Genomic DNA, 922,746 nt, shown 5'->3' with positions numbered 1-922,746 from the left:
GTATTGTAGATATTATTCAGCAAGAATCGTCCATAGAATCCATATTCAAAAAAGGAAAAGTAAAAGCTGTAGTTCAATTTGAAAATAACTTTGGGAATAATCTCATTAAAGAAAAACAGGCCAATGTACAGGTACTTACCGATGCTACCGACCCTAATATGGCAAGCACCATCAGTAATTATATTTCGTCAATACTTAAAAAATATCAGCAGGAATTAAACAAAAATAGCACCATAGATTACCAAATTGTTCCGCAAAGCAGGATGGTATATAACGCCGAATTGAAGAGCGTTTATATGTTTGTTCCAGGCGTGATGACGGTTATCTTGATGTTGGTATCCGCGATGATGACGTCCATTTCCATCACCCGGGAAAAAGAACAGGGCACTATGGAAATTTTATTGGTGTCCCCATTAAAACCGTTTCAGGTAATTATTGGCAAAGTGTTTCCGTACATTTTCCTATCCATTATCAATGCGCTAGTTATTGTGTTGTTGAGCATTTTCGTCTTTAATGTGCCTGTTAATGGTAGCCTGTTCTTACTAGGTATTGAAAGCGTGCTGTTTATCATCACCTCATTGGCATTGGGTATTTTAATTTCAACCATATCGGCAACACAGCAAGCGGCCATGATGATTTCCCTAATGGGTTTAATGCTGCCCACCATATTACTTTCCGGGTTCATTTTTCCCATCAGCAGCATGCCCTTACCGCTTCAAGTTATCAGCAATATCATACCCGCAAAATGGTTTATCATTATCGTAAAAGGCATCATGCTAAAGGGTGTTAGCATTGGCTATATTTTTAAAGAAACCGCAATCCTTGTTCTAATGACCTTGCTATTCATAGGCATAAGTGTAAAAAAATATAAAATCAGGTTGGAGTAAGATGAACATTATACTGTATATCATTCGAAAGGAGTTTAAGCAAATCTTTAGAAACAAAGGCATGCTGCCCATTATATTTATTTTACCAGTACTGCAATTGGTCATTTTATCCAATGCGGCAACCTACGAAATAAAAAACATTCAATTTGGATATGTTGATGCCGATAATAGCAGCACCTCAAGAGGATTGATAACGCAATTTGAAGCTTCATCGTATTTCAATGTTTCAGAAAGATTTTCTTCTGAAAAAGAAGCTTCGCAAGCTATGCAAGAAGGTAAAATAGACGCCTACTTAAACATACCTGTGCACTTTGAAGGGGATTTACAAAAAGACAAAACAAATGCCATAGGCGTGTTTATCGATGCCATTGATGGTGCGGCAGCAGGCGTTATTAATGTCTACATAACACAAATCATTCAGAATTACAACAAGTACATTGCAACAGAATTAATACAGATTTCAGATACGGTACAAAAACCGAACAGTATTGACAGCATTCCTCTATTTTGGTACAACCAAACCTTGAACTACAAAACATTCATGGTACCCGGGATTTTGGTTTTGCTTGTTACCATGATTACGCTGTTTCTTTCGGGAATGAACATTGTGAGAGAAAAAGAAATAGGTACCTTGGAACAAATCAATGTAACGCCCATAAAAAAGCATCATTTTATAATTGGAAAACTATTCCCTTTTTGGGTTTTGGGAATGGGACTGTTAACCATAGGCTTACTACTCGCCAAAGTTATTTTTAATACACCCATGCTAGGAAATTTGGGACTGCTTTATGCCTATACTTCAGTTTATATATTAGTGATTTTGGGAATGGGATTGTTCATCTCAAACTTCACGGACACACAACAGCAGGCTATGTTTATTGCTTGGTTTTTTATGGTCATATTTATATTGATGAGTGGTTTATTCACCCCCATTGAAAGTATGCCAAAATGGGCGCAACTACTTACGGAATTTAATCCTATCAAATACTTTGTGGAAATCATACGAATGGTCATGCTTAAAGGTTCTGGGTTTACCAATATTTTTCCATTGGCCATAAAAACACTGGTCTATGCCATAATAATGAACGGTTTGGCGGTTTGGAGTTATAAAAAAACAAGTTAAAACTTAATTAGAATAAAAAATATATCAACAACAAGTTTTTTAAGAAACAAGATTTTAACAGACATGTAAGAAATGTAAAAAATAAAGGCTATCATTTGACAGCCTCTTAAAGCACTATTTCCCTAACATCAATAGTTCATTACAAACTACTTCAGTTACATAACGCTTATTCCCATCTTTGTCTTCAAAAGAACGAGAGGTTAATTTACCTTCAATCATTACTTCTTTTCCTTTTTCTAAGTACTTCTCAATAATTTCAGCTGTTTTGTTCCAAGCAACCACGTTATGCCATTGCGTATCAGTAATCTTTTCACCACGTGCGTTTTTATACGTTTCATTAGTTGCAATAGCAAATTTTGCTAGCTTTTTACCACTTTCTAATGTGATAATTTCTGGTGTAGTTCCTAAGTTTCCAATTAACTGTACTCTGTTTTTTAGTGCGTTCATAATATTTGTTTTTAATGTTAAACAGTTAAGACTCTGTCATTCAAACGAATTGACACTGCAAAGATGAAACATCGTACAAATTAAAAACGGTTAGTAATCATTTGTTTTCGTTTGTAATTGAATGTAATCGTTTAAATATTTTTAATATATTTGAAATCAAACAGTTAGAAGATGAAATTTTATTTAGAAACCGAGCGCTTAATTTTAAGAGAATTTAGAGAAAGTGAAACAGAAGGAATTTTTGAGTTAGACTCAAACGCTGAAGTGCATAAATATTTAGGAAACAATCCAATCACAACCTACAAACAAGCAGAAGATATTATCACATTTTTTGAAGAGCAATACAAAGAAAGAGATATTGGCAGGTTTGCTGCTTTTGAAAAAGAATCAGGAGAATTCATTGGATGGTCAGGATTGAAACTCAATACAGGAGAAAAAGAAGAATTAAACGGATTTACTGATTTTATTGATATCGGTTATCGTTTCATTCCTCGTTTTTGGGGTAAAGGGTATGCTTCTGAATCTGCTTTTGCTTGTTTAGACTTCGGTTTTAAAGAAATGAATTATGATATTATTTACGGTGCTGCCGATGTAGAAAATATTGGTTCTAACAAAATTCTACAAAAAATAGGTTTACAATTTGTAAATAAATTTGATTATAAAGGTGTAGATGTTAACTGGTATGAATTAAAAAAATCAGATTATGGAAAATAAAAAGTGTTTAGAGTGTGGTGAAAAGGTAATCGGACGAATTGATAAAAAATTCTGTTCCGATTACTGTAGAAATGCCTACAATAACAAGGTAAACAAGGATAGTAAAAACCTTATCAGAAATACCAACAACCGCTTACGAAAAAACTATAAAATTCTTTCCGAACTAAATGTTTCTGGCAAAACAAAAGTAACACGTCGTAAACTATTTGATAGGGGTTTCGACTTTAAATTTATCACATCTTTATACACCACAAAAACAGGAAACACCTATTATTATGTGTACGACCAAGGATATTTAGAACTGGAAAATGAATTCTATTTATTAGTTAGACAAGAGTAACTACTTCCAAGTATTTCCTTTAAGTTTCATGGCAGCTATTAACACATCTTTTTGACTGATTTGCCCAACTAGCTTACCGTTTTGAACGATAGGAAAACGTCTTCTACGAGATTGTAAAAATTTATTGGCTGCATCTAATATGTTCGTAGTACCATCTATCGTTTCAACCTCTTTCACCATCGCTCTTCCAACAGTACTATTCTCTATCGGTAAATTATAATATCTGCTATCTGAAATTTGCTTTATACAATCACCTTCTGAAATAATACCTACCAACTCATTATTATCATTTACAACTGGGCCTCCAGATATTTTATTATTAATTAAAATATTAATAGCCTCTTCAATAGTTTGATCTTCCTTAAACGTAATAAGCTTTTTTGTCATATAATCTGACACTAAAATTGGCTCCTTCTCTTTTTCTGGCGGATTATTTCGTTTACCTTGAAAATTGATAATTCCCATAATAATTAGTTTTAGAATAGACTTAAATATACTGATTTTTAACCATTTAAAATTACGTGTGTTAAAAAATAAATTCCCTATTTTTATAAGGGATAAAATTAAACTATGAAAACATCAAGAAATTACCTAGCTGTAATCATTATTATTTTAACAGTTTATTGGAGCTTTAGTGATATGATACCTAGTGTATCATCTAGTAAAAAAGAAATAAAAACCGCTGATTTTTCTGTAGACAACGCGTTATATCATCTAAAAAACATTTCTCAAAAACCACATCATACCGGTACAGAGGAACATAAAATTGTACAAGAATATCTTGTACAAGAATTAAAAAAAATAGGATTAACACCCGAAGTTCAATATCAAACAGCGATTAATAAAAAATGGAGAGCTGCTACAACTGCAGAAAATATTCTTGCTAGAATTAAGGGAAGTGACAGTAACAAAGCTTTGCTACTATTATCACATTACGATTCCAATCCACATTCTTCACTTGGAGCTAGTGACGCGGGTTCTGGTGTGGTAACTATTTTAGAAGGTGTTAGAGCTTACTTAGCAGCAAATAAAACGCCCAAAAACGATATTATCATACTTTTTTCGGATGCAGAAGAAGTAGGGTTACTAGGAGCGCAAGCCTTTGTTGAAAACCACCCTTGGGCAAAAGATGTTGGTTTGGTTTTAAATTTTGAAGCACGTGGTAGTGGTGGATCTAGTTATATGCTGATGGAAACTAACGGAAAAAATAAAATATTACTTACTGAATTTCTGAAAGCGAATCCAAACTATCCTGCCGCCAATTCTTTGATGTATGGAGTATACAAAAAACTACCTAACGATACCGATTTAACGGTTTTTAGAGAAAAAGGGAATGTCAACGGATTTAATTTTGCTTTTATTGATGATCATTTTGATTATCATACCGAACAAGACTCTTACGAACGATTAAACAGAGAAACCTTATTGCATCAAGCAGATTACTTAACTAGTACATTAAACTATTTTGCAGATGCTGACTTAACTAATTTAAACAGTGACACCGACTATATTTATGTCAACTTTCCTTTTACAAAACTTTTAACCTATCCTTTTTCTTGGGTTTTACCTATGTTAATTATTGCCCTAGTTATTTTTATTGCGTTGGTTTTTGTAGGAATTTCAAGAAAAAAAATCACTACTGTTGGAATGTTAAAAGGATTTATCCCATATATCATTTCATTAATAATGTGTATAGGAATATCGTATGGTTTATGGCAATTGCTATTAATTATTCATCCGCAGTATACCGATATATTACACGGATTTACTTATAACGGACATCAATACATCATCGCTTTTGTATTCTTAAACCTTTGGATAATTTTTAAAACTTATTCGTTCTTTAAAGAACACAAAACAACAGATTTATTGGTTGCTCCTATTACCTTTGGATTGGTTGTAAATTACCTTATATACACAAACCTTCCTGGTGCTGGTTTTTTAATTATTCCTGTATATGCTTCATTATTTATTTTAGCAGTTCTACTTTTTATGAATATTAAAAGGGAGTCTAGAGGTACTTTGTTTGCTATTCTATCAATTCCAACTATTTATATGGTTGCCCCAATGGTTCTACTATTTCCTGTTGCTTTAGGTTTAAAAATGCTATTAATTTCTGCTGTACTTTTAGTGCTTCTTTTCGGATTTATGCTTCCTATTTTTCAGCAAGAAAAACTAAAAAATGGGTGGCAAGCTCTTACAGGTTTTATAACCTTATTATTTTTTGTTTTAGCTACTTTTAATAGTGGATTTTCAATAGAAAAGAAAAAACCTAACAGCTTAGTATTCATCCAGAATTCTGATACTAATACTTCGTATTGGGCTAGTCATAATAAAACCCTAGACGGATATACTAAACAGTTTTTTGATGAAGATTCCCCTCAAGGAGGAAAAGATTTGCTTGCTGGAAATAGCAAGTACAATACTTCTTTTAATTATTATAAAAAAACAGAGAATAAAGACATTGCTATTTCTAACATCAATATCAATAAAGACACTATTTATAATGGGAAGAGAAACATCTCTCTTACTATTACACCTACTAGAACTATCGCTAAATATGAATTGTTTACAGCTTCTAAAATTACCTTAACTGACCTAACTATTAACGGTACTTTATACGACTCTGGAAAAGCTTTTACTACTGATAAAGGAACGTTACTTATTTACCAAATGGCAAATACTGATAGCAATTTAACTATTTCTTTTTCTATTGATAAAAATGTAGAACCAGATATTACATTACACGAAATATCTAATGATTTACTATCACATCCTAAGTTTACAATTAAACCAAGAAGTGAAGTAATGATGCCCATGCCTTTTGTGATAAACGATGCTATTATTTGTACTCGAAAGCTTAAACTATAAAACAAAAAAGCTCAACTTTTAAAGTTGAGCTTTTCTATATTTTATTGTCTTTATTTAGTCAATATGTGAAACACGTAAGGTATTTACCATTCCTTTGGCTTCAACAGGCATTGATGATAGATTTATTATAAAATCTCCTGATTTTACAAAACCTTTCTCCTTTGCAATTTCATTAATATCTTCAATTGTGTCATCAGTACTTAACTCTCTATCATAAAAATAAGCTCTAACTCCCCACAACAAATTCAATTTCCCTAAAATTCTCTTTTCAGAAGAAAATGCCAATACGTGTGATTTAGGTCTCCAAGCTGAAATTTGAAAAGCGGTATATCCACTATTCGTTAAAGTAGAGATTGCAGCTGCATTAATATCATCTGCCATTAGTGCTGCATGATGACAAACCGATTTTGTAATGAATCGTTTTGTGCGAATATGTGGCGGTTCTTGCGGAACTTCAATCAAATCTGAAAACTCTACACTACCAATAATTTCAGTCATTTTTTGAATAACTCTTACTGGATGTTTACCAACCGATGTTTCACCTGATAGCATAACTGCGTCAGCCCCATCCATAATAGAATTGGCCACATCATTTACTTCTGCTCTAGTTGGTACCGAATTTTCAATCATGGTCTCCATCATTTGCGTTGCAATAATTACAGGAATTCTCGCTTGTTTAGCTCTACGAACCAACATTTTTTGTATTAAAGGTACATCTTGCATTGGCACTTCAACCCCTAAATCACCACGAGCTACCATTAATCCGTCACAATAAGGGATTAAAGCATCAATATTTTCAACCGCTTCTGGTTTTTCAATCTTAGCAATTACAGGAACTCTATAACGTGATTTCTGCTTAATTAAATCGCGAAGAATACGTAAATCTTCTGGTGTTCTCACAAAAGAAAGTGCAATCCAATCTACCTCTTGTTCTAATGCAAAAACAACATCTTTTTTATCTTTTTCAGTTAAAGCAGGTAATGATATTTTAGTATTAGGTAAGTTTACACCTTTTTTTGATTTTAAAGGACCTCCTACTATAACTTTAGTTACAACTTCTTTCTCTTTGTCTGTTGCAACTACTTCAAATAACAGCTTCCCATCATCAACTAAGATCTTTTCTCCGACTTTTACATCTTTAGGAAAATGTTGATAGGTCATGAAAGCCTTTTCTTGAGTTCCTTCACATTTCTCTGTAGTAAAAATAAAGGTGTCTCCAGCCTTTAACTCTACTCCTTCCTCCATTACCCCTACTCTTAGCTTAGGACCCTGCAAATCGGCTAAAATTGCTACATTATACCCTCTTTCTTCATTAATTTCACGTATTTGACGAATACGCTCTTTTACTACATCATAATCAGCGTGTGAAAAATTAATTCTAAAAACATTAACACCTGCAGCAGCCATATCTGCTAAAACTTCTTTAGTACTGGTTGCTGGACCTAATGTTGCTACAATTTTTGTTTTCTTGTTATGTGGCATATTATTAAAAAATTAAAAAGTCTTTCGACTTTAATGAGTTTACCTCTATTTCATAAGAGGTTATTATTTGTGGAATTTGATTAATATTTACTATTAGTTTTACTATAAAATCGTAATCAAATTCTCCTTCTATCTTTAAAAAAAAATCAACTTTTTTCTTTTCTGGAATCAAATAGCTAGTTGAATCACTTTGACCAAAAAGACTTATTGATTCTGCTTTAAGAGTGTATTTAAATACGTTGGCTATTAAAAACCAATCTTGATCTAATTTTGTGTTTGTATACTCGTATACAACATATGAAGATTCTATATTCTTTTGAAAAAAATCTAAATCGTAATTTGCTCTACGAAGGCTAACTTGTAAATGTTTATTTAACAAATACGCTAACCTATAGTCATTCAAAGTAGTATGGACGCCTATTAACGTGTAATCGTCGTTAGAAAAATCATTAATATTTACCTCATAAATTGGCATAAAAACAACTATTTGCTTTTTGCTAAATTAATGAATGTATCTAAAACAGTGTGTAAATTTTTCGAAAACGTTTTTAAGTAAGTGTTAAGTATTTAACATTTGGCTTTGCATAGCGTAGTACACTCTTTTAGCAGCTATTTCTTCTGCTTTTTTCTTAGAGGTCGCCCTACCTTTTGCTATAATATTACCATCTATACTTACACGTACGCTAAAATGCTTCTTATTCTGATTACCAGAATCTTCATAAGACTCAAACTTGTATTTTTTCTTCTGCTTTTGACACCATTCGATAACAAAACCTTTGTAGCTTGATATTTTACCTTCAAGTCTTTCAATATCTACATAAGGCATTATAACTTGTTCGTAAATAAACTGATGACAATAATTGAACCCTCTATCTAAATAAATAGCTCCGATGAGGGCTTCAAAAATATTTCCATGAATATTGTTACTAACATGTTCTTTGGAAATATTACTTTTTACAAATTTAATTAAGTCCAAATCTTTACCTAAATCATTCAAGTGCTCTCTACTAACAATTTTAGAGCGCATTTGTGTTAAGTACCCTTCGTCTCCATCGGGCACTTTTTTAAATAGGTAAGAAGCGATTACCGTTCCTAAAATAGCATCTCCCAAAAACTCTAAACGTTCATAATTAACTGGATTTCCTTTACTGTCAACTAACTTTAGAGATCTGTGCGTAAACGCTTTTTTATAAAGCGATAACTTAATTGGTTTAAAATTAAGTAACTCTTTTAATTCGTAGTAGAAGTTTTCGTCCTCCTTATTTTGGGGTTTGACAATTCTACGAAGAAAATTCATAAAAGATTAATCTAGTTTTCTAAAGGCTATACAGGCATTATGACCACCAAAACCAAATGTATTGCTCATTGCAACTTTAATCTCTCTTTTTTGAGCTTTGTTTAACGTTAAATTTAACTCTGGGTTGATGTTTTCATCAACGTTAGTGTGATTAATTGTTGGGGGAACAACACCGTGCTCCATGGCTAATAATGAAGCAATAGCTTCAACTGCACCAGCAGCACCTAACAAATGTCCTGTCATAGACTTTGTTGAGTTGATATTAATGTTTTTAGCATGATCTCCAAAAACTTCAGAGATTGCTTTTAACTCTGCAACATCTCCTAAAGGGGTAGAAGTACCGTGAGTGTTGATATGATCTACGTCTTCTGGTTTTATTCCAGCATTTTCAAGACAGTTCTTCATTACAGCAATAACACCTATTCCATCAGGATGTGGTGCCGTCATGTGGTAAGCATCCGAAGATAACCCTCCACCTATAACTTCAGCATAAATTTTAGCTCCACGAGCTTTGGCATGTTCGTATTCTTCTAAGATAATAGCTCCCGCTCCTTCACCTAATACAAACCCGTCACGCTCAGCATCAAATGGTCTTGAAGCTGTTTCTGGACTCTCATTTCTAGTAGATAAAGCGTGCATAGCATTAAAACCTCCCATACCAGCAATTGTAACTGCAGCTTCACTACCACCTGTTACAACTACATCACAATGACCAAGTCTAATGTAATTTAATGCATCAATCATTGCATTTGCAGATGATGCACAAGCAGATACCGTAGTATAGTTAGGCCCCATAAATCCATTTTTAATAGAAATATTTCCTGGAGCAATATCTGCAATCATCTTTGGAATAAAGAATGGGTTAAATCGAGGTGAGCCGTCACCTTCAGCATAGCTTAACACTTCGTTTTGAAATGTTTCTAAACCTCCGATACCAGCGCCCCAAATAACACCAACTCTTAATTTGTTTACTTCGTCTAAGTTTAACTTCGCATCAGCAATTGCTTCATCAGAGGCAACCATTGCATATTGAGTAAACCTATCCATTTTACGCGCTTCTTTTCTGTTAATGAATTCAGTCGCGTCGAAGTTTTTAAGTTCACATGCGAAACGAGTTTTGAACTTGGCAGCATCAAAATACGTTATAGGTGCTGCTCCGCTAACTCCGTTAACTAAGCTATTCCAATACTCTTCTTTATTGTTTCCTATTGGCGTTAATGCGCCAAGTCCAGTTACTACAACTCGTTTTAATTGCATATAATCTTATTTTTTTGCGTCTTCAATATAGCTAATCGCTTGACCTACAGTACCAATGTTTTCTGCTTGATCATCTGGAATTTGGATATCAAATTCTTTTTCGAATTCCATGATTAACTCAACTGTATCTAAAGAATCTGCTCCTAAATCGTTTGTGAAGCTTGCTTCGTTAGTTACTTCGTTATCGTCTACTCCTAATTTGTCTACGATAATTGCTTTTACTCTTGATGCAATGTCTGACATAATTTGTTTGTTTTAAAATTTAAAATCGTGGCAAAAATACAAATCTTAGTTATTAATTCTAACTTTTGCACAAAAATGTGATGTCTAAATTAAAAAAAATACCTGAATATTTTGCTACAAATACCACCATTGTTAATAATTATTCTTTTTTTTGTAGTAACAAAACAACTGATTTTTAACATGAAACGCATCGTAATTTTTGCTTCAGGATCGGGTTCTAACGCCGAAAACATCATAAAACACTTCAATTCAACTCAAACTGCAATTGTTACTCACGTGCTCTCTAACAATGAACATGCCAAAGTTTTTGACCGTTGCGAAAGACTAGGAATAGACGCATCGCTCTTTGATAGAGAAAGTTTTACAAAAGATGACACTGTTTTGAATTTCTTGCATGTAGAAGCCGATTTTATCGTGTTAGCAGGCTTTTTATGGCGTATTCCTGCTAAAATTGTTGAAGCTTTCCCTAATAAAATCATCAATATTCATCCTGCATTATTACCAAAGTATGGTGGGAAAGGCATGTATGGAATGCATGTTCATAAGGCTGTAAAAGAAAATAATGAACCTGAAACAGGTATTACCATCCATTATGTGAATGAAAATTATGATGAAGGTGCTATTATTTTCCAAGCTAAAACGGCTGTTTCTTCTGAAGATACCCCAGAAACGATTGCTCAAAAAGTTCACGAGTTAGAATATGAGCATTTTCCGAAGGTGATTGAAGAGGTAATTTTACAAAATGAGTAAAAAGAAAAAATACTACGTTGTTTGGAAAGGGAAAAAAACGGGTGTTTTTTCATCTTGGGATGCTTGTAAAAAACAAATTGATGGTTTCACAGGAGCTCAATACAAGGCTTTTGCCGATAAAAAAGAGGCAGAACTTGCGTTGAGTAAAAGCTATAACGAGTACAAAGGGAAAGACACAAAAAAACCTACTTTATCTGCTACAGAAAAAGCTAAATATGGAACTCCTATTCTAGAAAGCATCTCGGTTGATGCTGCTTGTGCTGGTAATCCTGGAATAATGGAATACCGAGGTGTACTTACCCACAGTAAAAAAGAAATTTTTAGAATGGGGCCTTTTAAGAATGGAACCAACAATATTGGTGAGTTTTTGGCTTTGGTTCACGGAATTGCTTTACTAAAAAGTAAAAAAATGGATACTTATCCTATTTATTCCGATTCAAAAATTGCCATGAGTTGGGTTAAAAAGAAACAATGCAGAACAAATATTGTTTTTGACAGCTCTAACAAAGAGATATTAGATTTAATAAAACGTGCCGAAAAATGGCTACAAGAAAATTCTTATAAAAATCCATTGTTAAAATGGGAAACCAAGGCATGGGGCGAAATTCCTGCCGATTTTGGAAGAAAATAAAAAACCGAGCAAATTGCTCGGTTTTTTATTTTTTATTCAAGTAACAACCTTACTTAACTGCCATTTTGGTTTCTTCTTTCCAAGTTTGAACACTAGCAATAGTATTGTCTTTAAAGTCGATTTCTTTTAAACCGTCTTCTTTCCACATAAACCATTTTCCTACTTTTTTACCAGCTTCATAATGACCAATAGCCACTTTGTTACCTTTTGTATCAAAAGACGTCCAAGTACCTTCTAACTTTTTATCTTTGAAAAAACCTTGTTCTTTAATAGCACCATTTTCGTAATAATACGTGACTTTCACTAACTCTCCTGTTACTTCATATTTTGGCTCTACTTCTTGAGCTTGTAACAATCCTACCGACAACATGCATACTGCTAATACTAATTTTTTCATAATCTAAATCTTTTAAAGTTAATACCTGATAACACAAATATACAAAAATTTTACATATTTGAAACATTTACGTAACATTAACTTAACATTAAAAATATAATTGATTGATTTTAAGGAAAATAAAAGATCAAAACCCTTATATTTACATAACAATTATAAAAAAACGAGAAATTATGGCTGTAATGAAAGTTATTGAAATCTTAGCAAACTCTGAAAAGAGTTGGGAAGATGCTACAAAAAAAGCGATTAAACAAGCTTCAAAATCGGTAAAAGGGATTAAGTCTGCCTTTGTGCAATCACAAAGTGTGGTTGTAAATAATGATGAAGTCACAGAGTTTAGAGTAAATCTTAAGGTTACTTTTGAAGTAAAATAACCGAAAACATGTACTAACTATCATTTGCGGTTTTGATTAATTATTTTCGAAACCGCAAATTTAATTTTATAACATTATGAATGGTATACAATACACTTTAATAGTTTTTGTTTCATTGATTCATATTTACATCGTAATACTTGAAATGTTTTTATGGACGCATCCTAAAGGCATAAAAACCTTCGGACTAAAATCTAAACAATTTGCCGAAGAAACTAAAGTATTAGCCGCCAATCAAGGATTGTATAATGGCTTTTTAGCAGCTGGTTTAATCTGGTCTATGATTTCACAAAAAAACGATGTTGCTATATTTTTTCTAATCTGTGTATTTATTGCAGGTCTTTATGGTTCTTTTTTTACAAAAAAACCTCGTATTTTTGCCATTCAGTCTATCCCAGCTTTATTAGCGTTAGCTAGTTTAATTCTATAGATAAAAACCAACCACTACTAATAAAATCAATTATTAATCACTAAAATTTACCATAACTAATGGAAAAGTATTTAGAAAAATTTCAAGAGTTAATAGTCACCTATGCCCCAAAAGCGATTATGGCTATTATTATTTACATTGTCGGTTCTTATATTATTAGCCTACTACTTAGAACCACCAAAAAAGTAATGATTAAAAGAGAAGTTGACATCACACTTCAAAAATTCTTAATCAACTTATTAAACTGGACATTAAAAATCCTTTTAATAATTACTGTGATTGCAAAACTTGGGGTAGAAACGACTTCATTTGCAGCAATATTAGCTTCTGCTGGTTTAGCTGTTGGTTTAGCGCTACAAGGTTCTTTAGGTAATTTTGCTGGTGGGGTTTTAATTATGCTTTTTAAACCATTTAAGGTTGGCGACTTAATACAAGCTCAAGGTGAAACTGGTGTTGTAAAAGAAATAGAAATTTTTACTACTAAACTTACTGGTTTATCAAACAGAGAAATAATTATTCCTAACGGTTCTTTATCAAACGGAAATATTATTAATTTTTCTTCGGAAGGAACTCGTAGAGTTGATTTAGTTTTTGGAGTTTCTTATGACGCAGATATTAAACAAACCAAAGAAGTGTTGATGAATGTTCTTACTTCACACCCAAAAATATTAAAAGACCCAGCTCCTACTGTTAATGTATTAGAGTTAGCAGATAGCTCAGTAAATTTTGCTGTAAGACCTTGGTGTAAAACAGAAGATTACTGGGGTGTTTACTTTGATGTAACCGAAAATACTAAAATAGCCTTAGACAAAGCTGGAATCGAAATTCCATATCCACACTCTGTGGAAATTCACAAAGAGAATTAACGCTTTTTTTCGGGCGTTACCACAAAATCTTTCAAATAAAAAGGTTCAAAATAAGCGACATCTTCGATGTCGTTTTTTTTGTACTTATCGTAACTTAATTGTGCCATTTCTTTTGCTGAAGGATGTTTACTGTCAATAAAAACAGCATTTTCATGTGTTATAACTTCTTTACACTTCTCTGCCCCATCTCCTAAAAAATATACTTTTCCTTCTGGCAAATATTCTTGAAAAGAGTTTTCATCAATAACTTCAGCTTTAATTTCTCTTAACTGATTATAATTACTATCGTAAACAGCCGCATAAACTTCCATACGACGTGCATCTAACATTGGTACAATTACCCCATTATCTACAGTAGCTTTGTGAGCTAAAGAGTGCAATGTTTCTATAGAAATTAAAGGTTTATCAAAGGCAAAACATAATCCTTTAGCAGCAGAAACTCCGATACGCAAACCTGTATAAGAACCTGGTCCTTTACTTACAGCTACAGCATCAATATCATTGAAAGATATTTTAGCTTCCTCTACCACTTGTTGAATAAATGGATGTAGTTTTTCAGCATGAGAATAATTACCATCATTCAACTCTTGTAAAACAAGGGTTACTCCATCTTTTGCTATACTAACCGAGCAATTTTTAGTTGCTGTTTCTATGTTTAAGATTGTTGCCAAACTGAAATTATTTTTGGCAAAGATACATTTTTATAAAGTCGAGTAAAAAATCATTACATGTCTTATAAAGAAAAACCCCGTTAGCATAAATCTAACGAGGTTCTTCCAACAATAAATATCTTTTTCTTATTAATCTACGATTGATTCACCATAGTAGAATTTTAATACTTTCGTTTTAAATACATAATCGTATTTTGCTCTAATCATTGCTCCTTCAGCATTTACTAAACGATTACGAACTTGATCAAAATCAAATTGAGTCATTGATCCGTAATCATAACTTACTTGTGCGTTTTTAAACGCTTCTTTTTGAGCTTCTAAAGATATTTCCGCCGCTTCAAAAGTTTTTGCTGCTGCTTTAGCATCTAAAAAAGCACTTTCAATTTCTTGTTGCAACTGCAATTTTTGATTTTCAAGAGCTAACTCTGAAACCTCTTTATCAATAGTAGATTTAGCTACTCTGTTTTTTGTTTGAAAACGATTAAATATTGGAACATTTAACGAAACCCCTACTCCGTAACTTAAATTATTATCTAATTGCTTAAAAAAACCATAAGACTCATATATAGGTAATTGTGTCACTGGATCAACTCCAATAACTCTTCTATCAGGCTCTCCAAATACTGTAAAATAAGAAGTACCTGCATTTGCTGAATAGGTTAAGGTTGGTAAATAAGCCCCTTTAGCTAATTCTATTCCTAAATCTGCGTTTTCAAGGTTTAATTCTGCCCTTTCTATATCTGGCCATTGTGTTAATGCTTTTTCGTATACGACACTAGAATTGTCATACAATAAAGCTGCTGATGGTGACCCTACTTCAATATCTGCAATAGCAAAATCTTCTGAAGAAACCTGTAACAACTGACTTAATCTAAGTAAGGCAATACTTAATGTGTTTTCTTGTATCACTACATTTTGGACATCATTAGCTGCCGTAGACTCTACATTTAATAAATCTCCTTTAGGTATTGCTCCTCCTTCATATTGAGCTTTTGCTCTTTCAATTTGTTTTTTACTTATTTCGGCTTGAACTTTTGCCACGGCAAGGTTTTCTTTTGCAAACAGTACATTTAAGTATTCATTTACTACGTTTAAAGAAATGTCATTTTCTATTTTCGCTAAGTCTAACTCACTCCCTTTAACATTAAGTAAAGCTTGTTTTTTAGAGTTTAAGTTTCTAAAACCATTGAAAATAGTTCCTTGAGTTCCTAAAGTGAAATTTGTTGAATACCTATCTTGACTGGTATTAACTCCGCTAACACCTGAAGACAATCCAAAAGATCCTCTATGAGAATTACTAAATCCTAAATCAGGCAAAAAATTTCCTTTAGCGATCTCAACATCCTTTTCTGCTAAATTTACATTTAACCGATTTTGTTTAATCGTTATGTTGTTTTTAAGAGCGTAATCTACACACTCTTTTAAGGTCCATTGTTTTTGAGAAAAAACAGCTAATGAGGTAAATATAGCTGTGAATAGTGCAATTTTAGTTTTCAAAAGACAAATATTTTTTGTTTAAATTATTAGCTAGTTGATATTTCAAAAACAGAAATATATCATTTTATTATTAAAAAGTAAACCTTTAAACAGTTTAAAATCAACAATAAAAAACAGTTAACTATTTTTAACTGCCTCTATATGACGATTAAAAATATAATTTGTTACAAAAAACTTTGCTAAATTAAATTACTCTTCACCTTTCTTTTTATGACGGTAAATAAAATAAAAAAGTGTTCCCACTAAGATATATGGAAAAACCATTAAGTAAGTAATTCCGTTATTCACTCCTTCGGCAACAGAAGGATTATCTCCTTCAATAACAGCTTTGCACATGGCACACTGTGCAGATGTGTTTAATGTGAAGAACAATAATAATGCTAATACTACAAGTTTTTTATACATAATAAGGTGATATCATTAAATACACTACAACTCCTGTTACCGCCACATACAACCACAATGGAAATGTAATTTTTGCTATTTTTTTATGCTGAGGAAAATTACCTAATCGCGCTCTCATGAAAGTGATTAATACTAACGGAATAATTATAATAGATAATAAAATATGTGTTATTAAAATAAAGAAATACACATATCTTATTGTTCCTTCTCCTCCAAATGGTGTTGAATTAGAGGTCATGTGGTAAGCCACATACATTACTAAAAATAACGCAGAACAAATTATTGCTGTTGTATTTAACTGCTCGTGTAATTTTCTTTTACCGTTTTTAATAGCCACAACAGAAGCAACTAATAATACAGCTGTAAATCCGTTAATACTGGCATAAATAGGGGGTAAAAACGACAACGGTTCTACATTCGGTATTTTAATACCAAACAACGCTGCTACTGCAATAGGAACCACAATAGAAACTATTGTAATAAACCTCTTATATTTTTTTTCTTCTGTAGTACTCATGTTATTCTTTTAATAATAACTTAATATCTTCTTTCAACTCTGTTATTTGATCACCAAAACCATGCTCGTCTAATGCTCTGTAATACATTATCGGATTTCCGTTTTCATCGTATCGTGATCTTATATATCCATCTTTATCTACTAAAGCAAATAATCCTGAATGTTCGAATCCGCCATGACTAACTTCTCCTTTACCAGCGTATAACTTAAATCCTTCGTTAGACAACTCATATACTACATCATCTCCTTTTCCGGTTAACATATGCCAGTTTTTATGGTTTATACCATTGTTCTTAGCATATTCTTTTAATTGATGTGGAGTATCTATATCTGGAGTAATTGAAAACGAAGCGATTCCGAAATTAGGATTCCCCATAAATTCGTTTTGAATTTCTACCATTTTTTGATTCATCAATGGACATATTGTTGGACATGTAGCAAAGAAAAATTCAACTACATATACCTTTCCTTCATAATCTTTATTGGTAATTACTTTCTCATCTTGATTGATAAACTCAAAATCTGGCACCTTGTTAAACTTGTGCAAGTTCGCTGTTTGAAAGTGTGCTATAATTTTAGGAATAGCATAAATTCCGAAAAGTAAAACGATTAATGAAATACCTACGTAAGAATAATTCTGTTTTTTCATGACTCAAGTCTAATTAAATCTGTCTGTCTGCGTTGTTCTTTTTTAATGCTAAACGATATTCTGCCAATACAACCTTAACATCGTCTTTCATTTTATTATTCAACTCTGCTACCGAAGTCATATTGTACCCAAACAACTTTCCATCAGCGCTATCTTCATCATCATCTCTTCCTCTTAAATTTCCTTCCTTATCAATAATAAAAGCTTTAGATGAGTGCAGTTTATTATCTAATGATTGGTTTGTTTTAAAGCTATCATACAATACTTCAATTTCGGTATCAGACGCATAAACAAACTTCCAGCTAATCATATTGGTATAAGCGCCAATTTCTTTTTCAAGTTTTTCAACATCGTCTTTAACTTCAGGAGAAGCTATTACAATTAGTTGAAAGTCTTTAAATCCGTAAAATGGTTTGTATATTTTTTCGTTAAGATTGAATAATTCCCCTTTTACTTCCTCTACATTCTTTCCTAAAAAAGTAACAATTGATATTTTTTTATCAAATTGATGTTGTTTACTTACTGATGATATATCAATTACATTTTCTGTAAGCACCGGTAATTTTGCGAAATTATTGATTCCTAGTGACAAAAAAATATAAAACAATAGCGGCACTATAAAAAGCGCTAACAGTACAATGTATTTTCTTGTTTTATCCATTTTACTAAATCTTATATACAAAAAGAGGCGGTTAACACCACCTCTTTTCTCATTTTATTTTGATTACCACTTTACTAATGGTGCTAATGTATCGTATAAGTAATCACCTTCTATTAACACTAGTGTTACTAAATAACATATTAAGAAAACACCTGTCCAAACAATGGCTCTTCTTAACCATGGTTTTTCTCCTTCTAAGTGCATAAATGCCCAAGCAATATAATATGCTTTTACTATTGTTAAGATGATAAATATCCAGTTTAACCAACTAGTACCCCAACCGTGTAAGTGTAAAGCAGCAGGTTTAATAATACCTAAAACTACTTCTACTGTTGTTACTATGGTTAAGATTGCTAAAACAATCCAAATTCTTTTTGTATTTGATTCGTGTGCGTGACCCATTTTTACTATTGTTTTTTGATTATACTAAGTAGAAGAAGGTAAATACGAATACCCAAACTAAATCTACAAAGTGCCAATATAAACCTACTTTTTCAACCATTTCGTAACTTCTTCTACGCTCGTACGTACCTAATACAACGTTAAAGAAGATAATGATATTTAAGATAATTCCTGAAAATACGTGGAATCCGTGGAAACCAGTAATAAAGAAGAAGAAATCAGCAAAAATAGGGTTACCGTATTCGTTCTCTATTAAGTTTGCTCCTTCAACAACTTTTGTTGCTGTAGCTAACTTAGCGATACTTTCTTCTCTTGATAAAACAATTTTTTGTTTCGTTTCAGGATTAATTCTTTCGATTCTAATTAATAAAGAAGGATCTGCTTTAAAAGCTTCTTGAACTTGAGCTACTGAATATTGAGAAATTGTTGCTTCGTCTACAAACCACAATCCATTTTCTCTTTGGTGTTGAACTCTTCCGTCTTTTCTATCATTATGAACAAAATCAGCCAATGCTATTTGATGTCCGTCTTTTACAAATTGTAAAATATGGTTATCGGCAGTTTTAACAGCTCCGTAAGAACCGTTAATGAAGTTTTTCCATTCCCAAGCCTGAGAACCTACGAAAATAATACCAAAAACGATGGTAGCAAACATGTACCAAGCTACTTTTTTCTTTTGCATTTTATGACCTGCATCTACCGCTAACACCATTGTTACCGATGATACAATTAAAATAAATGTCATTAATGCTACGTAATACATTGGCGCATGAACACCGTGTAAACCAGGAAAGTGTGTAAATACCTCATCAGCAATAGGCCAAGAGTCAATAAACTTAAAACGTGTTAAACCATACGCTGCTAAAAAGCCCGAAAAAGTTAATGCATCAGATACGATGAAAAACCACATCATCATTTTCCCATAACTAGCGCCAAATGGTTTTACACCACCTCCGCCCCAGGTCTCTTTGTTGTCAGAATTTACAGCAATATTTGCTCCCATAAATCTCTTTTTGTTAATTTTTGTTTAATCAGTGCGCCAAAATTACGCATTTTTCATCATCTAATAAAATAGAAAAAGAAAAATAGGTAAATCCACAATACATCTACAAAATGCCAAAAGATTGCACCTAGTTCAAATCCAAGCATATTGCTTGATGTATACTTCTTTTTAAAATGATTATAAATAACAACTAATAACACGATTACCCCTGCTAGTAAGTGTAAAACGTGCATAAATGTTATTCCTATTATAAACGATGTTGATACTGTACTTTCAGGTCCAGTAAAATATAATCCTGTATTTTTTAATTCATTAAATCCTACCCATTGATACCATACAAAGCCTAAACCTAACACCAATGTAACTAATAATAAAATGAAAGAACCTTTAATATTGTCTTTTTTCAATAAGTTTTGAGAGAAAAACAACGTAATACTACTTAGTACAATTAACACGGTACTAATGTAAAATGCCTGAGGTAAATCGAAGGTAACCCAATCTTCACGATTCATACTTACTACATAAGCACTGGTTAACCCTGCAAAAAACATAACCATACTTACCATGGAAATCCATAGCATTGGTTTAGCCGATTTACGTTTAGCTACTTTTAATTCTTCTTGTAACGATTGTTCACTCATTAGTGTAAAAATTTATCTACCACATATATAATGGGTACTATTGTAATATAAAAAACACTTGCCAACATCAATTTACGTGCATCTGTGTTTTTTTCTGTTTTATATAATTGTATTGCGTAATACAACATTAACAATCCTAATAATAGAATAATTACTGCTGTTAACGGATATATATATAAATCTCCTGTTACTTTTAACACAGGTGCAATTGACATTAAAATCATTATGCAGGTATAAAAAATAATTTGCACCACAGCGCCTTTGTCTTTTTTATCCATTGGCAACATGTGCAAGCCTGCCTTGTTATATTCTTCAAACTGTAACCAACCAATAGCCCAAAAATGAGGAAACTGCCAAAAAAACTGAATCATAAATAAGAACCCAGCTTCAATACCAAATTTACCTGTTGCTGCTACCCATCCTAACATAAAAGGAATCGCTCCAGGAATTGCCCCTACAAATACTGCTAAAGGTGTTACTGCTTTTAATGGTGTGTAAGCACTTGTATATAAAAAGATAGAAATCGCCCCAAATAAAGCACATTTCGGATCTATAATATATAAAATTGCAATACCCGCTATCGTAAAAAGAGTTGCTATAGTTAATGCTACGATCGTAGACATTCTTCCAGAAGGTAACGGACGATTTTTTGTGCGTTGCATTACCGCATCAATATCCTTTTCTATTACCTGATTAAAAGCATTAGATGCACCTACCATTAAATAGCCTCCTAAAGCTAATAATATTATAGTAGTATAATCAATTGTTTCTGCTCCTAATAAATATCCTGTAACAGATGTAAAAACTACACTTATAGATAATCCAACTTTAGTTAATTGCTTAAAATCTTTAACTATTGATTTTACAGAGGGTTTAGTATGTACAGATGAAACAGAATTCACTTCTAATTTTAAAAATTTTTGCAAAGATATTCCATTCTTATTGAACCACCATAAATTTTTATTGGAATTAAAATTGAAAAAAATTAAAAAGCGCTTTGTAATTAAAAAAAAAGTTTTATATTTGCACCCGCATTCAAAGCAATGCACGTTCATTAAAATAATAAATGACTACGCGAAAGTAGCTCAGGGGTAGAGCATCACCTTGCCAAGGTGAGGGTCGCGGGTTCAAATCCCGTCTTTCGCTCAAGCCTTTTTTAAAAGAGTATGCTGAAGTGGTGGAATTGGTAGACACGTTGGACTTAAAATCCAATGAGCCGTAATGCTCGTGCGGGTTCAAGTCCCGCCTTCAGTACCAAGAAACCTCACTTGTATGAGTGAGGTTTCATTTTAAAAGTAGTCATTAACAAAGCATACGCTGAAGTGGTGGAATTGGTAGACACGTTGGACTTAAAATCCAATGGGCCGTAATGCCCGTGCGGGTTCAAGTCCCGCCTTCAGTACAAAAGCCTTAACAAATTTGTTAAGGCTTTTTTTGTATCTATACTTTTCATAATATTGCTTGTAAAGTATCAATAAACGTCTCGTCTAACCCCCAAAATAAAATACATGTCAAAAACATATTACGATCCTGCCGACTTACGAAAGTTTGGTAAAATTACTGAGTGGAGTGAAGAATTAGGAAACAAGTTTTTCGAATACTACGGAAAAGTCTTTGAAGAAGGCGCCTTAACGGCACGCGAAAAAAGCTTAATAGCTTTAGCTGTTGCGCATACTGAGCAATGCCCTTATTGTATTGATGCTTATACTAAAGACGGATTGCAACGCGGAATCACTAAAGAAGAAATGATGGAAGCCATTCATGTAGGAGCTGCCATTAAAAGTGGTGCTACTTTAGTACACGGAGTTCAAATGATGAACAAAGTGAACAAACTAGAAATGTAAGTATGAAGAAATCACTTTTAGCAAGAAATAATGACTTAGCAAACACGCAACACCAACTTAAAATCTTATCAAACGGGGTTTTTGCTGATGGCGAATTACCTACGTTTGCAAAAAAACTCAAAGAAACCAATCAGTTTCCTTTACGTCCTAAAAAATTAGAAATTCTTCAAATTAATTTAGGATACATGTGTAATCAAGTTTGTGCACATTGTCATGTAGATGCAGGTCCTGATCGAAAAGAAATTATGACCATAGAAACTATGGAACAATGCTTAGAAGTGATTCGAAAAACGGAAGCACACACCTTAGACTTAACAGGAGGTGCTCCTGAAATGAATCCAAGTTTTCGTTGGTTTGTCAAAGAAGCTTCCAAAGCAGGAATTAAAGATTTTATTGTTCGTTCTAACTTAACAATCATCAGAGCTAATAAAAAATATCACGACTTACCTGAGTTCTTCAAGAAACATAATATACATGTGGTCTCTTCTATGCCACATTGGACACGTGGAAAAACCGACAAACAACGTGGTGACGGTGTTTTCGACAAATCTATTGAAGCTTTAAAAATGTTAAACAACGTTGGTTACGGAATTGAAGGAACTGGTTTACAATTAGACTTGGTATACAATCCGTCAGGTGCCTTCTTACCAGGAGATCAAGCGGCATTAGAAAACGATTTTAAAAAAGCTTTAAAAGAAGATTTTGATATTGTTTTCAATTCACTTTTTGCCATTACCAATTTACCTATCAGTCGATTTTTAGATTACTTAATTGCTTCTGAAAATTATGAAGATTATATGTATTCCTTAGTAGAAGCCTACAATCCTATGGCAGTAGAAAACGTAATGTGTACCAATACCTTATCTGTAAGTTGGGACGGATATTTATACGATTGTGATTTCAACCAGATGCTAAACCTAAAAGTAGCCAGTAAATCCCAACATATTTCTGAATACAACGAAACATTGTTACAAAATAGAGATATCATTATCAACCAACATTGTTACGGATGTACCGCAGGGGCTGGAAGTAGCTGCCAAGGAACTGTAGCATAATGCATTAATTTCGAAACACCTTTACAAACAATATGTCTTTACTGCCAAAGTCAAAAAATCTTCTTTTAATTTTCACCAGAAACCCTGATTTAGGCAAAGTAAAAACGCGTTTAGCTAAAACCATCGGAGATCAAGCTGCGTTAGATATTTATAAATTCTTATTAGAACACACAAAACAAGTCACTCAAAATTTATCTTGTGACAAAGCCGTTTATTATTCCGTAAAAGTTCGTGAAAATGATATTTGGGATGCTTCAGTATATCAAAAGCACCTGCAAGATGGAAACGACTTAGGTATACGAATGCACAATGCTTTTCAACAAGCTTTTTCTACTGGATATGAAAAAGTTGTAATTATTGGTAGCGATTTACCTGATTTAACTTCTGAACATATCAATGTAGCTTTTGAAAAATTGAATTCTAATGATGTTGTTATGGGCCCTGCGGAAGATGGAGGTTATTACTTAATGGGCATGAAAAAACTTCATGCAAACATTTTTCAACATAAAGACTGGGGAACCTCAACTGTTAGAAAAGATACCTTAAACGATTTACAAAACGAATCAGTATTTTTGCTAGAAACCTTAAACGATGTAGATGTTTTTGACGATATCAAAAACAACCCAATATTCAATCAATTTTTAAACTAACCATCACTCTCCATAATAACAAACACGATATAAAATGCTAAAAAAACAACAACTACAAGAAACACAAGAGTTTCTTCAACATAAAGGAATTACCAACCCAGAAATAGGAATTGTTTTAGGAACAGGGTTAGGAAAATTAATCAATGAAATAACTATTGAGCAAGAAGTTTCCTATGCAGACATTCCCCACTTTCCACAAGCAACGGTAGAATTTCACTCCGGAAAGTTAATTTACGGAACTTTATCAGGTAAAAAAGTAGTTGTTATGTCTGGGCGTTTTCATATGTATGAAGGATATAATTTATGGGAAGTTACCTATGGTATCAGAACCATGCATGCGTTAGGTATTCAAACGTTGTTAGTTTCTAATGCTGCAGGAGCCATCAACCTTTCTTACAAAAAAGGTGATTTGATGTTACTAGAAGACCACTTGAATTTACAAGGAGGTTCTCCCCTAGCCTTTAAAGGAGCTAATGCCTTCGGAAATATTTTTGCCGATATGCTAGAACCGTATTCAAAAAAAATGAATACAAAAATGAAAGCAATCGCTAAAGCTAACGACATAGACCTGAAAGAAGGTGTATACGCTAGTGTTGTAGGTCCACAATTGGAAACCAGAGCTGAATACAGAATGTTACAAATTTTAGAAGTAGACGCGGTTGGAATGAGTACTGTTCCTGAAGTTATCGTAGCAAAACAACTCAACATTCCGTGTGCAGCCGTTTCGGTATTAACCGATGAGTGCGATCCTAAAAATTTACAACCTGTAGATATTACCGAAATCATTGAAGTTGCAGGAAAAGCTGAACCTAAAATGATTACACTTTTTAAAGAATTAATTACTAATTTATAGAAGCAAGACTATTAGACTCAAGAATCAAGACAAACAATACAAGTCTTTATTCTTTTATCTAACAGCGAAGCGGTCTTTAATCTTAAAAAGATGAGTTACTTAGAAACCACCAAAAATGTATATAAAGAAGCAGCCTTAACCCCTGATGTTGGTTTGTGCTGTACAACAAACCCTATTTGGGAGTTGCCAGGATTAAAAATTCCGAAAATTATGCAAGAAATGAACTACGGATGTGGTTCTACCGTGCATGCACGCGATTTAACCAACAACCCTAAAATATTATATGTAGGTGTTGGTGGCGGTATGGAATTGTTGCAGTTTGCGTATTTCTCACGTCAGAAAAACGGCGTGATCGGAATTGATGTAGTAGATGAAATGTTAGAAGCTTCTCAAAAGAATTTTATGGAAGCCGAAGCGCAAAACGATTGGTTTAAAAGTGAGTTTGTAGATTTACGCAAAGGTGATGCTTTACACTTACCTGTAGAGGATAATTCTATTGATGTAGCTGCTCAAAACTGTTTATTCAACATTTTTAAAGCTGAAGAACTGAAAAAAGCCATTGCTGAAATGTACCGTGTATTAAAACCTCACGGACGTTTGGTAATGAGCGATCCAACCTGTGAGCAACCTATGAACGAAACCTTACGTAATGACGAACGTTTACGTGCCTTATGTTTAAGCGGAAGTTTACCGATTGCGGAATATGTAAAGATGTTAACCGACGCTGGTTTTGGAACCATTGAAATCAGAGCGCGTAAACCATACAGAATTTTAGATCCTAAGAATTATCCTACCGATGAATTGATTTATATCGAATCGATTGAAGTAGCAGCGATTAAAGATCCGATGCCTGCTGATGGTCCATGTGTATTTACAGGTAAAGCTGCCATTTACTTTGGTGATGAAGATTATTTTGATGACGGAGCAGGACACACCTTATTAAAAAACCAACCGTTAGCAATTTGTGATAAAACAGCCGCGGATTTAAAAGCTTTAGGAAGAAACGATATCTTTTTCTCAGAATCTACCTATCATTACGATGGTGGTGGATGTTGTTAGAAACAAGCAAAAAACTAGTAAAAGCAATCTCACAAATGAGGTTGCTTTTTTATTTGATTCTGATTTTCTTTTTGATAGATTAGCTCAATTAAGCTAGATACTATTTTTAAATAGAAAAAAATGAAAAATTGGATTATTAACGAAAAAGAAACAACTAATCAATACCTAATAGCCACTCAAAAATCTATTTGGATTTCTGAACAATTAAAAGAATTAGACATAAATAAATTAATACATGATAAAAACTTAGGAAAAGTTAAAAGTCTGAGATATGAAGAAATTAAAGAGATTATTTTTATTGACACTGACTTCTCTATTGAATTTGTATTTAAAGATAGTGAAGTAGAAAAAATAACATACTCAATTAACAAAAGTGTTTTTAGACAAATTAAAACTTATTTTAAAAAACATCTTAGTGGAATCAAAATTAAAGACTACTCCCTTTTAAAACAAGTTTTACCTCAATTAACAACATTGACTTTAGGGTTAGTTTTTCTTTCTTTAACATACTCTACTGCTTTAGATTTAGAAAATGGACTTGAAATACCTGAAAGTAGCAAAAGCTCTATTATCAAGAAAACAATTCTTGTTTTAGCTGAATTAGTAGGTGCTTCTGGTTCAATTATTTTGGGTGTCATTTTTTCATTAATCTTTATTTTTTTAATAACTAAAAAATTACAGAACCCTAAAAAAGGTGAGGTTTTAAAACTAGATAAAACCTCAAAGTTAAAAACAGCATAAACATCAATGAGATCTCTACAATTTTAATAACTAGCATTCGTTTTTAGTATGATGAAAACACTAAAAAAAATACAACGCAAACTTAAAGAGAAAAAGAATTTACGCCTTTTATTGAAATCCATAACAGGACTCATCCTTTTTGGTATTCTTTCTGTTGTGGTATTATTCTCGTTAGTGTATTTTGAAGTATTTGGTAAACTCCCTAACAAAGAAGAGTTGACATCTATCATCAATGAAGAAGCTTCTTTAGTTTATTCGTCAGACGAAGTAATTATAGGTAAAGTATTTGCTGAGAATAGAACCAATGTTCAACTAGAACAAATTCCAAATCATTTAAAAGAAGCTTTAATAGCCACAGAAGATAAGCGATTTTACTCACATAATGGCTACGACGGTCAAAGCTATGCTCGTGTTTTCTTTAGAAGTATTTTACTACAAGACGCCTCAGGTGGTGGTGGAAGTACCATTACGCAACAGTTAATTAAAAACCTCTACGGAAGGCAGTATCATGGTTTTTTGAGCATGCCTATCAATAAAATTAAAGAACTCATCATTGCGAGTCGTATGGAGAAACTATACAGCAAAGATGAAATCTTGTTATTGTATTTAAACTCGGTTCCGTTTGGAGAAAATAACTTCGGAGTAGAATCGGCTGCTAATCGATTTTTTAATAAATCAGTCAACAAATTAAACATCGAAGAATCAGCCGTACTTGTAGGGATGCTAAAGGCTAACACCTATTACAATCCAAGATTGAATCCAGAAAATGCTAGGAAGCGTCGCAATACAGTTCTTCAGTTAATGAATAGCGAAGCCTATTTAAACAATAAAGTTACCGACAGTTTACAAAAACTACCTATTACACTTAACTATCATAATCTCGACATAAACACAACAGCTGGTTATTTTACCTATCAAGTAAAGAAAAAAGCTTCTGAGCTTATAAAAACCATTAATGAGACTTCTGACAGCGACTATGATTTAGAAACAGACGGATTAAAAATTCATACAACGCTGAATTATGAGATTCAAAAAATTGCTGAGAAATCTGCGAAGGAACAACTCATTATTAAGCAACAACAGTTAGACAAAGAATTAGCTTCAAACAGGCTAAAAAGTAGATGGCTAAAGAAGCAACAATTCACAGAAAACGATAAACAAAAGAGAACTATTCAACTCTTTGATTGGGATAGCACAAAAACCATTACTGGTAATAAAATTGATAGTCTTTGGTATTATGATAAAATGCTGAATGCATCTGTTTTGGTTACGAATCCGAAAAACGGAGCAGTAATTAGTTGGGTAGGCGGAAATAATTTTAATACGCTTCCTTTTGATATGGTGTTATCTCACCGTCAAATAGCCTCAGCCTTTAAACCATTTTTGTATGCTACAGCGTTGGAAAATGGAATTTCTCCGTGTGATTACTTTGAAAACGAAGAAAAAACCTATCCTGAATACGATAATTGGGAACCGAAAAATGCCGACCATAGCTCAACTCCCGACAAAAAAGTTGCCATGTGGTATGCGTTGATAAAATCTATGAATATTCCTAGTGTAAATCTATATTTTAAACTAGAAAAAGAATGGCTAATCGACACTTGTGAAAAGTTACTATTCCCAAAAATTACTAACGACGCTCCTTCTATTGCTTTAGGAACGTTAGATTTATCACTTTTTGAAACCACAAGAGCTTACGGTGCTTTTGCCAATAATGGAGAAATGAATGATTTGTACATGATTCATAAAATTACCGATAAGGAAGGAAATATCATTTATGAAAGCGAAGTGCAAAAACCCGAAAGAGTATTTACAGAAGAAAGCACACAAACCCTAACCACCATTTTACAGCAAGCAGTAGAACAAGGAACAGGAGCTAGCATAAGAAATAGGTATAAAATTAAAAGTCCGTTAGCCAGCAAAACAGGTACCGCTCAAAACTATACCAACGCTTGGTTTATGGCGTATACACCGAATATTGTTCTCGGAACTTGGGTCGGAACTTCTAAAAACGACATACACTTTAATAGCGGAAATGGTTCGGGGTCTTCTTTAGCCCTACCAATTGTTGCTAACATTCTAAAAGAAATAGAAAACAATCCTGAGTTAAGAAATAAATATTTAACTCCTTTTGATATTCCTAATGAAATTTCTTTGTCAATAAACTGTCCTCCTTACAGAGAAAAAGGAATTAAAGGGTTTTTCAACAGACTTTTTGGAAAGAAAAAGGAAGAAAATTAACCTAGGCAAACAACGTAGCAAAAGCCTCTTCAATCTTACTAACTAAGATTAGTTTTATCGAATGATTTTTGCTCGTAATCTTATTGTATTTTGAGGTTACAAAGGTTTTATAGCCTAATTTTTCAGCTTCGGTAATGCGCTGATCTATTTTAGAAACAGGACGAATCTCACCTGCTAAACCAACCTCAGCAGCAAAACACACATCAGGATTGATGGCTAAATCTTGATTTGACGATAAAATTGCTGCTACCACTGCTAAATCTATCGCAGGATCGTCTACATGAATTCCTCCCGTAACATTTAAAAACACATCTTTCGCTCCTAATTTGAATCCCGCACGTTTTTCTAACACTGCCAAAATCATGTGTAAACGTTTTAAGTTGTAACCTGTGGTAGTTCTTTGTGGTGTTCCGTAAACCGCTGTTGAAACTAAGGCTTGAATTTCTATCATTAACGGACGAATACCTTCTAACGTGGATGCAATCGCAGTTCCACTTAAATCCGCATCTTTTTTAGATATTAAGATTTCTGAAGGGTTCGATACTTCTCGTAATCCGTCTGATAACATTTCGTAGATTCCTAACTCAGCCGTAGAACCAAAACGGTTTTTTTGTGAGCGTAAAATTCGGTAGGTGTGATTTCGATCTCCTTCAAATTGCAACACTACATCTACCATGTGTTCTAAAATTTTAGGTCCTGCAATATGTCCTTCTTTATTGATATGTCCGATTAACAATACTGGAGTTGCTGTTTCTTTTGCAAACTTGATGAGTTCTGCGGAAGTTTCTCGTATTTGTGAAATACTTCCTGGTGAAGCTTCAATCGTATCCGTATGTAAAGTTTGAATAGAATCAATCACCAGTACATCAGGCTGAACTTCTTCTATGTTTTTAAAAATCTGTTGGGTGTTGGTTTCTGTAAGAATTAAACAATTAGGATTTTTCCCTTCGATACGCTCAGCTCTCATTTTAATCTGCGACTGGCTTTCTTCCCCAGAAACATACAACACTTTTTGTGGAATTTGTAAAGCAATCTGTAACAACAAGGTAGATTTACCAATCCCTGGTTCTCCTCCTAATAACACTACTGCTCCTTTTACCAATCCGCCACCTAAAACCGTATCTAATTCTTGGTTTTTAGTTCCAAAACGTTCTTCTGGATTCAGTTGAATATCTTCAACACGTAAAGGTTTTGCAACTCTTTTTTGTGAGTTTGATGGCGATTTCCAACTTCTTTTTTCTTCTTTTTGAATTACTTCTTCAACAATAGTATTCCATTCTTTACATGAGCCACATTGCCCTACCCATTGCGCATGTTGCGCTCCACAGTTTTGACAGAAAAAAGTTGTTTTGGTTTTTGCCATTGGTTTAGTTTAACACATTTTAAATATTGAAAAATGCTAAAGTTACAAGTTTCAAATATAAAATACTTTGCTTTTTTATTGAACAAATGTTTGCGTTAGCGATTGCAGCAATTGTTTGAGCTCTTTTTTGTTCTTAAAAACAAAAAAAGCGAGTGCGGAAAGCGCGACCTGAAAGGGAACGCCCTATATTTTTTTATTTCTATTATAAATAGGCAAGAACAAAAATGCTAATCCGCCAAAAATGATAATCATAGCGGTTTGGGCAGTCCACATAATCCAACCAAAAGCGGTTGCAGGCTCTTCTGCAATTCCGAATAACGCTAAGGCTCCAGCTACAGCAACAGGATACAAACCGATACCTCCGTTAGTAGCTGCAATTGCAAATCCACCAGCGATAAAACCGATTAAAACACCTCCTAATGGAACTTGTAACCCTTCAATTGCGGGAATGGTTGCCCAAAACATTAGCACATACATCACCCAAATGAATACCGTATGGAATATAAACGCCCATTTGTGTTTCATTTTGAAGATACTCATTAGCCCTTCAACCAAACCGACTACAAAGTTTTTAATTTTTAATCCGATACCTGATTGTGCTTTTTTTACAAAACGTGTAAAAACTACAAAAAGCAACACTAAACCTGCTAAAAGTATACTGATTTTAATAGGATTGAAGTTTTTGGTAAGCAGTTGATAAATAAAATCGAATTGTACAAAAAGAGTAATAGCAACGATACTTAGCATCATTAACAAATCTGCCATTCGTTCGGCAACGATGGTTCCGAAGCCTTTTTCGAACGGAATGTTTTCGTAATTTGTCATCACCGCTGCACGCGACACTTCTCCGGCTCTTGGTACTGCATAATTTACCAAGTAGGCCACTAAAACCGCCATGGTACTATTACCAAAGTTTGGTTTATATCCCATTGGCTCTAATAAAAACTTCCAACGATAAGCACGAGATAAGTGACTTAATATTCCGAAGAAAAGCCCTAAAGCTATCCACGAATATTTAGCATTTTTAAAATATTGAACTAAGGTTTCTATTGAAATTTTTGACAATGAATACCAAACTAAAAAACCTCCCAAAATGAGAGGTAATAGTATTTTTGTAATTTTTTTGACTGATAAACTCAAACTATTCTAGCAAGTTATTTTCTTCGTTAGGAAATACCAATTGTGGTTTAAATTTCTTCGCTTCTTCTAGTTCCATAAAGGCATACACAATTAAAATAAGTATGTCTCCTTTTTGAACTCTACGAGCAGCGGCACCATTCAATGTAATTTCACCACTTCTTCTTGGTCCAGGAATCGCATAAGTTTCTAAACGCTCACCATTATTGTTGTTTACAATTTGAACGCGTTCACCTTCAATAATACCTGCTGCATCCATTAAATCTTCATCAATGGTAATGCTTCCTATATAGTTTAAATCCGCGTTAGTTACTTTAACACGGTGGATTTTAGATTTTACTACTTGTACTAACATGCTGCAAAAATAGTTGTTTTTTAATGAATACTAAGTTGTTTTTTAATGATTTTAACATTATTATAAAACCTGATTTCTTACCTAGTCTTCAACCGTTTAATCCTTTAAACGAATATTATCAATCAAACGAATATCTCCTGCAAAAACAGCTATAAAAGCGCGGTATTTTGTGTTTGCTTCCTTTTTTGTTGCTGTTTGCAAGGTTTTTTCATCTGCAATAGTAAAATACTCCAGCTCTAGCAACGGATGTTTTTTGAACTGTTTTTCTACCCATTTGGTTAACTCTTCTGGACTTTTGGAACCAAATTTCATTTTTGCCTTTTTTAAGGTTTTATAAATAAAAGGTGCAGCTTCTCTATACTCTTTAGTCAATCGTGTATTTCGAGAGCTCATAGCCAACCCATCTTCTTCTCTAAAAATTGGTCTTCCTTTTACTATTACTGGTAGCTCATATTTTTCAACTAATTTTTTGATGATTTGTAATTGTTGAAAGTCTTTCTTCCCAAAATAAGCTGTATTTGGCTCAACGATTTCAAACAAGGTTTTTACAATTGTACCTACTCCATCAAAATGACCATCCCTAAACTTTCCTTCCATTTGATGTTCTAAACCATCAAAATCAAATTTTTCTGAAACTACATTTTCAGCATAAATTTCCTCTACCGAAGGGAAAAATAACACATCACAATTAACCGACTCTAGTAAAGCTATATCGTTATCGTATGTTTTAGGATATTTGGCTAAATCCTCCTTATTATCAAACTGAGTTGGGTTTACAAAAACGCTAACAACAGCAAGGTCGTGCTTCTTTTTTGCTCTTTTTATAAGTGACAAATGCCCTTGGTGAAGAGCTCCCATCGTTGGGACAAATCCGATAGACTTTTCATCTTTTTTTTGAGTTGATAAAAACTCTTTTAATTCGGATTTTCTTGTGAAAATTTTCATTGTTATTTTATTGAAATGCATGCAAAATTAGCAATTTAACACGATTTTTGCATTAATTTTCGTATTTTTGCACCTTCAATAAAAGAGACCGATTTAATGAAGGATAAGAGAATTTTATATGTTTCGTCTGAGGTTACCCCTTATTTACCAGAAACAGAATTATCGTCTACCGCATTTAACGTTGCTAAAAATGCACATTCTAAAGGAATTCAAACCCGTATTTTCATGCCTCGCTTTGGGGTAATTAACGAGCGCAGGCATCAATTGCACGAAGTTATTCGTCTTTCGGGTATGAACCTGATTATTAACGACATGGACATGCCTTTGATAATTAAAGTTGCCTCTATTCCTAAAGAAAGAATGCAAGTATACTTTATTGACAATGATGAATACTTTAAACGTAAAGCAGTTTATTCTGACGAAGATGATAAGCTTTTTGAGGATAACGATGAACGTATGATCTTCTTCGCTAAAGGTGTTGTTGAAACCGTTAAAAAACTAAACTGGGCTCCAGATATTATTCATGTTCACGGATGGATGGCCTCTTTATTACCTCTATATTTAAGAGAATATTATAAAGAAGAACCTTTGTTTGCAGAAAGTAAGATTGTAACTTCGCTGTATAATAGTGACATTGAAGATTTAAATAAAGAAATGGCTAACAAGGTTCGTTTTGACAAGATTGAGGAATCTAAAGTAGTAACCATCGAAACACCAAGTCATTTAAATATTTTAAAAAGCGCTATTGAAAACTCAGATGCTGTCATAAAAGGTAGTGAAGTTTTACCAGACGAAATTGAAGCTTTTATTGAAGAAGCAAATGCAAAAGTGTTAGATTTCCAGTCTGAAGAGACTTTAACCGAAGCATATTTAGAATTTTACAAAGAAAACGTTTTAGAATTAAGCGAATAATGATTAGAAAAATTGGTGCATTAGGTATTAGCCTGTTATGTTTAGCAGCTTTTACATCTTGTGAAAAAGACTTTAGTGATGTAGGAACAAATGTTGTTACAAACGATAAATTTGAAACAGGAGAAATTTTATTAGATGTTGAAATCACTCCTATAGATATTCAAAAAGTTCAAGCAGACAATATCAATGCTAGTATTAGTGAGTATTGGTTGGGTGTGTACAACAACCCTAACGGAAAAAAGATTGAAGCCTCTATCGTTTCTCAACTAGGTTTTATTGAAAGCCCAAACAATAAGAATACAGACACAACTGTTTTTAACCTTGAGAAGGTTATCTTAAAAATTCCTTATCAAGCAACTTCTACAGGTACTACTGATAATGTAACAACTTTTAGGCTAGACTCTATTTTAGGAGATCCTAACGTAGCTACTTCTATTCAAGTATTACAAAACGAAACATACCTAAACACGTTAAACCCTAACGATCCGTCTAAAAAGAATACATTCTTTTCTGATGATGAATACGCAGGAAACGTAGTGTTAAACGAAGATGGTGGCATATATGAGTTAAAGCCTAAAGCCACAGATACGGTATTTATTTTTGATAGAATTGACAGATCTATCTCGTTAACAAATACAACAACATATAAAGATACTATCAGAGCTACAAACTCACAAGATTTGAATGTTCCGTTTTTGGCAATTCCTTTAGATCTAACTACAATGAAAACCTTATTTTGGGATGAATTTCAAAGTGGAAAATTCGCTTCTAAAGAGGCTTTTGATAATTACTTTAGAGGGATTAAAATAATTGCTACAGGAAATGACGGATCTATAGTTCCGCTTAATTTGACCTCTGCAAATCCAGCACCATCTATAGATTTCTTATACACTAGGTCTGACGTTGATGGCACAACAATAAAGAATACTGCTAAAGAAGTGTTTAGTTTCCCTCTTTCTGGAGTAAGAAACAGTGTTTATAAAATGACGGACGCTACTTCAGCTGCTCCTGCAAACAATTTTGTAATTCAAGGAACTGCAGGTAGTATGGCAGAAGTTAAAATTTTAGATGACACCATACTTCAAGAATTAAAAAGTCAAAATCTTTTAATTAATGATGCCTCACTAACATTTTATGTTAACCAAAGCATTAACAGCGACAAAAGCACCACACCTCAGCAATTATTCTTGTATCAGAATAAAGACAACGGTGCAGGAGAAATTTCTCCTACCCATATTTCAGATGTTTATACTGAAACAGGTACTTTTGGAGGAAGTCTTAGTTTAGCAGAGGATAACAAAACTCCTGAAAAATATACTTTTAGAATCACTAACTATATTACTAATTTATTAGCTGGTGAAGATAATTTTACAGCCGAACCATTAGTATTGAAAGTGTACAATGCTACAGATTTCCCTACTACAAGTAGTACTGGAGGAGTTAACACAAACGTAAAAACATACAATTGGAATCCTAGAGCAGTAACTTTATTAAATGGAAATGAAACTGCTAATGGAACAAAAAAAGCTGTTTTTAAAATATCATATTCAAAAGAAAAATAAGAAATTGTTATGTGTGGAATCACAGGTTATATAGGACATAGAGATGCTTACCCTATTGTAATTAACGGGTTAAAGCGTTTAGAGTATAGAGGTTACGATAGTGCGGGCATCATGATGTACGATGGTGAAGCAATGCATTTATCTAAAACCAAAGGAAAAGTTTCTGATTTAGAAGTAATTACCAACAAAGAAGAAGAACGAAAAGTTGGAAAAATAGGAATAGGACACACGCGTTGGGCAACTCATGGTGTACCTAATGACGTAAATTCACATCCACATTTTTCTCAATCTGGAGATTTAGTGATTGTACATAACGGTATTATTGAGAATTACGATACTATTAAAAAAGAGTTAATCTCTAGAGGTTACGAATTTAAAAGTGATACTGATACTGAAGTTTTAGTAAACCTTATTGAAGAAGTTAAGAAAAGCGAAGGTTGCAAACTAGGTAAAGCTGTTCAAATAGCCCTGACGAATGTTATTGGAGCTTATGCTATTGCTGTTTTTGACAAAACTAAACCGAACGAGTTAGTCGTAGCCCGTTTGGGCAGCCCTATTGCTATAGGTGTTGGAAAAAACAACGAAGAGTTTTTTGTTGCTTCTGATGCTTCTCCTTTTATTGAATACACTAAAGATGCTATTTACCTTGAAGATGGTGAGTTAGCAATTATAAAGAAGAACAAGGGTATCAAAGTTCGTAAAATTGATAACGACAAAGAGATTGATGTTAATATTCAAGAGCTTCAATTAAGTTTAGAGCAAATAGAAAAAGGTGGTTACGACCACTTTATGTTGAAAGAAATTTACGAGCAACCTAAAGCGATTATCGATACGTATAGAGGTAGAATGCTAGCCAATGAGGGAATTATCCGAATGGCTGGTGTTGATGATAATATGTCTAAATTTTTAAATGCAGACAGAATTATTATTGTTGCTTGTGGTACTTCTTGGCACGCAGGATTGGTCGGCGAATATCTTTTTGAAGATATGGCTCGTATTCCTGTTGAAGTAGAATATGCTTCTGAATTTAGATATCGTAACCCAATAATAACTCCAAATGATGTGGTAATTGCTATTTCGCAATCAGGAGAAACTGCTGATACTTTAGCTGCTATTAAATTAGCAAAATCTAAAGGAGCTTTTGTATTTGGAGTATGTAACGTAGTAGGTTCGTCTATTGCCAGAGAAACGCATGCTGGGGCTTATACGCATGCTGGACCAGAAATTGGAGTAGCTTCTACAAAAGCATTTACAACACAAATAACAGTGCTTTCTTTGATAGCTTTAAAGTTAGCGCAAGCAAAAGGAACCTTATCTACATCAGCTGTAAACAACTACTTGCAAACGATGCAGCAAATTCCTACGCAAGTAGAGAACTTATTAAAGATTGATGCTCAAGTTAAAGAAATAGCAGATGTTTATAAAGACGCAAAAAACTGCTTATATTTAGGTAGAGGTTTTAACTTCCCTGTTGCTTTAGAAGGAGCTTTAAAACTAAAAGAGATTTCTTATATCCATGCTGAAGGATATCCTGCTGCAGAAATGAAACATGGACCTATCGCTTTAATTGATGAAAACATGCCTGTTTTTGTAATCGCTACTAGTAGAGGTCATTATGAAAAGGTAGTAAGTAACATTCAAGAAATTAAATCGAGAAGCGGTAAAATTGTGGCAATCGTTACCGAAGGTGATGAAACAGTTAAAGAAATTGCCGATCACGTAATCGAGATTCCTGATACTGAAGAAGCATTTACCCCTTTACTAACTACAATCCCATTACAGTTACTATCATACCATATAGCTGTAATGTTAGGTAAAAATGTAGATCAACCAAGAAACTTAGCAAAATCGGTTACTGTAGAATAATGAATCGATTTTTCTTTAAAATATAAATCCTGAGAGTTTTCTCAGGATTTTTTTATGTCTTTTCGCAAAGAATTATCATAAAAAACAGCGTGTAAAAGGAATCTTTAAGATAGTTATAACCTAAAACTAACCCTTAGAAATATTAATTTTTCTTAAATTCTCTAAATAAAATCAGCATCTTAAATGGAAAACAAATTATTTATTGAAAAACAAGAAATGAAATCAACAAAAAAGATAAATATTATCAATATTAACCCTATGTTAACTAACCAATCGTTACTCATTCTTTTACCTTAAAACAATCTTTTATTAACCAACAAAAAAATACTCAAACAACTCATTAACAGTACTTTTACAGCAACAAATTTTAACAAACTCTAAATCTCTAAAAAATGAAAAAGTTATTTGTATTAGTATTCGTAAGCTTAATGAGCACTTCGGCATTTTCTGCAAACGAAAATCCTGCTAAGGAACAAATTAGAACAAGAATCGTTGAACTATTGGGCAATCCCAATTTTGTTCTCGAAAAAGAAGTAAAGACTACCGTTGAGTTTTTAATAAACAAAAACGGAGAAATAGTTATTTTGAATGTTAATTGTGATACTGAACAAGTTTGTCACTATGTAAAAAGCAGATTAAATTACAAACTAATAAATAAAGAATTAACAGTTAAGAACCATATTTATAAAATGCCTTTAACTATTAATAATAGTAAATAACACCTTATATAATTATTTTATTCTCCTAATAAAAAACAAAACCTCATAGATGTCTATGAGGTTTTTACTTTTTATATGCGGTATTTATTACACAGCTCCTTGATCTAACATTGCATCAGCAACTTTAACGAAACCTGCAACATTTGCTCCCTTAACATAATCAACATACCCACCTTCTTGTGTACCATACTTTACACAAGCTTCGTGAATATTGTTCATAATTGAATGTAATTTAGCATCGACTTCTTCACGAGTCCAAGACAAACGTAAAGAGTTTTGAGACATTTCTAATCCAGATGTAGCTACGCCTCCTGCATTAGATGCTTTTCCTGGTGCAAATAATATTTTTGCTTTTTGAAACACCTCAATAGCTTCTGGAGTAGAAGGCATGTTTGCTCCTTCAGCCACACAAATACATCCGTTAGCAACTAAAGTTGTAGCCTCTTCACCGTTTAACTCATTTTGAGTTGCACATGGTAAGGCCACATCACACTTAGTTCCCCAAGGTCTTTCTCCTTTAAAGAATTTTGCTGATGGATATTGATCTACATATTCACTAATACGTCCACGCTTTACATTCTTTAACTCTTGTACAAAAGCTAATTTTTCAGCATCAATACCATTTTCATCATAGATATAACCCGATGAATCAGATAAAGTAACAACTTTAGCTCCTAATTGAGTTGCTTTTTCAGTGGCATATTGTGCTACGTTACCAGAACCAGAAACAACTACAGTTTTACCTTCAAAAGAATCTCCTTTTGTTTTTAACATGTTTTCTGCAAAGTAAACATCACCATAACCTGTAGCTTCAGGACGGATTAATGAACCTCCCCAAGAAGCTCCTTTACCAGTTAACACTCCAGTAAATTCGTTACGTAAACGTTTGTACTGACCAAACATGTATCCGATTTCACGACCACCAACACCAATATCTCCAGCAGGAACATCAGTATCAGGACCAATATGACGCGCTAATTCTGTCATAAAAGATTGACAAAAAGCCATAACTTCACGATCAGATTTTCCTTTAGGGTTAAAGTCAGATCCTCCTTTGCCTCCACCCATTGGTAAGGTAGTTAATGAGTTTTTGAATACTTGTTCAAATCCTAAGAACTTTAAAATTGATAAGTTTACTGATGGATGAAAACGTAAACCTCCTTTGTAAGGACCAATAGCTGAGTTAAACTCAACTCTATACCCTCTGTTTACTTGAGTTTCTCCGTTATCATCAACCCAAGGTACTCTAAACATAATCGTACGCTCAGGCTCTACCATGCGTTCTAGTAACTTTTTACCTTGATACTTTGGATTGTTTTCTATAAACGGAATTACAGTTTCTGCTACTTCATGTACAGCTTGCAGAAACTCTGGTTCGTATGCATTACGTTCTTTAACGTAATCCATAAATGCATTTATTTTAGATTCCATAAATTTAGTTGTTCTGTATTTTTACTATACAAATATACTTAATTTCCAATTTTTTAATTTCCATTTTACTGGTTAATTTCCTTGTTTCGCTAGTATTATAAGCAAAGACTCTTAAAACCCCTTTTTTTTTCACAAAAAAACGTAAATTTGCCACTTAACTTTTGGACAGATATATGTTAGACAAGGTAAAAGAATTGATTGGAGAGGTAAATGCTTTTAATACAACTTCAAAAGAAGAAATTGAAGCGTTTAGAATTAAGTATTTAGGAAGTAAAGGGATTTTAAAAGATTTATTTGCTGAATTTAAGAATGTACCTAACGACCAAAAGAAAGAATTTGGTCAAACCATCAATTTACTTAAAACTTCTGCTGAAGATAAGGTAAACGCATTAAAAGAAGCTATTGAAAATGCTGTTGAAGATAATGGTGTTTATGGCGATTTAACGCGTCCGTCTGAGCCTATCAATTTAGGTTCTCGCCACCCTATTTCTTTAGTAAAAAATCAAATCATTGAAGTGTTCAACCGAATTGGCTTTACCGTTTCTGAAGGTCCAGAAATTGAAGATGATTGGCATAACTTTACTGCGTTAAACTTACCAGAATATCACCCAGCACGTGATATGCAGGATACTTTCTTTATTGAAAAATCCCGAAACGTCGGGACTGATACGTTGCTAAGAACACACACCTCATCGGTGCAAGTACGTTATATGGAAAACAACGAACCTCCAATTCGTACAATTTCTCCAGGTCGTGTATTTAGAAATGAGGACATTTCTGCACGTGCACACTGTATTTTCCACCAAGTAGAAGGTTTATACATTGATACTGATGTTTCTTTTGCTGATTTAAAACAAACCTTATTATACTTTACCAAAGAAATGTTTGGTAAATCTAAAATACGTTTACGTCCGTCATATTTCCCGTTTACTGAGCCAAGTGCTGAAGTAGATATTTACTGGGGACTAGAGACTGAAACCGACTATAGAATTACCAAAGGTACTGGTTGGTTAGAAATTATGGGATGCGGTATGGTAGATCCTAATGTATTAAAGAACTGTAATATCGACCCTACAAAATATAGCGGTTACGCTTTCGGAATGGGTATTGAGCGTATTGCAATGTTGTTATACCAAATTCCAGATATCCGTATGTTCTACGAAAATGACAAACGTTTCTTAGAACAATTTAAATCGGTAATTTAATTTTTTTAATTTGATAAAGAATACTCCTATTTTACTTGTCTCAAGTATCGGATTAATTGTTTTTGGACTTAATGCTTTCTTTGAATTTATTCCTTTTGAAAATCAAAGAGTTAATCATTTTACTATACTAATATTCTCAATAATTAATTTTATTTTTTTAATTAAAAAAACTAACAACGATTTAAAACAATAGTTTCAAAATGAAAAAAGATATTGAAATTCCAAAGGTTACTGGCGTTGAAATCGCAGTAGTTTTAGAAACTAATGAAGTTGACGGTAAAGAGGATTGGAATGTATACATTCTAAACAAAAAAGATGTTGACCTAGAAATGGTAGTCATTGTTTCTCAAGGATTCTCAGATACTAAAACCACTTCTGTTTTCCGTAGAAAAATAGACAAACTTCCTGCAAATAGTTACCAAAAGTTTGAACTAATGCAACCTGAATTATTCGATTTAGACAACCGTTTTCAGGTAACGTTTTTTGAAAATAATAGGCTCCATGATAAAACCTTTATTTTTCAAGCAGAAACTATTCAAGAAGGCTTTTTAAGAGATATTGAGTTCTTAGGAAAAAGAGGAATTGTTTGTAAATAAAAACTCACAAAAGAACGATAGTTGTTAATTCACAGCTATCGTTCTTTTTTTACTATCACTTTTTAGTACTTTCGTAAAAATCCTATTTCATGTTTTTAAACATTCAAGACTTAGTTGCACAATTTTCTTCTTGGGTATGGGGAATTCCCTTATTAATTTTATTAATTGGTGGTGGTTTATACCTATTTATTTATTCAGGGTTGGTTCCTTTTAGATATATGGGACATGCCATTGCTATTTTAAGAGGAAAGTACGACAAAGCTGATTCTCCTGGTGATTTATCGCACTACGAAGCTTTATCTTCTGCTATTGCTGCTACCGTTGGAATGGGGAATATTAGTGGTGTTGCCATTGCTATTGCAACTGGTGGTCCTGGTGCTATTTTTTGGATGTGGGTAAGTGCTTTTGTAGGTATGGCAACCAAGTTTTTTACTTGTAGTTTATCAGTAATGTATCGAGGAAAAGATGAAAACGGAAATGTAAAAGGCGGTCCGATGTATGTTATTACAGAGGGATTAGGAAAAAAATGGAAGCCTTTAGCTGTGTTTTTTGCTTCTGCTGGATTGATAGGAACGCTACCTGCTTTTCAAGCAAACCAGTTAACACAAACATTGATTGATGTTTTTCAAGTACATGAAACCAATCATTTTACCGCTAAATTATTATTAGGTATTTCTATTGCCATTATTGTTGCCATGGTAATTTTTGGGGGAATTAAACGAATTGGTAGTGTCGCAGGAAAATTAGTCCCTATAATGGTTGTCGTATATCTTGTTACAGTATTAACAATCCTATTTTTAAGAATGGAACAAGTTCCTGCTATTTTTTCTTTAATTTTTGAAGATGCTTTTTCAGGAAAATCTGTTCTTGGTGGTGCTTTAGGAGTTTTAATAATTACGGGAGTAAAACGTGCTGCTTTTTCTAACGAAGCTGGTTTAGGAACTGCACCTATGATGCACGGAACAGCAAAAACCAAAGAACCTATTCGTGAAGGATTAGTTGCTATGCTAGGGCCAGCTATTGACACCTTGTTAGTTTGTTCTTTAACTGCCTTGGCTATTTTAGCTTCGGGTGTTTGGAAAGATTTTGATGGTAACGGAATTTCGATGACCTTAGCTGCATTCGATGCGGTACTTCCTCACAACATAGGTAGTGTAATTTTAACCATTTGTGTATTGATTTTTGCTTTTTCAACACTCTTCACCTACTCTTTTTACGGATTTAGTTGTTTAAGCTTTTTAACCAATACCAAGGTTGGAAAATCATACAATTACATTTACATCATCACTATTGTAATTGCTTCTATCATAAAATTAGACTTTGTAATCAATCTAATTGACAGTGCCTATGCCTTAATGGCAATTCCTACTGTGCTCTCAACACTAATTCTAGCGCCAAAAGTAAAAAGAGAAGCTGCAAAATATTTTCAGAAATTAAAAACAAATTCTTTTTAGTGTCATTTCTGTAAAACAAAAATGATTTGTAGTTATATATTAACCTGTGGCGTTAGTTTTACTCTCTGCCTATAGGAAAATCTTCATAAAAATCTTCAAAAGTTTTGTTGGTCGTATAATGGTCTCGTAATACTTTGTAAACCATTAATACTACCAGTAACTGACCGATAACCGTAAGTACAAACATCCAACTAAAACCTATTTTAGCAAAAATCAAACCTGTTAGTACAAATAAGAAAGCAGTGGTAAACAACACCAAAAACATAGCTGAATTCTTCATAATCATCAAATTACCCCATAATTTACGAAAAAATCAATAAATAATAAAGCCCTAGTTACTTTATTAAAGAGCAACCTTAGATGTTTAATGTTTTTTTGGAGTACTTATTTTGAAATAGAAGAAACAGACTAACTCTCTAACAATACTTAACGTTTTGTTAGCGCTTCTCCATCAAAAAACAATCCTTCAAAACCAGTTTTTATAAAATTTCTAATGTTTTGATGGTCTGTTCCTTCAGGATTTTTTAAAACATCTTCAAAATAATACTGTCCAAAACAAGCCAAGGTTTCTTCTTTACTGAACCCCTGTTGTATCGCAAACGAAAACACTTTACATGAACCTTGATTTTTTTCAGCTTCATTGTATAAATCGCCATTTTTAAAAGCAGTTGGCGTAAAATTGTATACGTTTTCAATCACTGAAATAGTATCAGAAAACTCAACTTTTTTCGGTGTTTTTTGTATCGTTTGTTTAAATGTATCTAGTGTCATTTTAAAAAGGTTTTACACTACAAAACAAAAGATTTAAACTCATAAAAACTAACTCGTAGTAATTTTTTACAAACTAACATTTATAGTTAAATTTGCACAGCTAAAATTTCTAGTTTCCGAAACAAGTTCGGAATGACAATTTGTAGGAAATCTCGCTATGCGAGAATAAAATTTTTAAAAATGTACAGAACGCATACTTGTGGTGAGTTAAGAGCATCGCACATCAATACTGAAGTTACCCTTTCTGGATGGGTACAAAAATCACGTGATAAAGGTTTTATGATTTGGGTAGATTTACGTGATCGTTACGGAATTACACAGTTAATTTTCGACGAAGAACGTACTTCTAAAGATTTAATGGAGAAGGCTAAAACTTTAGGGCGTGAGTTTGTTGTGCAAGTAACTGGTACCGTAATTGAGCGTCAATCTAAAAATGCTAATATCCCAACAGGTGATGTAGAAGTTTTAGTATCGAACTTAGAAATTTTAAACGAAGCTAAATTGCCACCTTTTACTATTGAAGATGAAACGGATGGTGGTGAAGATATTCGTATGAAATATCGTTATTTAGACATCCGTCGTAACCCAGTTAAAAACAGCTTAATTTTCCGTCATAAAGTATCGATGGAAGTTCGAAAATATTTATCTGACAAAGGATTTATTGATGTTGAAACTCCATATTTAATCAAATCTACTCCAGAAGGAGCGCGTGATTTCTTAGTGCCTTCACGTATGAATGTTGGTCAGTTTTACGCGCTACCTCAATCACCACAAACCTTTAAACAGTTATTAATGGTAGGTGGTATGGATAAATACTTCCAGATTGTTAAGTGTTTTAGAGATGAAGATTTACGTGCCGACCGTCAACCAGAATTTACACAGATAGACTGTGAAATGGCGTTTGTTGAGCAAGAAGATATTTTAGAGATTTTTGAAGGAATGACACGTCATTTATTGAAAGAAATCAACGGAGTTGAAGTAGACAAATTCCCAAGAATTACTTTTGATGAAGCAATGCGTAAGTACGGAAATGATAAACCAGATATTCGCTTCGGAATGGAATTTGGCGAGTTAAACGAAGTAGCACAACACAAAGACTTCAAAGTTTTTAACGATGCTGAGTTAGTAGTAGGAATTGCTGTGCCAGGAGGAAACGCATACACTCGTAAAGAAATTGATAAATTAATCGATTGGGTTAAGCGTCCGCAAGTAGGAGCTTTAGGAATGGTATATGTAAAATGTAACGAAGATGGAAGCTTTAAATCATCGGTAGATAAATTCTACGACCAAGAAGATTTAGCAAAATGGGCTGAAGCTACTGGAGCTAAAGCAGGAGATTTAATTTGTGTTCTTTCAGGAAATACTAACAAAGTTCGTGCACAATTAAGTGCTTTACGTATGGAAATGGCAGAACGTTTAGGTTTACGTAAACCTGATGAATTTGCTCCGTTATGGGTAATCGACTTCCCATTATTAGAGTTAGATGAAGAAACAGGGCACTACCACGCAATGCACCACCCATTTACCTCTCCTAAACCAGGTCAGTTAGCATTATTAGACACTGACCCAGGAGCAGTAAAAGCAAATGCTTATGATTTAGTGTTAAACGGAAATGAAATTGGTGGTGGTTCAATCAGAATTCACGATAAAGAAACTCAGGCAATCATGTTTAAACACTTAGGATTTACTGAAGAAGAAGCAAAAGCACAGTTCGGATTCTTAATGGATGCTTTCGAATACGGAGCACCACCTCACGGAGGGTTAGCTTTCGGATTAGATCGTTTGGTAGCTATTTTAGGAGGACAAGAAACTATTCGTGATTTTATTGCCTTCCCTAAAAACAATTCAGGTCGTGATGTAATGATCGATGCACCTGCAACTATAGACGATGAACAATTACAAGAACTAAGCATCAAACTAGATGTAAAAGCTTAAAAATAAGAACCCTGCAAATTATGCAGGGTTTTTTATTACCTTTAATGTACAAATCGTTACACTTCTTGAAAAAGACTAAATCTCAAAAAAACTAATCAATAATATTATGAAACACAACGTTTCTAAAAAGCTAAATGAATTAGAATCAACTGCCATTTGTGGTAATGACATCAGCTCTTCTGTTTTATATGTTTCTGCCTTAGCAATAGCCTTTGCCGGTCAATATGCATGGATAACACTTTTAATCGTATCGGTTGTACTATTCTTATTTCGGAAAATTTATGGTGAAGTTGTTGGTGCAATGCCACTAAATGGAGGTGCTTACAATGCTTTATTGAATACAACAAGTAAAATGATGGCTTCTTTTGCTGCAACCTTAACCATACTTTCTTATATGGCTACTGCTGTAATTTCTGCCAATGAAGCTATTCATTACTTACATCACCTAATTCCTTCTATGCCAATTATTATAGCAACTGTTGGGCTTTTATTATTTTTCGCACTATTAACCATTGGTGGTATTACTGAATCGGCTAAAGTAGCGGTTGGTATTTTTTTGTTTCATTTAGTATCGTTAGTTGTACTAACCTTTTTTATCATCTTTTATTTATCTCAAAACGGTATCGATATTCTTTTTAAAAACTGGGGATATCAATCGGAAAATAGTATTTGGTATGCTATCTTTTTTGGTTTTGCAGCTTCAATGTTAGGGGTTTCTGGTTTTGAAAGTTCTGCAAATTTTGTTGAAGAACAGCAAAAAGGTGTCTTTCCAAAAACATTAAAAAATATGTGGATAATCGTGAGTATTATCAACCCTTTAATGGCCGTTTTTGCTTTATCATTATTTGCTATTCCCGTATTACAAAGTGCAGATTACCAAAACACTTTATTAGTTCAAATGGGCGATTTTGTTGGAGGAGAATGGGTAGCTGCTATTATTGCTGTTGATGCTTTCTTGGTGTTGAGTGGTGCTGTTTTAACTAGTTTTGTCGGGGTAACAGGGCTCTTAGAGCGTATGACCTTAGATCGCATTATGCCTCAATTCTTTTTAAAGAAAAATAAAAGAGGAAGCTCATACCGAATCATTATTTTATTCTTTATTCTGGCAGTTTCTGTATTGCTCATAACCAATGGAAATGTAGGTTTACTTGCTGGTGTATACACCATTTCTTTTTTATCGGTAATGGCTTTATTTGCCATAGGAAACATTCTTTTAAAAATAAGAAGGAATCAATTACCTAGACCAGAAAAAGCTACCTGGGCATCCGTTATATTAGCAATTATAGCCGTGTCTTCTGCTCTAGCTGGTAATATTTTAATGGATCCTAAAGACGATTTACCTAGTAACACTATAGTCTTCTTAGATTATTTTGTTCCTACAATTATTTTTGTCATCATCATGTTAAACCGTACGGTTTTGTTAAAGCTAGTACTACGAATAATCTATGCTATCTTTAATCCGCTAAGAAGGTTAGTTTTTAACGTAGATAAAAAAATTACCCAAACCGTAGACAAAATAAACTCTCAAGAATTTGTCTTTTTTACCAAGGGAGACAACATTGCTACTCTTAACAAGGTTATGTTATACATAATTAGAAACGAACATACTAAAAAAATAAAAATTGTATTAGCATTGGAAAAAGGGCAAACTATTCCTGAAAATCTACCAAGTGAAATTACATTTTTAGACAAAGAATACCCAGAAATTAAAGTCGATTTTCAAGTAGTTGAAGGAAAATTCACTCCAGAATTAATCAAAGAATTATCTGAAAAATGGAACATTCCAATTAATTTTATGTTTATAGGAGCTCCTAGTGAAAAGTTTCCTTATAAAGTAGAAGAGCTAGGTGGTGTTCGCTTAATTGTGTAATAAAATTATTCCTAAATTAAAAAGATGGTAGTATCTTTAATTATTCATAACTAAATTTTCATATATCAACTAAGGCTCTAAAGCACAATGCTATCATCAAAAGAAATTTACAAGAAAATACTTGTTTGGAGGTATAAACATATTTCTGAACGTCAATTTATCTATATATTGAGTGTTTTAGTAGGTTTTTTAGCGGGTTTAGGTACGCTAACCTTAAAGAACCTCACTTTCTTTTTCCATAATATTTTAGAAGATGGTCTTATTGAAGAATACCATCATTCACTATACTTTATCTTTCCTATCATCGGATTATTTTTAGTGTATTACATTAAAAAATATCTAATCAAAAAAGACATTGGTCATGGTATTTCTACCACGTTACAATCAATTTCCAAGAAAAACGGAATTATAGAGCGTTACAAAATGTATGCGTCACTTATTACTGCACCAATCACAGTTGGTTTTGGAGGGTCTGCAGGATTACAAGGACCTGCTGTAAGTACTGGAGCAGCGTTGGGTTCTGGAGTAGCACAGCTATTTCATATGAATATGAGAACCCGAATGTTATTAATTGGTTGTGCGACTGCTGGGGCTATGTCATCTATGTTTAAAGCTCCTATTGCAGCCATTATTTTTGCCGTAGAAATTTTTAGTTTAGATATTGCTTTTGCATCTTTAGTTCCGTTGTTACTAGCGTCCGTTTCGGCTGTGATAACTTCTTATTTCTTTTTAGGAAAAGACGTATTGTTTAGCGTAAAACTTCAGCAAGCTTTTGAAATTAACGACCTGATGTTTTACTTAGTTCTAGCTATTTTCACAGGATTTTCATCAGTCTATTTTTCAAAAATATATTTCAGAATAACGAATTTTTTCAAACAGTACACACCTTTTAAACGGTTGGTTTTTGGTGGAATTGCTATCGGGTTGATGCTTTTTTTAATCCCTCCACTATATGGTGAAGGATACGGAATTATCAACAACTTACTCTCTGAAAATGCACCAGAAGCATTAAAAAGTATTCATTACAATATCGATTTTGAAAATGTATGGATGGTCATTGTTTTTTTGTTACTTATCGGAATATTTAAAGCAATTGCTATGACCACCACCTTTGCTGCTGGTGGAGTTGGAGGAATCTTCATCCCTACATTGGTAATGGGAAGTACTTTAGGAAATGCTGTTGCAAAAGTCATCAATCAATTTGGGTTTAATGTTTCTGAAACCAATTTTACCTTAATTGGTATGACAGGTTTAATGGCAGGTGTGTTACATGCACCCTTAACTGCAATTTTCTTAATTGCTGAAATTACAGGAGGTTATGATTTATTTGTTCCGCTAATGTTGGTTGCAGCCGTTTCGTTTGCTATTACTAAATATTTTGTATCAAACTCTATTTATACAATTGAATTAGCAGAACGCGGAGAGTTATTTACGCATAACAAAGACAAAAATGTGATGATGATGATGAGAATGAGTCAAGTTATTGAAAAAAACTTTGTAAAAATTCATCCTGAAATGAGTCTTGGTGATATGCTAAAACAAGCTGTAGCAAAATCGAAACGAAATATTTTCCCGGTAATTGATGATAATGAAAAGTTTATAGGAATTGTTTTGTTAGATGATATTCGTCCTATGATGTTTAATCAAGAATTATACGAAGCCACCAAAGTGAGAGATATTATGAAAATTGCCCCAGCTATAATTTTCTACACCGATACTACCGAAAAAGTAATGGAGAAATTTAAAGAAAGTGGCGCGTGGAATTTGCCTGTGGTAAAAGACGGGGTCTATGTTGGTTTTATTTCTAAATCAAAACTACTTTCGGTGTACCGTAAAAAATTATTAGAAGTTACTGTTTAGCTAAATACTGAACCATTTTATCAGGAAAATCGGTAAAAGCACCATCAATATTTGCTTCAAAAAAGAGCACTTGCATCATTTCTTCAAAAGAAGAAAACTCTTCTAATTGATCAGCTCTAAACGTATACGGATGTACTTGTAATCCGAGTTTGTGAGCGTCTTCAACTAGCGTTGTAAACTGCCACTTCTCTCCTACTTTTTTATCTAAAATTTGCTTGTACCAAGGCCCTAATCCGTCTGCATAAGTTGTGAAATATTGAAGTTGTTTGGTTTCTTCAGGAAACTCAATTAATTGCACTAAAAATAAATCTGATTGTAATTCTTTTCGAACACGTTCTAGCTCCTTAGCATCAAAACACTGAAACATACACTTATCTTCCTTGGTTTTGTAACCGTACTCAGAAAGGATATCCAAGGTAATTTTAGCAATATCTTTTCCGTTTTGATGATGAAATGCTGGATTTTTAATTTCTGGATAAATTCCGATATTTTTTCCTGTGGAAGCATTCAATCCCTGAATCAATTCTATTTCTTGTTGTAAAGAATGTAATTTAAAACTCCCCATTCCCTTCGGAAATCGATTCGGATACACTTGCTCTCCCGTCTTCGGATTGAAACGTTCTGTAACGTTTAATTTCTGTAATTCATCAAAAGTAAAATCGATGACATAAAATCGCCCATCTTCACGTTTTTTTTCAGGAAATTTTAGAGCAACGTCAGTAACATCATCCAATTCAATATCATGAATCACAATAGGAGCATCATCTTTACTCAATACCAAATCCTGCTCAATATAATCAGGATTCATCGCATACGCCATCGCTTTGGCTTCCATAGTATGTTCAGGTAAATATCCTGAGGCTCCTCGATGTGCTATGACAGTTTTTGTATTCATATTTGTTGATTTTTTAACAGGTGTACATCCGAAGAAAACACTAAAAAAAAGAAAAGTACAAATTCGTTTCATTGGTTATAAATACACTTGAATAGTTAAAGCTATCATGGTAAAAACTGTTAAAATAATTACTAACGGAATTACAAATTTTAACCATTTATCGTATCCTACTTTTACTATTGCCAACGATGCTAAAATCAATCCTGTTGGATTGATAAAAGCAAACAGCCCCATTCCATATTGATAAGCATTTACAATCACTTCTCTACCTACACCTACTGTATCTGCCAAAGGCGACATAATTGGCATCGTCAACACCGCCATTCCTGAAGAACTAGGAATAAAAAACGACAATCCTGAATAAATAAACAGCATCACATTTGTGAAAATTCCTTTAGACATTCCTGTAGTAAACTCACTTGCATGTTGTAAAATTGTATCGCTAATCAACCCTTGTTCCATCAATACTGAAACACCTCTGGCGATACCAATAATAAAAGCAACTCCTAATAAATCGTTTGCTCCTTTAATAAACGTAGTTACAAAGTTTTCTTCTTTCATTTTGGCTAAGAAACCAATTAAAATTGCCCCTATTAAAAACACGACTGTCATTTCTTCAAACCACCATCCTAAACGAGAAACTCCGTAAATCATAATCACAAAACACATGGCAAAAACAGTTAATATAATGCGCAATCTTCCTGTTAACGTATGTGTATTTGATGTTGAGCTTCCAAAAAGACCTTCTATCATTTCTTTTTGATCGTAAATAATCGATTTTGTTGGGTCTTTTTGAACTTTGTTGGCATATCGCAGAATATAAATCACACAGATGATTATTCCTCCAATCAACATTAATAATCTTCCTGTAAAACCAGTCGTCCAGTTAATTCCAGCAGCATCTGAAGCGATAATTACACTAAACGGGTTTACCGTTGAGCACATCGTACCAATGGATGATCCAATATACACGCAGGCTAAAGCCACAATAGCGTCGTATTTTGCTGCTAAAAAAATCGGAATTAGAATCGGATAGAAAGCAATGGTTTCTTCTGCTAACCCAAAGGTAGTTCCTCCAACAGCAATTAAAGTAGTTACCACAAAAATCAACCAATATTCTTTCCCTTTCAATGTTTTTGCTAACCATGCAATACCTGCATCAAAAGCTCCTGTAAAGTTCATAATACCAATGATTCCTCCTAAAATTAATACAAACAGGATAATATCCGAAGATTGAATAATTCCTTTTATAGGGGATTTAAAAAAGTCTAAAAACCCTTGAGGTTTTGGGTCTAGTTGGGTATAGGTTCCTGGTACACTAATCGGTTTTGCAATATCTCCACTCGTGAATTTTTCTAACGGAATTTTAATTCCTAAACTCTCCAAAGTTTCTTGATTCACAGGCATTGTTTTTTCTTCTTCTAAATGTTTATAAACAAAAGAATTATCAGCTTCTTGATACTGTAAAGTATCGAATTTACCTGCGGGTATAAACCACGTTAAAATAGCAACAAACCCTGCTATTAATAATAAAATGGTATGCGGTGTTGGGAATTTTATTTTTTTCAATGTGTACGTTTTATTTGAGTTGTTAAAAATATAAAAAAAGCCAAGAGCTTAATACCTCTTGGCTTTATAATAATTAAAAATAATTATTGAGAACGTCTTTTTAAAAGACTTTGGTTTTTTCTAGTTTAACATAGAAGCTCTTGCACCACCTGAAGCAAATAAAGCTCTCATTCTGTTACGCTGACCATCAGTGAACATGTACATACAAGCATCATTTGTATAATCCATATAGTTCATAGTCATATCAGCAGATTTACAGCTAACATCTGGATACGTTGGACATCCGTAGTTTGAGGCATCAGAAGATGGAGTATCAGCTACGAAATCGTCTTGACGACATCTTCCGTCTCCCCAAATGTGACGTAAATTTAAGTAATGACCAACTTCATGGGTTGCAGTTCTACCCATATTATATGGAGCAGAAGACCCTCCTGGTAAAGTTCCTGCTAATAACACTACTCCATCAGTAGCAGAGCTACCTCCCGGAAATTGAGCATATCCTAAGATACCTCCACCTATTTCACACACCCAAATGTTTAAGTGAGTTGAAGGAGTAATTGGAGGATAAGCAGCTTTTACAGCATCGTTTGTTCCCCAAGAAGACTTAGGGTCGTCATGTCTAAAAGTACCTGCTAATGTAAATTGGATTCCTGTATTTGTTGCATCGTTGATAAAATCCGAAGCCCCTGAAGGAAGTTGGTTTGTGTTTGGACTACTAAAATCATCATTCAACACGTTCATTTGTGCTTGAATTTGAGCGTTTGTAACACTACTTGCGTTTGGTAAAACAACGTGTACGTATACTGGAATGTTAATAGTTCCTAATCCGTCTTCGATAGGCAATACATCTACATCACTGCTACCTGAACCACCTCCTGGTTTACCTTTAGCCGTTGTTAACTTTCTTGTAGCATACTCAATATCATACATTTTCTTGTATAATCCTGGGTTTTCTTTCACTTGCCTGTTTAAAACTCGCATTGAGTGACATTGCTCACTTCCTCCTTTGTGAGAAACTTCATCAGTTACTACATAGAAATCGCTCATGTCGATTGCTTCTTGTTCTAACGGAGCTTCGTCTTTTGAGTTTTCCTGACATCCTACTAAAACAGATGCAGCTACAGCTAGTGTTAAAAAAATTCTTTTCATGTTGTGAAAAATTAAAAAATTAGTTATTTAAAAACTGCCTGTAAGGCAATAAACTTGTTAAAAAACTCAAAAGAGAAGGTATCCTCAATCAAATTGTTAAATACCTATCACTTTGATAATTATTTGAAGGGTTTTTTAACGATATGCAATATATAATTTTTTTTCAATGCTAAAAAAAAGTTAAAAAAAAGTTAATTTCTTAGGTTTAATCACTTGAGACCCTCCATTTCTTAACAATATATAAATGTTAAAATTTAACAAAAACAATAAAAAAACGTCAATTTTAAACAAATTCAATCATCAATAAGATAATTTTCAAGCTTTTAATATATGTTTTCAATAACACAAACACACAAATTTAAAATCATCTAAAAAACATATATTTACATTTAGTTTAAAAAAATAATTATGAAAAACTCATTTGAGCCAAAAGTGCTTGTTGCACAAGTTTCAGAAGCTGACAGAATCACTTTTTATAAAAAAACTTACACACATGTTGCGGGTGGTGTATTGTTATTCGTTTTGTTTGAATATTTATTCTTACAAAGTGCCACTATTGTCGAATTCGCCTTATCAATGACCCAAGGTTACAAGTGGTTATTGTTACTTGGTGGTTTTATGTTGGTAACCAGTTACGCTGAAAGTACCGCTTTAAAAACTTCGGATAAAAACTTACAGTACCTAGCCTATTCAGGATATGTTTTTGCCCAAGCTTTTATTTTTATCCCTCTAATTTATATTGCCATTTCGTATACCAACAACTTTGATATTATAAAACAGGCAGGAATTGTAACACTTGCTTTATTTGTTGGAATATCTTCCATCGTATTTATTACTAAAAAGGATTTTTCTTTTATCAGAGCTGGATTATCAGTTGGTTTTTTTATCGCTATCGGATTAATTATTGCTGGAACTTTATTTGGATTTAACTTAGGGTTATGGTTTTCAGTTGGAATGTGTGTATTGGCAGCTGGATCTATTTTATATCAAACTTCTAACTTAGTTCATAAATTTTCTACAGATGACTACATTCCTGCGGCATTAGGTTTATTTGCTTCTCTAATGTTATTGTTCTGGTATGTTTTGCAGATATTTATGTCAAGAGACTAAAATCAAAATATAATTACAAACAAAAAAAGCCTCCATTGGAGGCTTTTTTTAAATTATTATAATCTTTTAACTTAACATCATCTGCGCTTTCTTAACTGCACTAACTAGCAGATCTACTTCCTCTTTAGTGTTGTAAAAAGCAAACGATGCTCTTACCGTACCAGGAATACAGTAAAACTCCATGATAGGTTGTGCACAATGGTGTCCTGTACGAACTGCTACACCCAATTTATCTAAAATTGCTCCAACATCATACGGATGAATACCTTCTAAATTAAAAGAGATCACCGATGTTTTGTTCGTTGTTCCATAGATTTTTAATCCGTCTATTCTTTCTAACTCTTGGGTTGCGTATGCTAACAATTCATTTTCTTGTTGTTGAATAGCATCAAAACCAATCGAATTCATATAATCAATAGCTACTCCAAAAGCAATTCCTCCACAAATATTAGGAGTTCCTGCTTCAAACTTATGTGGTAATCCTGCATACGTAGTCTTTTCAAAAGTTACGGTTTCAATCATTTCTCCACCTCCTTGATATGGAGGTAATAATTGTAACAATTCTTCTTTACCATATAACATTCCAACACCTGTTGGCCCGCACATTTTATGAGCTGAAGCCACATAAAAATCGGCATCTAACGCTTGTACATCTGTTTTTATATGCGGAACCGCTTGCGCACCATCAATCAATACATACGCGCCAAACTTATGCGCTGCATGAATAATTTCTTTTATTGGATTGATAGTTCCCAAAGCATTTGAAACATGATTACAAAAAACTAATTTAGTTTTTGGGTTTAACAATTCATGATATAAATCCATTCGTAACGAACCATCTTCATTCATTGGTATTACCTTTAAAATAGCTCCTGTTTTCTCACATAACATTTGCCAAGGCACAATATTAGAATGATGCTCTAAAGCCGAAACTAGTACCTCATCACCTTCTTGTAAAATCGCCGAAAAACCAGACGCTACAATGTTAATTCCGTGAGTGGTTCCTGAAGTTAATATGATTTCATACGAATGCTTCGCATTAAAGTGTTTTTGGACTTTAATTCTTGCTTCTTCATATTTATCAGTTGCTTCTTGGCTTAACGTATGTACTCCTCTATGGATATTGGCATTGTAATTAGAATAATAATCAACAATAGCGTCAATTACCACCTGCGGAGTTTGCGAAGTTGCTCCGTTATCTAAATACACTAATTTTTTTCCGTGTACTTCTCTATTTAAAATAGGAAAATCAGCTCGAATTTTATCTATACTAAACATGTAAAATATCAAATTTAGCACAAAGGTAGGGCTTGCTTTTCAAATACAATCATCAAACAATTAAATTCTTACATTTGCTTAAAACCACGTTTTATGAAAAGTTTTAAAAGAATCCTTTTACTCATTGTAATAGCCTTGGGTATCGCTATTTATTACAACTATCCAAAGCTAAATATCCTTGCAGGATACTCTGCCAAAAACACTGCTTCATCGGTTTTTCTTGCTGGAAGAAGTTTAGAGTTTACCGATGCTAACGACAATAACTTTTCACCTATCAATGTAACTTCTGACGAAATTAATATTGAAGAAAAATCGGCAACGGGTTCAGTATACGGGTTACTAAAAAGAAAAGCTGTTTACAGAGAAGGACTAGGAGCTGTTTTGATTACGAATGATTTTGACATCACAAAACCACAACCTATACCAAAACGCTCAACACCTGATAACAACACTCCATTTCCCTACGGAAACGCAGATCATAAAGACACTATTTTTTCTAATATTGACTATAAAAAACTTAACGAAACTATTGATACTATTTTTAATGATAGAAATCAAACTCGTTCAGTTATTGTAGCATACAAAGACAAAATTATTGCTGAAAAATACGATACTGGCTTTACCAAAGAATCGAAGCAATTAGGTTGGTCTATGACCAAAAGTATTACAGGTACTTTGTTCGGTATTTTAAAATGTCAAGGAAAAATTGATATTCAACAAAGCAATTTATTTCCAGAATGGGAAAATGACGAACGCAAAAAAATTACCATTCACAATTTATTACAAATGAATTCTGGCCTAGAATGGGAAGAAGATTACAATACCATTTCTGATGTTACTAAAATGTTATTTTTAGAAAAAGACATGACTAAAGTTCAAATTAACAAACCTTTGGTAGGTAAACCCAACGAGACTTGGAATTATTCTTCTGGAACTACCAATTTACTCTCTGGTATTTTACGAACAAAATTCAACACACAACAAGAATATCTTGATTTTTGGTATAGTGCTTTAATTGATAAAATTGGCATGAATTCTATGATAGTTGAAACCGATATGAGTAATCATTATGTAGGTTCATCTTATGCTTGGGCTACTACAAGAGACTGGGCTAAGTTTGGATTGTTATACCTACACAACGGTGAGTGGAATGGTGAGCACCTTTTTGATAAAGATTGGGTTGATTATGCTACAAAACCTACACCAACCTCTGATGGTTCTTACGGAGCTCAAATTTGGTTAAACGCTGGCGGAAAATTTCCTGATGCTCCTAAAAATATGTATTCTTTTAACGGCTATAAAGGTCAAAATGTATTTATTTTGCCTGATCAAGATTTGGTGGTAGTTCGTACCGGACTTACCAAAAATGCAGATGTAAACTCCTTGTTAAAAGGAATTGTAAATTCTATTAAACATTAAAACATGAACCCTATTTATTATGTACTTTCTATAAACGGAGTGCTTTTTTTATTCAGTATTATTTTTCACTTTTTTCCACCAAAGAAAATCAATGCGATTTACGGTTACCGTACTAATAAAACCATGAAAAACGATACTATTTGGCAATTCGCTAACACGTTTTTTACCAAAGAGTTTATGAAATATTCAGCAATTTCGTTAGTTGCAGCTTTAGTTTTAGCTTACTTATCAAAAGAATTAACATTGCAACCAATGGCTATTATGTTATTATCGTTAGCTGTATCTGTAGTTAAAACAGAACAAGAAATTAACAAGAATTTTGATGAAGACGGTAATAAAAAGTAAAAACTAAATTCCACCATAAACTAAAAGACCTTGATGTTAAGCTTAACATCAAGGTCTTTTTACTTATGAGTTTTTTATAATCTCCTATTTGTACTCTTCTTTTAGCAACGTAATATCATCGATTATTTTTTTCATGTTTTCTTTTTTGGTTCCGTCATACGAACCTCTAATACGCCCTTCTTTATCTATCAACACAAAGTTTTCAGTGTGAACCCAATCACTTTCTCCTCCATCACCTTCATCTAACACAGCAAAATAATGCTTACGTGCTAAGTTGTAAATATGCTTTTTTTCACCTGTGGTTACATTCCATTTTCCATCAATCACACCTTTTTCATCGGCATATTTTCGTAATTGTGGTACACTATCCATAACTGGAGTTACAGAATGCGATAAAAACATAATATCATCATCATTTTTGTAATGCTCTTGCAATTCGCTCATGTTATACGCCATTGCAATACAAATGGTTTGACAACGGGTAAAAAAGAAATCAGCTATGTATATTTTATCTTTATAATCGGCATTGGTAATCGTATCACCATTTTGATTAATCAAAGTAAATTCTCCTACTTTATGATTCTTCGTTCTATTTCTTACGGAAACATCAACTAATTTTGGATTGATGTCTGCAGGATTGTAAATAGGTAATTTAGTATCAACTTTTACTAAATGATAAAATACAGGAACAACAATTGCACTAAAAACAAGTATAAAAATTAGGGTGCTTTTCGATTTTTTGAAGAATTTAATATCCACAGTACTAAAATTTTCTACAAAAATACGACTAAAAACACGGGCTTTAATGCAGCAACCCTAAAAAGTTTGTTAAAACAAAAGCGCAAGTCTATTACAAACTTTTAGAACTGTACTGAAAAACGTACATTTGTCAGATTTAAAAAATAGACAACACCTTTTATGGAAATATTAATAAAAGCATCTCAATTTATTTTAAGCTTATCGCTCTTGATTGTTTTACACGAATTAGGGCACTTTATTCCAGCTAAATTATTTAAAACCCGTGTAGAAAAATTCTATTTATTTTTCGATTACAAATTCTCTTTATTTAAAAAGAAAATCGGTGATACAGTATATGGTATTGGTTGGATTCCGTTAGGAGGTTATGTAAAAATTGCTGGTATGATTGACGAAAGTATGGATACCGAGCAAATGCAAAAACCTGCACAACCATGGGAGTTTCGTTCTAAACCAGCATGGCAACGTTTAATTATTATGTTAGGTGGCGTTTTTGTAAACTTCATTTTAGGTATTTTAATATACATCTGTTTGATGTGGGCTTATGGTGAGAAATACTTGCCAAACGAAAGCTTAAAAGATGGTGTTTGGGTTCAAGATCAATTAGGAAAAGATTTAGGTTTAGAAACAGGAGATAAAATCTTAACTATTGACGGACAAAAAATTGAGAAGTTCGGAGAGCTTCCTTTAGAGTTCATAAATGGTACTAATTACACAATAGAAAGAAACGGAACTGTTCTTGAAAAAGAAATTCCTACCGATTTTATCTCAAAGTTAGTAGATAGAGGTAAAGATGCTGGTGCTTTTCTAAGCTATAGAACACCTTTTGTAATAGGACAAGTTCCTGAAGATTCTCCAAATAACAAAAGTGGATTACAAAAGACAGATATTATAACTTCTATTAATGGAACACCAATAACCTATTTTGATCAAGCTCAAGTTGAACTAGATAAAAATAAAGGTCAAGATGTAACTATTACCGTTAAAAGAGATAACCAAAATGTGAGCCTTCCTGTAAAAGTTACTGAAGAAGGAAAATTAGGTGTTGTTATTGCTATTTTATCTTTACCAGATTTAGAAAAGTTAGGATATTACACCTTAGCTGAAAGAAGTTATTCTTTTGGAGAAGCTATTCCTGCAGGAGCAAACAAAGCTTGGACAACCCTAACTAACTATATTAAGCAAATGAAAAAGATTTTAAATCCGAGTACAGGTGCTTACAAAGGTTTAGGAGGATTTATTTCTATCGGAAGTATATTTCCTTCTGAATTTAGCTGGGAAACATTCTGGAACATTACAGCATTCTTATCAATCATGTTAGGTTTTATGAATTTATTACCAATTCCTGCGTTAGATGGTGGTCACGTTGTATTTACCTTATGGGAAATGATTACGGGTAAAAAACCAGGTGATAAGTTCCTAGAATACGCGCAAATCACAGGATTTATCTTATTAATAGCATTACTGCTATTTGCTAACGGAAATGATATTTTCAGGTTATTCAAATAACCTTTGAAACTACATAATAAAAAAGCATCGTACTAAGTACGATGCTTTTTTTATTGAACTATATTTTCTATAATAATTACTTATTCAAGTTTTCAGCTGCACGACGCTCTAACTCTGCTTGAAACTCTTCCATTACAGGTTTTACCGTACTTTCTGGTATATCTGCTACCTTAATATACATTAATCCATCGATCGCGTTATTAAACTTCGGATCTACGTTAAAAGCTACTAATCGTGCATTTTGCTTTACGTACTTCTTAATTAACACAGGAATACGTAATTCTCCTGGTTCTAGCTCATCAATAAGTTTATCGAACTTTTGCATATCTGCCTCTGTAGCATCAAAAACAAAGTCTTTATCGGCATCTTTCAGCTTCACCTTAAACTCTTTCTTCGGATGAATGTATTGCGCCACATATGGGTCGTAATAATGCGACTTCATAAACTCAATCATCAACGACTTTGAAAACTCAGAAAACTGATTACTTATGCTTACTCCTCCCATTAAATATTTATGTTCTGGGTAACGTAATGTAACATGTACAATCCCTTTCCACAATAAAAATAATGGCATTGGTTTTTGTTGATATTCTTTAATAATAAAGGCACGTCCCATTTCAATGGTTTTTTCCATCATAGGGTATAATTCTGGCTCTATTCTAAATAATGTTTGAATATAAAAACCATTTATTCCGTGTTTCTTAAAAATATCTTTTCCTAAGCCCATTCTATAGGCTCCAACCAACTTCTTTTGGTCATTATCCCACAAAAATAAATGGTGATAATACTTATCAAACCTATCTAAATCTATCGGCTTGTTGGTTCCTTCTCCAACCTCTCTAAAGGTGATTTCGCGCAAACGACCTACTTCATGTAAAATATTAGGAATCTCTTTTGCGGTTGCAAAAAACACCTCATAATTTTTACTTTCTAACAACCTACTTCCCTTCTCACGTAAAGCATCCACTTCTTTCCTAAACAACTCTGGTGATTTTTGAGAAGTAATATTTTTGGCTTTCTTCGGAATTTTAAGGTTTTGTGTTGATAAAATCTTTTGAGAAGCTTTCTCATACGGATTTGCCAACATATACGTTTTTCTACGTAAAAACTGGTAAAACTCTGGAATTTCAGGATAAGCATCTTGGTCTTTTACTGAAATTGGTTTTCCAATTCTTACTTTTATAACTCTATTTTTTTGAGATAATAATTCCGATGGAAGTTTGGCTGTTCTTAAGGTATCACTAATTTTAGATAGCGTATAAAACAACTGACTGTTTTTAGCGTGAAAATAAATAGGAATTACTGGTACCTTCGCTTTTTTTATCAAACGAACAGCTCCTTGCTCCCACTCTTTATCAACCATTAACTTTCCATCACGATAGGTAGATACTTCTCCTGCTGGAAAAAGTCCTAATGGCTTTCCTTCACGTAAATGCAATAAAGCATTTTTCACTCCTGCAACACTCGATTTTGCATCCTTATGATTTTCAAAAGGATTTACGGGCATTACATAAGGCTTTAAAGGCTCTATTCTGTGTAATAAAAAGTTAGCAATTATCTTATAATCTGCTCTATGCTCTAATAAAAGTTTTAATAATAAGATACCATCAATCCCTCCTAACGGATGATTAGAAATGGTAATAAACGGTCCTTCTTTTGGAATACGTTTTAAATCTTCTTCAGGAATTTCAAACTCTATCTGAAACTCATCAAGCAAACCATTTAAAAAAGGTAAATCCTTTTTATGCTTGTGCTTGTTATAAACTTCATTAGCTTTTGAAATTCGTAGAACTTTCATCAGCAACCATCCTGAAAATGTTCCGAAAACCCCGAACTTATCAGCTCCTATTGCTTTTGCAACTTCTTTAGGTGTTACTAATCCCATACACAGTTATCAATTGACATAACTGCAAATATAAATCATTTTTTGCTAGCTTTAAACGTTTTCTTGAATCACTAATTGCGCCGTTTCAGTATTAATCTGACGAATGATTGATTTTCCTCGCTTTCTAATAGTTTCTATGGCTTCATCATCAAAATGACGAATGGTAAATAAGGTCGTATCTTCATAAGCTTTAATCTTATAAGCTCCTTTTAAGTCATTATAAAAGTCTTTAAAGTGATTGTACTTATCTTCGATACAAACAGAAAAACTAATAGCAGAATTTTGAATTAAGTTTACTTTTAATTTGTATTCGTGTAATTTTTTAAAAACGTCACTGATATTATCTTCCACCATAAAAGAAAAATCTTTTGCAGAGATTGCCACTAAAATTTGATTTTTCTTTACAATGTAACACGGTATTTCTGGAGTTATTTTCTTTCCTCTACCAACACAAGTTCCCGATTTTGTAACGTCTTCAAATGAGCGTACATATAATGGAATATTCTTTTGTTCTAAAGGTTGAATCGTTTTTGGATGAATTACAGAGGCTCCATAAAATGCCATTTCTATCGCTTCGGTATATGAAATTTCTTCTAACAAAGCTGTTTCTGAAAACACTCTAGGATCGGCATTCAATACCCCTTCAACATCTTTCCAAATAGTAACACTATCGGCATCTAAACAGTACGCAAAGATACCTGCAGTATAATCAGAACCTTCTCTACCCAACGTTGTAGTTTGTTCCCCAAAACCTCCTAAAAATCCTTGAGTAATATTTAATTGAGAAACATCAACTTTATCTTGAATTTGTTGTTGAGTTTGTTCCCAATCAATCTTTGCATCTCGATAATTACCATCGGTTTTAATCAATTCTCTTACATCTAACCATTGATTGTTAACTCCTATTTCAGACAAATATGCACTTACAATAGTTGTGGATAACAATTCACCAAAACCAACCATTTGATCATAAACAAAATTGTAATCTTTTGAAGTATTTCTCGCCATAAACCCGCTTAATTCACCAAATAAATGATTTACTTTATTATATACTTCATGGTTTTGACTGAATAAGTCGTTCATCATTTGTTGATGAAAACTTTCTATAAAACTTAAAGCCTCTGTAAGGTCTTCCTTTTTAAAAAAATAACTATCAACCACACGTTCAAACGCGTTAGTCATTTTTCCCATGGCAGAAATTACTACCAAAGTATTTTCTGTACCTTCATGTTGCAATACTTGTGCAACATTTTTTACTCCATTAGCATCTTTTACTGATGCTCCTCCAAACTTAAATATTCTCATTACAAAATTGTTGTAAGCTTTGTTCATTCATATGGCATACTCTCCACTCTTCGTATACTGTTGCTCCTGTTCCTTTATAAAAATCTACAGCACCAGTATTCCAATCTAAAACTTCCCAAGCTACCCTTTTACACCCATTTTCATAAGCATATTTTAATACCGAAGTGTACAGTGCTTTTCCTGCACCTATACCTCTTTTAGATTGAGTAACCATTAAATCTTCTAAGTGAATTGCTTTTCCTTTCCATGTAGAATAACGTTCATAAAACAACGCCATACCTATAATCTTATTATCTTCTTCAGCTACAAAGGTTTTAAACTTTGGTTTTTCAGAAAAACCATCTTTAATAATGTCTTCTACCGTAATTTTAACCGCGTTGGGTTCCTTCTCAAAAACAGCTAATTCAATAATTAAATCTAAAATAGCTTGTGCATCTTTCTGTTCTCCTGCTCTAATAATAAAACTCATTTCTTAAATTTTGGGTAAAGATACTTTTTAAAAAAAACCTCAAAAACAAATAAAAAAATTAAAACACATCGTTTTTTTTTGTTGAATTTTCCATTCTAACAGTTTTTGCAAGAATTTTTAAATTCTAAGATATAAAAAAAGCAACCTTTTAAAGGTTGCTTTTCATTTTATGATTTATTAGCTCTTATTTTGATGCTTGATCTCCTTGACAATTGGTCAATTCTTCGCAAAACTTTAGTAAGCTTTCTTCTGTATTTTTATAAGCTTTTTCTCCTGCTTTCTTCGCAACAGCAGGACAGTCTTTAGCTATTTTGGCTAAGTTTTTGTCAAACCCAAATACAAAGCTCATTCCTGAAGTAGATACTCCTTTTTCACTACCAGCAGGAAGAATTACTAACTCTGTATCATTAAATTTATATAATCCAATCTTATCTGATTCAAAAAGCACTTTACATAATTTATCAGAACTTGAAGTATCAGTCCCAGATTTAGCTGCTGATTCCTCAAACTTGATATTTTTATATCGAGTTCCATCAATAAATAAAACCTCTTTACAGTCACTGGCATTTTTAGTTAGTACACCTACTAACTCTCCTTTACTATCTAACTGAACTGTTTTAAGCGTATGTCCTATTTTTGAGATATCATTACTATTAATATTAACAAGAAGCGTATCGTTTTTAGCAGAAACTAAATATGCTTTTTGTAACTCTAAACTGATTTGGTTTTCTTTTGATTGTTCTTCTACAACAATCTTCTCTTCTTCTTCCTCTACTACATCATTTCTAAGATCTTCTGTAAGTACCTTCATATGACGAGAATCCATTTCATTACGTTTTAACGTTTCAATAAGTTCATCTGCATTTCTTAAAAAACCTTTTCCATCAGACTTATCGTAATCGTTATCTATTATTTTCTGAGCATATTCTTTTACCTTTTCAGGCATATCTAAGTAGTAGTAAATCTTAGCTATGTTATAATAACTGGCATATCTTACCTTTCTTAGTTTGCGTTTGTTTCCTTCAAATCTTGGAACAACATCATTAAAATAAGCAATTATTGGCTCTACCTCTTTTGCTATTTCATCAGTTGGCTCATCGTACTTCATTTTTGCAAAGATTTCTTTTACTTTTTGATATGCCTCATGATGTTTTGCATATTCAGGATGCTTTTTTGAACCTAAAATCCATAAAAACTCATTTTGATTAGTATAAGGAACATAACCATATTTACTATTAAGATAATACCTAACACTATTTTTAATAAGAGATTTATGCTTAGCTGCATGATTGCTTTTTATATCATATTTATTTAAAGCATAATGTCTTTCTGCTTTATAATAGCTAGAAAACTCATCACTTGTATAATCTGAACTTTCTTGGAAAGCTCTTTCATTGCTTTCTTTTGTCAAAGCATTTATAACCGTAATTCCTGCACTTGATGTAAAACTTGCTTTAGCTTTATAGGTATACCACGTAGATGTTACCTTTCCATCTTTATCTTTCTTTTCGTGTTTAATTTTATCAACCTTTACATTTCTTACTGTTGTTCCGTTGAAATTGTAATTAACATCTAGTATTCCTGGATAATTCACTCTTGAAAACCCTTCGATTGAAACACCTCTAAGGTTAATAGAATAGGTTCTTTTATCATTCTCTAAAATCGGGGTGCTTGGAAGTTTAACATAAGAAACATTAAAATATTCTCGATCTAAATCGGCACTTTGAGAAAAAGAATTAGCGCACAACATGAACGCTACAAGGAGTAGTAATTTTTTCATATAATTTTTTTTAAGATTTTTTTAACAGCTGCGAATATATAAAACCTTGGTTAATTTTAAGAGAACAAATGTGTTATTAAAAATAAATATTCAAAATCGTTGTAGTTACTCTAAAAAGTTGGCATCTTTGTACGCACAACACAAACATTTAACATGAATAATAAACATATGACGCTGGGTGAGTTCATCATCAGTAAACAAAAGGATTTTAAGTATTCTTCTGGTGAATTATCTCGTTTAATAAACTCTATTCGTCTTGCTGCCAAAGTGGTGAATCACGAAATTAGAAAAGCAGGATTGGTAGATATTACTGGAGCTGCTGGAGATATTAATGTTCAAGGTGAAGCACAGCAAAAATTAGATGTTTTAGCTAATGATTTATTCAAACAAACACTAATTAACCGTGAAATTGTTTGTGGTATTGCTAGTGAAGAAGAAGATGACTTTGTAATTGTTGAAGGAAGTAATAAAGCTAACGAAAACAAATATGTTTTGTTGATGGATCCTCTAGACGGATCATCTAACATTGATGTAAATGTATCTGTTGGAACTATTTTCTCTATTTATCGAAGAATTTCTCCTGTTGGAACTCCTGTTACTAAAGAAGATTTCTTACAAAAAGGTAGCGAGCAAGTAGCTGCTGGTTATGTTGCATACGGTACCTCAACTATGTTAGTTTTCACTACTGGTAATGGTGTAAACGGATTTACGTTAAATCCAGCAATCGGAACTTTTTACTTATCACACCCTAACATGCAATTCCCAGAAATTGGTAGAATTTACTCAGTAAGCGAAGGTTATTTTACACATTTCCAAGAAGGAATGAAGCGTTTCTTAATTCACTGTAAAGAGTTAAACGAAGCTGATAACCGTCCGTATACAGCGCGTTACATCGGATCATTAGTATCAGACTTCCATAGAAACATGATTAAAGGTGGTGTATATATTTATCCTGCTACAGCGATAACTCCTAAAGGAAAACTACGTTTATTATACGAATGTAACCCTATGGCTTTTATTTGTGAACAAGCAGGTGGTAAAGCTTCTGACGGATTTACTCGCATCATGGATATTAAACCAACAGAATTACATCAACGTGTTCCTTTTTACTGCGGAAGTATACAAATGGTAGAAAAAGCAGAAGAATTTATGAGTGAGTTTTCTTCAGAAGATAAACCGACTTATTAAAGAATAGTTATTATTTATACCAAAATAAATTATCCATAAGGCAAACAGTTGTTTGCCTTATTTTTTTGGGTTAAATTTACATTCAGAAAAACGAAAAATTTAACCTATTTAAAAACAAATAATTATGGCTTTCGAATTACCAGAATTAGGATACGCTTACGACGCTTTAGAACCAAATATAGATGCTAGAACTATGGAAATTCACCATAGTAAGCACCACCAAGGATATACAAACAACTTAAACAATGCTATTGCAGGTACTGATTTAGAAGGGAAATCTATCGAAGATATTTTAACTAACTTAGATATGAACAACGCTGCTGTACGTAACAACGGTGGTGGTTTTTATAATCACTCTTTATTCTGGACAGTAATGAACCCAGAAGATAGAGGTTATTTATCTGGAGAATTAAAAGATGCTATCGAAGCTGAGTTTGGTTCAAAAGAAGCATTTATCGATGCTTTCTCTAAAGCAGCTGCTACACAATTTGGTTCAGGATGGGCTTGGTTATGTGTACACAAAGGAGGAAAAGTAGAAGTTTGCTCTACTCCAAACCAAGACAACCCATTAATGCCTGGTGTTACTTGTGGCGGAACTCCTATTTTAGGATTAGATGTTTGGGAACACGCTTACTACTTAAACTATCAAAACCGTCGTCCTGATTACATTGAAGCTTTCTTTAAAGTAATCAACTGGAACGAAGTAGAAAGAAGATATGCAGCAGCTAAATAATTTTAGTGTTTGTATAATAAAAAAATCCGAAGTGCTTACACTTCGGATTTTTTTATTAGTATGTTTTTACCATTTACCTTTAAGCCTAAAAGTAAAACACTCTTTTATCTATTCAATGCTTGCTCTAAATCAGCTAATAAATCATCAATATCCTCAACCCCAACACTTAAACGAATTAAAGAATCGGTAATTCCTATTTTTAAACGTTCCGCTTCTGGAATTGAAGCATGGGTCATTGTTACTGGATGACTCACTAAACTTTCTACACCTCCCAACGATTCTGCTAACGTAAAAATTTTAGTGTTTTCTAAAAAGGTTAAGGCTGCCTGTTTACTCTCATCTTTTAGTCGAAAAGAAACCATTCCTCCAAAATCATCCATTTGTTTTTTAGCTATTTCATAACTTGGATGACTCTCTAAACCTGGGTAAAACACCTCCCCAACTTTAGGGTGATTTACTAAATATTCAGCAACAGCTTTCCCGTTTTCGCAATGACGCTGCATACGCAAATGCAAGGTTTTTACTCCACGGAGCGCTAAAAAAGAATCCATCGGTCCTGCAATAGCACCTGCAGCAAACTGTATAAAATGTAACTCTTCGGACAATTGAGCATCTTTAACCATTAAAGCTCCCATCACCAAATCGGAATGTCCTCCTAAATACTTAGTTGCCGAATGCATTATAATATCAACTCCTAAATCTAACGGACGCTGTAAATAAGGAGTCGCAAATGTATTATCAACCGCCACTAAAATATCAGCTCTTTTGTTTTTTACAGCTTTCGTAATTTCTTCTATATCCGCAATTTTCATTAACGGATTTGTTGGAGTTTCTATCCAAATTAACTTTGTGTTTTCAGAAATCGCATTAGTTACGTTCGATACCTCATCCATATCAACAAATTGAAATTTCAATCCGTTTTTTTGAAACAATCTTGTGAACAGGCGATAGCTTCCTCCATAAATATCATCACCTGCAATCACCTCATCACCTGGTTTTAAAGTACGCAATACACTATCGATTGCAGCTAAACCTGAAGAAAAAGCAAATCCATGAGTTCCATTTTCAAGAGCTGCAAAAGCTTTTTCTAAAGCCGTACGAGTTGGATTGGCTGCACGTGAATACGCATATCCTTTATTCACTCCTGGGCTTGATTGCGCATAGGTAGACGTTTGAAATATAGGTGGCATTACTGCTCCTGTAGCTTCTTCGTGCTCTTGCCCTCCGTGTATGATTTTGGTATTAAACTTCATCTATCGATATTTGTTGTTTTCTTCAGAGTTAAATAGCTATTACACCAACTTCGTCAAAGTCATGATAATACCTAAATGCATTCCTTCATGTAAGTTATTAAATGCAATGGCACTTTCAATAGAATCGATTACAAAACCTGTACTAGTTTCATACTCTTGATATTCTGTAAAAATTCCTGCTTCAAAATCTTCTTGTAAAGTATCTGGCAAACCAAGTAATAATTCTTTTACTTCTTCAAATTCTTCTTCTGTAAATTCTTTCGTTGGAAAAGTTCCTTTTCTATATTCTTCAATTAATTCATCTGGTGCTAAACAATTCAATCCAGATAATTTATAGTGCAATAACTGTTGTGTTACTACTAAATGAGCTACGTTCCATGCAATATTATTATTAAAACCCTCAGGAATTGTATGTAATTGCTCTGTTGTTAAACCTTCTATTCTTTTTAAAACTAATTCTCTTGATCTTTTTAAAACTTCAAATTGTTTGTTCATTTTTCTACTTATTTTAGCTATTTCAAAGATACCTATTTAACCATGAAAACTTGTGTTGAGTATTTATTATTTAATGGTTAAAATCTAACGCCTTAAAAACATAATACGATGAAGAAAGTTTATTTTTTACAAACTTGTGATACTTGCCGAAGAATCTTAAAAGAAGTAAATCTTGATGGGTTTGAAAAACAAGAAATAAAAACCCAACCAATTACAGTTGCTCAGTTAGAAGAAATGCGCGCTATGACTGATAGCTATGAGAGTTTATTTAACAAAAGAGCAAAACTCTACAAAGAAATGGACTTGAAAAATCAAAATGTTACTGAAGCTGATTATCGCCAGTATATTTTAGATGAATATACCTTTTTAAAGCGTCCAGTTTTTATTGTTGAAAACCAAATTTTTATTGGAAACAGTAAAAAAGTAATAGAAAGCTTAAAGGCTATGCTTGATTAAATAAAAACTCCGACAAAAATTGTCGGAGTTTTCTATATAACAAGGTTAGTTCTCTAGGCTTCTCTTCGACTACACTCAGGGAAATCAGAAGTATTTTAATTTGAAGCTATGCTTTTATTTTTGGGAGACGCTTCAACCATAGCTGATAATTCATCCATAGTAAGATTGGTTTTAATCCCAAGTAAAACTAACTCATCTGTATTGTCATGAACATTAACTATAATTTCTTTAATACGATCTTTACTTTCTTTAAAATACACTGTAACTCTTTCTTTACCGTCTTTTACTCTAACTAAAGTCTTTAATTTGTTTTTTCTAGCAAATTTTTGAAAGTCTTTTTGAACAGAAGACATGTTATTGTTAAAAACCATTATTTTATAGTTTTTAGATTTCTTTAAAAACACTCCAAACTCATCAGTATCTTCATCAGAAATGAACATATTAGCAAAGAAACTAGGAATGTTTAACGATACCTCAGCTCTATCTTTATTAGATTGATAAAATTCTTTAAAATTTTGTTCTTGTGCAAAAGCAGTAGTCAATACAAAAAGGCTAAAAAAGGTGATTACAATTCGTCTCATAATAGTAGTTGTTTTTAAATGAAGACGATAATCTTTGAAGTTTGTTACAAATAAAAAAGTCTTAACTAAAAGATAGTTAAGACTTTTTGTTGGCCCACAAGGACTCGAACCTTGAATATCGGTACCAAAAACCGGTGTGTTACCATTACACCATGGGCCAATGTTTACAATGCAAATATAAACACAAAGTTTTATATTTAGAAATCATTAAACACTTTTTATAAAAAAATCCTCACGGAAGTTCGTAAGGATTTTGTTGGCCTACAAGGACTCGAACCTTGAATATCGGTACCAAAAACCGGTGTGTTACCATTACACCATAGGCCAATTGCTTATTGCGGGTGCAAATATAAAACAAAATTATATTTCAGCAAATTTTTTACACTTTTTTTCGTTTACTTCTTTTTTAACCTCTAAAATTTCATTTAACAGAACTTTATATAAGAGGTTGTTTTAAGAAAACTGTCAAAATTATATTTTTGTTTTCATCGAAAAAATCATTAGTAATTAATACATTCGTACTTTATATCTAGATAAAAAACTATGACTGAGCCTAACTATAAAAAGTGGAACATCATCTTAGGATGGGTTTCATTTGCAATAGCATTAATCACCTACACCTTAACCTTAGAACCTACTGTAAGTTCATGGGATTGTGGCGAATATATAGCAACCGCAGTAAATTTAGAAGTCGGACATCCACCGGGAGCTCCTTTGTTTCAAATGTTAGGTGCTTTCTTTGCTATGTTTACTAGCGATCCGAGTCAGTTGGCTAAAATGGTCAACTTTATGTCTGGATTGGCAAGTGCTTTTACTATTCTTTTCATGTTTTGGACAATCACCAATTTAGCCAGAAAAATGGCTGTAAAAAATGGGAAATTCAGTAAAAATGAAGCTATTGCTGTATTAGGTAGTGGTTTAGTTGGAGCTTTAGCTTACACTTTCTCAGATAGTTTTTGGTTTAGTGCGGTTGAAGGAGAAGTGTATGCAATGTCGTCATTCTTAATGGCGCTATTATTCTGGTTAGGTTTACGTTGGGAAAGCGAATTAAACACTCCTAGAGGAAACAAATGGTTAGTTTTAATCAGTTTTGTAGTAGGATTATCTTTTGGAGTACACATCTTATCATTACTTGTTATTCCATCAATCGTTTTAGTATATTTCTTTAAAACCTATAAGAACATTACTGTAAAAACAACAGCTATCGCAACATTAGTAGCTATTTTAGTGTTAGCTTTTGTCTTTAAATTCTTATTCCCGTTTACTTTAAAATTCTTTAGTGTTGCTGAATTATTTTTCATCAACCAAATAGGCTTGCCATACAACTCAGGAACAATCATCGCCGGATTAGTGTTAATAGGATTATTCTTTTACGGATTAAAATACACACGTAAAAAGAATATGGTTACCGCAAACACCTTGGTGCTTTCAGTATTATTTATCATGATTGGTTTCTCGTCTTGGTTAATGTTACCAATTCGTGCGAATGCTGATACCATTATTAACGAGAACAATCCATCAAGTGCACGCGAATTATTAGCATATTATAACCGTGAACAATATGGTGATGCAAATGTTTTTTATGATAATTACTATTCTGTAGCTTATGATAGAGAACTAGATGCTGACACCCCATATAAAGACGACAAACCTAAGTATGAAAAAATAGATGGAAAGTATGTTATTGTAAACAGGTATAAAAATGTACTGCCTAATTATTCTAGCAAACACAAAGGATTCATCCCGCGTATGGTTAATCCTGCTTCTGAGCAACAATATAAAAGTATTGCTGGAATTCCTGCTCGTAGTAAAAGACGCCCAACCTTTTTAGAGAACATGAAATTTATGGTCGATTATCAATTTGGCTATATGTATGGGCGTTATTTTATGTGGAACTTTGTAGGACGTCAAAACGATATTCAAGGACATTTAGATGTTGAAAACGGAAATTGGTTAAGCGGTATTAATTTTATTGATGAAGCCCGCTTAGGTTCACAACAAAACCTTCCTGATGATGTAAAAAACAACAAAGGACGTAACACCTACTTCTTTTTACCTTTTATTTTAGGTCTTATTGGTTTATTGTATCAACTCAATAGAGATAAAAAGAATTTTTATGTACTAACCTTGTTCTTCTTATTTACAGGGCTAGCTATTATATTTTACACCAACCCTAAACCATTTGAACCACGTGAACGTGATTATGCTGTAGTTGGTTCGTTTTATGTATTTGCCATGTGGATTGGTTTCGGGGTACTTGCTTTATATGATTACTTTAAAAAGTACGCCAACAAACGTGTGGTTGCCATTGCCACTTCTGCAGTTTCATTAGTTGCTGTTCCTGCATTAATGGGCTTCCAAAACTGGGATGACCATGATAGATCAGATCGCTATTTGGCTCAATTAAATGCGCAAACCTATCTAGAAAGCTGTGATCCGAATGCGATTATTTTTACCATAGGTGATAATGATACATTCCCGCTATGGTATATGCAACAAGTTGAAGGAGTACGTAGAGATATTAAAGTTGTAAACACTAGCCTTTTTCAAACAGATTGGTATATCGATCAAATGAAAAAGAAAACCTATACAGCTGACCCTATTCCGTCACAATTAACGCACGATCAGTACAAATATGGAACCTTAGATATGGCGTACCACTATCCTATTCCACAATTAAAAGATTCTGTTCTTTCTATTAGTGACTTTATGCGTTGGATAGCTAGTGACAATGATGCAACTTATTTAGATGCTGGGGATGGAGCAAGAGAAAAATTCTATCCAACCAATAAAATCCGTATTCCTGTTAACAAAGAAAATGCGTTAAAATCTGGTTTGGTAGCAGCAAAAGATGCTGATAAAATGGTAGATTATATTGATATTACTGTTGATGACAGAGGTTTATCAAAAGCGCGAATTTTAATGTTAGATATCTTAAATAATTTTGATTGGAAACGCCCTCTTTATTTTACAGGTGGTGCTAATGCAGATGAAGAGTACATCTGGTTAAAAAATTATTTACAGTTAGATGGAATGTCGTACAAACTGGTTCCTATTAAAACTTCTAACGAGGGACAATCTATTTTTGAAATGGGACGTATCGATCCTGAAAAAATGTATGCTAACGTTAAAAAATGGGATTGGAAAACTATTAATAACGGTGAAATTTATTTAGATGAGCAAAGTAAGCGTAACGCTATTTCATTACGTAATAACTTAATCCGTTTATCGGAAGAGTTTATGCAAAAAGGAGATTCTGTAAACGCAAAAGAGGTCTTAGATTTATCGTTACATAAAATGCCTATTAGAGATTTTGACCACTATAATTTCTCTTTAGGATATCCAGAATTGTACTACCGTATTGGTGATATTGATAAAGCACGTGAAACTGCTGAAACATTAATTGATATCTTCCAACAAAAGTTACAATACTATATTACTTTTGACCCTCAAGACCTTTATTTGGTAGAAGATAACATACAAACTAACCTGTACATGTATCAAAACATTATCCAGCAAATTGTACGTTATGACAAAGATGAAGAGTACGGTAAAAAAGTATTCCAAGACTATATGGTTCATGAAAGATTCTTTAGAGCACCAACTGAAGAAGAATTGGAACTAGAACAATTAGATTCTATAAAACCTTAATTAATGAGGTTATATTTTATAAAAACACCACGTATACTTAAACGTTTATTCACAAAGTATACGTGGTCTTTTTTTTCTGATAGAAAAGAAATCTTTCTAACTTTTGATGACGGTCCTATTCCAGAAGTAACGGAATTTGTACTTGACCAATTGCAACAATTCAATGCAAAAGCTACTTTTTTTTGCATAGGTGATAACATACGTAAACACCCTGCTGTTTTCAATAGAATTATTGCCGAAGAGCATTCGGTAGGAAACCACACTTTTAATCATTTAAACGGCTGGAAAAATAGTAATACCACTTATTTTGAGAATATAAATAAGTGTGAAAGCTTGTTAGCTCATCAAACAGCAAAACTGTTTCGTCCTCCTTATGGAAAAATAAAAAGAACTCAAGCAAAAAAATTGATTGCGAAAGGTTACAAAATTATTATGTGGGATGTACTTTCTGCTGATTTTGACAAAACTATTTCAAAAGAAAAATGCTTACAAAATGTACTTAAAAATACACAAAACGGAAGTATTGTCGTTTTTCACGACAGTATAAAAGCTAGTGAAAAGCTATACTATGCACTACCAAAAATGCTTCAAGAATTTTCGGAAAGAGGTTACGAATTTAAGGCGATAAAATCAAGTGCCTCAGAGTAAGTGTAAGAGGAATTTAAGTGAATAAGCCTCACTATTTTCGAGACAAACCTCGGAAAATTAAATCTTTGGCTATCGCCCTGCGATTAAACGTATTGTTGCACCAAACCAATTAAGGTATTGGCATCTTGCTCACCTGTTTGACGCCACTTCATTTCCCCATTTTTGTAAATGATAAATGTAGGATTTCCTTTTACACGCAAAGCTTCAGCAAGAATTTCATTCTTTTTAATATCTATTTTGATAACTTTAGCTTTATCTCCCAAAGCAGCAGCAACATCACGAAGTGTGTCTAAACTAGGCTCTAACTCACTCCAATCTGCATAAAAATCAATTAACACAGGCTTGTTAATACTTATAATTTCACCAAACTTTGTCATCTTTTGCATAAGTTTAATCAGTAAAGAGCCTAAAATTACTAATTTTTTGTTAGGTAAATATTATTTTATTCTTAAAAAATACTGAAAATCAGGCTTTTTTTAACTCTATAACGGTAATTTCAGGCCAAATCCCTACTCTTCCAGGAAAAGCGTGGTATCCAAACCCTCTGTTTACGTTAATGTACCTACCGAATTCTTCGTACAATCCTGCCCATTGCTTATACACATATTTAGAGGGACTCCATTTGAACCAACCTGGAATTTCAATTCCAAATTGTAACCCGTGTGTATGTCCGCTAAGCGTTAATTGATAGTTGTGCTCATCTGTCTTTACCATATGTTCCCAATGGCTGGGATCGTGGGTTAGCAAAATCTTAAAATCTTCTTGCTTTACTCCTTCAGAGGCTTTTGCTAAATCTCCCTTTTTACTAAAACGACCTTTCCCCCAATTTTCTACACCTATCAATGCTATTTTTTGTCCGTCTTTTTCAATATAACGGTTTTCATTTAACAATAAATCAAACCCAATCTTTGGGTGAATATCTTTGATTGCTTCAAAATTAGCTTTTTTATCTCTTGGACTTTTCCAGTCTGAATAATCACCATAATCGTGGTTTCCTAAAACAGAAAACATCCCTTTAGGAGCCTTTAATTGAGAAAAAACAGACACCCAATCATCCATTTCATGAGCAAAATTATTTACCATATCACCTGTGAATAAAATCATATCTGATTGTTGCTCATTGATTAAATCTACTCCGTATTGAATTTTCTCATGATTATCAAAACTTCCAGAGTGAATATCGGTAATGTGAGATATGGTAAAGCCATCAAAAGCTTCAGGTAAATCTTTAAAACTTAATTGATATTTTAATACTTTGTAATTGTATTTTCCTTTAACCATACCATACAGCATGCTTGCAAAAGGAAGTGCAGCCAACCCTAAGGCTATCTTAGACACAAAAGCTCTTCTTCCTGCCAAATCTTTGGTTTCCTCTTTAGAGAAAAATGAAAATCCTTTTTGAGCCAACCTCACAACATCTTCACCAAACATTAACAACAACACCACTAATTTTGGTACCAAAACAAGTAAAAACATCCCTACTGCCCATTGAAACTTAATTGTTTGTCCAGAACCTCTATCTGACGTAAGAATTACATAGAAAAAATTCGCATACACCAACAAACTTACCAACAACCAACTGTACTGTACAATTTTACTTTTAGTTAGTGTTTTTATTGCCTGAAACGCATACGTTTCAAGCAGAATAATAATTGCTGATACTATAATAAGAGTTACTACCCAACGAGACATTTACTTCATTTTTAAGGATAAACAAAGATACAGCGATTCTTAAAATAGGTTTTTAACATCTTGTTAAAGTTTTGTAGCTTTACCTTCAAAATTCTCACGAATAAACAATATTGCCTTTTTACCGTAAGCGAATAGGTATCAATAATTTAATTCAACAGACTCAATATACAACATGGCAGATCAAAAACGACTTTTTTTACTCGATGCATATGCACTAATCTTTAGAGGGTATTACGCTTTTATTAAAAATCCGAGAATCAACTCTAAAGGTTTAGATACTTCTGCTATTATGGGGTTTACAAACTCTTTACTAGATGTAATTAAACGAGAAAAACCCGATTATTTAGCTGTATGTTTCGATAAAGGAGGTAGTACTGATCGTGTTGAAGCTTTTGAACATTACAAAGCTAACCGACAAGAAACACCAGAAGCTATTCGTTTAGCGGTTCCGTATATCGAAAAAATATTAGAAGCAATGAATATTCCTGCTATTGTAAAAGAAGGATATGAAGCTGATGATATTATTGGAACTCTTGCCAAAAAAGCCGAAAAAGTAGGTCTGCAAACCTATATGGTAACTCCTGATAAGGATTTTGCTCAATTAGTGTCTGATAACATTTTTATGTACCGTCCGCCACGTATGGGGAATGGTTATGAAAAATGGGGTATTGAAGAAGTAAAAGCTAAGTTTGAAGTTGAAGATCCATTACAAGTAATTGACTTTTTAGGTATGATGGGGGATTCTGTTGATAATATCCCTGGACTACCTGGTGTAGGTGAAAAAACAGCTAAAAAATTCATTGCTGCTTATGGTTCTATGGAAGGATTGCTTGCCAATACCCATGAACTAAAAGGTAAGATGAAAGAAAAGATTGAAGCCAATGCTGAACTTGGTTTACTTTCAAAACAATTAGCCACCATCATGCTAGATGTTCCTGTAGAATTAGAACTGGATAAGCTAATTTTTGAACAACCAAACATTGAGGCTACCAAAGAAATTTTCACCGATTTAGAGTTCCGTCGTTTAACAGAAAACTTCTTAAAAACATTTGCTTCTCCAGAAGAGATTCAAGAAAATTCTTCTTCTGTTGAAAAACCAAAAACTGCAAAAGCTAGCACTTCAGGTCAATTCGATTTGTTTGCTGCTCCGGGTAGCGGAAATACTTCCGAAGAAAATACTATCAACGGATTTAGAACCATTGAAAACACCAATCATTTTTACCAATTAGCCAATACACCTCTTTCAAGAAAACTCTTATTAGAAAAGTTATTGCAACAAAACTCTGTGTGTTTTGATACCGAAACAACGGGTTTAAAAGCACTAGAGGTTGAATTAATTGGAATTGCTTTTTCATGGGAAGCTAACAAAGGATACTATGTTGCTTTTCCAGAAGACCAAGAAGAAACCACAACTATTTTAGAAGAGTTTCGTCCATTTTTTGAAGCGGAAACTATTGAAAAAATAGGTCACAATTTAAAATACGATATCAAAGTATTATCAAATTATAACATACCTGTAAAAGGTAAACTATTTGACACCATGATTGCGCATTACCTTATCAATCCAGATATGCGCCATAACATGGATGTACTTTCTGAAACCTATTTAAACTACCAACCTGTTTCAATAACTGAATTGATTGGTAAAAAAGGTAAAAATCAACTTTCTATGCGCGAAGTTGAATTGCCAAAACAAACTGAATATGCTGTAGAAGATGCTGATGTAACGTATCAATTAAAAGAGCATTTTTCTAAGGAATTAGAAAGCGGAAATGTAACCAAACTGTTTAATGAAGTTGAAATCCCGTTAGTTTCTGTATTATCAGCCATGGAAATTGAAGGTATTAACTTAGATACCGACTTTTTAAAGTCCTTATCAGTTGAGTTAACCAAAGATATTCAGCAATTAGAACAAAACATTTACCAACAAGCTGGAGAAGAGTTTAACATTGCTTCTCCAAAGCAATTAGGTCCTATCCTATTTGACAAATTAAAGTTGGTTGACAAACCTAAAAAAACAAAAACAGGGCAATATTCTACTGCGGAAGATGTACTTTCTTATTTAGCCAAAGACCATCAGATAGTGTCTGATATTTTAGAATATCGTCAGTATAAAAAATTACAAAGCACCTATGTTGATGCACTTCCTAATGAAATCAATCCAAAAACAGGAAGAGTACATACGGTATATGCACAAGCAGTAGCTGCTACTGGACGTTTAAGTTCAAACAACCCGAACTTACAAAACATTCCTATTCGTACAAAACGCGGACAAGAAGTACGTAAGGCTTTCATTCCAAGAAATGAAAATTATGTCTTATTAGCGGCGGATTACAGTCAAATTGAATTACGAATCATCGCTGCTTTAAGCGAGGAAGAAACCATGATTAAAGCTTTTCAGCATGGTGAAGACATTCACGCTTCTACTGCTGCTAAAGTATTTAATGTTCCTATTGAAGAAGTAACTCGTGAGCAACGTAGCAATGCTAAAACGGTTAACTTCGGAATTATTTATGGAGTTTCTGCCTTCGGATTAAGCAATCAAACCGATTTAACTCGTTCAGAAGCCAAAGAATTAATCGACACCTATTATGCTACCTATCCTAAACTAAGACGTTACATTGCTGAACAAGTAGATTTTGCTCGTGAACACGGATACGTAGAAACTGTTTTAAAGCGTCGTCGTTATTTGAAAGACATCAATTCTCGTAATGCAATTGTTCGTGGTGCAGCTGAGAGAAACGCAGTAAACGCACCTATTCAGGGTTCTGCTGCTGATATCATTAAACTTGCCATGATTAACATTTATAAGCGATTTGAGCAAGAAAATTTCAAGTCGAAAATGTTACTACAAGTCCATGATGAATTGGTTTTTGATGCCCATAAAGATGAGTTAGACATCATTAAACCTATCATTAAACAAGAAATGGAAAATGCATTTAAAATGAGCGTTCCGTTAGATGTTGAAATAGATACAGGAGCAAATTGGTTAGAGGCACATTAATATGTGCTTCTAAGCTTTTTTAAACGTGTCTTTTTGAAGAATTAAATCTCTAGAGTGAGATTTCTCAGTCGTAGACTCCTTCGAAATGACATTTACTTAATTACAAACGTTTCGCTTTGTACCCAGTTAGCTCTTAATTTAAACTCTGTTTCTAAGTAAATGATTTGCTCTGGTTGTTTACGTTCTAAGAAATTACCCGTATCCCACACACGGTTATTATTTTCATCAATAATAGCTCTTACGCTGTATTCTTTAGGCTCTAACAAGGCAAACTCTATTTTTTTAGATTCTGAAAGATACACTGTTTCTTTCACCTCATCTTTCACCAATAATTGAATAATTACTGGATGTGGTGTTTCTTTTTTAACATCCAACACTATACTTCCGTAATCATCTACTGCACGAGTTGTAAACTTGTAATTTAAAGTATCATTGGTGGTTTCGTAAACATCCGTAATTCCTTGTGGTAATCCTTTAAAAATATAGCCAAACTTAGGTTTCTTCTCAAATAAGACGGTTAGTTTGTTAATCGATTGTTTTTTCAATTCAAAAGCTACCTCAACAGTATCTTTATCTATTAAAGAAAACTTAGATTTATCAATAGAAACAATCGGGTTGTTCGTTTGAATAAACATCGTATCTTTTAAATGTAAAACACCTCCCACATTTGATGACACTGATAAAGAATCAATCTGTTTTTTTCTTAAAAAGACAGTAACCGTATCTTTAAAATTTAGGTTGTTTACAATAAAGTTTAACGAGTCTCTTTCAATCGGAGTATGCCAATAGTTTAATGTGTCCTTGTCTTTTTCTAACTGTGTAAATGATTTGAAATTTTGCGGAACTTCCGACAGTATTTCAATATTTATATCATCTTGCTTCCCTTCAAACCCAAACTGAATTTTTCCTTTAGTTACTTCTTTCCCTCTTTTAAATTCATACGGTTGAATTTCTTTAAAAAAACGAATCGGGTTACTTATAATACTATCAGCTGGCAATGTAATCGTATCTGCTACAAAACCTATTTTATCATTTCTACTACTAAAAATGTAGTCGTTTGCTTGCTCTTTTAAAGCTAGCATTAAATATTTTCCTTCTCGTAAATTACTAAACTCAAAGTTTGTAGAATCTAACGTACTAGTTACGTAATTAGGTTTTTGTTTGTATATAATTGAGTCGTTATAAACACTATCTAACTTATACAACAACACACTTACTTCTTTTACTTCCTTTTTATCAAAAGCATCAGAAACAGAACCCTTTATTGTTAACGAATCGATATAACTCCCTGTAGAAAACACGTACTTGAAACTCTCTAATTTATTGTTTTCATTGTTGTCTTGAACCGCATTTCCGAAGTTAAATGTATACGTTGTATTCGATTGTAGGGTGTCTAATATTTTTATATTGATATACTTACTTGGAGTTCCTTGCGGAGTAATTAGTGGTGGGTTTTTCATTGGAGGTGAAACCACTAATTGCTTTTGTAAATCTTTTAAAACAATATACTCATCGAAATAAATACGAATATTATCTTCTTTAAAATGAATGGTTTCGTATGGTGGATTTGCAGTAACCATAATGGGTGCTGTTTCATCTTTTGGGCCTCCTTCTGGTCTTCCTTTACGTGCACAACTAACGATGATAAAAGCAAAAAGTGTTATTAAAATAAGATGTTTATTTTTCACAAATTGATGGTTTTAAATCCAATTTCAAAAGTAGTAAATTAAGATGGAAAGTTACTACCCTTTTTGCGTGTACGCCATAGTAGCAACACTAATGGTTATATTTTTAGTTTTTAACAATTCGTTTGCACAAGCTTCTATCGTTGCTCCAGTTGTAATCACATCATCAATTAGTAAAACATGTTTGTTTTCAAAAATTGTGGTGTTTGCTAATTTGAATTTGGTGTTACTATCAGAAAATCGTTCAAATCGCTGTTTTAATGTTTGCGTTTTAGTTGTTGAGGATCTAATAAGTACGTTTGCTTTATATTCAACATCGAGTATCTTACTTAATGTTTCTCCAAATAATGTTACTTGATTATAACCTCTCTTCCTCTGCTTTTTGGGATGCAATGGAACAGGAACAATATAATCTATGTCCTCAAAAACATTCATATCTACTAAATTACTTCCAAACCACTCACCAATAAAAACTCCTATTTCTGGTTGATTTTTATATTTTAATTGATGAATGAGTTTTTGAGTAATTCCATCTTTTTGATAATACAAAAACGAACGTACTTTTTCTACAGGAATTCTACCATAAAAAGTTGACATTAATGTAACATTTATATGCTCATTATCGTCTATAATTGGAAGATCATTTTTGCAAAATGTACACAGAAATTTTTCATTTTGAAGTAATGTTGTTTCACAATTTATACATAAATTGGGGTAGAATACATAAAATATATCTTTTAAAAATTGCATCTTTACAAGCCTTTTTTAACAGAAAGATACAAAAAGTAACAGAAAACGATATTTTGAGCACTAAATTTAACTTTTTTAAAGAAGCAGTAAAAAACTATAAAACATCAGGAACAATTATTCCTAGTTCAAGGTATTTGGCTAATAAAATGCTAAATGAAATTGATTTTACTACGGCGGAAGTAGTTGTAGAACTAGGCCCTGGTAATGGAGCAATTACACATCATATTCTCAATAAAATCAAACCGAATTCTGTACTGATTTGTTTTGAAATTAATGATGTTTTTTACCAAGAGTTACAAAAAATAAAACATCCACAGTTAATTGTTCTAAAAGCATCTGCTGAAAAAATTAAACCGGAACTTGAAAAGTTAGGCTACACTAAAGCAGATTATATTATTTCTAGCTTACCTTTAACTATTATTCCTAAAGAAATTTCACATGCTATTTTAGTAAAAAACTATAATTTTCTTGCTACTAACGGAGCTTTCATTCAGTACCAATACAGCTTAACTTATTACAAGAAATTAAAAGATGTTTTTGGTAATAATATTGACTTAAGTTTTGAGCCTTTAAACTTTCCGCCTGCATTTATTTACAAATGTGTTAAAAAATAAATAGTATATTAGCGCAAAACACAATTATACATCATACCCCCTAAAATGATGATCCCTTCAATAATAAAAAACAATGGCTTTACAGCCTTCTTGATTCTATTAGTGTTTATTATAGGTGTTCTTTCCTATCAAAATGCTAAAGACTATTCCGAATTAAAAGCTGTTTTCGAATTAGACAAAGATGAGTTAGAACAAGAACTCACCACTATCATTAAAGACTATAGGCAAGCTAGTTTTAAGAAAAATGAATATTCTTTAAAATTAAAAGACGAGCTAGAAAAGGTTGTTCAACTAAGAGATTCTGTTAAAAACTTAAAAGAAGCTGATTATCGATTTATACGATACTACAGAAAAAGAACAAAAATCCTTATCGAAGAAAACCATAAACTTTTTGAAAAAATAAATTACCTAAGCAGTATAAACGATGAGTTACTTTCAAAAAACGATAGTGTTAAACAGGCACTACTCTTTAAAGAACATCAAAACACAAAATTATCTAGTATAAACAACCAGCTAAGTAAAGAACGTCAAGTTTTAAAAGAAAAAGTTGCCATTGCAGAAGTTATTGAAATATCAACAATTAAAGCAGAAGCGCTTAAAAAAAAGAGAAACGGAAAATATACTTCTACAACGAGATCAGAAAAGGTAAATGCTTTTAAAATAGAGTTCGATTTATTAGAAAATAAAGTAGCTGCACCAGGTCCTAAAGAAGTACACATTCAAATTACTGATAACAACAACAATGTTGTGGCGCCTATAAAAGATGATTGTACTCATAATAAAAAAAAGATACCATGTAGTGATGTTTTAATCGCCGATTATAACAACAGACAATTGTCTATGGTTTCAGTCGTAAATATTAATAATAAAATAACTGCAGGTGTTTATCACATTAGTACCTTTGTAAATGGTATTAACGTCGGCAAAAATTCATTAGATTTAAAATAAACCTCCTTAATAGATAGAAAACACATAATATAAATTCAATTCCCCTAAAATCATGAATCATCAAAAAAAGAAGAATGTACTAATTATCGTACTCCTACTTCTAACAGTTTTCCTAATTTTTTATGCTCAGCAAAAATCAAACGAAAACAAAACACTCAACAACATTTTCTTAGAAGAAAAAGCCGATTTACAGCAAGATCTTGACGAAATGATTAAAGATTACACCGATGTTGTTGTTGGCAAAAAACGTTTAGCTGATAGATTAGAGATAGAGCTAACAAAAATGAAGAGTTTAAGAGACTCTATTAAAGGTTTAAAGTCTGATAATTTCAATTTAATCAGAAAATATCGAAGAAGAATTGCTACTCTAGAGCGTGAAAACAAAAAGTTGTTTATTCAAATAGATTCTTTAAACAGTGCTAACGAAGCCTTAACGCAAGAAAATGTTATTGCTAACGAAATTTTACAACAAAAAGACAGTGTAAACGAAAATTTAGTAGAAAAAAACAAAGAGTTAGAAGCTAAAGTAGCTATTGGAGGTATTATTAAAACAAGTCCTGTTAAAGCAATTGCAATGAAAGAGCGTAGTAGCGGAAAACTTACTACAACCTCTAGATCTAACAGAACTGATGCATTTCGAATAAATTTTGATTTATTAGAAAACCCTATCACTTCTTCTGGTGAAAAAAGAGTATACATTCAAATTACTGATGAAAACAAAAATGTAATTGCCCCTAAAGGAAAACTCAACCTAAAATCTGGTGTTAAAATTCAATATACAGATTCGTTAGAAGTAAATTACGATAACAATCGATTAAGCTTAGTTTCTTTAGTACTTGTTAATCGTGACGACATTAGAAGAGGCACTTATACCATCAGTACTTTTATTGATGGTATATACTCTGGGAACACTAAAATTAAGCTCAGGTAAAACAGTAATCATCCAAAATATTTTAACAAAAGTGAAGAGTTTACTAAATTCTTCACTTTTTTCTTTTTCAATACCCTAAGTTTAAATCCTTATTTTATTTTTGCAGTATGGCAAAACAAGAAGATCAATTTAAAAAAGTTTTATCGCACGCTAAAGAATACGGTTATGTATTCCAATCATCTGAAATTTACGATGGTTTAAGTGCGGTGTATGATTATGCTCAAAACGGAGTAGAATTAAAGAAGAATATTCGCGATTATTGGTGGAAAGCAATGGTGCAAATGCACGAAAACATTGTAGGTATTGATGCGTCAATATTAATGCACCCAACTACCTGGAAAGCTTCTGGGCACGTTGATGCTTTTAACGATCCATTAATCGACAATAAAGATTCTAAAAAACGATATAGAGCTGATGTTTTAGTAGAAGATTACTGTGCTAAAATTGAAGCAAAAATTGATAAAGAAGTAGCAAAAGCTGCAAAACGTTTTGGAGATGCTTTTAATAAGGAAGAGTTTGTTTCAACGAACGGAAGAGTTTTAGAGTATCAAGAAAAAATTAATACTATTTTAAGCAGGTTAGCTAAATCCTTAGAAAATGAAGATTTAGCGGATGTTAAAGCCTTAATTGAAGAGTTAGAAATTGCTGATCCGTTAACTGGTTCTAAAAACTGGACAGAAGTAAAGCAATTCAACTTAATGTTTGGTACTCAATTAGGAGCTTCTGCAGATAGTGCTATGCAAGTATATTTACGTCCTGAAACGGCTCAAGGAATTTTTGTGAATTTTTTAAACGTACAAAAAACTGGACGTATGAAAATTCCTTTCGGAATTGCACAAACTGGTAAAGCTTTCCGTAACGAAATTGTTGCACGTCAGTTTATATTTAGAATGCGTGAATTTGAGCAAATGGAAATGCAGTTTTTTGTAAAACCAGGAACTCAAAAAGAATGGTATGAGAAGTGGAAAGAAACGCGTTTAAAATGGCATTTATCATTAGGAATGGGTACCGATAACTATCGCTTCCATGACCATGAAAAATTAGCGCATTATGCTGATGCTGCCGCTGATATTGAATTTAAATTTCCATTCGGTTTTAAAGAGTTAGAAGGAATTCACTCGCGTACAGACTTTGATTTAAAAGCACATGAAGAATTTTCTGGAAAGAAATTACAATATTTTGATCCTGAAGAAAACAAAAACTATGTACCATACGTAGTAGAAACTTCTATCGGTTTAGACAGAATGTTCTTAGCTGTTTTCTCTAACTCTTTACAAGAAGAAGAATTAGAAAACGGTACTACTAGAACAGTATTAAAATTACCTGCTGTTTTAGCCCCAACAAAAGCGGCTATTTTACCATTAGTTAAAAAAGACGGATTGCCAGAAATAGCTCGTAAAATTGTAGATGATTTAAAATGGGATTTCAACGTTTCTTATGATGACAAAGACGCTGTAGGTAGAAGATATCGTCGTCAAGATGCTGCAGGAACTCCTTTCTGTATTACTGTTGATCATGACACTTTAGAAGACAATACTGTTACTATTCGTCATAGAGATACAATGGAGCAAAAACGTGTTAAAATAGAAGAATTAAGCAATATTATTAATCAAGAGGTAAATGTACGTTCTTGGTTACAAAAAATGGAAGCATAGTCTTTTAAAACCATAAAACAAGCAAAAATCCTAAGCCTAACCGTTTAGGATTTTTATTTTTGTATTAGAAAACTATTTCAAAAGAACAGATGAAGACATTACTTAAAATATTATTTGTAATTTTTTTACTATGGATGATTGTAGGAGCTTATCTTTTAAACACTGACCATCCCAAAGGTCAAGTTGTAATGGGCTTAGGCGTTTTATACATGTCTTTTGTATTAATGCCTATATTTATATACCATAGGTACAAAGATGGTAAGTATAAAAAATACATTATCAATTCTGATAAGAACAAAAAAAAAGCTGAGGACTAATCCTCAGCTTTTTTGTTTTCTAAATTCTGTTTGTTTATTGTAAGAAAGGCGAATAGTTTGTAGGATAATCTACTGCTTTTGCTAAACCATCTTTAGCAACTTCAAAATTAGAACCATATGCTTCATCAATCGCTAATAACATTTGGTTAGCCATTAACGCATATCCTCTAGCTGTTAAATGAATTCCATCTAAACTCACTAAACCTCCAGTTGCTAAACTCGTATTTAAGTTGTAGTCTCCAAACTCTAAACCTGTAGTAGAAGCTTTTTCTAAAAGAGCTTTTAAGTCAACAAAAGCCAATCCTTTAGCTTCCGCCATTGCTTTTATTGTTGTATTATATCCATCTGTAGCTGTTTTAATTTCTGCTTGTTCTTCTGGAGTTAACACCCATTTATCAGACAGTGGTAATGTTATTCCTTCTGCTGAAAACTGACCTGCTAACGAAGCTGGCAATAACCCACCACTTTGAGCTATCAAATCTGCTGCTGCTGCTGTATTAACTGTTCCTATGATTCCACTACTAGGTAATACTAATAAATCATTTTCTGTGGCTGATCTTGCTTTTCCATATTGCTTACCTAATAATTGAGCTACTAATGGTGCTGCTGCCTCTGGTAATCCTAGAGATTGAACAAAAGGAACAAAACTAGGACTTGCCTGTAAACCACCAATAATATACTGTTCTAAATCAGTAGCGTTTTCATCTTCTATAACTACAGGACTAGCCGCTGTTTTAGAAAACACAATTGATCTTTCTGGTTCACCTGCCGCTGCGTATACCTGATTAATTGCTCCATAAACATTATTAAGTAAATCTATCTGAGCTGCAAACTCTTCATTTGAAGGATCTAATGGAGCGTAAGGTACAGTTGTAAAATGTGGTAATGTTGTAATATAAGGTAAATTTGCCACTACCCCCTTAGCATCTGAAGTTGGTGCTAAAGTGTTAATAATAGCTCCAAATACTTGTTCAAAAACTGCTTGTGGAGTGATTTCTCCAGCAGCACCTCCTGCAACAGCATAATCTAACACGTCATTTCCTCCCATTTCAGATAAGGTAAAAAAAGTTGGTTGTTTTGATGCTATTTCAGCTAATAAGGTAGATTGAGTTGGACTCATTCTAACAAAATAAGGATTAGCCGTAGCCGGTTCTACCTGTAAGCCAGCAGGACTACCGTAACCTGGAGCTAAAAAATGAAAGCTTTTCACTCCTGGAATTCCATAGTTACTAAAACTTGCTGCATTTGTTGCTGGATAACCTGCTATGGTTGTTGGCGTTTTATCAAGCCCTGTTGGTAACCCTGTTGTAGCATCAAAATAATACCTTGGGTCTAAAACAACATCACCTGTTACTGGATGAATCATTCCCCCAATATTATCTTCCATTAAAGGTTGATTAAAATCTCCACCTCCTACCATAGCAAATTTACTTGCTAAAATATTTGGAAAAGAATTTTGTTGTCCAATCTTGAACAAAGCTCCATCAGTATACCCTGCTGTAAAAGAACCTCCTACTGCTATATAACTTGAAAAGTCTACACTTCCTGCACTTAAAGCTATGTTGTTTTCTGCTTCAGCTTCTTCTTTAATTTCTGGTAAGGTATTATCTACATCACAGGCAGCAAAACCTAAAAATAACGCAGATAAAAAAGTATATTTTATTGTGTTTTTCATTGTTTCTTTTTTTAGTTGTTGATAGTCCATGAAATGTAGTATTGAGAACCAACAGCTCCCACTCCTGGGGCACTTAAGTATTCTTTTCCTGTTAAATTAGAACCTCCTACTTTAAACACAGACTTTATTGATGGGATAGAGTAGTTAACTTGAGCATCAAGAACTGTTCTTTCTTCTATTGTGCCTTCTAAGAAAGTAGATTGCCAATAAAACTCATCTTGCCAACGTGCACTAATGTTAAAACCAAAATTTTCAAATAAATTTGGGTGTCCAAATTGCATTTTTACTTTATGCTCAGGTGTATTAAAACCTGCTTCGAAATCTGGGTCAGCTGCTTGATCAAAATCAAATCTAGACCATGTATAATTTAATCCTATATCAAATCCATTAAAAATTTTAGTGTTTAATCCTAAACCTACTCCGTATGAATTTACATCTACTGTTGAGTTTGTCTTTACACTAAAAGTTCTTATCAAGTCTCTATTTTGTAAATTACTAAGAGTAGGTTGTGTCGTAGGGTCAACTAAAACAACCACGTCTTTATTTGAAATAAAGTCAGAGTACATATTATAATAAGTACTAAAATCTACTGATAACTTGTTTTCTCCTAAAGGAAGCGCTGCTCGATAACCTATTTCAAATGACTTTACTTTTTCTGGATTTACCAAAGCTGTTTTAACTAGAGAAGGATCTGGAACACTTGGATCGTTTGGTGCATCTGCTTTTTCAGTAATTGAAGCCGCTGAATACCCTCTATTAAGTACATCTTGACCTGTTAAGGTAAAAGTCCCTGTTGTAGTTTGTGCAGTAGCAGAAAAACGATCAATATTATCTGGAGCTGTTCCTAAAATGTATCCTGCTCCTGTAGCTAAACCAATGTATTGATCTTGTGTTGTAGGATTACGGAATCCTGTTTGAAAAGATGCTCTAAAGTTGTGGTTTTTACTTTCACCTGCTGCATAAGCTAATGAAACTCTTGGTGTGAAGTTACCATCAAAGTTATCTGACTTATCATAACGTGCAGAAGCTGTAAACTTTAAACGATCATCCATCATTTTCTTTTGGATTTGTGTATATACACCATATTCTCCATATTTAATTGGCCCGTCATTATCAGTATAAATAGTTCCGTAAGAGTTTAATCTATATTGTCTATAAGAACCTCCAACTTGAACCTCAGCCCAATCGATATAATCACGTAAATTTAAGTTTGCATCTGCATGATAATAACTTGTATTATCTCTAAACTTAGATCCTGTTAATAAGTCTGGGTCAGAAGTCACCTCATTAAATAATCTTGTAAATTCAGCAGAACCAGGTTCTGGTCTGTTTCTATCAGCAAACTCTCTAGCTATATCATGTGATCCATGCATTAAATATGCTCCCGCATATTCTTGAAACCAAGCTGTATTATCTTTCCATTTGCCATTTATATTGATTGCAGCAAAACGAGTATCGTAAGAATCTCCTGCGTCTTCACCTGCGTAATATCCTCTAACAAAGAAGTTTTTACCTCTAACTTCTAATTTGTGTTGCTCCATAAAGAAATTAGCAAGATTGTAACGGTTTTGTCCTTGGTAAATAGTATTACCTGTACCATATTTAGAGTTCCATATTATTTCTACTCGATCATTTCCTAATGGACGATAGTGAATAGCTCCATTGAACTTTACACTTTTTGCTTCGTTAGACATTAAATCTACCTCTCTATATCCTGTTCTACTAACTTTTCCAATAGCTCCTCCTAAATCAACAGAAACTTCATCTCCATAAGTATTTGCGCCATCATAATTAGGATCATCATTATGACTCATACCTGGAATATATGTACCACCGATACCTGTTGTGTTTCTATAATCAGTAGCATGCCATTCTTCTCCTTTCAAATAAGAGAAACTAGCTTTAACTGCAAAATAATCATCAAAAGCATGTGCCATTTTGATAGTAGCATCATAATAACCATTGTCTCCTGCTGCTTCTTGACTTGTTAAACCTGCTTTTAAACCTACACTAATTCCTTGTTCATTAAATGGGTTTTCACTACGCATTAACATAATACCGTTAAATGCGTTAGCCCCATATAGAGCAGAAGCGGCTCCTGGTAAAATTTCAACACTTTTTACATCTACTTCAGAAATTCCTAATAAGTTTCCAATTGCAAAGTTTAATGCTGGAGATGCATTATCCATTCCATCAACCAACTGAACAAAACGCTCATTACCAAAAGTAGCAAAACCACGAGTGTTAACTGTTTTAAATGTTAAACCTCCTGAGTTAATATCTACTCCTTTTAAATTTTCTAAACCATCATAATACGATGCAGAAGCGGTATTTTTAATCGCTCTTGAATCAAAACGTTCAATAGTTACAGGCGATTCCATAACACGTTCTGGGGTTCTAGAAGCTGAGATAACAACTTCATCTAACGAAGTAGCATTTTCGGTTAAGCTAACCTCAACAACTTGGTTGTTTTTAGTTATTTCAACTGTTTGTGTTTGATACCCTAAAGAAGAGATTTCAATTGTAAACGGTGGGGTATCTGTTACCGTCATTGTAAACTTTCCGTCAAAATCAGTAGAAGTACCAACTGCTTTTCTTGAAACCTTAATGTTTGCTCCCGGAATAGGCTCTCCTAATGAGACGTCTTTTACCGTACCTGTAATGGTAGTTTGAGCAACCATTATTGCTGTGCCAAATAGCACAAATGCAACAAGTAATAGTTTTTTCATCATAATGTAAAATAATTTGTTAACTGCTTTGCAAAATACAATTTTTTTTCATTTACGAAATATATCCTGTTCTTTTTTACTATTTTATTAAATAATTAGATAATTTTTTTACTAAATCTGAATTTTAGATTTTATTCTTGAAATATTATTTATCCTCTTATACAAATTGTATTTTTGCCTAAATTTATTTGTAACCTTGGAAATTACACATTCTATTTTTGACTTCACTCCTACTCAAAAAACAATAGTTACCATTGGTACTTTTGATGGTGTGCACATTGGGCATCAAAAAATTATTGAAAAGCTAGTGCATGAAGCAAAATCTAGCGGAAAAAAATCGGTACTACTTACTTTTTTTCCACACCCTAGAATGGTGTTACAAAAAGACGTTTCTATCAAATTGATTAATACAATTGATGAACGTGCACAACATCTTGAAAAATTGGGATTAGATTATTTAATCATTCATCCGTTTAGTAAAGAGTTTTCAAGACTTACTGCTTTAGACTTTGTTCGAGATGTTCTAGTGAATCGACTAAACATTTCTAAATTAATCATTGGATACGATCATCACTTCGGAAAAAATAGAGAAGGAAACATTGAACAACTAACCGAATATTCTCATTTATACGATTTTACGGTGGAAGAAATTCCTGCTCAAGATATTGATGAAGTTTCTGTAAGCTCTACCAAAATTAGAAAAGCACTTGCTAACGGTCAGTTAAAAACCGCTAACAACTATTTAGGATATAACTTTTCTCTCACAGGAAAAGTTGTAAACGGCAAACAATTAGGCGGCAAAATAGGATTTCCTACTGCTAATATTGATGTTTTTGAAGAGTATAAATTGATTCCTAAAACTGGAGTTTACGTTGTCAAATCAACTATACACAATGCTTCTGTTTACGGAATGATGAATATTGGAAATCGTCCTACTGTTGATGGCGAATACCAAACCATTGAAGTCCACTTTTTTGATTTCAACCAAAACCTATATGATAAAGAGTTAACCATTGAACTGTTATACTTTTTAAGAGATGAACAAAAGTTCGATTCTGTTCCCGATTTAATATCACAACTTAAAAAAGACAAAGAAACTTCTTTAAACTACCTCAAAACAATTAGCCTCTAGCATTGCTTAAGTCTGTTGCTTCTTTTATCTTTGCTTTTCTTAAAAATTAAAAAGATGTTACAGGTTCAGTTTATTAGAGAAAACAAACAAACTGTTTTAGACGGATTAGCAAAACGTAATTTTGCTGATGCCGAAGCAATTATTGAAGAAGTATTAACTACTGATGAAACACGTAGAGCTACACAAGTTTCGTTAGACAATATATTGGCTGAATCTAACAAAATATCCAAGGAAATTGGTGGTCTTTTTAAATCTGGTAAAGTTGAAGAAGCGAATCAACTAAAAGCAAAAACAGGTGAATTAAAAGAGGAATCTAAACAATTAACTGAAGAGTTAAACGCTGCTGCTGATAAATTAAACGAGTTATTATATCAAATTCCTAACATTCCGCATGCTTCTGTAAAAGCAGGAAAGAATGAAGAAGATAATGAAGAAGTTTTTAAAGAAGGAATTATTCCTGATTTAGGAGAAAATGCGTTACCTCACTGGGAATTAGCTAAGAAATACGATATCATCGATTTTGAATTAGGTGTAAAAATTACAGGTGCTGGTTTTCCTGTATATAAAGGAAAAGGAGCTCGTTTACAACGTGCTTTAATCAACTATTTCTTAGACAAGAATACAGCGGCTGGTTATAATGAAGTACAAGTTCCTCATTTGGTAAATGAAGCTTCTGGTTTTGGTACGGGTCAGTTACCTGACAAAGAAGGACAAATGTATCATGTAACTGGAGATAACTTATACTTAATTCCTACAGCTGAAGTTCCAGTAACCAATATGTTTAGAGATGAAATCGTACAAGAAAATGATTTACCAATTACTGTAACTGGTTACACCCCTTGTTTTCGTCGTGAAGCGGGAAGCTACGGAGCACATGTTCGTGGATTAAATCGTTTACATCAATTTGATAAAGTAGAAATTGTTCGTGTTGAGCACCCTGATAATTCTTACAATGCCTTAAACGGAATGGTAGAACATATCAAGGAAATTTTACGTGAATTAAAATTACCGTATCGTATTTTACGTTTATGTGGTGGTGATACAGGATTTACTTCTGCCTTAACTTTTGATTTTGAATTATACTCAACTGCTCAAGAACGTTGGTTAGAAATTAGTTCTGCTTCAAATTTTGAGACTTTTCAAGCAAATCGTTTAAAGTTACGTTTCAAAAATAAAGAAGGAAAGAGTCAATTAGTACACACTTTAAACGGAAGCTCTTTAGCCTTACCTCGTGTGTTGGCTGGTATTTTAGAGAATTACCAAACTGAAAACGGAATTAAAATTCCTGAAGTATTAGTTCCTTACTGTGGTTTTGATATGATTGATTAATCAATCTTCAATATAAAAATGAAAAAATCCCAAGCCTCAATTACGATGCTTGGGATTTTTAATTAATCAATCCCCATTGAAAAAAAATATGTTTAGTTGGCAACTACCGCTACCATTAATCTCTTGTATTTGTTCATTTCAAGCAATGCTTCAAAATATTGAGTTATTTGACCTTTTCTCATAAACTCATTTGCATTCTGCTTTGCTATCTCGTATTGTGTAGTAAAGTTTTTCATAATTAACATTGTTTAGTTGTTTTACTAATAAGACAAAGTTCGTGCCAAAATGTTACAGTACTTTTCAAAAAAGCACCCCTTTTAATAGTATTTTAACAATTATGTTCAGTATTTTTGATAAATGAAAAGAGTCGTTATTCTATTTAATTTACTGGTATTTAGTTTGTTTTGTCATGCACAACAAAACGAATTTATCATTGCTGAAAATTATTTTAGAAATAATGAATATGAAAAAGCAATTCAGTTATATAAAGAGTTATACAACCAAAGCCCTTACAACACTACTTATTTAGAAAGATTAATTACTTGCTACCAAGAAACCGAACAATTTTCAGTTGCTGAAGAGCTTCTTTTTCAAAAGTTAAAAGAAAAACCAAATTTAGCTTACTTGCATGTTGTTCTAGGTCACAACTTCGAACGTCAAGAAAAAATAGATACTGCAAACAAACACTATCAATTAGCAATAGAATCCATTAATAACAAGGCTAATTACGGAGCATTAATTGCTGGTATGTTTAAAAATTACAGCAAACTAGATTTAGCTATTGAAACCTTTCAAAAAATAATGGATATAAATCCGAAAGCTAATTATGGGTTTCAAATGGCTCAAATTTATGGTGAAAAAGGTGATTTTAAACAAATGTTCGAATCATACATCGATTTGGTTGATAAAAACGAAGGCTACCTCAACAATGTTAAACGTTATGCTGGTAAATACTTAACCGATGATAGTGAAGATGAAAATAATATTTTATTCAAAAAAGCTTTATTAAAAAGATCTATAAGTAACCCAAAAGACATTTGGAACGACCTACTTTCTTGGTTGTTTATTAGGCAAAAAGAATACAGCAAAGCACTTATTCAAAGCAAAGCATTGTTTGCCAGAGATCCTGATAATTTAAATAGGATTAATGAACTAGGTAAAATAGCTTTGGAAAATAAAGACTACGAAACTGCTAAAGAATGTTTTGATCTTATTATTGAAAACACCAATTACCCAAGAGATAAGTTTGAAGCCATAAACAACAATCTGAGAATAGCTATAGATACAAGCCAACCAGACATTGACCAACGTTTTGATGCTATTTTTAAAGAATACGGTATAAATTCAAAAACATTATTCACCCAAATAGCTTATGCCGATTATTTAACCTTTACCAAAAACACCCCTGAAGAAGCTGAAGTTATTCTACAAAAATCTTTAGATTTTTCTAACTCAAGGTTTATAAAAGCTTCTATAAAATTAAAGTTGGGAGATGTTTTAGTGTACATGGGTAAATTCAATAAAGCTCTCATTTATTATTCACAAGTACAAACATTATTTAAAAATCATAATATTGGGCAAGAAGCTCGTTTTAAGGTAGCCCAAGCATCTTACTTTAAAAACGACTTTAAATGGGCTAAAGCACAACTAAAAGTTTTAAAAGGGTCAGCATCTCAACTTATTGCCAACGATGCAGCAAACCTGTTTTTAACTATTTCAGACAACGAACCTAAAGACAGTATATCTTCTGGATTGAAAGAATATGCTAAAGCCGATTTGTTAGCTTTTCAGAATAAAAACGACGAAGCTATTGTTGTTTTAAGTGAAATTATTACAACTTATAGAGGACAAGCTATTGAAGACGAAGCCTTATTTAAACAAGCTCAGTTATTTATTAAAAAGAAGCTATTTGATGAAGCTATTTTAAATTATGCTAAAATCATAGCCTTAGATAAAAAAGGAATTTATGTTGATGATGTATATTACTACATGGCAGAATTATACAACAACGAATTAAATAACCCAGAAAAGGCTAAAGAATACTATCAAAAGATTATTTTTGACCACCCTTCGAGCATCTATTTAGTAGAAGCTCGTAAAAAGTTCAGAAAACTAAGAGGAGACGATATTAATTAAAGCAACAATTTCACTATTTATCAACCAAGTAAAGCTTGTTTAATAGATTAATTCATCACTTACTAAATTATAAAAAGATGTACATATACAACGTAACCGTAAATATAGACGAAAGTATCCACGCCGAATGGTTAATTTGGATTGAAAACCATATCCCAGAAGTGTTAGCAACGGGGCATTTTATCAGTGCAAAAATGACGCAAGTACTGGTTGAAGAAGAAATGGGAGGAATTACCTATTCTATTCAATATACAGCAAGAACTCGTGAAGATTTGGATAACTACTACAAGTACAGTGCAGATAAATTACGTAATGACGGATTAATAAAATTTGCAGATAAAATGCTAGCATTCCGTACAGAACTTAAAGTAGTTAATGAGTTTTATCCGACAGTGAATAGTAATTAAAAATGCAAGAAAAAATCTATCAAAAGAAAAAACTACTCATAATCGTAGGAATACTCATAGCAACTTTAGGTGGAGTTATGGGATATTACACTTATGATAATAACCCTTGGGAAACCATTAGTGGAGTAATTAGCGGGATAGGTTTTGGACTAACATTTATTGCCTTAACAATAAAACCACCAACCAAATAGATACAATAAAGAATGACCGTAAGAGCTAAAAAACATTTAGGACAGCATTTTTTAAACGATGAAAACATCGCAAAAAAAATAGCTGATACTTTAACCGAAAACGGATACGATAACGTATTAGAAATCGGTCCTGGAATGGGGGTTTTAACAAAGTATTTATTAGAAAAAAAGCCTAAAGTTACCGTAATGGAACTTGATTCTGAATCGGTGGTTTATTTACAAGACACCTTTCCTGTTGAACATATTAAGTTAGACACTTCAAAAGAAAAATTTAATATCATTGAAGGTGATTTCTTAAAAAAGAACTTTACAGAAATATTCAACAAACAACAAGTAGCTATTATAGGAAACTTTCCTTACAATATTTCATCACAAATTGTTTTTAAAGCGATTGAAAACAGAGAGTATGTTCCTGAATTTTCAGGAATGTTTCAAAAAGAAGTAGCTGAACGAATTGCTGAAAAAGAAGGAAGCAAAACCTACGGAATATTATCCGTATTAACGCAGGCTTTTTACGATGCTGAGTATTTATTTACCGTTCCTCCGTCAGTTTTCAACCCACCTCCAAAAGTAGATTCTGGAGTTATTCGTCTTATCAGAAAAGAAAACTATACACTTCCTGTAGATGAAAAATTATTCTTTAGAGTCGTAAAAACTGCTTTCAATCAACGAAGAAAAATGTTGCGTTCAAGCTTAAAATCTTTCAATCTTTCGGATACCTTAAAAGAAGACCCTATATTTGCGATGCGTCCCGAGCAATTATCGGTACAAAAATTCATAGAATTGACACAAAAAATAGCGCAAGACAACAGTTAAACGCTTATTTTTAAGTTAGTTTTAGAATATTCAACTCTCTATTATCGGCTAAAATCGTAAACGATGGCATTAGAAATTACGAAAGACTTACTAGAGCGCGTAGAAGATCTTATACAAAATCAGAAAGATAAATCGCTTTCTAAATTTTTCTCAGACTTCCACCATGCAGATATTGCAGAAGTATTAGATGAATTGTCTTTTGATGATGCTGTATATATCATTCGATTACTAGACAGCGAAACCACTTCAGAAGTATTAATGGATGTTGATGAGGAAGTTCGTGAAAACATTCTTGAACAACTTTCTGCTAAAGAAATTGCCGAAGAAATTGATGAATTAGATACCGATGATGCTGCCGATGTCATTGCTGAACTTCCAGAAGAGCGTAAACAAGATGTAATTCAACAAATTGAAGACCGTGAACACGCCAAAGAAATCGTTGAATTATTACGTTACGATGAAGATTCTGCTGGGGGATTAATGGCTAAAGAGCTTGTAAAGGTTAATGAAAACTGGAATGTACTTACCTGTGTTAAAAAAATGCGTTTGCAAGCAGAAGAAGTAACCAGAGTACACTCCATTTACGTAGTAGACGATGAAGGGAAACTGAAAGGACGTTTGTCTTTAAAAGACCTTTTAATGGCGTCTACCCGTGCTAAAATATCAGATGTTTATATTCCTAAAGTAGATTTTGTTCATGTTCATGATAAAGCAGAAGAAGTTGCTAATATTATGAGTAAATATGACCTTGAAGCGATTCCTGTTGTTGATGAATTAGGTGTTTTAGTAGGAAGAATTACCATTGATGATATTGTTGATGTAATTAAAGAGGAAGCTGAAAAAGATTACCAATTAGCTGCCGGTATTACCCAAGATGTAGATTCTGAAGATAGTATTTTTGCCTTAACCAAAGCACGTTTACCTTGGTTATTCTTAGGAATGGTTGGTGGACTGAGTGCTGCTAGCATTATGGGAGTTTTTCAAGATGCTATGGAAAAAAGTCCTATTCTCTTTTTATTTACACCACTAATTGCGGCGATGGCGGGTAATGTAGGAGTACAATCCTCAGCAATTATTGTACAAGGTTTAGCTAATGACGGAATTAAAGGTTCTATCTGGAATCGTTTATTAAAAGAAGTTTCTTTAGCAATGCTTAATGGGGTAATCTTAGCTATTTTATTATTCTCTTTTGTATGGATAGCCAAAGGGGATTTTCAAGTAGCTTTAGCGATTTCTACTTCACTATTTTCAGTTATTATTGTCGCTGGTTTGGTTGGTACCTCTATTCCGTTAATTTTAGATAAATATGGAATAGATCCTGCTATTGCAACAGGACCTTTTATTACAACCAGTAATGATATTTTTGGAATTCTAATTTACTTTTCAATAGCCAAAATGATTATTGGCTTTTAATCGAAGAGCATAGCCAAGGAATAAATTCCCCGGAGCTTTTCCGTAGTTTAATCTATAGATTCTACTTTTTCAATCAGATTATCAATTTTTTCATTAGGAATAAAGCCTTTCAACATTAGGAAAGCTCCGAAAACGATGAGTAATATTCCCATTCCGCGTTTTATACGGTAAATAACTAAAGGAGTTAATCTACTTTTTAATTGTTTTGCTAAAAGTATCTTTCCTAAATCGGTAATCATATATCCTGCTATTACAGTACCAAAATACCATACTAAATACTTCGGATTCATATCGTAAGTAGGACCAATTACCACAATCAATCCTAACCAAAACGCTAAGACTCCAATATTGATAAAGTTTAAAAAGAATCCTTTAAGCAACAGTTTTAGGTAGTTGTTGCTTTCTGGTAAAGCAACATCAGGTGCTTCTGCTTCCTTTTTATTGTTTTTATCTAAATACGTAATTAATCCGTAAACAATTAAGACCAATCCGCCGATAAGAAACAACCGCGGATCGTCTTTTATTTTTTCTAACAGACTTCTACTTCCAAAATAGGCAATTAACATAAAAGAAATATCCCCTAAAATCACCCCAAGATCAAAGGCAATAGCTGCTCGAGCACCTTTTAAAATACTTGTTTTTATTAGCATAAAAAACACTGGCCCTATCATAAAAGCCATAAAAACACCTACTAAAAAAGCGTTTTTAAAATCGTAGAAATCCATAGTTATAAAGTTACGACTTACTAAACATCGTCAAAATCTACCACAATCTTCTGAGTCGTCGGATGCGCTTGACACGTAAGAATTAATCCTTCTTCTAATTCTTCGTCTGTTAAAATTGAGTTTTTCGCCATTACTGCTTCTCCTTCGGTAACTTTTGCAATACAACTACTGCAAACCCCTCCTTGACAAGAATAAGGAGCATCTAATTTATGGTGTAAAGAAGCCGCTAAAACCGTATCTGTCTTCTCCATCATAAAAGTATGCTCTTCATCATCTAACAGTACAGTGATTTCAGATTTTCCATCAGGAATATTTAACGCTGCTTCTTCATCTGAAACGCTTGCAGTAAATAATTCAAAATTGATATCTCTTTCATCAAACCCATCTTCTTGTAGTGTATTAGAAACCGTTTGAATCATCTCTTCTGGTCCACATAAATATACAGAATCAAAAGCAATATCTTTATGAATATTCTTTACGAAGTAATTTACAAGTCCTTTGTCAATTCTACCAAACTTAGTATTCGTTCTCACCTCTTGGCTAAATACATAGTGTAAATTTAATTGAGAAGGATGTTTTTCTGCTAACTCATTTAATTCATCGTAAAAAATAGTACTCTCTGCTTTCTTGTTTCCAAAAACCAAAGTAATTGTTGAAGTTGGTTCATTTTCTAACACTGCTTTTACCATCGATAAAACTGGTGTAATACCACTTCCTGCAGCAAAAGCTAAATAATTCTTTTGCGCTTGAGGCTCTATGATAAACTTTCCTTCTGGCTCAGAAATTTCTAAAAAAGTATTCTCTTTTAATTTCGTAGTAGCATAGGTTGAGAATTTTCCATGATCAACAGCTTTTACAGCTACTTTTATTTGTTTACTGTTAGGTGAAGCACAAATAGAATAAGCTCTTCTTATTTCCTTATCATCTAAATTGGCTTTTATGGTAATATATTGTCCTGCAATAAAGGTATAATTACTTGCTAACTCAGCAGGAACATCAAATAAAATTGAAACAGCATCTGCCGTTTCCTTTATTATTTTTTCAATACGTAGTTTGTGAAATGTAGACATTTATTCATTTTATAAGGATTACAAAAATAAGAAACTCAGCACGAACAAAAGTCAGGGTTTTTGTAAAAAGTATACCTAAGAATTTTATACATAAGAAAATTATGTATATTTGTTGCGAGTCGCAAACACAAAAAAGCAACCATTCAATATTGACACAATGGGAAATCAGAAATTATATAAAGGCTCTTTACAAACTATTATTTTGAAGTTATTAGCTCAAAATGATAAAATGTACGGATACGAAATCACACAAAAAGTAAAAGAACTTACCAAAGGTGAACTAAAAATTACTGAAGGCGCTTTGTATCCTGCCCTACACAAACTTGAAGCAGAAGGCTTGTTAGATGTTGAAGTTGCTAAAGTTGGTAATCGCTTACGTAAATATTATAAACTTACAGAAAATGGAACGAAAGAAACTGCTAATCGTATTTCAGAAATGCAGGAGTTTTTAAGTACCATGCAACAATTGGTAAACCCTAAGTTTAGTTTGGAATAATTTTTTAAGCTATGGAATTAACAAAAGAACAAATACAAGAAATTGACAACTACATCAATGCTTGTGGTATTAAATTTTATGATGTAAAAGCTGAATTAGTAGACCATTTTGCCTCAATTTTAGAGCATCGTCTAGAAAAAGAACCTAATTTAAATATCAAAAAAGCTATTATAGAAGAACATAAAAAGTTTAGCGACCAAGGCTTTAAAAATTTATTAAAAACAAAAACCGATACTGTTCACAAACGTTTTTATAAGCTGACTTTTTTACACTTACAATCGTTTTTTAAATTACCTAAACTCATAATAACAATTGCTATTTTTTATCTATTTAAAGAATTAATGAACCTCTTTGAAAACAAAGAACATTTCTTCAATTTACTTAGTGGAATTGGTCTTTTTATTATAGCACAATTGTTCATTCGAGTAACTACTAACATTGGAAGTAAAAAAGATAAATTTCTTGTTCTGAATAAGTCAGACATGTTTTTAAACCTTATAAACTCTCTTTTTATCTTTTTTAATAGTAGTGTTACCTTCAGAAGTGACCAAAGTTTCACCAATAATAATTATAATTTAATTCATTTAGGAGTATTTGTTTTATTACTGCTTTTTTATTGGTCTGGGGAATATGTTTTTTATCAAAATAAACAAACCATAAAAAAACAGTACCCTAACGTATTGGTATAAGCTATGGAATTAACGAAAGAACAAATTAAAAAAATAGATCTTTTTTTAGAAGGAATAGGAATTGAATATCTCGATATCCGTTTTGAAATGGTAGATCATATTGCTACTGAAATTGAAAATACAGTCGAAGATACAAATGCTTTTTTTGAGTATAATGGATTTCAAACTCCTTTTATCAAATATATGCTTAGCAGAAAAAAGGAATACTTCGAAAGCTATAAAAAACAAAAAAGAAAAGCTTTTTGGTTTAACATAAAAAGAACACTTGTTACTGTTTTTAAAGAATCTATAAAACCTATTAATTTTATAGCTATTTTACTCTTTTTATTTGCTATTAATCTCTTGGAAAACTTTAACTTAAAATATGCGAGTGAAGTTGTCTTTGTTTCATTTTTTCTTAGTTTCTTTTATTTTACGATAAAGTTTAATCAGTTTAAAAAGAAATTTGGGGCTATTAAAATTATTCATGCTTATGCATCTATTTTTATGTTCAACTACATTGTCTCTTTTCACTTTCCTGGAATTACCCCTATTTTTAGTGAAAGTAGTTATTCTCCTTTTCTTCTATATAAATGTGCTATAGCTTTAATAGTTAATATTTTAGTTTTTAAATGTTATCTAAATGAAAAATCAAACATTGAAAAGCGCCTTAAAAATTTAGCTTAAATACTATGAAACTAACCGACCAACATATAGAACAATTATACAAGTTTACACGTCAACATTTTGTTGAGCATTATGATGTGCAAACAGAGTTAGTAGATCACTTAGCTAACGATATTGAACAAATTTGGGAAGAAAATCCAACACTCACTTTTGAGCAAGCTCGCGATAAATCGTTCAAAAAATTTGGTGTTTTTGGGTTTATGAATGTCGTTGAAGAAAAACAAAAGCAAATGAATAAAAAGTACAGAAAAATTATTTGGAGCTACCTAAAACAATGGTTTACGCTACCTAAAATAATTTTAACTCTAAGTTCTGTTTTTATCTTTTATTTTTTATTCCAAATACCATATTATGGAAAGTATTTTTTCTACGGTTTAGAAGTTTTCTTTTTCCTTTTTATAATAATTAGATGTCAATTTTTAATCAAGCAACAAAAGCAGCGAGTAAAAGAAACTGGTAAAAACTGGTTATTAGAAGATATCATTTTTAAAATGGCATCTACTAACTTTATTGTCTTTTTTTCTAATGTATATAATATTTTTCGATTAGCAGAACTGATGCATAGAAAAGAGTTTACGCTTTTTATTTCTGTCTTTTCGGTTCTTTTAATATTAGTGTCTTACATCACTTTAGAGTTAATCCCTAAAAAGTCAGAAGAATTACTCGAAGCACAGTATCCTGAATATAAATTTGCGAACAATTAAAACTCTAAAAATCCAATTATCTAATAGTCCAACAATCTAAATTACTTTTTCCCTTCAACCACAACAACAATCTCGCCTTTGGCAGGTTTTTCAGTATAATATGCTAACACTTCTTTTACACTTCCTCGCTTGGTTTCTTCAAACAATTTTGTCAATTCTCTAGAAACAGATAATTGTCTATCTTCACCAAAATACTCAGCAAAATTTGCTAAGGTTTTTAATAATTTATGCGGACTCTCATAAAAAATCATGGTGCGTGTTTCTTCTGCTAAGAACTGTAAACGTGTTTGACGTCCTTTTTTTACAGGTAAAAAACCTTCAAAAACAAATTTATCATTTGGTAAGCCAGAATTTACTAATGCAGGCACAAAAGCAGTCGCCCCAGGTAAGCATTCTACCTCTATATTGTTTTGTACACAAGCTCTAGTCAGTAAAAAACCAGGATCAGAAATTGCAGGAGTTCCTGCATCTGAAATCAAAGCAAAAGTTTCACCACTTTGCAAACGTTTTACAATAGCTTCAACCGTTTTATGTTCATTGTGCATGTGGTGCGATTGCATGGGCGTAGCAATATCAAAATGCTTTAGCAACTTTCCGCTAGTACGCGTATCTTCTGCTAAAATATAATCTACTTCTTTTAAGACTTTTAACGCTCTCAGCGTAATATCTTCTAAATTCCCAATCGGTGTAGGCACCAAGTACAATTTGCTCATACAACAAAACTACAAAGTTTTTAGTCTAAAAAGTTAGGAATCTCTACCTTTTTGTACTTTTGCTATATGTCGAACGACCTTTTGAAAAACATTCAAATTCCTGCTGATTTACGTAAGCTAACATCAGACGAATTACCACAGCTTGCCAAAGAATTGCGCGAGTTTATTATTGATGTAATCGCCACTAAAGAAGGACATTTAGGCGCAAGTTTAGGTGTGGTAGAGTTAACCATTGCGCTTCATTATTTGTTTGATACTCCTAACGATTTATTGGTTTGGGATGTTGGGCATCAAGCTTACGGACATAAAATTTTAACAGGAAGAAAAGACGTTTTTCACACCAATCGTCAATTTGATGGAATTTCAGGTTTCCCAAAACGTTCTGAAAGTGAATACGACACCTTTGGTGTTGGGCACTCTTCTACCGCTATTTCAGCAGCTTTAGGAATGGCAATTGCTTCAAAACTGCAAGGGATTCATAAGCACCATATAGCAGTAATTGGTGATGCTTCTATCGCAAGCGGAATGGCTTTTGAAGCGTTGAATCATGCAGGAGATACCAATGCTAATTTGTTAGTTATTCTGAATGATAACGCTATTGGTATTGATCCATCTGTCGGTGCATTAAAGGATTATTTAACTAAGATTAAATCACCTCGATTAGAAGTTGAGCAACACAATATTTTTGAAGCCTTAAATTTTGACTATTCAGGTCCTATTGACGGACATAATTTTGAAGAATTACTCTCTGAATTAGAACGTCTAAAAAATATTCAAGGTCCGAAGTTTTTGCATGTAATTACTACTAAAGGAAAAGGATTACGACAAGCAGAACAAGATCAAGTAAAATACCATGCTCCTGGAAAATTTGATAAAATTTCTGGTGATGTATTACCCAAAGAAGAAAGCAAGTACACAAAATATCAAGATGTTTTTGGTAAAACCATTGTTGAATTAGCACAGCAAAACGAAAAAATTGTAGGAATTACTCCTGCTATGTTAACAGGTAGTTCCTTGAAGTTTATGTTAGAAGCTTTTCCTAACCGAACTTTTGATGTGGGGATTGCCGAACAACATGCAGTAACTTTAGCTGCAGGTATGGCAACTCAAGGGTTAATTCCATTTTGTAACATTTATTCTACCTTTTTACAACGTGCTTACGATCAAGTAATTCATGATGTAGCTTTACAAAACTTACCTGTAATTTTCTGCTTGGACAGAGCTGGATTGGTTGGTGAAGACGGAGCAACACATCACGGTGTTTTTGATTTAGCCTACTTACGTTCCATTCCGAATTTAATTGTTTTTGCTCCTCGAAACGAAATTGAGTTACGTAATATGATGTTTACCGCTCAACAAGGATTGAAAAATCCGATTGCAATTCGTTACCCGAGAGGAAAAGGAAAATTAGAACAATGGCAACTTCCTTTTGAAAATATTGAAATAGGGAAAGGAGTCTGTTTAAAAGAAGGAAATAAAGTAGCAGTGTTATCTATCGGAACAATAGCTGATAATGTCTCAGAAGCGATAAATCAGCTTGAAAACAACGAAGCTGTAGCACATTACGACCTTCGTTTTGTAAAACCATTAGATACTCTACTTTTAGATACAATTTTCAATAAATTCGATACGATTATTACTATTGAAGATGGTACGATTAAAGGCGGATTTGGAAGTGCAGTATTAGAATATGCTTCCGAAGTAAACTATCAAGGAAACATTAAACTTTTGGGTATTCCTGATGCGTTTATCCATCACGGCACTGTTCAGCAATTACAAGAAATTTGTGAGATTGATATTAACTCTATCAAAAAAACAATTCAAAATCTAGTATAAAAGAAAAGCGAACCAAAATTGGTTCGCTTTTCTTTTATGATAACTCTCAGAATATTCCGAGGTATTTCTCTTAGTTATTTAAAGCTTCTGCTCCACCAACAATCTCTAAGATCTCGTTTGTAATAGCAGCTTGACGAGCTTTGTTATAAGTTAATAATAACTCATCACGTAATTCCGTAGCATTATCCGTTGCTTTGTGCATTGCAGTCATACGAGCACCGTGTTCGGCAGCAAATGAATCACGAATTGCTTTGTATAATTGTGTTTTTAATGACTTAGGAATTAACTCTAAAATAATTTCTTCTTTAGAAGGCTCAAAAATGTAATCTAAATTAGCATTAGCCTCACCTTCTACAGGTTGAATTGGTAAAAATTGCTCTACCTGTACAATTTGAGTAGCAGCATTTTTAAACCTGTTGTAAATGATTTCTATTTTGTCGTAAGAACCATCTACGAATAAATTCATTAACTTTTCAGCTACTTCAGCAACATTATCAAAAGTTAAGTCATCAAAAATGTCGTTTCTATTTTCAACAACTGTATATTCTTTTGATAAAATATCGTTTCCTTTTTTACCAATCGTTAATAAATCAACAGTAGTATTGTTATATTTTTCATTGATTGTTTTAACTGTTTCTTTGATAACAGATGAGTTAAAACCACCACATAAACCTCTGTTAGAAGTTACAGTAACTAACAATACCTTATTTACTTCTCTTTCTGTTGAATATACGCCACCTGCATCGCTATCTAAAGTAGCGCTTAAGCTTTGTAATAATTCGGTAAGCTTAGATGAATACGGACGCATTGCTGTAATTGCATCTTGAGCCTTTTTCAACTTTGCTGCCGATACCATTTTCATGGCAGAGGTAATCTGCATTGTTGATTTAATCGAAGTAATTCTGTTACGTATTTCTTTTAAGTTTGCCATACTTTGTAGTATTTAGTATTGAGCACTGAGTATTGAGAAGTTTCATCTCAATACTCAATACTAAAGTCTTTTTATTAAGCTGAAAATTTAGCTGAAACTTCTTTAGCAGCCTCTGTTAAAGTATCGATTACTTCGTCAGTTAATTTTCCTGCTTTTAAAGTATCTAAAGTACCTCTGTGCTTAGCGTTTAAGTACTCTAAATAATCTCTTTCAAATTCTTTTACCTTTTCTACTGGTACATCTTTTAACAAGTTTTTAGAACCTGCATAAATGATAGCTACCTGATCTTCTACAGTAAAAGGATCGTTTTGAGCTTGCTTTAAGATTTCTACGTTACGCTTACCTTTTTCAATTACGTTCATTGTAGCAGCATCTAAATCAGAACCAAACTTAGCGAATGCTTCTAATTCACGATACTGAGCTTGATCTAACTTTAAAGTACCAGATACTTTCTTCATTGATTTAATCTGAGCGTTACCTCCTACACGTGATACAGAGATACCTACGTTAATCGCTGGACGAACCCCTGAGTTGAATAAATCTGACTCTAAGAAGATCTGACCATCAGTAATCGAAATTACGTTTGTAGGAATATATGCAGAAACGTCTCCAGCTTGAGTTTCAATAATTGGTAATGCCGTTAAAGATCCTCCACCTTTTACTTTACCTTTTAATGATTCTGGTAAGTCGTTCATTTCAGCAGCAATAGCATCGTCATTAATAACTTTTGCAGCACGCTCTAATAATCTTGAGTGTAAGTAGAATACATCCCCTGGATATGCCTCACGTCCTGGTGGTCTTCTTAATAATAAAGATACCTCACGGTAAGCTACTGCTTGTTTAGATAAATCATCATAAACAATTAAAGCTGGTCTACCAGTATCACGGAAATATTCTCCAATTGCAGCTCCTGCGAATGGTGCATATACCTGCATTGGTGCAGGATCAGATGCATTTGCAGCAACTATAGTTGTATATGCTAACGCTCCTTTTTCTTCTAACATGTTAGCAATAGCTGCTACTGTTGAAGCTTTTTGACCGATAGCTACGTAGATACAGTACACTGGTTGTCCTGCATCATAAAATTCTTTTTGATTTAAAATAGTATCAATAGCAACAGTTGATTTACCTGTTTGACGGTCTCCAATGATTAACTCACGTTGACCACGACCAACTGGAATCATTGCATCGATAGATTTGATACCTGTTTGCATTGGCTCAGTTACAGGCTCACGGAAGATAACTCCTGGTGCTTTACGCTCTAAGGGCATTTCGAAAGTTTCACCTTCGATTGGTCCTTTACCATCGATTGGTTGCCCTAAAGTGTTAACAACACGTCCTACAATTCCTTCTCCAGCTTTTAAAGAAGCAATTCTTTCTGTACGTTTTACAGTAGATCCTTCTCTTACTGAAGTAGAAGCTCCTAATAATACAACACCTGCATTATCTTCTTCTAAGTTTAATACGATACCTTCTAATCCGTTATCGAATTCTACTAATTCTCCATATTGTACGTTAGATAAACCGTAAACGCGTGCAATACCATCACCTACTTGTAATACTGTCCCTACTTCGTTTAATGAAGCTTTAGACTCAAAATTTGTTAATTGTTCCTTTAAAATTGCTGATACTTCAGCTGGTTTAATTGCTGCCATCTTATTTCTTTTGATGTATAATTAAATTTTTGGAATGTAATGACCGTTGTCAAACTCTCTCCTTAACTCATTAAATTGATTAGAGATACTTGCATCGTACTGCACATCTCCAACACGTAAGATAAATCCTCCTAAAATCTCAGGATTTACTATATTTTCAATACTAGCGCTGTTTCCTGTTAAGGCAACAATCTTTGCTTGTATTTTGTCTTCTAACTCTTTTGTTAAAGCTACTGCAGTAGTAACTTTAGCAACTTGCATGCTTTTATGATGATCGTAAATTACAGCGTATTGCTTAGCAATAGGCTCTAACATTATCATACGCTTATTTTCCTCTAATAAATTAAATAACCCTTTTACGATGTTATCTACTTTATCTCCAAAAAGTGCAGCTAAAACTTTACGTTTATCTGCAGCTTTAATGATAGGACTTTTAAGCATAGCATCTAAATCAGCGCTTTCAGCAATTGTTGCAACGATTAACTTCATGTTATCGTTTACTAAAGCTTCATTTCCTGATTCTTTAGCTAAGTTTAAAATTGCTTTTGCGTAACGTAATGCTGGTCTTGCTTCTTTCATCTAGTGATTAGTTTAAAGTAACCTCTTCTAACATTCCTTCAACAAGCTTTAACTGATCGTCTTGTGAAGCTAATTCTTTTCTTACTACTTTTTGAGCGATTTCAATAGATAAGTTACCTACTGTTTTCTTTAACTCAGCGATAGCTGCTTGTTGCTCTTGTTTTATAGTAGCTTTTGCATTATCAATCATTACAGTAGTTTGCTCTTCTGCTTCTTGCTTAGCATCAGCTATAATCTTATCTTTAATTTCACGAGCTTCTTTCATCATTGCATCTCTCTCTGCTCTTGCTTCTTTTAATAAACGCTCATTATCAGCTTGTAAATTTTGCATTTCCTTACGAGCGTTTTCTGCAGCATCTAAAGCTCCTTGAATTCCTTCTTCACGCTCATTTAACGCATTCAAAATAGGCTTCCATGCAAACTTTGCCATTATAAAGATTAACAAACATAAGATTACAAGTTGCATAAGAAACAACCCTATTGAAAAGTCATTAAATATTCCCATTATTATTTATTTTTTCGTGTTTTTGTTTAATTGTGTAAACAATTCCTGTAACCAACCGTTACAGGAATTTGTTTTTTTGTTTTTGTAGCTTATCCTAAAAGTAAAGCACCGAATGCTAAACCTTCTAATAATGCTCCAATAATAATCATTGCAGTTTGGATTTTACCAGCTGCTTCTGGTTGACGAGCAATAGCTTCCATTGCACTACTACCAATTTTCCCTAATCCTAATCCTGCTCCGATTACGATTAATCCTGCTCCAACTAAATTAAGTGTCATAATAATTGATTTATATATAATTAAACAAATTTTTGATTCTAGTTCTTAATGATGATCATGCTCTTCTACAGCCATACCAATGAATAACGATGATAACATGGTAAAGATATAAGCTTGTAAAAAGGCTACTAATAATTCTATAATAGTTAAGAATAAAGTTAGGAAGAAAGAGATTCCTGTTGCTCCTGCTGTTCCAAACTTTGCTTTTAATAAAATCATCAATGCTGCGATACCCATTACTACAGAGTGACCTGCGGTGATGTTCGCGAATAAACGCACAAATAAAGAGAATGGTTTAGTTAACATACCTAATACCTCGATTGGTGCTAATACTATTTTCATTAATACTGGCACACCCGGCATCCAGAAGATATGTTTCCAATAATCTTTATTTCCGCTAAATTGTACAATAAAGAATGTGAATAAAGCTAAACAAACTGTTACTGCTATTTGACCTGTTACGTTAAACCCTAATGGAGTTAATCCTAATAAGTTTAAGAACCAAATAAAGAAGAACACGGTTAATAAGAACCCCATAAATCTACGGTAATGTTTCTCTCCGATATTTGGACGTGCAATTTCGTCTCTTACATATAGTACTAAAGGCTCTAATATACGTGCCGCACCTGTTGGAATTGGCCCTTTCTTGTATCCTGAAGCTAAACTTCTAAATCCGAAGAACATTAACAAACCTGCGAATAACATACCAAAAACACTTTTAGTAATAGATAAATCTAACACTTTTTGTGCATTTGTAGCGTGATGTTCTTCATCAAAAGCAACTGCTTCTTCACCTGCATTTAACTCATATATTTTACTGTGAATTTTCGTTAACTTAACTCCATCTTTTTCTACGATAACAGCACCGTCATCATTATGATGAAATTCTGAAGACATAAAAACTCTTAATCCTTCGGTTGTCCAAACAATTACTGGTAACGGAAACCCAATGTGTTTACGCTCTCCTGCATCATTAGTATATGAAAACAAGCTAAAATCGTGAGAGTCTGCTAAGTGATGCTTAATGTAAGCATCTATTGATTCTTTAGTGTTAATTCTTCCATCATCATTAGAAGTTGTATCGCCTCCTCCTGCAAATGCAGTTAACGATGAAAACACAAGTGTCAAAAGTGTTAAAAACTTGATAGTTCTGTTTGCTACCATCATACCTTTACTAAATATAGATTTTGGGTCTGTAAATTTCGCTGCAAAGGTACACATTTAATTAAAACTACAAACCCTTTTTTTGCTTAGTTTTAAAGAAGCCTACGTCGTACCTTAAACAGCTCAGTTATTTAGCGTTAAGTATTTTTGAAAGCGCTGCTGTTTCAATAGCTAAAAATACCATAATAGGAACTAATAAGGTAGCTTTTTCTGGAGTAGTTAATCCTTCCTCTGAAAAAATACTCTTTTGAAATAATAGGATAAAGATACCGAACTTAACCATCAACATTCCTAAATATAAATATCCTGTTTCATTTGGTAAATATCCTAACACCCATTCTATTAACGCATAAATTAAAATGGTTGCTATTACATTAAAACAATACACTTGTAACACCGAAAAAGAAAGTGTTACCCCTGCATTAGAAAGTAAAAAGCTGTTTAAAAAAAAGCCTCCTATCCCTAAAGTTAGTATAATAGAAGAAAATAGTAGTATTCGTTTACCCATTATTATCGGTTATCTTAATTACTTGGCGTATTACAGAATATATGGCACCAAAAACCGCTGCAAGTGTACAAATTTTTGTGTAAAGTTCACTATCGTTAGGGTATTTTTGGTCTAACCATTCACCTAGTAAACTTCCTACGTAAATGGTTAAACCCATTTGAAGTGCGATTCCCGTGAATCGTATGTATTTATTAAGCGGATTTTTCTTTGAGTCCTTGCTCATTTTTGTTCAATTCTTTTACCGCTCCTTTCATGGCACATGTTGCGTTAAACTCTGCTCCTGGCTCTACAGAAAGCTTTCCTATAACAACATCTCCATTAATGTTTGCTGTTGATTTAACGGTAAGCACGTTTGAAACTAATAATTCACCTGAAAACTTTCCTTCAATATCAGCATCAGTACATTCTACTCTTCCTTTAATGAGACCTGAACCTCCAATAATTACTCTACCATTGGTAACTATGGTTCCTTCTAAAGTACCGTCAATTCTAAAATCTCCTTCTGAAATAATTTCTCCAGTAATTTTAGTGTTCTTTCCTATGATATTTCTTTCTGCAACTTTGTTTTCTCCGGATTTTTTATTCTCTTTACCAAACATATTAGGGGAATTTAAGGGATTTATGTTTTATTTAATTGTTCTATGATTTCTTTTGCTTTTTTACCTTCTTCGGTAGTTGCATAACTAACCGCAACAAACTCTAACTCTTTTTTATAGGTTTCTTTATCTTGATATTTACCTATTGCTAGGGCTTTTAAGAGTGCGAATTTAGGAATTAAATTTGAATTTTGTAGTGAAGAAGAAAAATTATCTATCTCATTAACAGCTTCTTCAAATTTATTTTCCTTATACAAATAGTAAACTTCTTTATACTTGTTTAAAATTTCATCTTCTTTTTTCTCCGCTACTAACTTTACGTCAGGGTTTTTAATTATTTGAGCAAACGTTGTTTCAGGATACTTTTGTAAAATGATATTTTTATACTCATTAAATTTTGCTATATCTCCTTGTTCTTTATAAACTTGATATAAATGATAGCTTATTGGTAATTCTAACTTATCATCTGTACTTACTTCTCTTAAGCGTTCTAAATTCTTAATGGCTAGTGCATGATTTATAAACTGCTCTTTGTAAATCAACCCTAATTGATACAATGCATCATTACGCTCCAAAACTAAATTTGTAATTACTTGTTCGTCGGTTGGAATCGCATCTAGATAGGTTGAAAGCTCATATCTTGTATTTACTTTTGTTCCTTCTGCATTTGCTGATGTGTTCTCGACAGTATTTATTGACTTATCTGACAGTCTCCAGTTATCTTCCAGAGGACGCGTTCCCCATACTTTTTGAAACTCTGCTTTTCCAAAATTAAGAGCTTGTGTATTGTAGAAATACCATTTTCCTTTATTTGCTACACTATTTATTGAAGCACCACCTCCAAAACTATTTCCGAAGTTTTGCAAATTCAACAACTGCTGTTGTTTTTCTTCGTCTTCTTTTTTGATTTTTTCAATATAGCTTTCAAAAAAAACAGTTCTTTCATCGGGAGTCATAGCTACTAATTGAAGAATACTGTCGTTGTTCTTCACTGTTTCTTCGTATTGTCTTAAAGTAATAAGTCCTTTATTTTTTCTTCGGATTTTTCGGATTCTTTTTTCTTGATCAAATTCTTTAGAAACCACCTGCATTACACTATCGTAATACGAACCTGCTAGTAGATAATCTTCTTTTTCAAAAGCCATATCTGCCAAACGTTCGTAGGCATACGTTTTTTGATAGTTATTATTATGTTTTGCTTGCAGTGATTTTTTATAGTACTCAGCTGCTTTTTCAGGATTATTTCTTCCTTCTTCTAAAACTCCTGCTTGATAATACAATGCGTTTAAAAACTTACGATTATCTGTATTCTTTATGAGTTTATTCATTCTTGCCAACACTACTATAGATGCTGAATCGTTCGGAGTATTTTTAGCATATTCAATTTCTGCTCTAATACGGAATCTATCTGGTGCTTTTCTACTTTCTGCTAGTTTTTTAAACACCATACGAGCAGAATCTTTTCTATCTAATTCACTATATACTTGCCCTAAAACAAACATGTTTCGCGCTGTTTGCTCTTTGTTGTAATTTGTAGTAGTCGCTAATTTTAAATAATCTACTACTTTTTGAATCGTATCTGTTTGCTCATACGCCATTGCCATAGCTGTATAGGCTTGCTCTTTGGTTGATTTGTCTATCTTTTCTGTTTCGTCTAAAACATCTAATAATAATCGTAATGTTTGAATCGCTCTTTTTTCATTACCTAAACGAATGTTTGCCTTAGCTCTCCAAATTCTAGTTTCGTAGTTCAAGTTTGCTTTAGGGTAGTTAACTATAACGTAGTTAAACGCCTCTAACGCTGGAATAAATCGCTGTGTGTAGTATCTTGATTTTCCTAAAAGAAGATAAGCATCATCTATTTGACTATTTTTTTCGTACCCATTAATATTCATCGAATGGGTTTGAATTGCTTTTACAGCTTTTTCTTCTGCTTTTTCAAAAGGAGTAAGGTTTTTATTCTCTTCTTCTCCACCAGCATTAAAATCTGCACCCGGAGTTAGTACTTTAGTATCTATTGTACTCTCGTCAAACGTAATGGGTTCAATTTGTAAACGTTTCCAAAAGTTATCTTCATGCTTTTCTTGAATTTCTTCAAGACCTTTTAAATACGCCTGTTCGCCATTAAAAAGCACATTGTATTTTGTCGTAACAGCATGGTAACTTCTATTTAAAAAAGCGTCCTTCTTAACACTACACGAATATACGATAGCTACTAAAACACTGAATACTATTATCTTGCCCCCTTTTTTCATAAAATAAAGCTTTTACTGTACAACAACGTTATAATTGTCTTTTTTGTACGTAAATAGGTAAAAATAATAATTATAAGGTGATTTTAACCCTATTTTAAATAGAAAAATAGCTTTCTAACTCTTGTAATGTTTCTTGTGATGTGTGAATGTCTTTTACTAAGTTTCCTTTATCTAAAACTACTATACGCTCACAAACTTCGGTAACATGGCTTAAATCGTGGCTAGAAATTAACACGGTTACCTCGTTATTTTCAGTTAATTTTTTAATTAGCTTTTTTAATCTGATTTGAGTGGTTGGATCTAAATTTGCAAAAGGTTCATCTAAAATTACTACTTGAGGATTCCCCATCATTGCAGCAACAATCCCTACTTTTTTCTGGTTTCCTTTACTTAAGCTTCGTAAGTATTTTTTCTTCCCTAAGATTTCACCATTAAAAAATTCTTCAAACTGAGTTAAGAAACCTTGTATATCGGCTTTGTTCATTCCGCGTAAATCTCCTACAAAATCAAAATATTCTTCAGGAGTTAAATAACCTATTAAAAAAGATTCATCAATAAATGATCCTGTAAAAGTTTTCCAATCTTCACTTTTATTCACTACTACTTGATTATTTACAATTTCTCCAGTAGTAGGTCGAATCAAATCTAACAACAAGTTAAACAAAGTGGTTTTTCCTGCTCCGTTATTCCCTACCAATCCGAAAGATTGTCCGCTAGGAATTTCTATATTTTCAAGGTTTAAAACTTGTGCTGTTCCGTAGGTTTTTGAAATATTTTGTATTGAAATCATTTTAGTTCTTTTAAGGTTGGTTATGATTTTTGGCTAAATGCGTGTATTGCAGCATATTTATTTTTAATGTATCTCTTTTCTATCCTATTCATAAAGTAATTTTTGAACACTAAGGCGATTGCTCCTGTTATAGCGATTGCTAAAACACCTGAATTGAATCCTACAAATTTGTTAAAAATCCAAAACAAGAACATTGGAACCCCCATAATAGGAATGATAATTAAAAACTGTGTTGCGCTGGTTCCTTGATAGTTTGAAAATCCGCTTTTATTTAAGTCGATTCGTTTTTTATTGAACGCTCCTGCAAATAGTAAAAACAATGAGTTAAATCCGATATTAAAAATAGCTCCAGCTGTAATCATCAAAAAAATATCTAATCCATAAAAATATAAATATGGAATGCTTAAAAGATATAATCCTACCGATACCACAACCATTAAGTACCATTTACTTTCTAAAAACTTTCGATAACGAATATTTTGACTCATAAGCATCTTATAATATTCACTATCCCAAGCAGGAATAAATTGACCATAATTAAGTGTAAAACCTCCTGTAATAAATATTGCTGCAAAAACTAAAAAAGCAGGCATTTTTTCTCGATAGGTGTCTTGTCCAAAGAAAATAGCTCCGTAGAAAAGAAACAAAAAAGACATAAAAAACACTGTTTTAGTACGTTTGTTTCTCCAAATTTGTCGGATGTCGTTTTTTATAAACGGCGCTACATCTCCTAAGCTATCAATAAAAGACAGGTCAGTAGTACTAGCCACTTCTTCTTTACTTTTAATCGCGTCATCTAAATATACTTTACTTCGTAAGAATTTAAAGTTCAAATAATACAATCCTGCAAGCAAAAACACTCCTAAAAGAGCAACTATTGGATTGTTATATACTGATTGAAAAACTGGTGCAAAAAACTCAGTAATGTTGAATATTTCGTATTTGTTTACCAAAAACAATAGTGCTAAAACAGCAACCATTATTCCCAGTGCATAGTTATTTTTGTTAATTAAAAAATTAAGATAGTTAGCGCTTAATACTAGTGTAATCATTAAAAGCAACCATCCTACAACTCCCAAAGCGTTATAACCTTGTCCTATTAGTACTATTGAAAAAGGAACATAAAAAAACAACGGCATGAAGTTGAAAAACGAAAAGGCTGATTTGCCTAATACAAAATGTACTAACTTTTCCTTTCTTATGGGTAACCCAAGAAATGGTTTAATATTTAACACAGGAAGTTTTTGCATTAAATAGCGAAAAATTAAATCGGCAACTAACAAGAAAATGATAATTCCATTTACAAAAAACAAAGGGTTTGTATTCGGATATTCTTTTTTAATAAAAAAATAGCCTCCTAAACCTATCATTAAAAAAGACGCTAACATATACAAGGCAAAAAAGCCCATGATAATTTTTAGTGCAATACTTTTCCCAAAATAAGAGGAGCGAAAAAATTGTTTCCACTCAAGTTTTAAAAAATGTGCAATCATTTGGTTACTAATTTGGTTGATTATTTTATAAGTCTATCACTACTTAATTTTGTTACATAAAAAAAGCATCAATTTAAAAATTGATGCTTTTTTTAGTCTTTGTTAGTCGGGGCTATTTTATTTTTAACGACTTTCCAATTGCTTCTAGTTCAAAAATAAAGTCTCTTTTATTTACAGAGGGTGCATAAGTAAATCCTTCAAAAACAATTACTCGGTTGTGCTCTTTATCAACTATGGTGTAATTAATAAAAGGTCCTGCCATAAAATCATTTTTCACTTCCCATTTACCTCTAGTTTCATAGGCTTTTTTCCCATCTATTTCTGCATCATAGGTGAACGGTGTATACGCTTGTTCGGTAATCATGTACATTCCTTCTTTGCTTCCAGGAATGTATTTTTCACCAATAACATCTCTCATCTTGGTGATATTATCTGCTACTTTAGCTTCGTCTTCCAGCGGATAACTGTATACTAATATATTATTTGATCCGTCTCCTCTAGCAATTCCGCTTTTTAAATGTTGACGTAACCATAAAAACTCACCTGTATCTTCAACTAAATTATACCTTTCAGGAATTGTAATTGTAACTCCTAAATTTTTAATTGTTTTAAACTTACTCTCATCTAACTTTTCTTTATGGAAAATTTTCTGAACAAACTTAACATCTTCATCTTTGAATAATTGTAAGATTTCTTTTCCTCTAGTACGGATTAAATTTACAATACCTTCTTTATCTTTTGCTGTTGCATAAACTAATATTTGAGGCTGTGCGTATTTGTTTTTTTCAACTGTTATTTTTTCTTGTTCTCCTTCTCTAACTATTAAAACAGCCTTTGCATTTCTTATAAAACCTTTATATCCTGTAGGGTCAATTTGGCTTACAGATAATAATGTTTCTGGCTGCGGCAAACCTACTTGATGCTCTCCAAAAGTAGTACGAATTTCATCTCCTATTCTTCCTTCCCAATCAACTCCTTTTACAACTACCAAAATTTTATTGGTGTTACCTGTTGATGTGGGTAAAACATGATTATTTTTTCCTCCTTCTGTTTTACATGATATTGATATAAAAATCAATGCAAAAAAGGTTAATAGTTTATTCATAGTTGATAGCGTTTAAATAATTGGTTTTAACTTTTAAAAATTTTAAGCTTCATTCCTGGCTTTAAACTTTTAGCACTCCAAATATTGTTCCATTTTTTAATTTCATCGATAGAAACTGTAGGATATTTTTTAGAAATAGTCCATAGAGAATCTCCAGACTTAACAACATAAACCTCATGCTTGCCTTTTGGAGTTGCTACTTTCTTTTGTGAAACCTCTTTTGGAATTGCCATTTTCTTCGGATAAATACTTAATCGCTGGCCTATTTTTAAGTGATGTGTTCGTAAACCATTCCATTTTTTAATATCGCTAACTCGTACACCAAACTTATTCGCTATTTTTCCTAAATAATCTCCACTTCGTACTTTATAACGAATACGTTTATCCATTTCAAAGTACTTAGGTAATGGTTTTTCTCTTTTCGCTTCATCTTCGTTAGCCAATGCATAAATTTCTTCTTCCTTTTCTAAGAACTCAATCATATCTCTTCGAGGTAATCGAACGGCATAGTTCTTTTCTTTTACATACGGAATGATATCTAGCTTATAAGACGGATTTAAAAATGATAACAAATCAGAATTAATACCTGTTTTCTCAGAAATTTGATCAAAACTAATGGTTCTCTTTACACGAATTGTATCTGTCTCAAAATGGAAAATCTTTGGAGGTTCAGGATAAATATGATGTTTATCTGCATACTCAAAAATATACATTGTCGCATAAAATGCAGGAACGTATCCTGCTGTTTCTGTAGGTAAAAACGGACGAATATTCCAATAATTCTTATATCCTCCTGAACGTTTTATTGCTTTTGAAACATTTCCAGGCCCTGAATTATACGCCGCTAAAGCTAAATCCCAATCACCAAAAATTTTATATAATTGACTTAAGTATTGACATGCTGCAATGGTAGATTTTACAGGATCTTGGCGTTCATCTACATACGAATTTACCTTTAAATCAAACTGAACACCTGTTCCGTACATAAACTGCCATAAACCGGTAGCTCCTACCCAAGAACGAGCATCAGGTCGTAATGCAGATTCAACAATTGCCAAATACTTCATTTCTAAAGGAATGTCGTACTGATCTAAATATCGCTCAAACATTGGAAAGTAATACTTAGCACGCGCCATTAAAGCCGGATAATATTTTTTTCTATGCTTTAAATAGCTGTTAATTACTTTTTCTAACGCAGGATTGTACTCTAAATGAAAAGGAGTTCTTACGTTTAAATCGTGTAATCTTTTCTTTAACAATTCTGTAGTAAGTACTGTTGTTGTATTACCTAAAATGTCTTTATCGCTAATAACATATTGAATACTATCAAACAACGAAGAATTAAACTTTTCTTCTACCAATAAGCTATCAATCATTTTTAAATCCTTTGTAGAAAATAACTCTTGATTTTGTATTGGATTTATAGAATCATTTACCATCAGCTCAACGTTAATACTGTCTTTAGCCACTAAAAGACTATCTGCAGGTTGTTGTGCTATTATGGATGTTGTAAAAAGTAGTAGTAATAGTAGTTTTTTCATTTTGGGTTTTATAAATCTAATTCAACTGCAATCGGACAGTGGTCTGAATGCTTCGCTTCTGGTAAAATATACGCTCTTGAAATTTTATCTTTCAATGGTTCGGTTACCATATTGTAATCAATACGCCAACCTTTGTTATTCGCTCTGGCATTTGCGCGATAGCTCCACCACGAATACTCTTGTTTTTCTGGATGTAAGTGACGGAAACTATCAATAAACCCGCTATTAATAAACTTACCTAGCCATTCACGCTCTTCTGGTAAAAAACCAGATACTCCTTTCATTTTTGGGTTGTGAATATCTATTTCTTCATGACAGATATTGTAATCTCCACAAATAACTAAATTCGGAATTTCCTTTCTTAACTCAGTAGCATACTCAAGAATTTCATCCATATAATTGAACTTATAATCTAATCGATCACTGTTCGTTCCTGAAGGCAAGTACATACTCATTACAGATACCTCATCAAAATCTACACGAAGGTTTCTTCCTTCAAAATCCATTGATTCGATTCCAGTTCCGTACTCTACATGATTTGGTTCTTCTTTACAGAAAATAGCCACGGATGAATATCCTTTTTTTTCTGCTGAAAACCAATAGTGATAAGGGTAACCTGCATTTTCAAACTCAGTTACATCTAACTGTTCTTTATGAGCTTTAGTTTCTTGAATACAGATTACATCAGGATTTGCAGCTTGAAGCCAATCAATAAATCCTTTTTTAAGTGCTGCTCGTATTCCGTTTACGTTGTATGAAATTATTTTCATCTATTTATTTAAAATACAAAAACGTAAAGCTTAATGCTTTACGTTTTTTTTTAATACTATAATTTTGTTAAAAATTCATCTCAGGAATATCTCCTTCGACTACTAAAGTACCTTCAGTGGCAGCTTGAATTTCTTCAACAGAAACTCCCGGAGCTCTTTCTAACAAGTAAAATTTATTGTCTTTAATTTCTAATACCGCTAAATTGGTTACAATTTTTGTTACACAACCTACACCAGTTAATGGCAACGAACATTTTTTTAATAATTTAGATTCTCCTGCTTTATTGGTATGCATCATCGCTACAATAATATTATCTGCAGAAGCTACTAAATCCATCGCTCCACCCATTCCTTTTACCATTTTTCCTGGGATTTTCCAATTGGCAATATCTCCGTTTTGAGCCACTTCCATCGCACCTAAAACGGTTAGTTGTACGTGTTGCCCACGGATCATAGAAAAACTAGTTGCAGAATCAAAAATAGACCCTCCATCTAACACTGTTACGGTCTGTTTTCCTGCGTTAATTAAATCAGCATCTTCAGTTCCTTCAACAGGAAAAGGCCCCATTCCTAATAATCCGTTTTCTGATTGAAACTCAACTTCAATTCCTTCAGGAATATAGTTTGCAACTAAAGTAGGAATACCAATTCCTAAATTAACATACCATTTGTTTTGTAATTCTTTAGCTATTCTTTGTGCTATTTGTTCTTTTGTTAACATAATTTTACAATTTGTTAATTTGAAGATTTGGTCAATTATTTTCTTTTTGATGTTGAAATAATTTTGCTAATTATTTTAATAATAGCTTTTAAATCTTCTTTAAGTTGTTTGTTTGGGCTTGGATAAAACTCTGACTGTTCACAAAGTAATAACCAATATTCTAACTCATCAGCTTCTTTTGCTGAAATTTTAAATTTATGTATAAAATCTGCTTTACTCTCTGCATTTTGCGCTTCTCTAATATTGGCTCCAATTGAGGTTCCACTTCTAAAAATTTGAGAAGCCATTTCATATTTATGTAAAGCTCTTATTTGTTCAGAAAATTTAATGATTTCAAGAGAAAATTCTAAAGTTAATTTTACAATTATATTCTCCTTATCACTTCTCATTAAATCACTTTCAAATTTCCAAATTAACAGAATTACTTAGAACGAACCGTTCGTTGTTCAATTCTCTTTTCATACTTCTCTCCTTGAAAAATACGTTGTACAAAAATTCCTGGAATGTGAATTTGATTTGGGTCTAACTCTCCTGCAGGAACTAACTCTTCTACTTCGGCAACCGTAATTTTAGAAGCTCCGCACATATTTGGATTAAAGTTACGCGCAGTTCCTTTAAAAATTAAGTTACCCGCAGTATCTCCTTTCCATGCTTTTACAAATGAAAAATCTGATTTAAAAGCTGGTTCTAATACGTACATTTTTCCATCGAACTCACGTGTTTCTTTACCTTCTGCTACTTCTGTACCATAACCTGCTGGTGTATAAAATGCTGGAAAACCTGCTTGTGCTGCTCTACATTTTTCAGCCAAAGTTCCTTGTGGAGTTAATTCTACCTCTAATTCTCCTGATAACATCTGGCGTTCGAATTCGTCATTTTCTCCAACATAAGAAGAAATCATTTTCTTTATTTGACGATTTTGTAATAATAATCCTAAGCCAAAATCATCAACCCCTGCATTATTAGAAATACAAGTAACATCTTTTACTCCTATTTTAACTAACTCTGCAATAGCATTTTCAGGTATACCGCATAAACCAAATCCGCCTAACATAAAAGTCATTCCGTCTTTTACACCTTCTAATGCTTCTTGTACGTTATTTACTTTTTTATTTATCATTATAGTTGTTGTTTTAAAGCTTCGTTACTAAAAATCTGTATCGTTAAGGTTCTCTTCTTCATTAGAGGATTCTGTTTTTGAACAATCTAAATTAATGCTAACATTCTTTGGTTTTTCAAAATTACCTTTACTCACATCTAATGTCTTGTCTTCATAACACTTTCGCATAAAAATTGCCCAAGTTGGTAGTGACATTGTTGCCCCTTGACCATACCTTAACCCAGCAAAGTGCGTAGCTCTATCTTCTCCACCTGTCCAAACACCCGTAGCTAGGTTTGGGACTATTCCCATAAACCAACCATCTGATTGATTTTGACTAGTACCAGTTTTTCCTGCAATCGGATTGGTAAACCTGTAAGGGAAACCTGTAACCGCATCTCCTCCTGACGTATAATTAGATCGTAAACGTGCTCCTGAACCTATTTGGGTAACTCCTTTCATTAAATCTAATATTACATACGCAGACTCTTCACTTAATACCTCTTTGGTTTCAGGAACAAATTCTTGTAAAACAGTTCCGTTTTTGTCTTCTATTCTAGTAACCATTAACGGACTTACACGTAACCCTTTATTTGCAAATGTTGAATAAGCACTTACCATTTCCATTAATGATAAATCAATAGCACCTAATGCAATAGAGGGATTTGCCTCTAATTTAGATGTTATTCCAGCAGATTCTGCTAATCGTACCACATTTATAGGTGAGACTTTGTCTATTAACTGCGCCGTAATTACATTTACCGATTGCGCTAATGCATCTTTTAAAGTTAATTCTTCTCCATATTTACCTCCAGCATTCTTTGGTGTCCAATCCTCTGGCATTCCATATTTTTCCTTAGGAATAGTATATGGTGTATTTGGCAACTTATCACAAGGAGACATTTTTAATTGATTAATTGCTGTAGCATACACAAAAGGTTTAAAGGTAGAACCTACTTGACGCTTTTGTTGCTCTACTGCATCGTATTTAAAATACTTGTGATTAATACCTCCTACCCAAGCTTTGATATGACCTGTTTGCGGTTCAATAGATACTAAACCTGAACGCAAGAAATATTTATAGTGACGAATAGAATCATACGGTGTCATTACCGTATCGCGTTCTCCTTTCCATGTGAAGATTCGCATATCTGTTGCGGTATTAAATACCTCGTCTATTTCTTTTTCAGATTTACCTCCAGCCTTCAATCGCTTATAGCGATCTGAATTTAGTTTAGCTCTTCGTAAAATTCCTTCTATCTCTCTTTTGTCTATATCGTAAAAAGGAGCTGTTTTATTACGCTTTTGTTCTTTGTCAAAATACGTTTGAAGGTTAGATATATGTTCTACTACCGCTTCTTCTGCGTATTGTTGCATACGTGAGTCAATCGTTGTGTAAACTTTTAATCCATCTCTATAAATATTATACTCTTCACCATTTGCCTTAGGATGTTCTTTTGCCCATTCCTTTAAATAGTTTCGTAAATGCTCTCTAAAATAAGTAGCTAAACCATCACTATGACTTTCAGGAGTAAAATTTATTTTTAATGGTAACTTTTGTAATGAGTCTTTTTCTTGTTCTGTTATAAACCCATTTTTTTCCATTTGACCAAACACTACATTTCTACGTGCTAATGATTTATCTTTTGAACGCTCTCTATGTGGATTAAACTGACGTGGGTTTTTTAACATCGCCACTAAAATAGCAGACTCTTGCAAATCTAAATCTTTAGGTTCTTTTCCGAAGTAAATACGAGCTGCTGAACGAATACCCACCGCATTAAAGATGAAATCTTGCGTATTAAAATACATCGTCACAATCTCTTCTTTAGTGTATTGACGCTCTAACTTAACTGCTACTACCCATTCTTTAAGTTTTTGTGATAATCTTTTAAAGATATTACTAGAACCTCCTCTGTTAAATAAGTTTTTAGCTAACTGTTGTGTAATGGTACTTGCTCCACCTGACCTTCCTAAGTTAGCAACCGCTCTAGCAGTTCCTCTAAAGTCAATTCCTGAATGTTCGTAAAAACGTTCGTCTTCTGTAGCAACTACAGCTTTTATTAAGTTTTCTGGTAAATCTTTATATTGAATTGGAGTTCTATTCGCGTTTACATAGTATTTACCTAAGGTTTTTCCATCTGAAGAAATTACTTCTGTTGCTAAATCACTTCTTGGGTTTTCTAGTTCTTCAAAAGTAGGTAAAGCACCAAACACACCCCAAGAGGCAAGTAAAAACAGAAGACCTAACGCAAGAAAGCCTCCTATAATAATACCCCAAAACCATTTAATGTATTTACTAAAATTTGCTGTTTTTTTCTTTGTCATTTATTGTGTTTTTTCAATTCTAAATCCTACATGAGTTATTCCTTCTAATTCTTCTATGCCCTGAATTTCTCCGTTTTTTCGCATAGCTTGACGAACTTTAAAGATATAATCTCCCGTGCTTGGAAATGTTATGTTTTCTTTATAAAAAAGTTTATTCTCCTTGATATCGGAAAAACCTTGCCCTAAAAACTTTCCTGTAACATCTGCCATATCATACTCTAAAGTATCGACAATAACTTGACCGTCTGGAAAATTCATTTGGGCTATCAAAAAAAGATTACTGTACTCGTAATCTTTATTATTTCTAAGATTTATAAATAGGTTTTTCTTATTTATTGAATCATTAACTGGAAATGTAAATTGTATCGTATTTGTTCTATGCCAAGCACTCTTTGGAAGTGCCACATATTCATCAAAATCACTATTTGACTTACACGATACAATTAGTGTAGCTATAAAAAAAAGTAAACCAATTTTAGTTCTCATTATTGGGGTTGTTTTTAGTATCGCTATTATTTTTTTTACGCTGATTATTATTCTTTCTTCTCGGATTTCTAGGCTTTTTTTGTTGCCCTTGAGTTGGCTTTTCTGCTGTACCACCTGCTTCAGGTTTTGGTTTCCTGTTTCTCGGATTGTTTTTAGGCCTTGGCTTTCTGTTGTCAACTCGTTTTTTATCTGGTTTCGGCTCTCCTTCTGCCTTTTTTACCTGTTTTGCTTGAGGTTTTCTTGTTGTTTTAGCCTCAGAAGCCTGATTTTCTGGTTTTTTACTTACAGGTTTCCTTGATCTTCTTCTGTTATTTCTGCTTTTCTTAGGAGCATCAAAACGGGTTAAACTGTCTTGGCCTACAACATTTTCAAAATCTATTGGAGTTTCTTCTGCTATCTCTAATTCGTATTCTTCTAACGGTAAAGCAAGCTCATTATTTTTGTTCATTTCTATAATTTCATGAACTTGGTCTAATGACAGTTTGTACCATTTAAAGCTTTCTTCTTTGTAAGTGTACCAAAGTAATTTTTTAAAGATGTCCATCTTCACAAAAACAGCATCTCCTTTTTCAGTTTTTAAAACTTTATCTTGCTTCGGAAAGCTTTTCAATGCGTCTAAATACGTATCTAACTCGTAGTTTAAACAACACTTTAACTTACCACATTGTCCTGCTAACTTCAACGGATTCAACGATAATTGCTGATACCTAGCCGCTGCGGTATTTACCTTTCTAAAATCGGTTAACCAAGTAGAACAACACAGTTCTCTACCACAAGAACCTACCCCTCCTAAACGAGCTGCTTCTTGACGCATACCTACCTGACGCATCTCAACTCGAATAGAAAAAGCGCTTGCTAAATCGCGAATTAATTGACGGAAATCTACACGATCATCAGCCGTGTAATAAAAAGTAGCTTTGGTAGCATCTCCTTGATACTCAACATCAGAAAGTTTCATTTTTAAACCTAAACGACTAATAATTTCTCTTCCTTTTCGTTGGGTTTCTGGCTCTCTATCTCTAGCTTCTTGCCAAACATCGATGTCTTTTTGTGAAGCTTTTCTGTAAATTTTCTTTACTTCCTCACTATCTGCATCAATTTTTCGCTTTTTCATTTGAACTTTTACCAGTTCTCCTGCCAACGACACTATACCTACATCATGACCTGACGACCCCTCAACCGCAACCACATCTCCCATAGAAATGGTAAGGTTTTCAGGATTGCTATAAAAGTGTTTTCGTCCGTTTTTAAAACGGACTTCAAAAATATTAAATGGAGCTTCACCCGTAGGTAAAGTCATATTCGATAACCAATCAAAAACGGCAAGTTTATTTCCACTTCCGCAGGTACCTGTTCCACAATTTCCATTGCTCTTACATCCGTTAGGTACACCGTCTTTGTTAGTTGAGCAACTGCTACAACTCATACAATAGTATATTTTTTGAAAAGCCTTTTAAACCTGTAGTTTACACAGTATCAAAAAGCATTTTTATTATTGACTTTCAACTAGATAAAATCTCTTTTATCACATCTTTCCTTAATCTGTAAAGATACATATTCTGATGAAAAGTGAAAATCGAATTTTTGTTAAAAGAAAACCGCCACTTTTATCATAAAAGCAGCGGTTTTTATATTAATTCTAGTATGTTTATTCTAATTATTCTTCTTCGCCCAAGTATCGCGTAAACCTACTGTTTTGTTGAATACTAAAGCTTCTGAAGTTGAATCATCATCAACATTAAAATACCCTAAACGTTGAAATTGGAAACGATCTCCAATATTTGCTGTTTGTAAACTAGGCTCAACATAAGCGGTAATTTTCTCCAACGAATTTGGATTTAAAAACTCCATGAAATCTTTATCTTTATGACTGTCTGGAGCTTCATCTAAAAACAAACGATCGTACGCTCTTACCTCTGCTTTTACCGCATGTTTTTCCGATACCCAATGAATCGTTCCTTTTACCTTACGCTTACTTTCTTCGGTACCACTTCCCGATTTACTTAACGGATCGTATGTACAGTGAATTTCAGTAATATTTCCATTTTCGTCTTTAACACAACTCTCTCCTTTAATGATATAGGCATTCTTTAAACGAACTTCTTTACCGATGGTTAAACGGAAGTATTTCTTATTTGCCTCTTCTTTAAAATCGTCTCTTTCGATATATAATTCTTTTGAAAAAGGCACTTCTCTTGATCCTGAGTTTTCATCTTCAGGATTATTTTCAGCAATTAAAATTTCCTCTTCTCCTTCTGGATAATTAGTGATTACCAACTTCACAGGATCTAACACTGCCATTACTCGGTTTGCTGTTTTGTTTAAATCTTCACGAATTTTAAACTCTAACAACGCTACATCAATCACGTTTTCTCTTTTTGAAACTCCTACAGTTTCTACAAAACTACGGATAGATGCTGGTGTATATCCTCTACGACGTAACCCTGAAATAGTTGGCATACGTGGATCATCCCATCCAGAAACAACACCTTCTTCTACCAATTTCATCAGCTTACGCTTACTCATTACCGTATAACTTAAGTTTAAACGAGAAAACTCACGTTGTTTTGGAGGTAAAGGATATTCTGATTTACTGTACTCATACACATTATCTTTAAACCAATCGTACAATTCACGGTGAGGTTTAAACTCTAACGAACATAACGAGTGTGAGATTTGTTCTATATAATCACTCTCTCCATGCGTCCAATCATACATCGGATAAATTACCCAATCGTTTCCTGTACGGTGGTGTGCTTTTTTTAAGATACGATACATAATCGGATCACGCATTAGCATGTTAGGCGAAGTCATATCAATTTTTGCGCGTAATACATGAGCTCCTTCATCAAACTCACCATTTTTCATACGTGTAAACAAATCTAAATTTTCTTCTACACTTCTATCACGATAAGGTCCAGCTACTCCAGGTTGCGTTGGCGTTCCTTTTTGTTCGGCCATCGCTTCTGAAGACTGACTATCTACATACGCTTTTCCGTCTTTAATCAATTGAACAGCCCAATCGTAAAGCTGCTGGAAATAATCAGAAGAATAACATTCTTTTTCCCATTGATACCCTAACCAAGCTACATCGCGTTTAATAGCATCTACATACTCTTGTTCTTCTTTTGCTGGGTTGGTATCGTCAAAACGAAGATTTACAGGAGCGTTGTACTTTTCCCCTAAACCAAAACTAATACCAATGGCTTTCGTGTGTCCAATGTGTAAATATCCGTTTGGTTCTGGTGGAAAACGAAAACGTAAATTTTCTTTTGGCATTCCATTAGCCAAATCTTCTTCAATAATTTGCTCTAAAAAATTCAATGATTTCTTTTCTTCTGACATTCTGAATTGTTAATTGTCTTTGTTCAATCTTCTATAATTTCTTTCATTAATTCCTCTTAAAAGGATTCATTTGTGAAATTAAGCCACAAAATTACATAGAATCTGTGAGATATTTACACAAAGAAAACTAAGGATTAAACTTTTACAACAAAAAAACGGAAACCTGAATGGGTTTCCGTTTATAAGCTTTTATATAACTTGGTTTTATTTACCGTATGAATTGTTTGCTTGATTTACATCTGCCATTAATTTAGACGGATCAATTTCAACTGATTTTACCTCTTTTTTTGCAGTAAACGTGTAGGTTGGATGTGCAAAAGTCCAATCGGTAATAACTGTAGCATTGGTTGGTTTTTCTCCACGCATCATACGTAACGGAATATTAAATGATTCTTTAGAACCATCAGTATAAACTACCTCAACATCAATAGGCATTGGCATTTGACCAATACGCTCTAAGGTAATTTCTTTACCGTTAACAGATTTGATTCCGTAGTCAATTGTATGCGTCGTTTGCGTCCATTCATTTAAGTACCAATCTAACTGAATACCTGAAACTTTTTCTGCTGTACGCTTAATATCATTTGGTGTTGGGTGTTTAAACGCAAAATCTTCAAAATACTTTTTTAAGGTTTTTGCTACGTTTTCTTCTCCAATAATATATTCTAATTGCGATAAGAAAATGTTTCCTTTAGAATAACTCGCAACTCCGTATGCTCTGTTAGTATGGTATCTATCGGCATGTGTTGTTAAAGGCTCTTCAATATTATTACCCACCACATAATTATATCCTCTGTAAGAACCAGTATGTGGATTTTCCTTTCCTTCATCTAGAATTTCATTCTCAGCTTTGTTTGAAATATACGTAGTAAACCCTTCATCCATCCAAGGGTGCTTACTTTCGTTAGTTGCTAACAAGAACTGAAACCAAATATGCGCTAACTCGTGCGCAGTAACACCGAATAAACTTCTCCATTCACGTTGCCCAGTAATTAGCGTACACATTGCATACTCCATACCCCCGTCTCCTCCTTGGATAACTGAGTATTGTTTGTATGGATATTGCCCAATATGCTTGCTGAAATACTTCATTAACTCAGCTGTTTTTGGCTGTAATTTTTTCCAGTTTTCTAAATATTTAGCATCTAATGTTTTTTTGTACAAGAAGTGTAAATCGATACCATTTTTCATTTTATACGTATCGTGAATGAACTCTGGATCTGCCCCCCATGTAAAATCATGAACATCTGGTGCTGTAAATTTCCATGTTAACTTATCTCCTGAAGGAAGGTTTAATGGTTGCTTTTTGTCTTCGTAACCATGACCTACCTCTTGTGGATTTTGTACATATCCTGTTCCTCCAACTACATAGTTCTTGTCGATATGTAATGTCACATCAAAATTACCCCAAACTCCGTGGAATTCTCTTCCTAAGTACGGAGGTGTGTGCCATCCTTCAAAATCATATTCAGCCATTTTAGGATACCACTGTGTCATTGATAAAGCAACTCCTTCTGCACTATTACGACCCGAACGACGGATTTGTTTTGGTACTTGCGCATCAAAAATCATATCAAATGTCACACTTTGTCCTGGTTGAATTGGCTCGTTTAATGTAACCTCTAAAATAGTTCCAACAGTTTCGTGTTTTACCGCTGTTCCGTTTTGTTGTAAAGAGTTTACTTTGATATATCCTATTTCTGAAGGTGATAATTTACTAATACGATCTCCTACTCTTCTATCTGGATCTTGAATGTTTCTTGAACGAACATCCATTTGAGAGTTTGGTTGAAATGCATTAAAGTATAAATGATAAAATACTTTATCTAACACATCTGGTGAATTATTTGTGTACACCAGTTTTTGTATTCCTTTATACTGATAGGTTTTTACATCCATATCAATATCCATTGTATAATCTACATGCTGTTGCCAATAACCGTTATTGGTAGCTTGCTTATTTTCGTGTGCTTTTACCACATTAGTATCGGTACCATTTTTCATTGTAGCACATGAAACCATTGGCAACAATAAAAGGCTAAAAATTATTTTCTTCATATTAAACTGGTTTAATTCCCATTGAGGTTAGTGTTCTTTTCAAACTCTTTAATTCTTCTTCATTTTTTAATATTGGAAAACTGCGTCTTCTTCCGTTTTGTAACTTTAAAAAAACACGTTCTCTTCCGTAAGCTACTTTTGTTTCTAGTCCTGCTATTTCTTTTAGTAAATATTTAGACTTCCACGATCTTTTTACAACGTAATACAATATCACAGCTACCGAAACTAAAGCTAATAAAAACATAAAACTAAACAGTAATTCATTATTTTGATAACTCATTAAGTATAGCTGAACTCCCATATTAACTCCGTTAACAAACATTAAAATTATGATTAACCAAGAATGTTTAGGAACTTCGTCTTTTATGGTTAACTCTTCTGTTTTTTTATTGAACTCTAATTGCATAGCATTTTCATTATAACAAAAAAAGAGCATCAAAAAATAATGCTCTTTTTTAGCTAATTTATAATAGTCTTATTTTCTTCCGTTAACCATTCTATCAGCCATTCTAACTGCATTGTAAGCGTTTACAACACGTCCTGAAACTGATAATTCTGAGAAAGGAACTTTTACTGGCTCGTTACCATATCTTGCTCCTGTACCTGGCTTTACAACATCAAAATCAATCTTAGTTCCTGAGTTCATTAAGATGTGTTTTACTTGACTTGCTGTTAATTCAGGATAATAAGAACGTACTAATGCTGCAACCCCTGCTGCTGCTGGAGAAGCCATAGAAGTTCCGTTGAATTTCTTGTACTCATTGTCTGGAGTAGTTGAGTATACTTGTACTCCTGGAGCAAATACATCTACATTCTTTTTACCGTAGTTAGAGAATGTTGCTGGTAAGTTCTCATCGTAATTAGCACTCATTGCACCAATTGTTAAGAAGTTATCTGCAACTTCGTTTAATAAATCTGGTGCATCGTTAGGAAATGTTTTTTCAACATCAATGTTTTTACCATCATTTCCTGCTGCATTTACAATTAATACATCTTTAGAAGCTGCATACTTAATTGCATCGTAAACCCATTCTTTGTTTGGTGAAAAAGCTTTACCAAAACTTGTGTTGATTACTTTTGCTCCGTTATCAACTGCATAACGAATACCTAAAGCAACATCTTTATCGTACTCATCTCCGTCAGAAACTGAACGTACTGCCATAATTTTTACGTTATTGGCAACACCGTCCATACCTTTACCGTTACTACGAGTTGCACCAACAATTCCTGATACGTGAGAACCGTGAGCTTCTCCTTTTTCAGAGTGTCCTGTATTACCATTTCCGTATCCTGGCTTATCGTTAATATCGTAAGCATTATCTCCTACAACTGTACGGTAATCTGTTTTTAAGTTTTCTCCGTCAATTGTTTTTTGAGCATTTTTAATCCCTTTTTCAAAGTATTCTTTTGCTTCAGTTAACGTATCAAAAAATCCGAACATTCTAGTTGCAAAATCTTTTGCATTACCTAACGCAGGATCGTTTGTGTTAATTGCTGCTACCTCTTCTTTTGTATAGGTTGCTTTTCCGAAGTATTTAGTGAATACTTTATCAGACTCTACTGCACCCATTTTTAAGTTCTCGTAACGACTAACTGTTTTTTTAGCTTCTTCAACTTTTTCAGCCTGAAAAGCTTCTACTTCTGCTAAAGTTTCAGCATCAGCGATAGAAGGATTCATTAAAATACGCTCGTACTCTAAGTGCTCTTTATATGAATCTCCTAAAAAGTTCCACCCGTTAATATCATCAACATAACCGTTTTTATCGTTGTCAATTCCGTCTCCTGCAACTTCTTTAGTGTTTACCCAAGCTACATCAACTAAATCTTCATGTTTTAAATCGGTACCCGAATCAACTACACCAACAACAACCTCAACATGTTTCTTTCCTTTTAAGAACTCATACGCTTTGTTAACGCTCATTCCAGGAATTGTATCAGTTGCTAAGTCTAAGTGTTGCCAATTTTCTTGTTCGTAATCAGTTAACTCCGCTTTTTTTGCTGGAATATTAACTACGGTATTGCTTCCTGCTGGTACAGGGATTTTGCTTACTGTGTTACAGCTAGCTAAAGTAGCTACTGCAATTGCCGAGTAAAATACGGGCTTTAAAACTCTCATAATCTCTATTCTTAATTAAAAATATCTGTAAATTTAAATGTGTCTTTTAAGCGAACTCCTTTTTCAGTGTGCTTAACAGTTATTACCTCATTGTAAGCATCGTGCTCTAAAAACAGGTAAAACTCTTTATCGGCAGCTTCTTTTAAGAAAGCTTCTTTTTCTTTTAAGGTAAGTAACGGACGCGTATCATAACCCATTACATACGGTAACGGAACATGACCTGCTGTTGGTAATAAATCTGCCATGAATACTAAGGTTTTTCCTTGGTACTCTATTTTTGGTAACATTTGCTTTTCTGTATGTCCGTCTTTGAACAACACATCAAAACCAACATAATCCCTTGCGTTTAAATGCAAAAAATTTAATTGTCCACTTTCTTCAATAGGTAAAATGTTTTCTTGTAAGAAGGAAGCTTTTTCGCGTGCATTAGGGTGTACTGCCCAGTCCCAATGACGTTGGTTACTCCAAAAACGTGCATTTTTAAAGGCTGGTTCGTATCCTGTTCTGTCTTTATTCCATTGAATTGCACCTCCGCAGTGATCAAAATGTAAGTGTGTTAAAAACACATCGGTAATATCATCTCTATGAAAACCGTATTTTGCTAAAGAAGTATCTAACGAAAAATCTCCGTATAAATAATAATAACCAAAAAATTTATCGGACTGTTTGTTTCCAATTCCTGTATCGATTAAGGTTAATCGATTACCATCTTCAATCAACATACAACGCATGCCCATTGAGATCATATTGTTTTCATCGGCTGGATTTGTCTTCTGCCAAATCGACTTCGGAACCACGCCAAACATAGCGCCTCCGTCTAATTTAAAGTTACCTGTTTCTATCGGATAAATTCGCATAACGACAAAGATGCAGAATTTTAGCGAATTATTTTGTTAATAAAAACAAAAAAGCACATCTAAACGATGTGCTTCTTGAGGTGTCGAGCGGATTCGAACCGCTGTAGATGGTGTTGCAGACCACTGCCTAGCCACTCGGCCACGACACCTTATATTGATAAGGACTGCAAATTTACAGCTTTTATCTTTTTTTGCAAGCTTTTTTTACTTTTTACGCACTTCGGATAAAACAATTGCTACCTCAGCAACATTACCTCCAATTGGTGGGTTAATTTTTGCTACGCTAACCTCCGCTTCATCAACTAATTGTATCTCTCTAAAAATTCTTTCTAAAATTCGTCTAGCAACATGTTCTAACAATTTAGAACGAATTGCCATTTCTTCTTTTACAATTTGATTCAAATGCACATAATCTACCGTATCAACTAACTCATCAGTTTGTGCTGACTTTTGTAAATCGGCTTTTACCTCTACATCTACTCGGTACTCTGAACCGATTCTTGCTTCTTCATCTAAACATCCATGATTGGTAAATAATCGGATGTCGTTTACACGTATAATTCCCATGCCGCAAAAATAGGAATGTTTCTTTATTAAGTTGTGTAAATTTTATTTCAAAAAAAAAGAGAAAAACAACAATCTTGTTTTTCTCTTTTATGATTTTATTCTTTTTTAAAGAATTTCAAATGTTTGACTTAATTCGCCTATGGTTACTTTATATTTTCCTTTAGGCAAATAATAGTTACCATTCTTTGCTTCTTTAATTTCAGCATCTTTGTGCTTTTTCAAGTATTTCTTTCTTCCTTTTTCTGAAAAAGAAACATCATACACAGCCTCGTTAAATCCTTTTGAAGCTTTCGTTGTTATCGTATTTACCAAAATATCATCTGAAGAATATACTTCTAACACGACTTCTTTATCAGAATTTATATAAAATGGAATGTTAACACTTGGCGTATACGGCTCTAACCACTTACTCCATGAGCTTCCCCAAGAATTTCTTTTTTTAATATTCTTGATACTAAAAATAGCTTCTTTATTATCAAACTCTTGTAAGGAAGTAATATTTGCTTTGTATAAACTACGTCCGTGAGTACCTACTAATAAATGTTTTGCTTTTGGTTGAATCACTAAATCATGCATTGCAACATTCGGCAATCCGTTGCTAAACGCTTCCCAAGTTTCTCCTTGGTTGAAAGAAACATACAATCCGTTATCGGTGCCTAGGTATAAAATGTTTTCCTTTTCTGGATCTTCCTTAATCACATTTACCGCAGAAGTTGGAATATTACCGCTAATGTTTTTCCATGTTTTTCCGTAGTCATCAGACATGTATACATAAGGTGTAAAATCATCAAAACGGTATCCGTTTAACGTAACATATACACGTTCTTTCTTATATTTTGAAGCTATTACACGACTTACCCATAAATTTTGTGGTAAAGAATTGGAAATTTTCTCCCAACTTCCTCCTCCGTTTTTAGTCACTTGTACCAATCCATCATCAGAACCTACGTAGATTAACCCGAATTGGAATGGACTTTCAGAAATAGTAGTTAACGTTCCGTAAGCTACATTTCCTTCTTTTTCTCCTTTGGTTAAATCTCCTGAGATTTCTTCCCAATCACTTCCTTGATTTAAAGAACGGTGTAATTTATTTCCTCCTAAATACAAGATATCTTGATTGTGTTTTGATAGCTGAATAGGTGTTTGCCAATTGAATCGATATGCTGGCTTGTCTTTTTCTGGTTTTGGCTGGATATAGGTTTGTTTTCCTGTAGCTCTATCAATTCGATAATAGTTTCCAAACTGATAGCCTGTGTACACAATATTCGGATTTCTGTCATCAACCGCAACCTGCATACCATCACCTCCCATTAAACTTTCATAAGGGTTCTGTCCTGTTTGATGCCAGCTTTTGTCAATTTTTGCGTTATGGTTTCCTACCCAAACTCCGTTGTCTTGTAATCCTCCATATACCTTGTACACTTCTTGATTATCCGCATACACAGTATAAAACTGTCCAACTGCTGGTTGATTTAATTTAATCCAGCTTTCACCATCATCGTATGAAATATTTAATCCACCATCGTTTCCATCAATTAGGTGCCCTTGTTTTTTAGGATTCACCCATAGTGCTTGATGATCGGCGTGTACATTTTCTTTACTAATAGAAGTAAATGTTTTTCCTCCATCTTTCGATTTTAAAATTGGAACTCCTAATACATAAATTCCATTTTCATCTTGCGGATCTACACGAACTTCACCAAAATAATATCCATACGAATAGTACAAATCATCTAAATATCCTTCGTGTGTTTTCTTCCACGTTTTTCCTCCGTTAATGGTTTTAAAAACCTCCGCTCCTATCACTGGAGTATCAAACAAAGCTGCATTCGCATCTTTCAAGTAACCAACCAAATCACTTGGTCGCATTTCTCCTGGACTTGAACGAATGATTTGTTTAATATTTTCTGCACGATACTTCTCTTGAAGACCATTCATTTTGATATATGAATTCAATTTTTTGTCTTTCATATTCAAAAGTTCATCTGCAGAAATTGTCGCAAGCTCCTCTTTTGTCAAAGCTCCTGGGCCTTTTGCTTTCTTCGTAGAATCTTTTTTTCTTCGGAATTGACTATCGTGAAAAGCATACACCGTGTTTTCATCATATACCGCTAAACCAATCCTTCCTACTCCATCTCCATTAGGAAAACCATTGTTATCCGAAATTTTAGTCCACGTATTTCCAGCATCAGTCGATTTATATATTGCTGAATTTTTTCCGTCTCCATCAAAATTCCATGCTTTACGTTCACGCTCCCAAGCAGCAGCATATAAAATATTGAAGTTGTTCGGTACAGGCTGAATATCTATAATTCCTGTATTTTCATCAATAAACAATGTTTTTGTCCATGTTTTACCTCCATCAGAAGTTTTAAAAACCCCTCTTTCATTGTTTGATGAATATAAATGACCTATAGAACCAACGATTACCTCATCTGGGTTTTTCGGATTTATTAAAATTCGCCCAATATGATGTGAATCAGGTAACCCAACGTTTGCCCAAGTTTTACCTTTATCGGTAGATTTTAAAATTCCGATTCCTGCATACGACGAACGAGAAGAATTATTTTCTCCTGTACCAACCCAAATTGTTCCATTTTTCCAATCTACAGCAATATCACCCACATTTTGTGTAGGCGAGTTGTCTAGAATTGGAGTAAAAGTAGTTCCGTTGTTATTCGTATGCCATACGCCACCAGAAGCATATCCTACATAAAATTCTGTTGGATCATTTGGATTCACATCAATATCCACCACACGTCCACTCATTACTGTAGGTCCGATGCTTTTAAATGAAATATTTTTTACCGTGGAATTTTTTGTTAACGCTTCTTTTTGCTGCAAAGCATCTTGTATTTTTTCTGCTGAAGTAGGTTGTTGAGCAACTACTGTAAATGGCAACAAAGCAATACAAACTTTTGCTAAGGTTTTCATGATTATTTGGTTTAGTAGCTGGTGAAAATACTGTATGTTAAAACTATTTCAAAAAAATTAACAGAAATTTGGGGTATTTCCTCCAAGTAATACACCCGCAAAAAATTATTAGATTTGTGTTAACTCAATTACATAAAGCTATGACCATTTTTATTCTTTCTGTTAGCGAACATATTTATTCAACACAAAGAATATATAAAGAAGCACTTCGTAGAGGTCATAAAGTTGAAATTATAAATCATTTAAAATGTTCTATCAAACTAGGTAAAGGCAAACCTGCAATTATTTATCAAGGTAAAGACATTATTGATGTTCCTGATGTTATTATTCCTCGAATAGGCTTTTCTGCAATGAGACACGGAGCTGCTGTTGTAAAAGAGTTTGAACTAAATGGAGTGTACAGTACAGCTAGTTCATCTGGTATTTTAAAAGCACAAAACAAAATAGAGACCTTACAAATAGCTAGCAGAAATAGATTGCCAATACCACAAACTGTTTTTTCTGTAGACTCTGAAAATGTAACAGAACAAATAGATTTGTTAGGAGAAGCTCCAATCATAATTAAATTACAAGAAGGCACACACGGATCAGGAGTTATTTTAGCAGAAAGTAAAAAATCTGCCATTTCTATTATTGATACTTTATACAGCTCTAATACGGGTATTTTATTGCAAGAATTTATTAAAGAAAGTAATAGTGAAGATATTCGTGCTTTTGTGGTAAATGGTGAAGTAATTTCTTCAATGAAACGTAAAGGATTAGACGATGATTTTCGTTCAAATATTCATAAAGGAGGAAGTGGATGTAAAGTTACTTTAACTCCAGAAGAAGAAGAGATTGCCATTAAAGCTACTCAACTCTTAAACCTTGCTGTTGCTGGAGTGGATATGATACGTTCAAAACGAGGACCCTTATTAATTGAAGTTAACTCTACTCCTGGTTTGCAAGGAATTGAAACGTACACCAAAGACAATATTGCTAAAACTATTATTAAATTTTTAGAAGAAAATGTTCGACCAAAACTTTAAAAACGAAACCATAGAAATAAGAGGGCAAAAAATAGGACTGGGTGAATCTAAACTCATCAGAATCCCAATTGATCGATTACCTACAGGAACCCTCATAGAAATTCCTGTTTATATTTTTAACGGAGATGAAGTCGGTCCAACTATTTTATTACAGGGTGGTTTACATGGAGACGAGGTTAATAGCGTAGAATTGGTACGAAGAATGTTAATTGACAAATCGTATAAAATTCATCGTGGTTGTGTTATTGTGGTTCCTTTGTTAAATGTTTTTGGTTTCTTAAACATGTCTCGTGACATGCATGGTAAAGATGTAAACCGAAGCTTTCCTGGATCTAAAACAGGATCTTTAGCCAGTAGAATGGCATATTATCTGATAAAAGAAATAACTAACAATGTAGATTTCGCTATTGATTATCATACAGGTGGTGAACAACGCAACAACTTTCCACAAATACGATATACACCTCAAGATGAAATAGGACGTAAACTAGCCAGTATTTTTAGCGCTCCGTTTATGTTCGGTTCTAGCCTTATTCCGAAGTCCTTTAGAAATCAATGTTATAAAAACAATATTCCTGTAATTGTTTATGAAGGAGGAGAATCATTGCGTTTAGAAGAAAAAGCCATTCAACAAGGAATTGATGGAACACTTCGTATTCTAAAACACTTTAAAATGATACACGAAAGAGTTCAGGTTCCTGAAAACCCTTATTCTATTCACATTAATAAACGCAGTTGGATTCGCGCAAAAGTTGCTGGTTTGTTTAATCCAACCGTTCATAACGGTGCTGAAGTTAAAAAAGGGGAAATTTTAGGGCATATCATGGATACTTATGGAGAAACAAACTTTACCGTAAAATCTCCAGCAAATGGCTATATCATTGCTAAAAACAACTTTCCGATTATTAATATGGGAGATCCTTTATTTCACTTAGGAAACACATAACAAACTGATTTTATTTGTTTTATAATTTATTTTTTACATTCTTTAATTCAAATTAACTAATCAAAAATTATAAATTATGGAATTTCTTATTAGCTTATTAAGCGGTGCTGTAGGTGGTAATCTTGCAGGAGCTGTATTAAAAAAGTATTCTTTAGGCACCCTTTGGAACTCTGTTGTAGGAATTTTAGGTGGTGGCCTAGGAGCTCAATTATTAGGAATGCTAAACATTGATATTTCTGGTATTATCGGAAACATTGCTGGAAGTGGTGTTGGTGGAGCTGTTTTACTGGTTATTGTTGGTATTATTAAAGGTGCCATGGCTAAAAGTTAAACACATATTAAAGCTAAAGAAAAGACGCCCTAAATAAGGCGTCTTTTTTATTTATAGACGAAGCCCAATAAATAGCAGTACCTTTGTAAGCTCATAGTAGTATCTTATTTAGACCCTACTGAAGAATTATATATGACATTTACATCGTTAGGTTTATCAAAAGCTTTAGTGAAAGCTGTAACCGAAAAAGGGTACGAAACCCCCTCTCCCATTCAAGAAAAAGCAATTCCAGTTATTTTAGAAGGCAAAGACGTATTAGCTTCTGCACAAACCGGAACAGGGAAAACTGCAGGGTTTACCTTGCCTATTTTACAAAATATATCAGAAAAAAAGAATCCAAAATATCGTCCAATCAAAGCATTGGTACTAACACCTACAAGAGAATTAGCCGCTCAGGTTTATGATAATGTTCGCGAATACAGCACCCATTTAAATATTAAATCTACCGCTATTTTTGGTGGCGTAAAACCAAGCGCTCAAATAGCAACACTTAAAAACGGAATTGATGTTTTGGTGGCTACTCCTGGTAGATTAATAGATTTACACGAGCAAAATCAACTTTCTTTAAAACGTGTAGACGTTTTGGTTTTAGATGAAGCCGATAGAATGCTTGACATGGGTTTTTTACGAGATATTAAAAAAATTATCTCTTTTTTACCTCAAAAACGTCAGAATTTGTTGTTTTCGGCAACTTTTTCAAAAGAAATAAAAAAATTAGCAGAAGGTATTTTACACAATCCTGTGTTGGTTGAAGCGGCTCCTGAAAACACAACTGCTGAAAAAGTAAATCAGAAACTATATAAAGTTCCAAAAAATAAAAAAACGGAGCTAGTTGGTCAGTTGATTTCAAAAGGAAACTGGAGTCAAGTATTAATTTTTACTCGAACTAAACACGGTGCTAACAGGTTAACTGAAAAACTAGTTAAACGAGGAATTTCTGCCGCAGCTATACATGGTAACAAAAGTCAAGGTGCAAGAACCAAAGCGTTAAAAGGCTTTAAAGACAATTCTATTCGAGTCTTAGTAGCTACTGATATTGCAGCTCGTGGATTGGATATTCCATTATTACCACACGTTATTAATTTTGAACTCCCTAATGTTCCTGAAGATTATGTACACCGAATTGGTAGAACAGGAAGAGCAGGCGCTAGTGGAGAAGCAATTTCTTTAGTGTCTCAAGAAGAAGAAACTTACTTAAAAAGTATTGAAAAATTATTAGGACAAAAAATTATTATTTCTGAGCTAGAAGGTTTTGATTTATCCACTATAAAAAATGAAGTAACTACAGAACGTACAAAACCAGAGCGTACTGAAAAAAAGACTTCTAAGAAACCTTTAAAATCTAAAAAAAAGAAGCCTACAACTACTTCTGAAGACACTAAAAAACACACCCCTAGAAAACGAAACAACCGTAATAGAAGAAATAGTAATAAAACCCCTCAATAACAAACCTATCTAATTAGTTATCAGAGGTTTTGATATTTTAATCTTTACATAAAGCAATATTTTGGTAGAAATCTAGTTATATATTTTGTATTACAAAACCAATATAATTATGAAAAAACATGTTTTTTTACTAGTTGCTTTAGCAACTTTTTTTAGCGCTTTTATTAGCTGCTCTAACGATGATCCAAAAACATCTCAAGTAGAGGTTCGCTTAGTTGATGCTCCTGGAGATTATGATGCAGTAAACATCGACGTCCAAGACGTGATGATTAATGCTAGCGATGGAGAAAACGGCTGGAAGAGCTTAGGAAACGTAACCCCGCAAGTATATGACTTATTGGAGTTAACCGGAGGAGCTGAGGCTTTATTAGTTGATACCGAAATTCCTGCTGGAAAAATTAGCCAAATCCGTTTGGTTTTAGGTGACAACAACTCGATTGTGGTAGATGGACAAACACATCCATTAGCAACCCCTAGTGCTCAACAATCAGGATTAAAATTAAATGTACACCAAGATTTAGTAGGTGGTGTTAAATACTCATTTATCTTAGATTTTATGGTTGATAAATCAATCGTAGTTGAAGGTAACGGAGATTATAGTTTAAAACCAACCATTAGAGTAATTACTGAAGCTGCTTCAGGTGCTATTTCTGGAATGGTAAATCCTTTTGACTATCAAGTAGAAGTTAGCGCTGTTGTTGGAGAAGAAACAATTACCACTTTAACAAATGAAGAAGGTAAATTTATGTTACACGGAGTTCCAGCTGGTACTTACAACGTAACCTTTACTCCAGATGAAGCTTCTGGTTTAACACCAAAAACTGTTGAAGGGGTTAATTCTGTTCTAGGTGAAAACACCGATATGGGAACTGTTGAGCTAGAATAATTCTTATAAACATAAACTCTCAAAAAGAGGTTATTTCAAAACGTCATTTTCGCGTGTAGAGAAATTTTAACTATTACAAGTTAAGGGATATTTTTTGTAATAGAATTCTCAAATTCATTCAAAATGACATGGTATTAAATGTTTTGAAATAGCTTCTTTTTTTATATTTTTAAGCTAAAATTTATTTCCATAAATGGAAGCTTCAAAAAAAATAGTAGCACAACACCTTCAAGAAATTGTAAATGACGACGCTTTAAACAATCTCATTCCTGAGATTGTCGAGTATTTTAAAGAGTTTTCTTTGTTAAAAAACCAATATTTTGTTGAAAAAGGAGAAATTTGCTCTTATTTCTGTTTTATAGAAAGTGGTATTTTACAGCATGCTGTTGCTGTTTCTGGAGAGGAAAAAACCACTTATTTAGGTTTAAAAAATAGTTTTACCTCATCATTAAAAAGCTTTTTACAACAAACTCCTTCCCCTAAAAACATCAAAGCATTAAGTACTTGCAAACTTTGGGTTATTACGATAAATGATTTTAAATATTTAATGAAACACAACAAGGCTTTTCATCAGTTTTATTACAATTTAGTTGAACATCAAATTTTTTTAATTGACGATTACCGTATTGATTTATTAACACTAACACCTGAAGAGCGTTACAATAAACTACTCGTAAACGAACCTAAATTGCTTCAAGAAGTTCCGCTACACTATTTAGCTTCCTTTTTAGGAATTTCTACCCGACACATGAGTAGGATTCGAAAAAACATAAATTAGCGCCAAATGGCTAATATTTGCACAGTTTCTTTCCGTATTTTTGAAGGACTTTATCAAATTTAATTGAATCATTATGAAATACGACGCAATAAACAGTCAATTATTTATAAAAAATCGTAAAAACTTTATGGCGCAAATGAAGCCAAATAGTTTAGCTGTTTTTAACTCAAACGATATATATCCTGTAAGTGCAGATAGCACTTTACCTTTTGAACAACACCGAGATATTTTCTTTTTAAGTGGAGTTGATCAAGAAGAAAGTATATTGGTTTTATTTCCAGATTGCCCAAAAGAAAACTTACGTGAAGTATTATTTTTACGTGAAACCAATGAACATATTGCTGTTTGGGAAGGGGAAAAACTAACCAAAGAAAAAGCCTTAGAAACTAGCGGAATTAAAAATGTACACTGGTTACAAGATTTAGAAAAAGTATTGGCTGAAATGATGGCGTTAGCAGATACAGTTTACATCAACACAAACGAGCATTACCGTGCTACTGTTGAAACTGAAACGCGTGAGGCTCGTTTTACTAAATGGTTATTAAATAAATATCCTGCACACTCTGTAGCAAAGAGCAACCCTATTTTACAACGTTTACGTTCACTAAAAGATCAAATCGAAATCGATTTAATTCAAACTGCTTGTGATATTACTGAAAAAGGATTTAGACGTGTGTTAGATTTCGTAAAACCTGGTGTTTGGGAATATGAAGTAGAAGCTGAGTTTATTCATGAATTCATCAGAAATCGTTCTAAGAAGTTTGCATATACACCAATTATTGCATCAGGTAACAACGCAAACGTATTACACTATATTGAAAACAACCAACAATGTAAAGCAGGAGATTTATTATTGATGGATGTAGGAGCTGAATACGCAAATTATTCTTCGGATATGACTCGTACTATTCCTGTTTCTGGTCGTTTTACTGACAGACAAAAAGCAGTGTATAATGCTGTAAACCGCGTAAAAAATGATGCTACAAAAATGTTAGTTCCAGGAACTCTTTGGGCTGATTATCATGTAGAAGTTGGTAAATTAATGACTTCGGAATTATTAGGTTTAGGCTTATTAGACAAAGCAGATGTACAAAATGAAGATCCTAATTGGCCTGCTTACAAAAAGTACTTTATGCACGGAACTTCTCACCACATGGGCTTAGACACGCATGACTACGGGTTGTTACACCAACCAATGGAAGCTAATATGGTATTTACGGTAGAACCTGGTATTTATATTCCTGAGGAAGGTTTTGGTATTCGTTTAGAAGATGATGTTGTAATCCAAGAAACTGGAGAGCCTTTTAACTTAATGCGCAACATACCTATTGAAGCAGACGAAATAGAAGATATTATGAATAAATAGTATTATTTCCCACACTTTTTAAACGCCATTATGATTACTTTTAAAGAATTGTAATGGCGTTTTTGTTTCTGATAAAATTAATCTTCTTTCTACTATTTTTATTACTTTTAGCATACAAAAATTGCTAGAATTCTTCCATCTTTTACTCCAAGTAAACACAAAAGAAGTTACGATTCTGCATTCAAATTATTACTAATAAATTTTATAAGAATGAAAAATTACTCAATAATTAAGCTTAGTTCTGCTTGGTCAACAAGTGAATTGAAAGAAAAAACTGAAAAAATAGTAAACGAGAAAAGTGCTCAAGGATACGAAATTATATCTGTTTCTTTTGGAATAAATTCATGGTGGGCACCTACTGCTTTTATAACTATTTGTAAATAAAAATATCGAAAATGAATTATTTAGGAATAATAGGCCCTTGGCAAATTCTTTTAATTTTAGTCTTTATATTATTGGGTATTATACCAACAATCGTAGCTCTTATTGATATTTTAAAAAGTAAATTTAAAGGAAACGATAAAATTCTTTGGATTCTATTAGTTTTATTCGCCAACTTCTTTGGAGCTGTTTTATATTTCTTAATAGGCAGAGGACAAAAAATCAAAGAGTAAACAAAAGCTTATCGTAAAAAACAGTAAAAAATCCCTGCCAATTAGCAGGGATTTCCTTTGTTATCTATCTATTTTATTTTTAAATTCGGCTCGCTCCTCATGTTACTAATGAGTTTGCAAGCTTTCTACTTTATCTAATGCATAATTACGAGTTGTTTCTCATTAGTTTTTCTACTAACAACTAAACTATTTAATTATGGAACTAAACGAAACAAAACTACACGAGTTATTAGGAAAAATAGTTACCGAAATGGGGGCTGCTGCTAATGGACCTCTTGTTACTATTGGTGACAAACTAGGATTGTACAAATCTCTTTCAGAATCTGATGCTTTATCTTCTAGTGAATTGGCAGATAAAACAAATACTTCAGAAAGATATGCAAGAGAATGGTTAGCTGCACAAGCTGCTTCTGGATATGTAGAGTACGATGCTACTAATAATAATTTTTATATGACCCCTGAGCAAACTGCGGTTTTCGGTAATAATAAAAGTCCTGTTTTTATGACAGGAGATTTTTATGCAGTTTCTTCAGTATACCATGACGAACCAAAAGTTGAAGAGGGTTTTAAAACTGGAAAAGGAATTTCTTGGGGAGACCACCACCCCTCTTTTCGCTATTTTAAAAAATAATAATATCTGTTGTTTTTAGATAACATTAAAAACATAAAGAGCACATTAATTTGACCTTTTGTTAAAACTTAAATAATATCTATTCATCTTGTTAGCTGTAGTTTTACCATGTCAAAAAAGGTTGTTTGTATTAGTGTAACAAACGTATTAGTTGTGTAGTTGACCACGCGTTGCGTGGTTTTTTTTTCATTATTTTCTTACACAAAACAAGAACAAGCAAAACCCTATATCTTTGCTCTAAAATATTGTTAATGCAAAAAATACTACTCACAACTTTTCTTTTTTTAAATATTTCTTCGTTTTCTCAATCCAACTGGCAAGAATTTAAAAAATTATCTTCCCCTAAAAAAAAGTGGGTACTACTCCACCCTTTCAAGGCTAAACAAGCCTTAATTGTTTCACGTGAAGCATTAAGAGTAAGTGACTCTATAAGAGTTTCTCCCTTGTTAGATGGTGATTATTCTGGTGGAAAAGTAGATGCGTTTCGTCATGCTTTTTGGATGGCTTTGTTACAACAAGAAATTGGAAAAAATGCGGCTCGATCTCTTGGAAGAACCCATGAGAAAGAAAACTATCAAACTTTTAAAAAACAACAATTAGAAGACGGTGTTGTTCCTGATGAAATTTCTTCGGAAATGGATTTGTTTAATAACGAAATAGGGTTGTCACTTTCTGAAGAAAATGGAAAACTCCCTAAAAATGGATTAATTTACAGAGTTATTAATGCCATTCATCAAGGAAAGCTAAAAATCATCAAAAAAGACCCAAAAGGAAATTTTTTAACTTGTGATAATAAAATTATTTCTGATGAGTCTCTCAAAGGAAAATGGAAAAACAATAAATGCTTAGTCAATTCTAATTACAATCAATAAATGCAAAAGGTATACTTTATTTCAGGTACGATGTGTACGGTAGATTTGTGGCAATTTGTGTTTCCGAAATTAGAAAACATATTGCCTATCCATATTGATATTACTCCTGCAAACTCTTTTGAAGAAATCAATACGATTATTGCAAATCATATTTATACTCCAGCTACAATTGTTGGGTTTTCTTTAGGCGGATTTTCTGCTATGAACTTTGCGGTACACCATCCTGAAAAAGTAAAAAAACTAATTATAGTTGCCGCCAACACAGACGGATTGAGTGATTCAGAAATTCAACTGCGAAAAAGTACCATTGATTTTTTAGAAAAACACAACTATAAAGGAATCTCACAAGCAAGAATTCAACAATTTTTACATCCTGATAATCACAGTAATTCCAAGATTGTTTCCATCATCAAAAAAATGGATGCAGATTTAGGAAAAGAAGTATTATTGCGTCAGTTAAAAGCTACTTCATCTAGAATAAATATTTCACAAGAAGTTTTAAAATTAAACATTCCTATCCTTTTTATTACTGCGGAAAATGATGCACTTATCAATCCAAAAAAAGTAAAAGAGTTTGCACAAACAACTAAAAACGGAAAGAGTATTACCATTAAAAATTGCGGACACATGATTCCGTTAGAAAAGCCCTTGGAGCTAGCTTCTATACTAAACCCGACTGTTAATTAAACTTTTAAAAAAATATAAATTTATAAGTATTACTTTAGCTGAAATTGCAATTTTATATTTAAAGTTATGGAAATTCCTAAGTTTCACGAAACCTTTATACCTATCCTAAAAATTCTTTCAAATGGTGAAACGATTTATCATCGTGAAATGAGTAAAAAAATTATTAATCAATTTTATTCTGATTTAACCAAAGAACAATTAGAAAAGAAAACTAAAAGTGGAGATACATTAATTCTTAATAGGATTGCATGGGGAAAATCTTATCTGAAAAAAGGTGGATTTATTGAATTCCCTAAAAGAGGTATGGTTAAAATTACTCAAAAAGGAATAAACTCTGTAAATAAATCACTTACCCTAAAAGATGTTGAGAATTCTTCGAGTTTTTTAAATTTTTATACTGAAGAAAAACCTTCCAAAGAAACTACTCCTCACAAAATTGAAAATGCTTCACCTCAAGACTTAATTGACGAAGGTTTTTTACAAATTGAAACAGAGGTTAAAGAAGAACTTTTAGATAAACTAAAGTCTATAGACCCTTTTTATTTTGAAAAAATTATATTAATTCTTCTGAAAAAAATGGGATATGGGGATTTTATAGAAACTTCTAAAACTGGTGATGGTGGAATTGACGGAATAATTAACGAGGATAAATTAGGACTTGATAAAATTTATATACAGGCAAAAAGATATGGTGAAAACAAAGTAAGAGAAAAAGATATTCGCAACTTTATTGGTGCTATGAGTGGAGATACTCAGAAAGGCGTTTTTGTAACAACATCAACATTTGATGATAAAGCGGTAAAAAAAGCAAGCGATGCACACCATACAATAGTGCTTATAGATGGAAATAAACTTTCTGATTTAATGCATGAATACAATGTTGGTATACAAATTAAGTCTGTTTACGAGGTAAAAGAACTTGATATTGACTTTTTTGAAAACGAGTAACAACCCTCTATTTAAACCCATTCTAAATATTTAAGAAAACAATTCGTAAAGTTTGTTCAAGTAATGCGTTCCGCTTAAATTTGTCTTATTATTTAATCAATCAACAAAATAATGAGCGGATTACTAAAATCTTCTATTGGAAGAAAATTTGCCATGGCACTTTCGGCATTCTTCCTGATGTTTTTCTTATTACAACATTTTGCAATTAACATCACCTCAATTTTTCCAGATAACGGAGCTACATTCAACAAACTATCCCATTTTATGGGAACTAATGGTTTAGTACAGTATGTAATGCAACCAATCTTAATTTTTGGTGTCGTTTTTCACTTTGTAATGGGATTCATCTTAGAAATGAAAAACAACAGTGCACGTAAAGTAAGTTATGCTAAAAATAACGGAGCTGCGAACTCTACTTGGATGAGTAGAAACATGATTTATAGTGGAGCCGCTATTTTAGCGTTTATTGTTTTACACTTTATCGATTTTTGGTTTCCAGAAATCAACACCAAATTCATTCAAGGTGATTGGAGTGGTTTACACGATGGAGAGTTTAGATACTTCCACGAGTTACAACACAAATTTGTAAATCCACTTAGAGTAGGTGCTTATGTAATTGCTTTTGTTTTCTTAGCATTACACTTATTACACGGATTTAACTCTGCATTCCAATCAGTTGGAGCAAATAACAAATATACCAGAGGATTGAAAACATTTGGTAAAATATATGCTATTGGTATTCCAGCAGGATTTATCATCATTGCATTATTCCACCATTTCAACCACTAATAAAACCACTTAAATATGGCAATTTTAGATTCAAAAATACCAAAAGGTCCATTAAAAGATAAGTGGACAACTTATAAAGATAAAATCGACTTGGTAAACCCTGCTAACAAGCGTTTAATTGACGTAATTGTAGTAGGTACTGGTTTAGCAGGTGGTTCTGCTTGTGCAACTTTAGCAGAATTAGGATACAACGTTAAAGCATTTGCTTACCAAGATTCTCCTCGTCGTGCGCACTCTATTGCAGCACAAGGAGGTATTAACGCAGCAAAGAACTATCAAGGAGATGGAGATTCTTTTTACCGCTTATTTTACGATACTGTAAAAGGTGGAGATTACCGTTCTCGTGAGGCTAACGTTTATCGTTTAGCTGAGGTTTCTGCAAACATCATCGATCAATGTGTGGCGCAAGGTGTTCCTTTTGCTCGTGATTATGGTGGACAATTAGATAACCGCTCGTTTGGTGGAGTATTAGTATCTCGTACTTTTTATGCGAAAGGACAAACGGGTCAGCAGTTATTATTAGGAGCATATTCTGCAATGAACCGTCAAATTGCTCGTGGTAAGATTGAAATGTTCAATCGTCATGAAATGTTAGACGTTGTTATTGTTGATGGAAAAGCACGTGGAATTATAGCTCGTAACTTAGTTACTGGTGAAATTGAGCGTCACTCAGCACACGCTGTAGTAATTGCTTCTGGTGGATACGGAAACGTATATTTCTTATCAACCAACGCAATGGGATCTAACGCAACAGCTGCTTGGAAAATCCATAAAAAGGGAGCATTCTTTGCAAACCCTTGTTATACACAAATTCACCCAACATGTATTCCTCGTTCGGGAGACTATCAGTCTAAATTAACCTTAATGTCAGAGTCGTTACGTAACGACGGACGTATTTGGGTTCCGAAGAAAATGGAAGATGTATTAGCTATTAGAGAAGGAAAATTAAAGCCAACTCAAATCGCTGAAGAAGATAGAGATTACTACTTAGAAAGAAGATACCCTGCCTTTGGTAACTTAGTACCTCGTGATGTAGCTTCTCGTGCTGCAAAAGAGCGTTGTGATGCTGGTTACGGTGTAAATGCTACTGGTGAAGCTGTTTACTTAGATTTTAAATCGGCAATTGAGCGTTACGGTAAAGAGCAAGCAAAATTAAAAGGTATTGAAAACCCTTCTGCAACTAAAATCACTGAATTAGGTGAAGCTATTGTAGAAGCTAAATATGGAAACTTATTCCAAATGTATGAGAAGATTGTAGATGACAATCCATACAAAACACCAATGATGATTTATCCTGCAACGCACTATACTATGGGTGGAATTTGGGTAGATTATAACTTAATGACAACGATTCCTGGTTGTTACGCTATTGGTGAAGCAAACTTCTCTGATCACGGTGCAAACCGTTTAGGAGCTTCTGCTTTAATGCAAGGTTTAGCTGACGGATATTTCGTGTTACCTTATACAATTGGTGATTATTTATCAAATGATATCCGTACAGGAAAAATTTCAACTGAAACAAAAGAATTTGAAGAAGCTGAAAAAGCGGTTAAAGATCGTATTGATTTCTTCATCAACAATAACGGAGAGCATTCTGTAGATTACTACCACAAGAAATTAGGAAAAATCATGTGGGATAAATGTGGAATGGCACGTAACGAACAAGGTTTAAAAGAAGCGATGGCTGAAATTAAAGAGTTACGTGAAGATTTCTGGAAAAACGTAAAAGTTCCTGGAGAAGCTAACGAAATGAACCCAGAATTAGAAAAAGCAGGAAGAGTTGCTGATTTCTTAGAATTAGGTGAATTATTCGCTAAAGATGCCTTAAACAGAACTGAATCCTGTGGAGGACACTTTAGAGAAGAGTCTGTTGAATTAGATGGACCTCAAAAAGGAGAAGCTAAACGTGATGATGCTAACTTTGCTTACGTTGCTGCTTGGGAATATAAAGGTGAACCAGCTGATGCTGTTTTACACAAAGAAGAATTAGAGTTTAACGATATTGAACTAAAACAACGTTCATACAAATAAGAAAAGAGATATGAGTAACATGAATCTTACGCTAAAAATTTGGAGACAAAAAGGAGCGAACGATAAAGGAAAAATGGTCGAATATAAGGTGACCGATATTTCTGAGCATATGTCTTTCTTAGAAATGATGGACGTATTAAACGAACAACTAGTAAACACTGGTGAAGAACCTGTAGCATTCGACCACGACTGTCGTGAAGGAATTTGCGGTATGTGTTCAATGTATATCAACGGTGAAGCACACGGACCAGACCGTGGTGTAACTACTTGTCAGTTACACATGCGTATGTTTAATGATGGTGATACAATTACAATTGAGCCATTTAGAGCTGCTGCTTTCCCTGTAATTAAAGATTTAGTAGTTGACAGAAGTTCTTTTGAAAGAATTCAACAGGCGGGAGGATATATCTCTGTAAACACTTCTGGAAACACTACCGATGCGAATGCAATCTTAGTTCCTAAAGAAGATGCTGATAAAGCAATGGATGCTGCAACTTGTATTGGTTGTGGTGCTTGTGTAGCTACTTGTAAAAACTCATCTGCAATGTTATTTGTAGGAGCAAAAGTATCTCAATACGCTTTATTACCTCAAGGACAAGTTGAGGCTACTGAACGTGTTAAAAACATGGTAGCTCAAATGGATTTAGAAGGTTTTGGTAACTGTACCAACACTGGAGCTTGTGAAGTTGAATGTCCGAAAGGAATTTCTTTAGAAAACATTGCTCGTATGAACTCTGAGTTCTTAAAAGCAAGTTTAAAAGGATAAGATTTTATAATAATCTATAGATAAAAAACCGAAGCAAATGCTTCGGTTTTTTTATGCTCAATTATATCTGATTTCACTTATTCTTCAATTTATTACAAAATCAAAAAAGCCTGAGCTGGTGCTCAGGCTTTTCAATTATAGTAAAAATAAATCGTTACTTCCAGGTGTTATCCGCTTCATTACCATCCCATATTAGAGTAGCTAAATACGGATTATCAATAAACGGATTTCTGTTTCCTTGGGCATTAGCCACAACATTATTACGTTGTATTTCTAAATCAGACACAGGATCATCAGCATTCCATTCTAACAACAAAGCAACCATATTACTGTCAGAAGCTACTGTAGAACCTACAGCTACATTTTTTGGTAAACATTGACTCTCATAACGTAAATACATATACATCATCATACGCGCTACATCACCTTTCCATTCATCACCTGGATACCAGTTTCCAGAAACATCACCAGCATTACCTGAGCCAGCAGCAAATTTTTTACTCGATCTATCATTATTAAATTTAACATCTGAAGGTCTTAAATGATGTGCATCTGCACCAGGTCCAGATGTTCCTAAATTCGGGTTTCCTAAAGACTTAGGGTATACATGTTCTCTATTCCAATCAGTTCCTTGTGCGCCTCCATTTGCATCTTTACTACGAGTTCTATCTGTTACATAATTTCCGTCATTATCATCATACCCGTAAATTAAGACTACTTTGCTATTATCTGTAGGATCTAAATCAGATTGTTTTAATACATCCCATACACCAGGAGTATATGATAAGTTGGTAGTATGTGTACCTATTATCGTTGTAGCTAATTCTTCTTTTAGGTCATTACCCGTCAAATTAAAATCGGTATTTTTATAATATTCAGCTAATTCAGAAGGTATATTAAAACTCCCTGCATTATTAGAAGGCTCTTCTACCTTAATAGTTATAGTGGCTGTAGAACAACTGTTTGTAGTATCATCATCACAAATTGTATATGTAAATGTGTCATTACCTACGAAATCAGCTTGTGGCACATATTTTATTGTTCCATTGCTATTTAAGGTAACCGATCCATTTGTGTTAGAATTATCAATAGATTCAAATTCTGCATCATCAATTAGACTGTCATTTTCTAAGAAATTACTAATCGTAATTTCTGTGTTTTTTTGTGTAGTATAAGCATCATCTTTTGCTTCTGGATTTCCTTGATCTACAACAGTTATACTTACTGTTGCTGTTGCACATTTATCTTCTTCTTTTGTACTACAAATAGTATAAGTAAAAGAATCTGCACCTACAAAGCTTTTAGCTGGCGTATAAGTTATTTTATTGTTGGTTTGAACTATAATACCATTTTCATTAGAGGTTGTTGGGAACGACACTTCTATACTTCCTTGCGTATACGTATCATTTGATAAGAAGTTTAATTCAGAAGCTGTATCTTCGGTTACTTCATAAGAGTCATTTACAGCGACAACCTTTTCTTCTTTTGGGGGTATAACTTCGCTATCGCTACCTCCACAATTCACAAACAATGCTAACATTGCTATGAGTCCAATTACTTTCTTCATAATCTACTACTATTAATAATTATTCTTTTTTATTCTTATCGTGTACTTTAGTTGGTACATTTTCGTTCCAGACCGTTAAAATATCTGTTGCAACGCTAGCACCACTTCCAGCAGCAATGGCAAATTGACTTCGCCAACCCGCTAAGGTTCCGCATACATACAATCCGTCTTTAATCAAGTGATTAAAGTTACGTAATTGTATTCTATCTTTCATTGCATTTGCTCGCATGTGCTTTTCTACATATTGCTCTAAACCAGCAATTTCAAATGGTTTTGCATAGTTTAGTGCTATCACAACCATTTTACTGGTATATTCACCTTTGTTCGTGATTATTTTATACCCTTCTCCTTCATCTAAAACCGCTACTACCTTTTCATTTTCAATTTGAATAACTTCAGGATAGATTTCTTCTAGCTGTTTTTTTCCTTCCTCTAAAATATCTTTCCCTAAAGTTCCAGGAACCAAACCTAGCACGTTATTAAATAAAGCATCTTGTAAATGAGAAGCTCGTTGGTGCATGATAATTCCAACCTTTTTCCCTTTTGCATATTCTTTGGTTAATGCAGAACCTAAAACTAAGGCGCATTGCATTCCAGAAACGCCCCCTCCAACAACTAGTACATCAAAATTCATTTTATGCTAATAATATTTTAATATTGGCTGCAAATAATTTAACTGCAATTGCTAATAACACAACTCCAAATATTTTTCTAATAATGTTAATTCCGTTCGGACCTATTACACGTTCAATTTTAGAAGATGTTTTTAACACGATGTAAATTACAATTACATTTAACAATACTGCTACTATGATGTTTTCTAAACTAAACTCTGCACGTAAAGAAAGTAAGGTTGTTAAACTCCCTGGACCTGCAATTAATGGGAATGCTAACGGAAAAACTGTTGCGCTTAAAGCCTCTTCTTCATCATCACTTCTATATAAGGTAATTCCTAAAATCATTTCTAATGCTAAGAAAAATAGGATAAAAGCTCCTGCTACTGCAAAAGAATGGACGTCTATACCAATTAAATTTAATAGTCTTTGTCCTAAAAATAAAAATAGAATCATAATAAAACCTGCAATAACTGAGGCTTTTTCTGATTGAATATGCCCTACTTTTTTACGTAAATCGATAATAATAGGAATGTTTCCAACAATATCAATTACCGCGAATAATACCATAAAGGCTGTAAAAATTTCTTTAAAGTTAAAGTTCATAGTTGATGTTTTTCGTGTGCAAAATTATATAAGTAATGTTACAATCTAGTATTTTTGCATTTAAATTTACGTGAAGTCATATAAACTTCCAACTTTAAATACATTTTATGTTTCAATTAGGAAAAACCATCGTTTCAGAAGATCTTATAGAAAAAGAGTTTGTCTGTAACTTATCTGCTTGTAAAGGTGCTTGTTGTATTGATGGTGATGCAGGTGCTCCGTTAGAAAAAGAAGAAACCAAAATATTGGAAGAAATTTATCCTAAAATTAAACCTTTTTTACGCAAAGAAGGTATTGAAGCTATTGAAAAACAAGGAACTTGGATAACTAGCGATTTTGGAGAATTAGAAACTCCTTTAATCAATGATGCCGATTGTGCTTATGTTATTTTTGATGATAAAGGAACTGCCTTGTGTGCTATTGAAGAAGCCTATAACCAAGGAATTGTAGACTGGAAAAAACCTGTTTCTTGTCACCTATACCCTGTTCGTGTAAAAGATTATAGTGAGTTTGCTGCAGTAAACTATCATAAATGGGAAATTTGTGATGATGCTTGCTCTTTAGGAAAAGAACTGCAAGTACCTGTATACAAATTTGTAAAACAAGCTTTAATTAGAAAGTTTGGTCAGAATTGGTACGATGAACTTGAAAAAGTTGCAGAAAAGTATTTAAATAAATAAGTTCAATAAAAAACGACGCTATTCAGCGTCGTTTTTTATTCTAAACTCTTGTTTTATTTTACTGTAAAACTCCATATTTGCCCAATCGATTTTGCTCCTGCATTATCAATTGTATTTACTTTCCAATAGTAAGTTTTTCCTGACTCGACAGTTGCCTCTACACTAGTGGTGCTTATACCTTCTTCTTTTAACGTTGTTGGAGTTGCATCTTCACCAAAATAAACATCATAGGTTAAGGTATCTCCTGTATTAGAATCGGCTCCTTTCCACTCTAAAGTAACCGTTAGTTCATCCACTGCGTCCTCGTCTGCTGGTTTCACTAATTCTGCCGTAAAGGGTGCTATATTGCTCTCTCCATCTGCTTTTGTATAAAAAGCATAAGTAGCTGAAGAAGTACCTTCTTTTCCTTTGCTATCTACAGCTGTTACTCTCCAATAATAGGCTACACCTTTCTCTAAAGTAATTGAAACTTGAGAGCTATTTACTGTTTGTGCTTTTAATTCATTAGTAAACTCTCGGTTTTTTGCTACTTCAACATTATAACGAACGTTATCATTGTTAGGGTCTGTAGCATCACTCCAATCAAAAGCAATCGTATTATCAATACATAATAAATTTTGCGTAGGATATACTAAGTTTACCGTAGTTGGTGCTTCATTTACTGGTTCTTTACTTCCTCCACCACAAGCCACAAGTAAAGGAAGTGAAAATAAGGCGATTGTTTTTATTACTTTTTTCATTGTTTTAATACTTTAAATGTGTTTGTGTTATCGTTTCCTACTTTAAGTATGTATGTTCCTGAATTAAATCCATTAAAAGGGATTGACAGTTCGTTTCCTTGCTTTTCAAATCTTCCTTCAAGAATCAATTTTCCTTTTATATTATATACTTTAGCCTCTATACTAGAAGGTGCATTATCAGGTAACATCAAATCTATTGTTTCTGTAACTGGGTTCTTTTTCAAGAAAATATTATTGATAACTACATTAAACTTTCCTTCACATGCTTTTGCTGTTTTAACCTCTAAAACTCCTCCTTCACTAGTGTTTACATCAAATGTAGAACTATTAAATGTGTCTAATAAATTTCCATTTAAATACACAGAATATGGAGCTGTTCCTGATATTACATTAACCGTGTAATTTCGAGATGCTTCATTTTTAGCTAATTTTAACGATACAGGGTTAGATGCTTTAATATTTACCTCAAAACATTGAGTGTAATCATCTCTGTCATTAACCTTTGCACATACTTCATAGTTTCCTGGTGCTAAATCTGAAAAGGTAGCTGATGTTGTTGTTAATTGTTTTGATAAATTTGTTGCTGAGCCTTTAACGGTTACTGTATAGCTTACAAACGTTTGTTTAACATTTACTATTATTTTCCCATCATTTTGATTTGTACAAGTTTCTGATATTGTCTTTACAGAAACATTGTCTCTATTTTTATAACTAGTATCACAAACATCACCTACACCATCTTTATTACCATCTGCTTGATCTGGGTTTGCTGTTGTTAAACAGTTATCTACATCATCCATAATTCCATCTTTGTCGGTATCTTGGCATGCATCTCCTACCCCATTTTTATCTGCATCTGCTTGATCTGGGTTTGCTGTTGTAGGACAATTGTCTTCAATATCAATAATACCATCATCATCGGTATCTTGACATACGTCACCTATTCCATTATTATCAACATCTGCTTGGTCTGGGTTTGCTGTATTAGGGCAGTTATCAACTCCGTTTAACACACCATCACCGTCTATATCTCCGTTAGGGTCAATGGTAAATTTTCCTGAGAAAATACCTCTACCATACGTAGCTGCAAAAACAGTATTGTCATTTCTTAAATCTAAATCTAAAACAGGCACATTACTCATACCATTGTATGATTGAGTCCAGTTAGGAGAAGCATCATTAAAATTCTTTGTTTTCCAAACACCTAAATCTGTACCTATAATTACTTCATTTTGACTTAATGGATTCTGTAATATTGCTTTTACTGGAATATCTGGCAAATCTCCTTCTTTGTTTACCCAATTAGCTCCTCCATCGTTAGAAAACCAAATATTTTTAACCCCATAATTGTGCATCGTAACAAAAATTTGATTTTCAGTTTTACCAAATTCAATATCGGAAACCGAACCAACAAACTCTGGACCTGTAATTTCTGACCAAGTTCCTGAACCTGAATTTGCTTCTTCAACCTTTAATAGTTTTCCATTTTTTAGTCCAAGATATAACTTGCTTGAAGTTGTTGTATGGGGGGAAACTTTTAATGCAGATGGCTCACTATTCATTAACGAATTAGATAAGTTTTGTTTTGCTACAGAGTTAGATAATATATTAGAGTATCTCCTAACAACATAATTACCTACTGAAGAATAGTTTGAGTATAAGATATTTAGATTTGAATCTAATTCTTCTTGATTAATAAAATCTCCATTCGAACTTTCTTCTTCGTTAATAATTATTTCCTGATTATTTGCTAAGTTTTTTAATGCAATTGCTTGGTTATATACATAATTAACTATATAATATTTATCAGTTCCATCTGTATCAAAAAAGCTAGCCGCTCCATCACCTCCTGAAACATCTTCTGAACTATTAATTCCTTCTGATGCTTCTTCGATTAATTGGGTTCCATTGTCCTGAGCTCCTGCTAAAAAGTACTCCTTTCCATCAAAAGCCGTTGTTGGTGCTACACCAACTGTGTAAAACTGTAGTGTATTATAGTTATTATTCCTCGCACTTATCGTAATTCCTGAGTTATTAGAAAAGTAAACTCCTCCATCATTACCAAAAACCATCCTATCAGAAGAAGCAAATGCTAACCCATGTTGATCGGCATGTACATATTGTTTTCCAAACCCTCCGTACCAATGAGATAATTGAGTCCATGTTGTTCCTCCATTTGTTGATTTAAATAAGTCTATTCCACCTACGTAAATTGTATTTTCATTATTTGGGTCAACTTTTATCAATAAATCATAAAAAGCTTGACCTCTCGTAAAATCATTTGCATCAATATTTGTATCTGCATCATTTGGTAATGCTGTTTCATTTACAGTAGCAAAACCATTTGTTGTTTTTAATATTTTAACAGGTGTTTCCGAATCATAAATTTCTGCTAAAACATATACTGTTCCTGCATTAGTTGGAGATACAGCAATCTCGGTTCGAACCCCATTATTTATTGAATATATAAGGTTAAAATTATCTCCATCAGTGGATTTAAAGATAGCGCCTCCACCATCACTAAAAGTGAAACTTCTTGTAGTACTAAGATAAATAGAGTTATCAGTTGCAACTTCTAAATTATTTGGCTCATACTGATTACCTCCAGAGGTTTTAGGAAGGTTTATTTTAGTAAAATTTATACCATCGACAGACTTGTATACTCCAAAACTGTCTCCTCCTAATGAAACTTCTCCCGTATATCCTGCTTCTCCTACCGCAACGTAAACTTCTGAAACTCCAGCATTATTTCTTACTACGATATCGTTTATGTGCTGTATTCCTGGAACTATAGTCGAGTTTGTCGCATCCTCTTTTAATTTTGTTAACGTTCCATTTACAGAACCTTTAGATAACTTCGTTATTATAGCATCACCTATTTCTTGGTTTATCATTACTGCAGGAATAGTTACTGCTTCCGACCCATCTCCTGCAGCCATGTTAAAAGGTGCTGTACTTACATTATTTACTATAATTACAGCTACTGCTCCCGCATCTTGAGCATTTTTTGCTTTTGCTGAGAAATTACAAGCTCCTCTTCTAATAACTGCTATTTTTCCATTTAATTCTGCTGCATTTGTAATAGCATCGCAACCATCTTCTGTTGGAACTGTACCGTCTATAACTAAAACTAAATCTTTTGTAATAGGTGTTGTAATATCACCTCCAAAAGCAGTTGTTAATACTGAGACATAATCTCCTCCTATTTCGGCAGGTGAATTAATTGTTAATTTAGAATTTGTATCTAGAAAGGTTTCTCCTGTCACCCCTCCTAATACTTTGTTCCACGTGTTTCCTCCATCTATAGACTTCCATAAACCGTCTCCGTTTACATCTCCATTTACATAAGATTCTCCGGTTCCTACATAAAAGATTTTTGAATCATTTGGGTCCACAGCTATACATGACACTGCTAAGTTCTCTGGAATTCCAACACGTTCCCATTTTTGGTTATAATTAGAAATATTTGAGTTTTTCCACAAACCACCACTAACTCCTCCTGCAAAAACGGTTTCTTTAGTAGCATCATTAGGGTCAAATAAAAGAGCTCTGGTTCTTCCTCCAACATTATCGGGTCCTCTTTCTACCCAAGCATTATCTGCATCACCAGGTACTTTTCGTCCAATTCTTCGTTTGTTTAATTCCTCTTGAAGTCTGTAAACATTTTCTTTGTGTGTTCTTCCTGTACTAGGGTTAATTTCACTCAAATATTTCTGTTCAAAATAAGCATTAGGAGGTAGCCCCTGTGCTTTTCTTTTTTTCTTAGGTAGGTTTCCCGTTTTTTGAAAAGGATGTTCTTGTAAGATTTTTGCATGCTGTTTTCTTAGTTTGTCAATCTCTGTTTCATTATTAACTGAAACTTTAAAAACAACACTACATATAGCTATAGTTAAAAAGCTAAAAAAAAGTATTTTTTTATTCATAATAAAGTGGTTAATGACTAGTATAACAGGCAACTTTTACTTTACCCTATTAATTTTTAGCAATAATATGTTAAACCCGTTAAATTTTAATCAAAAAACCAACTATTTAACATTTTCTAACTAATATATCCCATTAATTTTCTGTGTAATCGAATGGCATATCCGTCAGATAAGCCTGCAATATAACTACACACTTGCATAATTCTGTCATATAAATTTTCTCTCTCTTGTTGGTATTCCTCTGGAAGTAAGTTCAATACCAACTTATCGTAGTTTGACTGTTTGTTATCAAACTTATTATTAAGTGCTGTTACAAAAACATTTAGTAAATCAGCAATGATTTTATAGCCAGCTACTTCTTTTTCAACCACTTCTTTACTTCGGTAAATTTTATCAACACTTATTTTGATGATATCGTTAATCTGTGCTTCGTATTTACACTTGTCTAACAAACCTTTATCAAAAGTTCCGTTTAAAATAGTCTCTTCATTTTCTAAAAAGATGGTAACAGCTTCATTTATTAACACGCCAATTGCTAAAGCACGTAAATAACTTACACGATCTTTTTGATGTTGTAATGAATGGTATTTTTTACTATCAATCGTATCTTTTACCAACTTAATCATGTACTCTAAGGCATAATCTTCTTCAATTAAGCCAAGATTTATTCCATCTTCAAAATCGATAATTGTGTAGCAAATATCATCCGCAGCTTCTACCAAATACGCTAATGGATGACGGTAATAAGAAATTCCTTCAGATTCTTTTTTTAACAAACCTAAATCTTCAGCAATCTCAGAAAAAGCAGTTTTTTCAGACTGAAAGAAGCCGTATTTTTTATCGACAATATGCTTGGTTGGTTTCTTAGGAAGACTCTCTTTTGGATACTTTAAAAACGCTCCTAAGGTTGCATACGACAAACGTAAACCTCCTTCAATACCTTCTCTGCTTTCTGTAAGGATTTTAAATCCGTTGGCATTCCCTTCAAAATCAATCAAATCTTGATATTCTAAATCGGTAAGTTGCTCTTTATATTGAAGTCCTTTACCTGTTTTAAAATACTCTCCAATGGCTTTTTCTCCTGAATGACCGAATGGCGGATTCCCAATATCATGCATTACCGATGCTGCGGCGACAATCGCTCCAAAATCGTTAAAGGTATATCCTAACTCTTTTAAATTTGGATGGCGTTCTAACAGCTCCTTTCCTACTCTTCGACCTAAAGTTCTACCTACAACAGAAACCTCTAAACTATGCGTTAAACGTGTATGAACGAAATCAGTTTTAGATAGCGGAATTACCTGTGTTTTATCTTGTAAGCTACGAAAAGCCGATGAAAAGATAATTCTATCAAAATCTACCTCAAAACCTAAACGGGTTTCGTCTTGTTTTGCACGTTCACGTTTTTGGGTATCACCAAAACGTTTTAAAGAAAGGAGTTGTTCCCAGTTCATTATCAAATAAATTTTTTCGAAAATACAAAAAAGAGAAGCCTTTCGACTTCTCTTTATCACTTTTAATTTTGCTTCGACTACGCTCAGCAATCTTTAATGAATAATTAAAACAAATTCTTAAGATCCACACATTAAACAATCGTCTGGTCCCTCAGCATTTTTAGAAGCTTCTACCATCGCTTTAAATTCATCTGTACTCATTGGCTTGTCTTCTTCTTTCTTTTCTACATTTAACGTGAATTGCTTCGCGTTTACTGCAGATTTTGTACGTAAATAGTACATTCCTGTTTTTAATCCAGATTTCCAAGCATAGAAGTGCATTGACGTTAACTTAGCAAAGTCTGGATCTTGCATAAATAAGTTTAACGATTGAGATTGATCGATAAAATATCCTCTATGACGTGCCATATCAATAATATCTTTCATACTCATTTCCCAAACCGTTTTATATAAATCTTTTAAGTCTTGTGGAATAGCATCAATATGTTGGATAGATCCGTTTGCACGCATGATATCTTCTTTCATATTGTTATCCCATAAGTCTAACTCTACTAAATCTTCTAATAAGTGTTTGTTTACCACGATAAACTCACCTGATAATACTCTACGAGTATAAATGTTAGAAGTATATGGTTCGAATGCTTCGTTGTTTCCTAAAATTTGAGAAGTAGATGCAGTTGGCATTGGTGCTACTAACAAAGAGTTACGAACTCCGTGTTTTTTCACTTCTTTACGCAACTTCGCCCAATCCCAACGACCACTTAATTCATCATCGTTAATTCCCCACATATTATGTTGGAATTCTCCTTGCGACATTGGTGATCCTTCAAATGTTGAATAGGCTCCTTTTGCTTTTGCAACTTCCATAGATGATGTAACTGCTGCAAAATATAAGGTTTCAAAAATTTCTTGATTTAATTTCTTAGCTTCTTCTGAAGTAAATGGTAAACGTAACATGATAAAAGCATCTGCTAACCCTTGAATTCCTAATCCTACCGGACGGTGACGGAAGTTTGAGTTTTCAGCTTCTTTTACTGGGTAGTAGTTACGATCGATTACTGTATCTAAATTACGTGTAACTTTTTTAGTTACTTCAAATAATTTTTGGTGATCAAAGAATTTGTTTCCATTTTCATCTTCGGCAACAAACATTGGAATTGCAATCGACGCTAAGTTACATACTGCAACTTCATCTTCTGCAGTATATTCCATAATCTCAGTACATAAATTTGAAGAACGAATGGTTCCTAAATTCTTTTGATTAGACTTACGGTTTGCTGCATCTTTATACAACATGTACGGAGTACCTGTTTCTATTTGTGATTCTAAGATTTTCTCCCATAAATCACGCGCTTTAATAGTTTTTCTTCCTTTTCCAGCAGCTTCATAACTTGTATATAAACGCTCAAACTCTTCACCATACGTATCATATAAATGTGGACATTCGTGTGGACACATTAACGTCCATTCACCATCTTCTTGTACACGTTTCATGAATAAATCAGAAATCCACATTGCATAGAATAAATCACGCGCACGCATTTCTTCTTTACCGTGGTTCTTCTTTAAGTCTAAGAAGTCATAAATATCAGCATGCCAAGGCTCTAAATACATTGCAAAAGAACCTTTACGCTTTCCTCCTCCTTGATCTACATAACGAGCAGTATCGTTAAAAACACGTAACATTGGTACAATACCATTTGATGTTCCGTTAGTACCTGCAATGTATGATCCTGTTGCACGAATATTGTGAATAGATAGACCTATACCTCCTGCAGATTGAGAAATCTTAGCAGTTTGCTTTAACGTATCGTAGATTCCATCAATACTATCATCTTGCATTTGTAATAAGAAACAAGAAGACATTTGTGGTTTTGGCGTACCTGAGTTAAATAAGGTTGGTGTTGCATGGGTAAAATATTTTTTACTCATCAATTCGTATGTAGCAACCGCTTCATCAATATCTTCTTTATGAATACCAATAGCAACACGCATTAACATTTGTTGTGGACGCTCAACAATGTTTCCGTTTAACTTTAATAAATAAGAACGCTCTAATGTTTTAAAACCAAAATAATCGTAGTTAAAATCACGACTGTAAATAATTGTTGAATCTAATTTATCCGCATTATCCATGATGATTTTATATACATCATCAGCTAATAATGGCGCTTTATTTCCTGTACGCGGATTGATATATTCATACAAATCAGTCATTGTTTCAGAAAATGACTTCTTAGTGTTTTTATGTAAGTTAGATACGGCAATTCTTGCTGCTAGTTTTGCATAATCTGGATGCGCGGTTGTCATTGTTGCAGCTACTTCAGCCGCTAAATTATCTAATTCAGAGGTAGTTACCCCATCATACAATCCCTCAATAACACGCATTGCTACTTTAACCGGATCAACGATATTGTTTAATCCGTAACACATTTTTCTAACCCTTGCTGTGATTTTATCGAACATCACAGGCTCTTTTCTGCCGTCTCTTTTTACTACATACATATTGATATTGGTTTTTAGTTGGTTAATAGCGTCGCCAAAACATCCTTCGTTAGGCAACTTGTAAAATGTTAATTTTAATTTGTTTCTTGTTGAAACAATATATAAGCTAAAGCACGTTTACTGTGCTTTAGCTGAGTAATACTGCATGTAGGGGAATAGCAGCTTATTGGTTCCTAAAAATCTGCATCAAAGCTGATGCTTCCTGTACCTCCTGATTTTACTCCGGCTTTTTGGTACTCTGATACTCTTTTTTCGAAGAAATTAGTTTTTCCTTCTAATGAAATCATTTCCATGAAATCAAATGGGTTAGTAGACTCGTACTCTTTTTCACAACCAAATTCAAGTAATAATCTATCAGTTACATACTCTAAATATTGTGTCATTAAAGTTGCGTTCATACCAATTAAACTTACTGGAAGTGATTCAGTAATAAACTCTCTTTCAATATCTAAAGCAGAAATAATAATTTCTTTAATTCTTTCTTTTGGTACCTTGTTTACTAAGTGATTGTTGTGTAAGTGTACCGCAAAATCACAGTGCATACCTTCATCACGAGAAATTAACTCGTTAGAGAAGGTTAACCCAGGTAATAACCCACGTTTCTTTAACCAGAAAATTGAACAGAATGATCCTGAGAAGAAAATTCCTTCTACCGCAGCAAAAGCAATTAAACGCTCAGCAAACGAATCAGATTCAATCCATTTTAATGCCCAGTCAGCTTTCTTTTTAATGGCAGGAAAAACATCAATTGCCTTAAACAACCTGTCTTTCTCCTCTTCATCTTTAATGTAAGTATCAATTAATAATGAATAGGTTTCAGAATGAATATTTTCCATCATGATTTGAAAACCATAAAAGAATTTTGCTTCTGAATACTGAACTTCATTTACAAAGTTTTCTGCTAAATTTTCATTTACAATTCCATCAGATGCTGCAAAAAATGCTAAAACGTGCTTAATAAAGTAACGCTCATCATCTGTTAACTTGGTGTTCCAATCATTTAAGTCTGAATGTAAATCAATTTCTTCTGCAGTCCAAAAACAAGCTTGTTGTTTTTTATACCACTCCCATAAATCGTTATGTTGGATTGGAAAAATTACAAATCTGTCTTTATTTTCTTGTAAAATTGGTTCAATAGATGCCATGCTTTTTTAGCTCTTTTAGTGTGTTATTTTTTTCTCGCTTTGAGGGAGAAACAAAGATTGAAAAAATTGCTAAAAATTGAAAGATTTACTTATTCACAAATCCCTTGAAGTTTTTAACAAAATGGATTTTTTTGCTGATTTTAACAAAACCAACTCCTGTCATAAAAAACTTAAAAACAAACACTTAAAAACCAAAAAATCGCTTAAACAGTGATACTCACTGAGTTTCTTGTTTGGTGTTTGCACATAAAAAAAAGTGATACTAATTGCATCACTTTTTAACTTCTCATTTTAGTGTAAAAAAGGGCTTATTTTTCAACCTTTAATACATCTGAAATTATTTGTTCTATCTGTTTTTTCGGTAACGCTCCGTGAGCCATTTGAGGGTCTTCTCCTACTGGACAAAATACCATCGACGGAATACTTCTAATACCAAAAGCAGCTGATAATTCTTGTTCAGCTTCAGTATCTATTTTATAAATATTGATTTTTCCTTCGTACTCATTACTCAACTCTTCTAAAACAGGAGCCAAAGCTTTACATGGCCCGCACCAATCGGCATAAAAATCAATAATTGCTGGAATTTCTCCTTCAAACTTCCACTCTTTATTCTCTTCATAATTAAAAACCTTCTTAAAGAATGTTTCCTTATTTAAATTCTCTGTCATGTTTATCTATTATATTTATGTAAAGGTAGTCGTTTTTATTTCAATAACTTTCAGTGGCATTTTTGTTAAATTCATCTTAAAAAGAATTGTTGTCATCGTTTTTCTTCTAAATTTGATCCAGTTAACCAATTTTTAAATCATGAAAAGAATCCTTCTTCCCATTATTTGCGCAGGAGCTATTTTAGTTTCTTGTAAAGAAGAAAAACAATCTAAAAACGATATTAGTGTGAATTACCCTGAAACAGCTAAAAAGCCTGTGGTAGATGAATACTTTGGTACCAAAGTAACTGACAACTACCGTTGGTTAGAAGATGATAGAAGTGCTGAAACTGAAGCTTGGGTAAAAGCTGAAAATGAAGTTACCTTCGATTATTTAAGTAAAATTCCTTACCGCAAACAATTAAAAGAACGTTTATCTGAATTATGGAACTACGAAAAAGTAGGAACGCCATTTAAAGAAGGAGATTATACTTATTTCTATAAAAATGACGGATTACAAAACCAATACGTTATCTATAGAAAAGATAAAGACGGGAAAGAAGAAGTTTTCTTAGATCCTAATACTTTTGCTGAAGATGGAACTACTTCATTAGGATCAATCAGCTTTACTAAAGATGGAAAAACAGTAGCTTATGCTATTTCTGAAGGAGGAAGTGATTGGAGAAAGGTAATTGTAATGGATGCTGAAACTAAAGAAATTAAAGGAGATACTTTAGTTGATGTAAAATTCTCTGGAATTGCTTGGAAAGGAAACGAAGGTTTCTACTATTCTAGCTACGATAAGCCAAAAGGAAGTGAGTTATCAGCAAAAACTGATCAACATAAATTATACTACCACAAATTAGGAACTCCTCAAAGTTCTGATGAAGTTATTTTTGGAGCTACTCCAGAACAAAAGCACCGTTATGTAGGTGGTTACTTAACTGAAGACAATAAATACTTATTAATTTCTGCTTCAACTTCAACTTCTGGAAACAAGTTATTCATCAAAGATTTAACGGATCCAAATAGCAAGTTAACCCCTATCATTGATAATTTTGATAGCGATACAGATGTTATTGACAGTAGAGGAAGTAAATTATACTTAGTTACTAACTTAAACGCTCCTAACAAAAAGATTGTTACTGTTGATGCTTCAAACCCAACACCTGAAAACTGGGTAGACTTTATTCCTGAAACAGAAAATGTATTATCTCCTTCAACTGGAGGTGGATATTTCTTTGCTAAATATATGGTAGATGCTGTTTCTAAAGTAGTACAATACGATTTTGACGGAAAATTAATCCGTGAGGTTGAATTACCAGGCGTAGGAACTGCTGGTGGTTTCGGTGGAAAAACTGAGGCTAAAGAGTTATATTTCTCTTTCACAAACTACAACACGCCAAGTTCTTCTTACAAATTCAATCCAGAAGACGGAACGTATGAATTATACTGGAAGCCTGCTATTTCTTTCAACGCAGAGGACTATGAAAGCAAGCAAGTATTCTATACATCAAAAGACGGAACAAAAGTTCCTATGATTATTACTTATAAAAAAGGATTAGAGTTAAATGGTAAAAACCCAACTATTTTATATGGTTATGGTGGATTCAATGTTTCTTTAACTCCAAGTTTTAGTATTGCTAATGCTGTTTGGATGGAGCAAGGTGGTGTATACGCTGTACCAAACTTACGTGGTGGTGGAGAGTATGGTAAAAAATGGCACGATGCAGGTACTCAGTTAAAAAAGCAAAACGTATTTGACGATTTTATTGCTGCTGCTGAATACTTAATTAAAGAAAACTATACTTCATCTGATTACTTAGCAATTAGAGGAGGATCAAACGGAGGTTTATTAGTAGGAGCTACGATGACACAACGTCCTGATTTAATGAAAGTAGCGTTACCTGCTGTTGGAGTATTAGATATGTTACGTTACCACACCTTTACAGCTGGAGCTGGTTGGGCTTATGACTACGGAACTTCTGAACAAAGTGAAGAAATGTTTAACTACTTAAAAGGATATTCACCAGTACACAATGTAAAAGAAGGTGTTCAATATCCTGCAACTATGGTAACTACAGGTGATCATGACGATCGTGTAGTGCCTGCACATAGTTTTAAATTTGCTGCTGAATTACAAGACAAGCAACAAGGAAATAATCCTGTGTTAATCAGAATTGAAACAAATGCGGGTCACGGAGCAGGAACTCCTGTAGCTAAAACTATTGAGCAATATGCCGATATTTTCGGGTTCACTTTATTCAATATGGGGTTTGAATCGTTACCAAATGCTCAAAAATCAGAAATAAAGAGTTAAAAACTGTAACACTTTTATAAAAACACACTCTTATTAGAGTAAATTTACTACCTCGAGGCAAAACCTCGAGGTAGTTTGTTAAATATAAGATTCAATCAAAAATCACAAAAAATGAAAACCATTCACAAAATGTTGTTTACAACTGCAGTTGCTTCTTTAGGAGTCGTTGCTTGTAAAACAGACAAAAAGCCTGAAGAAAAAGTACAGGCAATTGTTTTAGAAAACATGGATACTTCGGTACAACCAACGGACGATTTCTTTAGATATGTAAACGGTTCTTGGGTTGATAAAACTGAAATTCCAGCTGATGAAACTTCTTGGGGAGGATTCAATCAATTAAGAAAAACCACTACCAAAGATGTATTAGCCATCTTAAACAAAGCGATTGAAGAAGGAAACTTCGAAAAAATAAAAGATGCTGAAGGAAACGAAATAGATTCTGATCAAGAAAAAGCGGTAAACTACTACGAAACTATCATGGATACCGTAGCTAGAAACAACGCTGGTAAAGCACCTTTACAACCTTTTCTTCAAAAAATTGAGGAAATTAAAGACTTAAACGACGTACAAACATATATTACCAACATGGCTCCTTACGGTGGTGGTGGTTTTTACGGTTTTGGGGTATTTAACGACCTTAAAAACAGTAGCATGAATGCTGGTTATATGGGAGCTGATGGACTTGGTTTATCTAGAGATTACTATGTAGATGAAAAAGTAAAAGACAAACTTGAAAAATATCAAGTGTTTGTAGCAAAAATGTTACAAGAATTTGGTGATGACGAAGCAACAGCTAAGAAAAATGCAGCAACTATTGTTGCTTTTGAAAAAAGTTTAGCTGAGCCAATGATGACTAAAGAAGAGCGTAGAGATACTCGTAAAATGTACAACCCTATGACTATTGCTGAATTATCTGAATTAGCTCCAGTAATTGATTGGGAAGCACATTTAAAAGGAATTGGTGTTGAAAATATCGAAAAAGTTATCGTTACCGATCCTAAATACTTCAAAGCTATGAACGAAGTATTAAAAAATGCTCCTATTGAAGATGTTAAATTAGTATTACGTTGGAATGCAATTAACAACTCATTAGGTTTATTATCTACCGATTTAGAAAAAGCTAATTGGGAGTTTTATAGCAAAGAAATGCGTGGAGCTAAACAACAAAAACCAAGAAATGAGCGTGCTTTAGCTAATTTAAACGGTGCAATAGGTGAAGCTTTAGGTAAATTATATGTTGACGAGAAATTTCCGCCAGAAGCAAAGCAAAAAGCTAAGGAAATGATTGATAACGTAATGTTAGGTTTTGAAAAACGTATTGCGCAATTACCTTGGATGAGTGCTGAAACTAAAGAAAAAGCTTTAGAAAAATTAAGCAAATTAACTGTTAAAATTGCATATCCTGATAAGTGGAAAGATTACACTACTTTACAAGTAAAAGGATTAGAGCAAGGAGGTACATACTTTGACAACGCCGTTAACGTTCGTAAATGGAACTTTGAAAAAGATATGGCTAAATTAGGTAAAGAAGTAGATAGAACCGAGTGGGGAATGTCTCCTCAAACAGTAAACGCTTACTTTAACCCAGTAAACAACGAAATCGTTTTTCCAGCAGCAATTTTACAACCTCCTTTCTACAACTACAAAGCTGATGAAGCAGTAAATTATGGTGGAATTGGAGCAGTAATAGGTCACGAAATTTCACATAGTTTTGATGATTCTGGTGCTCGTTTTGACGGTGATGGAAACTTAAAAAACTGGTGGACTGAAGAAGATTCAGAAAAATTTAAAGAAGCAGGAAGTAAATTAATAAAGCAATTTAGTGACATTGTTGCTATTGACAGTATGAACTTAAATGGTGAATTTACCTTAGGTGAAAATATTGGTGATTTAGGTGGTGTACAAGCTGCTTATGAAGGATTACAAATTTTCTTAGAAAAAAATGGTCGTCCTGAAAACATTGATGGGTATACTCCTGAGCAACGTTTCTTCCTTTCTTGGGCAACAATTTGGAGAACTAAAGTACGCGATGAAGCTTTAAAAAACCAAATCATGACAGATCCACATGCTCCTGGAAAATACAGAGCCTACATGCCTCTTAAAAATGTTGATGCTTTCTATGAAGCATTTGATGTGAAAGAAGGAGATAACATGTACTTAAAACCAGAAGATCGCGTTAGAATTTGGTAAATTCAACAAAAAAATAAGTACCTTTAAACCAGTGTGTAAGCACTGGTTTTTTTATTTTTAATAAATAGATAATTGGGTATTGCGTATTTCAAAAAATAGTAAGTAATTCGCCCTCCTTAACTTTTTATCTTATGAAACTAATAGGAAGAGTTGAAAAAATATCCTTTTTAAACTGGGAAATTGAAGATTTGCCTGCTAAAATAGATACGGGTGCCTATACTTCTGCGATACATTGTAAGCATATTAAAGAAAAAGATGGCGTGTTAGAATTTATATTATTGTGTCCGAAAACAGAAAAATACAATAATAAATTGCTACAAACCAACAAGTATCAAGTTAAAAGTATACGGAGCTCAAACGGTAAAAAACAAAAAAGATATGTGGTATCAACATCTGTTGTTTTTTTCGATAAAAAATATAAAATAAAGCTATCTTTATCTGATAGAGGTAAAATGACCTATCCAGTTTTAATTGGTAGAAAATTTTTAAATAAAAAATTTATCGTTGATGTTTCACAAAAAAACATCACGTCAAAAGAAAAATAAAATGAAACCTGTGTAATTTAAATAATCATTAAATAAAATATTTGCTTGATTATTTTCATTAAGAAAGGTTATATTATGACTATTAAAAAACAGTAAAAACAAACACATGAAAATTGTTGTTCTTTCTAGAAACTCAAAATTATATTCAACAAAACGTTTAGTAGAAGCAGGAGAAAAAAGAGGTCATCAAATGCTGGTGTTAGATCATACAAAATGTGATTTAATTATTGAAAAAAGAAAACCTGCTATTGTATACAACCATGAGCTTATAACTGATGTAGATGCTATTATACCTCGTATCGGGGCCTCAGTTACTTTTTATGGTACTGCTGTAGTACGCCAATTTGAAATGATGAAAGTTTTTTCGGTTGTAGAGTCACAAGCCTTAGTGAGATCTAGAGATAAATTAAGTAGTTTACAAGTATTGTCTAGAGCAAATTTAGGGTTGCCAAAAACTGTTTTTACCAATTATTCTAAAGACACTTCTGAAATTATAAAAAAAGTAGGAGGTGCTCCTTTAATCATTAAATTACTAGAAGGAACACAAGGATTAGGAGTTGTATTAGCTGAAACAAAAAAAGCTGCTGAATCGGTTTTAGAGGCGTTTAACGGCCTTCAAGCTCGTGTAATCGTTCAAGAATACATTAAAGAAGCAAAAGGAGCTGATATTCGTGCATTTGTAGTTGATGGTGTGGTTGTAGGTGCTATGAAACGTCAAGGTAAAGAAGGTGAATTTAGATCGAATTTACACAGAGGTGGAACCGCTGAAATCATAGAATTAACTGATGAAGAAGAAAATGCTGCTTTAAAAGCTGCTAAAGCAATGCGATTAGGTGTTGCGGGTGTAGATATGTTGCAGTCAGATAGAGGTCCGTTAATCTTAGAAGTAAACTCTTCTCCTGGTTTAGAAGGTATTGAAAAAGCCACAGGAAAAGATATCGCCAAAAGTATTATTCGCTTTGTAGAAAGAAGCGCTTAAAAATATAAACCGATACGAAAGTGTCGGTTTTTTGTTTCCTGCTAATCCGTTACTTTTGCATTTATGCTACAAGTAAACAATATTTCATTTACCTATCCTTCAAAAGAAAAAACCTTAGAAAACATCCATTTCACCTTACAAAAAGGAGAACATTTGTGTGTTATGGGTGAAAGTGGTTGCGGAAAATCGACTCTTTTAAAAATCGTTTATGGTTTGTTAGATGTTGATAAAGGAGATTTATTTTGGAATGATACTCAAATTTTAGGCCCAGAACATCACTTGGTTCCTGGAATGGAATTTTTCAAGTACGTAGCACAAGATTTTGATTTAATGCCGTTTACCTCGGTAAGTGAGAATATTAAAAAATTCTTATCACGATTTTATCCTAAAGAAGCAGAAGAAAGAACTCAAGAACTTTTAGAAGTTATTGAAATGACAGAGCTTGCCAACGAAAAGGTAAAAAATTTAAGTGGTGGTCAGCAACAACGAGTATCTATTGCTAGAGCATTAGCCAAAGAACCTGAGTTGTTATTGTTAGATGAACCTTTTAGTCAGATAGATAATTTCAAAAAAAACTCGTTACGTAGACGATTATTCGCTTACCTAAAAAAGAAAAACATCGCTTGTATAGTAGCTACCCACGACGGAAACGATGCTTTATCTTTTGCCGACAACATGATGGTAATCCGAAATCATCAAGTACTTGCATATGGCAGTCCTTCTAACTTATACCAACATCCTAAAGAAAAATATGTGGCTTCGTTATTTGATGATGTAAATGAAATTTCAATTAACAATCAAACCATGTTGTTATACCCAAATCAACTACAAATTGTTGATGAGCCTTCAAATTTAAAAGGAACTGTGGTAAAATCTTATTTTAAAGGAGGATATTGGTTGATAGAAGTAGTTTACGATAACCAATCAATTTTTATAAATCATCAAGAAAATATTGAGGAAAAAACAACAGCCTTTTTTAAATTAAAAAAGGCTGTTTAAACCAATAATAACTATCTCATAATTATTACTCAACTATCTTAAAATAAATTTGTTTCTTAAAAAAATACACTCTTACCGTATTAAACACCAAAAGATAAAAGTGTATTGTAGTTTTCTCTTTCTATTCTTGGTTATAACAACCTTTCCTGCATATAAAACAATTAGGTTTTAATTTACCCTACTTTTTTTAGAAAATTTTTTTAATCGTGTTTTTCGCTCCATTAAAATCGAAGCTTTCTCCTACTTTTTTTCCTAAAATTAGCTTTCCAATAGGTGAAGAAGGTGAGATAGCAAAGTATTTTTTATTATCAACCGTTAGTAAACCTACACTCATACTGATAAAATAATTTGTAGTAGAAGTTTCCACCACGCTGCCCAAACAAGCTGCTTCTGAAGTGGAGTCTATTTTCAATTTTGCTAAGACCTCTTTCATTTGAGCAATTCCACTAAGTTGTTGACTTGCTTTTTCCATTTCTAACTGAAGCATTGCTCGTCCTGTTTCATGTTTATCTCCAGCAGAACTTTTTGTTTCAGATTGCAAGCTTTTTTGATGAGAAGCTATTGTTTCTTCCACCGTTTGTAAACGCTTATTTACATACGACTCACATTGTTTGTATAATTCTTCTTTTATACTCATTCTTTTTATTTCAGATGAAATAGTGTTAATCTAAAAGTTCCGCAAGCTCCTTCCCTACCAAACTACCTATAGCAACTCCCATTCCTCCTAAACGAACACCACAAAATACATTGTTAGAAAGTTGCTTTACAATCGCTTTTTTCTGATTTCCAACTCCCATTATTCCACTCCATCTATGCTCTATTTTAACTTCTGTATTTGGTAAAATAGTTGTTTTTAAAATTTCTTCTAATTTGTTTTGGATAATTGCTGTTTGCCCAAAATCGGTAGTTTCTTCACCTTTAAAATCGAGATTTCTACCACCTCCAAACAAAATTCTATCATCAATATTTCTAAAATAATAATAACCTTTATCTAAATGAAAAGTTCCTTTGATGTGTAAATTTTTAATCGGCTTTGTAATTAATACCTGTGCTCTAGCGGGTTGTACATTTTCATTCAAAAGCTGATTCGCAAATCCGTTAGTTGCTACAAATAATTTTTTAGTGTTAAATGTAATTTGGTTAGTTTCAACCTCAACTTGTTCGTTGTTTTCAATAAAATTTTTAACCTGAATATTGTTTACGATTTTAATTCCTGAAGACACTACTTTTTCTAACAATTTAGCTGCCATTTTTCCAGTATCAATTTGTCCTTCATACTGATTAGTTATATACTGTTGATGAATATTTTGAAAACCAAACTTATTGTCATCAACCTTAAAAACTTCCGAAGAAAATAAGGGTTTTAATAATTCATTTATCTTCGATTTCTGTGCTAAACACGATTCGTACAATTCTGTCGTTAAAAATAATTCGTATCCTTTATTTTGCTGAAAATCGATGTTTTTATCACCTAAAGTTGTTCGTAACAACTGTAATCCTTCCCAACGTTTTTTTACCAAACTAACAACTTCTTCTTCAGTATGTGTGTTTAAATCATCTATGAGTTCAGATAAACTTCCAAAGCAAGCAAAACCAGCATTTTTGGTACTAGCTCCTTGCGGTAACATTCCTTTTTCTAGAATTATAATTTTTGCTTTCGGATGCATTTTTCGCAACTGTAACGCACAATTTAACCCTACAATTCCACTACCAACTACAGTAAAATCTACAGTTGTAAACCACTCTTTTAGCTCCCAATAACTGAAATTCAACATCATATAAAACTGATTATATTTGTGACTTGGCACATTCCTTGAATGCCTAAATTTAAACATTAAAAAAACAACTCTATGAAATGAGCCATCGCAATTCTTTTTACTAATAGAACTGTTTAATGGCGAATTACATCTGACCAATTAAAAACAATAAAAAATTTAAACAGATGAAACTAATCGGAATCTTAATTTTAGCTTTTAGTCTAACACAATGCGCAAGTGTAAAAATGGAAAACAATCATCCTTTTAAAATAGAATCAGCAAGTTATGCTCACGTTACAGGAGGTGTAAAAGGCAGTTATAATTCTACTAATTTAATTATCAATTTTACTGCTAAAGAGCCTGTTGATTTTAAAAATGTGTACTTTCAAAACAGAATAACTAATGCAGTAATAGAGCAACATAACGATAAACAATATATTGCTGCACGTTACAAAACCTCATCAGATGAAGATAGAAAAGACTTGATTTTACATGCAGATCCTAAAGAGGAATTTGGTAATACACCGAATAATCCTACAGAAAAATTTCCTTTTGAATTGAAAGAAAATGAAGCTATGGTTTCGTATACAATTGGTGATAAAATTCACTATGCAAAAGTGGAAAATATCGAAAAGAAAAAAAAGATTTTTATGCAGTAAATCTGTTAAACGTAACTATAAAAAACACCTCCAAAAGAGGTGTTTTTTATTTTTGGCACGTAATTTGAAAACTCATAAGCATAACCATAAAACGAAAGCTTATGAAACGTATAAAATTACTTTTAGTACTACTTGTTGGTAGCGTAACACTTACTTCGTGTGTTGTAAGAAATGAAATTGTACATGATGGGTTTGGAGATGATGGTTTTTCATTACGTGAATATATTTCGAGTTATGATTTATGGTATGTAGATTATCACAAAACAACAGGTACAGGCGATGTTCCATTTTTATCAAGAGCATTTACCATTTCCTTTTTAAACGGAACCATGTATGCAAACAACAATATTGTTGATATTGGTCATACAGGAAACGGTTTAGGAATTGCAGTTGGAAGCTATGGAACTTACGGAACTGTATTAGAAACTCGACACGATATAGATGGATATTTTGAATTTGAGGTAGTACAACTTTCAGATAATAGAATTCGAATTGATGACTTATCGCAAAACGTAAGTTACTATTTGGTTGGATACCAAAGAAATCAATTTGATTATGACATGTTATTTTATGATAATATTGAATACTTTTTACAAGAGTATATAGCTTGGGAAAAAACTGGAGAATCTGTAGCAGGTGCTGATAACCCTTTTGATTATGAAAATTACTTACAGTTTACTCCAGAAAATGATGTGACATTCTATTCATCTCACGATCCTTTTGGCACAAATGTTGCTAATATTAATTGGGATTTTAAGGGAAGTTATATCGTCCGTAATGTTCAAGGCGAACAGAACTTAAAATATTTAACACTTAATTATGATAACGGAGATACTGAAGAATTTGACTTAACCGTTATTAATGATGGTGAGATAGAACTGTATCATGTAAATTCTCAAAGAACCTATGTTTTTTCTGGTAGAGGATTTATACAATACAAAAAAAGTGAAAGTCCCACTAGTACTAAACCAGCTGTAAGGAATAGTGGTAGAAAACGTACTAAGATAGAAAGAGAAACAGTTCCGAAAAGGAAGTAAAAATAAAGTTTGGTTAGTTGATTTTTGGTTGGTGTAGTAGCCAACTAAAAGGAACCGCTCCGCAAGGGGCGGTTTTTCATTTTATACCAGTTCTTAATTGAAATTACACTAAATAAAAAGCAGGTATTTTTTGTTTAGACGAGAAAGAAAATCAAGGCATAGCCATAGCTATGGTTTTATTTTATTTTGAAGTATAAACGGAAAAGAATAATTTTTTATCGTATAATTTTAATGGAGAAGTGGTATTAATAGTTGCTTAACATAAAAAAGGTTACCTTTATACAAAACAAAACACCATGCAACAAACTGCTTTAATTACAGGAGCAACCTCAGGTATTGGTAAGGCAACCGCTCAACTTTTTGCTAAAAATAACATCAACTTAATTATTTGTGGCCGACGTATTGAAAAGCTACAAAAATTACAACAAGAACTTTCTCAATTTACCAAAGTACATATACTTCAATTCGATGTTCGCTACAACGATGAAGTAAAAAAAGCAATCAACAGTTTACCTGATGAATTTAAACATATAGACATTCTTATTAACAATGCCGGTAATGCACACGGACTAGACAGCTTTCAAAACGGAAATATAGACGATTGGGATGCTATGATTGACGGAAACGTAAAAGGACTTTTATACGTTTCAAAAGCTGTGATTCCTCAAATGGTTGAACGCAACAACGGATTTATCTTAAATATCGGTTCTATTGCAGGAAAAGATGTATATCCTAACGGAAATGTGTATTGTGCTTCAAAGTTCGCTGTAAACGCTTTAAATAAAGGAATGCGCATCGATTTAAACCAACATAACATTCGTGTGTGTGCCATTCATCCAGGTTTGGTAGAAACTGAATTTTCTGATGTTCGTTTTAAGGGAGACACTGAAAGAGCCAAAACCGTATACCAAGGTTACAAAGCACTACAACCTGAAGATATAGCAGATATTATTCATTTTGTTGTTACACGTCCATATCACGTTAATATTGAAGATTTAATCGTATATCCTACAGCACAAGCTAGCGCAACTATTGTGAATAAAAATGCTTAAGTCGTGATTAACAAACGTCTTTTAATTAAAAACTTACTGTCTCATAACGATGAGAATAGTTTTTATGATAAAAAACAAAAGTTATCCTTAGGCTCTAAAGAAGGAAAAGCTAAATTTATAAAACACATTTGTGCACTTTCAAACTCCAATCCAAACAATAACTCATACATTGTTATTGGTATTGAAGATGAAGAAAACACCATTATTGGTGTAGATTTTTACGACGATAGCAAAATTCAAAATCTGGTTAACGCTTATTTAATTAATCCTCCTAAAATAGAATATGAAAACGTTCCTTTTCCTCGTTTGCAGCGTCATAAAGTAATAGGGTTGGTAACTATATATCCTAACAACTCTATTACGTCTTTGGCAAAAAACGCATGGAAATATAGTAAAGGAGCAGTGTTTTACCGTAGAGGAAGTAACTCAATACCTGTAGAAGGTAGTTTTAAACTTAGAAACAACAATAAAGCAATTGTTGAAGCTATTGAAAAAAATGCCAATAACAATATTAAACTCACACTTGACGGTGTTTTCGATTTTATCAACCGACATAAACCAGAATACAATCCGAGATATAAAGTATTTAATGAGCAATTCGTATTGTGTTGGGCAGGAAAAAGAAAACTAATTAACAACGAAGAGTTTTTTACACGAGTAGATATTGAATTAGTTAATGAACAAGTTCGTTTATTTTTTTCTTCGTTAGATGATGTACAAATCAGTTATAACGAGCAATCATTTATTATTACCGAATACATTGTATTAGGTATTGATAAAACCGAAAAACGTTATCCATTAGAAAAAACCATCATCAATTTTAAAGATAACGGAAAACATGATATTGTTACCGAGTTTTTGTTTGAACCACCACAATACGATAAAAATATTTTACTGCATATTTACAATAATAACAACTGTATTGTAGCAAAAATTATAAAAAATAAACCGCTTTCAGTTACTGAACATGAAGATGTATTCAGGCTTCCTACCTCCTACTTAATTTGCTATTTAAACGGATTTTTAAACGCTCCGTTACAACTTAAAAAAGCTAAAAACTATATTAAAAATCTAGACGATAAAACCACCTATATCAAATACAAAGAAGCGATGCGTGTGCTAAGGAAAGTGAAGTATAGTTAAGAATGTAAAAGATTATTTCTCACTGTTTTTTTTATGTAGATTTTTATCTTAAATTTGTAACCAATGTATAAGGTTATATAATATGGTTATAAAAGGTTATTATTCAATTTCAGAAGCAGCAGATGTATTGGGTAAAAGTAAAGAAACTTTACGAAGATGGGATAGAGAAGGAAAATTAAATGCTGTTCGCGAACCTATGAGTAACTATCGTGTTTATAAAAAAGAAGAGATTAACGCTCTTATAGAACCGCTGATTACTGAAATAGATGAAAGTATTGATAATACTGAAGAACCTCTTAAAGAATATAAAGTACTAGAGTTATTTGCTGGAGCTGGTGGTTTAGCAATCGGTTTAGAACAATCAGGAATAAAATGTGTAGCTCTTAATGAAATTGATAAATGGGCCTGTGAAACCTTAAGAAAAAATAGACCTCACTGGAATGTTTTAGAAGGTGATATTAAATCTTTCAATTTTGAAAACTATAAAAATGAAGTTGAAATTGTTACAGGAGGATTTCCTTGTCAAGCTTTTAGCTATGCCGGAAAAAAATTAGGGTTAGAAGATGCTAGAGGAACTTTGTTTTACGAATTTGCAAGAGTTGTTCAAGAAGTTAATCCTTTAATTTGTATTGGTGAAAATGTAAAAGGATTACTTTCTCATGATAAAGGAAAAACACTACAAGGAATGATTTCTATCTTAGATGAAATTGGATATAATGTAGTGCCTGTTCAAGTTTTAAAAGCAATTAATTATAACGTTCCGCAAAAAAGAGAACGATTAATTTTGGTTGGTGTAAGAAAAGATATAAATATTAATTACGAATACCCTACTCCCTACAATACCATTTACAATTTATCAGACGCCCTAAAAAAAGGACGATTATATGATAAAGACGTACCTAAGTCTCCTGGTTCAAAATATCCTGAACATAAAAAAGAAGTATTAGATTTAGTTCCTCAAAAAGGTTATTGGAGAGATTTACCTATAGATATTCAAAAAGAATATATGGGTAAAAGCTTTTATTTAGGAGGAGGAAAAACCGGAATGGCAAGAAGAATTGGTTGGGATGAACCTTGCTTAACCCTTACTTGTAGCCCCGCACAAAAACAAACCGAACGTTGCCACCCAGAAGAAACGCGTCCATTTACAGTTAGAGAATATGCTCGTATACAAACTTTTCCTGACAGTTGGGAGTTTGCAGGTTCTGTTTCTCAACAATACAAACAAATTGGAAATGCTGTACCTTGCAATTTGGGTAAAGAAATAGGCTATTCTATAATTAAGTTTTTAAATAAATACTATTCAAAATCGAACAAATCAGATGCTTCAATTTCTTTAGCTAACGCCATATAACCTTGTTTGAAAAAACCTTCTGTATCTAAATTTAAAGTCATCAAATCTAAGTTTGAAACTAACTTATTGTAAAAGTTTGGAAAGCCTGTAAGTCTATGCCAAAACTCTTCACCAATAATTACAGGAAACAATTCATCTATTTTTCGATAATGTTGACTTAATTGATCTTCTTCTCCATAAAGAACACCTAGTATTAAATCTGAATTATTTAAATCCATTGAATTCGTTCTTGCCAAATTAGTTACCGTAGTGAATTTTTTAAGCAAAGGACTCACATCTTCAGAATTAATTGTGTTTGGCCCTGATTTAAGCTGACACCATTTTCGTCGTCCATCAACTTTATCTGTAAACTCAATATCCATTCCTTTGATTAAAGAACCTTCTGCCAAATTTAACTCAACAAACATGTTTTGAATTCTTGTTCCAAATGAGGTATTAATAGAAGTTCCCAAAACTCTAGGATAGTACAATGCTTTAGCAATTCCTATTGCAGTAAAATCATTCTCAAGTATTTTTGATAAATACTTAACTACAATAGGGTTTATCTTGTATGATTTAAGTTTAGAGTGTGTTTTTAAAGAGCTATTTTTATGATTTTCAAATATTTTCTCTTCAAAATACGCTGTAATAACTTCTAAAAGTTCTTTTTCATTCATTTTTAAATATACTTTAATTTCTATGAGTTTTAAAACATACTACCTCAACACCAATTGCACAATCGTTACTATCCCAATCAATAAAATAAAAGACAACGACAAGGTTCTAAATTTAGACTGTGGTATATAGGCTAGTATTTTCTTTCCGATGAATGTACCTACTATACCGATGACAAATAAAAAAGGCACATATTTTAAGTCGTGATCATGAATATAGCCGTTTTGGTAATACACAAAAGTTCTTGAAAAATCGATCATAAAATCAATAAAAGCAGAAGTTGCTATAAACACACTCTTTTCTAAATTAAAAGCTGCCATAGTTAACCCTCTTATAGCTCCTCCTGTACCTAATAATCCTGCTGAAAACCCTGAGAGAGTGCCACCTACAATGGCATTTTTTCTGTTAGGAGAAAAAGAAAATTTACTTCTAATCAGGAAAAAAGCACTAAACGCTACTAAAAAAATACCTAAAAATATTTCTAAATACGTACTGTTTAAATATTTTGATAATACACCTCCTAAGATTACAAAAATCACAGAAGGAACTCCTATGTTTATCAACAACTTCTTATCTAATCCTTTTTTGAATAAAAAGATTTTACTCACATTACTCGACAGGTGAAAAATAGCGGTTAAGCCTAACACAGAATAAAAATCGAAATAAAAATTTCCTAACGGAACAAAGAAAACAGAAGAACCAAATCCACCAATTGTTCCAATTATTTCAGCTACTAAAGCTAGTAGTAAAAAAATAAAGTTAATATCTTTCATTTGCACCTTTTAAGTAACGAAGGTACTTGGTTTTATATTAAGAATCAATCTATGTTTTGAGGTAAAAAATAACCCTTGAAATTATCAAGGGTCAGAATTTTATAGCGTTTTTTTACTTTCCTCCATTTAAGGTCTCTTGCCAATCTTTAAGCTCTTGCCATTTTCCTTCTGAAGCTAGCTGAGCTTGTTTTGGCCATGAATCTGGTTTATGAATTTTATAACGATCTCCTCCACTATTTAATACCTCTTGGCATTTTTCTACAGAGGTTTCTCCTAATATTTTCCAGGTGTCAATTCCAAAATTGTGAAAAAGACTTTCTATTTTTGGTCCAATACCTTCAACTATTTTCAAGTCGTTTTCTTTTATCTTTTTACCAAAAATTTTCTTGACTAGTGCGCTGTCAAAAGAAGTTTCTGTACCTGTTCTTGCTAGTTTTAAATCTGTTTCAAGATTTGAGTTATTCTCTCTACAAGTTCGTAAACTAGCCTCTAGTTTAGCAATCTTATTTTTTAAAAGAACAATCTCGTCGTTTTTTATGTTTTTGCTAGATAGCTTTCCAATTAAATAGCCTAAAAAAGCAGTAATAAGTCCTACTATTAATGGAATTAAAAGACATAAATTCATAGTTTCTGGTTTAAGTTTATTTTAGTTAGTTAATTATTTTTTTTCATAATATGTTTCTTCTTGCGTCTTTCCATTTGTATTGTACTGCTTCTTACAACATAAATACCAACACAACAAAGTACCTATTGTAATGGTTAAAAAAACACCGAATAAATATGTTGACCGTTTACTCATCAATCCCTTTAATTTATTGATTGTTAATTTATTAAAAATAATTTAAATCTATTAAGAGATTTTTAAGAGCTTATCTTAAATAATTGTTAAGTATGTGTTTTTGGTGAAACGTTATGTGTTAACAGGCGTCTTTTAGCTGTAATCTAATCTTAAAATAAAAACGTAACATCATGAAAAAATTTGTATTAACTGCTTTAGCAATCGCCTTATCTTTCGGAACTATTACTGCTTCAACTTCTTTTGAAGCTCCTGTAAAAACGACTATTGAAAGTCCTGATGTAAGTACTTTTTGTAAATTAATTAGAGCTGGAAATTTTGAAGCTGTAAAAGCTATGGTTGATAATGGAACAGATATTAACAGAAAATCAACTGGATTAACTCCTTTAATGTTTGCTGCTAGATATAACAAAGCAGATATTGTTCAATTATTAATTGATAACGGAGCTAAATTAAAAACTAAATCTGAAAGAGGATATACCGCTTTAGAATATGCAAAAATGTCGAAAGCACACGAAGCTTATAAAGCTATTGCCGCTGCTTTAGAAAAATAAGATGACCAACTTAGTATAAAGCAAAAAGTCACATCAAATTGATGTGACTTTTTTATATTTTGAAAACTGTGTTTTCTTATAAATCGAATTTAATTCCTTGTGCTAAAGGTAATTCATCAGAATAGTTTACCGTGTTTGTTTGACGACGCATGTACACTTTCCAAGCATCAGATCCAGACTCACGTCCACCACCTGTTTCTTTTTCACCACCGAAAGCTCCACCAATTTCAGCACCTGAAGTACCAATATTAACGTTCGCAATACCACAATCAGATCCTGCAAAGGATAAGAATTTTTCAGCTTCTTTCATTTCGCTTGTCATGATTGAAGAAGATAGTCCTTGTGCAACTCCGTTTTGTAATTCAATAGCGTTTTCAACCTCTCCTGAATATTTCATTAAATATAAAATTGGAGCAAATGTTTCGTGTTGAACGATTTCAAAGTGGTTTTCAGCTTCAATAATTGCTGGCTTCACATAACAACCGCTTTCATAACCTTCTCCTTCTAAAACGCCTCCTTCAACTAATACGTTTCCTCCTTCAGCTTTTGCTTTTTCAATAGCAGCTAAATACGTATTTACAGCATCAGTATCAATTAATGGTCCAACATGATTATTTTCATCTAATGGGTTTCCAATCTTAATTTGACCGTAAGCTCCAACGATTGCATCTCTTACTTTATCATAAACAGATTCGTGAATAATTAAACGACGTGTTGAAGTACAACGTTGACCACAAGTACCTACAGCTCCAAATACAGCACCAGGAACTACTACTTTTAAATCAGCAGTTGGAGTAATGATAATAGCATTGTTTCCTCCTAATTCTAATAAAGACTTACCGAAACGCTCAGCAACTTTAGCACCAACAATACGTCCCATTCTTGTAGAACCAGTAGCAGATACTAAAGGAATACGAGTATCTTCAGTAATGTATTCACCAACTTTATAATCTCCATTAACAATACAAGAAATTCCTTCTGGTAAATCGTTAGCTTTTAAAACCTCAGCTATAATATTTTGGCAAGCTACTGAACATAAAGGAGCTTTTTCTGAACCTTTCCACACACATACGTTACCACAAATCCATGCTAAAGCTGTGTTCCAAGACCAAACAGCCACAGGGAAGTTAAATGCTGAAATAATACCAACAACTCCTAATGGATGCCATTGCTCTCTCATTACATGTCCTGGTCTTTCTGATGGAATTACTTGTCCGTTTAACTGACGAGATAAACCTACAGCAAAATCACAGATATCAATCATTTCTTGAACCTCACCTAAACCTTCTTGGTAAGATTTTCCCATTTCATAAGAAACTAATTTACCTAAAGGTTCTTTTAATTCTCTTAATTTGTTTCCAAATTGACGAACAATTTCTCCTCTTTGCGGTGCAGGTACAGATCTCCACTCTTTAAAAGCTGCAGTAGCAGTGTCCATCACCTTATCATAATCTTCACGAGTACTTGCTACTACCTTACCAATTAACTTACCATCAACTGGTGAATAACTTTCAATAATTTCTCCGTTTGCGAAGTTTACTGAACCTGTTGAAGTTCCGTTGTTTATATCTTTTAAGCCTAATTGAACTAAAGCTTCTTTAATACCAAAATCTGCCATGTTTTATATTGTAATTTTAGTTTTTTAAATTTAAAGCTCAAAACTACGAATAATTTTACAATTAATAAATTAAACAAAAACAACTCTGTTTGTTTAAAAATTAACAAAATCATGAAAAATATTTTCTTCTGCTTTACTTTAATCTTCTTACTGTTTTCTTGTAATCAACCTAAAACAACTTCCAAAGCACAAAATGATACTCCTACAAACGAGTTTGCTATTATTATTCATGGTGGGGCTGGTACAATTCTGAAAAAAAACATGACTCCTGAAAAAGAAGCTGCTTATAAAACCAAACTAGAAGAAGCTGTAAGAACTGGGTATGAAATTTTAAAAAATGGAGGATCAAGTGGTGATGCTGTGATAAAAACTATCCAGGTTATGGAGGAGTCTCCTCTTTTTAACGCTGGAAAAGGGGCTGTGTTTACGCATGAAGAAACTAATGAATTAGATGCTTCTTTTATGGATGGAAAAACATTGAATGCTGGTGCTGTGGCAGGTGTAAAAGATATTAAAAGCCCTATTGAAGCTGCTAGAAAAGTAATGACAAACTCTGATCATGTGATGCTTTCAGGGGCTGGTGCTTCTCAATTTGCGAAAGAACAAGGGTTAGAAATCGTAGATCCAAGTTATTTTTATACTGAGAATCGTTTTAAATCTCTACAACGAATTAAAAATAAAGAAAAAACAGCATTAGATCATGATGATAAAGAAGCTGCCTTTTATGATGCTGATATTAAAAACAGTAAATATGGTACTGTAGGTTGTGTTGCTCTAGATAAAGAAGGAAATATTACTGCGGGTACTTCTACTGGCGGTATGACTAACAAACGTTGGGGACGAATTGGAGATTCTCCTATTATTGGTTCGGGTACCTATGCAAATAATAAAACTTGTGGTGTTTCTTCAACTGGTTGGGGTGAATACTTTATAAGATCTCAAGTAGCGTATGATATTTCTGCTCAAATGGAATATCAACAAAAATCATTAAAAGAAGCTACCAAAGATGTTATTCAAAATAAATTAACCAAGCTCGGTGGTACTGGTGGTGTTGTAGCTCTTGACAAAAACGGAAATATGTCTTTTGAATTTAATACCGCTGGAATGTACAGAGCTTCAATGAACGATAAAGGTGATTTGGTTGTTAAAATTTATGCAAATTAAAACTGATAATTTATACCTGTATAAACACCTATGAAATAAGGCTGAAACCCATTTGAATCATTTTTAAATGTATTTAACTGGGTTTTTAGCATTGGATTAATATTTATAGACCATTTTTTACCCAATTGGTAATTTAAATCAACACCTAAGTTTCCACTAAAATTAATTGAGTTTAAGTTATTGGCTTCGCCAGAAGTAGAAAAATTCGTGGTATTAAGAGTTACATCATTTTTATTTAAAAACAACGAACTAAAACCAACTACTAATTCTGTTTTAAGCTTTTTCCCTTCTAAGAAATTGTATTTTATTTGTATTGGAACCTCAACATATCCATATTTTTGATTTAACTCTCCATCAAGGCTTCCTCTACTTATGGAAATGGAATTAGAACTAAAACTTTCTTGGGATGCATCATTTAACGCATAACTTTTACCTGAGCTAAAAACTACATTTGAACTACTTGACTTTACAGGATTAACAGCTACATTGGTGTTAGAATACCCCATTTCTTGTAAATGAATTCCTGATTGAATTGTCCATTTTTTATTTAATTGATACGCTACTTGAACTCCATACGAATAACTTGTATTTCCTTTTGTTGAGTTTGATAAACTCGCATCTATTGGAGATGATTCAGAAAATGAATTAGAGTTTAAAACTGCTACTGTAGGTGATACAGACCAAGACTTCGTTTTGGACTTTTCTTTTGTTTCTTCCACCGATTTCTCATCAACAAAGGCTAAAAAATCTTTTTTAGGAGTAATTTTTTGTTTTACACTATCATTTTTTTTGTTTGATTCTTCTTGAGCATTTTCAGTAATAACTGGCAAGCTATTTTCAAGCTTGCCAGTATTTTCTTCTTTCACAACATGGTTTTTAGAGAATAAAGACCCTTCAACAACTCCATTCTCTATGTTGCTATCTTTTTCTTGTAGCTCATTTTTACTAATCTTCACAACATGATTAGCGACTAAAACTTCATTCGTATGAAGTTTTTCTTTCAATACTTTTTTCTTTTTCGTTTCTTCTTTTACTATACGTGTTTCTTCTAAATTTTCTTTTATTGGTTCAGTTAATAAAATATCTTTTAGTTCTTCTTTTTTATTTTCTTCAGGTGTTGATGATTCTGATTCAACAATTACTGGGTTTATTTTTTCTAAATTCTCTTGTTTATCAATATAAGGATACAATAAAAGTCCTAAAACTAATATAGCTGCAACTCCGCCAGAAAACCACCAAATAGGAAGCAAACGATTCTTTTTCTTCTTTTTTAACTTACTTTCAATTCCGTTCCACACACTATCGTTTGGAGTAACCTCCAAATCTTTAAGTCCTTCTTGAAAAAGTCTATCGATGTTTTTATGTTCCATCATTTATGCCTTTTGCGCTGTTGCTTGATACACTTCTACCTCTTTTTTTAATAATTGTCGTGCTCTTGATAAATTAGATTTTGACGTTCCTTCTGTAATATTCAGTAACGACGCTATTTCTTTATGCGAATAATTATCCAAGACATACAAGTTAAAAACCAAACGATACCTATCTGGTAAATTTTGAATTAACCGTAACAATACTTCAACATTTACACTTTCTGTTTCTAATACAACTTCTTCTTCTAATTCCTCATTAATTCCTTCCGACACTAATTGTAAAGGTGATTTCTCTCTATACTTTTGTAAAGCTGTATTTATAGTTATTCGCTTCATCCATCCTTCAAAAGAACCTTCATTATTATATTGAGGTATCTTTTTAAAAATGGTTAAGAAACTGTCTTGCAGTGTATCTTCTGCATCTTGATAATTTCGAGAATACTTTAAACAAAGCGCAAAAAGTTTACCAGAAAATAACTGATAAACTTGAGCTTGAGCTGTTATATTTTGACGACAGCATTCTTGTATGAGTTTCTCTAAATTGATGCTACAAATTTACTGGAATTACCACTTCTTCATATACATCTTCGTCTTCGTCATTTTTACCTTTCCAAAACTTGAAAACGTAATCTTCTCGTTGACTTGCTTCAACAGTAAAAACATATTCTTCTTGTCTTGTTTCTTGAGTACAAGCACCATCAAGATCAACTATTGCCGTACCCGCCACTATTCTGGTAGTATCAACTTTTTGGTAGTACAATCCGTCAAAAGCATAACAACTATTAGGTAGTGTATACTTAATTTTTATGGTATCTACCTCCCCGAAGGTAAAACTCTCTGGAGTTTCCGCACTGTCAACCTTTAAAAACTCATATCTAAAATTCGGTCCGTCATCATCCAAACAAGAATAAAAGGTAAACACACTTAAAAAAAGAACTAAAATTTTCTTCATGATCTAAAATTTATTGGGGTTATTAATATTTTAAAACTGGGTAATTATTTTGGCATTCTACACTAACAGGTTCCTGAGCAATATCACAAGTAGATACAATATTCCACTTGATGTTGTATTGTTTTTCTGCCTCTGAATAAACAGCTACTTTTTCTAAAAAAGCTTCTGTATCTATAGTTGTAGTATAGGCTATATATCCTTTAGGACCTCCACAGGCTTTAGAACCATAGGCTGTATAAGCCCAACTACTTGAGTCTGTACAAGACACACTATATGCTAAATTTTCTATCTCAGTAAACAAATCTATTAACTCTCTATGGTCTTTTTCTTGTTCGGTAAGTTCTCTTTTTATCACTAATTTTTTATTGGTTAACGATTGTATTCTCCAATTAAAATTACCAAGATAGCTTTGTGTTGATACTTCAATTAATGTTTCGTCTGAAATATTCCACGTACCATCTATATTAAAAAAACTTAATGGAGGTGTACCACACCAACCAGAAGTTCTTTCAACAAACTTTCCATTTTCTACAAAAGAAACTCCGTATTCTTTATCTGGTAAACTCCCAACTCTAGTTAATATCAACTCTTCATTTTTATATTCAGCTTTAGACCAGTGTCCCACTAATAAATTATCTGGATCTACAACTAGATTATTATTCTCACTACAAGAAATAAGACCCAAAACTGTAACTAAAACAATTGCTATCTTTCGCATAATTTGTTCATTTATCTACTAGATGAAAAAAAATTAAAAAGGTTGCGTGGAATACTTGTATTTTTGTGAACGTTTATGAAAAGTACCGTTTTTAACATACAATCTACTGAAGATTTCACGAATACAGCACTACAGGTTTTTAAACATCAGTTTGCTAACAACAAGGTATATCGTTCTTTTTGTGATTTAATCTATGTTCATCCTTCTGATGTTCATACTGTAGACCAAATTCCGTTTTTACCTATTCAGTTTTTTAAAACTCGCGAAGTGCTTTCATCTGCTGATGAAATTCAAGAAACTTTTACCAGTTCGGGAACAACGGGAAGTACAACTAGTAAACATTTAGTTACCGATTTATCATGGTACGAAACCAGCTATCTAAAAGGTTTTGAACATTTTTACGGAAACATCGAAGATTATGTTGTACTAGCTTTGTTGCCGAATTATTTAGAACGAAAGGGTTCTTCTTTAATTTATATGGTTGATGATTTAATCAAACGTTCTCAACATCCTGAAAGCGGATTCTACCTCAACAATCTTGATGAGTTAGCTCAAAAACTTAAGTTTCTGGATACCCAAGGAAAAAAAGTACTTTTAATTGGTGTTTCATTTGCTTTGTTAGATTTAATTGAACAATATGAATTTAACCTTTCTAATACTATTATTATGGAAACTGGTGGTATGAAAGGGAGAAGAAAAGAGCTTATTCGCAACGAGTTACACACGATTTTAAGTAACGGATTTGGAGTGAAGAATATTCATTCTGAATATGGAATGACAGAATTGTTAAGCCAAGGATATTCGAAAGGAAATGGTATTTTTAACTGTCCGCCTTGGATGCAAATTTTAACTCGTGATACTGAAGATGCTTTGACTATTTTGCCAAAGGGAAAATCTGGCGGAATTAATGTAATCGATTTAGCAAACTACAATTCTTGCTCCTTTATAGCTACACAAGATTTAGGAAAAGTTTACCAAGACAATAGTTTTGAAATTATCGGTCGTTTTGATAATTCTGATATTCGAGGTTGTAATCTAATGGTTTTATAATTTTTGTCAATCCTAGTTGATTTCACGATTAAAATGAGTAAAATTTATATCAAAAATTAAAAAATTCAACGCTTTTTTTATTCTCTTTCAGTTCTTTTTATTCTTACTTTTGGTAGATAAAAAACATCTATGAACAATTTTTCTTTTTTTAACCGAGCTAATATTCAGCAAGAATTACAAACAACTGAGTTCGATATTTTAGTAATTGGTGGCGGAATAACTGGAGCGGGTATTGCTTTAGATGCAGCTTCACGAGGTATGAAAGTTGCCCTTATTGAAAAAAATGATTTCGCTTCTGGTACTTCTAGTAAATCAACCAAACTTATCCATGGTGGATTGCGATACCTTAAACAATTCGATTTTTGGTTGGTAAAAGAAGTAGGTACCGAGCGTGCCATTGTTCATAAATTGGCACCTCATTTGGTGGTTCCTGAAAAGATGATTTTACCACTTATTGAAGGAGGAACCTACGGTTCGTGGTTAACCTCTATCGGATTAAAAGTCTACGATGTGTTGGCTTCTGTTGAAGGCGATGATAAACGTAAAATGCTTACCAAAAATGAAGCTTTAGAAAAAGAGCCTTTGTTGCCAGAAAGTATTTTAAACGGAGCAGGTTTTTATGCTGAATATCGAACCGATGATGCGCGCTTAACTATAGAAGTGTTAAAAACAGCCAGTCAATACGATGCTCAAATATTAAATTATACGCATGCAGATGAATTTATTTATGAAAATAAACGTGTGGTAGGTGCTAAAGTAACCGATGTTTTTACCAAAGAAAACTACGATATCAAGGCGAAATATGTTGTAAATGCAGCTGGACCTTGGGTAGATGAATTACGTCAAATAAATAACTCTAAAATTGGAAAACGTTTACACTTAACAAAAGGAGTTCATTTAGTGGTTCCACATGAAAAATTGCCTGTAAAACAATCCGTTTATTTTGATATTCCTGATGGTCGTATGATGTTTGCTATTCCTCGTGGAAAAGTAACCTATTTCGGAACTACCGATACCAATTATCAACAAGACAAAGATTCAGTAGAAACCTCAATGGTAGATGCTTTGTATTTGATTGAAGCGGTTAACAATATGTTTCCTGATATTCATTTAACAATAGATGATATTCAATCTTCATGGGCTGGATTACGCCCTTTAATTCATGAAGAAGGAAAATCAGCTTCAGAATTATCTCGTAAGGATGAAATTTTTGTGTCTGACACCAAGTTAATCTCTATCGCAGGAGGAAAATTAACAGGCTACCGAAAAATGGCTGAACGTATTGTAGATATCGTTGCTAAAAAAATGAAACGCCGTTTTGAGGTAGATTTCGACCCTATTCAAACTGAAGAAATTGTATTGGCTGGTGGACCATTTCAAAACTACAAATCGGTAAAATTATATGGCAATCAGATTTATAAACGTATAAAACCGTTTGGTTTCACTGAAAAAGATGCTAATTATTTAGTGCATAACTACGGAAAACAAACTGAACTTATTTTAGATAAATTTGATGAGTTAGAGGAAGAAAACCTTGAAAGACGCCTATTACAAGCTGAAATTTGGTTTACTACCAAACACGAAATGACTTGTACACCTACCGACTTTTTTATGAGAAGAACGGGTCGCTTGTTTTTTGATAAACCTAGTGTTGATATTCATAAAAACTTTGTAATACAAGAGTTTTCTAAACGCTTTAATTGGAATAATGAAACAACATTATTGCACGAAAAAGAACTGGAAGAAAAGATAAATTTAACAGTAAAATTTAACTAGTTTCTTGCCTTATAAATTATCTTAGAATTATATATTTGGCGCTCCATAACCCCTACCAAAAAAAGGTTAGTACAATTAATTTTAAGTAGCATGAAACAAGTTGTAGTCGTATTCTTTTTATTAACCAGTTTTATAGTAAAAAGCCAAACCAATATTATTTCTAGTTCTGATTTTAACAATATTAAAATCAATAATATCACTTTAGGTGATTTAAAAAAAACCCTTGGAAAACAAGCCAAGATAGAATCGCTACTTGGTGCTTCTAATTCTTATGAAGATAATGGGTTTTACTATTACTATAAATTCAATGGGTTAAAAATTGATTTTTCTACTTCTGGAAGAAAACCTTTCATAGAATCATTTGATGTTTTAAGTAACGAAGCTAATTTTACAATAAAAGGCGTTACAGTAACAGTTGGAGACCCTATTAGTAAATTAGGTAGTGTTGACCTAAGTACTGGTAGAAATGGTGATAAAAGTGTTTTATACGCTGAATGTGATAGTTGTGATGTTTTTATAAATATCGATTTCGATCAAACAACAAAAACAATTACAAAAATCAACTATTTTGATATGTCTTAATTGACTAAATAATGATATAAAAAACGCCCAGAAACTGAGTTTCTGGGCGTTTTTTAATTTATGTAAGTAAAAGCTATTATTACTCTATTTTCTCATGCGCTTCCAAATCTTTCGTCAAATCTAATTTTCGAAGTGTTGGATTTACTATTCCTGTAGTTACTACCGTAATTAAGGTCATAGTTCCACCAAAAACTACAGCGGTTACCGTTCCCATTAACTTTGCTGTTACACCACTTTCAAAAGCACCTAATTCGTTAGAAGACCCAACAAACATAGAGTTTACCGAGGCTACTCTACCACGCATGTGATCGGGTGTTTTTAATTGTAAAATCGTTTGACGAATAACCATTGAAACCCCATCGGTAACTCCACTAAAAAACAGTGCTACGATTGAAATCCAAAAAACAGAAGATAGTCCAAAAACTATAATACAAACTCCAAAGCCAAAAATAGCTGCTAAGAGCTTCATTCCGGCATTTCTACTGATAGGTATGTAAGCAGTTATTAACATCGTTAAAAACGCACCTACAGCAGGTGCAGCACGTAAAACACCAAATCCTTCAGGACCTACTTTTAAAATATCTTGTGCGTATACAGGTAACAAGGCTACAGCTCCACCAAATAATACCGAAATCATATCTAACGTAATGGCTCCTAAAATCGCCTTTGTTTTATACACGAAACGCACTCCTTCTTTTAAACTTTTCATGACAGGTTCGCCAATCTTCGGATTTAAAATTGGTTTCTTTTTGATAAAGAATACAGTTAAAAATGATACAGAAACCAATCCGAAAACAATACATAACGACCAATGTACCCCAATCCAAGAAATGGTTAAACCTGCAAAAGCAGGACCTAATACCGAAGCTATTTGCCACGTAGAACTACTCCATGTTGCTGCGTTTGGATATAATTTTTTCGGAACAATTAAGGCGATTAATGAGAAAATCGTTGGTCCGAAAAACGAGCGTAACAATCCGCCAAAAAATACCAATGCATAAATGGCATACAGAATAGTTTTTTGTTCCCATCCTTCAACAAAACTAGGTAGGGTTAAAAAGAATAAACCTAAACTTATGAGCGAAAACAATCCGATACACAAAGCGAGCAAGTTTCGTTTCTCTTTTTGATCAACTATATGACCTGCAAACAAAGCCATAGACACTGCTGGAATTACTTCCATCAACCCAATGATACCTAATGACAACGGATTTTTTGTGATACTGTACACCTGCCACTCAATAATGATAAATTGCATAGACCAAGCAAATACCAGAGCAAAGCGAACTAAAAGAAAAATGTTGAATTCTTTAATTCTGAGGGAAGCATAGGGGTCTTTTTTTGCCATGGATTAATTCAATTTCAAATCCATTAAAATGGCAAATGTTTCATTTACATCACGTTCTTTTACCACGATGGTCATTTCATGAGTGGTAGATATTACCTCTTGAACAGCAATATTTGCCCAAGCAAATTGCTTTAAAATAAAGTAATAAATTCCTGATTGATCTAAGTTATCTTTTGGAAGCTTTAACGTGATTGATGCTAAATCGTTCACATTATTAATTAATGTTTCTTTCTTAAAAATTTCTTCAACAAATGGCTGTAAATTTTTACTGGTAACAATGTTGGTTTCAAAAATTCCTTGTGAAACAGTTAAGAAATAGTCATTACTATCAGCAGACTTGCTTAAAATTTTAGCAATTTCTCTAAGTAATGAAGTGGTATTTTTAAATGTAAAGTCGCATAAATCAGAACGTACAATTACATCACCTAAATTTAAGGCAAGTCGCTTAATATTTTTACGAACTCTCAATTCATTCGCTGGTGATAGCCTATTAATTGCCATCATTACCGCACCAACTTTTATATCTTTCTTTAAAAGCTTTGAAACTTCAGGTAAGATTTCTCTTGCCAATGAAGATACATTTATCAACTTTTCATTTAAAGCCTCTTCTATAAAAGGCGTTTTTCTGATGGTAATTTCAACAGCTTCTTGAATTGTTTTCATCTGTTAATTTTTATTAGTTGTTATAGTCAGATGTAATTCGCCAATAATCTTTTTTAAAGGATAGTAAGATTTGTTATGGCTCATTTCATTTTTGTTTATTTTTAAACTAAAAGTAATAAAAATACAATAATCAGTAATTTTATTCTATTATTTATATTTCAGCAAAATTTTAACAAAAAAAGTTGTTTTTCATATTTTTAAACTAACTTTGTCTTTATTTTCTATACAAAACCTACAAACAACCCAATTATAGAAGCGATTGATGGGGCTTCTTAATTCATTTTAAGAAGGATTATTTGTACAAATGCAAACAACTAATCTAATCTATTTGTTAACTTTAAAAACTCATCTTTCGCTTCTTTTTTGTCATACAAAACATTATATACAGCGTTTATAATTGGAGTTTTTGCACCGTTATTTTGATTAATTTCGTAAGCACTTTTAGTGGCATAATATCCTTCTGCAACCATACTCATTTCTAACATCGCAGATTTTACCGTATAGCCTTTACCTATCATATTTCCAAACATTCTATTTCTACTAAATGTAGAATATCCTGTAACTAACAAATCACCTAAATATGCCGAATTGTTAATATTTCGCTTCATTTTATGAACCTTTTTAATAAAGCGTTTCATTTCACGAATTCCGTTACTCATTAATACTGCTTGAAAATTATCTCCATAGCCTAAACCATGGGCTATTCCTGCGGCAATAGCATAAATATTTTTTAGCATTGCTGCATATTCAGTACCTATAATATCGTCGGAAATTTTTGTTTTTATATAACGACCTGCTATCGATTTACTTAACTCTTTAGCCTGTTCTTGGTCTTGACAAGCCAATGTTAAATACGATAAACGCTCCATTGCCACTTCTTCGGCATGACAAGGTCCAGAAATAACTCCTATACTTTCATATGGAACATTATATGTTGTGTGAAAATGTTCACCAACAATCAACCCAGATTCTGGAACAATGCCTTTAATTGCAGAAAACACAACTTTATTTTCCAACGAAACAGTCAATTTTTCTAACTCTTTGTTTAAAAATGCTGATGGAACGGCAAAAATTAACACATCGTAATTTTCAACAATATAATTCATATCATCAGACAAATCGAGTTGTTCTGGATGCAGTTCTGCAGAACTTAAATAATTAGGGTTGTGTTTGTTGCGTTTAATATGTTCAATTGCATACACACTACGCATATACCAACCAATAGTTTCTAAATTTTCTGATAACATTTTAACAATAGCAGTTGCCCAACTTCCTCCTCCTAATACAGCTATTTTAGTTTGATTGCTCATAAGTAGTATTTGTTTGTAGTACAAAATTAAGAAATCTATAAACTACTCTCTAATCTTAAACCTTATTATATTTGAGAATTATAAAATTTTGTATAAAAATGAAAAAAATAAAAATTGCTCTTTTTTTCTTTCTAATTTTCATTTCTTGTTCAAAGAAGAAAGAACCTTGTGATGAATATTCTAAACCATACTTTAGATATAATTCTGCTATTAAAGGAGAAAATATTTCGATTAGAAAAGCTTTTGATAAATTTATTAAAGAAGAAGTTAATATTACTCCTAAAAATGGATTTATAACTTTGAAAATACATATTGATAAGTTTGGCAATTTTTGTAATCAAGAAAACTTTCAAATTGATGAAAACTACCAACCTACTATTTTTAATAATGGGGAACTTATAAAAAAGGTGGAAGCTATTTCAAGCAATTTATCAGGTTGGCAAAATGATACTGAGACAAAAACATTTTATCTAATTCGTTTAAAAATTGAAGATGGGATTATTAAAGAAGTTTTTTAAAGTAGTAGGCGTTTTATTATTGATTTGTATAGTAGGAAACTTGGTTTTTATAGGTTATTTATACATTGATTCTATAAACAATCAGGAAAAGAATAAAACTTTAATAAGTAAAATAGAAAGTTTTGAAAGTACAAATAGTAACCATTACTATAAATACTCGATAACTTTTAATAAGCATGGCGATTTTACAACTGGTTTTAAATATTTAAACAAAGCTGTAGAGTTAGAACCTGAAATGCATCTTGGCTATAGAGGATGGATACATTTAAGAAAATTAAGAAATTATGACAAAGCCTTATCAGATTTTAACAGGCTTGATAGTTTAACTCCTAATTTTACTGATGCTCCTTGGAATGAAGATATTGACTTTTTAAGAGGTGAATGTTATTTTGGTAAAAAAGATTATAAAACAGCTATTGAACATTTTAACCAAAGCATAATAAATCAAAACGGAGAGGAATGGGCAGATGTACAAACGCTAGTTTATCTTGGTATTTGCGAGTATAAATTAGAAAATTATAACAAAGCTATTATTGAATTTAAAAGAGCTTTAAAACAATCTGAATATACATGTGAAGCTCATTTTTGGTTGGCGAAAATATATTTCAAACAAAATAATTATGAATTAGCTAATCAACATATTTTAAAAGGCGAGGAAAACATAGAATACAAACGAGACGATGTTTATAATGAATATTTAAACGAGTTATATTTGTATGAAATTATAGAATTAAAAGAACAAGTCAATAGAATAAAAGTATGAACGTACAAATCATAAACAAATCCAAACATCAAACTCCTACATATGAAACCGAAGGGTCTGCAGGAATGGATTTACGTGCTAATATAAACGAAACAATTATTTTAAAACCTTTAGAAAGAACGATTATTAAAACTGGATTATTTATTGCGCTTCCTGTTGGATATGAAGCTCAAGTTCGTCCACGTAGTGGACTCGCAGCTAAAAAAGGAATTACCGTATTAAATTCTCCTGGTACAGTTGATGCTGATTATCGTGGAGAGATTGGAGTTATTTTAGTAAACTTATCTAACGAAGATTTTGTAGTAAACGATGGTGAGCGAATTGCACAATTAGTTATTGCAAAACACGAACGTGTAAACTGGCAAGAAGTAGAAGTTTTAAACGAAACTGAACGTGGTGCTGGTGGTTTTGGTAGTACAGGAGTTTAAAATATTTTTTACTATTTAAAATTTTTGAAATAAAAAAGCTGTTCTTTAACAAGAACAGCTTTTTAAATAGTAATAGTTTGAACTTTGAATTTAAATTACTTATTCTTGATTTTCAATAGCTTCTTTAATTTTATTTTCTAGTTCGTCCATTAATTCAGGATTGTCTTTAATAACTCCTTTTACAGCATCTCTACCCTGACCTAATTTTGTGTCTCCGTAACTAAACCAAGAACCACTTTTCTTTATAATTCCGTACTCTACACCAATATCTAAAACTTCACCAACTTTTGAGATTCCTTCTCCATACATAATATCAAATTCTGCTTGTTGGAATGGTGGAGCTACTTTATTTTTTACAATTTTAACTTTCGTACTGTTACCAATTACCTTATCGCCATCTTTAATTTGAGTTCTCTTACGAATATCTAAACGAACCGATGCGTAGAATTTTAATGCATTACCACCCGTTGTAGTTTCAGGATTACCGAACATTACACCAATTTTTTCACGTAATTGGTTAATGAAAAATACCGTACAGTTAGTTTTACTAATTGTTCCTGTTAACTTACGTAAAGCTTGCGACATTAAACGTGCATGTAATCCCATTTTAGAATCTCCCATTTCACCTTCAATCTCAGATTTTGGTGTTAAGGCAGCAACAGAGTCAATCACTACAATATCAATAGCTCCTGAACGAATTAAATTATCAGCAATTTCTAAAGCTTGCTCTCCGTGATCTGGTTGAGAGATAATCAAGTTATCAACATCTACTCCTAAGCTTTCAGCATAAAAACGGTCGAAAGCATGTTCTGCATCAATAAAAGCAGCAATACCTCCAGCTTTTTGAGCTTCAGCAATTGCATGTATCGTTAAAGTAGTTTTACCTGATGATTCTGGTCCGTAAATTTCAATAATTCTTCCGCGAGGGTATCCTCCTACTCCTAAGGCTAAATCTAATCCTAAAGAACCTGACGATATTGCATCTACATCTTCTACTTGGCTATCTCCTAACTTCATTACGGTTCCTTTACCGTAGGTTTTATCTAACTTATCTAGTGTAAGTTGAAGCGCTTTTAATTTCGCTTCTTTTTCTTTATCTGCTGCCATAAATCGTGCTAATTATTTTAAGTAATAAGAATGGCTAAGTTATGAAAAACTAGCTTTAATATCCTATCTTTTTATGTTACATTTTGTAATATTGTGCTTCTTAAAAAAAGAAAAGATGTCAAACCATCGTCACTTCATGATTTACAAACCTTATGGTTTTTTATCACAATTTATTACTAATCAAAAAAAGGGAGGAAAACATAAATTATTGGGTGAATTGTATAATTTTCCCGAAAAAACAATGGCTGTTGGTAGATTAGATGTAAAGTCGGAAGGTTTATTGTTATTAACAACAGATGGAAAAGTAAGTGATTTTATTACTACCAGAGGTGGAGTTGAAAAAGAATATTACGTTCAATTAGATGGTGCTATTACTGCGGAAGCTATTGAACAATTACAAAACGGTGTTGAAATTGGTTTTGAAGGAAAAAAATACATGACTAAACCTTGTAAAGTCGACTTAATTGACACTCCTGATTTACCAGAACGTTCTAAAAAAATTCGCGATGCTCGTCACGGTCCTACTCCTTGGATATCTGTTACCTTAACCGAAGGAAAATTTAGGCAAGTACGTAAAATGACCTCGGCTGTTGGATTTCCTACTCTTCGTTTAGTTCGTGTTCGTGTAGGTGATATTTTATTAGGAAATATGCAAGTTGGTGAGGTTAAAGAGGTTGGAGAGTTACTGTAACTTAAGTTACTTTTTAAAAAATATTATTGTTGTAATTTTATGACTATGAACAATAATTCAAACACATTTATATACATCATAGCAGGAATTATTATACTGCATTTTTTAGTAGGTTTTGGATATCTACTTTATAAAATGAATAAGAAAGAGAAAGATAACTAAATTTACTTCCTCACCATTCTTATATGCGGAATTCCATCTTCTAAATAACCTTCACCTACTTGTTTAAATCCGTGAGATTCATAGAATTTTTGTAAATAGGTTTGTGCAGAAATCGTTATGGTGGTTTCATTGTAGTTATCAACAATAGCTTTTATGGATGCTTTAATCAAATCGTGTCCGTAACCATATTTACGTTCCGTTTCTTTAACTACTACCCTACCAATACTTGGTGTATCAAAATATTCACCACTGTTAAACAATCGTGTATAGGCTATTATTTTTCCTTCTTTTACACCTAAAACATGCAATGCTTTTAAGTCTTTTCCGTCAATATCTTGATACACACAATCTTGCTCAACAACAAAAACTTCAGAACGTAATTGCAAAAGCTCATACAGTTCTGAAGTTGTTAATTCTTGAAATGTTTTAATCGTAATATTCATTAACAGCAAGCTATTTTTTCAACTCTATTAGCGTGACGCCCACCTTCAAATTCAGTTGATAAGAATATTTTTACAAAACCTAAGGCTTGTTGTAACGATACAAAACGAGCTGGAATCGTTAAGATATTAGCGTCGTTGTGCTGACGTGTTAATTCTACCAATTCATTATTCCAACATAAAGCGGCACGTACTCCTTGGTGCTTATTAGCGGTCATTTGCGCTCCGTTACCACTTCCACATAAAATAATACCCATTTCAGCTTGTCCTGTCTCTACAGCTTCTGCAGTTGGATGAATGGTATCTGGGTAATCCATACTATCAGTATCATTGGTACCAAAGTTGATTACTTTATGTCCTAATTCTTCTAAAAGTTTAATAATTTCAAACTTATACTCGGTACCTGCATGGTCATTTCCTACAGCGATTGTCATAATTTGTTGATTTTAATTCAGTTGTGAGTTACAAAAATACAGTTATTAACGGTTATCAACAGTAATTAACAATGCTTTTTTTTAGTATTCTTAATAACCTCTTTAAAATTAAGGGGTTAAACTATATTATCTAATTGTTAAGAACTAATAGTATATTCTGAAAAGAAAATTTGATTTTCTAAATATTTTTTACAATACAAGAACAAGAATTAATTATGCAACTTTTTTTTTGAGATTTTAATGAACATTTATCAACATAAAATTAACCCTTTTTTTACATTTAAAAATAAATTAACTATTCATAAAATTTAGTGAATTGCTGTTTATAACTTTTGTTAATAACTCTATTTTATAATTGATTTTAAAGATTTTATTTAGCTAATAACTTGTTTATTTATTTTAATAAGTCACTTCACCAAAAATAAAATCCACTTTTTATTCCACATATTAACACGCTATAATAACAATCATTTCTTTTTTTAAATTTTAAAAATCTTTTTTATTAATAATATTATATGTTGATAACAGTTTTTTTGAAATTCTAGATTTTGCTTTTCTGAAGATCTATTTTAGTTATGACGTATTTGTGATTATTAACTTAGAAAGCTTTCTTAAGTTTCTTTTGATTGAAATAAAGCTGAGAGAAGGAATTCTTTTCTTTCTCGTTTGTAGGGTAAAATTCCGAAAATTAAGCTGTGTAAGCTACTATTGTTTATAAGTACTGATAAGTGTGTAATTGAAGATTATTTGACTATCGCTCTGCTATTAAACGGCTTTTTTAGCAGCTTTGATAAGGTAAACAGAGTCTTTTGCTTTTACTACTTCTGTAGGATTCTTTTCGTTTAAAGTCGTATTAATGCTTACTACAGTAACGATAATTCCTGTAATAAATATGAAAATAAATAGTGCTATTATTTTGCGTAAGCTTTTCATTTATAACGACTTTCTTTTATTATAAAGACGTATAAATTTAAGATATGTTACAATTCTCTTAAGTTTTTTTAACTTTTTAACGGAATAACGATTTTAATAGCTTTTTTAAACATCGTTACTTTTACTGAGCCCTGACCTATTAACTCTCCATCTGCCTCAATATAAGGTACATCTGTAGTATTTTTTGGAGTTATTAACAGTGAGTTTGATAGATGTGTTTCTACCTTTTTATGTTCTACTATTTTTCCGTTGTACAACTTTTTAATATTGAATAATAAATCTATTAATGAGAAGTTTTTAGCAATAGTAATATCAAATAAACCATTACTACTATTTTTATAATCAGTTAATTGCATTCCTCCTCCAGAAAATTTACAAATTCCGAATAAGGTCATTAAGCATTTAGTTTCAATAATTTGATTGTTAACTTCTATAGTAAATTCAGTTTTTTTATAAAGTAACAAACCTGCTATTCCGCTTAATAAGTAAGCAATATGTCCGAATCTTTTTAGTTTATTCAACTTATTAACAACGTATCCGTCATAACCTATTCCTGCTACATTAAAAAAGTACGAAGAGGTGTTTTTTAATTCTAAAAGACCAATATCTTGATGTATCGTTTTTTCTTGTTGAATACAACTAATAGCTTCTTTTATATTTTTTGAAATATTATAAGTTTTAATCCAATCATTTCCGGTTCCTAACGGAATAACAGCTACTGTAATTTCTTGACTATCAATGTTTTTTTGAGACATTATACCGTTAATAATATGATGTAAAGTACCATCACCACCTACCGAAATAATTTTTTTAAATCCTTCATTAATAGCATTTTGAACTAACGCTATTTCATGTTTAGTATGCGTAGTTTGTGCATGTTTAAAAGGTATTTTTTGAGTAGTTAATTCCTGTTGAATAGTATTCCAAATCTTATCAAAATTTCCTTTTCCTGCAACTGGATTTACAATTACAAACCATGAATCACTCATATACATATTTTTAAATAAAAATTGAAATGTACAAAATGAATTTATAACAGTTATTTAAAATCATTAGCGTTATTTTTATTCGTACTTTGGTAGAAAATTAAATAAGACGAAAGATTAATGACTAGAAAGAAAAAAATCTACAAAAAAAAGGGAAAGGTAATTAAAGATCTTACCCGAAACATTTTCAAAATACTTAACGAAGACAGCAAAAAGAAGTACAATTACAAACAAATTGCTGCTAAAATGGGGATTTCTGATACTGATGGAAAAACTCAAATTATTCAAAAATTAGCTGAGCTAACATCTCAAAAAAAGATAAAAGAAGTAGATAGAGGAAAATTTCAGATTAATGAAGATCGTAAATATCATGTAGGAACCTTAGACGTAACTTCTAATGGAAACGCTTACTTTATTTGTGATGATTTTGAACACGATATTTTTGTACCTTCAGTAAACTTAGGTAAAGGTTTACATAACGATACTGTTAAAGCCTATGTATACAATAAACGCAGAAGTAACAAACAAGAAGCAGATGTTGTTGAAATTATAGACAGAGCAAAAACTGAGTTTGTTGGGGTTTTGCAAATGAATAAAAACTTCGGATTTGTAGTACCCGACAGTAACAAAATGTACGCTGATATTTTTATTTCACAGAGTAAATTAAATGGTGCTGAAGATGGAGATAAAGTAGTTGCGAAAATCACTGATTGGCCGGAAAATTCTAAAAATCCATTCGGAAAAATTACACAAGTTCTTGGTAAACCAGGAGACCACGATACTGAAATTCATTCTATTTTATTAGAATATGGTTTACCTTATGAGTTTCCTACTGAAGTTGAAAATGAAGCTTCAGAATTACCAATAGAAATCACTCAAGAAGAAATTGCGAAGCGTAGAGATATGCGTGGTGATTTAACGTTTACTATCGACCCAAAAGATGCAAAGGATTTCGATGATGCTTTATCATTTACAAAGCTTGAAAATGGAAACTATGAAATTGGTATTCACATTGCAGATGTTTCACATTATATGCAACCCAAAACTATTTTAGATGATGAAGCTTATGATCGCGCAACATCAGTGTATTTAGTTGATAGAGTGGTACCAATGCTACCAGAAATGTTAAGTAACGGAGTTTGTTCTTTACGTCCAAATGAAGAAAAATTAACATTTTCTGCAGTGTTTGAAATGAATGAAAAAGCTCAAGTTGTGAACCAATGGTTTGGAAGAACAGTTACCTATTCTGATAAGCGTTTTGCTTATGAAGAAGCACAAGCAATAATAGAAACAAAAGGTAATATAATTCCAGAAGATGTTTCCTTAACTGGTGAGTCTTATGAAGTTGATGAAACTATTGTTGAAGCTACGCTTAAATTAGATGAATTAGCTAAGAAAATGCGTAAAAAGCGCATGAAATCCGGGGCTATTTCTTTTGATAAAATTGAGGTGAAGTTTCATTTAGATAAAAATGCAAATCCTACAGGGGTATTCTTTAAAGAAGCGAAAGATGCTAATAAATTAATTGAAGAATTTATGTTATTAGCTAATAAAAAAGTAGCTGAATTTGTAGGGTTATCAGGTGGAAAACCAAGTAATAAAACCTTTGTGTATCGTGTACACGACGAACCAGATGTTGAAAAATTAGCCTCTTTACAGAATATTGTAAGTAAGTTTGGTTATAAAATCAATACTGAAACACGACAAAAAACATCCGATAGTTTAAACAAATTATTATCTGATGTTCATGGGAAAGGGGAAGCGAATATGGTTGAAACTTTAGCTATTCGTTCGATGAGTAAAGCAGAATATACTACACAAAATATTGGTCACTACGGGTTAGCTTTTGATTATTATAGTCACTTTACTTCACCAATCCGTCGTTATCCTGATGTAATGACACATCGTTTATTACAGCATTATTTAGATGGTGGTAATTCACCTAAAGCTGAAATTTATGAAGAAAAGTGTAAACATTCTTCAAAAATGGAAGAGTTAGCTTCTAAAGCCGAAAGAGATTCTATCAAGTACATGCAAGTTAAATACATGCAAGATCATAAAGATGAAGAATTTGAAGGCGTGGTTTCTGGTGTTACTGAGTGGGGAATTTATGTAGAGATAAAATCCAACAAATGTGAAGGAATGGTGCGTATTAAAGATATAAAAGATGATTACTACATTTTTGATGAAAAACAATACGCTGTGGTTGGTCAGTCGACTAAAAACATGATTCAATTAGGTGATGAAGTTGTTGTAAAAGTGAAACACACTGATTTAGAGCGCAAACACCTCGACTTTAATTTGATATCACATTAAATGTTTCCTTTTCAACAATAATTTTCAATATTTGTCTTTATTGTATTGGTATAATTATTGTTTTAAGACAATAAACTAATGGATTTATTATGAAGAATTTAGTATGTATAAGTTTGTTTTTGATGACTGTTATAGCGTCAGCACAAACAACGATGACTAAAGAATTAGGTAGCTTTTATCAAGTAAAAGTGTACAATGGTATCGATTTAGAATTAGTTAGATCTAACGAATCTAAAATAGTTGTTACTGGTGAAAAAACTGATAAAGTAAAGATCAAAGTTGAAGGATATACATTAAAAGTATTATTAAAATTTCCTGAAACTACTGCCAACGGAAAAGTGAAAGCTACCTTATATTACAAAGAAGATATTGATGTAATTGATGCCAATGAAGGTGCCACTGTAACTGGTAAAGATATTCATCAGCAAAAAGTTGAAATAAAGGCTCAAGAGGGAGCTTTTATTAATCTTTCAGTTAAGGTTAAGCATTTAAAGGTAAAAAGCTCTTCAGGAGCTGTTATTAGGCTTTCTGGAAGCACAAAGAACCAAAATGTTGATGCAGATTTGGGTGGTATGTACCACGGATATAAATTATCAGTAGAAGAAATGACTATTGTTAAAGCAGGTTCTGGATCTAAAGTAGAAGTACAAGCAGGTGAAACTTTAGACGCAAAAGTATCGTTTGGTGGTTCTATTTTTTACAAAGGAAAACCAGAAGTTTTTAGAGATAAAAAAGTAATTGGTGGTGTAATTGAACACAGAGGTTAATTTTGTATCTTTGTAACGCAAAATTTAATAAAAATGAATTTACTTACTATATTTTTAGGAATGATTGGACCTTGGCAAATAGCTATTGTCGTTGCATTAGTGTTATTATTATTTGGAGGTAGAAAAATTCCAGAATTAATGAGAGGATTGGGTACAGGTATCAAAGAATTTAAAGATGCTACCAAAAATGATGATGATACTACCGATAAAGTAGAAGACAAGAAATAAGTATATATTTATCAATAAAAAAACCGAAACATTTACGTTTCGGTTTTTTATTTGCTTATAATTTTATGGCAGTTCCAGAGGCTGTTACCATTAACATACCTCCACTTCCACCAACGGTTTCGTAATCTAAATCGATTCCAACTATTGCATCAGCTCCTAGTCTTTGAGCTCTTTCAGTCATTTCTTTTATAGCTATTTCTTTCGCTTCTCTAAGCACTTTTTCATAAGAACCAGACCTACCTCCTACAATATCTCTAATACTTGCAAAAAAGTCTTTAAAAACGTTTGCACCTATAATTGTTTCACCAGAAACAATACCTAAATATTCTTTAGCTGGTTTATTTTCTAACGATGGTGTGGTAGATAATATCATAATTATTCGTTGTCTTTATCTTTTTGTGCTTTTTTCATCGCCTCTCCAATTTGATTACTAGCTGTAAAGCTTGCTACCATATCATTTAACATATTACTTCCTACTTGTGGTGAATTAGGTAATAAAATTAAGTTACTATTTGTTTCTTCCCCTAACGATTGTAAGGTATCATAATGTTGTGTTACTACAATCAAAGCAGATGCTTCTTGACTATTAATACCTACACGGTTTAAAACCTCTACAGATTCTTCTAAACCACGAGCAATTTCACGACGTTGATCAGCAATACCTTGTCCTTGTAAACGCTTACTCTCAGCCTCAGCTTTTGCTTTTTCAACAATTAATATACGTTGTGCATCACCTTCATATTGCGCTGCTGTTTTTTCTCTATCTGCGGCATTAATACGGTTCATAGCAGCCTTTACTTGTGCGTCAGGATCAATATCAGTAACTAAGGTTTTTATAATATCATAACCATAATCCATCATCGCGTCGTTTAATTCTGTTTTTACAGCAATTGCAATATCATCTTTCTTAACAAATACGTCATCTAAGCGCATTTTAGGTACTTCTGCACGAACAACATCAAAAACATACGAAGTAATTTGATCGTGCGGATAATCTAGCTTATAAAAAGCATCATATACCTTATCTTTTATTACTTTGTATTGAACAGATACTTTTAATTTTACAAATACATCATCCAATGTTTTTGTTTCAACTATTACATCTAATTGCTGAATTTTTAAACTTAATTTTCCTGCAACTCTATCTACTAATGGAATTTTAAATTGAGGACCAGAATGACGAATGCTTTGAAAACGTCCGAAACGTTCAATTATCGCAGCTGTTTGTTGTTTAATTATAAAGAATGATGCTGCAATTAAAAAGAAAGCTGCAAGTATGTAAGGTAATACTGGTAACAAATTTAGCATAGTTTTAATTTTTAAATGTTAGTAATTTTTTTGTTAAAGATACTATTTATATAGCTATCTATATGACGAACTTTTTTTGAATTGTTACAGTCCATTTTAAAATATATATTTGTAAAAAATCAACTTTATGGAACTTATACAACAGAGCATAACAGAAATCTTGTTATTACTTTTTTTAATCGTTACTTTTTTACAATCTGGAATAGATAAGGTAAGCGATTGGAAAGGAAATTTATCTTTTATAAAAGATCATTTTCAAAATTCACCATTAAAAAATTCAGTACCACTATTATTAGCTATTATTTTAGTTTTAGAATTGTTAGCAGGTGCTTTAATGTTTGTAGGAATTTTCCATTTAGCAACTGCAGGAAATAATACCTATGCTTTAATTGGAGCAGAATTATGTGCATTAACTTTAATCTTTTTATTAATTGGTCAACGATTAGCAAAAGATTATGCTGGAGCAATGACATTAGCAGTTTACTTTTTAATAGCCATTTTTGCAGTGTATTTATTAAATAGTTAAAATTTATAATAAATTAAATATTTTATAATTTTAGTTTATTAAAAAACCTCTTAAAAAATTAATTTTAAGAGGTTTTTTATTTTTCTTAAGGTATTTCTATGTTTTATTATTTTAAATAGTAATAATCACCCTTAAATTAAGTTTTACTTGTTTTTTAGGATGTAAATCAAAGAAGAATACTCTCCGTTGCTTTTTGCTTTTAAATTTGATTGTAAACCAACCAAAAATGCCTTTATGGGTTGTGATTTTTTTGTTTTGTATTTTTCTGATAGAAGTGAAACATAATATGAATCAAATTTCATAGGTAGTATTTTTTCAACATTCATATCAACCAAAGAAAATAGTTTTGAAATTGCCGTTTTAGAAAAATGCCACAAATGTCTCGGAACATCATAAGCAGCCCAAAACTCATTGTAATATTTTGCATCGTAACTTTTATGATTCGGAACAGCAATAATTAATACTCCGTTTGGTTTTAATAATTTTTTTAACTGTTCAATATATTCAACCAAATTAGGTATGTGTTCTAAAACATGCCAAAGCGTAATTACATCAAATTGCTTGTTTTCAACTTGAGTTAAATTTTCGTGTAAAATTATATTTTTAGTTTCAGCAAATTCTCGAGCTTTATCTGATGGCTCTACACCTGTAATTTTCCAACCACCATTTTTACATACTTTTAAAAAATCCCCTGTACCCGCTCCTACATCTAAAATAGTTTTTTCTTCTGTTTTAAATGAGTTGATTAATTTAAGTTTTTTCTTAAGGGTATGATTTTTTACTATTTGATAAACTTTATCGAATAGAGATTTTTTACTATCTGTATGTGAAATGTAATTTTCACTTAAATAGTATTTATCTAAATTATTAGGAACAGGAGAAGTTACAAGCATATCGTAAGCTTCGTTTTTCATTACTTCATAACTCTCCTCTGAAACCGTATAATCAATACAATTTAAAAAAGGTTTTAAGTTCTTATAGAACTCTTTTTCTGTAATCAAACTTTATGTGTGTTGAGTGTTCCATGTGGAACATTAGTTTTTGGTTAAACAATTATACATAAAAAAATAAAACGTTCCACATGGAACATTTTATTTTTTATGGTTCTAAATACGGTAAGTTATCTTCCCATGTATACAAGTAATACAGAAATATCACTTGGTGATACTCCACTTATTCTACTTGCTTGAGAAATTGATGTAGGTTGTATTTTAGATAATTTTTCTCTAGCTTCAAACGATAAAGATTTTACTTTGCTGTAATCAAATGTTGAAGGAATAGGAACATTCTCTAATCTGTTTAATTTATCAGCATTGCTTTTTTCTTTTTCTATATAACCAGAATATTTTAAATGAATTTCTACTTGTTCAATAATTTCTTGATCAATATTATTCTCTTTAATATAGTTTTCTAATTTATTTATTGATCTAAAATCAGTAAAACTTAACTGAGGTCTCGCAGCAATTTTAAACAACTTCATCGACTGATTAATTGTTGCTAAATTTTTACTTTCTAATATCGGATTTACCTCTTCTTTTGTAATGCTCAAATTCGTAATGAAATCAATTAAGTTCTGAGTTTTGTTTTTCTTCTCTTCTACTCTATCCATTCTTTCTTGAGAAGCTAAACCTAATTTATACGATTTCTCAGTTAATCGTAAATCAGCATTATCTTGTCTTAAAAGTGTTCTGTACTCAGCACGAGAAGTAAACATACGATATGGTTCTTCAGTTCCTTTGGTAATTAAATCATCAATTAAAACACCTATATACGCTTCACTTCTTTTTAAAATAAAAGGTTCTTTTTCTTGAACTTTTAAAGCGGCATTTACACCTGCCATTAAACCTTGTGCAGCTGCTTCTTCATAACCTGTCGTTCCGTTAATTTGACCTGCAAAAAACAAGTTGTTAATTAACTTCGTTTCTAAGTTATGTTTTAATTGTGTAGGTGGAAAATAATCGTATTCGATTGCGTATCCATATCTAAAAAATTTCACATTTTCAAATCCAGGAATAGAACGTATAGCTTTGTCTTGAATATCTTCTGGAAGAGAAGTTGAGAATCCATTTACATATATCTCTACCGTATTCCATCCTTCTGGTTCTACAAAAACTTGGTGACGTTCTTTCTCTGCAAAACGATTAATTTTATCTTCTACGGAAGGACAATAACGTGGTCCTGTAGATTTAATTCTACCGTTAAACATAGGTGAACGATCGAATCCTTCACGAAGTAAATCGTGTACTTCAGGATTGGTATAGGTTAAATAACAAGAACGTTGTTTAGTTAATGGTTTTGTTACCGGTAAATACGAGAATTTTTCTGGATTATCATCTCCTGGTTGTTCGGTCATTTTAGAATAATCTAAAGAGCGTCCATCTACTCGAGGAGGAGTTCCTGTTTTCATTCTACCAGCTTCAAATCCTTTCGTAACTAAATCTTCAGTAATACCTGTTGAAGCTCCTTCTCCTGCTCTACCTCCACCAAAAGTTTTTTCACCAATATGAATTAATCCATTTAAAAAAGTACCTGCTGTAACGATTACTGTTTTAGCTTTTATTTCTAAACCTAAAGCAGTTTTTACACCTGTGATAGTATCTCCATCAAACAACAATCCGTTAACAGAATCTTGATAAAAATCTAAATTTTCTGTTTGCTCTAACATTGTTCTCCAGCACTCTGCAAATTGCATTCTATCCGATTGTGCTCTCGGACTCCACATAGCAGGACCTTTCGATTTATTAAGCATTTTAAATTGAATAGCAGTCTTATCAGTTACAATACCACTATAACCACCAAGGGCATCAATTTCACGTACTATTTGCCCTTTTGCAATTCCACCCATAGCAGGATTACAACTCATTTGAGCAATGTTTTGTAAGTTCATTGTAATTAACAAAGTGTGTGCTCCCATATTTGCACTTGCTGCTGCTGCTTCGCTACCAGCATGTCCACCTCCTACTACAATTACATCGTATGTTGTATTAAATAAACTCATTTTTTTATTCAGTTCCACGTGGAACGATTTTAATTTTTATCTAAAATTTCTAAACATTCGTTTTCTTTCGAACGCATTAATTCTTTCTCTTCTTCTGTCTTATCCTTGTACTTCATATAATGTAAAATACCGTGGATAATTACGCGGTGCAATTCGTTTTCAAAAGAAACATTAAACTCTTTAGCATTTTCTTTAACCCTTTCTACAGAAATAAAAATATCACCTCCTACTAATTTACCTAACGTATAATCGAAACTGATGATATCGGTTAAGGTATCGTGCTGTAAAAACTCAACATTTATTTTGTGTAAATAAGCATCATCACAAAAAATATAGTTGATTTCTCCTAGTTCAAAACCTTCCTTTTCAATACACGTTTCTATCCATTTAGATGTGTTTTCTTCATTGTGTAATTGAAACTCGGTTTCGTAATTAAATGCAATCATTTCTTTATATTAAATACTATATGTTCTTAATCTTAAACTGTGAATTAAAAAGCTATAATATTTACTATTATCTAAGGCTTTTTAATACGTTATTTTTTGTCTTTCGGAAGACTAAAGTACTCTTGTACCTTTTTTTTGTAATTTTGGCGCAAAGGTAGTGATTGTCTGTTTAATATCTCTGTTTGGTTATAAAACAACTTTTTAAATTGTAGTTCTTTGCTAGTATTGTTGTTAAACTCTTGTAAATTGGTGTTCGATTTACGTTGTTTTTCTCTGTTTTGTTCAAAGGTAGCTTTGTCTAGTTTTAGCAATTCATAATTTAATTGCTGCATTCTATTAATGCTTTCTTGCGTAAAACCTTTTTCTAAAAACTCATTTTCTAATTGCTCCATCTTTTTCAATGCTTTTTTAGCTTCCTTATTTTCTCCGTTTCCTTCTTTAATAGCATTTTCTAATTGCTCTCTTAACTGAGATTGCTCTTTATAAATTTGATATAATTCACCATTTAAATCGTCGTTTTTTTCGCCTTCACCCTCACCTTCTTTTTGTCCATCTTTACCGTCTTTAGGTTTACCTTGATTTTGTTTTTGCATACCTTCTTTCATCTTTTCCATTAGTTCATTTTGTTGTTGAATAATGTCTGGTAAGCTAAACGATTTACCTTTTCCTTTCCCTTTTCCATTCCCTGGTTTTGGATTTTGCATAGCATCTAATGTATTGCTTAACATGTCTGCTAAAGTGTTTGCAGAAGTCATTACATACTGTTGGTTTGATATTCCATTCTGGAAATAATTATCTGCAAAGTTTTCTAATGATTGATCTAAATTATAATGCGCTTGTGCTAATTGATCTTGTACTTTAGATGAGATACTTGGTATACGCATAGAAAGCACAAATAAGCTATCATCTATGTGTTCAAAATAAGTTTTAAGCTGATGCTGCTTTTGAAGGTTTTTGCCAAAGTTTGGATGTGATGAGTTGGTTGAAGAAAACTCATCCATCAGTGCTTCTTGGTCAAAAGAAAACGTAATTAGGTTTTCTAAGATTTGACGTAAACCTTCCATATTCTCCTCTTCCATTTCAGCACTCATCGATTTCATTGCTTGTTGCATTTTCTGACTCATTTGCTGCATCTTCTCAGAAGCTTTTTTCTGATTTTCTTTAGCTTTTTGTTGCTGATTATTTTCTAAATTTTCATCAGCTTTATTAAGTTCTTCTTGAGCTTCTTTTTCTAAATTTTCCATAGAAGGAATTTCCATGGGTTGTTTTAAATTTTCATTGTCTTTATGAAGCTCATTTAATTCTTTTTTTGCTTTTTGAAATTCAGTGTTAATTTCTTTTTGCTTTTCTTTTGTTGTGTTTTGCTTACTTAAATCTTCTTGTTTTTTTGATAATTCATCAAGCTTGTTTGCTAACTGAGACATTTTTTGCTCAACATAAAAACGCTTTGTCATTTCTAAAATACGTTCTAAACTACGTTCTTGTTGTTTGTTTTGTTCAGCTAGTTCTTTGGTCTTTTTTATGAGTTCTTCTTTATTTAGTTTGTCTGCCAACTTCTTTAACTCTTCTAATAACTTTTGTTGCTTATCAAGTTTTTTAAGCTCTTCTATACGTTTTTGTAGATTTTCTTTTTTCTCCTGAAGTGTTTCGTTTTCCTCTTTCTTTTCAGAGAAATTCTCTTGTAATTTTTGCGTTTGACGTTGCATCATTTCTTTATACTGCTCTTGACGCTTAACCAAATTCTGAATTTTCTTCTGGTCGTTCCAATTGATGTTCTTTTTATTCTGTAAATCGAACTGTATTTTCTCTAATTCTTTTTTACTTTTTTGCTGTTGATCCAAAGAATTGTTAATGTTTTCAATGTAGTTTTTTTGTTCTAATAAAAGCTCCTCCTCTATTTCTTCTTCTGATTTTTGACGATAACTAAACTTTTTACTCAGGGCTTTTTTACTGCCATTTACAATGTCGTTATCGTACACTTGAAAGTACATTTCATAATTTATCCCTTCTTGTAAATCTAAACTACCAGGGAATTCAAAATAAAAAGTTTGTATATTTTCTTTATTAATGGTTAATGATTTACTCTGAATAATCTGAGTATTGTTTTTATCGTAATAGACTATTTCTAGTTTTTTAAAACCATAATCATCGGTAATTTGACCCGCAAATTGAGCATTACCTCGAGTAATACTATCGATGTTTGAATTTACAGAAATGGTTGGATATTCATCTTTAATCACATCAATTGAAAACTGTAATTGTTCGTAGTCTTTTAGGTTTTTATTAGATGTGGCAATTTGATAGTGTAAACTTTCAATCAGTTGTTTTTTTAATTCAAATTGATCGTTTTCTTTTTGTGTAAAAATTTCTCTTTTTTCTTTATTGATGAAGGTAACTGTATCGGTTTCAGAAGTTTTAATCTCCCAAGTAATAAATGTTCCTTGTGGAACATTTAAATTTCCTGTGTTACGAATAGTCTCATTTCCTTTTTTTGTGTAAAACGGATATTGTAGGTGTAATGAAATGTTTTGAATCGAAGGAGTATTGATTATCGTAAGTTCATATTCTTGCGAATTAATTCCGTTTGCACTAGCAAAAAAAGCAATAGGTATTTGTACTTCAGAAAAAGTATAAGAGAACAATCCGTTTCCTTCATTTTCTAAAAAGTACTGTTGATTGTTAAAATGAATTTTTGCTTCACTAGGAATAACCTCCCCTTTCGTTTGAAAATATATGGTAATATCTTTTCCTTTAATTACACGCAAATCTTTAGCTGTTAAATCGAAATAAAATGGCGCTGGAGGATTGTAAGCCACAGAATGATTCACTACACGATTTAAACTTTGAGAAAGCTTTTCAGAAGTCCCTGTAAGCAGAGAAAGCATCCAAATAAAAATAGGAATCAATACATATTTCAAATATTTTTTATTGTTGCTAAAATCGATGGCTTTGTTGAAAGAAATAGGTTGTAGTTCTTTCGATTTTTGCTCAATACTTGCAGCTAATAAATCCGATTGCAGATTGGTTTGTTGCAATTGAAGTACGTTTAATAATTTGTCTTGTACTTCAGGAAAATGGTTTCCGATAATTTTAGAAGCTTCTTCAAAAGAAATTCCTTTTTGTAATCCTATAATTTTAAAGATAGGGAAACAGATAAAACGGAATAGTAAAAACAATTCAACAGCAATAAACAACCAAAATAAAATGGTTCTAGCTGTAGGTTGTAACCAAAGAAAATATTCAATAAATAAGGTGAAAAATAAATATATCAATCCTAACGAAACAAATAAAATGCTTCCTTTTATCAATTCATTGGTGTAGTATTTTCTACTGAATTGCTGTAGCTTTTGCTGTATTTTACTAAACTCTCCCATAAGTAATTATAAAAATACGTGTTTTATAAGGAATTCTAAGTTAAGATTTGTGTAAACTATCATTTTAGGGTAAAAACGCTTGAAAAGCGTTAAAAACCGGTTGTACGAAGTCATAAATTAACAGAATTAGATGACTGCTTATAATTATCTCTTTTTCTTTCAGCGAAGCGATCTTGATTCTCTTTTCTATTTCTAAACATAAAACTATCTTTGCGTTTTCAAATCAATAAAAAATGACTGAGAACGTAAGAGTACGCTTTGCTCCGAGTCCGACAGGACCTTTACACATGGGTGGTGTAAGAACTGCTTTATTCAATTATTTATTTGCTAAAAAACATAACGGAACTTTTGTATTACGTATTGAAGATACAGATCAAACTCGTTATGTAGCCAATGCAGAACAATACATCATCAATTCGTTAGAATGGTGTACTATTCCTTTTGATGAAGGTCCAGGGAAAAATGAAAAATTTGGACCATATCGTCAGTCAGAGCGTAAAGAGTTGTACAAACAATACGCTGATGAGTTGATTGAAAAAGGATGGGCTTACTATGCATTTGATACTGCAGAAGATTTAGATGCGCACCGTAAAGATCATGAAGAGCAAGGAAAGACGTTTATTTACAATTGGCACAATCGTGAAAAAGGAAGATTGGTAAATTCATTAGTATTATCTAAAGAAGAAGTTGATGCTAAAATTAATGCTGGTGATAAATATGTAATCCGTTTTAAAACACCACAAGACGAAACGTTGATTTTACAAGATGAAATTCGTGGTACGATTAAAGTTGAAACAAATACTTTAGATGATAAAGTTTTGTTTAAGTCAGATGGTATGCCAACTTATCACTTAGCAAATATTGTTGATGATCATTTAATGGAAATTTCGCACGTAATTCGTGGTGAAGAATGGTTACCTTCTCTCCCACTTCATGAATTATTATACCGCGCTTTTGATTGGCAAGCACCAAAATTTGCACACTTACCGCTAATTTTAAAACCAGTAGGAAAAGGAAAATTAAGTAAGCGTGATGGTGATAAATTAGGTTTCCCTGTTTTCCCATTAGAATATACAAATGAAGAAACGGGTGATGTTTCTCGTGGATACAGAGAAGACGGATATTTTGCGGATGCTTTTATTAATATGTTAGCTTTCTTAGGATGGAATCCAGGAACGGAACAAGAAATGTTCAGTTTAGAAGAATTGGTTGAAGCATTTGATTTAAGTAGAGTAAGTAAATCAGGAGCGAAATTCAGTCCAGATAAAACCAAATGGTTTAATCAACAGTATTTACAACAAAAATCAGACAAGTTTTTAACCGATTTATACTTACCTATTCTTGAAGAAAAAGGAATTAAAACGGACGAAGCTTTTGCTGAAAAAGTAGTTGGATTGATAAAAGAACGTGCTACGTTTGTGGCAGATTTCTGGGAGTTATCAAACTTTTTCTTTGAAAATCCTTCAGAATATGATGAGAAAGCAGCAAAGAAACAATGGAAACCAGAAACTGGAGCTTTAATGCAAGAGTTAATTGAAGTGATTTCTAAAATTGAAGATTTTTCAATTGAAAATGCTCAAACAGAAATTAAAGGGTGGATTACTTCTAAAGAAATTGGTTTTGGTAAAGTAATGCAACCACTTCGTTTAAGTTTAGTAGGTAAGTTAGCAGGACCAGATTTGTTTGATATTATGACAATGATTGGTAAAGAAACTACCATTTCAAGAATACAAAATGCAATAAACGCATTATCATAACACAAAAAAGCCGCTAATTAGCGGCTTTTTTTATTTTATATTCTGAGGTTTAAATCATACAACCTCCTAAATGTTTCGCTGAACTACGACTGCTTGAAGAGCCACTATTATTCCAATTTAATTTGAAAACAATACCTAAAGTTCCTTGAATATGCGAACGCATACTTTCGTATCCTTCAAAAGAGTGTTTGTAATATAATTGAGGATTGATACCTACTTTATCACTCACCCAGTAAATTCCACCACCACCAATATTCAATGTTGGTGTCATTTTACGTTCAGAATCTACTAAACTTCCTCCAACAAAAACATACGGAGCAAGTTTATCTAATACAGCATCAAAATTATAACGAAAAGAAGCATCCATAGAAAAATACTTCGCTGAATTAGAGATAAAACCGATATCATCAATTGTATTGAATGACATAGCTCCATCTAAAGAAAAACGATCGCCAATAGGCATAGTTAAACTTAAGGTTGGTACTTGAAATAAGTATTGATCGCCAATAAAAGCGGCATCGCTTTCACTAAATTTTGTTATTCCTGCTCCTATACCTATTTGCCAAGAATCGTTTAAGTTTTGAGAAAAAACAGCCGTTGTTAAACAGGTAAAGATAGTTATGAATAATATTTTATGTTTCATTTGGGAGGATTTGTTTATGAGTAATAACTGGTTTTAAAGGATTTTAGTATAATTGAATTAATTGATATTAACATTTTTAATGGCCGTAGTAAAGTCATCTAATTCATTATCGTTTAAAACTAAATGGATGGCTTCATCACAAACTTTTTCAACATTTTCAGAAGTAAAATTTAAAGCCAATGCTATTTTACGTAGTAAACCTACTTCTTCTTTTGCTACTTCTTCATCAGCAAAAATCATTTTAGTTAAAAGATATAAACGTTCAATACGCTCATCGTAACTTACTGGTGAGTTTACAGGAAATTTTTCAGGAGTTTTTAAAATTAGTGTATACTCTTCTTCACTAATGTTTAATTTTTTAGAAGCTCTATCTAATAATTCTTGTTCACCTTCAGAAATGATTCCATCAACTTTAGCAATTTTTACGATGCTGGCAAAATGCCCTATTTCTTGTTTGTGTTTTCCGCTCGAATATAAATCTGATATTGACATAATTTTATTTTTATAAATACTATCAACAGGTAAGTTTAAAGCCCGTCAACTTTCGCCGAAAGTTAACAATTCTCCTTAAAAACAAAGTATTATTTTTTTTTATAGTTATTTTATTTCACATAAAAACGAGTAATAAAACACGGTTATTTAATTGATGGTTTAAGACGTTTTTAAAGAATAGTAATACAAATACCTATATCGTGTTGTTATCGTTGTTTAAAATCGTTTTATGAGGTTTTTAGCTTTGTAAAACCAAAAACTGAAGACCAAATAGGTATTTTTTATCATTTTGAAAAAAAGTATAAAAAAATGACTAACTTGTTGTCGAGCAAATTTTAATTGTGGTAAAAAATGAAATTAGCAGCTACTCTTTGTTTTTTTCTATTTTCAATTTTGTTTTTCACAAAATCAACAAGACATAGAAAATGAAATTAATGCACAAGTTTGGAAACCATTTAAAACTTCTTTCGAAGCTCGAGATTGGAAAACGTTTAACAGTTTACATACTGATGATGTTTTAAGAGTAAACAAACATGGTATTCGAATAGGAGCAGAATATAAAAAATCTATTGAAGACTCTTATCAGAAACCAATTAACAGAAAACGACAGATTGATTTTTGTTTCGATCAAAGAATTTATAAGGAAGATACAGGTTATGAAGTAGGTTATTACCGAATTATTTCTACAGAAAAAGATAAAAAACCGACTATTTCTTATGGAAGGTTCCACGTGGTGTTGAAAAAAATAAACAATCAATGGTTGATAGCACAAGATTGGGATACCAATACTATCAACGAAAAATTAATTACCAAACAAGATTTTGAAACAGGAAACTGTTTAAAGTAAAAGAGTTGTTATTTCGACCGCAGGGAGAAACCGCGAGGTTCAGCGTAGCTAAATCTCATTCATAGTAGTTACAAACACTCTTTAAAGTAATAAACAGCTTTACAAACTCACACACAAATAAATAACACTTGCCTCCCTCCTCTTTTTTTACTATGTTTAACACGCTAAAAAAGTAAAAAGTAGTACTCCCCCTTATCTCAACTATTTTTTATAAACAACAAGTAAAAACAAACACTTCTTTATGGATTGCCGTAAAGGTTTGTAGTTGCCTTTGTATAGTTTTGAGTTTAAAATAATCATTGATAAAGGATAAAATTTGTATATATAACTAAACAAAAATGGAAAAGATATTACTATCTACATACTTGATTAAAATTCAGGATAGACAAAGAAATGATCAAATCTTAAGTCATTTTAATGGTACTGATGATTTTTTTCAAGTATTTCAAAATTATTTAAACTCTATTTTTGAAAATATTTTGGCTACAGCAGATACAAGAGAAACTACTGCTCTTCATTTAACATTAGATGAACCTCCAACAGTAAATGAAGAAAACAGGAGTATATATGGTTTTTTTTCTACGGGTGTTAGTGGTGAACAATATCAAATCAGAGATGTAGAAACAAGAGAGGAAGTTCTTGCAGTACAAAGAAACCATGCCGCTTTTAGAAATATATTTTTTTATCTAAAAATGCCCACACAAAGAGACAGTGGTGCTTTAATCCTCCAAAGAAAAGCTAAGTTTGGTATAAAAACAATCTTTAGAAGAACTGTAAATCAATATATAAGAGAACAAGGGTATCAAAATAACAAAGTTCTTATAAATAACATCGTACATGGTCGGGTTTATAGAAGAATGATTAGAGAAGGCAATTTGAAAAAGGTGGAACTTATAAAAAAAAGGATACCAAGCTCAATAGAGGAGTATTATAGAAATGGTGCGAGACCTGAACAAATTCCAGGAACTTTAAAAACATCTATGTTATCACCGACAAGTTTGCCTGATAGTTTCAAGAGATTTGTGGATAATTTATTTACTAATCCTGATCGTGAAAGAATTGAAATAGAAGGAATTGATGAAGAATTTGATGAAGTAGAATTTGAGTTAGAGTTAAATGGAAAGAAGAAGACTTTTTATGTCATGCAAAAACATAGGATTCAACCAACTATTGACGTAACTTCTGAAATTCAATTTACAGCACAAGGTGAACCAACTTTAGATTCTTTAATAAACCAAAGTGAAGAGTTAGTTAGAGATATAATTGAATTAAGACTTTAATATGTTAAATCGGATTAATATAACTTCAATCATCACAGACCATTTTAGTACTCTAAAAAGGCTTAATCAAAAATCAAATTATATTAATTTTAAAGATGTACTCCTCTTTATTATACTTCCTATATTTATTTCTATTATGCTAACATATAAAGGGTATGGTTTTGATGATCAGTTAGGAAATTTAATTACAGCTACATCTATTTTTGGTGGTTTCTTATTTAATCTCTTAGCCATTATTTATAGTCAAATAGATAGCCTAAAAAAAGATGCAGAAAACGAAGAAGATGAATTAAAAAAAATAAAAGAAAAGTTTGTAAAAGAAATACATATAAATATTTCTTTTTGTATTGTTTTGTCTATTATGATAGTTATAACCTTACTTATGACTACGATTGAAATTCCAAAATTTGAATTTCAATGGATTTTTAAAAAAATTATAATAGGAGTAAACTATTTTTTAATGATTCTTTTTATGTTGACACTTCTGATGGTTCTGAATAGAGTATATATTCTATTGAAAAAAGAATAGAAAATAAAACTATAATTAGATATAAAATTATTATACGACTACACAAAAAATAATCCTCGTACATTTGCGTAAAATTTTTGTACGTTGAGCAAGCAAGCAATTGTAAATCACTATCAACAATCTGAGAATGTAAAACAGATTGTTCATCAGCTTCAACAAGACCCACACCATTTTCAAATCACGAATTTGGTCGGTTCTTCGTTGTCTTTTGTTATTTCCGAAACTTTTAAACAAGCCGATAAACCTTACTTGTTAATTTTTAACGACAAGGAAGAAGCTGCTTATTATCTAAACGATTTAGAGCAGTTATTGGGCGATAAAAACGTGTTGTTTTATCCAGGTTCGTATCGCAGACCCTACCAGATTGAAGAAACTGACAATGCCAATGTACTCCTGCGTTCAGAGGTGTTAAATCGTATCAATTCTCGTAAAAAACCTGCGATTATTGTTACCTACCCTACTGCCCTGTTCGAAAAAGTGGTGACCAAAAAAGAGCTGGAAAAAAACACGCTAAAAGTGGTGGTGGGCGAGCAAGTATCGCTCGATTTTGTCAACGAAGTACTGTTCGAATACCATTTTAAACGCGTCGATTTTGTAACCGAACCAGGAGAGTTTTCAGTACGTGGTGGAATTATCGATGTGTTTTCGTTTTCGCACGATGAACCGTATCGTATTGAGTTTTTTGGTGATGAGGTAGACAGCATCCGAACCTTTGATGTAGAAACGCAACTTTCTAAAGAAAAACTGAAGAAAGTAAGTATAATGCCCAATGTAGAAAACAAAACATTGCAAGAAAGCAGAGAAAGCTTTTTAAAATACATATCAGCAAAAACCGCGGTTTTTGTGAAGAATGTAGATTTGTTAAGTGATTCACTGGATAAATTTTACCGAAAAGCAGAATTATCGTTTAACGAATTATCAACCGAAATCAACCACGCAAAACCCGAAGAATTGTTTTGCAACGGTGAGCTTATTCGAAATCAGTTACAAGATTTTACATTAGTACATTTGTCATCTCGAGCGGAAGCGAGAGATCTCAACGAAATAAGTTTTAATACCCACCCACAGCCGTCTTTCAACAAAAAATTCGACCTGTTAATTCAGAATTTCAACGAGTTTTCGGCTAAAGGATTTACCAATTATATTTTATGTTCTAACGAACAGCAAGCACAACGTTTCCACGATATTTTTGATGACCACGAAGAAGAAGTTTCTTATGAAACCATTGTGTTTCCGTTGTATCAAGGATTTGTAGACATTGATAGTAAAATTGTTTGTTATACCGATCATCAAATCTTTGAGCGTTATTACAAATTCCGATTGAAAAACGGATATGCGAAAAAGCAATCTATCACCCTACAAGAACTCACCAAATTAGAGGTTGGCGATTATGTAACACATATCGATCACGGAATTGGAAAGTTTGGCGGACTTCAAAAAATTGATGTAGAAGGCAAAAAGCAAGAAGCCATCAAGTTAATTTATGGCGACCGCGATATTTTATACGTGAGTATTCACTCGCTACACAAAATTTCCAAATTCAACGGAAAAGACGGAAAACCACCAAAAGTATATAAACTAGGGTCGAATGCTTGGAAGAAAGTCAAGCAGAAAACCAAAACACGCGTTAAAGAAATTGCGTTTAACCTTATTCAGCTATACGCAAAACGTAGACTTCAAAAAGGTTTTACTTTCGGACCCGATACGCACATGCAACACGAGTTGGAGGCGAGTTTCTTATACGAAGACACACCCGATCAGTTTTCTTCTACCCAAGAGGTAAAAGCCGATATGGAAAAAGAACAACCCATGGATCGTTTGGTATGTGGTGATGTTGGTTTTGGAAAAACAGAAATTGCCATTAGAGCGGCATTTAAAGCAGTAGATAACGGAAAACAGGTTGCGGTGCTCGTACCAACTACGGTTTTGGCATTTCAGCACTTTAAAACCTTTTCTAAGAGATTAAAAGACTTTCCGGTTACGATTGACTACCTAAACCGTTTTAGAACAACAAAACAGCGCAAAGGGGTGTTAGAAGGGGTTGCTGATGGAAGTGTAGATATTGTGATAGGAACGCACCAGTTAACCAATAAAGCAGTTCAGTTTAAAGATTTGGGATTATTGGTTATTGATGAAGAACAAAAATTCGGGGTAGCAGCGAAAGACAAGCTAAAAACCATTAAAGAAAATGTAGATACGTTGACCTTAACGGCAACGCCAATTCCGCGTACTTTACAGTTCAGTCTGATGGCGGCAAGAGATTTATCGGTAATTAAAACACCACCACCCAATCGTCACCCCATAGAAACCAACGTGATTCGCTTTAGCGAAGAAACCATTCGCGATGCGATTTCGTACGAGATTTCTCGTGGAGGGCAGGTATTTTTTATCCATAACCGTATAGAAAACATCAAAGAGGTAGCAGGATTGTTACAACGTTTAGTGCCAAGTGCTAAAATTGGTATTGGACACGGACAAATGGAAGGAAAAAAGTTAGAAGAACTCATGCTTGGTTTTATGAACAATGAATTTGATGTACTGGTGTCTACCACAATTATTGAAAGTGGATTGGATGTACCGAATGCGAATACGATTTTCATCAACAATGCGAATAATTTCGGACTGTCAGATTTACACCAAATGCGTGGTCGTGTTGGGCGTTCTAACAAAAAAGCCTTCTGTTATTTTATCACTCCACCGTATCATCATATGACCGATGATGCACGTAAACGAATTCAAGCATTAGAACTGTTTTCTGATTTAGGAAGCGGATTGAACATTGCCATGAAAGACCTGGAAATTCGTGGTGCTGGAGATTTGTTAGGAGGTGAACAAAGTGGATTTATCAACGATATTGGTTTTGATACCTATCAGAAAATCTTACACGAAGCCATTGAAGAACTGAAGGAAAATGAGTTTAAAGACTTATATCCTACGGATGAAAATGCACCAAAAGAGTATGTAAAAGAGGTGCAAATTGATACCGATTTTGAAATTTTGTTCCCAGATGATTATGTGAATTCGGTTACCGAACGTTTGAGTTTATACAACAAATTAGGAACCTTAACCAAGGAAGAAGAATTGCAAACATTTGGAAGTGAAATTATCGACCGTTTTGGAGAATATCCAACCCAAGTGGCCGATTTATTAGACAGTGTTCGTATCAAATGGTTGGCGAAAGAACTAGGTTTAGAAAAGGTGATTTTAAAGCAAAAACGATTAATTGGATATTTTGTAGCCGATCAGCAAAGTGCTTTTTACCAAACCGAAGCGTTTACCAAAATGTTGAGGTACGTACAGCAGAATCCGAAGAGTTGTGTAATGAAAGAAAAGAAAACCAAAAACGGATTGCGTTTACTCATCACATTTATAAAAATTGATAGTGTACACAAGGCATTAGAAACCTTACAGAAAGTATAAGACGTCATTACGAGCGAGGAACGAGCGAAGTAATCTGTTTGTTAGGAACTCAGGACTTGGAGATTGCTTCACTTCGTTCGCAATGACGAGAACTAATAAGAGGTCATTACGAGGAGGGTACGACGAAGTAATCTGTCTGTTGGAAACTTCATGATTAAAAGATTACTACTCCCGATATTTCGGGGTCGTAATGACGATACAAAAAAACTGTCAGTTCGAGTGGTTTTCACGATTGAAATGAGTGAAAATTGTATCGAGAACTAGCTTATATGCATCTCGACACAAAATTTCTTTCCTCTATCGAAAAAGAAATTCACTCGATGTGACAATTAAGCTCACAACCAAAATATGGGTATGCTCACTTAGCAATGACGGAATAAAGAATTATCATTTTTGTAAAAAGTAACTAATTTGTTGATAAGTTTTAAAATGAAAATATATTTTGTTTACATATTACAATGTTCAGATAAAAGTTATTATACAGGAGTAACTTCCAACCTTTCTCAACGAATATTTCAACACCAAAAAGGAACTTTTAAAGATAGTTATACTTCAAAAAGAAGACCTGTTTCATTAGTTTTTTATTGTGAGTTTACCAACGTAGAAATGGCTATTGAAAAAGAAAAACAAATAAAAAAATGGTCTAGAGCAAAAAAGGAAGCTCTCATAAATAATGAGTTTGAAAAACTACCGAACTTAGCAAAGAAGAAGTTTAATAATTAAGCTCTGTCTGTTCGAGTGGTTTTCACGATTAGAATGAGTGAAAATTGTATCGAGAACTAGCTTATATGCATCTCGATACAAATTTCTTTCCTCTATCGAAAAAGAAATTCACTCGATGTGACAATTAAACTCATGACCAAAGATTGTCACGCACTAGCTTGTCTTGAGTGACAGTCGAAAGGCTCGCAATGACGAGAATAAACAAAACGTCATTTCGAGCGGTAGCGAGAAACCTTAAGATTAAGAATTACTCCTTTTAAAAGAGATTTCTCCCTCTGGTCGAAATGACATACTTTTATGCCCATGCAAAACAATCACATTAAAAACCTATCAGGAATTATTTTAGCAACCCTGTTTATCAGTACATCGGGTGTGTTAGGTAAGTATATTGCAATGCCTTCAGAAGTTATTGTGTGGTTTCGTTCTGTGTTTGCTATGGTAATTTTATACGTGTTTTGCCGATTCAAAAAGATTGATTTAACTATACAATCAAGAAGACACTTGTTCCCTTTTTTAATGGGCGGAATTTTTATGGGGGTACATTGGATTACGTATTTCTACGCGTTAAAACTATCCAACGTAGCCATAGGAATGCTATCGTTGTACACTTTTCCAGTAATGATTGCTTTTTTAGAACCCTTGTTTCTAAAAATTAAATTCAACCCGATTCATATTGTTTTAGGGTTGATGGTGTTGCTAGGTTTATACATTCTAGCTCCTGATTTTGATATTAAAAACACACAAGTACAAGGCGTGTTATTTGGCTTGCTTTCTGCATTGTGTTATTCTGTTAGAATTTTGATTTTAAAGCAGTACGTACAGCAATACAACGGAGTAATGTTGATGTTTTATCAAGTGGTAATAATTACCGTAACCTTGGTTCCCGTTTTATTTTTTATGGATGTTTCCGGATTTCAAGAGCAACTCCCCTATTTACTATTATTGGCCTTGTTAACTACGGCTATCGGACATAGTTTAATGGTACATTCACTACAGTTTTTTTCGGCATCAACCGCAAGTATAATTAGTAGTATTCAACCTGTTTTCGGAATTTTGTTAGCGTTTATTTTCTTAAACGAAATTCCCACGTGGAACACGTTTATTGGTGGAAGCTTAATTTTAGCAACAGTGATTATTGAAAGTATTCGAAGTAGAAAAGGTTAGTGTAATCTTTGCTGTTGTTGAATAATGGTTTTCATACTCACATCTTCGTAATTTCTACGAACAAAAGTTAATGCACTGTCTAAAACTTCACCCATACCATCACTATCTCTAAAATTAATATCTCCTGTAAATTCAAAAATTTCTGATTTTAATTGTTCGATATTTTTTGGTATGGAAATATTATCTGATTTCATAGCGGAAAGCAAACGATTCAATCTAGAACGAGAACCTAAAATTCTTTTAGCAACAATTGATCGCTCTTCTATTTGATATTGCTCAATAGATTCTGAAGTAAGCTTATCTCCTACCAGTTGAACGAGCTTTAAATTTTCTTTAAAAAACTGTGGATAATACACTTTAAATTTACCTTCGTAACATTGCTGGTCAAAATCTATCGGACGAATTTTATACACAACATTTTCAAAATCGTGTGTAGGTACTACTACGTAGTTATACGAACGCATATCGCCCAACAAACGAATCATACAACGCTCGTTAAATTTAACAAACTCTTTAGCTAGTTGTGCTTTTTCAATGTCTAAACAATCATCTAAATAATCATTGATAAAAACATCACCAGGAATTCCTGATATATGCTCTTCTATCAACGTGTCTTCATATACCAAAAAGTTTAGGTTGTAAGGAGATAAAATATCCTCTAACTCTAGTCCGTAAATACGAGAAGCATCGGTTTTCTTTACGTAAAAATAGGTGTAGTTATCATTTAAAATATTTCGAATTTTTATACGAAAAGGTTTAGAGTTACCAAACGTACAAAAATCGATAGCATCAACATTTAAATGCTTAATACTGGCGTCAGAACCGTTAGAGTGTAAGATATTATATACTTTTTTTAGGTATAAATCAATTTCAGCCCGCTCAAACTCATTATAAAAAACACGTATCCATAAGGTATCATTATCATGTTTATCATACACAGCAACCGAACCTTGAAAACGCAACAAATCATCATAAAAAATAGGAATTTTTATAGTTCTGTTATGTCTTTTTAAGTAGTTTCCTAGTTTTTTGGTAACAGGAAAAGCTGGTTTTTTTTGTGATATGAGTTTATATTCTGACATGGCTCAAAGGTACTAAACTTCAAACATTTTTCCAGGTAAAGGTTTTACAACGCCTTTTAACTCTAATTGAATTAAGATAGAAGAGAGTTGATAAATTGGCAATTCACAGTTAATAGCAATATCGTCTAGCAACTGTTTTCCGTTTTGTTGTAAATAATCATAGATTTTTTGTTCGGAAGAATCAAGTTCAACAAATAACTTTTCTTGCTTAGGTACGGCAGCTTGCCGTATGTCCCAATTAAGCATTTTTACAATATCTTCAGCAGAGGTTAATAAATGTGCTTGATTGTTTTTAATAAGGTTGTTACAACCTTTGCTATATATATCGGTTGCTCTACCCGGTAGCGCAAACACATCACGATTGTACGAATTGGCGATATCAGCAGTAACTAACGAACCTCCTTTTTCAGCAGATTCGATAATAATAGTCGCTTTGGAAATTCCCGCCACAATACGATTTCGTTTTAAAAAATTTTCTCTCATAGGCTGTTCATCGTGCCAGAATTCGGTGATGAATCCTCCATTATTGTTTACTTCGTGAATATATTTTTTATGTGTCTTCGGATAAATTTCTTCCAAACCATGTGCTAAAACAGCGATGGTTTGTAAATTGTTTTTTATAGCCGCTTTATGGGCACAAATATCTACTCCGTAAGCAAATCCACTTACAATTATTGGATTGTGTTCTTTTAACTCTTCAATAAGTTGATTACAAAAATCACGTCCGTATAAACTCATGTTTCGAGTACCTACTATTGAGATGATTTTATCATTGTTAAGGTTGAGGTTTCCATCTTTAAAAATAAGGATGGGAGCATCGACACAATGCTTTAAGTTTTTCGGATAATCATCCTCTAAAAAATAAGAAAATGTAATGTTGTTTTGTTGAATGTAGTTGAGCTCCTCCTCTGCCCTTTTCAAGTTATTGTCATCAAAAAGATGCTGAGTTACATGAGTTCCTATTCCGTTAATTTTATGGAGTACATTTTTCTTCTCTAAAAATACTTGTTCAACACTTCCAACAGTAGTAATTAACTTTTTAGCTAAGATATCACCTACATTTTTGGTAGCTTGTAATCGTAGTAAAGCAAGCAATTTTTCAGAATTCATATAGCAATAATTTGAGTATCAATATACAAAAAAACTGTTAATAAAAATTGTACAATCACTTGAAACTATACATTGAAAAAGCTATATTTGTTCTTATGACATTAGCCAACTACATCAACGATTTGTTATATAGATACGACTGCGTAATTGTTCCTAATTTTGGAGGATTTGTAACCAACACTATTGGTGCGAGGGTAAATACTACTACTCACACTTTTTATCCGCCAAAAAAACAATTAACATTTAATGCGTATTTACAACATAATGATGGGCTATTGGCTAACTATATTGCTTCTGACAAAAATATTTCTTTTGAAGAAGCTACTACTTTTATTGCAAGTGAAGTTGAAGAGTGGAATAAAAACTTAAAAACGACTTCTGTTGAAGTTGCGTCGGTCGGAAGTTTAGCATTAAACGAAGCTGGTCAAGTAGTTTTTGAACCAAACCTTACAAGTAATTTCTTAACAGCATCTTTCGGATTAGCAGAGGTTAAAACTACTTCAGTAGAGAGAGTAAAAGAAGTAACAATTAAGTCATTACCTACTACTAAAGAAAACAGAAAAACAATTCCGTTGTATTTAAAAAGGACTGCTGCTGCAGCTGTTTTTGTAGGAATTGCCTATGTGGGTTGGAATGGTGTTCAAAAACAACAACAACAAGTATTAGCAAATCAAGAAAAAGCTGTTGAGAAGAAAATTCAATCAGCAACTTTTGTAATAGAGAATCCGTTACCAACGATTAATTTAAACGTTAGCAAAGAGGCTAAGAACTTTCATATTATTGCAGGGGCTTTTCAAGATGTACACAATGCTGAAAACAAATTAGCAGAGTTAGAAAACAAAGGATATGAAGCTACGATTCTTGGAAAAAACAAGTATGGATTAACTCAAGTAGCCTTTGCTAGTTATGCAACCAAAGAAGAAGCTAGAAAAGCCTTAGAAATCATCAAAGAAAAGGTAAGCGAAGACGCTTGGTTGTTGGCTAAATAAACCCAACTTATTATAGTTAATACCATTTCTCCATTAAAATTACACTATAAAAGTTGTTCTTTTCCGTTTATATTTCGATGTGTCGTCCTAAAAAAGCGTTACAGATTTTCTAGGATTAAAAATAGTTAAAACACAGATAAGACAGCTGTCTTATCTGTGTTTTTGTTTTTATAGGTTTTTATTCTGATTTTATTTTGTTTGTGCATTTGTATTGGAGTTAGCATTTGACATGATAAATGCGGTCTTTTTGTATTATAAACAGCAACACTTTGTTTTACTATAGTTTTCATCATTTTAAGACTAATTGCATCCGTATTGATTAAAAATTCTTGTTTTAAAATTCCATTGATTCTCTCAGCTACTGCATTTTGATACGGATCATACGATTCTGTCATACTACATCGAATATCATTCCTATCAAGAATCTTTTGATACTGATTACTGCAATATTGCAATCCTCTGTCAGAATGATGTATCAAGGTCTGTTTCGGATATTTCCTGTTTCTAGTAGCTTGTTTTAATGCTTTTATAGAACTCTCTACAGCTAAAGTATTTGATACATAATATCCAACTATCATCTTAGAGTAAGCATCTGTAATAAGAGATAAATACATTGGATTTCTTCTGTTACCTACATAAGTGATGTCTGCTACCCAAACTTGCTCTGGTCTTTCTATATTTAGCTCTTCTATCAAGTTTTTATGCTTTCTAAAACGATGATGAGAGTTGGTAGTTATATGATAACTTCGCTTAGGCTTTATTAACATATGATTGGCTTTTAAAATAGAAAACAAACGGTCTCTTCCAACACTTAACTTCTGTAATGGTTCTTTTAAAATATGATACAATTTTCTTGTTCCAATACAGGGTTGATCCATCCGAACACGCTGAACTAACTCTGTTACTTGTTTAGCAATAGCTTGTCGTTTTTGTTTTGATCGTATGGCTCGATAATACACTTGCCTGCTTACCCCAAGTAACTCGCAAGTAGATGAGATACTTTCTCTGTAATGTATTTTAAACATATCAATTACTTGGGGTTGGAGTTTTTTCTGATAGGAATATTAAATTCTTTTTCTGCTAAGTCAATCATCATATCAAACAGAATAACTTTTTTATCAGCGCGTTCAGCCAGGTGTTCTGCACGTGCTTTCTGTTTCTCTAAGAGTTTGATCTTTTCTTCTAATTCTAAAATCTTTTGTTCGTGAGTCTTTGACATAGAAAGTGGAGTTTGATTCTGCCAATCAAAGTTACCATATTTTTTTAACCAAGTTCTGATAGTGGCTCCTGATTGAATACCATATTTAGAGAGAGCTTGAGTACGTGTGAGTAAACCTTGCTCAATCTCTTGAACTACTTGAAGTTTGAAAGACAAAGAATAGTCTTTCTGAGTACGTTTTACATAAGTTGTTTTCATTACACTTGAATTTTTGTGTAACGCTATTTCAGGACGGGACACGAAATAAAATAAAAACGTAGCTGTGGCTATGCTTTGATTTTCTTTTTTATCTAAACAAAAAACTTCTGCTTTTTATTTTAGCGTAATTTCAAATCAAGAACTAGTATAGGTTTTTTTCTTGCTGTATCTTTGCAGCAAAATGTAATTGATGAGAGCAAAAACACCTAGCGAATCGTTAACGGTACTTACCGATCTTGTATTACCAGGAGAAACCAATTATTTAGACAACCTTTTTGGAGGAGAGTTATTAGCTCGTATGGATAGAGCTTGTAGTATTGCTGCACGCCGTCATTCGAGAAGAATTGTAGTAACAGCCTCTGTTAATCACGTAGCTTTTTCAAAATCAGTTCCTGTAGGGAGTGTAGTTACCTTAGAAGCAAAAGTTTCTCGTGCGTTTAAATCTTCAATGGAGATTTATGTTGATGTTTGGATTGAAGACCGTCAATCTGGTGAGAAAACTAAAGTAAACGAAGGAATTTACACGTTTGTAGCAGTTGATGAAACAGGAAAGCCTGTACCAATTCCACAAATTGAACCAGAAACAGAGTTAGAGAAAAAACGATATGAAGCTGCTTTACGTAGAAAGCAATTAAGTTTAGTTTTAGCCGGTAAAATGGATCCTAAGGAAGCCATAGAGCTAAAATCTATTTTCATGGATTAAAACAGCTTCAAAAAGTAAATGTATAAATATAACTATAAAAGATAGTTTAATAATAAAAAGTAAGTGATTCACTTACTTTTTTTATGCAAAACACTTACCTGTTTTAATTTATGATGATTTACTTTTGTGAGCAAAAAATAAAAGTTATTATTATGAAATTAAAAAGAGGCAAGATTGTTAATTTTTTAAGTATTGTATTATTGCTAGGTATTACAGTATTTATGTTAAGTTGTGAAACAGACGAAACCATTGATTCAAATCCAAATAAAGTTATTCAAGGAGAATACTTAACTTTTAATGAGTTAAAATCAGTAGATTTTAATGTGGTTGAAAGAATTGAAAAATTAAATTTAGAACAAGATGTTCTATCAAAAGAAGAAAGTGTAAAATTAAATAATTTGTTTTTTGACAAAAGCTTAGTTTTAAAATTAAAAACAAAAACTAGTACAAGTTATACATTCGCTGTTTCAAGTAATGATTTCCTTAAGAACCAAATTTATAATTTAGTAGTAACAAAATATAATGATGGTAAAATTATCCAGCATCTTGTAAGCTATTTTATTACTAGCACAGGCGAGTTTAAAATTAACAACGCCATTAATTTGAAATTAGGCACTGAATTTTATCAAAATAAAACAGACGGATGTGCTCCTAGGTTAGTTACCGAAACAGAAGAAGACACAAGTAGTTGTATTTACTTATCATGTAAGGGATATTTAGACGGAAAACCTTTAAGTCATAGTTTTGGAGATACTAGTTGTGGTTTTTATGGAGACCCAATGCTAGGAGCGAGAAGAGAATGTACAACTAATACCATAACTACTTGGAGTTATGATTGTCAATCTGGTGGTGGTGGAGTTACAGACACAGGCACTGATTATCCTGTTGGTGGAGGTACAAATGGTAGTACACGAGGGTCAACAAATGATTCAATAGAAGAAGTAACAACAATAACTTCACCAGTATATTTATTACCTGCTAGCTTATCTAAAAGTTTAACTATTGAGGAGAGAGAATGGTTATTTGATGAAAATAATAAAGGAGCTTATGATAGCTTAGTAACTTATTTAAGTACTGATTCTTCCCTAGAAGCCGCAACCTTTGCCGAACAAGCTATTGAAATTTATATTGACTTAAATAATTTTGAGACTCTTCTAGACACTCCTACTTTCGATGCTTTAGAAACACCTTGGTTAAAAACCTTAAGAGAATATGCTAAAAGACTAGAACAACTTAAAGATAAAATTTCTAAAGAGATTTGGGATGATTTAAATAAATATTTAGACCAGCAACTTACAAAAGCCTTAACAAAAACTGCTTTTAAGTTAAACCCAGATGCTAACCAAACCAAAGAAGCTAATAAAGAATATGCTTTTAAAAACGACGGTAAAAAAGGGGGTTGGATATTTATTGTATGAATTTGCAAACGGAGAAGGTAAAGACGAAAGACAATTTCCTTTTGATTATGATATGACACAACAAATGCTAGCAGGTAATGTACCTAATGATATTAAAGTTGATTTTTTTGAAAGATTAGATAAAGAAGGGATAACATATGATCAATTTTTAAATAGAATTACTCCTCTTTCAGGAGGTTATTCTTTTAGCCCAGATCATGCAGGTATTATTGATTCTATTAATAAACATATTGATGTTGTAGCTAGTGCTAATTGGGTGCAGTTTTTTATAGGTGGGGCAAGTGTTAAATATTCTCCAAGTAGTGACCCTGATTGGATTATTGTTGAACTATCAAATGGCACTAGTAGAAACTCTCTATTACTTCATATAGGAGAGAATTATGACAGAGATGGTTCTGGGAATAACAAACCTCTCTCAACTATTAAACAATATTTTAAATTTAAACTAAAAGTTAGATAAAATGAAAATCAAATCATTAAAAAACAAACATATAGTAAAACTTTATTTACTTTTAACTTTATTTCTTTATAATTGTTATTTAATCCCCTGTAATTTAGACTCAGGACTTAATCAATTAACAGAAAAACAAAAAGATAGTTTTTTTATTGGTGAATATATAGTAGAAAGAAGTATTAATAATAATTTTAAAACTAATAATTCTATAATAAAATTAAAAAAAGATAAAACAATAGAGATGAATAATATGCCTATAGATATTTTCGACTTTATAAAATCTAATAAAAAAATAAACGTACAAGGAACATGGAAACAGAATTTTATTGAAAATCGTTCAAAAGATAAGTATTTTCTACCTACAGATTTAAAGTTTGGCGAAAATGATGGTACAGGTTTAGCGTTAAGAACTATACAAGTTTATGTAAAAGAAAAGAAACCTGTATTATTTATAGAATATGGTGATCCAGATGAATGTAGAGCTATTAGATTTATTAAAAAATAATGCTAAGGTCTAGCTATATACATAATATTATTATCGCTACTTGTCAATTGCCATTTAATACCATATGATTTCGAAGATGGACTTAATAGACCAAACGAAAACAGGATGCTAGTTTTGTTAGTAGTGAGTACCTTATTTTTTATTGGTTATGGTATATCAATTAAAAATAGAAAGTAAAAGTTGCTATTATAATCATTTTACTCTTAGTTGGCTTAAACCTTTACGATGTGTTTTTAGTTTAAAGTAGAAAGAAACATAGAGTATATTAAATATCATCTACATTGCCACTTTCAGACAAGAAAATGGCAATGTTTTTTGTATTTTCAAACTGAGAAAAGATAATAATCATAATTACGGTAATAGGTACCGAAAGTATCATCCCTGTAATTCCCCAAATTTCTCCCCAAACAGCTAGTGAAAGAATGGTAACTAGCGGGCTTAAATTCAGCGATTTTCCAAAAACTTTAGGTTCTACAACATTTCCTACGACTACCTGAATAGCACCAACGGCAAATACAACAATTAAAAACGGAGTGAATTCTCCAAACTGAATCAAACAAAAAATTGCTGGGAATGCTGTAGCGACTAATGATCCGATAGTTGGAATGTAGTTTAATAAAAAGATAAGGAAGGCCCAAAACGGTGCGCCATCTACTCCAACCATTAGCAAAACAAAATAACTTAAGATACCCGTTAATAAACTTACATAGGTTTTTAAACGTAAGTAGTTAGAAATTGAGCTTTCTACCTTTTTTAAGATAAATTGAAAGCTTTTTGAACTTCCTTCATGATTAGAGAATACACGTTGTAGTTTTAACTTAAAGTTGCTTTCCTCTAAGAAGATAAATAAGGCATAAATAATAATCATAAAGGTATCACCCAGCAAACTACTAATTCCGTTCGCTATATCGCCTAAAACAGAGCCATAATCAAAATCTCCTACTACCGATTTTACCGAAGTAATGATATCAATATGAAAAAAGGTATCTAAACTTTTAATGATAGCATCAACATTAGGTTCATATTTCGAATATGATGTGGTTAAATTGGAAATGCTATTGGTAATAATTTCAGAAACAAACCCAAAACCTAAAACAATAAGAGAAAACACAAACACATTACTCAACCAAAAAGGAATAAATCGCTTAGCAAAAGGAATTTTATAAATAGTTTTTCGAATCTCTCGTGTTAAAAACCAAAAAATAAGTGCGAAAATGAACGGAATTAAAATTCCTTTTCCAATAACCAGTGTAGCTAAAATAGCTACGGTTACAATAATAAAGTTGGCTGCGTTTTTCACACGTTTAAATTTTTATAATTGTTTTATCAAAAGTTTAATTATAAAATTGAGAACGTGTGTAACCGCTACGCTCTCACATTAATAAATTTTAAGCTTTTTTCACAAAAGATAAAGCTTAAAATTTATTAATGTTCGTTTCATAATTATTATGAGCGAATCCACTGTGAAGGATTCAATCGGTCTTTGTTTTTATACAGCATAAAACTAAGCTGTGTTTTACCCGTAACTTTATCGGTAAAAACTTTTCCTAATTTTTCACCAGTTTTTACTATATCTCCTTTTTTAACATATACTTCTTTCAACTTGACGTAAGTAGAAATATAGTTACCGTGTTGTACATAAACAGATTTTCTACCATCAGGATGTAATTGAACTACTAATACTTTTCCGTTAAAAATACTTTTTACGTCGGTACCAGCTTTGGTTGCGATATACAATCCGTGACTGTTGATTTTGATTCCAGGAAATGTTGGGTGCGGTTGTACCCCATATTTTCTGGTAATAATACCATTAACTGGCCAAGGAAGATTTCCTTTGTTTTGTTCAAAATTAGCTAATAGGGCTTTTTCTTCAGCATTTAAAATAAAGCCAGAACTACTCGTTTTACCTTTGTCGGTTTTTTTACCTTCATTGGCTTTGGCAATAGCCTCTCTAATTAACTTATCAATTTTAGCAGCAATTCTTTTTTCTTCTTTCTGTTTTTTTTGTAACTCACTTTTATACTTTTTTTCTTCCTTTTTAATTTTTGAAATGAGTTGTTCTTGATTTTTTTTATCTTCTTCAATTTCTTTTTTCTGATTTTTCTCATCAGAAAGTAAAGCCTCTTTAGATTTTCTTTGTACAATTAACGAATCGTTTAACTGTTCTATTTCTTTAGCTTTTACAACAATTTCTTCACCTTGTTTTCTTCTAAAATCACTGTATTGTTGCATGTATTTTAAACGCTTGTAAGCTTGATAAAAGCTTTCAGAAGAAAGTAAGAACATGGTTTTACTTTGTTGCGATTTACTTTTGTATGATTTTACAACCATATCAGCATAATCAGCTTTTAATTTAGCCAATTCATCGTTGTATTTTTTAAGCTCTTTTTCGTTTGATTTTATCTCTAAAGACAAAGCTTTCGACTCTAATTCTATTGTTTCAATTAAGCGCTCACGTACCGTAATTTTTTGGCTTAAATCTTTTAAATCGTCTAAAGCGTTGCTTTTCTTCTTGTTGGTTTTAATTATAAGACTGTTAACCTGCTGTATTTCATTTTGAAGTTTTTTTCGCTTATTCTCAAGTTCTTTTCTACTTTGACCAAAAGAAGAAAGTCCTATAAAAAACAGGCATAAAAAGATGTAATAAACAGTGTGTTTCATTATAATTGAATTTCTTTATATCCGTTAGGAATAGTAAAATCTACATTTAATTTCGTGTTGTATTCAACCGAACGCGTATGAATATCAATAATAGTAAACTTATTATTTTCTTTGGCTTGTATGTTGATTTTTTCAGGGAATAAAGTACTATTTTTTTTAGAATATTTAGGATAACTAATATCTAAGCGTTGGTTTTTTAGCGGATTTATAACCGATTGTTTGTTCAGTTTGAAATGTAAAGGGTTGATGTAAAAAAACAAATCGAACAATTCTGATTGGTTTTTTGGCGATAATTGATATGATTTATCATGTATAGCCACTTCTTGACGTTCCGATTTTACATCAACCAAAGCTTCGCCTAACAACATGTTTTGTAATTGCTGAAAGTTAATATCGGTACCTAACAGTTCTTTCAACATGGAAAAATCTCCATCAAAAAAGTTCTTTTTATATGGAGAATAAAATTGTACTCTAGTTGGGGTAATTTTAGCTTTAAAAACGGTAATCATTTTAGACCCTTTCAACCAAATAACCTCATCTTTTTTAATTTTCATGCGAACAGAAAAACCAACATCTTCCCTGTTATCTTTATAATTAACCTTTAACCTAGCGTCTACCGTTTCTTTATCAAAGTTTGCTGCACTATGTTTTTTAGCTACTTTTCGAGCAGAAAGTTCTTTAATAGCGGTGTTACTAGTAACGTTTTTAGTTGACTTACATGAAGTAATACTTAAGAATACGATAAGTAAAAGAGTGATATATCTCATAAATTTATACTAACTAGGTTAGTTTTATTTTAAAATTTTGGCTGCTTTATTCTTGTAAGAATTTGATTTTTTAATATCGTTCAACCCATGATAAGACCTTGCCATTTCTAAATAAAACTTTGCTTCTATTTCGTTATTGTCAATAACAAAATCAATGCCGTTTTGTAAGCTTACCAATGCTTTTTTAAAATTTTTGTTGTCATTGTATGCTTTACCATTCATTAAGTACACGAAAGGTTGGGCTGGAAAAAGTGTTAATCCTTCTTCACTGTACTTTAATAAATCAGAATTTTTTTCGGTAGCCAATTCATCTAGTAACGTTTTTAAATTAACAAATGACTTTTCTTTTTCAAAAAGCGATTTAGCATCGATATTTTCAGATGTTTTATTTGAGGCAACTACTTTTACCGTACGAGCAGTTAAGTTTTCCTCTATTTTACGCAGTTGAGCGTTTAATAATTTTGCCTCTCTTAATTCAGACAAGACAGTTTTTGCGGCTTCAACATCTTTGTTTTGAAGATGTAAATAAACCAATACTTGTTTTTTCTTAGGATGTTTTTCTACAATTTTTTGTTGTGTGATTATTGCATCTTCAAAATTAGCAAGCTTTCTTAAAATAGTGACTTTATGTTCTAGCATCCATAAATTACTAGGATCGTTAGTTAAAGCCATATCAATGTAGTTTAAAGCCTCAGGGTTTCTGCCTAATTGTGTATAGTTTTTTGAAAGCTCAAATAAAACAGCGGTATTGTTAGGAAGTATCTTATTGCACTTTTCTAAATGCTCAATCGCATTTTTATAATTGAAAATAGCCTTATCTGAAAGAGCTCTGAAAAAGTGTTGTTGAAACTCAAAATTGTTCCTTTCATTAACATCCACAGCAGCTGGAATGCTATCTTGAGCGTTAAGGTGTTGAGGTGAAAGGTAAAAGGAGAAAGTAAAAAGAAGAAAGAAGAAAGACAGAAAAACTCTCTTTTCTCTTCTCTCTTCTCTCTTTTTAATAAAAGGCACATTATAACAAAGGTTATTCCATTTGCCTAAAACCTTTAGCCTTTCCTCTTTTAAAAATTTATGTAAGTTCTGTATAATCACCTATACTTACCGATGTATAATTTGCATTGTATTTCGCATGATTTCCAATCATGGCATTATCTAAATTTGCATTTGAAATATGCACATTTGTTTGAATTAGTGAGTTGGTAATAGTTGAGTTTTCAATCACACTATTTTCACCAATTGAAACATAAGGACCAATTTTAGTGTTTTTCAACACTACATTTTTACCTACGTAACAAGGCTGAATAATTTCAGCATTCTCTAATACAACGTCTTCCGATACTAAATTGTTGCCATCAGCTTGTTCAAATCCTAATACAAGTTTGTTAGTATCTACCGTTGGATCTTTTTTACCACAATCCATCCAAGTACTTACTTTACCAGGAATAAACTTAGCTCCTTTTTGTTTTAACGCTTCTAAAGCTTCAGTTAATTGATACTCACCAGAAGGTCTGATATCATTATCAATTAAATAGTTAATCTCATCTAGTAATTTATCAGCATCCTTAAAATAATAAATACCGATAATCGCTAAATCAGAAACAAACTCTTTAGGTTTTTCAACAAAATCAGTAATAAAACCATCTTTTAATTTTACTACTCCAAAAGCACTAGGATCTTCTACTTGTTTAACCCAAATAGCCCCATCAGCATTGGCATCTAAAGTAAAATCTGCTTTAAATAACGTATCGGCAAAAGCTACTACGCACGAACCGCCTAATGATTCTTTAGCACAGTAAATAGCATGTGCTGTTCCTAACGCTTCTTCTTGAACATATACTGAACCTTTAGCACCTAAATTTTCAGCTATTTTTATTAATTTATCTTTAGTATCTGCAGGAAAACCTTTAGCAGCAGGTCCGATTATAAAAGCAATTTCTTCAATAGGTTGATCTACAACAGAAGTAATATCTTCTACTAATCGTTGTACAATTGATTTACCAGCTATAACCGTTAGTGGCTTAGGAGTTGTTAAAGTATGTGGTCTTAAACGAGACCCAATTCCAGCCATTGGTACTATAATCTTCATAATTTTCTTTTCGTTTTAACGGTGCAATATACCATTTATAACGCAGTGAAAAAAGTTATAATCCTTTTGGTATGGCGTTAATTAGCGTTTGTGTGTATTTTGTCTTCGGATGTTGGTAAATCTCATCAGCATCAGCTATTTCTTCTACCCTACCTTTGTTCATCACTACTAATTGATCTGCCATATATTTTACTACCGATAAATCATGTGAAATAAAAATATAAGTGAAGTTAAACTCTGCTTTTAACTGATTCAATAAATTCAAAACTTGTGCTTGTACCGATACATCAAGGGCTGAAACCGATTCGTCACAAATAATTAGTTTTGGTTGTAAAGCAATAGCACGAGCAATTCCTATACGTTGACGTTGTCCACCAGAAAATTCATGTGGATAACGATTAAAATGCGTTGCCTCCAACCCTACTTTTTCTAACAAGTTACACACGTATTCTTTTCGCTCTTTGTTAGAGTTTAAGATGTTATGAACTTTCATCGGTTCTAAAATCGCATTTCCAACAGTAATTCTAGGATTTAATGAAGAAAACGGGTCTTGAAATATAATTTGAATTTCTTTTCTAAGTTTTTTAAAGTCGCTTCTAGAGAGTTTAGTAATATCTGTTCCGTTGTATAAGATACTTCCCGAAGTAACTTTTTCTAACTGCAAAATAGTTCTACTCAAGGTCGTTTTTCCACAACCGCTCTCCCCTACTAACCCTAAGGTTTCGCCTTCATAAATTTTAAATGACACATCATTTACAGCTTTTACTACTGTTGGTTTTGACCACCATGAAACATTGCTGATAAAATCTTTATGTAAATCGACAATTTCTAATAATGGGGGTCTGTTGTAAATTTTTTGATGAAAAGCAGTGCGTTCTTCATCTGTATACACTGTTGAATCAATCGTATCGTTGATAAAATCGCTAACCGTAGGTAAGGTTTTTAGTCGTTTTTTTGTGTTGGGTTTCGAATTGATTAAAGCTTTTGTATAACTTTCCTTAGGATGCAGAAAAACATGATTAGCACTCCCTTTTTCAACCAATTTCCCTTTGTGCATTACTACAACATCATCTGCAATTTCAGAAACCAACGCTAAATCGTGAGAAATAAAAATAATACCCATACCAAATTCTTGCTGCAACTCTTTCAGTAATAAAATTATTTCTTTTTGCACCGTTACATCCAACGCTGTGGTAGGTTCATCTGCAATTAAAAGTTGAGGTTTACAAGCAATTGCCATTGCAATCATAACCCGTTGTTTTTGTCCACCACTTATTTGGTGCGGATACGAATTGTAAATAGCTTCTGGTCTTGGAAGTTTCACTTTTGAAAATAAAGAAATCACTTCTTCTTTAATTTCTTTGGAAGATAGTTGCGTGTGCTGTTGCAAAATTTCAGCCACTTGAACGCCACAAGTTAAGGTCGGATTTAAAGAACTCATAGGTTCTTGAAAAATCATCGCAATTTGATTTCCTCGTATTTTTTGAAAATCTGCTTCGTTAAATTCTAGTACATTTTGTTCATTAAAAAACAATTCTCCTTTTACAGTAGCTGTTTTAGGAAGCAACCCTAAAATAGCCAAAGAACTTATCGATTTTCCACTACCACTCTCTCCTACGATACCCAAAGTTTTATTTTTTTTGAGCTCAAAAGAAATACCTTGAACAACTGAAGGTGCATTTTTAAAAGAGATTTCTAAATTTTTAACAACAAGCATCTATCCTATAATTTTAAATAAAAGTACAATTAAAAAAATTCATCATAAGCACTTAATTAAAACTTTTAAAAAGAAAATAGATTACAGCGATTTGCTTGGGTTTTTCGTTTCTTTGCATAAAATTTTAGAGGATGAATTACCTATCAGTAGAAAATATAGCAAAATCATATGGTGAAAAAGTGTTGTTTGAAGATATTTCCTTCGGAATTAATAAAGATCAGAAAATAGCCTTTGTTGCAAAAAACGGTAGTGGAAAAACCTCTATTTTAAACATTATTGCAGGAAAAGATACGCCTGATGAAGGACAAGTTATTAGCCGAAAAGGAATTAACATTGCCTATTTAGCGCAAGACGATGACTTGAATCCTGATTTAACGATTGAAGAAACTATTTTTTCTACAGAAAGTACAATTCTTCCTGTCATCCAACAATACGAAAAAGCATTACAAAATCCTGATGATGCTGAGGCGTATCAAAAAGCATTTGAGTTGATGGAGCAACACAATGCTTGGGATTTTGAAACGCAATACAAACAGATACTTTCTAAGTTAAAATTAGATGATTTATCGCAAAAAGTAGGAAAACTTTCTGGTGGACAAAAAAAGCGATTATCACTAGCAATTATTCTGATTAATAAACCAGACTTACTAATTCTTGATGAGCCAACCAACCATCTAGATTTAGAAATGATTGAATGGTTAGAAGCTTTTTTTGCAAAGGAAAAAATTACCCTGTTTATGGTAACGCACGATCGTTATTTTTTAGAGCGTGTGTGTAATGAAATCATCGAACTAGATAACGGAAAACTCTATAAGTACAAAGGAAATTATTCGTATTACCTTCAAAATAAAGAAGAGCGTTTAGCTTTAGAAGCAACCAATTTAAGCAAAGCGAAAAGTTTGTTTAAAAAAGAGTTGGAATGGATGCGTCGTCAACCAAAGGCACGTACAACCAAGTCAAAATCACGTATTGATGACTTTTTCCAAATCAAAGAAAAAGCACATCAACGAAGAAAAGAACACGAAGTTCAGTTAGAAATTAACATAGAGCGTTTAGGAAGCAAAATAGTAGAGCTTCATAAACTGAAAAAGAACTTTGGCGACAAGGTAATTTTAGATGGATTTGACTACGTTTTTAAGAGAGGAGAACGTATTGGAATTATTGGAAAAAACGGAACGGGGAAATCCTCATTTTTAAACATACTAACGGGTAAAATTCCTGTTGATGGCGGGAAGGTAATTGTAGGAGAGACGGTAAAATTTGGATATTATACACAGAAAGGAATCCAAATAAAGGAAGGACAGAAAGTAATTGAAGTCATTAAAGAATTTGGAGAAGAAATACCGTTAACGAAAGGAAGAAGAATTTCTGCAGCCCAGTTATTAGAACGATTTTTATTCGACCGAAAAAAGCAACACGATTTTGTAGAGAAATTAAGTGGAGGAGAGCAGAAGCGCTTGTATTTATGTGCGGTGTTAATTCAAAACCCTAATTTTTTAATTCTTGATGAGCCTACCAACGATTTAGATGTGGTAACGCTAAATGTATTAGAAAGTTTTTTACTGGATTATCCTGGAAACTTAATGGTGGTATCACACGACCGTTATTTTATGGATAAAATCGTAGATGGATTGTTTGTTTTCAAAGGAGAAGGAGAAGTAGAAAACTTCCCTGGAAATTACTCGGATTACAGAGCGTATGAGAGTTCTTTACCACCAGAACCTAAAGAAGAGAAAACAGTTGCAGAAAAGTCTGAAAAAGCACCTCAAAAAGGAAAGCTGAGTTATAATGAAAAGCGTGAGTTTGGTCAGTTAGAGGTTGATATTGAAAAGTTGCAAAAAAAGAAGGTTAATCTTGAAGCGCAGTTTACCAACGGAGAAATAGCAATGGACGATATCAATGAAAAATCGCTTGAGCTGCAACAAATTATTGAGAGTTTAGAAGAAAAGGAAGAACGTTGGTTTGAGCTTTCTATGAAGTTGGAAGGGTAGAAGCCCACCCTAACCCTCACAAAGGGAGGAGTTTAGATTTTTCTTCTATTAAACGTTGATAATATCAATTTCGTCAACCAAAGGCTTGTTTAAAAATCGCAATAATAATTGTGCAACTGCTACGGTATCGCGCTCGCAATATTCAACAATCCGAGATAAGTTTTTCTCTTGATAATAAACATTAGCAACTTCGCTTCCATCAATATCTTGTTTGGGTGATGGAACCCCTAAAATAGCAGTGAGTAATTTTAAAGAAGTATAGTGTTTATAATCTCCAAATTTCCATAAATCCATGGTGTCTAAATGCGGAACTTCCCATGGTTTTTTACCAAATAAATTGAGTTTGTTAGGTAGTTCAATTTCATTGATAATCATACGTCGTGCGATGTACGGAAAATCAAACTCTTTTCCATTATGAGCACATAATAAGTGATTTGGGTGATTGAAATGCGTATCTAACAGGTTTTTAAAATCTAGTAAAAGTTTATGCTCATTATCGCCATAAAATGAAGTAACTCGTAGTTGATTTACGCCTTTTCGTTCTACAAAATAGCCAACAGAAATACAGATGATTTTTCCAAATTCTGCCCATATACCTGCTCGGTGGTAAAACTCTTCAGGAGTAAATTCATCTTTTCGTTGATACTGCGTTTTTAACGCATACAACTCTTGCATTTCAGGAGATAAATCGGTAAATAATTCTACTTCTGGAACGGTTTCAATATCTAAAAACAAAATGTTTTGTAAGTTGAGTTTATTCAGCATCTTTTTCTTTAATTAAAACATAAATAGTAGCGTTAGACAAATATTCTTCTAAGGCATTATCATCAATTTTTGATAAATTAATACTTTGAAAAACAAGTTTTACATTCAACATTTCAAAATGCTGTTCAATAGTCATTAAATCAAGGGGTAAATTATAATTGAGCTCTTGATTTTTAAGATTTTTAATCATTTCAGTACAGTCGATTTCACCTATTAAATCTTCTCCTGTAGAAATTTTTAGAATATTACTTCTTTCAGTTAAAGTAAATTGGTACTGATTTATAGAGTTTTTATTTTCGTGAAGGTTGATGTATAAACGTTTTAAAAAATCATAGTTTTTAAGATCTAACGTTATATTAAAATCATCCAAATTATAATAATAGGCTCCGTATAATTTTTCAGGACGATCTGTTGCTTTGATATTTAGAGTATCCATTAATTTTTCTTGTAGTTGCCAATGACTTTCAGTTTTAAATACGGTTTTAGGGTTGTAACCTATGGTTGCTGTAACTTTCTCTAGCTCGTCTTTTTTATTTAGGTAACGAATAATAGAACGGAGTTGATTCTTCTTTTCAAAAGTGGTTGAAAAATCAGTATTTTTAATATCGGTGTACACTTTTTCAAATCGTTGAACTTGACTTTTAGATGATACCGAAAAAGCTCCCCAGAACCCGAAGGAAACTAGCAAGGTTATAATTGCTAGACTTAGTGGAAATATTTTAATTTTTTGTTGTTTGCTAAAAATCATGTACAATGTCATGGCTAAAATCCAGAAAGCAAGCACAAGCACGAAATAGCGATTTTCGGTAATTCCGTATTCATTAACACGTCTAAAAATAGCCACAAAAAGTAATCCGATTAAAGGTAATAACAAGTAATAAAACCAAGGGTGAAATCTTCTAATAGCACGTGAGCTAGTTGTTTTTTGAATAGGATTGATCAGTGTTTGAACAATAAAACCTAAAAAAGACAAAGCAATTACCAAATACGAAACCCATCCTTTAGGTAAATTCCAATTAATCACAATTTTTAAACTGTATGCATATAAAATGATGAGGTATAAAATAACCAATGGAATTAAAATATACTTTACTAAAACTTCTAAAGCCTTGGTGTAGTTAATAGCAAGTTGATTGTGAATATCTTTTGGAAAATCAGAAAGGTAAATCCATGTGTTTACAATACCTATACAGATTACAAAGACTTGTAAAAAACGGTCTCCCTTAACATTAATATTGAATAAATGTTTAACAGCAAGCAATGCTACTACGATTCCTAAATAAAGAATTAGTGAAAAGAATAGACTTCTAACAATAGATATAAAAACAGATTTTAAGTAGTTAAAATACGCCGATTTATTCCATTTTGTAATAAAAGGAGCAATCATTACAAACAAATGACCTGCTATAAAGTAGAGAGCAAACCTTGTGAGTGTGTTTTGATGAATTTTGTTTTCATTGGTTTCAAAAGTAAAATAAAACACTACTAAAAAACCTAGGACAACGATGAACAACCACGAAAGATTTTTCTTAAATTGTTCTTTTAAAAAACGAGTAGCTATTAACCAGCTTACCCCTAAAACAAAAGTTAAAATAATTTTACCATTAGCAGTACGATCAAAAGTGTCTGCTTCAATAGTAAATAAAGTAAAAAATGTACCAATAACTACCCAAGCAAGTGTTATAGGAAAGCGGTTAAATGTATTTTTAGCTTTTGATAGAATCTCATCAAGAGACGGAATAATTTTCATAGAATTTCTTTTTATAAAGATACAAAAACAATGAAAAAATGGAAATTTTTGTGCTTTACGAGGTGTTTTTTTAAGTAAAAGTTTATTAAATATTAAATGAACGTTAAGTTAAGAATGTGTATCAAGCGTTTATTATTTTATGATTACTTTTGGATATCAATTATAAATGAACTATGAATACTAGCGATTTTAAAATTCTACTAGTAGATGATGAACCAGATATTTTAGAAATTGTAGGTTACAATTTAAAATCAGAAGGATATCAGGTTTTTACTGCCAATAATGGGGCAGAAGCTGTAAAAACAGCCAAAAAAGTAACTCCACATTTAATTTTATTAGATATCATGATGCCAGAAATGGATGGTATCGAAGCTTGTGAAAAAATTAGAAATATAAAATCTTTAGAAGATGTTTTAATTTCTTTTTTAACTGCTAGAGGTGAAGATTACTCGCAAGTAGCTGGTTTTGATGCGGGAGCTGATGATTATATTACAAAGCCTGTTAAACCAAAAGTGTTAATAAGCAAGGTAAAATCATTGCTACGTCGTTTAAAAACAGAAGAAAAAGCAGATACAACCACGAAAATTGGAGATATTATCATCAACCGAGATGAGTATGTTGTTTTTAAAGGAGATGAAAAAATAGCGTTGCCAAGAAAAGAGTTTGAACTATTTTCTTTACTAACTTCAAAACCAGGAAAAGTATTTAAAAGAGAAGTAATTTTAGATAGCGTTTGGGGGAATGAAGTTGTAGTAGGTGGTAGAACTATTGATGTGCATATTCGTAAACTACGCGAAAAAATAGGAGATAACTATTTTAAAACGGTTAAAGGGGTAGGCTATAAGTTTGTGCTAGACGAAGTAGACAAATAATTTTTGAACTCAAAAAATAATAAGTAGATTGCTAGCTAGCAATCTATTTTTTTATCTATGGTAAAAATAAAAAAAACATACAGATACGCCCTTTGGTCGGCATTCTATTCTACGTTATTATCGTTGATAATAGCAGTATTATCATACCTGTTTTTAGTTAATATTTTAGGAATTGGTGCAGTTATCGTTTTTGGTATCGCCATGTTTATTGTGTCGTTTTTTGTCATACAATATCGAGCAGAACATTTTATTTACCAACGAGTAAGAAAGATGTATGAAGATATTTCTATTTTAGATATCAACGATTTAAAAAGAAAGAAAGTAACGACCGACGTTGAAGAGCTTACTAAAAGTGTACAAGAATACGTTGAAGGGAAAAGTGAAGAAATAGCCCATTTAACGCAGCGAGATTCTTTTCGTCGAGATTTCTTAGGAAACGTAGCCCACGAGTTAAAAACACCATTATTTACGGTGCAGGGATATATTTTAACGCTATTAGAAGGTGCTGCAGATGATAAAGAAATTCTTGCTAAATATTTAGATAGAGCTAATAAGGGTGTAGAGCGATTAACCTCTATTGTAAAAGACTTAGATATGATTGCTAAGTTAGAAACAGAGGGAATGAAAATGAATATACAAACATTCAACATTATTGAGTTGATTCAAAATGTGTTTGATTTGTTTGAAATGAAAGCTAAAAAGAGAAACATTACACTGCGTTTCGATCGCGTGTACGATTTTCCTCACTTAGTAAAAGGAGATGTTGAACGAATTGAACAAGTATTAATCAATTTAGTGGTAAACTCAATAAAATATGGTAGAGTAGGTGGTGTAACCACCGTTAGTGTTGAACCGTATAATCAGAACAAGTTTATCATTAAAATAAACGATAATGGGGAAGGAATTAAACAAGAACATCTTTCACGTTTGTTTGAACGTTTCTATCGTGTAGATCAAAGTAGATCTCGTGAGCAAGGAGGTTCTGGATTAGGGCTTTCTATCGTAAAACATATTATTGAAGCGCATAACGAAACCATTCTTCTAAAAAGTAAATATGGAGAAGGATCTGAGTTTTCGTTTACCTTAGAAAAGGCAATGAAATAAAAAAAGGAGTTGATTATCAACTCCTTTTTTTATTATTGTTATTTTAAATCGAATCCAATATCTTTTCGATAATTCATTTTATCAAAAGCTATTTTATCGATGCTTTTGTATGATTTTTCTAAGGCTTCTTCAATAGAATTTCCAAAAGAAGTAATTGCCATAACACGTCCTCCATTTGTAACTACTTTTCCTTCTTTTAATGAGGTTCCAGCATGAAAAACAATCGAATCTTCTACAATATCAAAACCAGTAATTTCTTTTCCGTTTTCGTAAGCTTCAGGATATCCACCAGAAACTAACATTATAGTAGTTGCAGTTTGTGGAGTAACTTCGTACGATTTTTCTCCTAAAGTTTGTGTAGCAACCCCTTCAAACAACTCTAATAAGTCTGATTGAATACGAGGTAATACTACTTCTGTTTCAGGATCTCCCATACGAACATTGTATTCAACTACTGATGGATTTCCGTTGTCATTCATCAATCCGATGAAAATAAATCCACGGTAATCAATTCCGTCTTTTTGTAAACCGTCAATTGTAGGTTTAACGACCAATTCTTCCACTTTCGTTAAAAAATCATCCGTAGCGAAAGGAACAGGAGAAATAGCGCCCATACCGCCTGTATTTAGCCCTGTATCGCCTTCTCCAATACGTTTGTAATCTTTAGCAGATGGTAAAATTTTATAATTTTTTCCGTCAGTTAAAACAAAAACAGATAATTCTATTCCTTTTAAAAACTCTTCAATAACGACTGTTGATGAAGCGCTTCCAAATTTTTGATTGGAAAGCATTTCTTCTAATTCAGCTTTAGCTTCCTCTAAATCGTTTAAGATTAATACTCCTTTTCCAGCAGCTAATCCGTCTGCTTTTAATACATATGGAGGATCTAAGGTTTCTAAGAATTTTTTTCCTTCAGCTAAAGTTTCAGTAGTAAAAGATTGATAACGAGCTGTAGGAATGTTGTGTTTTTCCATAAACTGCTTCGAAAAATCTTTACTTCCTTCTAATAAAGCACCATCTTTTTTAGGCCCGATTACTGGAATGTTTTTCAACTCTTCATCAGCTAAGAAAAAGTCATGAACTCCTTCAACTAAAGGCGCCTCAGGACCTACAACTACCATATTGATATCGTGTTGTAAAACGGTTTCTTTTACCTGTGCAAAATCAGTTGGATTGATAGCTATATTTTTAGCAATTGCATCGGTTCCTGCGTTACCAGGAGCTACAAAAAGGTTGTTGATTTTTGTGCTTTCTGAAAGTTTTTTAGCAAAGGCGTGCTCTCTACCGCCCGATCCTAAAATTAGAATATTCATTGTGTGTGTTGTTGTATTGTGAGTGCAAATATAAAATAAGAAAAAAGGCTATGGGCAAAACCGGTCTTTAAAATTGCATAAAAAGCAAAAAAGACCTCTTTTTAAACTAAAAGAAGTCTTTTTTTATTTTTGATAGTCGTTCAACGACTAGAAAATTTGCTCAAGTATTTTTTGTGTAATGGCGTAAGTTGGTGTTACTCCGCTCATTCCAAGTCCACCAGAAGCCAGTGTTGCACCAGTTTCTAACGGGTTATCAGAAGCGTAGTAAGCATAACGTACTTTTACATTTTCTGAAATATTTCCTCTAATTTTTGAAGCAGATTGAATGGCTTTTTGGTAGTGTGCGCCTTCCATTTCTAATCCAATTACATTCCAAGTAGAATCGTGGAAGAATTTTAATAAGTCTTTGTTTTGAAGCGATGTTCCTAATACAGTAATCATAGCTCCATCAAAAACCTGAACACCAAAACCTTCTAAATCTTTTTTTGACAATTCATTTTTAAATGGATAATTATCAGCAGTTCCTTCAAAAATATGTGAAGAAGGAATCATGATATCTCCTTTTCCGCCTTCTAAAATACCAGCTTTACCCATGATAGAAACCGATTGAACATCTAAATGGATTGTATTACCTCCGGTTTTATAAGGCTTTAACAATTCATCCATGGTTTCAAAAGCTTGCTCACCAAAGGCATAATCCATTACGATAATTACAGGTTTTTCTCCAACTGAATTTACTTTGTTAAAAGAGTTGGTATCAAAATCAACTTTATCAGTGTCAATAACTTGTACATTGATATTGGTTCCTGAAGTATCTTTAATGTAAATCAACCCATTTTCCGAAGCATAATTTTTTACAGCAGATTGTAAAGCACTACTGTTAGAGTTACTTAATAATTCAAATAACTGAAAATCTTTGTGTTTTTTTGCTTCTTTAGGTAATGCGTTTTTACCATAAATACTATTCATTACACTGTGCATGTTTGCACTGATGATATGGATAGGACGTTCTATTAGTCCGTTATCTAACAAGACTTTTTTGATACTATTCGCCCATAATTCCCCGTAATAATGATGACCGATTTCTTCAGTTAACACTGAACTGAATTTTATAGAGCGTTTTTGATCATATAAAGATTCGTTAATGGCTAGCTTACCTAACCAGTAAATTAAATGGAAAAATCTATTCGGGTTTTCTTCTGTAGAAAAGGTGTTGTATGCGTCATAAATTTCGTCATAGGTTCTTCCTAAAATGTTACCAAGATGTACTACAATTACATCTTTTTCTTCATCAGTAAGAGTTTTGTTATGTAGTACGATATCTTCTAAGAGTAACCATTCGCGAATGAAGCTTTCTCCATTGTTAATTACAACACGATCTTTTATTTTATGAGACTCGATAAATAAAAATGTCAAGTGTGTTAGAATATCATAAATTTCTGAACGACCACGCGTAATTTCGATATTCATTTGGTTTTTATCAATACGATAGCAGTTTCTCCTTCTTTTAGGAGGTACAATCGCTTTGAATTTAGAATTTCGATAGCCTTCGTCGGCGGTTAAGTAAATAAATTGACATTCTTCAATTCCTTCAGGTAAACGTTCAATAACGTATACCAATCCGTTTAATTCGGTTTTGTCTTCAGCAATCGACCCATAAATTTCTGGGCGTAATGATAAAAGTGATTTACGTAAAGTTTCACCTGAAACTCCCATCGGTTTATAAAAACCACGACTAAAGAGGTGTCGCATTGAGATGTATAAACGCTCAATAGCGCTTGTAGATTCGTGTGCTCTTGTACGTTCTTTTTGGATAGGTTTTGACATATGTTTTTAAAGTGCAAATATACAAATTATATTCTGGAAGCTATTTTTCTAAAATACTGTTGTACTTTTTGGTATCGTTTAACAGCGTAACAGCATTTTTAATAGTGATATCATTTTTAAATAAATGTTTATACATTCCTTCTTTGTAGGTGTAGCGCTCAACTATTTCATTTTCAATTTCCTTTGAAAGCAAATCTTGATTTTCTACAATCTTTGCAACCTTTATAGCTTTTAGTTGTTGAATGATTGTAGTATATTCTGGAGTAATAATTTTATTGTTTTCTACCGACTTGTATGCAGACTGAAATAACCTTTCTTCGTTAGAAACAAAAGCGGTGTCCTTACGAAGTAAATATTCTTTAAAGCTATTAAAATCCTTAGATGTAAACGTGTAGTTTTCGGCAGATAAATTAGGATTTTGATAAGTGAAATCGGTTACAAAATTAAAGATGGCTCTTGATTTAAGTAATTCATCAGTTTCTTCTGTTTTTTTAGAAAAGTCACTAACAATATCTGGCGTTACACCACCACCATCGTATACTTTTCTTCCGTTTTTAGTAGTAAATTCATTAAGAGTAGTATCTGAAAACTTAGGCACTTTTCCTGTTTTAGGGTCTCTATTGGCGTAATCTAATTCTTGAATACAACGCCCACTAGGAGTATAGTATTTAGAAATAGTAATTTTCATTTGAGTTCCGTAACTTAAATCAAAGTAACGCTGAACTAAGCCTTTTCCAAAAGAACGTTCTCCCATAATTACTGCTCGGTCATAATCTTGTAAAGCTCCTGAAACAATTTCTGAAGCTGAGGCTGAACGACCATTTATCAACACTACAATAGGAATATTGGCATCTAGCGGATCTTTGTTAGTTTTATAAGTTCTACTATTTTTTTGACTTTTACCACGAGTGTCTACAACTTTTAATCCCTTAGGTATAAAAAGGTTTGTAATATTAACAGCGTCGTATAAAGATCCACCAGGGTTGTATCGTAAATCAAACACAAGTTTTGTCATTCCTCTTTTTTTAAGGTCGGCAAAAGCGTTTACAACACCTTCTGTTGCTTTTTGACTTATAAATCGTGTTAAAACAATGTATCCGGTTTCAGCATCAATCATGTCATAAAAAGGAACGGGATTTAAAATAACTTTATCAAGTTCTACCAATATGTTTTTTGTTGCTCCGTTTCTATTTACTCTTAAAGAAAGTTTTTTACCAGGAACTCCTTTCAACATCTGTGAAAACTGGCTTCTTTCTGTGCTAGACAACTCCACGTCGTTTACAGTAGTAATAATATCACCTACTTTTAACCCTGCTTTATCAGCTGAAAAGCCTTTGTATACTTCAGAAATAACAATCCCTTTATTTATAGTATAAGTAGAAATCCCTAGACCACCATATTCACCTTCACGGCTAATACGAGCATCTTCTACATCTTGTTCGTTAAAGAAGTTTGTGTAAGGATCTAAGTTTTGAAGCGTATTTTTTATTGCTTTATCAGTAAGATCACCAGGATTAATTTCATCAATATAATTGATGTTTAATTCCTTAAAAAGGTTGTTATAAATTTCAATTTGTTTAGCGATCTCAAAAAAACGAGATTGAAAAGAAAAGAAAAGAGAGATGATAATGAGGGAACCTAAAATAAGTGCTGTTCTATTTTTCATCTTGAGTAATTTCTGTAATAAACTGTGTTAATAATTTCTTCATTTTATGCTCAATATCAGCATATTTCCATTCATCTCTTGCAAGATAAGAAATCATAAACACATATTGTTTATCTACAGCCTCATAAATTGTATGTTTTTCTTTTCGGTAAGTTTCTCGTAATAAACGTTTAATCCGGTTTCTGTCTACTGCTTTTTTAAAATTCCGTTTCGGAACAGAAACTCCTACTTGTGCAGGAAATTTAGAGGTGTGTTCGGCTTGTATATACACCATTCGAAGCGGAAAAACTTTAATTATTTTTCCTTCTTCGTAAAGCCTACCTATCAGCTTTTTACTCTTTAACCGTTCCTCTTTTCCTAAAGTAAATCTCATCGGTACAAACATACGGAAACCCTAGAAAAAAATCATTTTTTTAATTACATTTGAAAGAATTCTAAAACTCGACTAACTATGGATTTATTTCAAGCTCCAGATTATTATAACATTGATGATTTATTAACTGAAGAACATAAGCTTGTTAGAGACGCTTCTAGAGAATGGGTAAAACGTGAAGTTTCTCCTATTATTGAAGAATACGCACAACGAGCAGAGTTTCCTAAGCAAATAATTGGAGGGTTAGCAGAAATTGGGGCATTTGGACCTTATATTCCTGAAGAGTATGGAGGAGCAGGATTAGATCAAATTTCATATGGTTTAATTATGCAAGAAATTGAAAGAGGAGATTCGGGAGTGCGATCTACTGCCTCTGTTCAATCTTCATTGGTTATGTATCCAATTTATAAATACGGAAATGAAGAGCAACGTAAAAAATACTTACCAAAATTAGCATCTGGAGAATGGATGGGGTGTTTTGGTTTAACAGAACCAAACCATGGAAGTAATCCGGGAGGAATGGAAACTAAGTTCAAAGATATGGGAGACCATTATTTATTGAACGGAGCAAAAATGTGGATTTCTAACGCACCGTTTGCACAAGTAGCTGTAGTATGGGCTAAAAATGAAGAAGGACGTATTCATGGATTAATTGTTGAGCGCGGTATGGAAGGTTTTACAACTCCAGAAACACATAACAAATGGTCGTTAAGAGCTTCTGCTACTGGAGAGCTAATTTTTGATAACGTAAAAGTTCCTAAAGAAAACTTGTTGCCAAACAAATCTGGTTTAGGAGCTCCGTTAGGATGTTTAGATTCTGCTCGTTACGGAATTGCTTGGGGTGCTATTGGTGCTGCGATGGATTGTTACGACACAGCGTTACGTTATACGAAAGAACGTACTCAGTTTGGTAAGCCAATTGCACAATTTCAACTGCAACAAAAGAAATTAGCTGAAATGATTACTGAAATAACGAAAGCACAATTATTAGCTTGGAGGCTAGGTGTGCTTCGTAACGAGGGGAAAGCTACCTCAGCACAAATATCTATGGCGAAGCGTAATAATGTAGATATGGCTATTAATATTGCCAGAGAAGCGCGTCAAATGTTAGGAGGTATGGGAATTACAGGAGAATATTCAATAATGAGACATTCAATGAATTTAGAAAGTGTAATTACCTACGAAGGAACTCACGATATACACTTATTAATTACGGGGTTAGATATTACCGGGTTAAATGCTTTTAAATAAAAAAAGAAGAAGAAGCACTCAAACGTTAAACCACTAACACATTATTATAGAGTGCTTCTTCAATCAACTATTAAAACTAAAGTTTACCCACTTTACGGGTTTTCAAAAGACCTTCGTCTTTTTCAATGCAATTATTTTAAAGTATTATTTGTTACAAATAATTTAACTGTCTTTTTTCTTGCCACTGTTAATTAGAATTAAAAGAGCGGCAACCAATCCTACACAAACAAACCCGAAAATTATCATCATAATGGTTCCGTTTGTCCAAGATACTAATGGAATATTTAGTAATTGTGTCATTTTTTCCTTGTTCTTTGTTTTCTCAAAAATATAGGGAAAAGCGAAATTAAAACATGATATTTATCAGGATTTTGAAAATAAACGGTAAGGCTACAGTAAGATAAAACTTAATTAACCTTACTTAATTAGACCATATGAAAGAGAGTATTATAAGTAACAATATTACTTCAATGAGATTTAATAAGACTTTGTCCTTAATGATTTTAAATAGAATATAATCGATAAGTAAAATGAACAAACCGATTAAAATAATTGCTATAGCAATTAAAGGCCATAAACCAAAACGATCATCTTTCGCATCATAATCTATGAAGTGTATAAAAGGCACAAATGCGATAAGTATAAAAGAGAGTATTAAGAAGAAGGTAATACGTTGTACAGAAAGTAACTTTTTCATATTCATCATAGTTTTTTAAAAAATTGAATTACTTTTTAGTCAACCCAATCTTTGGTACGTTCAACAGCTTTTTGCCATTTTTTGTACAATCGTTCTCTTTTTTCTTTAGTAAAAGAAGGTATAAATTGTTGATTTATTTTTCTTCTATTTATAATGTCGTCTTGTTTCCATAAACCCACACAGATTCCTGCTAAATAAGCAGCTCCCATCACTGTTGTTTCTATTTCTTCAGGACGTTCTACGGTCACATTTAAAATATCTGCCTGAAACTGCATTAATAAATTATTAGCGCAAGCACCACCATCAACTTTTAAAGAAGAGAGCGGTAAAAGGCTGTCTTTTTGCATTACATCTAAAATATCTTTAGTTTGAAAGGCTAAAGATTGCAGTGTGGCTTTAATTAAATGGTTTTTTCCAGTATCACGAGTTAATCCAAAAACAGCTCCTCTAGCATACATATCCCAGTATGGAGCACCCAAACCAGCAAAAGCAGGAACTACATATACAGGATTTTCATCAGTAACTTGTTCAGCAAACAACTCGCTTTCTTCCGCACTGTTTATTATTTGTAAACCGTCGCGTAACCATTGAATAGCAGAACCAGCTACAAACACACTTCCTTCGAGTGCGTAATATACTTTATCGTTAATTCCCCAAGCAATGGTAGAGATTAAACCATTTTCAGAATATTCTAAATTTTCACCTGTATTCATTAACATAAAGCAACCAGTTCCGTAGGTGTTTTTAGCTTCTCCTTTCTTAAAACAGGCTTGTCCAAATAACGCAGATTGCTGATCACCAGCAATTCCAGCAATCGGAATTTGAATTCCGTCCAACTCATAATTTCCGAAGTGAAAAGAAGAAGGTTTTACTTCAGGTAACATAGAAAAAGGAATGTTCAATTCGTTTACAAGTGTTTTATCCCAACAAAGGTTTTTAATATCGTACAGCATAGTACGAGAAGCATTACTGTAATCGGTAGCATGTACTTTGCCATTGGTTAAATTCCATAGTAACCAGGTATCAATAGTTCCGAAGAGTAAATTTCCTTTTTCTGCTTCTTCTTGAGCTCCTTCAACATGAGTTAAAATCCAGTTAATTTTAGTGGCAGAAAAATAACTATCAATAACTAATCCGGTTGTCTTTCTAACATAGTTTTCTAGTCCCGTTTCTTTTAATTGTTCACAAATATTAGCAGTACGTTTATCTTGCCAAACAATGGCGTTGTAAATAGGTTTTCCTGTGTTTTTATTCCAAACCACAGTAGTTTCTCTTTGGTTTGTAATTCCGATCCCTGCAATTTCAGAAGGCGAAATTTTAGCTTGTTGAATAGCTTTTTGCAGGGTGTAAAGTTGTGTTTGTAAGATTTTGGTAGCATCGTGCTCTACCCAACCTGATTGAGGAAATAATTGTTGAAATTCTTGTTGAACTTTAGCAACAATTTTTTCTTCATTATTAATAATTACGGTACGACAACTTGTGGTTCCTTGATCTAAAGCAATAATATATTTGTGGGTCATTTAAACGTAAAATGATTAAACGCCTAATTTACAATTTTACCTATAGTAACAAAAAAAACCTCCTAGATTTTCTAGAAGGTTAGTTTTCCCCTTAAATGTCTTTTTTCCATGCAATTTTGGAAAAAGATGTCACGAAATTAAAAAGATCATTTGTTTAAAAAAAAGGGATTTCCGCAAAAAATAATGCAGATTTATGCAAATCAGTTAGTTAAAATAAAAAAAGCCTCTAGGCAACTAAAAGCTTTTACGTTTTTCTTTTTCAAAATTCTCCCAGCAAGTTTTGAATTTCCCTGCGAAAATATAGGTTCCTTTTAGGTAGCAAAAGGGGAAAACCGTAAAATGAAATGTATTTTTCCGCAAAATTTAATCCACAATACCAAGTTCTTTGGCTTTAAGAACTAAATCTGTGTTGTTATTTGCTTGTAAATCAGTTCTTAATTTTGAAAGTTTGCTTTCTATAGATCTAACTTTAAGTAACGAACCATCGTTCTTTTTTATAAGTCCTTCTAAGTTTGAAATTTTAGGATGCTTAGGAAGTTCTTTTAAAATTTGAATGGCAATATCATCCATTTGGATTTCAATTAAGGCTCTTTTTAACAATTTTTGGTGTATTTCATGTGTATAATACACCTCATCTTTAAGCATTTTTTGAATTGCAAACGTTAGTTCATCGACACTACAATTTCCTTTTAAAATATAGGCTAAAGGATTTAAGTTTTTAATTATATTAAAAACTCTGTTTGTTTCAGAGTGTCCTGTTATTACACCAATCTTGATAGGAATTTCTTCTTCTTGAATTGCTTTTATCAACGCTTCACCATCAATAAAAGTGTTGTTTTGACTCTGATTATCGAAACTTAAATCGGTAAAAATAAGATGAAAAGGACTTGTTTGTAAGTTCGATTTTATTTTTGAAAAAGCTTCATCACAAGAATTAGCTGTTTCAATTTCTAGACCATCTATATTCTTTAAACAAGAAAGAATACCTTCAATAATTAATTGATGGTCGTCAACTAAAAGAATTTTCGTTTTCTTAGACATGGAAGGGGATTTGAATATGGGTTTGGGTTCCTTTACCTACTTCACTAGTTATGGTTAACGTTCCGTTTAACTCTTCAACGCGGTCTTGTAGGTTTTGTAAACCAATCCCTTTTTTACTGACTTCGGTATTAAAACCAACACCGTTATCAGTAATATTCAAATGTACATATTTTTTGTGTACTGAGAAATCGATAGTTATAGTACTTGCCTTAGCATATTTTTTACAGTTTTGTATGCTTTCACGAGTGCTTAAATAGAGTAATCGTTTTATAGAATTGTCAATGGAAGTCCAGTCGTAATCTTGTATACCGTAGACTTTTATTTTAAAATCTAACTCAAAATAATCGCTTACTAAATTGATAATTTGATCTTTAAAAGACACTTTATCGAAACTGATACTACTTAATTGATGCGACAAATTACGAACGTTCTCTTTTACTGAATTTAGCTTTACAGCTTCTTCTAATAGGTTTGATTTTTCTAACTTTTGATGTAGTAAACGTAAATCCCCAGCTACTTCGTCATGCAAAGATTTAGCAATTTGTTGACGTTCGTGTTCTCTTGCTTCTACTTTTTGTAATTGCGCTTGATACAATATTTTTCGTTTACGTTGAAAGTAAAACAACACACTAAAACCAGAAAATAAAAGGCCACTTAAAGCAACAAGCCAACCAATGGTTTTTTGTTGTTTTTGATAAGTAATTTCTGCTTGCTTTTGTTGGTTTTCTGTTTTTAAAACAACATTTTCTTTTTCTTTTTTATCGGTTTCGTATCTAATTTTAGCAAACTGATTTTTTAACTGCCTTTCTTTTTGAAATAAACTATCATTTAAAGTTATATATTCTTGCAAATATTGTTTTGATTGTTCTCCTTTGGTTAAGTTAGCTAAGTTTTTTAAAGCTTCTAGCCAACGTTTATTATTATGAGTTTGCTTTGCATATTTTAAGGCTTCATTAGAGTGAAATAAAGCTTTTTTTGTAAGGTTAAGATCCTTGAAGTAATTAGATAAGTTTATATGGGTTGTACTCATACCACTGTAGTTATGAAGTTTTTTTCTAATAGATAAAACTTCATTGTATTGTTCTAATACTTTCTCCTTATTACCTAATGAATAATTACTATAAGTTAAATTTTCTAATAATAAAGCATATTGGGTTGGGTATTTCTGCTCGATACTATCTTTGTTTAGCCCTTGCATGAAATATGTAATAGCTTTTTGATGTTGGTTAAAGTGTTGGTATAGAAGTCCTTTGTTGTTGAAGGTGTTAAGCCGTAAATTGTAGTTTTTAATTGAATCTTTTTTTAATTCTTGTAAACTTAAGTCAAAATATTTCAAAGCTTCTTGTAATTCCTCTCTCTCTCTTTAGCTATGAGGCCTAAATTATTATATATATAATATTTTATGGTGTGAAAGTTTGTTTTTTCTAAGTTTTTTAAAGCTGAAATATAGGCAATTTCACTTGCAAGTATATTGTTCTCGTTAAGTAATAAAAGAGCAATGTTATATAGTCTTTTGCCAGTTGTAATACTATCTCCTAATTGAAGTGAAATATTTTTAGATTGGTGGTAATGATAATAAGCACTATCTGGTTTTTTAGAATATTTATAGTAAGTAGCTAAAAAAAAATGTACTTTTTCTAAACTTTTAGGTTGTTTACTATAATTAGATGAGAGATCAGTATATTTTTTAAAAGAATCGAGCTGCTTTTCTCTGAAAAAAGACAATGCTTTTTCCATTGTATTATCAAATACTATAGAATCTTGCTTTGAAGTAGTATTTACAGATTCATTTTGACAAAACAAAAAGGTTGAAGCAAAGAAAAAAATAAGGGAAAATAAGAGTCTCATAGTGATAAAACCATCACAAAGTGATGGTTTTAGTATAATGTGTCAGGTTTTTTTTTAACAAGGTGATTTTGGATCATCTCCGTTACCAGTTCCACCATCACCACCACCAGTAGACCCTCCGTTGTTACCGCCAGTTGTAGGGTTATCTACGGTATCAGGGCTTAAATTCATAGCTGTTTTTTGTAAGTTTTTGTTTTCCATATTTACGGGTTTTCTTAAGTTAAAAAAATACTTGTGTGCAATTGCGTACTAAAGTATACTTTTTAACTAAAAAAACATAAGACTTTAACGCATTTTTGTAAACAGATCCCATAAAACCACACCACAACTTACCGATATGTTTAAGGAATGTTTGGTACCTAACTGCGGTATTTCAATATACATATCAGAAGCAGAAACCACGGCTTGCTGTACACCTTTAACTTCGTTACCAAATACTACTGCGTATTTTTGGTTAGTTTCAGGAGTAAAAGTATCTAGCATCGTACTGTTTTCAGCTTGTTCAATACTTAAAACTTTTACATTTTCAGTTTGTAGTTTTTCAACCAAATCGATGGTGCTTTCAACATATTCCCAATCTACCGATTCAGTAGCACCTAAAGCAGTTTTGTGAATTTCTTTATTAGGCGGCGTTGCTGTAATACCACACAAATAAATTTTTTCAATTAAAAAAGCATCCGAAGTTCTAAAAACAGAACCTACATTATTCAAACTACGAATATTATCCAATACTACAATGATGGGAGTTTTGTTCGTTTGTTTAAACTCTTCAACTGTTTTTCTACCTAGTTCGCTGTTTTTAAGTTTACGCATATAATATGATATATTTAATGTAAACGGAATCTAATATCCTCCTTTACATTAAATTATTAAAACGATAAAAATAATAAAAATAGACACTTGTATAGTGTCTATTTTTATTTAATAAAGGGATTATTAATTTTCTTTTGATGGAAAACCAGCCAGTAATAAATTAATCATAGGAATTAAAAACAACCAACGGTTAAACCCTGCATCGTTTAATCTTCTAAAGCCCAAAGCCAAAGTAGGTATAATAAGTACTACTCTTAAAACATCTCCTAATACAAGTGGCAAGTCTAAAGGTCTTCTTAAAAAACCTAATACCATAAATAGTAAAATATTTGTTAAAAAAAAGTACCAAAACTCATTAATAGTTGCTCTTCCTTTAAAATCAAACATTTTTTTAAATGCTAAAGTGTAATAGTTCATCTTTTTTCTTCGTTTTATTTTAAATACAATTAATCTCAATACAACTTGCCACAGCTTCAGCATAACATTCATAAAAAGCAAATGCACAAATAATTCTTGATACCCTAGTTCCTGAACGCATACTGTTGCTAGCACATGATCTTATTCCATCAAAAGAACATCCATTTTTCCTGCTCTTTTCCTCTAAATTATTAATTTCATTCTCAAAAAACTCTCCGCTTTTTATGAAAATTTCATCTACGATTTCGCCATTTATTTTGTAATACAACACTCCATCAATTTTATTAAGGTTACTTTTTATAAGTAACTTTAACTCTTCAATGTCTTTAAGTTCTTTAGGTATAAAGAAATTAGTTTTAAACTCTGAGGAAACTTGCATGTCATAATCCACCTCACCTCCCTTTCTTTTAGCTTTAAAATCATCAGATAACATCTCGTTAAGGTTAACTGTTTTAGAGATATATGAGTATTGATGTTCTTCAGTAACATTTTCTTTTTCACAAGACTGAAATAACACTCCTAAAGTGATTAAAAATACTTGAAATAAATTTTTAATTCTTTTCATTTTTATAAATTTTTTAAATGATTCATAGCATACTCTGTTGTGTAGGGTTTTCTGTTTTACCTCCTTTTTCATGCATGAGTGTGAATTACAAGGTTGTTTTTATACATGTAATTCGAGGCAAATATAGAAGAGCTTATTATTTTTTGCAATAAGGGGTTTCCCTATTTGTTTTTAGTTTGCATTAGGGAAAACCCTGAGTTTTTGTTAACATTTCTTTAATAAAAAACTGCTAAATTGCTTCTCGTAAAGAGTTAAAAAATGAAGATGTTTAATATCTTCGCAAAACTAACCCAAAAAACCCACAAACTTGGCAAAAACAAAGGCAAAAAAGGTAACTCCATTAATGCAACAGTATAACGGAATTAAAGCAAAATATCCGGATGCTATGTTGTTATTTAGAGTAGGCGATTTTTATGAAACCTTTGGAGAAGATGCTATAAAAGCATCTAAAGTTTTAGGAATTATTTTAACCAAAAGAGGAAGCGGTAGTGAAAGCGAAACGGCCTTGGCAGGTTTTCCACATCACTCTTTAAACACCTATTTACCCAAGTTGGTAAAATCTGGGTTACGTGTGGCAATTTGCGATCAGTTGGAAGATCCAAAAATGACCAAAACGATTGTAAAAAGAGGAGTTACGGAGTTGGTAACACCAGGAGTTGCTTTGAATGATGAGGTGTTACAATCGAAATCGAACAACTTTTTAGCAGCTGTTCATTTTGGGAAAAAATTGTTAGGAGTTTCTTTTTTAGATGTTTCTACTGGAGAATTTCTCATCGCTCAAGGGAACGAAGAATATATCGATAAACTCTTGCAAAACTTTACACCAAGTGAGGTATTGGTTGAAAAAAAGCACAAACAACGCTTTTTAGAGGTTTTTACTAACCGTTTTCATACTTTTTACTTGGAGGATTGGGTGTTTCAAAAAGACTATGGAGATGAATTACTTCGAAATCATTTTAAAGTAAAAAACCTAAAAGGGTTTGGAGTTCAGGAGCTGGAATATGGAATTGTAGCCGGTGGTGCTGCGATGTATTACCTATCAGAAACTCAGCACAACAAAATTGAACACATACAGTCTATTAGCAGAATTGCCGAAGATAATTATGTGTGGATGGATCGTTTTACCGTAAAAAACTTAGAATTATACGGTGGTAATTCGGTGAACTCTGTCTCACTATTAAATGTGATTGACAAAACGATTTCTCCGATGGGAGGACGTTTGTTAAAACGTTGGTTAGCACTTCCATTAAAAGATTTAGAGCAGATTCAGCAGCGACATGAATTGGTAAAGTACCTAATTGATAATGATGCTTTTTTTGAAACGGTAAGCTACCAATTGAAACAAATCTCCGATATCGAACGATTGATATCGAAAGTGGCTACGGGGAAAGTGTCTCCAAGAGAAGTTGTCTTGCTGAAAAACTCGCTAAAAGCGATCCTTCCTATAAAAGTTTCCGCAGAGAAAAGCGAAAATGCTGCCGTTAAGTTATTGGGAGAGCAAATTAATACTTGTGAAGCGTTAATCGCTAAAATTACAGAGACTGTGTTAGAAGATGCTCCTGTAAATATCAACAAAGGGAATGCGATTGCGGGCGGAGTTTCTGAAGAGTTAGACGAACTACGTAACATTTCTAACTCAGGAAAAGAGTATTTAGATAGTATGCTGGCTCGTGAAACAGAGAGAACGGGAATTCCGAGTTTAAAGATTGCTTTTAACAATGTATTCGGTTATTATATTGAAGTTAGAAATACACATAAAGATAAAGTTCCTGAAGAATGGATTCGTAAACAAACCTTGGTAAATGCGGAGCGTTATATTACGGAAGAGTTAAAAGAATACGAAGCAAAAATTTTAGGAGCAGAAGAAAAAATTCAGCAGTTAGAAACGGAGATTTTTGCCAAATTAGTACAGTACATTATCAGTTTTGTGCAACCTGTACAACAAAATGCACAGAGTATAGCAAAGATAGATGCATTATTGTCGTTTGCTACGTTGGCGATGGAGAATAACTACGTGCGTCCGCTATTGGATAAAAGTACCGATATTGAAATCAAAAATGGACGTCATCCAGTTATTGAAAAACAACTACCTATTGGCGAAGAATATATTGCTAACGATGTTGTGTTGAACTGTAATCAGCAACAAATTATTATGATTACGGGTCCAAACATGTCGGGTAAGTCGGCTATTTTACGTCAAACTGCATTGATTGTGTTATTAGCGCAGATGGGAAGTTATGTACCCGCACAAAATGCCCGAATAGGAATTGTAGATAAGATTTTTACCAGAGTAGGGGCTAGTGATAATATTTCGATGGGAGAATCGACATTTATGGTAGAAATGAACGAAACGGCGTCTATCTTAAATAACATTTCTGATCGTAGTTTGGTATTGTTGGATGAAATTGGACGAGGAACTTCTACTTATGATGGAATTTCGATTGCTTGGGCAATTGCTGAGTATTTGCATGAGCATCCGTCAAAAGCAAAAACGTTGTTTGCGACGCACTATCACGAATTGAATGAAATGACTACGACCTTTGAGCGTATCAAGAATTTTAATGTATCAGTTAAAGAATTAGATCACAGCATTATTTTCTTGCGTAAGTTGGTAAAAGGAGGAAGTGACCACAGTTTTGGTATTCATGTAGCGAAGTTGGCGGGTATGCCGAATATGGTAATTCACAGAGCGCAAAAAATATTAAAGGAGTTAGAAGAAAGTCATAAGCATCAAGAGGTAAAAGAAACCTTGAAAGAAGCACAACATGAAGATATGCAAATGAGCTTTTTTCAGTTAGACGATCCTTTGTTAGAAGACATTCGAGAAGAAATTTTAACCACGAATATTGATACGTTGACACCAATTGAAGCCTTGATGAAGTTGAATGAAATTAAACGAATGTTGACAAAAAAATAAACGTTTTGCAACACGACATCAGCTTTAAACATATCAATAAACTAGCCTTTCCTGCATTGGTAGCAGGAGTTGCAGAACCTTTACTTTCTACGACTGATTTAGCGATTGTGGGTAATATTGAACACAATGCTACCGAAAGTATTGCTGCAATAGGTATTGTGGGCGCTTTTCTTTCTATGTTAATTTGGGTTTTTGGGCAAACACGTAGCGGAATTTCTTCCATCGTTTCTCAATATTTAGGAGCTAATAAGCTTGAGGAAATTAAAAATCTACCTGCACAAGCCATTGTTATTGTATTAGGGGTAAGCGCTCTTATTCTAGGATTGAGTTACCCGTTTGCGAAAGAAATTTTTGAGCTCTACAATGCTTCTGGAACCATTTTAGATTATTCGGTAGAGTATTATAAAATTCGTGTATTCGGATTTCCGTTTACCCTTTTTACCATTGCAATCTTTGGTACATTTAGAGGTTTGCAAAACACCTATTATCCAATGGTGATTGCTTTAATAGGTACGGTTATCAATATTGTGTTAGATGTTGTGTTGGTCTATGGAATAGAAGGCTATATTCCTGCAATGTATATTCAAGGAGCAGCGTATGCTAGTGTTATTGCACAAATTATTATGGCATTAATATCGGCAGTATTGTTATTAAAAAAGACGGATATTCCGTTAAAATTCAGCTTGCCATTTAATACTGAAACTCCAAAATTCATAGTAATGGTGTTGAATCTTTTCGTAAGAACGATAGCACTAAATGTTGCATTGTACTTTGGAACTTCTTATGCTACTGACTATGGAGATGCTTACATTGCAGCTTATACCATCGGGTTCAATTTATGGCTTATGGGGGCTTTTATGATTGATGGATATTCTTCTGCAGGAAATATTTTATCAGGTAAATTATTGGGTGCTAAAGCTTATAAAACATTGGTAACTTTAGGAAATAGATTAATTACTTACGGATTCCTCTTTGGATTATTATTAGCCGTTGTGGGGTTTGTTTTATATCAATTTATAGGAAAAGTATTCACTAAAGAACCAGAGGTTTTAGAGCAGTTTTACAATACCTTTTGGATTATTTTAATCATGCAACCTATATGTTCTATCGCTTTTATTTATGACGGAATTTTTAAAGGAATGGGAGAAATGAAATTTCTACGAAATGTTTTGTTATTAGCAACAGGATTAGTGTTTGTTCCTACATTGTTATATTTTGACTCTCTTGGGTATAAACTCTATGCTATTTGGATAGCTTTTTTCTTATGGATGATTGCGAGAGGTACTCCATTAATTGTTAAGTTTAGAAGAAAGTTTTTACCCCTAGCTCAAAAAATGTAATTTTGAAGAAACAAGAAAAACAAATGATTACAACTAGAGAAAACGGAAGTTTATACACCCATATAGAAAACAAGATTGCAACGGTAGAATTTGGACACCCAGCAAGTAACTCTTTTCCAAGTGTATTGTTAGAACGTTTAGCAAACGAATTTGATAAACTTTCAACTAATGATGAGGTTTCGGTAATTGTATTAAAATCAGAAGGGGAACGAGCTTTTTGTGCTGGTGCATCTTTTGACGAATTGGTATCGATTGATAACTTAGAAGGTGGAAAAGCTTTTTTCTCAGGGTTTGCGAATGTAATCAACGCTATGCGCAGATGTTCAAAACTAATCATAGGTAGAGTACAAGGAAAAACAGTTGGAGGTGGAGTTGGATTAGCAGCAGCTTGCGACTACGTATTGGCTACAGAACACGCTTCTATTAAACTTTCTGAATTTACAATAGGTATTGGTCCGTTTGTAATTGCGCCAGCCGTAGAGCGTAAAATAAGCGTTAGTGGATTAGCAGAATTAACCTTAGATGCTACGAGTTGGAAAAATGCTTACTGGGCTAAAGAAAAAGGGTTGTATGCACGTGTTTTTGAAACACAAGGGGAGTTGGATAAAGAAGTAGAAATTTTATCAGAAAAATTAGCATCATACAATCCAGAAGCATTAGCAGAAATGAAAAAAGCTTTATGGAAAGGAACCGAGCACTGGGAAGAGCTGTTAATAGAAAGAGCTGAGACATCAGGTAAGTTAGTTTTGTCTGAGTTTACCAAAAAGGCATTAGAAAAATTTAGAAAATAAGCTATGTTTTTAATACAAGAAGAAAAAGGTTCTGCAGCTTACAATGCAGGATATGAAATTGGTTATGAAGTAGGACAATGGATAGCACAGAATCCTTTATTAGCGGTATTTATAGGAGCTGTAGTTTCAGTAGGTTTTGTGTGGATATTAACAAAAGTTGTAAAACAAATTCGTACTTTCGGCGAATAAAAACAAAATAGTATGGGCGGAGATTATTTATTTGCCATTTTAGCAGCAGGTGTAGCAGTAGTGTATTTCTTTAACAAATTCAGAGCAAACAAGAAATTTAAAAGAAAATAATGTTTTACGAATTTTTCAGTTGTTGCTTAAGACAACTAATGATAAGTAATCTTTTATAACTTCTTTTAAAGTAGAAAACTTATGAGCAAGATTAGAATTACAAAGCAGTTTAATTTTGAAACTGGACATGCTTTATATGGTTATGACGGAAAATGTAAAAATGTTCACGGACATAGCTATAAGCTTTCTGTTACTGTGATTGGTTCTCCAATTACTGATACGAGTAATGTTAAATACGGTATGGTTATCGATTTTGGAGACCTAAAAAAAATCGTAAAAGAAGAAATTGTTGATGTGTTTGACCATGCAACAGTATTCAATAAAAACACACCTCATATTGAATTAGCCAAAGAGTTAAAAGATAGAGGGCATCATGTGATTTTGGTAGATTATCAACCAACCAGTGAAATGATGGTGATTGATTTTGCTAAAAAAATCCAATCGCGTTTACCAGAAAATATTAAACTACATGCAATTAAGTTACAGGAAACAGAAACTAGTTTTGCAGAGTGGTATGCTTCGGATAATTAGCGAATGAGTTAATTGGTTAGTGGTTTAGTGATTTAATGAGGAAATGCTCTTATGAGTTATTGATTTAAGGAATGAATGTATTAATTCTTCAATGAACTACAAACTCACAGACTACTTTCCGTTAAATTCATTCATTGTATTTGATAATCCTGCATTGATAAATGAGGTAATAGCATTAACAGAAGTTGGAATGCGTTCAATCATGGCGCTTTCTTCTTCAGAAGACCATTTCCCTAGCACGTAATCAACTTGTCTTCCTTTAGAGTAGTCAGCACCAACCCCAAAGCGAAAACGTGGATAAGCACCTGTGTTAAACTTGTCTTGGATGTCCTTCAATCCGTTATGACCACCAGAACTACCTTTTCCTTTTATACGAATCTTTCCGAAGTCGATATTTAAATCATCGGTAATAATCAGTAAGTTTTCAACTTGAATGTTTTCTTTTTGCATCCAAAATTTAACCGCTTTTCCACTTAAATTCATATAAGTGTTTGGTTTTAAAACAATAACTGTTTTTCCTTTAATTTTAAGTTTAGCAATATCACCTAGCTTTTCAGTTTCAAAAGACCCATCATATTCTTTTACGAAAGCATCTACTATTTTAAAACCAATATTATGACGTGTGTTGTCATATTTTTCACCAATATTACCTAAACCTACTATTAAAAATTTCTTCATTGTACCGTTTTCTGTAGCTGTTGAATGTGTTTTAGAAAAACCAAATAATCTTTTCCAAAGGGTATTAAAAATCATGTGTCAAAAATAAAAAAAAGCGCTACACTTGGTAACGCTTTTTAAAAACTTAACGAGGTAAGTCTTATTTCTTTTCAGCTTCAGCTGCTGCTTTTGCCGCGTTACGAGACATACGAACTTGAGCAACCACTGTGTTATCTGGGTGTAAAATTGCGTAGTTATCGTTTTGTAACTTAGTTACATATAACTTGTTACCAATTTCTAACTCAGTAATATCAGCTTCGATAAAATCTGGCAAGTTAGCTGGTAAAGCTTTTACTTTTAATTTACGTAAGTTGTGACGTAATGCACCCCCTACCATAACACCTTTAGATTTTCCTACTAAACGTACAGGAATTTCCATAGTTACAGCTTTATCATCAAATAATTGATAGAAGTCGATGTGTAAAATTTCATCACTTACTGGGTGAAATTGTATATCTTGTAATACAGCGCTATAAGTAGCACCTTCTAATTCAATCGTAGCAGTAAATACTTCTGGAGTATAGATTAACGATTTGAACGCTTTTTCATCTGCTGAAAAGTGAACAGGCTTGTCTCCTCCGTATAATACGCAAGGAACCTTTCCAGCATTACGTAAGGCTTTTGTTGCTTTTTTACCTACGCTTTCTCTTTGAGATCCTTTGATTGTAATTGATTTCATTACTTTGTTTATTAATTTATATTACATTAAAAATTTATCGCTAATAGATGTATTGTCTTGAACTTTATGCATTACATCAGCGAATAAAGCGGCGCAAGATACAACTTTTATTTTAGAAATGTTCTTTTTTAAAGGAATTGTATCTGAAACGATTAGCTCTGTTAATTGCGAATTTTGAATTCTTTCATAGGCATTACCTGAAAGGATAGGGTGTGTACAAATAGCACGTACACTTTTTGCACCACGCTCCATCATTAAATCGGCAGCTTTAGTTAATGTTCCTCCTGTATCAATCATATCATCTACAAGAATTACATTTTTACCTTTTACCTCACCAATTAGCTCCATGTGAGCAATTACATTGGCTTTTTGACGCTGCTTGTAACAAATAACTACATCACTTTCTAAGTATTTAGAATATGCGTAAGCTCTTTTAGAGCCTCCCATATCTGGTGATGCAATAGTTAAGTTATCTAAACCTAAACTTTTTACATAAGGTAAAAAGATGGTAGAAGCAAATAAGTGATCTACTGGTTTTTCAAAGAAACCTTGAATTTGATCAGCATGTAAATCCATCGTCATAATTCTAGTAGCCCCAGCGGTTTCTAATAATTTAGCTACTAATTTAGCTCCAATAGCTACACGAGGTTTGTCTTTTCTATCTTGACGAGCCCAACCAAAGTAAGGCATTACAGCAGTAATATGTCTTGCAGATGCACGCTTAGCAGCATCACACATAAGTAACATTTCCATTAAATTATCTGTTGAAGGAAATGTAGATCCTATAATGAAAACCCTTCTTCCTCTGATTGATTCTTCGAAAGCAGGTTGAAATTCTCCATCGCTAAAGTGGGTAGTGGTTACATTTCCGAGTTCAACTCCGTATGCATTAGCGATTTCTTCTGCTAATTCAATACTTTGTGAACAAGCAAATATTTTTGGGCTTAGTTGAGTTGTAGCCATTTAGAATAAGGATATTTTAGTTAGTGTTGTTGTTGGGGCAAAAATAAAACTATTTTAAGAGTTTAAAAGATATTTTAAATGAAATATTTTATAGATTTGCACTCACCAAAAGCCAAAGTGGTGGAATTGGTAGACACGTCGGATTCAAAATCCGATGCTCGTAAGGGCGTGTGGGTTCGAGTCCCACCTTTGGTACAAAAAAGCACTTAAATCTAGATTTAAGTGCTTTTTTATTATGAATTGAGCTCTTTTTTAACCTGCTCAAACTCTTCAGGAGTGTTGATGTTTCTTATTAAGTTATCATCAACCTCAATAATTTCAACATCAGAGTTAATGAGCATTTTACGTGGGCACGAATATCCTTGCGCTAAATAGGCTAATAATTTTCCGTAGGCTTTTGGTTCGTAAATGGTGATTAAAGGTTCAGGGAATTCTTTGTTTTTCCCTTTTACAGTAGTTGCTATTTTAGAAGGATTTCTCTTTTGTAATAACAATTGAATAAGCTCATTGTTTACAAACGGAACATCTGTAGCCATGACAAGCCATGCTGAGTTTGGATCTTTTTGAAAAGCAGAGCAAACACCTCCAAAAGGTCCTAAATTTAAAAAGATATCATGAATTTCATTCTCTTTTTCTGAGGAGGCTTGAACAGAATAAAAAGTTTCTAAATTGTTGTTTTCTAGCAACTCTTTTACATGTTCTTTTTGAGGTTTTTTATAATACACTAACTCTGATTTGTCACTTCCCATTCGAGTGCTTTTTCCACCGGTTAATACCAGTCCTTTTATAGGGGCTATGTTTTGTTTAACGAGATTATGAAAATGGTTGGAGATTTTATCAATCTCATTAATTGTATAAGAAGTACTATTTTTGATATTTGGAAAACGTTCTAGTAAACAATCAAAATATTTTGAGTTTTCATTCAGTTTAATTACAAATTGAATGCTGGTTAGTTGGTCTAACCTCTTTTTTACAGAAGCTTCCTTTTCATCATCTAAAATTAAAATTTGTTTAGCTCCTTGGTAATGATTTCCATTGATGAATACTAAATCATGATTGTAAAACTGTAAACGTTGTTCGTATTTGTTTACTGAAGAAGTAGTCTTTATTTGTAAATTTCCTTCTTGATGAAAGGTGTATTCAGTTAGGGTCTTTTGCTCAACATCTTTAGCATGTGAAGCATCAAAATACCCTAAGTTATAGTTCGATAATCTTTTTGAAACGTTATGAACTAAATCAGCGATAACCCCACACTTAGTTCCTAAAATAGCTACTTCATTAGGAGCAAAATTATCATTATGTTTTTTAACTAAGTTTGTATGTTTAGTATGTTTTTTATCCATTTTTAATATCCGATTTACCACCTGTTTTTTCTACTAACTTTACTTCTTTAATTACCATTTTTTGACTGATAGCTTTACACATATCATAAATAGTTAAACAAGTTGCTGAAGCTCCAGTAAGAGCTTCCATTTCTACTCCTGTTTTACCTTCGATAGTTACTTTACAAATGACTTCTAAATGTTCATCGTCTACAATATTGATGTCAATATCCACTCCGTTGATTAATAAAGGGTGACACATTGGGATGATATCAGAAGTTTTTTTTACGGCTTGAATTCCAGCAATGATAGCTGTTTGAAAAACAGGTCCTTTTTTAGTGATGAGTTCATCATTGGTAAAATGACTCACAATTTCTGAACCTAAAAACATAGTTGCTTTGGCAATAGCGGTACGTTTCGTGATTTTTTTATCAGAAACATTTACCATTTTAGGTTGGTTTTGCTCGTTTATATGGGAAAAGTTGCTCACTTTATATAAGTTTTGAATGTTGAGTTTTTAATTTTTAGTTAAACTCTGTTGTGATGTTTTTACAATTGCTGTTAATAGCCTAATTAGCTCATGGATGTCCGAAAGTATATCTGTAACATCAATATTTGTTAAATTACTTTCTTTTAATAGGCGTAACCAATATTTAGTTTCTCTAGCCTCTTTTGAAGAAATAGACATTTTAGCTATAAAGTCTCTTTTACTTTGTCCTGCTAAAGCCTCTTCTATATTAGCTCCTATTGAAGCTCCACTTCTTAAAAGCTGTTTTGAAATTATAAACTCTTTTTCTTGTTGCAGTTTTTTGTACAGAGAAATTATTTTTAAAGAGAATTGAAAACTTTTGCTTTGAACAATACTTTCCTTCATTTTAAATTTTTAACTCAAAACTAAACATTAATAATTAAAAACTACGATACGTCAGTATCGGAAAAACACTTCCTTTTTTAAATTCTATCTCTTCAGTTTTTGGGAGTTTAATAAAGCCGTCAGCTTCGACCAAACTTGCTAAATCACCTGAACCATTTCCTTGTATTGGAGTTGCGTATACTTGTCCGTTTTCCGAAGTTAATTTTACTTGTAAAAAACAGCTTAAATTGGGTTTAAAAGTGATGTCTTTTGCTAAAATTACTGTTTTTTCTTCGGAAGAAACTCCAACAGATTTATAATGCCAAGGATAAAAATAGACCAAACAATTTACAAATGTTGAAACAGGGTTCCCAGGAAAAGCGAACACATTGCAGTTATCTGTAACACCTGCCCAAAAAGGTTTTCCAGGTCTTTGTGAAACTCTATGAAATAACTTTTTAACACCCAGTTCATTTAAAACCTCAGGTAAAAAATCAAACTTTCCTTTGCTTACAGCTCCACTAAATAATAACACGTCATATTCTTGTAGAAAAGACGCTATTTTTTCTTTTAAAATTGCTTTTTCATCCGTAATATGAGCTGTGTCTGCGGGGATTTTTAAATCATTCAATAAAGAAACTAAGGTGTATACATTGCTTCTTCTAATCTGATGTGCTAACGGAGTTTCATGAGTGTCAACCAATTCATCACCTGTAGAAACAATCATTACTTTAGGTTGTTTGGCTACTTTAACCATAGCTTTACCTACAGTAGCTAAAACCCCTATTTCAGCAGCAGAAATAATTGTGTCTTTTTTAATAAGAACTTCTTCTTTGGTTTTGTCTGAACCTTGTACATGAATATTTTGCCCTTCGGTAATTTTATCAATATTGATAGTTGCCATTAAGGTATTGATGTCTACATCTTCGTAACGAATAACCGTATCTGTATTGTTAGGTAAGCAGGCTCCTGTCATCACTTCATAACAGTTTGAAGCATTCTCCATAGTTTGCTGAGGTGTTCCTGCAGGCTGAATTCCTTCAATTTTAAAATCGCGAACACCGTGCTTAAAAAAACGATGATTGATTGCAATACCATCCATTGCCACTCGGTTGAATGGAGGAAAATCTCTATAGGCAACAATATCTTCTTTTAAAACTCTGTCGACAGCTTCTAAAAAGGGAATTTCTTCAACTCCGAAATCTTGTGTGTTTTCTAAAATTATATGTTTAGCTTCTTCTACTGTAATCATCTGTAAAAGTGTAATTGTTGAGTTGTTTAAGAGTTTAATTATTACATTTTCAAATTATCTAATTAACACATTGAAATTATCCGCCTATTGTACTCATACTTTCGGTTACATTTCCTTTTCTATTAGCCTCAGCAACAAAACCATTCTCAGGTTTTTCTTTTATGAGTGATAAAAACAAGGCTTTCAAATCTTCATTACTGGCACCATTTCTAATAAAATCTCTCAGATTAAAAACACCATCATCAAACAAACAGTTTTTAAAAGTTCCTGTCGAGGTAACTCTAATTCGGTTACAATCATTACATATAGTACGAGTAAAAGCAGGAATAATTCCTACAGTTCCTATATGATTTTCAATAGAAAAATTTCGTGAGGTAGAAGATTTTTCTGAGATGAGTTGTGTAATATTATAATTTGATTGTATTTCGTTCAAAATCTTATTGTAATTCCATACTTCTTTAGTGTTTCGTTGTCCTTTTCCGTTAAAAGGCATTTCTTCAATAAAGCGAACCGCAATATTTTTTTCTTTGGTTAATGCAACAAAGTCAACAATTTCATCAGTATTAAAACCCGATTGTACTACTACATTTAATTTTAAATTGAGTGGACTTTTTTCTAGTAGTTCAAATGTTTTATATACTTCGGAAAATACATCACGACGTGTAATTTTGGCAAACTTATCGGCATGTAAACTATCAATGCTTAAGTTGATGGTTTTTATTTTTTCAAGCTTTTCTAAGTCTTTGATGTGTTTAGAAACAAGCGCACCATTGGTGGTAATATTGATAGCATTTAGTAAATCGTTATACGATAACATTTCTAAAAACGACATAAAATCTCTACGTGCAAAAGGTTCACCTCCAGTTAATCGAACTTTGTTCACCCCTAATTCGGTAAGTACTCTGATAATGCGGTACATTTCTTTGTAGGTAAGTAGTTCTTCACGAGGCACAATATCAATACCGTGTGCAGGCATACAATATTGGCAACGCAAGTTACAACGGTCGGTTACCGCTAATCGAACGTAGCTAATTTGTCTTCCAAAATTATCAATAAGTTTACCCATATCGTAAAGGTACTAAAACTAGCGTTTATACCCTTTTAAAAGGCTAAAAAATTGTATTTTCGTTGTATGCCAACACCGCTAGAACTTCAAATACAAACACTGCCTAATTCACCTGGAGTTTATCAATATTTTGATAAAGAGGATGTGATTATTTATGTAGGAAAAGCTAAGAACTTAAAAAAACGCGTTTCGTCGTATTTTACTAAGAATCACGAGAACGGAAAAACGCGAGTTTTAGTCAAGAAAATTGTTCGTATTGAGCATGTAGTGGTTGATACGGAAACAGATGCATTATTGCTTGAGAATAATTTAATCAAGAAATACAAACCACGATACAATGTGTTGTTGAAGGATGATAAATCGTATCCGTGGATTTGTATTAAAAAGGAGCGATTTCCGCGCGTGTTTTCTACACGAAGAGTTGTGAAGGATGGTTCGGAATATTTTGGTCCGTATACCAATATGCGAACGGTACATGCTTTATTAGATTTAATTAAAGAGCTGTATCCGTTACGTACTTGTAATTACGATTTAAGTCAGGATAAGATAGATGCTGATAAATACAAAGTATGTTTAGAATATCATTTAGGAAATTGTAAAGGTCCTTGTGAAGGATATCAAACGGAAGAAGATTATCTAGAAGATATAAGAGTTATTCGAAACATTATCAAAGGGAATTTTAAAGAAAGCTTACAGCAATTTGAAAAGCTAATGCTCGATTTTGCTGCCGATATGCGCTTTGAAGAAGCACAAAAGATTAAAGAAAAATTAGGGGCGTTGCAGAATTATCAAGCAAAATCAACAATTGTCAATCCGTCGATTAACAATGTAGATGTGTTTTCCATTATTTCTGATGAATCGCATGGATATGCAAACTTTTTTAAGGTGATGAACGGTTCTATAGTACAATCGTATACTACAGAAATTAAGAAAAAATTAGATGAAACCGATAAAGAGCTTTTAGAGTTATTTATTATTGAAACTCGCCAGCGTTTTAATTCGTTGTCACGAGAAATTTTTGTGCCTTTTAAAGTTAGTGTTGGTAAAGATGTTAAGGTAACTATTCCAAAACTAGGAGATAAAAAACGAATTGTAGAACTCTCTGAACGCAATGCGAAATTCTACCGTCAAGAGCAGTTTAAACAAATAAAAATTGTGGATCCTGATCGTCATGTAAAAAGAATTATGGCGCAAATGCAAAAGGATTTGCGATTAGGGAAAGAACCACGTCATATTGAATGTTTTGATAACTCGAACATCCAAGGAACGAATCCTGTGGCTGCTTGTGTGGTTTTTAAAGATGGAAAACCAAGCAAGAAGGACTATCGTCATTTTAACATCAAAACAGTAGAAGGTCCTGATGATTTTGCTTCGATGGAGGAAGTTGTATACCGCAGGTATAAACGATTGTTAGATGAAGAACAACCATTACCTCAGTTAATCGTTATTGATGGAGGAAAGGGACAATTATCATCTGCTTTAAAAAGTTTAGATGCGTTGGATTTACGAGGAAAAATAGCTATTATAGGAATTGCAAAACGCTTGGAAGAAATTTATTATCCGGGAGATTCTGTTCCGTTGTATTTAGATAAAAAATCTGAAACGCTTAAAATAATTCAGTATTTACGTAACGAGGCACACCGTTTCGGAATCACTTTCCACAGAAATAAACGAAGTAAAAGTGCTATTCAATCAGAATTGGAGCAAATTCCTGATATTGGAAAGCAAACAATCACCAATTTATTACGTAAATTTAAATCAGCCAAACGTGTTAAAAGTGCTAGCTTAGAAGAGTTAAAGGAAGTGGTAGGTAATGCAAGGGCTCAAAAAATATATCAATATTATCAAAAAAAAGAAGAATGAAAAAGTTGCTAATTTTATTATTATTTCCTGCGCTGATGCTGGCCCAAGAACAACCTAAAGTAGGTTTAGTACTTAGTGGTGGTGGTGCAAAAGGTATAGCTCATATAGGGATATTAAAAGAGCTTGAAAAAGCTGGTGTTCAGATCGATTATATTGGTGGTACAAGCATGGGAGCTATTGTAGGAGGTTTATACGCTGCTGGCTATACAGCCGATCAAATAGAAGAAGCTGTTTTTGAAACAGATTTTATGAGTTTGCTACAAGATAAAGTTCCAAGAAAAGAAAAACCTTTTTTTAGTAAAGTTAACGGTGAAAAATACGCGGTATCTCTTCCGATAAAGAAAGGAAGTTTAGGCTTGCCTTTGGGTTTATCTAAAGGACAAAACATTTTGAATTTTTTGACTGAATTATTAGAACCAGTTGATGAAATTAACGATTTCTCTAAACTTCCAATTCCCTTTTATTGTATAGGTACCAATATTGAAACAGGTGAAGAAGAAGTTTTAGAAACTGGTTCATTACCGCTTGCACTAAGAGCAAGTGCTGCTTTTCCATCTTTATTAAATCCGGTAGATATTGAAGGGAAATTATTGGTTGATGGTGGAGTTGTAAATAACTTTCCTGCTGATGTTATGAAAAAGAAAGGAGTTGATATCATAATAGGAGTCAGCGTTCAAGGAGAGTTATTAAAAAAAGATGAGTTAGTTTCTGTAGCTTCTTTGTTGATGCAGATTATTAACTTTCAAATGTATAAGAAGTCTGATGAACAAATTGAGTTGCTAAATGTTTATATCCGTCCAAATGTTATAGAGTATAGTGTTATAGGTTTTGATCAAAAAAATGAAGTTTTAGATGAAGGGTATAAAGCAGCAAAAAAGTACAGAGTGGTTTTTGATAGTATTGCAAAAATGCAGCCTAGTAAAAGAAAATTACCTAAAATAGAACTAAAAGAGAAAAAGTTTATTGTTGATAGAATTATTATTAAAGGAAATAAAAACTATACCAATAATTATATTTTAGGAAAGTTGCAATTACGTGAAGGAGATAGTGTTTCTTACAAAGAAATCTCTAAGAAAATAAACACCTTAACAGCGACAAAAAACTTTACTAGAATTGATTATCATTTCGATAAATCTTTCCATGGGAAAAAACTAGAGCTAACAGTAAAAGAAGAAAAAATTCAGTCTTATTTACGTCTTGGGTTACATTATGATTTACTGTATAAGTCAGCAGTCTTATTGAATTATAATCATAAAAAGTTGCTTTTTCAAAATGATGAACTTTCTGTTGATTTTGGTATTGGTGATAAAATCAGATATAACTTAGAATATTTTGTGGATAACGGATTTTTAACAAGTTATGGTTTTAGTACAAGATACAACTCTTTCAATAGTGATATCATTTATGATACAGGGCTTATAAACGGAAAGTATTCAGATTTTTCAAGTTCATTATACTTCCAAACAACCTTTGATAAAAAGTTTGCAATTGGTATAGGAGCAGAACATAAAAATATTGAAGCAAGCACACAAAACATATCAACAGATGGGAAAGAAGATTTTTTTGATAGAAGTAACTATATAAATACCTTCTCTTACTTAAAATTAGATACCTATGATAAAGAAATGTTTCCTACTAGAGGGTTTTATGCAGATATAGGCTTTAAGTGGTTTTTATGGTCTGATAGGAATAATAGGTTAGAAGGACTATTACCCAATAGCGAGCCATTTCATCAATTTTCACAGTTGGGAGGTACTATAGGGTTTGCTACTACTTTTTATGATAAATTGACTTTTCAATATACCTCACAAGCAGGATATACTTTAGGAAAAAAGTCATTCGAAATTTTTGATTATCACTTAGGAGGATACAATCAAAACTATATTAATAATTTCATTCCTATGTATGGTTATGATACAGGAGGTTTAAATAATCAGTCTTACTTAAGATCAGAATTTAATCTGCGTTATGAGGTTTTAAAAAATCATTACGCAATGTTTATTGCCAATTATGCTCGTGTAGAAGAAGATATTTTTGATAAAGGAAGCTTATTTAAAAACACCAAATCAGGATATGCTTTAGGTTATAGCGTAGAAACGTTTATTGGACCTGTTGAATTAAAATATACTTGGTCACCAGATCACTCTGAACATTATTGGTTATTTAACTTAGGGTTTTGGTTTTAAACATAAAAAAAACCCGTATCAAACGATACGGGTTTTTTATTTCATAATAAGATTGCCTTACTTACTTTTTTTTCTTCTTTTTAAAATAGAATTTATATTGTAAGTACTGGTAAGCATCTCTTGGTAATACTTTTATCCACTTTTTGTATTGAACAAACCATTTAAAACGGATAGAGTTCACGCCTTTTGTTAAATAAGCAGCTATAAAAGGATGTACATTTAAAGTAATATCCTTATAGTTTTTACCACTATTTATAAGGCGTTCAAGTTCTGCTTCTATTTTATCTAATAAGACAATAGGAGCTTCTACTTCTCCATTTTTATTTGGATTTGGTTCACGTGTTTTTATCTCTAACTCAGGTCGTACACGTTGTCTTGTAATTTGTACTAAACCAAATTTACTCGGAGGTAAAATTTTGTGTTTAGTACGGTCTAAAGCCATCGCGTCTTTTAAGTGCTGATACAATTTCTGTCTGTTTTCAGCAGATTTCATATCAATAAAGTCAACAACTATAATTCCTCCCATATCTCGCAATTGTAATTGACGAGCAATTTCACTGGCAGCAATTAAATTAACTTCTAAGGCAGTTTCTTCTTGGTTTAAAGACTTATTAGAGCGGTTACCACTATTTACATCAATTACGTGTAAAGCTTCGGTATGCTCTATAACTAAATAAGCCCCTTTACTCATAGAAACTGTTTTACCAAACGATGTTTTAATTTGACGTTCTATACCATATTTTTCGAAAATAGGTACTTCAGACGCATGAAGTTTTACAATGTTTTCCTTTTCAGGATATATTTCTTGTAAATACTCTTTAATTTCAACTTTTAAAGTTTCATCGTTGGTTACAATGCTTGTAAAAGAATCGTTCATTACATCTCTTAAAATTGAAGATGCTCTGTTTAACTCACTTAATATTTTAGTTGGGGTGTTATTATTAGCAATGCGTTTACACATTGTTTTCCAACGGTCAAGTGAGTTTTGTAAATCTTTGTCAAGTTCTGCTACCTTTTTACCTTCGGCAACAGTACGTAAAATAAGTCCAAACCCTTTTGGTCTGATACTTTTTGCTAATTTTTTTAAACGTTCCTTTTCTTTCGGATCTGCTATTTTTTGTGATACCGATATACGGTTAGAAAAAGGAACTAAAACTAAAAACCTACCTGCTATTGAAAGTTCCGAACTAATACGCGGACCTTTGGTAGATATTGGTTCTTTTACAATTTGTACTAATAAACTTTGACCTGATTTTAGTACATCGTTAATACTTCCGTCTTTGTTGATGTCTTCTTCAAAACGAAAGTTTTTTAAAGTGAACTCTTTGTAATTACCTGTGCTTACTTTCTTAATGAATTTGTTTAAAGATTGTACTTGTGGTCCTAAATCGTGATAGTGTAAAAAACCATCTTTAGGATAACCAACATTTACAAAAGCGGCATTTAAACCAGTCATTACTTTTCCTATTTTAGCAAGAAAAATATCCCCGACTGAAAAATTATGGTCGCTTGTTTCTTTGTTTAACTCAATAAGTTTACCATCTCTTAGTAAGGCGAAATCAATATCAGAAGAATTGGAACGAATTATTAATTCTGTTTTCATTCTGAATATGGTTTTATGCCGTCGTAATTGCTTACGAAGACGGATTAAAATTTGTAAACAGGTATAATTTATACCATTTTAAGGTGTTAAAACCTTAATGTCAATGAACGTAGCTTATAAAAGCAACGAAAAAGTAAGCTACTGCTTACTTTTTCTTCTTATGACGATTTGCTCTCGCTCTTTTCTTTCTTTTGTGTGTAGAGATCTTAGCTCTCTTTCTTTTTTTACCACTTGGCATAGTTAAAATGTTTTGTAAAACCTTAGTTAATAAGGCTTTTGGTTAATACTTTCTTAATTATTTTACGGCTACTTTAGTTTTTACACCTTCAGTAAATACCTTAGAAGGTTTAAAAGCAGGTATGTTGTGTGCAGGAATCTTGATAGTAGTATTTTTAGAAATGTTTCTACCAGTTTTTTCTGCTCTAGTTTTAATAATAAAACTACCGAAACCTCTTAAATATACATTATCTCCACTCTCTAATGCATCTTTTACTTCGTCCATAAATGCTTCAACAGTCGCTAAAACATCTGCTTTTTCAATTCCACTCTTATCTGAAATTTTAGATACGATATCTGCTTTTGTCATTCTATATATTTTTTTGAAATTACTTTTTGAATTTTTGAGGGTGCAAATATATGATAATTAATCTATTCCGAAAAAAATAAGAATAAAAATATCTAAATAAAATATGTTAATTTTGCCGGCACAATTTACATAAATGTCTTTATCTAAACAATTAATTTTCTGGTATTTACAAAACAAAAGAGAACTTCCTTGGAGAAAAACTAAAGATCCGTATCGTGTTTGGTTAAGTGAAATTATGTTACAACAAACCCGCGTTGCGCAAGGCTTACCGTATTTTTTAAAGTTTACAGAAGCTTTTCCAACAGTATTTGATTTAGCAAAAGCTGAAGAAAGTGAAGTGTTAAAATTATGGCAAGGTTTGGGTTATTATTCAAGAGCAAGAAATTTACATTTTACAGCTAATTATATTTCGGAAGAGTTTAAAGGCGTATTTCCTAAAAGCTATAAAGAATTATTACAATTAAAAGGAGTAGGCGATTATACCGCCTCAGCAATTGCGTCTATTTGCTATGATGAGCCTGTTGCTGTGGTAGATGGTAATGTATATAGAGTGTTATCTCGTTATTTTGGAATAGCTACTCCTATTAATTCTACCAAAGGAATTAAAGAGTTTAAAAAGTTAGCACAAACTGTAATTGATGAGACGCAACCAGGAGTGTACAACCAAGCTATCATGGATTTTGGTGCTTTACACTGCAAGCCTCAAAATCCGCTGTGTGATGAATGTCCGCTAGCTGAAAGTTGTGTAGCATTGGCAAATAACAGTGTAAAAGAACTTCCTGTAAAAGAAAAGAAAATCAAAATAAAGAAACGTTATTTTAATTATTTGGTACCAGTTACAGAGGATAACCAAACAGTATTAGAAGAGCGTGTTGGAAAAGGAATTTGGCAAGGATTGTATCAATTTCCACTTGTGGAAACAAAAAAAGAAACGGACGAAAAAGAGTTGATAGAGCATGATCAATTCGTAAAATTATTTCCTGAAGAAACCACCATATCACTTTTTAATAAAGAAGATATTGTTCATAAATTGTCACATCAACATTTAGTTACGAAGTTTTGGGTAGTAAAAACGACCAATGTTAGTGAGAATACAATGAGTTGGTCAAAAGTAAAAGAGCAACCTGTGCCAGTGCTGATTGATAAGTTTTTGGAGGAATATCTAAACAAGGAGTCCTAATTTTTGTATATTTGATTTTACACTAAACTATAATGCTATGGCAGGAACAATAAACAAGGTTATTTTAATAGGACATTTAGGTGATGAGGTTAAAATGCACTATTTTGAAGGAGGAAATTCGATAGGGCGTTTTCCATTAGCTACTAATGAAACCTATACCAATCGTCAAACCGGAGAAAAGGTAACCAATGTTGAATGGCATAATATTGTAGTGCGTAATAAATTGGCTGAAATTTGTGAAAAATATTTAACCAAAGGAGATCGTGTGTATTGCGAAGGTCGTATAAAAACGCGTCAGTATGAAGTAGATGGTCAAAAACGATATGCTACCGAAATTCATGTACAAGACATGACGTTTTTATCTACTAAAAAAGACCCAAGTAGTCCGCAATCTAGCGCAGAACCAATGCAAGGAAATCCTACACCACCAAGTGTAGCTCCTGAAGAAGATGACGATTTACCATTTTAGTATAATTAAATTTTAAAAATTGGATCCAGAACCCGAACCTTTATTTTTATTATTATCAAGTTTTGATTGGTTAACAACCGTTAACCTTTTGCTTTTACTGCTTTTATTAATTTGTTCTGCACTAGTTTCAGGAACTGAAGTAGCGTTTTTTTCAATCTCACAAACCGAGTTAGATGAGTTGTCATCAAATTCGAAAGATGAAAATACAGTAGTAAAATTATTAAATGATCCCAAAAAATTACTAGGTACAATTTTAATTACCAATAACTTCATTAACATTCTTATTGTATTGTTATTTGCAAATATTGGTAAGGTATTGTTTACGGGGTTAGATTATGAGCTAGATTTTTATTTCTTCAATGTTTCTGTACTTTTTTTGATTGAAATTGTACTGATTACTTTTTTAATTTTATTGTTTGGAGAAGTATTACCAAAAGTATATGCAAGCAGAAAATCATTGCAGTTTGCCGAAATGATGGCAAAACCAATTCAGGTTTTAAACACCTTGTTAACTCCGTTAAGTTTTCCGCTTATCAAGTTAACTAGTGTTATAGAAAATAGACTAGGAAACAAAAACAACAACCTTTCAGTTGAGCGTTTATCACAAGCGTTAGAGCTAACTTCAGATGATGCTACAACCAAAGAAGAACAAAAAATTTTAGAGGGAATTGTAAGTTTTGGAAATACCGAAACAGTACAAATTATGAAACCTCGAACCGATGTTTGTGCCATTTCAGAAGATGCAAGTTATGAAGAGGTGCTACAAATGATTTTAAAGAACGGTTATTCAAGAAATCCTGTATATCGTGAAAATATGGATACCATTGTTGGGGTGTTGTATGCAAAAGATTTATTGGAGCATTTGAATAAGAAGACATTTAAATGGCAAAATCTATTAAGGGAAGCATTTTTTGTGCCTGAAAACAAAAAGTTAGACGATTTATTGATTGAGTTTCAAGAAAAGAAAAAACACCTAGCTATTGTAGTTGATGAATACGGAGGAACAAGTGGAATTGTAACCTTAGAAGATGTTATTGAAGAAATTGTAGGTGATATTAATGATGAATTTGATGATGAAGATTTGATCTACTCGAAACTTGATGAAAATAATTATATTTTTGAAGGAAAAATAACCATCAAAGATTTTTGCCGTGTCTTAGATGATGAAGATGAAGAGAAATTTGAAGAGGCCAAAGGAGAAAGTGAAACCCTCGCAGGCTTTATTTTAGAAGTTTCTGGAAAGTTTCCTAAAAAAGGCGAAAAAATAAACTTCAGTAATTATACGTTTACTATTGAAGCGTTGGCTAAAAAACGTATAAAACAAGTAAAAGTTACCCGAAATGCGTAAATTCTTTTTGCTGGCATCAGCAATATTTTTGATAAGTTGTAGTGAAGAAACCTTACCTAAACCTAAAGCATATTTAAGTTTAGAGTATCCTAGTAAAAGGTACAGCAAAATGCCACTTCAAAAGCCATATTCTTTTGAAACAACTCAAATAACACAATCTAAAAACTTACCAAAAAACTGGATTAAGGTTGAGTATCCAACTTTAAAAGCATCGGTAGATATTACGTATCGTCCAATTGAAGGAAATTTGAGGGAGTTGTTAATGGAGTCGGAAAAATTAGTGTTTGAACATGCTATAAAAGCAGATCAAATTACCGCACCTGTAGAATATGTAAATCCAAATACTAAGGTTTACGGGAGTTTATATCAAATTTTAGGGGATGCAGCTTCGCAAGTGCAGTTTCATGCAACAGACAGCTCTAAGCACTTTTTAAAAGGGTCTTTATTCTTTTATACAAAACCAAATTACGATTCTATTTTACCAGCAGTTGAATACATCAAAAAAGATATGATTCATATGATGGAAACGTTAGAATGGAAAGATTAAGCTATTGAATCGTTACTTTCCTACTCTGTAACCACAAATAAAATTGTAATCCGAATAAAATAGCACCTGATAATAAGTGCACAGCTTGCGTGCCTAAAGGGAATTCTGCATAGTACATTAAAATACCTGTAATCGTTTCTAAAAAGATTAAGAAAACTATCCAGTTTACTAGTTTATAACCTAAATTCTTTACTTGATTTAAGTAAAATAATCCCAAGTTTACCAATACAATTGCTATGGTAAACGAGCGATGAATGTAAAATTTAAGGTTAGGATCCATTAAGCTGTAGTGCTTGTTTTCAAATCCGTGTAATTTTACTTGTTCGTCAATAAATTGGCGTACTTGTGTTCCTAAAGCAATTTGAATTAAAGAAAATACAGCTGAAATAATAACTAGCTTGCTAAATAATGAATTGTATTTGTAAGATGCTTTTTTACGATCAGAAACGATGTAAAGTAGCCATAATAACAGGGCTATAATTACCAAACCACCAACCATGTGAATGGTGATAATTGTAGGTTTTAGGTTTGAGTCTACCACCGTTTTTCCAAGCCACGCTTCAAAGAGCATTAAAAAGAAAGCTCCGAATGATAAAAGTGTGATTTGTTTATTTTCTTTCCAAAATTTAACAGAAACAAAAATTAAAAATAGAAACGGAATCCCAGCCAAAGCAGAACTCAATCGGTTAATATATTCCGTCCAAGTATGAAATTTATTAAACTTAGCGTAATCGTGTTTGGTGTACTTTTCCCAATTGTTAGCATTAAATTCATCAGTGGTTTTAATGTTATGTCCCGCAACAAATAACGCTTCATCTTTTACGATAATCATTCCTTTTTTGTACTCGTAATTAGGTTGCCAAGTAATTTCTTCTTCAGAAGTTGGCGGAATGTAATATCCGAAACACTTTGGCCAATCAGGACAGCCCATTCCAGAACCTGTCATACGAACAACAGAACCAGCTAAAAAAATTACATATACCGCAATTAACGAGATTTTTACAATGAGAGGAAAATGTTTCTTCATCTGATGAAAAGTTTTAGCAAAGATACTTAAAAGCCATAAAAAAAGCTCCTAATTTAGGAGCTTTCAATATTGTTTAAAATAAGCAATTATGCTTTTTTTGTTTCAGCACAACAAGCCATAGTGCAATCTTCTTTACAAGCAGCTTTTTCAGCTTCTGTTTTTGTACAGCACTCTTTTTTACAATCGTCGCCACAAGCTTTTTTATCAGCATCTTTTTTTGCGCAACATGCCATAGTGCAATCAGCCTTACAAGCTTTCTCATCTACTTTTTTAGTAGTTTCAGCAGCTTTGTACATATCACCGCTACCAATTCCTTCAATAAAAGCAATTAATTCAGCTTTGTTAGTTTTGTTAGCATCATATTTTATAGTTGCAATACTATCGTTAAATACAACGTTAGCTTCTAAAACTCCATCCTTTTTATTTAAATCAGAAGCTATTTTTCTAGCGCATCCTATTTCACAAGTCATTCCTGAAATGTTTAATGAAAGTTCTTGCGGATTAGCTTCTGCTACTGTTTCGGTTTTTTGTTCTTGAGCTTCTTCTTTTTTAGCTTCACTTTTACAAGCAATCATTGTTAAACTTACAAAAGCAGCAACAAAAAATATTTTTAAAAATTTCATCATTTTTATTTATTGAATTATTCTGCAAATTTATTAATAAAATCAAAATTTAAAATATAAATAAGCGACTTTTGTTATTAAAATACTTGATAATGAATAAGCAACAACAAAAATGGTTGTTTTTAATTGTGCTTTCGCTAGTTTGGGGAAGCTCTTTTATTTTGATGAAAAAGGCGCTTATTGGTTTAACCCCAGTACAAGTAGGAGCTTTACGAATGTTAATTTCAGCAGTTTTTTTATTGTTAATTGGGTTTAGAAGTATTCGGAAAATTGAAAAAAAGCATTGGAAATACATTGCAATAACTGCCGCTTTAGGAACTTTCTTCCCGGTCTTTTTGTTTGCTTTTGCCATTAATGGAATTGATAGTTCTATCGCAGCTATTTTAAATTCCTTAACGCCTTTTAATACGTTTATGTTCGGAGCATTAGTGTTTGGTTTTGCGTTTAAAAAGAAACAACTTATCGGAATCTTAGTTGGATTAATTGGTACGTTGGTTTTGATTTTAAAAGGAGCAGAGCTAAATCCGAACCAAAATTATTGGTATGCTTTGTTGGTGATTATTGCTTCTGTAGGCTATGCTTTTAACGTGAATATTATTAAAAAATATTTATCAGATTTAGATGCTTTGGCAATTACGACAGGACATTTTCTGTTGCTATCGATTCCAGCGTTATTGGTATTGACTTTTTCTGGTTTTTTCTCAACGTTTGAAGTAACTCCTAACACAACGAATTCCTTAGGTTATGTAGCTGTTTTAGCCATTTTTGGAACAGGAATAGCTAAAGTGTTATTTAATAAATTAATACATATTTCTTCACCTGTATTTTCCTCTTCAGTAACGTATGTAATACCTGTCGTAGCGGTTATGTGGGGCGTTATTGATGGTGAAAAATTAAGTTTTATTCAATTTTTTGCTGGCGGAATAATTTTATTAGGTGTTTGGTTGGTGAATAAGGCGAAGTAGTTTTTTTAGTAGTCAGTAGTCAGTAGTCAGTAGTTAGGTGTAAGGGGTTAGTTTTTACAAAAAAAAAGAACCAAAACTTGCGTCTTGGTTCTCTTAATTTTTAACTAAAAAGTTTATTTATTATTGAAAATCAGCGTCAGTAACTCCTTCGTTGATTTTAGCCTCTTTTAAAATGAATTGTACTTTTTGTGGGCCTAAACTTCCTGTTTTTTTAGTAGCAAACTTTACTCCACCAAAATCTTTATAATCACTGTATAAAGCTTCTTGGTTTTGTGTTTGTCCACCCATGTTAATTGTTTGGGTTTCTTTTAATTTTAAACCATTATTAACATCATAATAAAAAGAAGTAGAAACAACAGCTCCTTTTTTAGCAACTACATATACTTCTTTACCGTTAATAGTTTCGATACCTGTTAATTTAGCATCAGCATTAGCTAATAAACCAATTTCAGGAAAAACTCCTAAAAGTTGCGTCATATCATTTGCCATAGCAGGAGGTAACGCTTGTCCGTTCATTTTTACAGCACTTTTATCCATTACAACTTTCATCATAACGTTTCCATTCATTGCTGTTGTATTAGCATAATGTGTAGCATTTCTTTTTTCAGTGCTTTCAATTTTTGTTCCTTGCATTTCTGTACCGTAAACAACCATGGTTGTTTTTAAGCTCTTAATTTTATCAGTACCACCAATAGCATCAAAATACTTGTTAAGTACAGTTTCTTTGGTTACACCAGCAGGAATTGCTTTTTTCATTGCAGGCTTTTCGGTAGGGTTTCCGTTTTTGTCAAAATAGTTGATTTTGTAATCAGCAGTTTTTTCTAAATTCTTTAAAACATCAATTCCTTTACCAGTAATGATAATACGAGCTTTATCGCCTTTAAAATATTTAATAGCTGCATTTTGAACATCGTCTAGCGTTACAGCGTTAATGTTTTTTAAATAGTTTTGGTAATAATCTTCAGGTAAGTTATTTGTTAAAATATTTAATGCGTAATTCGCTACAGTTTGAGGTTTTTCAACATTACGAACAAAGCTTCCAATGTATTTTGCTTTCGCAATATCTAACTCTTCTTGAGTCGCTTTTTGGTAACGAATTTTGTTGATTTCTTTCATCGCTTCAACCATAGCACTATCAGTAACCATGTTTCTTACCGATGCTGAAGTTTTAAAACGAGATGCGTATCTGTCAGCTCCAATTCCTGAGTAAGCTCCGTAAGTATAACCTTTATCTTCACGAAGGTTTTTGTACAATCTACCAGTACCACCACCACCAAGAATTTGGTTAGCTAATAAAGCAGCATAGTAATCTTTATCACCCATTTTTAAATTAACAGCATTTACAATTGCTAATTCTGACTGAACAGCATTTGGCATATCGATAAAGTTGATTTCAGTAGTTGTAGGGTTTTCAACTTTTGGTAAAGTTTGAGCTGCTAACTCTCCTTTTTTCCATCCGTTGAATAAGTTTTCAACTTGAGATTTTGCATCCTTAAAAGTAATATCACCAATAATAATTAAATACGCATTGTTTGGTTTATAGGTGTTGTTGTATAAATCTTTTACATCTTGAAGCGTAACATTTTTTAAGGTTTCTTCTGTTGTAAATTCTCCATAAGGGTGATTTTTACCATAGATTAAAGCACTTTCTACTCTACCAGCAATAGCAGCAACGTTGTTTTCGTTCGATTTAATCCCGTCAAGAGCTTGCTTCATTTGCTTGTCAAACTCCTCTTGAGTAAACACAGGGTTAAAAGCAGCATCTGCCATTAAACCTAATACTTTTGGAAAGTATTTTGATAATGAGCTTGCTCTTGCACCTTCGTTCCAAAAAGAGATGTTTGCTCCTAAAAAGTCAACTTCTTCGTCAAATTTAGCTTTTGGAGTATTTGTAGATCCAGTACCTAACATTCCGCTTAACAAACCTTCAACTCCTTTTTTGTTTCCAAAAGACATTGGTGGATTGTCTATCGTTAAAGTTGCAGTTACTCTAGGTAATTTGTTGTTTTCAACCACTAAAACTCGCAATCCGTTAGGCAATGTGAATTTTTTAGGAGTTCCTAAATTAATTTTAGGAGCAGGTCCTGGTTTTGGTTGTTGGGTTCTATCAATCTGTGCTGAAACAGTTAATGATAGAAATAATATTGTGATTATTGAAAATATTTTTTTCATTAAAATTCAGTTTAGATGATTATTTCTTTTTTGGTAAATATTCGATAACAACACGACGATTTTTAGCTAAATATTTTTTAGCTACGTCTCTAATTTCTTCTTTGGTGATAGAGTTGATAACTTCCAACTCTTTATTAATTTGATTGGTATCACCTACTAACATATAGTTTCTTGCTAAAGAGTTTGCAACACCTTCAATGCTTGAGTTTGAAGCAACGAATTGATTTTCGAACTTGTTACGTACCTTTTGTAAGTCTCTGTCAGAAATTAATTCCGTTTGTAATTTCTCAATTTCTTCATCCATTTCTTTAATTAAGTCATCTAAAGAAGTTTCTCCTAAAGGAATCGCACCGATATTGTACACACTATAATCTTCTAAAGTTCTTGCAAAAGAGAATACTTGTAAGGCTTTTTTCTTATCGTCAACTAACTTTTTGTATAAACGAGAACTTCTTCCGTCACTTAAAATAGTAGAAATAACATCTAAAATTTTAGAATCTCTTTCTTTCATTGAAGGAGTTTTGTGAGCTAATAAAAGAGCTGGTAATTGAATGTTAGAATCGTATTCTTTAACTCTTTTTTCTTGAGTTCTTTCTGGCTCAACAACTTTTACACGTTTAGCAAGTGTACGTGCAGGAATTGGTTCAAAATACTCTTTAATCATTTTTTTAGTACTAGCTTTTTCAAAATCACCAGCTACTACTAACACTGCATTGTTAGGCATGTACCATTTGTTGTAAAAATCTTGGAACTCTGCTAAAGTAGCAGCATCTAAATCTTTAATGTAACCAATCATTGGTCTACCATAATTGTGCTTGTCAAAAATGTGGTTGTAAACATCTCCGTAAATGATTTTTCCATAAGGAGCATTATCCATACGTTGACGCTTTTCTTCTTTTACCACCTCGTTTTGTGTATCAACTGCTTTTTGGTCGATAATTGGGTGTAATAAACGCTCAGACTCCATCCATAAACCTAACTGTAAGTTGTTAGAAGGGAAAGTTTCGTAGTAGTAAGTTCTATCCCAGTTGGTATTTGCATTTCCTGTTCCACCGTTGGCAGCTTCAATTTTATTCCATTCACCACGACCAATATTTTTTGTTCCTGTGAATAATAAATGCTCGTAAAAATGCGCCATTCCTGTCTTTCCAGTTTCTTCATCTTTCGATCCAACATGGTACATAACCGCTACCGTAACTACAGGCGCAGAACTGTCTTGATGTAAAATAACGTGCATTCCGTTATTTAAATCGTATTCTTCAAACTCCACTTTTTGTGCATTAGCAGAAAAACCTACTAATAAAGCTGAAGCTAGAGTGATAACTCTTTTTCTCATTGATTGAAATTTAATTTTAATTTGTTTTTAATTAGTATATGTGACGTTAACTTATTTGTTTTGTTACAGAATTAGGATGAGAAATGATAAAATTTGCGTTAAGAGAGTAATTTTCTGATGAATAGATTGTTTCTTGAAGTAAAAAACGTATATTTGCACCCGCATTTTCAATAAGAAAGTGTGAATAAAAGTATAAACGCAAAACAAATAGTATGTACGCAATCGTAGAGATAGCAGGGCAACAGTTTAAAGTAGCAAAAGACCAAAAAGTATACGTACACCGTTTACAAGAGGCAGAAGGATCAAAAGTAACTTTTGATAAAGTAATGCTTGTTGAAGAGAACGGAAACGTTACAATTGGCGCCCCAGCTATAGAAGGTGCAGGAGTAACTGCAAAGATTTTAGGTCACTTAAAAGGTGATAAAGTAATCGTTTTCAAAAAGAAAAGAAGAAAAGGTTACAAGAAGAAAAATGGACACAGACAGTATTTAACTGAAATCCAAATTGAAGGAATTGCTACTTCTGGTGTTAAGGCAGCTGCTAAAAAAGAAGCTCCTAAAGCAGAAGCAAAGACTGAATCTAACGATTTAAGTTCTATGACTGTTGCAGAATTAAAAGCTTTAGCTAAAGAGCAAGGTATTTCAGGATACACTTCTTTAAAGAAAGCAGAATTAATTGAAGCATTAAGTAAATAATTAACTTTAAAAACTTACAAAGATGGCTCATAAGAAAGGTGTCGGTAGTTCGAAGAACGGTCGTGAATCGGAATCGAAACGATTAGGAGTAAAGATTTTTGGAGGACAAGCTGCAATTGCAGGTAACATTATTGTTCGTCAAAGAGGAACTCAACACAATCCAGGTGAAAACGTTTACATGGGTAAAGATCATACTTTACACGCTAAAGTTGATGGTGTTGTAAAATTCCAAAAGAAAAGAGATAACAAATCATACGTTTCTGTAACTCCATTCGAGGCTTAAGAAACTAACTGATTAGATAAGATAAAAGCTCAACTAGAAATAGTTGAGCTTTTTTTGTATATAAACCGAACATTAAAATTTATACAAAAAAACACCGCTCGTTAAAGCGGTGTTTCATAACTTAATATCATTATTGATTAATCCCCCAATTTATCAATATGATTCCCCTTGTGTATTACACTACAAATATCAGAGGAAAAAAGATGTTTTTAGGGGGTAGATGTATAAATGGTTTGTTTTTTTGTGTAAATGGTAATTATTTTATGATACTATAGCTCTTTAGTTATGGTTTAAATAAAGCGTTATCTATATATTTTATTTTTAAGATATTATCTATTACATTTGGTACAAATGTACACACAATGTTAAGAGCTGTAATAGTTGATGACGAACCGAAAGCAATACAAGGGTTGTCTTGGGAGTTATCAAATTTTAATGAAGATATAGAAATTATCGAAACATTTACCGAAGCAGAAAAAGCAATTAAATATATTAATGAAAATGATATTGATTGCCTTTTTTTAGATATAGAAATGCCTACGATGGATGGTTTTCAGTTGTTAGAAAAACTAGATAACAAAGATTTTGCTATTATAATTACCACTGCATATAATGAATATGCTATTAAAGCATTAAAAAATCAAGCAATAGATTATCTTTTAAAACCAATTGATTCAGATGATTTAGAAGAAACCATAGGTAGAATAAAACTTCACCATAAGAAGTATAACAATACAGAAAAGGTTGAAAAAATATTATCTAGCTTCAATAAAAAATTCAATAGAAGAAAAATTACGATAAACACCGATGGAAAACTGGTTTTTTTATCTGAAGATGAAATTCTATTTGTAGAATCTGATGGAAATTATTCAACCATACATACTTCAGGAAATAAAAAAATTGTAGTCACCAAAAAATTGAAAGAAATAGATTCGTTACTTCCTGAAGATCATTTTTTTAGAATACACAATTCTTACATTATCAATCTAAATAAAATTAAAGAGTTTTTAAAGTCTGATGGCTATGTTGTGTTAGAGAATAATCATAAAATTCCTGTGTCTCGTCAGAGAAAATCAGATTTCTTAGAAAAATTTTAGTTGTAAATGAAGCAGTTAGTAATTATCCCTTTTCTTTTTTTAATAATTTTTTCTAGCTATGCTATAAATGATAGAGGAAGTAAAGATAGTCTCATTCATATAGCGGTAATTAAAAAAAATGATAATTATTACGAGCTGTACCGTTTTTTTGAAAGAGGTAGATTTGATAGCGAAGAGATCGATTTACTCTTTAAAGAAAGCAGAAAAAACAATTATAAGCTAGGAGAAGTTTACGCGTATAACTTATTAGGAAGAAGTTTTAGAAATAACTCCTTCTTTGATAAGTCTATAGAAAACCATTTAAAAGCTTTAGAGCTTGCAAGAAAAATAAATAATGTAAATGCTGAGATTGTTACTCTTAATCAAATAGGTGTAGTTTACAGACGTCAAGACAAGGTTAGGAGTGCTCTTAACTATCATCAAATGGCGTTAGAGCTAGCAGATAAAATTGAACGACCAGATATAGATACTAAAATAAGTATTAGTATTTCTAACAACAGTATCGGTAACATCTACTTAGCCTTAAAACAATATCAGCTAGCATTAGAAATGTTTAAAAAGTCTATTTTAATACAAGGTAGAACAGGAGATAAAAGAGGGCTGGCAATAAATTATCAGAATATAGGATTTGCGTTTAAAAATTTAGGAGATATAGATGCTGCGTTAGAGCATTATCAAAAATCGTTGGCGTATAACTTAGAAATTAAATCTGACTTAGGAAAAGTAATATGTCACCAAAGTATAGGTGATGTTTTATTAATGCAAGGAAAATATGAAGAGGCTTATAATTATGTAAATGAAGTTGTTCCTGTTTCTGAGAAAATAGGAAATCAGTATTATACCTCAGAGATCTTTGCAACTTTAGGATACATCCAATTAAAATTAGATAGTTTAGGTAAAGCAAAAGTGAACCTCGAAAAAGCATTAGAAATAGCAAAAAAACATAAAATTCCTTCAGGAATAAACAAGTCTAACCTGTATTTATCTGAATTTTATGAAGAAAAAGGAGATTTTAAAAAAGCATATAATTTTTATAAAAAATCAATAGAAGGAGAACGAAAAACTTTCAATGACAAAAATATTTCTTACGTAAACAACCTTATTAATAAATATGATAATGAGGTAAGTAGAAATAAAATTAAAAGTTTAGCAAAGGAGAATGAGATTGCTAAACTTAAATTACTTCGAAATAGAAATGTTTTAATCATTGCCTTAGTTTCTATAGCGTTATTAGGGGTATTGTTGTATTCTATGTACAGACAACGTTTGTTAAATAACGACAAAAAAATATTGAAACTAGAACAAGAAGCATTGAGAATTCAAATGAATCCACATTTTGTTTTTAATGCCTTAAATTCAATAAAGTTGTATGTTATTAACAACGAACAAAAGAATGCGGTACACTACTTAAACAAGTTTTCAAAGTTAATTCGAAGTATTTTAGAATCTTCATCAGTAAAAGAGGTGACTCTTAGTGAAGAGCTAAAAACCATGAATTTATACATGAGTATTGAAAATATCCGATTTTCTAATGAGATAAATTATATAGAAAAGGTTGACCCTAGTGTAAATATTGAAAGAATTAAAATACCGCCTTTAATTTTACAACCATTTTTAGAAAATTCGATTTGGCATGGATTATCATCTAAAAAAGGTGAAAAGGAAGTGACTTTGTCTGTAAATAAAATTTCTGATGAATTCATTCAAATAGACATTGTTGATAACGGGATAGGAAGAGATGCAGCGTTGAAAATTAGAAATAATAAATCACTAAACAGAAAGTCTATAGGAATTGATTTGACTAAAGAAAGACTGAAAAACTTCGCTAATGAATACAAAAATAATTTTTCATTAGAATATTCAGATGTAATCGATGAAAATGGAAACAAAAGCGGAACGAAAGTTTCACTAAAAATACCAATTATTTAAAAATCGAACTTTAATTGAACCCAAACGGGTTCTTTTTTTTCTGTGTTCAAATTACTAAAAGAAATTCCTAACAAGCGAACAGAATTGGTAAGAGTATCTTGATATAACAACTCTTTTACGATAGGGTAGAACTCATTTTTTAATTGTAGAAAGTGATTGGTGGTTTTACTACGAGTTTGTTGCGTAAAATCGCTGTATTTGATTTTTAAGGTAACTGTTTTTCCTTTGGTGTTCGATTTTTTCATGCGACGCTCTAGTTCATCAGCAATTTTATCAAGCCGCTCTAACATAAATACTTCGGAAGATAAATTTTCACGAAAAGTAGTTTCGGCAGCAATTGATTTTCGAATACGATTAGGTTTTACTGCTGAATTATGAATCCCTCGAACAATATGGTAATAATGTATGCCAGATTTTCCAAATAATTTAGAAAGTTCTTCCAGTGATTTCTGTTTTAAATCTAATCCAGTAAAAATGCCGAGGTTGTGCATTTTTGCAGCGGTAACTTTACCTACTCCATAAAATTTATTTACAGGTAATTGTTCTAGAAATTCAAGAACTTCTTCTGGATTTATAGTTTTCTGTCCATTGGGTTTATTAATATCAGAAGCTACTTTGGCAATAAATTTATTAATAGATATTCCCGCGGATGCTCGTAACTCTAATTCATCCCAAATTCGCTGACGAATTTCTTGAGCAATCATACTAGCTGACGGATTCCCTTTTTTGTTTTCAGTAACATCTAAGTACGCTTCGTCCAACGATAGAGGTTCAACCAAATCGGTATAGTCGTAAAATATCTTCCTAATTTTAGAGGATATTTCTTTGTAGCGATCAAATCTAGGAGGTACAAAGATGATGTGTGGACATTTTTGTTTTGCTAAAACACCACTCATAGCAGAACGTACTCCAAACTTTCGAGCTTCGTAACTAGCAGCAGAAACCACACCTCGCACTTCATTACCACCCACAGCAACGGGTTTTCCTCTTAGTTCAGGATTATCCAATTGCTCTACAGATGCATAAAAAGCATCCATATCCACATGAATAATTTTACGAAAAGGAGGTTGTAAGTCCATTGTGTAAAAATAACAAAAGCCCTCGTAAGAGAGCTTTTGTTAGTCTTGATTCTTTTCTTAAAAACTATACTTGTTTTACTTCAATAATATTCACAGGACACGCTTTTTTAGCTTCGTGTGAAGACTCAAAAATACTATCGTCGTGTGATTTTATGGTAAAGAAACCTTTCTTTTCTGTAGAATGTAATAAAACCGATTTCCCATCTTTTTTCGACATTTGAAATTGTGCTGGAGCTAATTCCACGCAATAATTACAGCCAATACACTTGTTTCTTTGTAAGGTAATTACAATCATTAGTTTTTAGCAAATTCAGTTTTTACAATTTTGTATAACTTGTCTGATGAGCGAATTCTGAAATCTAATTTCATAGTAACTTCATCACCTTTGGTAGCCGTTTGTGCTTCTTTATCGTTTACAAACATACTTTTTAACTCCATTTCTTGAGCACCTGTGGTAGGACCTGTAATTAAAATGGTGTCACCCACAGCTAAATCGTATGCTTCTATTTTAAATTCACCAATTTCAGCTTTAGGGAAATAGTGCATTCCTTTTCCTAAGTACACTTTCTTTTGAGTAGCATGTGAACCTGGTTCTTTACTCCACTCACCTAATTTCTGACCTAAGTAATATCCATTCCAGAAACCGCGATTGTACACTTTTTCAAGTTCTAGCATCCAGCTAATTACCTTTTCTTTATCGTAAGTTCCGTTCTGTAAGCTGTCAATAGCGTCACGATAACATTTAATTACTTTGGCAACATATTCAGGAGCGCGACCACGACCTTCAATCTTCAACACTTTAATTCCAGCATCTGCAACTTGATCTAAGAAATCAATCGTACACAAATCTTTTGGAGACATGATGTACTCATTGTCTAATTCCATTTCAAAACCAGATTCCTGATCAATTACGGTATACTTTTTACGACAATTTTGTTTACAAGCACCTCTGTTTGCAGATGAATTGTGTGAATGTAAACTCATGTAGCATTTTCCAGAAACAGCCATACATAAAGCCCCGTGACCAAAAATTTCAATCTCTAACAAGCGACCAGAAGGTCCTTTGATTTGTTCTTTTTCAATCTGTTCAGTAATCTTTTTTACTTGACGTAAACTCAATTCTCTACTCAACACTACAGTATCGGCAAACATGGCATAAAACTTCACCGTTTCGATATTGGTAATGTTGATTTGAGTGGAAATATGAACTTCCATATTTTCAGCTCTTGCCATTGCAATTACAGCCTGATCCATAGCAATTACCGCAGTAATATTTGCTTCTTTGGCTCTTTTGATTAAGGTTTTTACGATAGATAAATCATGATCGTACACAATGGTGTTTAAGGTCAAATAGGTACGAACATTTTTTTCAGAACATCTACGTGAAATTTCTTCTAAATCATCTAAGGTAAAGTTGATAGATGCTCGAGCACGCATATTTAATTGTTCAACACCAAAATATACTGAATCACATCCATTGTCTAACGCTGCTTGTAACGACTCGAAATTACCAGCAGGTGCCATTAATTCAATCTTTTGCATTACTTCTTATATTTTAAAGCTTCTGAACGTCCTTTTTTGAATATTTTATTGCTCGCGTGTTTTCCTTTGCGTAATTCTTTTTGCTCCTCGTAAGATAAATGAATGATGTCTTGGCACTCAGGAGAACAGGTGTTTTCCATTTTTTCAGCACATTCATCACATTGAATGAATAACAAGTGGCAACCTTCGTTGGCGCAGTTGGTATGTGTATCGCAAGGTTTTCCACATTGATGACAGTTAGAAATCACATCATCAGAAATCTTTTCAGCACGTCTGTGATCAAACACGAAGTTTTTTCCTAAAAATTTATTTTCTATACCTTCAGCTTTTACCTGACGGGTATATTCAATAATTCCTCCTTCTAGCTGGAAAACATTTTTAAAACCTTTGTGTTTATAGTAGGCAGAAGCTTTTTCGCAACGAATTCCTCCTGTACAATACATCAACAGGTTTTTATCTTCTTTATGGTTTTTTAAGTCTTCTTCAATAATATCTAACGAATCTCTAAATGTATCTACATCTGGAGTTACAGCACCTTCAAAATGTCCAATTTCACTTTCGTAATGATTACGCATGTCTACACAAACCGTATTAGGATCCGCTAACATTTCGTTAAATTCTTTTGCAGATAAATGCACTCCTTTATTAGTTACATCAAAAGTGTCGTCATTTAATCCGTCAGCTACGATTTTATCACGAACCTTTACTTTTAATTTTAAAAATGATTTATTGTCGTGTTCAACAGCTACATTTAAACGAATTCCCTCTAAAAAAGAAATACTGTCTAATTGTTTTTTTAAAGCGTTGAAATTTTCAGCAGGAACAGAAATTTGAGCATTGATTCCTTCATAAGAAACATAGGTTCTTCCTAATACTTCTAGCTCATTCCATTCTAGGAATAGTTTATTTCTAAATAGGGTTGGATTTTCTATCTTGTAATATCGATAGAAAGAAATAGTAATACGGTCTTTACCCGCTTCGTCTATTAATTTAGCGCGTTCTTCTGCGCTTAACTTGTTGTACAGTTGCATGCTATACCTTTTAAGTTAAACAATATTTTATTGATTTTGCATAAAATCGGTGCAAATGTACTGATTTTTTGCGTTTTACTCGGTAATTGAGCCTTAAACATTTAAAACTGTAATTATATATACTAAATGATTAGTGGCTAGTTTTTAGGTGTTTTACTGTTTAAAACAAGACTTTTAAATGAAAAGTGATGTAATTTTAAACTTTAACGCTTTTTTTTATACAAATAAGATACAACCAATTTAATTTTTTTAAACCTTTGTACCATACAAACAATTAATTTTTATACTCAAATAGCAAAAAGATGAGAGTAGCAGTAGTAGGAGCTACCGGAATGGTAGGCAATGTAATGTTACAAGTATTAGCAGAACGTAATTTCCCAGTAACAGAATTAATTCCTGTTGCGTCAGAACGTTCAGTAGGAAATCAAATTGAATTTCAAGGAACAAATTATACAGTAGTAGGTTTAGAAACCGCAGTTACGATGCGACCAGATATTGCGTTGTTTTCTGCTGGAGGAGATACATCGTTAGAATGGGCTCCAAAATTTGCTGAGGTTGGTACAACCGTAATTGATAATTCATCAGCATGGAGAATGGATCCAACAAAGAAGTTAGTAGTTCCAGAAATCAACGGAGATGTACTAACTAGTGAAGATAAAATCATTGCAAATCCTAACTGTTCAACTATTCAATTGGTAATGGCATTGGCACCATTACATAAAGAATATCAAATGAAACGTGTGGTGATTTCTACTTACCAATCTGTTTCAGGAACGGGTGTAAAAGCTGTTCAACAATTAGACAATGAAGAGGCAGGAGTTGAAGGAGAAATGGCGTATCCACACCCTATTGGAAGAAATGCATTACCACATTGTGATGTGTTTTTAGAAAATGGGTACACTAAAGAGGAAATGAAATTGGTAAAAGAACCAAAAAAGATTTTACGAGACGATTCTTTTAGTATTACAGCAACAGCGGTTAGAATTCCAACAGCGGGTGGACATTCTGAATCGGTGAATGTTCAGTTTGAAAACGATTTTGAATTAGAGAAAGTTCGTGAATTACTTGCTCAATCAGATGGAGTTATTGTACAAGATGATGTACAAAACAACGTTTATCCAATGCCTATTTTAGCAAATAATAAAGATGAGATTTTTGTGGGTAGAATCAGAAGAGACGAATCTCAGCCAAATACCTTAAATATGTGGATTGTTGCAGATAATTTGCGTAAAGGAGCGGCGACCAATACAATTCAAATAGCAGAATATTTAGTGGCTAACAATTTAGTAAAGTCATCAGTTACTGCTTAGAAAGAAGTAAACATAAATAATATGTAAAAATCCTGTACTTACAAGTGCAGGATTTTTATTTTTGGAATATGATGAACAAAGAGCAAATAATACAAAACACAATTGAGTTTGTAAAAGAAACTTTGCAAGGAGCAGAGGGCGGGCATGATTTTTTTCACATTGAACGCGTATATAAAAACGCATTGTTGATAGCAGAAGGTGAAAATGTAGATGTATTTGTGGTTTCCATAGGAGCTTTGCTGCATGATATAGCGGATAGCAAATTTTACAATGGTGATGAAACTGTTGGGCCGCAAAAAGCGAGAGCATTTTTAGAAAGCCAGAAAGTTCCTGAAGATATAATTACTCATATAGAAGAAATAATTACGAACATTTCTTTTAAAGGAGGAAATTTTGAACAAAAGTTCACTTCTCCTGAACTTGATGTAATTCAGGATGCAGACCGATTAGATGCTATTGGCGCTATTGGTATTGCTCGTTGTTTTAATTATGGGGGTTTTAAAAACAGGGAATTGTACAATCCTGAGATTCCTCCGAATTTAAAGATGACAAAAGAGGAGTATAAAAAGTCTACTGCGCCAACTATTAATCATTTTTATGAAAAGTTATTATTATTAAAAGATAAAATGAACACACAAGCAGGTAAAGCTATTGCAGCACAAAGACACGCATACATGGAGGACTTTTTACAGCAGTTTTACAATGAGTGGAATGGAAAGGTTTAGTGTTTTTTAAATAATAATGTAAAAATATGGTTATTTTAATAAAAAATTTACGTTAAAATTTGGCTGTTATTGAATTTAATATATATTTGTCTCAGTTAATAAGCCCCCTATTTATTAATGTAATCCCCTTAATGAAAAAAAAGCATCTAACCTAGGTTAGATGCTTTTTTTGCTTGTGTGATATAGCGTATTATTTTCCAGGGAAATCTGGTTTACGTTTTTCTAAAAAGGCAGTAGTTCCTTCTTTAAAATCTTCGGTTCCAAAACAATTTCCGAACTCAGTGATTTCTGTTTCAAAACCATTAACTCCATCTTTAAAATTATCGTTTACAGCTTTAATTGCTGCACTGATTGCTACAGATGAATTTCGCATAATTTTAGAAGCAATTTTTTCAGCCAAAGGAAGTAATTCTTCTTGTGAAGTTACATGGTTAACTAAACCAGCGTCTTTTGCTTCATCAGCAGAAATCATACCTGCTGTCATGATTAATTCCATAGCTTTTCCCTTACCTACTAATTGTGGTAAGCGTTGTGTACCTCCATATCCAGGAATAACCCCTAAAGATACTTCAGGCAAGCCCATTTTAGCATTGTCTGAAGCTACTCTAAAATGACAAGCCATTGCTAATTCTAATCCTCCACCTAAAGCAAAACCGTTAACAGCGGCAATAACAGGAGTAGATAGGTTTTCAACAAAATCAAATAAAGTTTCCTGTCCTTTTTTTGCTAACATTCCTCCCTCTTCAATAGAAAAATGAGCAAATTCAGAAATATCTGCACCGGCAACAAAAGCTTTTTCACCACTTCCTGTAATGATGATTACTTTAACTGCTGAATCGTCTTCTAAAGCTTTAAAAGCACTGTGTAATTCTTCAATTGTAGCTTTGTTTAAAGCGTTTAATTTTTTTGGTCTGTTGATGGTAACAGATGCTAGTCCGTTAGCTTGTTCAACTAAAATATTTTCAAAATTCATGATACTATTTATGTTTTTGGTAAAATTATGGTAAAAACGGTTCCTACTCCTTTGGTTGAAGTCAAAGAAATAGATCCGTCATACGCTTCAATAATATTTTTTATAATTGATAAACCTAGCCCCATTCCACTTGTTTTTGTGGTGAATTTAGGTTCGAAAACAAGCTCTTTGTTTTTTTCGCTAATTCCCTTACCGTTATCAGAAACCGTAATTTTAACACTGTTTCCTTCCGAAGCCACTTTTACTTCAATTTTTGGGTTTTTATCAGTTTCTTTTATTGCTTGTATTGAGTTTTTAACCAAATTAGTTACAATTCGTACCAATTGTGTTTTATCAAGACTCGCATAAAGTTCTTTTTCTTGCGGAAGATATTCTATATAATCTTCGGTAAAAATATCTAGTGAATGCTTAACAACATCTACTACATTTAGTTTTTCACGACGCTGCGTTGGCATTTTAGCAAAGTCAGAAAAAGCAGAGGCAATAGAACTCATCACATCAATTTGCTGAATAAGAGTTTCACTGTATTCAGACATCTTTTCTTTTATATTTGGATCGTTCGGGTCAAATTTTCTTTCAAAACTTTGCACCGATAAACGCATTGGAGTTAGCGGATTTTTAATTTCATGCGCTACTTGTTTTGCCATTTCTCTCCAAGCTTGCTCACGTTCACTTTTAGCAAGTCTAGCAGCACTATCTTCTAACTGATCTATCATATTATTGTAGGCAGCTACTAACGAGTTAATTTCTGAACTAGCAGAGTTCAACGTAATTTTTTCGTTGCGTTTGTTTAAGCGTGTTTCTTTAATTTTTTCTGAAATTGTCTGAATAGAACGCGTAATGTATGTTGATAAGAAATAGGCTAAAACAATTGCGATGATGAGCATTAATAAATACACCAATGACAAGCGTGAAATAAATTCGCGAAGTTCGTGCTGTTGTTCTTCGTTGTCTTGAGCAATTTGCAATTCTAAAATTCCAATTCGTTTAAAACGAGTATCGTTAATATACGAGTAAGAAGACTGGTAGGTAACTCCTTTTTCTGTTCTACTTTTTAAGATTTTATGATTGGAGTTATTAGCAAGAGTTCTAATGGTTTCATCAGAAAGATTGTTGCCTTCTTTTTTGTCGAAATTATAAGGGATAGAAGACTTTAACAGATTACCATCCATGTCATACATTGAAATGGTAAGTTTATGTACATAAGCAATGTCATAAATTCTGTCTTGAAATATTTTAGCTAAATTTTGAGTAGTTACAGGATACGTTGTTCTACGTTTTAACTCTATTTCGATATCTTGTTTTGTAGATGCTTCTTTACGTTCAAACCTTGAGATGTTATAATCTTTAGTTTGTTCATCGTACTGGTAAATTGTGACTAAAACAATTAAAATAGAAGCCAATAACACTAAAAGTATCATTGACAAGAATATTCTAATCCGTAGCGATATGTTATTGAAAATGTACAATTTTATGGTTTAATTCTTTTAGTTTTCATTAATAAAGTATCGTCCTTATCACCGTCGTTATCCCAATCGTATGTAGAGGCAGCTTCAAAACCATTTTCAGCTATTTTTATTGTATACCAAGCTTGCACTTGATTTCCTAAATATAAATAATCTACAAACAAACTATCTCCTTTAGTTTCCCATTTTCCGGTAGTTTCACCTACTTTTTGCCCATCAGGCTGTACGAACCAAGCAGCAAAAGTTCCATCATTTTTATAAGAAGATTGTGTTTTTCCTGATGTTGGTTTGCTAAAATCGTCTTCAAAAACAGATGTGCTATCCGTTTCGTTGGCTGTTAAATATTCTATTTTTAAATAGGTAGTTTCCCAATTACCAATCAAATAATCTTTCAATAAAGGTTCTTTTTCTTGTTTGCAGGCAACAAAAAACATTCCGAAAATTACCGCAGCAATAAAATATTGTGTTCTCATAATTCTTATGATTGAAGTTTTTCTTCCTTAGTATGCAACAAACGTGTTAGTTTTATTGATAAATCTAATAAAATAATTTTAGCGTTTCCGTTTCTTTCAATGTGGTATTGCGCATCACTTACTTCTTTTTCAATAGTCATGATATTTCCACTATGGATAAACGGAGCAAATTTTGACAATTCGAAATTGGCTGATTGCGTTTCTAAAAAAACTAAATCTGGAGTTCCGTAATTAAGTAATAAGGCTTGTCTGAAAAACTGTAAACAATATTGTAAAAACTGCTTTTGTGTTTCACGACCTGTTTTTGAAATCTCTTCTGACCAACCAATTAAATCTTGAATAACAGCAGCATTTCCTTTTGCTCTAAAGGCAGCACGAATCCAAGTAATAAACCATTGTTCGAAAATTAAATCGTTTGAATCGTTATTTAACTGAAGTAAGGCTTTGTTATAATTTCCTTCAGATTGATGGGCAATTTTAATCGCTTCATTTTCTGAAATTCCTTTTAGTTGCACTAAAGTGGTTGCAATATCACTTTCGCTTAACACAGGAAAATGTAATGCTTGACAACGAGATTTTATTGTGTTTATAATTTGCCCTTCATCTTCAGTAACTAAAATAAATACTGTTTTACTAGGTGGTTCTTCAATTAGTTTTAATAATTTATTTGAAGCAGCAACATTCATTTTTTCAGCCATCCAAATAATCATCACTTTAAAACCTCCTTCGTACGATTTTAGTTGTAGTTTTTTTACAATGTCTTCTGCTTCATCAACTCCAATTTGTCCTTGTTTGTTTTCTACGCCAATGTGTTGTAGCCAATTAAACAAACTTCCGTAAGGTTGTTTTTCGATAAAAGATCTCCAATCTTCTAAAAACAAATTACTAACAGGATGTTTTTTTACCGAATCGTTTGTGGTAACAGGAAAAGCAAAATGTAAGTCAGGATGCTGTAGTTTGCTACATTTAATGTTGCAAGCTTCTACATTCTCGGAGAAGTTACATAATAAGAATTGAGCATAGGCAATAGCCATGGGTAAAGTTCCGCTTCCTTCTTTACCAACAAAGAGTTGTGCATGCGGAATTCTATTATTTTCAGCCGATTGCTGTAAGTGTTTTTTGATGTGTTCTTGCCCAATAATATTGTCGAAAGTCATACCACAAATATAACACAACAAACAAAGAGAACAATCGATTGTAAGTAAATGATATATTGTATTGATATATTGTTTAGAATGATTCTATTTTGGTATATTTGCTAGCTAAAATTACGTGTTTTTTGAGTACAATTGCATCATTACAAATCGGAGAAAAAGGAATTATATCTGAAGAATGTTTAGATAAAATTCCGTTAAAGTTGTTAGAAATGGGATGTTTACCGGGAACAGAGGTTGAATTACTTCAAATAGCTCCGTTAAAAGATCCTCTGTATATCTGTGTAAATGGAAGTCATTTAGCAATTCGAAAAGAAACAGCTTGTCAAATATCAATACTTAAACTATAGCCGATGAGCAATCGTATTAAAGTAGCATTAATCGGAAATCCGAATACAGGAAAAACATCATTATTCAATCAACTTACGGGTTTAAATCAAAAGGTAGGAAACTATCCAGGAGTTACTGTTGATAAAAAACAAGGAGTTTCTAAACTACCCAATGGTAAAAGCGCAACGATTACTGATTTGCCAGGTACCTATAGTATCAACCCAACTTCTTTAGACGAAAGTATCGTTTTAAAAACGTTGATGACAGCGCATCGAGATGATAAACCAGATATGATTGTTGTGGTTGCTGATATTGAAAACTTAAAGCGAAACTTATTACTGTTTTCTCAAATTCAAGATTTAGAAATTCCGACGGTTTTGGCTTTAAACATGGCAGATCAGCTACAACGTAAAGGAATTTCGATAGATATACCTGCTTTAGAAAAAGAATTGCACACCAAAGTAGTGTTAATGTCGGCAAGAAATAATGAAGGAGTTGATGATTTAAAAAGCGTAATTGCCAATTATGAATCGTTGCAAGTGCATTCTAACTTTAACGAGTTAGCAGAAAAAATAGATGCGAATTATTTTAAGAAGCTGTCTTTAGTAAGTGATGAATTTACAGCCTATGAAATGTGGATGTTACTTACCAAAAAGAACACTTCATTACTTTCTGATGTAGAAAAGGAGAAAATAAAGGAGTTTGAAAGTGAAGAAGCAACACAAAAAAAACATCAACACAAAGAAACAATTTATAGGTATCAGCAAATAAATAACATTTTAAAGAAAACGTATCACGTAGATAAATTAAAAGCTACAGATGTACGAAGTAAGCTCGATAGAGTTTTTACACATAAAATATTTGGGTATGTAATTTTCTTCGGATTATTATTACTGATATTCCAATCTATTTTTGATTGGGCGTCTACTCCAATGGATTTTATAGATGGTTTATTTGCAGATATTGCTGAGTTTACCAAAGCACAATTACCAGCAGGAATGTTCACCGATTTACTTGTCGATGGAGTGATTCCTGGTATTGGTGGAGTAGTAATCTTTATTCCGCAGATTGCCATTTTATTCCTATTTATTTCTATCCTTGAAGAATCAGGATATATGAGTAGAGTGGTGTTTTTAATGGATAAAATTATGCGTAAATTCGGAATGAGTGGTAAGAGTGTAATTCCGTTAATTTCAGGAACTGCCTGTGCAATACCAGCAATTATGGCAACTCGTACTATTGGTAGTTGGAAAGAGCGTTTAATTACCATTTTGGTAACACCATTTACAACTTGTTCGGCACGATTACCCGTGTATGCAATTTTAATCGCATTAATAATTCCAGATACTAAGTTGTTCGGTTTTTTAAGTTTACAAGGTTTTACTTTGTTAGCGCTGTATATTTTAGGGTTTGCTGCAGCAATTATAGCAGCGTATGTGTTACACAAAACATTAAAAATTAAAAACAATTCACTTTTTGTAGTTGAAATGCCTAACTACAAAATACCATCGGTAAAAAATGTATTTTTTGATGTGTTAGATAAAACAAAAGCATTTGTTTCAGGAGCAGGAAAAATCATTTTAGCAATCTCAATAGTATTGTGGTTTTTAGCGTCTCACGGACCGTCAGCTTTTGAAAATGCAGAAAAAAATGTAGTTGAAAACGTAGCAAATCAGCAGTTGTCAGAAGAAGAATTATCAAAGAAGATAGCTTCAGCTAAGTTAGAAAATTCATATATTGGAATAGCAGGAAAAACCATTGAACCTATTGTTAAACCGCTAGGTTATGATTGGAAGATAGGAATTGGATTGATTAGTTCTTTTGCTGCTCGTGAAGTATTTATTGGTACACTGGCTACAATTTATAGTGTTGAAGATGACAGCGAAGATTCAACTACTATCAAACAAAAAATGGAGTCAGAAATCAACCCAGATACTGGTGAAAAACGATTCAATTTTGCTACAGGAATGTCGTTATTGTTGTTTTATGCATTTGCAATGCAATGTATGGCAACCTTGGCAATTGTAAAACGTGAAACAAAAAGCTGGAAGTGGCCATTGGTTCAATTAGTAAGCATGGGTGTTTTAGCGTACTTATCTGCTTTTGCAGCCTATCAAATTTTAAGCTAATGCAAGAAGTTTTAACATATTTAGTTGTTTTAGGAGCGGTTATTTTTTTAGTGAAAAAGTTTTTCTTTAAGGCTAAAAAAAATAAATGCGATACCAATTGCAATTGTTCTTAATAACCTTTAACAATACTTTGCTGTTTCAATTTTAGCAAAAGGTGTAAGTTTGCGGTATTATACTTGATAGGTATAAAAAGGAAATAATCAGTAAAATTTAATATGAAAAAAATACTTTTAGTAGTTGTCGTTTTTGTTAGCTCTTTTGCACAGGCACAGCAAGAAATTAAAGCAGATTTATTTGACGCTTTAGCTTTTAAAACATTAGAATTATCGTACGAATATTATACCACAGAACGTTCGTCAATCGGTATTTCAGCATTGTTTAATTTTGAAAAAAGATCGGCTGATTTTAAGTACAACGAAAAGCAAATGTTCACTCCTTTCTTCCGTCATTATTTTAGCGATAGTAGTAACTGGAATTATTTTGGAGAAGTTTTTATGGGAATAAACACAGGTGAAAGAGAGGTTACGGTAGAAGGAACAACGCTTAAACAATACAAAGAATATACGGATGGAGCTTTGGGTGTAGCGGTTGGATCTAAATATGTGTCTTCAGGGGGTTTTGTGGTAGATATCTACGGAGGTTTAGGTAGAAACTTATTTACTTCGGAATCTCGTGCAGTTGTACCTAGAGTAGGAATAAATTTAGGATATCGTTTTTAAGATATTCAACTTAGATAAAGAATAAAAAGCTCGCAATCGCGAGCTTTTTTTAGTTTATGATAATGGTATTCAAAAATCGTAATTAAATAAACTACTCCGTTAGAGCAGGCTTTTTCTTTTGAATCAAATTAGCGATTATAAAACTTAAAAACGCAGGTAAAACCCATCCTAAATTTTGTTCGGCAAACGGAATGGTGTTTTTAAATCCAGATAAATATTCAGCATCAATAATGTAGCCTAAAAAGTCTGGGATACTAAATAAAAAGGTAGTAATAACCACAATTTTAAACACGGTAGTTGAAGTGTGTCTTTCTGGAAGTGCGTTCAATATAATTAAAATGATGGTTATTGGGTAAATAAACATCAATGCAGGTAATGCAATGTTTATGATATATTTTACATCAAACTGTCCAATAGCAATTCCTAATAAGCAACCAATAATAGCAGTGATTATAAAAACTTTTTGAGAATTATTATTAATTCCTTTAAAGTAATCTGCTGTACCGGTAATAATTCCAACTGCTGTTGTAAAACATGCTAAAGCAACCAAAACACTTAAAAAAACACTACCTATATTACCAAGTGTTTGGTAACTTAAAGAGTTTAAAATTTCTGTTCTGGTAGCACCTTCACCAAAAGTAGAACTAAATAAAACTCCGTTGTAAATAAGTCCTGCGTAGATGATTAACAATCCGAAACCAGCAATGAATCCAGCTTTGGTAATAACTTCCTTTTTTTCTTCAAATGAACTGTCGGTGTTAAAATTCATTGAAACCACTAAAACTCCACCAACGACTATTGAAGCAATAGCATCAAAAGTTTGATAACCCTCTAATAAACCATCTACAAAAGGCATTTTAAAAGAAGATGAATATACCGCTTCAGGAGCGGTGAAAATTCCAACAAAAATAATCGCCAACAAAATAAAGATGATGAGTGGCGTTAAGAATTTTCCTAACAACTCTAATACCTTCGATCGGTTTATTGAAAAGACAAAAACCAACCCGAAATAAATACTACTAGTTAGTAAAGAGCTGCTCTCAAAATAAGGAGCAATAGCCATTTCATGAGTTACAGATGCTGTTCTGGGCGCTGGTAAGGCAAGACAAATAGCATACATAACAAAGCAGTAAACAAGGCTAAAAGGATGAGATACTTTCTTGCCAAAATCGTACATGGTTCCTTGTAACTTAGCATGTGCTAAAATTCCTAACATAGGAATAAATACCGCGGTAACAAAAAAACCAAGGGTAACCCAAATCCACAAGTTCCCTGCGTTTTTACCTAAAAGAGGAGGTAAAATTAAATTTCCAGCTCCGAAAAACATTGAAAATAAAGCAAACCCGTTTATAAATATCTCCTTAGTTTTGTGCATCGTTTAACAAATTAATTGGCGCCCAATATACATTAAAAAAATGATTGTAAAATTTAAGGAAACCACGGTTTTTTACACAGATACTGGTAAAGGGAATAGCGTTGTTTTGTTACATGGTTTTTTAGAAAATAATACCATGTGGAATGCTGTTGTAGAGGAAATCTCCAAAAGAAACCGTGTGATTTGTATTGATTTGTTGGGGCATGGAAAAACAGGATGTATTGGGTATATTCATTCGATGGTTGAAATGGCAGAAGCAGTAAAAGCTGTGTTACAAGAATTAAAAATTCGCAGAGCTATTTTTGTGGGGCACTCAATGGGAGGGTATGTTGCTCTTGCTTTTGCAGAAAAATATTCGAAGAATGTAAAAGGGTTGTGTTTGCTAAATTCTACTTCTCAAGCAGACAGCGAAGAAAGAAAAAAGTTACGCCTTAGAGCTAATGAAATGGCAAAAGAAAATTATGAGACCTTGGTAAAAATGTCGATAGGTAATTTATTTGCTGAACAAACCCGAAAGCAATTTTCCGAAGTAATAGAAAAAGTAAGAGCTGAAGCGTTAAAAACTCCTGTAAGAGGATATATCGCAGCGAGTGAAGGAATGCGTTTACGTGAAAACAAAGAAGCAGTTTTGCAAACAATTGATAAACGATTGATGATTGCAGGTAAACAAGATTCAATATTAAATTATGATGCTGTTGTAAAAGAATCGAACAGAACAAAAACCACTTTAATTGAGTTACCCAACGGTCATATGAGTCATATTGAAGCAAAAGAAGAACTGTTAAAAGCGTTAGCTAACTTTGTGAAATCCTAATAATTTTCTGTTACTTTTGTAAAGTTTTAAAAGATTTAAGTCAATGAAAGTTCATCATTTAGCAAAGCAAAACTCTATTCTTAATAAATTCTTAGCAGAACTTAGAGATGTTACAGTCCAAAAAGATTCAATGCGTTTTCGTAGAAATATAGAACGAATAGGTGAAGTTTTAGGATATGAACTTAGTAAAGAATTGAATTACGACACTAAAGAAATAACGACTCCTTTAGGTACAAAACAAGCAAGTTTACCAACGAATAATATTGTATTGTGCTCAATTCTTAGAGCAGGATTACCGTTGCATAACGGAATGTTGAATTATCTTGATGATGTAGAAAATGCCTTTATTTCGGCGTATCGTCACCATCCGAATAATGATGAAGAGTTTGAAATAGTGGTAGAATATTTTGCTGCACCGTCAATTGACGGAAAAACATTATTGTTAGTAGATCCTATGTTAGCAACAGGTCGCTCAATGGTTGAGGTTTACGAAGGAATTAAAAAATACGGAACACCTAAAGAAATAATCTTAGTATCGGTAATCGGTTCAGAAGAAGGTGTTGAGTATGTAGCAAAACATGTTCCTGAAGAAACAACTTTATGGATTGGAGATATTGATGAAAAGCTAAACGATAAAGGGTATATTGTTCCAGGTTTAGGTGATGCAGGCGATTTAGCTTACGGAGCAAAGTTGTAGAACTTTACATAAATGCACTTACAACAAAAGAAGCAAGTAAAAACAAAACAATAATAGCATTAGCATACCACTTTTTCTGAAAAAACTCAATTCCGTTAGCTAGAATAACAGATACTGGGAAAAACACATATAAAAATTCAGTTCCAGAGCCATCTTCAACTAAAAGAAAAATTATAGTTGAAATAACAAACTGTGTCAGCACTAAAATCCAGTTTTTTCTAAACTTATTAGGTACAGAAAGTGCTCCAGGACTTTTTAAAAGTATAGAGGCTATTAAAAAGAAACTAATAAAAAGAATAGGGAATAATGATTTTTGATGCGAGTAAAAACTTAAATCCGGATACAAATTCCAGTTAAAAAGAGCTGTAAACTTTTCTGTTTCATCATACCAAAAACAATAGGTAAAGTATAAAAATACAGGTCCGAAAATTCCGATTACAGGAATCAACAAGGTTTGATATGTAAACCGTTGATGTAGAAAAATTGATAGGTAAAGTAGTATGATTAACGAGGCTGTATAAGGTTCTATCAAAAAAGAAATACCTAACCATAAACCACCATCAAACAATTTGTGAAACAGGTTTTTAGATGACTGTAAGCTATATACCTTTCGTAAGAAGAGTAGTACAGTTAAATTCGCATAAAAAGTTTTGTTTATGTTAATTACATCAGGAAAAAACCCAATTAGTATTATAAAAAACAGAAAAGCAAAAGAGTTATCGTAGGTTAGTAAGTTTTTGGCAATGATAAAATTATAAACAGAAAAAACTACTAAAAACCATCCTAATTCTGTAAGAAGGTTAAATGATAATTCTTTAGAAAAAATACTTAAAACAAAATACCCTAAAAAAAGTACAAGGAGTACAATAAAATTTATGGGTTTAGATTTACCGAAAAAATTGGCTAACATTGTTTCTTTTTATATTTTTGCAGCTGTAAAGATACTTAAGATATGATAGCAGGCAATATTTTTGAATGGATTGGTAGTTTATTTACCGACTTTTTATTCGCTCCGTTTAATTGGTTACGTTTAACAATCGCTAAATCAGATGCAGGTTGGTGGACGTCTAACGCTGTAAACTGGTTCTTTTTACTAGTCCTATTAGTGTTATTTGCTTATTGGATGAAAGAAGCAGCACGTTTCAAAAAAGAAGGAACTGAAGACAGAGCCTAATTTCTATACACTTTGGGAAGTAAAAACAAATTAAAACGTTTCAAAGAAAATGAAACGTTCGCTAATGTTATTCAGCCAACTCGTGAAGAAGTAGTTAACACCTTTCAACAAAAAGGAAAGTGGAAAGACTTCTTTAAAAACGACAATCCGATAGTTTTAGAATTGGGTTGTGGTAAGGGTGAATATACCATTGCGTTAGCAGAAAAGAATCCTGATAAAAACTTTATTGGTATTGATATCAAAGGAGCACGTTTTTGGCGAGGAGCTAAAACAGCACTAGAAAATAACATGGAAAATGTAGCTTTTATTAGAACTCAAATAGAGTTAGTAGATTATATTTTTGCTGAAAATGAGGTTTCTGAAATTTGGATAACTTTCCCAGATCCACAAATTAAGTATAAGCGTACTAAGCACCGTATGACGAATTCTGAATTTTTAAAGAAATACCATGGTATTTTAAATTCAGAAGGAACAGTCAACTTAAAAACCGATAGTGAATTCATGCACGGTTACACTTTAGGTTTATTACATGGAGAAGGACACGAAATTTTACACGCTAATCACGATGTATATAAAAACGTGTATAGCCCAGAAGAAGTAACGGGTACGCAAACATTCTACGAAAAACAATATTTAGAAATCGGAAAACCGATTACTTATATAAAATTCAAACTTAATTACTAATCCTGCTTTTTTGCAGGATTTTTTGTTTTTCTTCTATTGATTGGTGTTTGTTAAATGTCGTTATCTTTACGGTATGACAGACAAAAACTTCTTCGAAAAAGTATATGAAGTAGCTCGATTAATTCCCTACGGAAGAGTGACGAGCTATGGAGCAATCGCTACTTATTTAGGTGCAGCTCGTTCCGCACGTATGGTAGGATGGGCAATGAATAATTCTTCAGAAAAAGAAGTACCAGCACACCGAGTAGTTAACAGAAAAGGGTTGTTAACAGGAAAACATCATTTTGATGGAACTAACTTAATGCAGCAATTACTAGAAAGCGAAGGGATAAAAGTTATTGATAATCAAATTCAAGATTTTGAAAAGGTATTTTGGAATCCGAGCGAAGAGTTGCACTAGTTCTTGCTATTTAAAAGTTTGTATCTCACATTTCTAAAAATAGAGTTAATCCGCAGAATTTGTGTCTATAAAACAAGTTGATAAAACCATAAATATTAGCTATCTAAACACTTTATTTTCTGCGCTCTAAAATGTATCTTTGCAGTTAAGATTAAATAAAAATAAGCAACAAGGTTAAAGCTTGCTGCTCAAAGTATACACCCTAAAACATGAGTTTTAAAAAACAAGATATATACAAAGCGTTAGAAACAATTACAGCGCCAGGAGAAGGTAAAAGCTTAATTGAAAACGAAAATGTAACTAACGTTGTAAGTTTTGGAAATGAAGTAATTGTTGATGTAACAATTTCAAACCCTTCATTGCAAGCAAAAAAGAAAATAGAAGTTGAAATTATGAAAGCAATTCACGAACACGTTGATCAAAAAATCGATGTAAAAGTGAATGTGAAGGTGGAGGTTCAACAAAAAGAAAACCCAAATCAAATTAGAGGAAAGGAAATTCCTAACATTCAAAACATTATTGCTATAGCTTCGGGAAAAGGAGGAGTAGGAAAATCTACCATTACCTCAAACATGGCGGTTTCATTAGCAAAAATGGGCTTTAAAGTTGGAGTGTTAGATGCCGATGTTTATGGTCCATCTCAACACTTAATGTTTGATGTTGAAAGAGAAAAACCATTAGCGGTAAATGTAAATGGACGCTCAAAAATGAAGCCTATTGAAAGTTACGGAGTAAAATTATTATCATTAGGGTTCTTTACTGATCCTAATCAGGCAGTAATTTGGCGTGGACCAATGGCTTCAAAAGCATTAAATCAATTAATTTTTGATGCAGATTGGGGAGAGTTAGACTTCTTACTAATCGACTTACCTCCAGGAACAGGTGATGTACACTTATCAATAGTACAAGCAGTACCAATTAACGGAGCAGTTGTGGTAAGTACACCGCAAAACATTGCCTTAGCAGATGCTAAAAAAGGAGTGGCAATGTTTAAACAAGAAAGTATTAACGTGCCAGTATTAGGTATCGTTGAAAATATGGCGTATTTTACACCAGCAGAACTTCCTAATAATAAATATTATATTTTTGGAGAAGGAGGAGCTAAACGTTTAGCTGAAGATATTGAAACTAGTTTCTTAGGAGAAATACCATTAGTACAAAGCATACGTGAAGCAGGAGATGTTGGACATCCAGTAGCTTTACAAGAAAACACACCACTAGCAGAAGCTTTTACAGAGGCAACTAAAGAAATGGTTTCACAACTATTAAAAAGAAATGCTAATTTACCACCAACAGAAGTAGTACGAATTACTACAATGAGTGGTTGTAGCACAAAATAAAGCCCACCCTATCCCTCCCAAAGGGAGGGAAAAAGTGAGTGTTATAGTAGGATTCACTACATGTAATGTGCTAAGAAAGTATAAATAAAACTCAGAAACCCTGTTTTGAGTTTCTCCCCTTGGGGAGATTAAGAGGGGCTTATTATGGCAACAACAGACATAAGAAATAACGTAGAAAAAGCTTTAGAGGAAATTCGTCCATTCTTAGTAAGTGATGGAGGAAATATCAAGTTGTTATCTATTGAAGATAATACGGTAAAAGTACAGTTAGAAGGAGCTTGTAGTGGTTGTTCTGTTAATCAGATGACCTTAAAGAACGGAGTGGAAGCTACTATCAAAAAATATGCACCAGAAATTAAAGAGGTAATAAATGTAGCTTAACTGATAAAAGTCAGGTTTTAAACTGAATTATTACTGTAATTTTGGGTGCTCGAATGTGCTTTCGTCGTTAGCTTTTCAGTTTAAAAAAAGAGGAGAGCCAAACAAGTCAATCAATCACTAACGCATAAAACATTCCTGTCTTAGATACCAAGGCAGGAATTGTCAATATAAAAAGACAATTTTGTAACTAAAATGATACAAACAGACATATTAATTATTGGAGCAGGACCAACAGGATTATTCACGGTTTTTGAAGCAGGATTATTAAAATTACGTTGTCATTTAATTGATGCTTTACCACAACCAGGTGGGCAGTGTTCAGAAATCTATCCAAAGAAACCTATTTACGATATCCCTGCATATCCAGAGATTTTAGCAGGAGATTTGACAGATAAATTAATGGAACAAATTAAACAATTTGAACCAGGGTTTACCTTAGGAGAACGTGCAGATACGATTGAAAAACAAGAGGACGGAACGTTTATCGTTACCACCAATAAAGGAACAAAACACCAAGCACCAGTAGTAGCAATTGCAGGAGGTTTAGGAAGTTTTGAACCGCGTAAACCACCTATTCCAAATATTGCTGACTTTGAAGACAAAGGAGTTGAGTACATGATTAAAGAACCAGAAATTTATCGTGGTAAAGATGTAGTAATTGCGGGAGGTGGAGATTCTGCTTTAGATTGGTCTATTTTCTTAACTGATGTGGCTAAATCGGTAACATTAATACATCGAAGAAATGAATTTAGAGGGGCCTTAGATTCAGTTGATAAAGTACAAGAGTTAAAAGACGAAGGAAAATTAATGCTTATTACACCAGCTGAAGTAACAGGAATTGTTGGTGAAGGTAAGGTAGAAGGCGTTGTAGTTGAGCAAAAAGATAAAGAACCATTTACTTTAGCATGTGATCATTTTATTCCATTATTTGGATTGGCACCAAAGTTAGGACCAATTGCCAATTGGGGATTAGAGATTGAAAAAAATGCCATTAAAGTAAATAATGCTTTAGATTATCAAACCAATGTAGAAGGTATTTATGCCATTGGTGATGTAAATACATATCCAGGAAAGTTAAAGTTGATTTTATGTGGATTCCACGAAGCGACCTTAATGTGTCAGAGTGCTTTCCAACGTATTCATCCAGATAAAAAATATGTGATGAAATATACCACAGTTGGTGGTGTTGATGGTTTTGATGGTACTAGAAAAGAAGCTCCGAAAGCAGTTGTAAAAGCGATAAATTAAGCGTGACATTAACTGAATACATACAGCAATTATCCGAAGACAGATTATTGTACTTCGCTTTGCCTATATTTTTCATTTCCATGTTAGTGGAATACCGAATAGCAAAAGAAAAATATCATGGTAAAGATACCAGAGTATCAATGTTAATGATGGTGTTTTCTGCTATTGTTGAATTTATTCCAAAAATCTTAGCATTTGTGGCTTTTTTCTACTTGCATGAAATTAGCCCATTAAAAGGTATTGTACAACGTCAATGGTGGGCATGGATTTTATTGTTGTTGGCTGATGATTTTGCTTATTACTGGTTCCACCGTTTAAATCACGAAGTACGCTTGTTTTGGGCAGGTCATGTACCACATCATTCGTCAGTGCATATGAATTTAGGAACAGCGTTACGCCAAGGAGTCGGTGAACGTATTCATAAATTTTTCTTTTGGATGTGGATTCCGTTATTAGGATTTGATCCTTTAATGATGTTTACGATGATGGGAATCAGTTTAATTTATCAGTTTTTTGTGCATACAGAATTGGTAGATAAACTGCCAAAACCTATTGAATTCATTTTCAATACACCTTCACATCATAGAGTGCACCATGCTTCTAATATTCGTTACCTAGATTGTAATCATGCAGGAATTTTAATTGTTTGGGATCGTATGTTTGGTACCTTTTCAGAAGAATTAAAAGAAGTTGATAAACCTGTATATGGTCTTACAGTTAATATTGAAACCTTTAATCCCGTAAAAGTAGCAACGCATGAATACGCTGCTATTTGGAGTGATGTCAAAAGAGCTTATAAATGGAGCGACAAACTGAATTATATATTCAATTCACCAGGTTGGACACATGATGGGGAAGATAAAAGAGCGAAAACACTTCGAAAAAAAATGAATTTGTAAGATGGAACAAGATATTACTATAAAAATTACCGATCGTGACGGAGTTACTCACGAGGTACAAGCACCAACAGACATGGCAATGAACTTAATGGAGGTAGTTCGTTCGTACGAATTAGCTCCAGAAGGAACTATTGGTATTTGTGGCGGAATGGCAATGTGCGCATCATGTCAATGCTATGTTAAATCTGATCACTTATTACCAGAAATGGGAGATGATGAAGAAGCAATGCTAGCCGAAGCTTTTTATGTAGAAGACAATAGCCGATTGGGTTGTCAAATACAAATTACACCAGATTTAGATGGTTTAGAGGTAGAATTAGCTCCTGAAAGTTAATAAAAAAACCACACTTTTCTGTATATTTGTAGAACAACAACTAAAGTTCTAGAAATGTATTGGTTAGACCTTTTATCACATTTAAAATTTATGATAAAGCGCAACCCTGAATAGTTGCAACTAGTTAGTTAAAAAAGGAGTTAATTATCAAATTAACACATTAATTAATTATCAAATTATCAAGTATGCCTTTTTATCATAAATTAGGAAAAATTCCACATAAACGACATATACAATTTCGTAAAGAAGACGGAAGTTTATATTACGAACAATTATTTGGTACAATTGGTTTCGACGGAATGTCAACCAACAGTTATCATGAATACAGACCAACAATGGTCAAAGAAATTCGTAAGCAATACTCTATTGCGCCTAAAGTAGCGAAAGAAAACAATATTCAATCGTATCGCTTCAGAGGATTTCAAGTTCCAGCAGAAAATGATTACTTAAAAAGTAGGAAAGTAGTTCTTACTAATTCTGAATGTAATATCATTTTATCGGCCCCAAAAGAATCTACCAAAGATTACTTTTATAAAAATACAGATGCAGATGAGGTAATTTTCATCCACAAAGGAACTGGGAAATTACGTACGATGTTAGGGAATTTAGATTTCAAATACGGAGACTACTTAGTAATTCCTCGTGGAATCATTTATAAATTAGATTTCGATACGGAAGATAACAGATTATTTATCGTAGAATCATATCGTCCGGTATACACTCCAAAAAGATACCGTAACTGGTTTGGGCAATTATTAGAACATTCACCATTTTGTGAGCGTGATATCCGTAGACCAGAAGAGTTAGAAACGCATGATGAAAAAGGCGATTTCGTTATCAATGTAAAAAAACAAGATGAAATTATTGAAATGGTGTACGCAACACATCCATTTGATGTGGTTGGATACGATGGATATAACTATCCGTATGCATTTTCAATTCACGATTTCGAACCAATAACAGGGCGTATTCATCAACCGCCACCAGTGCATCAAACTTTTGAAACAGATGCTTTTGTAATCTGTAGTTTTGTACCAAGGTTATACGACTACCACCCGCAGGCTATCCCAGCACCATACAACCACAGTAATATTGATTCTGACGAAGTATTGTATTATGTAGATGGTGATTTTATGAGTAGAAACGATATTGCTCCAGGACATATATCGTTACACCCAGCAGGAATTCCTCACGGACCACATCCAGGTGCTACTGAAAGAAGTATCGGTGAAACTGTAACTGAAGAACTAGCCGTAATGGTTGATACTTTTAAACCGTTAAAAGTAACCGAAGAAGCTATGAAAATAGCAGATGAAGATTATTACAAATCTTGGTTAGAGGAGTAATTAGTTAATTTGATAATTAGGAAATGAGCTAATGATGATTTTTTCGAAAAGTGATAAGTATCAAAATAATCCTATTTTAAAAGAAACCTTTGAGTTTTCCCTTGAAATAGTCAGATATTCGGAATCACTAGAAGAAAAAAGAAAGTTTGTTTTAGCTAAACAAATTATTCGATCAGGAACATCAATAGGAGCTAATGTTAAAGAAGCACAAAATGCTGAAAGTAAAGCTGATTTCATTCACAAAATGAAAATAGCTTTAAAAGAGGCTGATGAAACCGAATATTGGTTGTTTTTATGTGAAAATCTAGATTCATATCCTAATCCAGGTAAACTAATAGAGAAACTAAATACAATTATTAAAATTTTAAACAAAATAATTAGCAGCTCAAAACGTATTAGTAGTTGAGTTACTTAGCAAAAACATTCGCTAATTCGCTAATCAACAAATTATCACATCATGAGTAAGGAAATAAAATCAGTAAACTACGGTTTAGAAAAAATATTTGAAGGAGCGCAAGACTTCTTACCACTTTTAGGAACAGATTATGTAGAGTTTTATGTAGGAAATGCAAAACAAGCAGCGCATTTTTATAAAACAGCATTCGGGTTTCAATCGTTAGCCTATAAAGGACTAGAAACAGGTTCAAAAGAAGAAGTAAGCTATGTATTAGTACAAGATAAAATCCGATTAGTACTAACGACTCCTTTAAACAGTAAGTCACCAATTAATGAGCATATTGTAAAACATGGTGATGGAGTTAAAGTAGTAGCACTTTGGGTTGAAGATGCTAGAAAAGCTTATGAAGAAACAACTTCAAGAGGAGCAAAATCATACATGGAGCCAACTGTTGAAACAGATGAGCACGGAGAAGTTGTAAGAGCGGGAATTTACACGTATGGAGAAACAGTTCATATGTTTGTAGAGCGTAAAAATTACAACGGAACATTTTTACCAGGTTTCCAAAAATGGGAATCAGATTATAATCCACCAACAGCAGGATTAAAATATATCGATCATATGGTTGGTAATGTGGGTTGGAATCAAATGGATGTTTGGGTAAAATGGTATGAAGATGTAATGGGATTTGAAAACTTCTTATCATTTGATGACAAACAAATTCATACAGAATATTCGGCTTTAATGAGTAAAGTAATGTCTAACGGAAACGGAAGAATCAAATTCCCAATTAACGAGCCAGCTGAAGGAAAAAAACGTTCTCAAATTGAAGAATATTTAGATTTTTATGAAGGAGCAGGAGTACAACACATTGCTGTTGCTACTGATGATATTATAAAAACAGTAAGTCAATTAAGATCTCAAGGGGTAGAATTTTTATCAACTCCACCAGAAGAATATTACAAAGCAGTTCCAGGAAGATTAGAAGAATTTAGTCACGAGTTAAGAGAAGATATTGAAAAGCTAAAATCTCTAGGAATTATGATTGATGCTGATGAAGAAGGGTATTTATTACAAATCTTTACAAAACCAGTAGAAGATCGTCCTACGTTATTCTTTGAAATTATCCAACGTATGGGGGCTCGTGGTTTTGGAGCAGGAAACTTTAAAGCGTTGTTCGAATCAATCGAAAGAGAGCAAGAATTAAGAGGAACGTTATAGACTAATAGATAATAGAAAAAAGAGAAAAGAAAATAGATGGTTTTACTGTCTATTTTCTCTTTTCTCTTTTCTTTTTTCTCAAACAAATGTAAAATGAGCAAAGAAGAAATATTAAAAGCAATAGAAGAAAAATACGATAAGTTAGGTGTTCCTGTAGAAGCAATGCTTGAAGGATTACTTTGGAGCGAACCTATAACTTATTGGGATTATATACAAACAGATGCACTTTTAGGGTTACAGATTCCAAGAACAACATTACCTGATGAAATGGTGTTTATCATGTATCATCAAGTAAACGAATTATTGTTCAAAATGATTTTGTGGGAAATTGATCAGGTAGCAAAATCTGAAGAAATTACAGCAGAAAAGTTTTCTAAACATCTAATGCGTATTAGCCGCTATTTTGATATGTTGTGTAGTTCGTTTACAGTGATGGGTGACGGAATGGATGTAGAACAATACTTAAAATTCCGTAACACACTTACACCTGCAAGTGGTTTTCAAAGCGCACAATATCGTAAAATTGAGTTTGCATCAACAGATTTGATTAATTTGATAGATGCTCGTTATAGAGATACGATTGATAGAAATTCATCATTTAAAAATGCTTACGATCATTTGTATTGGCAAGCAGCAGGAAAAAACTACACCACAGGTCAAAAAACCACCTTATTAACGTTGTTTGAAAAGAAGTATATGGGTGATTTTATCGATTTTATGGAAGATTATAATGATTGTAACCTTTCAAAAAAATTCAAACAATTACCAGATGATGTTCAAAATGATGAAACGTTAATCAAAGCAATGCGTCATTATGATTATACTGTAAATGTAAAATGGGTAATGGCTCATTACAATGCCGCAGGAAAATACCTTGGAGGTGAAGAAGGTGATATAGAAGCTACTGGTGGTAGTAACTGGCGTAAGTATTTGCATCCTAAATATCAGAGAAGAATTTTCTTCCCATATCTATGGAGTGAAGAAGAATTAAAAAACTGGGGAACTTTTTAACCAGTATAACAATAAAATAAAAGCTGTTTAATGTTCCGTTAAACAGCTTTTTTGATTTTTGGAATAGTAATTGTTTATCAATTTTCATAAGTTTGAATATTATGAGAAAAAGAATATTATTTTTTACGTTTTTAGTCGTTGTGCAAAGTTTCTTTGCGCAAGAAAACCCTGTAGCATATAAGAGCGGTGAGTGGTTACGATTTGATATGAGTTATAGCGGATTTTTAAAAGCAGGAACGGCTGTTTTACAATTAAAGGAGAAGAACTTAAATAATAAAAAAGTGCTTCATGCTGTAGGAACTGGAAAAACAACAGGAGTTATTAGCTGGTTTTTTAAGGTTGAAGACAGGTATGAGAGTTATTTTGGAATTGATAAAGTTCAACCGTATTTATTCAAAAGAAAAATTGATGAAGGTGGGCATAAAAAGAATCGTCATATAACTTTTAACCATCAAAAAAATACGGCATACGTTCAAGATTTTTTGAAACAAAAAGATACATTGATTTCAGTAAAATCCCCTCAAGATATGATTTCTACCTTTTATTTCTTAAGAAGTCAAGATACAGAAAACATGAAAAAAGGTGAAGAAATTGAACTCGATATGTTTTTTGATAATAAAAGTTATCCGTTCAAATTACGTTTTTTAGGCAACGAAACGGTTAAAACAAAGTTTGGTAAAGTAAAAACCCAAAAGTTTAGACCTTTAGTTCAAGCAGGTAGAGTTTTCAAGGAAAAAGAAAGTGTAACTATTTGGATTTCAGCAGATGATAATAAAATACCTATCAAGATGAGAGCTTCTTTAGCTGTTGGTTCATTGCGTGCAGATTTAGATGCATATAAAGGTTTAGCAAACCCTTTTGAAATTGTTGTAGATTAAAAAAGTAATATATGCTGTTTATGAATTGTTAAAGTGTAAGAAAAAATACTATTTATTTGTACTTTTGCGCATAAACTCAAATCTAAAGTAGCTTTTTTTTGAAAAAAATAATCCTTCCATTTATTATCGCCTTACTTCTGTTTTCTTGTAAAGAAGAAAAGAAAGTAGTTATAACAGAACCCGTTGAGATAAAAGAACCAGAGCCAGTTATAGCTTACGGTTTTAATTTAGATAATTTTACTGTTATTAACGATACGATTAAGGAAGGCGAAAGTTTTGGAGTAATTATGGATAGACATCGTGTGATGTATCCTAAAATAAATGAAATCGCTACAAAAATTAAAGATACTTTTGATGTAAGAAGAGTTCGATCTGGAAGAGCATACACCATTTTAGCATCTAAAGATACCTTAGAACAAGCCAAAGTTTTTATTTATAAACACAACAAAGTTGAAGCTACAATTATTGATTTTAAAGATTCTATAATTTCAGCGTACAAGTACAGAAAACCGATTAAAACGGTACAGAAAGAAATAGCAGGTAAAATTTATTCAAATCTTTCGGTTACGATGGATAGTTTACAATTAAAACCTACGCTTACGAATACGGTTGCAGATATTTATGCGTGGACATTAGATTTTTATCGATTACAAAGAGGAGATAAGTTCAAGTTAATTTATGAAGAAAAATTTATAAATGACACTGTTTTTGTAGGTTATGGAGAAGTAAAAGCAGCTGTTTTTAGTCATGGAGGAGAAGATTTATATGCGTATAAATTTGTTGCTGATTCAATTAAACAAATTCCTGAGTATTATGATCAAGATGGGAATATGTTGCGTCGAGCTTTTTTAAAATCTCCAATTAAATTTCAATACCGAATTTCTTCACGATATAATTTAAGAAGGAGGATTAAGCTATATGGTAATAAAGTAAGAGCACACAAAGGAACTGATTTTGCTGCACCTTATGGAACAGAAATTATGACCACCGCTAGCGGAACGGTTGTAGAATCTGCCAGAAGAGGAGGTAATGGGAATTACGTAAAGGTTAAACATAATAGCACCTATACAACTCAATATTTACATATGAAGAGACGTAATGTGCGTGTTGGAGATTACGTAAAACAAGGAGATATAATAGGTTGGGTAGGAATGACAGGAAATACGAGTGGTCCGCATGTGTGTTATCGTTTCTGGAAAAATGGTAGACAAGTAGACCCGTTTAGAGAAAAACTTCCTTCAGCAGAACCTTTGGCAGCAGAAATTAAACCTACGTATTTTGAGTTTATAAAACCGTTGAAAAGACAATTAGATAGTATACAATTCCCTCAACCAGAACCTCTTTCATTTAAAGAAAAAGAAATATTAGCTACGAATTAACTATGCCTTTACTTAACATAAAGCCAACTGAAACTGTTGCTTGGGAAAAATTAACAAAACACTTTCAACAAGCAAAAGAGTATGAGTTGAAAGAATTGTTTCTTAAAAATAAGAACAGAAAAGAAGAGTTTTCTATTAGTTTAGATGAATTACAAGTTGATTTTTCTAAAAATAGAATTACTCAAGAAACGATAGATTTATTGGTTTCATTGGCTGAAGAAGCGGAACTAAAAGATGCTATTGAAAAATACTTTTCAGGAGATAAAATTAACGTTACTGAAAATAGGGCAGTATTACATACAGCTTTAAGAAGCAGTTCTGATATTCCAGTTTTTGTAGAAGGAAAAGATGTAAAACCTAAAATCCAAACGGCTTTACGTAAAATGAAAGCTTTTAGTAATAAAGTTATTTCAGGAAAATGGAAAGGTTTTACAGGAAAAGCTATTACAGATATTGTTAATATAGGTGTTGGAGGATCAGACTTGGGACCTCAAATGGTTGTTGAAGCACTTCAGTTTTATAAAAATAAGCTAAATACTCATTTTGTATCTAATATTGATGGAGATCATGTTTTTGAGATTTTAAAAAAGGTTAATCCAGAAACGACTTTATTTATTGTTGTTTCAAAAAGTTTTACGACTCAAGAAACAATGAGTAATGCAAATACCATTCGAGATTGGTTTTTGAAATCAGCCACAGTTTTTGACATATCTAAACATTTTGTGGCAGTTTCATGTAATATGAAAGCTGTTGATAGTTTTGGAATTGACAAGAAAAATGTATTTCCGATGTGGGATTGGGTTGGAGGCAGATTCTCCCTTTGGTCAGCCGTAGGTTTGTCAATTTGTTTGTCTGTTGGATTTGATAATTTTAAAGAGTTATTGAAAGGAGCAGAAAAAGTTGATGAACATTTTAGAGCAACTAATTTTGATGAAAATATCCCTGTTTTACTAGCTTTACTAAGTATTTGGTATAACAATTTTTTTGATGCTGAAACAGAATTAGTACTTCCTTATAGTCAATATTTAGCAAAATTTCCAGAGCACTTACAACAAGCTATAATGGAAAGTAATGGTAAAAATGTTGATAGAAATGGAGATGAAGTCGATTACCAAACAGGAACTATTATTTGGGGAGGAACAGGTGTAAACTCCCAGCATGCGTTCATGCAGTTACTACACCACGGTACCAAATTAATTCCATCGGATTTTATTGGTTTTAGAGAACCATTATACGACTTTGAAGACCATCATGAGAAATTGATGGCAAACTATTATGCTCAACAAGACGCACTAGCTTTTGGAAGAACAAAAGAAGAAGCTCATTTAGAGTTGAAATTAAATGGTCAAGCAAGTCAAATAAATCAACTTTTACCATATAAAGTTTTTAAAGGGAATCATCCAAGTAATTCTATGCTGTTCGATAAACTGTCGCCCTATACTTTGGGAATGTTATTAGCTATTTACGAACATAAAATTTTTACTCAAGGAGTAATATGGAATATCTTTTCATATGATCAATTTGGAGTAGAACTAGGAAAAGAATTGGCTCAAAAGAACTTAGTTAACGATTAAACTTCTGTCAATCGTATTTATTTTTATTTCTTTAACTTATAATTAGGTTTTGTTAACAACTCTGTTGATATATAATTGACTGGTAATCAGATTTGTTTTTCAGTTTTATTAACTTAAAGCGTCTTAAATTCTTGTTAAAACTTAACATTAATTTAATATTAGCCATATGTAAAAGCAGGATATTTGCACCTGCATTTAATAACAATTAGATTAAAAAATGAAAACATTTAAAAATGTATTACTTGTAGCTTTGTTTTTTGCAACAGCTACGGTTTTAGGGCAAGGAGTAACAACTTCTTCCATTGGAGGGAAAGTAACAGATCCTACTGGAGAGTCTTTACCAGGAGCGAATGTTGTTGCTGTTCACACACCGACAGGAACAAAGTATGGTGCATCAACCGACTTTGATGGTTATTTTAGAATTACTAACATGAAATCAGGAGGACCTTATACGGTTACTATTTCTTTTGTTGGTCTAAAAAATTACGAGCAAAGTAATGTTGTTTTAGGTTTAGGGGAATCTAAAAGATTTACAGTTGTAATGGTAGAAGACGCTAATACTTTAGAAGAAGTAGTAATTACAGCTCAGAATAACGGTGTTTTTGGATCTGATAAAAATGGATCAGAAACAACTATTTCTCAAAAACAAATTCAAAATTTACCTTCTGTATCTAGAGGTATAGCTGACTTTGTTAGATTGACACCTCAAGCACAAATTACAGATGATAATGTTATCTCAATAGCAGGTCAAAATAATAGATATAATGCTATTTATATTGATGGTGCTGTAAACAATGATGTTTTTGGGTTAGCAGCTTCAGGAACAAATGGAGGTCAAACAGGAGTAAACCCATTTTCTGTTGATGCAATAGAATCATTTCAAGTTAACGTAGCTCCTTTTGATGTGAAAATTTCTGGTTTTTCTGGTGGTGCTATTAGTGCAATAACAAGATCAGGAACAAATGAATTTGAAGGATCTGCTTATGCTTTTGTAAGAAATGAAAGCTTAGCGGGTAAAACTCCATACGCTATTTCAGAAAATAATCGCAAGAAATTAGACGAGTTTACTGCTTTAACTTATGGAGCAAGAGTTGGAGGTCCAATAATTAAAGATAAATTATTTTTCTTCGTAAACTATGAAAGGCAAGATGATGAAACTCCACAGCCTTATGATATTGCTAATTATAATGGAGCTTCTTCTGCAGCTGATTTAGAGAACTTAAGCAGCTTTTTACAAAATACTTATGGTTATAACCCAGGAGGGTATGCAAATAACACGGATAAATTAAGTAGTCATAAATTTATTGCGAAATTAGATTGGAATATAAATGATAAGCATAAATTATCGTTAAAACACTCTTATGTTAACGCTGAACAAGTTAATGCTAGTAGATCTACAAACTCTACCATAAATTTCTATAATTCTGCTATCTTTTTTCCATCAGAAACTAATTCTACGTCGTTAGAGTTTAATTCAAGATTTAATGATAAGTTTTCAAACAATTTAGTTGTGGGTTATACTTCGGTTAGAGATGATAGAGACCCTTTTGGTAACCCTTTCCCTTATGTAAGAATTGATGATGGAGATGGAACTATTCGTTTAGGATCAGAACAATACTCAACAGCAAACTTGTTAGAGCAAGATATTCTTACAATAACAAACAATTTTGAGATTTTCTCTGGAAGACATAAGTTTACAATAGGAACACATAATGAGTTTGCTTCAGCAAAAAACTTATTTTTTGCAAATAATTTTGGTTATTATGAGTACGATTCTGTAGCTGATTTTATAGCGGGAGGAGCACCGTCTAACTACCAACGAGGGTATTCTTTGTTGGCTCCTGGTGTGGGAGACTCTTCTAGTGGAGCTTCAGAATTTGCTACATCTCAATTAGGTTTCTATATCCAAGATGAAGTTGATATTACAGATAACTTTAAGTTTTCAGCAGGTTTACGTTTAGATATTCCATTATGGGAAGACGGTGTAGCTAATGATGACTTTAATACAAGAACCGCAGCTTTATTAGGAGGTAGATTACAAGGAGCTAGGGTTGGTAAGAAAGTTAATACAAAACTATATTTTTCTCCGAGATTAGGATTTAATTGGAATGTTAAAGGTGAGTCTAAAACTCAAATTAGAGGAGGATTTGGTATCTTCGTATCTAGATTACCTTTGGTGTGGCCAGGAGGTACATATAACAATAACGGTATAACAGGAGGTTATTATTTTACAAATAATGGGGTAGCTTCATTTAACCCAGATGTAAATTCTCAACCAGTTGATGCTGTTCCTGGAAGTGGACAAGTAGGAGGAAATATAGACTTATTTGCACCTTCATTTGAATTACCTCAAGTAGTAAAATATAACTTAGCAGTTGATCAAAAATTACCTGGAGGGTTTATTTTAAGCGTAGACGCTTTATATAACGATAACTTAAAGGCTATTTATTATCAAAACATCAATCTTAAAAACCCAACTCAAACTCTTACAGGAACGGGTGATAATAGACCATTATGGAATAGGAGCGATAGAATTGACTCAACTTATGACGGTATATATTTAGCTTCAAACACTAATAAAGGTCATTCTTGGAATACTTCTATAACTTTAAGAAAAACCCCTATTTATGGTTTCAATGGTAGTGTAACATATAGTTATGGAGACTCTAAAAGCATTTTTGAGGGAACAAGCTCTCAAAACAGTTCTCAATGGAGAAACCAATTATCTGTAAATGGTAAAAATAGATCTGAACTAGCGAGATCTCAGTTTGCTCAAGGTCATAGAGTTTTAGCAAATGTTGGTTATGAGTATAAGTGGAATGAAAACTTAAAAACTGCTATCTCTTTTGTTTATGAAGGTAAACAAGGATCTCCTTTTTCATATGTTTATAGAGAGGGAAGAGATTTATTAAATGATGATTCAAGAGATAATGCTTTAATGTATGTTCCTGTAGACGCTAGTGATATTGTATTAGTTGATGGAGCTAACGGTTTAACAGCAGCTGAACAATGGGAAGGATTAAATAATTATATTGAAAATGATGAGTATTTAAGAACACGTCGCGGTCAATATGTAGAAAGAAATGCTCAGTTTGGACCTTGGAGTCATGTAGTTGATATGAAGTTAATTCAAGATTTCTCTTTAAATTTAGGTAAGAAAAAACATACTTTACAAGCAACCTTCGATATTTTCAACTTTACTAACTTATTAAATAAAGAATGGGGTACAAGAAAGTTTGTATCTAACTTTGGAGAAGCTTCTATTTTAAGAACAGAAGGAATTAATGGAACAACTCCTGAGTTTAGCTTTAATCCTGATGCAACAAACATCTATTCTGTAGATGATTCAGGATTAAACTCATCTCGTTGGCAAATGCAAGTAGGTTTAAGATATATCTTTAAGTAATTTCAAACTGAAAGTAAATTTAAACCACCTCAATTGAGGTGGTTTTTTTATGCAGAAAAATCAGTACTTTTACAGATATAAAACTTAAAAATCATGATGAAAACATTACACTCTTATTGGGCATACGTTGTATTAGCAGTTTTAATATTTACGGTAGTAAATGCTATTATAGGATTAGTACAAAAAAAAGAATTTACCCACAAAGAGTTCCGTTTAGGGTTATTTACATTAATAACAGCTCATATTCAATTATTAATTGGTTTAGGATGGTATTTTATGTCTCCTTGGTATAAAGCTTTAAAAGCTAATGGAGGAGAAGTAATGAAAGAATCAGCAGCAAGATTACTAGCTGTAGAGCATCCATTAATGATGATAATTGCTATTGTATTAATAACAATTGGATGGTCTAAACACAAAAAACAAGTAAAAAGCGAAGCTAAGTTTAAAACCTTTGCCATCTTTTACGGATTGGCTTTACTACTAATTCTCTCAAGAATTCCTTGGAGCAACTGGTTTTAAGATAAAATTATAGTCCCGCTTTCGCGGGATTTTTTATTTTTACGCACTAGTAAAGTTTTAAGAATGAAATCAGTATGTTTTCTAAACGACATTTTGTTCTTAAAAAAACAAAACTAGCAAACAACAAAACAACTAAATAGAATGAAGATTTTAAGTTATATTTTCTCATCAATCTTTGCATTGGTGTTTTTTTCGCTATTGTTAATTTTTCATCCAATACAATGGATTGGGTTGAAGTTTTTTGGTCAAGAAGGACATCAAAATGTAGTAAATATCATGAATTGGTTTCTTGTTAAATCATTATTGATTTTAGGAATTCGAGTTCAATTTGAAAACAAACACAACTTACCAGAAAATACCACCTTAATTTTTGTAGCCAATCATCAAAGTACATTTGATATTCCGCCAATTATTTGGTATCTTAGAAGATACTACCCAAAATTTGTATCAAAAAAAGAACTAGGAAAAGGAATTCCTAGCATTTCCTTCAATTTAAAATACGGGGGGGCTGCTTTAATTGATAGAAAAGACCCTAAACAAGCCTTATCAGAATTAGGAAAGTTTGCTAAGAGAATTAATGAAAATAACTGGTCTGCAGCTATTTTTCCAGAAGGAACCCGAAGCAGAACAGGAAAACCAAAGGCATTCTCTGTAAACGGACTTAAAATGATTGCAAAATACAATCCAGAAGCGTATGTGGTACCCTTATCAATCAATAATTCGTGGAAAGTATTTAAATATGGAAAATTTCCATTAGGAATAGGAAGTCCTATAAAGATCCAAACTCACGAACCTATAAAAGTAAACAGTTTACCGTTTGATGAGTTAATAGCAAAAACAGAAGCAGCTGTAAAGTCTGCTATATATTAAACAAAACAAACAACAATAAATATAAACCCTTAAATTATGTCGATACAAAACATTAGAAAGGAAGTAATGCAAACGCTGGAAAAAAACATTGACAGTTTTGTAGACAAATTCTTGATGCCAATCGAAAGAATTTGGCAGCCAACCGATTTTCTCCCCAATTCACAAAAAGATTCTTTTATTGATGAAGTAAAAGAAATTCAAGAACTTTCAAAAGAACTTGATGATGATTTTTGGGTGGTTTTAGTTGGAGATACTATTACTGAAGAAGCTTTGCCAACGTATGAGTCGTGGTTATTAGACTTAGACGGAGTTACACAACAACCAGATAATGGTTGGGCAAAATGGATTCGTGCTTGGACAGCGGAAGAAAACCGTCACGGAGATGTGTTAAACAAATATTTATATCTTTCAGGAAGAGTGAATATGCGAGAAGTAGAAGTATCTACACAGCATTTAATAGCAGACGGATTTGATATTGGTACAGCTACTGACCCTTATAAAAACTTTGTATATACAAGTTTTCAGGAGCTAGCAACGTATGTTTCACATTTAAATGTGGCAAAAATAGCCAAGAAAAAGGGGCACAAAGCCTTGGCAAAAATGTCTCGAATTATTGCGGGAGATGAAATGCGTCATCACCTAGCGTATACAGAGTTTGTAAAAGAAATCTTTAAGATAGATCCAAGTGAAATGATGTTGGCGTTTCAACACATGATGAAACACAAAATTGTAATGCCTGCAATGCATTTAAGAGAGTCTTTTGGAGAAAAAGGAAGTTTGTTTGATGATTTCTCAACAGTAGCGCAAAGAATAGGTGTATACACTGGCTTTGACTATGTTGACATTCTTAAAAAGTTGAATGAAACTTGGGAAATTGATAAAATCACCAATTTAACTCCAGAAGCAGAAAAAGCACGTGATTTCTTAATGAAATTACCAGACAGAATGTACCGAATCACAGAACGTATCGTAGTACCTGATACAAAGTTCAATTTTAAATGGATGATTCCTGCATAAACTGATTAAGTAGCGTCATTACGAACGGTAGTGAAGTAATCTTCTGGTTTATAGTTATTCTATAAACAGATTACTTCGTCATAAATTCCTCGTAATGACGTTATTTTTTAATAACAAAGGCATCTCTGTCATCTAAAAAACAAAATCGATCACGAATTTTCGTTTGTGCTTCTTTATTTAATTCTACTATCAATACTTCTTCAGTTCCTTGGTTGTTTTTAGCAAAACAATTGCCTAGAGTATCGTAACAAACCGTATTACCAGTATATTCATAACCGTTAACGTCTACTCCTACTCTATTTACACCAATGGTATAGCTCATGTTTTCAATTGCGCGAGCTTTTAATAAGCTGTCCCATGCTTCAATACGAGGCTTAGGCCAACTAGCTACATATAGTAATAAATCGTAATTTTCAGTATTTCTAGCCCATACAGGAAAGCGTAAATCATAACAAATTAACGGACAAATTTTCCATCCTTTGTAGTCAACGATGGTTCTTTCAGTTCCTGCAGAAAATACCTCATGTTCACCTGCCAGTGTAAAGGTGTGTTTTTTGTTATATGAATCTATGTTTCCTGAAGGATGCACAAACAACAAACGATTGTAAAAACAATCATTTTCACGAATAACAATACTACCTACAATAGCTGTGGATTTTTTTTGAGCCAAATATTGTAGCCATTGTACCGTTTCACCTTCCATAGTTTCAGCAACAATTGAAGCATTCATAGTAAATCCTGTAGTAAACATCTCAGGTAAAACGACTAAATCAATTTTATCTGACAAACCACTGATTTTTTCTTCAAATCGTTTTCTATTTTCTGATGGATTTTCCCAAACCAAATCTGATTGAATCAAAGCTACTTTTAAAATATTCGTTGTATTCATGAATATGCACCGTTTGTATTATCAAAAATAGGATAAAAATTGTACTTTCGATTTGGGTAAAAGAAAACAACCGATTTTCCTTTCGCCTAACGCCTAATACCTTTTTACTCTAAAAAATATGCAGTCTTTTATTTCAGAAACGTTAGATACTATTTTACAAAACACCAAATCGTTTGAAAATGTTGTGTTTATATTGCCTTCACAAAGGGCAGGAGTTTTTGTAAAAGAAACGTTTAAAAAGAAAATTTCAGCAGGTTTTTTACCAGAGATTATCAATGTTGGTAATTTTGTTGAAGAAGTTTCTGAAATGAAAAAGATTGATGCTGTTCAGCTACTTTTCCATTTTTATACAATCTATAAAGAACAAGAAGAAAATCCAGATTCTTTTGATGTGTTTTCATCGTGGGCATTTACAGTGTTGCAAGATTTTAATGAGATCGATCAACATTTGATTAACACACGAGAGATATTTGTGTATTTACGAGATATTCATCGCTTACGAAAATGGTCGGTAAAAGGAGAGTTTAAAGAAACTGAACTGATGAAAGATCACTTTTCTTTTATGGAAAAGTTGAACAAATATTACGATGCTTTTTATCAATTTTTGGTTGAAAACAATATCGGATATCAAGGAGTTTTATATCGAGAATCAACTAAAAAAGTAGCGGATTTCATCCATAGAAATCAACAAAAGAAATACTTTTTTATAGGGTTTAATGCGTTAAATGCTGCGGAAGAATTGTTATTTGAACAATTTTTGTTGAATGGAAATGCAGAAGCCTATTGGGATATTGACAAAACGTTTTTTGAAAGTCAACATCAAGCAGGAAGTTTTTTAAGAAAGTATAAAACTAGATGGAAGTATTATCAGCAGCACCCAATTCAAACGATTAAAGACTATTTTTCAGAAAGCAAACATATTGAGGTAATTGGAGCATCTAAAAATATCACACAGATAAAATATGCAGGAGAGATTTTAGAAAAACTTCCTAATTATAATAACACAGCGTTGGTTTTGGCAGATGAAACACTGTTGCCAATTACGTTGAATTCGTTGCCATCAAGTGTAGATGCGATTAATATTACGATGGGATATCCACTAAAAGATATTCCAACAACGAGTTTAATCTTTGCTATTTTTCAATTATTTCTTAATCAAGAAAAGTTAGAAAAGAAGGAAGAAAACCTTTTTTATCATAAAGATGTGGTACGCTTGGTAAAGGATGCTACTATTTATCGATTATTACAGAAAGATGAGCAAACAAACATTGCAGATGTGCTTTCAGAAACAGTAGCTAAAGAGAATAATACCTTCATTAATCAAGAAGAAATCATAACATTTCTTTCTCCAGTTAGTAAGGAGATTAAAGAAAGAATAGTTACTATTTTCAATTCGTTTGTATCAATTAGTGAGTTTTTAAACAGAATTATTGAGTTGATCAACTTGTTGAAAGATGAAGCCAATGAGTTGGAAAAAGAATATTTATTCCGATTTTATACAGCGTTTACTCAGTTGCAAAACTTGCATAATGAATTTGGTTATGTACAAGATTTAAAAACCTTACATCAATTTTTTAGGCAACTAATACAATCAGAAAGTTTATCATTTCAAGGAGAACCGTTACAAGGATTACAGTTAATGGGAGTATTAGAAACACGTGTACTAGATTTTGAAAATGTAATTATCACTTCAGTAAATGAAGGAGTTTTGCCAGGAAATCATCAACAGAACACGTTTATTCCTTTTGATGTAAAAATAGAGTTTGGTTTACCAACATACAGAGAAAAAGACGCGCTGTTTTCCTACCACTTTTTTAGATTGTTACAACGTGCTAAAAACATTTACATTTTATACAATACCGAACATGATGTGTTTGGAAGTGGAGAAAAAAGTCGTTTTGTAACGCAGTTAGAAATGATGCGAGACGATATTACTGAAAAGATTATCAGCCCAAAAGTAGTTACGTCACCTATTCAATTAAAGGAAATTCAAAAGGACGAAAAAGTGTTGGAGCGTTTGCGAGAAATAGCTCAAAAAGGAATTTCTCCATCAGCTTTGACTAATTATTTATACAATCCGATTGCATTTTATAAACAGAAAATATTAAAAATAAATGAGTTAGAGGATGTAGAAGAAACTGTTGCGGCCAATACAATGGGAACAGTAGTACACGATACATTAGAAGAGTTGTACAAACCATTTATAGGGAAGTTTCTACAAGTACATGATGTTGAAAGAATGCAGCAAAAAACTAAAAAACTCATCACTTTTTACTTTTCGAAACATTTTAAAAATGGGGATGTAACCACAGGTAAAAACCGATTGATTTTTGAAGTAGCCAATCGTTTTGTAGAGAATTTTTTATTAAAGGAAAAACAACTGTTGAAGGATGAGAACAATCAACTAAAAATAATCGCTACAGAGCAGGAGTTATCTTCAGAAATAAAGGTGGAAGGAATTGATTTTCCTATAAAAATAAAAGGAATTGTCGATCGAATTGATGAGCTCAACGGTGTTACTCGAATTATTGACTATAAAACAGGGATGGTTGATAGTACAAACTTAAAAGTAATCGACTTTGAAGTGATACGTGATTTAAAATACCACAAAGCTATTCAGGTTCTTTTGTATGCGTATATGTACAATTCAACTCATGATAACACACAAGATATTCAAGCAGGTATTTATTCGTTTAAAAATTTAAAAAATGGTTTTTTACAGATGAATTTCTCATCCAATTATAGAAAACCTGATAATGCTATTACAGAAGAAAGGTTGGAAGAATTTATGATTGAAATAAAAGCAATATTAACCGAACTATACAATCCGGAACTCAGCTTTGTAGAAGCTACTGATTTACCGTATTAAATAGTTAAATGTACAATTTCCCAATCTTGGTTGTTACTTGTGTAGGTTTTTAAAGTTTTAAAACCAATTGCTTTGTGCGCATTGACAGATCGAGTATTCTTTTCGTCAATTTCAGTAATAATAGAGTCGTATATTTCAGTGAATTCCTCTTTCATTTTAGCATATAACCCTCTAAAAACACCCTTACTTCGGTAATGTTTGTCTATACAAACTTGTCCCATTAAAATATAAGGTTTAGTGCCTTCTGAAGTAGTATCTATTTCATCAAACATAGGAATGAGAATAGGGATGTCATTTCTAAAAATTTTAGACATTGACAAAGCATAACCAACAACAGTACCATTACTTTTTGCAATAATATGTGGGTGTACATCGTTCATTTTTTGCAACAATTCTAAATCATGACGAACCGTAACAAATCCCTGTTCTTTTTTATCTGTTTCTGATAATTTTTCGGGCAAGTTTTGTTGTTGCAACTCTTGTATTTGAAGCAATTCTGTTGGGTGGGTTACAGTTGTGAACTCAATCATGATTTAAAGATAAAAAAGTGGAGCATATCGGAGTCGAACACCAAACCTCCGACTTATCGGGACGCTCTAGCCAACTGAGCTAATGCCCCAATAAAGATTGTTATGCATTTACATTATTAGAAATGACTTAATATCAAATATAACATTTTTAAGGATGCGCATTCACCCAAACTTCTCCATCTTCAAAAAATTCTTTTTTCCAAATAGGTACCGTTTCTTTTAAGGTGTCAATGACATACTGACAAGCTTCAAAAGCAGCTTTTCTGTGTGGAGAAGAAACTGTAATAATTACGGGAATATCACCAATAGTTAACAAACCTTCTGCATGATGAATGGCAATCTTTTTTACTCCAAATTTTTCCAAAGCAGCATCTGCAATTTTCTGCATTTCCTTAATTGCCATAGGTTTGTAGGTAGAAAAATCAAGTTGAGTAACCTCTTTGTTTTGAGTAGCATTTCTAACAGTACCTACAAAAACAGCAATTCCACCACAAGAAGGATCAGTTACAAAATCGTAACATTCTTGTAAATTAAGTTTTTCCGAAGATATTTTTATAGAAGTCGTGCTCATATAGATATGTAAGTTTAACAAAGATAAAAGATTGAAAGCTCAAAAAGAATAGAAACCAATCAGATTTAAATAATTATTTTTGTTAGCTGAAACAGAACACAACTATAGAATACAACTTAAAATGAAAACATTAAACGATTTCAATTTCGAAAATAAAAAAGCATTAATCCGTGTAGATTTTAATGTACCCTTAAACGATACTTTTGAAGTAACAGACGATACAAGAATTCAAGCAGCAAAACCAACCATTATTAAAGTTTTAGAAGACGGTGGTAGCTGTGTGTTAATGTCGCATTTAGGACGTCCGAAAGGTAAAGAAGATCAGTTTTCGTTACGTCATATTGTTAGCAAAGTAACACAAGTGTTAGGTGTACAAGTGAAATTTGTTGATGATTGTATAGGCTCAGCAGTTGAAGAGGCAGTAGCAAATTTAAAAAGCGGAGAAGTTTTATTACTAGAAAACTTACGTTTTTATCCAGAAGAAAAAGAAGGAGATGTTGCCTTTGCCGAACAATTATCTAAATGTGGAGATGTATATGTAAATGACGCTTTTGGTACTGCTCACAGGGCACACGCATCTACTGCAATTATTGCACAATTTTTTCCAGAAAATAAATGCTTCGGAAACTTATTAGCAACGGAGATTGAAAGTATTGATAAGGTATTAAACAATTCAGAAAAACCAGTAACGGCTATTTTAGGAGGCGCGAAAGTGTCGTCTAAAATTGGCGTGATTGAAAATATTATTGAGAAAGTAGATCATATTATTGTTGGCGGAGGTATGACGTTTACGTTTATCAAAGCTTTAGGGGGTAAGATTGGAAACTCATTAGTTGAAGAGGATAAGTTAGCCTTAGCGTTAGAAATTTTAGCAAAAGCAAAAGAGAATAATACAGAAATTCATTTACCTGTAGATGCAGTTATCGCAGATACTTTTTCAAACGATGCGAATACACAAGTAGTAGACACAAATGAAATTCCTGATGGATGGATGGGGTTAGATTGCGGACCTAAAACCGTTGAAAAATTTGCTAAAGTTATCGTAAAATCAAAAACAATTTTATGGAATGGTCCTTTAGGAGTTTTTGAAATGGAAAAGTTTGCACAAGGAACCATTGGTTTAGGAAATGCAATTGAAGAAGCAACTAAAAGAGGAGCATTCTCGTTAGTAGGTGGAGGAGATTCAGTTGCTGCTGTAAAACAATTCGGATTTGCTGATAAAGTGAGTTATGTGTCTACAGGTGGAGGAGCGATGCTAGAAATGTTAGAAGGTCGCACCTTACCAGGAATTGAAGCAATTCTTAATTAGCAAATTTGAAAATGAGTTAATTCGCTAATTTTCAAATCAACAACTTTTAAAATAAAAGTTTAAAAGTGTAATTGTAGAAGTGTTTATTATGTTGGCTTTTTTAAACAATTACACAATTCAACAGTTAAACGATATAAAGAATGAAATACACCACACTACCCAATACAGATGTAAAAGTTTCTAAAATTTGTTTAGGAACAATGACTTTGGGTCGACAAAATACAGAAGCAGACGGTCACGAACAAATGGATTATGCCTTAGAACAAGGGGTAAACTTTTTTGATACCGCGGAATTGTACCCTGTGCCAGCACTCCCAGAAACATACGGAGCTACGGAAAAAATTATAGGTTCTTGGTTCAAAAAAACAGGAAACAGAGGAAAAGTAGTGTTGGCGTCTAAAATCGCTGGAGGTGGAGATTATACGGCACACATCAGAACAGGTGGTTTCAATAGAAAAAATATATCTGAAGCGATTGAAGGTAGTTTAAAACGTTTACAAACCGATTATATTGATTTGTATCAGTTACATTGGCCAGATCGTGGAGTGAACTGTTTTGGAGTGCGTGATTATCCGTATAAAACTTCTACTAAAGAAGCTGAAAAGCATTTAGAGATTTTAGAAACCTTGAACGATTTTGTAAAACAAGGAAAGATAAAGCAGGTAGGTTTGTCTAACGAAACTCCTTGGGGAACGATGAAATATCTGCAAACAGCAGAACAACACGGTTTGCCAAGAATGGTTACGATTCAAAACTCATACTCGTTAATTCATAGAGGATTTGAAGTGGGAATGTCTGAGGTTTCTATGAGAGAAAATATTGGCTTACTAGCGTATTCTCCATTAGCACAAGGAGTATTAACAGGAAAATATATTGATGGAAAAACTCCAGAGGGAGCGAGAGGAACCTTATTTCCAAGGTTTATCGCTAGATATAAAAATGAAGGTTCAGAAAAAGCGGTTTTAGCGTATCAAAAAATAGCAACTAAACACGGATTGACATTAACAGAGTTATCATTAGCCTACATTAACCAGTTACCATTTGTAACGAGTAATATTATTGGGGCTACGAAAATGAGTCAGTTAAAAGAAAATATAAATTCTATCAATATTGAATTGTCAGAAGACATTTTAGCAGAAATAGAAGCGGTGCACAAAGCAATTCCGAACCCAGCTCCTTAATTTGAGATTAAATTAAATAAAAAAATCCGAAGTAGTTTTCTACTTCGGATTTTTTTATGTTTTTATCTAGAAATCTTGTTTCTAAAAATCTAAAAACTATTCTTCTAAAATTTTAAAAGAAGTAGCTTTAAATCTTCCATCTTCTACTTTTCCAGAAACTTCAGCTTTTCTAACAACATTACAAAAACCGGTATTTTCATCATGAGAGTCTCCATAATCGTCTATGTGAGCACCATCAACAAAATAGGCTTGTCCATCAACTTTAACTGCTAAATCGCATCCGTTTTGGGTTTTTAATCCGAATTTACATTGTCCGCATGAAGCTTCAACAATTTGTGTTTTTTCTTTTGGAGTACTACAAGCCAAGATTCCGAAGAAAAAAAGAAATACTAGTTTTTTCATATTATTGAGAGTTTTAAGTTGCTAGTTTGGGTAGGATTAATATCCTATTTTACCACGTACTCTTTGTAAAACATCTTTAGCAATTACTCGTGCTTTTTCAGCTCCTACAGCTAAAGCTTCATCAATTTCATGACGGTTTTCCATGTAGTGGTTATATTTTGTGCGTACATCAGCAAATTTATCAATAATTAGTTCATAAAGAGCCTGTTTAGCGTGTCCGTACCCATAACCTCCATTTTCGTAATTAGCACGCATTTCGGCAATTTGTTCTTCCGAAGCTAATAATTTATATATAGCAAAAACATTATCAGTATTTGGATCTTTTGGGTCTTCTAAGGCTTTACTATCCGTTTGAATAGCCATAATTTGCTTACGTAACTTTTTGTCTGGTAAGAAAATATTGATGAAATTATTTCGAGATTTACTCATCTTTTCACCATCAGTTCCAGGAACTAATTTGGTGTCTTCATTTATTTTTGCTTGAGGCGGAACTAAAGTTTCACCCACTATGTTGTTAAATCTGTTTGCAACATCACGCGTCATTTCTAAATGTTGTAACTGATCTTTTCCTACAGGAACAACTTCAGCATCGTACAATAAAATATCTGCAGCCATTAACATAGGATAGGTAAATAAACCAGCATTTACATCAGCTAAGCGATCGGCTTTGTCTTTAAAACCATGTGCTAAAGTTAAACGTTGATACGGAAAGAAACAACTCAAATACCAAGTTAATTCAGTAACTTCAGGAATATCACTTTGGCGATAAAAAACGGTTTTGTTAATGTCAATTCCACAGGCAAGCCAAGTAGCCGCTACACTATAGGTGTTTTCGCGCAATTCGTTACCGTCTTTAATCTGAGTTAAAGAGTGCATATCTGCAATGAAAATAAACGATTCGTTTTTTGAATCATTAGCCATTTCAATAGCAGGCAAAATTGCTCCTAATAAATTTCCTAAATGTGGGGTTCCTGTACTTTGTACACCTGTTAAAATTCTTGACATAAATCTGTTTTGAAAATTTTTTACTTAAGTAAGCAAAAATAAGCTTAAAATTCATCAAACAAAAGAAATTACTACATTCGCATTTCTATTTAATCTTCTTTTTTAAGTTGATAAGAAAAAAGAGTTATCCATTTTTAATTTTAGAGGCTTGAAGTATATTTTTTTTCCTATTCGATTTATTTGGCGTGTTTGGTTTTACTTGTTAATGGTCGTTTCAGTTTTGTTAATGGCTCCTTTTTTGTTGATTTTAACATCAGATGAAAAGTACTACCCAGCTTTTTGGAAAGTTGTTAGAACTTGGGCCTTCTTTTTAATTTACGGAATGGGATTCCGATTAAAAGTTGAAAAAGAGCAAGAGATAGATAGAAATAAAAGTTATATGTTTTGTGCTAACCATGCTTCTTTTTTAGATCCTTGGGTGTTAATAGCCATGAGTAAAAATCCAATTGTTTTTGTAGGAAAAAAAGAGTTGGTAAAGTTTCCTGTTTTTGGGTTCTTTTACAAGAAAGTGGTTATTATGGTTGATAGAAGTGATGCAGAAAGTAGAAGAAAAGTATATGAACAAGCACATAGCAGATTGAAAAACGGAACAAGCGTTGCTATTTTTCCTGAAGGATTGGTTCCTGATGAAAATGTAGTTTTAGCACCGTTTAAAAATGGAGCGTTTAGTTTAGCGATTGAACATCAGATACCAATAGTTCCTCAAGTATACTACGATGGAAAGCGTTTGTTTTCTTGGGATTTTTTTAAAGGATCTCCTGGAACATTTAGAGTAAAACAATGCAGTTTTATTGAAACAGAAAACTTAGTTCAAGAAGATAAGAAAAAACTTAAAGAGCAAACTTACAGTGTTATATACAATGAATTGATTAATGATGAGTTGTATATGAAAGATACAAACCGATTAAATAATGAGTGAGAAATTAAATCATCGTTATAGTGATAAAGAGGAAAGGCTTAATGTGTTTTCTCATGGTTTAGGATTGCTTTTAAGTATTATTGTTTTTCCTTTATTACTGCAAAAATCATTTGAATATAATGCCTTTTGGAAAGGTATTAGTTTGGTGATTTACGGAATAAGTATGATTGTTTTATACGCTGCATCTACTTTTTATCATGCTGCTAAAGAGCCCAAGCTTAGACGAAGGCTTAATATTTTTGATCATGCTGCTATTTATGTGCTTATAGCAGGAACATATACTCCCTTTTGCTTGCTGGTTTTATCACCAAATTTAGGTTGGTATTTATTTATCGTTGTTTGGAGCTTTGCGTTAACAGGCGTTGTTTTAAAGTTGTTTTTTACAGGAAGGTTTGACAAATTATCAACAGCATTATACTTATTAATGGGTTGGCAAATAGTCTTTTTAATTAAACCGTTAATTGATAGTTTTTCTAGCGAAGGATTATTCTATCTTTTTTTGGGAGGCGTTTTTTATACTGTTGGCGCTGTTTTTTATTCGATTAAAAAGCTAAAATACAATCACGCAACGTTTCATGTCTTCGTATTATTAGGAAGTTTAAGCCACTTTATAGCTGTTTATTTCTGTATCTAAGAAGACCAATTAATAAAAGGATGTTTACTTAAGTTTGAGTTGTAATATTTTGCGATACCTGTAACTTCTTCTCCTAACCATTCTGGTTTTGTGAAATTTTCATTTTCATTTTTTAGTTCAACTTCGGCAATTAGTAAGCCGTTGTTTTCTCCTAAAAACTCATCTACTTCAAAAGTATGATTATCAATTTTTACTAAGTATCGGTATTTTTCTATAATCCCTTTTTCACAAAGATTAAAAAGACTTTTAGCTTCATTTTTATCAATTTCTTTTTCCCATTCAAAACGGGTTGTTCCGCTAGTATTTGAAGCTCCTTTTATAGTCAAAAAACCTTTGTCGTCTTTTATTCGAACTCGAACTACTCGTTCTTTGTCTGAATTTAAAAACCCTTGTTTTATATAATTTTTTTGAAATGAACTTTCTTTAAAAGCTTCTGATTTTACTAAGAATTTTCTTTCTATTTCTACAGCCATACCAAAGTGCATCAAATTTGTACGAAAGTACCATTTTTATAGTCAATATTAAATATCTTTGATTGATGATTTTAACTGATAAACTCGATTAAATGCCGGTTGTTGCTACCAAAGCTATTGTTTTAAGTTCGCTAAAGTATGGTGATACAAGTTTAATTGTAAAGTGTTTTACGTTACAAGAAGGGGTGAAATCGTATATGTTAAAAGGGATTTTAAAAGCTAAAAAAGGAAAATTAAAGGCAGCTCACTTTCAACCGTTAACACAATTACAAATTACAGCAAATCATAGTACTAAAAGTTCTTTACACTCTATTAAAGAAGTGCAGGTAATTCATCCGTACGAAACAATACACACTTCAATAGTAAAGCAATCTATTATATTGTTTTTGTCTGAAATATTATCAAAAATCATTCAAGAAGAAGAAGAAAATGTTCCATTATACCAGTACTTAGAAACATCTTTAGCTTGGATAGATACTCATGATGAGGTAGCTAATTTTCACTTGTTGTTTTTATTAAATTTATCAAAGTATTTAGGGTTTTATCCAGATACTTCCGAATCTGATAAAAAAGCCTTTAGTTTGTTAGAAGGAAGTTTTACTGATTTGATATATGAAAAAGGGAATTTAACAGGTAAAGAAATTAATCTTTTTAAAAGCTTGTTAGGCATAAATTTTGATGAAATAAATTCAATTTCCTATTCAAAAAATGATAGGCAAATTATTCTTCGAATTATCATAAAATATTATGAATTACATTTAGAAGGATTTCGGAAACCCAAGTCGTTAGACGTGTTAGAAACTGTTTTTAGTTAATTTATGAAACAAATAATTACTGTATTTTTTTTACTAATTGTAACCACAATTTTTTCACAAAACCTTACTGTTATTGATGCTGAAACAGGAAAACCTGTTGAATCAGTTACTGTATTTAATAAAAATAATACAACGTATGCTGTAAGTGACGAATTAGGAAAAGTTGATATTTCGGCTTTTTCAAAAAATGAAGTGCTAATTTTTTCGCATGTTTCGTATGCGGAATATCATGAAAACAAATCAGCTTTAAAGGTAAATAATTATTATGTGTATTTGTCAAAAAACTCTGAGCAGTTAGATGAGGTGGTCGTTTCGGTATTTAAGAACAGAGAAAAAACAAATCGTATAGCAGAACAAATTGCGGTAGTTTCATCAAAAGAGATAGAAAAATTATCACCACAAACATCAGCAGATTTATTATCGAGTGTACCTGGAATAAAAATTCAAAAATCACAATTTGGGGGAGGAAGTCCAGTAATGCGAGGAATGGAAAGTAACCGAGTGTTATTGGTGGTTGATGGTGTTCGTATGAATAATGCGATTTATAGAAAAGGACACTTACAAAATTCAATTACAGTAGCTCCAAATTTACTAGACAGAACTGAAATTGTTTTTGGTCCGTCATCAGTAATTTATGGTTCAGATGCTTTGGGTGGAGTAATTCACTACTATACAAAAACACCAAAAATATCAGAAAAAGGTAGCGAAGTAAAAGGAAGTGCTTTTTTACGATACAGCTCTGCAAATAATGAGGTAACCAATGTGGTTTCTACCGAACTTAGATTTAAAAAATGGGCATCATTTACCAGTGTAGCTCACAGTAATTTTGGTGATTTACGAATGGGAAAAAATCGTTCTCATGGTTTTAATGATTGGGGCAAAGTACCTTTCTACTCTAATAATACTGATAGTTATTACAACGATACACCAGTTGCAAATTCTAATTTAAATATTCAGAGAAATACTGGTTACAGTCAAACAGATGTATTACAGAAGTTTTATATTCCTTTTTCAAAAGACACCGATTTTAAGTTAAACATTCAATATTCAAACTCTTCAAATATTCCACGTTTTGATAAATTAACAGAGTTAAAAGGAAATGGAGATTTAAAATTTGCTGAGTGGTATTATGGACCGCAAGAAAGATTATTAGTTTCTCCACAATTGCTTATCAATCCAAAGAAAAAATGGATGGATAAAGGAACAATTACCTTAGCATATCAAAACATAAAAGAGAGTCGTGTTCAACGAAAATTTGGAAGTTTAGATAGATCGTATAGAAAGGAAGCAGTAGATGTTTTTAGTTTGAATGGAGATTTTACAGTTCCGTTAGCAGCGCATAGAAATTTAGGGTATGGAGTTGAGCTTGCTTATAATGATGTGGCTTCTAATTCTTATGGAAAAACATTGCTGTTAAATGGAAATGACATTATCGGATTTGATGGTGATTTTGCAGTGCAATCTCGTTATCCTGATGGTGGAAGTAGTTATTTAAGCTCTGCTTTTTATGTAGATTACCGTCAGGATATCAATGCTAAATCTACTTTAAATACAGGAATTAGAGGTACACATACAGTATTAAAAGCTAAATGGGTCGATGAAACATTCGTAGATATTCCTCAAAACGATATTCGATTAGATAATCAATCCATTACAGCAACGATAGGATATGTATATAAGCCAACAAGAAATTGGCAATTAAACGGAGTTATTTCTTCAGGGTTCCGTTCTCCAAATATTGATGATGTAGGAAAAATTAGAGAGAAAAGTGGTAGGTTAACAGTTCCTAATACCGAGTTAGGACCCGAATACGCATATAACTTCGAAATAGGACTTCAAAAATATTTTAACAATAGAAAGTTTAGAGTAGGAATGAATGCTTATTACACAATATTAGATCGAAATATCACTCGAATCCCGTATGAATTTTTTGGACAAAGTACTGTGTTCTACGATGGAGATGAATACAATACTGCTGATGGAGAGATTTTAACGAATTATAACAGAGGAAGAGCTTATATAACAGGATTTACTGCGAGTTACGAAGGTAAAATCTCTAAAAATTGGAAAACTTCAGGGTCAATTACATACACTAAAGGGAATACATTAAAGTCGGAAGAAAAAGGAGTACCAGATGAACCATTATCATCTATTCCACCATTATTTGGTCGTTTCGATTTAAGTTATGTAAATAAGAAGTTTGAAGGAGGAGCTAACCTAGTTTTCAACGCTAAAAAAGACATTTCTGATTATAACCTAACAGAAGGCATAGATAATCACGATCAAACACCAATTGTGAACCCTGATGCTACAAATGATATTGATATGTATTACGGAACTCCTAGTTGGATGACTGTTGGATTGTACGGAAAATATCAGTTTACTAAAAGCATAGCAATACAAGCGCAATTATCTAATTTATTTGACGAGCATTATAAAGAATTTGCCTCTGGAGTATCTTCTGCAGGACGCAATATTTCAGTATCTTTACAAACGAATTTTTAAGCGCAAACAAATGATTAATTTTTTCAGATTAGTAAGTTTATTAGAAGGATTATCTTACATTTTATTGCTTTTTATAGCAGTTCCAATTAAATACATGCAAGGAAATCCAGAATATGTAAAAATGTTAGGAATGCCTCACGGATTACTATTTGTAGGGTACATCGTATTAGCAATTATGTTGAAATACGAGTTAAACTGGAACGGAAAAACTTTCGGAATTGTTTGTTTGTTATCTATTTTACCTTTCGGAACCTTTTTCGTAGGGAGATATCTTAAGCAAGAAACAGTATAATATTGATTTAATGTGTTAGTGATTTAATGTAATAATGACTTTCTTAATGTTCATGCTGCATTAAATCATTATTACATTAGTTAAGTATATCATTGAACAACTATCCTCCGCTTACTGGAGGTATAATGGCTATTACATCATTTTCTCGTATGAGTGTATCATCGCTTGCATAACTCTCATTAATAGCCACAGCATACGAACTCATTTTTTGAAACTCAGGAAATTCATTAGAAAGAAATTCTTTAAAACTAGCAACTGTGCTTTTGTTAGGTAGTTCTAGGGTTAATGAAGAACTATCAGCTAAATCTGCAGCGATACCAAAAAGTAATAGGGTTGTTTTCATAAAGTAAAAGTATTCTTATTTTTATAAAAAAGCTTCAAAATTACTTTTTAACAAAATTTTAACATTTATAGTAAGTGATTGATTATCAGTCTAAAAAAAAAACTAAATTAGGGATAACCCTGAGAAGAAAATGGTGCCAACTCAGGGTTATCCCTGATAGGCTTTAACATTTACTAAAAAATAATTTTATATGTTTGGGAAAGGTAATAATAAAAATTTGATCACTTTTATTGTTACCCACTAGCTAGTAAAAGAAGAAGAATGTTTATAAAATTGCGCACATTTTTCTTTTTAAATTTTTTAAGACATGTACCTTATGTAGCCATAAGGATGGTTTCTTCTTTACTAAGAAGTAAAAAAATAATTAATCAAATTAAAAATTTTAAAAAATGAAAAAAGTAATGTTAGTAGCAGCAATGGTATTTGCTACGAGTAGCATAGTGAATGCTAGTACAGGTGTAAACAAAAATACAAATAAAGAAAGTGATTGTTGCATTTGTGACGCTTGGGATTATGGAACTAAAAAGGGAGAAGGCAATGAAGCGATGGAGTACGCTTACACAGATGCGTACTACGAGGAGCATTGTGAGTAATTAAACCATATTCATAACCACACTCAAAGTTTATGGGTGTGGTTTTAAATCAAATTAAGAAATGAAAAATAAATTTATATTACTTTTATTTATATTCAGTTTTTTGGGTGTGAGTAAAATTAATTCTCAAATAAAAAATGGTTCTATCACCTATGTAAAAGAATCAATAGTAAATGATCAAGAGAAAGAAAAATTCAAAAAGCATCCTAATTATGAAAAATTTAATAAAATAGATGAAGGTATAGAGGAGGCTTTAAAATATATGTCTTTTGAATTAAAATTTAATGAGCTGTCTAGTATTTTCAAATTAAATAAGTCTCTTACTCTCGAAGGAGCTAAATACTATAAATTTGCCTTAATACCTCATGGTAACTCAGTTTTTTATTCATCAAAAGATACTAGCCTAGAGCAAAAACAAATTTTTGGAGAAACCTTTATAATATCAAAAGAAAAACTAAAATGGCAATTGATAAATGAAACAAAAAAAATAGGAAACTATTTATGTTATAAGGCAAAAGCTATTATAAAAAAACCTTATAGAGGAAAAGAAAAGGAGTACATAAAAACAGCGTGGTATTGTCCCCAAATTAATGCTCCTTATGGTCCTATAGGGTATTCAGGCTTACCTGGATTAATATTAGAGTTAAATGATGGAAAATTCAAATATAAGGCAAGTAAAATTGTTTTAAACTCTAAAAATACATATGAAATCATTAAACCAGAAAAAGGAAAAAAAGTTACTGAACAGCAAATGAATACCATGATAAGTGAAGCCATGGGTAATTTTAAAAGAAATAAAGGATATTAGTGTCAAAAAATAGAGCTATTTATGAAAAAGAAAGCGCAATACACTATTCTAATTATATTTTTTAGTGTTTTTTCAAATGCCCAAACCATTGTTTTTAAAGGAGTAGTAAAAGATAGTTTACAAAATTCATTATCGTTTGCTAACGTTATTGCTAAACCCAAAAAGGCAACAGAAAACATGCGTTTTGCTATTTCAGATGAAGAGGGAAACTACCGTTTAGAACTCAAAAAAGATAATAACTATACGATTAGTGTTAGTTACTTAGGGTATGAGACGACTAGTTTTAACATAACCCTAGTTGAAAACACAACAAAACATATTGTTTTAAAAGAAGCAAAAAATCAGTTAGACGAAGTTATTATTGAGCTACCTGTTACTGTAAAACAAGACACCATTATTTACAACACTGATAAGTTTGTTGATGGAAGCGAACGTAAATTAAAAAACGTACTTAAAAAACTACCAGGAGTTGAGGTAGATAAAAATGGAGGCGTTACAGTACAAGGAAAAAAAGTGACCAAATTATTAGTAGATGGTAAAAAGTTTTTTGGGGGCGGTACAAAACTTGGGGTAGAGAATATTCCTGCTGATGCGGTTAATAAAGTAGAAGTTATTGATAACTACAACGAAGTTGCTTTTTTAAAAAACATATCAGATTCTGAAGATATGGCAATGAACATTCAACTAAAAGAAGATAAAAAGCGTTTTGTTTTTGGTGATGTTGAAGCAGGAGTAAATGTGGGGTATGATTCTTTTCACAAAGCAAACGCTAACCTTTTTTATTACTCCCCAAAAACGAATGTAAATTTTATTGGAAACCTAAACAACATAGGTGAAAAAACTTTTACATTTAAAGATTATATGAACTTCCAAGGAGGAGTTAACGCAGTATTTAGTGGTAATTTTAATTGGAAAGGTGGTGATTTTTCTCAGTTCTTAGAAAGTAGCGACGTATTAAGTAGTAATCAACGTTTTGGTGCACTAAATATAACCAAAACCGTGGCGAGTAAATTAGACGTTTCTGGTTATGTTATTTTTTCACATAGTGATACCAAGAGTTTTAATGAAACTCGTAATGAATACACGACGTTTGTTGAAGATAAAACCAGTAAAACAAATAGTAATAATTTGTTAGGTATTGGTAAATTAAATCTTGAATATGCACCCAATACCAAAGAGCAATGGTACGCAAGAACGCAAGTGAAAAAATCAGATGTTACGAAGGAGAATACAATTTTATCCATAATTAATACAGATAACAATAGTATTGAAACTGATAGAAACAATGATATTTGGTATATAAACCAAAATTTTGAATGGCATAAAGATCAGTCTGAGAAACACACTTTCTCTGCAATTGCCGATTATACGTTTGATAAAAATACGCCAACCGCTAATTGGTTAGCCTCAAATTCGTATGCCAAAACGATACAAAATATCGTACAACCTGTAGATACTACACAGAGTCAATTGCGTTTATTTCAAGATAAATTTACTGAAAAACATTATTTACATACCGTTTTTAAAGATTTTTGGGTGTTGAATAATAACAATCATATTTATTCAACAATTGGTAACACTCATCAACAAGAAAAGTTTACGAGTAATGATTTTCAGTTGTTGGATGATGATAGTATCAATGAATTTATATCGGGCGGATTTAACAATAGTACTGTTTTTAAACACAATGATTTTTTTGCTGGAGTCCATTATAAATTTAGAACAGGAATCTTCACTTTTAAACAAGGAGCGTATTTACACAACTATCGTTGGAAAGTAAATCAAGAAGAATCTATAGAAAAGAGTAAATGGGTTTTATTACCCGATTTTCTACTAAAAATTGAATTCAATAAATCAAAGAAAATAGAACTGAACTATAATTTAAAAACAAATTTCTCTAATGCTTCACAACTAGCCAATCGTTTTTATTTACAGTCGTATAATTCAGTTTTTAAGGGAAATCCTAACTTAGAAAATGAATTGTATCATTCGGCAAGATTACGTTATAGGCGTTTTAGTTTGTACCGAGGGTTAATGCTACACGCAAGTGCGAATTACACTAAAAAAGTAAACGGATACAGAAATGCTGTAAGTTTTGATGGGGTAAACCGTTTTTTAACAACACAATTATTCGAAAATCCAAGTGAAGATTGGAATATTAGAGGATCTTTACGAAAAAGAATAAAAAAAATTCGGTATAATTTTATAGGGAGTTATAATAACTCTAAATATCTTCAAAGCATCAACGGTGTATTTGTAAATAATAAAAACACAAACTATTCTATGGAATTGGGAGCGGAAACCCTGTTTGATAAGTTTCCAGCAATAGAGATTGGTTATAAACGAACGATAGGAAATTATACATCAAGTAACTCTGTATCAAAATTTATAACTAACGAGCCATTTGTAACCATAGATTACGATTTTTTAAAAAGTTTTATTTTTAATTTTGATTACACACATTATGATTACCAAAATAAAGCATTAGGAGCAAAAAATAACTACAATGTTGCAAATGCTACTCTATCGTATCAAAAAGAAGATAGTCCATGGTTATTTAAGTTTACTGCTCAAAACTTATTTAACACAACTTTTAAACAAAGTAACAGCTTTTCAGACTATTTAATTTCTGATACTAAAACACACATAATGCCAAGGGTTATGTTGTTTAGTATTGGGTATAAACTATAATTTTATCCCAAAAAGGACTCTGTTTTCATTTTTTCCGTTAAAGTTTGAGCGAGCAAAATCTACACGTAAAAAACGCCATTTTCCAATACCAACATTATCTAAACCAATAGCAAACTCAGAATAAGGTTTGTTGCCCGCTGTAAATAATCCTTTAGCACCAGTAACTAAATGAAAGTTCAGCTTATTTAATAAAGGAACTTTACTTAATAATGCTCCTTTAAAGTTGTATTCTCCATGAAGTTCAGCATATTTATCGTTAGAACTTAATTTGTAATAAGGAAGCATGTAAAAGTTGTTTAAATAATTGTTGTTAGGAGCTATTAATAAACGATTTCCGTTAAAATGAGCATAATCCATAAACGGAATATCTTTTTGTTCTAAAAACAGTCCTCCTTTAGCTTTGTAGGAAAACTCTCCCCAGTTGCTTAAATTAATATGCTGGTACAGTTGTGAGAATATGATATCTGAATTCCACTCAGAATTTCCAGATCCGAAGTTTTTTTGATAACCAATATATAACGATGGATATTTACGACTGGTAATATTGTATTTTCCATCAGGATATGATAAATACTTTTGACCAAAATTGATGTTAGCTCCTACCGAAAATGTCCACATATGATGCGGAGTAAATCCTAAAGTAAAGTTGTTTGGTTCTTGTGGGTTATTAGAAGTATAATCAACATTTTTTTTAGGAAACATTACATAGTCAGAGGTATTGAACAGCGGTTTTCTGTCGGCAAATTCTAGAGAAGAAAACATACGAATTCCGTTAGTTACTTCTTGTGAAAAAGAAGCTTTTGCATGGGTTTTTTCGTAGATTTTCAGGTAATTTCTTTCAAAACCAATTGAACTTATAGTATTCCAAAACTTAGAAATAGGTTCTTTTTGGTTGAATTGTGATGTAGCAATTCCTCCAGAAACATGCAGGTATGGTCTTGTGGTATTATTCCACTGGTAGTTGAAGTAGGCAGTAGGGCGTGCTTTTTTTTCTGAAAAGCCATAATTAACATCGGCTCCCATACCAAATCGTTTTCCTTTTTTATTTAGAGTTTTTCGGTAGTTAATTCCTAAAGAAGAATTCCAGCCTTGTACGGTGTTAAAATTGATGTTTTCAATGGGAGAAGAAATGCTCAACGACCATTTGTTGTAAGAATCTAGGTAGGTATAACCAGAAAGAATATCTAGCGGTTTAAATTTGTTGTTTTTGGTATCGATTGAATCTAAATATTTTTCTGATTTTCGAATAGTTTTAATACTGTCTTTCAGTTTATAATCTGATATCTCTTCTACTGTCAGAGCTACTGGACGTATAGTGTTCCAATATGTAGAATCTTTTTCTGTAGCATTTTCAGCAAAGGAAAGTATTTCGTTATTGAAAGTTTTTTCATTAAAATCAGGAGAAAAATTATAATTTGAATAAGCAGCAGAAAAGCGTCCGTTAAAATGAAATCCGAACATACCTGCTTTAAAGTCGATGGTTTGGGTTATGGGAACCCACGCTTTATTTTTTGTTGAAAAATTATAGTTCTGTTTAATATGCAAAGAATCAACCATTGGCAAGCTTATTTGCGCTCCTGTTACAATAACATCGGCTCCATACACAGCCCAATCATCTTCAACGATATAAATATATCCACTAAAAACACGGTCATTTTTTCGTTTAGGTAGTAGTTGAATTTTGTTAATTAATTTTCCGTTTTCATTGTAAAATACCCCTGCTAGCTTGTAATTATAGTACCCGAAAGCTCCGTTTGCTATAGGAGAAATTATACGAACATCCGCTAGATTAAAAGAATTTTCATAAAAATTAAAGTTAACATCTTCAGCTTGGTTAAAGCTAATGCCATTGTCTTCACCACTAACTTTTGAGGCTATAATGTGTTCTTTAAAATTTTTAGGTCTTTTTTGAAATGCAATTTTAGAAACCGTTTCAGAAAGGTACACCACACCACTTCGGGTAGAATCCAATCCACCACCCATATCACCAATATCTTGTCCTAAAAATTTCTTTGGTAAATCCTTTACTTTAAATAATCCTCTAGAGTAAAAATCGGCAGTATATTCAGCAAATTTATCAGTGTTTTTATTTTTATGAGTAATAGCATTTCTAATAATTTTGTTGGCAGGATTTTCTTCTAAAGAAACCACAACTTCATCTAAAACCACTTCTTCTTCTGTTAAAGAAACATCTACTGTGAAAGGAAAAGAATTGATTTTAACTGTTTTTTTTACGGTTTTATAACCTAACATTTGAAAAATTAGGGTGTGATTTCCTGTTTTGGAGAGTGCTAATTCATAATCTCCATTGGTATTGGTAGTTGTACCTGTAATCGTGTTTTCTAAGTAAACACTTACAAAAGAAATAGGTTGTTTTTTAGTGTCTGTAACTCTTCCTTTAACTTGAGAAAAGGTTATTGACGAGCATATTAGAAATAAAAAAGTAGTTATATTTTTCATAGTCAGTTAGTTGATGGTAACAAACATAAAAGAAGAACTTTGTAAAGTGTATTTAAGAAGTGTTAAATAACTTACAAAGTTCTCTTAATTAATAGTAAGACTATGAGGTAAAAGAAATGTTACAAAAGATTACTTAACTGTATCTTTTTGTTGAGTTTTTTTCTTCTTTCCAAATAAACCACCTAATACGTCGGTTACTTTTTTAACAGTTTCATCCTTTTTAGTGGTTGTAGAAGTACTATCTTTCTTTTTGCCTCCTAATAAACTTCCTAAAGCATCATTGACTAATTTGTCTTTTTGTTGATCGATTAGTTTTTGACTTAATTTACTAACCGATGAAGACATATCTGTTTTTACAGAAGGACTCATCATGTTACCCGTAATATTAGCGGTAACAGGAACTGTAATATTTTGCTGCTCTTTTGCACTTAATTTAGAAAGTAATCCTTCAGCTTCGTTACCTAAGTATTTAGCAGGAACATTTAAAGTAACATTGTAGTTCATTGTTTTGTCAAAACCATGACTTCCGCCAACAGTAATTCCAATGTCGTTATACTTTAAATCGAAAGGTTTTACAACTACTTGTCCGTCTTTAAAAGATAAATATGTTTTAATATCTGATAGGTCTAGTTTTGTTAAATCAATAAATGATAATTTATCGTTTAATAAACTCAAAGCTTTAGTTTTTTCAGGGTTGATGCTAGTCGTTAATAGTTCAGCTAATGCTTTACCAGAAACCGAAGCAAGGTTTGGGGTAAAATCATCGTTTAAACTACCAGATAAATCAATATCAGAATTTAATTTACCACTCATAGCACCCGCAATAGGACTTAATGATTGTAATAAATCTAAACTAGTAAAGGATTGAGCAATGTCAAAAGATTTGATACCTAACTTCATATCGAAAGTAGGCTTCTCTTTTTGTGTATTAACTTCTCCATTTAAAGCAATTTGACCATTAAAAATACCAGCATTCATATTTTGTAAGATGGCTTTTTCATCTTTTAAAAGAAGTGTTCCGGTAACATTTTGTAAAGTTAAGTTATCATAATGTACCGTTTTTGCATTTGCCTTTACAGAACAGTCTAAGAAAGCAGGAATTTTTAAAGACTCACTAGGTGTGTTTTCTTTAGAAGTTTCTTCTTTTTTCTCAGAAGTCTCTAGATTTTCTTGCATAAAATCGCTTACATAAAAAGTATTTGAATTTAGCTTGAAGTTTCCTTGTAGTTTTTTGTCAGAAAGTAAAAAGCCTAACAGGTTTTTAATTGTTCCTGTAGCATTTAAATCACTTTTTCCTGAGGTAGCATCAAACTTACTTAAGGTAATGGTGCCAGGTGTAAAATTAACCGCTGTATTTTTAATATGAAGTGGATTTACAACATCTTTTGAAGAAAAAATAAAGTCGCTCACCTCCATTTTTCCATTATTTTTAATACGACTTAAAGTATTGTTTTCAATCGCTTTCATGTCGAACTCCGTATGCAAATCAGCCTTTAAAATTCCGCTCAAATCATTTTCTAAATCAATAGGATATGCTTTATTAATATTAGCAAGGTTTAAAACACCTTTTAAACTAGCATTTATCTTTGGATTGGTAGTTAGATTATAAATATTTCCTTTTCCAGAAAAAGTATCCTGATCAATCTTAAAAGAAAGACCATTAATAGTAACAAACGTATTTTCGGTTTTACCAGTAGTGTTTTTTATTTGCGCATCAATATTAATGTTTTGAACACTTTTAGGCAAATCAGGATATTTAAATGAAGCATTATTTGACTTCATAGATATATCTAACTTTGGAATATGGTTGTCATCAATAATTCCGTTTACCTTTCCGTTAACACTAAAGTTACCAGTAGTGCTCACGTCAGCAATGCTTTTAGTATAGGCTTCAGGAATTAAACCTAAAAAGTTTTTAAAGTCAGAAGACGGAGTTTTGAAGTTGATATCAACCTCTTGGTTTTTATCGTTAACTTGAACAAAACCGTCAAAAACCAATGGAAGACTATTTAGTTTAGCTTCATTTTTTAAGAAAGAAAACTTCATATTAGTTAAATCCATTCCTAAAATAGCATCTAATTCTATTTTTTGGTTCTTGGCATATGAATTACCGTCCATTCCAAAAGATACTAAAGTAGATGTTTGGGTATCTAGTTCTGTGTTTGATTGAGAAAAGTCACCACTTCCACTATGATTTAACTCGGTTAGTTCAAGGTTTAGTTTACCTTGCTCGTCATTGTATTTTATCGTAGCATTATTAATAGCATATGAATTAATAGACAGTCCAAAAGTAGATGGTTCTTCATCTTTTGTCTCTTCTGTCTCAGAAGGTTTTGCAATATCGTAGTTAGCATTTCCTTTTTTATCAACCAATACGTTTACTAGAGCATCATCAATAGTAAATGATTTAATGTTTAGCTGCTCAGATGAAGCTTTAAAAAGTTCTGTAAGTTTTAATGCTAAGTTTACTTCTTTAGCATATACTAAAGTATCACCTTCAAAAGGAGTGTTGTTAATAACTGTTAGGTTAGATAATTGAACTGATGCATTTGGGAAATTTCTAAGTAGGCTTAAGCTAGAATCGCTAAAATCAACTTTGGCGTTTACGTTGTTGTTAATAGTAGTTTTTACCAAGTTCATCACTTTATCTTGAAATAGTAGGGGAATACTAACCAAAAGGATGAAGAAAAAAACTATAATACCTAATACTATTTTATATATCTTTTTCATAATGAATAAAGTTTGTCATGTAATACTAACGAACAAATTTCAACATTTATTTGTAAATAGAAAGTGAATAAAATTATAATTTTTCTTTTGGTAATTTTGCGGCGATAAAACCATGTATTTTGAATAAGAAACAGCAATACTCAAATTTTATAAAAGCACAAGCAAAACGCTTGGGTTTTTTAGGTTGTGGTATTGCAAAAGCTGATTTTTTAGAAGAAGAAGCACCTCGTTTAGAGCAATGGTTGCAAAATGGATATCACGGTGAAATGCATTATATGGAAAATCACTTTGATAAACGTTTAGATCCACGACTGCTGGTAGATGGGGCGAAATCAGTAATTTCTTTATCGTATAATTATTTTCCTTCGGAAGTTCAGCAAGAAGGAAGTTATAAGATTTCTAAATATGCTTACGGACAAGATTATCATCATATCATAAAAGATAAATTACGAGAATTATTACAGTTGATTAATGATGAAGTAGGAGAGGTTTCAGGACGTTGTTTTGTTGATTCTGCTCCTGTGTTAGAACGTGCTTGGGCAACAAAATCAGGATTAGGTTGGAATGGAAAACATTCGTTATTAATCCAAAAACAGCAAGGATCCTTTTTCTTTTTAGCTGAATTGATTATTGATTTAGAACTCGAATACGATGTTCCTTTTAAGACAGATCATTGTGGTAGTTGTACTCGTTGTATTGATGCATGCCCAACACAAGCCATTTTACCTAATAACACGGTAGATGGAAGTAAATGTATTTCATATTTAACAATTGAATTAAAGGATGCAATCCCTACTGGATTTGAAGGACAGCTACAAGATTGGATGTTTGGTTGCGATGTGTGTCAAGATGTGTGCCCGTGGAATCGTTTTTCTAAACCACATGAAGAGTCGTTGTTTGCACCGCAAGAGAGTTTGTTAGATATGACAAAACGTGATTGGCAAGAATTAACGCAAGAAACGTTTAGTAAGGTATTTAAAAAATCAGCAGTAAAGCGCACTAAGTTTTCAGGACTGACAAGAAATATTAATTTCTTAAAAAAATAAAAGCAGGTTTTAAACCTGCTTTTATTTTTAATTTATTTAGGGTTGGTATCTCCAAAGAAAAACCAATTAATTCCTTTTTTGATAATTCCTCCTTCTTTAGGATTATCTTGAGCTATAACTTCTTTTGAGTCAGCAGCTCCACTATCTTCAAACAATTTTAAAACAAAATCGTCATAAGAAGAGTTTACTTCTTCTTGTAAATAAGAGTTAAAGTATAATTCACTAGCTTTTTCACCTTTCACTTTTTCTATCTCTAAAAGAGTTTTGTATAAAGGCTCAATTTTTTTTACAACACTATTAGGTAAAGATTTTCTTCTACCGGTGTAACCAGTTATTTTTCCTTTTTCGTCTTTTTCAACATCAAAATCTGTAATAACCCAATAGTATCTACCAGTTCTTGTTAAGTTTTTAACGATAGCGTGGAAGTTATTTCCTTGTTTTAAGTTGTCCCATAATACCTTAAATACAATTTTAGGCATGTCTGGGTGTCTGATAACATTGTGAGGTTCTCCAATAAGCTCTATTTTATTGTACTCAGAAGCTTCTTCAAAAGCATCATTCATATATAAAATAGTTCCTACAGTATCTGTTTTACTAATAATAGTTTTAGACTTATCCCATTTAACCTCCTCGTCTATGACTTTAGATGGTCTAAGAGCGTTGTTTGTGTCCATTTGTTTTTTGTTTTAATAGTTATTCGGGGTGGTTTTACTTGCAATTGGGGAGCAAAGATAAGATTTTTTGTATCAAAAAATTTTATGGTTTGTTTAAAAACAAAGCTTTATTTAGGTTTAGTTAAATATCAGTATAGGAATGTGTTAGGTTTTTAGGAGAATGATAGAAATGTGTTATTTTTTAGATAAGAACAGTTGGAAAAAGAGAAGATTTATTAAAATAAAAAAGGGCTGAAACAAAAGCTTCAGCCCTATCAAAAACATTTTAAAGGGGATTATTGGGGATATTTATGTTTTTATGAAGGATTGGTATCTCCAAAGAAGAACCAATTCAAACCTTTCTTTAAAGGATTTGTTTCGTTTTTAACTTTTTCAGCTTCTTCTTTAGAAAGTTCTTCGTTAAAAAGATCAACCACAAATTCATTATAAGTTTTACCAACTTCTTCTTTTAAGTAGGCATCAAAATACATTTCGCTAGCTTTCTCTCCTTTTAATTTTTCAATATCTAAAAGAGTTTTGTAAATAGGTTCAATCTTTTTAACAACACCATCAGGTACCGCTTTTCTTCTTGCAGTATACCCTATAGTTTTACCGTTTTCATCTTTATCGATAGTAAAATCGGTAATAACCCAATAGTATCTTCCAGTTCTTGTTAGGTTTTTAACGATAGCATGAAAGTTCTCACCTTTTTTTAACGCATCCCATAACACTTTAAAAGCTACTTTAGGCATGTCTGGGTGGCGAATAATGTTGTGAGGTTCTCCTACTAATTCAATGGTGCTATATTCACAAGTGTTAGAAAAAACATCATTAGCATATAAAATTGTTCCGTAGATATCGGTTTTACTTACAATAGTCTTAGTTTTGTCCCATTGTACTTCTTCATCAATAATGTGTCTTTGTGTGGTTTCCATTTTCTATTGGTTTAAGGTTGGGACAAAGTTGAGGAGAAAAAGAAATACTAAACATGACTTTTGTCAGGTTGTCCATTTTTTTTTGATTGATGTTCTGTAACTCTTAAATTTAACATAAATAGTATAAGGAGTACTATAACTTTTATCGGATAGTAAATTATTTTTACTTAACAAACAAAATGTATATTTGTAAGTTCAAACAAACAAGAACGAACCTATGAGAGATTCTAGAAAAAGGCATGAAGCTTTACTTTATCATGCCAAACCGAAGCCAGGAAAAATAGCAGTAGTACCTACCAAAAAATACGCAACTCAACACGATTTATCATTAGCGTATTCACCAGGTGTTGCTGAGCCTTGTTTAGAAATAGCGAAAGACAAAAACAACGTTTATAAATATACTTCAAAAAGCAATTTAGTGGCTGTTATTTCAAATGGAACAGCGGTTTTAGGATTGGGAGATATTGGTCCTGAAGCATCCAAGCCTGTAATGGAGGGAAAGGGATTGTTATTTAAAATTTTTGCTGATATTGATGTTTTTGATATTGAAGTTGACGCAACAGATGTAGATAAATTTGTTGAAACAGTAAAAGCAATCGCTCCTACTTTTGGAGGAATTAATTTAGAAGATATCAAAGCTCCAGAAGCTTTTGAAATTGAACGAAGATTAAAAGAGGAATTAGATATTCCTGTAATGCACGACGACCAACACGGAACTGCAATTATTTCTGCTGCAGCCTTAAAAAATGCATTAGAGATTAATGAAAAAAACATCGAAGATGTTAAAATAGTGGTGAACGGAGCAGGGGCAGCAGCTATTTCATGTACACGTTTGTATTTAGCTCTTGGAGCTAAACGCGAAAACGTAATCATGTGTGATAGTAAAGGTGTTATCAGAAAAGATAATGAGAATTTAACCTCTCAAAAAGCGGAGTTTGCTACAGATGTAGATGTGAATACTTTAGAAGAAGCCATGTTAAATGCAGATGTATTTATCGGTTTATCTAAAGGAAATGTGGTCTCTCCAGAGATGTTGTTGTCTATGGCAAAAAACCCTATTGTTTTTGCAATGGCGAATCCAGAACCAGAAATTGATTACGATTTAGCAATTGCTACTAGAGATGATATCATCATGGCAACAGGAAGGTCAGATCATCCTAATCAGGTGAATAATGTGTTAGGATTCCCTTTTATTTTCCGTGGAGCATTAGATGTTCGTGCTAAAAAGATTAACGAAGAAATGAAAATTGCTGCGGTACATGCGTTGGCAGATTTAGCTAAGCAATCAGTGCCAGAGCAAGTGAATATTGTGTACGATGAGGTAAGTCTTTCCTTCGGAAAAGAGTACATCATTCCAAAACCATTTGATCCAAGATTAATTTATGAAATTCCTCCAGCAATTGCGAAAGCTGCGATGGATTCTGGTGTAGCTCAAGAGCCTATTGAAGATTGGGACAAGTACCGTGAAGAGTTAATGGATCGTTCAGGGACTGGAAGTAAAGAGGTTAGGATGTTGCATAACCGAGCTAAGAAAGCTCCAAAACGATTAGTGTTTGCAGAAGCAGATCATTTAGATGTGTTAAAAGCAGCACAAAGAGTTTATGAAGAAAAAATTGGACATCCAATTTTATTAGGAAGAAGAGAGATTATCTTAGAATTAAAAACTGAGTTAGGTTTTGATGCTGATATTCCAATTATCGATCCTAAAACAGATGAAGAAGAAGCTAGAAGAAATCGTTATGCTGAAGCTTTCTGGAAAACAAGACAACGTAAAGGAGTTACGTTTTTAGAAGCTCAAAAATGGATGCGTGAACGTAACTATTTTGCTGCAATGATGGTAAATTCTGGTGAAGCAGACGCATTGATTACAGGATATTCAAGACCGTATCCGTCAGTAGTAAAGCCAATGTTAGAATTGATTGAGAAAGATCAAGGAGTAACAAGAGTGGCGGCTACGAACATGATGTTAACTAAGCAAGGACCAATGTTCTTGGCAGATACGACGATTAATATCAATCCAACAGCGAAGGATTTAGCTAAGATTACACAGTTAACATCAGTATTAGCTAAAATGTTTGGAATGAAGCCAAACGTAGCAATGTTAGGTTTTTCAAACTTTGGTTCATCTAAATCTGAAAGTTCAGCCAAAATAAGAGAAGCAGTTTCATATATCCACCGTAATTACCCTAATGTTGTTGTTGATGGTGAATTACAAGCAGATTTTGCGTTGAATCCTGAGTTATTAGCTAAAGAATTCCCGTTTTCTAAATTAAATGGAAAAAGAGCCAATGTTTTAATCTTCCCTAACTTAGAATCAGCAAACATTACGTACAAATTAATGAAAGCTGTAGATGAAGTAGAGTCTATAGGGCCTATTTTATTAGGAATGAGTAAACCAGTACACATTTTACAATTAGGTGCTAGTGTAGATGAAATGGTAAACATGGCTGCCGTAGCAGTTGTTGACGCTCAGAACAAAGAAATGAAAGCTAAAAAGAAAGCTCTTCAGAACTCTTAATGGGTTAGGAAACTTTTTTTAAAAAATAATTTTGTCTATTTTAGACTAATAGAAAAAAATCGCTGGATGATAACACAAATTAGGGGGAAGCTTGTGGAGAAAAATCCTACATACGCCGTTGTAGATTGTAACGGGGTAGGATATTTACTCCATATTTCACTAAACACATATTCATCATTACCAAATGATGAATATGTGTTGTTATACACACACTTATCTATTAGGGAAGACGCACATACGTTATATGGTTTTTCAACCAAGATGGAACGAGAAGTGTTTTTATTATTAACTTCAGTTTCAGGTGTAGGACCAAGTATCGCAAGAACTATGTTGTCTTCAATGACTTCTCAAGAAGCTCAACAAGCTATAGCTTCAGAAGATGTAAAACTAATACAATCAGTTAAAGGAATTGGAGCAAAAACAGCGCAACGTGTTATTGTCGATTTAAAAGATAAAGTTTTAAAAACTTTTGATCTTGATGAAGTTTCTGTAGTACAGAACAATACAAATAAAGAAGAAGCGTTATCTGCTTTAGAGGTTCTTGGCTTTGTTAGGAAGCAGGCCGATAAAGTAATAGGGGGAATATTAAAAGAAACACCTGATGCAAGTGTTGAAATACTTATAAAGCAGGCGTTGAAAAAATTATAAAAAAGTTTGGAAAAATCAGTTATGAACAGACTAGTAACAATGCTTGCTTTTTTAGTAAGTGTTGTTTCGTTTTCGCAAAATACGCAAAACGATAGTACAAAAACTGTTAAGAAAGATACTGTTGTTCCTCTCAAATATAATTTTAAAAATAACCAAAACGGCGCTCTTTTTTTAAGTAACCCTAGTCAAAAAGTAGTTACTTATGATAAGGTGTTGAATAAGTTTATGATTGTTGAAAAAGTAGGAGATTACTACGTAGGAACTCCTATTTTTATGACACCAAAAGAGTATGACGAGTATCGTTTAAAAAACGATTTAAAAGATTACTTCAAAGAAAAGGTAGACGCTACCAATCCGAAGAAAAAAGGAAGTGATGCTGCTCGTAAAAACTTACTTCCAAAATATTATGTAAACTCTAAATTTTTTGAATCTGTTTTTGGTGGAAATACAGTTGAGGTAAATCCAACAGGACAAATTAATATCAAATTAGGAGGAGTTTATCAAAATAACGAGAATCCTCAAATTTCTGTAGAAAACCAAAGTAGTTTTACGTTTGATTTTGATCAACAAATTAGTGCGAGTATACAAGCCAAAGTAGGGAAGCGATTAAAAGTAACCGCAAATTACGATACACAGTCTACTTTCGATTTTCAAAATGTTATAAAACTAGAGTACACACCAACCGAAGACGATATTATAAGAAATATTGAAGCGGGTAATATTAGTATGCCGATTAAAAACTCATTAATTAATGGAGCGCAATCGTTATTTGGAGTAAAAACACAATTGCAATTTGGTAAGACGTATGTTACAGCTGCTTTTTCACAACAAAATTCACAGTCTAAAACGGTAATAGCCGAAGGTGGCGCAACGATCGAACCTTTTGAGTTACGAGCCTCTGATTATGATAATGATCGTCACTTCTTCTTATCGCAATATTTTAGAGAAAATTACTCAAAAGCATTAGAAAGATACCCGCTAATTAATAGCCCGATAAACATTACTCGTATAGAAGTTTGGGTAACGAATAGAAACCAAAATGTAAGCGATTATCGTAGCATTGTTGCTTTTGCCGATTTAGGAGAGTCAGATGATGACAACGAGGTGAATCCGTCTGAAATTATTACCACACCAGGAGCAATATCTGCTAATTCTGCGATTTTACCATATAACGGAGTAAACAATTTAAGTTCTTTATTAACTGCTACTAGTGGAGGAATTAGAGATGTTGCAACGGTAGATAATGCCATAAACGGTATTGGTGTTCCGGCCCGACAAGGTTTTAACTATACATATTTACAAAATGCTCGTAGGTTGCAACCTAATGAGTTTAAGTTACATCCGCAGTTAGGGTTTATTTCGTTAAACCGACGATTAAACGACGGAGAAGTTTTAGCAGTAGCTTTTGAGTATACTGTTGTTGGTGCATCTAATAACGAAACAGTTTTTAGAGTAGGTGAATTTTCAAACGACGGAATTGTAGCGCCATCAAACATTGCCGTAAAATTATTACGTAGTGAAATTTTAAATACAGTACGTCCAGGAACATCAACACCAACGAATCCTGGTGAGCCTTTCCCTACATGGCGTTTAATGATGAAAAACGTGTACGCTTTAGGAGCATTTCCATTACAACGTGATGGTTTTCGTTTTGAGTTATTGTATCGCGATGACGAAACAGGAACACTACAAAACACCTTACAAAACGCGACAACTACGGCGTTAAAGAATGAGCCTTTATTAAGGTTACTGAATTTAGATAAGCTAGACCAAAGTGAGTATGCAGTTACGAATGGAGATGGTTTTTTTGATTATGTAGAAGGAATTACGGTAAATTCTGAAAGAGGATACATTTTGTTTCCCGAACCAGAACCCTTTGGAGAAGATTTATTATTAAAGTTAACGAATCCGTTAGATCAAGAAAAATATGGTTTTGAGGAATTGTATTTAACTACTAAGATTCAAGCAAAAAACGAATATCAAAATCTAGATAAATTCTTTTTAAAAGGATATTTTAAATCGGAAACTAGTAGAGGAATTTCTTTAGGAGCATTCAATGTTCCAAGAGGTTCAGTACGTGTTACTGCAGGAGGAAGACAACTAGTTGAAGGAGTTGATTACGTGGTAGATTACCAGTTAGGTCGTGTACAAATTTTAGATCCAGGTTTAGAAGCATCAGGAATTCCAATTAATGCTTCCGTAGAAAACAACACCTTTTTTAATCAACAAAGAAAAACGTTTATTGGAGTAGATATAGAGCATCGTTTTTCAGACGATTTTATTTTAGGAGGAACCTTCTTAAATGTTAGCGAAAAACCTATCACACCTAAAGTAAATTTTGGTGGAGAGCCTATTGATAATATCATGTTAGGGTTAAATTTAGATTACTCTTCTGAAGTACCTTATTTAACTAAATTAGCAAACAAACTGCCATTCGTAGAAACCGAAGTACCTTCAAATGTTTCGGTAAGAGCAGATATGGCTTATTTATTACCAGGTGCTCCAAGTGGAATTAATGTAGACGGTACAGCAACTTCATATTTAGATGATTTTGAAGCTTCTCAAATTCCAATCAACTTAAGTTCGCCACAACAATGGTTTTTAGCAAGTACACCAGAATCGCAAGGATTTGATGGTGGTGCTTTTGGCTTAGAATACAATTATAAAAGAGGAAAATTAGCATGGTATAATGTTGATCAGTTATTCTACGGAAGCGGAAACAGACCAAGTAATATTGATGAAAATGAGTTGTCGAGAGATGAAGTTCGTCAAATACGTTACAATGAGTTATTTCCTGAAACAGATTTAGATATTACGCAGCAAAATTTAGTTCGTACATTAGATTTAGCCTACTATCCTGCAGAAAGGGGGCCGTATAACTATAATGAAAATGCTAACACTGTGTTGCCAGAAGAGCGCTGGGGAGGTATTATGCGAGCATTAACCACCAATAATTTTGAGCAAGCAAACGTAGAGTACATTCAGTTTTGGTTAATGGATCCGTATGATAATTATTCAATTACTGCGGAAGAAGGATTGCCAGCAGGAGTTAATCCAGATGACCCAACTAACCGAGTAGGAAAGCTGTTTATTAACTTAGGAAATGTTTCTGAAGATATTTTAAAAGACGGAAGAAAACAGTACGAAAATGGACTTCCTGAAGATGGACAAAAAGTAGATGGAGGAAATGTTGAAACATCTATTTGGGGAACCACACCTATCAATCCATCAATCATATATGCTTTTGATTCTAGTAACGATGCAAGAACAAACCAAGATGTTGGTTTAGATGGATTGAGCGATGAAGAAGAAAGAGCAAAGTTTCCTGCTTTTGCAGGATTAGATGATCCGGCAGGAGATAATTTCCAATTTTTTAGAGGAGGAGCAATTGAAAGTACTGATCCTTCGGTTTTATCACGTTATAAAAACTATAACGGTACAGAGGGGAATTCGCCAACGGCAAGTCAATCAGGAGAATCGTATCCAACATCATCAACCACTTATCCAGATACAGAAGACATCAATAAGGATCAAACGATGAATCCTGTAAATAGTTATTTTGAGTACGAAGTTTCATTAAATAAAACAGATTTACCTCAAGACAATAATGATTTAGCAGGAAGAACAAATAAAAATCACATTATAGATGTTAAGAATGAAAGAGTAACATTACTTAATGGAGCAGAGAGAGATGTTAAATGGTATCAATTTAGAATTCCGGTAAGAAATGTAGAAGACTTTCAACGTATTAATGGTATTTCCGATTTTAACAGTATCCGTTTTATACGAATGTTTCTTGCAGGATTTAAAATGCCAGTAGTTTTACGTTTCGGAGAGTTCGAATTGGTTAGAGGAGATTGGCGTAGATATACCAAAACTTTACCAGAGTCAGGTACACCAGTTCCTTTACAAACAGTAGATTTAAATAAGTTTGAAGTAGGAGTTGTAAGTATTGAACAAAACCCAGAACGTTACGCGTTGCCTCCAGGAATTGAACGAGAAGAATTACAAGGAACGAATAGAATTCAACGTCAGAATGAGCAATCTGTAACCTTAAGAGTTACCGATTTAGAAGCTGATCAGGCGCGAACGATTTATAAAAATATTAGCATTGATATGCGTAGGTATAAAAACTTACGTATGTTTTTACATGCCGAAAGTCCGAATACCCCAGAAGGAGCAGGTGATGACGATATGGTTGCAATTATCCGTTTAGGAACCGACTTAAACGATAATTACTATCAAATTGAAAAGCCATTAAAAATATCAGCATCAAATGCTTCTATCGATACAGATATTTGGCCAACTGAAAACAACTTAGATATTTTACTTGAAGAATTAGCAAACCTTAAAATCCAACGACCAACAGGAGATCCTATTTCTAACATTTTTGCTGGTGTAAGCTCTAAAGGATTGGATATTTCGGTTAAAGGAAATCCGACATTGGCGCAAATAAGAACCATAATGTTGGGAGTTAAAAACAAGACAGCTTCTCCAAAATCAGTAGAAGTTTGGTTTAACGAATTGCGTGCCGTAGGTTTTGATAATAAAGGAGGTTGGGCAGCTGTAGTAAATGCCGATGCAAACATGGCTGATGTGTTAGATGTTTCTTTAGCAGGAAGAATGTCTACCGTTGGTTTTGGTAATGTTGAAGATAGAGTTCAGCAACGAAGTATTGAAGAGGTTAAACAATATAGTGTAGCAACCAATGTTCAGTTAGGTAAAATGATGCCTAAAAAATGGAACATGCAAGTACCTATGAGCTATACGTATGGAGAAGAATTCAGAGATCCGAAATATGATCCGCAGTTTCAAGATGTAGAATTAAAAGATGCGATTGATAAAAACCCGAATAGTAAAAATGCGCAAGATTATACAAGAAGAAAAAGCATTAGTTTTATCAATGTAAAGAAAAACAGAAATCCAGAGAGTAAGAAAAAGCCAAAGTTTTACGATGTAGAAAATTTCTCTGCTTCTTATGCACACAGCGAAGAGTTTCATAAAGATTACAATATTGAAAAGTTCGAGAATAAAAATGTAATGGCAGGAGCTAGTTACAACTTCAATTTTGTGCCTTTTTCTATAGAACCATTTAAAAATTCAGAAGGATTTAAGAGCAGGTATTTACAATTTATAAAAGATTTAAACTTTAATCCAGTACCTAAAACCTTAGCGATAAATTCAAGAATTAATAGAAATTACAATAGCCAACAATCACGAAATTTAATTCAAGATATTGGGTTAACACCGCAACCAGAACTTATACAGCGTAGGTTTTTATTTAACTGGGATTATACAATCGGTTTTGATTTAACAAAATCGTTACAGTTAAATTTCAACGCAACGAACAACTATATATATGATAGTTTTGGACAAGATGAACAACTAGAAGTTTACGATCAGTTTTTTAGTATTGGTAGACCCGATAATTATCATCAAAAACTAAACGCAACCTATAAATTGCCATTAGATAAGTTTCCTTTTTTGACCTTTATTAATGCTGATTATGGTTATACAGCAGACTTTGATTGGAAAGCAGGTTCGCAAAGTTATATTGAAGAAGTTGGAAACATGATTCAAAATGCGAATACTCATAACCTAAATACCAATATAGATTTTGGACGTTTTTATAAAATTATTGGGGTAGATAAGTTGTTGTTAAAAGGAGCAAAAAAACAACCAGCTCAACAAGGAACAGCTACTTTAGGGGGGAATCAAGTAGCACAAAATGTAAAGTTAAAAAGCAAAGCTACTTTCGGACAAAAACTAGGAAAGGGATTGTACGATGTTTTAACATCAGTAAAAAGAGCAAAAATAAGTTATGCTCAAAATAACGGAACACTACTACAAGGGTACAAACCTTCGGTAGGATTCTTAGGAAGAAATAGTTATGATGGAGGTTTAGCACCAACTTTAGGATTTGTTTTTGGTAGTCAAACAGATATTTTAAATAGAGCAATTGAAAACGGATGGTTAATCACCCGAAATGACGGCGAAGAATATTACAGTAAAAACTACGCCAAGACAAGATATAAAAAGCTAGATTATACCGTATCAGTAAAACCGTTTAGAGACTTAACTATCGATTTACAAGGAAACAGAATTCAAACAAGTAATTTAACACAACAGTTAGATGTTGTTTCTAACGGAAGTGGAGGTTTTGAGCAAGATCCTAATATCAAACCTTTTGAAACGGGTAATTACAGTATCAGTCACTTTATGTTAGGAACTGTTTTTACAGATAATGAAACCTTGTATCAAAACTTTTTAGATTACAGACAAGAAATTTCAGGAAGACTAGCCAATGAGCAAGGTATAACTGCTAACGATTCCAATCCGGCTAACAGCGATCCAGGATTTAAAACAAACGGACAACAAGCAATGTTGCCAGCATTTATTGCAGCATATTCGGGTAACAGTCCTAATTCGGTAAGTACAGGAATCTTTAAAAACATTCCAATCCCTAACTGGACTCTGCGTTATAACGGATTTATGAAGTACAAATGGTTTAAGAAAAACTTTAGCTCATTTACCTTATCACACGGATATAATTCTCTTTATACTATAGGTAATTACACCAATAATTTACAGTATGATGCGAATAGTACAACAAATACAAATACTTCTGGTAATTATCAACCAGAACTCTTAATTTCGTCGGCAACTTTAATTGATGAATTTTCTCCATTAATAAAAGTAGATTTCAGAATGAAGAACTCTATTTCGTTTAAAGGAGAAGTAAGAAAAGATAGAACGTTAACTTTAAACTTTAACAATAACACGTTAACAGATATTAAAGGAACAGAATATGTTTTAGGATTTGGATATAAGATTAGAGATGTTAAATTTGTCACCAGATTTACAGGAAAGAAAGAAACCTTAAAAGGAGACATAAATTTAAGAGCAGATGTTTCGTTAAGAGACAACCTAACGTTAATAAGAAGTGTAGATAAAGAGAATAGCCAGATAACAGGAGGAGAAAAGTTATTCGGATTAAAATTTATCGCCGATTATAATTTAACAAGTAATTTAACTGCTTCTTTTTATTATAATCATCAAACGTTTGAGTATGCGGTTTCTACTACTTTTCCAAGACAATCAATTAATGCAGGAATTAATTTAGTATATAACTTAGGAAATTAAAACAAACACAATAAAAAAATAATTACAATGAACATTCCATCAGAATTAAAGTATACCAAAGATCACGAGTGGGTTAAGGTAGAAGACGGTGTAGCAACTATTGGTATTACTGATTTTGCACAAGGTGAATTAGGAGACATCGTATATGTAGATGTTGACACTTTAGATGAAGAATTAGAAGCTGAAGAGGTTTTCGGATCGGTAGAAGCAGTAAAAACAGTTTCAGATTTATTTATGCCTTTATCAGGTGAAGTAGTAGAGTTTAACGAAGCTTTAGAAGACGAACCAGAATTGATAAATTCTGATCCTTACGGAGCAGGATGGATGGTAAAAGTAAAATTATCAGACGATTCACAAGTAGCAGATTTATTAAGTGCTGAACAATATCAAGAGCTTATTAAAGGATAAACTAACAACAATAGCAATACTTATTACTTTAGGTATTGCTATTCTTAGTTTAATAAAGCTAGGAAAATCACCCATACAGATAAACCATTTAGATAAAATTAAGCATGCTTTTGCTTATTTTGTACTAAGCTTCGTATGGTTGATAGCCTTAAGAACAACAAGAATTAGTAAATATTTAATAGTTTTTTGTTGTTTTTTTTACGGCATAATTATTGAGACTCTACAAGTTACAATCACATCACATCGATCAGGAGAGATTTTAGATTTAATCGCAAACACGACGGGTATTTTAATAGCTTTTATTGCATATAATTCTTTTTTTAAGAAAAATGAGGCTATTTAAAGATTATGCTTGTATAAGTTGAAATAAATTAATTAAATTAGCGAACTATTAAAAACATTTAGGATGGAAATCAAGAAAAATCCAAAATCAAACTTAGAAAATTACAGTAAGCTATTTATGCAAATAGGTTTGGTTTTTGCTTTATTTGTAACGTATGTTGCTATCGAAAATAAAACATATGATAAAGAATATGCTGACTTAGGTATGGCAAATATGGCTTCTGAAATTGAAGAAGAAACAATCGAGCTTCAAATTGAGCCACCAAAACCAAAACCAAATACGCCACCACCACCAGCTCCTGAAAAAATTGAAGTAGTAGAAGACGAAAAAGAAGTAGAAGAAACAATTATCGAATCTACAGAAACTGATGAGTCTGAAGAAATCATTGTTGAAGACATCGAAGAGGTAGAAGAGGTAGAAGAAGTAATAGAAGATGTACCTTTTGCTATTATTGAAGAAGTTCCTGTATTTCCTGGATGTACAGGTACAAAACAACAAAAGAAAGACTGTTTAAACAAGAATTTACAAAGACATGTTCAGCGTAACTTTAACGCCGAGTTGGCTAATGAATTAGGTTTATCACCAGGGAAAAAGAGAATCTATGTTCAGTTTAAGATTGACAAAGATGGTTCTATTACTAGCGTAGCAGCAAGAGCTCCACACCCAAGGTTAAAGCAAGAAGCTGAAAGAGTAGCTAGAAAAATTCCTAAAATGCAACCAGGTAAACAAAGAGGTAGACCAGTAAGAGTTGGTTATACATTACCTATTACATTTAACGTAGAGTAGTAAATTATCTTACTTATAAAAACTTAAAAGCAATCCATTTCGGATTGCTTTTTTTATTGGCATGTTTCTTGTTTTTAGATGATTAGTAATTTAAAATAAATGCACTATGAAAACAACAAAACAATATGCTAGAAAGCAATTAGAAAAATTCTCAACAATTTTTACTCAGTTAGGCTTAGTACTCACTTTATTTATAGTTTTTTTAGCTTTAGAACATGAAACAGAAAAGGAAGTAGCGGTTTTAAAACCCTCAAGTAGTGAGTTGTACGAACCCTTTTACAGCTTTAAACAGCCTGTTATTTTAAAAAGAGTTGAACAGGTAACGGAAGAGCCAAAGAAAAAAACGGTAGTTAAAGAAATTCTAAAACCAAAAGTAGTAGACAATGATACTGAAATTACTACGGTAATTGAAATGCCTGTTGATGAACCTATGATAGATGTAACTGCAATTCCGCAGGAAAAAGAAGAAGAAATAATTGATAAAACAGAGGACCCAATTTCAATTAACAACGTACAAAGTACTCCAGTATTTAAAGGTTGTGAAGGACTATCAGAAGTTGAAAATAGAAAGTGTCTTGAACGAAAAATTCAGCAACATGTACAACGTAATTTTAATTCAGTACTTGCGCAAGACGTAGGATTAAGTTCTGGAAAATATAAAATCTTAACACAGTTTATTATTGATAAATCAGGAAATGTTACGGATATTCAAATTAGAGCACCACATACTAAATTAGAAAAGGAAACGGATAGAGTGGTGAATAAAATTCCGCAGTTTCAACCAGGAAAGCAGAACAACAAAGAAGTAAAAGTAAAATATACCTTACCAATTCTTTTTAAAGTTGAATAATAATTAAAAGCTCAACCATTTAGGTTGAGTTTTTTTATTTTTGTTTATATGGATACAAACAAAACGTTTTTTGCACACGAAACAGCTGTTATAGATGACGGATGTACTATTGGAGAAGGAACAAAAATTTGGCATTTTAGTCATATAATGCCTAATTGTACAATAGGGAATAATTGTAATATAGGTCAAAATGTAGTGGTATCACCACAAGTTGTTTTGGGTAGTAATGTAAAAGTTCAAAACAATGTTTCTATTTATACAGGGGTTATTTGCGAAGACGATGTTTTTTTAGGTCCGTCTATGGTGTTTACGAATGTTATTAATCCGCGTAGCGCTATTAAAAGACAAGATCAATACTTAGAGACCATTGTAAAAAAAGGTGCGAGCATAGGTGCCAATGCAACGATTGTTTGCGGTAACAATATAGGAGAATATGCTTTTATTGGTGCTGGAGCCGTAGTTACAAAAGAAGTTGCTCCCTATGCATTAGTTGTAGGGAATCCTTCTAAGCAAATTGGTTGGATAAGTGAATATGGGCATCGCTTAGATTTTGATGAAAAAGGATATGCTGTTTGTCCAGAAAGTGAAGAAAAATATCAACTGAAAGATAATAAAGTTATTAAGTGTTAATCAAAGGTTTATAGAGAGTAAAAAAAAGATTAAAAAAAATAAAAAAATATTTGAGAAAAAGAAAAACTTATTTATCTTTGAATTGTGGTTGAAAAACCACTTTCTTTTTCTTTTTCATAGCAATTTTTCCCACTCAATTTTGAGTGGGTTTTTTTATGCCCAATTCCCAAATCAGGAAAGAGTATAAAACCACATATTCTAAGGTAATTAGCCAAAGATTTTCCTTCCAAGGAATATTAGCGTAAGCCTGATAACTTAAAATAATTACAAAGCTCCAAACTACAGGAAAACGATATTTGGTAAATACTGATAAAATTAGAAGAGAACCAATATACCAAGGGTGCATTGTTGTACTTACAAAATAATAGAACGATAAACTAAACAACATTGCTGTTATCAATTGCATCGTAGATGTATTTCTTCGGAAAAAAGTAAGAGCCAAAAGAAAGCTAACAGTAAGAATAGGGATTATTTTACCTATAATAGCAATCTCATTGTATCCTCTAAACAAATAACCTATTTCTCTTGCAATATAGTAGAAGCTCGCATTAAACTCGAAATTTCGAAACCAAAGTCCTACAGAATTCGAATAATTGGCTATGAATTCAAGAGAGAAAAATGGAAGGAAGGTTATGGCAATTGTTAATAGTACAACTGTGTAAAAACCAATTAATTTTTTGATACCGAAAGTATAAGACGTTTCATTTTTTACAAACCATTGATAAAACAAGGGTAAGAAAATCAAAGGAATTAATTTTACAGAAACCGCAAAAGCTAACAAAATACCTGCCGAAATCCACTTTTGTTGTTGCAGCTTGTATAAACTCCAAACTACAAAAAACAGCATTATAGGCTCAAAATGTAAGTTCCCAGTAAACTCTATAATTACGAAAGGATTTAAAATATATAAAAAGATATTATGAACGGGTAGTTGTAATTTTTCTAAGAGCTTTTTTCCGAAGTATAAAATTCCGATATCAGCCAAAATAATGAGGAGGCGCATCACAATCACACTTCCCAAAATGCTGTGTTTTGAAAACAAAGCTGCTAAAAAAAAACACAACTGATTAATGGGAGGATAATTAGTATAATGACTTCCGTTTAATTGTCCCATTCCCTTATACAATTCTGTTGCTTGTAAAATAGGAGCGTTGTTTTGCTCAATTAAAGTTTGAGGTAAAGATAAATACGGATTAAATCCTTCTAAAATCATACGACCATCCCAAATAAATCGATAAAAATCTTGTGATAAATTAGGTATAACGAATAAGAATATCAACCTAAAAAGAATAGCAATAGCAACCCAATATTTAAAAGAAATCTGTTTGTTTTGTAGCAAAAAATAAAAAGAACCAAATAAGCCAATCCACAAAATTAGTAGTTTGTAAAACTCGGTACGTTCTAAAGAGTAAGCAAAAAAGGTATAAAAGCATACACTAACAAATGTTAGTATAAGTACGTTGTATTTTTTTAGCAAAGACATTTACGCCTTAGAAAACAGAGATTTATAAAATACATAACCAAAACCACCAAACAACATTAAGTGAAAAGGAAACATTCCAAAATCACCACCTTTATTCCCAACAATAAAAGCGCTATACATTCCAAATGCAAAATATAGCGTTAAAGCTCCTTCAATAATTACATGTAACGAAGGTTTTTTACGGATGTATTTGTTGTTTTTCCAACTATCTTTTAACGATTTAATATTGAATTTAGGTGTTCTAACAAATTCACTTTTTTTTCCTAGATGACCTTCTAAAACAGCAATGGTGTTGTGTAGTGAAAAGCCCATGGCAACTGAGAAAAAGGCAAAAAAAGCTCCAATATATTTTATAAAGTTCAACATACCTCCTCCATAAGTTTTCTTGTACATAAACCAATAACAAATAAAGAAAATCAGTGTGCTTATGATGAAGAAACTCATCACTAAAAAGTAAATTTTTAAATGTGCATATTCGTTTTTAATATACAACATAGGTATACTTAAAATAGCTACTAAAAAAATACAAGTAAACATTGAACTATTGAGAAGGTGCAAAGTTCCGTGAATTTTAGTTTTCAAAGGAATATTCTTACTTGTAAGAATCCTTTTTAGCATTTTTTGAAAATTTTCGGCCCCACCTTTATTCCATCTAAATTGTTGTGAGCGAGCAGCACTAATAACCACAGGTAGTTCAGCTGGAGTTACAACATTTTCTAAGTATTTGAATTTCCAGTTTTTTAATTGTGCGCGGTAGCTTAGATCTAAATCTTCTGTTAAGGTATCTCCCTCCCAGTTTCCAGCATCGTAAATACACTCTTTACGCCAAATACCTGCGGTACCATTAAAATTGATGAAATGCCCTTGACTATTTCGCCCCACTTGTTCTAAAGTAAAATGAGCATCTAAAGCAAAAGCTTGAATTTTTGTTAAGGTAGAGTAGTTTCTGTTGATATGTCCCCAACGAGTTTGTACCACACCAATTTTAGGGTCCTTGAAATAAGGAACCGTTTCTAACAACCAGTTTTCTTTAGGTAAAAAATCTGCGTCAAAAATGGCTATGAACTCTCCTTTAGCAGTTTTTAAACCCTCTTTTAAAGCTCCAGCTTTAAATCCTTGACGATTTTCTCGCCTAATATGCTGAATATCTAATCCTGTTTTTTGAAGTTCTGCTATTTGTTTCGCAGTACTTTCAACCGATTCATCTGTAGAGTCATCCAGTACTTGAATTTCTAATTTTTCACGGGGATACTCAAGTTTTGCTATATTATTTAGCAAGCGTTCCATTACATACAACTCATTAAAAACGGGTAATTGTATGGTTACATAAGGAATTTCGTTCGGATTTGAAAAATCAAATTTAGGTGAGTTGTCTTGTTTTTTTCTTGCTTTTAAATAATTTATCAGCAAGTTAAATTGTGCTAAAGCATACAGTAAAATAAGAACTAGTGATATGGTGTATAGCGTAATTATTGTATATTCTAAGACCATTATTTAAAGCTATATTTAAAAATCCAACCTAAAATTTTAACGCCAGCTAATATACTACCTTTTACAGTTCCTGAAACTTTTGAAACGCCTATTCTATTTCGGTATTTCATAGGGACTTCAGTATAACTTAATTTTTGTTTTAAGGCTTTTAGTTGCATTTCAACCGTCCATCCGTAGGTTTTATCCTCCATTTGTAAAGCTAATAGTTTATCATATTTAATAGCTCTAAATGGACCTAAATCGGTGAATTTAGCACCAAAAAAGAGTTTCATTAAAGTTGTAGCTAACCAGTTGCCGAAAATTTGTTGTGGAGTCATAGAGCCATGTTCACGCAAGTGTTTTACTCGGGATCCTATTACAAAATCTATATTGTCTTTAAGTATAGGTTCAACAAGTTCGTTGAGTTGTTCAGGGTAATCAGAATAATCTCCATCTAGGAAAACAATGATATCTGGTTTTTCCTTTTTTAAGGAAACATACTCCATTCCTTTTAAACAAGCATATCCGTACCCTTTTCTATTTTCAGAAAGTACTGTAGCTCCTGCATTTTTTGCATTAACTTCGGTATTGTCAGTTGAATTATTACTAATCACAATGACTTCATCTACTATAGAAGGAATGTCGTTTATAACAAGAGCAATAGAATCTTGTTCATTATAGGCGGGGATGATTACTTTAATTAAAGGTTTCATTTGCTATTTTAAAGCTTGCAAGGTATTGTGTTTTTAGAATTGAATAAAATTTATTTTTTATTCACCAGTTTCATTAAGTCTACATCGTTGCCAAGTAAAATTTCTGTAGGATTGATACGTCCTTTTTCTGGTCCGTTTTCTAATTTTAATACACCTCTAGGACAAACAGCCGAACAAATTCCGCAACCAACACAACTAGCACGTACTATGTTTTCTCCTTTTTGAGCATAAGCACGTACGTCAATACCTTGTTCACAATAGGTAGAACAATTTCCGCAAGAAATACATTGCCCACCATTGGTAGTAATTCTAAATCGAGATTTAAAACGTTGTACAATTCCTAAATAAGCAGCTAACGGACATCCAAAACGACACCAAACACGGTTCCCGAAAATTGGATAAAACCCTGTACCAATAACACCTGCAAAAATGGATCCGATTAAGAAACCATAAATATCTTGAATGGTTTGCGTTTTAATTCCTAATACTTCTTGACTTCCAGAAAAATAAGAATATAATGTGAAGCCAGTCATTATTAAGGCAAATACAAGAACTCCATGGACTATCCAACGTTCAAATTTCCATGCTTTTAATGATTTGTCTGATAGTTGTCGGTAAGGATCTCCTAAAGTTTCTGCTAATCCACCACAACCACAAACCCAAGAACAGTACCAACGTTTTCCGAAGAAATATACCATAACTGGAACAATGACTAAGGTGAGTACGATTCCCCAAACTAAAATGAACAACCCGAAGCCTCCGCTTGCGATTAGTTGATCTAAATTCCAACTAAAAAAGAAATCATAATCTAACGGAAAAGCATTTTTAAAATCATACCAAGGTTTTTCAAAACGAACTAATAGTTCTGGAATTAAAAAAGCAAAAACAATTTGAAAGAATAGAACAGATGTTGTTCTAAGGGTTTGATATTTATTATGACGGTATTTAATGTACATTCTTATTGCCATTACAATCATTACCACGCAATACAGAAACCCGTATAAAAACCATTGAGAAGCTAAATTTCCACTCAAATATTGGCTGATTAGATCAACAATGTATGTCCAGTTTACTATATAATCTGGAAAGAAATAAAGAAGTATGTAAAACGTAACTAAGAACAAAAAAACAAACCAACCAATCCACCCTCTATTAGTGGAAGAACTCAACCAAATGCCGTTGTTTTTAATACCTGGAGGTCCTTGGGTAATTACAGTTGGAATGATAAATAATAAAGAACCAATGATTCCTAAACCGAAGGTTAGTAGCCAAAAAAGACTTTTATTTTCTTTTACAATTCCTGTTCCAGCTTCTTTTGCTATTTCATAAGAAAAACTATGGGGTTTACTCCAAATAACTTTATCCCATTCACTATTTTCTTTGTGAGTAGTATTGGCTGCTTCCAGGGCAGAAGTAATTTTAGAAGAAAATGAAAAAGGATTAGTGAATTCTTTTCGAACAACATTATTCTTTATATCATTAATAAAAAGCTCACTTTTGATGCCTTTATTAGAGATTACTTTTTCAAAAAGTTCTGAACTAAGTTCATATTTCCCAAAGAAAATAAGAGAAACGAAAATACTTAATCCAAATAAAAAGATGCTTAATCCTATGTTTTGTATTACTTTCATTACGATTAGGTTTAAATGCTAAAAATGCGTTTCCAGCTTTTCTTCTTTAATTGAATAGTAGTATTATTTTCTTTGTTGAATTTTGCCACAATTTCTGGTTCATGAAGTTTATAAAATTCTGGGTCAAAGTTAGCGTCTGCCAGATGTTCTAATACATAAGTTACAGAACGTTTTTCTGTCAGAACTTTATCAAAAAAGGCATGACGCATACGTATTCCTAAGGTGTTTATTCCGATAAATTCTTGCGTGTTTTTATCGAAATTTAATCGAATACATTTTTTACTATTTTCATGCTCCCAATAAAAATGAGTTTCATTTTCTTTAGGTTGTGCCCACACCCAACCGTAGGTTTGGTATTCGATATCAATAAATTTAGCAGAGTTAAACCAATGCCCAGGTTTATATTGAGTTTTGTTACCACAAATAGTTTGTGCTACTGTTTCTCCCATCATTCTACCCGTATACCAAACGGCTTCAATAGGACGTCGCAACCCGATAGCTTCGTGTTGTTCAGCACAATCACCAATAGCATAGATATCTTTGATGTTGGTTTCTAAAAAACGATTTACTTTAACTCCTTTACCAAGTTCAATTTCTGAACCTTTTAAAAAATCGATATTTGGAGAAACTCCTGCGGTTAATCCTACAACATCACAAGTGATTTCTTCACCAGTTTCTTCAATAATTACAGATTTTACATGTCCGTTTTCATCAGCTTTAATTTCTTTAAGATTCACTCCTAAACGCAAATCAATATGGTTTTCTAAAATCTCACGACTTATCATAGTTGATTCTTCCGCAGGTAATACGTTATTCCAAAAACTCTCTTCACGAACTAAAAAAGTAACAGGAATATTCTTGCTATGAAGCATTTCGGCAAGTTCAATACCAATTAAACCACCACCAATAATTACCGCTCTTTTGCATATTTGATTATTTGGAGCATATTTTTCAAGAGCTTCTAAATCTTGTTTATGATACATTCCCATAACACCTTTTAAATCTTGACCAGGCCAGCCAAGTTTGTTAGGTTTAGATCCTGTAGCGATAATTAATGTATCATACGCTAATTTTTCACCATTACTAAATTCAATTTCTTTGGTTGGTGTATGTATTTTGGTAACATAATCTTTTTTGAGTTCGATGTTGTTTTTCTTCCAAAACCATGATTCGTAAGGTTTTGTATGCTCAAATTTCATGTGCCCCATATACACATACATTAATGCTGTTCTTGAAAAGAACTCTTCAGTTTCAGCAGAAATAATGGTGATTTTTTTGTCTGATAATTTTCTAATGTGTCTTGCAGCAGTAACACCAGAAATTCCATTACCAATTATAACAACATGCTCCATAAAAGTTGATTTTGCAGTTTAGGTCGTTGTTAAAGTTAAGAACTTAACAAAGAAAGAATATTTAAAATCGATATAAATAGTTGTTAAAATGAGAGTAGAAAAAAACCGATGAAATTTTCATCGGTTTTTTTAGTTGAGTTCTATTGAAAAATTATTTCTTTTTAGGATGTACTAATTTCATTTCATCAATTAAATGTTTTGCTCCAGCGTATTTATCAATGATAAATAAAATATAACGAGCATCCACCATGATGTTTCTACAAATTTCAGGATCGTAATTCATATCACTCATCGTACCTTCCCACACACGGTCGAAGTTTAACCCGATTAAGTTTCCATGTGCGTCGATAGCTGGACTACCAGAGTTACCACCAGTTGTGTGGTTGGTTCCTAAGAAACATACAGGTACTTTTCCATTTTTATCGGTGTACTGTCCAAAATCTTTAGCCTCGTATAAATCGATTAACTTTTGAGGTACATCAAACTCATAATCACCAGGAACGTATTTTTCGATAACACCATCTAAATAACTTACAGGATTGTAGTACACTGCATCTCTAGGAGAGTATCCACGAACTTGACCGTAAGTAACACGTAAAGTACTGTTAGCATCAGGGAAATAACGAGCTTTAGGTAATGCTTCCATCAAAGCTTTCATATATGTTTTTTGTAAAGCAGTAATAGGTTGGTTTTTTTGTTGGAACTCAGGATCAATTTTGGTGAAAAACTCTTCAATCATAGGTTTTGCATACTGGTAAGCAGCATCTTTATTTAAGTTTTTCACTACCTTTTTAGCATTTCCTTCAAATAATTGTAAAGCGTTATCTAAGTTAGTGAAGCTTGTTTTTTCGTAGATAGAAGCGTCTACATTTTTAGGATTGTATAAAGGCATTACATTGCTAAATACTCCTTTGTCTACATTGGCATCAAAGTTTTTGTGGATTCCTTTAAGTCTGTTGATGTATGAGTTTTTAGCTTCGTCAAATCTTTCAGGTTTATTTAAAGCTACTTGTTCTAATTGGTAAGCTCTAAACATCATTTGCATTAATTCGTTGTTTACTAAGAAAACTTCAATAAAGTTTCTTCTTCTAATATTAATTTCAGCAAAATCAGCATATAGTTTTTCAAACTCTGGTAGAATATTTCCGTAGTTTTTTTCTAATCCTTTTTCTTTTAGTGCTTTTTTGAAAGTAGCTTCGAAAGCTTGACGCTCAGCAATGGCATTACTCTTTTTTATACCTAAGTTTTCACCAATCCATTTTTTCCATGCATTTGCAATACGAGCTTGTTTTGATGCATATTTAATACGAACAGCATCGCTTGCTTTCATTTGTGCATCAATTTCTTTTAAAGCAGCTTCTCTAATCGCAATATTACTAGGGTTAAATTCTTGCGTAATGTGTTGAATAGCTACAGCAGGTAAGTACTCGTTAGTAGTACCAGGGAACCCGAAAACCATTGTAAAATCACCTTCTTCAACTCCATCTAAAGAAACTGGTAAAAAGTGTTTTGGCTTGTAAGGAACGTTGTCTTTGCTGTATTTAGCAGGACGGTTATTTTTATCAGCATAAATTCTGAATAACGCAAAATCTCCCGTATGACGAGGGAAGACCCAGTTATCAGTATCACTACCAAATTTTCCGATACTACTTGGTGGCGCTCCAACTAAACGAACGTCATCAAATCTTTCAGTAACAAATAAGAAGTACTGGTTTCCTTTATAAAAAGGTTTTACTTTAACACCTTGCCATGCTTCTTTTTGTACATTTTTTTGAATTTCATTGATGTTTTTATCAATTGTCGATTGCTTTTCGCGCTCGGTCATTGTATTAGTAACTCCATTTAACGCTTTAGCAGTTACATCATCAATACGAACAATAAACTCAATGTATAAGTTTTCGTTAGGCAATTCTTCTTGCTTACTCATAGCCCAAAAACCGTCTTTTAGGTAATCATTTTCTAAAGAAGAGTGCGATTGAATTTGTCCAAAACCACAGTGGTGATTGGTTAATATTAACCCTTCAGGAGAAATAACTTCACTAGTACAACCACCGTTAAAATGCCCAATGGCATCTTTTAAGCTTGAGTTGTTTACATCGTAAATGTCTTTTGCCGTTAATTTACTTCCTAAAGAAGTCATTTCTTGCTCGTTCATTCCTTCTAAAAGGGAAGGAATCCACATACCACCTTGTTGTGCGGTAACTTGAACGACAATAAATAAGAATAGAATTTTTATGTACTTCATCTGTTTATTTTTAAAGCGATAAAGATACAAATTGAGAACAAACTACTCAGAAGAAGCTTGTATAGAAGTAAGTTAAAATACGTTAAAAATTACTCTTTTTTGGAGATGAGAGTATTGTGAGTTTTTTAAATTATGAAAATGCTATTTCTTTCCTAACGGATAGATTTCTTGGTGAATAAAATCTTTAGGAAATTCTTCATCTCCATCAAATCCTAGTTCTATATCACGCCCGTTATAGGGAATGTAGTTTGTTTTAAAAATATAATCCCAAATGCTTAGTGTGATGCCAAAATTTACGCCCATTTTTCTATCTTCAGGAAGCTCTTTTGCATGATGCCAAATATGCATTCTTGGATTGTTTAGAATATATTTTAACCAGCCATAATCCCAATTAATATTGGCATGATTTAAGTGACCAATAGTAATATTAAAAAAATGAACAATAGCAACATCTTGTGCTGTAAATCCACCCATAATAGCTAACGGGATATATTTCATTGAGTTGTACACTACGGGCTCCATCCAGTGATAACGAAGGTGTGCTGCAAACCCCATTTGTTTTACTGAGTGATGTACTTTGTGGAAGTTCCATAAAAATTCATATCGATGCAGTAACGTATGCGTAAACCACTGAACAAAATCAATAATGATAAAAAATACGAAAAGTCTAACCCAATAAGGAAATGTGTTGATGTCGAATAATTGAAAATTCGCAACGGATAGTCCAACCAAACCTAAAATATCATTAAAAAACTGCTCTGCTGTATTTGACAAAGCAATAAGTACGATAAGGTTTAGTAAAAAGAAATTGAAGAACATGTAAAATGTATCTAACCAAAAATCTTTTCTAAATAAAGGCTGATTTTTACGCCAAGGAAACACGATTTCTAAGCCCCATACCACTAGAGAAATAATAATTAATCCGTAAAAATAATTTTCCCAGTTCAACTCCATTAGCACTGATTGTTTGATGTAGTTCCAGTAACCAGTATATGAGTTTTTTATGATGTCTAGGTACTTGTCCATGTGTTTTTCGGGTAAAAATATTTCGTAAAATTAATGAAATAAATATGCTTGAAATGTTACCTAGGTTACAATGATTTGTTAAAACAAAAGAGACTGCCTTTGTAGACAGTCTCTTGGTTGTATGTAAAAAATTAATTTACTTACTTTTTGTTAGCCTCTTTAATGTATTTTTCTAAAGCCATCGTCATTGAAGGAGTTTCAGGTGTTGGTGCAGCGATATCTACACGTAAACCTCTATCTTCAACAGCTTGAATAGTTGAATTACCAAATACAGCGATTCTAGTGTCGTTTTGTTTGAAATCAGGGAAGTTTTCAAATAAGCTATCAATTCCTGATGGACTAAAGAACACTAAAATATCATAAAAAACGTCCTCTAAGTCAGATAAATCACTAACTACTGTACGATATAAGTCAGCACGCTTCCAGTCAACACCTAACTTATTTAACTCTTCTGGAATTAAATCTTTCAATTTGTCAGAAGAAGGCAATAAGAACTTTTCGTCTTTATGCTTTTTAATTAATTTAGTTAATTCAGGAAACGTTCTGTTTCCAACATAAATTTTACGTTTTCTGTAAACTACATACTTTTGTAAGTAGTAAGCCACTGCTTCTGATTGACAAAAATACTTCATGTCATCAGGCACTGTAAAACGCATTTCTTCTGCAATTCTAAAAAAGTGATCAACAGCATTTCTACTAGTTAAAATAATTGCAGTGTAGTTTTTTAAATCTACTTTTTGAGCTCTTACCTCCTTTACAGGGATTCCTTCGACATGTATAAATGAGCGAAAGTCAACTTTTACTTTTTGTTTTTCGGCTAAGTCGAAATACGGTGAAGTTTCTGTCTTTGGTTTTGGTTGAGAGACTAAAATAGTTTTCACTTTCATAAACATTCTCTTTATTACGTAGTTGTTGTTTTATAAAGAATTAATAGCGGTGCTATTTCAAGGGTGCAAAAGTACAAAATAAAATAGAACAACTTACTAAGCACAAGCTTTTTATTATTGTTTAATATTAAAAAAGCCCTAATAATAAGCAATGCACAGAATGAGGAAATTAAGAATAGTTTATTAGGAAATGTATATTGATACACTATGATAAAAGGAAGTAGCCATATACAAAGTACATACAAATAGCCTGATTTTGTGTATAAAAAATAGGTAATTATAGGTGTTAACCCTAAAATATTAGCAATTGCATGGTCTAAAAATACTCGTATTGCAAGGTATGTTGTAACAAAGAAAAAGAGTCCAAGAAAAGCTAAAAAACCTTGAGGGTATAATTCTGCAAGTACAGCTTGGAATAAAAATAAGGAAATTACAATCGTAGAAAAGAAAAATAAAAACAACCTAAAAGGCGTGAAAAAAGAATCTCCTTCTTCAATTCTTTTATGAAAAAAACCAGGAGAGATAAAAGCAACAACGTAACCATATAATTGCGTAGGTTTAAGTAGTTTCATCAAGGCTAGCAATATAATTGCTGTAACAATAACCAAGGTTATCCAACTACTATCATTAATAATTCGCTCTATTGCTTGCAATTGTTTTTATACTTTTAATTAACACAAAATTAGTAATAAATTAGTGTATCTTTGCCTTGATTTATATGAAAATTACATGAAGTCAGACGCCTTAGTCATAATCCCTACCTATAACGAAAAAGAAAACATCGAAGCTATTATTCGAGCAACTTTTAGTCAAGAAAAGGCATTTCATGTATTAGTGGTCGATGATAACTCACCTGATGGAACTGCTGAAATCGTAGAAAATCTACAACAAGAGTTCCCTAGTCAGCTTTTTATTGAAAAGAGAAAAGGAAAAAATGGTTTAGGTACTGCCTACATTCATGGATTCAAATGGGCCATTGCCAAGAAGTATGACTACATTATTGAAATGGATGCCGATTTTTCACACAACCCCAACGATTTAATTCGATTGTATAACGAATGTGCTATTGAAGGAGCCGATGTAGCAATAGGATCAAGATATTCAGTAGGGGTAAATGTAGTAAACTGGCCTATGAGTAGAGTGTTGCTATCATATTTTGCATCAAAGTATGTACGATTGATTACACGAATGCCAATTCATGATACCACCGCTGGTTTTGTATGCTATAAAAGAAAAGTGTTAGAAACGATTAAGTTAGATAAAGTGAAATTTGTAGGCTATGCATTTCAGATTGAAATGAAATACAAAGCTTGGAAACATCAATTTAATATAAAAGAAGTTTCGGTTATTTTCACAGACAGAGTATTAGGAAAATCGAAACTTAGCAAAGGAATTATCAAAGAAGCTGTTTTTGGCGTGATAAAAATGAGAATTAACGGATTACCAAAATAACAACATGCAATCAATTTTAATTAAAAATGCACAAATCGTTAATGAAAACAAGGTTTTTAAAGGCGATGTTTTATTAGAAGGAGAATTTATTAAAAAGATAGATGAAACCATTGTACCTGCTGATGATATGCAGGTAATTGATGCTGCTGGTAAATACTTAATTCCAGGAATGATTGATGATCAGGTACATTTTCGTGAGCCTGGATTAACACATAAAGCGAACATTGCAACAGAAAGTAAGGCAGCTATAGCTGGAGGTATCACTTCTTTTATTGAAATGCCAAATACGGTACCGCAAGCAACAACTCAAGAATTGTTAGCAGATAAGTTTGACATTGCTAGTAAAACATCCTATGCTAACTATTCTTTTATGTTCGGAGGAACAAATGATAATTTAGAAGAATTGTTAAAAACGAATCCGAAAGATGTTGCTGGAATCAAACTATTCTTAGGATCATCAACAGGAAATATGTTGGTAGATAATGAAGAAGTATTAGAAAAAATATTTTCTTCAACAGATATGTTAATTTCAGTTCATTGTGAAGATGAAGCAACCATTAGAAAAAATACAGAAGAGTATCAAGCAAAATATGGAGATGATATTCCGGTAAAATATCATCCGATAATTCGTAGTGAAGAGGCATGTTATTTATCATCATCAAAAGCAATTGAATTAGCTAAGAAAACAGGAGCTCGCCTACATATTTTCCATTTATCTACGGAAAAAGAAACGCATTTATTCAGAAATGATATTCCGTTAGAAGAAAAGCAAATAACTGCTGAAGTTTGTGTGCACCATTTGTGGTTTACCGATGCTGATTACGATAAAAAAGGAACACTTATCAAGTGGAATCCAGCTGTGAAAACGCAAAAAGATAAAGACGGATTATGGAAAGCCTTGTTAGACGATAGAATTGATATCATTGCAACCGACCATGCACCTCATACGATAGAGGAAAAAGATAACGTATATACCAAAGCACCAAGTGGTGGTCCGTTAGTGCAACATGCGGTTATAGCTGTTTTAGAAAAAGTGAAAGAAGGAGTGCTGCCAATTGAAAAAGCGGTAGAAAAAATGAGCCATAATCCAGCAAAAATCTTCAAAATTGAAAAAAGAGGATTTATCAAAGAAGGGTTTTATGCTGATTTAGTGTTAGTTGATGCTGATAAAAAATGGACAGTAGATAAAGAAAACGTATTGTATAAATGTGGATGGTCTCCGTTTGAGGGAGTTGAATTTTCAAACCAAATAACCCATACATTTGTAAACGGAAACTTAATGTATAACGAAGGAATGTTTAACGAAGAAATTAAAGGAAAACGATTACTATTTAATAGATAGATGAGAAAAGCAGCTTATATACTTATCGGTATACTTTTAGTTTCGTGTACCAGTAATACGATTTATAAAAAGCCAGAAAATCTGATTTCGAAAGATTCAATGGTTTTGTTGTTAACTGATATGTATATAGCTTCTTCCGCTAAAAATCAAAAAAATAAGTTTTTAGAACGAGAAGATAATTACATGTTTTTGGTGTATGAAAAATATAAAATAGACACAACTCGTTTTGATATTAGCAATGTTTATTACACCTCACAAGTTGATGAATATACAGAAATCTTAAAAAAGGTAAAACGTAATATAGACTCTTTAGCTACATTCTATAAAGAAAAGAAAAAAGAGCAAGACTCTATAAAAGGAAAAGACAAAATACTAAAAGATTCTGTTTTAAATGACAAGCGAGTGTTCAAAGAAGTTCCTGAAGAGTTATTAATAGAAAGAGATTACAAAGAACTAGAGAAAGTAAAATAAGAATCTATTTTCTAAAGTCTTTACAAGTTTCTGAAATCACTTCATTAATTGATTCAAATTCAAAATCAAGTTGTTCAATAATCTTTTTTGAAGTATAAAACGAGGTGTTATGGGCAGATTTAGCTGAGTTTTTGGTCAATAAAGGCTCTTTTCCTGTAAGTTTTGTTATAAGCCAATCAATTCTCCAAAAAATAGCAGTTGCTAATTTCCCTACTTTTTTAGAGGGTCTTTTTTTCTGTAACCCATCAGCAATAGCATTAAATACTTCTTGAAACGATTTATTTTCTGAAACTAGAATATAACGTTCGTTTTTTATGTCAGAATTCATCAGGTTTATCATTGCTTTTACCACATCTTTTACGCTAACAAAACCAGTTTTACCTTCGGTATAAAAGTTAAAGCCATTATGTACTTGGGTAAACATTTTTCCTGACCCTTCGTTCCAAAAACCACTACCTAAAATAACACCAGGGTTCACGATTACGACCTCTAAACCTTCTTGACTTCCTCTCCACACTTCCATTTCGGCGCCGTATTTAGTAATTGCATATCCGTGATTTTCATCAGCATCAGACCATTCGTTTTCTTCATTAATTGGTTTTCCGTTAATAGAATTCCCCACAGCAGCGATAGAACTTACAAAACAGAATTTTTTAACGCCAGCATCAATAGCAAAATTGATAAGGTTTGCAGTTCCTTCAATATTCACTTGGCGCATTTTTCTGTAATCTTTCGGGTTGAAAGAAACTAAGGCAGCACAGTGATAAACTTCGGTTACATTATTAAAAACAGGTTCTAAAGAAGGGGTTTCGGTAATGTCAGCTTTAACCCATTCAATTTTTGAAAAGTACTGCTGTACATCATCCGTATAAAAAGAAAAGATTTTTTTAACGTGATCACGCTTTTCTTCTGTTCTAAAAATAGCTCGAATTGTATCGTTTTTTTGGCTTAAATAATATAATAAATGTGAGCCTACTAAACCTGTTCCTCCTGTAACTAAAATCATACAGCGAATTTAGTTTATTTTGGTTGATAAACTTATCTTTGCTTCTTTAAAAATAGAATAAAATGACCAAGAATTTAGTAGAAGAATTACAATGGCGTGGAATGATTCACGACATTATGCCAGGAACCGAAGAACAACTTCAAAAGGAAATGACCTCGGTTTATATTGGTTTTGATCCAACTGCAGATTCGTTACACATTGGTAGTTTAGTTCCAATTATTTTATTAGTTCACATTGAAAAAGCAGGGCATCAGCCAGTAGCTTTAGTAGGAGGTGCAACTGGTATGATCGGTGATCCAACAGGAAAATCTGATGAGCGTAATTTATTAAATGAAGAAGCTTTAGCAAAAAACGTTGAAGGTTTAAAAAGAACCTTAGGTCGCTTTTTAAATTTTGATAACGGAGCTAAAAACACTCCTTTATTGGTAAACAATTACGATTGGATGAAAGATTTTTCATTTATCGAATTTGTACGTGATGTTGGAAAGAGAATCACTGTAAACTACATGATGGCAAAAGATTCTGTAAAAAAGCGTATTACAGGAGAAGCAGGTAACGGAATGAGTTTTACAGAGTTTACCTATCAACTAATTCAAGGGTACGATTTCTATCATTTATATAAAACCTTAAACTGTAAATTACAAATGGGAGGTTCTGACCAATGGGGTAATATTACCACAGGTACAGAATTAGTTCGTAGAATGACTCCTGGTGAAGAAGCAAAAGCATTTGCAGCTACGTGCCCATTAATTACAAAAGCTGACGGTTCTAAATTTGGAAAGTCTGAAGGAGGAAATGTTTGGTTAGATGCAGATAAAACGTCAGTTTACAAGTTTTACCAATTTTGGCTAAATACTTCGGATGAAGATGCTGAAAAGTATATTAAAATATTTACGTTTTTAGATAAAGAAACTATTGATACTTTAATTGCTGAACATAAAGAAGCACCACATCAAAGAGCATTACAAAAGAAGTTAGCTGAAGAAGTAACAATTTTTGTACACTCTAAAGAAGAATTAGATAAAGCGATTGCTGCTTCAAGCATTTTATTTGGAAAGTCAACAGCTGAAGATTTAAAGAATTTAGATGAACAAACATTTTTAGATGTGTTTGATGGAGTACCACAAGCTAAGGTAACGTCTGAAGACATAGCTGGAGGATTAGACATGATTGCAGCTTTAGCCGCTAAAACAGGATTCTTAAAATCAAACGGAGATGCGCGAAGAGCTTTAAAAGAGAATTCAATATCAGTAAATAAAGAAAAAGTAAGTGAAGATTTTGTAATCACTTCAAAAGATCTTATAGCTGATAAATACGTGTTATTACAAAGAGGTAAGAAAAACTACTTTTTATTAAAGGTAGCATAAAAAGCCTTTTTAAATAAAATTAAAAGCCCTTAAAAGAAATTTCTTTTAAGGGCTTTTTGTTTGTGATATATAAACAAACAGGGGGAAATCGTTATTAATTTATGATACTGCTTTTAAGTCAAATGTTAAAGGGCATCTTTTACAATTAATACCTTTCTTTTGATATTTGTTACAGCATTTACTTTTAGGTTTAATACAGTTACTTGTGCATGAAGAACTACAAATAGTAGTTTTCTGTAATGTTTTAACAGAGGTTGTAGAGGTAACTTTCTTGGTTTCAGTATAAAAAACAATCATTATCTTTTCGTAAAATCCGTGCAAATATAAGTCTTTTATTTAGAATAAATAAAGATTAATAAATAAAAACTTAATTAAAGTTCTCATTGCCTATTATTTATATGAGGTGTTTTTTTTAAGAATAACAATTATTTTTAAAAAAGACAATTTTATCTTTTAAACATGATAATTGTCATTTTTTAGAAAGGCAGATAGCAATAATTTTGGGCAGGTAACAAATAGTAATCACAATGAAAGCATTTAAAATAATTTATTTAGTTGCATTGTTATTGTTTTTTTCTTGTAAGAAGTTGAATAGCAATTCAAATAATGTCAATACGACTTCAATAGAAAAAAAAGAAGTAGTAAAGCCTCAAGGGCAAGCATCTTTTGAAGACGAGGTTTCTGATCCTAATGCATTACAGAAAGCAAAAAGCATAGCAGATTTTTCAACACTAGTAACAGCTATTGAGGCTGCAGGAGTACAAGATGTAATTGTAAATGCTGGTCCGTTAACCATTTTTGCCCCGTTAAACACAGCATTTGAAAAGTTGCCAGCAAATACAGTAGAAGATTTACTAAAGCCAGAAAATAAATCAAAATTAGCTTTTGTTTTAAAAAATCATGTTGCCCCAGCAAATTTTCCTTTGGAACAGTTAAAGAAAGAAGCTAAAAAAGGGAGAAAATTATATATGGCATCTGGAAATTACATGCAGGTAGAAAATAAGGAAGAAAAAATATATGTAAACGGGGTAGAAATTATTCAAACTGTAAAAGTAAGTAATGGATGGATACATGTTATCGATCAAGTTTTAGTGCCATAAATAACAATAAATCATAAATCAATTAAAAATGAAACACACACATAAACTATTAATACTAATGTTCTCTTTTGTATTGTTTTCATGCGGAAACGATAAAAAGAATAACGAAGTAGATTACTCATCTAAAAAAGCACCTGCAAAAAAAGAGGTACAAAAAGAAAAACCTAAAGAGGCCCCTGCTGTAAAAAAAGAAGCTATGGCTAATGTAGATTTATCTAATAAAGGAATAGGGCCAGTAAAGTCGCTAGATATATCTGGTGCGATTGACCAAAAATTAGCGGATGAAGGTAAAGAGCTATTTAAAAACAAATGTTCGGCATGTCACAGAACAAATAGAAAGTTTATAGGACCAAATCCAACGGGAGTGTTTGATAGAAGATCACCAGAATGGGTAATGAACATGATTATTAATCCAGAAGAAATGCTTAAAAAAGATCCAATAGCAAAAGCATTATTAATAGAGTATAACGGCTCGCCAATGGCAAATCAAAACGTTAGTGAAAAAGAAGCCAGAGCAATCGTAGAATATTTTAGAACTTTAAAATAATTAGTAATGAAAAACATTATAAAGAGTACCTTATTGTTAGTTGCAACTTCCCTATTTTTTATAGGCTGTGGCAATAACGGAGGTAAAGAGCAGAAAAAAGGAGGGGCATTGGAGAATAATGTTGCCGAAAAAGTATATGTGGCTCCAGGAGAACACGATTCACATTACGCCTTTATCTCTGGAGGATACAGTGGAAACTTAACCGTTTACGGTTTACCATCGGGTAGAATGTTTAAAGAAATTCCTGTGTTTTCGCAATTCCCAACCTCTGGATATGGATATTCAGAAGAAACAAAACCCATGTTGAATACATCACACGGATTTATACCATGGGGAGATTCTCATCACCCAGATATTTCTCAAACCAATGGGGAAATTGATGGACGATTTATTTTTATTAATGAAAATAACACACCAAGAATCGCAAAGATTGATTTAAGAACTTTTGAAACCACAGAGATTATTGAGGTGCCAAATAGTGCAGGTAACCACAGTTCGTCTTTTGTAACAGAAAATACAGAGTATGTAGTAGCTGGTACACGTTTTTCAGTTCCAGTTCCGCAACGCGATATGCCAATTAAAGATTATAAAGGAAACTTTCAAGGAGCCCTATCGTTTATTAGTGTAGAGCCAGAGCATGGGCATATGGATATTAAATTTCAAATTTTAATGCCAGGTTTTAATTATGATTTATCGCACCCTGGACGTGGAGCGTCTCATGGTTGGTTCTTCTTCTCTACATATAATACAGAAGAGGCTAGTACATTATTAGAAGTAAATGCCTCACAAAATGATAAAGATTTTATTGCAGCTGTTAATTGGAAAAAAATTGAAGAGTATGTAAATAATGGTGGCGGTACAATGATGCCAGCAGAATATGCACATAACGTTTATGATGAGGTAACACATACTGCAACTTCTACAATGAAAAAAGAAGTTAGAGTTGTTAATCCATCTGAAGTTCCAGGAGCAGTGTATTTATTGCCTACTCCAAAGTCACCTCATGGTTGTGATGTTGATCCTACTGGTGAATATATTATTGGTAATGGTAAATTATCTGCGAATTTAACAGTGCATTCATTTACAAAAATGTTAGATGCTATCGAGAACAAAAAGTTTGCTGGTGATGCTTATGGAATTCCAATTTTAAATTTTGAAGACGTTTTAGCTGGTTCTGTTGAGCAGCCTGGATTAGGTCCTTTACACACAGAGTTTGATGATAAAGGTAATGCTTACACGACGTTCTTTATTTCTTCAGAAGTTGTAAAATGGAAATTAGGCACTTGGGAAGTGTTAGACAGAAAGCCAACATATTATTCTGTAGGGCATTTAACTATTCCAGGAGGTAACTCCAGAAAACCGCAAGGTAAATATATGTTTGCCATGAATAAGATTACAAAAGACCGTTATTTGCCAACTGGCCCAGAATTAGAGCACAGTGCACAGTTGTATGATATTTCTGGAGATAAGATGGAACTATTATTAGATTTTCCAACCCATGGAGAGCCACATTATGCTGCAGCTATGGAAGCAGATTTAATTAAGAAGCGTTCTAGAAAAATATATAAACTGGAAGAGAATAACCATCCTTATGCAGCAAAATCTGACGCAGATGTTAAAGTGGTACGAAAAGGTAACGAAGTGCATATTTATATGACAACCATTAGAAGCCACTTCTCTCCAGATAATATTGAAGGGATAAAAGTAGGCGATAAAGTATATTTCCACATAACCAATTTAGAACAGGATTTTGATGTGCCTCATGGATTTGCAGTAATCGGGCAAAACACATCTGAATTATTAATTATGCCAGGACAAACTAAAACGTCGGTTTGGGAGCCTACAAAAGTAGGAGTTTGGCCATTTTATTGTACCGATTTCTGTTCAGCTTTACACCAAGAAATGCAAGGATATATTAGAGTATCTCCTAAAGATTCTCCTATAAAATTAAGTTGGTCTTTAGACGGTGAATAGAAACAAATAGAAATAAAGGGTTAGTTTTTTAGATTGAAAAGCTGTTTGAATAAACTTATCATATAACCTTTCAAGCAGCTTTTTTTACTTCAAAAGCCTAGAATCTTAAAAAATAAAATTATGATAAAGCATAAAATATTAATGATTTTTGGTTCTTTATTACTGTTGCTGCTTTTTATATTTCCGTTGTGGAACATAACTCTAGAAGCTCCTCAATACCCCACCCCACTAGGAATGGATATATACATAGGTAAGTTTGCAGATATGCACCCACATGATATAAAAAATATCAATTTAATGAACCATTATGTAGGAATGAAGTTCATTCCTGAAACCATCCCAGAATTTAAAATCTTTCCGCCAGTAATTATTGTCATGGTAATTTTAGGAGTTTTTATAGGCTTAAAAGCCAATTACAAATGGTATTTAAGATGGCTTGTTTTAATGACCTTGCTAGGAATTGCTGGAATGTATGATTTTTATTTGTGGGAATACAACTACGGACATGATTTAGACCCCAAAGCAATTATGAAATTTACCAACCCTGATGGAAGTATTATGGGATTCCAACCTCCATTATTTGGAACTAAGGATATTTTGAATTTTAGAGCACATTCGTACCCAAGGTTGGGAGCTTATGGTATGTTCTTAGGAATGTTGTTAACTTTTATTGCCTATCTTTTGGGTAAAAAAGCAACCAAAAAAGTAAAATCTAATTAAATAAAACATTCATAATTAAAATAATCGTTACATTGTAGTTTAATCATTAAAAAACCTCACAGGTTTTGTACTTCGGCTATGCTCAGCAACCAACCTGTGAGGTTTTAAAAAGCTGAAAAACAAAACAGTTAACTTAAGTTTATTTCGAATGAAAAAACAAACAGTATTTTTTTACATAGGTATAATGCTATTTCTAGTTTCATGCAAAATAGCCCCCAAAGCAATTCAGTATGGTACAGATGTATGTCATTCTTGTCAAATGACGATTGTAGAAAAAACACATGCCGCAGAAATTGTAACCAAAAAAGGTAGAGCATACAAGTACGACGCTATTGAATGCATGTTACAAGATTTAGATAAAAGAGATATAAATACTGTTGAACTCTTCTTAGTTACCGATTACTTAAAGCCTACTGTGTTGATAAATGCAAAAGAAGCTACCTTTTTAATAAGCAAAGAAATAAAAAGCCCTATGGGAGCCAACTTATCGGCTTTTGCTAACAAAGAAGCAATTACAGCATCTGGAGAGCAATTTAATTGGGAAGAAATCAATCACCATATAAATTGATTAAAATTTAGCAAACACAATCCACTTTTTAGGCTTAAGCCACTTATTTATGAGATTACTTCCATTTTTTTTATTGATGTTAGTCAGTAGCGCATTTTGCCAGCAAACCATTCAAAAAATGGTTGATGCTGCGCAAAAACACGATACAATTTTTGTGCAAGAAGGTGTATATCAAGAGTACGATATAACGGTAACAAAACCGATAACGATTGTAGGAAAAGGAAACGTAGTAATAGATGCAGCTGAGAAAGGATATGTGTTTAAAATTTCAACTGATTCTGTAGCTTTAAAAAATATCACAGCTAAAAACGTAGGAAGAAGTTACACAAAAGATTTTGCAGCAATTTATGTGTCAAAAAGCAATGATTTAACCATTGAAGAAGTAACGTTAGAAAATGTGTTCTTTGGCTTATTGATTGAAAAAAGTAAAAACATCAAAATAAAAAACAATCGCATTTCAAGTAAAGCAACTACCGAAGCAGGCGCAGGAAACGGGGTGCATCTTTGGCATTGTTCTGAAGCAGAAATTGAAGGAAATGAGGTGCATAATTTACGCGACGGAATTTACTTTGAGTTTGTAAAAAACAGCGTGGTAAAAAACAACCATAGCCATAATAACTTGCGTTATGGTTTACACTTTATGTTTTCAAACAATAACGAGTATTTTCACAATACGTTTAATAATAACGGAGCGGGGGTAGCGGTAATGTTTTCAAAATTTATAAAAATGACCCGCAACAAGTTTTTGAAAAACTGGGGAACTGCTTCCTATGGTTTGTTGTTGAAAGAAATTTACGATGCCGAAATTGTTCAGAATGAGTTTTCAGAAAATACCGTAGCAATAAATCTTGAAGGTGCTACACGCATAAATTACACCAACAACACTTTTAGTAATAATGGTTGGGCGTTAAAAGTAGCGGGGGCATGTTATAAAAATATTTTCACAAACAATAATTTTTTAAACAACTCATTCGATGTTTCGTATAACAGTAAGTTAAACGATAATAGTTTTAAAGGAAATTATTGGAGTTCGTATACTGGGTACGATTTAGATAAAAATGGCGTAGGCGATGTACCGTATCGCCCTGTAAAACTGTTTTCATACATCGTAAATCAAACCCCAGAAACCATTGTGTTATTACGAAGTTTGTTTGTAGATATTATTAATTTTTCAGAAAAAGTAACTCCAGTTTTTACCCCTAAAAACTTGGTAGATGAAGCGCCCTTAATGCAGCAATATTATGATAGAAATTAGCAATGTATATAAAAAGTTTGGCAAAGTTCAGGTATTGAATAAGCTTGATTTAACCATCAATACCCACGGAATTTTCGCCATTTTAGGTCCGAATGGTTCTGGTAAAACTACCTTGATAAAAAGTATTTTGGGAATGGTTTTGTTAGATAAAGGAGAAATAAAGATCAACGGAAAATCGGTTTTACGCAAGTTTGAATATAAAAAAGAGATTAGTTATTTACCGCAAATTGCAAATTTTCCGAACAACAATACAGTAAGTGAATTAATAAAACTAATTAAAAACTTACGTCCCAAGCAAACTAGAGAACAAGAACTCATCGAAAAATTTGGATTAACACCTTTTTTAGATAAAAAACTAGGCAATTTATCAGGCGGAACTAAGCAAAAAGTAAACATTGTATTAACCTTTATGTTTGATAACGATCTGTTTATTTTAGATGAACCTACTACGGGGTTAGATCCAGTTTCACTCATCACCCTAAAAAAATTGATTCAAGAAGAAAAGCAGCGAGGAAAAACAATTTTAATAACCTCGCACATTATGAGTTTTGTTGAAGAAATGGCAGATGAAATTGTGTTTTTATTAGACGGAGAAATTTATTTTAAAGGCACTAAAGAAGAACTGTATAACAAAACCCACAAACAAGATTTAGAACAAGCCATTGCTAACCTACTAATAAAGAATCATGATTAAAATTATAACTTACTGTTTTTTCGATTTGGTACGAAGTAGATGGAGCTATGTGTACTTCAGTTTTTATTTGTTACTAAGTTCAGCTTTACTGTTTTTAAACAACGATACCTCAAAAGCAGTAATTTCGCTAATGAATATTATTACTGTATTAACTCCGTTAATAGGAACCATTTTCGGAGTGATGTATTACTACAATTCAAGAGAGTTTATAGAGTTGCTCTTGTCGCAACCCATTAAAAGGTCACATATTTTTATAGGTCAATATTTAGGAGTGGCAATTTCGCTGAGTTTGAGTTTGGTTTTAGGCTTAGGAATTCCGTTTTTATTATACGGAGTGCTACAAGGCGACACGTCTAATTTTTTAATGCTATTAACAGTAGGAAGCTTTTTAACCTTCATATTTGTAGCCTTGGCATACAACATCGCGTTAGCACACGAAAACAAAATCAAAGGTTTTGGGTATGCAATTTTAGTGTGGTTATTAATGGCGGTAATTTATGATGGTATATTTTTAATTTCATTGGTGGTTTTTCAAGAATATCCGTTAGATAATGCTTCGCTTATAGCTACTGCGTTTAACCCAATAGATTTATCAAGAATTCTCATACTATTAAAATTAGACATTTCAGCATTGTTAGGATATACAGGAGCGGTTTTTAAAAATTTCTTCGGAACCTCACTAGGATTCATAACCTCGTTATTTGTATTGTTTTTATGGGTAATAATTCCGGTATTTTTTATTTACAGAAAAGCACAACGAAAAGATTTTTAGTGTGTATAAAAGACAGTTTTTTATAAGAAAATAATAGCAGAAGTAGTAAATTTGCAACCACAAAAACCCTTTTTTTGAAACAACAAATAGGCATATATACCTTAGTGTTCTTGTACATGATAGCCATGTTACGACCTATAGCTCCTTTTGTTGAGTATGCAGTAAACTATGATTATATATCAAAAGTATTGTGTATTAACAAAGACAAACCAGAGTTGAAGTGTAACGGTAAATGTCAGTTGATGAAAGAGCTCGACAAACAACAAGACGACGATTTTAAATCGTTGCGAATTTCGATGGAAGAATATCCTATCGGATTTGTTTCTATTTTGAATGTTGAGGTAGAAGAAAAGCTATTTGTAAAAGAAAAAGAACCATTTTCTTACAAGAAAAACTATCACTTTTCATTTAATCAGGAAGTATTTCATCCACCCACAGTTTAATTTTTCATACAGTTTTTTTACATCGTAAACAATTCAAAAAAGTATTTGAATTGATAGGTGTTGCTATACAATTATGTAAAAATTAAATTCAATTTTAATGAAAAATTTAGGATGGATGCTACTTAGCATCTGCACAATAGCAGTGTCTGCTCAAGAACAAAAAAAAGACACAGTTAAACAACAAACTATACAATTAAATGAAGTAATCGTTAACGGAAAAATAAAAACAAATCCTGTTCATGCTACCGTTAAAAATGATTATCAAAAAAAGGTAATTCAACCTAAAAATGTAGCAGATTTATTTTCTGAAATCAACGGGTTTTCGGTGATAAAAAGAGGAAACTATGCAATGGATCCAACATTTAGAGGAGCTGCCTACGAGCAGTTAAATGTGATGTACGATGGAGGTACAAAAGCAGTAAATGCTTGTCCGAACAGAATGGATCCGATTACTACACACATTATTCCAGAAGAAATTTCAAAAATTGAAATCATCAAAGGGCCTTTCACAGTACGATATGGAGCAACTTTTGGAGGTATCGTAAATATGGTGACAGAAAATCATAACATGTTAGAAAATGGATTCCACGGAAAATTTTCATCAGGATATGAAACCAATGGAAATTCATTTGTAAACATGTTACAATTACAACATGTTACCAATAAGTTTGATGTGGTAGGAAATGTAGGCTACCGAAACTTTGGAGATTATAAAGACGGAAGTGCTACTGAGATTCCATCATCATTCACCAGTACCGATTATGGAGTTAAATTAGGGTATAACCTTACTGAACATCAACGTTTGCAGGCACATTGGCGTCAATCGTTTGGTAGAGACATAAAACATGCTGCTTTACCAATGGATACCGATTATGACAACAGTACAATTGTATCGCTAGATTATAAAGCAATAAATATAGGTAGTACCTTAAAAACAATTACTACCAAAGGTTTTTACAGCTATGTAGATCATTTAATGACGAATACAAATCGTCCGAATTATCACATGGTTTTTGCTTCATCACCAGTAAAATCAACAACCATAGGAGGTAAGATAGAGTTTGAGTTAGACTTGCATAAAAACCTTGATTTGTTTGTGGGAAGTGATGTTAACCATATACAAAGAGAAGGAAATCGCACACGTACTATTAAAATGATGAATGGTATGATGCTACCAACACCTATGGTTAAAGTGGATAAGATTTGGCAAGATGCTTATATTAATGATTTCGGAGTGTTTTCTGAAGCAAAATTTAACCTGGCACCTAAAACTATATTAACTACAGGTGTTCGAGTAGATTTAGTAAGTGCTAACGCCAAAGATTTAGAAGCAGATTTTGCGGCAAGATATCCAGAAGTGAAAACAAACGAAACTAACGTAAGCGGTAACATTTCGGTAAAGCACGCATTTTCTAAAAAAGCAATTTTAGAAGCTGCATTTGGTAGAGGAGTACGTACTGCAAATATGGCTGAGCGTTATATCAATCATTTTACGATTGGTTCAGATTCGTACGAATATTTAGGAAACCCGATGTTGCGACCAGAAGTAAATAACCAATTTGAGTTAGGATTAAAAGGAAAGCTAGGATTGAATAACAACTTGCAATTACATTATCAAACATCGGCGTTCTACTCAATTTTTGATGATTATATTTCAGCAGTGGTCGATCCAACCATTCCAAGGAAATTTATGCCAAATCAAAAACCAGAATTTACAAAAGTGTTTACCAATATTGAAGATGCTAGAAAAATTGGATTTGAAGTAGCTGCAAAGTTGCAAATGTTTAATGACTATTATTTTCAAACAGAAGTAGCTTATGTAAAAACAGAAAACAAAGATTTTGATGAGTCGTTGCCGTTGAATCCGCCTTTCACTTCAAAAATTTCTATGGGAGTAGACAAAGAAAAGTATTGGGCAAAAGCACAGTATAACGTAGTGTCAACTCAAAAAGATATAGCTCCTTCTTTTGGTGAAACTGAAACAGAAGGTTACCAAACTTTTGATATAAAATTAGGGGTAAAACCGTTTAAAAATTTTACGTTAGGGGTAGCTTGTTTAAATGTGTTTGATGAGAATTATATCAACCACTTAAACTTTTCATATAAAAACCAAGCAGATTTGCCAATGGTAAGAATTCATGAGCCAGGAAGAAACTTTACGGCATTCTTACAGTATAAATTTTAATTTTCGAGTAAGGTTACTTAAATTTGGAGACAAATCTCCCAATTATTAACTAAAAATTTAAAAATGAAAAAATCAATTTTATCAATTATTGTATTTGCTGTAGCTCTAGTATTCTCTAACGAAGTTGTAGCTCAAGATTTCTCGAACTTAGATAAAAGTCCGATGGATGCAGCTACATACCCAAGTAGTTACAGAAATTCAGATAAAAAAGTAAAAATTATTTATAGTCGTCCTCAGTTAAAAAGAAGACCTGTATCTCGTTTAGCAGTTGCAGGTAAAGTATGGAGAACAGGAGCAAATGAAGCCCCAGAAATTACTTTTTACAAAGATGTAAACTTTGGAGGAAAAGAAGTAAAAGCAGGAACATACTCGTTATTTACCATTCCAGGAGACAAAGAATGGACGGTTATTTTAAATACTGCTAAAAATGTTTGGGGAGCTTATTCTTACAACGAATCAGATGATGTAGTACGTGTTACAGGAAAAGTTTCTAGAGCAAACGAAAATATTGAAGCTTTCTCAATCGCTTTTGATGGTGAAGAAGATGAGTTTAATATGTATTTAGGTTGGGGTAACGTTGTAGTTACTGTACCGGTTAAAGGGTAAAACTTATTTAAAACAAATAAAAGGCTTCATTGGTTTTGTACTAATGAAGCCTTTTTGTTTTTATAGCTTTTCACATCCAAACGATAATTGTAAATTTGCATCCTTTAAAACAAGCGATTACAAATGCAATACAATCACCAAGAGATAGAAAAAAAGTGGCAAAAGTACTGGGCAGATCAAGGTACATTTAAAGCTAAAAATAATTCTGATAAACCAAAATATTATGTGTTAGACATGTTTCCTTATCCATCAGGAGCAGGATTACACGTAGGGCATCCGTTAGGGTATATCGCATCTGATATTTATGCACGTTACAAGCGTCATAAAGGGTTTAATGTATTGCACCCACAAGGATATGATTCTTTTGGATTACCTGCAGAACAATATGCGATTCAAACAGGGCAACATCCAGCTATTACTACTGAAACGAATATTAAAACCTACCGTCGTCAGTTAGATAATATTGGGTTTTCGTTCGATTGGTCTCGCGAAGTACGTACTTCAAATCCTGAGTACTACAAATGGACACAGTGGATTTTTATCCAATTGTTCAACTCTTGGTATAATAAAGAGACTGATAAAGCAGAAGATATTGCAACCTTAGTAACTACCTTTGAAGCAGAAGGAAACGCGAATGTGGATGCAGTTTCTGATGAAGATATTGCTGTTTTTTCTGCGGAAGAGTGGAAAAGCTTCTCTGACAAAGAACAACAAGAAATACTATTACAATACCGTTTAACATTCTTATCTGATACCGAAGTAAACTGGTGTCCAGCTTTAGGAACAGTACTAGCTAATGATGAAATCGTAAACGGAGTTTCAGAACGTGGTGGACATCCTGTAGTTCGTAAAAAAATGACCCAATGGTCTATGCGAATTTCTGCGTATGCACAACGTTTATTAGATGGATTACAAAATATCGATTGGCCACAACCTTTAAAAGACTCTCAAACCAACTGGATTGGTCGTTCGCAAGGAGCGATGGTTGCTTTTGATGTTGATGGACACGATGCTAAAATAGACGTGTTTACTACACGTCCTGATACTATTTTTGGAGTGTCTTTTATGACCTTAGCTCCAGAGCACGACTTGGTGGCGAAAATTACTACTGCTGAACAAAAAGAGGCTGTTGAAGCTTACGTAGAAGCTACAGCAAAACGTTCTGAGCGTGATCGTATGGCAGATGTAAAAACCATTTCAGGAGTGTTTACTGGTGCGTATGCTTTACACCCATTTACAGGAAAACAAGTGCCGATTTGGATTGGTGATTACGTATTAGCAAGCTACGGTACAGGGGCTGTTATGGCGGTACCATGTGGTGACCAACGTGATTATGATTTCGCAAAACACTTCGGATTAGAGATTCCGAATATTTTTGCAGATGTTGATATTTCTGAAAAAGCGAATGATGCTAAAGACGGAATTAAATTAGCAAACTCTGATTTCTTAGATGGTTTAAATTATAAGAAAGGAATGAAAACTGTAATCTACGAATTAGAAAAACGTGGATTTGGTTACGGAAAAATAAACTATCGTTTACGCGATGCAGTATTCAGTCGTCAACGTTATTGGGGAGAACCATTCCCAGTATATTACAAAGACGGAATGCCGCAAATGATTGAAGCGAAGCATTTACCAATCGTATTACCGGAAGTAGAGAAATATTTACCTACTGAAGACGGAAAACCACCGTTAGGAAATGCTGAGGTTTGGGCGTGGAATAGTATTGAGAATAGAGTAGTGAGTAATGAGTTGATAGACAACGAAACTGTTTTCCCATTAGAGTTAAACACAATGCCAGGGTGGGCAGGAAGTTCTTGGTATTTTAACCGTTATATGGACTCGAATAATGAAGGAGAATTCGTAAGTAAAGAAGCGGTTGACTATTGGAAGCAAATAGATTTATATATTGGAGGTTCTGAACATGCTACAGGACACTTATTATATGCACGTTTTTGGCAAAAATTCTTATTTGATAGAGGTTTCTTACCTGTTGATGAATTTGCTAAAAAACTGATTAACCAAGGAATGATTTTAGGAACTTCTGCTTTTGTGTATAGAGTTGAAGGAACAAATACGTTTGTGTCTAAAGGATTGATTGGAGATAAAAAAGTACAACCTATTCATGCTGATGTTTCGTTGGTAAATTCTTCTGATGAGCTAGATGTTGAAGCATTTAAGAATTGGAGAGAAGAATTCAAAAATGCTGAATTTATTTTAGAAGACGGAAAATACATTGTTGGTCGTGAGGTTGAAAAAATGTCGAAATCGAAATACAATGTGGTAAATCCAGATTTAATTTGTGAAGAATACGGTGCGGATAGTTTACGTTTATTTGAAATGTTCTTAGGGCCGTTAGAGCAAACCAAACCCTGGAAAACATCTGGTATTTCAGGAGTGCATTCTTTCCTAAAGAAATTATGGAAATTATTTACTGATGAAAACGGTATCAACGTTTCTGATGCTGAACCAACTAAAGATGAGTTAAAAACTTTACATAAAACGATTAAGAAAGTAGAAGAAGATATAGAGAACTTCTCGTTCAATACGTCAGTTTCTACCTTTATGATTGCAGTAAACGAGTTGACTGCTCAAAAGTGTAATAAGAGACAAATATTAGAGCCGTTATTAGTGCTAATTTCTCCGTATGCACCACATATTGCAGAAGAATTATGGAGTCAGTTAGGACACAACGAGTCTATTGCAACCGTAGCTTTTCCAAAATTTGAAGAAAAACATTTAGTGGAGAGTTCTAAGAACTACCCGGTATCTTTTAATGGTAAAATGCGTTTTACGTTAGAATTACCGTTAGATATGAGCAAAGACGAAATTGAAAAAACGGTAATGGAACACGAAAAAACACAAGCACAATTACAAGGAAGAGAACCTAAAAAAGTAATTATTGTTCCAGGAAAAATCATAAATATTGTAGGATAATAATACTACAGAATATTATTAATCAAAAGCCTTTACATGAAAATGTAAAGGCTTTTTTGTATTGAGGAACCAAAAACTTTTCTCAAATTTGTTTCCCTAAAAAAGCAATATGAAAAAAATATCTCTCAATAGCTCTTGGTTTTTTGCAATAATTCCAATTGGAATCTTCATTTTTGTAGCACTTCCACAGCTGCAAAATATGTATGACGCATTTCATAAAAGAGAAATGAAGGTGCAACAAAGTGTTCGAGAACTAGACTCGCTACAACAGCTTACTAATCCTACAAGAAGAGATTTAAATAATATTAAACGCCTAGAAATTAGTGTTCCAAGTCAAAAAACGGGTATTGCAAGAGAGCGATACACTTACTATAAAACAGGAGGAATGTTAGCTCTATTAGCTTTTATGTTTGTTGGTATGTTTGGTTCTAGTTATTGGGCAAAAAGAAAGAAAAACTCGTCAAATAATAAACAAATAGAATTTTCTTTTGAAGATTTTACAACAGACGCTATAGGTCAATACATTTCTTGGAATCCAGTTAAAGGGTCAGGGAGTAATTTTCTAAGCGAACGTTTACGAAAAACGAGTTCTGGATATAAAATTACTTCGAGTTCTTATATGAAATTTATGGCTTGGAGTTTCCTTTTAATGGGATTAAATTATGTGGCTTGGTCTTATATAGAGTTTTTTGAGTTTTCAAAAGAGCCATTAACCTTTATGTATGGAGGAAAAATCTTTTTTACCTCAGGTGGACCGTTTTTATTAGTGGGTATGTTCTTACTATTTTCATTTGGATCTAAAGTACAACTAAACTCACATAAAAGAAATGTGTTGGTAGATGGTGAAATAGTTCCTTTTCAACAAGTATATGCATTACAAGTATTATCAAAGTTTGTAGAAGGAAACAAGTCTGGAGGTTACCATTGTTACGAGGTGAATTTAGTTACTCAAAGTGGTGAACGTTATAACTTGTTAAATCATGGAGATAAAGAATACTTGTTGAGCGATATGGTAAAAATAAGTAGATTTTTAAAAGTGCCTGTTTGGAATAAAGGAGTGGTATAAATCCCAATATTGTTTTTTTATTAGTAAAAAGATACTAGAAAAGGTGGATAATGAGTTGTAAGAGTACAAGTAGTTTTTAGTCATGTAGTTTGATAGTATTCGAAATCATATTTTAAAGCTTATTTTTGAACAAAATTCAGTCAACAAAACTTAGGTTAATAAAGCCTTTTTAAAATAAAAGTATAAAGAATTAACACTCTTTATTGTAATTAAGACATGAAAAACACAGAAGAATTATTAAATATACTTACCCTAGACGATTTAGGAAATGGAAACTTTAATGGAGTAAGTAGAGATATAGGAAGTCCTAATGTTTTTGGAGGTCAAGTACTAGCTCAGGCCTTAAATGCAGCGTATAGAACAACACCTAAAGAGCGTATTTTGCATTCACTACACTCGTATTTTTTAGAAGCGGGAAATTTAGAGTTACCCATAACATACAATGTACAAGCTATTCGTGATGGTGGCAGTTTTTCAACCAGAAGAGTTACGGCCCATCAAGAAGATAAAACTATTTTTATTTTGTCTTGTTCATTTCATAAAGAAGAAGAAGGGTTTGAACATCAAAAACCAATAAAAAAAGACATAAAACAACCGGAAGAGTTGTTGAGTTGGACAGATGTGTTAGATCAATTTGGAGCTTTTCTACCTCAAAAAATGAAAGATTTTTTAAGTATTGAAAGACCTATAGATTTTAAACCTGTGCAAATAGTAAATCCGTTAGATCGTAAAGATTTACCACCTGTGGTTGATGTTTGGTTTAAGTTGAAAGGAGATGCGAAAGATTTACCATTAGGAATAAAGCAGCAAATACTTACTTATATTTCCGACTACAATATTTTATCAGCATGTTTAAATCCGAATGCTAGTATTGCTAATTTTGGAAATACACAAATAGCGAGTTTAGATCATTCGATGTGGTTTTACCGTGATTTTAATTTTGATGATTGGATGTTATTTTCAATAGAAAGCCCAAACGCTTTTGGAGCTAGAGGTTTTGCTAACGGAAATATTTATACAAGAGATGGAAGATTAATAGCCTCAGTTGCTCAAGAAGGATTAATGAGACCAATGAAAAGAAGCTAGTAAGACTATATAAGAAATAAAAGGAATAAAAAAACCGAGTTACTAAGTAACTCGGTTTTTTATTTGTTAAGCGTCTATTTCAGCAGATTTTGTACTGACGTGAAATTCTTCGTATGTTTCTAATAAACTCATTAAACCAGAAACTAAATCTTGGGTCTCGATTAAAATACTAAAGTATAATGTAGTGTTTTTCGGACTCGTTTCATCGGTTCTAATACGGTCTACTTGTTTTTCAATAGATTGAGAAACATCTTTTAATAATTCTTTCTTCTCATTAATGATATGTTCTAAGTTGTCAAAACTTCTATTTTCAAAAGTTTCACTAATATCTTCTAATAATTTAGAAAGAGTATTGTCGATGCTCTTTAAGTCTTTAATTTGACCTTTTTTAAGGTTTTTATGGTTGTTATTTACGTGTTTGTACGTAGCTCTAGAAATATAGCTAATCGATTGTGCTACGTCTTGTAAATACCCTAAAATCAAGATATAGAATCTACTTGCTTGTACCGAAGTATCATCTAACGACTTAATAAAGTAGAATACACCATCTTTTAAATTATCAATTTCATCGTTTAGTTTCGTAACGTGCTTATCTGTTTTACGCAACTTTACTAAATCGTGCGTAGCTAGATCTTTCACAACGCTAGAGTATAATTTGTTAATACGTTGCGCAACTTCAGCAATGTGGTCAGAACTTTCTTCAATTACTCCATTAATAGTAATTAATTCTGCTCTTTCCATGTGTACTTGCTTCTTCTCTTGTTTAGATTTCTTTCTGTGTTGTAAAGTATTTCTTGCAATTAAAAGAGCAACAACTAATAACAATACAGGAATCATTACTTTATCCCAGCTAATTAAGTAAGCAACTAATGCAGCCGTAGCAAAAGCAGTAATAGCTGTTAAGAACCATCCTCCAATTACGTTGATAACACCAGCAACTCTATATACAGCACTTTCACGTCCCCAAGCTCTATCGGCTAACGAAGTACCCATTGCTACCATAAAAGTTACATAAGTAGTTGATAAAGGTAATTTCATAGAAGTTGCAATAGAAATTAAGATACCCGCAACAATTAAGTTAACAGCGGCTCTAACTAAGTCGAAAGCTGGCATTTCATACGTTTTGTCTTTAGGTAATTCTATTACTGGTTTTTGAAATTTAGTATCAATATAAGCTAATGTTTTTTGAGGAACAATATAGCTGATAGCTGCATTGATACCCATAGCACTTCTTACTACGATTCTTGATAAAGGGTTTGGTTGAAATTTTTCATGTCCATCACCTTGACGAGATAAATCGATACCGGTTTTAATTACTTCCTTTGCTTTGCTTGAAGTCCATAAAGTAATAACCATAATTGCTCCAGCTAATAATAATAACCAAACGTTAGAAGGTACTTTTTTAGCTAAAATTCCCATAGAAAAAGCATCAGGAGCAACTCCAGATATTTCCCAAGCTTGGTAAGAGTTCCATGCAGCGATTGGTACACCAATAAAGTTTACTAAGTCGTTACCAGAAAAAGCCATTGCTAAAGAGAAAGTACCAATACCAATGATTAATTTTAAAATATTAACTTTAAAGAATTGAATTAAAGCATGCGAAATAGCACTCCAAAAAACAAAACTTCCAGCAATAATAAGTAAGGTGTTTCCTTCAATTAAATGTTTTACATCACTGTAAAAAGGAGTTCCTTTCATACCTTTAATAATGATGAAATAAGTAATTGCTGTAATAGCAAAACCACCAAATAATGAATTTATATAGGTAGGTCTTTTCTCAAAATTAAATGAATAAATTAAACGAGAAAAGAACTGAACAATAGCTCCGACAGAGAAAGCAACTACTACGGAGAGTAGAATTCCGTTTATAATTTCAACCGCTTTTTTATGGTTGATGTAGTTCCAAATATCTGAAATAGATTGAGAGTCGTTAGCTGCAATTTTGATTAATGAAATACATACAGCTGCTCCTAATAATTCAAATACGATAGAAACCGTTGTTGAGGTTGGCATCCCTAATGAGTTAAAGATATCTAGTAATAAAATATCGGTAATCATTACTGCCATAAAAATAAACATGATGTCTTGGAACATGAACATGTTAGGATTGAAAATTCCTTTACGAGCAACTTCCATCATACCACTTGATGTTACGGCTCCCATAAAAACCCCAACACTCGCAATTATCATAATATTTCTTACTTTAATTGCTTTAGAACCGATTGCTGAATTTAAAAAGTTTACAGCATCGTTACTAACTCCAACAACCAAGTCTACAATAGCTAAAACAGCCAAAGCGACTAGCATCAAAATATATGGATCTCCCATTTTTTAGTTTTTAATTAAGTTTTGCAAATTTAGTTACACAAGAATGCTCTCATGTTATGTTTATGTTATCATTTAAAGGTGTATGTCGACCTGTAATCTATACATTAATTGATTAGTAGCTGTCGCTATATCTAAGTAACTAATGTCGGTTTGTACTTTTAATTTATGACCAACAATATACTTTGATAATCCTATTGTATATTGATTTTCAGTCCCTTTTCCTGTGATTTTTTTATCTAAAGAAATATTAGTAAAACGACCAGATATTTCCCAGTTTTTAGAAAACAAATATCCTGATTGAAGGTTTAAACCACTTCCTACTTGTACAATTTCTCCAGTAAGTGTGCCGTCTGAGTTTTTTGCGAAAGGATCTTCGGCGTCTCGGTATGAATATTCTCCCATAAAAGAGAATCCTTTATACTTGAACATAGCGTCCATAAAAAAGGTTGATATGTTTGTTTGATAGTATCCTTCATCATTAACCATATAAGTACCTTGGTTACTTCTAGTTTTTACGGCATTGTTATTAAAGTCGTAACTCATACCAATAGCAAGTTTAGGTGTTTGTTCTCTTTTTAAGTCACCACCTACATAATCTCCTTTACCTTCAAACTTTCCAAAAGGTAAAAGTTCTAGATGAGCGGTATATTGATGTCCTCCTAGGTTGCCTACAGTAACATTTCTTCCTTCACCTTGAGAAAAGGCTAGTGCTTCTTTTACAATAAACTTGTCAGATAAATTAAAATGGTGTTTTAATTGTACTCCCATATCTCTATCAATATTAAAACGGCTGTTTAATAGAGAGCGATCTACTAATTGCATATCACCTGAAGAAATAATACGCTCGCGGTTGCCAGGTAGTTTGGTTTGCCCAAACCATAATTCAAAATTTTGAAAGAAATTCCACTTTATAACAGCATCTAATATATATCTTGGTGCATTTCCTGTGTGTTCAGAAGCGCCACTAATATCTCTATTAGATAACCCAAGCTCCATTTTATATTTTAATTTAGGGGAAAAAGCAAATCCTTTAAATTTTAAACGAGCTCTTCTTACTAACATTGAAGATGTTGGGTTATATAAACCATCTTTGTTAGAATCCCATTCGGCAGTTGCTAAGAATTGCATTCTGGCACTCATTTTCATAGACCAAGTACTATCTTTCCCTATGATATTAAATAAGCCATTACCAAATTTTGAGTCTTTTCCTTGTTGTGCATATATATGCGCCAACATAAATATACTTACAGCTGTAAGTATTTTTTTGTAATACATTAAGGATAATTTATTAGTTTTTGTCGAGACAAATTACTAACCCTAATGTTAACTTAAAGTTAAGCAAATATTAAAAAAACTGCCTTGTTTTCAAGGCAGTATATGGTAAGTCAAATAAATAGTCGACAAAAACTAATAAATTTATATTGACCATACACCTCAAGTTAGAGGTAATTCAAAAGTATTTCTCTTTTTTAATGTAAATATTAAGTGTAATTTAATAAATTGTTATATGATGTAATACCTGAAGTTAAGAAAGAGTTAAGGTTTTAAATGTAGTTAGTTATTTTTTTAGGTCCTTCAAGAACTGTTCTTGTTATTTGCATGGTACCATCTTTATTAGTAATTACATGCCATTTAATAAGAGTTATTTCATTGTTTTCAATTTCTAAACCAGTAATGCATCTTGGGTGTACACAACTACCATCGTTAAAATGTGGAAGCTCGTTTTCTGATGGAAATCGAGGACGGTGTGTATGTCCTGTAACAATCATTTGGTTATTATTGTTTTTAATCCATTTTTCCAAACGTTTCTCTATCTTTATGAGCTCTTTAAAGTTTTGAGCGGGACTTGTAGGGTCTTTAATTCCATGTATTTGTAGTGGTCGCCATAGTAAACGAACTAAAAACCTACTTAATTTCCAAAAAGTATAGTTAAACCAATCTGCTTGATGACCGTGAAGTAAAAAAATAGATTTCCCATTTTCTTGTATCAATTTAATTGCTTCTGAAAAGGAAGCATTGGGCATTAATTCTTTCTTTTTTCCGTCAATGGTATCGTAATAAGAGTTAAAGTTTTTAGCAACGTTTTTAGGTTTTCTGTAATTCATATCATGATTTCCCCAAATAAAATGTAGTTTGTTTTGTTGATGAAACTTTTGAAGTAATAAGTAGATGTTTTTATTTGCATTGAAAATATTTGCAAATTTATTTTCCCAAAGCTCATCACCATCTCCTAATTCTATATAAGTAAATTCTTTTTGTAAATATTGAGATAATGCATAGTGATATATTTTTCGATTGTGAGCAAAATCATCAGCAAAACTGTTATCACCTCTATGGCAATCAGAAAATAAAATGTATTTAGAATCCTTGTTTAAAGGTAGTTCTTTTGCTTTCTTAAAAGCTTTGGTTATCCTATGTTTTGAAAACATTTGCAGCAAAAATTTGTGTGTATATAAAGATGCAAAAAAAGGAATATACTGCAAAACTGGTTGAGCGATAGAATGAATAAATTTTAGAATTAAGTTTATAACTAAAAGATAATTAAAAAAACAATTGTTGTTCTATGATGTTAATTTTTAATAACTTACGCAAAATTTTAAATTAATATTAATACCCTTCAAAAATGAAAAAAAAGTATTTTCTACTTTCGCTACTATTGCTGTGCCTTAGTTTTTCTACTATTTACAGCCAAAAAAAGATGTTTTATGGTACCATTGAAACTAAAGACGCCTTAAAACTGCAAGAAGTTGCTCCTTCTGATATTAAAATTATTTCCTCTGCTAATGGCTTCAGTGCTGTTAAGTTAAGTGATTATGCGGCAGAAAAGTTACACCATATGATTTTAACTCATGGTCCTGGGTTTATTTATGAGTCTTCTGAAAAAGATGCTTTACAAACAATTCAGAAGCTACAAAGTAAAAAATCGCATTATAAAAGAGCTTCTTACACTATTAGTGAAGACCAACTTGTAAATCAAAGTTTGGGTTTGGTGAATAATACAAATATTGCGAATCAAATAGTAGAGCTTGAAAACTATGGTACTAGATATCATACTACACAAAAGGCAAAAGATGCTGTTCTGGATTTAAAACAGAAATGGGAAACCATGGCTAGTGGCAGGTCTGATGTTAGTGTGAGAATAGTTAATCACAATAGTACCACAATGCCTTCGGTTGTTATGACTATTCAAGGTAGTGATCTTCCTAATGAATATGTAATTATAGGTGGACATATTGACTCTGTTAGTCCAGAAAGAGAAACGAATGCGCCTGGTGCTGATGATAATGCTTCTGGTATTGCTACAATTACTGAAATGGCAAGAGTACTTTTTGAAATGAATTTTGAACCAAAAAGAACTATAGAGTTTATGGCATTTGCTGCCGAAGAAGTTGGTTTAAGAGGTTCAAAAGAAATTGCTGAAGATTATAAAAATAGAAATGTTAATGTGTTGTCGTATGTGCAGTTTGATATGACGAATTACAAAGGGTCACCAAAGGATGTTTATATTTCTGATGATAGTTATAATAGCAATACCCTTAATGCTTTTTTAGCTAGCCTTATGGATCATTATAATGCTTCAGGAAGTCATCAATTTACTTACGATTATACACGATGTAATTACGGTTGTTCCGATCATTATAGTTGGGCACAACAAGGGTATGATGCGGCTTTTCCTTTTGAGGCTTCTTTTAATGGTTCAAGTCCATATATTCATACAGTGAACGATACGTCTGACCGATTTCCAACTGCAAATGCTACGCATGCGGCAAAATTTGCGAAACTTGGTTTAGAGTACTTAATTGAAGTAGCTAAAAGTAAAGGAAGCGTTAGTGTACCAACGTATTGTGAATCAAAAGGAAATAATGTAAATGATGAATATATTCAGAATGTAACACTTGGGTCAATTAATAATAATTCAGGAGCTACAAATGGATATCAAGATTTTACTAGTATTTCTACTGATTTAGAACGAGGTAGCTCTAATACAATTACTATTACTCCTAAATGGACAGGTACAGTTTATAAAGAAGGATATACTGTTTGGATTGATTATAATCAGGATTCTGATTTTGAAGATAACGGAGAGCAAGTGTGGGTTAAAAGTGCTTCTACTGATAATTCAGTTAATGGAAGCTTTACTGTACCTACTACTGCAAAATTAGGTAATACAAGAATGAGAGTGTCTATGCGATACAATAATACTCCTTCTTCTTGTGGTTCATTTGATTATGGTGAGGTTGAAGATTATACTATAAATATTGTAGAAGGAGATGGAGGAACAAGTACAAATATTTGTGATGGTGTGCCTCAATATGATTCTTCCCAAAACTATCAGGTTGGTGATAAGGTTGTTTATTTTAATGTTTTGTATGAGAGAACTTCAAATGGATGGAATAATATAGGAAATTGTGGTAGTGCTAAAACCGATAATTTAAATGTAAGGCAAGTTTTAGTAAATGATAAAGATGTAATTGTCTTTTCACCTAACCCTATTGAAGGAAATTCTATAGTTTTACAAGTAAATAATGAGTTGTGGAAAAATAGAGAAGTTGCTATTTATAATGCTAACGGAAGGTTGCTTACAAAAGTAAAAATGAGTTCTAGAAATAGTAATATAGATGTTTCAAAACTATCAGCAGGAATTTATTTTGTGTCTTTAGACGATACAAGAAAAAGGTATACTAGACAATTGGTTAAAAAGTAGGTTTTACAAAGTGTAAAAATAAAACTTTAAGTTAGTAGAATTATTATTGCAACTTCTTTATATGTTATTTGAGTTTATAGTTTTATAAATGTTTATGATAAAAATAATATTGCAGTAAGTAAAAATATTAAAGAAGTTATAAAAAGTATAATTGAAGTATATAAAATAATAAATTCAGTTAGCTTAACTATTTTTACCATTTATAAAAAAAATACTGCAGTTACACTTTGTGTAACTGCAGTTTGCTTTAATAATAAAGCTATTAGTTATTTTCTTATAACTTTAAATTCTAACCCACTTATTTGTTTGTATTTAGGGCTTTTGGTACCGAATATACTTTTTACGTAAAGTTTTACTTCTTTTGATGTTTGTACTAAGCCTGTTAATGGATTGTATAGTGTATTGTTTCTTTGAATCATAGCATTGCTGTACTGTGTATAGGCATTAATTAGCTTTGTGTTGTTTTCTTGTAATTGGTTAAGTTTAGCCTGTAACGAAGTTGTTTTTAGTTCTTCTTCGTTTGGGTTGTAAATGGTATTTTGTACTAAAACTTGTATGAGGTTTGCAAAGTGGTTGATTAACTGATCGTAAGATTGTTGTGAGGTGGAAATTGTTTTGTTTGTTGACTCTTCTATTGTTTTTTCTTTTTCTACAGTTGTTTTTTTTGACGACCCTTGTAGTTTTCTGTTAATTGTTTTTGCATTTTGAATAGCTAACGCATCTGCGCCAGATACTATAAAACTATTAAGTGTTTTTGTTGCTAGTGATTTTAAGTTTGCAAAAGCATTTTTACGATTGTTCACTGCGTTACTATACGCTGCTTTTGCAGTGGCTACTTCTTCTAATTTTTCTGAGGCAGTGGTATATAGTTTTTCTAATTCAGTAATAGTTAACCGTGTATTTACAGGGTTATACGTTTCTGCATATCCTTTACAAAAAGATATTAGTTCTTGAAAGTTAGCTACATTTTTTGCATGACCTGTTTCTGAAATTGATGCCATAAGATTGTAATTTTAAGTTATTGTATTGTTTTTTGCTTAACCTTATGGGTTATAAAGGATGTTAATTTTTTATTGTATACAGCAATTTAAACACAAAAGCAATTTTTATAACTTCTTTTTGTTAAGCGCTTTAAATATAGTAGTTTTTTTTAAATTATTTTTCTATCTATTTTTTTGCTCTTATTTTATTTCTATTAAATTTGTTACCAATGTTTTTATGTAGAAGCTGTTAAGTTTCTGTATAACAGTGTTTAGCTATAAAGAAAATTACTATGAATATAAAAGCCAAACTCTTTGTGTGTGGAGAGGAACGAGAATTAATCTCTACTAGTTTAAATTACATTCGTCTTACCGATTGGAATGGTAAACCAACATCAGCCCTAATGGGAGGCGCTTTTACCGTTACTTTTGAACCAGAAATGTACGATGATACCTTTATTGAATGGATTATAGCCGATAGAAAAGACAATAAAAAAATACGTCATCCTTTTAATCTTTATTTATTAAGAGATGGGAAAGTGGTTTTTTATGAAGATGATTTTGATGGAGTAGAGCTATTCCAATACAACTTTCAAGATGGTGTACTTATAAACTACCATGAGGTTTTTGATAACCAAAAAGGTATGCAGGTTACCTTAACCATATCGCCTGCAATGCAAGATTATCGTTTTTTTAATAATAGTACCGATTGGAGAAGAAAAAGCCGTACTCGTTATATAAAACCATGGCAAGAGAGTTTTATACCACCTATAGAAGAAACTCCTTATAAAGCGAAAGAAGATATTATGCCAAGATTTAAAAGGTACTTTTTTGAAAATAAGAACGGAGAACGAATACAACAGGAGGATATTGAGGTAAATGAAAAAGTTATCTTAGTTATAGAAACAGAAAATGCAGAGGGAGAAACAATAACCATTGATTTAAAAGACGATAACTTAAATTATAAATACCAAGATAAAGTATTAGAAAACGATATTTTGAAAAGAGTTTCAATCACAGGGAAACAAACAAAATTAGAATTAATAGCTATTGAAGAAAAAGTAAATAAAAATGACTAAAGAAAAGGAAAGAACGTACAAAGGAATAGCTTCTTTTGATAGTGGTAAAGGAAATACAATGGAAATTACTTTTCCAAAAGTAAGACCAGCATTAAAGTTTATAGCAAATTTAAGAAGGCTAGACAATTACAAAGGAGAGTTTGGTTTTGATTGGATGAGAGATGATTATCAAACTATATGTAAAGATTACGAAAAGTTAAAAAAAGAATATACTCTAACTAAAATTCATGATGAAGATTACTTTGTGCCTTGGTTAAGTATGTTTCCTCAACAGGAGGATATAAAACTTAAATTAGAAGTTGAGATATTAGAAGGAACAGCAACAGACGTTGATATAATTAAATTGCCTGAAAAAGAAGGTATACGTTTTGAACCTGAACAAGTAAAAGTAAATGAATCTGAGAGTAAGCAAATAAAAATTATCTGTAATTCGCCTTTGAGTAATGATGTAACAATTGACCTGTTAGATAAGAATGATGAAAAGGTAGGAGCGATTAGTGTGGTTAAGAATGATGAAGATTTAGTATTAAAGGTAAAACTTGTAAAAGTAAAAGGGGATGAGATTGATAATAGATATAATGAACAAACGTTCAGTAATATATCTGAACATTGGGAATCGGAACTGTTTAACAAATTAACCAATAACTGTTTTAATCAGGCTTTAATTAAAATTGAAAAAGAAACTACAGAAGAAATGGTTATTGATGTTGACAATTATATTGAAGAAGGAGTATTAGATGTTTTTGTTGATGATGAAGGAAAAAGAGGGATTCCAAGAATGAATAAAGGTTTTGATAAAAAATTATACAAAGACTTTGTTACTAAAAATGGGGAAAACAATGGAATCATATTTTTTCTAAGTGCGATTCATCAAAAAGGAACAGAAGCAGGTCATGGATATCCCTACCCAAGAGATACTAACTATATTATAATAGTTCCGTCTTCAGTAGGAGGAGCTTTAGAGACTTATCAACATGAATTAGGACATGCATTAGGATTACATCATGTTTGGGAATCGTCCAATATTTATAAAGATAAAATTTTAGCAATAGAAGCTGAACAAAGAAAAATTGAAGATTGGTTTAATAAGTACAAAGAATATCCTAATAAAACGAAAATAGGAAAAACAAATGAAACTCTTGGACAAAGAAGAGAAGAATACAAAAACTGGTTAAATGAATTAAAGTTAGAGAAAAAAGACAGGATGGACTTGTCTAATCCACTTTTTACTTTTAACAAATCCTCTACGGAAAACATAATGGATTACATGGGGTATTATATTTATGAAAATGGAGAAAGGGTAACAATAAACAATCCTAATAACCTCATTAGTTTTTGGAAATGGCAATGGAAAATGATAACTAAAGAAGTTAAAAAATATCATGGTAAATAAATATATATATATAACCTTTTTTATATTCATTATTAATGTTTGTTTTGGGCAGGAATATGACAAGAATAAGTATATCAAACTCTCACAATTAGAATTTAAGGAGGTTGTTAGAAAATCTAAATCACTATCAGGAAATTACTATATAACTCATTTAAAAAAAGGTGAGCTTGTAGGTATTGATATTAAGAGATATCTAAATGGGAAAAAGACAGGAGAATGGTTAGGTTTTATAAAAACCATAGGAATTATGGACATGGCTTCTGTATGCAACTATGAAAACAATAAATTACATGGATATTTTTTCATAACAGATAACCACACCTATTATGAAGAAGGTTATTATGAAAAAGGGAAAAAGTATGGTTTATGGACAAAAAAAGTCTTTTTTAACAAAGATTTTATTGAGACTATCAAGTATAATAAAAACGGTAAAAAGCATGGGAAATACACAAAAATAGATTTTGACTCTAAAGAAAAAGAGTATATATCATATAAAAATGGAAAAAGACACGGAAAATACTATTTAGAAAACAAAAAAGATAAAAAAACAATAATAGGAACATATAAAAATGATTTAAAGCATGGAGTTTGGGTCATAACAGATGAATATTTATTAAACATAGATAGAGATGGTAAAATCATACCTAATATTAAAAAAGAACATTACAAAAAAGGAAAATTGATAAAAACAGAATAATTTTGATGCTAAAAAAGAAGATAGAAAAAACAGTATTTACAAATAAAAAAATCCAATCAACATATTTTTCTAAGGGCTTAACAAAAGAAAATTTTTTAGATTACGTATCTTCTTCTTCTGCAAGAATTAGTTTTTGGAAATGGCAATGGAATGTTATGTTTAAAGAAGTGAAAAAATATTATTCTAATTAAATGAAAAGGTATATATATATTATTTTATTCTTGTTTTCTTGCTCTACTAAAGTAGCTCCAATCAAGGTTATATCAACTACAGAGAAACAACAAAACAGCAAGATGAAATTATTATCAGGTAAGATACTTCCAGTTCCACAACCAAAGGAGTATACTTCAGCAATTTTATTGTTGTATTATAATGATTCTACCAAAATTTACGCAGGTTCTGATTTTGATGGGAATTTTACTTTTTACGATTTTAAACCTAATAAAGTTGATGAAAAATCATACATATATGCTGCAAATAAAGGGTGTATTCCTAAAAAAATAATGTTCTTTAATTTAAAGACACCTATACTTATTAAATTAAAGCAAGATTCTATAAATGGACTTTCGTATGATGAATATATTAAACTATTAAATAAAAATAGACCTATTGATTAATCATGATTCAAATTCAAAGAGCGTTTCATTCAGCACTTTAATCCTAAACGAGGTAAATTACTGAATAATGTTGTAGAAAGTGGTTCTGTGATTCATAAAATGAAAGGTTCTACTAAGCTTGAACGAGAGATGTATGAACAATACATTATTTTAGAGAAATATGGAGGAGATATAACAAAAAAAGGAAGTAATGAACTCCATAAACTTTTAAATAGAGTAAACCCTGTAGGTGGACGATTTAAACTAAACACACCTAAAGGATATGAAGAGTTTATGGATAAAGCTTTAGAAATTGCAAAAAAATATGATTTACCAACGAAATTTGATCCAATAAACTTTTAATATTATGTATTTGTCAGGCTTTAAAGATGCTCCATATTTAATGGTTAAACCAGATTCGGATTTAGAAAACATAAATCCTGATTTTCTAAAAAATAAATATACTGTTAGACTTTTCGGTAAACATAATAAACTATTCATAGAACGTTTTGTTGAAATTTTTAAAGATGTTAAAAACTTAGATTTAGGAGGTCAATACGGAAATAATGGAGATAATTCTTTTGTTTATAACCTCCCAAAAATAGAAGGATTAGTTATTCCTTTATGGAGGGATTGTGATTTTATTTTAGATTGTTCAAAGCTTCCTAAATCACTATATTCATTACATTTAAATGTCTGGACAAAAAAAAGCATTATAAATATCGAAGCATTAAACAAAACTAATTTACAACATTTAACCATTTCAGATTTTGACGAAAAAGACCTAACAAAATTAAGTAGTTTAACTAATTTAAAAACCTTAAGTTTTAAAACAGCAAAAATTAAATCTTTAAAAGGAATTGAAACTTTAACCAATTTAAAGTGTGTGTCTTTTGGTGGTGTTAGAAGTTTAACTGACATTTCAGATATAACAACTTTACAAAAGTTAAAATATTTAGAATTTGATATTTGTTGGAAACTACAAAATTTTAATCCTATTGGAGAATTGAAAGAATTAGAAGTATTACAACTTATGGATTGTAAAAATTTAGCATCTATTAAGTTTGTTAAAGATATGCCTAACTTAAGACAATTATATACTTTAGGAACGACTATTATCAGCGATTTTGATACAACTCCTGCTGAAAATGTACCTGTATTTTTTGGAAGTCAATATAAAAAGTATAACAAACAATATCCTGAAAAAGAAATACAGGAAGGACAAAAATCTTGGAGTAGTTATTTGTAGTTAGTGTCTATGTTTAGTCTTAACTATTCATTATGTTGATACTCTAAAAAAAACTGCAATAGATGAAAAAGAATATAGATAAAGAAATAGAGAAACTTATTAATCCATCCGTAGTTTTAAGAATAGATGGTTTAAGTAAATCAAACCCTGAGTATAATTTATATTTTTTTAGTACTCTACTACTTTGTATATGGGAAAGTCTTTACAATAAAGATTTGAACCCCTCTTATCATATAAAAGATTCTGTTGGAAATATATATTTTAATGAAGAATTACGAATTAAGATAAATAATGGGGTTAATACAATTATAAATACGGCAAAAGGTTTAAGGTTAGAAAACAAGCCAAAGCCTTTTTTTATGAGTATATATGATTATTTATATATAGAAGACTCAAATAGTAATAAGCTATATTGTTATAGCAAAGAGCTTATGGGGACTAGTTTGTTTAATAGTACTATGTTTTCAGTTGAATTAAAAAAGCCTATAGACGAGTTAACGGAAGAGGATTATTATAGTTTTCTAGGGAAAAACTTTAAAGAGAATAATGGTCGATTAATAAATGGAAAGGAAGAAAAGGTGTTTTTAACGTTACATAGCTATAATCAAAAGAAAAACGTGTGGAAAATCCGTCTACTTACATTTTGATAAATATTTTGTGATTATTAAAAACTAAGAGCATGAATCTAGTGTCACTTAGCTAAAAAAAAAACAACCCAAGGTTTAAGCCTTGGGTTTTTTATATCAAAAAAGAGATTATCTTACTCCAGGTGTAAAAGCACCAGGAGCATCTTGAGGTGCATTTGTAGTACCTGCATCTCCTGTGTCATTCCAAATATCCCATTCTGCAAATGTATATGTTGGGTTTCCTTGTGTTACTGAAGCTTTACGGTAAGCTCTACCATCTTCAAATTCGTGATTTGTACCAGATCCATCTTCCCCAATAACTCCAAAGATATCGATTACAGTTCCGCTTGGATCTACTAGCTCTAATTGGTCGTCTCCGTTAGAATCTGCTGCTGCAGAAGTAGACTCCATATCAGCAGTAACACCATATATACTTGAGAGTTCTGCAGCATTTTTGGCAATTACAAAAGTACTAGTTGCAGCTATGGTTTTACCAGATAAATCAATTGAAGATGTTGATGAAGTAGCATCATTTGTATATCTTCTAATTGTCCAACCTGTTAAGTCTATTGGATCTGTTCCAGAATTATATAACTCTATAAATCTAGCATTAGCATTATTGTTAGGGTCTGCTAATTCTGAAAAGAAAATAGGATTAGTAGTAGTACCTCCACATGTAACATAGTCTTCTGTAAAATTAAGATCAGTTTCGTTTCTTAAATAAATTTGAGGAGTACCTTCAAAAACAGTCATAATACCTGTTATAACCCCTTTTTTATCATTTACATTATTGTTAGCAAAAGTTGCCTCTTTTCTAACATAAGTGGTTAAAGGAATACCATCACATTCAGTGATTAACTCATTATTTCCATTATAAATTTTGGTATTGTCTTTAAACTGTACTCCATTAATTTGTACTAATTTACTTTCGTAATCACCAGTTAAAGCCTGAGCGAAAGTGATAGTTTCAGGGGTTGGTAAAGTGCCTGCTGTAGATTTAATAATACTAGAAGGAGAAATGTTTAATTGTAATAAATCGTTATATTCACTTAGTTTAGTTCCTCCAACAGCGATTTCTACTTCGTCTCCTAAGTTTAAGTTATGATCTCCACTAAAACGTAAAGCAATACCAGCAGTAGCATCTTGAGCAAATGCACTTAAGGGGTGTAAGTTACCAGCAGCTAAATCAGAAGTAATAACTACTTTTATTTTTAAGTTTTTTGTAATTGTTGCTTCTCCACTACCTTTATAAAAGGCTTTAACTTCATTTAAAGTAGCGTCAATAGGAGGTGCGTTACAACCATATTCATCAGTAAAGTTAATATCATTAGTGTTTCTAAGAATTAATTGATAGTTACCAGCAAATTCATCTAAAATAGCAGTAATGCTACCTTTGTTATCAGGAATATAATATTCTTTGAAGCTAACAAATTTACTTGTTGAAATATCAATTTTTTCAAAAGTTTCACAAGAAGTCATGGTTCTTGTAATATAACTACTGTCTTCAGGGTAAGCATATTGTAATCCTTTTGTTTCAGATTGGAGGTTTTCAATTTTAACTAAGGTATTGATGTGATTTTCAGTTAACTCACCAATTGTTAAAGTAGTTGGTATAATATCAACGATTTCAGAAGACCTATCTATTTTACTTATATAATCGTTAGCGCTTATTCTATCAGTACGATTACCAGTACCTTTGATACCTATTTCAAAAGCTGAATATGGTTTGCTTAAGGCTAAACCTTTTAGTTTTACATATATTTTTCTTCCTATATTATATCTAGCACCTAAGTTAGCATCATCAATTTTAATTACAACTCCTACTGTGGGATTTTCAGGCTTGTCTTGAATAACTAATTCTTTATAGAAATTTCCTTCTCTGTCGTCAGAAACAACATAACCAAAGATAGTGGTGTCGTCATTAAATTCTACTGGAGAACCATTGTACAAAGCAATGATTTCATCTAACGATTTTAAATTAGCGTACTCTTTGTCTGCTCCCATTGTTGGTAACTCAAAGTCGTTGTTATCAACACATGAAACAGAAATTGCAATAAATAAAATTGCAAAAATCTTATATAAGTTTATTTTTTTCATTTTGAATGTTTTTTTAGAATCTATAGTTTACGTTTAAGAAATAAGTAGTACCTCTACCGTACCAGTATTTGTTTCCGAAAGAAGGCGTTCCGTTAGCGTTATCGTCGCGTAGCTCACGGTAATTAGCATTTCTTCCTTGTTCGAAACCTCCTGTTTTATATTCTTGGTTGAATAGGTTATTTACACTTGCAAATAAGCCGATATATTTACCATCACCTACTTTCCATGATTTTCCTCCAATAATATTTACTACAACGTAGTCGTCAAATTGTTCTTGTTGTAATAGTTGTCTAGCTAATATTGGGTCATAATCTGCAAAAGCAGCACCGTCTACATCTTCAATAAAGTTAGATGATCTTGTAAGTGGAGCTACATCAATATAAGCCTCATCTAAATAATTTAAAGTGGCACCAAACCACCAATAATCTGGGTCTCTATATTCAAAACCAAAAGAGTATGCTTTTTGAGGTCCTGCAGCTAGTTTATAATTTTTTAAATTAGATTTCCTACTTTCAAAACTGAACGAAGGATCGTCAGATTTTAAGACGATATCAGGATTATTATTATATGTGTATTGACCAATGTTTGCGGCCCCTTTTAATTTAATTGTAGGAGTAACTTGTGCTTCGATACCCAACTCAACCCCAAAGTGTCTTTTATCAATACCGGTTAAGATTTCTTGGATAAAATAAGAATTATCTTGAATATCTCCTCCAATACCGTCAGCAAAGTAGAATGAAATTTCTGTAGCATCTTTAATGTCTGTATAATAACCTGTGATTCTTGAAGTAATTAAAGGGCTTCTAAAAACATAGCTAACATCTCCAGATAATATTTTTTCACTATTTAATTCAGCAACATCAGCAACTGTAACATTGTTAGCTCTTGAGTTGGCAAAAGAGTTACGCAGAGAAGGTGCTTTTGTAATATAACCTCCGTTTACATCAATTAAGTGACGACCAGAAATTTTATAGGTTAATCCTCCTTTAGCTCCATAGTTAAAGAAATCTAACTTATCTGATTTTCCGTAAGAGTTAGTTGGAAAGTATCCGTTTTGGAATAAACCTTCTCTTTGGTGTGTAGTATTGTTCGCTTGTCCTGCTATATAAAAATCAACTTTGTTGTATTTGAACTGTAACTGAGCAAAACCGCCATATACTTCAGAATTGAAGATATAGTTGTATTTAAAGCGGTCTCCTAGTCCAATTGTTCTATTAGGAGTTAAAAGATTGCTTTGTTGTTGGTTAAAATTATCACCAAAAGTATTTACATCTAAATAACCTACAGCTCCAAGCATATCTATTGGAGAAGCAAAGTTTTCAGACTTTAACTTTCTATACTCACCACTTGCAGTTAGTGTAATATTTTCATTTAACTCTGAAGATAAAATCATATTAGCTGTTAATTGCTGATCATCGTTTCTATCTTCATATAAAATTACACGAGCATTTTCAGGACTACCTTCGTTTCCAATATACAATTCATCCCAATCAATTTGTCCATCATTTTGGAAACCAGTTAATGATTTGTATGCATTTTCATAATCTGGTCCATTAGGATCTGATAAATACCAACTTGGTAACTTTCTGTAATACGTAGGATCAGGATTGTTAGCACCGTTATAATCTAAACGACTATTGCCGATTTCCCCAAATTGAAAACCAACATTTGTGTTTAATGTTGTGTTATCAGAAAGGTTCCAATAGTGATTTAACATAACGATTGGCTCGTATAATCTTTTAACTCTAGAGTTTCTGTTTTTGTCTCCTTGTTTTCCCCAATATGAGTTATAACGAATTCCTTTAATATCAAAAACCTCTTGAGTATTTGGTGAAGATTTTCCTCTTTCGTTCTCTGCAGCAATCACAGTTAAGTTTAAGCTATGAGCATCGTTAATTTGCTTTTCAAGTGACAAAAAGATGGAGTTGGCATCGTAAAAAGTACCATCAATATATCCTTCGTTACCAGCTCTTCTACTACCAGAAACAGTTATTGCCCATCCATTAGCTAATAAACCAGAAGAATATGTTGCCATTAGACGGTGGTTGTAACTTCTATTAGAAGAAGCATAAGAAATACGTCCACCTTCACTATATTCAGAAGCTCTTGTGTTAATATTTGTAGAACCTAAAACACCACCAAAAGCATAGTTTGAAGGAGTTAGTCCATTACTAAATTCTTGGTTACGCAATACATCGTTTAAACCTCCCCAGTTACTCCATTGAGGTCTTCCGTTGTATAGTTTGTTCATTTCAATTCCATTAATCAAAACTTTACCATTTTCAGAATCTAAACCACGTACTCTGTAAAAAGAGCCACTCCATTCAAAAGCGGCAGTACGTAAATATACATCTCTAGAGGCTTGTAGTAAACCAGAAATGTTATCAGCAGCACTAGTATCATCATTTAACTCATCATCTGTAATAGTGATGGTGCTTAAATCTTGATCTTCAGATAAATCTTCATACATAAAGATTGTGCCTAAATCTACTGTTTTTCCAGATAGTTCAACTGGAAAGTTTTGGGTTTCATACCCATTTACTGATACCGTTACAATTTGTCTTCCGTTTGGTAACCCATTTAGTGTAAAAGCCCCGCTGGCGTCTGTAGTACTCGAGACGCTTACTTCTTTTATACTTACAGAAACACCTTGCATAGGATTTTCAGAATCGCCGTTTATTACAATCCCCTTTACAATGTTCTGTGCATTCAAGCCAAATAAACCTGAAAAAAGCAATAACATTGTTATCGTAAAATTTTTCATAAATGATTGTTTGTAAAATATTTAAATACATTTGTTTCCCATAGCTAAAAAATAAAGCGAAAGGGAGGCAAAACTACGAAAATTCTAATTGTGTTAATATTAAGTTAAAGTTACTAAAAATGGTTTTATGTAAATTATAGATTTTGGCTTGAAAATTGTTTTTACTTTTGTTGCGTAAAATTTATTAAATGAGAAATATAGCTTTATTTTTAGTCTTAACTCTTGTTGTTTTTTCTTCATATGCACAACAAGGAGCAAAAAAATATAAAATAAGAACTGTTGGTTTTTATAATTTAGAAAATCTTTTTGATACCGAAAATGATCCTGAAAAGAATGATGAAGCAAGTCCCATCATGGAAATGAAAGGAGATAAAGAAGAGGTATATATAGATAAAATAGATAAACTTGGAGAAGTTATCTCACAGTTAGGAGCTGAAAAGACAAAAACGAGTCCAGCAATTTTAGGCGTTGCTGAGGTTGAAAACAAGAAAGTTTTAGAAGATTTAGTAGCATCGGAAAGGTTAAAAAAGAAGCGTTATAGTATTATTCATTTTGACTCTCCTGATAAAAGAGGGATTGATGTTGGGTTGTTGTATCAACCACGTTATTTTAAGCCAATTCATTTTGAGGTTTTTAATCCTAATATTTACAGTCAAAACAGAAAGGTATATACACGCGATATTTTATTAGTATCGGGTTATTTAGATGACGAGTTAATACATGTTATTGTAAATCACTGGCCATCTCGAAGAGGAGGGGAAGCGAAGAGTAGACCATTGCGTGAAAAAGCCGCTTATAAAGTGAAACAAATTATAGAAAAAATTAAGCTGAACGACCCAAATCCAAAAGTGTTAATTATGGGTGATTTTAACGATGATCCTATCAACTCTAGCTTTAAAACTGTTTTACAAACAAAGAGTAAAAAGAAAAATGTAAAAGAAGGAGATATTTATAACCCTTATGAAGATATGTTCCGTCGTGGATTTAATACATTAGGGTATAGAGATAATATTAATTTATTTGATCAAATTATGTTTACTTCTCCACTATTAGATAAGGGAGAAAAAGATTTTTTAACCTATAAAATGTTTAAATCAGGAATCTTTAATAAACGTTTTTTAACACAAAAAAGTGGTCGTTATAAAGGGTATCCTTTCAGAAGTTTCTCTTATGGAAAGTATACAGGAGGATATAGTGATCACTATCCGGTATATATGTACTTAATTAAAGAAGATAAATAATTATAGAAGGCTTGCTAATTTTGCAAGCCTTCTTAATTTCTACATAGCTCATTTAGATAATTATTCATTCTTAGTTGAAATAGTGTGCCTTTTAAAAGGTCGTCTATCTGCCACAGTTCGACTGAAGAAACTGCCATGCTAACTTTATTAGAAGGTGTTTGTAGTAGAATGGATCTACAGTCTTTACCTTTACTACAAGTAGCGCAGTTTTTTTGAAGTTTTGAATCAGTAACTTTTTCTAAAAATAATTCAATTTCTTCTTCAGTTAAATGAAAACCTGTATCTCTAAATATTAATTGAACTAGCTTAGAGTTGTTATCTTTCCAGTGAAATGAAATACCTATGTTGTTGTCGTATATTTTAGTAATTCCGTCCATAACTATATTTTATTACCGTAACAAATATATAAGATTATTTGGAATTATTCTAAATAAAAGTAATAGCTATTTTAAGTCTTTTAAAATCAATTGTATAGTTGTGTGTCCGTTCCATGTGTTTTCATCTAAAGTATATACAATGTCAAAATCGTTTTGAGCGATGGCTATTTTATTTCCTAGACCAAAACCTATGGCATTATATGTTTTTTGGTCTGAACCATAAATAAGGTTTAGTTTTAAATGACTTTTGTCTGCGCCAACTTGTTTACCATATCCATTATCTCTTACTGCTGAAGTAGTAAAAATTGGTTTCATGTTTAGCGGACCAAAAGGTGCCATTTGTTGGATGATGCGGAAAAACTTCGGAGTAATTTCTGATAAGTCAATCTCAGCATCAATAGTAATTTCTGGAGTTAGTAAGTTTTTATCAATAGTAGCTTTAACTACTTCTTCAAACTTATTTTTAAAATTTTGATATTGCTCGGGTAATAAAGTTAAACCCGCTGCATATTTATGTCCACCAAACTGTTCAATAAATTCTGAGCATTCTTCTAAAGCATTATATACATCAAATCCTTTTACTGAACGAGCTGAGGCAGCCAATTTTTCACCACTTTTAGTAAAAACCAAGGTAGGTCTGTAGTAAGTTTCTGTTAAACGAGAAGCTACAATACCAATGACTCCTTTGTGCCAATTTTCATCAAAAACAACTGTGGTGTAATTTTCTTGTTCGTTGTTATTTTTAATTTGAAGTAAGGCTTCTTGTGTAATTGCTTTGTCCAGCTCCTTTCTATCAGAATTGAACTTTTCAATTGCAGCAGCAAACTCAACTGCTGAATCAAAATCCATTTCGGTTAACAGTTCAACAGCATAGTTTCCGTGTTTCATTCTCCCAGCAGCATTTATTCGAGGAGCAATGATAAAAACTACGTCTGTAATGGTAAGTTCTTTTTTTTGCAATTGATGAATAATAGCCTTAATACCATTTCTAGGTTGTGAATTAATGACTTGTAATCCATGATAAGCTAGAACTCTATTTTCCCCAGTCATTGGAACAATATCAGCTGCAATTGCAGTAGCTACTAAATCTAAATACGGAAGTAAGTCTTCAATAGTTTGATTTCTTTTTGAAGCTAAGGCTTGAATCAATTTAAAACCAACACCACAACCGCAAAGCTCATCATAAGGGTAGTTACAGTCTACTTGCTTAGGGTTTAAAACAGCTACAGCTTTTGGAACTTCACTTCCAGGTTTATGATGGTCGCAAATAATAAAATCGATATTTTTTTCAGTAGCGTAGGCAACTTTATCAATAGCTTTAATTCCACAGTCTAAAGCTATGATAAGCGAAAAACCATTGTCTTCAGCAAAATCAATTCCTTGAAAAGAAACACCATATCCTTCATCATACCGATCAGGAATATAGGTTGCAATATTAGGGTGAATTGTTTTTAGGTAAGAAGACATCAACGAAACGGCTGTAGTTCCGTCAACATCGTAATCGCCAAAAACTAAGATATTTTCGTTATTAGTAATAGCAGTTTCTATACGTTGTACTGCGAGCTCCATATCCTTCATTAAAAAAGGATCGTGTAAATCGCTCAATGATGGACGAAAAAATAGTTTCGCTTCATCAAAAGTTTCAATACCGCGTTGCACCAAAATTTTAGCCAAGGTAGTATCTATAGCTAAATCTTTGGCTAATTGTTTTACTTTAGTGGTATCTGGTTGCGGTTTTAGTGTCCAGCGCATAGCAATTTGATCAAAAATAAATTAGTTGTTATGTAAATGAATAGCGGTAGTTACATCAGCAAATTTTCTAAACATTTCCATAACGCCACAGTACTTTTCAATTGATAAATCTACAGCCTTGTTAATTTTTTTCTCGTCTAAATCACTTCCGTAAAAATGATAATCTACTAAAACTTTATGATAATATTTTGGATGCTCTTCGGTTAATTCACCAGTAACAACAATTTTAAAATCATCAATTTTTACACGCATTTTTTCTAGCATAGGAACGATGTCTAAACCAGAACAACCTGCTAATGAAGAAAGCATCATGGCTTTAGGTCGTAACCCAGTATTATTTCCTCCATGTTCTTCAGAAGTGTCAATTACTATTGAATGCCCACTTGGGTTGTCGCTTTCAAATTGCATGTTTTCTTTCCAAACGGTTGTAACTGTGTTTGTTGCCATATCTTGATAATTTTTTGTTTATTGCATCAATAAGTCAATATGTATTTCGACTTATGTGTTTAAATAGTAACACAAACTTACAGTAAAAAGTTAGTATTAAAAACTTAAAAAATAAAACCATGCCTTTAGTAACTCCTTTAGATCCAAATCATGATGCAGAAACAAAACAGTTGTCTGATTTTTATAATGAAACCTTAGGTTTTTGTCCGAATTCGGTTTTAACAATGCAATGACGTCCAGAAATTTCCAAAGCATTTATCAATTTAAATAAAGCGGTAATGGCTAATCAAGGTCGTGTAACGTCAGCGTTAAAAAGGACGATTGCTTGGGTAAGTAGCAATGCTACAGGTTGTCGTTATTGTCAAGCTCATGCCATTCGTGCAGCAGAACGTTATGGGGCTGAACAAGAACAGTTGGATAATATTTGGGAGTATAAAACACATCCAGCATTTTCTGATGCTGAACGTGCTGCATTAGACTTCTCATTGGCAGCTTCTATGGTTCCGAATATGGTAGATGAAAACATAAAAGAAGGGTTGTATAAGTATTGGGATGAAGGTGAAATAGTTGAGATGTTAGGAGTGATTTCTCTTTTCGGATATTTGAATCGTTGGAACGATTCTATGGGAACAAGTATTGAAGAGGGTGCTGTTGAAAGTGGAGAGCAGTATTTAGGAAAACATGGTTGGACTCAAGGGAAGCATATATAAAAATAAAAGCTCGCATTTGCGAGCTTTTTTATTAAGTATTTAACTGAATTATTTTTTTAATAAATCTCTAATTTCAGCTAATAATTCTTCTTGACTAGGTCCTTTTGGAGCTTCTGGAGCTGGTTCTTCTTTTTTCTTCATTGCGTTTACAGCCTTCACAATCATAAACATAACAAAGGCAACAATAATAAAGTCGATAACATTGGTTAAAAATTCACCGTACATTACAGCAACTTCTCCTGTTACTTTTCCAGCTTCATCAGCAACACCATCTTTAATTACATATTTTAAGTCTTTAAAGTCAGCATTGAATAATAAGCCAATTAATGGAGAAACGATTCCTCCTGTAAACGAAGCAACTACTTTGTTAAAAGCAGCACCCATTACAAAACCTACTGCAATGTCAACTAAATTACCTTTCATTGCAAAGTCTTTAAACTCTTTAAGCATTCCCATATATTTGATTTTAATAGTTAATTGAATTGAAAAGTATAAAAAAATTAGCGTTTTACCAATCTTTTTATACGTTGCGATAAAGCAGTAAGTATTTCATACGGAATAGTTTCACTCTTGTGAGCCATGTATTCCACATGTTGTTGATGGTTGAAAATTATAACTTCATCTCCTTCGTTACAATCAATTTTTGTAACATCAACCATAATCATATCCATACATACATTTCCGATAATTGGAGCTGGTTGATTGTTGATGAAAACAAATCCATTCTTATTACCTAATCTTCTCGAAATACCATCCGCATGACCAATAGGAATTGTGGCACTTCTAGTGGTTTGATTAGCAACAAAAGCTCTATTGTAACCCACAGTTTCACCAGGCTGAATCAAGTGAATTTGAGAAATGATAGATTTTAACGTATGGGTGTTTTTTAATTGAGCGGTTTCTTGCTCATCGTTTCCAAATCCGTACAATCCTATTCCTAAACGAACCATATCAAATTGCGCTTGTGGATAATTGATAATTCCAGAAGTGTTTAAAATATGGATCATAGGTTCGTAACCTAAATGCTTGTAAACTTGTTTTACTATGTAGGCAAAGTTGTTAATTTGTCCAACTGTAAAATCTCGTTCATAAGGATCTTCACTAGCTGCTAAATGAGAGAAAATAGATTCTACTTTAACGTTGTTTGATTTTTTCAGTTCTGCAATTAAAGCAGGAACATCAGTATGCCAAAACCCTAATCTGTTTAATCCAGTATTAAATTTTATGTGAATAGGGTAATTCATTAAAGGAGTTTGATCGGCTAGTTTCATAAAAGCATCAAATATTTTGAAACTATACAAACTAGGCTCAAGTCGATATTTTACAATTTCCTCTAAATTCTGAATTTGTGGCTGCAACACTAAAATAGGAGTTTTGATTCCTGCTTCACGTAAAGCAATTCCCTCATTTGAATATGCTACGGCAAAATAATCAACTTGATCTTGTACGATTTTGGCAATTTCTACAGATTCACTTCCATAGCCATACGCTTTAACAACCGCTAAAATTTTGGTTTGAGGTTGTAGTTTTTGTTTAAAATAAGCAAGATTGTGTAGTACAGCTTGCGAATCAATTTCTAAAACGGTAACGTGATTGTTATTCATTATTGGTGTCTTCTTCTTTATTACGAGCTTGTTGCTCTTTCATGGCTTTGTAATATGCAGCTCTACTTAATGGTTCGTATTCTTGGGTTTCACCTAAAAATACTAAGTCATCACTTTGTGCTTTTCTATAACTATAGTGGGCTAAATTTCCTGTACGAGTGCAAACAGCATGTACTTTGGTAACATATTCAGCAGTAGCCATTAATGCAGGCATAGGACCGAATGGTTTTCCTTTAAAATCCATATCTAAACCAGCAACAATAACACGAACTCCTCTATTAGCTAAGTCGTTGCATACGGCAACTATTTCATCGTCAAAAAATTGCGCTTCATCTATACCTACCACATCAACATCGTTAGCTAATAACCGAATGTTAGAAGATGCAGGAACTGGTGTAGAACGAATTCTATTTTCATTGTGTGATACTACTTCTTCGTCATCATAACGAGTATCAACTGCAGGTTTAAAAATTTCAACTCGCTGTTTAGCAAATTGAGCACGTTTAAGTCTACGAATTAATTCTTCGGTTTTACCCGAAAACATTGAGCCACAAATTACCTCAATCCAACCAAATTGTTCTGTGTGATTTACTGTATTTTCAAGAAACATTTTGTAATTTTAAGCTCTAATTATTGATTTTTGTATTACTTTCGAACGAGGAACAAATTTATTAAATTTTAATAGCAAAAAATCAAATCAAACGACAACTTATGCACAAAAAACTAGCATCAGATTTAACCAGTTTAGCACACAGTATCTTACAAATGAAAAATAAAGAAGATGTGTTTGAGTTAAAGCAAAAGGCATATGAAGTTTACGAAAAACTTTCGGTTTTAGCGTATGTAGAAGAGTATATAAATAATACTCCTAATCCATTAAAATCTAAAGAAGAGTTGTTACAAGATATAATGTTGGCTGAAGAAAAGCAACAAGAAGAAGTTTTGGCTAATAATTCACCAGTAAAAGAAACAGTTGTTCTTGATACAAAAGAAGATACTACAGAGGTTGTTGAAGAGGAAGTAAAAGAAGCTGTTCAAGAATTGAATGTAGAAAAATCTATAGAAGAACCTATAGAAAAGGACAGAGTTGTTCATCATTTAGAAGAAGCTCTAAAAGAAGAGTTAGAGCAGGAAGCAGATGAAATAGCGGATAAAATTATTGAAGCGATAGAAGAAGAAACGATTATAGAAGAAATCATAGAACAACCTTTTGATGAACTAGAAGAATTATTGCATGGTGATAGTGATGTGAAAAATGACGCAAAGGATGTTGGAGAACGAAAAACACCAACTCTAGAAGATGAATTGCAAGACACTATTTCGGTAGATGTAATGACCGATTTGTTTACGAAAGTAGAGCCTAAAAAAACGGTAAATGACTATTTTCAAAAAACAATACAAATTGATTTAAATGATAGAATTGCTTTTGTAAAACATTTATTTGATGGTGATCAAAACGATTTTAACAGAGTTATTTCTCAGCTCAATACTTTTAAAACAGAAAAAGAAGCGAAAAAGTTTATCACTAAAATGATAAAACCAGATTATGACTGGTCGGAAAAGGAAGAGTATGAAAATAGGTTGTTGGAAATTATTGAAAGAAGATTTGTATAATTTGTTATAAAAGGAGTATAAACTATGGTTGTACATTTTTATTAACAAACAGGTGTTGCAAGAAGTGTTAAAATATTATTGTTCATTATCACTCACACAACAAATGCTTTAAAACTGGCTTCAGTAGCAAATTAATTTAATTTTCACAAGACATACAGGAACCGATTCTTTAGGTTTTATCAAGTTTCTATAAATAAAACTAGATGAGGTTGTTATGTCAACGAACTCAATACATAAAAATTAGGAACTTCTAATGTAAAAGTGCCACGTGGAGTAGGTGCAAATCTTTTTATTCCTGAGCTAGAAAAAAGTTTGAAGAACATTACTCTTTGTGCAAGAAGCGGAAAAAACACTAGGGTTTACTAGACCCTAGTGTTTTTTTATACCTTAAAAGTTAACATAGGTCGTATGGCATTTTTTGAAAGGCTTTTGGTAATGCTTCCGTTAAAAATATGTGATAAACCACTTCTGCCGTGAGTAGCTAGAGCAATAATATCAGCATTTATTTTATTAGAAAAATTTAGAATTCCCTTTTCGATAGAAGAATCATTGTAAACGTTAATAGTGTAGTTTTTTAAATCATATTTTTTAATAAAGTTTTTAATACGTTGGCTTGTTTCTTGTGTGTTCTCAAATTTTTGAGGTGTGTTAATCCTTAATAAATGAATTTTGCTATCAAAATTACTAGCAAATTCTAAAAAACGTTCAAAAGCTTGGTTTTTTTCAGGCTTAAAACTAGAAGCAAAAACAAAGTTTTTTGGGTCAAAATTTTCTCCGTTCTTTTTAGTTGCTATAACGGGTATTTCAGAATTTCTTACAATTTTTTCAGTATTAGAACCGATAAGAATTTCTTCTAGGTTAGTATGCCCTTTGGCTCCCATAATAATGAGATCAATATTGTGTTTTTTTGCGTAGTCGCTAATACCATCATAAGGATTTTGAAAACGAATAGCGTGTTTAACAATTTCATTCCTTGAGAAAAATTGTTGTTTGTAATCAATAAGTCTGTCACGAACTTTTCTAATGTATAACATGCTTTCAGGAATACTAAAGTTAGTTCCAGCTCCCATGTCAATAATTCCAGTAGGAAGCTCAACCATGTGTAAAAGATGAACTTCGCTGTTAGCTTTTTTAGCTAGTTTCGATGCTAGTTTCGAAGCATACTCAGACGGCTTCGAAAAATCGGTGGGTACGAGTATTTTTTTCATAATAAGAAGATTTAAAGAGAGATAGTCTCTTAAATATACAAAAAACCAGCGTAAAAAGGAAAGATATTTGTGTGTTAATGAATAACTTACTATATTTGCAGCAAATTTATTAATCAGATAGATGAAGGGGACGATAGTCCCCTCTTTTTATACCTAGTATGAATCAAGAACGAGTTAAAGAATTATTACAAGAAGCCTTACAAGAAAATGAGTCATTATATTTAATAGACTTACAGTTTTTGTCAGACAATAAAATAAAAGTAATAGTAGATGGAGATTCAGGTGTACCTTTAAGCGAATGTATTCGTATCAGTAGAAAAATTGAGCACAATTTAGATAGAGAAGAAGAAGATTTTTCGTTAGAGGTAACCACACCTGATATTGCACGCCCGTTAACGGTAAAGCGTCAGTATAAAAAGAATATTAACAGAATTCTTGCTGTTAAAACAGTAACAGAAGAAGAGTTCGAAGGAACGTTAACCGAAGTAACAGAAGATAATATCACGTTACATTGGAAAGCAAGAGAGCCTAAACCAGTAGGTAAAGGAAAGCATACGGTAGAAAAAACAAAAACACTAGCGTATGAAGAAATTAAAGAAGCAAAAGTGAAGATCATATTTTAATTAGAGAATGAAATGGAAAATATTGCATTAATTGAATCATTTTCGGAGTTTAAAGATAATAAGAGTATAGACAGGGTAACCCTAATGTCTATCTTAGAAGAAGTATTTCGTGCAGCCTTAAAACGTAGGTTTGGGTCAGACGATAACTTTGATATCATCATCAACCCTGATAAAGGAGATTTAGAGATTTGGAGAAACCGTGTAGTTGTGGCTGATGGGATGTCTGAAGATGATAATGAGGAAATAGAACTTTCTGAAGCAAGAAAAATAGAACCAGATTTTGAAATTGGTGAAGACGTATCTGAAGAAGTTAAGTTAATTGATTTAGGAAGACGTGCTATTTTAGCATTACGCCAAAACTTAATTTCTAAAATACACGAGCACGATAGTACGAATGTATTTAAGCATTTTAAAGACTTAGAAGGAGAAATTTATAGTGCAGAAGTACATCATATTCGTCATAATGCTGTAATTTTGTTGGATGACGAAGGAAATGAGATTGTTTTACCAAAGAGTGAACAAATTCGTTCTGACTTCTTTAGAAAAGGAGATGCTGTTCGTGGAGTTATTAAATCAGTAGAATTAAGAGGTAACAAACCAGCAATTATATTGTCTAGAACTTCGCCTGCATTCTTAGTAAAGTTATTTGAACAAGAAATTCCTGAAGTTTTTGACGGTTTAATTACTATTGAAGGAGTAGCAAGAATACCAGGAGATAAAGCAAAGATTGCTGTAGATTCGTACGATGATAGAATTGATCCTGTTGGAGCTTGTGTTGGTGTAAAAGGTTCTCGTATTCACGGTATCGTTCGTGAATTAGGAAACGAAAACATTGATGTAATCAATTACACAAAGAATGAGCAGTTATTCGTAGCAAGAGCATTAAGTCCTGCAAAAGTAACTTCTGTAGAGATTGAAATGTTTGATGAAGAGAAGAATGGTAAAAAAGGACGTGTAGAGGTTTTATTAAAACCAGAAGAAGTATCAAAAGCAATTGGTAGAGCTGGGGTTAATATTCGTTTAGCAAGTGAATTAACAGGTTACGAAATCGACGTTAAGAGAGAAGGAATCGAAGAAGAAGATGTAGAATTAACAGAATTCTCTGATGAAATCGAAGCTTGGGTAATTGAAGAATTCAAGAAAATAGGTTTAGATACTGCGAAGAGCGTTTTAGAAAAAGACGTATCAATGTTAGTACAAAGAACCGATTTAGAAGAAGAAACTATTTTAGATGTTCAACGAATTTTAAGAGAAGAATTCGAAGATTAACATATAAATAATAAAGAGGAAGCCAGTATCCTTTGTAGATTTGCTACATAAAATCTGGCAAAAAGTAGAAAAAAAGCATAACTATACGTTTTGCGTGTAAAGTGTGTTTTTTCAATAAAAAAGTATAAAACAATATATGGCTGAAGGCAAAAAATTAAGACTAAATAAGGTTTTAAGAGAATTAAACATTTCTTTAGATAGAGCTGTAGAACACTTGGCTAAAAATGGTCATGATATAGAAGCTCGCCCTACTACCAAAATATCAGACGAAGAATATCAAATTTTATTTGATGGATTTCAAACTGATAAATCTAAGAAGGTGGCCTCTAAAGAAGTTAGCGAAGAAAAGAGAAAAGAAAAAGAGGCAATTCGTCAGCAATTAGAAGAGGAACAAGAAAAGAAGAGATTAGAGGAGGAAGCTAAAAAACAAGAAGTTTTAAAAGCCAAAGCTGAAAAACTAGAGATTAAAACTGTAGGTAAAATTGATGTTGAAACAGGTAAGGCTGTAGAAGACAAAGTAGAAGAGCCTGTAGTAGAAAAAGAGGTTGAAGCTCCTAAAAAAGAAGAACCTGTAACTGTAGTAGAGAAAGAGGTTGAAGCTCCTAAGAAAGAAGAGCCTGTTAAGGTAGAAGAACCAGTTAAAGCTGAAGAAAAAAAGCCAGAGTCTCAAAAAGTAGAGCAGCCTAAAGAAGTGAAGCCAGTTGAAACTCCAAAAAAGGAAGTAAAAGCTGAAGAGCCTAAGCAAGAAAAGAAGCCTGTTGAAAAAAAGGTGGAAGAAGTAAAGCAACCTACAAAAGAAGTAGAAATTACTCCAGAAAATGCTGAAAAAATTAAAACTCAGTATAAGAAATTAGAAGGTCCTAACTTTACAGGTCAAAAAATTGATTTAAAACAATTTGAAAGACCTAAGAAGAAAAAGCCAGAAAATAAAGGCGCTGCTACAAATGATGCAGATAAGAAAAAGCGTAAAAGAATAAGTAAGCCTGCCGGAACAACAGGAGCTGGTAACAACGCATCAAGACCAAACCAAGGTCAAAATCGTGGGGGTCAGAGTCGTGGAGGTCAAAACCGTGGTGGACAACGTGGTGCAAGAGGAAGGCAAAATGTAGCTCCGAAAGAAGAGTTAACAGAAGCACAAATCCAAAAGCAAGTTAGAGAAACCTTAGAAAAACTTCAAGGAAAATCTAAAAAAGGAAAAGGTGCCAAGTATCGTCGTGATAAGAGAGATGCACACCGTCAACAATCAGAAGCAGAATTACAAGCAGCACAAGCAGAAAGTAAAGTATTAAAAGTTACTGAGTTTGTTACGGTAAGTGAAGTTGCAACGATGATGGATGTTCCTGTTACACAAATTATTTCTACCTGTATGATGTTAGGAATGATGGTAACAATGAACCAACGTTTAGATGCTGAAACTTTATCAATTGTTGCAGAAGAATTTAACTACACAGTAGAATTCGTAGGTGCAGAAGTAGAAGAAGCAATTGAAGAAGTAGAAGATAGTCCAGAAGATTTAATTACTCGTGCACCGATTGTAACCGTAATGGGTCACGTAGATCACGGTAAAACTTCGTTACTAGATTACGTTCGTAAAGCTAATGTAATTGAAGGAGAATCTGGAGGAATTACACAGCACATTGGTGCATATTCTGTAAAAGTAGGAGATCAAAGAATTACATTCTTAGATACACCAGGTCACGAGGCCTTTACAGCAATGCGTGCCCGCGGAGCTCAAGTTACCGATTTAGTTATTATCGTAGTTGCTGCCGATGATGATGTAATGCCACAAACAAAAGAGGCAATTGCTCACGCACAAGCAGCAGGAGTACCAATTGTATTCGCGATTAACAAAATAGATAAGCCAAACGCAAATCCAGACAATATTAAAACACAACTTTCTTCTATGAACTTATTAGTAGAAGATTGGGGAGGTAATATTCAATCTCAAGAGATTTCTGCAAAAACAGGACAAGGAGTTGATGATTTACTAGAAAAAGTATTGTTAGAAGCAGAAGTATTAGAGTTAAAAGCAAACCCTAATAAAAATGCTAACGGAGCTGTAGTAGAAGCCTTATTAGATAAAGGTAGAGGATATGTTTCTACGATTTTAGTACAAGCAGGTACCTTAAAAATTGGAGATTATATCTTAGCAGGAAAACATAGTGGTAAAGTAAGAGCTATGTTTGATGATAAAGGTAAAAAAGTAAAAGAAGCTGGACCTTCAATGCCTGTATCAATCTTAGGTTTAGATGGTGCGCCACAAGCAGGTGATAAGTTCAATGTATTTGATGATGAGCGTGAAGCTAAACAAATTGCAGCTAAACGTTCTCAATTACAACGTGAGCAATCTGTAAGAACGCAGAAAACATTAACATTAGCAGAGATTGGACGTCGTATTGCATTAGGAGACTTTAAAGAATTAAACATCATCTTAAAAGGAGATGTGGATGGTTCGGTAGAAGCCTTAACAGATTCATTCCAAAAATTATCTACTGAAGAAATTCAAGTAAATATTATACATAAAGGAGTTGGAGCAATTACAGAGTCTGACGTATTATTAGCAACTGCATCTGATGCAATTATCGTTGGGTTTAACGTACGTCCGCAAGGAAATGCACGTGCCGTAGCCGATAGAGAAGAAGTAGATATCAGAACATACTCAATCATCTATGACGCAATCAACGACTTGAAAGATGCAATGGAAGGAATGTTGTCTCCTGAAATGAAAGAAGAAGTTCTTGGTAATGTTGAAATTAGAGAAGTTTATAAAATTTCTAAGGTTGGTAACATTGCAGGATGTATGGTGATGTCTGGTAAGATTACAAGAGATTCTAAAGTTCGTATTATTAGAGAAGGAATTGTTGTTCATGATGGTGAATTAACTTCGTTAAAACGTTTTAAAGATGATGTTAAAGAAGTAACGAAAGGATACGATTGTGGTCTTCAAATTAAAGGATATAACGACATTCAAGAAGGTGATGTTATAGAAGCTTACATTGAAGTAGCAGTGAAGAAAAAGCTTAAGTAAGAACACTTACAAAGCGATAAATATAAGACGTCTCATTATTAATAAGGCGTCTTTTTTTATGTTTATAATTAAAGAAGTCATTATTATGAAAAACCTAATAATCATTTCTAAGACCTTTTTATGTATGATGAATCGTGTAGTGCAAAACATCTTTAAAACTTTTATACGATCGCTTATGAAGCGCAAACAAGAGGTAGTTTAATACAAATAACTGTTGATGATAATAAGGTAACTTATAAAACAAATCAAGAAAATGAAACAAAAGAACTTTCAAAAGAACAACTTAAAGAGTTAAAAAAAGTAGTAGATGAGTTAAATATAGAAGAAATAGGAAGCGCTTAATTGCACCGAGTGAAAAAAGAATAACTGATGGAGCCTTACATACAGAATTCACCATAAAATAGGAGATAAGGAATATAAATCGATTACGTTTGATGCAGGAAATCCCTCAACAGAATTAAAAAAGATAGAAGATTTACTTTACAGTATTTCTAATATAAAGGAATAAAAAAACCGAGCAATTTGCTCGGTTTTTAGTTTTATAATGCTTGACTACTATAATCCAGCTTGTCTCCAAGACCAAGTTGAGATATCAACTTTAGTTCCTGTTTTATAATCAGCAGTAGTTGAAGCGTCAGCTCCATCTATTTGAACGTTAGATAAAGCACCACCGTCTACCATGTCGATATTTTTATCATATCCTTCTAACCAAATGTTAGTAATAGTAGCTCCAGAAGTCTTTTTAAACTGTAATGCAGTACCACCAACAGTAGAGATTGCAGTTAAGTTTTCGAATTGTGGGTTGTTATTTACTTTGTCACCTTCAAAAGCAGTTGAAAAACCAGAAATAGTGTGAGAAATGTAAGTGTTAGTTACTTTTCCATTCCATCCTTCAGTCCAATCTACTGAATCATCTTCGTTGTTTTCTAAGTATAAATTTGTAGCAGAAACAGTTCCTCCGAAAAACTCTACACCGTCATCAGCTCCGTTAATAACCGCGATGTTATTAACCGTTGTACCAGAACCAACAGAATAGAATGAAACTCCGTTATATTGAGAATCGATGTTAATTTGCGCACCAGTTCCTTTGATTACTAAGTATTCAATAGAACCCGAGTTATCTGTGTCATCAGAACCACCGTAGATAAATCCACCTACTTCAGCAGTTACACCAACACCGGCACTTGTAGTAGCTTTACCACAAATAGTTAAACCACCCCAGTCACCTGGTTGTCCGTTAGCAGAAGTCATTACTACAGGAGCTTCAGCAGTACCATTTACGTTAATTTTACCACCTTGTAAAACAGCGATATATACATCTGTTCCTTTAGGGTCAACGATAATTTTTGTACCAGCTTCAATATTTAAAGTAGCCCCATCTTTTACGATATAAGACCCTGTTAAGTTATAAGTCTTATCAGCAGTTAACGTTACGTTACCAGTAACCTCTCCTACTAAAGGAGTAATTTCAACAATTTCTCCGTTAATGAAAGACCAAGAAGAAATATCAACTTTAGTACCAGCAGTATACTCAGCATCTACTTGAGCAGCTTCACCATCGATAATAACGTTTGCTAAAGGACCATCATCTTTCATATCGATGTTTCTGTCATATCCTTCTATGTGTAAGTTTGTAATTGTAGCACCAGATTGCTTCTTAAATTGTAAAGCAGTACCACCTACAATAGACTTAGCTGTTAAGTTAATTAACTTAGGGTTTTTGTTGTCTTTATCAGCTTCTACAACAGTTGAGAAACCAGCTTTAGTATTTACTACATAAGAATTTTCAACAGTACCATTCCACCCTTCTGTCCAGTCAATAGCATCATCTTCTAAGTTTTCTAAGTAGATGTTTTTAGCAGAAACAGTTCCTCCGAAGAATTCAACACCGTCATCAGCTCCGTCAAAAACAGCAATGTTTTCAACAGTAGTACCAGATCCTACAGCATAGAAAGAAACTCCGTTATACTGAGATTCAGTGTTAATTTGAGCACCAGTACCTTTAATTACTAAGTTTTTGATAACACCTGAATTATCATCATCTTGAGTACCACCATAGATGAATCCACCAACTTCAGCAGTAACATTTGTTCCTGCGGTAGTCGTAGCTTTACCACAGATTGTTAAACCACCCCAGTCTCCTGGTTGTCCTTCAGAAGAACTCATAACTACAGGACTAGAGTTTGTACCGTTAATATTGATTTTACCACCTTGTAAAACTGCGATATATACATCAGTTCCTTTAGCGTCTGCAACAATACTAGTTCCTGCAGGAATAGTTAATGTAGCACCATCTTTAATAATGAATGAGCTAGTTAATGCATATGAAGGATTTGTTAATGTAAAATCTTCAGCTAATTCACCACTCATGATTCCGCTTTGTAATTTTTCTACAACATCAGAAACATCTGGAGGTAAAATTGCAGGATCATCACTACCACAACTTGTAAAAGTTAAAGCTGCTACAGATAAAGCTGCTATACTTAAAAATTTAAAAGGTCTTTTCATTTTTTTATTTCTTTGTTTAATTTTCGTTAGGCAAATTAATAACCTGTATTTTGTGTTTCTTTTAATTGAATATTAATTGATTGTTATATAAAGCAAGTAATATTAAATTAGGGTTAACTACTAGAAATTATAATTTAAGCTTAAAGTAAGTTGTCTTCCTTTTTTGTATGATAATACAGTTTCATTAGTCTCAATTAAGGTGTTAAGGTCTCTAACTAATTGAGTTTGTTCAATTTTAGGGTCTAATAAGTTTTTACCAACTAACTTGGCAGTAAATCCTCTAAAAATTTGTTTACTAACAACAAAATCTAGAGTAACAAACCCTTTTTCAATGATTTCATCATTGTAAAGTGTTGTACTGTTGTTAAAATCTTCTGGAGCACCTAATGCATAGATTTTATCAGAAGCATAGTTACCTGTTAATGTAGCTGAAAACGCATTTTCTTTATGGTCTGAATAGCTTAAAGATCCGTTAACAATAAAGTCAGAAGCTCCTTGTAATTCAGATTCAGATTTTCCTTTGAATTGATACTTAGGGAATAAATCTTGGTTAAACCACATTTTAGTTAAGTTCGCTGTAGCATTTAATATAGCTTTATCATCTTCATTTTTTAAGATGTCTAATCTACCTTCAAGCTCAAAACCTAATATATTGGCTTGATCTCCTGTGTTAAAAAATTTGAAGTAACCTGATGAACCTTGGTCTTGTGTTAAGTTAATTGGGTTGTTGATTTGTTTATAGAAAGCTGTAGCCGATAATAACTGACTTCTGCTTGGGAAAAATTCCCATTTTAAATCAATATTATAAACATCAGATTTTTCTAAGTCTTCGTTACCACCAATTACACGACCTGTTGGAGAAACATACTCGAAAGGAGATAATTCTTTAAACTCAGGTAAAGTTTGTGTTACACTTGAAGCAAAACGGATAAAGTTTCTATCGTTTAATTCATACTTTAAGTTTACACTTGGATATAAACTTTGATATGTTTTGTTTGTTGATCCAAATCTTCCTGGACGGTTCCCCACATTCCAAGCCATATCAATTTCATCTCTTTCAAAACGTAAACCAATGTTACCAGATAAATTATTGTCAAATTTAAAATCGAAATTAGTGTAAGCAGCTAAAACGAATAATTCACCTTTATATAAATCTGGTTGTTGCTCTCTTAAGATTAAACCAGAGTTTGTTCCTTGTTGTAAAGTTCCTGAGATTTCATCAACAGAAGGTGCAGTAAAATCTTTAGCTCTGAAACCTACGAATAAAGAGTTAAAAGTTCTTTCTTTTTTACGGAAGTTTAAACCGTAGTTTAATTTGTAAGGTTTGTCTTCATACTCATCTGCTGTTTGACCTAAAGACCATTGGTTTTCAACAAAAGCATTGTATTCAGTATCTTCAATTTTCTGAGAAGATTTTCTTTGTTGGTAATCTCCAACGTGTGCAAACTGGATTAAAGGACTAGAATCAATATCTAAAATATTTACTTCGTTTCTAATACGGTTTGGTTCTTCTGCTAATACAAAGTTATATCCAGCAGCCCAATTTAATTGGTTGTTTTTGTTCCATTTGTGTTCACCCATTAATTGGTTAACAAACATAGTAGTTTGTTTAAAGTTTTGGTCTCTCACAAACGCCCCATTTTCTTGTGGGTCTTGGTCGAATACATATCCTTCACCATTTCTACCTTGTTCGTATAATCCGTCTTCACCTTTGTTTACAAATAAAGTGTTATACTTTAATTTGTTGTTGTCATTTAATTTTAAATCAACTCTAACATAACCTGTAGAGTTTGTTTTAGCGATAAAGTTTTCAACATCAGTAAATGAATTATTTAATACGTTTGATCTATAAGATTTAAAAATACCATTTCTGTATTCTGAAGACTTAGAGTGAGATGCAGAAGCTAATATTTTCCATTCTTTGTTAAATAAGTTAAACCTTTTTGCTCCTGATAATGAAGCTCCATAGTTAATAGGTGTTTCAGCTTTCTTAGTATCCCATCCTTGGATAGTCATAAGGTTTTGAAGAGCAAATTGTTTTTTGTGGAATCCAAAAGTTACATCATCACTTATAATAGTTTGTCTGAAGTTGTCTACTTCGATCGCATTTGTGTTAACACCACCACTTACACCAATAGAAAACATATCTTTTGTGTATTCTTTAGAAGAAATATCAACATTTCCTGAGGCTTGATCAGCGTAACTTGAAGTAGCGTATGTTTTACTAATTCCTACATTTTGAATAACATTAGTACTGAATAAACTTAAGTTAACGTTTTTGTTACTTACATCATCAGAAGGGATTGGTAAACCGTTCATTGTTGTAGATAAATATCTATCACCTAAACCACGAATGTATATGTCTCCAGATCCTTCACTTTTGTTAACACCAGAAATTTTGGTAGTGGCAGCAGCTGCATCAGAAACTCCTTTTTGAGCTAATTCTTGAGCCCCAATACTTTCTTTAATTACGGTAGCTTTCTTTTGCTCTAATAGTAAAGCACTAGATTTCTCTCTACTAACTGTTGCGTTAATTTTTACTTCATCTAAAGCAACTCCTTGGTTAGCTCCAATTTCTTGGTTTACTACAAGTGTTTCGTTTGCTTTAACAACTATAGCTCTTTCTTCTGTTTGGTATCCTACGAAACTAAAAACAATAGTTTGATTTCCTGCTGGAACACTTAAAGTGTATTTACCTTCCATATCGGTAGTAGCACCAATAGATGTTCCTTTAATAAAAACATTAGCAAAAGGCAATGCTTCACCGCTCATTTCTTTGTCAGTAACTGTACCAGTAACAGTACCTTTGCTTTGAGAAAATGCTAAATTACATAAGCTTAAAAAAGCTATAAATAATATTTTTTTCATTCTAATCTTTGAATTCTGTTTATTTATGGCGCAAAATTCAAGTTAAACAGTAAAGCTAATGTTATGTAGGAATTACGTTTATATTATTAGAATGTTTGTTTAATGTTAACTAGACTTGGTTATGTTATTTAAATGTTAATTACTTGTAAATTTCACTCCAAAAACGAAGGTTCTTGGGGTTGCAGGACCAAAAATAAAGTTGCTATCTCTATCTTTTCCTTTGTCAAATTCACTTTGATAATCGTCTAAAATGTTCTTAATACCAGCGTTAAGCTCTATATTGGTGTTAAGTTTTTCTACATTAAAAGTATAACTAGTGTTAACACCTAAGTTAAAAAATGAAGGAGAGCTAAAATATTCACCAATATTTTCATTGTTATCAGTCGGTGGATTAAAATCAGGATTAGGTATAATGTGTAAAACATCCATTTGTCCTGTGTATACTAAATTTAAAGCAGCTTTAAATTTTTGATTAGGGGTATAGGTAGCTGTAGCGTACCCGTAAGTTGTGGGTGTTCGTAAAAACTCTCTTTTAGGTGATAGATTATGAAAATTATCAACAGCTGTATTAAATTTACTAGATTGATATGTGAACCCTGCGTCTAACTGTAAAATTCCATCATAATTTAAACGGGTTTCTAAAGTAATTCCTTGCACAACAGCTCCATCTCCATTTCTTTTTTCAAAAATTTCCCCAAAATCATCTTTATCTGTAGCTTCTAAGTAAAAAGCATCTTTTAAATTGGTGTAAAAACTCTCAATGGTAAAACCATATATATAATGTTCTGTAGGTTTGTCGTAATTAAAGGAAAGTGTATAACTATTAGAACGTTCTCTTTTTAAATCATCAGCTAATACAACTCGTGATACTCCTCCACCAGCAAAAGCAATGTGTAAATCGGTGTCAAAAGCTTGCGGAGCCCTAAAACCAGTACCCCAAGTTCCTCTGATTTGAGTGTTTTTAAATGGTTTGAATAATAATGATACTCTTGGGCTTGCAACATTGTTCGTAATATTTTTTTGAGTACCATCTGTTTTAAGTGTGTTTAACGTATGGTTGTCGTATCGTATTCCTGATAGTAAATTTAACTTATCTGAAATTTCCCAATCACTTTGAAAAAAGAATCCGTAGTTTTTAGTAAGTTGATCTACTTTGTATTGGTATGCATCAATAACATCAAAAACATCGTCTTGTACAAATTCACTTCCTAGTGTGAGTACGTTGTTACCTCCAAAAAATTCTTCTAATTTATGGTTGAGTTGTAGTCCTCCTTGAAAGGTGGTTGTGGTTGAATTTCCATACGGGGGATTTGCCAAATGTGCTGTGTCTTCAGTAGTGCCAACATTTGGACGAATACCTGTGTAATGTTCTCTTCCAGTATATTGTGTAGCAAAATAGGTAATGATTGAACTTTTATCATCGTTAAAATTAATTTGATAATCAACATTTCCCACATACACGTCATGCACACGTTCTTCCGATTGCATTGCAAAATGCGGAGCATTATCAATCATTTCTCCACCATAACGATATTCATTCATTTTACTGAAGTTGATTTCTATTTTTTGATTTTCCGTTGGAAGGAAGAATAGGTTTGTTCCAAAAGAGTTGTTCTTTAACTCAGGAAGTTCAGAAAAGTTATCACCATTAGCATCATACATGGTTCTTCTTCGGTTGTTGATAAAAAATGAAGTACCTGCATTTCTATCTTCATTAACTATGGTTGCATTTCCAGTAATAATATGGTCAGAAACTCCTTTTATATTCTGATAAGTGTAACCCATACTATAATTATTTTTCTTTGGAATTTTAGTAATGACGTTTACTGTTCCTCCAATCGCACTTGAACCGTACAAAGCAGAACCTCCACCGCGAACTACTTCGATGCGTTCAATCATGTTGGTAGGTACTTGCTCCAATCCGTATAAACCAGTTAATGGACTAAAAATAGGACGACCATTAATTAATATTTGTGAATATCCGCCAGCTAAACCATTCATTCGAAGTTGTGTGTAGTTGCAAGTTTGGCAGTCAGTTTCTACACGTAAACCCGTTTGAAATTTTAATCCTTCAGATAAATTACATGCCTGAACATCTGCTAAAGTTTGACTATTGATAACATTTACAATCACAGGGCTATTCGTTCTACGTTTATCTGTGCGTGTTCCCGTAATGGTTACTTGGTCTAAAATTTCTGCGGTTTCAGTCAATATAAAATCAACTATTTTTTCTTCGGAAGAGTTTAAGGTTACTGTTTTTCTTTCAGATAAAAAACCTACGGAAGATGCAACCAAAACAAATTTACGTTTAGTGGTTTTTAACTTGTAGTTTCCATATTCATCAGTAGTTGTTCCTTTTTCTGTTCCTTTTATAAATACACTAGCAAATGGTACTATATCGCCTGATGATGTGCTGATTTTTCCTTTAATAGTTTGTCCGATAGCAATATTTGATAGCAATAGAATTGTGAAAGCAACTAGATTTTTCATCTTGAAAATAGTTTGTTGTGGTGGTTTCTAAATAAAATTTGACACAAATATAAATATATTTTTAGGTTAGTCTAAAAATATATTTGATTAAACTAAAATTTATATATTTGTACATCTAAAAAAGAATATGATGTTTAGTCAATCTGAAGAAAATTATATAAAAACGATCTATCATTTAGAAGCTGATTTTAAAAAAGGAATCAGTACAAATGCTATAGCTAAAAAGTTAGATACTAAAGCGTCATCAGTAACAGATATGATTAAGAAACTATCTGAAAAAGATGTTGTGACTTATAAAAAATATCAAGGAGTAACTTTGACTGATTTTGGAAAAAAAACAGCGGCTAATATTGTTCGTAAGCATCGATTATGGGAAGTTTTTTTAGTGGATAAATTAAATTTTTCTTGGGATGAAGTTCATGAGGTGGCTGAACAGCTTGAGCATATCAAATCTCCTAAATTAATCAACGAACTAGATGCTTTTTTAGAGTATCCTAAGAGAGATCCACACGGAGACCCTATTCCAGATAAGGAAGGAAATTTACAGATTATAGAAAAAAGTTTATTATCAACGTTGAAGGAAAATGAAATAGGAGTTTGTGTAGGGGTTGATGACAGTTCTTCAGAATTTTTACGCTTTTTAGATAAACAAGGAGTTGCTTTAGGAAAACAAATAAAGGTAGTAGAAAAAGAACCTTTTGATGGTTCTCTAGTTATAGAAATGGAAGGAAAAACACTGTCTGTTTCAAATAAAATAGCAAGTAACTTATATATTCAAAAATCACGTTAAACAACTAATAAGAGATAGTATTATAGATGGATTTATTTAATCAATTAGTAGAATTTGGGAAGGAACACCCAATTCAAGCAGCATTATATGCATCGCTTTTTACCTGGGGATTAACAGCTTTAGGAGCTAGTTTAGTGTTCTTTTTCAAAAAAATGAACCGAGCAGTTTTAGATGGAATGCTTGGTTTTACAGGAGGAGTAATGGTTGCAGCGAGTTTCTGGAGTTTGTTATCACCAGCAATTGATAATAGTCCAGGTGAAGGGTTCGTAAAAGTAATTCCATCAGCAATTGGATTTGCTTTAGGAGCTTTAGCCTTGTTCGGAATGGATAAATTATTACCGCACTTACATATTAATTTTAAAGAACATGAAGTTGAAGGTGTTAAGACGAGCTGGCATAAAACAACTTTGTTAGTTTTAGCAATAACCTTACATAACATTCCGGAAGGATTAGCAGTAGGAGTGTTGTTTGGAGCAGCATCAACGATGGTTGGAGTAGAGCAAACTGAAATGATAATCGCAGCAATTTCATTGGCAATCGGTATAGGAATACAGAATTTTCCAGAAGGATTTGCAGTGGCAATGCCGCTTCGTAGACAAGGAGTAAGTCGTTTTAAAAGTTTTTGGTATGGTCAAATGTCGGCAATTGTAGAGCCAATGGCAGCTGTTTTAGGAGCGGTAGCGGTATCGTTTTTTACACCAATTTTACCGTATGCTTTAGCTTTTGCTGCAGGAGCAATGATTTTTGTGGTTGTAGAAGAGGTAATTCCTGAAACTCAAAGAGATAAATATACAGATATTGCTACACTCGGTTTTATTGGCGGATTTATTGTTATGATGTCGTTAGATGTCGGTCTTGGCTAGAGTGTAAGCTATTTTGATAAGCATAAAATTATGATTCCTGCGAAAGCGGGAATCTTTTTTTTGGTTAAATTGCTAGCTCAATTATATTTTCATTTTGTTACAAAATCCATCAAATTTTCAGGTATATAACGCTTCGGCAGGTAGCGGTAAAACATTCACTTTAGTAAAAGAGTATCTAAAAGTTTTACTGCAATCTGAAGATATTTTCCGTTTTCAAAAAATATTGGCAATTACATTCACTAATAAAGCTGCCGGAGAAATGAAAGAACGTGTGTTGCAAAACTTAGAAGTTTTTTCAGAAGGGAAATATAACGATTTGTTAGAGGTAATTTTGAAGGAAACTTCGCTTGACAGAACTGTTGTTAAAGAGCGAAGCAAAAAATTATTAGATGAAATTCTTCGGAATTATGCAGCGTTTTCAATTACTACAATTGATAGTTTTACGCATAAAATCATAAAAAGTTTTGCATACGATTTAGGATTACCACTCAATTTTGAAGTAGAAATGGATGCAGTTTCATTGTTAAATGAAGCGGTAGATGTACTCATTTCAAAAATTGGAACCGATGAAGCTTTAACAAAGTTATTGATTGATTTTTCATTAGATAAAGCTGATGATGATAAATCGTGGGATATTTCTCGTGAACTAAACGAGTTTTCTAAAATTTTATTGAATGAAGACGATACAAAGCATTTTAGAAAATTAGCAGATAAACAGCTCGCTGATTTTACCAATTTAAAAACAAAACTATCCAAACATCAAAAAGAAATAAAAAAACGTTGGAAAGAAATTGGAGAAGAAGCGTTAAAAATGATTGAAAGTATGCATTTAGTGCATAATGACTTTTATCGTTCAATGCTGCCTAATCATTTTTTAGCGTTATCTCAAAATCCTGAAAAAGCGAAGTTTTTTGACGAAAGTGCTCTTCGAGAACGAATTGAAGAAAATAATTTTTATGCCAAGTCAAAGTCAGAGGATATAAAAGCAGCTATCGAAGGAATTTTGCCAGAGTTACTTCAATTGTATATGGAGTCGGAAAGGTTATATCAGCAATTTTTGATGAATAATTTGGCATTAAAAAGTTTGATTCCTTTAGCGGTTTTAAACAATATCAATCAAGAACTTTCACACTTAAAAGAAGAAAATAACTTACGACTAAACGCAGAGTTCAATCAGTTAATTTCTGATAATATTAAAGACCAGCCTGCACCATTTATTTACGAACGTATTGGGCAACGATTCATGCATTATTTTATTGATGAAATGCAAGATACTTCCACTTTGCAGTGGCAAAATTTAATTCCGCTGATTGACAATGCGCTAGCACAAGAAAATAGTAATTTGTTGTTGGTGGGTGATGGTAAACAGGCCATTTATCGCTGGAGAGGAGGAAAGTCAGAGCAGTTTATTGGATTAGGATCAGAAAAAGACAATCCGTTTCATATTTCGAAAGAAGTAAAAACTTTAGAAACTAATTTTAGGAGTTATGCTGAGGTAATAAATTTTAACAATCAGTTTTTTCAACATACAGCAAATTTCTTGCAAAATGAATCCTACAAACAATTGTTTATTGATGGAAATAAACAGTTAGAAAACTCAAAAAAAGGAGGTTGTGTATCGCTGACTTTTTTGGAAAAAGAAGATGAAAAAGAAGATGAACAGATAAAATATCCGAAGAAAGTTCTAGAGCTTGTCAAAAGATTAGAAAAAGAGTTTTCGCTGAATGAAATCTGTATTCTGGTTCGAAAAAAGAAAGATGGAATTGCGGTTGCAAATTATTTGTCAGAAAATGGAATTGATATCATTTCTTCAGAAACTTTATTGTTAGAAAATAGTTCTAAAGTCAAGTTTATTATGGATGTTTTACAGGTAATTCAACATCCGAATGATAAAGAAACATGCTTAGAAATGCTCTATTTTTTGCAAGAACATTTAAAAGTTACAGAACATAAACATTCGTTTATTGCCGAGTCGATTAGTCAACCTAATGAAGTCATTTTTCAACAGTTAAAAAACTACGGAACTACTTTTGAATTATCAACTTTCCATCAGCTGCCTTTTTATGAAAAAGTAGAAGAAATTATTCGAGGTTTTCAACTGATTACTTCTTCAGATGCCTATGTGCAATTTTTCTTAGATGTGGTATTAGAACAACAGCGAAGAGGAACGAGTATTCAAGAGTTTTTAGACTTTTGGTCAGATAAAAAAGATAAGTTGAGTATTGTGGCTCCAGAGAGTGGAAATGCGGTACAAGTGATGACGATACACAAATCAAAAGGATTGGAATTCCCGGTGGTAATTTTTCCCTATGATTTAGATGTGTATCGACAAGTCAATCCGAAAGTTTGGTTAGATGAATTACCCGATAATTTTGATGGGTTTAAAGAATTATTAGTTCCTTTTAATAAAGATTTGAACTATGTAAATGATCGTGGTTCGGAGATTTATCATCAGCAGCGAGAGGAGTTAGAATTAGATAATTTTAACTTGTTGTATGTTGCATTGACAAGAGCGGTAGAACAGTTACATGTTATAACCGAAAAGAAAATTTCTTCGAAAGGAGAAGAGAATACGAATTTTTACTCAGGGGTTTTTATCAATTATTTAAAAGCTCAAAATTTATGGAATGATGACCAACTAGAATATACTATTGGTATTCCTGAAAGAGTAAATGAACCCAAAGAACAGAATAACGCAACTGAAATTCAAGAAACGTTTATTTCTACTCCTTGGCAAGAGCACAATATTCAAATGTTGGCTAGTGCTTCTAAATTATGGGATACTGAACAAGGAAAAGCCATTGAGTTTGGTAACTTAATCCATGAAATGATGGCGGAAGTAACAACTAAAGAAGATGTTAAAGAAGTAGTTTTAAGGTATGAACAGCAAGGAATCCTTCCGAAAGAAAAAACAAAAGAAATAACTAAAAAGATTCGGCAAATTATAAATCATCCATTGTTACAAGATTATTTTTCGGATGAGGTAACAGTTTATAATGAACGCGAAATTGTAGATGTTGATGGTCAAATTGTAATTCCAGACCGATTGGTGTTTAATAAAGAAAACCAAGTGGTAATTATTGATTATAAAACAGGGAAGCCTTCCAAAGTATATCATCAACAATTATTAAGGTATGCGAGAGTATTGCAAACGATGAATTTTAAAGTTCAGAAGAAACTCCTCATATATATTGATGAAGAAATTTTGGTTGAAGAAGTTTAAAACCTAACTTTGACCTTTTATAGCAAACAACTTTCAAACATAAATTATGTACGGAAAAATTAAAGAACAATTACAACAAGAAATTCAGGATATCAAAGATGCTGGATTATATAAATCAGAGCGCATTATTACTTCGTCGCAAGATGCGGTAATTAAAATCTCTACAGGAGAAGAGGTAATCAACTTTTGTGCAAATAATTACTTAGGGTTGTCGAATAACCCAGAAGTAATTCAAGCAGCAAAAGATGTTATGGATACTCATGGTTTTGGAATGTCATCTGTACGTTTCATTTGTGGTACGCAAGATATTCATAAGCAATTGGAAAAAAAGATTGCTGATTTTTATACTACGGAAGACACTATATTATACGCAGCAGCTTTTGATGCGAATGGTGGTGTTTTTGAACCATTATTAACAAGTGAAGACGCTATTATTTCTGATAGTTTAAACCATGCATCTATTATTGACGGAGTGCGTTTGTGTAAAGCAGCTCGTTACCGTTATAATAATAATGATATGGCTTCATTAGAAGAGCAATTAATTGAAGCGAATAAGAAAGGTCACCGCTTTAAAATTATTGTAACTGATGGAGTCTTCTCTATGGACGGAATCGTAGCAAAGTTAGATGAGATTTGTGATTTAGCTGATAAGTACGATGCAATGGTAATGGTAGATGAATGTCATGCAGCAGGATTTATAGGGAAAACAGGTAGAGGTACAGTAGAGCTTAAAAATGTAATGGATCGTGTTGATATCGTTACCGGAACTTTAGGGAAAGCTCTTGGAGGAGCTATGGGAGGATATACAACAGGTAAAAAAGAAATTATTGAAATTTTACGTCAACGTTCTCGTCCGTATTTATTCTCAAACTCATTAGCGCCTGCTATTGTAGGAGCGTCTTTAAAGGTGTTTGATTTATTATCAAACGATACATCGTTACGCGATAAATTAGAGTGGAACACCAACTATTTCCGTACAGAAATGGAAAAAGCAGGTTTTGATTTAGTAGGAGCTGATGCTGCAATTGTACCTGTAATGTTGTACGATGCAAAATTATCGCAAGTAATGGCGAATAAGTTATTAGAAGAAGGTATTTATGTGATAGGTTTCTTTTACCCTGTAGTGCCAAAAGAACAAGCAAGAATTAGAGTGCAACTTTCAGCAGCTCATGAAAAAGAGCATTTAGATAAAGCAATAAACGCGTTTATTAAGGTTGGAAAAGAGCTTAAAGTGATATAAATTAGTCGTTCAAAAACTTGCATTTGTTGTAAGTTTTTGTAGATTTGTTTTTGTAAATAAGTTTTAACAACTTACATTTGCGTAATATAAACGAACTTTTAATTTAAATTTTTAATAATGAAACAATTAAAATTAGCTGTGATGGCTTTATTTGCGTTTGCTGCAGTAAACGTTAGCGCACAGGATTCAGACAACCCTTGGGCGGTTGGTTTCGGGGCTAATGCAGTAGACATTAGAGTTCCTTCTAAATTTGGAGATTATGCTAAAGATTATATCGGTACTAGTGACTGGAATATCTTACCATCAATTTCAAGAGTATCAGTTGATAGATACTTAAACGATGGATTCTCTTTACAATTAGCTGGGTCTTTAAATAAAATCGAAACTGTTTACGCAGAGAATGATTCAGATATGCTTTACTGGGCAATTGATGCTAACGTAAAGTATGACATGAACAACTTATTTGGTAACACTGGTTGGTGGGATCCTTATGTGTATGTTGGTGGAGGTTATACTTCTATTGACGATGAAGGTGAAGGAATGTTAAATGTTGGTGCTGGATTCAATGTTTGGTTTAACGACAACTTAGGGTTAAACTTCCAAACAGGAGGAAAGAAAGAGTTTGCTGATAAAGTAAAAGATCACTTCCAACACTCAATCGGTTTAGTATTCAAATTTGGAGGAAAAGATACTGATGGTGACGGAGTATACGATAAAGAAGATGCTTGTCCAGAAGTTGCTGGATTAAAAGAATTCAACGGATGTCCTGATACAGACGGAGACGGAATCAAAGATTCTGACGATGCTTGTCCAGAAGTTGCTGGTTTAGCTGCTTTAAACGGATGTCCTGATGCTGATGGAGATGGTATCGCGGATAAAGATGATGCTTGTCCAACTGAAAAAGGAACTAAAGCTAACAACGGTTGTCCTGATGCTGATGGAGACGGTGTTGTAGATGGAAAAGATAAGTGTCCTAACACTGCTGGTCCAGCTGAAAACAACGGATGTCCTTGGCCAGATACTGACGGAGACGGAGTATTAGACAAAGACGATAAGTGTCCAAACGAAGCTGGTGTAGCATCTAACAACGGATGCCCAGAAGTAGTAATCAAAGAAGAAGCTGTTAAGCAATTAAACGAGTTCGCAAGAGCTATTTACTTCAACTCTGGTAAATCTACTTTTAGAACTGGTACTACTGGTAAATTAGATTTAATCGCTGCAGTAATGAAAGAATATCCTAAAGCTAACTTTAGCATTCAAGGACATACTGATAGTTCAGGATCTAACTCATTAAACCAAAAATTATCTGAAAGAAGAGCTAAAGCTGTTTTAGATTACTTAGTAGCTAAAGGAGAAATCGCTGCTGACAGATTAACTTCTGCAGGTTTTGGTGAAGATTACCCAATCGCTGATAACAAAACAAGAGAAGGTAGAGCTCAAAACAGACGTGTTGAAATTAAAGTTGTAAAATAATTTTAAGCACATATCTATAAAAATTAAGCCTCACATTTGTGAGGCTTTTTTTATGGAATTTTTTTATGGAAAAATACCGCGAAAGGTTTTTTAAATTCCACTAAAAAAATTACCTTTGCACCTTGAAAAAATGAGTTAAAACTCATATAGTAAATAAAATAACTTTAATTACATATAGTAATGTCTACAATAACAGGTAAAGTTTCTCAAATTATTGGTCCAGTAATCGATGTTGAGTTTAATACAGAAAATGCTGAATTGCCAAAGATTTATGATTCGTTAGAAATTAAAAAAGCAGACGGTTCAACTTTAGTTTTAGAAGTTCAACAACACATTGGTGAAGATACAGTTCGTACTATTTCTATGGATGCGACTGATGGTTTACAAAGAGGGCAAGAAGTAATTGCTACTGGTAATCCAATTCAAATGCCAATAGGTAGTGATATCTACGGTCGTTTATTTAATGTAACAGGAGATGCAATTGATGGATTAGGAGATTTACCTAAAGAAGGTGAAGCAGGTTTACCAATTCACCGTCAAGCGCCAAAGTTTGAAGAATTATCAACTTCTACCGAAGTATTATTTACAGGAATTAAAGTAATTGATTTAATTGAACCTTATGCAAAAGGAGGTAAAATTGGATTATTTGGAGGTGCAGGAGTAGGGAAAACTGTATTAATTCAAGAGTTAATTAACAACATCGCAAAAGGACACGGAGGTTTATCTGTATTCGCAGGTGTAGGTGAAAGAACTCGTGAAGGAAACGATTTATTACGTGAGATGTTAGAATCAGGAATTATCAAGTATGGTGATGATTTCATGCATTCTATGGAAGATGGAGGATGGGATTTATCTAAAGTTGATAAAGCTGGAATGAGAGATTCTAAAGCTACTTTCGTATTCGGTCAGATGAATGAGCCACCAGGAGCACGTGCTCGTGTAGCATTATCTGGATTAACAATCGCTGAGTATTTCCGTGACGGAGCTGGTGAAGCACAAGGAAAAGACGTATTATTCTTCGTTGATAACATCTTCCGTTTTACACAAGCAGGTTCTGAGGTATCGGCATTATTAGGTCGTATGCCTTCAGCGGTAGGTTACCAACCAACATTAGCAACAGAGATGGGAGCAATGCAAGAACGTATTACTTCTACTAAGAAAGGATCTATTACATCTGTACAAGCGGTTTACGTACCTGCGGATGATTTAACGGATCCAGCACCAGCAACAACGTTTGCTCACTTAGATGCTACTACAGTATTATCTCGTAAGATTGCCGAGTTAGGTATTTACCCAGCGGTAGATCCATTAGATTCTACATCAAGAATTTTAACTGCTGATATTTTAGGAGATGAGCACTATAACTGTGCACAAAGAGTAAAAGAAATCTTACAGCGTTATAAAGAATTACAAGATATTATCGCAATCTTAGGTATGGAAGAATTATCTGAAGAAGATAAATTAGTAGTTCACAGAGCACGTCGTGTACAACGTTTCTTATCTCAACCATTCCACGTAGCAGAGCAGTTTACAGGAATTCCAGGGGTATTAGTAGATATTAAAGATACTATCAAAGGATTCAACATGATTATGGATGGTGAATTAGATAAGTATCCTGAAGCAGCGTTTAACTTAAAAGGATCGATTCAAGAAGCAATCGATGCTGGAGAGAAAATGTTAGCCGAAGCGTAATTAATTGCCTTAAGCAATAGCTTAAAGCCCTAAAGCATTAAAATATGTATTTAGAAATTGTAACACCAGAAGCTATCTTGTTTTCATCAGAAGTTGATTCTGTAGCAGTACCAGGTGTAAATGGAGAATTTCAGATGTTAAATAATCACGCACCAGTGGTGTCTATTTTAACTGAAGGAAGAATAAAAGTACATGTACACACTCAAACTCATTTAGTTTTTGATGATTTACATGCAAACATTGAAAGATTACCAGAAGATGATAAAGTATTAACTTTAAAAATCAAATCAGGAACTCTTGAAATGAAAGATAATAAAGTGATTATTCTTGCAGACTAATGCATTTTATATAAAATAAAAAAGCAACCAATTTGGTTGCTTTTTTTTATTCAATAAAGTATAGGACATTGAATTTAACTATCTTTGCAGTGATGAATGGAATATTTTTATTTATTGGAGGACCAGAGATTTTTGTAATCTTGTTAATCGTAGTTATGTTATTTGGGGCTGATAAAATTCCTGAAATAGCAAGAGGGCTAGGAAAGGGAATGCGTCAAATTAAAGATGCAACAAACGACATTAAGCGAGAGATTAATGACAGTGCAAAAAATCAAGGTATAGATACAGACTTTGTTAAAGACATAAACAATGAAATTAACGAAGTAAAAGATAATATTGATGATTTTACAGGTCCTATAAAAAGAAGCCGTTAAATCAATAAAATTGACATAGTACGTAAGAACTATGTCAATTTTATTTTTGTAGTATTCTTAACTTGCTTCATTACAAACGAGCTCTGAATGTTTGATATTATTTCTAACTGTGATAATTTTTTTAGCACAAAATCCTGATATTCATTCATGTCTTTCAAAACAACTTTTAACAGGAAGTCATACACACCAGCTATATAAGACACCTCTACTATTTCATCTATTTTAGACATGTACTCTTCAAATTCTTTAAAAGCACTTTCTTGATGTTTTACTAAAGTAACTTGACAATAAACAATTAAACTCTTATTAATAGTTTCTAAGTTTACTAAAGCCACGTATTTATCTATAATTCCGTTAGCCTCCATCTTTTTTACACGTTCGTGAGTAGGTGTTATAGATAGGTTTACCTTGTTGGCTAGTTGTTTTATAGATTGCTTACAGTCATTTTGCAATTCTTCTAATAGCTTTTTATCTACATTATCTAGTTGATGCATGGTATGTTTTTCTGTTTTAAAATGATTTTCAGAATTTAAAAAGAAATTTAATCTTTTTAAAGGTTAAAAATAGGTGTTTTTTCTTTATTGGTAGTGTTGTTGCAGATTTTTATACTTTAAGAATATATTTGTTAAGTAATTTATTAATATTTAAAAATAGGTAGTTATGAGTAGAATAAAAGACATTTATGACAGAATTAGTGATGCTTCAGCTAACTTTCTTGGGTATCCTTTAGCAAAGGATTTCAATTACAGCGAATTTGCACCTTTTTTAAATGTATGTATAAACAATGTGGGTGATCCAGAATCTCCTTCTACATTATCTATTGATACAAAAGATATAGAGCGAGAAGTAGTTAGTTTTTTTGCTGATATATTATCATCTTCAACCAAAGATGTATGGGGTTATGTAACGAATGGAGGAACTGAAGGAAATCTATATGGTCTTTATTTAGCACGTGAGAGTTTTAACAATCCAGTAGTTTATTATAGTGAATCTACACACTATAGTGTTAAAAAGAATTTACACTTATTAAACTTAAAGAATATCGTTGTTAGAAGTCAAGATAATGGAGAAATGGATTATGAAGATTTAGAGAATTTGATAACATTACACAGAGATAAACCAGCAGTTTTCTTTTTAAATATTGGGACTACCATGACAGAAGCTGTTGATGATTTAGATAGAATTAAAGCAATTATTAAAAAGTACGCTATCAAAGATTATTATATTCATTGTGATGCTGCATTTTTAGGATGTATAGCTCCTTTTGTTGAACCAAAACCAAAATTTGACTTTGCTGAAGGGATTGATAGTATTTCTATATCTGGACATAAATTCATTGGAGGACCAATACCTTGTGGAATAGTTTTAGCAAAGAGAAAACATAGAGATAGAATTGTGAACTCAGTTTCGTATGTAGGAACTTTAGATACTACAATTACAGGATCAAGAAATGGATTAACACCTTTATTATTATGGGCTTTTATAGAAAAGCACGGAAAAGAAGGGTTAATTTCAAGAACAAAAAAATCACAAGAATTGGCTGCTTATACAGAACAAAAGTTAAAAGAGATAGGTGTTAATGCATGGAGAAATAATGAAGCATTAACTGTTGTGTTAGATAAACCTTCAGATATTTTATGTAAAAAGTATCAGTTAGCTTCAGAAAATGATATGGCTCACATTATCTGTGTTCCTGGTATAGAAAAATTTCAAATAGATGCTTTTGTTGAAGACTACAAGAAAGAACTATTTATTGCGGAAAGATTAACGTGTAATTAAATTTTAATTTCAATATATCATAAAAACAAAAAGGTAAATCATATGATTTACCTTTTTGTTTTAAATAACTCTACTAATTGTTAATCCGTCGCGTATAGGCAATAAAACCGTTTCTAAGCGACTATCTTCATTTAAAATTCTATTATATTCAAGAAGCACTTTTGTGTCTATATCTTTAGGATCTAGCTCCTCAATTACTTTGCCGCTCCAAAGCACATTATCAGATAAAATGATACCTCCTTTGTTCATTTTTTCGATAATCAAATGAAAATAGTTTACATAATTAGATTTATCGGCATCAATAAATACCAAGTCAAACTTAGCATCAATTGTAGGAATAATGTCTATGGCGTTTCCAACATATTGAGTTATTTGATCTTTGTATTCTGATTTTTGAAAATATTTGTGTTGCAATTCTTCCAATTCCTCATTTTTATCAATCGTATGAATCATTCCATCTTTTGAAAGTCCTTCAGCTAAACATAAAGCAGAATACCCAGTGTATGTACCTATCTCTAAAATAGTTGTTGGTTGTACTAATTTAGAAATCATTGATAAAACTCTACCTTGAAAAGCACCACTTAGCATACGCGGATTTAATACTTTTTGCCAAGTTTCTCTACTTAATTCTTGTAGTAGTTTAGGTTCAGCTTGAGAATGCTCAACAACGTAATTATCTAGTTTTTCTGGTAAAAAGTGCATGTGATTATTTTTTCTGTGGCAAAATTAAAAAAACGGAATTTATCGCTACAATAAATTCCGTTTCAATCTAACAAAAAATCAAAAATTGGTTATAAAAACCAAACTTATTAATTAAAGTTATTTAATTGTTCTTTTAAAGCTTCTTTTTCTTTCTGAGAAAAACAAGGGTTATTTTTTTTACAATTGCCTGATTTTAGTTTTAAAATATCAGACATTTTTCTGTTTTGTTTAGAGTACAAAATGCAAATTTTACAAACTACTAAATGCCAACTAAGCTGCATTCTTTCATATATTGAGGCTTCACCATATTGGCTTTTATCACAAATAGTAGTGGCTTCATCACATGTAATTTTAAAAAATTTAAACATCTTTTTACTTATTAAACCAGTTTTGCTCCATACAGTTTCTTAGTTGTGTTCTTGCTCTATGTATCATTACCCATAAGTTTGACGGAGTAATATTTAGTTCCTTACAAATATCTTCTGTTTCAAATTGTTGAATAGTTTTCATTTTAAAAACCATTGCATATTTTTCAGGAAGGCTATCAATACATTTATCTAACTGATTTTTTAGTTCTTCATTTTCAATGTTCTTTTCAGCTTCATTATTCCATGATTGAGGAACGCGTTCTTCAATCCAATTTCCTTCATTATCACCGCTATCATAAAAATTCATTCTAATTTCGGCTTGTCCTTTTTTAGAATTTATTTTTCGATAATAGTCAATAATTTTTCTTTTTAAAATGGAAACCAACCAGGTTCTTTCACTAGATTTTCCTTCAAAATTTTTAGCAGATTTTAATCCAGCAAAAAAAGTTTCCTGCACTAAATCTTTAGCAATATTTGAGTTGTTTACACGAGCAATAGCGTAATTAAACAAATAATCAGCATAATTGTCTACCCATTTATTAGGAAATAAAATATTTGTAGGATTCGATTGGCTCATCTTTTCAAAGATAGGTTATTTTTTACTGAAAGGACTAACATAAACTCTACTCAATCCATTAGGGTTAGTATTCAAATACTCTTTAAATTCAGACAAAGTCATTTTTTTAGAAAGCACTTTAGGAATTGAAGAAGTACTAGAAGTAAAATACAAGGTATTCGTTTGTAAATCGACAAACGGACAGTAGTCTAGTTTATTAGAGTTAATACTTGTTAAATGAGTAGCAGGTAACCATTCGTTATTGGTCCCTTTTTTACTGATGTACAAATCACCTCTCCCTAAATCATCTTTTCTTCCGTAAGAGGTAAAAATTATAAAACTTTCATCAGGAGCGACAAAGGCATTAAATTCATATTTGTCTGAATTCACTCCTGAACTTAGTGGAGTTGGTTTTGTGTATACTCCATTCACCAATCTACTTACGTAAATATCTTCTTTTCCTGTGGTGTTGTCTTTGTATTCTGCAGTGAAAAATAAATTGCCTTTTTCGGTTACCGAAGGATAAAATTCATCGGCATTTGTGTTTACAGTCGTTCCAATATTTATAGGTTCTGACCATCCATCCTCCAAAGAATTTCTTGTAACATACCATATATCCATGTCATTTTTTATTTCGCCAGAGGAGTTGTCTTTTCTGTTAGAAGCAAAAAAGAGTTGTAATCCGTTAGGAGAAAGGAAAGGCTCTAAATCTTTATGTTGCCCAGAAAAACTAGCAACTTCAGGTTTTTTCCATTTTTCATTTACTTTTTTTGAATAAGCTATAAACGAATATTCTTTCAAGTAGCTTTCAACGGTGAAGTAAAATTCATCTTGATTTTTACTCATTGAAAAATCTCTGACGTTTGGTAAACCATTAAACAATTCTGGATAAAACAATTTAGATTCTTGAGCAAAACTGAAACAAGAAAAAAGCAAGAAAAGTAAACTGAGCTTTTTCATGTGTTTATTGTTTATTAGCATTACAATCACTTCTACGTCTCATATCAACTAAGTAAATAATTTCCCATTTACCGTTGTTGTTAAAAAGCTGAAATGAATTTGCTCCGCAGTGACTAAAATTATTGTTTAAATAAAATTCATAAGGAGTCCATACAGAAGCTAAATTTCCATCAATTTTTATATCCCATGATAGTAACTTTTCTAAATAAGTATGTTCAGGTTTTTTATTAGCGATACTAGTTAATAACTTGTTTTTACTTTCGGTAACTAATACATTTTTACCCTCTTTATTGGTAAATGTAGTTTGAATAGTAATTGTTGGGTGTAAAGTAGAACTTACGATTGTACTATCACCTTTATGCAAACCTTCAAAAAAGGTTTCAACGGTGTTTTTTATGGCTTTCTCTTGAAGATCTTCTTGAGCATTTACAACAGTAGAAATTACAAAAACAATAAGTAAAGTGAATATCTTTTGCATTTTAGTTTGATTTAGTTAGGTAAATCTATTAAAAAAATAAAGGGCTAAAATTTAATTAACACAAGATTAACGGCGATTGAAAAAGGGAATTAAGCAGGTTATAAAAATGTAATAAATAAAACCAGTGAATAATTGTGTATTTTTACAATCTATAAAACAAAAGAAATGTCAGTAGCAAAAAAACAATATAAAAGAATTACTACAAAATCTCTTGTTGAGATGAAAGCCAACGGAGAAAAAATATCGATGCTTACGGCATACGATTACACCATGGCAAAAATTGTTGATGGAGCAGGAATTGATGTGATTTTGGTAGGTGATTCTGCATCAAATGTAATGGCAGGTCATGAAACTACATTACCTATTACTTTAGATCAAATGATTTACCATGCAAGTTCTGTAGTAAGAGGAATTGACCGTTGTTTGGTTGTGGTTGATTTACCTTTTGGTAGTTATCAATCTGACCCTAAAGAAGCATTACGTTCTGCTATTCGAATTATGAAAGAAAGTGGAGCGCATTCGATTAAATTAGAAGGAGGAAAAGAAATAAAAGATTCAATCAAAAGAATTTTAAATGCTGGTATTCCAGTAATGGGGCATTTAGGATTAACACCACAGTCTATATACAAATTTGGTACTTACACAGTAAGAGCAAAAGAAGAGGAAGAAGCAGAAAAGTTAATGCAAGATGCTTTAATGTTAGAAAGGTTAGGATGTTTTGCAATAGTACTTGAAAAAGTGCCAGCTAAATTGGCTCAAAAAGTAGCAGAAGCATTAACGATTCCTGTAATAGGAATTGGAGCCGGTGGTGGAGTAGATGGTCAAGTATTGGTTATGCATGATATGTTAGGTATGACTCACGAATTTAATCCACGTTTTTTACGTAGATATTTAGATCTACATACCGAAATGACAAATGCTTTTGAACAGTTTATAGCTGATGTAAAAAGCAAGGACTTTCCAAACGAAAACGAACAATATTAATTTAGATTATTGGATTTTTAGATAGTTGGATTATTCAATTTCTAGAAGTTAAGAGATGCACAGATACAAGGATTTTAAATTTTGGCAAGTGAGCAGGTCTTTTTTGTAAAGGTATTTATTTGCTCACATCAAAATTTCCTGAAGATGAAAAGTATGGATTAGTATCTCAATTAAGAAGAGCTTCTGTGTCAATTCCTTCAAATATAGCAGAAGGTTGCTCAAGAACATCTAATAAAGATTTTTCTAGATTTTTGGTCATTGCATTAGGTTCATGTTATGAAGTTGAAACTCAATTATTACTTAGTTATGATTTGGGTTTTATTTCTTCAAATGATTTAGAAAAACATACAGAAATTCTCATGAGTATAGTGAAAATGATGTCTAAATTCAATTCAACATTAGTCTAGATCCAGCCATTGAACTATCCAAAAATCTAAAGATTTAAAAATCCAACAAATCTATTTTAATGAAAATACTTCATTTAGATACAAACCACCCTTTATTAATAAAACAACTTCAAGAGTTAGGTTTTGAAAATCATGAGGATTATACTTCTACTAAATCAGAAATTAAAGCAAAAATTCATGAGTACGATGGAATTATAATTCGTAGTCGTTTTACAATTGATAAGCAGTTTTTAGACAAAGCAACAAGCCTTAAATTTATAGGACGAGTAGGTGCTGGATTAGAAAATATTGATTGTGAATATGCTGAAGAAAAAGGAATAGTGCTTATTTCTGCCCCAGAAGGTAATCGAAATGCAGTTGGAGAGCATACGTTAGGAATGTTGCTTTCGCTTTTTAATAAGTTGAACAAGGCAGATAAAGAAGTTCGCGAAGGTAAATGGTTACGAGAAGAAAATCGAGGAATTGAGTTAGACGGAAAAACCGTAGGAATTATTGGTTATGGTAATATGGGTAAGGCATTTGCTAAAAAGCTTAGAGGCTTTGATGTAAATGTTATTTGTTACGATATCAAACCAAATGTAGGAGATGAAAATTGTACTCAAGTTTCTTTAGAAGAACTACAAAAAAGAGCAGATGTTCTAAGTTTGCATACTCCACAAACAGCATTAACAACAAATATGATTGATGCGGAATTCATTGCTAATTTTTCTAACCCTTTTTGGTTGTTAAATACAGCGAGAGGAAAATCTGTAGTAACAAAAGACTTGGTTGAGGCTTTAAAATCAGGAAAAGTATTAGGTGCAGGATTGGATGTATTGGAGTATGAGAAAAAATCTTTCGAAAACCTGTTTAAAACAAAAGATGGGGTGCTGAGCGTAGCCGAAGTACCAAAAGCTTTTAAATATTTAATCAATGCTGAAAATGTGTTGCTTTCTCCTCATGTAGCAGGTTGGACTATAGAAAGTAAGGAAAAACTAGCACAAACGATAGTTGATAAAATTAGAGAGAAATTTTGCTAACTTGTAGCTTTAAATTCATGTAACATGAAGTATGAAGCATCTACAGTAGAAGAATATATTTCTCAACTTCCTGAAGAACGTCAAGAAGTTTTACAAAAACTACGAAATATAATTAAGGAAAACTTACCTGAAGGTTTTGAAGAAGGAATCAATTATAAGATGATTGGGTATTATGTTCCGCATTCAATATATCCGGACGGGTATCATTGTGACCCTAAACTTCCATTGCCTTTTATGAATTTAGCTTCGCAGAAGAATTCAGTGAATTTATACCATAGTGGAATCTATGCAAATAAAGATTTACACGATTGGTTTGTAGCTGAATACCCAAAACATGCGAAACGAAAATTAGACATGGGTAAAAGTTGTATACGTTTTAAAAAGCTGGATGACATTCCGTATGAATTAATTGCTGAATTGTGTACTAAAATATCCGTTGATGAATGGGTTTCTACTTATGAATCAGCTATAAAAAAGAAATAAAATGAAGAAAAAAGGTAAAGTAACTGGTATAGGAGGTGTTTTCTTTAAAACAGAAGACCCGAAAGCAACAAAAGATTGGTATAAGAAGAACTTAGGTTTTAATACAGATGATTGGGGTTGTACATTTTGGTGGAAAGATAATGAAGATAAAAAAGCTTCTACACAATGGAGCCCGTTTACAAAAGACACCAATTATTTTGAACCATCTAAAAAAGATTTTATGTTTAACTATCGGGTAGAAAATTTAGTTGAATTATTAGAAGATCTTAAGGAAAAGGGAGTTAAGGTAATGGATAAGATAGAAGAGTATGATTATGGGAAATTCGGTTGGATTTTAGATTTAGACGGAAATAAAATTGAGTTATGGGAGCCAAAAGACAAAGCTTTTTTATAAATTTAGCACCGTCTAATAAATAAAAAATTAAAAAAATGAATGTAATTGATGAAAACGGGAATACTGTTCCTAATCAAGAAAGTAAACGTGTATTAGCAGGTATCTTAGCTATTTTAATTGGATCAATTGGGATACATAAATTTGTGTTAGGGTACACTAAAGAAGGTATCATACAAATTATAGCTACGATTATAACTTGTGGGTTTGCTGGAATTATTCCTTTTATTGAAGGAATCATTTATTTAACAAAATCAGATGATGATTTTATTGAAACATATCAAGTAAATCATAGAGGTTGGTTCTAAACATTCTTTTTTAATTTTTATATTATGTCTGAAAATAAAAACACCAATGATAGCTTAAACAAAGGACTTGATAAAGCTAAAGAAGTTATGGATAATATAACAGAAAAGTCAAGTAATTTAGCAGGAGAAGCTGGTGAACATTTAGTAGATATAGTAGAAGATGTAAAAGAAAAAGTTGAAGAAATTATTTCCGATGAGTCAATTCAAAAAGCTAAAGAAAAAGCAAACGAATTAACTAATGAAGCAAAAGAAGTATTAGAAGATATAACTGAAAAAGCTTCAGAAGTTGCAGGAGAAGCTAGTGAACATCTAGCCGATTTTGCAGAAGATGCTAAAGAAGAATTTCAAGAAACTAAAACCAAAACAAAAAGTTTTTTTCAACGACTTTTTGGAAACAAATAATAAAAAAGCGCCTATTAGGCGCTTTTTTTATGAGGCAATATTATTTGCTTTGTTTGTTTTAATAATGGCTTGTTCGTTTTTCCAATCAATCCATTTTTGACCTTTAATACGACGCATCACATTATCTATTGTACGCATAATAAATACATTATAAACAGCCTTTCCTAAGTTTTTAGGGTTACGAGCAATGGCACGTAAACTCATTGAAAAACCTGGGGTTACATAGCGCATATAATGCCAATATCCTTCAGGCATATACAAAACATTTCCGTGCTCTAATTCAGCAACATAACCTTTGGCATTTTTTAATGCAGGCCATTTTTCAAAATCAGGATCGTTAAAATCAATATCTTCACGAGTAATTAATGAATGCGGAATTTTATATAAGTATTTGTTTTGCTTTTGATCGAATAAAATACACTTCTTTTTTCCTTCAAAGTGAAAGTGAAAAATGTTAGCTAAATCAATATCATAGTGCATAAAGGTGTACGAATCACGTCCGCCAAAAAATAACATCGGTAAGCCTTTCATTAAACTTAGACCAAAATCAGGAAATTTAAAGTCTTTTTGTAATTGAGGTACTTCTTTTAAAATGTTCCATAAGAAAATCCTAAATTTAGTTGGTTCACGTTTTAATAAATCAACATACTCACTCATTTTCATGGTCGCATGAGGTTCGTTAAAACCATCTTTATAATCAACAGGTCTGTCATCGTATAAAGGTACCGTTTTATCGCCTGCTACTTCTTTCATGTATTCTAAAGACCATTTAGAATAGGCTGGCCAATCTTCAATAAAACGTTCAATAACCACAGGTTTTTGCGGTTTAAAATAATTCTTGATAAAGTCTTCTTTGGTAATTGTTTCGACTCTTTCAATTTGAGAAAGATTTAATCCCATAACATGTTGTTTAAAAGAGCAAAGTTAAGAAATCGTTATGACACTTTATTCTTAAATTTGTGGTATAATAAAGTTAATACAATGATTGAATTATCTGAGACTTTTTGGAATAACAAATATTTGAATAATAAAACAGGATGGGATTTAGGGGAAATCTCTAACCCATTAAAAGAATATTTTGATCAAGTAGAAGATAAAAGTTTACGGATTCTGATTCCTGGAGGTGGAAATTCTTATGAAGCAGAATATTTGTTCAATTTAGGTTTCACTAATGTTTATGTGGTTGATATTGCCGAAGAACCTTTAAAAAGAATTCAAAAAAGAGTTCCTAATTTTCCAAAGGAAAATTTAATTCACGCTAATTTTTTTGAATTAGAAGACGCTTTTGATTTAATCATAGAACAGACTTTCTTCTGCGCTATCAATCCAGAATTACGAGCAGAATATGCACAAAAAACAAGTGAATTACTTACTGAAAAAGGAAAATTAGTTGGCTTGTTGTTTGATGCTCAATTGAATGAAGATCATCCACCCTTTGGAGGTAGTAAACAAGAATATGAGGAATATTTTAGACCTTATTTTACTGTAGATAAAATGGAGGCTTGCTACAATTCCTCAAAAACTAGACAAGGAATGGAATTGTTTATAAAAATGATAAAAAAATAGCCATCAAGTACTTGATGGCTATTTTTATATGTTGTCGCTAGCTTAGAATTAACTTCTTAAAGCTTTGGCTTCTTGCTTTTTTTGTTCGTTACGCTCAATTTTATGCTCAGGTCTGGTCCATTTAGGATTTTCACCTAAAGCTTCAAATTGAGAATCTTTAGCTTCAACCGATTCTCTTTGCTCGTGCTTAAAGAACGGTTTTTGTGTATTTAATCCTAACTCTTCAAACATTTTCATGTCTTCATTAATATCAGGATTCGGAGTTGTTAATAATTTATCTCCAGCGAAAATAGAATTTGCTCCAGCAAAGAAACACATTGCTTGACCTTCTCTACTCATTTGAGTTCTACCTGCTGATAAACGTACTTGCGAATCTGGTAATACAATACGAGCAGTTGCTACCATACGAACCATTTCAAAAATGTTTACTGGAGGTTGCTCTTCTAATGGAGTACCTTCAACGGCAACTAATGCGTTAATTGGCACAGATTCAGGGTGTGGAGAAAAACGGGTTAACGTTTCAAGCATTCCAGCTCTGTCTTCTAACGATTCTCCCATACCAATAATTCCTCCAGAACAAACTGTTACGTTGGTTTTACGTACATTTTCAATAGTATTAATTCTATCATCAAAAGAACGTGTAGAAATTACATCATCATAATAATCTTCCGAAGTATCAATATTGTGGTTGTAGGCATATAAGCCAGCCTCAGCTAAACGTTTTGCTTGATTTTCGGTAACCATACCTAAGGTACAACAAACTTCCATATCTAGTTTGTTAATAGTACGTACCATTTCTAACACTTGGTCAAATTCTGGTCCGTCTTTAACGTTTCTCCAAGCGGCTCCCATACAAACTCTTGATGATCCACCATCTTTAGCACGTAAAGCTTGTGCCTTAACTTGGTTTACAGTCATCAAATCATTTCCTTCAACATTGGTATGATAACGTGCTGCTTGCGGACAATATCCACAGTCTTCAGAACATCCACCAGTTTTTATAGAAATTAAGGTACTTACCTGTACGGTGTTTGGGTCGTGGTATTTTCTATGCATAGTTGAAGCCTCGTACAAAAGCTCCATTAATGGCTTATTGTATACTTCTAGAATTTCCTCTTTCGTCCAATCGTGTCTAATTTCATTCATAAATTCGAGTTGTTTGTGGTGGTAAAAATAAAAAATTCCGCTACGAAAGCGGAATTTTATGAGTCTTATTTTTCTTCGGAAGGAGAATCGCCTTGATCGATTACTTTTTCATCACTATTTGGAAGTTCTTTCCCTTTTAAATAATCGGGCAATTGCATACCCGCCATGTTAAACATTTCCTGTAATGGCGGTACTGCATTGTACATTCCTGAAATAAAGTTAGATGTTGAGGTTTTTCCATCTTTTCCTCCACCGTTTTCCCAAACAGTAACTTTATCAATCTTAATATTTTTAATAGCTTCTGATTGTAATTTTACTAGTTCAGGTAATTTATCAGCAATTAATAATAAGGCTGCGTTTTGCGAATCGTTTCCGGCAGCTTTTACTATTTGATCTAAACCGGCAGCTTGCTTAGTTAATACTTCGTATAAACCTTGTGCTTCTGCTTGTGCTTTAAATAAGATAGCATCAGCCTCTCCTTTTGCTTTTCTACGAATTCTTTCTGCTTCCGCCTCCGCATCAATTTCTACTTTTCGTTTGTCAATTTCAGCAGGAACAATTACATCAGCCATTTGTGAAGAACGTTCTCTTTCAGCTCTGGCAATTTCGGCTTCTTTTTCAGCAGCATACGATTCTTCTAAAGCTTTTGCTGATTGTACTTTTTCAGAAGCAATAGCTACTCTTTCAGCTTCAGCTTCTCTTTGACGACGTAAAGAGTCTGAGTTTGCAACAGCAATTTTTGCAGTGTTTTCTCCGTCTACAGCTTGTGCATTAGCGGCAGCTACTTGAGTTCTTTCATCTTGTACAGCATTTGCTTCCCCAATAGAACCATCTCTGTTTTTCTCAGCAACAGATTTACGTGCAGCATTGATTGCATGTGCAGCAGCTTCTTTACCTAAAGCTTCAATATATCCTGATTCGTCAACAATATCAGTAATATTTACGTTGATTAATTTTAAACCAACTTTTTTTAATTCCGATTCTACACTTTGTGAAATGTTGGTTAAAAACTTATCTCTATCAGAGTTAATTTCTTCAATATCCATTGAAGCAACTACTAAACGTAACTGACCAAAAATGATTTCTTTAGCTAATTCTTGAACATCGTTCATTGCTAAACCAAGTAAACGTTCAGCAGCATTTTGCATTACTCCTGGCTCGGTAGAAACCCCTATGGTAAAACGAGAAGGCACATTTACACGAATGTTTTGTTTAGATAGTGCATTTACTAAGTTTACTTCAATAGAAATAGGTGTTAAATCTAAAAATTCATAATCTTGAATTACAGGGAAAATAAACGCAGCCCCCCCGTGAATACATTTCGCTGATTGTCCGCCACCAACTTTACCGTACACTACTAAAATTCTGTCGGAAGGACATCTTTTGTAGCGTTTTATTAAAGTAACGAGTAAAATGAAAATAAATAGAATGGCAATAACAAGCCCGATAGGCCCTGCAAATCCAAAGCCATCAATTTGTAATAAAGTAACTTTTAACATAGTCAATTTTTATTTTTGAGATTCAATAATTAATATTCCGTTTGAGGTAACTTCGATTACTTTAACAACCATGCCTTGTGTCAAGTCAGTATCATTATCTGTTAAGGCATCAAGTTCACGAAGTGAGTTTTGTACTTTTATGTGCACTTTTCCCATTTTAGAGCGATTTGCTCCTACGGTTAAATACACTTCTCCAATTTGATTTAGTGCGTTTTTCATTTGTAAGGTACCGCTATCTGTTAGTTTACTAATATAGTAGAATAAGGTTGCCATGATAGTCATCATGATCAATCCGCAAATCACAGAAATAAGTAGTGTGATTGTGTTTGAATTGCCAGCATCCATACTAGCAATACCACTCCATCCGAAAATGGTAAAAAAAGCAACCATGTTTTTAAAAGTGAAGAACTGAAATCCAGCACCTGTATCGGCATCTATTTCAGCATCAATATCACCAATATCATCAGTATCGGCGCCTATAAAGCTACCAATAAGAACAAATACAAAAATTAGCGTAAATACACCTGCTATTCCCCAATAAATTTGTTGAAAAGCGGTTAATTCAGAAAACCATTCCATCATAAAGCAATTATTTAAATGAGTTACTAAAAGTATATAAATTGCCTGAAATCGACAATTTTTATTTCGTTAATCAACTATCTTAGGGACAACTCCACAAAGTACTCAAAGAAAACCATTCTAAGTATTTTGTGGTAAGCCTTGGAGAATTAAACCTTTGGCTATCGCCCTGTGATTAAAACGGAAACGGCATTTCCTCCAAAGCCAACAGCATTTACCAATATTTTTGATAACTTTTTTGGGTGTTCTTGAGGTTGCGTAAACGGAACTTCAATTACTTGTTGATGTTGTAACATGAACATAGCCAATTCTAAACTTAACAAGCCAGAAGCACCGAAAGTATGACCAAGTTTCCATTTATTGGTAGTTAAAAATGGAGTTTTGTTACAAAATACTTTTTGAATCGCATTAATTTCTGATTGATCTCCTTTGATTGTTCCTGGAGCATGCATTACAATAGCGTCAATTTCATTAGGAGAAACAGTACCTAATGCCATTTTCATTGATTTTTGAAAGCATTCAGCATCGGTGGTAACAGAAGTATTGTGTTTTAAAACCTCAGTAGCATATCCAACACCTTCAATAAATGCCAAAGCATTTTCTTTAGTTCCTTTTTCTAAACAAAAAACAGAAGCAGCTTCACCTAAAACCATGGTGTTTTTGGTTTTGTTAAGGTCGAATGCTTTACATGGATATCCGTTTTTTTCTTTAGAATATACTTTTAATGCCTGCATTTGCGCGATGGTAAAATCAGTTAGCGAAGCTTCACTAGCACCAATCATAAATTTTTCTGACATTCCAGATTGTAACCAAGCGACACCATTTAACAAAGAATGTAATCCGGTTGAACAGGTTATAGAATGTGAAATTTCTGGTCCGTTGGTTTGTAAGTCGTGAGCTATCCAAGAGGAAATATTTCCTAAAGTAGTGGTTGGAGAACTTAAGGTAGATGATTTTCCTGTTGCTAAGAACTCTTTATGGTATTTTTCAAACAAAGAAGTAGCTCCACGAGAAGAACCGATGTTAATTCCGAAGTTGTCAGAAGCTTTCCAATTGGTTTGATCTATTGCTTTTCGAGCAACAAATAATGTATATAAAACAGACGGATCTAAGTTTTTATACTTGTTATCTGAATTTTGAACTTCTTCAATAGCAATCTTATCATCTTGAGATATTTGTGCAACCCAAGCTTTAAAGTTTTCAAACTCTTTTAAAGTTAAAAAATGCTGGTCGTTTAAATAGTTTTTCCAGATGTTTTCAGAAGAGCTTCCTAAAGCGGAAACGGATGCAAAAGACGTTATTGAGATGGGTTCTTTCAACACTATAAAATTTCAGCAAAAATAAAGGTAAAATCAGGGATTCTAAAGAAAATAAAAATATTTATCTTAGATGAAAATTTAGAGTAATGAGCGAACAAGGTCAGAAAAGTTGGTTTGGAAGAAATTGGCTGTGGTTTATTCCACTAACAGGGTGTTTAGGGTTTATTTTACTGATTGTTTTAGGTCTTGGTGCTGCGTTTTTTGGAGTGTCAAACATGATAAATAACGCAACTCCTGTAGAATATGCGATAGAGCTAGCAGCCAAAAATGAATTAGTTATTAAAAACTTAGGAGAACCTATAGAGAAATACGGGATTCCTTCAGGAAATATTTCGCTTACAAATGATGATGGAGATGTTGATTTTTCTATTCCAATAAGAGGAAATATAGGAGAAGGAACTTTAGTTGTTAGAGGAATTAAAATAGATGGCGAATGGGTTTATGAAGATTTGTACGTTCGAATTAGAGATACCCAAGAAGAGATTAATTTGTTAGAAAAAGAAAAGATTCTAGAGAGTATCTAGAACCTTTTTAATAGTTGTATATATTTTTTCAAGTTGCTCTTGCGTAATTACGTAAGGAGGTTGAATGTAAATAGTGTTTCCTAACGGACGTAAGAAAACACCTTCATCCATAAAAGATTTTAAAAGTTGGTCGCGAAGCGTTCCATAGCGACCGGAATTGGTGTTTAAATCAATCGCTAAAATGACACCTTTACATCTTGTTGAACTTACTTTTGGGTGGTTTTCTATTTTCTCAGCAAAGGCTTTATTATTTCTTTCAATAGATTGAATATTCTTTTGAATTTCTTGTGTCTGTAACAATTCAATACTAGCCAAAGCAGCACTACAAGCTATCGGATTTGCAGAATATGTATGGCAATGGAAAAAACCTTTAGAAATATCATTGTCTAAAAAAGCCGTGTAAATTTCTTCGGTACATGAAGTAATTGACATAGGAACCAATCCAGCAGTCAACGCTTTACTTAAACACATGATGTCTGGTTTGGTGGTAATTTCATCAGAAGCAAAATTGTTACCTGTTTTTCCAAAACCAGTCATAACCTCATCAGCAATAGTTAAAATGTCGTTCTTTTTGCAAATTGCTAGGATTTTATCTAAATCTTCAGCTTGGTGAATTTTCATTCCAGCCGCTCCTTGAACTAAGGGCTCGTAGATGAATCCCGCAACCTTATTTTCTAAAATAATTTTTTGTAGTTGTTCTAATATGAGGTTATTATTTTCTCCGTTTGGAACAGGAATACGTTGAATATCCATTAAAAAATCTTCAAACGGACCGTTGTATACCGATAATCCAGAAACAGACATCGCTCCGAAGGTATCACCATGAAAACCATCTTCAAAAGCAATAAATGTTGTGCGCTTTTCACCTTTATTAAAATAGTATTGTAATGCCATTTTAATACCAGCTTCTACAGCGGTAGAGCCGTTATCGTTAAAGAAAATTCTATTTTGATTTTCAGGGAGAATTTTAATCAATTCTTCTGATAGTTTTACAGCAGGTTCGTGGGTGAAATCACTAAACATTATTTGATCTAATGTTTGCATTTGTTGGTAAACTCTGCTTGTAATATAGTCGTTACAATGTCCAAACATACAGGTGTACCAAGACGAAATAGCATCGATATATTCGTTACCGTGTTCGTCGGTTAGTATGCATCCTTTTGCTTTTACAATTCCTAAACTATTTGGATGTGTTTGATGTTGTTTTAGCGGATGCCATAGATGTTTTTTATCGCGTTCTTGTAAGTTCATGTGTTTTGTTCTTTTGAAAAAGAGCTGTCAAATGTACAATAGAAATACATAAAACCACTCCCAAATAGGCAATAAACAACAGCCACATAATTGAGATTGAAAACAATTTAGAGAAAAATGCAGGAAAAACTAAAAAAGCTTCTGAAGTGAGTAAGAAAAAGGTGTAAACAATCCAGGTGCTTGTATGGGGTTTTGTTTCCAATTCCATCCAAATAAAAGGCAGGTACATTCCTAAAAATAGTAAATGTAACCAAGCTATGAGCATAAACCTATTCGTTATAACTAAGTTAGAAAAGTAAGGAACACTGCCAAAGCAATTCATAATTCCGATAAATAGTAGTATCCCAAAAAACAATTGGTATGTAAGCTTTTGCTTTGAAAATGATTTCTTTAGTTTTAGGAAAAATAATGTCAAAATTATTGAGCCAATACCTCCTATAATTTGAATAGCCAGATGATTAAAACTATACTTTAATGAGTGTGTATATAATAGTACAAGAGCACTAATAATTAAGATGGTTTGTTTTTTTGATAGCTCAACAGTTGTTCTTTGAAAAAGAATGGCAAGCATCCAAAGAAAAAAGGAACCGAAATATTGAAAGTGTAAGTAGAAAAAAATTGCTTGTTGATACCAAGGGGAACTTTGCATTTTCATTGCCATTAAAGGTCCAAGTGCATACGGACCGATAGAAGAAATGAAATGAAAGATTATTCCTGTTTTAATTAATATGAGGTCTGATTTTTCACCAACTAATCGTTTCCATAATCTGACGACCAGCCAATAACTAATCCATAAATGTAGGGTAGAGAATGTGATCGTAACTAATGCATATCCTTGAATGATGAATCCGACCAGTAAAATTGCTACACAAACTTGTAAAGCAAGATATAAACGGTAGGAAGTTTTGTCAATTCCGTTAGTAAATCGTGTAACAAGCAGTGCAATTAAAGCATTAAAAACAAAACCCAATAACATAATATGAGAATGGGAATGCAACACAAATTTAAAAGGAAAATTGGCAATACTTCCAGTAAAAGCATAACGCAAAACCAACCCTATAATAGCTCCTAAAAAACCAAAAAGTAGCGGAAAAAACCAAAGTTGTTTTGCGGTAACAGGTTTCATTTATAAATTACTTTTAAATAATTCAGCGTATTCTTTAATCACATTCTTATCGAAATAAGGTTCTTCTTCAATCCGTCCAATTACAGGAACATCTGTCATTTTTTTGATAATGTCTTCCGTTGTTTTATGTTCGTTTCCTGAAAAAATCAACGATACTTCAAATCCTTTTTCTTTTAATAAGTTAACTGTTAATAGGGTGTGATTGATACTTCCCAAATAATGACGAGACACAACAACAACTTTATAATCGGGTTTTATAGCATCAAGTAGGGTGTTTTTGTCGTTCAAAGGAACCAATAATCCACCAGCACCTTCAATAACTAAGTGGTTTTCGGTTACAGGTTCTTTGATGTTGTCAATTTCAATGGTAATTCCGTCAATTTCAGCAGCTGCATGCGGACTCATAGGAGTCTGTAAAGCATATGAATTAGGGTGAAAAACGGTTTTTGTATTTGAAATTAGTTTTTGAACTTTATGAGTGTCGGAATAGTCTATATCTCCTGATTGAATAGGTTTCCAGTAATCGGCTTGTAAGGCTTCGGTTATAATAGCAGAAGCAATTGTTTTGCCTACTTCTGTTGAAATTCCTGTAATAAAATATTTTTGCTGTTTCATGATACTACAAAAGTAGCAAGGTTCTCTAAAACATTGGTGATTTCTTCCTTAGAATTATAGGAGTGCAAACAAAAACGTAAACGTTCTTGATTTAATGGAACGGTTGGAGATAAAATAGGTTTTACATCAAATCCCTTTTGTTGCAATTGAGAAGCGATGTTTTTTACATGTTCATTACCAGAAATAATACAACAGTGAATGGCAGAAGTACTCTCAATAAAATGTAATTGTAACCTGTTTGATTCAGAAATGAAATGTAGAATGTTTTGCTCTAATTTTTTTCTAGAATGACTGTTTGATAATTCATCATAAGCAATTTTTATAGTAGCTAACGCATGAGGAGAAAGTCCTGTTGTGTAAATAAAACTACGCGCAAAATTAACAAGGTATTGTTGTAATTTCTTGCTTCCTAAAATAGCTGCTCCGTGACACCCTAAGCCTTTTCCGAAGGTAATAATTCGAGAGAAAACAGTATCTTCTAACTGTAGTTTTTGAATTAATCCGAAGTCGAAAACACCCAAAGCGTGCGCTTCATCTATTACCAAATGAACATTAGTGTGTTTTTTTACGATTTGTGACATCGATACCAAATCAGGAGAATCACCATCCATAGAAAAAACAGATTCGGTAATCACATAAATTTCTATGTCGTCATGCTGAACTCGTTTCAGCATCTCATCCAGATGAGTTATATCATTATGTTTAAACTTAAAAGATTTTGCATTGGATAATTGAATTCCATCTCTTATAGAGGCATGAATAAGTTCATCATATAAAATGATATCACCACGTTGAGGTACCGAAGCAAAAAAACCAATGTTTGCGTCGTAACCAGAGTTAAAAATTAATGCAGTTTCTGAGCTATGAATATTAGAAAGTTGTTTTTCAACTTCAGTATAAAGTGCATGATTTCCTGAGAGTAAACGCGAACCTGTTGCTCCGTTAATTTTGAGATTGTTGTCAATTAAATATTGATGTGTTTTGTCAAAGATAATTTCCGATTTAGCAAATCCTAAATAATCGTTGGAAGAAAAATCAATCAATGAATTTTCTTTACCAAGTTTTCTCAGAGAGTTTTGTGTTTCTCGTTGTGTAATTTTTTGATGTAGTTTCTTAGGAAATTGCATACTGTAAAAATAAAGAAGCGCTTTTTAATATCGTAGCTATTTAGTTAGAAATCTTTTAAAGGTAAAAGTGTTTGCTTTTTTTTAAGTCTCATTTTTAATTTCCTTATGTTTTTAGTTAAAATTAAAGTTTTTAATGGGTTTTATGTAAAAGTCTCACTTAAATAAGGTTAAATTTATCAGCTTTACTGAAAAGAATGCCGAATGCAACACTGTCTGTAATTGAAAACTCAAGACATGGGGCGGTAATAGATCAACCAGAGGCTTTTAATAAAGTGCTTGAAAATTTTCTGAATCATGAATAAAGTAGCGTTGATAACAGGAAGTACTAGCGGTATCGGCTTAGGTATTGCAGAGGCTTTTGCTAAAGCAGGTTACAATATTATGTTTCATGGTTTGGAGGAGGATGGTGCTAAAATAGCAAAAAGCGTAGGAGATAAGTATAATGTAAAAGTTTCTTTTTCAAATGCAAATTTGTTGGTTACAGATGAGGTTGAAGAATTAATAGAGCAAACAATAAAAGTGTTCGATGCATTGCATGTGTTGGTTAATAATGCAGGGATACAGTATGTTTCTCCTGTAGAAGATTTTCCGAATAATAAGTATGAAAGTATTATTGCTATTAATATGAACGCTGCTTTCTATGCTTCAAAAAAAGCGTGGAATTTTATGAAGGATCAGAAATTCGGTAGAATTATCAATGTTTCATCAGTTCATGGTTTGAGGGCATCTGAGTTTAAAACAGCCTATGTAACAGCAAAACATGGTGTAATAGGTATGACAAAGGTTCTGGCTTTAGAAGGTGCGTCTTATAATATAACATGTAATGCAATTTGTCCAGGGTATGTAAAAACACCTTTAGTAGAGGGGCAAATAAAAGACCAAGCCAAAGCACATCAGATGACAGAAGAAGAAGTTGTTGAAAAAGTAATGCTGAAAAAACAGGCGGTAAAACAGTTTGTTCCGTTGGAAACAATTGCTGATATGGCTCTGTTATTGGCAAAAGACACTTCATCAACTATTACTGGAACTTCGTTTGCTTTAGATGGAGGCTGGAGTGCGCAGTAATCTGTAATGAAAACTTTGTTTCATTAATTTAGTATATACAAGAGCAGAAGTCTGACTTACTACTTGTTAGTAAGTTGGGCTTTTGTGTAATTTTAAGTTTAGGTAAAATAAAAAATCCGATTTACTTACGTAAATCGGATTTTTTTGGCTCCTCAACCTGGACTCGAACCAGGGACCCTCTGATTAACAGTCAGATGCTCTAACCAACTGAGCTATTGAGGAATGTTCTTGTAGAACAATCTATATTTGTTGTAGAAATTATCGGCTTCTACGTTGCCTTTGGCTCCTCAACCTGGACTCGAACCAGGGACCCTCTGATTAACAGTCAGATGCTCTAACCAACTGAGCTATTGAGGAATTTAAGACGTACTTGTCTTAAAATGCGAGTGCAAATTTAAGTCCTTTTTTTATATCTGCAAATTATTTTTTTAAAAAAAATAAAACTATTTTTCTTGATGCTGAAATTCAGTGTTTTATTTTAATAAAAAGAGGCGTGCTTAACGCAAATTTAACAAAAACTAAAAACTCGTTAAAGAGTTTAAAATTAGGCTAAAAAGGAGTGCTATTTTTGGTAAAAGTTGTACTTTTGTCAACATTATTCTTATAGATAGAAAAGTATAACAAAATATATGGACAAGTTTTCGTTCTTAAACGCAGCACACGCAGGTTTTATAGGTGATTTGTATGAACAATATCAAAAAAATCCTGATGCGATAGAACCAAGTTGGAGAAGTTTTTTTCAAGGATATGATTTGGCTAACGAGAATTATTCATTAACAGATGAAGAAGTTTCGATAGAAGTCCCTGAAGAAGTACGTAAAGAATTTTTAGTAATCGATTTAATCAACGGTTACCGCACACGTGGACATTTGTTTACCAAAACAAACCCAGTTCGTAACAGAAGAACTTACACGCCAACTTTAGAAATTGAGAACTTTGGGTTAAATCAAGGAGATTTATCCACAGTTTTTAATGCAGGTGAAATTTTAGGTATAGGTCCTAAAAGCTTAGCTGAGATTATAGATTATTTAAAATCTGTATTCTGTGAGAGCATCGGAGTTGAGTATATGTATGTACGCAACCCTGAAGAGTTAAAGTGGTGGAATGAGCGTTTAAATAAAAACGCAAACCATCCTAGTTATGATGTAGCATCGAAAAAGTATATTCTTACCAAATTAAACCAAGCCTCAACTTTTGAAAGTTTCTTGCAAACAAAATATGTTGGGCAAAAGCGTTTCTCTGTTGAAGGTGGTGAAACCTTAATTCCTGGGGTAAGTGTAGCACTTAGAGATGCAGCTGAGTTGTATGGTGTAGAAGAATGTGTGTTAGGAATGGCACACCGTGGACGTTTGAATACCTTAGTAAATATCTTTAAAAAACCAATTCGCGATTTATTTAGTGAATTTGAAGGGAAAGATTTTGAAGACCAAGATATTGATGGGGATGTAAAATACCACTTAGGGTTAACCTTAAGCAAAGAGTATCAAGGAGGTCAAAAAATGAAAATGAATTTAGTTCCTAACCCATCTCATTTAGAAACAGTAGATGCTGTTGCTGAAGGAATTGTTAGAGCTAAGATAGATAAAGATTACGAAGGAAATGAAAATAAGATCCTTCCAATCTTAGTACACGGAGATGCTGCAATTGCAGGTCAAGGTATTGTATACGAAGTTGTGCAAATGGCACAGTTAAACGGATACAAAACAGGAGGTACTATTCACGTAGTAGTAAACAACCAGGTAGGATTCACTACTAACTACTTAGATGCGCGTTCAAGTACGTATTGTACAGATGTTGCTAAAGTAACTTTATCACCAGTATTACATGTAAATGCTGATGATGCAGAAGCTGTTTGTCACGCAATGGAAATGGCTGTTGAATATCGTATGAAATTCAACAAAGACATTTTTATTGATTTATTAGGATATCGTAAATACGGTCATAACGAAGGTGATGAACCTCGTTTTACGCAGCCTAAATTATACAAAGCAATTTCTAAGCATAAAAATGCTAGAGAAATTTATGCAAATAAATTAATTGCTGAAGGAAGCATTACTGCTGACTACTTAAAAGAGATTACTGAAGAATTCAAATCACATTTAGAAGTTGAGTTTGCTGAATCTAAAAAGAAAGAAACAGCAAAAATTCAAGAATTCATGCCTGATGTTTGGGAAGGTTTTGTACGTAAGCAGTTACAACATATGTTGCAACCTGTAGATACAACCTACTCGGTAGAAGGTTTAAAAGATATTGCAAGAGTTATTTCGAAAACTCCAGAAGGACATAAGTTTGTTCGTAAAGCAGAGCGTATTTTACACGGTCGTGAAAAAATGGTTTTTGAAGATAACTTGTTAGATTGGGGTACTGCTGAAAACTTAGCATACGGTACTTTATTAGAAGAAGGTTACGATATTCGTATTTCTGGAGAAGATGTAGAAAGAGGAACATTCTCTCACCGTCATGCGATTATGCGTGATGAAGATACCTTAGAGCGTGTTAACTTATTAAACACAAACCCTAAGAATAAAGGAGAGATGACGATTTACAACTCTCACTTATCAGAATATGGGGTGTTAGGTTTCGACTACGGATATGCAATGGCAGCTCCAAATACCTTAACAATTTGGGAAGCTCAGTTTGGTGATTTTGCTAACGGAGCACAAATTATGTTCGATCAATATATTTCTTCGGCAGAAGATAAGTGGAAGTTACAAAACGGATTGGTAATGTTGCTACCTCATGGATACGAAGGTCAAGGACCAGAGCACTCATCAGGAAGAATTGAACGTTTCTTACAATCATCGTCAACTGATAACTGGACAATTGCAAACTGTTCTACACCAGCAAACATGTACCACATTTTGCGTCGTCAGATGAAGCGTGATTTTAGAAAACCGTTAGTTGTTTTTACTCCAAAAAGTTTATTACGTTTACCAAAAGCTGTAAATCCTATTGAAGATTTAGCGAACGGAACATTCCAAGAAGTAATTGACGATACGATTGATACTTCAAAAGCTAAGAAAATGGTGTTCTGTACAGGTAAGTTCTATTATGATTTATTAGAAGAACGTGAAAAGCTTGGTAGAGAAGATGTAGCTTTAGTTCGTATAGAGCAGTTATTCCCATTACACAATGATAAAATTAAAGAGGTGATGGATAAGTATCCAAATGTAGAGCGTTATGTTTGGGCACAAGAAGAACCTAAAAACATGGGAGCTTGGAGTTATATGTTAGAGCGTTTTGAATTGGCTAGATTAGAATGTGCTTCAGAAGAGTATCGTTCATCACCAGCAGCAGGTTCAGGAGCACGATTTAGAAGACGTCATCAAGCTATTATTGATAAGGTTTTTGATTAAAAAATAAATGCGTTAGGGATTGAAGCAAGCTACCGTGTAGCGCGTAAAGCCCGACCCGATAGGGAAACGCCCAAATAAAAGAAATAAAATAATTCAGATATATAAAATTTAGAACTGATGGTTTTAGAAATGAAAGTTCCTTCTCCGGGGGAATCAATTACAGAAGTAGAAATCGCAACTTGGTTAGTTGAAGATGGTGATTACGTTGAGAAAGATCAACCAATTGCCGAAGTAGATTCTGACAAAGCAACGTTAGAATTGCCTGCGGAAGAAAGCGGAATAATCACTTTAAAAGCTGAAGAAGGTGATGCAGTAGCAGTAGGAGCTGTAGTTTGTCATATTGATATGAGTGCAGCAAAACCTGACGGAGCAGCAGCGCCAAAAGCTGAAGCACCTAAAGCTGAAGAGAAAAAAGAGACACCTAAAGCTGAGCCAGTTAAAGAAACATACGCAACAGGTACAGCATCTCCAGCAGCTAAGAAAGTATTAGCTGAAAAAGGAATGAGTGCAGCTGACGTTCAAGGAACTGGTAAAGATGGTCGTGTAACTAAAGAAGACGCTGTAAATGCGGTTCCATCAATGGGAACTCCAGGAACAGGTTCTCGTACTAGTGAGCGTAAGAAATTATCTATGTTACGTCGTAAAGTTGCAGAGCGTTTAGTTTCTGTAAAGAACGAAACTGCGATGTTAACTACGTTTAACGAAGTGAACATGCAGCCAATTTTCGATTTACGTAATGAGTATAAAGATGCGTTTAAAGCGAAACACGGTGTAGGTTTAGGGTTTATGTCATTCTTTACTTTAGCAGTGGTAAGAGCATTAAAAATGTATCCAGACGTAAACTCTATGATTGATGGAGATTACAAAGTAAGCCACGATTTCCAAGATATTTCTATTGCAGTATCAGGTCCTAAAGGATTAATGGTTCCAGTAATTAGAAATGCTGAAAATTTAACGTTCAGAGGAGTTGAAAGCGAAGTAAAACGTTTAGCATTACGTGCTCGTGATGGACAAATTACGGTTGATGAAATGACAGGAGGTACATTTACGATCACTAACGGTGGTGTATTTGGTTCTATGTTATCTACACCAATTATCAACCCTCCACAAAGTGGAATTTTAGGAATGCACAACATCGTTAATCGTCCAATGGCGGTAAATGGTGAGGTAGTAATTCAACCAATTATGTATGTAGCGTTATCATACGATCACAGAATTATTGATGGTCGTGAGTCTGTTGGATTCTTAGTTGCTGTAAAAGAAGCGTTAGAAAATCCAGTAGAATTATTAATGGATAACAATCCTAATAAAGCCTTAGAAATGTAAATCTTGATTGTTAGAAATTTAGACAATTAGATTTTTAGATATTGAAATCCCGTACAAAATGTACGGGATTTTTTATGTAAAAAAATCACTAATTTTAATAGCTATAAAATCAGGTGATTGTGAAAGTTATTAAAGAAGGATTTACCATTTATCATAATTTCCCTATAAAGGCGTTGTCTAACAAAGTTTTTAAAGCGATTGCTAATCCAGATGAGTTAGTGCATTGGTGGCCACTTAAATGTAGTGGAAAACCTACAATAGGAGCAGAATACAACTTCTTTTTTGGCGAACCATACAATTGGTTTGGCGAAGTAGTTGAGTGTAAAGAAAACACTTCTTTTCACATAAAAATGACGAAATCAGATAAGGATTGGAACCCGACTACTTTTGGTTTTGATTTGTTTGAAAAAGATGATGGAGTTACTTGGGTGCATTTTTTTCATAAAGGATGGATAGAACAAAACGATCATTTTAAACACTCTTCCTATTGTTGGGCGTTGTTATTAAACGGACTTAAAAATTATGTTGAAAAAGGGATTATTATTCCTTTTGAAAAAAGAAATTAAAAAATATAATTATGAAACTAGGGGCATTTTCAATCAGTTTGGCAGTAAAAGACATTGATAAATCGAAAGAGTTTTACGAAATGTTAGGTTTTACTGTTTTTGCAGGACAAGTAGAAAAGAATTATTTAATTATGAAAAATGGTAATTCATTAATTGGATTGTTTCAGGGAATGTTTGAAAACAACATCTTAACATTTAACCCGGGGTGGGATGAAAGCGCCAACAAACTAGATGATTTTGACGATGTAAGAACGATTCAACAGCATATAAAAGCAAATCACATCAAATTAAAAAGAGAAGTTGCATCTGGCACTTCAGGTCCTGGAAGCATTGTTTTTTTTGACCCTGATGGAAACACGATTTTAATAGACCAGCATGTATAAATGAAAAACGGAAAACCAATTTTGATTTTCCGTTTTTTTATCTTTTAAAGTGATAATTCTTATTTTTTACCAGCAAAAGAACTTAAGGCAATTGCTATAACACCAACGGCTATTGTAATGTATGAATTAGTGTTGTCTTGTACTTTTATTAAATCTACATCTCCGATAGAGACTTGTGTTTCTGGTTGTACAAGAGTGTAAACTCCGTAAGCTAAAATTACGATTCCAGCTATTAGTACTATCGATCTGAAGTTTTTGCCCATAATTAATTGTTTTTCATAAAGATATGAAAAAACAACTTATAGTTCAAAACCGATATTAACGCCTAATTTGTTGGCGATTAATTGGGTAATTCTTTTTTTAACTTCAGGTATTTTAACACTTTCTAAAACAGTGTTAGCAAAAGCATACATTAATAAAGCGTTGGCTTCTTTCTTAGGAATACCTCTTTGTTGCATATAAAATAATGCTTGATCGTCTAATTGACCAATAGTACAACCATGTGAACACTTTACATCATCAGCAAAAATTTCTAACTGTGGCTTAGCATTTATTGTAGCTTTATCACTAATTAAAATATTGTTGTTTTGTTGATACGCATTGGTTTTTTGAGCTTCCTTTTCAACAATAACCTTCCCGTTGAATACACCAGTTGAACGATCCCCGTATATACCTTTATAGTCTTGATGACTTTCACAATTAGGCTCTATATGGTTTACTAAAGTGTGATGATCTACGTGTTGTTTACCTTCAATAATAGTGATTCCTTTCAAAATAGAGTTGATATGCTCTCCTTTCTGATAGAAATTTAAGTTGTTACGAGTAATGTTTCCACCAAAAGAGAAGGTGTGTACAGAACAAGTGCTTTCTTTTTGTTGCTCAATGTAAGTATTGTCAATTAAAGAAGCATTTTCGTTATCATTTTGAATCTTATAATAGTCTACTGTTGCATGGGTGTCTGTAAAAATTTCAGTTACAGAATTCGTTAAAACAGCATTACTATTAAGATTTTGATGACGTTCTATAATTTGAACATGTGCGTTTTTTTCAACAACAATCAAATTACGAGGTTGTAACATTGCTGCATTTTCTTTTCCTGTATTAAAGTTGATAATTTGAATAGGTTTTTCAACCTCAACATTTTTAGGAATGTGAATAAAAGCACCTTCGGAAGCAAATGCTGTGTTTAAAGAAGTTAAATTATCTTGCTTAGCTATCTTATTAAAATACTTTTCTATTACAGGTTTATATTTATCTTTTGAAAAAGCAGCTGATAATAAACAAACATCTTTTCCATCATGAGTAGTGCTTGATAAAAATGAACTGTATTTACCATCTACAAAAACAATTTTGTAGCTGTCTATTTCATGAATAAAATATTTCTTTACATCTGCTAACTCAACCGCAGCTTCACGATCAGGAAATATGCTGTAATCTTCTTTTAAAATTGAATTTAAAGAGGTGTATTTCCAAGCTTCTAACTTTTTAGTAGGAAACCCTAACTTTTCAAAGTTTTGTAGTGCTTTTGTTCTGATTTCGTGTAAATCAGAGTTGATATTTATACCATTTTCAAAAGCTACGTATGATGATAATATTTTTTCTTTTAACTCCATTGTTTCTTGCTATCATTACATCCTAGCAGTAATTAAAAATTAATTACGCTAATTCGTTTTTAATCCAATCGTATCCTTTTTCTTCAAGCTCTAAAGCAAGAGAAGCATCTCCTGTTTTAACGATTTTTCCATCGTGTAAAACGTGTACATAGTCAGGAACGATATAATCTAATAAACGTTGGTAGTGCGTAATAACTACTACAGCGTTGTCTTTAGATTTTAATTTGTTAACTCCGTTAGCAACAATACGTAGTGCATCGATATCTAAACCAGAGTCTGTTTCATCTAAAATAGCTAGTTTAGGCTCTAACATTGCCATTTGAAAAATCTCATTACGCTTTTTTTCACCTCCAGAAAATCCTTCATTTAAAGAACGAGATAAGAACTTACGATCGATTTCTAACAATTCTGATTTTTCACGAATCTTTTTTAGCATTTCTTTAGCAGGCATTTCTTCTAAACCTTGAGCTTTACGAGATTCATTAATCGCAGTTTTGATAAAGTTCGTAACAGTTACCCCAGGAATTTCTACAGGGTACTGGAACGATAAGAATACTCCAGCGTGAGCTCTTTCTTCAGGAGCTAATTCGCTAATATCTACACCTTCTAATTCAATAGAACCAGCAGTCATTTCGTAAGTTTCATTACCGGCAATTACAGATGATAAGGTACTTTTACCAGCACCGTTAGGTCCCATAATTGCATGAACCTCTCCTGCTTTTACTTCTAAATTAATTCCTTTAAGAATATCTTTATCTTCTACCTGTGCGTGTAAGTTTTCTATTTTTAACATGTTTCTATGTTATTTTGCTTTTTTCATCAAAAAGCATTTTTTATTATTTTGAAGTTTTCAAATTAACGTATTCATTAATTATCCAACACTTCCTTCTAAACTAATTTCTAATAATTTTTGAGCTTCTACAGCAAACTCCATTGGTAATTTATTTAGTACTTCTTTACTAAATCCGTTTACAATTAACGCAATGGCTTTTTCAGTGTCAATACCACGTTGGTTACAGTAGAATAATTGGTCTTCACCAATTTTGCTAGTGGTAGCTTCGTGTTCTATTTGAGCTGATTTATTTTTTGCTTCAATGTAAGGGAAGGTATGTGCACCACACTCATTACCCATTAATAAAGAATCACATTGTGAGAAGTTACGTGCATTTTCTGCTCTGGAATTGATTTGTACCAATCCGCGGTAACTGTTCTGTGATTTTCCAGCAGAAATTCCCTTAGAAATAATAGTTGACTTAGTGTTTTTTCCTAAGTGAATCATTTTAGTTCCAGTATCTGCTTGCTGGTGGTTGTTAGTAACTGCAATTGAGTAAAACTCTCCAACAGAATTATTTCCTTTTAAAATACAACTTGGATATTTCCAGGTAATTGCTGAACCTGTTTCAACCTGTGTCCAAGAAATTTTTGCATTGGTTTCGCATAATCCTCTTTTTGTCACAAAGTTGAAAACACCACCTTTTCCTTCTGAATCTCCAGGGAACCAGTTTTGTACGGTTGAATATTTTATTTCGGCATCGTCTAAAGCAATTAGCTCTACTACTGCTGCGTGTAATTGATTTTCATCACGTTGAGGAGCGGTACATCCTTCTAAGTAAGAAACATAACTGCTTTCATCAGCAACAACTAAAGTACGCTCGAATTGCCCTGTTCCTCCTTCGTTAATACGGAAGTACGTAGATAGTTCCATAGGACAACGAACTCCTTTTGGAATATAACAGAAAGATCCGTCAGAGAATACAGCAGAGTTTAATGCTGCATAAAAGTTGTCAGTTGGTGGAACAACAGAACCGATGTATTTTCTTACTAATTCTGGGTGCTCTTGTATAGCTTCAGAAATTGGCATAAAAATAATTCCTTTCTCAGCCAACGTTTCTTTAAAAGTAGTAGCTACCGAAACAGAATCCATTACAATATCAACTGCTACATTTGCTAACCTTTTTTGCTCTTCTAAAGAAATTCCTAGTTTTTCAAAAGTAGCCAATAACTCAGGGTCTACTTCGTCTAAACTGTTTAATTTAGGTTTTTGTTTAGGAGCTGAGTAGTAAGAAATATCTTGAAAACTTGGTTTTTTATAGGTAACATTTGCCCACTCTGGTTCTTCCATTTGTTCCCAAATTCTAAAAGCTTCTAAACGCCATTCAGTCATCCATTCTGGTTCGTTTTTCTTTTTAGAAATGGCACGAACGATATCCTCGTTTATCCCATTAGGAAACTTTTCACTCTCAATATCAGTATAAAAACCGTACTCGTATTCTTTGGTTTTTAATTCTTCTCTTAAATCGTCCTCGGTGTATTTACTCATCAGTATTTTTGTATTCTTTTTGATGTATAGGTTTTACAGAGAAAAACTTTCTCCACAACCACAAGTTCTGTTAGCATTAGGATTGTTAAACACAAAGCCTTTACCGTTTAAACCTCCAGAATATTCTAAAGTTGTACCCACTAAGTATAAAAAGCTTTTTTTGTCAACAACAATTTTCACTTCATTGTCTTCAAAAACTTTATCGTTTTCCTGTTGGGTTTTGTCAAAAGTTAAGTCGTATGATAATCCTGAGCAACCACCACTTTTTACTCCAACGCGAACAAAGTCGGTTGTAGTATCAAATCCATCATCTGTCATTAATTCAATGACTTTCTTTTTTGCTGTGTCTGAAACTTTTATCATCGTTTAAATAGATTAAATCTAAGTGAATTGCAAAGATAATGACAAAATATGATTTATGTCATGTTTTGAAATGAATATAGTTATTAAACAATAAATTTTGCCTATACCTTAAATCCTGCAGTAAATTGTTGTTATATTATTGTTGAAAATCAGGATTGTTTATAAAATTCTTATCTAAAAAGCAGGCGGTTTTTAAATCAGTTTTATAATATCTTACTGAGAAATAGCTCCTAAGCTAAAAACACCAGATTTTCCGTTTTCAGATATTAGTTTTTGAGCTTCAAAATCTGAAGTTAACTCATTATTTTTCTCATAAATATTCCAATCATTAGGTGACTTAAACCAGCCAGCAACATTCATTTTAAGTTCTATAGTAGCGTCATTTTTTAATGAAATAGAGCCTGTTTCGATTGAAAAAGAAGTATCGAGAATAGAGTCTTTTTCTTTATCGTAAGCTCTTGCAGTATAAAATTTATAAGGGTTTTGTACTCCTAATGTATCTTTATATTGTCCTTCTAATTGCATAAAATGATATCCGCCACCTATTGAGTCAGGAACATTCCAAGAAGCGGTAGTTAAGTCGCTATAAGCATTGCTAATATTATCATTTCCAGTAAAACCAAAAGTAAAAAATAATTTATAAGCACCTTCAGAAATTTTTTGAGGCAATGTGTAGGTTAGGCTATCTGTATTATTAATATCTATTAATTTATAACTCTCAAACTTTGTTGTGTCATTAGCTCCATTAATAAGAGCAACATTTGAAATTAAATAACGCAACTTGTTTACTGTAAGTTTAGCTCCTAATTTGTTCGTAAATTCAGTGTTGTTTAAGTCAGATTTTTCAATTAAAGTACCATCCCAATTTTGAGTGAATTTTAGTTTTACCGATACATCTTTTATTAGTTCATCATTATCTGAACTGCAAGAAAAAAGAAGTACGCTAAGAGTTAGAGTTAAAAAATATTTCATGTGCTTTTTATTAAAAATCAATGAGAATAAACACGTTTTTTATAATGTGTACAAGAATCATTGAGTCATGACAAAAATAATAAACCCTCTTGTATTTAATGCCGTTTTACTCGTATATATTATAGAGGATTTTAGGTGTTGAAAATCAAAATGAATGATTACCTAGGTTAAGTAAGGTTGTTTATGTACTTGTCATTATCTTTGCAGCATGTTAGAAGATAAAAATCAAGAAAGAACTTCGTTGGCTGAACTTGGAGAGTTCGGATTAATCAACCATTTAACAAAGCATTTTAAAATGTACCATTCTTCAACAGTAAAAGGTGTTGGAGATGATGCAGCGGTTATTAAATCTTCAAATGAAGAAACTGTAATCACTACAGACTTGCTGGTAGAAGGTGTGCATTTTGATTTAAGTTATATGCCGTTAAAGCATTTGGGATACAAGGCGGTAATGGTGAATTTATCAGATGTATATGCAATGAATGCAACTGCAGAGCAAATCACTGTATCGATAGCAGTGTCTAATCGTTTTCCGTTAGAAGCTATTGAAGAGTTGTATGCCGGAATTCAGTTAGCGTGTGATACTTATAAGGTTGATTTAATTGGAGGTGATACGACTTCATCAACTAAAGGAATACTAATTTCTATTACTGCGATTGGAACTGCTAAAAAAGAGGATATTGTATATAGAAATGGAGCAAAACCAACAGATTTAATCGTAGTTTCTGGAGATTTAGGTGCAGCGTATTTAGGATTACAAGTTTTAGAAAGAGAAAAGCAAGTATTTCAGGTGAACCCTCAAAACCAACCAGATTTAGATAATTATACGTATATCATAGAGCGTCAATTAAAGCCAGAAGCACGTAAAGATATTCCTGAGTTGTTAAAAGAGTTAGAGGTAAAACCAACTTCTATGATAGATATTTCAGATGGATTGTCTTCTGAAATTATGCACATCTGTACGCAAAGTAAAACAGGATGTAAGATTTATGAGGATAAATTACCATTAGATCCACAAGTAATTGCAACTTCTGAAGAGTTTAATATGGATTCAACGATGATTGCTTTAAGTGGAGGAGAAGATTATGAATTGTTGTTTACAGTGTCAATTGATGATTATGATAAAATAAAAGGAAATCCGAATTTAACTGTAATTGGTCATATTACTGAAGAAAATCAAGGAATAAATTTAGTAACTCGTGCAAATCAAGAAATTGAATTAAAAGCACAAGGTTGGAATTCTTTTAATAAAAAGTAGAGGAGAACAAGATATAATAGGTTAAGCATCCATGTTTGGGTGCTTTTTTAGTTTTAAAGAGGCTTTTTTTTAATTATTTTGGAATACGAGTTTTGGTATAAAAATTGTATCTTAGTCAGACAGTAAAAAGAATATTAACAAAAAATCAAAAAAGAGAATGGGAATTTTTTCATTTATTAAAAATGCCGGGGCAAAAGTATTCGGTATCGGTAAAACAACTGAAGAAGAAGCGGCAGAAAAAGCTGCTAAATTAGTAGACGCTGTACGTAAATTAGAGCTTTCTGTTGAAAATCTAGCGGTTAATGTAGATGATGACAAAGCTACAGTTACAGGTGAAGCGGCTGATTTAGCAACAAAAGAAAAAGTAGTTTTAGTAGTAGGAAATACTGAAGGAATTGCTTCTGTAGAAGATAACATGACTGTTAAAGAAGTTGAAGTTATCGAAGAAGCTGCTATGGCACAATTTCACACTGTAGTTAGTGGAGATTCATTAAGTAAAATAGCAAAAGAGTTTTATGGTGATGCAATGAAGTATCCTGTAATTTTTGAAGCAAACAAGCCAATGTTAACACACCCAGATAAAATTTATCCAGGGCAAGTATTAAGAATACCACCTTTAGTGGACTAATCAAAAGTTAATCAACCAAAGGAAAAAGCACCGTATATACGGTGCTTTTTTAGTTGAATAATATGCTATTAAAAGAAGTGTTTAGGATAATAAAGTAACAGAAAACAAGAAATTAATTGTCATCTTTGCAACTGTTTTCAAACTCACTAAAAAATGAATCAAAGAGCGCTGGCATTAACAGCAACATCTATTGCAACACTTATTTACGGAGTAACTTTTACGGTAGCTAAAGAAGTAATGGAAGAACATATACAACCGTTTGGGTTTATATTGCTTCGTGTTGGAGGTGCTGCTACGGTCTTTTGGTTGTTAGGGTTGTTTGTAAAAGCTCCTTCAATAGAAAAATCGGACTATAAAAATGTAGCAATGGCGGCTTTTTTTGGAATCGCTTTAAATATGCTTACTTTTTTTAAAGGATTAAGTTATACTACGCCTATAAGTGCATCGGTAATGATGGTAACCACACCAATTTTAGTGTTAATTTTTGCAAGTATACTTCTTAAAGAGAAATTAATTCTTAGAAAAATAGCTGGAGTTGTTGTTGGTTTAATAGGAGCTGTGATTTTAATTGCTTACGGAAATCCGTTGAAAGGAGATGCTTCTAATATGATGCTAGGAAATTTTTTAGTATTTATCAATGCCGCATCGTATGCAATGTACTTAGTTATTGTTAAAAAACTTATTGAAAAATACAATCCGATTGTGTTTGTGAAATGGTTGTATCTCTTCGGATTGTTATTAGTGTTCCCTTTCGGAATTTCTGAGCTATTAGAGGTTCAATGGCAAACAATGCCAACAAATATTTATTTAAAAGCAGGGTTTGTGGTTTTGTTTACTACTTGTATAACCTACTTGTTCAACTTATTTGCGCTGTCTAAATTAAAACCCACAACGGTAAGTGTTTTTATATATTTGCAACCAGTAGTGGCAGCAATTTACGCATTAATAGTAGGAAGTGACCATTTGGATATGGTTAAAATAGGTGCTGCATTATTGATATTTTTTGGAGTGTTTCTAGTAACAAAACGTCCTACTGAAACTCCGAATAAATAAATGTATCTTTGCGGATTATTAAACCGAAGTTATGATACAATCTATGACGGGGTACGGTAAATCTGTACTACATCTACCTTCTAAAAAAGTTACGATTGAAGTTAAATCGTTAAACAGTAAAAATTTAGATTTAAACACTCGAATTCCTTCTTACTACAGAGAAAAAGAACTAGATGTTCGTAAAAAACTAGCAAGTAGTTTAGTACGAGGTAAGGTAGATTTTTCTATTTATGTTGAAATGACTGCGGATGAAACTTCAACTACGGTAAATACTGGTGTGGTACGAGAGTATATGCAACAGTTAAGAAATGTAACGCAAGTAGGAACTTCTGATGATGTTGAGTTAATGAAAATGGCAGTAAGAATGCCAGATGCTTTAAAAACAGAACGTGAAGAGTTAGATGAAGAAGAGTGGAATCAAATAGATGCTCATATTGATGAAGCTTTAAAAGAAATTATTCAATATAGAATAGATGAAGCACAGTCGTTAGAAGAAGATTTCAAAACGAGAATTGCCAATATTCAAACAGCTTTAGAAGAAGTTAAAAAGTTAGATGGTGATAGAATAGCTCATGTAAAAGAGCGTTTGCAAAAAGCATTAACTGATTTAAAAGTTGAAGTAGATGAAAATCGTTTTGAACAAGAGTTAATTTACTATTTAGAAAAATTAGATATTAACGAAGAAAAAGTACGTTTGGCGAACCATCTAGAGTATTTTTTACAGCAATTAGAAACGTCAGATTCTAATGGTAAAAAATTAGGTTTTATCGTACAAGAAATAGGTAGAGAGATTAATACTACAGGGTCTAAGGCTAATTTTGCACCAATACAAAAATTAGTCATTCAAATGAAAGACGAGTTAGAAAAAATAAAAGAGCAAATTTTAAACGTTTTATAAAAATGTCGGAAGAATTTAAAGGGAAATTATTTGTGTTTTCAGCACCGTCAGGTTCAGGTAAAACTACAATTGTACGTCACTTATTGGCTCAAGAACGTTTTAATTTAGAGTTTTCAATTTCTGCGACTTCAAGAGCACCAAGAGGAGAAGAAGTTGATGGAAAAGATTATTATTTTATTTCAGCAGAAGAGTTCAAACAAAAAATAAAAAACGACGAGTTTTTAGAGTGGGAAGAAGTATATCGTGACAACTTTTATGGAACATTAAAAACCGAAGTAGAACGTATTTGGGCTCAAAAGAAACACGTAATTTTTGATATTGATGTTGTTGGAGGATTACGTATTAAAAAGAAATTTCCAGAAGAAACTTTAGCTGTTTTTGTAAAGCCACCAAGTGTTGATGAGTTAAAAATTCGCTTAAAGAAAAGAAGTACTGAAAGCGAAGATAAAATCAATATGCGTATCGCAAAAGCTTCGGTAGAATTGGCTACAGCACCGCAGTTTGATAAAATCATTAAAAACTACGAATTACCTGTAGCTTTACAAGAAGCAGAAGACTTAGTAGACGATTTTTTGGGAATAAAAAAAGTAATTAAAGAATAACTTAGTATTTAGGTCTAGGTTCTAGTATTTTTAAATATGAAAAACATAGGATTATACTTCGGAACTTTTAATCCAATTCATATAGGGCATTTAATCATAGCCAATCACATGGTTGAGTATTCTGACTTAGATGAAATTTGGATGGTGGTAACACCTCACAACCCATTTAAAAAGAAAAGTTCATTGTTAGATAATCATCATCGTTTAGATATGGTGTATTTGGCCACTGAAGAGTATGAAAAAATCCAACCGTCAGATATAGAGTTTAGGCTTCCTCAACCAAATTATACAATTAACACATTAGCACATATTTCTGAAAAACACCCAAATTATACATTTAGTTTAATCATGGGTGAGGATAATCTGAAAAGCTTGCATAAGTGGAAAAACTATGAGGCTATTTTAGAAGATTATCACATATATGTGTACCCTAGAGTTTCTGAAGGAATTGTAGAAAATCAGTTCAAGAATCACGAGAAGATTCATAGAGTTGATGCTCCGATAGTAGAAGTTTCTTCAACCATGATACGAAAAGCGATAAAAGAAGAAAAAAACTGCAAACCTTTACTACCATATAAAGTTTGGAAGTATATAGACGAGATGAACTTTTATAAAAAATAGTTTCGCCACTTTTTCGTTGTATATTTGAATCCCAAACAAGTATAAAACGTGTCAAAAAACAAGAAAAAAAGAAAGCTTAAACAGAAGCTTACAGATAAGTACAGACTGGTAATTTTAAATGAAGATACATTTCAAGAACGATTTTCTTTAAAGTTATCGAGGTTAAATGTATTTGTTTTTAGTGGAGTGTTTTCAATACTTCTTATAGTTTTAACAACGCTATTAATTGCATTTACTGGAATACGAGAGTATATTCCTGGTTACTCTTCAACCGCATTAAAAAGGAAAGCTACTAGGTTAACTTATGAAGCGGATTCTTTAAAAAACAGGTTAGCAATTATAGAAAGTTACACAAAGGCGTTAAAGCCCGTGTTAACTGGTGATATAGAACCTGAAAAAATAGATTCTATAACAACCGAAATGCAAACAATTGTAGTTGATGAAACTAAACTGCAGGCAACGAAACAAGATTCACTTTTTAGAGAGAAGATAGATAATAAAGATCTTTTTCCGTTGTATGAAGGGGGAGAGAACAGAATTAAAAATGTATTCTTTTCACCTTTAACGGGTACTATTTCTCAGCCTTTTGATTTGAATGAAAAGCATTACGCAATTGATATTGTGGCGCAAACAGGCACTCCTGTAAAAGCTGTCGCGGACGGAACAGTAATTTTAGCAGAATGGACGGCAGAAACAGGATATGTTATAACGATTCAACACTCTAATGAGTTTATTTCTGTGTATAAGCATAACGGAACTTTATTAAAAGAGCAAGGAGATGTTGTAAAATCAGGTGAGGCTATTGCAAGTGTAGGATCAACAGGAGAGTTAACTACTGGTCCGCATTTACATTTTGAGTTATGGAATAATGGATTTCCAGTAAATCCCACCAATTATATAGATTTTCAGTAATAAAGAGTAGAGAACAGAGAGGTTGTCTAATAATCCAATCATCTAAAAATCTAACAATCAAAAAAAGAATGAGCATTAAATCAATATTAGCAATTCCATTTGCGAAAATTGTACGAAAGCAAGTGTACAAATGGGCAAATGATCCACATAAAACACAAGAAAAAGTATTTCAGTATTTAGTTACAGAAGGATGCAAAACAGCGTTTGGAAAAGATCACGATTTTATATCAATCAATAACTATGAAGACTTTAAAAAACGTGTACCTGTTAATGATTATGAAGGCTTACGTCATTATGTAGATAGAGTAGTTGAAGGAGAGGAAGATGTTTTATGGAAAGGAAAACCGTTGTATTTTGCTAAAACTTCAGGAACTACCTCTGGGGCAAAATATATTCCAATTAGTAAAGAGTCGATGCCAACACATATTTCTGCGGCACGTAACGCTTTGTTGTTTTACATAGCAGAAACAAATGATGCTAGTTTTGTGGATGGAAAGATGATTTTTTTACAAGGAAGTCCAGTTTTAGAAGATAAAAACGGTGTGAAGCTAGGGCGTTTAAGCGGAATAGCGGCTCATTATGTTCCAAATTATTTATTAAAGAATCGCTTACCAAGTTGGGAAACCAATTGTATTGAAGATTGGGATGTGAAAGTTGATAAAGTAGTTGAAGAAACGCTACCGGAAAATATGACGGTAATTAGCGGAATTCCGTCTTGGGTACAAATGTATTTTGAAAAACTGATTGAAAAGACGGGGAAAACGGTTTCCGAAATTTTCCCAAACTTCAATTTCTTTGTGTACGGAGGAGTAAATTTTGAACCGTACAAGAATAAGTTTGAAGCGTTAATCGGAAAAAAAATAGATTATGTAGAGTTGTATCCTGCTTCTGAAGGATTCATTGCTTATCAAGATTCTCAAACTGAAAAAGGAATGTTGTTGCAGTTGAATTCAGGGATTTTTTATGAGTTCATTCCGGCAAATGAATTTTTTGATGAAAACCCAACAAGAATTTCGTTAAAAGATGTTCAGTTAGGGGGTAATTATGTAATCATTTTAAATACATCTGCTGGTTTATGGGGTTATAATATTGGTGATACTGTAGAGTTCACTTCTTTAAAGCCTTATAGAATAAAAGTAACAGGACGTATCAAACATTTTATTTCCGCTTTTGGAGAACATGTAATTGGTAAAGAAGTAGAAAAAGCGTTGAATGATGCTATTAAAGGCACTGATATTAACATAAGTGAATTTACAGTAGCTCCGCAGGTAAACCCAGAAAGTGGATTGCCATATCATGAATGGTTTATTGAGTTTGAAAATGAACCAGAGAATTTAGAGGAGTTAGCTTCTAAAATCGATGCTTCTATGCAAGAGCAAAATGTGTATTATTTCGATTTAATTACGGGTAAAGTTTTACGCCCGTTAATTATTAGAAAAGTACAAAAGGGAGGTTTTCATGAGTATATGAAATCGATAGGTAAGTTTGGAGGTCAGAATAAAATTCCTCAATTATCAGACAACCGAAAAATAGCGGATGTTTTGCAGAACTTTTTAATCAAAGAATAATCCATGAAAATTGTAGCAACAAATATAGGAGAGCGAAAAGAAATCGATTGGAAAGGGAAAATCGTTACTACAGGTATTTTCAAATTTCCTGTTGATAAACCTATTTTTTTAGATGTTGAAAAAGTAAAAGACGATGCTATTTGTGACAGAGAACATCACGGAGGAATAGATCAAGCAGTTTACGCTTACTCAGAAAATCATTATTCATACTGGAAAGAATTGTATCCTAATTTAGATTGGGAATACGGAATATTTGGTGAAAACCTAACTGTTTCTGATTTAGATGAAAGTCAATTACATGTTGGCGATACTTTTAAAGTTGGAGAGGTTGTTATTGAAGTAACGAAGCCGCGTCAACCTTGTATGAAACTAGGGGTACGTTTTAATGATATGAAAATTGTAAAACAGTTTTGGCAGCAAGACTTACCGGGAGTTTATTTTAAAATATTGCAAACAGGTTTTGTGAAATCAGGTGATGAGTTTGAGCAAATAAAAAGCTGCCCTCAAAACCCAACAATTGGAGAAGTTTATATTACAAAAAGAAAGGAAAAGCAAGGATTCTAAAAAAACTTTTTTAGAATCCTTGCTTTATTTTTAAGAAACCTCACTATAAAACGTGAGGTTTTTTTAATATAATTGAATTTGTTCTATTAAAAAATCCAATTCTTCTTTAGTATGATTAGCGTTTAAAACAATTCGATTAAGTTTTTTTGTTGAAGTTGGGTAGTAAAAATTAGTAATAATTATATTTTTTGAGAATAGATAATTAGCTAAAGCTTCATCGCTGTAAAAAAAGACAGGGTAGCTCTTTGAAATACAAAATTTAGCGTTGTTCTTTAAATGCTTAAATACATACTCACAGTTATTTTGTAGCTTCTGTTGTTGTTTACGGTAAATATTTTGAGAGTTAACAAAGCAATCTAAAAACGCAGGACTCATACCTGCAGCACCTTTAAAAAGAGAGCTAGATTTTACCTGCTGTATAAAAGTAGTATTCCCTGCAATTACACCCCCGTTAATTCCGTAAGCTTTACCTAAAGAACTGACAAAAATAGTTTCAATATTGTTGAAAGTAAAGGGTGAAAAATCATTGTAAACACCTAAGTAATGTGATACATCAACAAGTAAAACAACTTTTTTATTTGCGTGTATTTCTTTTAAAAAGGTAAAAGAATAAGGGTGAGTTTCAAGACTGGCTATAGCATCGGTAATAATTATTATTTCTTCTTTTTTTGAATTGGTTAGTAGTACATTTAATTTATTGTGAATAAAAACAGGGAAGCTTTTTTCTGGTAAAATAGAAGGGTGTGTTTTTGGCATGTATAAAAAAGCAGTATTTCTATTTTGTAAAGTTTTTACCGATAAAATTCCAGCCAAAGTACCTGATGAAGTGGTAACTGAAGTCTCAGTGTTAAACAATTCAGCAAAGAGTTTTTCTCCTGTATTGTATATAGAAAGTTGAATATTAGCTTCTCTAGAACTTCCGTGAGCGCTTCCCCATATATCGATACTTTGTTTTAGTTGTTTATTAAAAGGAGCAACTTCGGAAACCCCCAAATATGAAGTTCCTGTAAAAAGTAAAAACTCTTTATGGTTAATTACAGTTTTTGTTTTTATAAAACTATTTAAATACATTTTATAACAATTCTACTCCTGTTCCATAACTGTTTGTATAAAAAATTTTTCCGTTTTCAATCACAACTCCTTTAGCGATATCTTCTTTTAACAATAAGGCGCCATCCATATCAACATAATCGAGTTGAGGTAATAAATGAGCAATGGCAGAAATACCTACAGAAGATTCTGTCATACAGCCTACCATAACTTTTAATTGCAGTTTTTTTGCTTCGGAAATCATTCTACGAGCAGGAGTTAATCCACCGCATTTTACCAGTTTTATATTCACACCATGGTAAAAACCAGCACATTTTTTAATATCTTGTTCAACAATACAGCTTTCATCGGCAATAATAGGTAGCACTGAATTTTCGTATACTTTTTTTATAGATGTCCAGTCATCGGCTTTTAGAGGTTGTTCTATAAATTCTACACCCAAGGTTTTTAAGTGTATTGCATTTTGTATGGTTTCATTAGCTGTCCAACCGCAATTGGCATCAATTCTAAAAATAGCATCTGTATGTTTTCGCAATTCGGTAACAATGGTAATGTCGTCTTTTGTTCCTAGTTTTATTTTATAAAGAGGCCAAGGTTTTTCTTGTATTTTAAAAACCATTTTTTTTATAGTATCAATTCCTATAGTGTAATTGGTAAGTGGATTATTATCGATAGTTTCATCCCAGTATTCATACAATTTTTGCTGTTTATATCGAGCATATAAATCAGTATACGCCATATCTAAGGCACACAAAGCAAACATGTTGTTTTTTAAATAAGGATGGGCTAGTTTCCAAAAATTTTCTGGGGTTGTATGTTTTACTGAAGCATGCTTTATAAACTCCCAACAGTGTAAAATATCTTTTTGTAGTATATTGACAGTACTATGGTAATACGGATTAGAAGTGGCTTCTCCATAACCTGTAATTCCTTCATCCTCTAAACAAACAATAAGTGTGGGTTGCTTGTTGTGAGATTCGCGAGAAATGGTAAACGTATGTTGAAGTTTTAAAACGAAAGGCTTTAGTAAAATGTTCATTTTAATTGATTTAGCTTCTTATAAAAATACCAATTAAACTGAAATAATAAGCTGTTTTACTTAAAAAAATTACTTAGAATTATTCAAACCGTATAAGAAATTTTCAATAATTAAATAAAAGAAATCAAAAGCTAAAAATTGCTCCAAGTCCTCCAATTATTTTTAATGCCTTCTGATTTATTATTGTGTTTTTTTTAACTCAAACACTTTTTGAATCATTTTATCATCTTGTTGATTTACTTTATATAAACCTTCATCACTAAACAACTCACGAGCTATTAAAACCCTTAAATTGCTACGAAGTTGATTTTTTGTTCTTTCAGAAAGTCTGAAATCTTTAATTTCTTCTAGAAATTTGTTAGAAACGCTATGGTCTTTATCAAAGTTTTTAATAAAATCATCTACCGTTATAGACGCTAATTTTTTACGATTATCATCAACGTATGAAAAAGCAAAATCGTTTAAAGGACGGAAGAAAATCGTAGGAATGTAAGAAGAGGTGTCTACCGCAACAAAATGATCTGGGATAATTCCACCACCACCATACACTATTTTTCCTTTAGGTGTTGTGTATTTTAAACTATCTACTGTTTTAATACTGTCTTTATTGAACAATTCACCATTTTCTATACGATGCTCAAAATCGTGACTGTATTCTTCAGAGTCAGCTTCTGCTTTGTAAGGCTTTTGAATAGAGCGACCTGTAGGAGTATAATAGCGAGCAGTAGTTAATCGCACAGCAGAACCATCACCCAAATCCATTTCTTGTTGTACTAACCCTTTACCAAAAGAACGACGTCCGATGATAATTCCCTTGTCATTATCTTGTAATGCACCTGCTACAATTTCAGAAGCCGAAGCAGAGTTTTCGTCAATTAGAACATACAAACCACCGTGTTCAAAATCACCTTTATCTGTAGCGAAAGATTCAACAACATCTCCTTTATTGTTTTTAGTAAATACAATAAGTTTTTTATCTTCTAAAAATTCATCAACAATATCGTTGGCAATATCTATAAAGCCACCGCCGTTACCACGAAGATCCAACACCAAGTCGGTCATTCCTTTCGTAAGTAATTTGTTTAAAGAAGTTTTAAATTCTACATAAGTGTTACGAGCAAAACGATCTAATTTTATATAACCAACACTGTCGTTTAGCATGTAAGCAACGTCAACACTTTTAATGTTTACTTTACCACGATTAATGGTAATGTCAAAAACACTGTCATTGGTTTTTCTATAAACTTGTAAATCAACTTTAGTATTTGGCTTCCCTTTTAAGGCTTTCATTATTTGGGAAGTTTGTAGGTTTTTTCCGTATAGCGTGTCTTTATCGGCAAGTAAAATTCTATCTCCAGCTTTAATTCCCGCTTCAATACTTGGTCCACCTTTAATAGGTTCTATAACGGTAATCGTATCACCAATCATACGAAACTGAACACCAATACCTACAAAGTTACCCTGCATGTTTTCGGTAACTAATTGTAAGTTTTCCTTCGGAATATATACAGAGTGCGGATCTAATTTACCTAGCATTTCAGCAATAGCACCATCTAATAATTCATCAGTGTTAACGTTGTCAACATAATCACTTTGAATATAATCAATCAAACGTTTTATTTTACGTTCACTAGAAGTACTTTTACTAATAAAATTGCTTGAGTTTCCACCGCTAAAAAAAGTTCCGATAAGAATACCGAAAACTACTGCGATAGAGAAATATATAGGTAAATTATTCTTGTTCATTTGGTAAATATGTCAATTCAACACCTGCTTTTTCTAAAAAATCTAATCCTGATCGGTCTTTGTATGCTTGTGAATATACTACACGTTTTATCCCTGCTTGATGTATTAATTTACTACATTGTTGACAAGGTGATAAAGTTATGTACAAGGTAGCACCTTTACAGGATTGTGTTGAAGATGCTACTTTTAAAATAGCATTGGCTTCGGCGTGTAATACGTACCATTTAGTGTAACCTTCTTCATCTTCACAAAAGTTTTCGAACCCAGAAGGAGTTCCGTTATAACCGTCAGAAATAATCATTCTATCTTTTACAATTAAAGCACCTACTTTTTTACGAATACAGTGTGAAAGTTGTCCCCATTCATTCGCCATTTTTAAATAGGCAATGTCATATTTTAATTGTTTTTTCTTCAAAATGTTTCGTGTGATTTTTTCTTAGTTAAGCTAAGGTGATTAGATTTGAATTAGTTAGGCGTTAATTTTTTACCAAAAAACACGGTCGAACATCATTTGTAAAGCGAACCCGATAACGATAGACGACATGATTAAAATCCAATCACGACGATTTACACTAAAGATTGATTGTACTAACGCACCGATTAATAAAATACCTAAAACAATGATAATTTGTGCTACTTCTACACCTAAAGCAAACTCAACTAAAGGTAAAAATTTATCAGAAGTTTTACCAATCATAATTTTAAAATAGTTGGAAAAACCAAGTCCGTGAATTAATCCGAAGAAAAGTGCAAAAAATAAATTCTGATTTTCTTTTCCTACCGATGCTTTTTTGGCAGTTAATACATTCATTAACCCTGTAATAAAAATAGTTAACGGAATTAAAAATTCGATTAAATCTGCTCGTACATTTAAAATTCCGTAGGCAGAAAGTGCTAGCGTTATCGAGTGTCCAATGGTAAATAAAGTGATTAACCATAAAACTTTTGTCCACTGTTTAAATTGATATACAACAGCTAATACGATTAAAAATAAAATGTGGTCATAGGCTTTAAAATCAAGTACATGAAACAAGCCTATTTTAAAGTAGAATATAAAATCGTTCATTCGGGGTTTTAAATTTTTATTTGTCGATCTATTTGTTGGTCTAAAGATATAAAAGTTTCGGTTCTTGAAACCCCTTTTATGGTTTGAATATCCTTATTTAACAGGTGCATTAAATCTTCATTGTTCTTACACAGTATTTTAATAAAAATAGCATAGTTACCTGTGGTGTAATGACTTTCTACAATTTCAGGAATTTCTTTTAAACGTTTAATAGCTGAAGAGTATAAACTGGCAGAATCTAAAAACACTCCAACAAAAGCAGTGGTAGTATATCCTAAGGCTTTAGGGTTTAATACCATTTTATAGCCTTCAATCAAATCAGATTCGTCTAATTTACGCAACCGTTGATGAATGGCAGCGCCTGATATACCTACTTCGCGAGCAATACTTAAAATAGGAGTTCTTGCATCATTTACCAATCGTTTGATAATGATTTTATCTATTCCGTCAATTTTCAATTTTTTTGCCATGTAACAAAAATAGCAAAAGTTTAATTATCATATAAAAATAAAAAATTATTGTTTTTCAATAATTTTAATATATTTGTGCAAGAAATAAAAAATATAAAATGTTATGGAGACAAAAAAGATTTTAAAAAATGGATCACTTTTCTTGAAGTTTATAATGTTAATACAAATAATTCTATGTGTAGGATTAGTGTTTATATACTTTGACTCTATGGTATCTCCTGAAAAATATAACTCACTAATTATTGATGAAAGTAGAAGATTGGTTTTTAACCATGGTATTGAAAAAGTACCAGAAACTTATGAGCAATGGGAGGCTACAGAAAAGTTTATACATTATAATTTATTAAATGACTATTCTAAATTTTATATCATATGGACAAAAGTTGTAAAGTTTTTAGGGTACTTTTTTATACTATATTTTTTAAATCTTTTTTTAAAGAATACAAAAAGTTATGATTTGTTTTTTTGCTCTAATATTAAAATATTAAACAAAATTATATTATTAATAATAGCACTTTTTATAATAGATTTTGCTTTAAAAGGATTTACGTTAGAACCAATATCAATGGTTTTTAATGAAACAGATATACCGCATTTTGTAACAAAAGAAAGAGTAACATTAGATTTTATAATATACTATCCATTAGCCATTATCTTCTTTTATATTTTAAAGGAAGTGTTTAAAAGAGGGAGAGAGCTAAAAGAAGAAAACGACCTAACCATATAAACTAATTATGAGAAAATTAAAAATTTTAAAAAGCTTAATAGACTTTATTTTTATTGTATATAGTCTCATGGTTCCTTTTCTTGCTATAGGTATTCCTCTTATATTTTTTGTAACAGAACAAGGCAATTTTAAAATTATGGGGTTAGACTTTAATGTAGGTACAAGCATAACTTCAAAAGTATTTGTAGCAATTTTTTTGTTGGTGTATGTACTAGTTTATAATGCAGTTTATAAGTTTAGAGTAGTGTTAACAGAATTTGTTAGAACTAAGATGTTTTCAGAAAAAGTAATTACGAATTTAAAAGGAGCAGGAAATTTATTACTTATTTCAGGTGTTTTGATGATTGTTGCTAGAGTTGGTTTAAAGCTAACAACAACATCAACTATAAATTTTGATTTTGGAATTGGAGCTCATTATTTAAGTATCTGTTTTGGACTTTTCTTTTTAGTGCTTTCAGAGATATTTAGAGTTTCAAAAGAATTAAAACAAGAAAACGACTTAACTATATAAGTATGCCAATTATTGTAAACTTAGATGTAATGCTTGCCAAACGCAAGATGAAAAGCAAAGAATTGGCAGAAATCGTAGGAATTACTACAGCAAATCTATCCATCTTAAAATCAGGAAAAGCTAAGGCGATTCGTTTTTCAACATTAGAAGCAATTTGCAAAGCATTAGATTGTCAACCTGCAGATATTTTAGAGTTTGTAGAGGAGTAAAAACAGAAGATTCTGTACCTTTACAATTATGTATGCGTTGGTAGATTGTAATAACTTTTATGCTTCTTGCGAACGGGTTTTTAATCCGAATTTGCAAGGAAAACCCGTGGCTATTTTAAGTAATAATGATGGGTGTGTTATTTCAATGAGTGATGAAGCAAAAAAATTACAGCTTCCATTTGGAGCTCCAATTTTTAAGTGGGATCAGTTTTGTAAAGACAATCAAATTTCAGTGCTGTCGTCAAATTATCCGTTGTATGGTGATATGAGTGCGCGGGTGATGAAAATTTTAGAACAATTTTCGCCCGATGTAGAGGTGTATTCTATTGATGAAGCTTTTTTACAATTCAAAGGTTTTGATGGATATAATTTGAATTCTTATGGAACTGAAATAAGAAGTAGAATTTTACAATGGACAGGTATTCCAACTTGTGTAGGAATTGCACCTACAAAAGCATTAAGTAAAGTAGCAAATAAAATAGCACGTAAGTTTCCGAAAGAAACAGAAGGAGTCTATGTGATAGATTCCGAAGAAAAAAGAATCAAAGCGTTAAAATGGACTCCTATTGAAAGTGTTTGGGGAATTGGAAGAGGTATACAAAAAAGACTACAAGCTAAAGGATGTGTAAAAGCGTATGATTTTACACAGTTAAATGATGATTGGGTGCTGAAAAATTTATCCATTACAGGCTGGAAGTTAAAAAAAGACTTAGAAGGAGATTCGAAAATTGAATTAGATGAACCTGCCAACAAAAAAGCAATAGCAACAACCCGAAGTTTTGAATATACCTTTTCAGATTTAGATAATATTAAAGAAAGAATTTCTACGTTTGCCGCAAGTTGTGCAGAAAAATTACGTAAACAAAATTCTAGTTGTCATATGGTAATTGTATTGTTGCGTAGCGATTATCATAAAAAAGACACAGAGCAACATCGTGTAAGTAAAACAGTAGTGTTTCCGTATCCGACCAATTCAACATTAACAATTTGTAAAAGCGCGGTACAAGCAGTAACAACTATTTTTAAAGAAGGAATACACTACAAAAGAGCAGGAGTTATTGTAACAGGATTGGTGCCTTCAGATAATTATCAATTAGATATGTTTGCAAGTGAAAATCCGAAGCACGCTTCTTTAATGAGTGCGATTGATAAAATTAATCAGACTTATAAAGCAGATAAGATTAAATTAGCCAATCAAGATTTACGGCGTACTTGGAAGATGCGTCAAGAACGATTATCACCCAAGTACACAACTAATATTAACGATATTATCAAGGTAAAGTAAGTTTAGTTAAACAACAAACAATAAGATGTTACGAAAATTAAAACAAGTACAAGCATCAGAAGCATTGACATTTTTTTTACCGAAAGAATTAAATGAAAGCGAAGGTGCTATCTTTATGGATATAGGTATTTCTGCTGGATTTCCTTCTCCTGCAGATGATTTTAGAGAAACTCGTATTTCGTTAGATGAGGAGCTTATTAGAAATAAAGAAGCTACATTTTTTGCGCGAGTAAGTGGTCAATCGATGATTGGTGCAGGTTTGGATGATAATGATTTGTTGGTGATTGATAGAAGCATTCCGCCGACCAATAATAAGATAGCGGTTTGTTTTTTAGATGGAGAGTTTACGGTAAAACGTTTGCGAGTTGAAGGAGGAGAAGTTTGGCTAAAACCTGAGAATCCAGATTATCCTATTATAAAAATCACGGAAGAAAATAATTTTATCATTTGGGGAATTGTCACCAATGTGATTAAAAAAGTTTAGAAGAGAACAGAGACCGCTTCGCTGAAAGACAAAAGAACCAAGACGATAGACGATAAGTGGAAAACTTCAAGAATAAAAAAAAATCTGGAAATTTTCCAGATTTTTTATTTTTAGCCTACAGCCTACAGCCTACAGCCTACAGCCTACAGCCTACAGCCTACAGCCTACAGCCTAACAAAACTCGTCGTAAGCAGCTGCTAAGTTTTGAGCAATTGCTTCAGCAGAACGCCCTTCAATATGATGACGCTCTAACATGTGTACTAAATTTCCGTCTTTAAATAAGGCGATTGCAGGTGATGATGGAGGGAAAGGAATCATATATTCTCTTGCCTTCGCAGTAGATTCTTTTTCTACCCCTGCAAAAACAGTTGTTAAATGTGTAGGAGTTTTATCTGCCCCTAAAGAAGCAATAGCTCCTGGTCTTGCAGTACCTGCAGCACATCCACAAACTGAGTTTACCATTACTAACGTAGTTCCTTCTTTTGCTAAAGCATTGTCAACATCTTCAGCAGTATATAAAGCTTCAAAACCAGCATTGATTAATTGGTCACGCATTGGTTTTACTAATTCTTCTGGATACATATTTTTGAATTAAATTTTAAAGCAAAGATACTGTTTTTCATGGCAACAATCAACTTCAAATAGCTATGGTTGTAGTTGCTTAAAATTTTATCTTTGCACTTTTAAATTTTATAAATGGGAAAATTTGCAAAATGGCTTGGGGCTGGAGCAGGCTTTACGTTAGGAGGTCCTATTGGAGCTATTGTAGGATTTGTTGTGGGGAGTTTTATTGATGGAATTTCAGTAGAAGATTTTAAAGAAGAACAACAAGAATATCAAAAAAGACAACATGAGGGAACAAGAGGAAGAGCTACTTCAGGAGATTTTGAAATTAGCTTATTAATCTTAGCATCGGTAGTTATAAAAGCAGATGGGAGAATAGATCAACGCGAATTAGATTATGTTCGTACGTATTTTGTGAAAATGTACGGTAAAGAAAGAGCAAATCATGCATTTAAATTGTTCAACGGAATTATTAAAAAGCAAATTTCTACACGTCAAGTTTGTTTACAAATTCGTCAGTACATGTCGCATGCTACGCGATTACAGTTAGTTCATTTTTTATTCGGAATAGCGCAAGCTGATGGACAAGTAACGAGTAATGAGGAGCAAGAAATTAGAAAAATAGCAAGTTATTTATACATTAATGAATACGATTATTCATCTATAAAAGCAATGTTTTATGATGAGTCTGATAGCGCTTATAAAATGCTAGAAATAACAAAAGAAGCTACTAATGATGAGGTGAAAAAAGCGTATCGAAAAATGGCTAAAAAGCACCATCCAGATAAACTGCAAAACTTAGGAGAAGAGCATAAAAATGGAGCGAACGAAAAGTTTCAAAAAATTCAAGCAGCTTATGAACAGATAAAAAAAGAGCGAGGAATAAGCTAGAATAAAAAAAGATAATTATTTTAGTGTTATTTAACTACAAAAGATAAGAGACATGGGGAAACAGTTAGTAGTAATATTTATTTTTCTTAGTGGCATTTGCTTAGGGCAAAGAAAATACACAGCCGACAAATATTTTGAAGTTTTTGCTTATAAAAAGGCAGCAGAACTATATGAGAAAATTTATGATAAAGGAAATAATTCGTACGAAATTGTTAGTCGTTTAGGAGACTCTCATTATTATAACTCAGAGTTTTTAGAAGCAGAGAAATGGTATAAAATTTTAATGGAAAACTATGAGAGTATTACAGAGCCAGAATATTTTTTTAGATATGCACAATCTTTAAAAAGTAATGGAAAAATTAAAGAGTCTGATAAATGGCTTTTAAAGTTTAGTGAAATTAAAGAGAATGACTCAAGAGGGCAAGCTTTAGAGAAAAATGAAGGTTATTTTAACAAATATAGTAATGGAAAAAAGAAAACATTTGTAAATATAACCAATCTCTCAGTCAATACTCAGTATTCTGATTTTGGTGGGTTTACCTATGATAATAAGCTTTATTTTGCCTCTACAAAACCTGTTGGAGAAAATGACAAACTATATAAATGGAACAATCAACCGCATTTAAATATCTACAAAGCAAATGAAGTTTATAATAAAGAAAAACAATTAATAGATTTAGAAAAAGAAGAAATAATTTCATCATTAAGTTCACAATATCACGAATCCAATGCTGTAATTACTTCAGATGGTAAAACAATGTACTTTACCAGAACAAATTTCAATGGAAAGAAATTAGAAGGAGGAGATAATCAAATAGCATATCTTAAAATATATAAAGCAGAGTTTGAAAATGGAGAGTGGAGAAATATAAAGGAACTTCCATTTAATAATGATAATTATTCTGTAGGGCATCCAGCTTTAAGCTCAGATGAGAAAACATTATATTTTATTTCAGATATGCCAAATGGTTTTGGGAAAACAGATATATACAAGGTTGCACTTTTAGAAAATAGCACTTACGGAGAACCAGTAAATTTGGGAAAAGAAATAAATACTGAAGGAAGAGAAATGTTTCCTTTCGTCGCTAAAGATAATACCTTGTATTTTGCTTCAGACGGACATCTAGGTTTAGGTGCCCTTGATATTTTTGAATCAAAAAATAATTCAGGTACTTATCAAAAACCAAATAATTTAGGTGCTCCAATAAATGGATCGTATGACGATTTTGCTTTTGTGATAGACGATGAAAAGAACAAAGGTTTCTTCTCTTCTAATAGAAAAGGAGGAAAAGGAGACGATGACATTTATAGCTTTATTTTATATAACTGTAAAGAAGATATAACAGGTGTAGTATCAGAAGAAAAAAGCAATAAACCAATATTAGGAGCAACAGTTAAATTAATTGATTCTAATGGTAAGGTTCAAGCACAACAAGTAACGGGAAAAAATGGAGACTATAGGTTTGTTGAAGTTGATTGTGAGAAAAAATTTACAGTTATAGCAGAAAAAGAAGATTATAAAGCTTACCCAAAACAATTACAAACTCTTGATGTAAATAAACAGCTTGTTACAGTAAATTTATCGTTAAAACCATTGATTATAGAAGATCAAATTGTGATTAGTCCTATTTATTTTGATTTTGATAAACATACAATAAGAAAAGATGCAGAATATGAGTTAGAACATATTGTTTCGGTAATGAAAAACCACCCAGAAATGATAATTAGAATAGAATCACACACAGATAGTAGAGGATCGAAAGAATACAATAAAAAGCTATCTGATAAAAGAGCAAAATCAACAAAAGCTTACATTGTTTCTAGAGGGGTTTCTTCAGAAAGAATAGAAAAAGCAGTAGGTTATGGGGAAGAAAAACTATTAAATAATTGTGATGATACAACAAACTGCTCTACAAAAGAGCATCAAAAAAATAGAAGATCTTATTTTTATATAGTTAAAAAATAACAATTATAACCTATAAAGTATCAAAAACACCTCAATTTTGAGGTGTTTTTTTATATCTCAAATTCAACAATTACAAGAAAATACGTAATTTCGCACATTCAATTAATAAACCGACAAAATGAGTAAGAAGTTTACTGAATACAAAGGATTGGATTTACCAAAAGTAGCAGAAGAAATATTAAACTATTGGGAAGAAAACAACATCTTTGAAAAAAGTATTACTACACGTGAAGGAAATGAACCATTTGTGTTTTTTGAAGGACCACCTTCAGCAAACGGTTTACCAGGAATTCACCACGTAATGGCACGTGCCATTAAAGATATTTTTTGTCGTTATAAAACCCAAAAAGGATACCAAGTTAAGCGTAAAGCAGGTTGGGATACGCATGGGTTACCTGTAGAATTGGGTGTTGAAAAAGAATTAGGAATCACTAAAGAAGACATTGGAACAAAAATTACCGTTGAAGAATACAACGAAGCGTGTAAAAAAGCGGTAATGCGTTATACCGATATTTGGAACGACCTAACAGAAAAAATGGGATATTGGGTAGATATGGAAGATCCATATATTACTTACAAACCAAAATATATGGAATCGGTTTGGTGGTTGTTAAAGCAAATCTATGATAAAGATTTACTGTATAAAGGATATACTATTCAACCGTATTCACCAAAAGCAGGAACAGGATTAAGCTCGCACGAGTTAAATCAACCAGGAACGTATCAAGATGTTACAGATACTACAGTAGTAGCTCAGTTTAAAACGATAAAAGAAACATTACCAGACTTTTTACAAGTTGATGGAGATGTACACTTTTTAGCTTGGACAACGACTCCATGGACACTTCCATCGAATACAGCATTAACGGTTGGTCCAAAGATTGAGTATGTTTTAGTAAAAACATTCAATCAATACACATTTGAACCAATTCAAGTGGTGTTAGCGAAAAACCTGGTAGGTAAACAATTTGCTGGAAAGAAGTTTAATGAAGTTGAAGATGTAGCTGAATTAGCAAATTATGCAGAGGGAGATAAGCAAATTCCATATGCAGTTGTAAAAGAATTTATAGGAAAAGACTTAGTAGGTATTAAATACGAGCAATTATTACCATTTGCTTTACCATATCAGAATCCAGAAAATGCTTTTAGGGTAATTTCAGGAGATTTTGTTACTACCGAAGATGGTACAGGTATTGTACACACAGCACCTACGTTTGGTGCTGATGATGCGTTGGTTGCAAAACAAGCAACTCCAGAAGTGCCACCAATGTTAGTGTTAGACGAAAATGAGAATCCAGTTCCTTTAGTAGATTTACAAGGGAAGTTCCGTCCAGAAATGGGAGAATTTGCAGGTAAATATGTGAAGAACGAGTACTATGCTGATGGAGAAGCTCCTGAAAGATCAGTAGATGTTGAGTTAGCGATTCAATTAAAAGAAGAAAATAAAGCCTTTAAGGTTGAAAAATATGTACACAGTTATCCGAATTGTTGGCGTACCGATAAACCAATTTTATACTATCCATTAGATTCTTGGTTTATCAAGGTAACCGATGTAAAGGATAAGATGTTCGATTTAAACGAAACGATAAACTGGAAACCAAAATCAACAGGAGAAGGACGTTTTGGTAACTGGTTAAAAAATGCCAATGACTGGAACTTATCACGTTCTCGTTTTTGGGGAATTCCATTACCTATTTGGCGTACTGAAGATGGAACAGAGCAAATTTGTATCGGTTCTGTAGCTGAATTAAAAGAAGAGATTCAAAAGTCAGTTGATGCAGGCGTAATGACTGAAGATATTTTTGCTGATTTTGAAGTAGGAAACATGTCTGAAGAGAACTACGATAAAATTGATTTACACAAAAATGTAGTTGATAAAATCACTTTAGTTTCTACATCAGGAAAACCAATGAAACGCGAGAGCGATTTAATTGATGTATGGTTCGATTCTGGTTCTATGCCGTATGCACAGTGGCACTATCCGTTTGAAAATAAAGAATTAATCGATACTAAAGAAAGCTACCCAGCGAACTTTATTGCAGAAGGTGTAGATCAAACTCGTGGATGGTTTTATACCTTACATGCAATCGGAACAATGGTATTCGATTCTGTAGCCTATAAAAATGTAGTGTCTAACGGATTGGTGTTAGATAAGAACGGGCAAAAAATGTCAAAACGTTTAGGAAATGCGGTAGATCCGTTTACTACCTTGGCAGAATTTGGTCCAGATGCTACTCGTTGGTACATGATTTCAAACGCGAATCCTTGGGATAACTTAAAATTTGATATTGCAGGAATTGAAGAGGTAAAGCGTAAATTCTTCGGAACTTTATACAATACCTATTCATTCTTCTCATTATATGCGAATATTGACAACTTTACGTATAGCGAAGCTGAAATTCCAATTAACGAAAGACCAGAGATTGATCGTTGGATTTTATCTGAATTAAATACGTTGGTTGATAAGGTTGATAAATTCTATGCAGATTATGAGCCAACCAAAGCAACCAGAGCAATTTCTGATTTTGTACAAGATCATTTAAGTAATTGGTATGTGCGTTTATGTAGAAGACGTTTCTGGAAAGGAGAATATGCACAAGATAAAATTTCAGCATACCAAACATTGTATACATGTATGTTAACGGTGGCTAAATTAGGATCTCCAGTAGCACCTTTCTTTATGGATCGTTTATATAAAGATTTAGTAAACGCTACAGGTGTAGAGGATTTTGAAAGTGTACACATTGCAGAATTCCCTAAGTATAATGCTGATTTAGTAGATAAATCATTAGAGCGTAAAATGGAAAATGCACAAACGATTTCATCATTAGTTTTATCTCTTAGAGCTAAAGAAAAAATCAAAGTACGTCAACCATTACAAAAAATAATGATTCCAGTATTAGATGCAGTTCAGAAGGAAGAAATTTTAGCAGTTGCAGATTTAATTAAGTCAGAAGTAAACGTTAAAGAGATTGAGTTATTAGACGATGCTTCAGGAATTTTGGTAAAACAAATCAAACCAAACTTCAAGGCTTTAGGTCCGAAATTTGGTAAAGATATGAAGCTGATAGCGAATCAAATACAAGGATTTACACAAGAAGACATCTTCAAAATAGAAAAAGAAGGAGAAGTTTCTGTGGAAATTAATAATAAAATGATTACTTTAGAAACCGCAGATGTAGAGATTTCATCAAAAGATATCGAAGGGTGGTTGGTAGCAAATGCAGAAGGGTTAACCGTTGCTTTAGATGTTACGATAAACGACGAATTACGCAAAGAAGGTGTGGCAAGAGAATTGGTAAATAGAATTCAAAACGCACGAAAAGACACAGGTTTAGAAGTAACCGATAAAATAAAATTAACCATTTTACAAGCTGATGATTTAAGAGAATCGGTATTGGCAAATGAAAACTACATTAAAGCAGAAACATTAACAAACGAATTAGTTTTTGTTGATGATTTAAAGAAAGGTACAGAAATTGAGTTTGATACCATTAAAAGTAGAATGTTAATTGAAAAAATATAGCATTATGGATGATGTTAAAATAAGATATTCAGACAGTGATTTACAAGAATTTAAAGAAATCATCTTAAAGAAAATTGAAAAAGCAGAAGAAGATTTAAAATTATTACAAGCTTCTTACAAAAACGGATCTGATAACGGTACCGATGATACTTCTCCACAATTTAAGTCGTTTGAAGAAGGATCGGATACAATGGCTAAAGAAGCAAACATGCAATTAGCTATTCGTCAAGAGAAATTTATTAGAGATTTAAAGAACGCCTTAGTTCGTATTGAAAATAAAACCTACGGTATTTGTAGAGTTAGGGGTAAGTTAATTCAAAAAGAACGTTTAAAATTAGTGCCTCATGCTACGTTAAGTATTGAAGCAAAACGCAAGCAATAAACCGTAGAAAATTTATATAAAGCCTCTTTTAAGAGGCTTTTTTTGTATGAAGAAATATGTGTTCTTATTATTTATAGTCGGTAATCAACTTCTTTTTAGTCAAGAAAAAGTAGTGCAGAAAAGAAGTATGCTGGTGCATGAACTTGAAGTACTTACTTACGGATTAGATGATATTGTTGTAGAGAATTCTGAAAATAATCAGTTAGAGGTAACTCTGTTCGATGAAAATCCGCATACACATAATATCCTTTTTTATGAGGAAAATGAGATTTTAAAAGTAAGTTTTGAACTGAGTATTCCCCCACTTCAAGATGAAGTTTTTAGAAAGTACATTACAAGAAGACTTGAAAGAGCTCGAGTAGTAATAAAAGCTCCAAAAAATAAGCATATTACAATCCATGGTAAAACTATAGGAGTGACTTCAAAAAGCTATGAGGGAGATTTAGATGTGTATATTGAAAGAGGAAACATAAAATTGAATACCATTTCAGGAAATATAAAAGCGCATCTTTTTCAAGGAAATGTATTTGCAGATGCATTTAAAACGGATTTAGATCTAACTACAAATAAAGGAGTAATTCTAGTTAATGATAAAAAGAAAATTTCTCCATTTCTAAACCAAAATTCATCATCATCCAAAATATTTACCGTAAATTCTATTCATGCTAATATTACTGTGAAAAGAAAGGATTAAGCTAAGTTTGATTGAGAAAAACTACCTCTTTCAAACTATATAAAGACGAATATGACGAAAAGTATATGGGGCTTTTTTCTGTAATATAACTGTAAAAAACATAAGAATAGTTTTCTTATTTTTGTTTCCATTAATTTGAGATAATGTCTAAAAAATACATCGCAATACTTACCGTAGTTTTGGCAATTTTAATTGACCAAATAAGTAAAATATACATCAAAACCCATTTTCAATTAGGAGAAGAAATCATTGTTTTTAACGATTGGTTCAGAATCCATTTTACCGAAAATAACGGTATGGCTTGGGGGTTTGAATTCGGTGGTAAAGCAGGAAAATTATTTTTAACATTGTTTAGAATAGTTGCGGTTACCGGTATTGTGTATTGGTTGTGGCAAACCATTAAGAAAAAAACACACACAGCAGTAATTATAGCAATATCACTAATTTTAGCGGGAGCAGTGGGTAATATTATTGATTCTGTTTTTTACGGAGTAATTTTCGATTCGTCATACCACAACGTCGCTACGCTTTTTTCTGATAATCCTTACGGAGAATTATTTCACGGTAAAGTAGTTGATATGTTGTATTTCCCAATTTATCAAGGAGAAAACTTTACATTTTTCAATGCTATTTTTAACGGAGCAGATTCTTGGATAACTATTGGAGTTGCGTTATTGTTCATATTAAATAAGCAAGCATTTCCAAAGGAGGAAGAAGAAACAAAGAAGGTTTCATAAATCTCACTTTCATTTACTTTTTTTATATTTATAGAAAAAGAAAACTATGCGTTTACTAAAATACCTTGCTGTTTTTGTACTAGGATTTTTAATTGCAAAATTTTGGTATGAAAAGAAGGAGGAAAAGTATGAACAAGAAGAAATTCAAGTTGTTTTAAATGGAATTCAGAACCTGAGTAAGCTAGTGGTTTCGGGAGGGAATTTTTCTGAAATGTATAGCTTTACAGATGCCAAAAAATACTTTTACGGATACCTTACGTTTGAAAAAAAAGCAATGCTTTCTGTGAATGCAAAGGTAGAGGTTGGTTATGACTTATCAAAATTAGAAATTCAGATAGATAGTGTAGGGAAACAAATCATTATCAATAAAATTCCTGAAGAAGAAATTCTCATCTCTCCCGATATTAAATACTTCGATTTACAGCAGAGTCAGTTCAATACTTTTTCCAAGCAAGAATTGAATAAGCTTAATGCTAAAGCTATAGAAAAGATTCAATCGACAATTACAGTGTCTCGACTACAAAAAGACGCTAAAACACGGTTATTTGAAGAATTATCGAAAATTTACCAACTTTCTAAAATCTACAATTGGAAAGTGGTTGATAATACAAACTCCGTAATACTTGAACCACTATTGCTAAAAGATTAATTCGGTAACTTCTTACTTAACAAACCGTAAATAAAAGCGCCTAAAAGAGCTCCTAGAAGCACAATAATCATTGGAAGTATTCCTTGTCCAATCAAAACAAAAATAGGAGCAGGACATGCACCTGCTAACGCCCAACCCAATCCGAAAAGAGCTCCTCCAACTAAAGTTCTAATAAATCCTTTTTTCTTTTCTTTAATATTGATTTGGTTACCTAAGTAATCTTTAATTTTTCCACTTTTAAAGAAATACATAAACACTGTAGAAATAGCTACGGCAGAACCAATAATTCCGTACATATGAAATGATTGAAATTTGAACATTTCATAAATACGATACCAAGAAACAGCTTCTGATTTTGATAAAATAATTCCGAAAATTATACCAATAACTAAAAATTTCAAATTCTTCATCTTAACCAAATATTAAAGGGAAAAGTACCCAAATCATAATTAAACCACCTATAAAAAAACCAATTACAGCAATTAAAGAAGGTAACTGAAAGCTACTCAATCCTGTAATAGCGTGTCCTGAGGTACAACCATCAGCATAACGCGTTCCGAAACCAATTAAAATTCCGGCAACTAATAAAATGGCAAAACCTTTTAAGGTTAACATGTTTTCTATACTATAAATTTCATTTGGCACATACGTTTTTCCAGCATCAGCAAAACCTAATTCAGCTAATTCGTTAACGGTGGTAGGGTTTAAATCAACTCCTGGTGCAGCAGATAAAAAGTTAATAGCTATATATCCTCCAATTAATAAACCAACTAAAAATACGATAGCCCAATCGCGTTCTTTCCAGTCTTTTTTAAAATAATCAGATACTTTGCCGGCACCTGCCATAGTACACATGGTTTCTAAGTTAGTAGATACGCCAAAGTTTTTTCCGAAGTAAAAAAATAAGAAAAGTATCAACGAAATAAGTGGTCCAGATACATACCAAGGCCAAGGTTGTAAGATAAAATCCATTTAACAGAGTTGTTTTATAAAGTGCAAATATAACGGATAATTCTTGTTTTAATGTTTGTATGCTAAGATTACACGATCTATATTTTTCAATAATTTAGAGAGTTTATTTAAAAAGAAGTACTTTTGAACCCTAGAAAGTTTACTTAATTTTAGTATAAGATGGGAATAGATTTTGTGGTTACTTGGGTTGATATGGATGACCCTAAATGGATTAAAGAGTTTTCAAAATTTTCTGATAAAATAGATAATTCTGTTAACGAAAAATCAGAAGCACGTTTTCGTGATCACGGTTTTTTAAAATATTGGTTTAGAGGTGTTGAGAAGTTTGCTCCTTGGGTTAGAAAAATTCATTTTGTAACTAGCGGACAGAAACCTGAATGGTTAGATGAAAATCATCCTAAGATTAATTTAGTAAGTCATTCTGATTTTATTCCAGAGGAATATTTACCAGTTTTTAACTCTAATTTAATTGAGATTTATATGCACAAAATTCCTGATTTGTCAGAGCAATTTGTGTATTTCAACGACGACTTTTTTATCATAAACGATGTCCCTGAAACGCGTTTTTTTGAAAATGGATTACCAAAAGATATTGCCACTTTTAGAACCAATACAGGTATCTCTCAGTTCGAGAAAATGTTAAAAAACAACATTCGACTTATCAATAAACATTTTGATAAGAAAGAAGTTTTTAAAAGAGATCACGATAAATGGTTTCACCCTTCATATGGTTCACGAGCAAGAATTACAAAACTATTAAAGTACTACAACAAGTTTGTAACTCTTCGTACACCACACAACGCACAGCCTTTTTTAAAGTCTACTTTTGAAGAAGTTTGGAAGCACTGCGGAAATGAACTTACAGGAATGTCTACACACAGGTTTAGAAGTGATAACGACTACACGCCGGAGTTGTTTAAGACTTGGCAGATATGTAAATCTAACTTTATACCGTATAATACGTATCAAGATACTAAGATGTTTTCTTTGGTTATAAAGTCAAAACAAGCGATTAAGGCGGTTAGAGAACAATCGTATAAACTGGTTTGTTTAAACGATAATATACACATAAGAAACTACGATAAAGTAATGCAAGAAATACACGATGCTTTTGAGAGTATCTTGCCTGAAAAATCGAGTTTTGAAAAATAGGAGGTAGTAGAACCTTTTACATTAAAAAAGCCTAATGTTTTTAAACATTAGGCTTTTTTTTATGATTGTTTTTCCATTTCAAAATCTTCCATAAACTTAGTGGTATAATTACCCGCTACGTAATCTGGATGATCCATTAATTGTCTGTGGAAAGGAATAGTTGTTTTTACACCTTCAATAACATACTCATCTAATGCACGCTTCATTTTGTTGATTGCTTCTTCACGAGTTTGTGCAGTAACAATTAACTTAGAAATCATAGAATCGTAGTTTGGTGGAATCATATACCCAGCGTATACGTGAGTATCGATACGAACACCATGACCACCTGGCGCATGATAAGAGGTTATTTTTCCTGGAGCAGGTCTAAATCCGTTATAAGGATCTTCTGCATTAATTCTACATTCAATTGAGTGTAATTGAGGCTTGTAGTTTTTACCAGAAATCGGCACACCAGCCGCAACTAAAATTTGTTCACGAATTAAATCGTAATCTACTACTTCTTCAGTAATAGGGTGCTCTACTTGAATACGAGTATTCATCTCCATAAAGTAGAAGTTACGGTGTTTGTCTACTAAGAACTCAACTGTACCAGCACCTTCATACTTAATATATTCTGCAGCTTTTACAGCAGCAGCTCCCATGGCATCACGTAATTCTTCTGTCATGAATGGAGAAGGAGTCTCCTCAGTTAATTTTTGGTGACGACGTTGAACTGAACAATCTCTTTCAGATAAGTGACAAGCTTTACCGTAAGCATCACCTACTACTTGAATTTCAATATGGCGAGGCTCTTCAATTAACTTCTCCATATACATATCGTCATTTCCAAAAGCAGCTTTAGATTCTTGTCTTGCAGAATCCCAAGCATCTCTTAAATCCTCAGCTTTCCAAACAGCACGCATTCCTTTACCTCCACCACCAGCAGAAGCTTTTAACATTACAGGATATCCTGTTTCTTTAGCTACTTTTTCACACTCTTCAAAAGTGGTGATTACACCGTCACTACCTGGTACACAAGGTACACCCGCAGCTTTCATGGTAGCTTTAGCATTCGCTTTATCTCCCATACGGTCAATCATTTCAGGAGAAGCTCCGATGAACTTAATATCGTGCTCTTCACATAATCTTGAAAACTTAGCATTTTCAGCTAAGAAACCGTATCCTGGGTGGATTCCGTCTGCGTTTGTAATTTCAGCAGCAGCAATGATACGATCCATTTTTAGGTATGATTCGCTACTTGGAGCAGGTCCAATACAAACCGCTTCGTCAGCAAATCGTACGTGTAAACTTTCAGCATCTGCTTTAGAATAAACAGCCACTGTTTTAATACCCATCTCTTTACAGGTTCTAATTACACGTAGCGCGATTTCGCCTCTATTGGCAATTAATATCTTTTTAAACATGTCTTTTAGTTTATGAGTTTATTGGGTTTAGGTGTTTAAGAGTTTAGTTATGTACTAAACTTCTAAACGTAAAACTTCTAAACCAAAAATTATGATGGGTCTACTAAGAATAATGGTTGATCAAATTCTACTGGAGAAGAGTCATCCACTAATACTTTAACGATTTTACCAGATACTTCTGATTCGATTTCGTTAAATAATTTCATTGCTTCAATAATACAAACAGTATCACCAACTTTTACTTCAGTTCCTACTTCAGCAAAATTAGGTTTATCTGGAGAAGGCTTTCTGTAGAAAGTACCAATGATAGGTGATTTTATAGTTACATATTTTGAGTCGTCTTCAGTGTTAGCAGGAGCAGCTGCAGCTGGTGCTGCTGGTTGAGCAACAGGAGCTTGAGCCATCATTTGAGGAGCTTGAGCCATAGGAGCAGCAGCTTGAATAATAGTAGTTTCAGCAGCTTCGCCTCCAGTTTTAATGGTGATTTTAATATCTTCCATTTCTAGTTTTACTTCACTTGCACCTGACTTTGCTACAAATTTTATAAGACTTTGAATTTCTTTAATGTCCATTTTCCTAAATTTTAGTTGTTTAGTTTATGAGTTATATGCCCATTTTAAGTAGATAGCTCCCCAAGTGAAACCACCACCAAATGCGGCAAAAATTAAATTATCTCCTTTTTTCAACTCTTTTTCATAGTCGGCAAGTAATAACGGTAAAGTAGCAGAAGTAGTATTTCCGTACTTGTGAATATTCATCATTACTTTGTCATCTTCTAAGCCAACTCTGTTAGCGGTAGCTTCGATGATTCTTTTATTAGCTTGATGTGGAACTAACCACTGAATATCTTCTTTTGTTAAGTTGTTTCTGGTTAACATTTTTTCAGAAACATCTGCCATATTTGAAACAGCAAACTTAAATACTGTTCTACCTTCTTGGTGAACAAAGTGTTGCTTGTTTTTTATGGTTTCTTCTGATGGAGGTAAGATTGATCCACCTGCATCTATTTTTAAGAATTCACGACCAATACCGTCACTTCTTAAGTATTCGTCTTGCAATCCTAAGCCATCATTATTTGGTTCAAATAAAACAGCGCCTGCGCCGTCGCCAAAAATGATACAAGTAGCTCTATCAGTATAATCAATAATTGATGACATTTTATCAGCACCAATTAATAATACCTTTTTATAACGACCACTTTCAATATATCTAGCAGCAGTAGACATACCGTATAAAAAACTAGAACAAGCAGCTTGTAAATCGTATGAAAAAGCATTAACCGCTCCAATTTTAGAGGCAGTATATGCTGCTGTAGAAGCTACTGGCATATCTGGTGTAGCGGTTGCTACGATTACCATGTCTATTTCTTCAGGGTTTGTATTTGATTTTTGTAGTAAATCTTCGGCTGCTTTAATAGCCATGTAAGAAGTTCCAAGACCTTCTCCTTTTAAGATTCTTCGTTCTTTGATTCCTGTTCTGCTGGTAATCCATTCATCGTTGGTATCTACCATTGTTTCTAGCTCTTTGTTAGTTAGAGCGTACTCGGGAATATATTTTCCTACCGCCGATATAGCTGCAGTTATTTTAGTCATAGTTGTTTGTTTTGTAGTAAAACGAGTTTTCAAAGTAATGAAAATTATTTCACTTTTTTGTAGAAAAAAACATCAAAAAATACACTTTTTGACGTAAAAACATAAAAAAACCCTCAAAATAGAGGGTTTTTTAATTTTTTAAACTAGTTCTTAAGCCTCAGCAGCAGCGCTTTCTAATACTACTTGACCTCTGTAATAAAGTTTTCCTTCATGCCAGTGAGCTCTGTGGTATAAATGAGCTTCTCCAGTTGTAGGATCAACAGCTATTTGAGGAACAGAAGCTTTATAGTGAGTTCTTCTTTTGTCTCTTCTAGTTTTAGATATTTTTCTCTTTGGATGTGCCATTTTATGTCTTATTTATCTGTTAGTAAATCCTTTAATTTATCCCATCTTGGGTCTGTTGAGTCTTCTTCAACAGTTTTCTCTTCGTTTATTCTTAATTCTTCTAATTTCTTTAAAGCATCTGACTGCATTGAACCATCAGTTACACTTGGGTGTACTCTTTTGGTTGGAACGGATAACACAATTAATTCATATAGATATTGTGCAACGTTAATTTGATACGCTTCGTGTGGAAGTATCAAAATTTCATCGTGTTCGTCATTAAATTCAGGGCCAAATTTAACAACCAAGTCTAAACTACCATTAATAGGTAGATCAAACAATTCATTAGTGACATCACAAGGAACATTAACGGTTCCGTTTATGGTAAAATTAAGCTCAAATAAAGTGCTCTTTTTTACAAAAGTAATATCAGCTTTAATGTTTACGTCATTAAATTCATCAAACTGAAAAGCTTCAAAGAACGTTTTGTCAATTTGATATTCAAATAAATGACTTCCTTCTTTTAAACCTACAAAAGGTATGTTGAATTGTTTTAAGTCTTTCATCTACAACTATCAATTTGAGCGTGCAAAGATATAAAAAATGTTTTTACTTTTATATTTTGTGTAAAAAAAATGCACTATTTTATGTTTAAAGCATTTTTAGTAAGTTCTTGATACTCTTTTCGGTTCTTAAATATTTGTAATGAGGTAAATAAAGCTTCTTTAAACGACGTTTCATTTGCTTTGTTTTTACCTGCGATATCAAATCCCGTTCCGTGATCTGGAGAGGTTCTTACTTTAGCTAATCCTGCGGTGAAATTTACACCATTTCCAAACGATAAAGCTTTGAAAGGAGCTAACCCTTGATCATGATACATGGCTAAAACACCATCAAATTGTTCGTAAGTTTTAGAACCAAAGAAACCATCAGCTGCATACGGACCAAAAACTAATTTACCCGATTCTTTAATTTCGGCAATCGTTGGACGAATAATTTCATCGTCTTCACTACCTATAATTCCGTTATCTCCACAATGTGGATTCAGTCCTAAAATGGCAATTTTAGGTTTGTTGATGTTGAAATCTTGCTTTAATGAATTATACATGATGTCAACTTTCGACTTGATAAGTTCTGGAGTAATGGTTTCGGCAACTTTTGAAACAGGAATATGTCCTGTTATTAAACCAATACGCAATTCATCCGTCATTAAAATCATCAAGCTTTTTCCGTCTATGTTCTCTTCCAGGTATTCTGTATGACCTGGGAAGTTAAATTCTTCTGATTGTATATTCTCTTTACTAATAGGAGCGGTAAGTAAGACATCAACTTGATTCTTCTTTAAAGCAGCTACTGCTCCTTGCAAAGATTTTAAAGCATATTTACCACCTTCTTCAGTAATTTTACCTAAATCAATTTTAACCTCCTCTTTCCAAACATTCAATAAATTGATTTTTCCGTGAACTAATTTATCTATTGAAGTAATTCCGTGGACACTATTATTAAGATTCAACGCTTTTTTGTGGTATGAAATCAGTTTGTTTGAAGCAAACAACACAGGGGTACAGAAATCTAACATTCGTTTGTCTTCAAAAGTTTTTAAAATAATTTCGATACCAATTCCGTTGATGTCTCCAACTGAAATTCCAACAATAATTTTGTTTGCTTTATCCATAGTTTACTTTCGTAGGTAAAGTTGTATTTTTGATGCTAACAAAAGTAACTAAATTTTTATAGAATGTTTACCGGAATAATAGAAACTCTTGGAACGGTTAAAGGAATAGAGCGTGAAAAAGAAAATTTACACCTTACAATTCAAAGTACAATTACCAATGAGTTAAAAATAGATCAAAGTGTAGCACATAATGGTGTTTGTTTAACAGTAGTGGCAATTGATAATGATGAGTATACCGTTACAGCAATAAAAGAAACTTTAGATAAAACCAATATTGGCGATATACAAGTAGGTGAAGAGGTAAATCTTGAAAGAGCTATGAAGTTAGGCGCTCGTTTGGATGGTCATATTGTACAAGGGCATGTAGACGGAACTGGTGTTTGTAAAAATATTGAAGATGCTGAAGGGAGTACGGTTTTTACTTTTTCATATAACTTTGATGGAAGTAATGTAACGATTGAAAAAGGTTCTATTACCATTAACGGAGTGAGTTTAACGGTTGTAAACTCTAAAAAAGATGAATTTAGTGTGGCAATAATCCCTTATACCTTTGAGCATACTACGTTTAAAAATTTTACAATTGGTAGCAAAGTAAACTTAGAGTTTGATGTTATAGGAAAGTATGTTGCTAGACTAACTCAATTTAGATAACAGGAGAAAATTTCCAATAATTATAAAAACCATAAATATATTTCGATATGTTTATGGTTTTTTCTTTTTTCATGATAAAAATAATGAAAATCAGTGTGTTATATTCGTATCTTTGAGAAAGTGTATAAAACTATAAGTTATGGATATATCGGTTTTTTTGTTGAAATTTTGGGGCTGGTATTGTATTATTTTCTTCTTTGTTTTGAGTTTTAATCCGAAAAGGGTAAAACAAATAGTAGATAACTTACAAGATGCCCGATTCTTAATTATCCTTTCGCTTTTTGCAATTATTATAGGGTTGCTTAATGTGTTAGCTCATAATATTTGGGAACCAAACATTAAACTATTAATAACCTTATTTGGTTGGTTAGCCTTAATTAAAGGAATTATTCTTTTCACTTTTCCAAAACAAACCATCAACTTATTAAAACAAACCAATTTAAAGTTTATACAAGCTATATATGTGTTATTGTTCTTTTTAGGATTGTTTTTGTTGAATGAAGCCTACGGAATAGTGCCTTTTTAAACTGAATTTGCATTAAATATGAAAATGAATACTGATAAAATCTCAATAGTAAAGAGTTCTGGAGAAGTCGTACAGTTTTCACTCACTAAGTTGAAAAAATCTCTAAAAAGAACTGGAGCTGATGATGAAGTGGTAGCTTCTATATTAGAAACCGTTCAAGATGAATTGTACCAAGGAATAACCACGAAAGAAATTTATAATAGAGCCTTTGCTTTGTTGAAGAAAAAAAAGAACGTGTTCGCTTCTAAGTATAAGTTAAAGAAAGCAATATATGAGTTAGGTCCTACTGGTTTTCCTTTTGAACATTTTATAGGAGCTATTTTAAAATATTCAGGGTATAAGGTAGCTGTGGGAGAAATTTTACAAGGTGAATGTGTGCAACACGAAGTAGATATCGTAGCACATAAAAATAATGAAACTACTGTTGTAGAGTGTAAATTTCATAGTGAGCAAGGTCTTGTTTGTAATGTTAAAGTTCCTTTATATGTTCATTCTCGTTATCGCGATGTTAAAAATCATTGGAATACATTTAAAAAACACGATACAACCTTAACTCAAGGTTGGGTTGTAACAAATACAAGGTTTACTAAAGATGCGACTGAGTATGGTAATTGTGCTGGATTGTACTTGTTAAGTTGGGATTACCCTCTAGAAAATAGTTTAAAAGATATAATTGATCGTTTAGGATTGTACCCTATTACGGTTTCAACTTTATTGACAAATAGAGAAAAGCAGTTTTTATTAAATAGAGATGTAGTACTGTGCAGAGAGTTAATAAAAGATAGCTTTTACTTGGATCATTTAGGGGTTTCTGATACTAGAAAGAAAAGAATTCTTGCAGAAATACAACAATTGTGTAACGCTTAAAACAAGTAATGATGCTTAATTTTGCTAAGGTTCATTTTTTAGGAGCAGCAGGTACAGTTACTGGATCAAAGTTTTTGCTCGAAGCGTACGGTAAGAAAATTTTGATTGATTGCGGGATGTTTCAAGGACTCAAAGAGCTTAGAGAGTTAAATTGGAAAGAACTTCCTATAGATGTAAGCCAAATTGATATAGTACTATTAACACACGGACATTTAGATCATGTAGGGTTTCTACCAAGATTGTACAAGCAAGGGTTTAGAGGGAGGGTTATTGGAACAGCTCCTACTTTAGCGATTGCAGGAATTATTTTAAAAGATAGTGCAAAGATTCACGAAGAAGAAGCAGAAAAAGCAACTCTAGAACATTATAGTAAACATAATCCTGTACTTCCTTTTTATACAATTGCTGAAGCTGAAAAAACAATAACCTTATTTGAAGCTGTAGAGGAAGGAGAATGGATTTCTTTTTCAGATGAAATCTCATATAGATTTCAATATAACGGACATATCATAGGAGCTACTTTCATAGAATTAAATATCAACAAAAAGCGATTTGTGTTTTCTGGAGATATTGGAAGGCAAAATGATTATTTGTTAGAAAAACCAAAAAAACCTGAGTGGGCAGATTACCTTTTTTTAGAAAGTACATATGGTCATAAACTGCATCCTACAGAAGATATAGAAGAAATTTTATCAGAAACAATTAAAGAAACCATCGTGCAAAAAGGAAATTTGATCATTCCTAGTTTTGCTGTTGAGCGTTTGCAAATGTTAATGTATGTTTTATGGAAGTTGTATAAAAAAAATAAAATCCCAAACATTCCCATTTTTGTAGATAGCCCGATGGGGAATAATGTTTTAGAGGTTTTTAAACGATATCCGAAATGGCATAAATTATCGATGGATGAATATGCAGCTATGTGTAATCACGTTACTATTGTAGAATCGTATAGAGAAACTTGGGAAACTATTGATGATTCGAGATCTAAAATAATAATTGCAGGAAGTGGTATGGTAACTGGCGGTAGGGTTTTAACTTACTTACAACAGATGGTTGATGATCCTACTACGACGATTCTGTTGGTTGGGTATCAGGCAGAAGGAACAAGAGGAAGACAGTTACAAGAAGGATGTCATGAAATAAAGTTCTTTGGACGATATTTTCCTGTAAAGGCAAGAGTTAAAAGTATAGAAAGTTTATCTGCTCATGCAGATCAGCAAGACTTGTTAGATTGGTTAAGTGAGATAAAAAACATACCAAAAGAAGTGTTTCTTATTCATGGAGAACAAACAGCTTTAGATGCTTTTAGGGTGAAAATACAAAAAGAGAAAAATTGGAATGTTTGTATTCCAAAATTACATGCTATAAAAGAGTTAATGATATAAAATGAAATGTCTAATCGTAAAAGCTAGTTCAATGAAAACAACAAACACATATGTGAAATATGTTGAGTGGTTGAGTGCAGAAGATATGCATTTAACCTCAAAACAATGGCTGTCTGAACTTTCTTTTTTGAAAGATGAACAACTCTTTTTTGAAGATTTAATTAGAAAGTATATTTTTGAATTAATAGCTCCTGATCAATTTAAGGGAACAACTAAAATAGTTGAAGAGTTAGGGAAATCTAGAAAAAAAACAGACGAATTAATTAAGCTTGTAGAGGCTCATGAAAGAGGGTTAGAAGTAATGGTAGATGGGGTAGATCAAGTAATAGAGGAAGAAGTCTATAAAAATGAACACCGAAGATTAATTATTGAAGTAAGTGAGTTCTTAAAAGGATATCGAGGCTTAAAAGAAACTCTTTTTAATACTGTGAAAGAAATCGAAAAATCAGAGAAAAAAAGAATTGAGTAATAAAAAAAACGGAGCTAATTATTAGCTCCGTTTTTTTGTTTTATGAGGCGATATAACGTTTAACTACCCATAGAGGTACGTGTAAATCTTGAGTAAACAATTCTTCAGTAACACTTCCTACTAAAAGAGAAGTAAAGTTGTTGTGTCCTTTGTCGGCAACAAATAAAATGTCTGTTTTATCTTTTTCGGCAATAGTTCTAATTTTTTCAGGAATACTGTCTTCACCTGCAGAAGCTTTAAGAGTTTCTATATGTTGAGCTTTTGTTTTTTGAAGTAATTTTTCAAACTGTAAATCAACGTGTTTTTCTACTTTTTCTCGAGCTTTATCAATTTTGATGTAAGGGAAAAATAGCTGAGGTATTTTAAAAACATTCAGCGCTTTTAACGTAGATTTTTGTTTTGAACTCATATCTGAAGCGGTATGAAATGCTTTTAGTGAAGCTGATGAAAAATCAGTAGCGACCATAAGGTTTTCAGGGTTCAAGTTTGCTTCTTTAGGTATTAAAAGCACGTTACATTTTGCCATACGTAATAACTTACCTGAAACCGAACCAGATCCTTTGTAAGTGTTTTTGTTCCCTACGATTATCAAATTAGTGTGGTATTTATTGGCAACGTAGCTAATTAAACTTTCAGTATAAGCATCGTCTGAAACTAATAATTCATAGTTGCAGTCGGTGTCAAAATACTTACTTATGCTGTTTTCAAGTTCTTCTTCAATAATTTCTTCAATATTAATGTTTTCTAACTGTTCAGAAAATAAGCTACTTATTTCATATTTTTTTACATTATGAATAAAATACACGTTTTCTGTTCCGTAATTTTTAGCCAACATGCTACAATATTTAATTAGCGAGATGTCTAATTCTGATAAATCTAAGGCTACAAGTATGTTTTTTATCTTCATAATTTAAGCTTTTTGTTTTTTAGAGTCTATTAACCTTTTTACAGTTTCTTGATATTCTTCTTTTTCCTTTTGATTTAAACGCTTTAGGTGTTCTTTATAATCTTCTTTTAATCCTTTAAAAAGAGAGTAGCACATGAGCAGCAAAAGTAAGGTAAAAGGAAGTCCGGTTGCAATAGAAGCAGTTTGTAAAGCTTTTAAACCTCCTCCTAATAATAAAACGGCTGCTACAGCACCTTCTGCAAGTGCCCAAAATATTCGTTGTCCTACTGGAGCATCAATTTTTCCACCTGAAGTTAAGCTGTCAACCACTAAAGAACCAGAATCTGATGAGGTAACAAAGAAACTAGCAATAAGAATAATAGCAATGATGTTTAACGCCATTGAAAAAGGGAAGTCTTCTAAGAATACAAAAAGAGCAGTTGCAACATTATCATTCACACCCTCTGCAATAGTAGGATCTCCTCCTAAAATTTCGTGTAAAGAGGTACCGCCAAAAGCTGTAATCCAAAATAAAGTGATTAAGGTAGGAACGATTAAAACACCTAAAATAAATTCTCTAATTGTTCTTCCTTTAGAAACACGAGCGATAAACATTCCTACGAAAGGAGACCAAGCAATCCACCATCCCCAATAAAAGATAGTCCATGAGTTTTGCCATTCTGTTCCTGTATAGGCTTCAGCCCAAGTAGAAAGATTGATTAAGTCGTTTACATAACTACCAGTATTTTGTACAAACGATTTTAGGATGAAAATTGTGGGACCTAAAATTACTACGGCAAGTAATAATAATACTGCAATACGCATGTTCATTTCACTAAGGAACTTTACTCCTTTATCAACTCCTGAAATTACTGATATGGTGGCTATCAATGTAATACCTACAATTAGCCATATTTGTAAAGAAATTCCTGAATCTAAACCAAAAACGTGCTCTAAACCAGCAGCTACTTGTTTAACACCTAATCCTAACGAAGTTGCTAAACCAAAAACGGTAGCTAAAACAGCAAAAATATCGATAATATCTCCAATTCTACCATGAATTCTATCCCCTAAAAAAGGATAAAAAACTGAACGAATTGTTAAAGGAAGCCCTCTAGAATATGTAAAATAAGCTAAAGATAATCCAACCAAAGCGTAAATAGCCCAAGCATGCAATCCCCAGTGTAAAAAAGTAACATTCATGGCTTCTTTAGCAGCAGCAGCTGTGTTTGGATCGGCTAAAGGAGGAGAAGAAAAATGATAAACAGGTTCGGCAATACTCCAAAAGAGCAGCCCAATCCCCATACCTGCACTAAAAAGCATTGAAAACCAAGAGGTAGTTGAAAACTCTGGTTTTGCTTTAGCTCCACCTATACGCAAACTTCCGTATTTACTAAAAGCTAAGTAGAGCATAAAAGCAACAAAGATATTTACGGCTAAAATGAATAACCAACCAGTTTTGTTTGCTATAAAATTTTGTGCTGTATCAAAATAGGATTGAGCTCTTTCTTTAAAGAGTAACGTTAAAGCTACGCTTAGTATTATTACTATTGAAGAAGTGAAGAATACAGGTCCGTTAACTTCGAGCCCAAAGATTGATTTTCGTTCGTCGCTTCTAATTATTTTTTTAGCTTTCTTCATTTGTTGATGATTTGTCTCATTCATATAATTAAAAATAATATCCGATGTTTATATTAAATCTCATTTCCCAATTAGCATTAGGTGTTCCGTTTGCTAAAGCGTTTGTCCATACAGGGCCTAACCAAGGGTGGTTTTTCCCTGCGGCAAAATCTATATAAGTATAAACATTACCAGCAGTTACTAAGAAACCAAATACATTCATTAAGCTGTCTTCAAAATTTAAAGCTGCTTTATCCATATAACCAAAGTCATTGTATACTTGTATGCTAGAAATAGGTTTCCATTTAACAGGAAAAGTGTAAGCTGTACCTAAAGTGTAGGTGGTTGCTTCTGTAGCAGTAAGGTAAGGAGCTCCATAAGCAGTTAAAGCAATAAGGTTGCTGTGGGTAGTGTTTTTAGTATTGTATTTGTAGGTAGATACTTGTGCTTTTGTACTGAAGTTTTTTGTATTTAGTTGATAGTGTAAGGCAAAGGCATAATGACTAGAAGTATCTTCAGTGTCTAAATTATAGAGACCACCATATTGTGCGGAAAAACCTATTTGGTGTTGTGTGTTTTTATTTCCAAAGTGATAATTTACCTTACCGTTTAATTGATTTGTTTCTTTATATCTTAAATCTAGGTTTCCATCTCCATCAATGTCTATTGAGGCAACATCGTATGAGTATCGGCTGTCGGAAACATCAGAGTTGCTTCCAAAATTAAGTTCCTCAGCATTTTTAAAAAAAGCCAAGGCATATTCCCACTTTTTACCTTTATGGGTGAATTTCACTCCCATATCATGGTCGTCTTCTAAACCTAAATAATAGTTGATGCCAAAAAACCAACTATGAGAGTTGTACTGAGTATTACCGAAGGGCACTTGTGTTAATCCTAATTGAATATTGTCTTTTTCGTTAAAGTCATATCCTAACCAACCTTGTTTAAGCATGCTACCTCCAAAACTTTGCGAGTAAAAACGATACTCGGCATTAAGTTTTATTCCTTTGTATTTAGCTTTAGCATTAATCCTGAAGACATCGAAACCGAAATCGCCTCCACGCTTTTTTTGTCCATCTTTCCAAGAAGATAGATTATAGTTAAATCGTAATGCCCCGCCAATTTTAACCTCAGGTTTTTCTTGTGAAAACATAGCTGTAACAAAAGAAAAAGCGACTAAGACTAGGCTTTTTTTTGAGAAATTCATTGTTGTAATAATAAATGTGAAGAAAGTGTGCTTGTAAAAAGTACATTTTCATGTTTAAGAGTTAAGGGAAACTCTTTTTAGCTTGATAAAAAGGGGATTTTATTCAGAAGGAGGGATGAATTTGTCGGATTGATTTCTGAAAACCAAAAAGTTAAAGCTGAAAATTCTTTTGTTCTTTTTGTCTTTGAGTTTTTTTATCATAAGCGGCAAAGATACTGATTAAAAAGGGGTTTTCAAAAAAGAGACTTTTTTGAGTGATTTGAAAAAGGATAAGTATTGTTTTTTGATTAAAAAATATCGGTTTAAGGTGTTTTAAAAGGTGGTTATCATTTTTATGTTTTTAAATTTCAATATATTAGTGTATTAAATATCGTGTATAGATGAAAACCTCAATGGAAAGAAAGAATTTGTATGGCTATATTATAAATAGTCTTATGGTTGTAGCACTTGGTGTTGTTTACTTAAAACAGATGAATAACACTACGGATGATAGTTTGTGGAATTGGATTTCACTGGGGTTAATAGTTATTATTTTAGGGATGTTAACAACTGTGTTTTTTATTTTAAGAACACAGCTTAAAGCAAAAAAGAAATCGGAAGAAGAATTGTTAAAAAGTCAAAAATTACTGCACTCGATAATAGAGAATACTACCAATGCAATTTCCGTAAAGAAAATAAACGGCGAGTATATGTTGGTAAATAAGAAGTATCAATCAATTTTTGAAGCATACGATAAAGATTTAATAGGAAAAACCGATCATGATATTTTACCAGAAGAATTAGCTGATAAATATCTAGATGCCGATTTAGAGGCAATGAAGTTAGGAAGAGAAATTCAAGTAGAAGAAGAGATTGAGCAGTCTGATGGAAAGCATACATATTTATCAGTAAAATTTCCCTTGTTTGATATTTCTAACAGAGTGTATGCTATAGGAAGTATATCTACAGATATTACAGAAAGAAAAATGATTACGGAGTCGCAAAAGGCGGCAGATACTTTTTTTAACATTTCAATAGATAGTTTGGTGATAGCATCTAAAGAAAGGTTTTTAAGAGTCAACCCTTCTTTAAGTAATCTTTTAGGGTATACTAATGAAGAATTGTTGAATAACCCGTTCGCTACTTATGTCTTCCCTGAAGATATTGAAATGACAAAGGAGGCGATTAAAAAGTTAGAAGGAGGAGTGAATTTAGTAAGTTTTAAAAATCGTTGGATTTGTAAGGATGGAAGTATTAAATGGTTGTCTTGGAATGCGACTTCTGATACGGCTACTGGAACATTATATGCTGTAGTTAGAGATATTACAAATGATTTGTTGCTGCAAGAAGAGAATGAAAGTAGAATGAATGATTTGTATGAGAATCAGCAAAAGTTGAATATGATTATAGAAAACATTAGTGATGGAGTTTTGGTAGCTAATGCTGAAAAGCAAGTTGTGTTAGCTAATGAGGTTGCTAACGAGCTTTTTGGTATTGAAGATGACTCTCAAATATCAATTGATTTTTCAGATCATTTTAAGGTGTTAAATCCATATGATGGAAAAGTTTTTCCAGCACAAAATCTTTCTGCAGAATTAGCTTTACTAGGTAAAATCACCAATGATATTGATGTATTGTTATTGAATAAAGAGACGAATGCTATTAGGAGAGTTTTACTGAGTGGAAGGCCTATAATAGATAATGAAAACAATATAGCTGCCGTTGTTGTAACTATTAAAGATATAAGTAGGTATAAGAGATTAGAGGCAGAATTAGAAAAAAAAGATCAAGAGTCAAGAAGGAGAATTGGATTTAAGAGTGATGAATCAAAAAAGGAGGAATAATATTATCGTTGAGTTACCTGCAAAAACTATTTTCCTTTAGTTTTTTGGGAGTGGTTAGGGGGTGCCGATAAGCAAAGGAGGTTTCTAATAATGTTAGTTTTATTGATGTTTGTAAGCTAAGTATTTGTTTTTTATAAGATTAATTTTATCTCGGTTTTTGTTTACTTTCATTTTACTTTATATAATCTTTAAAATGTTGCAGGCGTTTTAAAATATTATGTAAGTATGTAATTGTTGCAATTTATGTAAAACATCTATTTTTCTTATATAAATTAAGGATTGTGAAATTAAGAAAAGCATTAGTTTGTAATGAATCTTATGCCTATAAATATTGCTATAGATTAAAGTTTTATATTAAGCGTTTCTTCTTTGCTAAGGTAATCGCTTCAATCTTTGAGTGTACTTGTAGCTTCTTATATATATTTTCAATATGCCTTCTAACTGTTGATGGTGAGATAAACAAATTTTCAGCTATTGAGGTATATGGTAACCCTGTTGCTAATTGTTCTAAGACTTCAATTTCTCTACTTGTTAGTTTTACATTTTCTTCTTCATTTTTTTGTAAAGATAAAGGAGTGCGTAAAAGATTTAGTGCTTTAAGAGCTATAGATGGAGTCATAACAGCGCCACCAGTAAGGGTTTTTGTGATAGCATTATAAAGAGTTTTTGGTTCGTCGTCTTTTAATAAATAACCATCTGCTCCTGCTTGTATTGCATTGAAAATTTGTTCGTCATTATCAAAAACAGTAAGCATAATTATTTTTACTTGCGGATATTTTCGTTTTATTAAGGCAGTGGCTTCTATGCCATTTTGTTTGGGCATATCAATATCCATTAATATCAGGTCAGTATTTTTATTTTCGCTAAGTTTTTGTAAGCATTCTAATCCGTTGTTGGCTGTAAATACGATGCTTATATCTTCAAAAAAAGAGAGGCTTTCTTTGGTGCTTTTTATTAAAAAATTATTATCATCTACAATGGCTACTCTAGTTTTCATACCTTATGTATTGTTGTTTTTGGAATTATAAAACAAAATGAAACTTCAACCCCTTTTTCTAGTTCAGTTTGTATGTTGAGTTGACTTTTTAATTCTATGGATCGTTTTCTCATATTCAATAATCCATTGCCTAATTCTACGTTTTTTTCTATAAAGCCTTTGCCGTTATCTTTTACAGAGAAACATATATTATCTTCTTTTTTATAAATATGGATGGTTATTTGTGAAGCTTTTGCATATTTAAGAGCATTATTGGTAGCCTCTTGAATAATGCGAAATGCATTCAGTCCTTGTAAGGATGTAAAGGTTACGTCTTCAGGAAAATTTTCATCTACATTAACAGTTATATTAGTTTTATTTTGTGATTGTTTCGCTTTTTCGATAAAATTTGCAATTCGAGAGTGTAAATCTTTAATAGAAATATCTGATTTATTCATTGCCCAAACGGTATCTCGTAGTTCTTGCGTAGTTACTTTTGCAAAATCTTTTATAGTATCTAATTTGCTAGTTAATTTTTCATCTTTGTCAGAAAGATAATATTTAATAGTATTAATTGCAGCAACAATAAAAGATAATTGAGCTCCAATGTTATCGTGTAAATCTCTTGAAATAGATAATTTTTGTTCTTGTAATTTGTTTTGATGTTCTATTTTTTCAATAGCAAGTTTTAGTTCATTTTCTCTTTGTTGTTTAATATTTTTTAGCACTTGTTGTTTGTATAATAAAAAGCCAATGACACTAATAATTACCGCTAAAGTAGTTAACCCGAAAATCCATAAATTTCTATTTTTTAAATGAAGTTTATTTTTTGCAATTTCAGCTTTTTGTTGTAGTATTTGATTTTCTTTTTCAACTGTTTCGTATTTAGTTGTAATTTCTTCTATATTTTTTAATTTTTCTATATTGTATAAACTATCGTTAAGAATGTTAAATGCTTTAAGGTTATTAAAAGCCTTTTTATAATTATTAACATCTTCATAGTTTTTCATCATTTGCTGATAGTTATAGCGTTGTATGTCTGGAAATTTAATTTTTTTTGCAATAGTGTTGCTTTTTTCAAAATAATTATTAGAAAGTTTATGTTTTTTTACTTCTTTGTAATACTCACCCAAAGCAGTATAATTAAGCATTAGTGCAAATTCATCTTTTCCTTTTTGACGAACTTTTAAGGCTTGTTGTAAGTAACTTTCAGCCTTTTTATAGTTTTTAATAAGGAGTTGATTATTACCAAGAAATTCTAGCGAGTAACCTATGCCAAGAGAATCGTTTCTTTGCTGTTGTATTTGTAGTGATTTTAGAAATCTTTTATTAGCTTCTGTATAATTTCCTTCAGCATTAAAAACCGCTCCACTTTCATTGTTAATTCGGGCAATTCCTTCTAAATTAGAATCGTTTTGATATAAAGTTAATGCTTTGTCATAAAAATATAAAGCCCTATCTGATTGTTGTAATTTTCTGTACATTCTAGCCATATCATCGTATAACAGCCCTAACTTTTTGTTATCATTACTTTGTTCCAATTCTTTTAAAGCTTTATGGTAATAAACGGAAGCACTATCTATATTTCCTTTTTTTCCTAATGAAAGACCTATTGTTCTTAAAAAATCTCCCTTATTAATCTTGTCATTGTTTTTGTTAGCAAGCTTTAAACCAAAATGGGCTAACTGTATAGATTCATCAAATTTTGTTGTATATATTTTCTTAATGTTTTCTTGTAGAAGGTTAATTTTTTTGTTGTAGTTAGGTTCTTTTTGTACAGTTAGTTTAATACTATCTACTAAGGTTAATCTTTGTGAATGTAAATTCAGTGAGAAAAAAACTATAAAAATAATCGTTATGATCTTTTTTAATTGCATGAAATACATTAGTTTATTTTATGTAAATGTATTAATTTATTCATTATTAACTATTTGTTTTTAATTAGTTTTAATGAGGTTATGAGTAGTTGTTTAAGAGAGTCGACCACTATTTCTAACTCTTTTTTATTTTTGTAGGCAGAAATTTTTTGTTCAATTTCTATCAATTGTTTGTTAATAATTGTGTCGGTTTTTATTTTGTCTTCTAGAGTTTTTGTGTTTAGAACTTTAAAGTGGTTTTGTAGTTCTTTGTTGTTCAGTAGATGAAGATTATTGTATTCGGAAAAAAAAATTAGAAGTAGCTTTATAGTAATTCCTAAAGAACAAAAAATTAGTATAAATAAAAGAGTAAGTGCAATCATATATTTAAAATTATTATTTTCTTCTTTTTATTTTTAACCATTTTATGGTTGCCCAAATTATAATGATAAATAAAATACTTATTATAATAATGGGTGAATAGGTAACAAAAAGAACTAATAAAGTAGGAAAACTACTCCAATAAGAGTCTTTTACATCATAAGGGCTTTTAATTTCAATTGGGTTGTATGTTAAGTTATTTAAAGGTAAAATAGCTAATTTATCAACAGTTATAAATAAATTTTCGGCTTCTAATAAAATATTTTCAAAAGAAAAGGCCTCCTCTTTTTGGTGATATGTAATAACTAAATTGTCTTTTGGTGTAGGAGAAAAATTAGTCTTTGTGCCTGTGTATAGTTTATGTGTTTCATTATAACGAAAATCAAATCCTGAGGAAAGTCCTTTTATATCAGAATCGTTTAATTCGTCCATTAATTCAATGTAAAAATCACCATGTTTTATGGGGTTTTTCCATACACTTTCGCTTTCTAACAGATAAATAAATGCATTTTTACTTTCGCTTTCATAACCTTTCTTTACTCTTGCATTGTTGGTGTTTACAATGAAATACACTTCTGCTTTTTGTAGCTCGTTTGGGGTAAATTCCATGTTCCAAACTTTCCAATTATCACTAAATGGTATTGTTTTTTTGTAATTGTTATTGAGTTCTGGATGTGCTTCTTTAAGTAACGGTAGCAAATTGTTTTTGACTCTTATTTTAAATTGGCTTAATGAATCTAAAGTAACGTGGTTAAGATAGTTGTCTCCACCAGCATAGATGCCATTGGTAGGATACCCCATTTTGAATCGTAAAGAATCATTTGTTGTATTACGAAACCAATATACTCCTTTTACCACTGCAAAACCTTTATATAACTGAATGTATATATTTTCTTGTTGCATTTGCACTTTTTTAAAAGAGAGAGAGTCTTCGGGATGTAGCATTGTAAATACGGTTCCACCAGCATTCCAAATACCAGGTTGCGCAGCGTTACTATATGCCTTGTTTATAAAAAACATAAAAATGATACCTAAAAGAAGCTGTGAACCTATTTTTTTCATAACAGAAGATTTATATAGTTTCATTAAATAAGTATATATTGTGTGAGTTAAAATTTACTGCAATAAGAATAGTAATGAACGATGCTTTGTGCAAATCAATAATATCGTTTGATTTTACTTTGTTGTATATATTTTCTGACACATCAATGTTTCCATTATTAGTAACTAAACGAAACTTGGTTGCGTTTCTATTGGAAGTGATTTTAAGCTTGTCATTAACCTGAACTGTTGTTATTTGTTTGAGTTTTCCATTTCTAAAAAACGTTGCATAGTTATTTATTTCTATAAGTAGTTTAAATGAAGTATATACAAAAGCAACAAGTACAGGAATTATAAAAATAAAAATACCTTGCCATAACAATAATAACAGTAATGCAAATGCTATTACAAAAATTAATCTTTTTCTCATTTTTTTCCAAAATATCTTTTTAACTACATCCACTTCTTTTTGACTCATTGGCATAGTTTTACTTTTATTTGGAATGAAATTAAGAGTGTTATTAACTTCAATCGATTGCTGATGGTTCTCTAATATAGTAAATGTTAAAACCTCTTTGTTTTTTGGACTTACTTCTAAATATATTTTGTCTCCTATAGTAGCTTTTGAATATACCGTGTAAGGAATACTGTGTTCTTGAATGTCAACACTTATATAATATGAAGTTGTGGTAGTACTATTTGAACTATTACCCGCTCTTGAGGTAAATTTTTTTGAAGAAGAGGTGTGTTTTTCTATTCGTTTATCGGTAATTATTCCTGTATAGCAATGTTTAATTCCTTTTTTTAAATCAATGTAGGTACTCCAAAAAGTGTATACTATAATACTTAAGAAGAACAATAAAAAAATAGCAAAAACGATTATAGGAATTGTACTAAATTTTGCGGGCTTTAATACATTTTTAAAAATGAAAAAGAATATACCACCTACAAAAATTAAGAAAATAACCAAGAAAACATACTGCTGACTAATTTTTTTCTTATCTTTAGAGGAAAGCGGTTTTATTTCATAATTATTTTCTGTCATAGTTAAAAATGTTTATTTAGGAATTTTGATATATTTAAGATGTTCTACCAATTCTAAATACGTGTTTTCATTATACTTTGTGTCGCCAACGATATTGCCATTTTGTAACGTTGTTCTAAAAAACTGAATTGTTGCTATGTTTTCTTGCTTGATATTTACATTGGCTGTGGCATATTTTACCTTGTTACCTAAGGTGTCTTTCTTGTAGGAATAGATGGTTATTTGGTAAGGTTCTACCTTGTCTAAATGCTTTTCGTAAAATTGCCAAGTTTGATTGCTATATTGCTCTAAGTTAAAAGGGATATTATCTTTTGGTGCCTCTTTATTAAATCGTTGAATACCTTTATTTATTCTGCTTGTAGCATTATTCTCTTCAATAATTTTAAAAGCAATATCTACTATTTCTGTATGTATATATGCCTTGTAATTAGTGCTAGGTTCTGTATAAGATAAAATTTCTTTATCTTCTAAATAGAAGTGGTTAGAAATTACATCTTCTTTAGCTTTATGTTTTTGATGATGTACTTTTTTATACAAATTACCTTTTTTGGTGTAATAAAATGTAGTTATAGAATTAGTATCATTTATATTAGCTATAATGCTTTGTAGCTTATTGTTTTGATACTCATATTTTATATGGTTTTTTTCCCCTTTTTTTAAATAGATGCGCTCTTCTATTAAATTATGCTGTGTATCATAAACATATTGATGTTTTCTGTTTAAATTAGAATTACGATGTTTAATTATTCTTTTACGTAAAAGACCTTTTTTATAGTTACTGCTTAATTTTAACCAATCGCTACTCGTATTGCTTTTTCTTTCGTAGCTTTTTATGGTACCATCAGTGTTGAAATTGTAGCTAACTTTTTCGGTTTGTATTGCTTTTTCAGAATGTAACGTATACGTTATCATCTCAACTTTTTTAACCGATTGTGTAAATCCGTAATCTTTAGCTGTAATCTTTGGTAAAGATTGTGCAATAGCATTACAATTTAATACTAAAAAAATGACTGTAATAAATTTAATTTTTAGGAGCATATTGTTTTTTAGTTTGTTTTTATTTATATTTTTTTAGATGCTTATCTTATATAAATCTTTAACTGCGTGGTCTTTATTTACTTTATTGATAGTTATTTTTTTGCCAAACTTTGTTGTACATTCTCAATTATTTCTGAGGCATTGTTTTACTATTTGCAGGATTGTAGCCGTTTGCATAATTTACAATTAGTTGACCGTTTTTAAACTCACCATAGGTTTGAGTGAAGGTTTTAACATCTGTTCTAACACCTAAACCCGTAATATATCCATTGTGGGCAAATGCTCCAGAATACACATAGGTTGGTGTTTTAAACATTCCTGAATAATTAATTTTACCATTGCTATCCCAGTCGCCTACATAAAAGTTTTTGTTAGCCCACCTGTAAGCACCTGCCTTATATGGTAGTCCGTTTTTAAAGAAGCCAACATATACATCTCCTTGGTTGTATTTAAAGGCACCATACCCATTTTGGCAGTTTCCTAAGCAATTTTTACCGGTTGATTTTTTCTGTAAATAATCAGTAAAAAGATTGGTGGTTAATTTACCTTGTGTGTAAATACCCGCCTGAAAAGTTTTGTTGTTTTTAACGTAATACCCATAACCGTGTTGTTTGCCATCTTTCCAATGCCCATAATACTGCTCGTTGAGTTTATTCCAATAATAAATTCCAAAACCATTACGATACCCATTATAAAAATCACCGTCATAACGATTACCATTGGCAAAGAAAAATTGTGCATAACCGTGTAGTTTACCACTTTTGAAAAAGCCAAACACTTTGCTACCGCTATTAAAAACATAAGTGCCATAACCATTGGTACAGTTACCTTTTATGCAAGCATTTTCTGTTTTATTATTTTGAGGTTGTGTAGTATTAGTTTTGCCTGAAATTTTATCGGTAGAAATATTAAAATAACGTCCTTTGTTAAATACGCCTGGTTTTGAATTAGCAAAGTTGCTTAATACATAAGTTGGAACATTACTGATTGAAAACACGTAGTCTTTTGTCCCTTCAACATACCCTTCAATTTTATAATCCTTAAACCGTTTACCTGCTATAAAAAAGCTTACGTGTTCTTTGTCTTCTGATGGGATATACCAAATTGAATTCCCTCTAGAGGTCATAGAAATTGCAGGGTATGCCTTGGTTTCTTTACTCGTATTTTGCAGTGCGCTTTCTGCAAAATAAACATCTTTACTTTTAGTATCTCTAGCAATAATATTTTTATATTCTGATTGGTATTTCCACTTTCTGTAAGAAAAAATTGATGGGATGCCTCGCTCTATACACATTGCTGATTTACCATCACTAATAATACTATTTTCTGACTGTAGTAAAAATTCAAAAGGAATTGTAGTATTTAAAGTTATTGATGTGTCAAGGGCGTTTCTCGCAATGTAATAAGTGTTCGTTAATGGATTAAAGAATATATAATCGTTGTTAAATTTGTTCCATAGCGACGTGTTGTCTAATTTACCATTGATATATAAATGAGGTATTGCCAAACCGCCTTTTAAGTTTAAGTCGCCCGTAGTTTTTTTTATTTGTGCATTTTTTTCAAAATCTTTATATTCACGATGATAAATAATGCTTCTGTTATATTGGTGTAACATATTACCTGCAGCATTGGTTTCTGTTCTTTGTATCCAGTTACCTTTAGAATCGTATTGATATTTAAAAAATGTTTTACTGTTATTTTTGTTTGCTTTTCTTGCTGTTAGCAACCCGTTTCTGTAATATTCAGTTTTAGTAGTTGGTAGTTTATCTGTTACTTTAGATGTAATAGTTACTATAACCAAATCACCTTGTTTTATATAACTATATTCTTCTGTTTTGTAGCTGTAAATTGCTTTTTTAATTCTGTTTTGTGCATCGTATTCATAAATTTTTCCTTCGTCGTAAATAAGATTTCCGTTAGCATCATATTTGAAATTGAGTGTTTTTCCATTGGTATATGTTGCTGATATGGGTCTGTTATAATTGTCAAATTTTATATGTTTTCTATGTTTTATATCTAACCAATTACCCTTATTATCGTAAAAAGTAAAACTGTCTTGAAATACATCACCCTTTAGTTGTGTTTTATCTAAACTAGCACCTTTGGGTAATGGATTAACAGGAGCGTTTACCCAATTTATAGTTTGTGCTTCAGCTACAAGTGTCTTTAATAAAAATATGATAATGAGTGTGTAATATTTTTTCATTTTTTATAGGTGTTTTATTTTAAACGAGCTACTTTTTTTTCAAAAAAGACATCAAAATTGGTACTACCACTTTCGGATCCATCTGCATAGATTAGTTTTTTAAATACCAATCGTCTTATATGCATATTATATTGTTTGTCTATTTGCAAACGCTTTATCCAATCGCCCGTTTCGTTTCTACTTTCTGCAGGAATAGTAAAAATGGTTCTTGTGGTGGGTTTACCTTGTAGTTCACCCATAAGTTTGACAAATGAATTAGGTTCTTGTTCTTTTAATTTTCGCATTTTTAAGGCATAGTTTAATGCGTTTTCATTTACTTCGATATCTAAATCATTATGATGATAAGCCTTGTAAAAAGTAACTATCGGTTCTCTGCCCAAATAGAATGATGCAAATTTTTCAGTTCCATCGTAAACAGTATAACTTTCAGTAATTTTACCATTTACACTAGTTTCTTTAATACGACTGTAATTTTTATTATGGTTAAAATAAGTTGTCATTCTCCCCCCGTTGGAGTATGATCTTTCTATTGAATTTACCAAACCATTTTTATACGTATACGTATCCGTAAAATTTGAAAACTTGCCATTCGCTACAATTTTTGTGAGTTTTTGATTGGTGTTATAATGTAATTTTTGTTTGTTATTAAAATTTACTGATGAAGCATACGTGTTTATACTGTCTAACAAGCCATTATTATATTCATAATTAGTAGCTGTTTCGCTAGCGTATTTACCAAATATTTTAAAATACTTTTGTATAATAAAGCCTTCTTTGTTAAAAGAATACACTTCTATCATTGTTGGCTTGTATGATATGCTATCTACTTTGTAGTAGGCTATATTTACTTGTTTTACCTGTTTTTTAAAACCGAATGATTTCCAATGAGTTTGTGGTGGTATTAGACAGTCATTTGTTTTTTGACTATACGTTTTAAAAACATTGATAACAAACAGTAAAACGATTATTTTTTTCATCTTATTCATATTAGTTTTTATATGTTATAGTACGTTTGGTAATAGTAGTATATAACCACTTATTATTTTTCATTTGATATGTTTTACGTACTATCCAATTATAATTATCATCATATTCATATTCAAATTTTTGGTAGGGTTCACTGTCTTTTTCTATATTTATGAGTTCTTTATAATCAGTTTCATCACCAAACACTTCTACCTTCCTACTTTTATAGTTGTATTTTGTTGTTGTGGTTACACCCAAATTACCAATAGTACGCTCAAGAGGTTTTTGAAGTGCATCAAATTTTAAATGTTCTGTTTCTACGGGTGTTTTAATGTTCTCTTTATAGTATTCTTTTTTTAAACTTTTTGTAGCGTAATTGTACCAGCTTTTAGTTTGCGAGGATATTTTTTTATTTGAGGTAAAAACTGTTTCTTTAATATAATCATTATCATTTCCTTGATAGGTTACTTCAAAAACATCTGGATTGGTATTGAGTAAATATCTTTTTACGACAATTTTATCTACATTAAAAGAACCATAGCTGTACTGACGTTCTTCAATCATCTTTTCTTTCACTGTATTAAAGATGGTAATCGTTTTTATTTGGTTGCCATTCGGGTTTGTATAGTTTATCCGTACATCAAAACTCATTTCTTTCATTGGCTGATTTATAAAACGATAGTCCGTTAATTGGTAGGTGTTATTCCAACTCCAATATTCTTTAGAAAAAGGATATTCTTTGTTTTCATCAATTTCAAAGACCTCTTTAGTCATTGTTTTTATTTGAGAATAGTCAACCACATCAATAGTATTCTTAAAAGTCCAGTCAGGTGGGTAATAAGCAATTTCATTTTGAGCTACCAAAAAATAACTTGTTAGCAAAAAGCATAGTGTTATGAAACGATTTATAAATAATTGCATTTTTTAAAATTTTATTGTTGAATATTTATTTTTGAAGTGTTATAAGAAGAAAGTATGGCACTCAATATCAAAAAAAGGGAATATGATAATGACAGAGCCCCATAAATTATCGGGTGTAAAAGTTTTAGGAAAATTTTTTACCACAAAAAATAGCAACGCTGCACCCATAATAATGGATATATGAAGTATGAGTATATTTGGCGTAAACATCCCAAAACCAACAGCTAATGGTTGCTCTGTTTTATGGAGGTAAATCCGTTCAACCAATACGAATAATAGATTGCTATTAAAAAACCAATTTTTAAAAAATAGCACTTCCATATTAATTAAAGTAAGTTCATTATTTTTCCAGTTTGCTATAAATCCAAAAAAGACAATAATAAAAATGAAATAAACTACCATTATAAATAAAGAGCTAAAAATGGTTTCTCCTTTCTTGATGTTAACTATGGAATTTTCATTTTGTTTATAACAAAACCTATCGACAATAATTCGTATTAGTTCACTAAACCAAAAAAAGTAAATAATATAAAAAACGGTAGATTGCCCATTTACTACCGAAAGTAAGGTTAATAGCGTAAATATGATAAAATTCCACTTTCGGTTGTGTTGCAATGTTCGTTCTAATATAGATAGCAATGGTTTCATTGTAGTATCAAGCTATAATTTGGCTTTATTTCGTTATGTTAGTTAATGGAGCTGTAGTTAATGTTTTGTTTTTCTAAACCTATTAAATTGTATTTTAGTTAAATACTACTGGTATCCAGTCCGTTTTTATAATTTTACCTTTATTAGCAGCACCTGTTCCGTTACATATTGGGCATACTTGCTTTGTATACCCATCAACATACCTTATTTCTTTATAAACTTTTTGGGCAGGTATATAGTTTGATTTGTATACGTGTTTATCGTAATAAACTCCTTTTACCGTATAAGAATCATTTGTGTATTTTGCAGGAATGGTATAAACATGTTTTTTTGTTTCTTTATAAATTGGCACTCGTATTGTTTTCTCACAGGATTGATTGTTGTCGGCAACATAATCATGTTTCACATAAACTTTTTCGTTGTTAGTAATTTTGGCTTGTATATTAGGGTTGTCGGAAAAAACCGTGATATACTTTTGGGTATTATTCACACTTTTTATTTTCGCAGTACGGTTAATACTTTCTATATAAACTATATCACCTACTTTTAACTCATTAATTTTGGTTTCAAAACCATTTTTTATTCGTCCTGTAAGGCCTCTTCTACCCTTATGAGAAAAACCTTCTATTGGCATAACATCCCAAATATTCTCATATTTTGTCACCGAGTTACCAAAAATATGCTTTGTGTTCTTGGGATTTCCGTTTTCAAACAATCCGTAGTCGGCATCAACATCATGCCTGTAACCGCGATGATATCTCACTATTTTTGTGCGGTAGCCAATACCGTGAAGTTTTCCGTTTTTAAAGTGCCCAACTTCCAAAAAAGTTCCATCACCTGGTTTGTTATTATCTTGCGGAATCATATGTACCCCATAACCGTTTAAAGTATCAATACCGTGGCTAACTAAGGTCGCAATATTATATGAATAGACTTCAAAATCGGTTTGTCTTTTCAATTGCAGAATGTCTGGCTTTTCATTTGCATGCGCTTTTATTTTAAATTTAATTTCTTTGTCAATGATTACTACCCAATAGTTTTCTTGTGTCTTTTTGTCTTCCATAAACAATACAGAACCATTAGTTACATCCTTTTTAGTTGGATAAATAAACCCTGTCAGCTCGAGGTCATTCTCATAATTATAATAACTTCCCGTATGGTCGTAACCATAGTATCGGTCATTTTCATTATTTGCAGGAGCATAATATGATGGGTTTTTCGACGAAACATAGTCGACACGATTTCTACCGTACTTTGGATGCTTTTTATAAAAATATCTTTCTTTATAAGGTAAGTCAGCAATCTTATTTCCGTCAGGGTCAATTTCCACAAACCGATTAACCCCAGGTTCGCCTTTATCTTCTACAACGCCATTCCAAAAGTTACCATTTTCATAAAACATTGGGTTTCGAAGTATATTATTTCCATTTTCAATATTATAATCATAATTCAACTGTTCATTTGAGACGTAATATCTAGTACAAAATGGAAATTGCCCGTCAAAGAGTCCTGAATTATATCTAACCTTAGTGCTATAAAGAGCCATACCATGGTTAATAAAGTCTATTCGTTTGTATTTTTTCTTGTTTTTTAAGCTCTTTCCTTTACTGTTAGCTTTTTCAAAGTGTGTACGATACGCTCTGTATTTATCGAATTTGAATTCAGAAAAATCGTAAATAGACGATAACTTGATGTCATCATAAATAAATGATTGAGCATTAACCGTATTTAAACAAGCTGTTATGCTAATAAATGTTACAATAAAAAAAAGTTTTTTCATTTTAAATGAGGTTTAATGATTGTGCTTTCAGCTTAATTCAGCTTTGCTCAGTAAATTACGAAATAGAACATATAAATCTGCATTGACAATAGTAGCATCGTTTAGATAAACTATAAGCATACCAGGTACTTATGATATGCTCATCTCTATATTCTCAAAACGTTGATAACCTTCATGATACTTTGTGTTTGCGACTGTGTCTACCTAACGGTCTAACCTTGTATCTGCCTAAATCATTTTTGTATTGTTCGGTTTTTGGTTATCAGTTAATTAAGTTAAAACAGGGGCCGTTTCTGTAAGTAAGCATTTCAATTTTACCTGTTTGTTTACTTATTTTAATTACAGTACCGTCAATTAGATGCTTTTTATTATATGTTTGATATGTATTTGTTCTGCCTGATTGTATTACCATGTTAGGCCCACTAGTAAGACTTGATTAGCTTAAAATCATAGGAGATCACCATTACCATTAGTAAAAGACTCGAATGTTATTCTGTGTTTTTTTTAAATCTTTTTCTTAATATGCTTACGGAATTCTTGCGATGCATAACTTGTGCTTATTATAAAAATAAGCTACAATATGCATCCATGCCTCCTTAATTTTAACTTTCATAATAATTGATTTTTTTGAATATTATTTATATAGAGTCTTAAAAAACAAACACTAATGTTAAAAAAACTTTCGGTTAAACTCATTCACATGATGTTCTAAAAACTTTGTAATAGCTTGTGCTACACCTTTTTCGTATTTATTAGCGTTTGCTTTTATTAATGCAGTGTTTTCTACCGAAATATTATCTGCTCTATACATTTTTCCAAAAGCAGTTTCTATGCCTATATAATCTGTGTCGGTTTTTGCAAAAGCTTGTATTTTTTCTTTACCTACTACGTCATTTATTTGTAAATCTTTTTTTAGTACTCCCGTGTACGTACCAAGTGGCGAACTACCAATATTATGTTTTCCTGACACAAAATCTATTGCCGAAACACACAAGTAATTTTTCTCCTTTGATTTTCCTGTCAATCCTATTTTGGTAGTAAACGATTTGTTTTTTACTCTACTTTTTACATGCTCATACGCAGCAATACGTAAATTGGTGTTAGCAGTAATCTTTGCTCCCCTACCTTGATATGGTTTTTTTACGTCAAGAAATAACACATATACATCTGCATTAATAATGGTAGCATCATTTAATTCTGACGATAATTTTGAATATGTACGTATTTCACTAGTAATGCTATTACGTCCGTCATCATTTTTTAATCTATTGATACTTCCTAAAAATCCACCTCCCTTTTTCTTACCGTCATTAGTAAATCCTTTTACAAAAAAAACAGTATTTTTAGGGTAAACAGTTATCATACCAGGAACCTCTGATAGGCTCATTTCCATATTTTCAAAACGTTGATACCCTTCATAATACTTTGTGTTTGCGGCTGTATCTCCATTCAGTACATTAAATCCTTTTGATTTTAAATCTTGTATAAAATTTTGGTAAGCATCATCTGTTATTTGTTGTAGTGTAGTAGCAGGAATATCCATACCTACAGCTAAAGAAGCTTTTGTTTTACCAGATAATGCTCTCCCCATAAAACCACCATTTGTTTCTGTAGTTTTTAGATTATATAGCTGATAGTTTACTGAAAAATTAGCGATATAAACATCTTTAGATTTAAATTTTCTAGAGCCGTAAGCACCGCGTTGTTCTTTGGGTTCAAAGTCTCCCAAATTTTGAGAATTAGTAGTGAGTAAAGAGCCTAAGCCTAGCATTAATATAAATAATCTTGTTCTCATAATTATTTTTAGATTTTGTGTAGCTATATTACACATAAATGTAATGCTAAAAAATAGGGCATCTGTACCATTTTTTATGTACGAACAAAAGAGGTGAAGATGTTTTTATTAACTCCTAAACACAGGAAATCGATTAATTTGTTGTTTGCTATGCCAAGTAATTCATATTTGTAAAGGATTCGGAAAAAACTTATTGATTTTTAACCACTTGTTAAAGTGCTTATTTATAGTGACTTTTTTTGTAGATACAGATGAAAAATTGTAGCTATTTTTACTTTTACTAACATAATAGAGTATATAGATTAGCTTACGTTTGAATCTTGATTTTAAATAATATATCCAGTTCAAAATATAAATGTTACTTGTTTATTATTTATCTCTGTAATATCTCCTTTTATGTATTTGTAAATTTCGTAACTTCTTTTTGTATCTACTAATTCTAAATCAAATTCCCAATTTTCATATTGCATACCTATTTTAAAGTGTTAAATCCGCATGAAGGAAAGGTTTTCTCAGCACAAAATCTACCTGCTGAATTGGCTTTACTAGGTAAAATTACCAATGATATTGATGTATTGTTGTTGAATAAAGAGACGAATACTATTAGGAGAGTTTTACTGAGTGTAAGACCTATAATAGATAATGAAAACAACATAGCAGCAGTTGTTGTAACTATTAAAGATATAAGTAGGTATAAAAGATTAGAGGCAGAATTAGAAAAAAAAGATCAAGAGTCAAGAAGGAGAATTGGATTTAAGAGTGATGAATCAAAAAAGGAGGAATAATATTATCGTTGAGTTACCTTCAAAAACTATTTTCCTTTAGTTTTTTGGGAGTGGTTAGGGGGTGCCGATAAGCAAAGGAGGTTTCTAATAATGTTAGTTTTATTGATGTTTACAAGGGAAGTGTTTGTTTTTGTGGTTTTTACGAAACAAAAAAGCTTCACAAAAAGTGAAGCTTTAAAGGTGGTCCCACATGGGCTCGAACCATGGACCCCCTGATTATGAGTCAGGTGCTCTAACCAGCTGAGCTATAGGACCTGTTTTTATTTGGATTGCAAAAATAAAAACTTTTTTAAATAAATAACTATTTTTTTACACTTTTCTACTCATTAAATTTTCGCCGAATACACGTAAACCTTCTTTTTGTTGCTCACTAATGTTTAGGTGTGCAAGACTTTCAAAAGCCTTATTTGTATAGTACTCAATAAGTTTAAAAGTTTCTTCAGGAATATTATTGTCTCTAAAAATGGTAGAAACAGTAGTTATTTTTTCTGTATTATTTTTTTCTTGTCCGTTGTATAAGTTTAATAAGCTTTCTTTATCCTTAGGATTGGAAACTTCCAACGCTTTTAAGTATAAGTAGGTTTTTTTGTTTTCTATAATGTCGCCACCTACTTGTTTTCCAAAAGATTCAGGATCCCCGAAAGTATCTAAATAATCATCTTGTAATTGAAAAGCGATACCTAAATTTAATCCGTAGTTATATAAATGTTGTGCCTGTTCTTCATCAGCTTTAGCTACAATAGCGCCCATTTTTAACGCAGCAGCAACTAAAACAGATGTTTTCAAGGTGATCATTTTGATGTATTCCTCAATGGTAACATCGTTTCTTGTTTCAAAATCTACATCCAATTGCTGTCCGTCGCAAACCTCTAAAGCAGTTTTACTGAATAACTGAGCTAGTTTTTGAAATATTGTAGGCTCATAATTTTCAAAATATTGATATGCCAAAATCAACATAGCATCTCCAGAAAGAATAGCTGTATTGATATCCCATTTTTCATGAACAGTTTCGTTTCCTCTGCGTAAAGGAGCGTCATCCATAATATCGTCATGCACTAAAGTAAAGTTGTGAAAAACTTCAACAGCTAATGCAGCAGGTAACGCTTGCTTATAATTGCCTGAAAAAATATCAGCAGCAATAAGAGTAAGCATTGGGCGAATTCTTTTTCCTCCTAATTGAAGTATATAATCAATTGGTTCATAAAGGTTTTTAGGTTCTCTAGAGAATTTCTGAGATTCTAAATAAGCTATAAAGTCTGATTGATATGATAATATGTCCAAATCTGAAAATTTTTGTAAAAATACGGTAAACAAAAATTCTAATGGTAAGTCTGTGTTAAAAAAAGATTAAAACTAAGGAAACTTTTTTTGTTTCTAAAGTTTCCTGTTGTATTTTTGCCCTCGATTATGAGAAATAAAATTATTAATAAAGCAGGAGAAATGTTTTTAACCTTAGGGTTTAAAAGCACAACGATGGATGATATAGCGAAAGAGCTTGGGATGTCTAAAAAGACATTATACAAGTACTTTCCTAATAAAACGTCTTTGGTAGATGTTAGTACCGAGGCAGTTCATAACACAATTAGTGAAACAATTAACGCAGTTAAAAGTCAAAATTATAATGCTGTAGAAGAAGAATTTGCTGTAAAAGCAATTTTTAAAGAGATGCTTAAAAATTCAAAAGCATCACCTATGTATCAGCTTAAAAAGTACTACCCAGAAACCTATGCAAAGTTAATAGAACGTGAGGTGTGCATGTTTAAAGATTGTATTGTAAGTAATTTAACCAAAGGAATTGAACAAGGATTGTATAGAGCAGATATTGACAAAGAGCTAATGGTGAATTTTTATTTCACCTTGGTTTTTGGAGTTTTTGAAAGCGAATTATATGGAGACGAAGTTCAAGAAATAATGAAAATTGAATATGAGATATTAGAATATCATATCAGAGCAATTGCCACTGAGAAAGGAGTGAAAGAATTAGAAAAACAACTAAAAATTACGAATCAAAATTAAAAACAATGAAAAAATACATAAGTAGTGTATTTATATTCTTTTTTATAGGGGTAATTATTGCCCAAGAACAAGAAAAAGAACTAAGCCTGTCAATGCAAGAAGCAATTGATTATGCTATAAAAAACAGTTACGAGAACAAAGTTTCTTTAAATAATATTGAGGCAGCAAAAAAGAAAAAATGGGAAACAACCACAATTGGTTTACCACAAATTAATGGAAAAGTAGAGTATCAAAATTGGTTAAAACAACAAGTTTCTTTGTTGCCAGTAGCTGCTTTTGACAATACACAAAGCACAATTGATGTTGTTCAAGATTATTTTGATGGTGTTGTAAGAAACGGTAAAGAGGTTGTTACTCCTACAGGTTTTGTTCCGTTGCGTTTTGGTACGAAACAAACCATGAACGCCTCTGTAACACTGACTCAGCTAATTTTTGACGGGTCATATTTAGTAGGGCTGCAATCAGCAAAAACATACTTGAAAATTTCAGAACAAGCAAAAGTAAAAACAGAGTTATCAACACGCGAAGCTGTTGTTAATGCTTATGGAAATGTTTTGGTTACTGAAAAATCAATTGAAATTTTAGAAAGAAATAAAGCTGTACTTGAAAAAAACTTAGATGAAACCCAAAAAACGTATGATAACGGGTTAACAGAGTTGGAAAATGTAGAACAACTTCAAATTACCTTAGGAAATGTTGAAAGTAATTTAAGAAATGCTGAGCGATTAAAAGAAATAGCATATCAAATGCTGAATGTTTCATTAGGAAATTCAATTGATACTCAGCTAACTTTAACCTCTACTTTAGATAATTTAGTTGTGGATAATACTGATTTAAGTTTGTTAGCAACTCAGTTTGATATTGATAATCATATCGATTTTAAAATTGCTCAAAATGATAGAGAAAGCAAACGTTTGTTAATGAGGTTAGAGCAAAGTAAGGCTCTGCCAAGTTTATCTGCTTTTATAAACTACGGAGCAAATGCAAACTCAGATGATTTTAACTTTTTAGATAGTGACCAAAAATGGTATGATTATTCTTTATTCGGAGTAAGTTTAAACGTGCCTATTTTTAGTTCTTTCGGAAGAAGTTCGAGAACAGCGCAAGCTAAAATAGAATTAGAGAATGCTGATATCCGATTAGAAGAAGCGAAGCAAAAATTAAATCTGCAAGTTGAAACTGCTAAGAGCGAATATCAATTAGGAATAGAAAACTATGAAACTGCTAAGAAAAATTTAGCCTTAGCAGAGCGCATTGAGAAAAAGCAACAAGTAAAGTTTTTTGAAGGAATTTCTTCAAGTTTCGATTTGTTACAAGCACAAAACCAGCTATACACACAACAAAACAACTATGTACAATCAATGTTGAACGTAATAGCCAAAAAAGCACAGTTAGAAAACGCATTAAATTTACCACTAAAACAAAATCAACTATAATGAGAAAAATATATTCACTATTCGCAATTACATTGCTTTTGGCTTCTTGTGGAGGCAAAAAAGAGCAATCGGTACAAGATGTAATTGCATCTAACGACTTAGCTAAAATTCGAGAGAAAAAAGCAACATTAGAAGATAAAATACAAGTATTAACTGAAGATATTAAACTTTTAAATAGTAAAATATCTGAGTTAGATACCAATAAAAAAGTTCCTTTAATCACTGTTCTTTCAGCAAAAGAAGAAGTGTTTGACCATTATTTAGAACTACAAGGAGCTGTTCAAACAAAACAAAATGTACTAATTTATCCTGAAATGCCTGGGCTTTTAACGCGTATCTACGTAAAAGAAGGACAGTATGTTAACAAAGGACAAGCCCTAGCAAAGATTGATGATGGAGGTTTGGCTAATCAATTAGCACAAATTGAAGCGCAAGCAGCTTTAGCAGAAACAACCTACAAACGTCAAGAGCGTTTATGGAATCAAAAAATAGGATCAGAAATTCAGTATTTACAAGCAAAAACAAATTATGAAGCACAAACCAATGCTGTTAGTCAGTTAAGAAGACAATTGGCAAAGTCGGTAATTACTGCGCCTTTTTCAGGAGTAATTGATGATGTAATAAAAGAGCAAGGAACAGTGGTAGCACCAGGCATGGGTTCAGAAGTTTTTAGAATAGTAAACCTGAAGAATATGTATATCGAAACCGATGTACCTGAAAGTTATATTACGTCTATTAAAAAAGGGAAAAATGTAGAAGTTGAGTTTCCTGTATTAGGAGAAAAATTGACTTCTAAAATTCGTCAAGCAGGTAATTTTATCAATCCAGCAAACAGAACATTTAAAGTAGAAGTTGAGGTTCCTAATAAAGATGGAAACATCAAGCCAAATTTAACAGCGAAGTTAAAAATCAATGATTATTCTAATGAAAAGGCAATTCTAATACCACAAAGTATTATTTCAGAAAATGCTAACGGAGAGCAATATGTATACGTAGTAGAAGATATCAAAGATCAAATAGGGACTGCTAAACAAACAATTATAACTACAGGAAAAACACAAGGAGATATTATTGAGGTGTTGAGCGGAATTGAAAGCGGGACAAAAATTATTGAAGAAGGAGCTCGTAGTGTTAAAAACGGACAAGAGGTTAAAATATTAACTCTTTCAGAAGAAGCAAAATAATACACCAAAAACTATCCGTCTAATGACTGAAAAACAAAAAAAACAAGTAGATAAAGAGTTTGGTTTATCCTCTTGGGCAATAAATAACAAAACAACCATCTATGTAATGATGGTTATGATATTTATCTCTGGTATCTCGGCATTTTTAAGTATGCCAAGAGAGAGCTTTCCTGAAATTAAAGAAACCAAAATTTATGTTAGTTCTTTATATCCAGGGAACACTGCAGAAGATATTGAAAAACTAATTACCGATCCGTTAGAAGACAGACTAAAAACGGTGAGTAATGTGGTTGAAATAACTTCTACATCACAAGAAGACTATTCGATGGTAGTAGTTGAATTTGATGAAAACATTACAGTTGATCAAGCAAAACAAAAGGTAAAAGATGAAATAGATCAAGAAACATCTGGTGAAGATTGGCCTACATTTAACGGGGCTAAAGTAGAACCGAATGTTTTTGAATTGAGTCTTTCTGAAGAAATGCCAATTTTAAATATCAATATTTCTGGAGATTATCCTGTTGATAAATTAAAAGAATTTGGTGAATATTTAGAAGATGAGATAGAAGATTTACAAGAAATAAAAAAGGTAGATATCCGTGGTGCTGAAGAAAAAGAAGTTGAAGTAGCGGTAGATATTTACAAAATGATGGCAGCTCAAGTAAGTTTTCAAGACGTTATCAATTCCATTAACGGAGGAAACTTAACCATGTCGGCAGGTAATTTAATTGCCAGTGGTCAACGACGTACAGTGCGTATTTTAGGAGAGATTGAAAATCCGCAAGAGTTACAAGATTTTGTTGTGAAATCTGAAAAAGGAAATTCTATTTACTTAAAAGATATTGCTAAGGTTTCTTTTAAAGATAAAGATAAAACTACGTATGCTCGCGAATTCGGAGCAGCTGTGGTGATGCTAGACGTGAAAAAGCGTTCAGGAAAAAACATGGTAGAAGCTGCTGAAAAAATTCAAAAAATTGTTGAAGAAGCCAAAGCAAATGTTTTTCCAAGTAACTTAAAAATAACCATTGCTAACGATCAATCTTCAAAAACTATTGGTCAGGTAGATGATTTGGTAAACAACATCATTTTTGGGGTAATCCTAGTAGTATTAGTGCTAATGTTCTTCTTAGGGTTCAAAAACGCCTTATTCGTTGGTTTTGCAATACCAATGTCAATGTTTATGTCATTAATGATATTGAGTTGGTTAGGATATACCATGAACACCATGATTCTTTTCGGGTTAATTATGGGATTAGGTATGTTGGTAGATAACGGTATTGTGGTTGTTGAAAATGTATACCGTTTAATGGATGAAGGAATGCCTAGAATTGAAGCAGCAAAGAAAGGAATTGGAGAAATCGCATTTCCAATTATCATCTCAACGGCAACAACCGTGGCTGCATTTATTCCGTTAGGAATGTGGCCAGGAACGATGGGGCAGTTTATGATATACTTCCCTGTAACATTATCTGTAGTATTAGGTTCATCGTTGTTTGTGGCTATTTTCTTCAACTCAGTGTTGGTATCACAATTTATGAGTGTTGAAGATAAAAACATGCCATTAAGGCGTATTGTCATCTTATCATCAGTAATGGCAGTGATAGGATTATTAATAGCATTTTTAGGCGGAACTTACCGAGCGTTAGGAACTGTAATGATTTTTACAGCGATCATGTTATGGATGTACCGATTGTTCCTAAGACCTTGGGCAAACGCTTTTCAAAACAGCGTGTTGCCACGTTGGGAACGTATGTATGAAAAAACACTTCGCGTAGCTTTAAAAGGTTGGAGACCTTATATTATTTCTTTAGGAACATTAGTTTTATTATTTATAGCTTTTGGAGGTTTTGGAGCTTCAGTAGGAAGCCAACGTACAAAAGTAGAATTCTTCCCAGATAATACTCCGAATCAGATTATTGTATATATAGAGTATCCGCAAGGAACCGATATTGAAAAAACAAATCTGATTATGAAAGATATAGAAGAGCGTGTGTATAAAATATTAAACGCACCTGAATATGTGAATAATGGGTACAATTTCATGGTAGAAAGTGCGGTTTCTCAAGTAGGAGCAGGTTCTGGAAATCCGCAAACTGATGGAGGTTCAACTGCAGAAATGCCGCATAAAGGTAAAATAACGGCTTCTATGCGTGAATATAAATATCGTGAAGGGGCAGATAGTAAGGAGTTGCAAAGAAAAGTAACTGAAGCTTTACGTGGAATTTATCCAGGATTAGAAATTTCTGTAGAAAAAGAAGCAGTAGGTCCGCCAGCAGGATATCCAATCAATATAGAGTTAGAAGGAAACGATTACGGAGAATTAATTACCACTGCTGAAAAAATGCGTGAATTTATCAACTCGAAAAGTATCGCAGGTATTGATGAGTTAAAGATTGATGTAAACAAATCGAAACCATCAATGTTGGTAAATGTTGATCGTAAAAAAGCAGGAGAATTAGGAGTGAGTTCATCGCAAGTAGGTAATCAGCTACGTAATGCTATTTTTGGTTCAAAAGCAGGAGTTTACAAAGAAGACGGAGATGATTACGATATTTACGTTCGCTTTAATGAAGAAAATAGATATAACAAAAGTGCTGTTTTCAATCAGAAGATCACTTTTAGAGATATGGCTACAGGAACAATTAAAGAAATTCCGATATCTGCAGTAGCAGAACAAACCAATACTTCAGGTTTTAGCGCCATTAAGCACAAAGATGTTAAAAGGGTGGTAACAGTTTATTCAGCATTAGCTCCCGGTTATACAGATGCGGCTGCAATTGTATCTAAAATTCAGCATGAAATGAAATCGTTTACTGAAAAACCAGATTCAGTAAAAGTGGATTATACAGGGCAAATCGAAGAGCAAAATAAACAAATGGCTTTCTTAATGAAAGCGTTTTTTGGCGGACTAGGGTTAATCTTTTTAATCTTGATTTTCCAATTCAATTCGGTTTCTAAACCAGGAATCATCATGTTAGCTATTTTCTTGAGTTTAATTGGTGTTTTTGGAGGGCTGATCATTACAGCAAAACCATTCGTAATTATGATGACGATGATGGGGATTATTTCCCTCGCTGGTATTGTGGTAAATAACGGAGTGGTACTGCTAGATTATACACAATTATTAATAGATCGTAAAAAGGTAGAGCAAGGACTTTCTTCGGATGAATATGTAGATGTGCGTACTTTAGGAGAAGTCGTAATTAGAGGAGGTAAAGCACGTTTGCGTCCAGTATTATTAACGGCGATTACGACCATTTTAGGATTAATCCCGTTAGCAACAGGGTTAAATATTAATTTCTTTTCATTGGCAAGCGAGTTAAATCCACACATATATGTTGGAGGAGATAACGTAGTGTTCTGGGGACCTTTAGCATGGACAGTTATTTACGGACTATTCATTGCTACTTTCTTAACACTAATAGTAGTACCGATATTATTCTACTTAGTCACTAAGTTTAAAATGTGGCTACGTAGCGTTCTATAATTGATTTTTTGTTAACTGTAAAAAGGGTTAAAAGCGATACGTTTTTAACCCTTTTTTATATTTTCGTAGTATGAATAAACAGGTTTTTACAGTTGAGGAGATTAAGCGAAAGATGGAGCACTATTGCGTATATCAAGACAGATGTCATAAAGAGATAGAAGCGAAACTAAGAGAATATCGTTTAATCCCTGAAGCGAGAGAGCATATTTTATTACACTTGTTAGAACATAACTTTTTGAATGAAGAACGTTTTTCAAGAAGCTTTGCAAGAGGAAAGTTCAGAATAAAAAAATGGGGAAAAGAACGAATTGTTAGAGAGTTAAAGTTTCGAGATATATCTGCTTACAATATAAAATCAGCATTGAAAGAAATTGATGAAGAAGAATATATCAAAACGTTGTATGAATTAGTAGAAAAGAAGAATGCATCGGTTACGGAAACCAATCCTTTTAAACGAAAAAAGAAAATAGCCGATTACTTATTGTATCGTGGTTTTGAAAGTAATTTAGTATACGAAGCGTTAAAAACTATTGATTCTTAAATAAGCTGTCTAGATTAATTTCTTTATCAAATTTTTTCTTAGTGTAAACGGTATTAATTTTGTCGTTAACGCTACCAAAAATCACCATAATCTTTTCAACTTGATTGTTTACTTCCTTCGCAGAAATAGAAGGAATTAACGTCATGTCAGCTAAACGTAATGTTTCGTTTTCAAAAACATTAATACGAGCTTTAAAAGCAGGAGTTTTAAGTGCTTCAATGTTTAAGCTATCCTTTAGTTGTTTCGATATTTTTTTCAGCTCTACAGCGTTATTTAAAGCTTCAGTAGGTGTCGTGTTTTTTAACTCATGTAAAAAATCGTCAACGGTAAAATACTCATTCCAAGGTTTAATTTCTTTTAAATAATCGTCGTTTATTTTTGAGTAATCTGAATGCTTAACCGAAACATGCATTTCAGTTTTTGTAGGTAATTCTGTTTTTTGTTCTTCCTTTTTTTGACAAGAAGAAACTAAAAGAATTAACGAAGCGGTAACATATAAAAAACGACTCATTTTATTTGAAAATTAAAGTGATAAAAGTACATATTTTACTTGGTATTAACTGTAGAATTAAATTATAAGTTTGAAATCAGTAGGTTAGCATTCTGTATTGTAGATAGTTAAAAAATAATAAATACTTTTTGCGAAATCTTAAATTTAATAACTTTGCCAGCATATATTTTTGAACAATTAAAAATGAGTGATACCATATTAATTTTAGGAGCTTGCGGGCAAATAGGAACAGAATTAACCCATAAATTACGTTCTATTTACGGAAAAGATAATGTAATAGCTTCAGATATTAGAGAAGGAAATGCAGAAATGATGAGTGCTGGACCTTTTGAAATTATTGATGCTACAAATCAAGAGCAAATTTTAGGTGTCATTAAAAAATATAAGGTAAACCAAGTGTATTTAATGGCTGCGATGTTATCTGCAACAGCAGAAAAGTATCCGTTAAAAGGTTGGGATTTAAACATGACTTCTTTGTTAGCTGTGTTAGAGTTAGCAAAAGAAAAACATATAGAAAAAGTATATTGGCCTAGTTCTATGGCGGCATTTGGTCCAACTTCACCAAAAATGAATACGCCACAGCAAACCATTATGGAGCCTTCTACCGTTTATGGAATTAGTAAGGTTGCAGGAGAACATTGGTGTAATTATTACCACGATAAGTACGGTGTAGATGTAAGAAGTATTCGTTATCCGGGAATTATCAGTTGGAAAACACTACCAGGTGGAGGTACTACGGATTATGCGGTAGATATTTACTTTGATGCCTTAGAAAAAGGTACTTTCGAATGTTTTTTATCTGAAAACACTCGCTTGCCAATGATGTATATGGATGATGCTATCAATGCAACCATTCAATTAATGCAAGCGGATGCTGAAAAGATTAAAACAAGAACTTCATACAATTTAGCGGCAATTAGTTTTACGCCAAAAGAAATAGCTACTGAAATTAAAAAATACATTCCAGATTTTACCATTACGTACAACCCAGATTTTAGACAAGCGATTGCTGATAGTTGGCCTCAGGTAATAGACGATTCGGCAGCAAGAAAAGATTGGGGATGGAGACATCAGTTCGATTTAGCCTCAATGACTAAAGATATTATTACGAGTTTACAAGCTAAAGCCGAAGAATCAGCTGAGGTGTAAGGTTATATTCTTTCTTTCGTCTATGGTATTCAAGTTTTATAGTAAAGTGTAACTTAGGTTACGAATTCTGTGTTATAGAAGAAATATTTTTGCAATAGAATATACTACCAATGAAAAAAATTATTGAAGAAAGCTTAGAAAGAGCATTGTCATATACTGAGTATAGAAACTTGGTAAGTACTTTGTTAACTGAAGGGAAATCTACAGGGCCTAATCAGTCAGAAGATTTGTTAAACTACAGTAAGTTAAACGACAAACGTATGAAGCGTTTGGACAAAACGATTCAACTTACTGAGGAAACCATCGCTAAAATTAAAGATGTAAAAGAACCGCAAACTTGGTTGGTGTTAACTGAAGGTTGGTGTGGTGATGCGGCGCAAAACATTCCTGTAATTCATAAAATCGCCGCTGAAAATCCGAATATCAATTTTAAATTGGTTTTACGAGATGAAAACTTAGAGTTGATGGATGCTTTTTTAACCAACGGTGGAAGATCCATTCCAAAATTAATTGCTTTGAATGAAAAGAAAGAAGTAATTAATACATGGGGGCCAAGACCTACGGTAGCTACACAAATGGTTGCTGATTACAAAGCGAAAAATGGAAGTTTAGATGCCGAATTTAAAGAAAATTTACAAGTTTGGTACAATAAAAATAAAGGAGAAAATACACAAGAAGATATTATCTCTATGCTTCAATAAAAAATAGGAAAAAAATAAATAATTCCCCTTTTTGATTTTATTCAAGAAGGGGATTTGTTTTCTGTATCTTTGCACCCATAACGAATTAATATGTTTGTAGAATTCAATACCTTATCAGAAGAAGCCAAAGTATGGGTATATCCATCAAGCCGAAAATTTTATCCTCAAGAAATTGACGAATTAAAAGAAAAATTGCAAAGCTTTGTAGAAGCATGGAAACAAGATGATGCTGATTTTAAAGCTTCTTTTGAATTGAAATACGATCGTTTTATTGTTTTTTCTGCGGAAGAAGATGTTCAATTAACCAATACAGACATTGACCAACAAGTGGCTTTTATTTTACAATTACAGCAAGAATATGAAGTTGAGTTGCTAGACAAAATGAACGTGTGTTTTAAGCAAGGAGAGTTCATCCAATACAAAGATGTAAAAGAGTTTAAAACATTGCTTAAAAAGAAGTCAGTATCCGCTAAAACAGTTGTTTTTGATAATTTAGTACAAACAAAAGGCGAATTAGAAAATTACTGGGAAGTACCTATTACTGAAAGCTGGTACAATCGATTTTTATAAGCTTTCTACAAACTCATCAACACTCTGCGCATTGTCTACCGAAAAATCTCCAATTTTGGTTCTTCGTAATACGGATAAATGTGCTCCAGAATTTAAGGCTTCTCCATAATCGTTGGCAATAGAACGGATATAGGTTCCTTTGCTACACACAATTCTAAATTCTACGTTAGGTAAATCAATTTTGGTGATTTCAAACTCGTTAATTTCTACTTCACGAGCTTTAATTTCAGTAGTTTCACCTTTACGAGCAAGCTCGTACAAACGCTTTCCGTCTTTTTTAATAGCAGAGAAAATAGGTGGTTTTTGCTGAATTATACCAATAAACTGCTCTGTAGTTTTATAGAGTAATTCTTCTGTTATGTGTTCTGTTGGAAATGTCTCGTTAATTTCAGTTTCTAAATCGTAGCTAGGTGTGGTAGTACCAATAACAAAAGTACCTGTATATTCCTTTATTTGACCTTGATATTCATTGATGTTTTTGGTTTGCTTACCGGTACAAATGATTAATAAACCTGTAGCTAACGGATCTAAAGTTCCTGCATGTCCTACTTTAATTTTTTTAATATTAAAGTGCTTACGAATATGCCAACGAAGCTTATTTACCACCTGAAAAGAAGTCCATTCTAGTGGTTTGTCAATCAATAAAATTTGTCCGTTTTTGTAATCTTCCGCAGTCATTTAGAAAAATAAAGAATAGCCAATGGCAATTAAACCTACAATAGCGCAGTATAAAGAAAAATACGATAATTTACTTCTCTTAACCAAAGCAATCATCCATGTACAAGCAAGTAATCCAGATATAAAAGCAGCGATAAATCCTGCTGAAAGTGGTATGATTTCTGAACTTTGAAAGTTAATATCTCCACTTAAAATGTCTTTAGCAACCTTTCCTAAAATTAAAGGAACCACCATTAAAAAGGAAAAGCGAGCGGCTCTGGTACGATCTACTCCTAACAATACTGAAGTTGAAATCGTAGCTCCTGAACGAGAAATACCAGGTAACATAGCAATAGCTTGTGAAATACCAATAATTACTGCGTTTTTAAAAGAAACACTTTTGTTGGTGTTTTTAGCTTTGTCTGCTAATAAAAGTAATACAGCAGTTACTAAAAGCATGAATCCTACTAATAAAATTTTTCCACCGAAAAAGCTTTCTAACTCTTTTTCAAAAGCAAGTCCAATAACTACAGCCGGAATCATCGATAAGATGATTTTTACCGAAAATTGCATTTCCTCGTTCCATTTAAATTGGAAAAGACCTCTGAAAATTTCAGCAATTTCTTTTCTAAACACGACAATAGTACTAAGTGCAGTTGCAGCGTGTAATACTACTGTAAAAGTTAAACTTTCTTGAGGAACAGAGGTGTCTCCAAAAATAGCTTTTGCTAATTCTAAATGTCCACTTGAAGATACTGGTAAAAATTCAGTAAGTCCTTGAATAATTCCAAGGATAATCGCTTCTAATAAATCCATGCTTATTTTTTAGGATTGGCAAAAATAGCATAAATTTCTATACCCAATCCGATAATTACCAAGGTAGGAGCTAAGCGAATTCTTTGCCAGTTGTAAATATCAGGATTAAAAACGTTAGGATCGTCACTACCGCCACCTGCCATTAAAATAAATCCTAAGGCAATTACGGCAATACCAATTAACATAATCATGTAATTTCTTTTACCGAATAAAAATTCTTGATTTGGTGAATTATCTTTTTTCATAAAATAGTTTACTAATAGTATAAGTCGTTTGTTTGTAGGTTTAAAAAGCGCTGTGTGGCAAAGAAAGTACTAATCCATGTAATGAAAAAGGCAATTAATATAATTCCTCCTGCTACATAACCTAACGCTACATAATCTGTAAACAACTCTAAAGATGGAATGTACTTGTCTACATAATAAATTAAAACCGCTAATCCGCTAATAGCTATAAAAGCACCTAGTAATCCTAATCTGATACTTTGCCAGATGAATGGTTTACGGATAAAACTTTTTGTAGCACCAACCATTTGCATGGTTTTAATATTGAATCGTTTTGAGTAAATAGACAATCGGATAGAGCTGTTGATTAGAATGATGGCAACTAACCCGAAAAATCCGCTCAATACCAATAACCAAAAACTAATTCGTTGAATATTTTTAGTTAATAATTGCACTAGTGGTTTGTCATAGTTTACTTCAGCAACGAACTTGTTTTTTTCAAAAGCTTCTTCAAGTTCTGTCATTTTTTCTGGAGTTACATAATCAGCTTTTAAGTAGATGTCAATTCCATTTTTAAGTGGGTTATCTCCTAAAAACTGTAAAAAATCTTCACCTAAATCTTTTTTGTATTCTTTGGCTGCTTCTTCTTTAGGAATGTAAATTACTTTATTAACAAAAGTTTCCTTCTGAATAGATTCTTTCAGTTTTTTTACGTTTTCATCAGTTACTTCGTCCTTCAAAAAAAGTGTCATTACAACTTTTTCTTTAAAATGATTGGCAACTTTGGTAGATTTTAATAAAACTAACCCTAAAACACCAATCATAAAAAGAACCAGAGCAATACTCACTACTACTGATACATATGAAGATTGTAAACGGCGTTTTTGAAAAGAATCAAAAGAGGTTGTCATTGTTACATGCTGATTTTAAGACGTTGCAAGATAGTGAATCAAATTTCAAATATCAATCTTCAATTATCATTGCTAGCTGAAATAGTTTATTTTAGTCGTTTTCTGAAATTTCTTGGCACAATTCAATCAACACGCCATTTGTGCTTTTTGGATGCAAGAAAGCAACATATTTATTGTCAGCTCCTTTTTTAAGCCCCGAAACTTCGGGGTCGTTTAAAACTATAAAGCCTTCATTTTGTAAACGTTTAATTTCTTCTTTTATGTTATCAACCGCAAAAGCAATATGATGAATCCCTTCACCTTTTTTTTCTATAAATTTTGCAATGGGACTGTCTGGATTGGTAGCTTCTAATAATTCAATTTTATTAGGCCCTGATTTAAAAAATGAGGTTTTTACTCCTTCGCTAGCTACTTCTTCAATTTTATAATGAGCTTCACCAAAAAGAGAAGCAAATAAAGCATTCGATTTTTCTAGGTCCTTTACGGCAATACCAATATGTTCAATTTTGTTCATAGGGTAAAAGTATAAAAAACTCTTCTTAAAAACTTCATAAAAAACAAGAGTATATGACACGGAAAATAAACAGTTTAAATATTGAAGCTTTTAGGGTGTTTTTCCCTTTTGTAAGTATTGTGAGTGTTGTTAAAAGGTTGAAAACATAGTTTTTAATGAGGTTTTTTTAAAAGAATAGCTTTTTTTATTAAAAATTAACCACCTATATTTAAGAAATTTTAAAACTTTTTTTGTGAAAAAAATAAATCTACTACAACTACTATTTTTAACTGTGATGATGAGTGTTGCAGTTTCATGTGATAATATCAATCATAAATGTGATTGTGACGATTGGCAATCTCAAGTGCCTGAAGGAACATTTTGTTATGCAAATCAAGGAAGACCTTCAAACATGTTAAAGTATAAAGAAATTATAAGCATGCTTGAATCGTATGATGAAACTAGAAAAGAAGTATTAGAGAAATCGTTAGGATTTGAAGATACAAGAGTAAATAGTTATCCAATTCAACAATTAAAAGATTACTTGGGGTATATAGAGAGTTTGTGTGCAGAAAAAGAAATTCCATTAACGGGAATTAATATTATTTCGGCTGCTTATCCTGAAAATCATTCTGGATCTAAATCGGCAGGTTATCAAACACTAATTTTTATGCCAACGACAACTATTGATGGTGAAGAGTTTGTAACCTTCGATCCGTTAAAGTCTAAAAAAGGAGTACCTACAACTTTTAAATCTATTTTAGCGAAAAGAGGGTATCATTGGTCTTATGACAAAAGTAGAGTTTCCAAAGAAGCGCAAAAAGCAGGAATAATGAATTTTAATTCAATGCAAGATGATTTAGAAGATAGTTCAGGGGCTAATAGGTTAAAACCAACACCTCCATATTAATAGGTTAATAAAGTATGTATTATTTATGTCTTATATTTATTAGTATCTCTTCAATTTTATACACATACAGGTATGTTAAAGATTCAGCTTTAAAAAAAACAAGGTTTTTTTTAGCATATCTAATATTAACGGCTTTGGTAGAAGCTATCATAAATTTTGTAATAAATATTGGTGTTCATAATACAAACTATATATATAATGCATATAGTTTAATTGAGTTTAATTTACTCTTCATGTTTTACTATGAAGTATCTAATGATAAAATTACAAAAAAGACTATAATAAGTTCACTTACATTGTTTAATGTAATAAGTTTTGGGTGGTTTTGGTACCATGATTTTAATTTTTCTCTTTTTAATTCATTTGTTATTGTACTTGGTGCATTTTTAATGGCGACAATATTATTTTTATCATTGAGAGAACTTTTGTTGTCAGATAAAATAGTAAATTACAAAACAGATGTAATATTTTGGATTACTACTGGATTGCTGCTGTATTATTTAGGATCGATACCTCTTATGGCAATATATAGTTTTATGGAAAAGGGAATGGCCTTTTTTCAAATACACAACATACAATTTGTAGTAACTATTTTCTTGCATAGTTGTGTTATAATAGGTTTGATATGGAGTTGGAAGAAAGTAGAATAATAATTGTTGTAATAGCCACAATCTTAACAATTTTGGGAGTTGTTTTTTTAGTGGTATTGTTTACTGTATTTCAAAATCGTAAGAATAAATTATTATTAGAGCGTGCTGAAAATAAAAAGCGGTATGAACGAGAAATCGCTGAAACTCAAATAGAAATACGAGAAGAAACTTTACGAAATATAAGCTGGGAGTTGCACGATAATATTGGTCAACTCCTAACTTTAGCTAACATACAATTGCAACACGCCTCGCCTGAAAATATGGGAGAAATTTCAGAAATTATTACAAAGAGTTTAAAAGAAGTACGAGCACTCTCAAAAGTAATTAACCCAGATTTTATTAATAATGTAAAGCTAAAGAAAGCATTAGAGTTAGAAATAGCCCGTTTTAATAGATTAAATTATATTGAAGCAAGTTTAGAAGTAACAGGTTCAGAGCAAGAAATTAATCAAAAACATGGAATCATTATTTTTAGAATACTTCAAGAATTTTTTTCTAATACTATAAAACATTCAAAAGCTTCTAAGCTAGATGTCTTTTTAAATTACAAAGATGATTTTGTTGAAATTAAAGCTCAAGATAATGGTGTAGGTTTTGATATGGTAAGAGTAGGTTTAAAAGGTATAGGTTTGCAGAATATAAAAGCAAGAGCAAAATTGATAAATGCAGAAGCAAAATTTAAATCAGCACCTAAAAAAGGAACTTGTTTAATAATAAATTATTATATTTAACGAGCCTTAGTGTATATCCCCCAACAACAAATACTAACCTAACTCATTGAAACTATGAAATACTCAGTTGTTGTTGTAGATGATCATACGTTATTATCACAGGCTATTGAAGGTATGGTAAACACCTTTGATAAATTCAAAGTGCTTTACACTTGTAAAAACGGAAAAGAGGTTGAAGAAAAATTTTCTGCCTCACCTAGAAATATACCTGATTTAGTTCTAGTAGATGTAAATATGCCTGTGATGAATGGTATTGAAACTACTGAATGGATTGTGGAAAATTATCCACAAGTGCATGTTATGGCCTTATCCGTTGAAGATGCCGATGGCACTATTTTAAAAATGTTAAAGGCAGGAGCTGTTGGTTATTTGTTAAAAGATACCAAAAAAGAAATCTTAGAAAAGGCCCTTCTTGAAATGATGGATAATGGTTTTTATCACACCAAAAATGTTACTACTTTATTATTAGATTCAGTTTCTGGTAAAAAAGAAAGAAATAATCTCGCATTCAAAGAGAATGAAATCACTTTTATGAAGTTGGCTTGTTCAGAGTTAACCTATAAAGAAATTGCCGAAAAAATGTTTTTAAGCCCGAAAACGATAGACGGTTATCGCGATAGTTTATTTACAAAATTAAACGTAAGAAACAGAGTAGGATTGGTAATGTACGCGATAAAAAATAAAATTTATACTCCGTAATTTTATGCTTAAATTTGCAGCATGGAAGAAACAAATAGACAACGAAAAATTGCAGGAGTATTGCAACAAGACTTGGTAGACGTTTTACAACGTGCTGCGCAAGATGGAATGAAGGGAGTGATTATATCGGTATCTAAAGTTTCGGTTACTGCCGATTTAGGAGTAGCTAAAGTGTACTTAAGTGTATTTCCTTCAGAAAAAAGAGATGAGATTATTGATGGGGTGAAGTCTAATACTCCTTTAATCCGTCACGAATTAGCAAAACGAACAAAAAATCAACTTAGAAGAATGCCAGAACTGTTATTCTTTGGAGATGATAGTTTAGATTATATTGAAGATATTGATAAATCCTTAAAAGGAGAAGATGTCGATCCAATAAAAAATCCAGATATCTTACCTCGTCGCCAAAAACGTTAATAAATTTTCTTTACTTTGGCTAGCTAAATTTATTAATGGTTGAATTTTTCACTATACATAGCTAAACGGTACTTATTTTCAAAAACAAGTACCAACGCAATTAATATCATTACAGCAATTGCTGTTTTTGGTGTTGTAGTGGGTACTTTGGCTTTGTTTGTGGTTTTATCAGGCTTTTCTGGCTTGAAAACTTTTAGCGATTCTTTACTAAATGCATCAGACCCTGATATAAAAATAACAGCGGCTCAAGGAAAATCTTTAGAATATTCAACAAAACTTCATGAAATTCTTCAACAAGAAGAAGCTATAAAAGCATATTCTAAAGTTGTAGAAGAAAGAGTCTTTTTAAAATACAAAGACAGAGATCATATTGCTCAAATAAAAGGAGTAGATACCAATTACTCATCTATAATTCCTACAGATTCTATACTAACCGTGGGAACTTGGATAGACGAGCAGTATAAAAACACAGCTGTTATTGGCTACGGAATTTCGTATAAATTATCATTAGGAATTTTTAATTTTGGAGAACCGTTGCAAGTTTTAGTTCCAAAGCCTGGAAAAGGATTTATAAATGCTAACAATGCTTTTCGATCAATTTCAACACAAGTAATAGGTGTCTATACAGGTTCAGAAGAGTTTCAAAATAAATATGTGTTTACAGAGCTCTCGTCAGCGCAAGAGTTGTTAGGATATAAAGAAAATCAAATAACTGGAGTAGAATTAGCCCTTAAAAAAGGAGTTGATTTAGACTCGTTTCAAGAAAAATTACAAGAAGCTTTAGGAGAAGGTTTAAAAGTGCAAACCCGCGCACAGTTAAACACGTTGTATTATAAAGTAATTAATACCGAAAATTTTATATCTTATTTAATTTTCACATTGATTGTAGCGATAGCTTTATTTAATGTAATAGGCTCAATAATTATGATGATTATTGATAAACGCCAAAACCTAAAAACGTTATTTAATTTAGGTTGTAGTATAGATGAAATTAAAAAAATATTCATTTACCAAGGGTTTTTATTAACTCTGTTAGGAATGGGAATTGGATTGGTTTTAGGAATGTTGTTAGTGTTAATTCAACAACGATTTGAATTATTAATGATTACGGAAAGTTTAGCTTACCCAGTTGAATTTAGGTTGATAAACCTACTCGTGGTACTTGTAACGATTTCAGCTTTGGGTTATTTAGCAGCAAAAATTGCAAGTTCAAGAATTTCAAAAAGTTTTATTGAACGATAAGTTTTTATTTACCCTATTTCAGGAATCGTTGCATTTCCAAATTTAGCTTGTACTTCGTCAAAAGCAGCAAAAACATCTTTAGGATCATCCGAAGTAACCATTTTCATTCGGTGTTCTTTAAAATGAGGAATCCCTTTAAAATAGTTGGTATAATGTCTTCTAGTTTCTACCACGCCTAGGTGTTCACCTTTCCAGTCAATAGCCATTTCTAAATGACGACGTGCCATATCAACACGTTGAGAAATAGTTGGTCCCGGTAAATGTTCGCCTGTTTTAAAGTAGTGTTTTACTTCGTTAAAAAACCAAGGGTATCCGATAGATGCACGACCAATCATGCAGCCGTCTAATCCATAAACATCACGCATTTCCATCGCTTTTTCAGGAGAAGTAACATCTCCATTTCCAAACACAGGAATGTGCATTCTTGGGTTGTTTTTAACTTCAGCGATAGGTGCCCAATCAGCTTCACCTTTATACATTTGCGCACGCGTGCGACCGTGAATAGAAATGGCTTTGCAACCTACATCTTGCAAACGTTCAGCAACTTCAAGAATTCGAATTGAATCATGATCCCAACCTAAACGAGTTTTCACAGTAACAGGTAATTTAGTGTGTTTTACCATGGCTTCGGTAAGAGAAACCATTAAATCAATATCTTTTAAAATTCCTGCTCCAGCGCCTTTTGAAACTACTTTTTTAACAGGACATCCAAAATTGATATCAATAATATCAGGATTTGATTTTTCAACAATTTCAACAGTTTTCAGCATAGAATCTAAATTGGCACCGAAAATTTGAATCCCTACTGGGCGTTCTTTTTCGTAAATATCTAGCTTCATTACACTTTTTGCCGCATCACGAATCAACCCTTCCGAAGAAATAAATTCAGTATACACTACATCAGCACCATTTTCTTTGCATAAAGCTCTGAATGGTGGATCACTTACATCTTCCATCGGCGCTAATAATAGCGGAAAATCAGGAAGTTCTATGTTACCTATTTTTACCATGCTGCAAAGTTACTTTTTATTTTTTTATTGTGTAAATTTTTAATTGTACATCGTTTTTCAAAGAAGTATCTTTGCAAGTCACAAGTAGTTAGATTACGACGAATGAACCCATAATGGGTATTTAGTAAATAATGCGGTTTTGTTAAAACGGATTTCCTAAGTGTCTATAATGGTTTGAGAAATTTTTTTATTGATGAAGAACATTAGAAATTTTTGCATTATTGCACATATTGATCATGGTAAGAGTACTCTTGCTGATAGATTATTAGATTTTACTGGAACAGTTACTGAGCGTGAAAAACAAAACCAGTTACTAGATAACATGGATTTAGAGCGCGAACGTGGAATTACCATTAAATCTCATGCTATTCAAATGGATTATATTTACGAAGGAGAAAATTATATTTTAAACTTAATCGATACTCCAGGTCACGTAGATTTTTCTTATGAAGTTTCTCGTTCTATTGCAGCTTGTGAAGGCGCGTTGTTAATTGTGGATGCAGCACAAAGTATTCAAGCGCAAACGATTTCTAACTTATACTTAGCGCTAGAAAATGATTTGGAAATTATTCCAGTACTAAATAAAGTAGATTTACCTTCAGCAAATCCTGAAGAAGTAACTGATGATATTGTTGATTTATTAGGGTGTAATCCTGAAGATGTAATTCATGCAAGTGGAAAAACAGGTTTTGGAGTTGATAATATTTTAAAAGCAATTATTGATAAAATACCTGCACCAAGCGGAAATCCTGATGCACCATTAAAAGCATTGATTTTTGACTCGGTGTATAACTCATACCGTGGAATTGAAACCTACTTTAGAGTAATTGATGGTTCTATTAAAAAGAATCAGCAAATTAAATTCATGGCAACGGGTAAGCAATATGGGGCTGATGAAGTAGGAACTTTAAAGTTGAATCAAGTTGTAAAAAACGAGATTAAAACAGGAGATGTTGGATATTTAATTACAGGAATTAAAGCGGCAAAAGAAGTAAAAGTAGGAGATACAATTACCGATTTCTCGAACCCAACAAGCGAAAGAATTGAAGGGTTTGAAGATGTAAAGCCAATGGTATTCGCAGGGATATATCCTGTAGATACAGAAGACTATGAAGAGCTTCGAGCGTCAATGGAAAAGTTGCAGTTAAATGACGCTTCATTAGTGTTTCAACCAGAAAGTTCTGCGGCATTAGGATTTGGTTTCCGATGTGGTTTCTTAGGGATGTTACACATGGAAATTATCCAGGAGCGTTTAGAGCGTGAGTTTGATATGACGGTAATTACTACGGTTCCTAACGTAAGCTACCATGCATTTACCAAGAAGGATGTTGATGAGGTGATTATTGTAAATAATCCATCTGACTTACCAGATCCGTCAAGATTAGATAGAGTTGAAGAGCCTTTTATTAAAGCCTCAATTATTACCAAAGCTGATTTTGTAGGTCAGGTAATGTCACTTTGTATAGAAAAACGTGGGCAAATTGTAAATCAAACTTATTTAACTCCTGAGCGAGTTGAATTAATTTTTGATATGCCATTAGCAGAAATTGTATTCGATTTTTACGATCGATTAAAAACAGTTTCTAAAGGATATGCATCGTTTGATTATCATCCAATAGGAATGAAGGAATCTAAGTTGGTTCGTGTTGATATGTTACTTAATGGGCAAGCAGTAGATGCACTTTCAGCATTATTACATGCTGATAATGCTTATGGAATCGGAAAACGTATTTGTGAGAAGTTAAAAGAATTAATTCCACGTCAACAGTTTGATATTCCAATTCAGGCAGCTATTGGAGCAAAAATTATAGCTCGTGAAACGGTAAAAGCTTTACGTAAGGATGTGACAGCTAAGTGTTACGGAGGAGATATTTCTCGTAAACGTAAGTTATTAGAAAAACAAAAGAAAGGTAAAAAACGTATGCGTCAAGTAGGAAACGTAGAAATTCCACAGCAAGCGTTTATGGCTGTATTAAAACTGAATGACTAAGTTTTCTTAGAAACTAGAGTATAGAATATAGAAAAACCCGTTTTGAAGAAATCAAAACGGGTTTTTTTATTGTTGTGATTTTAGAAAGTTAATCTCTATTTCCTAAAACTTGTAGCGCCCAATATAATAGCATAGCAAGCGATCCTAAAGCAGCAACTAAATAAGTTCTTGCAGCCCATTTTAAAGAATCTTTTGATCCAGCAAGCTCTTCACGAGTTACCATGTTCTTGTTTTCTAGCCAAGCTAAAGCTCTATTACTTGCGTCATATTCCACAGGTAAAGTAACAAAACTAAAAATTGTACCTAAAGCCATAAAAGCTAAACCAGCTAAAGCAATATAAAAACCTATACCAGTACTTCCTGAAGCAGCCCCAAAAGCAATACCACCAATTACCATCCACTGAGAGAAACGAGAAGTAATACTTACCATAGGTACTAATTTAGAACGCATTTGTAAGTATTGATAAGCGGTAGCGTGTTGTACAGCGTGTCCAACTTCGTGAGCAGCAACAGCAGCCGCAGCAGCATTGCGTTGGTTGTACACAGCTTCACTTAAGTTTACTGTTTTGTTTTGAGGATTATAATGGTCGGTTAACCTACCAGGAGTAGAAATTACCTGAACATCATAAATACCATGATCTGCTAACATTTTTTGAGCAATTTCTGCTCCGCTCATTCCATTACGTAAGTGAACTTGCGAGTATTTTTTAAATTTACGTTGTAAAGTATTACTTACTAACCAACTGAATAAAGATATTATACCTATCAGTACATAAAATCCGATCATAATTTATATAGTTTTAAAATTTTGTATCATTTTTGCTGGATAAATTTACAACATAAATTATTCCAAATTAGTTAAGGAAATTAAAAATGTCAAAATGACAACACAACCTAAAATTTTAATAGTTTATACAGGAGGAACCATTGGTATGGTTAAAGACTACAATACTGGAGCTTTAAAGGCTTTCGATTTTAGTCAAATTTCTAGTAAGATTCCAGAATTACAACAACTAAACTGCGAAATTTCTACCATTTCTTTTGATGAACCGATTGATTCATCAAACATGAGTGTGGAGTATTATATTCAAATAGCAGATATCATTTCAGATAATTATGACAAGTTTGACGGATTTGTTGTGCTAACAGGCTCAGACACGATGTCGTATACGTCGTCAGCAATAAGTTTTATGTTTGAAAACTTACAAAAACCTGTAATTTTTACAGGATCTCAGTTACCAATAGGTGATTTACGTACCGATGCTAAAGAAAATTTAATAACCTCGATTCAAGTAGCATCAGCTTACGAAAATGGCAAACCAGTAATACAAGAAGTAGGGTTGTACTTCGAATATAAATTGTACAGAGCTAATAGAACTACTAAGATAAATGCAGAACAATTTGAAGCATTTGCCTCGATGAATTATCCGCCTTTGGCAGAGAGTGGAGTGCATTTAAACTTTAGTTATCCGTTACTATTAAAGTCTAATGAGTGTGACAAAGATTTAGTGGTAAGGAAGAATTTAGATAATCATGTAGCAATTTTAAAGCTATTCCCAGGCATTACAGAATCGGTAGTAAGAAGTTTTATGAACATTCCAGATTTAAAAGGAATTATTTTAGAAACGTACGGATCAGGAAATGCACCTACCGAAACTTGGTTTGTAGATTTATTAGAAAAAGCTGTTAAAAGAGGAATATACATTGTTAATGTAACACAATGTAAAGGTGGAAGCGTAATTTTAGGACATTATGAAACAAGTTCAGAATTAAAACGTATAGGGATTGTTGATGGTAAGGATATTACCACCGAAACAGCAGTTGCAAAAATGATGTATTTACTAGGAGAAAAGCTGTCAAAAGAAGAATTTAAGCATTATTTTGAGAAACCTCTTAGGGGAGAAATGACATGATTTGTAAATAAATTGTTAAATTTAGCGTTGTAACTCCTTGAATTACTAAGGGAAAGCGTTAAAAAACTGGTAGGTAATAGAAATACTATAGATTTTTTTTAATCTCCCAACATTTTTTTGTTACTTGCCACTCTGAAAAATTTAAAAACGTAATAAGTACAAGAAAAGCATTACTTATTTATAAAAAAATAAGTTTTTCGCAGTAAAATTTGTATTTTTAACCCGTTAACTATTTAAAATTAATTATAACAAAATGAAAAAAGTAGTAAATATCCTAACTATTGCAGGATTTATGTTTTTAGGAGCTATTCAATCAACTTATGCTCAAGACGCAGCGGCGGCAGAAGGATCAGAAACTTTCCACCAAATTTTAAAAAGATATTTTATTGAAGGTGGTCCTGGTTTTATGGGAATTGTATTAGTAGCTTTAATCTTAGGTTTAGCTATCGCAATTGAAAGAATTATTTATTTAAATATGGCTACAACCAATACTAAGAAATTAATTGCTAGTGTTGATGAAGCTTTAAGTTCAGGTGGAGTAGAAGCTGCTAAAGAAGTATGCAGAAACACAAAAGGACCTGTTGCTTCTATCTTTTATCAAGGATTAGAAAGAGCTGATGAAGGTTTAGATGCTGCTGAGAAAGCTGTAGTAGGATATGGAGGAGTGCAAATGGGATTATTAGAGAAAAACATTTCTTGGATTTCATTATTTATCGCTTTAGCACCGATGTTAGGGTTCATGGGAACTGTAATTGGTATGATTGGAGCTTTTGATGCGATTGCAGTAGCAAACGATATCTCTCCAGCGGTAGTAGCAGGTGGTATTAAAGTAGCACTTTTAACAACTGTATTCGGTTTAGTAGTAGCAATTATTTTACAAATTTTCTACAACTACATTATTTCTAAAGTAGATAGTATTGTAAACAACATGGAAGATGCATCTATCTCTTTAATCGACTTATTAGCTAAGTATAAAAAATAAGAAGAGGTATGAAGAACAATAAATTAATAACAATTTTTGTAGCATTACTCTCTTTAGTTGGTATAGTCTTATTTATGGTGGCTATGGGAGCAGATGTAGAAGATCCTGTTGCAATATCAAGTGCAGTTTCTCCATTAGTAACATACTCTTTAGTGTTATTAGGATTAACAGCAGGTGTAACAGTATTAGCTTCTATCTTAAGTTTGTTTAAAAATCCAGCAGCTTTGAAAAAAGCATTAATTGGATTGTTAGGAATGGGAGTATTATTAGTAGTTTCTTATATCTTATCAGCAGACGGACAAGTTATTGACGCAAACGAAAAAGTAATTGCGGCAGCAGGAAGCAGTGTATCTAAAAATACTAGTACAGGTATTTGGTTAAGTGTTATATTAATACTGATCGCAGGAGGTTTCTTCGTGTGGGATTTATTAAAAGGATTAGTTAAATCGTAGAGTATTATGGCAAGAAGAGAAAACCCAGAAATTAATGCAGGTTCGATGGCAGATATTGCCTTCTTGCTACTTATCTTTTTCCTTGTAACAACAACGATGGATGTGGATTCAGGTATTCCTAAAAAATTAGCTGAAAAAACTGAAGTTGAACCACCAATCGTTAAAGAGAAAAACATTTTTCAAGTAAGTGTTAACCGTAACAATCAACTTTTAGTTGAAAATGAAGTTATGGAGTTAAAAGACTTAAAAGATGCGGCTATAAAATTTATAGATAATGGTGGAGGTATTGGTAACCCAATGCCTGGAAAAGAAGCAGGAGCCGCTTGTGACTATTGTAAAGGAGCAAAAGACCCAGAGTCATCAGATCATCCTAACAAGGCAATTATCTCAGTAGAAAGTGACAGAGGTACAGAATACGGTACTTATGTTGCAGTACAGAATGAGTTGTTAAGAGCTTATACTGAGTTACGTAACAGATTGTGTCTTGAAAAATACGGAATGAGTTTTGACGAACTTGAAAAAGCCTTTGTTGAAGGCGCAAGAAAAGATGAGTCTTTAAGAAAGAAGGTAGAAGATATTAAGACGAGTTACCCTCAGATTATTTCTGACACCGACCCAACTAATGTTAACTAATAAAACAATATAAGAGTATGTCTAAGTTTAGAAAAAAGAAGAAAGGGATGCCTGCTTTATCTACGGCGTCTTTACCAGATATTGTTTTCATGTTATTATTCTTCTTCATGGTAACTACCACCATGAGAGAAACAGATTTATTAATTGATTCACCACGTTTACCTAGTGCAAGTGAAGTTAAGAAACTTGAGCGTAAAAGTTTAGTGAGTACAATTTATGTTGGTAAAGCAAAAGACCCAAAATATGGTACAGGATATAACAGAATTCAGTTAAACGATAAGATTGCTACACCAGATGATGTGCCTTCTTTCATTTATCTTGAAAGAGATAACGTTTCTGAAGCAGAAGTACCATTTATGACAACTTCTATTAAAGCAGATAAAGAATCGAGTGTAGGTACTTTAGCCGATATTCGTGAAAAATTAAGAGATGTAAACGCTCTTAAATTAAGTTTATCTACGCATAAAGGAAGTGTAATTAATAAATAATTACTTTTAAATAAACGAGAAAAGAGCAATCATAAGGTTGCTCTTTTTTTATACCAAAAAGTTATCTTTATCGTTAAAGAATTAAGATGAAACAAAAAGTATTTACATTACTAGCAATACTCATTTCTTTGACTGCTTTTTCTCAAAAAGACTCTTTACAAATAGGAGATAGGTATTTAGAAGATCAGTTGTATATTAATATAACATACAACTTGCTAACCAGCCAACCAAAAGAGTTAGGAGATACAGGTTTTTCATATGGTCTGGCTTTAGGATATATGAGAGATATACCACTTAATAGAAGCGGAAGAAATGCTTTTGCTGTCGGTTTAGGTTATAGTTACGATTCATTTGATCATGATTTAAAGGTTTTAGATGATAATAATGGAGATTATGAAATAGATCCTGATTTAAGCTCAAATAAAATTAAACTTCACAATTTAGAAATGCCTATTCAATTTCGATGGCGTTCTTCTGATGCTAACACCTATTCTTTTTGGCGATTTTATGCTGGAGTTAAAATAATATACAATTTGAGTAACGAATTCCGATACAAGATAATAGATGAAAGTTTTAGTTTTTCCAATTTAGAAAACTATAATAAATGGCAAACAGGTTTAACATTATCTGCAGGTTATGGTACTTTCAATTTTCATGTGTATTACGGTTTGACCCCTATGTTTAAAAACGCGACACTAAATGGTGATTCTATTGATAGCAGAATAGTTAAAGTAGGACTAAGCTTCTATCTGTTATAAGATATAGTAAGATAAAAAAGGGCTTAATAAGCCAATAAAAAAGCCTATATACACTTCTTTCACTGTGTGAGCTTTTAATTGCAATCTAGAGCTTGCTAATAGTCCAGAAAGTAACATTAGAGTAGTTATAACAGGAAGTATTTGTACTGCTTGTAATTGTTGAAATAGTAAAAAGTACCCGATAGCTATTCTCATAGATAATAAATGTAGACTTCCTTTTATTTTAAACGGAAATAGCATATAAATAAAACCAAGTCCGAAAACAGTTCCGTAGAATAAATAACTTAGGTCTTTAACGATACTCATATTCGCGAATAATTTCCCTAAGAACATAAATAAAGTCATCATTAAAAATACAGGAAACTTTCGTTCACTTATACTATGTACTCTAAATGACTTTATATATCCGATGGATTTAAGAAACACAAGTAATAATAGTGGAATTAGATAAGTAGCAACAAACACTACAGAAACAACCGTAAATTGTTGTTGTTTATTGAGTGCTATAGGTGAAAATACAAAATACAAAAGAATGCCTATAGTAGGCATTACAATTGGATGTAAAATGGTTGATATGAATTTATGCCAACGCATTAAATTTCTTTACGTAAACGAGCCACAGGAATGTCTAATTGCTCTCTGTACTTAGCTACCGTTCTTCTTGCAATAGGATATCCTTTCTCCTTTAAAATTTTAGAAAGTTTTTCGTCTGTTAAAGGCTTACGCTTGTCTTCTTCACTTATAACCGTTTCTAAAATCTTTTTAATCTCTTTGGTAGAAACATCTTCTCCTTGGTCGTTTTTCATTGACTCAGAGAAAAAATCCTTAATTAATTTTGTTCCGTAAGGAGTAGATACATATTTGCTGCTAGCTACACGAGAAACTGTAGATACGTCCATGTTAATTTCATCAGCAATATCTTTTAAAATCATTGGTTTTAGCTTACGCTCATCTCCTGTTAAAAAATATTCTTTTTGACGGTGCATAATTGCATTCATCGTTACTAAAAGTGTTTGTTGACGCTGTTTAATAGCATCAATAAACCACTTTGCAGCATCTAACTTTTGCTTGATAAAAAGCACTGCATCTTTTTGTGATTTAGTTTTCTCTTTAGAATCTTGATACCCTTTTAACATGTTGTTATACTCTCTAGAAACATGCAGTTCTGGAGCATTACGAGAGTTTAAGGTTAAATCTAAATTTCCATCAATAATTCTGATTGAAAAATCAGGAACTATTTGCTCAGCAATTTTGTTGTTACCTGCGTAAGAACTTCCTGGTTTCGGGTTTAATCTACTTATTTCATGAATAACATCTTTAAGCTGTTCTTCAGAAATATTATATTTTTCTAATAATTTTTGATAGTGTTTTTTAACGAAATGATCGAAAGATTCTTCTAAAATTCGAATTGCTAAAGCTCTGCTTTCAGTTTCAGTTTTCGACTTTAACTGAATAATTAAACATTCTTTTAAGTCTAAAGCTCCAACACCTGTAGGGTCTAGTTTTTGAACAACATTGACTAAAACATCTTTAACTTTTTCTTCCGTAGTAAAAATGTTTTGAGTAAAAGCCAAATCATCAACTAAATCAATAATATCTCTACGAATGTAACCACTATCGTCTATGCTACCCACTAAAAATTCGGCAATAGCACGTTCATCGTCATCAATTCTAAAGGTGTTTAATTGATTGTTTAACGATTGGTGAAAACTTGTGCCAGCTGCATATGGGATTTGTTTTTCTTCATCATCTGAAGAATAATTATTCGTTTGCGTTTTATAACTAGGATATTCGTCGTCGCTTAAATATTCATCAATATTAATGTCATCGGTGTCAATCTTTTCATTGCCCGAATCGTCATAATCAATATCGTTGACTAAAGTATCTTCAAAATTCTCTGGCTCATCTTTACCTGTATCTAAAGCAGGATTCTCTTCAATTTCTTGTTTCAAACGTTCTTCAAAAGCCTGCGTAGGCAATTGAATTAACTTCATCAACTGAATTTGTTGTGGAGATAATTTTTGAAGTAATTTTTGATGTAAACTTTGTTTTAGCATATATACAAAGATATGAAATAGGACAAAAAAAATCGCCATCCGCTGAGGAATGACGATTGTTATTTATAAGTTTTATGATTTTTTTAAAACTCAGCGTTTTGCGGTGTTCTTGGGAAAGGTATAACATCACGAATGTTACTCATACCTGTAGTAAATAATACCAAGCGCTCAAAACCTAAACCAAAACCAGAATGCACAGCAGTTCCGAATTTACGAGTATCTAAATACCACCATAATTCTTCTTCTGGAATATTTAAGGCAGCCATTTTTTCTTGTAAAACTTCTAAACGCTCTTCTCTTTGCGATCCTCCTACCATTTCACCAATTCCAGGGAATAATACATCCATTGCGCGAACAGTTTTTCCATCTTCATTTAAACGCATGTAAAACGCTTTAATATTTGCTGGATAATCAAATAAAATTACCGGACATTTAAAGTGTTTTTCTACTAAATAACGCTCGTGTTCAGATTGTAAATCCACACCCCATTCGTTTACTGGGAATTGGAATTTCTTCTTTTTGTTTGGCTTAGAATTACGTAAAATTTCAATAGCTTCTGTATAGCTTACACGTTTAAAGTTGTTGTCAACTACAAATCGTAATTTTTCTAGTAAGCCCATTTCACTACGCTCAGCTTGAGGTTTCTTTTTCTCCTCTTGTGCTAAACGACTATCTAAAAAGGCTAAATCGTCTTGACAGTTATCTAAAACGTATTGTAATACATACTTGATAAAGTCTTCAGACAAATCCATGTTTGCATCTAAATCGTTAAATGCAACCTCTGGTTCAATCATCCAGAATTCAGCCAAGTGACGTGTAGTGTTTGAGTTTTCAGCCCTAAAAGTAGGTCCAAATGTATATACTTTACCTAATGCCATAGCATAGGTTTCAGCTTCTAATTGTCCAGAAACTGTTAAGTTAGTTTCTTTTCCGAAGAAATCTTTGGTATAATCAACTTTTCCTTCTTCGTTTAAAGGAGCTTTGTTTGCTTCAAAATTGGTAACCTTAAACATTTCACCAGCACCTTCAGCATCCGAACCTGTAATGATTGGTGTGTTTACGTAATAAAAACCTTCTTTTTGAAAGTATTGATGAACAGCAAACGATAATGCAGAACGTAAGCGCATTACAGCACTGAATGTATTGGTTCTTACACGTAAATGTGCATTTTCACGTAAGAACTCAAAACTATGTTGTTTAGGTTGAATAGGATACTCATCAGGATTAGAATCTCCTAAAATTTCTAAATTAGTTACTTGAATTTCTACAGATTGTCCTTTTCCTTGACTTTCAGCTAATGTACCATGAATACTTACTGCAGCTCCTGTATTTATTCTTTTTAATAAAGTTTCGTCAGCATTTTCAAAATCTACAACACACTGAATATTATTAATAGTAGAACCATCATTTAGAGCAATAAAACGATTGCTTCTAAAAGTTCTTACCCATCCTTTTACGTGTACTTCTTGTAAAATCTTGTCAGATTGTAATAATTCTTTAATGCTACTTCTTTTCATCTGTTTTAAATATGATAATTTGTTGATGTATCGACAGTGAAATTTAATCATCTCACTGTGTGTTTTATAATTACCTACGTCATCGACGTTTAAGTCTTCAATAAAATCAAGCAAAGATACTTTTTTGCTATTAATTGAGCAATGAAGACAGGGTAAGAATGTACTTGATGTTTACTTATCTTCGTCTTTCGGAGGAAGAATTTTAAACTTAGTTTCTTTTAAAACTTTTTTGTTAGCTATTTTCTTTTCAAAAGAAAGAAGAAGAGAAGGTAATAACAATAAGTTTGAAACCATTGCTAATAATAAGGTCACCGATACTAATCCACCTAATGCTATTGTTCCTCCAAAACTAGAAACTGTAAACACTAAGAATCCGAAGAAAAGTACGATTGAAGTGTAAAACATACTTACACCTGTTTCACGTAAGGCAGAATATACTGCAGGTTTAATCTTCCAATTATTACTTAACAGTTCTTGTCTATACTTAGCTAAAAAGTGAATGGTATCGTCTACAGAAATACCAAAAGCAATACTAAAAACTAAAATAGTTGAAGGTTTTATAGGAATGTCTAAAAAGCCCATCAATCCACCAGTAATTAATAAAGGAAGCATGTTAGGTATTAATGAAATTAATATCATTTGAGGCGAACGGAACATCCATGCCATAAAAATTGAGATTAATATGATCGCTAACGATAATGAAATAACTAAGTTTTTAATTAAATAGTTTGTTCCTTTTAAGAAAACTAAGGCTTTACCAGTTAGTGAAACATTGAAGTTTTCATCAGGGAATTGTTTTTTTATTACAGCTTGTAAACGCTCTTGAATAACATCCATTTTATCAGTACCGATGTCTTTCATAAAAGTAGTGATACGAGCATAGCGCCCAGTACTGTCTACGAAATTCTTTAGCATTCCAGAGTTGCTATCTGAATTTTTTGTGTAGGCAAAAATGTAACTCTTTTCCTGACCTGTTGGCAATTGATAGTACTTCGGATTACCGTTATAGTAAGCCTGTTTTGAATATTTTACCAAGTTGGTTACCGATATTGGCTTAGAAAGTTCAGGGAAAGTTTCAATAGCTTCATTTAGCTCTTCCATCTTTTTCAAGGTAGAAAGTTTCATCACACCTTTTTCTCTTTTGGTGTCAATCAAAATTTCTAACGGCATGATTCCTCCAAACTCAGATTCAAAAAACTTAATGTCTTTATAGAATTGTTTTCCTTTAGGCATATCTTCAATCAAACTACCAGATACACGTATCATGTAGATTCCAATCATACTGAAGATGATAATAGAAACTGTGGTAATGTAAATGGCAATTCGTTGTTTTTTTACCATATTTTCCATCCAGTTTACTACATTTTCCATCCATTTTTTCTCTAAATGGTTTAAATGTTTTTGCTCTGGAAGCGGCATGAAACTGTATATAATTGGAATAATTAATAAAGCCAAAATAAAAATACTGATGATGTTTATTGAAGCTAAAATTCCGAATTCACGCATTAATTGACTCTTCACAAAAATAAAGGTCGCAAAACCAGATGCGGTAGTAATGTTAGTCATCAAAGTAGCATTTCCAACTTTTGAAATAACACGTTGTAATGACTTTGCTTGGTTACCGTGTTTTTTTACTTCTTGTTGGTATTTATTGATGAGGAATACTGCATTAGGAACTCCAATAACAATAATTAACGGTGGAATTAAGGCAGACAATACAGTGATTTCATATCCTAAAAGACCGATAAAACCAAACGCCCAAGTAACTCCAATACCAACAACAAGTAAAGTGATGAACGTTGCTCTAAACGAACGGAAGAAAAAGAAGAAAATAATGGCTGTAATAAGTAAAGCACCTACTACAAAAATTCCCATTTCATCTGTAATATTCTGAGAGTTTAAAGTTCGTATATAGGGCATACCAGAAATGCGAACATCTACACTATGTTTCTTTTCGAAAGATTCAACTGTTGGAATTAAAAGATCCATAACAAAATCTTTACGAACAGGTGTGTTAACGATATCTTTATTTAGGTATATAGCGGTTTGCAAAACACCTTTGTCGTTGTATAATAAATTATTGTAAAACGGAAGCTTCTCAAAAAGCTGGTTTTTAATTTCTGTAACTTCTTCGTTGGTTGTTGGAGCTTTATCAAATAAAGGTTCAATAACAAACTTACGTTGTTTTCTGTCTGCCTTTAATTGTTGAACATCAGATACAGAAACTGTGAAATCCACTTGAGGTAAACTGTCTAAATCCTTTACAAGTTTATTCCAAGCATTGAATTTTTCAGGAGTAAAAATTGTAGAATCTTTTACTCCTAAGATTACTAGATTTCCTTCTTCACCAAAAATTTCTAAAAATTTATTGTACTCAATATTTGCTTCGTGATCGGTAGGAAGTAAATTGGCTTCTGTATAAGAGAAGCGCATGTGTTTTGTTTGGGTGACTAAGAACCCAGTTATAAGAGCAATAGTAAGTAAAACTAAGTAACGATTTCGCAATATGAATCCTGCGATTTTAGTCCAAAAAGTCATCCAAAAAAAATTTTAGCAAATTTATGCTAAATGAACTAATTAAACGAAAAAAGGGCGTTTTAAAACGCCCTTTTTTCTATTATTTTCAAAAAGAAATTAAACGGTCATAATTTCCTTTTCTTTAACTACAAATTTCTCGTCAATTTCTTTTACGTAATTATCAGTTAACTTTTGGATATCAGCTTCAGCGTTCTTTTTCATATCATCAGAAACGTCTAATTTTTTGATATCGTTATTCGCCTCTTTACGAGCATTACGAACTCCTACTTTAGCATGTTCAGCTTCGGCTTTAGCTTGTTTCGCTAAATCTTTACGACGCTCTTCTGTTAATGGTGGAACGTTAATGATAATATTTTCTCCATTGTTCATTGGGTTAAAACCAAGATTAGCAAGCATAATTGCTTTTTCTATTTCTTGTAACATGTTTTTTTCCCAAGGTTGAATAGAAATTGTTCTAGCGTCTGGTGTGTTTACGTTGGCAACTTGTCCTAACGGAGTTGCAGACCCGTAATAATCTACCTGTACGTTTGCTAACATGGTAGGAGATGCTTTACCAGCTCTAATACTACGCAATTCTTTTACTAAATGCTCAATAGCACCATTCATTGCCTCTTTGGTCGAATCTAAAATAAAATCAATTTCTTCAGTCATTTTGTTCGTATTTAAAACCTCAAACAGTATGAGGGTAATTTTTCAGTTTATTCGTTATCAACTATTGTTCCAATATTTTCACCAGAAATTAACTTTAATAAGTTTCCTTTCGTGTTCATATCAAAAACAATAATAGGTAATTTGTTTTCTTCGCTTAAAGTGAAAGCTGTCATGTCCATTACTTTTAAGCCTTTATCAATAACGTCTTTAAAGGTAATGTTTTCATATTTAACAGCATCTTTATTTTTTTCAGGATCAGCATTGTAAATACCATCTACTCTGGTTCCTTTTAAAATAGCATCAGCATTAATTTCAATCGCTCTTAAAACTGCAGCTGTATCTGTAGTAAAGTAAGGATTTCCAGTTCCTCCACCAAAAATAACAACACGTCCTTTTTCTAAATGTCTGTTTGCACGACGCTTAATGTAAGGCTCTGCAATTTCTTTAATTTCGATAGCGGTTTGTAAACGGGTGTGAATACCTTCGTCTTCTAAAGCACTTTGTAAGGCTAAACCGTTAATACAAGTTGCTAACATACCCATATGATCTCCTTGAACGCGATCCATACCATTACTAGCACCAGCAACACCTCTAAAAATATTACCACCACCAATAACAATAGCTACTTCTACACCTTTATCTACTACTTCTTTAATTTCTTGTGCGTATTCTTTAAGTCTTTTTGGGTCGATACCGTATTGGCGCTCTCCCATCAGTGCTTCACCACTTAATTTTAAAAGGATTCTTTTGTATTGCATTTGTTTTGTTGAAAGTTGTGCAAAGCTACATATTTTTTTTGAGAGTTTTAAGAAGGTAAAGATTTCCCTATTCATAAAAGGCGAAGCCTTCAGAATAGCGTTCATAGTATTAAAATCGTATTTTCTAGATAATTAATCAGCGTTATATTCTTTTGTAATAAAATACCAATTATCTTTTATTTTATTTAATTTAATTGTTTTAAAGGCATCTATTTCAAAAAATTTTGGGTTAAGCTCTCCTATTTCGTTAATTTTTTCAATGCCATATAAATTGTATTCTTGGTTTTTATTTTTAAGATAAAATAAAGATTGATAAATTTCTGTATCAAAAAAATAATAGTTGTTCTTTTCTTTTCTTAAAAGATATTCTATGTCATTTTCTTTATTAAACACGCGAATATTGTTGTAATTCTTATTTAATTTTTTCAGCTCTGTTAGATGTCTATCTTCTATTATGAGACTATTTTCACTTTTGATATTTTCATTACATAATTCTATACTTTTAAAACTCTTGAGAACTTCTTTTTCAATAGATTTATACCCTTTTGAGCAAGAAGTGAAAATAATTATTAGAAATGTTATTAAAGCTTTGTTTTTCATTATCTTCTAAAATTTTTGTGAACTTCTTTAATGTTATTCTGTTGTGATAGGGTTAACTTGCAAAATTCTTTTTTGTGATATTGTTCTAAAGCCAATCCAGTTAAAGGTTTGTAAGTAAAGTTTTTCGGGTAGTTTTCTTTAAGTAAAAAAGGGATATAATTGAAGTTTGGAGCGCTTTCTGGTTGTTTTGACTTCATTTCATCTAAGGCTTTGCCTACTGCTTCTTGCCATGATAGGGTTCCGTTTTGTAATTGTTGACCAAAGCGAAGAAATAAAGCAACTCCTACATTATTAGATGGTAAATCTTCATATGAATAAGCACTATAATTACCTTTTAAATTTTGAATTAACTCACCCATTTCTCCTGCCAATAAAGCATTTATTGGACCTTTATCTCTTGCCCACTTAAATAGTTTAAACACATGATGAAAATCCAACCACCCAGCGACACCTGTATATATATACCTATTAACATCATTTTCTGGGTTTAAAATTTTAATAGGTAAAGTAGTGGAATATTTCAAGTTTTGATTGAAATGATTTATTAACTCATCTATTTGTTTATCAAAAGATAGATTAGAAAGATTATCTATACTAGATATCTCATTAAGTATCTCTTGCCTTGTTGCTAATTGACCCCATTTGGGCTCCATGTTACTATCTAAGTCAGTAGTATATTCCGTTTCGGTTCCAGAGCACTCACAATCACATTCATAAGCGTCTATTAATTCCTGTTCTCTTAAATATTCCGATTTATACACTTCATCTCCTGTATGTGGCGTGTCACAAGAATATGTAGTGTATGTATAAGTTTGGGTGCTAAATCCATTATATATTGTTTTTACATATATATAGGTATTTCCATCATTATCCTGATATATTTTTCCATCAGCACTAGTACAAGAATTACATTGATTATAATAATCGGTATAATGATGTGTGGTTTCATGAACATAAAGTACTGAAGGAACCTCGGTACAAGGTTGAACTTTTGCCTGAAAAGTCCCATCACTTTTAGCTCCCTTATAAGTAACTCTTTTTAAGGTTAAGTAATTTTCTATATCTGATTTTATTAAATAACCTTCTATATAAGCTTCTGAGTTCTCTAGGTTTCCGTTAATGTTAAAATACCGGAAAGAGCCTGAGAAAGAGCCTAACTTAATGAAGTTTATAGGTTTTTTTTCTAAACTATAGTCATAAGCTCTTATTTCCAAATATTTAATTTCAATAATATTATTTGATTTATAGGCAATTAGATAAAAGCTTGGAGTGTTTAAAATTTCTGAATTATTTTTAAGAGGGTGTATGAATTCTGTTTTAAATTCATAATATTCAATATCGTTTTTTTTAATAATTGTATAATTATTCCAGTCTACTGTCAAGTTATCCTTAGTGTAAGGGAGTTCCATTAAATCAGTATTTATTTTGTTTTTTACTTTATTAATAAAATCGTTTTGTGTCTCTATTAAGTTTTCATTTTCACAATTGACTAATAGTAGTGAGAAAACTATTAAAAGAATTGTTGTCTTAAAAATGTTGGCAATTTTGCTCTTTCTGTTTTTCATATCAATTATAAATTTAGTTATTTTTTGTAAAGATATGTGATTGAAAATTTAGAGTGGTAAATGTTTCACGTAAAAAAGGAAGTGAAACACTTATTTTTTCGTGTAATTAAGAAATAATACATAATAATAAAAAACCATCCAAAAAATGGATGGTTTTCTATAAATATGATTGTTGAGAATTATCCTAAAGTAACTCTTACGAAGTTTTTAACTTCAACGTCACCGTAAGAAGAAACATATTCTGCAACAGTTTTCTTTTCATCTTTGATGAACTTTTGATCTAATAAACATTGTTCTTGATCTAAAGTTGTGTTATCAGAGATAAATCTTTCCATTTTACCTGGTAAGATTTTGTCCCAGATTTGTTCTGGTTTACCTTCAGCTTTTAATTGCTCTTTAGCTTCATTTTCAGCTTGAGCCATAGCTTCATCAGTTAACTGTAATCTAGATACGAATTGAGGTACGTTCTTTAAGGTTTTACCTAAACGAGCTAACTCTTCGTTATCTTTAATAATTGCAGCGATTCTAGCTTCAGTTTCAGAAGCTACATAAGCAGGATCAAAATCTTTGTAAGATAAAGAAACAGCTCCCATTGAAGCAGCTTGCATAGCTAAGTCTTTAGTTAACTCAGCAGCGTTGTCTACTACAGCAGTTAAACCTACCATTGCAGCAATTTTTCCAACGTGAGTATAAGCTCCTACGTATGGTGCTTCGATTTTTTCGAAAGCAGTGATATCGATTTTTTCACCGATAACTCCTGTTTGCTCGATTAATTTCTCAGCAACAGTCATTCCTCCAAAATCAGCAGCTAAAAACTCCTCTTTTGTATTGTAGTTAAAAGCGATGTCTACAAATTCTTGAGCTAATTCTTTGAAAGAATCATTTTTAGCTACGAAATCTGTTTCACATGCTAATACGATAGCAACTCCATAAGTATTGTCATCGCTAATTTTTGTAATAGCTACACCTTCAGTAGACTCACGATCTGCTCTTTTAGCAGCGATCTTTTGTCCTTTTTTACGTAAAATTTCAATAGCTTTATCAAAGTCACCTTCTGCTTCTACTAATGCTTTTTTACAATCCATCATACCAGCTCCGGTAGTTTCTCTTAATTTTTTTACGTCTGCAGCGCTAATTTTTACTGACATTTCTATCGTTATTTTTTAATTGTAATTAATTGTTGTAAGGTATAAAAATTTAAAGGCTTCAATGTAATGAAACCTTTAAATTAAAATTATTATGCTTCTTCAGATGCTGGAGCGTCAGCTGTTTTATCAGCTTTAGCTTTTTCTTTGTCAGCTTTTCTTTCAGTTAAGCCTTCTGCAATTGCATCAGTTACATACGATAATACTTTATCGATAGATTTTGAAGCGTCATCGTTTGCAGGAATTACAAAATCAATCGGTCTTGGATCAGAGTTTGTATCAACCATTGCAAAGATTGGAATGTTTAATTTTTGTGCTTCAGCAATAGCAATGTGTTCTTTCTTTACGTCAATTACAAATAAAGCTCCTGGTAAACGAGTCATATCAGAAATTGAACCTAAGTTCTTTTCTAATTTTTCACGTTGACGGTTGATTTGTAATTTTTCTCTTTTTGATAAAGCGTCGAAAGAACCATCAGTCTTCATTCTATCAATAGAAGCCATTTTCTTTACGGCTTTACGAATAGTAACGAAGTTAGTTAACATACCACCTGGCCATCTTTCAGTGATGTAAGGCATGTTTACAGCTTTCGCTTTTTCAGCAACGATATCTTTAGCTTGCTTCTTAGTTGCAACGAATAAGATTTTACGTCCTGAGTTAGCTATTTTTTGTAACGCAGCAGAAGCCTCGTCAATTTTAGCTGAAGTTTTATACAAATCGATGATGTGTACACCATTACGCTCTGTATAGATGTATGGAGCCATGTTTGGGTTCCATTTTCTAGTTAAGTGTCCAAAGTGAACACCACTTTCTAATAATTCTTGAATGTTTGCCATTTTAATAAATGTGTTTACGTTCTGTTTTCGCAATACTTTAAGTAGTCCCGAAGCGTCGGGAGTCTGAAGTATTTAGATACTAAACTGTTAAAAATTGATTTATAAATAACAGTTCCAATAAACGATTAACGTTTAGAGAACTGGAATTTCTTACGTGCTTTCTTCTGACCGAATTTCTTACGTTCAACCATTCTTGGATCACGAGTTAATAATCCTTCTGGCTTTAATACTGCTTTGTCTTCTTCGTTAATAGCTACTAATGCTCTAGTAATTGCTAAACGAATAGCTTCAGCTTGACCAGTAACACCACCACCGTAAACGTTTACTTTGATATCGTAAGCCTCTAAGTTTTCAGTTAACATTAAAGGTTGTTGAACCTTGTATTGTAAAGTTGGTGTAGTGAAATAGTTTTTAAACTCTCTTTTGTTGATAGTGATGTTTCCACTTCCTTGAGAAACATAAACACGAGCAACAGCTGTTTTTCTTCTACCTATTTTGTGTACAGTTTCCATAATTATTTAAGATCGTTAAGGTTAATAGCTTTAGGTTTTTGAGCTTCTTGACCATGCTCTGTTCCTGCGTAAACATATAAGTTTCTGAATAACGCACTACCTAATTTGTTTTTAGGTAACATACCTTTTACTGCTTTTTCGATGATTCTTGTAGGATCTTTTTCGAACATTTCTGTAGCAGTTAATGATCTTTGACCTCCTGGATATCCTGTGTGACGGATGTAAGACTTATCAGCCCACTTGTTACCAGTTAAGTTAATCTTTTCAGCGTTGATGATTACAACGTTGTCTCCACAATCTACGTGAGGAGTATAATTTGGCTTGTACTTACCTCTAATAAGTTTTGCAACTTTAGAAGCTAGACGACCTAATGTTTGCCCGTCCGCATCAACTAAAACCCACTCTTTGTTTACAGTGTTCTTGTTAGCCGATACTGTTTTGTAACTTAATGTGTTCATAATTACACGATTAGTTTTTGTTTATAATTAATAATTTTTTGTCCTTTAAAAAGGTCTGCAAATGTACAATTAATTATTTGATTGACAAATAGCGTGTTAGTTTAATTTTTTTCTTTTTTTACTAGGTTGAGTTTTACTCATAAAAAAAACGTGCGAAAAGCACGTTTTTAATGAATATGTTTTTAAGACTATTCTACTTTTTGATCTAATAAATCAAAGAATTGATTTAATCTTGGTAAGATAATAATCTTTGTACGTCTGTTTTTAGCTTTGTTTTCAGGAGTGTTGTTTTCTACTAAAGGAACATAGCTACTTCTACCAGCAGCAATTAATCTTTCAGGAGCTACATTGTACTTTCCTTGTAATTCACGAACAATAGCAGTAGAACGTAAAACGCTTAATCCCCAGTTGTCTTTTAATGCAGAACCAGCAGCAACAGGAGTGTTATCAGTATGTCCTTCTACCATTACATCCATTTGAGGTTGACCATTAACTACAGTTGCAACTTTTTCTAATACTTTAGAAGCTTTGTCGTTAATTGTATAGCTACCACTTTTGAATAATAATTTATCAGAAATAGAAATAAATACTACAGTTTTTTCAACATTTACTTCAATATCTTCGTCATCAATACCGTCTTGTAATTCTCTTTTTAAGTGGAATGCAACTACTAAATTTAAAGAGTCTTTTTTAGAAGCAGCCTCTCTAATTTTGTTGATGTACTTGTCTTTTTTGCTTAACTGAGATAAGGTTTCTTTTATGTTGTCATTAGCTCCTTTTGTTAATACAGTTAAGTTTTCTACTTGTTGTAAAGTGTTTTCTTTGTCTTTCTTTAATTCAGTTACTCTAGATTCTAAAGAGAACGCTTTTTCTTCGCAATTTTCTTTTTCAACCAAGCACTTCGTTAAGTTAGCTTTAACCGCTAATAATTCTTCTTTCGTTTGTTCATGTTTAGCCTTAACAGCCTCTAATTCTTTTGTAGAAGCACACGATGCTAATAAAAGAGCGGCGCTAAGGAATAAGAATACTTTTTTCATTTTGATTCTATGTTTTAGATGTATTATTAATAATTAATAGTTGAGCAAATTTATAAAAATGAAGACACAAAAAAGAGAATTAACAATCTTTTATGAAGATTGAAAGCACTAATTTTGTGGCAAAATTTTAACCATGATCAAAAAAGTAACGTTTATAATAGTTTCATTATTGTTGTTTACATCTTGTAAAGAAGAAAAAAAAATAGAGGAGACTAAATTAGAAGGTGGTGTTTTTGGAACCACGTATCATATAACCTACATGAGCAGTGAAAATTATCAAAAATCTATTGATAGTTTGTTCCATTTAGTGAATAAATCACTGTCAACTTACATGCCTACTTCTGATATTTCAAAAATTAATCAAGGAGATACTACTATAGTGGTTGATGATATGTTTGTTGAAGTATTTGAAAAAGCTAAAAAAATATACAAAGAGACTGACGGGTATTTTGATCCGACGATTGGTAGATTGATAGATGCTTACGGGTTCGGTTCAGGAAAAGAAAAGAAAGATTTAACTTCGGAAGAAATTGCAGATTTAATGGTGAATGTTGGATTCGATAAAGTTTCATTGAAAGATAGAAGGGTTTATAGAGAAAGTGAAAACATAGAGTTTAATGTAAATGCTTTTGCAAAAGGTTACGGAGTAGATGTTGTTGGAAGGTTTTTAGAATCGAAAGACATTCATGATTACTTGGTGGAAATTGGAGGTGAGATTAGAGCTAGAGGAACAAAACATGGCAGTTTATGGAAAGTGGCTATTGAAAAACCTAACGTTGACGGAACACGTTCTGTTCAAAAAATAATTGACTTAGATAATGAATCTATGGCTACTTCGGGTAATTACAGAAAGTATAAGGTAAATGCTGAAGGGAAAAAAATAGTACACACTGTAAATGCAAAAACAGGATTAGCAGAGGAAAGTAATTTGTTAAGTGTGTCAGTTCGTTTAAAAGGAGATTGTGCGGATGTAGATGCGTATGCAACTGCTTTTTTAGCAATGGGACTAGAAAAAACAAAAGAGTTTCTCAAAGAACATCCAGAATTAAAAGTAGTGTTGTTGTATCATAGCGATACAGATGAACTAGCAGAATATGAAAACTAGTTTTTATAACATACAGGCAAAATTTCGCCTTTCATTAAAGCAAATCGTTCTAGTTTTTCTGGAGCGATTTTTTTTGTGTAGTCTATTTCATCAACTGTAAATCCTATAGAGCGTAACTTATTAAAGTAATCACGTCCGTACACACGAACATGGTCGTACTGACCGAAGATTTTTGCACGTTCTTTAGGGTTGGTTATTGAATCGTCTTCAAAAGTGATTTCTCTAGATAAATCCTGCGGAATTTGAAAAATTCCAAATCCACCAACTTTCATTACTCGATACAATTCTTGCATTGCCTTAGTGTCATCAGGGATGTGTTCTAGTACATGATTACAAAACACTACATCAAAAGAGTTGTCTTCAAAAGGAAGGTCGCAAATATCTGCTTTTACATCTGCAATGGGCGATTCTAAATCGGAAGTAATGTATTCTAGATTTTGTTGTTTTCTAAAAAGATCTAAAAAACACTGTTCAGGAGCAATATGTAATACTTTTAGTTTTTTCTCTGAAGAAAAAAAGTTGCTTTCTTGTTGTAAAAAAAGCCATAGTAAGCGATGTCTTTCTAGTGATAGTGTTGAGGGAGAAAGTGCATTTTCTCTTTGTATACCATATCCATAAGGTAAAAACTTACGAAACGATTTTCCATCAATAGGATCAGTAAATTTATCTCCTTTTAACCACCAAGTAATTACAGGTCTAGCTAAATAACTAGCTTTAATTAAAATTGGTCTTGGGATGGTATTTAGTATCGTTTTGAATAAAGACACAAATTATAGAACTAAAGGTTGTTGTCTGAATTCGTCTTCTTCGTTACTTTCAATACCTAAAGCATCGTATATATACTTAAAAGTTGATAATAACTCAGGTTTTCCGTCGATAATGGCAACATCGTGCTCAAAGTGTGCAGAAGGTTTGTTGTCTAAAGTAGTAATAGTCCATCCGTCACTGTGTTGACGAATTTTTTGAGTACCTAAGTTTGTCATTGGTTCAATAGCAACTACCATACCTTCAATAAACTTTTTACCACGACCTCTTTTTCCGTAGTTAGGCATCTCAGGATCTTCGTGCATTTTACGACCTAATCCGTGTCCTACTAATTCGCGAACAACTCCATAGCCATGTTTTTCGGTAAAGTTTTGAATCGCAAACCCTACATCACCTACGCGATTACCTACTTTAAATTCACGAATACCTACGTATAAACTTTCTTTAGTAACGTCTAATAATTTTTGAGTTTCTGGAGCGATTTCACCTACAGCAAATGTGTAAGCGTGATCTCCATAAAAATCATTTTTTATAGCGCCACAATCAATAGAAATAATATCACCTTCTTGTAATGGCGTGTTGTTTGGAATTCCGTGAACTACTTGAGAGTTAGGACTCATACAAAGCGTGTTTGGGAAATCGTACAAGCCTAAAAAACCAGGAATAGCACCTTGCTCACGAATAAATTCTTCAGCAAGTTTATCAAGATATAATGTAGTAACTCCAGGTTTTACTTCTTTGGCAAGCATACCTAAGGTTTTTGATACTACTAAAGCACTTTTGCGCATTAATTCTATTTCTTCTCTAGTTTTTTGAATAATCATGTTAAAAATATTGAGGCGCAAATTTACGGTTATTTTTGATATGGATGTTTGTATTCTTGACCAGAAAGTATTTTTAAGAAATCTTCTTCAACAGAGCTGTCGTCTAAAGCATGTTCTACAAAACGACCTATTTCTTTTCCTTCTTTATAAAAAATAAAGGTTGGAACATGAGTAATATCGAATCCTTCTTCTAATCCGTTTGCTTTTTTCTGACGGTTTACTGTAACCAATTCAAGGTTTTTATAGTTAAAATCAGCTTCATCTAAAATTTTATAAAAATTTGGTACATCTCTTTGGCTATCACCACACCAAGTTCCCATAAAAGCTTTGATTTTTATATCTTTCAAATACGGTTTTAGTTGTTCAACCGTATTCTTGTCAGTTTCGTAATAGGAATAAAAATCGTTAAACCATTCACTGCCGTATGGTTCTTGCTGAAAATCTTGTTTTGTAGCAATGCCTACTAAATTTCCATTTTCGTTTTTGGTTGCAAGATTTTTTGGTGCTGATGCACATGATACTACTAAAGCAGTGATGAGTAAATACACGATTTTGTTCATAAAATATATTTTAAATAAGCGAATGTTGTGTCATTTCTTCAGGTTGCTCAACACCCATTAGTTTTAAAATAGTTGGAGCAATATCGCCTAAAATACCACTTTTTATTGATTTTAATTCTTTGTCAATTAAAATCATAGGAACAGGATTGGTAGTGTGCGCTGTATGTGGTGTTCCATCTGGATTAATCATCGTTTCACAGTTTCCGTGATCGGCGATTAAAATTGTTGTGTAATCGTTGTCTAATGCTGTAGTTACCACATCTTTTACACATGCGTCAACAGCCTCGCAAGCTTTTACAGCCGCATCAAAAACACCTGTGTGTCCAACCATGTCACCATTGGCAAAGTTTAAACACACAAAATCCACATCGCCTTTTTGTAATTCAGGAACAATGGCGTCACGAATTTCATAGGCGCTCATTTCTGGTTGTAAATCGTAGGTTGCTACTTTTGGCGATGGACATAACAAACGTTTTTCACCTTTAAATTCTTCTTCTCTTCCGCCAGAGAAAAAGAAAGTTACGTGCGGATATTTTTCTGTTTCAGCAATTCTAATTTGACTCTTTCCTGCTGATTCTAAGACCTCGCCTAAGGTGTTTTCAATGTTTTTTCCGTCGTAAACAACGTGGATGTTTTTAAAAGTATCATCATAACTTGTTAAGGTAACAAAATACAATGGTAATTTTTTCATGTAGACTTCAGGAAAATCTTTTTGACTTAAGGCTTCGGTTAATTGACGTCCTCTGTCAGTTCTAAAATTGAAGAAGATAACAACGTCGTCTTCTTTAATGGTTGTTTTTGGTTGATTGTTTTCATCAACCATTATGATTGGTTTGATGAATTCATCGGTTACGCCTTCGTCATAACTTTGTTGAATACTAGTTAAAGCATCCGAAGAAAGTGAGCCTTTTCCGTTAACTAAAGCATCGTAAGCAAGTTGTACGCGTTCCCAACGATTATCGCGATCCATTGCGTAGTAACGACCAGTGATTGTTGCCAATTCACCCGTAGTTTTTTGCATGTGTTTTTGGATTTCGTTGATAAAATATTTTCCTGATTTAGGGTCGCAATCACGTCCGTCAGTAAAAGCATGTAAATACACATTCTTTAAATCATGATTATCTGCTGCTGTTAGCAACCCTTTTAAATGATCTATATGTGAGTGAATCCCTCCATTAGAAACTAACCCTAAAAAGTGAATGTTTTTGTTGTTTGCTTTCGCGTATTCAAAAGCATTTACTAATTCGGCTTCTTTGGCAAGTGTTCCTTCTTTTACTGCTTTATTAATCTTAGCTAAGTTCTGATACACAATTCTACCAGCACCTAGGTTCATGTGGCCTACTTCCGAATTTCCCATTTGCCCTTCAGGTAAACCAACATGCTCACCATCAGTTCTTAATTGTGCATGCGGAAATTTATCGTATAAAGAATTTATAAAAGGAGTTTTAGCATTGTATATAGCCGAAACTTTTGGGTCTTGGGTAATTCCCCAACCATCCAAAATCATAAGGATTACTTTCTTGTTCATTTGTTGTGTGTTACACTGCAAAAGTAAGAAAGATTTTTGGGGATTATTTTAAGAATTCATAAAAACAAACGTACTATAAACTAAAATTATAAAGATTAAAAAGAATAGAATACTGTTCTTAATAAGCTGACTTTTATTTTCTTTTAGTACTTGTCTTTTTAATTGAGCCAACTCTTTTTTACTAGCAGATTTTTTAAAGTGCAGCGTATCATTATTTTCTTTTTGAAATCGTTCAAGCTTTTCAAAAGCACTTACTCTTTTTCTTTTGTTGTTTTTTAAACTGGTTATCATTGCTGATACTGATCCTCCAAAACCCATAGCAAATTGTTTTAACTGTTAAATATAGTAGGTTCTAATTTTTTTTTAGAACTACTGTGCATTAGTAAATATAAGAAATTTAGAATTTAACGGATATCAATTTTTTGTAAACTATAAAAATCCTAAATTTACAGAGCAAAACAAACAACATTATGGAACCTCATTTTGAATTAAACGAAGTTACCAAAAAGCTACCCAAGCACTTACATAAATTCGTAGTAAAACAACCATATGACGAGTACACTGCGCAAAACCAAGCCGTATGGCGTTATGTAATGCGAATGAATGTAGATTACCTTGGTAAAGTAGCTCATGCTTCGTATATAGATGGACTAAAAAAAACAGGAATTTCAGTTGAAAAAATTCCTTATATGCAAGGAATGAACCGTATTTTGAAAGAAATAGGTTGGGCGGCAGTATCGGTAGATGGATTTATTCCGCCAAATGCTTTTATGGAATTTCAAGCATACAATGTACTGGTAATCGCATCAGATATGCGTACGATTGACCATATAGAATATACACCGGCACCTGATATTATTCACGAAGCAGCTGGCCATGCACCTATTATTGCAAATCCAGAATATGCAGAGTATTTACGTCGCTTTGGTGAAATAGGAGCCAAGGCAATTTCATCAGCGAAAGACTATGAAATGTATGAAGCTATTCGTTTATTATCTATTCTAAAGGAAGATCCAAATTCTACCCAAGAAGAGATTGATGAAGCGCAAGAGAAAGTAGAATGGTTACAAGATAATATGGGAGAGCTTTCGGAAATGGCTCAGATTAGAAATCTTCACTGGTGGACAGTAGAGTATGGATTGATAGGGACTCTCGAAAATCCGAAAATTTATGGAGCGGGATTGTTATCTTCAATAGGAGAGAGTAAATGGTGTATGAAAGATGAGGTAGAAAAAGTAGCATATACATTAGATGCTGCTAATGTAAACTTTGATATCACGAAGCCGCAACCTCAATTATTTGTAACGCCAGATTTTGCTCATTTAAGTTTAGTATTGGAGCAATTTGCTAATAAAATGGCTATCAGAACAGGAGGGTTGAAAGGAATTGAAAAACTGATTGATTCTAAAAATTTAGGAACTATCGAGTTAAGTACAGGTATTCAAGTGTCTGGAGTTTTCTCTAATGTAATAACTGATGAGAATAATAAAGCCATTTATATACAAACAACAGGTCCTACTGCGTTAGCAAATAGAGATAAAGAATTAATAGGTCACGGAATAAATTACCACGCAGAAGGTTTTGGAAGTCCGATAGGGAAGCTAAAAGGAATTAATATTCCGATAGAAAATATGAGTCCTCGTGATTTAAAAGCCTATGGAATTTATGAAGGAGAGCAGGTTGCTTTAGAGTTTGAAGGCGGAATAAAAGTAGAAGGAGAAGTAATTACAGGAACCAGAGATTTACGAGGTAGGATTTTATTGATATCTTTTAAAGACTGTACCGTAACTCATGGAGATACTGTATTGTTTCACCCAGATTGGGGAGTGTATGATATGGCGGTTGGAGTTGATGTCGTTTCTGCTTATGCAGGACCTGCAGATATAACCTCGTTTGGTGATGTAGGAAAAGTGTCAGAAACAAAAACTCATAAGATTCAGTATTCAGAATCAGATAAAAAATTATATAGTTTGTATAATGAAGTTAGGATAATGAGAGAGGCTGGGACAGTTTCTGAGGAGAAAGTTCAAGGAATTTTCAATGAAGTAAGCTCTCAGTTTAAAAACGATTGGTTACTGCCTTTAGATTTGCTGGAGTTAGCTGTAATGAATAATTTTTCAATAAAAGATGCGTTACGTAACTACCTTGAATTGATGAAAAGTAACAAGAGTTACACAACGTTAATTGAAAACGGCTTACTTTTGTTGGAAAATTACCAAGAAGCATAACATGGGATTATTTAATTTATTTAGAAAGAAAGATATGAGTAACGAAATACAGGAATATTTAGCTAAAGGAGCGGTAGTATTAGATGTAAGAACTTTAGCAGAATGGAATGAAGGGCATAGTGAAGGAGCTAAACACATCGTGTTAGCAACAATTCCTTTGAATGTTGATGAAATTAAATCGTGGAATAAACCAGTAATTGCAGTTTGTAGAAGTGGTGGTAGAAGCGGTCAAGCAACTCAGTTTTTACAAAATCATGGAGTAGATGTAATTAACGGTGGTCCATGGCAAAATGTAGATCAATACTTAGTGAGTAAGTAATAAACGAACTAAAAATTCATAAAAGGAAATGCTTGTAAAAGTGTTTCCTTTTTTTGTTGTAATTTTTTTAAAAATAATTGATGCGCTTCAGAATTAGGATTGAAAGGTTTGTGCATTAATCCTTTTTGAATAGTTTTAACCTCTTTCATTGTTTCTAAAGTTTCCTCGCTAAACCAAACTTCTGAGAATTTTTCCCAAATATAATCGATTGCTGTTTGGTTTGGGTGAATCATGTCTTCAGCATAAAAACGATAATCACGCAATTCATCCATCATAATTTCATACGAGGGAAAGTAATGAGTATTGTTTCTTGATTCAACTACTTGATGAATAGCCGAAAGTAAATGCGCTTTACTACGTTGGTTTTCTATAAATCCGTCTTTAATATGACGAACGGGTGAAACTGTATAAATAATTGTTGTTTCTGGATTTATAGATTTGATTAAAGAATTAATCGCTTCCAAGCTTTCTGAAACTTCTTCAACAGTTAATAATTCTTTCAAAAATTTTTTCTGCGGAATTTTATGGCAGTTTGCAACCAATGTATCTGTAGCTATTTCACGATATATCCATGCAGTTCCTAATGTAATAATTATGTGAGAAGTATTTTTTAAATGCTGATATGTAGAGTTAATATTGGTGTTAAGAGTATTTAATAATTCCTCTTTTGAAGTCGAACTCACTACTGAATGTGCATCAAAACAGTGCCAGCGTTCATTGTGAAAAAAGACATCATTTTCGGTATACATCTCTTCATTGATGACTTTTGCAATGAAGGTTTCAATGGCTTTGGGGTGAAATAAAATTCCGAAAGGGTTTTGTTGTGTTTGAAACTTGTAATACGACAATTTATTGCCAATGTTTTCAGAAAAACAAGACCCTAACAATAACAATTTAGAATTGTAATTAATTAAGTGGTGTTTTTGTTTCTTTAAAGGAATATGAGTTTGAAAAATCATAGGTAAATTGTGAAAAATCTAATCAAAAATAGTGATAATATAGTTCAGAAGTAGAGGGTTGATTCTTAATTTAAAGAAATTTGTATATTTGTTTAATAAAAAACAAAAAGCATTGAACAATATTAAGTCGACATTTACGATTAAAGACCTAGAAAATATTTCAGGAATCAAAGCGCATACAATCCGTATTTGGGAGAAACGCTATAATTTGTTGTCGCCTGAAAGAACAGATACTAATATTCGTTACTATTCTTCTGAGAATTTACAGAAACTTTTAAATGTTGTTTTGTTGAATCAAAACAATATCAAAATTTCTAAGATAGCAGAAATGTCTGATAATACTATTGTTTTAAAGGCTAGAGAGTTGGCTTTTAAAATGGCGGTAAATGATGAAGCTATAAATTCTTTTAAAATGGCAATGTTTCAGTTCGATAAAATATTGTTTAATAATACTTACAATAGTTTGTTGAAAAGAAAAACATTTAGAGAGACTTTTAAAGATGTTTTTGTCCCTTTTCTAAATCACATAGGGCTCTTGTGGCAAACTGACACTTTATTGCCGGCGCATGAACATTTTATTTCTAACTTAATTGTTCAAAAAATACAAATCAATATAGAGAAGTTAGAGTATTCTAATAACAATTCGGAAGTTACTTATGTATTGTTCTTGCCAGAAAATGAAATACACGAATTAGGTTTAATGTATCTAAATTATGAACTTACATTAAGGGGGTATAATACAATTTATTTAGGGCAGAGTTTGCCTTTAGATAATTTAGATCACTTTTTTAAAAGTGATGCGAAAATTTGTTTTATTACTTCTATGACAGTTCAACCCTATGATGATAAGGTGCAAGAATATTTTTCAGAAATTGAAAGAGCGCTTATGAATACAGAACATGAGTTAATAGCAATAGGGAATAAAGCTATGGCTGTTGATAATGTTGATTTTAAAGCAAAAATATCAGTTCACCCTTCTTTAAAAGAGTTCTTAAATAAATATTAAAAAATTTTGCCTAATCAATTTTTGTTTATTTATTTTTTGTTTTTGTTAAACCAAAAATGTAATTTTGGATAATGTTTTGGTTTTCAAGGCATATTTTTTTAGTTAAACTTGTTTTGTTTAATTATTTTTTAAAAAAAATAAACAAAGTCTATCGAAGCTGAAAAATAGACTATAAAAAGTAAAAAGAGTAAGCGTTAATTTAAAGTGTGTAATTATGAAAATTAAGAATTTAACTTCATTGTTGTTTTTAGGTTTGCTTTTAAGTTTTGGTATGTTAACGTCATGTAGTGATGACGATGATCCGGTTGTAGAAAAACCAAAGTCTATAGTTGATGTGGCAGTTGCAGACTCCAATTTAAGTATTCTTGTGTCTGCTTTACAAAAGGCCGATTTAGTATCAGCATTACAAGCGGAGGGACCATTTACGGTTTTTGCTCCAACGGATGCAGCATTTCAAGCTTTATTAGATAGTAATGACTCATGGAGTTCTTTAGATGATATCCCAGTAGAAACATTAAAATCAGTATTGTTGTTTCATGTGATAAGTGGTGAAGTAAAAGCGGCAGATTTATCTAATACTTATGTGAATACCTTATCAACAGGTCCAAATGATGAGATGTTGTCATTACAAGTAGAAGTTGATGGAACAGTGGAGTTTAATGGAGATTCAAAACCAATTGCTACAGATGTTATGGCTTCAAACGGAGTTATACATACAATAGATAAAGTAATGTTACCAGCTAATGTAGTGACCTTAGCGTTAAATAATAGTGGTTTTACTTCTTTGGTAGCAGCATTAACAGATAGCCGTCATACTACAGATTTTGTTTCTTTATTAAAAGAGGATGGACCATATACAATCTTTGCTCCTACAAATGATGCATTTCAAGCATTGTTAGATAGTAACGATTCTTGGAACTCGTTAGCAGATATTCCAATCGCAACATTAGAGGCGGTGTTAAAATATCATGTATTTGCTGGAGGAAATGTACAATCATATGAATTAACCGATAATCAGGAAATCACAATGTTTGATGAAAACATAGTGACTGTTGATTTGACTAACGGAGCTAAGTTAGAAACAACTTCGGGGCAATCAGTAACAATATCTTTAACCGATGTACAAGGAACAAATGGGGTGGTTCACGTAGTGAGCAGTGTTCTTTTACCATAATATTTAGGTTAAACAGTTGATCGTGAGCGAGATTAATTTCTCGCTTATGATTATTTTAATTATATTTATAAGAAATATTTTGAAAAAAAAAGTATATATAATAGGTTCAGGTTTCTCTTCTTTATCGGCCTCGTGTTATTTAGCAAAAGCAGGATATAATGTAATCGTGCTAGAAAAAAATGCAATAATTGGAGGTAGAGCAAGACAGCTATTAAGAGATGGTTTTACTTTTGATATAGGGCCTACATGGTATTGGATGCCAGATGTCTTTGAAAAGTTTTTTGCAGATTTTGGTAAAAAACCTTCAGATTATTACGAGTTAGAAAGGTTAGATCCTGCTTATGAGGTATACTTTGGAGAGAAAGATTCAATTGTAATTCCAGGAACATTAGAGGAGATTTATGAGGTTTTTGAAAAAGAAGAAAAAGGAAGCTCAAAACACCTGAAGTCTTTTTTAAAATCAGCAAAATATAATTACGATGTTTCTATAAACGACTTAGTTTATAAACCAGGAATTTCTCCTTTAGAGCTGGTTACTCCCGTTACTATGGGGAAAATATTTCAGTTTTTCTCTACAATTAGACATGAAGTAAGAAAGAAAATAAAAAGTAAAAAGCTAATTCAAATTTTAGAGTTCCCAGTATTGTTTTTAGGTGCAAAGCCTAGTAATACACCTGCTTTTTATAATTTTATGAATTATGCCGATTTTGGCTTAGGTACATGGCATCCAAAAGGAGGAATGTACAAAGTTATTGAGGCTATGACTACACTAGCTACTAGTTTAGGAGTAACGTTTCAAACTAATGCAAATGTTGAAGAAATTGTAGTAAATGATAAAGGAGAAACAATTGGTGTTGCGGTAGATGGAAAACTAATGGAATCTGATATAGTGTTAAGTGGAGCAGATTATCATCATACAGAAACCTTGTTGCCTTCATATCTCAGACAATATTCAGAAAGTTATTGGGATAAAAAAACATTTGCACCTTCATCATTACTCTTTTATGTAGGTTTTGATAAGAAATTAAAAAATGTATGTCATCACACATTATTTTTTGATACAGACTTCGATGTACATGCAAAAACAATATATGATGCTCCTAGTTGGCCTAAAGAACCTCTGTTTTATGCGAGCTTTCCCTCAATTACAGATGGTTCTTTTGCGCCTAACGGGAAAGAAGCTGCTACTTTTTTAATTCCATTAGCGCCAGGTATAGAAGATACTCCAGAGTTAAGAGAGCGTTATTTCAACATTATAATAGAGAGGTTAGAAAAATTAACAAACCAATCAGTAAGAGAGCATGTGCTTTTTAAAGAAAGTTTTTGTGTTAATGATTTTGTGAAAGAGTATAATTCGTACAAAGGAAATGCTTATGGTTTAGCTAATATTTTAACACAAACGGCATTTTTAAGACCTAAGATAAAAAGTAAAAAAGTGAAGAATTTGTTTTTTACAGGACAATTAACGGTACCAGGACCAGGAGTTCCTCCGTCTTTAATTTCAGGAAAAATAGCTTCAGATTTAATTTTAAAAACGTACAAAAATGAAACAATTGTTTGATGAGGTTTCTTACGCATGTAGTAAGTTGGTAACTCAAAAATATAGTACCTCATTTTCGTTAGCCACGAAAATGTTATCACCAAAAATACGTACAGATATTTATAATATTTACGGTTTTGTACGCTTTGCAGATGAAATAGTAGACACCTTTCACGAATATGATAAGGAGCAATTATTACTAAAATTTGAAAGAGATTATTACGAGTCTAAGAATAGAGGAATTAGCTTGAACCCTATTTTAAACTCTTTTATACACACTGTAAACAAGTATAAAATTTCTGATGATTTAGTACAATCGTTTTTGAAAAGTATGAAAGCTGATTTGTACAAAAGAGCATATACAACTACAGAAGAGTATAATGAATATATATATGGCTCTGCAGATGTTGTTGGGTTAATGTGTTTAAAGGTTTTTGTAAATGGAGATGAACAAAAATATGAGGAGCTAAAAGAGCCCGCAATGCGTTTAGGGTCAGCGTTTCAAAAAGTAAACTTTTTAAGAGACTTAAAAGAAGATTTTAACGAATTGAATAGATCTTATTTTCCAAATATCAATTTTGGGGATTTAAGTGCGGAAGGAAAAAATACAATTATTAAAGAAATAGAAGACGATTTTGACTTTGCTTATAAAAACGGAATTTTAAAGTTACCAGTTGAAGCAAAATTTGGAGTGTATATAGCATACAGGTATTACAAAAAACTATTAAAAAAGCTAAAAGACACACCTTCAACAAAAATCATGGATACTAGAGTTCGAATTTCAAACCCTATGAAAATTAATCTTCTAGCAAGAAGTTATGTAAGGTATAAATTGAACTTAATATGATAAAAAGTGGTATCTTAGGAGTACTGTTTTTTATGTCGATTATAGGCTTCAATAATGCTCCTTATTTTGTTATAGAATACCATGAATTAGCTACTAAAGAAGCAGAGTCGTCTTACATAAAAAAATATAAAAACAGTAAAGAAGTAAGTATACAAGCCTATGTAGTTTCTTTACAAATGAAACAGGCAAAATATAAAACAATGCCTTGGAGTAAACTAAAAGTTTTTAACACTAATAAAAACAAATTAGAAGAGTTGATTTTAAAGAATCCTAACAATGTCCATTTAAGGTATATAAGGTTAGTAATACAAGAAAACACACCAGGTATTTTAGGATATACATCTTCTATTAAAAAAGACAAGCAGTTTTTAAAAGAGGTGCTTCAAAAAAAAGACAGTTTAAGTTATTTACATACATATATAATTAACAATACATCATTATGAATATAGCAATTTACATAGCAGTAACTACACTAACGTTTATTGTTATGGAAGGTGTTACTTGGTGCACACATAAATATGTGATGCACGGTTTTGGCTGGTATTTACATGAAGATCACCATCAACCAGGATATCCACATGTTTTTGAAAAAAACGATGCTTTTTTCGTGGTTTTTGCAATTCCAAGCATTCTATTATTCTACTTCGGAATTCGACCAGAGTTAAATGTTTTGTTCTTTATAGGTTTGGGAATATTATTTTATGGTATTGCTTATTTCTTGGTACATGATGTGTTAATTCATAGAAGATTTAAGTGGTTTGACAAAACAAATAATCAATACTTAAAAGGATTACGAAAAGCACATAAAATTCATCATAAGCATTTGGGAAAACACGACGGAGAATGTTTCGGTATGTTGTTTGTGCCCTTTAAATATTTTAATAAAAGACAATGAGTCAGTATTTATATTTAATATTAAATCTAGGAAGTTTAAGTATTCCATTACTGTATAGTATTTTTGAAAAAAAACTACACTTTATACAATATTTCAAACAAGCAGCTATTAGTATTTTATCAGTTGCTTTATTTTTTTTGATTTGGGACAGTTGGTTTACGCAAATGGGAGTATGGGGGTTTAATCCAGACTATCATTTGTCGCTAAAACTACTGTACATGCCAATAGAAGAATGGATGTTTTTTTTCTGTATACCCTATGCATGTTTGTTTACACATGAAGCGTTGAAGTTTTTATTTCCAAAATTTAAAATGTCAAAACCTGGGACAGTAATTATAAGCTTTTTCCTCATTGTTTTAGTGAGTTTGTTGTTGATTTTTAACTTCGGAAAGTGGTATACCACAGTAAATTTTGTGCTGTTTTTACTATTGTTAGGTTATGCATTAAAGAATCATTTAAACACATTGCAAGAATACTACCCTAGTTTCTTGGTAATATTAATTCCTTTTTTACTTGTCAACGGAATTTTAACAGGAAGTTTTATAGAAGAACCAGTTGTTTGGTACAATAATGCAGAAAATTTAGATTTTAGAATTTTTACCATACCTATTGAAGATGCTTTTTATGCATTTACAATGTTGTTTTCAGCACAGTTAATCTTCAATTATTTAAAAGGAAAAAAACTTGAAAGAAAATAAATACATACGGTTTTTAATATTCTTAATAGCTAACCTTTCAGCTTTAGCTATTGGGGCTTGGTTAATGAATGAAGGACCAAGAACAGATTGGTACTTGTCTTTAAATAAAGCTCCATGGACACCTGCAGGTTGGGTTTTTGGAGCAGCATGGACAACCATTATGGTATTGTTTTCTGTATATATGACTAAAGTGAGTTTTCAACATGAATTTTTAAACAAAAAGGTACTCATTTTATATGTAGATCAGTGGGTTTTAAACGTAAGCTGGAACTATATTTTCTTCAATCAACACCTAACAAAACTAGGCTTAGTTGTAATCACATTATTATGGTTACTTATTGGTTATTTCACTTTTGAGTATGTAAAAAAAGTAAAATGGTATACGCTATTTATACTTCCGTATTTAATATGGATGACGATTGCAACTAGTCTCAACGCATACATTGTATTAAATAATTAAACTATGGCAAAAAAAAAGAACATAACACAAGAAAAAATAATAGAATGGTATATGAATACGGTACTATTATCAGGTCAACCGAATTCAATATTTTCTTTTGCGAAAGAAAATAACTTTGAAGAAGCGGAATTTTATAAACACTTTTCAAGCTTTGAAAGCTTAGAAAAAGCTGTTTTTGGAATTTTTGCTAAAGAAACCATTCATTTACTACACAAAACAGAAGCTTATAAAGACTATTTGCCAAAAGAAAAACTATTAAGTTTCTATTTTACCTTTTTTGAATTATTAACAATAAATAGGTCGTATGTATTGGCGCAGTTAAAAAGGATAAAAACAGATTTTTCGAAATTAAAAGTATTGCAAGAACTGCGTACTGAGTTTATTCATTTTGTAGATGAAATAAGCCTTGAAAAAATTGATTTTAAAAATGATAAAATCAACAAAATTCAAGATAAAACTATTGCAGAAGGGTATTGGATGCAGCTATTGCTCATTCTAAGATTTTGGGTAGAAGATGAGTCGCCAAACTTTGAGAAAACAGATCTATTTATAGAGAAGTCAGTAAAGGCAAGTTTTGATATTCAACAAATAGCACCTGTAAAAAGTGTGATTGATTTAGCGAAATTTTTGTGGAAAGAAAAATCACCAATGACATGAAAACCTTAAACAAAATACCTACGTCAAAAATAGAACGAGCTACTAAGTTAGTTTCAACAGGAGTGAAAGTTGGTGTAAATTATGCTAAATACTACGGAAATAAAATCACCAAATCAGAAGAGGAAGCTAAAAAGCAACTTAATGAAGATAATGCTGCTGATATTTACGATGGATTAAAAGAACTAAAAGGGTCAGCATTAAAAGTAGCACAAATGCTAAGCATGGAAAAAAATATTTTGCCCAATGCTTACGTAGAAAAATTTTCATTATCACAGTTTTCAGTTCCGCCATTATCAGGACCTTTAGTAATCAAAACGTTTAAAAAATACTTCAGTAAAACACCAAACGAAGTTTTTGATACGTTTACAGCAGAATCAGTAAATGCAGCAAGTATAGGACAAGTTCATAAAGCCACTAAAGATGGAAAAGAACTAGCTGTAAAAATTCAATATCCAGGGGTTGCTGATAGTATTTCAACCGATTTAGCATTGGTGAAACCTATTGCGATGAAAATGTTTAACATTAGAGGAGAAGGTTCAGATGAATATTTTAAAGAAGTTGAAGAAAAGCTTTTGGAAGAAACTAATTACGAATTAGAACTTGCGCAGAGTAATGAAATAGCTGATGCCTGTAAACATATTCCAAACTTAAAATTTCCAAGCTACTATCCAGACTTGTCGTCAGATAGAATTTTAACGATGGATTGGATGGATGGAGTTCACCTGTCAGAATTTACTAAAAATGAGCAGCCTGAAGATATTGCAAATAAACTAGGACAAGCTTTGTGGAACTTTTACATGTATCAAATGCACAAGCTAAAAAAGGTACATGCAGATCCGCATCCAGGGAATTTTTTAGTGTCTAAATCAAATGAATTGATTGTTATCGATTTTGGATGTATGAAAGAAGTTCCTGAAAGTTTTTATGTGCCTTATTTCGAACTAGCGAAAAGAGAAAATATAGATAATCCAGCTTTTTTTGAAAGTAAACTTTATGAGTTAGAAATCTTAAGAAAAGACGATACACCTGAAGAAATAACCTTTTTTAAAGCATTGTTTTATGAAATGTTATCACTTTTTACACAACCTTTTCAGCAAGAAGAATTTGATTTTTCAGATGAGGAGTTCTTCGGGAAAATAGCAGATTTAGGTCAGAAATATGCCAAAAGTACCGAGCTTAAAAAGATGAATGGAAATAGAGGTTCAAAGCACTTCATTTATATCAACCGAACATTTTTTGGTTTGTATAACCTAATGCACGATTTAAAAGCAAACAAGGTAAAAATCAATAATTTTAATACGATATAATGCACATTACACGTCAACAAATAGACGAGTTTTCTCATCTGTATAAAATAAATTTGATGAATAGTATTTCTGGTTATAAACCAGCAAATCTTATTGCAACAAAATCTAATGACAACATAACCAATGTTGCAGTTTTTAGTTCGGTGGTGCATTATGGTTCAAGCCCAGCAATTTTAGGGTTTGTATTACGTCCTACAACCGTTGTTAGGAATACGTATAACAATATAAAAGAAACAGGATATTATACAATCAATGCTATTAATGAAGCAATAATTGAGGAAGCGCATCATACTTCGGCTAAATATCCTTCGGAAATTTCAGAATTTGATAAAACAGCATTGTCAGAAGAATTTAAGAATGATTTTTATGCTCCTTTTGTAGCGGAATCACCTTTACAAATAGGAATGAAGTTTTTAGAAGAGCATCATATAAAAGCTAACGGAACTATTTTAGTGTTAGGTGAAGTTACTGATTTGTATTTTAAGGACTCTATGCTTTCAGAAGATGGTTTTTTAAACTTATCAAAAGAAAAAGTAGCTGCAATTAATGGGTTGGATACCTATATGGTAGCAGAGAATTATAAAAGACTGTCTTATCAAAGACCAAAATAATAATGAGGATTCTAATCACAGGAACAACGGGTTATATAGGTAAAAGATTAATACCTATGCTGTTATCAGAACAGCATGAACTTGTATGCTGTGTTAGAGATGTACGTAGAATTCCATTAGAATTTAAAGATAATACACAAATATCTTTTCTAGAAATAGATTTCTTAAAGCCTAAAAAAGAGTTGCCTAAAAATATTGATGCAGCTTATTATTTGATACACTCTATGTCTACAAGTAGTAGTGACTTCTCTAAGTTAGAATCGGATTGTGCAAATAATTTTAAGAGTCTATTAGAAAAAACTATGTGTAAGCAGGTTGTGTATTTGAGTGGTATTGTAAACGATAATTCATTGTCAAAGCATTTAAAATCGAGATATGAGGTAGAAAAAATACTACAATCAAAAACGTATGCAGTAACAACTTTTAGAGCAGGAATAATAGTAGGAAGTGGTAGTGCGTCATTTGAAATTATAAGAGACCTTGTAGAAAAACTTCCTATTATGATAACTCCAAAATGGTTGTATACAAAAACACAGCCTATTGCAATAAGAGATGTTTTAACATACTTAACAAAATCTTTATTAGAAGAGAGAGTGTACGATAAATCATTTGATATCTATGGTCCAGAAATTCTCACATATAAAGAAATGTTATTACAGTTTGCTGAGGTAAGAAAGTTAAATAGAATTATATTCACAGTGCCATTTTTATCACCAAAGCTATCATCTTATTGGTTGTACTTCGTTACCTCAACTTCGTTTAATTTGGCAAAATCACTCGTAGATAGTATGACTGTTGAGGTTATAGGGAGTAAAAGCAATATTAATGAAATAATTGAAGTAATACCTATTACTTATAAACAGGCGGTAAAAAAAGCTTTTGTTAAAATAGCGCAAAATTCCGTTATATCAAGTTGGAAAGATGCTAAGGTAAGTGGTGTTTTTAGAAAAGAGTATTTTCAATACATAAACCTTCCTAAGTATGGGTGCTTTATTGATGAAAGAATCAGAAAAGTTTCAGATGAAAACATAACACTTAAGAAAATATGGGAAATAGGAGGTAAGCGAGGTTGGTATAAATTTACTTTTTTATGGAAAGTAAGAGGTTTTATAGATCAAGTTTTTGGAGGTGTTGGGCTGCGTAGAGGTAGAAGAGATCCGACTGAGTTAGAGCCAGGAGATGCGCTTGACTTTTGGCGTGTATTATTAGCGGATAAAGATAATAAACGTTTATTGCTCTTTGCAGAAATGAAACTGCCTGGAGAGGCATGGTTAGAGTATGTTATTAAAGACGGCTTACTTTATCAAAAAGCAGTATTCAGACCTAAAGGAATATGGGGTAGAGTTTATTGGTTTGCTGTTTTACCGTTTCATGGACTTATATTTAAGCAACTCATTAATTTTTTGTCAAAATAATTTGTTTAAAATTGAAAAAACAGCACTTACCAACCAAAATTTGTAAAGTTTGTGGGCTTTCTTTTTCATGGAGGAAGAAATGGGAAGCTAGTTGGAGTGAAGTAAAATACTGTAGTAAAAAATGCAGGAAAAACAAAAACAAGAATGCACCTTAATTTGGTTTAGAAACGATTTAAGAGTTCGTGATAACAAACTGTTAAAAGAAGCAATAGCGACTAAACGTTATTTGGTGGCTTTTTATGCGTTTGATCCTGTGTTTTTTAAACGTCAATATTCTTTTGAGAGAACAGGAAAATTCCGTCTTCGTTTTTTAATTGAAACATTAAAAGAATTAAAAGAGAGTTTAGCTAAATATAATATACCTTTTTATGTAGGGTTAAAAAAAACAGAAACAGTTGTTAGTGAGATTCAAAACGATTTCTTAATTACTACCCTAGTTTATCAAGAAGATGAAACTAGTGATGAAAAAGATATAGAAAATAGAGTAAGAAAAGTAGTTGGTAGTAAGGTAAAAAAGATAAGGGTAACAAATCAATATTTGTATGAGCCACATCAAATAGATACGTTATTTAACAAAAGATACCCGTTGTCTTTTTCATCTTTTAGAAATAAAGTTGAAAAAAAATTAGATATAGACACAGAGTTAAATTATCATTTACCCTATCAGGATATATATTCTCAGGCATTTTTTGAAATACCAAACTGTTCTCGTGCAGAAAAAGTTTTAGGAAATTCTTTTCCTTTTAAAGGAGGAGAAAAGCAAGCGTTAGTAAGGTTGAAAAGTTATTTTTTTGAAACAAAAAAAGTGATTGACTACAAGAAAACAAGAAATAATTTATTAGGAATAGATTGTAGTACAAAATTTTCACCTTGGTTATCTAATGGATCTATTAGTGTAAAAACAATTTATAAAGAACTAAAGAGATTTGAAGACGAATATGAGGCAAATTCATCAACATATTGGGTGTATTTTGAGTTGTTATGGAGAGAGTTCTTTAAACATGCAGTTCGTTATCACAAAAATAACTTCTTCAAATTAGGGGGGATTCAGAAAAAAACGATACTAAGTATTCATGATAATAAGGTGATAAAAAATTGGGTTTTAGGTAATACTACATCTGATTTTGTAAACGCTAATATGATAGAGTTAAGAAAAACAGGTTGGATGAGTAATAGAGGAAGGCAAAACGTAGCATCTTATTTTGTACATAACTTACAGCAAGATTGGAGGATTGGGGCAGCCTACTTTGAATCTTTGTTAGTAGATTATGATCCGCACAGTAATTATGGTAACTGGATGTATATAGCAGGAGTAGGAAATAGTTCTGAGAGTAAAAAGTTTGATATAGAATGGCAAGCTAATACATATGATAAGTATGGGGAATTTAGAGCTAAATGGATTGATAAGTAATGGACGTAATACTTAGAGTGCTTTTAGGTGATCAGTTAAATGAATCTCATAGCTGGTTTAAGCAAAAAAACAAAAAAGTAGTGTATGCTATGTTTGAAATGAAGCAAGAAACGGAGTATGTAAAACATCATATACAAAAAGTTGTAGGGTTTTTCTTAGCAATGAGGAGTTTTGCTAAAAAACTAGAAGAGAAAGGTCACGCAGTAGAGTATTTTAAAATATCAGATTCGCATAACACGCACAATCTTATAAAAAATATTAAAGTATTACAAAAAAAATACTCAATTACAAAAATTGAATATCAGTTGCCTGACGAGTTTCGTTTAGATGTGCAATTTAAAAATGAACTCAAGAGCTTACAGATACCAGTTAAATCGTATGATACAGAACATTTTTACACTACAAGGAATGAGTTAAAAGAGTTTTTTGAAGGTAGAAAGAAAACAGTTATGGAAGATTTTTATCGCTATATGAGGAAAAAGCATAAGATACTTGTAGAAAATAATGAACCAGTTGGCGGTAAATGGAATTATGATGCATCTAACAGAAAAAAATGGAATCAAGATGAATTAGTTCCTTTGCCTTATGAGACTAATATTGACTGTAAAGCATTATTAAAAGAGCTTAATGAAGCAGAAGTGGTTACATTTGGAGAAGAAACATTAACTTTTACTTATCCAATAAATAGAGAACAAGCAATAAAGCAACTAGATTTTTTTTGTGACAATTTGTTAGAGTTTTTTGGAGATTATCAAGATGCAATGCATTCATCACAAGATTTTCTGTTTCATTCTCGATTATCATTTGCTCTTAATTTAAAATTAATACCCCCGAGAGAAGTTGTAGAGAAGGTTGTTGATGTGTTTTATAAGAAACCTTCAATAGCCGTTTCTCAGGCAGAGGGCTTTATTCGTCAAGTATTAGGATGGAGAGAGTATATGAGAGGTGTTTATTGGCAATTAGGAGAAGATTTTAAAAAAAAGAATTTTTTTAATAATAAAGTTTCATTGCCAGATTTTTTTTGGACAGGAAAAACAAAAATGAATTGTGTGAAGCAATCGCTAAAAAACTCGTTAAATAATGCATACGCGTATCATATACAGCGTCTTATGATTTTAGGTAACCTAGCGTTATTGTTAGAGGTTCATCCAGATGAGGTAGATGCTTGGTATTTAGGAGTATATATAGATGCTGTAGAGTGGGTGCAATTACCAAATACAAGAGGGATGAGTCAGTACGCGGATGGTGGGATAGTGGCCACAAAACCTTATGTGTCTAGCGCAAGTTATATTAATAAAATGAGTAATTATTGCAAAGAATGCTTTTATAATTACAAAACAAAAACAGAAGAAGATTCGTGTCCGTATAATACTTTGTATTGGGAGTTTCTTTATAAAAATAAAGAGAAGTTGAAAAATAACCACCGAATGCGTATGATGTATACTTTATTGCGAAAAATGGAAATATCAAAAGACTTCTCAGAAATTCTAGAAAAAGCAAAAACAATTAAGCAAAAAATTAATAGCTATTAACTTTTTGTTTAATTATTTCTTTTATTAGTTAAACAAAAATTGTATTTTTGATTCAAAGCGCACATTGGATTGAAAATAATAGGAGAAATAGCAGTAGTTTGGTTTAAAAGAGATCTTCGGTTGCAGGATAACGAGGCTGTTTTTAATGCAATAACTTCAGGTAAGAAAGTATTATTTGTTTATATTTTTGAAGAAAGCATTATACAAGACGAACATTATTCTAAAAGACATTGGGATTTTGTTAAAGAATCTATACGAGATATAAACCAAGAGTTGTTACTGTATAATACACAGGTTTTAACAATAAACTCAGAGGTACTTTCTTTTTTTAGGTATTTAACGTCGGTGTCAAATGTTACTAATGTCTACTCTCATATAGAAACAGGGATTCTTGCAACTTATAATAGAGATAAAACCTTTAAAAGGTTTTGTAAGAATAATGTAATAGAATGGAAAGAAAATATTCATAATGGAGTATTTAGGGGGCGAGAAAACAGAGAAGGTTGGAAAGAGGATTGGGAAAACTACATGAAATCAAGTCAGATAATATTTGATTCAACAAATGTTTCTTTTGTAACAATAACAGAAATAAAAGAAATAGCAAAAAACTTGACAATTGTAAATTTAGATACAGAAGAAGAAAAGCTATTTCAAAAAGGAGGACGAGCTACGGCTCTTAAGTATTTACATAGTTTTTTTAACAAAAGGTATGAGGGGTATGCAAAAAATATTTCAAAACCAACAGAAGCAAGAGAGAGCTGTAGCAGGCTGTCACCTTATATTGCTTGGGGGAATATCTCAGTAAGAGAGGTGTATCAGTTAGCAATAACTATTCGTTCTAGTTCAAGAAATAAAAGAGCAATAGATGCTTTCATTTCAAGACTTAAATGGCAGGCACATTTCATCCAGAAATTCGAAATGGAATGTATAATGGAACAAGAAAGTATCAATAAAGGGTTTCATAAGTTAAAGAAAAATATTACTAAAAAATACATATATGCATGGAGAAACGGAAAAACAGGTATTCCATTTATTGATGCGTGTATGCGTTGTTTAATTCATACAGGATATTTGAATTTTAGAATGCGAGCTATGTTAGTGTCTTTTTTTACACATAATCTTTGGCAACCATGGCAAGAAGCATCAAAATATTTATCAAAATTGTTTTTAGATTTTGAACCAGGAATTCACTTTCCTCAGTTGCAAATGCAGGCAGGAGAAACTGGAATTAATACGATTAGAATTTATAACCCAGTAAAAAATGGTTTAGAGCACGATCCTGAAGCAGTTTTTATTTCAAAATGGATACCAGAACTTAAAGAATTACCATTAGCGTTTAAGCACGAACCATACAAAATGACAGCTTTAGAACAAAAAATGTATGGGTTTACTCTTGGTAATGATTACCCAAAACCAATAGTAGATATAGGTGTAACTAGAAAAAATGCCTCAGATACTATTTGGAAAATGCGTAAAGATCCAGAGGTGATAAAAGAAAGCTATAGAATTTTAAACAAACATGTAGTTAAATAAAAAAATGTTGTTTGATATAACATACAATAATAAAGAAAGTGTATTAAAAATCAATGAATTAGTAGGTGAACCTATGTCTTTTTTACAATCTTTAAAAATTAAAGGAGTTGGTTCAAGTAGAATGATTGTTGAAGGAGTAAGTGAAAGCTTTAAAAGTATTTTAACAACAATTAGCGATTTAAATTATGGAAGTATAGAAATACGTCCTAAAGGAATTATAGTTTACATAACTAATAAATTACAACGCTTTTGCTGGGTAATACCTTTTTATAAAATAGTGGTTTTTAATCATGAATTCTTTAGTATTCATTCCGATAACCACTTTATTAGGTTTAGAAAAGATAATAAATATAATCAGAATAAAAAATTTATAAAAAAAATGATGGATTTGAAAATGACATCAACACAAAGTTATTTTTTATGACATTAAGAGAGATAGATAGAGTTATTGAAATGGCTTGGGAAGATCGAACAACTTTTGACGCTATAAAACTTCAATTTGACTTAAAAGAACAAGAAGTAATTAATTTAATGCGAAGAGAATTAAAACCATCAAGTTTTAAATTATGGAGGAAAAGAGTACAGGGTAGAAGAACAAAACATCAAGCAAAAAGAATATTTAATAAAGGAAGGTTTAAATGTACCAGACAAAGAAGTATAAGTAATAATAAAATAGCAAAACGATAAATGAAGCAAGCAAAAGTGGCTATTACGAGAAAAGAACATTTTAATGCAGCCCACAGGTTGCATAATACGAAATGGTCTGAAGCAAAAAACAAAGAAGTTTTTGGCAAATGTAATAATCCAAATTTTCATGGCCATAATTATGAGTTAGAAGTAACTATTGTAGGAGAAGTAGATGAAAACACAGGATATGTAATTGATACAAAAGTTTTATCTAACCATATACAAAAAGAAATAATAGATTGTTTAGATCATAAAAACTTAAATAAAGAAGTAGAAGAATTTAAAACACTCAATCCAACAGTAGAAAATATAGCAATTGTAATTTATAACAAACTAAGGTTAGTGATAAATAATCATTTAGAAATTAAAATAAAACTTTATGAAACACCTAGAAACTTTGTTGAATACCCCTGTTAGCGATAGTATAAAGAACTTATCGGTTGAAGAAATTGGAGATGATCATATTTATACAGGAATTGAAACGCCTATGGTAGAAGATGCTTTTTTAATTTCTGATGAGGAAAAAAAAGAAAAAATAGCACAATTATTTTCAGAAATAATGCAAACTATTGGGCTTGATTTAAATAATGACTCTCTTAAAGGTACTCCACAAAGAGTAGCTAAAATGTATATAGATGAAATTTTTTCAGGTTTAAATCCAGCCAATAAGCCTAAAATAGCATTGTTTGAAAATAGGTACCAATATAACCAAATGTTGGTAGAAAAAGACATACAGTTTTATTCTAATTGCGAACATCATTTTGTACCAATAATAGGAAAAGCACATGTGGCTTATGTTTCATCAGGAAAAGTTATAGGCTTATCAAAATTAAACAGAATTGTTCAGTTTTATGCTAAAAGACCCCAAGTACAAGAACGCTTAACTAATCAAATAGCCAGAGATTTACAAGAGATATTACAAACAGAAGACGTAGCTGTAATTATAGATGCAAAGCATTTATGTGTTTCTTCTAGAGGAGTTAAAGATGATTCGTCATCAACAGTTACCTGTTTTTATGGAGGCATTTTTAATACCTCAGAAAAAATTGTTGAACTTCAAAATTATTTAAAATGAGTACAATAAACTTACTTCAAGAAGCTTTAGAATTTGAGAAAAATTACAAATCTTTTAAAACAAGAAATGAAAAAATTTTAGCATCAAGGAAAGCGAAAGAAATTATTTTATCAATTAATGAAGTGTATAAAAAGAGTAAAGATAAACAGTTGATGGATGTTATGAAACGCATAACAACTATTAAACAAAAAGTAGAAAAACGATTAAAAGGACGATTATGAAAACAATTGTTGTAGTTGGTGGTAGTAGTGGTATTGGTAAGGCGATAATAACCAAATTAAAACACACACATAAAATGATTAACATTAGTAGAACAGCACCGTCTAATATTGAAAATATAAAACATTACGCATGCGATGTTACCAAAGAGGAGCTTCCAGAATTAGAAGAAGTTCACGGATTAGTTTATTGTCCTGGTAGTATCAATCTAAAATCCTTTTCAAGATTAAAATTAGAAGACTTTCAATCCGATTTAGATATCAACGTTCTTGGAGCAATTAAAACTTTAAAAGCTTACGAAAGCTCGTTAGCAAAAAATAACGGAAGCGTTGTGCTATTTAGTACGGTAGCTTCGTTTTTAGGAATGCCTTTTCATGCAAGTATCGCGACAAGTAAATCAGCAGTAGAAGGGTTAACCAAATCGTTGGCAGCAGAATACGCTACGAAAGTTAGATTCAATGCAATTGCTCCTACGGTTACTGATACACCTTTAGCAGCTCGCTTATTACGAAATGAAAAACAACAAGAGAGTATGCAGAACAGACACCCATTAAAAAAATACCTAAAAGCAGAAGAAGTAGCTAGTTTAGCTACCTATTTACTGTCTGACGAAGCATCAGCAATTACTGGACAAGTAATTCCAGTAGATGCAGGAATTGTAAGTGTAAAAATTTAAAAAGTTAATAATGAAATGGCTTTTAATTTTAAGTTTTCTTATGTGTTTAAATGATGAAATTATAATTTTTGATAAAGATAATAACACTCAAAATTGGTATGTTGTTAATGATACTGTGATGGGAGGAATTTCTACATCAGCTGTAAAAATTAATGATAAGGGAAACTTAATCTTTTCGGGGAAAGTATCTACTGAAAATAATGGTGGATTTTCGATGACGAGAATGCCAATAGCCATAGGTTTAAACAAACAACATTCAAAAATTGTATTAAAAGTAAAAGGAGATGGTAAACAATATCAACTACGATTAAAATCAAATGAGTCTCAACGTTACTCATACGTACAAGTATTTAGAACAAATACACAAGAACAAGAAATTACCTTACCATTAACAGGATTTTATCCTACCTTTAGGGGTAGAAAGTTAAATTTTGGTAATTTCTCTGATAACCAAATAGAAGAGGTAGCAATTTTAATAGGAAATAAAAAGGACGAAAACTTTTCGTTAGAAATCATAAAAATAGCAATTCAATAAAATGAACACAGTAAAAATATTCTTAATCATGGCACTATTTAGTTTATCAGGTAAAGCGCAAACCGTGGAGCCTAAAGAATCGTTATACGACATAAATATTGAAGGAATCGATGGAGAAAATTTAGACCTCAATCAATTCAAAGGGAAGAAAATATTGTTTGTAAATGTAGCATCAAAATGTGGTTTTACAAATCAATATGAAGGTTTACAAGAACTGTACTCAAAGCACAAGGATAAATTAGTAATAATAGGATTGCCATGTAATCAATTTGGAGGCCAAGAACCAGGAACAATAAAAGAAATTCAATCGTTTTGTAGTGTAACCTATGGAGTAGATTTTCCTATGACAGAAAAAATTGAAGTTAAAGGAGAAAATCAACACCCCTTATATCAATGGTTAACACAAAAAGATAAAAATGGAAAAATGAGTTCTTCAGTAAAATGGAATTTTCAAAAATATTTGGTAGATGAAGAAGGAAGGCTAATTGATGTTTTTTATTCAATCACCAAACCAATGAGTAAGAAAATCACCAAATTGTTATAATGATTCACTTTAAAAAGCATTCGGGTATTTATACCTTATCTACTGAACAAATATTAAACGTTCGGTTAGAAAAAGCATGGGAATTTTTCAGTGCTCCAGGAAATTTGCAAAAAATAACCCCTTCACATATGGGGTTTCAAATTACTTCAGAGGTTGATAAAAAAGCCTATGCAGGACAAATAATTACTTACAAAGTAGGGATTTTACCAGGCATTAAGTCAAGTTGGGTTACTGAAATAACACAAGTAAAAGAACAACAAATTTTTATAGATGAACAGCGATTTGGTCCTTATAGCATGTGGCATCACGAACACTGGTTTGAAGAGCTGCCAAATGGAAAAACATTGATGAAAGATAAAATATCATACAAAATACCTTTTGGTTTTTTAGGACACATAGCCCAGTCAATCTTTATAAAAAGGCAGTTAAAAGGAATTTTTGAACATCGTTATCGTACGTTAGAAAAACTATTTAATGGAAAATAAAGTATCGATTTTTTGGTTTCGTCGAGATTTACGTTTAGAAGATAATAATGGGTTGCATGAAGCGCTACAATCAGGTAATAAAGTAGTTCCGTTATTTATTTTTGATGAAGATATTTTAGAAAGCCTTCCTAAAAATGATGCTCGAGTAACTTTTATTTACGAAACCTTGCAAAACTTAGATGAAGAGCTGAAAAAGCATCAATCTTCTCTGGTAGTTAAAAAAGGAAAACCATTAGCAATTTGGAAAAAACTAACTGAAGAATATATAATTGGAGAAGTTTACACAAACAAAGATTACGAACCTTATGCCATTAAAAGAGATAAGGAAGTAGCCGACTTTTTAGCATCAAAACGAATAGCATTCAATGCTTTTAAAGATCAAGTAATTTTTGAAGAAAACGAAGTTTTAAAAAACGACGGAACTCCGTATACAGTTTTTACTCCGTATAAGAATAAATGGTTGCAAAACTTCTCAGAAAAGGAAGATACACAAGAGTTTACCATAAATTTTACTAACTTCTATCAATTCTATTTTGAGTTTCCGTCCTTAGCTTCCATAGGTTTTAAAGAAAGTACGATTAAAGTAAAACCATACAACCTATCTAGTTTGGATTCGTATGATGAGGTGAGAGACTTTCCCTCGCAAGATAAAACCTCGTATTTATCACCTTATTTACGTTTTGGGTTGGTTAGTACACGAAAAATGATTCGTTTTGCGTTAAAAACCAATCAAACTTTTTTAAGTGAGTTAATTTGGCGTGAGTTTTTTATGCAGATTTTATATCACTTTCCGAAAGTAGTTACTGAGAATTTTCGAGAAAAATATAATGCTGTTCCTTGGAGAAATAACGAAGAAGAATTTAAAAAATGGTGTGAAGGTAAAACTGGGTACCCTATGGTTGATGCGGGCATGCGAGAGTTGAATGAAACTGGATACATGCATAACAGAGTTCGTATGATAACCGCAGGTTTTTTATGTAAGCATTTATTGATTGATTGGCGCTGGGGAGAAGCGTACTTTGCAGAAAAGCTGTTGGATTATGACTTGTCAGCAAATAACGGAAATTGGCAATGGGCAGCAGGTACGGGTTGCGATGCAGCTCCGTATTTTAGAGTTTTCAATCCAGCAGAACAACTCAAAAAGTTTGATAAAGATTTACACTATGTTAGAAAATGGGTGAAAGACTTCGATGAACTCACCTATCCACAACCTATGGTAGAGCATAAGTTTGCAAGAGAGCGAGCAATTGATACCTATAAGAAAGCGTTACAATAAAAAAAAGGTTCAGAATTTTCTGAACCTTTTTTAGTATATATTAAGCGATATAGTCTTTTGCTCTTTCTAATGCTTTTGGAATTCCTCCAGGGTTTTTTCCACCTGCAGTTGCAAAGAAATTTTGTCCACCACCACCGCCGTGGATTAGTTTTCCTAATTCTCTAACGACTTTACCAGCATCGTATCCTTTTTCACTCGCTAATTCTTTAGAAATATAACAAGTTAGCATTGCTTTATCTTCTGATGGAGCAGTAGCAAATACCACAAATAAATTGTTTATTTCTCCTCCTAATTCAAATAGTAAATCTTTAATGCTGTTTGGATCTAAATCTACTTTAGTAGCTAAAAACTGAACCCCATTTACTTCTTGTAATTGGTTTTTAAGGTCGCCCTTCATGTTTTTAGCTTTATCTTTTAGTAACTGTTCAATTTGCTTTTTTAAAGCTGCGTTTTCATCTTGTAAACTACTAACTGATTTGGTTACATCTTTAGGGTTCTTTAATAACTGTTTTACGGCATCGTAATTACGTTCAACATCTTCAAAATAATCACCAACAGCAACATTTGTAATTGCTTCAATACGGCGAATACCAGCAGCAACAGCTCCTTCCGATTTTATTTTGAAATACCAAATATCTCCTGTTTGTTGTACGTGTGTACCACCACATAATTCCATTGATTGTCCAAAACGAATGGTACGAACACTGTCACCATATTTTTCACCAAATAAAGCTACAGCACCTTCGTCAATTGCTTTTTGCATTGGTATGTTTCTTTGTTCTTGTAGTGGAAGATTCTCACGAATACGAGCATTTACAAATTCTTCAACAGCTTCTAGTTGATCATTGTCTACTTTAGAAAAGTGAGAAAAGTCAAAACGTAAATAATCAGGACTCACCAACGAACCTTTTTGTTCTACATGGTCTCCTAAAATAGTACGTAACGCTTGGTGTAATAGGTGGGTAGCCGAGTGATTACTAGCAGCTAAACTTCTATGTTCTTTATTTACAACAGCCTTAAAAGTTTCGTGTAAGTTTTTAGGTAAATTCTTTGTGAAATGAATGATAACATTGTTCTCTTTTTTGGTGTCAAGCACATAAATAATATCACCATTAGGAGATTCAATATATCCTTTGTCACCAACCTGTCCACCACCTTCTGGATAAAAAGGAGTCATGTTAAATACTAGTTGATATTGATCTCCGTCTTTTTTTGTAGTAACTTTTCTGTAACGAGTTAATTTTACGTTAGCTGTTAACATATCGTATCCGATGAATTCTTCAACATCATCTTCAATTAAAACAATCCAATCACCAGTTTCACTTGCAGAAGCAGCACGAGAACGCTCTTTTTGAGCTTTCATTCCTGCATTAAATTCTTCCTCATTGATTTCATATCCTTTTTCACGAGCAATTAACTGTGTTAAATCTAAAGGAAATCCGTAAGTGTCATATAACTCGAAAGCACGTTTACCAGAAACTACTTTTCCGTTGGTTGTTTCAATAACTTGGTCTAGTAATAATAAACCTTGATCTAAGGTACGTAAGAAAGAACTTTCTTCTTCCTTAATTACATTACTAACTAAATTACTTTGTTTTCTAATTTCAGGGAAAGCATCTCCCATTTGGTAAGCCAATGTTTCAGCTAACTTATAAATAAAAGGCTCTTTTTTGTTTAAGAAAGTAAACGCATAACGAACTGCACGACGTAAAATACGACGAATTACATATCCAGCTCCGTTATTACTTGGTAATTGCCCATCTGCAATGGCAAAAGCTACAGCACGAACGTGATCGGCAATGACACGAATAGGAATGTCTACTTTTTCGTCTTTGCCGTAATCAATACCTGTAATTGTTTCAATTTCTCTGATTAATGGAGTGAAAACATCTGTGTCGTAGTTAGATTGAACCCCTTGTAGTACCATACATAAACGTTCAAATCCCATTCCTGTATCTATATGTTTTGCAGGAAGTTCAACTAACGAACCATCAGCTTTACGGTTGTATTGCATGAAAACTAAGTTCCAGATTTCAACAACCTGAGGATGATCTTCGTTTACTAACGATTTTCCATCAATTTTAGCTTTTTCTTCTGCTGAGCGAATATCTACATGGATTTCTGAACATGGACCACAAGGGCCTTGATCTCCCATCTCCCAGAAGTTATCTTTTTTATTACCCATTAAGATACGATCTTCAGAAATGTATTGTTTCCAAATGTCATATGCTTCTTGGTCCATTTTTGTACCGTCTTTCTCATCTCCTTCAAAAACGGTTACATATAAAATGTCTTTATCTATTTTGTAAACTTCGGTTAACAATTCCCAAGCCCAAGCAATAGCTTCTTTTTTAAAGTAATCGCCAAAACTCCAGTTACCTAACATTTCAAACATGGTGTGGTGGTAGGTATCGTAACCAACTTCTTCTAAATCGTTATGCTTACCAGAAACACGTAAACATTTTTGAGAGTCGGCAATTCTATTGTTTTTTGGAGTGGCGTTTCCTAAGAAGTACTCTTTAAACGGTGCCATACCAGAGTTGGTAAACATTAAAGTAGGATCGTTCTTTAACACCATAGGCGCAGAAGGAACAATGTCGTGTTGTTTTGATTTAAAAAATTCTAAAAATTTAGCTCTAATATCTTGAGATTTCATACAACTCTTAGTATCTGGGTTTTGTTAAAATATTTCTAAAAAACTACTCGAAAAAAGAAGTTTTAAAAGATTTTGTAAATTTGTGAGTTTCCAAATTGTACATCCCCTTAAGGATGCTTAATTTAAAAAGCACAAAAATAGTACATTTAGCATTATGGCAAAAGTAAAATATTATTACGATCCAGAGACTTTATCCTATCGAAAGATAGAAGTAAAAAGAAGCGAAAAGTATAAAAAAACGTTTTTAGGGTTATTAAGTGTTTTATTAATTGCTTTTTTTGGTTTTATAGGATTTAGTCAGTTTTTAATGTCTCCTAAAGAACGTACCCAAAAAAGAGAGTTAGAAAATTTAAAACTTCACTATGAGTTACTTTCTAAAAAAATGGAAGAAAGCTCAGAAATTTTGTCAGAATTACAAGATAGAGATAATAATATTTATAGAACTTATTTTGAAGCAAGCCCTATACCGGAAGAACAACGAAAAGCTGGTTTTGGCGGTGTAAACAGATATAAACACTTAGATGGTTTTGATAACAGTTCAATGATTAAAAAAGCAACCAAAGAGCTAGATATTTTATCAAAACAAATGGTTGTACAATCAAAATCGTTAGATGAGATTGTAGAGTTAGCAAAAGCTAAAGAAAAAATGTTAGCTTCTATACCAGCAATTCAGCCAGTAAAGAATGAAGATTTAACTAGAATGGCATCCGGGTATGGTATGCGTTTACACCCTATTTTAAAATCGTGGCGTATGCATAATGGTATGGATTTTACTGCGCCTACAGGTACCCCAATTTTTGCATCAGGAAATGGAGTTGTTAAGCAGGCTCATAGAAGTTCAACCTTCGGTAATGTAGTGTATATCAATCATGGTTATGGTTATGAAACTATTTATGCACACATGAATAAGATTATAGCCAAAAAAGGACAAAAAGTAAAACGCGGCGATTTAATAGGATATGTTGGTAATACAGGTCGTTCAGCAGCACCACACTTACATTACGAAGTGCATAAAAATGGTAGACCTGTAAACCCTATTTATTATTACTACGGAGATTTAACTCCAGAAGAATTTGTAGCCATGCAAAAAGCTTCACAACAAAAAGGTCAGTCGTATGACTAAGCACGTAACAAGCTGTGAAAAATGTATGTAGACTTACCCGATAAACGATATTATAAAATAGGAGAAGTTGCTAAAGCTTTTGGGGTGAATAGTTCACTTATACGATTTTGGGATAAAGAGTTTGAAATTATCAATCCTAAAAAAAATGCCAAAGGCGATCGATTGTTTACACAAGAAGACGTAAAAAACTTTAAAATTATTTACAACCTTGTAAAAGAAAGAGGTTTTACCTTAGATGGCGCAAAACAAAAACTAAAGAAAAACCCAGAGGGAGTCTTAAATAATCAGGAAATTATTAGTAGATTAGAAACTGTAAAAGCAGAATTAATTAAAATTAAAAATCAATTATAATTAAAAAAAATCAAGAATTATGAAAAAATGGTTAGTGCCTTTAATTATTATAGGAGTTCTAGTATTTGGAATTTATTCATGGGCAAAAGGATTTTATAATACAGCAGTAACATACCAAGAAGACGCCAAAACTACATGGTCTAATGTAGAGAGTTCTTACCAACGAAGAAACGACTTAATCGGCAACTTAGTAAAAACGGTACAAGGAGCTGCCGATTTTGAAAAAAGCACGTTAACAGACGTAATTAACGCAAGAGCAAAAGCAACTTCAGTAAATATAAATGCAGGAGATTTAACGCCAGAGAAAATGGCACAATTTCAACAAGCACAAACAGGGTTAAGCGGAGCTTTATCTAAGTTATTAGTATCTGTAGAGCGTTATCCAGATATCAAAGCAAACAAAAACTTTTTAGAATTACAAAGTCAGTTAGAAGGAACAGAAAACAGAATTAACGTAGCACGTGATCGTTATAACGAAAGCGTTAATAAATATAACAAGCATATTAAAATGTTTCCTGGTAACTTGCTAGCGGGGATGTTTAACTTAACTGAAATGGCACGTTACAAGGCTGATGCAGGTTCAGAGAATGCGCCTGATGTAGATTTTAAATTCTAACAATATGTCTAACGTAGAAGATTTTCTTACTGCCAAAGAAGAAGAGGAAATCGTTCAGGCTATTCGACAAGCAGAGCGAAATACTTCTGGTGAAATTCGTGTACATATAGAGAGAACTACGGAAGGTTCTCACTACGACCGAGCACTAGAAGTATTTCAAATGCTAAAAATGTTTAATACCCAACAACGAAATGGTGTGTTATTGTACATCGCTGTTGACGATCATAAATTTGTAATTTTTGGCGATGAAGGTATTAACAACGTAGTTCCCGATAACTTTTGGGAAACAACCAAAGAAGCCATCCAAAACCAATTTAAACAAGGAAACTTTAAACAAGGAATTATAGATGGTGTGCTAAAAGCAGGAAAAGAATTACAAGCTCACTTTCCATGGACTACAGATGATGAAGATGAGCTAAGCAACGAAATATCAAAAGGCTAAAACCTTCATAGAAGGAAGAAATATGATAAAAAATATAACGTCATTATATAAAAGAACAAACAAGTTACAGAAGGTAAAAGTTGTTCTTTTTTTTATTGCATTTTTATGCGGACACACTCTTTTCCCACAAGGATTTGAAATCCCTGAGACACCTAAAGAGCAAACTAGTGTTTACGATTATGTAAATCTTTTATCACCCAGTCAAAAAGCAAGCTTAGAAAATAAGTTAATTAAATATGCCGACACTACTTCAACACAAGTAGTGGTAGCAATTATAAGCTCAACCCAAGGAGAAGAAATAGGGTATTTAGCTACCAACTGGGCACACAAGTGGGAAATAGGACAAAAGAAGGAAGACAATGGAGTGTTCATGTTACTGGCAAAAGATGATCGTAAAGTAACCATCCGAACTGGGTATGGAACCGAACACTTATTAACCGATTACGTTTCTAGACAAATTATAGAGTACGACATTATACCTTATTTTAAACAAGGTGACTATTACGCTGGGTTAAACAGTGGAGTAGATGCAGTTTTTAAAGTAATGAGTGGTGAATACAAAGGGGCTAGAAAACAATCTAAAAAAACAGATTTTAGCTTCATAATTTTTATCATTATTCTGGTAGTATTCTTTATCATTATCTCAAGCGGAAGTAAAGGAAACCGTGGAGGTGGAGGAAGAGGCTACAGAAAATCGCATGTAGCAAGAGGTATTTTAGAAACCATTATTTTAAGCAACGCAGGTAGAGGCGGTTTTGGCGGAGGAAGTTTCGGTGGAGGATCGTCAGGAGGCTTTGGTGGTGGAGGTGGCTTCGGCGGAGGTTTCGGAGGCGGAGGCTTTGGTGGAGGTGGAGCCACAGGAGGCTGGTAGTAACTTCATTTATTTGGTAAAGGTTAGTTAACGTTAAAGCAACGTTGAAATAGTACTTATGCAGGGAAATTAAAAGACCCCTATGTATGAAGACTAACATTAAAAGAAGAAGCTTTTTAAGAAACTCATTATTAGCAACTGGAGGACTACTTTTAGTCCCTAACTTTATTAGTTGTAAAGATGATTATATTGATGAGCTACCTATTCCAGATAACTTAGCAGAGAAAAACTTTGAGCAAGGAGTTGCTAGTTTTGATCCCACAAACTCGCAAGTTATTATCTGGACTCGTTACACCACGCAAAACGCTTCAGCAGCCTTAGTTTGGCAACTCGCAAAAGACAAAAATTTTAAAAACATTGTTCGTCAAGCAGAAGTAACTACCGACGCTTCAAGAGATTTTACCGTAGCTGTTGAAATTAAAGACTTAGATGCAGGACAAAAATTATACTACCGTTTTGTAAGTGTTGACGATAAAGCAACATCACCAATAGGAGAAACCCTAACGTTTAGCGAATCAATTAGTGAAGTAAAACTAGCAGTAGCATCTTGTGCAAACTTTGCCTACGGTTACTTTAACGTATATGAAGAAATAAAAAAATCGGATGCAGATGTTGTCATCCACCTAGGAGATTATATATACGAATACGGAGAGAACACTTACGGTTCGTTTAGAACACCAGAACCAAAAGGAGAAATTATTTCGTTAGACGATTATCGTATCCGTTACCGCCAATACCGTTCAGACGAGCAATTAAAAGAATTGCACAGAACCAAACCTTTTATTTGTGTTTGGGATGACCATGAGGTAACTAACGATGCGTATAAAGACGGAGCGGAAAACCATCAAGAAAATGAAGGAAGCTTTACTTCAAGAAAACAAAGTGCCTTAAAAGCGTATAGCGAATACTTACCTAACATGACGAATTTGGTAGATAATTCAATTATTTACAGAAACTTGAAAATTGGAAGTTTGATAGATTTAATTATGTTAGATACGCGTATTGTTGGTAGAGATAAGCAGCTAGAATATTCAGCGTATTATGATGAAAAAGGAGCGTTTGACGCAACAGCTTTTCAGCAAGCATGGTTAAACCCACAACGCACCCTTTTAGGAACTACCCAATTAGGATGGTTAGAAAGTGAGTTAGCAGCAAGCAATAGTACATGGCAACTAATAGGACAGCAAGTTTTAATGGGAAAAATGTTAGTTCCTGCTGAATTATTAACACTTTTAGCAACAGTGGTGGCAGAAGCATCGGCAACAGGTGGGACAAGTGAAGCAACTTTTAATCAATTTAAAAAAACGATAACAGAATTAGTAACGATTAAAACAAGAGTTTTACAAAACGACCCTACGTTAACAGCAGAAGAAAAAGCAAGAGTACAAACCGTATTACCATATAACTTAGATGCTTGGGATGGTTATTTTATGGAGAGAGAACGCATTTTAGCGAGCTTTAAAAGTAAAAATGTAGTAGTGCTGGCAGGAGACACTCACAATGCGTGGTATAGCGATTTAAAAGATAATTCTGGAGAAAAAGTAGCCGTAGAGGTAGCTACAAGTTCAGTATCATCACCAGGATTAGAAACTTACTTAGGAGCATCTGCAACAGAATTAGAAGGCGCTTTAGGCTTGTTAATAGACGATTTACAATACAGTAATTTCTCTCAAAGAGGCTATATGAAACTTACAGTAACAGCAGCAGGTATACAAACAGACTGGAACTTTGTTGATACTGTTACCAACAAAACCTATTCAAATAGTATAGGAAAAACAGTAACCTTATAATTACATAACCTGTTGTGCATTTTTGAAGTTTTTAGCCGAAAGAATGTCTGTTCGAGTGATTTTCGATAGAAAATCGTATCGAGAACAACAATCTAAGTTGTAAAGTTTTATTCTCGATACTAATTTTACGGGTTTTTACCCGCAAAATTCACTCGAATTTACAAATTTTACTCAAAATGTACAACGTTTACATAGCATTACCAATATATTAAAAGGCTCCTGAGTTATTCAGGAGCCTTTTGTATGCTATAAAAGAAATACAAAATCAACTAATGTTATACTTCTTCGGTAGTTGGAGTACTAGATTTAGACCTGTTATCTACTACCAAATTATATTGCTTAGCCAACACATCAATCTCATTAAGTAAGGTTGGGTAGGCTTCATTTTCTGAAAGTGTTGTATGCGCTTCAATATGTAATACAAGTTTTCGAGAGTATATTCTTGTAAAAAAAAACTACCATCCTGCAATGCGCCTACGCTCCGCTTGTTGTTCTTTCGTAAATTCAGGTGTTGGTATGGTACTTTTATACAATGGTCTTGGAAAGCCTAATGCTTTTCTGCGCTCAAAATCTTGCTGTCTGTATGGGTCAAAAGCAGTACCCGGTGGCAAGGGGCGGTTTTTATCCATATACCAGACATACAAGCTCCATTCTTGGTAAGGGTCATCGTAACTAATAGTACGTAAAATATCTATTTTTCGAGGTCTAAAGGTATTTACAAACTTTAGTTTTTCATCACCTGGAGCACCATCAATATCTCCACTAATAGAGATTACAGCTTTTAGTTCTGAAAACTTACCTTGTAAAGGTTTGCTATAAAAAAAATCAGGATAACTAACCATACCATTTAATCTGTCTAATACCAATTCTTTATGTTTGCTTTTAACCGTAAGACGATAAATAAATAAAAATGAACCTAAAATTATAAGAAAAACGGAAAGACTATCTTCTTTCCAATTAAATTTTCCATCTAAAAACCAAATTCCACAAAATATACCAAGCAATCCAAAAAAACCATATACTTTAGGTAACGTCATTTCATCTGTTCTATAAAACTTATGGTTAGCTTCTTTAATAACATATTTTCTACTAGGATATACTCTTTCTACATTTACCAAAGTAGGTTGAGTTAAAATTTTAAAAGGTTGGTGGTGTTTACTCATTTTTTACAACTATTTACCATCCTGCAATGCGTCTGCGCTCCGCTTGTTGTTCTTTCGTAAATTCGGGTGTTGGTATGGTACTTTTATACAAAGGTCTTGGAAAGCCTAATGCTTTTCTGCGCTCAAAATCTTGCTGTCTGTATGGGTCAAAAGCAGTACCCGGTGGCAAGGGGCGGTTTTTATCCATATACCAGACATACAAGCTCCATTCTTGGTAAGGGTCATCGTAACTAATAGTACGTAAAATATCTATTTTTCGAGGTTTAAAGGTATTTACAAACTTTAGTTTTTCATCACCTGGTGCACCATCAATATCTCCACTAATAGAGATTACAGCTTTTAGTTCTGAAAACTTACCTTGTAAAGGTTTGCTATAAAAAAAATCAGGATAACTAACCGTACCATTTAACCTGTCTAATACCAGTTCTTTATGTTTGCTTTTAACTGTAAGACGATAAATAAATAAAAAGGAACCGACTAATATCATCAAAACAGAGAAAGGACCGTAATAAATATCTATATCATTACTATTCAATAACCAAATCCCACAAAATATACCAAGTAATCCAAAAAAACCATATACTTTTGGTAGTCCCATTTGATTTACTTTATAAAACTTATCAGTAGCTTCTTTAACTAACACTCCTTTTTTTGGGTAAACATCTTCTACATTTACCAAAGTAGGTTGAGTTAAAATTTTAAAAGGTTGGTGGTGTTTGCTCATTTTTTACAACTATTTACCATCCTGCAATGCGCCTGCGCTCCGCTTGTTGCTCTTTCGTAAATTCGGGTGTTGGTATGGTACTTTTATACAATGGTTTTGGAAAGCCTAATGCTTTTCTACGTTCAAAATCTTGCTGTCTGTATGGGTCAAAAGCAGTACCTGGTGGCAAGGGGCGATTTTTATCCATATACCAGACAAATAAACTCCATTCTTGGTAAGGGTCATCGTAACTAATAGTACGTAAAATATCTATTTTTCGGGGTCTAAAGGTATTTACAAACTTTAGTTTTTCATCACCTGGAGCACCATCAATATCTCCACTAATAGAGATTACTGCTTTTAGTTCTGAAAACTTACCTTGTAAAGGTTTTCCATAAAACGAATCGGGGTAACTAACCGTACCATTTAACCTGTCTAGTACCAACTCTTTATGTTTGCTTTTAACTGTAAGACGATAAATAAATAAAAATGAACCTAAAATTATAAGAAAAACAGAAAGACTATCTTCTTTCCAATTAAATTTTCCATCTAAAAACCAAATCCCACAAAATATACCAAGCAATCCAAAAAAACCATATACTTTTGGTAGTCCCATTTGATTTACTTTATAAAACTTATCGTTTGCTTCTTCAACTAACACTCCTTTGTTTGGGAAAACATCTTCTTTATTTACCAAAGTAGGTTGAGTTAAAATTTTAAAAGGTTGGTGGTGTTTGCTCATTTTTTACAACTATTTACCATCCTGCAATGCGCCTGCGCTCCGCTTGTTGCTCTTTCGTAAATTCGGGTGTTGGTATGGTACTTTTATACAATGGTTTTGGAAAGCCTAATGCTTTTCTACGTTCAAAATCTTGCTGTCTGTATGGGTCAAAAGCAGTACCTGGTGGCAAGGGGCGATTTTTATCCATATACCAGACAAATAAACTCCATTCTTGGTAAGGGTCATCGTAACTAATAGTACGTAAAATATCTATTTTTCGAGGTTTAAAGGTATTTACAAACTTTAGTTTTTCATCACCTGGAGCACCATCAATATCTCCACTAATAGAGATTACAGCTTTTAGTTCTGAAAACTTACCTTGTAAAGGTTTGCTATAAAAAAAATCAGGATAACTAACCGTACCATTTAACCTGTCTAATACCAGTTCTTTATGTTTGCTTTTAACTGTAAGACGATAAATAAATAAAAAGGAACCTATTAAAATTAAGGAATATGTTTGAAAATATTCCCAAAATCCAGTATGTTCATATCTTAAAAGGACTAACCCAAAACCTAGTATAAGTAACCCAAAAAAACCATATACTTTTGGTAGTCCCATTTGATTTATTTTATAAAACTTATCAGTAGCTTCTTTAACTAACACTCCTTTGTTTGGGTAAACATCTTCTACATTTACCAAAGTAGCTTGAGTTAAAATTTTAAAAGGTTGGTGGTGTTTACTCATTTTTTACAACTATTTACCATCCTGCAATGCGCCTACGCTCTGTTTGTTGTTCTTTCGTAAATTCGGGTGTTGGTATGGTACTTTTATACAAAGGTCTTGGAAAGCCTAATGCTTTTCTGCGCTCAAAGTCTTGTTGTCTGTATGGGTCAAAAGCAGTACCCGGTGGCAAGGGGCGGTTTTTATCCATATACCAGACATACAAGCTCCATTCTTGGTAAGGGTCATCGTAACTAATAGTACGTAAAATATCTATTTTTCGAGGTCTAAAGGTATTTACAAACTTTAGTTTTTCATCACCTGGTGCGCCATCAATATCACCACTAATAGAGATTACCGCTTTTAGTTCTGAAAACTTACCTTGTAAAGGTTTTCCATAAAACGAATCGGGGTAACTAACCATACCATTTAACCTGTCTAATACCAGTTCTTTATGTTTGCTTTTAACCGTAAGACGATAAATAAATAAAAAGGAACCTATTAAAATTAGAGAATAATATGCAATATAGCTTCCAAAGCTAATAGTTTTAAGAGTTAAACCAAAAGAACCTATAAATACACCAAGTAATCCAAAAAAACCATATACTTTTGGTAACGCCATTTCATCTATTCTATAAAACTTATCGTTTGCTTCTTTAACTAACACTCCTTTGTTTGGGTAAACATCTTCTACATTTACCAAAGTAGGTGAGGTTAAAATTTTAAAAGGTTGGTGGTGTTTGCTCATTTTTTACAACTATTTACCATCCTGCAATGCGCCTACGCTCCGCTTGTTGTTCTTTCGTAAATTCAGGTGTTGGTATGGTACTTTTATACAATGGTCTTGGAAAGCCTAATGCTTTTCTGCGTTCAAAGTCTTGCTGTCTATATGGGTCAAAAGCAGTACCTGGTGGCAAGGGGCGGTTTTTATCCATATACCAGACATACAAGCTCCATTCTTGGTAAGGGTCATCGTAACTAATAGTACGTAAAATATCTATTTTTCGAGGTCTAAAGGTATTTACAAACTTTAGTTTTTCATCACCTGGTGCGCCATCAATATCTCCACTAATAGAGATTACCGCTTTTAGTTCTGAAAACTTACCTTGTAAAGGTTTGCTATAAAAAAAATCAGGATAACTAACCGTACCATTTAACCTGTCTAATACCAGTTCTTTATGTTTGCTTTTAACTGTAAGACGATAAATAAATAAAAAGGAACCTATTAAAATTAAGGAATATGTTTGAAAATATTCCCAAAATCCAGTATGTTCATATCTTAAAAGGACTAACCCAAAACCTAGTATAAGTAACCCAAAAAAACCATATACTTTTGGTAACGTCATTTCATCTGTTCTATAAAACTTATGGTTAGCTTCTTTAATAACATATTTTCTACTAGGATATACTCTTTCTACATTTACCAAAGTAGGTTGAGTTAAAATTTTAAAAGGTTGGTGATGTTTACTCATTTTTAGGGGTGTAAGTATGTATATGATGTAAATATTCTAATTCAAAAATAGTATTTTTATGTGCAACTTGTTCGTGAGTTAGTATATTCGGTTTAACGCTTGTATTATTATTTTTATGGGGTGCAAAGTGTGTTTTATAACTTAGCCATTTATAGGTATTGACCATAATAGCCATATCTTGTTGCGCAATAGTAAAATGTATAAATTTATAACGTGCTTTGTTTTTAAGCGGTGCAGGGCTATAATCATTCGTTGCTACATCGTTTATTACACGAACTGCTAATAAAATTTCTGCATTGGCATATTCATGCCCACCAAAATAAAAATAACTATTATTATTTGGGTAATAACGATAGGCTTGTGGTACTTGAAATTCGATAGTACATTTGGGTATGGGTTGGGTTTTTCTAAAGTTGTAAGGGTCAGGTTTAGGAAAATCGAAGAGAAATGTATCAATTTCAACACGCTTGCCATTAGCCTTAATACCATAAGGATAATACCAAGCTTTAACATCTAAATCATCAGGGCTTTGTACAACGCTTGTTGTAAAAATATTGGCTTTAAAAGTATTGCAAAAAATACTAAAGATATCTGCTTTTGAGTTATAATGTCTGTTTATAATACGTTCTACTTCTTCATGTGATACTAATGCTTCTCGCTGAATAACCATACCAAAAAATAAATCGCTTAACTCTACAAAAGCAACTTCAAGGTCTTTAAATTGTTGGTATTTATTGGGGTCACCCGTAATAGCATTTTCAATATTACCCAATAGGCGTTGTTTGTAATCATAAGAAAGTTCATTGTATTTTGGCAACAGTGTGTAATCGCTTAACGGAAAGTTTTTAAAATAGGCCTCTAATTGTGTATCGGTAAAATATTTTTGATTTAGATACACTAATAATAAAATTCCTCCACCAATTAAAAGTGCCGGCACAAAACCTAAAGCGAAAAAACCTGAAAAGCCAAGTTCTACAACAGCCACAGAAATATCTGCCGCTAAAAACACTCCTGAAAGCCCTACAATACCCGAGTTAACAAGCATTGCATCATAATCACGATTTATAAACGAATTATAAGTTTTTGCAGAACCTTTAAAAACACTGATAAATGAACTTGCTATGGTTAAACCACTTACGGTTACTTTAAATATTTTAGCTTCTCTTCCAATTAATACCTTTTCATATACTTTAGTGTCTTTAGCAAGGCGACCTAATGCGGCAGTTAGTTTAATACTGGCAAGTACCATATTGGTTAAACTAGCTTTACTATCGTCCTTTCTCCATTTATTAATCGCTTCCATTAAAAAGAAACTTTCTACCACTAAAATAACACCTGCTAGTGCCCCTGATTCATTAAATCGTATTGCTTCTGCTTCAAAGCGTTTAGGTAAGTTTTTAAGGTTTATGGTTACTTTACCGTCTTTTATAAATTGTTCGGTAGTTTTAAGGTTCATTCGCTGTTCATACTCTAAATGCCAACTATTTTTGTGCCTTTTAAGATTAACATCTACTCCATTGAGTTTGTTTGCAAGTTCTTTACCTTCTTTTACAAGAAATTCGTCAAACTGTGCAATAGGTTTAAATACAAATGTTGGTACACCTTTGTTTCTAAAATAAGAAATTCTACCACTTATTTTTTTTGAAACATAACCAGGCTCAAAATCTCCGTGTTTAGCATAAGCTTTAAACATTTTACGCATAACACTTGATGTTTTACCTACGAGGCTTAACCTTGCCATGTTATGAATATCAATTGTTTTTTCGAGTAACTCTACAGAGCTTTTAAAAACTTCGGGTTTATCTTCTAGCGTTTTATTAATATAGTTTAACCATTTGTCTTTGTTAGGTTTAAATACTGTATTCAAATCTAAATGATTGTCATAAATATTAGGGTATTCACCTAAAACAATAAAATGGTCTAACGTTAATTCTTTACCATCTTCAATTACATCAACAATACTATTAGAATAGTTTTTTTTAGCTTTTTGATAAGAATCAGCAAGCATTACATTACCTAAATCGTTTCGATAATTATTTATTATCTCTCGTTGTTCTTTACGTTCTTTAACGGCTAATATTTTTTCTACTTTCTCTCGCTTAACACCTTCTTTATCGGTTGATATTTTTTGCAAAATTCTACCCAATGAAGGAATACCATAAAGTGGAATATCAGTAGAATCGTATGTTTCTATATTTTTTTTATCATTATATACAAAATCATATGTTGCTTGTGCTAAACGATGTAAATACACATGTTGCTTTATGTGTTTTTCTGAATGTTTGGTTAAACTCTTCTTATAATATAAGTGATTAAAAACGTTTTCTGTTGTGTTTCCTGTTTCTAATGCAGCAACAATAGATTTGAGTCTAGTTACTTCTCTTTGTACCCCAAAACAAATATCATTGACACAACCAATGGGGTCAGTTAAGGTAATAAAGAGGTCTTCAAGTAACTCGTTATCTCCACTTTTTTCTTGTTGCTTTTCATCTGCTGCAATACTGTATAAAATATCTTTGTATTTGTGAGCCATAGGATGATTATTAGGAACAACAATACTGGTTTCTTTATAATGTGTTACAGCTGCATCTTTCGATTCTTTGTTTTTGGGCAGTCCTTTGCACACAAATTTAGTGGTACATTGTTCGGCTCTTTTTTCGGCACTGGTTAAAATTTCATTAACGTATTTAACACTCCATTGTACAGGTGAATAAGCTAAACAATATGTTTGCTCGTTAGATTGGAGTATTTTATACATTAACTTTTTTCCTGTAGCTTTACGAATATCTAGATATTTTCCATCTTCTTTATTTCTTTCCCATTCAATTTCTTCAAACATCCCAAACTCATCAACTTTAAATTCTTTAAAATCATCTTTTGGGTTCTTCTCATTAATCATATATACATACCCTGCACGTAATGGGGTTCTAGCTATATAAAAATTCTCAAGTTTGGGGAGTTTAATTGTGTTTTCAAGAACTACCTCACCTAAAGGAATTGTAACTTTTTGAGTATTGTGGTTTTTTGTAGTATTGTTAGTTTCTTTTTCTTTAACTACTTTACCAATTGCCGGTTTTTTATTTTGATCTAAAAAGATACTATTATAAAACTCTTGTGTGTCAGGTGAATGATAGGTAGATGTTTTATGATCTACATTATAGTCAAACAAGCCAAAACGTAAAAAGTGTAATCTAACACCTTGTGGTTCCGTTATAATTGAGGGTTGTTCTTTACTGCTAATTTCATTGTAATGAGCAGTAAAACTGTAGGTAGTAATTTTTTGACAGGAGTCTTTTTGTTGCGTTTTTTCTAATGCAATGTTTTCTTTCATAATTTATTATTTTCTTTTTTTTCATGTTTTTTGCATAGCAAAAACATGACCATAGCAATAATAGCTACAGCATAGCACAGGGGGAGAATATTTTTTTTGGATTACAATTTTTCAAAAAAGCACGCTAGCAATTTTTTAAATAAGTACTCTTTTGATGTTTCAAATGTATAGATAGAAAGTTTATTAATCAAAAAAAGTTTGTTTTTTTTATAAATAATGTTGTTTTCGTTAAAGGAATTCATGTGTTATAAAGAGATGAGGTGTTTCGGACGGAAGAAAGAATCTTAACATAAATCTTTTTATTTTTACAGCTACAAAACTTATGATATGAAAAAGCTATTATTACCATTGTTAACCATTTTATTAATTACTAGTTGTACCAATTATGGGCAACTGAAGCTAGTGTCGTACTTATCGGAAGATTTAAAAGAAGTTTCTGGAGTAGAGAAAAGTAAAGACTTAAATGTACTATGGATGCATAACGACAGTGGTAATGCAGCGGAATTATTTAAAGTTAGTACGCAAGGGAAAATTTTACAAAAAAGAGCATTAGCAGTAAAAAATCACGATTGGGAAGACATAACTTCTGATACCAATGGAAACATATACATCGCCGATTTTGGTAACAATAATAACAAAAGAAAGAACTTAGTAATTCTAAAAATTAAGGAAGAAGAATTGCTAAAAGGAGACAATGTTGAGGTAGAAAAAATACAATTTTCATATCCCAATCAAACTAAGTTTCCGCCCAAAAAGAAAGACCGTTTTTTTGATGCAGAATCGTTAATTTATAAAGATGGGTTTCTGTATATTTTTACCAAAAGTAGGGTTAAAAATAAGCAAGGTAAAACAATGTTGTATAAAGTTCCGGCAACAAAAGGAGAGTATACTGCTAAATATATTTCCGAGTATACAAACTGCGATGCTTTACATTGTGCAATTACAGCAGCAGCAATATCTCCTGATAAACAAAAAGTAGTTTTGTTAACACATCAATCCGTATTAGTATATGCCAATTTTAAAGAAGATGATTTTTTTAGCGGAGATGTAAAAGAGTATTCATTTAACCATGTTTCTCAAAAAGAAGGGGTTACTTTTAAAAATAATACAACGCTTTACATAACTGATGAAGCCGCTAAAGGAGGAAACAGCAAGCTATATGAATTTATAATAAAAGATTAAAAAAAACAGTTACCAAAGCTATGTGCAATGATAACTGAAAAAGGGGAGGGGAATTGTATTTTTTTAAATACTTACACGTAATCTATTTGCCTAGAATAACCCGCATTTATAGCCAATAAAATGGAATCTTCTCGGCTAAAACTAAACGGAATAACAGAGCTTAAAGGTTCTTCAAGCTTCTCTTCTATTGTTTGTTTAGATAACATTAAAGCCTGCTCTACCAATTTATGATATTCGGTTATAAAGTATTTTTTAGGTAAGTTTTCAAACTTAGCAACATCAAAATCATAAAATTTAGTTCTTGTAATAGCTTTGTATTCTTGGTTGTTATGTATAAACAAATAAGTAAGATCAACGTGAATAGTAGTATTAGCACCACTAGGATCATCTGGCCAATTATAAATTAATAAGTAGGCTCCATCAATACTAACTTTAGGTTTAGAAATCTCTTCAATCTTTTCAAAACTTGTTAAATCACAAGATCCTGTTTTAATAACTTCTTCTATAGTTTCAACTGTACTCATTTTTATCATTTTATTTTAGTCAAATATCTTAGAAAATAGATTTTTGTTTTATAAATGTTTTGTATGCGTAGATGTTAATTTTATAAGTGCTTTGTTAAAGTGAATGAGATGAAGGCAGAATAAAAATATATAACTACTTTAGTTGCTTAATTTTTTACAGAAAATGTTTTTGGTAACCAGAACCAACTTTTTATACGCTATTAGTATTTGTGTTTTTTTTGCAGCTTGTACGAAAAATAAAGTAGATAAAAAACTACAAGAATATTTATATACTATTGATAGCATTTCTCAGCAAAAACCCAATGAAGGGTTAAGAAAAATTGATAGTTTATTAGAAAAGAAACAAAATTCTAAAAACGAAGCGCTATTATTATTTAGTAAAGGAGAATTATTTTACTTAAACGATAAATTAGTAGAGGCTAAAAATATTCATTTAGAAACGTATAGGTTATTTACAAAACTAAAAGACGATTATAATAAAGGTAGGAGCTTAATAACATTAAGTGCTACTTGTATGAAATTAAATGAGCTAGAGGAGGCTCAGAAGTACGCATTAGAAGCTTTAGAAATAGGAAAAAAAATAAAAAACACAAGGTTACAAGCCAAGGCAAATAATCAGCTATTCAATCTTCATTTTATATTAAAAGACTACGAACAGGCATTGTTTTACATAAAAAGGTCTGAAGAATTATTTACCGATCCAAATGATCCTAATTCAATTATAGCAATTAAAAGTAATATTGCTGGTGTTTATTTGAAGTTAAAACAATATAACAAAGCCTTAGAGCAGTTTTCAGAAGCATTAGCCTTGGGTGAGTCAGCGAAAGATCCAAAAACTATTGTAAGTGTTCTTAATAATATTGGATACACGTATTTGGAAGCAAAACGTTTTGACGAAGCAGAGAAGTTTTTACGAGGAGCAGTAAAACTTAACCAAAAAATTAAAACAATTAACGGAGCTCCGTATAAAGGTTTAGGAACCCTTTTTTTAGTAGCTAATAAGTTAGATTCGGCGGAGGTAAACTATAATAAAGCCATGTCGATTTATAAGAGTAAGAAAAACCTCACAGAAGAATTAGAAATACGAGATAAGCTAATATCCATCGCTATTTTAAAGAAACAGTACCAAAAAGCATTAAACCATCAAATAATACGAGATAGTATAGAAGTGGTTAAGAGTAAAAAGCAAAACCAAAAACTTCTTCATTTTGCTAATGTGAACTATAAAATTAAAGAAAAAGAAATAGCATTAACCCATCAAAAAGAAATAAACAAACAAAATTGGTGGTTAGGAATTAGTGTAATTATATCGTTGGTACTTATTTTAATTATAGCATTGTTTTTTGGATATAATAATAAGCTAAGAGCGGCTAATAAAGCTTCAAAATTAGAACAACGTTTGCTAAGAGCTCAAATGAATCCTCATTTTATATTCAACACCTTAGCGGCGATTCAGAATATAACTTTAGAAGGAAACCCAGTAAAATCATCAAACTATATAGCTAAGTTTTCAAAACTTATTCGACAAAATTTTGATTATGTTCGAAAAGAAGAGATTAGTTTGGAAGAAGAACTGGCAATGATATCTAATTACATAGATACACAACAACTTCGATTTAATAATAGTTTTACCTATCATATAAATGTTTGTGAAAACTGTAATACCAAACAAATTAAAGTGCCCCCGATGCTGTTACAACCTTTTGTTGAAAATGCTATTGAATATGGTTTGAAAGAAAAGAAATCAGGAGGAATATTGAGTCTCAATATTCGAAAAACAGCACAAGAGCTGTTTTTTGAAATAGAAGATAACGGAGTAGGAAGAGAACAAAAAAAGAGTCAAGAAAAAATAGCAAAAGATTTACATGCTACTGATATTTTTATTGAAAGATTACAGATAAGAAATAAAGGAGAAGAAAAATCTTTTACCATAGAAGATTTACACGATAAGGATGGACACCCATCAGGAACAAAAGTTGTATTTAAATTAAAGTTATAAAATGATAAAAGCGGCTATAATAGAAGATGAGTTTAATGCACTAAACACATTAACAAAACTGTTGCAATACACGCAAAAAGATATAGAAATTGTAGCTAAAATAGACAATGTAAATGAAGCTATAGATTTTTTAAGTAACAACAATTTAGACTTGGTATTTATAGACATTGAGTTGATTGGTGGAAATGCTTTTCAAATATTAGAAGCTTTAGAAACCATAAACTTTAAAATGATTTTTACCACAGCTTACGATGAATTTGCAATAAAAGCTATTAAGTTTGATACGGTAGATTATTTATTAAAACCTATAGATTCTGACGAATTAAATGCTTGCATAGAACGTTTTAGAGCGGACTTTGAAAAAGAGAAAAAATACACGCAAGCACTAAGTAAAATAAATGAGTTTGATAAAAAAGAGGCTCAAAAAACATTGCTTATTAAAACTACCGAAGAGCAACATTTTTTACATGTAGATGATATTGTACGTTGCCAATCAGACGGAAGTTATACGCTTTTTTATACTACAGATAAAAAAATAATGAGTGCTCGAAACTTAAAGTATTACGAAAATATTTTAAGCACACACGCTTTTGCTAGAGTGCATCAATCTCACTTAATTAATATAAAATATTTAGCTTCAGTAAGTGCTAATACAGTTAAGTTGTCAAGTGGCGAAAATGTTCCTTTATCATCAAGAAAGAAAACGTATTTAAAACAGTTTTTAGAGAATTTTAATACGAATACAAAATAAGAAGTAACACATATAAAACTCATTAAAAGAGAAGAAAAGTTCCATGTAGATTTGAGGTAAATAGTTAAAAACCTAAACAAATTATCATACCATGGGACTTAAAGAAAAAAGATTCACCAAGACTTTTCAAGAAGAAAAATATCCTGCATTAAAAGAACAAATAAACAATGCAGCAGGTTTCGATGTAACAATTGATGTAGAATGGGATACCATGTTCGAGGATAAGTTTTTACACTTATATGATGACAGTTACCCTAAAATTTATTTCCAACCACTTATTGATGCTTTTTCAGCCATAGCAACTGATGATATGGGGAAAGAAGCATTGTCAGAATCGTTAAAAAAAGTGGTAATTACCAATAAAGACGATCACCACAACCCAACGCATGCTTATACCTTTGAAGAAGGAGTTTTACAAGTAAACCATAGCCCAATTTTAAACGCAGATAAAGTTCAAGACAGAACAGATGTGCTTGTTGATTTATTAGAGAACAACTTATAGTCTAGTAATTCACAATAAAAACAAAATTGCTATGGAAACAGATTATATCAATCAATTTAAAGCGCAATCACCATCTGTCATAATCCATAACATGTTTAGAGAAAAAAAGCAACTACCAATTGCTTTATCACTAAAAAATGGAGTTTATATAGAAGGTTTTGTGGTTGATGTTGCTAAGGAAGAATACCAAACATTTGCATGTTTAAGAACCGAAGAGCAAGAAGTGTTGTTTTTCGACCTCCAAGAAATTTCAGTTTTACGAATTAAACATCCTAAAAAGATGGCTGTTTCTTTATCAAAAGGAAGCATCAGTCGTCCGATAGGAGAAGAACCTATTAGTGCTTTACAATTAAAAAGATGGGTTTTAGAGCAAGAAGCGTTGCTAGAAGCAACTATTAACTTATCATTTGAAAGCTCTGAATTACAAGAGGCTAATGCTCGTTTAAATTGTAAAGATGTTATTACAAGTTTGTTAAAAGCAAAACACCAGATAGTTGAGGATGAAATGGGGTTAGAAGCGTGGAAAAACATAAAAACGATAGCTGTTTCTATCGCAGAAAAACTAGAGGTAAACAAAGAAGGAGATGTTTTAAAAATAGGTATTGAGATTCATAAAGTATTACCTAAAGAGTTAGAAAATCTTTTTGTTGAGAAAATAGAAAAAGCATTGTAGAATACTAAAATTAATAAAAAATGGGCCTTAAAGAAAAAAGAGCAGTTCAAACATTTAAAAACGAATTATTTCCAGCATTAGAAGCGGAAATAAACAATAAAGCAGGATTTAACGTATCACTAAACATAGAGTGGGATACATTGGTAGAAGATAAGTTTTCACACCTTTACAATGATACGTTTCCAAAAATATATTTTCAACCGTTAATTGAAGCAATCAAAGCTGTAAACATTGATGAAATTGGGGGAGAGTTGCTAAAAAATGGATTAAAAGAAATAAAGATTGTTAATGAAAATAATGAGCATAACTTAGAAAGAGCAATCACTTTTGTAAATGGGGTGTTAACCATTAATCACAGCCCTATTATGAATGCTGATAAGGTGGAAGAGAAAACAGAAAGAATTGTACACCTTTTAGAAACGCATTTAGAAGAATTTGCAGGAAGCGAAGCCAGTGTTGAGAGTACAGAAAACCCAAATAATATTGTAGGAGGAAAGGTAGATAACACTATAAAATTAAGCTTACCTCAGTTGCACAATCAATATGTAGCTTTAGCTTTTGAAAAACAAGATAATTTAGCGGATATAGTTGAAGATTTACCTTGGACTTGTGATATGCTTCAAGGAACGGTGACTTATGGTGGTCTTACCTTTAAAATGCAGGTACTAGGAACGTATTCTCATAATGAGCAATCTTGGTTATGGGCTTGGGCAAATAAACAAAGCGGTATTCCAGAACAATTTTTAGAAGCTTCATTACAAATGAAAGCTCTAGGAGAGCAACATGGGATAGAAGACTTACTTTCCTCAAAAATAGAAACAGAACACGATCCGGGGCATTATTTCTCATTCGTAGCAACAGGAATAAATCAAGCAAGTTGTTATGCACCATTACCTTTTAAAGGGCTTACTGTGTATGTATTATTATATACGGATATAGTTGATGAAAAAGAGATAAACATTCCTGCTTTAATTTGTTCACACTTCTCAAAAACAACAACTCGAATGGACTTTGAACACAAGCACGCATTGTTTTGCTACTTAGCTCAAAAAGGATATGAGGTTGAGGTATCAGGAAATAATATCGTTGCTAAAAAAGGAGAAGATCAAATTTTAGGAATTTTTGATCTAAAAGGAAGGTTATTAAAATTGTCTAACTCGACAGTTCCAGTAGGAGCTTAAAAAGAAAAAGTATGTATCAATCTACCACATTATCAGAATTAGAAAAAGAACATCAAGATGCGTTAACGCAAGCGCAAAATAAAATGATGGATGACTTAAACCTTGCGCAACAAAACGGGGATAATGAATTAATTCACCAAGCAAGTGTTCATTTTCAAAACGTAGCTAAAGAATTAGCTGAACAATACACTAAACGTATTGAAGAAATTAACGAGTTGAACCTTAAAAATGTAACAGAGAACATTCAAGAGGTATATGATAACTCGAGAGCAGATATTGATTTAAATGCGTTGGTGTATGACGGTGATCGAGATTATGTTTTGGAGTTTCAAGAAGATGAGCTAATTCAAAAAACGTTGGAAAGAATAAAGGAAAACAATCCAGTTTTTCAATCGAGAAGACACTTGTTAAAATCAAGTTTACGCTTAACAAAAATGCTAGCGCCTGTACTTCATGAAATTGGAGATCATTGTAAAGAGGTGTTAAAACTGAAAGCAGATATTGAGTTTTTTGTTTACCAGGAAGATAAATTCAACGCATCATGCTACCCACCAGATGAAGATAAATTGTATATTATTTTAACTTCAGGAATTTTAGAACGTTTTACAAAAGATGAACTAGCTTTTGTTATTGGTCATGAAATCGGACATGTTTTATTTGAGCATTTCAATTATCCAGTAAAACATATTTTAGACGAAGGTGCAAACGACTTAGCGCCAATTCATGCAATGAAATTATATGCGTGGAATCGTAATGCAGAAATTAGTGCCGACAGAGCTGGTTTATTATGTTGTAAGAGTTTTGAGGCAGCAGCAAGAACCTTCTTTAAGTTATCGTCAGGGGTAACTTCTGATTCTTTAGATTTTAAATTAACCGAGTACATTAATCAATTTTCAGATTTAGAAGAAGTTTTAAATGACGATACACACGATCCATCAGATTGGTATAGCAGTCATCCGTTTAGCCCACTTCGTATTAAAGCGTTAGAGTTATTCAATAAGAGTAAAACGTATGAGTTATTCAATCCTGAAATTAACGGAGAAATAACAGAAGAAGCGATGGAGCTAGAAATACAGCGAATTATGTCTTTAATGGAGCCAGAAGATTTAGGAAATGAAACTGAGCATTCAGAAAAAATACAACGCTTTATGTTTTTAGGTGGTTATATGATTTCAAAGGCAGATGGCGTTGTGGATGATTCTGAAATACAGGCGTTGAGTAGTGTGGTGTCTCCATCAGTTTTTGCACAGTGTATGTTAACGATTAAAGGATTAACAGAGCAAGATATTATTGATGAAATTATAGCTTTGGCTAAAGAATTAGATATCGTAATTTCTGTGATGCAAAAACTAAATATTCTAAGAGATTTATCTATTATTTCTTATGCTGATGGAAGTATAGATGCTGCTGAAGTTGAGGTGTTGTACAACTTAGCAAGACAATTGTATATAAAAACTGAATTTATTGATAGAATTATCAGCGACGCCCAAGGTGTTGATTAACAAAATGATTTTTTGTTTACCATGCTAGTCAAACTATACATGCTAATTATGTATGGTTTGGCTTAGTCTGTATAATAAAAGTGCCCATCCAACAATTAGTAGCAAGCCACCTAAAGGAGTAATAGGACCTAAAAACTTCATTTTTTTACCTTTTGCGTCTGATAATACTAAACCATAAATACTGAAGGAAAACAGTATAATTCCAACTACAAAAGCGTAATATATTGCTGAACTAGGTGTTTCAAAATAACTTCCAATGAATAATAAAACGAGTGCATGATACATTTGATACTTTACACCCGTTTCAAATGATTTCAGTTGATCTACGTTTAGAATTTTTTGTAAAGCATGAGCTCCAAAAGCTCCAAATATCACAGCAAACATTCCAAATAAAGCTGCTGTTATTAATACAATTTGTTGTGTCATGTTTATAATGAATTAAAAAGAGAAACCAATACTTAAAGCTACTCTGTCTTCTTGTGAGTTTCCTTTGAAATAAGAAACATTTGCAGTGAATAAGTCGATTCCGCTTAACCATATAGAACCCCCATAACTAGTATGCCATTTCTTTGAATTAGGAGAATACGGAGACCATACACGACCGTAATCAAAACCACCAGTAACACCAACTTTTATAGGAATAATTCCTGTACGAATGCGCCCAAAACGCAAACGTAAATCGTTACTATGATAAAAACTTTCGGTTCCAGAAAAACGTTCTCTATTAAATCCACGTAAATTACGGTCACCACCTAGTGTAGCTGCTTGGTAAATTTCAAAACGATTTCCTACATTAATTTGAGTTCCCACTTCAGAAGCAAAAACTAAGGAGCGATTGGACACTAAATTTTGATACATGGCTAAAGAGCTTTTAATGTAACCAAAGCGTCTGTCGAAATCTTCTGCATTGGCTTTAGCTCCAATAACCAAATCGAAGTTCATCCCTTTGGTAGGGAAGCTACTATTGTCTACTCGGTTGTGATTAAAGTTTAATTCACCTCCCCAGAAATAATTAGTGTCAAAAATAGCGGTAGGTTGATTGTCAAAATTATTGATGAATCGACTTGGAGTGTCTTCAACTTCAATAGCTTCAACAATTCCTGAAATTTTAAAAATACTTCCTCCTCGTAATCGTTTTAATAACGAAGGAGAAAAGCTTATTTCTTCTTTTTTAACACGATAATGATCTAAGTCAAAGCTTTGATCGTATACACTTTCATTACCCCATCCAAAGAAATTAAAAGAATAATTATCGCTTGTAGCTTTAGCGTGCAAGTGCAAGCTCCAATTACCAATTAGTTCAGTAAATTCACCGTTGTATTCAAGATCGTATCCTCCAACGGCTGAATAGTAATTAGCGGCTAAGGTATGTTGACTAGCAAAAGGGTGTTTTTTAAAACCTTGTTGTGTATAGGTTACAGAAGCGCCAAAGAAGAAACCATCATCTGGATTGCTTCCTAAACTAGGATACACTACTGTTGTATTATTATTAATATCTCTAAAATTATAAGTATTTTTAAAGTAGCTGTTTGAGCGTAAATCTACAGTTTCAGAACTCGGATTTATGGTGTTATTCTTTGATTTAAAATCGTAAATTTTTGTTTTCTTTCTCCATCCAGCAACGGATGATTTATCTGTATACATATCGTGATTTTGACCACCTATAATTCGTAATAAAATTCCATCGTGTACATCACCAGAAATTAAAAACTCATCATCTCCATTTAAACCATAAAGTTGTATTTCATTCGTTTCTTTTGTTTTGAAAATACGGTTATAAATTTCGTTTTCTTTTCTAAAAACAGTAACGCTAGTTTCGTCATCATTTAAACGTTTAATGATGAATTTATCGTCTTTATCTGTACCAACTACATGTACAACTTTGTTTAGTTTGGTGTAATAGCGTGTTGCAATTTCTTTTAATTTATCTCTTCTAACCTTAATTTTAGCAATGGTTTCTTTTCCGTCAATATCGTAAATAGCTTTTGGTAGCTGTTGAATTGATTTTTCAATTACTTCATCTGTTAAATTTTGTTGGATGTATTCAACTTGTTGATACCATTCATCAAGTGTTAATTGATTTAAAAAAGCAGCATCAAAGAAACGAGCATAGTTATTGTACCACTTCATGTTTTTGATATCGTTATCAAAAGTTTGCATGTTCTTTACCAAGGGAGCAAATTGTTGAAATAGAGGAATCATAACTCCATCAAATTTAGAAAAAGGTTGATCTCTATCTCTTGGAATAGGACGATAATAGGTTTTACCATTTTCGGTTTTAAAAGAAGCCCAACGCCATTGGTCTTCATGCCTATCCCAATCACCAATTACCATATCAAACAAACGCGAACGAACAACCCATTCTTGATCAATAGAGTGTTTGCCGTTTTTTCTGATTTTTTCTAACACATCAAATGTGCTAATAATATCTTCTGAATTTCCAAAGTTGTCTAATTCACTGCGGTCACCAGCAGGTCGTTCTTCTAATAAGTATAATTGCCCTCCAAAAACCTCATTATGCTTACCTAAAGCAGGTTGTTTAGGCATGTAATATAGCTTTGGATTTGTATGATAAATATTTACAGCGTCTGCCATATCAGGAACTACAAAAGCAGCATATGGGTGAGACATTGTAAAAATGTCTTGAACCACATCAATTAAAAAAGTTCCTTTTAAAATACCACCCATAATACGACTTCCGTCTTTTATCATTGAACGTAATACGAATTGTTTTCCTTCAGGATTTTCTAATCGTAACGAATTTGTTTGATTACCACCTCCTCGTCGAATAGGAGTTAAACCTCCATAGACATTCTCTAATTCTAGTACAGGAACTTTAATGGTTTTTCCATATTTTTTTCTGTGTAAATCTCCCCACATAAATTTATGAAACCCACTTACTTCAGTAGCTTCCGAAGGATAAATAGAAGTTTCTATAAATTCTTTATGATCATCATATTCAGGAAAGTCAGAATAAGTTTTAGTTTGTTTTGGTTTTACAATTTCTTTACTAAAAAGGAGTTTATGTCCATCTTTGGTGTTGGCAGCATAATATTCAATAACAGCAGAACCGTCTTTATAATAATTCAATCTTGCATATCCGTGGTTACCGTAGGTAAATTGAGCTCCATAACCAATTAAAGCAGCTGATTGTTTTGAACCCGAACCACTAATTACTTGCTTAAATCCGTCTTGCTCTATGTATTGTAGGTTGTGATCGTGACCAGAAACAAAAACAATATTATCGGTGAAATCATCAGATACTGCTTGGATTTGATTAATGAAGTCACTATAGTTTTTATTAAAAATATCAGTTTGAATTCCTGCATGTGAGCGTAGCGCATTTTTCAAAGTACCTAAAATTGGCGCTGGTTTCATGTGGTCTTTTATAGAATAACTTCCACCATGTGGACCGTTACTATATAATGGATGATGTACAGCAACCACAACATTTTTGTATCTGTTTTTTTTGAAAAGACTAGAAACTTCATGAATAAAACGCTCGCGAGTTTTAATTTCACAGTTGTCGTTCATTTTTGGCTCTTTATCCCAATCCATAATAAACCAACGACTGTCAATAATAATCAAGGTAAGATCATCATTGATTTCTACTTTATCCAATCCACAGCCTCCCTCAGGTAGGAAAGAATCTTTTCCTAAAGCTTGTTCAACTAATCGTTCTTGTTCTTTTAAACCATCAACACCATTATACCAATCATGATTTCCAGGAATAAAAATTGTTTTTCCTTTAAAGCCTTGCAGTGCATCAATTTGTGCTTGCAAACGATGTTCAGCTAAGGCTCTATCTTTATGTTCTTTATTGGGGATTCCGTAAGGGTAAATATTGTCTCCTAAAAATAAAGTAGTCGAGTTTTTAGAAGCTTTGGCTAACTCTTTTTGAAAAAAGGTTAGTGTAGGTGTTGTTTGTCCCATTTCGGCATTACCAGCATCTCCAATTAAATAAAAGGAGTGTAACAATTCTTTATTTGTTTGAATTGTTTTTGGAGAAGTCTTATCTGCGTATTTAGCTTTATAGGATGCACAACCACTAACTACAACAATTATAGTTAGATACATGCAAAACTTGGTTAAGTTCATGTTTTGTTTTTTGGTTATGTAAAAATAAGGCTTTTTAGGGTAAAACTACTGTTTTAATAAATACTGATAATCTTCAGGAGTATCAATGTCTAGTAAGTTTTGAGTAGAATTCACTTTGATAACATTGTTGTTTTGTTGTAGTAGAAAATTCTTTGCGCCTTTGTCTCCTTTTAAATCCAATAAATCATTAAAATAGTTCTTCGGAAAAATAGCAGGAACTCCAACACTACCTTGATAATTAGAAGCAATGAGTTTAGAAGGATTGTTTTTTGAAGCTTCAATTAAAGAATTCAAATATTCAGAAGTAACATGAGGTTGATCCGCTAGCATTATTAAAACACTATCAAAGTTATAATTCAATAAGAACTTTATTCCCTTTACAATGCTAGTGCTTAATCCGTCTTTATAATTTGGGTTGTAAATGATTTCAACAATATTTGAAGTGAGTTGTTTTTCGATCACTTCTTTATTAGCTCCTAATACACAAAATACATTTTTTACGACTGATTTTTGAGCTTGTTCAATAGCCCATTCTAATAATGTAGCGTTTTTATAAGGAAGCAATTGCTTTGTTTTTCCCATTCGGGAAGAATTACCAGCAGCTAGTATGAGAATTGCTGTTTTTTGCATTGTATTAATTGTGGATTCGTCCAGTAATCTTTTTTAGAGAAAACACTTCCTTATTACGAATTACTGATAATATTTCTGCTAAGATTGATAAAGCAATTTCCTCAGGAGTTTCAGCCCCAATATTTAAACCAGCTGGCGTATGAATCTTATCTAAAAACTCATCAGAAACATTTGGAGAAAATTCAAAGAACTCATCAAAAAGCTTTTCACGACGCTTAGCAGCTCCTAAAATACCAATGTAAACAGGATTCTGTTCTTGTAACTTAATCAACCAGCGTAAATCGTAAGTGAAATTATGATTCATAATAACAATAGCAGTGTTGTTATTTACATGAGAAAGCTGGATTGTCTCAGGAGTTTGTGCAACTACCGATTTAGCTCCGGGAAAATCAGATAGTTCTTTCGGATCTTTAATAGAAGTAATAACATCAACTTCCCAACCTAACTGGGTAGCTTGTGCACAAAGTTTCACAGCATCATGCTCACCACCAATAATAAGTAAACGAAATTGCGGATGTAAAGTTTGTTTAAAAGCAACCAGTTGATCTGTTTTTTTAGGATAAAACTCTTTATTGAAAGAGTAGGTTTGTTGATTGTTAAATTGAATTACAGAACCAAAATTTCCATGTGCCTCATCTTCTTTTTGAAAATAAGATATGATGTTATACGGTTTTCTTTGAATGCTGTTTTCTGAGAAAGCATGAATGAACTCAGTTGAAAGGTAAAAAGGCTCTAAAAGAACATATAATATTCCCTCGCAGCCTAAACGATAACGACCATCATAGGTTATTACTTTAGGTTTGTTGTTTTCAAAAACCGATTGAGCTCTACGTTGTACTTCTTTTTCAACACAGCCTCCGCTAATGGCTCCAATTATTTTTCCGTCAGAAGAAAGTAACATTCTAACTCCTGGTTTTCTGTAAGAAGACCCATCTAAATCGACGACAGTAGCCAATACATTTTGTATTCCTTGTTGTTGGTTTATAGTAGCTTGTTGTAGTATTTCTTTAATTTCGTGCGTCATTTTTATATTAAAAACTCTTTTAAAAGTACGTTTTTTTATGGTGTTATTAAAAAAATAATACTGGTTAATAATTTATTATTTTAGCAAAAACCTTTTTCATGAATAGTTTGATAGAAAAGACAGAGCAGTTTGTGGTGGATTTACTAAATGAAAGTTTAGCTAAGAATTTTGTATACCATAACATTGCGCATACTCAACGAGTGGTTGAAAAAACACTCGAATTAATTGAGGGAGAAGCTTTTTCAGAAGTAGAGAAGCAAGCGTTAATTTTAGCGGCTTGGTTTCATGATGTAGGGTACACTGTAAACCCAGATAACCATGAAGAAGAGAGTGTAGCTATTGCTACTAACTTTTTAAAAAATGAAGGAGTTTCAGAAGTGATAATTGGTGAGGTGTCAAGATTGATAGCTATTACCAAAATGGGAGTTAGCCCTAGCACCGAAGTAGAAAAGATTTTAAAGGATGCTGATTGTTCTCATGTGGGTAGTAAAAACTATTCTGATTTTAACGAGTTATTACGTAAAGAAAGAGAATTGGTGTGTGGTAGAACAATAAAAGATGTTGAATGGGATGATGCGAACCTTAATTTTTTAACCAAACATCGCTTTTATACTAGTAAAGCTTCTAAGCTTTGGGAAAAACAAAAAAGTAAAAACATAGCACAGCTTTTAAAGAAAAAGCAAAAACAAGCACAAGAAGCTGCTAAATTAAAACAGAAAAAAGAAGAGTTAGCGTACAAGAAAAATAAAATAGAGCTACCAGAAAGGGGGATAGAAACGATGTTTCGCGTAGCGATGCGTAATCATATAACATTAAGTGACATTGCCGATACAAAAGCTAATATTTTACTTTCGGTAAATGCAATTATTATTTCAATGACCTTGTCTACTTTAATTCCTAAGTTAGATAATCCGTCAAATCACTACCTAATTATTCCGACAATAATTTTTGTGATTTTTACAGTAATATCAATAGTCTTATCAGTTTTAGCAACCAGACCAAATGTTACTGAAGGAAAATTTACAAAAGAAGATGTAACCAATAAAAAAGTGAATTTATTATTCTTCGGAAATTTTCATCAAATGAAGTTGCCAGAATTTGAGTGGGCAATGAGTGAAATGATGCAAGACCGCGACTATTTGTATGGTTCACTAACTAAAGATTTGTACTTTTTAGGATTGGTTTTAAATAGAAAATATAAGTTATTACGAATTACCTATACAGTTTTTATGATTGGTATTTTGGTAAGTGTAATAGCTTTTGCTGTAGCCTTTAATATACAAGATAATGCTTCAAAAGTAGCGGAGTTAGTATCAGGATTGTTATAGACGATTATTTAAACTCTTGGATTAATTCATCAATAGTTATTGTTTTTTTAGCGTCAAAACTTTCTTGATAAATAACCTCTACGCGTAAAGCTTTTAATCCAGAAACTCCTTGTAGGTCTTCAACTTCTAATTTTTCTACTTTACCTAATAATTTTTTAGATTGAAGGTATTTAATGTATTTATTGTACTCATCAGCATCTTTATCTTGAGAATATACAATTGCTATTTTACCAGGAACAGTTAGTCGCTCTTCTGTTCCTTTTATATGAGCTTTGTCAATACGTTTTTTTATGATTTCGTAACGAATATTATAAGCGCCATCAACGTCAAACTGCTTTTCATCCATTCTAAATTTTATGGCTAATGGATTACTGTGAACTAAAATTAAAGAAGCAACTCTAAGCTTGTGTTCCATTTTTTCAGCAGCTTTTAAGGCAATGTTTTCCATTTCACACATTACTTGTAATTGCCATAACCTAAGGTTGTACAAGTATAGATCGTCGTATTTTTTCTCTTTTGTTAATGACTGTCCTATATACATGTTATACTCAACACCATCAGTTTTATAACGTTCAAAATAATGAGGGAACATTTGTTGTGCTTCTTCTTGTCTGGCATCAATAAAAGAAGCCAACTTATCGTTTAGTAAAGTAACACTGTCTTCATAGGCTTTACGTTTTTCGTATACTACTTGTAAATTAGGGTCTAAACGATTGATATATGATTCTACCAAGGAACTTAAGTCATTATTAACCATTTTTATATGATTAAAGACAGGGTAGATTTCGCGTTTCAAAAAGTCTAAAATGGCTATTTCATCACCAGCTTTCAATCCTTTTTTTACTTCAGATAAATATTCTTCAACTCTAAATCTTAATTCTTTATAAATTGGTAGGCTTTCAACTTTGCAGGCTTCTAACAAAACAGAAATAGCTAAAGAAAGTTGAGTATTTAAATCTTCTTTAATTGCATTATTCCTTGAAGTAGATGAATCTTTAATATCTGATTGACCATAAAAAGGATGGACGTCAGGGAAAATAATATCTTCAATTTTAACATTTTCCTTGGCTTCATATGACTCTCTATGGAATCTTTCGGCAGCCTCATAAAAACGCCATTTTACCGTTGGATGAATTGAGGTATAGTTTTCTTGAATTGTAGCTTCAAGTATGTTTTGATGTTCTTCTGAGAAACGATCAACCGCTATTTTAAACAACGGAATTAAGTTTTGTAGTTTATTTTGATTAATCGAGTTTAGCTCAAAAGGTCTTGGTGAAGCAAGCTCAATAATGGCTAAGCTGTTTTTAGCTGAAGCTAGTATAGGTACTAAAATAATACTACCAATATTTCTGTTTTTTAATCGCTGGTAAAAGTTTTTGTTTTCAGTTTTTTTACCATACTTTTCTACATCAGAAATAGCAAGAGTCTCGTTGTTTATGAAGAGTTTTTCTAAAAGATAATTACAGAAAATACAATCGCAAGAAACATCTTTTTCATAGTTTAAAACTAGACTTTCTTGTTTGTTAATATGCGAAGAAGAAAAATTGTTAGAGTCTGTTTCAAAAATGGAAAACCCTAAAGACAAGTCATTTATTCCAAAGAATCTACGAAATATTTCTTGTAGCGTATGAACTAAGTCATCATCTTTTTTTATGAGACTAGTTCTTATTTCCGAAATCATTTCATCGGTTGTAACATCGAATAAGTTCATGATTCCGAAGCCCTTAAAAATATAGGATTCAGGAGGGAATTTTTCTTTCCAAACGTCAATATCGTCAAAGTTGTCAAGTAAAAACTTAATGTCTTCTTCAGTTATTTTTGGAGCATTTTCGGTTGGATAAATCTTCATAAAGTCAGCATTAAATGCTGCCCGATATTTTTTTAGTGTGTTGGTTGTTTTATCTGGAATATCAAAATAAAAGGGACGTTTTATATCGATAGAGTAGTTGTACACGTCAGTTAAAATGATACTACAGGCATATTTATACATCAAATCACTCTCAAAATGACGAACTTTTAATTCGTAGTCATCTCCAGCATTTTGTAAAATTTTTTCAAAACGGCTAGTGAACTTAAAAGATGTAAAAGTAAACGGAATACTAACCGCTTTAATTTCATTTTCTAATAGTAATTCAGGAAATAATGGTTCTAGTAGTAACTCAATAGTATCCTTGTGTTTTTCTAATAAAGATTCATCAGAAAAACCATCAATCAACTCAGGAGCTTTTTTTGCTTCTCGAACTATATTTATTGAAGATTGATGATATGGATGTTCTTTAAACTCTTCACCCGCATATTTTTGAAATAAAGCAACAATCTTTTCAAAACTTATTTTAAGTTTAAAAGGGAGGTCTATATTCTGAATATCTCTAGTTCGTCTTATGTTCATAAAGCAAGAAAATGAATCTATACAAATTTACGAAATTGCTAACTAAATAGTCGTTTTTAGTTGTACTCCCTTTCAAAAAATCAAGAATAATCTTTACGTTTTGTTTAAAAATTAAAATCTGAAATTATAATCTCGAATTTTACCTTTTTTTCCTAGGCTATTAAATTTCCAGCTAAAACCTAACATAAAATATTGTTGTAATACTGTGCTTTCAGAATCTTCTATGTAGTTTGATGTTGCTCTACGTTGTGCATTGGTATTCTGATTCAATAAATCATAAGCTTTTAAACTAATAGTCCCTTGATCTTTTAATACCGAGTAGGCTAGGGTAGCGTTCCAAAACCATGAAGCTTTGTTAAAACCAATTACATTTGGATTGTAGGTGTAACGGATATCGTTTATCCATTCTAATTTCTTCGGAATGTTTGTTTTGGTTCTGATATCAACAGAATGTCTAGTGAAATTTCTGTTTTGTGTGGTGTTTATATCATATTTCGTGTTTGAAAAATCGATATCGTAACTACCTTCAATTGAAGCGATTTTATCCCATTCTAAAGTCGCTCTGAACGTAGGACTAAGAGATGTTGTTTTAGCTCCTTCTTTTATATCATTTAAAATATTGAAGTTTTTATCCGTTCTAATATGTGCACCAGCTCTAAGTTGAAGGCTTACAATAGAATCTAATTTTATTTTTTTGCTATAGCTACCTCCTCCTACAAAATCATAACCCCCGTTTGTGTTTTCATATGTAGTATTTCTAACTAAGTCATCATCAATAGATGTATTAGTGATTACCTGATCATTGTATAGACTACCTCTCATATAAACCCAAAAACCTGTTCGTGCTTGCCAATTAAATTTATTAAAATTGATATAAGCCGTATGGTTTTGAGTAGGCTTTAGGTTCGGGTTACCTGTAGTAATATTAGATGGATTGGTTACGTCAGAAAAAGGTTGTATCTGGTTTATATTAGGTGCGTTATTACTTAAACGGTAATCAAAATAAACAGATGCTTTAGAGTCAAATCGATATCTGAAACTAGAGTTAAGGTCTAAGTTGTTGTAATCCTTTTGTAAACTTAATTGAGGACGTAATTGATCGTTGTTTTCTAATGTTCTGTTTACAAAACCAGTTTCGAAATTAAAACGCCATTTTTTGGTTCTATACACTAATTCTACCGCAGGAGTTTTAGTAATGTCGTTATAAGTAAAGTCAGAACTTAAGTCAGTATTAAAGTTGCTGTATTGTTGTGTTGTGTCGTCAAAATCAAAGGTGTTTTCTTTGTTTTCTCGTTCATCACGTTGGTAGCGGTATTTTGCGTCTAAAAAGAATTTATTGGCTACTAAAGGGAAACGATATACGAATCGTGTAGTAATTCCCGTTAGGTTGTTTTCAATAGAACTTTTTTGGTCTCTAATTTCTGTACTCGGAGAACTCCCAAAAACTTCAATAGTAGATTTGTTAATCTCTTCTGTATCTGCTTTATCAATTCGGTTGGTAATCGAGGCTTTTATAAAGGAACCTTTGCTTCCCATCTTTTTTGTAATGTCTAACCTGTTTTCAAAGTTGTTAGCTTCAGATGTAGCGTAAGCTGTACTTGTATAGCTGTTTGTAAGTATATTGTTTTCATCTAAAGATTCTTCTTGCCTACGACTACTACCTTCACGTTTATTAAAAACGAAAGTAGGTCTAATGTTAATCAATAAGGTAGAGTCTATTTCAATATCAAACTCAGTGTCAAAACTATGATTGTGGTTTTCATCATCAGAAGAAGTAGTAGAATTTGAAAAATATTTTCTATCAGGTAGTGTGTATTCTCTATTGCTTTTTGATTCGTTATTAGAAGTACTACCAGAATAAAAATAGTTAGCATTTACATCTAATCCCTTACCAAATTCATCAGCATAGGTTGCTCCTGCTGTTTTCGATTTTATAATTCCACTTCCACCACCAAATCGTCTTCCGTTAATACTAAAACCTCCGTTTCCTCCAATCCAAATATTACCACCGCCACCAAACATTTTTTGAATCTCTCCAAAGCTGAATCCAGGAGAGTTAATATTGTTTGTACTAGCTAATACACTAAAACGTTGATTGTTGTCAAAACGATTTACCATAGCAGCTCCTTCGTAGCGTTTGTCAGTACCTACCCCTCCAGATACTCGACCAAACCAACCTTTATTGTTTTCTTTTTTAATGGTTAAGTTGATAGTTTTATTGTTAGCGTCTCCATTTTCGCCAGTAAAAGCTTCCGATTTAGATTTTGTATCAGTAATTTGAACTTTTTCAATAATGTCTTTCGTGAGGTTTTTAGTTGTGATACTAGGATCGTTTCCGAAGAAAGGCTTACCATTGACTAAAATTTTATTTACTTCTTTTCCGTTTACGGTAATTTTACCATTTTCATCTACTTCTACACCAGGGAGTTTTTTTAACAAGTCTTCAACATTAGCATCTTTTTTCGTTTTAAAAGATTTTACATTAAACTCTAAAGTGTCTTTTTTAACTGTGATAGGAGCTCTAGATTGAATAACAACTTCACTTAAGATATTGCTTTCTTCTTTTAATGAAATGGTTCCTAAATTCAAAGTAGAAGATTTATCAAGTTGAATTTGTTTTGAATAGCTGTCCATTCCTACATAAGAAATAAACAGTTTTACATTCTTATCGTATGATTTTCCTTCTAAAGAAAATTTTCCTTTGTCATTTGTAATTGTGTAGGTAACAATAGTGCTGTCTTTAACTCTTTCAAGATGAACTGTGGCAGCGTCGATAGGTGTTTGCTCTTTTTCAGAGTTTATAGTTCCTGTAATTTTGAACTGGTAAGATTGTGCTAAAATTGAACTAGTCAATAATAGCGTAAAAATAAAAAGTAGTTTTTTCATTTTTTATAGCAATTTGATTTTCAATTGGCTACAAATAAAGAGAAAAAACTACTTTCAGGAAGTTAAATTTTGTTAAAAATTATTTTTGACGGAAATAAATACTAATAGGTACTCCGTTAAAATTATAGTGTTCGCGTAATTGATTTTCTACATAACGCTTATAAGGATCTCTAATATACTGTGGTAAATTAGCAAAAAATGCAAACTGTGGAGTATGCGTAGGTAATTGCATACAGTATTTAATTTTGATGAATTTACCTTTGGTTGCTGGAGGTGGATTATGCTCCATAATCTCCAACATCGTTTCGTTTAATTTACTGGTTTGAATACGGCGTTTTCTATTTTCAAAAACATCCACAGCAGTTTCGATAGCTTTAAAAATACGTTGTTTAGTCAACGCAGAAATAAAAATAATTGGAACATCAGTAAAAGGAGCAATAGTTTGGCGGATTTTAGCTTCAAAATCACGCATGGTATTGGTTTCTTTTTCAACTAAATCCCATTTATTAACTAAGATTACGATTCCTTTACGGTTTTTCTCTGCTAACCAGAATATTTTTTCATCCTGACCTTCAAATCCGCGAGTTGCATCGATAACTAATACCGCAACATCACAATGTTCAACAGCACGAACAGCACGCATTACCGAATAGAATTCTAAATCTTCTTTTACTTTTGATTTTTTTCTGATTCCAGCTGTATCAACCAAATTAAATTCAAATCCAAAACGATTATATTTAGTATCGATAGAGTCGCGAGTGGTTCCCGCAATATTGGTTACAATATTTCTGTCTTCTCCAATTAAAGCATTAATAAACGATGATTTTCCTGCGTTTGGACGTCCAACTACAGCAAAACGAGGTAATTCGTCTTGTTTATCTTCGTTTTCGTCTGGTTCAGGAATTTCTTCAACTATAGCATCTAGTAATTCGCCAGTTCCACTTCCGTTAATAGAAGAAATTGTGTAGTATTCACCTAATCCAAGATTGTAAAATTCAACAGCATCAGCATCACGCATTGCATTATCAACCTTGTTTACTGCCATAAATAGAGGTTTTTCAACCTGACGTAAAATTTTAGCAACTTCAGCATCCATAGGAGTAATTCCTTGCTCAACATCAACTACAAAAACAATAATATCAGCTTCGTCAATAGCTAGCTGAACTTGTTTACGTATTTCTCCTTCAAAAATATCATCAGAACCAATTACATACCCACCAGTATCAATTACAGAAAATTCTTTTCCGTTCCATTCAGATTTTCCATAATGTCTATCTCTAGTAACTCCACTAACAGAGTCAACAATAGCTTCACGACGTTTTACTAGTCGGTTAAATAAGGTAGATTTTCCTACGTTAGGTCTTCCTACAATCGCAATAATACTCATTTTGCAAAAAAATTTGTGCAAAGATACAATTTCGCAAATGATTTATAATGAATTTTAGATAGTATATAGTTTTTGCTATATTGTTGGCGTTTAATATTTTATTTTAATGGATGATAAATTATACAACCAGATTTTTTTAAAACCTAGATTTCAGTTGGAATACGAGATGAATTCTCAGGTTTTATTGGAAGAAATTAAGAAGCACTTAAACGATGTTTCTAAGTATAAAATGAAGGTTGTAGATAATCATGTGGTGGTTGATGTACCCGAAAAAGAGTCGCATTTATGGTCGCCACAACTGCATATTGAAATAGAAGAAACTTCTGAAAGCACTTCGCACATTAAAGGATTATTTGGTCCGAAACCTCAAGTGTGGACTTTCTTCATGTTTTTACACTTTTTGGTGGGTACTGCATTTGTAATTTTTGGAATCGTTGCTTATAGCAATTGGTCATTAAAACAAATTAGTATGTTGCCCATTGTAATGTTGGTTGTATTGCCTATTGTTTGGGTAGCACTTTATTTAGTGGGTAGCTTAGGAAAATCAACCGGGAAAAAACAAATGGATGAACTAAAAGAGTACACCAAAGAATTGTTACGAACCATTAAAGAACGTTAATCTTTATAACCAAATCGTTTTAATTGACGCTCGTTAGAACGCCAGTTTTTGTTGATTTTTACATGTAAATCTAAAAATACCTTCTTGTCAAAAAACTGTTGAAGGTCTTTTCTGGCTTCAGTTCCAACACGTTTAATGGCACTTCCTTTATGCCCAATAATAATTCCTTTTTGAGTTTCACGTTCTACCATGATAACAGAACGGATTTTGATGATATTATCTTCTTCAACAAAGCTTTCAGTTTCTACTTCTACTGAGTAAGGAATTTCTTTTTTATAGTGTTGAAGAATTTTTTCACGAATCTTTTCATTTACAAAAAAGCGTTCAGGTTTATCGGTTAACTGATCTTTTGGATAAAAAGGAGGTGATTCTGGTAAAAGCTCAATGATTTTATAAAAAACGCTTTCTACATTAAAGTTTTCAAGAGCAGAAATTACATATACAAAAGAATTTGGGACTTTCTTTTTCCAATAATCAATTTTAGTTGCAACTTCCTCTTGAGTAGATTTATCAACTTTATTTAATAATAAAATTACAGGAATTTTACTATTGATGATTTTATTGAAAAAAGCCTCATTTTTTAATTCTGTTTCGCCTACTTCTACCATGTAGATAAGTACATCAGCATCTTCAAAAGCAGATTTTACAAAATCCATCATAGACTCTTGTAGCTCATAAGCAGGTTTTATGATTCCAGGAGTATCAGAAAACACAATTTGATAATCTTCACCATTCACAATCCCCAAAATACGATGTCTTGTAGTTTGTGCTTTAGAGGTAATGATTGATAATTTTTCACCAACCAATGCGTTCATCAAGGTTGATTTCCCAACATTAGGGTTTCCGATAATATTTACAAATCCTGCTTTATGTGTCATAGGGCAAAGATAAGTTGTTTTGAGTAAGAATTGTTGAATTTTATAAGCTTGTTATTGAGTGGTTTAAAAAATATTTTAAAAATAAATGCTTTTTTATTTGGATAAAACAAACAAAAGGGCGTATATTTGCAACCGCAAATCGCGGGATAGAGCAGTAGGCAGCTCGTCGGGCTCATAACCCGAAGGTCGCAGGTTCGAGTCCTGCTCCCGCTACTAGATAAGAGCAATCAGAAATGGTTGCTCTTTTTTTATTATATAATTTAAGAGCTTAGAAAGCATTATCTTTAATAAAGTTCTTAAGGGTTAAGTTAGATATGAATAAAAATTTTATGAAAAAAGTAAGAGTTTTAAGTTTAATTGTTTTGAGTTTGTTTTTTTTGTCTTGCAGTAGTGAAGATGAGTTAGAGAAGGAAAGAGGACCAAAATTAATAGTAAAAGTAAAGAACACTTGGATTGATAATACTGCTCCAAGTGAAAAAGTAGCCAATGCCAAAGTTTTGGTTTATGAAAGCCTATTAGATTTAAAAAATAAATTCAATGTAATAGCTGAAGGAACTACAGATCAAGAAGGTGAAGTAGAAATTACCAATAATGTGAGGTTTGATCAAAAATACTACATAGATGTTACAAAAGGATGTAGTAATAATTATTTGAGTATAGATTTTGGATTTGAGGAATTATATACTATTACTCCAAAAGATTCATATGATAGAGAATTAAGTACATTAAGACTTAGTATATATGAGACGGGAACTATTAAAATAACCAACAAGAGTATAAATAATTATTATGTTAATATTTTAGGGAATATTGTAGAGGTAATTGCAAGTAATGAAACAAAAATTATAGATTATTTCCCTACAAGTGATGTTTTCAATAGTTCTTTTGCATTGATTAATGAATCGACAGGAGAAAAATATGATACTACAAATTTTAAGTCGGTTTGTGATGAGGTTAAAGAGTATGTTATAGAATAATTTTTAAAGAAGATAAAGATACAGTAAGATGTAAATCTTTTGAATCTAAGTGAGAGCAGCCAGAAATGGTTGCTCTTTTATTTTGAACTATTTATAAATGAATGTTAAACTTTTTTTAATCTTTTGTGTTTTAGTAAATAAAGACATTACATTTACCGATTAAACATAATACAACTAATTAAAACCAATGAAAAAAATACTTTTTATCTTGTTGTTGGCCATCGGTACTATTTCTTACGCACAGGTACATGATCCTGTAAAATGGAGTACTTCAGTAAAAAAGATTTCCGATAAAGAAGTAGAATTAATTGCTGTTGCTACAATTCAAAAAGATTGGCACTTGTACTCGCAAGAAATTCCTGAAGGCGGACCAATTCCGACGTTATTTACTTTTGAAGGTGACTCACGTTACTTAAAAAAAGGAAATACAACAGAGCCAGAAGGACATGTAGTTGACGACCCTATTTTTGAAATGAAAATTAAATACTTCGATACCAAAGCTGTTTTTACTCAAAAAATCCGTTTAAAAACTGCGGAAAAGTTCACGGTTAAAGGAGCTGTTGAATACATGGTTTGTACAGGAGAAAACTGCTTACCTCCAAAAGAAGTAGAATTAGTTTTCAACGTAAATTAATCCCCTTACCCCATTAACATGATGAAAAAAATACTAGCATTTTTGCTTTGTTTTACTATTGGATTTTCAGCTCTTGGTCAAATTCACGATCCGATTCAATGGAAAACAAGTGTCGAAAAGGTTTCAGAAACAACGTATAATTTAGTAAGCACCGCAACGATTGAGGGCGAATGGCATCTGTATGCACAAGAAGTTCCGAAAGGCGGTCCAATTCCAACAACATTTACCTATGATGATGAGGGAGGTAAAATTAAAATTGTAGGAAACACTTCAGAACCTGAAGGGAAAATTAAGTTTACTACGCTTTTTGGAGAGGAAGGAATGAATATTAAATCCTTTGCTAAAAAAGCAGTTTTTAAACAAGAAATAGAGCTAATAGATGCTAGCGTAAACCAAATCAACGCATTTGTTGAGTTTATTGCTTGTACAGATGAAATGTGTTTACCTCCAAAAGAAGTAGACTTAGCTTTCGATTTAACAAAAGCTACCGCAGTAACAGCTTCTGTTGATGCAACAAAAGAAGCAAAAATAACAGGCGAAGTAGCTTCAAAGGAAACGAAAAAAGAAGAAAAGAAAGGTCTTTTAGGAATTTTCTTCATCGCCTTTTTATCAGGATTTGCAGCATTGTTAACACCGTGTGTATTCCCAATGATACCGATGACGGTAAGCTTTTTCACCAAACAAAGTAAAAGCAAATCACAAGGGATTCGAAATGCAATTATCTACGGATTGTCAATTATCGGAATCTACGTATTATTAGGATCGGTAGTAACTGCAGTATTTGGAGCAGATGCATTAAACGCATTATCAACTAATGTATGGTTCAACCTAGTGTTTTTCTTAATCTTGGTAATTTTTGCAGTATCGTTCTTAGGAGCTTTTGAAATTACTTTACCAAGTTCATGGGCAACCAAAGTAGACTCACAAGCAGACAGAGGAGGTTTAATCGGAATCTTCTTTATGGCACTAGCCTTAGCAATTGTATCCTTTTCATGTACAGGACCTATTGTAGGAACTTTACTAGTAGAAGCTGCTTCAAAAGGAGGAATTGCTCCTATCGTAGGAATGTTAGGATTCTCATCAGCAATTGCATTACCATTTGCGTTGTTTGCAGCCTTCCCAGGATGGTTAAACTCATTGCCAAAATCAGGAGGATGGTTAAACACCGTAAAAGTAGTTTTAGGATTCTTAGAATTAGCTTTAGCATTTAAATTTTTATCGAATGCCGATTTAGTACTACAATTACATTTATTAGAAAGAGAAGTGTTTATCGCTATCTGGATAGCTATTTTCGGAGCCTTAGCTTTTTATCTCTTCGGAAAAATACAATTACCACACGATAGTCCAATCAGTCATATTTCTGTAGGAAGATTAAGTTTAGGATTGATTGTTTTATCCTTTACTATCTATATGATTCCAGGACTTTGGGGAGCACCACTAAACTTAATTAGTGCTTTCCCACCACCACAACACTACAGCGAGTCACCTTATGGAGTAGGATTTACAAAAAAGGGAACAGCGAGTGTTCAACAAGACAATCACGAAGCTTTACCAGAAGGAGCACATTTAATGCCTCCTCACGATATCATATCATTCCACGATTATGACAAAGGGTTGGCTTATGCTAAGAAAGTAGGCAAACCGGTTATGTTAGATTTTACAGGACACGCTTGTGTAAACTGTAGAAAGATGGAACAAAACGTATGGGTAAAACCAAAGGTATTAGACGTTCTTAAAAACAAAGTAGTCTTAATTTCTTTGTATGTAGATGACAAGCGTCCTTTAAAAGATGATGAAGTGGTGGAATCGAAATTGAATCCAGGAAAGAAGTTAAAGTACATCGGACAAAAGTGGAGCGAGCTACAAACTATCAAGTACAAAGCCAACTCACAGCCGTTTTATGTATTGATGAATCATGATGAATCAAACATATCAGATCCTGTAGGATACATGCCAGATGCAGATGAATATTTCAACTGGCTTGAAGAAGGAATTACCAACTTTAAAAAATAATATAACTCAAAAGCATCTTAAATTTTTAAGGTGCTTTTTTCTTTTAAAGAAAATTTATTGAATGTAAAAAGCTCTTTTCTAGGCTCATTTTGAAATTAGCCTTATAATTCTTACCTTTGTACGATATGGTAGATACTACACACGAGAAAAAAAATCAACGAGTTTTTACATTCAACTTCCTTGTGTTCCGAAACCAGTCGGACAAGTTTATTCCACCAGGATTCTAATTTATTGCTTTTCTAAAAGGAAAAGATTTCAAACGTATTTACATTATTTTAAGTTCTATTTAAATTGATAGTACTGTAAAATATTCGGTTCTTACGAGTAGCTTTTTTGACATATTCGTACACTTTTCGCAAAAGTATATACTGCGCTAATAAATAATAAACCCCAAATAGGTAACACAATGTTTAAAAACTTCAATAAATAGTACTGAAGTTATTTATCGTTTAATCCTATTTATAAAAATCAAATTATGACAGTACACACTTACGATGCCTTCAATCGTATTACTCCTCTTGAAATGGAAAGAGTAACTAATTTTTTATATACACATCTTGAAAACTATGGAGATGAAAAAACAGCCATTCGCAAAGCGATTGATTATGCGGCTAAAGAAAGAACAGGATTAGGAGGTTATGTGTTTACCATAGAAGATAAAAATGAAATTGTAGGAGCGGTAGTGATAAATAAAACAGGAATGGACGAATACATACCTGAAAATATCTTGGTTTACATCGCTACTCATAAAGATTATAGAGGGAAAGGAATCGGTAAAAAGATAATGCAGCATGCTATCGATAATTGTAAGGGAGATATTGCTTTACATGTAGAAAAAGATAATCCAGCCAAGTTTTTATATGAGAAGCTTGGGTTTACAACTCCGTATTTAGAAATGAGACTAAAACGATAATATGAGACAGTTAAAAATAACAAAACAAGTTACCAATAGAGAATCAAAATCTATTGAAAAATACTTACAAGAGATAGGGAAAATTGACTTGATTACTGCTGATGAAGAAGTTGAATTAGCTCAAAGAATCAAGACAGGAGACCAAAGAGCCTTGGAAACATTGGTAAATGCAAATTTACGATTCGTTGTTTCGGTTGCTAAACAGTATCAAAATCAAGGTTTACGTCTTTCTGACTTGATTAACGAAGGAAATATAGGTTTGGTAAAAGCAGCAAGACGTTTTGATGAAACTCGTGGGTTTAAGTTCATATCCTATGCAGTGTGGTGGATACGTCAATCAATTTTACAAGCATTGGCAGAACAATCACGTGTGGTAAGATTACCGCTTAATAAGATTGGAAGCATCAGTAAAATAAATAAAGCTGTATCTAAATTAGAACAAAGTAACGAGCGTATGCCAACGCCCGAAGAAATTGCTAAGGTGTTAGATATGACTGTTTCTGACGTGAAACAATCTATGAAAAACTCAGGACGACATATTTCTATGGATGCTCCTTTAAAAGAAGGAGAAACTTCTAATTTATATGATGTAATAAGAGCTTCAGAAGCTCCTAAGCCAGATAAAGAGCTAATGCAAGAATCATTGCAATTAGAGATTAGCAGAAGCTTAGAAACACTATCTCCAAGAGAATCTGACATCATAAAATTATTTTATGGATTAGAGAATTACAGACCTATGAGTTTGACAGAAATAGGAGAAACATTTGATTTAACAAGAGAACGCGTACGTCAAATTAAAGAGAAAGGAATCAGAAGATTAAAACAAAGATCAAGAACTAAAGTATTACAAACATACTTGGGTTAATGAATCAAAGTACTAATTAAAAATACACAATATATATGTTAATAATACCAGTAAAAGAAGGCGAGAATATTGATAGAGCCATTAAAAGATATAAAAGAAAATACAGAAACACAAAGGTATTGCAAGAAATAAGAGAAAGAAAAGAATATACAAAACCATCAGTAAGTAAAAGAGCTCAGTTAAAGAAAGCTCAATATAAACAACGGTTTTTGCTAGAACAAGAAAAATAATTTTATGGATATACATTTTATTGATCTAATCATATTCATTACCTATTTAATTTTTATGCTTGGAGTAGGAGTATACTTCATGAATAAAAACAAATCAAAAGACGATTACTATGTAGGAGGAAGAAACATGTCTGCAGGCCATATTGGGTTGTCTGTTGTGGCAACTGATGTTGGTGGAGGTTTTTCTATCGGTTTAGGAGGTCTTGGTTTTTTAATGGGACTCTCCGGTAGTTGGATGCTTTTTACAGGATTGTTAGGTGCTTGGATAAGTGCCGTTTTTTTAATCCCAAAAGTATATCCGATAGCGAAAAAACATCATTTTTTAACATTTCCACAATCCTTAGCGCACCATTATAATGTAAAAGTGGCCTTAATTGCAGGAATCATTTCTCTTATAGGGTATATAGGTTTTACAAGCTCACAAATATTAGCAGGAGCAAAATTAGCATCAGCTACCTTTCCGTCAATCTCTATAACCAATGCAGTTCTAATCATGGGAGTTATAGCGGTAGTGTACACTGTTATTGGTGGAATTAAAGCAGTAATTTATACTGATACCATTCAATGGATAATTTTAATGGTAGGATTGATTGGTATAGGAATTCCAATTGGTTTTATCGAAATTGGAGGTTGGACAGCGATCAAAGAAACTTTACCGGCAAGCTTTTTATCATTATCAAACATAACGTTTATTGATATGTTTAACTGGGTTATTACTATTGTGCCTATTTGGTTTGTAGGAATGACCTTGTATCAACGAATTTACGCTTGTAAAGACGAAAAAACAGCAAAAAAAGCATGGAAAATAGCTGGGTTGTTTGAATATCCAATTATGGCTTTTATGGGAGTAGCTTTAGGATTATTTTCTAGAGTTGCTTTTGAGCAAGGAATGTTCTCGTCAATAGGTTACGCACCAGGTACAGAAATGGATGCAGAATTGGGATTGCCTTTGCTATTAAGAAGTATTTTACCAATAGGGTTAATGGGATTGATGATGTCAGCTTATTTTTCAGCAATTATGTCAACTGTAGATAGTTGTTTAATGGCGGCTTCAGGAAATTTAACAACGGATATTTTTGGGTATTTTAAGAAAAGTATCAGCATAAAAAATTCGCAAATTATTACATTTTTAATAGGAGGTTTAGCAATTTTATTAGCTACCATGATGCAAAATGTATTAGAGTTGATGCTGTATTCCTATGCCTTTATGGTATCTGGTTTGTTAGTACCTGTTTTAGGAACATTAGTACTAAAAAAGCCATCATCAACAGCTGCTTTTTATGCTATGATTATTGGTGGACTTACTACTTTAATATTGATTATCTTAGAGGTGAAATTGCCATTCGGTTTAGATGCTAATTTCTTTGGAATTACATTGTCAGCTTTGGTGTTCTCTATAATTCAATTTACTAGAAAAGAAAAGTAGTGGAAGCTTTACAAAAGAGTTTAGAAAAAGTTAGAAAAGAGTTACATCAACATCCAGAAATCTCTGGAGAAGAATATGAAACTCAAAAAAAGATAAAGGCATTTTTAGCCAAAAATGCTTCATGTACAATTGTTGAAGTTGCTGAAACAGGATTAGTAGCTGTTTTTGAAGGAAAAGAAAACGGGAAAATCATCATGTTACGTGCTGATATTGATGCGTTACCTATTCAAGAAGTAAATACGTTTCAACATCAATCAAAAAACAAAGGAGTTTCTCACAAGTGTGGGCACGATGGACATACAGCTATACTACTTGGAGTAGCAAATATGTTAACAAAGTTTCCAATTGAGAAGGGAAAAGTATTGCTGCTTTTTCAGCCTTCAGAGGAAAATGGAAAAGGAGCAGAAAAGGTCTTAAATGACCCTTTTTTCAAAAATATAAACATAGATTTTGCTTTTGCCTTACATAATTTACCAGGTTTTACAAAACATGAGATAGTGGTAAAAAGTGAAACGTTTACAAGCAATGTAAAAAGTGTAGCAATTCAACTTAATGGAAAAACAGCGCATGCTGCAGAGCCTGAAAAAGGACACAATCCTGCCAATGCGATTGCTACAATCTTAACCTTTGCTGAAAAAGAAAGTAAAAATTTACCAGAATCGTCCGATTTTATTTTGATAACTCCTGTTTATGTAACTATGGGTGAAAAAGCCTATGGAATTTCAGCAGGGTATGGAGAAGTTCATTTTACGTTAAGAAGTTGGGACACGAAACTGATTGAGGAAAAGAAAGAGAAGCTAGAGCAACTTCTAAATCAATTAGAATTAGAACATTCATTAAAAATTAAAACTTCTTGGTTTGAAGAGTTTTACTCAAACACAAATAATCAAGAAGCTGTTTCAATCATAAAAAAATTAGCAGAGAAGCAAAAGTTATCAATCAATGAAATTAAAACTCCGTTTAAATGGGGGGAAGATTTCGGGTTGTTTACTCAAAAATATAAAGGAGCCATGTTTGGATTAGGAGCAGGAAAAGACACACCAGCATTGCACAATCCAGATTATGATTTCCCAGACGATATAACTATGACAGGAGTTCAATTATTTTATAGCATAGCAAAGGAGGTATTAGACTCATGACACATACATCTTTTATAGAAATTTCCGAATCGGCAATTAAAAATAACATTGATTTTATTAAAAATCACCTAGGTAACGAAGTCACATTTTCTTCTGTAGTAAAAGGAAATGCCTACGGTCACGGAATTAGAATGTATTGCACTTTAGCATATAAATATGGAGTTCGACATTTTAGCGTCTCTGATGCTAATGAAGCTTATGAGGTAAAGAAAACATTGCCTCAAAAGGACGTAACCATAATGATTATGGGAATGATTCACAATAGTCAAATAGAATGGGCTGTTGAAAATAATATTGAGTTTTATGTTTTTGAAATAGATAGGTTACAAGTCGCTGTTGAAGCAGCAAGAAAACTTAAAATTCCAGCGAAAATTCATATAGAAATAGAAACAGGAATGAACCGTACGGGGTTTGTTTTAAAAGATATTGCTAAGGTTCTTGCATATGTTCAAGAAAATTTAGAGTACCTTGTTGTAAAAGGAATTTGTTCTCATTTAGCCGGAGCAGAAAGTATTTCAAACTACAAAAGAATTACCGATCAACAAAAGAAGTTTAGAAAGGCGATAAACAAAATAAATCAGCATGAACTTTTAACTCCTGATTTTCATTTGGCAAGTTCTGCTGCGAGTATTCGGTATCCAAAAACTAGATTTGACTTGGTGAGAATAGGGATTTTACAGTTTGGTTTTTTCCCTACAAAAGAAATTCTAGTCCATTATTTAAATAAACATAGAATTTTTGAATCACCTCTACAGAGGGTTATCTCATGGAAAACCCAAGTAATGGATGTTAAAACCGTAAAATCAGGGCAATTTGTAGGTTACGGGACTTCATTTTTTACCAACCATGAAATAAAAATAGCAATTGTACCAGTAGGATATTCATCAGGATATAGCAGGTCGTTAAGTAACAGGGGAAAAGTTTTAATTAGAGGAAAAAGGCACAATATTATTGGAACTGTTAATATGAACATGATGGCAGTTGATGTAACTTATGCAGATAATGTTGAGAAAGGAGACGAAGTTGTGTTAATAGGAGATCAAGGAGATAGAGAAATTACAGTATCGTCATTTAACGATTACATACAGATAATCAATTACGAGTTACTAACTAAATTACCAGATAATTTACCAAGAATTATAACAAAATAAGATGGCAGAATTAATAATACATTCTGAAAGAATAAAACAGAATATAAAAGATTTAAGCGACTTTTTTAAGTCAAATAATATAGAGTGGAGTTTAGTTACAAAGGTGTTTTCAGGAGACAAAACGTTTTTGAAAACGATCTTAACTAAAGACGTAATTAAGAACATAAACTCAGTAGGAGACTCAAGGTTGACAAGTTTACGAAACTTACGAGCTGTAAATCCAGATTTAAGAACCATTTATATAAAACCTCCTGCAGAAGTTTATGCTGATGAAGTAGTAGAATATGCAGATATTTCTTTGAACAGTTCATTATCTACTATAGAAGCCTTAAATCAGGCAGCTAAAAAGCAAAATAAAGTTCATCAAATCATTATTATGATTGAATTAGGTGAGTTAAGAGAAGGTGTTAGAAGAGACGATATTATAGACTTTTATGAAAAGGTATTCAATCTATCGAATATTGATGTGATCGGTATTGGATCAAACCTTGGATGTATGTATGGTGTTGAGCCTACGTATGATAAATTACTCCAGTTATCATTGTATAAAGAACTGATTTCAGCAAAATTCAATAAAGAATTAAAATATGTTTCAGGAGGAACGTCTATCACTTTACCCTTAATAGAAAATAAGGTTGTTCCTAAAGAAATTAATCACTTTAGAGTAGGGGAAGCTGCATTTTTTGGGTTAAGCCCGTTAGAAAACAAGCAGTTTAATAACTTGCACACCGAAACATTCGAGTTTTATGCTAATATTATTGAGTTAAAAGAAAAAAAACTAGTGCCAGACGGTATTATTAACGATGCGAATATTGGACATACGACTGATTATGATGAGAGTAACGTGCAAGAAACCTCTTACAAAGCAATTTTAGATGTTGGTCTGTTAGATGTAGATAAAGGTGATATTGAAGCAGAAGATAAAGACATTTCTTTTGTTGGGATTACCTCTGATATGTTAGTAATTGATGTTGGAACTAATAAAGATAAATCAGGAAATGTAAAATATAAAGTAGGTGATAAAATTAAATTTAAACCTAGTTATATGGGAGTTGCGAGATTATTAATCTCAAAATTTATTGATAAAGTATATAAAAATGACATGTAAATGTCTGCTATTTTGTTGTTTTAAAAACTCAAGAGTTCGTAGCTCTTGAGTTTTTTTATGAAAAACGTTCAACATGAAAAGGAGTGAGATCTGTACTTGTTTTTTTATGCGAAATAATTTCAGAAACTAATTTACCTGTCGCAGGCCCTAAACTCCATCCCATCATAGCATGACCAGCAGCTACTGTCACATTTTTAATTTTTGAAAGTCTGCCAATATATGGTAAACCATCAGGAGAACAAGGGCGTAAACCACTTTCTATATCCTTTCTTTCTTGTTGATTAATTTGTAGCCCGTTATAATAACTCTCAGCAGCATTCGCAATAGTATTAACTCTTTTAGTATTAATTTGACTATTAATACCAGCAATTTCCATAGTACCACCAAAACGCGTAAAACCATTCATAGGTGTAACTGCGACTTTAGCTTCTGTTAAAATTGCAGGAATATGAATACCCGTTTCTCTTTTTACATTAATTCGATAGCCTTTTCCTGCTTGTACAGGAATGCTTATTCCCAGTTTTTTAGCTAGTTTTTGTGTCCAAGACCCTGTTGTAAGCACAAACTCATCAGCTGTAATAGTATTGTTTTTTGTGTTGATTGATTTTATTTTTCCTTCTGAAATTTGAAAATCTATGACCTCCTCGTTTGCTAAGAAAGTCACACCATTGTCCTCTAAATAAGATTTCATTTTTAGCATAAATTCATTCGGAGTCATATGTGCATCAGAATGATAATATACAGCGCCTTTAATGTTCAAGTCTACATTAGGTTCTAGTTTTTGAATTTCTTCCTTTGTAAGATGTTCAACTTTTAATCCTTCTTTTATAGCAAGTTTCCCAATATTCCATTCTTCTTCACCCATTTTATCGGTTTTATAATACATCATTAAACCTTTGTGTTGGTAATGAAAATCGAAATCGTTGGAAGCTTTTAATTCTTCATACAAATCTCTACTAAACAGATTGATGTTTTTAATAACAGGGATAGAGCTAGCTACTTTTTTGGGTGTTGCAGATTTTTTGAATAGCCATGTCCATTGTAAAAAATCGTATTCTAAACGAGGTTTTATTGAAAAAGGACTGGTTGAACTCAGCATCCATTTAATACCTTTATTAATCATTCCTGGAGCTGCTAATGAAATAATATGACTAGGAGTAATAATCCCAGCATTTACGTGCGAAGCTCCTGATGAAAAATCAGATTTATCAATAACAGTAACTTTGTGCCCTTCTTTGTGTAAATAATATGCGGAACATAAACCGATGATTCCTCCGCCAATAATAACAACTTCTTTATTCATAAAAGATCTCTCGACTACGCTCGAGATGACATGTCGTTGCTTATAAATTATTTTAATTAGTTGATTAGCTAATGAGAAAATGAGTTTACAAACTATTTCATTCGCATATTTACTCATTAACTAATTGTCTCATTTGTTTATATTACTTGAAAACCATGTGCGTATGGATCATCTTCATCATCAATAACAATGGTGTTGTATCCATACACTTTTGCCCATCCTTGAATACTAGGAATGATAGCTTGTTTACCATCTAAGGTAGTTTCTTTTTCAACACGGCCTATAAACTTACTTCCAATGAAACTTTCGTGAATAAATTCTTCGCCAAGTTGTAATTTTCCTTTAGCATATAGTTGCGCTAAACGAGCTGAGGTTCCTGTACCACAAGGGCTTCTGTCAATCGCTTTATCACCATAAAAAACAGCATTTCTACCTGATGATGTTGGATCAATAGGATTACCTGTCCACAGCATATGCGTTACATCCCTGATGGTGTCATTTTCAGGATGAATAAACATGTTCGGGTATTTTTCATTGATTCGATCTCGTACAACTTGAGAGTATTGTATAATTTTAGAAGCAGTAATATTGTGTACTCCCGAGAAGTTTTTTTGAGGATCTACAATAGCATAGTAGTTTCCTCCATAAGAAACATCAAAAGTGATTTCTCCTAGTTCAGGACAATCCACAGTTAAACCTTCTGCTGCTAAGTAACTTTTAACATTTGTTAAACGAACCCAATCTACTTTTTTATCTGTTTGTTGGTACTCTATTTCGACCAAACCTGCAGGAGCTTCCATTTTTATTTTCCCTGGAATTTTTGGTGTTACCAGTCCTTCTTCGATAGCTATGGTAATAGTTCCAATTGTTCCATGACCACACATGGGTAAACATCCAGAAGTTTCAATAAATAAAATAGCAAAATCATTTTCGGGATTGTGAGGAGGGAATAAGATGGAACCGCTCATCATATCATGTCCGCGAGGTTCAAACATTAACCCTTTTCGAATCCAGTCGTATTCTTTTAAAAAATGTTGACGTTTTTCGCTCATATTGGCTCCAATTAAGTTAGGGCCACCACCTGCAACAACTCTTACAGGATTTCCGCAAGTGTGTGCATCAACGCAAAAAAAAGTTTTTCTCATACTAAATTGAATCGCAGTTTGTATGTTTTCTAAAGAAATTATTGAAAGTTTATTATATCACTTGTTCTTTTGTGAGTATACCGTTTACGGAGCGTAAAATTTGTAAAGGGTTCTCATTCTTTAATTCATTGGGTAATAAATTGTTGGGCCAATCTTGATAACTAAATGGTCGTACCCAACGTTTAATTGAATTAACCCCAACAGCGGTAAATCGACTGTCTGTTGATGCTGGATAAGGGCCTCCGTGAACCATTGACGGGCAAACTTCTACACCAGTTGGAACTCCGTTGAAAATAATTCTTCCAACTCTATTTTGTAAAGCAGCGATTATTGTTGGATAATTTACAGCTTCATTATCATCAGAAATTACCGTTCCTGTAAGTTGTCCTTCTAAGCTAGAAATAATTTCTTCTAATTGCTCTTTATTTTCACATTGCACTACTATAGAATAAGGTCCAAATACTTCTTGATGTAAGGTTGGATTTTCTAAAAATGTTTTTCCTTCAACTGTAGTTACAATTTGAGTAGCATAGTTAGCTTGTACTTCTTTAGTGTAGTTTGCAGCAATAGTAATTCCTTGTTGTGAAATCGCTTTGGTTTTGTTGTTCTCATAAGCACCTATAATATTAGGATGTAACATACAAGATGGATTAATTTCCACAATTTTATCAGCTAAAGAATCGATAAAATTAGTTAAGCCATCACTTTTTATTCCTAAAATTAATCCAGGATTGGTACAAAATTGTCCAGTACCTAAAGTAATAGAATTTGCATAAGTGGTAGCCAAACTATCAGCATTATTTTCTAATGCTTTTGGTAATAGTATAACTGGATTGATACTTCCCATTTCAGCAAAAACAGGAATAGGTTCTTCACGTTTAGCAGCTAAGTCTAATAAGGCTCTACCTCCTCGAATACTTCCGGTAAAACCAACAGCTTTTACTTTTGGATGAGAAACTAATTGTTGACCTACTTCTATACCACTTGAATTTAAATTAGAAAAAACACCGTTTGGCATTCCTGTTTTTTCTGCAGCTTTAATTATAGCTGAAGCAATAAGTTCACCTGTACCAGTATGCATAGGGTGCGATTTTACTATCACAGGACAACCAGCAGCTAAAGCCGCAGCAGTATCACCACCAGCAGTAGAATAGGCAAGAGGGAAATTACTTGCTCCGAAAACAACTACAGGTCCTAAAGGAATATTTAGTTTGCGAATATCTGATTTAGGTAGTGGTTCTCTATCTGGAATAGCAGTGTCAATAGTAGCGTCTACCCATGAACCTTCTGAAACTAAATCAGCAAAAGAACGGAGTTGAAATACAGTTCTGCCTCGTTCTCCTTTAGCGCGTCCTTCTGGTAAACCAGATTCAGAGCAATAGGTTTGAATTAACTCTTCATCTAGAGCTAAAATTTCATCAGCAATGGCATTTAAAAATTCAGCTTTTCTTTTTCCAGAAACAGTTCTGTATGTTTTAAATGCTTCAGAAGCTAAATTTACAGCGTTATCAATTTCTTCGGAAGTAGCTTCAGTAAAAACAGTATCATTTTCCCGATTTAATTCAGGGTTGAATGTTTTGTAAGTTATAGTTCCTGAGTTGGATAATTGATTTCCTATATAGTTTTTTCCTGTAATCATATATAATGAGAAAATGGTTTACTTAGTGAGTAGCTAATGCTTTATAATTAGGTAATGTAGGTCTGTTTTTTAATCCAGTTTCTATCACTTTTAAAACATGTTTACGTTCTTCACCTATTAAAGGTAATCGAGGTGCTCGCACATTTTCAGTTCCAATACCCGTAGCTACTTCTGCTAACTTAATATTTTGTACTAATTTAGGGTTTATATCTAATTCTAACAATGGTAAAAACCAACGATAAATTTCTAATGCTTCTTGTATACGACCAGCTTTTTGTAATTCGTAAATAGCTACAGTTTCTTTTGGAAAGGCACAAACTAAACCAGCTATCCAACCGTCAGCACCCATTAGTAAACTTTCTAAAGCAATGGTGTCAACTCCTGTCATAATTTTTAAACGATCGCCAAAACGATTTTTAATTCTAGTAATATTTGTGGTATCTCTGGTAGATTCTTTAACAGCTTCAATGTTGTCACATTTTAGTAGTTCTTCAAACATGTCTAAAGTAACTTCAATCTTATAATCTACCGGGTTGTTATACACCATAATAGGAAGTGATGTATTGTTAGCCACAGCTTTAAAATACTCAACAGTTTCTCTGTCACCAGATTTATAGCGCATAGGAGGGAGCATCATTAAACCGTTGGCTCCATCTTCTTCCGCTTTTTGGGCTGCTTCAATAGCTCCTTTGGTAGTTTGTTCAGCTATATTTATTAAAACTGGAACTTGATTGTTAACTAATTGAGCCGTAGTTTTAGTCAATGTTCTTTTTTCGTCGTCAGATAAAGTACTGGCTTCTCCTAAAGTACCTCCTAAGACAATTCCGTGTACACCAGCTTCTAGTTGTGCTTTAATGTTAACTTCAAACATGTGTAAATCTAAAGTATCTTCATTTGTAAACTTTGTAGTTACTGCAGGCATCACACCTTTCCAATTTATACTCATGGTAATATTGTTTTTTATGCAAAGTTATAAGGAATAGGAAGTCTCTTTTAACGTCAAATTATCTTATAGTAATATAATATTATCTTTTTTTGTTTATTTTGAGTGTTTAGTTAATAGTATTTGCATATTTTTGAAAATAAATAAGAAAATTATTAATGAAAGTTTTACCATTTCAAATACCCAAAACTCATAATATAGGATTGATTTATCAGGAAGATTGTGAGCAATATTTTTATGATAAATTACATCAGCATGAAGAAATACAATTGAGTGTTATTGTCAAAGGAGAAGGGACTTTAATTGTAGGTGATACAATTAATAAATATGAGTCTGGAGATGTTTTAGTACTTGGGAGTAATTTACCGCATGTTTTTAAAAGCGATGCTTCAAAAATAAATGAGTCTTTTATGATTTCATTGTTTTTTACAAAAGATTCTTTTGGGAAGGATTTTTTTCTGCTAGATGATTTTATAGAGTTAATTCCTTTTTTTGAAAAATCTGTAATAGGATTTAAACTTTCAACATATAAGGAAGAAGTGATTAATTTATTCCTGAGTTTACAAAAGGCAACCAATCTAGAACGTTTTATAGGTTTACTTCAAATTTTAAAAATAATTATTGATGCTGAAACCAAAGAACTGGCAAGTTTTATTTACCCTAAAAAATATACTGATAATGAAGGAAAGCGTATGCGAGACATTATGGATTTTACCATAAATCATTTTAATAAAAATATCGATTTATATGAAATCTCTGAAAAAGCCAACATGACTCCCAATGCCTTTTGTCGATATTTTAAGCAACGAACAAACAAAACCTACTTTACTTTTTTAAATGAATTGCGTATTGAAAATGCTTGCAAACTATTAAGTTCTGATAAAAGTATGGCGATTAGTGAAATAGCGTATCAGTGTGGATTTAACAATCTGTCTAATTTTAATCGAAAATTTAAAGAGGTAAAAAGTATGAGTCCATCAATATTTAGAAAGAATAACTGATGAAAATGAGTTTTTGTAAAGTCAAAATAATGATGTTTTTAAAAATTAACATAAATTTTAATGCCTCTTAACTATATTTGATGTTTATATCATCAAGTTATGTTTCTTAGTAAAAGAATTGCTTATTTAACATTGTTAGTTTCATTAATGTCTTCTGTAGTTACTGCACAGGAAACATTACCTATTTATGCCGATTATTTATCAGATAATGTGTATTTATTGCATCCTGCTGCAGCTGGAATAGGCGATTGTGGTAAAATACGTTTGACAGCTCGTCAACAATGGTTAGGAGTAGATAATGCTCCTTCGTTACAAACAGCTAGTTTTCATACCAAATTAGGAGAATATTCCAATACTGGTTTAGGTATTATTCTTTTTAACGATAAAAATGGATATCATTCACAAAAAGGAATTCAAGGTACCTATGCTTATCATATAGATATGGGGAATGAAAATTTGTTTAACCAGTTGTCATTTGGATTATCGTTTTCTGTAGTTCAAAATGAAAGAGATCAACGAACTTTTATAAATGATCCTGCGGTTAATCAGGTAATTGAAAGTGATTTCTATTTTAATGCAGATTTTGGTATGGCATATCATAAGAATGGATTGTCATCTTATTTTACCATAAAAAATATCTTTTTATCAGCAAAAAATAACTTGGATTCCAATTTTGAATCACCAAATCTTAGAAATTATATTTTAGGAGGAGGCTATTTCTTTGGAGATAGAGAAAAGCTACAATTTGAACCATCTTTCATGTTTCAATATAAAGAACAAACTCAAGAGAAAATAGGAGATATAAACTTTAAGGTATATAAAACTCTTGAAAACATGCAATTGTGGGCAGCGTTATCGTATAGAAGAAGCTTTGATAGTAGCATTTTTGGAAATTCTCAATACATAACACCTATTGCAGGGGTGAATTATAAAAACTGGATGTTTGCTTATACATACACGCAACAAACAGGAGATATAGTCTTTTCGAATGGAGGATTTCACCAATTGTCTTTAGGACTAAATCTTTTCTGTACAAAAAGAAGAGCAGCAGCGTGTCCGAATATCAACGGAAGTTTTACGTATTAAAAATCTAAATAGTCAATATTACTGTTTTTGTAATCTTTAAGGATATTTTCTAAAACAGATTTATCTTTATTAATGTAGAAGATGTTTAATGACTGGTTGTTAGTGCTATTATTAACAAGGTTTTGTTGAGAGAGCACATTTTTAACCTGTTTTGCCACAGCTTCACCAGAATCTATAATTTGGATATTTTCACCAGTTATTTTTCGTATTTGAGGAAGCAAATAAGGATAATGAGTACATCCTAAAACAATGTAGTCACATTTATTTTCTAGCATTGGATTGATGTACTTTTCTAGCAAAGAAGTCATTTCTTCAGATTCCATTTTTCCATTTTCAATCAACTCAACTAAACCTTCACCAACTTGTTCTATTATGGTAATTTGATCACTTAATTTTGAGGTCGTTTTTTCAAATAAAGCACTGTTTAGTGTTCCTTTAGTAGCTAATATTCCAATAGTGCCTGTTTTTGTTTTTAAAGAAGCTGGTTTAATTGCTGGCTCAATTCCTATAAAGGGAATATCATAATTTGCTCTTAAATATTGAATAGCATTGGTAGTAGCGGTGTTACAAGCAACCACAATAATTTTGGCTCCTTTTTTTATTAAAAACTCTGTGTTTTTAACAGACAGGTCAACAATTTCTTGCGTTGACTTTTGACCGTAAGGGGCATTCTTACTGTCAGAAAGGTATATAGTATTTTCATTTGGTAAGAGTTGATGAATCTCTTTCCAAATAGAAGTACCTCCTATACCAGAGTCAAAAATACCAATAGGTTTTTGTGTGCTATTCATAGTATAACAAAAATAAAAATCCTGCTGTTTTCAGCAGGATTTTTTTATAAAATATTTGTTGTTTCTTAGAAACCTAATTTAGATTTTACAGCGTCGTAAATATCTTCTCCTTTTTCGTAAACGATTAAACCTTTACCTGGAGCAGCATCAAAAACATAGATAATTCCTTTTTCAGCAGCTACAGCTTTAATAGCATCTTCAGCTTTTTGTAAGATAGGAATCGTTTTTTCTTGGTACTTCTTTTGCATTTCTTGACCTGCAGCTTGCTCAGCTTGCGCTATCTTTTGTCTGTCTTGTTGAACTTCAATAGCTCTTTTTTGGTTTTCTTCTTGAGTTTGACTCTTACCTTCAGCTTCGTATTTTTTAATCTTAGCCTCTAGTTTTTTGTACATAGTTTCAATGTCGTCACGGTATGTTTTGTTTAGCTTTTCTAACTCTGCTTTCATAGCTTTTGTTGCAGGCATTTCAGCTAATAATTTATCTGTGTTAATATGTGCAGTTTTTTGCGCATTTGCCACACCACCTAATCCAACAGTAAAAATTGCAACTAATAATAACGTTTTTAAATGTTTCATCTTTGTTTTAATTTAATTAATGTTCTTTATTCTTGATTTATTTGTTCTCTTCTTGATCTTCTTGTTCTTTTTTCTTTTTAGCTTCTTCTTGAGCTTTTAATAATGCAGCTCTTTTTTCTTGTAATAATTTTCTTTTGTCTGCTCTTTCTTTTAAGCGTTCTTGCCTTTTTTCTTCAATTTGTTTAATTTTAGCAAGCCTGTCTTCTTCTCTCTTTTTTTGTAAATCTTCTCGAAGCTTTATTTTTTCTTTTTGTTCATCACTCAAATTATCATTTTTAAGTAATGCTTTTCTAGCTTCTATTTTATCTTCCTTAGCTTGTTTTTTCTGATCAATACTAATCATTTGTACAACAAGGTCGCTAATATCGTGTTTTTTGTTTGAATACAGCATAACCAATTCACTTGATTTATCGAAAACGAAATCATATTGTTTTCGAGAAGCTATTGTTTGTACTGCATTGTATACTTGGTCTTGTACGGGTTTAATTAATTGCTTTCTTAAATTGTACATATCTCCATTCGGACCAAAGTATAAAGATTCTAACCTTCGTAAAGATTCTTGTTTAATGGTTATGTCTTCTTCACGCTCTTCTATTAATTCTTTGGTTAGAATTGCTTTTTCGTTAGAGAGATCAGTTTTTAAAACCTCAATGGCACGGGCTTCTTTATCTAATGTTGTTTTCCATTTTTCAACTTTAGCATCTAGTGCATTTTGTGCATCTAAATATTCTGGAATATTTTGAAGAATATATTCCATATCAATATACGCAATGCGTTGATTTTTCTGGGCAACAGTTATACTTGTAATAAGTAAAAGAACGATTGATAAAATGCTTTTTTTCATCTTGTATAATGTGTTTAGAAAAAACCGTGCCAAAACCTAGACACATTACAAATGTATGGTTTTAGAACTGTCTTCCAATTATAAAATGCGTTTGCCAACCTGATTTTTCGCTTAAACCTGGTAACGGATCGAACCCATGTGCGAAATCGATACCTAATAAACCAAATGCAGGCATAAATATACGAACACCAACTCCTGCTGAACGTTTTAACTTAAACGGATTAAAAGTGCTAAAATTGTCATAAGAGTTTCCTGCTTCTAAAAATCCTAAAGTATAAATAGATGCTGAAGGTTTATCAGTAATAGAATAACGTAACTCTAATTGAAATTTGTTATAAATAGCTCCACCATCTAAAGAAGAAATACGATTGTTTTCGTATCCTCTTAATCCGATAGTTTCACGACCGTCTAATTGACCTTGTGCAATACCATCTCCACCAACAAAATATCTTTCAACAGGGGTTAAACCAACTTCACTATTGTATTTTCCAAGATACCCCATTTCAAAATTAGACATTAAAACTAATTTATTTGCTAATGCAGTGTACCATTTTCCTTTAGCAGAAATTTTATAGTACTCTAACCACTTGTATTTATCAGCTAGGTATGCTTGTCTTTGTTCAAGTGTAGGGTTTTCAGGTTCTGAATAATCTTTTCCGTTAACTAAAGAGTAAGGGAATGTAGCTTTAGCACGTAAAGTGAACTCTGAACCATAGGTAGGGAAAATTAAACTAGGACCTGCAGAGTTACGGCTTAGTGCAACGCTATAAGCTAAGTTGTTTAAGTCTCCTTCACTAAGAATATCATTAGAAGAACCTACACGATAACCGTAGTTGTTAAGCTCTATTCTTTGGTAACTAATGTTTTGAGAAAGGGTAAAATAGTCATCAGGCCACTTTAAACGTTTTCCTAAACCAATAGAAGCTCCAATAATACTTAAACTTTCATTTTTATTTACATCATACGTGTTGTAATCGAAACGATATTGGTTTGATAAGTATACAGAGAATGATAACGATTGAGGTGTTTTACCTCCTAACCAAGGCTCTGTAAAAGAAAAACTATACGTGTTATAAGTTCTACTAGCTTGTAAACGTAGTGATAAACTTTGACCGTCTCCCATAGGTAATGGTTTGTAAGCTTCTTTGTTGAAAATATTTCTCATAGAGAAATTGTTAAAAGAAAGTCCTAAAGTACCAATGAAAGATCCTCCACCATAACCACCTTGAAGTTCAATTTGACTTCCTCCTTTTTCAACTACAGAGAATTCAATATCAGCTGTTTTATTTTGATAATCAGGTTTTACATCAGGAGTTACATTGGTGTCAAAAAATCCTAATTGTCCTATTTCACGGATAGAACGAATAATGTTTTCACGACTAAACAAATCGCCTGGTTTTACACGTAATTCTCTAAAGATTACATGGTCGTTTGTTTTTTCGTTACCAGCAACGCTTACTCTTTTAATGGTAGCTTGGTCATCTTCTCTAATACGAACTTCTACTGTAATTGAGTCGTTCTCAACTTTGGTTTCAATGGCGTTTATTTGAGAAAATAAATATCCGTTGTTGTGGTATAAGGTTTGAATATCTTGAGAATTAGGAGTTCCATCACCAGAAATACGTTCTTTTAGCACTTTTCCGTTGTAAATATCTCCTTTGTCAATTCGTAATAAACTACTTAATTGCTCATCGGTGTATGCTTTATTTCCTATGAAAAGAATTTCATTAAAGCGATATTGACGTCCTTCTTCTAAGTCTATTTCAAGATTAATTGTGTTGTCATCATTCCATACAACTTTATCAGATAAAATACGAGCGTCACGATATCCGTTTTCACTATATTTTTCAAGAATACTCTCTAAATCTGCTTTATAGTCATCTAGTATATATTTAGAAGCTTTCCAGAAACGACCAAAAATTTTACGTTTGGTGTTTTTCATAGCGCCTCTTAAAGTAGCATTAGATAAAGCTTGGTTACCATTAAAATTGATTTCTTTAATTTTTACACGATTACCTCTATCAATAAAAATAGCCATACTAACGGTGTTAACATCGGTAGTGTCTTTTTTCGTGTCTAAAGATACTTTTGTTTTTAAGAAACCTTTATCGGTATATTTTTTTTGAATGTAATTACGAGTGGTTACAATAAGGTTGTCGGTAACCATTGTACCTTTTTTTAATTCTGTTTCTTTTTTTATCTCTTTAACTTGTGCTTTTTTTACACCAGTAATGGTAACATCGGTTAATTGAGGTAGTTCAGTTACATCGAATTGAAGGTAAACAGTTTCTCCATCACGTTTAGATAAGTATACATCTACTTCACTAAATTGCTTGCTTTCGTATAGCTTTTTAATGGCACTAGTAAGTTTGTCTCCAGGTAGTTTAACTGGTTGTCCTTCAGTTAAACCAGTATAAATTCTTACGGTTTGTTCGCTAAATTTTTGTAAACCAGTTACAGTTATGCCTCCTAAAATATACTCTTTTCCTTTTTCGTAGGATATAATATTTGTAGCGGTGCTATCTTTAGGTGTTAGGTCTTGTGCTTGTGTACTCACCGTTAAAAAGGTGATAAAAAATACTAGTAAATACGAATATTTATTCATTGGTTTCAATCTGTTCACTGGTTTTTCCAAATCTTCTTTCTCTATTTTGATAATCAAGTATAGCGTCGTAAAGGTGCTCTTTTCTATAATCAGGCCATAGCACATCAGTAAAATGTAATTCGGCATATGCTATTTGCCAAAGTAAATAATTACTGATTCTTTGTTCCCCACTTGTACGTATCATTAAATCAACATCGGGCAAATTAAACGTATATAAATGATTATTTATAATTTTATCGTTAATTTTTTCAATTTCTATTTCGTTATTAACAACTTTTTTGGTTATGTTTTTGATTGCGTTAACAATTTCTTCCCTCGATCCGTAGCTTAAAGCAAAGGTTAACGTAATTTTAGTGTTGTTTTTTGTAGCATCGATAACATTAGCTAATACTTTTTGAGCATTTTTAGGTAAGCTAGTTAAATTACCAATAGCATTTATTTTCACGTTTTTACGTTGAAATTCAGGAAGTTCTTTTTTTAAGGTAGTAACTAACAAGCTCATTAAAGCATCGACTTCTAATTTTGGACGATTCCAATTTTCAGTAGAAAAAGCATAAAGAGTTAAGTATTTTACTCCTAGTTCTGAAGCTGTATCAGCAGTTTCTCTAATAGCTGTTAATGCGTTTCGATGACCAAAAACACGTTGCATTCCTTTACTTTTAGCCCATCTACCATTACCATCCATAATAATAGCAATGTGGTTTGGTATGTTTTGTAAATCAATGCGCTGTAATTTTTCTTTCATAGTTATTCCGCTATTCCACCGAAACAAGGTGGTCTTCCGAAGGTGTAAACAATAGAAACTCCTGAAAAAGTATACCAGTCATTTCCATTACCTCCAAAATCTAATGAGTTTATTTTATCTGTTGTGTAATCTAAATCATCTTCAAATGTAAAACGCACACCAGCTTCAAAAGCAATAGCAAAGTTATCTGCTAATCTTCCTTTTAAACCAATACCTACGGGTAAAGTATACGAGAATTTATTTTTTAAAGAAATAGTATTGTTTGAGGTTTGAGAACCTGGACTTTTATAGTTAAAAGCAGCAATTTCAGCCAAAATATAAGGGGTAAAAGTGGTTCTGTAATCACTAATATTGTAGTCAAAAAAGTTAAATTCTACACCAGCAGCAAATTCATGTACGTTATTAGAAAAGCTGAAGCCTCTGTTTTGACGATAAGGATTGCTAGCATCGGCATCATCTCCAGAAATTGAAATGTAAGTGTAGGTACCTCTTAGTGCAATTCGAGGGTTTAAATTGTACTTATAAATAAGACCACCAGCGAATTTATTCGGGTGTATGTAGTTTGTGCTTCCTATATCTCCCACATAATTAGAACCACCGGCAAAAATACCGATTTCATGAATTTGTGATTGTAAAGGTGCAACTAAACAAACAAATAATATTGATAGAATAAGTCCTCTCATTGTAAAATAGCGTGCAAATATAGGGAATTGAATTTGCTTTAAAAAGTTAATAATCCGTCTTTTTGATTAACTTTTTTTTTGTGAATTTATTGTAATTGTATAAGTTATAAGCCTTCATTTCTTGTGTCTTCCCCCCATAAAAGTTTTCCACGTAAGGTTTTTAAATGGGATTGATTTTTAGGTAAAATACTTTTTATAGTGAAAGAAGCTTTTTTAATTTTGATCTTAGTTTCTTTTGAAACCGTTGCGATACGGGAGTCTAACGAGACTAAAAAATCTTTTTCACGGGCGCTAACTTCAAGGTGTATTTCTGTGTCATCAGGAATAACCATCGGACGAGCATTCAAGTTATGTGGTGCTATAGGAGTAATAACAAAACTTTTTGAGTTTGGTAAAATTACGGGGCCATCGCAACTTAATGAATATCCTGTTGAGCCAGTTGGAGTTGCTATAATTAAACCATCTGCCCAATAATTGGTTAAATATTCTTGGTTTAAGAATGTTTTAATTCCTATCATCGAAGTAGTATTTCTTCTAGCTATAGTTACTTCGTTTAATGCAAAGTTGAGCTCAGAAAAATCTTCAGTATTTGGAGAGGTTTCTATTTGTAATAATGAACGTTCTTGAAGTGTGTATTCTTTTTTAAGTACTAAATCAATAGCTTCTTCAATTTGATCTTTTTGAATGGTTGCCAGGAAACCCAGGCGCCCAGTGTTAATTCCCATGATAGGGATATTCAAATCACGTATGTAGGTAACGGCTCTCAAAATAGTACCATCTCCTCCAATAGTGAACATCACATCAAACGTGTTTGATAAATCATTAAAATGTGAGTAAGTAGGGTATTTTTTGTTTAGTGAGTCGTTTTCAACAAATAAATCGTAAAACTGTTGCTCAAAAAAGGCAACGATATTGTGTTTTTCTAAAACATCTAAAAGAATTTTAACTTCTTTTTCTGCTAGTGTAGTATAAGCTTGTCCGTAAATAGCTACTTTTTTCACTGGTAAAAATATTTTTTAGAAATTACATATCTAGGTATTTCCTTAAATAGGCAGCTCTATCTTTAAGCTCTTCTAGATAAAAGTCGTCTTCGTGTTGTGTGATAACGTTATAGTCGTATCGGCGAAACGTTTGAATAATTTCATTTATTTCTTCAGAAACAATTCTAAGGGTGACTTCTATGTTGTCTATATTTTCAGAAGAAATATAAGCTCCTAAAAGTTTTCCGTTGTTAGTTTCTACAATTTGAGTTATTTGACTCATAGAGTAGTCGCTCTTAGGTTTGTCTATTATTAGAGTTTGACTTTCGTTATGTATGAAAGGGCTGTTGGCAAAAGCATCTAAAATATCACTTAGTTCATAATAACCAACATAGTTCAGGTTTTTGTCTAAAACAGGGATTAAATTAGAGTCGTTATCCGCAAATAATGCGATTAAATCAAGTAAAGTCGCTTTTTCATTTGTGTAAAAGTGATCAAACATGTAAGTGTACTCATTTAGCGTACGGTTTTTATTTTCAATAGTTTGAATGTCACTTTCAGGCAAGCAGCCAATTAACTTACCATCTTCAACTACTGGAATATGCGTTATAGGTAAGTCTTTACACACTTGTTGAGCACTTTTTACAGAGCTGTTTAATGTGAGTGCTTTAATTTCTTTTAGTATAAAATCATTGATTTTCATTACTACGAATATAGTTTAAAATGTTGGAATGCGTTACCTTTGTGGTCTAATTTTACAACATGACAAAATTAAGTGTTAATATTAATAAAATAGCTACACTTCGTAATTCTAGAGGAGGAAATGTGCCAGATTTATTGAAAGTAGCAGCCGATATCCAGGAGTTCGGAGCTGAAGGAATTACCATACATCCAAGACCTGATGAGCGTCATATTCGTTATCAAGATGCCTACGATTTAAAACCGTTGGTTACTACGGAATATAATATCGAAGGAAATCCTATTGATAAGTTTACGCAAATGGTGTTAGAAATTAAACCTACGCAAGTAACTTTAGTTCCTGACAGTGTAGATCAACTTACATCAAATGCAGGATGGGACACGATAGTTCATCAATCTTATTTGCAAGAAGTAATTGCTGAGTTTAAAAATGCTGGAATCCGTACGTCTATTTTTATTGATACAGATTTAAAATTGATTGAAGCTGCAGCGAAAACAGGAACCGACAGAATTGAGTTATATACAGAAGAGTTTGCTGTTCAATATGAAAAAGGGAACACCAACGGAGTGAAACCATATACAGAAGCAGCAATTTTAGCACATGAATTAGGTTTAGGTGTAAACGCAGGACATGATTTGAGTTTAGATAATATCCAGTTCTTTAAGCAAAATATTCCTCATTTAGCAGAAGTATCAATCGGACATGCTTTAATTTCTGAAAGTTTGTATTTAGGTTTACAAAACGTTGTAAACATGTATTTACATCGTTTGCAATAACTATGGAGGTATTATATTCTAAAATAATAGGAAAAGGAAAACCGTTGCTGATTTTACACGGATACTTTGGTATGGGAGATAACTGGAAATCGCATGCTAATAAGTTTGCCGAAGACGGTTATGAAGTACATTTGATAGATCAACGAAATCACGGGCGTAGTTTTCAAACCGAAGCTTTTGATTATGAGTTAATGGTAGGTGATTTGTACAATTACATTCAGCATCACACTTTAGAAAAAGTAGATTTGTTAGGGCATTCTATGGGAGGAAAAACAGTAATGTTATTTGCTACAGAATATCCTGAGTTGGTAAATAAATTAATTGTTGCCGATATTTCTCCAAGAATGTATCCGCCACATCACCACGATATTTTAGCTGCATTAAACTCGATAGATTTTTCGGTACAAACCTCGCGTAAGTTAATGGATGAAAAACTAGCTGAGTTAATTCCAGAAAAAGGAATCCGTCAATTTTTAGCAAAAAATGTATACCGAAAAACAAAAGATGAATTGGCTTTTCGTTTCAACTTAAAATCATTGACAGAAAATAATAGTGAAGTAGGAGTAGCGTTACCTTCTTTTACTGTTTTTGAAGGAGAAACGTTGTTTTTACGAGGAGCAAATTCAGGGTATATTTCAAAAGAAGATAAGCCGTTAATTCAGGCACATTTTCCAAATTCAGAAATTAAAACAATAGCCAACGCTGGGCACTGGCTACATGCTGAAAATCCAGCAGATTTTTATAGAGAAGCTATTCATTTTCTGGCTAAATAATTACTGTTCAGTTAGGTTTTCTAAAGCGTAGTACAATCTGTTTTGAGCATTATCTTGCGACCCAAAAATAGATCGATATACTTCACCTTTTGAGGTTAGTAATATCCATTGTGGCGTTCCTTCCGAGTTAAAGAAATCGTACATTTTGTGATCTTTATCAATGTAAATAGGGAATGGAAGTTCGTTGATGGTGAAAATGCTTAGAATATCTTCTTTAGAAACATTGTTGCTTGTAAAATTACTATGGATGCCTATAACTTCAATATCCTTGTAATCTTGCTTAAATTGATAAGCAAGTGGTATAGTTCTACCCGTACATCCTAAACAAGCATTGTTGTAAAACAACAATAATAGAATTTTGTTAGCATACTTTTCAAGTAAGTTAACTTCGTTTTGATTAAAATCGGTTACTTTTATTGAGGTTACAGGTTTAATAGAGTTATTTTTTAATAGCTCAAAAGTACAAAAGTTAATTATTTAATTTATAAGCATTTTTAACCATTCTCTTAACAACTAACCTATGAAAAGGTTTTATAAGCTTCATGTATACTTCACCTTTTTTATTATTGTATTCAACCAACGTAATAACTTTGATGTTATAAAAAAGATCGTGATTGTTGTGTACGATTGCTCTAAAATTTAAATGAGTGTCATTAGCACCTAATACAACTTCATTGCTAGATATAGAAAAAATTTTAAAGAAACTTACATATCCGCCAACATCAAACCGCTCGTTATAATCACCAGGGTAGTTGTTTTTTAAATTAAAAAAAGCAGCAATTTTATTACGTAATTTAAATAAAAAGTCTACCCAAACTGGAGGTTTATTAAAGATTAAATTTACAATTTCTTCTATTGTGTTTGTATGATTGGTGGTAGAGAATGTGTCATGAAAATTTATTTTAGGAAGTAGTTTTTTAATGTCTTTATTCAAAAGAGTTTTATCTTCTTTAACTTTTTTCATATTACTAATCTTATAAAAATATGTATGTAAATATATAAATAGTAATTGTAGGATTTTAGTATAGAGTTATTTAAATTTTAACATAAACTAGTATTTTTTTAACCAAAAAAAAGTTAAGTCACTGTTGGTTTTTACCTAAGGTATATACTTTCTCTAGCCACTTATTTCGTTGTTCAGGGCTTGAGTTTTTAATTGTTGATAAAAAAGTGGTTTTTACAGGTTTAATACCACAGAACTCTAGTGTTCCTTTTTTAAACTGTCTAATGGCAGGTCTTTTCATAAAAAGATAATCATACCAATTTGGGGTGTCAGAAGTTATGATAAGTCGAGCAGTTTTACCTTTTAAAAGTTTTTTAGGAAAAGGTTTTCCTTCAATAGGATGAAAAGTTATTCCTGGTAAAAAAGTCCTGTCAATAAAACCTTTCATTATTGCAGGGTAACCAGCCCACCAAATAGGAAAAAACCATACAATATGATCTGCTTTTTTAATTTTAGTTAAAGCTTCTTGTAAATCAAGTTCAAGTTCCGTTCTTTTTCGGTAACCAAATTTAAGGTTGGGATTAAAGTTTAAGTCGGTGATGGTAATTTCTTCAATAATAGCATCGGTTTCCAAAACGCCTCTTTTGTAAGAAGCTGCCAGTGCATGGTTAAAACTTTCTTTATCAGGATGTCCGTTTATTAATAAAATATGCTTCATACTATAGTTAAGATTATGAAGCTAAGTACGATTGGTTTTACAAGGCTAAAAAGGACAATTGTCTAATAAAAAACTGATTTTCTAATTCTGCTCAAATGTCGTTGTGTTATGCCTAAATATGAAGCTAGGTACTGTAACGGGATAGTTTTTAAGTAGTTTGGATGCGTTTCTAACAGTTTTTTGTAACGGTTTTCAGCGCTTTCATTTTGTAAAACAAAAATTCTGTTTTCAAGATTTATATATTCTTGTTCAGCAAATGTTTTAAAGAGACGTAACCAATTCGTGCTTGAGTTTTCTAATGCTACAAATTGTTCTTTGGAGATACTATATAGTTCTGCATCGGTTAAAGCTTGAATATTCTCGTTGGTTTTTGTTTGAGAAATAAACGATGAATATGCAGTAACAAAAGAGTTTTCTGACAGCAAACAATACGTAGCTTCTTTTTCGTCTGAGGAATGATAAAAAGACCTGAAAATACCCGAGGCAATAAAAGCTACTTCTTTACAAGTATTTCCTTCTTGAATAAAAAAATCTCCTTTGTTAAGTTTTTTATACCTAACTAAATTTACAAAGTTGTCTATTTCTTCTTCGGTAAGAATATTATAAGAGGCCAAGTGTTTTTTGAGCATTTTATTGTCTTGGTTAAGAATAAAGCGAAGTTAAATTAAAATTCCAAAAACTAAAACAAAGTTTTAAACCTGCCAAAACAGCAGGTTTTTGTTTTTGGTATGGTTGTGGTAAAGTATAATGGAGTGTTATGAGTTAATAGTTTCAGTGAAAAAGAGTAAATTTATAATTCATAACTAACTTAAATAAAAAAGAAAAATGAAAACGTTTTTAAAAGTATTGTTAACAGCATTAGTGGTAATTGTATTGGCAAATATTTTACCAGGAGTAACCGTGGCAAGTTATACAACTGCAGTAATTGTGGCTGTAGTTATAGCCTTGTTAAACTTGTTTGTGCGTCCATTACTAGTGTTTTTTACACTACCAGCAACCATTGTTACGCTAGGGTTGTTCCTATTTGTAATTAATGCGGTAATTATTTTATTGGCAGATAAATTAGTGTCAGGATTTGCAGTTAGCGGATTTTTTACAGCGCTCTTGTTCAGTGTGTTGTTGTCAATTTTTAGATCGATACTATTTTCGCTATTAAAAGAAGGAGACGAATAAGGTAACCTAACACAGTAAAAACTAGAAAATAAGGGTGATAAAAAAGTAGATACTTTTATGTTTAAAAGTATTGGTTATCAATAAATAAAGTAGTAATTTTGCACCCGATTTTTTAAGAAACAGATTTTTAAGATGAATATAACAAAAGAAAACGTAGATGCATTAAATGCAGTTGTAAAAGTTGATATTGTTGCAGAAGATTATCAAGATAAAGTAACAAAAGTATTAAACGATTACCGTAAAACAGCGAACATTCCTGGGTTTAGAAAAGGTCATGTACCAATGGGAATGGTAAAGAAGCAATACGGAAAATCAGTAATGATTGATGAGGTAAACAAGCTTTTACAAGAGTCGTTAAACAAATTCTTAGTTGAAGAAAAGTTAGATATCTTAGGTAACCCATTACCAAGAGTTCAAGAAGATTTCAATTGGGATGCTGATAAATTCTCTTTTGAATTCGAATTAGGATTAGCTCCTGAGTTCGACGTAAACTTACAACCAAAAAACAAAGTAACTCAATATAACATCGTCGCTACAGACGAGTTAATCGAGAAAGAAGTTGAAAACATTCAATCTCGTTACGGAAAAATGTCTGCTAAAGACGAAGCTACAGAAGAAACTAACGTTACTGGTACTTTCGTAAACGAAGAGAAAGAAATCAACAAAAAATCTACAATTTCTGTAAAAGATATTAAAGGAAAAACAAACTTAAAGAAGTTTGTAGGTGCTAAAGTTGGAGATGTTTTAGAGTTAAAAACTAAAAACTTATTCGAAGACGAGCACAAGTTACAAGCAGCTTTAGGCGTATCTCACGATCAGGTTCACGATTTAGATATTCCTGTAACTTTTACTATTGAAGAAATTACTGAAATAGAATTAGCAGAATTAGACCAAGAGTTATTTGATAAGTTATTTGCTGACGGAAGCGTAAAAACTGTAACTGATTTAAAAGATAAAATTAAAGAAGACGCAGAAAAGCAATTTCAACAACAAGCAGATCAACAATTGTTAAACGCAATTACTGAGAACTTAGTAGAGAATACTAAATTTGATTTACCAGTTGAATTCTTACAAAAGTGGTTACAAACTGCTGGAGAAAAAGAATTAACTGCTGAAGAAGCTGTTGAAGAGTACAACAAGTCTGAAAAAGGATTACGTTACCAATTAATCGAAGGAAAGATTATGAAAGATAACGATATCAAATTAGACTATGCAGAGTTAGTAGACTACGCTAAAGGATTTATTAGAGCTCAAATGGCTCAGTTTGGTAACATGAATCCAGAAGAAAAAGAGTTAGAAGATATCGCAGGAAGAATCTTACAAAATCAAGACGAAGCTCGTCGTTTACAAGAGCAATTAATTTCTCAGAAATTATTAGCTTTCTATAAAGAAAACATGAGTTTTGATACTAAAGAAGTTTCTTTTGAAGATTTCATTAAAGAAGTATACAAATAACAGTTTATAACTGATGTAATAAGAAAAACCTGAATCTACATTCAGGTTTTTTTAGCCATTAACAGTAACAAAATACTAACGAAATAGTTCTTATATTTACATCATTATAACCTAAAAACATTTTAAATGGATTACGGAAAAGAGTTCGAAAAATACGCAACTAAGCACCACGGAATAAATAGCAACTACTACGGAAAAATAACAAGTAGCTTAACTCCATACATTATGGAAGAACGCCAAATGAATATTACTCAAATGGATGTTTTTTCTCGTTTAATGATGGATAGAATTATCTTTTTAGGTACAGGTATTAACGATCAAGTAGCTAACATAATTCAAGCACAATTATTATTCTTAGAAAGTGTAGATGCTAATAAAGATATTTCAATTTATATCAACTCACCAGGAGGTGGAGTATATGCTGGTTTAGGTATTTACGATACCATGCAATTTATTAAGCCAGACGTAGCTACAATTTGTACAGGTATGGCCGCTTCTATGGGAGCTGTGTTAATGTGTGCAGGAGAAAAAGGAAAACGTTCAGCGCTACCACACTCTCGTATTATGATTCACCAACCGTTAGGAGGTGCTCAAGGACAAGCATCTGATATCGAAATTACAGCTCGTGAAATTTTAAAATTAAAAGATGAGTTGTATGAAATTATCGCAAAACACTCAGGTCAAACTATAGAAAAAGTAAACAAAGATTCTGATAGAGATTATTGGATGAAAGCCGATGAAGCGAAAGCTTACGGAATGGTTGACGAAATTTTAACTAGAAAATAATTTTTGCATTAAGCACTAAGCAATATGCGACACGCTAAAAATAGTATTTGCATAAAGCCTTAAAGCCTAATGCCTAAAGCATAAGATAATGTCGAAAGAAGAAAATTTACAATGTTCCTTTTGTGGTCGTAAAAAACCTGAAACCGATTTATTAATTGCAGGTTTAGATGCTCATATATGTGATAAATGTATAGAGCAGGCTCATGGAATTGTAGAGGAGGAAATAGCGGAACTTAAAACAAGTGATTTATCAAAAGACTTAACTTTAAAAAAGCCGAAAGAAATTAAAGCTTTTTTAGATGAATATATCATTGGTCAAGATGAAACCAAAAAAGCAATGTCTGTAGCGGTATATAATCACTACAAAAGATTATTGCAAACTAGAGGAGATGAAGACGAAGTAGAAATTGAAAAGTCTAACATTGTTTTAGTTGGTGAAACAGGTACTGGTAAAACATTAGTAGCGCGTACTATTGCAAAAATGTTAAACGTACCGTTTTCTATTGTTGATGCTACTGTTTTAACCCAAGCAGGTTATGTAGGAGAAGATGTTGAGAGCATCCTTAGTCGTTTGTTACAAGCAGCTGATTATGACGTTGAAAAAGCAGAAAGAGGTATTGTATTTATTGATGAAATAGATAAGATTGCTCGTAAGGGTGATAATCCGTCTATTACACGTGATGTTTCTGGTGAAGGAGTGCAACAAGCGTTGTTAAAACTATTAGAAGGAGCTGTGGTAAACGTAGCGCCTAAAGGAGGAAGAAAGCACCCAGAACAAAAATTTATCGAAGTAAATACCAAAGATATTTTATTCATTGCCGGAGGAGCTTTTTCTGGAATTGATAGAATTATCAGCAAGCGTTTAAACATGCAAGCTGTAGGATATAGCGCTTCGGTTGAAGAGGATAAAATAGATCAAGATAACTTGTTACAATATATTACTCCTTTAGATTTAAAATCTTTCGGATTAATACCAGAAATTATTGGTCGTTTACCGGTGTTGAGTTATATGAATCCGCTAGATGCAGAAACATTACGAGCTATTTTAACAGAACCTAAAAATTCAATAGTAAAGCAATACACTAAATTGTTTGCTATGGATGATGTTGAGTTCACAATGACGGAAGAAGCATTACAGTTTATTGTTGATAAGGCAGTTGAGTATAAGTTAGGAGCTCGTGGTTTACGTTCTTTATGCGAAGCAATTTTAACTGATGCAATGTTCGATATGCCAAGTTCTGATGAAAAAGAATTTAGTGTAACTAAAGAATATGCAGAAGCGAAATTAACTAAATCAGCATTGAAAAAATTAAAAGCAGCTTCATAAGCTAAAAAAACATTTAAATAAAAAAGCCATCAAGAATTTGATGGCTTTTTTTATGCTTTTTAATAAAGTTATTATTCCGTTTTGTGAAGTTTACTATGTTGTTGTATCCATTCGGTAATTTCTTCACCTTTAATGTCGTATTTGTACATCAAATCTTCTTTAACCTTTTTAAGGTGCGCTTTGTCTAACACATTTTTTTCATATTCAGAAACCACCAATTGTATAAAGCTTTCTGCGTATTTTTTTACAGGTTTTTCAATAGCTTTAGGCTTTTCTTCAACTTTTTCAGTGTTTTTTTTCTGTTCTATAACCATAGTATCTGCTACTTCACCACTGCTAGTTGTATAGGTAGTTTTTTCGTCTTTATACCAACCTGCAGGAATGTTAGCTAATTGAGCTTCACTAACAACAATGGTTTTAATATTGTTACCACTAACATCCATGTTTATAAGGTTAGGACAGTTAGATACGTCTAACGTAGTTAATTTGTTATAACTAGCGTATAAGCTTTCAAGATTAGAATTTTCGCCAAGAATTAAAGAGTTCATGTTGTTGCTGTCACAACTAATATAAGTTAAGTTAGGGTTCTTACTAACATCTAAACGCTCAATTTTATTTTGAGTACAGTTTAAAAAACTTATAGAAGAGCTTTGAGATAAGTCTATCTTAGTAATTTCGTTATCGTAACAATCCAAACGTTTTAAGTTAGGAAAGCTCTCTAAACCGGTTAAATTTTTAATTTTAGAATATACATTAGGTAAATCCTTATTTGTAACAGGATTGTCAATGTTTAAGTTAGTAACATATTCGGCATCACTAATGGTAATACTTCCGTTTAAACCGTTAGAGTCAATTTTTAAATCAACCAAACATTCTTCTAAACCGATATCAGGAATTCGAATAGTTTCTTGAGAAAATGTATTGTAAGATAAAAGTAATGCTAAACTAAAGGGGATAATTGTTTTCATTAATAAGGGGGAATTTTTTGTCAAAATTATATATTTATATGTTTTTAGCAAATTTAATTTAAGAAGAGTTGTCTTATCTATATATTTGTTTGCTCTATTTTACAGTGTATGATTACCCAACAAACCATTGATAAAGTTTTTGAAACCGCCCGAGTAGAAGAGGTGATAGGAGAGTTTGTGCAGTTAAAAAAGTCGGGAAGTAGTTTTAAAGGCTTAAGTCCGTTTACTGATGAGCGTACCCCATCTTTTATGGTGTCGCCTGTAAAACAAATCTGGAAAGATTTTAGTACAGGTAAAGGAGGAAATGCGATTTCTTTTTTAATGGAGCACGAACATTATACGTATCCTGAAGCTATACGTTGGTTGGCTGAAAAGTACAATATTGAAATAGAAGAAACCGAACAGTCTGACGAACAAAAACAGCAGATGAATGAACGTGAAAGTATGTTTTTGGTATCAAAATTTGCCAAAGATTATTTTCATGATGTGTTAATGAACACACAAAACGGTAGAGCCATCGGTTTGTCATATTTTAAAGAAAGAGGATTTAGAGAAGACACTATTGAAAAGTTTGATTTAGGATATTGTAAAGATGAATGGGATAACTTTACAAAAGCAGCTTTAGAGAAAGGCTACGATTTAAAATATTTAAAATCTACTGGATTAACTATTGTTAAAGAAGGTGGAGTAGAGGATAGAAAATTTGATCGTTTTAAAGGACGTGTGATGTTTCCTATTCATAGTATGTCAGGACGAATTTTAGGTTTTGGAGGACGTATTCTTACGAATGATAAAAAAGCGGCAAAATACCTGAATTCACCAGAGAGTGAAATTTATCATAAGAGTAAAATTTTATACGGATTATATCAGGCTAAGAAAGAAATTGCTAAAGAAGATAATTGCTATTTAGTAGAAGGATATACCGATGTAATTTCATTTCATCAATCTGGAATAGAAAATGTGGTAGCTTCATCGGGTACAGCATTAACTCCTGATCAAATTCGATTGGTAAACCGATTAACTAAAAATATTACGGTACTTTTTGATGGAGATGCAGCAGGGATTAGAGCATCACTTCGCGGAATTGATTTAATTCTTGAACAAGGAATGAATGTGAAAGTGGTTACTTTTCCGGAAGGCGAAGATCCAGATAGCTTTGCAAAAGCACATTCTAATGCCGATTTAAAACAGTATTTAGCTGAAAAAGCTCAAGACTTTATAGAGTTCAAAGTTTCTTTATTAATGAAAGAAGCAGCGAATGATCCTGTGAAAAAAGCAGGTTTAATTCGTGATATTGTAACAAGTATTTCTAAAATTCCTGATGGAATTCAACGAGAGGTTTATGTACAAGAGTGTGCCCGTATTATGGATATTTCTGAGCAAGTTTTATTTAGTGAATTGGCTCAATTATTAAAAAAAGGAGTTGCAGCTGCCCAAAAAAGTAGTTTAAGGTCAGATTCAAATCAACCGCCTCCAGAGTATATGTATGAACAAGATCAACCTGTAATGGGTCTTGTTAAAGGAGGAAAAGGGAAGTTACAGCAAAGTATTGATCAGCTAAATATTCTAGAAAAAGAAATCATAAGAATTTTGTTGTTATATGGTAATGAAATTGTTGATTTTGTCAATTGGGTAGATGCAGTAGATGAAAGAGGACGACCATTTTTAGAGAAAGAAGAGTATCAAAACACTGTTTCTAACGAGTTGTATTTGAATTTACAAGAAGACGAAATAGAGTTTACCAATGAAATTTTCAGATTAACTTATTTTGAATTGATTCATCAATTAAATCAAGATGAAAAAATAAGTGTCGATTATTTGATAATGCACGAAAACCCTCAAATATCAAGTTTGGTAACCAATATTTTGATGGATGAAGAAAAGTATAATTTAAGTGATTGGGAGCGTAAAGAGGTTTTTGTAACAGAAACAATAAAAATCCTGCCCAAATTGGTTACAGATGCAGTTTTAAACTTACGTAGGGTTTTAATTGAAGAAAAAATAAAGGAGATAATGCAAGAAAGCCAAGAGCAAAGCGTAACTCCTGATCTGGAAGAAATCGCAAATTATACAGGATTGAAAAAACGCCTTTTTGAAAAATTAAATCGCGTTATTTAATATTAAGAAATAGCTAAATATCTAGAGTTTTAAAGTTTTTAACATTTTTTTTGTAATTTTACCCGCGAAAAGAACAAGAAATAAAATAAAAATGAGAAAGTTGCTGCAAATACTAGAGTTATTTAGATTGCTTATTATACTCCCTTTAAATATATCTAACGGGCAAAAAAAGAGTGCTTATCAAAAGATTAAGCGTCAAATGATGTCGGTTAACTTACTTTAACTCTTTAGGGATTTCACAAATAGGAATTGGAACCATCTTGTGCTGATTAATTCGGTTAAGACGCGTATATATTTTATATACTTCTAACTCTCTACCAGAAAAATCATCAGCGGTTTTTCCTGTATTTTGCATTTGCATAGCCCACTCTAATTCATCGTATGAAGCTCCAATTTGGTCTTCATCGGTTCTGCTATCACCAAATAAACCATCTGTAGGTTGTGCTTTTTGGATAGAAGTAGGTACTTCTAAGTATTTTGCTAATTCATACACTTCTGATTTTACTAAATCAGCAATCGGACTTAAATCAACACCACCATCACCATATTTAGTGAAGAATCCTACACCGAAATCTTCTACTTTATTTCCTGTTCCTGCTACTAATAAACCATTCAATCCAGCAAAATAATAAAGCGTAGTCATTCGTAAACGAGCACGAGTATTCGCTAAAGCTAAATCAACTGTTGGAGAAGATTCAATTTGAGGAACTACAGTCTTAAAATCTTCAAAAGTAGAGGTTAAGTTTACTTCCACTTCACTCACATTACTGTAACGCTCACGTAATTGTTTAATATGTTCATTTCCTCTGTTTACTTGACTTTCTGCCTGATGAATTGGTAGTTCTACACACAAGGTTGGTAAACCAGTCTTAGCACATAAAGTTGAGGTAACAGCACTGTCAATTCCGCCAGATATACCTACAACAAAGCCATTTACTTTGGCATTAGTAGCGTATTCTTTTAACCAATTTACGATATGTTCTGCAACTTTAGGAGTGTTCATTTTTGAGATATTTTAAGACTTAATCACTAAGGGATAAAAACTATTTTAGTAATTTCGACGTTGTAATTTAGAATGTAAATATACTAAAGTTCATGAGAAAAATTTTAGCGCTGCTTACCTTTATTGTGGTTAGCTTTTCGTGTAAAAAGGAAGGAAGTAATAAGTTAAATATAGATATATCAAATATTGAGGCTAATGTAGAAATAGAACGTTTTGATGTTGATTTTTATAGCACAAAGCCTAACGAGCTTTCTATAACAAAAGAAAAATACCCGATGTTCTTTCCTCCTCAACCCGATAGTGTTTGGATAAACAAAATAAATAACAAAGATGAGCAAGAGCTGTTTGCTGAAACCCAAAAAGTTTTTTCTGAAATCAATAAAGAAAAAGAGGAGTTAACATCACTATTCAAACATGTAAAATATTACAATCCGAAGTTTGTGAGTCCGAAAGTAGTTACCATGCTAACAAATATTGATTACAACAATCGAATTGTTTATACCGATAGTTTATTATTAATTTCTTTAGATGCTTACTTAGGAGGAAAACATGAGTTTTACAACGATTATCCTGAATATGTAAAACAGAACAATACCAAAGAACATATTGTGGTAGACGTAGCAAAAGCTATTGTTGGTAAGCAAATGTTACCAAGTACAGCGAGAAGTTTTATTGATAAAATGATTTATCGCGGAAAGAAAATGTATTTGTTAGATGCTTATTTACCAACTATTCCAGATGCGATTAAAATAGGGTATTCACAAACTAAATTAGATTGGGCTAAAAGTAATGAAGAGCAAATTTGGATGTATTTTATAGAGAAAGATTTGTTGTACAGTACCAGTAAGGATGTTGATAAACGTTTTTTAGATTTGGCACCCTTTTCTAAGTTTTATATGGAAGAAGACAACCAATCACCAGGAAGAATAGGTGAGTGGATTGGTTGGCAAATAGTACGTTCGTATATGCAAAAGAATGATGTATCTTTGCATCAATTATTACAAACAAGTGAAGAGGAAATCTTCAAAAAATCAGGATACAAACCAAAAAGATAATGGCGGTTAAACATACATCAAAGATTACATTTAAAGTAGGATTAGACGAAAACAGAATTCCAGAAGAAATTACTTGGAATGCAGAGGACGGAGGAATAAAAGATGAGGCATCAAAAGCAATTATGCTGTCTGTTTGGGATCATAAACAAAAAGATACATTGCGTATGGATTTATGGACCAAAGACATGCCTGTAGATGAAATGAAACAGTTTTTTCATCAAACCTTAGTGTCTATGGCAAATTCGTTTGAAAGAGCTACTAATGACGAAAAAATGAGTGCTACCATGCGCGATTTTTGTGATTACTTTGCTGAAAAGCTAGAGTTAATTCAGAAATAAAAAAAGCAGCTTTTAAAGCTGCTTTTTTTATGCGTTGTAATTTTTTATTTTATTAATGATGGTTTCATAATCATCAAGATTGTTTACAAAATCCAGTTCAGAAACATCAATGATTAAAATATTTAAATCAGGTTGCGTTTTGATAAAATTACTATAACCATCGTGGATTTTTTGTAGGTAACTTGCTTCTATATTTTGTTCGTAATCACGCCCACGTTTTTTTATGTTCTCTAATAAACGTTCTGTGTTTTGATATAAATAAACGTATAAATCAGGTTTAGTGATTTCCTTGTACATTAAATCAAACATTTTCCTGTACAATTTATACTCATCACTATGTAAAGTAACCTGTGCAAAAATGAGCGATTTAAAAATATAATAATCAGAAACAATAAAGTTTTTAAACAAATCAAATTGCGCTAAATCATCTGATAATTGTTGATAACGATCCGCTAAAAAACTCATTTCTAAAGGAAAGGCATAACGCTCATTATCGTCGTAAAACTTTGGCAAAAATGGATTATCAGCAAAACGTTCTAATACGATTTTAGCGTTAAATTCGTCAGACATCATATTTGCTAAAGATGTTTTTCCAGCACCAATATTTCCCTCAATAGCAATGTAATTATACTTTTCAGTAATAGGAATTGGTCGTTCAAGTTTAACATTTAACTTTGTAATTTCCGAAGTATCAGAACAATTTTCTAAACAGATATATAAATGTTTTTTTTCTATTGGATGAATAACATTACGAGCAATTTCAACCAAAGGAACTAAAGCGAATTTACGCTCTAACATTCTAGGGTGTGGAACAATTAAAGTTTTTGAAAAGATGATTTCATCATCAAATAATAGAATATCTAAATCAATTAATCTATCTGAATATTCGTTAGTATCTTTTCGAGTTCTTCCTAATTCTTTTTCAATAGAAAGAAGTCTTAAAATTAATTGTTCAGGAGGTAAATACGTTGAAACTTTTATACAAGTATTGTAAAAATTATTACTGTTAAAACCCCAAGAAGCTGTTTCGTATACTGAAGCTACTTTTAAAACTGCACCCACTTTATCAGCAATTAAATTAATTGCTTGTTGAATGTTTGCAAGCTTGTCTCCTTGATTGGTTCCTATAGAAATATATGTGATTCGTTGTATTTTCATGAGTAGAATGCAAAGAAAAATAAAACTTAAATAAGAAGTGCTAAAAAATTGGCTTTTTATTTAAATATTTTTTTTTGAAAAAGGTAGGGTGTTTTCGTGTTGAACTGTTTTAGTAGTGGATTTCTTTATAGAGTAAGATTTTTATATGATTATTGGGGAATGATCTAGAACAACTCTAAGTTAAAAGGCTGCTGTTATGGTAGCCTTTATTTTTTGTACGAAAATTTAAAAGTGTAATAAAACAAAAAGGTAACCAAATTGGTTACCTTTTTGTTTTTATATGGAAAAGAATATTATGATTCTTTTTTCTCTTCTCTAGGTTTTCTATCATCACGACGATTATCGCGGTTGCGATTGTCGCGACCTCCTCTGTTATCTTTGTTGTTGTCTCTAGGTGGTCTAGCTACATAACCTTCAGGTTTTGGTAATATCGCTTTACGAGATACTTTTTCCTTACGAGTTTTAGGATCAATTCCAAAGTATTTTACATCAATAATATCGCCAATGTTTACTACATCAGTTACATTATTTGTACGTTCCCAAGCTAACTCGCTAACGTGTAATAATACTTCGTTTCCTGGAGCCTCTGTATATTCAACAACAGCACCGAAATCTAATATTTTAATCACTTTTACTTCGTAAATAGAACCTTTTTCAGGTTTAAACATCATAGAATCGATACGAGCAAGTACTTTATCAATTCCTTCTTGGTTAGTACCTAAAATTTCAACGATTCCTTCTTCAGTAACAGGATCTTCATTAATTACAATAGTAGTTTCTGTTTCTTTTTGTAACTCTTGAATGTGTTTTCCTTGTGGTCCGATAAACGCACCGATTAAGTCGTTAGGAATAACTCTGTTTACCATCTTAGGAGCATGAGGCTTCACATCTGCATTTGGAGTAGCAATTGTGTCAGTTAATTTCTCTAAAATATGTAAACGACCATCACGAGCTTGTTTTAAGGCTTTGACTAAGATTTCGTAAGATAATCCTTTAATCTTAATATCCATTTGACAAGCAGTAATACCATCAGCAGTACCAGTTACTTTAAAGTCCATATCTCCTAAGTGATCTTCATCACCTAAAATATCAGATAAAACAGCATAACGATCACCGTCAGAAATTAATCCCATTGCGATACCAGAAACTGGTTTTTTCATTTGAACCCCAGCATCCATTAATGCCATAGTACCTGAACAAACAGTTGCCATAGAAGAAGAACCGTTAGATTCTAATACTTCAGAAACTACACGTACTGTGTAAGGACAATCTGCAGGAATCATTCCTTTTAATGCTCTTTGAGCTAAGTTTCCGTGTCCAATTTCACGACGAGAAGTTCCTCTTAAAGGACGCGCTTCTCCTGTTGAAAATGGAGGGAAGTTATAGTGTAAATAGAATTTCTCTTCACCTTGTAATGTAGGAGAATCTACCATGTTAGCATCTCTAGAAGTACCCAAAGTAACAGTAGCTAAGGCTTGAGTTTCACCACGCGTAAAGATTGATGAACCGTGAGTTCTTGGTAAATAATCAACCTCACACCAAATTGGTCTAATATCAGTAGTTGTACGCCCGTCTAAACGTAAACCTTCGTTTAAAGTTAAATCTCTAACCGCAGCTTTGTGTGCTTTACTGAAATATTTTCCTACTAAATCTCCATACTCTTCTAATTCTTCTTCGGTAAACATTGCGATAACTTCATCTTTTACTTCAGAAAAAGCTAAGCCTCTTTCTTGTTTAGAAGTTCCTTTTTTAGCAATGTCGTAACATTTTTGGTAAGTTGCTTCGTGAATTTTAGCTGCTAACTCTTCATTTTCAGCCTCACCTTCATACTCACGAGTTTCTTTTTTACCAAAAGCTTCTGCTAATGCTACTTGAGCATCACACTGTACTTTAATAGCTTCGTGTGCTATGCGGATTGCTTCTGCCATTTCTTCTTCAGAAACTTCGTCCATTTCACCTTCAACCATGGCAACGAAATCTTTAGAAGCTCCAACCATTAAGTCGATATCAGCTTCTGCTAATTGAGTAGCGCTTGGGTTAATGATAAACTCACCGTTAATACGTGCAACACGTACTTCAGAAATTGGTGCTTCGAAAGGAATGTCTGATAACTGAATAGCTGCAGATGCTGCTAAACCAGCTAAAGCATCAGGCATTACATTTTCGTCATGAGACATTAATTGAATCATTACCTGAGTTTCTGCGTGATAATCTTTTGGGAATAATGGACGTAATACACGGTCAACCAAACGCATGGTTAAAATTTCTTCGTTTGAAGGACGCGCTTCACGCTTCATAAATCCACCAGGGTAACGACCTGCGGCAGCAAATTTTTCACGGTAATCTACCGTTAATGGTAAAAAGTCAATACCTGGATTTGCAGTTCTTGCTGATACAACTGTTGCTAATAACATTGTATCTCCCATTCTTACAACAACAGAACCATCTGCTTGTTTTGCTAATTTTCCTGTTTCTAATGTGATGGTTCTTCCATCTCCAAGTTCTATAACTTGGTTAAATACTTTTGGAATCATAAATTAATTCGTCTAAATTTTTAATTCGTTTTTGTTTGTTGTTGTGTTGTTGTTGTTCCAATGGAAAATCAAAATTGTTGTTAATAATTTTGAACTTTTTATATATAAATTTCTGGTTGTTAGTCAGAAATACTTTTTATTGTAAAATAAAAAAGAGGCACGTTTATAGAGCCTCTTTTTTGTAGAATTATTTTCTAATTCCTAATTCTTTAATAATCGCACGGTATCTGTTGATATCTTTTTTCTTTAGATAATCTAACAAGCTTCTACGCTTACCTACCATTTTAACTAATGAACGCTCAGTGTTAAAATCTTTACGATTTCTTTTTAAGTGCTCAGTTAAGTGATTAATTCTGTGCGTAAATAACGCGATTTGTCCTTCAGCAGTACCAGTATCATTTGCTCCTTTACCGTGTTTTGCGAAGATTTGTTCTTTAACTTCTTTTGTTAAATACATGCCAATATTGTTTAAATGATTATTATGTACTCAATGCTATTACATTGAAGTTGCAAATGTACGATTATTTTTTAAATGAAAACTATTCATATATGTTGAAAATGATAGAAAGCAAAAAAGCTAGCAATCACTAGCTTTTTTGTTATGCTCTTACAGGTTTGTTTTGTATTAAATCTAAATATAAATTCACCTGTTTTTTTAAGTCTTTTCTTTCGTAGATAGCGTCTAAGAAACCGTGTTCTAATAAAAATTCTGAACGTTGGAAGCCTTCTGGTAAATCTTTACCCGTAGTATCTTTTACTACACGAGGTCCTGCAAATCCAATTAAAGCATTTGGTTCAGCAATATTAATGTCTCCTAACATTGCAAAAGAAGCTGTTGTTCCTCCTGTGGTAGGATCGGTACATAATGAAATGTATGGGATTTTAGCTTCTGCTAACTGAGCTAGCTTTACTGAAGTTTTTGCTAATTGCATTAAAGAAATTAATGCTTCTTGCATACGCGCTCCTCCTGATTTAGAAATCATTAAGAAAGGAATTTTATGTTCAAGTGAATGATCAATAGCACGAGCTATTTTTTCACCAACAACACTACCCATTGAACCACCGATAAAAGAGAAGTCCATAGCAGCAATTACTAAATCTTTTCCATTTGATTTACCAACGGCAGCACGTGCAGCATCTTTTAAACCTGTTTTCTTCTGAGCCGCTTTTAATTTTTCAGGATACTTTTTAGTGTCCTCGAATTTTAAAGGATCTTTAGCTGATAATTTTGGTGCTATTTCTGTGAACTTATTGTCATCAAAAAATATTTCAAAATATTCTTTACTTCCTACACGTACATGGTATCCGTCTTCTGGACTTACATATAGGTTCTTTTTAAGTTCATCGGTGTCAATTATCTTTCCGCTTGGGGTTTTATACCACAAGCCTTTAGGTGTGTCTTTCTTTTCTTCTGTTGGGGTTTGAATCCCTTTGTCTGTACGTTTAAACCAAGCCATAATTTAGTCTTTTAATCTTTAGTTGTTTGGTTTTTCTTTTTTCAAAGAATTTTATAATGTGTTTACATTATTTAAATCTTCAAAAGCTTGCTTTAATCTAGCTTTAAAAGTTTGTTCTCCTTCACGTAACCATTTACGAGGATCGTAATGTTTTTTGTTAGGAACATCATCTCCTTCAGGGTTACCGATTTGAGACTGCAAATATGCAGATTTTTCTTTCATATAATCACGAACACCTTCGGTGAACGCATATTGTAAATCAGTATCGATATTCATTTTAATAACTCCATAGCCAATAGCTTCACGAATTTCTTCTAAAGTAGAACCTGACCCTCCGTGGAATACAAAGTCGATTGTATTGTGAGGTACATTATACTTTTGTGAAATATACTCTTGAGAATTCTTTAAAATTTTCGGAGTTAATTTTACATTTCCTGGTTTGTAAACTCCGTGTACGTTACCAAAAGCAGCAGCGATAGTAAACTGAGGGCTTACTTTCATTAATTCTTCATAAGCGTAAGCTACTTCTTCAGGCTGCGTGTATAATTTAGATACATCTACATCAGAATTATCAACACCGTCTTCTTCACCACCAGTAATTCCTAATTCAATTTCTAAAGTCATTCCCATTTTACTCATACGAGCAAGGTATTCTTTACAAATTTCAATGTTTTCTTCTAGAGGTTCTTCACTTAAATCAATCATGTGAGAACTGTATAAAGGTTTTCCTGTTTCTTTATAAAATTGCTCACTAGCATCTAATAAACCATCAATCCAAGGTAATAATTTTTTAGCAGCATGATCGGTATGTAAAATTACAGGAATTCCGTAAGCTTCTGCTAATAAATGTATGTGTTTTGCACCTGCTACAGCACCTGCAATAGCAGCTTTTTCATTTTCGTTTGATAAGCCTTTACCTGCGTTGAATTGAGCACCTCCGTTAGAGAACTGGATAATTACAGGTGAGTTAAGTTCTTTAGCTGTTTCTAAAACAGTATTAATAGTATTAGATCCTACAACATTAACAGCTGGTAAAGCAAAGTTTTTTTGCTTAGCTAATTCAAAAATTGCTTGAACTTCTTTTCCGGTGGCAACTCCAGGTTTAATCATCTTTGTTTTTTATTAGTTGTGTGTTACAAAATTAGGGAACAAATCTACACTTTTTTTATAAGTTGCGATAAATTTTTGATAGAAAGTAGTTTATTAAAAAGGGTAATTGATACCAATATTTAACACTGAGTTACTGAAATTAAAGTTTCTAAACCATCTATTACCAGTAAGGTAAGGTTCGTGTGCTTTGAAGCCTAAATCTAAGCGGGCAATTAAAAATTTAAAATCATATCGAAGTCCGAAACCAGCACCTACAGCCATGTCTTTTATAGAGCTAAAACCGTTAAATTTAGCAGCGGGGTCGGCAAGTTCTGAATTGGTAATGTCCCAAATATTTCCAGCATCAACAAATAAAGCTGATTTAAGAGAACCAAAAACATTAAAGCGGTACTCGAAACTAGTTAAAAACTTTAAACTACCAATATTGTACTCTAATATTGGGCTTCTTGTACCAGGACCTAAATCGTAAGTTCTCCAAGCACGAATATCATTAGAACCTCCTGCAAAATAACTACGAGAAAAAGGGACGTCAGAATTATTGTACGTAAAAATTGCTCCTAGAAAAGTTCTGTGAGCTAATACATTGTTATCGCCTAAATCCCAATATTTTTTGTATTCGATGTCAGTTTTAAAATATTGAGCAATAGGAATTTGAAAAACAGTTTTTTGTCCTAAACCATTAGTTTTGTTAGATAAAAGCCCCATGAAGTTTCCTGAGTTAGCGACTCTAAATCTAAAAAAAGAAAAACTTTGATCTTTAATGCTTTGTTGATTATTGTAAATATATCCGTAAGCAATTTCAGGAATTAAAAAGTCGGATGTAATAATGTTAAATCTATTTGCAATATTAAGCACACTTTTATATTCATCTGGATTAGAACTTGCAAAAGAAGTATCTAAAAGTACGTCTCTCATAAAAGCTACAATGCCATTAAAATTACTTGCATTATTATCTGGTAAGGTATAAGAAGGATCGTAAATCTCTGCAACCTGATCTAATCTTCGATATTGTGAATTGTAGATAGAAAAATAATTGTTAACGTTTAGGTTTCTGATGTATTGTGTGTTCAGTAATTCTAGTTGGATTGATTTTTTCTCGTTAAAATTCCACTTATAATCAATTCCTACAGAAATGTTCTGTTTGTCTAGACCAATATTTTTTTGAAATCCGATACCTGAATAGAATTTAGTTCTAGGAAACATTCTTTTAGGAACTAGTTTATGCAAACCAAAAGGAGCCATAAAACGAGGAACCTCTAGAGAAATGTCAGAACCTATTTCCCAACCAGGGCCATTGTTTGAATTAAAATAAGAACCAAAGGTTGAAAATTTAAAGATTTCAGCACCTTTAAAAGTGTTTCTATTGGTTAAAGAGAATTTTAAAGAGACATCAAAATTACGAATATTAGAACGTGAAAGCTCTGATTCAAAACCTAAGGTGTATTTTTCAATTGGAGTTAAAAAAATATTAGCTTCTAGCTCGTTTTCACTCAACTCATCATATCTAATAGAGGTAGCTTTGAAATTTTTAAGACCTCTTAAATGCAATCGGGTTAAATTTCTGAGAGAATCACTGTAAACAGTGTTTGGTTTTATAAAGATAGATTGAGATAAATACTTAGGGTTGTATTTTAATTTACGAAGAGCATAAAAATCAATCCCTTCATAGTTTGTAGTATCTCTATGTTTAGAATTTCGTCTGTTATAGGCAAAATCGGTATAAACATTAACTTTTTTAATTTTTTGTATTTGAAAAGGAATTGATCTTTCTGAAATTTCTACATCTACATTTGACTTTTCATAGTTTTTTAACGTGTCAATTTCAAAGGAAATATAATTTTCATTAAAATGATAAACACCTTTGTTCCTAAAAAGTTTTACCAATCGATTCGCTTCTTTTATGAAGTTGTTATCTTTATATTGATCTCCAGATTTTAAGTGGCTTTTATTTTTAGTAGATTGATATAGAGAATCTAAAACAGGAGAAGTGATGATAGTTTTAATAGTATCTATAAGCGAGGGGTTTCCTTTCGTTATGTGGTAACTGATTTCTCCTTTCTTCTTGTCGATGCTGTCTTTTTTAGAGGTAACTTTTGCTCTAAAATATCCTTCAGTTTGATAGTAGGTTTTTAAGTTGTCTACTGTTCTTGCAGTTTTTTTATCGTCTATAATAACAGGAGCTTGTCCACTAGTTAAAAACCAATTATTGAATCCTATAAAAGTTTTTGCAACCGAAATACTTTGCTTTTCAGAAAAAACATCACTAATAAAATTATAAGTTTTTTGATGTTTTCTACCCCATTCACTAGGTGTTTTTGGAGCTTCAGGATTTCCAAGGTTGTAAAAATGTAACGATAAAGGTATTCCTAAAGCCTTAGCATTAGGACGTTGCATTAGTAATTCAGAAATGTTTTCGCTTGAACTTTTTACACTGTCAATATACACGGTGTTTTTTGCCAGTAATAATTCATTTTCTTTAACATATTTAATCGTGCTACACGAACTGAATAAGACTACTAATAAAAAGAAGAAAGAAAGTTTTTTCATTAACTTTACGCCTCGTATTAAGAATCAAAAATACTATTTTTTAGTGGTTTTAGAGTGTTAAAAATAATTTAATGAGCTTATCTAAAAACAACATAAAGTTAATAACTAGTTTACAGCAAAAAAAGTATAGACAGAAGCACCAATTATTTGTCGCAGAAGGAGTGAAAGTGGTAAATGAGTTGTTAGCATCTTCATTAGAAGTTGAACACATATTTTCTGTAGATGCGTCTTTTGAAGCTTCAAAAAATTGTGAGATAACCATAATTTCTGAAAGCGAATTAAAAAAGGTAAGCACGTTAAAAAGTCCGAATAAAGTTTTGGGGCTTTTTAAAATTCCGAAGGAAAAAGAAATCAATCAAGATAAATTTATGGTTGCTCTTGATGGAGTTAACGATCCTGGGAATTTAGGAACTATTATTCGTTTATGTGATTGGTTTGGAGTTGCTGAATTAGTTTGTTCAAAAAACACAGTTGATTGTTATAATCAAAAAGTAGTACAATCAACCATGGGGTCTTTAACACGAGTAAATATTTCGTATGTAGATTTACAAGATTTTTTATCAAATAGCAAACTTCCAGTTTTTACTGCAGATATGGATGGTGAGAATGTGTACACATCGTCATTAACAGAAAAAGCAGTATTAGTTATGGGGAACGAAGCTAACGGAATTTCATCTGAAATTGCTCAAACAGTAAAGCACGCGTTAACCATTCCAAGATTTGGTGATTTGCAACAAACTGAAAGCTTAAATGTAGCTACAGCTACAGCAATTTTACTAAGTGAATTTAAAAGAGGATTAAAATAATCCGTTTATTTGAGCATCAATTCTGTCGATAACATATCCTAAATCTTCTGGGTTGTCAACAAAATCTAAATTATCAACATCAATAATTAATAGTTTTCCTTTGTTGTATTGGCTAATCCAAGCTTCGTAGCGTTCGTTTAATCGGCTTAAATAGTCAATACTAATAGAATTCTCATATTCTCTACCTCGTTTGTGTATTTGACCTACTAAAGTAGAAATATCTGCACGTAAATAAATTAATAAATCAGGAGGTGTTACCAAGTTTTCCATCAATTCAAATAAGGAAGAATAGTTGCTGAAATCTCTATTGGTCATAAGCCCCATTGCATGTAGGTTTGGAGCAAAAATATGAGCATCCTCGTAAATAGTTCTATCTTGAATTATTTTCTTCCCTGACTTACGTAGCTCTAAGACTTGACGAAAACGGCTATTTAAAAAATATACTTGCAAGTTAAAAGACCAACGCTCCATTTCACCATAGAAATCATCTAAGTAAGGATTTTCATCAACTGATTCGAAATGAGGTTCCCAATTGTAGTGTTTTGCTAATAATTTGGTTAATGTGGTTTTTCCTGCGCCTATGTTTCCGGCAATTGCTACGTGCATAACTATTTGTGTAATAATGATTTTAATATTGCTGGCAATGCCAGTTCAGGGGAGGTAAATGTACATAAAAAAAGGAATTAAGAAAGAAGATTAACAAATCAATATAGTAGAAAAATAAAAAAGCGAGCTAATTAGCTCGCTTTTTTGTTTTGTATGGAAAAGAGATTACCTAATGGCAATCTTTTTTGTTATTTGTTTTCCTGCATTTTCGATTTGCATTAGGTAGAATCCGCTAGTAGTTTTGTTAAATTCAATTACTTTGTTGAACTCACTTGAAATAGTAGAAAACTCTTGAGTTTCAAGCAATCTTCCTCTAAAATCGAATAAACGGATAATGGTTGAATTTTTGTCTTTAACCTTAAAGTTTACAGTAAGTGCTCCGTCAGAAGGAACTGGGAATGTACGAAGGTCTTTAAACAAAGTGTTGTCTGTAGCAAAACTTTCTTCAACAATAACTGTGTAATCTTCTACTTCGCCATTAAAATTTAATCCGCAAGAATTCGGATCAGAACTAGGTTTTACCGAAACTCTCATAATTACAGAACCTAACGGAGCATCTTCAGGAACCGTAATACTCACAGTGTTTGATGTTATTTCGTAGGTTTCATTAGTGTCGAAGATACAGTTTTGGTTCCAATCAATCCAAGCAAAAGTGTTTACATCACTATTTTCAGCAGCGTTAATAGTGGTTGTTAATTCGTAAGTTTCACCTCGTACTACTTGAGTGTCTATAGCTGTAAAATCAGAATAGCCATTAGTTTTATTAGAATCGTTATCAATACTGTTAAAGGCAACATTAGTAATACTTACTTGCGATTCGGTATTTCCAGAAGAATTACATAAACTATCATTTATATTTAATAGAATATTTACTGATTTTGTAGTTGTTGGTGAGGTTGCTGTGACTGTAATTATATGGTCTCCATTGGTAACTTCACCAAGGTTATTTAAGGTTAGTGTAAAATTACCACTTGTGCTTAAAGTTGTTGTGCTTAATGTAGCTGAAGCGTTTGTTGGTGTTCCAGTAGTTGAAAGGGTAACTGTTTCAGTAAAACCATATAAAGCCACGTAATCAAAATTAAAAACAAGCTCGTTTGTTGCTACTTTACATACAGATAAATCACCAGTGGTGTTAGAAATTGAAAACGTAGGATCTGCTTGAAAAATAGTGAAGTTGGTATTGTTTACATTGTAAAAAACGTTGTCAGCTGCTTCTACTAAGATTCTGGCAGATGTAGTAGGGGTATCAGGAATAACAATGTTTTCTGATCCGTCATTTGGAGTGTTACTTTTTAAAACGATTGGAAAAGTTTGACCACCATCTGTTGAAAGCCTAATATTTACACTAGCACAGTTGATTGGAGCTTGGTCAGAAGTTCCTTTGTTCCAAGTAATCGTATGTGTAGCTCCTGTTCCCCAAGAAACTACTGAACTAGGACTTGTTACGGTAAAAGGTTCAGTATTTACAACGGTAATTTTTATATCATCTCTTGCAGTACTACCTCCTCCTGCATGGTTATCTCTAACTGTAAAAGCGAAATCTAATTCTCTTGCTACTGATGGAAGAACTTCCCATATAGTAGAAGTGCTTCGGTTTATCACAGTTGAAAGAGCAGGAAAATACCTATCAGGAGAATTTGACGGCGATAAAGATCTAAACATTGGTCCACCAGTATTGGTAGCTAATGGAGACATGGTTGCTATTTCGTTGTCAATTTGTTCCCAAGTATAGGTTAAAGAAGCTGTTCCGTCAACATAGGTAGCTTGTCCTTTTAAAACAAAAGGTGTAGATCTAGGAATGCTTACACTGTTTCCTGCGGTAGCTGTAGGAGCAGTATTTCCTGTGTTAGAAGTACTAGCACAACTTCCAGCTCCTTGTATGTGTTCCCACATTTGAGCGATACTAACAGCGTGAAAATAATCATCACTAGCTCCTTGTATGTTTGGTGAGCAAATACCCGCATAAGCCATAATGGTTGATCCACTTCCTGGTTCAACAGCAGTTATAGGACTTCTGTTACCGCTACAAGAGTTGTTGAATGTATGCGTAGCACCAAATTGATGCCCTATTTCATGAGCTACATAATCAATAGCATATCCGTCGCCTATTGGTTGACTTCTACCTGTTATTCCTTGAGCTTTATATCCAGTTTCACACACAGAATTTAATTGGGCTAATCCTCCACCTCCTGTGCTAAAGGTATGTCCGATATCATAATTTGCATCTCCAATAACAGCATCACATTTCACTTGGCTTTCATCTATTAAGAAGTTTGCATCATCGTTTGATAATCCATCAGTTTCAGCATCTAAGAAAATTAATTCATCGTTGTTGTTAACAAGCACCATTCTTACAGCTAAATCCCTTTCAAAAATACCGTTAACACGAGTCATCGTAGTATTCATAGCAGACAATACAGCTGCTTTTTTTTCGTTATCTGAAGCAGATTCTAAATTATTTCTTTCAATATGATATTGTGCATATTCCCCAGTACAAGCAATAGCAGTTCTAAAAGTTCTCAATGTTCCATCATTAGCATTTCTGCTTTGTAAGGAAGAAGAACTACTTTTTTGAACAGTATTTTCAAGTTTACACGAGAAATCATCTTCTAAAGAAGCAAGTTCTCCTTTTTTATAAACGACATACTCTTTATGATCTTTTGTGTAAGGGTCAATATAAACAGTACCCTCATTTGAGGTGAATAACATAACATGCACACCATCTTTTCCAATACTTATTTTAGCTGTAGATGAAGTATCGTCAATCCCTTGCGCAGAGAAAGATGTTACTTGTGGGAATTTTGCTGCTAACTCAGGAGCTAAATATGAGGTTTCTTTTACTAAAAAGCGTTGAATATCTCCATTCGCATTAGGAAGCATTATTACTTTTTCATTAGAAGTGTTCTTAGTTTTTGAGTTTAATAAAACACTTGTAAACTTCTCTAAATCTAACCTCATTAATAGGTGTTGATTCGGAGAAACTTTAGTAGCAAGTACTTCTTTTTTTTGAAGCCTAATTGTTTCGTTAGATGTTTTCGTCCACATCTGTTGAGAGAACAAACCAGAAGTTGAAAAAAGTAAAATACATAATATGAGAAGGGAGTTTCTTTTCGACATGATTTAGTTATTGATAAGTCTTACATATAACAGTAAAAGTTTAATTTTCCCTACCTTTGTAGGGCTATTTAGACGCCTAATTTATGAATAAAAAAGTAAGAGTTAGTGATCTAGGAAAAAAAGATTACAAAGAAACATGGGATTATCAAACGAGTTTGTTAGATGAGATAGTTTCATTAAAGAGAGAAAAGAGGAATGGAGAGTGTGGTATTGAAACCCCAAATTATTTTTTATTTGTCGAGCACCCACATGTGTATACGCTAGGAAAATCTGGTGATATCAGTAATTTATTATTGAATGAAGAGAAGCTAAAAGAAAAAGAAGCTACTTTTTATAAAATTAATAGAGGAGGAGATATTACCTATCATGGCCCTGGACAAATAGTTGGGTATCCAATTTTAGATTTAGAAAATTTCTTTACCGATATTCATAAGTACTTACGTTTGTTAGAAGAATCTATCATTTTAACAATTGCTGAATATGGCATTAAAGCTGAAAGAAGTGAAGGAGAAACAGGAGTTTGGTTAGATGTTGGAACACCGTTTGCTAGAAAAATTTGTGCGATGGGAATTCGCGCGAGTAGATGGGTAACCATGCATGGGTTTGCATTAAATGTAAACGCTAATTTAGGATACTTTGACAATATAATTCCTTGTGGAATTCGTGGTAAAGCAGTAACTTCTATGGAAGCAGAATTGGGAAGAAAAATACCAGAGGAAGAAGTGAAGGAAAAAATTCTAAAACACTTTAAAACGTTGTTTGAAGTAGAGGAATTTATTAAAGCATAAAAAAAGGGTTGACAATTGTCAACCCTTTTTAGTTTCTATAGAAAACTAAAATTATTTTTTAGCTTTAACTTCGAAAGAAATTTCCATTAAATCGTTAATGAATTTATCTTTTAAAGCAGCGTCAATTTTCTGAGATTTGTAAGTTACACCAAAGTCAGTTCTGTCAATACTAAAAACATCACTTTTAAAAGTAACAGCATCTTCAGTTTCAGTAATAGTAGCAGGAATAGTAATACTCTTAGTAACATCTCTTAAAGTTAAGTTACCAGTTACGTGAACTTTTCCGTCTTTTACTTCAGAACTAGATACTTCAAACTTTGCAGTTGGGAATTTTTCAACATCAAAGAAATCAGCAGATTTTAAGTGTCCTTCTAATTTTTCTTTACCGTTACCAGCTTCTAAATCTTCACAAACAATAGTGTTCATGTCAATTACAAACTCACCAGACTTAACAGCTCCATTTTCAATTTCTAAAGTTCCTTTTTCTAAACTTACAACACCATTATGAGAACCTGTTGGTTTACTTCCTTTCCAAGTAACTACAGATTCAGCAACGTTTGCTTTGTATGTGTTAATGATATTTTCTGTTTTTGCTACTTCTTTCTCTTCGCTAACAGCAGTTTTGTTTTTTTCTGTCTTACAAGCAACAGCTCCCATTGCCATAAAAGCAATAGCTAAAATTGTTTTTTTCATCTTTTAGTTTTTAATAATGATTATTAATTGGATGCAAATGTAACAAAAAAAATAATTTCCATGGGATTTATTTTTTTGTTAAGATATGATTAACAACGTAAGAAGCAGCCTGTAAGCCGAAAGCAGCGGGCATATAACTAATGGTTCCGTAGTATGATTTTTTATAGTTGGTTCCGTCAGTGAGTTTTAAACTTTCAGAAATTTGAATTTCTTCTGAATAAACGGCTCTAACCCCTTTGTCAACTTTTAGTTCTTTTAAGCGTTTACGTATGGCTCTTGCCATTTTACAGTGCTTGGTTTTACTAATGTCTTTCACTTTAACTTTAGAAGCATCCAATTTACCACCCGCTCCCATTGAGCTGATGATTTTCACTTTTTTTCTGCGTGCTGCAACAATCAGATTAACTTTAGGAGTAATACTGTCAATACAATCTAACACATAATCAAAGTTTGGAGTTACTATTTTAAAGGCTCTTTCTGGCGATAAAAATTCTTCTAAAACAGTCAATTCAATATCTGGATTGATGTCTTTTAATCTATCAGCTAAAATATGTGCTTTTGATTTTCCTATGGTGCTATGTAATGCCGGTAATTGACGATTTATGTTTGTTTTGTCAAAAACATCACCATCTACAATGGTCATTTTGTTTACACCAGCACGCGCAATAAATTCTGCTGCAAACGATCCAACTCCGCCTAATCCAACTACTAAAACATTGGCATTTTTAATCTTCTCTAACCCTTCTTTTTGAACCAATAATTCGGTACGTTCTAACCAACTCATCTTTTAAAAATTCTACTAAAATTTTGTTTTACAGTATTTATAATTTCTTGTTTTTCGGTTTTTCTTAGTTCACTAGCAATGTTGTATATGCTTTCAATAGGTGCTTCGGAAGTATCAGTTTCAAAAAAAAGAAAGTTTAATGGAAGTTTTGAAAAAGTTTCTTGTAGTCTCTCATTTTTTAATAAACTCTCTCCGAAGGATATACATATTTTATGTTGTATTAAATCGAGCGCAATTTGGTGATTTTTATTGAATCCGTGAACAATCCAAGATTGTTTTGGTTTGATTTCTTTTTTCAATTGAATAATTTCCTGGAAAGCCTTTACACAATGAATAATTATAGGTTTGTTATATTTTTCTGAAAGTTGAATTTGTTGCTTGAAAACTTCAAGTTGAAGAGAGAAGTCAATTTCGGCTATTCTATCCAAACCACATTCTCCTAACGCATAACAATTTTCGGAGCTTAGTTGCTTTTCAACAATTTTTAAATCGTTTTGTAAAGTGTCTTTTGAAATATACCACGGGTGAATCCCAATAGAAAAAGGTTTGCTAAAATCGGTCGAATTAGGATATTTATTTTCTATTAAAAAAACATCTTTTTGAGTAGATGAAGTGTGAGTATGAATATCAATAAATTGCAATTACACTTTGTCTTTGGTATCAATAATAATAGTTACAGGTCCATCATTTAACAGTTCTACTTTCATATCTGCTCCAAATTCGCCTGTTTGAACTTTTTTGCCTAACTCTATTTCAAATTGCTGAACGAAATTTTCGTATAACGGAATTGCAATACCAGGTTTTGCTGCTTTAATATAACTAGGTCGATTTCCTTTTTTTGTTGAAGCATGCAAAGTGAATTGACTTACAACGATTGCTTCTCCATTAATATCAAGTAAAGACTTGTTCATAATGCCATCTTCATCATTAAAAATACGAAGATTGGCAATTTTCTTAGTCAACCAAGTAATATCTTCTTGTGTATCGTCATCAATAATACCCAATAAGACTAATAATCCGTTTTGGATATTCGCAACTTTTTCTCCTTCAATAGTAACACTAGCTTTTGAAACACGTTGAATTACTGCTTTCATTCTATAATTTAGATTATTAGATTATTAGATTATTAGATAGTTGGATTGTTGGATTGTTGGGTTTTTAGTTTGAAAGTTGAAAACTAGCCTCTAACAGCCAAAAGCTAAGAGTTAATAGCCAACAGCAAATCACTATTCCCAAATATCAGTTCGATAATGCTCTTCTTCACCTTCTAAAATTTGCAAATAGCTTTTATAGCGAGACCAAGCAATTTCTTCATTTTCTAAGGCTTCTTTAACAGCACACTGCGGTTCATTTACGTGAATACAATTGTTGAATTTACAGTCTTGTTTTAAAGCGAAGAATTCAGGGAAATAGTCACCTAATTCGTCTTTATCCATATCAACCACTCCGAAACCTTTAATTCCTGGAGTGTCAATAATACGAGCATCAAAACTTAAATCGAACATTTCAGCAAACGTAGTGGTATGTTGTCCTTGTTTGTGTTGTTCAGAAATTTCTTTGGTTTTTAAATCTAAAGAAGGTTCAATGGCGTTGACTAAAGTAGTTTTACCAACTCCCGAATGACCAGCAAACATGCTTACTTTGCTTGTCATCATCTCTTTGATTTTATCTATATTGATGTTTTCAGTTGCAGAAACTTCTACACATTCGTAACCGATGGCTTCATAAATATCTTTTAGGTACATAATTTCGGCACGCTGCTCAATTTCATACGAATCAATCTTATTAAAAACTAAAATAGTTTTGATTGAATAGGCTTCAGCAGTAACTAAAAAACGATCGATAAATGTGGTAAATGTAGGAGGGTTGTCAATGGTAATTAACAGAAATACTTGATCAATATTAGAAGCAATTACATGAGTTTGTTTTGATAAATTAACCGATTTACGAACAATAAAATTTTTACGCTCGTGAATGTTGGTAATTAAACCTGTTTCTTCATCATTATTGGTTTCTAAAGAAAAATCAACAATATCACCTACAGATATAGGGTTTGTACTTTTTATTCCTTTAATACGGAATTTTCCTTTAATACGACACTTATATAGTTCGCCTTTAGACTTTACCCAATACCAACTTCCTGTAGATTTGTAAACCGTTCCTGTCATAAAACAAAGATGCGGATTATTCATAAAAAAATAATATATTCGTGCCTTAATTTTAAAAATTTATTATGAAAAAGCTATTATTATCTATTTGTTTTATTGGATTGTCTTATGTTTCGGCCATTGCGCAAACATATGAATATAAGGTTATAACAAGTGTTGAGTCTATAGTACCAAATGGTTTGGGAAGATCTAGGTTAATTTCTTCAGACGAAGAGAGAAATTTTGAAGATTATACCTCTGGAAGATCAGAAGAAAATGATGAAAGAAACAAGTCGAAAAGATCGGAAATTAGAGTTAAAAATTTCGAAGAAACAAAACTGTTAAACTTCTTTAATATTGGAGGAATTCGTTTTCAGAATATTGTAGCAAATGATGCAGTGATTACCTCTAAGCTTAATGATATGGCAAAAAATGGTTGGGAATTGGCTTTTTCTAATAGTGGAGTAGAGAGTTATGGAGGAAAAGGAGATAGTAACGGAATTTTTATAACACGTTATATTTTTAAAAGAGAGGTTAAGACTTCAGAGTCTGCTGAAAAATAAAAAAAAGCGCCTAATGGCGCTTTTTTTTATGAGTTAATGATTTTTTCTTGATGATTGATACTTTCTTGGTGTATCGCTTTAAACATTTTAAGAACAAACTCTTCGCTTAGTCCTTTATCTTGTCCTTCTAATATCATTTTACCTAAGATTTCGTTCCATCGTCTAGTTTGTAAAATAGCAACGTTTTTATCTTTCTTTAACTCACCAATAGCATCAGCTATTTTCATACGTTTCCCTAACATTTCAATCAATTGATGATCCACTACATCAATTTGAGTACGTAAAGTATTTAGTGCATTTCGGTAATCAGCTTCGGTATCAGTAGCTTTTCTTACTTTTAAGTCTACCATCATTTGTACTAGAGTTTTAGGGGTGATTTGTTGCGAAGCATCACTCCAAGCATTATCAGGGTCGTAATGTGTTTCAACCATTAAACCATCAAAATTTAAGTCTAAAGCTGTTTGGCAAATATCAAAAATGATATCACGACGACCAGCGATGTGTGACGGATCACAAATCAATGGTAAATCAGGAAAACGGTTTTGTAATTCGATAGGAATTTGCCATTCAGGGTTGTTTCTATATCGGGTTTTCTCATAAGTAGAAAAACCTCTATGAATTACTCCTAATTTTTTGATGTTTTTAGCGTACAAGCGTTCTATAGCACCTAACCATAAAGGTAAATCTGGATTTACAGGGTTTTTTACCAAAACTATTTTATCGGTTCCTTCTAAAGCATCTGCAATTTCTTGAACGATAAAAGGACTTACAGTGGTTCGAGCACCAATCCATAAAATATCTACATCATGCTCTAAAGCTAATTGTACATGATCTTTGTTGGCAACTTCGGTAGCAATTAACATTCCTGTTTCTTGTTTTGCTTTTTGCAACCATTTTAATCCTAGAGCGCCTACACCTTCAAAATTCCCAGGTCTTGTACGAGGTTTCCAAATTCCAGCTCTTAATACCGTAGCATCTGTATCTTTTAATTCGTGAGCTATTTTTAATACTTGTTCTTCAGTTTCAGCACTACAAGGTCCTGCAATTACTAGTGGATGCCCTAATCCGAAGGCATCTAACCAAGTTCTTAATTCTTTTGTGTTTTCCATTTTGATGTATTTATTGTTGAGGTGCTACCTCTAAAATTCCGTTTAATATTTGTTTTATATGATTGGTGTTTTCCATTTCAGTATATATTTCTGGAAAATCATCTTTTTCTAATAATGTTTTGAATTGTTGTAAGTTACTAATGTATTCGTTCAAAGATTCTACAACATTTTCTTTATTTTGTTTAAAAATAGGAGTCCACATCGCTGGTGAACTTTTTGCTAAACGCACAGTAGAAGCAAATCCACTACCAGCCATATCGAAAATATCACGTTCGTTTTTCTCTTTTTCAATGACGGTTTTACCAAGCATAAAAGAGCTGATGTGTGATAAATGGGATACATAAGCAATATGTTTATCGTGTGATTTTGGATCCATGTATCGAATACGCATTCCTAATTTTGAAAAAATATCTAATGCCTTTTCTTGTAATTTGAAAGCTGTTTTTTCTACTTCACAAATAATGTTGGTTTTACCTCTAAATAAATTTGTCAAAGCCGCATTAGGTCCTGAAAATTCCGTTCCAGCAATAGGGTGTGTTGCTAAAAAATTTCTTCTTTTCGGATGATTTTTAACAGCATCGCAAATCAGTTCTTTAGTCGAACCTACATCAAAAACCAAACAAGTATCAGAGATGCTATCTAATGTTTTCAAAATTACCTCTTGAGAAACATCTACAGGAATGGCAATAATAACTATGTCTGCGTTCGATAATTCTGAAAATGTTGCTTTTTGATGGATAATCCCTCTTTCTAAAGCGAGATCTCCATGTTCTTCGTTGGAGTCAATTCCAAAGATAGTAACGTTTTTAAATTCTTGCTGAATATCTAGGGCAAAACTTCCGCCGATTAATCCTAGTCCTATGATAAATACGTTCATTATATTCTGTTGATTGCTTCGTTAATTTTTTCTTCTGATACACATAGTGAGAAACGAATATAACCTTCACCTTGGCTGCCGAAAATGGTTCCAGGAGCAGCAAAAATGTGTTTGTTATATAGCAAATCGTCAATCATTTCTTCAGATGTTTTTCCTTTGGGAAGTTTACACCAAACAAACATTCCTGAGGTGTTTTTATCGTAGGTACATCCTAACTTATCTGCTAGTTTAAAGACTAACTCTTGTCGCTTTTTATAAGTATTATTTAATTGGATAAACCAATCCTTTTCTAACTCTAAAGCTTTAGTAGCTCCTTTTTGAATTCCATAAAACATACCAGAATCCATTTGAGTTTTTACTTTTAAAACTTCTGTTAAGAATTCAGGTTTTCCTAATAACATTCCAACACGCCACCCAGCCATGTTGAAAGATTTGCTTACCGAGTTTAACTCTAAAGCAATGTCTTTTGCGCCTTCAACTTGTAAAATACTTTGAGGATGTTCATTCAATATAAAGCTATACGGATTGTCATTTACAATCACAATATTGTGCTTTTTTCCAAAGTCAATCAACTTTTGAAAAGTTTCTTTGGTTGCATCGGCACCCGTTGGCATGTGGGGGTAATTTACCCACATCAATTTTATTTTTGAAGTATCTAGTTTTTCTAAAGCTTCAAAATTAGGTTGCCAGTTACTAGCTTCTTCTAACTTGTAAAAAACAGGTTTTCCTCCTAATAAATTGGTCACAGAGCTGTAAGTTGGATATCCTGGATTAGGAATTAATACCTGATCTCCTTCATTTAAAAAAGCTAATGAAATATGCATAATTCCCTCTTTACTTCCCATTAAAGGGAGTACTTCGTTAGCAGGGTTTATGGTAACTTCATAGTTGTTTTGATAAAAATTTGAAACAGCTTGTCTAAACTCTGGTAACCCTTGATAACTCTGATAGCTATGTGCTCCAGTATCTTGTAAGCTATCTTGAATAGCTTTTAATACTGAGGTTGGAGGCAGTAAATCAGGACTTCCAATTCCGATATTTATAATTGGTTTACCTTCTGAAATTAATTGACGTACTTCTTGTAATTTTTTAGAGAAGTAGTACTCTTGTACGGTTTGTAAGCGATTGGCAAACTGTATCATAATCTTCCGTTTTTGTATTCACCTAATATTTTAAATTCTTCTGCCATAATTTGTATAATGGCTTTTGCTTTTTCGAAATCTTCGTATGCTTCAAAAGTTACATCAACAAAAAAGGCATACTTCCATGGTGTTTCAATTTTGGGTAACGATTGTATTTTGGTTAGGTTTAATTTGCAATCGCTCATTACGTTTAGTACTGCGGCTAAACTTCCTCTTTTATGGTCTAATTCAAACCTTAACGAGGCTTTGTTAATTTCAATCTTGCCATTTTCAGGGTTACTTGTTTGTAAAATCACAAAGCGAGTCGCATTATTTTTAATGGTTTGGATCTCGTCCTCAATGATAGAAAGTCCAAAAATATCAGCAGCTATTTTGGGTGCGATAGCTGCAACACCCTTTAATTGTTGATCAGAAATTCTTTTCGCAACAGCAGAGGTGTCAACATCTTCAACTAGTTTTATATGCTTATGTTGTTTGAAAAACTCTTTGCATTGTAGCAAGGCCATAGGGTGTGAGCAAACCTCAGTAATATCTTTAATTTGTTGATTTGGTAACGCCATTAAATGATGGTGTATAGGCAAGTAATACTCGCCAGAAATATGCAAATTGTACTTGTCAATTAGTGCATAGTTGGGTATGATTGAGCCTGCGATGGTGTTTTCTAGTGCCATAATTGCTTGTTTACTTTGTGAATTCAATAAACTATCTACCAATACATCAAAGGACAAACATTCAACTAGTTCGATGTTTTCTTCGTAGAAATTATTTGCAACAATATAATGGTTGCTTCCATGTATTCCTTGAATGGCTATTTTTTTCATTTTAGGTCAAAAAAAAAGCCTCGATAAATTCGAGACTTTGATTAGCTATATTATTTTCTTGTTAGTTTAACAATATGGTACAAAGTCTCAGCTCTTACTAAAAAAGTAAAAGTAAAAATAGAAACCTTGCCATACGTTTTGTAACATCATTGTATTTGTGTTCTTTGTACGAGGCAAATCTTAGAAATAAATTTCAGTAAACCAAACTTTTTTTGAAAAAATGTATAAAAAGAAAAAAGCTCCTCAAAAATTGAGAAGCTTTTAGCGGTCTGGACGGGACTCTCCTTTTTTTTACTTTTGTTAATGTTATTGGGAGTTACAAAGGATTACATTTTTGATGTATGCCTAAATGTGTGCCTTTTCTTAATTAACACGAACAAAATATACTGTCTTAATATAACTTTCAATACCTGTTACTGTGAATTTAAAATTCATTTTATTTTCACTTACCTCAACAATTTGTTTATTGTTTCCTGGTAGGGTTAATTCATTATTTGATTCATTGTAAGAATAAGTCCCCTCAGATGTTCTTGCATCTTCACAATTTGTTCCAGAGTACTTAGTCAGGATAACTTGTTTATTAGATTTTAATTCTAAAGTTTCCTTTAAATCACAAGTTGACAAGTTTACTTCTTCAATACTCCCATTGGAGTATTCTTTAGTTTCTTTTACCTTATTCCATTTCCCAATAATTCCAGACTGTAAATTATCATCACTTCCCCCACATGAGGATAGAATTAAGGTGGTCATTAAAAATAAAATTACTTTTTTCATATTACTAATTTTTGATTATTACTGTTTAAAATTTACTATTATAATAGAGTAAATATATTCTGTTGGGTTTTGATTTTAATTTTGAGTAAGATGTCAAGTTCAAAGTATAAATGGATGTATTCAATTAATTCTTCATTAAATTCTTTAATATCTCCTTTTGTGTAGTTGTATACTTCATAACTCTTTTTTGTATCTACCAATTCTAAATCAAACTCCCAATTTTCATATTGCATGCCAATTCTGAAAGGTAGTTTATTAGTCATTATACAAATACTTTATTTTTTCTTTGATTTATTGGGATAGTTATTTTGAAATCTATAGTACTGTTTGTTCTGTTGTTTAGATGAATAGCTATATCATTTTGAATGCAGAACAAATCTGAGTTACCTCCTAACACATCTTCAAATAAAAACTCATCTTCACTACCAGCAAATGAATTTATAAATTCAATTAAGTAATTAAGATTATTTTGACTTGTATTATAAGTTACAGCTAATAGTTCATTTTCATAAAAGCTTAAATAAGTTTCTACTTGTAAAGTCTTGCTAGGTAAGTATAATTCCGAAGTTTTATGACTTCTGTAGTATTTTACTCCATTTAAAAAGGTTGTTAAATAAATTAAACCTACATTGTTTTCTTCTAGAGAACTTTTTAATTTATGAGAGATATAATCTTCTAACATAGCTTTTTACTCTTTGTCATTCTTTATGAAATGTGCCCAGACATAATAAATTAATGCTATTATTAATGCTATAAAAGCTAATCTAAGATTAGATAAAATACTATAAGTTTCACCTGTGTCATAATCAATCCCCTCTAAGCTTCTTGGGTCTCCACCAAATATTAAAGTTAATAATGGGTTTAAAGCTATTAGTCCAAATACAACTCCAGCAGCAAGCAAACATCATTTACTTTCTTTTTTATCTTGGTTCTTTTCCATATTAAATCAACTATTAGTTCAACAGATTTACAAGTGTTCTTAGTTATTTGATTTTCTTTTCAAGAAGCTTTATTTCATTCCTTAGGTCATCTGTTTTAAATATCTCATTAGCTTTTTTAAACCAAAGAATGGCATTTTTATAATCCCTTTTGCATTTATAAGCTTCTCCAGCTAGTATCATAAAGTAAGTCTCTTTAGGAGCAATTTTTAAAGTAAAAAGACTTTTTTCTATAGCTAAGTCACAATTACCTTCATTTATATCCTTAACAATAACAAATCTACTTTTTTGAATTGTCATTTTCAATTTGTCATTTTGATTTTCTATAGCTTTATTAATGTAATTTGTTGCTTTTTCTTTTAAGTCAGAATCATTATTGTGATTTGAGTTATTATTTTGAGAATATGAATAACTACAAATAGTTATTAAGATTATTAAAATTATTTTTTTCTTCATGATTATTAATATGTTGTCATTTATGGCATAAGTTTAAACAAATATAACTCTTTTCTTGATTTGTCAAATAAGACAAGTTGTAATGAGTCAGGATTTAAAAGAGTTACAGATTTCAATTCAGAAAAAAATAGGTATTAACATTCAGAATATTAGAGAAGAAAAAGGTTTGTCACAAGTAGATTTAGCTAGTAAGATGCTTGGTAGGTTTGATACTACTAACATTTCTAGAATTGAATCTGGCAGAACAAATCCTACACTTTTTACTTTGTTTAGAATTAGTGAAGCTTTAGAAGTTTCATTAACTGAATTAGTAGGTTTTTCTTTAGAAGAAAAATAAGAAAAAGCTATTATAGTAGAACTTGCTTAAAAGAATTATTATACCTTTTATTTCATTAATTTATATAGTTTCTGGTAGGAATAAAAAAGGATTTTATAATAAAAAAAGCTATTATTAATTATCTGCAAATTAATTCGTTTTTATAAAAACCTCTTCTTAGAGTTATTTCATTCATCTACTTATACATGTGAATACTGTAGAAATTGCAAATATTGCAAGTTCGATAGATTACAATAACCCTTCATCTGCAAAACTCAAATGTTCACCCTTGGTAATTATTAAGTGATCTAAAAGCACCATATCAAAATAACTACATGCTTTTTTAACTTTATTGGTAATTTCAATATCAGCCTTACTTGCTTTTAAATTTCCACTAGGATGATTGTGACACATGATTATACCATGTGCATTACATTTTAAAGCTACACTTACAAGTAATTTGACATCTACAACTGTGCTATTTGTTCCTCCTTTAGATAATTCAAATATACCCAATACCATATTGGCTCGATTAAGTAAAATTACTTTCATTTCTTCTTGTAATTCAATTAAATCTTTATTCCATTTCTCAGCTACTAGATTGTAAGCATCTGCGCTATTTTGTATTTTGAACTTATTACTATTCTTACTAGAATAGGAAATTTTTATTTCAGCTACTTTCATAAATTTAAAATTATAAATCTGTCCAGCATTCGTAATTACTTATTATAGTAAATGCAAAATTTGGACAGATTAAATTAAACTAATTCTTCCTCTAATTTGTTTACACCATTTTGTGAAAACACGCTATGGTCAGCTTTAAAAAGCTTTTTAACATTAGGAGCTTCATCAGGAGTGTAAACCCATTTGTGAGTTAAAATTATTTCTTCTCCTGTTTCTTTAATAATATACTCATAAGGAGCAACCTCTTGTTTAACAATGCTTCCTTTCATTTGAGTTCCTATTAAAGCTTTACAAGTAACCTCATCAAAAGTAGAAGTTATCATTGCTTTTTTTGCTGTAGCATAGAATTGACCAGTAGTTTTGCTTACTACCATTTCTATACCTCCTTGTAGTTCTAACAAATAGAATTTAGAACCATCTTCTTTGCTACACTCTCTGTAGCCTACAATTTGTACCATAATTTTTTTTTGAGTTGATAAATAAGTTGATTCTAGAAAATATAAGTTCCTTTAAAAACAGCTATCACCTTGCTTTTATATATGGGGTCAAAAAATATTTTCTACTGAGAAGCACCACGGGGTGTTTTAAAATCAAAAATAAGTGGGGGGTAGTTAAGTGGAGGAGATTTATGCATACAAAAAAGTAGCCTCATTTTTTTTATAAAATTTTATTTTATATTTAACAAAAAATAAGTCCTTCATCTATGGAAGAAAAAGATATTCAGAGTCTTTTGTCTCATACTGACTCGTTATTAAATCAGACTTTTTGGTTTAGTCAAAAGTTTAAAATTAAGCCAGATAAAGAGCATTTTGCCACATCAATTACTTATACAGATGTGTTGGAAAGAAGGAATGATTTTATAAATTGTTTGCTGAGTACAATTAATAGTTTTGTTTATAGTAAAAGGAAAAGTTCTGAACTTATTAATAAATTCTTCGAAGAAACTTCAGATTTTGGGAATGCTAGTGCTAAGTTAACTTTTAATGCTAAAAAAAAATTTAGACCAGGTCATCCGCAAGGTCAATTTGGTGAATTGCTTCTATTTAATTTTATACAGCATTTTTTTTCAGCTACACCTGTATTGAGAAAAATGTCAATAACAACTTCAAATAAGCATGAAAGATTTGGTGCTGACGCTATTCACTATAAAATAAACTCTAATGGTGAGAATGTATTCTTTCTTGGAGAATCAAAATGTTATAAAACCAAATATAAATTCAAATCAGCATTTAAAGATTCTTTAAATAGTATTTCTAAATCATTTGAAGAGATTAATGATGAGCTGGACTTATATCTCTATGAGGATGGTATGATAGATGGAAATCTTGTAGAAATAGTAGAAAAGCTAAAATCTAACACTTTAAGTAACGTTAAGTTTGAGTTGGTTTGTATAATTATTTATCATGAAACTAGGGAGATTGATAAAACAAATGAAACTGAAATTAAAGAAAGAATTAAGGAAATTATTGAAGAGAAATTTAAATCAGTAGGTGATGAAGTTTATGATAAAATTGATAAAGGGGTTTTAGAAAGAATAAATTATATAGTTTTTCCCGTTTGGAAATTGGATAATTTATTAGATGAATTTATGAAAACTTTAGGTGCTTAATGGAAAAGAAAATTATTGATTTAGAAGATGTAAAAATTATTTCAAGATTACATATTATTGAATTGTACTCAACAGCAATAAAGCTAGGGTTAATAAACAAAAATAAATACAGTAAAATAACATATCCTCTTTTACTTAAATCTATTTCTCTTTTAGATAGATTATCTAGATTTGATAATAATCAAGAAACTAAAAATCTTGTTATTACCTTATGTGGAATACTTTGGCAGTATAGAAACCCTAAGTGGGATTTATTACATGAAAGTTTAATTTTATTCTTATCTAGAATAGGCTATGCTCCTTCTGGTATTCTCATAGATAAAGAGTATGATTTTAATGAAAAAAAACATTCATCATTTACCAGTTATATAAATCAATTATATATTTCTATGTATAATGAAAATTATGAGATTGAAGTTCTTGATAAAAAGTTTTTATTAACTGAATTTCAAAAGAAAGTATGGGATGAAATTGACAAGAATAGAGTTGTAGGAATTTCAGCTCCTACATCAGCAGGTAAGTCTTACTTAATTTTATTAAAAACAATTGAAATTCTTTTGCGAAAAGAAGGTAATGTTCTTTATGTTGTTCCCACTTTATCTTTAATATCTCAGGTGTCTAATGATTTTAACCAAATGTTAAAAGATTTTGGACTTTATAATTATAGTGTATTTAATACATATTCATCTGATAAAGCACAAGATAATAATCAAATTTATGTTTTGACTCAAGAAAGAGCCATTTCTGCTTTTTCTCAAGAGAAAAATCCTTTTGAGAATATTCAGGTTTTTATCATAGATGAGATTCAAAACATAGAAAGGGTTGATAGTCCTAAGGATACTAGAGCCAAAACTCTTTTTGATTTATTAAATGAATACAGGCATAATAGTAGTGCTAATAAAATAATAATATCAGGACCTCGAATAGAAGATATAGGTGATTTAGGTGAAAATCTATTTGGAGTTGAAAGTATGGAAATTAATGTTAAAAGTTCTCCCGTAGTTAACTTTACGTACTCAATAGCAAAACAAGGAAAAGCCTTTTTATTTAAACAGTATTCTGATTTTTTTAATAATCCAATTTCATTAAGAATTACTAATAAAGAAATAGTTGGTTATGGAGGGAGTATGTATAATGAAAAGTTTAATGATTTTCTCTATGAAATAATAAGTAAATTAGGTAGCGATAGTAAGAATATAGTTTTTGCTCCTAATCCAAAACAAGCAAGAAATATTGCTATTGGAATTAATAAAGAAAGAGATGATATTGAACAGTTAGATGAAAAAATAATATTACTGTCCGAATATTTATCTGATTCAGTTAGTGATAATTATTCACTGATAAATGTTGTTAAGAACAATATAGCTTACCATCATGGAAAGTTACCACATCACGTTAGGTTTGTTATTGAAAAAGCTATAAAAGAAAAATTAATAGGAAATGTTGTGTGTACAACTACTTTAATGCAAGGAGTTAATCTTCCTACACAAAACGTTTTTATTAGAAATCCGAACCTTTTTGTGCAAAGAAAAAAAAATAGCAATAATCCAACTCTGACAAAATATGAAATAGCAAATTTGAGTGGTAGGGCAGGAAGGTTGTTAAAAGACTTTATAGGTAGGACTTATATATTAGATGAAGATTCTTTTAAAGAAGATAGTCATAATCAAGCTAGTTTATTTGATAAACCTAATAAGAAGTTGAATATAACATATGCTAATAGGTTTAATTCGAATAGAGATGAAATAATAAACTCTCTAACAAAGAATACTTTTGGAGAAGCTGAAGAGGATAAGTTTATAAGCTGTTATATTCGACAGACCATTTTAAAATATCAGGATGATTCAATTACAAAACTCGAAAGTACAGGTATAAAAATTACTAATGAAGAGTTAGTAGAAATTAAGAGTAATTTAAATGAACTAAATGTTCCTGTAGAAGTTTGCTTAAAGAATAGATATTGGGATCCTTTTGACTTGGATAAGCTTTACTCTGAATTGAATAAAATTGATATACCTTCTTCAATTAATGATGGTGAAGCAGCTAATAAACTTTTTAGAACATTATTATATCTATACAACAATTATCATAGATACTATGATAGGTATGTGAAAATAAAATTAGATAATCCAAATACCCAGAGACTTTTATTTTCTATTTGTATAACAGCTATTAAATGGTCTAAAGAAGTCCCTTTAAAGCAGTTGATTTATGATCATGATGAAGATAAAATAGAAGACCTTATAAGTAATATTCAAAATAAAATATCTTATGGAATTCCAGTTTTATTAAAGCCTATCTATGATATGGTAAATGAAGAGCATTCTTTTTTAACTTTTATGGAGATGGGAGCATATAAGCCTATTACGAGAAAATTAATAGAGTATAATATACCAAGAGAAACATCTGTTTTTTTATCTAATAATTATCTAAATTCTGATAATTTTGAATCTAAAGAAGAAATTATTGATAGAATAAGTTCTATTTATGATGAGTTAAATTATTGGATTCAAGTGCAAATTGAACATATTTTATAGTTTCCCATCCCCTTGTAAGATAAGGGAATGGGATTCAACTCAAAAAAAGTAGCTTTATAGCTACTAAAATTTTGATACTCTTATTTACTCACAGCAACTTTATCTAGCTTCTCTTTCTTTTCCTTAAAAGCTGGTAATAAAATTTCTTGGTGTTTAAGGTTAGACTTATATATAGTGGTTAACTCTGGAATAGTTTTAGCCTCTGCAATCTGTTGTAGTATCTCTTCTATTTTAAGATGTCTTGGAACACACCATTGAGCTAATTTTTCTCCAACTTCTTCTGTAATTACAAATTCATTTCTAGTAGAAAACAAACTTGTTCTATCTTTACTTATCACAGCCTTGTTTTCTTGATTGATGAGCTCAAAATTTACAGTTAACTCATATTCCCATCCCTCTCTTGTAATTTCTTTTGTACCTAGTTTGGTAACCTTAGCTTTACCATTAGGTTTGATGTCTAATGAGTAATGAGTTTTCCTCCTAGTAGTAGTAATGATATGACATGAAGATTGTAATATAGCATCTACAAATGCTTGATGGAGTTTTGTTACTTTATTCCAGTCCTGAAATCTCGCACCAAGTTTGTTGTGTATATCTAAACATCCTCCTGAGCCATTCCACTCGTGGCTAATAGAATCTAAAATAATAACTTCAATATTGTTATTGGATTCACATAACTTAATTCCTTCTATGTACCTAGAGGGACTGAAAGGAGCTTCTAAATTAATTACTTGAAAGTTTCCTAAATGTGAGTATAAACTAGCTGACTTATTTTCTGTGTCAATTACAGCTATTTTATTCCAGTTTTTAGTGAGTCCATAAGCTAGTAGTAGAGCTGAGTAGGTTTTTCCAAATCCACTTGCTCCTGATAAGCCAATTCTAAGCTTTACAGCATCTCTTTTACTTGGTTCTAATTGCATAATTTTTAAGTTTAAAAAGGTTAATATTTATGTGTAATAATTTTAAGTTTTTTCCATAAAAAATCCCTACAGATTTCTCTGTAAGGATTTGTGAAAAAGTTTTTCCACTTTTTGTTTTGATACTATATAAGGCTAATACAAAATATGGAAAAAACTATGTTAGCTTACTTAAAATTTCTTCTATTTCTTTTTTCTCTTTTAAATAATTATCCATACTTCCAAAATGATAAATTATTTCTTCCTCTGTATGTGGGATATCTAAATCAGGCTCACTAAAAACATCAATAGAATGAGTTCTAGTAAAACTTTTAGTTCTTATCACTTTCTTTCCATTTTGTGAGTTACGAGGATTTTTATAAACTTTAGTTTCAAAAAAATCTTCAATAATAATTTTATATAAAGAATTCAATTTATCTTCTATGGAAGTGTCTTTTACAAGGTTTCTTTTGAAATTAAAAATTTCATTTTCTAAAAAATCATCTGCTTTTATTAAATCTATTAATTCATTAAACTTTTCTTTGTTTGCTGAGGAATAAAAAGAAGAATTAGGTTTATTTGGTAGAAATAATACGGGGCTATTTTTAACTGTTATTTCCTCTATGTTATTCTCAACTTGACTTCTAAAATCATCTAATAGTTTATAAAGTTTTATTTTATCAGTTTCATTAGTAGAAGTTCTTGCTATTTGGATTGCATCTAAAAAATAAATACCTCTAGAATAAACTGTATTTTCAAAATATACTCTCTTATGATATAGATTGTAACAGAATTTAAGAACTTCAATCTCAAAAGCTCTATTCTTGTATGGTTTTATTTCTTCACCATTAATCATAGGGATAAAATCTCTAAATAACTCTTTTCTTATTTCAGAATAAAACTGATTGAAATTAGCTTGTAACCTTGCTTCAAAATACAATGTTTCATCATCTGGTTTTAAGTAGTTTTTATAGTAGTAAAATAAGGTTTTTTGAATATGATTTTCTTTAAAATGTAGCTTAATTTTAGCAATCATCTTTTCTAATCTACAATTTAAAAATTGATTGGTCAATGCTAAGTATGTGATACAAGCACTTATATCTTTTCCAAAAATTTTGAATTCTGATGCTAAATATTCATCACTTTGTTCAAGTAAAAACCTAGAAAAACTTGGATATGATAATGATGATAAATTAGTTCTATCACTGTTCTCTAAAAATAAAATTTCATTTTTTAAATCTTCAGTCATAAAACTATAAAACCTCCTTAATAAGTTTTTCTGTGAGTTAATATTATAATACTCCACTTTCTCTTTTACCTGCCTATTATTACTAATATCATCATAATTAACTTTAAATTCTAACTTCTGCTCTTCATTCATATTTGAGTTATCAAGAGAACTATAATCAAACATATCAGGTTTATATAATAGTATGTGTATCTCTCCTTTTTTTCTTTGCCTTGCTAAAGCTTGAATAATAGCGTTGATACCATCTGTAAATGTTCCAAAATGATTTTTATATGAGCCTTTAGAGTTAAATGAAGGTAAAATGATAATAAAAGCGTGATTATCTTTTTCTATACTAACTCCTGTGTTAAAGTTAGTACCTATGTTGCATTTTGAATTATCAAACCTTTTACCTGTTAAATTTCTATTAGGTCTTTGATTATTTACTAATTGCGAAACACACAAGTTTATTTCTCCAAACCTATCTTCTAATTTTTTACCTAAATCACTTTTAGCAATATCTTGAGATAACTTTTTTGAGTAGCACAAAATGTCAATACCTTTATTTTCGGCAAGTTTTTCTTCAACTATTTTAACTAGTTCAGGTGTGTCAGATTTAAAACTATTAGCTGGTGAAAAATGTAAGAAAAGTGAACTTTGCTTATCTCTAAATCTAGGTCTTTTAGATTCTATTATTTTTATCTTTCTATCTGTTAATTCTGCTAAATATTCTATGATGATTTTTGAAGCTTCATTGTGGGTAGCACTAATCACAAAATTTTTATGAATTACCTTTCTCCATTTCCAAAGATTAAAAATATATTCTTCTTTAAAATTCTGATAAGATGCGTGTATTTCATCATAGATAAAAACCACTTTTGTATCTGAACTTTCGCAATAGTTTGAAAGTGTGTTTAGGTAATTTCTCTTGTCGTTAGAATTTTTAAACCCATCTTCTCCAGGATTTCCTAATAATGTATTTACTGTAATTACATGTACTTTTTTATCTAGATATGTTTCATTAGAAGTGCCTATCTTTTCATAGTTATAAATCTGTTCAAGAGGTATACCTGCTTTATTATTTATATCAGTAATATACTGCTTTACCAAACTTACATAAGGTGAAGCTACCATTATTAAATATTTTTGTTCACTAGAATCATAATATTTTTTAATGGTTTTAATGATTGCAGTTGTCTTACCTTGCCCTACACCAGCGTTAATGATAACTGTATTTTTGTTTTTTAAGTCTGTTTCTAAAATAGGAAGTAAGCTATCACTTAAATATCCATGTTCATTAGGTTCAATAATTATTTTATCTCCATTATCTTCAATGATAAAAGCATCTTTTGTAGATGTAGTTCCATCAAGATTATAGGTTAGGGTAAAGTCTTCGGGGTTTATTTCTTTAAATTCAATAGGGTAATTATTGAAAGAAGAATTTTCTGAACTCATAGGAATAAAATTTGCGTCTAATGTATGAACAAAAAAGGACTAGATTTTAATCTTGTCCTAATTTTTGATTAAGTTTTGAAACCTCATCACTAATTTTCTTCTTTACAACTTTAGCATAATGCTCTTGTGTAATTGTAATCTTAGAATGCCCTAGAAGCTCCGATACTACTTCCATAGGTACTCCATTATATAGTAATACTGTAGAAGCAAAAGTTTTTCTACCAACATGATGAGTAAGATTTTTATTTATACCTATTATATCTGCTATTTCTTTTAGATAAGAATTAAATTTTTGATTAGATATTTTAGGTAATTTATTGTTGTATTTCAATAAGATGTCTCTTGGTTTAGGTAATAAAGGAATTGAAATTTTTGATTTTGTTTTCTTTCTATTCATTTCAATCCACTCATTACCATCAAAACCAACTTGAATATGTTTAGTGTTTAGTTCTGACATATCTGCATATGCTAGTCCTGTATAACAACAAAAGATAAATAGATCTTTGACTATAACTAATTTTTTTTGTCTTAATTGATGTGTTTCAATTAATTTTAATTCCTCCGAGGTTAAGAAAATAAGCTCTTTAGTAGTTCTTTTAGGTCTGTAGAATACAAAAGGGTCTTTGTCAATAAAACCTTCTAGAATAGCTAGTTTTATAATCTTACGGACTCTTTGAATGTGTTTGTTAATAGTGCTTTGACTTTGTCTTCTTTCAGTTTTTAAATAATAATCTAAATCTTCTAAAAAAATAAATTTGATATTTTGAAGGACCAAATCGTTTTTCTTGTATTTGTGCCTTATGAATTTTTTCATTAGCCTTTTACATTCTTCGAATTTTTTATAGGTTGATTCTACATAGTCTATGCCAATAGTTTTTTTAACTTTTGAATTATGGTAATCAAATACTTCAAGAAATGTTTTTTCAGATTTAATACTTTTTCCTTTGTGTTGTAAGTAGATGTCTTCAACATCAAACTCCTTTTCATTTACCTGTAAAAATAAAAAAGCCTGATTAATTTGTTGTTTAATCAGACTTAATTGGGTGTTGATAAAAGTATTGTCTTTACTAGGAGGTTTAGCTAGTTGTTCTTTGCTATTCCAATAGTCTGGATTTATAAAGAAACCTGTAGAGAATATTTTTCTTTTTTTGTTATAAGTTATCCTACATCTAATAGGACACTTATTTTTACTGTTAATTCTATTCTTTTGTAATAGGAATAGAATGGTTACCCTGTTGTTATTCATGTGTTTTGAGTTTTTTTGTATATGGTGTACCTAGTATGAAGTGATGGTGTACCCTAATGTGTACCTAATGGTGTACCAAAGAAATTTTTATGTAATCCTTTTTGTGTACCTAATTTTTAAGATGGTGTGCCAAAATGTGATTATTTTTCAGCAACCTTCAAATAAAGTAAAATAGAGTGGAGTCCTAGAAATTCCTGTAAAAAGAAAAAAGCTCCTCAAAAATTGAGAAGCTTTCGCGGTCTGGACGGGACTCGAACCCGCGACCCCATGCGTGACAGGCATGTATTCTAACCAGCTGAACTACCAGACCGTTGCTTGAAGCATTATGTTGTATGTTTTAGAGAAACTTTAGCGGTCTGGACGGGACTCGAACCCGCGACCCCATGCGTGACAGGCATGTATTCTAACCAGCTGAACTACCAGACCGTTGCTCTAAGCGGATGCAAATATATAACCTTTTTTTAAATAAAAAAGAGTTATTTATAAAAAATTATGTCTGCTGATAAGATAAGCGATAAGTACTTTATCATAACCTTCATTAATATCTACAGGTATGTAATCAATTTTATATTGTAAGCATTTGTTTTTTAGGTTTTTGAAAAAATCAGAACTCAATTCTTGATATTTTTGCTGTACATTTTCGGCGTATAAATTTATTTCTTCTCCAGTTTCAACATCTACAAATTTTTTTGGTGAGTTGTCAAAATCAAACAAAAATTCGGTCTTTTTATCGTGTGTATGAAACAACACTACCTCATGTTTGTTAAATTTTAGGTGTCGTAAAGCATCAAAAAGAGCTTCTTCATTTTTTGAAGTTTGAAACATATCGGTAAATAAGAAAATTATAGACCTTCTATGAATCTTTTCTGCTATTTCATGTAAATATTGATAGGTTTCTGTAGAAGAGGTAGAATTAGATAATAGTAACTGTTCTAATTGATGTAATAACATCTTACGATGACGCTCACTGCCTTTTTCAGGAGCATAATATTCGTAAGTGTCAGAATAAATACTTAACCCAACAGCATCACGTTGTCGTTTTAAAATATCCATTAAAGAAGCAGTAGCTACCGCTGAGAAACCAATCTTATTTAAACTATCTATTGATTGATTCTTACTAATAGGATAATGCATAGAAGCAGAATTGTCGATAATTAAATGACATCTAAGATTCGTTTCTTCTTCATATTTTTTGGTGTACAGCTTTTCGGTTTTAGCAAATAGCTTCCAATCTATATGGCGAGTACTTTCGCCTTTATTATAGAGTTTGTGTTCAGAAAATTCAACCGAAAACCCATGAAACGGACTTTTGTGCATTCCTGTAATAAAACCTTCTACTACTTGTTTGGCAAGTAGCTCAAGATTGTTAATTTTTGAAGCAGTACTGTTTAAATCAATCATACAGTACCAAAAATAAAAAAGGTTTAGCAATAGCCAAACCTTTTTTATGAGATGAATTGAGATACTTTTTATAAAGCAGCATCAATTTTATCTGTATAAGCTTTTTTAGGAGCAGCACCAACTTGCTTGTCTACAACTTCTCCGTTTTTGAAAATTAATACAGTTGGGATGTTTCTTACACCATACTTAGCAGCAAATTCTTGGTTTGCGTCTACGTCTACTTTACCAACAACAGCTTTTCCTTCATACTCGCTACTGATTTCATCAACGATAGGAGATACCATTCTACATGGTCCACACCAAGCTGCCCAAAAGTCTACTAATACTGGTTTGTCAGATTTTAATACTACTTCTTCGAAAGAAGCATCTGTAATTTCTAATGCCATTTTATATATGTTTTATCTAAGTTATTATCTTACTTTGTACACCACAAAAGTAAGCAAATATTTTTCCAATGCCATTTTATAAAAATTACTTTTTATTATCATAGTATCAATACTTTCTATTTTTTTATAGCTTAGTTTGTTTTTATGTGTGTAAAATAATCTATAACTTTGCACCAATATTTATTTGAGGAAAAATTTGACTGATTGCAACCTCAATGAACAATAGTTCAGAATAAAAATGCTAAAGCAGTAATTTTCTACTCCTTTTAGCGACTTAGCAATTCAAGTTTTTTCTTTTAATTAATTTAAAAAGAAGTTTTTATGTCATATTTTTTTACTTCGGAAAGTGTTTCTGAAGGACATCCAGATAAAGTAGCAGATCAAATTTCTGACGCTTTAATAGATAATTTTTTAGCATTTGACCCACAATCTAAGGTTGCTTGTGAAACTTTAGTAACTACAGGTCAGGTTGTATTGGCTGGAGAGGTAAAGTCATCAACCTATTTAGATGTTCAAAAAATAGCTCGTGAAGTAATCAATAAAATTGGTTATACTAAAGGAGAATACATGTTTGATGGAAATTCTTGTGGAGTTTTATCAGCAATTCATGAACAATCAGACGATATTAACCGTGGAGTAGATAGAGCTTCTAAGGAAGAGCAAGGAGCTGGTGACCAGGGAATGATGTTTGGGTATGCAACTAACGAAACTGAGCATTATATGCCATTAGCGTTAGATTTATCGCACATGATCTTAAAGGAATTAGCGGCTATTCGTAGAGAGGATAAAGAAATTACTTATTTACGTCCAGATGCTAAGAGTCAGGTAACTATTGAGTATTCTGATGATAATGTACCACAACGTATTGAAGCAATTGTTGTTTCTACACAGCACGATGATTTTGCTGATGACGAAACGATGTTAGCAAAAATTAGAAAAGATATTGTTGAGATTTTAATTCCTAGAGTTAAAGCACAATTAACTCCTGAAATTCAAGCGTTGTTTAATGATGATATTAAGTATCATATTAACCCAACGGGAAAGTTTGTAATTGGAGGACCTCACGGAGATACAGGATTGACAGGTCGTAAGATTATTGTTGATACGTACGGAGGAAAAGGAGCACATGGTGGTGGAGCATTTTCAGGAAAAGATCCAAGTAAGGTAGACCGTTCTGCAGCCTATGCAACACGTCATATTGCAAAGAATTTAGTAGCTGCTGGGGTTGCTGATGAGGTATTAGTTCAAGTATCATACGCAATTGGAGTAGTAGAGCCTATGGGTGTTTTTGTAGATACCTATGGAACTTCAAAAGTTGACTTAACCGATGGAGAGATCGCTCAAAAAGTTTCTGAAATTTTTGATATGCGTCCACACGCTATTGAAGATCGTTTAAAATTACGTAATCCAATATATAGCGAAACTGCTGCTTACGGACATATGGGACGTACAAATGAAGTAGTTTCTAAAACGTTTACACAACCTAATGGAGAAAGTATAACGCTAGATGTAGAGTTGTTTACTTGGGAAAAATTAGATTATGTATCTAAGGTAAAAGAAAGTTTCGGTTTGTAAGAACCGTCAACTATTAAAACTAAAAAACCTCGACATTGTCGAGGTTTTTTTATGATTATTTTATTTGAAATATAAAAGGGATTCTGGCTTGAATTCCTTCTAGGTTTTTCATTTTATGAATGTTGTTGTATAGCTGATAGTTTTCATCACCCATTGTTTCTTTTAAAATTTCTTCTTTAGAAGCTTTCATAAAAGGATTCATTTGTAAAGCATCCTTTAAATCAGTTTTGTAGTGAGGATAGTTACGAACTCTATAGTTTTCAACTTCTGCTAATTCAGCGGCAACTTTAATAGCGTCTTCTAACCCTCCTAATTGATCAACTAAACCTTTTTCAATAGCTTCTTTACCTGTCCAAACTCTACCTTGTGCAATTTCGTTTACTTGCTCAAAAGTCATATTACGTCCTGTAGAAACACGATTAACAAAAGTAGTGTAGATTTGCTCAACTCCTTCTTTGGTAACATCATAGAACTTCTGATTCATCGGCTCAAAAACACTGTAAGAAGCACTATTGTTAGTAGATACTTGTTCCGCATTGATGCCAATATTGTCGGCAAACTGACTAAAATTTGGAATCGCACCAAAAACACCAATTGATCCTGTAATGGTTGTTGGTTCAGCGATAATTTTATCAGCATTACAAGCAATATAATAACCACCTGAAGCAGCTAAGTTACCCATAGAAACGACTAGAGGTTTTTCTTTCTTAGTTAATTCTAGCTCACGCCAAATTAATTCAGAAGCTAAAGCACTACCACCAGGAGAATTTACGCGAAGAACGATAGCTTTTACATTATCATCTTTTCTAGCTTTTTTAATCGCTTTATTAATAATTCCTTGTCCGATATAATGCTCGTTTCCTTCTCCATACACAATATCACCTTGTGCATAAATCACAGCAATTTTATCTTTAGCAGTAGAAGAAATTCTTCCTTTTCCTGAGTTGATGTAATCTTCGATAGAAATAGTATTCACTTTTTCATCAGAACCTCCTGCTAGTTTTTCTTGGTATTCATCTTCATAGATAGAAGCATCAATAAGTTTGTTTTTTAAAGCTATTTCAGCATTTCTTCCGTTAGAATTATCAGCAATGTTATTTAATTCTTCAATTGAAATGTTTCTGCTATTACTAATATCTTCAGTGATTTCTGACCAAATTGATTTTAAGAAAGAGGTAGTTTGCTCGCGATTTGCATCACTCATTTTATTTTCTAAAAATGGTTCAACCGCACTTTTATATTTACCGTGACGAACTACTTCCATTTTAATACCGTATTTATCTTCAAAATCTTTGAAATATAAAATTTCAGTTGATAAACCTCTAAAATCGATAGCCCCAACTGGGTTTAAGAATAAACTATCGGCAACAGAGCTTAAGTAATAATTTTTTTGAGTATAAATGTCGTTGTATGCATATATGAATTTACCACTCTCTTTAAATTCTTCTAATTTATTTCTAATGGCTTGCGTTTGTGCAATACCAGCATTTATAAAGGTTGTTTTTATACTAATTCCTTTAATTTTATCATCAGTTTTAGCGTTTTCAATAGCGTTAATGATTTTATTTAAAGCTAATCTTTCCTCGTTTAATTCTAAGGCTTCAGCGATAGGGTTGTCTTCTTTAGGAGCATAATCTTTTATAGGTGTTGATAAATCTAATTCTAAAACAGAATTTGATTTAACCACAATTTGCTCTTCAGCACCAACAATAGTAGCGATAGCAAAAAAGAAAACAAATAGTAAAAAAAGGGCAATAAAAAAGCCAAGAACCGAGGCTAATAGATTTCTTAAAAATTTCATGTTATTGGGTTGATTTTTTGAGCAAATATACAGTTTTTACAAAGATGTTTTTTTGAGTAAAATTATCTATTAAATCGAGTTGATCCAGCTCCTAAACTCATCTTGTATTTACGTTGAGCAAACTCAAAATAATTGAATAATTTGTAGTTTACTTCGTAACCATAATCAATATGCGGACTGTAATCAATTACATTTTCATAAATATTAGGATTGAATTGTAGTGGATTTTGTGCTCGGTAATTCCATGTAATAACATACAAACGATTTTTATTTTCTAAGTACGTTTGCGAATAATAACCTTCTGGTTTGGCTATGCTATTTAAATAAGTAGTAAAACCAGGATCTATGATAATAATTTCGTATTCTAAACTGTCATTGGCAATAACAACAGGTTCTTCATTAGTATTTGAAGTGTTCTTTTGGGGAGAAGAACCACAAGCCCACAGCATAATTCCTATGATACTGAGAGCTAAAATATGTTGTAGTGTTTTCATAATTAATATGAGTTTGTTAACTATAAAATTGCAAAAATTATTCCGAAATTCATTGATTTTTAACTTGTTTAACAGTAATTTTCAGCATTAAATAAAAGATTATGAAGCAAAGATGTTTTTGGGTAGGAAATGACCCTTTGTATATAGAATACCACGATACAGAATGGGGAGTTCCTGTTTATGATGATGATAAATTGTTTGAGTTTTTAATTTTAGAAACCTTTCAAGCAGGATTGAGTTGGATAACTATTCTTAAAAAAAGAGAAAATTTTAGAAAAGCGTTAGATGATTTTAATTATCAGAAAATTGCAAAATATGGTGAAGAAAAGTATGAAGAGCTGTTACAAAATGAAGGAATTATTAGAAATAAGTTAAAGATAAAAGCTACCATTACCAACGCTCAATTATTTATGAAAGTGCAAGAAGAGTTTGGAACATTTTCTAAATATATTTGGAGTTTTGTTGATGGAGAGCCCATAAAAAATTCATTTGAAAAAAGAGAAGAAGTACCGGCAACAACAGCGCTTTCTGATGCAATTTCAAAAGATTTAAAAAAGCGTGGATTTAAATTTGTAGGATCCACAGTAATTTATGCTCATATGCAGGCTACGGGGATGGTAAACGACCATACAACAGACTGTTTTCGATACCATGAAGTTTAAATTTCGTAATTTTATCCTTCCAAAAAATAAACTAAATATTATTATAAATGAAACTAAAACAAATGCTTTGTGCAGTTGTTGCGGCTGGAGTATTAACTTCATGCGGAACAGAAGCCAAAAAAGAGCCTAAAGTAGCTGAAAAAAAAGCAAAAGAGTTTGAATATGTTGTTGAGCAATTTGCTGATATAAAAGTATTACGTTACCAAATTCCTGGTTTTGATGAGTTAACACTAAAAGAAAAAAAGTTAGTGTATTATTTAACGCAAGCTGGTTTGTCTGGTCGTGATATTATGTGGGATCAAAACTATCGTCATAATCTTGAAATTAGAGCAGCTTTAGAAAATATCAACAATAACTTTAAAGGTGATAAAGAGAGTGAAGAGTTTAAAGCATTTACAACGTACTTAAAACGTGTATGGTTTTCAAACGGAATTCACCACCACTATTCTAATGATAAGTTAAAACCAGAGTTTTCTAAAGAATATTTTGAATCATTATTAAAAGAAACTAACACTGAGTTGTCTACAGAAGCTTTAGGGGTTATTTTTAATGATAAAGATGCAAAAAAAGTAAACAAAAAAGCTGGAGTTGATAATGTATTGGCATCTGCTGTAAATTTCTACGGACCAGATATCACAAGTAAAGATGTGGAAGATTTTTATGCTAAAGCGGATAAAGGGCCAAAAGATCAACCAATTGAAGCAGGGTTAAACTCGAAATTAGTTCGTGAAGACGGAAAACTAGTTGAAAAAGTATGGAAGTCTGGTGGAATGTACGGTCAAGCTATCGATAAAATTATTTATTGGTTAGAAAAGGCTAAAGAAGTGGCAGAAAACGAAAAACAAGCAAAAACCTTAGAGTTGTTAATTAAATACTACAAAACAGGAGATTTACATACTTGGGATGAGTATGCTATTGCTTGGGTTGAATCTACCGAAGGAAATATTGATTGGATTAATGGTTTTATTGAAGTGTATAACGACCCTAAAGGGTACAGAGGTTCGTACGAAAACATCGTGCAAATCAAAGACTTTGATATGTCTAAAAAGATGAAGGTATTATCAGACAATGCACAATGGTTTGAGGATAATGCTCCGTTAGATCCAGCACATAAAAAAGAAAACGTAGTTGGGGTTTCTTACAAAACTGTAAACGTTGCAGGTGAGGCAGGAGATGCTTCTCCAAGTACACCTATCGGGGTGAATTTACCAAACAACAACTGGATTCGTCAACAACACGGTTCTAAATCAGTATCGTTAGGAAATATTATTGGTTCGTATAATAATGCTGGAGGAACAGGGCGTTTAAAAGAGTTTGCTAACGATCAAGAAGAAATCGATTTAGAAATTAAGTACGGTAAATTAGCTGATAAATTACACACAGCATTACACGAGGTAATCGGACATGCTTCAGGTGTAATTAACGACGGAGTTGGTCAACCAAAAGAGACGTTAAAGAATTATGCTTCTACAATGGAAGAAGGTAGAGCGGATTTAGTAGGATTGTACTATTTAATGGATCCTAAATTACAAGAATTAGGATTGGTTGATAATTGGCAAGAAATGGGTAAAGCTGCCTACGATGGGTACATCAGAAACGGATTAATGACACAGTTAATCAGAATCAATTTAGGAGATGATATTGAAGAAGATCATATGGTTAACCGTCAATGGGTATCAGCTTGGGCTTTTGAACAAGGAGCGAAAGATAATGTAATTGAAAAAGTTACTAGAGACGGTAAGACATATTATAACATCAATGATTATGATAAGCTTCGCGAAATTTTCGGACGTTTATTAAAAGAAACGCAAAGAATTAAATCCGAAGGAGATTTTGAAGCTGCAAAAGCATTAGTTGAAGGTTACGGAGTAAAAGTAGATCAAGAAATTCATAAAGAAGTTTTAAATCGTAACGCACAATTTACATCAGCTCCTTATAACGGATTTGTAAATCCAGTCTTAGAGCCAGTAATGGATGCTGAAGGAAATATTACCGATATTAAAATTACGCAACCAGAAACGTTTGAAGAGCAAATGAATTTCTACGCTAAAAACTATAATTTCTTACCGACAAAAAATTAAGAAGTTAAAAGCTAAATAATAAAAACCGATTCTGAAAAGAATCGGTTTTTTATTTTATAATGGAGCCTTAAAAGGTTGTGTTATTTTGTTAATAGTTTAGATAAAAACAATAGTGCAATTACTACTGCTATTCCTATAGCCACGTACAAAGCTCCGTTCTGGTAGTGCTTTTTGTTGTTTTTAGCATCTTTTTTATAGCTGAAATACATCAAAACGATAAAAGCTATTACAAATAAACTAGCAAAAATGATTCTGCCTGTAGTAAACATTTTAGCAGCAATAAGTATAAACATAAAATTGTATTTTTAGCAAAGTTAAAGAATGATTTTAGAATGAAAAAAACTAAAACAGCAATTATTTTTGCTGCTAGTTCAAGTGTCAGAAAAAGCAACATAAACTAATATAAAACAGATTAATTATAATGAAGAAAAGAATAGCAGCAGTACACGAATTTCATACCGCTTTCGGATTAGGAATTAACAACGAACCAACGGCAAATATTAGCGAGGAACGAAACCTACTTCGTTACAATTTAATGAAAGAAGAAAATGAAGAATACCTAGAAGCAGCGCAGAATAACGATTTGGTTGAGGTTGCTGATGCCTTAGGGGACATGCTGTATATTTTATGCGGAACTATTATCGAACACGGAATGCAACACAAAATTGAAGAAGTGTTTAATGAGATTCAACGAAGTAATATGAGTAAGTTAGGAGAAGATGGAAAGCCAATTTATCGTGAAGATGGCAAGGTGCTTAAAGGACCAAATTACTTCAAACCAAATATTAAAGAAATTTTAGATAAATAAAAAAGCTCCTCTTTTGAGGAGCTTTTTTTAATTTTGTTTTCTATGTTATTTGCCCATAATTCTTTCTAATTCTGATGTTAAGGTTTTAACATTATTAACCATTTTAATAATAATACCGTTAGAGTCAACAATTAAATGTGTAGGGTATTGCTTAACTTTTAGTTTTTTAGCCATGTAATCCTTTTGTTCAGGAATAGTAGGGTATTTAAACTCTTTAGTTTCTAAAAACTTAATTAATTCGTCTTTTTTATCAAAAGCTAAACTAACAAATTCAATCTTTTCATTTTTGTATTTGTCTACTAACTCATTTAATTCAGGGAATTCTTCTACACATACTTTACAGGTAATAAACCAACATTTAATGACTAATAACTTTCCTTTTGTGTCAGCTTTGTTATGTGCTTTTCCCGTTAAATCAACAAAATTATAATCTGGAAGTTTTTTTCCTTCCATTTTAAAATATTGATAGGCTATAGCAGCTTTACTAACAATAGATTTCTTTATTTTTTCGTCAGAAGTATCGTTGATGTTCGTAAGTTGATACTGTGTTTTTCCTTCATTTTCGTGTTTAACAGGAATGAAAGCACCAGTACGTAATAACGTTAAGAACATCCCTTTTTCAACAGCAGCTCCTTTTTCATCTAAAGGAGTATAGGTAGACATTAAATCAATATTGTCTTTTGTATAGGCTTCCCAATTATCAAAACTCTTTTGAATGTTGTTAGAGTCGTAAGAAGTTGAAGTATTTGTTTCAACTTCTACAGCTTCTCCTTCTCTCTCTTCATCATCTTCTTCTTTGTTTTCATGAGTATCCTCTTCAGGGATAGTTTCTTCAATAGAAGGGGTTGCCTCATTAATATCCGCGCTAATTTCTTGTTGCGTATCTTCAGTGTCAGTTGTTTCTTCCTCTTCAGGAAGTTGTGTTTCTTCTTGGGTGTCTACGGTTTCGTTTATAGCGAAAACAGGTTTACCCGATAGAGAGTTCGAGTAACTTTGTAAACCAAAAAAAGAAATAGCAAAACCAATTCCTATAGATAATAATGCTGGTACTATATTTCTCATTTTATTTAGATTTTTATATTCAAAATTGAATATTATCCACTAATATAACTTTTTTTAATGAAAAAACTAAATTTTTACTCTCCAGTTATGCTTGTCTTCCAGTTTGTTATATTGAATTCCTAGTAATTTCTCTTTGAAAAAAGCAGCGTATGAATCTTCCATATCTGGTAATTCAAAAGTTTCATCTTGATGTTTAAATCCTTTAATAGGGTTTATTACCGCAGCAGTACCAGAACCGAAAATTTCTTTCAATTCTCCTTTTCTTGCAGCTTCTTTTATCTCAGTAACTGATACTCTTCGTACTTCTACTTCAATATTATTGTCTTGAGCAAGTTGAATGATTGATTTACGGGTAACCCCATCTAAAATACGATCACTTGTTGGCGCAGTAACAAGTTTGTTTCCAATTCTAAAGAAAACGTTCATAGTACCTGCTTCTTCAAGATACTCGTGTGTATTAGCATCTGTCCAAACAATTTGCTGATATCCTTCTTTATGCGCTAAACTAGTTGGATAAAACTGTGCAGCGTAGTTACCTGCTGCTTTAGCAAATCCGACACCACCATCGGCAGAGCGACTATATTTTTCAGCAAAAAGAACACGAACTTCTCCAGCATAGTACGATTGTGCAGGTGAACAGATGATGATAAATTTATATTCTTCAGCAGGAGAAGCAGAAATAGCTCCTTCAGAAGCAATGATAAAAGGACGGATGTATAACGAGTTTCCAAATCCTTTTTTAATCCAAGCATCGTCAATCTCTAATAACTTTTTTAGCCCTTCCATAAAAACATTTTCAGGAACAGGAGGCATTGCTAAACGTTCTCCAGACATGTTAATTCTGTGAAAGTTTTCATCTGGACGAAATAAGAAAACGTCGTCATTATCATCTTTGTAAGCTTTCATTCCTTCAAAAACAGCTTGTCCGTAATGAAAAACTCTCGCCGAAGGTTCAAAAGTCATGGGTCCGTAAGGCATAATTTGAGGCGTTTTCCACTCACCATCTTTAAAATCACAAACTAACATATGGTCAGAAAAAATACGACCAAACGCCAAATTGTTAAAATCTACTGTATCTATTTTTGATTCTTGTATAAGCTCAATATCAATATTCATTGTGTTGTTGTTTTTAGAAGTGCCACGAAGATACAAAATCTAGCGGTATGTTTTAGGCGGGTATTGCTTGAAGAAATTATAAGTATATTTGTTGATATGTTAATTTTAAAATTTTGAAAATGAAACGACTATTGGTTTTTGCTGCGGTTTTAAGCATTGCGCTTAGCTCTTGTAAGGTTGAAAAGAAAGGAGAAAAATCTACTACAAATACTACTGAAGTACAAAAAATAGAATATGCATCTTTTGGAGAAAAGATTACAGATGCTGAAGCAATTTCTGCAGATGAAATGCGAGCAAAGTTCAAAAACTTAAAGGCAGGAGATACTTTAAATGTAAAATTTACTTCAACAATAAATGAAGTATGTAAGAAAAAAGGTTGTTGGATGAAGTTGGATTTAGGAGAAGAGCAAGAATCTATGGTACGTTTTAAAGACTACGGATTTTTTATGCCGTTAAATGCAGATGCAAAAGAAGTAGTGGTAAATGGAAAAGCGTATGTAACTGAAATTTCAGTAGATGAATTACAACACTATGCAAAAGATGCAGGAAAATCAGAAGAAGAAATCGCTCAAATTACTGAACCAAAATACACCTATGCTTTTGAAGCAGATGGCGTGTTAATAAAAAAGTAATGAAGAACGTTTTTGGTTTATTATGTATAGTTTTACTTTTTTTTTCTTGCAAAAAGGAAGTAAAGCAACCCAAAGAGGAATTAATTATGTATCAATCTTCAGGAATGGCAGCGTTAATGAATGCCATGTATGAAGGTAATATGACAATTAAGAATAAAATTTTGGAAGGAGAGGCTATTGGTAACTTTCCTGATGTCTACCTTAATATTCACGATGCAGTTTTAACTGATCCTACTGATAGAGATGCTAGTTTTGAGGCTTTTTCAAAATTGTATATACAAAGTATGCAACAGGTATATAGTGGTTCGCAAGATTCGTTAAAGCAAAACTTCAATCAAGCAATAAATAGTTGTATTGCCTGTCATGAAACTACCTGTAGAGGACCGATACCTAGAATTAAAAAATTATTAATTAAATAATTAAGGAATAAAAAGAGAAATAATCATAACGTCCGATGGTTCCACTACCATTCATTTACCTGAATGGGATGAGCAATATCATTCTAAACATGGAGCAATACTAGAAGCGTATCATGTGTTTATCAGAAATGGTTTAAGATATGTTGATCACGAGAATATTTCAATTTTAGAAATCGGTTTTGGTACAGGCCTTAATTGTTTTATTACGTTGTTGGAAGCGAAAAGTACGATTGATTATGTTGGGGTAGAGGCGTATCCTGTTGCTAAAGAAGAAGTTGAAAAACTAAATTATGTAGCAGAATTAGAGGCTGAAGAACAGCAAGAGCTGTTTAATAAAGTGCATGAAGTTTCTTGGGAAAAGAAGCATGACATCACTAATAATTTTTCGCTAACAAAACGCAAACAATTTTTTTCTGAAATTACAGATGAAAATCAATTTGATTTGATTTATTTTGATGCCTTCGGAGCAAGGGTACAACCTGAGTTATGGACGGAAGATATTTTTCGAATTATGTTTACAGCTCTAAAAGGGGAAGGAGTATTGGTAACCTATTCAGCAAAAGGAAGTGTCAGACGAGCGATGCAAGCTGTAGGTTTTAAAGTAGAACGCTTACCTGGTCCTCCTGGAAAAATGGAAATGCTTCGGGGAACAAAAATAGTATAAGGTTATTCCGAATTTAGCTAGGAATCACATTAAACAAATAAAGGAGAATGGAGTTTAAAAGACGTTTTGGTAATAGAAAAAAAGGAAATCCTAAAAGAGGATTGTTTCTAGTAATCCTATTAATTATTGTATTGTACTTATTTTTCAATGCAGAAAATATTCTAAGCAGATTTTTATAGATGAAGCCATTTCAGTTTAAGGAGTTTACGGTACATCAAGATAAAACAGCAATGAAAATCGGGACCGATGCGGTATTGTTAGGGGCGTGGTGTGATTTAGGAGAGTTTCCTGATATGTTGTTAGATGTAGGCTCTGGTACAGGAGTTATTTCTTTGATGTTGGCACAACGTAGTGATGCGATGACCATTGATGCGGTAGAGATTGACGAAAACGCTTATGAACAAACCGTTGAAAATTTCGAGCAATCAGATTGGGGAGATCGTCTTTTTTGTTACAACGCATCTTTTGTAGAATTTGCAGAAGAAATGGCAGAAGAGGAAGAGCAATACGATGTAATAGTGTCAAATCCTCCGTTTTATACGGATGCTTTTGAATCGGAAGACGAAGCACGTAACAAAGCACGATTTACTTCCTCATTATCTTTTGAAGAATTGCTTGAAGGTGTGAGTAAAATTTTGTCTGAAAATGGGAGATTCTCAACGATTATTCCTTTTAAAGAAGAAGGAAACTTTATTGAGTTAGCAAATAAGTACAGTTTACATTTAAATAGAGTTTGTCGCGTAAAAGGAACACCCGATACAGAGGTTAAACGAAGTTTGTTAGAATTATCTTTTGTAGAAACTACAATTCAAGAAGAAGAATTGGTAATTGAAACAAAAAGGCACCAGTATACTGATGCCTATATTAATCTTACGAAAGATTTTTATTTAAAGATGTAAGCTTTAAAGTAAGTGTTTATTTTTTCCAGTTTTTAAGTTGATCTAAGTACAAGTAGCTTTCAACAAATTGTCTGTGTTCAGCACTTGTCATAATTTCAAGAAGCTCTAAGGCTGAAATATAACTGGCTAAATTTCCGTTCGAAGATAAAAACTTACCGTCTTTAACAAAAGTTACCAAGCTGTCGTTTTGTACTTTTAAATTCGGATAGTCTTTTTGTAGTTGCTCACCACCACCAATCCACGTTACGATTTTATGACCATCTGCGATGCCCGATTTACCAATTAAATTAGCTCCAGCACAATTACTAACCGTGTATTGAGTTTCTTGATTTTTAGCTTTTATAAAATCTACCACTTTGTTATTGTGTACTTGCGCATACATATCGTAAGCACTAGGTACAAATAAAGCCGTTAGTTTAGGGCAATTATCAAAAGTAAAGTCAGGAACAAAATGCATTCCTTCTTCAGTAGTAATTGGTTTAGCTGTTTCAGCAATAGCTACTACGTTAAAAAGTTGTTTACCATCTTTGTTTGGTTTTCCAAAAACGTCGGATGTTGCTATAACTTCACCTTGTAAAACACCGTTAAACATTAAAAGTCCGATTGTTGGTAAATCAGGATTGAAGGGTTTTAGATGTTTAGTTAGCGTATCAGACGGCGATACGATTTCTTCGGAGTTACTACTACTTTTTGATTTTTCTGAATTACAACCTATGGCAATAATCGCAAAAACCAACACTATTATAAAACTAATTTTTTTCATCTTTTTAATTATTATCTCTCGGAGTAGGCTTGATAATCATTCTAAAATATTGGTCTTTGTAAATGTAGTAACCAAGCCAGTTGTATAGTGTTCTTGCTTTGTTTTTAAAGTTTACAAGCCCCATAATATGTACAAAAATCCAAATTAACCAAGCCACAAAACCTTTTAAAGATTGTTTTTGACTAGGGAAATCAAGTACCGCTTTGTTTCGTCCAATAATAGCTAACGAACCCTTGTCGTTATATTGAAAAGGTTTCCAATTACTATCTTTTCTTTTAAGATTGTTCGCTAGGTTTTTAGCTTGCTGTAAAGCTGGTTGCGCTAATTGCGGGTGTCCGTTAGGATAGTTTTTATCGCCAGAAATCAAGGCGCAGTCTCCTAACGCATAAATATTATCGTATGAATCTACTAAGTTAAACTGATTTGTTTTTAGCCTTCTGCCAGGGCCAAAACTTTCTTTTGAAAAACCATCGAATGTTTTAGCTGATACCCCAGCTGCCCAAATAAGGTTTTTGGTTTCTATTTTTTCTCCGTTTGATAAATACACGGTTTCACCATCAAAGTCGTTAACCATTGTATTCATAGTCAGAGTTACACCTAGTTCACTTAGCTTTTCAGAAGTGTATTCTTGTGCTTTTTTAGACATAGGAGCTAATACAGAACTTTGACCATCGATAAGATGTATATCACCAAAATCATTTTCGTCTAATTCAGGGTAATCTTTTATGATGATTGAAGTTTTAATTTCTGATAAAATTCCTGAAAGTTCAACTCCAGTAGGTCCAGCACCAGCAATAACAAAAGTTAAACACTTTTTTCTTTCTTCTGGATCTTGAATTCTCGTAGCACGGTCAAATCGAGTTAAAATAACATTTCTAAGAGACAGAGCGTCGCTAATCGTTTTCATAGGTAAACTGTACTTTTCAATGTTTTTGTTTCCAAAAAAATTACTTTCTGTACCTGTTGCCATTACCAAGATATCATATTCTATTTCTCCATTACTTACCACTATCTTGTTTTCTTCAGGAACCACTCTTTCAAGAGCACCTAGTCGAAAACGAGCGTTTTTAAATTTTCTTAAAATTTTTCTGAATGGGTAACTAATTGCAGAAGGTTCCATAAAACCCGTTGATACTTGGTAGATTAAAGGAGGGAAGAAATTGTAGTTATTACTGTCTACTAAAATAATTTGGTAATCATCTAAATTTCCCAATCCTTTTATAAGTTCTAATCCAGCAAACCCGCCGCCAACAACAACAAGTTTTTTCATATTTTTCATAATAGTATTATGCCCTTAAATTAATATGAGCACAAAGGTAGTTAAGAAGATTTCAGTAAAAAATAAACTAGCTTAAGAAATGTTATTTTCTTTTAATTTCACTCAAGTACTCTGGAGTTAATCCTAAAAAGCTCGCTAATAAATATTGTGGGACTCGTTGTACAAATTCAGGGAATTCTTCTTGAAATCTAAAGTACATTTCTTCTTTAGAGTAGCTGTTGATGTATTTTTTTAAAACACTTTCAGACATTTGTTAGTGTGATGTTGAAGTGTAAAAATACGAACTTTTAGAATGATTTTTTTATGATTGTTGTTGAGTGAGGTTTGTTGATAATAATTCTCGTAAATATTTTACCTCTCCTTTATTTCCTATTCCTTTCATTTCAATTAAATCTCCATTTTTTTTATAGATAGTAAGTAAGGAATCTTTACGTGATTCTGCGCCAGAGCGAATAATAGCATTGAGAAGGAAAATAGTTAAAGAGAACTTGCTTGGGATAAATCGAATATCACTAATTTCAGAATAGCGAATATATTGTTTTGAAGCTGATATTTTAAGAAGGTTTGAATGGGATATTTCAATGCCTCTGCTGTCAGCTGTAATTGTATAGGCTTCATCACTTACAAGTAATTGAAAGGATATTATAAGTATACAAATACCGTAAATACTGGGGTTGTCATAAAAGTTGAAAACTAAATAAGATATGATAACTAAACCTATTGTTCTTGAAATTACTCTGGTGATAGAACCTTCTTTGATTTCAATTTTTTTATTCATGATTGTAAAATACGTACAAATAAGTTGTTAGTTACAATTCTTTTTAATGACAATTGAGGATATAAACCAGTATAATACCAGAAAATATCCTCAATTGCTAATTTATTAAAAAAGAGTAAATATTTGAAGTTTAACTACCCTTTTACACTCTCAGGATTGTAACCTAAATAAGGTACTTCTTTTTCTACAAAGGTAATTCCGTAGTCTTCTAATTCTTTTAAAATAGGTTCGTACACCTCTTTGTTAATCGGTAATTGAACTCCTGGAGTGGTAATTTCACCATTTAAAATACGTACGGTTGCCATGGCTACAGGTAATCCTACAGTTTTTGCCATAGCAGTATAGGTTTGATCATCACCTTTAATTACCATACTACTTTCTATCTGATGATTCTCTTCTTTGTATTGATATCCAAAAATATGATGCATAACAATCATGTCTTTATCATCTTTTTCAAGCGTCCAAGAATCCATTAATATTTTTTGTAAAATTTGAGCAGGAGTTGCGTTTTTCAACCCAACTTTTTTGTTTGGATTGAAAATGTCTAATTCAACAAACTTATCCCACATTAAATCATCTTGATCAATTTTTAAGTACGAACGGAACTTTAATTCTACTGAATCAGACGGAGAATACGCTAAGAACAGATTGGTGAAATCACGATAGCTCATGTTTTCAGAATCTTCAATAGTGTAAGTGTCATCAGTCATTCCTAATTGAACAAAAACATTCCACGCACGAGAAAAACCAACTTTACGAATGGTTCCGCGGTACATAGTTTTAATATCTTCTAACCCATAAATACTTCTGTATTTTAAAGAATCTCTGTTAGCATAAGCTTCAAACTTTCCACTTCCGTTAACGGTCATGAACTCCGTTCTTCTAAATAATTTATGATACGGAATGTACTTATAAGTGCCTTCTTGAATAAACATAGAAGCTCCACCTTGACCTGCTAAAACCACATTTCTTGGATTCCAAGTAAATTTATAGTTCCATAAATTTGTGTCACTTTCAGGAGCTACTAATCCACCACAAAACGATTCAAATAATAACATTTTTCCTCCTTGATCTTTAATGCGATCAATAATTTGCATAGCACTCATATGGTCGATTCCAGGATCTAAACCAATCTCGTTCATAAATACCAATCCTTTGGCTTTTGCTTCTTCGTCTAAAGCTTTCATTTCATTAGAAATATAAGAAGCTGTTACCATATGCTTTCCGTAGGTAATACAGTCTTTAGCTACTTCAATATGAAAACTAGCAGGAAGCATAGAAATTACGATGTCTGCTTTTTGAATAGCGTTAGCACGTTGTTCCGCATTGAAAACATCTAATTGAATTGCCGTAGCATTTTTATGGTTGTTGATTTTTGATTGTGCGCTTTCTAACGAAACGTCGCCAATTGTAATATGTAGGTTTTCTTGTGAAGATTTTTCTAATAAATATTTTATAAGTGAGGAGCTCGATCTACCAGCACCAATAATCAATATATTTCTCATTTATAATGTATTTTTGTAGTGGATAATATTTGAGGCGACAATATCGCTAAAAAAGTTTAAAATTAAACAAAAACAGAATAAATGTATAAAAATCTAACAATAGCAGCGATTTTAGGAATGATTGCTGTGATTTTAGGAGCTTTTGGAGCACATGCTTTAAAATCAAAATTAACACCTGAAGCTCTAGAGAGTTTTGAAACAGCAGTTCGATATCAGTTTTTCCATGTATTGCTATTACTTTTCGTAAATATGTATACAGAATTTACGAATAAAGAAAAAAACAGAATTAGTTATTTTTTAATAGCAGGAATTTTATTGTTCTCAGGTTCTATTTATCTAATTTACTTATTAAATGTACCAGCAAAGTCAATTTGGTTTGTAACACCTTTAGGCGGAGTGTTGTTAATTGTTGGTTGGGGATTACTAGCGTATAACTTTTTTAAAAGAGTTGTTAAAAATTAAAGTAGATAAAATCTTTTAATGATATAGCTGTTTAATCAAAAAGAACTATTTTTGTCCAAAATTAAACACAACTAAAATTTTTTAAGATGACAAATCTTGATACGAAAACGATATCGTTAGATAACTTAGGCATAAAAGACGCTACGGTTCGTTATCAATTAACTTCAGACGAGTTACACGACATCACTATTGAAAAAGGACAAGGAAAAGAAACTAGTTTTGGAGCTTTAACTGTTAATACCGGTGAGTTTACAGGACGTTCTCCTATGGATCGTTTTATCGTTAAAGATGATATTACGAAAGATGAGGTATGGTGGGGAAATATCAATATTCCTTTCGATTCAGAAAAATTTGACAAGTTATACGATAAAGTAACTAACTATTTATCAAATAAAGAAGTATTTGTACGTGACAGTTATGCATGTGCAGATGAAGATTATAAATTAAATATTCGTGTAGTAAACGAATATCCTTGGAGTAACATGTTTGCTTACAACATGTTTTTACGTCCAACAGCTGAGGAGTTAAAAACTTTTTCTCCAGAATGGACTGTAATTAACGCTCCAGGTTTTATGGCAGATCCGGAAGTAGATGGAACTCGCCAACATAATTTTGCAATCTTAAACTTCGGAAAGAAAATCGCATTAATTGGTGGTACAGGATATACAGGAGAGATTAAAAAAGGTATTTTCTCTGCGTTAAACTTTATTTTACCAGTATTTAAAAATACCTTACCAATGCACTGTTCTGCAAACGTTGGTAAAGATGGAGATACGGCTATTTTCTTCGGATTATCAGGAACAGGTAAAACTACCTTATCTACCGATCCTAACCGTAGTTTAATTGGTGATGATGAGCATGGTTGGACTGCAGAAAACACAATCTTTAACTTTGAAGGTGGTTGTTACGCAAAAGTAATCGACTTATCTCAAGAAAAAGAACCAGAAATTTACGGAGCTATCAAAAGAGGAGCAATCCTTGAAAATATCGTAATGGATGATAAAGGAAATGTTGATTTTGCTGATACTTCTATTACGCAAAATACACGTGTGAGTTATCCAATTTACCATATTGAAAATATTCAAACTCCATCAATCGGTAAAAACCCTAAGAATATCTTCTTTTTAACAGCAGATGCTTTTGGTGTATTGCCTCCAATCTCAAAATTAACACCAGGTCAAGCGGCTTATCACTTCATTTCTGGTTATACAGCTAAAGTAGCAGGTACAGAAGCAGGTGTAACAGAGCCTCAACCAAGTTTCTCGGCATGTTTTGGTGCGCCATTTATGCCATTACACCCAACTCGTTACGCAGAAATGTTAAGTGAGAAAATGAAAGAAACAGGTGTAAACGTTTGGTTAGTAAACACAGGTTGGACAGCAGGACCTTACGGAGTTGGTCACAGAATGAAACTAAAGTACACGCGTGCAATGATTAATGCAGCGTTAAACGGAGAATTAGGAAGTACTCCAGAAGATTTCAGAGTTCACTCTGTATTTGGTTTAGCACAACCAAGAACATGTCCAGGAGTTCCAGATGAGTTATTGAGCCAGCGTAAAGCATGGAACAACGACGAAGAATATTACAAAACTGCACATAAATTAGCAGATTCGTTTAGAAACAACTTTAAGAAGTTTGAAGAATATGCGAATGATGAAATTTTAGCGGGAGGTCCTCCAGCAGTAGAAAAATAAAACTTTAAAAAGCATCCAAATCGGATGCTTTTTTTATGCATAAATACTATGTATTTTAGCATAGCTAAATAGTAAGACATGATAGTACAAGGAAATATAGTTGATATACAAAACAAGAGAATTTTTAAAGGAGAAGTTGAGGTTGAAGCGGGAAAAGTTAAAGCAATTAGAGCTGTAGAGCATGCTGTAGAAAACTATATTTTACCTGGGTTTATCGATGCTCATATTCATATAGAAAGTTCTATGTTAGTACCGTCCGAGTTTGCAAAAATAGCCGTAACGCATGGTACGGTAGCAACGGTGTCTGACCCGCATGAAATAGCCAATGTGTTAGGTGTAAAAGGTGTGGGGTTCATGATCGAAAATGGAAAAAAAGTTCCGTTAAAATTCAATTTTGGAGCACCATCCTGTGTGCCAGCGACTTCTTTTGAAAGTGCAGGAGCAGTGATAGATTCAGAAGATATCAAAAAGATGATGCAGAATCCTGATATCAAATATTTAGCAGAAATGATGAATTACCCAGGAGTCATTTATCAAGATGAAGAAGTGTTGAAAAAAATCGCTTGGGCAAAACATTACAATAAACCAGTTGATGGACATGCGCCAGGATTAAGAGGTGAAGATTTAGATAAATATATTGTAGAGGGAATCTATACCGATCACGAATGTTTTACTTATGAAGAAGGTTTAGAAAAACTTCAAAAAGGAATGAAAGTCATCATTCGAGAAGGAAGTGCTGCGAAAAATTTTGAAGCATTGATCGATTTACTTCCTGAACATTATGAAAATATGATGTTTTGCTCCGATGACAAACATCCTGACGATTTGTTGTTAGGACATATCAACCAGTTATGTGAGCGTGCTATAGCTAAAGGGATGGATGTCTATAAAGTATTACAGGCTGCTTGTATAAATCCTGTAGAGCATTACAATCTCGATGTTGGGACTTTAAATGAAGGAGATGATGCCGATTTTATTGTGGTGAAAGACTTACAAAAGTTTGAAGTGCTACAAACCTATATTAATGGGGAGTTAGTGGCTGAAAATGGAAAATCATTTGTAGAACATGTAGATTTTGAAGTGTTGAATAATTTTGACACTGATAAAAAAAGCGCTGCTGATTTCGAGTTTCATTCAGCATCTGAAAAGATTCGAGTGATTGAAGCGTTAGATGGAGAATTGGTAACAAATGAAATAGAAACAGATTCGTTAATAAAAGAGGGAAATTTAGTTTCTGATGTAGCAAACGATGTGCTAAAAATGACCGTAGTTAACCGTTATAAAAGTGCGGAGCCTTCTATAGCTTTTATTAAAAACTTCGGATTAAAAGAAGGAGCAATAGCAAGTTCAGTAGGGCATGATTCTCACAATATTATTGCAGTTGGCGTATCGGATGAATTGATATGTAAAGCGGTAAACTTATTGATTGAAAATAAAGGAGGAGTTTGTGCGGTAACATCTTCTGAAGAAAAAGTTGTTCCGCTTCCTGTGGCAGGAATCATGTCAGATAAACCAGCTGTTGAAATAGGAAAAGCCTATGCAGAATTGGATGCGATGGCAAAACAACTAGGTAGCAAATTACGAGCTCCGTACATGACCTTATCTTTTATGGCGTTGTTGGTAATTCCATCCTTAAAACTATCAGACAAAGGCTTGTTTGATGGGAACACATTTAAATTTACTTCTTTAGAAGTTAAATAAACGAGAGTTTGAAGACAGAAAAAATTATATTAGGGATTGACCCAGGAACTTCCATTATGGGGTTTGGAATTATAAAAGTGGTAGGGAAAAAGATGGAATTTGTTCAAATGAATGAACTGCTCTTAAAAAAATATGATGATCATTATTTAAAACTCAAAATTATTTTTGAACGTACCATTGAATTGATTGACACTTATCATCCAGATGAAATAGCCTTAGAAGCTCCTTTTTATGGAAAGAATGTACAATCCATGTTGAAATTAGGACGTGCACAAGGAGTAGCAATGGCGGCAGGATTGTCAAGACAAATACCAGTAACGGAGTATGCACCTAAGAAAATAAAAATGGCCATAACAGGTAAAGGAACCTCTAGTAAAGAACAAGTAGCGTTAATGCTAAAATCACTGTTAAACTTAAAGGAATTACCAAAAAACCTAGATGCAACTGATGGTTTAGCAGCTGCTGTATGTCATTACTATAATTCAGGAACGAAAGTTGGAGGTAAAAACTATACAGGTTGGGCAGCGTTTGTAAAACAGAACCCAGGAAAAGTAAAATAAAAGCCCACCCCAACCCTCCCAAAAGGAGGGAGTAAAAGTTACATATTTATGGAAGAGAATACTACAAAGTTACACAGTTCCTCCCCTTCGGGGAGGTTAGGAGGGGCTTGTGGAATTTACCTACATATCCCATTTTGTAAGCAAGCGTGCTATTATTGCGACTTTCACTTTTCTACATCTTTAAAAAAGAAAGAAGAGTTAGTTGCTTGCTTAGTAAAAGAGCTAGAATTACGAAAGGAAGAACTACAAAATGAAGAGATAGAAACCATCTATTTTGGAGGAGGAACTCCAAGTTTATTGTCTATTCAAGAAATAGAGTTGTTACTGACATCTATCTATGAAAATTATACAGTAGTAACAAATCCAGAAATTACTTTAGAGGCCAACCCAGATGATTTATCAGAAGAAAAAATAATAGAATTATCTAAAACTCCAGTTAACCGTTTGAGTATTGGAATTCAATCTTTTTTTGAAGAAGATTTACAATTAATGAACCGTGCTCATAATGCACAAGAAGCAAAAAACTGCTTGTCTGTAGCGACACGCTACTTTGATAATATTACAATCGATTTGATTTATGGAGTTCCGAATATGAGTAATGAACGCTGGAAAGAAAATCTGCAAATAGCTTTTGATTTCGGTATCAATCATATTTCATCCTATGCGCTTACTGTTGAGCCAAAAACGGCTTTAGATTCTTTTATTAAGCAAGGGAAGTATCCTGATGTTGACGAAACTGTAGCCAAAGAACATTTTGATATTTTGGTAGCAGAAACAGCTAAAAATGGATTTGTGCACTACGAAATTTCCAACTTTGGAAGACCGAACTATTTTTCAAAACACAATATGAGTTATTGGTTAGGAAAAAAATATATAGGAATAGGCCCTTCAGCACATTCGTTTAATAAAACACACCGTAGTTGGAATGTAGCGAATAATGCAAAATATATCAAAGCAATTCATGAAGGAAAACTCCCTTTAGAGCAAGAGAAACTCACCATAAAAGATCAGTTTAATGAATATTTAATGACAGGATTAAGAACCATTTGGGGAGTGTCTCTAGAAAAAATAGCACAGGATTTTGGAGAGGAATTTAGAAAAGAACTTCTCAAAAATGCTGAGAAGTTTATTGCTCAAGGTTTATTAGTTATTACAAATGAAGTTTTGAAAACGACAGAAAATGGAAAGTTCTTAGCAGATGGGCTTGCTTCAGAGCTATTTATTATTTAATTATATTTGGGTATGATAGCAACTATTGAATACAATTCAAAAAAATATAAAATTGATTTATCAAAACCACTTGATATTTCAATAGCGATTGATACAACCAAGGAGAATGTAAATGCTTGGTATCTTGACGATCCTAAAATATTTCCAGTTTCAGATGGAGCTTGGACAGGAAGTGTTCAGCAAGGAGCAGATGTGAATTTTAATAACATACAGTTCAATCCGCATTCACATATCACACACACAGAGTGTGTAGGACATATTACTGAAGAAGTACATTCAATAAATAAGAATTTAGAAAAGTTTTTCTTTCTGGCAGAAGTAGTTACTATTGCTCCAGAACAAGTAGAAAACAAAGACTTTGTGATTTCTAAAAAGCAACTGCAATATGCTTTAGGAAATAAAAAAAGAGATGCTATTGTAATTAGAACAATTCCGAATTTATCAGAAAAAAAATCGATGCGATATTCTCATACCAATCCGCCTTATTTGTTAGAAGAAGCTGCAGAGTACCTCAAAGAAAAAGGAATAGAGCATTTGTTGATTGATTTACCTTCGGTAGATAAAGAGAAGGACGAAGGAAAGTTACTAGCACACAATGCTTTTTGGGATACAAAAGGAGCGATTAGAATGCAGGCAACCATTACCGAGTTTATTTATGTGTCAAATAAAATTAAGGATGGAACCTATTTTTTAAACCTAATGATAGCGCCGTTTGAAAATGATGCTACGCCAAGCAAACCAGTGCTTTACGAAATTATTTAACCTTTTTTGTGTTGATGTAATTATTTTTTTACTAGTTTTACGACTCAATAATTAAGAAAATGACAATTTTTAATACATATAAGCAATGTAAATCGACTGTGGTGAGACACAGGACAGATCGGGCTATGTATGTATTATAATTATGTTTATATAAATATAACGATAATAAAAAGTCCGACTTCATAGTCGGACTTTTTATTTTTATATCAACAATCAACACCAAACCACATGAAAAAACTTTATTTTAATTATTTAGATACTTTCAAAGGTCTCTCAAGCGAAGTATGGTGGCTCGCTTTAATAACTTTAATAAACAGAGCAGGTACAATGGTAATTCCGTTTATGTCATTGTATTTGAGAGAAAGTTTACATTTTTCCTTAAATGATGTAGGTTGGATTATGACTTGCTTCGGGTTAGGGTCTGTTGTAGGATCTTGGTTAGGAGGAAAATTAGCAGATAAAATAGGTTTTTATAAAGTAATGAAAACCAGTTTGTTTTTAACAGGATTACTTTTTATAGCCTTACAATTTGTAGATACTTTCTGGGGATTTTGTCTTGGTATTTTTTTGGTAATGCTAGTTGCAGATACTTTTAGACCCGCCATGTTTGTGGCTTTGAATACCTATAGTAAACCAGAAAATAAAACACGTTCGGTAACCTTAATTCGTTTGGCAATTAACTTAGGCTTTTCTGCAGGTCCTGCTGTTGGAGGATTGATAATTACTTCGTTAGATTATAGTGGATTGTTTTGGGTAGATGGAATTACTTGTGTTTTAGCAACTATATTATTGGTAAATGTATTGCATCCTAAAAAGGCAAGAGTGTTAGATGAAATAAAGGTAGAAAATCCACAATCGGTATTTTCAGATAAGGCTTTTTGGGTGTTCTTTGTAGGAATGTTTGTTTTCGGATTTATTTTTCTACAATACTTTTCTACCATGCCAATCTATTATAAAGATATACATCATTTAACAGAATTAGAAATAGGAATGTTATTGGGAATGAATGGATTTTTCATTTTTCTATTAGAAATGCCACTGATTACTTGGTTAGAAAAAAGTAAGTATACCAAAGAGTTCTTAATGTTTTTTGGCTTACTACTTACAGGGTTGAGCTTTGTAGTAATCAATCTAATTGGTTGGGTAGGAATTTTAATTGTTGGAATGTTGTTAATGACTATTGGAGAAATGATAGCATTTCCTTTTTCAAACGCCTTTGTGATGGAGCGCGCCAAAAAAGGAAACCAAGGAGAATATATGGCATATTATAGTATTGCATTTTCAATGTCTCATATTTTTGCTCATAATTCAGGAATGCAATTAATCGATAATTTCGGATTTAATAATACATGGAATTTTATGATTGTGATATCAGGAATTGGGGTGTTGTTTTTATTCATGTTGATGCGAATTATAAAAAAGGAAAAGAAAAGTAGTTTAGAAGTTGAAATTAATCCATCAATAAACCTAGAAAAATCGGCATAGTTAAACCGATTAAAATACAGAAGTTTTATCTTTGAAGCTTTTATCAAAGAATACTAAACAAAGTACATTATGAATATACAGGACGCACAAAAACAAGTAGATGAATGGATCAAGAACCATGGAGTTCGTTACTTTAATGAGCTAACAAACATGGCGCAATTAACTGAAGAAGTAGGTGAGGTTGCACGAATTATTGCGCGTCGTTATGGTGAACAAAGCGAAAAAGAGAGTGATAAGAATAAAGATTTAGGAGAAGAGTTAGCGGATGTAATGTTTGTGGTATTATGTTTAGCAAATCAAACAGGAGTTAACTTACAAGAAGCGTTTGATAAGAAATTAGATTTAAAAACGAAACGTGACCACGATCGTCATCATAACAACGAAAAATTACAATAAATGAGTCTTATAAAAAATATACAAAAAGGAAGCTTTTGGGTTAATGTAGTAAAAGTAGGAACCCCTTTTTTAGTTGTTGTAGCATTGTTTTCTCTGTTATTTAAAACAGGAGGCGTTATTTTTTCTGGTGACTTTGAAACTGTTTATAATGTGCATTTTGCAAACAAACAATGGATTCGTTTTTGGTTAAGCAAAATTGTTATTACGGTAATTTATAGTATGTACATAGTTAATAAAAGAATGAAGTAAACTTCAATGGATTTAAAGTTAAGAACAGAACTGTTTGCATCAGGTAAAGAAATAACGATATCAGGCTCAAAAAGTGAATCAAATCGATTGTTAATTTTACAGCAATTGTATCCGGGTTTACAGATTGAGAATCTATCAGATTCTGACGATACTCACCATTTACAGGATGCATTAGCTTCGAGTAGAGACGTAGCTGATATCGGTCATGCAGGAACTGCTATGCGTTTTTTAACGGCCTTTTTTGCAACGCAAGAAGGAGTAACGAAAGTGTTGCAAGGTTCAGAACGCATGCATAATCGACCAATTGAAATTTTGGTCAACGCACTTCGTGATTTAGGAGCAGATATAGAATATGTAGAGAAGGAAGGATATCCACCACTTAAAATAACAGGTAAGAAGCTAACCCAAAGTAAAGTTTCAATTAACGGAAATGTGAGTAGTCAATATGTTTCTGCGTTGATGTTGATTGCTCCAAGTTTACAAAACGGATTGGAGATTGAGTTGGTAGGCAAAATTACTTCAGTTCCTTATATCAATATGACGTTGCAGTTGTTGCATCAATTAGAGATTGAAGCTGAGTTTGAAGGACAGTTTATTAAAATTAAGCCCAAATCAATCGTAAAAGAACAAACAATTGTTGTAGAGTCTGATTGGAGTTCGGCATCTTATTTTTATTCGATTATTGCATTGAGTGAACTAGGTTCTTCTGTAAAGTTATCAGCGTATAAAAAGGATAGTTTGCAAGGCGATAGTTGTTTGGCAAAGATTTATCAACATTTTGGAGTAAGTACCACTTTTGAAGAAAACGCTATCAGATTAACTAAAGAAAGACAACATAATTCAAATGTGCTTGATCAAGATTTAAAAAGTGCTCCAGACATTGCTCAAACCATTGCAGTTACTTGTTTCGGATTAGGAATAGCTTGCGATTTATCAGGATTACATACATTAAAAATCAAAGAAACAGATCGTTTAGAAGCCTTGCGTGAAGAGTTAACAAAATTAGGAGCAGATATCTCGGTAACCGATGAGAGTTTACATTTAAAAGCTTCCGAAGAAATTAAAGAAAATATTCAAATAGCAACCTATAACGATCATCGAATGGCAATGGCATTTGCACCATTAGCTTTAAAAGTTCCGATAGAAATTTTAGAAGCTGAGGTGGTAACAAAATCATATCGAAGTTTTTGGAAAGATATGGCTATTGTTGGAATAAAAAGTGAAGAGATAAAATAAACAGGCAATCACTTGACAACCCCTATGTTGAAATTGTATATTTGCCTCCGTTAAGAAAATTTTACAAATGAAATTATCAAATTTTGATTTTGACTTGCCAAAGGAATTATTGGCAGAATACCCATCAGAGCATAGAGATGAAGCACGTTTAATGGTATTACACCGTGATACTCAAAAAATTGAGCATAAGTTGTTTAGAGACTTAATCGATTATTTTGATGAAGGAGATGTAATGATGTTAAACAATACGAAAGTATTTCCTGCTCGTATGTACGGAAATAAAGAAAAAACAGGAGCTCGTATTGAAGTATTCTTATTACGCGAATTAAATGCTGAAAATCGTTTGTGGGATGTATTAGTAGATCCGGCAAGAAAAATAAGAATAGGAAACAAATTATTCTTTGGAGATGATGATAGTTTAGTTGCAGAAGTAATTGATAATACAACTTCTCGTGGTAGAACGTTACGTTTCTTATTTGACGGTTCTTACGAAGAATTTAGACAAAAATTAATCGATTTAGGAGAAACTCCGTTACCAAAATATATTAAACGTGAGGTAGAGCCACAAGATGAAGAGCGTTACCAAACAATTTTTGCTAAGCACGAAGGTGCGGTAGCAGCTCCAACAGCTGGTTTGCACTTTTCTAAACACTTAATGAAACGTTTAGAGATTAAAGGAGTAGATTTTGCTGAAACTACTTTACACGTTGGATTAGGAACTTTCAATCCTGTGGAAGTAGAAGATTTATCTAAGCACAAAATGGATTCTGAGCAAATCATTATTCCACAAGCAAGTGCAGATATCGTAAACAAAGCAATAGAAGAAAAGAGAAGAGTTTGTGCTGTAGGTACTACGGTAATGAGAACTGTTGAGTCTTCTGTATCTTCTAGCAAGCAATTAAATGCTTATGAAGGATGGACAAACAAGTTTATTTTCCCTCCATACGATTTTAGCATTGCTAACTGTATGGTAACAAATTTCCACACGCCAAAATCAACCTTATTAATGATGGTTTCAGCATTTGCAGGTCACGATTTTATGATGGAGGCTTACCAAGAAGCAATCAAAGAAAAATATAAATTTTACTCGTACGGAGATGCGATGTTAATTTTATAAAACAACTTTTATAATCATTAGCAAAACCTCACAAGTTACTTGTGAGGTTTTGTGTATTTTTGTACCTGATGACAGCGAAGAAAAAAGACATACGAGCATTAACGAAAGAACAACTGCGTGATTTTTTTGTAGAGAATGGTGATAAAGCCTTTCGAGGAAATCAGGTATATGAATGGTTATGGCATAAAGCGGCTCATTCATTCGATGATATGACAAGTTTATCAAAAGCAACACGTCAAATGTTAGATGATAATTTTGTAATAAATCATATTGAAGTTGATGCAATGCAACGTAGTAATGATGGTACGATAAAAAATGCTATCAAATTACATGATGGGTTGATTGTAGAGTCGGTTTTAATTCCTACGGAAACAAGAACAACCGCTTGTGTGTCAAGTCAGGTAGGATGTAGTTTAGATTGTAAATTTTGTGCAACAGCGCGTTTAAAACGTATGCGTAATTTAAATGCTGATGAAATTTACGATCAAGTAGTTGCTATTGATAAACAAAGTAGGTTGTATCATAATCATAAATTATCAAATATTGTGTTTATGGGAATGGGAGAGCCTTTAATGAATTACAATAATGTTATCAAGGCAATTGATAAAATTACCTCACCAGAAGGCTTAGGAATGGCTGCCCGTAGAATTACAGTATCTACTTCAGGAGTGCCTAAAATAATAAAAAAAATGGCAGATGATGAGGTGCGTTTTAACTTAGCAGTTTCGTTGCATTCAGCCATAGAAGAAGTTCGAACTTCGATTATGCCATTTAATGCTACATTTCCATTAAAAGATTTACGAGAAGCATTGGAATATTGGTATGAAAAAACCAAACGAAAAGTAACTTACGAGTACGTGGTTTGGAACGGAATTAACGATCGTAAAGAGGATATCAATGCGTTGGTTGAATTCTGTAAATACATTCCGTGTAAAGTTAATTTAATTGAATACAACCCGATTGATGATGGCGAGTTTCAACAAGCTTCTGAAAGAGCTATCAATAACTACATTTCTAATTTAGAAATGAATGATATTGTGGTGAATGTACGTCGTTCTAGAGGTAAAGATATTGACGCTGCTTGCGGACAATTAGCGAATAAAAGTTAGGTATTTATTTCTTACATTTGCTAGCCATGAAGCCAGTAGAGCAAATAAAACTTCCCATAGCAAAAGAAATGGAACTCTTTGAAACTAAGTTCAAAGATTCGATGCTATCTAAAATTCCATTATTAAACAGAATTACGTATTATATCGTTCGTAGAAAAGGAAAACAAATGCGACCAATGTTTGTGTTTTTGGTTGCAAAAATGGTTTCTAACGGAGGATTTGATGAACGTACCTATCGTGGGGCGTCAGTAGTAGAGTTAATCCATACTGCAACATTAGTACACGATGATGTGGTTGACGATAGTAATCGTCGTAGAGGATTCTTTTCAATGAATGCCTTATGGAAAAATAAAATAGCTGTTTTAGTAGGTGATTATTTGCTTTCTAAAGGGTTATTACTTTCTATAGATAATGAAGATTTTGACTTACTGAAATTGATTTCGATTGCAGTACGTGAAATGAGTGAAGGTGAGTTGTTGCAGATTGAAAAAGCGCGTAAATTAGATATTACAGAAGAGGTGTATTTTGAAATTATCCGCCAAAAAACAGCAACTTTAATAGCAGCTTGTTGTGGAATTGGTGCAGCTTCTGTAGGAGCGAACAATGAAACAATCCAGCAAATGCGTAAGTTTGGAGAATACATTGGTATTGCATTCCAAATTAAAGATGATTTATTCGATTACACAGAAGATAAAATAGGGAAACCTACCGGTATAGACATTAAGGAGCAAAAAATGACACTTCCGTTAATTTATACCTTGAATAATTGCTCTAAAAAAGAAAAATCTTGGTTGATTAACTCTGTTAAAAAACACAACACGAATAAAAAGCGAGTAAAAGAGGTGATTGCCTTTGTAAAACAAAATGGTGGACTAGAATATACTACTGCTAAAATGTTGGATTATAAAAACAAAGCCTTAGCTATTTTAGATAACTACCCAGACTCTGACTACAAAAAATCACTACTTCAAATGATTGATTATGTAGTAGAGAGAAAGATTTAAAAAATGATTAACATTCTTTAAAATTCGGAAATTGCTTTTTTCTTTTTTTTATCAGCTTTTTCTTTGTTGTATAGTTTTTCTAGTTCTTGATTTGTATAGGTGATATAAGCATGGTCAAATGTTTTTAAATCTTCTTGAAAGAGGCATTCTATATTGTTATTCGTTTTCCATGTTAAGTTGTTTTTTATATTATATGTTGGTTTCCCAAAGGCTAGCTTTAATAGCTCTGAAGTTTCGCGATTTTTTTCAAGAGTAATATCTATTTTAAAAATTTTATTTTGATAGGTTTTTACTAAAATTCTGAAAATTTTAGCATTTCCAATTTTATCAAATTTTCGATTATTTTTATGGTTAAATATGTAATGATAATCCTCTAATAGAAAGCCAAAATACTTTGAATTTGAAGAATTCTTTTTTATGAATTCTGGATAAAGATGAACATCTGTTCCTAATTTGATAGTTCTAAAACCATTATTTATTCTTAGTCTTTCAATATTTTGAGCTTTAGAGTCTTGAGTATAGTAAATTAAAAATAAAACTATAAGTAGTCTAAAAATGTTTTTCATATTAATTTTATTTGCTTAGTTTAACACTAAAAACTAAATCAAAAATAGTTAAAAACAATCGCTATTACTAAATAGTGTTTAATTTAATGACTTTGTATGATTATCTTACGTTATAAAAAAACCTCGAGAATTTTCTCGAGGTTTTTTTATAATCTATTTATGGCGATTCGCAATTACATCATTCCTGGCATTCCACCACCCATTGGAGGCATTCCACCACCAGGGTTGTCTTCTTTAATATCAACTAAAGCACATTCCGTAGTTAAAATCATACCTGCAACAGAAGCAGCATTTTCTAACGCTACACGAGTTACTTTCTTAGGGTCAATAATACCAGCTTCTAACATATCTACGTATGTTTCAGACTTAGCATCGTATCCAAAGTTTTGATTTCCTTCCAATACTTTATTGATTACTACTGAACCTTCTCCTCCAGCATTTTCAACGATGGTACGTAACGGAGCTTCAATAGCTCTGTTTACGATTTGAATACCTGTAGTTTCATCTAAATTATCAGTAGTGATAGTTTCTAACACTTTTTTAGCACGTACTAAAGCAACACCACCACCAGCTACGATGCCTTCTTCTACAGCAGCGCGAGTTGCGTGTAAAGCATCATCAACACGGTCTTTCTTTTCTTTCATTTCTACTTCAGAAGCAGCACCAACGTATAATACAGCAACTCCACCAGCCAACTTAGCTAAACGCTCTTGTAATTTTTCACGATCGTAGTCAGAAGTAGTCGTTTCAATTTGTGCTTTGATTTGGTTTACACGAGCTTTGATTTGTGCTTCGTCACCAGAACCATTTACGATGGTAGTGTTATCCTTATCAATAGTTACTGTTTCAGCAGTTCCTAATAATTCTAAAGTTGCATTTTCTAAAGAGAAGCCTCTTTCTTCAGAAATTACAGTACCGCCAGTTAAAATAGCGATGTCTTCTAACATTGCCTTTCTACGGTCACCAAATCCAGGAGCTTTAACTGCGGCAATTTTTAATCCACCACGTAATTTGTTTACTACTAAAGTAGCCAAGGCTTGTCCGTCAACATCTTCAGCAACAATTAATAAAGGTCTTCCTGATTGTGCTACTGGTTCTAAAATAGGTAAGATTTCTTGTAAGTTAGAAATCTTTTTATCGAATAATAAAATGTATGGATTTTCTAAATCAGCAATCATTTTGTCAGCATCAGTTACGAAATATGGAGATAAGTATCCACGATCGAATTGCATTCCTTCAACAACATCAACATACGTATCTGTTCCTTTAGCTTCTTCAACAGTAATTACACCTTCTTTTCCAACTTTACCAAAAGCTTCAGCAATTAAATTACCAATAACATCGTCGTTATTAGAAGAAATTGAAGCTACTTGTTGAATTTTTTCAGATGAATCACCAACTTCTTTAGATTGTTTAGCTAAATCTTCAGTAATAGCAGTTACCGCTTTATCAATACCGCGTTTTAAATCCATTGGATTTGCTCCCGCAGCAACGTTTTTTAATCCTTCTTTTACGATAGCTTGTGCTAATACAGTTGCAGTGGTAGTTCCGTCTCCTGCTAAGTCGTTAGTTTTAGAAGCTACTTCTTTTACCATTTGAGCTCCCATGTTTTCTAGCTCGTCTTCTAACTCTACTTCTTTAGCTACAGAAACTCCGTCTTTTGTTACGTGAGGAGCTCCGAATGCTTTAGAAATAATTACGTTACGTCCTTTAGGTCCTAAAGTTACTTTTACTGCATTTGCTAATGCATCTACTCCACGTTTTAATCCGTCGCGAGCGTCTACATCAAATTTTATATCTTTTGCCATGTTTGTTTAATGCTTTGTGCTTTAGGGTATAAGCTATAGGCTGTATGCTTTAAGCTATATGATTTTTCTAAAGCGAGTTAATTATTTTAGTTTTTGTTTTAGCGTATAAATTTTTCGTTTGATTGTGTTTATTTCAGTGTTTAACTCATCAAAGGTGTTTGCTGAAATAAAGTTTAAATCTTTTGAGAGAATAAGTAAATATTCTACTTCAGAAGCAGAACCTAAAGCTATTGTTAAAAACCTACTGAACTCAGTATCGGATTCTCTTCCGCAACCTTCAGAAATATTGGTAGGAATAGAAGCTGATGCTCTTCTAATTTGCGAAATAATTCCGTAGGTTTCATTTTGAGGAAATGAGTTTGTTAGTTCATAAATTTTCAAAGTAAATTGATGACTTAACTCCCAAACTTTATATTTTTTGAAATCCCTCATAGCTTAAGGCTTTTTGCTTATAGCTTACAGCTATATAATCGCAAAAATGTCGCTTTCTCTCATAATTAAATAATCTTTTCCTTCCAATTTAAGTTCAGTACCAGCGTACTTTCCGTATAAAACAGTATCACCAACTTTTACAGTTAAAGGTTCATCTTTTGTACCGTTTCCTACGGCTACGATAGTTCCTTTTTGTGGTTTTTCCTTTGCGTTGTCAGGAATGATGATTCCTGATGCTGTAGTAGTTTCTGCTGCAGCTGGTTCAACAAGAACTCTGTCTGCTAAAGGTTTAATGTTTAATCCCATTTTATATATTTTGATTGATTAAATTAAAATTTACTGCTTAGTTTTTGTCAGAAATTATGCCATTGATTTTTTGCTGACATTTTTTCTAAGAGCTTAGGTTTACATATAAAAAAAATGCCAACGTGTCATTTACGTTGGCATTTTTTATGTTTTTATTACAAACTACTGAGCGCTGTCTTTAACAGTATCTGTTACTGCTGGTGTAGCAGGAGTAGTTGTAGTTTCAATATTGTTTAAAGTGTCATCTAACTGAGGAGTATCAGCTGCATTACCTCTTGGAATAGCAAAGTTTGCTAATAAAATTAAAGCAAACATAGTAATAGCTAATGTCCAAGTAGTTCTGTCTAAAAAGCTGTTTGTATTTTGTACACCTCCAATATTTTGAGCACCACCGCCTCCAAATGATGAAGATAATCCTCCACCTTTAGGATTTTGAACCATTACAATTAAGATTAATGCTATTGCAACAATCAATATTAAAACTAAAAGTAAAGTATACGTTGTCATCTATTTATTGTTTTGTAAAATTTGTATTCTTTTAATTTGGTCTGCAAAGAAACCACTTTTTTCTGGATATTTCAAACTTAAAATTTTATATGCTTGAATTGCGCTATCGTATTTCTTTTGTTCAAGATAAACCTTGGCTAAAGTTTCAGTAGCTAATTGGTTACTTTGTTGGTTGTCGGCTATTTTAACATCAGTTGTAGATGTTTTATTTGGTCGGGATATTTTGGGAGCTGTTTCTATAAAACGATCAATAATAGCTTCGTGTTCAGACTTTATAGGAGCTGTTTCTTCCTCTTGCTTTTTTTCTTCTTTCTGAGGAGGAGTAATATCTCTTACAATAGTTTTTTTAGAAGATAATTGTAACCACTGATTGAAGGAAAAGGTTTCGTTTTGGGTAAAAGAAAGTGGTTTTCCGATGGCTAAATCTTCTTCGATAGTTTCAATTGCTGTTGTTTTTTTCTTCGGAAGAATTTTATCTTTTAAGCTAAGTTTTTCTTCCTTTTTAGGAGTTTCTTTAAAAGCTTCCGAAGTAATAAAATCAAACAAAACGGTTCTATCAGTTGTATAAGCAGCTGTGATTTTTAACTCGTTATTGTATTTATAGCTTTCTTGGTTTTTTAAAACCTTTAAACGTAATGCTTTGGCAGATTGAAAATAAGGATACTCTTGGATAAGAGCTGTGATTTCTGAAGAATTTTCTACCGAAATTAATTCAGGTTTTTCTAAAAATTGTATGTATTTATCCTTATTCAATGAGTTTACCATTTAGCTACAGAAGCATTAAAAATATCTTGCGTAATACGCTCTATAATTTCATCTAAAGCTGTCTCTAATACCGATCCAGTTAACTGTTGGTTAGCTCCGTAATCGTAATAGAAAGAAAAACGTTTTTCAAAATTATCTTTTTCTTCAAGAGCATTCACAAAGTTTACATTCACAGAAATTGTTAATCTGTTTTGAGCTGCAGTTTGTTGTGCAGTAGCACTCATAGGAGTGATGCGATAATCGACAATTTCACCTGAAAAATGCAAGTCTCCTCCAGCTTTAACTAACGTTAAATTGGTTTGACGAGTAAAGAGGTCTTGTAAATCTTGTGTGAACTTTTGGCTAAGTATTGGTTCAACTAAAGGTGCCTGATTTGAGAAAAAATCAACTTGGATTGTTTTCGCATTTCCTGTGTTACCACCCGTAAAAGAGTAAGCACCACAACCAATAATGGTAGTTAAACCAATAAATAAAGACAGTATATGAAGAGTTTTTTTCATTTGAAATTGTGAGTGAGTTGTAAAAATAAACAAATTAGCTTATAAGTCGTATTGTTTAATTTTTCGGTATAGAGTTCGTTCAGAAATTCCTAATTCTTTCGCTGCTAGCTTACGTTTTCCATTATTCTTTTCGAGCGATTTACGTATCATTTCAATTTCTTTGTCTTGTAATGATAAACTTTCATCTTCTTCAATTGTTTCAGCATAATCATAATCATCTTGAGGCTGAGTAACTTTAGGAATTTGAACTACTTCAACATTTGAAACTTCTGATAAATCTTGATCCTGATAAATACGTTCAATTAATCGATGATTTTCTTCTTGGACTTCCTCTAAATTACCACTCTGCATTAAATCGAGTGTTAACTTTTTTAAATCGTTGATATCATTACGCATGTCGAACAAAATTTTATACATAATATCTCGTTCGGTAGCAAAATCTGATTGACTGGTTGATTTTCCTCCAACAATAGCAGGTAAATTACTTCGATTATCAGGTAGGTATTGAACTAATTTTTCTGGAGTGATTAATCTGTCTTCTTCAACAATAGATATTTGTTCCGCAATATTTTTTAACTGACGAATGTTTCCAGGAAAACTATAGTTTAATAAAATTCTTACAGCATTTTCGTCCAGTCGAATGGTTGGCATTCGGTATTTCTGAGCAAAATCGGCGGCAAATTTTCTAAATAATAAGTGAATATCTTCTCCACGATTTCTCAATGCAGGCAAAGAAATTTCTATAGTACTTAAACGGTAATATAAATCTTCTCTAAACTTTTCTTTAGCAATAGCTTCCTGCATATTTACATTGGTAGCAGCAACAATACGAACATTTGTTTTTTGTACTTGAGAAGAACCAACTTTTATAAATTCTCCATTTTCCAACACACGTAACAAACGCACTTGGGTAGTTAAAGGAAGTTCACCTACTTCGTCTAAAAAAATGGTTCCTCCATCAGCTACTTCAAAATACCCTTTACGGGTTTGTGTAGCTCCTGTAAACGCTCCTTTTTCGTGTCCGAATAATTCACTGTCAATCGTTCCTTCAGGAATTGCTCCACAGTTAACAGCAATATATTTTGCATGTTTTCGGTGTGATAATTGGTGAATAATTCTCGGGATATTTTCTTTTCCAACACCGCTTTCTCCAGTAACAAGTACCGAAATATCGGTAGGAGCTACACGAATCGCTTTTTCAATAGCGCGGTTCAACTGTATATCGTTACCGATAATGCCAAAACGTTGTTTTATAGCTTGTAAATTTTCCATTTCTTTCTTTAGAATAGAGAAAAAAGAATAGAGAGAAAAGATTGTGTCTTTTTTCTTTTCTCTTGACTCTCTTTTCTAAAAATTAGTTATTGTCAGAATACCCAACAGCTGTACCTTTTAAGGTAGTGGATGTACAATTGTCAATACGCACATTTACAAAATCACCCATTTTATAATTTTCTTTAGGGAAAACTACCACGGTATTTTGTGTATTACGACCTTTCCACTCGTTAGGATTCTTTTTTGATGTCCCTTCAATCAATACTTCTTGAATTTTACCAAGGTTCTCTTTTGTTCTATATAAACTATGCTCTTGTTGTAAATCGATGATTTCTTGTAAACGACGTTTTTTAGTTTCTAACGGAACATTATCTTCCATTTTTTTAGCAGCTAACGTTCCAGGTCTTTCAGAGTAGGCAAACATAAAACCGAAGCTGTATTTTACATGCTCCATTAACGCTAAAGTATCTTTATGATCTTGCTCTGTTTCTCCACAGAAACCTGCAATCATATCTTGGCTTAATGCCATTTCAGGAATGATTTTATAAATATTGTCAACCAACTCCATGTATTCTTCACGGGTATGTTGACGGTTCATCGCCTCAAGCATTGCGTTACTTCCACTTTGAACAGGTAAGTGAATGTATTTACAAATATTTTTGTGTTTCGCCATTACGTGAATTACATCCAATGTCATATCCTGTGGATTTGAGGTAGAAAAACGGAAACGCATTTTTGGGAATTCAGTAGCACACATGTCTAATAATTGAGCAAAATCTACTGCAGAAGCTTGTGCCAATTCAGATGCTTTTTTGAAATCTTTTTTCAATCCACCGCCATACCATAAATAGGAATCAACATTTTGACCTAGTAACGTAATTTCTTTGAAGTTTTTCTCTTGCATACTGCGGATTTCTTCAATAATACTCTTCGGGTCACGACTACGCTCACGACCACGAGTAAAAGGAACTACACAGAATGTACACATGTTATCGCAACCACGAGTAATAGATACAAAGGCAGATACTCCGTTTGAGTTTAAACGTACGGGAGAAACATCAGCATAGGTTTCTTCTTTCGATAAAATTACATTTACAGCATCACGCCCAGCATCAACTTCTTCAATTAAATTAGGTAAATCACGATAAGCATCAGGACCCACAACCAAATCAACGATTTTTTCCTCCTCTAAAAATTTTTCTTTTAAGCGTTCAGCCATACAACCAAGCACCCCAACTTTCATAGTTGGATTTACCTTTTTAACAGCGTTGTATTTTTGAAGTCTGTTACGAACAGTGGTTTCAGCTTTTTCACGAATAGAACAGGTGTTTACCAGTACCAAATCAGCATCTTCTAAATTTTGAGTGGTGTTAAACCCTTGTTCTGCTAAAATTGACGCCACAATTTCGCTATCGTTCATGTTCATTTGACAACCATAGCTTTCTATAAAAAGCTTTTTGTTGTTTCCTTCTTTGTGTTCTGTAACAAGGGCTTTTCCTTGTTGTTTCTCATCAATTATTTTTTCTACGTGTTCCATAAATCCTAAAATCGTGCTAAATAGGGTGCAAATATACAACCAAAAAATATTATTTGTGACAAATTGACATGGATAGTTTTGTTTAATAAAAGGTAAAGTTTTACTAAAAATTAAACATTAAAAAAAAACTATATACTTTTGCAAACTGAATTATACCTATATTAATAAGGTGTAAAGTGATAATGAGATAAAGACGTATGGCAAAAAATTTAGTAATAGTTGAGTCACCTGCTAAGGCAAAAACAATAGAAAAGTTTTTAGGAAAAGATTTTCAGGTTGAATCGAGTTTTGGACACATTGCAGACTTACCATCTAAGGAATTAGGGGTGAATGTTGAAGGAGATTTTAAACCAAAATATATAGTTTCTACCGATAAAAAAGCAGTAGTAAAAAAACTAAAAGATTTAGCAAAGAAAGCAGAAACTGTTTGGTTAGCTTCCGATGAGGATCGCGAGGGAGAAGCTATTGCATGGCATTTAGCAGAACAATTAAAACTAAAGGAGGAAAACACAAAACGTATTGTTTTTAACTCAATTACGAAGCAAGCAATTTTAAAGGCAATTGAAAATCCACGTACTATTAATTATAATTTAGTAGATGCACAACAAGCGCGACGTGTATTAGACAGAATTGTAGGTTATGAGTTATCTCCAGTATTATGGAGAAAAGTTAAACCAGGTTTATCGGCAGGTAGAGTTCAGTCAGTAGCAGTACGTTTAATTGTAGAGCGCGAACGTGAGATAGAAAGTTTTGAAACAGAGGCTTCTTATCGTGTAGATGCAGAGTTTGTAAATGCTGAAGGGAAAAAGTTTAAAGCAAAGTTAGCTAAGAACTTTTCAACCAAAGAAGAAGCAGAAAAATTCTTAAACTCTTGTGCAGATGCAGCGTTTTCGGTAGCAGATTTACAACAAAAACCAGCAAAGAAATCACCAGCACCACCATTTACAACGTCAACATTGCAACAGGAAGCATCTAGAAAATTAGGTTTTCCAGTGGCAAAAACGATGATGATGGCGCAACGTTTATATGAAGCGGGGTTGATAACTTACATGAGAACAGATAGCGTTAACTTATCTGATGATGCTAAAAATGCAGCGCAAGAAGAAATTATAGCTTCTTACGGAGAGGAATACAGCAAGCCACGTAATTTTTCAACCAAAACAAAAGGAGCACAAGAGGCGCACGAGGCGATTCGTCCTACAGATATGACACGTCACGAGGTTTCTGTAGATTATGATCAAGATAGGCTATATAGTTTAATTTGGAAACGTACGCTAGCTTCACAAATGAGCGAAGCACAGTTAGAACGTACGGTTGTAAAAATAGACAATACAAAAAACAAGAAGCAGTTTACAGCAAATGGAGAGGTAATTACTTTTGAAGGTTTCTTAAAAGTGTATTTAGAAGGAACCGATAATGAAGATGAAGAGCAAGCAGGAATGTTACCTAAGATGGAAGTAAATGAATCATTGATAAACGAATTGATTACTGCAACACAGCGTTATACGCGTCCGCCAGCAAGATATACAGAAGCTGCTTTGGTAAAACAGTTAGAAGAGTTAGGTATTGGACGTCCGTCAACCTATGCACCAACAATTTCAACGATTCAAAGAAGAGAGTATGTTGAAAAAGGAACTGTTGAAGGAAAAGAAAGAAATTATATCCAGCTAAGTTTAGCAAATCAACTAGTATCTGAGCAAGTTTTAACAGAACGAGTAGGTTCTGATAAAGGAAAATTAGTTCCGACAGATATAGGAAATATTGTAAATGATTTCTTAGTAGCTAATTTTGAAACAATTTTAGATTACGGCTTCACTGCTAAAGTTGAAAACGAATTTGATGAAATTGCTGAAGGAAATGAGGATTGGACAGCAATGATTAAAGATTTCTACAAAAACTTTCATGTTGTTGTAGAAGATGTTGCAGCGAATGCAGAAAGAGCAAAAGGAGAGCGTTTGTTAGGTATAGATCCTGAAAGTGGTAAAAATGTATATGTACGTTTAGGTCGTTACGGAGCAATGGTTCAGATTGGTGAAGCTACCGACGAAGAGAAACCACGTTTCGCGAGCTTGCAAGGTGATCAAACCATGAATTCTATCACTTACGAAGAAGCAATGGACTTGTTTAAGTTGCCAAAAGTTTTAGGTGATTATGAAGGTATGGAAGTAGAAGTAGCAAACGGTCGATTTGGGCCTTACATTAAATTCGATGGAAAATACGTGTCGCTTGACAGAGATGAAAACCCTATGTCGGTAGATATGGACAGAGCCATTGAATTAATTGAAGCTAAACGTAAAGCAGATGCTCCTATTGGTGAGTACGAAGGAATGCCAATTCAAAAAGGAGTTGGTCGATTTGGACCTTTTATCAAGTGGAATTCAATTTTTATCAACGTTAACAAAAAATACGATTTTGATAATTTAAGTCAGTCAGATTTAGAAGAGTTAATCGAAGACAAAAAGAAAAAAGAACGCGAAAAACTAATTCATAATTTTGAGGAAGTTGGTATTCGAGTTGAAAAAGCACGTTGGGGTCGTTTTAATGTAATTAAAGGTAAAATAAAGATTGAATTACCTAAAACTACAGAGATTGAGAAGTTAACGCAAGAAGAGGCAGTTAAGATGATAGAGGCAAAAACTCCAAAAAAGAAAACCGCAAAGAAGAAAGTAACCAAAAAGAAATAAAGAAGCGTTCTATAAAAAATAGTTTGCTATATTAGCACCCTAAAAATCCCCCAATAAATGAATAACGACTTCTTTACACCTATCGAAGAATCTGTGGCTGCTCACGTGCTTGAGCAAGCACCTTCAGCATTAGGTAAGATAGTTCAACTTCATACTGTTGAAAATGGTTTTCCAGATTTAACAGACGTTTCAATAGCTATTTTAGCAGTTAAAGACGGAAGGGGATCCGTAGGTAATGAAGGATGTGGAAATGGTTTAGACCAAATTCGTAAACATTTTTATCAGTTGTATGCTGGTAAATGGACTACCCAAATTGCCGATTTAGGAAATATAGAAAAAGGAAATACCGTAGAAGACACTTATTTTGCGGTTAAATCATCAATAGAATTTTTACTGAAGAATAATATTTTGCCGATCATCATAGGTGGTGGGCAAGATATTACCTATGCGAATTATAGAGCTTACGATGCTTTAGAACAAACAGTTAATTTAGTAGCGGTTGATAGCCGATTCGATTTAGGCTCGTTAGAAGAAGAGCTTACATCAAAATCGTATGTAAGCAGAATTGTTATGGAAGAACCTAACAATCTTTTTAACTTCAGTAATATAGGGTATCAAACCTATTTCAACTCTCAAGAAGAGATAGATTTGTTAGATAAATTGTATTTCGATGCTTATAGGTTAGGAGAAGTAAAAGATATTACTTTAGTAGAGCCTATAATGAGAGATGCAGATGTGGTGAGTGTAGATATAGGGAGTATTCGCCAAAGTGAAGCGCCAGCAAACGAAAATGCTTCGCCAAACGGATTTTATGGAGAAGAAATTTGTGCAATAGCACGATATGCAGGGATAAGTGATAAAGTAACTTCTTTCGGAATTTACGAGTACAATGTTATGTTAGACTCCAACAGTCAAACAGCAAAATTGATAGCTCAAATAATTTGGTATTTTATAGAAGGAATGAACTCTAGAGCAAAAGATTATCCGTTTGCAACCAAAGAAAGTTATCAAAAATTTACCGTGCTTTTAAGCGATGACGACCCAATAAACTTTTATAAAAGTGATAAAAGTGGTCGTTGGTGGATGGAAATAAATTTAATATCGAATAATAAACACAAAAGACATGCGTTAATACCATGTAGCTATCGAGATTATGAACTCGCATTACAGCAAAAAACACCTGAAAGGTGGTACAAGGCTTTGCAAAAGCTTGTTTAAAAGAAAGTTACCTAATGTGTGAAAAATTATAACTCGTAATTGTTTTTTAATAAAAAAAATAATAGGTTTACGCCTCTTTTATAAGAAAAGATATAATATGAAAAAAATAGCATTACTTGCATTATTGGTATCTATCATCTACTCTTGTGGTTCAAGTGGAGATAGAGGAGAGTTAGTAGGAGTAAAGTCTACAAGAAAATGGTTTGCCGAAAAACCGTATGGAATGGCTAAAATACCAGGAGGGTCTTTTACTATGGGTAAACAAGATGAAGATCCTATGGGAGCTATGAATGCGCCAACTAAAACGGTAACTGTACAACCATTTTACATGGATGAAACAGAAATTACAAATAGTGAGTATAAAGCATTCGTATTCTGGGTAAGAGATTCTATTACAAGAACTAAATTAGCGTACCAAGCAGAATTTGCATCAATGGGAGCTGGTGAAGGTGAAGGAGCAGGAAGAGCAGAAGGTATTCAATTATATGCATTTGCATCAAAAGATACAGTAAATGAAACTCCTTACGAAAAGTACATGCGTGAAAACTACTACGAGTTAGGGGCAGGATTAGATTCTTTAAAACCATTAAACTGGGAAGAAGAAATTATTTGGGAAGCTCCTGAATATCCAGATGCTGATTACGTAGAGGTAATGGATTCTTTATATATTAAGAAAGATGAGGCTTTAAACGGAATTAGAACTTTTAATACTAAGTTGTTAAACTACAGATACTACTGGTTTGATAACGAAGCAGCAGCAAGAACAGGGAAGAACAGAAAAGATTTCTTAAAGAATGAAGTAATTAACGTATATCCAGATACCACAGTTTGGATTAAAGACTTCAACTATTCATACAACGATCCAATGCACCAAGAGTATTTTGCTCACAAAGCATACGAAAACTACCCAGTAGTAGGTGTAACTTGGAATCAAGCAAAAGCATTTTGTAACTGGAGAACTCAAACTAAAAATAACTTCCAACGTTCAAGAAAAAAGTTAGGATTAGTACCAGCGTTCAGATTACCAACAGAGGCAGAGTGGGAATATGCAGCTCGTGGAGGTTTAGACTATGCTAAATATCCTTGGGGTGGACCAAGTACTACAAGTGATAGAGGATGTTTCTTAGCAAACTTTAAGCCAGTACGTGGAGACTATGCAGCAGATGGAGCTTTATATACAGTAGAAGCAATGTCATACAATCCAAATGAATATGGATTATTCAACATGGCAGGTAACGTTTCTGAATGGACAAATACAGCGTACAACCAAATGTCTTACTACATGGGGTCTACAATGAACCCGAACGTAGAAATCAAAGAAAACAGAAGAAAAATTATCCGTGGAGGTTCATGGAAAGATGTAGCCTATTTCTTAGAAGTAAGTTCTCGTGATTGGGAATATGCAGACACAGCAAGAAGTTATATCGGATTTAGAACTGTTCAAGACTATTTAGGAACAAACAAGAGTAATTAAGAAGAAAACAAGAATAAATATTAATCCCCAAAAATTTAAAAATTAAAATTATGGCACAATCAAAATCAACTAAGAAGATGTTCAATATGGCTTACGGTTTAGGAGCCGCAGTAGTTATCATTGGAGCATTATTTAAAATTTTACACTGGCCTTTTGGAAATGAAGTATTAATGATAGGTATGATTGTGGAAGCAGCAGTTTTCGCATTATCAGCTTTCGAAGCAGTAGAAGACGATTTAGATTGGACTAAAGTATATCCAGAATTAGCGGATGGACAACCAACAGGAAAAAAAGCAAAAGAAGCTTCTCCTGCTGAAGCACAAAGCATGTTATCTCAAAAGTTAGACAATATCTTAAGTGAAGCTAAATTAGACGCACAATTAGTATCTCGTTTAGGAGATAGCATTAAAAGTTTCCAAGGAGCGGTAGAGCCTTTAGCATCTGCTTCTCAATCAATTTCAGCTACAAACAGCTATAATGAGCAAATGTCTAGAGCAGCAGCTCAAATGGAATCTTTAAACAGTTTATACCAAACTCAAGTAGAGAATGCTAGTAAGCAAGCTGATTTAAACTCTGCAATGGTTGAAAACTCTCAACGTTTACAAGAGCAAATGCAATCTTTAGCAACGAACTTATCTTCGTTAAATGGAGTTTACGGTGGAATGTTATCTGCAATGTCTAACAAGTAATTAATTAGTTTATCTAAATAATTAACTAAACAAACTAATTAATATGGCAGGAGGAAAACTATCACCAAGGCAGAAGATGATTAACCTTATGTACTTAGTGTTTATTGCAATGTTAGCAATGAACATGAGTAAAGAGGTATTATCAGCCTTTGGATTAATGAATGAAAAATTAACCGAAGCAAACATAAAGTCAACAGAAAAAAACAAAACGGCTTATGAAACTTTAGCTCAAAAAGCTGCTGAACAAGCAAAGCAGTATGGAGAGGCTAAAGAAAAAACAGATAAGCTAAAAGTAGCTGCGGATGAATTATATGCATATGTTGGAGATTTAAAGAGCCGAATGACAGGTGATTTAGAAGATAAAACAGCATATGAAACTATGGATAAGTCTAAGTTTTTAGACGAATTATTCTTTAAAGGCGGAAAAGTAACTGAAGCAGGTAAAGAATTTGTAGCTAAAATAGAAGGGTTTAGAAACCAAGCAATGACAGCTTTAGAAGGAACAGAGGTTGCAGATGTAATAGCGGCTCGTTTCAGTACAGAGAAAGTAACTAATAAAGATGGAGACAAAATCGATTGGTTAAAGTATAACTATGAAGGTTTCCCTTTAATTGCTTCTTTAACAAAGTTAACTCAAATTCAAGCGGATATTAAAGCTACAGAATCTGATGCGTTAACAGCGTTATTACAAGGAGAGTTACAAAGTGCAGTTTCTATGACAAAGTATGAGGCTATGGTTGTTTTCGACAAGAGCGCATACTATCCAGGAGAAAACTTATCAGGTAAGATTGTTTTAGGAAAAAAAGATCCTAATTTAACAGCTGAGAAAGTTATCGTTAATGGTGAAGAAATTGAGAAAGATAAAATTCAAGCAGGTCAAGTTATCTTAGACGGTCCAGCAGGAAACGTAGGAGACAAAGAATTAAAAGGAGAGTTCCAGTTTAAAGAAGGAGATTCTATTGTTAAGATAGACATCAAAGGAGCATATGCTGTAATTCCAAGACCAAACGAAGCATTAGTTTCGGCAGATAAGATGAATGTAGTATATCGTGGTTTATCTAACCCATTAACTATTTCTATTCCAGGAGTACCAAGTAATAAAATTAGTGCATCAGCTCCAGGTTTAAAAAGAGTAAGTGGAGATAAATATGCAATGTATCCTGGTAAAGGAAGCGAAGTAAATATCGTTGTAACTGGTACACCAGCAGGATCAGATAAAGGAGTACGTTCTGTAAAGAAATTTAGAATTAAAGACATACCACCAGCAGTAGGTATGGTAAGAGGACAATACGGTACAGTAAAAATGCCAAAGGCAAGTTTAGGAAATGTTAGTATTGCAGCTGGTTTACCAGACTTCTTATTCGATTTAAAATTAAACGTATCTAGTTTTAAAATTAAAGTTCCTGGTCAAGTAGCTATTCCAGTTAACGGAACTAGATTAAACCCTAGAGCAAAAGCAGCGTTATCAAAAGCTAGAAGAAATGATGTAATTACTATTTTTGATATTAAAGCATCGGTTTCTGGCTCTAATTATAGCATCAAAAAAGTATTACCTGTTGCTATAGAAATTACAAATTAATAAGTAAAAACAAGAAAGTATGAATTGGAAGCGTTTTTATATGGTTTTATTCGCATTTGCAGCAACAAGTTATGCAAGTGCACAAGCTAACCTTTTAAATGCTAAAAAGGTAGATGAAATTGGATTTAAATCTGAGGCACAAATCGCTTCAGAAGATGACAAACCACTTCCTTATGGCTATATTAGTGATAGAGATGTGTTATGGTCTAAAGTGGTGTGGGAATATGTAGATTTAAATCAAAAAATAAATCTCCCTTATTATTACCCAATTGATACTATGAATGCCGGATTAACAAGACGTTCGTTATTTGATACCCTATTAAAAGGAATTAAAAATGGTGAAATTACAGAAGTTTATAACGACTCTTATTTCACTACTAAAATAGGGATGGAGGAAGTTAAAGTAATGACTTATAACGAGCGCCAAAATGGTGATTATGTTGATCCTTACTATGTACAATCTCAAGATATCAAAGGATATATGTTAAAAGGTCTATGGTATTTTGATAAGCGTCAAGGTGAGTTAAAGTATCGTTTATTAGCGTTAGCCCCTATGGGACCAGACGTACAAGTAATGGGAGTTGAAGAAATTGACGATAAAGAAAATGTGTACGAATTGTTCTGGGTATATTTTCCAGATGCAAGAGAAACCTTACACAATTCTAAAGTATTCAACCCTGAAAACTCAGCGCAACCCTTGTCTTACGATAACTTGTTAAACGCAAGACGTTTTAATTCTACAATTCTAAAGGAAGAAAACATTTATGGAGACAGAGCTATTTCTGACTATATCCGTGGAAACTCATTATTCCAATTATTAGAAGCGAATAGAATTAAAGAAGGTATTCGTGATCGTGAAATGGATATGTGGAATTACTAGAATTCTGCTACACATAATTAAAAAAGAGCTTGCATTGCAAGCTCTTTTTTGTTGTAATAATAGTATTTTTGGGGTATGATTAGAAAGGTAGATTATATAGTTGTTGGGTTAGGACTGTCAGGAATAGCGTTAGTAGAAAAGCTTATAGAAAACAACAAGAGTTTTGTAGTTTTTGAGAACAACTCACAAGTATCATCTGTAGTAGCAGGTGGTGTATACAATCCTGTAATTTTAAAACGATTTACACCTGTTTGGAACGGTCACGAACAGTTGCAAAAAGCACTTCCTTTTTATAAAAAATTAGAAAAAAAATTAAACATAACGTTAGATTATAGTTTGACGACAAAGAAGGTGTTTACAAGTGTGGGGGATGAGAACAATTGGTTTATAGCTTCAGACAAGCCGATGTTAACTCACTATATGAATCCTACGATTCAAAAAGAAAAAATTAAAGGAGTAATTGGCGATTATGGATTTGGAGAGTTAACAGGTACAGGAAGAATAGATACACCATTACTGGTTACTGCCTATAAAGAATATATCAATTCTTTAGGGAATCTTGTTGAAGAAGCTTTTGATTATTCAAAATTAATGATTGAAGATAATGTTGAAGTTCAATACCAAGATACCATTGCAAAACGAGTGGTGTTTAGTGAAGGTTTTGGATTGAAAAAGAATCCATTTTTTAATTACTTACCACTTAATGGAACAAAGGGAGAAACAATAACTATTCACGCTCCTGAGTTGCAAATTGACTTTCTGTTAAAAGGAAGTGTTTTTGTAATGCCTTTAGGAAATGATAACTATAAAGTTGGAGCAACGTTTAATTGGACAGATAAAACCTCTATTCCAACAGAAGAAGGGAGAAAAGAGTTGGAAGATAAGCTTCAGAAAATTATTTCCGTGCCTTATACAGTGATAGAGCAATCAGCAGGAATACGTCCTACGGTAAAAGATAGAAGACCTTTAGTAGGCGTTCACCCTAAATACGCTCAATTAGCGGTTTTAAACGGCTTAGGCACACGTGGAGTTATGGTAGCGCCAACTGTTGCTGAAAACTTGTTTAATCACCTTGAAAATGGTAAAAAATTAGATAGCGAGATTGATATTAAAAGATTTGAATAATGTGAATCTAAAAACGTTCACAAACAAAAATAGCTTCCTGATTATAGGAAGCTATTTTGTTTTGATATGATTGTATTTTAAAAACTACTTTTCTGATTGTAATTCTTTAGCGTCTTTTTTGTAACTCACGAAAAGGTTAATCCAGATAATTCTTGAAAGACGAATAGTAACTGGAGTTAAGATTAAAGAAACAATTACAATAGCAATAAAACTATGTAAAATAGACAATCCGATAAATACCTTTGCTATAATAAAAATAGCAACAAAAAGTGCCACTGCCAATGCGTAATTAACATACATGGCGCCAAAAAAGAAAGAAGGTTCCATCATGTATTTAAAGTTACATTTAGGGCAATTTTCGTGTAACGTAGTCATTTTTTTTGGGTTGAAATTTAGCTTGTACTTGAAAAAATCACCTTCATGACAACGAGGACATTTGCTTTTGAAAATACTGTATAATTTACTTCCTTTTCCAAACATTTCTTATAGATATTAAGTTCGATTAACTATTTGCTTTTTGTAAGTTTGCACAAATTTCAACAAAAATAAAACAGTATTTTGTAACCACAGTTACAAAACCTTGGTAATTTGCTAAAATTATGTTAAACGTACACGATTTATCAGTTTCCTTTATGGGAACAGATTTGTTTTCTGGAATCACCTTTAAATTAATTAAAGGAGATCGTATTGGATTGATTGGAAAAAACGGAGCAGGTAAATCTACGTTACTTAAAGTTTTGGCAAAAGATATTGAAAGTAGTGGTGGTACGTTGGCATTTGATAAAGAGGTTCGTATCGGGTTTTTACGTCAGGATATTGATTTTGATTATGGAAGAACCATTTTAGAAGAAGCCTACCAAGCATTTACTGAAATTAAAGAAATTGAACTAGAACTTGATGAAATCAACCGTCAATTAGCGGAAAGAACTGATTACGAAAGTGAAGCGTATAATCAATTAATTGTTGATTTAAACGAGAAAACAGAACGTTATGAGCTACTTGGTGGATATAACTACCAAGGAGAAACTGAAAAGATTTTACAAGGATTAGGATTTCAACGTGAAGATTTTGATAAGTTGACCGATACTTTCTCTGGAGGTTGGCGTATGCGTATCGAACTCGCAAAACTTCTTCTTCAGAATAATGATATTTTATTACTCGATGAGCCTACCAACCACTTAGATATCGAGTCGATTATTTGGTTAGAAAACTTTTTGAAGAACTATGCAGGGGCTATCGTATTGGTGTCGCACGATAAGATGTTCTTAGATAACGTAACTAATCGTACCATAGAAATTTCGTTAGGTCAGATTTACGATTACAAAAAACCGTATTCTGAGTTTTTAAAACTACGTGCTGAGATCAAAGAAAAGCAGTTGCAAACACAGAAAAATCAACAAAAGGAAATAGAACATACCGAAAAGTTGATTGAAAAATTCCGTGCAAAAGCTAGTAAAGCTTCCATGGCGCAATCGCTGATTAAAAAGCTGGAGAAAGTAGAGCGTATAGAGGTCGATCAGGATGATAATGCTGTGATGAATGTTCGTTTTGAAATTTCAAAAGAACCAGGTAAAATTATTGTAGAGGCTGAAAACTTAACCAAGAACTACGGAGAAAAAGAGGTGTTGAAAGATGTTGACTTACTCATCGAGCGTAATAGCAGAATAGCTTTTGTAGGTCAAAATGGACAAGGAAAATCTACTTTAGCAAAAATGATGGTGGGGGAAATTCCGTTTGAAGGAAGTTTAAAACTCGGACATAATGTAGAGATAGGTTATTTTGCACAAAACCAATCCGAAGAATTACCACCTGAAAAAACAGTGTTGGAAATTATGGAAGATGCTGCCAATGATTCTAACCGATTAAAGGTGAGAGACATGTTAGGAGCCTTTTTATTTGGTGGAGAAGCAGTAGATAAAAAAGCAAAAGTACTGTCAGGAGGGGAGCGAAACCGTTTGGCCTTGTGTAAGTTATTATTATCACCATTCAATGTGTTGATAATGGATGAGCCTACCAACCACTTAGATATTGCTTCTAAAAACGTACTGAAAAAAGCTTTACAGAACTTTGACGGAACCCTAATCGTAGTATCTCACGATCGTGATTTCTTGCAAGGGTTAACTACAACAGTTTACGGATTTAAAGACCGAGAAATAAAAGAATATTTAGGAGATATTGATTACTTCTTAGAGCAACACAAAATGGAAAGTTTGCGTGATGCTGAAAAAAGAACGGTGGTAAAAGACGAAAAAGATACGTCTAAAAAAGAAGCCTATCAATTATCGAAAGAGCAAGAGAAAGAGCTAAAGAAGTTAAAAAACAAGCTCAATAAAATCGAAAACCAAATAGCGGATTTAGAAGCTGAAATTGAAAAAATAGATTTAGAACTCGCTCAGAACTACGACGAAGTTGCTGCTCGCCCTAACTTCTTTGAAAACTACAAAGCCAAAAAAGCTAAAGTAGACGAGTTAATGGAAGAGTGGGAGCAAGTAGAAGAACAAGTAGCTAGTTTTTAATATTACTTTTTGCGACCAGAGAAATGTTCCATTGTTTTATAAATTCCAAAGACGTTTCCTGCAAACCAATCAAAAATAGTAATTGATGTTACCGCTTGAGCAAAACGTGTAAATCTGTAAATATAACCAGGAATACTGATTAACTTTTTATTCTTCTCAATTGCTTTAACAATGGTTAATGCTGTTGCTTCAGGTTCAAGAATTGGAATTTTAGACCTTACACCGTCAAACATACCAGTATTGATGTAGTAAGGCAATATTGTGGTAACATTCACTTTTTTATTCAGTTGCTCCATCTCTAAACGCAAGCTATCCGACCAACCGATAAGCGACCATTTACTAGCAGCATACACCGACATTTTAGGGTTTGAAACTAGTCCGCCAGACGAAGCAATATTGCAAATATGCCCTGAATTTCGATCCAGCATATCTTTAAGAAACTCAAGTGTGATAAACATTGGTGCATTTGCATTAATTTCCATGGTTTTAGCAATGTCAGGTGCCGTATGGTCTTTAAAATATTTACCAACTATAATTCCTGCATTGTTGATTAATACATCAACAACACCAATTTCTGCTTTAACTTTTTTAGTGGTGTCTTGAATTTGTTCAAGGTTTGAAATATCAACGGTATACGTAAATAGTTCTCCTAGGTTAGAAAACTCAGCTATGGTTTTATCAATATTTCCTTGGTTAATATCCCAGATAATAACTTTGGCTTTTCGTTCTAATAGTAAACGAACCATTATTTTACCAATTCCAGAAGCTCCTCCAGTAATTAAAACTGTTTTATCTTTTAAGTACATATTTTTGTTTTAATTGTAATAACTTGTTATAAAGGTAGTTACGTGTTGTTATACTTTAGCTTTCGGTTTAGTATTGACGTTAGCAATTTCGAGTGGGTTCGGATGTAGTCGAATCCGCCGTAATTGCGGTTATACATCTTAAGTTAGCATACGTTATTTTTTATAGTTTTTTAAGTAGTACATAATCATTGTCAAAATCCTCGACTTTTAAAATTCGTTTCGGATTACAAGAACTTTCTCGGTAAGCGATTTCAGGATTTCCATAATCTACTTTTGTTCGATTAAAACAACCTTGCTTTTTTAGAACTACATAAATTTTTCCGCTTTTCAAATCATCATTAGATAGTTCTACACCACAATTGAAAGGAATTGTTTTTGAATGAGCAAAATCATTGCCATAATCAGCATAATTTCCAAGATAGGAACCATAATCTTTCCATCTCCTAAATTTATATCCAAGTGTTCCTAAAAGTTTCAATTCTCCATTGTCCATTTGATAAACTAAAATTGGTGGTAAAGAAGGATTATTATTTTCGGACGTTACTGAAACTCTTGTCATAATATGACTGTTTCCTCTTTGTGCGTCTCTCAAAAAATATTGACTTCCATAATCGTCAAATGACCAGCGTTTTCCTTTCCAGATTTTGTCAAATCTCAACGACAAATCTCCATATTCTACTCTTGTAGTAGGTTTTAAAACTTTATATCCAAGTGCTTTTTTTCTTTCCGCCTCAATTTTCTTTTGTTCAATTGTTCTATCGATTTTCGCTATTTCTTTTGAAGCAATTGTTGCATCATTAGTTCCTTTATAATTATCTACAATTCCTTGAAATTCAGTTTTTGCTTCAGACAGATTATTTTCTGAAAGAAGTTTTTTTGCTCTAATAAATCTGTTTTCTGCTGTATTCTTTATTTCAGTCAATTCAGTCGAACAGTTTTTCAATTCCGTTTTTGTCTGTTCCAGTTCAGTTTTTAATTCCGATAACTGCTTTTTGGTTTCTCCGTCTGAACAACTGAACAGTAATAATGTTCCAAAAGTAAGTGCGAGTAAATTTCTTTTCATTCTGTTGATGGTTTGTAATAATTGTAAATCTATTACGAAAATTTTAATGTTTATTGTGGATTTCCGTAATATATGCTAACTTGTTATATAAGAAATAAAAGTTTTGTTATCCCTGTACTATAATGTGATAAGAGGAGATTTTAGCAATTTTATTTCAATTCAATTTTCGAGTTTCAATATAGTAAAATAATGTCATTTCGAGCGAAGGAAGAAATCTCAAAATTATGAGTTACTCCTTTTAATAAGATTTCTCACTTCCGTTACACTTCAGTTCGAAATGACGAAAGGAGTCATTGCGAGTGGTAAAGAAGCAATTTTTGTGTTGGTAGTTCGAGATAAATAGCTTACTTCAGTCGTTCCTCCTTCGTAATAACGTTTTTATTTGTCATTTCGAATAAGCGATTTTATGAGCGACTGAGAAATCTTAAGATTGTGAGTCACTTCTATTAATGAGATTCTTCCCTCTGGTCGGAAAGACAGTGAGTGTTTTTGTTCTGGTCGGAAAGACGAGGGTAAAAAAATGTCAAAAAAGTGTAAAAGAAATGTCAATTCTCTTAAAAAGAAGAGAAAAAATGTGTTATTTGTAAGTTGTATGAGTAAGAGAGCTATTTTTTATATAGGTATATTTTTAATTTCAGTACAACTTATTTCTTGTAAAACCAATAATGAGTTTGCTGAAAAAGTAAGAGTTTCATTGCGAAATGTGGGGCATCAATTGTTGTTAACCAACCAAGATTCTACTTCATTGGTGTTGCCTATAAAAGAACTAAACAAACATAAATATCAATTAACCTTTCAAAGTAATTTGCAAGTATCACCTGATAGTTTGGTAGCGATTGTAAAAAGAAGTTTTTCTCAATCAGAATTACCATCCAACTACCGTATTGAGGTGAAAGAATGTTTGAATGAGGAAGTAGCCTACAGTTACGAAATGATGCAGAGTGAAGAAAATGCCATTGTACCTTGTAAGGGAAGAGTGTTACCTACCAGTTGCTATTTTATAGATGTCCAGTTTCTTAAAAAGGAAAATAAGAATCAATATTTCTTTTACGGATTTCTACTCTTAATTTCGGTTTTGGGTTTTGGTGTGTATCAAAAAAAGAAAAGAAAAACAATAACCGACACAGCTTCGAACAATTCGCTAAGTTTAGGAAGGTTTACATTTTATCCTGAACAAAACAAGTTGATTAAAGAAGCGGAAGAAATTCCGTTATCTAATAAAGAGTGCGAGTTGTTAACCATTTTTATTGACAGACCCAACGAAGTGATTAAAAGAGAGGAATTGATGAAAAAAGTTTGGGAAGAAAATGGTGTTGTGGTAGGTAGAAGTTTAGATACCTATATTTCAAAACTTCGTAAAAAGTTAAAAGACGATGCTTCTATAAAAATAACTAACATTCACGGGGTAGGATATAAGCTAGAAATAGATTAAACCTGTATTTTTGTGGTGTTAATTTTTTTGGAATGCTTTTTCAACTCAACATACCTACTCCCATAAATCAGCAAATTCAATTGCCCGTTTTAGCAAACAAAGGAATTGAGCTGTTTGTAAAGAGAGAAGATACCATTCATCCATTTGTTTCAGGGAACAAATTCAGAAAACTAAAGTACAATATTGAAGAAGCAAAGCGACAAGGAAAAGAAACCCTGTTGACTTTCGGAGGCGCTTTTTCAAATCATATTGCAGCGACTGCTGCTGCAGGAAAAATAGCTGGATTCAAAACCATAGGAATTATTCGAGGAGATGAATTAGGGAAAGATATAGAGAAGACTCTTGCTCAAAACAAAACCTTAAAAAATGCGTTCGATAATGGGATGCAATTCCAATTTGTTTCTAGAGAAGTTTATCGAAATAAAACTTCCGAAGTATTTATCAAACATTTAAAAAAAGAATTTGGTGATTTTTACTTGGTTCCAGAAGGAGGAACCAATGCGTTAGCGGTACAGGGCTGCGAGGAGATTTTAACAAATGAAGATGAAAAATTCGATTATATTTGTTGTGCGGTAGGTACTGGAGGAACCATTTCTGGATTGATAAATTCAGCTAAAGAACATCAGGAAGTGATTGGTTTTCCTGCCTTAAAAGGTGATTTTTTAGCAGATGAAATACAACCTTATGTGAAAGGAAATACAAATTGGAATTTACAAACCGACTATCATTTTGGAGGGTACGGAAAATATACTCCGGAATTAATTCGTTTTATAAATGAGTTTAAAGAGCAAACCAATATTCCGTTAGATCCGATTTATACAGGAAAGTTGTTATACGGAATTATCGATTTGGTTTCGAAAGATATGTTTCCTGTAAACAGCAAAATTTTAGCAATTCATACAGGAGGTTTGCAAGGAATTGACGGAGTAAATCAAAAATTAAAGAATAAAAATCAAGAGTTAATAAAGGTTTAATGAAGATAAAAGTAGTTTTATTAGCAGCATGTGCTGTGATATTGGCAAGTTGTGGTTCAGGTAAAAATGTGGTAAGGTCTACACCTAATGAGGTTGTATTGGATACTAAAGAAGAAAAAGCTCCAGAGTTGCCACAATTAGAGCAAGTGAAGCGTCCAGCAACAACAACTGTAAATCATACCGAAACCTATATTCAAAAGTTTGCACCAATTGCGGTAAAGAAAATGCACGAGCACGGAATTCCTGCAAGTATTACCTTGGCACAAGGAGTGTTAGAGTCAGGAAGTGGTAGAAGTGCATTAGCGCTTCGTTCTAACAATCATTTTGGAATTAAGTGTCATAGAGGTTGGCAAGGACATAGTGTAACTCATGATGATGATGAAAAAGGAGAATGTTTTAGAAAATACAAATATCCAGAAACATCGTACGAAGACCATTCTCAGTTTTTGTTAACGCGTAGCCGTTACGCAAGTTTATTTAAACTAAGACATACCGATTATAAAGGTTGGGCGTATGGTTTGAAAAAAGCTGGGTATGCAACGGATAAACGATATCCGCAAAAGTTAATTTCTATCATTAATAAATACGATTTATCTCAATACGATAGGGTAAAACCTGACGGATCGTTAGCCGCTAAAATACAAAGTTACAAAGAAGAGTCTCATAAAGTGCAAAAAGGAGATACGTTGTATTCTATATCGAGAAGGTATAATATTTCGGTACAACGATTAAAAGAAGTAAATGGATTGACGGATAACAACATTAGTATTGGTCAAGACTTACTTGTAAAATAAAAAAGCAATAGATTATATATGCCAATTATAAAGCCTGTAAACGGAAAACATCCGCAAATACCAAAAGATTGTTACGTAGCGGAAAATGCTACCATTGTTGGAGATGTACAAATGGGAAAAGAATGTAGTGTATGGTTTAATGCTGTAATTCGAGGAGATGTACATTATATAAAAATGGGAGATAAAGTGAATGTACAGGATGGGGCAGTTATACATGCTACCTATCAAAAATCACCAACAACTATCGGAAATAATGTGTCTATTGGTCATAATGCTTTGGTGCATGGATGTACAATTCACGATAATGTGTTAGTAGGTATGGGAAGTATTATTATGGATGATTGTGTGGTAGAATCGAATTCTATCATTGCTGCAGGCGCTGTGGTAACTAAAAATACACATATTGAAAGCGGAAGTGTATATGCAGGAGTTCCAGCTAAAAAAGTAAAAGATATTTCTCAAGAGCTAATTTCCGGAGAGATTGATAGAATAGCCAACAATTATGTGAAATATTCAAGTTGGTTTAAAGAAGAATAAATGAAAAGTAAAAGCCCTGTTTTAAAACTAAAACAGGGCTTTTTCAATCAAAACTAATCTACTATAAATCGATATTACTTATCGTCTTTATTTTCTTTTTGATGCTTTCTTTTTTCATGCATTTTGCGGTCACCTTTCTTTTTGTGTCTGTTCATTTTTCTTGCAGCCATTTTTTCAAAGCGTTCGTATTGTTGCTCGTTTAAAATGCGTTTCATTTCAGTTTTGTATGCAATTTGCTTGTCTAGCATTTTGGTTTTCATTGCATAACGCTCTTCCGAAGTAGGCTTACTGTCGCTCTCTTTCATCGCTTTTCTCTTAGCCCACATCTCTTTTCTTTCAGCTACTTTTTTAGCTATTAAAGGTTTAATTTGGTTTTGTTGCGCTTCAGTTAAATCCAACTTCAACGTCATTTTTTTAACTTCTAACTCTGTTTGTTGCTCTACCGTTAATTGCTCACGTTTACCTTTATCTCCTTTTTGTGCTTGAGTAGTAACGGTAAATCCAACCGCTAAAACCAATACTGTCAATAATTTTTTCATGTTTATAAAAATTTAAGGTTTTGTAATTATTTACGATTCTAAGACCAAGCGAGATTAAAAAAGTTTAAATTTGAAAGTATTTTTAACTTTTTTTTAGTTTTTTATGAAGTCAATTTTCAGAATTGCTGTAAGATTTTTATTGGTGGTTATAGCAGCGTTTGCAATCTTCTTTTTTTGGGCGTCTTCACCAACCATGGATGAAGCTGAATACGCAAAAATAATTACACACGAGTATGATGCCACTTTAGATACTGATTCTGTTTACAGTATAGTAACATACAATATTGGATATTTAAGCGGAATGACAAATAACCGAGCAATCGCAAAACCTAAGGAATTATTCGATTCTAATATGAAAAAGGTACTTGCTGAAATTAAAAAAGTAAATCCAGATATATTGGCTTTTCAAGAAATTGATTACAACGCAGCGAGATCGTATGAAGTAAATCAGGAAGAAGAGATCGCTAAATTAGGATATAACTATGTGGCAAGAGGTATAAATTGGGATGAACATTACGTTCCTTTTCCTAATTGGCCACCAAGCATGCACTTTGGTAAAATTGTGTCGGGACAATCCATTTTAAGTAAGTACGAATTGAAGGATTACCAACGAATTGTGTTAGAGCGTGTGGCAGATAATCCGTTTTATAGAGATGCGCTGTATTTAGATAGGTTGGTGCAGGTGGTTAAAGTGGTTATAGAAGGAAAAGAAGTTGTGGTGATAAACTTACATTTAGAAGCATTTGACAAAGCAACGCGAGTACGTCAGTTTGAATATGTGTTGAATCTTTTCAATAGTTATAAAACAGCGTATCCGACTATTTTATTGGGTGATTTTAACTCAAAAGCAAGAGATAGCGAAGCTATTATTCAAAAAATGTTTTCGATGGAAGGTATAGGAAATGCGGCATTTTCTTTTGAGAATCCTGAAAATACATTTGATACTAAAGATCCCGTAGAACGTATCGATTATATTTTTTACACAGAAAATTCGATAGAATATATTGAAGGGAAAGTATTAAATGAATTTGGAGAAGCATCTGACCATTATCCAATAGAGATGAGGTTCAAATTGAAATAAATAAAAAACAACTTTATCGAGTTGTTTTTTAGCTTAAAACTAAAACCCCGACACCTCGGGGCAAACAAATTTGTTCGTCCCGAAAAGTCGGGATTTGTGGTGGTGCCTCCAGCCCCGAAGCGTCGGGGGAACCAGGGGATTACTTTCTTAATAAGATGTCGTTTAAGATGGAAGGGTTAGCAATAATCTTTTCTATAAACTTTTTGCTTTTCATTCTTTTAATAAATCGTTCTAAATAAAGCGCATCTTGTTTGTTTTGACAAGAGTGAGTTAAAATAATTTTCCAGTAACTAGTAGCTTTGGTGTAGTTAGATTTATAATGATGTGTATTGTGTTGTAGTAATCTGTTTTCAGGATTTATACTTTCACCTATGTAATATCTATTAATAGTTTGGCTATGTAATATGTATAGAAAATGCATAAACCGAAGTTAACTAAAAAAACCGAACAAATTTGTTAGTCCCGAAAAGTCGGGATTTGTGGTGGTGCCTCCAGCCCCGAAGCGTCGGGGGAACCAGGGGATTACTTTCTTAATAAGATGTCGTTTAAGATGGAAGGGTTAGCAATAATCTTTTCTATAAACTTTTTGCTTTTCATTCTTTTAATAAATCGTTCTAAATAAAGCGCATCTTGTTTGTTTTGACAAGAGTGAGTTAAAATAATTTTCCAGTAACTAGTAGCTTTGGTGTAGTTAGATTTATAATGATGTGTATTGTGTTGTAGTAATCTGTTTTCAGGATTTATACTTTCACCTACGTAATATCTATTAATAGTTTGGCTATGTAATATGTATAAAAAATGCATAAACCGAAGTTAACTAAAAAACCCGAACAAATTTGTTCGGGTTTTTGTGGTGGTGCCTCCAGAACTAAATACTTTTTATTTCATTTTGTTTTATTTCATGTTAATGTGTTGCATTTTATCTAGTTAATTTAACACCTTCAAGGGAATGTACATTTCATTTTATTTCATGTAATAGTATTATATTGCAATTTTTAACGCTGTAAATAACGCTGTAATGAAGACACCACACATAAGATATTACTTAGAAAGTAAAAATAAAGATGTAGAGAAAAGAGTCGTTGAGGAAGCTATAATGGTCGAGGTGAATTATGGTTATAGAGTATCTGGAGTTAATGGGGAAGGAAGAACTAAGCCTTTTAGGGTAGCTTTAAAAGCAATGATTTTACCTAAAGATTTTGGAAGAAAAGAAAATAACTTTATATATGATGAGGTTGTTTTTAAGAAGTATTCAAGAAAAAATAATACAATAAAAGTAAAAATGGGTTTCTTAGAAAATGCTATACATGAGTTAGAAAATCATTATGTTGTTAACAGGATTATGCCAAAACCACTAGAGTTTAAAGAAGCATTAAAAATAAAACTCTATGGTAAACAAGAAGAAGGAATTGTAGAACAAACTATTTTGAATTTTGTTTATAATAAAATAAAAGAAGATGAGAGAAATTTAAAAATAGAGCAGAAAAAAGGTATTTCAGAGGGTACTATTAAAAGTTATAGAACATTAAGTCATCATTTAGAGAATTACCAAATTGCTACAGATGATATTTTGAAGTTTTCAACTTTTGATGAGATAAAATATTGGGTTTTTTGGAATGTCCTTAATGATATTTTTAAAGGTAAAATATCTGTTAAAAATCCAAATCAACCGATAAAGCAAAGAACAAATGTTAATGGGTATTCTGCTAATTCACTTCAAAAACACCAGAAAAACTTATTACGTGTCTTAAGATTAGCCAAAAAGGAACATAAGCTAATTTTAGATTTGGAAGATGAAAGTTTAATATTAAAAAACTCTGAAAGCATGAAAGATTTTTATGTTTCAGAATCAGAATTGCAAAAGATTATTAATACTGATGTTTCGCATGATGTTAAAATGCAAAGAGCAAAGGAGTATTCAATTATAGCAGGTTTAACAGGTATGCGTTTTGAAAGTATGTTTGATGGAGTAAACGAAACAATTGAAGTTTATAAAGAAGATGGGTTTGATTTCCAGTATATACATAGCAAACAGAATAAAACGAAAACAGAAGTTTATATTCCGTTACTGAAACCAATACAAGATATTTTAGAAAAACACGATGGTAAGTTTCCTAAATTTCCAATAAATCAAACTATTAATGAAGATTTAAAAGATTTGTTTAAATATTTAGAAATAGATGAAATAGTAACAATAACTAAAGTGACATATAGTGAAGGTACTGTAGTTCGTAAAGTTCCAAAATATGCGGTGATAAGTGCGCATGACTTTAAGCATACATTCTATTCCAATTTGTATAAACATAAGGTTAGGAGGTCAATTATAGATAATATAACGCATCCAGACCGCGTACAAAAAAATGCGATGGCAAAAGTTTATAATAGAGCAAATATGTTAGACAAAGCTATAATGTTTGTTACGGAGATAAATAAAATAAGCTCATCAATTTATCAGTTTTAGGATTGTGTCCTGATTAAAATAAATGTTTTGTTATATTTACAGAGGTTGATTCAATAAATTTGCAGAAGGAACTATAATGATAATTTTCTTAAAATGGGTAAGAACAATGATGAGTTAAATAGAATGAGAAGTTATTCATCAATATTTTCAAGTACTTACTTCAAAAGATTACTTAAAAATAATGATTATTCATTCATTAATGATAAGATAGTGCACTACGACAAAAATGTTGTAGGGAAAAGAATAAATACTTACAATGATTATATTCGTTTTGTTTACGGAGAACTAAGAAAAAACTATAGGAATGAGTATGTGTATAAAAATACTTTTATAAATGAGTTAGTGCTTAATAAATATGGTTTGTCTGATACTAATGTAATTAATGAGTTTAGGGTAGGGAATTCTGTTGCTGACATAGTGATGTTTAACGGGACGAGTAAAGCTTTTGAGATAAAAACAGAGTTGGATTCTAATAAAAGACTAAGAGGTCAACTTTCAGATTACAGAAAAATTTTTAAAGAATCATACATTATTACACATGAAAATCTAGCAGAAAAGTATTTAAAAGAAGATGATAGTGTAGGTGTTATAGTGTTAAGACAAACGCAAAGGGCACTAAAAATGATTGAGATTAGGAAGGCTAAAATCAATAATAAAATATGTCCTAATACAGTAATGCAAGTTGTTAGGACAAATGAGTACAAAAATATAGTAAAAGAGTATTTTGGCGTGCTTCCAGAAATGAATAGTTTCAATATGTTTTCTATATGTGAAGAGATGATTGAAAGAATTCCTCAAAAGGATTTGGATAAGCTTTTTATAAGTGAATTAAAGAAAAGAAAAACTAATACAAGTAGAATAAAAATATATCAAAAAGAATTAAAGCAATTGGGCTTAGCTATGAATTTAAACGATGTTAAATATTCAAAATTACTAGAAGTATTAAATGAACCAATAAAATTGTAATTAATGTATTATCCGTATCTTAGAGGTCGGCAGTTTGAGCTGATTGCATTGAGAGAGTATGCAGAATGTAAAGGAGAAAATAATAATATAACTCCAATTATTGAACCAGTTAAAAAAACATTTAATAGTTTAAAATTAGCTTTACCTAAGCTTTTAAAAAACAATGTAAATTTTGCTCTGGTTTTGAATCCTAAAGTTGGAGATTTAGAGGGGACTATTAATGAAGTATATGGGGAAGAACTACAAGAAATGTTGTCTGATTTTTCAAAGTGGATTCCAACATTTATAGTTGAGAATGATTATGTTTTTCTTAAGGGTTATATTGAAAAAAGTGGTTTTGAAAATGTAATGATATTTTGTTCTGAAACAACAGATACAAATAATACTGATTTTAAAGCTTTAATATCTTTGAGTAATGTTGTTTATGTTGTGTCAGAAGATAACAGAACACTAAAAACTTTTGTTAGGTCGCTTGGTAAGAAAATCATTAGGCTTGACGATAAGTTTAAAGGAACGGTAAGGAATAGTGATTATCTCGATATGAAGGAGGAAAAGTTTACTGAAGAACATTATTATTATTTAGACGATAATTACGATGGTTTTTCTGATTACACTCCTTTAGTTAGTAGTTTTGTCGTAGGAGGTAGTGCTCCATATGCTGTAGCAATACATATTACGTATGCAAAAGCAGAGCAAGAAATATGGATAAGACATTTTACTTCATTCAGTAATACAGGTAGGGCAAATATTCAAGGTAAGTTTGCAGAAGCAGCAAAAAAAGCTGTTGACTTTTTAAATGAAAAAGGTATTCATACTCATGCTTCAGACGAATTGAGAGCGTATTATTCCGAAGCCAAATATCCAGGTTTAGGAATGTCAAAAAAGATAACTATAAAACATCATTTAGAAGTTATTAATAAAAATATAAGGCTATAAGTTAGTTATGATAATTTGTAGTAATTGTTTTGATGATTTAGAAGTTAAAAAATTTATTGAGTCTAACTCAAAAAACATTGATGATTGTAGTTACTGTGGGGAAACAAATTCTCTAGTTGTAAATTTAGATGAGCTTTTAGATTTTTTTTCTGAGTTTTTAGAGGTTTTTACTCTCGATGAAGAATTTGGATTGCCTGTTTTGGATTTAATTCATGAAGATTGGATGTTGTTTTCGGGAAAAACAGATTCCAAAAGACTTTTAGATGATATTTTAGAAAAAATTTCTTTTTTAGGAATTAAATCTTCTAATGTTTCAGTTGTTTATATAGAAGAGATTCAAGAAAGTGTAAATTATTGGGATGTTTTAAAAGATAATCTAAAGTGGGAAAGAAGATTTTTAACTGATGTTGATGAGATAATTGATTTAGGTTGGGATACTTTTTTTAGTATAGAAACAGGATTACAAAAAGATAAAATTTTATTTAGAGCAAGAATTCATAGCGTTGAAAATAACACTACTTATCCTCTTGAGAAAATGGGAAGTCCTCCTAAAGAGAATTCGACAAATGGGAGGGCAAATCCAGAAGGTATTCCTTATTTGTATCTTAGTGAAGATATTCAAACAACATTTTACGAAACTAGGGTGACTTATTTAGATGAGTTAAGTGTTGGTAGTTTTATGTTAAAAAAGGAGGAAAGTGTGTTTTTGGTTGATTTTACTGATTATAGTAGTCCTTTTCTAAGTATGGGGGATATGGTTAATAATGCTAAATCAAGATTGTTGCAAAGAAAAATTAGCTTTGATTTGTCAAAACCTATTAGGAGGTATGATTCTCAATTAGAGTATTTGCCTACTCAATTTATATGTGAGTTTATTAGGTATGTAACTGGTGCAGATGGTATTGTGTTTGATAGCTCATTACATGAAGGAGGGGTTAATTATGTGATATTTTCAAAAGAAAAATTTGAATGTGTTGGAGTAAAGAAGTATCATATTAATTCAATTAATATAGAAGGAGTTGTGGAAAATGAAGCTTTACCAAAATTTTAATAATTCCTTTTTGTTCTAAAATTAATTTAATTAGCACCTAAAAGCTAATAAACCATAAATGGCTCAAATAGATTGGTAAATTAAGTCCTACCGCTCTATTTGGGCTTTTTTTATGAGTTTTAGCTAGTTTTTGCATGCGCTCTTAGTAATACGTGTATATCTAATTAATAGGTAAAACACAATGTTTTAATCAAATTGTGGCTGGAAATTTTTAAAAACTAAATATTGTAGTGTCATTTTGAAACAGTAGTGCTTTTTGGTAAAAACAAAATATTTTAAAAAAAGTGTGCTAAAATAGTTTACTTCGGGAGATTCTTACGTATTTATAATTGTAGATGTAATTATAATCTGTCTTGTATGGAGTAGTTGCATCTCGTTATTAAATAAAATGAAAGAATTTGATAAAGTAAATGATTTTTTAAAAAAGATAAAAAAAGGAAAAAGTACATTATATCGTTTTTATAGAAAAAATGAAGATTTGTTCTTAGAAACTAAAAAGAAAAGAAATAAAAGATTAATTCCTGTTGAGCATGCAAAGTATTTTGATAGTGAAATATTGCATGATGAAAATAAATTACTAGTTCAGCAAAATGGTTGCATGAAGAACTTAATTAATTGTTTAGTAGATAAAGATAGTTTACAACGTAGGTTATGGATGATGGATTGGTCATTTTTCGCTACGGTGGCATATAAAGCGGAACGTAATCAAAAATCATGTTTTAAAATGATGCATGCTGTTTATGATTTATTAATTGAAAAATATGGTGATGATACTTCAGTTCGATTGTTTTTTACTACAGAACCGTTTGCAAATCGAGAGGGGTATCATAATCATTTTGTGTTGTATGTTGAAAATGTAAAATTACGAGAGCAAGTAATTGAAGAAATAAAACAATTTTTTAGTTTTGATAGGTTAGATTTTAGCGTTTACGATAAATTCAAGGCGGGAATGTTCTATCTAGCAAAAGAAGGTTTGGTTAATGAAGATTGGGATATTTTAGGAAATAATTTAAAAAATGAAAATTTAAGCAATGAGATTAAAGGTAACGATACAGCAATATAAAATGTTAAAGCAAATTGATGTTTTAAAAGAAAATTCAAGTAAAATTAGAATGAGTGTAGATACTTTAAAAAAGATGTTAAAATCATAGTGTGCTAAATTTAGATTATAGTTATATTGTGTAACACTAAAATTATTTTAAATAATGGTTTCGTTGAAAAACAACTGTACTAAATATGTCTACCCTATATTTGGTACAGTTGTTTTTATTTTCTATCTTTGATGTAGATAATTTATTAGTATGAAAGCAAGATATAATAGAGTAAGTACAGCAAATCAAAGTTTGGAAAGACAGCTAGCAAAACAAAATCCAGATGAGGTTCTTTATAATGATATTGTATCTGGTTCGGTTGCATTTAACGAGCGTTTAAAAGGAAAAGAATTACTTAATGATATACTAGCTAAAAAAGTAAATTATGTATCTGTTAGTTCAATAGATAGATTAGGTCGTAACTTAATGGATATTTTAGAAACGTTAGAATTATGCAATAAAAACGGTGTTACGATAAAAGTTGATAATTTAGGAATAGAATCTATGGTGGATGGAAAGATAAACCAAGTTTTTAAGTTAATTATATCAGTATTAGGAAATGTTGCAGAAATGGAGCGTGATAATATATTAGAGAGGCAGCGTGAGGGTATTGCAATAGCTAAAGCTAAAGGTGTTTATAAAGGACGTGAGCGTGGTTCTGTTGAGTCAGATGAAGATGTCTTGTTGAAATATAAAGGTGTTGTTAAGTTGCTAAAAGAAGGTTATTCAATACGTAAAACAGCTAAGTTGGAAGATGTTTCACATGGTACAGTTCAAAAAGTAAGAAAGATTTTGAATAAATAGGTTGCACTTTTAAAAATAAAATGTGAACTTTGAGTAAGTTGATTAGGGATTTGTTGTGATGGTAACTAAAAAACAAACGAATAATCAATTTAGTATGCGGTGATGCGATAATTTTAAGCCAAAGTGGCGATACACCGAAAATAAAAAGTTGCAAAATAATATTTTTAGAAGCATGAATCCGCTATTGAATAGTAAACAGGTGATGCAATTACTAAATATAAAAAGTCCCACAACATTAATTAAGTACGAAAAAGAAGGTGTAATTAAGGTTACAAGGAGGTTGGGAAATAGAAAGAGGTATTCAAAAAAAGATATAGAACGATTTCTAGGTAATTAAATTAAATACAAAAGGAAGCATATTTGTTTCCTTTTTTTATAAATAGTTTTAACGCTGTAAATGACGCTGTAAAATAAAAAACTCTTAATAATCATCTGACTATTAAGAGTTTGTGTTTTTAATGGTGGTGCCTCCAGGAATCGAACCAGGGACACAAGGATTTTCAGTCCTTTGCTCTACCAACTGAGCTAAGGCACCAGTCTGCTTTTAAAAGTAACATCTTTAAAATAAAACTCGCAACTTGCGCTACGAGTTTTATTGTGGTGCCTCCAGGAATCGAACCAGGGACACAAGGATTTTCAGTCCTTTGCTCTACCAACTGAGCTAAGGCACCAGTTGCTACTTTCGTTAAGCGGATGCAAATATACAATCGTTTTTTAATTATACAAAGTAAAAACTTTAAAAAAATGTACCGTAAATTTACAAGCTCTAAGAAATGAAATATGAACCTAATTATTGATGTAGGCAATACAAGAGTTAAAGTAGCTGTTTTTGAATTAGATACTGTTAAAGAAATTTTTGTTTTTGATAAAGCAGAAATACTTTCAGAAGTAAAAAAAATAATTTCAATTTTTTCAATTACTAGTAGTATTGTATCATCCGTAGCCCATTTTACAGAAGAAGAAAGGCAAGAAATAGCAGAGCTTTTAAATCCGATTTTTTTAGATTCTACTACAAACGTTCCGTTTAAAAACAATTATAAAACTCCTAAAACATTAGGAGTAGATAGAATTGCATTAGCTTCTGCAGCGGTTAACAAGTATCCTAACAAAAACGTATTGGTGATTGATGCAGGAACTTGTATTACTTATGATTTTATTACGAAAAAAGGTGAGTATTTAGGAGGGGCAATCTCTCCGGGTATTCAAATGAGGTACAAAGCGTTACATGAATTTACCGCTAAATTACCATTGTTGGAACCTAATGAACTTCAAAATTTTATTGGAGTTGATACCAATACTTCAATACATTCGGGCGTTATTAATGGAGTTTCTAATGAAATAGACGGAATAATTAAACAATATCAAAAAAAGTATCAAGAATTAACAGTAGTTTTAACAGGAGGGGATACATATTTTTTGTCAAAACAATTAAAAAGTGTCATATTTGCCCATCCAAATTTTGTTTTGGAAGGATTACATACTATTTTGATACACAACTTAGCGAATGATTAAGAGATTTATATTAGGAGTTTTTGTATTTACTACATCAGCAATATTAGCGCAAAGAAACAGCGCTTCACCATACTCTTACTTTGGTATAGGAGAAAATTTTGAAGCAGTAACAGTAGAGCAAGCTTCTATGGGAGGAATTGGTGTTGCAACGAAAAATAATCATCACTTAAATTTTATAAACCCAGCAGCAAATGCCGATTTAAGAGCAGCAACTTATGCAATTGGTGGTAGCTTAACATTTTTAACCGTAAAAGAAGGAAACGAATCTCAAACAGGAAATTCTACGAATTTGAGATATATTTCTCTTGGTTTTCCTGTTGGAAAAAAAGCAGGTTTTTCGGTTGGTTTACAACCTTTTTCTTCAGTAGGATATTCACTGATAGATAAAGAAAATACAGAAGATGTTACTGTGTTTTCTGGTGAAGGAGGAGCTAATAAAATCTATGCGAGCTATGGTATTTACGCATACAAAGGTTTGTCGTTAGGTGTTGAAGCAGGTTTTGTTTTCGGAAATATAGAGAATAATGTTTTTAATAAAAGAGCAGATGTAGTGTTAGCTACCTCGCACGAAGAATCTTTTAATGTAAGAGGAGGACAGTTTAAATTAGGAGCTCAATATAAAACCGAACTAAAAAATAAGTTACAGTTATCTACCGGAGCATCGTTTACCTTATCTTCTGATTTATCAGTAAAAGGAAACGAAAGAATGTATTCTATTTCAGAAGATGATGGGGAAATTAAAGATGTATTATTTGATAGACCTTTAAATGGAAATATTAATGTACCATTGAAAAGCGTGTATGGTTTTGGTATAGGAAAAGAGAATAAATGGTATGTAGAAGTAAATCAACAATACCAAAGTGCTCTAGGAAGTAATAGTATATTTATTACTGATGGTCAATCTCACAAATACGACGACTCAAGTAAATTTGCTATAGGAGGATATTTTATTCCAAAAGTAAATTCGATTACTAGTTATTGGGATAGAGTAACTTATAGGGCAGGTTTACGTTTTGAAGATACAGGATTGTTAGTGAAAACAACAGATAATTTTGAGCCAGTAAAAGACTTTGGCATAAATGTTGGATTAGGATTGCCATTGCCAAGACAATTATCAAACTTAAACGTAGGATTTGAGTATGGGCAAAGAGGAACAACTAACAATAACTTAATAAAAGAGAACTACTTTAACGTAAGATTAAGTTTATCTTTGAACAGTATTAAATGGTTCCACAAAACACGAATAGATTAACAAAAACCGATAATGATGAAAAAAATTACGTATTTACTAACAGGATTATTTTTGTTTGTAGCCGTAAATGGAGCAAAAGCACAAGCAAGTCAAGAGTGTCATATTAAATACAACCTTTTTAAAGGAGATGTAACAACAAAAAAATATGAACAATCAAAACCTAATTTAGAGTATTTGTTAGATAACTGTGCCGGTTTATCTATTAACATATATAAGTACGGAGTTAAAGTAGCAGAGAATTTAAAAGATCCTGTATTAGCTAAAAAAGTATATGAAACAAGATTAGCAAACTTTCCAGATGCAGATCCTGCTAAAGCACATAGTGACTATGCTGAGTTCTTAATAGATAACAAATTAGCATCAGACGAAGAGGTTTTTGAAATCTTGAAAAAAGCGTATGACATTTCTCCTAAAGATATGGGTGTTAAAAATATCTTCAGATATTTTGAAGCTATAGCAGAGAAGTATCAAGATACTGAGCCTCAAAAAGTATTTGACACGTATGATGACGTAATGGAGTCTGTAGGTGAAAAATTAGAAGATTACAGTAAGAAGATAGCAAAGTTACAAGAGAAAGATTCTTTAGGAACTATTACTTCTAGAGAAAAGAAAAACTTAAGAGCTTATACAATTAACTCATCTTCTTTAGGTCAAGTAGAAGGTGGTTTAGATGCTAAAATTTCTAAAATAGCTACTTGTGAAAGATTAATTCCAATCTATACAAGAGACTTTGAATCTAAAAAAACTGATGGAGTTTGGTTAAAAAGAGCGGTATCAAGAATGTATAACAAAGAGTGTACTGCAGATCCGTTATTTGAAAAATTAGCTAACGAGTACGCTAAAGTAACGCAATCTGCTGATGCTTATAACTTCTTAGCAGGTGTATTAGCTAAACATGGAGATAATAGTGGAGCTGCTGAAATGAGAAAGAAAGCTTTCGATTTAGAAACAGATCCGTTTAAAAAGGCTAAGTACAAGTTAAGAGAAGCACAAAGTGCTAGCGGAAGTAGAGCAAGAGCTTTAGCTTACGAAGCTTTAAAGTACAATCCAAACATGGGTAAAGCATATTTATTCATTGCAAGTTTATATCAAAGAAGTGCAAACTCTTGTGGTAGTGATGAGTTCGAAAAAAGAATGGTATATGTAGCTGCTTTAAACAAAGCGGTTAAAGCTAATCAAGTAGATCCAGGATGTGGTGCAGGAAGATATATTTCAAGTTATAAAAAGAATGTACCATCTAAAAAATTAGTTTTCCAAAAAGGTTTAGCTTCAGGAGCAAGCTATAGAGTAGGATGTTGGATTGGAGAAACTGTTCGTGTACCTTAATAAACTGTAATGCTTAAAAAAGCAAAACATATATATAATAGCATTGCTACCATTTGTTTGGTGGCAATGTTTTTTTCTTGTACCAACTCTAAAAAGGAAGTACGAGATTTTTTAGCTGATAAAAATCTACCAGTAGGTTCTGCAATAGATATTTATCATGTGCATAAAGATTCAGGAAGAATAACCTCTAAAACAAAGGCTCCTGTTTTTTATGATTTTTCAAATAGAAAAGAGCATCCGTATAAAGAATTTCCTAAAGGAATAGAAATAACTACAATTGACAAAACAGGAACCGATTCTACTACTATTTCAGGAAATTACGCATTAACGTACGACAAAACTAAGGTGTCTGAAATTAGAGGAAATGTGGTAATCACCAATCATTCAAAACAAACAAAACTAGAAACCAATCAGTTGTTTTGGGATCAAGAAGAGCATTATTTCTTTACTGAAGATGGTTTTCGTTTTACCACGCCAGAAAGTGTTATTAATGGCTACGGATTTGAATCAAACGAAAGTTTAACCAAATGGATGGCTAAGGATATTACGGGAGATATAGAAACAACACAAAAAGATATATAATGAACACACTTTGGAAATATTTACAATACGGATACCTTGTTGTAGGAATCATCTTTTTTGTTGAAGGAATTTTAAAATGGAATTCAGATAAAGAGCAAGCATTTATTATGTTTGGTTTTGCTATCTTTATCATATTAATCTTCTTCTTTAAACGACACTTTAGAAGAAAAGTACAAGAAAGAAATAAACAACGTTAATGCAACCCGAGCTCGTCATTATTTTTGTGTCTATACTGTTTTCTGCCTTTTTTTCAGGTATGGAAATAGCTTTTATATCTGCAAATAAACTTCATATAGAGTTAGAGAAGAAAAGAGAAGGGATTGTGCCTCGAATTTTATCAAGACTAACCGAAAAATCTTCCAAATTTATCACCACTATGCTCGTGGGGAATAATGTAGCTTTAGTAGTGTATAGTTACTTTATGGGAGAGTTGTTAATGGGATGGTTTCAATCTTTTTTACCATCTGATTATACTATAGTAAATTATGTGTTGTCTGATGTTAGTTTACTTACTCAAACCCTTATTTCAACAATAATTATATTAGTTACAGCAGAGTTTTTGCCTAAAGCTATTTTTAGAATTTATGCGAATGAAATTTTAAAATTCTTTGCGGTACCAGCCTATATTTTTTACGTGTTTTTTTACGGAGTTACTTGGGTAATTACTAAAATTTCAGATTTCTGCTTGCGTGTTTTCTTCCGAACAAAAGAAGACGAAATTCAAACAGAATTTAGTAAAGAGGAATTAGGAAATTACATTTCTGAGCAATTAGATGCTGGTAACGACGAAGAAGAAGTAGATTCTGAAATACAAATCTTTCAAAATGCCTTAGAATTTCATAAGGTAAAAGCACGCGAAATAATGGTGCCAAGAACAGAAATTGTAGCTGTAGATTTACATGAATCTGTAAGTAACCTTAAAAAAATGTTTATTGAGTCTGGTTTGTCAAAAATACTTGTCTATAAAAATTCACTAGATGATATTTTAGGCTATGTAAATGCTTTTGAATTGTTTAAAAAGCCAAATTCTATCAAATCTATTTTGTTGCCAGTAGAGTTCGTGCCAGAATCTATGATTATAAATGATGTACTAAACGGGTTGATTAAAAAACGAAAAAGTATCGCAGTAGTTGTTGATGAATATGGAGGAACTTCAGGAATTATTACGGTTGAAGATATTGTTGAAGAACTGTTTGGAGAAATAGAAGATGAGCACGATACCCAGCAACTGTTAGAAGAAAAAATTAGCGAAAACGAATACAACTTTTCAGCACGTTTAGAAGTAGATTATCTAAACGAAGAGTACGGTTTAAATATTCCTAAAGAAGAAGCCTATGAAACTTTAGGAGGTTTTATTTTAAATTATACCGAAACGATTCCGCAGCAAGATGAAGTTTTACATATCGAAAACTTTGAAATTAAAATTTTAAAAGTAAGTGCTACAAAAATTAACGACATTTACTTTAAGGTAAACAATAAAAGAGATTAACAAATCCTTGTTTCTCTAGAGAAGTCCCTCAAAAACAGCATAAAAAAACATTGCATTATATACTTTGAAATTGTATTTTCGCAAACTGTTAATAAAATAAACGACGTATGGCAATTTTATCGAAAATTAGAGAACGCTCAATGTTCTTAATTCTTGTAATTGGTTTAGCACTTTTTGCTTTTGTATTAGACCCTTCTACAATCTCAGACTTTTTTAGCGCAAGTAAAGTAAACGAAATAGGTGAAGTTAATGGCGAAGCCATTTCTCGTCAAGAGTTTGCTGAAGCTTTAGATGCTTATAAAGCACAAACGGGTAATAGCGTTTCTGAAATGCAGGCGGCTAAAGTGGTTTGGAATAACTTAATTCGTCAAAAAATTTACGAAAAGCAATTAGAAGAAGCAGGAATCACAGTAGGTGAAGCTGATATTATGAATGCTTTATACGAAACTCCTGTTGTACAAGGTGATCCAAGATTTGCAACTTCGGGTATTTTCGATAAAAACAAGTTAAAAGAACATTTAGCTACTATTAAAGAAGAAAATGGTCAAGAGTGGGCTGCATGGCAAAGCTATATGGCTTCGTTAAAAAGCAACATAGAAAAAAACACGTACGATAAATTAGTAGCTGCTGGTTTAGGAGCTTCTTTAAAAGAAGGAGAAGCACAATACCTAATAGAAAATACTAAGGTTACAGGAAAGTATGTTTACGTACCATACACAACAATAGCTGATAGTTTAATCACATTAAAGAAAAGTGATGTTCAAAACTATATCAACAAACATCAAGATGCTTTTCAAGTAGAAGCTTCAAGAGATATTAACTTTGTGAAGTTTGCTATTGCGCCTACGGCGGAAGATGAAGAAGTTATCAAAACAGAAGTAGCAAATTTAATTGAAGATTCAGAAGTAAATAATACTCCAGTAAAAGGGTTAAAAAACACTACTAATTACCACGAATTTTTAGAAGAAAATAATTCAGATTTAGGTTTAGATACAAACTACAAATTTAAAGTTCAGGTTCCTCAAGTAATTGCAGAGGATATTTTTAACGGAAAAGAAGGAGATGTATTCGGACCATACAAAGATGCTGGATTCTTTAAGTTATCTAAAATTACTGAAGTAAAACAATTACCAGATTCTGCTCAAGCAAGTCATATTTTAATTCCTTTTATAGGTGCTGCAGCTGCTGATGAAACAGTAGTTCAAACAGAAGAAGAAGCTAAGCAAACAGCAGATAGTTTATTAGCAGTGGTTAAAGCAAATAAATCTAAGTTTGCTGATTTAGCTAAAGAAATGTCATCTGACAAAGGTTCTGCTGAAAAAGGTGGATTCTACGATTGGTTTGCTTACAACAGAATGGTGCCTTCTTTCAGAGATTTCGTTTTTGAAGGAAAAACAGGAGATATGGGAGTAGTAAAGTCTCAATTCGGATTCCACGTAATTAAAATTGATGGACAAAAGAACTTCCAACCAGTTGTGAAATTAGCTACTTACGGACGTAAGATTGAAGCTTCAGAAGAAACTGAAGATGCTGTATTCCAAACGGCTGAAACATTCGCATTAGAATTAGCAAACGGAAAAGCTTTTGAAGAAGCTGTAAAAGAGAAAAATTTAACTTCATTGCCAGCGGTAGGATTAAAATCATTAGATGAAAACGTACCAGGTGTAGGTAATGAAAGACAAATTATTACTTGGGCTTTTGAACCAGAAACTGAAGAAGGAAGCTACAAGCGCTTTGATGTTGAAGGAGGATATATCGTAGCGGTATTAACAGCTAAAACAGCTAAAGGTTTAATGCCAGTTGATAAGGCAATTGCTACTGTTCGTCCTATTTTAACAAACGAAAGAAAAGCTAAGATGATTGAAGCTAAGATGAGCGGATCTACTTTAGAAGAAATCGCTAAATCTGCAAGTCAATCAGTAAGAGTTGCTACCGATGTAAACTTGCAATCACCAACTATTTCTGGTGTAGGATTTGAGCCTAAAGTAGTAGGAGCAATGATTAACGCTAAAGAAAATGAAGTGGTTAAAAACGTAGCAGGAGATAAAGGTGTATTTGCTTTTGTAGTCGAAAAGAGAGAAGAGCCAACTGCATTACCTAACTACGATACTTTTAGAAAGCGTATCGCTGCTGAAAGACAGAACAAAGGATTCCAAATGTATGAGGCGGTTAAAAAAGCGTCTGATATTGAAGATAACATGAGTTCTTTCTACGGAATTCAATAAGAAATAACGTCATAACAATAAAAAAATCCCGAACTAAATTAGTTCGGGATTTTTTATTTATATGTTCCAGTCTTCTACTATTTTCCATTTTTTAGTTTTTGTATTTCTCTCAAAAGCCGTTCCATAAGGGGCAAGTAGGTTAATTTCTATATCGGGGTCTAGTTTGATTACAGTTTCATAGCTAACTGGAACAGTATTTTGAGGGTTATTTAAATACTCTTCAGATTCAGTACCCGAAAATATTCTCCAACCAGAATCTATATCTAACTCCGCCTTTTCTCGATACATCCAATAGGGTAACTCTTTATCGTCTAGAATTTTTTTAGTAATTAAAATTCCTCTTGTATCCATGTTGCCTAATTTTTAACTAAACTAACTTAATTAAAACAAAAAAGCAACCTCGTTTGAGGTTGCTTTTTAAAGTATATTTAAAGCTTTTTATTAAGCATTTAATGGTTTTCCATCCCAAGCTGCTTTCGCTGCTTCTTTTACAGCTTCAGAGTATGTTGGGTGTCCATGGCAAATACGAGCTAAATCTTCCGCAGAAGCTCTGTATTCCATTGCTACGGCTGCTTCCATAATTAAGTCAGCAACACGAGCACCTACCATGTGAACCCCTAATACTTCATCAGTATTTTTATCCGCTAAAACTTTTACAAATCCGTCTAAGTCTCCACTTGCACGAGAACGTCCTAATGCACGCATAGAGAATTTTCCAACTTTATAATCTACTTTAGCTTCTTTTAATTCGTCTTCTGTTTTACCAACAGCCGCAACTTCTGGCCATGTATAAACAATTCCAGGAATTAAGTTATAATCGATATGAGGTTTTTGTCCAGCTAAATATTCAGCAACCACAACACCTTCTTCTTCCGCTTTATGCGCTAACATAGCTCCACGAACTACATCACCAATTGCATAAATGTTAGAAACGTTAGTTTGTAAATGATCGTTAACTTCAACCATTCCTCTTTCAGTAACTTTTACACCCGCTTTTTCTAAAGCTAATCCTTCAGTATACGGACGACGACCTACTGAAACTAAACAGTAATCACCAGTAAAAGTAACCTCTTCACCTTTTTTATTAGTAGCTTTTACTACAACCTCGTCACCATTTCTTTCAACAGAAGTAACTCCATGGCTAGCATTAATTTTCATTCCTTGTTTCTTTAAAACTTTAGTCAGTTCTTTAGAAACATCTTTATCCATGGTTGGAGTAATTGTTGGAGCGTACTCGATAACAGTTACCTCAGCACCTAAACGCTTGTAAACAGAACCTAACTCTAAACCAATAACACCACCACCAATAACTAATAAGTGCTTAGGAACTTCAGGAAGTTTTAAAGCTTCTGTAGAAGTAATTACACGCTCTTTATCAATAGTAATAAATGGTAAAGAAGATGGTTTAGAACCAGTAGCTATAATAATGTTAGTACCTTCAATTACTTCTTCAGTACCATCATTTTTAGTGATTTTTACGTGCGTAGCATCTTCAAAAGATCCTAAACCTTCGTAAACTTCAATATTATTTTTGTCCATTAAATATTTGATACCTCCTGTAGTAGTTTCTACTACATTTGCTTTACGAGCTACCATTTTTCCGAAGTCAAAAGAAGGTTTCTCTACAGAGATACCATGCTCTTCGAAATGATTTACTGCATCATAGTAATGGTGCGAAGAATCTAATAAAGCTTTTGAAGGAATACATCCAACATTTAAACAAGTTCCACCTAAAGTCGAGTATTTTTCAATGATAGCAACTTTAGAACCTAATTGAGCGGCTCTGATAGCAGCGATATATCCTCCTGGACCAGAACCAATAACGATTAAATCGTATTTCATGAGTTGTGTTTTATTATTTCATCTATTTATATTGCACAATGTCCGTTACCAATAGTTTAACTATTTATGTTGATGTTGAACATTGTTTGCAATTGCCCATTTTGGGCTTTCGTAAAAATGAAGTACAAAAGTACAATTATTTGTCGATAAAATTAGTTTTCATATCTTTAAAACTTAAACGCATTGTATGAAAATTTTTAAAAAAATCATCGGAGTTTTATTACTACTGTTAGTAATCGCACAATTTTTTCAACCAGAAAAAAATGAAGGGGAAATTACTTCTGTTCAGTCTTTTATAGAAGAAACCAAGCCAAATGATGCAGTGCATAAAATTTTAAAAACTGCATGTTTTGATTGTCATAGTAATTCAACACGTTATCCTTGGTATAGTAGTATTACGCCTGTGAATTATTGGTTGGCAGATCATATAAATCATGGAAAAGAAGAATTGAATTTTTCTGAATGGGCTACTTATTCTTTAAAAAGAAAGGAACATAAAATGAAAGAGGTTTGGGAAGAAGTTGAAAAAGGAAAAATGCCGTTAGATTCATATACTTGGACACATGCCGATGCTCGTTTGTCTAAAGAAGAAGTACAACAAATCACAGAGTGGGCAAAAAGCGTTCAAAATAACTACCAAACGCAATTAGCGGACTAAATTAATGCAACAACTTTTAATTATTGGGTATGTTTGGGTAGAAAAAACAACAGGAGCTGGTAACCGAATGCTACAGCTAATCAATGTTTTTAAAAACCATAATTATACCATTACTTTTGCTACACCAGCTCAAAAAACCGAAAACTCTTTAAACTTAGCTGAATTAGGTATAGAAGAGAAGTCGATTGAATTGAATTCAAGTTCTTTTGATGATTTTGTTAAGGAACTTCAACCTGATGTAGTGTTGTTCGATCGTTTTATGATGGAAGAGCAATTCGGTTGGCGTGTAGCAGAATACTGCCCGAAAGCTTTGCGAATTTTAGATACAGAAGATTTACATTTTTTACGAAAAGTACGTCATCAACAATTAAAAAAAGGCACGGAGTTTTCTAACGAAGCTTTATTGAAATCTGATGAAGCAAAACGAGAAATAGCTGCTATTTTACGTTGTGATATAAGTTTGATCATTTCAACTTATGAAATTCAATTGCTAAAAGAAGTTTTTAAGATTGATGAAGCTTTGTTGTATCATTTACCTTTTTTGTTGAATAAGATTGATGATAAAGTTATTGAAAGTTGGAAACCTTTTGAAGAACGAGCGCATTTTGTATTTGTAGGTAATTTTTTTCATGCACCAAATGTTGATGCTGTATTACAATTAAAAACAATATGGAAATACATCAGAAAAAAATTACCCGATGCTGAATTGCATATTTACGGAGCTTATGTTACGCAACAAATTCAACAATTACATAAACCCAAAGAAGGATTTATCGTTAAAGGTTTTGCAGAAGATGCGCTCGAAGTAGTTAAAAATGCTAGAGTAGTGTTAGCGCCCATCCGTTTTGGTGCAGGAATAAAAGGAAAATTAACTGAAGCTATGGAATGTGGAACGCCAAGTGTAACTAGTTCAATAGGAGCTGAAGGAATGCATGAAGATTTACCTTGGAACGGATTTATAGAGGATGATTTTGAGAAGTTTGCTAACAAAGCTATAGAGTTATATACTTATGATATCCTTTGGAAAAAGTATCAACAAAAAGGTGTAGAGATTATTAATTCACTGTACGATAAAGTCGTGTTAGAGATTTCTTTTATGAAGAGCGTAAAAAAAATCCAAGAAAACCTTAATGTACATCGTACACAAAATTTTCTTGGAAGTTTGTTACAGCATCAAACCCTACAAGCCACAAAGTTTATGAGCAAATGGATTGAAGAGAAGAATAAGTAATTATTTTAATAATCCAGCACGTTTTAATAAAGCATCTGGTTTTGGTTCTCTTCCTCTAAAACGTTTGTATAATTCCATAGGCTCTTCGGTTCCGCCTTTAGATAATACATTGTTTTTGAATTTATCCGCAATCTCCTTATTAAAAATACCTTCTTCTTTAAAATATTCAAAAGCATCGGCATCTAAAACCTCTGCCCATTTATAAGAATAATATCCAGCAGAGTATCCACCTTGAAAAATATGAGAAAAAGAAGTGCTCATGCAGTTTTCAGCTACATCAGGATATAATTGAGTGCTTTCAAAAGCATTCGTTTCAAACTCTTTTACATCAGCAATAGTTTCAGGAGAATTCCCAGAGTGCCAAGACATATCTAATAATCCGAAACTTAATTGACGCAAGGTTTGCATTCCTTCATTGAAACTCGCAGATTCTTTAATTTTTTCAACATATTCCATAGGAATAACCTCTCCTGTTTCATAATGTTTTGCAAATAATTCCAGCGCTTCTTTTTCGTAACACCAGTTTTCTAAAACTTGACTAGGTAGCTCAACAAAATCCCAAGAAACTGAAGTTCCTGATAAGCTTTTGTAAGTAGTATTAGCCAGCATTCCGTGTAAAGCATGACCAAATTCGTGGAATAGGGTAGTAACTTCGTTAAAAGTTAATAAAGAAGGCTTAGTTTGCGTAGGTTTGGTAAAATTACAAACGATAGAGACTTGAGGTCTTTCGTTAACTCCATTACTAATATATTGTGATTTGTATGAAGTCATCCACGCACCATTACGTTTTCCTGGTCTCGGATGAAAATCAGCATATAAGTAAGAAACAAAATTTCCGTCCGTATCTTTTACAGCGTAGGTTTTAACATCTTCATGATACTTATCAATAGTGTTAATTTCTTCAAATTGTAAACCAAAAAGCTTGTTAGACACAGTAAAAACCCCGTCGATTACATTTTCCAACTTAAAATATGGCTTCAATAGCTCTTGATCTAAATTGAATAATTTTTTCTTTAGTTTTTCAGAGTAATAAGCACCATCCCATTTTTGTAATTGACCTATTCCGTCAAGTTCTTTTGCAAATTCTGCTAAATTTTTAAACTCACGTTGTGCAGCAGGTTTGGCTTTCTCTAATAACTCATGTAAAAACTCCATAACTTTTTCAGGCGTTTCTGCCATACGCTCTTCTAATACAAAATGAGCGTGGGTTTTATAACCTAATAGGTTGGCACGTTTGTGGCGTAAGGTTACAATATCTTTTACAATTTGCTCATTATTGTATTCATTTTGTTGAAATCCCTTCTTACCAAAAACTATTGCTAACTTTTTTCTCAATTCTCTATTATCAGCATAGGTCATAAAAGGAATATAGCTTGGGTAATCTAAGGTAATCATCCAACCTTCTTTACCTTTCGAGTTCGCAAGTTCTTTAGCAGCTTCTTTAGCGCTTTCAGGCAACCCTGCTAAATCATCTTCATTGGTAATTAATAATTCAAAGGCATTGGTTTCAGCCAATACATGCTCTCCAAACTGTAACGATAATTTTGCTAACTCAGCATCAATTTTGCGAAGCTCAGTTTTATCAGTTTCATTTAAATTTGCTCCATTACGTGCAAAACTTTTGTATTGCTTATCTAACAACATTTCTTGCTCAGGAGTCAAGTTTAAATCAGGCAATTGATCGTATACAGTTTTTACACGTTTAAATAACCCCTCATTTAAAATCATGTCGTTTCTAAACTCACTTAACCAAGGTGAAATATCTTTTGCTATTTCTTGAATTTCTTTATTGGTTTCTGCGGAGTTTAAATTAAAGAAAATAGAAGTAGCTCTATCTAATTTGCTACCAGCATTGTCTAATGAAACTAGTGTGTTTTCAAAAGTTGGAGTTTCAGAATTTTTAACAATAGCATTAATTTCATCTTTAGCTATTTGTATAGCTTCTTTTATAGCAGGCTTATAATTTTCTTCTTTAATTTGAGAAAAAGGAGGCGTATTAAAATCTTGTAAAAGTGGATTCTTAGTCATAAAAAATTAGGTTTAAAATTGAAGAAACCTCACAAAGGTATTCTGTGAGGTTTACTTTTTATAGTACTAAAATACTATTATTTTTTTACTCTTTCTGAAGCCTGTTCAACTTTCAGTTTAAGTCCTTCTTTGTAAGTGATAATTTTGTCTAGGACACATTTGTCAGAAGCACCAATAATTTGCGCTGCTAAGATTCCTGCATTTTTAGCTCCGTCTAAAGCTACAGTTGCAACAGGAACACCACCTGGCATTTGAAGGATAGATAAAACAGAATCCCAACCATCGATAGAGTTTCTGCTTTTTACAGGAACTCCAATTACTGGTAACGGACTCATACTAGCTACCATTCCTGGTAAATGTGCAGCACCTCCAGCACCAGCAACTATAACTTGTACTCCGCGTTTGTGCGCATTGTTAGCGTAATCGAATAATTTTTCAGGAGTTCTGTGTGCAGATACGATATCTACTTCAACTTGAATATCAAAACTCTCTAAAATATCAATTGCTTCTTGCATAATTGGAAGATCAGAATCGCTTCCCATGATAATTCCTACCATAAATTTATGTTTTTGTCATCTCGAACGTAGTCGAGAGGTTATTTTGCTATTACCTTAATGGTTTCTTTTACTTGTTGAGCGACTTTTCTCGCCTCATTTATATCTTCATTCACAATAGTTACATGTCCCATTTTACGGAAAGGTTTGGTTGTCTTTTTTCCGTAGATGTGAGGAGTAACTCCGTCAATCTTTAAAATCTCTTCAATATTTTCGTATACGACATCACCAGTATAGCCTTCTGCACCTACTAAATTTACCATAATTCCAGCTACTTTACTTTCGGTATTGCCTAAAGGAAGGTTTAAAATACTACGTAAATGTTGTTCAAATTGACTAGTATAACTTGCTTCAATAGAATAATGCCCTGAATTATGAGTTCTTGGAGCTACTTCGTTTACTAAGATTTGATCATCTTCAGTTTGAAACATTTCTACCGCAAGTAAACCTACAAACCCAAAAGCATCCGCTACTTTTAATGCTATTTCACGTGCTTTTAGAGCAATAGTATCTTCAATTCTTGCAGGACAAATTACATATTCTACTTGGTTTGCTTCTGGATGAAATTCCATTTCTACAACAGGATAGGTTTTGGTTTCTCCGTTAGCATTTCTGGCAACAATAACTGCCAGTTCATTTTTAAAAGGAATTAGTTTTTCAGAAATACACTCTCCTGTAGGTAGTCCTTTTAAATCGTTAATTGAACGAACTATTTTTACACCATTTCCATCGTAGCCAAATCTTGCCGATTTCCATACAAAAGGAAAGGTAATAGCTTCGTTACTAATTGAGTGTTTTAATTCTTCTAAGGAAGTAAAGCGAGAAAAAGGAGCTGTTGGAATTCCCTTGTCGTGATAAAACACTTTTTGATGTGCTTTGTTTTGAATAGTTCTTAAGTTCTTCGGCTTAGGAAAAATAGTTAATCCTTCAGCTTCCAAAGCATCTAAGGCGTCAATATTTACGTTTTCAATTTCTATAGTAAGTACATCTACTTTTTTTCCGAAGTTGTAAACAGTATCATAGTCTAATAAATCTCCTTGATGAAATTCATTGCAAATTTGAGCACAAGGTGCATCGGTATTACTATCTAAAATAACAGTATAGATGTCAAATTTTTGCGTTTCGGCAAGTAACATTCTTCCTAACTGACCGCCTCCTAGAACGCCCAATTTAAAGTTTGAAGAAAAATAATTTTTCACGATAAATGTGTTAGTTGTGTTGTAGCTGCAAAAATAAGAATCTAATTCTTAGTACAAATGGTATTAACTAGATATTCTTAGTTGAGAATTACTAATTTGAGTAACAAAATACATAAATGCATGACAACCTTCACCATCTAAAGGAGCTCCATCAGAAATATAGCTATATTTTTTGTCATCACAAGGACATATAATTTCTACTCCGTTAAATGTCATTAAAGAATTACAATTTCTTTCAGGACACTGTTGGTCAAAAGCTCTAAAGTTATTTCCAATTCTAAAAATATACACATTTCTTCCTTGAAGAACTGTTTCAACTGTACCGCCAGCTGTTAGTAGACTTTGGTATTCAGGTAATGTTAAATCGACAATAGTATTTACTTGTAAGCCTAAAAAACAGTTACTTGTGCGAGTGTTCTCGCTACAGCTGAAACAAATTATAACAAAAAATAAGTAAAAGAATTTTTTCATTGTTTTAGTACAGAGTTGATATCATAACGTGACGAAGTTACAAATATTTTGTACATTTGTGTAACAATCTCATTCCTTCGGGCGTGGGATTTTTAAATTTAACCCACAGGGTTTTAGGAAGAAAGGTTAAATGCTTCTTGGCTAAATGTTGAGTAAAGCATATAGGATTTTGTTTATAATTTAAATAAAGGAGAAAAGATGAGTAATGTATCATATTATACGGAGGAAGGATTAAAAAAGCTTAAGGAAGAATTAGCGCAATTAGAACAAGTTGAAAGACCAAGAGTTTCTCAAGAAATTGCTGATGCTCGCGATAAAGGAGATTTAAGTGAGAATGCTGAATACCATGCAGCAAAAGAAGAGCAATCGCTGTTAGAAACAAAAATTGCAAAACTAAAAAATGTGGTAGCAAACGCTCGTGTTGTAGACGAGAGTCAGTTAGATACATCTAAGATTTTAATTCATTCAATTGTTAAAATTAAAAATACTACTAACGGCATGGAGTTTACCTATACTTTAGTGGCTGATAGTGAGAGTGATGTAAGAAACGGAAAATTATCTGTAAACTCACCAATAGGTAAAGGTTTGTTAGGTAAAAAAGTAGGTGAGGTAGCTGAAATTCAAGTTCCTAATGGAATAATGAAATTTGAAATTGTTGAAATTTCTAGATAGATTTTTTAAAATAATTATAGTTAAAGCGTTGCTTATGCAACGCTTTATTTATTTTTACTAAACACAAAAAAACAGCATAAAATGGCAAGTATTTTTACAAAAATAATCAACGGAGAAATTCCATCCTATAAAATAGCAGAAGACGATAACTATTTTGCTTTTTTAGATATTAATCCTAATGTTAAAGGACATACCTTGGTAATTCCGAAACGAGAAGAAAATAAATTATTCGATTTATCGAAAGAAGAGTATGATGGATTAATGTCTTTTTCATACAGAGTAGCAAAAGCGATTGAAAAAGCAATTCCTTGCGAACGTATAGGAATGAGTGTAATTGGTTTAGAAGTACCGCATGTACATGTACATTTAATTCCGTTACATACGATGGAAGATATTCGATTTACAAAGAAAGAAAAATTAACGAATGAAGAGTTTGTAGCAGTTGCAGAAGGAATTGCTAAGAATTTTGAGTAATAACAATAAAAAAGAGCTATGAAAAAGTGGGTTAAAACTGGTTTAAGTTGGGGATTTACGATGTTTTTAATAATAGTTGTTGTTTTTCCTTGGTTTCAAGGTAAAGAAATAACAGTTAAAAGTGTTGTTATAGGAATAATTTTATGGGGAATTGGAGGTCTTCTTTTTGGACTTTCAATGAAAAGTAGGTTAGAGGGAAAAGAAAAAAATTAAACCTTATTCAATAAGATTTCAAAAGTAGTTCCTTTTCCTAATTCAGATTTTAATACATGTATTTTTCCGTTGTGGTAATCTTCAATAATTCGTTTAGAGAGCGATAATCCGAGTCCCCAACCACGTTTTTTAGTGGTAAAACCAGGATTAAATATTTGTGTAAACTGTGATTTAGGAATTCCTTTTCCAGTATCAGAAACGAATACTTTAATGTTTTTTGATGTTTCAGCGATAGTTACAGCAACTTTACCTTTGCCCTGCATAGCATCAATAGCATTTTTAATAAGGTTTTCAATTACCCAACCGTATAGTTCAGTGTTTAAGTTACAAAAGAGCTCGTCTTTTTCAGTAATAAAAGAAAAAGAAATTTGTTTTGAACTTCTGTTTTCTAAGTAATCGAAAGCAGTTTTTGTAATGGTAACAATATTATGTTGCTTTAGTTCTGGTAACGAACCTATTTTAGAAAAACGGTTGGCAATGGTGTTTAAACGACGAACATCTTTTTCAATTTCATCAACATAATCACTACTTACATTTTCAGTACGTAAAATAGCAATCCATCCTAATAAAGAAGAAAGAGGAGTTCCTATTTGATGCGCTGTTTCTTTGGCCATACCTGTCCACAACTTATTTTGTTCGGCAACTTTATTCGATTTATAAACCATGTAAATAATGGTTAAGAAAAGCCCTAAAATTAGTACTAGTGCAAGTGGATAATATTTTAGTCGGTATAAAAGATCGGAGTTTCTATAATAAATGTATTCTTTAACCCCCAAATATTCGATTACAATTGGTTCATTTTGATTTTTCATAATGTACAATTGCTGTTGAAGGTATTTAGGATCTTTCGACTTGATAGAATCTAGATTGTTAAATTCTTTAATATCACCATTTTCATGAACAGAAATGGTAGGAATATCTTCTATCGTTTGGTAAACTTTTGTTACTAAATTAAAACTACCATTAGAATCAGAATTAGCTGCAGCTTCTTTAATGGCAGTAGCATAAATCTCCATTTTAGAGCGCTCGTCTTTTTTAAACTTTTGAAAGAACACATAGGTATTCCACAAAATAAACAAAACGAGAAGTAAAGAAATGCTAATAGCAATGCGTTTTACCCAGTAAGTGTTTCTAAAAAAAACCATCAATCAAATATAAACTATTATCTAGAATAACTAAATTTATAAATAGGTAGTATATTTACACTAAAATTATATAGAATGTTATCAATAAACCCTAAAGATATACCAACTTCTAAACTTCATGGATATTTATTAGGAGCTGTAGCTCCAAGACCTATTGCTTTTGCAAGTACTGTAGATGCAGATGGAAACCCAAATTTATCACCATTTAGTTTTTTTAATGTATTTGGGGCAAACCCACCAATTATGATTTTTTCTCCAGCACGTAGTGTAAGAGGAAATAAAACCAAACATACATTAGACAATGCTGAAGCAACCAGAGAAGTGGTTATTAATATTGTAAATTACGATATTGTACAGCAAATGTCGTTGAGTAGTACGATGTATCCTAAAGGAGTTAATGAATTTATAAAAGCAGGATTTACAATGTTACCTTCAGATGAAGTAAAGCCGTTTAGAGTAGCTGAATCACCAGTACAATTTGAATGTAAAGTAAAAGATATAATCTATACAGGAGAAGAAGGCGGAGCAGGGAATTTAATTGTGTGTGAAGTGGTAAAACTTCACATAAATGAAGATGTCTTAGCTGAAGATGGAAGTATAGATCAGTATAAAATAGATTTAGTAGCAAGAGCCGGAGGAAGTTATTATAGCAGAGCTAGAGATGGCTTTTTTGAAATTCCGAAGCCTTTAACAACTTTAGGAATTGGAGTAGATCAAATTCCTGAAGAAATAAGAAACAGTAATGTATTAACAGGTAATAATCTAGGAATGTTAGGGAATGTAGAACAGTTACCTAGTGATGAAGATGTTAATAACTTTGCGAAAGAACATGCACAGTTTGTGGGCATTTCAACTGAAAAAAAACATACTTTTGCACAAGAGTATTTACAAAATAATGATGTAGAAAGTGCTTGGAAGGTACTTTTAATTAAATAGATAAGAAATGGAAGTAATAGGGAAGATCAAATTAATTAACGAGACACAAACATTTGGATCTAACGGATTCAGAAAGCGTGAACTAGTAGTAACTACTGATGAGCAATATCCTCAAATGATTTTAATTGAATTTGTTCAAGATAAATGTGATTTATTAAACAATTATCAAGTAGGACAAGATGTTAAAGTTTCTATTAATTTAAGAGGAAGAGAGTGGATTAACCCTCAAGGTGAAGCAAAATACTTTAACTCTGTACAAGGTTGGAGAATTGAAAACTTAGCACAAGCTGCTCCTCAAAACATTCCACCAGCAGATCAATTCGAGCCAGCTCCAGATTTATCTGCTAACGAACCAGACGATTTACCTTTCTAAGGAAGCTTAGAAAAAAGAATACAAATAAAAAGAGCGCAAATTGCGCTCTTTTTTGTTTTGCGGAAAACTACATTTTTATTTGCGGATATGTCTTTTACCCAATCAAAAGATAGCTATATATTTGTAATGTAATCATTCAATGAAAAGATATTGAGTGAGGAATTTAAGGGGAAAATAAAAACCTTCTGATTGAGTTCAGAAGGTTTTTTTATTATTTCTTTTCAGGCATCGGACCTCTTAGGTGAATAATAAGCCCGTTTAAAAAGTTTCGTAAAAACTGATCGCCACATTCCATATACTTTGGATGATCTTCTTTTCTAAAAATAGCATTGATTTCCGATTTAGAAACTTTAAAGTCTACCAAAGCACAAATGTCAATAATATCAGTGTCTCTTAATTTGTGCGCTACTCGTAGCTTTTTAAAAATGTCGTTGTTGTTGAGTGCCATATTATATTAGTTTACTACAGAAAATATAGCCCAAGCATAAATGGCAAAACGTGCAAAACGAAATAAGCCAACAAAAACTACATTTTTAAATGGATATTTAATCATACCAGCAGTTAAACAGCTAATAGCAAAAGGAAGTGGTAATAACGCTCCTACTAAAATTAAAAAACCTCCCCACTTACTTGTGTTTTTAAGGTTTTTAGCCATTTTAACTTCTAAGTAATTCCTTACAGAATCAATTTTTAAAGAGGTTCTTCCTATAAAATAAGCGCACAAACCTCCTAAATAAGAAAGGGTTGCTAACAAAGAAATATTTACAATAGGATCTTCTGTTTTTTTAGACCAAGCGATGAAAATCTCTGGCGGAATTAATCCTAAAATCGTTTCAGATATAAAAAAAGTAATTAAAACTCCTGTTCTAGAAAAGGTTTCAGTCATGGTTTGTAAACCATCATTGATGTTGTAAACGTATTTATTAAATAATAATAATCCGACAACAACCCCAACAATTGGCCAAAAAGCTTTTTTTAAGCTTACCCAAATAAACATGTAAAACCCAGTGCGATTATAATAGTTGTGTAAACGTTTATAATGCGGCTTGTTTATTTTCTTTTTATTGTATCTTTTACTTTCTTTACTCATCGCTAAAAAGCCTCTAATTTTTAGGAATAGCAAAAGTACGAGGTAATTAGAAATTACGCCAACAAATATTTGTTAATTTATAGGTTTGCAATGGCAGCTTCGGCACAGCGTTCACCGTCCATAGCAGCCGAAATAATTCCACCAGCATAACCACCACCTTCACCACAAGGAAATAAACCTTCAATTTGTGGATGCTCTAAGTTTTCTTTTCTTGGAATATTTACAGGAGATGAGGTTCTAGATTCTACCCCAACAATGTTTGCTTCCGCAGTATAATACCCGTGCATTTTTTGTCCGAAAGCCGCAAAACCTTTGCGTAATCTACTTCCAATTAACTTCGGAAGTAAGGAATGTAGCGGTGAAGAATTCAATCCAGGTTGATACGAGCAATCATTTAAAGAAGAAGATAATCTGCCTTCCACAAAATCGGTTAAACGTTGTGCTGGGGCAACTTGACTTCTCCCGCCAGCATTGAAAGCCATTTTTTCTAAATCTTTTTGATATTGTAAGCCTTTTAAGACTCCGTATTTTTCATACTTAGGTAAGTCTTTGTCTACATTAATTTCAACAACAATTCCTGAATTAGCAAACTTGTTATTTCGACGCGAAGGCGACATTCCGTTTACCACCACTTCACCATTAGCTGTTGCTGCAGGAACGATGAATCCACCAGGACACATACAGAAAGAATACACTCCACGGTTTCCAACTTGATGTACCAAACTATACGCAGCAGCTGGTAATAATTCATCACGTTGACTTGAACAACTATACTGAATTTGATCAATTATTTCTTGCGGATGCTCTACACGAACTCCCATAGCAAACGATTTCGCTTTTAGTAAAATGTCTTTTTTATGGAGTAGCTCGTAAATATCTCTTGCCGAATGCCCAGTAGCTAAAATCACTGCATTTACAGCCATTTCAGAACCATTTTGTAACTGTATAGCTTGTAGTTTATTGTTTTTAACGATAAAATCGGTCACACGGGTTTCAAAATGAATTTCGCCACCGTGTTTTAAAATAGTTTCACGAATATTTTGAATAATCTTCGGAAGTTTATTCGTTCCAATATGTGGATGCGCATCTACCAAAATTTGATCGGTAGCTCCATGATATACTAAGTTTTCAAATATTTTACGAACATCACCACGTTTTAAACTACGGGTATATAACTTTCCGTCAGAATAGGTTCCTGCTCCACCTTCACCAAAACAATAGTTAGAATCTGGGTTAACTTCATGAAATTGGTTAATAGCACGTAAATCTCTACGACGATCTTGTACATTTTTACCACGCTCAAGTACAATAGGTTTATACCCTAGTTCAATACAACGAAGTGCCGCATACATTCCTGCAGGACCAAAACCTACAATATGAATTTCTTTCGCATTCGATACATCTTGATATTCAAAAACATAATCAGGCGTATCAGGTTGAGGTTCGTTTATATAAACCGCTACTTTGTAGTTAAAAACAACTTCTTTTTTACGTGCATCAATCGATTTACGCAACACTTTTACACTAGTAATATCAGCAGTACTAATGCTTAGTTTTTTAGCAGCTTTTAACTGTAATATATTGTCTTTACGTTCTTCTACTAGATTAACACGTAATTGAAGTTCTTTTACCATATTGCAAAACTAGGTAAAAAACTATTTATTCTATTTGATTATTTTTAGCAAATCAAACTTTAAACTATGAAGATTACGCAGGTTATAGAAAATGTTTTTAAAAAATATTTACCCTCACCTTTTACCATCGCTATATTATTAACACTGGTAACTCTTTTATTAGCACTGTTTTTTACAAAACCAGCAGAAAGCTCAGTAGTAAACTATTCTTTAGAGGTGTTACAATTTTGGGAAAACGGAATTTGGTCTAACGGATTACTCGTTTTTGCCTATCAAATGATGTTGATTTTGGTATTAGGGCATGTATTGGTGTTGAGTAAACCTGTGAGTAATTTAATTTTAAAAGTAACAAAATTCTGTACCAACACAGCAAATAGTGCAGCCATTGTAAGTTGTACTACCATGTTGGTAGCTTTTTTTAATTGGGGGCTAGGACTCGTTTTTGGAGCTTTGTTGGCGCGTAAAGTAGCAGAACATGCGCAACAACACAATATCAAACTAAATTATCCAATTATTGGAGCGGCGGGTTATATGGGATTGATGGTTTGGCATGGTGGAATTTCAGGTTCTGCACCAATAAAAATTAACGAAAGCGGACATATTAAAAGTATTATGCAATCGGTTTCTTCGGATGAGGTTTTAGCTCAAATACCTGATGTGATTGATTATTCTCAAACGATTTTTAGTTGGTGGAATTTGCTGATTTTTTTCGTGGTAGTAGCGGCGGTATCGGCAACCTTTTATTTTTTAGGAAAGAAAGCAACTCCTACAGCGATTAATTTACCAGAATATCAAATGCATACCGATGAAAAGGTTAGCACACAAGCAGAAAGATTGGATAGTTCTCAAAGGTTAGCCATTGCTTTTGGTGTGCTGATTTTAGTGGCGTTTGGTTATCGTTATTGGGCAGACATTCAGCAGTTAAAAATTACGCCTAACCTAATTAACTTTTTTATGTTAGGATTAGGAATTATGCTACACGGAAGTTTTAAAAAGTTTACCAATGCTGTGGGAGAATCGATTAGTGATGTTTCCGGAATTTTAATTCAGTTTCCATTGTATTTTGGTATTATGGGGGTGATGAAAAGTACGGGAATGGTTACTTTAATTTCTGATTTTTTCGTGTCGATAGCAACTGCAACGACCTTACCCATATTTACGTTTTTTAGTGCAGGTTTGGTTAATGTTTTTGTGCCGAGTGGGGGAGGACAGTGGATTGTACAAGGTCCTATTGTGGTAGAAAGTGCATTAAAATTAGGGGTTCCGTTGCCTAAAGCAATTATGGCACTAGCATACGGAGACCAAATAACTAACATGTTACAGCCCTTTTGGGCATTACCCTTATTAGGAATTACGAAACTAAAAGCAAAAGAAATTTTACCCTATACCTTAATTGCAATGGTGGTAGGTAGCGTAATTTATTTATTAGGACTTACCTTGTTTTAAGAGTTTATTGAGGAAACGTCAACGCGTCACGCTGATGGTTTTGTTGTGTTGAGGAAACGTCAGCGCGTCACGCTGATGGTTTCGTTGTGTTGAGGAAACGCCAGCGCGTCACGCTGATGATTCCGTTGTGTTGAGGAAACGCCAGCGCGTCACGCTGATGGCTCCGTTATGTTGAGGAAACATCAGCGAGCTTCGCTGATGGTTTCGTTGTGTTGAGGAAATGCCAACGAACTTCGCTGATGGCGACTATACCACGTTTTTATTAATAAAACGTTGATGTTGAATTCACGGATATAGTATTTTTGTAAAAAAGAATGTAACGAATGATTTGGCTTTCTGAAAAAATAGAGTTTCCTCCGTATGAGTTGGCTACTGATGATGGTTTACTGGCTTTGGGCGGTGATTTATCGGCTGAACGATTGGTGTATGCTTACCAACATGGAATTTTCCCGTGGTTTAATGAAGGGGAGCCGATTGTTTGGTATTCTCCATGGGAGCGTATGGTGTTATTTCCTGAGGAAGTGAAAATTTCCAAATCAATGAAACAGGTATTGCGAAAAGGTGGTTTTACGATAACGGAAAACAAAGCTTTTGATGAGGTGATTTTTAATTGCCGACACATCAATCGTTTTGACCAATTAGGTACTTGGATTACCGATGACATGGAAGATGCGTACATAAACTTGCACGACAAAGGCTATGCAAAATCTATTGAGGTATGGATAGACGGTAAACTAGTTGCAGGTTTGTACGGAGTAGATTTAGGAAACGGTGTGTTTTGTGGTGAGAGTATGTTTAGCAAAGCAAGCAATATGAGCAAAGTTGCATTTATTCATTTAGCACAAAAAGGAGGCTACAAGCTCATCGATTGTCAAGTATATAACGACCATTTGGCAAGTTTAGGCGCGAGAGAAATTCCTAGAGAGGAGTTTTTGAAGTGGTTGTAACGGTCTCGGCTATGAGTAGTTGCGTGGTTTCGCACTTAACTTTGCAAGTACACACCAAACTGAAAATCCGCGAGGATTTTCAGAAGTAGGCTAGAACAAGCAATTACTTATAGCCATTGTTGCCCACAGTTATTTTTATTAATTTATTCATATTTTGGTTCAATATTATTTTTTTCTTTTCCATCTTTTAAACTCAAGTAAATTCCGAGAATAACTCCGAATAATGGATAAATAAATAGTAAACTCCACCAACCATTAAGTTCCATATCTTGCAATCGTCTTGCGGCAGGCTTTATTAAGTAAATGGAATAGCCAAATAAAAGAATTGTCAATGTCCAATATAATAGCAATAATAAGTTGAAATATGGCAAAAATGTGATGGCAATGCTAATAATGAATAAAATCACTAAATAAATGAATTTCTTTCTAAATTCAGTTTTGTCAATTCGACCAGTTGCAATTTTAAACTCCTTTTTTTGAGTTGGTACTTTTCTCAATTCTTCAGGTTCTTTTGAATCCGATTTTTCTACTTCAGTTAATATTTTTGTTTTTAGTAATTCCGCTTTTTCTCGAAATTCTTGTTCGGTCAATATATTTTCATTTCTTAATTTCTTTAAGGACTTATACTCGTCTGATTTTTCAAAGAATTCGTTTTGCTTTTTTGCTATAAGTTGGTTAGTTTTTAACTCAAATTCTTCTTCTGTTAAAATCCCTTGATTTTTAAAATTCTCAAGGTCTTTAATTCGGCTATTTGTTTTGTCAATGTTATGTCCTATTGAAATGTTATTTTGTTTATTCCAAACTCCCAAAATAATAGCCAAAATCCATTGAGCTGGTGGAAAAAGGAATAAAATTCCAAGTATTACTTTTTGTAAGTAAGTAAAGTAATTTGACCGAATTATAAATATTGTCGATGCAAATGTAAGACCAATTAAAATTCCAACTCCAATTCCGTTATCCATAAAGTATATTTTTTAAATTAGAATTTATTTCCTTCAAGAATTTCAAAGTCAGAATTAGTTGAGTATTTTTTCGCATCTTCATCTATGAGGTTTTTTAATTCTCGCAGAGCTACAAGATATTCATTATATCCTTTGAAATCAGTTTTAGGATTTGGACAAACCCTGTAAAGCTTTGAGGAAACCTCTTCGCTAAATTCGTTTTTAATTTTTAGAGCTTTTTCAAATGTCATAAACGTTTTGTTTTAATTGTGGGCAACTTGTTTATATAAGTACTTTTAGTGTTTTTATACGAATGATATGGAGGTATAATAGTACTTTTTTCCAAATATAAACAAATAAAAAGAGTACTAAGAGTTTAATTTAATAGGGTTAGTTAAATAAGCGTCCTTAAAACAGACGCTTATTTGTTATTATAGGTTTTAAACCCAACTAACAGGACCAGTAAGTGGAGTTTGAGCAGGTTTGGCTATTCCGTAAACAACTACGACACCAGAGCCTCCACCCCAAGTAGAATAGGCAGGGTCAGGTTTTGCTTCCATCACCGTTTGAGGTAGGTTCCAGTTATACATCGGTCAGCATTTGTATACTACCCGAATGGATGGTGTGAATCACCTCTCCTGTAGTAGCGTTAAAAAGTTCTAATAGGAGGGATTATCACCTAGTATTTTAAATTAAACTCAAAGATCAATTTTTGTGTCTAGATTTATATAAGATTGTTTTATCGTTTAAAAGTCTTCAACTTTAATTTCAATTTTTTTATTGGTGTTGTAGTCTTCTCCGTAAAGAATAACCGATTTTATTTCAGTACTTAAACCAGTTCCATTAATATTTAAGAACATTCTGTCTAGGTATATTTTTGTTGTATTATGGTTTACAAAAATTTTGTAACGATTGTTTTTTTTCTCTAAATTAAAAACAAGTTTTGAAGAAGCAGCTAGCCTAAATTTAAAAGAATTATCATCTGCATTAAGCAATACCATACCATAAGCAAGCCTTTTTTGTGTTGGAGTTAGAGGCTTAACTTCAGCATTTTTGGTATATAGTATTCTGTATTCTTTGATAGGCTTTTTGGTGTTTAACTTAGAGTTTTTAAGATTAACATCGTATACATATGTGTTAAAATTATTGCTGTGTTGTATGTAAAAAAGGCTGTTAGAGTTTTTAGGAGGAACAGGGTAATTCTCTTGTCCGTATGTTATAAAATGAAAGTTTAAAAAAAGAAGGAAAAAATATTTTTTAGGCACAGTTAGTTTTTTTAAGAATAAAATAATAATTTAATTGGCTAGTTTTAGTCCTACTATTCCAAATACAATTAATGATGCAGAAATAAGACGCCAAATGTTGGCTGAGTCTCCTAAAAATATAATACCAACAAGTAAAGTACTTACAGCGCCTATACCTGTCCAAACAGCATAAGCTGTTCCCATAGGAATTGTTTTTTGAGCTAACCATAAAAATATCCACTGGTAGCCATACAAATACCTAAGAATTTATATTGAACGTTTTTGAGAAAGCTTTAAGCCTAAAGGCCATCCTATTTCAAAAATACCAGCTATAATTAAATAAAACCAGTTCATAAAATACATTATTATTTAAAGATAAAGGTACGTATTGTTATTTAGAGTTATATATTCTAAAATAAAAAAAACTCACAATACTTAAGTGTTGTGAGTTTTTAAATAGAAAAAAGTTTGTTGTTATTTTAACACTGTAAATTCTATACTAGAATCGGTAAATACCGAATGCGTTTGTGTTTTAAAGTCTTCTTCGTCTGCTTTGTAAATATTGTCTACATAGGTTTGCGGATTCAAATCGATTAAAGGAAACCACGTACTTTGTACTTGTATTTGCACTTTGTGTCCTTTTTTAAACGTATGGAAAACATCTTGTAATTTAATACTCACCGCTGTTTTTTGATTAGGAGTAAATGGTTCAGGATTAGAAAAACTATTTCTAAAGCGACCACGCATCACTTCACTACGTACCATTAAATGGTAGTTGCTTAGTTTTAAGTGCGTTTGCATTTCTTTATTGTCGTTTTTCAAATCGTGTGGATGCACATCAATAACCTTTACAATCCAATCGGCAGCTGAACCCGTAGTTGCTACTTGTAGTTTGGCTAAAATATCGCCAGCAAGGGTAAAGTCTTCGGTTAATACATCCGTTTCAAAAAACAATACATCAGGTCTACGAGCAGCAAAACGCTGATCGTCTGTCATATATTTACGAGGGGTAAATACTGTTTTAATATCTTCAGAATACGGAACAGGACGTTTAATATCACTGATAAAACTAATTTTATTGTTTCCTTTTTGGTTTGCTGTTAGTTCTTGATTTTCTGAAAGGAAAAATGTTTGTTTTTGAGCATTTTCAGGAGGCCATACATCGTATGATTTCCACGTTTTTTTACCTGTGTCAAATACATAAGCTTCTGGCAAACCAGAATTTTTAGTGCCATCTCCTTTTAAGAAGTGATTAAAGAATTTTGTTTCTACTTCTTTTTGAAATTTCAACGAGATGGAATCTCCGAAGTAGTAGTTGCCTACTTTGTTAGCTACTTTATTTCTCGACCATCCGCCATGATCCCAAGGTCCGAAAACAATGGTATTGTAGTTATTTGGTTGATTTTTTTCAATCCCTTTGTAAGTTTCTAACGGTCCGTATAAATCTTCAGCATCAAACCAACCACCTACAATCATTGTTGCTACGGTAGAAGGGACTTTATCTAAATGTTGAATGATTCCTTTACTTTGCCATACAGAATCGTAGTTAGGGTGTTCTACAATTTCCTTCCAAAAGAAATCGTCAATGCGTTCTTTGTTTTCAGCAACTTTAGAGTCTAACTTATCGTATTGAAAATATTCGTTTAAGTTTTTTAAAGGCCCTTTATCTAAGAAAAACTGATATTGATCTTGAGTTTTCATATCAGGGAATGAGTACCATGCAGTATCAGTTGGTTGATCTTTGTAAGTTCCGAATAAAGAAATAGCTCTAAAATAACTTAACAAAAAAGCTCCGTTATGGTGAAAATCATCAAAAAAGAAATCACCAATACACGCTTGTGGTGAAGCAGCTTTTAAAGCAGGGTGCGCATCAATTGCAGAAACAGTAGCGTAATGTCCTGGGTATGAAATTCCCCAAGTACCTACATTTCCGTTGTTGTTAGGCACATTGTTTACTAACCAATCAATAGTATCATAAGTATCACTGGTTTCATCGGTTTGTTTTTCTGTTTTATTCGGAATGTAAGCACGCATGTTGTCATACACGCCTTCACTCATCCAACGTCCGCGAACATCTTGATATACAATGATGTTTCCTTCTTTCATCAAAACAGGGTTTGGGCCAATTTTTTTTCTGAATTCATCTTCTCCATAAGGTTGACAGCTATACGGAGTACGTTGTAGTAAAATAGGGTAGGTTTTACTGGTGTCTTTTGGAGAGTAAATGGTAGCGTGTAGCTTAACACCATCTCTCATCGTAATTTTTACTTCTTTTTTATTGTAATTATCTTTAACGTAGGTGTCTTCAGTCGTTTCTGTTTTATTAACTGTTGTTTTTTGGCAACTTGAAAAGGAAACAACAAGAAGTAATAATAAGGCTAAGGCTTTTTTCATTGTCGTAGGTAGTTGATTATGTAGCGAATGAAAGTATAAAAAATAACAGCAACCTAGGATGTAGATTGCTGTTATTAAGAAGATGTTATTTGTTAGGCTCTAGAATATTGTCTATTCTATCAGCAGCATCTTGTAAATGATAACGAGTTATCGTGTTACGAGCAGAAGGAATACTTCGTTTAATATCTCTTTGTAAACGTTTTAATTCGCCTCTAACTACAGGTTTAATATCTGATTGATTAATCGTAACAGCGGTTTGTTTAAAGTAACCACGATCACTTCTTGGTGCTTTTTGATCTTTCGCTTTATTTAATAAAAAGTCTAATTGATCTAAATGCGCACGTTGTAAGTTTCTACGGTAAGGGTCTATAGTTTTGTTAGCGTATACTTCGCTCCAAATACCTTTACGTAAATCGCCCATCATTTCAATAAGAGAATACGCTTTAGTTCCGTTTAAAGTTTCATTCTCAATCATACGAGTTAACCTTCCAGTTTTTAAAACTCTGTTTAAAGTTTGTACTTGTAGGCTTCTGATACGTTCAATAATTCCTGAATGTTGTGTTTTACTGATGATATTTTCATCAATTAACCAAGTAGGAGTTTTAAATAATTCGTTGTTTACAAATTGTAAAGCTCTTTTTTGATGTTCTTTTGGTACGTGTACATAAACAGCTCCATCTTGATCAGCAGTTTTAAAGTATTCGTATACACCACCAATGTTAGAACTCACGTGTCCCATATATCTATTGAACTGACCAACTACTTGTCCGTACATAGTTTTTAACTCTTCGTAAGTTTCACCATCTTTAGTAGTCCACTCTTCTAAACGAGGTAAAATACGTTGTAAGTTTTTAATACCATAAGCACTTGCTTTCATGGCATCGTCACCTAAATCTTCTGTTTGTGAGCTAGGGTCAATAATATTACGAACTTGTTGGTGTCCGAATCTATACACAGGATTTCCTGCTTTTTCTTTAATCCATTGATTTAAGATTGTTTTTTCATCTTTAGCTGATTTATCTAAGATTGGTCTGTATCCCCAGTTGATAGCATATTTATCGTAAGGTCCAATATTAGGCATTAAAGCAACTCCTTTGTCTTCTGGTTGTGCTATGTAGTTAAAACGAGCATAATCCATGATTGAAGGAGCAGTTCCATTCTTTTTAGTGAATTCAGCAGAACGTAAAGAATCTACAGGATACGCAACAGAACTTCCCATGTTGTGAGGCAATCCTAAAGTATGTCCAACTTCATGAGAAGAAACAAAACGGATTAAGCGCCCCATAACTTCATCTTTAAATTGATTTCCTCTTGCATCTGGATTGATTGCAGCTGTTTGTACAAAAAACCAGTTGTGTAATAAAGTCATTACATTGTGATACCAGTTAATGTCAGATTCTAAAATTTCTCCTGATCGAGGGTCACTAACGTGAGGTCCATTTGCATTAGGAATTGGAGAAGCTAAATAACGAACTACAGAGTAACGTACATCTTCAGGGCTCCAATCAGGGTCTTCTTCTTTAGTAGGAGCATCTTTAGCGATGATAGCATTTTTAAATCCTGCAGCTTCAAAAGCAATTTGCCAATCTTCAATACCTTGCTTGATGTATTTACGCCATTTTTGAGGAGTAGCTCTATCGATGTAATAAACGATTTGTTTTTTAGGTTCTACTAATTCACCTCTTTTAAACTTTTCTAAATCTTCGTCTTTTACTTCTAAACGCCATCTGTCTAAATAGGTAACTGATTTACTTTTTTGAACATCTAAACCATAATCTGTTTGAGAACTGGTAAACCACCCAACACGCTCATCAAAATAACGTCTTTTCATAGGTGTTTTAGGAAGTAAAATCATAGAGTTGCTTAACTCCATAGTAACAGAACCTACACTTGAATTTGAAGGAGGAGCTGCAGAAATATATGTTTTAACATTTCTAATTTCTATGTTTTGAGGGTAGCTGCTAATTCTATCGATGTAAGATCTAGTCTTATCCATTTTAGAAATTTTGTACTGCTTTCTGCTTCTTTGAGGAAAACCGATTGCTTGTACATCACCTTCAAAAAGAGGACTAGCATCAATTACAGTAGCTGTAGAATCTTTACTAAATGCTTTAATAGGGAAAGCAAATAAAATAGGCTCAAAATTAGAGTTTACAACAGCTTCGTGAACAGGTAAAATAGTATCAGCAACAACATTGTGTGATACAACTTTTAATAAAACTTGTTTTTTGTTTTTTACCCAACGTAATACTTGTGTGTTTTGTTTACCACCACCAAATCCAATTCCGCTAGCGGTTTTGGCGATTCTGGTAACCATTAACATTTCACGATTTAATAACGAATCAGGAATTTCAAATAAAAAGTTAGTGTCTTTTGAGTGTACTTTGAATAACCCTTCGTCGGTTTTGTGTTCTTTGGTAACTACTTTTCCGTAAGGTTGAATACCTCCTTTTTTAGGTTCTGCTTTTTTAGGAGCCTCTTTTTTAGTGTCTTTTTTCTTTTTTCTTTGAGCTTCAGCATTCAAAGAAATTCCAAAAGAGAAAATGATTACTAATAAGGTTGAGAGTAATCTGTTTGTCATTGTGAGTTATTTGATTGATAAAGAGCGAAATTTAGTGAAATTGCTTCCTATAGAATCTTAATTAAATGTTAAAGGATAAAAGTGAGGTGTAAAGGACTTTATAGAATTAACTATAATAGGTATTTTCTTGTGATGAGTTTGTAGATGAAATATAAAAGTAATTGATAATTAACGTACCTTTGCAACGGCATGAGAATAAGACGAGTTTCAGATTGGTTACCTACTACAAATAAGGAGGTTAAGTTACGTGGATGGGATGAATTGGATGTAATTCTATTCAGTGGAGATGCATATGTAGATCATCCATCATTTGGACCTGCAGTAATTGGGCGTATTTTAGAGAGTTACGGCTTGCGTGTGGCGATTGTTCCACAACCAAGTGTACATGATAATTTGCAAGATTTTGAGAAGTTAGGTACACCAAGGTTATTTTTTGCGGTAACAGGTGGTTGTATGGATCCGATGGTTAGTAATTACACAGCTAGTAAACGTCGTCGTGATAAGGATGCTTATACGCCTAACGGAGATAAAGGATTCAGACCTGATTATGCAACTTCAGTATATTCTAAAATATTAAAAGAAAAGTTTCCGGATGTTCCTGTATTGATTGGAGGAATTGAAGCTTCGTTACGTCGTGTTACTCATTACGATTATTGGTCTGATAAATTATTACCAACGATTTTAGAAACTTCTAAGGCAGATATGTTGGTATATGGAATGGGAGAGCAACCACTACGCGAAATTGTTGAGTTGTTACAAAAAGGTGTTCCGTTTTCGAGTTTAAAAACCATTAAGCAAACAGCTGTTTTGTTAGATGAAGCTGAAAAAGTTCCAAAGAATAAGAATTGGGATGATGTAGAAATCAGTTCGCATGAAACTTGTTTGAAGGATAAAAAAGCCTACGCATCTAACTTTAAAGTGATAGAGCAGGAGTCGAACAAATTATATGCACGTCGTATTTTTCAACAAGTTGGCAATAAAAAGTTGATGATAAATCCGCCATTTCCTACCATGACGGAAGAAGAGATTGATGCTTCGTTTGATTTACCATATACACGATTACCACACCCAAAATATAACAAGCGTGGACCAATTCCTGCGTTTGAAATGATTAAGTTTTCTATCAATATTCACCGTGGATGTTTTGGAGGGTGTAGTTTCTGTACTATTTCTGCACACCAAGGGAAGTTTATTGCTAGCCGAAGTCAAGAATCTGTATTAAGAGAGGTGGATCAAGTTGCTCAGATGGATGATTTTAAAGGCTACTTATCAGATATCGGAGGACCTTCTGCAAATATGTACAAGATGAAAGGGAAGGTTCAGGAGATTTGCGACAAGTGCGTTGCTCCATCATGTATTTCACCTGTAATTTGTAGTAATCTAGATACTTCACATAAGCCTTTAACAAAGTTATACCAAGCAGTTGATGCGCATCCAAAAGTGAAAAAATCATTTATTGGAAGTGGAATTCGACATGATATGTTAGTTCCTGAATTCAATAAAAATGCAGATCCTAAAGAATTGGATGCTTATACGGAAGAGGTGATGACTAAACACGTTTCTGGTCGATTAAAAGTTGCACCAGAGCATACGTCAGATCCTGTATTAAAGTTAATGCGTAAACCGTCGTTTAAATATTTCCACTTATTTAAAGAACGTTTTGACCGTATTAATGTAAAAAAGAAATTAAAGCTTCAGTTAATACCGTATTTTATTTCGAGTCACCCAGCTTGTGAGGCGGAAGATATGGCAAATTTGGCGGCAGAAACGAAAGATATGGGCTTCCAGTTAGAGCAAGTTCAAGGGTTTACACCAACGCCTATGACGGTTGCTACGGTAATTTATTATAGCGGATATCATCCATATACATTAAAAGAAGTAAAAACTCCGAAAACTAGAAAAGAGAAGGAAGATCAGCACAAGTTTTTCTTTTGGTATAAAAAGGAGAATAAACAATGGATTAAAGATACACTGAACAAAGTTGGACGTACCGATTTGTTGAAAAAGTTATTGCCAGAAGACACCTCTTGGCGTAAAAACAAGGCAAGAAAAGCCAAAAATACGTTTGACGATACGGTAACATACAAGAAGAGTGATAAACCTTCAAGAAGAAAAAACAAAGGTTTTAAAAAGAAGAGACGATAAAAGAAAAATCCGCTATAAAGCGGATTTTTTTATGCTTCGTTTTCTAAACGGTTTCGTTTCATTTCAAAAGCTTCAGAGGCTTGTTTTATAATAGTTAAGGTATCAGAAGCTCTTACCATAACTTTTTCTAGTTCCTTATCAAGATCTTTAGATTGGATGTCAAATAATTGAACTTCTACCACACCGATTTTTTCGATTAAACTTTTTTGTGTGTTTTTAATGTCTTCCATTTTTATCAAAACGGCGTTCATCGTATCGAGTCTTTTTTGTTCTTGATCTGTCATAATTTTAATTTTTAATTCCTTTAATATATGAAAAAATCAAGAGTTAAACAAATTGACTGTTTTGTAAGGTGTTGGTTTTTAGTGTGATGTTTTGAAATAAACATGGGGAATTATGATGAATAGTACTGTTTTTTAAACGGAGTTTTAGATTAAAATTTAGGGGTGTAATTTACTTACAAACTTTACAATCTTCTTTATCTTGAATTTCTCCCACCAGTTTTCCGTCTTCATTAAGAGATAATCCGCAGCAATCCATAAAACCTTGAGCAATTAATTTACGAGCACGTTGAATTTGAGATTTCGTAGTAGGTAAATTTTGTTTCAAAGTATCAGCAACTTCTTGCTGTTTTAAGCCTTTGATGTCTGATAAAAATAGAGGATCTCTATATTTTTTAGGTAAATCTTGTATGATTGCACGAAGACAATCTTTTTCGGTATGTTCATGCTCTTTTGCATCTGTTTGCGCCTCAAAAATATCAAAATCAACTGTTTGATTGGTGCTTTTAAAGTAATCCATCATCGTATTACGAGCAATAGAGAAAATCCACGGTTTTAGTTTGGTAATATCTTTAAGAGTATGAAGCTTGGTATGAACTTTTACAAAGGTTTCTTGTAAGAGATCATCGGTCACAGTAGTATCCTTCACTTTACTTAAAATAAAGCGTTTTACATCATCAGCATATTTGGTCCAAACTTGTTGTGTAGTCATTATATAAATTTACGAAAAAAGTCACTCTGTGTAAAATGATAGTTGTTGTTTTCATTTTATTCAGAATGACAAAATATTAAAAAGTTGATTTAATTAACAGTTACAGTTGTTACATGTGCAATTTGAGCAGTCACCTGTTTTACATCCTTCGCAAGTACAAGTACATTGATTGTTATTTTTCATGATATATATTTTAGGTTCGTATAGTAGACTGAAAACAGCGCAAAAAGATGCATGATTACGAAAAATATTTTTGAAGCTCTTTTCTAACAGGAATAGGTTTAATTGCTGAAATATTTGAACCTCCTGTGTTTCCTACTGGAACCCAAATTATGGTAAATAAAATTGAAGCAATAGTTCGAAAGAACTGCCCAATAATTTCTTTGATACTGTTTGTTTTTATTCCGTAAATCAACATCCAATAATGAGATAAAGTATGCCTATATACATGTTTTTGTCCCAATATATGAGCATTTTCTAAATGATAAAATGACACTTGAAAGCGATTGCTTTTAAGTGCCTTTTTAGCTAAGATTAATTGATTATAAAATTCTTGCTTTCGTTGTAGTCTTGTCATGATATATTGATTTTATATATCAGACTATATCAAGTAAAAAAAGATGCATTTTTTTTTTTTGTTAAAAACTTTAAATTAGCGTTTTAACTAACTTTAAAATTTATTTATTATGAAAAAAAGAAAGATTATTTTAGGATTATTAATTATGGTATTAGGTCTAGTATCTTGTAATGATAATGAATCTCTTGATACTTTGACGGATACAAAAATGAGTCCAGATGAGTTTTTTTCTAAAGTAGCTGCTATGGATATACAAACATCAAATGATGAAAATGTCATATACATAGATGTTGAGTATGATAAAAAGAATAATACGATTAAGTACCTTGGATCTGTTGAAGCTGAAGCGGATTTTTTTATTTTAGATAGTGAAGAAGAGATACAAAGAAGAGTAGAAGAGAGTGCATACGAAGTAACTTGTAAAGGAGGTACAAGTGAATTTACCAAAGGCTGTGATGGAAAAATTTCTTGTGGTAGATTAATTTATAAATGTTTGCAGTCTGGAGGCTGTGCTACTATTTGTCAAAATAAAATAGTGTATGTTCCGCAAAATAGAACATTTTATATAGAATAAATTTCTGTATTAAATAAAAGCGCCTTAGAGAATATTTTCTAAGACGCTTTTGTTTAGTAAAATCTTGTTTTTAATTCACTTTTTCACCATTTACATAGGTTGCTATCACTTTTGTGTTCGGAATTTCTTTTCCGTCAATAGTCATTATATCCTTATCAAGAATGATAAAATCAGCGACTTTACTTATTTCGATGCTTCCCTTTTCGTTTTCCTCAAAATTAGCATAGGCATTCCAAATAGTCATTCCTTTTAAGGCATTTTTTCTTGATAATGCATTTTCCATTTGATAGCCTTTTTCAGGATACCCTTTTAAATCTTTTCTGATAGTAGCTGCGTAAAAAGTATATAATGGACTCACATGTTCAATAGGGAAATCGGTTCCTAAAGCAACTTTTCCGTATTCTTTTAACAAGTCGTTAAAAGCGTAAGCTCCTTTTATTCTTTCTGATCCTATACGGTCTTCTGCCCAATACATATCAGAAGTGGCATGTGTTGGTTGTATAGATGGAAGTACATTTTTGAATAGATTAAAATCTTTTGCGTCTACTATTTGGGCGTGCTCAATACGCCAACGTCTATCAGTTTTATTTTTTAATACTTCGTTGTAGGTTTTTAACATTACGTAATTGGCAGAGTCACCAATTGCATGTGTGTTCATTTGATAGTCGGAAGCAGCGATTTTCTTAGCTACTTTTTGTAAGTTCTCATACGAGTTAACCAAAGCTCCAAAATGCCCTTTTTTGTCAGAATATTCATCTTTAAGGGCAGCTCCTCGTGATCCTAAAGCACCATCGGAATAAACCTTTACAGAACGAACGTTTAATCTATCAGTTTTAATGATGCCTTTGTTGAGGTAGTAATCAAGGTTTTTTTGATTGTTAGAAATCATAGCGTATATACGCATTTTTAAATCCCCCGTTTTTTGTAAACTATCAATTAACTCAATAACTTCTTTGTCTAAACCAGCATCGTCAACGGTGGTTAATCCTAAATCAAAACAGATTTTTTCAGCATCTTTTAAAGCTTGAATTTGCTCCTTTTTTGATGGTTTTGGATTATTGATAAAATTCATCGCATTGTCAATCAGTACTCCTGTTAGTTTACCATCTTTTTTTATAAACTCTCCACCATCTACTTTAGAATCGGTAGTAATTCCAGCTAAATCAATAGCAGCTTGATTTACCAACATTGCATGACCATCAATCCTGCGAATAGCAACTGGAGTATTAGGGAAAATACTGTCTAATTTTTCTTTGGTAGGAAATTCTTTTACTTCCCAATCATTTTGATCCCAACCACGGCCTGTGATGTAGGTTGTATTCTTTTCTTTTTGAAAATCAATTAACCTTTGTAGTACTTCGTCGTAACTTTCTGTTCCAACTAAGTCTACTTTCTGTTGTTGTAAACCTAATCCGTAAAAATGACAATGTGCATCGATAAACCCGGGGTAAACAGGTTTGTTTTTAGCATCGATAATGTTTAAAGAAGTGTATTTTTCTTGAATTTCTTTATTGTTTCCGATGGCTAAAAACTTTCCATCTCTAATAGCAAAGCTTTCTGCTTTATCAAAATTAGTATTTACGGTATAAGCATTTGCGTTAATGACTAACGTGTCTACTTTTTCTTTTGGTTTACAAGAAAATAGAAGGCTAAATGTTAGTAGTGGAAATAATACTTTTTTCATTAGTGTGTGTAAATTAAATAGGCGATATATAATAACAAAAACTGAAGAGGAACTCGTATAATGGCTATTTTCTTAGATCCAATTGCAGGTTTTTCTCTAAAAACATCCCAAATATGAATAGGCAAAAAAAGCAACATTAAAACAAACATTGCTAAAGCTGCTTGTTTGGTAGTTTGATTAATTAGTAATCCGATACCAATAGCCAACTCTAATAAACCAGCTATATAGTTTATAATTAATTTGGGAAGGAAATTAGGAATAAAGCGATTGAAAATTTTAGGTTTTACAATGTGCATAATCCCTGCAAAGGCAAAAAATATCCCGAAAATAATTCTTAATGCTATGATAAGAGTATCCATGAGTTAAGGTTTTAAAGCTTCTTCGTTGTATAAATATTTATCCATTAAATACACAATACTAGCCATAGAAGCACTTCCTAACTCAAGCTCACGTTTGTTTACTTTGTCAAATGTATCTGTAGCCGCATGATGATAATCGAAATAGCGTTGTGAATCTGGTCGGTAACCTACTAAGGTAACATGGTCGTCTTTTAAAGGTCCGATGTCAGCACCGCCACCTCCAGCAGTAATATCATGTAATCCGTAAGGTGCTAAAAGCTTTTTCCAGCTTTGAACTAATTGCAAGTTTCTTTTATTTGCATCAATAGAAAAACCTCTTGGTGTGTGTCCGCCTGCATCAGATTCTAAAGCACCAATGTGTAATTCACCATTTTCCTTTGCTAAACGAGCATATTCAGTAGCGCCACGTAAACCGTTTTCTTCATTCATGAAAAAGACAATTCGGATGGTGTTTTTAGGTTTGATGTTGTTCTTTTTGAATAAATAAGCAACTTCTAACGATTGTACAATTCCAGTTCCGTCATCGTGTGCGCCTTCCCCTAAATCCCAAGAATCTAAATGTCCGCCAACCACCATAATTTTATCAGGATATTCGCTTCCTTTAATTTCTCCTACAACATTGTGAGAAGGAGTGTCTGGAAGATTTTCACAACTTTGTTTAAAGTAAAATTGTAAGTTCGGGTTTTCTTTTAAATGCTTGCTTAAGTTTTCAGCAGCACGAGAACTAATAGCTGCAGCAGGAATATATTGTTCCTTCGGAATATCACCATATCCCATAGAACCTGTGTGTGGATAATCGTCAATTCCGTTGGTCATAGAACGGACAATAACTGCTTTTGCTCCAAACTTTCCAACTATAGAAGCTCCTCCATAGCGTTGACCTACGCAACCTCCATAAGCTTGAAAGGTATTGATGAGTGTGTTGTCAAAAGCACCGTTAAAGAATACAATCTTTCCGTTAGCTTTATCTCCTAAATTTTTGGCTTCGTCAATGTTTTTAACTTCAATAACTTGTGCGGTAATTCCGCTAGTTGGAGTTGCAATTGAACCTCCTAAAGCACAAATAGGAACATTGATTTTTTCTCCGTTAAATTCATAATTAGCTACTTCTTTTTCTCCGCGCACCCAATGTGGTACCATAATAGGTTGTAACCAAACAGAATCTAAACCAACTTCTTTCATCAATTTTTCTCCCCAAATTACCGATTTAGCGGCTCCTTCAGATCCTGATAAACGGCTTCCGATATTTTGAGTTAGATCACGTAACCACTCATAAGATTTTCCTTCAGTTAATGCAGAACTAAATAATTGTTTTATTTGAACAGAGTCTTGTTTGTACGCTGTTTCACTATAGGTTGTAGTTTGTGTGTCTTGCTTTTGTTCTGTTTTACAAGCAAAGAAAACCATGTTTGTAAGAAGTAAAAAGGTTAGTTTTTTCATTTAGGGTATTAGTTTTAATACCCTAAATGTAAGTTTTATATTTTAAATGCTAGAACAACGTATCAAACTTCCAGGTTAATCCTCCCATTGCTTGAAAACCTTGTACGTTAAAATTATTAAATCGTTGATAACTGTTGTTTAGTACGTTGTTAAGGTTTAAAAACACAGAAAATGAATCGTCAAAATGATATCCTCCGTTAAAGTTTACATCAAAATAGCTTTTTAAATCTGTTGATGTAAAAGTATCGGCAGGTAAAGCGTCATACACACGACCTTTTCTGTTTCCTACAAAGTATAGGTTTGCGCCTGCATACCATTTATCGGTCTTATAAGTTCCGAAAATCTCTCCTTTTATTTTAGGAGTGTTCCAAGCTTCTGTTTCGTTAGTTAACGTGAATTTATTAAACTGTGCATTAGCTCCAATAGTAAGGTTTTTGATACCATCAAAAGCGATTTCACCAAAGAAAGATAACAGTTTAATATCGTCATAAACTACTTTAAAAGAGTTTCCATATTCATATCCGTAGAAAGTAAATCCGTTAGTTCCAGCAATGTTGTCGCCATCAGACTTTGATTGGTTCAAAGCAAAAAACGGATTATTTTCAATATCAGCATAGCTTACTTTTGTGTTATAGCTAAATTGATGATTTAGTTTTCCTCTAATTCCTCCAAAAGCATCAAATTTTTTGTTTGTTTGACGCATATCAAGGGTAGGAGATACGTAAGGGTTATCATCTGTGTAAGATTGGAACATGTTTGTGGTTAAATCACCTGATGCGCCAACAAATACATTTGCAAAATCTTTTACGATAGGATATGAGATTTCGACATCAGGATAAATGAAAAAGTTAGATTCACTATTTTCCGTATCCATAGAAAAATAACTTTTTGCACCTAGTTTAATGGCTAAATCTTGTAGGTTGAACTTGTATGTTGGGTGTACTCCTAAAGTAATAAAACTATAATCGATAGCAGTAATAGCATCGTAAGCATACGCGTAACTTCCTCCTAAATAACTAGCAGTAGTATTTACGTATAAGTCATTTAGTTGACGATGAAAATTATCTAAAGGAAAACGAAACTGAGCATTTCCATCTATCAAAAATTCAGAACTCTCAAAAGAATCAGAAAAATAAGAAATAGCTCCGTTAGCTTCATCTAAATAAGAATCATCTGGTTTTATTTGTCCGAAGATTTTAAAGTGATTATAGCTTTGTGATTCTTCAATAGTACTTAAGGCAAACTCGGTAAACGTAATATTGGTTGGTAAACCATACCAGTTATATTTGTCTTTTTCAGCATCTAAACCTGCAGACCATTGAAAATAGCGTTCTTGTTGTGTGTAATTTAAGTTTAAATCGATGTTGAAAAAAGTACTACTTAGCTCAGTATCTGCAACTGGATCAGAGGATAGTAAAAATTTTACATGAGCTCCTAATTCACTGTTGTAACTTTGGCTACGTCTCATATAGGCTTCTAAGAAAGGAGACAATACATTTCCAAAACCAACAGACACGTAGTTATCGTATAACTTTTCTCTTTTTCCAAGATCTACCTTTTTCATAGTACCACTTTTAGGAATAAAAGTAGAAGCTACAGGAACTGAAAATATTTGATACTCTAACGCTTTTTTCTGAGTTTCTTTTGTGTGTTCAATTACTGGTTTTTGCTTTATTTTAAAGGCATCAGTAATTTTAGGAACATACGAAGTTACTACGTTTACAACTTCTGTTTTTATAATAGTGTCTTTTGCTTTGTTTGTGGCATTTTTTTCTTGTGCATTTGCATAGGCTATCACAAATAAAGCAAGTAAACTTAGGTGCTTTTTCATCGATCTAATCATTTAACTTTCGTTTGTTATTAACAAATTTTAGTTTTGGGTAGTTACTGATTCGTTTGTTTTGGCTTCTTTGTTTTTAATGGTACGAAGTTCATTTTTAGCTTCTTCAATTACATCTTTATACTGAGTAAAGTTTTTAATAATATTCTCTAAGATGTAAGTTGCTTGGTACGCATCTTTTAAAGCATAATAGTTCTTCGCCATGATTATATAGCTTTTTACTCCCCAATATTTGTATGAAGAATAATTAGCAATTAAGTCTTGAACAGCTTTGGTAGAAGCTTCGTATTCTTTGTTCTCATGTAAAAAGAAAGCATTATAATATAAACACTCTGCTTTTAACTCACCTGTAGCTTTTTTACTAGCTTCATTAAAGTATTCTTCGGCAGTTAAAAAGTCATTCTTTTTAAAAGAAGAGCGTGCTAAAATTATTTTTGCGTCTTCAGCAATATTAGTGTCAACCTTACCTGTAGTTAATACTTTTTCAGCATAGATCATTGCGTTAGCATAATCATTTTTGTTGTAATATCCTTTCATTAAATTGCTTTGGGCAAAAATGATGTTTTGTGGATAGTTAGCGTCTTTCTCTAATTGTTGAAGTACTAAAATACCATTATTCCAATCTTGTTTTTCTAAATAAATATTAGCAAGTTTTGTTAATGACTCCTCTGTAAACTCATTCTTGTTTTGTTTTGAAACATAAGAGTAATGAGGAATTGCTTCATCAAATTGCTTAGTATTGTTATAGGCTTGTGCCAAATAAAAATGAGCTTTCAACACATTTATTCCGTTAGGGAATGATTGTAAATACTTGTTGAATCCTTCAATAGCTTTTGGATTGTTGTTTTCTAAGAATTTGTTCTCAGCAGACTGGTAAGTAGCATTGTCTAATTCGGCGTTGGTAACATTAGCAAAAGGTATGTTTTTAACCCAAGCAGCATATTCATCAACTTTTCCTAAATCGATATATACATTTTTAATGTTCGTAACCGCTTGTCTTGCTTCGTTAGAATTTGGATGTTTTGCAACTACTTCTTTATATTTTTCAATAGCTTTTCTATTCTTATTGCTACCGTAGTATAACAGACCTTGACGTAATAACACATTAGGAACGTAATTACTTGTAGGGTAATTGGCTAATAAACGCTCATAGGTTTTTTGAGCTTTTGAGGTATTGTTTGTAGTAGTATATGTAGTAGCTAATTGGAATAAAGCATCATCTTTAAGCTGAGATTCGCTATACTCATTAATCAGTGTTTCTAGATCTTGAATTTTAACATCGTTTTTACCTAAGAAACCATTACTCATTGCTGTTTGATATTGTGCATAATCGGCACCAACACCACCTTCTTGAATTACTTTGTTGTACGCTTTTATAGCATTTGAATAACTTTTTGAAGCATAAAATGCATCTCCTAAACGGTTAGAAGCATCATCATTCAAATCGTTATCATCTATATTTTGATCTAGGAATTGCTGAAAGTATTTCGCTGCATTTGGATAACTTTTTAACTTGAAGTTCGTGTATCCAATTTGGTAGTTAAGCATTTTAGCTTCTTCTATGTCTTTATTGGTAACAGAAAGGAAGCTGTCTAAAGCTTTTTGATAATTTCCTAAAGAGTATTCAGTTTCAGCTAACCAATAAGCACCTTTGTTACTTACAGTTGGGTTTTCTGATTGTGTAGCACTAGTAAAATACGATTTAGCCTCGGCAATTTTATTTTCATTAAATAACTGAATACCTCTGTATAACGATACTTCATTAATAATACTTTTACTTTCAGGAGTTTCAGAAGTGCTTAAAAAGTCTAAAGCACCTTGATAGTCTTGTTGATGTAAGTATGAAGTAACTAATAAATTACTAATTTCAGCTGTATTGGGTGACGTAGGATATTTAGTTAAAAATCCTTTTAAAACATCAGGAACACTTTCGTAAGGGTTACCTTCTTCATAACTCAATTTAGCATAGTTTAACGAAGCGCTTTCTGTTATTTTAGCATCAAAATCCATTTCACTAGCATTTTTAAATGCATTTAAAGCTTCTAGCTTTTTATCTAACTCTAAATAACATTCCGCTAAATGATAGTAAGCATTTTGTGCTACTTTGTTGTTTCCTCCAATAATTTTGTTGAAGTTGCTAATAGCAGTTTCGTAATCTTTTTGTTGATAATAAGCATATCCTAAGTAATAATAGTCCGTATTCGTCCAACGACCATTTTTACCTTTGTATTCTGTTAAGTAAGGAATTGCTTTGTCATATTTTTTAAGGTTGAAATAACTTTCACCTACTATTTTAGAAATTTCAGAAACCTCTTTTTTATCTTGAGTAGTTTCTAATAATTTTTCTCCAATTTGAATTGATTTATCAAATCTTCCAGCTTTAAAACTAATATCTAAAATGTAATAATTTGCTTTAGCTTGGTAGGTAGCGTCGTTGGCTAACTGACTTAAATTGTCTTCAGCTTCTCCAAAGTTTTCTTGTTTGTAAGCAATAAAACCGTAGTAATAACGAGCGTCATTACCGTAAATAGGATTCCCTAATAACGATTGAAAGCGAGATTTAGCATCTTTTAAATAATTAGAAACTAAAAGTGCATATCCCATTTTATAGTTCAACTCGTCTCTTTCTTCTGGACTCAGTAACTTTTCATTTACTTTTTGATACCATTTTAAAGAATGCGCCGCCTTTCTGTTAGCAAAATAATAGTTACCTACATTTAAGTACGCTTTTTCTCTTTTGTTATTGTAAGGATAGTTTTCAACGAATTGAATAACTCTATTGTCAGCATCATCTTGCTGTAGCTTTATAGCGCACATCGCATCATAATAATCAGCATCTGCTTTTAGGTTAAGATGTTCTTTTGAATTGTGTGAAATCTTTCGGAAAATTTCTTGAGACGCAGCGTATGCTTTATTATTATACAAACGCATTGCTTTATGAAAATCGGCATTAGAATGACTATTTATAGCCGATTCTTGTGCCGTTATTATCGTTGTAAAGGTTAAAAAAAGAAATAAAAAGCAGCTTTTTTTGAAACAATTAACTCTCATATTTTTTAGTTATCTAGAAACTATAACGTTAGTTTTTTATTTTTGTTGGGAGACATTTTATCAAAAGTAAGAAATGTTACAGAATTACGTTATAAAATTTTAGATTTGTAAAAAACATATACTCCATGGAAAATCCTGTTTTACATCTTGAAAATGCTGATATTTATCAACAAGACAATTTAGTGCTGTCAAAAGTAAATTTTACGTTGAATAAAGGTGATTTCTATTACTTAATCGGAAAAACAGGAAGTGGTAAAAGTAGTTTGTTAAAAACCTTGTACGGAGATTTACGTTTACAGCGTGGTTTAGGTAATATTGTTGATTTTGACTTAAAGAAGATAAAGGAAAAAGACATTCCGTTTTTAAGAAGAAAACTAGGAATCGTTTTCCAAGATTTTAAATTGTTGAATGACAGAAGTGTTTTTGAAAACTTAGAGTTTGTTTTAAAAGCTACAGGTTGGAAAGATAAAACCGAGATGAAAAACAAAATTAATGAGGTTTTAGACAAAGTAGGGATGAAGGAAAAATACTACAAACAAACCTTCGAACTTTCAGGTGGAGAACAGCAACGTGTAGCAATAGCAAGAGCATTATTAAATGATCCTGAATTAATATTAGCAGATGAGCCTACAGGAAACTTAGATCCGAAAACTTCACTTGAAGTTATGGAGTTATTAAATGAAATTCATCAAAGTGGAAAAACAATTTTAATGGCAACTCACGACTATCAATTAATTGTAAAGTTTAAACAGAAAGTGATTAAGTGTGAAGGCGGAGAGTTGTTTGAAGTAGTTCAGCAAGCGGTATAGTATAAAAAAACAAACCCACTTCAAGAGGATGAAGTGGGAAAATTGCTATGAAAAACTATGAAAAGAAACACTACTAATGTTTCTCTACTATAAAGACGTTTAGATTCTGAAAATCTTACATTAGTGCAATAACTTTAACATTTTTTTATAAAAAAATCCTGAACAAATAATTGCTCAGGACTTTTAAAATTATGTGCTCTTAATTTCTTAGAAATTTAAAGCAGCATTGTTGTTTTTAACAGCTTCAGCTGAAGAAGTTAAAGCTTCTTTTTCTTCAGAGCTTAAGTTAATTTCAACGATTTTTTCAATTCCGTTTTTACCTAATACTGCTGGCACACCAATACATAAACCAGATAAACCGTATTCACCTTCTAATAAAGCAGAACAAGGGAAAATCTTTTTTGTATCACAAGCAATTGCTTGTACCATTCCAGATACAGCAGCACCAGGAGCATACCAAGCAGAAGTACCTAATAAACCTGTTAAGGTAGCACCACCAACTTTAGTGTCTTGTTTTACTTGTTCTAATCTTTCTTCTGATAAGAATTCAGATACAGGAACAGAGTTACGAGTAGCTAAACGAGTTAAAGGCACCATTCCTTTGTCAGAGTGACCACCGATAACCATTCCGTCAACATCAGAAATAGGAGCTTCTAAAGCTTCTGCTAAACGATATTTGAAGCGAGCAGAATCTAAAGCACCACCCATACCGATAATTCTGTTTTTAGGTAATCCAGTCGCTTTGTGTACTAAATATGTCATAGTATCCATTGGGTTAGATACTACGATAATGATTGTATTAGGAGATTGCTCAACTAAACTAGCAGCTACTGTTTTTACGATACCAGCATTGATTCCTAATAACTCATCACGAGACATTCCTGGTTTACGTGCAATACCTGAAGTAATTACACAAATATCAGATCCAGCAGTTTTGCTATAATCTCCAGTAGTACCTGTAATTTTAGTATCAAAACCATTTAGAGAAGCAGTTTGCATTAAATCCATTGCTTTACCTTCAGCAAAACCTTCTTTAATATCAACTAAAACAACTTCAGAAGCGAAATTTTTAATAGCAATGTACTCAGCACAACTTGCACCTACAGCACCTGCTCCTACAACTGTTACTTTCATTTTATATGTATTTTTTTGTAATTAATATGTTTATAAGTGCGCATTACGCACAAGATGCACAAAAATAGGTATTTGGCTATGGATATAAAAGAAAAACCCGTTGATATTTCAACGGGTTTTTATGTAGTATATATTTTAAGAAATATTTTATCTAAAACTAAACGCAATACCTGCATTTACAGAGTTGTATTCTTGTAGGGTATAACTTCCGAAGATTTTAAAGAAACCTAAGCTTAAACGAGCACCTAAGGTCGTGTTAAAACCACCAGCATTATTTTTAAGTTTTAGAGGATCAGTTATAGTCTCTTGAACTGTTGGTTGAAGAGGGTTACCAGTTTCGTATGTTAATGTGTAGTCTCCTAACATATTTAACTTTGTACTACCACCATTGTAACCTACACCTCCATAGATGTTAATTACAGGAAAGTTTAACGAAGCGATTGCCTGAACGGTGTACGAGTTTAATTTGAACTCAGCTGCTGCGTCTCTGGTAGAAACTTCTCCATCAACATTACCAATAGTATAATCTACATTCATATTTGTATAACCAGCTAATAAAGAAACATGCAAAGGAGTTTTATCCATTGGACCAAACCAATCGGTAATTTCTTTCTTTACACCAATACCAAATAATCCTCCTTTTACATCGTCAGAACCTACTTGAGGTACGTATCTAACCATTGCTTCAAGTTTAAAAGGAAGTCCAACACCTACTTGAATAGATGGTGCAGGAACAGCGTTTGCAGGTAGGTCTTCTTTAATACCTTCTGGCATGGTAAAGTTAGCTTCAACAGTTTCTCCCTCAATGGTGGTTGTGTAAGTTAATTCAGCAGGAGCCATTGAATTGCTACCAGCAACTGTAGCTGTAGTGTTTTGGTTGTAAGTTGTGTTGCTCGATAAACCTAGTTTGGTTAAATTAAAAATTTCATCCTTTTCAGGGATAAAAGAAAGGTTTGCGCCAATTGTAATATCGAAACCAAATTTTTTGTGAACTTTAGCCGTGTGATACCAACCATTATTCATGCTGTAAATGAATCCTTTCATAGCAGGATCTAAATAAGCGTTTGTTAATTTGCTAGCGTCATCTTTGGCTAGTAAGAGAGTTTCTAATTCCTGAGCTTTAACACTAAAGCTTACCATTAAAGTTAAAAGTGGTAAAAGAATTTTTTTCATAATTGTAGGTTTTTTAACGGGGTAAAAATATAAAATAAAAAAAAGCCCAATAATTTTATTGGGCTTTTTTATAGTTAAGAAATTGGTTTAAGCATCAATATTTGCATATTTAGCATTTTTTTCAATGAAATCTCTACGAGGCGGAACTTCATCTCCCATTAACATAGAGAAAATTCTATCAGCTTCAGTTAAATTATCAATAGTTACTTGTCGTAAGGTTCTGAATTCAGGATTCATAGTTGTATCCCATAATTGTTCAGCGTTCATCTCTCCAAGACCTTTATAACGTTGAATAGAAACTCCACCACCCATTTTTTGAGCGATTAAGTCACGTTGGTTATCATCCCAAGCGTACTCACGCTTTTGTCCTTTTTTAACTAAATATAAAGGAGGAGTAGCAATGTAAATATATCCTTGTTCAACCATTTCGCGCATATAACGGAAGAAAAACGTTAAAATTAAGGTAGCAATATGCGAACCATCCACATCGGCATCACACATAATTACTACTTTATGGTAACGTAGTTTTGTTAAGTTTAATTCGCGAGGATCTTCTTCTGTACCAATAGTAACCCCTAAAGCAGTAAACATGTTTTTGATTTCTTCATTTTCAAAAACTTTGTGCTGCATTGCTTTTTCTACGTTTAAGATTTTACCTCTTAATGGAAGAATAGCTTGGAAATTACGATCACGACCTTGTTTTGCAGTACCACCTGCCGAATCACCCTCTACTAAGAAGATTTCGCATTCTGCAGGATCTGTTTCTGAACAGTCAGATAATTTACCAGGTAAACCACCAATACTCATCACAGTTTTACGTTGCACCATTTCGCGAGCTTTACGAGCTGCGTGACGTGCTTGTGCTGCTAAAATTACTTTTTGTACAATGGTTTTAGCATCATTCGGATTTTCCTCTAAGTAATCTGTTAACATTTCAGATACTGCTTGTGATACAGCTGAAGTTACTTCACGGTTACCTAATTTGGTTTTAGTTTGTCCTTCGAACTGAGGTTCAGCAACTTTTACCGATACTATGGCAGTTAATCCTTCACGGAAATCATCTCCTGAAATCTCAAATTTTACATTTTTAAGCAAACCAGAATCATCCGCATACTTTTTTAAAGTATTTGTTAATCCACGACGGAAACCAGATAAGTGGGTACCTCCTTCGTGTGTGTTGATGTTGTTTACATAAGAGTGTAGATTTTCAGCATACGAATCGTTGTATACCATTGCTACTTCAACAGGAATTCCGTTTTTCTCTCCTTCCATAGCAATTACATCTTGAATAATTTGTGTTCTTGTTCCGTCTAAGAACTTTACAAATTCTGATAAACCTTCTGTAGAATGGAAAACTTCTGAAATGTCATTTCCTTCATCATCTTGTTCACGTTTATCGGTAAGTGTAATGGTAATACCTTTGTTTAAGTATGCTAATTCGCGCATACGAGTAGCTAAGGTATCATAATTGTACACGATGGTTTGCTGAAAGATAGATCTGTCAGGTAAAAAGGTAACTTCAGTACCCGTAATATCAGTTTCACCAATAGTTTTTACAGGGTATAACGATTTACCGCGTTCGTATTCTTGTTGCCAAACTTTTCCTTCTCTGTATACGGTTGCTTTTAAGTGATCAGAAAGTGCGTTAACACACGATACTCCAACCCCGTGTAAACCTCCAGATACTTTATAAGAATCTTTGTCAAATTTACCTCCGGCACCAATCTTGGTCATTACTACTTCAAGAGCAGAAACGCCTTCTTTCTTGTGTAATCCTACCGGAATACCACGACCGTTATCTCTAACGGTGATAGAATTATCTTCATTAATGTCTACCGAAATCGTATCACAATGACCTGCTAAAGCTTCATCAATAGAGTTATCTACTACCTCGTATACTAAGTGGTGTAAACCACGTACACCAACATCACCAATATACATGGACGGACGCATACGTACGTGTTCCATTCCTTCCAGTGCTTGGATACTATCGGCGGAATAATTATGTTTTTTTTCTTCGCTCATTATCAAGTGAATTAAATTAAAGTCTTTTCGTGAAAAAATCGCCCGAAAGCGACTTTTGTAGTCTTACAAATTTACGATTTTTTAACCTCAAAATAAAGTTTTTAAGCGTTTTTGAGTTAGAATTATTAACATTTGTTAAAAAGCTAAAAACGTGTTAAAACGCTTAAAAATGAGTTTAAACAGTGTGTTTTATGTTTTTATACTTGGTGTAGAAAGTAGACTTTAGAAAAGTGGCTTAAAAGTCATTTAATGAGTTGGGTTGAAAATGAATTTAGTAGTAAAAAGAGTAAAAAAGGTTGCGTTTTAGATGTAAAACGGTATACTAAACTCTTGTTGTTGTTTTAATAAAGTTGTAGGAGAAATTCCATATTCCTTTTTAAAACAATTTGAAAAATAAGAAGAGCTGCTAAAGCCAACATCTATAGAGGTTTGATTAATGTCTGATGTGCCATCTGTAATTGAATTGACAGATTTTATAAGTCTGAATTCTTTTAATATTTGATTGATAGATTTTCCTGTAATTGCTTTACAATTTCTATATAGTTTGGTTTTACACATCATCATTAATAAAGCAATGTTAGGGATATTAAAATGAGGGTTTTGATAATTTTTTGAGATTACATCTAGTAAAGAGTGTAAAAAGTTTTCAGTTTCGGGGTTTAGTTTTAAGTAGGCATTGTTTTGCTTAAAATCTATATGTTCTGAATAAGTGTTTAAATCTTCTATTTGTGATGAAATAATAAGTTGTTTTTTTGTTTTTAGAAAATAAAGAAATTCAATTAGTCTATTAATATTTGCAGTTGAAGCAATGCTTTCTTGGTTGTTTTTGTTAGGAAAAAGTATAATTTTAACAGGAAAATAATCGATTCTTTTATAGAGCTTTTTTTGAATAGCAATAGAGCAGTCAATTGCTTTTTTATAAGAAGTAAAAGAGGCTAAAAAACCTTCTTCTTTGGTTTTAATTTGATAACCTTTGTAAGAGTTAATTAAGTTTTCAATAATTGTTTTTTTATAAAATAAAACATTTTTAGCGTTACTTTCTTGAAGTTTACATATTAGTGTTTTCTTATTAAATGTTTTTGCTAAAAATAGAATAGAATGTTTATTTGAATTGTAATGAGTTTCAGACTGTATTCTTTTAAGTTGTTGTTCTCTTTTTAGAAGCGCATAAGCTAAATGTCTATTAACCGAAGTAATTTTATAGGGTTGTATGTTTATAGATTTGTAATACAAGCTTTTTATAGACTTTTTATCGGTAGCTTTTATTAGAAAAAACACACTGTTTTTTTTGTAATCAACCCAACAATTAATGCATTTTTTGAAAAGTGTTAGTTGAAGTTTAGAATAAAAAGCAATAGCTAAGTCAACTGCTGTTTTATTCTTGGTTATATGTTGAATTAAATAAACAGACATATGTAAAGTTAACAAATGCTTAGAGTTCTTTTTGTTAACTTGCTGTTAAAGAGGTAAAAGCTTGTTTTTAATAAGGAGAAACCTTTAAATTAAAAAAGCATTTGGTAATGCTACCAAATGCTTTTTTAATTTTACCTTGTAAAGTCAAGTTTAAGTAGTTGTTAGTTTAGTGGATGTTTCCGTCGTAGTCTAATTTTAAGTTTTTCTTATCCCCATCTTTTCTTATTTGAACTTTAAAGACTTGTTTAGCTTTCCTGTCATCTCTGTAGGTAACAAGAAATATGTCTTTATGTATAATCCATCCAGGATATTTGTTGTTAATAGCGTCTCTAACTGTTCTTGGAAGTAGAATGTTTTTATAGCGCTCTATAGAACTCATGATTTTTCCGTTAGAATCATAAGTAGCAGTAATTAACCCTGAGGTTCCTCCTTCTTTTTTGGTCTTAAAAATAACTTCATAAGCCTCAAACTCTCTGTCGAATATAGGTAACTCTGTAATGTCATACCTAGCTGCTTCGTTTTGTAAGTTTACAACTAATTCAGGTGTGTCTTCATGTTGAACTTCTTTAAGATAACTTAAATTTAAAGGTTTAATGGTAACGGGTTCTAAAATAATGTTCTTTTGAATATCATTTTGGGAATAAACTAGGCTGGTAAGACCTAGAAAAAGTAAACCAAATACTAATTTTTTCATGGTACTAAGTTTTATGGTTAAATAATTAATTAAGGAGTGTGAGCAATGGTTAATTTAAGGGTGTAACAAAATTAAGGACTAGGCTTAGATAGGAATATTAAAATTGTTCATTTTACTATTAAAAATGATTCAAGAGGAAGTTTTAAAATAAGGTTTAACAAAGTATTAAGATTGGTAAAAAAGAAAAATCTCGCTTAGGCGAGATTTTTACACAACTAAAATTTAAACTAAGATATTTCTTAGTAAGCGTCTTCGTGTACAGCTTTAATAGCTCTACCTGAAGGTTCGTTTTGGTTTTGAAAGCTTTCATCCCAAGCTAGTGCTGTAGGGGTGCTACATGCAATAGATGGTACTGAAGGTACCGTTAAAGCAGCAGCTTCGCTAGGGAAATGCTCTTCGAAAATTGAACGGTAGTAATATTCTTCTTTTGCTCTAGGTGTTTGAGTAGGGAAACGGTGTGCAGCGTTTTCCATCATTTCATCGGTAACTGCGGTTTCAACTACTTGTTTTAAGGTGTCAATCCAGTTATAGCCAACTCCGTCAGAGAATTGTTCTTTTTGTCTCCAAGCTACTTCTTTTGGTAAATAACTTTCAAAGGCTTTACGTAATACCCATTTTTCCATACGTTCTCCGTTAATCATTTTGTCTTCTGGGTTAATACGCATCGCAACATCCATAAATTCTTTATCTAAGAACGGAATACGTCCTTCAATTCCCCAAGCCATTAAGCTTTTGTTAGCACGTAAGCAATCGTATTGATATAACTTATCTAATTTTCGTACTGTTTCTTTATGGAATTCTTCAGCATCTGGTGCTTTGTGAAAGTATAAATAACCTCCAAAAAGTTCGTCAGCGCCTTCACCAGATAAGACCATTTTTATTCCCATTGATTTAATTACACGAGCCATTAAATACATAGGCGTAGAAGCGCGAACAGTAGTGATGTCATAAGTTTCTAAGTTGTAGATTACATCTTTTATAGCATCCAACCCTTCTTGAATGGTAAAGGTAATTTCATGATGAATAGTACCTATATGTTCTGAAACTTTTTTTGCTGCAGCTAAATCAGGAGATCCATCTAACCCTACAGAAAATGAATGTAGTTGCGGATACCATGCAGCATCTTTATCATCTGATTCTATACGTTTAGCAGCATATTTTTTAGCAATAGCTGAGGTGATAGAAGAATCTAGTCCTCCAGATAATAAAACTCCGTAAGGTACATCACTCATTAATTGACGGTGAACTGCAGCTTCTAAAGCATCACGTACTTCGTCAATAGATGTTTGGTTATCTTTAACAGCTTCATACTCCATCCAATCACGAGAATACCATCTTTGTAATCCATCCTCACGAGTGTAATAATGTCCAGGAGGAAAAACTTCAATTTTGTTGCAAACTCCCTCTAAGGCTTTTAATTCAGAAGCAACATAAAAAGTTCCGTGTTTATCCCATCCCATGTATAAAGGGATAATTCCCATATGGTCACGAGCTACTAAATATTCGTCGGTCATAGAGTCATATACTGCAAAACCGAAAATTCCGTTTAGGTCGTCTAAAAACTCAACACCTTTTTCTTTGTATAAAGCTAAGATAACTTCGCAATCAGATTGTGTTAAGAATTCGTGTTGTTGTTTTAACTGTTTTCTAATCTCTTTGTGGTTGTATATTTCTCCGTTAGCAGCTAACACAAATCTACGGTCGTAACTAAATAGAGGTTGTTGTCCTGAAGCAGGATCAACAATAGCTAGTCGCTCGTGAGCCATTATTGCTTTTTCATCACTATAAATACCACTCCAATCTGGACCTCTATGACGAACTTTCTTAGCCATTTCTAAAATTTGAGGTCTTAATATATCTGAAGGTTGTTTTAAATCAAACGCACATACAATTCCACACATAATTTCTGTTTTTAATTAATTATTGCAATGCAAATAAACTAATCATGTTGTTTTGTGTAAATGATATTTTTGTTTTCAGTTTTAATTTTAAACTTAAAACTAAAAAAAAAGGGTTATTTGTAATTGTTTTTTAAGATAAAAGTTATTGTTGCTTGATTTTTTTAGCAAAAGGTTGATGTGTATAAAGTTAGGTTGAAGAGGTAAGAGACACACAGATTATTATTGTTAAAGTTTATGATTCTTTACTTGGACTAAAATATATTTGCCGCGGTTTTTCTTTGAAGAAAAGAAAATTAAAAGGGAATTAGGTGAAAATCCTAAACTGTACCCGCAACTGTAAGCTACGTCTATTCTAAATAGATACTTATTATTTCTTACACCACTGTTTTTTTACGGGAAGGTAGTAATAAGATGTTAGTCAGGAGACCTGCCGAAATTTTATTTGTTGTTGTCCTTTCGGGATTAAGAGGATGAACAATAATACACACAAGCATTTAAAAAGTTTAATGTTTGGAAGTGTTTTTATTTTCTGAAATTTTAAATTAATTATAAAGATGATACGTATTTACAGTATTGCATTGTTATGTTTATTCATGACATTTTTTTCTTGTTCAAGTGATTCAACAAAACATGAACCAACCCCAATTTATGATAATTCTTTTATTGTAGGTTATGAAGGTGAAGGAACAGTAATTGGGCACTTAGATGAAGATCAGGTTTTTACACCTAATGTGTATGAATCGTTAAACAAAAACACAATTTCTTTTTCAGAATATGAAAACAAACTATTTACAGTATCACAATCAGGTCCTGATTTTGTTACAAAATTTGATTTGCAAAATTTAGCTGTAGAAAAAGTAGTAACAACTTCTGCGGTTACTGATCCTTCGTATTTAACAATGTTTTCTGAAACTGAAGGGTTAATGATTTCAACTGCTGGAAGTGGAAGAAGCAAAACATACAGCTTGTCATTTTTCAATATAAATGAAGGCATAAAAGATAAGATAGAAGGAATTTCAGATAAGGTATTGTTTTCTAAGTCGGGACTTTTAGTAGATGGTGAAAATATGTTAATTGCTGACGATAAAGAGTTGAAAGTATTAAACCTTAAAGATAAGTCATTAAAAACAGCAGTAACATTTGAAGATGTTATTTCAGGAATTTTAAAAGATAAAAACAACCAGATTTGGGTTGGAACTGAAAAAAGAGTAGGTGAAAAAGCACAATTTGTAAGTCTTGCAAATGATTATTCTGTAGCAGAAACAATTACTCTAGATGGGGTTAATTTGTATAAAACAAGCATGCTTACAATGAACTCTTCAAGTAATACTATTTATTGGGTTGAGGTGAATACAGGTTCAATTCATCGTTTTAATACAGAGAGCAAAGAAGCAACAGAGTTTGTCAATCCGATGATGGATGGAGTGATGCTTACTACCATCGTAAGAGAGCATCCTACAACAGGAAAAATATATGTTTTAGGAGCAGAAGATTTTTTTGATACAGATAAAAGTATGTTAGTAATTTATAACGAAGATGCTTCTGTTTTTAAAACGGTAAAAGGAGTAGGAAATTCACCTATAGATATATTCTTTTCTAAAGAAGATTTTTCAATTAACTAATTTGCTTTTTGTTACGAGCTAATTTTTTTAATCTAAAAAAATTTGTCAATTCAAAATCACTTTATACATTTGCATCATAATGATGAATCAACAATTAAATAACTGGTGGTGGAAAACTCATAACTTACGTTAGTGAGACCATCTTGTTATATCTATAATACAACGAAAAGGCTTATCTCATGATAAGCCTTTTTTGTTTTTATACATCAAACTAAAATGAAAAAAATAAAATTTAAAACAATAGCAAAAAAACAATTGGCAGATATGGTTACGCCAGTAAGTTTGTACTTAAGAACTAGAGATAAGTATGCAAATAGTTTGCTGTTAGAAAGTTCAGATTATCACAGTAAAGAAAATAGCTATTCATTTTTATGTATAGAACCTTTGGTTACAATTAAGGCAGAAAATGATGAACTGTTGTTGTTTTATAAAAAAGAAGAAAAGAAAAGAGAATCTATACAAAGAGATTTTTATGAAAAGTTTGATGTATACAGTAATTTGATTGAAGTAGATTGTTCAGAAGAAATCAAATCATTCAACGGACTGTACGGGTACACCACTTTTGATGCGGTTCAGTATTTTGAAACCATAAAGTTTAACTCAAAAAAATCGCCTTCTAACATCCCATTATTACAATACAGTTTTTTCCGATTTATTGTGGCTATTAATCATTTTAAAAATGAAATGATTTTGATAGAAAACATACCAGAAGGAGAAGAGTCTCGATTATCAGAAATTGAAAACTTGGTAAATTCTCAATCGTTTGCTCAATATGATTTTACTTTTCAAGGAGAAGAAACTTCTAACATTACAGATGAAGAATTTAAGCAAAATGTAGTAAAAGCAAAAGAACACTGCAAGAGAGGAGATGTTTTTCAGTTGGTACTATCACGTCAATTTCAACAACAGTTTAAAGGGGATGAATTTAATGTGTATAGAGCTTTGCGTTCCATTAATCCGTCACCTTATTTATTCTATTTTGATTACGGAAGTTTTAAGTTGATGGGGTCTTCACCAGAAGCACAAATCAAGATTGATGAAGGTCAAGCAGTAATCAACCCAATTGCAGGAACTTTTCGAAGAACAGGAGATGATGAGAAAGATAGAAAGCTAGCAAAAGAGTTGGCAAATGATCCAAAGGAAAATGCAGAACATGTAATGTTGGTTGATTTAGCACGAAACGATTTAAGTAAACACGCCACTAACGTAACTGTGGAAACCTATAAAGAAGTACAGTATTTTAGTCATGTAATTCATTTGGTGTCAACAGTGACAGGTAAAATCACAGGAAACCCTATAGAAATTGTAGGAGATACGTTTCCTGCAGGAACATTAAGTGGAGCTCCAAAATACAAAGCCATGGAATTAATTGATACCTATGAAAATCAAACTCGTGGATTTTACGGAGGATGTGTTGGTTTTATAGGGTTGAACGGAAATGTAAATCAAGCCATTGCGATTCGTTCTTTTGTGAGTAAAAATAATACCTTGTTTTATCAAGCAGGAGCAGGAATTGTAATTAATTCAAAAGAAGAAAACGAACTACAAGAAGTAAATAACAAATTAGCCGCATTAAAAAAAGCATTAGTGTTAGCAGAAAACATATAAGATGGATATACTAATTTTAGATAATTACGACTCATTTACCTACAATCTGGTACATTATGTAGAAGATATCACAGGAAAGTTACCTGATGTATATCGTAACGACGAAATTTCTGTAGAAGAAATTAAAAATTATGATGCTATTATTCTTTCGCCAGGACCAGGGATTCCTGATGAAGCAGGTATTTTAAAAGAAACCATAAAAACGTATGCAGGTAAAATTCCAATTTTTGGAGTTTGCTTAGGTTTGCAAGCAATTACTGAAGTTTTTGGAGGAGAGTTAGAAAATTTAAGTGAGGTTTTTCACGGAGTTGCTACAGAAATGAAAGTAACCAAGAGTGATACAGTTACTTTTAAAGATATTCCAGAAACATTTGAAGCAGCTCGTTACCATTCATGGATCGCTTCTCATATTAATTTTCCAGAGGAATTAGAAGTAACAGCAATTGATGAAGATGGAGGAATTATGGCATTACGTCATAAAGAGTTTGCTATTGAAGCAGTACAGTTTCACCCGGAAAGCATTTTAACTCCAGAAGGAAAAAAGATGCTTCAGAATTTTATTGCTTTTGCCGAAAGCCAAAAGCCAAAAGCTTAAAGCCATTGACATGAAAAAAATACTAAACACCCTATTTGAACAAAAGCGATTGACTAAAGAACAATCGAAAGAAGTATTGATAAACATCGCACAAGAAAAATACAATGCTTCACAAATAGCTGCATTTATTACCGTGTTTTTAATGCGTCCAGTTTCGGTAGATGAATTGTCAGGGTTTAGAGAAGCTTTGTTGGAGTTAGCGATTAAAGTAGATTTATCTGATTTTAATACCATTGATTTGTGTGGAACAGGAGGTGATGGAAAAAACACCTTTAATATTTCAACATTAACTTCATTTATTGTTGCAGGAACAGGGAATAAAGTAGCAAAACATGGGAATTATGGAGTTTCTTCTGCATCGGGATCGTCTAATATGTTAGAGTTTTTAGGATATAATTTTACAAACGATGAGTCAACTTTAAAGCGTCAGTTAGACGAAGCAAACATTTGTTTTTTACACGCTCCGTTATTTCATCCAGCTATGAAGGTAGTGGCTCCCATCCGTAGAGAATTAGGGGTCAAAACATTTTTTAATATGCTAGGTCCTTTGGTAAACCCGAGTCAACCACAAAATCAGTTAGTAGGTGTGTTTAATTTAGAGGTTGCTAGAGTGTATAATTACATGCTACAACAATCAAATGTAAACTATGGCGTGGTACATGCATTAGACGGATATGATGAAATTTCATTAACAGGAGATTTTAAATTGTTTACTAAAGAAGCAGAGCAACAAGTTTCTCCATCTGATTTAGGACAAAAGCAAATCGTTCCATCCGATATTTTTGGGGGCAATACAGTTAAAGAAGCTGCCGAAATATTTGTGAATATTATAAATGGAAAAGGAACAGAAGCACAGAATAATGTTGTGTTGACAAATGCTGCCTTTGCCTTAAAAACTATTGATAAACATAAGAGCTTTGAAACTGCTTTTGAAGAGGCAAAAGATTCGTTGTTAGGGTTAAAAGCAAAAGAATGTTTACATTCTTTAATTACGAATAACTAATTCATAATTAAAAAATCATAATTTATAATTGAGATGACAATACTAGATAAAATCACTGAATTTAAAAAAAGGGAAGTAGCAAAAATAAAAGCTGAGGTTCCAGTTAAAAAATTAGTGGAAAGTCCGAATTTTAAAAGACAGCCAATTTCACTAAAAAAATCATTGTTGGATCCGTATTCAACAGGAATTATAGCAGAATTTAAACGTCAATCACCTTCTAAGGGAATTATCAACGATAAAGTAACGGTTTCTGAAGTTGTTGAAGGATATTTAGATGCTAACGTTGCAGCATTATCGATTTTAACAGATACCTCATTTTTTGGAGGTACGATGGCAGATTTGATGGAAGCAAGAACAATCAACGAGCAAAAACCTATTTTAAGAAAAGATTTTATTGTTGATGGATTTCAAATTGTAGAAGCCAAAGCTATTGGTGCTGATGTAATTTTACTAATAGCGACTTGCTTAACAGCACAAGAATTAAAAAACTACGGACAATTAGCTCATGATTTAGGATTGGAAGTCTTGTATGAAGTGCATACCCAAGAGGATTTGGATAAGATAGGGAGTTTAGACGACAAGATTATAGGAATCAATAATCGTAACCTAAAAACATTTGAGGTGGACTTGGAAAACTCAATAGCTTTGGCAAGTCAAATTCCTACAAGTGCAATAAAAGTTTCTGAAAGTGGAATTTCTAATCCAAGAATAATTACAGGGTTAAAAGAATACGATTTTCAAGGTTTTTTAATAGGAGAAAACTTTATGAAAACAGAAAATCCAGGTCAAGCATGTCAAGAGTTTATTAATCAAATACGATAAAAGCCCACCCCAACCCTCCCAAAGGGAGGGAGTATAAACAAAAAAAAAATATCAATGAAAACTAAGTTAGGAGATAAGCATAAGGGTCTACAGTATCCCCCTTCGGGGGCTCGGGGGCTTAAAGTTTGTGGAATGAAGTTTATAGAAAATATTCAGCAAGTAGCTGAATTACAACCTGATTATTTAGGGCTTATTTTCTATGAAAAATCACCAAGAAATTTTGAAGGAATTATTCCTGATTTACCTAAAGGAATTAAGAAAGTTGGTGTTTTTGTTAATGAGTATGTAGAAATAGTAGTTTCATTGATTGAAGAATATAAACTGGATGCAATTCAGCTACATGGAGATGAAACTGTTGAGTATATCAAGCAACTAAAAGAAGGGCTACGTCAAGCTGATCTTGATTCAGCTTCTCATAAGAAGAATCCGAGACAAGTTAGGAATGATGTAGAAATTATTAAGGTGTTTGGTGTCAAAGATGAGTTCAATTTTGAAACCTTAAAACCTTATGAGGAAGTGGTTGATTATTTTTTGTTTGATACCAAAGGGAAAGAACGAGGTGGGAATGGAATAACATTCAATTGGCAAATTTTGGAAGATTATAATTCAACAAAACCTTACTTTTTAAGCGGAGGAATAGGTTTAGAAGAAATAGATGAATTGCAATCGTTTTTTAAAAGAGAAGCATCTCAATATTGTTACGCCATTGATGTAAATAGCAAGTTTGAGACAAAACCAGGAGTAAAATCAGTAGAAAAATTACAGAAGTTTAAGGCATTTTGCCAAGAACTTACAGCTAAAAGCTAATCATATGAAATTTCAACCAGACAATAACGGATATTACGGACAATTTGGAGGAGCATTTATTCCAGAATTGTTATACCCAAACGTAAAAGAATTAGAAGATAATTATATACAAATTATAGAATCAGAGGAGTTTCAAACAGCATACAAAGATTTGTTGAAGCATTATGTAGGGCGTCCAAGTCCATTGTATTTAGCAAAAAGATTATCAGAAAAGTATGGAGCAACTATTTATTTAAAAAGAGAAGATTTAAATCATACAGGCGCGCATAAAGTAAACAATACCATTGGTCAAATTCTAATCGCAAAACATTTAGGAAAAACTAAAATTTTAGCAGAAACAGGTGCAGGGCAACATGGAGTGGCTACAGCTACAGTATGTGCCTTAATGGGATTAGAATGTGTTGTTTTCATGGGAGAAACCGATATTAAACGTCAAGCGCCGAATGTAGCCCGTATGAAAATGTTGGGGGCTAAAGTAATACCAGCAACTAGTGGAAGCAAAACACTGAAGGATGCTACGAATGAAGCAATTCGTTATTGGATTCAGCATCCAGATACCTATTATTTAATTGGTTCTGTGGTAGGGCCACATCCATATCCAGATATGGTAGCACGTTTACAAGCGGTTATTTCAGAAGAAATGAAAGTGCAGTTGAAAGAACAAACAGGCAAAGAAAATCCTGATACCATTATAGCTTGTGTTGGAGGAGGGAGTAATGCTGCAGGTGCTTTTTATCATTATTTAGATGAAGAGGAAGTTGAATTGATTGCGGTTGAAGCAGCAGGATTAGGAGTAGATTCAGGTGAAAGCGCGGCAACTTCTCAATTAGGAGAAGTAGGGGTAATCCACGGAAGTAAAACGATTTTAATGCAAGATGAATACGGGCAAATCGTAGAACCTTATTCAATTTCCGCAGGATTGGATTACCCAGGAGTGGGACCTTTACATGCCTATTTGCATGAAACGAAACGAGCAAAATTTATGAATGCTACGGATAAAGAAGCACTAGATGCTGCTTATCAATTGACAAAAATAGAAGGAATTATTCCTGCTTTAGAAAGTGCACATGCCTTGGCGGTATTACCAAAAATGGATTTACAGAAAGATCAAGTAGTTGTCGTGAATTTATCAGGTAGAGGTGATAAAGATTTAGAAACGTATATAAAACATTTAAGCTAATAGTTAAAAAGAATGTCACATCGAGTGAATTTGAGAGGAACGAATAAATTTGTATCGAGATGTAATAAGTTCTCGATACGATTTTCTCCTAAAGTCGAAAATCACTCGAACTGACAAAACCATAGAAAATGAACTCAATTCAACATATATTCAATAAAAAGGAAAACAATTTATTATCAATTTTTTTTACCGCAGGTTTTCCAAAACTAGAAGATACTACAAAAGTTATTGCTAAGTTAAGTAATAGTGGAGTAGATTTTATAGAAGTAGGTTTGCCATATTCTGACCCACTTGCAGATGGACCAACCATTCAGCATAGTAGCGATATAGCGCTGAAAAATGGTATGAATCTCGATGTAGTTTTTGAACAGTTATCTTCTATTAAAAGTACAAACAACACTCCTTTGGTGTTAATGGGATATGTAAATCAAATTATAAAATATGGTGAAGATCAGTTTTGTCAAAAAGTAAAAGATTGCGGAATTGATACGGTAATTATTCCAGATTTACCAATGGTAGAATATGAAAATCATTATCAACAATTGTTTGAAAAATACGGAATTACAAATGTATTTTTAATCACGCCACATACTTCCGAAGAGCGTATTCGTAAAATTGACAGCTTAACCAAAGCATTTATTTATGTGGTTGCTTCAGCGTCTATTACAGGTGCGAAAGGAGAAGTTTCCGAAGAACAAATAGCCTATTTTAAAAGAATCCAAGCAATGAATTTACAAAGTAAATTGATTGTTGGTTTTGGTATTTCAGATAATAAAACTTTTACAACAGCTTGTAATTATATGAATGGAGCTATAATTGGATCCGCATTCATTAAAGAGCTAGATAAAAAAGAAATTAATGGAATTGTAAATTTTATATCAACTATTAAAACTTGTTAAGAAATTGCTAATTTTTATGTAGTTATAGTTCTAAACAAGTAATTTGGTCTTTTTAAAACGAACAACATGACAAAAAAAGTATTTTTAGGACTTGCACTTTTAGCAGGGAATTTCTTGTCAGCTCAAACTACATTAATACGTAAACCAGCGATTAGCCCAGATGCTTCTCAAATGGCGTTTAGTTATTATGGTGATATTTGGCTGTACAATTTTGCTAATCAACAAACAAAGAGGTTAACAATTCATAAAGGATATGAAAGTGATCCTGTATGGAATGAAAAAGGAACCGAAATTGCATTTTCTTCTAATAGAAAAGGAAATGATAATGTATTTATAACCTCTGTAAATGGAGGAGTTCCAAAGCAATTAACGTTTTATCCAACAGCAAATATTCCGACAGATTGGACTGAGGATGGAGATGTTGTTTTTACTACAGGGCGTGTGTTAAGAGGACCAGAGTGGGATAAACAAATGTATGTGGTAAATGAAAAAGGAGAAACGCCTCGTCGTTTGTTAACAGCCTATGGAGAAATGGCGACAGTATCTCCTAACGGGAAATTAATCGCTTTTACTAAAGGAGCATGTCGTATTTCTCGTGAAGATTATACGGGGTCAGCTCAACGTGATATTTGGATTTACAACACGGAGACAAACCAATACAATCAAATAACTACAAGTAATAAAAATGATCATTCACCAGCTTGGGATGCTTCAGGTAATTTATATTATATAGGAGCTGAAAGTGGGCGTTATAATATTTACAAACAGTCAGTTTCTGCAAACGGAACAGCAAACGGAACAGCAACTCAATTAACAAAACAAACTAAAGATGGTGTTCGTACTTTTTCGGTAAGTAATAACGGAACTATTGTATACTTAAGTGGAGTTGATGCCTACAAATTAGAGAACGGAAAAGCTGAAAAAATTGATTTAAAAATTGTTTCAGATAATCGTTTTGCAGAAGAAGAAACAAAAACAGTTTCTAATGAAATAAGTAATTATGCTATTTCTCCTGATGGAAAAAGTATTGCTTTAGAGATTAATGGAGAAATTTTCGTAAAAGAAAACAACAAAGAAAAAAAGTATTCAAACAATGTAAGTAAGCATCCGTATAGAGATATCAATCCACAGTGGTTAGATAACAAAACGGTAGTGTTTTCTTCTGATAGAGACGGACATTTTGAGTTGTTTAGCGCTGTGTCAATAGATACTTTAGTCGGATTACACCGCAGTTTAAAAACTAAAGTAGCAAAACTAACGAACAGTAAAGAAGATGTTGAATATTCATTAGTTTCTCCTGATGGAAAGAAGATTGCTTATCAAGTAGGAAGAGGTGTTTTAATGATTGGAGATATTAAAAAAGGAAAAATTACGAATGCAAAAGAGTATTCTAATTCTTGGGCAGAAACTGAAGGTGTTTCATGGAGTCCAGATAGTAAATACATAGCGTATTCTCAAGAAGATTTGAATTTTGATAGTGAAATTTATATTCAGTCGATAGCAAATCCAGCAATAAAAATGAATGTATCAATGCATCCAAGAAGTGATCGTAATCCTATTTGGAGTGCAGATGGTAAAAAATTAGCGTTCTTATCAAACAGAAGCGGAATCAACTATGATGTATGGATGGTTTGGTTGGAAAAATCTGACTGGGAAAAAACAAAATTAGATCGTGAAGAAGGAGCGTATTATCCTGAGAAAAAAGAAGAAGAGTCAAAAGATAAAAAGGATAAAAAGGCCAAGAAAAAAGTAGAAGTAAAAATAGATGAAGATAAAATTTATGATCGTTTAGTTCAAGTTACTTCTTTACAAGATAATGAGTATAGTCCTGTGTTTAGTGCAGACAGTGAGTTTATTTATTTCTCAGCTACTGATCCTGCAACACAAAAGAGAAGTACATATAAGGTAAAATGGGATGGAAGCAAGCCTCAACTAGTAAAAGGAGTAATTAATGCAGGTAATTTCTCAGATAATAAAGGGAAAGTTTACTTTACTTCAAGAGGAAAATTAGCTCAGTTAGATACTAAATCAGATAAAATCACAAACCTTCCTCATAGCGCAACTTATACAGTAGATATTGAAAAGTTAAATCAACAAGTTTTTGAAGAAGGAATACGTGCTTTAACAGCTGGTTTTTACGATCCTGAATTCCATGGATACAATTGGAATGCTTTAGTGAAAAAGTACAAGCCTTGGGTATTATCAGCAACTACCCATGAAGATTACACCTATATGTTTAACTTACTTTTAGGGCAGTTAAACGCAAGTCACATGGGGTATAGAGGAAGTGCTCCAAGAAATGAAAGTGATAAAGTAGGAGTATTAGGACTAGAGGTAGAAAACACTAAAAAAGGAGTAAAAATTTTATACGTATTACCAAATTCAGTAGCCGATAAATCTAATAGTAAATTAAAAGTAGGTGATGTTATTACTGCTGTTAATGGTCAGGAGATTGGAAAGAATACTAATTTTTACAGCTTATTAAAAAACACGCAATCAAAAGAGATATTGTTAAGCTTAGCTGGAGGAAAAGAAGTTGTATTGCGTCCAGAAAGATCTCTTAGAAATTTACAATATGAAGAATGGGTAAATTCAAGAAAGAAGTTAGTAGATGAATACTCTAACGGTCAATTAGGATACATCCATATTCAAGGAATGAACATGCCAAGTTTTGAGCGTTTTGAACGTGAATTAAAAGCTAGTGGTTATGGTAAAAAAGGAATCGTAATCGATGTGCGTTACAATGGTGGTGGATGGACTACTGATAGATTGATGGCGGTGTTAAATGTAGATCAACATGCGTACACAGTTCCAAGAGGTGCGGTAAATAGTTTGAAAAATCACAAGAAATTTGCAGATCACTACCCGTTTAACGAACGTGCTATTTTATCGGTAAATACTAAGCCAGTGGTAGCATTATGTAACGAAAACAGTTATTCAAATGCTGAAATTTTCTCACACGCATTCAAAAGCTTAGGATTAGGGAAATTAGTTGGTCAACCAACTTTTGGAGCTGTTGTATCTACAGGAAGTAAGCGATTAGCTAACGGAAGCGTTCGTATGCCTTTTAGAGCATGGTTTGTAAAGAAAACAGGAGGAAACATGGAAAATGAAGCACCGGCAGTACCAGATTACTTAGTGAAAAATGCTCCAGGATGGAAAGATAGAGGAGAAGATGCTCAGTTAAAAAAAGCAGTTGAGGTGTTGTTACAAGATATTAAGTAATAAGAACTAAAAAATAAAATCAAGCGCAGAGTTTAAACTCTGCGCTTTTTTTATTCCTATTTTTGTCAAATGATGCAGATTACAGAACAAGAATTGTTAGAAAAATTAAAAGTAAATTTTGGATACGATAGTTTTCGTTTAGAGCAACAGGCTATTATTGAAAATATTTTAGCAAAAAAAGATACCTTGGTTATTATGCCAACAGGTGGAGGAAAATCTATTTGTTATCAATTACCAGCATTATTTTTTGAAGGAGTAACATTGGTAATTTCACCATTAATTGCTTTGATGAAAGATCAAGTAGATAGCTTAAAAGCAAACGGAATTCCTGCAACTTTTTTCAATAGTAGTCAATCAACAGAAGAGCAACAACAAGTATTTGAAGCAATAGCGTCAAAAAGTATAAAACTACTATACGTTGCTCCCGAAAGTTTATCATTACTTCAAAATGTGTTAAATCAAACGTATATAAGCTGTATTGCTGTTGATGAAGCACACTGTATTTCTGCTTGGGGACACGATTTTCGTCCTTCCTACAAACAATTAGCATTTTTAAAAAAGTCATTACCTGAAGTTCCGATTGTAGCATTAACAGCAACTGCTGACAAAGCAACTCAACAAGATATTTTAGAGCAATTAGCAATCCCCAATGCTACACAATTTATAAGTTCTTTCAATAGAGAAAATATTGCTTTAGAAGTTCGTCCTGCAAACGATAGAGTGCAGCAAATCATTAAATTTATTAATGAAAGACCTAATGAAGCAGGGATAATTTATTGTTTGAGTAGAAAAGCCACAGAGCAATTAGCTAGTAAACTACAACAAAATAATATTGATGCTAAAGCGTATCATGCAGGATTATCGTTTGAAGAAAGAGCTAAAACTCAAGAGGATTTTATAAAAGACGATTGCGAGGTAATTTGTGCCACCATTGCTTTTGGAATGGGAATTGACAAGTCGAATGTTCGTTGGGTAATTCACTATAATATGCCTAAAAATATTGAGGGATATTATCAAGAAATAGGGCGTTCTGGTCGTGATGGGTTGCCTGCAAAAGCCTTACTGTTTCATAGTTATGCCGATGTTATTCAGTTACGTCAGTTTATTGAAAATACAGGAAATAAAGAAGTACAAGAGGCAAAATTAGAACGAATGAAGCAATTTGCTGAAGCCACCGTTTGCCGAAGAAAAATACTGCTTAGTTATTTTGGAGAATTAATTGAAGAAAACTGCGGAAATTGCGATGTGTGTAAGAACCCGCCACAGTTTTTTGATGGAACTGTTATTGCTCAAAAAGGACTCTCAGCTATTTATCGATTACAAGGAAAAGAAGCAATGGGAACGGTGATTGATGTGTTAAGAGGAGCTAAAAATGCAGCAGTCTTAGATAAAAATTATGATAAGTTGAAAACTTATGGGGTAGGTAATGATGTTTCTTGGAGAGATTGGCAACATTATTTAATTCAGTTAACGAATCAAGGGTATTGTCAAATCGCCTTTCATTTGAATAATAGTTTACAACTTACTGATTTTTCAAATAAAGTGCTTTTTGATGGGGAAAAAGTACAGTTAACCACTCCTGTGGAGTTTCAACAGGAGGTAAAAGAATCAGTAAAAGAGAAAAGAAAGAAAGCTGTTAAAGATACCTTGTTTGAACGTTTACGAAAACTGCGTTATCGAATTGCTCAAGAAGAAGATATAGCTGCCTACTTGGTGTTTAATGATGCTACACTTAAAGAAATAGAAAATGAAAGACCACAATCTGATGAGGAGTTTTTGGCAATAAGCGGAGTAGGACAACGAAAATTAGAAGTGTATGGAGCAGAGTTTATCGAAGAGATTAAAACTTTTTTAAACGAAAAAAAGAAAACTAAAAAGGATACTACTTTAGAAACCTTTAAGTTGTATAAAGAAGGATTAACCGTTGATGAAATCGCTGAAAATCGTGGATTAAAACCTACCACCATTTTTTCTCATTTATCTAAGCTGTATTTAGAAGGGAAAGATGTGAGTTTAGATGAATTCATCGAAGCTGATGTTTTAGCGCTAGTGGCTAATGCTAAAAAAGTATTGAAAAATGAGACAGCTTTAAAACCCTATTTTGAGTTTTTAGGAGAAAAAGTTCCGTATGAAAAAATACGAGTAGGGTTGACCATTTTACAAAGGAAAAGATAGTGTATTATGAATGAGAACCTTTTTCCTATTGATGCTGATTCAGACGCTATTTTAAACTTACAAGAGAAGATTGAAGTATTAAAAGGTAAGATTGAAGCAATTGAAATCAAGTTATTTCCTTTTGAGCAATCGTTACGAAATGCAATTGCTGATTTGTTGATAGAAGAACGAGAGCTAACCATTTTATATAAAGAGCAAAAGAAAGCCAAAAAAGAGAAAAGGTTGGCACAAAAGCGGAAAGGGAAAAATTACAAAAAACCTACTGGTATTGTACCTATTTCAAAAAAAGAAGTAGCAGAAAAAACAAATCAAAAAGAGAAGAAAAGATTATATAAAGAAGCAATGTTGTATGTGCATCCTGATAAATTTTCGATGCAAGAAAATGAGCAACAAAAAGCATTAGAAACAACAACAAAATTGATTGAAATATATCAAAACGGAAGCTTTGAAGAGTTAGAGGCTTTTCATGCACACATTTTTGGAGGTAATACCACAATGAATTTTAGTAAAGACATTTCGTTAGTTAAGAAAACAACTAGCAATGCTACGTATTTAAAAAAGGAGATTGAGCGTTTAGAAAAACAACTAACCGATTTGTTATATAGTTATACCTATAAAGTTTTAACAACCTATAAAAACCCGCTGTCATTTGTTGATGAACTGAAAGCTTATTATGATGATAGGATTTTTAAACTCCGTAAACGAACTAGAACAAAAAAATAAAGCTCTTAGAAATTTCTAAGAGCTTTATTTTGCTTATCTGCAAACATTGTTTGCTACATGTTTCGTCTGTATTGACCGCCTACTTCAAATAAGGCTGCAGTAATTTGTCCTAACGAACAAACTTTGGTAGCATCCATTAACTTTTCAAAAATATTTTCATTTTGAATGGCTGCTTCCTGTACAGATTTAATCAATTCGCTGGCTTCCTGCTTATGAGCCTCATTGAGGTTCTCTTTCGTTTTGATTTGGAATTGTTTTTCTTCCTCCGTAGCTCGAATTACTTCTTGCGGAGTTACCGTTGGAGAACCTTTAGAACTTAAGAAAGTATTTACACCAATAATAGGGAATTCACCTGTGTGTTTTAGGGTCTCGTAGTATAAACTCTCTTCTTGAATTTTAGAACGTTGATACATGGTTTCCATAGCTCCTAATACACCACCACGTTCGGTAATTCTGTCGAATTCAGCTAATACAGCTTCCTCTACTAAATCGGTCAATTCTTCGATGATAAATGAACCTTGAATTGGGTTTTCGTTTTTAGCTAATCCTAATTCTTTATTGATGATTAACTGAATTGCCATCGCACGACGTACTGATTCTTCTGTAGGCGTCGTAATGGCCTCATCATATGCATTTGTATGTAACGAGTTACAGTTGTCGTAAATCGCATATAATGCCTGTAGTGTTGTACGAATATCATTAAAATCAATTTCCTGAGCGTGTAATGAACGTCCAGAAGTTTGAATATGATACTTTAACATTTGTGCTCTTGGGTTCGCTCCGTATTTGTGTTTTAAAGCTTTTGCCCAAATTTTACGAGCTACACGACCAATCACCGCATATTCAGGATCGATACCGTTAGAGAAGAAGAATGATAAGTTTGGTCCAAACTTATTAATATCCATTCCTCTTGATAAGTAGTATTCTACGTAAGTAAATCCGTTTGCTAAGGTTAAGGCTAATTGTGTAATTGGATTCGCACCAGCTTCTGCAATATGATATCCAGAGATTGAAACTGAATAGAAATTACGAACATTTTTCTCAATAAAATATTCCTGTACATCTCCCATTAAACGTAAAGCAAATTCCGTAGAGAAAATACACGTATTTTGTGCTTGATCTTCTTTTAAGATATCTGCCTGAACTGTACCACGTACTTGTGCTAAGGTATTCGCTTTAATTTCGGTATACACATCTGCAGGTAAGATTTGATCACCTGTAACTCCTAACAGTAATAATCCTAATCCGTCATTACCTTCAGGTAGCTCTCCATTGTATTTAGGACGTTCTATCCCTTTATCGTCATATAATTCTTTAAGCTTTGCTTCAACTTTTTTCTCTAACTTATGTTCTTTGATGTATTTCTCACAGTTCTGGTCGATAGCAGCATTCATAAAGAATCCTAATAACATCGGAGCAGGACCATTAATAGTCATAGAAACAGAAGTCATAGCATGACTTAAATCGAAACCAGAGTATAATTTTTTAGCATCGTCTAAACAACAAATAGATACTCCTGCATTTCCAATTTTACCGTAAATATCAGGTCTGTGTCCTGGATCGTTTCCATATAACGTAACTGAGTCAAATGCTGTAGATAAACGTTTTGCTGGCATTCCTAAACTCACATAGTGAAAACGACGGTTGGTACGTTCAGGACCACCTTCCCCAGCAAACATACGTGTTGGATCTTCCCCAGTACGTTTAAATGGATATAATCCTGAAGCATAAGGAAATTCTCCAGGGACATTCTCTTGCAAATTCCAACGTAATAAATCACCCCAAGCTTGGTATTTTGGTAACGCTACTTTCGGAATTTGTGTGTGCGAAAGTGACTCAGTATGTGTTTCTATTTTAATTTCCTTATCACGTACTTTAAACGAGTAAATAGGATCTTTATATTTTTTTACTTTGTCTTGCCAGTTTAAAATAATTTCCCAGTTATGTGGGTCAAGATTTAGTTTTACTTTATCGAATTGAGCAAATAATAACTTTACAAATGGTTGTTCTTCCTCCTGAACTTGTTTCTGAATTTCATCTTGGTCAATTCCGTTTTTAGTAAGGAAAGGTTCCGTCACTTCGTTCGGAATGACAGATAAGATGGTTTGATAGATTCCGTATAATTTCTGAGCTACTTTTTCTTGCTCATCAACTTTTTTGTCGTAAGCGCGATTGTTTTCTGAAATTTCAGATAAATAGCGTGTTCTACTTGGTGGAATTACAAATATCTTTTCAGACATTTCTTTCGTAATTTCAAAAGTAGATTGTAAATCGGCTCCAGTTTTTTCAACCAATTTATCCATGATCGCTTTGTACAACGAGTTCATTCCCGGATCGTTAAATTGAGATGCAATCGTACCAAAAACAGGCATGTCATCCATGTGAACATCCCATAAATTGTTGTTACGCATGTATTGCTTTTTTACATCGCGTAAAGCATCTAAAGCTCCTCTTTTATCAAACTTGTTGATGGCTACTAAATCAGCAAAATCAAGCATGTCGATTTTTTCTAACTGTGTCGCGGCACCAAATTCAGGAGTCATTACATACAAAGAAGTATCAGAATGTTCGATAATCTCTGTGTCTGATTGCCCGATACCTGAAGTTTCTAAAATAATTAAATCAAATTCGGCAGCTTTTAATACTTCTACCGCTTCGTTTACATATTTAGATAAAGCTAAGTTTGACTGACGTGTAGCTAACGAACGCATGTATACTCGTTCATTGTTAATAGCATTCATACGAATACGGTCACCTAACAAAGCACCACCTGTTTTTCTTTTAGAAGGATCAACAGAAATTAATCCGATAGTTTTGTTTGGAAAATCAATTAAGAAGCGACGAACTAATTCGTCAACTAAACTCGATTTACCAGCACCACCCGTACCCGTGATACCTAATACTGGAGTTTTGGAGTTTTTATTTTTTTTATGAATGGTTTCTAAAGCTTCTTTAGCAACTTCGGGGAAGTTCTCCGCAGCAGAAATTACACGAGCAATACTGCCAACTTCTTTATCGGCTAGTTTGTCTACTTCTCCATTTAACGCATCTCCAATGGCAAAGTCTGATTGTTGAACTAAATCATTAATCATTCCTTGTAATCCCAATTCACGACCATCATCAGGAGAGTAAATACGAGTAATTCCATAGTCCATCAATTCTTTGATTTCCTCTGGTAGAATTACTCCGCCACCACCTCCGAATATTTTAATATGTCCAGCTCCTTTTTCTTGCAATAAATCGTACATGTACTTAAAGTACTCGTTGTGTCCACCTTGGTACGAAGTCATAGCAATTGCATTTGCGTCTTCTTGAATAGCACAGTTTACTACTTCTTCAACGCTTCTATCATGCCCTAAGTGAATTACTTCAACCCCTGTAGATTGAATAATTCGACGCATAATATTAATAGCGGCATCGTGCCCATCAAATAGAGAAGCTGCGGTTACAATTCGTACTTTGTGTTTAGGTTTATAGGGAGTTATTTGTTCCATTCGTAAATTGTCTTAATTTTCGGGTACGCAATTTACGGAATTATTAAAAAATAGCAGGATGTTTTGAAAACTATAAATAATTAAGAAAAGCCCATCTTTTTCGAGTAGATATATAATCTAAATTATGTTCGTTTTGATAAGCTTCCCGCTCAAAACTTAGGTTTTTATATGCTAAAGATGTTTTTCGATACATCAATAATCGAATAAACCACTCTAGAAAATAAAGAACATAAAAAAATACAATTAAGAGTTCTCGCTGTTGTTTTAAGTGAATTTTCTCATGATTTATCAAAACAGGATTCCCTTTTAAATCTTCTCGTTTTAAAAAGATAAAAGGATATAATGTCATTCCAGCAAAACCTTTCGGAATAATATGTTTTGATATAAAAATCATAAATCTGTTTATGCAATAACTAGTCAAAGGTACAATTTATTGTTAGGATACAAGAGTAAATAAAATGAGGACTGAAAATTTATACCTTTTAAAATCTAATTTTTTAAGGGTATAAACTTATATTTGTGCAAACTTCAAAGAAGATGGATATTTTAACATTAAAATATAAGAAGAGGATTGAAGCTCAGTACCACAGAGCAGATATCCGTTATCCATAGTTTTTTCATTTTTTACGCTTATCAACAACTTATAATTAACAAGTTTTCAGCTTTTTATTGAAAACTCAAAAACGTATAAAATGACTTTTAAAGAACAAATAAAACAAGGGATTCCAGCAATATTACCTCCAATAAAGGAGTATGATACTACCATAAATCACGTGCCAAAACGTAAAGAAATTTTAACTGACGAAGAGAAGAAATTGGCTTTACGTAATGCATTACGTTATTTCGATAAAGAACATCACTCAGTATTATTACCTGAGTTTGCTGAAGAATTAGAAAAGTACGGACGAATTTATATGTATCGTTTCCGTCCAGATTATAAAATGTATGCTCGCCCTATTGATGAATATCCAGGGAAATCAGAGCAAGCAAAAGCTATTATGGTAATGATTCAAAACAATTTGGATTATGCAGTAGCGCAACACCCACATGAATTAATTACCTACGGGGGTAACGGCGCGGTGTTTTCTAACTGGGCGCAGTACTTATTAACCATGAAGTACTTATCAGAAATGACAGATAAACAAACTTTGGTAATGTATTCAGGACACCCAATGGGATTATTCCCATCACATAAAGATGCACCAAGAGTTGTGGTAACTAATGGTATGATGATTCCAAATTATTCAAAGCCAGATGATTGGGAAAAATTCAATGCCTTAGGAGTTACTCAATATGGTCAAATGACAGCGGGAAGTTACATGTATATTGGTCCACAAGGAATTGTACATGGAACTACGATTACTGTGTTAAACGGGTTTAGAAAAATAGGAAAATCGCCAAAAGGTAATTTATTTGTTACTGCTGGTTTAGGAGGAATGAGTGGTGCGCAACCAAAAGCAGGAAACATTGCAGGTTGTATCACAGTTTGTGCTGAGGTGAACCCAAAAATTACGCAGGTTCGTTTAGATCAAGGTTGGATTGATGAAAAAATCACCGATTTAGATGAATTAGTAGCACGTGTTCGTAAAGCAAAAGAAAACAAAGAAGTAGTTTCGTTGGCTTACTTAGGAAATGTGGTGGATGTTTGGGAGAAGTTTGCTGAAGAAGATGTGTATATCGATTTAGGTTCAGATCAAACGTCGTTACACAATCCATGGGCAGGAGGATATTATCCTGTAGATATGTCGTTTGAAGAGTCAAACGAAATGATGGCTAATAATCCTGAGTTATTCAAAGAAAAGGTGCAAGAAACCTTACGTCGTCATGCCAAAGCGATTAATAAGCATACAGAAAAAGGAACTTATTTCTTCGATTATGGAAATGCCTTTTTGTTAGAAGCGAGTAGAGCTGGAGCGGATGTTATGAATCCAAATCCGACTTTAGGAAGAGAGTTTAAGTATCCTAGTTATGTGCAAGATATTATGGGGCCTATGTGTTTTGATTATGGTTTTGGTCCTTTCCGTTGGGTATGTACTTCAGGAAATCCAGAAGATTTAGCCAAAACGGATGCGATTGCTTGTAAGGTATTGGAGAAAATTATGAAAAAATCTCCTGAAGAAATTCAACAGCAAATGGCAGATAACATTCAATGGATTAAAGGAGCGCAAGAAAATAAGTTAGTTGTAGGTTCACAAGCACGTATTTTATATGCAGATGCTGAAGGGCGTATGAAAATAGCGGAAGCTTTCAATAAAGCAATTAAGAAAGGAAAAATAGGTCCAGTAGTTCTAGGCCGTGACCACCACGATGTTTCTGGAACTGATTCACCTTACCGTGAAACTTCAAATATTTACGACGGATCTCGATTTACAGCAGATATGGCAATTCATAATGTAATTGGAGATAGTTTTAGAGGAGCTACTTGGGTTTCTATCCACAATGGAGGTGGAGTAGGCTGGGGAGAAGTAATTAATGGTGGATTTGGCATGCTTCTTGATGGTTCTAAAGATGCATCAAGGCGCTTAAAATCAATGCTTTTCTGGGATGTGAATAACGGAATTGCAAGACGTAGTTGGGCACGAAATGAAGAAGCTGTTTTTGCTATTAAACGAGCAATGGAGGTTGAAAAGAAACTAAAAGTTACGCTTCCAAATATGGTGGATGATGCATTATTAGAGAATATGTAAATCCGAAGAAAATGAAAAAAATAAAATTACTAGTATTACCAATTATCGCATTATTGGTAACTTCATGTAGCTCAGTAAGAGTAACAACTGATTATGATACACAAACGGATTTTAATCAGTACAAAACATTTGCGTTTTATAAAACAGGAATAGACAAAGCTTCAATTTCTGATTTAGATAAAAAACGTATTATGCGTGCTATTGAAGCAGAACTGATGGCAAAAGGAATGACCAAATCTGCGTCACCTGATGTGTTGGTAAGTTTATTTACAAAATCTCGTGAGCGTATCAATGTAAACGATAATTATTATGGAGGATTTTATTATCCTTGGTATTATGGACCAAGTCCAGTAACGGTTTCTCAATACACAGAAGGAACGTTGTTTATTGATTTGTTAGATGCTGATAAAAAAGAGTTAGTATGGCAAGGAATAGGAACGGGAGCTTTAAGTACAAGTAGTGTTGAACGTAAGGAAGCTCGTATTAAAGAGTTTGTAGCAGAGATAATGGCGGAATATCCTCCAAATGCTAAGAAGTAAAATTTTATTTTAAGGTATATATAAATACGTTAAGCAGGAATGTAAAACCTGTTTAACGTATTTTTTTATGATATTTGTAGTATGAGAAAAGAGATATTAAAACCTACTCCTGAAGAATATTATATTAATGAACAAGGGTATAGGGTTTTTAAAGAAGCGTACCATTTACGCCGTGGGTATTGTTGTAAAAGTGGATGTAAACACTGTCCGTATGGATATGATAAAAATACCGACAGCTTCAAATAAATGTGACAATAATTAGTTTATTGTTTCTTATAGATAAAATCAAACAAGTAAACATGAAAAAAATTACAGTATTCTTTATTGCACTAACTTTTATGGGGTGTGCAGAGTTACAAAAAGTAGTAAATCAATTACCACAAGGAGGAGTGTTAACACAAGAGCAGATAGGTAATGGTTTACGCCAAGCTTTAGATAATGGTATTCAACATCAAGTAAGTAAATTAACTGCTACTGATGGTTTTTATAAAAATGATTTAGTTAAAATCTTATTACCAGAAGAACTACAAGCCGTTGATAAAGGGTTACGTAAGATTGGTTTAGGAAGTTTAGCAGATGAAGGTTTAAAGGCAATCAATAGAACTGCAGAAGATGCTGTAAAAACAGCGACTCCAATTTTTGTAAATGCGGTGAAGGAAATTACATTTAATGACGCAAAGAATATATTATTAGGAGCAGATAATGCTGCAACTTCTTATTTAGAAGGAAAAACAACTTCTGCGTTATATGCTGAGTTTAATCCAGTAATTAAAAACTCATTTTCAAAAGTAGGAGCTGATAAAATTTGGTCAAACTTAATAACGAAATACAATAGCATTCCGTTTGTTAAAAAAGTGAATCCAGATTTAACAGATTATGTAACTACGGAAGCTTTAGAAGGTGTTTTTACCATGATTGCTGTTGAAGAAAAAGGAATCCGTGAAAAAGTAGGACTACGTGATACTCCTTTGCTACGTCAGGTATTTGCGTTGCAGGATAATAAATAAAATTAGAAAGCTCTTGAGAAATCAAGAGCTTTTTTGTTGTTGGTAATAATTAAAATAGGAATTTTCCCCATTTTAAATCTCGGTTGGATTTTATATTTCTGTAAGTCAAATATTTACGTATATTTATAATCCGCTTAAATTTTAATATAATGTCAAGAATTAATCAATTACGAAGATATCGAAAGCACTTGGAAGATAGATATATCAGGTTGGTTGAGACGGCTAATGATTATAAATATGTTGATGAGTGCAAAAGCGATCGATCAGCATTTAAAGCAATGAAAATATTGGAAAAACTAAATAGAATTAAATATTTAGATGAAGATATGCCGTCAAATACTGTCGTGTAATTGTTTAAAATAATCAAAAGCCTTTAATAACCTACTACCGTACCAAGAAAAGTACTCGCCATCCACCAAAATAGGTGTGCTGTTGCTTGCGTGCTCTTTTATTTCAGCAGTATGTTTTTCTTTAAAAGGAAAAGGTTCTGAAGAAAGTAAAATGAGTTCGGCTTTTCTTTGTTTTGTGGTTTCGAGAGTAACCTCAGGATAACGTTCTAAATCACTGTAAATATTTTCAAACTTGTTGAGCTCAAGTAGGTGATTTATAAACGTGTTATTTGCGGCAATCATCCAAGGATTTTTCCAAATAAAATAAGCTACTTTTCTGCTTTTCCTATCGTGAATAAAATTTTTAAAATCGATTACTTTTGATTCTAATTCATGAGCCATTTTATCAGCTTCTTTTTGTTTGTCAAAAAAGCTTCCATATAAAGAAATAATATCAATAGCGTCAGCAAGTGTAAAGATATCAGAAACGTGAGTGTATGCTATTTGTTGGCAAGCCTCAACTATTTCTTTGGTATTTTCTTCCTTATTACATAAAATAATATCAGGCTGAAGTTCTTTTATTTTTTCAATCTTGATGTTTTTTGTGCCACCAACAATGGTTTTTGTTTTCGTTAAGTGATTAGGGTGGATACAAAACTTTGTAATACCAACGATATGTTCCTCCAGTCCTAAATCAACCAAAAGTTCTGTTTGACTAGGGACTAAAGAAATAATTCGAGTATATTTTTTAGGATTGTTCATTACACAAAAGTAATGATTCGAAGCTACTATTTAACTCCCATTAACTCTTGAAAATCTTTTTTGTAGCTTTTGCTAACTCTAAAGGTTTTGTTATCGTTGATTTTTACGTCGGTTTCACCGTAGTTTGAAGTGATAATTTCGTCAATAAAATTAGAGTTGATTATGGTAGATCTATGAATTCTAACAAAAAGACTTGAGTTTAATCTTTTGATAATACTGGATAAGGACTCTCTTAAAAGGTATTTTTTATTGTCGGTAGTAAAAATTTCTACATAATACCCAGAAGCAGATATGTATTTGATAGAATTACGTTCTAAAAAGATTATTTTATTACCAGATTTAATATTAATCTTGGTTCCTTTTACAGGTGTTTCAATAGGAGTACTTTCTTTTACAAGTCCTATTATATTGTCGAGGTTATTATTAAAGTTAGATAATTCAACTATTTTTTTATAATTAATTACCTTTTTGATAGAAGAATAAAAGCGATCCTCGTCTAAGGGTTTTAAAAGATAGTCAAAAGCAAAATAATCGAAAGCTTTTACAGCATGTTCGTTTGATGAAGCTGTAAAAATAAATATAGGTTTTTTAGGTAGTGTAATTTTTTCAATAATATCAAATCCAGTCATATTGTTAATCTTAGTGTCAAGATAAACAATATCAGGGGACAAAGTGTTGATTTTTTTTATAGCATCTGAGCCATCAGAACACTCACCAATGATTTCTATAAAACTATACTCACTCACTAATTTTTTAAATCTAGATCGAGCTGTCTTTTCGTTGTCAACGATTAGAATTGATAAATTCATTTATACTTTGTTTTCTTAATAACTATAACAATCAAATCAAGGAGTTCCCTAACTTAAATACCGTTGATTATAGTTAAAATTTTATTAAAGCCAGAGTTGTTTGTTAAAAGTCAAGATGTTAATTGTTAAAAATGCTTGAGGGGTACCTTATTTATTGATTATTTAGGAGAATTTATTCAATAAAACAATGTAGAAAACCTCTTCAGAGGTTGATAAATAAAGAGATTTTGAAAAAATTAACAATAATTAACAAGTGGTGTTTAAGTGGTTTTTACTGCTTACTTCTTAAAAATGTTTTTTCACATCAAATAAAAAGATGTCTACTTCAAATAGGTGCAGACAGAAACTTATAGCCTTTAGTTTTACAAATGTTAATTAATAAAAATTTAATAATTTATGAATCTACATTTAAGAAATGTGATCTGTGCATTATTCTTTTTCAGTTTTATACTGAATGTGAGTGCGCAGGAAAAGAAAATCACCGGTGTAGTATCTGATAGTTCAGGTCCTTTACCAGGTGTAAATGTAATTTTAAAGGGTACAACCATAGGTACTGAGACAGATTTTGATGGTATGTATTCTATAAACGCTAAACAAGGAGATGTTTTAGTGTTTACTTTTGTTGGAATGCAAGCCGCAGAAAAAACTGTTGGGTCAGGTTCTGAACTTAATGTTTTAATGCAAGAAGATTCTAATTTATTAGAAGAAATTGTTATTGTTGGGTATGGAACTAGCTCTAAAAAAGATTTAACAGGATCTGTAGCAACAATTGGAGTGGAACAATTACAAGATAAGCCAGTAGCTAATGTAACTCAGGCTTTACAAGGTAAAACTTCAGGATTACAAATTGTAAGTACTGGTGGTAGAGCAGGTGATGCTACTCAAATTAGTATTAGAGGTAACGGTTCTTTAAGTGCATCAAACAATGCATTATATATTATTGATGGTGTTCCACAAGAAGATATGTCTGGGATTTCTCCTGAAGATATTAAAAGTATAAGTATTTTAAAGGATGCTGCTTCTACTGCTATTTATGGTTCTAGAGCTTCAAATGGTGTTGTTTTAATTCAAACAAATAGAGGAGGATATCAACAAGATATTTCTGTATCTTTTAACACTTCTTATGGTTTCCAAAATATTATAAAAAGACCAAGTTTGTTAGATGCTAAAGGGTACAAGCAAGTATTAGATGCAGCAAGAGTAAACTATGAGCAAGATATTGCTTCTGGAGCTTTAGACGCACCAAAAGATCCTACAGTTTTAACTCCATTACCTAATAGTTCTTACAATACAGACTGGTTAAAGTTAGTGTTAAGAGAAAACGCAACTGTTAAAAGACATCAGTTTAGTATATCTGGAGGAGGAGAAAATACTAGAGCGTATTTATCAGCTTCTTTATACGATCAAGAAGGTATTATAAAAGAAGATACGTACAAAATTGGACGTGTAAAATTAAATTTAGAGCAAAAAATGAATGACTACATAAAGTATGGAGTTAATTCTTATTTCTCATATTCAGAGGCTACTCCTTTTGCAGATGATAATAGTACATATCAGCCTTATTCAAGAGCACTAGGAGCAAGACCAGATGTTTCTCCTTACGATGCAGACGGTAAGATTGCTGTTCATAACTTTGTTAACCCATTGTTTGCTTTCGAAAGACAAGTAACGGATAAATGGCAAAACTTAGGAGGAACATTATTCTTAGATGTAACACCAATAGAAAGTGTTGTATGGCACTCTGCTTTTAGTGGTAATATTAGAAGTAATAGATATAACAGATATGATGCTCCTAACACAAGAAGAGGATTAAATGGAGATGGAGTACCTACAGGATATGGTTTATACAGTACAGAAAACAATAGAGATTACTTAATTGAAAACACTGTAACTTATACTGACAAGTATGCAAATGACAAGTTAAAGTTAACTTTATTAGCAGGTCATTCGTTCCAACAATGGGATTATGAAAGTGCTTTTGTGGCAGGTGAAAATTTCCCGTCAAGTGATTTAAATTGGTTAGTTTCTGCAGGAGAAATTAATCAAGGAGAAAGTTTCTTTAGATCTATGGCGTTAGAGTCGTATTTTACAAGATTACAAATGTCTTGGGATTCTAAGTACCACTTTATGGTGTCTACAAGATATGATGGGTCTTCAAAGTTTACAAAAGAAAACAGATGGGGTAGTTTCCCAGCGGCATCTTTAGGTTGGACAATTTCTAACGAAAAGTTCTTCAATGTACCAGCTATTACAGAATTAAAAGCAAGAGCTTCTTTTGGATATACTGGTAACCAAACAGGTATTTCTTATGCTTCTGGACAAAGTTTAATTGGTTCTGGTGAAAATTATGATCAAGCTCCAGGTTTAGCGGCAACCAATATTTTTAACCCTGAGTTAAAATGGGAAAAAGGAGAAGCTTTAAACTTAGGATTAGATATCACATTATTTGATAGAATTGATGTTAACTTAGATTACTATGAAAAAGAAACTCAAGATCTTTTAAGTAGGGTTAATGTACCGCAAGAAAGTGGATTTAGAACTATGTTAGCTAACGTTGGTAATATTTCAAATAAAGGTTTTGAAGCTAATGTTAATGCTAGAATTATTGAAAAAGAAGATTTTAAATGGAACTTCGGTGCTAACTTTTCATACAATGATAATAAAGTATTAAAGGTAGGAGCTGAATCAGGACAATACACAACAGGATTTGCCTCTATTGTTAAAGAAGGAAGCTCTTTAGGTTCATTCTTTATCTTAGAATCAGCAGGCGTAGCTTCAGAAGCTTACACATACAAGAAAGCTGATGGTACAGACGGTCAAACAGTGGCAGCTGGAGATATGATTTATGTAGATCACAATGGTGATGGACAAATTACTGATGCTGATAAAAAAGTATTTGAAGGAGGTATTGCTCCAATCTACGGAGGTTTTAACACTTCTGTTGAATACAAAGGTTTTGATTTATCAATTAGTGGTCAATACTCTTTAGGTAAAAAAGTATATGCACTTTTCAAGGAAGACGGATTGAACGGAGGAGCAGTTGGAGCACCATCTTATTCTGAAAACATGTTAACGGAAATGTTAGATTATTGGACGCCAACAAATACGAATGCTTCTAACCCAAGACCACATTTATCTTCTGAAATTTCTGCATGGAACACTCAAAGGTCTACAAGATACTTAGAAGATGCTGATTATTTAAGAATTTCAGATATTACTTTAGGATATAATTTTGACTTCTTAAAAGATTCAGATGTTAAATTCATTAAAAGTTTAAGACTTTATGCTCAAGTAAGAAACCCATTTACATTTACTAAATATTCAGGAGCAGATCCAGAAGTAAGTTATGTAGATCAAGCAGCACAAGGTAGCCAAGATAGAACAGACGGAAGTAAAATTGGAGCTGGAGTTGATTTAGGAGGTATTCCAAACGTGAAATCATTCTTGGTAGGATTAAACGTTAAATTTTAATAATAAAATACGATGATTAAAAAAATTTCAAAAATACTTTTCATAGGGTTATTTGCGGCGTTAACAACATCTTGTAGCGATCAGTTAGATATACCTTCTGAAGCATCTCTAGACGCAAATTCAAGCTTAGCAACAGAAGATGTAGATAAATTATTAACAGGGTTATATAAAAAGATGAGACACCCTAATCAGTATGGTTATTTCGCGATAATGAATACTGAAATTATGGGAGATAACTATAAGCCAGTTAAATTTCAATGGTTTCAAGTACAGAACTTTTACGAAAATAAAGTTCCTGCAAGTGATATTTTATTAAGTTATTTTTATGCAGATTATTATGCAGGTATCGATAGAGCTAATACTATATTAAAAGTACCTTCTGCAAATGAAGCTCAAAAAGGAGCAGCACGTTATAACAGAGCTTTAAGTTACTTAAGACTTTATGATATGTTTGAAAGAGTTCCTTTAGTAGATGAAAGTTATGATAGAACACCTATTGCACCTTCTTCAAAAGAGGATGTGTTAAACTTTATTGTTGAAGATTTAAAATACGCAAAAGAAAACTGTGTAAGTTTTAATGGACTTAGTTTGTTAGAAAGTCAAAAAACTCCTACAAAAGAAGCAGCATCAGCTCTTTTAGCAAGAGTTTACAGAGTGCAAGGTAATATTGCAGCTGCAGGAGCAGAAGCAGAAGAGTTAATTACATCAGGTAAGTTCTCTTTAGCAGCAAACCCTTTAGAGAGAGATCCAGAAGTAATCTTTATGTTTAAAGGTAATAAAGCAGAAGAAGTTGGTTCTTGGGGTTGGATTATGAGTCCTATGGCAAAAGATTGGAACTGTTTTGCAGCAGCTGATGATTTAACAGCATTAGTAAAAGGAGATGATACTCGTGAAATCTTATTTGACTTTGCTGGTAAAGATGATAATGGAGGTTATATCTATTCAAAAAAATATAAAAGAGCAGATGACTCAGATTTATTAGTATCAAGAATTGCTGAAATGTATTTAATTTCTGCAGAAGCAGGTAATACTGCAAGATTAACAGAATTACAAACAGCAAGAAAGTCTTCGTTAACATTAGCTGAAGAAAGACGTTTAGAAATGTCTTTTGAGTGGACAAGATGGCAAGATTTAAAATTAGATGGAAAGGCTTCTTATGTATTGCCTTACCCTACTAGAGCGGTTGATTCTAACCCATTACTTCAATAATAAGTAAAATAGATCTTCCCTTAAACAGAAAAGAAGGCTGAGAATTAATTCTCAGCCTTCTTTGTTTTTAAAATATAGCTTTCTTAAATCAAAAAACAGGTCATTCAAATCAAAGTTGTAAGAACAAAGTATTAAGCTTAATACTTTTGCGACACTTTACATCAAACTTTGTTTTCATTGATGTAATTATTTGAATTAGTTATAAAGTCAAGGAGTCATTAACCTTGACTTTTTTATTTTAGAATATTTTCCATTTGCTGTTGTAGTTCTGTTGCTTTTGTAGCAGCAGCTTCAGCAAAATCATTTCCGTTAGAAGCATAAATAATTCCACGAGAAGAATTAATTAGTAGACCTACAGTATCGGTCATTCCGTATTTACAAACTTCTTCTAAGCTTCCGCCTTGGGCACCCACCCCAGGAACTAATAAAAAGCTCTCAGGAATAATTTTTCTTATATCCGCTAAATATTCAGCTTTAGTAGCACCAACTACATACATCAAGTTTTGTGAGTTTTTCCAAGATTTTGATACTTCAAGAACTTCTTTATAAAGTTCTTTATTATTGACGTTTAGCGTCTGAAAATCAAAAGCACCTTGGTTAGAAGTTAAAGCAAGCATAATAGTATGTTTATCTTCAAAAGCTAAAAAAGGTTCAACAGAATCTTTTCCCATGTATGGAGCAACCGTTACCGAGTCAAAAGCTAAATCTTCAAAAAAAGCTTTTGCGTACATAGTACTAGTATTACCAATATCACCACGTTTAGCATCAGCAATGGTAAAAATTTCAGGATGTTTTTCGTTTAAGTATTTAATGGTTTTTTCAAGTGATTTCCAGCCTTTAATTCCGTAAGCTTCATAAAAAGCAGTATTCGGTTTGTAAGCTACACAAAGATGGTGAGTAGCATCAATAATAGCTTTGTTAAAGGCAAAAATAGGATCTTCTTCTTGAAGTAAATGAGCTGGAATTTTGTCTAAATCAACATCCAGTCCAATACATAAAAACGATTTCTTTTTTTTAATTTCAGATACAAGTTGTTGTGTTGTCATGTGTTGTTGTAAAAGTTAGGCAAAAGTACATAAATTTAGTAGTTTCTGTTATCTTTGTTATATATGTTTCAATATATAGTTAACAAAATTTTTTACGGATTCTTAACGCTATTCGGGGTGGTTACGGTAATTTTTTTACTGTTTAACATCTTACCAGGTGATCCAGCTCGTATGATGTTAGATCAGCGAGAAGACACCGAACAACTACAAAATATTCGAAAAAAATACGGATTCGATAAACCTGTATTTACGCAGTATTTGTATTATTTGAATGATGTTTCTCCGTTGTCTTTTCATAGTAAAAATGCTGATAATTATACTTTCTTATCAGAAGGTAAATACAATGCTACATCGTTGTTTTCTATTGGAAACACAGTAGTTGTTATAAAAACACCGTATTTACGTCAATCATTTCAAAAAAATGGAAAAAATGTTTCCGAAGTGATTAAAGAAACTTTACCGAATACAGCAATTTTAGCGGTGGTAGCCATAACTATCGCACTGTTTTTAGGGATTGTTTTAGGAATCTTTTCCGCCTTATTTAAAGATACTTTTTTTGATAGACTCATAGCAATCATAAGTACTTTAGGAATGAGTGTTCCCTCATTCTTTTCAGCAATTTTATTTGCTTGGTTATTTGGTTTTGTATTACATAAATACACCCATTTAGAAATGACGGGAAGTTTATATGAAGTTGATGATTTTGGTGAAGGAATGCATATTCAGTGGAAGAATTTGCTATTGCCCGCAATAGTATTAGGTATTCGTCCGTTAGCAGTAGTAATTCAGTTGATGCGAAATTCATTGTTAGAAACCTTAAGTCAAGATTACATACGAACCGCAAAAGCGAAAGGATTAACCATGTATCAAGTAATTAAAAAGCATGCGTTGAAAAATTCGTTAAACCCGGTAATCACAGCGATTTCAGGTTGGTTTGCATCTATGTTGGCTGGAGCGGTTTTTGTAGAGTATATTTTTAACTGGAATGGATTAGGAAAAGAAATAGTAAACTCGCTAAACACTCTCGATTTACCAGTAATTATGGGAGCTGTTTTAGTAGTAGCTACGTTATTTATTATCATAAATATTTTAGTAGATATTTTATATAGCTGGTTAGATCCAAGAATAAGATTGCAATAAAATGAGAATATTCTATTTATTAATTAGCATAATTTTTTTATCAAGTTGTGCTGCTTTTCAGCCAAAGCATTTTACCACCGAAGCCTTAAAAGAAGAATTATTGACCTTAGAACGTGAGTCAATTTCATTTCAAGAGATTTTAGATCAAAATCAAGGAAAGAAACTCTTTGTGCAAATCTTCGCCACCTATTGTCCTTACAGTCAACGTAGCTTTAAAGATGTGCTTTTATTTCAGAAGCAAAATCCAGAATTTGAGTATGTTTTTTTATCAGTAGACCATTCATACCATGATTGGAAGAGAGGTTTAGAAAGCATTCCTGTTAAAGGGCAGCATTACTATATTCAAGAGAAAGGAAAAGGAGAACTTGGGAAGTTTTTAAAATTAAAAACGATTCCGAGATTTTTAGTAATTGATGAAGATAGAAATATTAAGGTATTTAAGTCATCGAAGGTGTCGGATAAATTAATTCGTTAAAGCCTAGAAATAATGTAATTTTGCAAACAGAAAATCAATAACCAGAAAAAAAGAATAAACGTGAGACAAAAAATAGTTGCAGGTAACTGGAAGATGAATAAAAACCTTGATGAAGCTAAAGTATTAATCAAGGAGCTTAAGAAAGAATTAAAAGATGGTTTGAGAGAAGACAAGAGAGTGGTTATAGCTCCTAGTTTTGTAAACCTGCACTATGCAGCTAAAAAGACAAAAAAATCGTCTATCGAAGTTGCTGCTCAAAATATGCACCAAGCAACAAGCGGTGCTTTTACAGGTGAGGTATCTGCTGATATGTTAACGAATATTGGTGTAAATATTGTAATTCTTGGACATTCTGAACGTAGAGAATATTTTGGTGAAACCGACGAATTATTAGTAGAAAAAGTAGATGCAGCTTTAGCAAACGGATTAGAAGTAATTTTTTGTTTCGGTGAATTGTTAGAAGATAGAAAATCAGGAAATCATTTTACAGTGGTAGAAAGCCAAGTAAAAAAGGCTTTATTTCACTTAAAAGAAGAGGCTTTTAAGAACATCATTTTAGCGTATGAGCCAGTTTGGGCTATTGGTACAGGAGAAACTGCTACACCAGAGCAAGCGCAGGAAATGCATGCTTTTGTAAGAGAGCTTTTTGTAAAAGAATACGGAAATAAAACAGCTGAAGCTATTTCAATTTTATATGGTGGTAGTGTAAAACCATCAAATGCAGAAGAGATCTTCTCTAAACCAGATGTAGACGGAGGCCTAATTGGTGGAGCTGCTTTGAAAGCTGAAGATTTTGTTTCAATAATTAAATCAATTTAATGGATAATATTTATATAGAATATACTTTTGAAGTAACGCCAAAAGAACCAGCTACTGAAATTTTAATAGCTGAGTTAGGAGAACTTGGATTTGAGAGTTTTGTTGAAAACGACAATGGAGTTATAGCGTATGTTCAAAAAGAAGAATGGAATTCAAAGGTTTTAGATAACGTATTTGTTTTAAATTCTGAAGAGTTTTCTATTCAATATGATTTCAAAGAAATAGAACAAACCAATTGGAATGAAGAATGGGAAAAGAATTTCAATCCTATTCAGGTAGATGATTTGGTAAGTATTAGAGCGCCATTTCATGAAAACCCGAATTTGCCATACGATATTGTTATCGAGCCAAAAATGAGTTTTGGTACAGGGCATCATGAAACTACACACATGATGGTACAACATTTAATTAATTTAGATGTTGAAGGTAAAAAAGTGTTAGACATGGGCTGTGGAACAGGAATTTTAGCAATTTTTGCTGAAATGAAAGGAGCACAACCTATTGATGCTATTGATATAGATCCTTGGTGCTACGAAAATTCGTTAGAGAATGTAGAAAGAAATAATTGTAAACATATTTCAGTATATGAAGGAGAAGCTTCGTTGTTAGAAGGTAGAAATTACGATGTAATTATTGCAAATATTAATCGTAATATTTTATTAAACGATATGAAAACCTATACTGATTGTTTAAATGAAGAAGGAGTTTTATTATTAAGCGGATTTTACAGTGAAGATATCCCAGTAATTGATAATGAGGTTTCTAAGTATGGTTTAACATTAAAAAATACCATAAAAAGAAATAATTGGGTAGCTTTGCAGTATCAAAAATAAAACCAATGAGTACGATAGAAAAAATTCAAGAAGAGCTTGATGTCTTATTGCAAGGAACAACAGAGCATGAAATTGTTTTGTACAATGATGATGTAAATACTTTTGATTTTGTAATTGATAGTTTGGTTACCGTGTGTGATCATACATTAGAACAAGCAGAGCAGTGTACTATTTTAGTGCATTACAAAGGGAAATGTGCTGTTAAAACAGGTGAATACAAAGATTTAGAACCAAGATGCTCTAAATTATTAGAATTAGGCTTATCAGCAGAGATTGTGTAAGAATGGAGAACGTTTTTAGGTATTACGAATTTTCAGATTTTTTTATAGATAATTCTGGAACATTTCAAGAAAATGATATTTGTTTTTCAGAATTAAATGAGCAGCATTTTTTAATTTTTGAAAAACAAACCAAAGATACTGAGTTAACTTATAATTTATACGTGTCTAAATTCAACTCAAAAAAAGAAATAGGGCAAAAACCACCAGAAATACTTGAGTTGTTGGTTGACAATTATGACAAATCTATTCCCGAGCATAGAATAGTGTTAAGAAAATATTTGTATTAAATGTATAGTAGAAAAACTCAAAAAAATTTTTTTTGAGTTTTTTTATGCGCTTTATGTGACGAGATAAGAAAAAGAGTGTCATATATAATGTAAGCACAAGAATAGAAAAAGTAAAAGACTTTAAAAATAGTAGTAGTTAGTTTTTATACTAAGTTTGGTTAGACGAAAAAGGCCTTGAACACTAGTTCTTGGTCTTTTTTAATTAAATGTTATTTTTTCTAAAAAGGTTAAAGAGATCTATTAAATCAATGAAAAATAACGTATCTTTAGTAAGCTAAAATAAAAGCCTATGTAACATCATTTTCTTTATATCCACGAGCATAACCATAGAGGTTTTATGCTAAAAGCAACTTGGGCTTGTTGTGGTTAATAACCAAGTTAATTTAAAAAGTATTAATTATAATTTATAAAGAAAATGAAACAAGGAATATTAAAAGCAGTTTTTATATTATTCATAGGTGTAAACTTAGCATTAACAATAAACAAAGAGCACTTAACAGAGCCAAAAAAGGTAGTGGCTACTTTTAACGGGTACGATGAAAATGGGTATACCTTTTCTTTTTTGAATGAAGATGATTATGAAGAAGCAATTACTTTTGAAACCGTATCAGAAAAGATATTAAGTGCTTATAATTTAAACGATAACAAATTTATAGATCAGGAGTTTGAGATTACCTACGATTATCAAATTACAGATAGTGATGATGAAATTGAAGTTCCTGTATTACAAACAATAAAATTAATAGAATAATTTATGGGTATAGTAGATTTATACGAATCAAGCAAGCACAGAAACAATGTAGCACATTTTAGCGCGATAGTTAATTTAGCTATGGTAGATGGTGATTTAAATGAAGACGAAGAAAAGTTAGTGAATCGTTTTGCAAGGAAATTAGATATTACAGAAACAGAATATAAGGATATAGTAGAAAACTCTAAGAAATATCCAGTACAACCACAAGCAAAAACAGACGACAGGCTTGAGCGATTACTAGATTTGTTTAAAATAATTTATTCAGATCACGAAATAGATGAGCCTGAGTTAAAACTAGTGTTAAAGTACGCTATTCAGTTAGGTTTTTCACAAGAAACTGCTGAAGAAATCATTTTGAAAACCACTAAGATATTTAGTGGTAAAATAGATCTTGATCAGTATAAATCGATACTAAAAATTTTATAAGAAACTAAAAATCCCATTCTGAAAAGAATGGGATTTGTTTTTAAAGTAATTGTAGATCGTGTAATTTAAAAATAACTAAATCTTCATCATCTACATCATCAAAAATTTCTTTATAAGTTATTTCAAACTTTTTGTTTTTAAAGGCTGATGATTTTAAATCAAAATGTTCAAGATTCTTTTTATTAATTTGTTCAAAATCGATAATATCACCATTTTCCAATTCAAAAACGTAATAGCCGTTTGTATATCCTTGATACACGCCGACTAAGGTAACTGTTTGTTGCGAGTTGTAATATGCCATTACTATTAGCGTTTAAATCATAAACATTTCGTCGTCTTCTATAAAGGTTTTAAGTTATAAAGTATATCCGTTAGGGTCTTTTATAAAGAAGGATATATGTTCTCCGTGTTTATCTTTTAAAAACGTTTTTTTTACGCTGTGATCTGATAACCAATAATTAACTCTGTCGTACATTTCTTCCCATACATCACTATTTACAATTACACCAAAATGAAAAGTAGGTAGCGCATGGTTTTCAAACTGGTATTCAGGATAATCAAATTTAAATTGATCAACTAATACAAAAGTTAATTGATTATTAAAAAGATTAATATCTACCCATTCATTTGTTGCTCTCCCAACACTAAAACCTAATTCGTCAGTGTAAAATTTTACCGTTTCCTCAATACTTAAACAAGGAAGTGACATGTGAAATGTTGGGTTCATAACTGGTTAATTAATCATTGTCGAAATTATCAGACACTTCAATTTCATCAAACTCATCATCTCTATCATCGTCGTCATCATCATCCGAATCATAATCTTCCATAGTTTGCTGTAATTGAGAACTGATTTTTACCAAAAATAAGGTATCTTCAGTACGAACTTCTACAGCTTTTACAGTTTCTCCTTTGCTATTTTTAAAGGAAATAATGTCTGAATGATCATATCCGTCAGGATACTTTTCTACCAATAAATCCAAGATATCGGTAGTTAACTTTGAATAGTCTACAATAACTCGCTTCATGCTTTACATGTTTAAAAGGTACGCAAAAATTAACGGAGCAACAATAGTTGCATCACTTTCTATAATATATTTTGGAGTGTCAATGTCTAGTTTCCCCCAAGTAATTTTCTCGTTAGGTACTGCACCAGAGTACGAACCATAACTGGTTGTTGAGTCAGAAATTTGACAGAAATAGCTCCAGAAAGGAGTGTCTTCTCTTTCTAAATCTTGGTATAACATAGGAACCACACAGATAGGGAAGTCACCTGCAATTCCACCACCAATTTGGAAGAATCCAATTCCTTTTTCTGAGTTGTCAGTGTACCAATCAGCTAAGAAAGTCATGTATTCAATTCCAGACTTCATAGTTGATGCTTTTAATTCTCCTTTTACCACATACGAAGCAAAAATATTACCCATTGTACTATCTTCCCATCCTGGAACTACGATTGGTAAGTTTTTTTCTGCAGCAGCGTACATCCAAGAGTCTTTTAAATCGATTTCGTAATACTCTTCTAAAACTCCAGATAATAATAACTTATACATGTATTCATGTGGAAAATAACGCTCACCAGCTTCTTCTGCATCTTTCCAAATTTTGAAAATATGTTTTTGTAAACGACGGAAAGCTTCTTCTTCAGGAATACAAGTATCCGTAACACGGTTTAATCCTTTTAATAATAAATCCCATTCGTCTTGCGGAGTTAAATCACGATAATTAGGCACTCTTTTATAATGAGAGTGAGCTACTAAATTCATGATATCTTCTTCAAGGTTTGCACCTGTACAAGAAATGATATCAACTTTACCTTGACGAATCATTTCTGCAAAAATTTTTCCTAATTCTGCAGTACTCATAGCTCCAGCTAGAGATACTAACATTTTAGATCCTTGCTCTAATTGTGCTTCATATCCTTTAGCGGCATCTACTAATGCAGCAGCGTTAAAGTGTAAGAAGTATTTTTCTATAAAATTGGTTATAGGTTTGTTCATTTTATTATTTTTTGTGAGTTTATAAAATTGCTTCTGCTATGTTAGAAGGGATGATTTCATAAACTCTTGTGTTTTAAATTAGTTTTTCAATAATTACTTGCACCACTTCAAAAAGGATTAAAATAATGATAATCCATTCTAGCATACTGCTATATCTGTGTTGTAGTATATCGTTGAATAAATCTAAATTTTCTTTAATTACGTTTAAACTATTTTCTATTCCTTGATGACGTTTTATTATATCTAACTCGTCTTTTAATTTGTAATCTAAATCAGATAAATCTTTGTTGTTCCACGCTACATCTGGCGAATCAAAAACAAACAGGTTCTCGGCAATGTTATTTTTTAAATTTAAGGTTTTACCAATAAATTTTCTCATTTGAACTTTAGAAAGTTTAAAATTTCCTGTTCTTTCTAATTGCTTCGAGTACACTAATGTTTTATCGTGCAAATCAGATGTTTTGTTTACATAATTCATCAATGCTACCGATTGTGCTAAATTGAGCATGATAGTATGTGCAACATCGTCGTTTAATTCTTTAATTTGGATACTTCCAAAATCAACTTCAATCGTATCAGAAAAAGAAATGCTATATTTTTCTGATGGTAATTGATTGAGCGTTACTATTTCTTTTCCTGCTAAAAAATTAACAACTTCATTTATTATAACGTCTTCACAATTAATGAAAACAACACTTCCGTAGTCTTTTACATAAATATACGAGTTGTTTTCAGTTTTATATAGCAAAAAGGAATGCTCTCTTTTTACTAAGTTGAACGATTTAAATTGTTTACGGACTGTACTGAGTAAAATCCGCTTTTCTAAATGATACGCAATTGTTTCTAAGCGCATTTTAATAATCGTCGTCGTTACTTTTAAACTTTGATAATTTATTAAATGGTGAGCTATCATCATCGCTATAATCTTCTTCATCTTCCATGTTAGAAGTGAATTTATAACTCAACATTTTATAATATAATTTTGCTGCTAAAAAGTCTGAAGACTTTTCGTTTTCGTTAGGGCACAATTCTACGATATCAAAACCTACTACGTTTCTTTCAGTAAATACTTTCTTTAAGAACTCTAGTGTTTCGTAATAGAATAATCCTCCTGGTTCAGGTGTTCCCGTACTTGGTAATAAAGAAGGATCAATCGCGTCTAAATCAAAGGTTATAAAAACATTTCCTGTTAATTGATCGATTACATCGTCCATCCAATATTCGTTTACAGCCATGTCATGAGCAAAGAAAACTTTTTCCATATTCATTGATGACTTTTCTGTAACATCCATACTACGAATTCCTACTTGTACTAAGTTGGTAGTTTGGCTTGCTTCGTATACAGCACAAGCATGGTTACACTTAGTTCCTTCGTATTCTTTACGTAAATCAGCATGCGCATCGATGTGTAACACTGTTAAGTTGTTAAAACACTCGTTAAATGCACGAATTGTTCCAATAGAAATTGAATGCTCACCACCAAAAAGAGTAACAAACTTATTTTTATTGATGTACTTTTTAGTTGTTTCATGTACTGCATCAACCATAGCTTCTGGAGAAGCGTTTTCAGTAACAGCAGGAGCTAAATAAACACCTTCTTTGTACACTTCGCTATCAGTTTCTATATCATATAATTCCATGTTCTCAGAAGCATTTAAAAACGCCTCTGGACCTTTATCAGCTCCTTTTTGCCAAGTGCTAGTTCCATCATAAGGAACAGGGATTAATACTACTTTAGCAGTTTCTAACTTTGCGTATTGATCAGGAATACCTGCGTAATTTCTTTTTTCCATTTTTATAAATAGTAAACTAGTACCCTAGGATTGATAATAGTTCTTCGCTTTTTTGTTGTTCTTTAAATAGTTTAGTGGTGAGATCACCGTTTTCGTTTTTATCAATTAACACGTGTTTTGGTGTTGGTATTAAACAATGTTGTAATCCGCCAAAACCACCAATGGTTTCTTGATAAGCACCTGTGTTAAAAAATCCTACATATAGTGGAGATTCTTTTTCGTACACAGGTAAATATATTGCATTTACGTGTTGCTCTGAGTTGTAATAATCATCGCTATCACAAGTTAATCCACCTAATAATACACGTTCGTATCTATGGTTCCATTTGTTAACAGGAAGCATGATGAAACGCTTGTTAATAGCCCAAGAGTCTGGTAAAGTGGTAATGAAAGATGAGTTAATCATGTTCCATTTTTCACGATCGTTTTGTCTTTTTTGATATAAAACTTCGTAAATAGCACCTCCAGCTTCTCCCACGGTAAAGCTTCCAAATTCTGTAAAAATGTTTGGAACGTCTACATCAGCTTGTTTACATGCTTCGTTAATTTGATTGATGATTTCATCTACCATGTACTCATAATCAAAGTCAAAAGCTAATGAGTTTTTGATAGGGAAACCTCCGCCGATATTTAAACTATCTAAGGTTGGACAAACTTTTTTAAGCTTGATGTATACACTTAAACATTTCATTAATTCGTTCCAATAGTAAGCGTTATCTCTAATTCCTGTATTGATAAAGAAGTGTAACATCTTTAATTCAACTTGAGGATTGTTAGCGATTTCACGCTCGTAAAAAGAGACGATGTTTTTGTATCCAATTCCTAAACGGCTGGTGTAAAATTCAAACTTAGGCTCTTCTTCCGAAGCTATACGAATTCCTACCTTAAATTTACTTTTAGTTTCTTCTAAAATTAAATCAAGTTCCTCATAATTATCTATAATCGGAATACAGTTTGTGTGTCCTCCGTCAATTAAACTAACAATATTAGCAATGTATTGATCGCGTTTAAAACCATTACACAATACAAAAGCATCATCACTTAATTTTCCTTCTTTTTTTAATGACTTTACAATGTCAATATCAAAAGCAGATGATGTTTCGATGTGAATATCGTTTTTTAAAGCTTCATCTAACACATATTTAAAGTGAGAGCTTTTAGTACAGTAGCTGTAATTGTAGTTTCCTTTGTAATTGTGCTTTTCAATAGCATTATGAAACCAGTTCTTAGCTTTATTTATATTTTCAGATATTTTTGGCAAATACGTGAACTTTAAAGGTGCACCGTATTGCTTCACTAATTGCATTAAATCAATGTCGTGAAAAAATAAATTGTTGTTTTCTGTGTGAAACTCCTCTTGAGGAAAATCAAACGTTTGTTCTATTAAGTCTTTATATTTAGTATTCATTATTATTTTTAGTTGTATCTGTTTTTTGAGTACAGAAAGATAATTCAAAAAATAGTTAAAGCATGTAAAGCATGCGCTAAAACTTTTTTAAATAAATTGTATAACAAGCATCATTGTTTTTATAACAAGATTGTTAGACTAAAATAATATGAATAGTTAGACTCTTAAAGCTAAGCAATCACCGCACTGTTTATAAAAATTCAGTGGTAGAGAGTATTGAGGAGTGGAAGAATCCTTAATTTTTTCGTTGTGTTTCCAAAACACTAAATAACTCTTAATCTTCCCGTAAAAGTTATTACCGAAATAAGTAAAACGTAACATTCGACTTATATAATAAGATGTCGTAAATGTAAACTATTTTTTAATACAACAAACTTTTTTTTATTTTTTTTAAAAAATTAATTTACAGTGAATTAGCTGTTGTTTTGTTTCTTTATTAGCTCAATTCCTTTGTATAAAATAATAGTATTAGGTACAGTTATTTCTCTTTTTTCTTCTGGCATATATAAAAGAACGTAAAAGCCTGTAATATTTTTTACCACACCTTGTAAATCGAAGTCTTTATCAATGATTTTTATGGTGTCGCCAATACGCATTGGGTGGTAAAAAAATAAGATAATACTAGCTGTTAGGTTTGATAAAATAGACCACTGAGCAAAGAAACCAACGCCAAGTACCGCAAGTACAGAAGAGGCGAATACAATTACTTCTTTAAAGTTAATTCCAAAAATAATTAATGAAATAAAGAGCGCTAAGGTGTAATATAAAAAATAGCTTAGGTTTAATATGAGTTTTCTTCTGTGAGGTTCAATAGCATTTTTTACGATATAAGACCTAGTCAGTTTTTTAGTAATATAAATCAAAAAAAATAGCGTTGCTACTAAAAGCAAGAACTGTATAAAAGGATTGTAGAAAGACAATTCTAAAAAGCGATTTTTCATGACTATGTTTTTTTAATACAAATATACTTCTGGTTTTGTAAATATAATATGGAAATAAAAAATTATATTTGATAGGTAATCATAATTCTACTTCATTATGAAAAACATCTTAATTCCGTATAATTTTTCAGAAGCAGCCATCAATGCACTGAATTACACCAAGCAGTTGTTTAAAGGAGTTGAAGCAACTATTTATTTGTTAGATGTGTATATAAGTCAACCTTCAGAACTGTTAAGTGATGAAAAAAACGATAAATGGTTTAATGAAATGGATGATGAAATTGAAGATGAGTTAAAATATTTATTAGAGGTTTTAAATAGAGAAGAGGGTTCGTTTACTTACAAAAGTTTAGTTACATCAAATTCATTAACTAAAGCGGTAACTAAAACAATAGAGGAAAAGAATATTGATGTAGTTGTAACAGGAACTAAAGGAGCGAAGAGTTTAGCAGAAACTTTTATTGGAACCAACACAATGAAAATGATTAATGCTGTTAATTGTCCTTTAATTGTAGTTCCAATGAACTATAAATACAAACCAGTACATCAGATAGTTTTTTCAACAAATTATAAAAGACAATATGAAAAAAATGAATTACAGTTTTTAATTAACTTAAGTCTTATAAAAGAGTGTGGATTAGAAGTTGTGAATTTATCTGAGGAAACTTTTTTAACAGAAAATCAGCAAAAAAATAAAGTAAAACTACGAGAGTTATTGCAAGATTTAAACGTTACCTATAAAAAGATAGACTGGGAAGGTTCAGAAACGCAAACTATAGAAAAACATATAGATGAAACCCAAAGCGAATTGCTGGTATTGTTAAATCATAAATACAATTTTTTTAATCGTTTATTAGAAGAAAACGTAATTAAAAAATCGGCATTTCACAGTAAAATACCGATACTAATATTACCAGAAATAGTTTAATTATGAATTTTACAGAAGAATTTTATGAAGGTTTAGCCAATTTGTTTTATGCCGTTTCAATGGCAGATAAAAACATGACCGTAGAAGAAAAAAAGAGTATTGTTAAACGAGTTGAAAAGAACTGGTCTAATTCCGATAACTCTGGTAGCGAACAGGTTTATGAAACTTTAAGAAGCCTTGTAAAAGATAAGTTAAGTTCAGAGGAAGCCTATGAGAATTTCAAAAATTACTATTTAACACACCAAGAAGAGTTTTCTAAAGATGTAATTCACAATTTATTGGTGGCTGCACACGAAATTTCTAACTCTACAGCAAGTAAAAATAAATCAGAACTTATTATTCTTGCTAAATTATATAAGCTATTTAAACTTGCTTAAAAAAAAGAGGATGACGCGATTTATAACCAAACAAAAACACACAAAGCACGTAATTCCTGGAAACCCAATTTTTGTTGGAAATCAAAAGGAAGAAAATACACGAATACGATTAATAGGTTATGATGTAGATACAATAGTCGAAGTAGAACTACAAACTGTAAGCGAACTTTCAGATTATTTAAATAAGTATGAAAAAATATGGATTAATATTGATGGGCTGCATGATGTTAAATTGCTTGGAGAAGTAGGGAAGCTTTTTGCCATTCATACACTTGTTCTTGAAGATATTGCAAATACAGGTCAAAGACCAAAGGTAGATATTGGTGAAGATTACATTTTTACGAGCATTAAAATGATGTTTTTAGATGAAAAAATACATCGGCTAGAAGCAGAGCAAATTTCCATGTACTTAACAAAAAACATATTAATTACATTTCAGGAAAAGCAAGGAGATATTTTTGAACCAATAAGAGAAAGATTACGCAATAAAAAAGGAAGAGTTCGTAATTATAATATTACTTATTTAAAATATTGTTTATTGGATTTGATAGTAGACAATTACAATTTTTTAATGGAAACTTTTGGTGAAAAAGTAGAGGATTTAGAAGATAAAATTTTACTAGAACCTAATAAAGATATTCTAGCAGAGATTAACAAAAATAAGATAGAGCTTAACTATTTTAGAAAAGCAATACGACCAGCTCGTGAAGCAATAAGTAATTTCAAAGATTTTAAAACGGATCTGATTACTAAAAAAGAGCAGCCTTTTTTTAATGATTTACAAGATTTAATTCAACGAAGTTATGATTTGGTTGAAAACTACAAAAATATGTTAAGCGAACAACTTACAGTGTATTCAACCAATGTGAACAATCGCTTAAATGACATAATGAAAATACTTACTATTTTTTCGGTTATTTTTATACCAATAACATTTGTAGCGGGTATTTACGGAACTAATTTTGAATACATTCCAGAGCTAAAATATCGCTATGGATATTTTACCATGTTAGGTGTTATTCTGTTAATCGTTTTAACAATGTTGGGCTATTTTAAGCATAAAAAATGGTTTTAAGGATTGTTTAAGTTTTTGAAAATTAATTTTTTGTACTTTTGTGTCATAAAATGATTTTGGTTATAATTTCAAGCTTCAGGAAAATAAGCTAAAAGAAATAAATAATCATTAAGTCTAATTTTAATAAACTCACTTAGTGAGATGAAAAAAGTATTTCATAAAATAACATCTATTTTAATGGCTTTTGTAGTGTTGTTATCTACAATGTCATTTACTATTAACAGTCACTTTTGTGGTGATATGTTAGTGGATACAAGTTATTTTGTGAAGGCTGAATCTTGTGGTATGGATATGCAGCAAGAAAAAAAACCTGATGAATGCTCAGTTATAAAGAAAAATTGTTGTCAAGATGTGGCATCGGTAGTTGAAGGACAAGATACATTAAAAATTACATCTTTTGATCAATTGTCTTTCGATCAGCAAGTATTTATAGCTTCATTTTACTATAGTTATATTAATTTGTTTGAAGGAATTCACGATAAAGTAATTCCTTTTAAAAATTACTCGCCTCCACTCGTCGTCAAGGATATTCATGTACTTGATGAGGTATATTTAATCTGATTTTTAAACAATAACTAGTTGTCCTTTTGAAAGATTCATTAGGATGATTTGTCGTATTTCGATGTTTTTTTAAAACATCAATGTTTAATTGTTTAAAATCATTTTTTTATGCTGAATAAAAGCATCAAGTTTTTAATAGAAAACAAACTAGTTGCAGTTATACTACTCGTTTTATTTGTAGGATGGGGAACTATAAACGCACCGTTTAATATAGATACAGGTTTTTTACCAAATGATCCTGTAGCTGTTGATGCCATACCTGATATTGGAGAAAATCAACAGATTGTTTTCACAAAGTGGGACGGACAGTCTCCGCAAGATATAGAAGATCAAATAACCTATCCTTTAACCACTTCGTTGTTGGGTATTTCAGGAGTAAAAACCATCCGAAGTTCTTCTATGTTTGGTTTATCTAGTATTTATGTCATTTTTGATGAAGATGTCGAATTTTATTGGAGTCGCTCAAGAATTCTAGAAAAACTAAACTCACTGCCAAGTAATTTATTACCAGAAGGCGTAAGCCCTTCATTAGGACCCGATGCAACAGGGTTAGGTCAAATTTTTTGGTATACGCTTGAAGGACGTGATGAAGAAGGAAATGTTACTGGCGGTTGGGATTTGAATGAATTGCGTAGTGTACAAGATTACTATGTAAAATATGCTCTTTCATCTGCAAATGGTGTTTCTGAAGTAAGTTCTATTGGAGGTTATGTACAGGAATATCAAATAGATGTAAAGCCAGAGTTGATGCGTCAGTACAACATCAGTTTACAGCAAATTGTAGCAGCAGTAAAGCAAAGTAATCAAGATATTGGAGCACAAACGATAGAAATAAATCAAGCAGAATATTTAGTTCGTGGTTTAGGCTACATAAAATCAATTGCTGATATTGAAAATGCAGTTGTAAAGTCAGAGGATTATACATCGATTCGAGTAAAAGACGTTGCTAACGTAAAACTAGGAGCAGAACCACGTAGAGGGATTTTAGATAAAGAAGGAGCAGAAGTCGTTGGAGGGGTTGTTGTGTCTCGTTATGGAGCGAATCCTTTAGAAGTAATTACTAATGTTAAAGCTAAAATTAAAGAGTTAAGCGCAGGATTGCCAAGTAAAGAGTTGAAAGATGGTAGAACCTCTCAATTAACGATTGTTCCTTTTTACGATCGTACAGAATTAATTCATGAAACATTAGATACATTAAATGAAGCGCTTACGTTGGAAATACTAATTACAATTCTGGTAATTGTAATAATGGTATTCAATTTACGAGCTTCTGTATTAATATCTGGATTATTGCCAGTGGCAGTATTAATGGTTTTTATTGCAATGAAAGCTTTCGGAGTAGATGCAAATATTGTAGCCTTATCAGGTATTGCTATTGCTATTGGAACAATGGTAGATGTTGGGGTTATACTCTCCGAAAATATTATCAGTCATTTAGAGAAACGAGAGAAGAGAAGCGAGAGAAGAGATAACAGTGTCATTCCGACAGAGCGAGGTACGAGCGACGAGGAATCTCTATCTATTAACCAAATAGTTTACAATGCAACCGCTGAAGTTTCAGGAGCAATTGTAACTGCGGTAATGACAACTATCATCAGTTTTTTACCAGTATTTACGATGATTGGTGCAGAAGGTAAATTATTCCGTCCATTGGCGTTTACAAAAACCTTTGCGTTAATAGCTGCTATTATAGTAGCATTGTTTTTAATACCTCCGTTTGCAGCTGTTCTATTCAGAAAAAGAGATCTAACAAAAAACTTTAAGTATGTTTTGAATGGCGTTTTATTAGTGTTAGGTATCACTGCTGCTTTTTATGGGTATTGGTTAGGTATCGCATTAGTAGCTTTTGGAGCTGTAGGGCTTTGGAGTAATTACTCAGGAAAATCTGAGATTAGTTTTTCATTCTCCACTTTTCATTTTTCATTTTCAGAAAACACAATTAATATTATCATATCAGCATTAGTAATTGTTGGTTTATTAGCAGAATATTGGAGGCCTTTAGGAGTAGACAAAAGTATCGTTACTAACCTTTTGTTTGTAGCGCTTATTTGTTTTGGATTGCTAGGTTTTTTCAGTTTGCTTCAAAAATATTACAACCAGATATTACAATGGGCGTTGAACAATAAATTATTGTTTTTAATCATTCCATTAACGGTATTAACCTGTGGGTTCCTAATCTTTAAAAATACAGGAAAAGAGTTCATGCCTTCGTTAAATGAAGGGTCATTTTTATTGATGCCGACTTCTATGCCTCATTCAGGTGTAGAGGAAAACAAACGCGTATTACAACAGTTAGACATGGCGGTTGCTAATATTCCAGAGATTTCAACGGTAGTAGGTAAAGCTGGAAGAACAGATTCAGCATTAGACCCCGCACCATTATCGATGTATGAAAATGTGATTAACTACAAGCCCGAATATGCATTGAATTCTGAAGGAGAGCGTCAACGTTATCGAGTGAATGAGGATGGGTTATTTCTATTGAAAAATGGAAAAACGGTAGCAAATCCAAATAAGACAGATAAAACCTCGGAAGTTATTTTTTCAGAAGTTTCTTCAAATGAATTAATAGAAGATGAAGACGGTGAGTTCTATCGTAATTGGAGGCCAAATATCAAGTCCCCGAATGATATTTGGAATGAAATTGTAAAAGTAACCAAGCTTCCAGGAGTAACATCTGCACCTAAATTACAACCTATCGAAACTCGATTGGTAATGTTACAAACAGGAATGAGAGCTCCAATGGGAATTAAAGTTAAAGGACAAGACTTAAAACAAATTGAAGCTTTCGGGGTAGAGCTTGAAGGTGTTTTAAAGGAAGTAGAGGGAGTTAAAAAAGAAGCTGTTTTTGCTGATAGAATTGTAGGAAAACCTTATTTGTTAATTGATATTGATAGAGAAAAACTAGCGCGCTACGGAATTGCTATTCAAACGGTACAAGATGTATTAAAAGTAGCGGTTGGAGGTATGCAGTTGTCGCAAACAGTAGAAGGAAGAGAGCGTTACGGTATTCGTGTTCGTTATCCTAGAGAGCTACGTTCTAATCCGACCGATTTAGAAAATATCTATGTGCCGGTTGCTAAAGGTGCTCCAATTCCGTTAAGTGAATTGGCGACGATTCGTTATGAACAAGGACCACAAATGATTAAAAGTGAAGATACTTTTTTAATCGGGTATGTGTTGTTTGATAAGATAGATGGTTTTGCTGAAGTAAACGTTGTGGAGGATGCTCAAAAAGCCATTCAGCAAAAAATAGATTCAGGAGAATTAGTTGTTCCGAAAGGAATATCTTATCAATTTACAGGGACTTATGAAAATCAGTTAAGAGCGGAAAAAACGTTATCAATAGTGGTTCCTTTAGCCTTGATGATTATCTTTTTGATACTGTATTTCCAGTTCCGTTCATTAGCCACTTCGTTAATGGTGTTTACAGCAATCACGATAGCTTTTGCAGGTGGATTTATTATGATGTGGTTATATGGTCAAGAGTGGTTCTTAAATTTTAGCGTATTTGGAGAGAACTTGCGAGAGCTATTTCAAATGCATCCAATTAATTTGAGTGTAGCTGTTTGGGTAGGGTTTATTGCATTGTTCGGAATCGCAACCGACGATGGTGTAGTAATGGCAACGTACTTAAAGCAAACATTTGATAAAGATAAACCTCAAACAATTCAAGCCATTCGTGCATCGGCATTACACGGAGGGAACAAGCGTATTAGAGCCTGTGTAATGACAACAGCAACAACCATTTTAGCTTTGTTGCCAGTGTTAACTTCAACAGGAAGAGGTAGTGATATTATGATTCCGATGGCAATACCAGCTTTTGGAGGAATGATTATAGATGTAACTTCATACTTTATAGTGCCTGTATTATACAGCTGGCGTGAAGAATTTTTATTAAAAAGGAAAGTTAAAAATGAATAGTGTAAAGTGTAAAATTTTTAAATATGAGTATTTTAAAAGATAAAAGTTATGGGTTTGCACTTGAGATAGTGAGGCTTTCACAATATTTAGTTGCTGATAAAAAGGAGTATGTTTTAAGTAAGCAACTTTTGAGAAGTGGCACAGCAGTGGGAGCTTTAATAAGAGAAGCAGAATTTGCGCAAAGCAAGAAAGATTTCATTCATAAAATGAGCATTGCTTTAAAAGAAGCCAATGAAACTTTGTATTGGTTAGATCTTTTAAAGGATACTAGCTATTTAGTTGAAGACAAATATCGGTCGTTACATTCAGTTTGTAAAGAACTTGTAGCAATGTTGGTAAGTTCAATAAAAACATCAAAAAAGTCAATATCATGAAACAATTTATAGCTTTCATATTTCGTGAAATAAAAAACTGGGTAGTTTTTGTTTTTCGTTTTTCGTTTTTCACTTTTCATTTAAAAAGAATGTTGACTTTTAGTTTTTCATTTTTAGTTTTTCATTTTTCAAATGCGCAAGATTTACAAGAATACATAAATATAGCTTTAGAAAATAGTCCAGAAGTACAACAGTTTGATGCGCAATACAGGCGTATTTCAGAAAAAAAGGAAGAAGTAAATACCTTGCCGAATACTGAGTTTGGAGCAGGATATTTTGTAAGTGAACCAGAAACACGTACAGGTCCGCAGAAATTTAAACTCTCTGTAAAACAAATGATTCCTTTTTTTGGAACTATATCAGCAAGAGAAAATTATGTGTCATCATTAGCTGATGCTAGCTATCAAGATATGATGGTTGTTAAACGTAAGTTAATGGCGTCGGTAGCGCAATTGTATTATAAACTCTACGAACTAAAAGCAAAGCAAAACGTATTGGATGAAAATATAGAATTGCTTAAAACGTATGAAAAGTTAGCGTTGACTTCGGTAGGAGTAGGTAAAGCATCAGCGGTAGATGTGTTAAGATTACAGATAAGACAGAATGAGTTGAATCAGCAAAAAGAAGTATTGGTGGAAACTTTTTCAGGAATAGAAAAAGCATTTAATAAATTATTAAATCAAGATATAAATACCTCTATTAGTGTTGTAGATAGTTTACCTATTCCAGCAGAGGCCGCTAAAATACAGCCGAGTAATTTACAGTTGCACCCTGAGTTGGTAAAGTTTGATAAAATGTATACTTCTGTAGAAAAATCAGAATTATTGAATCAAAAAGAAAAACAACCAATGATTGGTTTCGGTCTTGATTATGTAAATGTGGCTAAACGTACAGATATGGATATGGCTGAGAATGGAAAAGACATTGTAATGCCAATGATATCATTATCAATCCCAATTTTTAATAAGAAGAATACATCTGTAACAAAACAAAATAAGTTACAGCAAGAAGAAATTCTTTCGCAAAAACAGCAACGATACAATACGTTAGAAACTGTATTGTATAAAGCTGTATCAGATAGAAATGCAGCGATGATAAGTCATAAAACACAACTTAAAAATTTAGAGCAAGCAAAAAATGCTGAACAAATTTTGGTAAAAAGTTACGAGACAGGTACAATCGACTTTAATGATGTGTTAGATATTCAGGAGTTACAATTAAAGTTTCAAACAAACATGATTACATCAGAAGTAACTTATTATACTCAAAGTACCATTATTAATTATTTAATAAAATAAACAGATGAAAAAATATATAGTTTATATAGTAATTTTAATTGTAGGGGTAACCTTAGGATGGTTGCTCTTTGGAGGTTCTTCTGAAGGAGGAAGTCATAATCATGCAAATGAAACTGCTGAAGGGAATAAAATGTGGACGTGTTCTATGCATCCACAAATTATGCAACCTGAACCAGGAGATTGTCCTATTTGTGGGATGGATTTAATTCCTGCGGAAGCTGGAGCAGAAGGATTAGCTGCAAATCAGTTTAAGTTGACTAAAAATGCATTGGCCTTAGCAAACGTTCAAACTACTGTAATAGGTAATGCTATGAGTGTTGATAATACAATTACGTTATCAGGAAAAATAGCAGAAAACGAAAAGTCGAATGCAGTACAAGTGAGTTATTTTGCAGGAAGAATTGAGCGTTTGAATGTGAATTTTACTGGAGAGAAAATAAATAAAGGACAGTTGCTTGCAACAATCTATTCTCCAGAATTAGTAAAAGCACAACAAGAGTTACTAACAGCAGCCTCTTTAAAAGAAAGTCAACCAGAATTGTACAAAGCAGTTAGAAATAAGTTGAAATTATGGAAGCTGTCAGAAAATCAAATCAATCAGATAGAGAAAACAGGAGTTGTAAAGGAAAACTTTCCTGTGTATGCAACGGTAACAGGTACGGTATCTGAGAAGCTAGTTGAACAAGGTGATTATGTAAGTCAGGGACAAGCATTGTTAAAGCTAGCTAATTTGAGTACCGTATGGGCGAATTTTGATGCCTACGAAAATCAAATTAGTAATTTTAAAGTAGGTCAAAATATATCGATTACTACGAATGCATATCCGAATGAAGTTTTTAATGCTAAAGTTTCATTTATAGATCCTGTTATGAATCCAGAAACTAGAACTATAACCATGCGTGCTGTGTTAAATAACAATAAAGGAAAGTTTAAACCAGCAATGTTTGTTACGGGGAAGGTACAGGCTACAGAAAAACATTCTGAGCAGCAATTAAGTATTCCAGCGACATCAGTTTTATGGACAGGAAAACGTTCAGTTGTATATGTGAAGCCAGAAGCAGATAAGCCTGTTTTTGAAATGCGCGAAGTCATATTAGGAGGAAGAGTAGGAGAGAATTATCAAGTAGAAAAAGGATTGAATTCAGGAGAAGAAATTGTAACGAATGGTGTGTTTACAATAGATGCTTCTGCTCAATTGCAAGGAAAGAAATCAATGATGAATCATACCAAAGAGATTATGGAATCTTTTAGTACTCCTAAAGCCTTTAAAGAGCAATTGCAAAAAGCGTATGAAGATTATATAAAATTAAAAGATGCTTTGGTGAAAACCGATGCGAATAAAGCAAAAGAAAGCGCTGCAGAGTTGAATAAAAGTATTGAGCTAATAGATATGAAGTTGTTAACCAATGAAGCAGCACATAAACAATGGATGCAATTAGTTCCTTTATTAAAAGAAGGAAGTGCAGATATGGCTAAAACAACAGACATAGATGCGCAGAGAAAGTCTTTTAAAACAGTGTCAGAACATTTTATTAAGGCAGTTCAGTCTTTCGGAATTAATGAAGTGACCTATAAGCAATATTGCCCTATGGCAGATAGTGATAAAGGAGCCTATTGGTTAAGTAAAGAAAAACAAGTATTAAATCCGTATTTTGGCGATATGATGCTGAAATGTGGTGAGGTAAAAGAAACAATAAATAATAATTAAATATCAATTCAAAATGAAAAAAGTAATCTTAGGAGTGGCTATGTTAGCTACAATCGTTTTAGTAAGTTGTAAAAACGAAGCTAAAAAAGAAACAGAAACAAAAGAAGTACAAACAGAGCAAACAACAACTCAAGAAGTAGCGATGACTACAACAACTTTTGGAGTAAGAGGTAACTGCGGAATGTGTAAAAGCACTATCGAAAAAGCTGTAAATGGTGTAGATGGAGTAGCATCGGCAGAATGGGATAAGTTAAGAAAGCAAGTTAATGTATCGTTTGATGGTTCAAAAACAAATGTAGATGCTATTCATAATGCTATTGCAGCTTCAGGATATGATACTGATAAAGTAGCAGGAAATGAAGAAGCTTATGGAAACTTACCAGGATGTTGTCAATACGATCACGGAATGGAAATGAGCTTAAAAGGTGAAGTAAAAGCAGACGAAACGTCTAATCACTAATTCTAAAAAAAGTGTAACGAAATTTTAAAATCGTTACACTTTTTTTGTTTTTATAAAGTTTATAAAAGATAAAAACCAGTAGTTCAATTATCGAATTACTGGTTTTTTGTGACCTCGGCAGGATTCAAACCTGCAACCTCTTGAGCCGTAATCAAGTGCACTATTCAGTTATGCTACGAGGCCGTTTTGCGGGTGCAAATATAAGAATGTTTTTTAAATTGTAAAGCAAAAAAAATAATTTTTTTCACCTTTTTTAATTTATTTGTCTTCTGCTATTTCTTCTTTAAAACTATCAATAGTACTCTGAGATTTTTCAACGTCTGATTCATAGATAAATACATCAACTGAATTACCTAAAGTACCGAAACCAGCCAATCTCCCAGATTCTTTATTATCTTTAATTAAATATGGAACATTAATTTCATCAAGTAGTTGACTTAATCGACCAACAAAGATTTGAGTTCCCGAAAAAACTTTTACATGCTTGTTCATAATATATAAGTTTTAGTCCAAAGAATTTATAGTAACATAAGCTCGCCATCCAATAATTGCTAATTGAAATTTTGAAGCTTTAGTAACATCCAACTCTTTTTTGGTAAAAGAGGGTAGTAGCGCTTTGTTTAGCTTAGCTAATAATTTAAAAATGCTTTTTTTCATTAGTTGTTGATTCTATATCAAAAATAACGAAAAATAATGAGTTATGATGAGTGAAGCTCACTTTACTTCGCTCAAAATGACATCGTTTTGTAAATAATAAGAAAGATTAAAAAATCAAGTCTAATAGTAATTCAGCAATTTTAATGGTTAAGAGAATTAGTTTTAATGCAATTGTAATCATTTGAATTTTAATGTTTTTTAGTTGATAATTCTTTATCAATTCCGGAATTGTTTTATGAATATATAGCAAGGAGAAGATGCTTACCAAATTTTCAGATAAGATTTAATTAATTTGAATATACAATTGAAGTTGAAAAAGTTAGTATGGTTTTAATATGTAATTATTGATTCTTTATTTTTGTTTTTAATTGTAATTAAAAATTACACTTATTGTTTTAATTTGCAATTTTTTAAAGGCTGTTTTTTGCGGCTTTTTAAAAAGCAAAGGGAATTAAGTCTTTTTTGCCTCATTTTTAGAGGTTTGATTTTTTTGTTTTAGTTAAGAAGGAAGTTTTTTTAATTAATGTTTGCTAATAAATTTAGAGAAGATATATTTGCAATTTAAATTAAATCTAAATAAAAACTAATGAGAATTTACGTATTGATAACTACGTTATTATTAACCTCTGGGCTGTTTGCGCAATCTAGTTTAAAAGGACAGATAAAAGATGAGCAAGGTCAGCCAATTTATGGAGCAAATGTATTTATATCAGATCTTCAAAAAGGAACAACTTCTGATTCCAACGGTAATTTATTGTTAACAGATATTAAAGAAGGAGTTTGGAAGGTAACATTTAGTATGGTGGGATTTCAAACTGTAACAAAAGAAATAACATTTGCTCAAAATAGTACAGTTGAAATTGTACAAGTATTAAAAGAGAATGAAGAAAATTTAAAAGAAGTGGTTGTTTCTGCAAGTAGGCGTTCAGAATATCTTTCAGAGATACCAGCATCAATAACTGTGGTAAATCAAAAGCAGTTAGTAGATTTATCAAACTCAACAACCAATATTAATGAAATATTAGAATTTACAGTTCCAGGTTTAGCTGTGTCTACAGGAACTTTTTCTAACTGGGGTCAAACATTACGTGGTCGTTCTTTGTTGGTGATGATTGATGGTGTTCCGCAATCTACTCCGTTACGTAATGGTCAGTTAGGGATAAAATCTGTAAGTCCTAACGATATTAGCAGGGTTGAGGTTATAAAAGGAGCAACGTCTATTTTTGGAAATGGAGGAAATGGAGGTTTTATAAATTACATTACCAAAAAGCCAAATAGTAGTAAGAAAATGGAAGGAACAACTAATATTTGGGGAACTTCTAACTTAGCAAAAACGAAAGATGCTCTTGGGTTTGGTGCTTATCAATCACTACGAGGAAAAATAGATAAGTTCAACTACTATGTGAGTGGTAGTTATGAGGAAACAGGCAACAAGTACGATGCAGATGGTAAAGTTATACTTCCAACTTACGGGTTAGATAATACTAGAATTTATACTGCTTTAGCTAAATTTGAGTATGAAATATCTGATAGACAAAAAATAAGTATTGGAGGGAATTTATACAATTCATTACAAGATACGCCATTTATACCTGTTCCTGGATCTTTTGAAGTATACAATGAGAATGGAGATTATACTTTAACACCTGGTTATGGTATTGAAGGGTCTATTGAAGGAGAAGAGCCTACTGGATCTAAACTGTATAATGGAAACTTGAAATATGACTTAAATAATATTTTTGATGGTACAACAGATTTTACAGCTGATGTGTATTATCAAAAAACAAAAAATATTTTCTTCTATTCAGACAAATTTGAAAATGGAGGTCAATCAGTAATTAATGCAGAAAAGTATGGCTTAAGACCAAACTTTAACACTACACTTACTCCAAGTGAATCAACTGAGATTTCATTAACCTATGGTTTAGATTTATTAAAAGATAAAACTAATCAAGGGTTGTTAGATGGTAGATTATGGGTGCCAAATATTGAAATGTTTAGTTGGGCACAATACATACAATCTACAGTAAAATTTAATGATGAATGGGTTTTAAAAGCAGGATTAAGATATGATGATATGAATCTTACCATAGACGATTATAATACCTTACCGTATTCACCTTTAGGAGATGGTAATTTTAATCCTTCAGTAGCAGTAACAGGAGGAGAAATAGGATTTGATAATTTAGCTTTCAATGCTGGTGTTAGGTATATTAAGCATCAAGAGTTTATTCCTTATGTAAGCTATTCTCAAGGTTTTTCAATTGCTGATTTAGGTTCTGTTTTACGTTCTGCAACTGCAGATAATATTGAAGATATTCAATTAGAACCAGCAGTAACAAAAAACTATGAGTTCGGATTTTTATCAAAGTTCAATAACTTCAGATTAGAAGCTGTTGGGTATTACAGTGTTTCTAATTTAGGAACAGGAGTTACTTTTGATGAAAATATTAATTCTTTCGTGCCTTCTAAAAAACCGCAAAATATTTATGGAGGAGAAATAGCAATCGATTACACTGCTTTTGATAATAAATTACAAGTAGGAACTTCGTATTCTTATGTTGAAGGTGTTACTCACAATGTGGGTGATGAAAATAATTTAACCTATTTAGGAGGAGATGTGATTTCTGCACCTAAACTAACGGCTTATGTAACATGGTTACCGACAAACAAAATTAGTACTTCTTTGCGTATGACTAATTTAGGAGATAGAAGTCGTTTTAATCCGTATTTAGATGCAAATGATAATTATACTTTTAGACATACACAGTTTCCAGTAGAAGGATACACTTTACTTAATTGGTCTATGAACTATAAGTTGCAAGAAAATATATCAGTTTCATTAGCGGTAAACAATCTGTTAAATGAATATTATTTACCAGCAAGATCACAATGGGCAGCACCTTTAAGAACTTTTACAGGTACAGGTGAAGGAACAAACGCTAAATTAAGTGTGTTGTATAACTTCTAAGAGAGTTAATAAGATTTTACATTTGCAAAATTATAAACCCAGTGTCTATTTTATTTTAGGCTCTGGGTTTTAAAAATAAAAGATATCAATTGCAACAAATACATAAAATAATTTGGAAAATACACCTATGGTTAGGTCTTAGCTGTGGGGTTATTGCATCGTTTTCAGGTTTAACAGGGTCATTGTATGTTTGGCAACCTGAAATAACTTCAATGCTGAATTCGAAATTATTAAAGGTTGAAGATTTTTCTAAAATAAAAGAAAAAACAATTTTAAACTCTGCGTATTTTTTAGCTGCAAAAAATGAAGGAGAAGTAAATAAAGTTTTTTTGCCTTATAGAGAGCAGCAAACAATTTCAATAAATTATAAAAACGGCAAGACATTGTATTATCATCCGAAAACAAGAGTTTTTTTAGGTGAAAAATCGGTGTCAATACAGTTTTTTGAAACACTTTTGAAACTACATCGTACATTAGGAATACCTAAAGTTGGTAAGTATATTATTGGTACAAGTGCTTTGTTGTTCTGTTTCTTCTTGTTAACAACAGGGTTTTATATGTGGTGGAAAACATATAAAAATAACCTGTCAAAAGGGTTCACGATGAAGTGGAAACCTAAAAAGAAACGATTTCACTTCAATTTACATAAAGTATTCGGAATTTATTTTTTGTTGCCTTTATTGGTAATAGCATTTACAGGAGGTTACTTCACGTATCATAAAACCTATAAGTCAGTTTTGTCTATTTTCAATACTTCTGATAAAATAGCCTTGAATGAAAAAGCAAAACAAGAAAAGATTTTTTCATTAGAAGAGGCAATGCTACAAACTGATGAAAAATATGCTTTAAGAGCTATTTATTACCCGAAAGATAGTTTAAGAGTTTATAAACTTAGGTATATAAAAGATCGATTTATCAAAGCAGGATTTAGAAAGACAAAAGAAATGGAGTTAAATCAACATGGTGAATTACGAACACTGTCAAGTTTTGATTTTGACCTAAATAATAATCGGATAGCAGCTCAGTTTTATCCAATTCATATAGGGGAAATAGCAGGAGTATTAGGTAGAATTCTCGTGTTTATATCAGGTTTAGTCCCTTTAGTTTTATTAATTACAGGATTTAAGGTTTATAGTTCAAAAACTAAACGATTAAGAAAGACTGTTAATTAACATTTTTCTTAGAGGTAGTCGCTGAATTTGTTTTCATATTTGCTTGCTAAAAATCTTATCTTCGCCCAAAAAATATTTTATGAGCATTTTATACATTATTATTGGTTTAACATTGTTGGTTTTAGGAGGGAATTGGCTGTTAAAAGCAGCTGTAGGATTGTCACTTAAACTGCATATACCAAAAATTGTAATAGGTATGACGATAGTTTCATTTGCTACTTCAGCACCAGAATTAATAGTAAGTATAAAATCAGCATTAGATGGCGCCACAGGGTTAGCTGTAGGAAATGTAATTGGGTCGAATATTGCAAACTTAGGTTTGGTATTGGCAATTACGGTAATGCTATCGTCAATAGATGTAGAAAAGAGTTTTTATAAAACTGATTGGCCAGTAATGATGATTGCTTCGGCAATGTTGTATTTTTTTATTGTAAATGATAAAACGATTCAATTTTATGAAGGAGTAATTTTGTTCTCAACACTTGTCGTTTTTTTAATTTACCTTTTACGTTTTCAAAAACAAGCAGTTGTTGATGAAATGCCAGAGGATGATGAGGAGTTACCATTGTATAAAATAGCATTGTTTTTAGCTATTGGAGGTTTAGGTTTATGGGGTGGTTCAGAATTGTTGATTAATGGTTCGGTAGCTATGGCACAACATTTTGGAGTGAGTGATGCGATTATTGGAGTTACAGTTGTTTCTGTAGGAACAAGTGTTCCTGAGTTGGCAGCATCAATTATTGCAGTATTAAAGAAGGAGAAAGCGATATCGTTGGGTAACTTAGTAGGATCTAATGTGTTTAATATTTTAGCTGTATTAGGAATCACCGCAATGATTACTCCAGTAGAAGTAAAGCCAGATGCTTATAGTTTAATTAACAATGATATTTATTGGATGTTAGGTATTTCGTTTGCAATATTACCTTTAGTGTTTATTCCTAAAGGATTGCGTTTGGGGTGGAGAGATGGAGTTTTATTGCTAGCGTCTTACGCTGTTTTTGTATACTTAACAATCTCTTAGAAATAAAGAATTGTATAAAAAAAAGCCGCTTTTAAGCGGCTTTTTTTAGTTAGTTGTGTTGTTGGTGTGTGTTTAATTATATCTTAGCGCCTTTTACGGTCTTGATAATTCTTCCAGCTACTTTGTATGGATCAGCGTTTGAAGCAGGACGACGGTCTTCTAACCAACCTTTCCATCCTTTTTCAACAGCGATGATAGGAATACGGATTGAAGCTCCTCTATCTGATACACCATAACTAAAGTCAGATACGTGAGCAGTTTCGTGCAATCCTGTTAAACGCTCATCATTATAAGCTCCATAAACATCAATGTGTTTTTCGGTAACAGGTCTGAATGCTTCACAAATAGCTTCAAAAGTTTCTTTAGAACCACAAGTTCTTAAAGTAGTGTTAGAGAAGTTAGCGTGCATACCAGAACCATTCCAGTCTCCTTTAATTGGTTTAGGGTGGTATTCGATGTAGTAACCGTATTTTTCAGTTAAACGATCTAATAAATAACGAGCTACCCAAATTTCGTCACCAGCTTTCTTAGCTCCTTTTGCGAATAATTGGAATTCCCATTGTCCTGGAGCAACCTCTTGATTAATTCCTTCGAAGTTTAATCCAGCTTTAATACATAAATCAGCATGTTCTTCAACAAAATCTCTTCCCCAAGTGTAACGACCACCTACAGAACAGTAATATTTTCCTTGAGGTCCAGGAAACCCACCACGAGGGAAGCCTAAAGGTAAATCAGTTTTAGTATCCATTAAGAAATACTCTTGTTCAAATCCGAACCAAAAATCATTATTGTCATCGTCAATAGCAGCACGAGCATTTGATTCGTGCGGAGTACCATCAGCATTTAAAACTTCAGACATTACTAAATATCCATTTTCTCTAGCAGGATCTGGATAAATAGCAACAGGTTTTAATAAACAATCAGAGGCACCACCAGATGCTTGCTCAGTAGAACTTCCGTCAAAAGACCACATAGAGCAGTCTTCTAATTTACCGCTAAAATTTTCTTCAATTTTAGTTTTGCTACGCATGTTTTGAGTTGGTTCATGACCATCTAACCAAATGTATTCTAATTTTGATTTACTCATGATTTTTGTTTTTGTGTTGTTATGGAATTAAAATCGGTACAAAAGTGAGGTTTTTTTGTTTTTTGTCAAAATTTTATGGGGTGTTTTTATTTAAAATTAACTTTAAGTTAATTTAGCCCCTATTTTTTTAGGGGTGTTTCTTTTTAAGGTGAAAATTATGTACTTTTGAAATGTTTAACTTTTATACCTTATTATATATGTCAGTTTTAAGATTCAATGCATTACAAGAGGTTTTACACAGAAAACCTATCGTTGTAGAAGAAAAAGAACGCCGTTCGGAATTGTTTGGCAAAAACGTTTTTAACGAGCAGGCGATGCGTCAACATATGACAAAAGAAGCATACCAAAGTGTTATGGATGCAATTGAATTTGGAACGAAGATAGATAGAGCAACTGCAGATCAAATTGCAGTGAGTATGAAAGATTGGGCGTTGTCTAAAGGAGCAACGCATTACACACATTGGTTTCAACCTTTAACAGGATCAACTGCAGAAAAGCACGATGCCTTTTTTGAAACTATAGATGGTGGCGCCATGGAAAAGTTTGATGGAGGTCAGTTAGTACAGCAAGAGCCAGATGCTTCTAGTTTTCCTAATGGAGGAATCCGAAATACATTTGAAGCACGTGGATACACAGCTTGGGATCCTACTTCGCCAGCATTTATTTATGGTACAACTTTGTGTATTCCTACAGTTTTTGTTGCGTATACAGGGGAAGCTTTAGATAACAAAGCACCGCTATTAAGAGCGCTACAAGCAGTAGATACTGCAGCTACAGCAGTATGTAAATATTTTGATAAGAATGTAACAAAAGTAAATGCAACCTTAGGTTGGGAACAAGAATACTTTTTAATTGATACGGCTTTAGCAGCAGCGCGTCCTGATATTATGATGACGGGTAGAGCATTGTTAGGGCACGCTCCAGCAAAAGGACAACAGTTAGATGATCATTATTTTGGGTCAATACCAACACGTGTGTTGAATTTTATGCGCGATTTAGAGCATGAATGTATGTTGTTAGGAATACCAGTAAAAACACGCCATAATGAGGTAGCACCGAATCAGTTTGAGTTAGCACCTATTTTTGAAGAAGCGAATTTAGCGGTAGATCACAATTCATTATTAATGGATGTGATGGAAAAAGTATCGCAACGCCATAAATTCAAAGTGCTATTTCACGAAAAGCCATTTGCAGGAATCAATGGTTCAGGAAAACATAATAACTGGAGTTTATCTACCAATACAGGAGTTAATTTATTGAGTCCGGGTAAAACTCCGATGAAAAACTTACAGTTCCTAACCTTTTTTGTGAACTCAATTAAGGCAGTTCATGATTACGAAGAATTGATTAGAGCATCTATCGCAAGTGCAAGTAATGATCATCGTTTAGGAGCTAATGAAGCACCGCCTGCGATTATTTCAGTATTCATCGGAACACAATTATCTGAGGTGTTAGATGAGTTAGAAAATGTAACCAAAGGAAAATTATCACCAGAGGAGAAAACGGATTTAAAATTAAATATCGTAGGTAAGATTCCTGAAATCTTATTAGATAATACAGATAGAAACAGAACGTCACCTTTTGCTTTTACTGGAAATAAATTTGAATTACGTGCGGTAGGATCGTGGTCTAACTGTGCGGGTCCTATGACGGTGTTAAATACCATTATGGCAAGACAGTTAAACGAGTTTAAAGAAGAGGTTGATAAATTAATTGATACTAAGAAGCTTAAAAAAGATGAAGCAATATTTAATGTTTTAAGAGAGTATATTAAAGCTTCGAAAAACATTCGATTTGAAGGAGATGGGTATGGAGATGCTTGGGAGAAAGAAGCGAAAAAAAGAGGTTTATCAAACAATAAAACTACTCCGGAAGCATTAAAAGCACGAATTTCTAAAAAAGCCATTTCACTTTTTGAAGAAATGGGTGTGATGAATAAAGTAGAGGTTGAAGCTCGTCATGAAATTGAGTTGGAAGAATATTCAAAAAAGATTCAAATAGAAAGTAGAGTATTGGGTGATATTGCAAGAAATCACATTATACCTACGGCGATTCAATATCAAAATACATTGATAGAAAATGTACGAGGATTAAAAGAAATCTTCGGAAATAATTTTGAAAAGTATGCCAATGAGCAAATCGATTTAATTCAAAAAATATCGCTTCACATAGCTGAAATCAATTCTAAAGTAGAACAAATGATTGAAGAGCGTAAAAAAGCGAATAAGCTAGAAGGACAAAAAAATGCAGATGCGTATTGCAATAAGGTAAAACCGTATTTTGATGAAATTCGTTACCACTGCGATAAATTAGAATTAATGGTTGACGATAATCTTTGGCCTTTAACAAAGTATAGAGAATTGTTATTTACGAGGTAAATCCTTATTTATGTAAAAGGAAATCTGTTTAAGAAAAAGGGTTTTTTCCCTTTTAACAGTATTTTTTTTTTTGACTTATTAAAGCCGAGACATTACTAATACTGTGTTTTTCGGCTTTTTTTTTTTTTTTTGGTAGGAGGGAGATTTTAAACGTGTTTTTTGAGGCAAAAAAATACCTACTTTAGCTATGTTTAAACACGCAAACTATATATAGGTTTTTTACAGTTTTTATTTTAAACTGATGGATGTAGTTGTGGTTATAAAAACTACAGTACATTTTACCCCGTAATTTTATTTTACCCTTATAATTTAGTATTCTCTTCTGTATTACAAGTATTTTAATATTTCTAAGCTTGTTGTAGATAGATTATACTAAAAATTAACCAACGTATTTTAAAATTATCAATTATGAAAAATTTTTTATTAGCAGCAATTTTTTTAGCTTCAGGAACAGTGTTTGCACAGTTTGCCAATCCATTACCAACACCTAAAGCGAATTGTATTGGATGTTCAGTTCCTCAAGTAGGACCTTCTTATTGGGATAGAGGAGCAGCAATTAACACGAGTTATGTAGATCAAACAGGGCATATGAATGATGCAAGTGTGGTTCAAACTGGAGTGGGGAACTTATCTAATATTGATCAAGATGGTCAAAATCAAGGATTTTCTGGAGGCTTAGGAAATGAAGCTACAGTATATCAAAGAGGAAGAAAGAATGAAACTGACATTAAGCAACATGGTGATTATAACTCAGGTTTTGTTAACCAAGTTGGGTATAAAAATTATGCGCAACAAGATGTGGGTGTAGGCTGGGCAGAAAATAACAGAGCATATGCTTATCAAACAGGTCGTCAGAACACTTCAATTCAAAAACAACGTTTTGATAATAACGTGGCTATAGTGGCACAATCAGGTAGAAGAAACTTTGCTCATCAAGATCAAAGCACGGGAACTAATGGTGCACCAGGAAGTGTAGCGGGTATTTTACAAATTGGTGATCATAATAAAGCTAAGCAAGTTCAAAGAGGTAGCTTTAATATAGATGGTATTGCTCAATTTGGTAACGGAAATGTAGCTTCTACAAACCAATCGTCAAATGGAGGTCTAAATATTTCAGGTATTGCGCAAACAGGTTGGGGTAATGAAGCTTGCGTTGATCAAAAGGCTGATACTGGTATTAACTTAAGTTTAATTAGTCAGTTTGGTGTAGATAATCATGCTTCTGTTATACAAGATGCACAAGGTTCTGGAAATGCTAGTTTTATTGGTCAAGCAGGATACATGAACAAGGCTTGCGTTGAGCAAACAGGACTGTAGGGTTTATTAATTAGTAGTAAATTAAGCAACAAAAATAAGGGAGAGTGAGAAGGGATTGCATTCTCTTCTTCTTTCCCCTTATTTATAAAGAACTAAGATAATGCTGAGAAGGATGAAAATAATACTGTGTATGGTACTTTTAATATTTAGTTTAAAAGCTACGGCACAACAAAATACATCTACCTACTTTGTATCTGTACCTCAAATAGGAAGTGATGCTTCTTTTCTAGTTTTAGAAAAAAATATCAACTCATTAAATAATTTACAAGATTTTGATAGATCGATAGATAATTATAATTTATCAATAAATCAGTTGGGAGTTAATAATGTTGTAGAAGTGAAAAACGGAGTTAGTGATATACAGTTAATAGGGCAAAAGGGTAGAGATAACTATTATAATTTTATAGATTATTATAATAATTCACCAACAAAGATGAATATTCTTCAAGAAGGTAACGCAAATTCATTACATATTTATGGGACGAACTCTTTAATGGAACATGTGAAAATTATTCAGAAGGCTAATTACAAAGCAATTACAATAAGAAACTATTAAGCAAATGTCAAGTTTTCATTTTTTTCAAAATATTATAAGATGTGTTTTTTTATTATTCTATGTGGGAAGCTTTACACAAGAAAAAACAGATGTGAATGCTAAAGTTGTTGTTCTTAAGAAAGATAATTTTTTAGATGTAAAAGCTCAAGCAGAAAATGAAAGCGTGTTATTTAAAGATGAGCTTAACTACAATTTAGTTGTGTTGAAAAAGAGTAAAGAAGAAAGTTATTCAAGTAATAAACAATCAGGACAGTTTTCTTTGAAGCCTAATGAAAAAAAAGAACTATCTTTAATACGACTTAGTTTAAACCCATATGAAGAATTAAGAGTGTATTTATTTATAAAACACAGAGAGAAATTAATAGATAAAGACACTTTAGTTATTTTACCTCAAAAGGTTGGAGTAACAAAAAAGGAAGTAATTGATGAATCAGAGTTTATATTAAAGGGTTTAGTTATTGAAGAAGCAAAAACAAAGGTAGGAAAGGATTTTTATGATTTTTTTTATCAAGAATATTTACTCTCAGGATTAAAGTATCCTTTCATTATAAAAATAAAAGAAAAACCAGGATTAAGAAGGACTACAGTTTTAATAATAGAGGCTGATGATAATAAAGTTTTTGAGTTTATGACTATGCCAGGAGAAGATTTTCTAAAACAAGCTGTAAAAGCAACTATGGCAAGGTTAAGTACCTACTCAAAACAACGAAATAAATTACTAAGTTATAAAATTTAAACAAAATGAGTTATGAAAACAGAAGTCAATATAATGGTAATTGCTTTGTTTTTAGCAAGCTACTGTTCTTTTTCACAAGAATTGGTTTATAAACCTATAAATCCTTTTTTCGGAGGAAATAATCCATTCGGATATCAGCAAATTTTAGCATCAGCTAATGCACAAAATGACTTTCAAGAGGAAGGACAAGACCCTTTTCAGCAGCCTTCAGATTTAGAGAACTTTACAAACAGCTTAAATAGACAATTATTAAATTCCTTGTCGCAAGATCTGTTTCAAGAACAGTTTGGGGATCAAGGATTAACTGTAGGAACCTATGTGTTTGGGTCTTTAGTGGTAGAAGTAACACCTACAAGCGGTGGGTTGTCTGTAAATATTTTAAATACTCAAACAGGAGAACAAACACAGATTATAATACCAAATAATTAATAACCAAACGACTAACTATAACTTAAGTTTTATGAGAAAACTATTATTTAAACTATTATTCTCTTTAAGTTTTATTTTGTTCTCTAGTTGTGGAGCATACCTAAACCAACCATTTGATACTACAAATGCTAGAATAGGAGAGAATACCTCTTTACAAAACGACTTAATTAAAAAAATTCAACCTGTCGAGAAAATAATCGTAGGAGTTTATAAGTTTAGAGATCAAACAGGACAGTACAAGCCTACTGAAAATGGATCTACATTTAGTACAGCAGTTACCCAAGGAGGAACATCAATTTTATTAAAGTCTTTAGAAGAGTCAAAATGGTTTACCCCAATAGAAAGAGAGAATATTGCTAACCTATTAAATGAACGACAAATAATAAGATCTACTAGGCAGGAGTATCAAGGGGGGGATTCTCAAAAAATGCCACCATTGCTTTTTGCAGGAATTATACTTGAAGGCGGTGTTGTTTCATACGATTCAAATATTATTACAGGAGGTTCAGGACTTCGGTACTTTGGTGCAGGAGCGTCTAACCAATACCGACAAGACAGGATAACAGTGTATTTACGAGCGGTGTCTACATCAAACGGGCAAATTTTAAAAAACATTTACGTATCTAAAACAATACTCTCTCAGGGTATTTCAGCTAATTTATACAGGTATGTTTCATTAAGAAGATTGTTAGAAGCAGAAACAGGAGTAACAAAAAACGAGCCTATGCAATTAGCTGTAAAAGAGGCTATAGATAAAGCAGTAGAACAGTTAATTATAGAAGGAGTGGTTGATGGTTTATGGACACCCCAAGGAGGTGATACAGTTGTTAACCTCTTTAAAAATGAATATTTAAAAGAAAAAAATGAAGCAGATAACACTTTATTGTTTAATAGAAAACAAGAGAAAAGAAGAGCTACCAATTCAATGAGTGTAATGGGAGGAGCTTCAATAGTTTCTGGAGATTACTCAAATCCAGTAGCAAGATTTGGGTTCGATTTAAAATATAGATACTTTTTTAAGGACCCTAGATTTAGTTTTGGGGGAAGTGTAGGGAGGTTTTCGTTAGAAAATGAAAGATCTTTTAAAAACACATTTTTAACGTCAAGCCTTTTTTTAGAGTACAATATGTTACCTTATGATAGATTAACACCTTATGTGTATGTAGGGGTTGGGTCGGTTTTAGAAAAAAATCTAGACAATCCAATGTTTAAGTTTCAGTACGGTCTAGGATTAGAATATTTAATAACAAATAAAATAGGTTTAACTCTTTATGGAGAAAACTATCTTTTAGGTTCAGATAATTTAGATAAGTTAGTTAGAGGGAAAAGAAACGATTTTATTTGGAGAATAGGAGCGGGGATAAATGTTTATTTTTAAGAAAGAAAGCAATGAAAAATATAATAAAAATAACAATACTTTTAATGTGTGTAACCTTACTTAACTGTAGTGAAGACACTGTAGATTTTGTTGAATTTGGTACTATTAAAGGACGTGTAGTTAAAAAGAGAAGTTTTGAGCCAATAGCTAATGCTAAAATAACATTGTCTCCAACCAATAATACAACTTTTACCGATGAAGATGGTTACTTCTTAATGGAAGATGTACCAGCACAAGACTACTCTGTAAGTGCTACTAAAGAAGGATTTTTAACAGCTTTTGAACCTGTAGGTTTAGGAGCAGAAACAGAAATTAATGTGGTTTTTGAATTAGATATCGAAACCGCTTTAAACGACCCACCAACTGCGCCAGAATTAAGAGCTCCAGTTAATGGGATAGAAGATGTAAATAACACGGTAGAATTAAGTTTTAAATCAACCGACCCAGATGAAGATGAAATAACATACAGAATAGAGATTAAAAACGACTTAAATAATGATGTTATATCTTTTGAAAATGTAAAAGACACTTTGTATACGGTAACTGATTTAAAATTTGGAGTAAAATATTTTTGGCAAATAGGAGCATCAGATGGTATTAATGCCGAAGTATTAAGTACTGTAAGTACATTTAAAGTAACATCAACACCTGATAATAGATACTTTTATACAAGACAGGAAGAAGGAAATAATGTTATTTACTCAGGAGACTATATTGATGAAGCGCCAATAAATGAACTTCTGTTAACCTCCCCAACCACAAATTCTTGGAGACCAAGAAAGAATTCAGCAGCAAATTTAGTTGCCTTTTTACGAACAGATAACAATGAAACACATATTTATACGATGAAAACAGATGGTTCAGATGTTAAAAAAGTAACCTCTAATGTGCCAGTTGTTGCGTTTGATTTAAATGAAGTAGATTTCGCTTGGTCGTCTAACGGTGATCGAATAATATACCCACATTACGATAAATTATTTTTGATTAATAAAGACGGAAGCGGGCTACAACAAATATACCAAACTACCGATGGTAATTACATTACAGAATGTGATTGGAGTAATGATGAATCTACAATAGCCTTAAAGACGAACAATACTAGTGGATATAATGTTCAGATTTACACAATTGATATGGCTGGAAATACTATTGACACTGTTTTAACAGGAATGCAAGGAGCTGCAGGGGGAATTAATTTTACAATAGATGGAAGCTCGCTGTTGTACACTAGAGATATTTCTGGATATGAATCAAGTAATTATAGGCAATTAAACAGTCATCTATTTTTATATGAATTTGCTACGGCAGAAGTTACTGATTTATCAGAAGGAAAATCTGATGGAACAAATGATTTAGATCCGCGTTTATCACCTAATGAGGCTGAAATTATCTTTGTGAATACGTCTAATGATGGTATTTCTACAAAAACAATTTATAAAGTACCTTTTAGTGATGGATCTACTACAAGAACAGCATTGTTTGAAAATGCGACAATGCCAGATTGGGAGTAAAAGAAAACGAACAATTACTGATAAAGCGAGCGTGTAAAAAACGTTCGCTTTTTTCTTGATAAAAGCGTAATAAAACCTAAATTTGCAGGCAACAACAACACAACAAATGAGTAACGAAGTATCTAAACGCTACGCACAACGCGGAGTATCGGCATCTAAAGAAGATGTACACAATGCTATAAAAAATATTGATAAAGGATTATTTCCAAAAGCTTTCTGTAAAATTGTTCCAGATTACTTAACGAATGATGAGGATTATTGTTTAATCATGCATGCTGATGGAGCAGGAACCAAAAGCTCTTTAGCTTATATGTACTGGAAAGAAACAGGAGATATTTCTGTATGGAAAGGTATAGCGCAAGATGCTTTAATCATGAATATTGATGATTTATTGTGTGTAGGTGCTACTGATAACATCATGTTGTCGTCTACAATCGGACGTAATAAAAGTAATATTCCAGGAGAAGTTTTATCGGCAATTATCAATGGAACAGAAGAGTTAATCGCAGAATTGAAAGCGTTTGGAGTAACGATTCATTCAACTGGTGGTGAAACAGCAGATGTTGGAGATTTAGTACGTACCATTATTGTAGATTCTACAGTAACCGCTCGTATGAAAAGAGCTGATGTGATTGATAATGCAAATATCAAAGAAGGAGATGTTATTGTTGGTTTAGAATCATTCGGGCAAGCTACTTACGAGAAAGAATACAACGGAGGTATGGGAAGTAACGGATTAACTTCTGCACGTCACGATGTGTTCCACAATTATTTAGCAGAAAAATATCCAGAAAGTTTTGATGCTTCAGTACCTTCTGATTTAGTGTATTCAGGAAATACAAAATTAACAGATGAGGTAGTAGATTCACCAATTGATGCTGGTAAATTAGTGTTGTCTCCAACAAGAACCTATGCACCAATTATCAAAGAAATTTTATCAAAATATTCTTCGGAAGAAGTGCACGGAATGATTCATTGTTCAGGAGGAGCACAAACTAAGATTTTACACTTTGTAGATAATTTACACATTGTAAAAGATAATATGTTCCCAATTCCACCATTGTTCAAATTGATACAAGAACAATCAAAAACAGATTGGAAAGAAATGTATCAAGTATTTAACTGTGGACACAGAATGGAATTATATGTGTCTCCTGAAGTTGCAGAAGATATTATTGCAATTTCAAAATCATTCAACGTAAACGCACAGATTGTTGGTAGAGTAGAAGCTTCTGATAAAAAGAGATTAACTATCAAAAGTGAATACGGAACTTTTGAGTATTAAATTTTCTTAAAAAAGAAATAAAATAACAACTTTTTTATGTTGGTGAAAATGTAAAAGGCTAATTTTTAGTTTTTTACATTTTTTTTTGGTTGACTTTATGACTTTAATCATGTTTTAAGTTGTTTTTTTTGAGTTGTTTTATAAATGTCTTATTAATCGCTAAATTCTCAGTAAAACAATGAAATCAACAACACACAGCACACCTAAAAAAGTAGTCACACGAGACGAAGCATTACAAGCTTCACTTATTTATTTTAACAACGATGATTTGGCAGCAAGCGTTTGGTTAAATAAATATGCCTTAAAAGATTCTGAAGGAAATATTTATGAAAGTACACCAAACGACATGCATAAAAGGATTGCTAAAGAAATAGCAAGGATAGAACAAAAGTATGCCAATCCTCTAACAGAATCGGAAATATTTGAAGTGATAAAAAACTTTAAATATATAATACCACAAGGAAGTCCGATGGCAGGAATAGGGAATCCGTTTCAAATAGCATCACTTTCTAATTGTTTTGTAATAGGTAATGAAGGAGATTCAGATTCTTACGGAGGTATCATGAAAATAGATCAAGAGCAAGTACAGCTCATGAAAAGAAGAGGTGGTGTAGGTCATGATTTGTCGCATATTAGACCCAAAGGATCACCCGTGAAAAATTCAGCGTTAACATCTACAGGGATTGTCCCGTTTATGGAGCGGTATTCAAACTCAACACGAGAGGTTGCGCAAGATGGTCGTAGAGGAGCATTGATGTTGTCGGTGTCTATTAATCATCCAGACTCAGAAGATTTTATTGATGCTAAATTAGAACAAGGAAAAGTAACAGGTGCTAATGTTTCGGTGCGAATAGATGATGCTTTTATGCAAGCTGTAAAAAATGGAGAAGAGTACACGCAAAAGTATCCTGTCCTTAGTAAAAAGCCGAAATATTCAAAAACTATTGAAGCACAAAAATTATGGAAAAAGATTGTGCATAATGCGTGGAAATCTGCGGAACCTGGAATCTTGTTTTGGGATACTATAGTTAATGAGTCGGTACCTGACTGTTATGCTGACTTAGGTTATAAAACAGTATCGACTAATCCTTGTGGAGAAATCCCGTTATGTCCATATGATTCGTGCCGTTTATTGGCAATCAATCTATTTTCATATGTAGAAAATCCGTTTACCCAAAAGGCAACTTTCAATTTTAAACTGTTTGAAAAGCATATTGTCATCGCACAGCGAATGATGGATGATATTATCGATTTAGAGTTAGAAAAAATAGATAAAATACTAGAAAAAATAGATGCCGACCCAGAGTTAGATAAGGTAAAAGCAACTGAAAAAAATCTTTGGTTAAATATCCGACAAAAAGCCTACGAAGGAAGAAGAACAGGAATCGGAATTACGGCAGAAGGAGATATGTTGGCAGCATTAGGAATTCGATACGGGAGTGAGGAAGGAAACAAGTTTTCAGTAAAAGTTCATAAAACATTAGGGATAGAAACATATCGAGCATCAGTAAACTTAGCTAAAGAAAGAGGAGCATTTTCAATATTTGATGCGACAAGGGAAAAAAAGAATCCTTTTATTTTACGTTTAAAAGAAGCTGATAGCAAGTTGTATTATGAAATGTTAGAATACGGACGTAGAAATATAGCGCTACTTACCATAGCACCAACTGGTACAACGAGTTTAATGACACAAACCTCTTCGGGAATAGAGCCAGTATTTATGCCAGTATACAAGCGTAGAAAAAAAGTAAATCCGAACGATAAAGATGTTCGTGTAGATTTTGTAGATGAAGTAGGCGATTCTTGGGAAGAATATGTGGTGTTTCACCATAGATTTAAACAATGGATGGAAGTGAATGGAATTGATACTACTAAAAACTTTTCACAGCAAGAATTGGATGCTTTGGTAAAAAAATCACCTTATTATAAAGCGACCTCTAACGATGTAGATTGGTTAAGCAAAGTAACCATGCAGGGGGCGGTTCAAAAATGGGTAGACCATTCGATAAGTGTAACTATTAATTTGCCAAATGATGTTAGTGAAGATTTGGTAGGCGAATTGTACTTAAAAGCATGGGAGGTAGGTTGTAAAGGAGTTACCGTGTACAGAGATGGTTCGCGTTCTGGAGTGTTAATTTCAAATGATGAAAAGGAAGAAACAAATCAAAATAACATACTTACGTCATTTCCTATCAAGCGTCCGCAAATTTTAGAAGCCGATGTGGTTCGTTTTCAAAATAAAAAGGAAAAATGGATTGCTTTTATTGGTTTGGTTGATGATAAACCGTATGAGATTTTTACAGGATTAGCCGATGATGAAGACGGAATTTTAATTCAACGTTGGGTAGAAAAAGGATGGATTATTAAAAATAGAAATGAAGATGGAAGCTCACGTTACGACTTTCAATACAAAAACAAACGTGGGTATAAAACCACGATTGAAGGCTTGTCACATAAATTCAATCCAGAGTTTTGGAACTACGCGAAGCTATTTTCAAGTACATTACGCCACGGAATGCCAATTGATAAAATAGTAGATTTAATTCAGAGTTTACAATTAGATAGCGAATCTATTAACACATGGAAAAATGGAGTGGTTCGAGCGTTAAAGCGTTATGTAGAAGACGGTACAAAAGCTAAAGGGCAGACTTGCGAAAATTGCAAATCGGATAATTTAATTTATCAAGAAGGGTGTTTAACGTGTAATGATTGTGGTACTTCAAAATGTGGGTAGATAATGTGTAAAAAAAATCACGAGTTCAACTCGTGATTTTTTTATTCTATTTTATCAAACACAAAATCAATTGAAAATTCATCGTTAGCCACTTTAGCTTTTAATTGATTGTTTTCTTTCCAGTATTGTATCACTTTAGGAAACTCGTTTAGTTTGTTTTCTGCGGTAAAAGAAGTATCAGTTTGTTGTGTGAAAACAAATAATGTAGGAGCTTCATTCACTCCTGTAACTTGTAAAAACAAAGAATTATTCTTGGTAATAATATGTAATACTTCTTTAAATACAGTATCTTTTTCTTTTAAAGTGAAACCAATTCCAGAAAAATCATTACTCCAAAACTCATACGTAAGTTTATCAGGTTGATTGTTTGTACGTTTCCATTTTCCAATCAACCATGTAGGTTTTTTGATCTCTGCCGTATTTTGACAAGAAAAAAGTAAAAATCCGGTAATGAATAGTAGTAAAAAACGCATGATAAAACACTTAAAGGATTAAAGATAATGAATTAAATTCGATAAAAAATCGTAAATTCGCACCCCAAGAAAAGATACTATGCTAGATAAATTACAGATAGTTAAGCAACGTTATGATGAGGTATCAGATTTAATCATCCAACCAGATGTTATCTCTGATCAAAAACGTTATGTGCAATTAAATAAAGAATATAAAGATTTAGGAAAGGTTGTTAAAAAGGCAAACGAGTACGAAACTTTATTAAACAATATAGAAGAAGCTAAGGAAATTATTGCTGACGGATCGGATGCAGAAATGGTGGAAATGGCAAAAATGGAAATGGATGAAGCAAAAACTCGTATTCCAGAATTGGAAGAAGAGATTAAGTTTTTACTAATTCCTAAAGATCCAGAAGATGCTAAAAATGCCGTAGTTGAATTACGTGCAGGTACAGGTGGAGACGAAGCGAGTATTTTTGCAGGAGATTTATACCGTATGTACACTAAATATTGCGAAAGCAAAGGTTGGAAAGTATCTACAGTAGATTTTTCTGAAGGAACCAATGGTGGATTTAAAGAAATTCAGTTTGAAGTTACTGGAGAAGATGTATATGGAACCTTAAAGTTTGAAGCAGGGGTACACCGTGTACAACGTGTGCCACAAACAGAAACTCAAGGTCGTGTACATACGTCGGCAGCGACATGTATGGTGTTTCCAGAAGCAGAAGAGTTTGATGTAGAAATCAATCCAAAAGATGTACGTATTGATTATTTCTGTTCGTCAGGACCAGGAGGGCAGTCGGTAAACACTACCTATTCAGCGGTGCGTTTAACGCACATTCCAACAGGATTAGTGGCACAATGTCAAGATCAAAAATCGCAGCATAAAAACAAAGAGAAAGCGTTTAAGGTATTACGTTCTCGTTTATATGATATGGAGTTGGCGAAGAAGCAAGAAGCAGATGCAGCAAAACGTGGTTCGATGGTAACCTCAGGAGACCGTTCTGCTAAAATTAGAACGTATAACTACCCGCAAGGACGTGTAACCGATCACAGAATTGGATTGACCTTATACGATTTATCAAATATTGTAAACGGAGATATTCAAAAAATTATAGACGAGTTAATGCTCGCAGAAAATACTTCTAAGTTAAAAGAATTAGGAGAAACAATTTAAATATGAAGACGCTACCAAATGGTAGCGTTTTTTTTATCAAAAAGAATTAGAACCTAGAATTCTTGTAGAGCCGATAAAGAAACCCTACCTTTGGCGCGTATTAATGTTCTATTCCTATTTCGGGAGAAAATCGACAAGTCTTTATACTATTTTTCTGTCTTATACTTCAGTTTTTTAGTCTTCAGTTGCTTTACAAAGCATTTTCATTAGAATTTTTAATCTAAAATAATATCATATAAAATCATGGACTGCATTGTATATGTGGGCTATGAGATAATTTGTATGATGTAAAATGTCTAATAATTAAAACCATGTCATATGTTAAGAATAGTTGTAAAAGAGGGTGAAAATATTGATAGAGCCTTAAAACGTTACAAACGTAAGTTTAGAAATGTAAAAGTTTTACAAGAGTTGAGAGAAAGAAAACAATATGTAAAACCATCAGTTACTAGAAGAGCACAAATTCAAAAAGCAGCTTACAAAGAGCAATTGTTTAAAGAAGAATAGTTCTGAAAATTATATAGAAAATAAAAAACGCAACCAAATTGGTTGCGTTTTTTGGTATTGTTTACTAATGATTTAGATTATTCTATAACAGTTAATTCGTCTACGATACGTTTAGCACCAGCATACTTATCGATTAACCAAAGTACGTATCTGATATCTACGTTGATTGTACGTTGTAAGTTAGAGTCGAAAATAACATCACCAGCCATCGCTTCTATGTTACCATCAAATGCTAAACCGATTAATTCACCTTTTCCGTTTAAAACTGGTGAACCAGAATTTCCTCCTGTAATATCGTTGTCAGATAAAAAGTTTACAGGTAATTCGCCTTTACTGTTAGCATATCTTCCGTAGTCTTTTTTCTCATAGATATTTAACATGTCTTTAGATAAATCAAACTCACTATCGTTTGGCTTGTATTTTTTAACCATTCCTTTTAACGTTGTGTAGTTGTTAATACTAGCATCGTTTCTAGGATCTTTAGGTAAAGCTCTTACTTTTCCGTAAGATAAACGTAAAGTAGAGTTCGCATCTGGATATTTAATGTTGCTTAAACCAGACTTACGTAAACCATCTACTAATAATCTAAATGATTTTTGGTAATCGTTTAATGGTTGTACTAAGTTTTCAGGTTGTTCTCTATATTTACCTAATAATTGAGATGATAAAATATATAACGGATCGTTAGCTAATAATTCTTTATTTGGGTATTTTAAGAAAGCTGTTGCACGTTCTTTAGACGTAAAAATACTTAATTCGAAAATAGAATTGATGTAATCATTAATATCACCACCCTTTGCAATTTTAGCTACAATCTCTGGTAATTCGTAATTTGCTTTAGCTGAATATAGCTTTAGTTGTTCTGCTAAAATTTCTTTCTCTAAAGGTAAGTGATAGTTTGTGTAGCTACTTTCAATAAAAGCATTCAATCGAGGCATTAAATTCTTACGAGCAGCTTCGTTAGCATCGATATAAGACTCAAATCCTTTACCAATTTGATATGGTAAAACAGCAAATTTACTAGAACGCAATAATAACATTAAGTAGTTGTCGTGCTTTGCTTTATTGTTGGTTAAGCTGTAGTAATTGTTGATGTTAGTAACAACATCTCCGTAAGTAGCTTTATTTGATTTGTTGTTAGCCCATTTGTCAAATTTCTTTTCAACTTTACGTTTAGTTTCGGCAGTTTTATGAGCTGTTAAAGCGTCAATCATACCTTGTCTGTTTTTCCAGTAGTTGGCAATTCTAGCATATTGAGAAGCATACATTAAGTTGATAGATGCATCTTCATCCATGTATTTCTTCATCACATCCATACTAAGTTTAGAACCTTCCACCCAAGCAGGATATGCGTAGTTTACGTTTTGCTCGATTCCTTCTGCAGGCATCCAACGGTTTGTTCTACCAGGATATCCTAAAATCATAGCAAAATCATTCTCTTTTACCCCTTTAATGTTAACAGGTAAGTGATATTTTGCTTTCAATGGTACGTTGTTTTCAGAGTACTCAGCAGGATTTCCTTCTGCATCAGCATATACTCTAAATAAAGAAAAATCTCCTGTGTGACGTGGCCATTCCCAGTTATCAGTATCTCCACCATATTTACCAACTTTATCAGAAGGTGTACCGACTAATCGTACGTCTTTATAATCTTCGTATACAAAATAGTAATATTCATTTCCTTGGAAAAAAGAACGTACAGAAACAGTGTATTTACCACCTTCGTTGTTTTCTTGTTCTATTTTTGCAATTTCTCTGTTAATAGTAGCTTCACGTTCTTTTTCTGTCATAGAATCGTTTACTTTAGATAAAATACGTTCTGAAACGTCATCCATTCTTACAAAGAATCTTACAAAAAGACTTTCGGGTTTAAGCTCATCTTTTAATGTTTTAGCCCAATATCCGTTTTTAAGGTGATTTTGTTCTTCTGAAGATAATTCAGCAATAGCATCATAACCACAGTGATGGTTTGTAAGTACTAATCCGTTATCAGAAATAATACTAGCAGTACAACCACCGTTAAATTGAACAATAGCATCTTTAAGGCTTTGGTTGTTAATGCTGTAAATTTCTTCGGCAGTTAACTGAAGTCCCATTTTTTGCATATCACGTTCGTTTAAACGTTTAATATGCATTAAAAACCACATCCCTTCATTGGCAAACAATGAAGTAGGTAGTAAGATTAAAAAAGCGATTAAAAAAAGGCTTGTTTTTTTCATAATATAATTTGAATAATAAAAAATTAGGTTGATTTTGTTTTAGTTAGAATATCGTCTTTTAAAAACTTAATAAGATTAAGGTATCTATTTCAGAGCTTCACTAATTAAACAATCAACTTGTAAAAATACTCAATAATTCATTTAGTGTAAGAAGGGGAAACGTTAAAAAATGAAGGAATATCTAAGTTATTTTAGAATAATTTTAACAGTATTGATAGTTAGAGATGAGCTTTTTTGAATTAAAAATAAAAACCCTTACAAACACTAGGCTTATAAGGGTTAATAGTGGAGACGCCGAATATACTTTAGCTTAATTTTTATTTGTCAGTAAATCTTTATATGTTGTTTAAATACAGGGGTTTGGTGGCTTTTTTTATGTCTTGTTAATAACTTTTATACTAATAAGATATAAGAAAATTATCAACTCAATTATCAACGCGTAAAAAATCAAATAAAATTATGAAACATACATTTTGTTTAAGAAAGCCAAAAGATGTAAAAGAAACATTAATTGTTTTTTCATGTTACTTTAAAAATGAGAAAAAGCAATTCAAATATTCAATTAGAAAATCGATACTTCCTGATCATTGGGATTTCGAAAATAAGAAACCAAAAAATAAAGGAAAAAATATATCTAAAGACCAAAAAGGAATAACAAAAAGAATAAATGAATATACAGATGCTTTTGAGGAAATGCATTCTCGTTGCGAAATGAGTAAAACAGAATTTACAAGTCAATTATTAAAAGAGCATCTAGATAAAACTTTTAATAATTTAACATTAAGTCAAACTTCGTTCTTTGAAGTTTATGACAAATTTACGGAGGAGAAAATTAAAAGAAAAGAATGGAAACATTCGACAATAAAGCGATATAAAAATATTAAGAACTTATTACAAGAATTTGAAAAAGTTAAGAAGTACAAACTAACATTTAGTAAAATAAATAATACCTTCTATACCGAGTTTATTGATTTTTGTTATGAGTATAAAGATCACTATACCAACACATTTAATAGAAACTTAGGGCTATTTAAAACATTTATGTTCTGGGCTTTGAAAAAAGAACATACCTACAATAATAAGTTTGTTGATTTTAAGAAACCTAAAAGAGTTTTAACTAGAGAAGAAGCTTTGTCTTTTGAGGATATTAAAGCACTCTATAATTTTACTTGTGAAGATGAAAGACTAAATAAAATTAAAGATGTTTTTATTTTTCAGTGTTTAACAGGAATGCGCTATGGGGAATTAAAAAGAGTAAATAAAAGAACAATTAATAATAATGGTTGTGTGATATTAAAGGAAGAGAAGGATAGCTCTAAACCGACTCGTGAAATTCCTTTAGTATCTATTTCACGATCAATATTAGAAAAGTATAATTATGAGTTGCCTTTAATATCTAATCAAAAACAGAATGATTATATCAAAGATATTTTAAAGGAAGCAGGATTTACTAATGAGGTTGAATATACAAGAACCAAAGGAGTAGAACAGAAAATCTTTATTAAACCATTCTATAAGCGTATTTCTACGCATACTGCTAGAAGAACTTTTATAACCATTATGCGAAATAAAGGTATTGCTGATAAAACGATTATGAGCATTAGTGGTCACAAAGATTTGAAGACTTTTAACATGTATCATCAAGTTGATAACAACGCTAAAATTGATGCTGTTAAATCTGTTTTTGAAAACTTTACAACTGATAATGTATAATAAAATATACATTATTAGTTGTGTTTGTATAATATATTATACGTTATGAAAAAATCATCTTTATTTACATAAATAGTAACTTCATTTTATGATAATTGATTACTTAGCTCTTTAAAAGAAAACTCTTTCATACCATCATTAATGATATTCTCTAATAATTTTTTGCCTTTTTGTATGGTTTCATTGTCTATATGATTACTTAATTTCTCATGAAATAGAATACGTAGAGTTTTATTAAATTTAAAGACTCTGTTTGTAATTAATAAGGTTTTTAAATAAGTAGATTCTGTTATTTCATCTTTAGGGAGTAATATTTGGTCTTTATAGTCTACATAGAAGCCTTTGTTTTTTAAATTATTAAATAATTGAAGTTCTTGTATTCTGTCAGAAGATTTAATTAATGGTTCAGAAGCTTTTACAATATCTATAAAGCCATTAATAATGTTGTTAAGCCAGTTAATATTAGTTTTTAAAAAAGTTGAAGGCTTTTGATCATCATATTTTATCAATGATTCTGTGATACCAGTCCCTACCTCAATCAATTGTGCAATTTGATGTCTTATTTTATGATCAAAGAAAAACTTATGTGATTCATTAAGCTTATATATATTAAATTTTTCTGAATGTAGTTTGATTAACGAAGATTTGATAGATTCTTCAGAACTTAGTATTAGTAATGATGTTGCACTAGAAAATGATTTTCTACTTTTAGCAATTAGTTCAGCGTCTTTTTTTAACTGTAAAGCATTTTTATAGATTTCCCAATCTAAGCCTATACTTTCTTCAGGGGTTAAGTCTTTAAACTTTTTCATAGTTGTATTTTAAATTGTTCGTTTAAAAAAAAATTAATTAACCCTATACTTTTTAAAATTCTCAGCTTGTTCAAATATCTCTTTATATACTTCATCTCTGTCTACAGGAGGGTAGTCATTTTCTGCAAGAAGGATTATTAAATCAGCTTTGAGTTCTGCTTTAATATCTTCTCGATCGTTCCAATCAGTATACTTTGCTTTGTCATCTACAACATTTTTAACTTGTTGAGCAAGATTAATTAACTTGTCATTAGGGTATTCAAAATCATATTTATGAGCAAGTTGTTTTAAGATATCGTAGAACGCTTTTTCCTCAAAGTCAATCCCTAATTCACCAAAAGATTCTTTTTCTTTTTTAAGAGCATGATACAAATCAATAATTTCATCAGTAAAATCTTCTAAAACTTGTGATTGTAATACATCATTTTCTTTACGTTCATTATATCGTTCTACTAAACTTTGAAACTTTTTAGAAAAATCTATTCCTTGGGCTTTATTCACCTTTTTAAAATCTGAAATTGCTTTAAGCAACAATTGTTGCAATAGTTTAATTTTTGTGTTAGGGAGTTTAATTTTTTGAATTTTAGCTATATAATTTTCGTTAAAAACATCAATTTCGGTTTCATCCTCATTTCCAAGTTTAAAAATTTCTTCAACACCTTCACTTTGTAAAGCTTCTTTAATCATTTCTTTTACTTTAGCATTCATTTGAGCAGAGTCAGGAGCATTACCTTTAGTTAATTTGTATATTATTGATCGAATAGCTAAGTAGAAATGTATTAAATCTCTTTCGTTTTCTGATAGGAGTTCACTCCCTGAGCAAATATCGTATGCAGCCTTTAAACGTTTAACTAAATACATAAAACGTTTTTCTAACTCTTGAGTTACTTGAACATATTCAGCCCCCATGTTAAGTGTTTGTAATTGTTCAAGGGCTGAACCGTTAAAATATTTAGAGCTATTGAATTTATGGAAAATTTTAGCTAATAAATCTAAATGATCTTTTACAACTACAAGTGATTGTTGAATGTCTTCAAAATTTTGTGCATCTACTTTGCTGTACATAGCTAAAGCCATGTTCATAGCTTTTTTTATCCCAATGTAATCTACAACCAAACCTTTGTTTTTGCCTTCAAATTTTCTGTTTACTCTAGATATAGTTTGAATTAAATTGTGTTTTTGTAAAGGTTTGTCAATATAAATAGTATCTAAAAAAGGAACATCAAAACCAGTTAGCCACATATCTACTACAATGGCTATTTTAAAATTAGACTTAGGATTTTTAAATTGTCTATCTAATTCTTTTCTGTAGTCTTTGTTTCCTAACAAATCCCAAAGCTCTTTACGATCATCTTTACCTCTGGTCATTATCATCTTGATACGTTCCATAGGTTTTATTTCTTTTTGCTCTTTTTCTGTCAATTCAATATCTTCTTCAGAAATCAATGCATTTCCCCATTCAGGTTTGATTTTTAAGATTTGTTGATATAATTCATAAGCTATTTCTCTACTACTACATACAAACATAGCTTTTCCTTTAATTGTAGAGCCTTCCTTTATGCGTTTAGTATAATGATTAACAAAATCTTTAGCTATAGCTTCAATACGATCTGGATCACCAATAATGGTATTCATATTGGCGGTGTTTTTTTTACTTTCTTCTACTTGATATTCACTGGCACCTTCTTCTACACAATTATCGTAGTAGCTTTCTATTTCTTGAAGCTTTTGATTGTTTAAAACTACTTTTGCAGCACGTCCTTCATATACAATACGAACAGTAATTTCATCTTTTACTGATTCAGTCATTGTATACGAATCTATAATATCTCCAAATACATCTAGAGTAGCGTCTATAGGTGTTCCTGTAAAACCAACATAGGTTGCATTGGGTAAAGAGTCGTGTAAGTATTTTGCAAAACCATAGGTTTTTTCTACACCTTTTTCTGTAATTTTCACTTTTTGGTTTAAGTTTACTTGACTACGATGTGCTTCATCAGATATACAAATCACATTAGTTCTTTCTGTCAATACATCTAAATCTTCTGTAAATTTATGTATGGTGGTTAAAAATACACCACCGGATTGTCTTCCTTGTAGTTTTGTACGTAAATCAGCTCTACTTTCAACAGAAACTATGGTATCATCACCAATATATTGTTTAGCATTGCTAAATTGAGCTGATAGTTGATCATCTAAATCAGTTCTGTCAGTTATTACAATAATAGTAGGACTAGCAAAATCTTTACTCTTCATTAAGAGCCTTGAAAGAAAAAGCATTGTAAAGCTTTTACCACAACCTGTGGCTCCAAAATAAGTACCACCTTTACCATCACCAAAAGGCTTTTGATGTAGTTTGATGTTATTTAATAGCTTATTAGCAGCATAAAATTGAGGATAACGACAAACAATTTTAATTTCTTTATTTCCCGAGCTGTCAGGTAAATAAATGAAGTGATGAATTAATTGACGTATATCTTTACGGTTAAGCATTCCTTTTACAAGAGTAAAAAGGCTTTCTATACCATCTGCCTCGTTATTTTCTTGAAATAACTGTCTGTCTGATTCCGTTCTCCAAGCATAAAAGAATTCATAAGGGGCAAAGAATGAACCTCCCTTAGTATTTACACCATCGCTTATAATGCAAAAAGCATTGTATTTAAATAACTCAGGTATATCTCTTCGGTAACGAGTGGTTAACTGTATATACGCATCATGAATCGTAGTGTTTTCTTGTATAGCAGTTTTAAATTCAAAGACAACTAACGGTAACCCATTAATATATAAAATACCGTCAGGAATACGTTTTTCGTAACCAACTATAGCTAATTGATTTACAAAACGAAATGTATTTTTGTCATTTGAAGAGTAATCTATAAGCTGAATGTATAAATCCTTTTTATGTGGATCCTCGCGTTTTAATAAAAAACCATCTGACAACCATTGCATAAACAATTTATTTGAAGTATACAGGTCAGAGCTAGGTAATACTTCTAGTTTTCTTATAATTCCTGCTATTTCATTATCGGTTATATCTAGATGTTTATCTTTTAAAAAAGCAATTAAGTCTTCTTTAATAAGTACTTCACTTTCATCTCTGTTGATAGAAGTTCCAAGTAGATGAGGGATTTCTTGAGCTTCTAATAACTCTATTACTGCTTGTTCTAGTTTTGCTTCTGTAAATTTCATAGAGTTTTAATTTTTTGACCTTGTGGAACTTGCTTGTTGAGTTGTTTTAAAATTCCTTTTGAAAGAGTATAATAGGTTTTATTATATGATTTAAGCCTTCTCTTTACAATATAATTATTATGTATAAACTTACCAGGACCATTAAAAAGCTCTTCTATTTTACCATCTTCGAGTATATTAACACTTAAAAAATAATCGGGAATTTTACTTTCTCCATAAGGGAAATAACTATTATTTTTAAATGTTGCCTTGATTTGAATTAGTTTTCCAGTAGCAATTTCTTTACCATCGTGTATTGTAGTGTTTTCAGAGTATAATTCAATTCCATATTTTTCTGCACATAGGACTTCACCTATATCACCTACCAAACGTCCGTCTAGAGGAAAACTTCTTTTGTATCTTTCTCTTAGTTTATTTGTTATCTCCAGAAGTTGCTTTATCTCTTTCATATTTTTATATAATTATATAATATTAAAGACTGAAAAGAATATTACTTTTCTAATATACTCTAAATTTTATCAATAATTTTAAGAGGTATTGAGTGTTTAAGACAATTGTTTTCAAAATCTTTGAGTTGAATAAGGGTGTTTTCTTCTGTGAAAAAGTTCTCTAAAGCGTATTTTTTATAAAATACTTTTTGTTCTTCTATATACCCACTTTCGTTTATAGTAGCTTCTTTTAAAATGTCAAAATTCCAATTAGGTTCTCCTGCCATAAAAATTAAATCAGTAGATGATTTTTCTACATCTTTAAATTTTTCTATATCTAGTCTATCAATACTAGAGTCTTCCAAATTACTTTCAAAATATCCAGAGTCGTTCTTTAAAATAACAGAAAACCAAAGAGTATCGTCTTCTTCATTTCTTTGAAAATGAAATTCGTAACAATACATATATATCCAATCCCAAGCCCAATTATCTAATCTGTTAGTGCCTCTAGAGCTAAATAAAGGTTTTCCTTTTTTATAAGGGATATTATATGTTGAACCTATGAATTGTATCAGATTTAAAATTCGACGTTGATAATCAAACAATAGGCGATATGCTTTTCGGATTTCTAAAGGTAAATTCTCTTTCATTTAATTAAAAGTTAAATTGCTGAATAGCATTGCTGTTAATTTTATAAGTATCACAATCGACTAACCATTTTTTTTGATGAAATCCATGCATAGCAAAAGCATTAATTAAATCATTAAATAAAAAGATTAAAGGTGATTGATCTGGTAATTGTTGATTTATTATTTTGTTATGTAAGTTTGTTATAATCAATAACAAGCGACTCCAATTTGTTTTAGATTGGGCTATTTTTTTACTCTGTATATAAATACTGTCTTTAGTGCAATTTTCTTGTAAACCACCGACCTGTAATAAATAAAGGTCTTTAGCATCTTCTTCGTATTCGTTAAAATAGCCAATGACTTCATTTTCTAATTGCCCATTATATTGTTGGTTAGCATCATACCGTTTAGCTTCAACAATTAAATCGAATTCAGAAAAGCGAATAAATACATCTGGTTCTACAAATTTACTGTTGTAGGTGTTTTCGGCAGACCATTTAGGCCAAAAAACTATTTCTTGTATTTCACCAGAAAATTTAGGTAAGGTATCTAAAAGTAAAGAGTCTTTAAGGATGGTCCAAAAATAATGAGTAGGGAAGTACTTTAAGACATCAAATACACTTGCAGTTAAACTATCTTCACAAATACTTAGCTTATCTTTTCCTTCTTTAAAATAAGATATCATTTTTTATAATTTTTCCCTTTTTCGGTGAGTCTATATTTTTGTTTTGAACTTGTTGGTTTATCAGGAATAGTTAATTCTACAAAACCTAATTCTATAGCAGGATTTAAATATGCTGTTCTAAAATGTTCTCTATGTTTTACCCCTACCAACTCCATTAATTCACTTCTGTTTAGTTCTTTGTTTAAGTTTTTAATTAATTGAGTAACTTGCTCGGTAACTTGCTCGGTAACTTGCTCGGTAACTTGCTCGGTAA

Annotated in this window: 873 protein-coding genes, 16 tRNA genes, 2 pseudogenes and 1 riboswitch (2 of these 892 cut by a window edge); of the genes and pseudogenes, 463 read left to right on the top strand and 428 right to left on the bottom strand. The window is 32.4% G+C overall.

Annotation, left to right across the window (positions count from 1 at the left end):
• Both ACR9ES_RS09720 and ACR9ES_RS09715 read left to right on the top strand, forming a co-directional pair.
• A protein-coding gene (locus ACR9ES_RS09720; protein WP_435254070.1) for an ABC transporter permease crosses the window boundary here: on the top strand, positions 1–887 show its 3' portion. The gene continues 220 nt to the left of window position 1, outside the view; the window shows 887 of its 1,107 coding nt (coding positions 221–1,107); the start codon falls outside the window, past its left edge; it ends in the stop codon at positions 885–887.
• A gap of 61 nt (positions 888–948) precedes the next feature.
• The gene (locus tag ACR9ES_RS09715) at positions 949–2,010 is read left to right on the top strand and encodes an ABC transporter permease (protein WP_435254069.1); all 1,062 of its coding nucleotides are present in this window, start codon (positions 949–951) and stop codon (positions 2,008–2,010) included.
• A gap of 114 nt (positions 2,011–2,124) precedes the next feature.
• Here the strand turns inward: ACR9ES_RS09715 and ACR9ES_RS09710 are convergent, their stop codons facing one another.
• Entirely contained in the window at positions 2,125–2,457 is a 333-nt protein-coding gene (locus tag ACR9ES_RS09710) for a single-stranded DNA-binding protein (protein WP_435254068.1), read from the bottom strand.
• A 171-nt stretch (positions 2,458–2,628) separates the two neighbouring features.
• Here ACR9ES_RS09710 and ACR9ES_RS09705 point away from each other — a divergent pair, with 171 nt between their 5' ends.
• Together ACR9ES_RS09705 and ACR9ES_RS09700 are read left to right on the top strand one after the other, a co-directional pair.
• Positions 2,629–3,171 (top strand): GNAT family N-acetyltransferase, encoded by a 543-nt coding sequence (locus ACR9ES_RS09705; protein ID WP_435254067.1) that lies wholly within the window; start codon positions 2,629–2,631, stop codon positions 3,169–3,171.
• On the top strand, positions 3,161–3,511 hold the full coding sequence (locus ACR9ES_RS09700) for a hypothetical protein (protein WP_274635347.1): 351 nt from the start codon (positions 3,161–3,163) through the stop codon (positions 3,509–3,511). The genes ACR9ES_RS09705 and ACR9ES_RS09700 overlap by 11 nt, the downstream gene beginning before the upstream one ends.
• Here the strand turns inward: ACR9ES_RS09700 and ACR9ES_RS09695 are convergent, their stop codons facing one another.
• A complete protein-coding gene (locus ACR9ES_RS09695; RefSeq protein ID WP_435254066.1) occupies positions 3,512–3,976 on the bottom strand; it encodes a CBS domain-containing protein in 465 nt (154 codons plus the stop codon). It abuts the gene before it with no gap.
• A gap of 105 nt (positions 3,977–4,081) precedes the next feature.
• Here ACR9ES_RS09695 and ACR9ES_RS09690 point away from each other — a divergent pair, with 105 nt between their 5' ends.
• Positions 4,082–6,382: a M20/M25/M40 family metallo-hydrolase gene (locus ACR9ES_RS09690; RefSeq protein ID WP_435254065.1), complete on the top strand. Its 2,301-nt coding sequence runs from the start codon at positions 4,082–4,084 to the stop codon at positions 6,380–6,382.
• A gap of 54 nt (positions 6,383–6,436) precedes the next feature.
• On the opposite strand, the gene pyk is transcribed toward ACR9ES_RS09690, so the two are convergent.
• The 5 genes from pyk to ACR9ES_RS09665 all read right to left on the bottom strand — a co-directional run bounded on the left by pyk (position 6,437) and on the right by ACR9ES_RS09665 (position 10,661).
• On the bottom strand, positions 6,437–7,864 hold the full coding sequence (pyk, locus tag ACR9ES_RS09685; RefSeq protein ID WP_298997094.1) for a pyruvate kinase: 1,428 nt from the start codon (positions 7,862–7,864) through the stop codon (positions 6,437–6,439).
• Positions 7,865–7,868: 4 nt separating this feature from the next.
• Positions 7,869–8,339 carry an IPExxxVDY family protein gene (locus ACR9ES_RS09680; protein WP_435254064.1) on the bottom strand — a complete coding sequence of 157 codons (471 nt, stop codon included), beginning with the start codon at positions 8,337–8,339 and terminating at the stop codon, positions 7,869–7,871.
• 84 nt (positions 8,340–8,423) lie between these two features.
• The gene (rnc, locus tag ACR9ES_RS09675) at positions 8,424–9,161 is read right to left on the bottom strand and encodes a ribonuclease III (RefSeq protein ID WP_274634777.1); all 738 of its coding nucleotides are present in this window, start codon (positions 9,159–9,161) and stop codon (positions 8,424–8,426) included.
• 6 nt (positions 9,162–9,167) lie between these two features.
• Positions 9,168–10,418, bottom strand: a complete 1,251-nt coding sequence (fabF, locus tag ACR9ES_RS09670; RefSeq protein ID WP_435254063.1) for a beta-ketoacyl-ACP synthase II — start codon at positions 10,416–10,418, stop codon at positions 9,168–9,170.
• A gap of 6 nt (positions 10,419–10,424) precedes the next feature.
• A complete protein-coding gene (locus ACR9ES_RS09665) occupies positions 10,425–10,661 on the bottom strand; it encodes an acyl carrier protein (protein ID WP_028891431.1) in 237 nt (78 codons plus the stop codon).
• 180 nt (positions 10,662–10,841) lie between these two features.
• Here ACR9ES_RS09665 and ACR9ES_RS09660 point away from each other — a divergent pair, with 180 nt between their 5' ends.
• Positions 10,842–11,411: a phosphoribosylglycinamide formyltransferase gene (locus tag ACR9ES_RS09660; RefSeq protein WP_435254062.1), complete on the top strand. Its 570-nt coding sequence runs from the start codon at positions 10,842–10,844 to the stop codon at positions 11,409–11,411.
• Entirely contained in the window at positions 11,404–12,042 is a 639-nt protein-coding gene (locus ACR9ES_RS09655; RefSeq protein WP_274634775.1) for a ribonuclease H family protein, read from the top strand. Before ACR9ES_RS09660 ends, ACR9ES_RS09655 begins: the two co-directional genes overlap by 8 nt.
• Before the next feature lie 49 nt (positions 12,043–12,091).
• Here ACR9ES_RS09655 and ACR9ES_RS09650 read toward each other — a convergent pair whose 3' ends face one another.
• On the bottom strand, positions 12,092–12,439 hold the full coding sequence (locus ACR9ES_RS09650; protein WP_274634774.1) for a toxin-antitoxin system YwqK family antitoxin: 348 nt from the start codon (positions 12,437–12,439) through the stop codon (positions 12,092–12,094).
• 173 nt (positions 12,440–12,612) lie between these two features.
• Between ACR9ES_RS09650 and ACR9ES_RS09645 the strand changes: the two genes are divergently transcribed.
• The 3 genes from ACR9ES_RS09645 (at position 12,613) to ACR9ES_RS09635 (ending at position 14,109) form a co-directional block, all read left to right on the top strand.
• The gene (locus tag ACR9ES_RS09645; protein ID WP_274634773.1) at positions 12,613–12,813 is read left to right on the top strand and encodes a dodecin family protein; all 201 of its coding nucleotides are present in this window, start codon (positions 12,613–12,615) and stop codon (positions 12,811–12,813) included.
• A 76-nt stretch (positions 12,814–12,889) separates the two neighbouring features.
• Positions 12,890–13,243, top strand: coding sequence for a DUF1304 domain-containing protein (locus tag ACR9ES_RS09640; RefSeq protein WP_435254061.1), 354 nt, complete (start codon positions 12,890–12,892; stop codon positions 13,241–13,243).
• A gap of 59 nt (positions 13,244–13,302) precedes the next feature.
• Positions 13,303–14,109: a mechanosensitive ion channel family protein gene (locus ACR9ES_RS09635; protein WP_435254060.1), complete on the top strand. Its 807-nt coding sequence runs from the start codon at positions 13,303–13,305 to the stop codon at positions 14,107–14,109.
• On the opposite strand, the gene tsaB is transcribed toward ACR9ES_RS09635, so the two are convergent.
• The 10 genes from tsaB to cyoE form a co-directional block, all read right to left on the bottom strand.
• Complete coding sequence (tsaB, locus tag ACR9ES_RS09630) at positions 14,106–14,780, bottom strand: tRNA (adenosine(37)-N6)-threonylcarbamoyltransferase complex dimerization subunit type 1 TsaB (protein WP_435254059.1); 675 nt, start codon at positions 14,778–14,780, stop codon at positions 14,106–14,108. The two genes, ACR9ES_RS09635 and tsaB, sit on opposite strands and share 4 nt — an antisense overlap.
• Before the next feature lie 129 nt (positions 14,781–14,909).
• Positions 14,910–16,277, bottom strand: a complete 1,368-nt coding sequence (locus tag ACR9ES_RS09625; RefSeq protein WP_435254058.1) for a TolC family protein — start codon at positions 16,275–16,277, stop codon at positions 14,910–14,912.
• A 189-nt stretch (positions 16,278–16,466) separates the two neighbouring features.
• Positions 16,467–16,682: a hypothetical protein gene (locus tag ACR9ES_RS09620; protein ID WP_435254057.1), complete on the bottom strand. Its 216-nt coding sequence runs from the start codon at positions 16,680–16,682 to the stop codon at positions 16,467–16,469.
• Positions 16,675–17,199, bottom strand: a complete 525-nt coding sequence (locus tag ACR9ES_RS09615; protein WP_435254056.1) for a DUF420 domain-containing protein — start codon at positions 17,197–17,199, stop codon at positions 16,675–16,677. Before ACR9ES_RS09615 ends, ACR9ES_RS09620 begins: the two co-directional genes overlap by 8 nt.
• Before the next feature lies 1 nt (position 17,200).
• Positions 17,201–17,848 carry an SCO family protein gene (locus ACR9ES_RS09610; protein WP_274634767.1) on the bottom strand — a complete coding sequence of 216 codons (648 nt, stop codon included), beginning with the start codon at positions 17,846–17,848 and terminating at the stop codon, positions 17,201–17,203.
• 13 nt (positions 17,849–17,861) lie between these two features.
• The gene (locus tag ACR9ES_RS09605; RefSeq protein WP_274634766.1) at positions 17,862–18,509 is read right to left on the bottom strand and encodes a hypothetical protein; all 648 of its coding nucleotides are present in this window, start codon (positions 18,507–18,509) and stop codon (positions 17,862–17,864) included.
• A 63-nt stretch (positions 18,510–18,572) separates the two neighbouring features.
• A complete protein-coding gene (locus tag ACR9ES_RS09600; RefSeq protein ID WP_274634765.1) occupies positions 18,573–18,911 on the bottom strand; it encodes a cytochrome C oxidase subunit IV family protein in 339 nt (112 codons plus the stop codon).
• Between the two features lie 19 nt (positions 18,912–18,930).
• On the bottom strand, positions 18,931–19,914 hold the full coding sequence (locus tag ACR9ES_RS09595) for a cytochrome c oxidase subunit 3 (RefSeq protein ID WP_274634764.1): 984 nt from the start codon (positions 19,912–19,914) through the stop codon (positions 18,931–18,933).
• Between the two features lie 56 nt (positions 19,915–19,970).
• Positions 19,971–20,555 (bottom strand): cytochrome c oxidase subunit 3, encoded by a 585-nt coding sequence (locus ACR9ES_RS09590; protein ID WP_298997154.1) that lies wholly within the window; start codon positions 20,553–20,555, stop codon positions 19,971–19,973.
• On the bottom strand, positions 20,555–21,457 hold the full coding sequence (cyoE, locus tag ACR9ES_RS09585; RefSeq protein WP_298997431.1) for a heme o synthase: 903 nt from the start codon (positions 21,455–21,457) through the stop codon (positions 20,555–20,557). Before cyoE ends, ACR9ES_RS09590 begins: the two co-directional genes overlap by 1 nt.
• Positions 21,458–21,629: 172 nt before the next feature.
• On the opposite strand from cyoE, the gene ACR9ES_RS09580 reads away from it, so the two are divergent.
• The 10 genes from ACR9ES_RS09580 to ACR9ES_RS09535 all read left to right on the top strand — a co-directional run bounded on the left by ACR9ES_RS09580 (position 21,630) and on the right by ACR9ES_RS09535 (position 28,998).
• Positions 21,630–21,701 (top strand) — tRNA-Gly (locus ACR9ES_RS09580).
• Between the two features lie 22 nt (positions 21,702–21,723).
• A tRNA-Leu gene (locus ACR9ES_RS09575) sits at positions 21,724–21,812 on the top strand.
• Positions 21,813–21,871: 59 nt separating this feature from the next.
• Positions 21,872–21,957 (top strand) — tRNA-Leu (locus tag ACR9ES_RS09570).
• Between the two features lie 106 nt (positions 21,958–22,063).
• Entirely contained in the window at positions 22,064–22,399 is a 336-nt protein-coding gene (locus tag ACR9ES_RS09565; RefSeq protein ID WP_120185760.1) for an arsenosugar biosynthesis-associated peroxidase-like protein, read from the top strand.
• Positions 22,400–22,401: 2 nt separating this feature from the next.
• A complete protein-coding gene (gene arsS / locus ACR9ES_RS09560; RefSeq protein WP_435254055.1) occupies positions 22,402–23,454 on the top strand; it encodes an arsenosugar biosynthesis radical SAM (seleno)protein ArsS in 1,053 nt (350 codons plus the stop codon).
• A gap of 32 nt (positions 23,455–23,486) precedes the next feature.
• Entirely contained in the window at positions 23,487–24,104 is a 618-nt protein-coding gene (locus ACR9ES_RS09555; protein ID WP_435254054.1) for a TIGR04282 family arsenosugar biosynthesis glycosyltransferase, read from the top strand.
• 34 nt (positions 24,105–24,138) lie between these two features.
• On the top strand, positions 24,139–24,957 hold the full coding sequence (locus tag ACR9ES_RS09550; RefSeq protein ID WP_435254053.1) for a purine-nucleoside phosphorylase: 819 nt from the start codon (positions 24,139–24,141) through the stop codon (positions 24,955–24,957).
• 90 nt (positions 24,958–25,047) lie between these two features.
• Complete coding sequence (gene arsM, locus ACR9ES_RS09545; RefSeq protein ID WP_435254052.1) at positions 25,048–26,016, top strand: arsenosugar biosynthesis arsenite methyltransferase ArsM; 969 nt, start codon at positions 25,048–25,050, stop codon at positions 26,014–26,016.
• Positions 26,017–26,136: 120 nt separating this feature from the next.
• Positions 26,137–26,757 (top strand): hypothetical protein, encoded by a 621-nt coding sequence (locus ACR9ES_RS09540; RefSeq protein WP_435254051.1) that lies wholly within the window; start codon positions 26,137–26,139, stop codon positions 26,755–26,757.
• Between the two features lie 51 nt (positions 26,758–26,808).
• Complete coding sequence (locus ACR9ES_RS09535; RefSeq protein WP_435254050.1) at positions 26,809–28,998, top strand: transglycosylase domain-containing protein; 2,190 nt, start codon at positions 26,809–26,811, stop codon at positions 28,996–28,998.
• Between the two features lies 1 nt (position 28,999).
• Here the strand turns inward: ACR9ES_RS09535 and radA are convergent, their stop codons facing one another.
• The 4 genes from radA to panC form a co-directional block, all read right to left on the bottom strand.
• The gene (radA, locus tag ACR9ES_RS09530; RefSeq protein ID WP_125066508.1) at positions 29,000–30,361 is read right to left on the bottom strand and encodes a DNA repair protein RadA; all 1,362 of its coding nucleotides are present in this window, start codon (positions 30,359–30,361) and stop codon (positions 29,000–29,002) included.
• A gap of 183 nt (positions 30,362–30,544) precedes the next feature.
• Complete coding sequence (locus ACR9ES_RS09525; RefSeq protein WP_435254049.1) at positions 30,545–31,501, bottom strand: lysylphosphatidylglycerol synthase transmembrane domain-containing protein; 957 nt, start codon at positions 31,499–31,501, stop codon at positions 30,545–30,547.
• A 1-nt stretch (position 31,502) separates the two neighbouring features.
• Positions 31,503–31,853: an aspartate 1-decarboxylase gene (panD, locus tag ACR9ES_RS09520; protein ID WP_274634613.1), complete on the bottom strand. Its 351-nt coding sequence runs from the start codon at positions 31,851–31,853 to the stop codon at positions 31,503–31,505.
• A gap of 96 nt (positions 31,854–31,949) precedes the next feature.
• Positions 31,950–32,798 (bottom strand): pantoate--beta-alanine ligase, encoded by an 849-nt coding sequence (gene panC / locus ACR9ES_RS09515; RefSeq protein ID WP_435254048.1) that lies wholly within the window; start codon positions 32,796–32,798, stop codon positions 31,950–31,952.
• A gap of 96 nt (positions 32,799–32,894) precedes the next feature.
• Here panC and ACR9ES_RS09510 point away from each other — a divergent pair, with 96 nt between their 5' ends.
• The 4 genes from ACR9ES_RS09510 (at position 32,895) to ACR9ES_RS09495 (ending at position 37,857) form a co-directional block, all read left to right on the top strand.
• Complete coding sequence (locus ACR9ES_RS09510; RefSeq protein ID WP_435254047.1) at positions 32,895–33,710, top strand: glycogen/starch synthase; 816 nt, start codon at positions 32,895–32,897, stop codon at positions 33,708–33,710.
• On the top strand, positions 33,710–35,272 hold the full coding sequence (locus ACR9ES_RS09505) for a DUF4270 family protein (RefSeq protein WP_435254046.1): 1,563 nt from the start codon (positions 33,710–33,712) through the stop codon (positions 35,270–35,272). Before ACR9ES_RS09510 ends, ACR9ES_RS09505 begins: the two co-directional genes overlap by 1 nt.
• Before the next feature lie 9 nt (positions 35,273–35,281).
• Positions 35,282–37,138, top strand: a complete 1,857-nt coding sequence (gene glmS / locus ACR9ES_RS09500; RefSeq protein WP_435254045.1) for a glutamine--fructose-6-phosphate transaminase (isomerizing) — start codon at positions 35,282–35,284, stop codon at positions 37,136–37,138.
• 392 nt (positions 37,139–37,530) lie between these two features.
• Positions 37,531–37,857, top strand: coding sequence for a hypothetical protein (locus ACR9ES_RS09495; RefSeq protein ID WP_299005444.1), 327 nt, complete (start codon positions 37,531–37,533; stop codon positions 37,855–37,857).
• An 87-nt stretch (positions 37,858–37,944) separates the two neighbouring features.
• Here the strand turns inward: ACR9ES_RS09495 and gdhA are convergent, their stop codons facing one another.
• Positions 37,945–39,288, bottom strand: coding sequence for an NADP-specific glutamate dehydrogenase (gene gdhA, locus ACR9ES_RS09490; RefSeq protein ID WP_435254044.1), 1,344 nt, complete (start codon positions 39,286–39,288; stop codon positions 37,945–37,947).
• A gap of 173 nt (positions 39,289–39,461) precedes the next feature.
• On the opposite strand from gdhA, the gene pheS reads away from it, so the two are divergent.
• The 3 genes from pheS to ACR9ES_RS09475 all read left to right on the top strand — a co-directional run bounded on the left by pheS (position 39,462) and on the right by ACR9ES_RS09475 (position 42,543).
• Entirely contained in the window at positions 39,462–40,493 is a 1,032-nt protein-coding gene (pheS, locus tag ACR9ES_RS09485) for a phenylalanine--tRNA ligase subunit alpha (RefSeq protein WP_435254043.1), read from the top strand.
• A gap of 200 nt (positions 40,494–40,693) precedes the next feature.
• Positions 40,694–41,089, top strand: coding sequence for a hypothetical protein (locus tag ACR9ES_RS09480; protein WP_435254042.1), 396 nt, complete (start codon positions 40,694–40,696; stop codon positions 41,087–41,089).
• An 89-nt stretch (positions 41,090–41,178) separates the two neighbouring features.
• On the top strand, positions 41,179–42,543 hold the full coding sequence (locus ACR9ES_RS09475; protein WP_435254041.1) for an alanine/glycine:cation symporter family protein: 1,365 nt from the start codon (positions 41,179–41,181) through the stop codon (positions 42,541–42,543).
• 58 nt (positions 42,544–42,601) lie between these two features.
• Here the strand turns inward: ACR9ES_RS09475 and ACR9ES_RS09470 are convergent, their stop codons facing one another.
• Both ACR9ES_RS09470 and ACR9ES_RS09465 read right to left on the bottom strand, forming a co-directional pair.
• Positions 42,602–42,823, bottom strand: a complete 222-nt coding sequence (locus ACR9ES_RS09470; RefSeq protein ID WP_435254040.1) for a hypothetical protein — start codon at positions 42,821–42,823, stop codon at positions 42,602–42,604.
• A gap of 146 nt (positions 42,824–42,969) precedes the next feature.
• Positions 42,970–43,314 (bottom strand): HopJ type III effector protein, encoded by a 345-nt coding sequence (locus ACR9ES_RS09465; RefSeq protein WP_435254039.1) that lies wholly within the window; start codon positions 43,312–43,314, stop codon positions 42,970–42,972.
• A gap of 180 nt (positions 43,315–43,494) precedes the next feature.
• On the opposite strand from ACR9ES_RS09465, the gene aspS reads away from it, so the two are divergent.
• From aspS to ACR9ES_RS09450, 3 genes are all read left to right on the top strand, one after another.
• The gene (gene aspS / locus ACR9ES_RS09460; protein ID WP_435254038.1) at positions 43,495–45,249 is read left to right on the top strand and encodes an aspartate--tRNA ligase; all 1,755 of its coding nucleotides are present in this window, start codon (positions 43,495–43,497) and stop codon (positions 45,247–45,249) included.
• Positions 45,250–45,355: 106 nt separating this feature from the next.
• Positions 45,356–47,119 (top strand): APC family permease, encoded by a 1,764-nt coding sequence (locus ACR9ES_RS09455; protein ID WP_435254037.1) that lies wholly within the window; start codon positions 45,356–45,358, stop codon positions 47,117–47,119.
• Between the two features lie 87 nt (positions 47,120–47,206).
• A complete protein-coding gene (locus tag ACR9ES_RS09450) occupies positions 47,207–48,979 on the top strand; it encodes a chloride channel protein (RefSeq protein WP_435254036.1) in 1,773 nt (590 codons plus the stop codon).
• Here the strand turns inward: ACR9ES_RS09450 and glpQ are convergent.
• The 3 genes from glpQ to ACR9ES_RS09435 all read right to left on the bottom strand — a co-directional run bounded on the left by glpQ (position 48,969) and on the right by ACR9ES_RS09435 (position 52,592).
• A complete protein-coding gene (gene glpQ, locus ACR9ES_RS09445; protein WP_435254035.1) occupies positions 48,969–49,946 on the bottom strand; it encodes a glycerophosphodiester phosphodiesterase in 978 nt (325 codons plus the stop codon). The two genes, ACR9ES_RS09450 and glpQ, sit on opposite strands and share 11 nt — an antisense overlap.
• A gap of 3 nt (positions 49,947–49,949) precedes the next feature.
• Entirely contained in the window at positions 49,950–51,443 is a 1,494-nt protein-coding gene (locus ACR9ES_RS09440; RefSeq protein WP_435254034.1) for a YfcC family protein, read from the bottom strand.
• Between the two features lie 120 nt (positions 51,444–51,563).
• On the bottom strand, positions 51,564–52,592 hold the full coding sequence (locus tag ACR9ES_RS09435) for a M43 family zinc metalloprotease (RefSeq protein ID WP_435254033.1): 1,029 nt from the start codon (positions 52,590–52,592) through the stop codon (positions 51,564–51,566).
• A gap of 408 nt (positions 52,593–53,000) precedes the next feature.
• On the opposite strand from ACR9ES_RS09435, the gene ACR9ES_RS09430 reads away from it, so the two are divergent.
• Positions 53,001–53,702, top strand: a complete 702-nt coding sequence (locus tag ACR9ES_RS09430; protein WP_435254032.1) for a Bax inhibitor-1/YccA family protein — start codon at positions 53,001–53,003, stop codon at positions 53,700–53,702.
• Positions 53,703–53,768: 66 nt separating this feature from the next.
• Here the strand turns inward: ACR9ES_RS09430 and ACR9ES_RS09425 are convergent, their stop codons facing one another.
• The gene (locus ACR9ES_RS09425) at positions 53,769–54,980 is read right to left on the bottom strand and encodes an aminotransferase class V-fold PLP-dependent enzyme (protein ID WP_435254031.1); all 1,212 of its coding nucleotides are present in this window, start codon (positions 54,978–54,980) and stop codon (positions 53,769–53,771) included.
• 93 nt (positions 54,981–55,073) lie between these two features.
• Between ACR9ES_RS09425 and ACR9ES_RS09420 the strand changes: the two genes are divergently transcribed.
• A complete protein-coding gene (locus ACR9ES_RS09420) occupies positions 55,074–56,399 on the top strand; it encodes a serine hydrolase domain-containing protein (RefSeq protein ID WP_435254030.1) in 1,326 nt (441 codons plus the stop codon).
• A 3-nt stretch (positions 56,400–56,402) separates the two neighbouring features.
• On the top strand, positions 56,403–56,744 hold the full coding sequence (locus tag ACR9ES_RS09415; RefSeq protein ID WP_435254029.1) for an SdpI family protein: 342 nt from the start codon (positions 56,403–56,405) through the stop codon (positions 56,742–56,744).
• Between the two features lie 84 nt (positions 56,745–56,828).
• Here the strand turns inward: ACR9ES_RS09415 and ACR9ES_RS09410 are convergent, their stop codons facing one another.
• Positions 56,829–57,503, bottom strand: coding sequence for an SCO family protein (locus ACR9ES_RS09410; protein ID WP_435254028.1), 675 nt, complete (start codon positions 57,501–57,503; stop codon positions 56,829–56,831).
• A gap of 159 nt (positions 57,504–57,662) precedes the next feature.
• Between ACR9ES_RS09410 and rseP the strand changes: the two genes are divergently transcribed.
• Positions 57,663–59,009, top strand: coding sequence for an RIP metalloprotease RseP (gene rseP, locus ACR9ES_RS09405; protein WP_435254027.1), 1,347 nt, complete (start codon positions 57,663–57,665; stop codon positions 59,007–59,009).
• Positions 59,010–59,085: 76 nt separating this feature from the next.
• On the opposite strand, the gene ACR9ES_RS09400 is transcribed toward rseP, so the two are convergent.
• The 4 genes from ACR9ES_RS09400 to ACR9ES_RS09385 all read right to left on the bottom strand — a co-directional run bounded on the left by ACR9ES_RS09400 (position 59,086) and on the right by ACR9ES_RS09385 (position 64,448).
• The gene (locus tag ACR9ES_RS09400) at positions 59,086–60,894 is read right to left on the bottom strand and encodes a GNAT family N-acyltransferase (protein ID WP_435254026.1); all 1,809 of its coding nucleotides are present in this window, start codon (positions 60,892–60,894) and stop codon (positions 59,086–59,088) included.
• 51 nt (positions 60,895–60,945) lie between these two features.
• Positions 60,946–62,199 (bottom strand): aspartate kinase, encoded by a 1,254-nt coding sequence (locus ACR9ES_RS09395; protein ID WP_435254025.1) that lies wholly within the window; start codon positions 62,197–62,199, stop codon positions 60,946–60,948.
• The gene (locus tag ACR9ES_RS09390) at positions 62,186–62,668 is read right to left on the bottom strand and encodes a GNAT family N-acetyltransferase (protein ID WP_435254024.1); all 483 of its coding nucleotides are present in this window, start codon (positions 62,666–62,668) and stop codon (positions 62,186–62,188) included. Before ACR9ES_RS09390 ends, ACR9ES_RS09395 begins: the two co-directional genes overlap by 14 nt.
• A 184-nt stretch (positions 62,669–62,852) precedes the next feature.
• The gene (locus ACR9ES_RS09385) at positions 62,853–64,448 is read right to left on the bottom strand and encodes a hypothetical protein (RefSeq protein WP_435254023.1); all 1,596 of its coding nucleotides are present in this window, start codon (positions 64,446–64,448) and stop codon (positions 62,853–62,855) included.
• Positions 64,449–64,601: 153 nt separating this feature from the next.
• Here ACR9ES_RS09385 and fbp point away from each other — a divergent pair, with 153 nt between their 5' ends.
• Together fbp and ACR9ES_RS09375 are read left to right on the top strand one after the other, a co-directional pair.
• Positions 64,602–65,636, top strand: a complete 1,035-nt coding sequence (gene fbp, locus ACR9ES_RS09380) for a class 1 fructose-bisphosphatase (protein WP_408034464.1) — start codon at positions 64,602–64,604, stop codon at positions 65,634–65,636.
• A 124-nt stretch (positions 65,637–65,760) separates the two neighbouring features.
• Positions 65,761–66,369, top strand: coding sequence for a superoxide dismutase (locus ACR9ES_RS09375; RefSeq protein WP_435254022.1), 609 nt, complete (start codon positions 65,761–65,763; stop codon positions 66,367–66,369).
• Between the two features lie 104 nt (positions 66,370–66,473).
• Here ACR9ES_RS09375 and ACR9ES_RS09370 read toward each other — a convergent pair whose 3' ends face one another.
• A complete protein-coding gene (locus tag ACR9ES_RS09370; protein ID WP_435254021.1) occupies positions 66,474–67,622 on the bottom strand; it encodes a cystathionine gamma-synthase in 1,149 nt (382 codons plus the stop codon).
• Positions 67,623–67,661: 39 nt separating this feature from the next.
• Positions 67,662–68,117 (bottom strand): DinB family protein, encoded by a 456-nt coding sequence (locus tag ACR9ES_RS09365; RefSeq protein WP_435254020.1) that lies wholly within the window; start codon positions 68,115–68,117, stop codon positions 67,662–67,664.
• Positions 68,118–68,225: 108 nt separating this feature from the next.
• On the opposite strand from ACR9ES_RS09365, the gene ACR9ES_RS09360 reads away from it, so the two are divergent.
• Positions 68,226–68,573 carry an arsenate reductase family protein gene (locus tag ACR9ES_RS09360; RefSeq protein ID WP_435254019.1) on the top strand — a complete coding sequence of 116 codons (348 nt, stop codon included), beginning with the start codon at positions 68,226–68,228 and terminating at the stop codon, positions 68,571–68,573.
• 95 nt (positions 68,574–68,668) lie between these two features.
• On the opposite strand, the gene ACR9ES_RS09355 is transcribed toward ACR9ES_RS09360, so the two are convergent.
• The 3 genes from ACR9ES_RS09355 to ACR9ES_RS09345 all read right to left on the bottom strand — a co-directional run bounded on the left by ACR9ES_RS09355 (position 68,669) and on the right by ACR9ES_RS09345 (position 69,481).
• Entirely contained in the window at positions 68,669–69,154 is a 486-nt protein-coding gene (locus tag ACR9ES_RS09355) for a DUF4252 domain-containing protein (RefSeq protein ID WP_435254018.1), read from the bottom strand.
• 89 nt (positions 69,155–69,243) lie between these two features.
• Positions 69,244–69,314 (bottom strand) — tRNA-Gln (locus tag ACR9ES_RS09350).
• A gap of 96 nt (positions 69,315–69,410) precedes the next feature.
• Positions 69,411–69,481 (bottom strand) — tRNA-Gln (locus tag ACR9ES_RS09345).
• Between the two features lie 216 nt (positions 69,482–69,697).
• Between ACR9ES_RS09345 and ACR9ES_RS09340 the strand changes: the two genes are divergently transcribed.
• Both ACR9ES_RS09340 and ACR9ES_RS09335 read left to right on the top strand, forming a co-directional pair.
• Positions 69,698–72,805 carry a protein O-mannosyl-transferase family gene (locus tag ACR9ES_RS09340; protein WP_435254017.1) on the top strand — a complete coding sequence of 1,036 codons (3,108 nt, stop codon included), beginning with the start codon at positions 69,698–69,700 and terminating at the stop codon, positions 72,803–72,805.
• Positions 72,806–72,808: 3 nt separating this feature from the next.
• Positions 72,809–73,453 (top strand): polysaccharide deacetylase family protein, encoded by a 645-nt coding sequence (locus tag ACR9ES_RS09335; protein WP_435254016.1) that lies wholly within the window; start codon positions 72,809–72,811, stop codon positions 73,451–73,453.
• 83 nt (positions 73,454–73,536) lie between these two features.
• Here ACR9ES_RS09335 and ACR9ES_RS09330 read toward each other — a convergent pair whose 3' ends face one another.
• Together ACR9ES_RS09330 and ACR9ES_RS09325 are read right to left on the bottom strand one after the other, a co-directional pair.
• On the bottom strand, positions 73,537–73,830 hold the full coding sequence (locus ACR9ES_RS09330; protein WP_435255641.1) for a thioredoxin family protein: 294 nt from the start codon (positions 73,828–73,830) through the stop codon (positions 73,537–73,539).
• Positions 73,831–73,918: 88 nt separating this feature from the next.
• Positions 73,919–75,145, bottom strand: a complete 1,227-nt coding sequence (locus ACR9ES_RS09325; RefSeq protein WP_435254015.1) for a metallophosphoesterase — start codon at positions 75,143–75,145, stop codon at positions 73,919–73,921.
• Between the two features lie 172 nt (positions 75,146–75,317).
• On the opposite strand from ACR9ES_RS09325, the gene polA reads away from it, so the two are divergent.
• Positions 75,318–78,149, top strand: coding sequence for a DNA polymerase I (polA, locus tag ACR9ES_RS09320; RefSeq protein WP_435254014.1), 2,832 nt, complete (start codon positions 75,318–75,320; stop codon positions 78,147–78,149).
• 92 nt (positions 78,150–78,241) lie between these two features.
• On the opposite strand, the gene ACR9ES_RS09315 is transcribed toward polA, so the two are convergent.
• Positions 78,242–79,837, bottom strand: coding sequence for an Ig-like domain-containing protein (locus ACR9ES_RS09315; RefSeq protein ID WP_435254013.1), 1,596 nt, complete (start codon positions 79,835–79,837; stop codon positions 78,242–78,244).
• A 54-nt stretch (positions 79,838–79,891) separates the two neighbouring features.
• Positions 79,892–80,431, bottom strand: coding sequence for a ComF family protein (locus ACR9ES_RS09310; protein WP_435254012.1), 540 nt, complete (start codon positions 80,429–80,431; stop codon positions 79,892–79,894).
• Between the two features lie 56 nt (positions 80,432–80,487).
• Here ACR9ES_RS09310 and ACR9ES_RS09305 point away from each other — a divergent pair, with 56 nt between their 5' ends.
• The 5 genes from ACR9ES_RS09305 to ACR9ES_RS09285 all read left to right on the top strand — a co-directional run bounded on the left by ACR9ES_RS09305 (position 80,488) and on the right by ACR9ES_RS09285 (position 85,049).
• Entirely contained in the window at positions 80,488–81,198 is a 711-nt protein-coding gene (locus ACR9ES_RS09305) for a class I SAM-dependent methyltransferase (RefSeq protein WP_435254011.1), read from the top strand.
• Between the two features lie 48 nt (positions 81,199–81,246).
• Positions 81,247–82,146, top strand: a complete 900-nt coding sequence (locus ACR9ES_RS09300) for a hypothetical protein (protein WP_435254010.1) — start codon at positions 81,247–81,249, stop codon at positions 82,144–82,146.
• Positions 82,147–82,198: 52 nt separating this feature from the next.
• Positions 82,199–83,077, top strand: a complete 879-nt coding sequence (locus tag ACR9ES_RS09295) for a hypothetical protein (protein WP_435254009.1) — start codon at positions 82,199–82,201, stop codon at positions 83,075–83,077.
• Positions 83,078–83,184: 107 nt separating this feature from the next.
• Positions 83,185–84,732, top strand: coding sequence for a glycine--tRNA ligase (locus ACR9ES_RS09290; protein ID WP_435254008.1), 1,548 nt, complete (start codon positions 83,185–83,187; stop codon positions 84,730–84,732).
• An 89-nt stretch (positions 84,733–84,821) separates the two neighbouring features.
• A complete protein-coding gene (locus ACR9ES_RS09285) occupies positions 84,822–85,049 on the top strand; it encodes a hypothetical protein (RefSeq protein WP_274634827.1) in 228 nt (75 codons plus the stop codon).
• A 34-nt stretch (positions 85,050–85,083) separates the two neighbouring features.
• On the opposite strand, the gene ACR9ES_RS09280 is transcribed toward ACR9ES_RS09285, so the two are convergent.
• Positions 85,084–86,724, bottom strand: coding sequence for a G-D-S-L family lipolytic protein (locus ACR9ES_RS09280; RefSeq protein ID WP_435254007.1), 1,641 nt, complete (start codon positions 86,722–86,724; stop codon positions 85,084–85,086).
• A gap of 11 nt (positions 86,725–86,735) precedes the next feature.
• Positions 86,736–89,456, bottom strand: coding sequence for a TonB-dependent receptor (locus ACR9ES_RS09275; protein ID WP_435254006.1), 2,721 nt, complete (start codon positions 89,454–89,456; stop codon positions 86,736–86,738).
• 193 nt (positions 89,457–89,649) lie between these two features.
• Here ACR9ES_RS09275 and ACR9ES_RS09270 point away from each other — a divergent pair, with 193 nt between their 5' ends.
• Together ACR9ES_RS09270 and serS are read left to right on the top strand one after the other, a co-directional pair.
• Positions 89,650–90,585, top strand: a complete 936-nt coding sequence (locus ACR9ES_RS09270; protein ID WP_435254005.1) for a bifunctional riboflavin kinase/FAD synthetase — start codon at positions 89,650–89,652, stop codon at positions 90,583–90,585.
• Between the two features lie 54 nt (positions 90,586–90,639).
• Positions 90,640–91,914 (top strand): serine--tRNA ligase, encoded by a 1,275-nt coding sequence (gene serS, locus ACR9ES_RS09265; protein WP_435254004.1) that lies wholly within the window; start codon positions 90,640–90,642, stop codon positions 91,912–91,914.
• 92 nt (positions 91,915–92,006) lie between these two features.
• Here the strand turns inward: serS and ACR9ES_RS09260 are convergent, their stop codons facing one another.
• On the bottom strand, positions 92,007–92,150 hold the full coding sequence (locus ACR9ES_RS09260; protein WP_166627718.1) for a hypothetical protein: 144 nt from the start codon (positions 92,148–92,150) through the stop codon (positions 92,007–92,009).
• 121 nt (positions 92,151–92,271) lie between these two features.
• Between ACR9ES_RS09260 and ACR9ES_RS09255 the strand changes: the two genes are divergently transcribed.
• The 5 genes from ACR9ES_RS09255 (at position 92,272) to mgtE (ending at position 96,877) form a co-directional block, all read left to right on the top strand.
• Complete coding sequence (locus ACR9ES_RS09255; protein WP_435254003.1) at positions 92,272–94,050, top strand: tetratricopeptide repeat protein; 1,779 nt, start codon at positions 92,272–92,274, stop codon at positions 94,048–94,050.
• A gap of 77 nt (positions 94,051–94,127) precedes the next feature.
• Positions 94,128–94,457 (top strand): DUF4286 family protein, encoded by a 330-nt coding sequence (locus ACR9ES_RS09250; protein WP_435254002.1) that lies wholly within the window; start codon positions 94,128–94,130, stop codon positions 94,455–94,457.
• Between the two features lie 2 nt (positions 94,458–94,459).
• Positions 94,460–94,648 (top strand): hypothetical protein, encoded by a 189-nt coding sequence (locus ACR9ES_RS09245; protein WP_120185813.1) that lies wholly within the window; start codon positions 94,460–94,462, stop codon positions 94,646–94,648.
• 12 nt (positions 94,649–94,660) lie between these two features.
• Entirely contained in the window at positions 94,661–95,464 is an 804-nt protein-coding gene (rsmA, locus tag ACR9ES_RS09240; protein ID WP_435254001.1) for a 16S rRNA (adenine(1518)-N(6)/adenine(1519)-N(6))-dimethyltransferase RsmA, read from the top strand.
• A 63-nt stretch (positions 95,465–95,527) separates the two neighbouring features.
• Positions 95,528–96,877, top strand: coding sequence for a magnesium transporter (gene mgtE, locus ACR9ES_RS09235; protein WP_435254000.1), 1,350 nt, complete (start codon positions 95,528–95,530; stop codon positions 96,875–96,877).
• Between the two features lie 47 nt (positions 96,878–96,924).
• Here mgtE and ACR9ES_RS09230 read toward each other — a convergent pair whose 3' ends face one another.
• Positions 96,925–97,602 (bottom strand): LysE family translocator, encoded by a 678-nt coding sequence (locus ACR9ES_RS09230; protein ID WP_435253999.1) that lies wholly within the window; start codon positions 97,600–97,602, stop codon positions 96,925–96,927.
• Positions 97,603–97,622: 20 nt separating this feature from the next.
• Positions 97,623–98,672 (bottom strand): 2Fe-2S iron-sulfur cluster-binding protein, encoded by a 1,050-nt coding sequence (locus ACR9ES_RS09225; protein ID WP_435253998.1) that lies wholly within the window; start codon positions 98,670–98,672, stop codon positions 97,623–97,625.
• Between the two features lie 157 nt (positions 98,673–98,829).
• On the opposite strand from ACR9ES_RS09225, the gene ACR9ES_RS09220 reads away from it, so the two are divergent.
• The 4 genes from ACR9ES_RS09220 to ACR9ES_RS09205 are packed head-to-tail and all read left to right on the top strand — an operon-like array spanning position 98,830 to position 101,227.
• Entirely contained in the window at positions 98,830–99,168 is a 339-nt protein-coding gene (locus ACR9ES_RS09220) for a PadR family transcriptional regulator (RefSeq protein WP_274634301.1), read from the top strand.
• A gap of 11 nt (positions 99,169–99,179) precedes the next feature.
• Complete coding sequence (locus ACR9ES_RS09215) at positions 99,180–99,857, top strand: hypothetical protein (protein WP_435253997.1); 678 nt, start codon at positions 99,180–99,182, stop codon at positions 99,855–99,857.
• Between the two features lie 3 nt (positions 99,858–99,860).
• Positions 99,861–100,523: a hypothetical protein gene (locus ACR9ES_RS09210; RefSeq protein ID WP_435253996.1), complete on the top strand. Its 663-nt coding sequence runs from the start codon at positions 99,861–99,863 to the stop codon at positions 100,521–100,523.
• A gap of 5 nt (positions 100,524–100,528) precedes the next feature.
• Complete coding sequence (locus ACR9ES_RS09205; protein WP_435253995.1) at positions 100,529–101,227, top strand: hypothetical protein; 699 nt, start codon at positions 100,529–100,531, stop codon at positions 101,225–101,227.
• Between the two features lie 41 nt (positions 101,228–101,268).
• Here ACR9ES_RS09205 and rsmI read toward each other — a convergent pair whose 3' ends face one another.
• Positions 101,269–101,940, bottom strand: coding sequence for a 16S rRNA (cytidine(1402)-2'-O)-methyltransferase (gene rsmI, locus ACR9ES_RS09200; protein ID WP_435253994.1), 672 nt, complete (start codon positions 101,938–101,940; stop codon positions 101,269–101,271).
• Positions 101,941–102,006: 66 nt separating this feature from the next.
• Here rsmI and dxs point away from each other — a divergent pair, with 66 nt between their 5' ends.
• Positions 102,007–103,776, top strand: a complete 1,770-nt coding sequence (dxs, locus tag ACR9ES_RS09195; protein ID WP_435253993.1) for a 1-deoxy-D-xylulose-5-phosphate synthase — start codon at positions 102,007–102,009, stop codon at positions 103,774–103,776.
• Positions 103,777–103,846: 70 nt separating this feature from the next.
• On the opposite strand, the gene atpG is transcribed toward dxs, so the two are convergent.
• From atpG to ACR9ES_RS09050, 29 genes are all read right to left on the bottom strand, one after another.
• On the bottom strand, positions 103,847–104,707 hold the full coding sequence (gene atpG / locus ACR9ES_RS09190) for an ATP synthase F1 subunit gamma (protein ID WP_435253992.1): 861 nt from the start codon (positions 104,705–104,707) through the stop codon (positions 103,847–103,849).
• A gap of 74 nt (positions 104,708–104,781) precedes the next feature.
• Entirely contained in the window at positions 104,782–106,362 is a 1,581-nt protein-coding gene (gene atpA, locus ACR9ES_RS09185) for a F0F1 ATP synthase subunit alpha (RefSeq protein ID WP_435253991.1), read from the bottom strand.
• A 21-nt stretch (positions 106,363–106,383) separates the two neighbouring features.
• Positions 106,384–106,941 (bottom strand): ATP synthase F1 subunit delta, encoded by a 558-nt coding sequence (atpH, locus tag ACR9ES_RS09180; protein WP_435253990.1) that lies wholly within the window; start codon positions 106,939–106,941, stop codon positions 106,384–106,386.
• Positions 106,942–106,948: 7 nt separating this feature from the next.
• Positions 106,949–107,446: a F0F1 ATP synthase subunit B gene (locus ACR9ES_RS09175; RefSeq protein WP_435253989.1), complete on the bottom strand. Its 498-nt coding sequence runs from the start codon at positions 107,444–107,446 to the stop codon at positions 106,949–106,951.
• Between the two features lie 89 nt (positions 107,447–107,535).
• Positions 107,536–107,724, bottom strand: coding sequence for an ATP synthase F0 subunit C (gene atpE / locus ACR9ES_RS09170; protein ID WP_028891526.1), 189 nt, complete (start codon positions 107,722–107,724; stop codon positions 107,536–107,538).
• A gap of 45 nt (positions 107,725–107,769) precedes the next feature.
• Entirely contained in the window at positions 107,770–108,891 is a 1,122-nt protein-coding gene (gene atpB, locus ACR9ES_RS09165) for a F0F1 ATP synthase subunit A (RefSeq protein ID WP_274634302.1), read from the bottom strand.
• Between the two features lie 124 nt (positions 108,892–109,015).
• Positions 109,016–109,396, bottom strand: coding sequence for a DUF6168 family protein (locus ACR9ES_RS09160; protein ID WP_435253988.1), 381 nt, complete (start codon positions 109,394–109,396; stop codon positions 109,016–109,018).
• Positions 109,389–109,619 carry an AtpZ/AtpI family protein gene (locus tag ACR9ES_RS09155; RefSeq protein ID WP_298997360.1) on the bottom strand — a complete coding sequence of 77 codons (231 nt, stop codon included), beginning with the start codon at positions 109,617–109,619 and terminating at the stop codon, positions 109,389–109,391. Before ACR9ES_RS09155 ends, ACR9ES_RS09160 begins: the two co-directional genes overlap by 8 nt.
• A complete protein-coding gene (locus tag ACR9ES_RS09150; protein ID WP_435253987.1) occupies positions 109,588–109,995 on the bottom strand; it encodes a bactofilin family protein in 408 nt (135 codons plus the stop codon). Before ACR9ES_RS09150 ends, ACR9ES_RS09155 begins: the two co-directional genes overlap by 32 nt.
• Positions 109,996–110,015: 20 nt before the next feature.
• A complete protein-coding gene (locus ACR9ES_RS09145; protein WP_435253986.1) occupies positions 110,016–112,247 on the bottom strand; it encodes a tetratricopeptide repeat protein in 2,232 nt (743 codons plus the stop codon).
• Between the two features lie 94 nt (positions 112,248–112,341).
• Complete coding sequence (locus tag ACR9ES_RS09140) at positions 112,342–113,037, bottom strand: ABC transporter ATP-binding protein (RefSeq protein WP_274634290.1); 696 nt, start codon at positions 113,035–113,037, stop codon at positions 112,342–112,344.
• Between the two features lie 20 nt (positions 113,038–113,057).
• A complete protein-coding gene (locus ACR9ES_RS09135; RefSeq protein ID WP_435253985.1) occupies positions 113,058–114,530 on the bottom strand; it encodes a DUF5687 family protein in 1,473 nt (490 codons plus the stop codon).
• A gap of 112 nt (positions 114,531–114,642) precedes the next feature.
• Positions 114,643–115,635 (bottom strand): DUF4837 family protein, encoded by a 993-nt coding sequence (locus ACR9ES_RS09130; protein ID WP_274634292.1) that lies wholly within the window; start codon positions 115,633–115,635, stop codon positions 114,643–114,645.
• A 26-nt stretch (positions 115,636–115,661) separates the two neighbouring features.
• On the bottom strand, positions 115,662–117,176 hold the full coding sequence (locus ACR9ES_RS09125; RefSeq protein ID WP_435253984.1) for a LysM peptidoglycan-binding domain-containing protein: 1,515 nt from the start codon (positions 117,174–117,176) through the stop codon (positions 115,662–115,664).
• Between the two features lie 8 nt (positions 117,177–117,184).
• Positions 117,185–117,946 carry an exodeoxyribonuclease III gene (locus ACR9ES_RS09120; protein WP_274634294.1) on the bottom strand — a complete coding sequence of 254 codons (762 nt, stop codon included), beginning with the start codon at positions 117,944–117,946 and terminating at the stop codon, positions 117,185–117,187.
• A gap of 67 nt (positions 117,947–118,013) precedes the next feature.
• A complete protein-coding gene (locus ACR9ES_RS09115; protein ID WP_274634295.1) occupies positions 118,014–118,667 on the bottom strand; it encodes a CoA transferase subunit B in 654 nt (217 codons plus the stop codon).
• A gap of 35 nt (positions 118,668–118,702) precedes the next feature.
• A complete protein-coding gene (locus ACR9ES_RS09110) occupies positions 118,703–119,056 on the bottom strand; it encodes a four helix bundle protein (RefSeq protein WP_274634296.1) in 354 nt (117 codons plus the stop codon).
• 32 nt (positions 119,057–119,088) lie between these two features.
• Positions 119,089–119,787, bottom strand: a complete 699-nt coding sequence (locus ACR9ES_RS09105; RefSeq protein ID WP_274634297.1) for a CoA transferase subunit A — start codon at positions 119,785–119,787, stop codon at positions 119,089–119,091.
• A gap of 27 nt (positions 119,788–119,814) precedes the next feature.
• A complete protein-coding gene (locus ACR9ES_RS09100; protein WP_435253983.1) occupies positions 119,815–122,094 on the bottom strand; it encodes a penicillin-binding protein 1A in 2,280 nt (759 codons plus the stop codon).
• Positions 122,095–122,580, bottom strand: coding sequence for a gliding motility lipoprotein GldH (locus ACR9ES_RS09095; protein WP_298997397.1), 486 nt, complete (start codon positions 122,578–122,580; stop codon positions 122,095–122,097).
• Positions 122,570–124,006, bottom strand: a complete 1,437-nt coding sequence (gene ricT, locus ACR9ES_RS09090) for a regulatory iron-sulfur-containing complex subunit RicT (RefSeq protein WP_435253982.1) — start codon at positions 124,004–124,006, stop codon at positions 122,570–122,572. Before ricT ends, ACR9ES_RS09095 begins: the two co-directional genes overlap by 11 nt.
• A gap of 227 nt (positions 124,007–124,233) precedes the next feature.
• A complete protein-coding gene (locus ACR9ES_RS09085) occupies positions 124,234–125,925 on the bottom strand; it encodes a glutamine--tRNA ligase/YqeY domain fusion protein (protein ID WP_435253981.1) in 1,692 nt (563 codons plus the stop codon).
• 204 nt (positions 125,926–126,129) lie between these two features.
• Positions 126,130–127,983, bottom strand: coding sequence for a M1 family metallopeptidase (locus ACR9ES_RS09080; RefSeq protein ID WP_298997403.1), 1,854 nt, complete (start codon positions 127,981–127,983; stop codon positions 126,130–126,132).
• Between the two features lies 1 nt (position 127,984).
• The gene (locus ACR9ES_RS09075) at positions 127,985–128,389 is read right to left on the bottom strand and encodes a hypothetical protein (RefSeq protein WP_274634579.1); all 405 of its coding nucleotides are present in this window, start codon (positions 128,387–128,389) and stop codon (positions 127,985–127,987) included.
• Positions 128,390–128,458: 69 nt separating this feature from the next.
• Positions 128,459–130,099: a S8 family serine peptidase gene (locus ACR9ES_RS09070; protein ID WP_274634578.1), complete on the bottom strand. Its 1,641-nt coding sequence runs from the start codon at positions 130,097–130,099 to the stop codon at positions 128,459–128,461.
• A gap of 11 nt (positions 130,100–130,110) precedes the next feature.
• Complete coding sequence (locus ACR9ES_RS09065; RefSeq protein WP_274634577.1) at positions 130,111–130,956, bottom strand: MBL fold metallo-hydrolase; 846 nt, start codon at positions 130,954–130,956, stop codon at positions 130,111–130,113.
• A gap of 78 nt (positions 130,957–131,034) precedes the next feature.
• Positions 131,035–131,105: transfer RNA gene (locus ACR9ES_RS09060), tRNA-Cys, on the bottom strand.
• Positions 131,106–131,160: 55 nt separating this feature from the next.
• Positions 131,161–131,523, bottom strand: a complete 363-nt coding sequence (gene folB, locus ACR9ES_RS09055; RefSeq protein WP_274634576.1) for a dihydroneopterin aldolase — start codon at positions 131,521–131,523, stop codon at positions 131,161–131,163.
• Between the two features lie 105 nt (positions 131,524–131,628).
• On the bottom strand, positions 131,629–134,457 hold the full coding sequence (locus ACR9ES_RS09050) for a VPS10 domain-containing protein (protein ID WP_435253980.1): 2,829 nt from the start codon (positions 134,455–134,457) through the stop codon (positions 131,629–131,631).
• A gap of 140 nt (positions 134,458–134,597) precedes the next feature.
• Between ACR9ES_RS09050 and ACR9ES_RS09045 the strand changes: the two genes are divergently transcribed.
• From ACR9ES_RS09045 to ACR9ES_RS08970, 16 genes are all read left to right on the top strand, one after another.
• Positions 134,598–135,485 carry an ATP-grasp domain-containing protein gene (locus ACR9ES_RS09045; protein WP_435253979.1) on the top strand — a complete coding sequence of 296 codons (888 nt, stop codon included), beginning with the start codon at positions 134,598–134,600 and terminating at the stop codon, positions 135,483–135,485.
• A complete protein-coding gene (locus tag ACR9ES_RS09040; RefSeq protein ID WP_435253978.1) occupies positions 135,466–136,431 on the top strand; it encodes a succinylglutamate desuccinylase/aspartoacylase family protein in 966 nt (321 codons plus the stop codon). Before ACR9ES_RS09045 ends, ACR9ES_RS09040 begins: the two co-directional genes overlap by 20 nt.
• Before the next feature lie 76 nt (positions 136,432–136,507).
• Positions 136,508–136,762: a hypothetical protein gene (locus tag ACR9ES_RS09035; RefSeq protein ID WP_435253977.1), complete on the top strand. Its 255-nt coding sequence runs from the start codon at positions 136,508–136,510 to the stop codon at positions 136,760–136,762.
• Between the two features lie 132 nt (positions 136,763–136,894).
• Positions 136,895–138,208, top strand: a complete 1,314-nt coding sequence (locus ACR9ES_RS09030) for a DEAD/DEAH box helicase (RefSeq protein WP_435253976.1) — start codon at positions 136,895–136,897, stop codon at positions 138,206–138,208.
• Between the two features lie 109 nt (positions 138,209–138,317).
• Complete coding sequence (locus ACR9ES_RS09025) at positions 138,318–139,094, top strand: DUF4382 domain-containing protein (protein WP_435253975.1); 777 nt, start codon at positions 138,318–138,320, stop codon at positions 139,092–139,094.
• A 193-nt stretch (positions 139,095–139,287) separates the two neighbouring features.
• Complete coding sequence (locus tag ACR9ES_RS09020) at positions 139,288–139,872, top strand: Crp/Fnr family transcriptional regulator (protein ID WP_435253974.1); 585 nt, start codon at positions 139,288–139,290, stop codon at positions 139,870–139,872.
• 73 nt (positions 139,873–139,945) lie between these two features.
• A complete protein-coding gene (locus tag ACR9ES_RS09015) occupies positions 139,946–141,238 on the top strand; it encodes an aminopeptidase P family protein (RefSeq protein ID WP_435253973.1) in 1,293 nt (430 codons plus the stop codon).
• Positions 141,239–141,448: 210 nt separating this feature from the next.
• Entirely contained in the window at positions 141,449–141,622 is a 174-nt protein-coding gene (locus ACR9ES_RS09010; RefSeq protein ID WP_435253972.1) for a hypothetical protein, read from the top strand.
• An 11-nt stretch (positions 141,623–141,633) separates the two neighbouring features.
• Positions 141,634–141,852, top strand: coding sequence for a PLD nuclease N-terminal domain-containing protein (locus ACR9ES_RS09005; RefSeq protein ID WP_435253971.1), 219 nt, complete (start codon positions 141,634–141,636; stop codon positions 141,850–141,852).
• 196 nt (positions 141,853–142,048) lie between these two features.
• A complete protein-coding gene (locus ACR9ES_RS09000; RefSeq protein WP_435253970.1) occupies positions 142,049–142,483 on the top strand; it encodes a hypothetical protein in 435 nt (144 codons plus the stop codon).
• A 251-nt stretch (positions 142,484–142,734) separates the two neighbouring features.
• A complete protein-coding gene (locus ACR9ES_RS08995) occupies positions 142,735–143,355 on the top strand; it encodes a DUF6973 domain-containing protein (protein ID WP_274634567.1) in 621 nt (206 codons plus the stop codon).
• Positions 143,356–144,042, top strand: coding sequence for an alpha/beta fold hydrolase (locus ACR9ES_RS08990; protein WP_435253969.1), 687 nt, complete (start codon positions 143,356–143,358; stop codon positions 144,040–144,042).
• A 66-nt stretch (positions 144,043–144,108) separates the two neighbouring features.
• Complete coding sequence (locus ACR9ES_RS08985; protein WP_435253968.1) at positions 144,109–144,990, top strand: restriction endonuclease; 882 nt, start codon at positions 144,109–144,111, stop codon at positions 144,988–144,990.
• A 111-nt stretch (positions 144,991–145,101) separates the two neighbouring features.
• The gene (locus tag ACR9ES_RS08980) at positions 145,102–145,779 is read left to right on the top strand and encodes a succinate dehydrogenase cytochrome b subunit (RefSeq protein WP_435253967.1); all 678 of its coding nucleotides are present in this window, start codon (positions 145,102–145,104) and stop codon (positions 145,777–145,779) included.
• A gap of 15 nt (positions 145,780–145,794) precedes the next feature.
• The gene (locus tag ACR9ES_RS08975; RefSeq protein WP_274634564.1) at positions 145,795–147,810 is read left to right on the top strand and encodes a fumarate reductase/succinate dehydrogenase flavoprotein subunit; all 2,016 of its coding nucleotides are present in this window, start codon (positions 145,795–145,797) and stop codon (positions 147,808–147,810) included.
• Positions 147,811–147,820: 10 nt separating this feature from the next.
• Positions 147,821–148,576, top strand: coding sequence for a succinate dehydrogenase/fumarate reductase iron-sulfur subunit (locus tag ACR9ES_RS08970; protein ID WP_435253966.1), 756 nt, complete (start codon positions 147,821–147,823; stop codon positions 148,574–148,576).
• A gap of 154 nt (positions 148,577–148,730) precedes the next feature.
• Here ACR9ES_RS08970 and ACR9ES_RS08965 read toward each other — a convergent pair whose 3' ends face one another.
• From ACR9ES_RS08965 to ACR9ES_RS08955, 3 genes are read right to left on the bottom strand one after another with little or no spacing between them, the layout of a single operon-like run.
• Positions 148,731–150,143, bottom strand: coding sequence for an endonuclease (locus ACR9ES_RS08965; protein WP_435253965.1), 1,413 nt, complete (start codon positions 150,141–150,143; stop codon positions 148,731–148,733).
• 19 nt (positions 150,144–150,162) lie between these two features.
• The gene (locus ACR9ES_RS08960; protein ID WP_435253964.1) at positions 150,163–150,777 is read right to left on the bottom strand and encodes an FAD-dependent oxidoreductase; all 615 of its coding nucleotides are present in this window, start codon (positions 150,775–150,777) and stop codon (positions 150,163–150,165) included.
• A 1-nt stretch (position 150,778) separates the two neighbouring features.
• Positions 150,779–151,363: a MarC family protein gene (locus ACR9ES_RS08955; protein ID WP_274634560.1), complete on the bottom strand. Its 585-nt coding sequence runs from the start codon at positions 151,361–151,363 to the stop codon at positions 150,779–150,781.
• A 107-nt stretch (positions 151,364–151,470) separates the two neighbouring features.
• Between ACR9ES_RS08955 and ACR9ES_RS08950 the strand changes: the two genes are divergently transcribed.
• Positions 151,471–152,043: a DUF3109 family protein gene (locus ACR9ES_RS08950; RefSeq protein WP_274634559.1), complete on the top strand. Its 573-nt coding sequence runs from the start codon at positions 151,471–151,473 to the stop codon at positions 152,041–152,043.
• A 53-nt stretch (positions 152,044–152,096) separates the two neighbouring features.
• Here the strand turns inward: ACR9ES_RS08950 and ACR9ES_RS08945 are convergent, their stop codons facing one another.
• The 6 genes from ACR9ES_RS08945 to trxA (ACR9ES_RS08920) form a co-directional block, all read right to left on the bottom strand.
• Positions 152,097–152,783: a hypothetical protein gene (locus ACR9ES_RS08945; protein WP_435253963.1), complete on the bottom strand. Its 687-nt coding sequence runs from the start codon at positions 152,781–152,783 to the stop codon at positions 152,097–152,099.
• On the bottom strand, positions 152,780–156,706 hold the full coding sequence (locus ACR9ES_RS08940; RefSeq protein ID WP_435253962.1) for a thrombospondin type 3 repeat-containing protein: 3,927 nt from the start codon (positions 156,704–156,706) through the stop codon (positions 152,780–152,782). Before ACR9ES_RS08940 ends, ACR9ES_RS08945 begins: the two co-directional genes overlap by 4 nt.
• 116 nt (positions 156,707–156,822) lie before the next feature.
• Positions 156,823–158,160, bottom strand: a complete 1,338-nt coding sequence (locus ACR9ES_RS08935) for a deoxyguanosinetriphosphate triphosphohydrolase (RefSeq protein WP_435253961.1) — start codon at positions 158,158–158,160, stop codon at positions 156,823–156,825.
• 117 nt (positions 158,161–158,277) lie between these two features.
• Positions 158,278–160,665: a ribonucleoside-diphosphate reductase subunit alpha gene (locus ACR9ES_RS08930; protein WP_435255640.1), complete on the bottom strand. Its 2,388-nt coding sequence runs from the start codon at positions 160,663–160,665 to the stop codon at positions 158,278–158,280.
• Between the two features lie 173 nt (positions 160,666–160,838).
• On the bottom strand, positions 160,839–161,810 hold the full coding sequence (locus ACR9ES_RS08925) for a ribonucleotide-diphosphate reductase subunit beta (protein ID WP_274634122.1): 972 nt from the start codon (positions 161,808–161,810) through the stop codon (positions 160,839–160,841).
• A 308-nt stretch (positions 161,811–162,118) separates the two neighbouring features.
• A complete protein-coding gene (gene trxA, locus ACR9ES_RS08920; protein ID WP_435253960.1) occupies positions 162,119–162,478 on the bottom strand; it encodes a thioredoxin in 360 nt (119 codons plus the stop codon).
• A 139-nt stretch (positions 162,479–162,617) separates the two neighbouring features.
• Between trxA (ACR9ES_RS08920) and ACR9ES_RS08915 the strand changes: the two genes are divergently transcribed.
• The 5 genes from ACR9ES_RS08915 (at position 162,618) to ACR9ES_RS08895 (ending at position 169,490) form a co-directional block, all read left to right on the top strand.
• Complete coding sequence (locus ACR9ES_RS08915) at positions 162,618–164,777, top strand: prolyl oligopeptidase family serine peptidase (protein WP_435253959.1); 2,160 nt, start codon at positions 162,618–162,620, stop codon at positions 164,775–164,777.
• A 111-nt stretch (positions 164,778–164,888) separates the two neighbouring features.
• The gene (locus ACR9ES_RS08910) at positions 164,889–166,967 is read left to right on the top strand and encodes a M13 family metallopeptidase (protein ID WP_435253958.1); all 2,079 of its coding nucleotides are present in this window, start codon (positions 164,889–164,891) and stop codon (positions 166,965–166,967) included.
• Positions 166,968–167,098: 131 nt separating this feature from the next.
• Positions 167,099–167,512 carry an ATP-dependent zinc protease family protein gene (locus ACR9ES_RS08905; RefSeq protein ID WP_274634118.1) on the top strand — a complete coding sequence of 138 codons (414 nt, stop codon included), beginning with the start codon at positions 167,099–167,101 and terminating at the stop codon, positions 167,510–167,512.
• 106 nt (positions 167,513–167,618) lie between these two features.
• The gene (gene rimK / locus ACR9ES_RS08900; RefSeq protein ID WP_274634117.1) at positions 167,619–168,491 is read left to right on the top strand and encodes a 30S ribosomal protein S6--L-glutamate ligase; all 873 of its coding nucleotides are present in this window, start codon (positions 167,619–167,621) and stop codon (positions 168,489–168,491) included.
• Positions 168,492–168,554: 63 nt separating this feature from the next.
• Positions 168,555–169,490 carry an ABC transporter ATP-binding protein gene (locus ACR9ES_RS08895; RefSeq protein ID WP_274634116.1) on the top strand — a complete coding sequence of 312 codons (936 nt, stop codon included), beginning with the start codon at positions 168,555–168,557 and terminating at the stop codon, positions 169,488–169,490.
• A gap of 187 nt (positions 169,491–169,677) precedes the next feature.
• On the opposite strand, the gene ACR9ES_RS08890 is transcribed toward ACR9ES_RS08895, so the two are convergent.
• Positions 169,678–170,127 carry a 3-oxoacyl-ACP synthase gene (locus ACR9ES_RS08890; protein ID WP_435253957.1) on the bottom strand — a complete coding sequence of 150 codons (450 nt, stop codon included), beginning with the start codon at positions 170,125–170,127 and terminating at the stop codon, positions 169,678–169,680.
• A gap of 25 nt (positions 170,128–170,152) precedes the next feature.
• Positions 170,153–171,262 (bottom strand): NAD(P)/FAD-dependent oxidoreductase, encoded by a 1,110-nt coding sequence (locus tag ACR9ES_RS08885; protein ID WP_435255639.1) that lies wholly within the window; start codon positions 171,260–171,262, stop codon positions 170,153–170,155.
• Between the two features lie 170 nt (positions 171,263–171,432).
• On the opposite strand from ACR9ES_RS08885, the gene ACR9ES_RS08880 reads away from it, so the two are divergent.
• From ACR9ES_RS08880 to dcm, 5 genes are all read left to right on the top strand, one after another.
• Complete coding sequence (locus ACR9ES_RS08880) at positions 171,433–171,906, top strand: hypothetical protein (RefSeq protein ID WP_299005124.1); 474 nt, start codon at positions 171,433–171,435, stop codon at positions 171,904–171,906.
• A 101-nt stretch (positions 171,907–172,007) separates the two neighbouring features.
• Positions 172,008–172,943 (top strand): hypothetical protein, encoded by a 936-nt coding sequence (locus tag ACR9ES_RS08875; protein ID WP_435253956.1) that lies wholly within the window; start codon positions 172,008–172,010, stop codon positions 172,941–172,943.
• A 296-nt stretch (positions 172,944–173,239) separates the two neighbouring features.
• Entirely contained in the window at positions 173,240–173,995 is a 756-nt protein-coding gene (locus ACR9ES_RS08870) for an SDR family NAD(P)-dependent oxidoreductase (protein WP_435253955.1), read from the top strand.
• Positions 173,996–173,998: 3 nt separating this feature from the next.
• On the top strand, positions 173,999–175,138 hold the full coding sequence (locus tag ACR9ES_RS08865; RefSeq protein ID WP_435253954.1) for an ATP-binding protein: 1,140 nt from the start codon (positions 173,999–174,001) through the stop codon (positions 175,136–175,138).
• Between the two features lie 82 nt (positions 175,139–175,220).
• Complete coding sequence (gene dcm / locus ACR9ES_RS08860) at positions 175,221–176,492, top strand: DNA (cytosine-5-)-methyltransferase (protein WP_299005113.1); 1,272 nt, start codon at positions 175,221–175,223, stop codon at positions 176,490–176,492.
• On the opposite strand, the gene ACR9ES_RS08855 is transcribed toward dcm, so the two are convergent.
• The 3 genes from ACR9ES_RS08855 to ACR9ES_RS08845 all read right to left on the bottom strand — a co-directional run bounded on the left by ACR9ES_RS08855 (position 176,438) and on the right by ACR9ES_RS08845 (position 178,544).
• Positions 176,438–177,148 (bottom strand): PmeII family type II restriction endonuclease, encoded by a 711-nt coding sequence (locus ACR9ES_RS08855; protein ID WP_435253953.1) that lies wholly within the window; start codon positions 177,146–177,148, stop codon positions 176,438–176,440. The genes dcm and ACR9ES_RS08855 overlap by 55 nt on opposite strands.
• Positions 177,149–177,187: 39 nt before the next feature.
• On the bottom strand, positions 177,188–177,919 hold the full coding sequence (locus ACR9ES_RS08850) for a sulfite exporter TauE/SafE family protein (RefSeq protein WP_274634108.1): 732 nt from the start codon (positions 177,917–177,919) through the stop codon (positions 177,188–177,190).
• A 112-nt stretch (positions 177,920–178,031) separates the two neighbouring features.
• Positions 178,032–178,544 carry a hypothetical protein gene (locus ACR9ES_RS08845; protein ID WP_435253952.1) on the bottom strand — a complete coding sequence of 171 codons (513 nt, stop codon included), beginning with the start codon at positions 178,542–178,544 and terminating at the stop codon, positions 178,032–178,034.
• 344 nt (positions 178,545–178,888) lie between these two features.
• Between ACR9ES_RS08845 and ACR9ES_RS08840 the strand changes: the two genes are divergently transcribed.
• Positions 178,889–179,269, top strand: coding sequence for an ankyrin repeat domain-containing protein (locus ACR9ES_RS08840; protein WP_435253951.1), 381 nt, complete (start codon positions 178,889–178,891; stop codon positions 179,267–179,269).
• 76 nt (positions 179,270–179,345) lie between these two features.
• On the opposite strand, the gene amaB is transcribed toward ACR9ES_RS08840, so the two are convergent.
• The gene (gene amaB, locus ACR9ES_RS08835) at positions 179,346–180,887 is read right to left on the bottom strand and encodes an L-piperidine-6-carboxylate dehydrogenase (protein ID WP_435253950.1); all 1,542 of its coding nucleotides are present in this window, start codon (positions 180,885–180,887) and stop codon (positions 179,346–179,348) included.
• 111 nt (positions 180,888–180,998) lie between these two features.
• On the opposite strand from amaB, the gene ACR9ES_RS08830 reads away from it, so the two are divergent.
• Positions 180,999–182,051, top strand: coding sequence for an isoaspartyl peptidase/L-asparaginase family protein (locus ACR9ES_RS08830; protein ID WP_435253949.1), 1,053 nt, complete (start codon positions 180,999–181,001; stop codon positions 182,049–182,051).
• Here the strand turns inward: ACR9ES_RS08830 and ACR9ES_RS08825 are convergent.
• Genes ACR9ES_RS08825 through ACR9ES_RS08810 form a run of 4 tightly spaced genes read right to left on the bottom strand, consistent with a single transcriptional unit; the run spans position 182,048 to position 185,091 of the window.
• Entirely contained in the window at positions 182,048–183,424 is a 1,377-nt protein-coding gene (locus ACR9ES_RS08825; protein ID WP_435253948.1) for an outer membrane beta-barrel protein, read from the bottom strand. The two genes, ACR9ES_RS08830 and ACR9ES_RS08825, sit on opposite strands and share 4 nt — an antisense overlap.
• On the bottom strand, positions 183,425–183,925 hold the full coding sequence (locus ACR9ES_RS08820; RefSeq protein ID WP_435255638.1) for an RNA polymerase sigma factor: 501 nt from the start codon (positions 183,923–183,925) through the stop codon (positions 183,425–183,427).
• A 43-nt stretch (positions 183,926–183,968) separates the two neighbouring features.
• The gene (locus ACR9ES_RS08815; protein ID WP_435253947.1) at positions 183,969–184,373 is read right to left on the bottom strand and encodes a hypothetical protein; all 405 of its coding nucleotides are present in this window, start codon (positions 184,371–184,373) and stop codon (positions 183,969–183,971) included.
• 22 nt (positions 184,374–184,395) lie between these two features.
• On the bottom strand, positions 184,396–185,091 hold the full coding sequence (locus ACR9ES_RS08810) for a hypothetical protein (RefSeq protein ID WP_274634102.1): 696 nt from the start codon (positions 185,089–185,091) through the stop codon (positions 184,396–184,398).
• Positions 185,092–185,166: 75 nt separating this feature from the next.
• Between ACR9ES_RS08810 and ACR9ES_RS08805 the strand changes: the two genes are divergently transcribed.
• The 3 genes from ACR9ES_RS08805 to ACR9ES_RS08795 all read left to right on the top strand — a co-directional run bounded on the left by ACR9ES_RS08805 (position 185,167) and on the right by ACR9ES_RS08795 (position 188,499).
• Positions 185,167–186,141 carry an acyl transferase gene (locus tag ACR9ES_RS08805; RefSeq protein ID WP_435253946.1) on the top strand — a complete coding sequence of 325 codons (975 nt, stop codon included), beginning with the start codon at positions 185,167–185,169 and terminating at the stop codon, positions 186,139–186,141.
• A 129-nt stretch (positions 186,142–186,270) separates the two neighbouring features.
• Positions 186,271–187,917, top strand: a complete 1,647-nt coding sequence (locus ACR9ES_RS08800) for a glycerol-3-phosphate dehydrogenase/oxidase (protein WP_435253945.1) — start codon at positions 186,271–186,273, stop codon at positions 187,915–187,917.
• Between the two features lie 90 nt (positions 187,918–188,007).
• On the top strand, positions 188,008–188,499 hold the full coding sequence (locus tag ACR9ES_RS08795) for a hypothetical protein (RefSeq protein WP_435253944.1): 492 nt from the start codon (positions 188,008–188,010) through the stop codon (positions 188,497–188,499).
• A gap of 79 nt (positions 188,500–188,578) precedes the next feature.
• Here ACR9ES_RS08795 and ACR9ES_RS08790 read toward each other — a convergent pair whose 3' ends face one another.
• The 3 genes from ACR9ES_RS08790 to ACR9ES_RS08780 all read right to left on the bottom strand — a co-directional run bounded on the left by ACR9ES_RS08790 (position 188,579) and on the right by ACR9ES_RS08780 (position 191,820).
• Complete coding sequence (locus ACR9ES_RS08790) at positions 188,579–189,847, bottom strand: MFS transporter (protein WP_435253943.1); 1,269 nt, start codon at positions 189,845–189,847, stop codon at positions 188,579–188,581.
• A 3-nt stretch (positions 189,848–189,850) separates the two neighbouring features.
• Positions 189,851–190,510, bottom strand: a complete 660-nt coding sequence (locus tag ACR9ES_RS08785; protein ID WP_274634097.1) for a hypothetical protein — start codon at positions 190,508–190,510, stop codon at positions 189,851–189,853.
• A gap of 314 nt (positions 190,511–190,824) precedes the next feature.
• On the bottom strand, positions 190,825–191,820 hold the full coding sequence (locus ACR9ES_RS08780) for an NAD(P)H-dependent glycerol-3-phosphate dehydrogenase (RefSeq protein ID WP_435253942.1): 996 nt from the start codon (positions 191,818–191,820) through the stop codon (positions 190,825–190,827).
• Positions 191,821–191,918: 98 nt separating this feature from the next.
• Here ACR9ES_RS08780 and ACR9ES_RS08775 point away from each other — a divergent pair, with 98 nt between their 5' ends.
• From ACR9ES_RS08775 to dut, 3 genes are read left to right on the top strand one after another with little or no spacing between them, the layout of a single operon-like run.
• Positions 191,919–192,338, top strand: a complete 420-nt coding sequence (locus tag ACR9ES_RS08775; protein WP_435253941.1) for a hypothetical protein — start codon at positions 191,919–191,921, stop codon at positions 192,336–192,338.
• Positions 192,313–193,101 (top strand): tetratricopeptide repeat protein, encoded by a 789-nt coding sequence (locus ACR9ES_RS08770; protein WP_435253940.1) that lies wholly within the window; start codon positions 192,313–192,315, stop codon positions 193,099–193,101. The genes ACR9ES_RS08775 and ACR9ES_RS08770 overlap by 26 nt, the downstream gene beginning before the upstream one ends.
• Complete coding sequence (gene dut, locus ACR9ES_RS08765) at positions 193,098–193,529, top strand: dUTP diphosphatase (protein WP_435253939.1); 432 nt, start codon at positions 193,098–193,100, stop codon at positions 193,527–193,529. Before ACR9ES_RS08770 ends, dut begins: the two co-directional genes overlap by 4 nt.
• A 99-nt stretch (positions 193,530–193,628) precedes the next feature.
• Here dut and recA read toward each other — a convergent pair whose 3' ends face one another.
• Entirely contained in the window at positions 193,629–194,636 is a 1,008-nt protein-coding gene (recA, locus tag ACR9ES_RS08760; protein WP_028891613.1) for a recombinase RecA, read from the bottom strand.
• Between the two features lie 115 nt (positions 194,637–194,751).
• Here recA and ACR9ES_RS08755 point away from each other — a divergent pair, with 115 nt between their 5' ends.
• Positions 194,752–195,327 (top strand): pseudouridine synthase, encoded by a 576-nt coding sequence (locus ACR9ES_RS08755; protein WP_274634094.1) that lies wholly within the window; start codon positions 194,752–194,754, stop codon positions 195,325–195,327.
• A gap of 164 nt (positions 195,328–195,491) precedes the next feature.
• Here the strand turns inward: ACR9ES_RS08755 and ACR9ES_RS08750 are convergent, their stop codons facing one another.
• The 4 genes from ACR9ES_RS08750 to ACR9ES_RS08735 form a co-directional block, all read right to left on the bottom strand.
• On the bottom strand, positions 195,492–195,932 hold the full coding sequence (locus ACR9ES_RS08750) for a GNAT family N-acetyltransferase (protein WP_435253938.1): 441 nt from the start codon (positions 195,930–195,932) through the stop codon (positions 195,492–195,494).
• The gene (rpiB, locus tag ACR9ES_RS08745) at positions 195,932–196,363 is read right to left on the bottom strand and encodes a ribose 5-phosphate isomerase B (RefSeq protein ID WP_274634092.1); all 432 of its coding nucleotides are present in this window, start codon (positions 196,361–196,363) and stop codon (positions 195,932–195,934) included. Before rpiB ends, ACR9ES_RS08750 begins: the two co-directional genes overlap by 1 nt.
• A 765-nt stretch (positions 196,364–197,128) precedes the next feature.
• The gene (locus ACR9ES_RS08740; protein ID WP_170141618.1) at positions 197,129–197,296 is read right to left on the bottom strand and encodes a hypothetical protein; all 168 of its coding nucleotides are present in this window, start codon (positions 197,294–197,296) and stop codon (positions 197,129–197,131) included.
• 68 nt (positions 197,297–197,364) lie between these two features.
• The gene (locus ACR9ES_RS08735; protein ID WP_435253937.1) at positions 197,365–198,285 is read right to left on the bottom strand and encodes a diacylglycerol/lipid kinase family protein; all 921 of its coding nucleotides are present in this window, start codon (positions 198,283–198,285) and stop codon (positions 197,365–197,367) included.
• Positions 198,286–198,402: 117 nt separating this feature from the next.
• On the opposite strand from ACR9ES_RS08735, the gene rnr reads away from it, so the two are divergent.
• The 3 genes from rnr to ACR9ES_RS08720 all read left to right on the top strand — a co-directional run bounded on the left by rnr (position 198,403) and on the right by ACR9ES_RS08720 (position 201,593).
• Complete coding sequence (gene rnr / locus ACR9ES_RS08730; RefSeq protein WP_435253936.1) at positions 198,403–200,598, top strand: ribonuclease R; 2,196 nt, start codon at positions 198,403–198,405, stop codon at positions 200,596–200,598.
• Positions 200,599–200,687: 89 nt separating this feature from the next.
• Positions 200,688–201,365, top strand: coding sequence for a head GIN domain-containing protein (locus ACR9ES_RS08725; protein ID WP_435253935.1), 678 nt, complete (start codon positions 200,688–200,690; stop codon positions 201,363–201,365).
• Between the two features lie 33 nt (positions 201,366–201,398).
• Positions 201,399–201,593 carry a Sec-independent protein translocase subunit TatA/TatB gene (locus tag ACR9ES_RS08720; RefSeq protein ID WP_435253934.1) on the top strand — a complete coding sequence of 65 codons (195 nt, stop codon included), beginning with the start codon at positions 201,399–201,401 and terminating at the stop codon, positions 201,591–201,593.
• Between the two features lie 55 nt (positions 201,594–201,648).
• On the opposite strand, the gene ACR9ES_RS08715 is transcribed toward ACR9ES_RS08720, so the two are convergent.
• A complete protein-coding gene (locus ACR9ES_RS08715; RefSeq protein ID WP_274634087.1) occupies positions 201,649–201,966 on the bottom strand; it encodes a heavy metal-binding domain-containing protein in 318 nt (105 codons plus the stop codon).
• Between the two features lie 2 nt (positions 201,967–201,968).
• Complete coding sequence (locus tag ACR9ES_RS08710) at positions 201,969–202,901, bottom strand: SPFH domain-containing protein (RefSeq protein ID WP_435253933.1); 933 nt, start codon at positions 202,899–202,901, stop codon at positions 201,969–201,971.
• 127 nt (positions 202,902–203,028) lie between these two features.
• On the opposite strand from ACR9ES_RS08710, the gene ACR9ES_RS08705 reads away from it, so the two are divergent.
• Positions 203,029–203,427 (top strand): DoxX family protein, encoded by a 399-nt coding sequence (locus ACR9ES_RS08705; protein WP_435253932.1) that lies wholly within the window; start codon positions 203,029–203,031, stop codon positions 203,425–203,427.
• Between the two features lie 143 nt (positions 203,428–203,570).
• On the opposite strand, the gene ACR9ES_RS08700 is transcribed toward ACR9ES_RS08705, so the two are convergent.
• From ACR9ES_RS08700 to ACR9ES_RS08685, 4 genes are all read right to left on the bottom strand, one after another.
• Entirely contained in the window at positions 203,571–204,428 is an 858-nt protein-coding gene (locus tag ACR9ES_RS08700; RefSeq protein ID WP_435253931.1) for a class I SAM-dependent methyltransferase, read from the bottom strand.
• A 119-nt stretch (positions 204,429–204,547) separates the two neighbouring features.
• The gene (mnmG, locus tag ACR9ES_RS08695) at positions 204,548–206,425 is read right to left on the bottom strand and encodes a tRNA uridine-5-carboxymethylaminomethyl(34) synthesis enzyme MnmG (RefSeq protein WP_435253930.1); all 1,878 of its coding nucleotides are present in this window, start codon (positions 206,423–206,425) and stop codon (positions 204,548–204,550) included.
• Between the two features lie 29 nt (positions 206,426–206,454).
• A complete protein-coding gene (gene ybeY / locus ACR9ES_RS08690) occupies positions 206,455–206,871 on the bottom strand; it encodes an rRNA maturation RNase YbeY (protein ID WP_435253929.1) in 417 nt (138 codons plus the stop codon).
• An 89-nt stretch (positions 206,872–206,960) separates the two neighbouring features.
• Complete coding sequence (locus ACR9ES_RS08685) at positions 206,961–210,245, bottom strand: DUF4175 family protein (protein WP_435253928.1); 3,285 nt, start codon at positions 210,243–210,245, stop codon at positions 206,961–206,963.
• Positions 210,246–210,478: 233 nt separating this feature from the next.
• On the opposite strand from ACR9ES_RS08685, the gene gltX reads away from it, so the two are divergent.
• Positions 210,479–212,002 (top strand): glutamate--tRNA ligase, encoded by a 1,524-nt coding sequence (gltX, locus tag ACR9ES_RS08680; protein WP_274635324.1) that lies wholly within the window; start codon positions 210,479–210,481, stop codon positions 212,000–212,002.
• Between the two features lie 49 nt (positions 212,003–212,051).
• Here the strand turns inward: gltX and ACR9ES_RS08675 are convergent, their stop codons facing one another.
• On the bottom strand, positions 212,052–212,645 hold the full coding sequence (locus ACR9ES_RS08675) for a hypothetical protein (protein WP_274635181.1): 594 nt from the start codon (positions 212,643–212,645) through the stop codon (positions 212,052–212,054).
• A gap of 57 nt (positions 212,646–212,702) precedes the next feature.
• Positions 212,703–213,137 (bottom strand): TerB family tellurite resistance protein, encoded by a 435-nt coding sequence (locus tag ACR9ES_RS08670; RefSeq protein WP_274635180.1) that lies wholly within the window; start codon positions 213,135–213,137, stop codon positions 212,703–212,705.
• Between the two features lie 418 nt (positions 213,138–213,555).
• Here ACR9ES_RS08670 and ACR9ES_RS08665 point away from each other — a divergent pair, with 418 nt between their 5' ends.
• From ACR9ES_RS08665 to ACR9ES_RS08640, 6 genes are all read left to right on the top strand, one after another.
• The gene (locus tag ACR9ES_RS08665) at positions 213,556–213,984 is read left to right on the top strand and encodes a YybH family protein (protein WP_435255637.1); all 429 of its coding nucleotides are present in this window, start codon (positions 213,556–213,558) and stop codon (positions 213,982–213,984) included.
• A 338-nt stretch (positions 213,985–214,322) separates the two neighbouring features.
• Complete coding sequence (locus tag ACR9ES_RS08660) at positions 214,323–215,264, top strand: hypothetical protein (protein WP_435253927.1); 942 nt, start codon at positions 214,323–214,325, stop codon at positions 215,262–215,264.
• 1 nt (position 215,265) lies between these two features.
• On the top strand, positions 215,266–215,793 hold the full coding sequence (locus ACR9ES_RS08655; RefSeq protein ID WP_435253926.1) for a hypothetical protein: 528 nt from the start codon (positions 215,266–215,268) through the stop codon (positions 215,791–215,793).
• Between the two features lie 84 nt (positions 215,794–215,877).
• Complete coding sequence (gene mfd / locus ACR9ES_RS08650; RefSeq protein WP_435253925.1) at positions 215,878–219,213, top strand: transcription-repair coupling factor; 3,336 nt, start codon at positions 215,878–215,880, stop codon at positions 219,211–219,213.
• 429 nt (positions 219,214–219,642) lie between these two features.
• The gene (locus tag ACR9ES_RS08645; protein ID WP_435253924.1) at positions 219,643–219,936 is read left to right on the top strand and encodes a GIY-YIG nuclease family protein; all 294 of its coding nucleotides are present in this window, start codon (positions 219,643–219,645) and stop codon (positions 219,934–219,936) included.
• A gap of 303 nt (positions 219,937–220,239) precedes the next feature.
• On the top strand, positions 220,240–221,100 hold the full coding sequence (locus ACR9ES_RS08640) for a DMT family transporter (protein WP_299031841.1): 861 nt from the start codon (positions 220,240–220,242) through the stop codon (positions 221,098–221,100).
• Here ACR9ES_RS08640 and ACR9ES_RS08635 read toward each other — a convergent pair.
• The gene (locus ACR9ES_RS08635; RefSeq protein WP_047788036.1) at positions 221,097–222,182 is read right to left on the bottom strand and encodes a hypothetical protein; all 1,086 of its coding nucleotides are present in this window, start codon (positions 222,180–222,182) and stop codon (positions 221,097–221,099) included. The two genes, ACR9ES_RS08640 and ACR9ES_RS08635, sit on opposite strands and share 4 nt — an antisense overlap.
• A gap of 12 nt (positions 222,183–222,194) precedes the next feature.
• Positions 222,195–223,292 carry a DNA-processing protein DprA gene (gene dprA / locus ACR9ES_RS08630; protein ID WP_435253923.1) on the bottom strand — a complete coding sequence of 366 codons (1,098 nt, stop codon included), beginning with the start codon at positions 223,290–223,292 and terminating at the stop codon, positions 222,195–222,197.
• 95 nt (positions 223,293–223,387) lie between these two features.
• On the opposite strand from dprA, the gene ACR9ES_RS08625 reads away from it, so the two are divergent.
• Complete coding sequence (locus ACR9ES_RS08625) at positions 223,388–224,281, top strand: SPOR domain-containing protein (protein ID WP_435253922.1); 894 nt, start codon at positions 223,388–223,390, stop codon at positions 224,279–224,281.
• 125 nt (positions 224,282–224,406) lie between these two features.
• Here the strand turns inward: ACR9ES_RS08625 and ACR9ES_RS08620 are convergent, their stop codons facing one another.
• Together ACR9ES_RS08620 and ACR9ES_RS08615 are read right to left on the bottom strand one after the other, a co-directional pair.
• Entirely contained in the window at positions 224,407–225,306 is a 900-nt protein-coding gene (locus tag ACR9ES_RS08620) for an IS3 family transposase (protein WP_435253921.1), read from the bottom strand.
• 5 nt (positions 225,307–225,311) lie between these two features.
• On the bottom strand, positions 225,312–225,698 hold the full coding sequence (locus tag ACR9ES_RS08615; RefSeq protein WP_435253920.1) for a helix-turn-helix domain-containing protein: 387 nt from the start codon (positions 225,696–225,698) through the stop codon (positions 225,312–225,314).
• Positions 225,699–225,888: 190 nt separating this feature from the next.
• Here ACR9ES_RS08615 and ACR9ES_RS08610 point away from each other — a divergent pair, with 190 nt between their 5' ends.
• The 4 genes from ACR9ES_RS08610 (at position 225,889) to ACR9ES_RS08595 (ending at position 228,778) form a co-directional block, all read left to right on the top strand.
• Positions 225,889–226,401 (top strand): acyl-CoA thioesterase, encoded by a 513-nt coding sequence (locus tag ACR9ES_RS08610; protein WP_028891640.1) that lies wholly within the window; start codon positions 225,889–225,891, stop codon positions 226,399–226,401.
• A gap of 152 nt (positions 226,402–226,553) precedes the next feature.
• Positions 226,554–227,819, top strand: a complete 1,266-nt coding sequence (locus ACR9ES_RS08605; RefSeq protein WP_435253919.1) for a hypothetical protein — start codon at positions 226,554–226,556, stop codon at positions 227,817–227,819.
• A complete protein-coding gene (locus ACR9ES_RS08600) occupies positions 227,770–228,279 on the top strand; it encodes a hypothetical protein (RefSeq protein WP_435253918.1) in 510 nt (169 codons plus the stop codon). The genes ACR9ES_RS08605 and ACR9ES_RS08600 overlap by 50 nt, the downstream gene beginning before the upstream one ends.
• 1 nt (position 228,280) lies before the next feature.
• A complete protein-coding gene (locus tag ACR9ES_RS08595; RefSeq protein WP_435253917.1) occupies positions 228,281–228,778 on the top strand; it encodes a hypothetical protein in 498 nt (165 codons plus the stop codon).
• A 265-nt stretch (positions 228,779–229,043) separates the two neighbouring features.
• Here ACR9ES_RS08595 and ACR9ES_RS08590 read toward each other — a convergent pair whose 3' ends face one another.
• From ACR9ES_RS08590 to ACR9ES_RS08565, 6 genes are all read right to left on the bottom strand, one after another.
• Positions 229,044–230,078 carry an AI-2E family transporter gene (locus ACR9ES_RS08590; protein WP_435253916.1) on the bottom strand — a complete coding sequence of 345 codons (1,035 nt, stop codon included), beginning with the start codon at positions 230,076–230,078 and terminating at the stop codon, positions 229,044–229,046.
• A 146-nt stretch (positions 230,079–230,224) separates the two neighbouring features.
• Positions 230,225–231,439 (bottom strand): murein hydrolase activator EnvC family protein, encoded by a 1,215-nt coding sequence (locus ACR9ES_RS08585; protein WP_435253915.1) that lies wholly within the window; start codon positions 231,437–231,439, stop codon positions 230,225–230,227.
• Positions 231,439–232,206, bottom strand: coding sequence for a DUF4292 domain-containing protein (locus ACR9ES_RS08580; protein ID WP_435253914.1), 768 nt, complete (start codon positions 232,204–232,206; stop codon positions 231,439–231,441). Before ACR9ES_RS08580 ends, ACR9ES_RS08585 begins: the two co-directional genes overlap by 1 nt.
• 24 nt (positions 232,207–232,230) lie before the next feature.
• On the bottom strand, positions 232,231–233,217 hold the full coding sequence (locus ACR9ES_RS08575) for a tetratricopeptide repeat protein (protein ID WP_435253913.1): 987 nt from the start codon (positions 233,215–233,217) through the stop codon (positions 232,231–232,233).
• Between the two features lie 58 nt (positions 233,218–233,275).
• Positions 233,276–234,292 carry a sugar phosphate nucleotidyltransferase gene (locus ACR9ES_RS08570; protein WP_435253912.1) on the bottom strand — a complete coding sequence of 339 codons (1,017 nt, stop codon included), beginning with the start codon at positions 234,290–234,292 and terminating at the stop codon, positions 233,276–233,278.
• A gap of 55 nt (positions 234,293–234,347) precedes the next feature.
• Positions 234,348–236,009 carry an ABC transporter ATP-binding protein gene (locus ACR9ES_RS08565; protein WP_435253911.1) on the bottom strand — a complete coding sequence of 554 codons (1,662 nt, stop codon included), beginning with the start codon at positions 236,007–236,009 and terminating at the stop codon, positions 234,348–234,350.
• Positions 236,010–236,140: 131 nt separating this feature from the next.
• Here ACR9ES_RS08565 and ACR9ES_RS08560 point away from each other — a divergent pair, with 131 nt between their 5' ends.
• Positions 236,141–238,000, top strand: a complete 1,860-nt coding sequence (locus tag ACR9ES_RS08560) for an ABC-F family ATP-binding cassette domain-containing protein (RefSeq protein ID WP_435253910.1) — start codon at positions 236,141–236,143, stop codon at positions 237,998–238,000.
• A 48-nt stretch (positions 238,001–238,048) separates the two neighbouring features.
• Here the strand turns inward: ACR9ES_RS08560 and ACR9ES_RS08555 are convergent, their stop codons facing one another.
• Positions 238,049–238,765: a 3'-5' exonuclease gene (locus ACR9ES_RS08555; RefSeq protein ID WP_274635304.1), complete on the bottom strand. Its 717-nt coding sequence runs from the start codon at positions 238,763–238,765 to the stop codon at positions 238,049–238,051.
• Entirely contained in the window at positions 238,755–240,515 is a 1,761-nt protein-coding gene (locus ACR9ES_RS08550) for a DUF4153 domain-containing protein (protein ID WP_435253909.1), read from the bottom strand. The genes ACR9ES_RS08555 and ACR9ES_RS08550 overlap by 11 nt, the downstream gene beginning before the upstream one ends.
• 173 nt (positions 240,516–240,688) lie before the next feature.
• Here ACR9ES_RS08550 and ACR9ES_RS08545 point away from each other — a divergent pair, with 173 nt between their 5' ends.
• Together ACR9ES_RS08545 and ACR9ES_RS08540 are read left to right on the top strand one after the other, a co-directional pair.
• Positions 240,689–241,387 (top strand): response regulator transcription factor, encoded by a 699-nt coding sequence (locus ACR9ES_RS08545; protein WP_435253908.1) that lies wholly within the window; start codon positions 240,689–240,691, stop codon positions 241,385–241,387.
• Between the two features lie 57 nt (positions 241,388–241,444).
• Complete coding sequence (locus tag ACR9ES_RS08540; protein ID WP_408037122.1) at positions 241,445–242,491, top strand: sensor histidine kinase; 1,047 nt, start codon at positions 241,445–241,447, stop codon at positions 242,489–242,491.
• Between the two features lie 38 nt (positions 242,492–242,529).
• On the opposite strand, the gene purD is transcribed toward ACR9ES_RS08540, so the two are convergent.
• The 4 genes from purD to rnpA form a co-directional block, all read right to left on the bottom strand.
• The gene (purD, locus tag ACR9ES_RS08535; RefSeq protein ID WP_435253907.1) at positions 242,530–243,804 is read right to left on the bottom strand and encodes a phosphoribosylamine--glycine ligase; all 1,275 of its coding nucleotides are present in this window, start codon (positions 243,802–243,804) and stop codon (positions 242,530–242,532) included.
• A gap of 147 nt (positions 243,805–243,951) precedes the next feature.
• Complete coding sequence (locus tag ACR9ES_RS08530; protein ID WP_435253906.1) at positions 243,952–245,631, bottom strand: DUF6909 family protein; 1,680 nt, start codon at positions 245,629–245,631, stop codon at positions 243,952–243,954.
• Between the two features lie 40 nt (positions 245,632–245,671).
• Positions 245,672–247,297, bottom strand: a complete 1,626-nt coding sequence (locus tag ACR9ES_RS08525; protein WP_435253905.1) for a S41 family peptidase — start codon at positions 247,295–247,297, stop codon at positions 245,672–245,674.
• Positions 247,287–247,670, bottom strand: coding sequence for a ribonuclease P protein component (gene rnpA, locus ACR9ES_RS08520; RefSeq protein WP_274635111.1), 384 nt, complete (start codon positions 247,668–247,670; stop codon positions 247,287–247,289). The genes ACR9ES_RS08525 and rnpA overlap by 11 nt, the downstream gene beginning before the upstream one ends.
• 78 nt (positions 247,671–247,748) lie before the next feature.
• Between rnpA and ACR9ES_RS08515 the strand changes: the two genes are divergently transcribed.
• Positions 247,749–248,921: an acyl-CoA dehydrogenase family protein gene (locus ACR9ES_RS08515; protein ID WP_274635110.1), complete on the top strand. Its 1,173-nt coding sequence runs from the start codon at positions 247,749–247,751 to the stop codon at positions 248,919–248,921.
• Between the two features lie 162 nt (positions 248,922–249,083).
• Here the strand turns inward: ACR9ES_RS08515 and ACR9ES_RS08510 are convergent, their stop codons facing one another.
• From ACR9ES_RS08510 to ACR9ES_RS08470, 9 genes are all read right to left on the bottom strand, one after another.
• Entirely contained in the window at positions 249,084–249,221 is a 138-nt protein-coding gene (locus ACR9ES_RS08510) for a hypothetical protein (RefSeq protein ID WP_274635109.1), read from the bottom strand.
• A gap of 432 nt (positions 249,222–249,653) precedes the next feature.
• Positions 249,654–251,138 carry a glycerol kinase GlpK gene (gene glpK, locus ACR9ES_RS08505; protein WP_435253904.1) on the bottom strand — a complete coding sequence of 495 codons (1,485 nt, stop codon included), beginning with the start codon at positions 251,136–251,138 and terminating at the stop codon, positions 249,654–249,656.
• 363 nt (positions 251,139–251,501) lie between these two features.
• Complete coding sequence (locus ACR9ES_RS08500) at positions 251,502–252,179, bottom strand: response regulator transcription factor (RefSeq protein ID WP_435253903.1); 678 nt, start codon at positions 252,177–252,179, stop codon at positions 251,502–251,504.
• The gene (locus ACR9ES_RS08495) at positions 252,172–253,515 is read right to left on the bottom strand and encodes a tetratricopeptide repeat-containing sensor histidine kinase (protein WP_435253902.1); all 1,344 of its coding nucleotides are present in this window, start codon (positions 253,513–253,515) and stop codon (positions 252,172–252,174) included. Before ACR9ES_RS08495 ends, ACR9ES_RS08500 begins: the two co-directional genes overlap by 8 nt.
• Positions 253,512–253,916 (bottom strand): hypothetical protein, encoded by a 405-nt coding sequence (locus tag ACR9ES_RS08490; RefSeq protein WP_435253901.1) that lies wholly within the window; start codon positions 253,914–253,916, stop codon positions 253,512–253,514. The genes ACR9ES_RS08495 and ACR9ES_RS08490 overlap by 4 nt, the downstream gene beginning before the upstream one ends.
• 165 nt (positions 253,917–254,081) lie before the next feature.
• Complete coding sequence (locus tag ACR9ES_RS08485; protein WP_435253900.1) at positions 254,082–254,228, bottom strand: hypothetical protein; 147 nt, start codon at positions 254,226–254,228, stop codon at positions 254,082–254,084.
• Positions 254,229–254,312: 84 nt separating this feature from the next.
• Complete coding sequence (locus ACR9ES_RS08480; protein ID WP_435253899.1) at positions 254,313–254,840, bottom strand: RNA methyltransferase; 528 nt, start codon at positions 254,838–254,840, stop codon at positions 254,313–254,315.
• Between the two features lie 123 nt (positions 254,841–254,963).
• Positions 254,964–255,257 (bottom strand): DUF805 domain-containing protein, encoded by a 294-nt coding sequence (locus tag ACR9ES_RS08475; protein WP_435253898.1) that lies wholly within the window; start codon positions 255,255–255,257, stop codon positions 254,964–254,966.
• A 19-nt stretch (positions 255,258–255,276) separates the two neighbouring features.
• Complete coding sequence (locus ACR9ES_RS08470; protein WP_435253897.1) at positions 255,277–255,822, bottom strand: hypothetical protein; 546 nt, start codon at positions 255,820–255,822, stop codon at positions 255,277–255,279.
• A 307-nt stretch (positions 255,823–256,129) separates the two neighbouring features.
• On the opposite strand from ACR9ES_RS08470, the gene mutS reads away from it, so the two are divergent.
• From mutS to ACR9ES_RS08445, 5 genes are all read left to right on the top strand, one after another.
• Positions 256,130–258,739 (top strand): DNA mismatch repair protein MutS, encoded by a 2,610-nt coding sequence (gene mutS / locus ACR9ES_RS08465; RefSeq protein ID WP_435253896.1) that lies wholly within the window; start codon positions 256,130–256,132, stop codon positions 258,737–258,739.
• A gap of 5 nt (positions 258,740–258,744) precedes the next feature.
• On the top strand, positions 258,745–260,079 hold the full coding sequence (locus ACR9ES_RS08460) for an MATE family efflux transporter (RefSeq protein ID WP_435253895.1): 1,335 nt from the start codon (positions 258,745–258,747) through the stop codon (positions 260,077–260,079).
• A 23-nt stretch (positions 260,080–260,102) separates the two neighbouring features.
• Positions 260,103–260,870 carry an enoyl-CoA hydratase/isomerase family protein gene (locus ACR9ES_RS08455; protein WP_435255636.1) on the top strand — a complete coding sequence of 256 codons (768 nt, stop codon included), beginning with the start codon at positions 260,103–260,105 and terminating at the stop codon, positions 260,868–260,870.
• 3 nt (positions 260,871–260,873) lie between these two features.
• Complete coding sequence (locus tag ACR9ES_RS08450) at positions 260,874–261,059, top strand: hypothetical protein (protein ID WP_435253894.1); 186 nt, start codon at positions 260,874–260,876, stop codon at positions 261,057–261,059.
• 192 nt (positions 261,060–261,251) lie between these two features.
• Positions 261,252–261,701 (top strand): 6-pyruvoyl trahydropterin synthase family protein, encoded by a 450-nt coding sequence (locus ACR9ES_RS08445; protein ID WP_435253893.1) that lies wholly within the window; start codon positions 261,252–261,254, stop codon positions 261,699–261,701.
• A 111-nt stretch (positions 261,702–261,812) separates the two neighbouring features.
• On the opposite strand, the gene pth is transcribed toward ACR9ES_RS08445, so the two are convergent.
• The 3 genes from pth to ACR9ES_RS08430 all read right to left on the bottom strand — a co-directional run bounded on the left by pth (position 261,813) and on the right by ACR9ES_RS08430 (position 264,060).
• On the bottom strand, positions 261,813–262,379 hold the full coding sequence (gene pth / locus ACR9ES_RS08440) for an aminoacyl-tRNA hydrolase (RefSeq protein WP_435255635.1): 567 nt from the start codon (positions 262,377–262,379) through the stop codon (positions 261,813–261,815).
• Between the two features lie 139 nt (positions 262,380–262,518).
• A complete protein-coding gene (locus ACR9ES_RS08435; protein WP_274635197.1) occupies positions 262,519–263,097 on the bottom strand; it encodes a 50S ribosomal protein L25/general stress protein Ctc in 579 nt (192 codons plus the stop codon).
• A 21-nt stretch (positions 263,098–263,118) separates the two neighbouring features.
• The gene (locus ACR9ES_RS08430) at positions 263,119–264,060 is read right to left on the bottom strand and encodes a ribose-phosphate pyrophosphokinase (protein WP_435253892.1); all 942 of its coding nucleotides are present in this window, start codon (positions 264,058–264,060) and stop codon (positions 263,119–263,121) included.
• A 111-nt stretch (positions 264,061–264,171) separates the two neighbouring features.
• Between ACR9ES_RS08430 and ACR9ES_RS08425 the strand changes: the two genes are divergently transcribed.
• Positions 264,172–264,255, top strand: a tRNA-Leu gene (locus ACR9ES_RS08425).
• 38 nt (positions 264,256–264,293) lie between these two features.
• Here the strand turns inward: ACR9ES_RS08425 and ACR9ES_RS08420 are convergent.
• The 5 genes from ACR9ES_RS08420 to moaA all read right to left on the bottom strand — a co-directional run bounded on the left by ACR9ES_RS08420 (position 264,294) and on the right by moaA (position 268,553).
• Complete coding sequence (locus ACR9ES_RS08420; protein WP_435253891.1) at positions 264,294–265,403, bottom strand: NTP transferase domain-containing protein; 1,110 nt, start codon at positions 265,401–265,403, stop codon at positions 264,294–264,296.
• On the bottom strand, positions 265,396–265,872 hold the full coding sequence (gene moaC / locus ACR9ES_RS08415; protein ID WP_435253890.1) for a cyclic pyranopterin monophosphate synthase MoaC: 477 nt from the start codon (positions 265,870–265,872) through the stop codon (positions 265,396–265,398). Before moaC ends, ACR9ES_RS08420 begins: the two co-directional genes overlap by 8 nt.
• 27 nt (positions 265,873–265,899) lie before the next feature.
• The gene (locus ACR9ES_RS08410; RefSeq protein ID WP_274635006.1) at positions 265,900–266,256 is read right to left on the bottom strand and encodes a four helix bundle protein; all 357 of its coding nucleotides are present in this window, start codon (positions 266,254–266,256) and stop codon (positions 265,900–265,902) included.
• Positions 266,257–266,290: 34 nt separating this feature from the next.
• Entirely contained in the window at positions 266,291–267,487 is a 1,197-nt protein-coding gene (locus ACR9ES_RS08405; protein ID WP_274635005.1) for a molybdopterin molybdotransferase MoeA, read from the bottom strand.
• Between the two features lie 76 nt (positions 267,488–267,563).
• A complete protein-coding gene (moaA, locus tag ACR9ES_RS08400) occupies positions 267,564–268,553 on the bottom strand; it encodes a GTP 3',8-cyclase MoaA (RefSeq protein WP_274635004.1) in 990 nt (329 codons plus the stop codon).
• 66 nt (positions 268,554–268,619) lie between these two features.
• Here moaA and uvrC point away from each other — a divergent pair, with 66 nt between their 5' ends.
• On the top strand, positions 268,620–270,416 hold the full coding sequence (gene uvrC, locus ACR9ES_RS08395) for an excinuclease ABC subunit UvrC (RefSeq protein WP_274635003.1): 1,797 nt from the start codon (positions 268,620–268,622) through the stop codon (positions 270,414–270,416).
• Positions 270,413–272,602 (top strand): patatin-like phospholipase family protein, encoded by a 2,190-nt coding sequence (locus ACR9ES_RS08390; RefSeq protein WP_435253889.1) that lies wholly within the window; start codon positions 270,413–270,415, stop codon positions 272,600–272,602. The genes uvrC and ACR9ES_RS08390 overlap by 4 nt, the downstream gene beginning before the upstream one ends.
• 61 nt (positions 272,603–272,663) lie before the next feature.
• Here ACR9ES_RS08390 and ACR9ES_RS08385 read toward each other — a convergent pair whose 3' ends face one another.
• Both ACR9ES_RS08385 and ACR9ES_RS08380 read right to left on the bottom strand, forming a co-directional pair.
• Complete coding sequence (locus ACR9ES_RS08385; protein ID WP_435253888.1) at positions 272,664–274,205, bottom strand: Rne/Rng family ribonuclease; 1,542 nt, start codon at positions 274,203–274,205, stop codon at positions 272,664–272,666.
• A gap of 295 nt (positions 274,206–274,500) precedes the next feature.
• Positions 274,501–274,791: an HU family DNA-binding protein gene (locus ACR9ES_RS08380; RefSeq protein WP_120185941.1), complete on the bottom strand. Its 291-nt coding sequence runs from the start codon at positions 274,789–274,791 to the stop codon at positions 274,501–274,503.
• A gap of 133 nt (positions 274,792–274,924) precedes the next feature.
• Between ACR9ES_RS08380 and mutY the strand changes: the two genes are divergently transcribed.
• Genes mutY through gldD form a run of 4 tightly spaced genes read left to right on the top strand, consistent with a single transcriptional unit; the run spans position 274,925 to position 278,335 of the window.
• A complete protein-coding gene (gene mutY, locus ACR9ES_RS08375; RefSeq protein WP_435253887.1) occupies positions 274,925–275,971 on the top strand; it encodes an A/G-specific adenine glycosylase in 1,047 nt (348 codons plus the stop codon).
• 37 nt (positions 275,972–276,008) lie between these two features.
• A complete protein-coding gene (locus ACR9ES_RS08370) occupies positions 276,009–276,440 on the top strand; it encodes a single-stranded DNA-binding protein (RefSeq protein ID WP_435253886.1) in 432 nt (143 codons plus the stop codon).
• Positions 276,441–276,459: 19 nt separating this feature from the next.
• Positions 276,460–277,788, top strand: coding sequence for a gliding motility-associated protein GldE (gene gldE, locus ACR9ES_RS08365; protein WP_435253885.1), 1,329 nt, complete (start codon positions 276,460–276,462; stop codon positions 277,786–277,788).
• On the top strand, positions 277,781–278,335 hold the full coding sequence (gene gldD / locus ACR9ES_RS08360) for a gliding motility lipoprotein GldD (RefSeq protein WP_435253884.1): 555 nt from the start codon (positions 277,781–277,783) through the stop codon (positions 278,333–278,335). Before gldE ends, gldD begins: the two co-directional genes overlap by 8 nt.
• 1 nt (position 278,336) lies before the next feature.
• Here the strand turns inward: gldD and ACR9ES_RS08355 are convergent, their stop codons facing one another.
• The gene (locus ACR9ES_RS08355) at positions 278,337–279,362 is read right to left on the bottom strand and encodes a COX15/CtaA family protein (protein WP_435253883.1); all 1,026 of its coding nucleotides are present in this window, start codon (positions 279,360–279,362) and stop codon (positions 278,337–278,339) included.
• Between the two features lie 86 nt (positions 279,363–279,448).
• Positions 279,449–279,988 (bottom strand): cation transporter, encoded by a 540-nt coding sequence (locus ACR9ES_RS08350; RefSeq protein ID WP_435253882.1) that lies wholly within the window; start codon positions 279,986–279,988, stop codon positions 279,449–279,451.
• A gap of 89 nt (positions 279,989–280,077) precedes the next feature.
• Between ACR9ES_RS08350 and ACR9ES_RS08345 the strand changes: the two genes are divergently transcribed.
• Positions 280,078–280,950 (top strand): DMT family transporter, encoded by an 873-nt coding sequence (locus tag ACR9ES_RS08345; RefSeq protein ID WP_435253881.1) that lies wholly within the window; start codon positions 280,078–280,080, stop codon positions 280,948–280,950.
• 120 nt (positions 280,951–281,070) lie between these two features.
• Here the strand turns inward: ACR9ES_RS08345 and ACR9ES_RS08340 are convergent, their stop codons facing one another.
• Together ACR9ES_RS08340 and ACR9ES_RS08335 are read right to left on the bottom strand one after the other, a co-directional pair.
• Complete coding sequence (locus ACR9ES_RS08340) at positions 281,071–283,122, bottom strand: M16 family metallopeptidase (RefSeq protein ID WP_435253880.1); 2,052 nt, start codon at positions 283,120–283,122, stop codon at positions 281,071–281,073.
• Positions 283,123–283,141: 19 nt separating this feature from the next.
• Positions 283,142–284,458, bottom strand: coding sequence for a M16 family metallopeptidase (locus tag ACR9ES_RS08335; RefSeq protein ID WP_435253879.1), 1,317 nt, complete (start codon positions 284,456–284,458; stop codon positions 283,142–283,144).
• A gap of 212 nt (positions 284,459–284,670) precedes the next feature.
• On the opposite strand from ACR9ES_RS08335, the gene rplU reads away from it, so the two are divergent.
• The 4 genes from rplU (at position 284,671) to ACR9ES_RS08315 (ending at position 288,462) form a co-directional block, all read left to right on the top strand.
• Positions 284,671–285,153 (top strand): 50S ribosomal protein L21, encoded by a 483-nt coding sequence (gene rplU, locus ACR9ES_RS08330; RefSeq protein ID WP_274634231.1) that lies wholly within the window; start codon positions 284,671–284,673, stop codon positions 285,151–285,153.
• A 22-nt stretch (positions 285,154–285,175) separates the two neighbouring features.
• Positions 285,176–285,436 carry a 50S ribosomal protein L27 gene (gene rpmA / locus ACR9ES_RS08325; protein WP_028891690.1) on the top strand — a complete coding sequence of 87 codons (261 nt, stop codon included), beginning with the start codon at positions 285,176–285,178 and terminating at the stop codon, positions 285,434–285,436.
• Positions 285,437–285,798: 362 nt separating this feature from the next.
• Positions 285,799–286,533 carry a LytR/AlgR family response regulator transcription factor gene (locus tag ACR9ES_RS08320; protein WP_435253878.1) on the top strand — a complete coding sequence of 245 codons (735 nt, stop codon included), beginning with the start codon at positions 285,799–285,801 and terminating at the stop codon, positions 286,531–286,533.
• A 6-nt stretch (positions 286,534–286,539) separates the two neighbouring features.
• Entirely contained in the window at positions 286,540–288,462 is a 1,923-nt protein-coding gene (locus ACR9ES_RS08315; RefSeq protein ID WP_435253877.1) for a tetratricopeptide repeat-containing sensor histidine kinase, read from the top strand.
• Here the strand turns inward: ACR9ES_RS08315 and dinB are convergent.
• The 4 genes from dinB to ACR9ES_RS08295 form a co-directional block, all read right to left on the bottom strand.
• Positions 288,459–289,541, bottom strand: a complete 1,083-nt coding sequence (dinB, locus tag ACR9ES_RS08310; protein WP_435253876.1) for a DNA polymerase IV — start codon at positions 289,539–289,541, stop codon at positions 288,459–288,461. The genes ACR9ES_RS08315 and dinB overlap by 4 nt on opposite strands.
• A gap of 64 nt (positions 289,542–289,605) precedes the next feature.
• On the bottom strand, positions 289,606–289,836 hold the full coding sequence (locus ACR9ES_RS08305; RefSeq protein WP_435253875.1) for a ferredoxin: 231 nt from the start codon (positions 289,834–289,836) through the stop codon (positions 289,606–289,608).
• Positions 289,836–291,083, bottom strand: coding sequence for a peptidase U32 family protein (locus ACR9ES_RS08300; protein WP_435253874.1), 1,248 nt, complete (start codon positions 291,081–291,083; stop codon positions 289,836–289,838). Before ACR9ES_RS08300 ends, ACR9ES_RS08305 begins: the two co-directional genes overlap by 1 nt.
• Positions 291,083–292,114: a rhodanese-related sulfurtransferase gene (locus ACR9ES_RS08295; protein WP_274634225.1), complete on the bottom strand. Its 1,032-nt coding sequence runs from the start codon at positions 292,112–292,114 to the stop codon at positions 291,083–291,085. Before ACR9ES_RS08295 ends, ACR9ES_RS08300 begins: the two co-directional genes overlap by 1 nt.
• Positions 292,115–292,416: 302 nt before the next feature.
• On the opposite strand from ACR9ES_RS08295, the gene ACR9ES_RS08290 reads away from it, so the two are divergent.
• Both ACR9ES_RS08290 and ACR9ES_RS08285 read left to right on the top strand, forming a co-directional pair.
• Entirely contained in the window at positions 292,417–293,424 is a 1,008-nt protein-coding gene (locus ACR9ES_RS08290) for an aspartate-semialdehyde dehydrogenase (RefSeq protein WP_435253873.1), read from the top strand.
• A 71-nt stretch (positions 293,425–293,495) separates the two neighbouring features.
• On the top strand, positions 293,496–294,149 hold the full coding sequence (locus ACR9ES_RS08285) for an HD domain-containing protein (protein ID WP_435255634.1): 654 nt from the start codon (positions 293,496–293,498) through the stop codon (positions 294,147–294,149).
• Between the two features lie 190 nt (positions 294,150–294,339).
• Here the strand turns inward: ACR9ES_RS08285 and ACR9ES_RS08280 are convergent, their stop codons facing one another.
• Genes ACR9ES_RS08280 through ACR9ES_RS08265 form a run of 4 tightly spaced genes read right to left on the bottom strand, consistent with a single transcriptional unit; the run spans position 294,340 to position 298,218 of the window.
• Positions 294,340–295,122: an enoyl-CoA hydratase/isomerase family protein gene (locus ACR9ES_RS08280; protein ID WP_435253872.1), complete on the bottom strand. Its 783-nt coding sequence runs from the start codon at positions 295,120–295,122 to the stop codon at positions 294,340–294,342.
• Positions 295,123–295,130: 8 nt separating this feature from the next.
• The gene (locus ACR9ES_RS08275) at positions 295,131–296,543 is read right to left on the bottom strand and encodes a sensor histidine kinase (protein WP_274634222.1); all 1,413 of its coding nucleotides are present in this window, start codon (positions 296,541–296,543) and stop codon (positions 295,131–295,133) included.
• A 50-nt stretch (positions 296,544–296,593) separates the two neighbouring features.
• Positions 296,594–297,061, bottom strand: a complete 468-nt coding sequence (locus ACR9ES_RS08270) for a hypothetical protein (RefSeq protein ID WP_435253871.1) — start codon at positions 297,059–297,061, stop codon at positions 296,594–296,596.
• Between the two features lie 5 nt (positions 297,062–297,066).
• Entirely contained in the window at positions 297,067–298,218 is a 1,152-nt protein-coding gene (locus ACR9ES_RS08265; protein ID WP_435253870.1) for an ATP-binding protein, read from the bottom strand.
• Between the two features lie 122 nt (positions 298,219–298,340).
• On the opposite strand from ACR9ES_RS08265, the gene ACR9ES_RS08260 reads away from it, so the two are divergent.
• The 3 genes from ACR9ES_RS08260 to ACR9ES_RS08250 all read left to right on the top strand — a co-directional run bounded on the left by ACR9ES_RS08260 (position 298,341) and on the right by ACR9ES_RS08250 (position 301,393).
• Positions 298,341–298,565, top strand: coding sequence for a FeoA family protein (locus ACR9ES_RS08260; protein ID WP_435253869.1), 225 nt, complete (start codon positions 298,341–298,343; stop codon positions 298,563–298,565).
• Between the two features lie 3 nt (positions 298,566–298,568).
• Positions 298,569–300,674, top strand: a complete 2,106-nt coding sequence (feoB, locus tag ACR9ES_RS08255; protein WP_435253868.1) for a ferrous iron transport protein B — start codon at positions 298,569–298,571, stop codon at positions 300,672–300,674.
• Positions 300,675–300,889: 215 nt separating this feature from the next.
• Positions 300,890–301,393, top strand: coding sequence for a DUF3575 domain-containing protein (locus ACR9ES_RS08250; RefSeq protein WP_435253867.1), 504 nt, complete (start codon positions 300,890–300,892; stop codon positions 301,391–301,393).
• Between the two features lie 91 nt (positions 301,394–301,484).
• On the opposite strand, the gene brnQ is transcribed toward ACR9ES_RS08250, so the two are convergent.
• The gene (gene brnQ, locus ACR9ES_RS08245; RefSeq protein WP_435253866.1) at positions 301,485–302,768 is read right to left on the bottom strand and encodes a branched-chain amino acid transport system II carrier protein; all 1,284 of its coding nucleotides are present in this window, start codon (positions 302,766–302,768) and stop codon (positions 301,485–301,487) included.
• A 40-nt stretch (positions 302,769–302,808) separates the two neighbouring features.
• On the opposite strand from brnQ, the gene ACR9ES_RS08240 reads away from it, so the two are divergent.
• Together ACR9ES_RS08240 and upp are read left to right on the top strand one after the other, a co-directional pair.
• Positions 302,809–303,582 carry an alpha/beta fold hydrolase gene (locus ACR9ES_RS08240; RefSeq protein WP_435253865.1) on the top strand — a complete coding sequence of 258 codons (774 nt, stop codon included), beginning with the start codon at positions 302,809–302,811 and terminating at the stop codon, positions 303,580–303,582.
• 43 nt (positions 303,583–303,625) lie between these two features.
• Complete coding sequence (upp, locus tag ACR9ES_RS08235) at positions 303,626–304,279, top strand: uracil phosphoribosyltransferase (RefSeq protein ID WP_435253864.1); 654 nt, start codon at positions 303,626–303,628, stop codon at positions 304,277–304,279.
• 4 nt (positions 304,280–304,283) lie between these two features.
• Here upp and ACR9ES_RS08230 read toward each other — a convergent pair whose 3' ends face one another.
• Positions 304,284–305,189, bottom strand: a complete 906-nt coding sequence (locus ACR9ES_RS08230; protein WP_435253863.1) for a DUF6427 family protein — start codon at positions 305,187–305,189, stop codon at positions 304,284–304,286.
• 42 nt (positions 305,190–305,231) lie between these two features.
• Between ACR9ES_RS08230 and ACR9ES_RS08225 the strand changes: the two genes are divergently transcribed.
• The 19 genes from ACR9ES_RS08225 to ACR9ES_RS08135 all read left to right on the top strand — a co-directional run bounded on the left by ACR9ES_RS08225 (position 305,232) and on the right by ACR9ES_RS08135 (position 324,357).
• A complete protein-coding gene (locus tag ACR9ES_RS08225) occupies positions 305,232–305,453 on the top strand; it encodes a DUF6341 family protein (RefSeq protein ID WP_435253862.1) in 222 nt (73 codons plus the stop codon).
• 12 nt (positions 305,454–305,465) lie between these two features.
• Positions 305,466–306,137 (top strand): tRNA (guanosine(46)-N7)-methyltransferase TrmB, encoded by a 672-nt coding sequence (gene trmB, locus ACR9ES_RS08220; RefSeq protein ID WP_435253861.1) that lies wholly within the window; start codon positions 305,466–305,468, stop codon positions 306,135–306,137.
• A 73-nt stretch (positions 306,138–306,210) separates the two neighbouring features.
• Positions 306,211–306,537: an MGMT family protein gene (locus tag ACR9ES_RS08215; protein ID WP_274634210.1), complete on the top strand. Its 327-nt coding sequence runs from the start codon at positions 306,211–306,213 to the stop codon at positions 306,535–306,537.
• A 209-nt stretch (positions 306,538–306,746) separates the two neighbouring features.
• On the top strand, positions 306,747–307,877 hold the full coding sequence (locus ACR9ES_RS08210; protein ID WP_435253860.1) for a P-loop NTPase: 1,131 nt from the start codon (positions 306,747–306,749) through the stop codon (positions 307,875–307,877).
• A gap of 144 nt (positions 307,878–308,021) precedes the next feature.
• On the top strand, positions 308,022–308,258 hold the full coding sequence (locus tag ACR9ES_RS08205; protein WP_435253859.1) for a NifU family protein: 237 nt from the start codon (positions 308,022–308,024) through the stop codon (positions 308,256–308,258).
• 192 nt (positions 308,259–308,450) lie between these two features.
• The gene (locus tag ACR9ES_RS08200) at positions 308,451–309,506 is read left to right on the top strand and encodes an NAD(P)/FAD-dependent oxidoreductase (RefSeq protein ID WP_435253858.1); all 1,056 of its coding nucleotides are present in this window, start codon (positions 308,451–308,453) and stop codon (positions 309,504–309,506) included.
• 80 nt (positions 309,507–309,586) lie between these two features.
• Complete coding sequence (locus ACR9ES_RS08195) at positions 309,587–310,405, top strand: sterol desaturase family protein (protein ID WP_435253857.1); 819 nt, start codon at positions 309,587–309,589, stop codon at positions 310,403–310,405.
• 1 nt (position 310,406) lies between these two features.
• Positions 310,407–310,739: a ferredoxin gene (locus ACR9ES_RS08190; RefSeq protein ID WP_435253856.1), complete on the top strand. Its 333-nt coding sequence runs from the start codon at positions 310,407–310,409 to the stop codon at positions 310,737–310,739.
• A 185-nt stretch (positions 310,740–310,924) separates the two neighbouring features.
• On the top strand, positions 310,925–312,085 hold the full coding sequence (locus ACR9ES_RS08185; RefSeq protein ID WP_435253855.1) for a homogentisate 1,2-dioxygenase: 1,161 nt from the start codon (positions 310,925–310,927) through the stop codon (positions 312,083–312,085).
• 31 nt (positions 312,086–312,116) lie between these two features.
• A complete protein-coding gene (locus ACR9ES_RS08180) occupies positions 312,117–312,491 on the top strand; it encodes a four helix bundle protein (protein ID WP_435253854.1) in 375 nt (124 codons plus the stop codon).
• A gap of 51 nt (positions 312,492–312,542) precedes the next feature.
• Entirely contained in the window at positions 312,543–313,703 is a 1,161-nt protein-coding gene (hppD, locus tag ACR9ES_RS08175) for a 4-hydroxyphenylpyruvate dioxygenase (protein WP_028891719.1), read from the top strand.
• 93 nt (positions 313,704–313,796) lie between these two features.
• Positions 313,797–314,714 carry a tryptophan 2,3-dioxygenase family protein gene (locus ACR9ES_RS08170; RefSeq protein ID WP_435253853.1) on the top strand — a complete coding sequence of 306 codons (918 nt, stop codon included), beginning with the start codon at positions 313,797–313,799 and terminating at the stop codon, positions 314,712–314,714.
• A 101-nt stretch (positions 314,715–314,815) separates the two neighbouring features.
• The gene (locus ACR9ES_RS08165) at positions 314,816–315,592 is read left to right on the top strand and encodes a DUF3108 domain-containing protein (RefSeq protein WP_435253852.1); all 777 of its coding nucleotides are present in this window, start codon (positions 314,816–314,818) and stop codon (positions 315,590–315,592) included.
• 98 nt (positions 315,593–315,690) lie between these two features.
• Complete coding sequence (locus ACR9ES_RS08160) at positions 315,691–316,971, top strand: peptidoglycan DD-metalloendopeptidase family protein (RefSeq protein ID WP_435253851.1); 1,281 nt, start codon at positions 315,691–315,693, stop codon at positions 316,969–316,971.
• Positions 316,972–316,973: 2 nt separating this feature from the next.
• Positions 316,974–318,545 (top strand): glucose-6-phosphate isomerase, encoded by a 1,572-nt coding sequence (gene pgi, locus ACR9ES_RS08155; protein ID WP_435253850.1) that lies wholly within the window; start codon positions 316,974–316,976, stop codon positions 318,543–318,545.
• A 217-nt stretch (positions 318,546–318,762) separates the two neighbouring features.
• Positions 318,763–321,951 (top strand): TonB-dependent receptor, encoded by a 3,189-nt coding sequence (locus ACR9ES_RS08150; RefSeq protein WP_435253849.1) that lies wholly within the window; start codon positions 318,763–318,765, stop codon positions 321,949–321,951.
• A gap of 96 nt (positions 321,952–322,047) precedes the next feature.
• On the top strand, positions 322,048–322,470 hold the full coding sequence (locus tag ACR9ES_RS08145) for a hypothetical protein (protein WP_120186089.1): 423 nt from the start codon (positions 322,048–322,050) through the stop codon (positions 322,468–322,470).
• A 141-nt stretch (positions 322,471–322,611) separates the two neighbouring features.
• Positions 322,612–323,340, top strand: a complete 729-nt coding sequence (locus ACR9ES_RS08140; RefSeq protein WP_435253848.1) for a lysophospholipid acyltransferase family protein — start codon at positions 322,612–322,614, stop codon at positions 323,338–323,340.
• A gap of 36 nt (positions 323,341–323,376) precedes the next feature.
• Positions 323,377–324,357 (top strand): acyl-ACP desaturase, encoded by a 981-nt coding sequence (locus ACR9ES_RS08135; RefSeq protein ID WP_435253847.1) that lies wholly within the window; start codon positions 323,377–323,379, stop codon positions 324,355–324,357.
• 100 nt (positions 324,358–324,457) lie between these two features.
• Here ACR9ES_RS08135 and ACR9ES_RS08130 read toward each other — a convergent pair whose 3' ends face one another.
• Positions 324,458–325,246 carry an amidohydrolase gene (locus ACR9ES_RS08130; protein WP_435253846.1) on the bottom strand — a complete coding sequence of 263 codons (789 nt, stop codon included), beginning with the start codon at positions 325,244–325,246 and terminating at the stop codon, positions 324,458–324,460.
• A gap of 118 nt (positions 325,247–325,364) precedes the next feature.
• Between ACR9ES_RS08130 and ACR9ES_RS08125 the strand changes: the two genes are divergently transcribed.
• A complete protein-coding gene (locus ACR9ES_RS08125) occupies positions 325,365–328,115 on the top strand; it encodes a PD-(D/E)XK nuclease family protein (RefSeq protein WP_435253845.1) in 2,751 nt (916 codons plus the stop codon).
• Here the strand turns inward: ACR9ES_RS08125 and ACR9ES_RS08120 are convergent.
• Both ACR9ES_RS08120 and ACR9ES_RS08115 read right to left on the bottom strand, forming a co-directional pair.
• Complete coding sequence (locus ACR9ES_RS08120; RefSeq protein ID WP_435253844.1) at positions 328,112–328,645, bottom strand: GNAT family N-acetyltransferase; 534 nt, start codon at positions 328,643–328,645, stop codon at positions 328,112–328,114. The two genes, ACR9ES_RS08125 and ACR9ES_RS08120, sit on opposite strands and share 4 nt — an antisense overlap.
• 148 nt (positions 328,646–328,793) lie before the next feature.
• Positions 328,794–329,216: a molybdenum cofactor biosynthesis protein MoaE gene (locus tag ACR9ES_RS08115; protein WP_435253843.1), complete on the bottom strand. Its 423-nt coding sequence runs from the start codon at positions 329,214–329,216 to the stop codon at positions 328,794–328,796.
• Between the two features lie 121 nt (positions 329,217–329,337).
• Between ACR9ES_RS08115 and ACR9ES_RS08110 the strand changes: the two genes are divergently transcribed.
• Positions 329,338–330,525, top strand: a complete 1,188-nt coding sequence (locus ACR9ES_RS08110) for a phosphoglycerate kinase (protein WP_435253842.1) — start codon at positions 329,338–329,340, stop codon at positions 330,523–330,525.
• Between the two features lie 140 nt (positions 330,526–330,665).
• Entirely contained in the window at positions 330,666–331,706 is a 1,041-nt protein-coding gene (locus ACR9ES_RS08105) for an NADP(H)-dependent aldo-keto reductase (protein ID WP_435253841.1), read from the top strand.
• A gap of 96 nt (positions 331,707–331,802) precedes the next feature.
• Here ACR9ES_RS08105 and ACR9ES_RS08100 read toward each other — a convergent pair whose 3' ends face one another.
• Complete coding sequence (locus ACR9ES_RS08100; RefSeq protein WP_435253840.1) at positions 331,803–332,108, bottom strand: DUF6370 family protein; 306 nt, start codon at positions 332,106–332,108, stop codon at positions 331,803–331,805.
• A gap of 36 nt (positions 332,109–332,144) precedes the next feature.
• Positions 332,145–333,113 carry a tryptophan--tRNA ligase gene (gene trpS, locus ACR9ES_RS08095; protein WP_435253839.1) on the bottom strand — a complete coding sequence of 323 codons (969 nt, stop codon included), beginning with the start codon at positions 333,111–333,113 and terminating at the stop codon, positions 332,145–332,147.
• Between the two features lie 148 nt (positions 333,114–333,261).
• Here trpS and ACR9ES_RS08090 point away from each other — a divergent pair, with 148 nt between their 5' ends.
• Positions 333,262–334,032 (top strand): lysophospholipid acyltransferase family protein, encoded by a 771-nt coding sequence (locus ACR9ES_RS08090; RefSeq protein WP_435253838.1) that lies wholly within the window; start codon positions 333,262–333,264, stop codon positions 334,030–334,032.
• Positions 334,025–334,666 (top strand): PAQR family membrane homeostasis protein TrhA, encoded by a 642-nt coding sequence (gene trhA / locus ACR9ES_RS08085; RefSeq protein ID WP_435253837.1) that lies wholly within the window; start codon positions 334,025–334,027, stop codon positions 334,664–334,666. The genes ACR9ES_RS08090 and trhA overlap by 8 nt, the downstream gene beginning before the upstream one ends.
• Here trhA and ACR9ES_RS08080 read toward each other — a convergent pair.
• The gene (locus ACR9ES_RS08080) at positions 334,663–335,139 is read right to left on the bottom strand and encodes a CYTH domain-containing protein (RefSeq protein WP_274633882.1); all 477 of its coding nucleotides are present in this window, start codon (positions 335,137–335,139) and stop codon (positions 334,663–334,665) included. The genes trhA and ACR9ES_RS08080 overlap by 4 nt on opposite strands.
• Before the next feature lie 92 nt (positions 335,140–335,231).
• On the opposite strand from ACR9ES_RS08080, the gene recO reads away from it, so the two are divergent.
• The 3 genes from recO to ACR9ES_RS08065 are packed head-to-tail and all read left to right on the top strand — an operon-like array spanning position 335,232 to position 338,751.
• Positions 335,232–335,954, top strand: a complete 723-nt coding sequence (gene recO, locus ACR9ES_RS08075) for a DNA repair protein RecO (RefSeq protein ID WP_274633881.1) — start codon at positions 335,232–335,234, stop codon at positions 335,952–335,954.
• Positions 335,955–335,957: 3 nt separating this feature from the next.
• Entirely contained in the window at positions 335,958–338,459 is a 2,502-nt protein-coding gene (locus ACR9ES_RS08070) for a TonB-dependent receptor (protein ID WP_435253836.1), read from the top strand.
• Between the two features lie 10 nt (positions 338,460–338,469).
• A complete protein-coding gene (locus ACR9ES_RS08065; protein ID WP_274633879.1) occupies positions 338,470–338,751 on the top strand; it encodes a DUF3817 domain-containing protein in 282 nt (93 codons plus the stop codon).
• Between the two features lie 100 nt (positions 338,752–338,851).
• Here the strand turns inward: ACR9ES_RS08065 and moaD are convergent, their stop codons facing one another.
• Positions 338,852–339,094, bottom strand: a complete 243-nt coding sequence (moaD, locus tag ACR9ES_RS08060) for a molybdopterin converting factor subunit 1 (RefSeq protein WP_299004688.1) — start codon at positions 339,092–339,094, stop codon at positions 338,852–338,854.
• A 389-nt stretch (positions 339,095–339,483) separates the two neighbouring features.
• Between moaD and ACR9ES_RS08055 the strand changes: the two genes are divergently transcribed.
• The 3 genes from ACR9ES_RS08055 to ACR9ES_RS08045 all read left to right on the top strand — a co-directional run bounded on the left by ACR9ES_RS08055 (position 339,484) and on the right by ACR9ES_RS08045 (position 343,186).
• A complete protein-coding gene (locus tag ACR9ES_RS08055) occupies positions 339,484–339,687 on the top strand; it encodes a hypothetical protein (protein WP_435253835.1) in 204 nt (67 codons plus the stop codon).
• Positions 339,688–339,748: 61 nt separating this feature from the next.
• A complete protein-coding gene (locus ACR9ES_RS08050) occupies positions 339,749–340,495 on the top strand; it encodes a GLPGLI family protein (RefSeq protein WP_435253834.1) in 747 nt (248 codons plus the stop codon).
• Positions 340,496–340,516: 21 nt separating this feature from the next.
• The gene (locus tag ACR9ES_RS08045; RefSeq protein WP_435253833.1) at positions 340,517–343,186 is read left to right on the top strand and encodes a carboxypeptidase-like regulatory domain-containing protein; all 2,670 of its coding nucleotides are present in this window, start codon (positions 340,517–340,519) and stop codon (positions 343,184–343,186) included.
• Here the strand turns inward: ACR9ES_RS08045 and ACR9ES_RS08040 are convergent.
• Both ACR9ES_RS08040 and ACR9ES_RS08035 read right to left on the bottom strand, forming a co-directional pair.
• Positions 343,181–345,646 (bottom strand): DUF5686 family protein, encoded by a 2,466-nt coding sequence (locus tag ACR9ES_RS08040; protein ID WP_435253832.1) that lies wholly within the window; start codon positions 345,644–345,646, stop codon positions 343,181–343,183. The genes ACR9ES_RS08045 and ACR9ES_RS08040 overlap by 6 nt on opposite strands.
• A 129-nt stretch (positions 345,647–345,775) precedes the next feature.
• The gene (locus ACR9ES_RS08035) at positions 345,776–348,376 is read right to left on the bottom strand and encodes an AsmA family protein (RefSeq protein ID WP_435253831.1); all 2,601 of its coding nucleotides are present in this window, start codon (positions 348,374–348,376) and stop codon (positions 345,776–345,778) included.
• 119 nt (positions 348,377–348,495) lie between these two features.
• On the opposite strand from ACR9ES_RS08035, the gene queG reads away from it, so the two are divergent.
• Complete coding sequence (gene queG, locus ACR9ES_RS08030; protein ID WP_435253830.1) at positions 348,496–349,422, top strand: tRNA epoxyqueuosine(34) reductase QueG; 927 nt, start codon at positions 348,496–348,498, stop codon at positions 349,420–349,422.
• A 32-nt stretch (positions 349,423–349,454) separates the two neighbouring features.
• Here queG and ACR9ES_RS08025 read toward each other — a convergent pair whose 3' ends face one another.
• On the bottom strand, positions 349,455–350,096 hold the full coding sequence (locus tag ACR9ES_RS08025; protein ID WP_435253829.1) for a PAS domain-containing protein: 642 nt from the start codon (positions 350,094–350,096) through the stop codon (positions 349,455–349,457).
• Between the two features lie 296 nt (positions 350,097–350,392).
• Entirely contained in the window at positions 350,393–351,010 is a 618-nt protein-coding gene (locus ACR9ES_RS08020) for a PAS domain-containing protein (RefSeq protein ID WP_435253828.1), read from the bottom strand.
• A gap of 217 nt (positions 351,011–351,227) precedes the next feature.
• Between ACR9ES_RS08020 and ACR9ES_RS08015 the strand changes: the two genes are divergently transcribed.
• The 8 genes from ACR9ES_RS08015 (at position 351,228) to ACR9ES_RS07980 (ending at position 364,336) form a co-directional block, all read left to right on the top strand.
• Positions 351,228–353,528, top strand: coding sequence for an NADP-dependent malic enzyme (locus ACR9ES_RS08015; protein WP_435253827.1), 2,301 nt, complete (start codon positions 351,228–351,230; stop codon positions 353,526–353,528).
• A gap of 66 nt (positions 353,529–353,594) precedes the next feature.
• A complete protein-coding gene (gene ruvA / locus ACR9ES_RS08010; protein WP_435253826.1) occupies positions 353,595–354,176 on the top strand; it encodes a Holliday junction branch migration protein RuvA in 582 nt (193 codons plus the stop codon).
• Between the two features lie 21 nt (positions 354,177–354,197).
• Positions 354,198–361,319 carry a cell surface protein SprA gene (gene sprA, locus ACR9ES_RS08005; RefSeq protein ID WP_435253825.1) on the top strand — a complete coding sequence of 2,374 codons (7,122 nt, stop codon included), beginning with the start codon at positions 354,198–354,200 and terminating at the stop codon, positions 361,317–361,319.
• Positions 361,320–361,346: 27 nt separating this feature from the next.
• A complete protein-coding gene (gcvH, locus tag ACR9ES_RS08000; protein WP_435253824.1) occupies positions 361,347–361,727 on the top strand; it encodes a glycine cleavage system protein GcvH in 381 nt (126 codons plus the stop codon).
• Positions 361,693–362,070, top strand: coding sequence for a VanZ family protein (locus tag ACR9ES_RS07995; RefSeq protein ID WP_435253823.1), 378 nt, complete (start codon positions 361,693–361,695; stop codon positions 362,068–362,070). The genes gcvH and ACR9ES_RS07995 overlap by 35 nt, the downstream gene beginning before the upstream one ends.
• Before the next feature lie 63 nt (positions 362,071–362,133).
• Positions 362,134–362,856, top strand: coding sequence for an energy transducer TonB (locus ACR9ES_RS07990; protein WP_299002499.1), 723 nt, complete (start codon positions 362,134–362,136; stop codon positions 362,854–362,856).
• A gap of 106 nt (positions 362,857–362,962) precedes the next feature.
• On the top strand, positions 362,963–363,706 hold the full coding sequence (locus ACR9ES_RS07985) for an energy transducer TonB (RefSeq protein ID WP_435253822.1): 744 nt from the start codon (positions 362,963–362,965) through the stop codon (positions 363,704–363,706).
• A gap of 48 nt (positions 363,707–363,754) precedes the next feature.
• Positions 363,755–364,336 carry an acyltransferase gene (locus ACR9ES_RS07980; protein ID WP_435253821.1) on the top strand — a complete coding sequence of 194 codons (582 nt, stop codon included), beginning with the start codon at positions 363,755–363,757 and terminating at the stop codon, positions 364,334–364,336.
• Between the two features lie 133 nt (positions 364,337–364,469).
• Here the strand turns inward: ACR9ES_RS07980 and ACR9ES_RS07975 are convergent, their stop codons facing one another.
• The 9 genes from ACR9ES_RS07975 to ACR9ES_RS07935 form a co-directional block, all read right to left on the bottom strand.
• A complete protein-coding gene (locus ACR9ES_RS07975; RefSeq protein ID WP_435253820.1) occupies positions 364,470–365,819 on the bottom strand; it encodes a mannosyltransferase in 1,350 nt (449 codons plus the stop codon).
• Positions 365,820–367,310: a glycosyltransferase gene (locus ACR9ES_RS07970; RefSeq protein ID WP_435253819.1), complete on the bottom strand. Its 1,491-nt coding sequence runs from the start codon at positions 367,308–367,310 to the stop codon at positions 365,820–365,822.
• Entirely contained in the window at positions 367,310–368,002 is a 693-nt protein-coding gene (locus ACR9ES_RS07965) for a glycosyltransferase family 2 protein (RefSeq protein ID WP_435253818.1), read from the bottom strand. The genes ACR9ES_RS07970 and ACR9ES_RS07965 overlap by 1 nt, the downstream gene beginning before the upstream one ends.
• 50 nt (positions 368,003–368,052) lie before the next feature.
• A complete protein-coding gene (locus ACR9ES_RS07960) occupies positions 368,053–369,633 on the bottom strand; it encodes a 4Fe-4S binding protein (RefSeq protein WP_435253817.1) in 1,581 nt (526 codons plus the stop codon).
• A gap of 11 nt (positions 369,634–369,644) precedes the next feature.
• Complete coding sequence (locus tag ACR9ES_RS07955; RefSeq protein ID WP_435253816.1) at positions 369,645–370,985, bottom strand: NAD(P)/FAD-dependent oxidoreductase; 1,341 nt, start codon at positions 370,983–370,985, stop codon at positions 369,645–369,647.
• Positions 370,986–371,136: 151 nt separating this feature from the next.
• Positions 371,137–373,230 carry a S46 family peptidase gene (locus ACR9ES_RS07950; protein WP_435253815.1) on the bottom strand — a complete coding sequence of 698 codons (2,094 nt, stop codon included), beginning with the start codon at positions 373,228–373,230 and terminating at the stop codon, positions 371,137–371,139.
• A 141-nt stretch (positions 373,231–373,371) separates the two neighbouring features.
• Positions 373,372–374,256: a sterol desaturase family protein gene (locus tag ACR9ES_RS07945; RefSeq protein WP_435253814.1), complete on the bottom strand. Its 885-nt coding sequence runs from the start codon at positions 374,254–374,256 to the stop codon at positions 373,372–373,374.
• 140 nt (positions 374,257–374,396) lie between these two features.
• Positions 374,397–375,143 (bottom strand): uroporphyrinogen-III synthase, encoded by a 747-nt coding sequence (locus tag ACR9ES_RS07940; RefSeq protein ID WP_299002476.1) that lies wholly within the window; start codon positions 375,141–375,143, stop codon positions 374,397–374,399.
• 14 nt (positions 375,144–375,157) lie between these two features.
• A complete protein-coding gene (locus ACR9ES_RS07935) occupies positions 375,158–375,796 on the bottom strand; it encodes a DUF4271 domain-containing protein (RefSeq protein WP_299002473.1) in 639 nt (212 codons plus the stop codon).
• A 76-nt stretch (positions 375,797–375,872) separates the two neighbouring features.
• Here ACR9ES_RS07935 and ACR9ES_RS07930 point away from each other — a divergent pair, with 76 nt between their 5' ends.
• Genes ACR9ES_RS07930 through ACR9ES_RS07920 form a run of 3 tightly spaced genes read left to right on the top strand, consistent with a single transcriptional unit; the run spans position 375,873 to position 378,408 of the window.
• A complete protein-coding gene (locus ACR9ES_RS07930) occupies positions 375,873–376,595 on the top strand; it encodes a polyprenol monophosphomannose synthase (protein WP_274633855.1) in 723 nt (240 codons plus the stop codon).
• Positions 376,596–376,599: 4 nt separating this feature from the next.
• On the top strand, positions 376,600–377,937 hold the full coding sequence (locus tag ACR9ES_RS07925) for a dihydroorotase (RefSeq protein WP_435253813.1): 1,338 nt from the start codon (positions 376,600–376,602) through the stop codon (positions 377,935–377,937).
• Positions 377,938–378,408 (top strand): DUF4296 domain-containing protein, encoded by a 471-nt coding sequence (locus ACR9ES_RS07920; protein WP_435253812.1) that lies wholly within the window; start codon positions 377,938–377,940, stop codon positions 378,406–378,408. It abuts the gene before it with no gap.
• 4 nt (positions 378,409–378,412) lie between these two features.
• Here the strand turns inward: ACR9ES_RS07920 and ACR9ES_RS07915 are convergent, their stop codons facing one another.
• Positions 378,413–379,414 (bottom strand): NAD-dependent epimerase/dehydratase family protein, encoded by a 1,002-nt coding sequence (locus ACR9ES_RS07915; RefSeq protein ID WP_435253811.1) that lies wholly within the window; start codon positions 379,412–379,414, stop codon positions 378,413–378,415.
• A gap of 62 nt (positions 379,415–379,476) precedes the next feature.
• Between ACR9ES_RS07915 and tyrS the strand changes: the two genes are divergently transcribed.
• The 15 genes from tyrS (at position 379,477) to ACR9ES_RS07840 (ending at position 396,734) form a co-directional block, all read left to right on the top strand.
• Complete coding sequence (gene tyrS, locus ACR9ES_RS07910) at positions 379,477–380,781, top strand: tyrosine--tRNA ligase (protein WP_435253810.1); 1,305 nt, start codon at positions 379,477–379,479, stop codon at positions 380,779–380,781.
• Between the two features lie 527 nt (positions 380,782–381,308).
• Positions 381,309–381,881: a fasciclin domain-containing protein gene (locus ACR9ES_RS07905; protein WP_435253809.1), complete on the top strand. Its 573-nt coding sequence runs from the start codon at positions 381,309–381,311 to the stop codon at positions 381,879–381,881.
• Positions 381,882–381,909: 28 nt separating this feature from the next.
• On the top strand, positions 381,910–382,428 hold the full coding sequence (locus ACR9ES_RS07900) for a c-type cytochrome (protein ID WP_435253808.1): 519 nt from the start codon (positions 381,910–381,912) through the stop codon (positions 382,426–382,428).
• A gap of 6 nt (positions 382,429–382,434) precedes the next feature.
• Positions 382,435–384,402: a Sec-dependent nitrous-oxide reductase gene (nosZ, locus tag ACR9ES_RS07895; protein ID WP_435253807.1), complete on the top strand. Its 1,968-nt coding sequence runs from the start codon at positions 382,435–382,437 to the stop codon at positions 384,400–384,402.
• Positions 384,403–384,522: 120 nt separating this feature from the next.
• Positions 384,523–385,122 carry a hypothetical protein gene (locus tag ACR9ES_RS07890; protein ID WP_435253806.1) on the top strand — a complete coding sequence of 200 codons (600 nt, stop codon included), beginning with the start codon at positions 384,523–384,525 and terminating at the stop codon, positions 385,120–385,122.
• A gap of 148 nt (positions 385,123–385,270) precedes the next feature.
• Positions 385,271–385,690, top strand: coding sequence for a nitrous oxide reductase accessory protein NosL (locus ACR9ES_RS07885; RefSeq protein WP_435253805.1), 420 nt, complete (start codon positions 385,271–385,273; stop codon positions 385,688–385,690).
• A 49-nt stretch (positions 385,691–385,739) separates the two neighbouring features.
• On the top strand, positions 385,740–386,945 hold the full coding sequence (locus tag ACR9ES_RS07880) for a nitrous oxide reductase family maturation protein NosD (protein ID WP_435253804.1): 1,206 nt from the start codon (positions 385,740–385,742) through the stop codon (positions 386,943–386,945).
• On the top strand, positions 386,932–387,639 hold the full coding sequence (locus ACR9ES_RS07875; RefSeq protein WP_435253803.1) for an ABC transporter ATP-binding protein: 708 nt from the start codon (positions 386,932–386,934) through the stop codon (positions 387,637–387,639). The genes ACR9ES_RS07880 and ACR9ES_RS07875 overlap by 14 nt, the downstream gene beginning before the upstream one ends.
• The gene (locus ACR9ES_RS07870; RefSeq protein ID WP_435253802.1) at positions 387,632–388,411 is read left to right on the top strand and encodes an ABC transporter permease; all 780 of its coding nucleotides are present in this window, start codon (positions 387,632–387,634) and stop codon (positions 388,409–388,411) included. Before ACR9ES_RS07875 ends, ACR9ES_RS07870 begins: the two co-directional genes overlap by 8 nt.
• A gap of 74 nt (positions 388,412–388,485) precedes the next feature.
• Positions 388,486–388,854, top strand: a complete 369-nt coding sequence (locus ACR9ES_RS07865; RefSeq protein ID WP_435253801.1) for a hypothetical protein — start codon at positions 388,486–388,488, stop codon at positions 388,852–388,854.
• Between the two features lie 97 nt (positions 388,855–388,951).
• Positions 388,952–391,039: a TonB-dependent receptor domain-containing protein gene (locus ACR9ES_RS07860; protein WP_435253800.1), complete on the top strand. Its 2,088-nt coding sequence runs from the start codon at positions 388,952–388,954 to the stop codon at positions 391,037–391,039.
• Positions 391,040–391,102: 63 nt separating this feature from the next.
• Positions 391,103–391,645 carry a DUF2911 domain-containing protein gene (locus tag ACR9ES_RS07855; RefSeq protein ID WP_435253799.1) on the top strand — a complete coding sequence of 181 codons (543 nt, stop codon included), beginning with the start codon at positions 391,103–391,105 and terminating at the stop codon, positions 391,643–391,645.
• Between the two features lie 123 nt (positions 391,646–391,768).
• Positions 391,769–394,582, top strand: a complete 2,814-nt coding sequence (gene leuS / locus ACR9ES_RS07850) for a leucine--tRNA ligase (protein WP_435253798.1) — start codon at positions 391,769–391,771, stop codon at positions 394,580–394,582.
• A 109-nt stretch (positions 394,583–394,691) separates the two neighbouring features.
• On the top strand, positions 394,692–395,648 hold the full coding sequence (locus ACR9ES_RS07845) for a hypothetical protein (protein WP_435253797.1): 957 nt from the start codon (positions 394,692–394,694) through the stop codon (positions 395,646–395,648).
• A gap of 216 nt (positions 395,649–395,864) precedes the next feature.
• Positions 395,865–396,734: an acyl-CoA thioesterase gene (locus tag ACR9ES_RS07840; RefSeq protein WP_435253796.1), complete on the top strand. Its 870-nt coding sequence runs from the start codon at positions 395,865–395,867 to the stop codon at positions 396,732–396,734.
• Positions 396,735–396,800: 66 nt separating this feature from the next.
• On the opposite strand, the gene ACR9ES_RS07835 is transcribed toward ACR9ES_RS07840, so the two are convergent.
• The 3 genes from ACR9ES_RS07835 to ACR9ES_RS07825 form a co-directional block, all read right to left on the bottom strand.
• Positions 396,801–399,062: an inorganic phosphate transporter gene (locus ACR9ES_RS07835; protein ID WP_435253795.1), complete on the bottom strand. Its 2,262-nt coding sequence runs from the start codon at positions 399,060–399,062 to the stop codon at positions 396,801–396,803.
• 72 nt (positions 399,063–399,134) lie between these two features.
• Entirely contained in the window at positions 399,135–400,337 is a 1,203-nt protein-coding gene (locus ACR9ES_RS07830; RefSeq protein ID WP_435253794.1) for a porin, read from the bottom strand.
• Positions 400,338–400,606: 269 nt separating this feature from the next.
• Positions 400,607–401,491: a metallophosphoesterase gene (locus ACR9ES_RS07825; protein WP_435253793.1), complete on the bottom strand. Its 885-nt coding sequence runs from the start codon at positions 401,489–401,491 to the stop codon at positions 400,607–400,609.
• 269 nt (positions 401,492–401,760) lie between these two features.
• Between ACR9ES_RS07825 and ACR9ES_RS07820 the strand changes: the two genes are divergently transcribed.
• Positions 401,761–403,767, top strand: a complete 2,007-nt coding sequence (locus ACR9ES_RS07820; RefSeq protein ID WP_435253792.1) for a M20/M25/M40 family metallo-hydrolase — start codon at positions 401,761–401,763, stop codon at positions 403,765–403,767.
• 266 nt (positions 403,768–404,033) lie between these two features.
• Here ACR9ES_RS07820 and ACR9ES_RS07815 read toward each other — a convergent pair whose 3' ends face one another.
• Positions 404,034–404,768 carry a hypothetical protein gene (locus ACR9ES_RS07815; protein WP_047787857.1) on the bottom strand — a complete coding sequence of 245 codons (735 nt, stop codon included), beginning with the start codon at positions 404,766–404,768 and terminating at the stop codon, positions 404,034–404,036.
• A gap of 272 nt (positions 404,769–405,040) precedes the next feature.
• Between ACR9ES_RS07815 and tssD the strand changes: the two genes are divergently transcribed.
• From tssD to ACR9ES_RS07775, 8 genes are all read left to right on the top strand, one after another.
• Positions 405,041–405,826, top strand: coding sequence for a type VI secretion system tube protein TssD (gene tssD / locus ACR9ES_RS07810; RefSeq protein WP_435253791.1), 786 nt, complete (start codon positions 405,041–405,043; stop codon positions 405,824–405,826).
• Complete coding sequence (locus ACR9ES_RS07805; protein ID WP_435253790.1) at positions 405,819–407,219, top strand: hypothetical protein; 1,401 nt, start codon at positions 405,819–405,821, stop codon at positions 407,217–407,219. Before tssD ends, ACR9ES_RS07805 begins: the two co-directional genes overlap by 8 nt.
• Positions 407,209–407,916: a hypothetical protein gene (locus ACR9ES_RS07800; protein WP_047790774.1), complete on the top strand. Its 708-nt coding sequence runs from the start codon at positions 407,209–407,211 to the stop codon at positions 407,914–407,916. The genes ACR9ES_RS07805 and ACR9ES_RS07800 overlap by 11 nt, the downstream gene beginning before the upstream one ends.
• A gap of 5 nt (positions 407,917–407,921) precedes the next feature.
• Positions 407,922–408,107, top strand: coding sequence for a hypothetical protein (locus ACR9ES_RS07795; protein WP_047790773.1), 186 nt, complete (start codon positions 407,922–407,924; stop codon positions 408,105–408,107).
• Entirely contained in the window at positions 408,108–408,533 is a 426-nt protein-coding gene (locus ACR9ES_RS07790; RefSeq protein WP_047790772.1) for a hypothetical protein, read from the top strand.
• A gap of 99 nt (positions 408,534–408,632) precedes the next feature.
• Complete coding sequence (locus tag ACR9ES_RS07785; protein WP_047790771.1) at positions 408,633–408,875, top strand: hypothetical protein; 243 nt, start codon at positions 408,633–408,635, stop codon at positions 408,873–408,875.
• Between the two features lie 4 nt (positions 408,876–408,879).
• Positions 408,880–409,761: a hypothetical protein gene (locus ACR9ES_RS07780; RefSeq protein WP_047790770.1), complete on the top strand. Its 882-nt coding sequence runs from the start codon at positions 408,880–408,882 to the stop codon at positions 409,759–409,761.
• Positions 409,762–409,823: 62 nt separating this feature from the next.
• Positions 409,824–410,408, top strand: a complete 585-nt coding sequence (locus ACR9ES_RS07775; protein WP_047790769.1) for a hypothetical protein — start codon at positions 409,824–409,826, stop codon at positions 410,406–410,408.
• A 108-nt stretch (positions 410,409–410,516) separates the two neighbouring features.
• On the opposite strand, the gene ACR9ES_RS07770 is transcribed toward ACR9ES_RS07775, so the two are convergent.
• The gene (locus ACR9ES_RS07770) at positions 410,517–412,484 is read right to left on the bottom strand and encodes a DUF5689 domain-containing protein (RefSeq protein ID WP_435253789.1); all 1,968 of its coding nucleotides are present in this window, start codon (positions 412,482–412,484) and stop codon (positions 410,517–410,519) included.
• 13 nt (positions 412,485–412,497) lie between these two features.
• Complete coding sequence (locus ACR9ES_RS07765; RefSeq protein ID WP_435253788.1) at positions 412,498–415,248, bottom strand: carboxypeptidase-like regulatory domain-containing protein; 2,751 nt, start codon at positions 415,246–415,248, stop codon at positions 412,498–412,500.
• A gap of 188 nt (positions 415,249–415,436) precedes the next feature.
• Between ACR9ES_RS07765 and ACR9ES_RS07760 the strand changes: the two genes are divergently transcribed.
• Entirely contained in the window at positions 415,437–416,489 is a 1,053-nt protein-coding gene (locus ACR9ES_RS07760) for an endonuclease/exonuclease/phosphatase family protein (RefSeq protein ID WP_435253787.1), read from the top strand.
• Between the two features lie 32 nt (positions 416,490–416,521).
• On the opposite strand, the gene ACR9ES_RS07755 is transcribed toward ACR9ES_RS07760, so the two are convergent.
• The 3 genes from ACR9ES_RS07755 to ACR9ES_RS07745 form a co-directional block, all read right to left on the bottom strand.
• Positions 416,522–416,866 carry a hypothetical protein gene (locus tag ACR9ES_RS07755; RefSeq protein ID WP_047790766.1) on the bottom strand — a complete coding sequence of 115 codons (345 nt, stop codon included), beginning with the start codon at positions 416,864–416,866 and terminating at the stop codon, positions 416,522–416,524.
• 66 nt (positions 416,867–416,932) lie between these two features.
• Positions 416,933–418,618, bottom strand: coding sequence for a single-stranded-DNA-specific exonuclease RecJ (gene recJ / locus ACR9ES_RS07750; protein WP_435253786.1), 1,686 nt, complete (start codon positions 418,616–418,618; stop codon positions 416,933–416,935).
• 21 nt (positions 418,619–418,639) lie between these two features.
• Positions 418,640–419,065 (bottom strand): OsmC family protein, encoded by a 426-nt coding sequence (locus tag ACR9ES_RS07745; protein WP_120186037.1) that lies wholly within the window; start codon positions 419,063–419,065, stop codon positions 418,640–418,642.
• A 119-nt stretch (positions 419,066–419,184) separates the two neighbouring features.
• On the opposite strand from ACR9ES_RS07745, the pseudogene ACR9ES_RS07740 reads away from it, so the two are divergent.
• A pseudogene (locus ACR9ES_RS07740) lies at positions 419,185–419,775 on the top strand (carboxymuconolactone decarboxylase family protein).
• 48 nt (positions 419,776–419,823) lie between these two features.
• Here the strand turns inward: ACR9ES_RS07740 and mscL are convergent.
• The 3 genes from mscL to ACR9ES_RS07725 are packed head-to-tail and all read right to left on the bottom strand — an operon-like array spanning position 419,824 to position 421,989.
• The gene (mscL, locus tag ACR9ES_RS07735) at positions 419,824–420,225 is read right to left on the bottom strand and encodes a large-conductance mechanosensitive channel protein MscL (RefSeq protein ID WP_274635303.1); all 402 of its coding nucleotides are present in this window, start codon (positions 420,223–420,225) and stop codon (positions 419,824–419,826) included.
• A gap of 50 nt (positions 420,226–420,275) precedes the next feature.
• Positions 420,276–421,379: an alanine racemase gene (gene alr / locus ACR9ES_RS07730; RefSeq protein ID WP_435253785.1), complete on the bottom strand. Its 1,104-nt coding sequence runs from the start codon at positions 421,377–421,379 to the stop codon at positions 420,276–420,278.
• A complete protein-coding gene (locus ACR9ES_RS07725) occupies positions 421,372–421,989 on the bottom strand; it encodes a thymidine kinase (RefSeq protein ID WP_274635301.1) in 618 nt (205 codons plus the stop codon). The genes alr (ACR9ES_RS07730) and ACR9ES_RS07725 overlap by 8 nt, the downstream gene beginning before the upstream one ends.
• Before the next feature lie 101 nt (positions 421,990–422,090).
• Here ACR9ES_RS07725 and ACR9ES_RS07720 point away from each other — a divergent pair, with 101 nt between their 5' ends.
• On the top strand, positions 422,091–422,993 hold the full coding sequence (locus ACR9ES_RS07720; RefSeq protein WP_435253784.1) for a hypothetical protein: 903 nt from the start codon (positions 422,091–422,093) through the stop codon (positions 422,991–422,993).
• Between the two features lie 380 nt (positions 422,994–423,373).
• Here the strand turns inward: ACR9ES_RS07720 and ACR9ES_RS07715 are convergent, their stop codons facing one another.
• Complete coding sequence (locus ACR9ES_RS07715) at positions 423,374–424,201, bottom strand: universal stress protein (protein WP_435253783.1); 828 nt, start codon at positions 424,199–424,201, stop codon at positions 423,374–423,376.
• Positions 424,202–424,359: 158 nt separating this feature from the next.
• Here ACR9ES_RS07715 and rimP point away from each other — a divergent pair, with 158 nt between their 5' ends.
• The 3 genes from rimP to infB all read left to right on the top strand — a co-directional run bounded on the left by rimP (position 424,360) and on the right by infB (position 429,121).
• Positions 424,360–424,824 carry a ribosome assembly cofactor RimP gene (rimP, locus tag ACR9ES_RS07710; RefSeq protein ID WP_435253782.1) on the top strand — a complete coding sequence of 155 codons (465 nt, stop codon included), beginning with the start codon at positions 424,360–424,362 and terminating at the stop codon, positions 424,822–424,824.
• Positions 424,825–424,836: 12 nt separating this feature from the next.
• Positions 424,837–426,093, top strand: a complete 1,257-nt coding sequence (gene nusA, locus ACR9ES_RS07705; protein WP_120186099.1) for a transcription termination factor NusA — start codon at positions 424,837–424,839, stop codon at positions 426,091–426,093.
• 136 nt (positions 426,094–426,229) lie between these two features.
• Positions 426,230–429,121: a translation initiation factor IF-2 gene (gene infB, locus ACR9ES_RS07700; RefSeq protein WP_435253781.1), complete on the top strand. Its 2,892-nt coding sequence runs from the start codon at positions 426,230–426,232 to the stop codon at positions 429,119–429,121.
• A gap of 555 nt (positions 429,122–429,676) precedes the next feature.
• On the opposite strand, the gene ACR9ES_RS07695 is transcribed toward infB, so the two are convergent.
• The 3 genes from ACR9ES_RS07695 to ACR9ES_RS07685 form a co-directional block, all read right to left on the bottom strand.
• The gene (locus ACR9ES_RS07695) at positions 429,677–431,629 is read right to left on the bottom strand and encodes a hypothetical protein (RefSeq protein WP_435253780.1); all 1,953 of its coding nucleotides are present in this window, start codon (positions 431,627–431,629) and stop codon (positions 429,677–429,679) included.
• Positions 431,630–431,749: 120 nt separating this feature from the next.
• Positions 431,750–434,497 (bottom strand): TonB-dependent receptor domain-containing protein, encoded by a 2,748-nt coding sequence (locus tag ACR9ES_RS07690; RefSeq protein ID WP_435253779.1) that lies wholly within the window; start codon positions 434,495–434,497, stop codon positions 431,750–431,752.
• A 135-nt stretch (positions 434,498–434,632) separates the two neighbouring features.
• Complete coding sequence (locus tag ACR9ES_RS07685; RefSeq protein ID WP_435253778.1) at positions 434,633–436,987, bottom strand: TonB-dependent receptor; 2,355 nt, start codon at positions 436,985–436,987, stop codon at positions 434,633–434,635.
• A gap of 130 nt (positions 436,988–437,117) precedes the next feature.
• On the opposite strand from ACR9ES_RS07685, the gene ACR9ES_RS07680 reads away from it, so the two are divergent.
• The 8 genes from ACR9ES_RS07680 to ACR9ES_RS07645 all read left to right on the top strand — a co-directional run bounded on the left by ACR9ES_RS07680 (position 437,118) and on the right by ACR9ES_RS07645 (position 446,980).
• Positions 437,118–437,777, top strand: a complete 660-nt coding sequence (locus ACR9ES_RS07680) for a metal-dependent transcriptional regulator (RefSeq protein ID WP_435253777.1) — start codon at positions 437,118–437,120, stop codon at positions 437,775–437,777.
• 26 nt (positions 437,778–437,803) lie between these two features.
• Positions 437,804–438,640: a ZIP family metal transporter gene (locus ACR9ES_RS07675; protein ID WP_274634389.1), complete on the top strand. Its 837-nt coding sequence runs from the start codon at positions 437,804–437,806 to the stop codon at positions 438,638–438,640.
• Positions 438,641–438,734: 94 nt separating this feature from the next.
• Positions 438,735–441,863 carry a UvrD-helicase domain-containing protein gene (locus ACR9ES_RS07670; protein ID WP_435253776.1) on the top strand — a complete coding sequence of 1,043 codons (3,129 nt, stop codon included), beginning with the start codon at positions 438,735–438,737 and terminating at the stop codon, positions 441,861–441,863.
• 46 nt (positions 441,864–441,909) lie between these two features.
• On the top strand, positions 441,910–443,103 hold the full coding sequence (kbl, locus tag ACR9ES_RS07665; protein ID WP_299003354.1) for a glycine C-acetyltransferase: 1,194 nt from the start codon (positions 441,910–441,912) through the stop codon (positions 443,101–443,103).
• A 117-nt stretch (positions 443,104–443,220) separates the two neighbouring features.
• Positions 443,221–444,576 carry an OmpA family protein gene (locus ACR9ES_RS07660; RefSeq protein ID WP_435253775.1) on the top strand — a complete coding sequence of 452 codons (1,356 nt, stop codon included), beginning with the start codon at positions 443,221–443,223 and terminating at the stop codon, positions 444,574–444,576.
• 180 nt (positions 444,577–444,756) lie between these two features.
• Positions 444,757–446,268: a F0F1 ATP synthase subunit beta gene (atpD, locus tag ACR9ES_RS07655; RefSeq protein WP_274634386.1), complete on the top strand. Its 1,512-nt coding sequence runs from the start codon at positions 444,757–444,759 to the stop codon at positions 446,266–446,268.
• 44 nt (positions 446,269–446,312) lie between these two features.
• A complete protein-coding gene (locus ACR9ES_RS07650) occupies positions 446,313–446,606 on the top strand; it encodes a FoF1 ATP synthase subunit delta/epsilon (RefSeq protein WP_274634385.1) in 294 nt (97 codons plus the stop codon).
• Positions 446,607–446,698: 92 nt separating this feature from the next.
• Positions 446,699–446,980, top strand: a complete 282-nt coding sequence (locus tag ACR9ES_RS07645; RefSeq protein WP_028892145.1) for a Sec-independent protein translocase subunit TatA/TatB — start codon at positions 446,699–446,701, stop codon at positions 446,978–446,980.
• A 29-nt stretch (positions 446,981–447,009) separates the two neighbouring features.
• On the opposite strand, the gene ACR9ES_RS07640 is transcribed toward ACR9ES_RS07645, so the two are convergent.
• A complete protein-coding gene (locus ACR9ES_RS07640; RefSeq protein WP_435253774.1) occupies positions 447,010–447,474 on the bottom strand; it encodes an Lrp/AsnC family transcriptional regulator in 465 nt (154 codons plus the stop codon).
• Between the two features lie 166 nt (positions 447,475–447,640).
• Here ACR9ES_RS07640 and ACR9ES_RS07635 point away from each other — a divergent pair, with 166 nt between their 5' ends.
• On the top strand, positions 447,641–448,759 hold the full coding sequence (locus tag ACR9ES_RS07635; protein WP_435253773.1) for a histidine decarboxylase: 1,119 nt from the start codon (positions 447,641–447,643) through the stop codon (positions 448,757–448,759).
• Positions 448,760–448,819: 60 nt separating this feature from the next.
• Here ACR9ES_RS07635 and ACR9ES_RS07630 read toward each other — a convergent pair whose 3' ends face one another.
• The 5 genes from ACR9ES_RS07630 to ACR9ES_RS07610 all read right to left on the bottom strand — a co-directional run bounded on the left by ACR9ES_RS07630 (position 448,820) and on the right by ACR9ES_RS07610 (position 451,823).
• The gene (locus tag ACR9ES_RS07630) at positions 448,820–449,461 is read right to left on the bottom strand and encodes an O-methyltransferase (RefSeq protein ID WP_435253772.1); all 642 of its coding nucleotides are present in this window, start codon (positions 449,459–449,461) and stop codon (positions 448,820–448,822) included.
• Positions 449,462–449,568: 107 nt separating this feature from the next.
• Positions 449,569–449,829, bottom strand: coding sequence for a hypothetical protein (locus ACR9ES_RS07625; protein WP_435253771.1), 261 nt, complete (start codon positions 449,827–449,829; stop codon positions 449,569–449,571).
• Positions 449,830–449,833: 4 nt separating this feature from the next.
• Positions 449,834–450,406 carry a sigma-70 family RNA polymerase sigma factor gene (locus ACR9ES_RS07620; protein WP_435253770.1) on the bottom strand — a complete coding sequence of 191 codons (573 nt, stop codon included), beginning with the start codon at positions 450,404–450,406 and terminating at the stop codon, positions 449,834–449,836.
• A 15-nt stretch (positions 450,407–450,421) separates the two neighbouring features.
• Positions 450,422–451,345 carry a TolB family protein gene (locus tag ACR9ES_RS07615; RefSeq protein WP_435253769.1) on the bottom strand — a complete coding sequence of 308 codons (924 nt, stop codon included), beginning with the start codon at positions 451,343–451,345 and terminating at the stop codon, positions 450,422–450,424.
• A 4-nt stretch (positions 451,346–451,349) separates the two neighbouring features.
• A complete protein-coding gene (locus ACR9ES_RS07610; RefSeq protein ID WP_435253768.1) occupies positions 451,350–451,823 on the bottom strand; it encodes a nuclear transport factor 2 family protein in 474 nt (157 codons plus the stop codon).
• A 165-nt stretch (positions 451,824–451,988) separates the two neighbouring features.
• On the opposite strand from ACR9ES_RS07610, the gene panB reads away from it, so the two are divergent.
• The 7 genes from panB (at position 451,989) to ACR9ES_RS07575 (ending at position 455,817) form a co-directional block, all read left to right on the top strand.
• The gene (panB, locus tag ACR9ES_RS07605; RefSeq protein WP_028892153.1) at positions 451,989–452,807 is read left to right on the top strand and encodes a 3-methyl-2-oxobutanoate hydroxymethyltransferase; all 819 of its coding nucleotides are present in this window, start codon (positions 451,989–451,991) and stop codon (positions 452,805–452,807) included.
• A 119-nt stretch (positions 452,808–452,926) separates the two neighbouring features.
• Positions 452,927–453,214, top strand: a complete 288-nt coding sequence (locus ACR9ES_RS07600) for a four helix bundle protein (protein WP_435253767.1) — start codon at positions 452,927–452,929, stop codon at positions 453,212–453,214.
• Positions 453,215–453,273: 59 nt separating this feature from the next.
• Positions 453,274–454,233 carry a 2-hydroxyacid dehydrogenase gene (locus tag ACR9ES_RS07595; RefSeq protein ID WP_435253766.1) on the top strand — a complete coding sequence of 320 codons (960 nt, stop codon included), beginning with the start codon at positions 453,274–453,276 and terminating at the stop codon, positions 454,231–454,233.
• A 24-nt stretch (positions 454,234–454,257) separates the two neighbouring features.
• Positions 454,258–454,716, top strand: coding sequence for a DUF1801 domain-containing protein (locus tag ACR9ES_RS07590; RefSeq protein WP_435253765.1), 459 nt, complete (start codon positions 454,258–454,260; stop codon positions 454,714–454,716).
• A 1-nt stretch (position 454,717) separates the two neighbouring features.
• Positions 454,718–455,110, top strand: coding sequence for a VOC family protein (locus ACR9ES_RS07585; protein WP_435253764.1), 393 nt, complete (start codon positions 454,718–454,720; stop codon positions 455,108–455,110).
• 35 nt (positions 455,111–455,145) lie between these two features.
• Positions 455,146–455,415, top strand: coding sequence for a TM2 domain-containing protein (locus tag ACR9ES_RS07580; protein ID WP_299003174.1), 270 nt, complete (start codon positions 455,146–455,148; stop codon positions 455,413–455,415).
• A 24-nt stretch (positions 455,416–455,439) separates the two neighbouring features.
• A complete protein-coding gene (locus tag ACR9ES_RS07575) occupies positions 455,440–455,817 on the top strand; it encodes a hypothetical protein (RefSeq protein WP_435253763.1) in 378 nt (125 codons plus the stop codon).
• A 27-nt stretch (positions 455,818–455,844) separates the two neighbouring features.
• Here ACR9ES_RS07575 and ACR9ES_RS07570 read toward each other — a convergent pair whose 3' ends face one another.
• Positions 455,845–456,717: a cupin-like domain-containing protein gene (locus ACR9ES_RS07570; RefSeq protein ID WP_299003168.1), complete on the bottom strand. Its 873-nt coding sequence runs from the start codon at positions 456,715–456,717 to the stop codon at positions 455,845–455,847.
• Positions 456,718–456,801: 84 nt separating this feature from the next.
• On the opposite strand from ACR9ES_RS07570, the gene ACR9ES_RS07565 reads away from it, so the two are divergent.
• The gene (locus tag ACR9ES_RS07565) at positions 456,802–457,383 is read left to right on the top strand and encodes a methyltransferase domain-containing protein (RefSeq protein ID WP_435255633.1); all 582 of its coding nucleotides are present in this window, start codon (positions 456,802–456,804) and stop codon (positions 457,381–457,383) included.
• A 48-nt stretch (positions 457,384–457,431) separates the two neighbouring features.
• On the opposite strand, the gene bioB is transcribed toward ACR9ES_RS07565, so the two are convergent.
• From bioB to ACR9ES_RS07545, 4 genes are all read right to left on the bottom strand, one after another.
• Positions 457,432–458,529, bottom strand: a complete 1,098-nt coding sequence (bioB, locus tag ACR9ES_RS07560) for a biotin synthase BioB (protein WP_435253762.1) — start codon at positions 458,527–458,529, stop codon at positions 457,432–457,434.
• A gap of 65 nt (positions 458,530–458,594) precedes the next feature.
• A complete protein-coding gene (locus tag ACR9ES_RS07555; protein ID WP_435253761.1) occupies positions 458,595–460,028 on the bottom strand; it encodes a flotillin family protein in 1,434 nt (477 codons plus the stop codon).
• Positions 460,029–460,037: 9 nt separating this feature from the next.
• Complete coding sequence (locus ACR9ES_RS07550) at positions 460,038–460,610, bottom strand: hypothetical protein (RefSeq protein WP_435253760.1); 573 nt, start codon at positions 460,608–460,610, stop codon at positions 460,038–460,040.
• A 158-nt stretch (positions 460,611–460,768) separates the two neighbouring features.
• Positions 460,769–461,926: a beta-ketoacyl synthase N-terminal-like domain-containing protein gene (locus tag ACR9ES_RS07545; protein WP_435253759.1), complete on the bottom strand. Its 1,158-nt coding sequence runs from the start codon at positions 461,924–461,926 to the stop codon at positions 460,769–460,771.
• 86 nt (positions 461,927–462,012) lie between these two features.
• Here ACR9ES_RS07545 and ACR9ES_RS07540 point away from each other — a divergent pair, with 86 nt between their 5' ends.
• Positions 462,013–462,450 (top strand): cytochrome c oxidase assembly factor Coa1 family protein, encoded by a 438-nt coding sequence (locus ACR9ES_RS07540; RefSeq protein ID WP_274633807.1) that lies wholly within the window; start codon positions 462,013–462,015, stop codon positions 462,448–462,450.
• Here ACR9ES_RS07540 and bioA read toward each other — a convergent pair.
• Genes bioA through ACR9ES_RS07520 form a run of 4 tightly spaced genes read right to left on the bottom strand, consistent with a single transcriptional unit; the run spans position 462,436 to position 466,569 of the window.
• Positions 462,436–463,701, bottom strand: a complete 1,266-nt coding sequence (gene bioA / locus ACR9ES_RS07535; protein WP_435253758.1) for an adenosylmethionine--8-amino-7-oxononanoate transaminase — start codon at positions 463,699–463,701, stop codon at positions 462,436–462,438. The genes ACR9ES_RS07540 and bioA overlap by 15 nt on opposite strands.
• Entirely contained in the window at positions 463,679–464,827 is a 1,149-nt protein-coding gene (locus tag ACR9ES_RS07530; protein WP_435253757.1) for a hypothetical protein, read from the bottom strand. Before ACR9ES_RS07530 ends, bioA begins: the two co-directional genes overlap by 23 nt.
• Positions 464,828–465,442, bottom strand: coding sequence for a dethiobiotin synthase (bioD, locus tag ACR9ES_RS07525; protein WP_435253756.1), 615 nt, complete (start codon positions 465,440–465,442; stop codon positions 464,828–464,830).
• On the bottom strand, positions 465,439–466,569 hold the full coding sequence (locus ACR9ES_RS07520) for an aminotransferase class I/II-fold pyridoxal phosphate-dependent enzyme (RefSeq protein WP_435253755.1): 1,131 nt from the start codon (positions 466,567–466,569) through the stop codon (positions 465,439–465,441). The genes bioD and ACR9ES_RS07520 overlap by 4 nt, the downstream gene beginning before the upstream one ends.
• A gap of 294 nt (positions 466,570–466,863) precedes the next feature.
• On the opposite strand from ACR9ES_RS07520, the gene ACR9ES_RS07515 reads away from it, so the two are divergent.
• Positions 466,864–467,634, top strand: coding sequence for a 3-hydroxybutyrate dehydrogenase (locus ACR9ES_RS07515; RefSeq protein ID WP_435253754.1), 771 nt, complete (start codon positions 466,864–466,866; stop codon positions 467,632–467,634).
• Positions 467,635–467,779: 145 nt separating this feature from the next.
• Here the strand turns inward: ACR9ES_RS07515 and ACR9ES_RS07510 are convergent.
• A tRNA-Asn gene (locus ACR9ES_RS07510) sits at positions 467,780–467,856 on the bottom strand.
• A gap of 58 nt (positions 467,857–467,914) precedes the next feature.
• A tRNA-Asn gene (locus tag ACR9ES_RS07505) sits at positions 467,915–467,991 on the bottom strand.
• Between the two features lie 272 nt (positions 467,992–468,263).
• Here ACR9ES_RS07505 and ACR9ES_RS07500 point away from each other — a divergent pair.
• The 4 genes from ACR9ES_RS07500 (at position 468,264) to ACR9ES_RS07485 (ending at position 473,265) form a co-directional block, all read left to right on the top strand.
• Complete coding sequence (locus tag ACR9ES_RS07500) at positions 468,264–470,990, top strand: 2-oxoglutarate dehydrogenase E1 component (protein WP_435253753.1); 2,727 nt, start codon at positions 468,264–468,266, stop codon at positions 470,988–470,990.
• Positions 470,991–471,107: 117 nt separating this feature from the next.
• A complete protein-coding gene (gene odhB / locus ACR9ES_RS07495; RefSeq protein WP_435253752.1) occupies positions 471,108–472,316 on the top strand; it encodes a 2-oxoglutarate dehydrogenase complex dihydrolipoyllysine-residue succinyltransferase in 1,209 nt (402 codons plus the stop codon).
• 119 nt (positions 472,317–472,435) lie between these two features.
• A complete protein-coding gene (locus tag ACR9ES_RS07490; protein ID WP_435253751.1) occupies positions 472,436–472,882 on the top strand; it encodes an SRPBCC family protein in 447 nt (148 codons plus the stop codon).
• Between the two features lie 11 nt (positions 472,883–472,893).
• Positions 472,894–473,265 (top strand): VOC family protein, encoded by a 372-nt coding sequence (locus ACR9ES_RS07485; RefSeq protein ID WP_435253750.1) that lies wholly within the window; start codon positions 472,894–472,896, stop codon positions 473,263–473,265.
• Between the two features lie 59 nt (positions 473,266–473,324).
• On the opposite strand, the gene ACR9ES_RS07480 is transcribed toward ACR9ES_RS07485, so the two are convergent.
• The 6 genes from ACR9ES_RS07480 to ACR9ES_RS07455 form a co-directional block, all read right to left on the bottom strand.
• Positions 473,325–473,528 (bottom strand): hypothetical protein, encoded by a 204-nt coding sequence (locus ACR9ES_RS07480; protein ID WP_435253749.1) that lies wholly within the window; start codon positions 473,526–473,528, stop codon positions 473,325–473,327.
• Between the two features lie 36 nt (positions 473,529–473,564).
• Entirely contained in the window at positions 473,565–474,878 is a 1,314-nt protein-coding gene (gene sufD, locus ACR9ES_RS07475) for a Fe-S cluster assembly protein SufD (protein ID WP_435253748.1), read from the bottom strand.
• 43 nt (positions 474,879–474,921) lie between these two features.
• Positions 474,922–475,671, bottom strand: coding sequence for a Fe-S cluster assembly ATPase SufC (sufC, locus tag ACR9ES_RS07470; protein WP_435253747.1), 750 nt, complete (start codon positions 475,669–475,671; stop codon positions 474,922–474,924).
• Between the two features lie 78 nt (positions 475,672–475,749).
• Complete coding sequence (gene sufB, locus ACR9ES_RS07465) at positions 475,750–477,198, bottom strand: Fe-S cluster assembly protein SufB (protein ID WP_274633826.1); 1,449 nt, start codon at positions 477,196–477,198, stop codon at positions 475,750–475,752.
• Between the two features lie 33 nt (positions 477,199–477,231).
• A complete protein-coding gene (locus ACR9ES_RS07460) occupies positions 477,232–477,561 on the bottom strand; it encodes a HesB/IscA family protein (RefSeq protein WP_028892188.1) in 330 nt (109 codons plus the stop codon).
• A gap of 213 nt (positions 477,562–477,774) precedes the next feature.
• A complete protein-coding gene (locus tag ACR9ES_RS07455; protein ID WP_435253746.1) occupies positions 477,775–478,533 on the bottom strand; it encodes an MbnP family protein in 759 nt (252 codons plus the stop codon).
• A gap of 208 nt (positions 478,534–478,741) precedes the next feature.
• Here ACR9ES_RS07455 and thiL point away from each other — a divergent pair, with 208 nt between their 5' ends.
• The 9 genes from thiL (at position 478,742) to ACR9ES_RS07410 (ending at position 486,637) form a co-directional block, all read left to right on the top strand.
• On the top strand, positions 478,742–479,791 hold the full coding sequence (gene thiL, locus ACR9ES_RS07450) for a thiamine-phosphate kinase (protein WP_435253745.1): 1,050 nt from the start codon (positions 478,742–478,744) through the stop codon (positions 479,789–479,791).
• Between the two features lie 157 nt (positions 479,792–479,948).
• Positions 479,949–480,419 carry a peptidoglycan-binding protein LysM gene (lysM, locus tag ACR9ES_RS07445; RefSeq protein ID WP_435253744.1) on the top strand — a complete coding sequence of 157 codons (471 nt, stop codon included), beginning with the start codon at positions 479,949–479,951 and terminating at the stop codon, positions 480,417–480,419.
• A gap of 153 nt (positions 480,420–480,572) precedes the next feature.
• Positions 480,573–481,472, top strand: coding sequence for a DMT family transporter (locus ACR9ES_RS07440; RefSeq protein WP_435253743.1), 900 nt, complete (start codon positions 480,573–480,575; stop codon positions 481,470–481,472).
• A 31-nt stretch (positions 481,473–481,503) separates the two neighbouring features.
• Positions 481,504–482,370 (top strand): YicC/YloC family endoribonuclease, encoded by an 867-nt coding sequence (locus tag ACR9ES_RS07435; RefSeq protein ID WP_435253742.1) that lies wholly within the window; start codon positions 481,504–481,506, stop codon positions 482,368–482,370.
• 2 nt (positions 482,371–482,372) lie between these two features.
• Complete coding sequence (gene gmk, locus ACR9ES_RS07430) at positions 482,373–482,972, top strand: guanylate kinase (RefSeq protein WP_274633833.1); 600 nt, start codon at positions 482,373–482,375, stop codon at positions 482,970–482,972.
• 36 nt (positions 482,973–483,008) lie between these two features.
• Positions 483,009–483,593 carry a nicotinate (nicotinamide) nucleotide adenylyltransferase gene (gene nadD, locus ACR9ES_RS07425; protein WP_435253741.1) on the top strand — a complete coding sequence of 195 codons (585 nt, stop codon included), beginning with the start codon at positions 483,009–483,011 and terminating at the stop codon, positions 483,591–483,593.
• A gap of 48 nt (positions 483,594–483,641) precedes the next feature.
• Positions 483,642–484,505 carry a M23 family metallopeptidase gene (locus tag ACR9ES_RS07420; RefSeq protein ID WP_408036804.1) on the top strand — a complete coding sequence of 288 codons (864 nt, stop codon included), beginning with the start codon at positions 483,642–483,644 and terminating at the stop codon, positions 484,503–484,505.
• 68 nt (positions 484,506–484,573) lie between these two features.
• Positions 484,574–486,073, top strand: a complete 1,500-nt coding sequence (locus ACR9ES_RS07415) for a GH3 family domain-containing protein (protein ID WP_435253740.1) — start codon at positions 484,574–484,576, stop codon at positions 486,071–486,073.
• 3 nt (positions 486,074–486,076) lie between these two features.
• On the top strand, positions 486,077–486,637 hold the full coding sequence (locus ACR9ES_RS07410) for an MOSC domain-containing protein (protein ID WP_435253739.1): 561 nt from the start codon (positions 486,077–486,079) through the stop codon (positions 486,635–486,637).
• 63 nt (positions 486,638–486,700) lie between these two features.
• On the opposite strand, the gene ACR9ES_RS07405 is transcribed toward ACR9ES_RS07410, so the two are convergent.
• The 6 genes from ACR9ES_RS07405 to ACR9ES_RS07380 all read right to left on the bottom strand — a co-directional run bounded on the left by ACR9ES_RS07405 (position 486,701) and on the right by ACR9ES_RS07380 (position 492,008).
• Positions 486,701–487,708: an aminotransferase class I/II-fold pyridoxal phosphate-dependent enzyme gene (locus ACR9ES_RS07405; protein ID WP_435253738.1), complete on the bottom strand. Its 1,008-nt coding sequence runs from the start codon at positions 487,706–487,708 to the stop codon at positions 486,701–486,703.
• Between the two features lies 1 nt (position 487,709).
• Positions 487,710–488,726, bottom strand: a complete 1,017-nt coding sequence (locus ACR9ES_RS07400) for a dipeptide epimerase (RefSeq protein ID WP_435253737.1) — start codon at positions 488,724–488,726, stop codon at positions 487,710–487,712.
• A gap of 180 nt (positions 488,727–488,906) precedes the next feature.
• Positions 488,907–490,472 carry a S41 family peptidase gene (locus ACR9ES_RS07395; protein ID WP_435253736.1) on the bottom strand — a complete coding sequence of 522 codons (1,566 nt, stop codon included), beginning with the start codon at positions 490,470–490,472 and terminating at the stop codon, positions 488,907–488,909.
• On the bottom strand, positions 490,459–490,890 hold the full coding sequence (locus tag ACR9ES_RS07390; RefSeq protein ID WP_120186167.1) for a deoxycytidylate deaminase: 432 nt from the start codon (positions 490,888–490,890) through the stop codon (positions 490,459–490,461). Before ACR9ES_RS07390 ends, ACR9ES_RS07395 begins: the two co-directional genes overlap by 14 nt.
• A gap of 66 nt (positions 490,891–490,956) precedes the next feature.
• Positions 490,957–491,538, bottom strand: a complete 582-nt coding sequence (locus tag ACR9ES_RS07385) for a HupE/UreJ family protein (protein WP_435253735.1) — start codon at positions 491,536–491,538, stop codon at positions 490,957–490,959.
• A gap of 8 nt (positions 491,539–491,546) precedes the next feature.
• Complete coding sequence (locus tag ACR9ES_RS07380) at positions 491,547–492,008, bottom strand: Lrp/AsnC ligand binding domain-containing protein (RefSeq protein ID WP_120186168.1); 462 nt, start codon at positions 492,006–492,008, stop codon at positions 491,547–491,549.
• 154 nt (positions 492,009–492,162) lie between these two features.
• Between ACR9ES_RS07380 and ACR9ES_RS07375 the strand changes: the two genes are divergently transcribed.
• The 5 genes from ACR9ES_RS07375 to ACR9ES_RS07355 are packed head-to-tail and all read left to right on the top strand — an operon-like array spanning position 492,163 to position 495,224.
• Positions 492,163–492,735 carry a DUF2975 domain-containing protein gene (locus ACR9ES_RS07375; RefSeq protein ID WP_274633839.1) on the top strand — a complete coding sequence of 191 codons (573 nt, stop codon included), beginning with the start codon at positions 492,163–492,165 and terminating at the stop codon, positions 492,733–492,735.
• A 7-nt stretch (positions 492,736–492,742) separates the two neighbouring features.
• Complete coding sequence (locus ACR9ES_RS07370) at positions 492,743–493,246, top strand: DUF2975 domain-containing protein (RefSeq protein ID WP_274633840.1); 504 nt, start codon at positions 492,743–492,745, stop codon at positions 493,244–493,246.
• Between the two features lie 2 nt (positions 493,247–493,248).
• Complete coding sequence (locus ACR9ES_RS07365) at positions 493,249–493,455, top strand: helix-turn-helix domain-containing protein (RefSeq protein ID WP_047789930.1); 207 nt, start codon at positions 493,249–493,251, stop codon at positions 493,453–493,455.
• Between the two features lie 28 nt (positions 493,456–493,483).
• On the top strand, positions 493,484–494,740 hold the full coding sequence (locus tag ACR9ES_RS07360) for a Y-family DNA polymerase (protein ID WP_435253734.1): 1,257 nt from the start codon (positions 493,484–493,486) through the stop codon (positions 494,738–494,740).
• A 25-nt stretch (positions 494,741–494,765) separates the two neighbouring features.
• A complete protein-coding gene (locus ACR9ES_RS07355; protein ID WP_274633842.1) occupies positions 494,766–495,224 on the top strand; it encodes a LexA family protein in 459 nt (152 codons plus the stop codon).
• A 171-nt stretch (positions 495,225–495,395) separates the two neighbouring features.
• Here the strand turns inward: ACR9ES_RS07355 and ACR9ES_RS07350 are convergent, their stop codons facing one another.
• Entirely contained in the window at positions 495,396–495,806 is a 411-nt protein-coding gene (locus tag ACR9ES_RS07350) for a BrxA/BrxB family bacilliredoxin (RefSeq protein WP_028892207.1), read from the bottom strand.
• 114 nt (positions 495,807–495,920) lie between these two features.
• On the opposite strand from ACR9ES_RS07350, the gene ACR9ES_RS07345 reads away from it, so the two are divergent.
• The 7 genes from ACR9ES_RS07345 to ACR9ES_RS07315 all read left to right on the top strand — a co-directional run bounded on the left by ACR9ES_RS07345 (position 495,921) and on the right by ACR9ES_RS07315 (position 504,633).
• On the top strand, positions 495,921–496,679 hold the full coding sequence (locus tag ACR9ES_RS07345; protein WP_274633843.1) for a TerB family tellurite resistance protein: 759 nt from the start codon (positions 495,921–495,923) through the stop codon (positions 496,677–496,679).
• A gap of 52 nt (positions 496,680–496,731) precedes the next feature.
• Positions 496,732–498,645 (top strand): OmpA family protein, encoded by a 1,914-nt coding sequence (locus ACR9ES_RS07340; protein WP_435253733.1) that lies wholly within the window; start codon positions 496,732–496,734, stop codon positions 498,643–498,645.
• Between the two features lie 118 nt (positions 498,646–498,763).
• Positions 498,764–502,171, top strand: a complete 3,408-nt coding sequence (ileS, locus tag ACR9ES_RS07335; RefSeq protein WP_435253732.1) for an isoleucine--tRNA ligase — start codon at positions 498,764–498,766, stop codon at positions 502,169–502,171.
• A 4-nt stretch (positions 502,172–502,175) separates the two neighbouring features.
• The gene (locus ACR9ES_RS07330; protein WP_435255632.1) at positions 502,176–502,553 is read left to right on the top strand and encodes a TraR/DksA family transcriptional regulator; all 378 of its coding nucleotides are present in this window, start codon (positions 502,176–502,178) and stop codon (positions 502,551–502,553) included.
• A gap of 46 nt (positions 502,554–502,599) precedes the next feature.
• Entirely contained in the window at positions 502,600–503,247 is a 648-nt protein-coding gene (locus tag ACR9ES_RS07325; protein WP_435253731.1) for a hypothetical protein, read from the top strand.
• Between the two features lie 143 nt (positions 503,248–503,390).
• Positions 503,391–503,984: a lipoprotein signal peptidase gene (locus tag ACR9ES_RS07320; protein WP_435253730.1), complete on the top strand. Its 594-nt coding sequence runs from the start codon at positions 503,391–503,393 to the stop codon at positions 503,982–503,984.
• A gap of 46 nt (positions 503,985–504,030) precedes the next feature.
• Positions 504,031–504,633, top strand: coding sequence for a DUF4230 domain-containing protein (locus tag ACR9ES_RS07315; RefSeq protein ID WP_435253729.1), 603 nt, complete (start codon positions 504,031–504,033; stop codon positions 504,631–504,633).
• Here the strand turns inward: ACR9ES_RS07315 and ACR9ES_RS07310 are convergent.
• Positions 504,630–505,043 (bottom strand): DUF6691 family protein, encoded by a 414-nt coding sequence (locus ACR9ES_RS07310; RefSeq protein ID WP_435253728.1) that lies wholly within the window; start codon positions 505,041–505,043, stop codon positions 504,630–504,632. The genes ACR9ES_RS07315 and ACR9ES_RS07310 overlap by 4 nt on opposite strands.
• Position 505,044: 1 nt before the next feature.
• Positions 505,045–505,605, bottom strand: a complete 561-nt coding sequence (locus tag ACR9ES_RS07305; protein WP_435253727.1) for a YeeE/YedE family protein — start codon at positions 505,603–505,605, stop codon at positions 505,045–505,047.
• A gap of 159 nt (positions 505,606–505,764) precedes the next feature.
• On the opposite strand from ACR9ES_RS07305, the gene ACR9ES_RS07300 reads away from it, so the two are divergent.
• The gene (locus tag ACR9ES_RS07300) at positions 505,765–506,757 is read left to right on the top strand and encodes a Stealth CR1 domain-containing protein (protein WP_435253726.1); all 993 of its coding nucleotides are present in this window, start codon (positions 505,765–505,767) and stop codon (positions 506,755–506,757) included.
• A gap of 59 nt (positions 506,758–506,816) precedes the next feature.
• Here the strand turns inward: ACR9ES_RS07300 and accC are convergent, their stop codons facing one another.
• The 6 genes from accC to pdxA all read right to left on the bottom strand — a co-directional run bounded on the left by accC (position 506,817) and on the right by pdxA (position 511,754).
• Positions 506,817–508,163 carry an acetyl-CoA carboxylase biotin carboxylase subunit gene (gene accC, locus ACR9ES_RS07295; RefSeq protein WP_435253725.1) on the bottom strand — a complete coding sequence of 449 codons (1,347 nt, stop codon included), beginning with the start codon at positions 508,161–508,163 and terminating at the stop codon, positions 506,817–506,819.
• Between the two features lie 89 nt (positions 508,164–508,252).
• Positions 508,253–508,735, bottom strand: coding sequence for an acetyl-CoA carboxylase biotin carboxyl carrier protein (accB, locus tag ACR9ES_RS07290; protein WP_028892217.1), 483 nt, complete (start codon positions 508,733–508,735; stop codon positions 508,253–508,255).
• Between the two features lie 24 nt (positions 508,736–508,759).
• The gene (locus tag ACR9ES_RS07285) at positions 508,760–509,755 is read right to left on the bottom strand and encodes a beta-ketoacyl-ACP synthase III (RefSeq protein ID WP_028892218.1); all 996 of its coding nucleotides are present in this window, start codon (positions 509,753–509,755) and stop codon (positions 508,760–508,762) included.
• Positions 509,756–509,905: 150 nt separating this feature from the next.
• Positions 509,906–510,100, bottom strand: coding sequence for a 50S ribosomal protein L32 (rpmF, locus tag ACR9ES_RS07280; protein WP_047789948.1), 195 nt, complete (start codon positions 510,098–510,100; stop codon positions 509,906–509,908).
• 8 nt (positions 510,101–510,108) lie between these two features.
• Positions 510,109–510,645, bottom strand: a complete 537-nt coding sequence (locus tag ACR9ES_RS07275; RefSeq protein ID WP_435253724.1) for a YceD family protein — start codon at positions 510,643–510,645, stop codon at positions 510,109–510,111.
• Positions 510,646–510,719: 74 nt separating this feature from the next.
• Entirely contained in the window at positions 510,720–511,754 is a 1,035-nt protein-coding gene (gene pdxA / locus ACR9ES_RS07270; protein WP_274634963.1) for a 4-hydroxythreonine-4-phosphate dehydrogenase PdxA, read from the bottom strand.
• 63 nt (positions 511,755–511,817) lie between these two features.
• On the opposite strand from pdxA, the gene ACR9ES_RS07265 reads away from it, so the two are divergent.
• The 5 genes from ACR9ES_RS07265 (at position 511,818) to ACR9ES_RS07245 (ending at position 515,652) form a co-directional block, all read left to right on the top strand.
• Positions 511,818–512,405, top strand: a complete 588-nt coding sequence (locus ACR9ES_RS07265; protein ID WP_274634962.1) for a riboflavin synthase — start codon at positions 511,818–511,820, stop codon at positions 512,403–512,405.
• A gap of 139 nt (positions 512,406–512,544) precedes the next feature.
• Complete coding sequence (locus ACR9ES_RS07260; RefSeq protein ID WP_435253723.1) at positions 512,545–512,931, top strand: hypothetical protein; 387 nt, start codon at positions 512,545–512,547, stop codon at positions 512,929–512,931.
• Between the two features lie 24 nt (positions 512,932–512,955).
• Positions 512,956–513,798, top strand: a complete 843-nt coding sequence (locus ACR9ES_RS07255) for a restriction endonuclease (protein WP_435253722.1) — start codon at positions 512,956–512,958, stop codon at positions 513,796–513,798.
• Positions 513,799–513,809: 11 nt separating this feature from the next.
• On the top strand, positions 513,810–515,183 hold the full coding sequence (locus tag ACR9ES_RS07250) for an MBL fold metallo-hydrolase RNA specificity domain-containing protein (RefSeq protein WP_274634967.1): 1,374 nt from the start codon (positions 513,810–513,812) through the stop codon (positions 515,181–515,183).
• A gap of 31 nt (positions 515,184–515,214) precedes the next feature.
• Positions 515,215–515,652, top strand: coding sequence for a hypothetical protein (locus ACR9ES_RS07245; protein ID WP_274634958.1), 438 nt, complete (start codon positions 515,215–515,217; stop codon positions 515,650–515,652).
• Positions 515,653–515,692: 40 nt separating this feature from the next.
• Here the strand turns inward: ACR9ES_RS07245 and ACR9ES_RS07240 are convergent, their stop codons facing one another.
• The 3 genes from ACR9ES_RS07240 to ACR9ES_RS07230 are packed head-to-tail and all read right to left on the bottom strand — an operon-like array spanning position 515,693 to position 519,365.
• Positions 515,693–516,559 carry a universal stress protein gene (locus ACR9ES_RS07240; protein ID WP_435253721.1) on the bottom strand — a complete coding sequence of 289 codons (867 nt, stop codon included), beginning with the start codon at positions 516,557–516,559 and terminating at the stop codon, positions 515,693–515,695.
• A gap of 3 nt (positions 516,560–516,562) precedes the next feature.
• The gene (locus ACR9ES_RS07235) at positions 516,563–518,179 is read right to left on the bottom strand and encodes a BCCT family transporter (protein WP_435253720.1); all 1,617 of its coding nucleotides are present in this window, start codon (positions 518,177–518,179) and stop codon (positions 516,563–516,565) included.
• A gap of 28 nt (positions 518,180–518,207) precedes the next feature.
• Positions 518,208–519,365, bottom strand: a complete 1,158-nt coding sequence (locus tag ACR9ES_RS07230) for a hypothetical protein (RefSeq protein ID WP_435253719.1) — start codon at positions 519,363–519,365, stop codon at positions 518,208–518,210.
• A gap of 380 nt (positions 519,366–519,745) precedes the next feature.
• On the opposite strand from ACR9ES_RS07230, the gene ACR9ES_RS07225 reads away from it, so the two are divergent.
• Positions 519,746–521,188: a PAS domain S-box protein gene (locus tag ACR9ES_RS07225; protein WP_435253718.1), complete on the top strand. Its 1,443-nt coding sequence runs from the start codon at positions 519,746–519,748 to the stop codon at positions 521,186–521,188.
• A gap of 349 nt (positions 521,189–521,537) precedes the next feature.
• Here ACR9ES_RS07225 and ACR9ES_RS07220 read toward each other — a convergent pair whose 3' ends face one another.
• The 11 genes from ACR9ES_RS07220 to ACR9ES_RS07170 all read right to left on the bottom strand — a co-directional run bounded on the left by ACR9ES_RS07220 (position 521,538) and on the right by ACR9ES_RS07170 (position 535,841).
• A complete protein-coding gene (locus ACR9ES_RS07220) occupies positions 521,538–522,185 on the bottom strand; it encodes a response regulator (RefSeq protein WP_299001590.1) in 648 nt (215 codons plus the stop codon).
• Positions 522,182–524,041, bottom strand: coding sequence for a tetratricopeptide repeat-containing sensor histidine kinase (locus tag ACR9ES_RS07215; RefSeq protein ID WP_435253717.1), 1,860 nt, complete (start codon positions 524,039–524,041; stop codon positions 522,182–522,184). The genes ACR9ES_RS07220 and ACR9ES_RS07215 overlap by 4 nt, the downstream gene beginning before the upstream one ends.
• A gap of 375 nt (positions 524,042–524,416) precedes the next feature.
• A complete protein-coding gene (locus tag ACR9ES_RS07210) occupies positions 524,417–525,463 on the bottom strand; it encodes a hypothetical protein (RefSeq protein ID WP_435253716.1) in 1,047 nt (348 codons plus the stop codon).
• Between the two features lie 10 nt (positions 525,464–525,473).
• Positions 525,474–526,487, bottom strand: a complete 1,014-nt coding sequence (locus tag ACR9ES_RS07205) for a hypothetical protein (protein WP_435253715.1) — start codon at positions 526,485–526,487, stop codon at positions 525,474–525,476.
• Between the two features lie 12 nt (positions 526,488–526,499).
• Positions 526,500–527,525 (bottom strand): hypothetical protein, encoded by a 1,026-nt coding sequence (locus ACR9ES_RS07200; protein ID WP_435253714.1) that lies wholly within the window; start codon positions 527,523–527,525, stop codon positions 526,500–526,502.
• 127 nt (positions 527,526–527,652) lie between these two features.
• Positions 527,653–529,731, bottom strand: a complete 2,079-nt coding sequence (locus ACR9ES_RS07195) for a hypothetical protein (RefSeq protein ID WP_435253713.1) — start codon at positions 529,729–529,731, stop codon at positions 527,653–527,655.
• A gap of 14 nt (positions 529,732–529,745) precedes the next feature.
• Positions 529,746–530,708 carry a hypothetical protein gene (locus tag ACR9ES_RS07190; protein ID WP_435253712.1) on the bottom strand — a complete coding sequence of 321 codons (963 nt, stop codon included), beginning with the start codon at positions 530,706–530,708 and terminating at the stop codon, positions 529,746–529,748.
• A 10-nt stretch (positions 530,709–530,718) separates the two neighbouring features.
• Positions 530,719–531,618: a hypothetical protein gene (locus ACR9ES_RS07185; RefSeq protein WP_435253711.1), complete on the bottom strand. Its 900-nt coding sequence runs from the start codon at positions 531,616–531,618 to the stop codon at positions 530,719–530,721.
• A gap of 39 nt (positions 531,619–531,657) precedes the next feature.
• Positions 531,658–532,266 (bottom strand): hypothetical protein, encoded by a 609-nt coding sequence (locus tag ACR9ES_RS07180; RefSeq protein ID WP_435253710.1) that lies wholly within the window; start codon positions 532,264–532,266, stop codon positions 531,658–531,660.
• A gap of 94 nt (positions 532,267–532,360) precedes the next feature.
• Positions 532,361–534,046 carry a hypothetical protein gene (locus ACR9ES_RS07175; protein WP_435253709.1) on the bottom strand — a complete coding sequence of 562 codons (1,686 nt, stop codon included), beginning with the start codon at positions 534,044–534,046 and terminating at the stop codon, positions 532,361–532,363.
• Between the two features lie 670 nt (positions 534,047–534,716).
• Positions 534,717–535,841: a hypothetical protein gene (locus ACR9ES_RS07170; RefSeq protein WP_435253708.1), complete on the bottom strand. Its 1,125-nt coding sequence runs from the start codon at positions 535,839–535,841 to the stop codon at positions 534,717–534,719.
• Between the two features lie 482 nt (positions 535,842–536,323).
• Between ACR9ES_RS07170 and ACR9ES_RS07165 the strand changes: the two genes are divergently transcribed.
• Entirely contained in the window at positions 536,324–536,626 is a 303-nt protein-coding gene (locus tag ACR9ES_RS07165; RefSeq protein ID WP_435253707.1) for a hypothetical protein, read from the top strand.
• Between the two features lie 181 nt (positions 536,627–536,807).
• Here ACR9ES_RS07165 and ACR9ES_RS07160 read toward each other — a convergent pair.
• Positions 536,808–536,881 (bottom strand) — tRNA-Ile (locus ACR9ES_RS07160).
• A gap of 54 nt (positions 536,882–536,935) precedes the next feature.
• Entirely contained in the window at positions 536,936–537,907 is a 972-nt protein-coding gene (locus ACR9ES_RS07155) for a polyprenyl synthetase family protein (RefSeq protein WP_435253706.1), read from the bottom strand.
• A 126-nt stretch (positions 537,908–538,033) separates the two neighbouring features.
• Between ACR9ES_RS07155 and ACR9ES_RS07150 the strand changes: the two genes are divergently transcribed.
• The 5 genes from ACR9ES_RS07150 (at position 538,034) to ACR9ES_RS07130 (ending at position 545,290) form a co-directional block, all read left to right on the top strand.
• Complete coding sequence (locus tag ACR9ES_RS07150) at positions 538,034–538,642, top strand: TetR/AcrR family transcriptional regulator (RefSeq protein ID WP_435253705.1); 609 nt, start codon at positions 538,034–538,036, stop codon at positions 538,640–538,642.
• Between the two features lie 5 nt (positions 538,643–538,647).
• The gene (locus ACR9ES_RS07145; RefSeq protein WP_435253704.1) at positions 538,648–540,078 is read left to right on the top strand and encodes a TolC family protein; all 1,431 of its coding nucleotides are present in this window, start codon (positions 538,648–538,650) and stop codon (positions 540,076–540,078) included.
• The gene (locus ACR9ES_RS07140) at positions 540,078–541,262 is read left to right on the top strand and encodes an efflux RND transporter periplasmic adaptor subunit (protein WP_435253703.1); all 1,185 of its coding nucleotides are present in this window, start codon (positions 540,078–540,080) and stop codon (positions 541,260–541,262) included. The genes ACR9ES_RS07145 and ACR9ES_RS07140 overlap by 1 nt, the downstream gene beginning before the upstream one ends.
• A gap of 22 nt (positions 541,263–541,284) precedes the next feature.
• Complete coding sequence (locus ACR9ES_RS07135) at positions 541,285–544,749, top strand: efflux RND transporter permease subunit (RefSeq protein WP_435253702.1); 3,465 nt, start codon at positions 541,285–541,287, stop codon at positions 544,747–544,749.
• A gap of 70 nt (positions 544,750–544,819) precedes the next feature.
• The gene (locus ACR9ES_RS07130; protein ID WP_435253701.1) at positions 544,820–545,290 is read left to right on the top strand and encodes a regulatory protein RecX; all 471 of its coding nucleotides are present in this window, start codon (positions 544,820–544,822) and stop codon (positions 545,288–545,290) included.
• Here ACR9ES_RS07130 and ACR9ES_RS07125 read toward each other — a convergent pair.
• On the bottom strand, positions 545,277–545,801 hold the full coding sequence (locus tag ACR9ES_RS07125) for a hypothetical protein (protein WP_435253700.1): 525 nt from the start codon (positions 545,799–545,801) through the stop codon (positions 545,277–545,279). The two genes, ACR9ES_RS07130 and ACR9ES_RS07125, sit on opposite strands and share 14 nt — an antisense overlap.
• Before the next feature lie 183 nt (positions 545,802–545,984).
• Here ACR9ES_RS07125 and ACR9ES_RS07120 point away from each other — a divergent pair, with 183 nt between their 5' ends.
• The 3 genes from ACR9ES_RS07120 (at position 545,985) to ACR9ES_RS07110 (ending at position 548,221) form a co-directional block, all read left to right on the top strand.
• Positions 545,985–546,950, top strand: coding sequence for an NAD-dependent epimerase/dehydratase family protein (locus ACR9ES_RS07120; RefSeq protein ID WP_435253699.1), 966 nt, complete (start codon positions 545,985–545,987; stop codon positions 546,948–546,950).
• A 110-nt stretch (positions 546,951–547,060) separates the two neighbouring features.
• Entirely contained in the window at positions 547,061–547,651 is a 591-nt protein-coding gene (locus tag ACR9ES_RS07115; RefSeq protein ID WP_274633369.1) for a thioredoxin family protein, read from the top strand.
• Positions 547,652–547,741: 90 nt separating this feature from the next.
• Positions 547,742–548,221: an ABC transporter ATPase gene (locus tag ACR9ES_RS07110; RefSeq protein WP_435253698.1), complete on the top strand. Its 480-nt coding sequence runs from the start codon at positions 547,742–547,744 to the stop codon at positions 548,219–548,221.
• Here ACR9ES_RS07110 and truB read toward each other — a convergent pair.
• The 5 genes from truB to mce form a co-directional block, all read right to left on the bottom strand.
• Positions 548,216–548,899: a tRNA pseudouridine(55) synthase TruB gene (gene truB / locus ACR9ES_RS07105; RefSeq protein WP_435253697.1), complete on the bottom strand. Its 684-nt coding sequence runs from the start codon at positions 548,897–548,899 to the stop codon at positions 548,216–548,218. The genes ACR9ES_RS07110 and truB overlap by 6 nt on opposite strands.
• On the bottom strand, positions 548,900–549,694 hold the full coding sequence (locus ACR9ES_RS07100; RefSeq protein ID WP_299001545.1) for an undecaprenyl-diphosphate phosphatase: 795 nt from the start codon (positions 549,692–549,694) through the stop codon (positions 548,900–548,902).
• Between the two features lie 2 nt (positions 549,695–549,696).
• A complete protein-coding gene (locus ACR9ES_RS07095; protein ID WP_274633365.1) occupies positions 549,697–549,939 on the bottom strand; it encodes a DUF3098 domain-containing protein in 243 nt (80 codons plus the stop codon).
• Between the two features lie 11 nt (positions 549,940–549,950).
• Positions 549,951–550,829, bottom strand: a complete 879-nt coding sequence (locus ACR9ES_RS07090; protein ID WP_435253696.1) for a cell division protein FtsX — start codon at positions 550,827–550,829, stop codon at positions 549,951–549,953.
• A 91-nt stretch (positions 550,830–550,920) separates the two neighbouring features.
• Positions 550,921–551,343 carry a methylmalonyl-CoA epimerase gene (mce, locus tag ACR9ES_RS07085; protein ID WP_435253695.1) on the bottom strand — a complete coding sequence of 141 codons (423 nt, stop codon included), beginning with the start codon at positions 551,341–551,343 and terminating at the stop codon, positions 550,921–550,923.
• Between the two features lie 232 nt (positions 551,344–551,575).
• Here mce and ACR9ES_RS07080 point away from each other — a divergent pair, with 232 nt between their 5' ends.
• From ACR9ES_RS07080 to ACR9ES_RS07055, 6 genes are all read left to right on the top strand, one after another.
• A complete protein-coding gene (locus ACR9ES_RS07080; RefSeq protein ID WP_435253694.1) occupies positions 551,576–552,232 on the top strand; it encodes a hypothetical protein in 657 nt (218 codons plus the stop codon).
• Positions 552,233–552,366: 134 nt separating this feature from the next.
• Positions 552,367–552,882 (top strand): hypothetical protein, encoded by a 516-nt coding sequence (locus tag ACR9ES_RS07075; protein WP_274633361.1) that lies wholly within the window; start codon positions 552,367–552,369, stop codon positions 552,880–552,882.
• Positions 552,858–553,613 carry a sensor histidine kinase gene (locus tag ACR9ES_RS07070; RefSeq protein ID WP_274633360.1) on the top strand — a complete coding sequence of 252 codons (756 nt, stop codon included), beginning with the start codon at positions 552,858–552,860 and terminating at the stop codon, positions 553,611–553,613. Before ACR9ES_RS07075 ends, ACR9ES_RS07070 begins: the two co-directional genes overlap by 25 nt.
• Positions 553,614–553,667: 54 nt before the next feature.
• Positions 553,668–554,312: a response regulator transcription factor gene (locus tag ACR9ES_RS07065; protein ID WP_274633359.1), complete on the top strand. Its 645-nt coding sequence runs from the start codon at positions 553,668–553,670 to the stop codon at positions 554,310–554,312.
• A 21-nt stretch (positions 554,313–554,333) separates the two neighbouring features.
• Complete coding sequence (rbfA, locus tag ACR9ES_RS07060) at positions 554,334–554,729, top strand: 30S ribosome-binding factor RbfA (RefSeq protein WP_274633358.1); 396 nt, start codon at positions 554,334–554,336, stop codon at positions 554,727–554,729.
• Positions 554,730–554,768: 39 nt separating this feature from the next.
• Complete coding sequence (locus tag ACR9ES_RS07055) at positions 554,769–555,971, top strand: ABC transporter permease (RefSeq protein WP_435253693.1); 1,203 nt, start codon at positions 554,769–554,771, stop codon at positions 555,969–555,971.
• Between the two features lie 8 nt (positions 555,972–555,979).
• Here the strand turns inward: ACR9ES_RS07055 and dusB are convergent, their stop codons facing one another.
• Positions 555,980–556,981 carry a tRNA dihydrouridine synthase DusB gene (dusB, locus tag ACR9ES_RS07050; protein ID WP_435253692.1) on the bottom strand — a complete coding sequence of 334 codons (1,002 nt, stop codon included), beginning with the start codon at positions 556,979–556,981 and terminating at the stop codon, positions 555,980–555,982.
• Positions 556,982–557,174: 193 nt separating this feature from the next.
• On the opposite strand from dusB, the gene lepA reads away from it, so the two are divergent.
• The gene (gene lepA, locus ACR9ES_RS07045) at positions 557,175–558,971 is read left to right on the top strand and encodes a translation elongation factor 4 (RefSeq protein ID WP_435253691.1); all 1,797 of its coding nucleotides are present in this window, start codon (positions 557,175–557,177) and stop codon (positions 558,969–558,971) included.
• Between the two features lie 88 nt (positions 558,972–559,059).
• Here the strand turns inward: lepA and ACR9ES_RS07040 are convergent, their stop codons facing one another.
• Positions 559,060–559,758, bottom strand: coding sequence for a zinc metallopeptidase (locus tag ACR9ES_RS07040; protein ID WP_299032248.1), 699 nt, complete (start codon positions 559,756–559,758; stop codon positions 559,060–559,062).
• A 94-nt stretch (positions 559,759–559,852) separates the two neighbouring features.
• Here ACR9ES_RS07040 and ACR9ES_RS07035 point away from each other — a divergent pair, with 94 nt between their 5' ends.
• The 6 genes from ACR9ES_RS07035 to ACR9ES_RS07010 all read left to right on the top strand — a co-directional run bounded on the left by ACR9ES_RS07035 (position 559,853) and on the right by ACR9ES_RS07010 (position 564,197).
• Complete coding sequence (locus ACR9ES_RS07035) at positions 559,853–560,884, top strand: asparaginase (RefSeq protein WP_274633351.1); 1,032 nt, start codon at positions 559,853–559,855, stop codon at positions 560,882–560,884.
• Positions 560,885–561,137: 253 nt separating this feature from the next.
• The gene (locus ACR9ES_RS07030) at positions 561,138–561,866 is read left to right on the top strand and encodes a MotA/TolQ/ExbB proton channel family protein (RefSeq protein WP_274633350.1); all 729 of its coding nucleotides are present in this window, start codon (positions 561,138–561,140) and stop codon (positions 561,864–561,866) included.
• An 8-nt stretch (positions 561,867–561,874) separates the two neighbouring features.
• Positions 561,875–562,318: a hypothetical protein gene (locus ACR9ES_RS07025; protein WP_435253690.1), complete on the top strand. Its 444-nt coding sequence runs from the start codon at positions 561,875–561,877 to the stop codon at positions 562,316–562,318.
• Between the two features lie 6 nt (positions 562,319–562,324).
• Positions 562,325–562,951 carry an ExbD/TolR family protein gene (locus tag ACR9ES_RS07020; protein WP_435253689.1) on the top strand — a complete coding sequence of 209 codons (627 nt, stop codon included), beginning with the start codon at positions 562,325–562,327 and terminating at the stop codon, positions 562,949–562,951.
• A gap of 17 nt (positions 562,952–562,968) precedes the next feature.
• A complete protein-coding gene (locus ACR9ES_RS07015; RefSeq protein WP_274633347.1) occupies positions 562,969–563,439 on the top strand; it encodes an ExbD/TolR family protein in 471 nt (156 codons plus the stop codon).
• An 86-nt stretch (positions 563,440–563,525) separates the two neighbouring features.
• Entirely contained in the window at positions 563,526–564,197 is a 672-nt protein-coding gene (locus tag ACR9ES_RS07010) for a porin family protein (RefSeq protein WP_435253688.1), read from the top strand.
• Here ACR9ES_RS07010 and ACR9ES_RS07005 read toward each other — a convergent pair.
• From ACR9ES_RS07005 to ACR9ES_RS06945, 13 genes are all read right to left on the bottom strand, one after another.
• The gene (locus ACR9ES_RS07005; protein ID WP_435253687.1) at positions 564,192–564,791 is read right to left on the bottom strand and encodes a hypothetical protein; all 600 of its coding nucleotides are present in this window, start codon (positions 564,789–564,791) and stop codon (positions 564,192–564,194) included. The two genes, ACR9ES_RS07010 and ACR9ES_RS07005, sit on opposite strands and share 6 nt — an antisense overlap.
• Positions 564,791–566,254 (bottom strand): RNA polymerase factor sigma-54, encoded by a 1,464-nt coding sequence (gene rpoN / locus ACR9ES_RS07000; RefSeq protein WP_435253686.1) that lies wholly within the window; start codon positions 566,252–566,254, stop codon positions 564,791–564,793. The genes ACR9ES_RS07005 and rpoN overlap by 1 nt, the downstream gene beginning before the upstream one ends.
• Positions 566,255–566,337: 83 nt before the next feature.
• Positions 566,338–567,771: an asparagine--tRNA ligase gene (gene asnS / locus ACR9ES_RS06995; protein WP_274633343.1), complete on the bottom strand. Its 1,434-nt coding sequence runs from the start codon at positions 567,769–567,771 to the stop codon at positions 566,338–566,340.
• Between the two features lie 171 nt (positions 567,772–567,942).
• The gene (locus tag ACR9ES_RS06990; protein ID WP_435253685.1) at positions 567,943–570,309 is read right to left on the bottom strand and encodes an efflux RND transporter permease subunit; all 2,367 of its coding nucleotides are present in this window, start codon (positions 570,307–570,309) and stop codon (positions 567,943–567,945) included.
• Between the two features lie 96 nt (positions 570,310–570,405).
• On the bottom strand, positions 570,406–570,960 hold the full coding sequence (frr, locus tag ACR9ES_RS06985; protein ID WP_435253684.1) for a ribosome recycling factor: 555 nt from the start codon (positions 570,958–570,960) through the stop codon (positions 570,406–570,408).
• A gap of 47 nt (positions 570,961–571,007) precedes the next feature.
• Positions 571,008–571,718, bottom strand: coding sequence for a UMP kinase (pyrH, locus tag ACR9ES_RS06980; protein ID WP_274633340.1), 711 nt, complete (start codon positions 571,716–571,718; stop codon positions 571,008–571,010).
• Positions 571,719–571,850: 132 nt separating this feature from the next.
• Entirely contained in the window at positions 571,851–572,318 is a 468-nt protein-coding gene (locus ACR9ES_RS06975; protein WP_435253683.1) for a hypothetical protein, read from the bottom strand.
• Positions 572,318–573,883: a hypothetical protein gene (locus tag ACR9ES_RS06970; RefSeq protein ID WP_435253682.1), complete on the bottom strand. Its 1,566-nt coding sequence runs from the start codon at positions 573,881–573,883 to the stop codon at positions 572,318–572,320. Before ACR9ES_RS06970 ends, ACR9ES_RS06975 begins: the two co-directional genes overlap by 1 nt.
• A 179-nt stretch (positions 573,884–574,062) precedes the next feature.
• Complete coding sequence (gene tsf / locus ACR9ES_RS06965) at positions 574,063–575,031, bottom strand: translation elongation factor Ts (protein WP_435253681.1); 969 nt, start codon at positions 575,029–575,031, stop codon at positions 574,063–574,065.
• An 89-nt stretch (positions 575,032–575,120) separates the two neighbouring features.
• Entirely contained in the window at positions 575,121–575,864 is a 744-nt protein-coding gene (gene rpsB / locus ACR9ES_RS06960) for a 30S ribosomal protein S2 (protein ID WP_274633337.1), read from the bottom strand.
• A gap of 125 nt (positions 575,865–575,989) precedes the next feature.
• Complete coding sequence (gene rpsI, locus ACR9ES_RS06955; RefSeq protein WP_408036733.1) at positions 575,990–576,376, bottom strand: 30S ribosomal protein S9; 387 nt, start codon at positions 576,374–576,376, stop codon at positions 575,990–575,992.
• A gap of 2 nt (positions 576,377–576,378) precedes the next feature.
• Entirely contained in the window at positions 576,379–576,834 is a 456-nt protein-coding gene (rplM, locus tag ACR9ES_RS06950) for a 50S ribosomal protein L13 (protein ID WP_408036731.1), read from the bottom strand.
• Between the two features lie 188 nt (positions 576,835–577,022).
• The gene (locus ACR9ES_RS06945; protein ID WP_274633334.1) at positions 577,023–577,871 is read right to left on the bottom strand and encodes an OmpA/MotB family protein; all 849 of its coding nucleotides are present in this window, start codon (positions 577,869–577,871) and stop codon (positions 577,023–577,025) included.
• A 133-nt stretch (positions 577,872–578,004) separates the two neighbouring features.
• On the opposite strand from ACR9ES_RS06945, the gene ACR9ES_RS06940 reads away from it, so the two are divergent.
• On the top strand, positions 578,005–578,976 hold the full coding sequence (locus ACR9ES_RS06940; protein ID WP_435253680.1) for an FAD:protein FMN transferase: 972 nt from the start codon (positions 578,005–578,007) through the stop codon (positions 578,974–578,976).
• Here the strand turns inward: ACR9ES_RS06940 and ACR9ES_RS06935 are convergent.
• The 5 genes from ACR9ES_RS06935 to ACR9ES_RS06915 are packed head-to-tail and all read right to left on the bottom strand — an operon-like array spanning position 578,973 to position 582,971.
• Positions 578,973–579,743, bottom strand: a complete 771-nt coding sequence (locus ACR9ES_RS06935; protein WP_435253679.1) for a class I SAM-dependent methyltransferase — start codon at positions 579,741–579,743, stop codon at positions 578,973–578,975. The genes ACR9ES_RS06940 and ACR9ES_RS06935 overlap by 4 nt on opposite strands.
• 3 nt (positions 579,744–579,746) lie before the next feature.
• Complete coding sequence (gene map, locus ACR9ES_RS06930; protein WP_435253678.1) at positions 579,747–580,565, bottom strand: type I methionyl aminopeptidase; 819 nt, start codon at positions 580,563–580,565, stop codon at positions 579,747–579,749.
• 29 nt (positions 580,566–580,594) lie between these two features.
• On the bottom strand, positions 580,595–581,125 hold the full coding sequence (locus ACR9ES_RS06925) for a thioredoxin family protein (RefSeq protein WP_435253677.1): 531 nt from the start codon (positions 581,123–581,125) through the stop codon (positions 580,595–580,597).
• 10 nt (positions 581,126–581,135) lie between these two features.
• On the bottom strand, positions 581,136–582,653 hold the full coding sequence (gene gpmI / locus ACR9ES_RS06920; protein ID WP_435253676.1) for a 2,3-bisphosphoglycerate-independent phosphoglycerate mutase: 1,518 nt from the start codon (positions 582,651–582,653) through the stop codon (positions 581,136–581,138).
• Between the two features lie 48 nt (positions 582,654–582,701).
• Positions 582,702–582,971 (bottom strand): hypothetical protein, encoded by a 270-nt coding sequence (locus ACR9ES_RS06915; protein WP_435253675.1) that lies wholly within the window; start codon positions 582,969–582,971, stop codon positions 582,702–582,704.
• A 152-nt stretch (positions 582,972–583,123) separates the two neighbouring features.
• Between ACR9ES_RS06915 and ACR9ES_RS06910 the strand changes: the two genes are divergently transcribed.
• On the top strand, positions 583,124–584,881 hold the full coding sequence (locus ACR9ES_RS06910) for an aromatic amino acid hydroxylase (protein WP_435253674.1): 1,758 nt from the start codon (positions 583,124–583,126) through the stop codon (positions 584,879–584,881).
• A gap of 34 nt (positions 584,882–584,915) precedes the next feature.
• A complete protein-coding gene (locus ACR9ES_RS06905) occupies positions 584,916–585,200 on the top strand; it encodes a rhodanese-like domain-containing protein (RefSeq protein WP_274633326.1) in 285 nt (94 codons plus the stop codon).
• Between the two features lie 8 nt (positions 585,201–585,208).
• Here the strand turns inward: ACR9ES_RS06905 and ACR9ES_RS06900 are convergent, their stop codons facing one another.
• Positions 585,209–586,159, bottom strand: coding sequence for a GSCFA domain-containing protein (locus ACR9ES_RS06900; RefSeq protein WP_435253673.1), 951 nt, complete (start codon positions 586,157–586,159; stop codon positions 585,209–585,211).
• Between the two features lie 112 nt (positions 586,160–586,271).
• Between ACR9ES_RS06900 and ACR9ES_RS06895 the strand changes: the two genes are divergently transcribed.
• From ACR9ES_RS06895 to ACR9ES_RS06770, 26 genes are all read left to right on the top strand, one after another.
• Entirely contained in the window at positions 586,272–587,165 is an 894-nt protein-coding gene (locus ACR9ES_RS06895; RefSeq protein ID WP_435253672.1) for a MerR family transcriptional regulator, read from the top strand.
• A 214-nt stretch (positions 587,166–587,379) separates the two neighbouring features.
• The gene (locus tag ACR9ES_RS06890; protein ID WP_435255608.1) at positions 587,380–588,339 is read left to right on the top strand and encodes a fasciclin domain-containing protein; all 960 of its coding nucleotides are present in this window, start codon (positions 587,380–587,382) and stop codon (positions 588,337–588,339) included.
• 79 nt (positions 588,340–588,418) lie between these two features.
• A complete protein-coding gene (locus ACR9ES_RS06885) occupies positions 588,419–589,900 on the top strand; it encodes a phytoene desaturase family protein (RefSeq protein WP_435255607.1) in 1,482 nt (493 codons plus the stop codon).
• A complete protein-coding gene (locus tag ACR9ES_RS06880; protein ID WP_435255606.1) occupies positions 589,884–590,726 on the top strand; it encodes a phytoene/squalene synthase family protein in 843 nt (280 codons plus the stop codon). The genes ACR9ES_RS06885 and ACR9ES_RS06880 overlap by 17 nt, the downstream gene beginning before the upstream one ends.
• Positions 590,723–591,169 (top strand): hypothetical protein, encoded by a 447-nt coding sequence (locus ACR9ES_RS06875; protein ID WP_435255605.1) that lies wholly within the window; start codon positions 590,723–590,725, stop codon positions 591,167–591,169. The genes ACR9ES_RS06880 and ACR9ES_RS06875 overlap by 4 nt, the downstream gene beginning before the upstream one ends.
• Complete coding sequence (locus ACR9ES_RS06870; protein ID WP_299001489.1) at positions 591,166–591,621, top strand: sterol desaturase family protein; 456 nt, start codon at positions 591,166–591,168, stop codon at positions 591,619–591,621. Before ACR9ES_RS06875 ends, ACR9ES_RS06870 begins: the two co-directional genes overlap by 4 nt.
• The gene (locus tag ACR9ES_RS06865; RefSeq protein ID WP_435255604.1) at positions 591,618–592,319 is read left to right on the top strand and encodes a lycopene cyclase domain-containing protein; all 702 of its coding nucleotides are present in this window, start codon (positions 591,618–591,620) and stop codon (positions 592,317–592,319) included. Before ACR9ES_RS06870 ends, ACR9ES_RS06865 begins: the two co-directional genes overlap by 4 nt.
• Entirely contained in the window at positions 592,306–592,779 is a 474-nt protein-coding gene (locus ACR9ES_RS06860) for a TspO/MBR family protein (RefSeq protein ID WP_435255603.1), read from the top strand. The genes ACR9ES_RS06865 and ACR9ES_RS06860 overlap by 14 nt, the downstream gene beginning before the upstream one ends.
• A gap of 3 nt (positions 592,780–592,782) precedes the next feature.
• Entirely contained in the window at positions 592,783–593,436 is a 654-nt protein-coding gene (locus ACR9ES_RS06855) for a TetR family transcriptional regulator C-terminal domain-containing protein (RefSeq protein WP_435255602.1), read from the top strand.
• The gene (locus ACR9ES_RS06850; protein WP_435255601.1) at positions 593,433–594,743 is read left to right on the top strand and encodes an ABC1 kinase family protein; all 1,311 of its coding nucleotides are present in this window, start codon (positions 593,433–593,435) and stop codon (positions 594,741–594,743) included. The genes ACR9ES_RS06855 and ACR9ES_RS06850 overlap by 4 nt, the downstream gene beginning before the upstream one ends.
• A gap of 56 nt (positions 594,744–594,799) precedes the next feature.
• Positions 594,800–595,354 (top strand): flavin reductase family protein, encoded by a 555-nt coding sequence (locus ACR9ES_RS06845; RefSeq protein WP_435255600.1) that lies wholly within the window; start codon positions 594,800–594,802, stop codon positions 595,352–595,354.
• A 2-nt stretch (positions 595,355–595,356) separates the two neighbouring features.
• Complete coding sequence (locus ACR9ES_RS06840) at positions 595,357–596,769, top strand: SDR family oxidoreductase (protein ID WP_435255599.1); 1,413 nt, start codon at positions 595,357–595,359, stop codon at positions 596,767–596,769.
• A gap of 11 nt (positions 596,770–596,780) precedes the next feature.
• Positions 596,781–596,924, top strand: a complete 144-nt coding sequence (locus ACR9ES_RS06835) for a DUF2256 domain-containing protein (RefSeq protein ID WP_073182036.1) — start codon at positions 596,781–596,783, stop codon at positions 596,922–596,924.
• Complete coding sequence (locus tag ACR9ES_RS06830; protein ID WP_435255598.1) at positions 596,891–598,180, top strand: DASH family cryptochrome; 1,290 nt, start codon at positions 596,891–596,893, stop codon at positions 598,178–598,180. Before ACR9ES_RS06835 ends, ACR9ES_RS06830 begins: the two co-directional genes overlap by 34 nt.
• Positions 598,180–599,712: a cryptochrome/photolyase family protein gene (locus ACR9ES_RS06825; protein ID WP_435255597.1), complete on the top strand. Its 1,533-nt coding sequence runs from the start codon at positions 598,180–598,182 to the stop codon at positions 599,710–599,712. The genes ACR9ES_RS06830 and ACR9ES_RS06825 overlap by 1 nt, the downstream gene beginning before the upstream one ends.
• A 69-nt stretch (positions 599,713–599,781) precedes the next feature.
• Positions 599,782–601,245: a deoxyribodipyrimidine photo-lyase/cryptochrome family protein gene (locus ACR9ES_RS06820; RefSeq protein ID WP_435255596.1), complete on the top strand. Its 1,464-nt coding sequence runs from the start codon at positions 599,782–599,784 to the stop codon at positions 601,243–601,245.
• Positions 601,246–601,249: 4 nt separating this feature from the next.
• Complete coding sequence (locus ACR9ES_RS06815) at positions 601,250–601,669, top strand: hypothetical protein (RefSeq protein ID WP_073182028.1); 420 nt, start codon at positions 601,250–601,252, stop codon at positions 601,667–601,669.
• Entirely contained in the window at positions 601,666–601,932 is a 267-nt protein-coding gene (locus tag ACR9ES_RS06810) for a TIGR03643 family protein (protein ID WP_047790028.1), read from the top strand. The genes ACR9ES_RS06815 and ACR9ES_RS06810 overlap by 4 nt, the downstream gene beginning before the upstream one ends.
• A complete protein-coding gene (locus ACR9ES_RS06805; RefSeq protein WP_047790029.1) occupies positions 601,933–602,349 on the top strand; it encodes a 6-pyruvoyl trahydropterin synthase family protein in 417 nt (138 codons plus the stop codon).
• Positions 602,312–603,007, top strand: a complete 696-nt coding sequence (folE, locus tag ACR9ES_RS06800) for a GTP cyclohydrolase I FolE (RefSeq protein ID WP_435255595.1) — start codon at positions 602,312–602,314, stop codon at positions 603,005–603,007. The genes ACR9ES_RS06805 and folE overlap by 38 nt, the downstream gene beginning before the upstream one ends.
• 5 nt (positions 603,008–603,012) lie before the next feature.
• Positions 603,013–603,228 (top strand): hypothetical protein, encoded by a 216-nt coding sequence (locus ACR9ES_RS06795; protein ID WP_274633380.1) that lies wholly within the window; start codon positions 603,013–603,015, stop codon positions 603,226–603,228.
• The gene (locus tag ACR9ES_RS06790) at positions 603,225–603,902 is read left to right on the top strand and encodes an SDR family NAD(P)-dependent oxidoreductase (RefSeq protein ID WP_435255594.1); all 678 of its coding nucleotides are present in this window, start codon (positions 603,225–603,227) and stop codon (positions 603,900–603,902) included. Before ACR9ES_RS06795 ends, ACR9ES_RS06790 begins: the two co-directional genes overlap by 4 nt.
• 10 nt (positions 603,903–603,912) lie before the next feature.
• The gene (locus ACR9ES_RS06785; protein ID WP_274633309.1) at positions 603,913–604,437 is read left to right on the top strand and encodes a CIA30 family protein; all 525 of its coding nucleotides are present in this window, start codon (positions 603,913–603,915) and stop codon (positions 604,435–604,437) included.
• 1 nt (position 604,438) lies between these two features.
• Positions 604,439–604,981, top strand: coding sequence for a glutathione peroxidase (locus ACR9ES_RS06780; RefSeq protein WP_435255593.1), 543 nt, complete (start codon positions 604,439–604,441; stop codon positions 604,979–604,981).
• Positions 604,981–605,466 carry an SRPBCC family protein gene (locus ACR9ES_RS06775; protein WP_435255592.1) on the top strand — a complete coding sequence of 162 codons (486 nt, stop codon included), beginning with the start codon at positions 604,981–604,983 and terminating at the stop codon, positions 605,464–605,466. The genes ACR9ES_RS06780 and ACR9ES_RS06775 overlap by 1 nt, the downstream gene beginning before the upstream one ends.
• On the top strand, positions 605,456–606,742 hold the full coding sequence (locus tag ACR9ES_RS06770; RefSeq protein ID WP_435255591.1) for a cryptochrome/photolyase family protein: 1,287 nt from the start codon (positions 605,456–605,458) through the stop codon (positions 606,740–606,742). Before ACR9ES_RS06775 ends, ACR9ES_RS06770 begins: the two co-directional genes overlap by 11 nt.
• A gap of 40 nt (positions 606,743–606,782) precedes the next feature.
• On the opposite strand, the gene alaS is transcribed toward ACR9ES_RS06770, so the two are convergent.
• On the bottom strand, positions 606,783–609,398 hold the full coding sequence (gene alaS, locus ACR9ES_RS06765; protein WP_435255590.1) for an alanine--tRNA ligase: 2,616 nt from the start codon (positions 609,396–609,398) through the stop codon (positions 606,783–606,785).
• A gap of 154 nt (positions 609,399–609,552) precedes the next feature.
• Between alaS and ACR9ES_RS06760 the strand changes: the two genes are divergently transcribed.
• From ACR9ES_RS06760 to ACR9ES_RS06735, 6 genes are all read left to right on the top strand, one after another.
• Positions 609,553–610,521 (top strand): M23 family metallopeptidase, encoded by a 969-nt coding sequence (locus ACR9ES_RS06760; RefSeq protein ID WP_435255589.1) that lies wholly within the window; start codon positions 609,553–609,555, stop codon positions 610,519–610,521.
• Positions 610,522–610,542: 21 nt separating this feature from the next.
• The gene (locus tag ACR9ES_RS06755; RefSeq protein WP_047790038.1) at positions 610,543–610,872 is read left to right on the top strand and encodes a MerR family transcriptional regulator; all 330 of its coding nucleotides are present in this window, start codon (positions 610,543–610,545) and stop codon (positions 610,870–610,872) included.
• A 19-nt stretch (positions 610,873–610,891) separates the two neighbouring features.
• On the top strand, positions 610,892–611,488 hold the full coding sequence (locus ACR9ES_RS06750) for a LemA family protein (protein ID WP_073182016.1): 597 nt from the start codon (positions 610,892–610,894) through the stop codon (positions 611,486–611,488).
• Positions 611,489–611,492: 4 nt separating this feature from the next.
• Positions 611,493–611,930: a TPM domain-containing protein gene (locus ACR9ES_RS06745; RefSeq protein WP_073182014.1), complete on the top strand. Its 438-nt coding sequence runs from the start codon at positions 611,493–611,495 to the stop codon at positions 611,928–611,930.
• A gap of 22 nt (positions 611,931–611,952) precedes the next feature.
• Positions 611,953–612,801, top strand: a complete 849-nt coding sequence (locus tag ACR9ES_RS06740; protein WP_435255588.1) for a TPM domain-containing protein — start codon at positions 611,953–611,955, stop codon at positions 612,799–612,801.
• Positions 612,802–612,887: 86 nt separating this feature from the next.
• The gene (locus ACR9ES_RS06735; protein WP_435255587.1) at positions 612,888–614,591 is read left to right on the top strand and encodes an alkaline phosphatase D family protein; all 1,704 of its coding nucleotides are present in this window, start codon (positions 612,888–612,890) and stop codon (positions 614,589–614,591) included.
• Between the two features lie 455 nt (positions 614,592–615,046).
• Here ACR9ES_RS06735 and ACR9ES_RS06730 read toward each other — a convergent pair whose 3' ends face one another.
• From ACR9ES_RS06730 to ACR9ES_RS06700, 7 genes are read right to left on the bottom strand one after another with little or no spacing between them, the layout of a single operon-like run.
• Positions 615,047–615,754 carry a hypothetical protein gene (locus tag ACR9ES_RS06730; protein ID WP_253679568.1) on the bottom strand — a complete coding sequence of 236 codons (708 nt, stop codon included), beginning with the start codon at positions 615,752–615,754 and terminating at the stop codon, positions 615,047–615,049.
• Positions 615,755–615,767: 13 nt separating this feature from the next.
• Positions 615,768–616,478 carry a hypothetical protein gene (locus tag ACR9ES_RS06725; RefSeq protein WP_435255586.1) on the bottom strand — a complete coding sequence of 237 codons (711 nt, stop codon included), beginning with the start codon at positions 616,476–616,478 and terminating at the stop codon, positions 615,768–615,770.
• A gap of 13 nt (positions 616,479–616,491) precedes the next feature.
• A complete protein-coding gene (locus ACR9ES_RS06720) occupies positions 616,492–617,199 on the bottom strand; it encodes a hypothetical protein (RefSeq protein WP_435255585.1) in 708 nt (235 codons plus the stop codon).
• 13 nt (positions 617,200–617,212) lie between these two features.
• Complete coding sequence (locus ACR9ES_RS06715; protein ID WP_435255584.1) at positions 617,213–617,923, bottom strand: hypothetical protein; 711 nt, start codon at positions 617,921–617,923, stop codon at positions 617,213–617,215.
• 13 nt (positions 617,924–617,936) lie between these two features.
• Positions 617,937–618,647, bottom strand: a complete 711-nt coding sequence (locus ACR9ES_RS06710; RefSeq protein WP_435255583.1) for a hypothetical protein — start codon at positions 618,645–618,647, stop codon at positions 617,937–617,939.
• A 13-nt stretch (positions 618,648–618,660) separates the two neighbouring features.
• On the bottom strand, positions 618,661–619,371 hold the full coding sequence (locus ACR9ES_RS06705; protein ID WP_435255582.1) for a hypothetical protein: 711 nt from the start codon (positions 619,369–619,371) through the stop codon (positions 618,661–618,663).
• Positions 619,364–622,702 carry a toxin VasX gene (locus ACR9ES_RS06700; protein WP_435255581.1) on the bottom strand — a complete coding sequence of 1,113 codons (3,339 nt, stop codon included), beginning with the start codon at positions 622,700–622,702 and terminating at the stop codon, positions 619,364–619,366. Before ACR9ES_RS06700 ends, ACR9ES_RS06705 begins: the two co-directional genes overlap by 8 nt.
• A 327-nt stretch (positions 622,703–623,029) precedes the next feature.
• Between ACR9ES_RS06700 and ACR9ES_RS06695 the strand changes: the two genes are divergently transcribed.
• On the top strand, positions 623,030–623,884 hold the full coding sequence (locus tag ACR9ES_RS06695; RefSeq protein WP_435255580.1) for a hypothetical protein: 855 nt from the start codon (positions 623,030–623,032) through the stop codon (positions 623,882–623,884).
• A 71-nt stretch (positions 623,885–623,955) separates the two neighbouring features.
• Here the strand turns inward: ACR9ES_RS06695 and ACR9ES_RS06690 are convergent, their stop codons facing one another.
• The gene (locus ACR9ES_RS06690) at positions 623,956–624,408 is read right to left on the bottom strand and encodes a hypothetical protein (protein ID WP_167713041.1); all 453 of its coding nucleotides are present in this window, start codon (positions 624,406–624,408) and stop codon (positions 623,956–623,958) included.
• 142 nt (positions 624,409–624,550) lie between these two features.
• On the opposite strand from ACR9ES_RS06690, the gene ACR9ES_RS06685 reads away from it, so the two are divergent.
• From ACR9ES_RS06685 to ACR9ES_RS06660, 6 genes are all read left to right on the top strand, one after another.
• Positions 624,551–626,407, top strand: a complete 1,857-nt coding sequence (locus ACR9ES_RS06685) for a tetratricopeptide repeat-containing sensor histidine kinase (RefSeq protein WP_435255579.1) — start codon at positions 624,551–624,553, stop codon at positions 626,405–626,407.
• A gap of 1 nt (position 626,408) precedes the next feature.
• Entirely contained in the window at positions 626,409–627,158 is a 750-nt protein-coding gene (locus tag ACR9ES_RS06680; RefSeq protein ID WP_435255578.1) for a LytR/AlgR family response regulator transcription factor, read from the top strand.
• Between the two features lie 91 nt (positions 627,159–627,249).
• The gene (locus tag ACR9ES_RS06675; RefSeq protein WP_274633299.1) at positions 627,250–627,660 is read left to right on the top strand and encodes a hypothetical protein; all 411 of its coding nucleotides are present in this window, start codon (positions 627,250–627,252) and stop codon (positions 627,658–627,660) included.
• A gap of 31 nt (positions 627,661–627,691) precedes the next feature.
• Positions 627,692–628,333 carry a hypothetical protein gene (locus ACR9ES_RS06670; protein ID WP_435255577.1) on the top strand — a complete coding sequence of 214 codons (642 nt, stop codon included), beginning with the start codon at positions 627,692–627,694 and terminating at the stop codon, positions 628,331–628,333.
• A 20-nt stretch (positions 628,334–628,353) separates the two neighbouring features.
• Positions 628,354–629,514 carry a DUF6882 domain-containing protein gene (locus ACR9ES_RS06665; protein ID WP_435255576.1) on the top strand — a complete coding sequence of 387 codons (1,161 nt, stop codon included), beginning with the start codon at positions 628,354–628,356 and terminating at the stop codon, positions 629,512–629,514.
• 11 nt (positions 629,515–629,525) lie between these two features.
• Positions 629,526–631,016, top strand: coding sequence for a M48 family metallopeptidase (locus ACR9ES_RS06660; protein WP_435255575.1), 1,491 nt, complete (start codon positions 629,526–629,528; stop codon positions 631,014–631,016).
• Positions 631,017–631,058: 42 nt separating this feature from the next.
• Here ACR9ES_RS06660 and ACR9ES_RS06655 read toward each other — a convergent pair whose 3' ends face one another.
• The 4 genes from ACR9ES_RS06655 to ACR9ES_RS06640 form a co-directional block, all read right to left on the bottom strand.
• Positions 631,059–631,442, bottom strand: a complete 384-nt coding sequence (locus ACR9ES_RS06655; RefSeq protein ID WP_435255574.1) for a DUF423 domain-containing protein — start codon at positions 631,440–631,442, stop codon at positions 631,059–631,061.
• 12 nt (positions 631,443–631,454) lie between these two features.
• Complete coding sequence (locus tag ACR9ES_RS06650) at positions 631,455–635,093, bottom strand: ShlB/FhaC/HecB family hemolysin secretion/activation protein (protein WP_435255573.1); 3,639 nt, start codon at positions 635,091–635,093, stop codon at positions 631,455–631,457.
• 66 nt (positions 635,094–635,159) lie between these two features.
• A complete protein-coding gene (locus ACR9ES_RS06645; protein ID WP_435255572.1) occupies positions 635,160–635,744 on the bottom strand; it encodes a nucleotidyltransferase family protein in 585 nt (194 codons plus the stop codon).
• A gap of 4 nt (positions 635,745–635,748) precedes the next feature.
• Positions 635,749–636,768: an XdhC family protein gene (locus ACR9ES_RS06640; RefSeq protein ID WP_435255571.1), complete on the bottom strand. Its 1,020-nt coding sequence runs from the start codon at positions 636,766–636,768 to the stop codon at positions 635,749–635,751.
• 98 nt (positions 636,769–636,866) lie between these two features.
• Here ACR9ES_RS06640 and ACR9ES_RS06635 point away from each other — a divergent pair, with 98 nt between their 5' ends.
• Positions 636,867–638,096, top strand: a complete 1,230-nt coding sequence (locus tag ACR9ES_RS06635; protein ID WP_435255570.1) for a Pycsar system effector family protein — start codon at positions 636,867–636,869, stop codon at positions 638,094–638,096.
• Between the two features lie 4 nt (positions 638,097–638,100).
• On the opposite strand, the gene ACR9ES_RS06630 is transcribed toward ACR9ES_RS06635, so the two are convergent.
• The 3 genes from ACR9ES_RS06630 to der all read right to left on the bottom strand — a co-directional run bounded on the left by ACR9ES_RS06630 (position 638,101) and on the right by der (position 644,758).
• A complete protein-coding gene (locus tag ACR9ES_RS06630) occupies positions 638,101–640,485 on the bottom strand; it encodes a GAF domain-containing protein (protein WP_435255569.1) in 2,385 nt (794 codons plus the stop codon).
• Positions 640,486–640,596: 111 nt separating this feature from the next.
• On the bottom strand, positions 640,597–643,371 hold the full coding sequence (locus tag ACR9ES_RS06625) for an outer membrane beta-barrel protein (protein WP_435255568.1): 2,775 nt from the start codon (positions 643,369–643,371) through the stop codon (positions 640,597–640,599).
• 79 nt (positions 643,372–643,450) lie between these two features.
• A complete protein-coding gene (gene der, locus ACR9ES_RS06620; RefSeq protein WP_038005898.1) occupies positions 643,451–644,758 on the bottom strand; it encodes a ribosome biogenesis GTPase Der in 1,308 nt (435 codons plus the stop codon).
• A gap of 106 nt (positions 644,759–644,864) precedes the next feature.
• On the opposite strand from der, the gene ACR9ES_RS06615 reads away from it, so the two are divergent.
• Positions 644,865–645,377 carry a GTP-binding protein gene (locus tag ACR9ES_RS06615; RefSeq protein WP_435255567.1) on the top strand — a complete coding sequence of 171 codons (513 nt, stop codon included), beginning with the start codon at positions 644,865–644,867 and terminating at the stop codon, positions 645,375–645,377.
• On the opposite strand, the gene era is transcribed toward ACR9ES_RS06615, so the two are convergent.
• On the bottom strand, positions 645,374–646,255 hold the full coding sequence (era, locus tag ACR9ES_RS06610; protein WP_299001427.1) for a GTPase Era: 882 nt from the start codon (positions 646,253–646,255) through the stop codon (positions 645,374–645,376). The genes ACR9ES_RS06615 and era overlap by 4 nt on opposite strands.
• 140 nt (positions 646,256–646,395) lie before the next feature.
• Here era and ACR9ES_RS06605 point away from each other — a divergent pair.
• The 11 genes from ACR9ES_RS06605 (at position 646,396) to ACR9ES_RS06555 (ending at position 656,711) form a co-directional block, all read left to right on the top strand.
• A tRNA-Met gene (locus ACR9ES_RS06605) sits at positions 646,396–646,468 on the top strand.
• A 116-nt stretch (positions 646,469–646,584) separates the two neighbouring features.
• Positions 646,585–647,232, top strand: coding sequence for a hypothetical protein (locus ACR9ES_RS06600; protein ID WP_435255566.1), 648 nt, complete (start codon positions 646,585–646,587; stop codon positions 647,230–647,232).
• A 187-nt stretch (positions 647,233–647,419) separates the two neighbouring features.
• Complete coding sequence (locus ACR9ES_RS06595; RefSeq protein WP_435255565.1) at positions 647,420–647,866, top strand: protein-disulfide reductase DsbD domain-containing protein; 447 nt, start codon at positions 647,420–647,422, stop codon at positions 647,864–647,866.
• A 21-nt stretch (positions 647,867–647,887) separates the two neighbouring features.
• Entirely contained in the window at positions 647,888–649,879 is a 1,992-nt protein-coding gene (locus ACR9ES_RS06590; protein WP_435255564.1) for a protein-disulfide reductase DsbD family protein, read from the top strand.
• A gap of 475 nt (positions 649,880–650,354) precedes the next feature.
• Positions 650,355–650,792 (top strand): GNAT family N-acetyltransferase, encoded by a 438-nt coding sequence (locus ACR9ES_RS06585; RefSeq protein ID WP_274633284.1) that lies wholly within the window; start codon positions 650,355–650,357, stop codon positions 650,790–650,792.
• Position 650,793: 1 nt separating this feature from the next.
• A complete protein-coding gene (locus ACR9ES_RS06580) occupies positions 650,794–651,657 on the top strand; it encodes a sigma-70 family RNA polymerase sigma factor (RefSeq protein ID WP_028892352.1) in 864 nt (287 codons plus the stop codon).
• Between the two features lie 35 nt (positions 651,658–651,692).
• The gene (gene rpsU / locus ACR9ES_RS06575) at positions 651,693–651,887 is read left to right on the top strand and encodes a 30S ribosomal protein S21 (protein WP_299001420.1); all 195 of its coding nucleotides are present in this window, start codon (positions 651,693–651,695) and stop codon (positions 651,885–651,887) included.
• A gap of 4 nt (positions 651,888–651,891) precedes the next feature.
• Positions 651,892–653,313, top strand: a complete 1,422-nt coding sequence (locus tag ACR9ES_RS06570; RefSeq protein WP_435255563.1) for a sodium:solute symporter family protein — start codon at positions 651,892–651,894, stop codon at positions 653,311–653,313.
• On the top strand, positions 653,313–654,452 hold the full coding sequence (locus tag ACR9ES_RS06565; protein ID WP_435255562.1) for an amidohydrolase: 1,140 nt from the start codon (positions 653,313–653,315) through the stop codon (positions 654,450–654,452). Before ACR9ES_RS06570 ends, ACR9ES_RS06565 begins: the two co-directional genes overlap by 1 nt.
• Positions 654,449–655,603 carry an alanine racemase gene (alr, locus tag ACR9ES_RS06560; RefSeq protein ID WP_435255561.1) on the top strand — a complete coding sequence of 385 codons (1,155 nt, stop codon included), beginning with the start codon at positions 654,449–654,451 and terminating at the stop codon, positions 655,601–655,603. The genes ACR9ES_RS06565 and alr (ACR9ES_RS06560) overlap by 4 nt, the downstream gene beginning before the upstream one ends.
• A 1-nt stretch (position 655,604) precedes the next feature.
• The gene (locus ACR9ES_RS06555) at positions 655,605–656,711 is read left to right on the top strand and encodes an alanine racemase (RefSeq protein ID WP_435255560.1); all 1,107 of its coding nucleotides are present in this window, start codon (positions 655,605–655,607) and stop codon (positions 656,709–656,711) included.
• A gap of 55 nt (positions 656,712–656,766) precedes the next feature.
• On the opposite strand, the gene ACR9ES_RS06550 is transcribed toward ACR9ES_RS06555, so the two are convergent.
• From ACR9ES_RS06550 to ACR9ES_RS06535, 4 genes are all read right to left on the bottom strand, one after another.
• Complete coding sequence (locus tag ACR9ES_RS06550; protein WP_435255559.1) at positions 656,767–658,014, bottom strand: NAD(P)/FAD-dependent oxidoreductase; 1,248 nt, start codon at positions 658,012–658,014, stop codon at positions 656,767–656,769.
• 137 nt (positions 658,015–658,151) lie between these two features.
• Positions 658,152–659,159: a 4-hydroxyproline epimerase gene (locus ACR9ES_RS06545; protein ID WP_435255558.1), complete on the bottom strand. Its 1,008-nt coding sequence runs from the start codon at positions 659,157–659,159 to the stop codon at positions 658,152–658,154.
• A 52-nt stretch (positions 659,160–659,211) separates the two neighbouring features.
• A complete protein-coding gene (locus ACR9ES_RS06540) occupies positions 659,212–660,798 on the bottom strand; it encodes an aldehyde dehydrogenase (NADP(+)) (protein ID WP_435255557.1) in 1,587 nt (528 codons plus the stop codon).
• Positions 660,799–660,820: 22 nt separating this feature from the next.
• Positions 660,821–661,744, bottom strand: coding sequence for a dihydrodipicolinate synthase family protein (locus ACR9ES_RS06535; RefSeq protein WP_435255556.1), 924 nt, complete (start codon positions 661,742–661,744; stop codon positions 660,821–660,823).
• A 155-nt stretch (positions 661,745–661,899) separates the two neighbouring features.
• Between ACR9ES_RS06535 and ACR9ES_RS06530 the strand changes: the two genes are divergently transcribed.
• Positions 661,900–662,742, top strand: coding sequence for an AraC family transcriptional regulator (locus tag ACR9ES_RS06530; RefSeq protein ID WP_435255555.1), 843 nt, complete (start codon positions 661,900–661,902; stop codon positions 662,740–662,742).
• Between the two features lie 99 nt (positions 662,743–662,841).
• Complete coding sequence (locus ACR9ES_RS06525; RefSeq protein WP_435255554.1) at positions 662,842–663,828, top strand: PorP/SprF family type IX secretion system membrane protein; 987 nt, start codon at positions 662,842–662,844, stop codon at positions 663,826–663,828.
• On the opposite strand, the gene murI is transcribed toward ACR9ES_RS06525, so the two are convergent.
• From murI to ACR9ES_RS06485, 8 genes are all read right to left on the bottom strand, one after another.
• On the bottom strand, positions 663,825–664,619 hold the full coding sequence (gene murI, locus ACR9ES_RS06520; RefSeq protein WP_435255553.1) for a glutamate racemase: 795 nt from the start codon (positions 664,617–664,619) through the stop codon (positions 663,825–663,827). The two genes, ACR9ES_RS06525 and murI, sit on opposite strands and share 4 nt — an antisense overlap.
• A gap of 65 nt (positions 664,620–664,684) precedes the next feature.
• Positions 664,685–665,194 (bottom strand): OmpH family outer membrane protein, encoded by a 510-nt coding sequence (locus tag ACR9ES_RS06515; protein ID WP_274633270.1) that lies wholly within the window; start codon positions 665,192–665,194, stop codon positions 664,685–664,687.
• 37 nt (positions 665,195–665,231) lie between these two features.
• Complete coding sequence (locus ACR9ES_RS06510; RefSeq protein WP_435255552.1) at positions 665,232–666,038, bottom strand: OmpH family outer membrane protein; 807 nt, start codon at positions 666,036–666,038, stop codon at positions 665,232–665,234.
• Between the two features lie 61 nt (positions 666,039–666,099).
• Positions 666,100–668,643, bottom strand: coding sequence for an outer membrane protein assembly factor BamA (gene bamA / locus ACR9ES_RS06505; RefSeq protein ID WP_435255551.1), 2,544 nt, complete (start codon positions 668,641–668,643; stop codon positions 666,100–666,102).
• Positions 668,636–669,388 (bottom strand): isoprenyl transferase, encoded by a 753-nt coding sequence (locus ACR9ES_RS06500; protein WP_274633267.1) that lies wholly within the window; start codon positions 669,386–669,388, stop codon positions 668,636–668,638. Before ACR9ES_RS06500 ends, bamA begins: the two co-directional genes overlap by 8 nt.
• Positions 669,389–669,390: 2 nt before the next feature.
• Positions 669,391–670,071 (bottom strand): DUF6089 family protein, encoded by a 681-nt coding sequence (locus tag ACR9ES_RS06495; RefSeq protein WP_435255550.1) that lies wholly within the window; start codon positions 670,069–670,071, stop codon positions 669,391–669,393.
• Between the two features lie 104 nt (positions 670,072–670,175).
• Entirely contained in the window at positions 670,176–671,072 is an 897-nt protein-coding gene (locus tag ACR9ES_RS06490; RefSeq protein WP_435255549.1) for an NAD kinase, read from the bottom strand.
• Positions 671,073–671,094: 22 nt separating this feature from the next.
• On the bottom strand, positions 671,095–671,754 hold the full coding sequence (locus ACR9ES_RS06485) for a CBS domain-containing protein (protein WP_120186284.1): 660 nt from the start codon (positions 671,752–671,754) through the stop codon (positions 671,095–671,097).
• Between the two features lie 59 nt (positions 671,755–671,813).
• Here ACR9ES_RS06485 and ACR9ES_RS06480 point away from each other — a divergent pair, with 59 nt between their 5' ends.
• Complete coding sequence (locus ACR9ES_RS06480; RefSeq protein ID WP_435255548.1) at positions 671,814–672,527, top strand: pyridoxine 5'-phosphate synthase; 714 nt, start codon at positions 671,814–671,816, stop codon at positions 672,525–672,527.
• Positions 672,528–672,529: 2 nt separating this feature from the next.
• Entirely contained in the window at positions 672,530–673,300 is a 771-nt protein-coding gene (locus tag ACR9ES_RS06475) for an alpha/beta fold hydrolase (protein ID WP_435255547.1), read from the top strand.
• Here ACR9ES_RS06475 and ACR9ES_RS06470 read toward each other — a convergent pair whose 3' ends face one another.
• From ACR9ES_RS06470 to ACR9ES_RS06455, 4 genes are all read right to left on the bottom strand, one after another.
• Positions 673,301–673,717 (bottom strand): TlpA family protein disulfide reductase, encoded by a 417-nt coding sequence (locus ACR9ES_RS06470; RefSeq protein ID WP_435255631.1) that lies wholly within the window; start codon positions 673,715–673,717, stop codon positions 673,301–673,303.
• 52 nt (positions 673,718–673,769) lie between these two features.
• Positions 673,770–674,264, bottom strand: coding sequence for a DUF2867 domain-containing protein (locus ACR9ES_RS06465; RefSeq protein ID WP_435255546.1), 495 nt, complete (start codon positions 674,262–674,264; stop codon positions 673,770–673,772).
• Between the two features lie 118 nt (positions 674,265–674,382).
• The gene (locus ACR9ES_RS06460) at positions 674,383–674,961 is read right to left on the bottom strand and encodes an NAD(P)H-dependent oxidoreductase (protein WP_435255545.1); all 579 of its coding nucleotides are present in this window, start codon (positions 674,959–674,961) and stop codon (positions 674,383–674,385) included.
• A 62-nt stretch (positions 674,962–675,023) separates the two neighbouring features.
• On the bottom strand, positions 675,024–675,590 hold the full coding sequence (locus tag ACR9ES_RS06455) for a Crp/Fnr family transcriptional regulator (RefSeq protein WP_435255544.1): 567 nt from the start codon (positions 675,588–675,590) through the stop codon (positions 675,024–675,026).
• Between the two features lie 196 nt (positions 675,591–675,786).
• Here ACR9ES_RS06455 and ACR9ES_RS06450 point away from each other — a divergent pair, with 196 nt between their 5' ends.
• From ACR9ES_RS06450 to clpX, 4 genes are all read left to right on the top strand, one after another.
• A complete protein-coding gene (locus ACR9ES_RS06450; RefSeq protein ID WP_274633259.1) occupies positions 675,787–676,134 on the top strand; it encodes a phage holin family protein in 348 nt (115 codons plus the stop codon).
• Between the two features lie 132 nt (positions 676,135–676,266).
• Positions 676,267–677,589, top strand: coding sequence for a trigger factor (gene tig / locus ACR9ES_RS06445; protein WP_435255543.1), 1,323 nt, complete (start codon positions 676,267–676,269; stop codon positions 677,587–677,589).
• A 126-nt stretch (positions 677,590–677,715) separates the two neighbouring features.
• Positions 677,716–678,375, top strand: coding sequence for an ATP-dependent Clp endopeptidase proteolytic subunit ClpP (gene clpP, locus ACR9ES_RS06440; protein WP_435255542.1), 660 nt, complete (start codon positions 677,716–677,718; stop codon positions 678,373–678,375).
• 88 nt (positions 678,376–678,463) lie between these two features.
• Positions 678,464–679,702, top strand: a complete 1,239-nt coding sequence (gene clpX, locus ACR9ES_RS06435; protein ID WP_435255541.1) for an ATP-dependent Clp protease ATP-binding subunit ClpX — start codon at positions 678,464–678,466, stop codon at positions 679,700–679,702.
• A gap of 71 nt (positions 679,703–679,773) precedes the next feature.
• Here clpX and ACR9ES_RS06430 read toward each other — a convergent pair whose 3' ends face one another.
• Positions 679,774–680,670: a leucine-rich repeat domain-containing protein gene (locus tag ACR9ES_RS06430; protein ID WP_435255540.1), complete on the bottom strand. Its 897-nt coding sequence runs from the start codon at positions 680,668–680,670 to the stop codon at positions 679,774–679,776.
• 108 nt (positions 680,671–680,778) lie between these two features.
• Between ACR9ES_RS06430 and dnaG the strand changes: the two genes are divergently transcribed.
• Positions 680,779–682,788 carry a DNA primase gene (gene dnaG / locus ACR9ES_RS06425; protein ID WP_435255539.1) on the top strand — a complete coding sequence of 670 codons (2,010 nt, stop codon included), beginning with the start codon at positions 680,779–680,781 and terminating at the stop codon, positions 682,786–682,788.
• 214 nt (positions 682,789–683,002) lie between these two features.
• Here the strand turns inward: dnaG and nadE are convergent, their stop codons facing one another.
• Positions 683,003–683,791 carry an NAD(+) synthase gene (gene nadE, locus ACR9ES_RS06420; protein WP_435255538.1) on the bottom strand — a complete coding sequence of 263 codons (789 nt, stop codon included), beginning with the start codon at positions 683,789–683,791 and terminating at the stop codon, positions 683,003–683,005.
• Between the two features lie 92 nt (positions 683,792–683,883).
• Between nadE and gldB the strand changes: the two genes are divergently transcribed.
• Positions 683,884–684,846 (top strand): gliding motility lipoprotein GldB, encoded by a 963-nt coding sequence (gene gldB, locus ACR9ES_RS06415; protein WP_435255537.1) that lies wholly within the window; start codon positions 683,884–683,886, stop codon positions 684,844–684,846.
• Entirely contained in the window at positions 684,846–685,184 is a 339-nt protein-coding gene (gene gldC, locus ACR9ES_RS06410) for a gliding motility protein GldC (RefSeq protein WP_299001378.1), read from the top strand. Before gldB ends, gldC begins: the two co-directional genes overlap by 1 nt.
• 27 nt (positions 685,185–685,211) lie before the next feature.
• On the opposite strand, the gene folK is transcribed toward gldC, so the two are convergent.
• The 6 genes from folK to ACR9ES_RS06380 all read right to left on the bottom strand — a co-directional run bounded on the left by folK (position 685,212) and on the right by ACR9ES_RS06380 (position 693,990).
• Positions 685,212–686,342 carry a 2-amino-4-hydroxy-6-hydroxymethyldihydropteridine diphosphokinase gene (gene folK, locus ACR9ES_RS06405; protein ID WP_435255536.1) on the bottom strand — a complete coding sequence of 377 codons (1,131 nt, stop codon included), beginning with the start codon at positions 686,340–686,342 and terminating at the stop codon, positions 685,212–685,214.
• A gap of 293 nt (positions 686,343–686,635) precedes the next feature.
• Positions 686,636–688,876 carry a polyribonucleotide nucleotidyltransferase gene (locus ACR9ES_RS06400; protein ID WP_435255535.1) on the bottom strand — a complete coding sequence of 747 codons (2,241 nt, stop codon included), beginning with the start codon at positions 688,874–688,876 and terminating at the stop codon, positions 686,636–686,638.
• Between the two features lie 187 nt (positions 688,877–689,063).
• Positions 689,064–689,333: a 30S ribosomal protein S15 gene (gene rpsO / locus ACR9ES_RS06395; RefSeq protein WP_274635235.1), complete on the bottom strand. Its 270-nt coding sequence runs from the start codon at positions 689,331–689,333 to the stop codon at positions 689,064–689,066.
• A 142-nt stretch (positions 689,334–689,475) separates the two neighbouring features.
• Positions 689,476–690,333, bottom strand: a complete 858-nt coding sequence (accD, locus tag ACR9ES_RS06390; protein WP_435255534.1) for an acetyl-CoA carboxylase, carboxyltransferase subunit beta — start codon at positions 690,331–690,333, stop codon at positions 689,476–689,478.
• 51 nt (positions 690,334–690,384) lie between these two features.
• Positions 690,385–691,443, bottom strand: a complete 1,059-nt coding sequence (gene fbaA / locus ACR9ES_RS06385) for a class II fructose-bisphosphate aldolase (RefSeq protein WP_299010787.1) — start codon at positions 691,441–691,443, stop codon at positions 690,385–690,387.
• Between the two features lie 93 nt (positions 691,444–691,536).
• Complete coding sequence (locus tag ACR9ES_RS06380; RefSeq protein ID WP_435255533.1) at positions 691,537–693,990, bottom strand: BamA/TamA family outer membrane protein; 2,454 nt, start codon at positions 693,988–693,990, stop codon at positions 691,537–691,539.
• 71 nt (positions 693,991–694,061) lie between these two features.
• On the opposite strand from ACR9ES_RS06380, the gene ACR9ES_RS06375 reads away from it, so the two are divergent.
• Complete coding sequence (locus tag ACR9ES_RS06375; protein WP_435255532.1) at positions 694,062–694,796, top strand: TrmH family RNA methyltransferase; 735 nt, start codon at positions 694,062–694,064, stop codon at positions 694,794–694,796.
• Here the strand turns inward: ACR9ES_RS06375 and ACR9ES_RS06370 are convergent.
• Positions 694,788–695,402, bottom strand: coding sequence for a deoxynucleoside kinase (locus ACR9ES_RS06370; protein ID WP_274635240.1), 615 nt, complete (start codon positions 695,400–695,402; stop codon positions 694,788–694,790). The genes ACR9ES_RS06375 and ACR9ES_RS06370 overlap by 9 nt on opposite strands.
• 165 nt (positions 695,403–695,567) lie before the next feature.
• Positions 695,568–698,447: a reprolysin-like metallopeptidase gene (locus tag ACR9ES_RS06365; protein ID WP_435255531.1), complete on the bottom strand. Its 2,880-nt coding sequence runs from the start codon at positions 698,445–698,447 to the stop codon at positions 695,568–695,570.
• A 155-nt stretch (positions 698,448–698,602) separates the two neighbouring features.
• Here ACR9ES_RS06365 and lipB point away from each other — a divergent pair, with 155 nt between their 5' ends.
• Positions 698,603–699,307 (top strand): lipoyl(octanoyl) transferase LipB, encoded by a 705-nt coding sequence (lipB, locus tag ACR9ES_RS06360; RefSeq protein WP_435255530.1) that lies wholly within the window; start codon positions 698,603–698,605, stop codon positions 699,305–699,307.
• 51 nt (positions 699,308–699,358) lie between these two features.
• Here lipB and ACR9ES_RS06355 read toward each other — a convergent pair whose 3' ends face one another.
• The 5 genes from ACR9ES_RS06355 to rsgA form a co-directional block, all read right to left on the bottom strand.
• A complete protein-coding gene (locus ACR9ES_RS06355; protein ID WP_435255529.1) occupies positions 699,359–700,000 on the bottom strand; it encodes a YceI family protein in 642 nt (213 codons plus the stop codon).
• Positions 700,001–700,067: 67 nt separating this feature from the next.
• Complete coding sequence (locus ACR9ES_RS06350; RefSeq protein WP_435255528.1) at positions 700,068–700,784, bottom strand: tRNA threonylcarbamoyladenosine dehydratase; 717 nt, start codon at positions 700,782–700,784, stop codon at positions 700,068–700,070.
• On the bottom strand, positions 700,781–701,425 hold the full coding sequence (locus ACR9ES_RS06345; RefSeq protein WP_435255527.1) for a TatD family hydrolase: 645 nt from the start codon (positions 701,423–701,425) through the stop codon (positions 700,781–700,783). The genes ACR9ES_RS06350 and ACR9ES_RS06345 overlap by 4 nt, the downstream gene beginning before the upstream one ends.
• Entirely contained in the window at positions 701,426–701,878 is a 453-nt protein-coding gene (dtd, locus tag ACR9ES_RS06340; protein ID WP_299001355.1) for a D-aminoacyl-tRNA deacylase, read from the bottom strand.
• 132 nt (positions 701,879–702,010) lie between these two features.
• The gene (gene rsgA, locus ACR9ES_RS06335; protein WP_435255630.1) at positions 702,011–702,952 is read right to left on the bottom strand and encodes a ribosome small subunit-dependent GTPase A; all 942 of its coding nucleotides are present in this window, start codon (positions 702,950–702,952) and stop codon (positions 702,011–702,013) included.
• A 65-nt stretch (positions 702,953–703,017) separates the two neighbouring features.
• On the opposite strand from rsgA, the gene ACR9ES_RS06330 reads away from it, so the two are divergent.
• Positions 703,018–703,494 (top strand): hypothetical protein, encoded by a 477-nt coding sequence (locus tag ACR9ES_RS06330; RefSeq protein ID WP_435255526.1) that lies wholly within the window; start codon positions 703,018–703,020, stop codon positions 703,492–703,494.
• A gap of 26 nt (positions 703,495–703,520) precedes the next feature.
• On the opposite strand, the gene ACR9ES_RS06325 is transcribed toward ACR9ES_RS06330, so the two are convergent.
• The 8 genes from ACR9ES_RS06325 to ACR9ES_RS06290 all read right to left on the bottom strand — a co-directional run bounded on the left by ACR9ES_RS06325 (position 703,521) and on the right by ACR9ES_RS06290 (position 709,611).
• Positions 703,521–704,603, bottom strand: a complete 1,083-nt coding sequence (locus tag ACR9ES_RS06325; protein ID WP_435255525.1) for a chorismate mutase — start codon at positions 704,601–704,603, stop codon at positions 703,521–703,523.
• 10 nt (positions 704,604–704,613) lie between these two features.
• Entirely contained in the window at positions 704,614–705,480 is an 867-nt protein-coding gene (locus ACR9ES_RS06320; protein WP_435255524.1) for a prephenate dehydrogenase, read from the bottom strand.
• Positions 705,480–706,622 (bottom strand): pyridoxal phosphate-dependent aminotransferase, encoded by a 1,143-nt coding sequence (locus ACR9ES_RS06315; protein WP_435255523.1) that lies wholly within the window; start codon positions 706,620–706,622, stop codon positions 705,480–705,482. The genes ACR9ES_RS06320 and ACR9ES_RS06315 overlap by 1 nt, the downstream gene beginning before the upstream one ends.
• Positions 706,619–707,443: a prephenate dehydratase gene (locus tag ACR9ES_RS06310; protein ID WP_435255522.1), complete on the bottom strand. Its 825-nt coding sequence runs from the start codon at positions 707,441–707,443 to the stop codon at positions 706,619–706,621. The genes ACR9ES_RS06315 and ACR9ES_RS06310 overlap by 4 nt, the downstream gene beginning before the upstream one ends.
• Positions 707,444–707,806: 363 nt before the next feature.
• Positions 707,807–708,217 (bottom strand): lipocalin family protein, encoded by a 411-nt coding sequence (locus ACR9ES_RS06305; RefSeq protein WP_435255521.1) that lies wholly within the window; start codon positions 708,215–708,217, stop codon positions 707,807–707,809.
• A 38-nt stretch (positions 708,218–708,255) separates the two neighbouring features.
• Positions 708,256–708,480, bottom strand: a complete 225-nt coding sequence (locus ACR9ES_RS06300) for a hypothetical protein (protein WP_435255520.1) — start codon at positions 708,478–708,480, stop codon at positions 708,256–708,258.
• A complete protein-coding gene (locus ACR9ES_RS06295; protein WP_435255519.1) occupies positions 708,480–708,899 on the bottom strand; it encodes a hypothetical protein in 420 nt (139 codons plus the stop codon). Before ACR9ES_RS06295 ends, ACR9ES_RS06300 begins: the two co-directional genes overlap by 1 nt.
• A 301-nt stretch (positions 708,900–709,200) precedes the next feature.
• Positions 709,201–709,611: a hypothetical protein gene (locus ACR9ES_RS06290; protein ID WP_435255518.1), complete on the bottom strand. Its 411-nt coding sequence runs from the start codon at positions 709,609–709,611 to the stop codon at positions 709,201–709,203.
• Between the two features lie 82 nt (positions 709,612–709,693).
• Between ACR9ES_RS06290 and ACR9ES_RS06285 the strand changes: the two genes are divergently transcribed.
• A complete protein-coding gene (locus ACR9ES_RS06285) occupies positions 709,694–709,948 on the top strand; it encodes a helix-turn-helix domain-containing protein (protein ID WP_435255517.1) in 255 nt (84 codons plus the stop codon).
• A gap of 228 nt (positions 709,949–710,176) precedes the next feature.
• Here ACR9ES_RS06285 and ACR9ES_RS06280 read toward each other — a convergent pair whose 3' ends face one another.
• Positions 710,177–710,611 carry a JAB domain-containing protein gene (locus ACR9ES_RS06280; protein WP_435255516.1) on the bottom strand — a complete coding sequence of 145 codons (435 nt, stop codon included), beginning with the start codon at positions 710,609–710,611 and terminating at the stop codon, positions 710,177–710,179.
• Positions 710,612–710,685: 74 nt separating this feature from the next.
• On the bottom strand, positions 710,686–711,069 hold the full coding sequence (locus tag ACR9ES_RS06275) for a hypothetical protein (protein ID WP_435255515.1): 384 nt from the start codon (positions 711,067–711,069) through the stop codon (positions 710,686–710,688).
• Between the two features lie 245 nt (positions 711,070–711,314).
• Between ACR9ES_RS06275 and ACR9ES_RS06270 the strand changes: the two genes are divergently transcribed.
• Positions 711,315–712,220, top strand: coding sequence for a HamA C-terminal domain-containing protein (locus ACR9ES_RS06270; RefSeq protein ID WP_435255514.1), 906 nt, complete (start codon positions 711,315–711,317; stop codon positions 712,218–712,220).
• Positions 712,220–714,757 carry a DEAD/DEAH box helicase gene (locus tag ACR9ES_RS06265; RefSeq protein ID WP_435255513.1) on the top strand — a complete coding sequence of 846 codons (2,538 nt, stop codon included), beginning with the start codon at positions 712,220–712,222 and terminating at the stop codon, positions 714,755–714,757. Before ACR9ES_RS06270 ends, ACR9ES_RS06265 begins: the two co-directional genes overlap by 1 nt.
• An 80-nt stretch (positions 714,758–714,837) precedes the next feature.
• On the opposite strand, the gene ACR9ES_RS06260 is transcribed toward ACR9ES_RS06265, so the two are convergent.
• From ACR9ES_RS06260 to trxA (ACR9ES_RS06230), 7 genes are all read right to left on the bottom strand, one after another.
• Positions 714,838–715,677, bottom strand: coding sequence for an AAA family ATPase (locus ACR9ES_RS06260; RefSeq protein WP_435255512.1), 840 nt, complete (start codon positions 715,675–715,677; stop codon positions 714,838–714,840).
• A gap of 154 nt (positions 715,678–715,831) precedes the next feature.
• On the bottom strand, positions 715,832–718,336 hold the full coding sequence (locus ACR9ES_RS06255) for a DEAD/DEAH box helicase family protein (RefSeq protein ID WP_435255511.1): 2,505 nt from the start codon (positions 718,334–718,336) through the stop codon (positions 715,832–715,834).
• Positions 718,337–718,382: 46 nt separating this feature from the next.
• Positions 718,383–719,582 (bottom strand): site-specific integrase, encoded by a 1,200-nt coding sequence (locus tag ACR9ES_RS06250; protein WP_435255510.1) that lies wholly within the window; start codon positions 719,580–719,582, stop codon positions 718,383–718,385.
• A gap of 236 nt (positions 719,583–719,818) precedes the next feature.
• Positions 719,819–719,892 (bottom strand) — tRNA-Asp (locus ACR9ES_RS06245).
• Positions 719,893–719,934: 42 nt separating this feature from the next.
• A tRNA-Asp gene (locus ACR9ES_RS06240) sits at positions 719,935–720,008 on the bottom strand.
• A gap of 54 nt (positions 720,009–720,062) precedes the next feature.
• On the bottom strand, positions 720,063–720,983 hold the full coding sequence (locus ACR9ES_RS06235) for a DUF58 domain-containing protein (protein ID WP_435255509.1): 921 nt from the start codon (positions 720,981–720,983) through the stop codon (positions 720,063–720,065).
• A 68-nt stretch (positions 720,984–721,051) separates the two neighbouring features.
• Complete coding sequence (gene trxA / locus ACR9ES_RS06230) at positions 721,052–721,369, bottom strand: thioredoxin (protein WP_125068953.1); 318 nt, start codon at positions 721,367–721,369, stop codon at positions 721,052–721,054.
• 321 nt (positions 721,370–721,690) lie between these two features.
• Here trxA (ACR9ES_RS06230) and metK point away from each other — a divergent pair, with 321 nt between their 5' ends.
• Positions 721,691–722,944, top strand: coding sequence for a methionine adenosyltransferase (gene metK, locus ACR9ES_RS06225; RefSeq protein WP_435255508.1), 1,254 nt, complete (start codon positions 721,691–721,693; stop codon positions 722,942–722,944).
• Positions 722,945–722,999: 55 nt separating this feature from the next.
• Here the strand turns inward: metK and sppA are convergent, their stop codons facing one another.
• Together sppA and ACR9ES_RS06215 are read right to left on the bottom strand one after the other, a co-directional pair.
• Complete coding sequence (gene sppA, locus ACR9ES_RS06220) at positions 723,000–724,745, bottom strand: signal peptide peptidase SppA (protein WP_435255507.1); 1,746 nt, start codon at positions 724,743–724,745, stop codon at positions 723,000–723,002.
• Positions 724,746–724,807: 62 nt separating this feature from the next.
• Positions 724,808–725,239 (bottom strand): DUF6146 family protein, encoded by a 432-nt coding sequence (locus ACR9ES_RS06215; protein ID WP_435255506.1) that lies wholly within the window; start codon positions 725,237–725,239, stop codon positions 724,808–724,810.
• A gap of 101 nt (positions 725,240–725,340) precedes the next feature.
• On the opposite strand from ACR9ES_RS06215, the gene ACR9ES_RS06210 reads away from it, so the two are divergent.
• Both ACR9ES_RS06210 and ACR9ES_RS06205 read left to right on the top strand, forming a co-directional pair.
• Positions 725,341–725,901: a DNA-3-methyladenine glycosylase I gene (locus ACR9ES_RS06210; RefSeq protein ID WP_274634041.1), complete on the top strand. Its 561-nt coding sequence runs from the start codon at positions 725,341–725,343 to the stop codon at positions 725,899–725,901.
• 47 nt (positions 725,902–725,948) lie between these two features.
• On the top strand, positions 725,949–727,982 hold the full coding sequence (locus ACR9ES_RS06205) for a dipeptidyl-peptidase 3 family protein (RefSeq protein WP_435255505.1): 2,034 nt from the start codon (positions 725,949–725,951) through the stop codon (positions 727,980–727,982).
• Positions 727,983–728,062: 80 nt separating this feature from the next.
• Here ACR9ES_RS06205 and ACR9ES_RS06200 read toward each other — a convergent pair whose 3' ends face one another.
• The gene (locus ACR9ES_RS06200; RefSeq protein WP_231517319.1) at positions 728,063–728,275 is read right to left on the bottom strand and encodes a hypothetical protein; all 213 of its coding nucleotides are present in this window, start codon (positions 728,273–728,275) and stop codon (positions 728,063–728,065) included.
• A gap of 128 nt (positions 728,276–728,403) precedes the next feature.
• Between ACR9ES_RS06200 and ACR9ES_RS06195 the strand changes: the two genes are divergently transcribed.
• A complete protein-coding gene (locus tag ACR9ES_RS06195; protein WP_435255504.1) occupies positions 728,404–728,790 on the top strand; it encodes a hypothetical protein in 387 nt (128 codons plus the stop codon).
• Positions 728,791–728,835: 45 nt separating this feature from the next.
• Here the strand turns inward: ACR9ES_RS06195 and ACR9ES_RS06190 are convergent, their stop codons facing one another.
• Positions 728,836–729,852: a TlpA family protein disulfide reductase gene (locus ACR9ES_RS06190; protein ID WP_435255503.1), complete on the bottom strand. Its 1,017-nt coding sequence runs from the start codon at positions 729,850–729,852 to the stop codon at positions 728,836–728,838.
• Between the two features lie 66 nt (positions 729,853–729,918).
• Complete coding sequence (locus tag ACR9ES_RS06185) at positions 729,919–730,968, bottom strand: branched-chain amino acid aminotransferase (protein WP_435255502.1); 1,050 nt, start codon at positions 730,966–730,968, stop codon at positions 729,919–729,921.
• A 119-nt stretch (positions 730,969–731,087) separates the two neighbouring features.
• On the opposite strand from ACR9ES_RS06185, the gene ACR9ES_RS06180 reads away from it, so the two are divergent.
• The 4 genes from ACR9ES_RS06180 to ACR9ES_RS06165 all read left to right on the top strand — a co-directional run bounded on the left by ACR9ES_RS06180 (position 731,088) and on the right by ACR9ES_RS06165 (position 733,582).
• Complete coding sequence (locus tag ACR9ES_RS06180) at positions 731,088–731,600, top strand: DUF4920 domain-containing protein (protein ID WP_435255501.1); 513 nt, start codon at positions 731,088–731,090, stop codon at positions 731,598–731,600.
• A complete protein-coding gene (locus ACR9ES_RS06175; RefSeq protein WP_435255500.1) occupies positions 731,600–732,019 on the top strand; it encodes a hypothetical protein in 420 nt (139 codons plus the stop codon). Before ACR9ES_RS06180 ends, ACR9ES_RS06175 begins: the two co-directional genes overlap by 1 nt.
• Before the next feature lie 7 nt (positions 732,020–732,026).
• Positions 732,027–732,683, top strand: coding sequence for a tRNA (5-methylaminomethyl-2-thiouridine)(34)-methyltransferase MnmD (gene mnmD / locus ACR9ES_RS06170; protein WP_435255629.1), 657 nt, complete (start codon positions 732,027–732,029; stop codon positions 732,681–732,683).
• 179 nt (positions 732,684–732,862) lie between these two features.
• The gene (locus tag ACR9ES_RS06165) at positions 732,863–733,582 is read left to right on the top strand and encodes a tRNA1(Val) (adenine(37)-N6)-methyltransferase (RefSeq protein ID WP_435255499.1); all 720 of its coding nucleotides are present in this window, start codon (positions 732,863–732,865) and stop codon (positions 733,580–733,582) included.
• A gap of 16 nt (positions 733,583–733,598) precedes the next feature.
• Here ACR9ES_RS06165 and ACR9ES_RS06160 read toward each other — a convergent pair whose 3' ends face one another.
• The 5 genes and pseudogenes from ACR9ES_RS06160 to ACR9ES_RS06140 form a co-directional block, all read right to left on the bottom strand.
• A complete protein-coding gene (locus ACR9ES_RS06160; protein ID WP_435255498.1) occupies positions 733,599–734,345 on the bottom strand; it encodes a DJ-1/PfpI family protein in 747 nt (248 codons plus the stop codon).
• Positions 734,346–734,349: 4 nt separating this feature from the next.
• Complete coding sequence (locus ACR9ES_RS06155; protein WP_435255497.1) at positions 734,350–735,624, bottom strand: NAD(P)/FAD-dependent oxidoreductase; 1,275 nt, start codon at positions 735,622–735,624, stop codon at positions 734,350–734,352.
• An 82-nt stretch (positions 735,625–735,706) separates the two neighbouring features.
• Positions 735,707–735,835, bottom strand: a pseudogene (locus ACR9ES_RS06150) (Crp/Fnr family transcriptional regulator); the annotation flags it as partial.
• A 90-nt stretch (positions 735,836–735,925) separates the two neighbouring features.
• Positions 735,926–736,402: a hypothetical protein gene (locus tag ACR9ES_RS06145; RefSeq protein WP_435255496.1), complete on the bottom strand. Its 477-nt coding sequence runs from the start codon at positions 736,400–736,402 to the stop codon at positions 735,926–735,928.
• 134 nt (positions 736,403–736,536) lie between these two features.
• Positions 736,537–737,907: a saccharopine dehydrogenase family protein gene (locus tag ACR9ES_RS06140; RefSeq protein ID WP_435255495.1), complete on the bottom strand. Its 1,371-nt coding sequence runs from the start codon at positions 737,905–737,907 to the stop codon at positions 736,537–736,539.
• Positions 737,908–737,988: 81 nt separating this feature from the next.
• Between ACR9ES_RS06140 and ACR9ES_RS06135 the strand changes: the two genes are divergently transcribed.
• The 13 genes from ACR9ES_RS06135 to ACR9ES_RS06075 all read left to right on the top strand — a co-directional run bounded on the left by ACR9ES_RS06135 (position 737,989) and on the right by ACR9ES_RS06075 (position 750,912).
• Positions 737,989–738,369: a DUF423 domain-containing protein gene (locus tag ACR9ES_RS06135; protein ID WP_435255494.1), complete on the top strand. Its 381-nt coding sequence runs from the start codon at positions 737,989–737,991 to the stop codon at positions 738,367–738,369.
• Positions 738,370–738,455: 86 nt separating this feature from the next.
• Positions 738,456–740,063, top strand: coding sequence for a phosphoenolpyruvate carboxykinase (ATP) (gene pckA / locus ACR9ES_RS06130; RefSeq protein ID WP_435255493.1), 1,608 nt, complete (start codon positions 738,456–738,458; stop codon positions 740,061–740,063).
• A gap of 78 nt (positions 740,064–740,141) precedes the next feature.
• The gene (gene ade, locus ACR9ES_RS06125; RefSeq protein WP_435255492.1) at positions 740,142–741,764 is read left to right on the top strand and encodes an adenine deaminase; all 1,623 of its coding nucleotides are present in this window, start codon (positions 740,142–740,144) and stop codon (positions 741,762–741,764) included.
• 8 nt (positions 741,765–741,772) lie between these two features.
• The gene (gene ruvC / locus ACR9ES_RS06120) at positions 741,773–742,324 is read left to right on the top strand and encodes a crossover junction endodeoxyribonuclease RuvC (RefSeq protein ID WP_435255491.1); all 552 of its coding nucleotides are present in this window, start codon (positions 741,773–741,775) and stop codon (positions 742,322–742,324) included.
• A 48-nt stretch (positions 742,325–742,372) separates the two neighbouring features.
• Positions 742,373–743,554, top strand: coding sequence for a radical SAM family heme chaperone HemW (gene hemW, locus ACR9ES_RS06115; protein WP_435255490.1), 1,182 nt, complete (start codon positions 742,373–742,375; stop codon positions 743,552–743,554).
• A gap of 12 nt (positions 743,555–743,566) precedes the next feature.
• On the top strand, positions 743,567–744,316 hold the full coding sequence (locus tag ACR9ES_RS06110) for a cyclase family protein (RefSeq protein WP_435255489.1): 750 nt from the start codon (positions 743,567–743,569) through the stop codon (positions 744,314–744,316).
• 228 nt (positions 744,317–744,544) lie between these two features.
• The gene (locus ACR9ES_RS06105; RefSeq protein ID WP_435255488.1) at positions 744,545–745,801 is read left to right on the top strand and encodes an MDR family MFS transporter; all 1,257 of its coding nucleotides are present in this window, start codon (positions 744,545–744,547) and stop codon (positions 745,799–745,801) included.
• Positions 745,802–745,870: 69 nt separating this feature from the next.
• Positions 745,871–746,197, top strand: a complete 327-nt coding sequence (locus ACR9ES_RS06100) for a nucleotide pyrophosphohydrolase (RefSeq protein WP_435255487.1) — start codon at positions 745,871–745,873, stop codon at positions 746,195–746,197.
• Positions 746,198–746,446 (top strand): hypothetical protein, encoded by a 249-nt coding sequence (locus ACR9ES_RS06095; RefSeq protein ID WP_435255486.1) that lies wholly within the window; start codon positions 746,198–746,200, stop codon positions 746,444–746,446.
• A 6-nt stretch (positions 746,447–746,452) separates the two neighbouring features.
• Positions 746,453–747,682, top strand: a complete 1,230-nt coding sequence (locus tag ACR9ES_RS06090) for a 3-phosphoshikimate 1-carboxyvinyltransferase (RefSeq protein WP_435255485.1) — start codon at positions 746,453–746,455, stop codon at positions 747,680–747,682.
• Between the two features lie 67 nt (positions 747,683–747,749).
• Positions 747,750–748,799, top strand: coding sequence for a tRNA preQ1(34) S-adenosylmethionine ribosyltransferase-isomerase QueA (queA, locus tag ACR9ES_RS06085; RefSeq protein WP_435255484.1), 1,050 nt, complete (start codon positions 747,750–747,752; stop codon positions 748,797–748,799).
• A 68-nt stretch (positions 748,800–748,867) separates the two neighbouring features.
• The gene (gene rlmN / locus ACR9ES_RS06080) at positions 748,868–749,908 is read left to right on the top strand and encodes a 23S rRNA (adenine(2503)-C(2))-methyltransferase RlmN (protein ID WP_298999232.1); all 1,041 of its coding nucleotides are present in this window, start codon (positions 748,868–748,870) and stop codon (positions 749,906–749,908) included.
• 26 nt (positions 749,909–749,934) lie between these two features.
• Positions 749,935–750,912: a polyprenyl synthetase family protein gene (locus tag ACR9ES_RS06075; RefSeq protein ID WP_298999223.1), complete on the top strand. Its 978-nt coding sequence runs from the start codon at positions 749,935–749,937 to the stop codon at positions 750,910–750,912.
• Between the two features lie 17 nt (positions 750,913–750,929).
• Here ACR9ES_RS06075 and ACR9ES_RS06070 read toward each other — a convergent pair whose 3' ends face one another.
• From ACR9ES_RS06070 to miaB, 9 genes are all read right to left on the bottom strand, one after another.
• Positions 750,930–751,478: a hypothetical protein gene (locus ACR9ES_RS06070; RefSeq protein ID WP_435255483.1), complete on the bottom strand. Its 549-nt coding sequence runs from the start codon at positions 751,476–751,478 to the stop codon at positions 750,930–750,932.
• A gap of 173 nt (positions 751,479–751,651) precedes the next feature.
• On the bottom strand, positions 751,652–753,286 hold the full coding sequence (gene groL / locus ACR9ES_RS06065) for a chaperonin GroEL (protein WP_435255482.1): 1,635 nt from the start codon (positions 753,284–753,286) through the stop codon (positions 751,652–751,654).
• 81 nt (positions 753,287–753,367) lie between these two features.
• On the bottom strand, positions 753,368–753,718 hold the full coding sequence (locus ACR9ES_RS06060) for a four helix bundle protein (protein WP_435255481.1): 351 nt from the start codon (positions 753,716–753,718) through the stop codon (positions 753,368–753,370).
• A 30-nt stretch (positions 753,719–753,748) separates the two neighbouring features.
• A complete protein-coding gene (locus ACR9ES_RS06055) occupies positions 753,749–754,024 on the bottom strand; it encodes a co-chaperone GroES (RefSeq protein ID WP_028892451.1) in 276 nt (91 codons plus the stop codon).
• Positions 754,025–754,186: 162 nt separating this feature from the next.
• A complete protein-coding gene (gene secG / locus ACR9ES_RS06050; protein WP_299009515.1) occupies positions 754,187–754,531 on the bottom strand; it encodes a preprotein translocase subunit SecG in 345 nt (114 codons plus the stop codon).
• Positions 754,532–755,284: a hypothetical protein gene (locus ACR9ES_RS06045; protein ID WP_435255480.1), complete on the bottom strand. Its 753-nt coding sequence runs from the start codon at positions 755,282–755,284 to the stop codon at positions 754,532–754,534.
• A gap of 5 nt (positions 755,285–755,289) precedes the next feature.
• Positions 755,290–755,796: an LptE family protein gene (locus tag ACR9ES_RS06040; RefSeq protein WP_435255479.1), complete on the bottom strand. Its 507-nt coding sequence runs from the start codon at positions 755,794–755,796 to the stop codon at positions 755,290–755,292.
• A gap of 39 nt (positions 755,797–755,835) precedes the next feature.
• Positions 755,836–757,068 carry a sigma-54 interaction domain-containing protein gene (locus ACR9ES_RS06035; RefSeq protein WP_435255478.1) on the bottom strand — a complete coding sequence of 411 codons (1,233 nt, stop codon included), beginning with the start codon at positions 757,066–757,068 and terminating at the stop codon, positions 755,836–755,838.
• An 82-nt stretch (positions 757,069–757,150) separates the two neighbouring features.
• Positions 757,151–758,605 carry a tRNA (N6-isopentenyl adenosine(37)-C2)-methylthiotransferase MiaB gene (gene miaB / locus ACR9ES_RS06030; RefSeq protein WP_435255477.1) on the bottom strand — a complete coding sequence of 485 codons (1,455 nt, stop codon included), beginning with the start codon at positions 758,603–758,605 and terminating at the stop codon, positions 757,151–757,153.
• 197 nt (positions 758,606–758,802) lie between these two features.
• On the opposite strand from miaB, the gene topA reads away from it, so the two are divergent.
• The 7 genes from topA to ACR9ES_RS05995 all read left to right on the top strand — a co-directional run bounded on the left by topA (position 758,803) and on the right by ACR9ES_RS05995 (position 768,254).
• The gene (gene topA / locus ACR9ES_RS06025; RefSeq protein WP_435255476.1) at positions 758,803–761,289 is read left to right on the top strand and encodes a type I DNA topoisomerase; all 2,487 of its coding nucleotides are present in this window, start codon (positions 758,803–758,805) and stop codon (positions 761,287–761,289) included.
• Positions 761,290–761,346: 57 nt separating this feature from the next.
• Positions 761,347–762,507 carry a formimidoylglutamase gene (locus ACR9ES_RS06020; protein ID WP_435255475.1) on the top strand — a complete coding sequence of 387 codons (1,161 nt, stop codon included), beginning with the start codon at positions 761,347–761,349 and terminating at the stop codon, positions 762,505–762,507.
• Positions 762,508–762,604: 97 nt separating this feature from the next.
• Positions 762,605–763,981: a gliding motility lipoprotein GldK gene (gene gldK, locus ACR9ES_RS06015; protein ID WP_274634071.1), complete on the top strand. Its 1,377-nt coding sequence runs from the start codon at positions 762,605–762,607 to the stop codon at positions 763,979–763,981.
• 50 nt (positions 763,982–764,031) lie between these two features.
• Positions 764,032–764,670: a gliding motility protein GldL gene (gene gldL, locus ACR9ES_RS06010; RefSeq protein ID WP_435255474.1), complete on the top strand. Its 639-nt coding sequence runs from the start codon at positions 764,032–764,034 to the stop codon at positions 764,668–764,670.
• 43 nt (positions 764,671–764,713) lie between these two features.
• Positions 764,714–766,249, top strand: coding sequence for a gliding motility protein GldM (gldM, locus tag ACR9ES_RS06005; protein ID WP_435255473.1), 1,536 nt, complete (start codon positions 764,714–764,716; stop codon positions 766,247–766,249).
• A 19-nt stretch (positions 766,250–766,268) separates the two neighbouring features.
• On the top strand, positions 766,269–767,129 hold the full coding sequence (gene gldN / locus ACR9ES_RS06000) for a gliding motility protein GldN (RefSeq protein ID WP_274634073.1): 861 nt from the start codon (positions 766,269–766,271) through the stop codon (positions 767,127–767,129).
• A 75-nt stretch (positions 767,130–767,204) separates the two neighbouring features.
• The gene (locus ACR9ES_RS05995) at positions 767,205–768,254 is read left to right on the top strand and encodes an NAD(P)/FAD-dependent oxidoreductase (RefSeq protein WP_435255472.1); all 1,050 of its coding nucleotides are present in this window, start codon (positions 767,205–767,207) and stop codon (positions 768,252–768,254) included.
• Between the two features lie 84 nt (positions 768,255–768,338).
• On the opposite strand, the gene ACR9ES_RS05990 is transcribed toward ACR9ES_RS05995, so the two are convergent.
• Positions 768,339–768,629, bottom strand: a complete 291-nt coding sequence (locus ACR9ES_RS05990; RefSeq protein ID WP_366936884.1) for a DUF983 domain-containing protein — start codon at positions 768,627–768,629, stop codon at positions 768,339–768,341.
• 224 nt (positions 768,630–768,853) lie between these two features.
• Between ACR9ES_RS05990 and ACR9ES_RS05985 the strand changes: the two genes are divergently transcribed.
• Positions 768,854–770,770 carry an ABC-F family ATP-binding cassette domain-containing protein gene (locus tag ACR9ES_RS05985; RefSeq protein WP_435255471.1) on the top strand — a complete coding sequence of 639 codons (1,917 nt, stop codon included), beginning with the start codon at positions 768,854–768,856 and terminating at the stop codon, positions 770,768–770,770.
• A gap of 2 nt (positions 770,771–770,772) precedes the next feature.
• Here ACR9ES_RS05985 and ACR9ES_RS05980 read toward each other — a convergent pair whose 3' ends face one another.
• Both ACR9ES_RS05980 and ACR9ES_RS05975 read right to left on the bottom strand, forming a co-directional pair.
• Positions 770,773–771,576: an SDR family oxidoreductase gene (locus tag ACR9ES_RS05980; protein WP_435255470.1), complete on the bottom strand. Its 804-nt coding sequence runs from the start codon at positions 771,574–771,576 to the stop codon at positions 770,773–770,775.
• Between the two features lie 160 nt (positions 771,577–771,736).
• Complete coding sequence (locus ACR9ES_RS05975; RefSeq protein ID WP_435255469.1) at positions 771,737–772,639, bottom strand: hypothetical protein; 903 nt, start codon at positions 772,637–772,639, stop codon at positions 771,737–771,739.
• 592 nt (positions 772,640–773,231) lie between these two features.
• On the opposite strand from ACR9ES_RS05975, the gene ACR9ES_RS05970 reads away from it, so the two are divergent.
• From ACR9ES_RS05970 to ACR9ES_RS05955, 4 genes are read left to right on the top strand one after another with little or no spacing between them, the layout of a single operon-like run.
• Positions 773,232–774,071 carry a winged helix-turn-helix domain-containing protein gene (locus ACR9ES_RS05970; protein WP_435255468.1) on the top strand — a complete coding sequence of 280 codons (840 nt, stop codon included), beginning with the start codon at positions 773,232–773,234 and terminating at the stop codon, positions 774,069–774,071.
• Positions 774,072–774,103: 32 nt separating this feature from the next.
• The gene (locus ACR9ES_RS05965; protein WP_435255467.1) at positions 774,104–775,045 is read left to right on the top strand and encodes a 1-aminocyclopropane-1-carboxylate deaminase/D-cysteine desulfhydrase; all 942 of its coding nucleotides are present in this window, start codon (positions 774,104–774,106) and stop codon (positions 775,043–775,045) included.
• Complete coding sequence (locus tag ACR9ES_RS05960; protein ID WP_435255466.1) at positions 775,045–775,839, top strand: glucosaminidase domain-containing protein; 795 nt, start codon at positions 775,045–775,047, stop codon at positions 775,837–775,839. The genes ACR9ES_RS05965 and ACR9ES_RS05960 overlap by 1 nt, the downstream gene beginning before the upstream one ends.
• A gap of 18 nt (positions 775,840–775,857) precedes the next feature.
• Positions 775,858–776,376, top strand: coding sequence for a gamma carbonic anhydrase family protein (locus tag ACR9ES_RS05955; protein ID WP_435255465.1), 519 nt, complete (start codon positions 775,858–775,860; stop codon positions 776,374–776,376).
• A 74-nt stretch (positions 776,377–776,450) separates the two neighbouring features.
• Here the strand turns inward: ACR9ES_RS05955 and ACR9ES_RS05950 are convergent, their stop codons facing one another.
• Entirely contained in the window at positions 776,451–776,915 is a 465-nt protein-coding gene (locus ACR9ES_RS05950; protein ID WP_435255464.1) for a Spy/CpxP family protein refolding chaperone, read from the bottom strand.
• Positions 776,916–777,018: 103 nt separating this feature from the next.
• On the opposite strand from ACR9ES_RS05950, the gene ACR9ES_RS05945 reads away from it, so the two are divergent.
• Positions 777,019–777,996: an endonuclease/exonuclease/phosphatase family protein gene (locus ACR9ES_RS05945; protein WP_435255463.1), complete on the top strand. Its 978-nt coding sequence runs from the start codon at positions 777,019–777,021 to the stop codon at positions 777,994–777,996.
• Positions 777,997–778,135: 139 nt separating this feature from the next.
• Here ACR9ES_RS05945 and ACR9ES_RS05940 read toward each other — a convergent pair whose 3' ends face one another.
• A complete protein-coding gene (locus ACR9ES_RS05940) occupies positions 778,136–778,417 on the bottom strand; it encodes a GIY-YIG nuclease family protein (RefSeq protein WP_435255462.1) in 282 nt (93 codons plus the stop codon).
• A gap of 101 nt (positions 778,418–778,518) precedes the next feature.
• Positions 778,519–778,800 carry a GIY-YIG nuclease family protein gene (locus ACR9ES_RS05935; protein WP_435255461.1) on the bottom strand — a complete coding sequence of 94 codons (282 nt, stop codon included), beginning with the start codon at positions 778,798–778,800 and terminating at the stop codon, positions 778,519–778,521.
• A gap of 214 nt (positions 778,801–779,014) precedes the next feature.
• Between ACR9ES_RS05935 and ACR9ES_RS05930 the strand changes: the two genes are divergently transcribed.
• The 7 genes from ACR9ES_RS05930 (at position 779,015) to ACR9ES_RS05900 (ending at position 785,642) form a co-directional block, all read left to right on the top strand.
• A complete protein-coding gene (locus tag ACR9ES_RS05930) occupies positions 779,015–780,457 on the top strand; it encodes a hypothetical protein (RefSeq protein ID WP_435255460.1) in 1,443 nt (480 codons plus the stop codon).
• A gap of 93 nt (positions 780,458–780,550) precedes the next feature.
• On the top strand, positions 780,551–781,423 hold the full coding sequence (locus tag ACR9ES_RS05925) for a sce7726 family protein (RefSeq protein ID WP_435255459.1): 873 nt from the start codon (positions 780,551–780,553) through the stop codon (positions 781,421–781,423).
• Between the two features lie 3 nt (positions 781,424–781,426).
• Positions 781,427–782,359, top strand: coding sequence for a sce7725 family protein (locus ACR9ES_RS05920; protein ID WP_435255458.1), 933 nt, complete (start codon positions 781,427–781,429; stop codon positions 782,357–782,359).
• 7 nt (positions 782,360–782,366) lie between these two features.
• On the top strand, positions 782,367–783,410 hold the full coding sequence (locus ACR9ES_RS05915; protein ID WP_435255457.1) for an RES domain-containing protein: 1,044 nt from the start codon (positions 782,367–782,369) through the stop codon (positions 783,408–783,410).
• Between the two features lie 388 nt (positions 783,411–783,798).
• Positions 783,799–784,473: a hypothetical protein gene (locus ACR9ES_RS05910; RefSeq protein ID WP_435255456.1), complete on the top strand. Its 675-nt coding sequence runs from the start codon at positions 783,799–783,801 to the stop codon at positions 784,471–784,473.
• A 238-nt stretch (positions 784,474–784,711) separates the two neighbouring features.
• Entirely contained in the window at positions 784,712–785,305 is a 594-nt protein-coding gene (locus ACR9ES_RS05905; protein ID WP_435255455.1) for a recombinase family protein, read from the top strand.
• Between the two features lie 172 nt (positions 785,306–785,477).
• Positions 785,478–785,642 carry a helix-turn-helix domain-containing protein gene (locus ACR9ES_RS05900; RefSeq protein ID WP_435255628.1) on the top strand — a complete coding sequence of 55 codons (165 nt, stop codon included), beginning with the start codon at positions 785,478–785,480 and terminating at the stop codon, positions 785,640–785,642.
• Between the two features lie 122 nt (positions 785,643–785,764).
• On the opposite strand, the gene ACR9ES_RS05895 is transcribed toward ACR9ES_RS05900, so the two are convergent.
• Positions 785,765–785,840 (bottom strand) — tRNA-Phe (locus ACR9ES_RS05895).
• Positions 785,841–785,903: 63 nt separating this feature from the next.
• Positions 785,904–785,976 (bottom strand) — tRNA-Phe (locus tag ACR9ES_RS05890).
• Between the two features lie 109 nt (positions 785,977–786,085).
• Here ACR9ES_RS05890 and ACR9ES_RS05885 point away from each other — a divergent pair.
• From ACR9ES_RS05885 to ACR9ES_RS05855, 7 genes are all read left to right on the top strand, one after another.
• Entirely contained in the window at positions 786,086–786,817 is a 732-nt protein-coding gene (locus ACR9ES_RS05885; protein ID WP_435255454.1) for a type III pantothenate kinase, read from the top strand.
• Positions 786,810–788,069 (top strand): hypothetical protein, encoded by a 1,260-nt coding sequence (locus tag ACR9ES_RS05880; RefSeq protein ID WP_435255453.1) that lies wholly within the window; start codon positions 786,810–786,812, stop codon positions 788,067–788,069. Before ACR9ES_RS05885 ends, ACR9ES_RS05880 begins: the two co-directional genes overlap by 8 nt.
• Before the next feature lie 15 nt (positions 788,070–788,084).
• A complete protein-coding gene (locus ACR9ES_RS05875; protein WP_435255452.1) occupies positions 788,085–789,395 on the top strand; it encodes a tetratricopeptide repeat protein in 1,311 nt (436 codons plus the stop codon).
• Between the two features lie 9 nt (positions 789,396–789,404).
• On the top strand, positions 789,405–789,977 hold the full coding sequence (gene lptC / locus ACR9ES_RS05870; protein ID WP_435255451.1) for an LPS export ABC transporter periplasmic protein LptC: 573 nt from the start codon (positions 789,405–789,407) through the stop codon (positions 789,975–789,977).
• Positions 789,977–790,174 carry a hypothetical protein gene (locus ACR9ES_RS05865; RefSeq protein WP_028890542.1) on the top strand — a complete coding sequence of 66 codons (198 nt, stop codon included), beginning with the start codon at positions 789,977–789,979 and terminating at the stop codon, positions 790,172–790,174. The genes lptC and ACR9ES_RS05865 overlap by 1 nt, the downstream gene beginning before the upstream one ends.
• Positions 790,174–791,466: a hemolysin family protein gene (locus tag ACR9ES_RS05860; RefSeq protein ID WP_298998944.1), complete on the top strand. Its 1,293-nt coding sequence runs from the start codon at positions 790,174–790,176 to the stop codon at positions 791,464–791,466. Before ACR9ES_RS05865 ends, ACR9ES_RS05860 begins: the two co-directional genes overlap by 1 nt.
• 107 nt (positions 791,467–791,573) lie before the next feature.
• Positions 791,574–793,691 (top strand): peptidylprolyl isomerase, encoded by a 2,118-nt coding sequence (locus ACR9ES_RS05855; protein ID WP_435255450.1) that lies wholly within the window; start codon positions 791,574–791,576, stop codon positions 793,689–793,691.
• A gap of 57 nt (positions 793,692–793,748) precedes the next feature.
• Here the strand turns inward: ACR9ES_RS05855 and ACR9ES_RS05850 are convergent, their stop codons facing one another.
• Entirely contained in the window at positions 793,749–794,042 is a 294-nt protein-coding gene (locus tag ACR9ES_RS05850; protein ID WP_435255449.1) for a DUF2185 domain-containing protein, read from the bottom strand.
• Between the two features lie 90 nt (positions 794,043–794,132).
• A complete protein-coding gene (gene lpdA, locus ACR9ES_RS05845) occupies positions 794,133–795,533 on the bottom strand; it encodes a dihydrolipoyl dehydrogenase (RefSeq protein ID WP_435255448.1) in 1,401 nt (466 codons plus the stop codon).
• A gap of 187 nt (positions 795,534–795,720) precedes the next feature.
• On the opposite strand from lpdA, the gene ACR9ES_RS05840 reads away from it, so the two are divergent.
• Both ACR9ES_RS05840 and ACR9ES_RS05835 read left to right on the top strand, forming a co-directional pair.
• On the top strand, positions 795,721–796,191 hold the full coding sequence (locus ACR9ES_RS05840) for a heme-binding domain-containing protein (protein ID WP_435255447.1): 471 nt from the start codon (positions 795,721–795,723) through the stop codon (positions 796,189–796,191).
• 4 nt (positions 796,192–796,195) lie between these two features.
• Entirely contained in the window at positions 796,196–797,422 is a 1,227-nt protein-coding gene (locus ACR9ES_RS05835; RefSeq protein ID WP_435255446.1) for a glycosyltransferase, read from the top strand.
• On the opposite strand, the gene ACR9ES_RS05830 is transcribed toward ACR9ES_RS05835, so the two are convergent.
• The 4 genes from ACR9ES_RS05830 to ACR9ES_RS05815 all read right to left on the bottom strand — a co-directional run bounded on the left by ACR9ES_RS05830 (position 797,423) and on the right by ACR9ES_RS05815 (position 801,674).
• The gene (locus tag ACR9ES_RS05830) at positions 797,423–799,450 is read right to left on the bottom strand and encodes a M3 family metallopeptidase (RefSeq protein ID WP_435255445.1); all 2,028 of its coding nucleotides are present in this window, start codon (positions 799,448–799,450) and stop codon (positions 797,423–797,425) included.
• Between the two features lie 77 nt (positions 799,451–799,527).
• A complete protein-coding gene (purE, locus tag ACR9ES_RS05825; protein WP_435255444.1) occupies positions 799,528–800,007 on the bottom strand; it encodes a 5-(carboxyamino)imidazole ribonucleotide mutase in 480 nt (159 codons plus the stop codon).
• Between the two features lie 38 nt (positions 800,008–800,045).
• Positions 800,046–801,203, bottom strand: coding sequence for a 5-(carboxyamino)imidazole ribonucleotide synthase (locus ACR9ES_RS05820; RefSeq protein ID WP_435255443.1), 1,158 nt, complete (start codon positions 801,201–801,203; stop codon positions 800,046–800,048).
• Between the two features lie 63 nt (positions 801,204–801,266).
• The gene (locus ACR9ES_RS05815) at positions 801,267–801,674 is read right to left on the bottom strand and encodes a Rieske (2Fe-2S) protein (RefSeq protein WP_299009417.1); all 408 of its coding nucleotides are present in this window, start codon (positions 801,672–801,674) and stop codon (positions 801,267–801,269) included.
• Between the two features lie 198 nt (positions 801,675–801,872).
• Here ACR9ES_RS05815 and greA point away from each other — a divergent pair, with 198 nt between their 5' ends.
• The 3 genes from greA (at position 801,873) to ACR9ES_RS05800 (ending at position 803,033) form a co-directional block, all read left to right on the top strand.
• Positions 801,873–802,346 carry a transcription elongation factor GreA gene (gene greA / locus ACR9ES_RS05810; protein WP_274634670.1) on the top strand — a complete coding sequence of 158 codons (474 nt, stop codon included), beginning with the start codon at positions 801,873–801,875 and terminating at the stop codon, positions 802,344–802,346.
• Between the two features lie 81 nt (positions 802,347–802,427).
• Complete coding sequence (locus tag ACR9ES_RS05805; RefSeq protein ID WP_435255442.1) at positions 802,428–802,820, top strand: HIT family protein; 393 nt, start codon at positions 802,428–802,430, stop codon at positions 802,818–802,820.
• Between the two features lie 18 nt (positions 802,821–802,838).
• A complete protein-coding gene (locus tag ACR9ES_RS05800; protein ID WP_435255441.1) occupies positions 802,839–803,033 on the top strand; it encodes a hypothetical protein in 195 nt (64 codons plus the stop codon).
• Here ACR9ES_RS05800 and ACR9ES_RS05795 read toward each other — a convergent pair.
• Entirely contained in the window at positions 803,030–804,178 is a 1,149-nt protein-coding gene (locus tag ACR9ES_RS05795) for a sensor histidine kinase (RefSeq protein ID WP_435255440.1), read from the bottom strand. The two genes, ACR9ES_RS05800 and ACR9ES_RS05795, sit on opposite strands and share 4 nt — an antisense overlap.
• Before the next feature lie 75 nt (positions 804,179–804,253).
• On the opposite strand from ACR9ES_RS05795, the gene ACR9ES_RS05790 reads away from it, so the two are divergent.
• Positions 804,254–805,114, top strand: coding sequence for a flavin reductase family protein (locus ACR9ES_RS05790; RefSeq protein WP_435255439.1), 861 nt, complete (start codon positions 804,254–804,256; stop codon positions 805,112–805,114).
• A gap of 7 nt (positions 805,115–805,121) precedes the next feature.
• Positions 805,122–805,487 (top strand): DUF3127 domain-containing protein, encoded by a 366-nt coding sequence (locus tag ACR9ES_RS05785; protein WP_408036469.1) that lies wholly within the window; start codon positions 805,122–805,124, stop codon positions 805,485–805,487.
• Between the two features lie 211 nt (positions 805,488–805,698).
• Here ACR9ES_RS05785 and ACR9ES_RS05780 read toward each other — a convergent pair whose 3' ends face one another.
• From ACR9ES_RS05780 to ACR9ES_RS05770, 3 genes are all read right to left on the bottom strand, one after another.
• Positions 805,699–805,935: a DUF1456 family protein gene (locus ACR9ES_RS05780; protein WP_274634676.1), complete on the bottom strand. Its 237-nt coding sequence runs from the start codon at positions 805,933–805,935 to the stop codon at positions 805,699–805,701.
• 6 nt (positions 805,936–805,941) lie between these two features.
• A complete protein-coding gene (locus ACR9ES_RS05775; RefSeq protein WP_435255438.1) occupies positions 805,942–806,577 on the bottom strand; it encodes a YqaA family protein in 636 nt (211 codons plus the stop codon).
• A gap of 77 nt (positions 806,578–806,654) precedes the next feature.
• Positions 806,655–808,211 carry an NAD(P)/FAD-dependent oxidoreductase gene (locus tag ACR9ES_RS05770; protein WP_435255437.1) on the bottom strand — a complete coding sequence of 519 codons (1,557 nt, stop codon included), beginning with the start codon at positions 808,209–808,211 and terminating at the stop codon, positions 806,655–806,657.
• 66 nt (positions 808,212–808,277) lie between these two features.
• On the opposite strand from ACR9ES_RS05770, the gene ACR9ES_RS05765 reads away from it, so the two are divergent.
• Both ACR9ES_RS05765 and aat read left to right on the top strand, forming a co-directional pair.
• The gene (locus ACR9ES_RS05765) at positions 808,278–809,657 is read left to right on the top strand and encodes a short-chain fatty acid transporter (protein ID WP_435255436.1); all 1,380 of its coding nucleotides are present in this window, start codon (positions 808,278–808,280) and stop codon (positions 809,655–809,657) included.
• A gap of 323 nt (positions 809,658–809,980) precedes the next feature.
• Positions 809,981–810,604 carry a leucyl/phenylalanyl-tRNA--protein transferase gene (aat, locus tag ACR9ES_RS05760; protein WP_435255435.1) on the top strand — a complete coding sequence of 208 codons (624 nt, stop codon included), beginning with the start codon at positions 809,981–809,983 and terminating at the stop codon, positions 810,602–810,604.
• A 143-nt stretch (positions 810,605–810,747) separates the two neighbouring features.
• Here the strand turns inward: aat and ACR9ES_RS05755 are convergent, their stop codons facing one another.
• From ACR9ES_RS05755 to ACR9ES_RS05725, 7 genes are all read right to left on the bottom strand, one after another.
• Positions 810,748–811,566, bottom strand: a complete 819-nt coding sequence (locus ACR9ES_RS05755; RefSeq protein ID WP_435255434.1) for a DUF805 domain-containing protein — start codon at positions 811,564–811,566, stop codon at positions 810,748–810,750.
• 17 nt (positions 811,567–811,583) lie between these two features.
• On the bottom strand, positions 811,584–811,796 hold the full coding sequence (locus ACR9ES_RS05750; RefSeq protein WP_435255433.1) for a hypothetical protein: 213 nt from the start codon (positions 811,794–811,796) through the stop codon (positions 811,584–811,586).
• Between the two features lie 189 nt (positions 811,797–811,985).
• Positions 811,986–812,135, bottom strand: coding sequence for a hypothetical protein (locus ACR9ES_RS05745; RefSeq protein ID WP_435255432.1), 150 nt, complete (start codon positions 812,133–812,135; stop codon positions 811,986–811,988).
• A 156-nt stretch (positions 812,136–812,291) separates the two neighbouring features.
• Complete coding sequence (locus tag ACR9ES_RS05740) at positions 812,292–812,810, bottom strand: DUF4833 domain-containing protein (protein WP_435255431.1); 519 nt, start codon at positions 812,808–812,810, stop codon at positions 812,292–812,294.
• Positions 812,811–812,840: 30 nt separating this feature from the next.
• A complete protein-coding gene (locus tag ACR9ES_RS05735) occupies positions 812,841–813,044 on the bottom strand; it encodes a DMT family transporter (protein WP_435255430.1) in 204 nt (67 codons plus the stop codon).
• Positions 813,045–813,263: 219 nt separating this feature from the next.
• Positions 813,264–815,183, bottom strand: a complete 1,920-nt coding sequence (locus ACR9ES_RS05730; RefSeq protein ID WP_435255429.1) for a CocE/NonD family hydrolase — start codon at positions 815,181–815,183, stop codon at positions 813,264–813,266.
• A gap of 85 nt (positions 815,184–815,268) precedes the next feature.
• On the bottom strand, positions 815,269–817,764 hold the full coding sequence (locus ACR9ES_RS05725; protein WP_435255428.1) for a zinc-dependent metalloprotease: 2,496 nt from the start codon (positions 817,762–817,764) through the stop codon (positions 815,269–815,271).
• Between the two features lie 189 nt (positions 817,765–817,953).
• On the opposite strand from ACR9ES_RS05725, the gene ACR9ES_RS05720 reads away from it, so the two are divergent.
• Positions 817,954–819,909, top strand: a complete 1,956-nt coding sequence (locus ACR9ES_RS05720; protein WP_435255427.1) for a YgiQ family radical SAM protein — start codon at positions 817,954–817,956, stop codon at positions 819,907–819,909.
• Positions 819,910–819,938: 29 nt separating this feature from the next.
• Here the strand turns inward: ACR9ES_RS05720 and ACR9ES_RS05715 are convergent, their stop codons facing one another.
• From ACR9ES_RS05715 to ACR9ES_RS05705, 3 genes are all read right to left on the bottom strand, one after another.
• On the bottom strand, positions 819,939–820,193 hold the full coding sequence (locus ACR9ES_RS05715; protein ID WP_274634808.1) for a hypothetical protein: 255 nt from the start codon (positions 820,191–820,193) through the stop codon (positions 819,939–819,941).
• 169 nt (positions 820,194–820,362) lie between these two features.
• Positions 820,363–820,902, bottom strand: a complete 540-nt coding sequence (locus ACR9ES_RS05710; protein ID WP_435255426.1) for a sigma-70 family RNA polymerase sigma factor — start codon at positions 820,900–820,902, stop codon at positions 820,363–820,365.
• 238 nt (positions 820,903–821,140) lie between these two features.
• Positions 821,141–821,479 carry a DUF3703 domain-containing protein gene (locus tag ACR9ES_RS05705; RefSeq protein ID WP_435255425.1) on the bottom strand — a complete coding sequence of 113 codons (339 nt, stop codon included), beginning with the start codon at positions 821,477–821,479 and terminating at the stop codon, positions 821,141–821,143.
• A 109-nt stretch (positions 821,480–821,588) separates the two neighbouring features.
• Here ACR9ES_RS05705 and ACR9ES_RS05700 point away from each other — a divergent pair, with 109 nt between their 5' ends.
• The gene (locus tag ACR9ES_RS05700; protein ID WP_435255424.1) at positions 821,589–822,053 is read left to right on the top strand and encodes a hypothetical protein; all 465 of its coding nucleotides are present in this window, start codon (positions 821,589–821,591) and stop codon (positions 822,051–822,053) included.
• Between the two features lie 70 nt (positions 822,054–822,123).
• Here ACR9ES_RS05700 and ACR9ES_RS05695 read toward each other — a convergent pair whose 3' ends face one another.
• From ACR9ES_RS05695 to ACR9ES_RS05675, 5 genes are read right to left on the bottom strand one after another with little or no spacing between them, the layout of a single operon-like run.
• A complete protein-coding gene (locus ACR9ES_RS05695; RefSeq protein ID WP_435255423.1) occupies positions 822,124–823,737 on the bottom strand; it encodes an amidohydrolase in 1,614 nt (537 codons plus the stop codon).
• The gene (locus ACR9ES_RS05690) at positions 823,737–824,096 is read right to left on the bottom strand and encodes a DoxX family protein (protein WP_435255422.1); all 360 of its coding nucleotides are present in this window, start codon (positions 824,094–824,096) and stop codon (positions 823,737–823,739) included. The genes ACR9ES_RS05695 and ACR9ES_RS05690 overlap by 1 nt, the downstream gene beginning before the upstream one ends.
• Positions 824,097–824,099: 3 nt before the next feature.
• A complete protein-coding gene (locus ACR9ES_RS05685) occupies positions 824,100–825,536 on the bottom strand; it encodes a M20/M25/M40 family metallo-hydrolase (protein ID WP_435255421.1) in 1,437 nt (478 codons plus the stop codon).
• Positions 825,537–825,585: 49 nt separating this feature from the next.
• On the bottom strand, positions 825,586–827,367 hold the full coding sequence (locus tag ACR9ES_RS05680; protein WP_435255420.1) for a hypothetical protein: 1,782 nt from the start codon (positions 827,365–827,367) through the stop codon (positions 825,586–825,588).
• A 39-nt stretch (positions 827,368–827,406) separates the two neighbouring features.
• On the bottom strand, positions 827,407–830,427 hold the full coding sequence (locus tag ACR9ES_RS05675; RefSeq protein ID WP_435255419.1) for a tetratricopeptide repeat protein: 3,021 nt from the start codon (positions 830,425–830,427) through the stop codon (positions 827,407–827,409).
• A gap of 125 nt (positions 830,428–830,552) precedes the next feature.
• On the opposite strand from ACR9ES_RS05675, the gene ACR9ES_RS05670 reads away from it, so the two are divergent.
• On the top strand, positions 830,553–831,236 hold the full coding sequence (locus tag ACR9ES_RS05670) for a cell division ATP-binding protein FtsE (protein WP_298998546.1): 684 nt from the start codon (positions 830,553–830,555) through the stop codon (positions 831,234–831,236).
• A 207-nt stretch (positions 831,237–831,443) separates the two neighbouring features.
• On the opposite strand, the gene mdh is transcribed toward ACR9ES_RS05670, so the two are convergent.
• From mdh to asnB, 6 genes are all read right to left on the bottom strand, one after another.
• Positions 831,444–832,370, bottom strand: a complete 927-nt coding sequence (gene mdh, locus ACR9ES_RS05665) for a malate dehydrogenase (protein WP_435255418.1) — start codon at positions 832,368–832,370, stop codon at positions 831,444–831,446.
• A 147-nt stretch (positions 832,371–832,517) separates the two neighbouring features.
• Complete coding sequence (locus ACR9ES_RS05660; RefSeq protein WP_435255417.1) at positions 832,518–833,543, bottom strand: DUF6588 family protein; 1,026 nt, start codon at positions 833,541–833,543, stop codon at positions 832,518–832,520.
• A gap of 87 nt (positions 833,544–833,630) precedes the next feature.
• On the bottom strand, positions 833,631–835,568 hold the full coding sequence (gene gyrB / locus ACR9ES_RS05655) for a DNA topoisomerase (ATP-hydrolyzing) subunit B (RefSeq protein WP_435255416.1): 1,938 nt from the start codon (positions 835,566–835,568) through the stop codon (positions 833,631–833,633).
• A 303-nt stretch (positions 835,569–835,871) separates the two neighbouring features.
• On the bottom strand, positions 835,872–836,981 hold the full coding sequence (locus ACR9ES_RS05650; protein WP_435255415.1) for a helix-turn-helix domain-containing protein: 1,110 nt from the start codon (positions 836,979–836,981) through the stop codon (positions 835,872–835,874).
• Positions 836,982–837,147: 166 nt separating this feature from the next.
• A complete protein-coding gene (locus ACR9ES_RS05645; RefSeq protein WP_435255414.1) occupies positions 837,148–837,675 on the bottom strand; it encodes a hypothetical protein in 528 nt (175 codons plus the stop codon).
• 239 nt (positions 837,676–837,914) lie between these two features.
• On the bottom strand, positions 837,915–839,576 hold the full coding sequence (asnB, locus tag ACR9ES_RS05640; protein WP_435255413.1) for an asparagine synthase B: 1,662 nt from the start codon (positions 839,574–839,576) through the stop codon (positions 837,915–837,917).
• A gap of 251 nt (positions 839,577–839,827) precedes the next feature.
• A riboswitch (cobalamin riboswitch) is annotated at positions 839,828–840,025 on the top strand.
• Between the two features lie 105 nt (positions 840,026–840,130).
• On the opposite strand from asnB, the gene ACR9ES_RS05635 reads away from it, so the two are divergent.
• From ACR9ES_RS05635 to ACR9ES_RS05585, 11 genes are all read left to right on the top strand, one after another.
• Positions 840,131–841,198, top strand: coding sequence for a hypothetical protein (locus ACR9ES_RS05635; RefSeq protein WP_435255412.1), 1,068 nt, complete (start codon positions 840,131–840,133; stop codon positions 841,196–841,198).
• Between the two features lie 216 nt (positions 841,199–841,414).
• Entirely contained in the window at positions 841,415–842,806 is a 1,392-nt protein-coding gene (locus ACR9ES_RS05630; protein ID WP_435255411.1) for an anthranilate synthase component I family protein, read from the top strand.
• 1 nt (position 842,807) lies between these two features.
• On the top strand, positions 842,808–843,401 hold the full coding sequence (locus ACR9ES_RS05625; protein ID WP_435255410.1) for an anthranilate synthase component II: 594 nt from the start codon (positions 842,808–842,810) through the stop codon (positions 843,399–843,401).
• A gap of 10 nt (positions 843,402–843,411) precedes the next feature.
• Positions 843,412–844,404 carry an anthranilate phosphoribosyltransferase gene (gene trpD / locus ACR9ES_RS05620; RefSeq protein WP_435255409.1) on the top strand — a complete coding sequence of 331 codons (993 nt, stop codon included), beginning with the start codon at positions 843,412–843,414 and terminating at the stop codon, positions 844,402–844,404.
• 33 nt (positions 844,405–844,437) lie between these two features.
• Positions 844,438–845,226: an indole-3-glycerol phosphate synthase TrpC gene (trpC, locus tag ACR9ES_RS05615; RefSeq protein ID WP_435255408.1), complete on the top strand. Its 789-nt coding sequence runs from the start codon at positions 844,438–844,440 to the stop codon at positions 845,224–845,226.
• Between the two features lie 132 nt (positions 845,227–845,358).
• The gene (locus tag ACR9ES_RS05610; RefSeq protein ID WP_435255407.1) at positions 845,359–846,033 is read left to right on the top strand and encodes a phosphoribosylanthranilate isomerase; all 675 of its coding nucleotides are present in this window, start codon (positions 845,359–845,361) and stop codon (positions 846,031–846,033) included.
• Between the two features lie 4 nt (positions 846,034–846,037).
• Positions 846,038–847,213 (top strand): tryptophan synthase subunit beta, encoded by a 1,176-nt coding sequence (gene trpB / locus ACR9ES_RS05605; RefSeq protein ID WP_435255406.1) that lies wholly within the window; start codon positions 846,038–846,040, stop codon positions 847,211–847,213.
• A 128-nt stretch (positions 847,214–847,341) separates the two neighbouring features.
• A complete protein-coding gene (gene trpA / locus ACR9ES_RS05600) occupies positions 847,342–848,112 on the top strand; it encodes a tryptophan synthase subunit alpha (RefSeq protein ID WP_435255405.1) in 771 nt (256 codons plus the stop codon).
• Positions 848,113–848,178: 66 nt separating this feature from the next.
• Positions 848,179–851,337, top strand: a complete 3,159-nt coding sequence (locus tag ACR9ES_RS05595) for a S41 family peptidase (RefSeq protein ID WP_435255404.1) — start codon at positions 848,179–848,181, stop codon at positions 851,335–851,337.
• A 69-nt stretch (positions 851,338–851,406) separates the two neighbouring features.
• Entirely contained in the window at positions 851,407–853,512 is a 2,106-nt protein-coding gene (gene recQ / locus ACR9ES_RS05590; protein WP_435255403.1) for a DNA helicase RecQ, read from the top strand.
• Between the two features lie 6 nt (positions 853,513–853,518).
• Positions 853,519–854,235: a hypothetical protein gene (locus tag ACR9ES_RS05585; RefSeq protein WP_435255402.1), complete on the top strand. Its 717-nt coding sequence runs from the start codon at positions 853,519–853,521 to the stop codon at positions 854,233–854,235.
• Between the two features lie 53 nt (positions 854,236–854,288).
• On the opposite strand, the gene ACR9ES_RS05580 is transcribed toward ACR9ES_RS05585, so the two are convergent.
• Positions 854,289–857,729, bottom strand: coding sequence for a methylmalonyl-CoA mutase family protein (locus tag ACR9ES_RS05580; RefSeq protein WP_435255401.1), 3,441 nt, complete (start codon positions 857,727–857,729; stop codon positions 854,289–854,291).
• Positions 857,730–857,799: 70 nt separating this feature from the next.
• Positions 857,800–858,123, bottom strand: a complete 324-nt coding sequence (locus tag ACR9ES_RS05575; RefSeq protein ID WP_435255400.1) for a hypothetical protein — start codon at positions 858,121–858,123, stop codon at positions 857,800–857,802.
• A gap of 298 nt (positions 858,124–858,421) precedes the next feature.
• Here ACR9ES_RS05575 and ACR9ES_RS05570 point away from each other — a divergent pair, with 298 nt between their 5' ends.
• The 4 genes from ACR9ES_RS05570 to ACR9ES_RS05555 all read left to right on the top strand — a co-directional run bounded on the left by ACR9ES_RS05570 (position 858,422) and on the right by ACR9ES_RS05555 (position 861,962).
• Complete coding sequence (locus tag ACR9ES_RS05570; RefSeq protein WP_435255399.1) at positions 858,422–860,416, top strand: urocanate hydratase; 1,995 nt, start codon at positions 858,422–858,424, stop codon at positions 860,414–860,416.
• 11 nt (positions 860,417–860,427) lie between these two features.
• Entirely contained in the window at positions 860,428–860,955 is a 528-nt protein-coding gene (locus ACR9ES_RS05565) for a DUF4136 domain-containing protein (RefSeq protein ID WP_435255398.1), read from the top strand.
• Positions 860,956–861,036: 81 nt separating this feature from the next.
• Positions 861,037–861,201, top strand: a complete 165-nt coding sequence (locus ACR9ES_RS05560; RefSeq protein ID WP_435255397.1) for a DUF5522 domain-containing protein — start codon at positions 861,037–861,039, stop codon at positions 861,199–861,201.
• A gap of 53 nt (positions 861,202–861,254) precedes the next feature.
• The gene (locus ACR9ES_RS05555) at positions 861,255–861,962 is read left to right on the top strand and encodes a DUF4197 domain-containing protein (protein ID WP_435255396.1); all 708 of its coding nucleotides are present in this window, start codon (positions 861,255–861,257) and stop codon (positions 861,960–861,962) included.
• A gap of 332 nt (positions 861,963–862,294) precedes the next feature.
• On the opposite strand, the gene ACR9ES_RS05550 is transcribed toward ACR9ES_RS05555, so the two are convergent.
• Together ACR9ES_RS05550 and ACR9ES_RS05545 are read right to left on the bottom strand one after the other, a co-directional pair.
• Complete coding sequence (locus ACR9ES_RS05550; protein WP_435255395.1) at positions 862,295–863,053, bottom strand: ABC transporter substrate-binding protein; 759 nt, start codon at positions 863,051–863,053, stop codon at positions 862,295–862,297.
• Positions 863,054–863,079: 26 nt separating this feature from the next.
• Positions 863,080–863,862, bottom strand: coding sequence for a LytR/AlgR family response regulator transcription factor (locus ACR9ES_RS05545; RefSeq protein WP_435255394.1), 783 nt, complete (start codon positions 863,860–863,862; stop codon positions 863,080–863,082).
• A gap of 396 nt (positions 863,863–864,258) precedes the next feature.
• Here ACR9ES_RS05545 and ACR9ES_RS05540 point away from each other — a divergent pair, with 396 nt between their 5' ends.
• Together ACR9ES_RS05540 and ACR9ES_RS05535 are read left to right on the top strand one after the other, a co-directional pair.
• Positions 864,259–867,333, top strand: a complete 3,075-nt coding sequence (locus tag ACR9ES_RS05540; RefSeq protein WP_435255393.1) for a SusC/RagA family TonB-linked outer membrane protein — start codon at positions 864,259–864,261, stop codon at positions 867,331–867,333.
• Positions 867,334–867,345: 12 nt separating this feature from the next.
• Positions 867,346–868,542 (top strand): RagB/SusD family nutrient uptake outer membrane protein, encoded by a 1,197-nt coding sequence (locus ACR9ES_RS05535; RefSeq protein ID WP_435255392.1) that lies wholly within the window; start codon positions 867,346–867,348, stop codon positions 868,540–868,542.
• 233 nt (positions 868,543–868,775) lie between these two features.
• Here the strand turns inward: ACR9ES_RS05535 and pyrF are convergent, their stop codons facing one another.
• Positions 868,776–869,588 carry an orotidine-5'-phosphate decarboxylase gene (pyrF, locus tag ACR9ES_RS05530; RefSeq protein WP_435255391.1) on the bottom strand — a complete coding sequence of 271 codons (813 nt, stop codon included), beginning with the start codon at positions 869,586–869,588 and terminating at the stop codon, positions 868,776–868,778.
• Positions 869,589–869,651: 63 nt separating this feature from the next.
• Between pyrF and ACR9ES_RS05525 the strand changes: the two genes are divergently transcribed.
• The 8 genes from ACR9ES_RS05525 (at position 869,652) to ACR9ES_RS05490 (ending at position 874,603) form a co-directional block, all read left to right on the top strand.
• On the top strand, positions 869,652–870,728 hold the full coding sequence (locus ACR9ES_RS05525) for an ABC transporter permease (RefSeq protein ID WP_435255390.1): 1,077 nt from the start codon (positions 869,652–869,654) through the stop codon (positions 870,726–870,728).
• A gap of 1 nt (position 870,729) precedes the next feature.
• Positions 870,730–871,203, top strand: coding sequence for a TlpA family protein disulfide reductase (locus tag ACR9ES_RS05520; RefSeq protein WP_274633936.1), 474 nt, complete (start codon positions 870,730–870,732; stop codon positions 871,201–871,203).
• A 60-nt stretch (positions 871,204–871,263) separates the two neighbouring features.
• Positions 871,264–872,022, top strand: a complete 759-nt coding sequence (tpiA, locus tag ACR9ES_RS05515) for a triose-phosphate isomerase (protein ID WP_435255389.1) — start codon at positions 871,264–871,266, stop codon at positions 872,020–872,022.
• Entirely contained in the window at positions 872,022–872,855 is an 834-nt protein-coding gene (gene prmA, locus ACR9ES_RS05510) for a 50S ribosomal protein L11 methyltransferase (RefSeq protein ID WP_435255388.1), read from the top strand. Before tpiA ends, prmA begins: the two co-directional genes overlap by 1 nt.
• Positions 872,856–872,860: 5 nt before the next feature.
• On the top strand, positions 872,861–873,136 hold the full coding sequence (locus ACR9ES_RS05505) for an ATP-dependent Clp protease adaptor ClpS (RefSeq protein ID WP_120186442.1): 276 nt from the start codon (positions 872,861–872,863) through the stop codon (positions 873,134–873,136).
• A 2-nt stretch (positions 873,137–873,138) separates the two neighbouring features.
• The gene (locus tag ACR9ES_RS05500) at positions 873,139–873,423 is read left to right on the top strand and encodes a hypothetical protein (RefSeq protein WP_274633933.1); all 285 of its coding nucleotides are present in this window, start codon (positions 873,139–873,141) and stop codon (positions 873,421–873,423) included.
• A gap of 415 nt (positions 873,424–873,838) precedes the next feature.
• Complete coding sequence (locus ACR9ES_RS05495; RefSeq protein ID WP_435255387.1) at positions 873,839–874,174, top strand: hypothetical protein; 336 nt, start codon at positions 873,839–873,841, stop codon at positions 874,172–874,174.
• A gap of 3 nt (positions 874,175–874,177) precedes the next feature.
• Complete coding sequence (locus ACR9ES_RS05490) at positions 874,178–874,603, top strand: TerB family tellurite resistance protein (RefSeq protein WP_298998053.1); 426 nt, start codon at positions 874,178–874,180, stop codon at positions 874,601–874,603.
• A gap of 40 nt (positions 874,604–874,643) precedes the next feature.
• Here the strand turns inward: ACR9ES_RS05490 and ACR9ES_RS05485 are convergent, their stop codons facing one another.
• From ACR9ES_RS05485 to ACR9ES_RS05450, 8 genes are all read right to left on the bottom strand, one after another.
• Positions 874,644–874,904: a hypothetical protein gene (locus tag ACR9ES_RS05485; RefSeq protein ID WP_028890625.1), complete on the bottom strand. Its 261-nt coding sequence runs from the start codon at positions 874,902–874,904 to the stop codon at positions 874,644–874,646.
• A gap of 54 nt (positions 874,905–874,958) precedes the next feature.
• On the bottom strand, positions 874,959–875,330 hold the full coding sequence (locus ACR9ES_RS05480; protein WP_435255386.1) for a VOC family protein: 372 nt from the start codon (positions 875,328–875,330) through the stop codon (positions 874,959–874,961).
• Between the two features lie 10 nt (positions 875,331–875,340).
• The gene (locus tag ACR9ES_RS05475) at positions 875,341–875,631 is read right to left on the bottom strand and encodes a hypothetical protein (protein ID WP_298998027.1); all 291 of its coding nucleotides are present in this window, start codon (positions 875,629–875,631) and stop codon (positions 875,341–875,343) included.
• Between the two features lie 3 nt (positions 875,632–875,634).
• On the bottom strand, positions 875,635–876,603 hold the full coding sequence (locus ACR9ES_RS05470) for a deoxyhypusine synthase family protein (RefSeq protein WP_435255385.1): 969 nt from the start codon (positions 876,601–876,603) through the stop codon (positions 875,635–875,637).
• A gap of 73 nt (positions 876,604–876,676) precedes the next feature.
• Complete coding sequence (locus tag ACR9ES_RS05465; RefSeq protein ID WP_274633927.1) at positions 876,677–877,537, bottom strand: RMD1 family protein; 861 nt, start codon at positions 877,535–877,537, stop codon at positions 876,677–876,679.
• Complete coding sequence (gene speB, locus ACR9ES_RS05460) at positions 877,458–878,396, bottom strand: agmatinase (protein WP_435255384.1); 939 nt, start codon at positions 878,394–878,396, stop codon at positions 877,458–877,460. The genes ACR9ES_RS05465 and speB overlap by 80 nt, the downstream gene beginning before the upstream one ends.
• Positions 878,397–878,412: 16 nt before the next feature.
• Positions 878,413–879,804 (bottom strand): arginine decarboxylase, encoded by a 1,392-nt coding sequence (locus ACR9ES_RS05455; RefSeq protein ID WP_435255383.1) that lies wholly within the window; start codon positions 879,802–879,804, stop codon positions 878,413–878,415.
• A 413-nt stretch (positions 879,805–880,217) separates the two neighbouring features.
• Positions 880,218–880,745, bottom strand: coding sequence for a mechanosensitive ion channel domain-containing protein (locus ACR9ES_RS05450; protein WP_274633924.1), 528 nt, complete (start codon positions 880,743–880,745; stop codon positions 880,218–880,220).
• A 97-nt stretch (positions 880,746–880,842) separates the two neighbouring features.
• Here ACR9ES_RS05450 and ACR9ES_RS05445 point away from each other — a divergent pair, with 97 nt between their 5' ends.
• The 9 genes from ACR9ES_RS05445 to ACR9ES_RS05405 all read left to right on the top strand — a co-directional run bounded on the left by ACR9ES_RS05445 (position 880,843) and on the right by ACR9ES_RS05405 (position 891,450).
• The gene (locus ACR9ES_RS05445; protein ID WP_435255382.1) at positions 880,843–881,673 is read left to right on the top strand and encodes a universal stress protein; all 831 of its coding nucleotides are present in this window, start codon (positions 880,843–880,845) and stop codon (positions 881,671–881,673) included.
• Positions 881,674–881,675: 2 nt separating this feature from the next.
• Positions 881,676–882,050: a hypothetical protein gene (locus ACR9ES_RS05440; protein ID WP_435255381.1), complete on the top strand. Its 375-nt coding sequence runs from the start codon at positions 881,676–881,678 to the stop codon at positions 882,048–882,050.
• A 10-nt stretch (positions 882,051–882,060) separates the two neighbouring features.
• Positions 882,061–883,125, top strand: a complete 1,065-nt coding sequence (gene corA / locus ACR9ES_RS05435) for a magnesium/cobalt transporter CorA (protein ID WP_435255380.1) — start codon at positions 882,061–882,063, stop codon at positions 883,123–883,125.
• A gap of 141 nt (positions 883,126–883,266) precedes the next feature.
• The gene (locus ACR9ES_RS05430; RefSeq protein WP_274633920.1) at positions 883,267–883,686 is read left to right on the top strand and encodes an HYC_CC_PP family protein; all 420 of its coding nucleotides are present in this window, start codon (positions 883,267–883,269) and stop codon (positions 883,684–883,686) included.
• Between the two features lie 108 nt (positions 883,687–883,794).
• Positions 883,795–887,610, top strand: a complete 3,816-nt coding sequence (locus ACR9ES_RS05425; RefSeq protein WP_435255379.1) for an efflux RND transporter permease subunit — start codon at positions 883,795–883,797, stop codon at positions 887,608–887,610.
• Between the two features lie 23 nt (positions 887,611–887,633).
• Positions 887,634–887,984: a four helix bundle protein gene (locus ACR9ES_RS05420; RefSeq protein ID WP_435255378.1), complete on the top strand. Its 351-nt coding sequence runs from the start codon at positions 887,634–887,636 to the stop codon at positions 887,982–887,984.
• An 89-nt stretch (positions 887,985–888,073) separates the two neighbouring features.
• The gene (locus tag ACR9ES_RS05415; RefSeq protein ID WP_435255627.1) at positions 888,074–889,282 is read left to right on the top strand and encodes a TolC family protein; all 1,209 of its coding nucleotides are present in this window, start codon (positions 888,074–888,076) and stop codon (positions 889,280–889,282) included.
• A 4-nt stretch (positions 889,283–889,286) separates the two neighbouring features.
• Positions 889,287–890,990, top strand: coding sequence for an efflux RND transporter periplasmic adaptor subunit (locus ACR9ES_RS05410; RefSeq protein WP_435255377.1), 1,704 nt, complete (start codon positions 889,287–889,289; stop codon positions 890,988–890,990).
• 13 nt (positions 890,991–891,003) lie between these two features.
• Positions 891,004–891,450, top strand: a complete 447-nt coding sequence (locus ACR9ES_RS05405) for a heavy-metal-associated domain-containing protein (protein ID WP_435255376.1) — start codon at positions 891,004–891,006, stop codon at positions 891,448–891,450.
• A 109-nt stretch (positions 891,451–891,559) separates the two neighbouring features.
• Here ACR9ES_RS05405 and ACR9ES_RS05400 read toward each other — a convergent pair.
• The 3 genes from ACR9ES_RS05400 to ACR9ES_RS05390 all read right to left on the bottom strand — a co-directional run bounded on the left by ACR9ES_RS05400 (position 891,560) and on the right by ACR9ES_RS05390 (position 892,107).
• Positions 891,560–891,633 (bottom strand) — tRNA-Arg (locus ACR9ES_RS05400).
• A 75-nt stretch (positions 891,634–891,708) separates the two neighbouring features.
• The gene (locus ACR9ES_RS05395) at positions 891,709–891,942 is read right to left on the bottom strand and encodes a putative signal transducing protein (RefSeq protein ID WP_274633915.1); all 234 of its coding nucleotides are present in this window, start codon (positions 891,940–891,942) and stop codon (positions 891,709–891,711) included.
• Positions 891,943–891,954: 12 nt separating this feature from the next.
• Positions 891,955–892,107: an SsrA-binding protein gene (locus ACR9ES_RS05390; RefSeq protein ID WP_274633914.1), complete on the bottom strand. Its 153-nt coding sequence runs from the start codon at positions 892,105–892,107 to the stop codon at positions 891,955–891,957.
• A 586-nt stretch (positions 892,108–892,693) separates the two neighbouring features.
• On the opposite strand from ACR9ES_RS05390, the gene ACR9ES_RS05385 reads away from it, so the two are divergent.
• The 3 genes from ACR9ES_RS05385 (at position 892,694) to ACR9ES_RS05375 (ending at position 897,271) form a co-directional block, all read left to right on the top strand.
• Positions 892,694–895,078 carry a TonB-dependent receptor gene (locus ACR9ES_RS05385; protein ID WP_435255375.1) on the top strand — a complete coding sequence of 795 codons (2,385 nt, stop codon included), beginning with the start codon at positions 892,694–892,696 and terminating at the stop codon, positions 895,076–895,078.
• A gap of 89 nt (positions 895,079–895,167) precedes the next feature.
• Positions 895,168–896,250: a PepSY-associated TM helix domain-containing protein gene (locus ACR9ES_RS05380; RefSeq protein WP_435255374.1), complete on the top strand. Its 1,083-nt coding sequence runs from the start codon at positions 895,168–895,170 to the stop codon at positions 896,248–896,250.
• A 79-nt stretch (positions 896,251–896,329) separates the two neighbouring features.
• Complete coding sequence (locus tag ACR9ES_RS05375; RefSeq protein ID WP_435255373.1) at positions 896,330–897,271, top strand: calcium/sodium antiporter; 942 nt, start codon at positions 896,330–896,332, stop codon at positions 897,269–897,271.
• Positions 897,272–897,347: 76 nt separating this feature from the next.
• On the opposite strand, the gene ACR9ES_RS05370 is transcribed toward ACR9ES_RS05375, so the two are convergent.
• Complete coding sequence (locus ACR9ES_RS05370; protein WP_435255372.1) at positions 897,348–898,358, bottom strand: glutamine synthetase beta-grasp domain-containing protein; 1,011 nt, start codon at positions 898,356–898,358, stop codon at positions 897,348–897,350.
• A 197-nt stretch (positions 898,359–898,555) separates the two neighbouring features.
• On the opposite strand from ACR9ES_RS05370, the gene ACR9ES_RS05365 reads away from it, so the two are divergent.
• From ACR9ES_RS05365 to ACR9ES_RS05325, 9 genes are all read left to right on the top strand, one after another.
• Positions 898,556–900,736 carry a glutamine synthetase III gene (locus ACR9ES_RS05365; protein WP_435255371.1) on the top strand — a complete coding sequence of 727 codons (2,181 nt, stop codon included), beginning with the start codon at positions 898,556–898,558 and terminating at the stop codon, positions 900,734–900,736.
• Between the two features lie 408 nt (positions 900,737–901,144).
• Entirely contained in the window at positions 901,145–902,053 is a 909-nt protein-coding gene (locus ACR9ES_RS05360) for a hypothetical protein (protein WP_274633906.1), read from the top strand.
• Positions 902,054–902,183: 130 nt separating this feature from the next.
• A complete protein-coding gene (locus tag ACR9ES_RS05355) occupies positions 902,184–902,609 on the top strand; it encodes a hypothetical protein (protein WP_274633905.1) in 426 nt (141 codons plus the stop codon).
• A gap of 4 nt (positions 902,610–902,613) precedes the next feature.
• Positions 902,614–903,345, top strand: a complete 732-nt coding sequence (locus ACR9ES_RS05350) for a CsgE family curli-type amyloid fiber assembly protein (protein ID WP_435255370.1) — start codon at positions 902,614–902,616, stop codon at positions 903,343–903,345.
• 12 nt (positions 903,346–903,357) lie between these two features.
• A complete protein-coding gene (locus ACR9ES_RS05345; RefSeq protein WP_274633903.1) occupies positions 903,358–903,774 on the top strand; it encodes a curli assembly protein CsgF in 417 nt (138 codons plus the stop codon).
• Positions 903,775–903,805: 31 nt separating this feature from the next.
• Positions 903,806–905,152, top strand: coding sequence for a CsgG/HfaB family protein (locus tag ACR9ES_RS05340; protein WP_274633902.1), 1,347 nt, complete (start codon positions 903,806–903,808; stop codon positions 905,150–905,152).
• A gap of 11 nt (positions 905,153–905,163) precedes the next feature.
• Positions 905,164–906,663, top strand: coding sequence for a carboxypeptidase regulatory-like domain-containing protein (locus tag ACR9ES_RS05335; protein WP_435255369.1), 1,500 nt, complete (start codon positions 905,164–905,166; stop codon positions 906,661–906,663).
• A gap of 106 nt (positions 906,664–906,769) precedes the next feature.
• Complete coding sequence (locus tag ACR9ES_RS05330; RefSeq protein ID WP_435255368.1) at positions 906,770–907,948, top strand: AIR synthase related protein; 1,179 nt, start codon at positions 906,770–906,772, stop codon at positions 907,946–907,948.
• A gap of 178 nt (positions 907,949–908,126) precedes the next feature.
• The gene (locus ACR9ES_RS05325) at positions 908,127–910,682 is read left to right on the top strand and encodes an adenosylcobalamin-dependent ribonucleoside-diphosphate reductase (protein ID WP_125068541.1); all 2,556 of its coding nucleotides are present in this window, start codon (positions 908,127–908,129) and stop codon (positions 910,680–910,682) included.
• Between the two features lie 41 nt (positions 910,683–910,723).
• Here ACR9ES_RS05325 and ACR9ES_RS05320 read toward each other — a convergent pair whose 3' ends face one another.
• Positions 910,724–911,155 carry a DUF6265 family protein gene (locus ACR9ES_RS05320; protein WP_125068539.1) on the bottom strand — a complete coding sequence of 144 codons (432 nt, stop codon included), beginning with the start codon at positions 911,153–911,155 and terminating at the stop codon, positions 910,724–910,726.
• Between the two features lie 79 nt (positions 911,156–911,234).
• Here ACR9ES_RS05320 and prfA point away from each other — a divergent pair, with 79 nt between their 5' ends.
• Both prfA and rpsU (ACR9ES_RS05310) read left to right on the top strand, forming a co-directional pair.
• Entirely contained in the window at positions 911,235–912,311 is a 1,077-nt protein-coding gene (gene prfA, locus ACR9ES_RS05315) for a peptide chain release factor 1 (RefSeq protein ID WP_435255367.1), read from the top strand.
• Positions 912,312–912,629: 318 nt separating this feature from the next.
• Positions 912,630–912,818, top strand: a complete 189-nt coding sequence (gene rpsU, locus ACR9ES_RS05310; RefSeq protein ID WP_133534602.1) for a 30S ribosomal protein S21 — start codon at positions 912,630–912,632, stop codon at positions 912,816–912,818.
• 77 nt (positions 912,819–912,895) lie between these two features.
• Here the strand turns inward: rpsU (ACR9ES_RS05310) and ACR9ES_RS05305 are convergent, their stop codons facing one another.
• Complete coding sequence (locus ACR9ES_RS05305) at positions 912,896–915,037, bottom strand: S46 family peptidase (RefSeq protein ID WP_274635042.1); 2,142 nt, start codon at positions 915,035–915,037, stop codon at positions 912,896–912,898.
• Between the two features lie 459 nt (positions 915,038–915,496).
• On the opposite strand from ACR9ES_RS05305, the gene ACR9ES_RS05300 reads away from it, so the two are divergent.
• Positions 915,497–916,750 (top strand): tyrosine-type recombinase/integrase, encoded by a 1,254-nt coding sequence (locus ACR9ES_RS05300; protein ID WP_125068527.1) that lies wholly within the window; start codon positions 915,497–915,499, stop codon positions 916,748–916,750.
• Between the two features lie 86 nt (positions 916,751–916,836).
• Here the strand turns inward: ACR9ES_RS05300 and ACR9ES_RS05295 are convergent, their stop codons facing one another.
• The 6 genes in view from ACR9ES_RS05295 to ACR9ES_RS05270 are tightly spaced (at most 59 nt apart) and all read right to left on the bottom strand, a layout consistent with a single transcriptional unit that may run on beyond the window.
• Positions 916,837–917,562 (bottom strand): AbiV family abortive infection protein, encoded by a 726-nt coding sequence (locus ACR9ES_RS05295; protein WP_125068525.1) that lies wholly within the window; start codon positions 917,560–917,562, stop codon positions 916,837–916,839.
• Positions 917,563–917,595: 33 nt separating this feature from the next.
• Positions 917,596–920,751 (bottom strand): type I restriction endonuclease subunit R, encoded by a 3,156-nt coding sequence (locus ACR9ES_RS05290; protein ID WP_435255366.1) that lies wholly within the window; start codon positions 920,749–920,751, stop codon positions 917,596–917,598.
• Positions 920,748–921,200 (bottom strand): DUF6998 domain-containing protein, encoded by a 453-nt coding sequence (locus ACR9ES_RS05285; RefSeq protein ID WP_125068521.1) that lies wholly within the window; start codon positions 921,198–921,200, stop codon positions 920,748–920,750. Before ACR9ES_RS05285 ends, ACR9ES_RS05290 begins: the two co-directional genes overlap by 4 nt.
• A gap of 59 nt (positions 921,201–921,259) precedes the next feature.
• Positions 921,260–921,829 carry a hypothetical protein gene (locus tag ACR9ES_RS05280; RefSeq protein WP_125068519.1) on the bottom strand — a complete coding sequence of 190 codons (570 nt, stop codon included), beginning with the start codon at positions 921,827–921,829 and terminating at the stop codon, positions 921,260–921,262.
• 4 nt (positions 921,830–921,833) lie between these two features.
• Complete coding sequence (locus tag ACR9ES_RS05275) at positions 921,834–922,493, bottom strand: hypothetical protein (RefSeq protein ID WP_435255365.1); 660 nt, start codon at positions 922,491–922,493, stop codon at positions 921,834–921,836.
• A protein-coding gene (locus ACR9ES_RS05270) for a Fic family protein (RefSeq protein WP_435255364.1) crosses the window boundary here: on the bottom strand, positions 922,490–922,746 show its 3' end. It continues 1,072 nt past the right edge of the window; the window shows 257 of its 1,329 coding nt (coding positions 1,073–1,329); its start codon lies beyond the right edge, outside the window; the stop codon is at positions 922,490–922,492. Before ACR9ES_RS05270 ends, ACR9ES_RS05275 begins: the two co-directional genes overlap by 4 nt.

Source organism: Tenacibaculum sp. A30 (genome assembly GCF_051200845.1).
Taxonomy (GTDB): domain Bacteria; phylum Bacteroidota; class Bacteroidia; order Flavobacteriales; family Flavobacteriaceae; genus Polaribacter.
Note: the sequence above shows the minus strand (reverse complement) of the source record. Positions and strands in the feature narration are given on the sequence as shown.

Excerpts from the sequence above, each read along its gene's own strand:
- glpK (WP_435253904.1), bottom strand. The coding sequence starts at position 251,138 with ATGACCCACAAATATATTATTGCTTTAGATCAAGGAACCACAAGTTGT.
- ACR9ES_RS07140 (WP_435253703.1), top strand. The coding sequence starts at position 540,078 with ATGAGAAAAATATATTCACTATTCGCAATTACATTGCTTTTGGCTTCT.
- ACR9ES_RS06180 (WP_435255501.1), top strand. The coding sequence starts at position 731,088 with ATGAAACGACTATTGGTTTTTGCTGCGGTTTTAAGCATTGCGCTTAGC.
- ACR9ES_RS08320 (WP_435253878.1), top strand. The coding sequence starts at position 285,799 with ATGTTAAGAGCTGTAATAGTTGATGACGAACCGAAAGCAATACAAGGG.
- groL (WP_435255482.1), bottom strand. The coding sequence starts at position 753,286 with ATGGCAAAAGATATAAAATTTGATGTAGACGCTCGCGACGGATTAAAA.
- ACR9ES_RS07580 (WP_299003174.1), top strand. The coding sequence starts at position 455,146 with ATGAATGTAATTGATGAAAACGGGAATACTGTTCCTAATCAAGAAAGT.
- ACR9ES_RS05690 (WP_435255422.1), bottom strand. The coding sequence starts at position 824,096 with ATGGATACTCTTATCATAGCATTAAGAATTATTTTCGGGATATTTTTT.
- ACR9ES_RS06720 (WP_435255585.1), bottom strand. The coding sequence starts at position 617,199 with ATGAGCAAACACCACCAACCTTTTAAAATTTTAACTCAACCTACTTTG.
- ACR9ES_RS06330 (WP_435255526.1), top strand. The coding sequence starts at position 703,018 with ATGAAAAAGCTATTATTATCTATTTGTTTTATTGGATTGTCTTATGTT.
- gldB (WP_435255537.1), top strand. The coding sequence starts at position 683,884 with ATGAGAAAAATTTTAGCGCTGCTTACCTTTATTGTGGTTAGCTTTTCG.
- rsgA (WP_435255630.1), bottom strand. The coding sequence starts at position 702,952 with ATGACAGGAACGGTTTACAAATCTACAGGAAGTTGGTATTGGGTAAAG.
- gldC (WP_299001378.1), top strand. The coding sequence starts at position 684,846 with ATGGCGGTTAAACATACATCAAAGATTACATTTAAAGTAGGATTAGAC.
- ACR9ES_RS07035 (WP_274633351.1), top strand. The coding sequence starts at position 559,853 with ATGACAACACAACCTAAAATTTTAATAGTTTATACAGGAGGAACCATT.
- ACR9ES_RS06790 (WP_435255594.1), top strand. The coding sequence starts at position 603,225 with ATGAAAACAATTGTTGTAGTTGGTGGTAGTAGTGGTATTGGTAAGGCG.
- ACR9ES_RS06925 (WP_435253677.1), bottom strand. The coding sequence starts at position 581,125 with ATGAACAAAATCGTGTATTTACTCATCACTGCTTTAGTAGTATCATGT.
- sppA (WP_435255507.1), bottom strand. The coding sequence starts at position 724,745 with ATGAAATTTTTAAGAAATCTATTAGCCTCGGTTCTTGGCTTTTTTATT.
- ACR9ES_RS06190 (WP_435255503.1), bottom strand. The coding sequence starts at position 729,852 with ATGAGAAATATAGTACCAGCATTATTATCTATAGGAATTGGTTTTGCT.
- panC (WP_435254048.1), bottom strand. The coding sequence starts at position 32,798 with ATGAAAATTTTCACAAGAAAATCCGAATTAAAAGAGTTTTTATCAACT.
- ACR9ES_RS05710 (WP_435255426.1), bottom strand. The coding sequence starts at position 820,902 with ATGACTACACAACAAGTTTGGACCAAATATGCTGATGATGTAAAACGC.
- ACR9ES_RS09065 (WP_274634577.1), bottom strand. The coding sequence starts at position 130,956 with ATGCGAATTTATCCGATAGAAACAGGTAACTTTAAATTAGACGGAGGC.
- nosZ (WP_435253807.1), top strand. The coding sequence starts at position 382,435 with ATGAAAAACATTATAAAGAGTACCTTATTGTTAGTTGCAACTTCCCTA.
- ACR9ES_RS07300 (WP_435253726.1), top strand. The coding sequence starts at position 505,765 with ATGGGAATAGATTTTGTGGTTACTTGGGTTGATATGGATGACCCTAAA.
- ACR9ES_RS06380 (WP_435255533.1), bottom strand. The coding sequence starts at position 693,990 with ATGAAAAAACTTTCTTTCTTCTTTTTATTAGTAGTCTTATTCAGTTCG.
- ACR9ES_RS07915 (WP_435253811.1), bottom strand. The coding sequence starts at position 379,414 with ATGATTTTAGTTACAGGAGGAACAGGTTTAGTAGGCTCACATTTATTA.
- ileS (WP_435253732.1), top strand. The coding sequence starts at position 498,764 with ATGAGTAAGAAGTTTACTGAATACAAAGGATTGGATTTACCAAAAGTA.
- ACR9ES_RS05670 (WP_298998546.1), top strand. The coding sequence starts at position 830,553 with ATGGAAAATCCTGTTTTACATCTTGAAAATGCTGATATTTATCAACAA.
- ACR9ES_RS05950 (WP_435255464.1), bottom strand. The coding sequence starts at position 776,915 with ATGAAAAAATTATTGACAGTATTGGTTTTAGCGGTTGGATTTACCGTT.
- ACR9ES_RS06630 (WP_435255569.1), bottom strand. The coding sequence starts at position 640,485 with ATGAACATAAGACGAACTAGAGATATTCAGAATATAGACCTCCCTTTT.
- ACR9ES_RS09690 (WP_435254065.1), top strand. The coding sequence starts at position 4,082 with ATGAAAACATCAAGAAATTACCTAGCTGTAATCATTATTATTTTAACA.
- ACR9ES_RS09095 (WP_298997397.1), bottom strand. The coding sequence starts at position 122,580 with ATGAGAACTAAAATTGGTTTACTTTTTTTTATAGCTACACTAATTGTA.
- gldN (WP_274634073.1), top strand. The coding sequence starts at position 766,269 with ATGAATTGGAAGCGTTTTTATATGGTTTTATTCGCATTTGCAGCAACA.
- recA (WP_028891613.1), bottom strand. The coding sequence starts at position 194,636 with ATGGCAGCAGATAAAGAAAAAGAAGCGAAATTAAAAGCGCTTCAACTT.
- ACR9ES_RS08370 (WP_435253886.1), top strand. The coding sequence starts at position 276,009 with ATGGCAGGAACAATAAACAAGGTTATTTTAATAGGACATTTAGGTGAT.
- infB (WP_435253781.1), top strand. The coding sequence starts at position 426,230 with ATGGCTGAAGGCAAAAAATTAAGACTAAATAAGGTTTTAAGAGAATTA.
- ACR9ES_RS05425 (WP_435255379.1), top strand. The coding sequence starts at position 883,795 with ATGCTGAATAAAAGCATCAAGTTTTTAATAGAAAACAAACTAGTTGCA.
- fbaA (WP_299010787.1), bottom strand. The coding sequence starts at position 691,443 with ATGATTAAACCTGGAGTTGCCACCGGAAAAGAAGTTCAAGCAATTTTT.
- ACR9ES_RS07195 (WP_435253713.1), bottom strand. The coding sequence starts at position 529,731 with ATGAAAAAATATTACACACTCATTATCATATTTTTATTAAAGACACTT.
- ACR9ES_RS09540 (WP_435254051.1), top strand. The coding sequence starts at position 26,137 with ATGAAAAATTGGATTATTAACGAAAAAGAAACAACTAATCAATACCTA.
- ACR9ES_RS08805 (WP_435253946.1), top strand. The coding sequence starts at position 185,167 with ATGAAAAGTACCGTTTTTAACATACAATCTACTGAAGATTTCACGAAT.
- ACR9ES_RS06710 (WP_435255583.1), bottom strand. The coding sequence starts at position 618,647 with ATGAGCAAACACCACCAACCTTTTAAAATTTTAACCTCACCTACTTTG.
- aat (WP_435255435.1), top strand. The coding sequence starts at position 809,981 with ATGATTTGGCTTTCTGAAAAAATAGAGTTTCCTCCGTATGAGTTGGCT.
- pyk (WP_298997094.1), bottom strand. The coding sequence starts at position 7,864 with ATGCCACATAACAAGAAAACAAAAATTGTAGCAACATTAGGTCCAGCA.
- rseP (WP_435254027.1), top strand. The coding sequence starts at position 57,663 with ATGGAAATATTAATAAAAGCATCTCAATTTATTTTAAGCTTATCGCTC.
- dcm (WP_299005113.1), top strand. The coding sequence starts at position 175,221 with ATGGTTATAAAAGGTTATTATTCAATTTCAGAAGCAGCAGATGTATTG.
- ACR9ES_RS05915 (WP_435255457.1), top strand. The coding sequence starts at position 782,367 with ATGATAATTTGTAGTAATTGTTTTGATGATTTAGAAGTTAAAAAATTT.
- ACR9ES_RS09715 (WP_435254069.1), top strand. The coding sequence starts at position 949 with ATGCTGCCCATTATATTTATTTTACCAGTACTGCAATTGGTCATTTTA.
- ACR9ES_RS06400 (WP_435255535.1), bottom strand. The coding sequence starts at position 688,876 with ATGATTCCAAAAGTATTTAACCAAGTTATAGAACTTGGAGATGGAAGA.
- ACR9ES_RS08180 (WP_435253854.1), top strand. The coding sequence starts at position 312,117 with ATGATGATTTTTTCGAAAAGTGATAAGTATCAAAATAATCCTATTTTA.
- ACR9ES_RS08295 (WP_274634225.1), bottom strand. The coding sequence starts at position 292,114 with ATGCAACTGTACAACAAGTTAAGCGCAGAAGAACGCGCTAAATTAATA.
- ACR9ES_RS06805 (WP_047790029.1), top strand. The coding sequence starts at position 601,933 with ATGAAGCAAGCAAAAGTGGCTATTACGAGAAAAGAACATTTTAATGCA.
- ACR9ES_RS06615 (WP_435255567.1), top strand. The coding sequence starts at position 644,865 with ATGGATGATAAATTATACAACCAGATTTTTTTAAAACCTAGATTTCAG.
- ACR9ES_RS06780 (WP_435255593.1), top strand. The coding sequence starts at position 604,439 with ATGAACACAGTAAAAATATTCTTAATCATGGCACTATTTAGTTTATCA.
- ACR9ES_RS05275 (WP_435255365.1), bottom strand. The coding sequence starts at position 922,493 with ATGATATCTTATTTTAAAGAAGGAAAAGATAAGCTAAGTATTTGTGAA.
- ACR9ES_RS06745 (WP_073182014.1), top strand. The coding sequence starts at position 611,493 with ATGTCTAACGTAGAAGATTTTCTTACTGCCAAAGAAGAAGAGGAAATC.
- ACR9ES_RS06265 (WP_435255513.1), top strand. The coding sequence starts at position 712,220 with ATGGAAAAGAAAATTATTGATTTAGAAGATGTAAAAATTATTTCAAGA.
- ACR9ES_RS09590 (WP_298997154.1), bottom strand. The coding sequence starts at position 20,555 with ATGAGTGAACAATCGTTACAAGAAGAATTAAAAGTAGCTAAACGTAAA.
- ACR9ES_RS07365 (WP_047789930.1), top strand. The coding sequence starts at position 493,249 with ATGCCAATTATTGTAAACTTAGATGTAATGCTTGCCAAACGCAAGATG.
- ACR9ES_RS05560 (WP_435255397.1), top strand. The coding sequence starts at position 861,037 with ATGAGAAAAGAGATATTAAAACCTACTCCTGAAGAATATTATATTAAT.
- arsS (WP_435254055.1), top strand. The coding sequence starts at position 22,402 with ATGAAGAAATCACTTTTAGCAAGAAATAATGACTTAGCAAACACGCAA.
- ACR9ES_RS05970 (WP_435255468.1), top strand. The coding sequence starts at position 773,232 with ATGAGTAAGAGAGCTATTTTTTATATAGGTATATTTTTAATTTCAGTA.
- ACR9ES_RS09365 (WP_435254020.1), bottom strand. The coding sequence starts at position 68,117 with ATGAACAAACAATTTGAAGTTTTAAAAAGATCAAGAGAATTAGTTTTA.
- ACR9ES_RS06185 (WP_435255502.1), bottom strand. The coding sequence starts at position 730,968 with ATGAATATTGATATTGAGCTTATACAAGAATCAAAAATAGATACAGTA.
- ACR9ES_RS08555 (WP_274635304.1), bottom strand. The coding sequence starts at position 238,765 with ATGCTGAATAAACTCAACTTACAAAACATTTTGTTTTTAGATATTGAA.
- ACR9ES_RS07875 (WP_435253803.1), top strand. The coding sequence starts at position 386,932 with ATGATAGAAATTAGCAATGTATATAAAAAGTTTGGCAAAGTTCAGGTA.
- ACR9ES_RS08720 (WP_435253934.1), top strand. The coding sequence starts at position 201,399 with ATGAATTTACTTACTATATTTTTAGGAATGATTGGACCTTGGCAAATA.
- ACR9ES_RS08445 (WP_435253893.1), top strand. The coding sequence starts at position 261,252 with ATGAGCAAGATTAGAATTACAAAGCAGTTTAATTTTGAAACTGGACAT.
- ACR9ES_RS09295 (WP_435254009.1), top strand. The coding sequence starts at position 82,199 with ATGAATCATCAAAAAAAGAAGAATGTACTAATTATCGTACTCCTACTT.
- ACR9ES_RS06485 (WP_120186284.1), bottom strand. The coding sequence starts at position 671,754 with ATGAAAATCAATGATTTTATACTAAAAGAAATTAAAGCACTCACATTA.
- ACR9ES_RS05980 (WP_435255470.1), bottom strand. The coding sequence starts at position 771,576 with ATGTACTTAAAAGATAAAACAGTTTTAATTACTGGAGGAGCTTCTGGA.
- upp (WP_435253864.1), top strand. The coding sequence starts at position 303,626 with ATGAAAGTTCATCATTTAGCAAAGCAAAACTCTATTCTTAATAAATTC.
- recJ (WP_435253786.1), bottom strand. The coding sequence starts at position 418,618 with ATGCGCTGGACACTAAAACCGCAACCAGATACCACTAAAGTAAAACAA.
- ACR9ES_RS07905 (WP_435253809.1), top strand. The coding sequence starts at position 381,309 with ATGAAAGCATTTAAAATAATTTATTTAGTTGCATTGTTATTGTTTTTT.
- ACR9ES_RS07870 (WP_435253802.1), top strand. The coding sequence starts at position 387,632 with ATGATTAAAATTATAACTTACTGTTTTTTCGATTTGGTACGAAGTAGA.
- ACR9ES_RS08655 (WP_435253926.1), top strand. The coding sequence starts at position 215,266 with ATGTTAAATCGGATTAATATAACTTCAATCATCACAGACCATTTTAGT.
- ACR9ES_RS06450 (WP_274633259.1), top strand. The coding sequence starts at position 675,787 with ATGAAAACGTTTTTAAAAGTATTGTTAACAGCATTAGTGGTAATTGTA.
- panB (WP_028892153.1), top strand. The coding sequence starts at position 451,989 with ATGTCAGTAGCAAAAAAACAATATAAAAGAATTACTACAAAATCTCTT.
- ACR9ES_RS08850 (WP_274634108.1), bottom strand. The coding sequence starts at position 177,919 with ATGAAAGATATTAACTTTATTTTTTTACTACTAGCTTTAGTAGCTGAA.
- ACR9ES_RS06300 (WP_435255520.1), bottom strand. The coding sequence starts at position 708,480 with ATGACTAATAAACTACCTTTCAGAATTGGCATGCAATATGAAAATTGG.
- ACR9ES_RS09215 (WP_435253997.1), top strand. The coding sequence starts at position 99,180 with ATGGAATTAACAAAAGAACAAATACAAGAAATTGACAACTACATCAAT.
- ACR9ES_RS09255 (WP_435254003.1), top strand. The coding sequence starts at position 92,272 with ATGAAAAGAGTCGTTATTCTATTTAATTTACTGGTATTTAGTTTGTTT.
- ACR9ES_RS08300 (WP_435253874.1), bottom strand. The coding sequence starts at position 291,083 with ATGCAAAAGATTGAATTAATGGCACCTGCTGGTAATTTCGAGTCGTTA.
- ACR9ES_RS07675 (WP_274634389.1), top strand. The coding sequence starts at position 437,804 with ATGGATTTATTTAATCAATTAGTAGAATTTGGGAAGGAACACCCAATT.
- ACR9ES_RS09135 (WP_435253985.1), bottom strand. The coding sequence starts at position 114,530 with ATGATTGCACATTTTTTAAAACTTGAGTGGAAACAATTTTTTCGCTCC.
- ACR9ES_RS05850 (WP_435255449.1), bottom strand. The coding sequence starts at position 794,042 with ATGGATACAAGAGGAATTTTAATTACTAAAAAAATTCTAGACGATAAA.
- ACR9ES_RS07200 (WP_435253714.1), bottom strand. The coding sequence starts at position 527,525 with ATGCTCCTAAAAATTAAATTTATTACAGTCATTTTTTTAGTATTAAAT.
- rpsU (WP_133534602.1), top strand. The coding sequence starts at position 912,630 with ATGTTAAGAATAGTTGTAAAAGAGGGTGAAAATATTGATAGAGCCTTA.
- ACR9ES_RS08380 (WP_120185941.1), bottom strand. The coding sequence starts at position 274,791 with ATGACAAAAGCAGATATCGTATCTAAAATTTCAGATAAGAGTGGAATT.
- ACR9ES_RS08895 (WP_274634116.1), top strand. The coding sequence starts at position 168,555 with ATGCTACAAGTAAACAATATTTCATTTACCTATCCTTCAAAAGAAAAA.
- ACR9ES_RS06670 (WP_435255577.1), top strand. The coding sequence starts at position 627,692 with ATGGAAACAGATTATATCAATCAATTTAAAGCGCAATCACCATCTGTC.
- mce (WP_435253695.1), bottom strand. The coding sequence starts at position 551,343 with ATGAACAAAATTGAACATATTGGTATTGCCGTAAAGGACCTAGAAAAA.
- ACR9ES_RS06055 (WP_028892451.1), bottom strand. The coding sequence starts at position 754,024 with ATGGGATTAAACATTAAACCTTTAGCAGACAGAGTTCTTGTTGAACCA.
- ACR9ES_RS08270 (WP_435253871.1), bottom strand. The coding sequence starts at position 297,061 with ATGAGAACACAATATTTTATTGCTGCGGTAATTTTCGGAATGTTTTTT.
- rnpA (WP_274635111.1), bottom strand. The coding sequence starts at position 247,670 with ATGAGATTTACTTTAGGAAAAGAGGAACGGTTAAAGAGTAAAAAGCTG.
- rpsB (WP_274633337.1), bottom strand. The coding sequence starts at position 575,864 with ATGGCAAACATTCAAGAATTATTAGAAAGTGGTGTTCACTTTGGACAC.
- ACR9ES_RS08990 (WP_435253969.1), top strand. The coding sequence starts at position 143,356 with ATGCAAAAGGTATACTTTATTTCAGGTACGATGTGTACGGTAGATTTG.
- ACR9ES_RS08420 (WP_435253891.1), bottom strand. The coding sequence starts at position 265,403 with ATGGATAAAAAACATACTAAACATACAAACTTAGTTAAAAAACATAAT.
- ACR9ES_RS06945 (WP_274633334.1), bottom strand. The coding sequence starts at position 577,871 with ATGAAAAAAGTATTCTTATTCCTTAGCGCCGCTCTTTTATTAGCATCG.
- ACR9ES_RS06040 (WP_435255479.1), bottom strand. The coding sequence starts at position 755,796 with ATGAAAAAAACTCTTCATATACTGTCTTTATTTATTGGTTTAACTACC.
- ACR9ES_RS08610 (WP_028891640.1), top strand. The coding sequence starts at position 225,889 with ATGAGAGCAAAAACACCTAGCGAATCGTTAACGGTACTTACCGATCTT.
- ACR9ES_RS09205 (WP_435253995.1), top strand. The coding sequence starts at position 100,529 with ATGAAACTAACCGACCAACATATAGAACAATTATACAAGTTTACACGT.
- ACR9ES_RS05985 (WP_435255471.1), top strand. The coding sequence starts at position 768,854 with ATGTTAAACGTACACGATTTATCAGTTTCCTTTATGGGAACAGATTTG.
- ACR9ES_RS07210 (WP_435253716.1), bottom strand. The coding sequence starts at position 525,463 with ATGAAAAAAATAGGTTCACAGCTTCTTTTAGGTATCATTTTTATGTTT.
- ACR9ES_RS08435 (WP_274635197.1), bottom strand. The coding sequence starts at position 263,097 with ATGAAATCAATTACAATCAAAGGATCTCAAAGAGAAAGCGTAGGTAAA.
- bioB (WP_435253762.1), bottom strand. The coding sequence starts at position 458,529 with ATGAATGAAATTAGACACGATTGGACGAAAGAGGAAATTCTAGAAGTA.
- nusA (WP_120186099.1), top strand. The coding sequence starts at position 424,837 with ATGGAAAATATTGCATTAATTGAATCATTTTCGGAGTTTAAAGATAAT.
- ACR9ES_RS08280 (WP_435253872.1), bottom strand. The coding sequence starts at position 295,122 with ATGAATTTTGAAAATATTTTAGTTGAACAAGCTAACGGACTAGCATCT.
- ACR9ES_RS08275 (WP_274634222.1), bottom strand. The coding sequence starts at position 296,543 with ATGATACTTTTAGTGTTATTGGCTTCTATTTTAATTGTTTTAGTCACA.
- ACR9ES_RS07115 (WP_274633369.1), top strand. The coding sequence starts at position 547,061 with ATGAAAAAAATTATTGAAGAAAGCTTAGAAAGAGCATTGTCATATACT.
- ACR9ES_RS07855 (WP_435253799.1), top strand. The coding sequence starts at position 391,103 with ATGAAAAAATCAATTTTATCAATTATTGTATTTGCTGTAGCTCTAGTA.
- ACR9ES_RS05680 (WP_435255420.1), bottom strand. The coding sequence starts at position 827,367 with ATGAAAAAGCACCTAAGTTTACTTGCTTTATTTGTGATAGCCTATGCA.
- ACR9ES_RS07090 (WP_435253696.1), bottom strand. The coding sequence starts at position 550,829 with ATGACAACCTCTTTTGATTCTTTTCAAAAACGCCGTTTACAATCTTCA.
- ACR9ES_RS09305 (WP_435254011.1), top strand. The coding sequence starts at position 80,488 with ATGTACACAGAAATTTTTCATTTTGAAGTAATGTTGTTTCACAATTTA.
- ACR9ES_RS08810 (WP_274634102.1), bottom strand. The coding sequence starts at position 185,091 with ATGCGAAAGATAGCAATTGTTTTAGTTACAGTTTTGGGTCTTATTTCT.
- ACR9ES_RS05965 (WP_435255467.1), top strand. The coding sequence starts at position 774,104 with ATGCTTTTTCAACTCAACATACCTACTCCCATAAATCAGCAAATTCAA.
- ACR9ES_RS06870 (WP_299001489.1), top strand. The coding sequence starts at position 591,166 with ATGAATATAGCAATTTACATAGCAGTAACTACACTAACGTTTATTGTT.
- ACR9ES_RS08770 (WP_435253940.1), top strand. The coding sequence starts at position 192,313 with ATGGGATTATTAAAGAAGTTTTTTAAAGTAGTAGGCGTTTTATTATTG.
- ACR9ES_RS06915 (WP_435253675.1), bottom strand. The coding sequence starts at position 582,971 with ATGGGTTTTGGAGGATCAGTATCAGCAATGATAACCAGTTTAAAAAAC.
- ACR9ES_RS07380 (WP_120186168.1), bottom strand. The coding sequence starts at position 492,008 with ATGGCAAAAAAATTGAAAATTGACGGAATAGATAAAATCATTATCAAA.
- hppD (WP_028891719.1), top strand. The coding sequence starts at position 312,543 with ATGAGTAAGGAAATAAAATCAGTAAACTACGGTTTAGAAAAAATATTT.
- ACR9ES_RS08015 (WP_435253827.1), top strand. The coding sequence starts at position 351,228 with ATGAGAGATTCTAGAAAAAGGCATGAAGCTTTACTTTATCATGCCAAA.
- ACR9ES_RS07920 (WP_435253812.1), top strand. The coding sequence starts at position 377,938 with ATGAGAAAAGCAGCTTATATACTTATCGGTATACTTTTAGTTTCGTGT.
- ACR9ES_RS05610 (WP_435255407.1), top strand. The coding sequence starts at position 845,359 with ATGAAGTTTATAGAAAATATTCAGCAAGTAGCTGAATTACAACCTGAT.
- atpE (WP_028891526.1), bottom strand. The coding sequence starts at position 107,724 with ATGACACTTAATTTAGTTGGAGCAGGATTAATCGTAATCGGAGCAGGA.
- ACR9ES_RS08210 (WP_435253860.1), top strand. The coding sequence starts at position 306,747 with ATGAGTTTTAAAAAACAAGATATATACAAAGCGTTAGAAACAATTACA.
- fabF (WP_435254063.1), bottom strand. The coding sequence starts at position 10,418 with ATGCAATTAAAACGAGTTGTAGTAACTGGACTTGGCGCATTAACGCCA.
- ACR9ES_RS05370 (WP_435255372.1), bottom strand. The coding sequence starts at position 898,358 with ATGAGTAAATCAAAATTAGAATACATTTGGTTAGATGGTCATGAACCA.
- ACR9ES_RS08580 (WP_435253914.1), bottom strand. The coding sequence starts at position 232,206 with ATGAGATATATCACTCTTTTACTTATCGTATTCTTAAGTATTACTTCA.
- ACR9ES_RS09115 (WP_274634295.1), bottom strand. The coding sequence starts at position 118,667 with ATGTTAACAAAAGAACAAATAGCACAAAGAATAGCTAAAGAATTACAA.
- accD (WP_435255534.1), bottom strand. The coding sequence starts at position 690,333 with ATGGCTTGGTTTAAACGTACAGACAAAGGGATTCAAACCCCAACAGAA.
- trxA (WP_435253960.1), bottom strand. The coding sequence starts at position 162,478 with ATGACAGAGAATTTAAATAAGGAAACATTCTTTAAGAAGGTTTTTAAT.
- ACR9ES_RS06690 (WP_167713041.1), bottom strand. The coding sequence starts at position 624,408 with ATGAGTACAGTTGAAACTATAGAAGAAGTTATTAAAACAGGATCTTGT.
- ACR9ES_RS06320 (WP_435255524.1), bottom strand. The coding sequence starts at position 705,480 with ATGAACGTATTTATCATAGGACTAGGATTAATCGGCGGAAGTTTTGCC.
- ACR9ES_RS06940 (WP_435253680.1), top strand. The coding sequence starts at position 578,005 with ATGATCAAAAAAGTAACGTTTATAATAGTTTCATTATTGTTGTTTACA.
- ACR9ES_RS09330 (WP_435255641.1), bottom strand. The coding sequence starts at position 73,830 with ATGACAAAGTTTGGTGAAATTATAAGTATTAACAAGCCTGTGTTAATT.
- ACR9ES_RS05555 (WP_435255396.1), top strand. The coding sequence starts at position 861,255 with ATGAAAAAAATTACAGTATTCTTTATTGCACTAACTTTTATGGGGTGT.
- ACR9ES_RS09025 (WP_435253975.1), top strand. The coding sequence starts at position 138,318 with ATGAAAAAACATGTTTTTTTACTAGTTGCTTTAGCAACTTTTTTTAGC.
- ACR9ES_RS06365 (WP_435255531.1), bottom strand. The coding sequence starts at position 698,447 with ATGTGGACGAAAACATCTAACGAAACAATTAGGCTTCAAAAAAAAGAA.
- ACR9ES_RS08215 (WP_274634210.1), top strand. The coding sequence starts at position 306,211 with ATGACAGACAAAAACTTCTTCGAAAAAGTATATGAAGTAGCTCGATTA.
- ACR9ES_RS07620 (WP_435253770.1), bottom strand. The coding sequence starts at position 450,406 with ATGAGCCAATCGAATCCTACAAATATTTTATTTCCTAATAAATGGGTA.
- ACR9ES_RS05885 (WP_435255454.1), top strand. The coding sequence starts at position 786,086 with ATGAACCTAATTATTGATGTAGGCAATACAAGAGTTAAAGTAGCTGTT.
- ACR9ES_RS06850 (WP_435255601.1), top strand. The coding sequence starts at position 593,433 with ATGAAAACCTTAAACAAAATACCTACGTCAAAAATAGAACGAGCTACT.
- ACR9ES_RS07375 (WP_274633839.1), top strand. The coding sequence starts at position 492,163 with ATGTTAATACAAATAATTCTATGTGTAGGATTAGTGTTTATATACTTT.
- ACR9ES_RS09005 (WP_435253971.1), top strand. The coding sequence starts at position 141,634 with ATGAATTATTTAGGAATAATAGGCCCTTGGCAAATTCTTTTAATTTTA.
- ACR9ES_RS05695 (WP_435255423.1), bottom strand. The coding sequence starts at position 823,737 with ATGAAAAAAGTATTATTTCCACTACTAACATTTAGCCTTCTATTTTCT.
- dprA (WP_435253923.1), bottom strand. The coding sequence starts at position 223,292 with ATGAATTCTGAAAAATTGCTTGCTTTACTACGATTACAAGCTACCAAA.
- era (WP_299001427.1), bottom strand. The coding sequence starts at position 646,255 with ATGACACATAAAGCAGGATTTGTAAATATTATCGGAAACCCTAATGTT.
- ACR9ES_RS06725 (WP_435255586.1), bottom strand. The coding sequence starts at position 616,478 with ATGAGCAAACACCACCAACCTTTTAAAATTTTAACTCAACCTACTTTG.
- ACR9ES_RS07585 (WP_435253764.1), top strand. The coding sequence starts at position 454,718 with ATGAAGAAAAAAGGTAAAGTAACTGGTATAGGAGGTGTTTTCTTTAAA.
- ACR9ES_RS08670 (WP_274635180.1), bottom strand. The coding sequence starts at position 213,137 with ATGTCAATATCAGATTTATATTCGAGCGGAAAACACAAACAAGAAATA.
- ACR9ES_RS09470 (WP_435254040.1), bottom strand. The coding sequence starts at position 42,823 with ATGAAGAATTCAGCTATGTTTTTGGTGTTGTTTACCACTGCTTTCTTA.
- rpsI (WP_408036733.1), bottom strand. The coding sequence starts at position 576,376 with ATGGAAACTGTACACAAAATAGGTAGAAGAAAAACAGCTGTTGCTCGT.
- metK (WP_435255508.1), top strand. The coding sequence starts at position 721,691 with ATGTCATATTTTTTTACTTCGGAAAGTGTTTCTGAAGGACATCCAGAT.
- ACR9ES_RS05490 (WP_298998053.1), top strand. The coding sequence starts at position 874,178 with ATGGGTATAGTAGATTTATACGAATCAAGCAAGCACAGAAACAATGTA.
- ACR9ES_RS06705 (WP_435255582.1), bottom strand. The coding sequence starts at position 619,371 with ATGAGTAAACATCACCAACCTTTTAAAATTTTAACTCAACCTACTTTG.
- ACR9ES_RS07815 (WP_047787857.1), bottom strand. The coding sequence starts at position 404,768 with ATGGCATCAATTTCAGAAACAGGTCATGCAAAAAATGTAGCTAACTTT.
- ACR9ES_RS07245 (WP_274634958.1), top strand. The coding sequence starts at position 515,215 with ATGAAAACAACAAACACATATGTGAAATATGTTGAGTGGTTGAGTGCA.
- ACR9ES_RS07120 (WP_435253699.1), top strand. The coding sequence starts at position 545,985 with ATGAGTGATACCATATTAATTTTAGGAGCTTGCGGGCAAATAGGAACA.
- ACR9ES_RS07660 (WP_435253775.1), top strand. The coding sequence starts at position 443,221 with ATGAAACAATTAAAATTAGCTGTGATGGCTTTATTTGCGTTTGCTGCA.
- ACR9ES_RS06990 (WP_435253685.1), bottom strand. The coding sequence starts at position 570,309 with ATGACTTTTTGGACTAAAATCGCAGGATTCATATTGCGAAATCGTTAC.
- ACR9ES_RS07325 (WP_435253731.1), top strand. The coding sequence starts at position 502,600 with ATGAAGAAATATGTGTTCTTATTATTTATAGTCGGTAATCAACTTCTT.
- ACR9ES_RS08200 (WP_435253858.1), top strand. The coding sequence starts at position 308,451 with ATGATACAAACAGACATATTAATTATTGGAGCAGGACCAACAGGATTA.
- ACR9ES_RS08385 (WP_435253888.1), bottom strand. The coding sequence starts at position 274,205 with ATGAAAACAGAATTAATAATTCGTTCCAATTCTTCTGATATTGATTTC.
- ACR9ES_RS08845 (WP_435253952.1), bottom strand. The coding sequence starts at position 178,544 with ATGAATTTATGTCTTTTAATTCCATTAATAGTAGGACTTATTACTGCT.
- ACR9ES_RS05920 (WP_435255458.1), top strand. The coding sequence starts at position 781,427 with ATGTATTATCCGTATCTTAGAGGTCGGCAGTTTGAGCTGATTGCATTG.
- lysM (WP_435253744.1), top strand. The coding sequence starts at position 479,949 with ATGGGAATTTTTTCATTTATTAAAAATGCCGGGGCAAAAGTATTCGGT.
- ACR9ES_RS05860 (WP_298998944.1), top strand. The coding sequence starts at position 790,174 with ATGCAACCCGAGCTCGTCATTATTTTTGTGTCTATACTGTTTTCTGCC.
- gyrB (WP_435255416.1), bottom strand. The coding sequence starts at position 835,568 with ATGAGCGAAGAAAAAAAACATAATTATTCCGCCGATAGTATCCAAGCA.
- bioD (WP_435253756.1), bottom strand. The coding sequence starts at position 465,442 with ATGAAACAGCAAAAATATTTTATTACAGGAATTTCAACAGAAGTAGGC.
- rplM (WP_408036731.1), bottom strand. The coding sequence starts at position 576,834 with ATGAACACATTAAGTTACAAAACAGTATCGGCTAACAAGAACACTGTA.
- ACR9ES_RS05975 (WP_435255469.1), bottom strand. The coding sequence starts at position 772,639 with ATGAAAAGAAATTTACTCGCACTTACTTTTGGAACATTATTACTGTTC.
- ACR9ES_RS07530 (WP_435253757.1), bottom strand. The coding sequence starts at position 464,827 with ATGAAACCTGTTACCGCAAAACAACTTTGGTTTTTTCCGCTACTTTTT.
- ACR9ES_RS07970 (WP_435253819.1), bottom strand. The coding sequence starts at position 367,310 with ATGGTCTTAGAATATACAATAATTACGCTATACACCATATCACTAGTT.
- ACR9ES_RS05880 (WP_435255453.1), top strand. The coding sequence starts at position 786,810 with ATGATTAAGAGATTTATATTAGGAGTTTTTGTATTTACTACATCAGCA.
- ACR9ES_RS08870 (WP_435253955.1), top strand. The coding sequence starts at position 173,240 with ATGCAACAAACTGCTTTAATTACAGGAGCAACCTCAGGTATTGGTAAG.
- ACR9ES_RS09335 (WP_435254016.1), top strand. The coding sequence starts at position 72,809 with ATGAGGTTATATTTTATAAAAACACCACGTATACTTAAACGTTTATTC.
- ACR9ES_RS07330 (WP_435255632.1), top strand. The coding sequence starts at position 502,176 with ATGGATGATGTTAAAATAAGATATTCAGACAGTGATTTACAAGAATTT.
- ACR9ES_RS07340 (WP_435253733.1), top strand. The coding sequence starts at position 496,732 with ATGGGGAAACAGTTAGTAGTAATATTTATTTTTCTTAGTGGCATTTGC.
- rplU (WP_274634231.1), top strand. The coding sequence starts at position 284,671 with ATGTACGCAATCGTAGAGATAGCAGGGCAACAGTTTAAAGTAGCAAAA.
- ACR9ES_RS08790 (WP_435253943.1), bottom strand. The coding sequence starts at position 189,847 with ATGGCAAAAAAAGACCCCTATGCTTCCCTCAGAATTAAAGAATTCAAC.
- mgtE (WP_435254000.1), top strand. The coding sequence starts at position 95,528 with ATGGCATTAGAAATTACGAAAGACTTACTAGAGCGCGTAGAAGATCTT.
- rbfA (WP_274633358.1), top strand. The coding sequence starts at position 554,334 with ATGGAAGAAACAAATAGACAACGAAAAATTGCAGGAGTATTGCAACAA.
- ACR9ES_RS08390 (WP_435253889.1), top strand. The coding sequence starts at position 270,413 with ATGAAAAAGTTGCTAATTTTATTATTATTTCCTGCGCTGATGCTGGCC.
- ACR9ES_RS07240 (WP_435253721.1), bottom strand. The coding sequence starts at position 516,559 with ATGAAGATAAAAAACATACTTGTAGCCTTAGATTTATCAGAATTAGAC.
- hemW (WP_435255490.1), top strand. The coding sequence starts at position 742,373 with ATGGAAGAGAATACTACAAAGTTACACAGTTCCTCCCCTTCGGGGAGG.
- rsmI (WP_435253994.1), bottom strand. The coding sequence starts at position 101,940 with ATGAGCAAATTGTACTTGGTGCCTACACCGATTGGGAATTTAGAAGAT.
- ACR9ES_RS09600 (WP_274634765.1), bottom strand. The coding sequence starts at position 18,911 with ATGGGTCACGCACACGAATCAAATACAAAAAGAATTTGGATTGTTTTA.
- ACR9ES_RS07345 (WP_274633843.1), top strand. The coding sequence starts at position 495,921 with ATGGGAAAATTTGCAAAATGGCTTGGGGCTGGAGCAGGCTTTACGTTA.
- ACR9ES_RS08070 (WP_435253836.1), top strand. The coding sequence starts at position 335,958 with ATGAAACAAATAATTACTGTATTTTTTTTACTAATTGTAACCACAATT.
- ACR9ES_RS08825 (WP_435253948.1), bottom strand. The coding sequence starts at position 183,424 with ATGATGGAACATAAAAACATCGATAGACTTTTTCAAGAAGGACTTAAA.
- ACR9ES_RS08185 (WP_435253855.1), top strand. The coding sequence starts at position 310,925 with ATGCCTTTTTATCATAAATTAGGAAAAATTCCACATAAACGACATATA.
- pheS (WP_435254043.1), top strand. The coding sequence starts at position 39,462 with ATGTTAGACAAGGTAAAAGAATTGATTGGAGAGGTAAATGCTTTTAAT.
- ACR9ES_RS06580 (WP_028892352.1), top strand. The coding sequence starts at position 650,794 with ATGAGACAGTTAAAAATAACAAAACAAGTTACCAATAGAGAATCAAAA.
- ACR9ES_RS09705 (WP_435254067.1), top strand. The coding sequence starts at position 2,629 with ATGAAATTTTATTTAGAAACCGAGCGCTTAATTTTAAGAGAATTTAGA.
- ACR9ES_RS08950 (WP_274634559.1), top strand. The coding sequence starts at position 151,471 with ATGTTTCAATTAGGAAAAACCATCGTTTCAGAAGATCTTATAGAAAAA.
- ACR9ES_RS06350 (WP_435255528.1), bottom strand. The coding sequence starts at position 700,784 with ATGAGTTGGTTAGAACGTACCGAATTATTGGTTCAAAAAGAAGGGTTA.
- ACR9ES_RS08795 (WP_435253944.1), top strand. The coding sequence starts at position 188,008 with ATGAAACAAGTTGTAGTCGTATTCTTTTTATTAACCAGTTTTATAGTA.
- ACR9ES_RS05900 (WP_435255628.1), top strand. The coding sequence starts at position 785,478 with ATGAATCCGCTATTGAATAGTAAACAGGTGATGCAATTACTAAATATA.
- ACR9ES_RS08045 (WP_435253833.1), top strand. The coding sequence starts at position 340,517 with ATGAAAAAGAAAGCGCAATACACTATTCTAATTATATTTTTTAGTGTT.
- ACR9ES_RS05290 (WP_435255366.1), bottom strand. The coding sequence starts at position 920,751 with ATGAAATTTACAGAAGCAAAACTAGAACAAGCAGTAATAGAGTTATTA.
- secG (WP_299009515.1), bottom strand. The coding sequence starts at position 754,531 with ATGACAACGTATACTTTACTTTTAGTTTTAATATTGATTGTTGCAATA.
- ACR9ES_RS09495 (WP_299005444.1), top strand. The coding sequence starts at position 37,531 with ATGAAAAAGTTATTTGTATTAGTATTCGTAAGCTTAATGAGCACTTCG.
- ACR9ES_RS09620 (WP_435254057.1), bottom strand. The coding sequence starts at position 16,682 with ATGTATAAAAAACTTGTAGTATTAGCATTATTATTGTTCTTCACATTA.
- ACR9ES_RS07305 (WP_435253727.1), bottom strand. The coding sequence starts at position 505,605 with ATGGATTTTATCTTACAACCTTGGCCTTGGTATGTATCTGGACCACTT.
- moaD (WP_299004688.1), bottom strand. The coding sequence starts at position 339,094 with ATGAAAACAACCCTATTACTTTTTGGTATCGCTGCAGATTTAGCTGAT.
- pth (WP_435255635.1), bottom strand. The coding sequence starts at position 262,379 with ATGAAGAAATTTTTAATAGTAGGTTTAGGTAATATTGGTGAAAAATAT.
- ACR9ES_RS05855 (WP_435255450.1), top strand. The coding sequence starts at position 791,574 with ATGGCAATTTTATCGAAAATTAGAGAACGCTCAATGTTCTTAATTCTT.
- ACR9ES_RS06275 (WP_435255515.1), bottom strand. The coding sequence starts at position 711,069 with ATGGTACAAATTGTAGGCTACAGAGAGTGTAGCAAAGAAGATGGTTCT.
- kbl (WP_299003354.1), top strand. The coding sequence starts at position 441,910 with ATGTACGGAAAAATTAAAGAACAATTACAACAAGAAATTCAGGATATC.
- ACR9ES_RS06775 (WP_435255592.1), top strand. The coding sequence starts at position 604,981 with ATGATTCACTTTAAAAAGCATTCGGGTATTTATACCTTATCTACTGAA.
- ACR9ES_RS09220 (WP_274634301.1), top strand. The coding sequence starts at position 98,830 with ATGGGAAATCAGAAATTATATAAAGGCTCTTTACAAACTATTATTTTG.
- ACR9ES_RS08550 (WP_435253909.1), bottom strand. The coding sequence starts at position 240,515 with ATGAAAATTATTCCGTCTCTTGATGAGATTCTATCAAAAGCTAAAAAT.
- ACR9ES_RS07440 (WP_435253743.1), top strand. The coding sequence starts at position 480,573 with ATGAATCAAAGAGCGCTGGCATTAACAGCAACATCTATTGCAACACTT.
- nadD (WP_435253741.1), top strand. The coding sequence starts at position 483,009 with ATGAAAAACATAGGATTATACTTCGGAACTTTTAATCCAATTCATATA.
- sufD (WP_435253748.1), bottom strand. The coding sequence starts at position 474,878 with ATGGAGTTAAAAGAAAAAATATTATCATCATACGTAGCTTTTGAAAAT.
- ACR9ES_RS05775 (WP_435255438.1), bottom strand. The coding sequence starts at position 806,577 with ATGAGTAAAGAAAGTAAAAGATACAATAAAAAGAAAATAAACAAGCCG.
- ACR9ES_RS08500 (WP_435253903.1), bottom strand. The coding sequence starts at position 252,179 with ATGTCTAAGAAAACGAAAATTCTTTTAGTTGACGACCATCAATTAATT.
- ACR9ES_RS09080 (WP_298997403.1), bottom strand. The coding sequence starts at position 127,983 with ATGAAGAAAATAATTTTTAGCCTTTTATTGTTGCCAATGGTTTCATGT.
- ACR9ES_RS06845 (WP_435255600.1), top strand. The coding sequence starts at position 594,800 with ATGAATAGTATTTCTGGTTATAAACCAGCAAATCTTATTGCAACAAAA.
- ACR9ES_RS06110 (WP_435255489.1), top strand. The coding sequence starts at position 743,567 with ATGATAGCAACTATTGAATACAATTCAAAAAAATATAAAATTGATTTA.
- ACR9ES_RS08510 (WP_274635109.1), bottom strand. The coding sequence starts at position 249,221 with ATGACACAATTACTAAATATTCCATTAGTATCTTGGACAAACGGAACC.
- ACR9ES_RS05325 (WP_125068541.1), top strand. The coding sequence starts at position 908,127 with ATGAAATCAACAACACACAGCACACCTAAAAAAGTAGTCACACGAGAC.
- ACR9ES_RS06195 (WP_435255504.1), top strand. The coding sequence starts at position 728,404 with ATGAAGAAAAGAATAGCAGCAGTACACGAATTTCATACCGCTTTCGGA.
- ACR9ES_RS08995 (WP_274634567.1), top strand. The coding sequence starts at position 142,735 with ATGCAAAAAATACTACTCACAACTTTTCTTTTTTTAAATATTTCTTCG.
- ACR9ES_RS08945 (WP_435253963.1), bottom strand. The coding sequence starts at position 152,783 with ATGAAAAAAGTAATAAAAACAATCGCCTTATTTTCACTTCCTTTACTT.
- ACR9ES_RS08660 (WP_435253927.1), top strand. The coding sequence starts at position 214,323 with ATGGAAAAGATATTACTATCTACATACTTGATTAAAATTCAGGATAGA.
- ACR9ES_RS09075 (WP_274634579.1), bottom strand. The coding sequence starts at position 128,389 with ATGCAATTAGAGTTCAATAAAAAAACAGAAGAGTTAACCATAAAAGAC.
- ACR9ES_RS09120 (WP_274634294.1), bottom strand. The coding sequence starts at position 117,946 with ATGAAAATAATTTCATACAACGTAAACGGAATACGAGCAGCACTTAAA.
- atpB (WP_274634302.1), bottom strand. The coding sequence starts at position 108,891 with ATGATGGTAGCAAACAGAACTATCAAGTTTTTAACACTTTTGACACTT.
- dnaG (WP_435255539.1), top strand. The coding sequence starts at position 680,779 with ATGATTACCCAACAAACCATTGATAAAGTTTTTGAAACCGCCCGAGTA.
- ACR9ES_RS06285 (WP_435255517.1), top strand. The coding sequence starts at position 709,694 with ATGAGTCAGGATTTAAAAGAGTTACAGATTTCAATTCAGAAAAAAATA.
- ACR9ES_RS07235 (WP_435253720.1), bottom strand. The coding sequence starts at position 518,179 with ATGAAGAAAGCTAAAAAAATAATTAGAAGCGACGAACGAAAATCAATC.
- ACR9ES_RS06555 (WP_435255560.1), top strand. The coding sequence starts at position 655,605 with ATGGCAGAATTAATAATACATTCTGAAAGAATAAAACAGAATATAAAA.
- ACR9ES_RS08960 (WP_435253964.1), bottom strand. The coding sequence starts at position 150,777 with ATGAATTTTGATGTACTAGTTGTTGGAGGGGGCGTTTCTGGAATGCAA.
- ACR9ES_RS08480 (WP_435253899.1), bottom strand. The coding sequence starts at position 254,840 with ATGCGTAAACTTAAAAACAGCGAACTAGGTAGAAAAACAGTTGAAGAG.
- ACR9ES_RS07015 (WP_274633347.1), top strand. The coding sequence starts at position 562,969 with ATGTCTAAGTTTAGAAAAAAGAAGAAAGGGATGCCTGCTTTATCTACG.
- ACR9ES_RS05780 (WP_274634676.1), bottom strand. The coding sequence starts at position 805,935 with ATGGCACTCAACAACAACGACATTTTTAAAAAGCTACGAGTAGCGCAC.
- ACR9ES_RS09615 (WP_435254056.1), bottom strand. The coding sequence starts at position 17,199 with ATGAGTACTACAGAAGAAAAAAAATATAAGAGGTTTATTACAATAGTT.
- ACR9ES_RS07680 (WP_435253777.1), top strand. The coding sequence starts at position 437,118 with ATGTTTAGTCAATCTGAAGAAAATTATATAAAAACGATCTATCATTTA.
- ACR9ES_RS06655 (WP_435255574.1), bottom strand. The coding sequence starts at position 631,442 with ATGACACAACAAATTGTATTAATAACAGCAGCTTTATTTGGAATGTTT.
- ACR9ES_RS05470 (WP_435255385.1), bottom strand. The coding sequence starts at position 876,603 with ATGAACAAACCTATAACCAATTTTATAGAAAAATACTTCTTACACTTT.
- ACR9ES_RS07980 (WP_435253821.1), top strand. The coding sequence starts at position 363,755 with ATGGATACAAACAAAACGTTTTTTGCACACGAAACAGCTGTTATAGAT.
- ACR9ES_RS09415 (WP_435254029.1), top strand. The coding sequence starts at position 56,403 with ATGAACCCTATTTATTATGTACTTTCTATAAACGGAGTGCTTTTTTTA.
- ACR9ES_RS07265 (WP_274634962.1), top strand. The coding sequence starts at position 511,818 with ATGTTTACCGGAATAATAGAAACTCTTGGAACGGTTAAAGGAATAGAG.
- accC (WP_435253725.1), bottom strand. The coding sequence starts at position 508,163 with ATGTTTAAAAAGATATTAATTGCCAATAGAGGCGAAATCGCGCTACGT.
- map (WP_435253678.1), bottom strand. The coding sequence starts at position 580,565 with ATGATTATTCAAAAAACTAGAGAAGAAATAGAATTAATGCGCAAAAGT.
- ACR9ES_RS08025 (WP_435253829.1), bottom strand. The coding sequence starts at position 350,096 with ATGGACACAAACAACGCTCTTAGACCATCTAAAGTCATAGACGAGGAG.
- ACR9ES_RS09605 (WP_274634766.1), bottom strand. The coding sequence starts at position 18,509 with ATGGATAAAACAAGAAAATACATTGTACTGTTAGCGCTTTTTATAGTG.
- ACR9ES_RS07925 (WP_435253813.1), top strand. The coding sequence starts at position 376,600 with ATGCAATCAATTTTAATTAAAAATGCACAAATCGTTAATGAAAACAAG.
- ACR9ES_RS05525 (WP_435255390.1), top strand. The coding sequence starts at position 869,652 with ATGTTTCAATATATAGTTAACAAAATTTTTTACGGATTCTTAACGCTA.
- ACR9ES_RS06250 (WP_435255510.1), bottom strand. The coding sequence starts at position 719,582 with ATGAATAACAACAGGGTAACCATTCTATTCCTATTACAAAAGAATAGA.
- ACR9ES_RS07830 (WP_435253794.1), bottom strand. The coding sequence starts at position 400,337 with ATGTATTACAAAAAAATACTTACAGCTGTAAGTATATTTATGTTGGCG.
- ACR9ES_RS05375 (WP_435255373.1), top strand. The coding sequence starts at position 896,330 with ATGAGCATTTTATACATTATTATTGGTTTAACATTGTTGGTTTTAGGA.
- dtd (WP_299001355.1), bottom strand. The coding sequence starts at position 701,878 with ATGAAAGCAGTAATTCAACGTGTTTCAAAAGCTAGTGTTACTATTGAA.
- ACR9ES_RS08800 (WP_435253945.1), top strand. The coding sequence starts at position 186,271 with ATGAACAATTTTTCTTTTTTTAACCGAGCTAATATTCAGCAAGAATTA.
- ACR9ES_RS06480 (WP_435255548.1), top strand. The coding sequence starts at position 671,814 with ATGACAAAATTAAGTGTTAATATTAATAAAATAGCTACACTTCGTAAT.
- ACR9ES_RS08540 (WP_408037122.1), top strand. The coding sequence starts at position 241,445 with ATGGTAAAAATAAAAAAAACATACAGATACGCCCTTTGGTCGGCATTC.
- ACR9ES_RS07355 (WP_274633842.1), top strand. The coding sequence starts at position 494,766 with ATGTTACGAAAATTAAAACAAGTACAAGCATCAGAAGCATTGACATTT.
- ACR9ES_RS07540 (WP_274633807.1), top strand. The coding sequence starts at position 462,013 with ATGAGCGAACAAGGTCAGAAAAGTTGGTTTGGAAGAAATTGGCTGTGG.
- lipB (WP_435255530.1), top strand. The coding sequence starts at position 698,603 with ATGAATAAAAAAGTAAGAGTTAGTGATCTAGGAAAAAAAGATTACAAA.
- ACR9ES_RS06475 (WP_435255547.1), top strand. The coding sequence starts at position 672,530 with ATGGAGGTATTATATTCTAAAATAATAGGAAAAGGAAAACCGTTGCTG.
- ACR9ES_RS09610 (WP_274634767.1), bottom strand. The coding sequence starts at position 17,848 with ATGAAAAAACAGAATTATTCTTACGTAGGTATTTCATTAATCGTTTTA.
- ACR9ES_RS09480 (WP_435254042.1), top strand. The coding sequence starts at position 40,694 with ATGAAAAAAGATATTGAAATTCCAAAGGTTACTGGCGTTGAAATCGCA.
- atpH (WP_435253990.1), bottom strand. The coding sequence starts at position 106,941 with ATGAAAGAAGCAAGACCAGCATTACGTTACGCAAAAGCAATTTTAAAC.
- ACR9ES_RS06840 (WP_435255599.1), top strand. The coding sequence starts at position 595,357 with ATGAGGATTCTAATCACAGGAACAACGGGTTATATAGGTAAAAGATTA.
- ACR9ES_RS07385 (WP_435253735.1), bottom strand. The coding sequence starts at position 491,538 with ATGAACGATTTTATATTCTACTTTAAAATAGGCTTGTTTCATGTACTT.
- dxs (WP_435253993.1), top strand. The coding sequence starts at position 102,007 with ATGTCGAACGACCTTTTGAAAAACATTCAAATTCCTGCTGATTTACGT.
- ACR9ES_RS09210 (WP_435253996.1), top strand. The coding sequence starts at position 99,861 with ATGGAATTAACGAAAGAACAAATTAAAAAAATAGATCTTTTTTTAGAA.
- clpP (WP_435255542.1), top strand. The coding sequence starts at position 677,716 with ATGGATTACGGAAAAGAGTTCGAAAAATACGCAACTAAGCACCACGGA.
- ACR9ES_RS09030 (WP_435253976.1), top strand. The coding sequence starts at position 136,895 with ATGACATTTACATCGTTAGGTTTATCAAAAGCTTTAGTGAAAGCTGTA.
- ACR9ES_RS09225 (WP_435253998.1), bottom strand. The coding sequence starts at position 98,672 with ATGTCTACATTTCACAAACTACGTATTGAAAAAATAATAAAGGAAACG.
- ACR9ES_RS05725 (WP_435255428.1), bottom strand. The coding sequence starts at position 817,764 with ATGACAAACAGATTACTCTCAACCTTATTAGTAATCATTTTCTCTTTT.
- ACR9ES_RS05945 (WP_435255463.1), top strand. The coding sequence starts at position 777,019 with ATGAAGTCAATTTTCAGAATTGCTGTAAGATTTTTATTGGTGGTTATA.
- ACR9ES_RS05405 (WP_435255376.1), top strand. The coding sequence starts at position 891,004 with ATGAAAAAAGTAATCTTAGGAGTGGCTATGTTAGCTACAATCGTTTTA.
- ACR9ES_RS07150 (WP_435253705.1), top strand. The coding sequence starts at position 538,034 with ATGAGAAATAAAATTATTAATAAAGCAGGAGAAATGTTTTTAACCTTA.
- ACR9ES_RS06455 (WP_435255544.1), bottom strand. The coding sequence starts at position 675,590 with ATGCTCAAAAAACACTTGGCCTCTTATAATATTCTTACCGAAGAAGAA.
- der (WP_038005898.1), bottom strand. The coding sequence starts at position 644,758 with ATGAGTATTATTGCGATTGTAGGAAGACCTAACGTAGGAAAATCTACC.
- ACR9ES_RS05585 (WP_435255402.1), top strand. The coding sequence starts at position 853,519 with ATGAATGAGAACCTTTTTCCTATTGATGCTGATTCAGACGCTATTTTA.
- ACR9ES_RS08250 (WP_435253867.1), top strand. The coding sequence starts at position 300,890 with ATGAAAAAAATACTTTTAGTAGTTGTCGTTTTTGTTAGCTCTTTTGCA.
- ACR9ES_RS06255 (WP_435255511.1), bottom strand. The coding sequence starts at position 718,336 with ATGAGTTCAGAAAATTCTTCTTTCAATAATTACCCTATTGAATTTAAA.
- ACR9ES_RS08955 (WP_274634560.1), bottom strand. The coding sequence starts at position 151,363 with ATGAACTTTAACTTTAAAGAAATTTTTACAGCCTTTATGGTATTATTC.
- atpG (WP_435253992.1), bottom strand. The coding sequence starts at position 104,707 with ATGGCAAACTTAAAAGAAATACGTAACAGAATTACTTCGATTAAATCA.
- pyrH (WP_274633340.1), bottom strand. The coding sequence starts at position 571,718 with ATGCAATACAAAAGAATCCTTTTAAAATTAAGTGGTGAAGCACTGATG.
- ACR9ES_RS05675 (WP_435255419.1), bottom strand. The coding sequence starts at position 830,427 with ATGAGAGTTAATTGTTTCAAAAAAAGCTGCTTTTTATTTCTTTTTTTA.
- ACR9ES_RS09655 (WP_274634775.1), top strand. The coding sequence starts at position 11,404 with ATGAGTAAAAAGAAAAAATACTACGTTGTTTGGAAAGGGAAAAAAACG.
- ACR9ES_RS09150 (WP_435253987.1), bottom strand. The coding sequence starts at position 109,995 with ATGTTTGGTAAAGAGAATAAAAAATCCGGAGAAAACAAAGTTGCAGAA.
- ACR9ES_RS09340 (WP_435254017.1), top strand. The coding sequence starts at position 69,698 with ATGACTGAGCCTAACTATAAAAAGTGGAACATCATCTTAGGATGGGTT.
- ACR9ES_RS09595 (WP_274634764.1), bottom strand. The coding sequence starts at position 19,914 with ATGGGAGCAAATATTGCTGTAAATTCTGACAACAAAGAGACCTGGGGC.
- ACR9ES_RS06160 (WP_435255498.1), bottom strand. The coding sequence starts at position 734,345 with ATGAAAAAAATTAGTTTTATAATAGTGTTGGTTTTTGCGATTATTGCC.
- ACR9ES_RS05630 (WP_435255411.1), top strand. The coding sequence starts at position 841,415 with ATGAAAAAAATAAAATTTAAAACAATAGCAAAAAAACAATTGGCAGAT.
- ACR9ES_RS07785 (WP_047790771.1), top strand. The coding sequence starts at position 408,633 with ATGAAAGGTTCTACTAAGCTTGAACGAGAGATGTATGAACAATACATT.
- ACR9ES_RS06175 (WP_435255500.1), top strand. The coding sequence starts at position 731,600 with ATGAAGAACGTTTTTGGTTTATTATGTATAGTTTTACTTTTTTTTTCT.
- ricT (WP_435253982.1), bottom strand. The coding sequence starts at position 124,006 with ATGAGTTGTAGCAGTTGCTCAACTAACAAAGACGGTGTACCTAACGGA.
- ACR9ES_RS06305 (WP_435255521.1), bottom strand. The coding sequence starts at position 708,217 with ATGAAAAAAGTAATTTTATTTTTAATGACCACCTTAATTCTATCCTCA.
- alr (WP_435255561.1), top strand. The coding sequence starts at position 654,449 with ATGACACATACATCTTTTATAGAAATTTCCGAATCGGCAATTAAAAAT.
- ACR9ES_RS06210 (WP_274634041.1), top strand. The coding sequence starts at position 725,341 with ATGAAGCAAAGATGTTTTTGGGTAGGAAATGACCCTTTGTATATAGAA.
- ACR9ES_RS06570 (WP_435255563.1), top strand. The coding sequence starts at position 651,892 with ATGGATATACATTTTATTGATCTAATCATATTCATTACCTATTTAATT.
- gcvH (WP_435253824.1), top strand. The coding sequence starts at position 361,347 with ATGAACATTCCATCAGAATTAAAGTATACCAAAGATCACGAGTGGGTT.
- ACR9ES_RS08350 (WP_435253882.1), bottom strand. The coding sequence starts at position 279,988 with ATGATGAAATTTTTAAAAATATTTTTTGTTGCTGCTTTTGTAAGTTTA.
- ACR9ES_RS07460 (WP_028892188.1), bottom strand. The coding sequence starts at position 477,561 with ATGATAAAAGTTTCAGACACAGCAAAAAAGAAAGTCATTGAATTAATG.
- sufB (WP_274633826.1), bottom strand. The coding sequence starts at position 477,198 with ATGAGTAAATACACCGAGGACGATTTAAGAGAAGAATTAAAAACCAAA.
- ACR9ES_RS05340 (WP_274633902.1), top strand. The coding sequence starts at position 903,806 with ATGAGAAAACTATTATTTAAACTATTATTCTCTTTAAGTTTTATTTTG.
- ACR9ES_RS06235 (WP_435255509.1), bottom strand. The coding sequence starts at position 720,983 with ATGATTGATTTAAACAGTACTGCTTCAAAAATTAACAATCTTGAGCTA.
- ACR9ES_RS07950 (WP_435253815.1), bottom strand. The coding sequence starts at position 373,230 with ATGAAGTACATAAAAATTCTATTCTTATTTATTGTCGTTCAAGTTACC.
- ACR9ES_RS06370 (WP_274635240.1), bottom strand. The coding sequence starts at position 695,402 with ATGCACGTAGCAATTGCCGGAAACATAGGCGCAGGAAAAACCACATTA.
- ACR9ES_RS09145 (WP_435253986.1), bottom strand. The coding sequence starts at position 112,247 with ATGAAAAAAGGGGGCAAGATAATAGTATTCAGTGTTTTAGTAGCTATC.
- ACR9ES_RS08340 (WP_435253880.1), bottom strand. The coding sequence starts at position 283,122 with ATGAAAAAAATATTTTCAATAATCACAATATTATTTCTATCATTAACT.
- ACR9ES_RS09050 (WP_435253980.1), bottom strand. The coding sequence starts at position 134,457 with ATGAAAACCTTAGCAAAAGTTTGTATTGCTTTGTTGCCATTTACAGTA.
- ACR9ES_RS08740 (WP_170141618.1), bottom strand. The coding sequence starts at position 197,296 with ATGAAAAGCTTACGCAAAATAATAGCACTATTTATTTTCATATTTATT.
- purE (WP_435255444.1), bottom strand. The coding sequence starts at position 800,007 with ATGGTAGGAATTATCATGGGAAGCGATTCTGATCTTCCAATTATGCAA.
- ACR9ES_RS08970 (WP_435253966.1), top strand. The coding sequence starts at position 147,821 with ATGAGTAACATGAATCTTACGCTAAAAATTTGGAGACAAAAAGGAGCG.
- odhB (WP_435253752.1), top strand. The coding sequence starts at position 471,108 with ATGGTTTTAGAAATGAAAGTTCCTTCTCCGGGGGAATCAATTACAGAA.
- ACR9ES_RS07610 (WP_435253768.1), bottom strand. The coding sequence starts at position 451,823 with ATGCAAAAGATATTCACTTTACTTATTGTTTTTGTAATTTCTACTGTT.
- ACR9ES_RS07315 (WP_435253729.1), top strand. The coding sequence starts at position 504,031 with ATGCGTTTACTAAAATACCTTGCTGTTTTTGTACTAGGATTTTTAATT.
- ACR9ES_RS06155 (WP_435255497.1), bottom strand. The coding sequence starts at position 735,624 with ATGAAAAATATGAAAAAACTTGTTGTTGTTGGCGGCGGGTTTGCTGGA.
- ACR9ES_RS07485 (WP_435253750.1), top strand. The coding sequence starts at position 472,894 with ATGAAACTAGGGGCATTTTCAATCAGTTTGGCAGTAAAAGACATTGAT.
- ACR9ES_RS07765 (WP_435253788.1), bottom strand. The coding sequence starts at position 415,248 with ATGAAAAATTTTACGATAACAATGTTATTGCTTTTTTCAGGTTTATTT.
- ACR9ES_RS06680 (WP_435255578.1), top strand. The coding sequence starts at position 626,409 with ATGATAAAAGCGGCTATAATAGAAGATGAGTTTAATGCACTAAACACA.
- sufC (WP_435253747.1), bottom strand. The coding sequence starts at position 475,671 with ATGTTAAAAATAGAAAACTTACACGCACAGGTAGAAGATAAAGATATT.
- ACR9ES_RS08165 (WP_435253852.1), top strand. The coding sequence starts at position 314,816 with ATGAGAAAAAGAATATTATTTTTTACGTTTTTAGTCGTTGTGCAAAGT.
- ACR9ES_RS05305 (WP_274635042.1), bottom strand. The coding sequence starts at position 915,037 with ATGAAAAAAACAAGCCTTTTTTTAATCGCTTTTTTAATCTTACTACCT.
- speB (WP_435255384.1), bottom strand. The coding sequence starts at position 878,396 with ATGGAAAAAAGAAATTACGCAGGTATTCCTGATCAATACGCAAAGTTA.
- ACR9ES_RS09435 (WP_435254033.1), bottom strand. The coding sequence starts at position 52,592 with ATGAAAAGAATTTTTTTAACACTAGCTGTAGCTGCATCTGTTTTAGTA.
- ACR9ES_RS06355 (WP_435255529.1), bottom strand. The coding sequence starts at position 700,000 with ATGAAAAAAACAATTTTAGCTATTGCTTTTATGGCAATGGGAGCTGTT.
- ACR9ES_RS06280 (WP_435255516.1), bottom strand. The coding sequence starts at position 710,611 with ATGAAAGTAGCTGAAATAAAAATTTCCTATTCTAGTAAGAATAGTAAT.
- ACR9ES_RS08915 (WP_435253959.1), top strand. The coding sequence starts at position 162,618 with ATGAAAAGAATCCTTCTTCCCATTATTTGCGCAGGAGCTATTTTAGTT.
- rimK (WP_274634117.1), top strand. The coding sequence starts at position 167,619 with ATGAAAATTGTTGTTCTTTCTAGAAACTCAAAATTATATTCAACAAAA.
- ACR9ES_RS05925 (WP_435255459.1), top strand. The coding sequence starts at position 780,551 with ATGGGTAAGAACAATGATGAGTTAAATAGAATGAGAAGTTATTCATCA.
- ACR9ES_RS06625 (WP_435255568.1), bottom strand. The coding sequence starts at position 643,371 with ATGAAAAAACTACTTTTTATTTTTACGCTATTATTGACTAGTTCAATT.
- greA (WP_274634670.1), top strand. The coding sequence starts at position 801,873 with ATGAGTAATGTATCATATTATACGGAGGAAGGATTAAAAAAGCTTAAG.
- rnc (WP_274634777.1), bottom strand. The coding sequence starts at position 9,161 with ATGAATTTTCTTCGTAGAATTGTCAAACCCCAAAATAAGGAGGACGAA.
- ACR9ES_RS05700 (WP_435255424.1), top strand. The coding sequence starts at position 821,589 with ATGAAAAAAAGAAAGATTATTTTAGGATTATTAATTATGGTATTAGGT.
- ACR9ES_RS05580 (WP_435255401.1), bottom strand. The coding sequence starts at position 857,729 with ATGGAACAAATAACTCCCTATAAACCTAAACACAAAGTACGAATTGTA.
- ACR9ES_RS05520 (WP_274633936.1), top strand. The coding sequence starts at position 870,730 with ATGAGAATATTCTATTTATTAATTAGCATAATTTTTTTATCAAGTTGT.
- ACR9ES_RS07955 (WP_435253816.1), bottom strand. The coding sequence starts at position 370,985 with ATGGAGCATGTTGTTATAATTGGTAATGGAATTTCTGGTGTTACTGCT.
- ACR9ES_RS09125 (WP_435253984.1), bottom strand. The coding sequence starts at position 117,176 with ATGAAAAAACTACTATTACTACTACTTTTTACAACATCCATAATAGCA.
- ACR9ES_RS06760 (WP_435255589.1), top strand. The coding sequence starts at position 609,553 with ATGGCAAAAGTAAAATATTATTACGATCCAGAGACTTTATCCTATCGA.
- ACR9ES_RS05320 (WP_125068539.1), bottom strand. The coding sequence starts at position 911,155 with ATGCGTTTTTTACTACTATTCATTACCGGATTTTTACTTTTTTCTTGT.
- ACR9ES_RS07775 (WP_047790769.1), top strand. The coding sequence starts at position 409,824 with ATGAAAAAGAATATAGATAAAGAAATAGAGAAACTTATTAATCCATCC.
- ACR9ES_RS09465 (WP_435254039.1), bottom strand. The coding sequence starts at position 43,314 with ATGACACTAGATACATTTAAACAAACGATACAAAAAACACCGAAAAAA.
- ACR9ES_RS05500 (WP_274633933.1), top strand. The coding sequence starts at position 873,139 with ATGGAGAACGTTTTTAGGTATTACGAATTTTCAGATTTTTTTATAGAT.
- thiL (WP_435253745.1), top strand. The coding sequence starts at position 478,742 with ATGTTAGAAGATAAAAATCAAGAAAGAACTTCGTTGGCTGAACTTGGA.
- feoB (WP_435253868.1), top strand. The coding sequence starts at position 298,569 with ATGAGCAATCGTATTAAAGTAGCATTAATCGGAAATCCGAATACAGGA.
- ACR9ES_RS07220 (WP_299001590.1), bottom strand. The coding sequence starts at position 522,185 with ATGAAAACTAGAGTAGCCATTGTAGATGATAATAATTTTTTAATAAAA.
- ACR9ES_RS06735 (WP_435255587.1), top strand. The coding sequence starts at position 612,888 with ATGAAGACTAACATTAAAAGAAGAAGCTTTTTAAGAAACTCATTATTA.
- ACR9ES_RS06270 (WP_435255514.1), top strand. The coding sequence starts at position 711,315 with ATGGAAGAAAAAGATATTCAGAGTCTTTTGTCTCATACTGACTCGTTA.
- ACR9ES_RS08600 (WP_435253918.1), top strand. The coding sequence starts at position 227,770 with ATGCTTTTAAAAACGACGGTAAAAAAGGGGGTTGGATATTTATTGTAT.
- ACR9ES_RS07405 (WP_435253738.1), bottom strand. The coding sequence starts at position 487,708 with ATGTATTTAAATAGTTTTATAAAAACAAAAACTGTAATTAACCATAAA.
- ACR9ES_RS05745 (WP_435255432.1), bottom strand. The coding sequence starts at position 812,135 with ATGTATAACTGGAACCTACCTCAAACGGTGATGGAAGCAAAACCTGAC.
- ACR9ES_RS09310 (WP_435254012.1), bottom strand. The coding sequence starts at position 80,431 with ATGTCAACTTTTTATGGTAGAATTCCTGTAGAAAAAGTACGTTCGTTT.
- ACR9ES_RS07400 (WP_435253737.1), bottom strand. The coding sequence starts at position 488,726 with ATGAACATTTTACTAAAGCCTTTCGTTTTAAAACTTCAACATACGTTT.
- ACR9ES_RS09105 (WP_274634297.1), bottom strand. The coding sequence starts at position 119,787 with ATGATAAATAAAAAAGTAAATAACGTACAAGAAGCATTAGAAGGTGTA.
- ACR9ES_RS07845 (WP_435253797.1), top strand. The coding sequence starts at position 394,692 with ATGAAAAAAATATCTCTCAATAGCTCTTGGTTTTTTGCAATAATTCCA.
- ACR9ES_RS05750 (WP_435255433.1), bottom strand. The coding sequence starts at position 811,796 with ATGACATTTGAAAAAGCTCTAAAAATTAAAAACGAATTTAGCGAAGAG.
- tyrS (WP_435253810.1), top strand. The coding sequence starts at position 379,477 with ATGACCAAGAATTTAGTAGAAGAATTACAATGGCGTGGAATGATTCAC.
- ACR9ES_RS07840 (WP_435253796.1), top strand. The coding sequence starts at position 395,865 with ATGAAAAACACAGAAGAATTATTAAATATACTTACCCTAGACGATTTA.
- rpiB (WP_274634092.1), bottom strand. The coding sequence starts at position 196,363 with ATGACAATCGCTGTAGGAAATGACCATGCAGGTACCGAGTATAAGTTT.
- ACR9ES_RS05345 (WP_274633903.1), top strand. The coding sequence starts at position 903,358 with ATGAAAACAGAAGTCAATATAATGGTAATTGCTTTGTTTTTAGCAAGC.
- ACR9ES_RS05705 (WP_435255425.1), bottom strand. The coding sequence starts at position 821,479 with ATGACAAGACTACAACGAAAGCAAGAATTTTATAATCAATTAATCTTA.
- ACR9ES_RS07570 (WP_299003168.1), bottom strand. The coding sequence starts at position 456,717 with ATGGGATTAAATCTTTCTCAAATTGAAAGAGTCGAAACAATTACCAAA.
- ACR9ES_RS07960 (WP_435253817.1), bottom strand. The coding sequence starts at position 369,633 with ATGAAAGTAATACAAAACATAGGATTAAGCATCTTTTTATTTGGATTA.
- ACR9ES_RS09130 (WP_274634292.1), bottom strand. The coding sequence starts at position 115,635 with ATGAATAAACTATTAACCTTTTTTGCATTGATTTTTATATCAATATCA.
- ACR9ES_RS06600 (WP_435255566.1), top strand. The coding sequence starts at position 646,585 with ATGAAAAAAGTAAGAGTTTTAAGTTTAATTGTTTTGAGTTTGTTTTTT.
- ACR9ES_RS08110 (WP_435253842.1), top strand. The coding sequence starts at position 329,338 with ATGAAAACATTAAACGATTTCAATTTCGAAAATAAAAAAGCATTAATC.
- ACR9ES_RS05455 (WP_435255383.1), bottom strand. The coding sequence starts at position 879,804 with ATGAATACTAAATATAAAGACTTAATAGAACAAACGTTTGATTTTCCT.
- ACR9ES_RS07250 (WP_274634967.1), top strand. The coding sequence starts at position 513,810 with ATGCTTAATTTTGCTAAGGTTCATTTTTTAGGAGCAGCAGGTACAGTT.
- ACR9ES_RS08880 (WP_299005124.1), top strand. The coding sequence starts at position 171,433 with ATGAAACTAATCGGAATCTTAATTTTAGCTTTTAGTCTAACACAATGC.
- ACR9ES_RS08595 (WP_435253917.1), top strand. The coding sequence starts at position 228,281 with ATGAAAATCAAATCATTAAAAAACAAACATATAGTAAAACTTTATTTA.
- ACR9ES_RS08635 (WP_047788036.1), bottom strand. The coding sequence starts at position 222,182 with ATGTCAGAATATAAACTCATATCACAAAAAAAACCAGCTTTTCCTGTT.
- ACR9ES_RS06535 (WP_435255556.1), bottom strand. The coding sequence starts at position 661,744 with ATGAGTATAAATTGGAAAGGTGTGATGCCTGCAGTAACTACAAAGTTT.
- radA (WP_125066508.1), bottom strand. The coding sequence starts at position 30,361 with ATGGCAAAAACCAAAACAACTTTTTTCTGTCAAAACTGTGGAGCGCAA.
- ACR9ES_RS08785 (WP_274634097.1), bottom strand. The coding sequence starts at position 190,510 with ATGAAAACAATTCAAGAAGCTGTTGAAATTACCATCAGAAAAACGCCT.
- ACR9ES_RS07370 (WP_274633840.1), top strand. The coding sequence starts at position 492,743 with ATGAGAAAATTAAAAATTTTAAAAAGCTTAATAGACTTTATTTTTATT.
- ACR9ES_RS06035 (WP_435255478.1), bottom strand. The coding sequence starts at position 757,068 with ATGGAAAATTTACAAGCTATAAAACAACGTTTTGGCATTATCGGTAAC.
- ACR9ES_RS06635 (WP_435255570.1), top strand. The coding sequence starts at position 636,867 with ATGAATAGTTTGATAGAAAAGACAGAGCAGTTTGTGGTGGATTTACTA.
- ACR9ES_RS09695 (WP_435254066.1), bottom strand. The coding sequence starts at position 3,976 with ATGGGAATTATCAATTTTCAAGGTAAACGAAATAATCCGCCAGAAAAA.
- ACR9ES_RS05420 (WP_435255378.1), top strand. The coding sequence starts at position 887,634 with ATGAGTATTTTAAAAGATAAAAGTTATGGGTTTGCACTTGAGATAGTG.
- ACR9ES_RS06695 (WP_435255580.1), top strand. The coding sequence starts at position 623,030 with ATGAAAAAGCTATTATTACCATTGTTAACCATTTTATTAATTACTAGT.
- ACR9ES_RS08545 (WP_435253908.1), top strand. The coding sequence starts at position 240,689 with ATGAATACTAGCGATTTTAAAATTCTACTAGTAGATGATGAACCAGAT.
- ACR9ES_RS05355 (WP_274633905.1), top strand. The coding sequence starts at position 902,184 with ATGGTACTTTTAATATTTAGTTTAAAAGCTACGGCACAACAAAATACA.
- ACR9ES_RS08020 (WP_435253828.1), bottom strand. The coding sequence starts at position 351,010 with ATGGAAACCACACAAAGACACATTATTGATGAAGAAGTACAATGGGAC.
- ACR9ES_RS08170 (WP_435253853.1), top strand. The coding sequence starts at position 313,797 with ATGAGCAAAGAAGAAATATTAAAAGCAATAGAAGAAAAATACGATAAG.
- ACR9ES_RS07110 (WP_435253698.1), top strand. The coding sequence starts at position 547,742 with ATGTTTGTAGAATTCAATACCTTATCAGAAGAAGCCAAAGTATGGGTA.
- ACR9ES_RS09175 (WP_435253989.1), bottom strand. The coding sequence starts at position 107,446 with ATGGGAATATTTAATGACTTTTCAATAGGGTTGTTTCTTATGCAACTT.
- ACR9ES_RS06145 (WP_435255496.1), bottom strand. The coding sequence starts at position 736,402 with ATGAATAAAAAAATTGAAATCAAAGAAGGTTCTATCACCAGAGTAATT.
- ACR9ES_RS08570 (WP_435253912.1), bottom strand. The coding sequence starts at position 234,292 with ATGAAGATTATAGTACCAATGGCTGGAATTGGGTCTCGTTTAAGACCA.
- ACR9ES_RS07835 (WP_435253795.1), bottom strand. The coding sequence starts at position 399,062 with ATGGGAGATCCATATATTTTGATGCTAGTCGCTTTGGCTGTTTTAGCT.
- clpX (WP_435255541.1), top strand. The coding sequence starts at position 678,464 with ATGTCGAAAGAAGAAAATTTACAATGTTCCTTTTGTGGTCGTAAAAAA.
- ACR9ES_RS08305 (WP_435253875.1), bottom strand. The coding sequence starts at position 289,836 with ATGATTGTAATTACCTTACAAAGAAACAAGTGTATTGGCTGTAATTAT.
- ACR9ES_RS06975 (WP_435253683.1), bottom strand. The coding sequence starts at position 572,318 with ATGAAAAACAAAGCTTTAATAACATTTCTAATAATTATTTTCACTTCT.
- ACR9ES_RS05755 (WP_435255434.1), bottom strand. The coding sequence starts at position 811,566 with ATGGATAACGGAATTGGAGTTGGAATTTTAATTGGTCTTACATTTGCA.
- ACR9ES_RS06715 (WP_435255584.1), bottom strand. The coding sequence starts at position 617,923 with ATGAGTAAACACCACCAACCTTTTAAAATTTTAACTCAAGCTACTTTG.
- gmk (WP_274633833.1), top strand. The coding sequence starts at position 482,373 with ATGTCGGAAGAATTTAAAGGGAAATTATTTGTGTTTTCAGCACCGTCA.
- ACR9ES_RS05550 (WP_435255395.1), bottom strand. The coding sequence starts at position 863,053 with ATGAACAATCCTAAAAAATATACTCGAATTATTTCTTTAGTCCCTAGT.
- ACR9ES_RS07885 (WP_435253805.1), top strand. The coding sequence starts at position 385,271 with ATGAAAAAACAAACAGTATTTTTTTACATAGGTATAATGCTATTTCTA.
- ACR9ES_RS07590 (WP_435253765.1), top strand. The coding sequence starts at position 454,258 with ATGAAGTATGAAGCATCTACAGTAGAAGAATATATTTCTCAACTTCCT.
- ACR9ES_RS08050 (WP_435253834.1), top strand. The coding sequence starts at position 339,749 with ATGAAAAATAAATTTATATTACTTTTATTTATATTCAGTTTTTTGGGT.
- ACR9ES_RS09000 (WP_435253970.1), top strand. The coding sequence starts at position 142,049 with ATGGAACTAAACGAAACAAAACTACACGAGTTATTAGGAAAAATAGTT.
- ACR9ES_RS08855 (WP_435253953.1), bottom strand. The coding sequence starts at position 177,148 with ATGAATGAAAAAGAACTTTTAGAAGTTATTACAGCGTATTTTGAAGAG.
- ACR9ES_RS07745 (WP_120186037.1), bottom strand. The coding sequence starts at position 419,065 with ATGGCAACAAACACAGTTACAACCGTTTGGAAAGAAAACATGCAATTT.
- ACR9ES_RS08265 (WP_435253870.1), bottom strand. The coding sequence starts at position 298,218 with ATGACTTTCGACAATATTATTGGGCAAGAACACATCAAAAAACACTTA.
- ACR9ES_RS08065 (WP_274633879.1), top strand. The coding sequence starts at position 338,470 with ATGATTAATTTTTTCAGATTAGTAAGTTTATTAGAAGGATTATCTTAC.
- ACR9ES_RS05730 (WP_435255429.1), bottom strand. The coding sequence starts at position 815,183 with ATGAAAAAAGCCTTAGCCTTATTATTACTTCTTGTTGTTTCCTTTTCA.
- ACR9ES_RS07550 (WP_435253760.1), bottom strand. The coding sequence starts at position 460,610 with ATGATGGAATGGTTTTCTGAATTAACCGCTTTTCAACAAATTTATTGG.
- ACR9ES_RS07720 (WP_435253784.1), top strand. The coding sequence starts at position 422,091 with ATGCACAAAAAACTAGCATCAGATTTAACCAGTTTAGCACACAGTATC.
- ACR9ES_RS07435 (WP_435253742.1), top strand. The coding sequence starts at position 481,504 with ATGATACAATCTATGACGGGGTACGGTAAATCTGTACTACATCTACCT.
- ACR9ES_RS08620 (WP_435253921.1), bottom strand. The coding sequence starts at position 225,306 with ATGTTTAAAATACATTACAGAGAAAGTATCTCATCTACTTGCGAGTTA.
- ACR9ES_RS06810 (WP_047790028.1), top strand. The coding sequence starts at position 601,666 with ATGACATTAAGAGAGATAGATAGAGTTATTGAAATGGCTTGGGAAGAT.
- ACR9ES_RS07860 (WP_435253800.1), top strand. The coding sequence starts at position 388,952 with ATGAAAAATTTAGGATGGATGCTACTTAGCATCTGCACAATAGCAGTG.
- dusB (WP_435253692.1), bottom strand. The coding sequence starts at position 556,981 with ATGGTAAAAATAGGTAACATAGAACTTCCTGATTTTCCGCTATTATTA.
- ACR9ES_RS05450 (WP_274633924.1), bottom strand. The coding sequence starts at position 880,745 with ATGAAAAATCGCTTTTTAGAATTGTCTTTCTACAATCCTTTTATACAG.
- ACR9ES_RS06740 (WP_435255588.1), top strand. The coding sequence starts at position 611,953 with ATGATAAAAAATATAACGTCATTATATAAAAGAACAAACAAGTTACAG.
- ACR9ES_RS09700 (WP_274635347.1), top strand. The coding sequence starts at position 3,161 with ATGGAAAATAAAAAGTGTTTAGAGTGTGGTGAAAAGGTAATCGGACGA.
- polA (WP_435254014.1), top strand. The coding sequence starts at position 75,318 with ATGGCAGATCAAAAACGACTTTTTTTACTCGATGCATATGCACTAATC.
- ACR9ES_RS07965 (WP_435253818.1), bottom strand. The coding sequence starts at position 368,002 with ATGAAACCTTTAATTAAAGTAATCATCCCCGCCTATAATGAACAAGAT.
- ACR9ES_RS08145 (WP_120186089.1), top strand. The coding sequence starts at position 322,048 with ATGAAAACATTACACTCTTATTGGGCATACGTTGTATTAGCAGTTTTA.
- ACR9ES_RS06500 (WP_274633267.1), bottom strand. The coding sequence starts at position 669,388 with ATGAAAGAAAAATTACAGCGCATTGATTTACAAAACATACCAAACCAC.
- ACR9ES_RS06200 (WP_231517319.1), bottom strand. The coding sequence starts at position 728,275 with ATGTTTATACTTATTGCTGCTAAAATGTTTACTACAGGCAGAATCATT.
- ACR9ES_RS06530 (WP_435255555.1), top strand. The coding sequence starts at position 661,900 with ATGAAAGTTTTACCATTTCAAATACCCAAAACTCATAATATAGGATTG.
- asnB (WP_435255413.1), bottom strand. The coding sequence starts at position 839,576 with ATGTGTGGAATTGTATGTGCGTTTGATTTAAAACAACCTTCAGATATA.
- ACR9ES_RS05625 (WP_435255410.1), top strand. The coding sequence starts at position 842,808 with ATGGATATACTAATTTTAGATAATTACGACTCATTTACCTACAATCTG.
- trpD (WP_435255409.1), top strand. The coding sequence starts at position 843,412 with ATGAAAAAAATACTAAACACCCTATTTGAACAAAAGCGATTGACTAAA.
- ACR9ES_RS09665 (WP_028891431.1), bottom strand. The coding sequence starts at position 10,661 with ATGTCAGACATTGCATCAAGAGTAAAAGCAATTATCGTAGACAAATTA.
- rimP (WP_435253782.1), top strand. The coding sequence starts at position 424,360 with ATGAATCAAGAACGAGTTAAAGAATTATTACAAGAAGCCTTACAAGAA.
- ACR9ES_RS08120 (WP_435253844.1), bottom strand. The coding sequence starts at position 328,645 with ATGATTGAGTTCACAACTGTAACCCACCCAACAGAATTGCTTCAAATA.
- ACR9ES_RS05805 (WP_435255442.1), top strand. The coding sequence starts at position 802,428 with ATGGCAAGTATTTTTACAAAAATAATCAACGGAGAAATTCCATCCTAT.
- ACR9ES_RS08515 (WP_274635110.1), top strand. The coding sequence starts at position 247,749 with ATGGATTTATTTCAAGCTCCAGATTATTATAACATTGATGATTTATTA.
- ACR9ES_RS05660 (WP_435255417.1), bottom strand. The coding sequence starts at position 833,543 with ATGAAAAAAATTCTTTTACCACTTTTAACTTTAATGGTAAGCTTTAGT.
- purD (WP_435253907.1), bottom strand. The coding sequence starts at position 243,804 with ATGAATATTCTAATTTTAGGATCGGGCGGTAGAGAGCACGCCTTTGCT.
- ACR9ES_RS08485 (WP_435253900.1), bottom strand. The coding sequence starts at position 254,228 with ATGGAAAACAAAAACTTACAAAAAACAGCTATGAATTTAAGCCCTGAT.
- ACR9ES_RS07820 (WP_435253792.1), top strand. The coding sequence starts at position 401,761 with ATGTTTTATGGTACCATTGAAACTAAAGACGCCTTAAAACTGCAAGAA.
- ACR9ES_RS08875 (WP_435253956.1), top strand. The coding sequence starts at position 172,008 with ATGAAACGTATAAAATTACTTTTAGTACTACTTGTTGGTAGCGTAACA.
- ACR9ES_RS05720 (WP_435255427.1), top strand. The coding sequence starts at position 817,954 with ATGAGAATAAGACGAGTTTCAGATTGGTTACCTACTACAAATAAGGAG.
- ACR9ES_RS06510 (WP_435255552.1), bottom strand. The coding sequence starts at position 666,038 with ATGAAAAAAAGCATTTTATCAATCGTTCTTTTACTTATTACAAGTATA.
- trpS (WP_435253839.1), bottom strand. The coding sequence starts at position 333,113 with ATGTCAAGAATTTTAACAGGTGTACAAAGTACAGGAACCCCACATTTA.
- ACR9ES_RS08190 (WP_435253856.1), top strand. The coding sequence starts at position 310,407 with ATGGAACAAGATATTACTATAAAAATTACCGATCGTGACGGAGTTACT.
- ACR9ES_RS06665 (WP_435255576.1), top strand. The coding sequence starts at position 628,354 with ATGGGCCTTAAAGAAAAAAGAGCAGTTCAAACATTTAAAAACGAATTA.
- ACR9ES_RS09455 (WP_435254037.1), top strand. The coding sequence starts at position 45,356 with ATGAAACACAACGTTTCTAAAAAGCTAAATGAATTAGAATCAACTGCC.
- glpQ (WP_435254035.1), bottom strand. The coding sequence starts at position 49,946 with ATGAAACGAATTTGTACTTTTCTTTTTTTTAGTGTTTTCTTCGGATGT.
- ACR9ES_RS09370 (WP_435254021.1), bottom strand. The coding sequence starts at position 67,622 with ATGAAGTTTAATACCAAAATCATACACGGAGGGCAAGAGCACGAAGAA.
- ACR9ES_RS06865 (WP_435255604.1), top strand. The coding sequence starts at position 591,618 with ATGAGTCAGTATTTATATTTAATATTAAATCTAGGAAGTTTAAGTATT.
- ACR9ES_RS08410 (WP_274635006.1), bottom strand. The coding sequence starts at position 266,256 with ATGAAGGAAAGTATTGTTCAAAGCAAAAGTTTTCAATTCTCTTTAAAA.
- ACR9ES_RS05440 (WP_435255381.1), top strand. The coding sequence starts at position 881,676 with ATGAATTTTACAGAAGAATTTTATGAAGGTTTAGCCAATTTGTTTTAT.
- ACR9ES_RS05575 (WP_435255400.1), bottom strand. The coding sequence starts at position 858,123 with ATGATTTTTATATCAAAACATATTATTCCGAAAGGTTTTGCTGGAATG.
- ACR9ES_RS06290 (WP_435255518.1), bottom strand. The coding sequence starts at position 709,611 with ATGAAGAAAAAAATAATTTTAATAATCTTAATAACTATTTGTAGTTAT.
- ACR9ES_RS05835 (WP_435255446.1), top strand. The coding sequence starts at position 796,196 with ATGCAACAACTTTTAATTATTGGGTATGTTTGGGTAGAAAAAACAACA.
- trpC (WP_435255408.1), top strand. The coding sequence starts at position 844,438 with ATGACAATACTAGATAAAATCACTGAATTTAAAAAAAGGGAAGTAGCA.
- ACR9ES_RS07095 (WP_274633365.1), bottom strand. The coding sequence starts at position 549,939 with ATGAAAAAAGATAATTCACCAAATCAAGAATTTTTATTCGGTAAAAGA.
- ACR9ES_RS09390 (WP_435254024.1), bottom strand. The coding sequence starts at position 62,668 with ATGAGTTTTATTATTAGAGCAGGAGAACAGAAAGATGCACAAGCTATT.
- ACR9ES_RS07320 (WP_435253730.1), top strand. The coding sequence starts at position 503,391 with ATGTCTAAAAAATACATCGCAATACTTACCGTAGTTTTGGCAATTTTA.
- ACR9ES_RS06260 (WP_435255512.1), bottom strand. The coding sequence starts at position 715,677 with ATGCAATTAGAACCAAGTAAAAGAGATGCTGTAAAGCTTAGAATTGGC.
- ACR9ES_RS09325 (WP_435254015.1), bottom strand. The coding sequence starts at position 75,145 with ATGTCTCGTTGGGTAGTAACTCTTATTATAGTATCAGCAATTATTATT.
- ACR9ES_RS07180 (WP_435253710.1), bottom strand. The coding sequence starts at position 532,266 with ATGAAACCATTGCTATCTATATTAGAACGAACATTGCAACACAACCGA.
- ACR9ES_RS08645 (WP_435253924.1), top strand. The coding sequence starts at position 219,643 with ATGAAAATATATTTTGTTTACATATTACAATGTTCAGATAAAAGTTAT.
- ACR9ES_RS05565 (WP_435255398.1), top strand. The coding sequence starts at position 860,428 with ATGAAAAAAATAAAATTACTAGTATTACCAATTATCGCATTATTGGTA.
- folE (WP_435255595.1), top strand. The coding sequence starts at position 602,312 with ATGAAACACCTAGAAACTTTGTTGAATACCCCTGTTAGCGATAGTATA.
- ACR9ES_RS05830 (WP_435255445.1), bottom strand. The coding sequence starts at position 799,450 with ATGACTAAGAATCCACTTTTACAAGATTTTAATACGCCTCCTTTTTCT.
- ACR9ES_RS05465 (WP_274633927.1), bottom strand. The coding sequence starts at position 877,537 with ATGAAGAAGATTATAGCGATGATGATAGCTCACCATTTAATAAATTAT.
- ACR9ES_RS05635 (WP_435255412.1), top strand. The coding sequence starts at position 840,131 with ATGATACGTATTTACAGTATTGCATTGTTATGTTTATTCATGACATTT.
- atpA (WP_435253991.1), bottom strand. The coding sequence starts at position 106,362 with ATGGCAGCAATTAAACCAGCTGAAGTATCAGCAATTTTAAAGGAACAA.
- ACR9ES_RS05960 (WP_435255466.1), top strand. The coding sequence starts at position 775,045 with ATGAAGATAAAAGTAGTTTTATTAGCAGCATGTGCTGTGATATTGGCA.
- leuS (WP_435253798.1), top strand. The coding sequence starts at position 391,769 with ATGCAATACAATCACCAAGAGATAGAAAAAAAGTGGCAAAAGTACTGG.
- ACR9ES_RS09110 (WP_274634296.1), bottom strand. The coding sequence starts at position 119,056 with ATGAGAAGTGATAAGGAGAATATAATTGTAAAATTAACTTTAGAATTT.
- ACR9ES_RS09505 (WP_435254046.1), top strand. The coding sequence starts at position 33,710 with ATGATTAGAAAAATTGGTGCATTAGGTATTAGCCTGTTATGTTTAGCA.
- sprA (WP_435253825.1), top strand. The coding sequence starts at position 354,198 with ATGAACAGACTAGTAACAATGCTTGCTTTTTTAGTAAGTGTTGTTTCG.
- rlmN (WP_298999232.1), top strand. The coding sequence starts at position 748,868 with ATGACAGCGAAGAAAAAAGACATACGAGCATTAACGAAAGAACAACTG.
- nadE (WP_435255538.1), bottom strand. The coding sequence starts at position 683,791 with ATGAACACTCCTAAAGTTGCAGAACATATCGTAAATTGGTTAAAAGAA.
- ACR9ES_RS08830 (WP_435253949.1), top strand. The coding sequence starts at position 180,999 with ATGAAAAATATTTTCTTCTGCTTTACTTTAATCTTCTTACTGTTTTCT.
- ACR9ES_RS09475 (WP_435254041.1), top strand. The coding sequence starts at position 41,179 with ATGTTTTTAAACATTCAAGACTTAGTTGCACAATTTTCTTCTTGGGTA.
- ACR9ES_RS09395 (WP_435254025.1), bottom strand. The coding sequence starts at position 62,199 with ATGAGAATATTTAAGTTTGGAGGAGCATCAGTAAAAGATGCTAATGGA.
- ACR9ES_RS07190 (WP_435253712.1), bottom strand. The coding sequence starts at position 530,708 with ATGAAAAAAATAATCGTTTTACTGTTTGTTATCAATGTTTTTAAAACG.
- ACR9ES_RS07130 (WP_435253701.1), top strand. The coding sequence starts at position 544,820 with ATGAATAAACAGGTTTTTACAGTTGAGGAGATTAAGCGAAAGATGGAG.
- rsmA (WP_435254001.1), top strand. The coding sequence starts at position 94,661 with ATGACCGTAAGAGCTAAAAAACATTTAGGACAGCATTTTTTAAACGAT.
- ACR9ES_RS07725 (WP_274635301.1), bottom strand. The coding sequence starts at position 421,989 with ATGTTTCTTGAAAATACAGTAAATCACACAGAACAATTTGGTTGGATT.
- ACR9ES_RS09245 (WP_120185813.1), top strand. The coding sequence starts at position 94,460 with ATGCAAGAAAAAATCTATCAAAAGAAAAAACTACTCATAATCGTAGGA.
- ACR9ES_RS07650 (WP_274634385.1), top strand. The coding sequence starts at position 446,313 with ATGTATTTAGAAATTGTAACACCAGAAGCTATCTTGTTTTCATCAGAA.
- ACR9ES_RS07040 (WP_299032248.1), bottom strand. The coding sequence starts at position 559,758 with ATGATCGGATTTTATGTACTGATAGGTATAATATCTTTATTCAGTTGG.
- ACR9ES_RS07395 (WP_435253736.1), bottom strand. The coding sequence starts at position 490,472 with ATGAACAAGAATAATTTACCTATATATTTCTCTATCGCAGTAGTTTTC.
- ACR9ES_RS08705 (WP_435253932.1), top strand. The coding sequence starts at position 203,029 with ATGGAACTTATACAACAGAGCATAACAGAAATCTTGTTATTACTTTTT.
- ACR9ES_RS06095 (WP_435255486.1), top strand. The coding sequence starts at position 746,198 with ATGAGTCTTATAAAAAATATACAAAAAGGAAGCTTTTGGGTTAATGTA.
- ACR9ES_RS06595 (WP_435255565.1), top strand. The coding sequence starts at position 647,420 with ATGAAAAAAATACTTTTTATCTTGTTGTTGGCCATCGGTACTATTTCT.
- ACR9ES_RS08715 (WP_274634087.1), bottom strand. The coding sequence starts at position 201,966 with ATGATATTATCTACCACACCATCGTTAGAAAATAAACCAGCTAAAGAA.
- ACR9ES_RS07480 (WP_435253749.1), bottom strand. The coding sequence starts at position 473,528 with ATGGGCAAAAACTTCAGATCGATAGTACTAATAGCTGGAATCGTAATT.
- ACR9ES_RS07800 (WP_047790774.1), top strand. The coding sequence starts at position 407,209 with ATGGTAAATAAATATATATATATAACCTTTTTTATATTCATTATTAAT.
- ACR9ES_RS08100 (WP_435253840.1), bottom strand. The coding sequence starts at position 332,108 with ATGAAAAAACTAGTATTTCTTTTTTTCTTCGGAATCTTGGCTTGTAGT.
- ACR9ES_RS07185 (WP_435253711.1), bottom strand. The coding sequence starts at position 531,618 with ATGCAATTATTTATAAATCGTTTCATAACACTATGCTTTTTGCTAACA.
- ACR9ES_RS07640 (WP_435253774.1), bottom strand. The coding sequence starts at position 447,474 with ATGCATCAACTAGATAATGTAGATAAAAAGCTATTAGAAGAATTGCAA.
- ACR9ES_RS09160 (WP_435253988.1), bottom strand. The coding sequence starts at position 109,396 with ATGGGTAAACGAATACTACTATTTTCTTCTATTATACTAACTTTAGGG.
- ACR9ES_RS06855 (WP_435255602.1), top strand. The coding sequence starts at position 592,783 with ATGGCAAAAAAAAAGAACATAACACAAGAAAAAATAATAGAATGGTAT.
- ACR9ES_RS09650 (WP_274634774.1), bottom strand. The coding sequence starts at position 12,439 with ATGAAAAAATTAGTATTAGCAGTATGCATGTTGTCGGTAGGATTGTTA.
- ACR9ES_RS06215 (WP_435255506.1), bottom strand. The coding sequence starts at position 725,239 with ATGAAAACACTACAACATATTTTAGCTCTCAGTATCATAGGAATTATG.
- alr (WP_435253785.1), bottom strand. The coding sequence starts at position 421,379 with ATGAATAACAATCACGTTACCGTTTTAGAAATTGATTCGCAAGCTGTA.
- corA (WP_435255380.1), top strand. The coding sequence starts at position 882,061 with ATGACGCGATTTATAACCAAACAAAAACACACAAAGCACGTAATTCCT.
- trxA (WP_125068953.1), bottom strand. The coding sequence starts at position 721,369 with ATGGCATTAGAAATTACAGATGCTTCTTTCGAAGAAGTAGTATTAAAA.
- ACR9ES_RS07065 (WP_274633359.1), top strand. The coding sequence starts at position 553,668 with ATGAAATACTCAGTTGTTGTTGTAGATGATCATACGTTATTATCACAG.
- ACR9ES_RS06970 (WP_435253682.1), bottom strand. The coding sequence starts at position 573,883 with ATGAAAAACAGAAAGAGCAAAATTGCCAACATTTTTAAGACAACAATT.
- ACR9ES_RS07260 (WP_435253723.1), top strand. The coding sequence starts at position 512,545 with ATGGATATATCGGTTTTTTTGTTGAAATTTTGGGGCTGGTATTGTATT.
- recQ (WP_435255403.1), top strand. The coding sequence starts at position 851,407 with ATGATGCAGATTACAGAACAAGAATTGTTAGAAAAATTAAAAGTAAAT.
- ACR9ES_RS06590 (WP_435255564.1), top strand. The coding sequence starts at position 647,888 with ATGAAAAAAATACTAGCATTTTTGCTTTGTTTTACTATTGGATTTTCA.
- lptC (WP_435255451.1), top strand. The coding sequence starts at position 789,405 with ATGCTTAAAAAAGCAAAACATATATATAATAGCATTGCTACCATTTGT.
- ACR9ES_RS06910 (WP_435253674.1), top strand. The coding sequence starts at position 583,124 with ATGGAACCTCATTTTGAATTAAACGAAGTTACCAAAAAGCTACCCAAG.
- ACR9ES_RS07595 (WP_435253766.1), top strand. The coding sequence starts at position 453,274 with ATGAAAATACTTCATTTAGATACAAACCACCCTTTATTAATAAAACAA.
- ACR9ES_RS09450 (WP_435254036.1), top strand. The coding sequence starts at position 47,207 with ATGCTATCATCAAAAGAAATTTACAAGAAAATACTTGTTTGGAGGTAT.
- ACR9ES_RS09510 (WP_435254047.1), top strand. The coding sequence starts at position 32,895 with ATGAAGGATAAGAGAATTTTATATGTTTCGTCTGAGGTTACCCCTTAT.
- bamA (WP_435255551.1), bottom strand. The coding sequence starts at position 668,643 with ATGAATAAATATTCGTATTTACTAGTATTTTTTATCACCTTTTTAACG.
- ACR9ES_RS09360 (WP_435254019.1), top strand. The coding sequence starts at position 68,226 with ATGAAGAAAGTTTATTTTTTACAAACTTGTGATACTTGCCGAAGAATC.
- ACR9ES_RS08905 (WP_274634118.1), top strand. The coding sequence starts at position 167,099 with ATGAAACTAATAGGAAGAGTTGAAAAAATATCCTTTTTAAACTGGGAA.
- folK (WP_435255536.1), bottom strand. The coding sequence starts at position 686,342 with ATGAAAATACAACGAATCACATATATTTCTATAGGAACCAATCAAGGA.
- prfA (WP_435255367.1), top strand. The coding sequence starts at position 911,235 with ATGCTAGATAAATTACAGATAGTTAAGCAACGTTATGATGAGGTATCA.
- ACR9ES_RS08130 (WP_435253846.1), bottom strand. The coding sequence starts at position 325,246 with ATGAATACAACGAATATTTTAAAAGTAGCTTTGATTCAATCAGATTTG.
- ACR9ES_RS07975 (WP_435253820.1), bottom strand. The coding sequence starts at position 365,819 with ATGTCTTTGCTAAAAAAATACAACGTACTTATACTAACATTTGTTAGT.
- ACR9ES_RS06645 (WP_435255572.1), bottom strand. The coding sequence starts at position 635,744 with ATGCAAAAAACAGCAATTCTCATACTAGCTGCTGGTAATTCTTCCCGA.
- ACR9ES_RS05445 (WP_435255382.1), top strand. The coding sequence starts at position 880,843 with ATGAAAAACATCTTAATTCCGTATAATTTTTCAGAAGCAGCCATCAAT.
- ACR9ES_RS05770 (WP_435255437.1), bottom strand. The coding sequence starts at position 808,211 with ATGGTAAAAGAACTTCAATTACGTGTTAATCTAGTAGAAGAACGTAAA.
- ACR9ES_RS07805 (WP_435253790.1), top strand. The coding sequence starts at position 405,819 with ATGACTAAAGAAAAGGAAAGAACGTACAAAGGAATAGCTTCTTTTGAT.
- ACR9ES_RS06075 (WP_298999223.1), top strand. The coding sequence starts at position 749,935 with ATGAAGCCAGTAGAGCAAATAAAACTTCCCATAGCAAAAGAAATGGAA.
- ACR9ES_RS06650 (WP_435255573.1), bottom strand. The coding sequence starts at position 635,093 with ATGTATCTAACTATAATTGTTGTAGTTAGTGGTTGTGCATCCTATAAA.
- ACR9ES_RS08135 (WP_435253847.1), top strand. The coding sequence starts at position 323,377 with ATGTCGATACAAAACATTAGAAAGGAAGTAATGCAAACGCTGGAAAAA.
- ACR9ES_RS08560 (WP_435253910.1), top strand. The coding sequence starts at position 236,141 with ATGAATTACCTATCAGTAGAAAATATAGCAAAATCATATGGTGAAAAA.
- mutY (WP_435253887.1), top strand. The coding sequence starts at position 274,925 with ATGTCTTTATCTAAACAATTAATTTTCTGGTATTTACAAAACAAAAGA.
- ACR9ES_RS09085 (WP_435253981.1), bottom strand. The coding sequence starts at position 125,925 with ATGTCAGAAGAAAAGAAATCATTGAATTTTTTAGAGCAAATTATTGAA.
- ACR9ES_RS05795 (WP_435255440.1), bottom strand. The coding sequence starts at position 804,178 with ATGGTTTTTTTTAGAAACACTTACTGGGTAAAACGCATTGCTATTAGC.
- panD (WP_274634613.1), bottom strand. The coding sequence starts at position 31,853 with ATGTTAGTACAAGTAGTAAAATCTAAAATCCACCGTGTTAAAGTAACT.
- ACR9ES_RS08675 (WP_274635181.1), bottom strand. The coding sequence starts at position 212,645 with ATGAAACATAAAATATTATTCATAACTATCTTTACCTGTTTAACAACG.
- ACR9ES_RS08985 (WP_435253968.1), top strand. The coding sequence starts at position 144,109 with ATGGAAATTCCTAAGTTTCACGAAACCTTTATACCTATCCTAAAAATT.
- rpsU (WP_299001420.1), top strand. The coding sequence starts at position 651,693 with ATGTTAATAATACCAGTAAAAGAAGGCGAGAATATTGATAGAGCCATT.
- ACR9ES_RS06900 (WP_435253673.1), bottom strand. The coding sequence starts at position 586,159 with ATGATTTTTCAAACTCATATTCCTTTAAAGAAACAAAAACACCACTTA.
- ACR9ES_RS06465 (WP_435255546.1), bottom strand. The coding sequence starts at position 674,264 with ATGAAAAAAGTTAAAGAAGATAAAACTCTTTTGAATAAAGACATTAAA.
- frr (WP_435253684.1), bottom strand. The coding sequence starts at position 570,960 with ATGACTGAAGAAATTGATTTTATTTTAGATTCGACCAAAGAGGCAATG.
- ACR9ES_RS09100 (WP_435253983.1), bottom strand. The coding sequence starts at position 122,094 with ATGACAAAGAAAAAAACAGCAAATTTTAGTAAATACATTAAATGGTTT.
- ACR9ES_RS08040 (WP_435253832.1), bottom strand. The coding sequence starts at position 345,646 with ATGAAAAATATAACTACTTTTTTATTTCTAATATGCTCGTCAATAACC.
- ACR9ES_RS08890 (WP_435253957.1), bottom strand. The coding sequence starts at position 170,127 with ATGAGTATAAAAGAAGAATTATACAAACAATGTGAGTCGTATGTAAAT.
- ACR9ES_RS05495 (WP_435255387.1), top strand. The coding sequence starts at position 873,839 with ATGAAACAAGGAATATTAAAAGCAGTTTTTATATTATTCATAGGTGTA.
- ACR9ES_RS09020 (WP_435253974.1), top strand. The coding sequence starts at position 139,288 with ATGGAAGCTTCAAAAAAAATAGTAGCACAACACCTTCAAGAAATTGTA.
- ACR9ES_RS05390 (WP_274633914.1), bottom strand. The coding sequence starts at position 892,107 with ATGAAAAAAAGCATTTTTAAATTATTAGCTAAGCTAAACAAAGCGCTA.
- ACR9ES_RS07520 (WP_435253755.1), bottom strand. The coding sequence starts at position 466,569 with ATGCAATTTCCTAAGAAACTACATCAAAAAATTACACAACGAGAAACA.
- ACR9ES_RS07310 (WP_435253728.1), bottom strand. The coding sequence starts at position 505,043 with ATGAAGAATTTGAAATTTTTAGTTATTGGTATAATTTTCGGAATTATT.
- ACR9ES_RS07890 (WP_435253806.1), top strand. The coding sequence starts at position 384,523 with ATGATAAAGCATAAAATATTAATGATTTTTGGTTCTTTATTACTGTTG.
- ACR9ES_RS05280 (WP_125068519.1), bottom strand. The coding sequence starts at position 921,829 with ATGAAAGAGAATTTACCTTTAGAAATCCGAAAAGCATATCGCCTATTG.
- ACR9ES_RS09040 (WP_435253978.1), top strand. The coding sequence starts at position 135,466 with ATGTTCGACCAAAACTTTAAAAACGAAACCATAGAAATAAGAGGGCAA.
- ACR9ES_RS08625 (WP_435253922.1), top strand. The coding sequence starts at position 223,388 with ATGACATTAGCCAACTACATCAACGATTTGTTATATAGATACGACTGC.
- ACR9ES_RS08140 (WP_435253848.1), top strand. The coding sequence starts at position 322,612 with ATGAAGATTTTAAGTTATATTTTCTCATCAATCTTTGCATTGGTGTTT.
- rpsO (WP_274635235.1), bottom strand. The coding sequence starts at position 689,333 with ATGTATTTAACAAAAGAAGTTAAAGAACAAATCTTCGCAAAACACGGT.
- ACR9ES_RS07715 (WP_435253783.1), bottom strand. The coding sequence starts at position 424,201 with ATGAAAAAAATACTCGTACCCACCGATTTTTCGAAGCCGTCTGAGTAT.
- ACR9ES_RS07070 (WP_274633360.1), top strand. The coding sequence starts at position 552,858 with ATGGAGTTGGAAGAAAGTAGAATAATAATTGTTGTAATAGCCACAATC.
- ACR9ES_RS05990 (WP_366936884.1), bottom strand. The coding sequence starts at position 768,629 with ATGACTACGTTACACGAAAATTGCCCTAAATGTAACTTTAAATACATG.
- uvrC (WP_274635003.1), top strand. The coding sequence starts at position 268,620 with ATGCCAACACCGCTAGAACTTCAAATACAAACACTGCCTAATTCACCT.
- ACR9ES_RS05685 (WP_435255421.1), bottom strand. The coding sequence starts at position 825,536 with ATGAAAAAACTAACCTTTTTACTTCTTACAAACATGGTTTTCTTTGCT.
- ACR9ES_RS07285 (WP_028892218.1), bottom strand. The coding sequence starts at position 509,755 with ATGACTAAAATAACTGCAGCTATATCGGCGGTAGGAAAATATATTCCC.
- ACR9ES_RS05335 (WP_435255369.1), top strand. The coding sequence starts at position 905,164 with ATGAAAAATATAATAAAAATAACAATACTTTTAATGTGTGTAACCTTA.
- ACR9ES_RS05385 (WP_435255375.1), top strand. The coding sequence starts at position 892,694 with ATGAGAATTTACGTATTGATAACTACGTTATTATTAACCTCTGGGCTG.
- ACR9ES_RS06750 (WP_073182016.1), top strand. The coding sequence starts at position 610,892 with ATGAAAAAATGGTTAGTGCCTTTAATTATTATAGGAGTTCTAGTATTT.
- prmA (WP_435255388.1), top strand. The coding sequence starts at position 872,022 with ATGGATAATATTTATATAGAATATACTTTTGAAGTAACGCCAAAAGAA.
- ACR9ES_RS06730 (WP_253679568.1), bottom strand. The coding sequence starts at position 615,754 with ATGAGTAAACACCACCAACCTTTTAAAATTTTAACTCAACCTACTTTG.
- glmS (WP_435254045.1), top strand. The coding sequence starts at position 35,282 with ATGTGTGGAATCACAGGTTATATAGGACATAGAGATGCTTACCCTATT.
- ACR9ES_RS08450 (WP_435253894.1), top strand. The coding sequence starts at position 260,874 with ATGTTTTTAATACAAGAAGAAAAAGGTTCTGCAGCTTACAATGCAGGA.
- ACR9ES_RS09300 (WP_435254010.1), top strand. The coding sequence starts at position 81,247 with ATGATCCCTTCAATAATAAAAAACAATGGCTTTACAGCCTTCTTGATT.
- ACR9ES_RS06660 (WP_435255575.1), top strand. The coding sequence starts at position 629,526 with ATGTATCAATCTACCACATTATCAGAATTAGAAAAAGAACATCAAGAT.
- ACR9ES_RS09385 (WP_435254023.1), bottom strand. The coding sequence starts at position 64,448 with ATGAAAAAATTACTACTCCTTGTAGCGTTCATGTTGTGCGCTAATTCT.
- bioA (WP_435253758.1), bottom strand. The coding sequence starts at position 463,701 with ATGAACTTACAAGAACGCGATAAAAAACATCTATGGCATCCGCTAAAA.
- ACR9ES_RS06825 (WP_435255597.1), top strand. The coding sequence starts at position 598,180 with ATGGACGTAATACTTAGAGTGCTTTTAGGTGATCAGTTAAATGAATCT.
- ACR9ES_RS09045 (WP_435253979.1), top strand. The coding sequence starts at position 134,598 with ATGACCATTTTTATTCTTTCTGTTAGCGAACATATTTATTCAACACAA.
- gldM (WP_435255473.1), top strand. The coding sequence starts at position 764,714 with ATGGCAGGAGGAAAACTATCACCAAGGCAGAAGATGATTAACCTTATG.
- ACR9ES_RS06135 (WP_435255494.1), top strand. The coding sequence starts at position 737,989 with ATGTATAAAAATCTAACAATAGCAGCGATTTTAGGAATGATTGCTGTG.
- ACR9ES_RS07215 (WP_435253717.1), bottom strand. The coding sequence starts at position 524,041 with ATGCAATTAAAAAAGATCATAACGATTATTTTTATAGTTTTTTTCTCA.
- ACR9ES_RS07500 (WP_435253753.1), top strand. The coding sequence starts at position 468,264 with ATGGACAAGTTTTCGTTCTTAAACGCAGCACACGCAGGTTTTATAGGT.
- ACR9ES_RS07690 (WP_435253779.1), bottom strand. The coding sequence starts at position 434,497 with ATGAAAAAAATATTATTTATAGCTTTTTTAAGCTTATGTAATTTAGCA.
- ACR9ES_RS08475 (WP_435253898.1), bottom strand. The coding sequence starts at position 255,257 with ATGAACTATTACACTTTAGCATTTAAAAAAATGTTTGATTTTAAAGGA.
- ACR9ES_RS05840 (WP_435255447.1), top strand. The coding sequence starts at position 795,721 with ATGAAAATTTTTAAAAAAATCATCGGAGTTTTATTACTACTGTTAGTA.
- gpmI (WP_435253676.1), bottom strand. The coding sequence starts at position 582,653 with ATGAACAAGAAAGTAATCCTTATGATTTTGGATGGTTGGGGAATTACC.
- ACR9ES_RS09635 (WP_435254060.1), top strand. The coding sequence starts at position 13,303 with ATGGAAAAGTATTTAGAAAAATTTCAAGAGTTAATAGTCACCTATGCC.
- ACR9ES_RS05995 (WP_435255472.1), top strand. The coding sequence starts at position 767,205 with ATGATTAGAAAGGTAGATTATATAGTTGTTGGGTTAGGACTGTCAGGA.
- ACR9ES_RS07770 (WP_435253789.1), bottom strand. The coding sequence starts at position 412,484 with ATGAAAAAAATAAACTTATATAAGATTTTTGCAATTTTATTTATTGCA.
- miaB (WP_435255477.1), bottom strand. The coding sequence starts at position 758,605 with ATGGAACACGTAGAAAAAATAATTGATGAGAAACAACAAGGAAAAGCC.
- ACR9ES_RS05910 (WP_435255456.1), top strand. The coding sequence starts at position 783,799 with ATGAAAGAATTTGATAAAGTAAATGATTTTTTAAAAAAGATAAAAAAA.
- ACR9ES_RS08345 (WP_435253881.1), top strand. The coding sequence starts at position 280,078 with ATGAATAAGCAACAACAAAAATGGTTGTTTTTAATTGTGCTTTCGCTA.
- ACR9ES_RS08565 (WP_435253911.1), bottom strand. The coding sequence starts at position 236,009 with ATGCTTGTTGTTAAAAATTTAGAAATCTCTTTTAAAAATGCACCTTCA.
- ACR9ES_RS08940 (WP_435253962.1), bottom strand. The coding sequence starts at position 156,706 with ATGAATAAAAAAATACTTTTTTTTAGCTTTTTAACTATAGCTATATGT.
- ACR9ES_RS08775 (WP_435253941.1), top strand. The coding sequence starts at position 191,919 with ATGAAAAAAATAAAAATTGCTCTTTTTTTCTTTCTAATTTTCATTTCT.
- ACR9ES_RS05790 (WP_435255439.1), top strand. The coding sequence starts at position 804,254 with ATGTTATCAATAAACCCTAAAGATATACCAACTTCTAAACTTCATGGA.
- ACR9ES_RS07685 (WP_435253778.1), bottom strand. The coding sequence starts at position 436,987 with ATGAAAAATCTAGTTGCTTTCACAATTCTATTGCTATCAAATATTGCT.
- moaA (WP_274635004.1), bottom strand. The coding sequence starts at position 268,553 with ATGGGTAAACTTATTGATAATTTTGGAAGACAAATTAGCTACGTTCGA.
- ACR9ES_RS06205 (WP_435255505.1), top strand. The coding sequence starts at position 725,949 with ATGAAACTAAAACAAATGCTTTGTGCAGTTGTTGCGGCTGGAGTATTA.
- ACR9ES_RS05930 (WP_435255460.1), top strand. The coding sequence starts at position 779,015 with ATGAAGACACCACACATAAGATATTACTTAGAAAGTAAAAATAAAGAT.
- ACR9ES_RS09070 (WP_274634578.1), bottom strand. The coding sequence starts at position 130,099 with ATGAGAGTTTTAAAGCCCGTATTTTACTCGGCAATTGCAGTAGCTACT.
- ACR9ES_RS05940 (WP_435255462.1), bottom strand. The coding sequence starts at position 778,417 with ATGCATTTTCTATACATATTACATAGCCAAACTATTAATAGATATTAC.
- ACR9ES_RS07780 (WP_047790770.1), top strand. The coding sequence starts at position 408,880 with ATGTATTTGTCAGGCTTTAAAGATGCTCCATATTTAATGGTTAAACCA.
- ACR9ES_RS07900 (WP_435253808.1), top strand. The coding sequence starts at position 381,910 with ATGAAACACACACATAAACTATTAATACTAATGTTCTCTTTTGTATTG.
- ACR9ES_RS08315 (WP_435253877.1), top strand. The coding sequence starts at position 286,540 with ATGAAGCAGTTAGTAATTATCCCTTTTCTTTTTTTAATAATTTTTTCT.
- fbp (WP_408034464.1), top strand. The coding sequence starts at position 64,602 with ATGAATAATAAACATATGACGCTGGGTGAGTTCATCATCAGTAAACAA.
- ACR9ES_RS05815 (WP_299009417.1), bottom strand. The coding sequence starts at position 801,674 with ATGAAAAAATTCTTTTACTTATTTTTTGTTATAATTTGTTTCAGCTGT.
- gldL (WP_435255474.1), top strand. The coding sequence starts at position 764,032 with ATGGCACAATCAAAATCAACTAAGAAGATGTTCAATATGGCTTACGGT.
- ACR9ES_RS06140 (WP_435255495.1), bottom strand. The coding sequence starts at position 737,907 with ATGAGAAATATATTGATTATTGGTGCTGGTAGATCGAGCTCCTCACTT.
- rpoN (WP_435253686.1), bottom strand. The coding sequence starts at position 566,254 with ATGCTAAAACAAAGTTTACATCAAAAATTACTTCAAAAATTATCTCCA.
- ACR9ES_RS07410 (WP_435253739.1), top strand. The coding sequence starts at position 486,077 with ATGAAAATTGTAGCAACAAATATAGGAGAGCGAAAAGAAATCGATTGG.
- ACR9ES_RS05295 (WP_125068525.1), bottom strand. The coding sequence starts at position 917,562 with ATGAAAAAGTTTAAAGACTTAACCCCTGAAGAAAGTATAGGCTTAGAT.
- ACR9ES_RS08815 (WP_435253947.1), bottom strand. The coding sequence starts at position 184,373 with ATGAAGAAAATTTTAGTTCTTTTTTTAAGTGTGTTTACCTTTTATTCT.
- ACR9ES_RS09645 (WP_274634773.1), top strand. The coding sequence starts at position 12,613 with ATGGCTGTAATGAAAGTTATTGAAATCTTAGCAAACTCTGAAAAGAGT.
- ACR9ES_RS08685 (WP_435253928.1), bottom strand. The coding sequence starts at position 210,245 with ATGGGAGAGTTTAGTAAAATACAGCAAAAGCTACAGCAATTCAGTAGA.
- ACR9ES_RS08405 (WP_274635005.1), bottom strand. The coding sequence starts at position 267,487 with ATGATTACAGTAGAAGAAGCTAAACATATAATTTTAGAAAACACACAA.
- ACR9ES_RS05545 (WP_435255394.1), bottom strand. The coding sequence starts at position 863,862 with ATGAATTTATCAATTCTAATCGTTGACAACGAAAAGACAGCTCGATCT.
- recO (WP_274633881.1), top strand. The coding sequence starts at position 335,232 with ATGCCGGTTGTTGCTACCAAAGCTATTGTTTTAAGTTCGCTAAAGTAT.
- ACR9ES_RS05410 (WP_435255377.1), top strand. The coding sequence starts at position 889,287 with ATGAAAAAATATATAGTTTATATAGTAATTTTAATTGTAGGGGTAACC.
- dinB (WP_435253876.1), bottom strand. The coding sequence starts at position 289,541 with ATGGACTTACAACCTCCTTTTCGTAAAATTATTCATGTGGATATGGAT.
- ACR9ES_RS07175 (WP_435253709.1), bottom strand. The coding sequence starts at position 534,046 with ATGAAAAAACTTTTTTTTATTGTAACATTTATTAGCATAACAGCTTGT.
- ACR9ES_RS08525 (WP_435253905.1), bottom strand. The coding sequence starts at position 247,297 with ATGAAAAATAGAACAGCACTTATTTTAGGTTCCCTCATTATCATCTCT.
- ACR9ES_RS06460 (WP_435255545.1), bottom strand. The coding sequence starts at position 674,961 with ATGAAGCATATTTTATTAATAAACGGACATCCTGATAAAGAAAGTTTT.
- ACR9ES_RS05650 (WP_435255415.1), bottom strand. The coding sequence starts at position 836,981 with ATGTCTGTTTATTTAATTCAACATATAACCAAGAATAAAACAGCAGTT.
- ACR9ES_RS07635 (WP_435253773.1), top strand. The coding sequence starts at position 447,641 with ATGAGTAGAATAAAAGACATTTATGACAGAATTAGTGATGCTTCAGCT.
- ACR9ES_RS06315 (WP_435255523.1), bottom strand. The coding sequence starts at position 706,622 with ATGATACAGTTTGCCAATCGCTTACAAACCGTACAAGAGTACTACTTC.
- mnmG (WP_435253930.1), bottom strand. The coding sequence starts at position 206,425 with ATGAGTTTATTTAATACAACATACGATGTAATTGTAGTAGGAGGTGGA.
- ruvA (WP_435253826.1), top strand. The coding sequence starts at position 353,595 with ATGATAACACAAATTAGGGGGAAGCTTGTGGAGAAAAATCCTACATAC.
- ACR9ES_RS05285 (WP_125068521.1), bottom strand. The coding sequence starts at position 921,200 with ATGAAAGAGATAAAGCAACTTCTGGAGATAACAAATAAACTAAGAGAA.
- ACR9ES_RS08205 (WP_435253859.1), top strand. The coding sequence starts at position 308,022 with ATGGCAACAACAGACATAAGAAATAACGTAGAAAAAGCTTTAGAGGAA.
- ACR9ES_RS07100 (WP_299001545.1), bottom strand. The coding sequence starts at position 549,694 with ATGGATTTATTAGAAGCGATTATCCTTGGAATTATTCAAGGACTTACT.
- ACR9ES_RS08335 (WP_435253879.1), bottom strand. The coding sequence starts at position 284,458 with ATGAGAAAAAGAGTTATCACTCTAGCTTCAGCTTTATTAGTAGGTTTT.
- ACR9ES_RS09285 (WP_274634827.1), top strand. The coding sequence starts at position 84,822 with ATGAAGACATTACTTAAAATATTATTTGTAATTTTTTTACTATGGATG.
- ACR9ES_RS09375 (WP_435254022.1), top strand. The coding sequence starts at position 65,761 with ATGGCTTTCGAATTACCAGAATTAGGATACGCTTACGACGCTTTAGAA.
- ACR9ES_RS08115 (WP_435253843.1), bottom strand. The coding sequence starts at position 329,216 with ATGAGCACGACTTCTATAAAAATATCTTCGGAAAAACTTAATTTACAA.
- ACR9ES_RS07825 (WP_435253793.1), bottom strand. The coding sequence starts at position 401,491 with ATGTTTTCAAAACATAGGATAACCAAAGCTTTTAAGAAAGCAAAAGAA.
- ACR9ES_RS09015 (WP_435253973.1), top strand. The coding sequence starts at position 139,946 with ATGAAATACGACGCAATAAACAGTCAATTATTTATAAAAAATCGTAAA.
- ACR9ES_RS06785 (WP_274633309.1), top strand. The coding sequence starts at position 603,913 with ATGAAATGGCTTTTAATTTTAAGTTTTCTTATGTGTTTAAATGATGAA.
- ACR9ES_RS06815 (WP_073182028.1), top strand. The coding sequence starts at position 601,250 with ATGTTGTTTGATATAACATACAATAATAAAGAAAGTGTATTAAAAATC.
- ACR9ES_RS07135 (WP_435253702.1), top strand. The coding sequence starts at position 541,285 with ATGACTGAAAAACAAAAAAAACAAGTAGATAAAGAGTTTGGTTTATCC.
- murI (WP_435255553.1), bottom strand. The coding sequence starts at position 664,619 with ATGAATAGCACACAAAAACCTATTGGTATTTTTGACTCTGGTATAGGA.
- ACR9ES_RS08750 (WP_435253938.1), bottom strand. The coding sequence starts at position 195,932 with ATGAATATTACGATTAAAACATTTCAAGAATTAACAACTTCAGAACTG.
- ACR9ES_RS07880 (WP_435253804.1), top strand. The coding sequence starts at position 385,740 with ATGAGATTACTTCCATTTTTTTTATTGATGTTAGTCAGTAGCGCATTT.
- ACR9ES_RS07795 (WP_047790773.1), top strand. The coding sequence starts at position 407,922 with ATGCTAAAAAAGAAGATAGAAAAAACAGTATTTACAAATAAAAAAATC.
- ACR9ES_RS08980 (WP_435253967.1), top strand. The coding sequence starts at position 145,102 with ATGAGCGGATTACTAAAATCTTCTATTGGAAGAAAATTTGCCATGGCA.
- ade (WP_435255492.1), top strand. The coding sequence starts at position 740,142 with ATGATAGTACAAGGAAATATAGTTGATATACAAAACAAGAGAATTTTT.
- ACR9ES_RS06430 (WP_435255540.1), bottom strand. The coding sequence starts at position 680,670 with ATGAAAACAATTATCCCCTTTAGTTTAGCATTACTTTTATCTTACAAT.
- ACR9ES_RS07515 (WP_435253754.1), top strand. The coding sequence starts at position 466,864 with ATGAATAAAGTAGCGTTGATAACAGGAAGTACTAGCGGTATCGGCTTA.
- tssD (WP_435253791.1), top strand. The coding sequence starts at position 405,041 with ATGAATATAAAAGCCAAACTCTTTGTGTGTGGAGAGGAACGAGAATTA.
- ACR9ES_RS05475 (WP_298998027.1), bottom strand. The coding sequence starts at position 875,631 with ATGAAGCGAGTTATTGTAGACTATTCAAAGTTAACTACCGATATCTTG.
- rnr (WP_435253936.1), top strand. The coding sequence starts at position 198,403 with ATGACTAGAAAGAAAAAAATCTACAAAAAAAAGGGAAAGGTAATTAAA.
- ACR9ES_RS09660 (WP_435254062.1), top strand. The coding sequence starts at position 10,842 with ATGAAACGCATCGTAATTTTTGCTTCAGGATCGGGTTCTAACGCCGAA.
- ACR9ES_RS06755 (WP_047790038.1), top strand. The coding sequence starts at position 610,543 with ATGTATGTAGACTTACCCGATAAACGATATTATAAAATAGGAGAAGTT.
- ACR9ES_RS06325 (WP_435255525.1), bottom strand. The coding sequence starts at position 704,603 with ATGGAAAACACAAAAGAATTAAGAACTTGGTTAGATGCCTTCGGATTA.
- ACR9ES_RS07755 (WP_047790766.1), bottom strand. The coding sequence starts at position 416,866 with ATGGACGGAATTACTAAAATATACGACAACAACATAGGTATTTCATTT.
- ACR9ES_RS09425 (WP_435254031.1), bottom strand. The coding sequence starts at position 54,980 with ATGTTTAGTATAGATAAAATTCGAGCTGATTTTCCTATTTTAAATAGA.
- ACR9ES_RS07275 (WP_435253724.1), bottom strand. The coding sequence starts at position 510,645 with ATGAAAGACTTAAAACAATTCAACATACCTTTTGTAGGTTTAAAAGAA.
- amaB (WP_435253950.1), bottom strand. The coding sequence starts at position 180,887 with ATGGCAGATTTTGGTATTAAAGAAGCTTTAGTTCAATTAGGCTTAAAA.
- ACR9ES_RS09550 (WP_435254053.1), top strand. The coding sequence starts at position 24,139 with ATGCTAAAAAAACAACAACTACAAGAAACACAAGAGTTTCTTCAACAT.
- gldK (WP_274634071.1), top strand. The coding sequence starts at position 762,605 with ATGAAAAAAATAGCATTACTTGCATTATTGGTATCTATCATCTACTCT.
- ACR9ES_RS07125 (WP_435253700.1), bottom strand. The coding sequence starts at position 545,801 with ATGAGTCGTTTTTTATATGTTACCGCTTCGTTAATTCTTTTAGTTTCT.
- ACR9ES_RS08755 (WP_274634094.1), top strand. The coding sequence starts at position 194,752 with ATGTCAAACCATCGTCACTTCATGATTTACAAACCTTATGGTTTTTTA.
- gldD (WP_435253884.1), top strand. The coding sequence starts at position 277,781 with ATGCGTAAATTCTTTTTGCTGGCATCAGCAATATTTTTGATAAGTTGT.
- ACR9ES_RS05415 (WP_435255627.1), top strand. The coding sequence starts at position 888,074 with ATGTTGACTTTTAGTTTTTCATTTTTAGTTTTTCATTTTTCAAATGCG.
- ACR9ES_RS07555 (WP_435253761.1), bottom strand. The coding sequence starts at position 460,028 with ATGTTAAAAGTTACTTTATTACAAATTGATGGCTTTGGATTTGCAGGG.
- ACR9ES_RS07575 (WP_435253763.1), top strand. The coding sequence starts at position 455,440 with ATGTCTGAAAATAAAAACACCAATGATAGCTTAAACAAAGGACTTGAT.
- ACR9ES_RS07940 (WP_299002476.1), bottom strand. The coding sequence starts at position 375,143 with ATGAAAGTGAAAACTATTTTAGTCTCTCAACCAAAACCAAAGACAGAA.
- ACR9ES_RS07255 (WP_435253722.1), top strand. The coding sequence starts at position 512,956 with ATGAATACTGATAAAATCTCAATAGTAAAGAGTTCTGGAGAAGTCGTA.
- ACR9ES_RS08735 (WP_435253937.1), bottom strand. The coding sequence starts at position 198,285 with ATGAGTGATTCATGGTTTGTAATTGTAAATCCAGTTGCAGGAAAAGGA.
- ACR9ES_RS06675 (WP_274633299.1), top strand. The coding sequence starts at position 627,250 with ATGGGACTTAAAGAAAAAAGATTCACCAAGACTTTTCAAGAAGAAAAA.
- ACR9ES_RS09250 (WP_435254002.1), top strand. The coding sequence starts at position 94,128 with ATGTACATATACAACGTAACCGTAAATATAGACGAAAGTATCCACGCC.
- ACR9ES_RS07790 (WP_047790772.1), top strand. The coding sequence starts at position 408,108 with ATGAAAAGGTATATATATATTATTTTATTCTTGTTTTCTTGCTCTACT.
- ACR9ES_RS08530 (WP_435253906.1), bottom strand. The coding sequence starts at position 245,631 with ATGTCAAAACCTATCCAAAAAGAACGTACAAGAGCACACGAATCTACA.
- tig (WP_435255543.1), top strand. The coding sequence starts at position 676,267 with ATGAATATAACAAAAGAAAACGTAGATGCATTAAATGCAGTTGTAAAA.
- ACR9ES_RS08430 (WP_435253892.1), bottom strand. The coding sequence starts at position 264,060 with ATGGCTACAACTCAACTAAGCCCAAAAATATTTGCTTGTTCACAAAGT.
- ACR9ES_RS08975 (WP_274634564.1), top strand. The coding sequence starts at position 145,795 with ATGGCAATTTTAGATTCAAAAATACCAAAAGGTCCATTAAAAGATAAG.
- brnQ (WP_435253866.1), bottom strand. The coding sequence starts at position 302,768 with ATGCACAAAACTAAGGAGATATTTATAAACGGGTTTGCTTTATTTTCA.
- ACR9ES_RS06100 (WP_435255487.1), top strand. The coding sequence starts at position 745,871 with ATGAATATACAGGACGCACAAAAACAAGTAGATGAATGGATCAAGAAC.
- ACR9ES_RS08285 (WP_435255634.1), top strand. The coding sequence starts at position 293,496 with ATGAACAAAGAGCAAATAATACAAAACACAATTGAGTTTGTAAAAGAA.
- ACR9ES_RS09140 (WP_274634290.1), bottom strand. The coding sequence starts at position 113,037 with ATGATTTCAATACAAAATATTTCAAAAACCTACGGAACAGCACAAGTT.
- ACR9ES_RS09290 (WP_435254008.1), top strand. The coding sequence starts at position 83,185 with ATGGCAAAACAAGAAGATCAATTTAAAAAAGTTTTATCGCACGCTAAA.
- ACR9ES_RS05300 (WP_125068527.1), top strand. The coding sequence starts at position 915,497 with ATGAAACATACATTTTGTTTAAGAAAGCCAAAAGATGTAAAAGAAACA.
- accB (WP_028892217.1), bottom strand. The coding sequence starts at position 508,735 with ATGGACATTAAAGAAATTCAAAGTCTTATAAAATTTGTAGCAAAGTCA.
- ACR9ES_RS09565 (WP_120185760.1), top strand. The coding sequence starts at position 22,064 with ATGTCAAAAACATATTACGATCCTGCCGACTTACGAAAGTTTGGTAAA.
- ACR9ES_RS05330 (WP_435255368.1), top strand. The coding sequence starts at position 906,770 with ATGAGTAACGAAGTATCTAAACGCTACGCACAACGCGGAGTATCGGCA.
- ACR9ES_RS07625 (WP_435253771.1), bottom strand. The coding sequence starts at position 449,829 with ATGTTTAAATTTTTTAAAATTACATGTGATGAAGCCACTACTATTTGT.
- pdxA (WP_274634963.1), bottom strand. The coding sequence starts at position 511,754 with ATGGATAAAGCAAACAAAATTATTGTTGGAATTTCAGTTGGAGACATC.
- ACR9ES_RS07630 (WP_435253772.1), bottom strand. The coding sequence starts at position 449,461 with ATGCACTTTTTACCAGAAAAACTAGATAATTACGTTGTTGAGCATTCT.
- ACR9ES_RS05350 (WP_435255370.1), top strand. The coding sequence starts at position 902,614 with ATGTCAAGTTTTCATTTTTTTCAAAATATTATAAGATGTGTTTTTTTA.
- ACR9ES_RS06540 (WP_435255557.1), bottom strand. The coding sequence starts at position 660,798 with ATGATTACAGGAAAAAACTATATAGGAAATCAATTATCCAACTCAGGA.
- ACR9ES_RS08150 (WP_435253849.1), top strand. The coding sequence starts at position 318,763 with ATGAAAACATTTAAAAATGTATTACTTGTAGCTTTGTTTTTTGCAACA.
- lpdA (WP_435255448.1), bottom strand. The coding sequence starts at position 795,533 with ATGAAATACGATTTAATCGTTATTGGTTCTGGTCCAGGAGGATATATC.
- ACR9ES_RS06375 (WP_435255532.1), top strand. The coding sequence starts at position 694,062 with ATGAGCTTATCTAAAAACAACATAAAGTTAATAACTAGTTTACAGCAA.
- lepA (WP_435253691.1), top strand. The coding sequence starts at position 557,175 with ATGAAGAACATTAGAAATTTTTGCATTATTGCACATATTGATCATGGT.
- ACR9ES_RS08195 (WP_435253857.1), top strand. The coding sequence starts at position 309,587 with ATGTTAGTGGAATACCGAATAGCAAAAGAAAAATATCATGGTAAAGAT.
- ACR9ES_RS05905 (WP_435255455.1), top strand. The coding sequence starts at position 784,712 with ATGAAAGCAAGATATAATAGAGTAAGTACAGCAAATCAAAGTTTGGAA.
- ACR9ES_RS09680 (WP_435254064.1), bottom strand. The coding sequence starts at position 8,339 with ATGCCAATTTATGAGGTAAATATTAATGATTTTTCTAACGACGATTAC.
- ACR9ES_RS08725 (WP_435253935.1), top strand. The coding sequence starts at position 200,688 with ATGAAGAATTTAGTATGTATAAGTTTGTTTTTGATGACTGTTATAGCG.
- serS (WP_435254004.1), top strand. The coding sequence starts at position 90,640 with ATGTTACAGGTTCAGTTTATTAGAGAAAACAAACAAACTGTTTTAGAC.
- ACR9ES_RS06090 (WP_435255485.1), top strand. The coding sequence starts at position 746,453 with ATGGATTTAAAGTTAAGAACAGAACTGTTTGCATCAGGTAAAGAAATA.
- ACR9ES_RS05595 (WP_435255404.1), top strand. The coding sequence starts at position 848,179 with ATGACAAAAAAAGTATTTTTAGGACTTGCACTTTTAGCAGGGAATTTC.
- pckA (WP_435255493.1), top strand. The coding sequence starts at position 738,456 with ATGACAAATCTTGATACGAAAACGATATCGTTAGATAACTTAGGCATA.
- ACR9ES_RS06295 (WP_435255519.1), bottom strand. The coding sequence starts at position 708,899 with ATGTTAGAAGATTATATCTCTCATAAATTAAAAAGTTCTCTAGAAGAA.
- ACR9ES_RS05395 (WP_274633915.1), bottom strand. The coding sequence starts at position 891,942 with ATGAACAAGCATGTAAAAGTTTTTTCGGGAACTCAAATCTTTGTTGGT.
- pgi (WP_435253850.1), top strand. The coding sequence starts at position 316,974 with ATGCCTTTACTTAACATAAAGCCAACTGAAACTGTTGCTTGGGAAAAA.
- trhA (WP_435253837.1), top strand. The coding sequence starts at position 334,025 with ATGAGTGAGAAATTAAATCATCGTTATAGTGATAAAGAGGAAAGGCTT.
- ACR9ES_RS09260 (WP_166627718.1), bottom strand. The coding sequence starts at position 92,150 with ATGAAAAACTTTACTACACAATACGAGATAGCAAAGCAGAATGCAAAT.
- ACR9ES_RS05365 (WP_435255371.1), top strand. The coding sequence starts at position 898,556 with ATGTCAGTTTTAAGATTCAATGCATTACAAGAGGTTTTACACAGAAAA.
- ACR9ES_RS07025 (WP_435253690.1), top strand. The coding sequence starts at position 561,875 with ATGAAGAACAATAAATTAATAACAATTTTTGTAGCATTACTCTCTTTA.
- ACR9ES_RS05865 (WP_028890542.1), top strand. The coding sequence starts at position 789,977 with ATGAACACACTTTGGAAATATTTACAATACGGATACCTTGTTGTAGGA.
- ACR9ES_RS09400 (WP_435254026.1), bottom strand. The coding sequence starts at position 60,894 with ATGGGATTAGTAACACCTAAAGAAGTTGCAAAAGCAATAGGAGCTGAT.
- ACR9ES_RS06525 (WP_435255554.1), top strand. The coding sequence starts at position 662,842 with ATGTTTCTTAGTAAAAGAATTGCTTATTTAACATTGTTAGTTTCATTA.
- ACR9ES_RS08240 (WP_435253865.1), top strand. The coding sequence starts at position 302,809 with ATGATTGTAAAATTTAAGGAAACCACGGTTTTTTACACAGATACTGGT.
- ACR9ES_RS07170 (WP_435253708.1), bottom strand. The coding sequence starts at position 535,841 with ATGAGAACAAGATTATTTATATTAATGCTAGGCTTAGGCTCTTTACTC.
- ACR9ES_RS09535 (WP_435254050.1), top strand. The coding sequence starts at position 26,809 with ATGAAAACACTAAAAAAAATACAACGCAAACTTAAAGAGAAAAAGAAT.
- ACR9ES_RS08035 (WP_435253831.1), bottom strand. The coding sequence starts at position 348,376 with ATGAAAAAGATATATAAAATAGTATTAGGTATTATAGTTTTTTTCTTC.
- ACR9ES_RS05645 (WP_435255414.1), bottom strand. The coding sequence starts at position 837,675 with ATGAAAAAATTAGTATTTGGTTTACTTTTTCTAGGTCTTACCAGCCTA.
- ACR9ES_RS06875 (WP_435255605.1), top strand. The coding sequence starts at position 590,723 with ATGATAAAAAGTGGTATCTTAGGAGTACTGTTTTTTATGTCGATTATA.
- trpA (WP_435255405.1), top strand. The coding sequence starts at position 847,342 with ATGAACTCAATTCAACATATATTCAATAAAAAGGAAAACAATTTATTA.
- ACR9ES_RS09420 (WP_435254030.1), top strand. The coding sequence starts at position 55,074 with ATGAAAAGTTTTAAAAGAATCCTTTTACTCATTGTAATAGCCTTGGGT.
- ACR9ES_RS05955 (WP_435255465.1), top strand. The coding sequence starts at position 775,858 with ATGCCAATTATAAAGCCTGTAAACGGAAAACATCCGCAAATACCAAAA.
- alaS (WP_435255590.1), bottom strand. The coding sequence starts at position 609,398 with ATGAAATCTCAAGATATTAGAGCTAAATTTTTAGAATTTTTTAAATCA.
- ACR9ES_RS08355 (WP_435253883.1), bottom strand. The coding sequence starts at position 279,362 with ATGAAGAAACATTTTCCTCTCATTGTAAAAATCTCGTTAATTGCGGTA.
- ACR9ES_RS09275 (WP_435254006.1), bottom strand. The coding sequence starts at position 89,456 with ATGATGAAAAAACTATTACTTGTTGCATTTGTGCTATTTGGCACAGCA.
- ACR9ES_RS07930 (WP_274633855.1), top strand. The coding sequence starts at position 375,873 with ATGAAGTCAGACGCCTTAGTCATAATCCCTACCTATAACGAAAAAGAA.
- ACR9ES_RS09555 (WP_435254054.1), top strand. The coding sequence starts at position 23,487 with ATGTCTTTACTGCCAAAGTCAAAAAATCTTCTTTTAATTTTCACCAGA.
- ACR9ES_RS05480 (WP_435255386.1), bottom strand. The coding sequence starts at position 875,330 with ATGAACCCAACATTTCACATGTCACTTCCTTGTTTAAGTATTGAGGAA.
- mdh (WP_435255418.1), bottom strand. The coding sequence starts at position 832,370 with ATGAAAGTAACAGTTGTAGGAGCAGGTGCTGTAGGTGCAAGTTGTGCT.
- truB (WP_435253697.1), bottom strand. The coding sequence starts at position 548,899 with ATGACTGCGGAAGATTACAAAAACGGACAAATTTTATTGATTGACAAA.
- ACR9ES_RS08290 (WP_435253873.1), top strand. The coding sequence starts at position 292,417 with ATGAGAGTAGCAGTAGTAGGAGCTACCGGAATGGTAGGCAATGTAATG.
- ACR9ES_RS08930 (WP_435255640.1), bottom strand. The coding sequence starts at position 160,665 with ATGTATGTAGTAAAAAGAGACGGCAGAAAAGAGCCTGTGATGTTCGAT.
- arsM (WP_435254052.1), top strand. The coding sequence starts at position 25,048 with ATGAGTTACTTAGAAACCACCAAAAATGTATATAAAGAAGCAGCCTTA.
- ACR9ES_RS06310 (WP_435255522.1), bottom strand. The coding sequence starts at position 707,443 with ATGAAAAAAATAGCCATTCAAGGAATACATGGAAGCAACCATTATATT.
- ACR9ES_RS06165 (WP_435255499.1), top strand. The coding sequence starts at position 732,863 with ATGAAGCCATTTCAGTTTAAGGAGTTTACGGTACATCAAGATAAAACA.
- mscL (WP_274635303.1), bottom strand. The coding sequence starts at position 420,225 with ATGCTTAAAGAGTTTAAAGACTTTGCAATGAAAGGTAATTTAGTTGAC.
- ACR9ES_RS05935 (WP_435255461.1), bottom strand. The coding sequence starts at position 778,800 with ATGCATTTTTTATACATATTACATAGCCAAACTATTAATAGATATTAC.
- asnS (WP_274633343.1), bottom strand. The coding sequence starts at position 567,771 with ATGAAAAGAAGTAGCATTAAAGAATTATTACAATCTGACAAGATTTTA.
- ACR9ES_RS06905 (WP_274633326.1), top strand. The coding sequence starts at position 584,916 with ATGAGTAACGAAATACAGGAATATTTAGCTAAAGGAGCGGTAGTATTA.
- ACR9ES_RS06060 (WP_435255481.1), bottom strand. The coding sequence starts at position 753,718 with ATGAGGGATTTCAAAAAATATAAAGTTTGGGAGTTAAGTCATCAATTT.
- gltX (WP_274635324.1), top strand. The coding sequence starts at position 210,479 with ATGACTGAGAACGTAAGAGTACGCTTTGCTCCGAGTCCGACAGGACCT.
- ACR9ES_RS07230 (WP_435253719.1), bottom strand. The coding sequence starts at position 519,365 with ATGAATTTCTCAAAAAAAAGCCTAGTCTTAGTCGCTTTTTCTTTTGTT.
- ACR9ES_RS05800 (WP_435255441.1), top strand. The coding sequence starts at position 802,839 with ATGAAAAAGTGGGTTAAAACTGGTTTAAGTTGGGGATTTACGATGTTT.
- ACR9ES_RS05570 (WP_435255399.1), top strand. The coding sequence starts at position 858,422 with ATGACTTTTAAAGAACAAATAAAACAAGGGATTCCAGCAATATTACCT.
- ACR9ES_RS08840 (WP_435253951.1), top strand. The coding sequence starts at position 178,889 with ATGAAAAAATTTGTATTAACTGCTTTAGCAATCGCCTTATCTTTCGGA.
- ACR9ES_RS06020 (WP_435255475.1), top strand. The coding sequence starts at position 761,347 with ATGAATAACGACTTCTTTACACCTATCGAAGAATCTGTGGCTGCTCAC.
- ACR9ES_RS07360 (WP_435253734.1), top strand. The coding sequence starts at position 493,484 with ATGTATGCGTTGGTAGATTGTAATAACTTTTATGCTTCTTGCGAACGG.
- ACR9ES_RS06515 (WP_274633270.1), bottom strand. The coding sequence starts at position 665,194 with ATGAAACATTTAAAAACGTTATTATTAGTTGCAATTTTTACTGTTGGA.
- atpD (WP_274634386.1), top strand. The coding sequence starts at position 444,757 with ATGTCTACAATAACAGGTAAAGTTTCTCAAATTATTGGTCCAGTAATC.
- ACR9ES_RS05540 (WP_435255393.1), top strand. The coding sequence starts at position 864,259 with ATGAATCTACATTTAAGAAATGTGATCTGTGCATTATTCTTTTTCAGT.
- ACR9ES_RS08055 (WP_435253835.1), top strand. The coding sequence starts at position 339,484 with ATGAAAAAAGTAATGTTAGTAGCAGCAATGGTATTTGCTACGAGTAGC.
- ACR9ES_RS09280 (WP_435254007.1), bottom strand. The coding sequence starts at position 86,724 with ATGAAAAACACAATAAAATATACTTTTTTATCTGCGTTATTTTTAGGT.
- ACR9ES_RS08585 (WP_435253915.1), bottom strand. The coding sequence starts at position 231,439 with ATGAAACACACTGTTTATTACATCTTTTTATGCCTGTTTTTTATAGGA.
- ACR9ES_RS08490 (WP_435253901.1), bottom strand. The coding sequence starts at position 253,916 with ATGGAAAAAGCATTGTCTTTTTTCAGAGAAAAGCAGCTCGATTCTTTT.
- ACR9ES_RS07695 (WP_435253780.1), bottom strand. The coding sequence starts at position 431,629 with ATGAAAAGACCTTTTAAATTTTTAAGTATAGCAGCTTTATCTGTAGCA.
- gdhA (WP_435254044.1), bottom strand. The coding sequence starts at position 39,288 with ATGGAATCTAAAATAAATGCATTTATGGATTACGTTAAAGAACGTAAT.
- ACR9ES_RS05360 (WP_274633906.1), top strand. The coding sequence starts at position 901,145 with ATGAAAAATTTTTTATTAGCAGCAATTTTTTTAGCTTCAGGAACAGTG.
- ACR9ES_RS09640 (WP_435254061.1), top strand. The coding sequence starts at position 12,890 with ATGAATGGTATACAATACACTTTAATAGTTTTTGTTTCATTGATTCAT.
- ACR9ES_RS07645 (WP_028892145.1), top strand. The coding sequence starts at position 446,699 with ATGAATGGAATATTTTTATTTATTGGAGGACCAGAGATTTTTGTAATC.
- ACR9ES_RS08455 (WP_435255636.1), top strand. The coding sequence starts at position 260,103 with ATGATTACAACTAGAGAAAACGGAAGTTTATACACCCATATAGAAAAC.
- ACR9ES_RS06070 (WP_435255483.1), bottom strand. The coding sequence starts at position 751,478 with ATGAAAAACATTTTTAGACTACTTATAGTTTTATTTTTAATTTACTAT.
- queA (WP_435255484.1), top strand. The coding sequence starts at position 747,750 with ATGAAATTATCAAATTTTGATTTTGACTTGCCAAAGGAATTATTGGCA.
- ACR9ES_RS08935 (WP_435253961.1), bottom strand. The coding sequence starts at position 158,160 with ATGAACTGGGAACAACTCCTTTCTTTAAAACGTTTTGGTGATACCCAA.
- ACR9ES_RS07415 (WP_435253740.1), top strand. The coding sequence starts at position 484,574 with ATGAGCATTAAATCAATATTAGCAATTCCATTTGCGAAAATTGTACGA.
- ACR9ES_RS08470 (WP_435253897.1), bottom strand. The coding sequence starts at position 255,822 with ATGAAAAGAATTAAAAATTTATTTCAAGTATTTTTAATCACTTTAGGA.
- folB (WP_274634576.1), bottom strand. The coding sequence starts at position 131,523 with ATGGGAATTATACGTGTAAACGACATCCGATTATTTACCAATCATGGA.
- ACR9ES_RS09430 (WP_435254032.1), top strand. The coding sequence starts at position 53,001 with ATGAAAAACTCATTTGAGCCAAAAGTGCTTGTTGCACAAGTTTCAGAA.
- ACR9ES_RS07350 (WP_028892207.1), bottom strand. The coding sequence starts at position 495,806 with ATGTATCCAGAAGAATTAGTAAAACCAATGCGTGACCAATTAATCAAT.
- ACR9ES_RS05485 (WP_028890625.1), bottom strand. The coding sequence starts at position 874,904 with ATGGCATATTACAACTCGCAACAAACAGTTACCTTAGTCGGCGTGTAT.
- ACR9ES_RS06550 (WP_435255559.1), bottom strand. The coding sequence starts at position 658,014 with ATGAATAAAGAAGTTGTTATTATTGGCGGAGGAATCATCGGTTTATGT.
- ACR9ES_RS06880 (WP_435255606.1), top strand. The coding sequence starts at position 589,884 with ATGAAACAATTGTTTGATGAGGTTTCTTACGCATGTAGTAAGTTGGTA.
- ACR9ES_RS07225 (WP_435253718.1), top strand. The coding sequence starts at position 519,746 with ATGAAAACCTCAATGGAAAGAAAGAATTTGTATGGCTATATTATAAAT.
- ACR9ES_RS08925 (WP_274634122.1), bottom strand. The coding sequence starts at position 161,810 with ATGGCATCTATTGAACCAATTTTACAAGAAAATAAAGACAGATTTGTA.
- ACR9ES_RS07030 (WP_274633350.1), top strand. The coding sequence starts at position 561,138 with ATGAAAAAAGTAGTAAATATCCTAACTATTGCAGGATTTATGTTTTTA.
- ACR9ES_RS07990 (WP_299002499.1), top strand. The coding sequence starts at position 362,134 with ATGGAAATCAAGAAAAATCCAAAATCAAACTTAGAAAATTACAGTAAG.
- pyrF (WP_435255391.1), bottom strand. The coding sequence starts at position 869,588 with ATGACAACACAACAACTTGTATCTGAAATTAAAAAAAAGAAATCGTTT.
- ACR9ES_RS07205 (WP_435253715.1), bottom strand. The coding sequence starts at position 526,487 with ATGACAGAAAATAATTATGAAATAAAACCGCTTTCCTCTAAAGATAAG.
- ACR9ES_RS06830 (WP_435255598.1), top strand. The coding sequence starts at position 596,891 with ATGCAGGAAAAACAAAAACAAGAATGCACCTTAATTTGGTTTAGAAAC.
- tsf (WP_435253681.1), bottom strand. The coding sequence starts at position 575,031 with ATGTCAGTAAAAATTAGCGCTGCAGACGTAAAAAAATTAAGAGAAACT.
- ACR9ES_RS06105 (WP_435255488.1), top strand. The coding sequence starts at position 744,545 with ATGAAAAAACTTTATTTTAATTATTTAGATACTTTCAAAGGTCTCTCA.
- ACR9ES_RS05765 (WP_435255436.1), top strand. The coding sequence starts at position 808,278 with ATGAAGATTACGCAGGTTATAGAAAATGTTTTTAAAAAATATTTACCC.
- ACR9ES_RS09010 (WP_435253972.1), top strand. The coding sequence starts at position 141,449 with ATGAAAAATTACTCAATAATTAAGCTTAGTTCTGCTTGGTCAACAAGT.
- ybeY (WP_435253929.1), bottom strand. The coding sequence starts at position 206,871 with ATGATTGCATTTAATTACGAAACCGAGTTTCAATTACACAATGAAGAA.
- ACR9ES_RS08910 (WP_435253958.1), top strand. The coding sequence starts at position 164,889 with ATGAAAACCATTCACAAAATGTTGTTTACAACTGCAGTTGCTTCTTTA.
- ACR9ES_RS05505 (WP_120186442.1), top strand. The coding sequence starts at position 872,861 with ATGAGTACGATAGAAAAAATTCAAGAAGAGCTTGATGTCTTATTGCAA.
- ACR9ES_RS08640 (WP_299031841.1), top strand. The coding sequence starts at position 220,240 with ATGCAAAACAATCACATTAAAAACCTATCAGGAATTATTTTAGCAACC.
- ACR9ES_RS08605 (WP_435253919.1), top strand. The coding sequence starts at position 226,554 with ATGAAATTAAAAAGAGGCAAGATTGTTAATTTTTTAAGTATTGTATTA.
- ACR9ES_RS08710 (WP_435253933.1), bottom strand. The coding sequence starts at position 202,901 with ATGCTAAATTTGTTACCAGTATTACCTTACATACTTGCAGCTTTCTTT.
- ACR9ES_RS06495 (WP_435255550.1), bottom strand. The coding sequence starts at position 670,071 with ATGAGAGGACTTATTCTATCAATATTATTTGTTTGTTTAGTTGCACCT.
- ACR9ES_RS09035 (WP_435253977.1), top strand. The coding sequence starts at position 136,508 with ATGGAATTTCTTATTAGCTTATTAAGCGGTGCTGTAGGTGGTAATCTT.
- ACR9ES_RS07145 (WP_435253704.1), top strand. The coding sequence starts at position 538,648 with ATGAAAAAATACATAAGTAGTGTATTTATATTCTTTTTTATAGGGGTA.
- ACR9ES_RS05785 (WP_408036469.1), top strand. The coding sequence starts at position 805,122 with ATGGAAGTAATAGGGAAGATCAAATTAATTAACGAGACACAAACATTT.
- trpB (WP_435255406.1), top strand. The coding sequence starts at position 846,038 with ATGAAATTTCAACCAGACAATAACGGATATTACGGACAATTTGGAGGA.
- ACR9ES_RS08080 (WP_274633882.1), bottom strand. The coding sequence starts at position 335,139 with ATGGCTGTAGAAATAGAAAGAAAATTCTTAGTAAAATCAGAAGCTTTT.
- ACR9ES_RS06585 (WP_274633284.1), top strand. The coding sequence starts at position 650,355 with ATGACAGTACACACTTACGATGCCTTCAATCGTATTACTCCTCTTGAA.
- ACR9ES_RS07985 (WP_435253822.1), top strand. The coding sequence starts at position 362,963 with ATGAAAACAACAAAACAATATGCTAGAAAGCAATTAGAAAAATTCTCA.
- ACR9ES_RS07005 (WP_435253687.1), bottom strand. The coding sequence starts at position 564,791 with ATGCGTTGGCATAAATTCATATCAACCATTTTACATCCAATTGTAATG.
- ACR9ES_RS07760 (WP_435253787.1), top strand. The coding sequence starts at position 415,437 with ATGAGAAATATAGCTTTATTTTTAGTCTTAACTCTTGTTGTTTTTTCT.
- ACR9ES_RS06770 (WP_435255591.1), top strand. The coding sequence starts at position 605,456 with ATGGAAAATAAAGTATCGATTTTTTGGTTTCGTCGAGATTTACGTTTA.
- dut (WP_435253939.1), top strand. The coding sequence starts at position 193,098 with ATGAACGTACAAATCATAAACAAATCCAAACATCAAACTCCTACATAT.
- ACR9ES_RS06545 (WP_435255558.1), bottom strand. The coding sequence starts at position 659,159 with ATGAGAAAAACTTTTTTTTGCGTTGATGCACACACTTGCGGAAATCCT.
- ACR9ES_RS07455 (WP_435253746.1), bottom strand. The coding sequence starts at position 478,533 with ATGAAATATTTTTTAACTCTAACTCTTAGCGTACTTCTTTTTTCTTGC.
- topA (WP_435255476.1), top strand. The coding sequence starts at position 758,803 with ATGGCAAAAAATTTAGTAATAGTTGAGTCACCTGCTAAGGCAAAAACA.
- ACR9ES_RS08125 (WP_435253845.1), top strand. The coding sequence starts at position 325,365 with ATGCAGTCTTTTATTTCAGAAACGTTAGATACTATTTTACAAAACACC.
- ACR9ES_RS08780 (WP_435253942.1), bottom strand. The coding sequence starts at position 191,820 with ATGAGCAATCAAACTAAAATAGCTGTATTAGGAGGAGGAAGTTGGGCA.
- ACR9ES_RS05715 (WP_274634808.1), bottom strand. The coding sequence starts at position 820,193 with ATGACAGATCAAGAACAAAAAAGACTCGATACGATGAACGCCGTTTTG.
- ACR9ES_RS05875 (WP_435255452.1), top strand. The coding sequence starts at position 788,085 with ATGAAAAAAATTACGTATTTACTAACAGGATTATTTTTGTTTGTAGCC.
- ACR9ES_RS05535 (WP_435255392.1), top strand. The coding sequence starts at position 867,346 with ATGATTAAAAAAATTTCAAAAATACTTTTCATAGGGTTATTTGCGGCG.
- ACR9ES_RS08615 (WP_435253920.1), bottom strand. The coding sequence starts at position 225,698 with ATGAAAACAACTTATGTAAAACGTACTCAGAAAGACTATTCTTTGTCT.
- ACR9ES_RS07945 (WP_435253814.1), bottom strand. The coding sequence starts at position 374,256 with ATGGACAAGTACCTAGACATCATAAAAAACTCATATACTGGTTACTGG.
- ACR9ES_RS06890 (WP_435255608.1), top strand. The coding sequence starts at position 587,380 with ATGAAAATTAAGAATTTAACTTCATTGTTGTTTTTAGGTTTGCTTTTA.
- ACR9ES_RS09230 (WP_435253999.1), bottom strand. The coding sequence starts at position 97,602 with ATGGATTTCTACGATTTTAAAAACGCTTTTTTAGTAGGTGTTTTTATG.
- ACR9ES_RS09710 (WP_435254068.1), bottom strand. The coding sequence starts at position 2,457 with ATGAACGCACTAAAAAACAGAGTACAGTTAATTGGAAACTTAGGAACT.
- ACR9ES_RS06640 (WP_435255571.1), bottom strand. The coding sequence starts at position 636,768 with ATGACGCACGAAATTAAAGAAATACTACAACAAGCTACTATAAACCAA.
- ACR9ES_RS08965 (WP_435253965.1), bottom strand. The coding sequence starts at position 150,143 with ATGAAGAAAGTAATTGGACTCATAGCAATGTTAGCATTGTTTGTGAAT.
- ACR9ES_RS05430 (WP_274633920.1), top strand. The coding sequence starts at position 883,267 with ATGAAAAAAGTATTTCATAAAATAACATCTATTTTAATGGCTTTTGTA.
- ACR9ES_RS07615 (WP_435253769.1), bottom strand. The coding sequence starts at position 451,345 with ATGAAAAAGCTCAGTTTACTTTTCTTGCTTTTTTCTTGTTTCAGTTTT.
- rpmF (WP_047789948.1), bottom strand. The coding sequence starts at position 510,100 with ATGGCACATCCAAAGAGAAAAATATCTAAAACTAGAAGAGACAAAAGA.
- ACR9ES_RS09155 (WP_298997360.1), bottom strand. The coding sequence starts at position 109,619 with ATGAGCAAGGACTCAAAGAAAAATCCGCTTAATAAATACATACGATTC.
- ACR9ES_RS06700 (WP_435255581.1), bottom strand. The coding sequence starts at position 622,702 with ATGAAAGAAAACATTGCATTAGAAAAAACGCAACAAAAAGACTCCTGT.
- aspS (WP_435254038.1), top strand. The coding sequence starts at position 43,495 with ATGTACAGAACGCATACTTGTGGTGAGTTAAGAGCATCGCACATCAAT.
- ACR9ES_RS08230 (WP_435253863.1), bottom strand. The coding sequence starts at position 305,189 with ATGTTAGCCAATTTTTTCGGTAAATCTAAACCCATAAATTTTATTGTA.
- ACR9ES_RS08225 (WP_435253862.1), top strand. The coding sequence starts at position 305,232 with ATGATAGCAGGCAATATTTTTGAATGGATTGGTAGTTTATTTACCGAC.
- rpmA (WP_028891690.1), top strand. The coding sequence starts at position 285,176 with ATGGCTCATAAGAAAGGTGTCGGTAGTTCGAAGAACGGTCGTGAATCG.
- ACR9ES_RS07010 (WP_435253688.1), top strand. The coding sequence starts at position 563,526 with ATGAAACAAAAAGTATTTACATTACTAGCAATACTCATTTCTTTGACT.
- ACR9ES_RS07020 (WP_435253689.1), top strand. The coding sequence starts at position 562,325 with ATGGCAAGAAGAGAAAACCCAGAAATTAATGCAGGTTCGATGGCAGAT.
- ACR9ES_RS08105 (WP_435253841.1), top strand. The coding sequence starts at position 330,666 with ATGAAATACACCACACTACCCAATACAGATGTAAAAGTTTCTAAAATT.
- ACR9ES_RS09355 (WP_435254018.1), bottom strand. The coding sequence starts at position 69,154 with ATGAGACGAATTGTAATCACCTTTTTTAGCCTTTTTGTATTGACTACT.